General features: G+C 72.2%; 791 protein-coding genes, 14 tRNA genes, 9 rRNA genes, 36 pseudogenes and 5 riboswitches (2 of these 855 running past the window's edge). Of the genes and pseudogenes, 291 read left to right on the top strand and 559 right to left on the bottom strand.

Going from position 1 to position 912,628, the window contains the following annotated elements:
- On the bottom strand, positions 1 to 206 hold the beginning of the coding sequence (locus F3L20_RS11225) for a DedA family protein (protein WP_150157295.1). Its footprint begins 448 nt before the window's first position; 206 of the gene's 654 nt are visible here — the first part of the coding sequence; the start codon lies at positions 204 to 206; the stop codon falls past the left edge of the window.
- Between the two features lie 220 nt (positions 207 to 426).
- Between F3L20_RS11225 and F3L20_RS11220 the strand changes: the two genes are divergently transcribed.
- From F3L20_RS11220 to F3L20_RS11210, 3 genes are all read left to right on the top strand, one after another.
- On the top strand, positions 427 to 891 hold the full coding sequence (locus F3L20_RS11220; protein ID WP_145826100.1) for a cyclic nucleotide-binding domain-containing protein: 465 nt from the start codon (positions 427 to 429) through the stop codon (positions 889 to 891).
- Positions 892 to 993: 102 nt separating this feature from the next.
- Complete coding sequence (locus F3L20_RS11215; RefSeq protein ID WP_150154110.1) at positions 994 to 2,013, top strand: hypothetical protein; 1,020 nt, start codon at positions 994 to 996, stop codon at positions 2,011 to 2,013.
- A gap of 72 nt (positions 2,014 to 2,085) precedes the next feature.
- Positions 2,086 to 3,375: an MFS transporter gene (locus F3L20_RS11210; RefSeq protein WP_145826102.1), complete on the top strand. Its 1,290-nt coding sequence runs from the start codon at positions 2,086 to 2,088 to the stop codon at positions 3,373 to 3,375.
- A gap of 132 nt (positions 3,376 to 3,507) precedes the next feature.
- On the opposite strand, the gene F3L20_RS11205 is transcribed toward F3L20_RS11210, so the two are convergent.
- The 3 genes from F3L20_RS11205 to F3L20_RS11195 form a co-directional block, all read right to left on the bottom strand.
- Positions 3,508 to 4,353: a spermidine synthase gene (locus tag F3L20_RS11205; RefSeq protein ID WP_150154109.1), complete on the bottom strand. Its 846-nt coding sequence runs from the start codon at positions 4,351 to 4,353 to the stop codon at positions 3,508 to 3,510.
- A 78-nt stretch (positions 4,354 to 4,431) separates the two neighbouring features.
- Positions 4,432 to 5,601, bottom strand: a complete 1,170-nt coding sequence (tuf, locus tag F3L20_RS11200; protein ID WP_150154108.1) for an elongation factor Tu — start codon at positions 5,599 to 5,601, stop codon at positions 4,432 to 4,434.
- Positions 5,602 to 5,924: 323 nt separating this feature from the next.
- Positions 5,925 to 6,653, bottom strand: a complete 729-nt coding sequence (locus F3L20_RS11195) for a DNA alkylation repair protein (protein WP_150154107.1) — start codon at positions 6,651 to 6,653, stop codon at positions 5,925 to 5,927.
- A 49-nt stretch (positions 6,654 to 6,702) separates the two neighbouring features.
- On the opposite strand from F3L20_RS11195, the gene F3L20_RS11190 reads away from it, so the two are divergent.
- Positions 6,703 to 7,491: a TVP38/TMEM64 family protein gene (locus F3L20_RS11190; protein WP_150154106.1), complete on the top strand. Its 789-nt coding sequence runs from the start codon at positions 6,703 to 6,705 to the stop codon at positions 7,489 to 7,491.
- A 34-nt stretch (positions 7,492 to 7,525) separates the two neighbouring features.
- On the opposite strand, the gene F3L20_RS11185 is transcribed toward F3L20_RS11190, so the two are convergent.
- Positions 7,526 to 8,695, bottom strand: coding sequence for a thiolase family protein (locus tag F3L20_RS11185; RefSeq protein WP_150154105.1), 1,170 nt, complete (start codon positions 8,693 to 8,695; stop codon positions 7,526 to 7,528).
- 142 nt (positions 8,696 to 8,837) lie between these two features.
- On the opposite strand from F3L20_RS11185, the gene F3L20_RS11180 reads away from it, so the two are divergent.
- From F3L20_RS11180 to F3L20_RS11170, 3 genes are all read left to right on the top strand, one after another.
- Positions 8,838 to 9,308 (top strand): winged helix-turn-helix transcriptional regulator, encoded by a 471-nt coding sequence (locus F3L20_RS11180; protein WP_150154104.1) that lies wholly within the window; start codon positions 8,838 to 8,840, stop codon positions 9,306 to 9,308.
- Between the two features lie 162 nt (positions 9,309 to 9,470).
- Positions 9,471 to 10,346, top strand: coding sequence for an undecaprenyl-diphosphate phosphatase (locus tag F3L20_RS11175; RefSeq protein ID WP_150154103.1), 876 nt, complete (start codon positions 9,471 to 9,473; stop codon positions 10,344 to 10,346).
- A gap of 153 nt (positions 10,347 to 10,499) precedes the next feature.
- A complete protein-coding gene (locus tag F3L20_RS11170) occupies positions 10,500 to 10,679 on the top strand; it encodes a hypothetical protein (RefSeq protein ID WP_033276915.1) in 180 nt (59 codons plus the stop codon).
- Between the two features lie 92 nt (positions 10,680 to 10,771).
- On the opposite strand, the gene F3L20_RS11165 is transcribed toward F3L20_RS11170, so the two are convergent.
- Positions 10,772 to 11,512, bottom strand: a complete 741-nt coding sequence (locus F3L20_RS11165) for an SDR family NAD(P)-dependent oxidoreductase (RefSeq protein WP_150154102.1) — start codon at positions 11,510 to 11,512, stop codon at positions 10,772 to 10,774.
- A gap of 142 nt (positions 11,513 to 11,654) precedes the next feature.
- Between F3L20_RS11165 and F3L20_RS11160 the strand changes: the two genes are divergently transcribed.
- Positions 11,655 to 12,131, top strand: a complete 477-nt coding sequence (locus F3L20_RS11160) for a nuclear transport factor 2 family protein (protein WP_150154101.1) — start codon at positions 11,655 to 11,657, stop codon at positions 12,129 to 12,131.
- 77 nt (positions 12,132 to 12,208) lie between these two features.
- Positions 12,209 to 13,774, top strand: a complete 1,566-nt coding sequence (gene lnt, locus F3L20_RS11155; protein ID WP_150154100.1) for an apolipoprotein N-acyltransferase — start codon at positions 12,209 to 12,211, stop codon at positions 13,772 to 13,774.
- Here lnt and F3L20_RS11150 read toward each other — a convergent pair.
- Positions 13,698 to 14,603 carry a Gfo/Idh/MocA family protein gene (locus F3L20_RS11150; protein WP_150154099.1) on the bottom strand — a complete coding sequence of 302 codons (906 nt, stop codon included), beginning with the start codon at positions 14,601 to 14,603 and terminating at the stop codon, positions 13,698 to 13,700. The two genes, lnt and F3L20_RS11150, sit on opposite strands and share 77 nt — an antisense overlap.
- Entirely contained in the window at positions 14,600 to 15,880 is a 1,281-nt protein-coding gene (locus F3L20_RS11145; RefSeq protein ID WP_150154098.1) for an FAD-dependent monooxygenase, read from the bottom strand. The genes F3L20_RS11150 and F3L20_RS11145 overlap by 4 nt, the downstream gene beginning before the upstream one ends.
- 88 nt (positions 15,881 to 15,968) lie before the next feature.
- Here F3L20_RS11145 and F3L20_RS11140 point away from each other — a divergent pair, with 88 nt between their 5' ends.
- The 4 genes from F3L20_RS11140 (at position 15,969) to F3L20_RS11125 (ending at position 18,224) form a co-directional block, all read left to right on the top strand.
- Positions 15,969 to 16,580, top strand: coding sequence for a TetR/AcrR family transcriptional regulator (locus tag F3L20_RS11140; protein WP_150154097.1), 612 nt, complete (start codon positions 15,969 to 15,971; stop codon positions 16,578 to 16,580).
- A 64-nt stretch (positions 16,581 to 16,644) separates the two neighbouring features.
- Positions 16,645 to 17,013, top strand: a complete 369-nt coding sequence (locus F3L20_RS11135) for a VOC family protein (RefSeq protein WP_240810875.1) — start codon at positions 16,645 to 16,647, stop codon at positions 17,011 to 17,013.
- 88 nt (positions 17,014 to 17,101) lie between these two features.
- Complete coding sequence (locus F3L20_RS11130) at positions 17,102 to 17,614, top strand: DinB family protein (protein ID WP_150154095.1); 513 nt, start codon at positions 17,102 to 17,104, stop codon at positions 17,612 to 17,614.
- A gap of 271 nt (positions 17,615 to 17,885) precedes the next feature.
- The gene (locus F3L20_RS11125; protein ID WP_346768090.1) at positions 17,886 to 18,224 is read left to right on the top strand and encodes a hypothetical protein; all 339 of its coding nucleotides are present in this window, start codon (positions 17,886 to 17,888) and stop codon (positions 18,222 to 18,224) included.
- A gap of 13 nt (positions 18,225 to 18,237) precedes the next feature.
- Here F3L20_RS11125 and F3L20_RS11120 read toward each other — a convergent pair whose 3' ends face one another.
- From F3L20_RS11120 to fabG (F3L20_RS11100), 5 genes are all read right to left on the bottom strand, one after another.
- Positions 18,238 to 18,750 (bottom strand): hypothetical protein, encoded by a 513-nt coding sequence (locus F3L20_RS11120; protein WP_150154094.1) that lies wholly within the window; start codon positions 18,748 to 18,750, stop codon positions 18,238 to 18,240.
- Positions 18,751 to 18,900: 150 nt separating this feature from the next.
- Positions 18,901 to 19,584, bottom strand: coding sequence for a uracil-DNA glycosylase (gene ung, locus F3L20_RS11115; RefSeq protein ID WP_150154093.1), 684 nt, complete (start codon positions 19,582 to 19,584; stop codon positions 18,901 to 18,903).
- Positions 19,585 to 19,676: 92 nt separating this feature from the next.
- The gene (locus F3L20_RS11110) at positions 19,677 to 21,263 is read right to left on the bottom strand and encodes an ABC transporter substrate-binding protein (protein ID WP_167534507.1); all 1,587 of its coding nucleotides are present in this window, start codon (positions 21,261 to 21,263) and stop codon (positions 19,677 to 19,679) included.
- A gap of 231 nt (positions 21,264 to 21,494) precedes the next feature.
- A complete protein-coding gene (locus F3L20_RS11105; protein WP_145826121.1) occupies positions 21,495 to 22,253 on the bottom strand; it encodes an SDR family oxidoreductase in 759 nt (252 codons plus the stop codon).
- Positions 22,254 to 22,264: 11 nt separating this feature from the next.
- The gene (gene fabG / locus F3L20_RS11100; protein ID WP_145826122.1) at positions 22,265 to 23,026 is read right to left on the bottom strand and encodes a 3-oxoacyl-ACP reductase FabG; all 762 of its coding nucleotides are present in this window, start codon (positions 23,024 to 23,026) and stop codon (positions 22,265 to 22,267) included.
- A 300-nt stretch (positions 23,027 to 23,326) separates the two neighbouring features.
- Between fabG (F3L20_RS11100) and F3L20_RS11095 the strand changes: the two genes are divergently transcribed.
- Positions 23,327 to 23,896, top strand: a complete 570-nt coding sequence (locus F3L20_RS11095) for an excalibur calcium-binding domain-containing protein (protein ID WP_150154091.1) — start codon at positions 23,327 to 23,329, stop codon at positions 23,894 to 23,896.
- A 99-nt stretch (positions 23,897 to 23,995) separates the two neighbouring features.
- Here F3L20_RS11095 and F3L20_RS11090 read toward each other — a convergent pair whose 3' ends face one another.
- Both F3L20_RS11090 and F3L20_RS11085 read right to left on the bottom strand, forming a co-directional pair.
- On the bottom strand, positions 23,996 to 24,379 hold the full coding sequence (locus F3L20_RS11090) for a DUF3037 domain-containing protein (RefSeq protein ID WP_145826124.1): 384 nt from the start codon (positions 24,377 to 24,379) through the stop codon (positions 23,996 to 23,998).
- Entirely contained in the window at positions 24,376 to 25,140 is a 765-nt protein-coding gene (locus F3L20_RS11085) for a HipA family kinase (RefSeq protein ID WP_150154090.1), read from the bottom strand. Before F3L20_RS11085 ends, F3L20_RS11090 begins: the two co-directional genes overlap by 4 nt.
- Positions 25,141 to 25,371: 231 nt before the next feature.
- Between F3L20_RS11085 and F3L20_RS11080 the strand changes: the two genes are divergently transcribed.
- Together F3L20_RS11080 and F3L20_RS11075 are read left to right on the top strand one after the other, a co-directional pair.
- Complete coding sequence (locus tag F3L20_RS11080) at positions 25,372 to 25,863, top strand: Rieske (2Fe-2S) protein (RefSeq protein WP_150154089.1); 492 nt, start codon at positions 25,372 to 25,374, stop codon at positions 25,861 to 25,863.
- Positions 25,864 to 25,933: 70 nt separating this feature from the next.
- Positions 25,934 to 26,404 (top strand): pyridoxamine 5'-phosphate oxidase family protein, encoded by a 471-nt coding sequence (locus F3L20_RS11075; RefSeq protein WP_150154088.1) that lies wholly within the window; start codon positions 25,934 to 25,936, stop codon positions 26,402 to 26,404.
- Here the strand turns inward: F3L20_RS11075 and F3L20_RS11070 are convergent.
- Positions 26,379 to 27,329 (bottom strand): LysR family transcriptional regulator, encoded by a 951-nt coding sequence (locus F3L20_RS11070; RefSeq protein WP_150154087.1) that lies wholly within the window; start codon positions 27,327 to 27,329, stop codon positions 26,379 to 26,381. The two genes, F3L20_RS11075 and F3L20_RS11070, sit on opposite strands and share 26 nt — an antisense overlap.
- A gap of 75 nt (positions 27,330 to 27,404) precedes the next feature.
- Here F3L20_RS11070 and F3L20_RS11065 point away from each other — a divergent pair, with 75 nt between their 5' ends.
- Positions 27,405 to 28,394 carry a DMT family transporter gene (locus tag F3L20_RS11065; protein WP_150154086.1) on the top strand — a complete coding sequence of 330 codons (990 nt, stop codon included), beginning with the start codon at positions 27,405 to 27,407 and terminating at the stop codon, positions 28,392 to 28,394.
- 47 nt (positions 28,395 to 28,441) lie between these two features.
- On the opposite strand, the gene F3L20_RS11060 is transcribed toward F3L20_RS11065, so the two are convergent.
- Positions 28,442 to 29,779, bottom strand: a complete 1,338-nt coding sequence (locus tag F3L20_RS11060) for an aminotransferase class I/II-fold pyridoxal phosphate-dependent enzyme (RefSeq protein WP_150154085.1) — start codon at positions 29,777 to 29,779, stop codon at positions 28,442 to 28,444.
- Between the two features lie 36 nt (positions 29,780 to 29,815).
- Here F3L20_RS11060 and F3L20_RS11055 point away from each other — a divergent pair, with 36 nt between their 5' ends.
- Together F3L20_RS11055 and F3L20_RS11050 are read left to right on the top strand one after the other, a co-directional pair.
- Positions 29,816 to 30,499, top strand: coding sequence for a pyridoxamine 5'-phosphate oxidase family protein (locus F3L20_RS11055; RefSeq protein ID WP_150154084.1), 684 nt, complete (start codon positions 29,816 to 29,818; stop codon positions 30,497 to 30,499).
- Positions 30,499 to 31,134 carry an FMN-binding negative transcriptional regulator gene (locus tag F3L20_RS11050; protein WP_150154083.1) on the top strand — a complete coding sequence of 212 codons (636 nt, stop codon included), beginning with the start codon at positions 30,499 to 30,501 and terminating at the stop codon, positions 31,132 to 31,134. The genes F3L20_RS11055 and F3L20_RS11050 overlap by 1 nt, the downstream gene beginning before the upstream one ends.
- Before the next feature lie 649 nt (positions 31,135 to 31,783).
- On the opposite strand, the gene F3L20_RS11045 is transcribed toward F3L20_RS11050, so the two are convergent.
- The 4 genes and pseudogenes from F3L20_RS11045 to F3L20_RS11030 all read right to left on the bottom strand — a co-directional run bounded on the left by F3L20_RS11045 (position 31,784) and on the right by F3L20_RS11030 (position 35,370).
- On the bottom strand, positions 31,784 to 32,743 hold the full coding sequence (locus F3L20_RS11045; RefSeq protein ID WP_150154082.1) for a DMT family transporter: 960 nt from the start codon (positions 32,741 to 32,743) through the stop codon (positions 31,784 to 31,786).
- Between the two features lie 224 nt (positions 32,744 to 32,967).
- Positions 32,968 to 33,969 carry an EamA family transporter gene (locus F3L20_RS11040; RefSeq protein ID WP_150157293.1) on the bottom strand — a complete coding sequence of 334 codons (1,002 nt, stop codon included), beginning with the start codon at positions 33,967 to 33,969 and terminating at the stop codon, positions 32,968 to 32,970.
- A gap of 46 nt (positions 33,970 to 34,015) precedes the next feature.
- Positions 34,016 to 34,549, bottom strand: a complete 534-nt coding sequence (locus F3L20_RS11035) for a Clp protease N-terminal domain-containing protein (RefSeq protein ID WP_150154081.1) — start codon at positions 34,547 to 34,549, stop codon at positions 34,016 to 34,018.
- A gap of 189 nt (positions 34,550 to 34,738) precedes the next feature.
- A pseudogene (locus tag F3L20_RS11030) lies at positions 34,739 to 35,370 on the bottom strand (PadR family transcriptional regulator).
- A 200-nt stretch (positions 35,371 to 35,570) separates the two neighbouring features.
- On the opposite strand from F3L20_RS11030, the gene F3L20_RS11025 reads away from it, so the two are divergent.
- Complete coding sequence (locus F3L20_RS11025; RefSeq protein ID WP_150154080.1) at positions 35,571 to 36,380, top strand: PhzF family phenazine biosynthesis protein; 810 nt, start codon at positions 35,571 to 35,573, stop codon at positions 36,378 to 36,380.
- A gap of 62 nt (positions 36,381 to 36,442) precedes the next feature.
- Here the strand turns inward: F3L20_RS11025 and F3L20_RS11020 are convergent, their stop codons facing one another.
- Positions 36,443 to 37,246: a CPBP family intramembrane glutamic endopeptidase gene (locus F3L20_RS11020; RefSeq protein WP_150154079.1), complete on the bottom strand. Its 804-nt coding sequence runs from the start codon at positions 37,244 to 37,246 to the stop codon at positions 36,443 to 36,445.
- 79 nt (positions 37,247 to 37,325) lie between these two features.
- On the bottom strand, positions 37,326 to 38,843 hold the full coding sequence (locus F3L20_RS11015) for a glutamate-cysteine ligase family protein (protein WP_150154078.1): 1,518 nt from the start codon (positions 38,841 to 38,843) through the stop codon (positions 37,326 to 37,328).
- Positions 38,844 to 39,404: 561 nt separating this feature from the next.
- Here F3L20_RS11015 and F3L20_RS11010 point away from each other — a divergent pair.
- From F3L20_RS11010 to F3L20_RS10985, 6 genes are all read left to right on the top strand, one after another.
- Positions 39,405 to 39,989 carry a hypothetical protein gene (locus tag F3L20_RS11010; protein ID WP_145826139.1) on the top strand — a complete coding sequence of 195 codons (585 nt, stop codon included), beginning with the start codon at positions 39,405 to 39,407 and terminating at the stop codon, positions 39,987 to 39,989.
- Positions 39,990 to 40,300: 311 nt separating this feature from the next.
- Positions 40,301 to 40,501, top strand: a complete 201-nt coding sequence (locus F3L20_RS11005; protein ID WP_150154077.1) for a DUF5999 family protein — start codon at positions 40,301 to 40,303, stop codon at positions 40,499 to 40,501.
- A gap of 156 nt (positions 40,502 to 40,657) precedes the next feature.
- The gene (locus tag F3L20_RS11000) at positions 40,658 to 41,053 is read left to right on the top strand and encodes a TOBE domain-containing protein (RefSeq protein ID WP_145826141.1); all 396 of its coding nucleotides are present in this window, start codon (positions 40,658 to 40,660) and stop codon (positions 41,051 to 41,053) included.
- 160 nt (positions 41,054 to 41,213) lie between these two features.
- The gene (modA, locus tag F3L20_RS10995) at positions 41,214 to 42,008 is read left to right on the top strand and encodes a molybdate ABC transporter substrate-binding protein (protein ID WP_150154076.1); all 795 of its coding nucleotides are present in this window, start codon (positions 41,214 to 41,216) and stop codon (positions 42,006 to 42,008) included.
- Positions 42,005 to 42,841, top strand: a complete 837-nt coding sequence (gene modB / locus F3L20_RS10990; RefSeq protein ID WP_145826143.1) for a molybdate ABC transporter permease subunit — start codon at positions 42,005 to 42,007, stop codon at positions 42,839 to 42,841. Before modA ends, modB begins: the two co-directional genes overlap by 4 nt.
- A 2-nt stretch (positions 42,842 to 42,843) precedes the next feature.
- The gene (locus F3L20_RS10985; protein ID WP_150154075.1) at positions 42,844 to 43,941 is read left to right on the top strand and encodes an ABC transporter ATP-binding protein; all 1,098 of its coding nucleotides are present in this window, start codon (positions 42,844 to 42,846) and stop codon (positions 43,939 to 43,941) included.
- A gap of 65 nt (positions 43,942 to 44,006) precedes the next feature.
- Here the strand turns inward: F3L20_RS10985 and gcvP are convergent, their stop codons facing one another.
- Positions 44,007 to 46,892 (bottom strand): aminomethyl-transferring glycine dehydrogenase, encoded by a 2,886-nt coding sequence (gcvP, locus tag F3L20_RS10980; RefSeq protein WP_150154074.1) that lies wholly within the window; start codon positions 46,890 to 46,892, stop codon positions 44,007 to 44,009.
- Positions 46,893 to 47,065: 173 nt separating this feature from the next.
- Positions 47,066 to 47,161: riboswitch (glycine riboswitch) on the bottom strand.
- Between the two features lie 114 nt (positions 47,162 to 47,275).
- On the opposite strand from gcvP, the gene F3L20_RS10975 reads away from it, so the two are divergent.
- Positions 47,276 to 47,644, top strand: coding sequence for a PRC-barrel domain-containing protein (locus F3L20_RS10975; RefSeq protein WP_150154073.1), 369 nt, complete (start codon positions 47,276 to 47,278; stop codon positions 47,642 to 47,644).
- A 244-nt stretch (positions 47,645 to 47,888) separates the two neighbouring features.
- On the opposite strand, the gene F3L20_RS10970 is transcribed toward F3L20_RS10975, so the two are convergent.
- The 13 genes from F3L20_RS10970 to F3L20_RS10910 form a co-directional block, all read right to left on the bottom strand.
- On the bottom strand, positions 47,889 to 49,289 hold the full coding sequence (locus tag F3L20_RS10970; RefSeq protein WP_150154072.1) for a DNA polymerase IV: 1,401 nt from the start codon (positions 49,287 to 49,289) through the stop codon (positions 47,889 to 47,891).
- Positions 49,290 to 49,404: 115 nt separating this feature from the next.
- Entirely contained in the window at positions 49,405 to 50,088 is a 684-nt protein-coding gene (locus F3L20_RS10965) for a MerR family transcriptional regulator (RefSeq protein ID WP_145826148.1), read from the bottom strand.
- Between the two features lie 189 nt (positions 50,089 to 50,277).
- Positions 50,278 to 50,751 (bottom strand): bifunctional nuclease family protein, encoded by a 474-nt coding sequence (locus F3L20_RS10960; RefSeq protein ID WP_004934251.1) that lies wholly within the window; start codon positions 50,749 to 50,751, stop codon positions 50,278 to 50,280.
- 84 nt (positions 50,752 to 50,835) lie between these two features.
- On the bottom strand, positions 50,836 to 51,576 hold the full coding sequence (ftsR, locus tag F3L20_RS10955) for a transcriptional regulator FtsR (RefSeq protein ID WP_150154071.1): 741 nt from the start codon (positions 51,574 to 51,576) through the stop codon (positions 50,836 to 50,838).
- Between the two features lie 38 nt (positions 51,577 to 51,614).
- Entirely contained in the window at positions 51,615 to 52,547 is a 933-nt protein-coding gene (locus F3L20_RS10950) for an FHA domain-containing protein (RefSeq protein WP_167534505.1), read from the bottom strand.
- Positions 52,548 to 52,608: 61 nt separating this feature from the next.
- A complete protein-coding gene (locus tag F3L20_RS10945; RefSeq protein WP_150154069.1) occupies positions 52,609 to 53,529 on the bottom strand; it encodes a DUF881 domain-containing protein in 921 nt (306 codons plus the stop codon).
- A gap of 5 nt (positions 53,530 to 53,534) precedes the next feature.
- Complete coding sequence (locus tag F3L20_RS10940; RefSeq protein ID WP_006134295.1) at positions 53,535 to 53,867, bottom strand: small basic family protein; 333 nt, start codon at positions 53,865 to 53,867, stop codon at positions 53,535 to 53,537.
- Complete coding sequence (locus F3L20_RS10935) at positions 53,864 to 54,697, bottom strand: DUF881 domain-containing protein (RefSeq protein WP_167534504.1); 834 nt, start codon at positions 54,695 to 54,697, stop codon at positions 53,864 to 53,866. The genes F3L20_RS10940 and F3L20_RS10935 overlap by 4 nt, the downstream gene beginning before the upstream one ends.
- 180 nt (positions 54,698 to 54,877) lie before the next feature.
- Positions 54,878 to 57,373, bottom strand: coding sequence for a mannose-1-phosphate guanyltransferase (locus F3L20_RS10930; protein ID WP_145826153.1), 2,496 nt, complete (start codon positions 57,371 to 57,373; stop codon positions 54,878 to 54,880).
- 114 nt (positions 57,374 to 57,487) lie between these two features.
- Positions 57,488 to 58,096: a CDP-alcohol phosphatidyltransferase family protein gene (locus F3L20_RS10925; protein WP_024888638.1), complete on the bottom strand. Its 609-nt coding sequence runs from the start codon at positions 58,094 to 58,096 to the stop codon at positions 57,488 to 57,490.
- Positions 58,097 to 58,205: 109 nt separating this feature from the next.
- Positions 58,206 to 58,322, bottom strand: a 5S ribosomal RNA gene (gene rrf, locus F3L20_RS10920).
- A gap of 84 nt (positions 58,323 to 58,406) precedes the next feature.
- Positions 58,407 to 61,526 (bottom strand): 23S ribosomal RNA (locus F3L20_RS10915).
- 306 nt (positions 61,527 to 61,832) lie between these two features.
- Positions 61,833 to 63,355 (bottom strand): 16S ribosomal RNA (locus F3L20_RS10910).
- The 16S, 23S and 5S rRNA genes sit together here, the layout of an rRNA operon.
- Positions 63,356 to 63,929: 574 nt before the next feature.
- On the opposite strand from F3L20_RS10910, the gene F3L20_RS10900 reads away from it, so the two are divergent.
- Together F3L20_RS10900 and ptsP are read left to right on the top strand one after the other, a co-directional pair.
- A complete protein-coding gene (locus F3L20_RS10900; protein ID WP_150154067.1) occupies positions 63,930 to 64,379 on the top strand; it encodes a PTS sugar transporter subunit IIA in 450 nt (149 codons plus the stop codon).
- Positions 64,380 to 64,455: 76 nt separating this feature from the next.
- Positions 64,456 to 66,126, top strand: a complete 1,671-nt coding sequence (gene ptsP, locus F3L20_RS10895; protein WP_150154066.1) for a phosphoenolpyruvate--protein phosphotransferase — start codon at positions 64,456 to 64,458, stop codon at positions 66,124 to 66,126.
- 63 nt (positions 66,127 to 66,189) lie between these two features.
- Here ptsP and F3L20_RS10890 read toward each other — a convergent pair whose 3' ends face one another.
- Both F3L20_RS10890 and F3L20_RS10885 read right to left on the bottom strand, forming a co-directional pair.
- Positions 66,190 to 67,080 (bottom strand): hypothetical protein, encoded by an 891-nt coding sequence (locus F3L20_RS10890; protein ID WP_150154065.1) that lies wholly within the window; start codon positions 67,078 to 67,080, stop codon positions 66,190 to 66,192.
- Between the two features lie 99 nt (positions 67,081 to 67,179).
- Entirely contained in the window at positions 67,180 to 69,147 is a 1,968-nt protein-coding gene (locus F3L20_RS10885; protein WP_150154064.1) for an acetoacetate--CoA ligase, read from the bottom strand.
- A gap of 213 nt (positions 69,148 to 69,360) precedes the next feature.
- On the opposite strand from F3L20_RS10885, the gene F3L20_RS10880 reads away from it, so the two are divergent.
- Positions 69,361 to 71,661, top strand: coding sequence for a glycoside hydrolase family 31 protein (locus F3L20_RS10880; protein ID WP_150154063.1), 2,301 nt, complete (start codon positions 69,361 to 69,363; stop codon positions 71,659 to 71,661).
- On the opposite strand, the gene F3L20_RS10875 is transcribed toward F3L20_RS10880, so the two are convergent.
- Both F3L20_RS10875 and F3L20_RS10870 read right to left on the bottom strand, forming a co-directional pair.
- Positions 71,652 to 72,182 (bottom strand): NUDIX domain-containing protein, encoded by a 531-nt coding sequence (locus tag F3L20_RS10875; protein WP_150154062.1) that lies wholly within the window; start codon positions 72,180 to 72,182, stop codon positions 71,652 to 71,654. The two genes, F3L20_RS10880 and F3L20_RS10875, sit on opposite strands and share 10 nt — an antisense overlap.
- A 48-nt stretch (positions 72,183 to 72,230) precedes the next feature.
- Positions 72,231 to 73,040 (bottom strand): M15 family metallopeptidase, encoded by an 810-nt coding sequence (locus F3L20_RS10870; protein WP_145827828.1) that lies wholly within the window; start codon positions 73,038 to 73,040, stop codon positions 72,231 to 72,233.
- A gap of 330 nt (positions 73,041 to 73,370) precedes the next feature.
- Between F3L20_RS10870 and F3L20_RS10865 the strand changes: the two genes are divergently transcribed.
- Complete coding sequence (locus F3L20_RS10865; protein WP_150154061.1) at positions 73,371 to 74,096, top strand: MIP/aquaporin family protein; 726 nt, start codon at positions 73,371 to 73,373, stop codon at positions 74,094 to 74,096.
- 27 nt (positions 74,097 to 74,123) lie between these two features.
- The gene (gene glpK / locus F3L20_RS10860; protein ID WP_150154060.1) at positions 74,124 to 75,635 is read left to right on the top strand and encodes a glycerol kinase GlpK; all 1,512 of its coding nucleotides are present in this window, start codon (positions 74,124 to 74,126) and stop codon (positions 75,633 to 75,635) included.
- 115 nt (positions 75,636 to 75,750) lie between these two features.
- Here the strand turns inward: glpK (F3L20_RS10860) and F3L20_RS10855 are convergent, their stop codons facing one another.
- From F3L20_RS10855 to F3L20_RS10835, 5 genes are read right to left on the bottom strand one after another with little or no spacing between them, the layout of a single operon-like run.
- Positions 75,751 to 76,356 (bottom strand): GTP-binding protein, encoded by a 606-nt coding sequence (locus tag F3L20_RS10855; RefSeq protein ID WP_024887293.1) that lies wholly within the window; start codon positions 76,354 to 76,356, stop codon positions 75,751 to 75,753.
- On the bottom strand, positions 76,337 to 80,005 hold the full coding sequence (locus F3L20_RS10850) for a hydantoinase B/oxoprolinase family protein (RefSeq protein ID WP_150154059.1): 3,669 nt from the start codon (positions 80,003 to 80,005) through the stop codon (positions 76,337 to 76,339). Before F3L20_RS10850 ends, F3L20_RS10855 begins: the two co-directional genes overlap by 20 nt.
- 24 nt (positions 80,006 to 80,029) lie before the next feature.
- On the bottom strand, positions 80,030 to 80,425 hold the full coding sequence (locus F3L20_RS10845; RefSeq protein ID WP_145827832.1) for a DUF742 domain-containing protein: 396 nt from the start codon (positions 80,423 to 80,425) through the stop codon (positions 80,030 to 80,032).
- Between the two features lie 9 nt (positions 80,426 to 80,434).
- Positions 80,435 to 80,869, bottom strand: coding sequence for a roadblock/LC7 domain-containing protein (locus F3L20_RS10840; protein WP_024887296.1), 435 nt, complete (start codon positions 80,867 to 80,869; stop codon positions 80,435 to 80,437).
- Positions 80,866 to 83,865 (bottom strand): nitrate- and nitrite sensing domain-containing protein, encoded by a 3,000-nt coding sequence (locus F3L20_RS10835; protein ID WP_150154058.1) that lies wholly within the window; start codon positions 83,863 to 83,865, stop codon positions 80,866 to 80,868. The genes F3L20_RS10840 and F3L20_RS10835 overlap by 4 nt, the downstream gene beginning before the upstream one ends.
- Positions 83,866 to 84,282: 417 nt before the next feature.
- Between F3L20_RS10835 and F3L20_RS10830 the strand changes: the two genes are divergently transcribed.
- Positions 84,283 to 84,855, top strand: coding sequence for a hypothetical protein (locus F3L20_RS10830; RefSeq protein ID WP_150154057.1), 573 nt, complete (start codon positions 84,283 to 84,285; stop codon positions 84,853 to 84,855).
- A 216-nt stretch (positions 84,856 to 85,071) separates the two neighbouring features.
- Positions 85,072 to 85,866, top strand: a complete 795-nt coding sequence (locus tag F3L20_RS10825) for an IclR family transcriptional regulator (RefSeq protein ID WP_206338886.1) — start codon at positions 85,072 to 85,074, stop codon at positions 85,864 to 85,866.
- A gap of 82 nt (positions 85,867 to 85,948) precedes the next feature.
- Here F3L20_RS10825 and F3L20_RS10820 read toward each other — a convergent pair whose 3' ends face one another.
- From F3L20_RS10820 to F3L20_RS10805, 5 genes are all read right to left on the bottom strand, one after another.
- Complete coding sequence (locus F3L20_RS10820) at positions 85,949 to 90,577, bottom strand: hypothetical protein (RefSeq protein ID WP_150154056.1); 4,629 nt, start codon at positions 90,575 to 90,577, stop codon at positions 85,949 to 85,951.
- 33 nt (positions 90,578 to 90,610) lie between these two features.
- Positions 90,611 to 91,501 carry a hypothetical protein gene (locus F3L20_RS10815; protein WP_150154055.1) on the bottom strand — a complete coding sequence of 297 codons (891 nt, stop codon included), beginning with the start codon at positions 91,499 to 91,501 and terminating at the stop codon, positions 90,611 to 90,613.
- Positions 91,498 to 91,671 carry a hypothetical protein gene (locus F3L20_RS33950; protein ID WP_167534503.1) on the bottom strand — a complete coding sequence of 58 codons (174 nt, stop codon included), beginning with the start codon at positions 91,669 to 91,671 and terminating at the stop codon, positions 91,498 to 91,500. Before F3L20_RS33950 ends, F3L20_RS10815 begins: the two co-directional genes overlap by 4 nt.
- Entirely contained in the window at positions 91,668 to 93,194 is a 1,527-nt protein-coding gene (locus tag F3L20_RS10810; RefSeq protein WP_145827838.1) for a hypothetical protein, read from the bottom strand. The genes F3L20_RS33950 and F3L20_RS10810 overlap by 4 nt, the downstream gene beginning before the upstream one ends.
- Before the next feature lie 218 nt (positions 93,195 to 93,412).
- Complete coding sequence (locus tag F3L20_RS10805) at positions 93,413 to 94,105, bottom strand: GntR family transcriptional regulator (RefSeq protein ID WP_150154054.1); 693 nt, start codon at positions 94,103 to 94,105, stop codon at positions 93,413 to 93,415.
- Between the two features lie 136 nt (positions 94,106 to 94,241).
- Between F3L20_RS10805 and F3L20_RS10800 the strand changes: the two genes are divergently transcribed.
- The 5 genes from F3L20_RS10800 to F3L20_RS10780 are packed head-to-tail and all read left to right on the top strand — an operon-like array spanning position 94,242 to position 98,723.
- Positions 94,242 to 95,561: an MFS transporter gene (locus F3L20_RS10800; RefSeq protein WP_150154053.1), complete on the top strand. Its 1,320-nt coding sequence runs from the start codon at positions 94,242 to 94,244 to the stop codon at positions 95,559 to 95,561.
- Complete coding sequence (locus F3L20_RS10795) at positions 95,558 to 96,421, top strand: putative hydro-lyase (RefSeq protein WP_240810874.1); 864 nt, start codon at positions 95,558 to 95,560, stop codon at positions 96,419 to 96,421. Before F3L20_RS10800 ends, F3L20_RS10795 begins: the two co-directional genes overlap by 4 nt.
- Positions 96,422 to 96,463: 42 nt before the next feature.
- Complete coding sequence (locus F3L20_RS10790; protein WP_145827841.1) at positions 96,464 to 97,222, top strand: LamB/YcsF family protein; 759 nt, start codon at positions 96,464 to 96,466, stop codon at positions 97,220 to 97,222.
- Entirely contained in the window at positions 97,219 to 97,848 is a 630-nt protein-coding gene (locus tag F3L20_RS10785) for a 5-oxoprolinase subunit B family protein (protein WP_150154052.1), read from the top strand. The genes F3L20_RS10790 and F3L20_RS10785 overlap by 4 nt, the downstream gene beginning before the upstream one ends.
- Positions 97,845 to 98,723, top strand: a complete 879-nt coding sequence (locus F3L20_RS10780) for a biotin-dependent carboxyltransferase family protein (RefSeq protein ID WP_150154051.1) — start codon at positions 97,845 to 97,847, stop codon at positions 98,721 to 98,723. Before F3L20_RS10785 ends, F3L20_RS10780 begins: the two co-directional genes overlap by 4 nt.
- 126 nt (positions 98,724 to 98,849) lie before the next feature.
- On the opposite strand, the gene F3L20_RS10775 is transcribed toward F3L20_RS10780, so the two are convergent.
- Positions 98,850 to 100,268: a HEAT repeat domain-containing protein gene (locus F3L20_RS10775; RefSeq protein ID WP_150154050.1), complete on the bottom strand. Its 1,419-nt coding sequence runs from the start codon at positions 100,266 to 100,268 to the stop codon at positions 98,850 to 98,852.
- A 300-nt stretch (positions 100,269 to 100,568) separates the two neighbouring features.
- Complete coding sequence (locus tag F3L20_RS10770; protein ID WP_150154049.1) at positions 100,569 to 100,961, bottom strand: ankyrin repeat domain-containing protein; 393 nt, start codon at positions 100,959 to 100,961, stop codon at positions 100,569 to 100,571.
- Between the two features lie 264 nt (positions 100,962 to 101,225).
- Here F3L20_RS10770 and F3L20_RS10765 point away from each other — a divergent pair, with 264 nt between their 5' ends.
- Positions 101,226 to 101,420, top strand: a complete 195-nt coding sequence (locus tag F3L20_RS10765; protein WP_024887312.1) for a hypothetical protein — start codon at positions 101,226 to 101,228, stop codon at positions 101,418 to 101,420.
- 49 nt (positions 101,421 to 101,469) lie between these two features.
- A complete protein-coding gene (locus tag F3L20_RS10760) occupies positions 101,470 to 103,182 on the top strand; it encodes a hypothetical protein (RefSeq protein WP_150154048.1) in 1,713 nt (570 codons plus the stop codon).
- 355 nt (positions 103,183 to 103,537) lie between these two features.
- Here F3L20_RS10760 and F3L20_RS10755 read toward each other — a convergent pair whose 3' ends face one another.
- A complete protein-coding gene (locus F3L20_RS10755; protein ID WP_150154047.1) occupies positions 103,538 to 105,037 on the bottom strand; it encodes a PLP-dependent aminotransferase family protein in 1,500 nt (499 codons plus the stop codon).
- 99 nt (positions 105,038 to 105,136) lie between these two features.
- Here F3L20_RS10755 and F3L20_RS10750 point away from each other — a divergent pair, with 99 nt between their 5' ends.
- From F3L20_RS10750 to F3L20_RS10735, 4 genes are all read left to right on the top strand, one after another.
- The gene (locus tag F3L20_RS10750; RefSeq protein WP_150154046.1) at positions 105,137 to 105,802 is read left to right on the top strand and encodes a YczE/YyaS/YitT family protein; all 666 of its coding nucleotides are present in this window, start codon (positions 105,137 to 105,139) and stop codon (positions 105,800 to 105,802) included.
- Positions 105,799 to 106,566, top strand: a complete 768-nt coding sequence (locus tag F3L20_RS10745) for a glycerophosphodiester phosphodiesterase (protein ID WP_150154045.1) — start codon at positions 105,799 to 105,801, stop codon at positions 106,564 to 106,566. Before F3L20_RS10750 ends, F3L20_RS10745 begins: the two co-directional genes overlap by 4 nt.
- A gap of 51 nt (positions 106,567 to 106,617) precedes the next feature.
- Positions 106,618 to 107,964: an MFS transporter gene (locus F3L20_RS10740; protein WP_150154044.1), complete on the top strand. Its 1,347-nt coding sequence runs from the start codon at positions 106,618 to 106,620 to the stop codon at positions 107,962 to 107,964.
- Positions 107,965 to 108,243: 279 nt separating this feature from the next.
- The gene (locus tag F3L20_RS10735; protein ID WP_003977404.1) at positions 108,244 to 108,618 is read left to right on the top strand and encodes an RNA polymerase-binding protein RbpA; all 375 of its coding nucleotides are present in this window, start codon (positions 108,244 to 108,246) and stop codon (positions 108,616 to 108,618) included.
- 165 nt (positions 108,619 to 108,783) lie between these two features.
- Here the strand turns inward: F3L20_RS10735 and fxsA are convergent, their stop codons facing one another.
- The 4 genes from fxsA to F3L20_RS10715 form a co-directional block, all read right to left on the bottom strand.
- Positions 108,784 to 109,374 (bottom strand): FxsA family membrane protein, encoded by a 591-nt coding sequence (fxsA, locus tag F3L20_RS10730; RefSeq protein ID WP_150154043.1) that lies wholly within the window; start codon positions 109,372 to 109,374, stop codon positions 108,784 to 108,786.
- Between the two features lie 69 nt (positions 109,375 to 109,443).
- Positions 109,444 to 110,310: a polyprenol monophosphomannose synthase gene (locus F3L20_RS10725; protein ID WP_145827852.1), complete on the bottom strand. Its 867-nt coding sequence runs from the start codon at positions 110,308 to 110,310 to the stop codon at positions 109,444 to 109,446.
- Positions 110,311 to 110,851: 541 nt separating this feature from the next.
- Positions 110,852 to 112,456 (bottom strand): amidohydrolase, encoded by a 1,605-nt coding sequence (locus tag F3L20_RS10720; protein ID WP_150154042.1) that lies wholly within the window; start codon positions 112,454 to 112,456, stop codon positions 110,852 to 110,854.
- Between the two features lie 455 nt (positions 112,457 to 112,911).
- Entirely contained in the window at positions 112,912 to 113,352 is a 441-nt protein-coding gene (locus F3L20_RS10715) for an Lrp/AsnC family transcriptional regulator (RefSeq protein ID WP_030867874.1), read from the bottom strand.
- Positions 113,353 to 113,565: 213 nt separating this feature from the next.
- Between F3L20_RS10715 and F3L20_RS10710 the strand changes: the two genes are divergently transcribed.
- Together F3L20_RS10710 and F3L20_RS10705 are read left to right on the top strand one after the other, a co-directional pair.
- The gene (locus tag F3L20_RS10710; RefSeq protein WP_145827854.1) at positions 113,566 to 114,000 is read left to right on the top strand and encodes a hypothetical protein; all 435 of its coding nucleotides are present in this window, start codon (positions 113,566 to 113,568) and stop codon (positions 113,998 to 114,000) included.
- 134 nt (positions 114,001 to 114,134) lie between these two features.
- Positions 114,135 to 114,386: a hypothetical protein gene (locus tag F3L20_RS10705; RefSeq protein WP_150154041.1), complete on the top strand. Its 252-nt coding sequence runs from the start codon at positions 114,135 to 114,137 to the stop codon at positions 114,384 to 114,386.
- On the opposite strand, the gene F3L20_RS10700 is transcribed toward F3L20_RS10705, so the two are convergent.
- Positions 114,349 to 115,521 (bottom strand): acyl-CoA dehydrogenase family protein, encoded by a 1,173-nt coding sequence (locus tag F3L20_RS10700; protein WP_150154040.1) that lies wholly within the window; start codon positions 115,519 to 115,521, stop codon positions 114,349 to 114,351. The genes F3L20_RS10705 and F3L20_RS10700 overlap by 38 nt on opposite strands.
- Before the next feature lie 353 nt (positions 115,522 to 115,874).
- On the opposite strand from F3L20_RS10700, the gene F3L20_RS10695 reads away from it, so the two are divergent.
- Complete coding sequence (locus F3L20_RS10695; RefSeq protein ID WP_150154039.1) at positions 115,875 to 117,113, top strand: glycoside hydrolase family 18 protein; 1,239 nt, start codon at positions 115,875 to 115,877, stop codon at positions 117,111 to 117,113.
- 85 nt (positions 117,114 to 117,198) lie between these two features.
- On the opposite strand, the gene F3L20_RS10690 is transcribed toward F3L20_RS10695, so the two are convergent.
- The 3 genes from F3L20_RS10690 to F3L20_RS10680 form a co-directional block, all read right to left on the bottom strand.
- On the bottom strand, positions 117,199 to 117,855 hold the full coding sequence (locus F3L20_RS10690; protein WP_150154038.1) for a TetR/AcrR family transcriptional regulator: 657 nt from the start codon (positions 117,853 to 117,855) through the stop codon (positions 117,199 to 117,201).
- 92 nt (positions 117,856 to 117,947) lie between these two features.
- Positions 117,948 to 118,088: an SCO1431 family membrane protein gene (locus F3L20_RS10685; RefSeq protein ID WP_125508272.1), complete on the bottom strand. Its 141-nt coding sequence runs from the start codon at positions 118,086 to 118,088 to the stop codon at positions 117,948 to 117,950.
- A gap of 139 nt (positions 118,089 to 118,227) precedes the next feature.
- Positions 118,228 to 119,601 (bottom strand): peptidase C39 family protein, encoded by a 1,374-nt coding sequence (locus F3L20_RS10680; protein ID WP_150154037.1) that lies wholly within the window; start codon positions 119,599 to 119,601, stop codon positions 118,228 to 118,230.
- Positions 119,602 to 119,925: 324 nt separating this feature from the next.
- Here F3L20_RS10680 and F3L20_RS10675 point away from each other — a divergent pair, with 324 nt between their 5' ends.
- Together F3L20_RS10675 and F3L20_RS10670 are read left to right on the top strand one after the other, a co-directional pair.
- Positions 119,926 to 120,468: a uridine kinase family protein gene (locus tag F3L20_RS10675; RefSeq protein WP_240810873.1), complete on the top strand. Its 543-nt coding sequence runs from the start codon at positions 119,926 to 119,928 to the stop codon at positions 120,466 to 120,468.
- Positions 120,469 to 120,925: 457 nt separating this feature from the next.
- Positions 120,926 to 122,788 (top strand): AAA family ATPase, encoded by a 1,863-nt coding sequence (locus F3L20_RS10670; RefSeq protein WP_150157290.1) that lies wholly within the window; start codon positions 120,926 to 120,928, stop codon positions 122,786 to 122,788.
- Positions 122,789 to 122,833: 45 nt separating this feature from the next.
- Here the strand turns inward: F3L20_RS10670 and F3L20_RS10665 are convergent, their stop codons facing one another.
- The 9 genes and pseudogenes from F3L20_RS10665 to F3L20_RS10625 form a co-directional block, all read right to left on the bottom strand.
- Complete coding sequence (locus tag F3L20_RS10665) at positions 122,834 to 123,910, bottom strand: hemolysin family protein (protein WP_150154035.1); 1,077 nt, start codon at positions 123,908 to 123,910, stop codon at positions 122,834 to 122,836.
- On the bottom strand, positions 123,907 to 125,238 hold the full coding sequence (locus F3L20_RS10660; protein ID WP_150154034.1) for a hemolysin family protein: 1,332 nt from the start codon (positions 125,236 to 125,238) through the stop codon (positions 123,907 to 123,909). Before F3L20_RS10660 ends, F3L20_RS10665 begins: the two co-directional genes overlap by 4 nt.
- A 259-nt stretch (positions 125,239 to 125,497) precedes the next feature.
- The gene (locus tag F3L20_RS10655) at positions 125,498 to 125,959 is read right to left on the bottom strand and encodes a PH domain-containing protein (protein ID WP_150154033.1); all 462 of its coding nucleotides are present in this window, start codon (positions 125,957 to 125,959) and stop codon (positions 125,498 to 125,500) included.
- Positions 125,960 to 125,979: 20 nt separating this feature from the next.
- Positions 125,980 to 126,864 carry an ATP phosphoribosyltransferase gene (gene hisG, locus F3L20_RS10650; RefSeq protein WP_150154032.1) on the bottom strand — a complete coding sequence of 295 codons (885 nt, stop codon included), beginning with the start codon at positions 126,862 to 126,864 and terminating at the stop codon, positions 125,980 to 125,982.
- Positions 126,865 to 126,917: 53 nt separating this feature from the next.
- The gene (locus F3L20_RS10645) at positions 126,918 to 127,190 is read right to left on the bottom strand and encodes a phosphoribosyl-ATP diphosphatase (RefSeq protein ID WP_004990764.1); all 273 of its coding nucleotides are present in this window, start codon (positions 127,188 to 127,190) and stop codon (positions 126,918 to 126,920) included.
- A gap of 34 nt (positions 127,191 to 127,224) precedes the next feature.
- Entirely contained in the window at positions 127,225 to 127,710 is a 486-nt protein-coding gene (gene ribH, locus F3L20_RS10640; RefSeq protein WP_033275135.1) for a 6,7-dimethyl-8-ribityllumazine synthase, read from the bottom strand.
- Between the two features lie 20 nt (positions 127,711 to 127,730).
- A pseudogene (locus F3L20_RS10635) lies at positions 127,731 to 129,100 on the bottom strand (bifunctional 3,4-dihydroxy-2-butanone-4-phosphate synthase/GTP cyclohydrolase II).
- Positions 129,097 to 129,736 (bottom strand): annotated as a pseudogene (locus F3L20_RS10630) (nicotinamide mononucleotide transporter family protein). Before F3L20_RS10630 ends, F3L20_RS10635 begins: the two co-directional pseudogenes overlap by 4 nt.
- Positions 129,733 to 130,347 (bottom strand): riboflavin synthase, encoded by a 615-nt coding sequence (locus F3L20_RS10625; protein ID WP_150154030.1) that lies wholly within the window; start codon positions 130,345 to 130,347, stop codon positions 129,733 to 129,735. The pseudogene F3L20_RS10630 and the gene F3L20_RS10625 overlap by 4 nt, the downstream one beginning before the upstream one ends.
- A 146-nt stretch (positions 130,348 to 130,493) precedes the next feature.
- Positions 130,494 to 130,624, bottom strand: a riboswitch (FMN riboswitch).
- Positions 130,625 to 131,109: 485 nt separating this feature from the next.
- On the opposite strand from F3L20_RS10625, the gene F3L20_RS10620 reads away from it, so the two are divergent.
- Positions 131,110 to 131,868 carry an SDR family oxidoreductase gene (locus F3L20_RS10620; RefSeq protein ID WP_150154029.1) on the top strand — a complete coding sequence of 253 codons (759 nt, stop codon included), beginning with the start codon at positions 131,110 to 131,112 and terminating at the stop codon, positions 131,866 to 131,868.
- 68 nt (positions 131,869 to 131,936) lie between these two features.
- Here F3L20_RS10620 and F3L20_RS10615 read toward each other — a convergent pair whose 3' ends face one another.
- Positions 131,937 to 133,127, bottom strand: coding sequence for an ROK family transcriptional regulator (locus F3L20_RS10615; RefSeq protein WP_150154028.1), 1,191 nt, complete (start codon positions 133,125 to 133,127; stop codon positions 131,937 to 131,939).
- 132 nt (positions 133,128 to 133,259) lie between these two features.
- Here F3L20_RS10615 and F3L20_RS10610 point away from each other — a divergent pair, with 132 nt between their 5' ends.
- On the top strand, positions 133,260 to 134,465 hold the full coding sequence (locus F3L20_RS10610) for an MFS transporter (RefSeq protein WP_150154027.1): 1,206 nt from the start codon (positions 133,260 to 133,262) through the stop codon (positions 134,463 to 134,465).
- Here F3L20_RS10610 and F3L20_RS10605 read toward each other — a convergent pair.
- A complete protein-coding gene (locus F3L20_RS10605; protein WP_150154026.1) occupies positions 134,425 to 134,883 on the bottom strand; it encodes an acyl-CoA thioesterase in 459 nt (152 codons plus the stop codon). The genes F3L20_RS10610 and F3L20_RS10605 overlap by 41 nt on opposite strands.
- A 187-nt stretch (positions 134,884 to 135,070) precedes the next feature.
- Between F3L20_RS10605 and F3L20_RS10600 the strand changes: the two genes are divergently transcribed.
- Positions 135,071 to 136,474, top strand: a complete 1,404-nt coding sequence (locus tag F3L20_RS10600) for a uracil-xanthine permease family protein (protein ID WP_150154025.1) — start codon at positions 135,071 to 135,073, stop codon at positions 136,472 to 136,474.
- On the opposite strand, the gene F3L20_RS10595 is transcribed toward F3L20_RS10600, so the two are convergent.
- Positions 136,456 to 137,574: a glycoside hydrolase family 6 protein gene (locus F3L20_RS10595; protein WP_150157289.1), complete on the bottom strand. Its 1,119-nt coding sequence runs from the start codon at positions 137,572 to 137,574 to the stop codon at positions 136,456 to 136,458. The two genes, F3L20_RS10600 and F3L20_RS10595, sit on opposite strands and share 19 nt — an antisense overlap.
- A 169-nt stretch (positions 137,575 to 137,743) precedes the next feature.
- On the opposite strand from F3L20_RS10595, the gene F3L20_RS10590 reads away from it, so the two are divergent.
- The gene (locus F3L20_RS10590; protein WP_150154024.1) at positions 137,744 to 138,430 is read left to right on the top strand and encodes a DUF5995 family protein; all 687 of its coding nucleotides are present in this window, start codon (positions 137,744 to 137,746) and stop codon (positions 138,428 to 138,430) included.
- Positions 138,431 to 138,432: 2 nt separating this feature from the next.
- On the opposite strand, the gene F3L20_RS10585 is transcribed toward F3L20_RS10590, so the two are convergent.
- The 3 genes from F3L20_RS10585 to F3L20_RS10575 form a co-directional block, all read right to left on the bottom strand.
- Positions 138,433 to 140,130 carry a flavin monoamine oxidase family protein gene (locus F3L20_RS10585; protein ID WP_150154023.1) on the bottom strand — a complete coding sequence of 566 codons (1,698 nt, stop codon included), beginning with the start codon at positions 140,128 to 140,130 and terminating at the stop codon, positions 138,433 to 138,435.
- A 40-nt stretch (positions 140,131 to 140,170) separates the two neighbouring features.
- On the bottom strand, positions 140,171 to 140,959 hold the full coding sequence (locus tag F3L20_RS10580) for a carbon-nitrogen hydrolase family protein (protein ID WP_150154022.1): 789 nt from the start codon (positions 140,957 to 140,959) through the stop codon (positions 140,171 to 140,173).
- A 146-nt stretch (positions 140,960 to 141,105) separates the two neighbouring features.
- Positions 141,106 to 142,017 carry an NAD(P)-dependent oxidoreductase gene (locus tag F3L20_RS10575; protein WP_150154021.1) on the bottom strand — a complete coding sequence of 304 codons (912 nt, stop codon included), beginning with the start codon at positions 142,015 to 142,017 and terminating at the stop codon, positions 141,106 to 141,108.
- Between the two features lie 84 nt (positions 142,018 to 142,101).
- Between F3L20_RS10575 and F3L20_RS10570 the strand changes: the two genes are divergently transcribed.
- Complete coding sequence (locus F3L20_RS10570) at positions 142,102 to 142,467, top strand: winged helix-turn-helix transcriptional regulator (RefSeq protein WP_150154020.1); 366 nt, start codon at positions 142,102 to 142,104, stop codon at positions 142,465 to 142,467.
- Between the two features lie 218 nt (positions 142,468 to 142,685).
- Here the strand turns inward: F3L20_RS10570 and F3L20_RS10565 are convergent, their stop codons facing one another.
- The 11 genes and pseudogenes from F3L20_RS10565 to fmt all read right to left on the bottom strand — a co-directional run bounded on the left by F3L20_RS10565 (position 142,686) and on the right by fmt (position 156,140).
- Entirely contained in the window at positions 142,686 to 143,876 is a 1,191-nt protein-coding gene (locus F3L20_RS10565) for an MFS transporter (RefSeq protein WP_150154019.1), read from the bottom strand.
- Positions 143,877 to 143,976: 100 nt separating this feature from the next.
- Positions 143,977 to 146,082 (bottom strand): bifunctional polysaccharide deacetylase/glycosyltransferase family 2 protein, encoded by a 2,106-nt coding sequence (locus tag F3L20_RS10560; RefSeq protein WP_150157288.1) that lies wholly within the window; start codon positions 146,080 to 146,082, stop codon positions 143,977 to 143,979.
- Positions 146,083 to 146,943: 861 nt separating this feature from the next.
- Entirely contained in the window at positions 146,944 to 147,396 is a 453-nt protein-coding gene (locus F3L20_RS10550) for an Lrp/AsnC family transcriptional regulator (protein ID WP_150154018.1), read from the bottom strand.
- A gap of 10 nt (positions 147,397 to 147,406) precedes the next feature.
- Positions 147,407 to 148,885 (bottom strand): amino acid permease, encoded by a 1,479-nt coding sequence (locus F3L20_RS10545; RefSeq protein WP_150154017.1) that lies wholly within the window; start codon positions 148,883 to 148,885, stop codon positions 147,407 to 147,409.
- A 249-nt stretch (positions 148,886 to 149,134) separates the two neighbouring features.
- Entirely contained in the window at positions 149,135 to 150,577 is a 1,443-nt protein-coding gene (locus tag F3L20_RS10540) for a GuaB1 family IMP dehydrogenase-related protein (RefSeq protein ID WP_167534677.1), read from the bottom strand.
- Between the two features lie 104 nt (positions 150,578 to 150,681).
- Positions 150,682 to 151,049: pseudogene (locus tag F3L20_RS10535) on the bottom strand (barstar family protein).
- The gene (locus F3L20_RS10530) at positions 151,046 to 151,435 is read right to left on the bottom strand and encodes a ribonuclease domain-containing protein (RefSeq protein ID WP_206338885.1); all 390 of its coding nucleotides are present in this window, start codon (positions 151,433 to 151,435) and stop codon (positions 151,046 to 151,048) included. Before F3L20_RS10530 ends, F3L20_RS10535 begins: the two are co-directional and overlap by 4 nt.
- Before the next feature lie 40 nt (positions 151,436 to 151,475).
- Positions 151,476 to 152,519, bottom strand: coding sequence for a sugar-binding transcriptional regulator (locus tag F3L20_RS10525; protein ID WP_145827884.1), 1,044 nt, complete (start codon positions 152,517 to 152,519; stop codon positions 151,476 to 151,478).
- A gap of 78 nt (positions 152,520 to 152,597) precedes the next feature.
- Positions 152,598 to 153,284 carry a ribulose-phosphate 3-epimerase gene (gene rpe / locus F3L20_RS10520; RefSeq protein WP_150154015.1) on the bottom strand — a complete coding sequence of 229 codons (687 nt, stop codon included), beginning with the start codon at positions 153,282 to 153,284 and terminating at the stop codon, positions 152,598 to 152,600.
- A 428-nt stretch (positions 153,285 to 153,712) separates the two neighbouring features.
- Positions 153,713 to 155,140 carry an RsmB/NOP family class I SAM-dependent RNA methyltransferase gene (locus F3L20_RS10515; protein WP_150154014.1) on the bottom strand — a complete coding sequence of 476 codons (1,428 nt, stop codon included), beginning with the start codon at positions 155,138 to 155,140 and terminating at the stop codon, positions 153,713 to 153,715.
- A gap of 67 nt (positions 155,141 to 155,207) precedes the next feature.
- A complete protein-coding gene (fmt, locus tag F3L20_RS10510) occupies positions 155,208 to 156,140 on the bottom strand; it encodes a methionyl-tRNA formyltransferase (protein ID WP_150154013.1) in 933 nt (310 codons plus the stop codon).
- Positions 156,141 to 156,435: 295 nt separating this feature from the next.
- On the opposite strand from fmt, the gene F3L20_RS10505 reads away from it, so the two are divergent.
- On the top strand, positions 156,436 to 156,984 hold the full coding sequence (locus F3L20_RS10505; protein WP_150154012.1) for a hypothetical protein: 549 nt from the start codon (positions 156,436 to 156,438) through the stop codon (positions 156,982 to 156,984).
- Between the two features lie 180 nt (positions 156,985 to 157,164).
- On the opposite strand, the gene F3L20_RS10500 is transcribed toward F3L20_RS10505, so the two are convergent.
- From F3L20_RS10500 to pyrR, 14 genes and pseudogenes are all read right to left on the bottom strand, one after another.
- On the bottom strand, positions 157,165 to 159,312 hold the full coding sequence (locus F3L20_RS10500) for a primosomal protein N' (protein WP_150154011.1): 2,148 nt from the start codon (positions 159,310 to 159,312) through the stop codon (positions 157,165 to 157,167).
- 233 nt (positions 159,313 to 159,545) lie between these two features.
- Positions 159,546 to 160,754 (bottom strand): methionine adenosyltransferase, encoded by a 1,209-nt coding sequence (gene metK / locus F3L20_RS10495; protein WP_145827890.1) that lies wholly within the window; start codon positions 160,752 to 160,754, stop codon positions 159,546 to 159,548.
- Between the two features lie 237 nt (positions 160,755 to 160,991).
- Positions 160,992 to 162,194 carry a bifunctional phosphopantothenoylcysteine decarboxylase/phosphopantothenate--cysteine ligase CoaBC gene (gene coaBC / locus F3L20_RS10490; protein WP_150154010.1) on the bottom strand — a complete coding sequence of 401 codons (1,203 nt, stop codon included), beginning with the start codon at positions 162,192 to 162,194 and terminating at the stop codon, positions 160,992 to 160,994.
- 122 nt (positions 162,195 to 162,316) lie between these two features.
- On the bottom strand, positions 162,317 to 162,589 hold the full coding sequence (gene rpoZ / locus F3L20_RS10485) for a DNA-directed RNA polymerase subunit omega (protein ID WP_003988945.1): 273 nt from the start codon (positions 162,587 to 162,589) through the stop codon (positions 162,317 to 162,319).
- A gap of 62 nt (positions 162,590 to 162,651) precedes the next feature.
- Entirely contained in the window at positions 162,652 to 163,245 is a 594-nt protein-coding gene (gene gmk / locus F3L20_RS10480) for a guanylate kinase (protein WP_145827892.1), read from the bottom strand.
- A gap of 60 nt (positions 163,246 to 163,305) precedes the next feature.
- Positions 163,306 to 163,629, bottom strand: coding sequence for an integration host factor (locus F3L20_RS10475; protein ID WP_003977346.1), 324 nt, complete (start codon positions 163,627 to 163,629; stop codon positions 163,306 to 163,308).
- A 257-nt stretch (positions 163,630 to 163,886) separates the two neighbouring features.
- Positions 163,887 to 164,732: an orotidine-5'-phosphate decarboxylase gene (gene pyrF / locus F3L20_RS10470; RefSeq protein WP_150154009.1), complete on the bottom strand. Its 846-nt coding sequence runs from the start codon at positions 164,730 to 164,732 to the stop codon at positions 163,887 to 163,889.
- A complete protein-coding gene (locus tag F3L20_RS10465) occupies positions 164,729 to 165,835 on the bottom strand; it encodes a quinone-dependent dihydroorotate dehydrogenase (RefSeq protein WP_150154008.1) in 1,107 nt (368 codons plus the stop codon). The genes pyrF and F3L20_RS10465 overlap by 4 nt, the downstream gene beginning before the upstream one ends.
- 48 nt (positions 165,836 to 165,883) lie before the next feature.
- Positions 165,884 to 169,227, bottom strand: a pseudogene (carB, locus tag F3L20_RS10460) (carbamoyl-phosphate synthase large subunit).
- A complete protein-coding gene (carA, locus tag F3L20_RS10455; protein ID WP_150154007.1) occupies positions 169,220 to 170,362 on the bottom strand; it encodes a glutamine-hydrolyzing carbamoyl-phosphate synthase small subunit in 1,143 nt (380 codons plus the stop codon). Before carA ends, carB begins: the two are co-directional and overlap by 8 nt.
- Positions 170,359 to 170,919, bottom strand: coding sequence for a hypothetical protein (locus tag F3L20_RS10450; protein ID WP_145827897.1), 561 nt, complete (start codon positions 170,917 to 170,919; stop codon positions 170,359 to 170,361). The genes carA and F3L20_RS10450 overlap by 4 nt, the downstream gene beginning before the upstream one ends.
- A complete protein-coding gene (locus F3L20_RS10445) occupies positions 170,916 to 172,199 on the bottom strand; it encodes a dihydroorotase (protein ID WP_150154006.1) in 1,284 nt (427 codons plus the stop codon). The genes F3L20_RS10450 and F3L20_RS10445 overlap by 4 nt, the downstream gene beginning before the upstream one ends.
- A gap of 5 nt (positions 172,200 to 172,204) precedes the next feature.
- Positions 172,205 to 173,191 carry an aspartate carbamoyltransferase catalytic subunit gene (locus F3L20_RS10440; RefSeq protein WP_145827899.1) on the bottom strand — a complete coding sequence of 329 codons (987 nt, stop codon included), beginning with the start codon at positions 173,189 to 173,191 and terminating at the stop codon, positions 172,205 to 172,207.
- Between the two features lie 106 nt (positions 173,192 to 173,297).
- Complete coding sequence (pyrR, locus tag F3L20_RS10435; protein ID WP_150154005.1) at positions 173,298 to 173,882, bottom strand: bifunctional pyr operon transcriptional regulator/uracil phosphoribosyltransferase PyrR; 585 nt, start codon at positions 173,880 to 173,882, stop codon at positions 173,298 to 173,300.
- Positions 173,883 to 174,144: 262 nt separating this feature from the next.
- Between pyrR and bldD the strand changes: the two genes are divergently transcribed.
- On the top strand, positions 174,145 to 174,648 hold the full coding sequence (gene bldD / locus F3L20_RS10430; protein ID WP_024887373.1) for a transcriptional regulator BldD: 504 nt from the start codon (positions 174,145 to 174,147) through the stop codon (positions 174,646 to 174,648).
- Between the two features lie 168 nt (positions 174,649 to 174,816).
- On the opposite strand, the gene nusB is transcribed toward bldD, so the two are convergent.
- The 20 genes from nusB to F3L20_RS10330 all read right to left on the bottom strand — a co-directional run bounded on the left by nusB (position 174,817) and on the right by F3L20_RS10330 (position 193,560).
- Complete coding sequence (nusB, locus tag F3L20_RS10425; RefSeq protein WP_150154004.1) at positions 174,817 to 175,248, bottom strand: transcription antitermination factor NusB; 432 nt, start codon at positions 175,246 to 175,248, stop codon at positions 174,817 to 174,819.
- 2 nt (positions 175,249 to 175,250) lie between these two features.
- Positions 175,251 to 175,817: an elongation factor P gene (efp, locus tag F3L20_RS10420; RefSeq protein ID WP_006131211.1), complete on the bottom strand. Its 567-nt coding sequence runs from the start codon at positions 175,815 to 175,817 to the stop codon at positions 175,251 to 175,253.
- Positions 175,818 to 175,887: 70 nt separating this feature from the next.
- Positions 175,888 to 176,991 carry an aminopeptidase P family protein gene (locus F3L20_RS10415; protein WP_150154003.1) on the bottom strand — a complete coding sequence of 368 codons (1,104 nt, stop codon included), beginning with the start codon at positions 176,989 to 176,991 and terminating at the stop codon, positions 175,888 to 175,890.
- 122 nt (positions 176,992 to 177,113) lie between these two features.
- Positions 177,114 to 177,773, bottom strand: coding sequence for an AAA family ATPase (locus tag F3L20_RS10410; RefSeq protein WP_150154002.1), 660 nt, complete (start codon positions 177,771 to 177,773; stop codon positions 177,114 to 177,116).
- On the bottom strand, positions 177,679 to 177,948 hold the full coding sequence (locus tag F3L20_RS35580; protein WP_431193188.1) for a Pro-rich N-terminal domain-containing protein: 270 nt from the start codon (positions 177,946 to 177,948) through the stop codon (positions 177,679 to 177,681). Before F3L20_RS35580 ends, F3L20_RS10410 begins: the two co-directional genes overlap by 95 nt.
- Positions 177,949 to 178,078: 130 nt before the next feature.
- On the bottom strand, positions 178,079 to 179,173 hold the full coding sequence (gene aroB / locus F3L20_RS10405; protein WP_150154001.1) for a 3-dehydroquinate synthase: 1,095 nt from the start codon (positions 179,171 to 179,173) through the stop codon (positions 178,079 to 178,081).
- Complete coding sequence (locus tag F3L20_RS10400) at positions 179,170 to 179,682, bottom strand: shikimate kinase (protein WP_206338884.1); 513 nt, start codon at positions 179,680 to 179,682, stop codon at positions 179,170 to 179,172. Before F3L20_RS10400 ends, aroB begins: the two co-directional genes overlap by 4 nt.
- A complete protein-coding gene (gene aroC, locus F3L20_RS10395; protein WP_150154000.1) occupies positions 179,679 to 180,863 on the bottom strand; it encodes a chorismate synthase in 1,185 nt (394 codons plus the stop codon). The genes F3L20_RS10400 and aroC overlap by 4 nt, the downstream gene beginning before the upstream one ends.
- A gap of 180 nt (positions 180,864 to 181,043) precedes the next feature.
- The gene (locus tag F3L20_RS10390) at positions 181,044 to 181,394 is read right to left on the bottom strand and encodes a hypothetical protein (protein ID WP_346768086.1); all 351 of its coding nucleotides are present in this window, start codon (positions 181,392 to 181,394) and stop codon (positions 181,044 to 181,046) included.
- 63 nt (positions 181,395 to 181,457) lie between these two features.
- A complete protein-coding gene (locus tag F3L20_RS10385; protein ID WP_150153998.1) occupies positions 181,458 to 182,285 on the bottom strand; it encodes a shikimate dehydrogenase in 828 nt (275 codons plus the stop codon).
- A complete protein-coding gene (mltG, locus tag F3L20_RS10380; protein WP_150153997.1) occupies positions 182,285 to 184,006 on the bottom strand; it encodes an endolytic transglycosylase MltG in 1,722 nt (573 codons plus the stop codon). Before mltG ends, F3L20_RS10385 begins: the two co-directional genes overlap by 1 nt.
- 126 nt (positions 184,007 to 184,132) lie before the next feature.
- Positions 184,133 to 184,639: a Holliday junction resolvase RuvX gene (ruvX, locus tag F3L20_RS10370; protein WP_037723525.1), complete on the bottom strand. Its 507-nt coding sequence runs from the start codon at positions 184,637 to 184,639 to the stop codon at positions 184,133 to 184,135.
- Positions 184,636 to 187,308, bottom strand: coding sequence for an alanine--tRNA ligase (alaS, locus tag F3L20_RS10365; RefSeq protein WP_150153996.1), 2,673 nt, complete (start codon positions 187,306 to 187,308; stop codon positions 184,636 to 184,638). The genes ruvX and alaS overlap by 4 nt, the downstream gene beginning before the upstream one ends.
- Positions 187,308 to 187,679, bottom strand: a complete 372-nt coding sequence (locus tag F3L20_RS10360) for a hypothetical protein (protein WP_150153995.1) — start codon at positions 187,677 to 187,679, stop codon at positions 187,308 to 187,310. The genes alaS and F3L20_RS10360 overlap by 1 nt, the downstream gene beginning before the upstream one ends.
- A gap of 7 nt (positions 187,680 to 187,686) precedes the next feature.
- Positions 187,687 to 188,136: a DUF948 domain-containing protein gene (locus F3L20_RS10355; RefSeq protein WP_106967097.1), complete on the bottom strand. Its 450-nt coding sequence runs from the start codon at positions 188,134 to 188,136 to the stop codon at positions 187,687 to 187,689.
- 197 nt (positions 188,137 to 188,333) lie between these two features.
- A complete protein-coding gene (gene rpsD, locus F3L20_RS10350; RefSeq protein WP_019523761.1) occupies positions 188,334 to 188,948 on the bottom strand; it encodes a 30S ribosomal protein S4 in 615 nt (204 codons plus the stop codon).
- A 301-nt stretch (positions 188,949 to 189,249) separates the two neighbouring features.
- Positions 189,250 to 190,605 carry a replication-associated recombination protein A gene (locus tag F3L20_RS10345; RefSeq protein ID WP_150153994.1) on the bottom strand — a complete coding sequence of 452 codons (1,356 nt, stop codon included), beginning with the start codon at positions 190,603 to 190,605 and terminating at the stop codon, positions 189,250 to 189,252.
- A gap of 42 nt (positions 190,606 to 190,647) precedes the next feature.
- Positions 190,648 to 191,316 (bottom strand): vitamin K epoxide reductase family protein, encoded by a 669-nt coding sequence (locus F3L20_RS10340; RefSeq protein ID WP_150153993.1) that lies wholly within the window; start codon positions 191,314 to 191,316, stop codon positions 190,648 to 190,650.
- A 262-nt stretch (positions 191,317 to 191,578) separates the two neighbouring features.
- Entirely contained in the window at positions 191,579 to 192,841 is a 1,263-nt protein-coding gene (gene hisS, locus F3L20_RS10335) for a histidine--tRNA ligase (RefSeq protein WP_150153992.1), read from the bottom strand.
- Between the two features lie 11 nt (positions 192,842 to 192,852).
- Entirely contained in the window at positions 192,853 to 193,560 is a 708-nt protein-coding gene (locus F3L20_RS10330) for an MBL fold metallo-hydrolase (RefSeq protein ID WP_150153991.1), read from the bottom strand.
- Between the two features lie 184 nt (positions 193,561 to 193,744).
- Between F3L20_RS10330 and F3L20_RS10325 the strand changes: the two genes are divergently transcribed.
- Both F3L20_RS10325 and F3L20_RS10320 read left to right on the top strand, forming a co-directional pair.
- Positions 193,745 to 194,566 (top strand): peptidylprolyl isomerase, encoded by an 822-nt coding sequence (locus tag F3L20_RS10325; protein WP_145827916.1) that lies wholly within the window; start codon positions 193,745 to 193,747, stop codon positions 194,564 to 194,566.
- A 138-nt stretch (positions 194,567 to 194,704) separates the two neighbouring features.
- Positions 194,705 to 195,934 carry a DUF349 domain-containing protein gene (locus tag F3L20_RS10320; protein WP_150153990.1) on the top strand — a complete coding sequence of 410 codons (1,230 nt, stop codon included), beginning with the start codon at positions 194,705 to 194,707 and terminating at the stop codon, positions 195,932 to 195,934.
- Positions 195,935 to 196,006: 72 nt separating this feature from the next.
- Here the strand turns inward: F3L20_RS10320 and relA are convergent, their stop codons facing one another.
- From relA to pgsA (F3L20_RS10240), 15 genes are all read right to left on the bottom strand, one after another.
- Positions 196,007 to 198,532 (bottom strand): GTP pyrophosphokinase, encoded by a 2,526-nt coding sequence (gene relA / locus F3L20_RS10315; RefSeq protein ID WP_150153989.1) that lies wholly within the window; start codon positions 198,530 to 198,532, stop codon positions 196,007 to 196,009.
- Between the two features lie 193 nt (positions 198,533 to 198,725).
- On the bottom strand, positions 198,726 to 199,274 hold the full coding sequence (locus F3L20_RS10305) for an adenine phosphoribosyltransferase (RefSeq protein ID WP_145827919.1): 549 nt from the start codon (positions 199,272 to 199,274) through the stop codon (positions 198,726 to 198,728).
- The gene (gene secF / locus F3L20_RS10300) at positions 199,271 to 200,386 is read right to left on the bottom strand and encodes a protein translocase subunit SecF (protein ID WP_145827920.1); all 1,116 of its coding nucleotides are present in this window, start codon (positions 200,384 to 200,386) and stop codon (positions 199,271 to 199,273) included. Before secF ends, F3L20_RS10305 begins: the two co-directional genes overlap by 4 nt.
- Before the next feature lie 3 nt (positions 200,387 to 200,389).
- Positions 200,390 to 202,135 (bottom strand): protein translocase subunit SecD, encoded by a 1,746-nt coding sequence (gene secD / locus F3L20_RS10295; RefSeq protein WP_150153988.1) that lies wholly within the window; start codon positions 202,133 to 202,135, stop codon positions 200,390 to 200,392.
- Between the two features lie 133 nt (positions 202,136 to 202,268).
- Complete coding sequence (gene yajC / locus F3L20_RS10290) at positions 202,269 to 202,763, bottom strand: preprotein translocase subunit YajC (protein ID WP_150153987.1); 495 nt, start codon at positions 202,761 to 202,763, stop codon at positions 202,269 to 202,271.
- Between the two features lie 165 nt (positions 202,764 to 202,928).
- Complete coding sequence (gene ruvB, locus F3L20_RS10285; RefSeq protein WP_150153986.1) at positions 202,929 to 203,999, bottom strand: Holliday junction branch migration DNA helicase RuvB; 1,071 nt, start codon at positions 203,997 to 203,999, stop codon at positions 202,929 to 202,931.
- 61 nt (positions 204,000 to 204,060) lie between these two features.
- On the bottom strand, positions 204,061 to 204,666 hold the full coding sequence (ruvA, locus tag F3L20_RS10280; protein ID WP_150153985.1) for a Holliday junction branch migration protein RuvA: 606 nt from the start codon (positions 204,664 to 204,666) through the stop codon (positions 204,061 to 204,063).
- The gene (ruvC, locus tag F3L20_RS10275) at positions 204,663 to 205,250 is read right to left on the bottom strand and encodes a crossover junction endodeoxyribonuclease RuvC (RefSeq protein ID WP_150153984.1); all 588 of its coding nucleotides are present in this window, start codon (positions 205,248 to 205,250) and stop codon (positions 204,663 to 204,665) included. The genes ruvA and ruvC overlap by 4 nt, the downstream gene beginning before the upstream one ends.
- Positions 205,251 to 205,357: 107 nt before the next feature.
- Positions 205,358 to 206,110 carry a YebC/PmpR family DNA-binding transcriptional regulator gene (locus F3L20_RS10270; RefSeq protein WP_145827925.1) on the bottom strand — a complete coding sequence of 251 codons (753 nt, stop codon included), beginning with the start codon at positions 206,108 to 206,110 and terminating at the stop codon, positions 205,358 to 205,360.
- A 48-nt stretch (positions 206,111 to 206,158) separates the two neighbouring features.
- Positions 206,159 to 206,767 carry a pyridoxal 5'-phosphate synthase glutaminase subunit PdxT gene (gene pdxT / locus F3L20_RS10265; protein WP_150153983.1) on the bottom strand — a complete coding sequence of 203 codons (609 nt, stop codon included), beginning with the start codon at positions 206,765 to 206,767 and terminating at the stop codon, positions 206,159 to 206,161.
- A gap of 7 nt (positions 206,768 to 206,774) precedes the next feature.
- Positions 206,775 to 207,686: a pyridoxal 5'-phosphate synthase lyase subunit PdxS gene (gene pdxS / locus F3L20_RS10260; RefSeq protein ID WP_150153982.1), complete on the bottom strand. Its 912-nt coding sequence runs from the start codon at positions 207,684 to 207,686 to the stop codon at positions 206,775 to 206,777.
- Positions 207,687 to 207,822: 136 nt separating this feature from the next.
- Entirely contained in the window at positions 207,823 to 208,365 is a 543-nt protein-coding gene (locus tag F3L20_RS10255) for a LemA family protein (protein WP_145827928.1), read from the bottom strand.
- Between the two features lie 448 nt (positions 208,366 to 208,813).
- Entirely contained in the window at positions 208,814 to 209,977 is a 1,164-nt protein-coding gene (locus tag F3L20_RS10250) for a glycosyltransferase family 4 protein (RefSeq protein WP_150153981.1), read from the bottom strand.
- Positions 209,974 to 210,903, bottom strand: a complete 930-nt coding sequence (locus F3L20_RS10245; protein ID WP_150153980.1) for a phosphatidylinositol mannoside acyltransferase — start codon at positions 210,901 to 210,903, stop codon at positions 209,974 to 209,976. The genes F3L20_RS10250 and F3L20_RS10245 overlap by 4 nt, the downstream gene beginning before the upstream one ends.
- Positions 210,900 to 211,628 (bottom strand): phosphatidylinositol phosphate synthase, encoded by a 729-nt coding sequence (gene pgsA, locus F3L20_RS10240; RefSeq protein WP_150157285.1) that lies wholly within the window; start codon positions 211,626 to 211,628, stop codon positions 210,900 to 210,902. The genes F3L20_RS10245 and pgsA (F3L20_RS10240) overlap by 4 nt, the downstream gene beginning before the upstream one ends.
- Positions 211,629 to 211,895: 267 nt before the next feature.
- Between pgsA (F3L20_RS10240) and F3L20_RS10235 the strand changes: the two genes are divergently transcribed.
- Both F3L20_RS10235 and F3L20_RS10230 read left to right on the top strand, forming a co-directional pair.
- Entirely contained in the window at positions 211,896 to 214,094 is a 2,199-nt protein-coding gene (locus tag F3L20_RS10235) for an elongation factor G-like protein EF-G2 (RefSeq protein ID WP_150153979.1), read from the top strand.
- Between the two features lie 219 nt (positions 214,095 to 214,313).
- Positions 214,314 to 215,969, top strand: a complete 1,656-nt coding sequence (locus F3L20_RS10230; protein WP_150153978.1) for a cytochrome d ubiquinol oxidase subunit II — start codon at positions 214,314 to 214,316, stop codon at positions 215,967 to 215,969.
- A gap of 64 nt (positions 215,970 to 216,033) precedes the next feature.
- Here F3L20_RS10230 and F3L20_RS10225 read toward each other — a convergent pair whose 3' ends face one another.
- The 4 genes from F3L20_RS10225 to F3L20_RS10210 all read right to left on the bottom strand — a co-directional run bounded on the left by F3L20_RS10225 (position 216,034) and on the right by F3L20_RS10210 (position 220,521).
- The gene (locus F3L20_RS10225) at positions 216,034 to 216,582 is read right to left on the bottom strand and encodes an HIT family protein (protein ID WP_145827933.1); all 549 of its coding nucleotides are present in this window, start codon (positions 216,580 to 216,582) and stop codon (positions 216,034 to 216,036) included.
- A gap of 79 nt (positions 216,583 to 216,661) precedes the next feature.
- Positions 216,662 to 218,638, bottom strand: coding sequence for a threonine--tRNA ligase (gene thrS / locus F3L20_RS10220; RefSeq protein WP_150153977.1), 1,977 nt, complete (start codon positions 218,636 to 218,638; stop codon positions 216,662 to 216,664).
- Between the two features lie 93 nt (positions 218,639 to 218,731).
- Entirely contained in the window at positions 218,732 to 219,958 is a 1,227-nt protein-coding gene (locus F3L20_RS10215) for a hypothetical protein (protein WP_150153976.1), read from the bottom strand.
- Positions 219,955 to 220,521, bottom strand: a complete 567-nt coding sequence (locus F3L20_RS10210; protein WP_024887413.1) for a DUF4365 domain-containing protein — start codon at positions 220,519 to 220,521, stop codon at positions 219,955 to 219,957. The genes F3L20_RS10215 and F3L20_RS10210 overlap by 4 nt, the downstream gene beginning before the upstream one ends.
- Positions 220,522 to 220,689: 168 nt before the next feature.
- On the opposite strand from F3L20_RS10210, the gene F3L20_RS10205 reads away from it, so the two are divergent.
- Positions 220,690 to 221,415: a 3'-5' exonuclease gene (locus tag F3L20_RS10205; protein ID WP_150153975.1), complete on the top strand. Its 726-nt coding sequence runs from the start codon at positions 220,690 to 220,692 to the stop codon at positions 221,413 to 221,415.
- Between the two features lie 67 nt (positions 221,416 to 221,482).
- Here the strand turns inward: F3L20_RS10205 and F3L20_RS10200 are convergent.
- The 5 genes and pseudogenes from F3L20_RS10200 to F3L20_RS10180 form a co-directional block, all read right to left on the bottom strand.
- A tRNA-Val gene (locus tag F3L20_RS10200) sits at positions 221,483 to 221,554 on the bottom strand.
- A gap of 39 nt (positions 221,555 to 221,593) precedes the next feature.
- Entirely contained in the window at positions 221,594 to 222,043 is a 450-nt protein-coding gene (locus F3L20_RS10195) for an SRPBCC family protein (protein ID WP_145827937.1), read from the bottom strand.
- Between the two features lie 49 nt (positions 222,044 to 222,092).
- Positions 222,093 to 222,383, bottom strand: a pseudogene (locus F3L20_RS34480) (extracellular solute-binding protein); the annotation flags it as partial.
- Positions 222,384 to 222,691: 308 nt separating this feature from the next.
- Positions 222,692 to 222,763 (bottom strand) — tRNA-Val (locus tag F3L20_RS10185).
- Between the two features lie 79 nt (positions 222,764 to 222,842).
- Complete coding sequence (locus tag F3L20_RS10180; RefSeq protein ID WP_150153974.1) at positions 222,843 to 223,301, bottom strand: TIGR02611 family protein; 459 nt, start codon at positions 223,299 to 223,301, stop codon at positions 222,843 to 222,845.
- Positions 223,302 to 223,492: 191 nt separating this feature from the next.
- Between F3L20_RS10180 and F3L20_RS10175 the strand changes: the two genes are divergently transcribed.
- A complete protein-coding gene (locus tag F3L20_RS10175) occupies positions 223,493 to 223,906 on the top strand; it encodes an SsgA family sporulation/cell division regulator (RefSeq protein WP_004002642.1) in 414 nt (137 codons plus the stop codon).
- Between the two features lie 327 nt (positions 223,907 to 224,233).
- Positions 224,234 to 224,794 carry a CGNR zinc finger domain-containing protein gene (locus F3L20_RS10170; protein WP_150153973.1) on the top strand — a complete coding sequence of 187 codons (561 nt, stop codon included), beginning with the start codon at positions 224,234 to 224,236 and terminating at the stop codon, positions 224,792 to 224,794.
- A 118-nt stretch (positions 224,795 to 224,912) separates the two neighbouring features.
- On the opposite strand, the gene F3L20_RS33945 is transcribed toward F3L20_RS10170, so the two are convergent.
- Positions 224,913 to 225,065 (bottom strand): hypothetical protein, encoded by a 153-nt coding sequence (locus F3L20_RS33945; protein ID WP_167534502.1) that lies wholly within the window; start codon positions 225,063 to 225,065, stop codon positions 224,913 to 224,915.
- A 150-nt stretch (positions 225,066 to 225,215) separates the two neighbouring features.
- Positions 225,216 to 225,665, bottom strand: a complete 450-nt coding sequence (locus F3L20_RS10165; protein WP_150153972.1) for a hypothetical protein — start codon at positions 225,663 to 225,665, stop codon at positions 225,216 to 225,218.
- A gap of 200 nt (positions 225,666 to 225,865) precedes the next feature.
- Between F3L20_RS10165 and F3L20_RS10160 the strand changes: the two genes are divergently transcribed.
- Positions 225,866 to 226,390 carry a DsbA family protein gene (locus F3L20_RS10160; RefSeq protein WP_150153971.1) on the top strand — a complete coding sequence of 175 codons (525 nt, stop codon included), beginning with the start codon at positions 225,866 to 225,868 and terminating at the stop codon, positions 226,388 to 226,390.
- A 323-nt stretch (positions 226,391 to 226,713) separates the two neighbouring features.
- Here F3L20_RS10160 and F3L20_RS10155 read toward each other — a convergent pair whose 3' ends face one another.
- The 3 genes from F3L20_RS10155 to F3L20_RS10145 are packed head-to-tail and all read right to left on the bottom strand — an operon-like array spanning position 226,714 to position 229,461.
- Positions 226,714 to 227,538 (bottom strand): GNAT family N-acetyltransferase, encoded by an 825-nt coding sequence (locus F3L20_RS10155; RefSeq protein ID WP_150153969.1) that lies wholly within the window; start codon positions 227,536 to 227,538, stop codon positions 226,714 to 226,716.
- A 52-nt stretch (positions 227,539 to 227,590) separates the two neighbouring features.
- Positions 227,591 to 228,412 (bottom strand): aminotransferase class IV, encoded by an 822-nt coding sequence (locus F3L20_RS10150; protein ID WP_150153967.1) that lies wholly within the window; start codon positions 228,410 to 228,412, stop codon positions 227,591 to 227,593.
- Positions 228,409 to 229,461: a chorismate-binding protein gene (locus F3L20_RS10145; RefSeq protein WP_150153965.1), complete on the bottom strand. Its 1,053-nt coding sequence runs from the start codon at positions 229,459 to 229,461 to the stop codon at positions 228,409 to 228,411. The genes F3L20_RS10150 and F3L20_RS10145 overlap by 4 nt, the downstream gene beginning before the upstream one ends.
- A gap of 154 nt (positions 229,462 to 229,615) precedes the next feature.
- Here F3L20_RS10145 and F3L20_RS10140 point away from each other — a divergent pair.
- The 5 genes from F3L20_RS10140 (at position 229,616) to F3L20_RS10120 (ending at position 230,085) form a co-directional block, all read left to right on the top strand.
- Positions 229,616 to 229,688: transfer RNA gene (locus F3L20_RS10140), tRNA-Gly, on the top strand.
- 37 nt (positions 229,689 to 229,725) lie between these two features.
- Positions 229,726 to 229,799: transfer RNA gene (locus F3L20_RS10135), tRNA-Cys, on the top strand.
- A gap of 1 nt (position 229,800) precedes the next feature.
- Positions 229,801 to 229,872: transfer RNA gene (locus F3L20_RS10130), tRNA-Val, on the top strand.
- 26 nt (positions 229,873 to 229,898) lie between these two features.
- Positions 229,899 to 229,970: transfer RNA gene (locus F3L20_RS10125), tRNA-Val, on the top strand.
- 43 nt (positions 229,971 to 230,013) lie between these two features.
- Positions 230,014 to 230,085, top strand: a tRNA-Val gene (locus tag F3L20_RS10120).
- A 49-nt stretch (positions 230,086 to 230,134) separates the two neighbouring features.
- On the opposite strand, the gene F3L20_RS10115 is transcribed toward F3L20_RS10120, so the two are convergent.
- From F3L20_RS10115 to F3L20_RS10100, 4 genes are all read right to left on the bottom strand, one after another.
- On the bottom strand, positions 230,135 to 230,419 hold the full coding sequence (locus tag F3L20_RS10115) for a zf-TFIIB domain-containing protein (protein ID WP_150153963.1): 285 nt from the start codon (positions 230,417 to 230,419) through the stop codon (positions 230,135 to 230,137).
- A 101-nt stretch (positions 230,420 to 230,520) separates the two neighbouring features.
- Entirely contained in the window at positions 230,521 to 231,447 is a 927-nt protein-coding gene (locus tag F3L20_RS10110) for a phosphotransferase enzyme family protein (RefSeq protein WP_150153961.1), read from the bottom strand.
- 211 nt (positions 231,448 to 231,658) lie between these two features.
- The gene (locus F3L20_RS10105) at positions 231,659 to 231,838 is read right to left on the bottom strand and encodes a hypothetical protein (RefSeq protein WP_024885088.1); all 180 of its coding nucleotides are present in this window, start codon (positions 231,836 to 231,838) and stop codon (positions 231,659 to 231,661) included.
- Between the two features lie 232 nt (positions 231,839 to 232,070).
- Positions 232,071 to 232,307: a hypothetical protein gene (locus F3L20_RS10100; RefSeq protein ID WP_145827946.1), complete on the bottom strand. Its 237-nt coding sequence runs from the start codon at positions 232,305 to 232,307 to the stop codon at positions 232,071 to 232,073.
- A 204-nt stretch (positions 232,308 to 232,511) separates the two neighbouring features.
- Here F3L20_RS10100 and F3L20_RS10095 point away from each other — a divergent pair, with 204 nt between their 5' ends.
- On the top strand, positions 232,512 to 233,816 hold the full coding sequence (locus F3L20_RS10095; protein WP_150153959.1) for a serine/threonine-protein kinase: 1,305 nt from the start codon (positions 232,512 to 232,514) through the stop codon (positions 233,814 to 233,816).
- A gap of 43 nt (positions 233,817 to 233,859) precedes the next feature.
- Here the strand turns inward: F3L20_RS10095 and F3L20_RS10090 are convergent, their stop codons facing one another.
- The 10 genes and pseudogenes from F3L20_RS10090 to F3L20_RS10050 form a co-directional block, all read right to left on the bottom strand.
- Positions 233,860 to 234,678, bottom strand: a complete 819-nt coding sequence (locus F3L20_RS10090) for a TrmH family RNA methyltransferase (RefSeq protein ID WP_150153957.1) — start codon at positions 234,676 to 234,678, stop codon at positions 233,860 to 233,862.
- Position 234,679: 1 nt separating this feature from the next.
- The gene (gene cobA / locus F3L20_RS10085) at positions 234,680 to 235,915 is read right to left on the bottom strand and encodes a uroporphyrinogen-III C-methyltransferase (RefSeq protein WP_150153955.1); all 1,236 of its coding nucleotides are present in this window, start codon (positions 235,913 to 235,915) and stop codon (positions 234,680 to 234,682) included.
- 219 nt (positions 235,916 to 236,134) lie between these two features.
- A pseudogene (gene cobT / locus F3L20_RS35575) lies at positions 236,135 to 238,232 on the bottom strand (nicotinate-nucleotide--dimethylbenzimidazole phosphoribosyltransferase).
- Positions 238,233 to 238,309: 77 nt separating this feature from the next.
- Entirely contained in the window at positions 238,310 to 239,914 is a 1,605-nt protein-coding gene (locus tag F3L20_RS35570) for a hypothetical protein (RefSeq protein WP_431193187.1), read from the bottom strand.
- Between the two features lie 369 nt (positions 239,915 to 240,283).
- Positions 240,284 to 241,495 (bottom strand): precorrin-6y C5,15-methyltransferase (decarboxylating) subunit CbiE, encoded by a 1,212-nt coding sequence (gene cbiE / locus F3L20_RS10075; RefSeq protein WP_150153953.1) that lies wholly within the window; start codon positions 241,493 to 241,495, stop codon positions 240,284 to 240,286.
- A 126-nt stretch (positions 241,496 to 241,621) separates the two neighbouring features.
- Entirely contained in the window at positions 241,622 to 242,260 is a 639-nt protein-coding gene (locus F3L20_RS10070; protein WP_150153951.1) for a GNAT family N-acetyltransferase, read from the bottom strand.
- A gap of 149 nt (positions 242,261 to 242,409) precedes the next feature.
- Positions 242,410 to 243,237, bottom strand: a complete 828-nt coding sequence (locus F3L20_RS10065; protein WP_024885096.1) for a MetQ/NlpA family ABC transporter substrate-binding protein — start codon at positions 243,235 to 243,237, stop codon at positions 242,410 to 242,412.
- A 74-nt stretch (positions 243,238 to 243,311) separates the two neighbouring features.
- Positions 243,312 to 244,049, bottom strand: coding sequence for a methionine ABC transporter permease (locus F3L20_RS10060; protein WP_167534501.1), 738 nt, complete (start codon positions 244,047 to 244,049; stop codon positions 243,312 to 243,314).
- A complete protein-coding gene (locus F3L20_RS10055; RefSeq protein WP_167534500.1) occupies positions 244,046 to 245,083 on the bottom strand; it encodes a methionine ABC transporter ATP-binding protein in 1,038 nt (345 codons plus the stop codon). The genes F3L20_RS10060 and F3L20_RS10055 overlap by 4 nt, the downstream gene beginning before the upstream one ends.
- A 390-nt stretch (positions 245,084 to 245,473) precedes the next feature.
- Positions 245,474 to 246,124, bottom strand: a complete 651-nt coding sequence (locus F3L20_RS10050) for an HAD family hydrolase (protein WP_150153949.1) — start codon at positions 246,122 to 246,124, stop codon at positions 245,474 to 245,476.
- A 94-nt stretch (positions 246,125 to 246,218) separates the two neighbouring features.
- Here F3L20_RS10050 and F3L20_RS10045 point away from each other — a divergent pair, with 94 nt between their 5' ends.
- Together F3L20_RS10045 and F3L20_RS10040 are read left to right on the top strand one after the other, a co-directional pair.
- Positions 246,219 to 246,578: a hypothetical protein gene (locus tag F3L20_RS10045; protein WP_145827956.1), complete on the top strand. Its 360-nt coding sequence runs from the start codon at positions 246,219 to 246,221 to the stop codon at positions 246,576 to 246,578.
- Position 246,579: 1 nt separating this feature from the next.
- Entirely contained in the window at positions 246,580 to 247,008 is a 429-nt protein-coding gene (locus tag F3L20_RS10040) for a hypothetical protein (RefSeq protein WP_145827957.1), read from the top strand.
- A gap of 47 nt (positions 247,009 to 247,055) precedes the next feature.
- On the opposite strand, the gene F3L20_RS10035 is transcribed toward F3L20_RS10040, so the two are convergent.
- From F3L20_RS10035 to F3L20_RS10025, 3 genes are all read right to left on the bottom strand, one after another.
- Positions 247,056 to 247,553 carry a GNAT family N-acetyltransferase gene (locus F3L20_RS10035; protein WP_150157282.1) on the bottom strand — a complete coding sequence of 166 codons (498 nt, stop codon included), beginning with the start codon at positions 247,551 to 247,553 and terminating at the stop codon, positions 247,056 to 247,058.
- 57 nt (positions 247,554 to 247,610) lie between these two features.
- Complete coding sequence (locus F3L20_RS10030) at positions 247,611 to 248,138, bottom strand: sigma-70 family RNA polymerase sigma factor (protein WP_150153947.1); 528 nt, start codon at positions 248,136 to 248,138, stop codon at positions 247,611 to 247,613.
- Between the two features lie 75 nt (positions 248,139 to 248,213).
- Entirely contained in the window at positions 248,214 to 249,383 is a 1,170-nt protein-coding gene (locus F3L20_RS10025) for a glycerophosphodiester phosphodiesterase (protein ID WP_150153945.1), read from the bottom strand.
- Positions 249,384 to 249,829: 446 nt separating this feature from the next.
- Here F3L20_RS10025 and F3L20_RS10020 point away from each other — a divergent pair, with 446 nt between their 5' ends.
- The gene (locus F3L20_RS10020; RefSeq protein ID WP_145827960.1) at positions 249,830 to 250,504 is read left to right on the top strand and encodes a lysophospholipid acyltransferase family protein; all 675 of its coding nucleotides are present in this window, start codon (positions 249,830 to 249,832) and stop codon (positions 250,502 to 250,504) included.
- Between the two features lie 197 nt (positions 250,505 to 250,701).
- On the opposite strand, the gene F3L20_RS10015 is transcribed toward F3L20_RS10020, so the two are convergent.
- The 5 genes and pseudogenes from F3L20_RS10015 to F3L20_RS09995 all read right to left on the bottom strand — a co-directional run bounded on the left by F3L20_RS10015 (position 250,702) and on the right by F3L20_RS09995 (position 256,901).
- Complete coding sequence (locus F3L20_RS10015) at positions 250,702 to 252,222, bottom strand: MFS transporter (RefSeq protein ID WP_150153943.1); 1,521 nt, start codon at positions 252,220 to 252,222, stop codon at positions 250,702 to 250,704.
- Positions 252,219 to 252,788, bottom strand: coding sequence for a TetR/AcrR family transcriptional regulator (locus tag F3L20_RS10010; RefSeq protein WP_167534499.1), 570 nt, complete (start codon positions 252,786 to 252,788; stop codon positions 252,219 to 252,221). The genes F3L20_RS10015 and F3L20_RS10010 overlap by 4 nt, the downstream gene beginning before the upstream one ends.
- Before the next feature lie 100 nt (positions 252,789 to 252,888).
- Positions 252,889 to 253,865: pseudogene (locus F3L20_RS10005) on the bottom strand (aldo/keto reductase).
- Positions 253,866 to 254,172: 307 nt separating this feature from the next.
- Entirely contained in the window at positions 254,173 to 255,603 is a 1,431-nt protein-coding gene (gene argH / locus F3L20_RS10000; RefSeq protein ID WP_150153939.1) for an argininosuccinate lyase, read from the bottom strand.
- Positions 255,604 to 255,707: 104 nt separating this feature from the next.
- Positions 255,708 to 256,901 carry an argininosuccinate synthase gene (locus F3L20_RS09995; protein WP_206338883.1) on the bottom strand — a complete coding sequence of 398 codons (1,194 nt, stop codon included), beginning with the start codon at positions 256,899 to 256,901 and terminating at the stop codon, positions 255,708 to 255,710.
- Between the two features lie 215 nt (positions 256,902 to 257,116).
- Between F3L20_RS09995 and F3L20_RS09990 the strand changes: the two genes are divergently transcribed.
- The 6 genes and pseudogenes from F3L20_RS09990 (at position 257,117) to F3L20_RS09965 (ending at position 262,070) form a co-directional block, all read left to right on the top strand.
- Complete coding sequence (locus tag F3L20_RS09990; protein ID WP_150153935.1) at positions 257,117 to 257,563, top strand: hypothetical protein; 447 nt, start codon at positions 257,117 to 257,119, stop codon at positions 257,561 to 257,563.
- A 140-nt stretch (positions 257,564 to 257,703) separates the two neighbouring features.
- Positions 257,704 to 258,291 (top strand): pyridoxamine 5'-phosphate oxidase family protein, encoded by a 588-nt coding sequence (locus tag F3L20_RS09985; RefSeq protein WP_024885111.1) that lies wholly within the window; start codon positions 257,704 to 257,706, stop codon positions 258,289 to 258,291.
- 3 nt (positions 258,292 to 258,294) lie between these two features.
- Positions 258,295 to 258,997: pseudogene (locus F3L20_RS09980) on the top strand (L,D-transpeptidase family protein).
- 88 nt (positions 258,998 to 259,085) lie between these two features.
- Complete coding sequence (locus F3L20_RS09975; RefSeq protein ID WP_167534498.1) at positions 259,086 to 260,468, top strand: ferredoxin reductase family protein; 1,383 nt, start codon at positions 259,086 to 259,088, stop codon at positions 260,466 to 260,468.
- Between the two features lie 53 nt (positions 260,469 to 260,521).
- Positions 260,522 to 261,274, top strand: a complete 753-nt coding sequence (locus F3L20_RS09970; protein ID WP_150153933.1) for an FMN-binding protein — start codon at positions 260,522 to 260,524, stop codon at positions 261,272 to 261,274.
- A gap of 58 nt (positions 261,275 to 261,332) precedes the next feature.
- Positions 261,333 to 262,070, top strand: a complete 738-nt coding sequence (locus tag F3L20_RS09965; RefSeq protein ID WP_150157280.1) for an FAD:protein FMN transferase — start codon at positions 261,333 to 261,335, stop codon at positions 262,068 to 262,070.
- A gap of 190 nt (positions 262,071 to 262,260) precedes the next feature.
- Here the strand turns inward: F3L20_RS09965 and F3L20_RS09960 are convergent, their stop codons facing one another.
- The 6 genes from F3L20_RS09960 to F3L20_RS09935 all read right to left on the bottom strand — a co-directional run bounded on the left by F3L20_RS09960 (position 262,261) and on the right by F3L20_RS09935 (position 267,542).
- On the bottom strand, positions 262,261 to 262,827 hold the full coding sequence (locus tag F3L20_RS09960; RefSeq protein WP_145827969.1) for an arginine repressor: 567 nt from the start codon (positions 262,825 to 262,827) through the stop codon (positions 262,261 to 262,263).
- Positions 262,828 to 262,834: 7 nt separating this feature from the next.
- A complete protein-coding gene (locus tag F3L20_RS09955) occupies positions 262,835 to 264,040 on the bottom strand; it encodes an acetylornithine transaminase (protein ID WP_150153931.1) in 1,206 nt (401 codons plus the stop codon).
- Positions 264,037 to 264,939, bottom strand: coding sequence for an acetylglutamate kinase (argB, locus tag F3L20_RS09950; RefSeq protein ID WP_150153929.1), 903 nt, complete (start codon positions 264,937 to 264,939; stop codon positions 264,037 to 264,039). Before argB ends, F3L20_RS09955 begins: the two co-directional genes overlap by 4 nt.
- A complete protein-coding gene (gene argJ / locus F3L20_RS09945; protein ID WP_150153927.1) occupies positions 264,936 to 266,087 on the bottom strand; it encodes a bifunctional glutamate N-acetyltransferase/amino-acid acetyltransferase ArgJ in 1,152 nt (383 codons plus the stop codon). Before argJ ends, argB begins: the two co-directional genes overlap by 4 nt.
- Entirely contained in the window at positions 266,084 to 267,112 is a 1,029-nt protein-coding gene (argC, locus tag F3L20_RS09940) for an N-acetyl-gamma-glutamyl-phosphate reductase (protein ID WP_150153924.1), read from the bottom strand. Before argC ends, argJ begins: the two co-directional genes overlap by 4 nt.
- 118 nt (positions 267,113 to 267,230) lie before the next feature.
- On the bottom strand, positions 267,231 to 267,542 hold the full coding sequence (locus F3L20_RS09935) for a hypothetical protein (protein ID WP_150153921.1): 312 nt from the start codon (positions 267,540 to 267,542) through the stop codon (positions 267,231 to 267,233).
- Positions 267,543 to 267,696: 154 nt separating this feature from the next.
- On the opposite strand from F3L20_RS09935, the gene F3L20_RS09930 reads away from it, so the two are divergent.
- A complete protein-coding gene (locus tag F3L20_RS09930) occupies positions 267,697 to 268,137 on the top strand; it encodes a DUF6314 family protein (RefSeq protein WP_150153918.1) in 441 nt (146 codons plus the stop codon).
- Positions 268,138 to 268,216: 79 nt separating this feature from the next.
- On the opposite strand, the gene F3L20_RS09925 is transcribed toward F3L20_RS09930, so the two are convergent.
- From F3L20_RS09925 to F3L20_RS09915, 3 genes are all read right to left on the bottom strand, one after another.
- Complete coding sequence (locus tag F3L20_RS09925; protein ID WP_150153915.1) at positions 268,217 to 268,810, bottom strand: histidine phosphatase family protein; 594 nt, start codon at positions 268,808 to 268,810, stop codon at positions 268,217 to 268,219.
- Between the two features lie 73 nt (positions 268,811 to 268,883).
- On the bottom strand, positions 268,884 to 269,327 hold the full coding sequence (locus tag F3L20_RS09920; RefSeq protein WP_150153911.1) for a GNAT family N-acetyltransferase: 444 nt from the start codon (positions 269,325 to 269,327) through the stop codon (positions 268,884 to 268,886).
- A 40-nt stretch (positions 269,328 to 269,367) separates the two neighbouring features.
- Positions 269,368 to 270,804 carry a PLP-dependent aminotransferase family protein gene (locus tag F3L20_RS09915; RefSeq protein ID WP_150153909.1) on the bottom strand — a complete coding sequence of 479 codons (1,437 nt, stop codon included), beginning with the start codon at positions 270,802 to 270,804 and terminating at the stop codon, positions 269,368 to 269,370.
- Here F3L20_RS09915 and F3L20_RS09910 point away from each other — a divergent pair.
- A pseudogene (locus tag F3L20_RS09910) lies at positions 270,803 to 271,716 on the top strand (DMT family transporter). The gene F3L20_RS09915 and the pseudogene F3L20_RS09910 sit on opposite strands and share 2 nt — an antisense overlap.
- 190 nt (positions 271,717 to 271,906) lie before the next feature.
- Complete coding sequence (locus F3L20_RS09905; RefSeq protein WP_150153907.1) at positions 271,907 to 272,107, top strand: DUF1918 domain-containing protein; 201 nt, start codon at positions 271,907 to 271,909, stop codon at positions 272,105 to 272,107.
- Here F3L20_RS09905 and F3L20_RS09900 read toward each other — a convergent pair whose 3' ends face one another.
- The gene (locus F3L20_RS09900) at positions 272,108 to 273,346 is read right to left on the bottom strand and encodes a glycoside hydrolase family 10 protein (protein ID WP_150153905.1); all 1,239 of its coding nucleotides are present in this window, start codon (positions 273,344 to 273,346) and stop codon (positions 272,108 to 272,110) included.
- Between the two features lie 188 nt (positions 273,347 to 273,534).
- On the opposite strand from F3L20_RS09900, the gene F3L20_RS09895 reads away from it, so the two are divergent.
- A complete protein-coding gene (locus F3L20_RS09895; RefSeq protein ID WP_150153903.1) occupies positions 273,535 to 274,395 on the top strand; it encodes a 3-hydroxybutyryl-CoA dehydrogenase in 861 nt (286 codons plus the stop codon).
- Positions 274,396 to 274,503: 108 nt separating this feature from the next.
- On the opposite strand, the gene F3L20_RS09890 is transcribed toward F3L20_RS09895, so the two are convergent.
- From F3L20_RS09890 to infC, 10 genes are all read right to left on the bottom strand, one after another.
- Complete coding sequence (locus F3L20_RS09890; RefSeq protein ID WP_150153901.1) at positions 274,504 to 275,031, bottom strand: NUDIX hydrolase; 528 nt, start codon at positions 275,029 to 275,031, stop codon at positions 274,504 to 274,506.
- Between the two features lie 178 nt (positions 275,032 to 275,209).
- Positions 275,210 to 276,550, bottom strand: coding sequence for a transcriptional regulator (locus tag F3L20_RS09885; protein WP_150153899.1), 1,341 nt, complete (start codon positions 276,548 to 276,550; stop codon positions 275,210 to 275,212).
- Between the two features lie 315 nt (positions 276,551 to 276,865).
- Positions 276,866 to 277,936 carry a PP2C family protein-serine/threonine phosphatase gene (locus F3L20_RS09880; protein ID WP_150153897.1) on the bottom strand — a complete coding sequence of 357 codons (1,071 nt, stop codon included), beginning with the start codon at positions 277,934 to 277,936 and terminating at the stop codon, positions 276,866 to 276,868.
- A 472-nt stretch (positions 277,937 to 278,408) separates the two neighbouring features.
- Positions 278,409 to 280,931, bottom strand: a complete 2,523-nt coding sequence (gene pheT, locus F3L20_RS09875; RefSeq protein ID WP_150153895.1) for a phenylalanine--tRNA ligase subunit beta — start codon at positions 280,929 to 280,931, stop codon at positions 278,409 to 278,411.
- Positions 280,931 to 282,052: a phenylalanine--tRNA ligase subunit alpha gene (pheS, locus tag F3L20_RS09870; protein ID WP_024885133.1), complete on the bottom strand. Its 1,122-nt coding sequence runs from the start codon at positions 282,050 to 282,052 to the stop codon at positions 280,931 to 280,933. The genes pheT and pheS overlap by 1 nt, the downstream gene beginning before the upstream one ends.
- Before the next feature lie 203 nt (positions 282,053 to 282,255).
- Positions 282,256 to 283,401: a sensor histidine kinase gene (locus F3L20_RS09865; protein WP_150153893.1), complete on the bottom strand. Its 1,146-nt coding sequence runs from the start codon at positions 283,399 to 283,401 to the stop codon at positions 282,256 to 282,258.
- Between the two features lie 92 nt (positions 283,402 to 283,493).
- Positions 283,494 to 284,354, bottom strand: a complete 861-nt coding sequence (locus F3L20_RS09860; RefSeq protein WP_150157279.1) for a TrmH family RNA methyltransferase — start codon at positions 284,352 to 284,354, stop codon at positions 283,494 to 283,496.
- A 183-nt stretch (positions 284,355 to 284,537) separates the two neighbouring features.
- Positions 284,538 to 284,921 (bottom strand): 50S ribosomal protein L20, encoded by a 384-nt coding sequence (rplT, locus tag F3L20_RS09855; protein ID WP_004933571.1) that lies wholly within the window; start codon positions 284,919 to 284,921, stop codon positions 284,538 to 284,540.
- Positions 284,922 to 285,019: 98 nt separating this feature from the next.
- Complete coding sequence (gene rpmI, locus F3L20_RS09850; protein ID WP_003977225.1) at positions 285,020 to 285,214, bottom strand: 50S ribosomal protein L35; 195 nt, start codon at positions 285,212 to 285,214, stop codon at positions 285,020 to 285,022.
- A gap of 109 nt (positions 285,215 to 285,323) precedes the next feature.
- On the bottom strand, positions 285,324 to 285,968 hold the full coding sequence (infC, locus tag F3L20_RS09845; RefSeq protein WP_078540917.1) for a translation initiation factor IF-3: 645 nt from the start codon (positions 285,966 to 285,968) through the stop codon (positions 285,324 to 285,326).
- Positions 285,969 to 286,342: 374 nt separating this feature from the next.
- Between infC and F3L20_RS09840 the strand changes: the two genes are divergently transcribed.
- A complete protein-coding gene (locus F3L20_RS09840) occupies positions 286,343 to 286,720 on the top strand; it encodes a DUF1844 domain-containing protein (RefSeq protein ID WP_150153891.1) in 378 nt (125 codons plus the stop codon).
- 42 nt (positions 286,721 to 286,762) lie between these two features.
- Here the strand turns inward: F3L20_RS09840 and F3L20_RS09835 are convergent, their stop codons facing one another.
- Positions 286,763 to 287,542 carry an SseB family protein gene (locus F3L20_RS09835; RefSeq protein WP_150153889.1) on the bottom strand — a complete coding sequence of 260 codons (780 nt, stop codon included), beginning with the start codon at positions 287,540 to 287,542 and terminating at the stop codon, positions 286,763 to 286,765.
- A 60-nt stretch (positions 287,543 to 287,602) separates the two neighbouring features.
- Between F3L20_RS09835 and F3L20_RS35250 the strand changes: the two genes are divergently transcribed.
- On the top strand, positions 287,603 to 288,289 hold the full coding sequence (locus F3L20_RS35250) for a serine hydrolase (RefSeq protein WP_150153887.1): 687 nt from the start codon (positions 287,603 to 287,605) through the stop codon (positions 288,287 to 288,289).
- Here F3L20_RS35250 and mycP read toward each other — a convergent pair.
- Positions 288,286 to 289,449 carry a type VII secretion-associated serine protease mycosin gene (mycP, locus tag F3L20_RS09825; protein ID WP_150153885.1) on the bottom strand — a complete coding sequence of 388 codons (1,164 nt, stop codon included), beginning with the start codon at positions 289,447 to 289,449 and terminating at the stop codon, positions 288,286 to 288,288. The two genes, F3L20_RS35250 and mycP, sit on opposite strands and share 4 nt — an antisense overlap.
- Positions 289,446 to 290,297, bottom strand: coding sequence for a hypothetical protein (locus tag F3L20_RS09820; RefSeq protein ID WP_240810870.1), 852 nt, complete (start codon positions 290,295 to 290,297; stop codon positions 289,446 to 289,448). The genes mycP and F3L20_RS09820 overlap by 4 nt, the downstream gene beginning before the upstream one ends.
- Positions 290,298 to 291,263: 966 nt before the next feature.
- Here F3L20_RS09820 and F3L20_RS09815 point away from each other — a divergent pair.
- Positions 291,264 to 292,463, top strand: coding sequence for an amino acid deaminase/aldolase (locus F3L20_RS09815; protein WP_150153883.1), 1,200 nt, complete (start codon positions 291,264 to 291,266; stop codon positions 292,461 to 292,463).
- Between the two features lie 10 nt (positions 292,464 to 292,473).
- Here F3L20_RS09815 and F3L20_RS09810 read toward each other — a convergent pair whose 3' ends face one another.
- The 5 genes and pseudogenes from F3L20_RS09810 to F3L20_RS09790 all read right to left on the bottom strand — a co-directional run bounded on the left by F3L20_RS09810 (position 292,474) and on the right by F3L20_RS09790 (position 297,319).
- Positions 292,474 to 293,361, bottom strand: coding sequence for a hypothetical protein (locus tag F3L20_RS09810; RefSeq protein WP_431193193.1), 888 nt, complete (start codon positions 293,359 to 293,361; stop codon positions 292,474 to 292,476).
- The gene (locus tag F3L20_RS35245; protein WP_276615868.1) at positions 293,358 to 293,690 is read right to left on the bottom strand and encodes a DUF2510 domain-containing protein; all 333 of its coding nucleotides are present in this window, start codon (positions 293,688 to 293,690) and stop codon (positions 293,358 to 293,360) included. Before F3L20_RS35245 ends, F3L20_RS09810 begins: the two co-directional genes overlap by 4 nt.
- 92 nt (positions 293,691 to 293,782) lie before the next feature.
- A pseudogene (locus F3L20_RS09800) lies at positions 293,783 to 294,562 on the bottom strand (3-oxoacyl-ACP reductase).
- 6 nt (positions 294,563 to 294,568) lie between these two features.
- Positions 294,569 to 295,941: pseudogene (locus tag F3L20_RS09795) on the bottom strand (aldehyde dehydrogenase family protein).
- 8 nt (positions 295,942 to 295,949) lie between these two features.
- Positions 295,950 to 297,319: pseudogene (locus F3L20_RS09790) on the bottom strand (glutamine synthetase family protein).
- A gap of 85 nt (positions 297,320 to 297,404) precedes the next feature.
- On the opposite strand from F3L20_RS09790, the gene F3L20_RS09785 reads away from it, so the two are divergent.
- From F3L20_RS09785 to F3L20_RS09775, 3 genes are all read left to right on the top strand, one after another.
- Positions 297,405 to 298,139, top strand: coding sequence for a FadR/GntR family transcriptional regulator (locus F3L20_RS09785; protein ID WP_150153881.1), 735 nt, complete (start codon positions 297,405 to 297,407; stop codon positions 298,137 to 298,139).
- An 85-nt stretch (positions 298,140 to 298,224) separates the two neighbouring features.
- A complete protein-coding gene (eat, locus tag F3L20_RS09780; RefSeq protein WP_402394707.1) occupies positions 298,225 to 299,742 on the top strand; it encodes an ethanolamine permease in 1,518 nt (505 codons plus the stop codon).
- A 19-nt stretch (positions 299,743 to 299,761) separates the two neighbouring features.
- Positions 299,762 to 300,448 carry a gamma-glutamyl-gamma-aminobutyrate hydrolase family protein gene (locus F3L20_RS09775; protein WP_150153877.1) on the top strand — a complete coding sequence of 229 codons (687 nt, stop codon included), beginning with the start codon at positions 299,762 to 299,764 and terminating at the stop codon, positions 300,446 to 300,448.
- A gap of 39 nt (positions 300,449 to 300,487) precedes the next feature.
- On the opposite strand, the gene F3L20_RS09770 is transcribed toward F3L20_RS09775, so the two are convergent.
- The 5 genes from F3L20_RS09770 to F3L20_RS09750 form a co-directional block, all read right to left on the bottom strand.
- Positions 300,488 to 301,423, bottom strand: coding sequence for a LysR family transcriptional regulator (locus F3L20_RS09770; RefSeq protein WP_150153875.1), 936 nt, complete (start codon positions 301,421 to 301,423; stop codon positions 300,488 to 300,490).
- A gap of 53 nt (positions 301,424 to 301,476) precedes the next feature.
- The gene (locus tag F3L20_RS09765) at positions 301,477 to 302,205 is read right to left on the bottom strand and encodes a helical backbone metal receptor (protein WP_150153873.1); all 729 of its coding nucleotides are present in this window, start codon (positions 302,203 to 302,205) and stop codon (positions 301,477 to 301,479) included.
- On the bottom strand, positions 302,202 to 302,774 hold the full coding sequence (locus F3L20_RS09760) for a helix-turn-helix domain-containing protein (protein WP_150153871.1): 573 nt from the start codon (positions 302,772 to 302,774) through the stop codon (positions 302,202 to 302,204). Before F3L20_RS09760 ends, F3L20_RS09765 begins: the two co-directional genes overlap by 4 nt.
- 397 nt (positions 302,775 to 303,171) lie before the next feature.
- Positions 303,172 to 305,793, bottom strand: a complete 2,622-nt coding sequence (locus F3L20_RS09755) for an ABC transporter permease/substrate binding protein (protein WP_150153869.1) — start codon at positions 305,791 to 305,793, stop codon at positions 303,172 to 303,174.
- A complete protein-coding gene (locus F3L20_RS09750; protein ID WP_145828001.1) occupies positions 305,786 to 306,871 on the bottom strand; it encodes a quaternary amine ABC transporter ATP-binding protein in 1,086 nt (361 codons plus the stop codon). Before F3L20_RS09750 ends, F3L20_RS09755 begins: the two co-directional genes overlap by 8 nt.
- A gap of 234 nt (positions 306,872 to 307,105) precedes the next feature.
- Between F3L20_RS09750 and F3L20_RS09745 the strand changes: the two genes are divergently transcribed.
- The 3 genes from F3L20_RS09745 to F3L20_RS09735 all read left to right on the top strand — a co-directional run bounded on the left by F3L20_RS09745 (position 307,106) and on the right by F3L20_RS09735 (position 310,351).
- Positions 307,106 to 308,035, top strand: coding sequence for a 5'-3' exonuclease (locus F3L20_RS09745; RefSeq protein ID WP_240810933.1), 930 nt, complete (start codon positions 307,106 to 307,108; stop codon positions 308,033 to 308,035).
- A 91-nt stretch (positions 308,036 to 308,126) separates the two neighbouring features.
- Positions 308,127 to 308,978 (top strand): siderophore-interacting protein, encoded by an 852-nt coding sequence (locus F3L20_RS09740; protein WP_150153865.1) that lies wholly within the window; start codon positions 308,127 to 308,129, stop codon positions 308,976 to 308,978.
- Between the two features lie 449 nt (positions 308,979 to 309,427).
- Positions 309,428 to 310,351: an RluA family pseudouridine synthase gene (locus F3L20_RS09735; protein WP_150157277.1), complete on the top strand. Its 924-nt coding sequence runs from the start codon at positions 309,428 to 309,430 to the stop codon at positions 310,349 to 310,351.
- Here the strand turns inward: F3L20_RS09735 and F3L20_RS09730 are convergent.
- The 17 genes from F3L20_RS09730 to F3L20_RS09650 all read right to left on the bottom strand — a co-directional run bounded on the left by F3L20_RS09730 (position 310,345) and on the right by F3L20_RS09650 (position 327,684).
- The gene (locus F3L20_RS09730) at positions 310,345 to 311,988 is read right to left on the bottom strand and encodes a cytochrome P450 (protein ID WP_150153863.1); all 1,644 of its coding nucleotides are present in this window, start codon (positions 311,986 to 311,988) and stop codon (positions 310,345 to 310,347) included. The two genes, F3L20_RS09735 and F3L20_RS09730, sit on opposite strands and share 7 nt — an antisense overlap.
- Before the next feature lie 86 nt (positions 311,989 to 312,074).
- Entirely contained in the window at positions 312,075 to 312,695 is a 621-nt protein-coding gene (locus F3L20_RS09725; RefSeq protein ID WP_150153861.1) for a GTP-binding protein, read from the bottom strand.
- Positions 312,676 to 313,086 carry a DUF742 domain-containing protein gene (locus tag F3L20_RS09720; protein ID WP_150153859.1) on the bottom strand — a complete coding sequence of 137 codons (411 nt, stop codon included), beginning with the start codon at positions 313,084 to 313,086 and terminating at the stop codon, positions 312,676 to 312,678. The genes F3L20_RS09725 and F3L20_RS09720 overlap by 20 nt, the downstream gene beginning before the upstream one ends.
- A complete protein-coding gene (locus tag F3L20_RS09715; protein ID WP_024885160.1) occupies positions 313,083 to 313,490 on the bottom strand; it encodes a roadblock/LC7 domain-containing protein in 408 nt (135 codons plus the stop codon). The genes F3L20_RS09720 and F3L20_RS09715 overlap by 4 nt, the downstream gene beginning before the upstream one ends.
- Positions 313,487 to 315,097: a sensor histidine kinase gene (locus F3L20_RS09710; RefSeq protein WP_206338881.1), complete on the bottom strand. Its 1,611-nt coding sequence runs from the start codon at positions 315,095 to 315,097 to the stop codon at positions 313,487 to 313,489. The genes F3L20_RS09715 and F3L20_RS09710 overlap by 4 nt, the downstream gene beginning before the upstream one ends.
- A 445-nt stretch (positions 315,098 to 315,542) precedes the next feature.
- Positions 315,543 to 318,401, bottom strand: a complete 2,859-nt coding sequence (locus F3L20_RS09705; protein ID WP_150153857.1) for a DEAD/DEAH box helicase — start codon at positions 318,399 to 318,401, stop codon at positions 315,543 to 315,545.
- 45 nt (positions 318,402 to 318,446) lie between these two features.
- Positions 318,447 to 319,337, bottom strand: coding sequence for a diacylglycerol kinase (locus F3L20_RS09700; protein ID WP_150153855.1), 891 nt, complete (start codon positions 319,335 to 319,337; stop codon positions 318,447 to 318,449).
- A gap of 31 nt (positions 319,338 to 319,368) precedes the next feature.
- Positions 319,369 to 320,238 carry a twin-arginine translocase subunit TatC gene (gene tatC / locus F3L20_RS09695; RefSeq protein WP_150153853.1) on the bottom strand — a complete coding sequence of 290 codons (870 nt, stop codon included), beginning with the start codon at positions 320,236 to 320,238 and terminating at the stop codon, positions 319,369 to 319,371.
- A gap of 92 nt (positions 320,239 to 320,330) precedes the next feature.
- Positions 320,331 to 320,612: a Sec-independent protein translocase subunit TatA gene (gene tatA / locus F3L20_RS09690; protein ID WP_024885165.1), complete on the bottom strand. Its 282-nt coding sequence runs from the start codon at positions 320,610 to 320,612 to the stop codon at positions 320,331 to 320,333.
- A gap of 247 nt (positions 320,613 to 320,859) precedes the next feature.
- Positions 320,860 to 321,054, bottom strand: coding sequence for a hypothetical protein (locus F3L20_RS09685; protein ID WP_145828011.1), 195 nt, complete (start codon positions 321,052 to 321,054; stop codon positions 320,860 to 320,862).
- 10 nt (positions 321,055 to 321,064) lie between these two features.
- The gene (locus tag F3L20_RS09680; protein WP_150153851.1) at positions 321,065 to 321,358 is read right to left on the bottom strand and encodes a hypothetical protein; all 294 of its coding nucleotides are present in this window, start codon (positions 321,356 to 321,358) and stop codon (positions 321,065 to 321,067) included.
- Positions 321,359 to 321,389: 31 nt separating this feature from the next.
- The gene (locus tag F3L20_RS09675; protein WP_150153849.1) at positions 321,390 to 322,385 is read right to left on the bottom strand and encodes a helix-turn-helix transcriptional regulator; all 996 of its coding nucleotides are present in this window, start codon (positions 322,383 to 322,385) and stop codon (positions 321,390 to 321,392) included.
- A gap of 18 nt (positions 322,386 to 322,403) precedes the next feature.
- Positions 322,404 to 323,357: a helix-turn-helix transcriptional regulator gene (locus F3L20_RS09670; RefSeq protein WP_150153847.1), complete on the bottom strand. Its 954-nt coding sequence runs from the start codon at positions 323,355 to 323,357 to the stop codon at positions 322,404 to 322,406.
- 123 nt (positions 323,358 to 323,480) lie between these two features.
- The gene (locus tag F3L20_RS09665; RefSeq protein ID WP_024885170.1) at positions 323,481 to 323,852 is read right to left on the bottom strand and encodes an FKBP-type peptidyl-prolyl cis-trans isomerase; all 372 of its coding nucleotides are present in this window, start codon (positions 323,850 to 323,852) and stop codon (positions 323,481 to 323,483) included.
- 62 nt (positions 323,853 to 323,914) lie between these two features.
- A complete protein-coding gene (locus F3L20_RS09660; RefSeq protein WP_150153845.1) occupies positions 323,915 to 324,916 on the bottom strand; it encodes an FKBP-type peptidyl-prolyl cis-trans isomerase in 1,002 nt (333 codons plus the stop codon).
- 137 nt (positions 324,917 to 325,053) lie between these two features.
- Positions 325,054 to 326,415 carry a Pup--protein ligase gene (gene pafA, locus F3L20_RS09655; protein ID WP_024885172.1) on the bottom strand — a complete coding sequence of 454 codons (1,362 nt, stop codon included), beginning with the start codon at positions 326,413 to 326,415 and terminating at the stop codon, positions 325,054 to 325,056.
- A gap of 9 nt (positions 326,416 to 326,424) precedes the next feature.
- A complete protein-coding gene (locus F3L20_RS09650; protein WP_150153843.1) occupies positions 326,425 to 327,684 on the bottom strand; it encodes an MFS transporter in 1,260 nt (419 codons plus the stop codon).
- Positions 327,685 to 327,773: 89 nt separating this feature from the next.
- On the opposite strand from F3L20_RS09650, the gene F3L20_RS09645 reads away from it, so the two are divergent.
- The gene (locus F3L20_RS09645; RefSeq protein ID WP_150153841.1) at positions 327,774 to 328,775 is read left to right on the top strand and encodes a LacI family DNA-binding transcriptional regulator; all 1,002 of its coding nucleotides are present in this window, start codon (positions 327,774 to 327,776) and stop codon (positions 328,773 to 328,775) included.
- 553 nt (positions 328,776 to 329,328) lie between these two features.
- Here F3L20_RS09645 and prcA read toward each other — a convergent pair.
- From prcA to arc, 6 genes and pseudogenes are all read right to left on the bottom strand, one after another.
- A complete protein-coding gene (gene prcA / locus F3L20_RS09640) occupies positions 329,329 to 330,078 on the bottom strand; it encodes a proteasome subunit alpha (RefSeq protein WP_150153839.1) in 750 nt (249 codons plus the stop codon).
- Positions 330,079 to 330,122: 44 nt separating this feature from the next.
- Positions 330,123 to 330,968, bottom strand: a complete 846-nt coding sequence (gene prcB, locus F3L20_RS09635; RefSeq protein WP_150153837.1) for a proteasome subunit beta — start codon at positions 330,966 to 330,968, stop codon at positions 330,123 to 330,125.
- A pseudogene (locus F3L20_RS09630) lies at positions 330,920 to 331,114 on the bottom strand (endonuclease domain-containing protein); the annotation flags it as partial. The pseudogene F3L20_RS09630 and the gene prcB, both read right to left, overlap by 49 nt.
- Before the next feature lie 143 nt (positions 331,115 to 331,257).
- Positions 331,258 to 331,476 carry a ubiquitin-like protein Pup gene (locus F3L20_RS09625; protein ID WP_024885178.1) on the bottom strand — a complete coding sequence of 73 codons (219 nt, stop codon included), beginning with the start codon at positions 331,474 to 331,476 and terminating at the stop codon, positions 331,258 to 331,260.
- Positions 331,477 to 331,674: 198 nt separating this feature from the next.
- Positions 331,675 to 333,186: a depupylase/deamidase Dop gene (gene dop / locus F3L20_RS09620; protein ID WP_167534497.1), complete on the bottom strand. Its 1,512-nt coding sequence runs from the start codon at positions 333,184 to 333,186 to the stop codon at positions 331,675 to 331,677.
- A 231-nt stretch (positions 333,187 to 333,417) separates the two neighbouring features.
- Entirely contained in the window at positions 333,418 to 335,184 is a 1,767-nt protein-coding gene (gene arc / locus F3L20_RS09615; RefSeq protein ID WP_150153835.1) for a proteasome ATPase, read from the bottom strand.
- Between the two features lie 252 nt (positions 335,185 to 335,436).
- Here arc and F3L20_RS09605 point away from each other — a divergent pair, with 252 nt between their 5' ends.
- Positions 335,437 to 335,736: a ferredoxin gene (locus tag F3L20_RS09605; RefSeq protein WP_145828159.1), complete on the top strand. Its 300-nt coding sequence runs from the start codon at positions 335,437 to 335,439 to the stop codon at positions 335,734 to 335,736.
- Between the two features lie 80 nt (positions 335,737 to 335,816).
- Here the strand turns inward: F3L20_RS09605 and F3L20_RS09600 are convergent, their stop codons facing one another.
- From F3L20_RS09600 to F3L20_RS09590, 3 genes are all read right to left on the bottom strand, one after another.
- Positions 335,817 to 336,395, bottom strand: coding sequence for a hypothetical protein (locus F3L20_RS09600; RefSeq protein WP_150153833.1), 579 nt, complete (start codon positions 336,393 to 336,395; stop codon positions 335,817 to 335,819).
- Positions 336,396 to 336,627: 232 nt separating this feature from the next.
- The gene (locus F3L20_RS09595; RefSeq protein ID WP_024885183.1) at positions 336,628 to 337,530 is read right to left on the bottom strand and encodes a tRNA (adenine-N1)-methyltransferase; all 903 of its coding nucleotides are present in this window, start codon (positions 337,528 to 337,530) and stop codon (positions 336,628 to 336,630) included.
- A gap of 62 nt (positions 337,531 to 337,592) precedes the next feature.
- Positions 337,593 to 339,254: a site-2 protease family protein gene (locus tag F3L20_RS09590; protein ID WP_150153831.1), complete on the bottom strand. Its 1,662-nt coding sequence runs from the start codon at positions 339,252 to 339,254 to the stop codon at positions 337,593 to 337,595.
- Between the two features lie 176 nt (positions 339,255 to 339,430).
- Here F3L20_RS09590 and F3L20_RS09585 point away from each other — a divergent pair, with 176 nt between their 5' ends.
- Positions 339,431 to 340,387 carry a RecB family exonuclease gene (locus F3L20_RS09585; RefSeq protein ID WP_145828023.1) on the top strand — a complete coding sequence of 319 codons (957 nt, stop codon included), beginning with the start codon at positions 339,431 to 339,433 and terminating at the stop codon, positions 340,385 to 340,387.
- Positions 340,388 to 340,401: 14 nt separating this feature from the next.
- A complete protein-coding gene (locus F3L20_RS09580) occupies positions 340,402 to 341,073 on the top strand; it encodes a response regulator (protein WP_024885186.1) in 672 nt (223 codons plus the stop codon).
- A gap of 74 nt (positions 341,074 to 341,147) precedes the next feature.
- On the opposite strand, the gene F3L20_RS09575 is transcribed toward F3L20_RS09580, so the two are convergent.
- The 4 genes from F3L20_RS09575 to metH all read right to left on the bottom strand — a co-directional run bounded on the left by F3L20_RS09575 (position 341,148) and on the right by metH (position 349,190).
- On the bottom strand, positions 341,148 to 342,731 hold the full coding sequence (locus F3L20_RS09575) for an ABC transporter substrate-binding protein (protein WP_150153829.1): 1,584 nt from the start codon (positions 342,729 to 342,731) through the stop codon (positions 341,148 to 341,150).
- Between the two features lie 63 nt (positions 342,732 to 342,794).
- Positions 342,795 to 344,402, bottom strand: a complete 1,608-nt coding sequence (locus F3L20_RS09570) for an ABC transporter substrate-binding protein (RefSeq protein ID WP_145828026.1) — start codon at positions 344,400 to 344,402, stop codon at positions 342,795 to 342,797.
- A gap of 443 nt (positions 344,403 to 344,845) precedes the next feature.
- Positions 344,846 to 345,547 (bottom strand): HAD family hydrolase, encoded by a 702-nt coding sequence (locus F3L20_RS09565; RefSeq protein ID WP_150153827.1) that lies wholly within the window; start codon positions 345,545 to 345,547, stop codon positions 344,846 to 344,848.
- A gap of 130 nt (positions 345,548 to 345,677) precedes the next feature.
- The gene (gene metH, locus F3L20_RS09560) at positions 345,678 to 349,190 is read right to left on the bottom strand and encodes a methionine synthase (RefSeq protein ID WP_150153825.1); all 3,513 of its coding nucleotides are present in this window, start codon (positions 349,188 to 349,190) and stop codon (positions 345,678 to 345,680) included.
- Positions 349,191 to 349,490: 300 nt separating this feature from the next.
- Here metH and F3L20_RS09555 point away from each other — a divergent pair.
- From F3L20_RS09555 to F3L20_RS09535, 5 genes and pseudogenes are all read left to right on the top strand, one after another.
- Positions 349,491 to 350,253, top strand: a pseudogene (locus F3L20_RS09555) (IclR family transcriptional regulator).
- A 401-nt stretch (positions 350,254 to 350,654) separates the two neighbouring features.
- Positions 350,655 to 351,449: an MIP/aquaporin family protein gene (locus F3L20_RS09550; protein WP_150153823.1), complete on the top strand. Its 795-nt coding sequence runs from the start codon at positions 350,655 to 350,657 to the stop codon at positions 351,447 to 351,449.
- Positions 351,450 to 351,532: 83 nt separating this feature from the next.
- Positions 351,533 to 353,071 (top strand): glycerol kinase GlpK, encoded by a 1,539-nt coding sequence (gene glpK, locus F3L20_RS09545; RefSeq protein WP_150153821.1) that lies wholly within the window; start codon positions 351,533 to 351,535, stop codon positions 353,069 to 353,071.
- 7 nt (positions 353,072 to 353,078) lie between these two features.
- Entirely contained in the window at positions 353,079 to 354,695 is a 1,617-nt protein-coding gene (locus F3L20_RS09540; RefSeq protein WP_150153819.1) for a glycerol-3-phosphate dehydrogenase/oxidase, read from the top strand.
- A gap of 255 nt (positions 354,696 to 354,950) precedes the next feature.
- On the top strand, positions 354,951 to 355,895 hold the full coding sequence (locus F3L20_RS09535) for a PAC2 family protein (RefSeq protein WP_150153817.1): 945 nt from the start codon (positions 354,951 to 354,953) through the stop codon (positions 355,893 to 355,895).
- Between the two features lie 130 nt (positions 355,896 to 356,025).
- Here F3L20_RS09535 and mshC read toward each other — a convergent pair whose 3' ends face one another.
- From mshC to F3L20_RS09515, 4 genes and pseudogenes are all read right to left on the bottom strand, one after another.
- Positions 356,026 to 357,255: a cysteine--1-D-myo-inosityl 2-amino-2-deoxy-alpha-D-glucopyranoside ligase gene (gene mshC, locus F3L20_RS09530; protein ID WP_150153815.1), complete on the bottom strand. Its 1,230-nt coding sequence runs from the start codon at positions 357,253 to 357,255 to the stop codon at positions 356,026 to 356,028.
- Positions 357,256 to 357,376: 121 nt separating this feature from the next.
- Positions 357,377 to 358,210, bottom strand: a complete 834-nt coding sequence (locus tag F3L20_RS09525; protein WP_206338880.1) for an SCO1664 family protein — start codon at positions 358,208 to 358,210, stop codon at positions 357,377 to 357,379.
- Positions 358,174 to 358,764: a DUF3090 domain-containing protein gene (locus F3L20_RS09520; protein ID WP_150153811.1), complete on the bottom strand. Its 591-nt coding sequence runs from the start codon at positions 358,762 to 358,764 to the stop codon at positions 358,174 to 358,176. Before F3L20_RS09520 ends, F3L20_RS09525 begins: the two co-directional genes overlap by 37 nt.
- A gap of 87 nt (positions 358,765 to 358,851) precedes the next feature.
- Positions 358,852 to 359,540: pseudogene (locus F3L20_RS09515) on the bottom strand (histidine phosphatase family protein).
- Positions 359,541 to 359,662: 122 nt separating this feature from the next.
- Here F3L20_RS09515 and corA point away from each other — a divergent pair.
- Positions 359,663 to 360,658: a magnesium/cobalt transporter CorA gene (gene corA / locus F3L20_RS09510; protein ID WP_150153809.1), complete on the top strand. Its 996-nt coding sequence runs from the start codon at positions 359,663 to 359,665 to the stop codon at positions 360,656 to 360,658.
- A 6-nt stretch (positions 360,659 to 360,664) separates the two neighbouring features.
- Here the strand turns inward: corA and F3L20_RS09505 are convergent, their stop codons facing one another.
- Together F3L20_RS09505 and F3L20_RS09500 are read right to left on the bottom strand one after the other, a co-directional pair.
- Positions 360,665 to 361,453: a ferritin-like domain-containing protein gene (locus F3L20_RS09505; protein ID WP_150153807.1), complete on the bottom strand. Its 789-nt coding sequence runs from the start codon at positions 361,451 to 361,453 to the stop codon at positions 360,665 to 360,667.
- A 389-nt stretch (positions 361,454 to 361,842) separates the two neighbouring features.
- On the bottom strand, positions 361,843 to 362,898 hold the full coding sequence (locus F3L20_RS09500; RefSeq protein WP_024885202.1) for an LLM class F420-dependent oxidoreductase: 1,056 nt from the start codon (positions 362,896 to 362,898) through the stop codon (positions 361,843 to 361,845).
- A gap of 189 nt (positions 362,899 to 363,087) precedes the next feature.
- Here F3L20_RS09500 and F3L20_RS09495 point away from each other — a divergent pair, with 189 nt between their 5' ends.
- Together F3L20_RS09495 and F3L20_RS09490 are read left to right on the top strand one after the other, a co-directional pair.
- Positions 363,088 to 364,074, top strand: coding sequence for an aldo/keto reductase (locus tag F3L20_RS09495; RefSeq protein WP_150153805.1), 987 nt, complete (start codon positions 363,088 to 363,090; stop codon positions 364,072 to 364,074).
- Positions 364,071 to 366,131, top strand: a complete 2,061-nt coding sequence (locus F3L20_RS09490; protein WP_150153803.1) for a helix-hairpin-helix domain-containing protein — start codon at positions 364,071 to 364,073, stop codon at positions 366,129 to 366,131. Before F3L20_RS09495 ends, F3L20_RS09490 begins: the two co-directional genes overlap by 4 nt.
- A 224-nt stretch (positions 366,132 to 366,355) precedes the next feature.
- Here the strand turns inward: F3L20_RS09490 and F3L20_RS09485 are convergent, their stop codons facing one another.
- Positions 366,356 to 367,036, bottom strand: coding sequence for a hypothetical protein (locus F3L20_RS09485; RefSeq protein ID WP_206338879.1), 681 nt, complete (start codon positions 367,034 to 367,036; stop codon positions 366,356 to 366,358).
- Positions 367,037 to 367,083: 47 nt separating this feature from the next.
- On the opposite strand from F3L20_RS09485, the gene F3L20_RS09480 reads away from it, so the two are divergent.
- Positions 367,084 to 367,272: a DUF5703 family protein gene (locus tag F3L20_RS09480; protein WP_004933366.1), complete on the top strand. Its 189-nt coding sequence runs from the start codon at positions 367,084 to 367,086 to the stop codon at positions 367,270 to 367,272.
- Positions 367,273 to 367,350: 78 nt separating this feature from the next.
- Here the strand turns inward: F3L20_RS09480 and F3L20_RS09475 are convergent, their stop codons facing one another.
- The 3 genes from F3L20_RS09475 to F3L20_RS09465 all read right to left on the bottom strand — a co-directional run bounded on the left by F3L20_RS09475 (position 367,351) and on the right by F3L20_RS09465 (position 370,055).
- Positions 367,351 to 368,166 carry a chaplin family protein gene (locus F3L20_RS09475; RefSeq protein ID WP_150153801.1) on the bottom strand — a complete coding sequence of 272 codons (816 nt, stop codon included), beginning with the start codon at positions 368,164 to 368,166 and terminating at the stop codon, positions 367,351 to 367,353.
- Positions 368,167 to 368,333: 167 nt separating this feature from the next.
- A complete protein-coding gene (gene chpH, locus F3L20_RS09470; RefSeq protein WP_006135972.1) occupies positions 368,334 to 368,567 on the bottom strand; it encodes a chaplin ChpH in 234 nt (77 codons plus the stop codon).
- A gap of 162 nt (positions 368,568 to 368,729) precedes the next feature.
- Positions 368,730 to 370,055: a M20/M25/M40 family metallo-hydrolase gene (locus F3L20_RS09465; RefSeq protein ID WP_150153799.1), complete on the bottom strand. Its 1,326-nt coding sequence runs from the start codon at positions 370,053 to 370,055 to the stop codon at positions 368,730 to 368,732.
- Between the two features lie 200 nt (positions 370,056 to 370,255).
- On the opposite strand from F3L20_RS09465, the gene F3L20_RS09460 reads away from it, so the two are divergent.
- Together F3L20_RS09460 and F3L20_RS09455 are read left to right on the top strand one after the other, a co-directional pair.
- A tRNA-Leu gene (locus F3L20_RS09460) sits at positions 370,256 to 370,340 on the top strand.
- A 65-nt stretch (positions 370,341 to 370,405) separates the two neighbouring features.
- Positions 370,406 to 370,783: a YchJ family protein gene (locus tag F3L20_RS09455; protein ID WP_150153797.1), complete on the top strand. Its 378-nt coding sequence runs from the start codon at positions 370,406 to 370,408 to the stop codon at positions 370,781 to 370,783.
- Positions 370,784 to 370,799: 16 nt separating this feature from the next.
- On the opposite strand, the gene F3L20_RS09450 is transcribed toward F3L20_RS09455, so the two are convergent.
- A complete protein-coding gene (locus tag F3L20_RS09450) occupies positions 370,800 to 371,501 on the bottom strand; it encodes a FadR/GntR family transcriptional regulator (protein WP_150153795.1) in 702 nt (233 codons plus the stop codon).
- A gap of 137 nt (positions 371,502 to 371,638) precedes the next feature.
- Here F3L20_RS09450 and F3L20_RS09445 point away from each other — a divergent pair.
- Together F3L20_RS09445 and F3L20_RS09440 are read left to right on the top strand one after the other, a co-directional pair.
- A pseudogene (locus F3L20_RS09445) lies at positions 371,639 to 372,168 on the top strand (gluconokinase).
- On the top strand, positions 372,165 to 373,562 hold the full coding sequence (locus F3L20_RS09440; protein WP_150153793.1) for a GntP family permease: 1,398 nt from the start codon (positions 372,165 to 372,167) through the stop codon (positions 373,560 to 373,562). Before F3L20_RS09445 ends, F3L20_RS09440 begins: the two are co-directional and overlap by 4 nt.
- A 65-nt stretch (positions 373,563 to 373,627) precedes the next feature.
- On the opposite strand, the gene F3L20_RS09435 is transcribed toward F3L20_RS09440, so the two are convergent.
- From F3L20_RS09435 to F3L20_RS09420, 4 genes are all read right to left on the bottom strand, one after another.
- Complete coding sequence (locus F3L20_RS09435; RefSeq protein WP_150153791.1) at positions 373,628 to 374,251, bottom strand: cytochrome b/b6 domain-containing protein; 624 nt, start codon at positions 374,249 to 374,251, stop codon at positions 373,628 to 373,630.
- Positions 374,235 to 374,909, bottom strand: coding sequence for a molybdopterin-dependent oxidoreductase (locus F3L20_RS09430; protein WP_150153789.1), 675 nt, complete (start codon positions 374,907 to 374,909; stop codon positions 374,235 to 374,237). The genes F3L20_RS09435 and F3L20_RS09430 overlap by 17 nt, the downstream gene beginning before the upstream one ends.
- Before the next feature lie 180 nt (positions 374,910 to 375,089).
- Positions 375,090 to 376,631, bottom strand: a complete 1,542-nt coding sequence (locus F3L20_RS09425; protein ID WP_150153787.1) for an APC family permease — start codon at positions 376,629 to 376,631, stop codon at positions 375,090 to 375,092.
- A gap of 53 nt (positions 376,632 to 376,684) precedes the next feature.
- Complete coding sequence (locus tag F3L20_RS09420; protein WP_150153785.1) at positions 376,685 to 377,635, bottom strand: hypothetical protein; 951 nt, start codon at positions 377,633 to 377,635, stop codon at positions 376,685 to 376,687.
- A 309-nt stretch (positions 377,636 to 377,944) separates the two neighbouring features.
- On the opposite strand from F3L20_RS09420, the gene F3L20_RS09415 reads away from it, so the two are divergent.
- From F3L20_RS09415 to F3L20_RS09405, 3 genes and pseudogenes are all read left to right on the top strand, one after another.
- Positions 377,945 to 378,490: an NUDIX domain-containing protein gene (locus tag F3L20_RS09415; RefSeq protein ID WP_150153783.1), complete on the top strand. Its 546-nt coding sequence runs from the start codon at positions 377,945 to 377,947 to the stop codon at positions 378,488 to 378,490.
- 27 nt (positions 378,491 to 378,517) lie between these two features.
- Positions 378,518 to 378,910, top strand: coding sequence for a YidH family protein (locus F3L20_RS09410; RefSeq protein WP_150153781.1), 393 nt, complete (start codon positions 378,518 to 378,520; stop codon positions 378,908 to 378,910).
- Positions 378,898 to 379,125 (top strand): annotated as a pseudogene (locus F3L20_RS09405) (DUF202 domain-containing protein); the annotation flags it as partial. The gene F3L20_RS09410 and the pseudogene F3L20_RS09405, both read left to right, overlap by 13 nt.
- Positions 379,126 to 379,361: 236 nt before the next feature.
- Here the strand turns inward: F3L20_RS09405 and F3L20_RS09400 are convergent.
- Positions 379,362 to 380,291 carry an NADP-dependent oxidoreductase gene (locus F3L20_RS09400; RefSeq protein WP_150153779.1) on the bottom strand — a complete coding sequence of 310 codons (930 nt, stop codon included), beginning with the start codon at positions 380,289 to 380,291 and terminating at the stop codon, positions 379,362 to 379,364.
- Positions 380,292 to 380,499: 208 nt separating this feature from the next.
- Between F3L20_RS09400 and F3L20_RS09395 the strand changes: the two genes are divergently transcribed.
- Together F3L20_RS09395 and F3L20_RS09390 are read left to right on the top strand one after the other, a co-directional pair.
- Positions 380,500 to 381,522: a phosphotransferase family protein gene (locus F3L20_RS09395; protein ID WP_150153777.1), complete on the top strand. Its 1,023-nt coding sequence runs from the start codon at positions 380,500 to 380,502 to the stop codon at positions 381,520 to 381,522.
- 6 nt (positions 381,523 to 381,528) lie between these two features.
- Positions 381,529 to 382,743: an acyl-CoA dehydrogenase family protein gene (locus F3L20_RS09390; RefSeq protein ID WP_150153775.1), complete on the top strand. Its 1,215-nt coding sequence runs from the start codon at positions 381,529 to 381,531 to the stop codon at positions 382,741 to 382,743.
- Positions 382,744 to 382,852: 109 nt separating this feature from the next.
- Here F3L20_RS09390 and F3L20_RS09385 read toward each other — a convergent pair whose 3' ends face one another.
- Both F3L20_RS09385 and F3L20_RS09380 read right to left on the bottom strand, forming a co-directional pair.
- Entirely contained in the window at positions 382,853 to 383,446 is a 594-nt protein-coding gene (locus F3L20_RS09385; protein ID WP_150153773.1) for a TetR/AcrR family transcriptional regulator, read from the bottom strand.
- Between the two features lie 200 nt (positions 383,447 to 383,646).
- Complete coding sequence (locus tag F3L20_RS09380; protein WP_150153771.1) at positions 383,647 to 384,420, bottom strand: SDR family oxidoreductase; 774 nt, start codon at positions 384,418 to 384,420, stop codon at positions 383,647 to 383,649.
- A 169-nt stretch (positions 384,421 to 384,589) separates the two neighbouring features.
- Here F3L20_RS09380 and F3L20_RS09375 point away from each other — a divergent pair, with 169 nt between their 5' ends.
- The 3 genes and pseudogenes from F3L20_RS09375 to F3L20_RS09365 all read left to right on the top strand — a co-directional run.
- Positions 384,590 to 385,846 (top strand): exo-beta-N-acetylmuramidase NamZ family protein, encoded by a 1,257-nt coding sequence (locus F3L20_RS09375; protein ID WP_206338878.1) that lies wholly within the window; start codon positions 384,590 to 384,592, stop codon positions 385,844 to 385,846.
- Positions 385,847 to 386,318: 472 nt separating this feature from the next.
- Positions 386,319 to 386,921, top strand: coding sequence for a hypothetical protein (locus F3L20_RS09370; RefSeq protein ID WP_150153767.1), 603 nt, complete (start codon positions 386,319 to 386,321; stop codon positions 386,919 to 386,921).
- A gap of 136 nt (positions 386,922 to 387,057) precedes the next feature.
- A pseudogene (locus F3L20_RS09365) lies at positions 387,058 to 387,387 on the top strand (RNA ligase (ATP)); the annotation flags it as partial.
- A gap of 36 nt (positions 387,388 to 387,423) precedes the next feature.
- Here F3L20_RS09365 and soxR read toward each other — a convergent pair.
- Positions 387,424 to 387,900, bottom strand: a complete 477-nt coding sequence (soxR, locus tag F3L20_RS09360) for a redox-sensitive transcriptional activator SoxR (RefSeq protein ID WP_150153765.1) — start codon at positions 387,898 to 387,900, stop codon at positions 387,424 to 387,426.
- 131 nt (positions 387,901 to 388,031) lie between these two features.
- On the opposite strand from soxR, the gene F3L20_RS09355 reads away from it, so the two are divergent.
- Positions 388,032 to 388,493 (top strand): MaoC family dehydratase, encoded by a 462-nt coding sequence (locus tag F3L20_RS09355; RefSeq protein WP_150153763.1) that lies wholly within the window; start codon positions 388,032 to 388,034, stop codon positions 388,491 to 388,493.
- Here F3L20_RS09355 and F3L20_RS09350 read toward each other — a convergent pair.
- The 3 genes from F3L20_RS09350 to F3L20_RS09340 form a co-directional block, all read right to left on the bottom strand.
- Positions 388,484 to 389,128 carry a TetR/AcrR family transcriptional regulator gene (locus tag F3L20_RS09350; protein ID WP_150153761.1) on the bottom strand — a complete coding sequence of 215 codons (645 nt, stop codon included), beginning with the start codon at positions 389,126 to 389,128 and terminating at the stop codon, positions 388,484 to 388,486. The genes F3L20_RS09355 and F3L20_RS09350 overlap by 10 nt on opposite strands.
- Before the next feature lie 447 nt (positions 389,129 to 389,575).
- Positions 389,576 to 389,863 carry a YiaA/YiaB family inner membrane protein gene (locus tag F3L20_RS09345; RefSeq protein ID WP_150153759.1) on the bottom strand — a complete coding sequence of 96 codons (288 nt, stop codon included), beginning with the start codon at positions 389,861 to 389,863 and terminating at the stop codon, positions 389,576 to 389,578.
- Positions 389,864 to 389,936: 73 nt separating this feature from the next.
- Complete coding sequence (locus F3L20_RS09340) at positions 389,937 to 391,088, bottom strand: acyl-CoA dehydrogenase family protein (RefSeq protein WP_145828068.1); 1,152 nt, start codon at positions 391,086 to 391,088, stop codon at positions 389,937 to 389,939.
- A gap of 93 nt (positions 391,089 to 391,181) precedes the next feature.
- On the opposite strand from F3L20_RS09340, the gene F3L20_RS09335 reads away from it, so the two are divergent.
- Together F3L20_RS09335 and F3L20_RS09330 are read left to right on the top strand one after the other, a co-directional pair.
- A complete protein-coding gene (locus F3L20_RS09335; RefSeq protein WP_024885233.1) occupies positions 391,182 to 391,823 on the top strand; it encodes a TetR/AcrR family transcriptional regulator in 642 nt (213 codons plus the stop codon).
- Between the two features lie 108 nt (positions 391,824 to 391,931).
- Complete coding sequence (locus F3L20_RS09330; RefSeq protein WP_206338877.1) at positions 391,932 to 392,654, top strand: helix-turn-helix domain-containing protein; 723 nt, start codon at positions 391,932 to 391,934, stop codon at positions 392,652 to 392,654.
- Between the two features lie 290 nt (positions 392,655 to 392,944).
- Here F3L20_RS09330 and F3L20_RS09325 read toward each other — a convergent pair whose 3' ends face one another.
- Positions 392,945 to 393,553: a TetR/AcrR family transcriptional regulator gene (locus tag F3L20_RS09325; RefSeq protein ID WP_150153755.1), complete on the bottom strand. Its 609-nt coding sequence runs from the start codon at positions 393,551 to 393,553 to the stop codon at positions 392,945 to 392,947.
- A 98-nt stretch (positions 393,554 to 393,651) separates the two neighbouring features.
- On the opposite strand from F3L20_RS09325, the gene F3L20_RS09320 reads away from it, so the two are divergent.
- From F3L20_RS09320 to F3L20_RS09310, 3 genes are all read left to right on the top strand, one after another.
- Entirely contained in the window at positions 393,652 to 394,683 is a 1,032-nt protein-coding gene (locus F3L20_RS09320; protein WP_150153753.1) for a zinc-binding dehydrogenase, read from the top strand.
- Positions 394,680 to 395,282, top strand: a complete 603-nt coding sequence (locus F3L20_RS09315) for an NADPH-dependent F420 reductase (protein WP_150153751.1) — start codon at positions 394,680 to 394,682, stop codon at positions 395,280 to 395,282. Before F3L20_RS09320 ends, F3L20_RS09315 begins: the two co-directional genes overlap by 4 nt.
- Positions 395,283 to 395,374: 92 nt before the next feature.
- Complete coding sequence (locus tag F3L20_RS09310) at positions 395,375 to 396,493, top strand: alkene reductase (protein WP_150153749.1); 1,119 nt, start codon at positions 395,375 to 395,377, stop codon at positions 396,491 to 396,493.
- Positions 396,494 to 396,502: 9 nt separating this feature from the next.
- Here the strand turns inward: F3L20_RS09310 and F3L20_RS09305 are convergent, their stop codons facing one another.
- The 8 genes from F3L20_RS09305 to F3L20_RS09270 form a co-directional block, all read right to left on the bottom strand.
- Positions 396,503 to 397,588: a Zn-dependent alcohol dehydrogenase gene (locus F3L20_RS09305; protein WP_150153747.1), complete on the bottom strand. Its 1,086-nt coding sequence runs from the start codon at positions 397,586 to 397,588 to the stop codon at positions 396,503 to 396,505.
- A 16-nt stretch (positions 397,589 to 397,604) separates the two neighbouring features.
- On the bottom strand, positions 397,605 to 398,993 hold the full coding sequence (locus tag F3L20_RS09300; protein WP_150153745.1) for an aldehyde dehydrogenase family protein: 1,389 nt from the start codon (positions 398,991 to 398,993) through the stop codon (positions 397,605 to 397,607).
- Positions 398,994 to 399,083: 90 nt separating this feature from the next.
- A complete protein-coding gene (locus tag F3L20_RS09295) occupies positions 399,084 to 400,439 on the bottom strand; it encodes an ABC transporter ATP-binding protein (RefSeq protein ID WP_150153743.1) in 1,356 nt (451 codons plus the stop codon).
- Positions 400,440 to 400,718: 279 nt separating this feature from the next.
- A complete protein-coding gene (locus F3L20_RS09290) occupies positions 400,719 to 401,957 on the bottom strand; it encodes an MFS transporter (protein ID WP_240810868.1) in 1,239 nt (412 codons plus the stop codon).
- 43 nt (positions 401,958 to 402,000) lie between these two features.
- Positions 402,001 to 403,440: a CitMHS family transporter gene (locus F3L20_RS09285; RefSeq protein WP_150153741.1), complete on the bottom strand. Its 1,440-nt coding sequence runs from the start codon at positions 403,438 to 403,440 to the stop codon at positions 402,001 to 402,003.
- Positions 403,441 to 403,573: 133 nt separating this feature from the next.
- On the bottom strand, positions 403,574 to 405,838 hold the full coding sequence (locus F3L20_RS09280) for a molybdopterin oxidoreductase family protein (protein WP_150153739.1): 2,265 nt from the start codon (positions 405,836 to 405,838) through the stop codon (positions 403,574 to 403,576).
- A gap of 103 nt (positions 405,839 to 405,941) precedes the next feature.
- Positions 405,942 to 406,562 carry a TetR/AcrR family transcriptional regulator gene (locus tag F3L20_RS09275; protein ID WP_150157273.1) on the bottom strand — a complete coding sequence of 207 codons (621 nt, stop codon included), beginning with the start codon at positions 406,560 to 406,562 and terminating at the stop codon, positions 405,942 to 405,944.
- Positions 406,562 to 407,134 (bottom strand): hypothetical protein, encoded by a 573-nt coding sequence (locus F3L20_RS09270; RefSeq protein ID WP_150153737.1) that lies wholly within the window; start codon positions 407,132 to 407,134, stop codon positions 406,562 to 406,564. The genes F3L20_RS09275 and F3L20_RS09270 overlap by 1 nt, the downstream gene beginning before the upstream one ends.
- Positions 407,135 to 407,322: 188 nt before the next feature.
- On the opposite strand from F3L20_RS09270, the gene hmgA reads away from it, so the two are divergent.
- The 4 genes from hmgA to F3L20_RS09250 all read left to right on the top strand — a co-directional run bounded on the left by hmgA (position 407,323) and on the right by F3L20_RS09250 (position 412,382).
- Complete coding sequence (hmgA, locus tag F3L20_RS09265) at positions 407,323 to 408,675, top strand: homogentisate 1,2-dioxygenase (RefSeq protein ID WP_150153735.1); 1,353 nt, start codon at positions 407,323 to 407,325, stop codon at positions 408,673 to 408,675.
- Positions 408,676 to 408,702: 27 nt separating this feature from the next.
- Positions 408,703 to 409,452 carry a GntR family transcriptional regulator gene (locus F3L20_RS09260; RefSeq protein WP_150153733.1) on the top strand — a complete coding sequence of 250 codons (750 nt, stop codon included), beginning with the start codon at positions 408,703 to 408,705 and terminating at the stop codon, positions 409,450 to 409,452.
- Positions 409,453 to 409,477: 25 nt separating this feature from the next.
- The gene (locus tag F3L20_RS09255; protein WP_150153731.1) at positions 409,478 to 410,671 is read left to right on the top strand and encodes a type ISP restriction/modification enzyme; all 1,194 of its coding nucleotides are present in this window, start codon (positions 409,478 to 409,480) and stop codon (positions 410,669 to 410,671) included.
- A gap of 181 nt (positions 410,672 to 410,852) precedes the next feature.
- On the top strand, positions 410,853 to 412,382 hold the full coding sequence (locus F3L20_RS09250; protein WP_150153729.1) for a discoidin domain-containing protein: 1,530 nt from the start codon (positions 410,853 to 410,855) through the stop codon (positions 412,380 to 412,382).
- Between the two features lie 19 nt (positions 412,383 to 412,401).
- On the opposite strand, the gene F3L20_RS09245 is transcribed toward F3L20_RS09250, so the two are convergent.
- The gene (locus F3L20_RS09245) at positions 412,402 to 413,115 is read right to left on the bottom strand and encodes a TetR/AcrR family transcriptional regulator (protein ID WP_150153727.1); all 714 of its coding nucleotides are present in this window, start codon (positions 413,113 to 413,115) and stop codon (positions 412,402 to 412,404) included.
- A 63-nt stretch (positions 413,116 to 413,178) separates the two neighbouring features.
- On the opposite strand from F3L20_RS09245, the pseudogene F3L20_RS09240 reads away from it, so the two are divergent.
- A pseudogene (locus tag F3L20_RS09240) lies at positions 413,179 to 414,148 on the top strand (ATP-binding cassette domain-containing protein).
- The gene (locus F3L20_RS09235; protein WP_150153725.1) at positions 414,145 to 414,927 is read left to right on the top strand and encodes an ABC transporter permease; all 783 of its coding nucleotides are present in this window, start codon (positions 414,145 to 414,147) and stop codon (positions 414,925 to 414,927) included. Before F3L20_RS09240 ends, F3L20_RS09235 begins: the two are co-directional and overlap by 4 nt.
- A gap of 282 nt (positions 414,928 to 415,209) precedes the next feature.
- Here F3L20_RS09235 and F3L20_RS09230 read toward each other — a convergent pair whose 3' ends face one another.
- From F3L20_RS09230 to F3L20_RS09220, 3 genes are all read right to left on the bottom strand, one after another.
- On the bottom strand, positions 415,210 to 415,482 hold the full coding sequence (locus F3L20_RS09230; RefSeq protein ID WP_150153723.1) for a hypothetical protein: 273 nt from the start codon (positions 415,480 to 415,482) through the stop codon (positions 415,210 to 415,212).
- A gap of 126 nt (positions 415,483 to 415,608) precedes the next feature.
- Positions 415,609 to 416,421, bottom strand: coding sequence for an anti-sigma factor (locus F3L20_RS09225; RefSeq protein WP_150153721.1), 813 nt, complete (start codon positions 416,419 to 416,421; stop codon positions 415,609 to 415,611).
- Positions 416,418 to 416,960, bottom strand: a complete 543-nt coding sequence (locus F3L20_RS09220) for a sigma-70 family RNA polymerase sigma factor (protein WP_150153719.1) — start codon at positions 416,958 to 416,960, stop codon at positions 416,418 to 416,420. Before F3L20_RS09220 ends, F3L20_RS09225 begins: the two co-directional genes overlap by 4 nt.
- Before the next feature lie 244 nt (positions 416,961 to 417,204).
- On the opposite strand from F3L20_RS09220, the gene F3L20_RS09215 reads away from it, so the two are divergent.
- The 4 genes from F3L20_RS09215 to F3L20_RS09200 all read left to right on the top strand — a co-directional run bounded on the left by F3L20_RS09215 (position 417,205) and on the right by F3L20_RS09200 (position 423,903).
- On the top strand, positions 417,205 to 418,737 hold the full coding sequence (locus F3L20_RS09215) for a DUF4331 domain-containing protein (protein WP_150153717.1): 1,533 nt from the start codon (positions 417,205 to 417,207) through the stop codon (positions 418,735 to 418,737).
- Positions 418,738 to 418,846: 109 nt separating this feature from the next.
- Positions 418,847 to 420,589, top strand: a complete 1,743-nt coding sequence (locus tag F3L20_RS09210) for a tetratricopeptide repeat protein (RefSeq protein ID WP_240810867.1) — start codon at positions 418,847 to 418,849, stop codon at positions 420,587 to 420,589.
- The gene (locus tag F3L20_RS09205; protein ID WP_150153715.1) at positions 420,586 to 422,166 is read left to right on the top strand and encodes a nickel transporter; all 1,581 of its coding nucleotides are present in this window, start codon (positions 420,586 to 420,588) and stop codon (positions 422,164 to 422,166) included. Before F3L20_RS09210 ends, F3L20_RS09205 begins: the two co-directional genes overlap by 4 nt.
- A gap of 51 nt (positions 422,167 to 422,217) precedes the next feature.
- Positions 422,218 to 423,903, top strand: a complete 1,686-nt coding sequence (locus F3L20_RS09200; RefSeq protein ID WP_150153713.1) for a serine/threonine-protein kinase — start codon at positions 422,218 to 422,220, stop codon at positions 423,901 to 423,903.
- Between the two features lie 10 nt (positions 423,904 to 423,913).
- Here F3L20_RS09200 and F3L20_RS09195 read toward each other — a convergent pair whose 3' ends face one another.
- Positions 423,914 to 424,720: an SGNH/GDSL hydrolase family protein gene (locus F3L20_RS09195; protein WP_150153711.1), complete on the bottom strand. Its 807-nt coding sequence runs from the start codon at positions 424,718 to 424,720 to the stop codon at positions 423,914 to 423,916.
- 169 nt (positions 424,721 to 424,889) lie between these two features.
- Here F3L20_RS09195 and F3L20_RS09190 point away from each other — a divergent pair, with 169 nt between their 5' ends.
- Positions 424,890 to 425,984, top strand: coding sequence for a DUF5925 domain-containing protein (locus F3L20_RS09190; protein ID WP_150153709.1), 1,095 nt, complete (start codon positions 424,890 to 424,892; stop codon positions 425,982 to 425,984).
- Between the two features lie 16 nt (positions 425,985 to 426,000).
- A complete protein-coding gene (locus tag F3L20_RS09185) occupies positions 426,001 to 426,816 on the top strand; it encodes a DUF72 domain-containing protein (RefSeq protein ID WP_150153707.1) in 816 nt (271 codons plus the stop codon).
- Between the two features lie 151 nt (positions 426,817 to 426,967).
- Here F3L20_RS09185 and F3L20_RS09180 read toward each other — a convergent pair whose 3' ends face one another.
- Positions 426,968 to 427,336 (bottom strand): GntR family transcriptional regulator, encoded by a 369-nt coding sequence (locus F3L20_RS09180; protein WP_167534496.1) that lies wholly within the window; start codon positions 427,334 to 427,336, stop codon positions 426,968 to 426,970.
- Between the two features lie 71 nt (positions 427,337 to 427,407).
- On the opposite strand from F3L20_RS09180, the gene F3L20_RS09175 reads away from it, so the two are divergent.
- Positions 427,408 to 428,340 carry a GNAT family N-acetyltransferase gene (locus F3L20_RS09175; protein WP_150153703.1) on the top strand — a complete coding sequence of 311 codons (933 nt, stop codon included), beginning with the start codon at positions 427,408 to 427,410 and terminating at the stop codon, positions 428,338 to 428,340.
- Positions 428,321 to 428,839 carry a DUF402 domain-containing protein gene (locus tag F3L20_RS09170; RefSeq protein WP_150153701.1) on the top strand — a complete coding sequence of 173 codons (519 nt, stop codon included), beginning with the start codon at positions 428,321 to 428,323 and terminating at the stop codon, positions 428,837 to 428,839. Before F3L20_RS09175 ends, F3L20_RS09170 begins: the two co-directional genes overlap by 20 nt.
- Before the next feature lie 17 nt (positions 428,840 to 428,856).
- On the opposite strand, the gene F3L20_RS09165 is transcribed toward F3L20_RS09170, so the two are convergent.
- Positions 428,857 to 429,477, bottom strand: a complete 621-nt coding sequence (locus F3L20_RS09165) for a class I SAM-dependent methyltransferase (RefSeq protein WP_150153699.1) — start codon at positions 429,475 to 429,477, stop codon at positions 428,857 to 428,859.
- A 138-nt stretch (positions 429,478 to 429,615) separates the two neighbouring features.
- On the opposite strand from F3L20_RS09165, the gene F3L20_RS35240 reads away from it, so the two are divergent.
- Positions 429,616 to 429,750, top strand: a complete 135-nt coding sequence (locus F3L20_RS35240; protein ID WP_145828099.1) for a hypothetical protein — start codon at positions 429,616 to 429,618, stop codon at positions 429,748 to 429,750.
- A gap of 15 nt (positions 429,751 to 429,765) precedes the next feature.
- On the opposite strand, the gene F3L20_RS09155 is transcribed toward F3L20_RS35240, so the two are convergent.
- Positions 429,766 to 430,242: a GNAT family N-acetyltransferase gene (locus F3L20_RS09155; protein WP_150153697.1), complete on the bottom strand. Its 477-nt coding sequence runs from the start codon at positions 430,240 to 430,242 to the stop codon at positions 429,766 to 429,768.
- 187 nt (positions 430,243 to 430,429) lie between these two features.
- Between F3L20_RS09155 and F3L20_RS09150 the strand changes: the two genes are divergently transcribed.
- Positions 430,430 to 431,455, top strand: a complete 1,026-nt coding sequence (locus F3L20_RS09150; protein WP_150153695.1) for a lytic polysaccharide monooxygenase auxiliary activity family 9 protein — start codon at positions 430,430 to 430,432, stop codon at positions 431,453 to 431,455.
- Between the two features lie 89 nt (positions 431,456 to 431,544).
- Here the strand turns inward: F3L20_RS09150 and F3L20_RS09145 are convergent, their stop codons facing one another.
- Together F3L20_RS09145 and F3L20_RS35565 are read right to left on the bottom strand one after the other, a co-directional pair.
- Positions 431,545 to 432,408 (bottom strand): esterase/lipase family protein, encoded by an 864-nt coding sequence (locus F3L20_RS09145; RefSeq protein WP_150153693.1) that lies wholly within the window; start codon positions 432,406 to 432,408, stop codon positions 431,545 to 431,547.
- Between the two features lie 173 nt (positions 432,409 to 432,581).
- Positions 432,582 to 432,799 (bottom strand): annotated as a pseudogene (locus F3L20_RS35565) (MarR family transcriptional regulator); the annotation flags it as partial.
- A 17-nt stretch (positions 432,800 to 432,816) separates the two neighbouring features.
- Between F3L20_RS35565 and F3L20_RS34460 the strand changes: the two are divergent.
- A pseudogene (locus tag F3L20_RS34460) lies at positions 432,817 to 433,053 on the top strand (cupin domain-containing protein); the annotation flags it as partial.
- A 24-nt stretch (positions 433,054 to 433,077) separates the two neighbouring features.
- Here the strand turns inward: F3L20_RS34460 and F3L20_RS09130 are convergent.
- Complete coding sequence (locus F3L20_RS09130; protein ID WP_150153691.1) at positions 433,078 to 434,046, bottom strand: DNA polymerase Y family protein; 969 nt, start codon at positions 434,044 to 434,046, stop codon at positions 433,078 to 433,080.
- Positions 434,043 to 437,594 (bottom strand): DNA polymerase III subunit alpha, encoded by a 3,552-nt coding sequence (locus F3L20_RS09125; RefSeq protein WP_150157271.1) that lies wholly within the window; start codon positions 437,592 to 437,594, stop codon positions 434,043 to 434,045. Before F3L20_RS09125 ends, F3L20_RS09130 begins: the two co-directional genes overlap by 4 nt.
- A gap of 153 nt (positions 437,595 to 437,747) precedes the next feature.
- Between F3L20_RS09125 and F3L20_RS09120 the strand changes: the two genes are divergently transcribed.
- Positions 437,748 to 438,785 (top strand): DUF3533 domain-containing protein, encoded by a 1,038-nt coding sequence (locus F3L20_RS09120; RefSeq protein ID WP_150153689.1) that lies wholly within the window; start codon positions 437,748 to 437,750, stop codon positions 438,783 to 438,785.
- An 82-nt stretch (positions 438,786 to 438,867) separates the two neighbouring features.
- Here F3L20_RS09120 and F3L20_RS09115 read toward each other — a convergent pair whose 3' ends face one another.
- The 3 genes from F3L20_RS09115 to F3L20_RS09105 form a co-directional block, all read right to left on the bottom strand.
- Positions 438,868 to 439,914 carry a S1 family peptidase gene (locus F3L20_RS09115; RefSeq protein WP_167534675.1) on the bottom strand — a complete coding sequence of 349 codons (1,047 nt, stop codon included), beginning with the start codon at positions 439,912 to 439,914 and terminating at the stop codon, positions 438,868 to 438,870.
- Positions 439,915 to 440,421: 507 nt separating this feature from the next.
- Positions 440,422 to 441,327, bottom strand: a complete 906-nt coding sequence (locus F3L20_RS09110) for a S1 family peptidase (protein WP_024885273.1) — start codon at positions 441,325 to 441,327, stop codon at positions 440,422 to 440,424.
- A gap of 319 nt (positions 441,328 to 441,646) precedes the next feature.
- The gene (locus F3L20_RS09105) at positions 441,647 to 442,795 is read right to left on the bottom strand and encodes a DUF5685 family protein (protein WP_150153685.1); all 1,149 of its coding nucleotides are present in this window, start codon (positions 442,793 to 442,795) and stop codon (positions 441,647 to 441,649) included.
- A gap of 291 nt (positions 442,796 to 443,086) precedes the next feature.
- On the opposite strand from F3L20_RS09105, the gene F3L20_RS09100 reads away from it, so the two are divergent.
- Positions 443,087 to 443,524 carry a cell division protein SepF gene (locus F3L20_RS09100; RefSeq protein WP_024885275.1) on the top strand — a complete coding sequence of 146 codons (438 nt, stop codon included), beginning with the start codon at positions 443,087 to 443,089 and terminating at the stop codon, positions 443,522 to 443,524.
- A 40-nt stretch (positions 443,525 to 443,564) separates the two neighbouring features.
- Here the strand turns inward: F3L20_RS09100 and F3L20_RS09095 are convergent, their stop codons facing one another.
- Both F3L20_RS09095 and F3L20_RS09090 read right to left on the bottom strand, forming a co-directional pair.
- A complete protein-coding gene (locus F3L20_RS09095) occupies positions 443,565 to 444,755 on the bottom strand; it encodes an acyl-CoA dehydrogenase family protein (protein ID WP_145828109.1) in 1,191 nt (396 codons plus the stop codon).
- 125 nt (positions 444,756 to 444,880) lie between these two features.
- Entirely contained in the window at positions 444,881 to 446,590 is a 1,710-nt protein-coding gene (locus F3L20_RS09090; RefSeq protein WP_150153683.1) for an MFS transporter, read from the bottom strand.
- 263 nt (positions 446,591 to 446,853) lie between these two features.
- Here F3L20_RS09090 and F3L20_RS09085 point away from each other — a divergent pair, with 263 nt between their 5' ends.
- Together F3L20_RS09085 and F3L20_RS09080 are read left to right on the top strand one after the other, a co-directional pair.
- Complete coding sequence (locus F3L20_RS09085; RefSeq protein ID WP_150153681.1) at positions 446,854 to 448,149, top strand: glycosyltransferase family 39 protein; 1,296 nt, start codon at positions 446,854 to 446,856, stop codon at positions 448,147 to 448,149.
- Positions 448,150 to 448,378: 229 nt separating this feature from the next.
- Entirely contained in the window at positions 448,379 to 449,383 is a 1,005-nt protein-coding gene (locus F3L20_RS09080) for a phosphatase PAP2 family protein (protein WP_150153679.1), read from the top strand.
- Between the two features lie 57 nt (positions 449,384 to 449,440).
- On the opposite strand, the gene F3L20_RS09075 is transcribed toward F3L20_RS09080, so the two are convergent.
- Positions 449,441 to 449,656, bottom strand: a complete 216-nt coding sequence (locus F3L20_RS09075; RefSeq protein ID WP_024885280.1) for an I78 family peptidase inhibitor — start codon at positions 449,654 to 449,656, stop codon at positions 449,441 to 449,443.
- Between the two features lie 787 nt (positions 449,657 to 450,443).
- Between F3L20_RS09075 and F3L20_RS09070 the strand changes: the two genes are divergently transcribed.
- Both F3L20_RS09070 and F3L20_RS09065 read left to right on the top strand, forming a co-directional pair.
- Entirely contained in the window at positions 450,444 to 451,307 is an 864-nt protein-coding gene (locus tag F3L20_RS09070) for a hypothetical protein (protein ID WP_150153677.1), read from the top strand.
- 256 nt (positions 451,308 to 451,563) lie between these two features.
- Positions 451,564 to 451,935: a hypothetical protein gene (locus F3L20_RS09065; RefSeq protein ID WP_150153675.1), complete on the top strand. Its 372-nt coding sequence runs from the start codon at positions 451,564 to 451,566 to the stop codon at positions 451,933 to 451,935.
- A gap of 72 nt (positions 451,936 to 452,007) precedes the next feature.
- Here F3L20_RS09065 and der read toward each other — a convergent pair whose 3' ends face one another.
- The 5 genes from der to aroH form a co-directional block, all read right to left on the bottom strand.
- A complete protein-coding gene (gene der, locus F3L20_RS09060; RefSeq protein ID WP_024885283.1) occupies positions 452,008 to 453,498 on the bottom strand; it encodes a ribosome biogenesis GTPase Der in 1,491 nt (496 codons plus the stop codon).
- A gap of 73 nt (positions 453,499 to 453,571) precedes the next feature.
- The gene (locus tag F3L20_RS09055) at positions 453,572 to 454,264 is read right to left on the bottom strand and encodes a lysophospholipid acyltransferase family protein (protein WP_150153673.1); all 693 of its coding nucleotides are present in this window, start codon (positions 454,262 to 454,264) and stop codon (positions 453,572 to 453,574) included.
- The gene (gene cmk / locus F3L20_RS09050) at positions 454,261 to 454,947 is read right to left on the bottom strand and encodes a (d)CMP kinase (protein WP_145828116.1); all 687 of its coding nucleotides are present in this window, start codon (positions 454,945 to 454,947) and stop codon (positions 454,261 to 454,263) included. Before cmk ends, F3L20_RS09055 begins: the two co-directional genes overlap by 4 nt.
- 126 nt (positions 454,948 to 455,073) lie before the next feature.
- Positions 455,074 to 456,159, bottom strand: a complete 1,086-nt coding sequence (locus F3L20_RS09045) for a prephenate dehydrogenase (protein WP_150153671.1) — start codon at positions 456,157 to 456,159, stop codon at positions 455,074 to 455,076.
- Positions 456,156 to 456,518, bottom strand: coding sequence for a chorismate mutase (gene aroH, locus F3L20_RS09040; protein ID WP_150153669.1), 363 nt, complete (start codon positions 456,516 to 456,518; stop codon positions 456,156 to 456,158). The genes F3L20_RS09045 and aroH overlap by 4 nt, the downstream gene beginning before the upstream one ends.
- A 191-nt stretch (positions 456,519 to 456,709) precedes the next feature.
- On the opposite strand from aroH, the gene F3L20_RS09035 reads away from it, so the two are divergent.
- Together F3L20_RS09035 and F3L20_RS09030 are read left to right on the top strand one after the other, a co-directional pair.
- On the top strand, positions 456,710 to 457,126 hold the full coding sequence (locus tag F3L20_RS09035; RefSeq protein WP_150153667.1) for a Rieske (2Fe-2S) protein: 417 nt from the start codon (positions 456,710 to 456,712) through the stop codon (positions 457,124 to 457,126).
- A gap of 22 nt (positions 457,127 to 457,148) precedes the next feature.
- Positions 457,149 to 457,892 (top strand): nucleotidyltransferase domain-containing protein, encoded by a 744-nt coding sequence (locus F3L20_RS09030; protein WP_150153665.1) that lies wholly within the window; start codon positions 457,149 to 457,151, stop codon positions 457,890 to 457,892.
- Here the strand turns inward: F3L20_RS09030 and F3L20_RS09025 are convergent.
- The 12 genes from F3L20_RS09025 to F3L20_RS08970 form a co-directional block, all read right to left on the bottom strand.
- Complete coding sequence (locus tag F3L20_RS09025) at positions 457,818 to 458,570, bottom strand: nucleotidyltransferase domain-containing protein (protein ID WP_150153663.1); 753 nt, start codon at positions 458,568 to 458,570, stop codon at positions 457,818 to 457,820. The genes F3L20_RS09030 and F3L20_RS09025 overlap by 75 nt on opposite strands.
- 3 nt (positions 458,571 to 458,573) lie before the next feature.
- Positions 458,574 to 459,596: an ADP-ribosylglycohydrolase family protein gene (locus tag F3L20_RS09020; protein ID WP_150153661.1), complete on the bottom strand. Its 1,023-nt coding sequence runs from the start codon at positions 459,594 to 459,596 to the stop codon at positions 458,574 to 458,576.
- On the bottom strand, positions 459,593 to 460,324 hold the full coding sequence (locus tag F3L20_RS09015) for an NUDIX hydrolase (RefSeq protein ID WP_167534495.1): 732 nt from the start codon (positions 460,322 to 460,324) through the stop codon (positions 459,593 to 459,595). Before F3L20_RS09015 ends, F3L20_RS09020 begins: the two co-directional genes overlap by 4 nt.
- 57 nt (positions 460,325 to 460,381) lie before the next feature.
- The gene (locus F3L20_RS09010) at positions 460,382 to 461,497 is read right to left on the bottom strand and encodes a pseudouridine synthase (RefSeq protein ID WP_033276794.1); all 1,116 of its coding nucleotides are present in this window, start codon (positions 461,495 to 461,497) and stop codon (positions 460,382 to 460,384) included.
- Complete coding sequence (scpB, locus tag F3L20_RS09005) at positions 461,497 to 462,150, bottom strand: SMC-Scp complex subunit ScpB (RefSeq protein WP_150153659.1); 654 nt, start codon at positions 462,148 to 462,150, stop codon at positions 461,497 to 461,499. The genes F3L20_RS09010 and scpB overlap by 1 nt, the downstream gene beginning before the upstream one ends.
- Complete coding sequence (locus F3L20_RS09000) at positions 462,147 to 463,220, bottom strand: segregation and condensation protein A (RefSeq protein WP_150153657.1); 1,074 nt, start codon at positions 463,218 to 463,220, stop codon at positions 462,147 to 462,149. The genes scpB and F3L20_RS09000 overlap by 4 nt, the downstream gene beginning before the upstream one ends.
- 642 nt (positions 463,221 to 463,862) lie before the next feature.
- On the bottom strand, positions 463,863 to 464,411 hold the full coding sequence (locus tag F3L20_RS08995) for a hypothetical protein (protein ID WP_150157269.1): 549 nt from the start codon (positions 464,409 to 464,411) through the stop codon (positions 463,863 to 463,865).
- A complete protein-coding gene (locus F3L20_RS08990; RefSeq protein WP_145828124.1) occupies positions 464,408 to 465,544 on the bottom strand; it encodes a ParA family protein in 1,137 nt (378 codons plus the stop codon). The genes F3L20_RS08995 and F3L20_RS08990 overlap by 4 nt, the downstream gene beginning before the upstream one ends.
- A gap of 413 nt (positions 465,545 to 465,957) precedes the next feature.
- Positions 465,958 to 467,082 carry an alanine dehydrogenase gene (gene ald, locus F3L20_RS08985; RefSeq protein ID WP_150153655.1) on the bottom strand — a complete coding sequence of 375 codons (1,125 nt, stop codon included), beginning with the start codon at positions 467,080 to 467,082 and terminating at the stop codon, positions 465,958 to 465,960.
- 136 nt (positions 467,083 to 467,218) lie between these two features.
- The gene (locus tag F3L20_RS08980) at positions 467,219 to 469,276 is read right to left on the bottom strand and encodes a tetratricopeptide repeat protein (protein ID WP_150153653.1); all 2,058 of its coding nucleotides are present in this window, start codon (positions 469,274 to 469,276) and stop codon (positions 467,219 to 467,221) included.
- A 406-nt stretch (positions 469,277 to 469,682) separates the two neighbouring features.
- On the bottom strand, positions 469,683 to 470,309 hold the full coding sequence (locus F3L20_RS08975) for an NUDIX domain-containing protein (RefSeq protein WP_024885299.1): 627 nt from the start codon (positions 470,307 to 470,309) through the stop codon (positions 469,683 to 469,685).
- Between the two features lie 104 nt (positions 470,310 to 470,413).
- Entirely contained in the window at positions 470,414 to 472,081 is a 1,668-nt protein-coding gene (locus tag F3L20_RS08970; protein ID WP_145828127.1) for a CTP synthase, read from the bottom strand.
- A 463-nt stretch (positions 472,082 to 472,544) separates the two neighbouring features.
- Here F3L20_RS08970 and F3L20_RS08965 point away from each other — a divergent pair, with 463 nt between their 5' ends.
- Together F3L20_RS08965 and F3L20_RS08960 are read left to right on the top strand one after the other, a co-directional pair.
- Positions 472,545 to 474,347, top strand: a complete 1,803-nt coding sequence (locus tag F3L20_RS08965) for a glycoside hydrolase family 15 protein (RefSeq protein WP_150157268.1) — start codon at positions 472,545 to 472,547, stop codon at positions 474,345 to 474,347.
- Between the two features lie 131 nt (positions 474,348 to 474,478).
- Positions 474,479 to 476,110: a PucR family transcriptional regulator gene (locus tag F3L20_RS08960; RefSeq protein WP_150153651.1), complete on the top strand. Its 1,632-nt coding sequence runs from the start codon at positions 474,479 to 474,481 to the stop codon at positions 476,108 to 476,110.
- Between the two features lie 49 nt (positions 476,111 to 476,159).
- On the opposite strand, the gene F3L20_RS08955 is transcribed toward F3L20_RS08960, so the two are convergent.
- From F3L20_RS08955 to F3L20_RS08935, 5 genes are all read right to left on the bottom strand, one after another.
- Positions 476,160 to 477,299, bottom strand: a complete 1,140-nt coding sequence (locus F3L20_RS08955; RefSeq protein WP_150153649.1) for a glycosyltransferase family 4 protein — start codon at positions 477,297 to 477,299, stop codon at positions 476,160 to 476,162.
- Positions 477,300 to 477,505: 206 nt separating this feature from the next.
- Positions 477,506 to 479,224 carry a DNA repair protein RecN gene (gene recN / locus F3L20_RS08950; protein ID WP_150157267.1) on the bottom strand — a complete coding sequence of 573 codons (1,719 nt, stop codon included), beginning with the start codon at positions 479,222 to 479,224 and terminating at the stop codon, positions 477,506 to 477,508.
- Positions 479,225 to 479,325: 101 nt separating this feature from the next.
- Complete coding sequence (locus F3L20_RS08945) at positions 479,326 to 480,231, bottom strand: NAD kinase (RefSeq protein ID WP_006132518.1); 906 nt, start codon at positions 480,229 to 480,231, stop codon at positions 479,326 to 479,328.
- The gene (locus F3L20_RS08940; RefSeq protein ID WP_145828130.1) at positions 480,228 to 481,043 is read right to left on the bottom strand and encodes a TlyA family RNA methyltransferase; all 816 of its coding nucleotides are present in this window, start codon (positions 481,041 to 481,043) and stop codon (positions 480,228 to 480,230) included. The genes F3L20_RS08945 and F3L20_RS08940 overlap by 4 nt, the downstream gene beginning before the upstream one ends.
- A 7-nt stretch (positions 481,044 to 481,050) precedes the next feature.
- Complete coding sequence (locus tag F3L20_RS08935) at positions 481,051 to 481,380, bottom strand: hypothetical protein (protein WP_150153647.1); 330 nt, start codon at positions 481,378 to 481,380, stop codon at positions 481,051 to 481,053.
- Positions 481,381 to 481,422: 42 nt separating this feature from the next.
- Between F3L20_RS08935 and F3L20_RS08930 the strand changes: the two genes are divergently transcribed.
- Positions 481,423 to 481,770: an SCP2 sterol-binding domain-containing protein gene (locus tag F3L20_RS08930; RefSeq protein ID WP_145828132.1), complete on the top strand. Its 348-nt coding sequence runs from the start codon at positions 481,423 to 481,425 to the stop codon at positions 481,768 to 481,770.
- Between the two features lie 57 nt (positions 481,771 to 481,827).
- On the opposite strand, the gene F3L20_RS08925 is transcribed toward F3L20_RS08930, so the two are convergent.
- From F3L20_RS08925 to F3L20_RS08910, 4 genes are all read right to left on the bottom strand, one after another.
- A complete protein-coding gene (locus F3L20_RS08925; RefSeq protein WP_150153645.1) occupies positions 481,828 to 482,688 on the bottom strand; it encodes an ABC transporter ATP-binding protein in 861 nt (286 codons plus the stop codon).
- Positions 482,685 to 483,722, bottom strand: coding sequence for a FecCD family ABC transporter permease (locus F3L20_RS08920; protein WP_150153643.1), 1,038 nt, complete (start codon positions 483,720 to 483,722; stop codon positions 482,685 to 482,687). The genes F3L20_RS08925 and F3L20_RS08920 overlap by 4 nt, the downstream gene beginning before the upstream one ends.
- Complete coding sequence (locus tag F3L20_RS08915; RefSeq protein WP_150153641.1) at positions 483,719 to 484,762, bottom strand: FecCD family ABC transporter permease; 1,044 nt, start codon at positions 484,760 to 484,762, stop codon at positions 483,719 to 483,721. The genes F3L20_RS08920 and F3L20_RS08915 overlap by 4 nt, the downstream gene beginning before the upstream one ends.
- 65 nt (positions 484,763 to 484,827) lie before the next feature.
- Positions 484,828 to 485,856, bottom strand: coding sequence for an HAD-IIA family hydrolase (locus F3L20_RS08910; RefSeq protein ID WP_150153639.1), 1,029 nt, complete (start codon positions 485,854 to 485,856; stop codon positions 484,828 to 484,830).
- A gap of 72 nt (positions 485,857 to 485,928) precedes the next feature.
- On the opposite strand from F3L20_RS08910, the gene F3L20_RS08905 reads away from it, so the two are divergent.
- A complete protein-coding gene (locus tag F3L20_RS08905) occupies positions 485,929 to 487,218 on the top strand; it encodes a DUF1015 domain-containing protein (RefSeq protein ID WP_150153637.1) in 1,290 nt (429 codons plus the stop codon).
- A 74-nt stretch (positions 487,219 to 487,292) separates the two neighbouring features.
- On the opposite strand, the gene F3L20_RS34275 is transcribed toward F3L20_RS08905, so the two are convergent.
- The 6 genes from F3L20_RS34275 to F3L20_RS08875 all read right to left on the bottom strand — a co-directional run bounded on the left by F3L20_RS34275 (position 487,293) and on the right by F3L20_RS08875 (position 495,749).
- Positions 487,293 to 488,117: a tetratricopeptide repeat protein gene (locus tag F3L20_RS34275; RefSeq protein WP_206338911.1), complete on the bottom strand. Its 825-nt coding sequence runs from the start codon at positions 488,115 to 488,117 to the stop codon at positions 487,293 to 487,295.
- Positions 488,009 to 489,232 carry a hypothetical protein gene (locus F3L20_RS34270; RefSeq protein WP_206338950.1) on the bottom strand — a complete coding sequence of 408 codons (1,224 nt, stop codon included), beginning with the start codon at positions 489,230 to 489,232 and terminating at the stop codon, positions 488,009 to 488,011. Before F3L20_RS34270 ends, F3L20_RS34275 begins: the two co-directional genes overlap by 109 nt.
- Before the next feature lie 174 nt (positions 489,233 to 489,406).
- Positions 489,407 to 489,523 (bottom strand): 5S ribosomal RNA (gene rrf, locus F3L20_RS08895).
- A 104-nt stretch (positions 489,524 to 489,627) separates the two neighbouring features.
- Positions 489,628 to 492,749, bottom strand: a 23S ribosomal RNA gene (locus F3L20_RS08890).
- Between the two features lie 309 nt (positions 492,750 to 493,058).
- Positions 493,059 to 494,582, bottom strand: a 16S ribosomal RNA gene (locus F3L20_RS08885).
- A 525-nt stretch (positions 494,583 to 495,107) separates the two neighbouring features.
- Positions 495,108 to 495,749, bottom strand: coding sequence for a DNA-3-methyladenine glycosylase (locus F3L20_RS08875; RefSeq protein ID WP_150153633.1), 642 nt, complete (start codon positions 495,747 to 495,749; stop codon positions 495,108 to 495,110).
- A gap of 188 nt (positions 495,750 to 495,937) precedes the next feature.
- Here F3L20_RS08875 and F3L20_RS08870 point away from each other — a divergent pair, with 188 nt between their 5' ends.
- The 3 genes from F3L20_RS08870 to F3L20_RS08860 all read left to right on the top strand — a co-directional run bounded on the left by F3L20_RS08870 (position 495,938) and on the right by F3L20_RS08860 (position 498,015).
- The gene (locus tag F3L20_RS08870) at positions 495,938 to 496,720 is read left to right on the top strand and encodes a sporulation protein (protein WP_150153631.1); all 783 of its coding nucleotides are present in this window, start codon (positions 495,938 to 495,940) and stop codon (positions 496,718 to 496,720) included.
- Between the two features lie 41 nt (positions 496,721 to 496,761).
- Entirely contained in the window at positions 496,762 to 497,301 is a 540-nt protein-coding gene (locus F3L20_RS08865) for a YbhB/YbcL family Raf kinase inhibitor-like protein (protein ID WP_150153629.1), read from the top strand.
- 207 nt (positions 497,302 to 497,508) lie between these two features.
- Positions 497,509 to 498,015, top strand: coding sequence for an HNH endonuclease (locus F3L20_RS08860; protein ID WP_150153627.1), 507 nt, complete (start codon positions 497,509 to 497,511; stop codon positions 498,013 to 498,015).
- Between the two features lie 111 nt (positions 498,016 to 498,126).
- On the opposite strand, the gene F3L20_RS08855 is transcribed toward F3L20_RS08860, so the two are convergent.
- The 3 genes from F3L20_RS08855 to F3L20_RS08845 all read right to left on the bottom strand — a co-directional run bounded on the left by F3L20_RS08855 (position 498,127) and on the right by F3L20_RS08845 (position 500,557).
- On the bottom strand, positions 498,127 to 499,071 hold the full coding sequence (locus tag F3L20_RS08855; RefSeq protein WP_145825038.1) for an SPFH domain-containing protein: 945 nt from the start codon (positions 499,069 to 499,071) through the stop codon (positions 498,127 to 498,129).
- 159 nt (positions 499,072 to 499,230) lie between these two features.
- Positions 499,231 to 499,671: an NfeD family protein gene (locus F3L20_RS08850; RefSeq protein ID WP_150153625.1), complete on the bottom strand. Its 441-nt coding sequence runs from the start codon at positions 499,669 to 499,671 to the stop codon at positions 499,231 to 499,233.
- Positions 499,672 to 499,759: 88 nt separating this feature from the next.
- Positions 499,760 to 500,557, bottom strand: coding sequence for an ABC transporter ATP-binding protein (locus F3L20_RS08845; RefSeq protein ID WP_024887131.1), 798 nt, complete (start codon positions 500,555 to 500,557; stop codon positions 499,760 to 499,762).
- Between the two features lie 163 nt (positions 500,558 to 500,720).
- Here F3L20_RS08845 and F3L20_RS08840 point away from each other — a divergent pair, with 163 nt between their 5' ends.
- Positions 500,721 to 501,509: a hypothetical protein gene (locus tag F3L20_RS08840; protein ID WP_150153623.1), complete on the top strand. Its 789-nt coding sequence runs from the start codon at positions 500,721 to 500,723 to the stop codon at positions 501,507 to 501,509.
- A 431-nt stretch (positions 501,510 to 501,940) separates the two neighbouring features.
- Here F3L20_RS08840 and F3L20_RS08835 read toward each other — a convergent pair whose 3' ends face one another.
- The 3 genes from F3L20_RS08835 to F3L20_RS08825 form a co-directional block, all read right to left on the bottom strand.
- A complete protein-coding gene (locus F3L20_RS08835) occupies positions 501,941 to 502,186 on the bottom strand; it encodes a chaplin (protein WP_006135994.1) in 246 nt (81 codons plus the stop codon).
- Positions 502,187 to 502,348: 162 nt separating this feature from the next.
- Complete coding sequence (locus F3L20_RS08830) at positions 502,349 to 502,990, bottom strand: response regulator (protein ID WP_145825043.1); 642 nt, start codon at positions 502,988 to 502,990, stop codon at positions 502,349 to 502,351.
- Complete coding sequence (locus F3L20_RS08825) at positions 502,983 to 504,128, bottom strand: GAF domain-containing sensor histidine kinase (RefSeq protein ID WP_150153621.1); 1,146 nt, start codon at positions 504,126 to 504,128, stop codon at positions 502,983 to 502,985. The genes F3L20_RS08830 and F3L20_RS08825 overlap by 8 nt, the downstream gene beginning before the upstream one ends.
- Before the next feature lie 244 nt (positions 504,129 to 504,372).
- On the opposite strand from F3L20_RS08825, the gene F3L20_RS08820 reads away from it, so the two are divergent.
- The 3 genes from F3L20_RS08820 (at position 504,373) to F3L20_RS08810 (ending at position 507,188) form a co-directional block, all read left to right on the top strand.
- Positions 504,373 to 505,071 carry an SDR family NAD(P)-dependent oxidoreductase gene (locus tag F3L20_RS08820; protein WP_150153619.1) on the top strand — a complete coding sequence of 233 codons (699 nt, stop codon included), beginning with the start codon at positions 504,373 to 504,375 and terminating at the stop codon, positions 505,069 to 505,071.
- Positions 505,068 to 506,111: an S-adenosylmethionine:tRNA ribosyltransferase-isomerase gene (locus tag F3L20_RS08815; RefSeq protein WP_150153617.1), complete on the top strand. Its 1,044-nt coding sequence runs from the start codon at positions 505,068 to 505,070 to the stop codon at positions 506,109 to 506,111. Before F3L20_RS08820 ends, F3L20_RS08815 begins: the two co-directional genes overlap by 4 nt.
- Before the next feature lie 351 nt (positions 506,112 to 506,462).
- Positions 506,463 to 507,188, top strand: coding sequence for a transglycosylase SLT domain-containing protein (locus F3L20_RS08810; RefSeq protein ID WP_150153615.1), 726 nt, complete (start codon positions 506,463 to 506,465; stop codon positions 507,186 to 507,188).
- A gap of 91 nt (positions 507,189 to 507,279) precedes the next feature.
- Here F3L20_RS08810 and F3L20_RS08805 read toward each other — a convergent pair whose 3' ends face one another.
- The gene (locus F3L20_RS08805) at positions 507,280 to 509,790 is read right to left on the bottom strand and encodes an ABC transporter ATP-binding protein/permease (RefSeq protein WP_206338876.1); all 2,511 of its coding nucleotides are present in this window, start codon (positions 509,788 to 509,790) and stop codon (positions 507,280 to 507,282) included.
- A 243-nt stretch (positions 509,791 to 510,033) separates the two neighbouring features.
- Here F3L20_RS08805 and F3L20_RS08800 point away from each other — a divergent pair, with 243 nt between their 5' ends.
- Positions 510,034 to 512,055, top strand: a complete 2,022-nt coding sequence (locus tag F3L20_RS08800) for a streptophobe family protein (RefSeq protein WP_240810866.1) — start codon at positions 510,034 to 510,036, stop codon at positions 512,053 to 512,055.
- Positions 512,056 to 512,519: 464 nt separating this feature from the next.
- On the top strand, positions 512,520 to 513,728 hold the full coding sequence (gene serB / locus F3L20_RS08795; RefSeq protein WP_150153610.1) for a phosphoserine phosphatase SerB: 1,209 nt from the start codon (positions 512,520 to 512,522) through the stop codon (positions 513,726 to 513,728).
- A gap of 116 nt (positions 513,729 to 513,844) precedes the next feature.
- On the opposite strand, the gene F3L20_RS08790 is transcribed toward serB, so the two are convergent.
- The 4 genes from F3L20_RS08790 to F3L20_RS08775 all read right to left on the bottom strand — a co-directional run bounded on the left by F3L20_RS08790 (position 513,845) and on the right by F3L20_RS08775 (position 516,439).
- Positions 513,845 to 514,363: a SixA phosphatase family protein gene (locus F3L20_RS08790; RefSeq protein ID WP_150153607.1), complete on the bottom strand. Its 519-nt coding sequence runs from the start codon at positions 514,361 to 514,363 to the stop codon at positions 513,845 to 513,847.
- A 63-nt stretch (positions 514,364 to 514,426) separates the two neighbouring features.
- Entirely contained in the window at positions 514,427 to 514,633 is a 207-nt protein-coding gene (locus F3L20_RS08785; protein ID WP_150153603.1) for a hypothetical protein, read from the bottom strand.
- A 200-nt stretch (positions 514,634 to 514,833) separates the two neighbouring features.
- The gene (locus F3L20_RS35235; RefSeq protein WP_106967088.1) at positions 514,834 to 514,950 is read right to left on the bottom strand and encodes an SGM_5486 family transporter-associated protein; all 117 of its coding nucleotides are present in this window, start codon (positions 514,948 to 514,950) and stop codon (positions 514,834 to 514,836) included.
- 157 nt (positions 514,951 to 515,107) lie between these two features.
- Entirely contained in the window at positions 515,108 to 516,439 is a 1,332-nt protein-coding gene (locus tag F3L20_RS08775) for a CynX/NimT family MFS transporter (RefSeq protein ID WP_150157265.1), read from the bottom strand.
- Positions 516,440 to 516,529: 90 nt separating this feature from the next.
- On the opposite strand from F3L20_RS08775, the gene F3L20_RS08770 reads away from it, so the two are divergent.
- The gene (locus tag F3L20_RS08770; protein WP_150153600.1) at positions 516,530 to 517,222 is read left to right on the top strand and encodes a FadR/GntR family transcriptional regulator; all 693 of its coding nucleotides are present in this window, start codon (positions 516,530 to 516,532) and stop codon (positions 517,220 to 517,222) included.
- On the opposite strand, the gene F3L20_RS08765 is transcribed toward F3L20_RS08770, so the two are convergent.
- From F3L20_RS08765 to fabG (F3L20_RS08755), 3 genes are all read right to left on the bottom strand, one after another.
- Positions 517,200 to 517,547 carry a hypothetical protein gene (locus F3L20_RS08765; protein WP_145825053.1) on the bottom strand — a complete coding sequence of 116 codons (348 nt, stop codon included), beginning with the start codon at positions 517,545 to 517,547 and terminating at the stop codon, positions 517,200 to 517,202. The two genes, F3L20_RS08770 and F3L20_RS08765, sit on opposite strands and share 23 nt — an antisense overlap.
- 181 nt (positions 517,548 to 517,728) lie before the next feature.
- Complete coding sequence (gene fabI, locus F3L20_RS08760; protein WP_150153598.1) at positions 517,729 to 518,496, bottom strand: enoyl-ACP reductase FabI; 768 nt, start codon at positions 518,494 to 518,496, stop codon at positions 517,729 to 517,731.
- A 5-nt stretch (positions 518,497 to 518,501) separates the two neighbouring features.
- Positions 518,502 to 519,206 (bottom strand): 3-oxoacyl-[acyl-carrier-protein] reductase, encoded by a 705-nt coding sequence (fabG, locus tag F3L20_RS08755; protein WP_024887148.1) that lies wholly within the window; start codon positions 519,204 to 519,206, stop codon positions 518,502 to 518,504.
- Positions 519,207 to 519,540: 334 nt separating this feature from the next.
- Between fabG (F3L20_RS08755) and F3L20_RS08750 the strand changes: the two genes are divergently transcribed.
- From F3L20_RS08750 to tyrS, 3 genes are all read left to right on the top strand, one after another.
- Entirely contained in the window at positions 519,541 to 521,064 is a 1,524-nt protein-coding gene (locus F3L20_RS08750; protein WP_150153596.1) for a TldD/PmbA family protein, read from the top strand.
- Positions 521,061 to 522,455 (top strand): metallopeptidase TldD-related protein, encoded by a 1,395-nt coding sequence (locus F3L20_RS08745; protein WP_150153594.1) that lies wholly within the window; start codon positions 521,061 to 521,063, stop codon positions 522,453 to 522,455. Before F3L20_RS08750 ends, F3L20_RS08745 begins: the two co-directional genes overlap by 4 nt.
- A 66-nt stretch (positions 522,456 to 522,521) precedes the next feature.
- Complete coding sequence (gene tyrS / locus F3L20_RS08740; RefSeq protein ID WP_150153592.1) at positions 522,522 to 523,790, top strand: tyrosine--tRNA ligase; 1,269 nt, start codon at positions 522,522 to 522,524, stop codon at positions 523,788 to 523,790.
- A 68-nt stretch (positions 523,791 to 523,858) separates the two neighbouring features.
- On the opposite strand, the gene F3L20_RS08735 is transcribed toward tyrS, so the two are convergent.
- Complete coding sequence (locus tag F3L20_RS08735) at positions 523,859 to 524,143, bottom strand: GlsB/YeaQ/YmgE family stress response membrane protein (protein ID WP_150153590.1); 285 nt, start codon at positions 524,141 to 524,143, stop codon at positions 523,859 to 523,861.
- A 244-nt stretch (positions 524,144 to 524,387) separates the two neighbouring features.
- Here F3L20_RS08735 and F3L20_RS08730 point away from each other — a divergent pair, with 244 nt between their 5' ends.
- Complete coding sequence (locus F3L20_RS08730; RefSeq protein ID WP_167534494.1) at positions 524,388 to 524,783, top strand: DUF3099 domain-containing protein; 396 nt, start codon at positions 524,388 to 524,390, stop codon at positions 524,781 to 524,783.
- Positions 524,784 to 525,026: 243 nt separating this feature from the next.
- Positions 525,027 to 525,251 carry a hypothetical protein gene (locus F3L20_RS08725; RefSeq protein ID WP_150153588.1) on the top strand — a complete coding sequence of 75 codons (225 nt, stop codon included), beginning with the start codon at positions 525,027 to 525,029 and terminating at the stop codon, positions 525,249 to 525,251.
- A gap of 61 nt (positions 525,252 to 525,312) precedes the next feature.
- Here the strand turns inward: F3L20_RS08725 and moaA are convergent, their stop codons facing one another.
- From moaA to F3L20_RS08710, 3 genes are all read right to left on the bottom strand, one after another.
- Positions 525,313 to 526,302, bottom strand: a complete 990-nt coding sequence (moaA, locus tag F3L20_RS08720) for a GTP 3',8-cyclase MoaA (RefSeq protein WP_145825061.1) — start codon at positions 526,300 to 526,302, stop codon at positions 525,313 to 525,315.
- 158 nt (positions 526,303 to 526,460) lie between these two features.
- Complete coding sequence (locus F3L20_RS08715) at positions 526,461 to 528,089, bottom strand: solute symporter family protein (RefSeq protein WP_150153586.1); 1,629 nt, start codon at positions 528,087 to 528,089, stop codon at positions 526,461 to 526,463.
- On the bottom strand, positions 528,086 to 528,442 hold the full coding sequence (locus tag F3L20_RS08710) for a DUF485 domain-containing protein (RefSeq protein ID WP_024887157.1): 357 nt from the start codon (positions 528,440 to 528,442) through the stop codon (positions 528,086 to 528,088). The genes F3L20_RS08715 and F3L20_RS08710 overlap by 4 nt, the downstream gene beginning before the upstream one ends.
- Positions 528,443 to 528,709: 267 nt before the next feature.
- On the opposite strand from F3L20_RS08710, the gene F3L20_RS08705 reads away from it, so the two are divergent.
- The 12 genes and pseudogenes from F3L20_RS08705 (at position 528,710) to F3L20_RS08650 (ending at position 542,355) form a co-directional block, all read left to right on the top strand.
- Entirely contained in the window at positions 528,710 to 530,239 is a 1,530-nt protein-coding gene (locus tag F3L20_RS08705) for a S8 family peptidase (RefSeq protein WP_150153584.1), read from the top strand.
- A gap of 62 nt (positions 530,240 to 530,301) precedes the next feature.
- Positions 530,302 to 531,837: a S8 family peptidase gene (locus tag F3L20_RS08700; RefSeq protein ID WP_150153582.1), complete on the top strand. Its 1,536-nt coding sequence runs from the start codon at positions 530,302 to 530,304 to the stop codon at positions 531,835 to 531,837.
- Positions 531,838 to 531,938: 101 nt separating this feature from the next.
- A complete protein-coding gene (locus F3L20_RS08695; protein WP_150153580.1) occupies positions 531,939 to 533,327 on the top strand; it encodes a CoA transferase in 1,389 nt (462 codons plus the stop codon).
- A gap of 433 nt (positions 533,328 to 533,760) precedes the next feature.
- Positions 533,761 to 534,768 carry a CopD family protein gene (locus F3L20_RS08690; RefSeq protein WP_150153578.1) on the top strand — a complete coding sequence of 336 codons (1,008 nt, stop codon included), beginning with the start codon at positions 533,761 to 533,763 and terminating at the stop codon, positions 534,766 to 534,768.
- 99 nt (positions 534,769 to 534,867) lie between these two features.
- Positions 534,868 to 535,851: a DEDDh family exonuclease gene (locus tag F3L20_RS08685; protein WP_150153576.1), complete on the top strand. Its 984-nt coding sequence runs from the start codon at positions 534,868 to 534,870 to the stop codon at positions 535,849 to 535,851.
- Between the two features lie 98 nt (positions 535,852 to 535,949).
- Entirely contained in the window at positions 535,950 to 536,183 is a 234-nt protein-coding gene (locus F3L20_RS08680; protein ID WP_145825068.1) for a hypothetical protein, read from the top strand.
- A 51-nt stretch (positions 536,184 to 536,234) separates the two neighbouring features.
- Entirely contained in the window at positions 536,235 to 537,041 is an 807-nt protein-coding gene (locus tag F3L20_RS08675; protein WP_150153574.1) for an SURF1 family cytochrome oxidase biogenesis protein, read from the top strand.
- A gap of 199 nt (positions 537,042 to 537,240) precedes the next feature.
- A complete protein-coding gene (locus F3L20_RS08670) occupies positions 537,241 to 538,797 on the top strand; it encodes a sodium:solute symporter family protein (RefSeq protein ID WP_150153572.1) in 1,557 nt (518 codons plus the stop codon).
- Entirely contained in the window at positions 538,794 to 539,420 is a 627-nt protein-coding gene (locus tag F3L20_RS08665) for a sigma-70 family RNA polymerase sigma factor (protein ID WP_150153570.1), read from the top strand. Before F3L20_RS08670 ends, F3L20_RS08665 begins: the two co-directional genes overlap by 4 nt.
- The gene (locus tag F3L20_RS08660; RefSeq protein WP_206338875.1) at positions 539,417 to 539,782 is read left to right on the top strand and encodes a hypothetical protein; all 366 of its coding nucleotides are present in this window, start codon (positions 539,417 to 539,419) and stop codon (positions 539,780 to 539,782) included. The genes F3L20_RS08665 and F3L20_RS08660 overlap by 4 nt, the downstream gene beginning before the upstream one ends.
- A gap of 33 nt (positions 539,783 to 539,815) precedes the next feature.
- Positions 539,816 to 541,597, top strand: coding sequence for a glycoside hydrolase family 15 protein (locus F3L20_RS08655; protein ID WP_150153568.1), 1,782 nt, complete (start codon positions 539,816 to 539,818; stop codon positions 541,595 to 541,597).
- Positions 541,598 to 541,601: 4 nt separating this feature from the next.
- Positions 541,602 to 542,355, top strand: a pseudogene (locus F3L20_RS08650) (SDR family oxidoreductase).
- A gap of 82 nt (positions 542,356 to 542,437) precedes the next feature.
- On the opposite strand, the gene amaP reads toward F3L20_RS08650, so the two are convergent.
- From amaP to F3L20_RS08625, 5 genes are read right to left on the bottom strand one after another with little or no spacing between them, the layout of a single operon-like run.
- Positions 542,438 to 543,016, bottom strand: coding sequence for an alkaline shock response membrane anchor protein AmaP (gene amaP / locus F3L20_RS08645; RefSeq protein WP_150153566.1), 579 nt, complete (start codon positions 543,014 to 543,016; stop codon positions 542,438 to 542,440).
- Positions 543,013 to 543,645: a DUF6286 domain-containing protein gene (locus F3L20_RS08640; protein WP_150153564.1), complete on the bottom strand. Its 633-nt coding sequence runs from the start codon at positions 543,643 to 543,645 to the stop codon at positions 543,013 to 543,015. The genes amaP and F3L20_RS08640 overlap by 4 nt, the downstream gene beginning before the upstream one ends.
- Positions 543,642 to 544,025, bottom strand: coding sequence for an Asp23/Gls24 family envelope stress response protein (locus F3L20_RS08635; RefSeq protein WP_150153562.1), 384 nt, complete (start codon positions 544,023 to 544,025; stop codon positions 543,642 to 543,644). Before F3L20_RS08635 ends, F3L20_RS08640 begins: the two co-directional genes overlap by 4 nt.
- The gene (locus F3L20_RS08630; RefSeq protein WP_106414848.1) at positions 544,022 to 544,207 is read right to left on the bottom strand and encodes a hypothetical protein; all 186 of its coding nucleotides are present in this window, start codon (positions 544,205 to 544,207) and stop codon (positions 544,022 to 544,024) included. Before F3L20_RS08630 ends, F3L20_RS08635 begins: the two co-directional genes overlap by 4 nt.
- A gap of 25 nt (positions 544,208 to 544,232) precedes the next feature.
- The gene (locus F3L20_RS08625) at positions 544,233 to 544,727 is read right to left on the bottom strand and encodes an Asp23/Gls24 family envelope stress response protein (protein ID WP_150153560.1); all 495 of its coding nucleotides are present in this window, start codon (positions 544,725 to 544,727) and stop codon (positions 544,233 to 544,235) included.
- Positions 544,728 to 544,813: 86 nt separating this feature from the next.
- Between F3L20_RS08625 and F3L20_RS08620 the strand changes: the two genes are divergently transcribed.
- Complete coding sequence (locus F3L20_RS08620) at positions 544,814 to 545,572, top strand: hypothetical protein (RefSeq protein ID WP_150153558.1); 759 nt, start codon at positions 544,814 to 544,816, stop codon at positions 545,570 to 545,572.
- A gap of 93 nt (positions 545,573 to 545,665) precedes the next feature.
- Here F3L20_RS08620 and F3L20_RS08615 read toward each other — a convergent pair whose 3' ends face one another.
- From F3L20_RS08615 to F3L20_RS08605, 3 genes are all read right to left on the bottom strand, one after another.
- Positions 545,666 to 546,469: an enoyl-CoA hydratase/isomerase family protein gene (locus F3L20_RS08615; protein WP_150153556.1), complete on the bottom strand. Its 804-nt coding sequence runs from the start codon at positions 546,467 to 546,469 to the stop codon at positions 545,666 to 545,668.
- 106 nt (positions 546,470 to 546,575) lie between these two features.
- Positions 546,576 to 546,797 (bottom strand): helix-turn-helix domain-containing protein, encoded by a 222-nt coding sequence (locus tag F3L20_RS08610; protein WP_006132657.1) that lies wholly within the window; start codon positions 546,795 to 546,797, stop codon positions 546,576 to 546,578.
- A gap of 384 nt (positions 546,798 to 547,181) precedes the next feature.
- Positions 547,182 to 548,780: an ABC-F family ATP-binding cassette domain-containing protein gene (locus F3L20_RS08605; RefSeq protein ID WP_150153554.1), complete on the bottom strand. Its 1,599-nt coding sequence runs from the start codon at positions 548,778 to 548,780 to the stop codon at positions 547,182 to 547,184.
- Between the two features lie 212 nt (positions 548,781 to 548,992).
- Here F3L20_RS08605 and F3L20_RS08600 point away from each other — a divergent pair, with 212 nt between their 5' ends.
- On the top strand, positions 548,993 to 549,406 hold the full coding sequence (locus tag F3L20_RS08600) for a VOC family protein (RefSeq protein WP_145825687.1): 414 nt from the start codon (positions 548,993 to 548,995) through the stop codon (positions 549,404 to 549,406).
- Between the two features lie 228 nt (positions 549,407 to 549,634).
- Here the strand turns inward: F3L20_RS08600 and F3L20_RS08595 are convergent, their stop codons facing one another.
- The 3 genes from F3L20_RS08595 to F3L20_RS08585 form a co-directional block, all read right to left on the bottom strand.
- Positions 549,635 to 550,912, bottom strand: coding sequence for a hypothetical protein (locus F3L20_RS08595; protein WP_167534674.1), 1,278 nt, complete (start codon positions 550,910 to 550,912; stop codon positions 549,635 to 549,637).
- Between the two features lie 308 nt (positions 550,913 to 551,220).
- Positions 551,221 to 552,348: an alpha/beta hydrolase gene (locus F3L20_RS08590; RefSeq protein ID WP_150153552.1), complete on the bottom strand. Its 1,128-nt coding sequence runs from the start codon at positions 552,346 to 552,348 to the stop codon at positions 551,221 to 551,223.
- Between the two features lie 132 nt (positions 552,349 to 552,480).
- Positions 552,481 to 553,212, bottom strand: a complete 732-nt coding sequence (locus F3L20_RS08585; protein WP_150153550.1) for a class II aldolase/adducin family protein — start codon at positions 553,210 to 553,212, stop codon at positions 552,481 to 552,483.
- Positions 553,213 to 553,367: 155 nt separating this feature from the next.
- On the opposite strand from F3L20_RS08585, the gene F3L20_RS08580 reads away from it, so the two are divergent.
- The 9 genes and pseudogenes from F3L20_RS08580 (at position 553,368) to cobI (ending at position 566,339) form a co-directional block, all read left to right on the top strand.
- Positions 553,368 to 554,621: an inorganic phosphate transporter gene (locus tag F3L20_RS08580; RefSeq protein ID WP_150153548.1), complete on the top strand. Its 1,254-nt coding sequence runs from the start codon at positions 553,368 to 553,370 to the stop codon at positions 554,619 to 554,621.
- Positions 554,622 to 554,649: 28 nt separating this feature from the next.
- On the top strand, positions 554,650 to 554,871 hold the full coding sequence (locus tag F3L20_RS08575; protein ID WP_145825085.1) for a hypothetical protein: 222 nt from the start codon (positions 554,650 to 554,652) through the stop codon (positions 554,869 to 554,871).
- Between the two features lie 198 nt (positions 554,872 to 555,069).
- Positions 555,070 to 555,141: riboswitch (cobalamin riboswitch) on the top strand.
- A 141-nt stretch (positions 555,142 to 555,282) separates the two neighbouring features.
- A complete protein-coding gene (locus F3L20_RS08570) occupies positions 555,283 to 556,224 on the top strand; it encodes a cobalamin biosynthesis protein (protein WP_150153546.1) in 942 nt (313 codons plus the stop codon).
- A complete protein-coding gene (locus F3L20_RS08565) occupies positions 556,221 to 557,756 on the top strand; it encodes a cobyric acid synthase (protein WP_150153544.1) in 1,536 nt (511 codons plus the stop codon). The genes F3L20_RS08570 and F3L20_RS08565 overlap by 4 nt, the downstream gene beginning before the upstream one ends.
- Positions 557,753 to 561,418, top strand: coding sequence for a cobaltochelatase subunit CobN (cobN, locus tag F3L20_RS08560; protein ID WP_150153542.1), 3,666 nt, complete (start codon positions 557,753 to 557,755; stop codon positions 561,416 to 561,418). The genes F3L20_RS08565 and cobN overlap by 4 nt, the downstream gene beginning before the upstream one ends.
- Positions 561,415 to 563,431: pseudogene (locus F3L20_RS08555) on the top strand (putative cobaltochelatase). Before cobN ends, F3L20_RS08555 begins: the two are co-directional and overlap by 4 nt.
- Positions 563,431 to 564,039 (top strand): cob(I)yrinic acid a,c-diamide adenosyltransferase, encoded by a 609-nt coding sequence (gene cobO, locus F3L20_RS08550; protein WP_145825090.1) that lies wholly within the window; start codon positions 563,431 to 563,433, stop codon positions 564,037 to 564,039. Before F3L20_RS08555 ends, cobO begins: the two are co-directional and overlap by 1 nt.
- Positions 564,033 to 565,611: pseudogene (locus F3L20_RS08545) on the top strand (cobyrinate a,c-diamide synthase). Before cobO ends, F3L20_RS08545 begins: the two are co-directional and overlap by 7 nt.
- A complete protein-coding gene (gene cobI / locus F3L20_RS08540) occupies positions 565,608 to 566,339 on the top strand; it encodes a precorrin-2 C(20)-methyltransferase (protein WP_150153540.1) in 732 nt (243 codons plus the stop codon). Before F3L20_RS08545 ends, cobI begins: the two are co-directional and overlap by 4 nt.
- A 17-nt stretch (positions 566,340 to 566,356) precedes the next feature.
- On the opposite strand, the gene F3L20_RS08535 is transcribed toward cobI, so the two are convergent.
- Positions 566,357 to 567,085 (bottom strand): ZIP family metal transporter, encoded by a 729-nt coding sequence (locus F3L20_RS08535; protein ID WP_145825093.1) that lies wholly within the window; start codon positions 567,083 to 567,085, stop codon positions 566,357 to 566,359.
- Positions 567,086 to 567,182: 97 nt separating this feature from the next.
- Here F3L20_RS08535 and cobM point away from each other — a divergent pair, with 97 nt between their 5' ends.
- From cobM to cobC, 6 genes are read left to right on the top strand one after another with little or no spacing between them, the layout of a single operon-like run.
- A complete protein-coding gene (gene cobM, locus F3L20_RS08530) occupies positions 567,183 to 568,001 on the top strand; it encodes a precorrin-4 C(11)-methyltransferase (RefSeq protein ID WP_145825094.1) in 819 nt (272 codons plus the stop codon).
- The gene (cbiE, locus tag F3L20_RS08525; protein WP_150153538.1) at positions 567,998 to 569,233 is read left to right on the top strand and encodes a precorrin-6y C5,15-methyltransferase (decarboxylating) subunit CbiE; all 1,236 of its coding nucleotides are present in this window, start codon (positions 567,998 to 568,000) and stop codon (positions 569,231 to 569,233) included. The genes cobM and cbiE (F3L20_RS08525) overlap by 4 nt, the downstream gene beginning before the upstream one ends.
- The gene (gene cobJ, locus F3L20_RS08520; protein WP_150153536.1) at positions 569,230 to 570,912 is read left to right on the top strand and encodes a precorrin-3B C(17)-methyltransferase; all 1,683 of its coding nucleotides are present in this window, start codon (positions 569,230 to 569,232) and stop codon (positions 570,910 to 570,912) included. The genes cbiE (F3L20_RS08525) and cobJ overlap by 4 nt, the downstream gene beginning before the upstream one ends.
- Positions 570,909 to 571,496 carry a precorrin-8X methylmutase gene (locus F3L20_RS08515; RefSeq protein WP_150153534.1) on the top strand — a complete coding sequence of 196 codons (588 nt, stop codon included), beginning with the start codon at positions 570,909 to 570,911 and terminating at the stop codon, positions 571,494 to 571,496. Before cobJ ends, F3L20_RS08515 begins: the two co-directional genes overlap by 4 nt.
- Complete coding sequence (locus tag F3L20_RS08510; RefSeq protein ID WP_150153532.1) at positions 571,493 to 572,401, top strand: sirohydrochlorin chelatase; 909 nt, start codon at positions 571,493 to 571,495, stop codon at positions 572,399 to 572,401. Before F3L20_RS08515 ends, F3L20_RS08510 begins: the two co-directional genes overlap by 4 nt.
- The gene (gene cobC, locus F3L20_RS08505; RefSeq protein WP_150153530.1) at positions 572,391 to 573,452 is read left to right on the top strand and encodes an Rv2231c family pyridoxal phosphate-dependent protein CobC; all 1,062 of its coding nucleotides are present in this window, start codon (positions 572,391 to 572,393) and stop codon (positions 573,450 to 573,452) included. The genes F3L20_RS08510 and cobC overlap by 11 nt, the downstream gene beginning before the upstream one ends.
- Before the next feature lie 192 nt (positions 573,453 to 573,644).
- Here the strand turns inward: cobC and F3L20_RS08500 are convergent, their stop codons facing one another.
- The 5 genes from F3L20_RS08500 to F3L20_RS08480 form a co-directional block, all read right to left on the bottom strand.
- The gene (locus F3L20_RS08500) at positions 573,645 to 574,622 is read right to left on the bottom strand and encodes an SCO1860 family LAETG-anchored protein (protein WP_150153528.1); all 978 of its coding nucleotides are present in this window, start codon (positions 574,620 to 574,622) and stop codon (positions 573,645 to 573,647) included.
- A 154-nt stretch (positions 574,623 to 574,776) separates the two neighbouring features.
- The gene (locus F3L20_RS08495; protein WP_150153526.1) at positions 574,777 to 575,868 is read right to left on the bottom strand and encodes an amidohydrolase family protein; all 1,092 of its coding nucleotides are present in this window, start codon (positions 575,866 to 575,868) and stop codon (positions 574,777 to 574,779) included.
- A gap of 21 nt (positions 575,869 to 575,889) precedes the next feature.
- Positions 575,890 to 576,681, bottom strand: coding sequence for an amino acid ABC transporter ATP-binding protein (locus F3L20_RS08490; RefSeq protein ID WP_145825102.1), 792 nt, complete (start codon positions 576,679 to 576,681; stop codon positions 575,890 to 575,892).
- Positions 576,678 to 577,514, bottom strand: coding sequence for an amino acid ABC transporter permease (locus F3L20_RS08485; protein WP_150153524.1), 837 nt, complete (start codon positions 577,512 to 577,514; stop codon positions 576,678 to 576,680). Before F3L20_RS08485 ends, F3L20_RS08490 begins: the two co-directional genes overlap by 4 nt.
- 4 nt (positions 577,515 to 577,518) lie before the next feature.
- Positions 577,519 to 578,370: a transporter substrate-binding domain-containing protein gene (locus F3L20_RS08480; RefSeq protein ID WP_145825104.1), complete on the bottom strand. Its 852-nt coding sequence runs from the start codon at positions 578,368 to 578,370 to the stop codon at positions 577,519 to 577,521.
- 192 nt (positions 578,371 to 578,562) lie between these two features.
- On the opposite strand from F3L20_RS08480, the gene F3L20_RS08475 reads away from it, so the two are divergent.
- From F3L20_RS08475 to thpD, 6 genes are all read left to right on the top strand, one after another.
- The gene (locus tag F3L20_RS08475; protein ID WP_150153522.1) at positions 578,563 to 579,663 is read left to right on the top strand and encodes a pyridoxal-phosphate-dependent aminotransferase family protein; all 1,101 of its coding nucleotides are present in this window, start codon (positions 578,563 to 578,565) and stop codon (positions 579,661 to 579,663) included.
- Positions 579,664 to 579,831: 168 nt separating this feature from the next.
- Positions 579,832 to 580,371: a DinB family protein gene (locus tag F3L20_RS08470; RefSeq protein ID WP_150153520.1), complete on the top strand. Its 540-nt coding sequence runs from the start codon at positions 579,832 to 579,834 to the stop codon at positions 580,369 to 580,371.
- A 353-nt stretch (positions 580,372 to 580,724) separates the two neighbouring features.
- On the top strand, positions 580,725 to 581,231 hold the full coding sequence (ectA, locus tag F3L20_RS08465) for a diaminobutyrate acetyltransferase (protein ID WP_145825107.1): 507 nt from the start codon (positions 580,725 to 580,727) through the stop codon (positions 581,229 to 581,231).
- Positions 581,232 to 581,298: 67 nt separating this feature from the next.
- Positions 581,299 to 582,570 carry a diaminobutyrate--2-oxoglutarate transaminase gene (gene ectB, locus F3L20_RS08460; RefSeq protein ID WP_150153518.1) on the top strand — a complete coding sequence of 424 codons (1,272 nt, stop codon included), beginning with the start codon at positions 581,299 to 581,301 and terminating at the stop codon, positions 582,568 to 582,570.
- Between the two features lie 36 nt (positions 582,571 to 582,606).
- A complete protein-coding gene (locus F3L20_RS08455; protein ID WP_004932953.1) occupies positions 582,607 to 583,005 on the top strand; it encodes an ectoine synthase in 399 nt (132 codons plus the stop codon).
- A 6-nt stretch (positions 583,006 to 583,011) separates the two neighbouring features.
- Complete coding sequence (gene thpD, locus F3L20_RS08450) at positions 583,012 to 583,908, top strand: ectoine hydroxylase (RefSeq protein WP_150153516.1); 897 nt, start codon at positions 583,012 to 583,014, stop codon at positions 583,906 to 583,908.
- A gap of 210 nt (positions 583,909 to 584,118) precedes the next feature.
- Here thpD and F3L20_RS08445 read toward each other — a convergent pair whose 3' ends face one another.
- From F3L20_RS08445 to F3L20_RS08430, 4 genes are all read right to left on the bottom strand, one after another.
- Positions 584,119 to 585,171, bottom strand: coding sequence for an aminotransferase class V-fold PLP-dependent enzyme (locus F3L20_RS08445; RefSeq protein WP_150153514.1), 1,053 nt, complete (start codon positions 585,169 to 585,171; stop codon positions 584,119 to 584,121).
- Positions 585,172 to 585,240: 69 nt separating this feature from the next.
- The gene (locus F3L20_RS08440) at positions 585,241 to 585,984 is read right to left on the bottom strand and encodes a DsbA family oxidoreductase (RefSeq protein WP_150153512.1); all 744 of its coding nucleotides are present in this window, start codon (positions 585,982 to 585,984) and stop codon (positions 585,241 to 585,243) included.
- Positions 585,985 to 586,077: 93 nt separating this feature from the next.
- A complete protein-coding gene (locus F3L20_RS08435) occupies positions 586,078 to 586,686 on the bottom strand; it encodes a DUF1349 domain-containing protein (protein WP_150153510.1) in 609 nt (202 codons plus the stop codon).
- Positions 586,687 to 586,733: 47 nt separating this feature from the next.
- Positions 586,734 to 587,330, bottom strand: a complete 597-nt coding sequence (locus F3L20_RS08430) for a hypothetical protein (RefSeq protein ID WP_150153508.1) — start codon at positions 587,328 to 587,330, stop codon at positions 586,734 to 586,736.
- Between the two features lie 232 nt (positions 587,331 to 587,562).
- Here F3L20_RS08430 and F3L20_RS08425 point away from each other — a divergent pair, with 232 nt between their 5' ends.
- Together F3L20_RS08425 and F3L20_RS08420 are read left to right on the top strand one after the other, a co-directional pair.
- Positions 587,563 to 589,293 carry a sensor histidine kinase gene (locus tag F3L20_RS08425; protein ID WP_150153506.1) on the top strand — a complete coding sequence of 577 codons (1,731 nt, stop codon included), beginning with the start codon at positions 587,563 to 587,565 and terminating at the stop codon, positions 589,291 to 589,293.
- A gap of 90 nt (positions 589,294 to 589,383) precedes the next feature.
- Positions 589,384 to 590,046 (top strand): response regulator transcription factor, encoded by a 663-nt coding sequence (locus F3L20_RS08420; protein ID WP_150153504.1) that lies wholly within the window; start codon positions 589,384 to 589,386, stop codon positions 590,044 to 590,046.
- A 6-nt stretch (positions 590,047 to 590,052) separates the two neighbouring features.
- On the opposite strand, the gene F3L20_RS08415 is transcribed toward F3L20_RS08420, so the two are convergent.
- Entirely contained in the window at positions 590,053 to 591,582 is a 1,530-nt protein-coding gene (locus tag F3L20_RS08415) for an aldehyde dehydrogenase (NADP(+)) (RefSeq protein ID WP_150153502.1), read from the bottom strand.
- A 141-nt stretch (positions 591,583 to 591,723) separates the two neighbouring features.
- Between F3L20_RS08415 and F3L20_RS08410 the strand changes: the two genes are divergently transcribed.
- The 3 genes from F3L20_RS08410 (at position 591,724) to F3L20_RS08400 (ending at position 594,686) form a co-directional block, all read left to right on the top strand.
- Positions 591,724 to 592,497: an IclR family transcriptional regulator gene (locus F3L20_RS08410; RefSeq protein ID WP_004989734.1), complete on the top strand. Its 774-nt coding sequence runs from the start codon at positions 591,724 to 591,726 to the stop codon at positions 592,495 to 592,497.
- Positions 592,498 to 592,500: 3 nt separating this feature from the next.
- Positions 592,501 to 592,974 carry a GNAT family N-acetyltransferase gene (locus F3L20_RS08405; RefSeq protein ID WP_150153500.1) on the top strand — a complete coding sequence of 158 codons (474 nt, stop codon included), beginning with the start codon at positions 592,501 to 592,503 and terminating at the stop codon, positions 592,972 to 592,974.
- A gap of 254 nt (positions 592,975 to 593,228) precedes the next feature.
- Positions 593,229 to 594,686 carry a peptidoglycan D,D-transpeptidase FtsI family protein gene (locus tag F3L20_RS08400; protein WP_150153498.1) on the top strand — a complete coding sequence of 486 codons (1,458 nt, stop codon included), beginning with the start codon at positions 593,229 to 593,231 and terminating at the stop codon, positions 594,684 to 594,686.
- A 52-nt stretch (positions 594,687 to 594,738) separates the two neighbouring features.
- On the opposite strand, the gene F3L20_RS08395 is transcribed toward F3L20_RS08400, so the two are convergent.
- Positions 594,739 to 595,335 carry a TetR/AcrR family transcriptional regulator gene (locus F3L20_RS08395; RefSeq protein ID WP_150153496.1) on the bottom strand — a complete coding sequence of 199 codons (597 nt, stop codon included), beginning with the start codon at positions 595,333 to 595,335 and terminating at the stop codon, positions 594,739 to 594,741.
- Between the two features lie 86 nt (positions 595,336 to 595,421).
- Here F3L20_RS08395 and F3L20_RS08390 point away from each other — a divergent pair, with 86 nt between their 5' ends.
- Entirely contained in the window at positions 595,422 to 596,279 is an 858-nt protein-coding gene (locus tag F3L20_RS08390) for an SDR family oxidoreductase (protein WP_150157262.1), read from the top strand.
- On the opposite strand, the gene F3L20_RS08385 is transcribed toward F3L20_RS08390, so the two are convergent.
- The 14 genes from F3L20_RS08385 to F3L20_RS08320 form a co-directional block, all read right to left on the bottom strand.
- Complete coding sequence (locus F3L20_RS08385; protein ID WP_150153494.1) at positions 596,276 to 597,727, bottom strand: NCS2 family permease; 1,452 nt, start codon at positions 597,725 to 597,727, stop codon at positions 596,276 to 596,278. The two genes, F3L20_RS08390 and F3L20_RS08385, sit on opposite strands and share 4 nt — an antisense overlap.
- 144 nt (positions 597,728 to 597,871) lie before the next feature.
- On the bottom strand, positions 597,872 to 598,942 hold the full coding sequence (locus F3L20_RS08380; protein ID WP_150153492.1) for a dienelactone hydrolase family protein: 1,071 nt from the start codon (positions 598,940 to 598,942) through the stop codon (positions 597,872 to 597,874).
- Entirely contained in the window at positions 598,939 to 600,051 is a 1,113-nt protein-coding gene (locus F3L20_RS08375; RefSeq protein WP_150153490.1) for a pectinesterase family protein, read from the bottom strand. Before F3L20_RS08375 ends, F3L20_RS08380 begins: the two co-directional genes overlap by 4 nt.
- Before the next feature lie 90 nt (positions 600,052 to 600,141).
- Entirely contained in the window at positions 600,142 to 601,467 is a 1,326-nt protein-coding gene (locus tag F3L20_RS08370) for a pectate lyase family protein (RefSeq protein ID WP_150153488.1), read from the bottom strand.
- 116 nt (positions 601,468 to 601,583) lie between these two features.
- Positions 601,584 to 602,951, bottom strand: a complete 1,368-nt coding sequence (locus F3L20_RS08365; RefSeq protein ID WP_145825124.1) for an ABC transporter substrate-binding protein — start codon at positions 602,949 to 602,951, stop codon at positions 601,584 to 601,586.
- Positions 602,948 to 604,504 carry a glycoside hydrolase family 43 protein gene (locus F3L20_RS08360; RefSeq protein WP_150153486.1) on the bottom strand — a complete coding sequence of 519 codons (1,557 nt, stop codon included), beginning with the start codon at positions 604,502 to 604,504 and terminating at the stop codon, positions 602,948 to 602,950. The genes F3L20_RS08365 and F3L20_RS08360 overlap by 4 nt, the downstream gene beginning before the upstream one ends.
- The gene (locus F3L20_RS08355; protein ID WP_150153484.1) at positions 604,501 to 605,346 is read right to left on the bottom strand and encodes a PmoA family protein; all 846 of its coding nucleotides are present in this window, start codon (positions 605,344 to 605,346) and stop codon (positions 604,501 to 604,503) included. Before F3L20_RS08355 ends, F3L20_RS08360 begins: the two co-directional genes overlap by 4 nt.
- Positions 605,343 to 606,527 (bottom strand): Gfo/Idh/MocA family protein, encoded by a 1,185-nt coding sequence (locus tag F3L20_RS08350; RefSeq protein ID WP_150153482.1) that lies wholly within the window; start codon positions 606,525 to 606,527, stop codon positions 605,343 to 605,345. The genes F3L20_RS08355 and F3L20_RS08350 overlap by 4 nt, the downstream gene beginning before the upstream one ends.
- Complete coding sequence (locus tag F3L20_RS08345) at positions 606,524 to 607,420, bottom strand: carbohydrate ABC transporter permease (RefSeq protein ID WP_150153480.1); 897 nt, start codon at positions 607,418 to 607,420, stop codon at positions 606,524 to 606,526. The genes F3L20_RS08350 and F3L20_RS08345 overlap by 4 nt, the downstream gene beginning before the upstream one ends.
- A complete protein-coding gene (locus F3L20_RS08340) occupies positions 607,417 to 608,349 on the bottom strand; it encodes a carbohydrate ABC transporter permease (RefSeq protein WP_150153478.1) in 933 nt (310 codons plus the stop codon). Before F3L20_RS08340 ends, F3L20_RS08345 begins: the two co-directional genes overlap by 4 nt.
- A gap of 120 nt (positions 608,350 to 608,469) precedes the next feature.
- Positions 608,470 to 610,200, bottom strand: coding sequence for an L-arabinonate dehydratase (araD, locus tag F3L20_RS08335; RefSeq protein WP_150153476.1), 1,731 nt, complete (start codon positions 610,198 to 610,200; stop codon positions 608,470 to 608,472).
- A complete protein-coding gene (locus F3L20_RS08330) occupies positions 610,188 to 611,156 on the bottom strand; it encodes a dihydrodipicolinate synthase family protein (RefSeq protein WP_240810863.1) in 969 nt (322 codons plus the stop codon). Before F3L20_RS08330 ends, araD begins: the two co-directional genes overlap by 13 nt.
- Positions 611,153 to 611,842 (bottom strand): GntR family transcriptional regulator, encoded by a 690-nt coding sequence (locus tag F3L20_RS08325; RefSeq protein WP_150153474.1) that lies wholly within the window; start codon positions 611,840 to 611,842, stop codon positions 611,153 to 611,155. The genes F3L20_RS08330 and F3L20_RS08325 overlap by 4 nt, the downstream gene beginning before the upstream one ends.
- A 298-nt stretch (positions 611,843 to 612,140) precedes the next feature.
- A complete protein-coding gene (locus F3L20_RS08320) occupies positions 612,141 to 612,734 on the bottom strand; it encodes a TIGR03086 family metal-binding protein (protein ID WP_150153472.1) in 594 nt (197 codons plus the stop codon).
- Between the two features lie 150 nt (positions 612,735 to 612,884).
- Between F3L20_RS08320 and F3L20_RS08315 the strand changes: the two genes are divergently transcribed.
- Positions 612,885 to 614,117, top strand: coding sequence for an MFS transporter (locus F3L20_RS08315; RefSeq protein WP_150153470.1), 1,233 nt, complete (start codon positions 612,885 to 612,887; stop codon positions 614,115 to 614,117).
- On the opposite strand, the gene F3L20_RS08310 is transcribed toward F3L20_RS08315, so the two are convergent.
- Both F3L20_RS08310 and F3L20_RS08305 read right to left on the bottom strand, forming a co-directional pair.
- A complete protein-coding gene (locus F3L20_RS08310; RefSeq protein ID WP_150153468.1) occupies positions 614,054 to 615,223 on the bottom strand; it encodes a hypothetical protein in 1,170 nt (389 codons plus the stop codon). The genes F3L20_RS08315 and F3L20_RS08310 overlap by 64 nt on opposite strands.
- A complete protein-coding gene (locus F3L20_RS08305) occupies positions 615,220 to 616,179 on the bottom strand; it encodes a 5-dehydro-4-deoxyglucarate dehydratase (protein ID WP_150153466.1) in 960 nt (319 codons plus the stop codon). Before F3L20_RS08305 ends, F3L20_RS08310 begins: the two co-directional genes overlap by 4 nt.
- Positions 616,180 to 616,394: 215 nt before the next feature.
- Here F3L20_RS08305 and F3L20_RS08300 point away from each other — a divergent pair, with 215 nt between their 5' ends.
- The 4 genes and pseudogenes from F3L20_RS08300 to F3L20_RS08285 all read left to right on the top strand — a co-directional run.
- Positions 616,395 to 617,204, top strand: a complete 810-nt coding sequence (locus F3L20_RS08300; protein ID WP_150153464.1) for an NAD-dependent epimerase/dehydratase family protein — start codon at positions 616,395 to 616,397, stop codon at positions 617,202 to 617,204.
- 671 nt (positions 617,205 to 617,875) lie between these two features.
- Positions 617,876 to 618,646, top strand: coding sequence for a DeoR/GlpR family DNA-binding transcription regulator (locus tag F3L20_RS08295; protein WP_150153462.1), 771 nt, complete (start codon positions 617,876 to 617,878; stop codon positions 618,644 to 618,646).
- 151 nt (positions 618,647 to 618,797) lie between these two features.
- Positions 618,798 to 620,168, top strand: a complete 1,371-nt coding sequence (locus F3L20_RS08290; protein WP_150153460.1) for an ABC transporter substrate-binding protein — start codon at positions 618,798 to 618,800, stop codon at positions 620,166 to 620,168.
- A pseudogene (locus F3L20_RS08285) lies at positions 620,165 to 620,950 on the top strand (carbohydrate ABC transporter permease); the annotation flags it as partial. The gene F3L20_RS08290 and the pseudogene F3L20_RS08285, both read left to right, overlap by 4 nt.
- On the opposite strand, the pseudogene F3L20_RS08280 reads toward F3L20_RS08285, so the two are convergent.
- Positions 620,948 to 621,697 (bottom strand): annotated as a pseudogene (locus F3L20_RS08280) (inositol monophosphatase family protein); the annotation flags it as partial. The pseudogenes F3L20_RS08285 and F3L20_RS08280 overlap by 3 nt on opposite strands.
- Before the next feature lie 8 nt (positions 621,698 to 621,705).
- On the bottom strand, positions 621,706 to 622,833 hold the full coding sequence (locus tag F3L20_RS08275; RefSeq protein ID WP_150153458.1) for a ferrochelatase: 1,128 nt from the start codon (positions 622,831 to 622,833) through the stop codon (positions 621,706 to 621,708).
- A 147-nt stretch (positions 622,834 to 622,980) separates the two neighbouring features.
- Between F3L20_RS08275 and F3L20_RS08270 the strand changes: the two genes are divergently transcribed.
- The 3 genes from F3L20_RS08270 (at position 622,981) to sepH (ending at position 626,959) form a co-directional block, all read left to right on the top strand.
- Entirely contained in the window at positions 622,981 to 624,219 is a 1,239-nt protein-coding gene (locus F3L20_RS08270; RefSeq protein WP_145828588.1) for an MFS transporter, read from the top strand.
- Positions 624,179 to 625,498 carry a D-arabinono-1,4-lactone oxidase gene (locus tag F3L20_RS08265; RefSeq protein WP_150153456.1) on the top strand — a complete coding sequence of 440 codons (1,320 nt, stop codon included), beginning with the start codon at positions 624,179 to 624,181 and terminating at the stop codon, positions 625,496 to 625,498. Before F3L20_RS08270 ends, F3L20_RS08265 begins: the two co-directional genes overlap by 41 nt.
- Before the next feature lie 411 nt (positions 625,499 to 625,909).
- Positions 625,910 to 626,959, top strand: coding sequence for a septation protein SepH (gene sepH, locus F3L20_RS08260; protein WP_150153454.1), 1,050 nt, complete (start codon positions 625,910 to 625,912; stop codon positions 626,957 to 626,959).
- 182 nt (positions 626,960 to 627,141) lie between these two features.
- Here the strand turns inward: sepH and F3L20_RS08255 are convergent, their stop codons facing one another.
- On the bottom strand, positions 627,142 to 627,993 hold the full coding sequence (locus F3L20_RS08255; protein ID WP_150153452.1) for a sulfurtransferase: 852 nt from the start codon (positions 627,991 to 627,993) through the stop codon (positions 627,142 to 627,144).
- Between the two features lie 206 nt (positions 627,994 to 628,199).
- Here F3L20_RS08255 and F3L20_RS08250 point away from each other — a divergent pair, with 206 nt between their 5' ends.
- A complete protein-coding gene (locus tag F3L20_RS08250) occupies positions 628,200 to 629,003 on the top strand; it encodes a VOC family protein (protein WP_150153450.1) in 804 nt (267 codons plus the stop codon).
- 95 nt (positions 629,004 to 629,098) lie between these two features.
- Here F3L20_RS08250 and F3L20_RS08245 read toward each other — a convergent pair whose 3' ends face one another.
- Positions 629,099 to 630,523 (bottom strand): MFS transporter, encoded by a 1,425-nt coding sequence (locus F3L20_RS08245; RefSeq protein ID WP_206338873.1) that lies wholly within the window; start codon positions 630,521 to 630,523, stop codon positions 629,099 to 629,101.
- Positions 630,524 to 630,578: 55 nt separating this feature from the next.
- Here F3L20_RS08245 and F3L20_RS08240 point away from each other — a divergent pair, with 55 nt between their 5' ends.
- Both F3L20_RS08240 and F3L20_RS08235 read left to right on the top strand, forming a co-directional pair.
- Positions 630,579 to 631,331, top strand: a complete 753-nt coding sequence (locus F3L20_RS08240; protein ID WP_150153448.1) for a TetR/AcrR family transcriptional regulator — start codon at positions 630,579 to 630,581, stop codon at positions 631,329 to 631,331.
- A 55-nt stretch (positions 631,332 to 631,386) separates the two neighbouring features.
- Complete coding sequence (locus tag F3L20_RS08235; RefSeq protein WP_150153446.1) at positions 631,387 to 633,516, top strand: SDR family NAD(P)-dependent oxidoreductase; 2,130 nt, start codon at positions 631,387 to 631,389, stop codon at positions 633,514 to 633,516.
- A gap of 30 nt (positions 633,517 to 633,546) precedes the next feature.
- On the opposite strand, the gene F3L20_RS08230 is transcribed toward F3L20_RS08235, so the two are convergent.
- Entirely contained in the window at positions 633,547 to 633,948 is a 402-nt protein-coding gene (locus F3L20_RS08230) for a winged helix-turn-helix transcriptional regulator (protein ID WP_150153444.1), read from the bottom strand.
- Between the two features lie 149 nt (positions 633,949 to 634,097).
- Between F3L20_RS08230 and F3L20_RS08225 the strand changes: the two genes are divergently transcribed.
- Positions 634,098 to 634,826, top strand: coding sequence for an alpha/beta fold hydrolase (locus F3L20_RS08225; protein WP_150153442.1), 729 nt, complete (start codon positions 634,098 to 634,100; stop codon positions 634,824 to 634,826).
- Between the two features lie 19 nt (positions 634,827 to 634,845).
- On the opposite strand, the gene F3L20_RS08220 is transcribed toward F3L20_RS08225, so the two are convergent.
- From F3L20_RS08220 to F3L20_RS08205, 4 genes are read right to left on the bottom strand one after another with little or no spacing between them, the layout of a single operon-like run.
- Complete coding sequence (locus F3L20_RS08220; RefSeq protein WP_150153440.1) at positions 634,846 to 635,496, bottom strand: thymidine kinase; 651 nt, start codon at positions 635,494 to 635,496, stop codon at positions 634,846 to 634,848.
- 46 nt (positions 635,497 to 635,542) lie between these two features.
- Positions 635,543 to 636,772: an alkaline phosphatase family protein gene (locus F3L20_RS08215; RefSeq protein ID WP_150153438.1), complete on the bottom strand. Its 1,230-nt coding sequence runs from the start codon at positions 636,770 to 636,772 to the stop codon at positions 635,543 to 635,545.
- On the bottom strand, positions 636,772 to 637,356 hold the full coding sequence (locus tag F3L20_RS08210; protein WP_145828578.1) for a DUF5998 family protein: 585 nt from the start codon (positions 637,354 to 637,356) through the stop codon (positions 636,772 to 636,774). Before F3L20_RS08210 ends, F3L20_RS08215 begins: the two co-directional genes overlap by 1 nt.
- Positions 637,357 to 637,407: 51 nt before the next feature.
- Positions 637,408 to 640,275 carry a bifunctional GNAT family N-acetyltransferase/acetate--CoA ligase family protein gene (locus tag F3L20_RS08205; RefSeq protein WP_150153436.1) on the bottom strand — a complete coding sequence of 956 codons (2,868 nt, stop codon included), beginning with the start codon at positions 640,273 to 640,275 and terminating at the stop codon, positions 637,408 to 637,410.
- Positions 640,276 to 640,450: 175 nt separating this feature from the next.
- Here F3L20_RS08205 and F3L20_RS08195 point away from each other — a divergent pair, with 175 nt between their 5' ends.
- Positions 640,451 to 640,732 (top strand): HPr family phosphocarrier protein, encoded by a 282-nt coding sequence (locus tag F3L20_RS08195; RefSeq protein WP_006136411.1) that lies wholly within the window; start codon positions 640,451 to 640,453, stop codon positions 640,730 to 640,732.
- A 161-nt stretch (positions 640,733 to 640,893) separates the two neighbouring features.
- Here the strand turns inward: F3L20_RS08195 and F3L20_RS08190 are convergent, their stop codons facing one another.
- From F3L20_RS08190 to F3L20_RS08175, 4 genes are all read right to left on the bottom strand, one after another.
- The gene (locus F3L20_RS08190) at positions 640,894 to 641,598 is read right to left on the bottom strand and encodes a GntR family transcriptional regulator (RefSeq protein ID WP_145828576.1); all 705 of its coding nucleotides are present in this window, start codon (positions 641,596 to 641,598) and stop codon (positions 640,894 to 640,896) included.
- Between the two features lie 211 nt (positions 641,599 to 641,809).
- Positions 641,810 to 642,583 carry a M23 family metallopeptidase gene (locus F3L20_RS08185; protein ID WP_150153434.1) on the bottom strand — a complete coding sequence of 258 codons (774 nt, stop codon included), beginning with the start codon at positions 642,581 to 642,583 and terminating at the stop codon, positions 641,810 to 641,812.
- 12 nt (positions 642,584 to 642,595) lie between these two features.
- Positions 642,596 to 642,761: riboswitch (cyclic di-AMP (ydaO/yuaA leader) on the bottom strand.
- 202 nt (positions 642,762 to 642,963) lie between these two features.
- Positions 642,964 to 644,352, bottom strand: coding sequence for a M16 family metallopeptidase (locus F3L20_RS08180; protein WP_150153432.1), 1,389 nt, complete (start codon positions 644,350 to 644,352; stop codon positions 642,964 to 642,966).
- Positions 644,349 to 645,734 carry a M16 family metallopeptidase gene (locus F3L20_RS08175; RefSeq protein WP_150157259.1) on the bottom strand — a complete coding sequence of 462 codons (1,386 nt, stop codon included), beginning with the start codon at positions 645,732 to 645,734 and terminating at the stop codon, positions 644,349 to 644,351. The genes F3L20_RS08180 and F3L20_RS08175 overlap by 4 nt, the downstream gene beginning before the upstream one ends.
- Positions 645,735 to 646,335: 601 nt before the next feature.
- On the opposite strand from F3L20_RS08175, the gene F3L20_RS08170 reads away from it, so the two are divergent.
- A complete protein-coding gene (locus F3L20_RS08170; protein WP_150153430.1) occupies positions 646,336 to 648,789 on the top strand; it encodes a DNA gyrase/topoisomerase IV subunit A in 2,454 nt (817 codons plus the stop codon).
- Here F3L20_RS08170 and F3L20_RS08165 read toward each other — a convergent pair.
- The gene (locus F3L20_RS08165) at positions 648,786 to 649,838 is read right to left on the bottom strand and encodes a CobW family GTP-binding protein (protein ID WP_150153428.1); all 1,053 of its coding nucleotides are present in this window, start codon (positions 649,836 to 649,838) and stop codon (positions 648,786 to 648,788) included. The two genes, F3L20_RS08170 and F3L20_RS08165, sit on opposite strands and share 4 nt — an antisense overlap.
- 319 nt (positions 649,839 to 650,157) lie before the next feature.
- Here F3L20_RS08165 and F3L20_RS08160 point away from each other — a divergent pair, with 319 nt between their 5' ends.
- Entirely contained in the window at positions 650,158 to 650,715 is a 558-nt protein-coding gene (locus F3L20_RS08160) for a DUF6082 family protein (protein ID WP_150153426.1), read from the top strand.
- Position 650,716: 1 nt separating this feature from the next.
- Here F3L20_RS08160 and F3L20_RS08155 read toward each other — a convergent pair whose 3' ends face one another.
- Positions 650,717 to 650,956 carry a hypothetical protein gene (locus tag F3L20_RS08155; protein WP_150153424.1) on the bottom strand — a complete coding sequence of 80 codons (240 nt, stop codon included), beginning with the start codon at positions 650,954 to 650,956 and terminating at the stop codon, positions 650,717 to 650,719.
- Between the two features lie 254 nt (positions 650,957 to 651,210).
- On the opposite strand from F3L20_RS08155, the gene F3L20_RS08150 reads away from it, so the two are divergent.
- The 3 genes from F3L20_RS08150 (at position 651,211) to F3L20_RS08140 (ending at position 654,582) form a co-directional block, all read left to right on the top strand.
- Positions 651,211 to 652,152 (top strand): sucrase ferredoxin, encoded by a 942-nt coding sequence (locus tag F3L20_RS08150; RefSeq protein WP_150153422.1) that lies wholly within the window; start codon positions 651,211 to 651,213, stop codon positions 652,150 to 652,152.
- Between the two features lie 79 nt (positions 652,153 to 652,231).
- Positions 652,232 to 653,905, top strand: a complete 1,674-nt coding sequence (locus tag F3L20_RS08145; RefSeq protein WP_150153420.1) for an ATP-binding protein — start codon at positions 652,232 to 652,234, stop codon at positions 653,903 to 653,905.
- Positions 653,902 to 654,582 carry a DUF7342 family protein gene (locus F3L20_RS08140; protein ID WP_150153418.1) on the top strand — a complete coding sequence of 227 codons (681 nt, stop codon included), beginning with the start codon at positions 653,902 to 653,904 and terminating at the stop codon, positions 654,580 to 654,582. Before F3L20_RS08145 ends, F3L20_RS08140 begins: the two co-directional genes overlap by 4 nt.
- Positions 654,583 to 654,673: 91 nt before the next feature.
- Here the strand turns inward: F3L20_RS08140 and F3L20_RS08135 are convergent, their stop codons facing one another.
- The 3 genes from F3L20_RS08135 to F3L20_RS08125 all read right to left on the bottom strand — a co-directional run bounded on the left by F3L20_RS08135 (position 654,674) and on the right by F3L20_RS08125 (position 659,020).
- Positions 654,674 to 656,266 (bottom strand): solute symporter family protein, encoded by a 1,593-nt coding sequence (locus F3L20_RS08135; RefSeq protein ID WP_150153416.1) that lies wholly within the window; start codon positions 656,264 to 656,266, stop codon positions 654,674 to 654,676.
- Positions 656,263 to 656,730 carry a DUF485 domain-containing protein gene (locus F3L20_RS08130; RefSeq protein ID WP_150153414.1) on the bottom strand — a complete coding sequence of 156 codons (468 nt, stop codon included), beginning with the start codon at positions 656,728 to 656,730 and terminating at the stop codon, positions 656,263 to 656,265. The genes F3L20_RS08135 and F3L20_RS08130 overlap by 4 nt, the downstream gene beginning before the upstream one ends.
- A gap of 166 nt (positions 656,731 to 656,896) precedes the next feature.
- The gene (locus F3L20_RS08125; RefSeq protein WP_150153412.1) at positions 656,897 to 659,020 is read right to left on the bottom strand and encodes a DNA gyrase/topoisomerase IV subunit B; all 2,124 of its coding nucleotides are present in this window, start codon (positions 659,018 to 659,020) and stop codon (positions 656,897 to 656,899) included.
- Positions 659,021 to 659,459: 439 nt separating this feature from the next.
- Between F3L20_RS08125 and F3L20_RS08120 the strand changes: the two genes are divergently transcribed.
- Entirely contained in the window at positions 659,460 to 659,687 is a 228-nt protein-coding gene (locus F3L20_RS08120) for a DUF7455 domain-containing protein (RefSeq protein WP_024885632.1), read from the top strand.
- 514 nt (positions 659,688 to 660,201) lie between these two features.
- Here F3L20_RS08120 and F3L20_RS08115 read toward each other — a convergent pair.
- The 6 genes from F3L20_RS08115 to F3L20_RS08090 all read right to left on the bottom strand — a co-directional run bounded on the left by F3L20_RS08115 (position 660,202) and on the right by F3L20_RS08090 (position 668,843).
- Positions 660,202 to 661,044 carry a S1 family peptidase gene (locus F3L20_RS08115; protein WP_150153410.1) on the bottom strand — a complete coding sequence of 281 codons (843 nt, stop codon included), beginning with the start codon at positions 661,042 to 661,044 and terminating at the stop codon, positions 660,202 to 660,204.
- Positions 661,045 to 661,202: 158 nt separating this feature from the next.
- Positions 661,203 to 662,729, bottom strand: a complete 1,527-nt coding sequence (locus tag F3L20_RS08110; protein ID WP_150153407.1) for an RNA polymerase sigma factor — start codon at positions 662,727 to 662,729, stop codon at positions 661,203 to 661,205.
- 429 nt (positions 662,730 to 663,158) lie between these two features.
- Positions 663,159 to 664,046, bottom strand: coding sequence for a FadR/GntR family transcriptional regulator (locus tag F3L20_RS08105; RefSeq protein WP_150153404.1), 888 nt, complete (start codon positions 664,044 to 664,046; stop codon positions 663,159 to 663,161).
- 163 nt (positions 664,047 to 664,209) lie between these two features.
- Entirely contained in the window at positions 664,210 to 666,093 is a 1,884-nt protein-coding gene (locus F3L20_RS08100; RefSeq protein WP_150153402.1) for an ABC transporter ATP-binding protein, read from the bottom strand.
- Between the two features lie 121 nt (positions 666,094 to 666,214).
- Positions 666,215 to 666,973, bottom strand: coding sequence for an NUDIX hydrolase (locus F3L20_RS08095; protein WP_150153399.1), 759 nt, complete (start codon positions 666,971 to 666,973; stop codon positions 666,215 to 666,217).
- 190 nt (positions 666,974 to 667,163) lie between these two features.
- Positions 667,164 to 668,843: a DUF4192 domain-containing protein gene (locus F3L20_RS08090; RefSeq protein WP_150153396.1), complete on the bottom strand. Its 1,680-nt coding sequence runs from the start codon at positions 668,841 to 668,843 to the stop codon at positions 667,164 to 667,166.
- A 142-nt stretch (positions 668,844 to 668,985) separates the two neighbouring features.
- Between F3L20_RS08090 and F3L20_RS08085 the strand changes: the two genes are divergently transcribed.
- Both F3L20_RS08085 and F3L20_RS08080 read left to right on the top strand, forming a co-directional pair.
- On the top strand, positions 668,986 to 671,151 hold the full coding sequence (locus F3L20_RS08085; protein WP_150153394.1) for a RecQ family ATP-dependent DNA helicase: 2,166 nt from the start codon (positions 668,986 to 668,988) through the stop codon (positions 671,149 to 671,151).
- Between the two features lie 213 nt (positions 671,152 to 671,364).
- A complete protein-coding gene (locus F3L20_RS08080) occupies positions 671,365 to 671,982 on the top strand; it encodes a hypothetical protein (RefSeq protein WP_145828556.1) in 618 nt (205 codons plus the stop codon).
- Between the two features lie 522 nt (positions 671,983 to 672,504).
- Here F3L20_RS08080 and F3L20_RS08075 read toward each other — a convergent pair.
- From F3L20_RS08075 to F3L20_RS08065, 3 genes are all read right to left on the bottom strand, one after another.
- Entirely contained in the window at positions 672,505 to 673,110 is a 606-nt protein-coding gene (locus F3L20_RS08075; protein WP_150153392.1) for a hypothetical protein, read from the bottom strand.
- Between the two features lie 67 nt (positions 673,111 to 673,177).
- Entirely contained in the window at positions 673,178 to 673,879 is a 702-nt protein-coding gene (locus tag F3L20_RS08070; protein ID WP_150153390.1) for a ribonuclease HII, read from the bottom strand.
- Positions 673,880 to 673,962: 83 nt separating this feature from the next.
- Positions 673,963 to 674,586, bottom strand: coding sequence for a TetR/AcrR family transcriptional regulator (locus F3L20_RS08065; RefSeq protein WP_150153388.1), 624 nt, complete (start codon positions 674,584 to 674,586; stop codon positions 673,963 to 673,965).
- A 184-nt stretch (positions 674,587 to 674,770) separates the two neighbouring features.
- Here F3L20_RS08065 and F3L20_RS08060 point away from each other — a divergent pair, with 184 nt between their 5' ends.
- Entirely contained in the window at positions 674,771 to 676,318 is a 1,548-nt protein-coding gene (locus F3L20_RS08060; RefSeq protein ID WP_150153386.1) for an MFS transporter, read from the top strand.
- A gap of 357 nt (positions 676,319 to 676,675) precedes the next feature.
- On the opposite strand, the gene F3L20_RS08055 is transcribed toward F3L20_RS08060, so the two are convergent.
- The 3 genes from F3L20_RS08055 to F3L20_RS08045 all read right to left on the bottom strand — a co-directional run bounded on the left by F3L20_RS08055 (position 676,676) and on the right by F3L20_RS08045 (position 679,122).
- The gene (locus F3L20_RS08055; RefSeq protein WP_150153384.1) at positions 676,676 to 677,584 is read right to left on the bottom strand and encodes an ADP-ribosylglycohydrolase family protein; all 909 of its coding nucleotides are present in this window, start codon (positions 677,582 to 677,584) and stop codon (positions 676,676 to 676,678) included.
- Positions 677,585 to 677,719: 135 nt separating this feature from the next.
- Complete coding sequence (locus F3L20_RS08050; protein ID WP_150153382.1) at positions 677,720 to 678,388, bottom strand: histidine phosphatase family protein; 669 nt, start codon at positions 678,386 to 678,388, stop codon at positions 677,720 to 677,722.
- A 128-nt stretch (positions 678,389 to 678,516) separates the two neighbouring features.
- A complete protein-coding gene (locus F3L20_RS08045; RefSeq protein ID WP_150153380.1) occupies positions 678,517 to 679,122 on the bottom strand; it encodes a YdbC family protein in 606 nt (201 codons plus the stop codon).
- A gap of 155 nt (positions 679,123 to 679,277) precedes the next feature.
- Between F3L20_RS08045 and F3L20_RS08040 the strand changes: the two genes are divergently transcribed.
- On the top strand, positions 679,278 to 679,811 hold the full coding sequence (locus tag F3L20_RS08040) for a TerD family protein (protein ID WP_150153378.1): 534 nt from the start codon (positions 679,278 to 679,280) through the stop codon (positions 679,809 to 679,811).
- Positions 679,812 to 679,912: 101 nt separating this feature from the next.
- Here the strand turns inward: F3L20_RS08040 and F3L20_RS08035 are convergent, their stop codons facing one another.
- From F3L20_RS08035 to nrdR, 3 genes are all read right to left on the bottom strand, one after another.
- On the bottom strand, positions 679,913 to 680,383 hold the full coding sequence (locus tag F3L20_RS08035) for a hypothetical protein (RefSeq protein ID WP_150153376.1): 471 nt from the start codon (positions 680,381 to 680,383) through the stop codon (positions 679,913 to 679,915).
- Positions 680,384 to 681,327: 944 nt separating this feature from the next.
- Entirely contained in the window at positions 681,328 to 684,222 is a 2,895-nt protein-coding gene (locus tag F3L20_RS08030; RefSeq protein ID WP_150153374.1) for a vitamin B12-dependent ribonucleotide reductase, read from the bottom strand.
- Between the two features lie 166 nt (positions 684,223 to 684,388).
- On the bottom strand, positions 684,389 to 684,946 hold the full coding sequence (nrdR, locus tag F3L20_RS08025) for a transcriptional regulator NrdR (protein WP_150153372.1): 558 nt from the start codon (positions 684,944 to 684,946) through the stop codon (positions 684,389 to 684,391).
- A gap of 551 nt (positions 684,947 to 685,497) precedes the next feature.
- On the opposite strand from nrdR, the gene lexA reads away from it, so the two are divergent.
- Positions 685,498 to 686,277: a transcriptional repressor LexA gene (lexA, locus tag F3L20_RS08020; RefSeq protein ID WP_024885652.1), complete on the top strand. Its 780-nt coding sequence runs from the start codon at positions 685,498 to 685,500 to the stop codon at positions 686,275 to 686,277.
- Between the two features lie 478 nt (positions 686,278 to 686,755).
- Here lexA and F3L20_RS08015 read toward each other — a convergent pair whose 3' ends face one another.
- Complete coding sequence (locus F3L20_RS08015; protein WP_150153370.1) at positions 686,756 to 688,726, bottom strand: ATP-dependent DNA helicase; 1,971 nt, start codon at positions 688,724 to 688,726, stop codon at positions 686,756 to 686,758.
- Positions 688,727 to 689,170: 444 nt separating this feature from the next.
- Here F3L20_RS08015 and F3L20_RS08010 point away from each other — a divergent pair, with 444 nt between their 5' ends.
- Entirely contained in the window at positions 689,171 to 690,394 is a 1,224-nt protein-coding gene (locus F3L20_RS08010; RefSeq protein ID WP_150153368.1) for a trypsin-like serine peptidase, read from the top strand.
- 243 nt (positions 690,395 to 690,637) lie between these two features.
- Here the strand turns inward: F3L20_RS08010 and hflX are convergent, their stop codons facing one another.
- From hflX to miaA, 6 genes are all read right to left on the bottom strand, one after another.
- A complete protein-coding gene (gene hflX / locus F3L20_RS08005) occupies positions 690,638 to 692,131 on the bottom strand; it encodes a GTPase HflX (protein WP_145828543.1) in 1,494 nt (497 codons plus the stop codon).
- 158 nt (positions 692,132 to 692,289) lie between these two features.
- Positions 692,290 to 693,885, bottom strand: a complete 1,596-nt coding sequence (locus F3L20_RS08000; protein ID WP_150153366.1) for a M1 family metallopeptidase — start codon at positions 693,883 to 693,885, stop codon at positions 692,290 to 692,292.
- A gap of 132 nt (positions 693,886 to 694,017) precedes the next feature.
- Complete coding sequence (locus F3L20_RS07995; protein WP_150153364.1) at positions 694,018 to 696,216, bottom strand: RelA/SpoT family protein; 2,199 nt, start codon at positions 696,214 to 696,216, stop codon at positions 694,018 to 694,020.
- Positions 696,217 to 696,512: 296 nt separating this feature from the next.
- Positions 696,513 to 697,382 carry a diaminopimelate epimerase gene (gene dapF / locus F3L20_RS07990; protein WP_150153362.1) on the bottom strand — a complete coding sequence of 290 codons (870 nt, stop codon included), beginning with the start codon at positions 697,380 to 697,382 and terminating at the stop codon, positions 696,513 to 696,515.
- Between the two features lie 65 nt (positions 697,383 to 697,447).
- On the bottom strand, positions 697,448 to 697,951 hold the full coding sequence (locus F3L20_RS07985; protein ID WP_145828788.1) for a hypothetical protein: 504 nt from the start codon (positions 697,949 to 697,951) through the stop codon (positions 697,448 to 697,450).
- A gap of 108 nt (positions 697,952 to 698,059) precedes the next feature.
- Positions 698,060 to 698,998, bottom strand: a complete 939-nt coding sequence (gene miaA / locus F3L20_RS07980) for a tRNA (adenosine(37)-N6)-dimethylallyltransferase MiaA (protein WP_150153360.1) — start codon at positions 698,996 to 698,998, stop codon at positions 698,060 to 698,062.
- Positions 698,999 to 699,179: 181 nt separating this feature from the next.
- Between miaA and F3L20_RS07975 the strand changes: the two genes are divergently transcribed.
- Together F3L20_RS07975 and F3L20_RS07970 are read left to right on the top strand one after the other, a co-directional pair.
- A complete protein-coding gene (locus tag F3L20_RS07975; protein WP_150153358.1) occupies positions 699,180 to 699,449 on the top strand; it encodes a hypothetical protein in 270 nt (89 codons plus the stop codon).
- A gap of 23 nt (positions 699,450 to 699,472) precedes the next feature.
- On the top strand, positions 699,473 to 699,739 hold the full coding sequence (locus F3L20_RS07970; RefSeq protein WP_150153356.1) for an antitoxin: 267 nt from the start codon (positions 699,473 to 699,475) through the stop codon (positions 699,737 to 699,739).
- Between the two features lie 76 nt (positions 699,740 to 699,815).
- Here F3L20_RS07970 and F3L20_RS07965 read toward each other — a convergent pair whose 3' ends face one another.
- From F3L20_RS07965 to F3L20_RS07950, 4 genes are all read right to left on the bottom strand, one after another.
- Positions 699,816 to 700,529, bottom strand: coding sequence for a class III extradiol dioxygenase subunit B-like domain-containing protein (locus tag F3L20_RS07965; RefSeq protein ID WP_150153354.1), 714 nt, complete (start codon positions 700,527 to 700,529; stop codon positions 699,816 to 699,818).
- An 85-nt stretch (positions 700,530 to 700,614) separates the two neighbouring features.
- A complete protein-coding gene (gene miaB / locus F3L20_RS07960; protein ID WP_150153352.1) occupies positions 700,615 to 702,141 on the bottom strand; it encodes a tRNA (N6-isopentenyl adenosine(37)-C2)-methylthiotransferase MiaB in 1,527 nt (508 codons plus the stop codon).
- A gap of 70 nt (positions 702,142 to 702,211) precedes the next feature.
- Positions 702,212 to 702,805 (bottom strand): DUF7010 family protein, encoded by a 594-nt coding sequence (locus F3L20_RS07955; RefSeq protein ID WP_150153350.1) that lies wholly within the window; start codon positions 702,803 to 702,805, stop codon positions 702,212 to 702,214.
- Between the two features lie 126 nt (positions 702,806 to 702,931).
- A complete protein-coding gene (locus F3L20_RS07950; RefSeq protein ID WP_150153348.1) occupies positions 702,932 to 703,339 on the bottom strand; it encodes a MazG nucleotide pyrophosphohydrolase domain-containing protein in 408 nt (135 codons plus the stop codon).
- Positions 703,340 to 703,531: 192 nt separating this feature from the next.
- Between F3L20_RS07950 and F3L20_RS07945 the strand changes: the two genes are divergently transcribed.
- A complete protein-coding gene (locus tag F3L20_RS07945; RefSeq protein ID WP_145828532.1) occupies positions 703,532 to 704,527 on the top strand; it encodes a TAXI family TRAP transporter solute-binding subunit in 996 nt (331 codons plus the stop codon).
- On the opposite strand, the gene F3L20_RS07940 is transcribed toward F3L20_RS07945, so the two are convergent.
- Both F3L20_RS07940 and F3L20_RS07935 read right to left on the bottom strand, forming a co-directional pair.
- A complete protein-coding gene (locus F3L20_RS07940) occupies positions 704,506 to 705,939 on the bottom strand; it encodes a HAMP domain-containing sensor histidine kinase (protein ID WP_150153346.1) in 1,434 nt (477 codons plus the stop codon). The two genes, F3L20_RS07945 and F3L20_RS07940, sit on opposite strands and share 22 nt — an antisense overlap.
- A 9-nt stretch (positions 705,940 to 705,948) precedes the next feature.
- Positions 705,949 to 706,635 (bottom strand): response regulator transcription factor, encoded by a 687-nt coding sequence (locus F3L20_RS07935; protein ID WP_150153344.1) that lies wholly within the window; start codon positions 706,633 to 706,635, stop codon positions 705,949 to 705,951.
- Between the two features lie 284 nt (positions 706,636 to 706,919).
- On the opposite strand from F3L20_RS07935, the gene F3L20_RS07930 reads away from it, so the two are divergent.
- The 8 genes from F3L20_RS07930 (at position 706,920) to F3L20_RS07900 (ending at position 713,507) form a co-directional block, all read left to right on the top strand.
- Positions 706,920 to 707,696, top strand: a complete 777-nt coding sequence (locus tag F3L20_RS07930) for an amino acid ABC transporter ATP-binding protein (RefSeq protein WP_024885670.1) — start codon at positions 706,920 to 706,922, stop codon at positions 707,694 to 707,696.
- Between the two features lie 77 nt (positions 707,697 to 707,773).
- Positions 707,774 to 708,619: a glutamate ABC transporter substrate-binding protein gene (locus F3L20_RS07925; protein ID WP_150153343.1), complete on the top strand. Its 846-nt coding sequence runs from the start codon at positions 707,774 to 707,776 to the stop codon at positions 708,617 to 708,619.
- Positions 708,620 to 708,703: 84 nt separating this feature from the next.
- Positions 708,704 to 709,372 carry an amino acid ABC transporter permease gene (locus F3L20_RS07920; RefSeq protein WP_150153341.1) on the top strand — a complete coding sequence of 223 codons (669 nt, stop codon included), beginning with the start codon at positions 708,704 to 708,706 and terminating at the stop codon, positions 709,370 to 709,372.
- A complete protein-coding gene (locus F3L20_RS07915; protein ID WP_150153339.1) occupies positions 709,369 to 710,277 on the top strand; it encodes an amino acid ABC transporter permease in 909 nt (302 codons plus the stop codon). Before F3L20_RS07920 ends, F3L20_RS07915 begins: the two co-directional genes overlap by 4 nt.
- A gap of 293 nt (positions 710,278 to 710,570) precedes the next feature.
- Positions 710,571 to 712,229, top strand: coding sequence for an FAD-dependent monooxygenase (locus F3L20_RS07910; protein ID WP_240810862.1), 1,659 nt, complete (start codon positions 710,571 to 710,573; stop codon positions 712,227 to 712,229).
- 143 nt (positions 712,230 to 712,372) lie between these two features.
- Positions 712,373 to 712,459 (top strand): putative leader peptide, encoded by an 87-nt coding sequence (locus F3L20_RS35560; protein ID WP_358875423.1) that lies wholly within the window; start codon positions 712,373 to 712,375, stop codon positions 712,457 to 712,459.
- A gap of 98 nt (positions 712,460 to 712,557) precedes the next feature.
- The gene (locus F3L20_RS07905; protein ID WP_150153334.1) at positions 712,558 to 713,085 is read left to right on the top strand and encodes a cysteine dioxygenase; all 528 of its coding nucleotides are present in this window, start codon (positions 712,558 to 712,560) and stop codon (positions 713,083 to 713,085) included.
- Positions 713,082 to 713,507: a rhodanese-like domain-containing protein gene (locus F3L20_RS07900; protein ID WP_240810861.1), complete on the top strand. Its 426-nt coding sequence runs from the start codon at positions 713,082 to 713,084 to the stop codon at positions 713,505 to 713,507. Before F3L20_RS07905 ends, F3L20_RS07900 begins: the two co-directional genes overlap by 4 nt.
- 79 nt (positions 713,508 to 713,586) lie before the next feature.
- Here the strand turns inward: F3L20_RS07900 and recX are convergent, their stop codons facing one another.
- The 5 genes from recX to F3L20_RS07875 form a co-directional block, all read right to left on the bottom strand.
- Complete coding sequence (recX, locus tag F3L20_RS07895; protein WP_150153333.1) at positions 713,587 to 714,405, bottom strand: recombination regulator RecX; 819 nt, start codon at positions 714,403 to 714,405, stop codon at positions 713,587 to 713,589.
- A 3-nt stretch (positions 714,406 to 714,408) separates the two neighbouring features.
- Positions 714,409 to 715,530 (bottom strand): recombinase RecA, encoded by a 1,122-nt coding sequence (recA, locus tag F3L20_RS07890; protein ID WP_145828523.1) that lies wholly within the window; start codon positions 715,528 to 715,530, stop codon positions 714,409 to 714,411.
- A gap of 212 nt (positions 715,531 to 715,742) precedes the next feature.
- Positions 715,743 to 716,147, bottom strand: a complete 405-nt coding sequence (locus F3L20_RS07885; RefSeq protein WP_240810860.1) for a pyridoxamine 5'-phosphate oxidase family protein — start codon at positions 716,145 to 716,147, stop codon at positions 715,743 to 715,745.
- A gap of 108 nt (positions 716,148 to 716,255) precedes the next feature.
- On the bottom strand, positions 716,256 to 717,605 hold the full coding sequence (locus F3L20_RS07880) for an AI-2E family transporter (protein WP_150153329.1): 1,350 nt from the start codon (positions 717,603 to 717,605) through the stop codon (positions 716,256 to 716,258).
- Positions 717,606 to 717,664: 59 nt separating this feature from the next.
- Positions 717,665 to 717,859 carry a DUF3046 domain-containing protein gene (locus F3L20_RS07875; RefSeq protein ID WP_145828521.1) on the bottom strand — a complete coding sequence of 65 codons (195 nt, stop codon included), beginning with the start codon at positions 717,857 to 717,859 and terminating at the stop codon, positions 717,665 to 717,667.
- Between the two features lie 79 nt (positions 717,860 to 717,938).
- Here F3L20_RS07875 and F3L20_RS07870 point away from each other — a divergent pair, with 79 nt between their 5' ends.
- Positions 717,939 to 718,922 carry a hypothetical protein gene (locus tag F3L20_RS07870; protein ID WP_150153327.1) on the top strand — a complete coding sequence of 328 codons (984 nt, stop codon included), beginning with the start codon at positions 717,939 to 717,941 and terminating at the stop codon, positions 718,920 to 718,922.
- A 52-nt stretch (positions 718,923 to 718,974) separates the two neighbouring features.
- Here F3L20_RS07870 and F3L20_RS07865 read toward each other — a convergent pair whose 3' ends face one another.
- The 3 genes from F3L20_RS07865 to F3L20_RS07855 are packed head-to-tail and all read right to left on the bottom strand — an operon-like array spanning position 718,975 to position 720,988.
- On the bottom strand, positions 718,975 to 719,283 hold the full coding sequence (locus tag F3L20_RS07865; protein ID WP_150153325.1) for an AzlD domain-containing protein: 309 nt from the start codon (positions 719,281 to 719,283) through the stop codon (positions 718,975 to 718,977).
- Positions 719,280 to 720,089 carry an AzlC family ABC transporter permease gene (locus F3L20_RS07860; RefSeq protein WP_150157257.1) on the bottom strand — a complete coding sequence of 270 codons (810 nt, stop codon included), beginning with the start codon at positions 720,087 to 720,089 and terminating at the stop codon, positions 719,280 to 719,282. Before F3L20_RS07860 ends, F3L20_RS07865 begins: the two co-directional genes overlap by 4 nt.
- Positions 719,990 to 720,988: an AraC family transcriptional regulator gene (locus F3L20_RS07855; protein WP_150153323.1), complete on the bottom strand. Its 999-nt coding sequence runs from the start codon at positions 720,986 to 720,988 to the stop codon at positions 719,990 to 719,992. Before F3L20_RS07855 ends, F3L20_RS07860 begins: the two co-directional genes overlap by 100 nt.
- A gap of 73 nt (positions 720,989 to 721,061) precedes the next feature.
- Here F3L20_RS07855 and F3L20_RS07850 point away from each other — a divergent pair, with 73 nt between their 5' ends.
- Both F3L20_RS07850 and F3L20_RS07845 read left to right on the top strand, forming a co-directional pair.
- On the top strand, positions 721,062 to 725,915 hold the full coding sequence (locus F3L20_RS07850; protein WP_150153321.1) for an ATP-dependent helicase: 4,854 nt from the start codon (positions 721,062 to 721,064) through the stop codon (positions 725,913 to 725,915).
- A 43-nt stretch (positions 725,916 to 725,958) separates the two neighbouring features.
- Entirely contained in the window at positions 725,959 to 726,789 is an 831-nt protein-coding gene (locus F3L20_RS07845; RefSeq protein ID WP_150153319.1) for an Fpg/Nei family DNA glycosylase, read from the top strand.
- A 170-nt stretch (positions 726,790 to 726,959) separates the two neighbouring features.
- Here the strand turns inward: F3L20_RS07845 and F3L20_RS07840 are convergent, their stop codons facing one another.
- The 10 genes from F3L20_RS07840 to F3L20_RS07795 all read right to left on the bottom strand — a co-directional run bounded on the left by F3L20_RS07840 (position 726,960) and on the right by F3L20_RS07795 (position 741,885).
- Entirely contained in the window at positions 726,960 to 727,196 is a 237-nt protein-coding gene (locus F3L20_RS07840; RefSeq protein ID WP_150153317.1) for a hypothetical protein, read from the bottom strand.
- A 29-nt stretch (positions 727,197 to 727,225) separates the two neighbouring features.
- Positions 727,226 to 727,696 carry a Dps family protein gene (locus F3L20_RS07835; RefSeq protein ID WP_150153315.1) on the bottom strand — a complete coding sequence of 157 codons (471 nt, stop codon included), beginning with the start codon at positions 727,694 to 727,696 and terminating at the stop codon, positions 727,226 to 727,228.
- A 204-nt stretch (positions 727,697 to 727,900) separates the two neighbouring features.
- Positions 727,901 to 728,281 carry a helix-turn-helix domain-containing protein gene (locus F3L20_RS07830; protein ID WP_003993396.1) on the bottom strand — a complete coding sequence of 127 codons (381 nt, stop codon included), beginning with the start codon at positions 728,279 to 728,281 and terminating at the stop codon, positions 727,901 to 727,903.
- Between the two features lie 109 nt (positions 728,282 to 728,390).
- Positions 728,391 to 728,936, bottom strand: coding sequence for a CinA family protein (locus tag F3L20_RS07825; RefSeq protein ID WP_150153313.1), 546 nt, complete (start codon positions 728,934 to 728,936; stop codon positions 728,391 to 728,393).
- A complete protein-coding gene (gene pgsA, locus F3L20_RS07820; protein WP_150153311.1) occupies positions 728,933 to 729,826 on the bottom strand; it encodes a CDP-diacylglycerol--glycerol-3-phosphate 3-phosphatidyltransferase in 894 nt (297 codons plus the stop codon). Before pgsA (F3L20_RS07820) ends, F3L20_RS07825 begins: the two co-directional genes overlap by 4 nt.
- On the bottom strand, positions 729,823 to 731,298 hold the full coding sequence (gene rimO, locus F3L20_RS07815) for a 30S ribosomal protein S12 methylthiotransferase RimO (protein ID WP_150153309.1): 1,476 nt from the start codon (positions 731,296 to 731,298) through the stop codon (positions 729,823 to 729,825). The genes pgsA (F3L20_RS07820) and rimO overlap by 4 nt, the downstream gene beginning before the upstream one ends.
- 93 nt (positions 731,299 to 731,391) lie before the next feature.
- Positions 731,392 to 732,234, bottom strand: coding sequence for a helix-turn-helix domain-containing protein (locus tag F3L20_RS07810; RefSeq protein WP_150153307.1), 843 nt, complete (start codon positions 732,232 to 732,234; stop codon positions 731,392 to 731,394).
- A gap of 252 nt (positions 732,235 to 732,486) precedes the next feature.
- Positions 732,487 to 735,249, bottom strand: coding sequence for a DNA translocase FtsK (locus F3L20_RS07805; protein ID WP_150153305.1), 2,763 nt, complete (start codon positions 735,247 to 735,249; stop codon positions 732,487 to 732,489).
- 173 nt (positions 735,250 to 735,422) lie between these two features.
- Positions 735,423 to 736,100 (bottom strand): response regulator, encoded by a 678-nt coding sequence (locus tag F3L20_RS07800; protein WP_145828508.1) that lies wholly within the window; start codon positions 736,098 to 736,100, stop codon positions 735,423 to 735,425.
- Positions 736,101 to 736,407: 307 nt separating this feature from the next.
- A complete protein-coding gene (locus tag F3L20_RS07795) occupies positions 736,408 to 741,885 on the bottom strand; it encodes a HAMP domain-containing protein (RefSeq protein WP_150153303.1) in 5,478 nt (1,825 codons plus the stop codon).
- Between the two features lie 415 nt (positions 741,886 to 742,300).
- Here F3L20_RS07795 and F3L20_RS07785 point away from each other — a divergent pair.
- Positions 742,301 to 745,047: pseudogene (locus F3L20_RS07785) on the top strand (SpoIIE family protein phosphatase).
- A 61-nt stretch (positions 745,048 to 745,108) separates the two neighbouring features.
- Here F3L20_RS07785 and F3L20_RS07780 read toward each other — a convergent pair.
- The 8 genes from F3L20_RS07780 to thyX all read right to left on the bottom strand — a co-directional run bounded on the left by F3L20_RS07780 (position 745,109) and on the right by thyX (position 755,391).
- Positions 745,109 to 745,181, bottom strand: a tRNA-Thr gene (locus F3L20_RS07780).
- A gap of 74 nt (positions 745,182 to 745,255) precedes the next feature.
- Positions 745,256 to 745,933, bottom strand: a complete 678-nt coding sequence (locus F3L20_RS07775; RefSeq protein WP_150153301.1) for a DegT/DnrJ/EryC1/StrS family aminotransferase — start codon at positions 745,931 to 745,933, stop codon at positions 745,256 to 745,258.
- A 99-nt stretch (positions 745,934 to 746,032) separates the two neighbouring features.
- Positions 746,033 to 746,149: ribosomal RNA gene (gene rrf / locus F3L20_RS07770) — 5S ribosomal RNA — on the bottom strand.
- 83 nt (positions 746,150 to 746,232) lie between these two features.
- Positions 746,233 to 749,356 (bottom strand): 23S ribosomal RNA (locus F3L20_RS07765).
- A gap of 306 nt (positions 749,357 to 749,662) precedes the next feature.
- A 16S ribosomal RNA gene (locus F3L20_RS07760) occupies positions 749,663 to 751,186 on the bottom strand.
- A gap of 503 nt (positions 751,187 to 751,689) precedes the next feature.
- Positions 751,690 to 753,375, bottom strand: a complete 1,686-nt coding sequence (locus tag F3L20_RS07750; RefSeq protein WP_150153299.1) for a ribonuclease J — start codon at positions 753,373 to 753,375, stop codon at positions 751,690 to 751,692.
- 152 nt (positions 753,376 to 753,527) lie between these two features.
- Positions 753,528 to 754,430, bottom strand: coding sequence for a 4-hydroxy-tetrahydrodipicolinate synthase (dapA, locus tag F3L20_RS07745; protein ID WP_150153297.1), 903 nt, complete (start codon positions 754,428 to 754,430; stop codon positions 753,528 to 753,530).
- Positions 754,431 to 754,650: 220 nt separating this feature from the next.
- Complete coding sequence (gene thyX, locus F3L20_RS07740; protein WP_024888484.1) at positions 754,651 to 755,391, bottom strand: FAD-dependent thymidylate synthase; 741 nt, start codon at positions 755,389 to 755,391, stop codon at positions 754,651 to 754,653.
- A gap of 211 nt (positions 755,392 to 755,602) precedes the next feature.
- Here thyX and F3L20_RS07735 point away from each other — a divergent pair, with 211 nt between their 5' ends.
- Both F3L20_RS07735 and F3L20_RS07730 read left to right on the top strand, forming a co-directional pair.
- Entirely contained in the window at positions 755,603 to 755,842 is a 240-nt protein-coding gene (locus F3L20_RS07735; protein ID WP_150153295.1) for a hypothetical protein, read from the top strand.
- Positions 755,843 to 755,956: 114 nt separating this feature from the next.
- The gene (locus F3L20_RS07730) at positions 755,957 to 756,514 is read left to right on the top strand and encodes a hypothetical protein (RefSeq protein WP_150153293.1); all 558 of its coding nucleotides are present in this window, start codon (positions 755,957 to 755,959) and stop codon (positions 756,512 to 756,514) included.
- A 21-nt stretch (positions 756,515 to 756,535) separates the two neighbouring features.
- On the opposite strand, the gene F3L20_RS07725 is transcribed toward F3L20_RS07730, so the two are convergent.
- The 5 genes from F3L20_RS07725 to rpsO form a co-directional block, all read right to left on the bottom strand.
- A complete protein-coding gene (locus tag F3L20_RS07725) occupies positions 756,536 to 756,979 on the bottom strand; it encodes a tetratricopeptide repeat protein (RefSeq protein ID WP_150153291.1) in 444 nt (147 codons plus the stop codon).
- A 14-nt stretch (positions 756,980 to 756,993) separates the two neighbouring features.
- Positions 756,994 to 757,746: a 4-hydroxy-tetrahydrodipicolinate reductase gene (dapB, locus tag F3L20_RS07720; protein ID WP_150153289.1), complete on the bottom strand. Its 753-nt coding sequence runs from the start codon at positions 757,744 to 757,746 to the stop codon at positions 756,994 to 756,996.
- Positions 757,747 to 757,781: 35 nt separating this feature from the next.
- Positions 757,782 to 759,161, bottom strand: a complete 1,380-nt coding sequence (locus F3L20_RS07715) for a M16 family metallopeptidase (RefSeq protein WP_150153287.1) — start codon at positions 759,159 to 759,161, stop codon at positions 757,782 to 757,784.
- Positions 759,158 to 761,389 carry a polyribonucleotide nucleotidyltransferase gene (locus F3L20_RS07710; protein ID WP_145829841.1) on the bottom strand — a complete coding sequence of 744 codons (2,232 nt, stop codon included), beginning with the start codon at positions 761,387 to 761,389 and terminating at the stop codon, positions 759,158 to 759,160. The genes F3L20_RS07715 and F3L20_RS07710 overlap by 4 nt, the downstream gene beginning before the upstream one ends.
- Positions 761,390 to 761,746: 357 nt before the next feature.
- The gene (gene rpsO / locus F3L20_RS07705; RefSeq protein ID WP_006130415.1) at positions 761,747 to 762,034 is read right to left on the bottom strand and encodes a 30S ribosomal protein S15; all 288 of its coding nucleotides are present in this window, start codon (positions 762,032 to 762,034) and stop codon (positions 761,747 to 761,749) included.
- A gap of 267 nt (positions 762,035 to 762,301) precedes the next feature.
- On the opposite strand from rpsO, the gene F3L20_RS07700 reads away from it, so the two are divergent.
- From F3L20_RS07700 to F3L20_RS07665, 8 genes and pseudogenes are all read left to right on the top strand, one after another.
- Positions 762,302 to 762,601 carry a DUF397 domain-containing protein gene (locus tag F3L20_RS07700; protein WP_150153285.1) on the top strand — a complete coding sequence of 100 codons (300 nt, stop codon included), beginning with the start codon at positions 762,302 to 762,304 and terminating at the stop codon, positions 762,599 to 762,601.
- A 274-nt stretch (positions 762,602 to 762,875) separates the two neighbouring features.
- Positions 762,876 to 762,980 (top strand): annotated as a pseudogene (locus tag F3L20_RS35555) (hypothetical protein); the annotation flags it as partial.
- A gap of 420 nt (positions 762,981 to 763,400) precedes the next feature.
- Positions 763,401 to 766,429, top strand: a pseudogene (locus F3L20_RS34265) (AAA family ATPase).
- A gap of 277 nt (positions 766,430 to 766,706) precedes the next feature.
- Entirely contained in the window at positions 766,707 to 768,569 is a 1,863-nt protein-coding gene (locus F3L20_RS07685; RefSeq protein WP_150153279.1) for an ABC transporter substrate-binding protein, read from the top strand.
- Positions 768,570 to 768,585: 16 nt separating this feature from the next.
- Positions 768,586 to 769,671, top strand: a complete 1,086-nt coding sequence (locus F3L20_RS07680) for an ABC transporter permease (protein ID WP_150153277.1) — start codon at positions 768,586 to 768,588, stop codon at positions 769,669 to 769,671.
- The gene (locus F3L20_RS07675; RefSeq protein ID WP_150153275.1) at positions 769,668 to 770,591 is read left to right on the top strand and encodes an ABC transporter permease; all 924 of its coding nucleotides are present in this window, start codon (positions 769,668 to 769,670) and stop codon (positions 770,589 to 770,591) included. Before F3L20_RS07680 ends, F3L20_RS07675 begins: the two co-directional genes overlap by 4 nt.
- The gene (locus F3L20_RS07670; RefSeq protein WP_150153273.1) at positions 770,588 to 771,598 is read left to right on the top strand and encodes an ABC transporter ATP-binding protein; all 1,011 of its coding nucleotides are present in this window, start codon (positions 770,588 to 770,590) and stop codon (positions 771,596 to 771,598) included. The genes F3L20_RS07675 and F3L20_RS07670 overlap by 4 nt, the downstream gene beginning before the upstream one ends.
- Positions 771,595 to 772,596: an ABC transporter ATP-binding protein gene (locus tag F3L20_RS07665; protein ID WP_150153271.1), complete on the top strand. Its 1,002-nt coding sequence runs from the start codon at positions 771,595 to 771,597 to the stop codon at positions 772,594 to 772,596. The genes F3L20_RS07670 and F3L20_RS07665 overlap by 4 nt, the downstream gene beginning before the upstream one ends.
- A gap of 36 nt (positions 772,597 to 772,632) precedes the next feature.
- Here the strand turns inward: F3L20_RS07665 and F3L20_RS07660 are convergent, their stop codons facing one another.
- The 9 genes and pseudogenes from F3L20_RS07660 to rimP all read right to left on the bottom strand — a co-directional run bounded on the left by F3L20_RS07660 (position 772,633) and on the right by rimP (position 785,279).
- On the bottom strand, positions 772,633 to 773,586 hold the full coding sequence (locus tag F3L20_RS07660) for a bifunctional riboflavin kinase/FAD synthetase (RefSeq protein WP_150153269.1): 954 nt from the start codon (positions 773,584 to 773,586) through the stop codon (positions 772,633 to 772,635).
- A gap of 141 nt (positions 773,587 to 773,727) precedes the next feature.
- Positions 773,728 to 777,753: pseudogene (locus F3L20_RS34450) on the bottom strand (serine protease).
- A gap of 545 nt (positions 777,754 to 778,298) precedes the next feature.
- A complete protein-coding gene (truB, locus tag F3L20_RS07645) occupies positions 778,299 to 779,207 on the bottom strand; it encodes a tRNA pseudouridine(55) synthase TruB (RefSeq protein WP_150153267.1) in 909 nt (302 codons plus the stop codon).
- Positions 779,204 to 779,653, bottom strand: a complete 450-nt coding sequence (rbfA, locus tag F3L20_RS07640) for a 30S ribosome-binding factor RbfA (protein WP_145829851.1) — start codon at positions 779,651 to 779,653, stop codon at positions 779,204 to 779,206. The genes truB and rbfA overlap by 4 nt, the downstream gene beginning before the upstream one ends.
- 32 nt (positions 779,654 to 779,685) lie before the next feature.
- Entirely contained in the window at positions 779,686 to 779,979 is a 294-nt protein-coding gene (locus F3L20_RS07635; RefSeq protein WP_024888503.1) for a DUF503 domain-containing protein, read from the bottom strand.
- A gap of 178 nt (positions 779,980 to 780,157) precedes the next feature.
- The gene (gene infB / locus F3L20_RS07630) at positions 780,158 to 783,202 is read right to left on the bottom strand and encodes a translation initiation factor IF-2 (RefSeq protein ID WP_150153265.1); all 3,045 of its coding nucleotides are present in this window, start codon (positions 783,200 to 783,202) and stop codon (positions 780,158 to 780,160) included.
- Positions 783,203 to 783,388: 186 nt separating this feature from the next.
- Positions 783,389 to 783,670: a YlxR family protein gene (locus F3L20_RS07625; protein ID WP_078541316.1), complete on the bottom strand. Its 282-nt coding sequence runs from the start codon at positions 783,668 to 783,670 to the stop codon at positions 783,389 to 783,391.
- 101 nt (positions 783,671 to 783,771) lie between these two features.
- Positions 783,772 to 784,758, bottom strand: coding sequence for a transcription termination factor NusA (nusA, locus tag F3L20_RS07620; protein ID WP_150153263.1), 987 nt, complete (start codon positions 784,756 to 784,758; stop codon positions 783,772 to 783,774).
- A 2-nt stretch (positions 784,759 to 784,760) separates the two neighbouring features.
- Positions 784,761 to 785,279 (bottom strand): ribosome maturation factor RimP, encoded by a 519-nt coding sequence (gene rimP / locus F3L20_RS07615; RefSeq protein ID WP_150153261.1) that lies wholly within the window; start codon positions 785,277 to 785,279, stop codon positions 784,761 to 784,763.
- Positions 785,280 to 785,486: 207 nt separating this feature from the next.
- Here rimP and F3L20_RS07610 point away from each other — a divergent pair, with 207 nt between their 5' ends.
- Genes F3L20_RS07610 through F3L20_RS07600 form a run of 3 tightly spaced genes read left to right on the top strand, consistent with a single transcriptional unit; the run spans position 785,487 to position 787,458 of the window.
- Positions 785,487 to 786,041: a hypothetical protein gene (locus F3L20_RS07610; protein WP_150153259.1), complete on the top strand. Its 555-nt coding sequence runs from the start codon at positions 785,487 to 785,489 to the stop codon at positions 786,039 to 786,041.
- On the top strand, positions 786,038 to 786,502 hold the full coding sequence (locus tag F3L20_RS07605) for a ferritin-like domain-containing protein (RefSeq protein ID WP_150153257.1): 465 nt from the start codon (positions 786,038 to 786,040) through the stop codon (positions 786,500 to 786,502). The genes F3L20_RS07610 and F3L20_RS07605 overlap by 4 nt, the downstream gene beginning before the upstream one ends.
- A 50-nt stretch (positions 786,503 to 786,552) precedes the next feature.
- Positions 786,553 to 787,458 (top strand): aminoglycoside phosphotransferase family protein, encoded by a 906-nt coding sequence (locus F3L20_RS07600; protein ID WP_150153255.1) that lies wholly within the window; start codon positions 786,553 to 786,555, stop codon positions 787,456 to 787,458.
- Between the two features lie 153 nt (positions 787,459 to 787,611).
- On the opposite strand, the gene F3L20_RS07595 is transcribed toward F3L20_RS07600, so the two are convergent.
- Positions 787,612 to 787,842: a hypothetical protein gene (locus tag F3L20_RS07595; protein ID WP_150153253.1), complete on the bottom strand. Its 231-nt coding sequence runs from the start codon at positions 787,840 to 787,842 to the stop codon at positions 787,612 to 787,614.
- A 341-nt stretch (positions 787,843 to 788,183) separates the two neighbouring features.
- Here F3L20_RS07595 and F3L20_RS07590 point away from each other — a divergent pair, with 341 nt between their 5' ends.
- Positions 788,184 to 788,429 (top strand): hypothetical protein, encoded by a 246-nt coding sequence (locus tag F3L20_RS07590; RefSeq protein ID WP_150153251.1) that lies wholly within the window; start codon positions 788,184 to 788,186, stop codon positions 788,427 to 788,429.
- A gap of 63 nt (positions 788,430 to 788,492) precedes the next feature.
- On the opposite strand, the gene F3L20_RS07585 is transcribed toward F3L20_RS07590, so the two are convergent.
- The 7 genes from F3L20_RS07585 to F3L20_RS07555 all read right to left on the bottom strand — a co-directional run bounded on the left by F3L20_RS07585 (position 788,493) and on the right by F3L20_RS07555 (position 797,798).
- Entirely contained in the window at positions 788,493 to 790,199 is a 1,707-nt protein-coding gene (locus F3L20_RS07585) for a proline--tRNA ligase (RefSeq protein ID WP_150153249.1), read from the bottom strand.
- 73 nt (positions 790,200 to 790,272) lie between these two features.
- On the bottom strand, positions 790,273 to 790,839 hold the full coding sequence (locus F3L20_RS07580) for a GNAT family N-acetyltransferase (RefSeq protein WP_150153247.1): 567 nt from the start codon (positions 790,837 to 790,839) through the stop codon (positions 790,273 to 790,275).
- Positions 790,840 to 790,866: 27 nt separating this feature from the next.
- Entirely contained in the window at positions 790,867 to 791,715 is an 849-nt protein-coding gene (locus F3L20_RS07575; protein WP_145829861.1) for a GNAT family N-acetyltransferase, read from the bottom strand.
- Positions 791,716 to 791,815: 100 nt separating this feature from the next.
- The gene (gene ispG / locus F3L20_RS07570; protein ID WP_150153245.1) at positions 791,816 to 792,973 is read right to left on the bottom strand and encodes a flavodoxin-dependent (E)-4-hydroxy-3-methylbut-2-enyl-diphosphate synthase; all 1,158 of its coding nucleotides are present in this window, start codon (positions 792,971 to 792,973) and stop codon (positions 791,816 to 791,818) included.
- 186 nt (positions 792,974 to 793,159) lie between these two features.
- Positions 793,160 to 794,452 (bottom strand): M50 family metallopeptidase, encoded by a 1,293-nt coding sequence (locus F3L20_RS07565; protein ID WP_150157256.1) that lies wholly within the window; start codon positions 794,450 to 794,452, stop codon positions 793,160 to 793,162.
- 8 nt (positions 794,453 to 794,460) lie between these two features.
- Positions 794,461 to 795,723 (bottom strand): 1-deoxy-D-xylulose-5-phosphate reductoisomerase, encoded by a 1,263-nt coding sequence (dxr, locus tag F3L20_RS07560; RefSeq protein WP_150153243.1) that lies wholly within the window; start codon positions 795,721 to 795,723, stop codon positions 794,461 to 794,463.
- A 125-nt stretch (positions 795,724 to 795,848) separates the two neighbouring features.
- Entirely contained in the window at positions 795,849 to 797,798 is a 1,950-nt protein-coding gene (locus tag F3L20_RS07555; RefSeq protein WP_150153241.1) for an acyl-CoA dehydrogenase family protein, read from the bottom strand.
- 271 nt (positions 797,799 to 798,069) lie between these two features.
- On the opposite strand from F3L20_RS07555, the gene F3L20_RS07550 reads away from it, so the two are divergent.
- Complete coding sequence (locus tag F3L20_RS07550; protein ID WP_150153239.1) at positions 798,070 to 799,080, top strand: LacI family DNA-binding transcriptional regulator; 1,011 nt, start codon at positions 798,070 to 798,072, stop codon at positions 799,078 to 799,080.
- Between the two features lie 141 nt (positions 799,081 to 799,221).
- Here the strand turns inward: F3L20_RS07550 and F3L20_RS07545 are convergent, their stop codons facing one another.
- The 3 genes from F3L20_RS07545 to F3L20_RS07535 form a co-directional block, all read right to left on the bottom strand.
- Positions 799,222 to 800,667: an aldehyde dehydrogenase family protein gene (locus F3L20_RS07545; protein WP_150153237.1), complete on the bottom strand. Its 1,446-nt coding sequence runs from the start codon at positions 800,665 to 800,667 to the stop codon at positions 799,222 to 799,224.
- A gap of 419 nt (positions 800,668 to 801,086) precedes the next feature.
- The gene (locus F3L20_RS07540) at positions 801,087 to 802,646 is read right to left on the bottom strand and encodes a PucR family transcriptional regulator (protein WP_150153235.1); all 1,560 of its coding nucleotides are present in this window, start codon (positions 802,644 to 802,646) and stop codon (positions 801,087 to 801,089) included.
- A gap of 120 nt (positions 802,647 to 802,766) precedes the next feature.
- Positions 802,767 to 804,887, bottom strand: a complete 2,121-nt coding sequence (locus F3L20_RS07535) for an ATP-binding protein (protein ID WP_150153233.1) — start codon at positions 804,885 to 804,887, stop codon at positions 802,767 to 802,769.
- Between the two features lie 275 nt (positions 804,888 to 805,162).
- Here F3L20_RS07535 and gabT point away from each other — a divergent pair, with 275 nt between their 5' ends.
- A complete protein-coding gene (gene gabT / locus F3L20_RS07530) occupies positions 805,163 to 806,497 on the top strand; it encodes a 4-aminobutyrate--2-oxoglutarate transaminase (protein ID WP_150153231.1) in 1,335 nt (444 codons plus the stop codon).
- Positions 806,498 to 806,940: 443 nt separating this feature from the next.
- Positions 806,941 to 807,579, top strand: coding sequence for a phosphatase PAP2 family protein (locus F3L20_RS07525; protein WP_150153229.1), 639 nt, complete (start codon positions 806,941 to 806,943; stop codon positions 807,577 to 807,579).
- Here F3L20_RS07525 and F3L20_RS07520 read toward each other — a convergent pair.
- From F3L20_RS07520 to F3L20_RS07490, 7 genes are all read right to left on the bottom strand, one after another.
- Complete coding sequence (locus tag F3L20_RS07520; RefSeq protein ID WP_150153227.1) at positions 807,518 to 809,329, bottom strand: chitinase; 1,812 nt, start codon at positions 809,327 to 809,329, stop codon at positions 807,518 to 807,520. The two genes, F3L20_RS07525 and F3L20_RS07520, sit on opposite strands and share 62 nt — an antisense overlap.
- Positions 809,330 to 809,459: 130 nt before the next feature.
- Positions 809,460 to 810,878, bottom strand: coding sequence for an NAD(P)/FAD-dependent oxidoreductase (locus F3L20_RS07515; protein ID WP_150153225.1), 1,419 nt, complete (start codon positions 810,876 to 810,878; stop codon positions 809,460 to 809,462).
- Between the two features lie 38 nt (positions 810,879 to 810,916).
- A complete protein-coding gene (locus F3L20_RS07510) occupies positions 810,917 to 811,717 on the bottom strand; it encodes an ABC transporter permease (RefSeq protein WP_150153223.1) in 801 nt (266 codons plus the stop codon).
- Entirely contained in the window at positions 811,718 to 812,647 is a 930-nt protein-coding gene (locus tag F3L20_RS07505; RefSeq protein WP_150153221.1) for an ABC transporter permease, read from the bottom strand.
- Positions 812,647 to 813,813 carry an ABC transporter ATP-binding protein gene (locus F3L20_RS07500; protein ID WP_150153219.1) on the bottom strand — a complete coding sequence of 389 codons (1,167 nt, stop codon included), beginning with the start codon at positions 813,811 to 813,813 and terminating at the stop codon, positions 812,647 to 812,649. The genes F3L20_RS07505 and F3L20_RS07500 overlap by 1 nt, the downstream gene beginning before the upstream one ends.
- Before the next feature lie 4 nt (positions 813,814 to 813,817).
- The gene (locus F3L20_RS07495) at positions 813,818 to 815,065 is read right to left on the bottom strand and encodes a polyamine ABC transporter substrate-binding protein (protein ID WP_150153217.1); all 1,248 of its coding nucleotides are present in this window, start codon (positions 815,063 to 815,065) and stop codon (positions 813,818 to 813,820) included.
- A 50-nt stretch (positions 815,066 to 815,115) separates the two neighbouring features.
- A complete protein-coding gene (locus tag F3L20_RS07490) occupies positions 815,116 to 816,651 on the bottom strand; it encodes a gamma-aminobutyraldehyde dehydrogenase (protein ID WP_150153215.1) in 1,536 nt (511 codons plus the stop codon).
- 220 nt (positions 816,652 to 816,871) lie between these two features.
- On the opposite strand from F3L20_RS07490, the gene F3L20_RS07485 reads away from it, so the two are divergent.
- The gene (locus F3L20_RS07485; protein ID WP_150153213.1) at positions 816,872 to 817,453 is read left to right on the top strand and encodes an NADAR family protein; all 582 of its coding nucleotides are present in this window, start codon (positions 816,872 to 816,874) and stop codon (positions 817,451 to 817,453) included.
- Positions 817,454 to 817,589: 136 nt separating this feature from the next.
- On the opposite strand, the gene F3L20_RS34260 is transcribed toward F3L20_RS07485, so the two are convergent.
- On the bottom strand, positions 817,590 to 818,558 hold the full coding sequence (locus tag F3L20_RS34260) for a DUF4190 domain-containing protein (RefSeq protein ID WP_206338869.1): 969 nt from the start codon (positions 818,556 to 818,558) through the stop codon (positions 817,590 to 817,592).
- 53 nt (positions 818,559 to 818,611) lie between these two features.
- Here F3L20_RS34260 and F3L20_RS07475 point away from each other — a divergent pair, with 53 nt between their 5' ends.
- Positions 818,612 to 819,778 carry an adenosine deaminase gene (locus tag F3L20_RS07475; RefSeq protein WP_150153211.1) on the top strand — a complete coding sequence of 389 codons (1,167 nt, stop codon included), beginning with the start codon at positions 818,612 to 818,614 and terminating at the stop codon, positions 819,776 to 819,778.
- A gap of 19 nt (positions 819,779 to 819,797) precedes the next feature.
- Complete coding sequence (locus tag F3L20_RS07470; protein WP_150153209.1) at positions 819,798 to 820,490, top strand: glycerophosphodiester phosphodiesterase; 693 nt, start codon at positions 819,798 to 819,800, stop codon at positions 820,488 to 820,490.
- Here the strand turns inward: F3L20_RS07470 and F3L20_RS07465 are convergent.
- The 3 genes from F3L20_RS07465 to F3L20_RS07455 all read right to left on the bottom strand — a co-directional run bounded on the left by F3L20_RS07465 (position 820,485) and on the right by F3L20_RS07455 (position 823,135).
- On the bottom strand, positions 820,485 to 821,039 hold the full coding sequence (locus tag F3L20_RS07465; protein WP_150153207.1) for an HXXEE domain-containing protein: 555 nt from the start codon (positions 821,037 to 821,039) through the stop codon (positions 820,485 to 820,487). The genes F3L20_RS07470 and F3L20_RS07465 overlap by 6 nt on opposite strands.
- A 9-nt stretch (positions 821,040 to 821,048) precedes the next feature.
- Positions 821,049 to 821,585 carry a hypothetical protein gene (locus F3L20_RS07460; protein WP_150153205.1) on the bottom strand — a complete coding sequence of 179 codons (537 nt, stop codon included), beginning with the start codon at positions 821,583 to 821,585 and terminating at the stop codon, positions 821,049 to 821,051.
- A gap of 110 nt (positions 821,586 to 821,695) precedes the next feature.
- A complete protein-coding gene (locus tag F3L20_RS07455; protein ID WP_150153203.1) occupies positions 821,696 to 823,135 on the bottom strand; it encodes a gamma-aminobutyraldehyde dehydrogenase in 1,440 nt (479 codons plus the stop codon).
- A gap of 203 nt (positions 823,136 to 823,338) precedes the next feature.
- Here F3L20_RS07455 and F3L20_RS07450 point away from each other — a divergent pair, with 203 nt between their 5' ends.
- From F3L20_RS07450 to F3L20_RS07425, 6 genes are all read left to right on the top strand, one after another.
- A complete protein-coding gene (locus F3L20_RS07450; protein ID WP_145829882.1) occupies positions 823,339 to 823,857 on the top strand; it encodes an Lrp/AsnC family transcriptional regulator in 519 nt (172 codons plus the stop codon).
- 2 nt (positions 823,858 to 823,859) lie between these two features.
- On the top strand, positions 823,860 to 825,233 hold the full coding sequence (locus F3L20_RS07445; protein WP_150153201.1) for an aspartate aminotransferase family protein: 1,374 nt from the start codon (positions 823,860 to 823,862) through the stop codon (positions 825,231 to 825,233).
- 243 nt (positions 825,234 to 825,476) lie between these two features.
- Positions 825,477 to 826,226, top strand: a complete 750-nt coding sequence (locus F3L20_RS07440; RefSeq protein WP_150153199.1) for an ABC transporter ATP-binding protein — start codon at positions 825,477 to 825,479, stop codon at positions 826,224 to 826,226.
- Positions 826,208 to 827,539, top strand: a complete 1,332-nt coding sequence (locus F3L20_RS07435) for a hypothetical protein (protein ID WP_150153197.1) — start codon at positions 826,208 to 826,210, stop codon at positions 827,537 to 827,539. The genes F3L20_RS07440 and F3L20_RS07435 overlap by 19 nt, the downstream gene beginning before the upstream one ends.
- A 96-nt stretch (positions 827,540 to 827,635) precedes the next feature.
- The gene (locus F3L20_RS07430) at positions 827,636 to 828,043 is read left to right on the top strand and encodes a VOC family protein (RefSeq protein WP_150153195.1); all 408 of its coding nucleotides are present in this window, start codon (positions 827,636 to 827,638) and stop codon (positions 828,041 to 828,043) included.
- Between the two features lie 357 nt (positions 828,044 to 828,400).
- Positions 828,401 to 829,099, top strand: coding sequence for an LAETG motif-containing sortase-dependent surface protein (locus F3L20_RS07425; RefSeq protein ID WP_167534489.1), 699 nt, complete (start codon positions 828,401 to 828,403; stop codon positions 829,097 to 829,099).
- 67 nt (positions 829,100 to 829,166) lie between these two features.
- Here the strand turns inward: F3L20_RS07425 and F3L20_RS07420 are convergent, their stop codons facing one another.
- The 11 genes from F3L20_RS07420 to rpsB form a co-directional block, all read right to left on the bottom strand.
- Positions 829,167 to 829,952 carry a maleylpyruvate isomerase family mycothiol-dependent enzyme gene (locus F3L20_RS07420; protein ID WP_150153193.1) on the bottom strand — a complete coding sequence of 262 codons (786 nt, stop codon included), beginning with the start codon at positions 829,950 to 829,952 and terminating at the stop codon, positions 829,167 to 829,169.
- Between the two features lie 24 nt (positions 829,953 to 829,976).
- Complete coding sequence (locus F3L20_RS07415) at positions 829,977 to 830,996, bottom strand: ABC transporter ATP-binding protein (RefSeq protein WP_150153191.1); 1,020 nt, start codon at positions 830,994 to 830,996, stop codon at positions 829,977 to 829,979.
- Positions 830,997 to 832,598, bottom strand: a complete 1,602-nt coding sequence (locus tag F3L20_RS07410; RefSeq protein ID WP_150153189.1) for an ABC transporter permease — start codon at positions 832,596 to 832,598, stop codon at positions 830,997 to 830,999. It lies immediately after the preceding gene.
- A 50-nt stretch (positions 832,599 to 832,648) separates the two neighbouring features.
- Complete coding sequence (locus F3L20_RS07405; protein ID WP_150153187.1) at positions 832,649 to 833,734, bottom strand: thiamine ABC transporter substrate-binding protein; 1,086 nt, start codon at positions 833,732 to 833,734, stop codon at positions 832,649 to 832,651.
- Positions 833,735 to 833,814: 80 nt separating this feature from the next.
- A riboswitch (TPP riboswitch) is annotated at positions 833,815 to 833,920 on the bottom strand.
- 24 nt (positions 833,921 to 833,944) lie between these two features.
- Positions 833,945 to 835,051 (bottom strand): 23S rRNA (adenine(2503)-C(2))-methyltransferase RlmN, encoded by a 1,107-nt coding sequence (gene rlmN / locus F3L20_RS07400; RefSeq protein WP_150153185.1) that lies wholly within the window; start codon positions 835,049 to 835,051, stop codon positions 833,945 to 833,947.
- Between the two features lie 198 nt (positions 835,052 to 835,249).
- On the bottom strand, positions 835,250 to 835,441 hold the full coding sequence (locus F3L20_RS07395; RefSeq protein WP_150153183.1) for a hypothetical protein: 192 nt from the start codon (positions 835,439 to 835,441) through the stop codon (positions 835,250 to 835,252).
- A 136-nt stretch (positions 835,442 to 835,577) separates the two neighbouring features.
- Positions 835,578 to 836,702 carry a phosphatidate cytidylyltransferase gene (locus F3L20_RS07390; protein ID WP_150153181.1) on the bottom strand — a complete coding sequence of 375 codons (1,125 nt, stop codon included), beginning with the start codon at positions 836,700 to 836,702 and terminating at the stop codon, positions 835,578 to 835,580.
- Positions 836,702 to 837,259, bottom strand: a complete 558-nt coding sequence (frr, locus tag F3L20_RS07385; RefSeq protein WP_006136598.1) for a ribosome recycling factor — start codon at positions 837,257 to 837,259, stop codon at positions 836,702 to 836,704. The genes F3L20_RS07390 and frr overlap by 1 nt, the downstream gene beginning before the upstream one ends.
- Positions 837,260 to 837,379: 120 nt before the next feature.
- Positions 837,380 to 838,138 carry a UMP kinase gene (gene pyrH / locus F3L20_RS07380; protein WP_150153179.1) on the bottom strand — a complete coding sequence of 253 codons (759 nt, stop codon included), beginning with the start codon at positions 838,136 to 838,138 and terminating at the stop codon, positions 837,380 to 837,382.
- A gap of 191 nt (positions 838,139 to 838,329) precedes the next feature.
- Positions 838,330 to 839,166, bottom strand: coding sequence for a translation elongation factor Ts (tsf, locus tag F3L20_RS07375; RefSeq protein ID WP_145829895.1), 837 nt, complete (start codon positions 839,164 to 839,166; stop codon positions 838,330 to 838,332).
- 154 nt (positions 839,167 to 839,320) lie between these two features.
- Positions 839,321 to 840,223 (bottom strand): 30S ribosomal protein S2, encoded by a 903-nt coding sequence (rpsB, locus tag F3L20_RS07370; protein ID WP_150153177.1) that lies wholly within the window; start codon positions 840,221 to 840,223, stop codon positions 839,321 to 839,323.
- Between the two features lie 365 nt (positions 840,224 to 840,588).
- Between rpsB and F3L20_RS07365 the strand changes: the two genes are divergently transcribed.
- A complete protein-coding gene (locus F3L20_RS07365) occupies positions 840,589 to 841,272 on the top strand; it encodes a M23 family metallopeptidase (RefSeq protein WP_240810857.1) in 684 nt (227 codons plus the stop codon).
- 39 nt (positions 841,273 to 841,311) lie between these two features.
- On the opposite strand, the gene F3L20_RS07360 is transcribed toward F3L20_RS07365, so the two are convergent.
- From F3L20_RS07360 to F3L20_RS07300, 14 genes and pseudogenes are all read right to left on the bottom strand, one after another.
- Positions 841,312 to 841,869 carry a TetR/AcrR family transcriptional regulator gene (locus F3L20_RS07360; RefSeq protein WP_150157253.1) on the bottom strand — a complete coding sequence of 186 codons (558 nt, stop codon included), beginning with the start codon at positions 841,867 to 841,869 and terminating at the stop codon, positions 841,312 to 841,314.
- Positions 841,870 to 841,959: 90 nt separating this feature from the next.
- Entirely contained in the window at positions 841,960 to 842,802 is an 843-nt protein-coding gene (gene whiG, locus F3L20_RS07355) for an RNA polymerase sigma factor WhiG (protein WP_145829897.1), read from the bottom strand.
- A 274-nt stretch (positions 842,803 to 843,076) separates the two neighbouring features.
- Positions 843,077 to 843,454, bottom strand: a pseudogene (locus F3L20_RS34445) (DNA-processing protein DprA); the annotation flags it as partial.
- A gap of 138 nt (positions 843,455 to 843,592) precedes the next feature.
- A pseudogene (locus F3L20_RS07350) lies at positions 843,593 to 845,356 on the bottom strand (recombinase family protein); the annotation flags it as partial.
- Positions 845,357 to 845,439: 83 nt separating this feature from the next.
- A complete protein-coding gene (locus tag F3L20_RS07345; RefSeq protein WP_150153173.1) occupies positions 845,440 to 845,646 on the bottom strand; it encodes a hypothetical protein in 207 nt (68 codons plus the stop codon).
- A 56-nt stretch (positions 845,647 to 845,702) separates the two neighbouring features.
- Positions 845,703 to 846,221, bottom strand: coding sequence for a hypothetical protein (locus tag F3L20_RS07340; RefSeq protein ID WP_150153171.1), 519 nt, complete (start codon positions 846,219 to 846,221; stop codon positions 845,703 to 845,705).
- A 304-nt stretch (positions 846,222 to 846,525) separates the two neighbouring features.
- Positions 846,526 to 846,999, bottom strand: a complete 474-nt coding sequence (locus F3L20_RS07335; protein WP_150153169.1) for a hypothetical protein — start codon at positions 846,997 to 846,999, stop codon at positions 846,526 to 846,528.
- Between the two features lie 284 nt (positions 847,000 to 847,283).
- Positions 847,284 to 847,655, bottom strand: coding sequence for a hypothetical protein (locus tag F3L20_RS07330; RefSeq protein ID WP_150153167.1), 372 nt, complete (start codon positions 847,653 to 847,655; stop codon positions 847,284 to 847,286).
- Positions 847,642 to 848,211, bottom strand: a complete 570-nt coding sequence (locus F3L20_RS07325) for a hypothetical protein (RefSeq protein WP_167534487.1) — start codon at positions 848,209 to 848,211, stop codon at positions 847,642 to 847,644. Before F3L20_RS07325 ends, F3L20_RS07330 begins: the two co-directional genes overlap by 14 nt.
- On the bottom strand, positions 848,198 to 848,509 hold the full coding sequence (locus F3L20_RS07320) for a hypothetical protein (RefSeq protein ID WP_150153165.1): 312 nt from the start codon (positions 848,507 to 848,509) through the stop codon (positions 848,198 to 848,200). Before F3L20_RS07320 ends, F3L20_RS07325 begins: the two co-directional genes overlap by 14 nt.
- A 5-nt stretch (positions 848,510 to 848,514) precedes the next feature.
- The gene (locus tag F3L20_RS07315; protein ID WP_150153163.1) at positions 848,515 to 848,754 is read right to left on the bottom strand and encodes an NUMOD4 domain-containing protein; all 240 of its coding nucleotides are present in this window, start codon (positions 848,752 to 848,754) and stop codon (positions 848,515 to 848,517) included.
- The gene (locus F3L20_RS07310; RefSeq protein WP_161176287.1) at positions 848,751 to 848,966 is read right to left on the bottom strand and encodes a helix-turn-helix transcriptional regulator; all 216 of its coding nucleotides are present in this window, start codon (positions 848,964 to 848,966) and stop codon (positions 848,751 to 848,753) included. The genes F3L20_RS07315 and F3L20_RS07310 overlap by 4 nt, the downstream gene beginning before the upstream one ends.
- Positions 848,967 to 849,777: 811 nt before the next feature.
- Complete coding sequence (locus F3L20_RS07305) at positions 849,778 to 852,099, bottom strand: phage/plasmid primase, P4 family (RefSeq protein ID WP_150153161.1); 2,322 nt, start codon at positions 852,097 to 852,099, stop codon at positions 849,778 to 849,780.
- 160 nt (positions 852,100 to 852,259) lie between these two features.
- The gene (locus F3L20_RS07300) at positions 852,260 to 852,490 is read right to left on the bottom strand and encodes a helix-turn-helix domain-containing protein (RefSeq protein ID WP_150153159.1); all 231 of its coding nucleotides are present in this window, start codon (positions 852,488 to 852,490) and stop codon (positions 852,260 to 852,262) included.
- 1,004 nt (positions 852,491 to 853,494) lie between these two features.
- Here F3L20_RS07300 and F3L20_RS07295 point away from each other — a divergent pair.
- Entirely contained in the window at positions 853,495 to 853,692 is a 198-nt protein-coding gene (locus F3L20_RS07295) for a hypothetical protein (protein WP_150153157.1), read from the top strand.
- An 83-nt stretch (positions 853,693 to 853,775) separates the two neighbouring features.
- The gene (locus F3L20_RS07290; RefSeq protein ID WP_240810856.1) at positions 853,776 to 854,351 is read left to right on the top strand and encodes a hypothetical protein; all 576 of its coding nucleotides are present in this window, start codon (positions 853,776 to 853,778) and stop codon (positions 854,349 to 854,351) included.
- Positions 854,352 to 854,356: 5 nt separating this feature from the next.
- Here the strand turns inward: F3L20_RS07290 and F3L20_RS07285 are convergent, their stop codons facing one another.
- Complete coding sequence (locus tag F3L20_RS07285; RefSeq protein ID WP_167534486.1) at positions 854,357 to 854,593, bottom strand: GntR family transcriptional regulator; 237 nt, start codon at positions 854,591 to 854,593, stop codon at positions 854,357 to 854,359.
- 138 nt (positions 854,594 to 854,731) lie between these two features.
- On the opposite strand from F3L20_RS07285, the gene F3L20_RS33935 reads away from it, so the two are divergent.
- The gene (locus F3L20_RS33935; RefSeq protein ID WP_167534485.1) at positions 854,732 to 854,887 is read left to right on the top strand and encodes a hypothetical protein; all 156 of its coding nucleotides are present in this window, start codon (positions 854,732 to 854,734) and stop codon (positions 854,885 to 854,887) included.
- Between the two features lie 397 nt (positions 854,888 to 855,284).
- Positions 855,285 to 855,602, top strand: a complete 318-nt coding sequence (locus F3L20_RS34255) for a hypothetical protein (RefSeq protein ID WP_206338868.1) — start codon at positions 855,285 to 855,287, stop codon at positions 855,600 to 855,602.
- Between the two features lie 113 nt (positions 855,603 to 855,715).
- Here the strand turns inward: F3L20_RS34255 and F3L20_RS07270 are convergent, their stop codons facing one another.
- The 16 genes and pseudogenes from F3L20_RS07270 to F3L20_RS07195 form a co-directional block, all read right to left on the bottom strand.
- On the bottom strand, positions 855,716 to 856,390 hold the full coding sequence (locus F3L20_RS07270; RefSeq protein ID WP_150153155.1) for a TRADD-N-associated membrane domain-containing protein: 675 nt from the start codon (positions 856,388 to 856,390) through the stop codon (positions 855,716 to 855,718).
- A gap of 110 nt (positions 856,391 to 856,500) precedes the next feature.
- Positions 856,501 to 857,307 (bottom strand): annotated as a pseudogene (locus F3L20_RS07265) (DNA-processing protein DprA); the annotation flags it as partial.
- On the bottom strand, positions 857,304 to 858,926 hold the full coding sequence (locus F3L20_RS07260) for a YifB family Mg chelatase-like AAA ATPase (RefSeq protein WP_150153151.1): 1,623 nt from the start codon (positions 858,924 to 858,926) through the stop codon (positions 857,304 to 857,306). The pseudogene F3L20_RS07265 and the gene F3L20_RS07260, both read right to left, overlap by 4 nt.
- Position 858,927: 1 nt before the next feature.
- A pseudogene (locus F3L20_RS07255) lies at positions 858,928 to 859,287 on the bottom strand (YraN family protein); the annotation flags it as partial.
- A gap of 315 nt (positions 859,288 to 859,602) precedes the next feature.
- Positions 859,603 to 859,911, bottom strand: a complete 309-nt coding sequence (locus F3L20_RS07250; protein WP_003993268.1) for a DUF2469 domain-containing protein — start codon at positions 859,909 to 859,911, stop codon at positions 859,603 to 859,605.
- Positions 859,912 to 859,964: 53 nt separating this feature from the next.
- Entirely contained in the window at positions 859,965 to 860,492 is a 528-nt protein-coding gene (locus tag F3L20_RS07245) for an NUDIX hydrolase (RefSeq protein ID WP_150153149.1), read from the bottom strand.
- Positions 860,482 to 861,261, bottom strand: a complete 780-nt coding sequence (lepB, locus tag F3L20_RS07240) for a signal peptidase I (RefSeq protein WP_150153147.1) — start codon at positions 861,259 to 861,261, stop codon at positions 860,482 to 860,484. Before lepB (F3L20_RS07240) ends, F3L20_RS07245 begins: the two co-directional genes overlap by 11 nt.
- A 33-nt stretch (positions 861,262 to 861,294) precedes the next feature.
- The gene (gene lepB, locus F3L20_RS07235) at positions 861,295 to 862,281 is read right to left on the bottom strand and encodes a signal peptidase I (RefSeq protein WP_150153145.1); all 987 of its coding nucleotides are present in this window, start codon (positions 862,279 to 862,281) and stop codon (positions 861,295 to 861,297) included.
- The gene (lepB, locus tag F3L20_RS07230; protein WP_150153143.1) at positions 862,169 to 863,269 is read right to left on the bottom strand and encodes a signal peptidase I; all 1,101 of its coding nucleotides are present in this window, start codon (positions 863,267 to 863,269) and stop codon (positions 862,169 to 862,171) included. Before lepB (F3L20_RS07230) ends, lepB (F3L20_RS07235) begins: the two co-directional genes overlap by 113 nt.
- Complete coding sequence (gene lepB / locus F3L20_RS07225; protein ID WP_150153141.1) at positions 863,262 to 863,990, bottom strand: signal peptidase I; 729 nt, start codon at positions 863,988 to 863,990, stop codon at positions 863,262 to 863,264. The genes lepB (F3L20_RS07230) and lepB (F3L20_RS07225) overlap by 8 nt, the downstream gene beginning before the upstream one ends.
- Before the next feature lie 45 nt (positions 863,991 to 864,035).
- Positions 864,036 to 864,386: a 50S ribosomal protein L19 gene (gene rplS, locus F3L20_RS07220; protein ID WP_006130445.1), complete on the bottom strand. Its 351-nt coding sequence runs from the start codon at positions 864,384 to 864,386 to the stop codon at positions 864,036 to 864,038.
- Between the two features lie 130 nt (positions 864,387 to 864,516).
- Positions 864,517 to 865,350 (bottom strand): tRNA (guanosine(37)-N1)-methyltransferase TrmD, encoded by an 834-nt coding sequence (gene trmD / locus F3L20_RS07215; RefSeq protein WP_150153139.1) that lies wholly within the window; start codon positions 865,348 to 865,350, stop codon positions 864,517 to 864,519.
- Positions 865,350 to 865,910, bottom strand: coding sequence for a ribosome maturation factor RimM (rimM, locus tag F3L20_RS07210; protein WP_145829906.1), 561 nt, complete (start codon positions 865,908 to 865,910; stop codon positions 865,350 to 865,352). The genes trmD and rimM overlap by 1 nt, the downstream gene beginning before the upstream one ends.
- A gap of 83 nt (positions 865,911 to 865,993) precedes the next feature.
- A complete protein-coding gene (locus F3L20_RS07205) occupies positions 865,994 to 866,233 on the bottom strand; it encodes an RNA-binding protein (RefSeq protein WP_003973401.1) in 240 nt (79 codons plus the stop codon).
- Positions 866,234 to 866,235: 2 nt separating this feature from the next.
- Positions 866,236 to 866,655 carry a 30S ribosomal protein S16 gene (rpsP, locus tag F3L20_RS07200; protein WP_024887956.1) on the bottom strand — a complete coding sequence of 140 codons (420 nt, stop codon included), beginning with the start codon at positions 866,653 to 866,655 and terminating at the stop codon, positions 866,236 to 866,238.
- Positions 866,656 to 866,935: 280 nt separating this feature from the next.
- The gene (locus tag F3L20_RS07195; RefSeq protein ID WP_150153137.1) at positions 866,936 to 867,532 is read right to left on the bottom strand and encodes a hypothetical protein; all 597 of its coding nucleotides are present in this window, start codon (positions 867,530 to 867,532) and stop codon (positions 866,936 to 866,938) included.
- A 588-nt stretch (positions 867,533 to 868,120) separates the two neighbouring features.
- Here F3L20_RS07195 and F3L20_RS07190 point away from each other — a divergent pair.
- The gene (locus F3L20_RS07190) at positions 868,121 to 868,975 is read left to right on the top strand and encodes a methyltransferase domain-containing protein (RefSeq protein WP_150153135.1); all 855 of its coding nucleotides are present in this window, start codon (positions 868,121 to 868,123) and stop codon (positions 868,973 to 868,975) included.
- Between the two features lie 86 nt (positions 868,976 to 869,061).
- Here the strand turns inward: F3L20_RS07190 and ffh are convergent, their stop codons facing one another.
- From ffh to nsdA, 5 genes are all read right to left on the bottom strand, one after another.
- Positions 869,062 to 870,612: a signal recognition particle protein gene (gene ffh / locus F3L20_RS07185; protein WP_150153133.1), complete on the bottom strand. Its 1,551-nt coding sequence runs from the start codon at positions 870,610 to 870,612 to the stop codon at positions 869,062 to 869,064.
- Positions 870,613 to 870,772: 160 nt separating this feature from the next.
- Complete coding sequence (locus tag F3L20_RS07180; protein WP_150153131.1) at positions 870,773 to 873,214, bottom strand: [protein-PII] uridylyltransferase; 2,442 nt, start codon at positions 873,212 to 873,214, stop codon at positions 870,773 to 870,775.
- 29 nt (positions 873,215 to 873,243) lie between these two features.
- Positions 873,244 to 873,582: a P-II family nitrogen regulator gene (locus F3L20_RS07175; protein ID WP_006130453.1), complete on the bottom strand. Its 339-nt coding sequence runs from the start codon at positions 873,580 to 873,582 to the stop codon at positions 873,244 to 873,246.
- The gene (locus F3L20_RS07170; RefSeq protein ID WP_145829910.1) at positions 873,579 to 874,919 is read right to left on the bottom strand and encodes an ammonium transporter; all 1,341 of its coding nucleotides are present in this window, start codon (positions 874,917 to 874,919) and stop codon (positions 873,579 to 873,581) included. Before F3L20_RS07170 ends, F3L20_RS07175 begins: the two co-directional genes overlap by 4 nt.
- A gap of 347 nt (positions 874,920 to 875,266) precedes the next feature.
- Complete coding sequence (gene nsdA / locus F3L20_RS07165) at positions 875,267 to 876,763, bottom strand: transcriptional repressor NsdA (RefSeq protein ID WP_150153129.1); 1,497 nt, start codon at positions 876,761 to 876,763, stop codon at positions 875,267 to 875,269.
- Positions 876,764 to 877,212: 449 nt separating this feature from the next.
- On the opposite strand from nsdA, the gene F3L20_RS07160 reads away from it, so the two are divergent.
- Positions 877,213 to 877,878 carry a bifunctional DNA primase/polymerase gene (locus tag F3L20_RS07160; RefSeq protein ID WP_150153127.1) on the top strand — a complete coding sequence of 222 codons (666 nt, stop codon included), beginning with the start codon at positions 877,213 to 877,215 and terminating at the stop codon, positions 877,876 to 877,878.
- 92 nt (positions 877,879 to 877,970) lie between these two features.
- Here the strand turns inward: F3L20_RS07160 and ftsY are convergent.
- The 5 genes and pseudogenes from ftsY to F3L20_RS07135 form a co-directional block, all read right to left on the bottom strand.
- Positions 877,971 to 879,168, bottom strand: a pseudogene (gene ftsY / locus F3L20_RS07155) (signal recognition particle-docking protein FtsY).
- Between the two features lie 300 nt (positions 879,169 to 879,468).
- On the bottom strand, positions 879,469 to 880,887 hold the full coding sequence (locus F3L20_RS07150) for a sugar porter family MFS transporter (RefSeq protein ID WP_150153125.1): 1,419 nt from the start codon (positions 880,885 to 880,887) through the stop codon (positions 879,469 to 879,471).
- A 205-nt stretch (positions 880,888 to 881,092) separates the two neighbouring features.
- Positions 881,093 to 884,746: an AAA family ATPase gene (locus F3L20_RS07145; protein ID WP_150153123.1), complete on the bottom strand. Its 3,654-nt coding sequence runs from the start codon at positions 884,744 to 884,746 to the stop codon at positions 881,093 to 881,095.
- 295 nt (positions 884,747 to 885,041) lie between these two features.
- Complete coding sequence (locus F3L20_RS07140; RefSeq protein WP_150153121.1) at positions 885,042 to 885,245, bottom strand: hypothetical protein; 204 nt, start codon at positions 885,243 to 885,245, stop codon at positions 885,042 to 885,044.
- A 378-nt stretch (positions 885,246 to 885,623) separates the two neighbouring features.
- The gene (locus F3L20_RS07135; RefSeq protein WP_150153119.1) at positions 885,624 to 885,905 is read right to left on the bottom strand and encodes an acylphosphatase; all 282 of its coding nucleotides are present in this window, start codon (positions 885,903 to 885,905) and stop codon (positions 885,624 to 885,626) included.
- Between the two features lie 175 nt (positions 885,906 to 886,080).
- On the opposite strand from F3L20_RS07135, the gene F3L20_RS07130 reads away from it, so the two are divergent.
- Positions 886,081 to 887,385 (top strand): CAP domain-containing protein, encoded by a 1,305-nt coding sequence (locus tag F3L20_RS07130; protein WP_150153117.1) that lies wholly within the window; start codon positions 886,081 to 886,083, stop codon positions 887,383 to 887,385.
- An 86-nt stretch (positions 887,386 to 887,471) separates the two neighbouring features.
- Positions 887,472 to 887,873, top strand: coding sequence for a winged helix-turn-helix transcriptional regulator (locus F3L20_RS07125; protein ID WP_150153115.1), 402 nt, complete (start codon positions 887,472 to 887,474; stop codon positions 887,871 to 887,873).
- Here the strand turns inward: F3L20_RS07125 and mutM are convergent.
- From mutM to F3L20_RS07080, 9 genes are all read right to left on the bottom strand, one after another.
- On the bottom strand, positions 887,846 to 888,730 hold the full coding sequence (gene mutM, locus F3L20_RS07120; protein WP_150153113.1) for a bifunctional DNA-formamidopyrimidine glycosylase/DNA-(apurinic or apyrimidinic site) lyase: 885 nt from the start codon (positions 888,728 to 888,730) through the stop codon (positions 887,846 to 887,848). The two genes, F3L20_RS07125 and mutM, sit on opposite strands and share 28 nt — an antisense overlap.
- A gap of 86 nt (positions 888,731 to 888,816) precedes the next feature.
- Entirely contained in the window at positions 888,817 to 889,635 is an 819-nt protein-coding gene (rnc, locus tag F3L20_RS07115; RefSeq protein ID WP_145829926.1) for a ribonuclease III, read from the bottom strand.
- Between the two features lie 19 nt (positions 889,636 to 889,654).
- Positions 889,655 to 889,828 carry a 50S ribosomal protein L32 gene (rpmF, locus tag F3L20_RS07110; protein ID WP_003951102.1) on the bottom strand — a complete coding sequence of 58 codons (174 nt, stop codon included), beginning with the start codon at positions 889,826 to 889,828 and terminating at the stop codon, positions 889,655 to 889,657.
- A gap of 2 nt (positions 889,829 to 889,830) precedes the next feature.
- The gene (locus F3L20_RS07105; RefSeq protein WP_145829927.1) at positions 889,831 to 890,475 is read right to left on the bottom strand and encodes a YceD family protein; all 645 of its coding nucleotides are present in this window, start codon (positions 890,473 to 890,475) and stop codon (positions 889,831 to 889,833) included.
- Positions 890,476 to 890,603: 128 nt separating this feature from the next.
- Complete coding sequence (locus tag F3L20_RS07100) at positions 890,604 to 891,704, bottom strand: ATP synthase F0 subunit B (protein WP_150153111.1); 1,101 nt, start codon at positions 891,702 to 891,704, stop codon at positions 890,604 to 890,606.
- A 109-nt stretch (positions 891,705 to 891,813) separates the two neighbouring features.
- Complete coding sequence (coaD, locus tag F3L20_RS07095) at positions 891,814 to 892,293, bottom strand: pantetheine-phosphate adenylyltransferase (protein WP_145829959.1); 480 nt, start codon at positions 892,291 to 892,293, stop codon at positions 891,814 to 891,816.
- A 26-nt stretch (positions 892,294 to 892,319) separates the two neighbouring features.
- Positions 892,320 to 892,907 (bottom strand): 16S rRNA (guanine(966)-N(2))-methyltransferase RsmD, encoded by a 588-nt coding sequence (rsmD, locus tag F3L20_RS07090; protein ID WP_150153109.1) that lies wholly within the window; start codon positions 892,905 to 892,907, stop codon positions 892,320 to 892,322.
- 64 nt (positions 892,908 to 892,971) lie between these two features.
- The gene (recG, locus tag F3L20_RS07085; protein ID WP_150153107.1) at positions 892,972 to 895,173 is read right to left on the bottom strand and encodes an ATP-dependent DNA helicase RecG; all 2,202 of its coding nucleotides are present in this window, start codon (positions 895,171 to 895,173) and stop codon (positions 892,972 to 892,974) included.
- Between the two features lie 86 nt (positions 895,174 to 895,259).
- The gene (locus F3L20_RS07080; protein WP_150153105.1) at positions 895,260 to 896,975 is read right to left on the bottom strand and encodes a DAK2 domain-containing protein; all 1,716 of its coding nucleotides are present in this window, start codon (positions 896,973 to 896,975) and stop codon (positions 895,260 to 895,262) included.
- Positions 896,976 to 897,244: 269 nt separating this feature from the next.
- Between F3L20_RS07080 and rpmB the strand changes: the two genes are divergently transcribed.
- Positions 897,245 to 897,430 carry a 50S ribosomal protein L28 gene (gene rpmB / locus F3L20_RS07075; protein ID WP_003993230.1) on the top strand — a complete coding sequence of 62 codons (186 nt, stop codon included), beginning with the start codon at positions 897,245 to 897,247 and terminating at the stop codon, positions 897,428 to 897,430.
- 627 nt (positions 897,431 to 898,057) lie between these two features.
- On the opposite strand, the gene thiD is transcribed toward rpmB, so the two are convergent.
- Both thiD and F3L20_RS07065 read right to left on the bottom strand, forming a co-directional pair.
- The gene (thiD, locus tag F3L20_RS07070) at positions 898,058 to 898,861 is read right to left on the bottom strand and encodes a bifunctional hydroxymethylpyrimidine kinase/phosphomethylpyrimidine kinase (protein WP_150153103.1); all 804 of its coding nucleotides are present in this window, start codon (positions 898,859 to 898,861) and stop codon (positions 898,058 to 898,060) included.
- Positions 898,858 to 899,823: a thiamine-phosphate kinase gene (locus F3L20_RS07065; RefSeq protein ID WP_145829933.1), complete on the bottom strand. Its 966-nt coding sequence runs from the start codon at positions 899,821 to 899,823 to the stop codon at positions 898,858 to 898,860. The genes thiD and F3L20_RS07065 overlap by 4 nt, the downstream gene beginning before the upstream one ends.
- Positions 899,824 to 900,029: 206 nt before the next feature.
- On the opposite strand from F3L20_RS07065, the gene F3L20_RS07060 reads away from it, so the two are divergent.
- Positions 900,030 to 900,263 (top strand): Lrp/AsnC family transcriptional regulator, encoded by a 234-nt coding sequence (locus F3L20_RS07060; protein ID WP_004983019.1) that lies wholly within the window; start codon positions 900,030 to 900,032, stop codon positions 900,261 to 900,263.
- Positions 900,264 to 900,283: 20 nt separating this feature from the next.
- Positions 900,284 to 900,784 carry a DUF3515 domain-containing protein gene (locus F3L20_RS07055; protein ID WP_150153101.1) on the top strand — a complete coding sequence of 167 codons (501 nt, stop codon included), beginning with the start codon at positions 900,284 to 900,286 and terminating at the stop codon, positions 900,782 to 900,784.
- Between the two features lie 16 nt (positions 900,785 to 900,800).
- Here F3L20_RS07055 and F3L20_RS07050 read toward each other — a convergent pair whose 3' ends face one another.
- From F3L20_RS07050 to F3L20_RS07040, 3 genes are all read right to left on the bottom strand, one after another.
- The gene (locus F3L20_RS07050; RefSeq protein ID WP_150153099.1) at positions 900,801 to 901,958 is read right to left on the bottom strand and encodes a D-alanine--D-alanine ligase family protein; all 1,158 of its coding nucleotides are present in this window, start codon (positions 901,956 to 901,958) and stop codon (positions 900,801 to 900,803) included.
- An 81-nt stretch (positions 901,959 to 902,039) separates the two neighbouring features.
- On the bottom strand, positions 902,040 to 903,050 hold the full coding sequence (locus tag F3L20_RS07045) for an NAD(P)H-dependent glycerol-3-phosphate dehydrogenase (RefSeq protein WP_150153097.1): 1,011 nt from the start codon (positions 903,048 to 903,050) through the stop codon (positions 902,040 to 902,042).
- Positions 903,047 to 903,862, bottom strand: a complete 816-nt coding sequence (locus tag F3L20_RS07040; protein ID WP_145829937.1) for a lysophospholipid acyltransferase family protein — start codon at positions 903,860 to 903,862, stop codon at positions 903,047 to 903,049. The genes F3L20_RS07045 and F3L20_RS07040 overlap by 4 nt, the downstream gene beginning before the upstream one ends.
- A gap of 174 nt (positions 903,863 to 904,036) precedes the next feature.
- Here F3L20_RS07040 and cofC point away from each other — a divergent pair, with 174 nt between their 5' ends.
- Positions 904,037 to 904,675 carry a 2-phospho-L-lactate guanylyltransferase gene (cofC, locus tag F3L20_RS07035; protein WP_150153095.1) on the top strand — a complete coding sequence of 213 codons (639 nt, stop codon included), beginning with the start codon at positions 904,037 to 904,039 and terminating at the stop codon, positions 904,673 to 904,675.
- Positions 904,676 to 904,684: 9 nt separating this feature from the next.
- Complete coding sequence (locus tag F3L20_RS07030) at positions 904,685 to 904,888, top strand: hypothetical protein (RefSeq protein WP_145829939.1); 204 nt, start codon at positions 904,685 to 904,687, stop codon at positions 904,886 to 904,888.
- 98 nt (positions 904,889 to 904,986) lie between these two features.
- Here the strand turns inward: F3L20_RS07030 and F3L20_RS07025 are convergent, their stop codons facing one another.
- The 4 genes from F3L20_RS07025 to leuC form a co-directional block, all read right to left on the bottom strand.
- Positions 904,987 to 905,628, bottom strand: a complete 642-nt coding sequence (locus tag F3L20_RS07025; protein WP_150153093.1) for an HU family DNA-binding protein — start codon at positions 905,626 to 905,628, stop codon at positions 904,987 to 904,989.
- 136 nt (positions 905,629 to 905,764) lie between these two features.
- Positions 905,765 to 905,995: a hypothetical protein gene (locus F3L20_RS07020; protein WP_024887922.1), complete on the bottom strand. Its 231-nt coding sequence runs from the start codon at positions 905,993 to 905,995 to the stop codon at positions 905,765 to 905,767.
- A 278-nt stretch (positions 905,996 to 906,273) separates the two neighbouring features.
- Positions 906,274 to 906,867, bottom strand: a complete 594-nt coding sequence (gene leuD, locus F3L20_RS07015; RefSeq protein WP_145829942.1) for a 3-isopropylmalate dehydratase small subunit — start codon at positions 906,865 to 906,867, stop codon at positions 906,274 to 906,276.
- 6 nt (positions 906,868 to 906,873) lie between these two features.
- Positions 906,874 to 908,304 (bottom strand): 3-isopropylmalate dehydratase large subunit, encoded by a 1,431-nt coding sequence (gene leuC / locus F3L20_RS07010; protein ID WP_145829943.1) that lies wholly within the window; start codon positions 908,302 to 908,304, stop codon positions 906,874 to 906,876.
- Positions 908,305 to 908,497: 193 nt separating this feature from the next.
- Between leuC and ndgR the strand changes: the two genes are divergently transcribed.
- Positions 908,498 to 909,211 carry an IclR family transcriptional regulator NdgR gene (gene ndgR / locus F3L20_RS07005; RefSeq protein ID WP_004924944.1) on the top strand — a complete coding sequence of 238 codons (714 nt, stop codon included), beginning with the start codon at positions 908,498 to 908,500 and terminating at the stop codon, positions 909,209 to 909,211.
- Between the two features lie 395 nt (positions 909,212 to 909,606).
- Entirely contained in the window at positions 909,607 to 910,251 is a 645-nt protein-coding gene (locus F3L20_RS07000; protein ID WP_145829944.1) for a MerR family transcriptional regulator, read from the top strand.
- Between the two features lie 48 nt (positions 910,252 to 910,299).
- On the opposite strand, the gene F3L20_RS06995 is transcribed toward F3L20_RS07000, so the two are convergent.
- From F3L20_RS06995 to gltX, 7 genes are all read right to left on the bottom strand, one after another.
- Positions 910,300 to 910,372: transfer RNA gene (locus F3L20_RS06995), tRNA-Glu, on the bottom strand.
- A gap of 27 nt (positions 910,373 to 910,399) precedes the next feature.
- Positions 910,400 to 910,471, bottom strand: a tRNA-Gln gene (locus F3L20_RS06990).
- 21 nt (positions 910,472 to 910,492) lie between these two features.
- Positions 910,493 to 910,565: transfer RNA gene (locus F3L20_RS06985), tRNA-Glu, on the bottom strand.
- A gap of 62 nt (positions 910,566 to 910,627) precedes the next feature.
- Positions 910,628 to 910,700 (bottom strand) — tRNA-Glu (locus F3L20_RS06980).
- Between the two features lie 39 nt (positions 910,701 to 910,739).
- Positions 910,740 to 910,811 (bottom strand) — tRNA-Gln (locus tag F3L20_RS06975).
- Positions 910,812 to 910,902: 91 nt separating this feature from the next.
- A complete protein-coding gene (locus F3L20_RS06970) occupies positions 910,903 to 911,634 on the bottom strand; it encodes an HAD family hydrolase (protein WP_150157247.1) in 732 nt (243 codons plus the stop codon).
- A 94-nt stretch (positions 911,635 to 911,728) separates the two neighbouring features.
- Positions 911,729 to 912,628, bottom strand: partial view of a glutamate--tRNA ligase gene (gltX, locus tag F3L20_RS06965; protein ID WP_206338867.1) — the 3' portion only. It continues 588 nt past the right edge of the window; 900 of the gene's 1,488 nt are visible here — the last part of the coding sequence; the start codon falls outside the window, past its right edge — the gene reads right to left on this strand; the stop codon is at positions 911,729 to 911,731.

Below are 912,628 nucleotides of genomic sequence, written 5' to 3'. Positions count from 1 at the left end.
GAGTCGCCGATGATCGCGCCGGCCGTGGCGCAGGCGCCGAGGATCACCGGGTCGATGTCACCGTGCTGGGAGGCGAGCAGCGCGGAGGAGACCAGGATGATCTCGCCGGGCAGCGGGATGCCCAGGCTCTCCAGCCCGATGACCACTCCCACCAGCGCGTACACGGCGACCGCCGGCACGGTCTCGAGCCATTCCTGGACGTGCAACGCCTCTTCCTCCGGTCCGCCGATGCCGTCTGCGTTCGCGTGCGCCCCGTCGAGGGGCACGGTCGGGAAGCCTACCGGGTCGGTGAAGATCGCCTTTCCGGGGCCGGATGCCGCGCCGTTGGGGCCGTACGGCCCAAGCGACGCCGGGCGGGCCGGAGCGACCCTGGAAACAGCCGAGGGAGATACCGACGGCACACAGATCGCGTCCGGGAGGCCCGCCATGTTCGCTCCCCCGTCCCCCAGCCTGCCGCGAGCCCTGCCCGCCGAGCACCGGGCCCGGCTGATGTCCGCCGCGCGTGAGGTGTCCTTCCCGCCAGGCACCCGGCTGTTCGAGGAGGGCGGCCGGGCGGACCGGTTCTGGGTGATCCGGACCGGCACCGTCGAACTGGACATGCGCGTGCCGGGGCGCCGGGCCGTCCTCATCGAGCGCCTCGGGCACAACGAGCTGATCGGCTGGTCGTGGCTGTTCTCGCCGCACGTCTGGCACCTGGGCGCCGAGGCGGCCACCCCGGTGCGGGCGTTCGAGTTCGACGCCGCGGCCGTCCTCGCCCTGTGCGAGGAGGAACCGGAGCTGGGCCGGGAGGTGACCCGCTGGGTCGGCGAGGTGGTGGCCCACCGGCTGCACTCCGCCCGGGTCAGGCTGCTCGACCTGTTCGGCCCGTACGGCGCCGGCGGAGCGCTGTAGGGGCACGGACCACGCGGCGGCGGCCGTCTCCTCGAAGTTGCTACGCCCCTGTCAAAGGGCGGTGACCCAATCGTGTCCGGGGCGCGGCTAGGGTGACTGCCCATGTGGCCAGGACAGCAGCCGCCCGGGGGCGAGCAGAACCCGCAGTCGAACAATCCGTACCAGCAGCCGGGGTACCAGCAGCCGAATCCGTATCAGCAGCCCGGCTACCAGCAGCCGAACCCGTACCAGCAGCAGCCGCGGTGGGGCGAGCCCTCCACGGTCGGCATGCCGCAGCCGTCGGACGGCGGCGGTGGTGGCGGCGGCGGCGGGAACCGTACGAAGCTGGTGGCGATCATCGCGACGACGGCGGTCGTCGTGGCCGCGGGTGTCACGGGCTTCCTGGTGCTCGGCGGTGACAAGGACGACGAGGCCGACGGCAAGAAGACCGAGCCGAGCGCGACCGCGTCCAAGGAGACCTCAGCGGAGCCGAGCGTCTCCGCGTCGCAGGACAACCCGCGCGGCGGTGACGGCGAGCAGGCGACGATCCCCGGCTGGCAGGTCGTCGTGAACACGCGCTTCGGCACCAAGTTCGACGTCCCGGCGGACTGGGAGATCGAGACCCCGGACACCAGCGTGGGCTTCGAATGGGAGGAGAAGGACGGTGAGATGGGCCGTACCACCGTCACCGCTCCCGCCTACCTGAAGTCCAAGTGGTGCTCCGTCGACGAGAACAAGGACGGGCGCATGGAGGACACCGCGCTCGCCACCACCGGCACCCGCGGCGAGAACGGCGCCAAGAACACCAAGGAGGCGGCCGAGACCCGGGTGCCCTGGTGGATCTACGGCGGCTACACGCAGCCGGACAAGAAGAGCGTGAAGTTCGACGCGCCGAAGCCGTACACCACCAAGTCCGGCATCACCGGACACGTGGCCACCGCGCACTCGGAGAACACCCCGCAGAAGGGGAAGTGCGACACCGAGGGCAAGGCGATCACGTTCGGGTTCCAGAACGGCGCCGGTGACTACGTGACGTGGAACCTGTACGGCGCCAAGGGCGTCAAGGACGAGATCCCCGAGGCGACGGTGCAGAAGATCCTCAGCACGGTCCGTCTGACGGAGGAACCGCCGAAGGAGGGGTGACGGCCGGGCCCCCGGCGAGAGGAGCCCGGAACTCATTTGGCAAGTCGGCCCGGTCCCGGCGATAGTCACCGGGTGCCGACCTCCGCCGTCCGCCGCCGTCCCGCCTGGGCCGGCCGCAACTACACGCTGCTGACCGCCTCCGCCGTGGTGACCAACCTGGGCAGCCACGGTGCCCTGATCGCCTCCGCGTTCGCCGTGCTGGGCGCGGGCGGCGACGGCGGGGACGTGGGCCTCGTGGCCGCCGCCCGCACCCTGCCGCTGGTGCTGTTCCTGCTGATCGGCGGTGCCGTCGCGGACCGGCTGCCCCGGCACCACGTGATGGTCGCGGCCAACGTCCTGAACTGTGTGTCGCAGGCCGCGTTCGCCGCGCTGGTCCTCGCCGGTGAGCCGCTGCTGTGGCAGATGATGCTGCTCAGCGGTCTCGGCGGTGCCGGGCAGGCGTTCTTCAACCCGGCCGCCGAGGGCATGCTGCTCTCCTCGGTCGACGACGAGCAGGCCGGGCGGGCGTTCGCGGTGTTCCGCATGGCGATGCACGGGGCGACCCTGGGCGGTGCCGCGCTCGGTGGCGCCATGGTGGCCGCGATCGGACCCGGCTGGGTGCTGGCGGCGGACGCGGCGGCCTTCGCGGTCGCGGCGGTCCTGCGGGCCTTCCTCGACGTGAAGCACATACCGGCCCGGGCGCCGGGCGGCGGGATGCTCGCCGACCTCAGGGACGGCTGGCGGGAGTTCACCGGCCGGCCGTGGCTGTGGGGCATCGTCGTGCAGTTCTCCGTCGCCAACGCGGTGGTCGGCGCGGCCGACGCCGTCTACGGGCCGCTGGTCGCCCGGGACCACCTGGGCGGGGCCGCCCCGTGGGGTGTGGCGCTGGCCTTCTTCGGCGGCGGCACGGTGACGGGCGCCCTGCTGATGACCCGCTGGCAGCCGCGCCGCCTGCTGTTGGTCGGCACCCTGTGCGTGTTCCCGCTGGCGCTGCCGTCCGCCGCGCTCGCCCTGCCCGTCCCGGTCGGGGTGCTGTGCACGGTGATGTTCCTGACCGGTGTGTCCGTGGAGGTGTTCGGCGTCTCCTGGATGACCGCGCTGCACCAGGAGATCCCCGAGGAGAAGCTGTCCCGGGTCTCCGCCTACGACTGGTTCGGCTCGGTCGCGCTGGTCCCGGCGGCGATGGCCCTCGCCGGGCCGGCGGAGACGGCGTTCGGCCGGACCGACGCGTTGTGGGGGTGTGCCGCGCTTGTCGTCGTGGTCACGGCGGCGGTGCTGTGCGTACCGGATGTACGCAATCTGCGACGGCGCACCCGGCAGGTCACGGGCGCCGTGGACGCGCCGGTGCCCGCCGGCGACCAGGCCGAGCCGACCCGAGGCTGACCCTCGGCGGGGGCGGCGGGGGGCTGATCGCGCAGTTCCCCGCGTCCCTGAACTGAAGGACGACGGTCGCACCGCATCCCCAGGGGCGCGGGGAACTGCGCGAACGACCCCCACCGGGGCCGCAGCCGCGTGCTAACCAATCGCGAACGCCCCCGAGGGCGGCAAGGGCGACGGCACCGCCGTCCCCTCGTGCAGCGGCACCGCATCGCCCACGAAGTCGCGCAGAGAGCGCCCGTGTTCCACCCGCGCAGGGAACGGATCGGCGGCGACCGCGCGGGTCAGGGCCGGGATGTCCAGAGGGCGGTCGGAAACCGCCAGAACGGCGTTCCCGAACCGCCGCCCCCGCAGCACCGCCGGCTCGGCGATCAGCGCCGACTCCACGAACCGCGCGCCCACCGTCGCCAGTTGCGAACGCAGGAAGGCGAACGGCGCCGCGTCGGCGAGGTTCGCGAGATACACCCCGCCGGGCCGCAGCACCCGCGCGACCTCCCCGACGTACGCGACGGTGGTGAGGTGCGCGGGCACCCGGGAGCCGCCGAACACGTCGGCGACCACCACGTCCGCGCTGTCGTCCGGGGCCGCCTCCAGCCAGCCGCGGGCGTCCGCCGTGTGCACGGTGACGCCCGCCCCCACCGGGAGCGGCAGGTGCTCGGCGACCAGGGCGGCGAGCCCTCCGTCGGCCTCCACGACGTGTTGGCGGGAGCCGGGCCGGGTGGCGGCCACGTATCGGGGCAGGGTCATCCCCCCGCCCCCGAGGTGCACCGCGTCCAGCGGCGCGCCGGGCGGGGCGACGACGTCGAGGACGTGCCCGAGCCGCCGGGCGTACTCGAACTCCAGGTGCGTCGGCTCGTCCAGGTCGACGTAGGACTGGGGTGCCCCGTCGACGGTCAGCAGCCAGGCCCGCTCCCGGTCGACGTCGGGCATCAGCTTGGCGGTGCCGTGCCCGACGGCGCGGGTCACGGGGATGGGCTCGCTCACCGTCCCATTGTGCCGCCGCGCCCGCGTCCGGCCGCCCGCCCCCTTTCCGGGGAGCGGGCGGCCGGACGCGTCAGAGGCTCACGCGACCTCCGTCACCGTCCCGGCGCCGACCGTGCGGCCGCCCTCACGGACGGCGAAGCCGAGGCCCGGCTCCAGCGGCACCTCGCGCCCCAGCTCCACGGTGACGGTCACCGTGTCCCCGGGCCGCGCGACCGCCGCCTCACCGAGGTCGACGTCGCCGACGACGTCCGCCGTGCGGATGTAGAACTGCGGGCGGTAGCCGGTCGACAGCGGGGTCGTCCGGCCGCCTTCGCGGGCCGACAGCACGTACAGCCGCGCCGTGAACCGCCGGCTGGGCGTCACGCTGTCCGGCGCGGCCACGACGTGCCCGCGCCGCACCGCGTCGCGGGGCACCCCTCGCAGCAGCAGCGCCACGTTGTCCCCGGCCTGCGCCTCCGTCATCGGCTTGCCGAAGGTCTCCAGGCCGGTCACCACCGTCCCGGTGTCCGCGCCGAGCACCTGCACCCGGTCGCCGACGTGGACCGTGCCGCGCTCCACCGCGCCGGTGACGACGGTGCCCCGGCCGGTGATGGTGAGGACGTTCTCCACCGGCATGAGGAACGGCGCGTCCAGGTAGCGCTCGGGCACGGGCACATAGGTGTCGACCGCGTCCAGCAGCGCCTCGACCGACGCCGTCCAGCGTGGGTCGCCTTCCAGCGCCTTGAGTCCGGAGACCCGTACGACGGGCGCCGCGTCGCCGCCGTAGCCGTGCGCGGAGAGCAGCTCGCGGACCTCCAGCTCGACCAGGTCGGTCAGCTCCTCGTCGCCCGCGTCGGCCTTGTTGAGCGCGACGACGATGTGGTCGACGCCCACCTGCCGGGCGAGCAGCACGTGTTCGGCGGTCTGCGGCATGATCCCGTCGAGCGCGGAGACGACGAGGATCGCCCCGTCGAGCTGGGCGGCGCCGGTGACCATGTTCTTCACGTAGTCGGCGTGGCCGGGCATGTCGACGTGCGCGTAGTGGCGGGTGTCGGTCTCGTACTCGACGTGCGCGATGTTGATGGTGATGCCGCGGGCGGCCTCCTCCGGGGCCCGGTCGATGCGGTCGAACGGCACGAAGCCGGCGGAGCCGCGGTCGGCGAGGACCTTGGTGATGGCGGCGGTCAGGGTCGTCTTGCCGTGGTCGACGTGGCCCATCGTGCCGATGTTGAGGTGCGGTTTGGTGCGGATGTACGCCGTCTTGGACATGGCGGTACCTCGAAGCCTCTCGGGTGATGACGCGTAGGGCCCCGGGCGCGGTGGATCGGCGCGCGGCCGGGACGGGGACCCCAGGAACCTGGCCGACCCTCCCCCTGGGGGGTCCGCCGGACGATCCGGGGAGGGTCAGCTTCGGGCGCCGTCGACTGCGGCGAGGAGAACGGGGACGGCAGCCTTCGGGGCATCCGCGACCGCGGATGCTGCGAGGAGGAAGGCGTACCGGAACATGACGTCGATCCTCGCCGACACGGCGCCCCGCGTCGACTTGTTTTTCCGCGAAGCGGAAGTCGCCCCTACGGTTCAGCGGCTCACGGTCACGCGCCGATGTTCTTCAGTGCCTCCCGCACCGACAGCGGCGCGAACCTGTCCCCTTCGCGGGCCAGGAACGCGCGCACGGCGTCCGGGTCCGTCCTGGCGTACTCGCGCAGGCTCCAGCCGATCGCCTTGCGGACGAAGAAGTCGGGGTGGCCGCACTGGCGCAGGCAGTAGCCGAAGAGCCGCTCGGCGTCGGTGTGTTCCTTGTAACGCAGCTGGTGGAGCAGGGCGGTGCGGACGAGCCACAGGTCGTCGTCGACGCTCCACCGGTCCATCTCGGCGGTGAGCGCCGGATCGGCGGCGACCAGCGCCCCGACGACGTGCGCGGCGAGCAGGTCGACGGTGTCCCACCAGGGGACGGTGGTGACGAGGTGCCGGGTGACGGGCAGGAAGCCGGAGGAGCACCGGCGTACGTGGGCGCGCAGGTAGTCCACGGCGAAGTAGTGGTACTCGCGCTCGGGCAGGTCCCAGCAGCGCAGGGCGACGGCCGTGCAGTCGGCCTCCGACGGCCGGGGCAGTCCCGCCTCGACGGTACGGGACAGCGCGCGCCGCGCCGGGGTGGGCAGGCCCAGGAAGGGGGCGACGTCCTTCATGTACGCCCGCATGGCGTCCGCCCGGGCGGGGTCGGCCGCGGGCGCGTACGCGGCCGTGAGCCGCTCCAGCACCGTGTCGGCGAGCGGGCTGTCCGGCACGCGGGGCGTCACCGGACCGTCTTCTGTGACGCGCATGAGACGAACACTACGGCGATCTCGCACATATGTCGGTTAGTGTCACCGGATGCTCGATGCCACCAACCGCTCTGGGGGCACCGCCACGGCCCGTCCCCGGGCCGCCTCGTCCGACCTCGCGGTCGCCGTCCCCACGGCCGCACCCGTTCTCGCGCCCGCCCCGACCCCGCTCGGCCGGTGCGCGAGAGTCCTGCTGTCGCCGTGGTCACGGCTGTCCCTGCTGGTCGTGCTGCTCGCCTCGGCGGCGGCGGTCATGGTGGTCATGGAGCCACAGCGGCTGCTGACCGACGGCGGGATGGTCCGGCTCGGCGGCGCCGCCGCCGTCGTCGCGTACGCGGTGGCGTACGGGGCGTGCACCGTCGCGTTCGTGCCGCGCCCGCTGCTGAACCTGGCCGCGGGGGCGCTGTTCGGCTCCCAGTTCGGCCTGGTCGCGGCGCTGGGCGGCACGGTGCTGGGCGCCGGGCTCGCGTTCTGCCTGGGGCGGGTGCTCGGCCAGGAGGCGCTGCGTCCGCTGCTGCGCGGGCGCTGGCTGAAGGCCGCGGACCACCAGCTCAGCCGGCACGGTTTCCGGTCGATGCTGGCGGCGCGGCTGTTCCCCGGTGTCCCGTTCGCCGCCGCCAACTACTGCGCCTCCGTCTCCCGGATGGGCCTGCTGCCGTTCCTGCTGGCGACGGCGCTCGGGTCGATCCCGAACACCGCCGCCTACGTGGTGGCCGGTTCCCGGGCCTCCACCCCGACGTCCCCGGCCTTCCTGATCGCGCTGGCCTGCATCGCCCTGCCGGGACTCGCGGGGGCGGTCGTGGCGTGGCGCAAGCGGCACCGGCTGCGCGCCCGGTAGGCGGGCCGCGGGGGCCGTCCGGCCCGGCGGTGCGTCAGACGCGTTCCAGGATCATCGCGTTGGCCAGACCGCCGGCCTCGCACATGGTCTGCAGGGCGTACCGCGCGCCGCGCTCGCGCATCGCGTGGACCAGGGTGGTCGTCAGCCGGGTGCCGCTCGCGCCGAGCGGGTGGCCGAGGGCGATGGCGCCGCCGTGCACGTTGACCTTGCCGAGGTCCGCGCCGGTTTCCTGCTGCCAGGCGAGGACCACACTGGAGAACGCCTCGTTGACCTCGAACAGGTCGATGTCGCCGAGTGACAGACCGGCCCGGCGCAGTACCTTCTCGGTGGCCGGGACGACGCCGGTGAGCATCAGCAGCGGGTCGGAGCCGGTGACGGCGAAGCTGTGCAGCCGTGCGAGGGGGCGCAGGCCGAGCCGGGCGGCCGTCTCCCCGGCCATGACGAGGACGGCGGACGCGCCGTCGTTGACGGGGCTGGCGTTGCCGGCGGTGACGTTCCACTCGATCTGCGGGAAGCGCTCGGCGAAGTGCGGGTCGTGGTAGGCGGGGCGGAGTCCGGCGAGGATCTCGGTGGTGGTGCCGGGGCGCACGCACTCGTCGCGCGTGACGCCGTCCAGGGGCGCGACCTCGGCGTCGAACAGCCCGGCGTCCCAGGCCGCGGCGGCCCGGCGGTGCGAGGAGACGGCGAAGGCGTCCATCTGCTCGCGGGTGACCGACCACTTGGCGGCGATGAGTTCGGCGCTGATGCCCTGCGGGACGAGCCCCTCCGGGTGGCGCGCGGCGACTCCGGGTCCGAACGGGTCCTTGCCCTCGGGCACGTTGGACCACATCGGCACCCGGCTCATGGACTCCACACCGCAGGCGACGGCGATGTCGTACGCGCCCGAGATGACGCCCTGGGCGGCGAAGTGCACGGCCTGCTGGGAGGAGCCGCACTGGCGGTCGACGGTGGTGGCGGGCACGGACTCGGGCAGTCCGGCGGAGAGGGCGGCGTAGCGGGTGGTGTTCATGGCCTGCTCGCCGACCTGGTCGACGGTGCCGCCGATGACGTCGTCGATCAGCTCGGGGTCCACGCCGGAGCGTTCGACGAGGGCGCGCAGGGTGTGGGCGAGCAGTTCGACCGGGTGGACGTGGGCGAGGGAGCCGTTGGGCTTGCCCTTGCCGACGGGGGTGCGTACGGCTTCGACGACGACTGCGTCACGCATGGTGCGGGCCTCCTTGGCCGGACCGGTTCACGACAGGACGGTCACCAGGACGTGGCTACCGGTGAGTAGGAAATCCGAACTCACCATAACCCCATCAGTTGGAAAAACAAACCCTGCACCGGAGAGCCCGTAAACTGGCCTCATGGCCGCCTCCAAAGACCCGCGTCCCTGCTCCGTCGCCGACACGCTCGCCCTCGTGGGCGAGAAGTACTCCCTGCTCGTGCTGCGCGAGGTGTGCCTCGGCAACGGCCGCTTCGACCAGCTCGTGCGCAACATCGGCGCCCCGCGCGACATCCTGGCCACGCGGCTGCGCCGGCTGGTCGACGCCGGGATCCTCACCAAGCGGCCGTACAGCGAGCGCCCGCAGCGCTTCGAGTACCGGCCCACCCAGGCGGGACTCGAACTGGAGCCCGTGCTGTGGACCCTGATGGAGTGGGGCGACCGGCACCTGCGGGCCGAGAGCGGCATCCCGATGGTGCTGGAGCACAGCTGCGGCGACGACTTCGTCCCGGTCGTCACCTGCCGGGCCTGCGGCGAGGAGGCGCACCACCAGGACCTGACCGCGCATCCCCAGGCCCCCGGCTGGACCGTGCGTGGCCCGGCGGCCGCCTGAGCGTCACCGGCGGGGACACGAGGGGCCATCCGGCCTTCCCGGAACATTCATCTCGGAGCGCTACAGTTCGCCGTCGGCGCGCCCGGAGATCGACACACCGCACCCGGCGGTGGGGTGTGCCCTTCGACCGTTCCGCGATCGGCACTTGGATCCCGCTGCCTCATGTCTTGGTTCGAATCACTGATCCTCGGACTCGTCCAGGGTCTGACCGAGTTCCTGCCCGTCTCCTCCAGCGCTCACCTGCGGCTGACCGCGGCCTTCTCCGGCTGGGAGGACCCCGGTGCGGCCTTCACCGCGATCACCCAGATCGGCACGGAGGCCGCGGTGCTGATCTACTTCCGCAAGGACATCGGACGCATCCTGTCCGCGTGGACGCGCTCGTTGACGGACAAGGAGATGCGCCGGGACCAGGACGCCCGCACGGGCTGGCTGGTCGTCGTCGGCTCGATCCCGATCGGTGTGCTCGGGGTGACGCTCAAGGACCAGATCGAGGGGCCGTTCCGCGATCTGCGGCTGACGGCCGCGATGCTGATCGGCATGGGCATCGTCCTCGGCGTCGCCGACCGGCTCGCGGCGCGGGCCGAGAGCGGCGGCCGGCACCGGGTGGCGGCTCCCCGCAAGGAGTTGAGCGACCTGAACGTCAGGGACGGCCTGATCTACGGCCTCTGCCAGGCGCTGGCACTCATTCCGGGCGTCTCGCGCTCCGGAGCCACCATCAGCGGCGGTCTGTTCATGGGCTACCGGCGTGAGGCAGCGGCCCGTTACTCGTTCCTGCTCGCCATCCCCGCCGTGCTGGCGTCCGGCCTGTTCGAGCTGAAGGACGCGGCGGACGGCGGCCATGTCTCCTGGGGGCCGACCCTCTTCGCCACGGTGATCGCGTTCGTCACCGGATACGCGGTGATCGCCTGGTTCATGAAGTTCATCTCGACCAAGAGCTTCATGCCGTTCGTCTGGTACCGGATCGTGCTCGGGGTGGTCATCCTCGCCCTGGTCGCCGCCGGCGCCCTCAGCCCGCACGCGGCGGAGTCGGCGGGCTGAGCGCGCCGGGGACGCGGCGCCGGCCGGACGCTCGCGGGCGGCCGGCGCGCGGCTCATCCGCCCGGGACGTGTCCGCGGCACGTGACCGAACCCATACGGGTCCCGTAGCCGTCCGGTAGCGCAGGGTCAGTCCCTGGCCCTAGGCTTGTCCGCATGTCCCCCGATTTAACGCCCCCTGGTTCCGCGCGGTCCGCCGCCGAGGTGAACGAGCAGATCCGCGCCCTGTGGCTGCGGGCGGGCGGGTCCCTGTCCGCCCAGGAGCGTGAGGAGTACGAGATGCTGGTGGTCGAGTGGGCGGCCGCGATCCGCGGCCGGGTCGTCGAGGCGGCCTGACCGCCGTCGGGCTCCTGGCCCGGCGCCGGCCCACCCGGCCGCTGCGGGGTCGCCGGCCCCGGCCCTGACGGAACCGGCGCCGCCGCCCCTCCTCAGCGTCCGCCCGCGACCCGCAGGACCGTCCCCGTGGTGTACGAGGCGTCCGGCGACATCAGCCAGGCGACGGCCGCCGCGATCTCCTCCGCCTGTCCCGCCCGCCGCAGCGGAATACTCCCGGCCATGTCCCGCACCCGGTCCGGAGCCCCCATCGCGGCATGCATCTCCGTGTCGATCAGGCCCGGCGCGACCGCGTTGACCCGGATCCCGTCCGGCCCGAGTTCCTTGGACAGCCCGAGGGTGAGGGCGTCGACGGCGGCCTTGGTCGCCGCGTAGTGCACGTACTCGCCGGGGCTGCCCAGGGTGGCGGCGCCCGACGAGATGTTCACGATCACGCCCTCGCCGCGCGGCGTCATCAACTGAGCGGCCCGCCGCGTGCACAGCAGCGTGCCGATCACGTTGACGTCGACGACCCGCCGCAGCGTGTCCGTGCCGACCTCCGTGAAGCGGCCCAGCGGCCCGGTCACCGCCGCGTTGTTCACCAAACCCGTCAGCGGGCCGAGTTCGCGCTCCGCCACCTCGAACAGCCGCTCCACGTCGGCCTCGTCCGACGTGTCCGCCCTCGCCGTCACCGCCCGTGCCCCCGCGGCCCGCACGTCCTCGGCCACCTTCTCGGCCGCGTCGGCGTCCCGGACGTAGTTCACCACCACGTCGTGTCCCTCCTCCGCCAGCCGCCGGCAGGTCGCCGCACCGATGCCCCGGCTTCCCCCGGTGACCACCGTGACCAGACGCTTCATGAGTACCTCCTGGCGCAGAACGTGAGACGAAGATCCCCAGGCTCGCAGACGCGCGCGCAGGCCGTCGCGCGGGGGCCCACCGGCCGGGGAATGTCCGCGCATGCCCCTTGGCTGCGCCCCCGGCGTGGTCGACACTGAGCCGATGACGCAGCGTGTGGAGCTCGCGACCGTACGGGACCGGCTGGCCGTGGACGAGCTCGTCACCGACTACGCGGTGGCCGTCGACGACGGCGACTGGGAGACGTACCGGCGGCTGTTCACCGCGGACGGACGGGCGGACCACCGCGCCGCCGGCGGCATCGAGGGGGACGCCCGCGCGGTGGCCGGCTGGCTGGCGGAGCGGTTCGCGGAGTTCCCCGTACGGCAGCACCTCTTCGTCAACCGCCGTATACGGCTGGGCCCTTGGGAGGGGGACACCGGTGACACGGCCGAGGTGCGGGCCGACTACGTGCTTCCCGCCGGCCGTGCCGGAAAGGCGGGCGCGGGGGCCGGCCTGGACCTGCTGAGCGGCGGCCGGTGCGACTTCTCGACGCTGCGGACGGACGACGGCTGGCGGCTGACCCGGGTGGTGGTGCGCGAGAAGTGGCGCCGCCTGCCCGGCTCCGGGCGGATGATGTGATCGACTGAACCGTCGTGCGCCCCATCCGGTCGTGTCCCGGACGCACACTGGAGGCACGACGGGGTAGGGAGGCGCCCATGAACCACATCGGCCACCACCTCGCCTCCCCCTGGCGCCGCTCGCTCGCCGCCGCGCTCGCGGGCGCGCTGCCCGTCCTGGCCTTCCCCGCCCCGAACCTGTGGTGGATCGCCTACGTCGCCCTGGTCCCCTGGCTGCTGCTGATCCGTACGGCGCCGACCGGGCGGCGGGCCGCCTTCGACGGCTGGTGGGGCGGATTCGGGTTCATGCTGGCCATGCACCACTGGCTGCTGCCCAGCCTGCACGTGTTCACGTTCGTCATCGCCGCGCTGCTGGGGGCACTGTGGGCGCCCTGGGGGTGGCTGGTGCGCCGGACGCTGGGCGGGGTGCCGTCCGGGGGCCGGGTGGCGGCCGCGCTGCTCGTCGTGCCGTCGGGCTGGCTGGCCGTGGAGCTGGTCCGCTCCTGGCAGGGTCTGGGCGGGCCGTGGGGGGTGCTCGGCGCGAGCCAGTGGCAGGTGGAGGCGGCGCTGCGGCTGGCGTCGGTCGGCGGCGTGTGGCTGACCGGCTTCCTGATCGTGGCCCTGAACGTCGCCGTGGCCGTGCTGGTGGCGGTGCGCCGGGCGCGGGTGCCGGCCGTGGCCGGGCTGGCCGCCGTGGCCGCCGCCACGTCGGCCGCGTGGGTGTGGTCGCCCCGCCCGGACCCCGGCGACCGGACGCGGATCGCGCTGGTCCAGCCGGGCGTCGTCGCCGGACGCGACAGCGCCGACCGCCGCTTCGACCGCGAGGAACAGCTGACCCGCGAACTCGCGGGCCGGGACGTCGACCTGGTCGTCTGGGGCGAGAGCAGCGTCGGCTTCGACCTCGGCGACCGCCTCGACCTCGCCCGGCGGCTGGCCGCGCTGTCCCGGGAGACCGGCGCGGAGATCCTGGTCAACGTGGACGCCAGGCGGTCGGACCAGCCCGGCATCTACAAGAGCTCGGTCCTCGTCGGCCCGGACGGCCCGACCGGCGACCGGTACGACAAAATGCGGCTGGTGCCGTTCGGCGAGTACATTCCGGCCCGTTCCCTGCTGGGCTGGGCGACGTCCGTCGGCAAGGCGGCCGGCGAGGACCGGCGGCAGGGCACCGAACAGGTCGTCATGGACGTGGCGGGCGGCCCGCGCATCGGCCCGATGGTGTGCTTCGAGTCCGCGTTCCCCGACATGAGCCGCCATCTCGCGCAGGACGGCGCCGACGTGCTGCTCGCGCAGTCCTCCACGTCGACGTTCCAGCACAGCTGGGCGCCTGAGCAGCACGCCTCGCTGGCCGCGCTGCGTGCCGCCGAGACCGGCCGCCCGATGGTGCACGCGACCCTGACCGGCGTCTCCGCCGTGTATGGCCCGGACGGCGGGCGGATCGGCCCGTGGCTCGGCACGGACGCGTCCGCCGCGCAGGTCTACGAGGTGCCGCTGGCGCACGGCACCACGCCGTACGTCCGCTTCGGCGACTGGCCGCCACAGGGGGCGCTGCTCGTCCTCGCGGTCTACGGCGCGGTGGGACTGGCGCGGTTCAGGCGAGGCGCTCGTGGACCGCTTGTACCACCCGTTCGCACAGTTCATGGGTCGCCAATGCGTCACGGGCGCTGAGCACCTTGCCCGCGCGCACCGCGTCCAGGAAGGCAAGCGCCGCCTGCTCGATGCCGCGCTGCCGGGAGACCGGCACCCAGTCGCCACGCCGCCGCACGGTCGGCTGGCCCTTGTGGTCGACCACCTCGGCCAGGTTGACCACCTGGCGCTTGGTGTCCTGGCCGGACACCTCAAGGATCTCCTCGGCGGAGCCGCTGAGCCGGTTCATCACCCCGAGGGCGGTGAAGCCGTCGCCGGAGAGCTGGAGCACCACGTGGTGCAGCAGCCCGTCCTCGGTGCGGGCGCGGACGGTGACGTCGTCGACCTGGCCGGGCACCAGGAAGCGCAGGGTGTCCACCACGTGGATGAAGTCGTCGAGGACCATCCGGCGCGGTTCCTCGGGCAGCCCGACCCGGTTCTTCTGCATGAGGATCAGCTCGCGCGGGTGGTCGGCGCACTGCGCGTAGCCGGGGGCGAAACGCCGGTTGAAGCCGACGGCGAGGCTGGTGCCGCGCTCCTCGGCGAGCGCCACGAGCCGCTCGGAGTCGGCGAGTTCGTAGGCGAGCGGCTTGTCGACGTAGGTCGGCACACCGGCCTCCAGGAGCCGGGTCACGATCTCCGGGTGGACGTCGGTCGGGGCGTGCACGAAGGCCGCGTCGAGACCGGTGCCGATCAGCGAGCCGAGGTCTGCGTGACGGTTCGCGGCCGGCAGGTGGAGGGCGTCGGCGACCCGCTCCAGGGTGGCCGGGGTGCGGGTCTGCAGGTGCAGTTCCACCCCGGGCTGGACGGCGAGCACCGGGAGGTAGGCCTTCCGCGCGATGTCACCGAGCCCGATGCAGCCGACCTTCACGGTGTGTTCTCCTCTGGTCCTGGCTTGCCGTGGTCCGCTGCGAGCATACGGGGTGCCCCGTCGCCGTCCCCGCCCGCGCCGGAGGGGCCTCCCGGCGGGCGCCAGTCGGCCACGCCGTCGAAGCCGCGCAGGAGCAGCGCCGGTCCGGCCTTGGACAGCGCGGCGACCGCGTGGTCGCGTACGGCCGCCGCGACGCGGCTGGTCGTGAGGTTGAGGCGGGCCACCCGCACCGCCCGGCGGGTGATCGCGGTGGTACGCGGGAGGCGGGCGGCGGTGTAGCCGGGGAGGTCGTCGGCGACGGGGGACGCCGACGAGGGCCCCGCGTGCGGGCGGGGGAAGGCGAGGGTGACCGCGTCCTCGATCGCCTGGTTGCCGCCCTGGCCGAGGGTGGGCGGCATGGCGTGCGCGGCGTCGCCGAGCAGCGCCACCCGGCCCCGGTGGAAGGCGGGCAGCGGCCGGTCGATGTGGTGGACGTCGTGCCGCAGCACGTCCTCGGGCCGGACGGCGGCCAGCAGTTCGGGAACGGGGGTGTGCCAGTCGCCGAAGAGCCGCAGCAGTGCGGCCCGCTCGTCGTCCGGAGCCCGCTCCCCCGGGGGCCGGACGGCGGCGGCGTAGGCGTAGACCCGGCCGTCCTTGAGCGGGTGGGTGCCCCAGATGCGGCCCCGGCCCCAGGTCTCGTGCGAGGAGAAGGTGACGCCGGGCAGCGGGATCACCGTCCGCCAGGTGGTGAACCCGCTGTACACGACGCCGGGATGGCCGGGGAAGAGGACGCGGCGCACGGCGGAGTGGATGCCGTCGGCGGCCACCACCAGGTCGGCCTCCAGTTCGCCGTCGGGTGTGCTCACGCGGGCGGGCCGGCCGGGGTCGCCCGGGACGCCGGGGTCGAGGAGGCGGGCGGGGGTGCCGGTGCGGACCGTGCCGTCCGGGAGCCGCCCGGCCAGGTGGTCGACGAGGGTGGCACGGTGGAGCAGGACGAGGGGGCCGCCGAAGCGTTCGGCCGCGGTGGCTGCCCCGGTGCGGGACAGCCACCGGCCGCCCGGTGCGCGCAGTCCGCCGTCGCCCTGCCAGGCGGCCAGGGCGCGGATGCCGTCGCCCAGCCCGATGACGTCCAGTCCGCGCAGCGCGTTGGGGGCCAGCGAGATCGCCGCGCCCACCGGGCGGAGCGTCGCGGCCCGCTCCAGCACGGTCACCCGCAGCCCGCGCAGCCGCAGGGCGGCCGCCGCGGTCAGGCCGCCGATTCCCCCGCCGATCACGATCGCCCGTTCGGCCGTTGCCATGGCTCCTCCTGCACGCCGGTGACTACATCTGTAGTGATCCTCGGCTCCAACATACTACAGGCGTAGTGCGACGGGTAGTTTGACGTCCATGTCCGTACGCACCTCCACAGGCGCCCGCGCCGATCTCGTCGCCGACACCGCCCTCGCCCTGCTCGCCGACCGGGGCATGCGGGGGCTGACCCACCGCGCGGTCGACGAGGCGGCCGGGCTCCCCCAGGGGTCCACCTCGAACGTGGCGCGCACCCGGCAGGCGCTGCTGGAGCTGACGGTGCGCAGGCTCGCCGACCGGGAGGCGCGGGTGCTGGCTCTCCACGAGATGCCCGACCCCCGGGAGGGCACCGACGCCCTGCTGGACGCGCTCGCGCTGGCCACCCACCGTGCGCTGACCCGGAACCGCGACCTGACCCTCGCCCGCTACGAACTCGCCCTGGAGGCCACCCGCCGCCCGGAGCTGCGGACGTACTTCGACGCGGCCGGCGCCCGCTTCCGCGACCAGCTCACCGCGCTCGTCACCGGCCTGGGCTCCACGGCACCGGAACGCCACGCGCTCTCCCTGACCGCCTGGGCGGACGGCCTGCTGTTCTCCTGCGTGGCCGGCTCCTACCACGCCCAGGTCCCGTCGGCCGCGGACATCCGCACCGGCCTGCGGGAACTCCTCCACGGGATGCTGGGGGCCGTGACGAGCCGGGCGGAGGAATGACGGCCGGTCTCACGGCGGGGAAAGCGGGCAGCAGCACTCCATGAGGTCCTCACCGCGTTTCACGTTGTCCGCGACCACACTCGACGCGCCGAACGCCCGGGAGCTGGCGCGGTTCTACCAGGACCTGCTCGGGTGGCCGGTACGGAGGGACGAGCCCGACTGGGTCGAGATCGGCCCGTCCGACGGCGGTGCGGGGTTGTCGTTCCAGACGGAGCCGCTGTTCACCCCTCCGCAGTGGCCTTCCACCCGGTCCGGGCAGCAGATGATGACGCACCTGGACATCGAGGTGGACGAGCTGTCGCCGGCGGTCGGGCGTGCCGTCGCCCTCGGGGCGGCCTTGGCGGACTTCCAGCCCCAGGACGACGTGCGGGTCCTGTACGACCCGGCGGGCCACCCGTTCTGCCTCTTCGTCCGCACCGGCGCCGGCACCTGACCCTGGACTCCGCGTTCCGACGCCCCGCGGCCCGACGGCACGGTAAATCCCGTGGTGTGACACGACGTCGGCGGGAAAGGATGCCGGGATGACTACCGAGCGCACCGAACCCGCACAGAACGCCGACGAGCGAAGCATGCTCGAGGGCTGGCTCGACTACCACCGCGACACGCTCGCCTGGAAGTGCGCGGGGCTGACGGACGAGCAGTTGCGGACCGCCTCGGTGCCGCCGTCGGACCTGTCGCTGATGGGGCTGGTGCGCCACATGGCCGAGGTGGAGCGCTCATGGTTCCGCCGGGTGTTCGCCGGCGAGGACGCGGGCCCCCTGTACTACGGCGACGCGGACCCGGACGGCGAGTTCCACCCCGGCGAGGCGGACACCTGGAAGGACGCCTACGAGACCTGGCAGACGGAGATCGCCGCCGCCCGGCGCAACACGGCCGGAGCCGCCCTGGACGACCTCTCCCTGGGACGGCACCACTCGCACCCCCAGCCGTGCTCCCTGCGCTGGATCTACACCCACATGATCGAGGAGTACGCCCGCCACAACGGCCACGCGGATCTGCTCCGGCAGCGGATCGACGGCGTCACCGGCGAATGACGTCACCCCTCACACGGACGACACCCCCGAAGGGGGTCGGAGATCACCCGTGCGGGGTATGCGGCGCCTGTCCGTCCACCATGCGGAGGGCGGAGCCAGCAAAGTGGCGGGGGTGCAGCGAACGACGACCACAGCAACGCTTCTGGTGACCGTGGCGGTCGCCGCCCTCTCGGGCTGTGTGACGGTCCAGCGTCCCCTCGCGCCGGGCCCGGCGTCGGCACCTCCCCCAGGGGCCGGGCACGACGCGGCGGGACGCGAGGAGTCGCCGGTCGTGCAGGCACCCGCGCGGGAGGCGCTGGAGATGGTCGACCCGCCCGCGTCGCCCGGGGCGTCGCCGTCGGCCGCAACCACCTCCGCGGCCCGGCCTCCGCGGCCGGACACCCCGTCCGACGCGCGCAACGGGCAGGAGCGGTCCCAGCAGTCCCGGAGCCCCCAGCTGCCCGAGCCGGGCCGGCGCACGCCCACCCGGCGTCCGCCGGCCCGGCTGCCGGACGTCGGCCGGTCACTGGAGTCCGGGAACTCCGACGTGTGCGCGCTGGGCAGGGAGTACGGCGGCTGGCCGGCGGACAGCCCGCAGGCGCGGATCTGCCAGGACACCTACGGACGCTGAGCCGCGGAGCACCTCAAGGGCGCTGCCGGGGCGGCCCCGGTCCCCCGGGCGGCGTCCCGTCGTCGCCGAGCCGTGCCGCCAGGCGGCGGATGGCGGCCCGTACGCCGTCGCCGTAGCGGTCGTCGGCGAGGGTGCGGGCGGCGCCCCGGGCCCGGTCCAGGTGGGTGCGGGCCGCGTCGGGGCGGCCGAGGCGGGCGTAGTCGTCGGCCAGGCTCAGATGCAGCGACGGGTAGAGGGCGCGCACCGCGGCGGCGCCCTGCCGGGCCGGGGACCGGCCGGCCTCGTCGGCCGCCGTCAGCGCCCGCAGATCCCAGGCCAGTTCGTCCTCGGGGTCGTCCTGGGTGTCGGCGAGGTAGTGGGCGAGCGTGCAGCGGTGCAGGGGGTCGCCGTGCTCACCGATCTCCGCCCAGAGGCCGAGGAAGCGGTGCCTGGCCTCCTCACGGTCGCCCGCGTGGTGCAGTATCACCACCTGGCCGATCCGGGTCAGCACGGCGTCCGGCGCCGCCTGCTCCTGTCGCTCCGCCACCACGTCCTCCGCACCGTCGCCCGCTGTCGCCCGCGTCGCCCCCGACGCTAGCCGCAGAAAGGGGTGATACCGGACAAGCCGCTCCGGGACGTGCCGGGTGTGAGGACGCACGGGCCCGTCCACACCCGGCCGGACGGCACGGTGGGCCGGTCAGCCCAGGTTCGGGACGGTCCAGTCGATCGGCTGGTGCCCCTGCGCGGCCACCGCCTCGTCGATCCGCGAGAACGGCCGGGAGCCGAAGAACTTCTTCGCGGACAGCGGTGACGGGTGCGCGCCCTTGACCACCACGTGCCGGCTCTCGTCGATCAGCGGCAGCTTTTTCTGCGCGTAGTTGCCCCACAGCACGAAGACCGCCGGGTCGGGGCGGTTCGCCACCGCGCGGATCACCGCGTCGGTGAACAGCTCCCAGCCCCTGCCCTTGTGCGAGTTGGCCTCGCCCGCGCGGACCGTGAGCACCGCGTTGAGCAGCAGCACGCCCTGCCGGGCCCACGGCATCAGGTAACCGTTGTCCGGGACGGGTGTCCCGAGGTCGGCGTGGAGTTCCTTGTAGATGTTGCGCAGGGACGGCGGGACCTTCACGCCGGGCCGGACCGAGAAGCACAGGCCGTGGCCCTGGCCCTCGCCGTGGTACGGGTCCTGGCCGAGGACCAGGACCTTCACCTGGTCGTACGGCGTGGCGTCCAGGGCCGCGAAGACCTCCTCGCGGGGCGGGTAGACGGGACCGCGCGCCCGCTCCTCCTCGACGAACTCGGTCAGCTCCTTGAAGTAGGGCTGCTGCAGTTCGTCACCCAGAACCCCGCGCCAGGACTCGGGCAGCATGGCGATGTCGGTCACGTCAACTTCCTCACACGCGTGGTCGCTTCCAGGCCTCAGAACCTACAGGCGACCACTGACAACCGGCCCCGCGGTCGGCCGTTCCGGGCGCTCTACCAGCTGGTCTTCCGGGACAGCTGCCACATCATCATGATCGTGGAGGGGTCCAGGGCACGCTCGGCGCCCGAGATGTCCCGGCTCGCCGCCACGTACTGCCGGCCCTGCCACAGCGGGAGCAGCCGCGCGTCGTTGACGAGGAGCTGCTGGGCCTCCTCGAACTGCTTCACCACGTTGCCGCGGTCGCTCTCCCGTCGCGAGCTGGGCAGCAGATCGTTGACGATCTTCTTGGCCTCGTACGGCGTGCCGAGCGCATTCTGCTCGCCGACGAACGGGGCGATGAAGTTGTCCGCGTCCGGGAAGTCGGGGAACCAGCCACGGCCGAACACCGGGTACTCGCCCTTCTGGTAGCCCTCGACGTAGGTCTTCCAGGGGCGGCTCTTCAGCGTGACGTCGAACAGCTTCGACGACTCCAGCTGCCGCTCCAGCTCCTTGAACTCCAGAGCGGTCTCGGAGCCGTAGCGGTCCGAGGTGTACCAGAGGGTGAGCGGCACCGGCTCGGTGATGCCCGCGTCGGTGAGGATCTCGCGGGCCTTCTTCGCACTGGGCTCGCCGAAGTCGTCGAAGAAGCCGGTGGTGTGGCCGGTCAGCCCCTTGGGGACCATCGAGTACAGCGGGTCGACGGTGTCCTTGTAGACCTTGTGCGCGATCGCCGGGCGGTCGACGAGCTGCGCGATGGCGTGGCGCACCGCCTTCTTGCCGGCCCACGGGTCTTCGGGGTTGAACACCAGGTAGTTGATGTCGGTCCCGGTGCCGTCGATGAGCTGGATCTCCTCCTCCTTGGAGGTCCTGCCCTGCAGTTCGACGATGTCACCGGCGGCCAGGCCGCGGTACGTCAGGTCGATCCGCTCGTCGCGCAGCGCCTCGACCATGGCGCCGGACTCCTGGAAGTAGCGGATGGTGACCGCGCTGTTCTTCCGCTCGGCGTAGCCCTTGTAGCGGTCGTTGCCGACCAGCCGGGCCTCCTTGCCCTCGTCGTACGACTGCAGGGTGTAGGGACCGGACCCGAGGACGCTCTTGTCCTCGCGCAGGGCGTCCGCCGGGTAGGAGTCGGGGTCGACGATCGACATCGCGGGGGTCGCGAGCACGAACGGGAAGGTGGCGTCCGGCTTGTTGAGGTAGAAGACGACCTCGCGCTCGCTCGGCGCCTGGACCCGTTCGAGGCTGCCGAGCAGACCGGCCGGACCGCCGTTGACGTTGATCTCGCGGATCCGGTCGATCGAGTGCTTGACCGCCCGGGCGTCGAGCTTGTCGCCGTCGGAGAAGGTGAGGCCCTCCCGCAGCTCGCAGCGGAACACCTGGTTGGAGGTGTCGGAGAACTCGCAGCTCTCCGCCGCGTCCGGCTGCGGTGTGGTCGCGCCCACCGGGTAACTCAGCAGCGTCTGGTAGATGTTGCGGAACAGCTCCCAGGAGCTGTCCCAGGACGCGGCAGGATCCAGCGTGCTGGGCGAGCTGGTGGTTCCCACGACGATGGGTCCCTCGTCCTCCGGGCTGTCGGACGACAGGACGCCGCATCCGGCCACCAGGGACGATATGGACGCGATGGCCGCCACCCGCCGCAGGCATCGGTTCCGGTTGAACACGCGCACGCTCCTCGATCTGCCATACCAAGGGTCGGCGAACCATACCGCAGTGATACGCCCGCTGACCCTCCTCAGAACGGGCCTTGAGATCAACTCGCGGATGACTACGTTGTCAGGTGTGTTTCGGTCCCAAATCGCCGACACGGGCGCCGTTTTCGTCAACGGCGCCCGTGTCGGGAGTGGCGGTCGGGGCCCGTGCGTACGCGTGGTGCGCGGGCGCGGGCGGCAGGGTCAGCCGACGCCGGCGTTCAGGAAGATGCCGCCGTCGACGACCAGGGTCTGGCCGGTGACCCAGTCCGACTGGTCCGAGGTGAGGAACGCGGCCGCCCCGCCGATGTCGGACGGCACGCCGAGCCGGCCGAGCGGGTAGGACGCGGCGGCCTCCGCCTCCCGGCCCTCGTACAGGGCCTGCGCGAACTTGGTCTTCACCACCGCCGGGGCGATGGCGTTGACCCGCACCCTGGGCGCGAACTCGTGCGCCAGCTGCTGGGTCAGGTTGATCAGCGCCGCCTTGCTGACGCCGTACGCCGCGATGAACGGCGAGGGCGCGATACCCGCGACGGAGGCGATGTTGACGATCGCCCCGCCGTTGTCCTTCTGCCAGGCGTGCCAGGTCTTCTGCGCGAAGCCGAGCGCGGAGATCACATTGGTCTCGAAGACCTTGCGCGCCACGTTCAGGTCGAGGTCGGCGATCGGCCCGAAGACCGGGTTGGTGCCCGCGTTGTTGACCAGGAAGTCGACCCGGCCGAAGGCCTCCATCACGCGCTCGACGGCGAGCGCCTGGTGGGCCTCGTCGTGCGCCTTGCCGGCCACGTGGACGGCCCGGTCGGCGCCGAGCTGCTCGACGGCCTCCTTGAGGGCGTCCTCGTTGCGTCCGGTGATGCAGACCCGGTCGCCGCGGGCGACCAGCGCCTCGGCGACGCCGTAGCCGATGCCGCGGCTGGCGCCGGTGATCAGCGCGACCTTGCCGGTGGGTTCCACTGTCGTCATGTCCGGTCCCCCTAGTCGAGCGGTCCGCCGGCCACGTACAGCACCTGGCCGGAGACGAAGCCGGCCGCGTCCGCGGCGAAGAAGGCGATGGCGTTGGCGACGTCCTCGGGCTCACCCACGCGGGCGACCGGGATCGCGGTGGCGGCGGCGGCCTTGAAGTCGTCGAAGCCCATGCCGACACGGTCGGCCGTGGCCTTGGTCATCTCGGTGGCGATGAAGCCGGGGGCGACGGCGTTGGCGGTGACGCCGAACTTGCCGAGCTCCTTGGCGAGGGTCTTGGTGAAGCCCTGCAGACCGGCCTTGGCGGCGGAGTAGTTGACCTGGCCGCGGTTGCCGAGCGCGGAGGAGGACGACAGGTTGACGATCCGGCCGAAGCCGGCGTCGACCATGTGCTTCTGGCAGGCCTTCGACATCAGGAAGGCGCCGCGCAGGTGCACGTTCATGACGGTGTCCCAGTCGGAGACGCTCATCTTGAACAGCAGGTTGTCGCGCAGCACACCCGCGTTGTTGACCAGCACGGTCGGCGCGCCGAGCTCCTCGGCGACGCGCGCGACGGCCGCCTCGACCTGCGCCTCGTCGGAGACGTCGCAGCCGACCGCGATCGCCTTGCCACCGGCGGCGGTGATCTTCTCGACGGTGTCCTTGCAGGCGGCCTCGTCGAGGTCGAGCACGGCGACCGCGCGGCCCTCGGCGGCCAGTCGTACGGCGGTGGCGGCGCCGATGCCGCGCGCGGCACCGGTGACGATCGCGACCCGCTGCTCAGTGGTGGACATTGCTGCTTCTCCTCGCCCTTGGGATGCGGCTCCGGCGGCCCGCCCAGTTCAGTGAGCGACCGCTTAGTACCTTCAGCAGACGTGACGCTAGAAGCCCTGGCACCCGGTGTCAACGGCACACCGCGCCGGTGTGATCCATTCCCCGCCGCCGGGCTCCCCGTCCACGGTCCTCCGGTCCGGCCCCGCCCGCCGTCCGGCGCCGGTGCCGAGCACCCGATCGGCCCAGCGCTGCGCGCCTTCGGGGCGGGCGGCCCCTAGCGTCGAAGCGCGAGCCATCCGTGGCCGGAAAGGAGGCGTTCGATGCGCCGTCGCACCGGTGTCATAGGCACGTTGATCGCGTTCGCCGCGATCGTGCCGTTGGCCGACATCGCCCACGCCCAGGACCTGGACTGCAGCGACTTCACCTACCAGGAGGACGCGCAGACCTTCTTCGAGATGGACCGCAGCGATCCGCACCGGCTCGACGAGGACCCCGGCCCGGACGACGGCATCGCCTGCGAGGCACTGCCCCGGCGCGGCCTCACCTCGTCCACCTTCCGGCCCGCACCGTCACCGCCCCCGACCTCGCGCCCGGCGACACCGACGACCGCCGCCCCGACCCGGACCGCGACCGTGTCGCCGACCCGCTCCGCGAGCCCCACCTCCGCACCGGTCACGCCCACCCGGACGCCCACCGCGACACCGACGCCCACCAGGACGTCCGCCGCGCCGGCCACATCCGCCTCCCCCGCCCCGACGCGCGGTGTGCAGGGCGGCCTCGGCGGCTCCTCGGGCACCGGTCCGAGCGGCTGGGACGTCGGCGTCGGAGCGACGTGCGTGACGGGCGCCCTGCTGGCGGCCGGCCATGTGATCAGGCGCCGCCGCTCCTGAGGCTCGGCGACAGCTGAGGCGACCTGCCCGTCCCCCGTTCCCGGCCCCCGTTCCCGCCGACGGCTGTCCGCCCCCGGCCGGCGCGTCCGGCACCCGGTGTCAGCGCACCAGGAGGTCGAGCAGGCGGTCCGCCTCCGCCGCCGGGTCGGCCGTGAGGCCGGTGTGCACCGGGCCGGGCTGCACGATGGTCGAGCGTGGCGCGATCAGCCAGCGGAAGCGCCGCCCGGCGTCGTCCCGTGCGGCCTGTCCGGCCGCGTCCCCGCCCGCGCAGACGCCCTCGACGGCACGCAGCGCGGCGTGGACGCCGGGCAGGTCGACGGCGGGATCGAGGGCCAGCAGCCGCGCCTCGTCGAGGTGGGTGCGAGCCCCGACGTACGACAGCGGCCGGCAGTACACCAGCACCCCGGCGTTGACGCGTTCGCCGCGCTCGATCCGCGGGACGACCCGCAGCAGCGCGTACTCGTAGACGTGCAGGTCGCTCACCGGTCCCCCTGGAGGCCCTCGATGCGGGTGTGGATCGCGGCCGCGCGGGCGAGAAGCGGCCGGGCGTAGGCGCGCCGGAGGTCGTCGGGGCTGTCGAAGCCCGGTTCCCCGGCCAGCCAGACGTCGGGGATCTGCGCGGTCACCTCCGCGAGCAGGTCCTCGGTGACCTGCGGGGCGAGGTCCGCCGCCGCCGAGGCGACGTCCGGCGCGGCTCTCCTCAGGGCGTGGTCGGAGGCGTCGTAGGGGCGGGCGGCGGAGGCTTCGGCGCCGGGCCAGCTGTGGTGCCAGATCATGGTCGCGCCATGGTCGATGAGCCACAGCTCCTCGCGCCACCGCAGCATGTTGGGGTTGCGCCAGGAGCGGTCGACGTTGTTCACCAGGGCGTCGAACCAGAGGATCCGGCCGGCCTCCTCGGGGTTCACCTCGAAGGCGAGCGGGTCGAAGCCGAGGGCGCCGGAGAGGAAGTCCGTCCCGAGGTTGGTGCCGCCGCTGGACTTCAGCAACTGCTGCACCTCCTGGTCAGGTTCGCCGAGCCCGAGCACGGGGTCGAGCTCCACGGTGACCAGGCGCGGCACCCGCAGCCCCAGCCGGCGGGCCAGTTCCCCGCAGACGACCTCGGCGACCAGCGTCTTGCGGCCCTGGCCGGCGCCGGTGAACTTCAGCGCGTAGGTGCCGAGATCGTCCGCCTCGATCAGTCCGGGGAGCGAGCCGCCCTCGCGCAGCGGCGCGATGAATCGGGTCGCGATGACTTCCTTGAGCATCGCCCCAGGCTACTGGCGCGTCACCGCACGTCGGAGGCGGCCCGGGCGCGCGGCGCCGGTGAGCGACAGGGAAACGACAGCCGTGGCTTACGCCCGTCCGACCGCGGGCGGGTCAAGCTCTCGGCACCGGCCGACGGGCACCGAGGGCCACGGGAAGGCACTGAACGGCAAGGGCCCGCCGACCGTACCTGTTCGCAGATCACGCCTCTCCCCGGAAGGGACACCACTGGCATGACCGTATCGTTCGAGTCCGCATCGGGACCTGCCCGTCGCACCGTCGTGGCGGCCGCCGGAGCGGCCGGCCTCGCCGTGGCGCTGGCCGCGTGCGGAGGGTCCGACGACGACGCGCCGGGCTCCTCGGCGGACGCCGGCGGCGGCGCGGCGGACGACGGGGCGAGCGGCGGCGGTTCGGGTGGCGGGGGGAACGCCGCCGGGGGCGCGCCGCTCGCCTCGACCTCCGACATCCCCGAGGGCGGCGGCAAGGTGTTCGCCGATCAGCAGGTGGTCGTCACCCAGCCGTCGGCGGGCGAGTTCATGGCGTTCTCCTCCACCTGCACCCACCAGGGGTGCGCGGTGAAGAGCGTCTCCGACGGGCTCATCAACTGCCCCTGCCACAACAGCAACTTCTCCATCACCGACGGCAGTGTGAGCAGTGGTCCCGCGACCAAGCCGCTCCCCTCGGTGCGGATCTCCGTCAGCGGTGACTCGATCACCCTCGCCTGAACGGTCGAACCCGTGCACGATGGGGGACCTGTGCACGGTACGTGAGCAGCACGACAGCGGAAGGGACCGTATGTCCGCCACGCAGCGCCGGGGCCGCAAGATCATGATGACGCCCGGGGAGCTGGACGACTTCCTCACCGAGCAGCGCACCTGCCGGGTCGCCACGGTGAACGCCGACGGCATGCCGCACGTGAGCACCCTGTGGTTCGTGTGGGACGGCGTCTCGATGTGGCTGTACTCCGTGGTGCGCAGCAGGCGGTTCACGGATCTGCGGCGGGACCCGCGGGCAGCGATCGTGGTCGACACGGGCGAGGAGTACGACGAACTGCGCGGCGCGGAGCTGTCCGGGCGGGTGGAGTTCGTGGGCGAGGTCCCGCGCACCGGTGAGCTGCGCGCGGAACTGGACGTGCCGGAGACGCTGTTCGCCCGCAAGAACTTCGGCCTGGACGAGATGCCGCACGACGGGCGCCATGCCTGGCTGCGGCTGACCCCCGAGAAGATCGTGTCCTGGGACTTCAGGAAACTGTCGCAGCTGTCCTGACCGGGGCGCCGTCCTCGAGGGCGCCCCCGAAGCGCTCCCCCGCCGCCCGCAGCGCCCGCACCGCCGCGCGGATGGACGGGCGGCGGTCGGCGTCCGCGCGCCAGACGACGAACACATGCCGTCGGACGCGCTGGCGGAGCGGGACGGTCACCACTCCGGCGGGCAGCGGGTCGCGGCCCAGCACCGGGGCGATGCACACGCCGAGGCCGGCCGCGACCAGGTTGAGCTGGGTGTGGCTCTCGGCGGCGCGGTGGGCGACGATCGGTTCGACGCCCTTGGAACGCAGGGTGAACATGAGCCACTCGTGGCAGAACTCACCCTCGCCCCAGGTGATCCACTCGTCCTCGGCCAGCTCGCCGAGGTCGACCTCCTCCCGGCCGGCGAGCGGATGGGCGGCCGGGAGCGCGACATCGGCGGGGTCGTCGAGGAGCAGTGCCTTGACCAGCCCGTCGGGCAGCGGCATCGGCTTGTTGTACCAGTCGAGCACCACGGCCAGGTCGAGGTCACCGCGGACCACTCCCCGGATGCCGTTCTCGGGCTCCGACTCGCGTGAGCGCACCCGCAGCGCGGGGTGGCGTTCGCGCAGGTCGGCGAGCGCCACCGGGAAGAGCCCGCGCGCGGCGGTCGGGAAGGCGGAGATGCGCAGCTCGCCCGCCACCTGGCCGCGCTGCGCCTCCAGGTCGGCCTGGGCCAGCTCCACCTGGGACAGGATGCGCGCGGCGTGCTCGGCGAGCAGCCGGCCCGCGTCCGTGAGCCGGACGCCGCGGCCGTGCTTGGCGAGGAGCCGCTGTCCCACCTCGCGCTCCAGCTTGGCCATCTGCTGCGAGACGGCCGAGGTGGTGATGTGCAGCCCCTCCGCCGCGCCGCTGACCGAACCGTGCCGGGCGAGGGCGTCGAGGGTGCGCAGACGCTCCAAGTTCAACATGTAAGCGATGCTACGAGATATGGCGTGCGAATTCTCGATTGTGCTACGAGATGAGTCTGCCGCATCGTTACCGGCATGAGCAGCGTCACCGCGACCACCACCACGTCCCCCGGCCGGCCCGACTCGGCCGGTCCCGCGCCCGCGCGCACCCGTCCGCGCCTGGACTGGCGGCTGCGCTTCGCCGCGCTGTCCCTGATCTGGGGCTTCAGCTTCCTCCTCATCAAGGTCGGCACGCAGGGCTACGCCCCCTTCCAGGTCACGCTGGGACGGCTGGCGTTCGGCACCGCCGTCCTGGCGGTCGCCATGGCGGTACGGCGGGAGCGGCTGCCGCGCGGGGTGCGCACCTGGGGGCATCTGGCGGTCGCCGGGTTCCTGCTGAACGCCCTGCCGTTCTCGCTGTTCGCCTTCGCGGAGCTGACCGTCCCGTCCACCCTGGCCGGCATCTGCAACGCCACCTCTCCGCTGTGGGGCATGGCGCTGTCCCTGGTGGCGCTGCGCGAGGACCGGCCGACCCGGGTACGGGTGGCGGGTCTGGGGGTGGGGTTCCTCGGGGTGCTGACCGTGCTCGGCGCCTGGCAGGGCTTCCAGGGCCTGGACGCGCGCGGTACGGCCCTGGCCCTGCTGGCCTCGCTGAGCTACCCCGTCGGCTGGATCTACGTCCGGCGCACCCTGGCGGGCAGCAGCCACTCCCACCTGTCGCTGACCGGCGGCCAGTTGCTGCTGGCGACCGTGCAACTGGCGGTCGTGACGCCGTTGTTCACCTCCGTACCGGCCGGCCTGGCGGTCGGGCCGCTGCTGGCCATCGCCGCGCTCGGCACACTGGGCACAGGGCTCGCGGTCCTCGTGCAGTACGGCATCGTCGCCGAAGTGGGCCCGACGACCGGCCAGATGGTCACCTACTTCGTCCCGGTGATCGCCGCCGCGGCCGGTGTCGCGCTGCTCGGCGAGACCCTCACCTGGTCGACACCGGTCGGCGCGGCGGTCGTGCTGGCCGGCGCGGCCCTCACCCAGGTGAAGCCGCAACGGCCGGCGCTCCCCCGGGTGAAGCCGCAACGGCCGGCGTAGTCCGCCGGTCCGGGGGCGTGCGGCAGCGCCGAGGCGTGCGTCCCGTCTCAGGCGTAGGTGCGCCGGGCTCCGTCACCGGGGCCCAGCGCCGCGGCGATCGCCTCGGCGAGGGGTTCGATCTCCTCCTCGTCGAGGGTCGAGACGGTGACGCGGACGCCGGGAGGCGCGCTCATCCGGAAGCGCGCGCCGGGCGCCACCGCCCACCCGGCGTGCAGCAGCCGGGCGACGACGCCGGTCTCGTCGGGGACCGGCACCCACAGGTTCATGCCGCTGCGCCCGTGCGCCGTGATGCCGCGCCTTCGCAGCGCCTCGGCCAGCGCGTCCCTGCGCCGCCCGTAGCGCGCCGCCACGGCAGCCGGATCGACGGTGCCGTCGGCCCACACCCGCGCCACCGCCCGCTGCATGGTCAGGCTGACCCAGCCGGGCCCGAGCCGCTGCCGGCCGCGCACCCGGTCCAGGGTGACCGCGTCGCCGGTGAGGACGGCGAGGCGCAGGTCGGGCCCGTACGCCTTGGCCACCGAGCGGGAGAAGGCCCACCGGCGCGTCGCCCCGGCAAGAGGGTGCAACGGCACGTCGACGATGTGGTGCCCGTGGTCGTCCTCGATCAGCAGGGTCTCGGGGTGTCCGGCGAGCACCTCCCGCAGGGCGCGCGCCCGTGCGGCGCTCAGCGCGGCGCCGGTCGGGTTCTGCGCGCGGTCCGTGACGATCAGCGCCCGGGCACCGCCCGCGAGCGCCTTCCGTACGCCGTCGGGCAGCGGGCCCTCGTCGTCCACGGCCACCGGCACGGTGCGCAGGCCGAGCGCCGGGACGAGGTCCAGCAGGCTGCCCCAGCCGGGGTCCTCCACCACGACCGCGTCCCCGGGCCGCAGGTGTGCGGCGAGCACCCGCTCGACGGCGTCCAGCGCGCCCGACGTGACGGCCACCGGCCCGTCGGGGACCCCGTCGGCGTCCAGTCCGGCCCGTGCCAGGCGGCCGAGTTCGGGCTCCACGGGGGCGTGCCCGTACAGCACCGGTTCGCGGTCGCCCTGGGCCGCGGCCGCCGCGAAGGCCCCGGCGAGTGGGGGCAGCAGCGCCGGGTCCGGGTTGCCGTCGGAGAGATCCCGCACGCCCGGCGGGACCTCCACCCGGATCAGGTCGCGCGCCGTGGTGGCCGGCTTGGGCCGCACCCTGCTCCCCCGCCGGCCGGACGTCTCGATGACCCCGCGTTCGCGCAGGGTCCGGTACGCGGCGGCGACCGTGTTCGGGTTCACGTCCAGCCGCTCGGCCAACTCCCGCATCGGGGGCAGCAGTTCGCCCGGCTCCAGCGCGCCCTCCCCCACCGCCCGCTCGATGCTCGCGGAAATGTCCGCTGCGCGCCGCCCACTGATCCGATACTCTCCTAGCACAAAGCTCATTATGCACTAGTGCAATGGAGAAGGCCAATGCAGGCGCCCCCGTCACCGCAGCAGCGACCCGCCGCCTACGCCCCCACCGGGCGCACCGTCCCCACCCGCTCCCCCCAGCGCGCGTCGTACGACAAGGAACTGGTGCACGCGATACTCGACGAGGGCTACGTCGGCCATCTCGGCTTCGTCCGGGACGGCGCACCCGTGGTCCTGCCCACGCTCTACGGCCGCGTCGGCGAGGTCCTCTACGTCCACGGCTCCACCGGCTCCCGCCCGCTGCGCGCGGCAGGCGCGTCCGAGGAGGGCCTGCCGGTGTGCCTCACGGTCACCCAGGTCGACGGGCTGGTGCTGGCCCGCTCGGCCTTCCACCACTCGATCAACTACCGCTCCGTGGTGGTGCACGGCACGGCGTACGACGTGACGGACCCGGACGAGAAGCGGCGGGCGCTGGACGCCCTGGTCGACCACGTCGTACCGGGCCGGGCCGCCGACTCCCGCCCCGCCGACAAGAAGGAACTGGCGGCCACCGCGGTGATCCGGCTCGACCTGGACGAGGTCTCCGCCAAGCTCCGCACCGGCGGTGTGAACGACGAGCCCGAGGACCTGTCCCTGCCGCACTGGGCGGGCGTCCTCCCGGTCCGTACCACCTACGGCACCCCGGAGCCCGACCCGGGCCTGGCCCCCGGCACCGGGATCCCCGGCTACCTGACGGCCCTGTGATGCTGGTCCACCCCTGGGACGCGCCCCGCGACGGCACTTGGCAGCGGTGGCTCGCCGCCCACGACTTCGGCCAGCTGGCGGTCAACGGCGCCCCCGGTGAACCGCCGCACGTCCAGCCCCTGCACTTCGCCTACGACGCCGAGCGCGGCGAGGCCGTCACCCACCTGGCCCGGCCCAACCCGCTCTGGCCCGCCGTCGAGGCATCCCCGAACGTCCTGCTGAGCGTGGTCGACGACTACGCGTTCGTCCCCGGCCCCTGGCAGGCCGAGCCGGGCGACCCGCCCGAGCACGGCGTGCCGACCAGCCTGTACGCCGCCGTCCAACTGCGCTGCCGCGCGCACCTCGTGGACGACCCGGCGGAGAAGGCCGAGCTGCTCAACCGCCAGGTCTGCCACTTCCAGCCCGAGGGCGGCTCCGCGCGGGCCGCGGTGGGCGAGGCGCCGTACGGCAGGCTGCTGTCCGGAATCCGCGGGCTGCGGCTGGAGGTGACCGAGGTGCGGACGAAGTTCAAGTACGCGGGCAAACGGTCGCAGGCGGTCCGCGACCGCATATCCGACGGCCTGGCGACCCGAGCCCACCCCCGGGACGCGGGAGCCCGCACCCACATCCGGCGCACGGGCACTCCGGCCCCGTAGGGGGCCGTGCGCCACGCGGGCCCGGATCGGCGAGGCGAGCGCGGTCCGCCGGCCTCCGCCCGGCCCTCGACCGCACGCACGCGAGGCGGCGCCGCGGCCGCCGACGTCCGGCGCGTGGTGCCCGGCCGCCCGACCGGTCCTGACGGCATGCCCGGAAACGCGGGACGGCGTCGGCCCACGTCCGGCAAGGGGCCCCTGCGCTCCCCGACGGGCCCGGCCCGCGCAGGACGCCCGACGAGCAGGACCGACCGGCCGCCGGCCGAGGCGACCCTTGTACGTGTCAACGCGGTCCCACGTCAGGCCGGTCGGCCGCACCGCGACATCGAACGGACCTCCCGGCACGGGCACGTTCGCCAGGTGAGGCCCGCCCCGCACAGGCACACGCTGGGCGGCTGGACCCGGGCGGCCACCGACCGCACGCACGCGGCGACCCGTGACCAGGTCCTGCGAGTGGGCCCCTCCGGGCCACCGGACGGACCCGGCTCGCGCGGCCCGTCCGGCCGGAGGACCCGCCCGTCCCCGACCGCGCGGCACCGCGGCCGGTCGGACGCACGTCCGCGAGCGGATCTTCGGCTGCCGCCGGCCCACCTCCACGGCACGCGGGGGACGCAGTCCCCGTGGACCACGTCCCCCGCTCGCTGAGGGGACGTCAGGCCGGGACCGTGTCCGTCCGTGTCCTGCGGGCCCGTGCGCCGCGGGCCTCGCCGACCGCGAGGCCCGCCACCGAGCCCAGCATCAGCAGGGTGCCGGCGAGTGTGGCCGCCGTCAGCCGTTCACCGAGCAGGGCGACGGCCAGCACCGCCGCGCTGACCGGTTCGAGCAGCATGATCACGGACACGGTCGCCGACCGTACGACGGCGGCGCCGGCGAAGTAGAGGCCGTAGGCGAGCGCGGTCGGCACGGAGGCGACGTACGCCAGCAGGAGCAGCAGGGTGCCGGGGGCGTCGGTGTGGGGCACCAGCCCCTCGGCCGCCGCGAACGGCAGCAGCACCAGGCTGGTGACGGCGAACGCGCCGACGGTGGCGCCGGACGCGTCGGTGCCGCCGTCCCGCCCCCACCAGCGGGTGAGCAGGGTCATCGCCGAATATCCGGCGGCCGACACCAGGGCGAGCAGGACGCCCACCGGGTCCACGGTGGTCTCCCCGCCGCCGAGGACGAGCACCACCAGCCCGATGAGCGCGCCGACGACGGCCGCCAGTCCGCCGCGTCCCAGCCGCTCGCCCAGGGCGAGCCGGGCGCCGAGGGCGATCAGCACGGGTCCGGCGCCCAGGGTGACGACGGTGGCCACGGCCAGTCCCGTGGCGGAGACGGCGGCGAAGTAGGCGGTCTGGAAGACCGCGAGCCCCGTGCCGGTGGCCACGGCGCGCCGCACCCGGCGGCCGAGGGGGGCCCGGGCGGCACCACGCGAGGCGCGCCCGGACACCAGCCGGGCGGCGTACAGCACGACCAGCCCGGCGGCGCAGCGCCAGAAGGACAGGGCGACCGGCCCCATGTCGCTGGTCCGGTAGACCAACGAGGCGGCGGCGCCCGCGGTGCCCCAGGCGGCACCGGCGACGACCAGATAGACGAGGCCCCGCCCGACGGGCAGGCCGGAGACGTTGTTCGACACGTGTTCTCTCTCCGCAGAGGCGCGCGCCACGCGTCGGCGTGGGCGCGGAAGTTCGGAAGGGATCCGGGGTCAGCCCCGGCCGGGGCCGGGGGGACGGGATCCGCGGACTTCGTCTGCGGGCAGCACCGCTACGCCCGGCACGCTGCCGGGCGGATGTACCGGAGGGCCCGCCTCAGGCGGCCGGCGGCGGAAGAACACATGCGTGCGTATGCATGATCAGCACCCTAGGGGGTGGTCCCCGGGGTCGACAACTCCCGTTCGGGCCCGCCGCTCGCCACCGGGTCCTCCACGGACCGGGCCGGGGCCGAGGACTGGGCGATGAGGGCACCGGCCAGGACCACCGCGCCGCCCACGATCTGCGGCGCGGACAGGTGCTCGCCGAGCAGCACCCAGGCGAGGACGGTGGCGATCACCGCCTCCAGGCAGGCCACCACACCCGCGACCTGCGGCGAGAGCCGGCGTACCGACAGCACTCCGCTGACGTACGCGGCGACCGTGGCGACGAGGACGATCCAGGCCAGCAGCAGGAACGCGGCGACGGGGGTGCCGTCCATGTCGGCGCTGCCGTTGAGCACGGACCAGTCCAGGGACCAGGGGCGGGCGACCACGGTCAGCACGGCGGCGCCGATCAGCAGGCCGTAGGCGATGACACCGAGCGGGTCGGGCGCCTCCTCGCTGTCGCTGCCCTGGTCGGACAGGACGAAGTAGCCGACCTGGCAGCAGGCGGCGCCGAGCGCGAGCGCCAGGCCGAGGGCGTCGAAGCCGAGCCCGGCCCACACCTCCACGACGCAGGCCAGGCCGCCCACGGCGAGCACCACGCCGACCGCGGCGGCGCGGGTCACCGGCCGCCGCTGCACGAACCGCACCCAGCCCAGGACGAGCGCGGGCGCCAGGTACTCGACCAGCAGCGCGACCCCGACCGGGATGCGGGAGATGGCGGCGAAGTAGCAGGCCTGCACACCGGCCACGGCGAACAGGCCGAACCCGGCGAGCAGCGCGGGCCGGCGGCGCAGCAGATCCCGGTGGCGCACCGCGAGCGGCAGCATGACGAGGGCGGCGCCCGCCACCCGCAGCCACACCACGTGGAGCGGGTCGAGACCCGCCTCGATCAGCGGCTTGGCCGCCACCCCGGACCCGCCGAAGGCCAGGGCGGACACCAGCGCGAGGGTGAGTCCCACGCCCCGGGCGTGGGGGCTGCGGGGAAGGGCAGTCGTAGGCACCGGCACATGATGACAGGGCACGACAGGAGCGTCACCCCCTGTGGCACCTGTCTCAGCGGGTGGACGGCGCGTCGAGCCCGCCGGACAGGTCCCGGGGGTCCACCCCGGCCCGCCGCAGCACCTCGACGGCGCGTGCCTGCGGGTCCGCGACGAGTTCGGCGAGCAGGTCCGTGCCGCGGACGGGGCCGCCGTCCCGGCGGGCGGCACGGCCCCGGGCCCGCTCCACGCAGACGGCCGCGAGCGGGGAGAAGCCCGTCGCGCCGTCCACGGCCGGGAGTGAGCCGGAGTCCTCGACGGTGCCCTGCCAGCGCAGTCCGTAGCCGATGCTGCGCTGCACCAGGTAGCCGAGCAGCCGGGCGAGGGTGGGCCCCTCACCGAAGGCGGCCCGCACCTCGGCGTCGGACTCCAGCAGGGAGTGCAGCAGGTGGGCGGTGTCGATCTGCCGGTCCCCGTCCCGGACCACCCGGCGCCGGGCGCCGGTCACCACCGCCGCCAGCTCCGCGCCGATCCCGGCGTCGTCGGCCGCGGCGCGGGCGGCCTGCGCCTGGGGCCACGGGGCCTGCTGCCGGGGAACACGGGATCGCACATCCCCACCTCATCAGTCCCGGGGGTCCGGTACATCCCCGCCGGGAGGCATCTACACGTCCCACGAGAAGTGGACAGGGCCTGGCGGAATCTCCTCCTTGGGAAGGAGATCAGGGCGCACATGAGCAAGGGGCGCGCGCCGGATTGCGCACGCCCCTCACCTACCTCAGCCGGCCCTCGGCCTTCGGCCTCAGTCTTCGTCGGCGAGGATCAGGTACAGCTTCTTGCGGGCGTCGTTGATGACACCGAGGGCCTTCTCGCGCTGCTCCTTGCTGCCCGTCTTCCAGACCTGACCGAAGGCCTCCATCAGACCGAAGCCGGCCTGCCGGATCTCGCTCAGCGCCTCCCAGTCGACCCCGCGCGAGGCCTCCTCCCAAGGGGCCTCGGGGCCGTCCTCGGCCGCCGTGCGTCCCGCCTCGGTGAGGGAGAACAGCTTCTTGCCGCCCTCGGACTCGCTGATGATCAGCCCCTCGTCCTCCAGCAGCTGCAGGGTGGGGTAGACCGAGCCGGGGCTGGGCTTCCACGCGCCGCCGCTGCGCTCGGCGATGTCCTGGATCATCTCGTAGCCGTGCATCGGACGGTCCTTCAGCAGGGCCAGGATCGAGGCCCGTACGTCGCCGCGCCGCGCCCTCCCCCTGGGCCCGCCGCGCCCTCGGCCGCCCCAGGGGCCCCCGTGACCGAACCCGGGCCCGAAGGGACCACCGGGTCCCCCCGGCCCCCCGGGCCCGAACGGCCCGAAAGCGGCCCGCAGCCGGTCGAAGTCCCCCCGACCGCCCGCGGCCCACCGTGACCATGTCCATGCTCGTGTCCATAGCTGTGCATCGCACCTCACTCCATTCCATCGTTGATCTATTGCGATGCCTCAACGATATATCGGGAACCGGTCGCATGACAAGACCCGGAGCTGGAGGGTCACATCTCTCCGCGTCACGCGGTCACGGCCAGGGAAATCCGCGGAGACGAGGCCACCGGCGTCGCATTGGTCCGGTACCGGGGCGCGGCGCGGCCCCTACCCTCGCGGCATGCGGATCCGAATCGTCGATGCCTTCACCGACCGTCCCTTCGCCGGCAACCCCGCCGGCGTACTGCTGCTCGACGCCTTCCCGGACGACTCCTGGCTGCAGGACGTCGCCCGGGAGGTGAACCACGCGGAGACGGCCTTCGCCCACCCGCTGCCCGCCGGCGGAGAGGCCGACTGGGCGCTGCGCTGGTTCACGCCCGCCACCGAGGTCGCCCTGTGCGGCCACGCCACGCTGGCCACCGCGCACGTGCTGCACACCACCGGCGCCCACCAGGGTCCGGTGCGGTTCTCGACCCGCAGCGGCGTGCTCGTCGCCGAGCCCGGCGAGGACGGCACCGTCACCCTGGACTTCCCCACCGCCCCGCTCACCGCCGTCGACGTGCCCGAGGGTGTCGCGGAGGCGCTCGGTGCTCCCGTCCTCACGGCGTTCGACACCGGCCCGAACGTCGGGGACCTGCTGGTCGAGCTGGCCGACGAGAAGACGGTGCGCTCCCTGCGGCCCGACCTGAAGGCCCTGGCCGCCTACTCCGAGCGCGGCATCATCGCCACCGCCCGCGCCGGGGACGCGGACCTCGGTCACGACTTCGTCTCCCGCTGCTTCTTCCCCAACGTCGGCATCGACGAGGACCACGTCACCGGCAGCGCGCACACCGCGCTGGCCCCCTACTGGTCGCAGCGGCTCGGCCGCGCGGCGCTCACCGGGCTCCAGGCCTCACCGCGCTCCGGCCTCGTCCGCACCGAGGTGCGCGGCGCCCGCACCCTGCTCGGCGGGCGGGCGGTGACGGTCGTCGAGGGCGACCTGCTGGTCTGATCCGCCCGGCGGCACGACGAAGGGGGCGTACGGATGTGCCGTACGCCCCCCTCGGTCGCGGCTCACGCCGTCGGCAGCCAGTCGACCTTGCCGGCCAGCAGCGCGTAGCCGACGAACGCCCCGATGTCGAGGAAGGTGTGCGCGGCCACCAGCGGCCCGACCCGTCCCCAGCGGCGGTAGAGGTACACGAACACCACGCCCATGACCATGTTGCCGATGAAGCCGCCGATGCCCTGGTAGAGGTGGTACGACCCGCGCAGCCCCGCGCTGGCCGCCATGGAGGCCCTCGGCGACCAGCCGAGCTGGTCCAGCCGCCGCAGCAGGTACCCGACCACGACGACCTCTTCGAGGATCGAGTTCTGCGCCGCCGAAAGGATCAGCACCGGGTACTTCCACCACACCTCGGGCAGCGCCTCCGGCACCACGGTGAGGTTGAAGCCGAGCGCGCGCACGGCCAGGTAGAAGGCGATGCCGCTGCTGCCGATGACCGCGGCGATCGCGGCACCCCGGCCGAGGTCGAACCAGGGCCGGGTGCGGTCGAAGCCGAGGGCGCGCAGTCCGGAGCCCTCGCGCAGCAGCAGATGGGCGACCAGGGCCACCGGCACCAGCGCGGTGGTGATGCCGAACAGCTGCCAGGCGAGGTCCAGCCAGGGCCGGCCCGGCGCGGCCGAGGCGTTGAGGGTGGCCGCCTGGTCCTTCAGACCGCCCGGCCTGGTGACCGAGCCCACGAAACTGATCAGCGCCGACACGCCGCTCGCGCCGAGCGACAGCGCGAGGACGAGCAGTGTCTCGTCGCGGAGTGTCCTCCGCGGGAGCGTCCGCTCCGGATACGCATCGGCCCCCGGGCCCGCCGCCTCCGCCTGCACACCTGCCTCCACATCACCGATCGGTCCGATCAGTATGAAGGCAGATCCTGTGCGGCCGGCCGCGGGTCCGGGGCGCCGCTCAGCCCGTCGGCACCGGCTCGGGCAGCCCGACCGGCCAGGTGTGCACGGGGTCGCCCTGCTTGGTCAGCTCCCGGTAGCGGCGGGTGGTGGCGGCCAGCGCCTCATCCCGCCCGAGGCCCAGGTCCAGCGCCCGGTGGAACGTCGCGGCCTGCCAGGACGCCCCGTTCACCCGGCGCCGGCAGCGCTCCTCGATCACCCCGAGATACCGGTCCCGGTCGGCGGGTTCGATCCCCCACGCGTCCAGCCCGGCCTCGGCCAGCGGCAACAGCTCCTCCCGTACGAGGGTGACCGCGTCCACCTCGCCCAGACCGCCGAGCCGGCCGCGCCGGGGCCAGGTGAAGCGGGCGTCGATGCCGTGCTTGCAGGCGGCGTCGAAGTTGGCGGCGGCGGCCTCGAACGGCAGCCGGGTCCACACCGGGCGGCTGTCCTCGGCGAGGGCGCGGACGAGGCCGTAGTAGAAGGCCGCGTTCGCCACCACGTCGGTCACCGTGGGCCCGGCGGGCAGCACACGGTTCTCCACCCGCAGGTGGGGAACGCCGTCGGCGATGTCGTAGACCGGGCGGTTCCAGCGGTACACGGTGCCGTTGTGCAGGACGAGTTCGGCGAGCGAGGGGACGCCGCCGCGGTCCAGCACCTCGAGCGGGTCCTCGTCGTCGCAGATGGGCAGCAGGGCCGGGAAGTAGCGCAGGTTCTCCTCGAAGAGGTCGAACGCCGACGTCACCCAGCGCTCCCCGAACCAGGTGCGCGGCCGCACCCCCTGCGCCTTGAGCTCCGGCGGGCGGGTGTCGGTGGACTGCTGGAACAGCGGCGGCCGCGACTCGCGCCACAGCTCGCGGCCGAACAGGAACGGCGAGTTGGCACCCACGGCGATCTGCGCGGCCGCCACGACCTGCGCCGCGTTCCACACGTCGGGGAACCGCTCCGGGGTGACCTGGAGGTGCAGCTGCACCGAGGTGCAGGCGGCTTCCGGGGCGATCGACTTCGACGTACAGCTCAGTTGCTCCACGCCGTCGATGTCGAGCGTGAAGTCCTCTCCGCGCGCGGCCACGATCTGGTCGTTGAGCAGTGCGTAGCGGTCGACGTCGGAGAGGTTCGACGAGACGAGGTCGTCGCGGTCGAGGGTCGGCAGGATGCCGATCATCACGATGCCCGCGTCCACCTCCTGGGCTTTACGGTCGGCGTAGGCGAGCGAGGTGCGCAGTTCCTCGTCGAGCTGGTCGAATACCCGCCCGCCCAGCCGGTGCGGGGCGATGTTCACTTCGAGATTGAACATGGCGAGTTCGGTTTGGAAGTCCCTGCTGGCGATCCTTTCGAGGACTTGCGCATTCAACATTTTCGGCATGCCGTCGGCGCCCGCGAGATTGAGCTCGATCTCCAGCCCCATGAGGTTCTTGGGGCGGTCGAACCGCTTCTCCGCCAGGAGTCGCTCCAGGCCCGTCAGGCACCTGCGGAGCTTCTCGCGGTAGCGCTGGCGATCGGACAGGTCGAACTGACCTGCCACGACCTTTTCCCCCATCGAAGCGTCCCTCCTCGGATGGCGTACCGAAGATCGGCCGCCGGGGTCCCGGTCCACAAGCAAGGATGCCCCGCGGATGCGATCGATAACGCCCCGGATCCGTGTGGCGGCCGCTACTCTGGTCGAGGTGTCCAGTGGCACATTCACGGGGCAATACGCGGAACGCGTATCACGGCGCGGTTGCCGGCTCGTGAAAAACGCCGACCGGAATGGGCCGACCGCTCGGCGGTCATTGCCCGAGGTCAGTGGCGTGCACCCCCACGGGAATCGGCATCTTTTTCGCATTTCGCCGACCTGAAATACCCTTGCCGGAGTCGTCGCAGAGAGCTAGACGAAACATAGTCTCAACCCGTGTCGTATAAACTTCGTGCACAAGGCAGAACCAGGTTGGCGCCCATGGTCGAGTGATCCAGCCGTGGGACGGCGTGCGGCTCTCCTCACCCCCGTCTCCCGCTCAGACCCCGGCCCCCGCCTCTCTGACCTTCGCGAGCTGACAGCGCCGTCCGCACCGCCACGCCCCGCCCTCGCGCCACTGTGCCTTCGAATGAGAGGCGACCCACCATGCCGCTGCACGTACCCCCGGCTCCCGCGCCCGCACTGCGTTCCGTCCTGACCGCGCTCTCGTCACCGACCGCGGTGCGCGACGCCCGAACTCCCTCCCTGCTCCGCGCACAAGGGCCCGCCTCGGCCGAGCTTCCGCTGCCCGTGCACGTCCTCGACCGGGTCACCGCCGACGGCGAGACCTCGACGACGCTCGCCGGGTGGCGCTTCCTGATCCGCACCGGCGACCGCGCGGTGGCCGCGGCGGACACCGTCCTCACGGCCGACGGCTGGGCCTTCTCCCGCTTCTTCGAAGGCCCGTACATCACGTCGACGGAGCTCGCGCTGCGCCAGGCGGAGAGCATGACGCAGCCCTACCAGCCCCGGCTGCTGTCCGTGCCCGGACTGTACATGCTGGCGCTCTGGCTGCACGGCGACCCCGAGGCCGACGGCGCCGACGGCGGTCCGGCCCCCACCGACCTGCTGGTGCCGCTGGCTCCGGCCCCGCCCGGCATCGCGGCCCACCGCCCGCACCGGGTCACCGACCTGCTGCCGGTGCTCACCCACCGGGTGTCACCCACCCGCCTGCTCGGCTCACCGGCCTGACCTGCCCCAACGCCTACGCGTACCCCGTCTCCCGCGACCCGGGAGGCGGGGTACGCGCACGCGGACTAGTCCCCTTCGGCCTCCCCGAACCACCCGAAAGGACAGTGCAGTTGGGATGAACCGTCCGCGCGGGTGACGCGTCATGAACCTGTGAGAGGCGGTGCCGCGAAATGCCTGCGGATCCTCGTCCGTGGGGCAACACTGGATCCCGACCGACTTCACAACGGGGGGCGGCCATGAACGACGTTCCATGCCGCGCAACTGACGTAACAGCCCACTCACAGGTCACCACAGAGCGAGAGAACCCACCCATGTGCCAGCACCAGCCACCGTGCCCCTCAGCCGACTCCGCCGACCGGGAATCCGCCCGTCTCGTGGCGCACCACCCGGAGCAGGGCTGGAGCCTGCTGTGCAACGGTGTCGTGCTCTTCGAGGACACCGGTGAACTCCTGCCCGACGGCAGCGTCATCGCCCCGCAGCGTCCTCGGGGCGTCATGCTGACGTCCGCCTGAGCGCGTCCGGTCGGGACGGCCCGCCCGCCGACCACAGGGGCCGGACCGCGGTACTGCCGCGAACCGGCCCCGACGCATGTGCGCGGCCCCTCGCCCACCGACGGCACCGACCGGGTGGCGCGCCTCCGGGAGCCGCGGCGCCCTATCGTGACCGGCATGCAGTCCTACACGATCGGCCAGGCAGCGCGGCTGCTCGGCGTGAGCCCGGACACCGCCCGCCGCTGGGCGGACGCGGGACGCCTCACCACCCGGCGCGACGACGGCGGACGGCGGGTCGTCGACGGGCGTGACCTGGCGGCGTTCTCCGTCGCGCTCGCCAAGGAGGCCACGCCCGAGGAGGGCACTCCGTACACCTCCGCCCGCAACGCCTTCCCCGGCATCGTCACCGCGATCAAACTCGGCGACGTCGCCGCCCAGGTCGAGATCCAGGCCGGCCCGCACCGTCTGGTCTCCCTGCTCACCCGGGAGGCCGTCGAGGAGCTGGGCCTGGAGGTCGGCGTGGAGGCCACCGCCCGGGTGAAGTCGACGAGCGTCCACATCGACCGCACCTGACACCGAGAGCAGTTGTGGAGTCGCACATGCGAGCCAACCTCGCACTCCTCCCTCGCTTGTGCGATGAGACAGGTGCGGTACACCTCGCAGATGCGTCATCATGAGGAACGCGGAGGCAGGCCCCTCCGCAGACGCCCGCGCAGCGAGGGAGTGCACTCGGATGATCCGTTCCGCCCGCCGGACGGCCGCCCTCGCAGCGGTCACGCTCCTGACCGTCCTCCCGCTCACCGCCTGTTCCTCCTCCGGCGACTCCACGGCAGGTGGCAGTGACGGGAGCCCGAAGGGCACGGTCACCGTCTTCGCCGCCTCCTCCCTCAAGGAGACCTTCACGGCTCTGGGCGAGCGCTTCGAGGCACGGCATCCGGGCACCGAGGTGACCTTCAACTTCGGCGGCAGCGACTCCCTGGCCGCCGGGATCGTGGGCGGCGCCCCCGCCGACGTCTTCGCCGCGGCCAGCACCACGACGATGGACCGCGTCGCGGACGAAGGGCTCACCGCGGGCGACCCGGCCACCTTCGCGCGCAACCGTCTGGAGATCGCCACCGTCCCCGGCAACCCGCACGGGATCACCTCCCCGACGGACCTGGCCGATCCCGGCCTGAAGGTCGTGCTCTGCGACAGGTCGGTGCCGTGCGGGGCCGCCGCCCGGAAGGCACTGACGGCGGCCGGCGTCCAGGTCACGCCCGCCTCGTACGAGCAGGACGTGAAGAGCGCGCTGACCAAGGTGCGGCTGAAGGAGGCGGACGCCGCCGTCGTGTACCGCACGGATGTGAGGGCGGCCGGTGACAAGGTGGACGGCGTGGACTTCCCGGAGGCCGCCCAGGCCGTCAACGACTACCCGATCGTCCGCCTCGAGAGTTCCCGCAGCTCCGCGACGGCCGACGCCTTCGTCGCGCTGGTGACATCGCCGGAGGGACGGAACGTGCTCGGCCGGGCGGGATTCCTCACGCCATGACGACCACCCGGGAAGCGTCCCCCGGTACACGGCGGCGGCCGCCCAGGGCCCCCGGCCGCGGTGTCCCCCTCGCCCTCCTCGCGCCCGCCCTGCTCGGCCTGGCGTTCCTCCTGGTGCCCCTGCTCGCCCTCGTCGTACGGGCCCCGTGGAGCGGCCTGCCGGAACAGTTGACCAGCCCCGCCGTGTGGGACGCGCTGCGTCTGTCGCTGGTCTGCGCCACCACGGCGACCGCGCTGAGCCTGCTGGTCGGCGTCCCGCTGGCCTGGCTGCTGGCCCGCACCGACTTCCCCGGGCGGGGTCTGGTCCGCGCCCTCGTGACGCTCCCGCTGGTGCTGCCCCCGGTGGTCGGCGGTGTCGCCCTGCTGCTGGCGCTGGGCCGCAACGGCATCGTGGGCCGCTGGCTGGACGCGTGGTTCGGCGTCACCCTGCCGTTCACCACCGCCGGTGTCGTGCTGGCGGAGACGTTCGTCGCGCTGCCGTTCCTGGTGATCAGCGTCGAGGGCACGCTACGGGCCGCCGACCCGCGGTTCGAGGAGGCGGCGGCCACCCTGGGCGCGTCCCGCTTCACCGCGTTCCGGCGCGTCACCCTGCCGCTGATCGCCCCGGGCGTCGCGGCCGGTGCCGTGCTGGCCTGGGCCCGCGCCCTGGGCGAGTTCGGCGCGACGATCACCTTCGCGGGCAACTTCCCGGGCCGCACCCAGACCATGCCGCTCGCCGTCTACCTCGCCCTGCAGAACGACCCGGCCGCGGCGATCGCCCTCAGCCTGGTGCTGCTCGCCGTGTCGGTGGCCGTGCTGGCCGGGCTGCGGGACCGCTGGATGAGGGCCGTCTGACCATGCAGAAACACCCCGCGCGGGCACCCGGCACCTCTCCCGCCCCCGTCACGGCGACGGCCGAGGGCCTGGACGCCCACCTGGTGGTGGACCGCGGCTCCTTCCGTCTGGACGTCGCGCTGACGGCCGCCCCCGGCGACGTGGTCGCCCTGCTGGGCCCGAACGGGGCCGGCAAGACCACCGCCCTGCGGGCCCTCGCCGGTCTCGCGCCCCTCACCGGCGGCCGCCTGCGGCTGGACGGCACGGACCTCGCCCGCACCCCGCCCGAGTCACGGCCGGTGGGCGTCGTCTTCCAGGACTACCTGCTCTTCCCGCACCTGACCGCCCTCGACAACGTGGCCTTCGGTCCCCGCTGCCGGGGCGTCGGCAAGGCGGAGGCACACGCCCGGGCGGCCGGCTGGCTGGACCGCATGGGTCTGGCCGAGCACGCGGGCGCCAGACCCCGGCGGCTCTCCGGCGGCCAGGCCCAGCGCGTGGCGCTCGCCCGCGCCCTGGCCACCGACCCCCGGCTGCTGCTCCTGGACGAGCCCCTCGCCGCACTGGACGCCCGCACCCGGCTGGAGGTACGGGCACAACTACGTCGTCACCTGGCCGACTTCGAGGCCGTCGCGGTGCTGGTGACGCACGACCCGCTGGACGCCATGGTGCTCGCCGACCGGCTGGTCGTCGTGGAAGGGGGCCGGGTCGTGCAGGAGGGCGCGCCCGCCGAGATCGCCCGGCACCCGCGCACCGAGTACATCGCCCAGCTGGTCGGCCTGAACCTCTACCGCGGCCGGGCGGACGGCCACACGGTACGGCTGGACGCCGGGCCGTCCGTCAGCACCACGGAGAACCTGACCGGGCCCGCCTTCGTCGCCTTTCCGCCCGGCGCCGTCACCCTGTACCGGGACCGGCCCACCGGCTCCAGCGCGCGCAACCTGTGGCGCTGCGCGGTGGCCGGTCTGGAGAGCCACGGCGACCAGATCCGGGTCGAGCTGACCGGCGAACTGCCGCTGGCCGCCGACCTCACCACGGTCGCCGTCGCCGAACTGGGCCTGCACCCGGGCGCACCGGTCTGGGCGGCGGTCAAGGCGACGCAGACGCACGCCTACCCCGCCTGACCGGTCCCGGGTACGCCGAAGGGCCCCGCCCGGGTCGTCCGGGCGGGGCCCCTTCGGGTCGTGCGTCAGTCCTCGTACGCGTCCAGCGGCGGGCAGGAGCAGACCAGGTTGCGGTCGCCGTAGGCCTGGTCGATGCGGCGCACCGGCGGCCAGTACTTGTCGGCGGCGTTCACCCCGGCCGGGAAGACGGCCTCCTCGCGGTCGTACGCGTGCTCCCACTCACCGGCGAGCGCGCCGGCGGTGTGCGGGGCGTTGCGCAGCGGGTTGTCGTCCGCGGGCCACTCGCCGGAGCCGACCTTCTCGATCTCGGCGCGGATGGCGATCATCGCCTCGCAGAACCGGTCGAGCTCGGTGAGGTCCTCGGACTCGGTGGGCTCGATCATCAGCGTGCCTGCCACCGGGAAGGACATCGTCGGCGCGTGGAAGCCGTAGTCGATGAGCCGCTTGGCCACGTCGTCCACGCTGACGCCCGTCGCCTTGGTCAGCGGGCGCAGGTCGATGATGCACTCGTGCGCGACCAGCCCGCCCGGGCCGGTGTAGAGCACCGGGTAGTGCGGCTCGAGGCGCTTGGCGATGTAGTTGGCGCTGAGCACGGCCACCTGCGTGGCCCGCTTCAGGCCCTCGCCGCCCATCAGCCGGACGTACGCCCAGGAGATGGGCAGGATGCCCGCCGAGCCCCAGGGGGCGGCGGAGATGGGCCCGACACCCGTCTCCGGACCGGCCTCCGGCTGCAGCGGGTGGTTCGGCAGGTACGGGGCGAGGTGCGCGCGCACGCCGACCGGGCCGACGCCGGGACCGCCCCCGCCGTGCGGGATGCAGAACGTCTTGTGCAGGTTCAGGTGGGAGACGTCGCCGCCGAAGTGGCCGGGCTTGGCCAGACCGACGAGCGCGTTGAGGTTGGCGCCGTCCACGTACACCTGGCCGCCGGCCTCGTGCACCTCGGCGCAGATGTCGGCGACGTGCTCCTCGAACACACCGTGCGTCGACGGGTACGTGATCATCAGCACGGCCAGCTCGTCACGGTGCTGCTCGATCTTGGCCCGCAGGTCCGCCACGTCGATCTCGCCGTCGTCGGACGTCCTGACCACGACGACCTTCATGCCGGCCATCACGGCGGAGGCGGCGTTGGTGCCGTGCGCGGAGGACGGGATGAGGCAGACGGTGCGCTGCTCGTCGCCGTTGGCGCGGTGGTAGCCGCGGACGGCGAGCAGACCGGCCAGCTCGCCCTGGGAGCCGGCGTTGGGCTGCAGGGAGACCTTGTCGTAGCCGGTGACCTCGGCGAGACGTTCCTCCAGCTCGTGGATGAGCGTGAGGTAGCCCTGCGCCTGCTCGGCCGGTACGAACGGGTGCAGCTGGCCGAACTCGGGCCAGGTGACCGGCTCCATCTCGGTGGTCGCGTTGAGCTTCATGGTGCAGGAGCCCAGCGGGATCATGCCGCGGTCCAGCGCGTAGTCGCGGTCGGCGAGGCGGCGCAGGTAACGCAGCATGGCCGTCTCGGAGCGGTGCTGCCGGAAGACCGGGTGCGTGAGGTAGTCGTCGGTGCGCAGCAGCGCGTCGGGCAGGGCGTCCGACGCGGAGGCGTCCAGGGACGCGACGTCGGCCTCGACGCCGAAGGCGCCCCACACGGCGGCGACCTGGTCGCGGGTGGTGGTCTCGTCGCAGGCGACGGAGACGGTGTCGGCGTCGACGAGGCGCAGGTTGACGCCGTTGTCCCGGGCCGCGGCGACGACCTCGGCGGCCCGTCCGGCGACCCGTACGGTGAGGGTGTCGAAGTGGGAGCCGTGCACGACCTCGGCGCCGCCGGAGCGCAGCCCCTCGGCGAGGATCACGGCGTAGCGGTGGGTGCGCCGGGCGATGGTCCGCAGGCCCTCAGGGCCGTGGTAGACGGCGTACATGCCCGCCATGACGGCGAGCAGCACCTGCGCGGTGCAGATGTTGCTGGTGGCCTTCTCGCGGCGGATGTGCTGCTCACGGGTCTGCAGCGCGAGGCGGTACGCCTTGTTGCCGTCGGCGTCGACGGAGACGCCGACGAGGCGGCCCGGCAGGCTGCGCGCCATCTTCTCCTGCACCGCCATGTAACCGGCGTGCGGTCCGCCGAAGCCCATCGGGACGCCGAAGCGCTGCGTGGTGCCCACCGCGATGTCCGCGCCCAGCTCGCCGGGGGACTTCAGCAGGGTGAGGGCCAGCAGATCGGCGGCGACGGTGACGAGCGCGCCCCGCTCGTGCGCCTGGTCGATGACCGGCTTGATGTCCCGTACGGCACCGGAGGCGCCGGGGTACTGGATCAGGACGCCGTTGATCTCCCGGCCGTCGAGCTCGGCGGGGATGCCGTCCGCCAGGTCGGCGACGACGACCTCGACGCCGGTCGGCTCGGCGCGGGTCTCGATGACGGCGATGGTCTGCGGAAGGGCGTCCGCGTCGACCAGGAACAGGCCCTTCTTGTTCTTGCCCATGCGCCGGGACAGCGCCATCGCCTCGGCGGCCGCGGTGCCCTCGTCCAGCAGCGAGGCGCCGGACGTCGGCAGGCCGGTGAGCTCGGCGACCATCGTCTGGAAGTTCAGCAGCGCCTCGAGCCGCCCCTGCGAGATCTCCGGCTGGTACGGCGTGTAGGCCGTGTACCAGGCGGGGTTCTCCATCACGTTGCGCAGGATGACGGGCGGGGTGAAGGTGCCGTAGTACCCCAGGCCGATCATCGAGCCGAGCACCTGGTTGCGGTCGGCCAGGCCGCGCAGCTCGGCGAGCACCTCGGCCTCGCTCCGGGCGCCGGGCAGGTCGAGCGCGTCGGCGTTCTTGATCACGTCGGGTACGGCGGCGGCGGTCAGCTCGTCGAGGGAGCCGTAGCCGACCTGGGCGAGCATCTTCGCCCGGGCCTCGTGGTCGGGGCCGATGTGACGCTGCTCGAAGGGAATTCCCTGTTCGAGCTCGGAGAGCGGGGTACGGGGGGCGGTCATTGAGGAGGCCTCCTGGTCCGACGACCTTCGAGGGGCACCACGGCGCAGGTGCCCGGACGGCCTCCCCCTCTGTCATCTCAACCTGAGAGCTTCACCGGAACGCGCGGGCGGTCCGGTTTTCACCGTCGGTGAGAGCGGAAGCCGTCGACACCCGCCCTGCTTTCCAGAGTGACCTCGTCCGTGCGGTACGTGTGCCTGAGAGATTCCGGGGAGGATTTGCTCCTTCGGCGCCTCCGATGGTGCCTGGAGGACTCTCCCGCACGGGGTCAGCAGCCGTTGTCAGCGTACCAGCGAGGCCGGGACGCGGACTTTTCGAGTGGCCGTTCCACCGATTGTGCCCTTTTGTGGTGCTTACGGATGAGTTTGCGAGGAGTGGAGGGCCCGTGCAGACCGACATCGATCCGCGTCACCTGATCGGCCGCAAGGCGTTCGACCGCAATGGCACCCGGATCGGCACGATCGACGAGGTCTACCTCGACGACGCCACCGGCGTACCGGAGTGGGCGGCGATACGGACCGGCCTGTTCAGCCGGGACGCCTTCGTGCCCCTGGAGCCGAGCGAGCTGATCGACGGGGCGCTCCACGTGCCGTTCGAACGCGCCCTCATCAAGGACGCCCCCGACTTCGGCGTCGGCCGCCACCTCTCCCCGGAGCAGGAGCTTCAGCTGTACCACCACTACGGCCTGGACCTCGCGTCCCCTCCCCCGCTCCCGGACCACGACTTCGGCAAACTCGCCGGCAAGGAGGACTGAACCTGACGCCTGGGCCGGCGGGGCACGAAACCCGAGTTCCCACGAGCCCCGCCACGCCCACCGGCCGGTCGGCGCGCCGGGGCTCGCTCCTCGGCCTGTACGGCCCACAGGGTGCCCTACCCGTGCCGCATCACGACCCCACGGCCGCCGACGCAGCGCTCACGCCCGGGAAGCGCGGACCCGGACGCCGCGTGTTCTCGCGACCCCGCGGTCACGGGCCCCGCATGCCCTTCCGATCCCGAGGTCACGACGTGCGCGTGTCCGGCGGGCCGCACGTCTCCGCCGCCTGGTCGGCGCCCGGCGGCAGGGACACCAGGGGCAGGGGATCCGCCGGCTCCAGCGCCGCGTCGTCGACGCGGAAGGTCTTCACCCGGCCGGGCCCGGAATCAGGCGTCTCGAAGCGCACCGTCACCCGGCCCAGGCCGCTCCCCTGCACCCACCCGTGCCCGAACTCGGCATGCCGTACGTCGTGGCCCGCAGGCCAGCGTCGCTCGGCCGGCGTCTCCTGGCGGGTGACGGCCCTCTCCTCGGCCGGCTCCTCGGTCTCCGGGGATTCCTCCCCCGCCCCCGCGCCGGCCGCCTGCGCGAACAGGTCCTCCTGGGTGTAGTCGGCCAGCCCGCTGACCCCGACCCCGAGCAGCCGTACGCCGCCTGTGGTGTCCACCGAGTCCAGCAGCCGGGCCGCGGCCTCCTTGACGACCGCCGGGTCGTCGGTGGGACCCCGCAGCGTCTCGGACCGCGTCAGGGTGGAGAAGTCGTACCGCCGTACCTTCAGCACGATGGTCCGGCCGGACAGCCCCGCCCCGCGCAGCCGGCGCACGCAGCGGTCGGCGAGCCGCTGGACCTCCATGCCGACGCGCACCCGGTCGTGGATGTCCACGTCGTAGGTGTCCTCGACGGACACCGACTTCGTCTCCCGCTCGGCGACCACGGGCCGCTCGTCGCGGGCCAGCGCCATCGCGAACAGCGCGTGTCCGTGGGCCTTGCCCAGCAGCCGTACCAGCTCGTCCTCGCCCGCCTCGGCGATCTCGCCGACCGTGTGGATGCCCGCCCGCCGCAGGTGGTCACCGGTGGCGGGTCCGACGCCCGGCAGGGTCCGGACCGGCATCGGTTCCAGCATCGCCCGCTCGGTGCCGGGCTCGATCACCACCAGCCCGTCCGGCTTGGCCTGCTCCGACGCGATCTTGGCCAGCATCTTGGAGGCCGCGAGCCCCACCGAGCCGGTCAGTCCCGTCACCGCCCGGATGTCGGCGCGCAGCTTCGTCCCGACCAGCCGGGCCGACCGTTCGTCCCACGCCGTGCCCCCGGCCTCCAGATCGACGAAGGCCTCGTCCAGGCTGAGCGGCTCCACCAGGGGCGACAGCTCACGCAGCAGCGTCATCACCTGCTCGCTGATGGAGCGGTACAACGCGAACCGGGGCACCAGGTACGCGGCGTTGGGCGCGAGCCGCCGGGCCTGCCCCATGGGCATCGCGGAGTGGACGCCGAACACGCGGGCCTCGTAGGAGGCGGTGGCGACGACGCCACGGGGTCCGAGTCCGCCCACGACCACGGCCTTCCCGCGCAGACTCGGCTTGGACGCCTGCTCCACCGAGGCGTAGAAGGCATCCATGTCGAGATGCAGGATCGTGGGAGCGGATCTCACATCTCCGATGCTGCCCTACGCCACTGACATCGCTCGCGCCGGGCGTGCCCGCACTCCACCGCTCGCACGCCCCCGGACGGACCCGCTCGGCGCCGCCGGGTGTCGGACACCGGTGTCAGACGGCCTTGTTCCGCCGCCGCGCCAGCTCGTCCATCGGGTTGTGGCCGATCAGCGTCTCGCCCGTGTCGACGCGCTCGCCGTGCAACTGGGACAACGCGCTCTCGACGTCCCGCCACACCACGCCCACGGCGATGCCGAAGACGCCCTGACCGCCCTGGAGCAGGGCGTGGACCTCGTCGGGCGAGGTGCACTCGTAGACCGTCGCCCCGTCGCTCATCAGTGTCATGCGCTCCAGGTCGCTGAAGCCCCGCTCGCGCAGGTGCTGGACCGCGGTGCGGATGTTCTGCAGGGACACACCCGTGTCCAGGAACCGCTTGACGATCTTCAGCACGACGACGTCGCGGAAGCTGTACAGCCGCTGCGTGCCGGATCCGTGCGCCGGCCGCACGCTCGGCTCGACCAGACCCGTCCGCGCCCAGTAGTCGAGCTGGCGGTAGGTGATACCCGCCGCCGCGCAGGCCGTGGGCCCCCGGTACCCGATCTCCTCGGTCGCCATGGCCACCGCCCCTCCGCCGCTCGGCACAGCCGTCGGCCGCTGCGGAGCGGAATCGATCGCACCGCCGTGCGCGGGATGGCCCCCGCCCGAGCGGAGCGGAAAGCTCTGGGGAGGATACGGCCCGCCCGCCCCGAAAACGCGTCCGGGGGCACCCCCAGCCGTACCGTCGCCGCTGCTTCTCACGCCGACCTCCGTCCTTGACCTGCCTCCTCGACGGTAGGCAGTCACCAAGGGTGCGTCAACGATCGCCACACTCGGCACGCCGAGTGATAATCACCCTAAGAGTGGTTTCCCGTGCCCCGTCGCGGGGAAAGGCTAGCCGAATGCTCCGGCACGGGCCGTGACCGCCGACGAGGTCGCCACCGGTACCGCTCACTGGTTGCTGGTCCCGAAGTCCTCCGGCGAGATCTGGTCGAGGAACTCGCGGAACTTCTCCACCTCGTCCTCCTGCTCGTCCGGGATGGCGATCCCCGCGTCGTCGAGCACCGTGTCACTGCCGTAGATCGGGGTCCCCGTGCGCAGGGCGAGCGCTATCGCGTCGGACGGGCGGGCGCTCACCTCGACACCGCTGGCGAAGACCAGCTCGGCGTAGAAGACACCTTCCCGCAGGTCGGTGATGCGCACTTCCGTGAGCTCCTGTCCGACGGCTTCCAGCACGTCCTTGAACAGGTCGTGGGTCAGCGGCCGTGCCGGCGCCATGCCCTGCTGGGCGAAGGCGATGGCCGTCGCCTCCCCGGGGCCGATCCAGATGGGGAGGTAGCGGTCGCCGCCCACTTCACGCAACAGCACGATCGGTTGGTTGGAGGGCATTTCGACCCGGACACCTACGACATCGAGCTCGTTCACACAGCAACCCTAGGCCGTGCCCGGGACGTTTGGGTAGTCGGGCCGGGATCGGGTGGCCGATCCGGCCCGGCTGTGCCTCCCCTGTCAGGGCAGCCGCACCCCGAGCGCCGTCTGCACCAGCGCCGCGTGCAGCTTCACCGTGAGTCCGGCCAGCTCCTTGGTGCGGTCCTCCGCGTGCGCCCGGGTCTGCGGATTGCGGTGCCGCCGCAGCGGCGCGACGACCTGCTCCACCAGCCCCGCCTCCCGGTCGGCGGCCGCCTTCATGGCCCGCAGATGACGCGGCTCGATCCCGAACCGCCCCAGCTCGGTGATGAGCCCGGCGACGGTGACCGCCTCCGCGTCGTACACCCCGTCCCCCACCGGGGAGAGCAGGCCGTACGACTCCCACTCGGCGAGCCGGTGCTCGTCGACCCCGGCGGCGGAGAGCAGCTGGCAGCGCCCGATACGGGCCGCCGTCGGCTTCTCCGGGCCGGACTCCGCGGCGTCCTCACCGTCACCCGGACGGGTCAGCGCCGGCAGCTGGACGGCCTCGCCGCGCTCCATGGCCGCCAGGTGCTCGCGGATCACCTTGAGCGGCAGATAGTGGTCGCGCTGCATCCGCAGCACATGACCGAGACGCTCGACGTCCCGCGCGCTGAACTTGCGGTAGCCCGACGGGGTCCGGCGCGGCTCGACGAGCCCTTCCGACTCCAGGAAACGGATCTTGGAGATCGTGACCTCGGGAAACTCCTCGCGCAGCACGCTCAGCACCGCGCCGATGCTCAGCAGTCCGGTGTCCGTGGCGGCGGCGCCGTCGCCGGCACCGCCGCTCGGTGTCTGCAGCATGGACCCTTCCTGGAGTCCCCCGGACCGCGTCCGGGAGGTCAGTAGCTCCGCTGGCTCGCGTAGAAGACCAGCCGGTACTTGCCGATCTGCACCTCGTCACCGTTGGACAGGGCGACCTGGTCGATCCGCTCCCGGTTGACGTACGTGCCGTTCAGGCTGCCGACGTCGGCGACCGTGAACGAGCCGTCCGCGCTGCGGCGGAACTCCACGTGCCGACGGGAGACCGTCACGTCGTCGAGGAAGATGTCGCTCTGCGGGTGACGCCCGGCCGTGGTCAGGTCGCCGTCCAGCAGGAAGCGGCTGCCCGAGTTCGGACCGCGGCGCACCACCAGCAGGGCGGAGCCCATCGGCAGCGCGTCGACGGCCGCCTGCGCCTCCGGGGAGAGCGCGGGCATCGCGGTCTGTCCGGTGGCCTCGGCGTCGTAGGCCTCGAGACCGGAGATGGAGATCGTGGACGTCGTCTCGGAGGGGCGCTCCGGGGTGACGCCCGGCTTCAGCGGCGCACCGCAGTTGGAACAGAAGCGGCTGTTCTCCGCGTTGCGGTTGCCGCACCTCGAACACACCAGGGCCGACATGGACGGATCCTCCTGCCGCGGCTGCCCGCCGGGGGCGTGGGACGCGTACGGGTCGGAGAACCCTCCGCCCGCACCGGGGCTCGACGGTTGTCCGAAACCTATGCCGCCCGACTGCGCGGGGTCAACGGACGCCGCGCCCTGTCCCGTCTGGTCCCGGAACAGCGGACGCTGATCGTCCGCACCAGGCTGTGCGCGGTGACGAGCGGTCGCGTTGTCGCTGCCCTCTCGCCGCGCGCTCTTGCCGAACAACTTCCCAAACAACTTCACGGGCGATTCCCCTTGACCGAAACAGACCCGCCCGTGGGGCAGGACGAACCCTGACTGAACACATTGGCCGACCCGGACATCTTCACAACGTCCGCCTCCGCCAGACAGTTTCCACCACGCACCACCCAATCGGTGCGCCGACCCCCCGCAACCTCATGCCCTGGCCGGACGACCCCCATGCACCCGCGGTTCACTGCGAGGACGACCGAGCGTAGTCAGGCCGCTTCGGCGCTCGCAAGGCGTCCACAACGATCTTGTCCGCCCGCTCCACGGTAACGGTGGCCTGTTCCTTCTCGAGAGTCTGCACCACGCCTCCGGGGATGTTGAGCGCCGGCTCCAGGTCCTGCGGCTTGCCGATGACCTTGAAACGATAGGGGGACTTGATCTTGTTCCCGTCCACGGAGACTCCGCCGTCCCCGTCCGTCAGATACGTGCCGGCCACCACGCGCACACCGTTCACCTGGATCGCCTCGGCACCGGCGGCGCGCAGCTCCTGGACGGCGTCGAGCAGCATGTCCGACTCGACCGTCCCCTTCGTGTCCTCGATGGTCATCTCGATGCCGGGCCCCTGCGCGGCGACGGTGCCCGCGAGGACGCCGAGTTGCCGTTCCTTCTCGATCGTCTGCCTGCGGGCCTCCTCGGCCTGGTCGGAGCTGTTCTCCAGCTCGTCCCGCTGCTTCTCGAGACCCTGCTTCTCGTCTTCTAGACGCTCTGTGCGGTCGTCGAGTTCATCGAGGATGCGTACAAGATCTTCCTGACGTGCCCCGCGCAGCGCGCTGTCGGTGTCGCTGGTCGAGGCCACCTGGACGGCCAGGCCGAAACCGAGGCCGAACAGCAGCAGGGCGACGATCAGTTGCGCCCGGGTCACCCGCGGTGGCCACAGTCCCTTCACCAGCCTCTGCCGGCCGGTCAGCGCGGGCCCGCCCGGCTCGGGCGCGACGGCCTCCTCGCGCGGAGCGGCCACCGCGGGCTCCTGGGCGGCCGGCGGGCCGCCCGCGGGCACCTCCGCGGGCAGTTCCCTGCGCAGTCCGGCCGTGGACGACGCCTCGGCGGCGGACCGCGGCGGGGACACCGCGGGGCGTGTCGTCTCGTGCTGTTCTCGCTCGCTCATCTGCCTCACGCCCGGAACACGTGCCGGCGGATCGCCGCCGCGTTGGAGAAGATGCGGATGCCGAGGACGACCACCACACCCGTGGACAACTGCGCCCCCACGCCGAGCTTGTCGCCGAGGAAGACGATCAGCGCGGCCACGACGACGTTCGACAGGAACGACACCACGAAGACCTTGTCGTCGAAGATCCCGTCGAGCATGGCCCGCAGGCCTCCGAACACGGCGTCCAGCGCCGCGACGACGGCGATCGGCAGGTAAGGCTCCACGACCGCCGGAACCTCGGGCCGGACCAACAGCCCGGCCACCACTCCCACGATGAGGCCCAGTACGGCGATCACGATGTGCCCTTCCCGGTTATCGGCTGTGCGGTTCGTACAATCACACTCGTTGCGGCGGGCAGCCGGACGTCGTCCTCCACGGACAGCGCCGTCCGGATGCCGTAGTTCTCCTGCAGGGCATGCAGATACAGCCCGTCGGCGCCGTTCTGGAAGAGGTCGCTCAGCTCTTCGCCGTCCCCCACCGCCAGCACCGTGTACGGCGGCACCAGCGGCTTGTTGTCGACCAGTATCGCGTCTCCCGCCGCCCTGATCGCCGACAGGGCGGTCAGCCGCTGCCCGTTGATGGAGACGGCCTCGGCGCCGGACTCCCACAGGCCGTTGACCACCCGCTGCAGATCCCGGTCCCGGACCCGGCCGGTGTCGGAGAACCCGGAGGTCGACCGCGGACCTCCGTCACCCCCGCCGGTGGCGTCCTCGGCGTCGTTCACCACGAGACGCACGCCCGGACCGTGCACGGGCGTGGCGCCCGACAGGATGCCCATCAGCGTCGACCGGTCGCCGCCGCTGTCGCGGAGCGCCTCACGCTGGCGTGCGCTCACCTCGGTGCGCAGCTCGTCGACGCTCTCCTCCAGCCGGTCCGCGGCCGCGGTCTCCTCGTCGATGCGGTCGATCAGCTCCTCGCGCTCCTTGGCGACGACCGGAGCGGCGACCCGGGCCTGGGCCGCGCCGACGGTGACGACGCAGGCGGCGAGGACCAGCCCGGCGGCCAGGCCGAGCTTCGCGCGCAGCGTCCTCGGCATGCCGCCGGTTCCCTCGCTCCGCTTCCGGGCGGCCGCCTCGGCGTAGCCGTCGTCGAGACTGTGGTCCATGACGTTGGTGATCAACGACATGGACGCGTCCGGGCGCGCGGGCCGCGCGCGTGTGCTCCGAACGGGGGGTTGCTGCGGCATGCCGCACATCGTCGCACGCCGCGCCCCCTACCTCCGAACGGCCCCGGCGGCGTGCCGGACGGGCCCCTTCCGGGGCACCGGTCCGGCACGCCGCCGGTCACTCGGTACGGTGCGGGACGGTCACCTGCCGGCGCTGTCCACCACGGCCGACCACTCGTCGAGCAGCGCCTGCGCGGAGGCGTCGTCGGGGCCCTCGGCCCACAGATGGGTGACGGCCTCGGCCGGGTCGGGCAGCACCATCACCCAGCGTCCGTCGGCCTCCACCACGCGCACACCGTCGGTGGTGTCCACCGAGCGGTCTCCGGCCGCCTCGACGACCCGCCGCATCACCAGGCCCTTGACGGCCCACGGGGTCGCCAGGTCCCGCTTGAGGACGTGCGCCCGCGGGATGCGGGCGTCGATCTGGCTGAGCGTGAGCTGAGTCCGCGCGACCAGCCCGATGAGCCGGACGAACGCCGCGGTGCCGTCGTACACGCTGCTGAACTCGGGGACGATGAAGCCGCCCTTGCCGTCGCCGCCGAAGATCGTCCCTTCCTCACCGCCGACGCGCGTGAGGTCGTCGGGCGACGTGGTCGTCCACTCCACCTGGGTGCCGTGGTACGCCGCCACCTGCTCTGCGATCCTCGTGGTGGTCACCGGCAGCGCGACACGGCCGCTGCGCCGCTCGGAGGCGACGAGGTCGAGCATGACGAGCAGCGCCCGGTCGTCCTCGATGATCCGCCCCTTCTCGTCGACCAGCGACAGCCGCTCGCCGACGGGGTCGAACCGCACGCCGAAGGCGGCGCCGGAGGACGCCACGATCTCCCCGAGGCGGACCAGGCCGGAGCGGCGCATGTCGGCCGTCTCGGTCGGCCTGGACTCGTCGAGACCGGGGTTGATGGTCAACGAGTCGACGCCCAGCTTGCCGAGCAGGCTGGGCAGCACCAGACCGGCGCTGCCGTTGGACGCGTCGACGACGACCTTCAGTCCGGACTCGGCGATCCCGGTGATGTCGACGTTGCGCAGCAGCGACCCGGTGTAGGAGTCGAAGACGCTCGCTGGGAAGTGCAGGTCACCGATCTCGCCGGGGAAGGCACGCCGGTACTCCTGGCGTGCGAACACCCGGTCCAGCTTGCGCTGGCTGCCCTGCGACAGGTCGGCGCCCTGCCCGTCGAAGAACATGATGTCGACGGAGTCCGGCACGCCCGGCGTGGTGCGGATCATGATGCCGCCGGCGCTGCCTCGGGCGGTCTGCTGCCGCGCCACGGGCAGCGGCACGTTCTCCAGGTCGCGTACGTCGATGGCGCTGGCCTGGAGCGCGGAGATGACCGCCCGCTTGAGGGCACGGGCACCGCGGGAGTGGTCCCGGGCCGTGGTGACGGTCGAGCCCTTCTTCAGGGTCGTCGCGTAGGCGCCGGCGAGGCGGACGGCGAGCTCGGGGGTGATCTCGACGTTCAGGATGCCGGACACACCGCGCGCGCCGAAGAGATGCGCCTGTCCCCTGGACTCCCAGATCACCGAGGTGTTGACGAAGGCACCGGCCTCGATGGTCTTGAACGGGTAGACCCGCACATTCCCCTGGACGATCGATTCTTCACCGATCAGGCACTCGTCACCGATGACGGCGCCGTCCTCGATCCGCGCGGCCCGCATGATGTCGGTGTTCTTGCCGACGACGCAGCCCCGCAGGTTGCTGTGCGGACCGACGTACACGTTGTCGTGCACCACGGCCTTGTGCAGGAAGGCGCCGCTCTTCACGACGACGTTGGAGCCCACGACCGTGTGCTCGCGGATCTCGGCGCCGGCCTCCACCTTGGCGTAGTCGCCGATGTAGAGCGGGCCGCGGAGCTGGGCGTCGGGGTGCACCTCGGCGCCCTCGGCGACCCACACGCCGGGCGAGATCTCGAAGCCGTCGATGTCGACGTCGACCTTGCCCTCGAGGACGTCGGCCTGCGCCTTGACGTAGCTCTCGTGGGTGCCGACGTCCTCCCAGTAGCCCTCGGCGACGTAGCCGTAGACGGGCTTGCCTTCCTTCATCAGCTGCGGGAAGACGTCGCCGGACCAGTCGACGGGGACGTCCGGATCGACGTAGTCGAAGACCTCGGGCTCCATCACGTAGATGCCGGTGTTCACCGTGTCGGAGAAGACCTGGCCCCAGGTGGGCTTCTCGAGGAAGCGCTCGACCTTGCCCTCGTCGTCGACGATGGTGATGCCGAATTCCAGAGGGTTGGGCACACGGGTCAGGCAGACCGTGACCAGGGCGCCCTTTTCCTTGTGAAAATTGATCAGCTCGGTGAGGTCGAAGTCCGTGAGGGCATCGCCGGAGATGACGAGGAAGGCATCGTCCTTCAATGCCTCCTCTGCGTTCTTGACGCTCCCGGCGGTACCGAGTGGCTTCTCCTCATTGGCATAGGTGAGCTCCATCCCGAGCTCCTCGCCGTCACCGAAGTAGTTCTTGACGAGAGAAGCAAGGAACTGGACAGTCACAACGGTTTCGTTGAGCCCGTGCCTTTTGAGCAGCCGCAGAACGTGCTCCATGATCGGCCGGTTGGCCACCGGCAGGAGCGGCTTGGGCATGCTTGAGGTCATGGGGCGAAGACGGGTGCCTTCGCCCCCGGCCATCACGACGGCCTTCATGTCGGAAGCGTCCTCCTCGAAGAGACGACGGTCTGGCCGACTTCACCCGCCAGGATTGCCGCACACTTTTCCAGCGTGGGACATCACGCGCCACGATGCGCGTGAAGAAGCGAGTCAATCGGCCATGGCGTCCGCACGGATCAAGCGGCGGACTTGGACCACATAGAGCACTCCTGCCCACCAATAGAGGGTTGTACCCCATCCGGCGAACGCCCAGCCGAAAATAGCAGCGAGTGACGAGATCCAGCCACTTCCGTCACTGAGCAGGAGCAGCGGGAAGGCATACATCAGGTTGAAGGTGGCGGCCTTCCCCAGGAAGTTCACCTGCGGCGGCGGATAGCCGTGGCGCCGCAGGACGCCCACCATGACCAGGAGGACCAGCTCCCGTGCCAGCAGCACGAGGGTGAGCCAGAGCGGCAGGATCTCCCGCCAGGTGAGTCCGACCAGGGTCGAGAGAATGTAGAGCCGGTCGGCCGCGGGATCGAGCAGCCGGCCGAGGCTGCTGACCTGGTTCCACCGCCGCGCGAGCTTGCCGTCCAGGTAGTCGCTGACGCCGCTGAAGGCGAGCACCAGGAGCGCCCAGCCGTCGCTCTTCGGACCGCCGAACTCCGGCCGCAGAATCAGCCAGAGGAACAGGGGTACGCCGACGAGCCGCGCCATGCTGAGCATGTTCGGGATGGTGAGGACACGGTCTGTCTGGACCCGTGTCTCCTGGACCTCCACCCGTGATCCTCCTGTGGGAAACGTGTCGATGATGCTCACTGACCTTACCTCAACGCAAAAAAGCTCTGGCTCTCGGGCTGCGTGCCCAAGAGCCAGAGCTCTAAAAGGAGTTCGGCGGCGTCCTACTCTCCCACAGGGTCCCCCCTGCAGTACCATCGGCGCTGTAAGGCTTAGCTTCCGGGTTCGGAATGTAACCGGGCGTTTCCCCTACGCTATGACCACCGAAACACTATGAAACTGACAACCGCACCATGTGTGGCACATGGGGTTGTTCGTGGTTTCAGAACCAACACAGTGGACGCGAGCAACTGAGGACAAGCCCTCGGCCTATTAGTACCGGTCAACTCCACACGTTACCGTGCTTCCATATCCGGCCTATCAACCCAGTCGTCTACTGGGAGCCTTACCCTCTCTAGGAGGTGGGAGTCCTCATCTCGAAGCAGGCTTCCCGCTTAGATGCTTTCAGCGGTTATCCCTCCCGAACGTAGCCAACCAGCCATGCCCTTGGCAGAACAACTGGCACACCAGAGGTTCGTCCGTCCCGGTCCTCTCGTACTAGGGACAGCCCTTCTCAAGACTCCTACGCGCACAGCGGATAGGGACCGAACTGTCTCACGACGTTCTAAACCCAGCTCGCGTACCGCTTTAATGGGCGAACAGCCCAACCCTTGGGACCGACTCCAGCCCCAGGATGCGACGAGCCGACATCGAGGTGCCAAACCATCCGTCGATATGGACTCTTGGGGAAGATCAGCCTGTTATCCCGGGGTACCTTTTATCCGTTGAGCGACGGCGCTTCCACAAGCCACCGCCGGATCACTAGTCCCGACTTTCGTCCCTGCTCGACCCGTCGGTCTCACAGTCAAGCTCCCTTGTGCACTTACACTCAACACCTGATTGCCAACCAGGCTGAGGGAACCTTTGGGCGCCTCCGTTACTCTTTAGGAGGCAACCGCCCCAGTTAAACTACCCATCAGACACTGTCCCTGATCCGGATCACGGACCCAGGTTAGACATCCAGCACGACCAGACTGGTATTTCAACGACGACTCCCCCTGAACTGGCGTCCAGAGTTCACAGTCTCCCAGCTATCCTACACAAGCCGAACCGAACACCAATATCAAACTGTAGTAAAGGTCCCGGGGTCTTTCCGTCCTGCTGCGCGAAACGAGCATCTTTACTCGTAGTGCAATTTCACCGGGCCTATGGTTGAGACAGTCGAGAAGTCGTTACGCCATTCGTGCAGGTCGGAACTTACCCGACAAGGAATTTCGCTACCTTAGGATGGTTATAGTTACCACCGCCGTTTACTGGCGCTTAAGTTCTCAGCTTCGCCCCACCGAAATGGAGCTAACCGGTCCCCTTAACGTTCCAGCACCGGGCAGGCGTCAGTCCGTATACATCGCCTTACGGCTTCGCACGGACCTGTGTTTTTAGTAAACAGTCGCTTCTCGCTGGTCTCTGCGGCCACCCCCAGCTCGAGGAGCACGTCCTCTCACCAGTGATGGCCCCCCTTCTCCCGAAGTTACGGGGGCATTTTGCCGAGTTCCTTAACCATAGTTCACCCGAACGCCTCGGTATTCTCTACCTGACCACCTGAGTCGGTTTAGGGTACGGGCCGCCATGAAACTCGCTAGAGGCTTTTCTCGACAGCATAGGATCATCCACTTCACCACAATCGGCTCGGCATCAGGTCTCAGACACATGCCAGGCGGATTTGCCTACCTGACGTCCTACACCCTTACCCCGGGACAACCACCGCCCGGGATGGACTACCTTCCTGCGTCACCCCATCACTCACCTACTACCAGCTCGGGTCACCGGCTCCACCACTCCGACCTCGTCCGAAGACTCAGCCGGCGGCTTCACGGGCTTAGCATCACTGGATTCGATGTTTGACGCTTCACAGCGGGTACCGGAATATCAACCGGTTATCCATCGACTACGCCTGTCGGCCTCGCCTTAGGTCCCGACTTACCCTGGGCAGATCAGCTTGACCCAGGAACCCTTAGTCAATCGGCGCACACGTTTCTCACGTGTGAATCGCTACTCATGCCTGCATTCTCACTCGTCAACCGTCCACAACTACCTTCCGGTGCTGCTTCACCCGGCAGACGACGCTCCCCTACCCATCACAACACCCGTTGGGGCTATATGCTGCAATGACACGACTTCGGCGGTACGCTTGAGCCCCGCTACATTGTCGGCGCGGAATCACTAGACCAGTGAGCTATTACGCACTCTTTCAAGGGTGGCTGCTTCTAAGCCAACCTCCTGGTTGTCTGTGCGACTCCACATCCTTTCCCACTTAGCGTACGCTTAGGGGCCTTAGTCGATGCTCTGGGCTGTTTCCCTCTCGACCATGGAGCTTATCCCCCACAGTCTCACTGCCGCGCTCTCACTTACCGGCATTCGGAGTTTGGCTAAGGTCAGTAACCCGGTAGGGCCCATCGCCTATCCAGTGCTCTACCTCCGGCAAGAAACACACGACGCTGCACCTAAATGCATTTCGGGGAGAACCAGCTATCACGGAGTTTGATTGGCCTTTCACCCCTAACCACAGGTCATCCCCCAGGTTTTCAACCCTGGTGGGTTCGGTCCTCCACGAAGTCTTACCTCCGCTTCAACCTGCCCATGGCTAGATCACTCCGCTTCGGGTCTTGAGCGTGCTACTGAAACGCCCTGTTCGGACTCGCTTTCGCTACGGCTTCCCCACCCGGGTTAACCTCGCAACACACCGCAAACTCGCAGGCTCATTCTTCAAAAGGCACGCAGTCACGAGACACAAGCAAGCTTGATGTCCGACGCTCCCACGGCTTGTAGGCACACGGTTTCAGGTACTATTTCACTCCGCTCCCGCGGTACTTTTCACCATTCCCTCACGGTACTATCCGCTATCGGTCACCAGGGAATATTTAGGCTTAGCGGGTGGTCCCGCCAGATTCACACGGGATTTCTCGGGCCCCGTGCTACTTGGGTGTCTCTCAAACGAGCCGCTGATGTTTCGACTACGGGGGTCTTACCCTCTACGCCGGACCTTTCGCATGTCCTTCGCCTACATCAACGGTTTCTGACTCGTCGATCAGCCGGCAGACTGATCAAGAGAGATCCCACAACCCGAATGCGCAACCCCTGCCGGGTCTCACACGCATACGGTTTGGCCTCATCCGGTTTCGCTCGCCACTACTCCCGGAATCACGGTTGTTTTCTCTTCCTGCGGGTACTGAGATGTTTCACTTCCCCGCGTTCCCTCCACTTGCCCTATGTGTTCAGGCAAGGGTGACAGCCCATGACGACTGCCGGGTTTCCCCATTCGGACACCCCGGATCAAAGCCTGGTTGACGACTCCCCGGGGCCTATCGTGGCCTCCCACGTCCTTCATCGGTTCCTGGTGCCAAGGCATCCACCGTGCGCCCTTAAAAACTTGGCCACAGATGCTCGCGTCCACTGTGCAGTTCTCAAACAACGACCAACCACCCATCACCCCGAGCAGAAGCTCGAGTGCACTGGGGCCGGCACTGAAGGCGACCACACGGCCGTACCCTCAGACACCCAACAGCGTGCCCGACACCCTCGCCACTCGTGGCCTGCGTTCCACGCTCCGAAGAGCAGTCTGGCAGCCCGAGTTGGCTGATGATGCCGAGTAGTCAACGTTCCACCCATGAGCAACCAGCATCAGACGTTCGCTGATGAACTGGCCTCTGGACTGCCGAGGCAGCCTAGAAGTGCTCCTTAGAAAGGAGGTGATCCAGCCGCACCTTCCGGTACGGCTACCTTGTTACGACTTCGTCCCAATCGCCAGTCCCACCTTCGACAGCTCCCTCCCACAAGGGGTTGGGCCACCGGCTTCGGGTGTTACCGACTTTCGTGACGTGACGGGCGGTGTGTACAAGGCCCGGGAACGTATTCACCGCAGCAATGCTGATCTGCGATTACTAGCGACTCCGACTTCATGGGGTCGAGTTGCAGACCCCAATCCGAACTGAGACCGGCTTTTTGAGATTCGCTCCACCTCACGGTATCGCAGCTCATTGTACCGGCCATTGTAGCACGTGTGCAGCCCAAGACATAAGGGGCATGATGACTTGACGTCGTCCCCACCTTCCTCCGAGTTGACCCCGGCGGTCTCCCGTGAGTCCCCAGCACCACAAGGGCCTGCTGGCAACACGGGACAAGGGTTGCGCTCGTTGCGGGACTTAACCCAACATCTCACGACACGAGCTGACGACAGCCATGCACCACCTGTACACCGACCACAAGGGGGCACTATCTCTAATGCTTTCCGGTGTATGTCAAGCCTTGGTAAGGTTCTTCGCGTTGCGTCGAATTAAGCCACATGCTCCGCCGCTTGTGCGGGCCCCCGTCAATTCCTTTGAGTTTTAGCCTTGCGGCCGTACTCCCAGGCGGGGCACTTAATGCGTTAGCTGCGGCACGGACGACGTGGAATGTCGCCCACACCTAGTGCCCACCGTTTACGGCGTGGACTACCAGGGTATCTAATCCTGTTCGCTCCCCACGCTTTCGCTCCTCAGCGTCAGTATCGGCCCAGAGATCCGCCTTCGCCACCGGTGTTCCTCCTGATATCTGCGCATTTCACCGCTACACCAGGAATTCCGATCTCCCTACCGAACTCTAGCCTGCCCGTATCGACTGCAGACCCGGGGTTAAGCCCCGGGCTTTCACAACCGACGTGACAAGCCGCCTACGAGCTCTTTACGCCCAATAATTCCGGACAACGCTCGCGCCCTACGTATTACCGCGGCTGCTGGCACGTAGTTAGCCGGCGCTTCTTCTGCAGGTACCGTCACTTTCGCTTCTTCCCTGCTGAAAGAGGTTTACAACCCGAAGGCCGTCATCCCTCACGCGGCGTCGCTGCATCAGGCTTTCGCCCATTGTGCAATATTCCCCACTGCTGCCTCCCGTAGGAGTCTGGGCCGTGTCTCAGTCCCAGTGTGGCCGGTCGCCCTCTCAGGCCGGCTACCCGTCGTCGCCTTGGTGAGCCATTACCTCACCAACAAGCTGATAGGCCGCGGGCTCATCCTGCACCGCCGGAGCTTTCGAACCTCGCAGATGCCTGCGAGGGTCAGTATCCGGTATTAGACCCCGTTTCCAGGGCTTGTCCCAGAGTGCAGGGCAGATTGCCCACGTGTTACTCACCCGTTCGCCACTAATCCCCACCGAAGTGGTTCATCGTTCGACTTGCATGTGTTAAGCACGCCGCCAGCGTTCGTCCTGAGCCAGGATCAAACTCTCCGTGAATGTTTACCCGTAATCGGGTGCACACATCACGAGAGCGGAACATCGGGAGGAATAGTCCCGACGTTCACAGCGTCCTCGCTGTGTTTTTCTTCAAAGGAACCTCGACCATCCGAAACCGGATGGACGGGGTATCAACATATCTGGCGTTGACTTTTGGCACGCTGTTGAGTTCTCAAGGAACGGACGCTTCCTTTGTACTCACCCTCTCGGGCTTTCCTCCAGGCGCTTCCCTTCGGTGTTTCCAGACTGTATCAGGGTTTTTCCGGCCCTCTGACCACCGTCCTGCAGGCATGCAGAAGGCGATCCAAGGAGAGGATCTGACGAGTTGGATTGCTGCCCGGCGTCCAGGAGGCGTGTGCGCATCCCTCAGCCCCAGGCAGGTTTAAAACTGTACACGGGGTCGCAGGCGCCGTGCAAATCGATTAGGGTGGGTGGTCTAGACCTCTTGTCTGGACCACAGACCTGGACCTGTCCCCCGGAACCGGTACGTCACATGACATACCCTGCTGAACAGCACGCCGGAGGCAGCCAGTGACGGCGCTCGTACAGATCTCCACTTCTTGGGAGGCTTCCCATGACCACCGTGACGTCCCCGCTCGCAGGCCGGGCCATCGGCCTGGCGGCCGTGCCCGACCCGGTCTTCTCCGGCGCCATGGTCGGCCCCGGCACCGCGATCGACCCCGTGCGGGAGCCTTCCGAGGCCGTCTCCCCCGTCGACGGCGTGATCGTCTCTCTTCACCCGCACGCGTTCGTCGTCGTCGACGAGAACGGCCACGGTGTACTCACCCACCTCGGCATCGACACCGTTCAGCTCAACGGCGAGGGTTTTGAACTGCTCGTCAACAAGGGCGACACCGTGACGCGCGGCCAGGGCATCGTGCGCTGGGACCCGGCCGCCGTCGAGGCCGCCGGCAAGTCCCCGGTGTGCCCGGTCGTGGCCCTGGAGGCCACCGCGGACGCCCTCTCCGAACTTCGTGAAGACGGGGACGTGAAGATGGGCGACGCGCTCTTCTCCTGGCAGTGACGTGGCGCCGTCCCGCGACGGCACAAGGACAACGAACGCTGCGGCGGGACCCGCCGCTTTATCGGAGACGGGTGAGATGGAGACAACGCTGCGAGGCGTCGGCGTGAGCCACGGTGTGGCGATCGGCGAGGTTCGGCACATGGGCACGGCGGTGCTGGAACCGCCGGCCAAGCAGATCCCGGCGGAAGAGGCGGAGCGTGAACAGCAGCGCGCCCGGCAGGCGGTGGAAGCGGTCGCGGCCGATCTGACGGCGCGCGGCAATCTCGCCGGGGGCGAGGCGCAGGCGGTGCTCGAGGCGCAGGCCCTGATGGCGCAGGACCCCGAGCTGATCGCCGACGTGGAGCGGCGCATCGCCGTCGGCAGTTCCGCCGAGCGTGGCGTCTACGACGCGTTCGCCTCGTACCGGGAGCTGCTGGCGAACGCGGGTGAGTACCTCGCGGGCCGGGTGGCCGACCTCGACGACGTGCGCAACCGCATCGTGGCGCGGCTGCTCGGCGTCCCCATGCCGGGTGTGCCGGACAGCGACGAGCCGTACGTCCTCGTCGCCCGTGACCTGGCGCCGGCGGACACGGCGCTGCTGGACCCCACGCTGGTGCTGGGCTTCGTCACCGAGGAGGGCGGGCCCACCAGTCACAGCGCGATCCTGGCGCGCGCGCTGGGTGTGCCGGCGGTCGTCGCCCTTCCCGGGGCCGGTGAGATCGCCGAGGGCACGCTCATAGCGGTCGACGGCAGCACGGGTGAGATCTTCGTGGACCCCACCGACGAGCGCAGGGCCTCGCTGGAGGCCGCGGCCGCCGAGCGTAAGGCGGCGCTGGCCGCGTCGACCGGCCCGGGTGCGACGGCCGACGGGCACAAGGTGCCGCTGCTGGCCAACATCGGCGGGCCGGCGGACGTCCCGGCCGCGGTGGAGGCGGGCGCCGAGGGCGTGGGTCTGTTCCGTACCGAGTTCCTGTTCCTGGACGACAGCAAGAACGCTCCTTCCGAGGAGAAGCAGGTCGAGGCGTACCGGCAGGTGCTCGAAGCCTTCCCCGAGGGCCGGGTCGTGGTGCGGGTACTCGACGCGGGAGCGGACAAGCCGCTGGACTTCCTCACCCCGGCCGACGAGCCGAACCCGGCGCTGGGCGTGCGCGGTCTGCGGTCCCTGCTCGACCACCCCGAGGTGCTGCGCACCCAGCTGACGGCGCTGGCCAAGGCCGCGGAGGGGCTTCCCGTCCACCTCGACGTGATGGCCCCGATGGTGGCGGACCGGGCCGACGCCAAGGCGTTCGCGGACGCGTGCCGGGAGGCCGGGCTGCGGGCGAAGTTCGGCGCGATGGTCGAGATTCCCTCGGCGGCGCTGCGGGCCCGCTCGGTGCTGCAGGAGGTGGAGTTCCTGTCGCTGGGCACGAACGACCTGGCGCAGTACACGTTCGCCGCGGACCGTCAGGTGGGTGCCGTGTCCCGGCTGCAGGACCCGTGGCAGCCGGCGCTGCTCGACCTGGTGGCGCTGTCCGCCGAGGCGGCGCGGGCCGAGGGCAAGAGCTGCGGTGTGTGCGGTGAGGCCGCGTCGGATCCGCTGCTGGCCTGTGTGCTGACAGGCTTGGGTGTCACCTCGCTCTCTATGGGTGCGGCGTCCATTCCTTACGTGCGCGCGTCGCTGGCGAAGTTCACGCTGGCGCAGTGCGAGCGGGCCGCCGCGGCAGCCCGGGCCGCGGACAGCGCCGAGGAGGCGCGGAACGCGGCGCAGGCGGTGCTGTCGGGCGAGTAGCGTCCGCCGGTCGCTGTGCCCTGGGGCGCTCCACTGACGTGGAGCGCCCCTCGTGCTGTGCGCTCAGTGCCGGTGGTGCGGGCCGGTGTCGTCATCGGTGAGGTCCGGTGACGCGCAGTAGTCGACGTTGGACTCGGGCGGGATGATCTCGCCCGTCTCGGCGTCGGTGCAGTAGGCGTCGAAGACCTCTCCCGCGGTGAGCGGGACGAGGCCGTGGGAGCGCAGGCGCCAGCCGTGGATGCGGTCGGGAGCGCCCGGTGTGCTGGTGCGCATCACGAGGCCGCCGGGACTGGCGGTGGCGAGGCCGACGGCGAGGACGGTGGTGAACTCCAGGGCCTCGGTCTCGTCGATGCGTACGCCGTCGTCGGTGTCGTCGGCGTGCAGTACGGCGACGAGGGATTCGGGTGGGCCGGAGACGCTGCAGACGAGGTGTCGGTCGCCGGGCGGGCCGGTGTCGAGGATGCGGGACACGAGGTGGGAGGCGCGGGCGAAGGCCGCGTGTCCGAGGTCCTCGCCGCAGGAGGCGCAGGGGCCGAGGCGGGCGAGGAGGGTGGTGGCGTACTCCCAGGTGGCGCTGCGGACGGCTTCGTCGACGAGGGTGGTCATGAGGTCGGTCAGCGGCCGGCCGTCGTAGGGGACGGCGGGTCCGGTGGCGGCGCGCTCGGCGGTGAAGCGGGTGCGGCTGAGGTGGCTGTCGGGGTCGAGGCCGCGCTGGGCGCAGTACTCGGCGTACTCCTCGGGGTCGAAGAGGGCCACGGTGGTGTGGCTGCCCTGGAGGGCGCGGGTCCGCAGGACCGCCTCCACGTGTTTCAGGTAGGTCGCGTGGTCGTCGAAGACGAAGGTGTCGTAGCGCCGCATGGCGCGGAAGTCGTGTTCGTCGGTCAGCAGGCCGATGGTGCCGGCGATTTCGCGGCGCAGGACGCGTCGCAGGGTCCGGTGGTCGGTGTACGCCATGTCTCCCCCTCTGCACGGTCGATCAATGCTCACTGACAGTAATCGGCGGCACTGACAACGGGCGGGGGGAGACGACGGCGGGTCCGGTCCGGCGAGGGCTCAGGGGCGGGTGCGGGACAGCTTCTGATAGTGGGCGAGCAGGTCGAGGTCGTCGATGGAGCCGGGGTTGACGGCCTTCTCGAGCGGGGTGCCCTGGAGGAGGCGCTTGACCGGGACCTCGATGCGCTTGCCGGTGAGGGTGTGCGGGATGCCGGGCACCTCGATGATCTCGTCGGGGACGTGCCGCGGTGAGAGCTGGGTGCGGATGGTCTGCTTGATGCGTGTGAGCAGGTCGTCGTCCAGGGTGGCGCCGGGCGCGAGGTGGACGAAGAGCGGCATCCAGTAGCCGCCGTCGGGCTGTTCGATGCCGACGACGAGGGACTCCTTGATCTCGGGGAGGCGTTCCACCGCCTCGTAGATGTCGGCGGACCCCATGCGGACGCCCTGGCGGTTGAGGGTGGAGTCGGAGCGGCCGTGGATGACGACGGAGCCCCGGGAGGTGAGGGTGATCCAGTCGCCGTGGCGCCAGACGCCGGGGTAGGTGTCGAAGTAGCTGTCGTGGTAGCGGCTGCCGTCGGGGTCGTTCCAGAAGTGGATGGGCATGGACGGCATGGGGTTGGTGACCACGAGTTCGCCGACCTCGTCGGTGAGGGGGTTGCCGCTGGGGTCCCAGGACTGCAGGTCAGTGCCCAGGCAGGGGGCCTGGAGCTCGCCGACGTGGACGGGGAGGGTGGGGACGGCTCCGGCGAAGCAGGAGCAGACGTCGGTGCCGCCGCTGACGGAGGCGATCCACAGGTCGTGGCGGACCTCTTCGTGCAGCCAGCGGAAGCCGTCGGGTGGCAGCGGGGAGCCGGTGGTGGCCACGCACTTCACCGTGGACAGGTCGTAGTCGCGTGAGGGGTGGACGCCGGCCTTGCGGCAGGCCATGACGTACGCGGCGGAGGTGCCGTAGAGGGTGGCGCCGGTGCGTTCGGCGATGCGCCACTGGGCGCCGGTGTCGGGGTACCCGGGGCTGCCGTCGTAGAGGACGATCGTGGTGCCGGTGAGGAGGCCGGAGACGAGGAAGTTCCACATCATCCAGCCGGTCGAGGTGTACCAGAAGAAGCGGTCCTCGGGGCCGAGGTCGCAGTGCAGGCCGAGCTGCTTGAGGTGCTCGACGAGGATGCCGCCCTGGGACTGGACGATGGCCTTGGGCAGGCCGGTGGTGCCGGAGGAGTAGAGCACCCACAGCGGGTGGTCGAACGGCACCTGCTCGAAGACCGGCTCGGTGTCGGCGGCGGTGAGGGCCGACCACTCCAGGGCGCCGTCGGGGGCCTCGGTGCCGAGCAGCGGGATGTGCACGACGGCGCGCACGGTCGGCAGTTCGCGGCGGAGTTCGGCGACGATGTCGCGGCGGTCGTGCTCCTTGCCGCCGTAGCGGTAGCCGTCCACGGTGAACAGGACGACGGGTTCGACCTGCTGGAAGCGGTCGAGGACGCTGCGCGCGCCGAAGTCGGGGGCGCAGGAGGTCCACACGCCGCCGACGGCCGCGGTGGCCAGGAAGGCGACGACAGCCTGTGGGATGTTCGGGAGGTAGCCGCTGACGCGGTCGCCGGGACGCACGCCGAGGGCGCGCAGTTCGGCGGCGAGCGAGCCGGCCTGGCGGCGCAGTTCGGCCCAGGTCACGGGGCGGGGTTCGTGGGTCTCGTCCACGTGGAGCAGCGCCGGCTCGTCGGCGCGGGACTCTGCCGCGCGCAGGGCGTGTTCGGCGTAGTTGAGGGTCGCTCCGGGGAACCACTGGGCACCGGGCATGGAGCGATCGCCGAGGACGCGCTCGTAGGGCGTGGAGAAGCGGACGTCGAACCACTCCGTGACCGCTTTCCAGAAGGTCTCCAGCTCCTCCACGGACCACTGGTGGAGCGCCGCGTACCCGCCGTCGGCGGGGGCGCCGTGGTGCTCGGCGGCCCATGCCTGGAACCGGGTGATGCGTGCCCGGTCGATGCGCTCCGGTGTCGGCTGCCAGAGCGGCTGGGGGTTCACGGTCGTCATGGGGCGGCTCCCGGACTGTGCGCGTCGTGTGCGTCCTCCGCGCACGGGCTGGGGTGTGCGCGTGACGCGGCTGACAGGGACGATGCCACGTGATCGACTTCTGCACCAGGGTGCCCCCCACATAGTCCCTGTCGTGAGGATGTGGTCCGATCACGGGTGAACGGGAGTTGAACGCCACGCTTGCGGGGCTCGGTCGATGGCAGGGTGAGCAACATGAACGGTCGTGACCTGGTGCGTTCGTGGTTTCCGGTCGGTGTGGCGGGGGTGGCAACGGGGTTGCGTGCGGTACGAGCAGCGTGGCGCAGCCGGAGGGCCGACGCCACCGGGCCGGCCTCGCGGGGGCCGGTGCGGGCGCGGGTGCCGGGGACCGTGCGGGAGGTGGAGCCGGGGCCGGGCGGGGGTGTGATCAGGTTCGGCCGGTCGGAGCTGCGGGTCCTCGTCGCGGTGAACGGTGCGGTGTTCTGGGGCTGGGACGGGGCGGGTCCGGAGCCGTCGTACGCGCTGGCCGGTCCCTGTCCCGAGCCGGATCCGCGGGCGGAACTGGAGCCGGACACCGAGGGCGGCTGGCGGGTGGTGGCCGAGCGCGTGACGGTCGCGGTGTCGCGGCACGGCACGGTGGAGGTGCTCACGCCCGGCGGTGTGACCCTGCGGCGTGATCTTCCGCCGCGTTGGTGGGAGCCGGCGGACGGGGGCGCGGTGCGCTGGATGCAGCGTTCGGAGGTGCCGGCGGACGCCCGCTTCTTCGGCCTCGGGGGGCGGGCGACCGGGCCCCGGCTGCGGGACGGGGTCCATCGCCTGTGGAACGCCGTACCCGGGGAAGTGACCGGCGCGTCGCCGGTGACCATGCCGGTGCAGCTGGTGGTGGCCGACGCGGGCACGCATCTGGTGTTCCACGACAACCCGTGGGACGGCACGGTGACGCTGCGGGAGGGTGAGGAGGGCGCCGGTTCCGGGCACGACCGTGCGGGGACCAGCGAGCTGCGGATGGAGGGCGGTCCGGCGCGCGGATGGGTGATGGTCGGTACGCCGGCGCGGGTCCTGCTGGCGTGGGCGTCGCTGACCGGGGCGCCGGCGCTGCCTCCGGCGTGGGCGTTCGGGCATCACCAGGTGCAGGAGGGCTCGGGTGGTGAGGACGAGGTGCGGCGGGCGGTCACGGACCACCGGGAGCACGGGCTGCCGCTGGACGCCGTGCACCTGGGGGCCGGCCATCTCGACGCCCGCCGGGTGTTCACGGTCGACCAGGAGCGGTTGCCGAAGCTGCCGGTCCTCGCGGACGAGCTGCGGCGGGAGGGGATCCGGTTGGTGTCCGTCGTGGCCCCGGCCGTCGCGGCGCTGCCCGGCGGCGGTGTGTACGAGGAGGGGACGCGCCGGGACGCCTTCGTGCGGGACGGGTCCGGGGAGGTCGTGCACGCGGTGGACCGGCGTGGTGAGGCGGTGTTCCCGGACCTCGCGGACGCGCGCGTGCGGACCTGGTGGGGCGGCTGGTACGCGGAGCGGACGGCGCGGGACTTCGCGGGGGTGTGGCACACGCTCGACTCCCCCGCCGCGGTCGGGCGCGAGGCGCACAACGTGTACGGGCTGTGTCTGGCCCGGGCGGCGTACGAGGGGTTGCGGGGCGACGGGGCGTCCGGAGAGCGGCCGTTCGTGCTGTCCCGGTCCGGGTGGGCGGGACAGCAGCGCTACGGCGGGATCTGGTCGGGCGAAGGAGCGGCGGGGTGGCCCGGGCTGCGGGCGTCGCTGGCGACGGTGCTCGGGCTGGGACTGTGCGGGGTGCCCTTCTCGGGGGTGGACGTCGCCCGCTCCGGCAACGAGCGCTTGCCGGAACTGTACGTACGGCGGCTCCAGTTGGGCGCCTATCTGCCGTTGCTGCGCACGCAGGCCGGTGCGCCGGCGGAGGGCGGGCCGTGGGAGTGCGGCGCCGAGGTGCTGGAGCACGCGCGGGTGGCGCTGCTCGAACGGCGGCGTCTGCTGCCGTACTTCATGACGCTGGCGCATCTGGCGGGGCGCACGGGGACGCCCGTCGTACGGCCGGTGTGGTGGGCGGCGCCGGAGGAGCGGGCGTTGCGGGACTGCGAGGACGCCTTCCTGCTGGGTGACGCGCTGCTGGTGGCGCCGGTGCTGGAGCCGGGCGCGGACCGGCGGGCCGTGCGGCTGCCGCGCGGGCGGTGGTACGACACGGCGACGGAGCGGGTGTACGAGGGACCGGCGAGGGTGTCGGCCGACGCCCCGCCGGGGCGGATACCGGTGTTCGCGCGTGCGGGTGCGGTGATCGCGGTGCGCGGTGAGGACGGCGGGACGGAGCTGGAGGTGTGGGCGCCCGCCCCGGGCCGGAGCGGGGGCGGGCTGGTGGTGCCGGACACCGGCGACGGCGGGGCGGAGCCGGAGATCGAGCGGTACTCGGTGACCTGGTCGGGCCCGCGGGTCGTGGTGCGGCGGGAGGCCGAGGACGGCGTTCGTGAGCCGTCCTGGCCGGTGCGGGTCCGCGGGCTCGGCCGGCCCGTGGGTCAGATGTAGCGGCCCTCGAAGAAGGCGCGTACCGCGAGGGTGTGCAGCGGGAAGGCGAGTTCCTCAGGGCGGCGCAGCAGGTGCGTGCCCGTGGTCTCGTCGGTGGGCGTGGAGGCGGGCAGGCCGTCCGCCGGGCGTTCGGGCAGCAGTCCGAACAGCAGCAGGTGGCCGTCGGGGGCACTCATGGCGTCGGCCAGACGTACGTCGCGGCTCGCCGCGTCGATGCCGGTCTCCTCCTTGAGTTCGCGGACGACGGCATGGCGCCAGTCCTCGCCGTGGTCGATGTAGCCGCCGGGCAGGGCCGTTCCGCCGTTCGCGGGCGGGATCGCCCGGGTGACGACGACCAGGGAGGTTCCCTGGGCGTCGTACACCGGCTGGAGGGCGACGGCGACGGGGAGCGGGTTGCGGTAGGCCACGGTGCCGCAGGCGGGGCAGGTGCGCGGCCAGCCGGAGACGTCCTGTCCGTAGGGCGTGCCGCAGGCCGAACAGTGGGAATCCGCCGCCGAGTTGGGAACATGATTATCGGACACGCGCGGGACTGTATCCGATGGCGGAAGGGGCGTCTCCGGGAGGGCGGTTCAGCGGTGGCCGGCGACGGACCGGTGGGACACCGGGAAGTCGAAGTAGGTGTCGGGATACGCCTCGGGCTTGAAGGTGTAGTGCCACCACTCCTCGGCGAGGTTCACGAAGCCGAGGTCCTCCAGGGTGGTCCTGAGCAGCATCCGGTTGGCGCGCTGGACGCCCGTGACGCGCGGGTCGAGGGTGTGGCTGAGGGTGTCGAAGCAGTCGTAACCGGTGCCCATGTCCACGGAGTTGTCGGGGAACCGCTGGTCCCTGGGCGCGAAGCAGGGGGTGAGCGGCTCGCCGGGGTGGTACGGCCGGGTGGGGCGGGCCGGGAGCTTCACGAGGGTGAGGTCGACCGTCGAACCGCGGCTGTGGCCGGACTTCTCCGCGATGTACCCGTCGGCGAACAGGCGGGTCTTGTCGACGTTCGGGTAGAACTCGGCCTTCATGGTCTGGTCGTCGAGGTCCTCGGCCCAGCGCACGAAGTGGTCCACGGCGCGCTGGGGCCGGTAGCAGTCGTACACCTTGAGGGAGTAGCCCTGCGGCAGCAGCCGTCGCTGGGCGGTGCGCAGGGCCTCGGCGGCGGGACGGGTGAGGATGCACAGGGGCTGCCGGTAGCCGTCGACGGGCTCGCCGACGAAGTTGTGCGGGGTGACGTAGCGGATCTCGTGCAGGATCGTCGGGTCGACGCGGTGCAGGGCCACGAAGTCGCGGGGCGCCTCGGGTTCGGGCGTCGCCCGGGCGGGGGCGGCCGCCGCGGTCGCGGTGAGCAGGGCGGCGAGGGCGGTGACCAGGGCGCGTACCGCGCGCGGAGTACGTGTCATGTCCCCTGCATCTATCAGACGGGGGCCGCCGTGCGGAAGCAGGCGCCCCGACCCGTTCTGTCACCGACCTTGACGCCTTCTGAGCGCCGGTGAACACTTCCGGTGTCAGTCGACATCGCCGTACATCTCGGCGCATTTCGGCGCGCCACGGCAGGCGTCCCCACCGACGCCAGGACTCCCCCACGGGCGATGCGGCTGCCACGGCACGCTCGTCACGGACACCGGGCGGGGCGCGGATCCTCCCTGCCTTCGGCCGAAGTCGCCACGGGAAACGCACCCTGCACGTGAGGTCCGGGGCCGACCGTCCCGGGCCCCGGCCCAGGAGCCGCCATGAGCAACGCAGACATATTCGTCGGCGAGGTCATCGGCACCGCCATCCTCATCCTCTTCGGCGCCGGCGTGGTCGCCGCCGTCGTCCTCAACTACTCGAAGGCGAAGGACGCCGGCTGGGTGGTCATCGCGCTGGGCTGGGGCTTCGGCGTGATGGCCGGGGCGTACACCGCGGCCCCGCTGTCGGGGGGCCACCTCAATCCGGCGGTCACCCTCGGGATCGCCGTCGACACCGGCGAGTGGGACAAGGTCCCCGTCTACGTGGCCGGGCAGATGGCCGGCGCCATGCTCGGCGCCGTGCTGTGCTGGCTGGTCTACTACGCGCAGTTCGAGGCGAACGCCGAGGAGGACATCTCCCAGCCGACGCTCGGTGTCTTCTCCACCACCCCGGCGATCCGCCGCCCGGTCGCCAACCTCGTCACCGAGATCATCGCGACCATGGGGCTGGTGCTGCCGATCCTGGCGTTCGGCCTCACCAAGGGGCTCGGCGAGTCGGGCACCTCGATCCTCATCGTCTCGTTCCTGGTCGTGGGCATCGGCCTGTCGCTCGGCGGCCCCACCGGATACGCCATCAACCCGGCCCGTGACCTCGGCCCGCGCATCGTGCACGCGCTGCTCCCGATCCCCCGCAAGGGCACCTCGGACTGGGGGTACGCGTGGGTTCCCGTGGTGGGGCCGCTCATCGGCGGGGCGCTGTCCGGTCTCGTGTTCAACGCAGCCTTCTGACTCCGCAGAACCGACGAAGGGGACGTCATGACGGACAAGTTCGTCGCCGCGATCGACCAGGGCACCACCTCCAGCCGGTGCATCGTCTTCAACCAGCACGGCACGATCGTCGCCGTCGACCAGCGCGAGCACCGCCAGATCTTCCCGAAGCCCGGCTGGGTGGAGCACGACGCCACGGAGATCTGGTCAAAGGTGCAGGCCGTGGTGGCCGGCGCGCTCGCCAAGGCGGGCCTGCGCGCGGACCAGCTCAGCGCCCTCGGCATCACCAACCAGCGTGAGACGACGGTCCTGTGGGACCGCGCCACGGGCAAGCCCGTGCACAACGCCATCGTGTGGCAGGACACCAGGACCGCCGGGCTCTGCGCCCGACTGGGCGGCCCGGACGGGCAGGACCGGTTCCGCGAGCAGACCGGGCTGCCGCTCGCCAGCTACTTCTCCGGGCCCAAGGCGGCCTGGCTGCTGGACAACGTGCCGGGGCTGCGGGCCCGCGCGGACAACGGCGAGATCGCGTTCGGCACCATCGACTCCTGGCTGATCTGGAACCTCACCGGCGGCACCGACGGCGGACGGCACGTCACCGACGTCACCAACGCCGGGCGCACCATGCTGATGAACCTGGAGACCCTCCAGTGGGACTCGTCCATCCTGACCGCGATGAACGTGCCGGAGGCCGTGCTCCCGGAGATCAGGTCGTCGGCGGAGGTCTACGGCACCGCCGTCGGCCAGCTGGCCGGGGTGCCCGTGGCCTCCGCGCTGGGCGACCAGCAGGCCGCGGTCTTCGGGCAGGCCTGCTACGACGTCGGCACCGCCAAGAACACCTACGGCACCGGGAGTTTCCTGCTTCTCAACACCGGCAGCCGGCCCGTGCCGTCGAAGAACGGGCTGCTCACCACGATGGGCTACAAGATCGGCGGGGAGGCCCCCGTCTACTGCCTGGAAGGATCGATCGCCATCACCGGGGCGCTGGTGCAGTGGTTCCGTGACCAGCTCGGGATCATCCGCACCGCGGACGAGATCGAACCGCTGGCGGCGAGCGTGGAGGACAACGGCGGCGCCTACGTCGTGCCCGCCTTCTCCGGTCTGTTCGCGCCGTACTGGCGTTCCGACGCGCGCGGTGTCGTCACGGGTCTGACCCGTTACGTCACCAAGGCCCACCTCGCGCGCGCGGTGCTGGAGGCGACGAGCTGGCAGACGCGTGAGGTCGTCGACGCCATGTACCAGGACTCCGGGGTGCGGATCACCACCCTCAAGGTCGACGGCGGCATGACGAAGAACAACCTGCTGATGCAGCACCAGGCGGACGTGCTCGGGGTGCCGGTGATCAGGCCCCGGGTCCCGGAGACGACCTGCCTGGGCGCCGCCTACGCGGCCGGACTGGCGACGGGGGTGTGGAACGGCCTGGACGAACTGAAGTCGCACTGGCAGAAGGACGCGGAGTGGGCACCGGCCATGGCGGCGTCCGTGCGGGACCGCGAGTACGGCAACTGGCGCAAGGCGGTGGAGAAGAGCCTCGGCTGGGTCGAGGAGGACGAGGACTGAGGTCCACGCGCGCATGGTGCTCCGCCGCTCATCCAGGCGCGCGTGGTGCTCCTCTCCGCGCGGCGGCCCGTGTCCCGGTCGGCGGGGACACGGGCCGCGTTTTCCGCACCTGTCGTCAGGTGGTGACCGCGCTGCGCCGTCGCGCGGCCTCGGTCATCGCGTGCTGGACGACGCCGACGAGGACCTCTTTGACCGACTCCCGGTCGCGCGCGTCGCACATCACCAGGGGCACGTGGTCGTCGAGGTCGAGGGCCCGCCGGACGGCGTCGTCGGGATAACGGGCGGACCCCTCGAAGCAGTTGACGCCGACGACGAACGGTATGGAGCGCCGCTCGAAGTAGTCGACGGCGGCGAAGCAGTCCTCGAGGCGTCGGGTGTCGGCGAGGACGACCGCGCCGAGGGCGCCCTCGGACAGCTCGTCCCACATGAACCAGAAGCGTTCCTGGCCGGGGGTGCCGAAGAGGTACAGCACCAGGTCCTCGCGCAGCGTGATGCGGCCGAAGTCCATGGCCACCGTGGTGGTGCTCTTGGCCTCGACGCCGCTGGTGTCGTCGACGGGCCGCCCGGCCTCGGTGAGGAGTTCCTCGGTGCGCAGCGGCCGGATCTCGCTGACCGCGCCGACGAGCGTGGTCTTGCCCACGCCGAAGCCGCCGGCCACGAGGATCTTGAGCGTGACGGGCTCGACCGGGGGCTTGCCGCGCTCAGAACGCCCGAAGATCATCGATCTCTTCTCCTGCTTGATGGTGGTCGGGCGGCGGGCCGTATCCCCCGCCGCCGGGGGTTTCGATGACGAGTACGTCGTCGGCGCCGACGTCCGCCGTGTCGCTGCCGGCGAGCCGGGTGACGCTGCCGTCGGCCCGCTCGATCCGGTTGGCGCCCGGTGCGCCGGGGGCGCCTCCGGCCATGCCGTAGGGCGGCACCCGGCGGTGCTGGGACAGGGTGGAGACCGTCATGGGTTCCAGGAAGCGGATGCGCCGTACGGCTCCGTCTCCGCCGCGCCACCGCCCGGCGCCGCCGCTGCCCCGGCGTAGTGCGAACTCCTCCAGTCGGACCGGCAGCCGCCACTCCAGGATCTCCGGGTCGGTGAGCCGGGAGTTGGTCATGTGGGTCTGGACGACGGGGGCACCCGGGTAGCCGTCCCCGGCGCCGGAGCCGGACGCCACGGTCTCGTAGTACTGGTGGCGGGCGTTGCCGAAGGTGACGTTGTTCATCGTGCCGGACCCCTCGGCCTGGACGCCGAGCGCCGCGTAGAGGGCGCCGGTGACGGCCTGTGAGGTCTCGACGTTGCCGGCGACGACGGCGGCCGGAGGGGCGGGCGCCAGCAGGCAGCCGGGCGGGACGACGATGTCGAGCGGGCGCAGGCAGCCGTCGTTGAGCGGGATGTCGTCGGCGACGAGCGTGCGGAAGACGTACAGGACGGCCGCGTTGACGACGGAGAAGGGTGCGTTGAAGTTGGTGGGCAGCTGGGCGGAGGTGCCGTTGAAATCGATGGTCGCGGAGCGGGCGGCGCGGTCCACGCGGATCTGTACGCGGATGACGGCGCCCGAGTCGGTCTCGTAGGTGTACTCACCGTCGTCGAGGGCGTCGACGACGCGGCGCACCGCTTCCTCGGCGTTGTCCTGCACGTGCCGCATGTAGGCCTGGACGACGTCGAGGCCGTAGGTGTCGATCATGCGGCCGACTTCCTCGACGCCCTTGTGGTTGGCGGCGATCTGGGCGCGCAGGTCGGCGAGGTTCGTCGAGGGGTTGCGGGAGGGGTGGGGCGCCTCGGTGAGCAGGCGGAGGGTCTCCTCCTCGCGGAACCGGCCGTTCTCGGTGAGCAGCCAGTTGTCGAAGAGGACGCCCTCCTCGTCGATGGTGCGGCTGTGGGCGGGCATGGAGCCCGGGGCGATGCCGCCGATCTCGGCGTGGTGGCCGCGTGAGGCGACGTGGAAGAGGACCTCAGGGGCGTCACGCTCCGTGTCACCCCCGGGCCAGGTGCCGAACACCGGGGTGATCACGGTGACGTCGGGCAGGTGGGTGCCGCCGTGGTACGGGTCGTTCACGGCGTAGGTGTCGCCGGGGCGCATGGCGGCGCCGCGCCGCCGGATGACCTCCTTGACACTGGTGCCCATCGAGCCCAGGTGGACGGGGATGTGCGGGGCGTTGGCCACCAGGTTCCCGTCGGGGTCGAAGAGGGCGCAGGAGAAGTCCAGGCGCTCCTTGATGTTGACGGACTGGGCGGTGGACTCCAGCCGGGCGCCCATCTGTTCGGCGATGGACATGAAGAGGTTGTTGAAGACTTCGAGCAGGACGGGATCGGCTTGCGTGTCGACGTCGGAACTCTCCGTGACCGCCGCGCGTTCCATGACCAGATGCCCGTCGTCGTTCGCCTCGGCCCGCCAGCCGTCGTCGACGACGGTCGTCGCTCCGGACTCGGTGATGATCGCCGGGCCGGTGACTTGCTGTCCGGGGGGAAGGTCCTCCCGGCGGTGCAGGGGGACGTCGCGCCAGGCGCCCTTGGTGTGGAGGCGGACGGTGCGCGGGGCGGCGGCACCGGAGCGGAGGGTGCCGTGGTGGGGGGCGAGGGCGGAGAGATCGGGCGGTTCGGTGACGCCGGTGGCTTCGACGGAGAGCGCCTCGACGACGATCGGACGGTCGAGGGTGAAGGAGTACGTGGCGCGGTGGCGTTCCTCGAAGGCGCGGCGCATGGCCTCCGGTTCGGTGAGCTCGACGGTGAGGGCGGTGTCGGTGCCGTCGTAGCGGAGCTGGGCCCGGCGGGTGACCTCGACGCGTTCCGCGGGGACGTCCTCGGCGAGGAGCTCGGCGCGGGCGGCCGCCTCCAGGTCGTCGGCGGTCCTGAGGACGCCGGGCATCGCGGCGTGGTCCAGGGGGGCCTCGACGGAGCGTTCCCGCATGGCGGTGGTGTCGGCGAGGCCGATGCCGAGCGCGGACAGCACTCCCGCCATGGGCGGGACGAGGACGGTGCGGATGCCGAGGGAGTCGGCGACCATGCAGGCGTGCTGTCCGCCCGCGCCGCCGAAGGTGGTGAGGGCGTACCGGGTGATGTCGTGGCCCTTCTGCACGGAGATCCGCTTCACCGCGCCGGCGATGTTGGCGACCGCGACCTGCAGGTAGCCCTCGGCGACCTGTTCGGGGGTGCGGTTGTCGCCGGTGCGCTCGTGGATCTCCCGCGCGAGGGCGGTGAAGCGCTCGCGTACCACGTCCCGGTCGAGCGGCTGGTCGCCGTCGGGGCCGAACACGGCGGGGAAGTGGTCGGGCTGGATGCGGCCCAGCATGACGTTGGCGTCGGTGACGGCGAGCGGGCCGCCGCGCCGGTAGCAGGCGGGGCCGGGGTCGGCGCCGGCCGAGTCGGGACCGACGCGGTAGCGGGAGCCGTCGAAGTGGAGGACCGAGCCGCCGCCGGCGGCGACGGTGTGGATGTCGAGCATCGGCGCGCGCAGCCGGACACCGGAGATCCGCGTGGTGAAGACGCGCTCGTACGCGCCGGCGAAGTGGGAGACGTCGGTGGAGGTGCCGCCCATGTCGAAGCCGATGACGCGGTCGAAGCCGGCGAGCTGCGACATGCGGGCCATGCCGACGATCCCGCCGGCCGGTCCGGACAGGATCGCGTCCTTGCCTCGGAACTGCCGGGCTTCGGTGAGGCCGCCGTTGGACTGCATGAACATCAGCCGTACGCCTTCCAGGGCGTCGGCGACCTGGCGCACATAGCGGCGCAGCACGGGTGAGAGGTAGGCGTCGACGACGGCGGTGTCCCCGCGCGGCACCAGCTTCATCAACGGGCTGACCTCGCTGGACAGGGAGATCTGCGGGAAGCCGACGCGGGCGGCGAGTTCCCCGACGGCCTGCTCGTGGGCGGGGTGGCGGTCGCTGTGCAGGCAGACCACGGCGACGGCCCGGATCCCGTCGTCGTACGCCTGCCGCAGCGGCTCGGTGAGGGCGTCGAGGTCGGGGGCGCGCAGGACGGTGCCGTCGGCGGCGACGCGTTCGTCCACCTCGACGACGCGTTCGTGGAGCAGTTCGGGCAGGTCGATGCGGCGCGCGAAGATGTGCGGGCGGTTCTGGTAGGCGATGCGCAGGGCGTCGCGGAAGCCGCGGGTGACGACCAGCAGCGTGCGCTCGCCCTTGCGTTCGAGGAGGGCGTTGGTGGCGACGGTGGTCCCCATCCGGACCACGTCGACCGGGCCGTCGGAGCCGGCCAGCAGCGCGCGGACACCGAGGACCGCCGCGTCGGTCCCGGGCGGCGCCGCGCGGTCCGGGGCGGGGTTGTCGGACAGCACCTTGCGGGTGAGCAGCCGGCCGTCGGGGCGCCGCGCGACGATGTCGGTGAAGGTGCCGCCTCGGTCGACCCAGAACTGCCAGCCTGCCACGTCACTACCCCGCTTCCGCGCCGGTCACAGCGCCCGGAGGCCGTTGATCACGTCGCGCAGAATACTCTCGTCCGGCAGCTCCGCCGGGGGTACCGGACGGTTCACATGGACGAGTTCCGCGTCCACGAGATCACCGACGAGTACCCGGACCACGCCGACCGGCACGTCGAGTCCGGCGGCTATCTCGGCGACGGTCTGCGGGGCGTCGCGGCACAGGCCGACGATGTCGACGTGCTCCGGGGAGAGGGTGGGGTCGTCCTCCGGGTCGTCGGCGTGCGGCTCCGCGACGACCACGGCGATCAGGTCGAGGCGGTGCTGGGCCGCACTGGTGGTGCGGCCCCGCGTCATGGCGTACGGACGGACGACCGGTCCGGCCTCGTCGTCGAACCAGTGGCTTCCACCCTGACCGTGAGCGCTCATGTCGTCCCACTACCCGCCCGAGGGCAGATCGGTGCGCGGCGCGGCGCCCAGATGCGCGCCGACCCGCTTCACCAGGAGGGTCATCTCGTAGGCCACCTGGCCGACGTCGGAGTCGGCGTCGGCGAGGACCGCGAGGCAACTGCCGTCGCCGGCCGCGGTGACGAACAGGAACGCCTCGTCGAGTTCCACGACGGTCTGGCGGACCTCGCCGGCCTCGAAGTGGCGGCCCACGCCCTTGGCGAGGCTGTGGAATCCGGAGGCGACGGCGGCGAGGTGCTCGCTGTCCTCCCGGGTGAGGTCCTTGGACGCCCCCGTGGGCAGGCCGTCGCCGGAGAGCACGATCGCCTTGCGGATGCTGGCGACGCGGTCCACCAGGTCGTCGAGGAGCCAGTTCAGCTCCCCCTTGTCGGTCGTGGTGTGGCCGGTGGCGCTCGGTTCGGTCATCGACCGTCCCCCTTGTTCCCTCGTCGTGGTGCTGTGCCGCTGCCGGCGTCGTCGCCCGCGGCGTTCTCCTCCCGGCCGCGCTGCCAGCCGCGCTGGAGCGAGGCCATGCGGCTGCGCACGTCGTCCGCGTCCCGTTCGACGGGCCGGGCCCGGCCGGTCCTGCGGGTCGCGGCGTCGCGCTTGAGCTGCGGGGCCAGGCTGGCCTGCCGCACGCGCCGGGGCAGTGCCGCCCCGTCGGGCGGCGGTGTGCCGGTGTCCGTGTCGTGGGTGACCGGAGAGGAGTCGTCGGGGCCGCCGTCCGCGGTCGGGAGGCGGCCGGTGTGGCCGGGCGGTCCGGCCGGCGGCTCCGCCGGGGTGCCGCGGCCGGGGCCGGTGGGCGCGGGGGTGCCGCCGCGCTCCCCCACCGGTCCGGCGGGCCGGGCGGGGGCGGTGGTCCGCCGGCGGGCGGGCAGCGGCGGCGGTGTCTCCGCGTCGGGCTGCTCCGGGTCCGGGGCCGGTGCACCGGTGCCGCCGCGGCCGGGGAGCGAGGCGACGGGCTCCTTGCCGGTACGGCCGATGCCCCGGCCGCCCGCCGTGGTCTCGCCGCGACGCCGGGCCGGCAGCGGAGGAGGCTCGTCCGCGTCGGGCCGGGTGTGCGGTGGTCCGGTCGTGTCGTCGTCCGTCCGCCCGCCCCGGGCACGCTGGTCGCGGACCGGGCGGCCGTGGGAGCTGACCAGCTTGGGGGTCGCCCTGCGGGTGAGGGGCACGGGAGCGCTCCCCCGCTCACCGGAACCCGTGTCCCGGTCGCCCGGGCCCGTCGCACGTCCGTGGCCGGGGTCCTGCCGGTCGGTGTCGCGGCCGGGCCGCTCGTCGTCCGTGCGGGTGCGGCGGGGCCGGAACAGACCGCCGCGTTCGCCGTCCTCGTCGTCCAGGCCGCCGGGGAAGCCGTCGAGGGCGTCCAGGTCGACGGGCGCCTCCAGTTCGACCGGTCCGTCCAGCACGGAGGCGGACAGGCCGGGCAGCGCCACGGGCACCTGGGAGAGCGCGGCGCGGCGGCTCTCCACCGGTTCCTTCCCCGCCGAGCGGCGCGGGCGGTCGAGGCGGAATCCGACGCCGTTGGTGTCGGGGACGTCGTCGGTGAGCAGCGCGTCGGGGATGAACACGACGGCCGTGGTGCCGCCGTACGGGGACGGTTGCAGGGACACCCGGACGTTCTGGCGCTGGGCGAGCCGGCTGACCACGAACAGGCCCAGCCGGTCGGTGTCGGAGAGCTCGAACTCGGGGGTCTCGGCGAGCCGGAGGTTGGCGTCGAGGAGGGTGTCGGCGGCCATGCCGAGGCCGCGGTCGTGGATCTCCAGGGTGAAGCCGTTGGCGACGTGTTCGCCGACGACCTGCACGGCGGTGTGCGGCGGGGAGAACACCGTGGCGTTCTCCAGCAGTTCGGCCACCAGGTGGGTGAGGTCGGCGACGGCCGGTCCGGTGACGGCGACCCGGGGCAGGCGGCGGACCTCGATGCGCTCGTAGTCCTCGACCTCGGCGACGGCGGCGCGCACCACGTCCATCAGCTGCACGGGCTTGCGCCACTGCCGGGAGGGGGCCGCACCGGAGAGGATCACCAGGCCCTCGGCGTGCCGGCGCATACGGGTGGTCAGGTGGTCCAGCCGGAACAGGTCGGCGAGTTCCTCGGTGTCGTCCGTCCTGCGCTCCATGGCGTCGAGCAGGGTGAGCTGCTTGTGCAGCAGGACCTGGCTGCGGCGGGCGAGGTTGACGAAGACCTCGGAGACGCCGGCCCGCAGTTCGGCCTGCTTGACGGCGGCCTCGACGGCGGCGCGCTGAAGGGTGTTGAGGGCCTGGCCGACCTCACCGATCTCGTTCTTGTCGTGCTCCAGGCGCGGGACCTCGGTCTCGACATCGACCTGTTCACCGGCCGAGAGGCGGCGCATCACGCTGGGCAGCCGCACACCGGAGGCCTCGTGGGCCTCCAGGCGCAACTGCCTGAGGTCGCGGATGAGTTTCCGGCCCACGCGCACGGAGAGGAACAGGGAGACGAGCAGGGCGGCCAGGCCGAGCACACCGGCGGCGACGGCCTTGGTGATGACACCCACGGCCACGGGCCGCACCCGCTCCTGATACCGGTCGCCGGCCTGGTCGTTGAGGGTGCCGAGCTCGGCGAGCACCTTGCCGGCGGCGGTGTCCCAGCTGGTGGCGGTGACCCCGCGGGGCGTCCCGTCCTCGGCGAAGACGGCGGCCTGCTCCCCCACCCGCAGCGGGGCTGTGGTGGCGTTGCTCCAGAACGTCTCGTAGCGGTCGCGCTCGTCCACGGGGAGCTGCGGCAGGGCGACGTCGTACAGCAGGGTGCGCTGGGCCGTCAGGTCGGAGACGTCCCGCACCTCGGTGGGGGACAGCTTGCCGACGATCAGGGCGGAGCCGAGCAGGGCGTCCTCGCGGGAGAGCAGTTCGCGGGCGCGGGCCAGGTTCACCAGGGCGCGGTACTGCGTGTCGAGTTCGACGTCCTCGACCACGTGCAGATCGGCCAGCAGCACGTAGCAGGGGTCGATCAGGCGGTTGTAGAGGTCGAGGGCCTGGCGTCGGTCGAGGGTGCCGTCGTCGATGCTGCGGCGGAGGGACTGGATGCCCTCGAAGGAGTCGAGGGCGGCGTCGAGTTTGCCGGAGTCGCCGTGCATGGCCTCGCGTACGTCACCGCCGGAGGCGTTCCTGCGGACGGCGGCCACGGCCCTGTCGGTGGCGGTGCGGCTGCGCTCGAGGGCGGTGAGGCCGTCGGAGGCGCGGGGGTCGGCGAGGTGGACGAGGGTCTGGCGGCGTTCCTGCTGCAGGACTCGGACGGTGTCCTCGACGGGGTAGCCGACCTCTTCCATCACCGACGAGACGTCGAACAGGTGGCTCGCCTCGCGGCCCGTGATCACCGTGGTGAACGCCCAGAGCGTGGTCAGGGACACCAGCGGCACGAGGAGCAGCGCCACGATCTTCCGGCGGATGGACTTCCCGCGAAAGCGCATGGCCTCCCCCAGCTCGGCCCCCCGGGTGACCGGGGGCACACATGTGCGTCAACAAACGGCGCGAGCCTACTACCGCCCCGGGGTCAACTCGAAGACCCGGCCGGAGGGTTCGATTCCGGCAGGACGCCGGAACAGGTGGAGTTGTCCGGGCATTGCGGGAGATTGCCTCCCGGATTCCGGGACGTCGTTCTGGCCCCTTCCCCCGTTTTTCGGGGGCGGTTGGCCGAAATCTTTCCCAGCCGGGAATCTTCACGGCGGTCCGCGCGTCCTTCTCTGTGGGACATGGGGGCGGAATCGGCCACAGGAGCCGTGTCCCGCACCTGGGCGGCGTAAAGCAGCGCAAGCCGGGCAGCCAAAGGGGAGCCGGGTCTTCGGACATCAGCAGTGGGCTGGCGGCGGTGGGGAGTGACAAGGGTGATGGGCACGGCGGAGCGGCGCGAGGCGCCCGAGGACAGCGGGACGGTGCGCGGGACGACGACGCGGCCGGACGCCGCGGTGGTGGAGCGCGCCGCGCCCGCCTCCGGACGGCGGGAGGCCGGCGGACGCGGCGGTGGAGCGGCCGGACGGGAGACGCAGGGGGCGTCCGCGGGCCGGACCGCGTACCGGCCGCTGTGGGTGGAGGAGCCGGCGCGGCGGCGCCGGCTGCCCGATCCGGTGCGGACGGCCGCCGTGCGCGCGGTGCTCCTCATCGCGGTGACCTTGATTCAGGCCATGGTGGCCCTGCTGTGCACGCTGGCCGAGTCCTGGCTGGCGTTCCCGATGGTCATCAGCAGCGTCGTGAGCACGATCGCGGCCACCTGGGCGGCGCTCGACGTCTGGGTGACCCGCCAGGTGTGGAACCAGCGGCACGGCGTGGTGTCCATGCCCAGCAGCACGGCGCGGGCGCTGCGCCGCGAGCGGCGCCAGGCCCGTCGTCAGGAGCGCTCCGCCCAGCGTGCGCAGGCCCGCATACGCCGGCGGGGCGGGGCCGGGCAGCTGTCGCACCCGTAGCACGACCCACCGACGTCCCGCCTCGCGTTCCGGCGGAGGAGGTGTGATCGTCGCCGCCCCTCCCCCGCGTGGGCGGCCGGTATGGTGGCATGTCGTATGACGCACAGGTGAGTACCGGTGCGCGATCAGGCCCCGGCGGCAGGGCGGTCGTCCTGCCGGGGCCGGGGGCCGCCGGTCGCGGCGCGCATCGGGCGTTCGGATGGATGGGGACCGGCCATGACCCGCGCGCGGCAGCCCGGCGAGCAGGGGAGGACCGCGAGCGGTGCCGTGCGGTCCGTGGACCGCGCCGTGAGCGTGCTGGAGATCCTCGCCCGGCGTGGCGAGGCCGGTGTCACGGAGATCGCCGACGAACTGGGCGTGCACCGGTCCACCGCCTTCCGGCTGCTCGGTGTGCTGGAGAACCGCGGTCTGGTGGCGCAGGCCGGCGACCGCGGCAAGTACCACCTGGGGGCCGGCGTACTGCGTCTCGCGAGAGCCGCGGCCGTACGGCTGGACGTCTCGCAGGAGGGCGTCCCGGTCTGCCGGGACCTCGCCGACGAGCTGGGCGAGACGGTGAACACCGCGGTGCTGGACGACTTCGCCGCCGTCAACATCATGCAGGCGCGCGGCACGGCCTCGGTGACGGCGCAGGACTGGCTGGGTCGGCGCACACCGCTGCACGCGACCTCCAGCGGCAAGGTGTTTCTGGCCCACATGACGCCCGCGCTCCGTGAGGAGTATCTGGGCCGTCCGCTGCACCGGTTCACGGACCACACCCTCACCGAAACGTCGCTGCTGCGCGGCGAGCTGGAGCGGGCGGCCGAACAGGGGTACGCCTCCACCCGGGAGGAGCTGGAGCTCGGCCTCGTCGCTGTCGCGGCGCCGGTCCGCGCGCACGACGGTGCCGTGATCGCCGCGATCAGTGTCTCGGGGCCGGTGTACCGCCTGACTCCGGACCGGCTGCCCCGCCTGGGCGCCCGCACGGCCGCGGCGGCGGCCGAACTGTCGCGGCGGATGGGATACGGCTTCTGAGGGGTGGCGGTGGCCTGACCCCTGGCATCACTTGACCGTGCCCGGCGCCGGCCGGCGTTCAGCCGGGCGCCGGGGCCGGCGTTCAGCCCGTCGTCGGGGCCGGGCGCTTGAACATGCGGGTCGCCGTGATCTCGCTGTGCGCCTCCTCGCCAGGGTCGGGCTGGGGAAGCCCGGGCCGCAGGTGCTCCTCCACGCTGATGTACTTCAGCCCCGCCCTGAGGTCGGCGTCGTTGCGCAGCCGGATGACCAGCGGGAACTCCGCCAGCGCCGTGGTGTCGAACAGCCCGGTGGTGTACAGCAGCTGCACGCCGAGCGCGTCGGCGACGGCTCGCTGAAGCTCCAGCAGATACGTGGCGTTGGCCCGGCCGATGGGGTTGTCCAGGAACAGCGTGCCGGCGTGCCGGTGCTTGTCGCGGCCCCGGTCGTTGGAGCGCAGCGCCGCCATCGTGCAGTACAGGGCGATGGCCGCGGTGAGCAGCTGTCCGCCGGAGAACACGTCGCCCATCTGTCCGACCGGCACCCGCTCGGCGCGCAGCACCGCGTCGGGCTTGAGGATCTCTACGGCGACGCCCTTCGGGCGCAGCGCGGCGGCGACCCCGCGCAGCAGCAGGGACATGCCGTCCCTCCGAAGGTCGGAGTTCTTCTTGACGGCCGCTCTGGTCGCCTCGTCGATGACCTCGCCGAGGCGCTCGGTGAGGGTGGCCTGGTCCGGCTCCTCGAAGCGGATGCGCAGGAACTCCTGCCCCGACCACTCCCCCAGGCCCTCGGGGAGCCGGGACAGCCGCTGGGCGGAGCGCAGCGTGGCGAGGGCGGACTCGACCAGGCCCCGCAGACGGTCCACGATCGAGTCGCGGTTGCGTTCCAGCTGCTCCAGCTCGTCGGTGAGCACGCGGAGCCGGGGGGCGAAGGCGTCGGCCCACTTCTGGGCGTGCTCCGGCAGCGCGGACGCGGGCAGTTCCCGGATCTGCTGGCGCGCCGGGGTGCGGACCTGCTCGAAGCGGGTGGCGTTGGCGTGCCGCACCAGCACGTCGCTCGCCTCGCGCACGGCGGCCTCGGCGGCGGACAGGTCGGCGGCGCAGCCGCGCAGCGAGCGGCGGGCCTCGGCGGCGGAGCGCCGGGCGTCGTCGAGACCGCCCGGATAGGGCTCGGGCTGCTCCTGCTCCTCCTCGACGGTGTGTTCGCGCAGCAGGTCGCGGAGCATGGCGGCGATCTCGTCGAAGCCGCCGGCCGCGTCCTCGGCGGATCGGTGGGCCGCGAGCAGCTCGGCGTGCGCCTCCCGGGCCTGGCTCAACTCCTCCTCGCGGGCGGCGAGTTCGGTGGTGGCGGTGCGCAGGAGGACCTGGGCGTGCTCGGCGTCGCGCGGGACCAGTTCCTCCGGGAGGCCGGTGTGCGCCTCGCCGTCCGCGGGGGCGAGGCGCTCCGCCTCACCGCGGAGCCTGCCGAGCTGCTCGCTCGCGCCGGACATGCGCGTCTCCAGCAGCTGGACCAGTTCCTCCGCGCGGGCGGCCGCGGCCTGCCGGCTGGGGCCGTCCGACCCGTCGGGCGACTGGAGCAGCTGCTCGGCGCGGGTGCGGACCTTGTTGCTCAGCCGGTCGAGTTCGGCGCGCGCGGCGCTCTCGTCGCTCTCGGCGCGGGCCTGTTCGGCACGCAGGTCGGCGCCGACGCCGACCTTCTCGTACAGCTGGGACGCGGCGCGGTAGGCCTCCCGCAGGGCGGGCAGGGACGCCTGCCGGCCGCCGTCGGACTCCTCGGGCAGGCCGTCGGGGGCGCCGGCGATCTCGGAGCGCTCCGCGCGCAGGGTGCGGGCGGTGCGCCGGGCGTCGTCGGCCGCGCGCTGGGCGGCGCGCCGGTCCTCGTCGGCGGCGCGGGCCCGCTCCAGGCAGGACTGGGCGCGGGCCTCGGCCTGGGCGGCGTCGTCGGCCAGTTCGCGCAGCTTGGCCTGCCAGCCGGCGCGCTCACGCAGCCGGAAGGCGAGTCCGGCGAGGGCGTCGGCGGCGCGCCGGGCCTTCTGGGCGGCCTCCTGGCGTTCGTCGCGGACCCGGACCGCCTCGGCCGCCGCCTCCTCGGCCTCGGCCCGTACGCCTCGCGCCTCGGTCAGTTCGGCTTCGGCCTCCTCCGCGAACACCCGTGCCTGCCGGGCCGTCGCGGCCAGCTCGGTGAGCCGGCCGGCGGGGCAGCCGGTGCGCCAGGAGGCGAGCCGCGCGGCCAGCTCGCGGTCCTTGCCGAGCCGGGCGGCGAGCGCCCGGATCTCCTCGTCCCGTTCGGCGGCGCGGGCGCGCAGCGCCTGGCGTTCCTCGTCGGCGGCGTGCTCGTCGTGCATGGCCGGGTTCGGCGGAACGAGGAAGACGTCACCGACGCCGGGCGCGGGCGCCGGGGCGAGCAGGGCGGCGGCCGTGCCGACGGCGACGGCGGACCGGGGCAGCAGGGCGGCGTCGCTCAGCGCCTCACGGGCGCGGATGTGGGAGTCCGGGTCGGTGATGACGACGCCGTCGACCAGTTCGGGGCGGGCGGCCAGGACGCGCGCGTGGTCGGCCGGGTCGACGGCCTGGGCGAGGTAGCGCCAGCCGGGGAGGGCGGGGATGCCGTGCTCGCCGAGGAACTCGACGGTCGCCAGCACGTCCGGGCCGGGCGGCAGCAGACCGCCGTCGCCGAGCGCGCCGAGGATCCGGGAGTCGTCCGCGGCGGCGGTGCGCAGGTCGAACAGCTGCCGCTCGGCGGAGGAGACGGCGTCGTCGAGCAGCTCGCGCAACTGGTCGGCGAACCGGTCGAGTTCCTCCCCGGTCAGGGCGCCTTCACGGGAGCCGTTCGCGGCGGTGCCGGTGTCCGTGCGCTGGCCGGGTACGGCGGTCCGGCGGGCGGCGGCGGCACCCGGCAGGCTCAGCAGCTCCGCGAGCCGTTGCTCGGCGGCGAGGGATTCGGCGGTGCGGCGTTCGCTGTCGTGGGCGCGTTCGGCCGCCGTGGCCGCGTCGGCGGCTCGGGCCGCGGTGAGTTCCGCTCGGCTCTCCGCGGCGGCCGCCTCGCGGGCGTGCTCGGTGGCCCGGCGGGCGGCCTCCCGCGCGGTGTCCCAGGCGGCGACGGCGGTCTTCTCGGCGTCGCTGGCCGCGAGGGCGGCACGGGCCGGGTCGGCGTCGGGCGCGCTGTCGTCGAGCCATCCGGCCCGGACGGCCTCCGCGGTCTCCTGCTCGACCTCGGTGAGCCGCTGACGCAGGTGCCCGATCTCGCTGCGGGCGCGCTGCGCCTCGGTGGCGGCGGCGGTCGAGTCGCGGTGGGCGGCGTCACCGGCCTCCTGGAGCGCGGCCGACCGCTCCTCCTCCTCGTTGGCGTGGTTCTCGGCGTCCCGGGCGGCCACGTGCAGGGCGCGGACCAGGTCGACGGCGGCCTTGGCGCGGGCGGCCAGGGCCGGGGCGGCGTCCCGCTCGGCCTCCTGGATCGCGGCGGACACCCGGGCGACCCGGTCGGCGGCGGCACGGTGGCGCAGCACGGACTCGGCGGCCTGCCAGGCGGAGTACAGCGTGCGGGCGTCGGCCAGTTCGCGCTTCTGCGCGGCGGCGGACTTCTCGGCGGCGGCCAGTGCCAGGGAGGCGTGACGGTAGGCGAGTTCGGCGGAGACGAGCGCGCTGTGCCCGCGGGCGGTGTCGGCGTGGGTGACCGCGTGCGAGGCCGCGGTGACGCGCTGGGCGAGGTCGGCCGCGCGCTGCCGCTCCTGGGCGCCGCGCGCGGAGAGCCGGCGGGCCAGGGTACGGGTGCGGCGTTCGGCGGCGGTGTGGATGTCCCGTGCGCGGGTGCGGGCCTCGGCGGCCTCGACGATGCGGCCCAGCAGGTCGACGGACCCGGCGGTGAAGTCGCGTTCGGCGATGAGTTCGGCGCGCCGGCCCAGCTTGTTGCCGAAGCCACTGACGAGGTCGGCGAGTCCGTCGGTGTCGCGGGTGTCGGTGACGGCGCGCAGCAGCAGGTCGGTGAAGTCGGAGTCCTTCTTCACCGCGAAGAGGCCGGCCGCCTCGCCCTCGTCGGCGTTCATCTCCCGCTGGTAGCGGAAGAGTTCCGGGTCGAGCCCGAGGTCGCCGAGGTGCTCGGTCCAGCGCTCGTGGATCTCCTCCCAGTGCACCTCAAGGTGCGGGTAGGTCTTGCCGGCCTCGGTGAGGGCGTCGCGGAAGCCCTTCATGGTGCGGCGTCGGCCGCGCGCGCCGGACTGTCCCTCGACGGGCGGGCGTACGGACGTGGCCTCGGCGACGGGGAGGTTGTCCAGGCTGAGTCCGGGCCCGGGCCGGAAGGAGTACCAGGCCTCGGCGAACTTACGGGGGTCGTTGGAGACCTGGCGGCCCCGCCATTCGCTGGCCTTGCCGACGACGACGCACTCGCCGGTCTGCACGTGCTGCCATTCGAGCGCGACATGGCCGCAGTCGTCGGCGAGCAGGAACTTGCGCAGCACGCCGGAGCTGGCGCCGCCGAGGGTGTTGCGGTGGCCCGGGAGCATCACGGAGAAGATCAGCTTGAGAAGGACGGACTTGCCGCCGCCGTTCTCCAGGAAGAGCACGCCGGCGGGCGCGGGGCGCCGGGGCGGGCCGACGGGCTCCTCCGCGAAGAACTCCGCCTGTGTCGGCGCCGGGTTCGGCACGGTGGCGCCGACGCCGCGCAGGTCGAGCACGGTGTCGGCGTAGCGTGCGCCCGCCGGTCCGATGGAGTAGAGGCGGACCCGGGACAGCTCGTACATGGCGGACTCTCGTGAGGCTTCGTGGGGTGGGGGTCAGGCGGAGTGGAAGGGCAGGCCGGCGTCGGCGACCAGGTCCAGGGCGTCGCCGTCCTCGGGGGGCAGCAGGGTGGGGGTGCCGTCGGTGACCGGGACGACGCCCAGGTCGAGGAGTTCGGCCATGGCGGCGCCGCCCGCCATGTCGCGGACCTGGAGCTGGTAGCGGTAGGTGGCCGGTGTCGTGCGGTAGGTGCCGCCGTTGTCGTCACCGGTGCGCTGGAGGAAGCCGGAGTCGGTGAGGAAGGAGACGGCCTTGGCGACGATGCCGGTGGTGGAACCGGCCAGGCGGCGGGCGTCCTTGGTGGCGCCGGTGGAGCTGCGCCGGGCCCAGATCCGCCAGGCGGCCTCGAGTCCGGGGGCGTCGCTGACCGGGTCGGTGTTCTCGCCCTGTTCGGCGGCCCGCTCCTCCAGACGGTGGCAGGCCTGGCGGACGAAGGCGTCGACGCCGTTGACCGTGACGCGCCCGATGTAGCCGTCGTCGGCCAGGTCCTCGGGGCGGGGGAAGGCCATCGCGGCGACGGCGAGGTGGGCGAGACCGTGCAGGAAGCGGTCGCCGCCGTCGGCGGAGGTGCGGCGCGCGTAGTCGCCCATGCGGACGGTGAAGACGGAGTCCTCGGCGGCGGTGACGGCCATGCCGGCGCGCGGGGACACCTCCAGCACGATCAGTCCGAGGCCGGTGGCCACGGCGTCGGCGAGCCGCGCGAACGGCGGGTCCTCCCGGTAGCGGCGCAGGAGGTCGGCGTACTCCTGATCGCGGGCGGGCTGCAGCTTGGGCTGCAGCCCGAACGCGACGAGCCGGGCCGCGTCGGCGGCGTCGGCGGGTGTGACGGCGGTGCTCGCCGGCGCCGGCGCGGGCTCCGGCTCCCTCCAGTCGGCGTGCTCGGTCACGGTCGGGGCTCCTCGGTGCGGTAAGGGTCGATGCGCGGGGTGTCGGTGCGCGGGGTGAGCGTGCGGGCTGCAGTGGTGCCGACGCGGGGCACCTCAGTGAGCGTGCGGGGCGCTGTGGTGCCGTCGCGGCGCACCGCGATGGGGGTGCGGGGTGCCGCGGTCGCGGTCATGCCGCCTCCGTCCGGTCCGCGGCCATGCCGGCCGCGTCCAGCAGCGCCGTGCCCACGATGAGGTCGGCGCCGCCGAACTCGGGGTCGTCCAGGTCGGTGCCGTCGTCCACCGCGAACAGAAGCTTCCGCTCGCCCTGGCGGTAGGCGGTGCCGACCGGCGGGCTGGCGGCGTGGACGGCCAGCAGGGCGACCAGGTAGGGCAGCTCGGGGTCCTGGCGGCGGGCGTCGGCGAGGAGTCCGGACAGGCGGCGCGGCGCGTCGGCCGGCAGGTCGAGCAGCTCGGTGGCGGCCGCCAGCTGCTCGTCGCTGAAGCGGCTGTCGTCGGGGGTGGCGATCAGGTCCGGCTCGGGCATCTCGGCGCCGAGGTGCTCACGCTCCACGGGCGGGGTCAGCAGGATCTCGACGAGGTCGGCGACCCGGACGGACACGGGCGTGCGCAGTCCGGTGCCGCGGGCGAAGAAGGCGTCGGTGACCCGGGACGCCTGCTCCACCGGGAGCGGCAGCAGGGGCGCGAGGAGCTGGCCGTAGAGGTCGGTGCCGACGGCGGTGGCGGGGGTCGCGAAGGCCTGCCGGTCCTGTTCGGCGCGGAACAGCGGGCCGGCCTCCAGCAGCCGGGACTGCAGCTGGGTGTGGCGCCGGATGCAGTCCTTGACGATGTCGACCAGCTCGGCGGCGCGGCGCTTGTGCTCGGGGTCCTCGGACTCGTCGCGGGCCTTGCGGATGTTGGTGAGGATCGCGTTCTCGTGGCGGTAGCGGTCGGCCACGTGGTCGAGGGCCTCGGCGATCATGTCGGGCACGGCGCTGAGCCAGTCCACCGCCCGGACGTTGCGCCGGGTGGCCTCCAGGGCTCGGCGCAGGGTCTCGGAGTACTGCACGGTGCGGTAGCGGGCCTGTTCGGCGGCGAGCTGCGCGTCGGCGAGCCGGCCCCGGCTGATCAGCACCTCCAGCTTGACCTCGGCGGCGATCTGGGCGCTGGTGACGTCGGTGTCGAGGGCGCCGACCAGGACGTTGACCGCCTCGTCGGTGGTGCGCAGGTACACCGTGCCGCCTGGGCCCGGGACCTCTTCGATCAGCTTGAAGTCGTAGTCGCGGCGCACATACGTGCCGTCGGCGCCGAAGACGCCGTAGACAGCGCGGAAGCCGCGGTCCACGCTGCCGACGTTGATCAGGTTCTCCAGGACCCAGCGGGCCACCCGCTCGTGCTCGGCGGTGGGGCGGTCCGGGGCCTGGGCGGCGACCCGCGGGACGATCCGGGCGACGATCTGGTCGTGGTCCGCGCCGGTGTCGAAGTCCATGTTGAGTGTGACCAGGTCGATGGCGGCGAGGGCGATCTCCGCCATGCCGTACACCGAGTACTCGCCCGCGAGATTGGCCTTGCGGGTGTCCAGGTCGTGCAGCGGCGCGGTGCACGCGAGCGCGCGCAGCCGCCGCGCCAGGCCTTCGTCGGCGGCCGGGCCCGGCGCGGGCCGCGGCCCCGCGCTGAGCTGGGGCGGAACGCTGTCCGTCGATGCAGGCGAAGTCACGGTGCACAGACTAGGTCCTCGGTCCGACAACGGCCCAAACGAGGCAGATGCGCCCTCGGCACCTCACCGGCCGCCCACCCCGGCGCCACGCCGGCCGGACCGTCCCCGGCACCACGCCGGCCGGACCGTCCGCGGCGCCGTCTCCGACCGGACCGCCCCGGCGCCGCGTCGGCCGGAACCGCCGTTCGCGGGCCGGTCGTGCGCCCGGCCGGTGCCCGCTACTCCTCACCCACGCGGCGCCGGTATACCTCCACCACCCGTTCCAGTGAGACGTCCAGGTAGGACGCCAGCAGACGCTCGGCCGTGTTCCGGTCACCCGCCTGAAGGGCCTGAAGAATCTCGACATTTCGCGCGATGTACGGTTCGTGCAGCCGCTGCGGCTCGTCCACCACGTGGAAGGCGAGCCGCAGTTCGGCGAAGACGCTGCGCATCAGCTCGGCGGTGCGCTCGCCGGAGGCCAGGGCGACCAGCTCCTGATGGAAGTGGATGTTGGCCGTACCCACCGCTTTCCAGTCACCTTCCCGCGCCGCCCGCTGCCCCTCCGCGACCGCCTCGGCGAGCCCGTCGAGAGCGTAGGGCGGTTCACCGAGACCGCGTACGACGGCGCACTCGACGAGCCTGCGGGTGCGGTAGATGTCCTCGACGTCCTCGACGGTCAGCACCCGGACGAACACGCCCCGGTTGAGCTCGTGGACGAGCAGCCGTTCGTGCGTGAGCAGCCGGAACGCCTCGCGCAGCGTGTTGCGGGAGACCCCGAGGGCGCCGCCGATGCTGTCCTCCGACAAGCGCGTTCCGGGCGGGAAGTACCCCTCGGCGATGCGGCTCCTGAGGATGTCCGCGACGCGCTCGGCGGTGCTGGTGCGGCCCAACAGGGCGCGGTCGTCGGCCAGTCCGCTCGTCTGCTCTGCCATGCCGGAATTCAAGCGCACCCGGAAGAACGAAACAACAGGGGTATTGAAGGATCGTTCAACGATCCTCTACCTTGCTTGGGCAGTGGCACGGCTCACTCTTCCCCGCACCCTCCCGTCCCCCCTCTGCGAGGTGCCCATGAGCACGACCCCTCCATCGCGCGCCCTGACCGGCTCACCACGCCCCGTCAAGCCCGAACCCCCGGCCGAGGACGGGGCGTTCGGCTGGCTGCGCGCGCTGGGCCCACGCGGCCGCCGCGCTTTCGGCGGCGCGTTCGGCGGCTATGCCCTGGACTCGTACGACTACTTCACGCTGCCGCTGACGATGGTCGCGCTGTCGGCGTACTTCGGTCTGAACAGCGGCCAGACCGGCCTGCTGACGACCGTGACCCTGCTCGTCTCCGCGGTCGGCGGCGCCGTCGCGGGCGTGCTGGCGGACCGCATCGGCAGGGTCAGGGCACTGCTGCTGACGGTGATCACCTACGCGGTGTTCACCGTGGCCTGCGGCTTCGCGCCCAACTACGAGACCCTGCTGGTCTTCAGGGCGCTCCAGGGCCTCGGCTTCGGCGGCGAGTGGGCCGTCGGCGCGATCCTGGTCGCCGAGTACGCCGGCGCCCGGCACCGGGGCCGTACCCTCGGCGCGGTGCAGAGCGCCTGGGCCGTCGGCTGGGCCCTGGCCGTGATCGTGTACACGGCCGTCTTCTCGCTGGTCGACGGCGATCTGGCCTGGCGCGTGATGTTCTGGACCGGCGCGCTGCCCGCGCTGCTCGTGGTGTGGGTGCGGCGCAGCGTGCGCGACGCCCCTGAGGCGGCCGCCGCGCGGGAGGAGAGCCCCAGGTCGGGATCGTTCACGGCGATCTTCCAGCCGGGCCGTGAGGACTCCCCCGGGCTGCTGCGCACCACGCTGTTCGCCGTCCTGCTCTCCACCGGTGTGCAGGGCGGCTACTACACCCTCGCCACCTGGGTGCCGACCTACCTGAAGTCCGAGCGTGACCTGTCGGTCGTCGGCACCGGCGGTTACCTCACGTTCCTGATCTCCGGTGCCTTCCTCGGCTATCTGACGGGCGGTTACCTCACCGACCGGCTGGGCCGCCGCCGCAACATCTGGCTGTTCGCCCTGCTGTCGGCGGTGTGCATCGTGGCGTACACGAACATCCCGAGCGGGGCCGACTCCCTGGTCCTGGTCCTCGGTTTCCCGCTCGGGTTCTGCATGTCGGCCATCTTCAGCGGCTTCGGCTCGTACCTGAGCGAGCTGTATCCGACGGCGGTGCGGGGCACCGGGCAGGGCTTCACCTACAACACCGGGCGTGCCGTGGGCGCCGTCTTCCCCACCACCGTCGGCTTCCTGGCCGACAGCTGGGGCGTGGGCGGAGCGCTGATCTTCGGCGCCATCGGGTACGGCCTGGCGGCGGTGGCGCTGCTGGGGCTGCCGGAGACGCGCGGGAAGGAGCTGGAGTGAACCCCACCGACGACAGCGTGGCCACCGCCGTCGGCGAACGCACCACCGTGGACGACCGCCCCGTGGTCCTCGCCGACGACACCACGCGTGCGTGGAGCCCGCGGACGGCCCGTGCCCGCTTCCGGGAGGGCCTGGCGATCCCCACGGCCGGCGTGGCCGCCGGGTACACCCAGGCCAACCTGATCTCCGTGCCCGCCGACTGGGCCTACGACGTGCTGCTGTTCTGCCAGCGCAACCCCCGGCCGTGCCCGGTCCTCGACGTCACCGACGCCGGTTCCACCACCACGGTGCTCGCCGCCGACGCCGACCTGCGCACCGATCTGCCGCGCTACCGGGTGTGGGAGCACGGCCGGCTGGTGGACGAGCCGACGGACGTGCGGGCGTACTGGCGCGGCGACCTGGTGTCGTTCCTCATCGGCTGCAGCTTCACGTTCGAGTGGGCGCTGGCGGCGGCCGGCGTTCCGTTGCGGCACCTGGAGCAGGGCCGGAACGTTCCGATGTACGTGACGAGTTGGCAGTGCCGTCCGGCGGGGCGGATGAGCGGTCCGATGGTGGTGTCGATGCGGCCGGTGCCGCCCGCGCACCTGTCGGCGGCGATCCGGGAGAGCAGTCTGATGCCGGCGGTGCACGGCGGCCCGGTGCACTGCGGTGACCCGTTCGGGCTGGGCATCGACGACCTGGCCCGTCCCGACTTCGGCGACCCGGTGGACCTCGAACCGGAGGACATCCCGGTGTTCTGGGCCTGCGGGGTGACCCCGCAGGCGGCGGTCATGGCGTCCCGTCCGCCGTTCGCGATCACCCACGCGCCGGGCCGGATGTTCCTCGGCGACGCCCGGGACGAGCAGTTCCGCGTGGTCTGACCGGCCCGCGCGGCATCAGCAGGAGAGAGAAACGAAGGATCCATGACCTCGATCGATCTGAACGCCGACCTCGGCGAGGGTTTCGGCCACTGGCGGCTCACCGACGACGAACAGCTGCTGTCGGTGGTGACCAGCGCCAACGTGGCCTGCGGTTTCCACGCCGGGGACGCGCCCACCATGCGCCGGGTGTGCGAGCTCGCCGCCGCGCGCGGGGTACGGATCGGCGCCCAGGTCTCCTACCGGGACCTGGCGGGGTTCGGGCGGCGCTCGATGGACGTGCCGCCCGCCGAGCTGACGGCCGAGGTGGCCTATCAGATCGGCGCCCTGCAGGTGTTCGCCCGCGCGGCCGGGAGCCGCGTGGCGTACGTCAAGCCGCACGGCGCGCTCTACAACCGGGCGGTTCGGGACGAGGAGCAGGCGCGTGCGGTGGTCGACGGGGTGGTCCTCGCCGACCCCACGCTCCCGGTGCTCGGGCTGCCCGGCTCACGGCTGCTGGAGCTGGCCGGGAAGGCGGGGCTGCCGGCGGTCGAGGAGGCGTTCGCCGACCGGGCGTACACCGACGAGGGGACGCTGGTGCCGCGCGGCGAGGAGGGTGCTCTGGTCACCGACCCCGGCGCCGTCCTCGCACGGTCGGTGGACCTGGCCCGGCGCGGGGAGGTCGTCGCACGGTCGGGGCGGCGCATCGGGATGCGGGCCCGTTCGCTGTGCCTGCACGGCGACACCCCGGGCGCGGTGGACCTGGCACGGCGCGTGCGGGACGCCCTGGAGACGTCCGGTGTGCGGGTGGAGGCGTTCGCATGAGGACGCTGCCCGTCGGTGAGGACGCGCTGCTCGTCGAGGTCGCCTCGGGCGAGGAGGCGCAGGCCCTCCTCGCCGAGCTGCTGCGCCGCCGCGCGGAGGGGTCGCTGACGGCCCGTGAGATCGTCCCGGCGGCACGCACGGTCCTCCTCGACGGCCTGCCCGACCCCGCCCGGCTGGCCGCCGAACTCACCTCACGGCCGGTGCCGCCCGCTCCGCCGCGCCCGGCGGAGACGGTCGAGATCCCGGTGCGCTACGACGGCCCTGACCTGGCGGACGTCGCGGCGCACTGGGGCGTCTCCGTCCCCGAGGTGGCCCGCATCCACGCGGCCACCGAGTTCCGTGTCGCGTTCTGCGGGTTCGCCCCCGGTTTCGGCTACCTCACCGGCCTTCCCGCCCGCTACGAGGTGCCCCGCCGGGCGGCGCCGCGCACGTCCGTCCCGCCGGGCTCGGTCGCACTGGCGGGCCCGTACACGGGCGTCTACCCGCGCTCCTCCCCCGGCGGCTGGCAGCTGATCGGCACGACCGGCCGCGTCCTGTGGGACCACACGCGGGAGCCCGCGGCGCTGCTCTCGCCCGGCACGCGCGTGCGTTTCGTCCCCGTGGGCGCGACGGAGCCGGTGACATGACGGACCGCGCGCTCTCCGTCGTACGGGCGGGGGCCCTGACCACCGTGCAGGACCGCGGCCGTCCCGGCCACGCCCACCTCGGTGTCCCCCACTCCGGTGCGCTGGACGGTCCCGCGGCCGCGCTCGCCAACCGGCTGGCCGGCAACCGCCCGGACGCGGCCGTCCTGGAGTCCACCCTCGACGGCTGTTCCCTGCGCCCGCGGTCCTCCGCCACGGTCGCGGTCACCGGGGCGCCCTGCCGGGTGACGGTGGACGGGCGTCCCGCCGCGTGGGGCGCGCCGGTGCGGGTGCGCGCGGGGGCCGTCCTGGACGTCGGGCCCGCGGTCCACGGGGTGCGGTCGTACGTGGCCGTGTCCGGGGGGATCGCCGTCGATCCGGTGCTCGGCAGCCGCTCCACGGACCTGCTCTCCGGCCTCGGCCCGGCGCCGCTCACGGACGGTGCGGTGCTGCCGCTCGGTACGCCGACGGGTCTCCACGCGCGCGTGGACGTGGCCCCGCAGCCGGCGCCGCCCGCCGAGCTCGTCCTCCGCGTGACGCCCGGTCCGCGCGACGACTGGTTCACGGCGGGGGCGCTGCGCCGGTTCACGTCCGGCACGTTCCGCGTCTCCCCGGCGAGCAACCGCATCGGGCTGCGGACCACGGGACCGGTGCTGGAGCGGGTCCGGCACGAGGAGCTGCCCAGCGAGGGCATGGTGCTGGGGGCGGTGCAGGTGCCGCCGGCCGGGACTCCGGTGATCTTTCTCGCCGATCACCCTACGACCGGCGGCTATCCGGTGATCGCGGTGGTCCGTCCCGCCGACCTGCCCGCTGCGGCCCAGGCCCGACCGGGGACGCCGGTGCGGTTCGTCGTTGCGCGGGGGCGCGGGGGTTTCTGAGTTCTCCCGCCCGCGCCGCGCCTTCCCTGGGGCCGCGCCCCAGGCCCCCTGTCGGCCTTGCGGGCCTCATCCTCAAGCGCCGGGAGGGCTGCATGCAGCCCTCCCGGCGCTTGAGGAGTCCCGGGGTCAGACAGCGGTCTCCTCGGGGCCGATCCTGCTGCGGACCGCGGTCTGGACCTCGGCTTCCTCCGCCGGGTCGGCGGCCAGGCGGCGGAGGCGGTCGACGACGCGGGTGTCGCCTGTCTCGGCGTGCCGGGCGGCGATCTCGCGAGTGGTCTCCTCGCAGTCCCAGAGGCATTCGACGGCGAAGCCGGTGGCGAAGGACGGGTCGGTGGCGGCGAGGGCACGAGCTGCCCGGCCGCGCAGATGGGAGGAGGCGGTCTCGCGGTAGATGTGGCGCAGCACGGGGGCCGCGCAGACGATGCCGAGGCGTCCGGCGCCGTCGACGAGGGTCCACAGGGTCGTCGCGTCGGGGCCCTCGCCCCGTACGGACTCGCGCAGTGCCGCGAGGACCAGGTCGCGGTCCCTCGTACCGCCCCGGCAGGCGAGCACCCGCCCGGCGGCCTCGCCCAACGGGTCGGGCCGGTGGGCCCAGCCCCGGGCCCGTTCGACGGCGGCCATGCTGCGCATGCGTTCGAAGGCGTCGACGGCGGCCTCCACGACGGCCGTCGTGCCGGTGGTCATGGCGCCCTCGATCAGGTCGAGGGCGTCGGGATCGTTGGTGTCGGCGAGGTAGCGCAGGGCGGTGCAGCGGGCGCCGTCGGTGCCGTCCTGGGCGGCCAGGACGATCTCGGGCCGGTCCTCGGGTCCGGCCACGGCGGACAGGCAGCGGGCGGCCGGCACGTGCAGCGCGGCGCCGCGGTCCATGCCCTGCTGGGCCCACTCGAACACGGCTTGGACGCTCCAGCCGGGGCGTGGCCCGGTCGGACGCATCTGCCGTTGCCAGCGGTCGAAGGAGCCGGTCTCCTGGGCGGCGCGTACGCGCGCGGAGACGGCGGGGCGCGGGTCGTCGGCCCACAGCCGCCAGGGCCGTGGTTCGAAGGCGTCGCGCACGGTCGCCGCCAGTTCGGCCTGGCCCTCGGGGTCGGTGGCGAACCGCGCGAGCACCGGGGCGGCGAGGGTGCGCAGGCCCGCGTCGTCGTCCCGGAGGGCCAGTTCGTCCAGGGCCCAGGCCCAGTTGGTGCCCTGGGCGGCGTACCTGCGCAACAGGTGGAGCGCGTCCTGCCGGCCGTAGGAGGCGAGGTGACCGAGGACGGCGAGGGCGAGTCCGGTGCGTGACTCGTCGGTGTCGAGCATGTCCTCGGGATCGAAGAGGTGGGCCTCGATGGCGTCGAGTCCGCCGTGCAGGTCCAGGTAGAGGCGGGCGTAGTAGAGGGAGCGGTTCTCCACCTGCCAGTCGTGGCGCGGGTCGCGCAGCACACAGTGGTTCAACGCCGCCAGCGCCTCGGGGCGCGGGGCGGTGAGCGCGTGCAGCGTGCCGTCGCCGCGGCCCCGCTGGAGCAGGCCGAGCAGCGTACCGCTGGGCGCTATGACCGGATCGAACATGGGAAACAGCCTCACATCAAGCGTCGACGCAACCGGGAACGTGCATTACCTGGCCGCGTGACAACACGTCGGGGCGCCCGCCGTTTCCTGCTCGCTGTAGACCATCTCTCTCTGCCTCTCGTCGGTGGCCCATGCGGACCGCGTCACGGCCCGCGCGGTGCGGCAACACCTGCCCAGCCATCGCGTCCGTGAATCACGTCGTCATGATGACCCGGCGGTCACATATACCGCGACCGAAATTTCGGCGGCCCTGTACCGCCTCCCCCGTTTTCGTTGTCTTCGCTGGTCGGAGCGGGTGTCTCAGCGCGCTTCGAAGAGCTCGAGAAGCTCCGTGCGGGCGAACATCCGGGCCGTGTCGACGGCCGACGGTGTCCCGGCGGAGGGGTCGGCGCCGGCCTCCAGCAACGCCTTGGCGACGTCGGTCTCCCCCTTGAAGACCGCCCCCGCGAGTGGCGTCTGGCCGCGGTCGTTGACGCGGTCGGCGTCGGCGCCGCGCGCCAGCAGGGCGCGGACCGCTTCGGCGTGGCCGTGGTAGGCGGCGAGCATCACGAGCGAGTCGCCCCGGTCGTTGGTGAGGTCGGCGGGGACACCCGCGTCGACGTAGGCGACCAGCCCCTCGGTGCGGCCGCGCCGGGCCAGATCGAAGATCTTGGTCGCCAGCTCCACGACCTCAGGGTCGGGGGCTTCTGTCATCGCCGGACCGCCTCTCACTGCACGGGTTCACACATCGGGAACAGGGCGTACGTCTGCGCGGGGCGCAGCCGTACGGGTGAATCGCCAGGGTACTGGCTCGGGTGGCACATGACCTGATCTGCCCGAGGTAAAGATCACGGGAGGTTCCCACCAGGACGCGGGGGCCGGATATCCACCCAGTTGCACCTTTTATCGTATAGATACATTCTGTGATCAGGGAAGTACTCATGGTGACTGCTGTCCCCGCGAACCAGGAGAACTCACATGATCATCTCGATCTCATGCGTGGTGCTGCTCGGCATCGTCGTCTTCGTCTTCTTCCGCAAGGACGGACTGAAGCTGTCGCACGCCCTGGTGGCGATGCTCTTCGGCTTCTATCTGGCCAGCACGGCCATCGCCCCGAGCATCAAGGCGGGCGGCGAGAGCCTCGCCGGCCTACTGGGCGGGTTCAAGTTCTGACCCGCCCCACCACGCCCAGCCCGCCCGTACGCACCCTCTGGAGACAGTCGTGGCCCGGCGCCCCCTCCCCCGCATCCTCAGCAACGGCAGCGCCCAGCTCGCCCGGAGCCGGGAGCTGGCCAGGACGGCCGCCGACAGCGCCACGGACGTCCTCCACCCGCTGATCACCATCACGCGCGGGCTGCGCCGGCTGGCCTCGGCCGGACGGCGCAGGTGGGTCGAGACGCCCAAGGAGCGGCGCGGGGCGCTGCTCCTCTCCGTGGCGGCGGTACTGCTGGGAGTGGCGCTCGCGCCGTACGGTCCGCTGCTCGCCGTCGTCACCCTGATGGCGGCGGCGGCCTGGCACGGCCGGGACCGCACACCCGCGGCACCCGCCGGGCCCGCCCCGGGCCAGCTGCAGCGCCTGAAGTCGCTGTACGAGGCCCTGGTGCCCTACTTCTCGGCGGCCGACGACCCCGAGCCGCTCTACTCCCACGGGGGCGACTGGGGGAAGGTCTTCTCCGAGTACGAGTTCGACGGCACCGGCCGTCTCGCGCATCTGGTGATCTCCTATCCCGCGTACTTCACGGACGCCGAACCGGCGTCCCGCGCGCGGATCGAGCATCTGCTGGGCGCCAAGTGCGGACGCGGCCGGGAGTACCACTTCGGGTGGGACGAGGAGGCCAACCAGCTGACCGTCCGCGTCCTCGCTCCGCTGCCCACGGACATCGCCGCGCAGCCCTTCGTCACGGCCCCCGGCGAGACGGTCCTCGGCTTCACCGACCCCACGCGCGTGCAGCGGACGCTGCCGCTCACCCACGGCGCCCACGGCGAGGAGCAGCGCGACGTGCCGCCCGTGGTGTGGCGCACCGGCATCCGCTCCACGGAGCCGCACCTGCTGGCGGTCGGCCAGCCGGGCAGCGGCACCTCGACGCTGCTACGGTCCATCGCCCTGCAGGCCCTGCACCACGGCGACGTGGTGATCGTGGACGGCGGCGGGACCGGCGAGTACGCCTGCCTCACCGGCCGGGACGGCGTGCTCGCCGTCGAGTGCGGTCTCACCGGGGCGCTGACCAGCCTGGAGTGGGCGGCCTCCGAGACCGAGCGCCGGATGGCCGCCGCCGACCGGGCGCACCAGGCGGGCGACCCGCCGCCCGAGGACACCCGGCGCCCCCTGTGGCTGCTGCTGGACCGGCCCGGCGTGTTCACGCACCTCGCCACGGCGGACGACCGCACGGATCCGCAGTCCCTGCTCCAGGCGCCGCTGCGGCACGGCCGCGCCGCGAACGTCACCGTGGTGGTCGCCGAGCAGTTCGACAGCCTGGAGGCCCTGGCGGGCCCGGTACGGCAGCACACCCGCGCGCGCGTCGTCCTCGGGCCCGCGACGACGGAGCAGCTGGAGACCGTGCTCGGGGCGCCCCCGCACACCACCCCGGTCGACCAGATGCCGCCGGGGCGCGGCTACGCGCGTCTGGGCACGGGACCGGTCCATCGCCTGCAGGTCCCGGCGACCCCGGACCCGTACGACGACGCGACCAGCGACGCCCACCGTCAGGCGGTCCTGGACCTGCTGCCGCCCCGGACCACGCCGGCGGACGAGGAGCCGGAGCTGCTGGAGACCGCGCCGGCGGAGCTGGGGCCGGTGCCGGAGGCCGTACGTCTGGACAAGGCGGCGACGGAGAAGGTCGCGGCGGCGGCGCTGGTGGCGGAGACGGACGCGTCGGAGACGGTGCCCGCGCGTCCGGCGCCGGAGGGCACGGCGGTGGCGGAATCCTCCTCGTGACCCGGCGCCCCGTGAGGGCGTTGTCGCCGCCGCCGTCTGCGGGCAGTCGTGCCGTGGGGCGGCACGGGTGGGCGCAGACGGCACCCTTCCGGCGGGCCTCGCCGCCCACGAGGTGCCGGGCACGCTTGGACGCCGGGTGCGGCTCGTCCGTGGCCGGTCGCGCAGTTCCCCGCGCCCCTGAAGGCGTTGCCGGCACCGCCGCTTCCAGCGGGCCTCGCCGCCCACGAGGTGCCGGGCGCGGTTGGACGCCGGGTGCGGCTCGTCCGTGGCCGGTCGCGCAGTTCCCCGCGCCCCGGAGGGCGGTGTCGGTACCGCGCCGTTCCCAGCGGGTCTCGCCGTTCGCTTCTTGCGGCGGCTACGCGACGAATGTGCGGGGCGTTTCCGCGCCCGACGTGCCGCCCGTTTCGACGATGCGGGCCGCCGACGCCAGGCGGGTGGCCGCCTCGTCGGCGACCGCGCCGCCCACCGTGAACGGCAGCCGCACAAACCCCTCGAACGCGCCGTCCACCCCGAAGCGCGGCCCGGACGGCACGCGCACGCCGACCCGCTCCCCCGCCTCCGCCAGCCGCGAGCCGGACAGGCCCCCGGTGCGCACCCAGAGGGTGAGGCCGCCGCCGGGCACCTCGAACTCCCAGTCGGGCAGTTCCCGGCGTACCGCGCTCACCAGCTCGTCGCGGTTCTGGCGGGCCTGGACGCGCCGCAGCTCCACCGCCTGCTCCCAGCCGCCGGTGCCGAACAGCCAGTTCACGGCGAGCTGCTCCAGGACGGGCGTGCCCAGGTCGGCGTAGGCGCGGGCGGCGACAAGGCTGCGGATCACGTCGGGCGCGGCGCGCACCCAGCCGATGCGCATCCCGGCCCAGAACGCCTTGCTCGCCGAACCGACCGTGATCACGGTGGACCCCGCCGGGTCGAACGCGCACACCGGACGCGGCATCTCCACGTCCTCGTCGAGCCACAGCTCGCTCATCGTCTCGTCGGCGACCAGCACCGTGCCGGCCGAGCGGGCCGCGTCCACCAGCCCGCGCCGCTGGTCCTCGCCGGCGAGCGCCCCGGTGGGGTTGTGGAAGTCGGCGACGACGTAGGCGATACGCGGGGCAGCCTCGCGCAGCACCTGGCGCCAGCGGTCCAGGTCCCAGCCGGACAGGCCCTCGGCCATCGCGACGGGGACGAGCCGGGCACCGGCCTCGCGCATCAGCTGAAGGATGTTGGCGTAGGAGGGCGACTCGACGGCGATCCGTTCACCGCGTCCGCCGAAGAGGTGGCAGATGGCGTCGATGGCGCCCATCGCGCCGGTCGTGACCATGATCTGCTCGGGCATCGTGGCGATGCCCCGCGCGGTGTAGCGGTCCGCGATCATCGCGCGCAGCGCGGGCAGTCCGGCCGGATAGTCGCCGTGGGTGTGCGCGTACGGCGGGAGCTCCTCCAGCGCGCCCTGGACGGCCCGGGTGAGCCAGGGCTCGGGGGCGGGCAGCGCGGCGCAGCCGAGGTCGATCATGGAGCCCAGGGCCTCGGGCGGCAGCGGCTCCAGCCCCCGTGCCGGGACCGGGTTGCCCGCCGGGACGGCGGTCCAGCTGCCGGCGCCGCGCCGTGACTCCAGGAAACCCTCACCGCGCAGCGCCTCGTAGGCGGCGGCCACGGTGGTGCGGCTCACGGAGAGGGCGAGGGCCAGTTCCCGTTCGGCGGGCAGCCGTGCGGCGACCGGCACCCGGCCTTCGAGGACCAGCAGCCGGATGCCGTCGGCGAGGGCGCGGTAGGCGGGCGGCCGCCGCGTCCCGGGGCCCGCCGGACGGTCCTGCTGGGAGGTGAGCAGCCGGGCCAGCTGGGCCGCCCCCACCGCGGAAGTCCACTGCGCCATTCGAATCAGTCCACCTTCCCCGGATTGGCCATGGATGGCATGACCAGTCAGGCTCCAGGGTGGCATGCATCGGTCCACTTCCACCACAGGGGGCACCTCTTGGCCAGAAACCCGCTCCGTGAGCGGCATCTCGTGCGACGGCTGTTCCAGCTGTACGGGGGGCTGGCCCTGTACGGGGCCAGCTCGGCGCTGCTGGTGCGGTCGGGGCTCGGTCTCGAGCCGTGGAACGTCCTGCACCAGGGCCTGTCCGAACGCACCGGGCTGTCCATGGGGGTGGTGCTGACCATCGTGGGCGCGGTGGTGCTGCTGCTGTGGATTCCGTTGCGGCAGCGGCCGGGGCTCGGCACGGTCTCCAACGTGCTCGTGATCGGCGCGGCGATGGACGCGACGCTGGCCCTCGTGCCGGACGCGCACGGCATGGCCGTACGCGTGGTGCTGATGACGGCCGGGATCGTGCTGAACGGCGCGGCGACCGGCCTGTACATCGCGGCGCGGTTCGGTCCGGGGCCGCGGGACGGGCTGATGACGGGCCTGAACCGGCGCACGGGGGTGTCGGTGCGCCTGGTCCGTACGCTCATCGAGATCACGGTCGTGGTCACCGGCTTCCTCCTGGGCGGCACGGTCGGCGTCGGCACGCTGCTGTACGCGGTGGCGATCGGTCCGCTCGCCCAGGTGTTCCTGCGTGTCTTCGAGGTCCCGGGGCGGGCCGACGGCACCACGGTCGTTGCGGGCGGGCAGCCCCGGCAGGCGATACTGCGGTCGTGACCGCGCCGATACGCCACCCCTACCTCGACCATCCCGGGCCGCTCGCCTTCGCCCACCGGGGCGGGGCGGCCGACGGGCTGGAGAACACCGTCCGGCAGTTCCGGTGCGCCGTCGAGGCGGGTTACCGGTACATCGAGACCGACGTCCACGCCACGCGCGACGGCCGGCTCGTCGCCTTCCACGACGCCACCTTGAACCGGGTGACGGACGGCGCGGGCCTGATCGCCGACCTGCCCTGGTCGGAGGTGGCGCGGGCACGGGTGGCCGGGGAGGAGCCGGTGCCCCTGTTCGAGGAGCTGCTGGAGACCTTCCCGGAGGTCCGCTGGAACGTGGACGTGAAGGCCGAGCCGGCGCTGCGCCCCCTGCTGGACCTGATCGAGCGCACCGGGTGCTGGGACCGGATCTGCGTCGGCTCGTTCTCCGAGGCGCGCGTGGTACGCGCCCAGCGGCTGGCCGGGCCGCGGCTGGCCACGTCGTTCGGCACCCGGGGGGTGCTGAACCTGCGGCTGCGGTCCTGGGGGCTGCCCGTTCCGCTGCGCCGGTCGGCGGTCGCCGCGCAGGTGCCCGAGGAGCAGTCGGGCGTCCGGGTCGTCGACGAGCGTTTCGTGCGGGCCGCCCACGCGCGCGGCGTGCAGGTCCACGTGTGGACCGTGAACGAACCGCAACGCATGCACCGGCTCCTGGACCTCGGGGTGGATGGCATCATGACCGATCACATCGACATACTGCGCGAGGTCATGGAGGACCGCGGCACCTGGGTCTGAGACCCCCGCGCCCCGTCGCCTCGGCGCGCACACGGGGAAGCGAGGGCACGGGTGGACACCGACACCGTGCGGTCACCTTCGGCGGACGAGGACGCCGCGCGGCGGCGCGAACAGCGCGGCTGGTACTTCTACGACTGGGCCTGCTCCGTGTACTCCACGAGCGTGGTCACCGTGTTCCTCGGCCCGTATCTGACCTCGGTCGCCGAGGCGGCGGCGGACGCCGACGGGTTCGTGCATCCGCTGGGCATTCCCGTGCGGGCGGGGTCCTTCTTCGCGTACGCGGTGTCCCTGTCGGTGGTCGTGGCCGTGCTGGTGATGCCGCTGGTGGGCGCCGCCGCCGACCGCACCGGGCGCAAGAAGCCGCTGCTCGCGGCGGCCGCGTACACCGGTGCCGCCGCGACGGCCGGGATGTTCTTCCTCGACGGCGACCGCTATCTGCTCGGCGGCCTGCTCCTCGTGGTGGCGAACGCCGCGCAGTCGGTCGCGATGATGCTCTACAACTCCTACCTGCCGCAGATCGCTCCGCCGGAGGAGCGCGACGCCGTCTCCTCGCGCGGCTGGGCCTTCGGCTACGCGGCCGGCGCGCTGGTGCTCGTCGCGAATCTCGTCCTCTACACCGGCCATGACAGCTTCGGGGTGTCCGAGAGCATGGCGGTGCGCATCTGCCTGGCCTCGGCGGGACTGTGGTGGGGCGCGTTCGCCCTGATACCCCTGCGCCGGCTGCGGGACCGCCGGGCGCCCGCCCGGGGGGCGTCCCTGCCGGGCTTCCGGCAGCTCGCGGCGACGGTCCGCGACATGCGCCGGCACCCGCTGACGCTCGCCTTCCTGCTGGCCTACCTGATCTACAACGACGGCATCCAGACGGTGATCTCGCAGGCTTCGGTGTACGGCTCGAAGGAGCTGGGGCTCGGGCAGGCGACGCTGATCGTGGCCGTGCTGCTGGTCCAGGTGCTGGCGGTGGCGGGCGCCCTGCTGCTGGGCAGGCTGGCCCGGCGGTACGGGGCGAAGCGCACGATCCTCGGCTCGCTGGTCGCCTGGACGCTGACCCTCGCGGCCGGATACTTCCTGCCGGCCGGCGCGCCCGGGTGGTTCTTCGTGCTGGCCGCCGGCATCGGTCTGGTCCTCGGCGGCAGCCAGGCCCTGTCCCGGTCCCTCTTCTCCCACCTGGTCCCGCCCGGCAAGGAGGCGGAGTACTTCTCCGCGTACGAGATCAGCGACCGGGGGCTGAGCTGGCTCGGACCGCTGCTGTTCGGCCTGACCTACCAGCTCACGGGCAGCTACCGGGACGCGATCGTCTCCCTGGTGGGCTTCTTCGTGCTGGGGTTCGTCCTGCTCGCGCGGGTACCCGTACGGCGGGCGATCGCCGACGCGGGCAATCCGGTGCCCGAGCGGATTTAGCGTTGAGCGCGAAAGGGCGGTAGTGTACGCGTTTGGCCTGCCAGGCGTACCGTTACTGCGCGTCAAAGATGCCGAACCGCTGTGTGACATCTGTGACTGGATGTGACAAACCGGGCGTCGGTGGGTACTGCACTGGTTGACAAAGGCTGCGGCCACGACGGTGACACATGACCCGGAACGGAACTCCGATCGGGAATCTTTACCGCCGACCGGACGTTGACCGGATGACGACGACAGCGACACCTGTCCTGTGGGCGACAAGCCCGGGAGGCACGATTCATGAGTGAGCGAGCTCTTCGCGGCACGCGCCTCGTGGTGACCAGCTACGAGACGGACCGCGGCATCGACCTGGCCCCGCGCCAGGCCGTGGAGTACGCATGCGAGAAGGGGCACCGCTTCGAGATGCCCTTCTCGGTCGAGGCGGAGATCCCGCCGGAGTGGGAGTGCAAGGTCTGCGGTGCCCAGGCACTCCTGGTGGACGGTGACGGTCCGGAGGAGAAGAAGGCCAAGCCGGCTCGTACGCACTGGGACATGCTGATGGAGCGGCGCACCCGCGAGGAACTCGAAGAGGTCCTCGAGGAGCGTCTCGCCGTTCTGCGGTCCGGTGCGATGAACATCGCGGTGCATCCGCGGGACAGCCGCAAGTCGGCCTGATCCCGGGGCTTGCCCCGCCCGGACGCACAGCGACACAGGACCGCGGGCGCCGTACATGTACGGCGCCCGCGGTCCTGTGTGCGTGCCTGGAATCTGTGTGCGCGATGAGGAAGGGACGCCCCGGTCACCCGGGGCGTCCCTTCCTTCGTCAGGCGCAGGGCGTTCTCAGCGCGTCAGCGGCGGGGGCGGGCCCTGCGGGGTGTCCCCCGGGGCGCTGCCCGGCTCGTCCCTGACGACCTCGCCCTGGACGACCTTGCCGTCGGGTCGGTGCATCCGGGCCTGCTGGAAGACGTCCCCCAGCGAGCCCTGCGACGCGGCGGCCTCACGGAGCTTGCGCTCGAAGGTGCGCTCGGCGTAGCGGCTCACGGCCTTCTGGACCGGCGGCACCAGCAGGAGCAGGCCCAGCGCGTCGGAGATCGGACCGGGGATGATGAGCAGCAGGCCGCCCAGCATCGTCAGGCCGTTGCCCTCGCTGTTCGGCCGGGATCCTGGGGCCACGGTGCCGTTCTGCTGCTGCTGCAGCGTCTCGGTGAGGTTCTTGAAGGCCCGGCGGCCCGCCCGCTTGATGACGACCGAGCCCAGGACGACGCCGGCCACCAGGACCAGGAAGACCACCAGGCCGTTCGACGCCCCGGCGACCAGGGTCAGCAGCCAGATCTCCAGCACGAGCCAGGCGGCGACGCCCAGCGGCAGCAGCGTGCGCAGCCGGGAGCGCCGGGGCCGGACGGGGTACGGGGTCTGCGCGCCAGTCGTCATACTCCCAGTGTGCCTGGGCCCGGCTCAGCACGGGATAAGCGGCCCCGGTGGACGGCGGGGCCGCCGCGGCTACGACGTGGGGCGGTCGCCGCCCGCGGTGGTCTCCTCGACCGGGGCGGCCTTGCCCGCCCGGGGCTGACGGGGCTTGTCGTCGGCGCGGCCGAGGACCTTGCCGACCCTCTCCCCCACGCCCCACGCGGTGACCCGCCACAGCGCCTCGACGAGGATGTCGCGGCTCATCTTCGAGTCGCCGAGCTCGCGCTCGACGAAGGTGATGGGCACCTCGACGACGTGGTAACCGGCCTTCACCGCGCGCCGGGCCAGGTCGACCTGGAAGCAGTAGCCCTGGGAGGCCACCTCTTCGAGGCCGAGACCCTCCAGGGTCTCCCGGCGGAACGCGCGGAAGCCGCCGGTGATGTCGCGCAGCGGCAGGTCGAGCGCCAGCCGCGAGTAGAGGCTGCCGCCGCGCGAGATGGCCTCCCGCGACTTCGGCCAGTTGACCACCCGGCCGCCCGGCACCCAGCGAGAGCCGAGCACCAGGTCGGCGCCCTTGAGGGCGGTCAGCAGGCGGGGCAGTTCCTCGGGCTGGTGGGAGCCGTCGGCGTCCATCTCGACGAGGACGCCGTAGCCGTGCTCCAGGCCCCAGCGGAAGCCCGCGAGGTAGGCCGCGCCGAGGCCCTCCTTGCCCTTGCGGTGCAGCACCTGGACGTTCTCGTCCTCGGCCGCCAGCTCGTCGGCGAGCTTGCCGGTGCCGTCGGGGCTGTTGTCGTCGGCCACGAGGACGTGCGCGTCCGGAACCGCCTTGCGCACGCGGCCGACGATCGCCTTGATGTTCTCCGCCTCGTTGTAGGTCGGAATGATCACCAAAGCCGTACCGAGCGGGCCGAAGTTCCGCCCCTGGGATCCTGCCGCGAGGGTCCCGCCGCCGTCGTTCACTGCTGCCCCTTCATGTCCTGTGCGCAGGGTCCCACCTTAGTGGGCACGTCCCGCGTCGGCGTGACAGGACGTTCATATGGTGGTGTCGTTTCCCGAAGATCGGGTAGGCACACCTGTTTTCCCGCCGGCGGACGGGGACAGCGGATGGGGGCCCGGCGCCCTTCGGGCCGGCCTGGGATCCGCCGGCTGCGGATCGACCTGAAGCCGTTGTCTACTGAGCGCCCGGGCCCCACCCGGGGTCGCACCTCCCCGGCCGGCTGGAACGTCCCTCGGTTCCGCGCCGCGCTGAGCCTGGCTCCCAGTGGCGGTGCCCCGGTGCGGCACACCGTCCCTGACCCAGCGGCGCTGACACGAGTGGCCGGACGTTCTCCGGTCGGGCGTCCGGTGGTGGACCCGGCCGAACCTACCGGCCCCCTGCGGCCGCCTGTCAACAGCCGTTCGACCTGCGCGGTGTGGTTCAAACGCCTGGTCAGAGGCGAGGATGCGCAGGTCGCGCGACGGGGGCGCGGCGCATGATCGCCCGCCGCGCCGCCCGTGCAGATCACTCGCCCGGCCGTACGAAGACCGTGCGGCCGCCGACCACCGTGCGGAGACAAAGGGGCAGGTCACGGCCGGGGGTGAGGTCGGGCAGGCCGGGGGTGCCGGACCTGGGGTCGGTGGACCAGCGGGCCACGCGGTCGTCGGGGGCCTGGACGACGAGTGCGCCGGTACGCCAGACGGCGTAGTCGGCGGGGGCACCGGGCACGAGGACGCCCGCGTCGTCCCGTCCGGTCGCCCGCCAGCCGCCACGGGTGTGCGCGGTGAAGGCGGCGCGCACGGAGACGCGGTGCTCGGGGGTGTGGTGGAAGGCCGCGGCCCGGACCGTGCCCCACGGGTCCAGCGCGGTGACGGGGCTGTCGGAGCCGAAGGCGAGCGGGACGCCGGCCCGCAGCAGCGCCGCGAACGGGTTGAGCGTGCGGGCCCGGTCGGCGCCCAGGCGCTGCGCGTACATGCCGCCCTCGCCGCCCCACAGGGCGTCGAAGGCGGGCTGCACGGAGGCGGTGAGGCCGAGTTCGGCGAACGCGGCGATCGTCTCCGGGGTGACCATCTCGGCGTGCTCGACACGGTGCCGTGCGGCGCGTACGCGGGCGAGGCCGAGCTTCTCGGCCGCCGCGCGGACGCCGCCGACCACGGTGGACACGGCGGCGTCGCCGATGGCGTGGAAGCCCGCCTGGAGGCCCGCCTCGGTGCAGGCGATCACGTGGGCGGCCACCGCGCCGGCGTCGAGGTGCGCGCTGCCGGTGTGGGGGGCGTCGGCGTACGGCTCGTGCAGGCAGGCCGTGTGGGAGCCGAGGGCGCCGTCGGCGAAGAGGTCGCCCGCCGCGCCGAGCGCGCCCAGCTCGCGGGCCTTGGCGACGTCCTGCTCCGCCCAGTAGCCGACGACGCGGGGGCCGGCCTCCTCGCGGGCGAGGCGCAGCAGGCCGGTGAAGTCGTCCTCGGAGGAGATCTCCGGTCCGCCGCACTCGTGCACCGTGCCGATGCCGAGGGAGGCGGCGTGGGCGAGGGCGGCGCGCTGGGCGGCGGTGCGCTGGGCCGGGGTGACGGCGGCCAGCGCGGTGGCGCGCACGGCGTGGTGGTCGTCCCCGGTGAGCGGCCGGTCCTCGCGCGTGACGCCGCCGGCGACGAGGTCGAGCAGGGCGGTGGAGACGACGGCCGAGTGCACGTCGATGCGGCTGAGGTAGAGGGGGCGGCCGCCGGTGACCTCGTCCAGCTCCGCGCGCGTCGGGGGGCGGCCGCCGGGCCAGCGGGCGGCGTCCCAGCCGTGGCCGAGCAGCACCCGGTCCTCAGGGCGGGCGGCGGCGAACTCCCGACCCCGGGCGAGGGCGTCCTCGAGGGAGGCGGCGGCGGACAGGTCCAGGCCGGTGAGGGCGAGGCCGGTGGCCGTGGTGTGCACGTGCGCGTCCGTGAACGCCGGGGTGACCAGCGCCCCGTCGAGGTCGACCACCTCGTCGACCCCGTCGACGAAGGCGTCGGCGGCGCCCTCGGAGCCGACCCAGGCGACCTGGCCGCGCTCGACGACCATCGCGGTGGCGAAGGGGTCGGCGGGGCTGTGGACCTCGCCGCGGCGGAGCAGGACGGTGGGCGAGGGGGCGGTGCGTTCACTCATGCCCACAGTCTCGCGCGCCCCGCCTGCCACCCCACACCCAGGTCCCCTCCCACTCGCGGACGCGCGCGGGGGGATGCGGACCCGCGCGTGGCCGGGGGCGACCGGCCCTTCCAGCGGCGCCCGGCATGATCCGGTGGCGCGCCGCCCGTGCCAGGCCCACCCAAGAGGCCGACGCGCCCTGCGCAAGCCGATCCCGTTCCGCGGCACCAAGGCGCAGGGTTCCGCGCGGGACTGCCGACAGAGGCCGGGCGACTCATGGATCAGCGGCGCCCGTCCTCCCCGACCGCCGACGGCGCGCGGTGTCCGCCGTGCGCCGTCGACGCGGGCGGGCCGGGCACACCGGACGAGGCTCCCCACGTGTTGCCGCCGGCCGACGCCCGCGGGGCGCCGCACCTCGACCGGCCCGCCCGTGTCACGGGAAAGCGCTGTCCCCCGGACGTGACCGTCGGGTGGGTTCAGATGCGTGGCGGGCGGGCCTCGTACGGGGTGGAGAGGACGACCGTGGTGCGGGTCGAGACGCCTGCCAGGGAGCGCACCCGGGCGAGGAGTTCCTCGAGTTCGTGCGGGGTGGAGACGCGCACCTTGAGGATGTAGTTCTCGTCGCCCGCCACGCTGTGGCACGCCTCGATCTCGGGGACGCCGGCCAGCCGGTCCGCGATGTCGTCGGGGGCGCTGGGGTCGAACGGTTTGACCGAGATGAAGGCGGTCATCGGCAGGCCGACGGCCTCCGGATCGACCACCGCGGCATAGCCGCGGATGACCCCGCGCTGCTCCAGCCGCCGCACCCGCTGGTGCACGGCCGACGTGGACAGGCCCGTGGCCTTGCCCAGGTCCGTGTAGCTCATCCGCCCGTCCTTGACGAGCAGCTGCACGATCTGTCGATCCAGCTCCTCCATGGCGCCGAACCTACAGGGCGCTTGATCGCCCCGGATACCGGAACGGCGAGGCGGAGCGCCGGGGACGGCACCTGCGAGCGGTATGTGACGAACACCACAACCTTTACGCCGTCTCCGTGATGTTCTCGTGATTACCCCCCAGGGTCGGCGGGAAGTGCTTGCTGTGGTCGAGGCCGCAGTGCCTGAACGGCCCAGCCCGAGGGGGAGTACCCAATGCAGAGTCTTAAGCGCCCTGGCCGTACCACGTCCAAGCGGCAGCAGCCGGTCGTCGTGCCCGAGCCGGAGTACGTCGAACCCGGCACCCCGGACGACGACTCCGACGCGTACGACACGTTCGAGATGTTCCGGGTGGTGTGCCCGGACTGCTCGCAGCCCATCGCCCTCCTGGCGGACGAGGAGGTCCTGCCGGAGCACGCTCTGTGCGCCTCGCCGTGGAATCCGTTCGGGCTCACGGTCTGCGCCGGCACCGGCCGCCGCGCGTCCGAGGCCCGGCCGGCGGACGAGTCCGTCACGCCCCAGGAGCAGGACACGGCCCTGCTGCTGACGCTCCCTCAGGGGCTCGACTGGCGCACCCAGCCCTTCTCGCACGTCGGCGGGCCGGGCTCCCGCCCCGTCCGGTTCCCGGCGATGCGGCGCGACGCCGCCTGAGCGCGGACCGGCCCGAGGGTGGCGTGCTCCGCCACCCTCGTTCCCGACGACCGTCCTCCGCACGGGACACCCGTGAACGCACGCCCTATTCGGGGGGTCGGTGACCCGCCCGCCCGCTTCGGCGTTGGCCGGGCATGACGACCCCCACGTACTCGACGACCGGGCGTCAGCCCCACGTCTTCGTGCCGCCGCCCGTCGAGGCGGCCGTCGCCCCGCCGCCACAGCTCCCGGACCCGCCCATCTACCGCGAACTGATGCGGACCTGGGCGGACCGGGGCCGCATGCTGCCGGGACGGCACGACCCGGAGTGGACCCGGCTCGCCGAGCCCTGGCGGGGCCACGGCCGGTTCAGCGTGTCTCCGGCCCCGCGAGGTGGCGGGCGATGACCATGCGCTGGATCTGGTTGGTGCCCTCGACGATCTGCAGGACCTTCGCCTCGCGCATGTAGCGCTCGGCCGGGAAGTCGGCGGTGTAGCCGTAGCCGCCGAGGATCTGCACGGCGTCGGTGGCGACGCGCATCGCGGTGTCGGTGCAGTGCAGCTTGGCCATGGCGGCCTGCTTGGCGAACGGCCGGCCCGCGTCGCGCAGCCGGGCCGCCGAAAGGTACAGCGCCCGTCCGGCTTCGATCTGCGTGGCCATGTCGGCGAGCATGAAGCGCAGCCCCTGGAAGTCCGCGATGGGCCGGCCGAACTGACGCCGTTCGGTCGCGTAGCCGAGCGCCTCGTCGAGCGCCGCCTGGGCGACGCCGACGGCGCACGCGGCGATGCCGAGCCGGCCGCCGTCCAGGGCGGACAGGGCGATGGCGAAGCCCTGCCCCTCGTCGCCGATGCGGCGGGCGTCCGGGACGCGGACGCCGTCGAAGTGGACCTGGGCGGTGGGCGAGCCCTTCATGCCCATCTTCTTCTCGGGCGCGGCCGCGCCGACGCCCTCGGTGTCGGCGGGCACCAGGAAGGCGCTGATGCCGCGCGGACCCTCGGCGCCGGTGCGGGCCATGACGGTGTAGAAGTCGGCGACCCCGCCATGGGTGATCCACGCCTTGGTGCCGTCGATCACCCAGTCGTCCCCGTCGCGGGCCGCGCGGGTGCGCAGGGACGCCGCGTCGGAGCCGGAGGAGGGCTCGGAGAGGCAGTAGGCGCCGAGCAGACCGCCGCCGAGCATCGCGGGCAGGTGCTCGGCCTGCTGCTCCTTGGTCCCGAACGCGGCGAGCGGGTAGGAGGCCAGGGTGTGCACGCTGACACCGAGTGCCACGGTGAGGCGGGCCCGGGCGAGCTCCTCGAGGACCTGGAGGTAGACCTCGTACGGCTGGTCGCCGCCGCCGTATTCGGAGTCGTAGGGCAGGCCGAGCAGGCCGGACTCGGACAGCAGGGTGAACAGCTCGCGCGGGAAGCGGCCCGCTTCCTCCTCCTCGGCGGCCCTGGGGGCGACCTCGCGCTGGGCGATGTCGCGGACGAGCGAGATCAGATCCCGGGCCTCGTCCGTGGGCAGTTGCCGGTCCACCGGCTGCGGGGCGCGGTCGGGCATGGCGTCGCTCTCCTCCCTGTCGGGCACCTACGGCGTGCGCCTGGGGTGGAGGCCGCATCGCCGGGTCGTGTCAGTGCCTGGCCGATGCTCGCACTCCCGGGTCTCGGAAGCTGCTGACCAGCGGCTGTGCGCTGTGAGTATGCCCGATCGGCGGCACCGCGTCACCAGTTAACGACCGCTTACTTCGGGACGGCTTCCGCGACACCTTCCGCGCGCCGTCCGGAAGCCCTTGCCGATCACATTGGTCCGCACCATTGACCAACTGGTCTAGTCCATCTAGGGTTTCGCCCCAAACCGAGTCACCGCGTTCATGCCAAGCAACGCGGCTCCCCTCCCCCACGAGGAGACACCGGATGCCATCCCCCCACCGCCCCCGCACCCTGCGGGCGCTCGTGTCCGCCGCATGCGCCGCCGTGCTCGGCGCCGGACTGCTCGCCGGCGTGGGCACCTCGACCGCCACCGCGGCGACCTCGGCTCAGGAGGCCGCCGCCGGGTCGAAGATCGTCGGCTACTTCACCGAATGGGGCACGTACGACCGGAAGTACTACGTCAAGAACATCGAGACGTCCGGTTCCGCGGACCGGCTCACCCACATCAACTACGCCTTCGGCAACGTCACCGGCGGCAAGTGCGCCATCGGCGACTCCTACGCGGCCACCGAGCGCGCCTACACCGCCGAGGAGTCCGTCGACGGGGTCGCCGACACCTGGGACCAGCCCCTGCGCGGCACCTTCAACCAGCTCCGCGAGCTGAAGGCCGAGCATCCGGACCTCAAGGTGATCTGGTCGTTCGGCGGCTGGACCTGGTCCGGCGGCTTCGGCGAGGCCGCGAAGGACCCGGCCGCCTTCGCGCGGTCCTGCCTCGACCTCGTGGAGGACCCGCGCTGGGCCGACGTCTTCGACGGCATCGACATCGACTGGGAGTACCCGAACGCCTGCGGCGCCACCTGCGACACCAGCGGCCGGGACGCCTACCGCGAGCTGATGTCGGCGCTGCGCACCACCTTCGGCCCGGACAGCCTGGTCACCGCCGCGATCCCGGCGGACGCCACCGAGGGCGGCAAGATCGACGCGGCCGACTACGCGGGCGCGGCGCAGTACGTCGACTGGTACAACCCGATGACGTACGACTTCTTCGGCGCCTGGGACACCGCGGGACCGACCGCCCCGCACTCGCCGCTGACCTCGTACGACGGCATCCCGAAGGCGGAGTACAACAGCGCCGCCACCCTCACGAAGCTGACCGGACTGGGCGTCCCCGCGGACAAGCTGCTGCTCGGCATCGGCTTCTACGGCCGCGGCTGGACCGGCGTCACCCATGGGGAGCCCGGCGGCACCGCGACCGGGCCCGCGCCCGGCACCTACGAGGCGGGGATCGACGACTACAAGGTCCTCAAGGACAGGTGCCCGGCGACCGGCACCGTCGGCGGCACCGCCTACGCCAAGTGCGGCGAGCAGTGGTGGAGCTACGACACCCCGGCGACCGTCGCCTCCAAGACGGACTGGAAGAACCAGCAGGGTCTGGGCGGCACGTTCTTCTGGGAGCTCAGCGGCGACACCGCGGACGGCGAGCTGATCAAGGCCATCCGGTAGCGGCCGGCTGGACACGCGGGGCGGGGGTTCCACGGGGGGACTCCCGCCCCGCGCTCTCCGCCGGCGGCCGGCCGCCGGCCCTCCGTCAGCCGTCGCGGCGCGCGGCCTCCGGGGCCGGGTAGGCGGGGTCCAGTTCCTCGACGGCGCGCATGGCGCCGCCGAGCGTCTTCACCAGCAGCGCGCACATGGTCTCGCGGGGCAGTTCGGCGCGGTCGATCCAGGCCAGCACCGCGCCCTCCACGCTGCACACCCAGGCCAGCAGCGCCATGCGGGCCACCGGGGCGACGTCGGAGCGTCCGTAGGCGCCCTCGGCGATGGTCGCGACGATCGCCTCGCGCACGCCGTCCCGGACGGCGTGCACCTCGGCGTCGAAACCGACACCGCCGCTCACGATCGCGCGGTACGCGGCCTGGTTGTGCTCGGCGTAGCGCAGATAGCTGTCGATGGTGCGGTGCACCCGTTCCACGGGCGGCAGTTCGTCACCGCTCGAGGCCAGGGTCACCAGCCCGGCCACCGAGTCCTCGATGATCGCCAGGTAGTAGCCCCGCTTGGACTGGAAGTAGTAGTAGATCAGGCCCTTGGCGACCTGTGCCTGGCGCGCGATGTCGTCCATCGAGAGTGCGTCGTAGGACCGGTCGGCGAACAAGCGGCGCCCGATGGCGATGAGTTCGGCACGGCGGGCCGACGCCCGCCGGGTGGCGCGGACCGAGGGCCGCACGACGGACTGCTGGCTGGTGTTCACGGTCGAACCAGGTCTCCTGCGGGGGGCGGGACGGTCCCGCAGGAGTATGGCAGGTCGGCCCGGGCCACAGCACGGGCGGTCTGCGGAGCGGACTACAGCAGTCCCAGCTGGGTGACGAGCATCGCGAGGACCACGACGAGGGTCCAGCCGAGCACATGCTCGAGGATCTTCGGGCCGTCCTCGCGGGGGCCGCCGGTACGGGCACGGGTGACGGTGGCTGCGTTCGCGGTCATGACTTCTACCTGGTCTCGGTGGTGGCCGGTCCCCCCCAGGGACGTCGTCCACCTTGCCACCGGAAACGGCCGGTGCCGCCGAGAGGTTGCTCACACGCGGCGGACCCCGGACGCACCGGGGCCCGCCGCTGGTGCCGGCTCAGCGCACGCCCACCGCCGCGAGCGCCTTGCGCTGGCGCGGGGTCGGCCGCGCCGGGAAGTACAGGTAGCAGACGCCGCCGGTGCCGGAGACGACCTTCCCGGAGGCGTTGTAGCGCTTGGTCCTCAGCCAGATGTTCTCCCATTCGCGCCGCTGGTAGATCCGGCGCACGGCCTCGTTGTCGTCCGAGGCCGGGTCGTTGGCGATCACGTCGCCGTCGGCAGTGAAGCCGATCACGGTCATCAGGTGCCCGGAGGTGCCGTAGCCCGCGCCCGTCAGCTCCTCCTTGAGGAACGACTGGGAGGTGATGGCCGGGATGCCCGCCGCGATCAGCGTCTCCAGGTCGGTGAGGGACCTCAGCCGGGTGACGACGCCCTGCAGGCCGGGGAAGGTCGCCGCATAGGCCGCGTTGAACGGCCAGTTGCCGCAGCCCGCGTACTGGTGGTCGTAGGTGTGGCGGGCCGCGTGGCAGATCTGCGGGTCGGCGTAGGAGGGATCGACCCAGGAGAGCTGCTCCTCGGAGAGCCGGCCGCCCCAGTACTCGATGATCATCTGCGAGGAGGTGGGGCTGCACCAGGCCTCGCCGCCGTTGTCGTACTCCGGGTACTGGCCCTTGTGGATCTCCTGCGAGTAGCGCGGGACGACCAGTTCCCGGGCGAGGCCGGGCTCGGAGGCGGGGACGGTGAACCTGTCGGGGACGTCGGAGCCCATCAGGCCGGCCCGCCACACGGTCGGGGTGAGGCGGGTGCCGGGGCGGCGGTACAGGGTGAGGCGCAGCCGGGCGGAGGTGAGGCGCAGGCCCGAGGCCGCGTCGTCGACGGCGAGGGTGTCCGTCCAGACGCTGCTCCTCCCGTCGCTCTGGTCGTCCACCGAGGTGCGCAGGATGTCCCCGTCGCCGGCCGCCCAGCGGCCCATCACGTACCAGGGGGTGTCCGTGCCGTCGGAGTAGGTGCCCTTCAGCTCGATCTGGAGCCAGGTGCCCTCGGGGGTGTGCGCGTTCCAGGAGGCGATCGCCTCGGTGGCCGGGACCGCGAGGCGGTGGACGGGCGAGGTCCAGGTCGCGTACTCGTAGGCGGCCGTGCGTCCGGTGTGCGGGTCGGTGTAGTCCGTGGTGCCGGCGGGCTTGGCGAGGACCAGGCCGGGGCGGGCGCCGGCGACAGCGCGGGTGCCGGCGGCGGTGCCTGCGCGCCAGTCGGTGTAGGTGGTCCAGGCCCGGTTGTCGACGGTGCGGGCGGCGGCGCGCCCGGATCCGGTGGGCCGGGTGGCGACGGTGGCCGGGGCGGCCGCGGACGCCGGTCCCGCCCCTCCGGCGACGGCTGCGACGACGGCCGCGGCCAGGAGGGTTCTGCGGGACGGCAGTTCGGCTCTGCTCATGGGTGGGGGACCCCCAGGTGTCGGAGTCGGGACAAGGCCAGTGCACGGCCGCCGGACGGTGTGCGTCCGCCGGGTGGAGCGGGTGTGGGCCCCACTATGAACGCAGCCGGGCGGGTCCTGCCAGCACCCTGGCCGTGCGGTGCGGACCAACATGGGACTCGACCAATGTCGGAAGCGCCGCAGGTGGGCGGTGGCCCCCGCCTTGGGCCGGGCCGGGAGCGCGGGCCCTAGAGTGCTCCCGTCCGTACTCCCCCACAGCCCCGGGAACCCGCCATTCACACCCTCGCCTCCCGCATCCTGCGGCTTCCGCCCTCGTGCGGTCCGGTGCGGCTCGTCGCCGTCGACGGACACGCCGGGTCCGGGAAGTCGACCTTCGCCGGGCTGCTCGCCGGTGCGCTCGGCGGTGCCCCGGTGCTGCACCTCGACGACATCGCCCACCATGACGAACTGTTCGACTGGACCGGACGGCTGCTCGGCGAGGTGATCGGCCCGCTCGCCCGGGGCGAGTCGGCGCGCTACGCCCCCTACGACTGGCGCGCCCGCCGCCCCGGCCCGCCGCGTGCTCTGCCGGCCGCCCCCGTGGTCGTGATGGAGGGCGTGGGCGCGGGGCGTCGGGCGCTGCGCCCGCATCTGGCGCTGCTGCTCTGGATGGACCTGCCCCCTGAGGAGTCCTGGGCGCGCGGGCGGGCCCGGGACGGTGAGGAGCAGCGGGAGTTCTGGGACGGATGGACGGGGGCGGAGCGCGAGCACTTCGCCGATGACCCTTCGCGCCCCTTCGCACATCTGCTGGTGCGGCAGCGACAGGAGGGATACGAGCTGGTCGCCGGGCCTGCCGGGACCGGTGAGGCACCCTGCCCGCTCACGTAGAGTGACGAGTCATCCGCAATGTGGTGAACCCGTGAAGAGCGGTCCCGGACAAGTTGCCGCAGTACCCCAACTCCGCTTGACCGAGGGCCCGTACAGGTCTTACGTTCTCAATGTGCGGCCCTTCGGGAGCCGCCCGCAGACACGAAGCCCCCGGTTGTTCCCCCGTGATCGGGGGCTTCGTTCTGCCCTTTTCGCATTTTCCGGGCGCACAGTGGCATATGACGATCACCCTCGGTGAGGGAGCGTGCGCCGCGCCCCTCCCACGCGCCCCGTGTTCCCCCTGCACGGCACCCTGGGGACGTGACGCCACCGCAGGTACGATGCCCTCGGTGCGACCGGCGGACGATGCGTCGCGCACCTTGCAACTCCGGTCCGCGGCACGGCGGTTCGACCACAGGGGGCCGGCGGCCGAGGGCCGGCCGGCACACCGACGGGGGCACGGTTCGTGGGGGACGTGATGGACTTCGGCACGCAGGGCCCGCAGGCCCCGGCCGACCTCGCCTGGCTGCGAGGCGTGGACGCCTACACCATGGGCGCCTATCCGCAGGCGGAGGAGGAGTTCCGGACCGCGGTGCGGATCGACCCCGGGATGGCCGACGGCTGGCTCGGACTGCACGCGCTGCGCGTGGACACGACGACCGCGCTGCTGAGGATGTACCGCCACCGCGACCGCTTCGGCGAACAGCGCACCCGGCACCGGCGCACCCTCAACTCCTGGTACTGGCTGGGCTGGTGGGTTCAGCCCGTGCTGGAGAGCCCCCGGGACCTGCTGCTCGCCCACGCCTCCCACTGGCTGGACGGCCGCCACGTCCCCGAGCTGGACCAGGCGCTCGCCGGACTGCCCCCGGTGGACACCGACCCGCAGGTCCGCTTCCTGCACGCCTGCCGTGCCTACCTGGTCAAGGACTGGGAGCAGCTGGTCCGGCACACCGACCCGCTCGTCGACGACCCGGTGCTGGGCATCGAGGCCGGCCTGTTCGGCGGCATGGCCCGGGTGCGCCTGGAGATGTACGGACAGGCCGAACCGCTGCTGTCGGCGGCCCTGATGCGCTGTCGCAGCGAGCAGCCGCAGCGCAAGGAGCTGCGCTACTGGCTGGCCCGCGCCCACGAGGGCACCGGCCGCAGCGCCGCCGCCCTCCCCCTGTACCGGGCCGTGCACCGCGTCGACCCCGCCTTCATGGACACCTCGGCCCGGCTCGCCGCGATCGCCGAGGGCGACGGCTACGACGACTCCGCCGACCTCGCCGCGATCACCCTCACCGGCGTCGGTCAGGACATGATCGACGGCCCGGACACGCTGGACCCGCTGTTCGGCGCCGAGGGGCGTGATCTGCGGCTGTCCGATCCCGAGCCGCCGCCCTCCTCCCTGTCCTCGCTCGGCGGTCCGGGGGCGCGCGAGCGGGCCGGCAGCCCGGCGTCGCCGCTGCCGTCCGGTCCCACCGACCCGGCGTTACTGGAGGAGGCGCTCGCGGAGCTGGAGCGCATGGTCGGTCTGGAGCCGGTGAAGCGCCAGGTCAAGGCGTTGTCGGCGCAGTTGAACATGGCGCGGCTGCGGACCGGGCAGGGACTGCCGGTGCAGCCCCCGAAGCGGCACTTCGTCTTCTCCGGACCGTCCGGCACCGGCAAGACGACGGTCGCCCGGATCCTCGGCCGGGTCTTCTACGCCCTCGGGCTGCTCGGCGGCGACCACCTGGTGGAGGCCCAGCGGGCGGACCTGGTCGGCGAGTACCTGGGGCAGACCGCGGTGAAGGCCAACGAGCTGATCGACTCCGCGCTCGGCGGGGTGCTCTTCGTCGACGAGGCGTACTCGCTCTCCAACTCCGGATACGGCAAGGGCGACGCGTACGGCGACGAGGCGCTGCAGGTGCTGCTGAAGCGGGCGGAGGACAACCGGGACCACCTGGTGGTGATCCTCGCCGGCTACCCGGAGGGCATGGACCGGCTGCTGGCCGCCAACCCCGGGCTGTCGTCCCGGTTCACCACCCGGGTGGACTTCCCCTCGTACCGGCCGCTGGAGCTGACCGCGATCGGCGAGGTGCTGGCGGCGGAGAACGGCGACGTGTGGGACGAGGAGGCCGTGGACGAGCTGCGGTCGATCGCCGGGCATGTGGTGGACCAGGGCTGGATCGACGAACTGGGCAACGGGCGTTTCCTGCGCACCCTGTACGAGAAGAGCTGCGCCTACCGGGACCTCAGGCTGTCGGGATACCCGGGCCCGCTGTCCCGGGAGGACCTGGCGACGCTGCGCCTGCCGGACCTGATGCAGGCGTACGGGGAGGTGTTGTCCGGGCGGGGCCCGTCGGACCCGTCGGGGCCGTGAGACCCCGACGGGCGTGTCGACGAGGGCGGCCGGGGCCGCCCGCGGTCAGGTGGCCATCGCCTCCTCGGGGGTCCCGCTCGCCCGCTGCGGGGTGAGCGTCACCTCGCGGTGGGCGGGGTCGCGGACCTCGCCCACCAGCAGCTCCAGGACGTCCTCCAGGGCCACCAGGCCCAGCACCTTCCCGGAGGCGTCCGACACCTGGGCCAGGTGGGTGGCCGCGCGGCGCATCACCGTCAGGGCGTCGTCCAGCGGGAGTTCCGGACGCAGGGTCGTCATGGGCCGCCACAGGTGCTGCGGGACGGCGCGGTCGGTGTCCTCCAGGTCCAGCACGTCCTTGACATGCAGGTAGCCCATGAAGGCACCGCTCTCCGCGGCCACCGGGAAGCGCGAGTACCCGGTACGGGCGGTCAGCTCCACGATCTGCCCCGGGGTGACCGCGGGGGTGACCGTCACGAGGGACTCGCGGCGCAGCAGGACGTCCGTCACCGGGCGCGAGCCCAGCTCCAGCGCGTCCTCCAGGCGCTCGGCCTCCTCGGGGTCGAGCAGGCCCGCCTGCCCGGCGTCCTCGACCAGCCGGTTGAGCTGCTCGCTGGTGAAGACGGCCTCGACCTCGTCCTTGGGCTCCACCCGGAAGAGCCGCAGGATGCCCTGGGCCAAGGCGCCGAGGGTGACGGTGACCGGCTTGCACAGGCGGGCGAACCAGACCAGGCCGGGGCTCAGCCACAGGGCCGCCTTCTCGGGGGCCGCCATCGCCAGGTTCTTGGGCACCATCTCGCCGATGACCAGGTGGAAGAAGATCACGGCGGCGAGCGCGATGACGTAGCCGAGCGGGTGGATCACGCCGTGCGGGAGGTGCATCCACGTGAACACCGGCTCCAGCAGCCGGGCGACGGTCGGTTCGGCGACCGCGCCCAGGGTGAGCGAGCAGACGGTGATGCCGAACTGGGCGGCCGCCATCATCTGCGGCAGATGCTCCAGGCCGTACAGCACCTGGCGGGCGCGGCTGGTGCCGAGCGGCTCGATCTGGCTGCGGCGGACCGACACCAGGGCGAACTCGGCGCCGACGAAGAAGCCGTTGGCCAGCACCAGGAGGGCGGCGAACAGCAGGTGCAGGACGCTCATCGGGCCGCCTCCGCCAGAGGGAGCCGCGCGGTGCGGACCAGGCGGACCCGTTCCGCACGGTAGTGGCCCACGCGGCGCACGGAAAGCCGCCAGCCGGCCAGGTCGGCGCGGTCCCCGACGGCCGGGATCCGGCCGAGCAGATCGGCGACCAGCCCGGCGACCGTCTCGTACGGGCCCTCGGGGACCTCCAGCCCTATGCGGCGCAGGATGTCGACCCGGGCGCCCCCGTCGACGTCCCAGGCGGGGTTGCCGTCCTCGGGCGGGGCCGGGGCGAGTTCGGGCACGTCCTGCCCGTCGTGCTCGTCGCGCACCTCGCCGACGATCTCCTCGACGATGTCCTCGAGGGTGACCACGCCGGCGGTGCCGCCGTACTCGTCGACGACGACCGCGATGGGCTGCTCGCTGCGCAGCCGGGCGAGCAGCGGGCGCACCGGCAGGGTCTCGGGGACCAGCAGCGCCGGGCGGGCGATGCGGCCCACCGGGGTGCGCAGCCGTTCGTGCGCGGGGACAGCGAGGGCGTCCTTGAGGTGGACCATGCCGGCGATCTCGTCGATCCGCTCCCGGTACACGGGGAAGCGGGACAGGCCGGTGGCGCGGGTCAGGTTGACCACGTCCTCGGCCGTCGCGGACGCCTGCAGGGCGCTGACCCGCACGCGCGGGGTCATGACGTGCTGGGCGGTCAGCTCGCCCAGGGACAGGGTGCGGACGAAGAGGTCCGCCGTGTCCTGCTCCAGGGCGCCCGCACGGGCCGAATGCCGGGCCAGGGAAACCAGTTCGCCCGGGGTGCGGGCGGAGGCGAGTTCCTCGGCGGGCTCGATGCCCAGGGCCCGCACCAGACGGTTGGCCACGGCGTTCAGCCCGGCGATGACCGGGTGGAACAGGCGGGCGAAGGCGTGCTGCGGGCCGGCGACGAAGCGCGCGACCTGCATCGGCCGGGACACCGCCCAGTTCTTCGGCACGAGTTCGCCGATCACCATCTGCACGGCGGACGCGAGCAGCATGCCGATCACCACGGACACGCCGGGGACCGCGCCCTGGGGCGTGCCGAGGCCGGTGAGCGGGCCGTGCAGCAGTTCCGCCAGGGCCGGTTCGGCGAGCATGCCGACGACGAGGGAGGTGATGGTGATGCCGAGCTGGGTGCCGGACAGCTGGAACGACAGCTCGCGCAGGGACGCGACGACGCGCCGGGCGCGCCGGTCGCCGCCTGCGGCGGCCTGTTCGGCGTCCGCCCGCTCGACGGTGACCAGGCCGAACTCGGCGGCCACGAAGAAGCCGTTGGCCAGGATCAGCAGGAAGGCGGCTGCGAGAAGCAGCGCAGGGGTGCTCATGATGCCGCCGCCTCCGCATGCGCGCGCACCCGGGAACCCGGATGAGCGCTATGTCGGCAGGGGGCGGCGCAGGTACTGCAGGACGATCCGTCCATCGCCGGAGAGGGTCACTCCTCGGATAGCTGGGGCCCCTGGGCACCGGGCGGGGCGACAGGGGCGGAGGCGTTGTCGGCGCGCCTCCGCCCAACAGATTAATCAAGACGGGGGCGACTGCGGCAGGTGCGCGGTGCCCGGACGGGCGACGGCCGGTGGCGCCGGGTCAGTCCCGGGCGGCGCCGGCCTCGGGCGCGGAGTGCGCCTCGGCGAGGGCCCGCAGGGCCCGTGCGTCGGCGACGGCCCGTTGCCGGGCCATGCCGGGCTGGATGCCGAGCACGGGCATGCTGGTGCCGTCGCTGAGGTCGAGGAAGACCCAGGGATCACCCGAGCGGAGGTTCACCTGAAGGATCTCCGGCCAGGCCAGGCGGCGCCGGTTCACGATGTTGACGACCGTGACGCCCGTCTCGTCGGCGACGACCTTCGGCCGGGCCAGCAGGAACAGCACACCGGCCAGCAGGGCGGCGGTGAACACGAAGCTGATCCGCTCCCCCGGGCCGAGCCCGGACAGCAGCAGCCCGATCAGACTGACGACGACGAACAGCGCGGCGCCCGCGGTGAGGAGCACCGCGCGGGTGACGCCCGGCCGGAAGGTGACGGGCAGTTCGGGCATCCGTGTGTCGGACATGGCGGTCCTCCCCGGCCCCGTCAGAGGCGGCAGGCGTGGATGGCCGTGGTGAGGATGGCGCGGGCCCCGATGTCGTACAGGTCGTCCATGATCCGCTGCGCCTCCTTGGAGGGGACCATCGCCCGGACGGCGACCCAGCCCTCGTTGTGCAGGGGCGACACGGTCGGGGACTCCAGGCCGGGGGTCAGCGCGACGGCCTTCTCCAGCTGCTCTACCCGGCAGTCGTAGTCCATCATCACGTACGTGCGGGCGACCAGGACGCCCTGCAGGCGGCGCAGGAACTGCTGCACCTTGGGCTCCTCGCCGTCGGCGCCGGTGGTGGGGGTCCCCCCGGGCGAGTGTGTTCGAGCCCGGGGGAGGATCACCACGGCCTCGGACGTCATGATCGGCTCGCCGACGACCTCGAGGCCGGCGTTGCGCAGGGAGGTGCCGGTCTCGACGACGTCCGCGATGACCTCGGCGACACCGAGCTGGATGGCGGTCTCGACCGCGCCGTCGAGGTGGACGACGGACGCGTCGATGCCGTGCTCCGCGAGGTGCGCGGCGACGATGCCCTCGTAGGAGGTGGCGACGGTCGTGCCGGCCAGGTCCGCGGCGGTGGTGACGGTGCCGGGCTTGGCGGCGTAGCGGAAGGTGGAGCGGGCGAAGCCCAGCGGGAGGATCTCCTCGGCGTCGGCGCCGGAGTCGATCAGCAGGTCACGGCCGGTGATGCCGATGTCCAGCCGGCCGGAGGCGACGTAGATCGCGATGTCGCGGGGGCGGAGGTAGAAGAACTCCACCTCGTTGACCGGGTCGACGATCCGCAGTTCCTTGGACTCCCGCCGCTGCTGGTAGCCGGCCTCATGCAGCATCTCCGCCGCAGGGCCGGACAGGGAACCCTTGTTGGGGACGGCGATGCGCAGCATGAGGTCGGCTTCCTTTGCGTGAAAAAAGGGGGCGGGGCTCGAACGGGGATGTCTTACAGGTGGGCGTAGACGTCGTCGAGGGAGATGCCGCGGGCGACCATCATCACCTGGACGTGGTACAGCAGCTGCGAGATCTCCTCGGCGGCCGCCTCCTTGCCCTCGTACTCGGCGGCCATCCAGACCTCGGCGGCCTCTTCGACGACCTTCTTGCCGATGGCATGGACGCCCTTGTCCACCAGCTCGGCGGTGCGGGAGGTGGCGGGGTCCCCGTGGGCGGCCTTGTGCTGGAGCTCGGTGAAGAGCTCCTCGAACGTCTTCTTGGACATGGTGGTCCTTACCCTACGCGGTGACGGGGACTGCTCACCGCCAGGGTTCGGACACCGAGCGCAGGCAGGCGGCGGTGGCGACGGCCGCGGTGACCGCCTCGTGCCCCTTGTCCTCGCGGGAGCCGGGCAGTCCGGCCCGGTCCAGGGCCTGCTGCTCGTCGTCGCAGGTGAGCAGGCCGAAGCCGACGGGGACGCCGGTGTCGACGGACACCTGGGTGAGCCCCTGGGTGACGCCCTGGCACACGTACTCGAAGTGCGGTGTGCCGCCCCGGATGACGACGCCGAGGGCGACGATCGCGTCGTACCCCCGGCCGGCCAGCACCTTGGCGACGACGGGCAGTTCCCAGCTGCCGGGGACCCGGAGCAGGGTCGGCTCGTCGATGCCCAGGTCGTGCAGGGCGCGCAGGGCGCCGTCGACCAGTCCGTCCATCACCTTCTCGTGCCACTGTGCCGCGACGACGGCGACCCGCAGGTCACCCACATTGCGTACGGTCAGTTCCGGTGCACCCTTGCCGCTCACGTCTCTCCTCGTGGTTCTCGTTACTGGTTGCCGCAGGCGGGCACGGTCGGCGTGTCCAGCCAGGGCAGGTCGTGGCCCATCCGGTCCCGCTTGGTGCGCAGGTAACGGAGGTTGTGCTCGCTCGCGGTGATCGGCATCGGCTCGCGCCGGACGACGTCGATGCCGTGGCGGGCGAGCGCGTCGGACTTGTCGGGGTTGTTGGTCAGCAGGCGGACGCTGCGGACGCCGAGGTCGGCGAGGATCTGCGCGCCGGCGCCGTAGTCGCGGGCGTCGGCGGGCAGACCGAGTTCCAGGTTGGCGTCGAGGGTGTCCCGGCCGCGCTCCTGGAGTTCGTAGGCGCGCAGTTTGGACATCAGGCCGATGCCGCGTCCCTCGTGGCCGCGCAGGTAGACGACCACGCCCCGGCCCTCCTCCTGGATGCGGTCCAGGGAGGCGTCCAACTGAGGGCCGCAGTCGCAGCGCTGGGAGCCGAAGACGTCACCGGTGAGGCACTCGGAGTGCATCCGGACGAGGACGTCCTCGCCGTCGCCGATGTCGCCGTGCACCAGGGCGACGTGCTCGACGCCGTCGACGGTGGAGCGGAAGCCGAACGCGGTGAAGGTGCCGTGGGCGGTGGGCAGCCGGACCTCGGCCTCGCGGCGCACGGTCGGCTCGGCGGAGCGGCGGTAGGCGATCAAATCCTCGATGGAGATGATCGACAGGCCGTGCTTGCGGGCGAAGGGGACCAGCTCGGGCAGGCGCAGCATGCGGCCGTCCTCGCCGGCGATCTCCACGATGGCGCCGGCCGGGCGCAGTCCCGCGAGGCGGGCCAGGTCGACGGCGGCCTCGGTGTGGCCGTCGCGCTCGAGCACGCCGCCGGGGCGGGCGCGCAGCGGGAAGATGTGGCCGGGGCGGACGAAGTCGTCCGGTGCGGCGGTGCCGCCGGCCAGCAGCCGGAGCGTGGTGGCGCGGTCCGAGGCGGAGATGCCGGTGGTGACGCCGTGGGCGGCGGAGGCGTCCACGGTGACGGTGAACGCGGTCCGCATCGACTCGGTGTTCTGCGCCACCATCTGGGGGATCCGCAGCCGGTCCAGTTCCTCGCCGTCCATGGGTGCGCAGATCATGCCGCGGCACTCGGTCATCATGAAGGCGACGATCTCCTCCGTCACCATCTCCGCGGCGACGATCAGGTCGCCCTCGTTCTCGCGGTTCTCGTCGTCGACGACCACCACGGGCCGGCCGGCGGCGATGTCGGAGATCGCCTGCTCGACGGGGTCGAGCCCAGGTCGAGGTTTTCGGTGCTGTACAGGATCGGCGGGATCGAGGAGGTGGCGCGACGGGGGTCCCCCCAAGCCTTCCGCTCCGGGGGAGCCTCGTTCGGGGTGGTGGCGGGTGACGGGTGGGCGCTCATGCCGGCGCTCCTTCCAGTGCGGGCCGCGCGTCGCGGGAGCGCAGCCACCAGTCGCGCATGCCCCACATGACCAGCGCGCCGTAGATGACGTAGACGAAGCCGGAGAAGGCGAAGCCGTTGGCGAAGTTCAGCGGGACGCCGACGAGGTCGACCAGCAGCCAGGCGAACCAGAACTCGACCATGCCGCGGGCCTGGGCGTACATGGCGACGACCGTGCCGACGAAGATGTACGCGTCCGGCCAGGGTCCAGGACAGGGACGGGTAGGCGGTGAAGAGTCCGCCGACGGCGAGGGTGCCGACGGCCGCCCCGGCGAGCAGCACGCCCCGCTCCCGCCAGGTCGCGAACCGTACGGCGACGCTGCCGTCCTGCGCCTGCCGCCGGCCGCGATTCCACTGCCGGAAGCCCCAGGCGGCGACGAGCATGACGACGATCTGCTTGCCGGCGCTGCCGGAGAGGTGGGCGGTGGCGAACGCCGTGAACAGGATGAGCCCGGAGAGGAACTGGGCGGGCCAGGTCCACAGGGAGCGGCGCCAGCCGAGGGCGAGGGCGATCAGGCCGATCACGTTGCCGATCATGTCCGACCACTTGATGTGCTGGTCGAACAGGGTGAAGGCCTCGGAGTTGAGCCAGTTCACCGGGAGCCCCCCTCATCGGTGACGCGGTCGCCGAGCATCCGCTCGACGTACTTGGCGATGACGTCCACCTCGAGGTTGACCGGGTCGCCGGGCTTCTTGATGCCGAGGGTGGTCAGGGCGAGGGTGGTGGGGATGAGGCTCACCGTGAAGTGGTCCCGGCCGGCGTCGACGACGGTGAGGCTGATGCCGTCGACGGTGATGGAACCCTTCTCCACGACGTAGCGGCTCAGGTCCGCGGGGAGGGAGATCTTCACGATCTCCCAGTGCTCGGACGGGGTCCGGTCGAGGATCTCGCCGGTGCCGTCGACGTGGCCCTGCACGATGTGGCCGCCGAGGCGGTCGCCGACGGCCGTGGGCCGCTCCAGGTTGACGCGGGAGCCGACGGCGAGGGCGCCGAGGCTGGAGCGCCGGAGGGTCTCCGCCATGACGTCGGCGGTGAACTCGTCGCCCTCGTGCTCCACGACGGTGAGGCAGACGCCGTTGACGGCGATGGAGTCTCCGTGCCGGGCGCCGTCGGTGACGACGGGGCCTCGCAGCCGGAAGCGACAGGCGTCGTCGAGGGTCTCGACGGCCGTGACCTGGCCCAGCTCTTCGACGATTCCGGTGAACACTTCCCGGGTCCTCCTGCCTCTTCGGGCACGGACTCCGGGGCTGTCGATGACGACAGAATCACGGGCGAGGACACCGGGAGCGACGCCGGACGGAGTCCGCCCGACAAAGGCGAACCGGTACGGCGGCGCGCATGGATGCCCGCCCGCCGCGCACTGCCTCCCATCCGGACTTTAACCGTCGGTCCAGGAATTTCACCTGGTCAACCGGCCGCTGGAGGCGACCGGGTCGCGGACTGTAACCGCCGGTTCGGACTTTCACCGACCCCGGAGTGCGCTGCTACTGGTACAGGCCCAGTGTGCCACGGCCGGGAGTCGGCCACGCGGGTGAGTGGTGTGGAGTGGGTCACACGGGGCGACAAGAGGTCAACCGAGGGTCGCATGGCGCTCAACTGCCGCTAGAGTGCGCCCCCTTGGCCCTCCGTTCACCCGCGCGAGTGGTCCATACCTATTGACCGTGGTGGTCTAGTCCTCTTAGGGTCCGAGCCACCTTCCGTGGAGAACAGGGGGACCGGGGACCCCGCCGGCGCTCCTTCCCAGAACCGGTCCGGCGGCGGTGACGACGGCCCTTGCCCGCCGCCGGGCCTCACCACCGTGCGGATGCGCCCGGTGGCGGACCCGGCGAAGCTGGATCCGGTACGGCGCCGCCGCACGGAAGGCGTCGGCACCGGCCCGGGCGATGTCACATCCGGCGACGGCCGGCGCGTCCAGGTCGGCGAGGGGCGCCCTTCGGAGGGCGCCGGACGTCCGAAGGGGCTGAACAGCATGAGCACGATCCTGGTGACCGGCGGAAGCGGAACCCTCGGCCGGCATGTCACCGACCGGCTGCGGACGGACGGCCATGAGGTGCGGGTGCTCAGCCGGCACACGCGGCCCTACGCGGTCGACCTGCGTGAGGGCGGTAGCGGTCTGGACCGGGCCGTGGACGGGGCGGACACGGTCGTGCACTGCGCGACCTCGGCGCGCGGCGGCGACGAGAAGGCCGCGCGGAACCTGATCGCCGCCGCGCGGCGGGCCGGGGTGGGGCACCTCGTCTACATCTCGATCGTCGGTGTCGACCGGGTGCCGTACCCCTATTACCGGACCAAGCTGGCGGTGGAGCGGCTGGTCGAGGACTCCGGGACCGGCTTCACGGTGCTGCGTGCCACCCAGTTCCACGACCTGGTGTTCCGGGTGCTGCGGGGCCTGGCGAAGTCACCGGTCGTGCCGCTGCCCGCGCGGGTGAAGGACCAGCCGGTGGAGGTCACGGAGGTCGCGGAGCGCCTGGCCCAGCTGGCCCAGGGCACGCCGGTGGGCCGCGCGGAGGACATGGGCGGGCCCGAGGTACGCACCTTCGACTCCCTGGCACGCGCCTATCTCCGGGCCGCGGGGCGTCGGCGCGCGGTGGTGAAGGTCCCGCTGCGCGGCGCGGCGTACGACGCGTTCCGTGCCGGCGGCCACCTCGCCCCGCAACACGCGGTGGGCATCCGCACCTTCGACGAGTACCTCACCACCCGCTTCGACGGGGGCGGTGCGCGCCGGTAGACGCAGTGGGCGGCCGGACCGGGGACGGCAGAGGGCACCGCTTCCCCGCCGGCGCCGCCCGGCCCCCGTCAGTGCCCGGGTGTCCCGAAGAGTTCGTCCTGGGCTCGGTCGCGGGCGGTGAGCAGGGCGCCCCGGAGCACCGCTCCCCCGCCCAGGGTGCTGGGCCGTACGTCGACCGGGAGCGGGGACATCGCGGTCAGGCGCTCGTGCACCCGCGCGGCCAGCGCCTCGCCGCCGGCCTGTCCGACCTCGCCGCCCAGGACCACGCACCCGGGGTCCAGGAGCGCCACCACCGAGGCGACGCCCACCGCGGTCCGGTCTGCCAGGACGTCGAGGAAGCCCTCCTCCGCCGCGCCGGGGCGCGCCGCCGCGACGGCAGCCCGCACCGCGCCGGCCGCCTCCGACTCGGCCCCGGGCCCGGCGGCGACACCGTGCTCGCTCGCGAGGCGCGCGACCGCCTCGGCGCCGACCAGGGAGTGGAAGCCGCCCGCGCAGTCGGTCGCGGAGGGCAGCCCCCGCGTGCCCGGGACCGGGAGGAAACCGATCTCGCCGGTGCCGCCGGAAGCACCCCGGCGCAGGGTGCCGTCGAGGATCACAGCCGCGCCTGTCCCGTGGCCCAGCCACAGCAGGACGAAGGTGTCCCGGTCGCGGGCGGCGCCGTCGCGCTGCTCGGCGAGGGCGGCCAGGTTGGTCTCGTTCTCCACGCTGACCCGGGCCTCGGGCAGCCGTTCCTGAAGGGCGGCGACCAGGCGCCGGTGCCACTCGGGCAGGCTCGTGGAGTCGCGCAGTTCGCCGCTGGCCGGGTCGATGAGGCCGGGCGCGCCGATCCCCACGGTGTGCAGCCGGTCGGCGCCGGCCTCCTTGGCCGTCCGCTCGACCAAGGCGACCGCCTGCTCGACGGCCGGGCCGGTGCCGACGTCGTCGGTGATGGGCAGCGAGGCCTCGGCCAGGACCCCGCCGACGAGGTCGGAGACGACCACGGCGACGCCCTCCGTGCGGACGTCGAGGGCGGCCAGGTGGGCGCGGCCGGCGACGATGCCGTACAGCTTGGCGTTGGGGCCGCGGCGCTGGGCGCGGGCCTCCCCCGCGACCTCGATCAGACCGGCCGCGGTGAGGCGTTCGACCAGGTCGGCGACGGTGGGCCGGGACAGTCCGGTGAGCTGTTTCAGCTGCCCTGCGGTGAGCGGGCCCTCTCGCTGGAGCAGGCGCAGGGCGAGCCGGTCGTTGATGGCTCGGGCGGTGCTCGGGGATGCGGCCATGCCGGGATCCTTCCAGATCGGCGGGCCCGGCCGGCGGGTGCCGTGCCCCGGGATACCCCGTTTCTTTCAGGCAGGGTTCCTGATAGTTTACGGCGGCGCACACGACAGCGGAGAACCGGGAGGGGCGGGTCGATGAGTGCAGTGATCCACACACGGCATGAGGTGGGACGGGCGCGGTACGCCGTCGCGGCCGTGTTCGCGGTGCACGGCGCCGTCACCGGTTCCTTCGCCACCCGCGTGCCGTGGATCCAGGACCACGCCGGAGTCAGCGCCGGGCAGTTGGGCCTGGCGCTGGCCTTCCCCGCGCTCGGCGCGTCCCTGGCGATGCCGCTCGCGGGAGGCATCACCCACCGCTTCGGCGCCCGTAACGCGCTGCGCGGCCTGCTCGCGCTGTGGACGCTCGCGCTCGTGCTGCCGTCGGCCGCCCCGAACATGCTCACGCTGTGCCTGGCCCTGTTCGTCTTCGGCGCCACGGCGGGCATGTCGGACGTGGCGATGAACGCCCTCGGCGTCGAGGTGGAGAACCGCCTCGACAAATCGATCATGTCGGGCCTGCACGGCATGTGGAGCGTCGGCGCCGTCGTCGGCTCGGCGGCCGGCACGCTCGCCGCGCACATCGGCGCGGACGCCCGGCTGCACCACGCGCTGGCGGCCGCCGTGCTGACGGTCGCGGGCTTCGCGGCCTGCGGCTGGGTGCTCGACCTTCAGCCGACCGAGGACGAGGACCCGCCGCCCCGCTTCGCCCTGCCGCCCCGCTCGGCGCTGCTCATCGGCGCGATCGGCTTCTGCGCGGTGTTCGCCGAGGGGGCGAGCCTGGACTGGTCGGCGGTCTACCTGCGCGACCAGTTGGAGACCTCGGCGGGTCTCGCGGCGGCCTGCACCACCGGGTTCACCCTCACCATGGCGGTCGCCCGCATCGCGGGCGACCGGGTGGTGGACCGCTACGGCGCGGTGCGCACCGTCCGCGCCGGCGGCGTGGTCGCCCTCCTCGGCGGCCTGCTGATCGTGTTCGCCGGGCACCCGGCCGTGGCGATGGGCGGGTTCGCGCTGATGGGGCTCGGCATCGCGGTGGTCGTGCCGCTGTGCTTCGCCGCCGCCGGGCGCAGCGGCTCCAATCCGAGCCTGGCCATCGCGGGCGTGGCGACCATCACCTACACCTCGGGGCTGATCGCCCCGAGCGCGATCGGCATGCTGGCCCAGGCGACCAGCCTGGTGGTGTCGTTCGCGCTGGTGACGGTGCTGACGTGCGGCATCGCGGGCTTCGCCGGGGTGCTGCGCGCGGGTGACCGGGTGAAGGTCACGCGTCCGGACGCAGCAGTTCCCGAGCCGCGTTCCTGAAGCCCTCGGTCCAGGGCGCCGGGCGCAGGGTCGTGGCGTCGAGCCGCACCAGTACCCGGCTGCCCCGGGCGTAGGTCACCGAGCCGTCCGCCGAGCAGAACCGGAAGGCGTAGGTGAGCCCGGTGGTGCCGAGCCGGTCCAGCCACAGGTGGACGGTGTAGGGGCCGGGCCGGGTCACCGGGGCCTCGTAGGTGAGGCGCAGTTCCTTGACCGCGTTGCAGGCGTCGCCGGCGGCGGCCCAGTCGCCGTCGAAGGCGACACCGACCGCCTGCATCCACTCGGCCCAGGCGCGCTCGACGAGCAGCGGGTAGCGGGCGTTGTGCAGCAGCCCCAGCGCGTCGAGGTCGTCGAAGTGGACGGTCACGGGCATCAGCCGGCCGTGGGACAGGGCGGGCGCGGACGGGGCTTCGGCGGTCACGTGGGGTGCTCCTGGAACGTACGGGATGGGTGCCGTCTACATCGAACAACGGCGTGTCCTCATCCTAAGCGGCACCCTAAGCGGACGCTCAGAGGCGCCTGTGTGCCCGTCCACCTGTGCGAACCACCCCCGTCCTGGCCTCACAATGGTCCGGACACGCTGGCCTCACGAACGAAAGCGACACCCCATGGATCTCGGCGTCCGCTGGAAACTGCACGGTGACGGACGCACACCGGCGCCCGGAGCGGTGGTCCGCCCCGACGAGCGGCTCTCCTGGCCCCGCACCGCGGGCCTGGGCGCCCAGCACGTGGTCGCGATGTTCGGCGCGTCGTTCGTGGCGCCCGTGCTCATGGGCCTGGATCCCAACCTGGCGATCATGATGTCGGGCGTCGCGACCGTCATCTTCCTGCTCGCCACCCGTGGCCGGGTCCCCAGCTACCTGGGCTGCTCGCTCTCCTTCGTCGGCGTCGCCGCTGTCATCCGGGCCGACGGCGGCTCCAGCGCCACGGTCACGGGCGCGGTCCTCGTGGTGGGGGCCGCGCTGTTCCTGGTGGGCCTCGCGGTACGGCATTTCGGCGCGCGGATCATCCACGCGACGATGCCGCCCGTGGTGACCGGCGCGGTGGTCATGCTGATCGGCTTCAACCTGGCACCGGTGACCGCCTCGACGTACTGGCCGCAGGACCAGTGGACCGCGCTGTTCGTGATGCTGTTCACCGGCCTGGCCGTGGTCTGCCTGCGGGGCTTCTGGTCCCGCATCGCGATCTTCCTCGGGCTGGTCTTCGGCTACGTCCTGTCCTGGGCCCTGGACCGGGTGTTCGGGCGGATCCACTCGGCGGACGCGAGCGGCAAGGTCACCGACCACTGGCGGCTGGACCTTTCGGGCGTGGGCCGTGCGGACTGGATCGGCCTGCCCGACTTCCACGGGCCGTCCTTCGAGTGGTCGGCGATCCTGGTCGCCCTGCCCGTGGTGATCGCGCTGATCGCGGAGAACGCGGGGCACGTCAAGGCGGTCGGCGAGATGACCGGCGACAACCTGGACGACAAGCTCGGCACGGCCATCTCCGCCGACGGCGTCGGCTCCATGCTGTCCACCGCGGTCGGCGGCCCGCCCAACACGACCTACTCGGAGAACATCGGTGTGATGGCCGCGACCCGCGTCTACTCCACCGCCGCCTACTGGGCCGCCGCCGGCTTCGCCCTGCTGTTCGGCCTGTGCCCCAAGTTCGGCGCGGTCGTGGCGGCCGTCCCCGGCGGAGTGCTGGGCGGCATCACCGTCATCCTGTACGGCATGATCGGTCTGCTCGGCGCCCAGATCTGGCTCAACGCCAAGGTGGACCTGCGCAATCCGCTGAACCTCGTACCGGCCGCGGCGGGCATCATCATCGGCGTCGGCAACGTGTCGATGGAGTTCACCGACACCTTCTCGCTGAGCGGCATCGCGCTGGGCACGCTGGTCGTCATCACCGGCTACCACGCGCTGCGCGCCTTCGCGCCCGCCCACCTCAAGACCCAGCAGCCGCTGCTCGACGAGGGCGTGTCCTCCTACGACAGGGGCGGCACGGAGGACGGTCAGCGGGCCAAGTCGTAGGCGTACGACGGACTGAAGCTTCCCGGCTCGCCCTGGCAGCCGTCCGACTCGCCGGGGAGCTTCACCCACAGGTAGGCGTCGATCCGGGCCTCGCCGGTGCTGAGCGTCGGGGCCCGGCCCAGTTTGCGGCCCGCGGGATCGCACCACTCGCCGTCGGCCGGGGCGCCGTTGCCGTTGCGGCTGGTGTCGATCACCGCGCCGAGTCCCGACGGCCCGCCCAGGGCGTCCAGCACGGCGCGGTCGTAGGCGATCTCGCCGGCGGTGCCGTGGAAGTTGGAGACGTTGCTGAAGATTCCGTCCGAGGACGCGGACGAGGCGGCTCCCGCCTGCCGCAGCAGGTCCGCCTGCTTGGCGGGCGTGTGCCAGCCGGAGTGCCCCGCGTCGAAGTAGACCCGGGCCCGGGGGCCGGCCTCCTTGATCACCCGCCCGGCGCGGGCCAGCGAGGCGAAGCGGTCCGCCCGCTGCCGTGCGGACAGGCAGTCGGCCTGGGCGACGGAGTCCGGCTCCAGGATCACCACGACCTCTCCGCCGCCGAGCCCGGCGGCGAACCGGTCGATCCAGTCGTCGTAGGCGACCAGGCTCGGGGCGCCGCCCTCGGAGTGGCCGCCGCAGTCCCGGTCGGGGATCGCGTACGCCACCACGACGGGCACCCGGCCCTGCGCGGCGCCCCCGGACGTCACCGCCTTCACCCGGGCCGTGACCGTGTCCGGCGACCAGTCCGCGAACCAGACGGCCGCGGGCCGGTCGGCTATCCGGGACTCGATCACCGGACGGCGCGGGTCGCCGGGGTGCGCACGCACCCAGTCCAGGACCCGTGACGCGGGGTGCCGGTAGAGCGCCGTGGAGACGGGAGCCGTCCGCTGCTTCTTCTTCGCACGCGCGGTCGGCGAAGGGGACGCACTCGTGCGCCGGGGACGGGCCGACGGCGAGGCGGACACCGTGGGCGAGGGGGACGCCGAGGGCTCGGCGGGCAGCGGCACCGGGCGCGGCGACGCCGACGTGTCGGGGCGGGCCTCGTCGGTGCCCCGTCCGTCCCCGGCCGCCGAGATCACCCCGGAGACGGTGCCGACCACGACGACGACGGAGGCCGCCGCGAGCATCGTGGTGCGCCGTGCGGCGCGCCTGCGCTCCGCACGGCGCTCGGACCGTCTCCGGGCACGCGAGCCTGCCACCTCTTGCTTCCCTCCCCACGGCGGTCGCGTTCCCCGTTCCGGGGAAGCGCCGGGCCCGCCGCCACTGACGCCACCCTAAAGGTGCGACTCTGCGCTCATGGCGCAATGCGAACAAGTCCTCACCCCGGTCGACGGGGTCGTCGCCCGTATGCGCGCCCTCGACGCGGCCCTGTCCGCGCGGGACGGGGTCGCGGTCTTCAACCGCGTCTACCTCGCCGTGACGCGGGCCGTGGACCGGCGCGTCGACGCCGGGCTGTTCCCCGACACCCGGGCGGTGATCGCGCTGGACGTGCGGTTCGCCGAACGCTACCTGGCCGCCGTGGACGCGGCGGCGGAGGGACGCCGTACGCCCGCCTGCTGGCGTCCGCTGTTCCAGTTCCGCCGCCACCCGGAGGTACGTCCGGTGCAGTTCGCGCTGGCGGGCATCAACGCGCACATCGGCCACGACCTCGCGCTGGCGGTCGTGGACACCTGCCGTACGCTCGGCTGCGAACCGGCCGATCTGGAGGACGAGTTCGAGGCAGTGGGCGAACTGCTCCTGTCGCTGGAGGAGCGCATCCGCGAGGAGTTGGTCCCGGGCCCCGAGCTGCTGCGGATCGCCGATCCGCTGACCCATCTCCTCGGCGCCTGGAGCCTGGAGCGCGCCCGGGACGCGGCCTGGACGGCGGCGCGCGCCCTGTGGGCGCTGCGCCGGCTGCCCGACGTGGCGGCGGAGTTCACCGAGCGGCTCGACACCGCGGTGGGTTTCGCGGGCCGCATGCTGCTCACCCCGCTGCCGGACTGACCTCAGTCCTCCGGGAGTTCGACCGGCGCGATCTCGTCGTACAGGTCGCCCGGGCCCGGGTTGGTCGCGTCCGTCGCACCCCCGAGGTGGTGCATCACTCCCCAGACCGCGTTGAGCGCGGTCTGCACGGCGCCCTCGGCCCAGCCCGCCGTCCAGGAGATGTCGTCACCGGCGAGGAACAGGCCCCGCTTGTCCTCCGGCAGCCGGTCCTGCATGAAGTGGGTGAACAGCCGCCGCTGGTAGCGGTAGTGGCCCGGCAGGTTCGCCTTGAACGCGCCCATGAAGTAGGGCTCGTTCTCCCAGGAGACGGTCACCGGGTTGCCGATGACGTGCTTGCGGATGTCGACCTTGGGATAGATCTCGCCGAGCGACTTCAGCATGACCTCCATCCGCTCGTTGGCGGACAGCGGAAGCCACTTCAGGCTGTCGTCGCACCAGGTGTACGACAGGCACATGACCGCCGGCTTGTCCGGGCCGTTGTCCAGCAGATAGGTGCCGCGGGTCATCCGGTCGGTGAGCGTCATCGACATGACGTCCCGCCCGGTGTCCTCGTCCTTGTCCAGCCAGAACGGGCGGTCCACGGGCACGAACAGCTTGGAGCTCTCCATGTAGTGGGTGCGCTCGATGGCGGTCCAGTGGTCGATCGGGAAGAGCGAGTCGTCACAGTCGATCTTCGAGAGCAGCATCCACGACTGCGCGGTGAAGACGGCGGCCCGGTACGTACGGATGTCACCGCGCGCGTCGGTCACGGTGATCCGGTTGCCGGCGGTCCGTCCGAGCCGCGTGACGGCGGGCCGCGGCTCCCCGTCCACGTGCAGGGACTTCAGCGAGGTGCCGTAGGGCCAGTGGACGATCTTCTGCGCCTCCCGCTCCCACAGCCTGAGCGGCAGCTGCTGCGACCCCCCGACGATCCCACGGTGATGGTCGTCGGCCTCGGTGTAGACGACCCGGAGAATCTCCAGGATGGAGTTCGGGAAGTCGGTGTCCCACCCCCCGGTGCCGAACCCGACCTGCCCGAAGATCTCCCGGTGCCGGAAGGACCTGAACGCCTCGGACTCACACAGGAACCCGTAGAACGTCTGGTTGTCGAGCTTCTCCACCAGCCGCGACCAGATCTCCCGGATGCGCGGCACGTCCCGCTCGCGCAGGGCCCGGTTCATGTCGGAGAAGTCGGCACCCTCCTCCAGGCACCGCGCCCAGGCGTCGGCCACGTCCCGGTAGACCTGCGGCAGGTCCGCCATGGTCTCCGCGTAGTGCGACTCCCCCTTGAGGTCCACGACCGTCGAAGGGGTGGCCTCCGACAGCGGGTTGGGGAAGGGCCGGGTCTCCAGTCCCACCAGGTCGATGTAGTGCTGCAACGCCGTGGAGGACGGCGGGAAGCGCATCGCGCCCATCTCGGCGGTCAGCGACTCGTCGCACCCCTCGAAGCCGACGGTGCGCAGCCGCCCGCCGATCCGGTCGGCCTCGTACACGACCGGCTTCAGGCCCATCTTCATCAGCTCGTACGCGGCGACGATGCCGGACAGACCGCCGCCGATCACCGCGACCTCGGTGCCGTGCTCGGTCGCCGGGACCTGGCCGATGCCCGCGGGGTGGGCCAGGAAGTCGTCGTACGCGTACGGGAAGTCCGGGCCGAACATGGTGATCGGCGGCTGCTGCTCGTCGGCGTGCTCGACGGCGTTGGGCACCGTGGACGTCATGGGGTACGGACTCCTTGCGGGGGTGGAACTCGGGACGATGTCAGGCGAGGGACCCGTAGAGACCGGGACGGCGGTCCAGCAGGTACGGGTTGTCCTCCCGGGACGCGGCGAGGAACAGCGGATCGACGTCGGCGAGGAGCAGTTCCTCACCCCGGCCCGCGCGGCCGCGGGCCACGCCGTCGGGACCGGCCAGGGTGGACAGGCCGACGAACTCGAAGTCGCCTTCCGGGCCGACCCGGTTGACGTACGCGATGTACATCTGGTTCTCGAAGGCCCGCACGGGCACCACGGCCTCGGCGACGAACTGGAACGGGTGCAGCTGGGCCGTGGGCACCAGGAGCAGGTCGGTACCGGCGAGCGCGTGGGCGCGGACGTTCTCCGGGAACTCGACGTCGTAGCAGATCATCAGGCCGACGGTGAGGCCGTCGAGCTCCGCCTGCACGACGGGCCGGTCGCCCGGGGTGAAGTGGTCGCGCTCGAAGCAGCCGTAGAGGTGGGTCTTGCGGTAGTTCGCGAGGCGGGTGCCGTCGGGGGCGACGAGCTGGACGGAGTTGTACACCGTGTCGCCGGCGCGCTCGGGGTAGCCGTAGGCGACGGCGAGACCGTGGCGGGCGGCGGTCGCGGCGACCGCGTCCGCCGCGTCGCCGTCGGCGGGCTCGGCGAGGCGGCCGAGGTCGTCGCCGACGGCGTAGCCGGTGAGGAAAAGCTCGGAGGTCACCAGCAGATCCGCGCCCGCCGCGGCCGCGCGGACGGCGGCGTCGTCGAGAGCCTTGAGGTTCTCGGCGACGTGGCCGGGGTGGCCGGAGCTCTGGAGCAGGGCGGTGCGCATGCGTGATCCTCACCGGGCAGGCGGGGGTTGGGGGTCACCCATGAAGGTACGGTCGCGTGCCCGCGCCGGACAAGAAGAAGCCGTTGCGCACCGGTGCGCCGATCGTTGCGCGTGGAGGGCCGGTCACGGCGATTCGTTGCACCGGATCAGCGCGCGCCCCGGATGCTGTCGATGATGCGGGTCCAGTTGTCGCCTCCGTGCCCGTTCTCGATCGCGCGCCGGTAGTGCCCCTGCACGGCCAGGGGGAGCGCGAGGTCGAGACCGAGTGACCGGCTGGTCTCGACGATGTGGTCGGACGTGGCGCCCATCATGGTGACCGTGCTGAGATCGCCGGGATGTTCGCCGGCGTCGAGCGCGGTGCCGGGGGCGTTCTCCTCACCGGCCCGCAGGATGTCGCCGATCGAGTCGGCGGAGGAGAGCAGCTCCGGCAGCGCCTCCCGGGCCTTCATCCCCGCGGAGCCCAGCATCGCGGTGGCGTGCATCAGCCCGGACAGGGTGGTGAGGAACACCGCGAGCTGGGCCTGGTACATCATCTGGGCGAGACCCGGGTCCCCGCCCAGGTACTTCGGCGCCCCCAGCAGCGCCAACGCGGCCCGGTGGCTCTCCATCACGCGTTCACGTCCGCTGTAGTAGACGAAGGCCGCCTCCGTGCCGACCATCGGCGCGGGGACCATGACACCTCCGGTCAGGAAGGCGGCGCCGTGCCCCTCCGCCCAGGCGGCCGCCTCACGCGAGCGGTCGGGAGTGTCGGAGCTCAGATTGACCAGGGTCCGTCCGGCGAGCGAGGCGGTGGCGCCGCCGAGGATGTCGTACATCGCCCGGTAGTCGGTGAGGCTGAGGATCACCAGGTCACTCGCCTCGACCGCCTCCTTCGGTGTGGCCGCGGGCGTCGCTCCGTCGGCGACGACGCCGTCGGCCCGGGCGGCGGTGCGGTTCCAGACGGTGACCGGGTGGCCGGCGGCGAGAAGCGTTCGGGTCATGGCCTGCCCCATCGGGCCGAGCCCGATCACGGTGACGGAGCGGTCGTCCTTGCGGGTGCTGTTCTCTCGTTCGTTCACACCTCCATGGTTCGACAACGTCACTACCCTCGGAAGTACCGACTTTTTTCTGCGGTACTTACCTTTTCGTAAGGGGGTTCGGTGATGGCGAAGGCGCCGAGGACGGGGCCGTACATCTGCGGCATCGACGCCGCGCTCGACGTGGTGAGCGGCAAATGGAAGGGGCTGATCCTCTGGGAGCTCGACGCCCATGGGGTACGCCGCTTCGCCGAGCTGCGCCGCGGTCTGCCGGGGGTGAGCGAGAAGATGCTGACGCAGCACCTGCGGGAGATGGAGGAGGACGGTCTGGTGCACCGGGAGGTGTACGCCGAGGTGCCGCCGCGCGTGGAGTACTCCCTGACCGCGTCCGGGCGCGCACTGAACCAGGCCCTCGCTCCGCTCGGCGCCTGGGGCACCGAGCGGATACGCCGCGAAGGCTTCGAAACGGTCACCATGTCCTCACACGGGTGACCACAGCCGCCCGCGGCCGCCCACGGCGAGGAGCGGGCGGGGCGGGGGTGGGCGCCCGCAGCGGCCGGCGCGTCCGCGCCCTGTGCGTCTCCTGGCGACCCGATCGCGCCGGACGAGGACGACCACCCCCGCCGCGACCCCGCACCACCACCCCACCGTGGGCGCTACAGCAACCCCACCGGACAGTGCCCTGCGCCGCAGGCGTCACACCTCAGCCCCTACCCGCCCCTCCGCGACACCACGGCCAGACCCACCGCCACCAGCACGTACGGCACCGCCGACACCGCGAACGCCGCACCATGCCCGTGGCCCGACGCGATCAGCGCGTACCCCGCGAACACCGTCAGCGTCACGACCTCCGTGCCCAGTCCCGCCACCGACGTCAGCGTCGCCCGCCCCGTCGACTCGATCCGGTGCTGCAGGCGCGCCTCCGCCAGCACGGTCGCCGCCTGGAACGCACCGAACGCCACCGCGACCAGCAGCAGTCCCGCCACCGTCCCCGCGACGGCGCCCACCGCCAGGGCGACGCCTCCCCCGCCCAGCAGCAGAGCGAGGCCGCCCGTGCCGAACCGCTCGCCCTCCCCCGCCAGCAGGCTTCCGGCCGTGGCGCCGCCCCAGATCACCAGCAGCACCCACGGCACGGCCACATCGGCGACCCCCGCCTCGCGCACCAGCAACGGCGTGTACTCGTCCAGCGCTCCCCACACCGCCGCCACCGCCGGCACCAGCAGCAACGCGCCCCGCACGGACCGGTCACGCCGAGCCTCCCCCAGGCCGGCCCGCAGAGCGACGCCCCAGCTCCGACGCTCCTCGGCCTGCGCCACCCGGTGCTCGGGAAACCTCAGCGCGGTCACCGAGGTCAACAGGCACACCAGCACACTCGCCGCCCCCACGGCCGCATGGCCGCCCCACGCCAGCACAGGCCCGGCCAGCCCCATCGCCGCCATCACGGCGACCAGCCCGGCCGCCCGCGCCCGCCCCAGCACACGCGCGTACCGGTCGGAGGCTCCGCCCCGCTCCAGCTCGTCGTAGACGAGAGCCTCCAAGGCACCGGAGCACAGCGCCCCACCGATCCCCCACAGCACGAACCCCGCCGCGAAGGCGGCGTACGACGGCACGAGGATCCACAGCGCGAACCCGGCGCCCGTCAGCAGCGGGCCGACGACCAGCAACAGCCGCCGTGACACCGCGTCGGCCCACGCCCCGGACGGAACCTCCAGCACCACGGCGGTGACGGACCACAGGGCGAACAGGGACGAGATCTGCCACACGGACAGCCCGGCGTCGCTGAACAGCAGCGCGTACACCGGGTACAGCAGAACGCATTCTTCGAGGAACGAATAGCCGTACAGCGTGGTCGTCAGCCGACGCACGCGCACGTCGACGGCACGCGTGGGCGTGAGAGTCATGAGGCCTTCCCGTAAGGGCGGTTCGGACACCGGACGCTGAGGTCGAACGGCGCCCGCGGCGGCCCTCGGGAGGCACTACGGATGGATCAATGTCGCCAGGTCATACTCCCGAGGGTAGTCCTCCGCCCTTCGGCGGCACCACCACATTCCCCTTCCTCTTGAGCCGCTGCCAGGGCAGCCGGTACCCGCTGAGCGCGGTCAGGCAGGCCTGCACCAGCACCAGGTACATCACCTGCCGGTACACGACCTGCTGCACCGGCAGCGCCCACAGCGGCCGCAGCGGCTCCCCGTCGAGACGGAAGGCGTACGCGGCGCACACCCCCTGCACCGCCAGCACCCCGCACCACGCCAGCAACGTGAGCGCCGCGTTCCCGAACACCAGCCCGTACACGGTCAGCAGGTCGATCAGTGGAGCGAGCAGCGGCGTGAGGATCTGGAACACCGCCAGCAACGGCAGCCCCACCCGCCCGAACCGCCCCGCGTGCCCGCGCTCTACGAGGGCGTGCCGGTGCTTCCACGCGGCCTGCATGGTGCCGTAGCTCCACCGGTACCGCTGGCGCCACAGCTGCCGCAGCGAACCCGGTGCCTCGGTCCAGGCGAGCGCGTGCTCGGCGTAGTGGACGTCCCAGCCCGCCCGGTGCAGGGCCATGGTGATGTCGGTGTCCTCCGCGAGGGTGTCCCCGCTCATCATCCCGGCCTGCCGCAGGGCGGAGACCCGGAAGGCCCCGACGGCACCGGGGACGGTGGGCATGCAGCGCAGCAGGTCGTACATGCGCCGGTCGAGGTTGAAGCCCATGACGTACTCGATGTGCTGCCAGCGGCCGAGCATGCCGTGCCGGTTGCCGACCTTGGCGTTGCCGGCGGTGGCGCCGACGGACGGGTCGGCGAACGGCTCGACGAGGCGGCGGACGGTCGAGGGCTCGAAGACGGTGTCGGCGTCGAGCATCACGACGATCCCGTGCGAGGCGCGCAGGACACCGGTGTTCAGCGCGGCGGCCTTGCCCCGGTTGGGCGTGCGCACCACGGTCACCCCGGGCAGCCCCAGCGCCTCGGCGGCGTCGGCGGTGCCGTCGTCGGAGCCGTCGTCCACGACGACGATCTCCACGGGGTGGTCGCTCGCGGCCAGCGACCGGAGCGTCTTGCCGATGCACACGACCTCGTTGTACGCGGGCACGACCACGCTGACCGGCCCGGTGACAAGCGGCCCCGGCCCGCCGCGGGGACGCCGGCGGGCGAGCCGGGCGTGACGGCGGGCCAGCCCGAGCATCACCACGCACCGGGCCAGCACCAGCCCCCCGACGACCAGCAGCAGCGCGCCCAGCACGGACACCGTCGTGCCCGACACGGTCACGGCGGTCACGAACACCCACCCCCGCCACCGCTCCGCCGTGTCGACACCGCCCGTGAGGCGTTCGGCGCCCACCAGCTCGGCGACCGTGGAGAAGCGGTAGCCGTCGGCCTTGAGCCGCGGCACCAATGTCTCCAGCGCCCGCACTGTCTGCGAGCGGTCGCCCCCGGAGTCGTGGAGCAGGACGACCGTCCCCCGGCCGGGCACCTCGGGAACGGCGGCGTCGGCGATGGCCCGGGCTCCGGGCCGGCTCCAGTCGCGGGTGTCCTGGTCGACGAAGGCCAGAAGGTACCCCTTCTCGCCGAGGTACCGGGCGACGGTCCAGGACGGGCCGTCCAGCGCGCCGGTGGTCGAGGAGTACGGCATCCGCACCAGCGAGCTGTGGATCCCGGCGGCCCCGGCGAGGGCGAGCTGGGTGAACGCCAGCTCCCGGTCGACCGCGTCCGGCGACTGCGTGGCCAGGTCGGGGTGGGAGAAGGTGTGCACCCCGATCTCGTGTCCCGAGCGGATGAGGTCCCGTACGAGGTCGGGGTGGCGGGCGGTCTGCCGTCCGGTGACGAAGAAGGTGCCGGGCACGTCGTTGCGGTCGAGGACCTGGCGGATCCGGGGCGTCCACGCGGGGTCGGGTCCGTCGTCGAAGGTCAGAACGACCGTCCTGGGCGGGGCCCGGTAGGTGCGCGGCGGATCGTGGCCCGCGTCGACGACCGGTCCCCCGCCCGCGACGTCCCGGGGCACGCCCGCCCCGCTCCGTCCGGCCCGCTCCCCGCGGCCCTCCTGGTCCCCGGCGAAGCCGCGGGAGGTGTATCCCTCGACGGCGAGGACGGAGACGACGAAGGCCAGCAGGACCAGCGGCACCACGACGCGGAACCAGCGCCGCCGCGGCCCCCGCGCCGCGGCGGTGGACCGGCCGGGCGGTGCGGTCGCCCCCGCATCAGGGGTCCCGGCGCCCGGCGGGTCGTCGGGCGGGGAGGTGCCGGGGTTCTCGGACGGCGCCTCGGGCGTGGGCTGCGGCGTCCCGGGCGGCTCGGACGGGTTGTCCGTACCGGGTCCGGACGGCTCGTCGGTGCCGGGCGGCGGAGCCTCCGAGTCACCGCCGTCGCCGGGCGCGGACGGCTCACCGGCGCCCGGATCCTGCGGATCCTCGGGCACACCCGGCTGCTCGGCGTCGCCGGGCTCCTCGGGGGGGGTCGGCCCGTCCGTGACCTCGACCCCGCCCGCGTCCGGCGGTTCCACCGGCACCCCGGCGACGCTGCCGGGACCGGCGCCCGGCGGCAGCAGCAGCGAGCCCGCCGGTCCTCCCCGGCGATGAGCGGGATGAGCGGTATGCCCGGCTCCACCCCGGCCCCGGCCTCCTCGGTCGGCCGGGCGTCCCCCTCGGCGTCCTGGCGCAGCGGGGCGGTCGGTGAGGACTCGCCGGGCAGCGGCGGCAGCAAGGCCTCCGGGGCGAAGGGGGTCGCTCCCATCAGGCTCAGCGTGAGGACGCTCAGATAGCCGGCCGCCAGCCCGGCGGCCCCGTATCCGGCCCGTCGCAGCAGCCTGGCCCGTCGGCCGGAGGCGTCGACGAAGACCGGATCCGGGCCTTCGGGCTCACCGGTCACCGCACCGGAATCGGAGGGCTGCCGCATATGCCCCAGATTACGCCGGTTCAGTGACCCTCACGCGGGGACGGCCCGCCGGGAAAAGCGGGCCGGCCCACCTGGACGACCTCCGTGTCACGGCCTAGGCCGGCGAGCCGGACGAGAACCGCCGCAGCAGCGGGGACAGCACCAGCACGGACTTGGTGCGCTCGACGAACGGCTCGCCCGCGATCCGCTCCAGCACCCGTTCGAAGTGGCGCATGTCGGAGGCGAAGACCTGGGCGACCGCGTCCGCGTCACCGGTGACGGTGGACGCGGCGACGACCTCCTGGTAGCGCTCCAGGCCCCGCTGGATGGTCTCCGGGGAGGTGTTGCTGCGGCAGTAGATCTCGACGAACCCCTCGGTGTGCCAGCCGAGGGCCCCGGGGTCCACGCGCACGGTGAAGCCGGTGATGGCCCCGGTGGCGCGCAGCCGGTCCACGCGCCGTTTCACGGCGGGCGCGGACAGGCCGACGAGCTGGCCGATGTCCGCGTAGGAGCGGCGGGCGTCCTCGGCGAGGGCGTGCACGATGCGTTCGTCGAGATCGTTCAGCACTGCGGGTGGTTCACTTCGCTTCTGGTGCGGAGGGGGCGGCGAGCCGGGAGCGGCGGTAGCCGTAGAGGAAGTAGAACACGAGGCCGACAGCCATCCAGACACCGAAGACCACCCAGGTGACGGTGGACAGGCTGCCCATCATCCACAGGCAGAGGCCGAAGCCGACGGCGGGCAGCAGCGGGGACAGCGGCACCCGGAAGGTGCGCGGCATGTCGGGGCGGCTGCGGCGCAGCACCACCACGGCCACGTTGACCAGCGCGAAGGCGAACAGGGTGCCGATGCTGGTGGCGTCGGCGAGCTGGCCGAGCGGGACGGCGGCGGCCAGCACACCGCAGAACACGGACACGATCAGGGTGTTGGCGCGGGGCGTGCCGCTGCGCGGGCTGACCCGGGCGAACACCTTGGGCACCAGTCCGTCCCGGGACATGGCGAACAGGATGCGGGTCTGCCCGTAGAGCACGGTCAGGACGACGCTGGCGATGGCGATGACGGCACAGAACGCCAGCAGGGTGCCCCAGAAGCTCTGGCCGGTGACCTCGCGCATGATCTGGGCGAGGGCGGCCTCGGAGTCGGTGAACTGCCGCCACGGCTTGGCGCCCACGGCGACGGCGGCGACCAGGACGTACAGCGCGGTGATGACGGCGAGCGACAGCAGGATGGCGCGGGGCAGGTCGCGCTGGGCGTTCTTCGCCTCCTCACCGGCGGTGGAGGCGGCGTCGAAGCCGATGTAGGAGAAGAACAGGGTGGCCCCCGCGGCGCTGACGCCGGCCATGCCGAGCGGCATGAAGTCCTCGTAGTTGCCGGAGCGGAAGCCCTGGACGCCGATGGCGCAGAACAGCACCAGGGCGCCGATCTTCACGAGGACCATGACGGTGTTGGCGCGGGCGGACTCGCGGGCGCCGCCCAGCAGGAACGCCATGGCGAGCAGGACGACGATCAGCGCGGGCGCGTTGAACACGCCGCCGTCGCCGGGCGGGGCGGAGAGCGCGGCGGGCAGGGTGACGCCGATGGTGCCGTCGAGGAGTTCGTTGAGGTACTCGCCCCAGCCGACGGCGACGGCGGCGACCGAGACGCCGTACTCCAGCATCAGGCACCAGCCGCAGACCCAGGCGATCAGTTCACCCATCGTTGCGTACGCATACGAGTAGGAGGAGCCGGAGACGGGGATGGTGCCGGCCAGTTCGGCGTAGGAGAGGGCCGAGAAGAGGGCCGTCAGGCCGGCGATGACGAAGGACAGCGTGACCGCGGGTCCGGCCTTGGGGACGGCCTCGCCGAGGACCACGAAGATGCCGGTGCCGAGCGTGGCACCGATGCTGATCATGGTCAGCTGCCACAGTCCGAGGGACCGCCGCAGCGTGCCGCCCTCACCCTGGCCACCCTCGGCGACCAGGCGTTCCACGGGCTTGCGGCGCATCAGGCGCATGCCGATGCCCGATGACTGCGGGGCGGAGGGACCGCCGTCGTGCGAGGGTGCGCCCTGGTCGAGCACGCGCTGACTCCTTGATCGCTGCCGGGCTTCCGCGGCCGGGGACCGACGGCACCCCGCGACAGCCGGGACCCGTCGAGCGGGGTCCCCGCCACACACGTACAGCGCGTAACACTACGAGGTTCTTCGTTGCTGCTGAAATGCAGCAACCTTGCGCACCACCGCAAGATCATTGCGTTCCTCGAGGTGAGGCGGGTGTTCGTTGCGCCGGCCGTGTGGGCCGTTCCACACCCGCCTCTCCCGGCGCGGGGCTCAGCTCCAGCTGGCGTGCAGCGGCTTGCCCTCGGCGTACCCGGCCGCGCTCTGGATGCCGACGACGGCCTTCTCGGCGAACTCCTCCAGCGAGCCGGCACCGGCGTAGGTGCAGGAGGAGCGGACGCCCGCGATGATCGAGTCGATCAGGTCCTCGACGCCGGGGCGCTCCGGGTCGAGGAACATGCGGGAGGTGGAGATCCCCTCCTCGAACAGCGCCTTGCGGGCACGGTCGTAGGCGGACTCCTCGGAGGTGCGGTTGCGCACGGCACGGGCGGACGCCATGCCGAACGACTCCTTGTAGGGGCGGCCGTTCGCGTCGTGCTGGAGGTCGCCCGGGGACTCGTAGGTGCCGGCGAACCACGAGCCGATCATCACGTTCGACGCGCCGGCCGCGAGGGCCATGGCCACGTCGCGCGGGTGGCGGACACCGCCGTCGGCCCACACGTGCTTGCCGTACTTCTTCGCCTCGGCGGCGCACTCCAGCACCGCGGAGAACTGCGGCCGGCCGACGCCGGTCATCATGCGGGTGGTGCACATGGCACCGGGGCCCACGCCGACCTTGACGATGTCCGCGCCGGCCTCGATCAGGTCGCGGACGCCCCCGGCGGAGACGATGTTGCCGGCGACGACCGGGACCTGCGGGTCGAGCCCGCGCACCAGCCGGACGGCATTGATCATCGACTCCTGGTGGCCGTGCGCGGTGTCGATGACGAGGGTGTCGACGCCCGCCTCGAGGAGCTGCTTGGCCTTGCCGGCGACGTCGCCGTTGATACCGACGGCGGCGGCGACGCGCAGCTTGCCCTGGGCGTCCGTGGCGGGCGTGTACAGCGTGGCGCGCAGGGCGCCCTTGCGGGTGAGGATGCCGGCCAGGCGGCCCTCGCGGTCCACGGCGGGCGCGTAGCGGCGGTTGGCGCCGTCCAGGGTGTTGAAGGCCTCGCGCGGGTCCATCCCGGCGTCCAGCAGGATCAGGTCCTTGGACATGACCTCGTCGAGCTGGGTGAAGCGGTCCACGCCGGACAGGTCGGCGTCGGTGACCACGCCGACCGGCCGGTTCTCCGCGTCGACGACGACGCCCGCGTTGTGCGCCCGCTTGGGCAGCAGGGACAGCGCGTCGGCGACCGTCTGGTGCGGTGCCAGCACGATCGGGGTGTCCAGCACCAGGTGGCGGCCCTTCACCCAGGAGACGACCTCGGCGACGACCTCGATGGGGATGTCCTGCGGTATGACGACGAGTCCACCGCGCCGGGCCACCGTCTCCGCCATGCGGCGTCCGGCGATGGCGGTCATGTTGGCGACGACGAGCGGGACGGTGGTGCCCGTCCCGTCCGGGGAGCGGAGGTCCACGCCCTGCCGCGAGCCGACCGCGGAGCGGCTCGGCACCATGAAGACGTCGTCGTACGTCAGGTCGTACGCGGGCTGGATGTCGTTGAGGAAACGCACGTGCTGCACATCCCAGTCGATCAGATCCCAGTCGTCAGAGGTGGCCCCGGACAGGTCAGCCAGGGGAAGAGCACGTACTTCATTCTCCCATGGCGACCGGAATGTCAGCCCCGGTCGGATCGTCCAGCCTGGTCCGGGAGGTGCTCGGCGGATCCTCCAACGGCGAGCGCCACGGTGAGGGAGGGGGTGCGGTCCGCGGCCTCCGCGAACACCTCCTGGGCGGTCGCCCACTCCTCGGGGCGCGCCGTCGCGTACGCCCGCCAGCCGCGGACGACGAGCAGCAGCCCGCGTTCCACCGCGCCCTCGGGCCAGACGGTGTGGTCGGCGAGGGAGTCCACCAGGGCGTCCCAGTTGCGGCCGAACCACTCGGGAGCGCCAGCGCGCGGGCGCACCGGTCCATCAGGCCCGCCTTGTCGGTCACCCCGTCTAGGTCGACGGGGACCACGAGCCGGCCGGTGAGGTCCTGTGTCATCTCAGTACCGCCGTGAACGATGCGAAGTGGTCGTCGGTGTAGTACGTCTCGCCGTTCCCGCCGGTGACGATGCGCCGGGCGCCCCGGTCGTCCGATCCCGGCGTCGGCACCGTGTACTCGTGGTAGTAGCCCCGGTCGTGCTGGGGCAGCAGCCCCTCGAAGTTGCCGAACACGACGCCGTCCCGCTCGTACGGGAAGGGGCCGCCCTCGTCGATCAGCTCAAGGGTGCGGCGGGCCTCGGCGGGCAGGTCGGAGGCCTGCACGGTGGGCAGTCCCTCGGCCCACGCCGGTACCCCGCCGTCGTCGCCCTCGGTGGAGCAGCCCGCCAGCAGGGCGAGCAGCAGGCAGGCCACGAGACGCGGGAGGAGGGCGCGTCGCAGCATCATGCGGCCGATGCTGCCAGCCCCCTCCCGGTCCCACCCGCCGTCAGGGGCCGTCCGGGTCCGCACGGTTCAGGGAGGACCGCGGGGCGGGTCCGGCGGTCATCAGGTAGTCGGCGGCGGAGGTGTCGGTCACCAGGCTGGTGACGAGGCCGGAGCGCAGCACCGCGTCGATCGCCGGTCCCTTGCGCTGTCCGCCGGCGATCGCGACGACCTCGGGCACCTTGCGCAGCTGGTCGGTCTTGACCGTGATGCACCGCTCGCCCAGGTCGCGGCCGACCCGGCGGCCCTCGGCGTCGAAGAGGTGGGCGGACATCTCGGCGGCGACGCCGAGGGAGGCGTAGTGCGCCCGCTCCTCGTCGCTGAGCATGTCGTGCACGGTGGAGATGCCAGGCTCCCAGGAGCCGATGGAGACGCAGGCGACGGTGACCTTGTCGAAGTACTCGAAGGCCCGCGCGATGCCCGTCTGGTGGCGCAGCGCCTCCGCGGTGGCGGCGTCGGGCAGCAGCATCGGCGCGTAGATGGGGTGGGCGTCGCCGCCCGACACCTGGGCGGCGCGGCGCACGGCCTCCACCGAGCCCCGTTCCGCGGTGCCCGCGTCGTACACGCCGGTCAGCTGGACGACCGTGCAGGGCGGCAGCCGGTCGAGGGCCGCCGCCATGTGGATGGTGGAACGGCCCCAGGCCAGGCCCAGCACATCCCCTTCGTTGACCAGCTCGCCGAGCAGGTCGGCGGCCACCTCTCCCAGGTTCTCCGGGTCGGGGGTCTCCTCGGCCTCGGCCGGGGACTCGACCACGACCGCGTGCCGCAGACCGTAGCGGGCACGGAGCGCGTCCGAGCGCTCGGCGTCCAGCTCGGCGGGCACGCGGATCTCGATGCGTACCAGATCACGCTCGAGGGCGGTCTCCAGGACCCGGGCCACCTTGAAGCGGCTGACGCCGAACTCCTCGGCGATCTGGATCTTGGACTTGCCCTCGAGGTAGAAGCGGCGGGCCATGGCCGCCGCCTGCACCAGCTCAGCGGGTCCCATCCGCATGGCTGACCGGCCCGCCGACATACCCGACACGGCGCTCTCCTCACTGCTGTTCACACTCTGGACTCGCCGTTCATCCTTGCAGATCCGGCGCTGTCGATCAGCCCTGCCGACCGCCGTTCACATATCTGACGCTCAGTGGTCGCACGACCACGACGCCGCAGCCGTCGCCGTCTCGGCCTGCTTGCGCAGGGCACGGACCGCCTCGGCCGGGTCCGAGGCCCCGTACACCGCGGAGCCCGCGACGAAGACGTCGGCACCGGCGTCGGCGCACTGCTCGATGGTGGAGGCCGAGACACCGCCGTCGACCTGCAGCCACAGCTGCAGACCGTGCTTGCTGATCAGCTCACGGGTGCGGCGGATCTTCGGCAGCATGATGTCGAGGAACGCCTGCCCGCCGAAGCCCGGCTCCACCGTCATGATCAGCAGCATGTCCAGCTCGGGCAGCAGGTCCTCGTACGGCTCGATCGGCGTCGCGGGCCGCAGGGCCATGGACGCGCGGGCCCCCTTGGCGCGGATCTCCCGGGCGAGCCGGACCGGCGCGGTGGCGGCCTCGACGTGGAAGGTGACGGAACCGGCCCCCGCCTCCACGAACTGCGGCGCCCAGCGGTCGGGCGCCTCGATCATCAGATGGCAGTCCAGCGGCGTGTCCGTCGCGCGGGCCAGCGACTCCACGACCGGCACGCCGAGAGTCAGGTTGGGGACGAAGTGATTGTCCATCACGTCGACGTGGAGCCAGTCGGCTCCCTCCACGGCTTTCGCCTCGTCCGCGAGCCGGGCGAAGTCGGCGGACAGGATGCTGGGACTGATCTGCGGGGCCATGCCCCAAGCGTATGCGCTGCGCCGCGCGGCGGTACCAACGGTCCGGGGACTGGTCAACGGGGGCGGCGACACGGAGATCCGCACCCCCGCGGCGGGTCGCCCGGCCCCGCCCGGACGCGCCACCCATGGGTGGCGCGCCCAACGGGCAGTTGATCAGCCCCCGCCCGCACCCGCTGCCCACGGCGTCCCGTCGCCCGTCCGCTGTCTGCGCGGACAGCCGCCCCGGTCGTCGGCCGGGGGATGCGCGTTGTCGCACCCCGCCGTCCGGGACCGCCACCGGCTCCGCCGCGGGCCGGACACGTGCCCGGCGGGACGACCGCTGCTCACGACATGCTGCCGCGGCGAGGACCCGTGGCCGGGCTCGGTGCGCCACGGTGAGGGCGGCTCCCGTCGGGAGAGGGAGGAGCGCGGCGCCCGCGTCCTCCGGGTCAGGCCGTACGGCGCAACAGCGCCAGATACATCGCGTCGGTGCCGTGGAGGTGGGGCCAGAGCTGGATGTCCGGGCCCTCACCGAGGTCCGGGACGTCCGGGAGGAGCAGGCGGGCGTCGATCAGTTCGGCGTCCGGGAACTGCTTGAGCAGGTCCGCCACCACGGCCCGCGTCTCCGCGAGGTGCGGGGAGCAGGTCGCGTAGCCGACGACGCCGCCGACCCGTACGGACTCCAGCGCGGTCCGCAGCAGTCCGCGCTGCAGGGGCGCGAAGCCGTCGAGGTCCTCGGGGCGGCGCCGCCACCGCGCCTCGGGCCGGCGCCGCAGCGCGCCCAGACCCGTGCACGGCACGTCGACCAGCACCCGGTCGAAGCTCCCGGGCCGCCACGGCGGCCGGGTCCCGTCGGCGGCGACCACCTGGTACGGCCCGGGGTTGCCGGCCAGCGCCTTGGCGACCAGGCCCGCCCGGTGCGGCTGCTTCTCGGAGGCGAGCAGCACGGCACCGCGCTCGGCGGCGATCGCGCCGAGCAGCGCCGCCTTGCCGCCGGGCCCCGCGCACGCGTCCAGCCACCGGCGGTCCGGCCCTTCGACGGGCGCCGCCGCGAGCGCGAGCGCCACCAGCTGGCTGCCCTCGTCCTGCACCCCGGCCCGCCCCTCGGCGACCGCCGGGACCGCGCCGGGCTCCCCGCCCTCGGTGAGCCGCACCGCGTACGGGGACCAGCGGCCGGGGACGGCGGCCTCCTGGGCGAGCAGCTCGTCGGCCGTGGCCCGCCCGGGACGGGCGACCAGCGTCACCTCGGGCCGTTCGTTGTCGGCGCGCAGCAGCTCCTCGACGCCGGCGCGTCCGCCGCCGAGGGAGTCCCACAGCGCGGAGACCACCCAGCGGGGGTGCGAGTGCACGACGGCGAGGTGGTCCTCGGGGTCCTCGTCGTAGGGCGGCGCGACCCGCTCCAGCCAGCTGTCCAGGTCGTCCTGGGCGATCTTGCGCAGCACGGCGTTGACGAACTTGGCGCGCCCGTCGCCGAGTACCACCCGGGCCAGTTCCACGGTGGCGGACACGGCGGCGTGCGTGGGGATGCGCGTGCCGAGGAGCTGGTGGGCGCCGAGGCTCAGCACGTCGAGCACCGGCGGGTCCACCTCGCGCAGCGGCCGGTCGACGCAGGCCGCGATGACAGCGTCGTAGGTGCCCTGGCGGCGCAGCGTGCCGTACACCAGCTCGGTGGCGAGCGCCGCGTCCCGCGCGTCGAACTTCTCGGGTCCCTCGCTCTCGCGCGCCTTGCGCAGCAGCGGGGGCAGGACGAGGTTGGCGTACGCGTCACGCTCGTCCACGGCCCGCAGCGCCTCGAAGGCGAGGATACGGACGGGGTCCTTCTTGGGACGGCGGTAGGGCTTGGCGGGCCTGCGGGGCCGACGGGGCTGGTCGCTCACGTAAAAGGTGCTCCGGATGTGGGGTGAAGTGCGCGCTCCAGCCTACGTCGTGGAGCAGCCGGGGGCGTCAGTCGCCGAGGGTCTCCCCGGCCGCGATCCGCACCCCGCGCGCCCAGTCGGCGGCGCGCATCGGCTTCTTGCCCTGGGCCTGCACCCACAGCAGCTCCACCGCGTACGAGCCGGTCCCGACGTACACGTTGTTCTTCCCGGCGTGCAGCTGCCCGGGGACGAGGTCGGTGCGGTCCGGTACCGGCACGGCCTGGACGATCTTCAGCCGCTCGCCGCGGAAGGTGGTCCAGGCGCCGGGCGCGGGTGTGCAGCCGCGGACGACCCGGTCGACGCGCAGCGCCGGGGTCCCCCAGTCCACGCGGGCGTCCTCGACGTTGACCTTGGGGGCCAGACTGACGCCGTCGGCGGGCTGCGGTACGGCCTTCAGGGTGCCGTCCTCGATGCCGTCCATGGTCGCGGCGAGCAGCCCGGAGCCGGCGAAGGCGAGCCGGGTGAGCAGGTCGCCGCTGGTGTCGGTGGGGCGGATCTCCTCGGTGACGGTGCCGTAGACGGGCCCGGAGTCCAGGCCCTCCTCGATGAGGAAGGTGCTGGCGCCGGTGATCTCGTCGCCCGCCATGATCGCGTGCTGCACGGGGGCGGCTCCGCGCCAGGCGGGCAGCAGCGAGAAGTGCAGATTGACCCAGCCGTGGGCGGGGATGTCGAGGGCGACCCGGGGCAGGAGGGCGCCGTAGGCGACGACGGGGCAGCAGTCCGGTGCGATCTCGGTGAGGCGCTCCAGGAACTCGGGGTCGCGCGGCTTCGCGGGTTTCAGCACCTCGATCCCGGCCTCCTCCGCGCGCTCGGCGACGGGCGAGGCGACGAGCCTGCGGCCACGGCCGGCGGGCGCGTCGGGCCGCGTCACGACGGCGGCGACCTCGTGCCGTCCGGAGGCGAGAAGAGCGTCCAGTGCGGGAACGGCGACCTCGGGGGTACCGGCGAAGACGAGCTTCATGGGGTGCTGAGGGCCTCTCGGGCGGGAACGTTCGGGCGACGCACCAGTCTATGGGGCGGCCCTCCCCCGTGGACGCGGGGACGAGGGTGCCGCGCCCCGGACGCGCGCCGTGCGGTGCAGGAACGTTCCGAGCTGGGGGCCTCGTCGTACCAGGTGGTCCTCGCAGGGGCGTACGCATATGCCGCCGCGCCCCCAGCCCGTGACCCGCGGACCGAATCGGCGTTGGTCAAGAAAGAGTTGACCACGGGCCCCGACAGGGTCCATCCCTTTCAACGCCGGTTCGAGAGGCTTGTTCATGGCCGACCACGCAACCCACGACGCCCAGGCTCGGGCCAGCCTGCACTTGCTGGTGCGGGACATCGAGCGGGTCCGCCGGCAGGTGGACGCGCTGCGCACGCTCACCGCCCAGCTCGGCAACGTCTACCGCCCGCGCCGCTCCGGCCCCTCCACGGGCTTCGTCGTCTACGGACGCGCGCCCGCCCCGACCGTACGTCTCGCCCAGGAGCTGCGGGACAGCGTCGAGACCCTGGTCACGGCCGCCGTGGACTTCGACCGTTCGCTGGGTTTCTCGTGGGACGCGGTGGGCTCCGCGCTCGGGGTCACCAAGCAGGCCGTGCACCGCCGGTACGGCGCCCGCCGGGCGGCCGCGCAGGCAGCGGCCCCCGCCGAGGGCGAGCGGGCCCCGGAGTCGTCCACGACCCGCACGGTCAACGTGGGCACCGGTGTCACCACCGTCCCCACCGTGCCCGCGGCCCGCTCCATGCCGACCCAGCCGACGGCAGGCAGCCCGTCCCTCCGCGACGACCCGCGCCCCACGGCCTTCCCTACCCCCCGCAACGGCTGACGCCTCAGCCCTCCGTACCGCCCTCCCGGTTCGCCGTCCCGGGAGGGCCCCTCCGCCCGGCCCCGAGGGTTCACCCCGGGCCGCACCACGCGGCACACCGCGCACGACCGTCGACCGGCACCCGCCGGCCGACGGTCCACAGCCGATGTCCGGCGGGTCTCAGCCGATGTCCGGCAGCTCTCAGCCGATGTCCGGCGGGTCGATGCGGACCCACACCGGCGTACTGCCGCCCCGCGCCATCCGCGCCGCCTGCGCCGACTTCAGCGCGGCGGCCAGGGCCGCCCCGTTCCCCGGAGGCACCCGGATCAGTGCCCGGTCCCACTGCTCGCCGGGCGGGGGCGCGCCCGGACGCCGCGGGCGGCCCGCCGGGGTGACCGGCAGGGGCACCGGCCCCAGTACCTCCGCCCGCGCCGGCAGCTCCACGGCCCCCAGGAACTCGGCCACCGCCTCCCCCGGCCCCGACACCGCCGCCATCCGCGACACCGGCGGGAAGCCCAGCTCGCCCCGCTCGGCCAGTTCCCGCAGCGCGTGGCCCGCCGGGTCCCAGCGCACCAGCGCCTGCACCGGCCGCAGGGTCGGTTCGGCCACCACGACCACCGTGCCGCCCGCCGACTGCGGGCGGACCAGCGCCGCCGCGCCCATCCAGCGCCGCAGGGCGTCCTCGCCGGCCCGCAGGTCGGGGCGGCTCAGCATGGCCCACCCGTCCAGCAGCAGCGCCGCCGCGTAGCCGCCCTCGGCCACCGGTTCGGCGCCCGGCGTGCTCACCACCACGGCGGGTGTCCCCGGCACCGTGTCCAGCACATGCTCACGACCCGAGGTACGGACCGGGACCGCGGGGAAGGCACGCCCCAGCTCCTCGGCGGTCCGCCGCGCCCCCACCACCTGCGCCCGCAGCCGGAAACCGCCGCACTCGGGACAGTGCCAGCCGCTCTCCGTACGCCCGCACCATCCGCACCGCAGGTCGTCCGAGCCGTGCGCCTCCAGCGGGCCGGAGCAGTGGCGGCACCGCGCCGGCGCCCGGCAGTCCGCGCACGCCATCCGTGGCACGTAGCCCCGCCGGGGCACCTGGACCAGCACCGGTCCGTGCCGCAGGCCCTCACGGACCGCCTGCCAGGCGAGGGTGGGCAGGCGCGCGGCGCGGGCGGCCTCGTCCCGCGCGAGGTCCTGGTCGCCCACGGTCCGCACCAGTGGGGCGGCGGCCCGCACCTGCTCCCGCGCGGCGTGCAACGGCCTGGCCCAGCCGGTCTCCACGAGCTGCGCGGCCTCCACGGTGCAGTTCCAGCCGCCCAGCAGGAAGCCGCACCTGTCCTGCGCCGCCCGCAGCAGCAGCACCTCCCGCGCGTGCGGCTGCGGGGCGTGCTGCTCGCTGAGGTTGTCGTCCCCGTCGTCCCAGACGGCGACCAGCCCGAGGTCGCGCACCGGGGCGAACATCGCCGCCCGGGTCCCGATCACCGCGCGCACCGCTCCCCGCCGTACGGCGAGCCACTGCGCGTACCGCTTCTCCGGCCCGGCGTCGGCGGTGAGCACCGCATGCCTACCCTCCCCCAGCAGGTCGGTGAGCGCGGCGTCGAGCCGTGCGACGGCCCGTCCGTCGGGCAGGACGACCAGTGCGCCGCGCCCCGAGGACAGGGTCGCCGCGACCGCCCGGGCGATCTCCTCGCTCCACCGCGGTCCCGGCAGCGTGTTCCACACGGCGCGGGGGCTGCCGCCCGACGACAGGGACTCCAGGAAGGCCGGTCCCTGGTCGTACCGCTCCCACGACCCGGCCGCCGGGGCCGGGGGCGGGGGCAGCGGATCGGGCGAGGGACGCTGCTCGGCGCGGGCGTTGCGCGGCGGCACGGCGAGCTGCAGCACGTCGGCGAGGCTGCCCGCGTACCGGTCGGCGACCGCGCGGGCCAGGCCGAGCAGCTCCTCGTCCAGCACCTGCTCGGGCGAGACGACCTGGGCCAGCGCGGCCAGCGGGCCCGCGTAGTCGGACTCGGGCAGGCGCTCGACGAGGAACCCGTCGATCAGTCCCCCGCCCTCACGCCGGCCGTCCCGCACCCGGTGCCGTCCGGCCCCGAAACGCACCCGCACCCGCACGCCCGGCTGGGCGTCGGCGTCCAGCTCCTCGGGGACGGCGTAGTCGAAGTAGCGGTCGAGGTGCAGCACGCCCTTGTCGACGAGCACCCGGGCGACCGGCAGCTCCTTGGCGAGCGCGGCACCCCGCCAGGTGCGCGGCTTGGCCCGGGGGGCCTTGGCCTGACGCACGCTCTCCCGGATGAGCGCGAGCTGCTCGGGCGGCGCGCCCTGCGCACCACCGTCCGGCTGTCCGTCCTCGCTGCTCACGCCTGCATTCTTCCAAACCCGACTGACAACGCCGGCCGCCACCGTTGCGGGCAGTCGTGCCTTCCCAGTGCCTCAAGAGCCTGGGGGGGATCCCAGCGGCACGGGTGGGCGCGACGGCACCCCCCAGGGCGGGCCGACCACCAGCCCGGCACAGCTCTCGAACACACCGAGGCCCGGTGCCCCTCCCGCTGGGGGAGGCGCACCGGGCCGAGGCGACGAAACAGCGTGCGGGGCTACAGCCCCGCGGCCTTCCGCAGCGCGTCCACGCGGTCGGTCCGCTCCCAGGTGAAGTCCGGCAGCTCACGGCCGAAGTGACCGTACGCGGCGGTCTGGGCGTAGATCGGCCGCAGCAGGTCCAGGTCGCGGATGATCGCGGCGGGACGGAGGTCGAAGACGTCGTCGATGGCCCGCTCGATCCGCTCGACGTCGACCTTGGCGGTGCCGAAGGTCTCAACGAACAGGCCCACCGGCTCGGCCTTGCCGATCGCGTAGGCCACCTGGACCTCGCAGCGCGCGGCGAGGCCGGCCGCCACCACGTTCTTCGCGACCCAGCGCATCGCGTACGCGGCGGAGCGGTCCACCTTGGACGGGTCCTTGCCGGAGAACGCGCCGCCGCCGTGGCGGGCCATGCCGCCGTAGGTGTCGATGATGATCTTGCGGCCGGTGAGGCCGGCGTCGCCCATCGGGCCGCCGATCTCGAAGCGGCCGGTGGGGTTCACCAGCAGGCGGTACTTCTCGGTGTCCAGCTTGATGCCGTCGTCGAGGAGCGCCTTCAGCTCCGGCTCCACCACGAACTCGCGGATGTCGGGCGCGAGCAGCGACTCCAGGTCGATGTCGGAGGCATGCTGCGAGGAGACGACCACGGTGTCCAGGCGGACCGCCTTGTCGCCGTCGTACTCGATGGTGACCTGGGTCTTGCCGTCCGGGCGCAGGTAGGGGATGGTCCCGTTCTTGCGGACGTCGGACAGGCGCTTGGACAGGCGGTGGGCGAGGAAGATCGGCAGCGGCATCAGCGTCGGCGTCTCGTCCGTCGCGTAGCCGAACATCAGGCCCTGGTCGCCGGCGCCCTGCCGGTCCAGCTCGTCGTCGTCGCCCTCGACACGGGTCTCGTACGCCGTGTCGACACCCTGGGCGATGTCCGGGGACTGCGCGCCGATCGACACCGAGACGCCGCAGGAGGCGCCGTCGAAGCCCTTCTTCGAGGAGTCGTAACCGATCTCCAGGATCTTGCTGCGCACCAGCGTCGCGATGTCCGCGTACGTCTTGGTGGTGACCTCACCGGCGACGTGCACCAGGCCGGTGGTGATCAGGGTCTCGACGGCGACCCGGGACGACGGGTCCTCGCGGAGCAACGCGTCGAGGATGGTGTCGCTGATCTGGTCAGCGATCTTGTCGGGGTGACCCTCGGTCACGGACTCCGAGGTGAACAGACGACGGGACACAATGCTCCCTGGGGTTGCAGCGGCTGCTGGCTGATCATGGGCGAACGGCGGGGGCTGCACCCGACGCCGTCCGTGGAACAGTTTATCGGTCGTGCCGCGCCACGGGTCCCCGCGTCTCGCCTCGCGAGAGGGCTGTGACCTGCGGCACGGGCATTCTCTCCGGGCGAGGCGCGGTTCGCCAGAGGCGCCACACCCCGGAGGAGGACGTTCCGAGGATGCGGGCCGTGGATGAGCCACTCATGCGAGGCGCTCGGCCACGAGGTCCCAGACGGTGTCGGCGAGGGCCTCCTTCGGGCCGTGCGGGACGGGCGTCTCGCTGCCGTCGGCGCCCAGCACCACGGCCTCGTTGGTCTCGGAACCGAAGGTCTTGGTCTCGCCCACCTCGTTCACCACGAGCAGGTCGCAGCCCTTGCGCTTGAGCTTGGCGCGGCCGTTGGCGAGGACGTCGTCGGTCTCCGCGGCGAAGCCCACGATCACCTGTCCGGACCTCACCCGGTCGCCGGAAACCTCCGCGAGAATGTCCGGATTCCGCACCAGGGTGATGGGCTCCGGCTCCTCGCCGTCCTTCTTCTTTATCTTCCCGGCCGCGTAGACCGCGGGGCGGAAGTCGGCGACGGCGGCGGCCATGACCACGGCGTCCGCGTCGGCGGCGGCGCTCACGACGGCCTCGCGCAGCTCCACGGCGGTCCCGACGCGGACGATGTCCACCCCGGCCGGGTCGGGCAGCGCGGTGTTGGCCGCGATCAGCGTGACGCGGGCGCCGCGGGCGGCGGCGGTGCGGGCGAGGGCGTAGCCCTGCTTGCCGGAGGAGCGGTTGCCGAGGAAGCGGACCGGGTCGAGGGGCTCGCGGGTGCCGCCGGCGCTCACGACGACGTGCCGGCCCGCGAGGTCGGGGTCGGCGGCGCCGCGTGCCAGGACGCGGCGGCAGACCTCGAAGATCTCGGCCGGGTCGGGCAGCCGGCCCTTGCCGGTGTCGACGCCGGTGAGGCGGCCGACAGCCGGCTCGATGACGACGGCGCCCCGGGAGCGCAGGGTGGCCACGTTCTCCTGGGTGGCCGGGTGCTCCCACATCTCGGTGTGCATGGCGGGGGCGAAGACCACCGGGCAGCGCGCGGTGAGCAGGGTGTTGGTCAGCAGGTCGTCGGCGAGGCCGTGGGCCGCCTTGGCGAGCATGTCCGCCGTGGCCGGGGCGACGACCACCAGGTCGGCGTGCTGGCCGATGCGGACGTGCGGCACCTCGTGGACGTCGTCCCAGACCTCGGTGGAGACGGGGTTGCCGGACAGGGCGGACCAGGTGGCGGCGCCGACGAAGTGCAGGGCGGAGGCGGTGGGGACGACGCGTACGTCGTGTCCCGACTCCGTGAGCCGCCGGAGCAGCTCACAGGCCTTGTAGGCGGCGATGCCGCCACTGACCCCCAGAACGACCTTCGGCTTGTCCACCGTCTCTCCCCGCGCCTCGGAAACCTGCTGCCATCCCCCATGAGACACCACAGGCCCGGCAGACGTGCTGCCGGGCCTGTGGAAAAGTCAGCTGCAAGCTGATGGTACGACGTACTGACCGATTACTGGGCGGGGCCTTCGACGGCCTCGGAGGTCAGCAGTCCCGCGTTGATCTCGCGCAGGGCGATCGAGAGCGGCTTCTCGTGGACGTGGGTGTCGACGAGAGGACCGACGTACTCGAGGAGACCCTCGCCGAGCTGCGAGTAGTACGCGTTGATCTGGCGGGCCCGCTTGGCCGCGTAGATCACGAGGCTGTACTTCGAGTCCGTGGCCTCGAGAAGCTCGTCGATCGGCGGGTTGATGATGCCCTCGGGCGCGGAGATGGAAGAGGACACGCTCTACCTTCCGATGGATGGGAAAGATTCTGTCGATCTGGTCTGCGGACGGTTGTCCACGATCACACGACGTTCATCAAGGCTAGCAGCTCGCGGGCGACCGCCTCGACGGAGGTGTTGACCAGGGTGGTGTCGAACTCCGGCTCGGCCGCGAGTTCGGTCCTCGCGGCCGCCAGGCGGCGCTCGATGACCTCGGGCGACTCGGTACCCCGGCCGGTGAGCCTGCGCACCAGCTCCTCCCAGGAGGGAGGGGCCAGGAAGACCAGCTGGGCCTCGGCCATGGACTCACGGACCTGCCGCGCGCCCTGGAGGTCGATCTCCAGGAGCACGGGCACACCCGCCTCCAGGTGCTCCAGCACCGCCGCGCGGGGCGTGCCGTAGCGGTTGCCGGCGAACTCGGCCCACTCCAGCAGCTCGCCGTTGGCGATCAGCTTGTCCATCTCCTCGTCGGTGACGAAGAAGTAGTGGACACCGTGCTGCTCACCGGGACGGGGCATGCGGGTCGTCGCCGACACCGAGAGCCAGACCTCGGGGTGTTCCTTGCGCATATGAGCGACGACCGTGCTCTTGCCGACCCCTGAGGGGCCGGAGAGCACGGTCAGCCGCGGACGATCGTCCGGGGGTACGGGGGACGTCCCCCGGGGTGTTGCAGCCATGCGGCGATTATTCCAGCAATCGCGGGCTGTCCGGGACGGAGGTCCCGGACGGTCCGGGACTCAGGAGCCGGTGCTGCCGAACTCGCGCTCCAGGGAGGCGATCTGGTTCGAACCGAGACCCCGCACGCGGCGGCTCTCGGAGATCCCCAGACGCTCCATGATCTGCTTGGCGCGGACCTTGCCCACGCCCGGCAGGGACTCGAGCAGGGCGGAGACCTTCATCTTGCCGATGACGTCGTTCTCCTGGCCCTGCTTGATGACCTCGTGCAGGGAGGCGCCGGAGTGCTTGAGTCGATTCTTGACCTCGGCCCGCTCCCGGCGAGCCGCGGCGGCCTTTTCGAGCGCGGCTGCGCGCTGTTCAGGGGTAAGGGGCGGAAGAGCCACGCCTACGTCACCTCGGATGTCGAACTGTCGGATACGGACCGGTGAGGAACCTAGTCGCCCCACACCTGGGGAGTCACGGGCAACACGTGTTGCCCGTTCACTCTCCGTCGGAGACTAGCGGCCATCGCCGCCTGAGTCAGCGAGAACAGCGGAAAAGTCCTGGTCAGCCTCCGCCAGGACGGACATTACAGACATATCACTGCGGATTTGAGGGTGTATCCAGAGTGCGACGACCACGGAGTTGCTCGTCGGACGTCTCAGGCGGCCGTCACGGCGGCCCGTATCCCGTCCGCGAACCGCTCCGCGGCGTCACGCAGAGCGACGACGTCGGGACCGTGGCGCAACACTCCCCGGCTGACGTTCGGCACGACGTTGCGCACCGCGCGCCCGAACACGGCCGGAAGGTCGGCCGCCGTGGCGCCCTGCGCGCCGATGCCCGGCGCCAGGATCGGCCCGCCCATGTCCAGGTCGTACGACGACAGGTCGCCGAGGGTCGCGCCGACCACGGCGCCGAAGGAGCCGAGCGGTTCCTCGCCGGCGTTCTCCAGCGCGAGGTGCGCGAGCATCGTCGCCCCGACGGTGCGCCCGTCGGGGCGCACCGCGTGCTGCACCTCGCCGCCCTCCGGGTTGGACGTCAGCGCCAGCACGAACAGTCCGGCGCCGGACTCCCGGGCCAACGCGACGGCGGGGCTCAGCGAGCCGTAGCCGAGGTACGGCGAGACGGTGAGGGCGTCGGAGAACAGCGGCGCGCCCTTGTGCAGGAACGACTCGGCGTAGGCGGCCATGGTGGAGCCGATGTCGCCGCGCTTGGCGTCCATGACGACGAGCGCCCCGGCCTCCCGGGCCTCGCGCACGGTCGTCTCCAGCACGGCGACGCCGCGCGAGCCGAACCGCTCGAAGAAGGCGCTCTGCGGCTTGAGCACGGCGACCCGGCCGGCGACGGCCTCGACGACCGTGCGGCTGAACCGCTCGAGACCGTTCACGTCGTCGTTCAGGCCCCACTCGGCGAGCAGCGAGGCGTGCGGGTCGATGCCCACGCACAGCGGTCCCCGCTCGTCCATCGCACGGCGCAGCCGCAGTCCGAAGGGATCCGGTCCGGTCATGTCGTGGTCCTCACGTCGGCGCCCACCGCGTCGGCGAGCGTGGCGTAGGGGCTGGTGCGCAGCCGCGCGGCGAGCCCCTTGTGGATGGCGCGGGCCCAGAAGGGGCCTTGGTAGATGAACGCGCTGTACCCCTGGACCAGCGTGGCGCCTGCCAGGATGCGCTGCCAGGCGTCCTCGGCGTTCTCGACGCCGCCCACGCCGATCAGCGTGATCCGGTCGCCCACGCGCGCGTAGAGGCGGCGCAGCACCTCGAGGGAGCGTGCCTTGAGGGGCGCGCCGGACAGTCCGCCGGTCTCCTGGACCACGGACGGGTCCGAGGTCAGGCCGAGGCCCTCGCGGGCGATGGTGGTGTTGGTGGCGATGATGCCGTCGAGGCCGAGTTCCACGGCGAGGTCCGCGACGGCGTCGACGTCCTCGTCGGCCAGGTCGGGGGCGATCTTCACCAGCAGCGGCACCCGGCGGGCCGGTACCGCGCGGTCGGCGGCCTCGCGGACGGCGGTGAGCAGCGGGCGGAGCTGGTCCACGGCCTGGAGGCTGCGCAGTCCGGGGGTGTTCGGGGACGAGACGTTGACGACCAGGTAGTCGGCGTGCGGGGCGAGCCGCTCGGCGGACTTCACGTAGTCGGCGGCGGCCTCGGACTCCGGGACGACCTTGGTCTTGCCGATGTTGACGCCCACGACCGTGCGGAAGACCGGTGTGCGGGAGGCCAGGCGGGCGGCGACGGCGAGCGAGCCGTCGTTGTTGAAGCCCATGCGGTTGATCAGCGCCCGGTCGGCGACCAGCCGGAACAGCCGCTTCCTGGGGTTGCCGGGCTGCGGTTCGCCGGTGACCGTGCCGATCTCGACGTGGTCGAAGCCGAGCATCGCCAGGCCGTCGATCCCGACGGCGTTCTTGTCGAAGCCGGCGGCCAGGCCGAAGGGGCTGTGCAGCCGCAGTCCGAGGGCCTCGGTGCGCAGCTCCTGGTGGCGGGGGGCGAGCACGGCGGCGACGAAGGTGCGCAGGACCGGGACGCGCGCGACGCGGCGGATCCAGCGGAAGGCCAGGTGGTGGGCCTGCTCCGGGTCCATGCGGGAGAAGAGCAGGGTGAACAGAATCCTGTACATGGTGTCCTCATGAAGCGGGGGACACCGTTTCCGGTGTCCCCCTGGGGGCTACTGGTCCTCGCGGGCCGCTGTCAGGTGTTCCGCGTGTTCCTGGAGCGAGCGGACTCCCACGTCGCCCCGGTTGAGCGCGTCGATGCCCTGGACCGCGGCGGCGAGCGCCTGGACCGTGGTCAGGCAGGGCACCGAGCGGGCCACGGCCGCGGTGCGACCGTGGTCAGGCGTACGGCCGCGGTGCGGATCTCGTAGCCGTCGAGCCGGCCCCCCGTGCCGTACGGGGTGTTGACGATGAGGTCGACCTCCCCGTCGTGGATGAGCTGGACGATGGTCTTCTCACCGTTGGGTCCGGTGCCCTCGAACTGTTTACGCACGACGGTGGCCTTGATGCCGTTGCGCTTGAGGACCTCGGCGGTGCCGGAGGTGGCCAGCAGCTCGAAGCCGTGCGCCACCAGCTCGCGCGCCGGGAAGATCATCGAGCGCTTGTCGCGGTTGGCGACCGAGATGAACGCGCGGCCCTTGGTGGGCAGCGGCCCGTAGGCGCCGGCCTGCGACTTGGCGTAAGCCGTGCCGAAGACGCTGTCGATGCCCATGACCTCGCCGGTGGAGCGCATCTCCGGGCCGAGGACCGTGTCGACGCCGCGGCCGTGGATGTCCCGGAAGCGGGACCACGGCATCACGGCCTCCTTGACGGAGATCGGCGCGTCCAGCGGCAGCTCGCCGCCGTCGCCGGTGGCCGGGAGGATGCCCTCGGCTCGCAGCTCGGCGACGGTGGCGCCCAGCGAGATGCGGGCGGCGGCCTTGGCCAGCGGCACCGCGGTCGCCTTCGAGGTGAAGGGGACGGTGCGCGAGGCGCGCGGGTTGGCCTCCAGGACGTAGAGGATGTCCCCGGCGAGGGCGAACTGGATGTTGATCAGTCCGCGCACGCCCACCCCGCGCGCGATGGCCTCGGTGGAGGCGCGCAGCCGCTTGATGTCGAAGCCGCCGAGGGTGATCGGAGGCAGGGCGCACGCCGAGTCGCCGGAGTGGATGCCGGCCTCTTCGATGTGCTCCATGACGCCGCCGAGATAAAGCTCCTCGCCGTCGTACAGGGCGTCGACGTCGATCTCGATGGCGTCGTCGAGGAAGCGGTCGACGAGGACCGGCCGGGAGGGGCTGATCTCCGTCGACTCGGCGATGTAGCTCTCCAGCCGGGTCTCGTCGTAGACGATCTCCATGCCGCGGCCGCCGAGCACGTACGACGGGCGCACCAGGACCGGGTAGCCGATCTCGTCGGCGATGGCCTTGGCCTCGGCGAAGGTGGTGGCGGTGCCGTGCTTGGGGGCGGGCAGGCCGGCCTCCTTGAGGACCCGGCCGAAGGCGCCGCGGTCCTCGGCGGCGTGGATCGCCTCCGGGGGCGTGCCGACGACCGGCACGCCGTTGTCCTTGAGGGCCTGGGACAGGCCGAGCGGGGTCTGGCCGCCGAGCTGCACGACGACGCCCGCGACCGGTCCGGCCTGCTGCTCGGCGTGCACGATCTCCAGGACGTCCTCCAGGGTGAGCGGCTCGAAGTAGAGCCGGTCGGAGGTGTCGTAGTCGGTGGAGACGGTCTCGGGGTTGCAGTTGACCATCACGGTCTCGTAGCCGGCGTCGCTCAGGGCGAAGGAGGCGTGGACGCAGGAGTAGTCGAACTCGATGCCCTGGCCGATGCGGTTGGGACCGGAGCCGAGGATGATGACGGCCGGCTTCTCGCGCGGCGCGACCTCGGTCTCCTCGTCGTAGGAGGAGTAGAAGTACGGCGTCCGCGCGGCGAACTCGGCGGCGCAGGTGTCGACCGTCTTGTAGACCGGGCGGATGCCGAGGGCGTGCCGGACCTCGCGGACGACGTCCTCGCGCAGGCCCCGGATCTCACCGATCTGCTGGTCGGAGAAGCCGTGCCGCTTGGCCTCGGCGAGCAGGCCGGGGGTGAGCTCGGGGGCGGCGGCCAGCTCGTCGGCGATCTCCTTGATGAGGAAGAGCTGGTCGACGAACCACGGGTCGATCTTCGTGGCGTCGAAGACCTCCTCGGGGGTGGCGCCCGCGCGGATGGCCTGCATGACGGCGTTGATGCGGCCGTCGGTGGGCCGGACGGCCTCGCGCAGCAGTTCGGCCTTGTCGCCGGGCTCGCCGGTGAAGGTGAACTGGCTGCCCTTCTTCTCCAGGGAGCGCAGCGCCTTCTGGAAGGCCTCGGTGAAGTTGCGGCCGATGGCCATGGCCTCGCCGACCGACTTCATGGTGGTGGTGAGGGTGGAGTCGGCGCTCGGGAACTTCTCGAAGGCGAACCGCGGGGCCTTCACGACCACGTAGTCGAGGGTCGGCTCGAAGGAGGCCGGGGTCTCCTGCGTGATGTCGTTCGGGATCTCGTCGAGGGTGTAGCCGACGGCGAGCTTGGCGGCGATCTTGGCGATGGGGAAGCCGGTCGCCTTGGAGGCGAGCGCGGAGGAGCGCGAGACGCGGGGGTTCATCTCGATGACGATGACCCGGCCGTCCTCGGGGTTCACCGCGAACTGGATGTTGCAGCCGCCGGTGTCGACACCGACCTCGCGGATGATCGCGATGCCGACGTCGCGCAGCACCTGGTACTCGCGGTCGGTCAGCGTCATCGCCGGGGCGACGGTGATCGAGTCGCCGGTGTGCACACCCATGGGGTCGAAGTTCTCGATGGAGCAGACGACCACGACGTTGTCGTTCTTGTCGCGCATCAGCTCCAGCTCGTACTCCTTCCAGCCGAGGATGGACTCCTCGAGGAGCACCTCGGTGGTCGGCGAGAGGGTGAGGCCCTGGCCGGCGATGCGGCGCAGTTCCTCCTCGTCGTGCGCGAAGCCGGAGCCGGCGCCGCCCATGGTGAAGGACGGGCGGACGACGACGGGGTAGCCGCCGAGCTCCTCGACGCCCTTGAGGACGTCGTCCATGGAGTGGCAGATGTAGGAGCGGGCGGACTCGCCGTGGCCGATCTTGCGGCGGACCTCCTCGACGACCTCCTTGAACAGGTCGCGGTCCTCGCCCTTGTTGATGGCCTCGACGTTGGCGCCGATCAGCTCGACGCCGTACTTCTCCAGGACGCCGTTGCCGTGCAGGGAGATCGCGGTGTTCAGGGCCGTCTGGCCGCCCAGGGTGGGCAGCAGGGCGTCCGGCTGCTCCTTGGCGATGATCTTCTCGACGAACTCGGGCGTGATCGGCTCGACGTAGGTGGCGTCGGCGATCTCCGGGTCGGTCATGATCGTCGCCGGGTTGGAGTTGACCAGGATCACACGCAGGCCCTCGGCCTTGAGCACGCGGCAGGCCTGGGTGCCGGAGTAGTCGAACTCCGCGGCCTGGCCGATGACGATCGGGCCGGAGCCGATGACCAGGACGGACTGGATATCGGTGCGCTTAGGCACGCTGGCCCTCCATCAGGGAGACGAAGCGGTCGAACAGGTACGCGGCGTCGTGCGGGCCCGCTGCCGCTTCGGGGTGGTACTGGACGCTGAAGGCCGGCTTGTCGAGCAGTTGGAGGCCCTCCACCACGTTGTCGTTGAGGCAGACGTGGGACACCTCGGCGCGGCCGAACGGGGTGTCGGAGACCTTGTCGAGCGGGGCGTCCACGGCGAAGCCGTGGTTGTGCGCGGTGACCTCGACCTTGCCGGTCGTACGGTCCTGCACCGGCTGGTTGATGCCACGGTGGCCGTACTTCAGCTTGAAGGTGCCGAAGCCGAGGGCGCGGCCGAGGATCTGGTTGCCGAAGCAGATGCCGAACAGGGGGGTGCCGCGCTCCAGCACGCCCCGCATCACGGAGACGGGGTGGTCGGCGGTGGCGGGGTCGCCGGGGCCGTTGGAGAAGAACACGCCGTCCGGGTTGACCGCGTAGACGTCGTCGACGGTCGCGGTGGCCGGCAGCACGTGCACCTCGATGCCGCGCTCGGCCATGCGCTGCGGGGTCATGCCCTTGATGCCGAGGTCGACGGCGGCGACGGTGAACTTCTTCTCACCGACCGCGGGGACGACGTACGGCTCGGTGGTGGCGACCTCGGCGGAGAGGTCGGCGCCCTTCATCTCGGGCGCCTCCTGGACGCGGGCGAGCAGCGCCGCGTCGTCGCGCACCGCGTCGCCGCTGAAGATGCCGACGCGCATGGCGCCGCGCTCACGCAGGTGGCGGGTGAGGGCGCGGGTGTCGATGCCGCTGATGCCGACGACGCCCTGGGCGGCCAGCTCCTCGTCGAGCGTGCGGCGTGAGCGCCAGTTGGAGGGCACGCGCGCGGGGTCGCGCACCACATAGCCGGAGACCCAGATCCGCTTGGACTCGGCGTCCTCGTCGTTGACGCCGGTGTTGCCGACGTGCGGGGCGGTCATCACCACGACCTGCCGGTGGTACGACGGGTCGGTGAGGGTCTCCTGGTAGCCGGTCATGCCGGTGGAGAACACCGCTTCGCCGAAGGTCTCCCCCACCGCCCCGTAGGAGCGGCCGCGGAAGATCCGGCCGTCCTCCAGGACGAGAACGGCGGGAACCTTGTCGGCTCCCCTGGTGGAGGTTGTCATCGTGCGCCTTCCGTCTTGTTGATCATGTTGGTGAGGGCTTCCACCCAGTCGTTGTGCTCGGCGGCGTGGTCGGACCGGAAGCCCGAGTCGATCAGCCGCTCGCCGTGCGCCCAGGTGACGACCAGCAGGCCGCCCTCGGTGAGGACCTTGCCGGCGATGCCCTTGTCGAGCCGGGCCTCGCGCAGCGCGTCCGCCGGGATGAAGAAGTCGTCCGCCCCGGGGCGTACGACGTCCAGTCCGGCGTCGGTCAGGGTGAGCTCGGCCCGGCTGCGGGTGCCCAGACCGTGCGCCACGATGCGGTCGAGCCACTGGCCGGCGGTGGTGGACCCGTGGTAGCGGCCGCTCATGGTCAGTGTCGCCGGGCCGGGGTCGTCCGGCGCGCTGTGCAGCTCCGGCAGGTCGCTCTGGAGCGTCCCTCGCCACTTCCAGCCCTCGCGCATCAGCCAGTAGACGAGCGCGACGAAGAGGGCGAGTCCGACGACCCAGCCGATCCGGGCGGCCCAGTCGGTCACTTCCGCCGATTCCTTCTCGGCGGCCAGCAGGAGTACAGGTGTCACGTGAGCTTCCCGTCGACGAGCGTGGCCTTGCCCCGCAGCCAGGTGTGCGTGACACGGCCCGGCAGTTCGCGACCCTCGTAGGGGGTGTTGCGGCTGCGCGAGGCGAAGCCCGCGGGGTCCACCGATCCACGGTATGCCGTGTCGACGAGGGTGAGGTTGGCGGGCTCACCTGCCGAGACGGGGCGGCCGTGCCCCTCGGCCCGTCCGATACGGGCGGGCGCGTGGGACATGCGCTCGGCGACACCGGCCCAGTCCAGCAGGCCCGTGTCCACCATCGTCTCCTGGACCACCGACAGCGCGGTCTCCAGGCCGACCATCCCCATGGCGGCGGCGGCCCACTCGCAGTCCTTGTCCTCGTGCGGTGCGGGCGTGGTCGTGGCGACGATGTCGATCGTGCCGTCGGCGAGCGCCTCGCGCAGGGCCAGGACGTCGCGCTCGGTGCGCAGCGGCGGGTTGACCTTGTAGACCGGGTTGTACGAGCGCACCAGCTCGTCGGTGAGCAGCAGGTGGTGCGGGGTGACCTCGGCGGTGACGCGGATGCCGCGGGACTTGGCCCAGCGGACGATCTCCACGGACCCGGCGGTCGACAGGTGGCAGATGTGGACGCGGGAGCCGACGTGCTCGGCGAGCAGCACGTCCCGGGCGATGATCGACTCCTCGGCGACGGCCGGCCAGCCGCCGAGACCCAGCTCGGCGGAGACGACGCCCTCGTTCATCTGGGCGCCCTCGGTGAGCCGGGGTTCCTGGGCGTGCTGGGCGACGACCCCGTCGAAGGCCTTCACGTACTCCAGGGCGCGGCGCATGATCACCGCGTCGTGGACGCACTTGCCGTCGTCGGAGAAGACGGTGACGCCGGCCGCGGACTCGTGCATGGCGCCGAGTTCGGCGAGCTTCTGGCCGTCCAGGCCGACGGTGACGGCGCCGACGGGCCGCACGTCGCAGTAGCCGTGCTCCTTGCCGAGCCGCCAGACCTGCTCGACGACACCGGCGGTGTCGGCGACCGGGAAGGTGTTGGCCATGGCGAACACGGCGGTGTAGCCGCCGCTCGCGGCCGCCCGGGTGCCGGTCAGGACGGTCTCGGAGTCCTCGCGGCCGGGCTCGCGCAGGTGGGTGTGCAGGTCGACCAGGCCCGGCAGCAGCACCTTGCCGCCGGCCTCGACGACCTCCGCGCCGTCGGCGGAGAGCCCGGTGCCGACCTGGATGATCGTTTCGCCGTCGATCAGGACGTCCTGCGGCTCGCCGCCGAGCACCTGCGCACCACGGATCACGGTCTTGCTCATCGTTCTCACTTCTCCTCGGCGGTACGGGCGGGGGTGCTCGGGGCCTGGAACTCGGCTCCGCCGAGCAGCAGGTACAGGACGGCCATCCGGATGGAGACGCCGTTGGTGACCTGTTCGATCACGGTGCAGCGGTCGGAGTCCGCGACCTCGGCGGTGATCTCCATGCCGCGGACCATCGGGCCGGGGTGCATCACGATCGCGTGCTCGGGCATCCGCGCCATGCGCTCGCCGTCGAGGCCGTAGCGGCGCGAGTACTCCCGCTCGGTGGGGAAGAACGCGGCGTTCATCCGCTCGCGCTGGACGCGCAGCATCATCACCGCGTCCGACTTGGGCAGCGTGGAGTCCAGGTCGTACGACACCTCGCAGGGCCAGGTCTCGACGCCGACCGGGAGCAGGGTGGGCGGGGCGACGAGGGTGACCTCGGCACCGAGCGTGTGCAGCAGGTCGACGTTGGAGCGGGCGACCCGGCTGTGCAGGACGTCGCCGACGAGCGTGATGCGGCGGCCGTTCAGGTCGTGCCCGAGCCCGGCGTCACGGCCGACGAGCCGGCGCCGCATGGTGAAGGCGTCGAGCAGCGCCTGGGTGGGGTGCTGGTGGGTGCCGTCGCCCGCGTTGATGACGTGCGCGTCGATCCAGCCGGAGGTGGCGAGCCGGTAGGGGGCGCCGGAGGCGCCGTGCCGGATGACGACCGCGTCGACGCCCATGGCCTCCAGCGTCTGGGCGGTGTCCTTCAGGGACTCGCCCTTGGAGACGCTGGAGCCCTTGGCGGTGAAGTTGATGACGTCCGCGGACAGCCGCTTCTCGGCGGCCTCGAAGGAGATCCGGGTCCGGGTGGAGTCCTCGAAGAAGAGGTTGACGACGGTGCGGCCGCGCAGGGTGGGGAGTTTCTTGATCGGCCGGTCTGCGACCCGGGCCATCTCCTCGGCGGTGTCGAGGATGAGGACGGCGTCGTCGCGGGTGAGGTCGGCGGCCGAGATGAGATGACGCTGCATCTGTCAGGCTCCGTAAAAGCAGTTCAATGAGGCGAAATCGGGCAGACGGGTACGCGCGGGGGCGTGCCGCGCCGGCGCACACCGGTCCGGCGCGCGCTTCGCGGTGCTACTGGGGGATCTGCTTGGCGCCGAGCAGCACGGTGTCGCGGCCGTCCTCCTCGGCGAGCAGGACCTTGACCGTCTCCCGCAGCGACGTGGGGAGGTTCTTGCCGACGTAGTCGGCGCGGATGGGCAGTTCGCGGTGGCCGCGGTCGACGAGCACCGCCAGCTGCACCGCGCGGGGGCGCCCGATGTCGTTCAGGGCGTCGAGGGCGGCGCGGATGGTGCGGCCGGAGAAGAGCACGTCGTCGACGAGGACGACCAGCTTGCCGTCGAGGCCGTCACCGGGGATCTCGGTGCGGGCCAGCGCACGCGGCGGCTGCAGACGCAGGTCGTCGCGGTACATGGTGATGTCGAGGGAGCCGACCGGGACCTTGCGCTCGGTGATCTGCTCGAGCTTCTCGGCGAGCCGCCGGGCGAGGAAGACGCCTCGGGTCGGGATGCCGAGGAGCACCACGTCGTCGGCGCCCTTGGCGCGTTCGACGATCTCGTGGGCGATACGCGTCATGACCCGCGCGATGTCGGGGGCCTCGAGAACGGGCCGTGCGTCCGGCCGCGAGGAATGCGGCGGTTGCGGTTCGAGCTTGTCCATACGAAACGGACCTCCTTCTCCGCCTCACGGGACGGACCTTAAAGGACGTCGGATGTGCGTTCCTCAGGCTAACAGGTCGGCCCCCGGCCGCAGCGACACCCCCGTCACCCGGATGGAGCAGCCGATCTTCGCTACCACGGAAGAGTCGGTGTGGACCATTCGGCTTGACGCACGAGAGTAACGCTGCGTAACCTCACAGTGAGTTACCAGCCGCGCGGCATGGAATCCAGCCATCCGCGTCGACACAGTGCCGGGGAGCTATATGTCCAGCGAATACGCCAAACAGCTCGGGGCCAAGCTCCGGGCGATCCGCACCCAGCAGGGCCTTTCCCTCCACGGTGTCGAGGAGAAGTCCCAGGGCCGCTGGAAGGCGGTCGTGGTCGGTTCGTACGAGCGCGGCGACCGCGCCGTGACCGTGCAGCGCCTCGCGGAGCTGGCGGACTTCTACGGCGTTCCGGTGCAGGAGCTGCTGCCGGGCACCACCCCGGGCGGGGCCGCCGAGCCGCCGCCGAAGCTGGTCCTGGACCTGGAGCGGCTGGCCACGGTGCCGGCCGAGAAGGCGGGCCCGCTGCAGCGCTACGCGGCGACGATCCAGTCGCAGCGCGGCGACTACAACGGCAAGGTGCTGTCGATCCGCCAGGACGACCTGCGCACGCTCGCCGTCATCTACGACCAGTCGCCGTCGGTCCTCACGGAGCAGCTGATCAGCTGGGGCGTGCTGGACGCGGACGCGCGCCGTGCGGTGGCCTCGCACGAGGACGTGTAGGCGCTCCGCGGGGGCGCAGAAACGTGCCGCCGGGGTGGCCGGACCTTTCGGGACCGGCCACCCCGGCGGTTTTCTGTCTGCCGGCTGCGGTTGACTTCGGGTGCGGGCCGTCTGTGGCTGAGCGCGCTGTCCCCCTCGCCCCTGAGGGGCACTTGCCGACGGGGCGGCTTACTGGTCGCGGCGCAGTGAGGGCTTGAGTTCCTTCAGGCGGCCGAGGAGGCCGTTCACGAACGAGGGCGACTCGTCCGTGGAGAACTCCTTCGCCAGCTGCACCATCTCGTCCAGGACGACCGCGTCCGGCGTCTCGTCGACCCAGATCAGCTCGTACGCGCCGAGCCGCAGGATGGAGCGGTCCACGACCGGCATCCGGTCGAGCGTCCAGCCGACCGAGTACTGGGCGATCAGCTCGTCGATACGCTTCGCGTGTTCCGCGTAGCCCTCGACGAGCTGCATCGTGTACTCGCTCACCGGCGGCTGCCGGGTGTCGGACCGGGAGTGCCGGATCCAGTCGGCGAGGACCGTGAGGACCTCGGTGCCGCGCTGGTCGCCCTCGAAGATGATCTGGAAGGCGCGCTTGCGGGCCGTGTTGCGGGCAGCCACGGTTAGCTGTTCACCCGGCCGAGGTAGTCGCTCGTGCGGGTGTCGACCTTGATCTTCTCACCGGTGGTGATGAAGAGGGGGACCTGGATCTGGTGGCCGGTCTCCAGCGTGGCGGGCTTGGTGCCGCCGGTGGAGCGGTCGCCCTGGACGCCCGGCTCGGTCTCCTGGATCGTCAGCTCGACGGCGGCCGGCAGCTCCACGAAGAGCACCTCGCCCTCGTGCTGGGCGACGGTGGCGGTGAAGCCCTCGACGAGGAAGTTGGCGGCGTCGCCGACGGCCTTGCGGTCGACCATGAGCTGGTCGTAGGTCTCCATGTCCATGAAGACGAAGTAGTCGCCGTCCATGTAGGAGAACTGCATGTCGCGCTTGTCGACGGTGGCCGTTTCGACCTTGACGCCGGCGTTGAAGGTCTTGTCGACGACCTTGCCGGAGAGCACGTTCTTGAGCTTGGTGCGCACGAAGGCCGGGCCCTTGCCGGGCTTGACGTGCTGGAACTCGACGACGGACCAGAGCTGGCCGCCTTCGAGCTTGAGCACCATGCCGTTCTTGAGGTCGTTCGTGGAAGCCACGGTTGCGGAATCTCCTGGACTGGACTGACGTGGACGACGGCCGGGGCGAAGGCAGGCGCACTGCGCGAGGCTAGAGCGCGAGCAGCTCCTTGGTCGTGATGGTGAGTAGCTCGGGTCCGCCGTCCGCCTCGGGGCGCACGACGAGCGTGTCATCGATCCGGACTCCGCCCCGGCCGGGGAGGTGGACCCCCGGCTCGACGGTGACCGGCACGCAAGCGTCCAGTTTACCCATGGCCGCCGGGGTCAATTGAGGGTCCTCGTCGATTTCGAGTCCGACGCCGTGACCGGTGAGGACGGGGAGCGCCTCGGCGTACCCGGCGGAGTCCAGGACCTGGCGCGCCGCACGGTCCACGTCACGGCATGCGGCGCCGGGGGCGAGGGACTCGCGTCCCGCGCGCTGGGCGGAGAAGACCAGGTCGTACAGCTCGATCTGCCAGTCCGCGGGGGCCGTGCCGATGACGAAGGTACGGCCGATCTCGCAGCGGTAGCCGCGGTAGGTGGCCCCGAGACAGACGGAGAGGAAGTCGCCCTCCTCGACGCGGCGGTCGGTGGGGCGGTGGCCGGGCGGCCGGCGTGGGGCCGGTGGCCACGGAGGTGGGAAGGCCGGTCCGTCGGCGCCGTGGTCGACCAGGCGGCGCTCCAGCTCCAGGGCGAGGTGGCGTTCGGTGCGGCCGACCAGGATGGACTCCAGGAGTTCGCCCAGCGCCTGGTCGGCGATCTCCGCGCCGATGCGGAGGCAGGAGATCTCCTCCTCGTCCTTGACGACGCGCAGCTGTTCCACGGCGCCCGCGACCCCGGTGAGGCGCAGACGGGGGGCCGCCTCGCCGATCGCCCGGTGCCGGGTGACGGTGAGGTGGTGTTCCTCCACGGCGAGGGCGTCGACGTCCTGGGCCGTGGCGAGGGCGGCGGCCTCGACGGCCGGGTCGCCGCCGATGCCGGACATGAGGTGGAGGCGGAGCGCCTCGTCGGGGCGGCTGTGCGGGGTGCGGTCGTCCGGGGGTTCCGGGCAGACCAGTACGTCCTCGGTCCTGCCGAGCAGGAGCACGGCGTTCTCGGGGGCGGCACCGGCGAGGTAGCGCACGTTGGCGGGCCGGGACACCAGCGCTGCCGTGCTGCCGCTCGCGTTGCAGCGTTCCCGTAGCCGCGTCCGGCGGACCGCGTAGACCTCAGACATGGTTCGAGCGTAGGAGGGGTGGCGCGATGTCGCCGGTCGGGCGGGGCCGAGTGGGGGTGAGCCCCGCACCGGGCACGGCGCTGAGTCCGCTCAGGACGGCCGGGGCCGGGCCTGGGGGGCGGTCACCACTTGGGCGGGCTGGCTATCGCGCGGGTGAGGACGTCGTCGAGGATGCGGGCCGTTTCGGGTATGTCCAGCTGGGAGTTGTCGATGATGGGCAGGCCCGAGCCGTACCAGCCGGCCATGCGGCCGTGGATGCGGGCCACCTCCTCGTCGCCGAGGCGGCGGTTGCCGGTGCGTTCCGCGTTGCGCTCCAGGACGACGTCCAGGCCGGGGAGGAGGACGACGGGCAGCAGGCCGGGTCCGACGTGCCGCTTCCAGCCGCCGAGGCCGACGACCGGGCGGTCGGGGAAGACCGCGTCGTCGAGGATGCACGAGATGCCGTTGGCCAGGAAGTTGCGGGCGGCGAAGCCGCAGGTGCGGCGGGCCAGGCGGTACTGGGCCTCGGAGTGGTCGTTCCACCCGGTCTGGGGGTCGGCGAAACCGGAGCGGACCCACTCGCGCACGTCGTCGAGGCTGATGTGGGCGGTGGGCACCCGGCGGTGGTCCGCCCAGTACTTGGCCACGCTGGTCTTGCCGGCGCCCGCGGGACCGATCAGCAGGACGGCGAGGGTCGTCGCGCCCGGGTCAGGGGTCGCCGGGGCCTGCGGCAGGCTCGGCATGCCGACCGGGCCGCCGGGCGGCAGCGTGACATGGCCGGTGGAGTCCGGCGGCGGAGGCATGGAGGCGTGCACCGGTCCCGCAGGGGGGGGGCGCGGGAATCCGCGGGCGGCGGGCGTCGGGGGGCGGGCCCTGCGGGTGCTGACCTGGGTGGTGCGCGGCCGGTGACCAGCCGGCGGCGGGTCCGTGCCCCGGCTGGTGGGGCGGCGGCAGCGGAGAACCCACTGCGTGCTGCATCCGGTGCCACTCCGTCTCGTACAGGCAATGGGTCGCTGACAGCGGGGGTGTCGTCCCGCGAACCGAACGGTACCGCCCCCTGCCGTCGTTGTGTGAACGGCCGGGGGCGGTGACGAGTGCCCGTCGGGCGCTACTCCCCCACCTCGCCGTAGGCGGCGAGCAGGACGGCCGGGTCGGGGCCCTCCAGCACGGTGGGCTTGGCGAGGCCGTCGAGGACGACGAAGCGCAGCAGGTTGCCGCGGGACTTCTTGTCGACCTTCATGTTCTCCAGCAGCTTGGGCCACTGGTCGTAGCGGTAGGCGAGGGGCAGGCCCACGGACTCCAGGACCGTGCGGTGACGGTCGGCGGTGGCGTCGTCCAGGCGGCCCGCCAGCCGGCCCAGTTCGGCGGCGAAGTGCATGCCGACGGCAACGGCCGCGCCGTGGCGCCACTTGTAGCGCTCGTTCTTCTCGATGGCGTGGCCGAGGGTGTGGCCGTAGTTGAGGATCTCGCGGAGACCGGACTCCTTGAGGTCGGAGGAGACCACGTCGGCCTTCACCCGGATCGAGCGCTCGATGAGCTCGGCGGTGTGGGGCCCCGCGGGTGTACGGGCGGCCTCGGGGTCGGACTCGATGAGGTCCAGGATCACCGGGTCGGCGATGAAGCCGGCCTTGATGACCTCGGCGAGCCCGGAGACGTAGTCGTGGACCGGGAGGGAGTCGAGGGCGGCGAGGTCGCACAGGACACCGGCGGGCGGGTGGAAGGCGCCCACGAGGTTCTTGCCCTCGGCGGTGTTGATGCCGGTCTTCCCGCCGACGGCCGCGTCGACCATGCCGAGGACGGTGGTCGGCACGGCGACCCAGCGGACGCCGCGCAGCCAGGTCGCGGCGACGAAGCCGGCCAGGTCGGTGGTGGCGCCGCCGCCGACCCCGACGACGGCGTCGGTGCGGGTGAAGCCGGACTGGCCGAGGGCCTTCCAGCAGTAGGCGGCGACCTCGGCGGTCTTGGCCTCCTCCGCGTTCGGCACCTGGATGGCGACGGCCTCGTAGCCCTGTCCGGCGAGGTCCGCGCGCAGCGCTTCGCCGGTCTCGGCGAGGGCCTCCGGGTGCACGATCGCCACCCGCTGGGCCTTCTCCCCGATCAGCCCGGCGAGTTCACCGAGCAGCTGCCGGCCCACCAGGACGTCGTAGGGCTCGGTGCCCGCCGTGCCCGCGACATGAATGCGGGTCACTGCCTCGTTGCTCATGCTTCCTTCAGCTCCAGTGCGTCCAGGACCGCGTCGGTGACCTCTTCGGGCGTGCGTCCGTCGGTCGGTACGACGGCGGTGGCCGCCTCCTCGTACAGGTGCCGGCGGGCCTCCATCAGCTCGCGCCACTGCTTGCGCGGGTTGACGGCGAGCAGCGGGCGGGCGGCTCCGAGGCCGGTGCGGCGGACCGCCTCCTCGACGTCCATCGACAGGTAGACCACTCGCTGTCCGGCGAGCAGCGCGCGGGTGCCGGCGTCGAGGATCGCCCCGCCGCCCAGGGCGAGGACGCCGTCGTGCGTGGTGAGCGCCTCCTGGACGGCCCGCTTCTCCAGGGCGCGGAAGGCGGGCTCGCCGTCCTCGACGAAGATGTCGGCGACGGTGCGCCCCTCGGCGGCGACGATGTCCTCGTCGGTGTCCCGGTAGGCGACGCCGAGGCGCTGGGCGAGCAGCCCGCCCACGGTGGACTTGCCCACGCCCATCGGGCCGATCAGGACGAGGCGCGGGCTCACCGGACGGCCAGGTTCTCGAGGTACGAGGTGACGTTGCGGCGGGTCTCGGTGACGCTGTCGCCGCCGAACTTCTCCGCCACCGCGTCCGCCAGCACCAGGGCGACCATGGCCTCGGCGACGATGCCGGCGGCCGGGACGGCGGAGACGTCGGAGCGCTGGTGATGGGCCTGTGCGGCCTCGCCGGTGGTGACGTCGACCGTCTTCAGGGCGCGGGGGACGGTGGCGATCGGCTTCATCGCGGCGCGGCAGCGCAGCAGTTCACCGGTGGACAGGCCACCCTCGGTGCCGCCGGCGCGGCCGGAGACCCGCCGGATGCCCTCGGGCGTGTTCACGATCTCGTCGTGCGCCTTGGAGCCGGGGACGCGGGCGAGTTCGAAGCCGTCACCGATCTCGACGCCCTTGATGGCCTGGATGCCCATGAGGGCGCCGGCCAGCCGCGCGTCGAGCTTGCGGTCCCAGTGGACGTGCGAGCCGAGGCCCACCGGCACGCCGTAGGCGAGGATCTCGACCACGCCGCCGAGGGTGTCGCCGTCCTTGTGCGCCTGGTCGACCTCGGCGACCATCGCCTTCGAGGTGTCGGCGTCCAGGCAGCGCAGCGGGTCGGCGTCGAGCTTCTCGACGTCGGCCGGGGTGGGGTACACGCCCTGCGGGGCCCTGACGGAGCACAGTTCGACCACGTGGGAGACGATCTCGATGCCGGCCGTCGCCTTCAGGTACGACCGGGCGACCGCGCCGAGCGCCACCCGGGCGGCGGTCTCCCGGGCGGAGGCGCGCTCCAGGATCGGGCGGGCCTCGTCGAAGCCGTACTTCTGCATGCCGGCCAGGTCCGCGTGGCCGGGACGGGGCCGGGTCAGCGGGGCGTTGCGGGCCAGGCCCGCCAGCACCTCGGGGTCGACCGGGTCGGCCGCCATGACCTGCTCCCACTTCGGCCACTCGGTGTTGCCCACCATGACCGCGACCGGGGAGCCCAGGGTCAGGCCGTGCCGGACACCGCCCAGGAAGGTCACCTCGTCCCGCTCGAACTTCATCCGGGCACCGCGGCCGTAGCCCAGCCGCCGCCTCGCCAGGTGGTCCGCCACCATGTCCGTGGTGATCGGCACGCCGGCGGGAAGGCCCTCCAGCGTCGCGACGAGTGCGGGACCGTGGGACTCCCCCGCGGTCAGCCAGCGCAACCTGCTCAACGGTGCTCCTCCGTGTTCGCGCCCCGGTACTGCCCTGCGCACGCGCCTCTTCGCGTACGCATGCGGCGGGACGGGGTGCGCGGGTCCCGGTCCGCCGTGCTTCGATCCTCCCACGTCGGGCACGGTGCCCGGCCGCCGGTCCATCAGGCGGACGGCCGGGATCACGGGCCGGGCACCCGGTCAGGCCCGCTCGTCGCCCCCGCGCGCGGGCGCGCAGGCGCCGAGGAAGTCGGCCCCGCTCGGCCGGCGGGCGTCCCCGACGGTGGGCGCCGGTGCGTGGGCGCCGAGCGGGCCGTCGTCGCTGCCCCGCTGCGGGGCGTACGGGCCGAGGGAGTCGGCTCCGCCCGCCGGGCGCTGCGCGGCCGCCATGGCGCGAAGGGCGCGGCGGTGAACGATTCCGCGCCGGAGCTTGAGCACCCAGCCCGCCACGAAGGCCAGAACGACCAGGGCCCGTACGGTGATCTGCACCCAGTCGGGCAGGAAGCCCGGCACGGACTCGAAGATCTGGGTCTTCCAGGACGCCGGCGGCACGCCTTCGGACAGGGAAGAGGGTCCCCTCCCTGGTTCCGCCCCCTGCGGAACCGAGGCGGGATCCTATCGCGCGGCGAGGGCCAGTTCGCCCGCCCGCCGCATGGCCTCCAGGGGGGCCGGCGACCGTCCCGTCATCTGCTCCACCTGGAGCACCGCCTGGTGCACCAGCAGGTCGAGGCCGCCGACCACGGCCCCGCCGTACGCCGACCAGCGGGCCGCGAGGACGGTCGGCCAGGGGTCGTACAGCACGTCGAAGAGGGCCGCCGGGCGCTCCGGGACGGCGCGGGCCAGGAAGTCGGTGACGCCCGCCGGGGTGGTGTTCACGACGAGGGGCGCGTGCAGGGCCTGCTCGGCGTCGTCCCAGGCGGCGATCCGCACGGTGACGTCGAGCCGCTCCGCCCACTGCCGCATCTCGGCGGCCCGTGCCTCGCTGCGCACGTGGACGACGATCTCGCCCGGGCAGATGCGGGCCAGCGCGGCGAGCGCGGAGGAGGCGGTGGCGCCCGCGCCGAGGACGGCGGCGGTCTCCACCTTGTCGATGCCGTGCTCGCGCAGGGCCGCGACCATGCCGGGGATGTCGGTGTTGTCGCCGGTGCGGCGGCCGTCCTCGCCGAGGACGACGGTGTTGACCGCGTCGACCGAGGCGGCGGTGTCGCTGACCGAGTCCAGCAACGGGATCACGGCCCGCTTCAGCGGCATGGTCAGCGACAGTCCCGCCCACTCGGAACCGAGCGTCTCGAAGAAGCCGGGCAGCGCCTGCTCGTCGACCTCGAACCGGTCGTACGTCCAGCCCTCCAGGCCGAGTTCGGCGTAGGCGGCGCGGTGCAGCACCGGGGAGAGGGAGTGGGCGATCGGGGAACCGAGCACCGCGGCACGGCGGGTGGCCGGCATCAGTTGTTCCTCGAATCGTTGAACTTGTCGACGAGCCGGTCGTGCTCCGCGATCGTCTTCGCGAACTCCGTCTTGTGCATGCCGTCCGTGGCGACGAAGTACATCCAGCCTTCCGTGGTCGGCTTCAGCGCGGCCTGCAGAGCCTCCTCGCCCGGATTGCCGATCGGGCCCGGCGGCAGACCCCGGTTGGTGTACGTGTTGTAGGGGTCGGGGTTGCTGTTGATCTCCGACGCGGAGATGTCGATCTCGCTCTGGCCCAGGAGGTAGTTGAAGGAAGAGTCGAACTGGAGTTTCTGGTTCGTCTCGGTGTTGGTCGGCTTCAGCCGGTTGTAGATGACCTCGGACATCTTGCGGAAGTCGTCGTGGGTCTTGCCCTCGGCCTGCACCAGGCTCGCGACCGTCACCAGCTCCCACGGCCCGTCGAGGCCCAGGCTCTTGGACTTGGCCTCGAAGTCCAGCGACTCGTACTTCTCGGTGGCACGAGCCACCATCTGCTTGAGGACGTCCTCCGGCGTCTGCCCCTTGGCGACGGCGTAGCTGGACGGGAACAGGAAGCCCTCCAGCGGGTCCTTCACGTCCGGGTGGTTCATGGCCCACTCGGGCAGGCCGAGCGTCTTCCACTTGGTCTCGGCGACCTTGGCCGTGGTGCCCTTCTTGACCTCCAGGCGCGCGTCGATGAGCTCGTAGACGGCCCTGTTGCGCTTGCCCTCGGCGATGATCAGGTTGTTGCGGCTCTTCGGGCTGAGCATCAGTTCGACCGCGCTCGCGGCCGACATCTCCTTCTGCATCGTGTAGACGCCGTCCTGGATGCTCTTGCCGTCCGGGTTGGCCGCCTGTGCCGCGACGAAGGCGTCGACGCTCTTGACCACGCCCATCTTCTTGAGCTCCTGGCCGATGGCGTAGCCGCCCGAGCCCTTGGGGATGGTGACGGTGACCTGCTCGCCGTTGCCCGAGCCCGCGAAGTCCGGGGCGCTGCCGAAACGATCCTGGTAGAACTGGTAGCCGAAGTAGCTGACACCGGCCAGGCCGCCGCCGAAGACCACGACGACCACGAGACACGCCAGGCCGCTGCGTCGCTTCTTCTCCTTGCCGCCCCGGCGCTCCTTGCCGCCCCTGCGGTCACCGCGTCCGCGCCGGTCCTCCGGCTCGTCGTCGCGGCCGTCATCGTCGTCGCCGCCCGCGAAGAACGCATGTTCGCCCTGGTCGGGACCGGGGTCCCAGTCGGTCTGCGGCTCGGGTTCGGCGCGTCGGCGGCCGGGGGGCTCGGGCGGCGGGTATGCCTCGGGTGTGCCGTAGTAGTCGGACTGTTCCCCGCCGTAGGGCGCGGACGGCTGCTGGGCGTACGGGTCCGCCGGACCGCCGGCGTAGGGGTCCTGGGGGTAGGAGCCCGTGGGCCAGCCGTTCTGGTCGTACTGCTGCTGGGGCTGATGCTGCTGCGGGTACTGCTGCTGGTGCTGGGGCTGCTGGTGCTGGGGCTGCTGAGGCGCGTACTGCTGACCGTACTGGTCGTACTGCGGGTACGACTGGTCGCCGTATCCGTGCTGGTCACCGGTGCCCCAGTCGCCGTACTGCTGCTGCGTCTGCGGCTGCTGCGGGTACTGCTGCGCCTGGCCGTCGTAGGAGGGCTGCGCGGCCTGCTGCTCTCCCCATCCGCCGTCCCCGTACAACGGATCGTCCGGATGCCACGGTTCGGAGCCTTGGCCCCGGCCATACTCAGTCATCGATCCCCTAGAGCCGCGAGGCGGCGGCAGCCCGGCCACCTGAAGACCGCGGCTCCCGTTCCGCCTCTCTTAGTGCGGGGCTGTTCGAACACCGCCCGCATCGCGCGGAACGTTACCGTATCGCGATCAGATGACCACTTCGACGCCCTCGCCGGGTGGTCTGCCTGACACCCGTTCGGATTCCAGTGCCTGCTGGAGGATGATCACAGCGGCGGCCTGGTCGATGACGGCGCGGCCCTTCTTGGACTTCACGCCGGAGGCGCGCAGCCCCTGACTGGCCGTCACCGTGGTCATCCGCTCGTCCACGAGCCGCACCGGAACCGGGGCGATCATACGTGCCAGCTCCTGGGTGAAGCCGCGGACCTTGGCAGCGGCGGGGCCCTCGCCCCCCTTGAGGGAGCGGGGGAGACCGACGACGACTTCGATCGGCTCGTACTCCTCGACGAGCTGCCTCAGTCTGCGGTGCGCGGCCGGGACGTCCCGGCCGGGGACGGTCTCGACCGGGGTGGCGAGGATCCCGTCGGGGTCGCAGGAGGCGACCCCGATCCGGGCGTCCCCGACGTCGACCGCGAGGCGGCGGCCGCGGCGCAGGGCCGGGCCGTCCGCCTGCTGGTGCGTGGGACCGTCGTTCACTTGGCGGTGTCCGCCACGAGACGCTCCACGGCGTCCACGGCCTCGCCGACGGCGGCCGGGTTCTGTCCGCCGCCCTGGGCGACGTCCGGCTTGCCGCCACCGCCGCCGCCGAGGGTCTTGGCGGCGGTGCGCACCAGGTCACCGGCCTTGAGGCCGCGTTCGCGGGCGGCCTCGTTGGTGGCGATGACGGTGAGCGGCTTGCCGTTGACCGTGCTGAACAAGGCCACGACGGCCGCGCGGCCGCCCTGGATGCGGCCGCGCACGTCGAGCACCAGCTTGCGCAGGTCGTCGGCGGTGGTGCCGTCCGGGACCTGGCCGGTGACGACGGCGACGCCCTTGATGTCCTTGGCGGACTCGGCGAGACCGGCGGCGGCCTGGAGCACCTTCTCGGCGCGGAACTTCTCGATCTCCTTCTCGGCGTCCTTCAGCCGGCCGAGCATGGCGGAGACCTTCTCGGGCAGCTCCTCGGAGCGGCCCTTGAGCAGTTCGGTGAGCTGGTTGACGACCGTGTGCTCGCGGGCGAGGAAGTTGTAGGCGTCCACGCCGACCAGGGCCTCGATGCGGCGCACGCCGGAGCCGATGGACGACTCGCCGAGCAGCTTCACCAGACCCAGCTGGGCGGTGTTGTGCACGTGGGTGCCGCCGCACAGCTCCTTGGAGAAGTCGCCGATGGTCACCACGCGGACCCGGTCGCCGTACTTCTCGCCGAACTCGGCGATGGCGCCCTGCTTCCTGGCCTCGTCGATGCCCATGACGTCGGCGCGCACGTCGAGGTCGCGGGCGAGCACCTCGTTGATCTTCTGCTCGACGTCCAGCATGACCGTCTGCGGGACGGCGGCCGGGGAGCCGAAGTCGAAGCGGAACCGGCCGGGCTGGTTCTCGGAGCCCGCCTGGGCGGCCGTCGGGCCGAGGGCGTCGCGCAGGGCCTGGTGGGTGAGGTGGGTGGCCGAGTGGGCGCGGGCGATGGCCTTGCGCCGGCGGTCGTCGATGGCGGCGTGGGCGCGGGCACCGACGGTGACCTCGCCGACCTGGACGACGCCCTTGTGCACGTAGACGCCCGGGACCGGCTTCTGGCAGTCGCGTACCTCGATGACGGCGCCGGAGTCGGTGCGGATCCGGCCGGTGTCGCCGATCTGGCCGCCGCCCTCGGCGTAGAAGGGGGTGCGGTCCAGGACGATCTCGACCTCGTCGCCCTCGGTGGCGGCGGGCGAGGAGACGCCGTCGACGAGGATACCGACGACGCTGGACTCGCCCTCGGTGTCCGTGTAGCCGATGAAGTCGGTGGCGCCGGCCCGGTCGGCGATCTCGCGGTAGGCGCCGAGGTCGGCGTGGCCGGTCTTCTTGGACCGGGCGTCGGCCTTGGCGCGCTCCCGCTGCTCCTTCATCAGGCGGCGGAAGCCGTCCTCGTCCACGGAGAGGCCCTGCTCGGCGGCCATCTCCAGGGTGAGGTCGATGGGGAAGCCCCAGGTGTCGTGCAGCAGGAAGGCCTTGTCGCCGGGGAGCACGGCGGAGCCCGCGGCCTTGGTCTCGGACACGGCGGTGTCGAGGATGTTGGTGCCGGCCTTCAGCGTCTTGAGGAAGGCGTTCTCCTCGGCGAGGGCGACCTTCTCGATCCGCTCGCGGTCGGTGATCAGCTCCGGGTACTGCCGCCCCATCATGCCGATGACGACGTCGATGAGGTCCTTGACGACCGGGCCGGTGGCGCCGAGCAGACGCATGTTGCGGATGGCGCGGCGCATGATGCGGCGCAGCACGTAGCCGCGGCCCTCGTTGCCGGGGGTGACACCGTCGCCGATGAGCATCACGGAGGTGCGCATGTGGTCGGTGACCACGCGCAATGAGACGTCGGAGCTCTGGGCGTCGCCGTAGCGGACGCCGGTCAGCTCGGTGGCCTTCTCGATGACGGCCATGGAGGTGTCGATCTCGTACATGTTCTGCACGCCCTGCAGAATCATGGCGAGCCGCTCGAGGCCGAGGCCGGTGTCGATGTTCTTGCTGGGCAGGTCTCCGAGGATCTCGAAGTCGTCCTTGCCGGTGCCCTCGCCCCGCTCGTACTGCATGAAGACGAGGTTCCAGATCTCCACGTACCGCTCGTCGTTGACGGCGGGGCCGCCCTCGGCGCCGAACTCGGGGCCGCGGTCGTAGTTGATCTCGGAGCAGGGGCCGCAGGGGCCGGGGACGCCCATGGACCAGAAGTTGTCCTTCTTACCCAAGCGCTGGATGCGCTCGGCGGGCACACCGACCACGTCGCGCCAGATCTGCTCGGCCTCGTCGTCGTCCTGGTAGACGGTGATCCAGAGCTTCTCGGGCTCCAGGCCGTAACCGCCCTTGTCCTGGGGGCTGGTGAGCAGCTCCCAGGCGAGCTTGATGGCGCCTTCCTTGAAGTAGTCGCCGAAGGAGAAGTTGCCGCACATCTGGAAGAACGTGCCGTGGCGGGTGGTCTTGCCGACCTCTTCGATGTCGGGGGTGCGCACGCACTTCTGCACGCTGGTGGCGCGGTCGAAGGGCGGCTTGACCTCGCCGAGGAAGTAGGGCTTGAAGGGCACCATGCCGGCCGGGACGAGCAGCAGAGTCGGGTCGTCCGCGATGAGCGACGCCGACGGGACGACGGTGTGCCCGCGCTCCTCGAAGAAGCTCAGCCAGCGGCGGCGGATCTCGGCCGACTCCATCAGTGGTCCTCATTCCGGTTGTACGGGTACGTCGGGTACGTCGACTTCCGGGCCGGGCCCTCGACGTACGTGGGGCTGTTGCGGTTCTCGATCACGGCGTAGCCGCGGGGCGCGGGCAGTTCACGGTCGACCGGGGCGTTCAGCCCGAGCGCGTCGCCCAGTTCGGCCTCCCGCTGGGCCATGTTGTCGCGGACCTCGAGCGCGAAGTCCACCGCGCGGTCCTTGAGCCGGCCGCCCGCCTCGATCGCCTTGTGCGCCGCGGTGACGGCGAGGTGGTCGGGCTTGAGCTGCTTGAGCTTGCGGTTGACCTTGGTGGTGGCCCACACGCCGGCGGCGACGCCGGTGCTGAACCAGAACGTTCGGCGGAACATCGTCGGGTCAGTCCTTCTTTCCCCGGGTCCGCTTGTCGCGCCGCGCGCCCGGGACGGTGCGGCCCACGATCACGTCGCGCCGCGTCTTGGCGGGCGCGTCCTCCTTGCGGCCGCTGACGGCCCGGCGCACGCCGTAGCCGAAGGCGGCGACCTTGACCAGGGGGCCGCCGAAGGTGGAGGCCACGGTGGTGGACAGCGCGGAGGCGTTGGAGGTGACCTCCTGGACGTCGGAGGCGATCGCGTCGACCCGTTCGATCTGGGTCTGCGCGGAGCGCACCGCCGTGGAGGCGTCCGCCAGCAGGGGGACGGCCTGGTCGGTCACGTCCGCCACCAGTTTGGTGGTCGCCCGGAGCGTCTGGGCCAGCCTCGCCAGCGCGACGGCGAGGAAGGAGACCAGGATCGCCCAGAAGACGGCCACCAGGATTCCGGCCACCTCGCCACCGGACACTGTGTGCACCCGCTCCCTTGAAACGCGCCTGAACATCGAGAAAGTCGTGTCACCGAGCCTATCGCGCCGGTGGCGCGTCTCCGTACCGGATTAGTGTCCGGCGAGGGCGGAGTTCCGCGCGGGGCGGGGCGAAGACGAGCCCGCCGCCTCGCCCGCCCCGAAGGGCGGGAAGACGACGGGCTCGGGATATCGCGTGCCTGCTGGGGTCAGCGGGCGTAGTACTCGACGACGAGCTGCTCGTCGCAGATCACCGGGATCTCCTTGCGGTTCGGCTCACGGTCCAGGCGGAACGCCAGGGCCTTGAGGTTCACCTGCAGGTAGCGCGGGATCTCACCGTCGGGGGCGAAGCCACCCTCACGAGCGATCGTGAAGAGGGTCTTCTCCTTGCTGCGCTCGCGGACCTCGACGACGTCGTCCGGGCGGACACGGAAGGAAGGCTTGTCGACCTTCTTGCCGTTCACCTGGATGTGGCCGTGCGTGACCATCTGGCGGGCCTGGTAGATCGTGCGGGCGATGCCCGAACGCAGGACCAGCGCGTCGAGACGGCGCTCGAGCTCGATGACCAGGGCCTCGCCGGTCTTCATCGAGGTCTTGGAGGCGCGCTCGTAGGCACGGACGAGCTGCCGCTCGGAGAGGTCGTACTGCGCGCGCAGACGCTGCTTCTCCAGCAGACGGACCTTGTAGTCCGAGTTCTGCTTGCGGCCACGGCCGTGCTCACCCGGCGGGTAGGGGCGGGCCTCGAAGTACTTGACGGCCTTCGGGGTCAGCGCGATGCCGAGGGCACGCGACTTCTTGACCTTGGGGCGGGACTGGTTCGCCACTTCTTTTCCTTTTCCTTTACGGCTGCCTCAGGGTTACGGGAGGTCGCATCCGCAGCCGGGGAATCCCAGCAGGTCCACGTGGGACGAGCCGGGCAGCCGCTCCCCTGGTCTGGGCACATACGTGCAGCACACGAACGGCCCACCGACCGCTCCCGGGACTTACGGGTGGTGGTGGGCTGCCCGCGACACCTACGACGGTGCGCGACGCTCCTGGATCGAAAGATCCGGCTGGTCGTCCCGCCTGAGGCGCCGACCGGAGCCGGACACGGGACACAGCACTTCGCGTGAGTTTACACGGCGCTCAGGACCGCTTGCGACCGAGGTGCTGCCTGGTCCACTCCACCGCGTCCGCGTACCGCGCCTCCGCGCCGTGCCGGGTGGGCTCGTAGTACTCGCGGTCCTTCAGGGCGTCCGGCGCGTACTGCTGGGCGGCGATGCCCTCGGGCAGGTCGTGCGGGTAGGTGTAGCCCTTGCCGTGGCCGAGCTTGCCGGCGCCCTTGTAGTGGCTGTCACGCAGGTGGGACGGCACGGGTCCGGCCAGTCCCTTGCGCACGTCCTCCAGGGCGGCGCCGATCGCGGTGGTGGCCGCGTTGGACTTGGGCGCGAGGGCCAGGGCGATGGTGGCGTGGCTGAGGGTGAGGGCGGCCTCGGGGAAACCGATCATGGCGACGGCCTGGGCGGCGGCGACCGCGATGGGCAGCGCGTTGGGATCGGCGAGGCCGATGTCCTCGCTGGCGGAGATCATCAGGCGGCGGGCGATGAAGCGGGGGTCCTCGCCGGCCTCGATCATGCGGGCCAGGTAGTGCAGGGCGGCGTCGACGTCGGAGCCGCGGATGGACTTGATCAGGGCGCTGGCGACGTCGTAGTGCTGGTCGCCGTCGCGGTCGTACTTCACGGCGGCCCGGTCGACGGTCTCCTCCAGGGTCGCCAGGGTGACCTCCGCCTCGCCCTTGTCGAGCGCGGCGCCGGCTGCGGCCTCCAGGGCGGTGAGCGCGCGGCGGGCGTCCCCGCCGGCGATGCGCAGGAAGTGGTCCTCGGTGTCCTCGGGGAGGGTGACGGCGCCCCTGAGGCCCCGGTCGTCGGTGAGGGCGCGCCGCAGCAGACCGCGGACGTCGTCGTCGGTGAGCGGTTCCAGCGTGAGCAGCAGGGAGCGGGAGAGCAGCGGGGAGATGACCGAGAAGTACGGGTTCTCGGTGGTCGCGGCGATCAGGGTGACCCAGCGGTTCTCCACGGCCGGGAGCAGGGAGTCCTGCTGGGCCTTGCTGAAGCGGTGGATCTCGTCGAGGAAGAGGACGGTCTCCTGGCCGTACCCCCCGGAGGCGCGGCGGGCGCCGTCGATGACCGCGCGGACCTCCTTGACGCCCGCGGTGATCGCGGACAGCTCCACGAAGCGCTTGTTGGTGGCCTTGGAGACGACGTAGGCGAGGGTGGTCTTGCCGGTTCCGGGCGGGCCCCAGAGGATCACCGAGGACGGGCCGGCGGGGCCCGAGGAGCCCTCGCCGACGAGTCTGCGCAGGGGGGAGCCCGGCTTCAGCAGGTGCTGCTGGCCCACCACCTCGTCGAGGGTGCGCGGGCGCATCCGGACCGCCAGGGGGCTGCCGGCCGGGTCCTTCTCCTGGCGTTCTTCTGCTGCGGCGGTGAACAGGTCGGGCTCCACCCTGAAACCCTAAAGCACCGCGCCGACAGCCCGGGCGGGCGGTCAGCTGGTCCAGAAGTCCCACCAGCGGGTCAGGATCAGCATGCCGATGATGCCGATGTGCAGCACCGGCATGACCCAGGTGAACTCGGCGAAGAAGCTCTTCAGCCAGTTCGGGGCGGGCAGGAAGCCCTTGCGGACGTTGAAGGAGGTCACGTACCAGAACATGATGATCGTGGCGACCCAGGCCAGGCAGCACCACAGGCACAGGGCGTTGATCCGGTACAGGGACTGGAACATCAGCCAGGCGCAGAAGCCGACGCCGAAGAGCGTGCCGGCGTTGAGGGTGAGCCAGTACCAGCGCGGGAAGCGGGCCCGGGCGAGCAGGCTCATGCCGACGCAGACCACGATGCCGTAGGTGACGAGGCCCAGCATCGGGTTGGGGAAGCCGAACACGGAGGCCTGGTCGCTCTCCATGACGCTGCCGCAGGAGACGACCGGGTTGAGGCTGCAGCCGGGGACGAACGTCTCACCCTTGACCTTGGCCTCGAGCAGCTTGAACTTGTCGAGCGTGATCACCCACGCGGCGAGGACTCCGGCCGCGCCGGTGATGATCAGGAGCAGCGCGAACGCCCGGCTCGCGCCCTCGGTGCGCGGCGAGGAGGCGGCACGCTGCTGCGGGGAGGGGGATTCGGGCTCCATGTCGACGTCCCTGACTGTCGTCTTGCTCATCACGCCGATTCCGTCACTGGTGGTGGGGACCTGCTTCGGGCAGGGGCCATTGTGCCGTACGGCTCGGTGGGTGCGCCGTTGACCGCGGATAAGGACGTACGCCTGTTCGCCCCGGGCGCGGGGTTTCGGCCGACCTCGGTGGGGCGCCCGCACGGGCGTCCGGTCCCGGCTGCCCTTGCGGGTGGCGGCGGGGTGCGCGCGGTTGACGAGGCGGGCGCCGGGCCCCCTGGGGAGGGGACCCGGCGCCCGTGGAGCGGGGGTCTCAGCCGAGGCGGGACTCGAGCTCCGCCACGACCTCGTTCACGCCGACCGCGCTCTGCTCGCCGGACTCCAGGTCCTTGAGCTGGACGACGCCCTCGGCGAGGTCCCGCTCGCCGAGGATGAGCGCGTACCGGGCGCCCGAGCGGTTGGCCGCCTTCATCGCGGCCTTGAGGCCCTTGCCGCCGTAGGCGAAGTCAGCGGCCACGCCGTTCTTGCGCAGCTCGGTGACCTTGGCGAACAGCACGCGGCGGGCCTCCTCGCCGAGCGGCACGGCGAACACGCTGGTGGTGGCGGGCAGTTCCAGCTCGACGCCCTCCGCCTCCAGCGCCAGCACGGTGCGGTCGACGCCCAGCGCCCAGCCGACGGACGGCAGCGCGGGACCGCCGATCATCTCGGACAGGCCGTCGTAGCGGCCGCCGCCGCCCACCGCGGACTGGGAGCCCAGGCCGTCGTGGACGAACTCGAAGGTGGTGCGGGTGTAGTAGTCCAGGCCGCGCACGAGCTTGGGGTCGTCCTCGAAGGCCACGCCCGCCGCCGTGATCAGCTCGCGGACCTCCTCGTGGTACGCCTTGCAGGCGTCGCAGAGGTAGTCGCGCAGCAGGGGCGCGCCGGTGAGCTGCTTCTGCACCGACTCCCGCTTGTCGTCCAGGACGCGCAGCGGGTTGATGTCCGCCCGGCGCAGGGTGTCCTCGTCCAGGTCGAGGCCGCGCAGGAAGTCCTGCAACGCGGCCCGGTAGACCGGGCGGCACTCCTTGTCGCCGAGGCTGTTGAGCAGGATGCGGAAGTTCTGCAGGCCGAGCGAGCGGTACGCCTGGTCGGCGAGGATGATCAGCTCGGCGTCCAGCGCCGGGTCCTCCGCGCCGATCGCCTCGGCGCCGACCTGGGAGAAGTGGCGGTAACGGCCCTTCTGGGGGCGCTCGTAGCGGTAGTACGAGCCCGAGTACCAGAGCTTGACCGGGAGGTTGCCCGCCTTGTGCAGGCTGGCCTCCAGGGCGGCGCGCAGCACGGAGGCGGTGCCCTCGGGGCGCAGGGCGAGCCGGTCGCCGCCCTTGGTCTCGAAGGCGTACATCTCCTTGGTGACGATGTCGGTGGACTCACCGACACCGCGCGCGAACAGTTCGACGTTCTCGAAGCCGGGCGTCTCGATGTAGCCGTAGCCGGAGCCGCGCAGCGGGGCCGCGATCGCCTCGCGCACGGCGAGGAACTTGGCGGAATCGGGCGGCAGCAGGTCGTACGTGCCCTTCGGGGCCTTGAAAGTGCTCACGGAAGTAGTTGTCACATTCCTCGTCGGGGAGCCTGGGGCGCTCCCTGGCCGGCCGCCACCTGCCGCAGATACGGGTTGGTGGCGCGCTCCTGGCCGATGGTCGTCTGGGGGCCGTGGCCGGACAGCACCACGGTCGAGTCGTCGAGCGGCAGGCACACGCGGGCCAGCGAGTCGAGCATCTCGGCCATGTCACCGCCGGGCAGGTCGGTGCGTCCGACGGAGCCGGCGAACAACAGGTCGCCCGAGAACATGACCGGCGGGACGTCCGCCGACCCGGGCAGGCCGAAGGTCACCGACCCCTTGGTATGGCCCGGCGCGTGCGAGACGCCGAACTCCAGGCCCGCCAGCCGCAGTTTCGCGCCATCGGTGAGCTCCTTGACGTCGTCCGGCTCCCCCACCGTCAGCTCTCCCATGAGCGGCATGCCGATGGCCCGGCCTATGCCCTTCTCGGGGTCGCTCATCATGTACCGGTCCTGGGGGTGGATCCAGGCGGGAACGTCGTGCGCCCCGCACACCGGGACCACCGAGGCGACATGGTCGATGTGGCCGTGGGTGAGGACGACGGCGACGGGCTTGAGCCGGTGCTTGCGGACCGCCTCCGCCACGCCGTCGGCGGCCTGGTGGCCGGGGTCGATGATCACGCACTCCTCACCGGCGGCGGGGGCGACGAGATAACAGTTCGTCCCCCAGGCCCCGGCGGGGAACCCGGCAATGAGCACGATCGTCCTTCGTTTGTGTCGGTACGGGAGGCTTGCGACGGGGCTGCGCCCGTGGTCAGAGCCTACCGGCGCTGCCGATTCCTCAGCGAACCCATATACGGTACGGGGCACACGCAGGCGGTCGGCTCACCGCACGTACGCACGCGTACCGGCCGGCACACGAGACGCATGAGGAGAGAACCCGGTGGTCAGCCAGGAGCAGCGGCGGCGTCAGCTCGCCCGGGAGAAGTTCTTGAGGCAGCAGCAGCGGCGTACCGAGGCGCGTCAGAAGGCGCGGGTCCGCAACGCGGTGATCGCGTCGGTGCTCGGTGTGGTCCTGATCGGCAGCCTCGCGCTGTACACGACCGGGGTGCTGAAGCAGGACGACGACAAGACCACCACGAGCGCGGAGGCCACCCCGAGCGCGGAGGCGCCCAGCAAGGCTCCGGACCCGTGCGAGGAGCCCGCGAAGGGCGAGGTCGCGAAGAAGACCTGGAAGAAGGAGCCGGCGATGTCGATCGACAAGTCGGCGAAGTACACGCTGAAGCTGGACACCACCTGCGGCGCGATAGACGTGGCGCTGAAGGCGTCGGCCGCCCCGCACACGGTCAACTCGTTCGACTTCCTGGCGAACAAGGGCTACTTCGACCACACGAAGTGCCACCGGCTCACCACGAACGGCATCTACGTGCTGCAGTGCGGCGACCCGACGGGCACCGGCACCGGCGGGCCGGGCTACACCATCCCGGACGAGAACCTGAAGGACGCCAGCCTGAAGGACAACGTCTACCCGGCGGGCACGGTCGCCATGGCCAACACCGGCCAGAAGGACAGCGGCGGCAGCCAGTTCTTCCTGGTCTACCAGGACAGCCAGCTCCCGCCGAGCTACACGCCGTTCGGCACCATCTCGGACGCCGGTCTGAAGGTGCTGAAGAAGATCGCCGACGCCGGCGAGAGCACCGGGGCCGGCGACGGGGCGCCCAACGCGACGGTCGTGATCAACAAGGCGACCGTCGCCGCATCGTGAGCCCCAACTGCGTAATTTCGGTCGCGCGGGATGCGGACAGGCATCCCGTCGGTCGCCTATGTTGGCCGTGACGAAACTGTGGACGATGCCCGGGGGAGCACACAGGCCCCCTCGACGGCATCATGTGGAGGAGGCGCTGTGAGCAGCGACCCGTGGGGCCGCGTCGACGAGACGGGGACCGTGTACGTGCGTACGGCCGACGGCGAGAAGGTCGTCGGTTCCTGGCAGGCCGGCTCCCCCGACGAGGCGCTGGCCTACTTCCAGCGCAAGTACGAGGGCCTGGTTGTCGAGATCGGCCTCCTCGAGAAGCGAGTCAGGACCACCGACCTGTCGTCCAAGGACGCCATGGCAGCGATCGGCCACCTGCGCGAGCAGGTGGACGCCCATCACGCGGTCGGCGACCTTGCGGCCCTCGGGGCCCGGCTGGACAAGCTCGTGGAGCTGGTGGAGGCGCGCCGCGAGGAGCGCAAGGCGCAGCGGGCCCGCCAGTCCGACGAGGCGCGCCAGGCCAAGGAGGCGCTTGTCACCGAGGCCGAGGAGCTCGCGCAGTCCGACCAGTGGCGGGCGGCCGGCGAGCGGCTGCGGGCCCTGGTGGACACCTGGAAGGGCCTGCCGCGGCTGGACCGCAAGTCCGACGACGAGCTGTGGCACCGCTTCTCGCACGCTCGGTCGGCGTTCTCCAAGCGGCGCAAGCAGCACTTCGCGCAGCTGGACGCGCAGCGCGAGGAGGCCCGCCGGACCAAGGAGCGGCTGGTCGGTGAGGCCGAGGCGCTGTCGAACTCGACGGACTGGGGCCCGACGGCGGCCCGGTACCGCGAGCTGATGACGGAGTGGAAGGCCGCGGGCCGCGCCCAGCGCGAGCACGAGGAGGACCTGTGGAACCGCTTCCGCGGCGCCCAGGACGTCTTCTTCGCCGCCCGCAGTTCGGTGTTCGCCGAGCGTGACGCGGAGCAGGCCGAGAACCTCAAGCTCAAGGAGGAGCTGGCCGGCGAGGCGGAGAAGCTGCTGCCGATCACGGACCTGAAGGCCGCCCGTGCCGCGTTCCGCGCGCTCAACGAGCGCTGGGAGGCCATCGGCCATGTGCCGCGGGACGCCCGGCCGCGGGTCGAGGGCCGGATGCACACCGTGGAGCGCGCCCTGCAGGAGGCCGAGGAGGCCGAGTGGCGCCGGACGAACCCGGAGGCCCGTGCGCGGGCCGAGGGTCTGACCGGTCAGCTGCAGGCCGCCGTGGACAAGCTCAAGGGCCAGATCGAGCAGGCCAGGGCGCAGGGCAACACCGCCAAGGCGGACAAGCTGGAGCGGGAGCTGCAGGGCCGCCAGGCCCTGCTGGACCAGGCGCTGAAGGGTTTGCAGGAGTTCGGCGGCTGAGACCGCCCACAGGGAAGGGGGCCGCCGCACCTTCGGGTGCGGCGGCCCCCTTGCCTGTGTCCCGCGCGGGTCCTACGTGCGGTTGCGGGCCGAGGTGACGCGGTAGACGTCGTAGACGCCCTCCACGCCGCGTACGGCCTTCAGGACGTGTCCCAGGTGCTTGGGGTCGCCCATCTCGAAGGTGAACCGGGAGGTGGCGACCCGGTCGCGGGAGGTCTGCACGGCCGCGGAGAGGATGTTGACGTGCTGGTCCGACAGCACGCGCGTGACGTCCGAGAGCAGCCGGGAGCGGTCGAGGGCCTCGACCTGGATGGCCACCAGGAACACCGAGGACTGGGTGGGCGCCCACTCGACGTCGAGGATCCGCTCGGGCTCCCGGGACAGCGAGTCGACGTTGACGCAGTCGCTGCGGTGCACGGAGACGCCGCTGCCGCGCGTGACGAAGCCGATGATCGGGTCGCCGGGTACGGGGGTGCAGCAGCGGGCCAGCTTGACCCACACGTCCTCGACGCCCTTGACGACGACGCCGGGGTCGGCGCTGGAGCGGCGCTTGCGGCGGCTGCGGGTGGGCGGGACCGACTCGTCGATCTCCTCGGTGGCCGCCTCCTCGCCGCCGAGGGCCTGCACGAGCTTCTGCACGATGTTCTGCGCGGAGACATGGCCCTCGCCGATCGCCGCGTACAGCGCGGAGATGTCCGAGTAGCGCATCTCGTGCGCCAGCGTGACGAGCGAGTCGCCGGTGAGGATGCGCTGGATCGGGAGGTTCTGCTTGCGCATGGCGCGGACGATGGAGTCCTTGCCCTGCTCGATCGCCTCGTCGCGGCGCTCCTTGGAGAACCAGGCGCGGATCTTGTTGCGGGCGCGGGGCGACTTCACGAAGCCCAGCCAGTCCCGGGAGGGGCCCGCGCCGGCCGCCTTGGAGGTGAAGACCTCCACCAGGTCGCCGTTGTCCAGGGTCGACTCCAGCGGCACCAGGCGGCCGTTGACCCGGGCGCCTATGGTGCGGTGGCCGACCTCGGTGTGCACCGCGTACGCGAAGTCCACGGGGGTGGCACCGGCGGGCAGCGCTATGACGTCGCCCTTCGGGGTGAAGACGAAGACCTCGTTGCGCGAGAGGTCGAAGCGCAGCGACTCCAGGAACTCGCCCGGGTCCTCGGTCTCCTTCTGCCAGTCGAGGAGCTGGCGCAGCCACGCCATGTCGTTGAGGTGGTCGTCCTTGCTCTTGCCGGACGACTTGGGCGCGTCGGTGCGGATCTTGGAGGCACCGGCGACGGCCTCCTGCTTGTACTTCCAGTGCGCGGCGATGCCGTACTCGGCGCGGCGGTGCATGTCGAACGTGCGGATCTGCAGTTCGACGGGCTTGCCGCCGGGGCCGATGACCGTCGTGTGCAGCGACTGGTACATGTTGAACTTGGGCATCGCGATGTAGTCCTTGAACCGGCCGGGGACCGGGTTCCATCGCGCGTGCACCGTGCCGAGGGCCGCGTAGCAGTCGCGGACGGTGTCCACGAGGACGCGGATGCCCACCAGGTCGTAGATCTCCGCGAAGTCACGGCCGCGGACGATCATCTTCTGGTAGACGCTGTAGTAGTGCTTGGGGCGGCCGGTGACGGTGGCCTTGATGCGGGCGGACCTGAGGTCCTGCTGCACCTCGTCGGTGACGATGGCGAGGTACTCGTCGCGCTTGGGCGCGCGCTCGGCGACCAGGCGGACGATCTCGTCGTACATCTTGGGGTAGAGGATCGCGAAGGCGAGGTCCTCCAGCTCCCACTTGATGGTGTTCATGCCCAGGCGGTGGGCGAGCGGCGCGTAGATCTCCAGGGTCTCGCGCGCCTTCTTCTCCTGCTTCTCGCGCTTGAGGTAGCGCATGGTGCGCATGTTGTGCAGGCGGTCGGCGAGCTTGATGACCAGGACGCGGGGGTCCTTGGCCATGGCGACGACCATCTTGCGCACGGTCTCGGCCTGCGCGGCCTCGCCGAACTTGACCTTGTCCAGCTTGGTGACGCCGTCGACGAGCAGGGCGACGACGTCGCCGAAGTCACGGCGCAGGTCCTCCAGGCCGTACTCGGTGTCCTCGACGGTGTCGTGCAGCAGCCCGGCCATCAGTGTCGCCGGGTCCATGCCGAGCTCGGCGAGGATCGTGGTGACGGCGAGGGGGTGGGTGATGTACGGGTCGCCGCTCTTGCGCTTCTGGCCGCGGTGCCAGCGCTCGGCGACCTGGTAGGCGCGCTCGATCTGGCGCAGCGTGGCATTCTCGATCTTGGGGTCGTTGCCGCGGACGATCCGCAGCAGCGGCTCCAGCACCGGGTTGTACGGGTTGGCCCGCTGCACGCCGAGCCGGGCCAGGCGGGCGCGGACACGGTTGGAGGAGCCGGAGCGCGGCTGGCCGGTGTTGGTGCGGGCCGAGGGGGCGGAGCGGTCGGGGGGCGACGGCTTGGGCCGCGGCTGCTCGGGCTTGTCGACGGGAGCCGCCTGGGCGCGCTGCACCGGCCCGCGGGTGTCGTTCTTCGCCTGCGGCGCGCTCGGCGCGGGCTTCGCCGCGGCTGCCGAGGCGGACTCGGGCTTGGCGGCGGTCAGGTGCTGGGCCTCGTCTGGCAAGAGGGCTCCTCGTGCGCGATCCGGGTCCCCGGTCAGGCTCCGGAGACCCCATGGTAGCGAGCCCGGGCCCCACGATCGCCTTCGGAGCGGTGTGAGGACCGTCAACCGGAGAAACGCACGAGGCGGACGCCGGATTCCTCCGGGTCCGCCTGCGTGGTGTCGTCGGGTCCGCCTTCCGGTGCCCCCAGGGTGCTCAGACCGTGAGCAGCGCCTCCAGCGGGGCGCCCGCCAGGGCGGGCTCCAGCCGGGCACGGCCGCCCAGGAAGCCGAGCTCCATCAGTACGGCGAGGCCCGCGACTTCGGCGCCCGCCCTGCGGATCAGCTGGAGCGAGGCCTCGGCGGTGCCGCCGGTGGCCAGGACGTCGTCGACGACCAGGACGCGGTCGTCGCCGCCGAGGTCCTCCGCGTGCACCTCGATCTCGGCGGAGCCGTACTCCAGGTCGTAGGCCTGGCTGAGCGTGGCTCCGGGGAGCTTGCCCGCCTTGCGGACCGGGATGAAGCCCAGGCCCGCGCGGAGGGCGACCGGGGCGCCGAGGATGAAGCCGCGTGCCTCCAGGCCGACCACCTTGGTGGCGCCGGCCCGGCGGGCGACGTCCGCGAGGGCCTCGGTGAGCGCGTCGAACGCCTTGGGGTCCGCCAGGAGCGGGGTGATGTCCTTGAACATCACGCCCGGCTCCGGGTAGTCCGCCACGTCCCGGATCCGGCTCAGCAGCAGGCCGGAGAGGTCGGTGTGCTCGGTCATCGGCGCTTCCCCGAGGGCCGGCCACGACCACGCGTGCGGGAGGCGGGCTGGTTACGGGGTCCGACGACCGCGGCCGCGACGTCCTCGGGCTCGTCGTAGTCGCTGTCGGTCGCGGGGGCCGCCTGGTCGGCGTCCGTGTCCCCGCCGTGGGCCCGCTTGGCCAGCACGCGCTTCTTCAGGGACTTCATCGCCGGCTCGCGCTCCTTGAGGTCGGCGACCAGCGGGGTGGCGATGAAGATCGAGGAGTACGCACCGGCGGCGAGGCCGACGAACAGCGACAGCGAGATGTCGTTCAGCATGCCGGCGCCGAGGACACCGCCACCGATGAACAGCAGGCCCGCCACCGGCAGCAGCGCCACGACCGTCGTGTTGATCGACCGCACCAAGGTGCTGTTGATCGACCGGTTGGCGATCTCGCTGTAGGTCCAGCGGGTCTGTTTGGTGATGTCCTTCGTCTGTTCCTTGAGGCTGTCGAAGACGACCACCGTGTCGTACAGCGAGTAACCGAGGATGGTGAGCAGACCGATCACCGTGCCGGGGGTGACCTCGAAGCCGACGAGGGCGTAGATCCCGACCGTGATGGTGATGTCGTGGATCAGCGCGACGAACGCCGCGACCGCCATGCGCCACTCGAAGGCGATCGCCAGGTAGATCACCACCAGGATCAGGAAGATCCCCAGGCCCTGCCACGCCTTGTTGGCGATCTGCTCGCCCCAGCTGGGACCCACCAGTTCGGCGTTGATCTGCTCGCCGTCGACCTTGAGGTCGTCGGCGAGCCGGTCCTTGATGGTGTCCGAGGTCTTGGTGTCGATGCCGGCGACCTGGATGCGCAGGCTGCCGTCACCGAGCTTCTGGACGATGGCGTCGTGGCCGGAGGCGTCCTCCGCGAAGCCCTCGGCCGTGGCCACCGAGACGCTCATGTTCTTCGGGGTGGTGAAGACCGCCCCGCCCTGGAACTCGATGCCCATGTGCAGGCCGCGCACCGCCAGGCCGACGATGGCCGTGATGGTGATCAGGATCGAGATGCCGTACCAGATCTTGCGGTTCTTGACGAAGTCGTAGCCGATCTCGCCGTGGTGCAGTCGGGCGCCGAGGGTGCCGAGCTTCGACATCTCTCACGCCTCCTTCGTCTGGGCAGGGGCGGAGGGACGACGGGTGCGGCGCAGCGGTGGCTTGGCACCCAGCGCCTTCGGGTCGAGGCCGGACCACTTGTGGCCGCTCGCGAAGAACTTGCGGCGGGCCATCAGCGTGAGCAGCGGCTTGGTGAAGAGGAACACCACCACGACGTCGAGGACCGTGGTCAGACCCAGGGTGAACGCGAAGCCCTGCACCTTGCCGACGGTGACCACGAAGAGCACGGCGGCGGCGAGGAAGGACACGAAGTCGGAGACCAGGATGGTGCGCCGGGCACGCGGCCAGGCCCGCTCCACGGCGGGACGCAGGGTGCGGCCCTCGCGGATCTCGTCCCGGACCCGTTCGAAGTAGACGATGAACGAGTCCGCCGTGATGCCGATCGCCACGATGGCACCGCAGACGGCCGGCAGGTTCAGCGCGAAGCCGATCGTCGGGCCGAGCAGCGCCATGATCACGTAGGTGAGCGCGGCGGAGACCAGCAGCGAGGCGACAGCGATGAACGACAGACCGCGGTAGTAGAACAGCAGGTACAGGATCACCAGCGCGAGGCCGATGGCACCGGCGATCAGACCGGCCTGCAGCTGCTCGCCGCCGAGGGCGGCGGTGACGGTGGTGACGCTGTCCTCGCGGAAGGTCAGCGGCAGCGCGCCGTAGGACAGCATGTTCGCCAGTTCCTGCGACGACTGCTGCGTGAAGTTGCCGGAGATCTCGGCGTTGCCGCCGGTCAGGGCCTGCCGGACGTAGGGGTCGGAGACGACCTCGCCGTCCAGGACGATCGCGAACTGGTTCTGCGGGGACGGCTTCTGGGCGAGCTGGCCGGTGATGTCGGCGAACTTCTTCGAGCCCTCGCCCGTGAACTTCATGGTCACGGTCCAGCCGGCGCCTGACTGCGTGTTCAGGACGGCGTCGGCCTCGTCGACGTCGGTGCCGTCGACGGCGGCGGGGCCGAGGATGTACTTCTGCCACTGGCCCTGGGAGTTCTGGCCGCAGGCGACGGTGGAGTCGGTGGCCTTGGCGCCGTCACCGGCGGTCGCGCGGACGCTCTCCTTGGTGCAGTCGAGCGCGGCGTACTGGGCCTGGAGCTTGCTGTCGTCGTCGGCCGCACCGCCCGTGGCGGACGGGGAGGGGCTCGCCTTGTCGGTGGCGGCGGGGCTCTCGTCGGCCTTCAGGGCGTCGGTGACCGCGCGGCCCTGGGTGGTGGCGCTCGCCGAGGGGCTGGTGGACGCCGAGGGCGAGGAGCCGTCGGTGGCCTCCTTGTCCGTGGCCTTGTCGCCGGAGGAGTCGCCGGTGGCGCTCGGCTCCGGGGCGGCCCCGCCGCCGGCCAGCTCGGTGGCGATGACGGGACGGAAGTAGAGCTTGGCGGTGGTGCCGACCTGTTCCCGGGCCTGCTTGGAATTCGTGCCCTTGGGAATGTTGACGATGATGTTGCGTTCGCCCTGCGTCTGGACCTCGGCCTCGGAGACGCCCAGACCGTTGACGCGCCGCTCCATGATGGAGACCGCGGTGTCCATGTTGGTCTTGTTGATCGCGGACTCCTGGCCGGCCTCGGGGACCGCTGCCAGCGTGATGCTCGTGCCACCGGCCAGGTCGATGCCGAGACGCGGAGTGGTGTGCCCGGAGGCGAACATCCCTCCGGTGAGCGCCACGATGGCGATCAGGATCAGAGCCAGCGAGCGCCACGGCTTGCTTGTGGCGCTCGCGTTCCGTCCCTTTTTGAGTGCTGCCACCTTCTCGTACTCCCTCTCGGGCCGCCTCGTCCCCGGTCAGGGGGCGGGTGGCCATGACATGGTGTCGGGATCCCGTGCGAGTTGGGCATGTCCCGGGGCGCGCGGGCATCACCCGCGCGCCCCGTGAACACGGCTACTTCGCGTCGGTCTCGCCGTCGGACTTCTTCGACCGCGCGTCCGCCGTGGCGTCGGCGGGCTCGTCCGCAGGCTCGTCGGCCGCGTCCTTCTTGCCGAGGTCGACAGGCGTGTCGTCGGAGACGGCGGCAGCGTCGGAGGAGTCGTCGGTCTCGGTGAGGGAGGAGGCGTCGTCCGGGACGACGTCGGCGTCGGACTGCAGGTCGTGCTCGATGCCGTGGACGATGCGGTTGTACTCCTCGTCGGTGAGGACGGCGCCGATCGAGTTCTTGGCGAACAGCAGTTCCACACCCGGGCCGGCGTCGAGGAGGACGGTGTCCTCGCTGACCTCCTTGACCGTGGCGTACATGCCCCCGATCGTGCGGACGCCGGAACCGGGCTGCATCTGGTTCCGCATCTCGATGGCCTGCTGCTGCTTCTTCTTGGCCGACCGGGTCATCAGGAACATGGCCCCGATGAGCACAATGAACGGGAGGAGGGTCAGGAGACTCACGGGTCGGAACTTCCTTCACACGACCGCGATGGTGAACGGCCTGATGGTTGGGGGTATGTATCGCCACCGACAAGGGCGGCATCGGCGGAGTCTAAGCGAGTCCGCACCACCGGAACAACGCTCAGCATGGCACCCGGGTTCCTGCCCGGGCCAACGTGCTCGCCGTCACGCCCCGAACAGGTCCCCTTGTCCCTTTCCGGCGCCCTGGGACCGGGGCGGCGTGAGGCCGAGATGCGACCATGCCGCCGGGGTGGCCACCCGTCCGCGCGGGGTGCGGGCGAGCAGTCCCTCCCGCACCAGGAAGGGTTCGGCCACCTCCTCCACGGTCTCACGCTCCTCCCCCACCGCGACGGCGAGCGTGGACAGGCCGACCGGGCCGCCGCCGAACAGCTTGAGCAGGGCCTCCAGCACCGCCCGGTCCAGCCGGTCCAGGCCCCGGGCGTCGACCTCGTACACCGCGAGGGCCGCGGCGGCGACGTCCTTCGTGATCCGGCCGTCGCCCTTGACCTGCGCGTAGTCACGGACGCGGCGCAGCAGACGGTTGGCGATGCGGGGGGTGCCGCGGGAGCGGCCGGCGATCTCCGCGGCGCCCTCGGTGTCGATCTCCACGTCGAGCAGGCTCGCCGAGCGGTGGACGACCCGCTCCAGCTCGGCCGGTTCGTAGAACTCCATGTGCGCGGTGAAGCCGAAGCGGTCGCGCAGCGGGGGTGGCAGCAGGCCGGCCCGGGTGGTGGCGCCGACCAGGGTGAAGGGCGGCAGCTCCAGCGGGATGGCGGTGGCGCCGGGGCCCTTGCCGACGATCACGTCGACCCGGAAGTCCTCCATCGCCATGTAGAGCATCTCCTCGGCGGGCCGCGACATGCGGTGGATCTCGTCGAGGAAGAGGACCTCGCCCTCCTGGAGGGACGACAGGATCGCCGCGAGGTCGCCCGCGTGCTGGATGGCGGGGCCGGAGGTGATGCGGATGGGGGCTTCCATCTCGGCCGCGATGATCATGGAAAGGGTGGTCTTGCCGAGGCCGGGGGCGCCGGAGAGCAGCACGTGGTCGGCGGTGGCGCCGCGGGCGCGGGCGGCGCGCAGGACGAGGTCGAGCTGCTCGCGGACCTTCTCCTGGCCGATGAACTCGCCCAGGTCCTTGGGGCGCAGCGCGGCCTCGACGGCCTGGTCCTCGCGGTCGGCGACCGATTCCACCAGCCGCTCGGGGGCGGCGGTGTCGTCCGTGTCGTCCCAGTTCATGTGCGTGTGCCTCAGCTCTCCGTACGGGCTCGGGTGCGGGCCGTCGGGCGGCCGGCGCGGGCTATCGGGCGCGGTTCAGCGTCTGCAGGGCCGCCTTCAGCAGCTGCCCCACCGGTACGGCGCCCTCGGCGGCCTCCGCCTGCGGGGTGACCGCGGCCACGGCCTCGTCGGCCTCACGGGTCGCGTACCCGAGGCCGATCAGGGCGGCGTGCAGCTGGTCGCGCCAGCCGGCGGTGACGGGCGCGCCGACGGCGGGGGTGCCGGTGGGCTCGCCGAGCCGGTCCTTCAGTTCGAGCAGGAGCTTCTGGGCGCCCTTCCTGCCGATGCCGGGGACGGCGGTCAGCGCCTTCTCGTCCCCGGTGGCCACCGCTCTGCGCAGGGCGTCGGGGCTGTGCACGGCGAGCATCGCCTGGGCCAGCCGGGGGCCGACGCCGCTGGCGGTCTGGAGCAGTTCGAAGACCTGGCGCCCGTCGTCGTCGGCGAAGCCGTACAGCGTCAGGGAGTCCTCGCGGACGACGAGGGAGGTGGCGAGCTTGGCGGGCTGCCCGACGCGGAGGGTGGACAGCGTGTCCGGCGTGCACCGGACGGCCATGCCGACACCGCCGACCTCGACCACCGCGGTGTCGGGGGCGAGGGCGGCGACCGTGCCGCTGACGAAGGCGATCATGCCGTACGGCCTTTCGATGCGTGGGGGGCCACGGTGGCCCGCGGGGTCTTCGGCGGTGTGCGGGGGGTACGCGCAGCGTGCGCGGCGGCGGCCTGCTGGAGCCGGTTCTGGGCGGGGGCGCGCCAGATGTGGCAGATGGCGAGGGCCAGGGCGTCGGCGGCGTCGGCGGGCTTCGGCGGTGCGTCGAGCCGCAGCAGGCGGGTCACCATGGCGCCGACCTGGGCCTTGTCGGCCCGGCCCGAGCCGGTGACGGCGGCCTTGACCTCGCTGGGGGTGTGCAGCGCGACGGGGATGCCGCGCCGGGAGGCGCAGAGGATCGCCACGGCGCTGGCCTGGGCGGTGCCCATCACCGTGCGCACGTTGTGCTGGCTGAAGACGCGCTCCACGGCGACGAACTCGGGCCGGTGCTCGTCCAGCCACTGCTCCAGGCCCTGCTCGACGGCGACCAGGCGGTGCCCGAGGTCGGCGTCGGCCGGGGTGCGGACCACTCCCACGCCGAGCATGGTCAGCGGGCGTCCCGCGACCCCTTCGACGACACCGACACCGCACCGGGTCAGTCCCGGGTCCACCCCCAGCACGCGCACGCGTCGCCCCCTTGCTCGATCACCTGTTTGTGCAGGCTATCGGGTGCCACCGACAACGCGGCGGGCCGACGGGGTGTGTTCCCGTCGGCCCGCCGGCTGTGGACGCGTCACGCGTCGACCTTCTCCATGATCTCGTCGCTGACGTCGAAGTTGGCGAAGACGTTCTGCACGTCGTCGCTGTCCTCCAGCGCGTCGATGAGCTTGAAGATCTTCCTGGCGCCCTCCTCGTCCAGCTCGACCTGCATGGTCGGGACGAAGTTGGCGTCGGCCGACTCGTAGTCGATGCCGGCGTCCTGCAGCGCGGTGCGCACGGCGACCAGGTCGGTGGCCTCGCTGAGCACCTCGAAGGACTCACCGAGGTCGTTGACCTCCTCGGCGCCCGCGTCGAGGACGGCGGTGAGGACGTCGTCCTCGGACAGCTCACCCTTGGGGACGATCACCACGCCCTTGCGGTTGAACAGGTACGACACGGAACCCGGGTCGGCCATGGAGCCGCCGTTGCGGGTCATCGCGACGCGCACGTCCGAGGCGGCGCGGTTGCGGTTGTCGGTGAGGCACTCGATGAGCACCGCGACGCCGTTGGGGCCGTAACCCTCGTACATGATCGTCTCGTAGTCGGCGCCACCGGCCTCCAGGCCGGCGCCGCGCTTGACCGCGGAGTCGATGTTCTTGTTCGGGACCGACTGCTTCTTCGCCTTCTGGATGGCGTCGTACAGCGTCGGGTTGCCTTCGGGATCGGCTCCGCCCATCCGGGCCGCGACCTCGATGTTCTTGATGAGCTTCGCGAAGAGCTTGCCGCGCTTGGCGTCGATCACGGCCTTCTTGTGCTTCGTCGTGGCCCATTTAGAGTGGCCGGACATCTGCCTGTCTCCTTCGCGTAACCCATCTCTGCAACGAACGCAGGAATCCTACAAGGAGTCCCCGCGCCGGTACGCCCGCACCATGTCGGTGAACAGCCGGTGCACCCGGTGGTCGCCGGTCAGCTCCGGGTGGAACGAGGTGGCCAGCGCGTTGCCCTGGCGGACCGCGACGACGTGGCCGTCGTGCTCGGCGAGGACCTCGGCCGCGGCGCCGACGGACTCCACCCAGGGGGCCCGGATGAAGACGCCCTCCACGGGTTCCCCGGGGACGCCCTTGACGTCGACGGCGGCCTCGAAGGACTCGTTCTGCCGGCCGAAGGCGTTGCGGCGGACGATCATGTCGATGCCGCCGACGGTCTCCTGCCCGGAGCGCGGGTCGAGGATCTTGTCGGCGAGCATGATCATGCCGGCGCAGGTGCCGTAGACCGGCATGCCGTCACGTACCCGTGCGCGCAGGGGCTCCATCAGACCGAACAGCGCGGCCAGTTTGGAGATGGTGGTCGACTCCCCGCCGGGGATGACGAGGCCGTCCACCTCGGCGAGTTCCTCGGGGCGCCTGACCGGCCCGGCCGCGGCGTCGGCCGCGGCCAGGGCCACCAGGTGCTCCCGTACGTCGCCCTGCAGGGCCAGGACGCCGATGACAGGCGCGTCGGTCATCCGCTCGTCACCAGCCGCGGTTGGCGTAGCGCTCGGTCTCGGGGAGGGTGTCGCAGTTGATGCCGACCATGGCCTCGCCGAGGTTGCGGGACGCGTCCGCGATGATCTTCGGGTCGTCGTAGAAGGTGGTCGCCTTGACGATGGCCGCGGCACGCTTGGCGGGGTCGCCGGACTTGAAGATGCCGGAGCCGACGAAGACGCCCTCGGCGCCGAGCTGGCGCATCAGCGCGGCGTCGGCCGGGGTGGCCACTCCGCCGGCGGAGAACAGCACGACGGGCAGCTTGCCCAGCTCGGCGACCTCCTTGACCAGCTCGTAGGGGGCGCGCAGCTCCTTGGCGGCGGCGTACAGCTCGTGGTTGTCGTAGCCGCGCAGGCGGGCGATCTCGTTCTTGATCTGGCGCAGGTGACGGACCGCCTCGACGACGTTGCCGGTGCCGGCCTCGCCCTTGGAGCGGATCATCGCGGCGCCCTCGGCGATGCGGCGCAGGGCCTCGCCCAGGTTGGTGGCACCGCACACGAAGGGGGTGGTGAAGGCCCACTTGTCGGAGTGGTTGACCTCGTCGGCCGGGGTGAGGACCTCGGACTCGTCGATGTAGTCGACGCCGAGCGACTGCAGCACCTGGGCCTCGACGAAGTGGCCGATGCGGGACTTGGCCATCACCGGGATGGAGACGGCGTCGACGATGCCCTCGATCATGTCCGGGTCGGACATGCGGGCCACACCGCCGTCCTTGCGGATGTCGGCCGGGACGCGCTCCAGAGCCATGACGGCGACCGCGCCGGCGTCCTCGGCGATCTTCGCCTGCTCCGGCGTGACGACGTCCATGATCACGCCGCCCTTGAGCTGCTCGGCCATGCCGCGCTTGACGCGCGCGGTGCCGGTCTCGGGACCCTGGTTTTCGGTGAGCGTGCTGGACACGGATGACCTCGCTGAGGTGAGGGGGATTCTGCAGCACTGAGGGAACGTGAACGGAGCAGGCCACAGCAAGGGCCAATGGAGAGCCGGTGGCTCGTTTTCGGTCGCCGCCCGTCGCTGAAGTGGCTGGATCTTGCCGTCAGGCGGCCCGCTCCACCAGGGCCGTCGGCGGCTCGTCGTCCATCTCGAAGGCCATCGGGAACGGCGCGTGGCCGGCCAGCCGGAACCAGCGCACCTTGCGGTGCAGGCGCAGCGCGCGGGCGGCCCGTACGGCGTCGTTGTGGAAGCGGCGGGCCATCGGCACCCTGCGGACGGCCTCGGCGAGTTCCAGCGCGGCCTCCTCTCCCCCGGGCACCTCCCGGACCGCGTCCACCTGGTGGGCGTCGGCGAAGACCGCCCGCAGGGCCTGGCTCAACTCGCTCTCGGCGACCTCCCGTTGCTCCTCCACCGCCTGCCGCGCCGCGTGCGCCGCCTCGTAGAGCACGATCGACGCGGCCGGGTCGAGCACACCGGAGGTGGCCAGTTCCTGCGCCACGGACGCGCGGCGCAGCAGTTGCGCGTCGAGCGCGGCGCGGGCGGCGTCGATCCGGGCGTGCAGCCGGTCCAGCCGCCCGGCGGTCCAGCTCAGGTACAGCCCGACGGCGACGAGGACGACGAGGATCCAGATCAGGGTTGGGGTCACGGGCGGCAAGGCTAGTACCGCCTGCGCCGGCCGCGGTCCCTGGGGCGGTGCCGGTCGCGCAGTTCCCCGCGCCCCTGAGGGCGTTCACCTCCCGCCGTCTGCGCACAGTCGTGCCGCAGGGGCGGCACGGGTGGGCGCAGGCGGCACCCTCTCGGTGGGCCTCGCCTTCCGCGCCGTACCCGCGGCTCACGGGGTGCCTCGCGTCCTCGTACGCCGGGTGCAGCCCGCCGGGGGCTGGTCGCGCAGTTCCCCGCACCCCTGAGGGCGTTCACCTCCCGCCGACTGCGGACAGTCGGGTGGGCGCAGGCGGCACCCTCTCGGTGAGCCTCGCCGGCAACGCCGTACGCCCGGTGCAGGTCACACGTGGCCGGTCGCGCGGTTCCCCGCGCCCCCAGGGGCATTCACCCCACCGCCGTCGGCGAGTTCCCGCCGTCTGCGGGCAGCGGGACTAGTCCCGGGCCAGGCCCAGGCGGGCCCTCAGGCCCGTCGCCCTGTCGTCCGTGGCGACCGCCGCCGCGCCTGCCGTGACCGTCTCGTAGACGGAGAGAATGTCCGCGCCGACCGTCGACCAGTCGAAGCGGCGCACATGGGCGCTGCCCCGCGCGCGCAGCTCCTCACGGCGCACGGGGTCCTCCAGGAGGCGCACCGCCGCGTCGGCGAGCGCGTCCGCGTCCTCGTTGGCGAACAGCTCGCCCGCCGCGCCCTGGTCGAGGACCTGGGCGAACGCGTCGAGGTCGGAGGCGAGCACCGGGGCGCCCGCCGACATCGCCTCGACCAGGATGATGCCGAAGCTCTCACCGCCGGTGTTGGGCGCCACGTACAGGTCGACGCTGCGCAGCAGGCGGGCCTTGTCCTCGTCGCTGATCATGCCGAGGAACTCGACGCGCGGGCGCAGTTCGGCCGGCAGCGACTCGACCGCCTCCTTCTCGTCGCCTCGTCCGGCCACCAGCAGCCGCGTCCGCGGGCGGGCGGCGAGGATCTTCGGCAGCGCCCGCATCAGCACCGGCAGGCCCTTGCGGGGCTCGTCGATGCGGCCGATGAAGCCGATGGTGTCGCCCTGCCACTCGGGCTCGGGCTCCGCCTTGGCGAAGAAGTCGACGTCGACGCCGTTGGGGATCACCACCGCGTCGCCGCCCAGGTGTTCGACGAGGGTGCGGCGGGCGTACTCGCTGACCGCGATGCGCGCGCTGATCTTCTCCAGGGCGGCCTGGAGGATGGCGTACGCGGCGATCATGGCCTTGGAGCGCGGGTTGGAGGTGTGGAAGGTCGCCACCAGCGGGCCCTGAGCCGCCCAGCAGCTCAGCAGGCCCAGGGACGGCGAGGACGGCTCGTGGATGTGCACCACGTCGAAGGAGCCGTCGTGCAGCCAGCGCCGCACCCGCGCGGCCGACAGGAATCCGAAGTTGAGCCGGGCCACCGAGCCGTTGTACGGCACCGGCACGGCGCGGCCGGCGGAGACGACGTAGGGCGGGAGCGGGGTGTCGTCGTCGGCCGGCGCGAGGACGGACACCTCGTGCCCGAGACGGATGAAGTACTCGGCCAGGTCTCGGATGTGGAACTGGACGCCACCCGGCACGTCCCAGGAGTACGGGCAGACGATGCCGATCCTCACGCGGTCCCCTTCTGGTCCTTCTCGCGGGCGGTCGCGGGGTCGAGGTCCTCGGTCCACAAGCGCTGCAGCATGTGCCAGTCCTCCGGATGGTCGGCGATTCCCGTGGCGAAGGCGTCGGCCAGCGCCTGTGTCATGACGGACGTCTTCTCGGCGCGCGTACCTGACGCGGGAACCTCGACCGGGGCGTGGACGCGGCCCCGCATCGCCGGTGAGTTCTCGTACCAGAGGGTCACGGGCAGCAGCCGGGCGCCGGTCTGCTGGGCCAGCAGGGCGGGGCCGGCGGGCATCCGGGCGGGGCTGCCGAAGAAGTCCACCTCGACGCCCGAGGAGGACAGGTCGCGGTCGGCGACCAGGCAGACCAGGCCGCCGTCGCGCAGCCGCCGGGCCAGCGTGCCGAAGGCGGAGCCGCCGCTGTGCGGCAGGACCTCCATGCCGAGGCCCTCGCGGTAGGCGACGAAGCGGTCGTAGAGGGTCTCCGGCTTGAGGCGCTCGGCGACGGTGGTGAACGGTATGCCGAGCTGGGTGGTGACCCAGGCGCCGGCGAGGTCCCAGTTGGCGAGGTGCGGCAGCGCCAGGATCACGCCCTTGCCGGCTTCCATGGCGTCGCTGAGGTGGTGCAGGTCCGTGGGGTGGAAGGAGTCCGCGATGTGTGCGGGGCTCCAGGCGGGCAGCCGGAAGGACTCCATCCAGTAGCGCAGGTACGAGCGCATGCCCGCGCGGGACAGCTCCGCGAGCCGCTGGGGTCCCGCGTCCGGCACGACGCGCGCGTAGTTGCTCTCCAGCCGCAGCACCCCCTTGCCGCGCTGCTTCCAGGCGACGTCGGCGATGGTGCGGCCGAGGCGGACGGCGACGGGCTCGGGCAGCTTCTTGACGGTGCCCCACCCGGCGCCGTACAGGGCGTCGGCGAGCCGCTCCTGGGCGCTCACTGCGCGGCCTCGCTCCCCTGCGTCTGCTGCTGCTCGGCGGCCTCCGCCTCGGCGGACTCGCGGCGGACGGTGACCACCCGCTGGACCAGCGTGACGAGGCTGCCGACGGCGACGGCCCACAGGGCGACGGGCAGCAGGTACTGGATGCCGGGCACGCCGAACGCGTGCAGCCCCGCGAGCCCCGCCGCGACCAGCGAGATCACCAGCCGCTCGGCCCGCTCGACCAGCCCGTTGACGGCGACCGGCAGTCCGATCGACTCGCCGCGCGCCTTGGTGTACGACACCACCTGGCCGCTGGCCAGGCAGAAGATCGACACCGCGCACAGCGCGTTGTTGTCGCCGGAGCCCGCGTACCAGAGGGCGAACCCGCCGAAGACCGCGCCGTCGGCGACCCGGTCCAGGGTGGAGTCCAGGAAGGCGCCCCAACGGCTGGAGCGTCCGAGCTGGCGGGCCATGTTGCCGTCGACCAGGTCCGAGAAGACGAACAGCGTGATGACGACCGTGCCCCAGAAGAACTCGCCCCGGGGGTAGAAGACCAGCGCGCCGGCCACCACGCCCGCGGTGCCGATGAGCGTGACCGTGTCGGGGCTGACCCCCCGCCGGATGAGAAACGCGGCGAACGGTGTGAGGACACGCGTGAAAAATGCACGCGCGTACTTGTTCAGCATGGCCTTCCCGACGGTCGGTGTGGCCGCGTGACCCCTGCTGGCCACCGGCGGGCCCATCGTAGTCACGCACGCGGGTGCGCGGCTGCGGGGCACCCGCACCGCGGCCCCGCGGCCGCCGCGACGGAGCGGGCCGCACCCCCGTGGGCGGGGGCCGCGCGCGGGATCCGGTCCTTCGTATGGACGCACCGTGACGGGAGTGGAAAGCTCGAAGGACCGCGGGCGCCGCCGTAGCCGCACCGCAGGCGATGCCCCCGGACCGGGTCCGGGGAAGGGTTCGACGGGTCCGCGCCCACAGTGACCTCACCGTGCACGGGAGGCAGGATCATGGGCGACAAGGCGCACACACACCCCGGGGCCGCCGGCAGGGCACAGGCGGCCGACCGCCCCACGTCCGTACGGAACGTGGTGCTGGTCGGCCACTCCGGATCGGGCAAGACGACGCTGGTGGAGGCCCTCGCGCTGACCGCGGGGGCGGCGAACCGGGCGGGCCGCGTGGAGGACGGCGGCACCGTCTCCGACTACGACGACATCGAGCACCGGCAGCAGCGTTCGGTGCAGCTCTCCCTGGTGCCGGTGGAATGGGGCGGCATCAAGGTCAACTTGCTCGACACCCCCGGCTACGCCGACTTCGTCGGGGAGCTCAGGGCCGGTCTGCGAGCGGCGGACGCGGCCCTTTTCGTCGTCTCCGCCGCGGACGGCGTGGACGGCTCGACCCGCATGGTGTGGGACGAGTGCGCGGCGGTCGGCATGCCCCGCGCCATCGTCGTCACGCATCTGGAGGCGGCCCGCGCCGACTTCGAGGAGATGACCCGGATCTGCGCGGAGACCTTCGGCGGGGACGACCCAGACGCCGTGCTGCCGGTGTACCTGCCGCTGCGCGGCCCCGAGGGACCCGACGGGCACACGCCCGTGACCGGTCTGATCGGCCTGCTGACGCAGAAGCTGTTCGACTACTCGAGCGGCGAGCGCGTGGAGTCCGAGCCGGTCGGCGACCATGTGCCGCTGATCGCGGAGGCACGCGGCCGGCTGATCGAGGGGATCATCGCCGAGAGCGAGGACGAGACCCTCATGGACCGCTACCTCGGCGGTGAGGACGTCGACGTCAAGACGCTGATCGAGGACCTGCAGCGGGCGGTGGCGCGGGGCGTGTTCTTCCCCGTGCTGGCCGCCGCGCCCGCCGCCCCCGGCGCCCGTCAGGGGCTCGGCACGGTGGAACTGCTCGACCTGATCACCGGCGGTTTCCCGACCCCGCTGGAGCACGGCACCCCGCGTGTGACCACTCCGGACGGCAGGCCGCGCGAGCTGAAACCGTGCGACCCCGACGCCCCGCTGGCCGCGGAGGTCGTGAAGACCTCCTCCGACCCCTACGTGGGACGGCTCTCGCTGGTGCGCGTGTTCTCCGGGACGCTGCGCGCCGACCAGACCGTCCATGTGTCCGGCCACGGGCTGAGCGACCGGGGCCACGAGGACCACGACGTCGACGAGCGGGTCGGCGCCCTGTCCACGCCGTTCGGCAAGCAGCAGCGGCCGGTGTCGCACGTCATCGCGGGCGATCTGGCGTGCGTGGCGAAGCTGGGCCGCGCGGAGACCGGGGACACCCTGTCCGGCAAGGACGACCCGCTGGTCATGGAGCCCTGGGAGATGCCGGACCCGCTGCTGCCGCTGGCCATCGAGGCGCACAGCAAGGCCGACGAGGACAAGCTGTCCCAGGGGCTGAGCCGACTGGTGGCCGAGGACCCGACGATGCGTCTGGAGCAGAATCCGGACACCCATCAGGTGGTGCTCTGGTGCCTCGGTGAGGCGCACGCGGACGTGGCGCTGGAGCGGCTGCGCAGCCGGTACGGCGTCCAGGTCGACGTCGTGCCGCACCGGGTGTCGCTGCGGGAGACGTTCGGCGGGAAGGCGTCCGGGCGCGGCCGGCACGTCAAACAGTCCGGCGGGCACGGTCAGTTCGCGATCTGCGAGATCGAGGTGGAGCCGCTGCCGAACGGTTCGGGCATCGAGTTCGTGGACAAGGTCGTCGGCGGCGCCGTGCCCCGGCAGTTCGTCCCCTCGGTGGAGAAGGGCATAAGGGCCCAGGCCGTCAAGGGAGTTGCCGCCGGACATCCGCTCATCGACGTGCGGGTGACGCTGCTGGACGGCAAGGCGCACTCGGTGGACTCCTCCGACGCCGCGTTCCAGACGGCGGGCGCGCTGGCCCTGCGGGAGGCCGCCGCGGACGCGCGGATCCATCTGCTGGAGCCGGTGGCCGAGGTGAGCGTGCTGGTCGGCGACGACTACGTCGGGCCCGTGATGAGCGACCTGTCCGGCCGCCGCGGCCGGGTGCTGGGCACCGAGCAGTCGCCCGGCGGGCGCACCCTGATCCGGGCGGAGGTGCCCGAGATCGAGATCGGCCGGTACGCGGTCGACCTGCGGTCGCTGTCGCACGGCACGGCCCGCTTCAGCCGCCGCTACGCCCGGCACGAGCCCATGCCGCCGCAGGTCGCGGAGCGGGTCAAGGAGGAGGCGCGCGCGGCCTCGTGACCGGCGCCGGGCGCCCGCCGGTGCGACCGGCGGGCGCCCGCGCAGGTACCGCGCCGTACCGGCACTCCGATGCGCCCCGCTCCGTACCGGAGAACGGCTTGGAGCGACCCCCGGCGGACGACGGTGGCTGCCTATACGCTGAACACCTGATCAACAGGTGTGCGCAGCACGGAAGTCGGGAAGGCCGCAAGACGACAGTCGCGGCGATCGGGGGCGGGAATGACCGTTGAGAGCGGTTACGCGGATTTTTTCGGTCCGCAGGTGCCGCGCACGGGCGACGAGGGCCAGACACCCACGTTCGCGCTGGCCTCGGCTGCCTACCGGGACAACGAGGCCGACGAGATACTCAAGGCCAACAGCGAGTGGCACAAGTCGGAGGTCGCCAAGCCACGGATCAAGCTGTTCCGGCCCAATCTGGGCGAGGCGTTCTCCCGGGCGGTCATCGACCGCATGCTGGGCTCCGGCCGCGCCCCGCTCATCCAGTCCTTCGGCACCCAGCCCCAGGTGGTGGTCGAGCACGCGCTGGCGGCGCACCGCATCCGCCGCGAGCGCGACAACTGGCTGACCGCCGTCATGGTCCTGTGCGGGCTGCTCTTCCTGCCCGGCCTGCTGGTGTGGCTGCTGGTCTTCCAGATCCGTACGACGATGACCAAGCGCGACGACAAGCGGGCGGGCGCGTTCGCCACCGCCCTGCTGGTCGGCGTCGGCGCCCTGGCCGCGCTGTTCCTGCTGCGCATGCCGTTCGACGGTTTCTGGGGCTGGTACGCCCGCGCGGCGGTGGTGGCACCGGTGCTCGGCTGGTTCTGGGCCAAGCGGATCTGCGAGCGCACCGCGAGGGACCTGCGGGAGCGCTGGGACAGCCTGCTCTCCGGCAGCAGCATCGGCGCCAAGGTGCCCGAGGCGGTGCCGAGCAGCCCCGGTGAGACCGCGGCGGAGCAACTGAGGCAGTCCCTGGCCCGGCTCAGTGCCGAGCAGCAGTCCAACTCCGTGTTCTACGCCGGTCCCAAGGGGATCCTCGGCATGGGCACCCGCTGGGGCAGCTGGCAGCTCGCCGAGGACCTGGTGCAGGCCGACCCCGACCGGGAGATCCACCCGTTCCGCAGCTGGGACGTCATCAGGGCGATCCACGACCGGCTGCGCATGCTGGAGCGCGGGCCGCTGAACACCGGTGGCTTCCCCAAGCCGTCGATCCGCCACTGGATCGTCACGCCCATCGGGGAGAACGCCACGTCGGTGTCCCGGCCCGAGGGCACGGACGTGGAGGCGTACCAGGTCAAGCAGCACGCGATACAGGAGATCTGCAACAAGCAGCAGTTCGGCGCGGGCGACCGGCACTACCTGGGGGTGCAGTGGACCCTGTGGGACGGCCAGCTGGTGATCACCATGCTGATCACGGTGACCGTACTGCACGAGACGCTGCGTATCGAGGTGACCGGGCACGCCCTCGGACCGGTGCACTCCCTGTTCACGACCAAGCCGGCGGCCAAGGAGAAGGAGGTCCAGAAGTCGATCAGGTTCTGGGAGACCCGGAAGGTGAAGCTCCCGCTGGTCGACTCGGACGAGGTGGTGCGGCTGGCCGCGCGGGCGCCCCTGACGAAGTACCCGCCGCTGCTGTACTGGCTGGGAGGCAAGCTGAGCCTGCCCGAGCCGTTCGGGCTGCGGCACGCCTGGGCGGACAAGCCCTGGCGGCACCGGTTCATGGCGGACGACGCGCTGCGGGCCGCCACCCCGGTCCTGCGGGTGGTGCACTCGGCGGCGATCAAGGTGCTGGCGGAGAACGGCGTGGACACGGAGAAGTTCGGTTCCCGCTCCTCGTCCCTCTCCACGGCGGTGCAGGACGTCGCGCCGAAGAACGCCGACCTGTACGACGCGTAGGCGCACCGGTCGGGCGGGGTCCGTGTGACGGACCCCGCCCGGGGGCCGGACCGGCCGGCCGGTGTCAGTCCGTGGGCCAGGCCTCCGCCAGCATCTTGCGGGTGTCCGCGAGCAGCTGCGGCAGCACCTTGGTGTGCCCGATGACCGGCATGAAGTTGGTGTCGCCGCCCCAGCGTGGCACGACGTGCTGGTGCAGGTGGGCGGCGATGCCCGCACCCGCGACGGTGCCCTGGTTCATGCCGATGTTGAAGCCGTGGGCGCCGGACGCCGTGCGCAGCGCGGTCATCGCCTGCTGGGTGAGCGCGGCGAGCTCCGCCGTCTCCTCGGCCGTGAGTTCCGTGTAGTCGGCCACGTGCCGGTAGGGCACGGTCATCAGGTGGCCGCCCGTGTACGGGTACAGGTTGAGCACCGCGTAGACCAGCTCGCCGCGGCGCAGGATCAGCCCGTCCTCGTCGGAGCCGGCCGGGAGGGAGCAGAAGGGGCAGCCGTCGCCGGCGCCGGGGCCGCTCGGCTTGTTCTCGCCCTGGATGTAGGCCATCCGGTGGGGCGTCCACAGACGCTGGAACGCGTCCTGCGTGCCCACTCCCAACTGCTGCTCCGGCTCACTCGTCATGCGTGCAGCATATGGCGTGTCCCGCGGCACGCGGAAAAGGCCCCCGGGAGATCCCGGGGGCCTCGACGCCGTGCGCGGGTCAGATCTGCGCCCGCTCCTCGACGACCTTGGCGATCTTGGCGATGGCCTCGTCGACGGGGATGCCGTTCTCCTGCGAGCCGTCGCGGTAGCGGAAGGAGACCGCGCCGTTCGCCATGTCCTCGTCGCCCGCGATGACCATGAAGGGCACCTTCTGCTTCTGGGCGTTGCGGATCTTCTTCTGCATCCGGTCCGAGGAGGAGTCGACCTCGACGCGCAGGCCCTGCTTGCGGGCCGCGTCCGCGAACTTCTCCAGGTACTCGACGTGCGCGTCGCCGATCGGGATGCCGAGCGCCTGGACCGGGGCGAGCCAGGCCGGGAAGGCGCCCGCGTAGTGCTCCAGGAGCACCGCGAAGAACCGCTCGATGGAGCCGAACAGCGCGCGGTGGATCATGACCGGGCGGGTCTTGGTGCCGTCCGCGGCCGTGTACTCCAGGTCGAAGCGCTCCGGCAGGTTGAAGTCGAGCTGGATGGTCGACATCTGCCAGGTACGGCCGATCGCGTCCTTCGCCTGGACGGAGATCTTCGGGCCGTAGAAGGCGGCGCCGCCCGGGTCCGGGACCAGCGGCAGGCCCTGCTTCTCGGCGACCTGGCGCAGCGTCTCGGTCGCCTCCTCCCAGGCCTCGTCGGTGCCGACGAACTTCTCCGGGTCCTTGGTGGACAGCTCCAGGTAGAAGTCGGTCAGGCCGTAGTCGCGCAGCAGGTTGAGGACGAAGGTGAGGGTCTTGTCGAGCTCCTCGGACATCTGCTCGCGGGTGCAGTAGATGTGCGCGTCGTCCTGCGTGAAGCCCCGGGCCCGGGTCAGGCCGTGCACCACGCCCGACTTCTCGTACCGGTACACGGTCCCGAACTCGAAGAGGCGCAGCGGCAGTTCGCGGTAGGAGCGGCCGCGCGCGTCGAAGATCAGGTTGTGCATCGGGCAGTTCATGGGCTTGAGGTAGTAGTCCACGCCCTCGTCGAGCTGCATGGGCGGGTACATGCCGTCGGCGTACCAGTCCAGGTGGCCCGAGGTCTCGAAGAGCTTCCCCTTCGTCGCGTGCGGGGTGTAGACGAACTCGTAGCCCTCCTCCTCGTGGCGGCGCCGCGAGTAGTCCTCCATGACCCGGCGGATGATGCCGCCCTTGGGGTGGAAGACGGCGAGGCCGGAGCCGATCTGCTCCGGGATGGAGAACAGGTCGAGCTCGCTGCCGAGCTTGCGGTGGTCGCGCTTCTCGGCCTCGGCGAGGAACTCCAGGTGGGCCTTCAGCTCCTCCTTGGAGGGCCAGGCGGTGCCGTAGATGCGCTGGAGCTGCTTGTTCTTCTCGCTGCCGCGCCAGTAGGCGGAGGCGTTGCGCATCAGCTTGAACGCCGGGATGTTCCGGGTGGTGGGCAGGTGGGGACCGCGGCAGAGGTCCTTCCAGCACAGCTCCCCGGTCTTGGCGTCCAGGTTGTCGTAGATCGTCAGCTCGCCGGCGCCGACCTCGACGTCCGCCCCGTCGTCGTGGGACGCGGCGCCCTTGAGGCCGATCAGCTCCAGCTTGTACGGCTCGTCGGCGAGCTCCTCGCGGGCCTCGTCGTCGGTGACGACCCGGCGGGAGAAGCGCTGGCCGCGCTTCTGGATCTCCTGCATCTTCTTCTCGATGGCCTTGAGGTCATCGGGGTGGAAGGGCTTGTCCACGTCGAAGTCGTAGTAGAAGCCGTCCCGGACCGGCGGGCCGATGCCCAGCTTGGCCTCGGGGAACAGCTCCTGCACGGCCTGGGCCATCACGTGCGCGGTGGAGTGGCGCAGGATGTTCAGGCCGTCCTCGGAGGAGATCTCGACCCCTTCGACGGTCTCGCCGTCCTGGATCGCGTACGAGAGGTCCTTGAGCTCACCGGCCACCCGCGCGGCGATGACCGAGCGCTCGCCCGCGAAGAGCTCGGCGGCCGTAGTGCCCGTCGTCACCACGCGTTCTTCCCGCTCGGAATCGCGTTGGATGATCACACGGACGTCTGACACCGGTCTCTCCTGACTGAAGGCAGTGGTCGCGGCGCCATACCCGAGCGCACGCATGGGTGCGATCGTACCGACCCGGCACGGCGGGACGCGAAATCAGTCGTCGCAACCCGGACCGCGGGCCTCGCCGAAACAGTCCGCGCTCTCCTGCAGCGCCTTCATCAGCCGGTCCCGCTCGGCCTCGTCCACCTGGACCGGCGCGACCTCCTGGACCCCGGTGAGACGGCGGAACCCGCCCCGGCTGTGCAGCCGCCCGCGCAGGCGCACCGGCAGGCCCAACAGATGGGCGTGCCCGGCGATCCTGTAATGCTCCTCACCCAGGGTGACGCGGACGTGTCCGACCTCGGCTCCGGCGAGCACCCGCAGCCGCACCGTCCCCTCACCGCGGGGCTCCGGCCGGTACATGCGCACCACCGCGCCGGTGACCGTGACCGTGACGGACGGCTCCGCGCACTGGTAGCGGCGGCCGGCCTCCATGAGCACGGGCAGGTCGCCGGGTGAGAACTCCACCGGCTCGGCGGCGGCCACGCAGCCCGCGGGCACGCCGGCCGCGGGGGCCCAGGACACGGCGACCCGGGCGCCCTCCGTGCCCCGGACCAGGGCGACGAGTGCCTCGGTGAGTTCGTGGTTGACGCCCGCCCCGACGGCCGTCGCGAAGGCGTCCATGCCCCCGGTGGCGCGCCGGTGGTCGACGGCCTCGCGAGCGGCGTGCAGGGCGTGGAACAGGCACACCGCGAGGGGGCGGCCGGTGGTGACGGGGACGAAGGCGGTGAGGGTGCGGCCGCCCTGCGCCGGGCCCACCAGGACGCCGTCCAGCGCGGTGGCGGCCGGGCGGCGGTGCCGGGCGCCGTGGAAGCCGGTGCGGGCGCGGGTGGCGAGCGCCGCGGAGAGCAGGGTGCGGCGGGCGGCGGACCGCAGCCGCTCCTCCGCGGTCCAGGCGACGGCGTCGCCCGGACCCGCCGGGATGTCGCGCCACCAGCGGATCTCGTCGCTGGGCACGGAGAGGGCGAGCAGGATCTCGCGGGCGGAGGGGGTGCCACTGCGGGACAGCGCCTGCAGCGCCTCGGCGAGCAGGTCCTCGCTGTCGGGGAAGGCCCGGCCGACCGGGACCAGCAGGCTGGTGCCGGTGTCCGGGCCGGGCGGGGCCCAGCGGCCGTAGCGTCCGGGGGCGCCGCCGCGCCGCTGCCAGCCGTGCCGGCGCAGCAGGGCGGTGAGCACCACGGGGTCGGTGTCCGCGGCCTCGGGGGGCGGCCCGTCGAGGGCGGCGTCGGCGGGGTGCGGGCGTACGGGCCGGGCGGGCTCCCCGGTCGGGCGATGGGTCACGGTTTTCCTCCCGTCCCGACCCGCGTCATGATCTCGCACAGCGCCCGGTCGTCGAAGACGCGTGAGGTGGGGATCCGCACGGTGGTACGCCGGCGGCCGGTGACGGGGTGCCCGGCGAGGTTGGTCCAGTAGCAGCAGTGGCGCAGGTCGAGCCGGTCGTGGTGGGCGCGCAGCCAGTCGTCCTGGGAGCGCGGCAGGATCATCACGACGAGGATCTTGTGCACGGAGACCGGGGTGCGGGCGAGCTTCTCCAGGTGGGCGTTGTCCAGCGTGAAGGAGAAGGAGCGGCCCCGAGGGTGCGGGGCGATCTGCGATGTCGCCTTGAGCTGCACCTTGATGGTGACCTCGTCGTCGACCAGGTGTCCGGGGGCGCTGTGGCTGACGTGCCAGTCGATGCCGTTGTCCGGGAAGGGCTGGGACAGCGAGCAGCCGGCCGCCGCGGCGACGGCGTGCAGATAGCCGACCTGCAGGGTCTCCATGCAGGCGGTGGTGGCGAGGGTGCCGCGAGCGGCCGGTGTGCGCTCCGGCAGCAGCCCGCCCCGTTCGGGCTGCGCGATGGCCATGACCAACAGCCTTCCAGAACAGTCGAATCCCATGTGCGGGTCGCTGAACTGCAAAGACCCGTACTCCTGTTGTCTCCTTCCGGCGTACGGCGCAAACAGCCCGGGTATCACCGGACCGAGCAGTGGACGGCGCGTCAACTGCTGATGGTGAGCGAGGGGTTGGTGGGTATGACGTGCTGGTACGAGGGGCCGCTGGCCGCCTTTGACACGGAGACGACGGGTGTGGACGTCGAGGCCGACCGGATCGTGTCGGCCGCCCTCGTCGTGCAGGACGCCGCGGGCTCCCGGCCGCGGGTGACCCGCTGGCTGGTGAACCCGGGGGTGCCGGTGCCCGCCGCGGCGACGCAGGTGCACGGGCTGACGGACGAGCATCTGCAGCGCAACGGCCGCTGGCCCGCGCCGGTGATGTACGAGGTCGCCCAGGCGCTGGCGGAGCAGGCGGCGGTGGGCCGGCCGGTGGTGGTGATGAACGCGCCGTTCGATCTGACGCTGCTGGACCGGGAGTTGCGCAGGCACCGGGCGTCGTCGCTGGCCCGCTGGTTCGAGCGGACGCCGCTGCTGGTGCTGGATCCGCGGGTGCTCGACAAGCATCTGGACCGCTACCGCAAGGGCCGCCGCACGCTGACGGATCTGTGCGCGCACTACGAGGTGGAACTGGAGGGCGCGCACGACGCGGCGGCGGACGCGGTGGCGGCCCTGGAGGTCACCCGGGCGGTGGGACGCCGGTTCGCGGCCCGGCTGGAGCGGCTGTCCCCCGGTGAGCTGCACACCCTGCAGGCGGTGTGGCACGCGGCGCAGGCGCGGGGCCTGCAGGCGTGGTTCGCGCGCACGGGCACGGAGGAGGTCGTCGATCCGGCCTGGCCCCTGCGCCCGGACCTGCCGGCAGCGGCGTGACACGGCGGAACCGCGCGGAAAAAGAAAGGAGCGACGTGGTCGGCGGACCACGTCGCTCTCCCGAGCGTGGGCGATACTGGGTTCGAACCAGTGACCTCTTCGGTGTGAACGAAGCGCTCTCCCACTGAGCTAATCGCCCGGGAACGCACCGAACAATACAGGGCTCAGGACGCTTCCTTCAAACCGCTTCGAGGTGTGCCGCCAGTCCGCGCCGCCCGGCCCGCAGCATCAGCGCGTGGTTGGCGCGGAAGAGGGGCCGGCCGGGCACGGCCAGCAGACGCAGCAGCCGCGCGCGGACGTCGACCTCCTGCTCGTAGTGGGTGAGGCAGCCGTGCGCGCCCAGATCGGTGACGGTCCAGCGGGCCCAGCCGTCGATGTCGCCGGACAGCCCCGCCTCCAGCACGCCGTTCTCCCGGTCCCGCCTCCCCTCCCGCAGGGTGAAGGTCAGGTCGTACGGCAGGACGGAGCGGATCGTGACGATGCCGGTGGTGTCGTCGAGGCGGGCGACCTCCCGTACCTGCGGCCACCACCGGGGGTAGTCCTCGATCCGCTCCAGTACGCCGTACACGGTCGCGGCGGGCGCGGACAGGGTCCACACACTGCGGAAGCGGTAATGGTTCCGGTCCATGTACGGAGTGTGCCCGCCTACGCCCGCCTCGTGCGTCATGGCGTGCGGTCCCCCGGAGTGGGAGGTTGCCAGCCTTCACCCGCTCATCGAGGTCGAGCGGCACATTCTTCGGGTCGTATTCGCAGGAATCCAGGGGCATTCTGGAACACGTCCGGCGGATTCCCGCCCGAGGCAGGGGTGTTGAACTGCCTCCACGAATCCGTGTACGGCTGGAAGTCGGTCTTGACCTGTTCTTCGGATTGTTCTCCCCGAAGAGGCCGATGGTCTTGTTGATGCTCTGGGCCCGGCCCCCGGCGCCCCACCACGCATAACGGACCGTCACCGTCCGTTCCAGAGCCCCGTGACACAAGGCGCGGAGGCCCTCAGGGCATGTCGATGATTCGGACAGGAATGGCCGACCGCTCTCGGCACGGTCCTGACGACGGCCTCGCGCGACGGGGATCCGGGGCGGGGCGGAAACCGGCGGGTCGGCACCGCGTGGCCGACCGGCCGAACAACGCGGCACCGGCGCCGGCCGCCGCCGCGGAAGGTCACGGTTGGATGAACGCGAGGAAAGCGGAACCCCGCGACGGGGGCGGGAGCGGCACGCCGGCCCGCACGACGAAGCGGCCCGGCTCACGATTCGTGAGCCGGGCCGCCTTGATCCGGTGGGCGATACTGGGTTCGAACCAGTGACCTCTTCGGTGTGAACGAAGCGCTCTCCCACTGAGCTAATCGCCCGGACGCAGGAAGAACATTACCCCATGTCAGGGGGTGCCCGTGACCACCCGGGGCCGGGCGGTCCGACCCCCGGCGCGCGTCACTGGTCCTTGATCTTCCACGGCATCTGCAGACCGAACTTCCACAGGTAGAAGCCGGCCAGCGCGGCCACGATCACCAGGCCGACCGAGGTCAGGATGATGTTGCGGCGGCGCACCCTGGGGTCAAGCGCCCGCTGGGCCGCCTCGGTGACCTTGCGCTTGGTCCAGCGCAGCACCAGCTGGGCCCACACGAACTCGGTCGCCCAGATCGCCATGCCGCCGAAGATCACGACCCAGCCCGGGCCGGGCAGCGGCAGCATGATCACGCCGGCCACCACCACGGCCAGGCCGACGACGAAGACCCCCACCTGCCAGCTCAGATGCAGCGCCCGCCGCGCTCTGACGAACTCGGGTGCCCGCGACCCGAGCCCCCGCTCGTCCCGGCCCTCGCCCTCGTTCACCGTCACCCCGTGGGTCGCCGCCGCGACCTCGACGGACTCGTCACTCCCCGTGTTCATGCAGCCCAACACTACCGGAGCCAAAGACATCACCGGAATGGGCGCAGGCCGCGAACGATCTCTCGGCCGGAAGAGTTACGTAATCCCACGCAAAACACTCAGAGGGGTTTACAACGGCACCGTAGGTGGCATGTCGATTTCGCCGACGTGCGAATCCCCGAGCGCACACTGAGCGAAAGGCCCTGGCGCTTATGAACACCACGGTCAGCTGCGAGCTGCACCTGCGCCTCGTTGTGTCGAGCGAGTCCTCCCTGCCTGTCCCCGCAGGCCTGCGGTACGACACGGCCGACCCCTACGCCGTGCACGCCACCTTCCACACCGGAGCCGAGGAAACCGTCGAGTGGGTGTTCGCCCGCGACCTCCTCGCCGAGGGACTTCACCGCCCCACGGGCACCGGCGACGTCCGCGTCTGGCCGTCGCGCAGTCATGGTCAGGGCGTCGTGTGCATCGCCCTGAGCTCTCCGGAGGGGGAAGCCCTGCTCGAGGCCCCGGCGCGGGCCCTGGAGTCCTTCCTGAAGCGCACAGACGCCGCCGTGCCGCCCGGCACGGAACACCGGCACTTCGATCTCGATCAGGAGCTCTCGCACATCCTGGCGGAAAGCTAGGCGAGGGCCACAAAACCGCCCGACGCCGTCGACTCGGGGTGACGGCTCGGGCCCGGACAGCCGCATACGGGCAGCCGCATACGGCTCACACACAACGGCGCCGACGCCGCGGTCCACCGCGGCCCGGCGCCGTTGTGCTGCCGGCGGGGGCGCGGTCCCGCTGTCCACGGCGGCACACGCACGCTCGGCCGGGAACGACCGGGCGCCGTTCCGCGTTGGATTCGAAGTCATGTGCGGAACCGGGGGAGGTGCCGGGTACGCCGGAACCACTACCATCGGCCAGCATCGGCGGGCGCCCGCCCGACCCCCCAGGCCAGGGAGCGAATCGTGCTGATCACCCATGACACCCGGTGCGCGCTGGACACCGTGGTGGATCTGGTGAACACCGCACCGGAGGACGACGCGACACCGGACGGACTGCCGGACGTCGCGGCCCTCGAGGCGTTCGTGCGGGACCACAAGGTCAGCGAGGTCGGCACGCTCACCGAGTTCGACCTGGCCGGGGTGCGCAAGATCCGCGCCCGGTTCGCCGCGGTCTTCGCCGCGCCCGACGCCCGCAGCGCGGCGACGATGATCAACGAGCTGATCGCTGCGGCCGGCACCACTCCCCGGCTCACCGACCACGACGGCTACGACTGGCACGTGCACTACTTCGCGCCCGGCGCCTCCGTGGCCGACCATCTGGCCGCCGACTGCGGGATGGCGCTGGCGTTCTTCGTGGTCGCCGGTGAGCAGGAGCGGCTGCGCCGCTGCGAGGCACCGGACTGCCGCCACGCCTTCGTCGACCTCTCCCGCAACCGCTCGCGCCGCTACTGCGACAGCCGCACCTGCGGCAACAGGCTGCATGTCGCCGCCTACCGGGCGCGCCGCAAGGAAGCGGCGGGCTGACCCCTTCGAACGCTGCCGACCGTCACCGGTGGGGGGATGCCCCCGGCTGTGTGGACGGTCGTACGGATGGTGGGCCGACGCGGTCCCGACGGGTGACGCCGGGAACCGCGGGTACGGCTCACAGCCACAGCAGGTCGTGCAGGGCAGCCGTGAGCAGCAGACACCCGATCACCGCAAGGAAGATCATCAGCGGTGGCTGGGATAAGGCGAAAAGGCATCCGCGCGGCTCGTCCTGCAGCGGCGTGGCATCGCTCTGTGTCGTGTCCAGCATCTCGCCGCGATGATGACGCATCGGACGGGCCCCAAGCGATCAACACTCACGGAAAGTACGCGGGTACGCCGAAACCGCGACCTACGGTTCGGTTGGTGATCACTTCCGGGCGGTCCGGGACCCCCTGTGACGCATGTGGTCCGAGGGGCGTCAGATGCCGTGCTTCTTGAGGATGGCCTCGATGTCGCTGAAGTCGTCGTCGCCCTGGGAGGCCGGCGCGCGGCGGGGCGCGGGGCTCTCTCCTCGGGGGGTCGCCTCACCCAGCGCCGGCGCGGAGGCGCCCGGTGCCGCGGCTGCGGGGGCGGCCGCCTGCCGTGCCGCCCTGCGTTCCTTACGGGTGCCGCCGCGTCGGCGCTCCACGGTGCGGGTGGTGGCGAACAGCACCCAGGACAGCCCCAGCACGCCGAAGCCGGCCCAGGCGGTCGGGCTGAAGGCGGTGTCCGCGAGCCAGTCGACGACCCCGGCCATGACCAGGCCCAGCGGCACCAGCGCGTACGCGGCGATGCGGGTCGCGGCGAGGTAGCGCTTGCGGTAGGCCGTGACCACCGCGATGCCCAGGCCCGCCGCGGCGACGGCGGAGCAGACGGTCTCGGCAATCATCCGGTCCTCCAGGGCAGGTGCGTACGGGCACGAGGAGATCTCGTCCCTTCCATCCTGCACCCGCCGCGGGTCGCCGGGCCACGCTCGGGGCGGACATCAGGGACATCTCCGGGTCGCGGATCATCCGCAGGTGCCGGCCGGTGCCCGTCCGGTACGTGCCCGGATTGGGTGGGGCGGGGCCCGGCTGGAAGACTGTCACCATGAGTGACTCCTCCCCCGCCCGCCCCGCCGCCCCCGTTCTCGAGGTGTGGTGCGAGCTGCAGTGCTCCGACTGCCGGACAGCCCTGGACGACCTGCGCGCCCTGCGTGCCCGGTACGGCGACCGCCTGGAGATCCGGCTGCGGCACTTCCCGCTGGAGAAGCACAAGCACGCCTTCGCCGCCGCGCAGGCCGCCGAGGAGGCGTGGGAGCAGGGACAGGGGTGGCCCTACGTGGAGGCCGTGCTGGGCCGGCTCGACGAGCTGGACCGCCGGGGCGAGTCCTTCCTGGTCGAGGTCGCCGCCGAGCTGGGTCTGGACGCCGAGGAGGTCGACACCGCCCTGATCGACGGACGGCACATCCTGGTGGTGGACGCGGACCAGGCCGAGGGCAAGGCGATCGGAGTGACCGGGACGCCGACGTACGTCATCGGCGGCGAGCGGCTCGACGGCGGCAAGAGCCAGGAGGGGCTGCGGGCGCGCATCGAGGAGATCGCGGACCGTCTGCTGGCGGACCAGGAGGCCTGACCGGCCCCGCGGCGCCTGGTGCCTGGCGGCACACCGAGTCGGCCGCGCGTGCCCCCGCACCGGTGGGCGGGCCGGCTGCACCGGTACCGCGACTGGTCGCCGGTACGGCCGAACCGGCGTCCTGACCCGGCGCCCGGGTCCGCCACGACGGCCCACGTGCCTGGAGAACGGCTCCCCCGCCGGCCCGGCCCGCCGGGATCGGCCGCACCGATGGCGCGGCCGACGCGCCTCGCCCGAGTACGGCCGTGCTCGGTGCCGGGCCGTCCACCCTGTCCGGTGGCGGTCGTGACCGGTACGGACGGGCAGGCGAGAACCGGCCGCGGTCACATCAGTGGTTTGTACAGCGAGTAGCTCGTCGTCGTGTAGCCGAGTGAGGCGTAGAGCCGTTCCGCCGGGGTGTTGCCGGCAAAGACGTTGAGGCCGAGGGCCCTGTTGCCCGCGGCGGTAGCCTGGGCCTCGGCCAGGAGCATCAGACTGCGGCCGTGGCCCCGGCCGCGGTGCGCCGGCACGGTCTCCACGTCGTACACGTAGGCCCGCTCCCCGCGCAGCGCGAGCCACAGCGTGCCGACCACGGTGCCCTCGTGCTCGAGGACGCTGAGGACCATGTCCTCCGTGGCGAGACCGTAGGGCAGCAGCGCCGCCTGGTCGGAGGCGGCCTTGGCGCGTGCCTCGGCCTCGGGCACCCCGCGCCGGACCCACTCCTGCGCGTAGTCCTCCGAGCTACTGGCCTGCCAGGGGACGAACTCCTCCTCGGTCATGGGCCGTGCGCGCGTGCCGTCCGGCAGGGCGGGCGGGGTGTCGCCGAGGGCCTTCTCCATGGACCGGTTGCGCGCGACGTAGCCGAGTGCCGTGGCGAGGGAGAGGGGAGTGCCCGGTTCGGCGGGGACGGTGGCCTCGATGCGCCGGCAGCCCCAGGTGCGGGCCACCTCCTCCGCCGCCAGGGCGGCCACCGTGCCCCGGCCGCGCCGCCGGTCCGGTTCGTCGATGCGCAGGCTGACGACCCGGGCCACGGCGTCGCCGAAGACCGGGTCCGTGCCGAGGTGCACCTCCCCGACGGGACGGCTGTTCACGCAGACGTGGAAACGGCGCGAGCGCGTTCCGTCGGGGTTCCGCTGAAGCGGCTCGGTCGGCCGCAGGGTGGTGGTCATCAGGGGTGTTCTACCCGCTCCGCTCCCCCGCTTCAGCCGGTTTTCCGGCCCCTCACGGATCGATGTCCGCCGCGGACCGCTCGTCGAAGACCCGCATGGCCTTGGCCGTCACCGGGCCGGGGGCGGCGGACAGTTCACGGTCGTCGACGCGGTGGACGGCCTGCACGTCACGCAGGGTGGAGGTGAGGAAGATCTCGTCGGCGTCCCGCAGGACGTCCAGCGGCAGGTCGGTCTCCTTGGCGCCGGTCCACTCGGCGACCAGGGCGCGGGTGATGCCCGCGAGGCAGCCGGAGGCGAGCGGCGGGGTGTGGATCTCGCCGTCGAGGACGACGAAGACGTTCGACCCGGTGCCTTCGCAGAGCTGTCCGACCGTGTTGGCGAACAGCGCCTCGGTGGCGCCGTGTTCACGGGCGCGGGCGAGGGCGACGACGTTCTCGGCGTACGAGGTGGTCTTCAGGCCGGTGAGGGCGCCGCGCTCGTTGCGGGTCCAGGGCACGGTGACGACGGCCGTGGAGTCGGGGCGGCGGGTGGTCCCGCCGAGGGCGACCACGAGGGTGGTGCCGTGCTCGCCGCGGTCGGAGCCCAGCGGGCCCCGCCCTCCGGTGTAGGTGAGGCGCAGCCGGCCGAGCGGCACGGGGTTGGCCTCGAGGACGGCGGCGCAGGCGCGGCGTACCTCGTCGAGGTCGGGGTCGGGCAGCCCGAGCCCGCGGGCCGAGCGGGTCAGCCGGTCGAGATGCCGGGTGAGGGCGAACGGCCGCCCGTCCACGGCCTTCACCGTCTCGAAGATGCCGTCGCCCACGGTCAGTCCGTGGTCGAGGACGGAGACGCGGGCGGACTCGATGTCCCGCAGCGCGCCGTCGAGCCAGATCTTCACGTCCGGATCCTTTCGCTCACCTGGTACGTCCCCGACGCTACCGCGAGCAGCCGGGAGGCCTTCAGCTCGGTCTCCCGCCACTCCCCCTCGGGATCGGAGCCCCAGGTGATGCCGGCGCCGGTGCCGAACCGCAGCACGGCCGCGCCCCGCGTGTCCCGGTCGATCCAGAAGGTGCGGATGCCGACGGCGAGCACACCGGTGCCGCGGTCGGCGTCGACCCAGCCGATCCCGCCGCAGTAGGGGCCGCGCGGTGCCGGTTCCAGGGCCTCGATGATCCGCAGGGCGCTGGACTTGGGCGCCCCGGTGACGGACCCGGGCGGGAAGGCCGCGCCGAGCAGTTCGGGCCATCCCTGGCCGTCCCGCAGCTCGCCGCGGACCGTCGACACCAGGTGGAACAGACCGGGGTGCTTCTCGACGGCGCACAGGTCGGGCACCGTGACCGTGCCGGTGGCGCAGACCTGCCCGATGTCGTTGCGGACCAGGTCGACGATCATGACGTTCTCGGCGTAGTCCTTCTCCAGCAGGTCCTGCTCGGTCCGGCCGGTGCCCTTGATGGGGCCGGACTCGACGACCCGACCGTCCCGGCGCAGGAACAGCTCGGGGGACGCGGTGGCGATCTCCACGCCGTGCCGGGGCAGCCGAATCGTTCCTGCGTACGGCGCCGGGTTGCCGCGGGCCAGCAGCGCGGTGAGGGCGTCCACGTCGGCGTCCGGGGACACCGGCGCGGACAGGACGCGGCAGAGGTTCGCCTGGTACACCTCGCCCGCGGCTATGTGGTCGCGGATGCGACGCACCGCCGTCGTGTACGCGGCGCGGTCGAGGGAGGACGTCCAGTCACCGGCCGCCGGTCCCCGCCACGCCCCCGGCACCGGCCGGGGCACCGGCTCGTCCCGGACGTCCCGGAAACGGGCGCAGGTCAGACGGCCCTCGAAGTCGGCGGCGACGGCCCAGAAGCCCGTGGAGTCGAGGGCGGCGGGGTCGTCGGTGACGTCGGCGAGGCCGGTGGCGACGCGGTCACCGAAGCGCGCGAGAGGTGGCAGGTCGAGCACGCCACGAGTCTATGGCGGCCCGCGTGGCGGTGACGTGGCCACGCCCGTGAGCAGGCGCAGCGCAGCACGCTGCACAAACGGGTTTTTGTGCTGGCCCCGGAATCCGCTAGAGTTCAGTTCGTCGCCGGGACGCGGAAGCGGACCGAAACGACAGGCGGACGTAGCTCAGTTGGTAGAGCGCAACCTTGCCAAGGTTGAGGTCGCGAGTTCGAGCCTCGTCGTCCGCTCGAAGGAAGAGGGGGCTTCCCGGTCCCCTACACTCCTGGTGGAGTGGCCGAGAGGCGAGGCAACGGCCTGCAAAGCCGTCTACACGGGTTCAAATCCCGTCTCCACCTCCAAGGACGATTAGCTCAGCGGGAGAGCGCTTCCCTGACACGGAAGAGGTCACTGGTTCAATCCCAGTATCGTCCACTGGATCTTCTCGAAGATCCGTACCCGCGCGATTAGCTCAGCGGGAGAGCGCTTCCCTGACACGGAAGAGGTCACTGGTTCAATCCCAGTATCGCGCACGCAGTGCCCATGATCCGCTCCGCGGAGTGGTCGTGGTCCCGAGGACGATTAGCTCAGCGGGAGAGCGCTTCCCTGACACGGAAGAGGTCACTGGTTCAATCCCAGTATCGTCCACACCGCACGAAGCCCCCGGTCCCGCGACCGGGGGCTTCGTCGTGTGCCGTCAGCTGGAGAAGAGCATGTGGCCGAAGCTCTTCTGGCGGCGGTGGCCGTAGTGGCCGCCGTGCGGCGCTCCCCACGCCGGGGCCTGCGGTGCCGCGGGCGGGTACGCCTGGGGTGCGGCGGGCGGGGGCGGGGCGGCGGGCTGCGACCACTGGGACTCCAGCCGGGTCAGCGACTCGAGCTCGCCGTAGTCGAGGAAGATGCCCCGGCACCCGCTGCACTGCTCGATCTGGACACCGTTGCGGTTGTACGTGTGCATGGGGGCACGGCACTTCGGACACTGCATATCCGGTTCAACTCCTCGCCGGTCGTTCCTGCTTCGCGTATCGCCAGGACAGACTCTCTCCTGCCGCGGGCCGGTTGCACCCTATGTCGCGGAAATTGGTCTCAGTCCGCCGGGGACGGCGCGGGCGCGGACCGCATGCGGGCACAGGCGTCGACCAGCGACTCCTCCACCTCGTCCAGCGCCCGGCCCGCGGCGACCGCCTTGGTGACGGCGCGGGCGGCGGTCTGGACGGTCAGCGCGCGGGCCGGGACGTCCAGCACGGTCCACGGGTCGCCGTCGGCCGGTACGGCCGGACCGCCTGCCGCGCGGTAGGCGGTCAGGAAGCGGTGCCAGGCGTCGGGGTCGAGCATGCCGCAGGCGTACCAGGCGGCGGGGCGGGCCAGGTCCCACACGGGTGTGCCGGGGCCCAGGTCGTCCACGTCGATCAGCAGCCAGGGGTGGCCGGGCCCGGCCCGGCGTATCAGCTGGCCGAGGTGGAAGTCGCCGTGGCAGAGGCGTGCGGGGCCCGGCGCCGGTTCCTCTCCCCGGGCCCACGCGGGCAGTTCCGCCCAGGCGTCCAGCAAAGGGGCGGCGGCGGGATGGCGGGACGCGGTGTCCCGGAGGAGGGCGACGGCCCGGGCCGCCTTCTCGGGCCCGCGCATCGGGGGCAGGCCGGCGGGCAGCGGGGCGAGGTGCAGGCGGGCGAGGAGGGTGGCCGCCTCCTCCCAGGGAGCGGCGTCCGGGTCGCCGGGGTCCACGGGGGTGCCGTAGGGCCAGTACGTGACCGGGCGGCCGTGCAGTTCGACCGGGCTCGGGGCGAGCGGGGGCAGCAGGACGCCGGGGAGGCCGGCGGCGACGGCGACGCGCCGGGCCAGTTCGGCGGGGTCGGTGCCGGGGGCGTGCGCCTTGGCCACGGTGGCGGCGTGCCGGACGACGGTGGTGTCCTCGCGGTGGGCCAGGGTGGCCGCGACGCAGGCGCAGGCGACGGCTCTCGCGTGGGCCGCCTGCGCGGCGCGGGCGGTCAGGGCGGAGGGCAGGTCCGGGGTCACGGGGTGAGGCTACGCGGGCGGGGCGCCGCGTCGTGGTCGCGTGCCCTGCGGGGCCGGGGCGTACGGACGTCCGGCGCGTCCGGGCATGGCAATGCCGGCGCAGCTCCCCAGCTGCGCCGGCATTTTGCCGTCCGCCGCACCCCCGTCCCCACGGGGTTTCATGGGTGGATGTCCCCGCCCGGACCGCTCTTCCGGGCCTGGGGGTCGCTGATCAGCGCCCCAGCATCTCTCCCACGGACGACGCCTGTGTGGTCACCGTCTCCCACCCGTCGAAGACGAGGAGGAGCAGGACCGCCAGGGGCAGGGCCATCAGCGTCGCCACCAGCGGGTGCCGGCGGCCCTCGCCGCGTTCCCGCGTGCGGAGCAGTGTCCGCGGTGCCGTGTACGCCATGGCCCCACTCCTGACCGTTTCTGTTGTCTTTGACAGCGGCGGGCGTCGACCTCGGGGGACGAGTGCTGCACCCGCCGCTCGATCTCAAATCTAGGGGTCACCGGCGTCCGTCACGTCATGCCCTCGTACCGATTGGCGGGCCTCCCCGAGGATGAGCGGGCACCGGCGTCGTACTCCCTGGGTGGAGACGGAGTCCCCTCCTCAGGGACATCCCCGAGGGGACGGCCGCCGCTCAGGCCCCCTCCGAGGTGTCCTGGCGCGGCACGGGCTGCTCGACCAGGGCGAGCACCCGGTTCGCCATGAAACGCGCGGTCCGCACCACAGCCCCGGTTCGGGTGACTTCGCTCACTTCGACCACTCCTCGTCGCACCGCCGTCTCCACCCTGCGCCCGGCCCTGGAGGCCACCACCTCGTAGGTACGCGTCGTGTCCCCGGCGTCCACGACGATCTCCACCCGGTCACCCTTCACGTGATCAATCCCCCTCGCCCGTCGGGTGGTTGGGATCGGCGCCTCGCACCGTCGCGTGAACCCGGCCTGTTCACGCGCCCCCTGACCACTCTTCAAGTCTCCCACTTGCCACTGACAATCCGTCGATACGAGAGGGCGCGGCCTCTGCGCACGGACGGGTGTGGAAACGTAAGCTGTGGCACGTCACAGGACCGGGCAGCGGGGATGAACATGGCGATGATGCGCCTGAGGCGCGAGGACCCGCGCGTCGTCGGCTCTTTCAGGCTTCACCGACGGCTCGGCGCGGGCGGGATGGGCGTGGTCTACCTGGGCTCCGACAAGAAGGGGCAGCGGGTCGCGCTGAAGGTGATCCGTCCCGATCTGGCGGAGGACCAGGAGTTCCGCTCGCGGTTCGCCCGCGAGGTCTCGGCGGCCCGGCGCATCAGGGGCGGCTGCACCGCCCGGCTGGTCGCCGCCGACCTGGAGGCGGACCGCCCCTGGTTCGCCACCCAGTACGTGCCGGGCCCGTCGCTGCACGACAAGGTCGCCGACGAGGGCCCGCTGGGCGCCGCCGAAGTGGCCGCCGTCGGCGCCGCCCTGTCCGAGGGGCTCGTCGCCGTGCACGAGGCCGGTGTGGTGCACCGGGATCTCAAGCCGTCCAACATCCTGCTGTCCCCGAAGGGGCCGCGGATCATCGACTTCGGCATCGCCTGGGCCACGGGCGCCTCGACGCTCACGCACGTCGGCACGGCCGTCGGCTCGCCCGGCTTCCTCGCCCCCGAGCAGGTGCGCGGCGCGGCCGTCACCCCCGCCACCGACGTGTTCTCGCTGGGCGCCACGCTCGCCTACGCGTCGATGGGCGACTCCCCCTTCGGACACGGCAGTTCCGAGGTGATGCTGTACCGCGTGGTGCACGAGGAGGCCCAGCTGCAGGGGGTCCCGGACGCGCTGGCCCCGCTGGTCCGCGCCTGTCTGGCGAAGGACCCCGAGGAGCGGCCCAGCACGCTGCAACTGTCGCTGCGGCTCAAGGAGATCGCCGCGCGTGAGGCGCAGGGCCTCGCCGACGTCCGGCCGCCCGCGCCGCGCACCCCGGAGTCCGAACGGCCCACCGGGCGCCTCGCGGACACCTATCCGGAGCGGGACGCCCGCAGGCAGGGCGGCCGGGCCACTCCCCCGCGCGGTGCGTCGGCCGGGCGCGGTCCGGGTCCCGTGTCCCGGGGCGGTGGCCCGACACCCTCACGGGGCGGCCGCGGTGTCCCGGCGTCCCGGGGAGGCGGTGCGCCCCGCGACGGTGCGCCCCGCCAGGGCTCGCCCTCGCGGCCCAGGCCGCGCCCGGGCCCCGCGTCGCGCGGCACCACGCGGCCCGGCACCGGCACGGGCGGCCGCCGGCCCGCGCCCCGGACGACCGGGTCCGGTCTGCGTCCGGCCAATCCGCGCCTGCTCAGGCAGCGGTTGTTCGTGTTCGTGGTGGTGACGCTGGTGGTGGCGCTCGGTATCGCGCTGGTGCAGGGCTGCCAGGGCCCGTCCTGAGCCCGCGGGGGCGGCCCGCCGGACGACGCCGGACGGGGATCCGCTACTCCCGCGGCCGGCCCGCCGTCACGGCGTAGAAGGCGACCGCGGCCGCCGCGCCCACGTTGAGCGAGTCGACGCCGTGGGACATCGGGATGCGGACCCAGGCGTCGGCGGCGGCCAGGGCGCGGGCCGACAGGCCGCTGCCCTCCGCGCCGAGCATCAGCGCCACCCGCTCCATCCGGTGCGGGGCCGCCTCGTCGAGGGACCGGGCCCGCTCGTCCGGGGTGAGGGCGAGCACGGTGAATCCCGCCTCACGGACCGGCGTGAGGTCCTTCGGCCAGGTCTCCAGGCGGGCGTACGGCACGGAGAAGACGGCCCCCATGGAGACCTTGACGCTGCGGCGGTACAGCGGGTCGGCGCAGTCCGGGGAGAGCAGCACCGCGTCCATGCCGAGGGCGGCGGCGGAGCGGAAGATCGCGCCAATGTTGGTGTGGTCGTTGACCGACTCCATGACGACCACGCGGCGGGCCGTGCGCAGCACGTCGGCGGCGGCGGGCAGGGGCCGACGCCGCATGGAGGCGAGCGCGCCGCGGTGCACATGGTAGCCGGTGACCTCTTCGGCGAGCGCGGGCTCCACGACGTACACCGGGGTGTCGGAGCGGTCGATGACGTCCCGCATGACGTCGACCCACTTCTGCGACAGGAGCATGGACCGCATGGCGTAACCGGCCTCCCCGGCGCGCCTGATGACCTTCTCGCCCTCGGCGATGAACAGGCCCTCGGCGGGTTCGCGGCGGCGGCGCAGTTCGACGTCGGTGAGGTCGGTGTAGTCGTGCAGGCGCGGGTCGGCGGGGTCGTCGACGGTGATGATCTCGCCCATGTCAGGCGGCCGTCCCGTCCGGGCCCACGGCCACGACGTCGCCGATGACGATGACCGCGGGCGGCCTCACGTCCTGGGCGACGACGGTATCCGCCACCGTGGCGAGGGTGGCGTCGACGCGGCGCTGGGCGGCGGTGGTGCCCTCCTGGACGAGGGCGACCGGGGTGTGCGGGGACTTGCCGTGCGCCATCAGGGTCTCGGCGATCCGGCCGATCTTGTCGACGCCCATGAGGACGACGAGGGTGCCGGTCAGCTTCGCCAGGGACGGCCAGTCGACGAGGGAACGCTCGTCGTCGGGGGCGACATGGCCGCTGACCACGGTGAACTCGTGCGCCACACCGCGGTGGGTGACGGGGATGCCGGCCGCGCCCGGGACGGAGACGGAGCTGGAGATGCCGGGGACGACGGTGCAGGGGATGCCGGCCTCGGTGAGCGCCTGGAGCTCCTCCATGCCACGGCCGAAGACGTACGGGTCGCCGCCCTTGAGGCGCACCACGGACTTCCCTTGCCGGGCGTGCTCGACGAGCGCGTTGTTGATGGCCTCCTGGGCCATGTACCGGCCGTAGGGGATCTTCGCCGCGTCGATCACCTCGACGTGCGGCGGGAGTTCGGCGAGCAGGTCGCGCGGGCCGAGCCGGTCGGCGATGACCACGTCGGCCTCGGCGAGCAGGCGCCGGCCGCGCACGGTGATGAGGTCCGGGTCGCCCGGGCCGCCGCCGACGAGGGCGACGCCCGCGGTGCGGGTGCGGTGGTGCGGGGCGACGAGGGTGCCGTCGCGCAGGCCCTCGACCACGGCGTCGCGGACGGCGGCGGTGTGCCGGGGGTCGCGTCCGCGCGCGTCGGTGGTGAGCACGGCGACGGTGACGCCCTCGCTGTGGCCGGTCGCCGGGGTCCAGGCGGTGGCCTGGTCGGCGTCGTCGGAACGCACGCACCAGACGCGGTGGGTCTCCGCCTCGGCGGACGCAGCCGTGTTCGCCTCGGGGTCGCTGGTGGCGATCAGCGCGTACCAGGCGTCCGCGAGGTCGCCCTCGGCGTAGGGGCGCCGGTGCCAGGTGATCTCGCCGGCGTCCGCCATCGCCTCCACGGACGGGGTGGCCTCGGGGGACACGAGGTGGATGTCGGCGCCCGCTCCGATCAGGGCGGGAAGGCGTCGCTGGGCGACCTGGCCGCCGCCGAGGACGACGACCCGGCGGCCGGTCAGGCGGAGGCCTACGGGGTAGGGCGGGTGTTCGGCCATCAGCGGGGGCTCCTCGGACGAGCGATGGGTCAGCGCGGGCACGCTGCGGCGTCGGAGCGGGCCTGACGTGGCATTTTATGCCCGCGGGCGGCGAGAGCGGGGTGGGTCCGGTGAGTGGGACGGGTCTCACTCGCACCGGCCTCCTGGGCGCCACGGAACCCTGGGAGAACGGTGTCCCCGCCCGCCCCGTGTCGACGGGACGGGCGGGGACACCGGCCGCTACTTCTCGGTCACGCCCGCCGAGTCGAACGTCGCGACCTCGTGCATGGCACGGGCCGTGCTCTGGACCAGCGGCAGCGCGAGGAGGGCGCCCGTGCCCTCGCCGAGCCGCAGGTCGAGGTCGACCAGGGGACGCAGGCCCAGCTTGTTGAGCGCGGCGACGTGGCCGGGCTCGGCGCTGCGGTGGCCCGCGATGCAGGCCGCGAGGACCTCGGGGGCGATGGCCCGGGCCACCAGCGCGGCGGCGCCTGCGCTGACGCCGTCCAGGATCACCGGCGTACGCAGCGACGCGCCGCCGAGCAGCAGGCCGACCATGGCCGCGTGCTCGAAACCGCCGACGGCGGCCAGGACGCCCAGCGGGTCGGCCGGGTCGGGCCGGTGCAGCTCCAGGGCGCGGCGCACGACGTCGGTCTTGCGGACCAGCGTCTCGTCGTTGATGCCGGTGCCGCGGCCGGTGACCTCGGCCGGGTCCGCGCCGGTGAAGACGGAGATCAGGGCGGCCGACGCGGTCGTGTTGGCGATGCCCATCTCACCGGTGAGCAGGGCCTTGTTGCCGGCCGCGACCAGGTCCCTGGCCGTCTCGATGCCCACCTCGATGGCCTGCTTGGCCTCCTCGCGGGTCATCGCGGGGCCGGTGGTCATGTCTGACGTACCGGCGCGGATCTTGCGCGGCAGCAGCCCGGGGGTGGCCGGCAGGTCGGAGGAGACGCCCACGTCGACGACGCAGACCTCGGCACCGACCTGGGCGGCGAAGGCGTTGCAGACCGCTCCCCCGCCGAGGAAGTTGGCCACCATCTGTGCGGTGACCTCCTGCGGCCAGGGGGTGACGCCCTGGGCGTGCACCCCGTGGTCGCCGGCGAAGACCGCGACGGCCGCGGGCTCCGGGATCGGCGGCGGGCACTGGCGGGACAGGCCGGACAGCTGCGCGGAGATGATCTCCAGCATGCCGAGTGCTCCGGCCGGCTTGGTCATGCGCTTCTGGCGCTCCCACGCCTCGCCGAGCGCCTTGGCGTCCAGCGGGCGGATCTGCGCGACGGTCTCGGCAAGCAGGTCGTGGGGGTCCTCTCCGGGCAGGGCGCGGCGGCCGTACGTCTCCTCGTGCACCACCCAGGACAGGGGGCGCCGCTTGGACCAGCCGGCCTGCATCAGCTCGGGCTCGTCCGGGAATTCGTCGACGTAGCCGACGCACAGGTAGGCGACGACCTCCAGGTGGTCGGGCAGCTCCAGGGCGCGGACCATCTCGCGCTCGTCGAAGAAGCTGACCCAGCCGACGCCGAGCCCCTCGGCGCGGGCGGCGAGCCAGAGGTTCTCCACGGCGAGCGCGGAGGAGTACGGCGCCATCTGCGGCTGGGTGTGCCGGCCGAGGGTGTGGCGGCCGCCGCGGGTGGGGTCTGCGGTGACGACGATGTTCACCGGGGTGTCGAGGATGGCCTCGATCTTCAGTTCCTTGAACTGCTTGGCCCTGCCCTTGGGGAGCGACTTGGCGTAGGCCTCGCGCTGGCGCATGGCGAGTTCGTGCATCCGGCGCCGGGTCTCGGCGGAGCGGATGACGACGAAGTCCCAGGGCTGCGAGTGGCCGACGGAGGGCGCGGTGTGGGCGGCCTCCAGGACCCGGAGCAGCACCTCGTGGGGATGGGGTCGCCGCGGAAGCCGTTGCGGATGTCGCGGCGCTCGCGCATGACCTTCAGCACGGCCTCACGCTCGGCGTCCGCGTACCCGGGGCGGGGGGCCCTGCCGGGCCGGCCGGTTCCGGTTCCACTCCGGCGCCCTGGGTGTCCAGGTCGTCGGCGTTCTGCGGGACGTCCGTGTCGGCGTCGACGGCGGGGGCTGCCGGTACGGCGTCGGCGGGGCCGGTCCCGTCCTCGGGGACGGGGACGCCCTGCGGCGGGGTGGGGGCGAGGTGCGGAGCGGTGGGCACGGTGCCGTCCACGGGGACGAACTGCCCAGCGGCTGGCCGGCCTCGGGCGTGAGCGGCAGGGTGCCGGGCAGCGGGGTCGGGTGCGCGGGGGTCTGCTGGGGTCCCTGCACGGCGTCGGCCGGGGCGAGGGCCTCGGGCTCGGCGGGGCCGGTGCGAGGGCTTCCGGCTCCGGGAGGCCACGGTCGTCCCGTTCTCGGCGGCGGGTGCGGCGGCCGGGACGGGTGTCTCGGGGGCGTCCGGTGCCGGGGCTTCGGGCGCTACGGCTTCGGGCGCGGGAGCCGCTTCGGGAGCGGGGGCCGCTTCAGGCGTCGGGGCTTCGGGCGCCGGCGCGCCGTGAGAGGCGACGGCGTCGGGCAGCTGCGTGGTCCCGGGGGCCTCGGGTGCCTGGACGGGCTCGGATGCCTGGACGGGCTCGGGTGCGGGGGTTTCCGCGACGGGGCCGCCTGCGGCACGTCGGTGCCGGGAGCCGCGCCCTGGGGGTCGCCCTGGGGCTCGCCGCCCGGCGCACCGGCGGGCCGGTCACCGGCCGGCTGCGGCACGGCACCGTCGGCGACCGGCGCCTGGACGGCGTCCTGCCCGGCCTCCGCGACGGCCCCCCGGGCTTCCTGCGCGACGGCGACCGCAATCGCGGCCTCGGGCTCGGCCTGGTGCTCGGACCGGGGCTGAGGTACCACGCCTTCGGCGTCCGGCAGCTGAGGCGCCCGCGCCTCGGCCACGTCCTCGGCAGGCGCCTCCTGCGGCACCTGCGTGCCCTCGGGCGCGGCGACGGCGGCGTCGCCGTCGGGCGCCTCGGCGACAGGCTCCGCGGTCTCGGCACCCGGCACGGGCCCGTCCTGCGCAGCCCCGACTTCGGCCACGGCGACGTCCACGGGGTCCGCCTGGCCCGGCACCGGTACGGCCTCGACCGCCCCCTGCTCGGGCGGGCCGGCCTCCGGCGCCGCGGGAACCTCCGCAGCGGGTTCCGCCTGCTGTACGACTTCGTCCTGCTGCGGCGCCTCCGCCACCGGCTCCGCCGCCTCGGCGTGTTCCGGCGCGACGGCGACGCCCTCGGAGGGCACACCCTCGGACGCCCCGGCACCGGCCGGTACGGACGCGACCGCGTCCCCCTGCGGATACCCCTGCCCGGCGGCCGTGTCTCCGGGCGTGCCCGGCGCCGGCACGACCGGCGTGCTGTGGTCGGTGTACGGCACCGCGGCGGGAGCCTGTCCGCCGCCGGCGGTCTCCGCGCTCACGTCCGCCTGCGCGACCGCGTCGGTGGCGACCCGGGCGACGACCGCCTGGGCCGCGTCCATGGGTCCCGCCCCGGGGACCGCCGCTTCCTCGGTCCCCACGCCCGCCCCGGCCGTCCCCCGGGCGGCCCAAGGGCCGCCGGTCTGCGCCGTCGCGACCTGCGGTGCGGCGGTCTCCCGGGATCGCTGGACGTCGAGGTACTCGGGGCCGAGGGTCGGCGGGCCGGGCTGGCGGGCCGGCAGATCGGCGGGGCCGCGGTCGGCGAGGGAGCGGACCGGGCTCGTGGAGAGGTCGGGCATCGGCGGGCCGAGGTGCAGCGGGCGGCGCGGCGCGGCCGAGGCCTGCTGGGACGGCTCGGGGAGCCGGACGCCGTTGAGGTCGACCGATCCGCTGTCGCGGCCGGCCGTCTCGTGCGGGCCGGGCTGGTGGACGGTCTCGACCACCGGCTCGGGCGCGGGCGGTGCGATCTCGTTGCCCCAGGCGCCCTGGGCACCGGGCAGCAGCAGGTCTTCGTCCTCGGCGGGACTGTCGGAGAGGTAGGTGTACGCCTCAGGCGCGGTGACGCCCGGCTGCTCCACCCTGCCTGCGTTCTCCGGCAGTCCCTCGCCCGGGACCTGGCCGGTGTCGGTCATGCGTACCCCTCGCCCATCGGTTAGTGCTCCTACGACCAGCTCACCCGGAACGGCGCACCGACCGCCCCACACTGGAGAACGAGCGTGCGTCCCCAGCGGCACGAACGGCCCGCCCGAAAAAGGCGACAAAGCCATTCACTGGCATTGTCGCGGCCGTACCGCCGTCGCGTCAGCTTGATCGGCGACGGTTCCGCTGTGGACTGCGCCACGTTGCGCGTCCTCCGGTTCCTGCCGTACCACGACCCACCCCAAAACGGGCGCGCTTTTTGGACATTGGCCGACGAAGCGTCGGGTGTCCGGTGCGGTACAACGATCGGCCAGCCTACCGCGCGCGGTACGACAACCCGATCACGGGGACGGCAATGCGGCTCAGCGGCCGCGCGCGGGCAGTACCCCGCTGAGCAGGAACGCAACGCTCCGTTCCGTCTCCGTCCAGGCACGCGTGTCGAGTTCGACGGACTGCAGCAGCGCGCACTCGACCCGGTAGCCGTGTTCCGTCAGGTTCCGGCCGATCAGCTCGGCCGCGTCGCGGGTGGCGGCGTGCGTGACGATCCGCTGCGGGCGGCGGTCAGCGACGGCGGAGACCACGGCCGCTCCCCCGCCGCCGACGCGGACGACGTCCGGTTCGGGGAGGTTCTCCATGACCTGCGGGGCGGTGCCGTGGACGATCTGCATCTGGACCCCGTGCCGGCGGGCGGCGGCGTCGGTGCGGGCGCAGGCCCGCGGGTCGCTGTCGACGGCGATGACGGCGGCTCCGGCGCGTGCGGCGTCGGTGGCGAAGGCGCCGGATCCGCAGCCGATGTCCCAGACGAGGTCGCCGAGGCCCGGTCCCAGGCGGGCGAGTTGGCCGGTGCGCAGGACGTCCTGCTCGCCCTCGCCGAGCGCGCCGCCGTACTCCTCGGCGGGCAGCGTCCAGCCGCGCGGTCCGGGCGCGGGGCCGCGCCCGGCGAGCCAGCCCCCGGAGTCGCCGGCGGCCACCGGACCGCCGATGACGATCACCACGTTGGGGTCGCGCCAGGTGTGGTCGGCGGCCTTGTCGGAGGTGACGACCGTGACCTGTTCGCGCTCGGTGCCCAGTTCCTCGCAGATGACGAAGGAGCGGTGGACCCCCTCCATGAGCAGGCCCAGTTCGGCGGGGCCGGCGCCCGGGGAGGTGAGGACGGCCACCTTGGTGTGGGCCCGGCAGACGTTCACCGCGCGGCGCAGGGTGCGGGGGTGGGCGACCACGACCTCCGCGTCGTCCCAGGGCATGCCGGCCCGGGCGAAGGCGGTGGCGACCGAGGAGACGGCGGGCACGACCTCGACCTCCAGGCCGAACTCCGGTGCGCGCAGCGTCCGTACGACGCCGAAGAAGCCGGGGTCACCGTCGGCGAGCACGACCGCGGTGCCGCGGTGGGCGGCGATGCGCCGGGCGGCGAGGGCGACGGAGCCGAGCCGGATGCGCTCGGCGGTGGCGGGCACCTCGGGGAGTGCCAGGTGGTGAGCGGCGCCGGCCACCAGGGTGGCGGCTCCCAGTGCGGCTTGTGCCGCGTCGGTCAGCGGCGAGCCGTCCCAGCCGATCACCGTGACCCGGTCGGCCATCGTCGTCAGTCTCCTGGGTTTGCGCAGGTCGTCGTCGGCTGTTCCGCCCGGAGGCGGTCTGTCGAGATTACCTGGTGCGGGCACGGACCGCCGCGCCGGTGCTGTCCGCCGGGCGCCCGTCCGACGTCAGTTCCAGTCGGTGTAGCCGGAGAAGCCGTTGCTGTCGGCCAGTTGGCCGTCCGCGCCCTCGATGTCCTCCGGCAGCAGGCTCCACACGATGAAGTCGGTGCGCACCTCGCTCCAGCCTCCGTCCTCGGTGCGGACCCTGGCTATGCAGGCGTTGCGCAGCACGCCCTCGCTGATGCAGCCGATCTTCTGGGCGACCTGCTGGGACGCGGTGTTGTCGGCCGCGGTGCGCAGCTCGATGCGTTCGAACTTCTGGTCCTTGAAGAGCCACTGGGCGGTGGCGAGGGCCGCCTCGGACGCGTAGCCCTCGCCGCGCGCCCAGGGAGCGACGATGTACGACAGCTCGGTGGAGCGCACGTGCCAGTTGGTCCTGGTGAGCTGGACGACGCCGACCAGGCGCTGGGTGAGGAACTCGGTGACGGCGAGGTCGAGCCCGCGGCCGGCCGCGCGCTCGGCGGGGGCGTACCCGCTGATCCAGGCGCGGGCGCTCTCCTCCGTGAACGGCTGCGGGACGTCCGTCCAGGCGCCCACCTGCTCGTCGCTCATCATCGCGGCGAGGGCGGGGACGTCGTCCGTGTCGAGGGGACGCAGCACCAACCGCTCCGTGCTGATGGAGATGTCGGGGAAGGTGCTCGTCATGCGCCGCTCCGTAACTGAGAGACCGTCGGGTGCTGCTGAACTGCCCAGCATGCAGCATGAAAGCACCGGAACGCACCACGGGGTCCTCCCCCGTCGCCGGGCGGCGCGGAGTCGGACCCCGTGGAGGGTGTCGCGGTGGATCGGGGGGATCAGAAGGAGGGGAGGACCGATCCGGCGTACGTGTCCTCGATGTACTTCTTCACCTCGGGCGAGGTGAGGAGGTCGGCGAGCTTCTTCACGCGCGGGTCGTCCTCCTGGCCCTCCTTGACGGCGAGGAGGTTGCTGTTCGGGTTGTCCTTCGCCTCTTCGAGGACCAGGGCGTCCTTGGCGGGCTTCAGGTCGGCCTCGATGGCGTAGTTGCCGTTGACCACCGCGGCGTCGACGTCGTCCAGGGAGCGCGGGGTCTGGGCGGCCTCGAGTTCCTTGAAGGTGAGCTTCTTGGGGTTGTCCGTGATGTCCGCGGGGGTCGCCGAGGTGCCGACGCCGTCCTTGAGGGTGAGCAGGCCGTTGGCGGCCAGCAGCTGCAGGGCCCGGCCCTCGTTGACGGTGTCGTTGGGGATCGCGATCGTCGCGCCGCTCTTCAGCTCGTCGGCCTTCTTCACCTTGTGCGAGTAGAGGCCGAGCGGCTCCAAGTGCACGTCGACGACCGACACGATGTGCGTGCCGTTCTTCTTGTTGAAGTCGTCGAGGTACGGCTGGGTCTGGAAGAAGTTGGCGCCGACCGAGCCGTCCTCCGTCGCGGTGTTCGGGGTGACGTAGTCGGTGAACTCCTTGACCTCGAGGTCGAGGCCGGCCTTCTCGGCGAGGTTGTCCTTGACGAAGTTCAGGATCTCGGCGTGGGGCACGGGGCTCGCGGCGACGACCAGCGGGCCGGAGGTGTCGGAGGCGGCGTCCTTGTCCGAGCCGCAGGCGGAGAGCCCGAGGGTGAGGGCTCCGGCGGCGAGCACGGCGGTGGTGATCTTGGCGGTGTTACGCACGAAAAGTGCCTTTCCTTGGGTGGTGCGACCCCGTTGCGGTGCACGGGGAGTCCGGGGGTGGGCCGGGGCCCGGGTCAGGCGACCTTGCCGACCTCGGCCGCGGCGGGCTCGTCGCCCTTCAGCAGCCGCAGTTTCGGACCGGGTCCGGAGCGGGCGCCGCGGCGGTGCAGGGCGCGGGCGGCGGAGTCGCCGGCGAACTGGATGAGGGAGATGACCACGGCGAGGATCGCGACGGTGATCCACATCAGGCCGGTCTCGAAGCGCTGGTAGCCGTAGCGGACGGCGAGGTCGCCGAGTCCGCCGCCGCCGACCGTGCCGGCCATGGCGGAGTAGCCGATGAGCGCGATGACCGTGGTCGTGGTCGAGGCGATCAGCGAGGGCAGGGCCTCGGGGACGAGGATTTTGCGGACGATGGTCCAGGTGTTGCCGCCCATCGCCTGCACGGCCTCGACGAGCCCGTGGTCCACCTCGCGCACGGCGGTCTCGACGAGCCGGGCGAAGAAGGGGATGCCGCCGATGGCGAGCGGCACGATCGCGGCCTCGCTGCCGATGGTGGTGCCGGTGACCCAGCGGGTGAAGTTCATCAGGGCGACCATGAGGATGATGAACGGCAGCGAGCGGCCGATGTTCACGATCTGCCCGACGACCTTGTTCACCACGGTGTTCTGCAGCAGTCCGCCCTTGTCGGTGAGGACCAGCAGGATGCCGAGCGGGAGGCCGCCGACGACGGCGATCAGGGTGGACCAGCCGACCATGACCAGCGTTTCGGTACAGGCCTGTTCGAGCAGCGGCTGCATCTCGGACCAGGTCACTTGGCGCCCTCCTTCACCAGCGTGGGCTCGTCGTGGTCGACGACGTCGATCTGCAGGCCCTGTTCGCGCAGGAAGCCGATGGGCACGACGTTGTCCTCGTAGCGGCCGGGCAGTTCGATGCGCATGCGGCCGACCTGGAGGCCGGCGACGGTGTCGATGGCCGCGCCGAGGATCGATATGTCGATGTTGTAGGTGCGCGACAGCTGGGAGATGACCGGCTGGGTGGCGCTCTCGCCATGGAAGGTGACGTCGACGACGGTGCGGTCCTCGCCGGTGGCCTCGCCGCCGACGGGGAAGAGCGCGGCGGCGAGTTCCGAGCCCGGGGTGGCCAGCAGGTCGGTCACGGTGCCGGACTCGACGATGCGGCCCCGCTCCATGAGGGCGGCCGAGTCGCAGATCGACTTCACGACGTCCATCTCGTGGGTGATGAGCAGGACGGTGAGGCCGAGCTGTCGGTTCAGGTCGCGCAGCAGCTGCAGGATCGAGCGGGTGGTCTCCGGGTCGAGGGCGCTGGTGGCCTCGTCGGAGAGCAGCACCTTGGGGTCGCCGGCGAGGGCGCGGGCGATGCCGACGCGCTGCTTCTGCCCGCCGGAGAGCTGTGCCGGGTAGGCCTTGGCCTTGTCGGCGAGACCGACCAGGTCGAGCAGCTCCAGCGCCTTGCGGGAACGTTCCTTCCCGGACGTGCCGAGGATCTCCAGCGGGAGTTCGACGTTGTCCTGGACGGTGCGCGAGGACAGCAGGTTGAAGTGCTGGAAGACCATGCCGATACGGCTGCGCGCCTGGCGCAGTTCCCGGCCGGCCCGGGGGCCGCGGCCGGCGAGCGCGGTGAGGTCCTGGCCGGCCACGGTCACGGTGCCCGCGGTGGGTCGCTCCAGCAGGTTGACGCAGCGGATGAGGGAGGACTTGCCGGCGCCGGACTGGCCGATGACGCCGTAGACCTCTCCTTCGCGGACGTGGAGGTCGACGCCGTCCAGGGCGGTGACCTCGCGGCCGCGCGAGCGGTAGACCTTGGTGAGGCCCGAGGTGGTGATCACGTGGGTTTCCGTCACTGTCGAGTGCGCGGCGCGTCGTGGGCGCCGGGCACGAGGCATACGGGGGGAAGGCATGGGGCGGCACGGAACTCGCGGTGCGGCGCGGGAGGCCGTCGAGAAACGTGCGCGGGGCGTGGCTCGGTCGCGCATGCGGGGCATGCGGGCGGACGCGAGCGGTCTCGCTTCGGGGCGCGAGGCTCAGGCGGTGCGGGGGCCCTCTAGAAGGCGCGCATTCGGAGCGGACACATACAACGAGCACCGGGCGTCGTGGTCGCCTCGGTCGCAGGGATGCGGTCGCTCGTCGTGGTCATGCGGTCAGTAAAGCAGACGTTCGCCCCGGAGCGGACACGGCTGTCCGCATACTGGACAGCCGTGGACAGTCGTGCGCGCACGTCAGGGGCGTACGGAGATCTCGACTCCGGCGTCCGTGACCAGTGCGGACAGGGTGGAGAGGTTGTCGACGACCAGGTCGGCGGTCAGCTCCTCGGCCCGGTGGGTTGTGGCCAAGGCCACGGTCGTCATGCCGGCGGCGCGGCCGGCCTGCAGCCCGGCGGGGGCGTCCTCGAAGACCACGCAGTGGGCGGGGTCGACGCCGAGGGTGCGGGCGGCGAGCAGGTAGGGCTCGGGGTCGGGCTTGCCGCGGGTGATGTCGTCGGCGGCGATCAGGGTCTTGGGCAGGATGCCGACGGCGCCGAGCCGGGCCTCGGCGAGGCGCCGGGTGGCGGAGGTGACCACGGCCCAGCGCTCGGCGGGCAGGGCGGCCAGGAACTCCTTCGTACCGGGCAGCAGACGGACCCCGCCGTTCGGCACGTCCGCCACCTCCAGGTCCTCGATCCGCGCGACGGCCTCCGGCACGACATGGGCGGGCAGCAGGTCGGCGGCTATCTCGGCGGCCGGCCGGCCGTGCAGCTCGACCCGCGCGAAGTCCTCGGCCGTGAGCCCGTACTCCACGGCCCACCGCGTCCAGCAGCGGTTCACGGAGTCCAGGGAGGAGACGAGGGTCCCGTCGTTGTCGAAGAGCAGGGCGCGCGCGTGAATGGTCATGCCATCGACCCTACGGGCCTCGGGGCGCGGACCGGGAACGGTGCCCGCGGGGCCGACGTGAGCGCGGCTTTTCCGGCGTAATAGGCTCACTGCCATGCTGGATGTCCTGACCGTGGTGACCGCCGTCGCCGCGCTGCTGCTGGCCGCCTGGTGCGGCTGGGCCGCCTACCGTGACCAGCCGACGAAGGACTGGCACTTCATCGGCATGGCCGTGGTCACGCTGCTCGCGCTGGTGCAGCTGGTGGTCGGGATCGTGCAGCTGGCCCGGGGCGAGAAGCCGGAACAGGGGACGACCGTCTTCGTGGCGTATCTGCTGGGCTCGTTCGCCTGTGTCCCGGCGGCGGGCTTCCTGTCCCTGGGCGAGCGCACCCGCTGGGGATCACTGACCGTCGCCGCGAGCGGCGTCGTGCTGGCCGTGCTCGAGGTGCGGCTCTTCGACATCTGGGGAGGCTGAGGTGACCGCGACGCAGGAGCGGCCGAACCGGACGCGGCTGACCGGCGGGCCCGGAGTCCTGCTGGTCTGGCTGTACGGGGTGATGGTGGTCGGCGCGGTGTCGCGCTCGGTCTACCAGATCGCCACCGAGTTCGACCGGGCCCCGCTCGCCTACTCGCTGTCGGCGCTGGCCGGCGTGGTCTACGGCTTCATCACCTACACGCTGGTGCGCGGCGGGGAGAAGGCCCGCAAGGCGGCGCTGGTGTGCTGCGCCGCCGAACTCGTGGGCGTACTGACCGTGGGCACGTGGACATGGGTGGAGCCGTCCGCCTTCCCCGACGCGACCGTGTGGTCCGACTACGGGATGGGCTACCTCTTCATCCCGGTGCTGCTGCCGCTGACCGCCGTGTACTGGCTGCGCCGGGCACGGCCGCAGGAGCCGGCGGCCTGACGGGCGGACCCCCTCGGGCGGCCGCCCCTCATGTCGCGCCGTCACGGTCAGGCGGTCGTCGCGTACGCCTCCGCCTTCTTCTCCAGCACGATCATCGGTACGCCGTCCGCGCCCCGGGACGTGCCCACCCGCTGGTAGCCGACCTTGCTGTACAGCCGGAGGTTGCTCTCGCTGCGGTGACCGGCCTGCAGCCGGAAGGTCCGGGCGCCGCGCTCCCCGGCGAGGGCGGACTCGGCGGCCTTGAGCAGCCGGGCGCCGATGCCGTGCCCCTGGAGGCGGGGGTGGACGCAGAGCTTGCCGATCGCGGCGGCGCCGTCCTCGGTGATCCTGCCGTGCACCGAGCCGACGATCTCGTCGCCGAGGCGGGCGACGAACACGCAGTCGCCGGCGACCTCCTCGCGCACCGAGTCCAGGCTCTGGATCAGGGGATCGATGCGGTAGTTGCCGTAGAGGGCGGCTTCGCTCTGGAAGCACAGGTACTGCAACCTGAAAATCTGCTCCGCGTCCTGCTCGGCCGCCGCAGAGATGGTCACGCTCATGCCCATGTGCGCACGCCTCCCGCTCACCTGATCACCTGTTGTCCCTCACTCCTATCCCCGTCCTCAGCGCGCCGCAACCTCCGCTGCGAGTAAACGCCGCAGACATCCCAGGCATCTGGAGCGTTCCGGGCCGAGACTGCCCTGTGAGATACCCAACTCCCCTGCGATTTCCCGGTAGGTCGGATCGAGCGGGGACAGCAGCGCCGCGAGCAGGCGGGGGCAGCGGCCGGGCAGCCGGCGCACGGCGTCACGCAGGACGCGGCGGCGGGCGGCGGCAAGCGCGAGCCGTTCCGGGTCCGGGCGGTCCGCGTCGGCCGGTTCGCAGGTCAGCGACGTCTCGCGACGGGCGGTACGGCGGGCGCGGCGGGCCTCGGCACGGACAGCCCGGCGCAGCCAGAGCGGGGGGTCGGGCGGTGGGCCGTCACGGCGCAGCCGCTCCAGCAGCCGCAGCCAGACCGCCTGTTCCAGGTCGCCCGGTTCGGCACCGGAGCCGAACGCCTCGGCGGCGGCCTCCGCGGCGAGGAGGGGGCGGAGCAGGGCGATCAGGTCGTGGGCGGGCGCGTCGTACGTGGAGAGCGGGTCGGTTGTCACACGCGCAACGACCCGCGCGCCCCGGGCGGGGTTGCCCGGGGCGCGCGTTCCTCACCCCTTCCGGGGCGGGGCGGGTCAGCGGTTGACGAAGTCCTCGCGGGCCAGCAGCCCGGTGTCGGGGTTGTCGGTGAAGACGCCGTCGATGCCGGTGGCGAAGTACGCCCGGTAGGCGCCGAAGACGTCACCGTAGGCGTCGGGGTCGCTGCCCTTGCGGAACTCCGCCGGCAGGAACGGGTTCTCGTTGCGCATGGTGTAGGGGTGCAGGACGAGGCCCGCCCGGTGCGCGTCACGGACCAGGGTGGTGGGCTCGGTCAGCCGGCCGGAGGCGTCGCGCGGGATGATCAGGTTGAGCGTGGGGCCGATGCCCTGCGCGTAGGAGGCGATCTCCTTCAGACCCTTGGGCGTGATCAGGTCGTCGACGGTGCGCGGGTCGCCGGTCTCGGTGAAGTCCCACGGGCGGGTGCCCGCCGCGTCCAGCAGGACGACGAGCGGGTTGCCGACCAGTTCGTTCATCCGCTCGACGGCGGTCGACTCGAACGACTGCAGGATCACGGGTGAGTTCTTGCGGTCCTTGCCGTGCCGGCGGAGCACCTTCGCCACCCTCTCCTCCAGGCCGAGGCCGAGCTTGCGGAAGTAGGTGGGGTGCTTGAGCTCGGGGTAGATCCACACCTGCTTGCCGCGCCTGCGGGTCTGCTCGTCCTGCCAGCGCAGCACCTCCTCGAAGGTCGGGATCTCCCAGCGGCCGTCGTAGAGGGTGTTGTGCGGGCGGTTGGCCGGGACGCGCTCCACGGCCCGCAGCCGCTTGAGCTCGGCGAGCGTGAAGTCCTCGGTGAACCAGCCGGTGACCTGGACGCCGTCCAGCGTCTTGGTGGTGCGCCGGCCGGCGAACTCGGGGTGGTCGGCGACGTCGGTGGTCCCGCCGATTTCCGGTTCGTGCCGACAGACGAGGTGGCCGTCCTTGGTGGGGACGAGGTCGCCGGCCTCGACGATGTCCGCGCCCATGTCGAGGGCGAGCTGGTACGAGCCCAGGGTGTGCTCGGGACGGTAGCCGCTGGCGCCCCGGTGGCCGATGACGGTCGGCACGGGCAGGCTGTCCAGGCCCCGGCCGCCCCCGTGTCCGGCGCCCGCGGCCCGCGCCGTGCCGCCGAGTCCGAGGACGGTGCCGCCCGCGCCGAGGACCGCCGCGCCGAGCAGGGCCCGCCGTCCGGTCCCGCCCACCTGTTCGTTCGACTCCGGTGCTGCCATGAACGCCTCCTGTGTCGGCTCGTCCGGTGCGGGCCGATCGTAGGGGGGCGTGAATGACGCACGGGAGACCTGGAACCGAACACGCGGGTGGTGTCGCGTGGCGTCCGCGTGGGCGTCCGCCCCTCATACGGATGACGTACACATGTCGTATTGCGGTGGCGATGTGACGGCACGTCCGGTTCGTACCGGCGCACCCGGGTACCCGCACGGAGCGCGGGCCGGGGCGAGCGCCGTCATCGTGTGAGCGAGCTCCGTCACAGAGTGACAGCCGTGTTGCCCACCGCCCACGGGTACGGGCGCGCAGGTGAACCCGGGTCAAGCATCCGTAAGACCTCGGTTAACGGCCGCGAGCCCGATGTGCGTGACTCCCCGGACCGCGAGTAATGTCCTCACCTGCACAGACTCATACGGCATTCGTCGACGTCCGCTTCCCACCGGAGGGCCCGTTGTCCCGCTTCGCGCTCATCAAGGCAGTGCTCGGTCCGATCATGCGCCTGATGTTCCGCCCACGGGTGGAGGGCGCGGAGCACATCCCCGGCGACGGTCCGGTGATCCTGGCCGGCAACCACCTCACCTTCATCGACTCGATGATCCTGCCGCTCGTCTGCGACCGGCAGGTCTTCTTCATCGGCAAGGACGAGTACGTCACCGGCAAGGGCTTCAAGGGGCGGCTGATGGCGTGGTTCTTCACGGGCGTCGGCATGATCCCGGTCGACCGCGACGGCGGCCGGGGCGGTGTGGCCGCCCTGATGACCGGGCGCCGGGTGCTGGAGGAGGGGAACGTCTTCGGGATCTACCCGGAGGGCACCCGCTCCCCCGACGGACGGCTGTACCGGGGACGCACCGGCATCGCCCGGCTCACGCTGATGACCGGGGCGCCGGTGGTGCCGTTCGCCATGATCGGCACGGACAAGCTTCAGCCGGGCGGTGCGGGGCTGCCCCGGCCGGGGCGGGTCACCGTGCGGTTCGGTGAGGCGATGGAGTTCTCGCGCTACGAGGGCATGGACCGCGACCGGTATGTGCTGCGGGCGGTCACCGACTCGGTGATGACGGAGGTCATGCGGCTGTCGGGGCAGGAGTACGTGGACATGTACGCCAGTAAGGCGAAAGAGGCGGCCTAGCCTGGCCGACGTTTCTTTTCCGGTGGGCGCCGGTGGAGTTCTCTCCACCGGCGCCCACCGCGTTCGGCGTCCGCGTGCGGGTGGGCGGGGCTTGTCGCGCAGTTCCCCGCGCCCCTAGGGGGCGGCTCCGTCGCCTTGGCGGCTGGTGCGGGTGGGCGGGGCTTGTCGCACGGTGTCCCCGTGTCTCTGAGAGGGACTCAGGTGTTGTCCAGGTGTTGGTCGCGGAGCATGTACCAGGCTGCTGCCGCGGCTGTCAGGAGGACGATGGCGCCTGTGCCCGCTGCCAGGGTGAGGCCGTTGACGAAGGCTTCGCGGGCGGCGTCGAGCATGGGGGCCGCGGTGGCGGCGGGCAGGTGGGTCGCCGCCTCCACCGCGCCGCCCAGGGACTCGTGGGCGGCCGCCGGGGTGCCCGGCGGGCCGGGGAAGCCCCGGTAGACGCCCGTGACGATGGAGCCCAGGACGGCGATGCCGAGGGCCGCGCCGAGTTCGTACGCGGTCTCGGAGACGGCGGAGGCCGCGCCCGCCTGTTCCTTCGGCACGCTGGAGAGGATCACGTCCGCCGTCACGGTGAACGAGAAGCCCGCGCCCGCGCCGACCACCAGCAGGGCCGCCCCGAGTAGGGGATAGCCGGTGGACTGGCCGATGACGGTGAGGGAGGCCAGGGCGAGACCGATGGCGGCCAGTCCCCCGGCGACGACCGAGCGCACCGAGAAGCGGCGCGCGGCACGGCCGGCGATCAGGCCGGCCACCACCGCGCCGATCGCCGCGGGCAGTTCCGCGAGGCCGGCCTCGAACGGGCGGCGCCCCTGGACCAGTTGCAGGTACTGGGAGAGGAAGAAGACGAGCCCGGACAGGCCGAGGACGGCCAGCAGGTCGGCCAGCACCGCGCCGCTGAACCCCGGGTGCCGGAACAGCCGCACGTCCAGCAGCGGCACCGGGAGGGTGAGCTGGCGGCGCACGAACAGGTACAGGGCCGCCGCGCCCAGCAGGCCCGCCGCCAGTGCGGACGGGGCGGGGCCGTGGCTCGCCGTCTCCTTCACCGCGTAGACGACGCCGATCATCCCGGCCAGGGACAGGACCACGCTGGTCAGGTCCCACGGGCCCGGCTGCGGCGTGCGTGACTCGGGCAGGAACTTGATGCCGACGACCACCAGGACGGCCATCACCGGCAGGTTGATCAGGAAGACCGAACCCCACCAGAAGTGTTCGAGCAGCAGCCCGCCGAGGATCGGGCCGACCGCGGTGCCCGCGGAGGCGGTCGCGCCCCAGATGCCGATGGCGAGGCTGCGCTCGCGCGGGTCGTGGAAGAGGTTGCGGATCAGGGCGAGGGTGGCGGGCATCAGCGTGGCCCCGGCGACGCCTAGCAGGGCGCGCGCCAGGATCATCACCTCGGGCGTGTGCGCGTACGCGTTGAGCACGGAGACCGCGCCGAACGCCGCGGCGCCGTACAGCAGGATCCGCTTGCGGCCGATGCGGTCGCCGAGGCTGCCCATGGAGACGAGCAGACCGGCGATCACGAAGGAGTAGACGTCGCCGATCCACAGCAGCTGGGTGCCGGTGGGTGCGAGGTCCTCGCTGATGTACGGGGTGGCGAGGCCGAGGACGGTGGCGTCGACGGCCACCAGCAGGACGGCGAGCACCAGGACGGAGAGCGCGAGCCAGCGCCCGGGCCGCGGCGTCTCCTCGGTCGTGGTGTGCGGCCGTATGGCGCTGGTCATGACTGCTTCCTTCGTGCCGGTTCTGCCGGGCGTCGTACGCCGCCGAGCAGCAGCTCGACGATCATGTGGGTGAAGTCGTTGGGGGCGACCCGGCCCTCGGCGACCGCCCAGGCGGCGGAGGCGAGCAGGCCGTAGAGGGCCTCGGTGAGCCAGGCCGGGGTGAGGTCGATGCGGAACTCGCCGCTCGACTGGCCGCGCCGGAACAGGTCCGCGACGCCCTCGTCGATCCTGGCCCAGCCCTCGTTCTGCTCCTCGCCCTCGAACAGCTGGTTCTCGGAGTAGAGGAAGGCGAGCAGCCCCGCGTGGGGTTCGATCTCGGCGACCAGGCGCCGTACGGCGTCGGTGGCGGGGCCCTCGTCGGTACGGGCGGCGGTGAGGGCGGCCTCGCACTCGGCGATCCCGAGCGCTTCGAGGGCACGCACCAGTGCGTCCCGCCCGGCGAACTGGCGGTGCAGGGTGGCGCGGCTGATGCCCGCGGCCCGGGCGACCTCGTCCATCGTCGCGGTGGACTTACGGGTCAGCAGGCCGGCGGCGCTGCGCAGCACGTGGTCTCGGTCGACAGCCATGAGACGACGGTACCCCACGTGAGACGTTGATGTCTCATGCGGGGTACTCATGTCTCATCGTGTGGCGTCGACCCGGGGCTGTCGGCGGCGGACGGTGAGGTCAGTGCCAGGGCAGGCCGCTACGGTGCTGCCAGTACGCGTCGGGGTTCTCGGCCAGCGGCGCCAGGCGGGCGAGCTGGTCGTCGGTGAGGTCGACGGCGGCCGCGTGCAGGTTGGAGACGAGCTGGACGGTGGTGGCCGCGCCCGACAGGACCATGCCCGCCCACGGCTCACGCAGCACGACGGCGAGGGCCACGGCGTCGCAGCCCAGACCGGTCTCCTCGGCGACCGCGCGCAACGGCTCGGGGGCCTGCGGGCCGGCGAGACGGCCGTTGGCCATGCCCTCCTTGACGATCACCGTGAGCCCGGCGTCATGGGCCTCGGCCAGCGCGGGGCCGGCGGAGGTCTCCAGGACGTTGTAGGTCGACTGCACCGTGCGGAAGAGGGGCTCTCCGTCGACCGTGACGGCGAGGGCGGCGCGGATCGCGTCCGCCTGGCGGGGGCCGCTGGTGGAGAAGCCGACGGTGAGACCCTGGGCCGCGGCCCCGGCGAGCCGGGCGTGCAGCTCCTTGTCGGTGAGGGCGGGGCTGTCCGGCGTCACCGAGTGGATCTGGTAGAGGTCCAGCCGGTCGCCGAGGATCGCGTCGGTCTCGGCGCGCTGGCGTTCGTACGCGGCGAGGGAGTGGTCCTTGACCTCGTGCCGTTCGGCGTCGGTGGTCCAGCCGGCGGTGTAGGTGTAGCCCCACTTGCTGCCGACGACCACGTCGGTGGCGTCCGGGTGGTTCTTCAGCCAGTCGGCGAGGAATTCCTCGCTGCGGCCGTAGGAGCGGGCGGCGTCGAAGTAGCGCACGCCCTGGGCGTAGGCGGCGTCGAGGAGTTCGTGGGTGCGGGTGCGGAGGTTCTCGACGGTGCGGTGCTCCTGGTCGCCGAGGTCGGTGTCCCGGCCGAGGGTGATGTAGCCGGGGCGGGCGACAGCGGCGAGGCCCAGGCCGAGGTGGGCGGTGGGGTGGTGGCGGTGGCCAGGCGGGCGAAGGGCATCTGGACTCCGTCGGGTCGGCTCCGGTGCGGCGTTGGGGCCAACGTAACCCGAAGTGCGGCTCCGCCTAGGGATTCGGGCGGGAGCCCGTGAGGTCGGGGGTTTCGGGGGGATGGCGGGTGCGGGGGCGTTGTGGGTTCTCGCGCAGTTCCCCGCGCCCCTGGGAGGGGTGGTCTCCGTGGCACGGTTCGTGCGGGGGCGTTGTGATTGTTCGCGCAGTTCCCCGCGCCCCTGGAGGGGGTGCGGGGTGCGGTTGTCCGTGTCGGTGCGTGGGGTTGGCGCGCCGTTCCCCGCCCCTGAAGGGCGCTGCTACTGCTTCTTCGCCGTGGCCCACTGGTGCTGGGCCGCCACGTCCTGCTTGATCTCGGCCAGCTGGATCGCCACCGCGCTCGGGGCTGTGCCGCCTCGGCCGTTGCGGGAGGCCAGGGCGCCGGGGACGTCGAGGACCGAGCGGACCTCCGGGGTGAGGTGCGCGGAGATCTTCGCGAACTGCTCGTCGGTCAGCTCGTCCAGCTCCTTGCCCTCCGCCTCGGCGACCTTCACGCACTCGCCCGCCACCTCGTGGGCGACACGGAACGGCACGCCCTGCCGGACCAGCCACTCGGCGATGTCGGTGGCGAGGGAGAAGCCCGCCGGGGCCAGTTCCTCCATGCGTTCGCGGTGCACGGTGAGCGTGGCCATCATCCCGGTGAACGCGGGGAGCAGGATCTCCAGCTGGTCGATGGAGTCGAAGACCGGCTCCTTGTCCTCCTGGAGGTCGCGGTTGTACGCGAGCGGGAGGGCCTTGAGGGTCGCCATCAGGCCGGTGAGGTTGCCGATCAGGCGGCCGGACTTGCCGCGCGCCAGCTCGGCGATGTCCGGGTTCTTCTTCTGCGGCATGATCGACGAACCGGTGGAGAAGGCGTCGTGCAGGGTCACGAAGGAGAACTCCTTCGTGTTCCAGATGATGACCTCCTCGGCGATCCGGGAGAGGTTCACGCCGATCATCGCGGTGATGAAGGCGAACTCGGCGACGAAGTCCCGGGAGGCCGTGCCGTCGATGGAGTTGGCGGCGCTGCCGTGCTCGAAGCCGAGGTCCTCGGCGACCGCTTCGGGGTCCAGGCCCAGGGAGGAGCCCGCGAGGGCGCCGGAGCCGTACGGGGAGACGGCGGTGCGCTCGTCCCACTGGCGCAGCCGCTCCGCGTCCCGGGAGAGGGACTGGACGTGGGCGAGGACGTGATGGGCGAAGAGCACCGGCTGGGCGTGCTGGAGGTGGGTGCGGCCGGGCATCGCCACGTCCGGGTGGGCCTCGGCGAGCCCGACCAGCGCGTCCTGGAGCTCGGCGATCAGGCCGCCGATGACGCGGGCGTGGTCGCGCAGGTACATCCGGAAGAGGGTGGCGACCTGGTCGTTGCGGGACCGTCCGGCGCGCAGCTTGCCGCCGAGGTCCGGGCCGAGGCGCTCCAGCAGGCCGCGCTCCAGAGCGGTGTGGACGTCCTCGTCGGCGATGGTGCCGGTGAAGGCGCCGGAGGCGACGTCGGCCTCCAGCTGGTCGAGGCCCTCGATCATGCGGGTCAGCTCGTCCTCGGTGAGCAGGCCCGCCGTGTGCAGTACGCGCGCGTGGGCGCGGGAGCCGGCGACGTCGTAGGGGGCGAGCCGCCAGTCGAAGTGGACGGACGCGGACAGCTTCGCCAGGGCCTCGGCGGGACCGTCGGCGAAACGGCCGCCCCAGAGCCGGACGTCACCGCTGTTGCTGCTCACTTGCGTGCTCCTCGAGGGTTCCGGATGTGCCGCCGCCTCCCCACGGGCGCGTGGAGAGGCGGCTGTCAGGCTAGTGCGTGTGAGGGGTCGTCAGGCGGTGCGGCTCAGGCGAGGTCGCGCTTGGCCGCGATCTTCGACGACAGGCTGTAGATGTCGATGAAGCCCTTGGCCGCGGCCTGGTCGAAGGTGTCGCCGGTGTCGTAGGTGGCCAGGTTGAAGTCGTAGAGGGACGACTCCGAGCGCCGGCCGGTGACGACGGCGCGGCCGCCGTGCAGGGTCATCCGGATGTCGCCGTTGACGTGCTGGTTGGCCTCGGCGATGAAGCCGTCGAGGGCGCGCTTCAGCGGGGAGAACCACTGGCCGTCGTAGACCAGCTCGCCCCAGCGCTGCTCGACCTGCCGCTTGTAGCGGGCCAGCTCACGCTCGACCGTGACGTTCTCCAGCTCCTGGTGGGCGGTGATCAGGGCGATCGCGCCGGGGGCCTCGTAGACCTCGCGGGACTTGATGCCGACGAGGCGGTCCTCCACCATGTCGATCCGGCCGATGCCCTGGGCGCCGGCGCGCTCGTTGAGCTGCTGGATGGCCTGGAGGACGGTGACCGGCTTGCCGTCGATGGCGACCGGGACGCCCTCCTTGAAGGTGATGACGACCTCGTCGGGCTCCCGGACCACGGCCGGGTTCTGGGTGTACTCGTAGACGTCCTCGATGGGCGCGTTCCAGATGTCCTCGAGGAAGCCGGTCTCGACGGCACGCCCGAAGACGTTCTGGTCGATGGAGTACGGGGACTTCTTGGTGGTGGCGATCGGCAGACCCTTGGCCTCGCAGAAGGCGATGGCCTTGTCCCGGGTCATCGCGTAGTCGCGGACCGGGGCGATGCACTTCAGGTCGGGGGCGAGGGCGACGATGCCGGCCTCGAAGCGGACCTGGTCGTTGCCCTTGCCGGTGCAGCCGTGGGCGACGGTGGTGGCGCCGTGCTTCTGCGCGGCGGCGACGAGGTGCTTGACGATCGTCGGCCGGGACAGCGCGGAGACCAGCGGGTAGCGGTCCATGTAGAGGGCGTTGGCCTTGATCGCCGGGAGGCAGTACTCCTCGGCGAACTCGTCCTTCGCGTCCGCGACCTCGGCCTCGACGGCACCGCAGGCGAGCGCGCGCTTGCGGATGACGTCCAGGTCCTCGCCGCCCTGGCCGACGTCGACCGCAACGGCGATGACCTCGGCGCCCGTCTCCTCGGCGATCCAGCCGATGGCGACGGAGGTGTCCAGACCGCCTGAGTAGGCGAGTACGACGCGCTCGGTCACGGGTTTCTCCTCACAGTGCATTCGCTGATATGCATGAGTATGCAGGAGTCCGCATGATTCGTCAATCCGCGCCCCGGGCGGCTCCCCGTCCGGCCCTTACGGGGTCGACTCCGTACGGCTGTTGAACGCGAGAAACCGCTTGCGCGTATTGCTCACCGGACGCAGGCGCCGCGTCGATCCACCAGAGACACCCCCGACCCGAATGAGGCATTCGCATGTCCAGGGCTCTTCCGAAGTACAACAAGCGGCGCGTCGGCCTGGCAGGCGGCGCGGCCGCGGTGGCACTGACCGGCGCGGTGATCGCCGGAACCGCTCTCGCCGGTGAGCCGTCCGACGGCGGCGGCGCGGACGCCCGGACCCTGGCAGGACCGGGCACGGTCTCCTGCCCGGACGTCGCCTCGCGGCTTCCCGCGATCCCCGCCTCCGCGCAGGCCGAGGTCACCCGGAATCTGGGACAGCTCGACCAGCAGACCGTGGAAGCCAACCAGCGCCTGGTGGACACCGTCGGCCAGGGCGGACCGAACTTCGCACGCAACGCCATCCTCGGCCCCCTCAAGGACAAGCGCGCCGCCGCCATCGACCGCATCGCCCTCTCCATCGGCCGCACCACCGACCGCCCGGCCGAACTCGACTCCCTGGCCGCCTGCACACTCACCAAGTGAGGTGACAGGCGCTGTGGCCGCCCCGTGTACGCGCCGGCCGGGGCGGCCACGGTCCTTTCCGCCACCCGGGCCGGGGCCGAGGCGGCTGGGGCGGGTAAATCCTTAGACAGGCGAAGGATCCGACCCGATAATCGGTTGACATGGGGAAAACGTACGAACGCATCGACGGACGTCTACGCACCTTCATCGAGGACCAGCCCGTCTTCTTCACCGCCACCGCTCCGCTGTCCGCCGACGGCACGGTCAACCTCTCACCCAAGGGGCTCAAGGGATCCTTCGCGGTCCTCGACGAGCTCACCGTCGCCTACCTAGACTTCGCCGGCTCCAACGCCGAGACCGTCGCCCATCTGCGGGAGAACGGCCGGATCACCCTGATGTGGTGCGCCTTCCAAGGGCCGCCGAACATCGTGCGCGTGCACGGACGCGGGGAGCCCGTCTTCCGGGACGACCCGCGCTTCGCGGAGCTGCTCGCGCACTTCCCGGACATCGACCCCTGGACCCACGGGCTGCGCGCGATCGTGGTCGTGAGGGCCGAGCTGATCCGCGACACCTGCGGCTACGCCGTGCCCTTCATGGCGTACGAGAGCGAACGGGATCTGCACGAGAAGCGGTTCGCCCGGGAGGACGACGCCTCCCTGGACGCCTACTTCACCAAGAAGGAGCACATCGCGACGAGCATGGACGGACTCCCCGGGCTGCCGTTGCCGCTGCCCCCGTCCAGCGTCTGAGCCATGCGCCCAGGTGCCGTCTCCGCCGCCGTCCTCGTGTCCCTGTCCCTGCTCCCGCTCGGCTCCGTCCCGCGTCCCGGGTCGCCGCTGCCGGAGCGGATGGCGGACACCGGGGGCGGCACCCAGCTCATCACCGCGGTGGCGGCAAGGACCGGCTCCACCACCGGCACTCACCTGGTGGAACCGCAAGGGCGGACGCTGGACGGCGGCCGGTTCCGCCCCGGCCCGCTTCGGCTCCGGCGGGCTCGTCGAGGGGACGCGGCGCGAGCAGGGCACCCACACCACCCCCACGGGGCTGTACGGCATGCCGTACGCCTTCGGGACCGAGGCGGCCCCGTCCGGGACCCGGTACACCTATCGCCCCGTCCGGCAGAACTCCTGGTGGTGCCAGGACAACGACTCGCGCTCCTACAACCGCTGGGCCGAGCCCCGGGCGGCCGACTGCCGGGCCGGCCAGGCGGAACACCTGATCACCTACCGCGCCCAGTACGCCCACGCCCTGGTCGTCGACTTCAACCACCGCAAGCCCGTCCGCGGCCGGGGCGCCGGCATCTTCCTGCACGTCAACGGGCGTGGCGCCACGGCCGGTTGCGTCTCCGTGTCCAAGAGCGCGATGCGGCAGATCCCGCGCTGGGCCGACCCCGCGCGGGCCCCGCACCTGGCGATCGGCACGACCGGCGGCCGCACGGCCGTCACCCGCTACTGAGGCGCGCGAGAGAAGCACGGATTCCTCTGAACACTCCAGCGTGACGGCACGTATGAGTGGGCCAAGGGCCGAGTCCCACGGAGGAACCGTGACCACCACGCTCGCCGGCGGCCGTGCCGCCCGCCGCCAGACGATGCGCCGCATCCGTCCGCGCCGCTCCCCCGCCGTGCCCCTGCTGTTCGCCGTGGGTGCGGGCGCGGTGGCCGTGCTGTGGCTGTGGTGGACGAGCACACCGTCCATCGCGGACACCACCGGCAAGATCATCGCCGCCGGCCGGATCACCGGTCTGCTCGCCGGCTATCTGATGGCGCTGGTCGTGCTGCAGATGGCGCGGGTGCCCGCGCTGGAACGGCGGGTGGGCTCGGACCGGGTCGCCCGCTGGCACGCGATGAGCGGCCGCTACACCGTCAGCCTGGTCCTCGCGCACGTCTTCCTGATCATGTGGGGCTACGCCCGGCAGGCCGGCAGGACCCTCGCCGACATCGTGTCGCAGACGGTCACCTCCGTCACCACGCTGCCGGACATGGGCAAGGCCGCCATCGGCACCGGACTGCTGTTCGTGATCGCCTTCCTGTCGGTCGGCCCGGTCCGGCGCAGGCTGCCGTACGACGGCTGGTACCACGTGCACCTGCTGACGTACGCCGCGGTGTTCCTGACGTTCTGGCACCAGATCAGCACCGGCAACGAGTTCGCGGTCACCCCGTCCGCGAAGACCTTCTGGTACGGCCTCTACGGCACCGTCACCGCGCTGGTCCTCTGGTACCGGATCATCACGCCGGTCCGCCTGAACCTGCGGCACCAGATGCGCGTACAGGCGGTCATCGAGGAGACGCCGGGCGTCGTGTCGGTGCTGATCAGCGGGCGCCGGCTGCACCGGATGGGCGCCGAGGCCGGACAGTTCTTCCGCTGGCGGTTCCTGGCGCCCGGCATGCGGTTCAGCTCGCACCCGTACTCGCTGTCCGCGGCGCCCCGCCCGGACATGCTGCGGATCACCGTGAAGGCGATCGGCGACCACAGCTCCCGGCTGCGTGAGCTGGAGCCCGGCACCCGGGTGTGGGCCGAGGGTCCGTACGGCGCGCTGACCGCGCAGCGGCGCAGCCGCGGCAAGGTGCTGCTGGTCGCGGGCGGGGTGGGCATCACCCCGATGCGGGCCCTGTTCGAGACGCTGCCCGGCGCGTCCGGGGACATCACCCTGCTGTACCGGGCCAACAGCACGCAGGACCTGGCGCTGTGGGGCGAGCTGGCGAAGATCGCCGACGAACGCGGCGCCCGGCTGATGTACGCCGTGAACAGCCCCGACGGGGAGCGCCCGGACATCTCCGCGGAGAGCCTGCGGCGCAAGATGCCGGACATCGACCGCCACGACGTCTTCATGTGCGGGCCGCCCGGGTTCGCCCAGCAGGTGTACGCGGCGCTGCGTGACGCCGGGGTTCCCGCGCGCCGGATCCACCACGAGTCGTTCGAGATGTGAGCGGCGGGCCGTCGGCCCCGGTCGCCCGTTACCCTCCAGGAGCTTGAGAAGCGATGAGGAAGAGTCACCCCCTCCGGCGTGCCGTGCTGGCGACCGCCGCCACCGTCTCCGGGATCGTGCTGCTGCTGTCGCTGAAACCGGGGTCCGACCCGGGGTCGGCCGCGGCGGCGGGCGGTGCCCCTCCCGCGGCGGAGTCCGTGCAGGGCGGCGCCCGGCCCATCGGGGACGGCACGGTCACCGGCGACGCGGCGCAGACCCAGTACGGGGCGGTGCAGGTCCGGCTGACGGTCAGCGGCGGGAAGATCACCAAGGCGGAGGCCGTCCAGGCACCCAAGGGCGGCCAGAGCGACCAGGTCACCTCCACCTCCGTACCCAGGCTCAACCAGGCGGCCGTTGCCGCGCAGAGCGCCGAGATCGACGCCGTCTCCGGTGCCACCTACACCAGCAACGGCTACAAGCAGTCCCTCCAGTCGGCCCTGGACAAGGCGCGCGCCGCCGCGCCCGCCGGCACCGGGGGCGGTGCCGCGGCCGAGGCGCGGACGGTCACCGGCGAGGTGGCGCAGACCCAGTACGGGCCCGTGCAGGTACGCATCACCGTCGACGGCGGGAAGATCACCAAGGCGGAGGCCGTCCAGGCACCCAAGGGCGGCCAGAGCGACCAGGTCACCTCCACCTCCGTACCGAAGCTCAACGAGGCGGCGGTGCAGGCCGGCAGCGCGGACATCGACGCCGTCTCCGGCGCCACCTACACCAGCAACGGCTACAAGGAGTCCCTCCAGTCGGCGCTGGACGAGGCCGGTGGCTGACACGGTGGCCGCCGAACCCGTCGAGGCGCCCGCCGCGGTGCGTCGCGTGGCGGAGACGATGGGGACCGTCTTCTCGCTCGACGTCCGCGGCGGGGAACCGGGCGCGGTGCGCGCGGCGCTGGAGGAGGCCGTCGCCGGACTGCGCCGGGTGGACGAGGTGTTCAGCACCTACCGCGAGGACAGCCAGATCTCCCGGCTGGCGCGCGGGGAGCTGGACGTCGGGGCGTGCGATCGCGAGGTCGCCGAGGTGCTGGAGCTGGCCGCGGAGGCGGAACGGGTCAGCGAGGGCTGGTTCAGCACGCGGTACCGGGGGGAGCTCGATCCGACCGGGATCGTCAAGGGCTGGGCCACCGAGCGCGCGGCCCGGCGGCTGCTGGCGGCCGGGGCGTCGGGGGTGAGCGTCAACGGGGGCGGGGACGTCCAGCTGCTCGGGTCACCGGGGACGGGGCGGCCCTGGCGGGTCGGCGTGTCGGACCCGTTGCGCCCCGGGGGTCTGGCGGCGGTGGTCTCCGCGGCCGGCGCGCGGGATCTGGCGGTGGCCACATCGGGGACCGCGGAGCGCGGCGACCACATAGTCGACCCGCGTACGGGCCTCTCCGCGGTGACCGACCTGGTGGCGGTGACGGTGGTCGCCCCCCGGCTGACGTGGGCGGACTGCTGGGCGACGGCGGCCTTCGCGATGGGCTCACGGGAGGCCCTGCGCTGGCTGGAGTCCCTCCCCGACACGGAGGCACTCCTGATCACGGCAGGCGACGAGGTCCGCTGCACCGGCAACCTCGCCGCATGGCTCGGCTGACGCCCCCTGAGGGGCGCGGCGAATTACGCGACAAGCCCGAAGGCACGCGGGACCCGGGCCCACAGAGAGTGCGGGAAACTGCCCGACAAGCCCCGAAGGAACGCGGGACCTGAGCCCTCAAGGATCGCGGGGAACTGCGCGACAAGCCGTCACCCACCCGCACCCGGCGACGAACGCCCGGTCGGCTCCCTCAGTGCCCGTTGTGCCCGTTCTGAGCCAACCGCAGCAAGTGATCAGCCAGCGCCTGCCCACCCGTAGGCTCCCGGCTGATCAGCAACAACGTGTCGTCCCCGGCGATGGTCCCGAGAATGTCCTGCAACTCCGCCTGATCGATCGCGGACGCCAGGAACTGCGCGGCCCCGGGCGGCGTCCGGAGGACGACCAGATTCGCGGAGGCCTCCGCGGAGATCAGCAGCTCCGCCGACAGCCGCCGCATCCGCTCCTCCTTGGCGGACTCCCCCAACGGCGCCCGTGGGGTGCGGAAACCCCCCTCGCTGGGCACCGCGTAGATCAGATCCCCGTCGTTGTTGCGGATCTTCACCGCGTTCAGCTCGTCGAGGTCACGGGAGAGCGTCGCCTGGGTGACGCTCAGCCCGTCGTCGGCGAGCAGCTTCGCGAGCTGGCTCTGCGACCGCACCGGCTGCCGGTTGAGGATGTCCACGATCCGGCGGTGCCGCGCGGTACGGGTCTGCGGCACGGCGGGCCCGGCCTGCCCGGCCCCACCCGCCGTACGCCCCTGATCCTGCTCCTGGCTCATCGTCGTCTCATTCTCCGGATCGTCCTTCCCCGCCCGCCTGGCCGGCGGCGTCCAGGATGCCGGGCAACGCCCCGAGGAACGCGTCCACCGCGTCGTCGCCGAGGTTCAGCGGAGGCATCAGCCGTACGACATCGGGGGCGGGCGCGTTCACGAGGAACCCGGCGTCCTGAGCCGCCTGTTGCGCCTGGGGCGCGAGCGGCTCGGTGAGCACGATACCCAGGAGGAGGCCCGCTCCCCGGACGTGGTCGATCAGCGCGTGGCCGGAGCCCTCGATCCCGTCGCGGAGTTTCGCGCCCTGCCGCTTGACGTTCTCCAGCAGCCCCTCGTCGGCGATGGTGTCGAGCACGGCGAGTCCGGCGGAGCAGGCCACCGGGTTGCCGCCGAAGGTGGTGCCGTGGTGGCCGGGTCCGAGCAGGTGGGCCGCGCGGCCGAAGGCGACGGTGGCACCGAGCGGCAGACCGCCGCCGAGCTGCTTGGCGAGGGTCACGACGTCCGGGAGCACGCCCTCGTGGGCCTGGTACTCGAACCAGTTCCCGGTGCGGCCGATGCCGGTCTGCACCTCGTCCAGGACCAGCAGTGCGCCCTTGGCGGCCGTGATGGCGCGGGCCGCCTTGAGGTAGCCGGGAGGCGGGACGACGACTCCCAGCTCGCCCTGGATGGGTTCGAGGACGACCGCGGCCGTGTCCTCGGTGACCGCCGCGTCCAGGACCTGGGCGTCGCCGAACGGCACGTGGGTGACGTCACCGGGCAGCGGCAGGAACGGTTCCCGCTTGCCGGCCTGCCCGGTGAGGGCGAGGGCGCCCATGGTGCGGCCGTGGAAGGCGCCCTCCGTCGCGACGACGTGGGTCCGCCCGGTCAGCCGGCCGATCTTGAAGGCGGCCTCGTTGGCCTCGGCGCCGGAGTTGCAGAAGAAGACCCTTCCGTCCCGGCCGAAGTGCTGGAGCAGCCGCTCGGCCAGCGCCACGGTCGGCTCGGCGAGGAAGAGGTTGGAGATGTGGCCGAGGGAGGAGATCTGCAGGGTCACGGCCTCGACGACCGCCGGGTGGGCGTGGCCGAGGGCGTTGGTCGCGATACCCCCGACGAAGTCGAGGTACTCCTTGCCGTCGGCGTCCCAGAGCCGCTGGCCCTCCCCGCGCACCAGGGGGAGGCGCGGCGTGCCGTAGTTGTTCATCAGCGCGCCCTGCCACCGGGCGGTGAGTTCCGCGTTGCTCACGACTCCCCCTGTTCGTCGGGCACGACCATGGTGCCGATGCCCTCGTCCGTGAAGATCTCCAGCAGGATCGAGTGCTGGACCCGGCCGTCGATGACGCGGGCGGTGTTCACCCCGTTGCGGACGGCGTGGAGACAGCCCTCCATCTTGGGCACCATGCCGGAGGACAGATCCGGCAGGAGCTTCTCCAGCTGCGACGCGGTGAGACGGCTGATCACCTCGTCGCTGTTCGGCCAGTCCTCGTAGAGGCCCTCGACGTCCGTGAGAACCATGAGGGTCTCGGCGCCCAGAGCAGCAGCGAGTGCCGCAGCCGCCGTATCAGCATTGACGTTGTAGACATGGTGGTCGTCCTGGGAGCGGGCGATCGACGAGACGACCGGGATGCGGCCGTCGGCGAGCAGGGCCTCGATCGCGCCCGTGTCGATCTCGGTGATCTCGCCCACCCGCCCGATGTCGACCAACTCTCCGTCGATCTCGGGCTGGTGCTTGACGGCGGTGAGGGTGTGCGCGTCCTCGCCGGTGAGGCCGACGGCGAGCGGGCCGTGCCGGTTGAGCAGCCCGACCAGCTCCCGCTGGACCTGTCCGGCGAGCACCATGCGCACGACGTCCATGGCGTCCTCGGTGGTGACGCGCAGGCCGGCCTTGAACTCGCTGACGATGCCGTGCGTCTCGAGCGCGCGGCTGATCTGCGGGCCGCCGCCGTGCACGACGACCGGTTTCAGGCCGGCGTGCCGCAGGAAGACGACGTCCTGGGCGAAGGCGGCCTTCAGGTCCTCGTCGACCATGGCGTTGCCGCCGAACTTGATGACGACGGTCCTGCCGTGGTGCCGGGTCAGCCAGGGCAGCGCCTCGATGAGGATCTGCGCCTTGGGCAGCGCGGTGTGCTTACGGGTGACGGTCATGAGGAATAGGCGCTGTTCTCGTGGACGTAGTCGGCGGTGAGGTCGTTGGTCCAGATGGTGGCGGTGGCGTCGCCTGCGGCCAGGTCGGCGACGACGTGCACCTCGCGGTAGCGCATGTCGACCTTGTCGCGGTCCTCGCCCACGCCGCCGTTCTTGCAGACCCACACGCCGTTGATGGCGACGTTGAGGCGGTCGGGCTCGAAGGCGGCCTTGGTGGTGCCGATGGCGGACAGGACGCGGCCCCAGTTGGGGTCCTCGCCGTGGATGGCGCACTTGAGGAGGTTGTTGCGGGCGATGGAGCGGCCCACCTCGACGGCGTCGTCCTCGGTCGCGGCGCCCACCACCTCGACCTTGATGTCCTTGCTGGCGCCCTCGGCGTCGCGGATCAACTGCTGGCCGAGGTCGTCGCAGACGGTCCGTACGGCCTCGGCGAAGTCCTCGTAGGCCGGGGTGACGCCGGAGGCGCCGGAGGCGAGGAGCAGCACGGTGTCGTTGGTGGACATGCAGCCGTCGGAGTCGACGCGGTCGAAGGTGACCTTGGTGGCCGCGCGCAGCGCCTTGTCCAGGGTCTCGCTGTCGACGTCGGCGTCGGTGGTGAGGACGACGAGCATGGTGGCGAGGCCGGGGGCGAGCATGCCCGCGCCCTTGGCCATGCCGCCGACGGTCCAGCCGTCCCCGCCGGCGACGGCCGTCTTGTGGACGGTGTCCGTGGTCTTGATGGCGATGGCAGCCTTCTCGCCGCCGTGCTCGGAGAGCTGGGCGGCGGCGGTCTCGACGCCCGGGAGCAGCTTGTCCATGGGGAGCAGGACGCCGATGAGGCCGGTCGAGCAGACGGCGACCTCGCCCGCGCCCACGCCCAGCGCCTCGGCGGCCTTCTCGGCGGTGGCGTGGGTGTCCTGGAAGCCCTTGGGGCCGGTGCAGGCGTTGGCGCCGCCGGAGTTGAGGACGACGGCGGACAGCTGCCCGCTCCTGAGCACCTGCTCGGACCAGAGCACGGGCGCGGCCTTCACGCGGTTGGAGGTGAAGACGCCGGCGGCGGCGCGGCGGGGGCCGTTGTTGACCACGAGGGCCAGGTCGGGGTTGCCGTTCTCCTTGATCCCGGCGGCGATGCCCGCCGCCGTGAATCCCTTTGCTGCCGTCACACTCACGGCGCAACTCCGATCGTCGAAAGCCCGGTCGTCTCGTCGAGACCCAGGGCGATGTTCATGCTCTGGACGGCACCGCCCGCGGTGCCCTTGGTCAGGTTGTCGATGGCGCTGATCGCGACGATCCGGCCCGCGGCGGCGTCGTACGCGACCTGCACCTGGACGGCGTTGGAGCCGTACACGGAGGCGGTGGCGGGCCACTGCCCCTCGGGGAGGAGGTGCGTGAAGGGTTCGTCGGCGAACGCCTTCTCGTAGGCGGCGCGCACGGACTCGGCGGTGACGCCGGGCCTCGCCTTTACGGAGCAGGTGGCGAGGATGCCGCGGGGCATCGGCGCCAGGGTGGGCGTGAAGGACACGGTGACGCGCTCGCCGGCCGCCGCGCTGAGGTTCTGGATCATCTCGGGGGTGTGCCGGTGCCCGCCGCCCACGCCGTACGGCGACATGGAGCCCATGACCTCGCTGCCCAGCAGGTGCGGCTTGGGGGACTTGCCCGCGCCGGAGGTGCCGGACGCGGCGACGACCACGGCCTCGGCCTCGGCGAGCCCGGCGGCGTAGGCCGGGAACAAGGCGAGGGAGACGGCGGTGGGGTAGCAACCGGGCACCGCGACACGCTTGGACCCCTCCAGCGCGGTGCGGCCACCCGGCAGTTCGGGCAGGCCGTAGGGCCAGGTGCCGGCGTGCGGGGAGCCGTAGAAGGCCTCCCAGTCGCCGGCGTCCTTCAGGCGGAAGTCGGCGCCCATGTCGATCACGAGCACCTCGCCGCCGAGCTGCTCGGCGACGGCGGCGGACTGGCCGTGCGGCAGCGCGAGGAAGACGACGTCGTGCCCGGCGAGCGCCTCGGGGGTGGTCGGCTCCAGCACCCGGTCCGCGAGCGGCAGCAGATGCGGCTGGAGCGCTCCCAGTCGCTGTCCGGCGTTGGAGTTCCCGGTCAGGGCGCCGATCTCGACCTCGGGGTGGGTCAGGAGCAGACGCAGCAGCTCACCGCCCGCATACCCGCTCGCTCCGGCCACCGCCGCACGTACCGCCATGGAAAACCCTCCTCCTGGATGGCATGACTATACGTTTCGCTGCACGTTTATGCAATGTGGTCATGCGAGGACCCTCCGGACACCCCCGCAACGGGGCCGGAGACAGGCGGACGGACGGTCAGGCTGTCAGGACCAGGAGGGCGACGATCAGCGCGAGCGGTGTGATCAGGAGGGCTGCCAGGTGGCCGAGCAGGGCGCGGAACATGCCGAGCACCGCGTACAGCGCCGCTCCGCCCAGCAGCCAGCAGCCGAAGACCTGCAGCGCCAGCTCCTGCGCGGCGTTCTCCTCCTCACGCGTGGCGGGGTCGCCGATGACGCCGATCGCCAGGCACAGCAGCACCACGCCCACCAGGGCGCTCACCGCGCCGGCGAACGGTGCGACGGCCCTGTCGGACCGCCGCACCCGCTTCCAGACCGCCAGGTCGCTCATGGGGACCAGAGCCTAGCCCGGAACCGCGGGGGCCACTCCTCCCGACGGTCGAAATGCCGGACGTCGGTCAGTACGTAGAACGGCAAGATAGAGAGGAGGCAGGGGCACGTCAATCGGGCGTGAGGCACCGGAGAGCACGGGAGAACGGGGCGGCATGGGCGAGTTCTGGCCGGTACCCGACGCACTGAGCTACCTCAGCGGCAGCTGGCGGGCGGAGCGCGTCGTACGGGACCTGGCGGGCGGTGACGAGGGCCGGTTCCGGGGGACGGTCGTTTTCGGCCCGTGGGAGGACGGCGGACTGCTGCAGCGGGAGTCCGGCGACTTCACCTGGCGGGGCGTCACCCGGCCCGCCGAGCGGACGCTGCGTTTCCTGCCCGGGCCCGACGGCACGGCGGACGTGCGGTTCGCGGACGGCCGTCCGTTCCACGACCTGGACCTCAGGGCCGGCCGGTACGTCGCCGACCACCCCTGCTCGGCGGACCTCTACCGGGGCGAGTTCACCGTCCGGGACGCCGGCCACTGGCGCGTGGTCTGGCGGGTGCGCGGCCCGGCCAAGGACCTGGAACTCGTCACCGATCACGTGCGCGTGGAGTGAGGCGACGGACGCTCCGTGGGCGCGCTCCCGCGTGAGCCGAAGCCGGGCGCCCACGGGAGTGGAGCCGGGCACGCCCGGCCTACGCGCGCGTCGGCTGCGCCGAGACGCCTTCCAGGCGCAGGCTCCAGCGGCCCGCCCGGCCGGCGACGCTGATCGTGGACAAGGAGCGGACGTCGATGTTCCAGAAGGTCGCGGGCGGCGCCTTGAGCACGTAGACTAGCGCCGCGCGGATCACCGACGGCTCGGCCACGGCGACGATCCGGCAGCCGTCCTCGACCGGCCGGGTGTCGAGCCAGCCGCCGACGCGGCCGATGAAGTCCCAGAGGGACTCCCCGCCGTGCGACGTCGAGCGCGGGTCGGTCAGCCAGGCGTCCACCGCCTCCGGCTCCCGGGCCATCGCCTCCCCCAGCGTCAGCCCGCGCCAGCGCCCCATGTCGCAGTCCCGCAGGGCGAGTTGCACCAGCGGCGCATAACCGAGCCCCTCCCCGGTGGCGCGGCTGCGCGGGGCCGGGGAGCAGTAGCGCAGATCGGCCGCCGCCAAGGGCAGCAGTTCGTGCGCGGCGCGTTGCACCTCGTGCCATCCGGCCTGGTCCAGCGGCCGGGCGTCCTCGAAGCGCTCGGACAGCACCGTGGAGCTCCCCGCGGCGGCGACGAACGTGACCCGAAGTGCCATGCGGCGATGGTCAGCCGCCCGGGTCGGCTGGTCAAGAGCCACCACCGCGTGGTCACTCAAGGTGACACAGTGCTCACGACTGCTCGAAGATGAGCGCCATCCACTGGTCGGGCCGCTCCAGCGGGCGGAACCCCAGCGGCGCGTACACCTCGTGCGCGTCGTGCGTGGCCAGCAGGACCCGCCGTACGCCGTGGTCCCGCACCTCTTCCCGCACCGCGGTGACCATCGCGGTGCCGAGGCCCTTGCCGCGCACGGCCGGGTCGACGTACACGTCGCACAGCCAGGCGAAGGTGGCCCGGTCGGTGATGACCCTGGCATACGCCACCTGGTCGCCCGTGACCGTGTCGTACACGCCGAAGTTGAGCGATCCCGCGATGGCCCGGTCCTGTGTCCCCCGGGAGCGGCCCAGCGCCCAGTACGCGTCGGTGGACAGCCACCGGTGCACCTTCCCGGCGTCGATCCGGGCGGGGTCGGCGGAGATCTCGTAGCCCTCGGGCATGCGGGGGTCGGCAGTCATGCGCCGATGCTCGCAGTTGCCGGCGACGGGCGTCGAGCCCTTATCCCACCACCTGGGACCAGGCCGTACGCAGCCGCTGCACGCCCTCCGTGATCTCCCCGGTGCCCGCCACGGCGGCGAAGCTGAGCCGCAGATGCCCGGCGGGCGGTTCGGCGCTGAAGTAGGGGCGCCCGGGGGTGACGGCGACGCCCGCGCGCAGGGCGGCCCCGGTCAGCGCGGACTCGGACGTGCCGTCGGGCAGCCGTAGCCACAGGTGGTAGCCGCCGGACGGGACGTGCGGGAGGGCGAGGTCCGGCAGGTTCAGGCGCAGCGCTGCGGTCATGGCGTCGCGGCGGCCGCGCAGCGCCGTGGCGACGGCACGCAGATGGCGCGGCCAGGCGGCCGAGCCGACCAGTTCCAGGGTGGCCTCCTGCAGCGGGCGGGGCACGAAGAACGTGTCGACGACCTGGATGGCCCGCAGCCGCTCCAGCACCGGGCCGTGCGCGGCGAGGGCGCTCACCCGGAAGCTGGGCGAGGTGGCCTTGGTGAGCGAGCTGACGTGCACCACCACCCCGTCGGGGTCGTCGGCGGCGAGCGGGCGCGGCAGCGGGCCCGCGTCCTCGTGCACCAGCCGCCGTACGAAGTCGTCCTCGACGACGAAGGCGCCCGCCTGCCGGGCGATGCGCAGCACCTCCGCGCGCCGTTCGGGGGCGAGCACGGCGCCGGTGGGGTTCTGGAACAGCGGCTGGCAGACGAGGACCCGGGCGCCGGAGGCCCGGAACGCGTCGGCGAGCAGTGACGGCCGTACGCCGTCGGCGTCCACCGGGACGGGCACCGGGCGCAGTCCGGCGGCTCGGGCGATGGCCAGCATGCCCGGGTAGGTGGGCGACTCGACGAGGACGGGCGCGCCGGGCGGGGCGAGCGCCCGCAGGGCCGTGGTCAGGGCGGACTGCCCGCCCGAGGTGACCAGCACGCCCGCCGCCGTCACCGGCCCGCCGATGGCGCGGGCGAACCACTCGCGCAGTTCCGGCAGTCCCTCCATGGGCGGCCGCCCCCAGGCTCCCGGTCTGCGCCCGGCGCGGGCCAGCGCCGCCGCCATGGCCCGCTCCGGCTGGAGCGAGGGGTGCAGGTAGCCGCCGTTGAACTCGACCACCCCGGGCGCCGGTGCGGCCAGCGACACCAGCACCCCGGACGCGTCCACCGAGCGCGGTACGAGGTCGGCGGCCCCGTCGGCGCTGAGGGCGACCTCCTGCCACGAGGTGTCCCCGGTGGGCGCCGCCGGGGTGCGGGGTGCGGCACGGAAGGCGCCGGCGCCGGGGCGGGTGACCACCAATCCCTCGGCGGCGAGCCGCGCCAGGGCCCGTGAGACGGTCACCGGGCTGACCCGGAACCGCTCCACCAACGCCCGGCTGGACGGGAGCTTCTCACCGGGAGAGTAGCGGTCCAGCTCCTGTCGCAACTGTTCCGCCAGCTCACCCACGCTGCTACTGTCGTGCATGAGAGCACAGAGTAGCGCTATCACCGCGCCTCCGATAGCAGTCACCGCTCCCCCGCGCAGCCGAGGCTTCGGCACCCTGCAGGCCGCCCTCGGCGTGGTCGCCTTCTCCCTGACCTTCCCGGCCACCGCCTGGGGCCTGGAGGGTTTCGGTCCCTGGTCGCTGGTGGCCGTGCGCAGCGTGCTCGCGGCGGTGATCGCCGGCGGCTGCCTGCTCGCGCTGCGCGTCCGCCGCCGGCCCGCCGCCACTGGCCGGGACTCGCGGTGGTCGCCGCCGGGTGGTGCTGGGCTTCCCCATGCTGACCACGCTGGCCCTGCGGACCTCGACCACCGCGCACGCCGCCGTGGTGGTCGGCCTCCTTCCCCTCACCACGGCGCTGCTGTCGGCCCTGCGGACGGGCGCCCGCCCCTCGCGCACCTTCTGGGCGGCGGCGCTCGTCGGCGCGGCCGCGGTGCTGGCGTTCACGGTGCAGCAGAGCGGGGGCGCGCTGTCCACGGCCGACATGTACCTCTTCGGGGCGCTGCTGATCTGCGCGGCCGGCTACACCGAGGGCGGAAGGCTGGCCGGGCCATGCCGGGTGGCAGGTGATCGGCTGGGCGCTGGTGCTGTGCCTGCCGCTCACCGTGCCCGTCGCCGCGGTCGCCCTGACCGTCGAGCCGGTGTGGCTGACCGCGCACAGCGTCACGGGGCTGCTGTGGGTGGCGGCGGGCTCGCAGTTCCTGGGGCTGATCGCCTGGTACCGGGGCATGGCGGCGATCGGCATCCCCAAGGCGAGCCAGCTGCAGCTGGCTCAGCCGCTGCTCACCCTGGTGTGGTCGGTGCTGCTGCTCGGCGAGCACCTGCCGCTGGCGGCCCCGTTGACGGCGGCCGCGGTCCTGGTGTGCATCGCGGTCACCCAGCGGGCGCGGGGGTAGCCCGGGGCCCGGCGGGGGGCGCGTGACGGCCCGCGGCCGACTGCGCCCTCGCCGCGGAACCGGGGCCCCCGCCGTGGAACCGGGGGCCCCGTCGTGGAACCGGCTCGTCCGCCGTAGAGCCGGGGCGCGGCCCCCGCCGTAGACTCGAAGGGCATGGACCGCTGCTCCCGCGCGTGGTGAGGAGGCGAAGATGCGCGCAACCGAGGGTGACCGTCTTGTCCAGCACGGCAGGGTGGTCGGCCAGCACGACAAGGCCGGCGAGATCGTCGAAGTGCTCGGCCGGGAGGGCAACCCGCCCTACCGGGTCCGCTTCGAGGACGGGCACGAGGGTGTCTGCTCGCCCGGTCCCGACACCGAGATCCGGCACCGGGAGAGCATGACCCGGCACTGATCAGGCCGGGGGGCCGGCCGGCCGGCCGTAGTGGTCGGCGACCACCCGCGCCATCGCCCCGACCGGATCGGCCGTCACCTCACGCGCCGCGAAGAAGACGTGTCCCCGCGCCTGCGGGTGGCGCTTCGCCAGCGTGAGGTGACGGGACAGCTCGGCCGGATCGCCCCAGGCCGCCGACTGCGCCGGGTCCCCGCCTTGTACAGCGCCTCCCCGCGTACAGCTGGTCTTCGTGCCCCGGACGACCTCGGCCCACCACGGAAGCAGCTTGGCGTAGTCCGCGACGGCGAAGCCGATGTTCCAGTACAGCTGCGGGCAGATGTAGTCGATCCAGTTCTCCGCGGCCCAGGTGCGGGTGTCCGCGTGCAGGTCGTCGTACGACTGCACGCCCGCGCGGGTGTCGGAGCCGCGCGGGTCCACGTCGGCGTTGCGCCACACCCCGAACGGGCTGATGCCGAAGCGGGTGCCGGGCCGGATCGCCCTGATCCCCTCGGCCGTCTCCCGCACCAGCCGGTCGACGTTGTCCCGCCGCCAGGCCGCCCGGTCCGGGAAGGCGCCGCCGTGGCGGTCGTACGTCTCGTCGTCGTCGAAGGTCTGGCCGGCCACCGGGTACGGGTAGAAGTAGTCGTCGAAGTGGACGCCGTCGACCGGGTAGCGGCGCACCGCGTCCAGCATCGCCTCCCGCACGAAGGCCCGGACCTCGGGCAGCCCCGGGTCGTAGTACAGCTTGCCGCCGTACGGGATCACCCAGCCGGGGTTGCGGCGGGCGGGGTGGGAGGCGGCGAGCCGGGCGGGGTCGGTGTGCAGGGCCACCCGGTAGGGGTTGAACCAGGCGTGCAGGTGGAGGCCGCGGGCGTGCGCCTCCTCGACGGCGGTGCCGAGCGGGTCCCAGCCGGGGTGCGTGCCCTGGGTACCGGTGAGGTACTGCGACCACGGCTCGTACGGGGAGGGCCACAGCGCGTCGGCGGTGGGCCGCACCTGGAGGATCACGGTGTTGAGGCGGGCGCGGACGGCCGTGTCGAGGTGGGCGGTCAGCTCGGCGCGCTGCCGGTCGGCACCCAGGCCGGGGCGTGAGGGCCAGTCGCGGTTGGTGACGGTGGCCACCCACATCCCCCGCATCTCGCCGCTCGCCGCACCGCCCCGGCCCGGGGCGCCCGCCGCGCCCGGCTCCGGCCGCGGGGCGGCGGACGCCCCCGGCACCGCCAGGGCGGCGAGCGCCGCCGCGAAGCTCCTGCGTGACACCCGCACCCCTCGTCCCCCTTGGACATCTGTCGTGAACCGCTCGGAACTGCCTGGTCGGGGCGGTGTCCCGGCCAGGATGCCGCACCCCCGCGATCGATCATCGATACTTCGGAGTAACGTGCTCGAACGGAGCAGGCGCCGGGACCCGGCACCCTGCCACAGCCGTAAGCAGGAGCGAAAGGGACGATGTGACCGACATCGAACGCGTCGGAGTGGTGGGCTGCGGTCAGATGGGCGCGGGAATCGCCGAGGTGTGCGCCCGGGCCGGGCTGGACGTCAAGGTCGCCGAGACCACCGGCGAAGCCCTGGAGATCGGCCGTACCCGGCTGTTCAACTCCCTGTCGAAGGCGGCGGAGCGCGGCAAGATCAGCGAGGAGGAGCTGGCCTCCACCCAGGCCCGGCTGACCTTCACCACGGACCTCGGCGAGTTCGCCGACCGTGATCTGGTGATCGAGGCCGTGGTCGAGAACGAGCAGGTGAAGACGGAGATCTTCCAGGTGCTCGACCAGGTGGTGACCCGCCCCGACGCGATCCTGGCGTCGAACACCTCCTCCATCCCGCTGGTGAAGCTGGCCGTCGCCACCTCCCGGCCGGACCACGTCATCGGCATCCACTTCTTCAACCCGGCCCCGGTGCAGAAGCTGGTCGAGCTGATCCCGGCGCTCACCACCTCCGAGGGCACACTGAGCCGCGCGCAGGTTTTCACCGAGAAGGTGCTGGGCAAGCACGCGATCCGCGCCCAGGACCGCTCCGGCTTCGTGGTGAACGCGCTGCTGATCCCGTACCTGCTGTCCGCGATCCGGATGTTCGAGTCCGGCATCGCCAGCCGTGAGGACATCGACAACGGCATGGAGATGGGCTGCGCCCACCCGATGGGCCCGCTCAAGCTCGCCGACCTGATCGGCCTGGACACGGTCGCCTCGGTCGCGTATTCGATGTACGAGGAGTACAAGGAGCCCCTGTACGCCGCTCCCCCGCTGCTCCAGCGCATGGTGGACGCGGGCCGGCTGGGCCGGAAGACCGGGTCGGGCTTCTACGCCTACGAGTGACCTCCCAGACAGCGGGCCCCTTGCCGGACACCCGGCTCGGGGCCCGCTGTCGCGTCCCGGAAGCCGGCCGCGCCTCCTGGGCCTGCCGGAGTCCGTCCGGCCCGCTTCCTAGAGGCGCAGATGGTGGAGGAGGAGCAGGGCCGCCGCCATGTTGGCCGCCGGGACCTCGCCGCGGGCGATCAGGTCGGGGACCAGTTTCAGGGGCACCCACTCGCGGCGGTCCGACTCGAAGTCGTCCACCGGGTGGCCGAGGTACTCGCCCTCGTCGGACCAGTAGATGTGGTGCCGGGCGTCGGTGAGGCCGTTGGACGGCTCCACGGTCATGAGGTGGTGCAGGGGGCCGGGCCGCCAGCCGGTCTCCTCCTCCAGCTCCCGCGCCGCCGCCACGGCGACGTCCTCGCCGTCCTCCACGACGCCCGCCGCGAGCTCCCACCCCCAGCTGTCGGTGATGAAGCGGTGCCGCCACAGCAGCAGGACCTCGTTGGCGTCGTTCACCACCGTGGCCACGGCGACCGGCCTGAGCCGTATGAGGAAGTGGTCGAGGTGACGGCCGTCCGGCAGTTCGACATCGGCGAGATTGACGCTGAACCAGCGATTTGCGTACACAGGTTGCTCGTTTTGTTTCGTCCACTGCATGCTTCTGCCGCCTTCCGATGAGTAAGGGGCAATATCGCAGCCGTGAGGGCCGTGCAGCAGGCGCACGGGAGGCCGCCCGTGACGCAGGGGAAGGCGCGGCGGAGGCACGCGCCGGGCGCGGTGTGCCGCGGATACGGTCCCGGCCGCCCGCCGTACGCCGGAGCCGGGGCGCGGGTGCCTACAGCGGTACCCGCAGCGCCCCGTCGATGAGTTCGGCCGCCTCCGCGGTGCCCGGACAGCCGCTGCGCACCAGGTGCTCGCGCACCGCCCGCAGCCGGTCGCGCAGTCGCTGCGACTCCATGCCGCGGGCCTGCTCGGCCATCTGCACCGCGACGGCCACCGCCCGGTCGGCATTGCCCTGACGCAGTTCGATGGTGCTCAGCATGGCCAGCCGGTGCACCCGGCCCCGGTCGTGCGCCGGGTTGTCCACGGCCGCCGCCGCGTGCTCCCACGCCGCCGCCAGCTCGCCGAGGCTCAACAGCGCCTCCGCCACTTGCACGTTGACCAGGCCGGGCTGGACATAGCCGGTCTCGTCGGGCTCGTGGCCGCGCCGGATGCGCTCGGCGGACCGCTCGGCCCGCCGGATGCGGGACAGCGCGCTCGTGCCGTCGCCGAGGTGCGCGTACGCCTTGGCCTGCATCGCGTACAGGTCCGAGGCCAGTGCCGGGGTGATGTCGGCCCCGGCGGTGCGCAGCGCGGCCTCCGCGAAGGCGACGGCCTGCCGGAACTCCCGCATGAACAGCGACTGGTTGACGAGCAGGGCGATCACGTAGGCGCCGAGGCCCCGGTCGCCGCTGGCCTTGGCCAGCCGCAGCGCCTGGTGGAAGTAGCGCTGGGCGAGGCCGTGCGCGTCGGAGTCGTAGGCACAGATGCCGGCGATGGCGACCAATCCGCCGGTGGCCCGGTGCAGTTGACGGCCCATGGCGTCGGTGTAGCTGCCGCGCAGCAGCGGGGCCGCCTCCGCGTTGAGGAAGCCGACGATCCGGGCGCGGGTCGCCATGCCTCCGGCCTTGCGGTACAGCTGCTCGTAGTGGGCGCGGGCGGCGCGCAGCATGTCCAGGTCGCCGAGGGTGACCCGGTGCGGGCCGCCGCGGGAGACGTCGACGTCCTCGGGCGGGTTCTCCCACTCCCACACGGGCATCACGGCCGGGGTGCCGGTGACCGCGGGGGCGCCGAGCAGATGCGGGCGGCCCTGCTGGTCGGAGCGCCACAGCGCGGTCGCCCGCTCGACGAAGCCGGAGAGGGTGCCGGTGTGCGGGGCGGACGGTCCGCCGGGGACTCCGAGACCGATGTCGTCAAGGGTGACCGGGCGGCGCAGGCGGGCGGCGAGCACCTCGCAGATCAGGTCGGGCACCTGGCCCCGCGGACGCTGCCCCTTCAGCCAGCGGGCCACGGCGGTGTGTTCGTACCGCAGCGTCAGGCCACGTGCCCGGCCGGCCTGGTTGACGCGCGCGGCCAGTCCCGCGTGGGAGACCCCCGCCTCGTCCAGGATCGCGTCGAGGAGAGTGTTGGGCTGCATCTCGGCCCCCCGTTGGCTCGGTGCGGACAGACTAGTGGCTGCGCGTTCACACGGGGTGTGAACGGAGTGCCCGCATCCGTAGTGTGCGCGCGCTGTCGCGGAGCGTGCCCGGCCGGTTGACTGAAATGCCTCGAAAGAGGCCGGCCGGGCCGCCGGCTCCCCCTCGTACAGTGCGGCGGCCCGTTTTCCCGCCGTCCGCCCGGCTGCCTGCCCGACACTCCGTGGCCGGGCGGACGGCCCGCCGGCCTCGCATGCCGGCCCCAGGCTCTGTCGTTCGCATCAGGCCCGCGAGCCCGGCCCGATCCGAACGATCGGCTAGCGGTCGGCGGTGGCCGAGCGGGGGACGGAGTGGGTCTGACGCACGGGCGAGGAGCAGCGCTCGTTCCTGAGGATCAGCAGCGCCACGTCGTCCTTCGGCGGGCCGGCGGTGTGCCGCAGCAGCGCCGCGAGCACCGTGCGCAGTACCACCTGGGGAGTCTGCGGACGCTCGCGCGCGGCCTCGGCGAGGACGCCCCGCAGCGGGAAGAAGCGGCCCTCGGCGTCCCGCGCCTCCTCCGCGCCGTCGGTGTGCAGGACGAGGGTGTCGCCGGGGCGCAGCCTGCCGGGGGCCGTGGTGGGCAGCTCGCCGGGAAGCGGGAACGGGCCGAGGGGCGGGAGGGGCTCGGCCCCGGTGAGCGGTTCCGCGCCCGCGCCGGTCAGCAGGTACGGCCAGGGGTGCCCGCAGTTGAGGACGCGCACCTCCCCGTCCGGGAGGATCTCCAGCAGCAGGACGGTGACGAACTCCTCGGCGACCGGGGTGCCGGCGCCGTCCGCCGGTTCGTGCTCGCCGTGCGCCCGCTCGCGCAGGTGCCGGTCCAGGGCCCGCTCCAGTCGGCGCAGCACCCCGGCCAGGTCCGGCTCGTCGTGGGCGGCCTCGCGGAAACTGCCGAGGACGGCGGCGCCGGTGCGGACGGCGCCGAGGCCGTGGCCGCGGACGTCGCCGATGACCGCGCGTACGCCGTGCTCGGTGGCCGTCACCTCGTACAGGTCGCCGCCGATGCGGGCTCCCCGGTCGGCGGAGAGGTGCACGGCGGCGACGGCCAGCCCGTCGACCCGGGGCGGCGGGGGCCTCAGCAGCACGCTTTGCGCGGCCTCGGCGATCCGCCGGGCCTGCCGTACCTCACGCAGCATGCGGCGCCGGATGTGCAGCAGAATGCCGGTGCCGACCGCGCACAGGACGGCGCTGCTGACCAGGCGCGCGCCGATGGCGTCGTCCCGGGCGAGCGGGCAGGTCAGCCGGTAGGCGACGGCGACGGCGCCCCAGGCCGTGGGCACCGCGAGGGAGCGCACCCGTGACAGGAGCCGGGGTCGCACCCCTCGGGGAGCCCCGGGCTTGAAGCGGATCATGCCGATGGCCCCCCAAATAGGCCCGGACAGCGCAGACCGGCCTCGAGAGGCCGGTCCGATTCTGTCGAGCGTTACCCCCGATCCAGCCGCATCACCCGGCTCAGTCACCCGAACGAGTGAGTAACCGGTGGGAGGCTGACGTTCCGCCTGCTGACCAGCCCTGACATGCCCGCGCCGACCCCCGCATATGCCCGAAGCGGAACCGTCCCTCCGGCCCCTGAGGACGCCCAGAACCCCAACGCCCCCTCCGCAGGCCGTCACCCGCACCGGGTACGGCCCCTCCGCGCCGCGCCCACAAAGCTCCGGCAGCCGGGTACCACGGCCCGCCGTCCGACGGCACCCCGGCGGGCCCGTCGCCCCACCGCCACACCGGGCCGTCCCCACCGCCCCGCCCCGAACGCACATCGGGGCCGGCCGCAAGGCGTGCTGCCTTGTGACCGGCCCCTGCGCGAACGCGGGAGAGCGCGCGGCGTCAGCCGCGGAGTACCGCCCCCGTGCGGTCCGTCGCCAGGGCGACGGCCGCCTCGCGGGCCGCGGACGCCTCGTCGACGGTCAGCGTCCGGTCGTCCGCGCGGAAGCGCAGCGCGTACGCCAGCGACTTGCGGCCCTCGCCCAGCTGCTCGGCGTTCTCGTACACGTCGAACAGGCGGATGGACTCCAGCAGTTCGCCGGCGCCCTCACGCAGCGCGGCCTCCACGTCCGCGGCGGGCACGAACGCGTCGACGACCAGCGCGACGTCCTGCGTGGCGACCGGGAAGGTGGAGATGGACGGCGCCTGCGGGACGGTGTCGCCGATCCGCTCCAGGACGTCCAGGTCCAGCTCCATCGCGCAGGCACGCCCGGGCAGACCCAGCGCCTTCAGCACACGCGGGTGCAGCTCACCGGCGTGGCCGACGACGCGCTCGGCGCCGTCGACGGTGGCGGTCAGCTCGGCGCAGCGGCCCGGGTGCCACGGCCCGTACTGCCCCTTGCAGATGCCGAGTTCGGCGCCGGCCTCGCGGGCGACGGTCCGGGCGGCCTCGACCGCGTCGGCCCAGTCGGCCGGGCGGCCCTTGCCCCACCAGCCGGCCTGCTCGCGGGCGCCGGCCATGACCACGGCGACGTGCCGGGGCTGGTCGGGCAGCGCGGCGTTCAGCGCGGCGATGTCGTCGGTGCTGGGCCGACGGTCGACGGACAGGTCCGCGGCGACCTTGGCCGTGTCCCGCGGCTGGAAGACCAGGCCGGTCTCGAACAGCGCCAGGTCGTGCGAGCCGCGGCCGTCGTTGCGGCGCAGCGCGGCGAGCAACCCCGGCAGCAGCGAGGTGCGCAGCGCGGGCTCCTCGTCGCTGAGCGGGTTGACCAGCTTGACCACGCGGCGGGCCGGGTCGTCGGCGTCCAGGCCGAGCTGGTCGAAGACGTGCTCGCTGACGAACGGGTAGTTCGGCGCCTCCACGTAACCGGCCCCGGCCAGCGCCCGCCCGATGCGGCGGTGCAGCCGCTGGCGGCCGGTCAGGCCGCGGCCGGCGGGCGGCCTGGGCAGGGTGGAGGGCAGGTTCTCGTAGCCCTCCAGCCGGATGACCTCTTCGGCGAGGTCGTTCGGGTCGGTGAGGTCGGGCCGCCAGGACGGCACGGTGACGATGAGTTCGTCCTGGCCGTAGACGTCGCAGCCGACCTCCTGGAGACGGCGGACGACGGTCTCGCGGCCGTAGGCCACACCGGCGACCTTGTCCGGGTGGTCGGCGGCCATATTGATGGTGTGCGGCGCGCTCGGGGCGACGACCTCGGTGACGCCCGCCTCGGCGGTGCCGCCCGCGAGCAGCACCAGCAGGTCGACGGTGCGCTGCGCGGCGGCCGCCGCGGCCTGCGGGTCCACGCCGCGCTCGAAGCGGCGGGACGCCTCGGAGGACAGCTTGTGGCGGCGGGCGGTGCGCGCGATGGACACCTGGTCGAAGTGTGCGGCCTCGATGACCACGTCGGTCGTCGCGGCACCGCCCTCCGCGGAGACCTCGTGGTCGGCGATCTCGGTGTCGGCGCCGCCCATGACTCCGGCGAGGCCGATCGGACCGCGGTCGTCGGTGATGACGAGGTCCTCGGCGTGCAGCTTCCGCTCGACGCCGTCGAGGGTGACGATCTTCTCGCCCTCCTGGGCGCGGCGGACGCCGATGGTGCCCTGGACCTGGTGGCGGTCGTAGGCGTGCAGCGGCTGGCCGAGCTCCATCATCACGTAGTTGGTGACGTCGACGGCGAGCGAGATCGGGCGCATGCCGACCTTCTGCAGGCGCCGCTGGAGCCAGATCGGGGAACGCGCCTCGGGGCTGAGGCCGGTCACCGTGCGGGCGGTGAAGCGGTCGCAGCCGACCGGGTCGGAGACCTTCACCGGGTAGCCGAAGGCGTTGGGGCCGGGTACGTCGAGCAAGGCCGGGTCGCGCAGCGGCAGGCCGTAGGCGATGGCGGTCTCGCGGGCGACGCCGCGGATGGACAGGCAGTCGCCGCGGTTGGCGGTGACGGCGATGTCCAGGACCTCGTCGACCAGTTCGAGCAGCTCGACGGCGTCCGTACCGACCTCGGTCTCCGGCGGCAGCACGATGATGCCGTGGGTGCCGTCGTCGCCCATGCCCAGCTCGTCGCTGGAGCAGATCATGCCGTGCGAGACCTTGCCGTAGGTCTTGCGGGCGCTGATCGAGAAGCCCCCGGGCAGGGTGGCGCCGGGCAGGACCACGACGACCTTGTCGCCGACGGCGAAGTTGCGGGCGCCGCAGACGATCTCCTGGGGCTCACCGGTGCCGTTGGCCTGGCCGACGTCGACGGTGCAGAAGCGGATCGGCTTCTTGAAGCCCTCGAGCTCCTCGACGGTCAGCACCTGGCCGACGACCAGGGGGCCCTTGAGGTCGGCGCCGAGGTGCTCGACGGTCTCGACCTCGAGGCCGGCCGAAATCAGCTTGGCCTGCACGTCACGGCCGGTCTCGGTGGCCGGCAGGTCGACGTACTCCCGCAGCCAGGAAAGCGGGACCCGCATCAGATCTCCATCCCGAACGGCCGGGTGAACCGGACGTCACCCTCGACCATGTCTCGCATGTCTTCGACGTTGTGGCGGAACATCAGCATCCGCTCGATGCCGAACCCGAAGGCGAAGCCGCTGTACTTCTCCGGGTCGACGCCGCAGGCGGTGAGCACCCGCGGGTTGACCATGCCGCAGCCGCCGAGCTCGATCCAGCCCTCGCTGGAGCAGGTGCGGCAGGGCCGGTCGGGGTTGCCGACGGACGCGCCCTTGCAGACGTAGCAGAGCATGTCCATCTCGGCGGACGGCTCGGTGAAGGGGAAGAAGTTCGGCCGCAGCCGGGTCTTCATCTCCGCGCCGAACAGCGACTGCACCATGTGGTCCAGGGTGCCCTTGAGGTCCGCCATGGTCAGGCCCTCGTCCACGGCGAGCAGCTCGACCTGGTGGAACACCGGCGTGTGCGTGGCGTCCAGCTCGTCGGTGCGGTAGACCCGGCCGGGGCAGATCACGTAGACCGGCAGCTCGCGGTCGAGCAGGGAGCGGACCTGCACGGGCGAGGTGTGGGTACGCAGCACGACACCGGACTCGGTGCCGCCTTCCGGGCCCTGCACGAAGAACGTGTCGGCCTCGCCTCGGGCCGGGTGGTCCGGGCCGATGTTCAGGGCGTCGAAGTTGAACCACTCGGCCTCGACCTCGGGGCCCTCGGCGACCTCGTAGCCCATGGCCACGAAGATGTCCTCGATGCGCTCGGAGAGGGTGGTGAGCGGGTGCCGGGCGCCGGCCGGGACGCGGTCGTGGGGCAGCGTGACGTCCACGGCCTCCTCGACCAGGACGCGCGCGTCGCGCTCGGCCTCCAGCTCGGCCTGGCGGGCGGCGAACGCCTTGTTCACGGCACCGCGCGCCTGGCCGACGCGCTTGCCGGCCTCGGCCTTGGCGTGCGGGGGCAGGGCGCCGATCTCGCGGTTGGCCAGGGCCAGCGGGGAGGTGCCGCCGGTGTGGGCGACCTTGGCCTCCTGGAGCGCGTCGAGGGAGTCCGCGGCGGCGAAGGCGGCGAGCGCCTCGTCCCGCATGCGCTCGATCTCTTCCGGTTTCAACGCCTCGACCTCGACAGGGTCGTACGACTTATTCGGTGCCGACATCTCTTCCCGTGCTTCCGGTTGTCCCCCAGCTGTCGCTGGGAGGGGCCCCAAGGGCGATGGTCCCCGTCATCGACTCGTGGACGAATGGTCCGTCGCGCGTCTGCTCGGCGTCGCGGCTTTCCGTCCTCGGGACGCAAAGGTGCCAAGGGCCGAGTCTAACGGGGTGGGGGAACGCGAAGGCGCCCGTGGGGGCCGCCTGCGTCTCAGGTGAGATACGCGGGGGCCGCCACGGGCAACGTAAATCGGAACTCGGCGCCGCCGCCGGGGGCGCGTCCGACCGTGATGGTGCCGCCGTGGGCCTCGACGATGCCCTTGACGATGTACAGCCCGAGTCCCGTGCCACCGCGCTTGCTGCCTCGCCAGAAGCGGGTGAAGACGCGGTTCATGGACTCCTCCGGGATGCCGGGCCCCTCGTCGCTGACGGTGACCGACGTGGCTGCGGGTTCGGCGTGCTCGCGGTCACGCGGGGACGCCGAGGGTGTGATGTCGATGGTGACGGTTCCCTCGCCGTGACGCACGGCATTTTCCAGCAGGTTGCTCAGCACCTGGTCGATCTTGTCGGGATCGGCCCACAGCGCGGGCAGCGGATGCTGCACCCGCAGCAGGAACCGGTCCGCCGCCTGCCCGGCGGCGACGTGGGCCTGGATGTGCCGGCCCACGGCGGCCCCGATGTCGACCGGCTGGCGGCGCACCTCCAGACGCCCGGAGTCGATGCGGGATATGTCGAGCAGCTCGGCGATCAGCCGGGTGACGCGGTCGGCGTCGGCGTCGACGGTCTCCAGCATGAGCCGCTTCTGGTCGTCGGTGAAGCGTTCCCACTTGGCGAGGAGGGTGGCGGTGAAGCCCTTGACCGAGGTGAGCGGGGAGCGCAGTTCGTGCGCGACGGTCGCGATCAGCTCGGCGTGACTGCGCTCGGTGCGGCGGCGTGCCTCGGTGTCGCGCAGGGTGACGACGACTCGGCGGACGGGCCCGGTGGGGCGGGTGCGCACGTAGCGGGCGGAGACCAGGACCTCACGGCCGCCGGGCAGCAGGAGGTTGCGCTCGGGCTGGCCGACCCGGATGGCGAGGCCGCCGTAGGGGTCGGTGAGCTGCCACCAGCGGCGTCCCTCCAGGTCCTCTAACGGCAGCGCGGTCTCCAGGGACCGTCCGAGGGCCTGCTCGGCGGGGACGGCGGTGATGCGGACGGCGGCGGCGTTGAAGCAGATCACCCGTCCCCGCTCGTCGGCGACGACGAGTCCGTCGGGCAGCTGGTCGGGGTCGATGCCGAGGCCGGCGAGGTCACCGGGCCGGGGCGCGGGCGGGCGCTCCGTGCGCTGTGCTCCCGGTGCGCTGCTCGTGCCGACGCTCATCCCCGTACCCCACCTCTCGGAACGTCCTCGGGGCGCCCCGTCCTCGGGCCCCGGCCGAGAGCTTGGGGAGGGTCCCCGAGCTGGTCAGCCTACTAGCTCCCGGTGACGGAACGGGACCCTCCGGCGGCGCGCTGTGCACGTGCCGACGCGTAGAGACATACGGCGGCGGCGGTGGCGAGGTTCAGACTCTCCGCCTTTCCGTGGATGGGCACCCGGACGACGGCGTCGGTGAGGGCGCGGGTCTCCTCGGGCAGCCCCCACGCCTCGTTGCCGAACACCCAGGCGGTGGGGCCGCCCATGGTGCCCTTGTCGAGCTCCTCGTCGAGGTCCCGGTCGCCCGCCCCGTCGGCGGCGAGCAGCCGTACGCCGGCGTCGCGCAGTCCGGCGACGGCCCGCTCGACGGGCACGTTCACGGCGACGGGCAGGTGGAAGTGGGAGCCGACGGAGGCGCGGACGGCCTTGGGGTTGTACAGGTCGACGGAGGCGTCGGTGAGGACGACGGCGTCGGCCCCGGCGGCGTCGGCGCAGCGCAGTACGGTGCCGGCGTTGCCGGGGTCGCGCACGTTGGCGAGGACGGCGACCAGGCGGGGCCGGGCGGCGAGGATCTCCTCGAACGGGGTGTCCAGGAAACGGCACACGCCCACCAGGCCCTGCGGGGTGACGGTGGTGGAGATGTCGGCGACGACCTGCTCGGAGGCGAGGTGGACGCGGGCGCCTGCGTCCCGGGCGGCGCCGATGATGTCGGCGTAGCGCTCGGCGGCCTCGGGGGTGGCGAACAGCTCGACGAGCGTGGCGGTGTCCTGGGTGCGGTGCGCGGCGGCCTCGCGGACGGCCTGCGGCCCCTCGGCGAGGAACAGCCGTTCCTTCCCCCGGAAGTTCCGCTTGGCGAGCCGCCGCGCGGCACTCACCCGGGCGGAACGGGGAGAGATCAGCTCAGGACCGACGGACACCATTTCAGTCACCTTCAACTTCTCGACCGAGGGCCGGCACCACACCCTCAGGGGCGCGGGGAACTGCGCGACCGGCCACCACCAACCCGCAGCCGACGAGCCGGCCGGGGCAACGACACAGCACGGGACCCGCAGGCCGAAGCCTGCGGGTCCCGGAGATCAGAACGTCGGCCGAGGCCGACGACCTCACGCAGCCTTGGGCGCGTTCACGTCCGCGGGCAGCGCCTTCTGCGCGACCTCGACGAGCGCGGCGAAGGCGGTGGCGTCGTTGACGGCCAGCTCGGCCAGGATCTTGCGGTCGACCTCGACGTTGGCGGCCTTCAGACCCTGGATGAAGCGGTTGTAGGTGATGCCGTTGGCGCGGGCAGCGGCGTTGATGCGCTGGATCCACAGCTGACGGAAGTCGCCCTTGCGCTTCTTGCGGTCGTTGTAGTTGTAGACCAGCGAGTGGGTGACCTGCTCCTTGGCCTTGCGGTACAGGCGCGAACGCTGACCGCGGTAGCCGGAGGCCTGCTCGAGGATCGCCCGGCGCTTCTTGTGGGCGTTGACTGCCCGCTTGACGCGTGCCACTTGTTAACTCCTTGTAGCGGGGCCGTGGTGGTGCTCACACGGCCCGAAATCGATTGGGTCCCGGTCTGACGTACGTACGGCGCTCGCGCGCCGGGGCGTCACTTGCCGAGAAGCTTCTTGATCTTCGCGGCGTCGCCCGGGGCCATCTCGGCGTTGCCGGTGAGGCGACGCGTCACGCGGGACGACTTGTGCTCGAGCAGGTGGCGCTTGCCGGCACGCTCGCGGAGCACCTTGCCGGAGCCGGTGATCTTGAAGCGCTTGCTGGCACCGCTGTGCGACTTGTTCTTCGGCATAGCGCCGTTCTCTCCTCGTCGGTGGCGCTCCTGTGCCCGGTCGTGAAACCGGGCACGGTGGAGCGTCGTACTTGTTCGGGTTGCTTCCTGGGGCTGGCGCCCCGGGGAGTCACGCCTCGGCCGGCTCCTCGGCCGCCTGCACGGAGTCCGCGTCCGCGGCGTTCTGCGACTTGCCGGGGTTGGCCTTCGCTTCTGCCTTGCGGGCTTCCTGTGCCTGGCGGGCCTCGGCCATCGCCTCGGTCTTCTTCTTGTGCGGACCGAGAACCATGATCATGTTGCGGCCGTCCTGCTTCGGGTTCGACTCCACGAACCCGAGGTCGGCCACGTCCTCCGCGAGACGCTGCAGCAGTCGGTAGCCGAGTTCTGGCCGGGACTGCTCGCGACCACGGAACATGATCGTGATCTTGACCTTGTCGCCCTGCTTGAGGAACCGGACGACGTGACCCTTCTTGGTGTCGTAGTCGTGCGGGTCGATCTTCGGCCGGAGCTTCATCTCCTTGATGACCGTGTGCGCCTGGTTCTTGCGCGCCTCACGGGCCTTCATGGCCGACTCGTACTTGAACTTCCCGTAGTCCATGAGCTTGCACACGGGCGGACGGGCGTTCGCCGCGACCTCCACGAGGTCGAGGTCGTACTCCTGCGCAAGCTCCAGGGCCTTGGCAAGCGGGACAATCCCGACCTGCTCGCCGCTGGGACCGACAAGTCGCACCTCGGGAACGCGAATCCGGTCGTTGATGCGGGGCTCGGCGCTGATGGATCCTCCTCGGTAGCACCACGCGACGGTCTGGCGGACAGCCGCGTAACGTCTCTGTTCTTATGAGACCTAACCGCGCCGAAACACAAAAAATGCCCCGGACGATCACAGGCGGGGCTCCTCGAACTACCGGAGCACCGCCGCGGGGACCGCGGGGCGCGCTTTCGGGCTGATCGCCGACTCGGGGACGGGACCGCCTGACCGGTGACCCGCCGCCCTGAGGGCGGCCAGGTGGGAGTTCAAGGCCTCCACTTGTGGGCCGGGCCAGTGCGCCGTGAGGCATACGGGTCCGACCGGTCGCCCACCAGATTACCAGGATCGCTTGACAAGGGCTAACCGGAGGGCGCCGGACGCCACCGCCTATCGTGTGGGGCATGAGTGAGACCTCCCCCTCGGACACCCCCGAGACCCCCGGCAACCCCGACTTCGACGCCATGGCCCGCGACATCGCGGAGGTCCCGGCGGTCGAGGTGATCGTGACGGTCGCCGTCAACCTGATGAGCGCCGCCGCCGTGAAGCTCGGCCTGACCGAGGAGGGCGACAAGTACAAGGACCTCGACGAGGCCCGCAAGCTGGTGCACGCGCTGGCCGGTCTGCTGGACGCCTCGGCGACCGAGATCAGCTCCTTCCACGCGGCACCGCTGCGGGACGGCCTGAAGTCGCTGCAGCTCGCCTTCCGCGAGGCCTCCGTGGTCCCGGACGAGCCGGGGCAGGGGCCGGGCGAGAAGTACACGGGCGCGATCTACGGCTGACCGTCGGGCGTCCCTCCGCCGGGGCGCGCCCGCTCCGTCTTCTCAGTCACGTACGTACAGGGGCTCGCCGGGCGGCGTCACCTCGGCCGGCAGGACTGCCAGGTCGAGGCCGCGCACCAGGCGGGCCCTCAGTGTCTCGTCGGCGGCGAGCCGCTGTGCCACGGCGCGGGCGGCCTCGGCGACCTGCGCGGCCGGGTCGAGGACCAGGGCGAGGGTGCCGTCGGCCTGCCCCGGCCCGAGGTGGGCGCGCAGCACGGCGGGCTCGGCGGCGACGGCGGCCCGTACGGCCTCGACGACGGCGGGGTCCCGGAGCGGGTCGGTACTGGTACGGCCCTCGGCGAGGGCGAGCAGCGTGGGCCCGGTCAGTTCGAAGGGCACGGGGCCGGCGAGGTCGAGGACCACCGTGTCCGCCTTCTCGTGGGCGGCGGCCTGGAGCGCCTGGTGCAGCGGTACGGCCACGGGGCGGGCGTCCGCGTCCCAGCGGGCGAGCGCGTCGGTGGAGGTGAACGCGGGCAGCGCGGTGCGGCCGCCGGCCTTCAGGGTGGGCACGGCCATGTCGCTGGTCTTCTCGCGGCGCAGCCCGGCCCCCCGACGCCCGCCGCCCCCCTTCCCAGGAGCTTCGCGCCCCTCTTCGTCGTCCTCCTCGACCTCTCCGAGCAGGGCCACGACGGGGACGAGCAGCCGGGCGTCCTTGAGCGCCTCCAGGACCGGTCCGACGGCGTTGCCGTCCTCGGCCCAGGCGGCGAGCGCGGCGCTCAGCCGGGGGTCGGCGGTTCCGTCGTCGTCGCGGAAGGGGGAGTCGGGAATGTTCTTGTTCGCCACGGTCACCGACCTTAGCGGCCGTGCGGGGGTCGCTCGGACGCGGGCGGGAGGGAGCGCGAGATGACGGACGGGCCGAGGGTGTCGGCGGCGGCGCTGGATCTGGCGAGCGGGGAGACGTACACCTCGGGCGAGGGGGTCTTCGTGACCGCGAGCGTCGTGAAGGTGGACATCCTGACCGCGCTGCTGCTCCGCTCGCGGGACGCGGGCCGGGATCTCACCGCCGCCGAGCGGGCACACGCGGAGGCGATGATCGTGCGCAGCGACAACGACGCGGCGACGGCACTGTGGCAGGTCGTCGGGCGGGCTGCCGGCCTGGACGCGGCGTGCGACCGCCTCGGCCTGACCCGCACCGTGGCCGACGCGCGCTGGGGGCTGACCCGGACCACGGCCGGGGACCGCGTGGCGTTGCTGCGGCTGCTCTTCGCGCCGGACGGGGATGCGGACGCGGTACTGGACGCGCCGGCGCGGGCGTACCTACGAGGGCTGATGGAGCGGGTCGTGCCGGAACAGGCCTGGGGCGTTCCGGTCCTGGCCGACCCGGGGAACGGAGGGGCCGTGAAGAACGGCTGGCTGCCCCGGGACGCGACCGGCCTGTGGGTCGTGAACAGCACGGGGTGCGTGACGGCCGGCGGCCGGGTGTGTGCGGTGGCGGTGCTGTCGGACGGGCACGCGTCGATGGCGGAAGGGGTGGCGCGGGTGGAGGAGGCGGCGTGGGAGGCCGTGGACGTCCTGGCGGGGCGCTCCTAGGAGTTCTCGTTCTCGGGGCGGCGGGCGCGCCACAGGACCACCGCGGCGACCAGGAGGACGCCGCCGGCGCCGCCCGCCAGGGGCGCGGCCCAGTCGGCGGTGTCGTCGCCGGGGGTGTCGGCGTCCGGGCCGGGGCCGAAGTACTCGTCCCCGTAGGCAGCGGCCTTCAGTCCCTCGGGCTTCAGCCGGCCGGCGGCCTCGATCGCGGCGGCCGGGTCGACGAAGCCGAAGCCGCGGGAGTCGTCGCGCCCGGCGGCGGGGGCGTTGCGGGCGGTGTCCTCCAGGAGCCGTTTGATCTGGGCCGGGGTCAGGTCCGGGTGCGCCGACCTCACCAGGGCGACGGCTCCGGAGACGAACGCGGCGGCGGCGCTGGTGCCCAGCCTCGTAGTACTTGTGGTCGGGTCGGCGATGATCACGTCGACGCCGGGGGCGCTGACGGTGGCGTACCAGCGGCGGGTGGAGAAGGGGGCGCGGGTGCCGTAGCGGTCGACGGCGGTGGCGGCGATGACACCCGGGTAGGCCGCCGGGTAGGAGATCCGGTCGCCCTTCTCGCCGCCGTTGCCCGCGGAGGCGACGACGACCACGCCCTTGCGCAGGGCGTACTGGATGGCCTCGTCCTCGCCGGGTTCGGGGTGCGCGGAGGCGGAGTCGTCGCCGAGCGAGAGGTTGATGACGTCGGCGCCGTGGTCGGCGGCCCAGCGGATGCCTTCGGCGAGGGCGTTGCCGCGGGTGCTGCGGGCCTTGGCGCGGGCCGGGTCCTTGTCCTCGAGGATGACGCGAACGGGGAGGATCTTCGCCTCCGGTGCCACGCCCAGGACGCCGTCGCCGTTGCCCGGGCCATGGCCGTGACCGGCGATGATGCCGGCCATGGCGGTGCCGTGGCGGGCCCAGGCCTCGTCGCCTTCGCGGGCGCCGAAGCCGACCAGGTCCTTGCCGGCCAGGACGTTGCCGTCGAGGTCGGGGTGGTCGGCCTCGACGCCGGTGTCCAGGACGGCGACGGTGACGCCGGCGCCGCGCGTGGTGTTCCACGCCCGGTCGGTGTGCAGGGCGTCGAGGCCCCACTGCCGGTCGCGGATGGCGTCGGCGTGCGCGGCGGTCACGGGGACCAGCACCAGGGCGGCGGCGAGCAGGCCGCCGAGGGCGGCGGGGCGCTTCCTCATGACGGACGCTCCGTGGCGCTTCCGGCCCGCTTGCGCAGGGCGCGTTCGAACCGGTCGGCGAGGCCCCGGGCCTCGTGGCCGAGGCCCGCCTGGGCGGGGGCGGTGGTGGCTCCGGCCCGCATGGCGTCCTCGGCGGGCTGGGGCTCGTCGACGGTACGGCCGTCGGACCAGCCGGAGACGGCGTAGACGACGACCGGGGCGTCGGTGAGCACGGAGATCGCCCAGGAGGCGCGCTGCTCGCGGCCGAAACCCTCGGCCGCGGTGCCCTTGGCGGCGTACGGCAGCGGGACGAGGTCGCCGCGGCGGTCCAGGCGTTCGCGGTCGAAGCGGCCGGCCAGGGCCTTCATGCCTGCCGCGTCGGCCTCGGTGAACAGCAGGCCGACGGTGGTGACGTGACTCCGGGTGGCGTCGGTGTAGGTGGCGCGCAGCAGGCGTTCGCAGCCGACGGGGGTGAGGACGCGGGTGAGCAGGGCGTCGAAGGCGCCCTTGCAGCCGCTGTCGGGGGCGACGGCGATCCGGGTCCAGACCCGGTCGGCCTCGCCGGGGCCCGCTCCGCCGCCCTGGACCGTGGGCGGGAACAACTGGTCGACGGGGACGTCGTGCCACAGGTCCCCGGCGACGGTGAAGGCGTGCCGGGTGCCGGGTCCCTCGGGGCCGTCGGCGAGCCAGGCACCGGTGACGGCGCCGCCGATCAGGCCGGCACCGAGGACCAGGCAGACCGCGGCGGCCACGACCTGCGCACGGGTGCGCCGGGCGAACGGGCGCGACGGTCCGCCCCCGTCGTACCTCCCGGGCTCCCCGAAGGAGATCACGGTGGGGCGCCCGCCGGGGACGCCGCCGGGCGCCATGGGGGCGCTCCAGGACAGCGCGGGGTCCGGTTCGGCGGCGCGGTGCGGGGCGGGGGTGCCGGTGCGGTCGGCGGGCGCGGTCCCGCGGGCCGGGGGTGCCGTCGGGCCTCGGGGGCGGCGGGGGGTACGGGCGCAGCCGGGCCGTCGTCTCCGACGGGGTCTCGGCGCCGGGGTGTACGGCGGGACGCGGAGGTACCGAGGGGGCGGGAGGCGCGGAGTCCGGCGAGGGCATGCCCCGGCCGACGGTGGGCGGGGCGTCGGGGAACCGGGCGGAGGCCTGCGGCGGCGGGGGCGCGGCAGGGCGGGGGTGCCGGGGTGCCGATACGAGGGAAACGCGGGCCCGGGACGTCAGCGCCGTGACCGCTCGTTCCCTTAGGGGACTTGGCGCTTCCGGCGTTCGAGGTGCGGGGTCCGGGGCGGAGCCCCGCGCTCGGCCGGCCGCACCCGTGCCCCCGGGAACACCGGCCGCCGAAGGAACGTCGGCCGGCACGCCCGGCGCGTCACCGTCGCGTCCGTCCGCCGTCCGCTCGGCGGATTCGACGGGTGCGGAGGCGCGCGGCGTCCTGGGGTCGAAGAGGCCGGGGCCGCCCGAGGTACGCGCGCGGACGTCGGGAGGGGAGGCGGGGGCCGGGGGCTGGGCCGGGAGCGGCGGGACCGAGGGACGCGGGGGAAGGGAGGCGCGGCGCGCTTCCGTGCTCATGCACCCCCGTTTCCTCGTGCCCGGCCGAACCTCGCCCGCGGCCGGCGTATCGCTGTCCAGTGGCCGGGCGCGGACACGTCCCGGGCACAGATACCCGCGCGGCGGGCGCGTCATCCGCCCGGACGACCGGGCCGGCCCCGTACCGCCGTGCGTGCGCGTCACTCTACGGCGTGCGGCGCGCCGAACGGGAACCAGTCCGCAGGCCCGCGGCATCTGCCCGGAACGTCCCTCTACCCTGCGGTAATCCGGTCTGGCAGGCTTCGGTCATGACTGCGCGCGCCGCCGACCGGGCCCGTTACGACCGGGCCACCGCCCAGCTCGACGCCCCCGTCGCGATCGTGGATCTCGATGCCTTCGACGCCAACGCGGACGATCTGGTCCGCCGTGCCGGGGGCAAACCGATCCGGGTCGCCAGCAAGTCCGTGCGCTGCCGGGCGCTGCTCGAACGGGTCCTGGCCCGCGAGGGGTTCGCGGGGATCATGTCGTTCACCCTCGCCGAGTCGCTGTGGCTGGCCCGCTCCGGTTTCGACGACGTCCTGCTCGCCTACCCCTCGGCCGACCGTGCCGGGTACGCCGAACTCGCCGCCGACCCCAAGCTCGCCGCGGCCGTCACCGTCATGGTCGACGACCCGGCGCAGCTGGACCTGATCGACGCCGCGCGGGAGGGCGGCGGCGAAGTGGTGCGCGTGTGCCTGGAGTTGGACACGTCGCTCAGGCTGCTGGGCGGGCGGGTGCGGGTCGGCGCCCGGCGCTCCCGCTGCACTCCCCGCCCAGGTCGCCGAAGTGGCCGCGCGGTGGCCCGGCGACCGGGTTTCGAGGTCGTCGGCATCATGGCGTACGAGGGTCATGTGGCCGGTGTCGGTGACGCGGTGGCCGGGCGGCCGCTGCGGTCCCGTGCGGTGCGGCTGATGCAGGCCGCCGCGCGGCGTGAACTCGCCGAGCGGCGCGCGGCGGTGGTGCGGGCGGTACGGGAGGTCGTGCCGGACCTGGAGTTCGTCAACGGCGGCGGTACGGGCAGCGTGCAGCACACGGCGGCGGAGGACGCGGTGACCGAGATCGCGGCAGGGTCGGGGCTGTACGTGCCGCGGCTGTTCGACAACTACACGTCGTTCACGGGCCGTCCGGCCGCGCTGTTCGCCCTGCCGGTCGTACGGCGGCCCGGGGTCGGCGTGGTGACGGTGCTGGGCGGGGGCTATCCGGCCTCCGGCGCGCCCGGCGCGGACCGGCTGCCCGTGCCGTACCTGCCCGAGGGCCTGCGCTACGACCCGCAGGAGGGAGCCGGCGAGGTGCAGACGCCGCTGCTGGGGCCGGTCGCGGACGATCTGCTGATCGGCGACAAGGTGTGGTTCCGGCACGCCAAGGCGGGTGAGCTGTGCGAACGCTTCGACGCGCTGCACCTGGTGGAGGGGGACGCCGTCACGGCGACCGTGCCGACGTACCGGGGTGAGGGGCGGACGTTCCTGTAAGGGCTCGGTCTCAGTCGTCCGGGCCGATGCTGCTGCCGACCCCGCCGCCGGAGGCCTGGTCGGCGACCGAACGGATGCCCTTGGTGATGCGGTCCATGTCGGCGAGGGGCGGGCCGTCGGGGCCGGCCTCGAAGACGAACCGGACGAGGACCGGGGACTCGGTGCCGACGCTGGACGGGAACACCAGCGACTGCACGTAGCCGCCGGGGCCCTCGCCGGTGGTCACCTGCCAGCGCACGAGGTATCCGGCGCGGCCCGCCACCGCGACCGGGCCCGCCTTGACGACCTGGTGGGACTTCATGCCGCCGTAGGGGCGGTTGCCGAGGGTGTCCTCGTCGAAGGCCGCCTCGGCCGCGTCGGAGATGTCCGCCTCGGCGAGTGCCCGGGGCGAGGACTCGTCGGTCGCGGTCACCGTGCGGGAGAGGACGAGGCCGCCGCGGCAGAGGGAGCCCTCGCCGGGGCAGTCGTGGGTGCCGTCGGTGGTCATGACGGCGTCCTTCTCGACCACGTGCTGCGGCCGGACCCAGCCGTCGAGGAGCGGGAAGGTGACGCCGTTGAGCTCGTCCTCGACGACCCCTTCGTCCTCGGGTCCGGGCTCGGTCGTGGCGGGTGAGGGGGTCGGGGGCGTCGGCCGGGTCTCCGGGGCGGAGACCGTGGACGTCGCGACGGTCCCGGCGCGCGGGTCGTCCTCGCCGCCGGTGAGCAGCAGCGCCCCGGCGACGACGGCGGCGACCAGTACGGCCCCGGCGGCGGTCAGGGCGACGGCCCTGGCACCGTTCGAGCCGCCGGTACCACCGGTACCGCCGGGCGCGCCCGGAGCGCCGGCCCCTCCTGGGGCCCCGGACCCGGCCGGGCTCCCGTAGGCACCCGGCCCGCCGGGTCCGCCGAAGCCGCTCAGGGCGGCAGGCCCGCCGGGACCGCCGGGCCCACCCAGGGCACCCGGGGCACCGAAACCGCCCGAACCGCCGGCCCGCCAGGAGCACCCGGGCTGCCCGGCGCGCCGTAACCACCCGCGGGGACAGGCCCCCGGGCCGCCCGGAGTACTCGCCCGCCGAACGCGCGCGAACCGCTCGGTGCGCCCGGCCCGTCGGACGCACCCGTGCCGCCGGTTCCCGCAGGTCCGCCCCCGCCCGCCGCGGGCGTCTGCGCCTGGGGAACCTGCGGCGCGGCCGCAGCCGGCGTGCGGCGGTGGTCCGTCCAGGCCGTGCCGTCCCACCAGCGCTCCAGGTGCGGGGCGTGCGGGTCGCGGTACCAGCCGGGCGGGGCGTCATGCTCATCCGGGCACTGTAACGACGGGCGCCGTCACCGGGTGCCGCCCGCTACAGCGGTGTGACGTACGCCCCGAGATGCCCCGTCCACGAGGAAGTCGGTGGCGTTGACGAAGGAGGAGTCGTCGCTGGCGAGGAAGGCGACGGCGGCGGCGATCTCCTCGGCCTCGGCGAACCGGCCGAGCGGGATGTGCACCAGCCGGCGCGCGGCCCGCTCCGGGTCCTTGGCGAACAGCTCCCGCAGCAGCGGGGTGTTGACCGGCCCGGGGCACAGCGCGTTGACCCGGATGCCCTCACGGGCGAACTGCACGCCGAGCTCCCGGGACATGGCGAGGACGCCGCCCTTGGAGGCGGTGTACGAGATCTGCGAGGTGGCCGCGCCATCCGGGCGACGAAGGACGCGGTGTTGATGATGGAGCCGCTGCCCTGCTCCCGCATGTAGGGGATGGCGGCCTTGCAGCACAGGTAGACGGACGTGAGGTTGACCTCCTGGACGCGCTTCCAGGCCTCCAGGCCCGTCTCCAGGATGGAGTCGTCGTCGGGCGGCGAGATCCCCGCGTTGTTGAAGGCGACGTCGACGCTGCCGTACGTCTCGTACGCGGTGCGGAACAGCGCCTCGACCTGCTCGGGGTCGGTGACGTCCGTGTTCACGAAGATCCCGCCGGTCTCCTCGGCGGCGGCCTTGCCGCGCACCTCGTCGACCTCCGCGCAGACGACGTTCGCCCCCTCGGAGGCGAGCCGGCGCGCGGACGCGAGCCCGATGCCGCTGCCGGCTCCGGTGACGACGGCGGTGCGGCCGGTCAGGCGGCGGCAGATGATGTCCTCGCTCATGTGCGGTCAGGCCTCCGTGCTGATGAAGACGTTCTTGGTTTCGGTGAAGGCGGTCAGGGCGTCCGGGCCCAGTTCGCGGCCCACGCCGGACTGCTTGAACCCGCCGAAGGGGGTCCAGTAGCGCACGCTGGAGTGCGAGTTGACCGACAGGTTGCCCGCGCGCACGGCGCGGGAGACGCGCAGGGCGCGGCCGACGTCCCGGGTCCACAGGGAGCCGGCGAGGCCGTAGTCGGTGGCGTTGGCCAGGCGGACGGCGTCGGCCTCGTCGTCGAAGGGCAGGACGACGGCGACGGGCCCGAAGACCTCCTCCACGGCGACCGGGTCCTCCGGGGCCACGCCGGTCAGGACGGTGGGCGGGAACCAGTGGCCGGGGCCTTCGGGAGCCTTGCCGCGGATGCCGTCGAGGGTGTCGGGGACGTAGGAGCGGACGCGGTCGAGCTGGCTGCGGGAGATCAGCGGACCCATGTCGACGTCCTCGTCGCCGCCCGGGTCGCCGACGCGGACGGCTTCGATCGCGGGCGCGAGCAGCTCCAGGAAACGGTCGTACGCGGTCCGTTCGACGAGGATGCGGGTGCGGGCGCAGCAGTCCTGTCCGGCGTTGTCGAGGAAGGACATGGGGGCGGCTGCCGCGGCGGCCTCCAGGTCGGCGTCGGCGAAGACGATGTTGGGGCTCTTGCCGCCGAGTTCGAGGGTGACCCGCTTGAGGCGGTCGGCCCCCTTGGCCCACACCTGCTTGCCGACGGCCGTCGACCCGGTGAACACGATCTTGGCGACGCCGGGGTGCTCGACGAGGGCGTTGCCGGTGACCGGGCCGTGTCCGGGGAGCACCTGGAACAGGCCTCGGGAAGGCCGGCGTCCAGGGCGAGTTCGGCGAGGCGCAGGGCGGTGAGGGGGTGGTCTCGGCGGGTTTGAGGAGGACCGCGTTGCCGGCGGCGAGGGCGGGTGCGGTGCCCCAGGCCGCGATGGGCATGGGGAAGTTCCAGGGGGCGATGACCCCGACGACGCCGAGCGGTTCGAGGAAGGTGACGTCGACGCCGCCCGGGACGGGGATCTGCCGGCCGGTGAGGCGTTCCACTCCCCCGGCCGCGTAGTCGAGCAGGTCGCGGACGTTGCCGGCCTCCCAGCGGGCGTTGCCGAGGGTGTGGCCGGCCTCGCGGACCTCCAGCCGGGCGAGTTCCTCGACGTGGTCGTCCACGGCGGCGGCGAACCGGCGCAGCAGGCGGCGCGTTCGCCGGGCGCGAGGGCCGCCCAGGCGGTCTGCGCGCGGGCCGCGCGTACGACCGCGGCGTCGACGTCGGCGGGGCCGGCGGCCGGGACGGTGGCGATGACCTCCTCGGTGGCGGGTTGCGCACCTGGAGCTCGGCGGGCTGGTCGGACACTCGGGGCCTCACATGCGTTCGAAGGAGCGGCGCAGCTCCCAGTCGGTGACCGCGGCGTCGAAGGCGTCGATCTCGACGCGCGCCATGTTGCGGTAGTGGGCGACGACCTCCTCGCCGAAGGCCGCCTGGGCGATCTCGCTGTGCTCCACAGCTCGGCGGCCTCGCGGAGCGTGGTGGGGACGTGGTCGAAGCCGGCGGTGTAGGCGTTGCCCGCGCAGGGCTCGGGCAGTTCCAGCCGCTGCTCGATGCCGTGCAGGCCGGCGGCGACCATGCCGGCGACGGCGAGGTAGGGGTTGACGTCCCCGCCGGGCAGCCGGTTCTCGAAGCGCAGGGAGCGGCCGTGGCCGACCACGCGCAGCGCGCAGGTGCGGTTGTCGTGGCCCCAGGCGACGGCGGTCGGGGCGAAGGAGCCCGGCTGGAACCGCTTGTAGCTGTTGATGTGCGGGGCGTACAGCAGGGAGAACTCGCGGAGTGCGGCGAGCTGCCCGGCGAGGAAGTGGCGCATCACCTCGGACATGCTGTCCGGGTCCTCCGGGGAGTCCGGCATGGCGCTGGTGCCGCCGAGGTCGGCGAGCGAGAGGTGGATGTGGCAGGAGTTGCCCTCGCGTTCGTTGTACTTGGCCATGAAGGTGAGGGAGACGCCCTCCTGTGCGGCGATCTCCTTGGCGCCGGTCTTGTAGATCGCGTGCTGGTCGCAGGTGACCAGGGCCTCGTCGTAGCGGAAGGCGATCTCGTGCTGGCCGGGGTTGCACTCGCCCTTGGCCGACTCGACGGTGAGGCCGGCGCCGGCCATCTCGTTGCGGATGCGGCGCAGCAGGGGCTCGATGCGGCCGGTGCCGAGCACCGAGTAGTCGACGTTGTACTGGTTGGCCGGGGTGAGGCCGCGGTAGCCGGAGTCCCAGGCCTGTTCGTAGGTGTCCTTGAAGACGATGAACTCCAGCTCGGTGCCGGCCCGGGCGGTGTAGCCGAGGGCGGCGAGCCGGTCGAGCTGCCGGCGCAGTATCTGCCGGGGCGCGGCGGTCACCGGGGAGCCGTCGGCCCAGGCGAGGTCGGCGACGACCATCGCGGTGCCCTCGTTCCAGGGGACCCGGCGCAGGGTGTCGAGGTCGGGGTACATGGCGAAGTCGCCGTAGCCGGTGTCCCACGAGGACATGGCGTAGCCGTCGACGGTGTTCATGTCGGCGTCGACGGCGAGCAGGTAGTTGCAGCCCTCGGTGCCGTGGCGGAGGACCTCGTCGAGGAAGAAGCGGGCGGCGAACCGCTTGCCCTGGAGCCGCCCTTGCATGTCGGGGAAGGCCAGGACGACAGTGTCGATCTCGCCGCCGGCGACGAGGGCGTGCAGCTCCTCGACGGCGAGCGGGGGTGTGCGGTCTGCCACGGGAGGGCCTCCTGGGGCTTCTTCGGTCAGCCGGGAGCCATAAGGTATTGCCGGGAACCATTGCTTGGGAAGGGGGCACGACCAGATGCCCAAGGATGCGGTCGGCGCGGTCGGGGACCGGCTGGCGCCGGTGCTGCGGCAGGTCCGGGCGGGCAACGGCTTCGAGGAGGCGCTGGAGCAGATCCTCCAGGTGGTGCGGCTCGGGCTGGTGGCGGGCGGGGAGCGGCTGCCGGCCGAGCGGGAGCTGGCGGAGCGGCTGGGAATCAGCCGGGTGACGCTGCGCGAGGTGCTGAAGGTGCTCCAGGACCAGGGCCTGGTGGAGCCGCGGCGCGGCCGGTACGGCGGGACGTTCGTGCTGCCCCGTCCGACGGACACCGGCGAGGAGGAGCTGCGGCGGCGGATCGCCGAGGTGGACGTCGAGGACGTGCTGCGCTTCCGGGAGGTGCTGGAGGTGGGCGCGGCGGGCCTGTGCGCGGCGCACGGGCCGGCAAAGGGGCAGGCGGAGCGGCTGCGTGAGGCGCTGGCGGGCACGCAGGAGGCGCCGCTGGGCGACTACCGGCGGGCGGACACTCTGTTCCATCTCGCCCTGGCGGAGCTGTCCGGCTCGCCCTCGCTGACCGCGCAGTACGCGGCCGTCCGGGCGACGGTGAACGACCTGCTGGACTGCATCCCCCTGCTGGTGCGCAATCTGGAGCACTCGCAGCGGCAGCACGCGGCGCTGGTCGAGGCGGTGCTCGAGGGGGACGCGGACCGGGCGCGTGAGGTGATGCGGGAGCACTGCGCGGGGACGGCGGCGCTGTTGCGGGGGTTCCTCGCCTGACGGTGTGGCGCGCGGCGGACCGGGGCAGGGTTTACCGCGGCTTAACGCACGGGGGTTGCGCGCGCGTCGGGTGCGCCACGAAGGTATGGGCCCACAAAGGTCTGGTTCCGTTCCATTACCATCGTCCGCGCCACACCGCCTCCTGGGGAGCCGTGCCGTGAGCCTTCCATCCGCATCCCGTGAACCCGCCGGTGAGCCCGACGACTACCTGGAGCGCCGGACACTGCGCCGTGGCAGCGCGGGCTGGCTGCTGCTGACCGGCCTCGGCGTCGCGTACGTCGTCTCCGGCGACTACTCCGGCTGGAACTTCGGCCTGGCCGAGGGCGGCTTCGGCGGTCTGGCGATCGCCATGGTCCTGATGGGCGCCATGTACACCTGCATGGTGTTCGCGCTCGCCGAGCTGTCGTCGATCCTGCCCACGGCGGGCGGCGGCTACGGCTTCGCCCGCCGGGCGCTCGGCCCGTGGGGCGGCTTCCTCACCGGCACGGCGATCCTCATCGAGTACGTGCTGGCGCCCGCCGCGATCTCCATCTTCATCGGCGACTACGTCGAGTCCCTCGGCCTGTTCGGCCTGGAGTCGGGCTGGCCGGTCTACCTGGCCTGCTTCGTCATCTTCATCGGCATCCACCTGTGGGGCGTGGGCGAGGCGCTGCGGTTCAGCTTCGTCGTCACCGGCATCGCGGTGGCGGCGCTGGTGGTGTTCGCGCTGGCGGCGCTGCCCGAGTTCGACGCCTCCTCGCTGGACGACATCCCGGTGGACACCTCGGCGTTCGGCGCGAGTTCCTGGCTGCCGATGGGGCTGCTCGGGATCTGGGCGGCGTTCCCGTTCGGCATGTGGTTCTTCCTGGGCGTGGAGGGCGTGCCGCTGGCCGCCGAGGAGACGCGTGAGCCGGCCCGTACGCTGCCGCGCGCGATCCGCTGGTCGATGGGCATCCTGGTGGTGCTGGCCCTGATGACCTTCTTCACGGCGGCCGGGGCGCGCGGTTCGGCCGCGGTCCAGGACGCGGGCAACCCGCTGGTGGAGGCGCTCCAGCCGGACGGCGAGGCGACGGCGCTGAGCAGGATCGTGAACTACGCGGGCCTGGCGGGTCTGGTCGCCTCGTTCTTCTCGCTGATCTACGCCGGTTCGCGGCAGCTGTTCGCGCTGTCCCGGGCGGGTTATCTGCCCCGGTTCCTGTCCCTGACCAGCAGCCGGCGGGCGCCGTATCTCGGTCTGGTGGTCCCGGGCGCGATCGGGTTCGCACTCGCCGCGAGCACGGGCAACGGGGCGCGCATGCTGAACATCGCGGTCTTCGGTGCGACGATCTCCTACGCGCTGATGTCGCTGTCGCACATCGTGCTGCGGCGCCGTGAGCCGGAGCTGCCCCGGCCGTACCGGACGCCGGGCGGGGTGCTGACCTCGTCGGTGGCGCTGGTGCTGGCCTGCGCGGCGCTGGTGGCGACGTTCCTGGTGGACGTGACGGCGGCGTTCATCGCCCTGGCGGTGTACATCGTGGCGCTGGCGTACTTCGGTCTGTACAGCCGCAGGCACCTGGTGGCGAAGGCTCCGGAGGAGGAGTTCGCGGCGCTGGCCGCGGCCGAGGCGGAGCTGGCGCGGGACTGAGGATGAGGGAGGTGCCCGGGTGTCGGGCAGGCCACTGATCGGCATCAGTACGTACGCGGAGCCGGGCGTGCGGTGGGGTGTGTGGCAGCTGGACGCCGCGCTGCTGCCGGCCGGCTATCCGCGGCTGGTGCAGCGGGCGGGCGGACTGGCCGTCATGCTCCCGCCGGACGCGCCGGAGCACGCGGAGGCCGCCGTGGCCCGTCTCGACGGCCTGGTCGTCGCGGGCGGCCCCGACGTGGAGCCCGTCCGCTACGGCGCCGAGCCCGACCCGCGCACCGGGCCGCCCGCCCGGGCGCGGGACGCCTGGGAGCTGGCGCTGATCCGGGCCGCCCTGGACCGGCGCGTCCCGCTGCTCGGCATCTGCCGGGGCATGCAGCTGCTGAACGTCGCCCTGGGCGGCACCCTGGTCCAGCACATCGACGGCCACGCGGAGGTGCCGGGCACCTTCGGCCGGCACCCGGTGAAGCCGGTCCCGGGCACGCGGTACGCCGACGCCGTCCCCGAGGAGACGTCGGTCCCCACCCACCACCACCAGGCGGTCGACCGCCTGGGTACCGGCCTGATCCCGTCCGCGTACGCGGAGGACGGCACGGTGGAGGCCGTCGAACGCCCCGACGGCCACTGGGTGGTGGGGGTGCAGTGGCATCCGGAGATGGGCGAGGACCTGCGCGTCGTCCGCGCGTTGATCACGGCGGCGGGGGGCTGACGGCGGGGGCCGTCGGCCCCCGCTCCCCCGGCGTCGCCGTCAGCCGCGGGTCAGCGAGAGCAGGTCGCGGGCCGGGCCCGTGGGGCGGTGGCCCGTGGGCCAGACCGCCCGCAGGTCGCGGGCCAGGGCGACCGCCTGGACGGGGATCCGCACCAGGCGCCGGGTCCCCAGTTCCTCCCCGACGGCCAGCTCGCTCAGCACCGCGGGGCCCGCCCCGCCGACCGCCGCCGCCTTCACCGCCGTCGTCGAGGACAGCTCGATCAGCGGCCGGGCCAGCCCGCCCAGCGCCGCGTCCAGCACCTGCCGGGTGCCGGAGCCCTCCTCACGCAGCACCAGCGGGGTGGCCGCCAGTTCCTCCGCCGCGAGCGGGCGCCTGCGGCGGGCCCAGGGGTGCGAGGGGGCCGCGACCACGATCAGCCGGTCGTGGGCGATCACCGCGGAGTCCAGCCCGGCCGGCACCGTCAGCCCTTCCACGAACCCCAGGTCGGCCTCCCCCGCCAGCAGCCGCTCCGCGACCGCCGTGGAGTTGCCGGCGAGCAGGGACACCGCCGTGTCCGGGCGCTGCGCGCGCAGTGCGACCAGCCACCCCGGCAGCAGGTACTCGGCGATCGTCATGCTGGCCGCCACCCGCAGCCGGGAGTCCCTGCGGTCCCGCAGCGCCTGGGCGCCCGCGTCGAAGGCCTCGGCCGCGTCGACGATCCGCCGGGCCCAGTCCGTGACCAGGGCGCCCGCGTCGGTGAGCCGCGACCCGCGCGGCGACCGGTCGACGAGGGCCACGCCGAGCTGCCGCTCCATCGAGCGGATCCGGCTGCTCGCGGCGGGCTGGGTGATGCCCAGCTCCCTCGCCGCCCGCCCCAGACTGCCCACCCGCGCCACGGCGAGCAGCAGTTCGAGCGCCCCCAGGTCGGGCACCCGGTGGGCCAGCGAACCGGCACCGGGGGGCCGTTCGTCGGGGCGGTATTCCGTCCTGCTCATAAGCCCAGCTTATGCAACGCACGTGCGCCGCCCGTCCGCGCGCGCACCGCCCGTCAGACGTGAGCCGCCCGCAGCGCGCGTCCCAGCACCTCCGGGGCCTCGGTGAGCGAGGGGCCGTACCAGGTGAGGTGGCGGCCGCCGAGGAGGGCGCAGGGGATGCCGGGGAAGGCCTCCGGGCCGTCGTCCGCGGTGAAGCGGTACGGCTCGTCGGGGAGCACCACCAGGTCCGGCCGTGCCGCGCGCAGCTCGTCGAGCGGGATGCGCGGGTAGCGCTCGGCGTGGTCCGCGTACAGCGTGCGTACGCCGAGGCGGGCCAGCAGATCGCCCGCGAAGGTGTCGCGGCCGAGGACCATCCAGGGGCGGCGCCAGACCGGGACCACCGCCGTGCGGACCTCGTCGAACGCGGGCGGTGCCTCCCACGCGGCCTCCGCCTCGTCCAGCCAGCGGGGCCGGGTCCGCACCCCGCACGCGGACAGCACCCGGTCCAGCTCGCCGAAGGCCCGCGGCAGTGTCCGTACGTGGGTCACCAGCACGTCGAGGCCCGCCGCGCGCAGGGCGTCCAGGTCGGGCTGCCGGTTCTCCTCCTCGTTGGCGATCACGAGGTCGGGGGCGAGTGCGGCGACGCGGTCCACCGCCGGGTTCTTGGTGCCGCCGACGCGGGCGACGTCCAGCCCGGCGGGGTGCGTGCACCAGTCGGTGGCCGCGACCAGCGCGCCGGGCGCGGAGACGGCCACGGCCTCCGTCAACGAGGGGACGAGGGAGACGACCCGGACGGGACTCATCGGCGCGGCTTGTTGTCCCGCAGCGCCTCGATGTGTTCGGCGACGGCGACGACCAGCAGCCGGGTCTCCGGCACCGTGGCCCGCCAGCGGTGCCGGACCCCGCCGGTGAGGTACAGGGTGTCGCCGCGTCCGAGGCGGTAGGCGCGCCCCTCGGCCTCGATCTCCACGGCGCCCTCGGCGACGTACATCAACTGGTCGTTGCGGAACTGGAGTTCACGTCCGGCGTCATGGTCACCGGTGAACTCCGAGGCGTGCATCTGGTGGTGTCCGCGGACCAGGGAGCGCACCCGGGGTTCGGCCCAGGACTCGGCGCCCTCCGCGCGGACGACGTCCACGCTGCACGCCGGGTCGGCGGCGGCGAGCAGTTCCACGGCGGTGGTGCGCAGCGCGTCGGCGAGCTTCTCCAGGGAGCTCTGGCTGGGACGCGCCCGCTCGTTCTCGATCTGGCTGAGGAACGGGACCGACAGACCGCTGCGCTCGGCCACGACGGCGAGGGTGAGGTCCAGCGCACGGCGTCGCCGCCGCACGGCCGCGCCCACCCGCAGGGGTTGTTCCTTGTGGTCGCCCATCGCTCCGGCTCCCTCCTTCGCCGCTCGTCCCGCACCCCGGGCGCCGAGGCCCCGGCGCTCTTCCTTCGCTGAGTTGTCTGCACCCTACGCATGTTCGGCAAACCGTTTCAGGCGCCTGCCACGTCGCCGTCGTGTGCGGCCGCTTCCCACCTCACAGTTCGCGCCAGCCGCCCACGGGGCCCCTCGGCACCCCCCGGATGCGAAAGGAGGTGTTCCCGCCATTGTTCACCGTGTTCGCCGGAAGGTCACGGGGAGGTCCGGGGAGGGGTTCGCGCTCTGTGGTTGTCCGGATTCTTTCCGTGGCACGCGGCGGCTCCGGACGGCGCGAGGGGCGGGCCCGGACGCCCCTGAGGGACGCTCCGGGACCCGCCCCTCGGGGACGCGGCCGGTACGGCGGTTACTGCGGCGTCATCCGCTCCACCATGTCCGGGTGCTCCTCCAGCCAGGCGGCGACGGCCTCCTCCTCGTGGCCCTGGCCGCGGTTCTTGATCTCCGCCTCCAGGGAGCCGAGCTCGTCCTCGCTCATGTGGAAGTTCTTGATCCACTCGGTGAGCTGGGGGTACTGCTCGGGGAACTTCTTGCTCGCGATGGTGTGGATGGTGTTGCTCTCGCCCCAGGCGCGCTTCGGGTCCGCGAGCTTGGTCAGCTCGTAGTCGTTGTACGCCCAGTGCGGCGACCAGAGCGTGACCGCGACCGGCTCCTTCTTGGCGTAGGAGCGCTTGAGCTCGGCCAGCATCGCCGGCGAGGAGCCGTCGACGACCTTGTACTCCTCGTCCAGGCCGTAGGCGGGCAGCACCTTGTTCTTCAGGATGTCCATCTGGCCGGTGCCGGCCTCGATGCCGATGATGCGCCCGCCGAACAGGTCGGCCTTGCCCTTGAGGTCCGCCAGGGACTTGACGTCCTTGACGTAGGACGGGACGGAGATCTCCAACGACACCGGTTCGTACCAGGTGCCGAGGTCGGTGAGTCTGTCCTTGTTCGGCTCGTAGAAGTTCTTCTGCGAGTGCGGCAGCCACGCGTCGAAGTTGAGGTCGATGTCCCCGGACGCGAGGCCGGTGTAGACCGGGCCGACCTCCATCTGCTTGAGGTTCAGCTTGTAGCCGCGCCGCTCCAGGACGTTCTTCCACAGGTAGGTGACGGCGACGTCCTCCTCCCACGGGAACCACGCCACGTCCAGCGCGCGCTTCGCCTCGGCGGGGGTCTCGCCGCCCGAACCGGCCTTCACGGGGGCCAGCTTGTCGACGACGTCCGGGTTGTCCTTCAGCCAGGCGCGCACGGCGTCCTGCTGACGGCCCTTCCCGGCCTTGTTGATCTCGGCCTCCAGGCCGGTGAGTTCCTTCTCGCTCATCGAGAAGTCCTTCAGCCACTGCCCGACGACCGGGTTCTCACCGGCGAAGCCCTTGCGGGACACCAGGTGCACCGCGTCGCCCTCGCCCCAGGAGCCCTTGGGGTCCTTCAGCTTCTTCAGGTCGTAGTCGCTGTACGCCCAGTGCGGCGACCAGAGCGTGACGACGACCGGTTCCTTCTTGCTGTAGGCGCGCTTGAGTTCGGCCAGCATCGCCGGGGTGGAGCTGTCGACGACCTTGTACTCCTTGTCCAGGCCGTAGGCGGGCAGCACCTTGCTCTTCAGCAGGCCCATCATGCCGGCGCTGGACTCGATGCCGGTGATCTTCCCGCCGAAGGTCGCGGCCTTGCCCTTCAGGTCCTCGAGGGAGTTGACGTCCTTCATGTACGAGGGGACGGTCAGCTCCAGAGTCGTCTCCTCGTACCAGGTGCCGAGGTCGTCGAGCCGGTCGCCGTACTTCTTCCAGTACTCCGCGTGCGTGGTGGGCAGCCAGGCGTCGGTCTGGAAGTCGACGTCGCCCTGTGCCAGCGCGGTGTAGAGCGGCCCGGCGTCCAGCTGCTTGGCCTCGACCTCGAAGCCGCGCTGCTCGAGGATCTCCTTCCACAGGTACGTGGAGGCCACCCCCTCGTCCCAGGGGATGTAGCCGATGCTGATCTTCTTGCCGTCGCCGACGTTCTTGTCGTCCGCGGCGGTGTCGGCGGACCCGCCGGAGCCGCCGAACAGGCCCATGCCGCCGGCCACCAGGGCCAGGACGACGATGCCGACCACGGCGACCTGCGGCCGGGGGCGGTAGGACCAGATCTTCAGCCCCTGCGCGGCGCGCGCCTTGGCGGCCGCGCGGCGGCCCAGCGGCGACACCTGGGTGCCCAGGGCGCTGGTCATGCGGTCCAGGTAGATCGCCAGGATGACGATGGCCAGGCCGGACTCGGCGCCGAGGCCGATGTTCAGCTGGCCGATGGCCTCGATGACGGCGCCGCCGAGCCCGCCGGTGCCGACCATGCCGGCGATCGCCGCCATGGACAGGCCGAGCATGATGACCTGGTTGACGCCCGCCATCACCGTGGGCAGCGCCAGCGGGAGCTGGACGCGCAGCAGGGTGTTGCGGGGCGTGGTGCCGAACGCCTCGGCCGCCTCGACGAGTTCCTTGTCGACCTGTCGGATGCCCAGCTCGGTCATGCGCACGCCGGGGGCGAGCGCGAAGATCAGGGTGGCGACGATGCCGGGGGCGGAGCCGGTCCCGAAGAACAGGATCGCCGGGATGAGGTAGATCATCGCCGGCAGCGTCTGCATGAAGTCGAGAATCGGCCGGACGAAGGCGCTGACCCGGTCGGACCGGGCCGCCCAGATACCCACCGGTACCGAGATCACCAGGGCGATCACGGTGGCGACGAGCACCAGGGACAGCGTCACCATCGAGTCCTCCCACAACTCCATGGAGTCGAGGAAGGCGAATCCGACGAAGGTGAGGACACCGGCGAGGGTGCCGCGCAGCCAGAAGGCGATGACCGCGAAGATGCCGCAGAGGAGCAGCGGCTCCGGAGCCTGCAGGACGGCGTTGACACCGTCGTAGGCGCCGGTGAAGACGGCCTTGAAGAAGTCGAACAGCCAGGTCAGGTTGGAGAGCAGCCAGTCGACCGAGCTGTTGACCCAGTCGCCGAGCGGGATCCTAGGCATGGGCCATCACCTTGCCGCCCTGGTCCTTGGGGCTGTCGCAGACGCCGGGGTCCGCCTCCTCGTCGCCGAGGAAGCCGACCAGGCGCTGCCGCGGCACGACGCCGACGAGTTCGCCGTCGTCGACCACGGCCACCGGGTGCGGCACGCGCGCGCTGATGGCGCACAGCTCGGCGAAGGACGTCCCGGACGCCGCGGTCTCGCAGCCGCAGTCGGCCTCGTCGCCGCGCACCTCGGGGTCCATCACGGCCTGGGCGGTGAGCACGCGGGAGCGGTCGACGTCCTGGGTGAAGGAGGCCACGTAGTCGTTGGCCGGCCGGATCAGGATGTCCTGCGCGGTGCCGATCTGCACGATGCGGCCGTCGCGCATGACGGCGATGCGGTCACCGAGGCGCATGGCCTCGTTGAGGTCGTGGGTGATGAAGACGATGGTCTTCTTCAGCTTCTTCTGCAGTTCGATCAGCTGGTCCTGCATGTCGCGGCGGATCAGCGGGTCGAGGGCGCTGAAGGACTCGTCCATCAGCAGCAGGTCGGCGTCGGTGGCGAGCGCGCGGGCGAGGCCGACGCGCTGCTGCATGCCGCCGGACAGCTCGTCGGGCCACGAGTCCTCCCAGCCGGCCAGGCCACACAGGGCGAGCGCCTCGTCGGCGCGGCGTTCGCGCTCGGCGCGGGGCACGCCCTGCACTTCAAGACCGTAGGCAGCGTTGTCACGGACGCTGCGGTGCGGGAAGAGCGCGAAGTGCTGGAACACCATGCTGATCTTCCGGGACCTGACGTCGCGCAGTTCGCGGTCGGACAGGGCGGTGAGGTCCTGTCCGTCGAAGCGGACGTGTCCGGCGGTCGGCTCCAGCAGACCGTTCAGCATCCGCAGCAGGGTGGACTTGCCGGAGCCCGACAGGCCCATGACGACGAAGATCTCGCCCGGCTCCACGGTGAAGGAGGCGTCGATGACGGCGGCGGTGACGCCGTCGGCGCGCAGCTCCTCACGGTCTGCTGTGTTCTGGCGCAGTCGTTCGACCGCCTGGTCCGGTCGTCTGCCGAACACCTTGTACAGGTGCTCGGCCTCAAGCCTTGATGACACACGAACCTCTCGACTCGACAACACAGGGCAGGAGCGATGCCCGACGGACGGCTCGTGGCGGTCCGCAACAGGTTGAACCTGAAACCGGCATCGCTCCGGGCCCGCGCCTCCCCCCTTTGACCTGACGCAAACTCTTCGTGGGCGGCCTCACAGATGTGGCGCAGGGCGCAACACGTCGCGGGGGGGGCCGACGGGCGCGCCGTCCGGGCGGTGCTGTCGGTGGGGTGCGGCATGATGCGGGACGTGACCGGACGACTGATGCTCCTCGACACCGCTTCGCTGTACTTCCGCGCCTACTTCGGCGTCCCGGAGTCCGTCAGGGCGCCGGACGGCACGCCGGTGAACGCCGTGCGCGGGCTGCTGGACTTCATCGACCGCCTGGTCAAGGACCACCGGCCGGACCGCCTGGTGGCCTGCATGGACGCCGACTGGCGTCCGCAGTGGCGGGTGGACCTCATCCCTTCCTACAAGGCGCACCGCGTCGCCGAGGAGCGCGCGTCGGGGCCCGGCGAGGAGGAGGTGCCCGACACCCTGTCGCCGCAGGTGCCGGTGATCGAGGAGGTGCTCGACGCGGTCGGCATCGCACGCGTCGGCGTCGCCGGGTACGAGGCGGACGACGTGATCGGCACCTTCACCGCCCGGGCGGAGGGACCGGTCGACATCGTCACCGGCGACCGCGACCTGTACCAGCTGGTGGACGACGCGCGCGGGGTGCGCGTGCTGTACCCGGTGAAGGGCGTCGGCACGCTGCAGATCACGGACGAGGCCGCGCTGCGCGGGAAGTATGGGGTGGACGGCAAGGGGTACGCGGACCTGGCGCTGCTGCGCGGCGACCCGAGCGACGGCCTGCCGGGCGTGCCCGGCGTCGGCGAGAAGACGGCGGCCAAGCTGCTGGCCGAGTTCACGGACCTGGCCGGGATCCTGGCGGCCGTGGACGACCCGAAGGCCAAGCTCACGCCGGCACAGCGCAGGCGTCTGGACGAGGCGCGGCCGTACCTGGCGGTGGCGCCCAAGGTCGTCCGGGTGGCGGACGACGTCCCGCTCCCGGACGTCGACACGGCCCTGCCGCACGCCCCGCGCGACCCGGCCGCGGTGGAGACCCTGACGGCGCGTTGGGGCCTCGGCGGGTCGCTCGGCCGTTTGCTGACCACCCTCGCGGAGTGAGCCACCGGGGCTTTCCGCAGCGGCAGTTGCGCCACCGACGCAGGTCGAGGTGTTAGCTTAGGTAAACCTAACTGCGACAGGGAGGCCCCTCATGGCAGAGCGACCGGCACGCGCGTCGCGCACCCCGCACATCGCGGAGGTCGTCCGCACCGAGCGGCTGACCCCGCACATGCAGCGCGTGGTGATCGGCGGCGAGGGGCTCGCCGGCCTGCCGGCGGACACCTGTACCGACCACTACGTCAAGCTGCTGTTCCCGGCGCCCGGCGTGGACTACCCCGAGCCGTTCGACATGGAGCGGATCCGTGCGGAGTTCCCGCGCGACCGGTGGCCGGTGACCCGGACGTACACCATCCGCCAGTGGGACGCCGAGCACCGGGAGCTGACCCTCGACTTCGTGATCCACGGCGACGAGGGGCTGGCCGGCCCGTGGGCCGTCAACGCCCGGTCCGGTGACGTCGTCCGCTTCCTGGGCCCCGGTGGCGCGTACGCCCCGGACCCGGCCGCCGACTGGCACCTGCTCGCCGGCGACGAGAGCGCCCTCCCGGCCATCGCCCGCTCCCTGGAGTCGCTGCCGCACGGTGCGCGCGCGTTCGCCTTCGTGGAGATCGCGGGCCCGGCGGAGGAGCAGAAGATCGACTCCGACGTGGAGATCCGCTGGCTGCACCGCGGTGACCGCAAGGTCGGCGAGGCGTTGGTGGAGGCCGTGCGGGGGCTCGACTGGCCCGAGGGCCGGGTGCAGGCCTTCGTCCACGGCGAGGCCCACTTCGTGAAGGAACTGCGCCGCCTGCTGCGCGTGGAACGCGCCGTCCCGCGCGAGGACCTGTCCATCTCCGGCTACTGGCGCCTGGGCCACAACGAGGACGGCTGGCAGGCCTCGAAGCGGGAGTGGAACGCCCGGATCGAAGCAGAACAAGAGCCCACCCAGACCTCCACAGCCCCGTAAGGGCCGCGGGCCAGGCACGCCCAGCTCACCCCCTCGGGGCGCGGGGAACGGCGCGACCAGCCCCCACCAAGCCGCACACACCCACGCGACGCCCACCCACCCCACCAGGAGCGCGGGGAACGGCGCAACCAGCCCCACCAAGCCGCACACACCCACGCGACGCCCACCCACCCCACCAGGGACGCGGGGAACGGCGCAACCAGCCCCCACCAAGCCGCACACACCCACGCGACGCCACCCACCCCACCAGGGACGCGGGAACGGCGCAACCAGCCCCCACCAAGCCGCACACACCCACGCGACGCCCACCCACCCCACCAGGAGCGCGGGGAAACGGCGCAACCAACCCCAACCCACCCGCACCCGACAAGCGACCCCACCCCGCCAAGCCGGACCCCGCTCCCACCCCCCGTACCCTTGCCCGACGTGAGACGCAGACGCCCCCACCCCTGCCGCAACGCCACGGCGTCGACCCCGTCCGCGTACGCCTGCCGGCCGGCGGCCCGGGCACCACCGTCCGTGACCACCTGGTCCTGCGCCTGGCGGCGGACCCCGCTCGGATCGACGCCATGTTCGACGCAGGCGAGATCGTCGGCGCGGACGCCCGCCCGGTCCCGGCGGACACCCCCTACGCCCCGGGCCTGTGCGTCTGGTTCCACCGCGACATGCCCGACGAAGCCCCGGTGCCGTTCCCGCTGACCGTGGTCCACCACGACGAGCACATCGTCGTCGTCGACAAACCGCACTTCCTGGCCACGACCCCCCGCGGCAGCCACGTCCGGCAGACCGCGCTCGCCCGGCTCCGCCACGACCTGGGCCTGCCGGAGCTGACCGCGGCGCACCGCCTCGACCGGCTCACCGCCGGCCTGGTGCTGTTCATCGTGCGGCCGGAGGAGCGCGGCGCCTATCAGACGCTGTTCCGCGACCGGCTGGTGCACAAGGAGTACGAGGCCGTCGCCGCCCACGACCCCTCCCTCGCCGTCACCCTCCCCCGGACCGTCCGCAGCCGGATCGTGAAGGAGCGCGGGGTGCTGACCGCACGGGAGGTCGACGGCGAGCCGAACGCACTGACCCACGTACAGCTCCTCGCGCACCGGGCGGACGGCCTGGGCCGGTACCGGCTGGTGCCCGGCACCGGACAGACCCATCAGCTGCGGGTGCACATGAGCGCCCTCGGGGTGCCGATCCTCGGCGATCCCCTCTACCCCGAGGTCGCCGGCCCGGTCCCGGCCGGCGACTTCCGGCGTCCGCTGCAGCTGCTGGCCCGTGAGCTGCGGTTCACCGACCCGGTGACCGGGGCGGAGCACCGGTTCACCAGCGGCCGGGTGCTCGGGGCGTGGGCCTCGTACGAGGACTGGGCGTCAGGTCAGTAGCCGCGCCACCACCGCAGGAACCGCTGCCAGGCACCCCTCGGCGGGGCGGCCTCCGCGACCGGCGGTGGCGGCACGGGCCGCTGCGGCACCGGCTCCCCGGCCGGGAGCGGCCCGCCGCCGGAGCCCGGACCGACGGCAGAGGCCGGACCGGTGTCCGGAGCCGACGCCTGCGCAGGCACCGCCGCGGCAGCCGCTACCGTCGCCGGACCCCCGCCCCCGACCCCGGCCTCTGCCCCGGCCTCTGCCCCGGCCCCGACCGACGCACCCCGCGGCCGGTTCACACCGATCTGCCAGTCACGCCGCGCCGGCGCCTCGTTCTCATGGCTCGGCGCCTGCGTGATCTCCTGTTGCGGCCGGGGCGTGAAGTGCACCGGCAGCGACACCAGATGCCGTGAGGCGATGGACTCGGTGAACGTCAGCTCCTCCTCGGTGACGCTCAGCTCCACGTCCGGCAGCCGCATGAGCAGGGCGTCGACGCCGACCTCGGCGATGACACGGCCGATGTCCTGTCCGGGGCACTCGTGCGTGCCGCCGCCGAAGGCGAGGTGGGAGCGGTTGCCCTGCATGTCGGCGGTCGGGTCGGGGCGTACCCGGGGGTCGACGTTGGCCGGCGCGGGTGCGAACAGCAGTCCGTCACCCTTGCGGATGCGCCGGCCGCCGAGCTCGGTGTCCTGCTTGGCGTAGTAGGCGAAGATCGTGCTGAACGGCGGTTCGTCCCAGAGGAGTTGCTCCACCGCCTGGGGCACGGTCATCTGGCCGCCGTTGAGCTGGGAGCGGAAGCGGGGGTCGATCAGCACCTGGCGCAGCACGTTGGCGAGGAGGTTGGCGGTGGCCTCGTAGGCCGCGATGAGCACCACCCGGAGGTGCTGGCTGACCTCCTCGTCGGTCAGCCCGGCCGGATGGCTGACGAGGTGACCGGCGAAGTCCCCGAGCGGTTCCGCGCGGCGGCGGGCGGTGAGCCGCTCCAGCGCCGCCATCACGAAGGCGTTGCTCGCGATGGCGGTCTCGGTGCCGCGGATCATGTCGCGGGCGGCCTGCACCATGCGGTCGTCGTACTCGTCGGGCATGCCGAGGACGTGGCACATCACGGCCATCGGCAGGTGCTCGGCGTACTGGCTCACCAGGTCGGCCTCGCCCGCCTCGCAGAACCGGTTGACGACACGCTGGACGCTGCGGTTGACGTGCCGGCGCAGACTGCGGAAGTCGGTGGCCGCGACGGCGGTGTCGATGGCGCCGCGCCAGCGCCGGTGCTCCTCGCCCTCGGCGTGGGCGCACATGGGCTGCCAGGCGATGTGCGGCATCAGCGGGTGGTCGGGCTTGACCAGGCCGTCGCGGAGCGCGGACCAGATGCGGCTGTCCTTGCAGAACTGCGCGGGACTGCGCACGAGTTGCTGGCTCTCGGCGTGGCCGAGCACCACCCACAGGGGCAGGTCGTCGTGGATCAGTACGGGGGCCACCGGACCGTGCTCGGCCCGCAGGTTCTCGTAGAGCTTCTTGAGGTCGTCCGACTCGTGGAGGCGGGCGAGTCCACCGGGGCCCCGGCCGTGCGCGGGGCATCCGGGGGGCGGTTCCGGGCGGGCGTCGTCGTCCGGGCCGGCCGGGAGGTCCGGCGTCGGGGGGTGGGATTCAGGCGTCACTGTGGTCGCTCCGAAGGGGAAAGGCAGAAGTCCGGGGAGGGAGAGAGAAGTCCGGGGAGGAGGAAGGGTCCGGGACGGGGGACGCGTCAGGCGAGCGAGCCCGTCATGGCGAGCGAGTGCAGGAAGCGCATCAGGGTCATCAGCACGTCGCGGCTGGAGGCGCGGCGCCGCACGTCGCACTCCACGATGGGGATCTGCTCGGACAGGTCGAGTGCGGCCCGCAGGTCGGAGACTGGGTAACGGGGCGCGTCCGGGAAGGAGTTGACCGCGACGACGAACGGCACCCCGCGCTCCTCGAGGCGACCCATCACGTCGAAACTGACCTCCAGCCGGCGGGTGTCGACCAGCACGACCGCGCCGAGCGCGCCCTCGAACAGGCCGTTCCACAGGAACCAGAAGCGCTCCTGGCCCGGCGTGCCGAACAGGTACAGCACCAGCTCGTCCGTGATCCTGATGCGGCCGAAGTCCATGGCGACGGTGGTGGCCGTCTTGGACGGGGAACCGTAGTTGTCGTCGACCCCGATGCCGGCCTGGGTCATGGTCTCCTCGGTGGTCAGCGGTTTGATCTCGCTGACCGAGCCGACCATGGTGGTCTTGCCGACCCCGAACCCGCCGACGATCACGATCTTCACCGCGGACTGTGCCGTGTGGGGCAGCTGGTCCTCGGCGCGTGGGCCCGGGATGGTGTCAGAGCCGTTGAAGTCCATGCATCACCGCTTCGAGAAGGGAACGGTCCGGGAGTGCCTTGCGCACGATCGGGGAGCGCGCCTGGACCAGTTCCGCCGTCAGCAGCTCGGTGAGCAGCACGGTCACCACGCTGAACGGCAGACTGAGATAGGCCGACAGCTCGGCCACGGACAGGGGGGCGACACAGAGCCGGAGCAGCGCCGCCTGCTCGGGGGTCGCAGAGGGCGGGGGGTCCGGGGACCGCGCGACGATCAGCGTCACCAGGTCGATGTCGGCGCGTTCGCCGTCCGGGCCGGCCACGACGTACAGCCGCTCGGGGTTGCCGCCCTCGCCCTCCTTCCGGGCCGGGGCGGCCGGCTGCGCGGGGGTGGCCTGCCGGGGGGTGCGCCTCTGGCGTCGCGGAGGAGTCATACGGTCTGCCCGTTCCGTCGCGGCGGACTGGTGAGATGGGCGCCGATGCGGACGACGAGGTCGCGCATCATGCCGCCCATCCGCCCGGGTTCGCAGGTCATGTCGGAGAGCACGGCGAGGTAGGCGTTGGCACCGGCCGCCATCAGGTAGAAGTAGCCCTCGTCGATCTCGATCAGCACCATCTTCATCTCGCCGTCGCCGTGCGGGAGTTCCTGGGCGACGGCGCCGGCGAGGCTCTGCACGCCGGCGCAGGCGGCGGCGACCCGGTCGGCCGCGTCCGGCTCACCGCCGTAGCGGGCGATGCGCAGGCCGTCGGCGGAGAGCACCACGATCATCTCGACGCCGGGTACGCCGTCGGCGAGCTCCTTGAGCATCCAGTCGAAGTTGGCCCGTTGCTGGATCACTTGAGGTCCCCCTCGTCATCGGCCTCGGTGCGGGCCGGTTCGTTGATGAGATGCAGGTAGGCGGTCGGGTTCCGGGTGAAGTCGGTGGGGTGGACGCCGGGGTCGAGGTCCTTCTTCAGGCCCTCCCAGAAGGCGTCGACCCAGAGCCCGGGCTCGCGGTCGTGCCGCTTCTTCTTCTCGGGCTCCGCGGCGGCCCAGATGTCGTGGTACTCCTCACCACGCTCCTGGGCCTCCCGCTCGGCGCGTTCGGCCTCGGCCTGCTCGGCGTAGCGCTGGGCCAGCGGGGTCTTCACGCGGCTGCGGCGCTGCGGCAGTCCGCCGGCGGTCCACTCGGTGACCTCCGGGACGTCGTCCTCGACGGTGGCCGTCTCGGGGATACGCGGGCTGGTGGGGCGGCGCTTCTTGGGGGCGCGCTGCGGGCCCGGGAGGGCGTCGACGGGGCGGGGTACGGCGGTGGCGCCGATACCGTGGGCGAGGCCCACGCCGGGCTGGTCGGTGATCATCTCGCTGGGGACGACGAGGACGGCGCGGACGCCGCCGTAGGCGGAGGCGCGCAGCGACACCTGCATGCTGAACTGGGTGCACAGCCGGCCGACCACCGCGAGGCCGAGGCGCGGGTTGGCGCCGATCTCCTGGAGGTCGACGCCGCGCTGGGCGCGGTCCAGGATGCCCTCGATACGGGCGCGGGCCTGCTCGTCGAGGCTGACGCCGGCGTCCTCGATCTCGATGGCGACGCCGGTCTGCACCTCGGTGGCGGTGACGCTGACCTTGCTGGTCGGCGGCGAGTAGCGAGTGGCGTTGTCGAGGAGTTCGGCGGCGGCGTGGATGACCGGCTCGACGTAGATGCCCTTGATGTTGATCTTCGCGATCGACTTCAGGTCGATGCGGCGGTACTCGAGGATGCGGGACATGGCGCCGCGCAGCACGCTGTAGAGCGCGACGGGCTTGGGCCACTGGCGCCCGGGGCGGCCGCCGCCGAGGACCGAGATGGAGTCGGCGAGGCGGCCGATCAGCGCGGTGCCGTGGTCGATGCGCAGCAGGTCGTCGAAGACCTCGGGGTTGCGGCCGTGGTCCTCCTCCATCTCCCGCAGTTCCTTGGCCTGCTGATGGACGATCGCCTGGACGCGGCGCGCGATGCTGACGAAGGAGCGCTGCGAGGAGTCCCGCAGGTTCTCCTCGTCATCGATGATCTTGAGGACTTTCCGGAGCAGTTCGAGCTGGTACTTCGGCAGTTCGCGCCAGGACGGATTGAGCCGCGGCAGGTCGCGCATCACCTCGTCCGGGTCGTTCCCGTTGTGCAGGTGGTCCAGGCACGTGGGGAAGACCATGCGGATGAAGTAGTCGGTCTCCGTGTCGTGGGCGGCGATCCGCGCCTCCAGATACGCACGGTGACGGTCGTGCTCGGCCCGCGCCTCACGCAGCACGCGGCCGCGGCGCACCGCCTCGGCGCCGACGGCGGCCACCAGCAGGGTCGCGACGGCACCGCACACGCCGACAGCGGTCCGGGCGGGCTCCGTCACCAGGGCGACGGCGGCTCCGGTCGCCGCGGCCATCACTATGGCCGGCAGCAACAGCACGCGTGCGTAAGGAAGGTGGACACTCGCCATGTGAGCCCTCTGAAGCGTATCGACTGACGGTCGGGAAGGTGCGCATAAGGGAACAAGCGCACGAATTCGTCTCAACTCGGTGCGCTGCGGGCGAGCTTAGTCCGACGGGATCATCGCCATGTCATATTCAGCAAGTGCCGGAAACGGCCCCTGAGGCAGGAGTACGCTCGAAGACGTTCCACGGTCCGGCGCCGTTCGAACACAATCCGTTACCGCGCACAGACGTACGACAGCCACTCACCGTCACTGGTGAGGCGCTCCCCGGGCGCCGGTCGGGACGACGGGGCGAGGCGCCGGGGCGACCGGCGGGACACCCGGGCGACCTCATCCTGCCCGCCCGGTTCTCCGGTCAAGCCCCCTCACGGGAGCGCGCTCAGCGCGGAAGCCCGGCGCGCGCGGGGCGCACCGGGCTTCCGGGCGGAACGTCGGGCGGGGATGGAGGGGGTCAGCCCACGGAGGAGTAGGCCACCACCCCGCGCAGCAGACCGTCGACCGCCTTGCGGGCGTTCTTCGCGACCGTCGAGTTCTCCGCGACCGGGGCGGCGGCGGAGATCTGCCCCAGCACGTCGATGACCTGCTTGCACCAGCGCACGAAGTCACCGGCCGGCATCTCCGCCTCGCGCAGCACCTCGTCCAGGCCCTTGCCGGAGGCCCACATGTAGGCGGCCCAGGCGAAGCCCAGGTCGGGCTCGCGCTGACCCACACCCTCGGTCTGGCTGATCCGGAAGTCCTCCTCCAGCGCGTCCAGCCTGCCCCAGATGCGGACCATCTCGCCGAGCGCCGCCTTCGCCTTGCCCGAGGGCAGCTTGGGCGCCATCGCGTCGTCGGCGACCCGTGACTCGTACACCAACGCCGACACGCACGCGGCGAGTTCGGCGGGGCCGAGGCCCTCCCAGACGCGCTCGCGCAGGCATTCGCTGGCCAGCAGGTCGAGTTCGCCGTACAGCCGCGCCAGCCGCTTGCCGTGCTCGGTGACCTCGTCGCCGCGCAGGTAGTCCATCTCGGTCAGCAGCGCCACGATCCGGTCGAAGGTACGGGCGATGGTGTTCGTCCGGCCCTCGATGCGCCGCTCCAGCTGCGAGGTGTCCCGCATCAGCCGGTGGTAGCGCTCGGCCCAGCGGGCGTGGTCCTCACGGTCCTGGCAGCCGTGGCACGGGTGCGCCCGCAGCGCCTTGCGCAGCCGCGCGATCTCCCGGTCGTCGGCCGCCGGGGAACGGTTCTTGTGGTGCCGGTCCGGCACGATGTGCCCGGCCTTGGTGCGCAGCGCGGAGGCCAGGTCACGGCGGGACTGCGGGGAACGCGCGTTGAAGGACTTGGGGATCCGCATCCGCTCCAGCGGCTCCACCGGCACCGGGAAGTCGATCGACACCAGCCGCTTCACCTGCCGTTCGGCGGTCAGCACCAGCGGGCGCGGACCGTCGTGGTACTCCACGCCCCGGTGGCCGTTGGTGCGGCCCGCGGGCAGCCCCGGGTCGAGCACCAGCGCCAGCCCGGCGTACTTGCCGGTGGGCACGTGGATGACGTCACCGGGCTTGAGCTTCTCCAGCGCGACGGCCGCCTCCGCGCGCCGCTGCGCGGTGCCCTGCCGGGCCAGCTCGTTCTCCCGGTCCTTCAGCTCGCGGCGCAGCCGGGCGTACTCCTCGAAGTCGCCGAGGTGGCAGGTCATCGAGGCCTTGTAGCCCTCCAGACCCTCCTCGTTGCGCTGCACCTGGCGCGAGATGCCGACGACCGACTTGTCCGCCTGGAACTGCGCGAACGACGTCTCCAGCAGCTCCCGCGACCGGTGCCGCCCGAACTGCTCGACCAGGTTGACCGCCATGTTGTACGACGGCTTGAAGCTGGAGCGCAGCGGATAGGTGCGCGTGCCGGCCAGTCCCGCCAGGTGCTCGGGGTTCATCCCGCGCTGCCACAGCACCACGGCGTGGCCCTCGACGTCGATGCCGCGCCGGCCCGCCCGGCCGGTCAGCTGGGTGTACTCGCCGGGCGTGATGTCGGCGTGCTGCTCGCCGTTCCACTTGACCAGTTTCTCCAGCACCACCGAGCGGGCGGGCATGTTGATGCCGAGGGCGAGGGTCTCGGTCGCGAACACGGCCTTGACCAGCCCGCGCACGAACAGCTCCTCGACGACCTCCTTGAAGGTCGGGAGCATGCCCGCGTGGTGCGCCGCTATGCCGCGCTCCAGGCCCTCCAGCCACTCGTAGTAGCCGAGGACGTGCAGGTCCTCGGCCGGGATGGAGGCGGTGCGCTCCTCGACCAGGTCGCGGACCTTGGCCCGCGCCTCCTCGTCGTTGAGCCGCAGGCCCGCGAACAGGCACTGCTGCACCGCGGCCTCGCAGGCGGCGCGGCTGAAGATGAAGGTGATGGCGGGCAGCAGGCCCTCGGAGTCCAGCCGCTCGATGACCTCCGGCCGGCTCGGCGTCCACACCCGCGAGCGCTGTCTGCGCTCCCGCTCACGGTCGGCCTCCCGCATGTTGTTGCGCCCCCGCCGGCGGTCACCCCAGGACGGGCGGCTCGCCTCCAGCCGGGCCATGCGGGTGAGGTCGGGGTTGACGGCCTTCTTGCGGCCCTCCCCCTCCTCGAACAGGTCGTAGATCCGGCGGCCGGCCAGTACGTGCTGGAACAGCGGGACGGGCCGGTGCTCGGAGACGATCACCTCGGTGTCGCCGCGGACGGTGTCCAGCCAGTCGCCGAACTCCTCCGCGTTCGACACGGTCGCGGAGAGGGAGACCAGCGTCACCGACTCCGGGAGGTGGATGATCACTTCCTCCCACACCGCGCCGCGGAAGCGGTCGGAGAGGTAGTGCACCTCGTCCATCACCACGTAGCCGAGGCCGAGCAGCGTCTGCGAGCCCGCGTACAGCATGTTCCGCAGGACCTCCGTGGTCATCACGACCACGGGGGCGTCGGAGTTGACGCTGTTGTCACCGGTGAGCAGGCCCACCTTGCCGGAGCCGTAGCGGCGGCTCAGATCGGCGTACTTCTGGTTCGACAGCGCCTTGATGGGGGTCGTGTAGAAGCACTTCTTGCCCTGCTGGAGGGCGAGGTGGACGGCGAACTCGCCGACGATCGTCTTGCCGGATCCGGTGGGGGCGGCGACCAGGACGCCCTTCCCCGCCTCCAGGGCCTGGCAGGCCTCGATCTGGAACGGGTCGAGGCCGAAGTCGTACATCTCGCGGAAGGAGGCGAGCGAGGTGGCCTGCTCGGCAGCGCGCCTGCGTGCTGCCGCGTACCGCTCGGCCGGTGAGAGATCCTCTGTCATCGTGCTTTCGAGCGTACCGGGCCGCACCGACAACAGGACGATCATTATCCGGATCGGCCGCGTGAGGTGGGAGAACGCCGGGGAACGCCCCTACGGACCGACCACGCGGACCGCCCCCGGCACGCAGTGCGCGGTCAGTGGCAGTGCTCCCACCAGTTCCCCGTCCGCGTAGCCGGTGACGTCCTCGGCGACCAGTTCCACACGCGCGGCCCGCAGCACCGTCACCACCGGATGGTCGACGTGCGTCCCCCGGTAGACCCGCGGGAACACCCGCAGCAGCGTGGCCCGGCTGCACTCGCCCACCACCGTGATGTCGAACAGCCCGTCGGTGAGGTCCGCCCCGGGGCAGATCCGCATGCCGCCGCCGTACGAGGGCCCGTTCCCGACCGCCACCAGCGTCGCCTCCACCTCACGGACCTCGCCCCCGTCCAGGGTGATCCGGTACGGCAGCGGCCGGAAGGCGGCCAGCTCGGCGACCATCGCCACGTCGTACTTGAAGCGTCCGAGCGGCGCGCGCATCCGGTTGCCGCGGTCGTTGACCCGGGAGTCGAAACCGGAGGCGAGCACGGCACCGAACCACCGGTCACCGATCCGGCCCAGGTCGATGTCGCGGACCCGGCCGCTCTTGAGGGCGTCGGCGATCATCCGGCCGGCCGCGGCCGGTTCCCGCAGCGGCATGCCGAGCGCGCGGGCGAAGTCGTTGCCGGTCCCCGCGGCCACCAGGCCGAACGGGGTACCGGTGCCGACGACGGCCTGCAGGGCGAGGTTGGCCATGCCGTCGCCGCCGACGGCGATCAGGGCTCCGGTCCCCTCCTCCACGGCGGCACGCGCCCGGGACAGCGCGTCCGTGGGGTCGTCGCCGGTCACGGTGCGGACCTGGAAGCCGGCGTCCCGCAACGCGGCGGCGGCCGGACGCGCCGCGCGGGCGCCCCGGCCGCCGCCCGCGGTGGGGTTCACGAAGAGGGTGATCTCGCTGGTCACGGGAGCGACCCTACGAGTTCCCGGGCCGTCCTCAGGTCACGTCGTCATAACCGTTGACCCGGTCCCTGGTCGTCTGCTCGGGCAGCGCCTTGACCGGTTCCGCCGGTTCGACGTCCTCCGGGGTCAGGTCCAGCTCGGAGGCCTCGTCGTCGGCGAGTCCCTCGGACTCCCGGCGGGCCCGCCGTCTGTCGTTCAGCAGGGAGAAGCCCACGGCGAAGAAGAACAGGACGATGATCGGCACGGACAGCGCGAGCATGCCCACCGGGTCGGTGGTGGGCGTCGCGACCGCGCCGAAGACGAAGACACCCATGACGACACCACGCCACCAGCCGAGCATCCGGCGGCCGGAGACGATGCCGACCATGTTCAGCATGACCAGCAGCAGCGGGAGCTCGAAGGCCAGCCCGAAGACCAGCACCATGCGGATGGTGAAGTCGAGCACCTCGTCGAGCGACAGGATGTTCGCCGATCCCCCGGGCGTGAGGCTCAGCAGCACCTTGATGCTGACGGGAAGGATCACGTACGACAGCAGGGCGCCGCCGGCGAACAGCGGCACGGCGGCCGAGACGAAGACGTAGGTGTACTTCTTCTCGTGCTTGTGGAGTCCGGGCGCGACGAAGGCCCACAGCTGGTAGAGCCACACCGGACTGGAGACGACCAGGCCGGCCATCAGGCTCACCTTGATCGTCGTGGTGAACGGCGACGTCAGCGTGTTGAACGACACGATGGCGCAGTTGCCGCCGTCACTGTTCGTCAGGCTGTCGCACTTCGGCACCGGCTCCGCGAGGAACTGCATGAGCTGCTCGCTGTAGAACGCGGCGACGATCGACACCACGACGATCGCGAGCACGGCCTTGGCCAGGCGGTTGCGCAGCTCGCGCAGGTGATCCACGAGCGGCATCCGCCCCTCGGGGTCCCTCTCCTGTTGGCGGGCAGACTTGAGCAACCCACGTTCCCATCTCGTGCAGCGGGCCGGAGGTCACCGGCCCTGCGTCAGCGCTTGGTCGTGTCCGTCGGCTCCGTGACCGGGCGGGAGCTGGTCACGTCGCCGGGGGCGGCCTGGATGGTGCGCTGCGCCGGGGGCTGCTCGCCGGTGGCCGGCGGGTCGGCCGGAGCGGAGGACTTGTTGTCCTCCTTCATCGCCTTCGCCTCGCTCTTCAGGATGCGGGCGGACTTGCCGAGCGACCGCGCCATGTCGGGAAGCTTCTTCGCACCGAACAGCAGGATGATGACGACGAGGATCAGAATGATCTCGGTAGGTCCGAGCCGTCCCATAAGTCTTTACCTTCTCACCGAGGCGGGTGGGTGGGTGGCTGTCCGACCGGTCGGACATGCGTCCGAAGGACGGTGCAGACAGCGATCGTAACGCCCAGAGGTAAACGTCCGGCAATCCCTGTGCGTACTCCCGTCCGCGGCCCGGGCCTCGTTATCCGGGCCGCGATCAGCAGCGTACCTGCCGGGGCCCGGACGGTGACAGGGCGGCGACGGCGTCCCGGCCGGACGGCGGGTGTGCCGGTCGACGTCACAGGGCCTCGGCGGACCGGGCCGTACTCGCGGCGGCGCGCTCCAGGTCCTCAGCCGCGCGGCCGATACGCCGGGCCGAGTCCGCGACCTGCCTGCCGAGGCGCTCCGCCTCGACGAAGACCCGGACGGCGAGCACTGCGAGCACCGACAGTCCCAGGAATCCCAGGGCGACGGCGAACATCGGCCAGAACATGACGACGAGCCTAGACGGTCGAGTGCAGCCGCAGGGTACGCACCCCGCCGCCGGTCAGCAGCTCCACGATCCGCTCCCCCGCCGGCTTGCGGACGGCCGCGCCGCACTCGGGGCAGGTGAAGGAGTAGAACGTGGTGCGGCTGCTGGCGCCGATCGCCAGCCGCAGCGCGCTCGCGGCGAGTTCGAAGCGTCCCCGGCAGTCCGGGCAGCCCGCCCGGAACATCACCGGGGCCACGCTCCTCATCCCGGCGAACGCGGACGCCGCCGTCATGCCCCGTGCCCCTGTGGTCGCCGACTCGCTCAAAGCACTCGCTCCTGCCTGTCGTCCTGCCCGGTCATCCGGCCGCCTCGACCCCGTCGTACGCCGCCAGCGCCTCACGGGCCGCCCGGCGGGCGCTCTCGGCCAGCTCCTGCGGTGCCACGATGCGGCCGTCCCGGCCGAGCCGCAGGGCCAGCCGTCTGAGCGACGCGGGGTCGGGGGTGCGCAGGGTGATACGGAGCCCGCCGTCGGGAAGCTCATCGGCGCTGTCGTGCGGGTAGTACTCGGCGACCCAACGGCCGCCCGGCCCGACCTCGACCACCACCTCCGGGTCCTCGGCCGCGGGCTGCACCAGTCCCTCGGACAGGTCGCGCAGCTCCACCTCGGGCGGCGCGGACGGCTCGTCGAGGATCTTGATCTCGGCGACCCGGTCGAGCCGGAAGGTGCGGCGCGCCTCGGAGCGGCGGCACCACGCCTCGACGTAGGTGTGGCCGACGCTGACCAGGCGGATGGGGTCGATCTCCCGCTCGGTGACCTCGTCGCGGGCCGGCGAGTAGTAGCGGATCCACAGTCGGCGGCGCTCGGCGATCGCCCGGTCGACGTCCGCGAAGACACCGCCCTCCGACTCGAAGGTCACCGACAGCCGGGAGCTGGCGCCCGCCGCCTCGCCGGCCGCGGTCTCCACCTTGGCGGTGGCCCGCAGCAGCGCCTGCCGGTCGCTCTCACGCAGCCCCGGCAGGGTGGCCACGGCGCGGGCGGCGACGAGCAGCGCGGTCGCCTCGTCGGCGGCCAGGCGCAGCGGCTCGGCCGCGTCGGCGCCCAGGGCGGCCGGGTTGTGCCACCAGATGCGCTCGCCGTCGGTGTCGATGTCCAGCAGGTCGCCGCCGCGGAAGCTGGTGCCGCACATGGGCAGCACGTCGAGGTCGGAGACCAGCTCGTCCTCGGTGATGCCGAAGGCACGCGCCACGTCCTCGATGCGGGCGCCGGGGCGCTCGCGCAGATACGTCACCAGGGAGAGCATCCGCCGGGTCTGGTCGATGGCGTTCACGGGCCTGACCGGTTTGCCTGCCACGTTCTTGTCCGCTCCCCCTCAGCCCTTGGCCACGGCACGCAGCCGGTCCACCACGTCGGCCCGCAGCTCGGCGGGCTCCACAACCACCACGTCGGGCCCGAACTCCACCAGCCAGGCGTCCAGGCCGTGCCCGTACGGAATCTCCAACTCGTCCCAGCCGTTCCCGAGTTCCCGGACCGAGGTGGCCTTGGCCCGGAGCGGGAAGCCGGCGTCGGAACGCAGCCGGATGCGCGCCGAGCGGTCGGCGGTCTCCCCCGCCCAGCTCGCCACGGTCTCCCGCACGGTGACGACGTCCGGCACCGGGACGGTGAACCGGCCGGCGCGCGAGCGCACCTTGCCGGTGATCCGGGAGAGCCGGAAGACCCGCTCGGCCCCGCGGTCGCGGTCCCAGCCGGCCAGGTACCAGTGGCCGCGCCAGCACTCCAGCGCCCACGGCTCGACGTGCCGCTGCTCGGGCTGGGCGGCGTTGGCCTTGCGGTAGTCGAAGATCACCGGCCGGCGGTCCCGGCAGGCGAGCATCAGCGGCTCGAACGCGGCCTCGTGCACCGGGATGCGCGGCTCCAGCGCGCCGTGCGCGCCGTACGGGTCGACGTCCTCGGGGAGTCCGGCCGCGCGCAGCTTCTGCAGGGCGCCGCTGGCCGCCCCGGCGAGCCGGGCCTGCTGCCACACCTTCGCGGCGAGCCCGAGGGCGGCGGCCTCCTCGGCGTCCAGGGTGATGGCCGGCAGCCGGTTGCTGTCCCGGCGGGCGAGGTAGCCCGTCTCGCCCTCGAGGTTCTCGACGGTCTCGATGACCAGTCCGAGTTCGCGCAGGTCGTCCTTGTCGCGCTCGAACATCCGGTTGAAGGAGTCGTCGGAGCCCGCTTCGAGGTATGCCTCGATGGACTCGCGCAGCTCGCGCTTGCTGAGCGGCCGGCGGGTCCCGAGCAGACACAGCGCCAGATTCATCAGCCGCTCGGCCTTGGCAATGGCCATCGACGCGCTTCGCCTCCCTATGGTGCTTACGACCGATGACCGTACCGCCCCGGAGTGGCGCGGTAAAAGCCGAGGGCCCATGCCCGGACAGGCATGGGCCCTCGGCGATCGACTCCGGTCGGATCAGACGCCGAGCAGGTCGACCACGAAGATCAGGGTCTCACCGGGCTGGATCGCCGGGGTGGGGCTCTGGTTGCCGTAGGCGAGGTGGGCGGGGATGGTCAGCTGGCGGCGGCCGCCGACCTTCATGCCCTGCACGCCCTGGTCCCAGCCCTTGATGACCCGGCCGCCGCCCAGCGGGAAGCGGAAGGGGGTGCCACGGTTCCAGCTGGCGTCGAACTCCTCGCCGGTGCTGAAAGCGACGCCCACGTAGTGGACGGTGACGGTCTGGCCGGCCTTCGCCACCTCGCCGTCGCCCTCCCAGATGTCCTTGATCTCGAGGTCCGCCGGGGGCTCGCCGCCCGGGAAGTCGATCTCGGGCTTGTCGATGCTCACGTCTTACGCTCCTGCTTGTCTGCGGAAAGGCGAACACGCACAGTCTTGCATCCCGGCGGGGCTCACAGCTTCGCGAGGATGTCCACGGAGAAGACCAGCGTGGAGTCCTTCTTGATCTCGCTGCCCTGCGGCGGGTTGTCGCCGTAGCCCAGCTCCGGCGGGATGACGATCAGGACGCGGCTGCCGACCTTCTTGCCGGTCAGGCCCTGCGCCCAGCCCTTGACGACCTGCTGCAGCGAGAACGACGTCAGCTGGCCCCGGCCGTACGTGGAGTCGAACTCCTTGCCGCCGTCCCACAGCACGCCCTTGTACTGCACCAGGACGCTGTCCTCCGCGCCGACCTTCTCGCCGTCGCCCTCGATGACGTAGTTCGCCACGAGCTTCTTCGGCGGGTCGCTGTCGGGCACCTCGATGGAGGGTGCCTTGCCGTCGGTGTTGGTGCCGACCTTGGGCAGGTCGATGTTGTCCTGGGCGACGTCGGTGCCCTTGGCGGAGCTCTTGGCGTTGAACGTGTCCCGCACGTCGATCACGAACACCAGCGTGTCGGTGCCCTTGATGCCCGCCTGCGCGTTGCCCTGCTCGCCGTAGCCCCAGGTCGGCGGGATGGCCGTCTGGACGCGGCTGCCGGTCTTCTTGCCGACGAGCGCGTAACGCCAGCCGTCGATGATCGTGCCCTGGGCGAGCTGGATGGCCAGCGGGGTCCCGCGGTCGTAGGAGTTGTCGAACACCTTCGCGGTGCTCCACACCTGGCCCAGGTAGTCGGCGACGATGAAGTCGTTCTCCGCGATCGTCCTGCCGCCGCCCGCGATGACCGTCTTGACCGCGAGGTCCTTGGAGGGCTCGCCGCTGCCCTTCGCGACGGTCGGCTTCTCACCGAACTTCGTCCCGGCCGTGATCGCCGGCAGCGGACCGTCGACGATCTTCGGCGAGGGGGCCGCCGACGTCTCGGGCTCCGAGGGCGAGGCGGTCTCGCTAGCCTTGCCGGAGTCGGACTTGTCGTCGCCGCACGCGGCGAGGGTGGCGAGCCCGGCGGGAACGGCGATGAGGAGTGAGCGTCGGCGCACGGTGGGGGCCTCGTAATCATCGATCTTGTGGATGGCGTGCGCGCAACTCTACGGCGTGAGAAGGGCGCCGCACGTGTAACGTACGGCGCCCGTGTGACGTTCCGGGAGTTTCGGTGACTCCTGCGGAGACGTGCTTCTCACATGCCGGCGATCAGCTTCTCCACCCGCTCGTCGACCGAACGGAACGGGTCCTTGCACAACACGGTGCGCTGCGCCTGGTCGTTGAGCTTGAGGTGCACCCAGTCGACGGTGAAGTCACGGCGCTGCTCCTGGGCGCGCCGGATGAAGTCGCCCCGCAGCCGGGCCCGAGTGGTCTGCGGCGGGACGGACTTGCCCTCGAAGATCTTCAGGTCGTTGCAGATCCGGGCGGCTTGTCCCTTCTTCTCGAGCAGGTAGTACAGGCCACGACGGCGGTGGATGTCGTGGTAGGCGAGGTCTATCTGCGCGACCCGCGGGTGCGACATGGTCATGTTGTGCTTGGCGCGGTAGCGCTCGAGCAGCTTGTACTTCATGACCCAGTCGATCTCGGTGCCGATGCGGTCGAGGTCCTCGGCCTCGATCGCGTCCAGCGTGCGGCCCCACAGCTCCAGCACCTGGTCGACGGTGCCGGTGCGGATGCCGCGGCGCTCGCAGAAGTCCACCGCCTTCTCGTAGTACTCCCGCTGCACCTCCAGGGCGGAGGCCTCGCGGCCGCTGGCCAGGCGCACCTTGCGGCGGCCGGTGATGTCGTGGCTGACCTCGCGGATCGCCCGGATCGGGTTCTCCAGGGTCAGGTCACGCATGACGGTGCCGGCCTCGATCATGCGCAGCACCAGGTCGGTGGCGCCGACCTTGAGCAGCATGGTCGTCTCGGACATGTTCGAGTCGCCGACGATGACGTGGAGCCGGCGGTAACGCTCGGCGTCCGCGTGCGGTTCGTCGCGGGTGTTGATGATCGGACGGGAGCGGGTCGTCGCCGAGGAGACGCCCTCCCAGATGTGCTCGGCGCGCTGGCTGACGCAGTACACGGCGCCGCGCGGCGTCTGCAGCACCTTGCCTGCCCCGCACAGCAGCTGCCTCGTCACCAGGAACGGGATGAGGATGTCCGCGAGCCGGGAGAACTCCCCGTGCCGGGCGACGAGATAGTTCTCGTGACACCCGTAGGAGTTGCCGGCCGAGTCGGTGTTGTTCTTGAAGAGGTAGACGTCGCCCGCGATTCCCTCCTCGTGCAGGCGTCGTTCGGCGTCCACCAGGAGTCCTTCGAGAATGCGCTCGCCGGCCTTGTCGTGGGTGACCAGTTCGGTCACGTTGTCACATTCCGGCGTTGCGTATTCCGGATGTGACCCCACGTCGAGATAGAGGCGGGCGCCGTTCCGCAGAAAGACATTGCTGCTTCGGCCCCATGACACGACACGGCGGAAGAGGTACCGCGCCACCTCGTCAGGCGACAGGCGGCGCTGTCCCCTGAACGTGCACGTGACGCCGTACTCGTTCTCCAGCCCGAAAATGCGGCGGTCCATGAGGGAACATTACGCCCGATCCCCCGAACTGAAACGAGGTTCGGGGGCACGGTTCGGATCATTTTCCGAACCGGCCGCGATCACCGCCGTCTTGGCCGGAACTGCCAATACCCGTCCTGTGGCGATCAAAACCAGCAGCGACACGCCGCCCGCCGCACCCGGTACGGCGAAGCCCCACAGAGGGCCGCCCGCCTCGACCACCGGGCCGGTCACACCGGTCCCGAGCGACGCGCCGACGGTGAACGTGGTCACCAGCCAGGAGAACGCCTCGGTGACCGTGCCGCGCGGGGCGTGCCGGTCCACCAGCACGAAGGCGCAGGCGATCGCCGGGGCCAGGAACAGACCGGCGACCACCGTCAGCAACGTCATGGCCACCGGGCCGGGCGTCAGCATCAGCGGCAGGTAGCACAGGGCCAGCAACGCCACGATCACCTGGAGCCGCCGGGCGGGCTCCCCGGCCCACTGCCGCGCCCCGTAGGCCATGCCGCCGATCAGGGCACCCAGACCGATCGCCGCCATCAGCCAGCCGTACACGGCGTCCCCGCCGTTCTCGTCCGCGTAGGTCACGGCGGCCACGGTGATGGACCCCAGGGCCATGCCCACGGCCAGGAAGGCACCCAGCAGCGCCAGCAGCCCCGGCGAGCGCAGTGCGCCCAGCCAGTGCGCCTCACGCGGCGCCGACCGCCAGGCCCGCGAGGGCGGCGAGACGACGACGGAGAGAGCCCCCAGCACACCGATGGCGTTGAGGACCAGCAGCGCGGCCTGGGCCGACCACAGGGAGGTGCACACCGTCACGAGCAGCGGCCCGACGGTGAACATCACCTCCTGGGCCACGGCGTCCATCGCGTACGCCCGGTGCACGTGCTCCTCCTTGGGGAGCACGGTGGACCACAGGGCCCGCAGCCCGCCCTCCAGCGGCGGAGTGAACAGCCCCGCCAGGGCGACGGCGCCGTAGGCCACGACCAGCGACCCGGTCCCCGCGAAGGCGAACACGGCCATGGCCGCCGCGGACAGCAGCGCGGCCGGCAACTGCACCCGGGGCTGCCCCTTCAGGTCGACCAGCCGCCCGAGCACCGGCTGCCCCACGGCGTTGGCCACGCCGTACACGGCGGCGAGCGCGCCGGCCAGGCTGTACGTCCCGCCCTCCGCGCGCACGAACAGCACGACGGCGATGGCGGCGGTCGCGTTCGGCAGTCGCCCCACGAGCGTGCCCACGAGCAGCCGGGTGGCGTGCCGTGCCCGGAGGATCTCCAGGTATCCCGTCGCCATGCCGGCTCCTCCCAGGGAAGTTTTACGTATAACTAAGCCCTCCATACGTACCATGACCGCTGTTCACCAGTCCAGACGAAGGAGCGACGGTGCCCAGAGTCAGCGTCCGCCCCACGAGCCGGGACGTCGCCCGGGCCGCAGGCGTCTCCCAGGCCGCGGTCTCGCTGGTCCTGGGCGACAAGTGGCGCGGCCGGGTCTCCGAGACCACGGCTGAACGCGTCCGCGAGGCCGCCCGCACGCTCGGCTACCGCCCCAACCTCGCGGCCCGCAATCTGCGGCTGGGCCGTACGCGCACGGTGCTTCTGGTCGTCCCCGCCCTGACCACGGAGTTCTTCGCGGGCGTCTACACCGGCGCGGCGCGCGTCGCCTCCCGCCACGGCTTCGGCGTGGTGCTCTACCCCTCCCCCGAGGGCATCGGTCCGGCCCGTGACCCGTTCGCGTCCGCCCAGGCGGCGCTGGACGGCGTCATCGCCTCCTCCATGGCCGCGGAGGCCCTGACCGCGATCCGGGGCGACCAGCTGCCCCTGGTCATGCTGGACAGCGATCCGGCGGCGGGCGGGGCGACGGTGAACCTGGACATCGCCGACGGGGTCCGTCAGGTCACGGACCATCTCCTCGGCCTGGGCCACCGCCGCTTCCTGCACCTGGCGGCGGAGGTCCCGTCCTGGACCTTCGAGGTCCGCGCACGGGAGCTTCAGGCGCGGCTCGGCCGCGTGCCGGGCACGTCTCTGCGCACGGCACGCTCGCCGATCACCATCAAGGGGGCGGAGCCGGCCGCGGAGGCCGCGCTGACCTCCGGGGACCGGGTGACGGCGGTCGTCTGCGACGACGACCAGCTGGCGGCGGGCGTCTACAAGGCCGCCCGGCGTCTGGGACTGCGCGTCCCGGCGGATCTTTCCGTCACCGGAATGGACGACCTGGCGCTCGCCACGGCGATCGACCCGGAACTGACGACTGTCCGCCTGGACGCCGAACTCTTCGGCGAACGGGGCATGCAGGCGCTGCTGGCCGTCCTGAACGGCGAGAACCCTCCCTCGGGGGACATCCCGGTCCACCTGGAGGTCCGGGGCTCCACCACCCGGGTCCCTTAGCCCACCCGCGGTACGGCTTTCACACCCCGGCGCCCTGAAACGTACGGGCGCGGGTGCGCGGGGCGTGCTCCCGCACCCCGACGCCCGAAACGCACCGGCGCGGATGCGGGCCGGGGGGTGTTCGCGCAGCCCGGCGCTCACGAGGTGCCGCCGCGCCCACCCGTGCCGCCCCAGGCGGCACGACTGAGCGCAGTGGGCCGGCACGACTACCCGCACTGGGCGGCAGTCGCGCTGCGAGCGGCGGAGGGCGATGGTCGCCAGGCTGTCGGTGTGGTCGCCACGGTGTCGGTGTGGTCGCCACGGCGGGGAGGGGGCGGGGTGGGGGCGGTCGCCCGCAGCGGCTGGCGCGTCCGCGCCGTTCACCACCCAGCGGGCTCCGTCGCGCCAGACCGAGGACGACCGCCCCCACCCCGCCCCGCACCACCACACCCATCGTGGGCGCTACACCAGCCCCCACGGCCCGCAACCCTGCGCCGCAGGCATCAGACCTCAACCCCCACCGCGCCGCACCTCACCCCACCGCGCCGCCCCGCGCTTCAACATGTGCGGAGGACTACTCCACGTCCCCGCCGGACTCCGCCGACGGAGGCGTCTCCGCGCCGCCGCCCGCCTCCAGCAGCCGCACCAACTGCCGCCCCTCGATCCGCTTGAACTTCCGCTTCTGCGGCCGCGTCCGGTCCAGCACCGCCACCTCCAGCCGCTCCGCGGGAATCTCCCGCTCACTGCCGTTGGTGTCCCGGGACAGCGACTGCACCGCCAGCCTCAGCGCCTCCGCCAGCGTCATCCCGTCCCGGTGCCGCTGGTCGAGGTACCCGCTGATCTGCTCCGCGTTGCCCCCCACCGCCACCGAGCCGTGCTCGTCGACGATCGACCCGTCGTGCGGCAGCCGGTAGATCTGGTCGCCCTCCGCGGTCTCCCCGACCTCGGCCACCACCAGCTCCACCTCGTACGGCTTCTCCCCCACGCTGGAGAAGATCGTGCCCAGCGTCTGGGCGTACACGTTCGCCAGACCCCGGGCGGTCACATCGTCACGGTCGTAGGTGTAACCGCGCAGATCCGCGTACCGCACACCACCGATCCGCAGATTCTCGTACTCGTTGTACTTGCCCGCCGCGGCGAACCCGATCCGGTCGTAGATCTCGCTGAACTTGTGCAGCGCACGGGACGGGTTCTCACCGACGAACACGATCCCGTCGGCGTACTGCAGCACGACCAGGCTGCGGCCACGGGCAATGCCCTTACGGGCGTACTCCGCCCGGTCGGCCATCGCCTGCTGAGGTGAGACATAGAACGGCGTCGACACCGGTTACCCGTCCCTTTCTGTAGAAGTCACTGGATCACCCTGAACTACAGCAGCGAGGCCCGCGGCCCGTCCGGCTGCTCCAGCCGCCGCTCCAGCACGGACCGGGCGACGTCGGACGCCTCGTCCTCGGTGAGCCGGCGGTAACCGCCCTCGGTGATCACGGTGACGATCGGATAGATCCGGCGGGCGACATCGGGACCGCCGGTCGCCGAGTCGTCGTCTGCCGCGTCGTACAGCGCCTGGACCACCAGCGTGGTGGCCTCGGCCTCGCTCAGGTCGTCCCGGAACAGCTTCTTCATCGCACCGCGCGCGAAGATGGATCCGCTGCCGGTCGCGGCGTACCCGTGCTCCTCGGACCGCCCGCCCGTGACGTCGTAGGAGAAGATCCGTCCCTTCTCCCGGTCCACGTCGTACCCGGCGAACAGCGGGACCACGGCCAGCCCCTGCATGGCCATGCCCAGGTTCGAGCGGATCATCGTCGACAGCCGGTTCGCCTTGCCCTCCAGCGACAGCTGCGCGCCCTCGACCTTCTCGAAGTGCTCGAGCTCCAGCTGGAACAGCTTGACCATCTCGACGGCCAGACCGGCGGTACCGGCGATGCCGACCGCCGAGTACTCGTCGGCCGGGAACACCTTCTCGATGTCCCGCTGCGCGATCACGTTCCCCATGGTGGCCCGGCGGTCACCGGCGAGGACCACACCGCCCGGGAAGGTGACGGCGACGATGGTCGTGCCGTGCGGCGCCTCGATCACGCCCTGCACGGGCGGCAACGTCCTCCTGCCGGGCAGCAGCTCCGGCTGGTGATCGGAGAGGAAGTCCATGAAGGACGAGGAGCCCGGCGTCAGAAAGGCAGCCGGCAGACGCCCGGTGCCAGAAGTGTTGGCTTCCACGAAGTTCCTTCCAGGTAGGCAGCTGCCCGACGAACAGCGTCGGGATCATCTCCCAACTTGCCGATGGCCGAATTGCAGTTGAAGCACATTACGCCACGGACCCTACCCGCCCCACGGCAATGATCCACATTTCCGGCAACAGCTTCTGGAGCGACCGGGCCGCACGCCTCAGAGCCGAGCGAACGCCGCCCGCGGCCGGCCACCGGGCCGACCGCGAACAGCGCTCTTCCGTCCGCCGTGTCTCTCCTGCCGCGCGGCTGCCGAACCGGCACCGGCGAAGCCGGTGAGGCTACTCGCCGCCCTTCTGCACGAACGACCGCACGAAGTCCTCGGCATTGGCCTCGAGCACGTCGTCGATCTCGTCCAGGACGTCGTCCACGTCGTCGCTCAGCTTCTCGTGACGCTCCTTGAGGTCCTCGGAAGCCTCGGTCTCCGCCGCCTGCTCCTCGACCTCCTCGGTGGACCGCGTGGCCTTCTGCTGTCCGCCGCCGGTGTCCTTGGTCGCCATCACCCTCACCCCGCTCGGTTCGCCCGACACAGTTGCTGGTCAAGATCAGACCCTACAAGCCGGGTCCGACAATGCCCCCGCAGTTGCTCCAACGTACGGGGACCACCTCGATGATTCCCGGACGGGCGGTTTTCCACCCTGTCCGGCCGGTCCGTCCCGGATACCCGCAGGTACCCGCGCGACGGCGGCCCACCCCGGTCAGCCGCCGGACAGCACCCTGACCAGGTCTTCCGCCGTCCGGCAGCGGTCCAGGAGCGCCTTGACGTGATTACGCGTTCCGCGTAGCGGTTCCAGGGTTGGCACCCGCTGGAGCGAGTCCCGGCCCGGCAGATCGAAGATCACCGAGTCCCAGGAGGCCGCCGCCACGTCGTCCGCGTACTGCTCCAGGCACCGCCCGCGGAAGTACGCCCGGGTGTCCTCAGGCGGCGCCGTGCGAGCCCGCTCCACCTCGGCCTCGTCCAGCAGCCGCTTCATCCGTCCCCGGGCCACCAGACGGTTGTAGAGGCCCTTGTCGGGACGCACGTCGGCGTACTGGAGGTCGACCAGGTGCAGCCGGGCCGCGTCCCAGTCGAGGCCGTCCCGGCGCCGGTAGCCCTCCATGAGCTCCCGCTTGGCGACCCAGTCCAGCTCGCCGGCCAGGCTCATCGGGTCGTTCTCCAACCGGGTGAGCGTGTCCTCCCAACGGGTGAGGACGTCCCTGGTCTGCTCGTCCGCGTCGGCCCCGAAGCGTTCCTCCACGTACTTGCGGGCCAGCTCGTAGTACTCCATCTGGAGCTGCACAGCGGTCAGGGTCCGGCCACTACGGAGCGTGACCTGGTGCTTCAGTGAGGGATCGTGCGACACCTGGTGCAGCGTCCGCACCGGCTGGTCGACCGCGAGGTCCACCGCGATGAACCCGTCCTCGATCATCGACAGCACCAGCGCGGTCGTGCCGAGCTTGAGGTAGGTCGAGATCTCGGAGAGGTTGGCGTCGCCGATGATCACGTGCAGCCGCCGGTACTTCTCGGCGTCCGCGTGCGGCTCGTCGCGCGTGTTGATGATCGGGCGCTTCAGCGTGGTCTCGAGGCCCACCTCGACCTCGAAGTAGTCCGCGCGCTGGCTGATCTGGAAGCCGTGCTCGTGACCGTCCTGGCCGATGCCGACGCGGCCGGCGCCGGTGAAGACCTGCCGGGAGACGAAGAACGGCGTCAGATGGCGCACGATGTCCGAGAAGGGGGTCTCCCGCTTCATCAGGTAGTTCTCGTGCGTGCCGTAGGACGCGCCCTTGTTGTCGGTGTTGTTCTTGTACAGGTGGATGGGCTGGGCGCCGGGAAGCTGCGCTGCCCGCTCCGCGGCCTCCGCCATGATCCGCTCGCCCGCCTTGTCCCAGAGCACCGCGTCCCGCGGGTTGGTGACCTCGGGGGCGCTGTACTCCGGATGGGCGTGGTCGACGTAGAGCCGCGCGCCGTTGGTCAGGATGACGTTGGCCAGACCGATGTCCTCGTCGGTGAGCTGGCTGGCGTCGGCCGTCTCCCGGGCGAGGTCGAAGCCTCGCGCGTCGCGCAGCGGATTCTCCTCCTCGAAGTCCCAGCGGGCCCGGCGGGCCCGGTGCATCGCCGCCGCGTAGGCGTTCACGATCTGGGACGAGGTGAGCATGGCATTGGCGTTGGGGTGGCCGGGGACGGAGATCCCGTACTCCGTCTCGATGCCCATTACTCGCCGTACGGTCATGCGGCCCTCCTTGCCCGGCGGCGCCCCCGGTCGGGGTCGCTGCTGTACCGCTGGCGCTCCGGTGCGTGTGCGGTGCCCGTCCCCGCACTGCGCGACTCGGCGGTACGGACGAGCCTAGAACGCCTTCGCCCTGGTGGGGAGATCATTTGCGTCATTGCTGTGCTCCAGCCGTGGCCCGAAAAGCAGTCGGCTGCGGGTACCCGACGTGGGCACCCGCAGCCGCCCTTGCTTTTACAGGTACTGACCGGTGTTCGCCACCGTGTCGATGGAGCGTCCGGTGTCCGCGCCCTGCTTTCCGGTGATGAGGGTGCGGATGTAAACAATCCGCTCGCCCTTCTTTCCGGAAATCCGGGCCCAGTCGTCCGGGTTGGTGGTGTTGGGCAGGTCCTCGTTCTCCTTGAACTCGTCCACGCAGGCCTGGAGGAGGTGGGAGACGCGCAGGCCCTTCTGGTTCTTCTCCAGGAAGTCCTTGATCGCCATCTTCTTGGCGCGGCCCACGATGTTCTCGATCATGGCACCGGAATTGAAGTCCTTGAAGTACAGGACTTCCTTGTCGCCATTGGCGTAGGTGACTTCCAGGAAGCGGTTCTCCTCGGATTCCGCGTACATCTGTTCCACGGCGGTCTGGATCATGCTCTGGACCGTCATGGCCTTGTCGCCGCCGTGCTCGGTGAGGTCGTCGCCGTGCAGCGGGAGGCGCTCGGTGAGGTACTTGCCGAAGATGTCCTTGGCCGCCTCGGCGTCCGGACGCTCGATCTTGATCTTCACGTCCAGCCGGCCGGGACGCAGGATGGCGGGGTCGATCATGTCCTCACGGTTGGAGGCGCCGATCACGACCACGTTCTGCAGGCCCTCCACGCCGTCGATCTCGGCGAGCAGCTGCGGGACGATGGTGTTCTCCACGTCCGAGCTGACACCGGAGCCACGGGTGCGGAAGAGGGACTCCATCTCGTCGAAGAAGACGATGACGGGGGTGCCCTCGCTGGCCTTCTCCCGCGCACGCTGGAAGACCAGGCGGATCTGCCGCTCGGTCTCACCGACGTACTTGTTCAGCAGCTCGGGGCCCTTGATGTTGAGGAAGAAGCTCTTGCCGGCGGCGACACCGGTGACTTCGGCGACCTTCTTGGCCAGCGAGTTCGCCACGGCCTTGGCGATCAGCGTCTTGCCGCATCCGGGGGGCCCGTACAACAGGACGCCCTTCGGCGGCCGCAGCTCGTGCTCCTTGAACAGGTCCGGGTAGAGGTAGGGGAGCTCGACCGCGTCCCGGATGGCCTCGATCTGGCCGCCGAGACCGCCGATCTGCTCGTAGCCGATGTCGGGGACTTCCTCGAGGACGAGTTCCTCGACCTCGCTCTTCGGGACCACCTCGTAGACGTAACCGGAGCGGGGCTCCAGCAGCAGGGCGTCGCCGGGGCGGATGGTGACGTCCAGCAGCGGCTCGGCGAGCCGCACCACCCGCTCCTCGTCGGTGTGCCCCAGCACAAGGGCGCGCTCGCCGTCCTCGAGGATCTCCTTGAGGGTGACGATCTCGCCCACGCGCTCGAATTGCATGGCCTCGACCACGTTGAGCGCTTCGTTGAGCATCACTTCCTGGCCGCGCCGGAGCTCTTCGAGCTCGACGCTCGGGCTGACGTTCACCCGCAGCTTGCGGCCGCCGGTGAAGATGTCGGCCGTGCCGTCCTCGTTCGCCGTGAGGAAGACACCGAAGCCGGCCGGGGGCTGGGCGAGCCGGTCGACCTCCTCCTTGAGGGCCACGATCTGGTCGCGGGCCTCGCGGAGTGTGCCTGCGAGTCGTTCGTTCTGGGCGGACACGCCGGCCAGATTGGTCTGCAGCTCGACGATCCGCTCTTCGAGAATTCTCGTGTGCCGCGGAGAGTCGGCGAGCTTGCGTCGCAGGACGGCGATCTCCTGCTCAAGGTAGGCGATCTGCCCGGCCGGGTCCTCGGACCCGCGTCCCGGGCGGATGCCGCGGTTCATGTCGTCGTCGTGGGCTGCCACGGTCCTCACCTCCTCCAAGGGGAGCTGGACGCTTCCAGACCCTACCTGGGCGGGTGTCGATTGAAACCCCTAGATCACAAAGACGGTCGGGGTGTGTCCGATCTTCACCCTTGCGCTCTCCCTCACGCCAGGGGAATACCCACCGAAGATGATCGGAACCCTGGCGGCGGTAGGGTCGAAGTGTTCAACACCCGTCAGAGCTGGCCGGATTCCCGTACGGCTCGGCGCAGTAAAACGGCAGGAGACACGATCGTGCAGCAGGAGGCCGCAGTCGCGGGCGAGGACCTGGAAGTCTGGATCGACCAGGATCTGTGTACCGGCGACGGCATCTGCGCCCAGTACGCGCCCGAGGTGTTCGAGCTGGACATCGACGGTCTCGCCTACGTGAAGAGCGGCGAGGACGAGCTGCTGCAGGACAAGGGCGCGACAACGCCCGTCCCGCTGCCGCTCCTCACGGACGTCATCGACTCCGCGAAGGAGTGCCCGGGCGAGTGCATCCACGTCCGCCGGGTTTCGGACAGCGTCGAGGTGTACGGCCCGGACGCCGGGTGACCGCCGTCGTACGTCGCGTCACAGGTGACTGACTCCTCACACGTCCGGGCGCACGCTCACCGCGCGCGCCCGCGTGCGGGTCACACGCTCCGGGCGTCGGCCGGCGCGGAGCGCACGAAAGCGCCGTTGTCCCAGCGCCACTTCACGGTCTCGCGGACGTCCGGGCAGCAACGGGGCACGTCGGTGGACGAGTAGCCCAGCAGCGTGGCGACGACGTCGCGGGCGCGCACGGCGAAGTCCTCGACGTTGGTGCGATCCTTGGGGTCGACGAGGGTGGCCACCACGCGCGGCCGCGTGCCGTCGGCCGCCTGGGTGAGGACGTACACGCCGTCGGGCGGGGTGCCCATCGGGGCGTCGCAGTGGACCGCCGCGACGGTCTCGGGGCGCCCGTCACCGTCGAGGTCGCCGGACGCCTGCTTCTTCACCACCACCTTGACGGGGCCGCAGTCGAGCGGGAACTCGACGTCGGCCGGGTCGGGCGGCAGCGCCTGCGCCGGGGCGTTCTTCGTGTGCGGGGCGCCCGGCGCGGCGGCGGTCGCGGGATCGGGCTGCAGGACGGAGGAGAGCGCCACGACACCGGCGACGGCCGTGGCGGTGGCCATCCAGTGGATGGGCCGGGCGTGCGTGTGGGCGAGCTCCGGTACGGCGGAAGACTGCACGAGGAGTGTCTCCTGTGAGGGCTGTGCCGGTGGGGGTGGCCAGCATCGTGCCACACGTCACAGGACGGAGGGAACGGCGGGGTCCGCACCGGCCGTGCGAAGCACCCGCGAGGCGCTGCCTTCCGGGGCCGGCCGCGACCGTACGTCAACGTGGCAGCGCCGTGGCGCAGTTCCCGGTGACGTCCGGGAACTGCGCCACGGCGCCGGAGCGTTGGTGAGGGTACGGACCGCGTCAGCGGCCGGCGCCTCCGTCGGCGTTGGGGCCGGCGTAGTCCTCGCCGTAGGCGCCCTTGGCCGGGCGGCGCCGGCGCATGGGCGGCTCGACGCCGTCGGCGAGCCGGCGGGCGGTGAGCAGGAAGCCGGTGTGGCCGATCATCCGGTGGTCCGGGCGGACGGCCAGGCCCTCGATGTGCCAGTTGCGGATCATCGTCTCCCAGGCGGTCGGCTCGTTGAAGCAGCCGATCTCCCGGATGGACTCGACGGTCCGGGCGAGCTGGGTGGTGGTGGCGACGTAGCAGCACAGGATGCCGCCGGGCACCAGCGCCTTGGAGACGGCGTCCAGGCACTCCCAGGGGGCGAGCATGTCGAGGATGACGCGGTCGACGTCGGCGTCGGACAGGTTGTCCTGGAGGTCACCGACGGTGAGCTGCCAGGCGGGGTGCGGGCCGCCGAAGTAGCGCTCCACGTTCTGCCGGGCGATGTCGGCGAAGTCCTCGCGGCGCTCGTAGGAGTGCAGCATGCCCTGGTCGCCGATGGCGCGCAGCAGGAAGCTGCTGAGCGAGCCGGAGCCCACGCCGGCCTCCACGACGCGCGCGCCGGGGAAGATGTCGGCGAAGGCGAGGATCTGCCCCGCGTCCTTCGGGTAGACGACGGCTGCCCCGCGGGGCATGGACAGGACGTAGTCGGGGAGCAGGGGGCGCAGCGCGAGGTAGGCGACGTTCCCGGTGGTGCGGACAACGCTGCCCTCGGGAGCACCGATCAGTTCGTCGTGGGGGAAGGAACCCTTGTGGGTGTGGAAATTCTTCCCGGCCTCGAGCGTGAACGTGTAGTGGCGGCCCTTGGGGTCGGTCAGCTGAACCTGGTCCCCGACCTTGAAGGGCCCGCGCCTGCGGGCGGCACCGGTCGGTTCGGACATGTGACCAGCCTACCGGTCCACGGAGGGCCCGCCGACCACGGCCGGTGCCCCGGGGCGCCCGGCTAGGAGGGGCGGGCCATGGCCTTGACGAAGGCCCGCTCCACGTCGGCTGCGGACAGCACGCCGTAGATCTCGCCGGTGTCCTCGACGACGAGGTACTCGGTGGCGGGCGTCGCGCGCAGGGCGTCCAGCAGGTCCTCGCCGGCCAGTTCCGCGGAGACGCGCATGCCGTCGGTGAGGTCCTGGGCGAGTCCGCCGACCGGCACCCAGGGCCTGCGGTGTTCCGGTACGCCGACGATCGCGGCCTCGCGGACCAGCGAGAGCGGCACGCCGTCGGTGTCGACGACGACCAGGGCGCGGGCGCCCGCGGCGTTGGCCCGGCGCAGCGCCTCGGAGAGGGGCGTGTCCGTCTCCACGGGGACCGCGCGGCGGGTGAGGGTGCGGGCGCGCAGCTCGGGCAGGTGTTCGCGCAGGCGGGCCATGCGCAGGCTGTTCCCGGCGCCGGTCCAGATGATCGCGGCGAGGATGGCCGCGAGCAGGGCGTCGAGGACGGTGTCCATGCCGACGTTGTCCACGGCGTCGGAGCCGAGCGCCCCGGACTGCGTGAGCAGCGGCAGGCCGATCAGCACGGAGACGGCGAGGGCGCGGCCCACCCAGGCGGCGGCGACGGTGCCGGTCATGGGCTTGCCGGTGATCGCCCAGACGACCGCGCGGAGCATCCGTCCGCCGTCCAGCGGGAGGCCGGGCAGCAGGTTGAAGACGGCCACGATGAGGTTGGACACCATCAGGCCGGCCAGCAGGACGCCGGGGACGCTGCTCGGGTCGACGGCCTGCAGGGCGAGGTAGAAGAGGCCGGAGAGCACCAGGGAGAGCAGCGGGCCGACGAAGGCCAGCACGAACTCTCTGCCGGGGGTCTCCGCCTCCTTCTCGATCTCGGAGACGCCGCCGAAGAACTGCAGCTGGATGCGGCGCACCGGGAGCTTGAAGCGGAGGGCCGCGACGGTGTGGGCGAGCTCGTGCACCAGCACGGAGGCGTAGAAGGCCACCGCGAAGAACAGGGAGACCAGGTAGCTGGCCGCGCCCAGCTCGGGCAGGACACGGTCGATCTGGCCGCCGAACACCCAGGTGATGAGGATCGCCACCAGGAACCAGCTCGGCGCCACGTACACGGGGACGCCGAAGGGCCGGCCCATCAGCAGGCCACCCCGCCGCCGCTCCTCGGGCCGCTGCGGCGCGGGTCCCTTGCCGCCGGAGTGGGCGAACGGCCGGTCGGCGTGCTCCGGCAGCTGTCCGCCTCCGTCGCCGGCGCCCCGCCCGGGGGATCCCGGGGCCCGCCCGTCGGGGGCGGTGGACGGACGGTCCGCCGGGGACTCCTGGTGCGGCTCGGCGCGCTCGTCCGGTCCGGCGGGGCCGGTGCCGGTGGTGTCATGCGCCGGTCCGCCCGCGGTGCCGCGGGGGTCCTCGGCCGCGGGGCCGGACGCCGGGGTGTCGCCGTCCTCAGTCGTAGGGCCGGACGCCGGGGTGTCGTCGTCCTCGGCCGCGGGCCCGGGAGCCGGGGTGCCGGGCCCGGCGGTGTGCGTCGGGTCGGGCGCCGGGGCGGCCGGGGTCGCGGGGGGTTCGCCGGCGGCGTGGGTGTCACCGGTGGCCGGGGCGTCGGGCCCGGTCTGCTCGGCCGACTCGTCGTTGCCGGGCCGCGGCCGTCCGCGCCCGCCGCTTACGTCCACCGGTGTCCCCTCGTTCGCTGCGTCTCCCGCGCCTGCCGGACGGGAGGTTCCTGGGTCGATGGTATGCGGCGTCCGCCGCCCGTTTCGCCCCGGCACCCCTCTCTCTACCCCCTCCTTCCGCTTCTCTCCCTCCGGTCACGCCGCGTTGTCGGTGCCGGGCCGTAAGGTCTGTGGTCATGGAGACGAGCACCGAGGGCACGACGCGGCCCGACAGCAGCCCGGCCGCGCCGGAGTCGCCGGCGGAGTCGCCGGCGGACACGGTCGTGGTGACCGGGACGCCCGCGGCACCGCCCGCCTCGCTGTCGCCCTCCCGTGCGAGTGACTTCATGCAGTGCCCGCTGCTGTACCGGTTCCGGGTGATCGACCGGCTGCCGGAGAAGCCGAGCGAGGCGGCGACCAGGGGCACGCTGGTGCACGCGGTGCTGGAGCGGCTGTTCGACGCGCCGGCCGCCGACCGTACGGTGCCGCGGGCGAAGTCGCTGATCCCCGGCCAGTGGGACCGGCTGCGCGAGAGCAGACCCGATGTCGCGGAGCTCTTCGCGGACGATCCCGAGGGCGAGCGCCTGGCGCGCTGGCTGACCCAGGCGGAGTCGCTGGTCGAGCGGTGGTTCACGCTGGAGGACCCGAGCCGGCTGGAGCCCGCCGAGCGCGAGCTGTTCGTGGAGGCGGAGCTGGAGTCCGGGCTGCGGCTGCGCGGCATCATCGACCGGGTGGACGTGGCACCCACCGGCGAGGTGCGGATCGTCGACTACAAGACCGGCAAGGCGCCTCGCCCGGAGTACGCCGAGGGCGCGCTGTTCCAGATGAAGTTCTACGCCCTCGTCGTGTGGCGGCTGAAGAAGGTGATCCCGCGCCGGCTGCAGCTGGTGTACCTGGGCAGCGGTGACGTGCTCACCTACGACCCGGTGCTCGCCGACCTGGAGCGGGTCGAGCGCAAGCTGCTGGCGTTGTGGGAGGCGATCCGGCTGGCGACCGAGACGGGGGACTGGCGGCCGCGGCCGACGAAGCTGTGCGGCTGGTGCGACCACCAGGAGCACTGCCCCGAGTTCGGCGGTACTCCCCCGCCCTATCCGCTGCCCCTGAGGGCGCCGGAATCCGGCGGGGCCGAGCAGGGCAGAATGGGGCCGGACTAGCGAAGGAGACTTACGTGGCCATCCGCGTCCTACTGGTCGACGACCAGCCGCTGCTGCGCACCGGGTTCCGGATGATTCTGGAGGCCGAGCAGGACCTCGCGGTCGTCGGCGAGGCCGGAGACGGCCTTCAGGCCCTGGACCAGGTACGGGCGCTGCAGCCCGACGTGGTCCTGATGGACATCCGTATGCCGCGGATGGACGGGGTGGAGGCCACCCGCCAGATCACCGGCCCGGAGCGGAACGGGCCGGCGAAGGTCCTGGTGCTGACGACGTTCGACCTCGACGAGTACGTGGTGGAGGCGCTGAAGGCCGGGGCGAGCGGCTTCCTGCTCAAGGACGCCCCGGCCAACGAGCTGGTGCAGGCGATCCGTGTGGTGGCCGCCGGTGAGGCGATGCTCGCCCCGAGCATCACGCGCCGACTGCTGGACAAATACGCCACGCATCTGCCGTCCGGCGAGGAGCCGGTGCCGGACACCCTGCACACGCTGACCGACCGCGAGGTCGAAGTGCTGAAGCTGGTGGCGCGCGGGCTGTCCAACGCGGAGATCGCCGCCGACCTGTTCGTCAGCGAGACCACCGTGAAGACGCACGTCGGTCATGTGCTGACCAAGCTGGGACTGCGCGACCGGGTGCAGGCCGCGGTGTACGCGTACGAGAGCGGGCTGGTGCGTCCCGGCGCCCAGTAGCGCGCGGGTCGCCGTGCATGACGTGGGGGAGCCCTCCCGGCCGGGAGGGCTCCCCCACGTCATGCACGGACGGGTCAGCCCTTGCTGAGCTCCCAGAACCGGAAGACGGTCGAGGCGTCGAGGCAGTACTCCAGGCCGTAGACGCGCTCCTGGACGACCGCGTACTGCTTGCCCTGCCAGACCGGCAGGAGGGGGATGTCCTCGGCGACCTGGTTCTGGATCCGCTCGAACTCCTTGTCGGTGGAGCCGCGGTCGCTCTCGGCGGCGGTGTGCGGCAGGAGCGTCTTGGTGATGGCGCCGGGGTCGTAGTCGTTGTCCAGGACGTTGCCCTCGCCGAAGAAGGGGCCGGTGAAGTTGTCGGCGTCCGGGTAGTCGGGCACCCAGCCCTTGACGTAGACCCCGTACTTGCCGGCCGCGATGTCCTTCTCGTACTGGGCGAACTCGACGGACTTGACGTCGGCGTCGAACAGCCCGCTGGCGTTGAGCTGCTTGGCGATCGCCTCGAGCTCCTGATCGGTGGCCGGGCCGTAGCGGGCCGGGGTGGACCAGAGGGTCAGCTTCACCTTGTCGGTGATGCCCTCGTTCCGCAGCGCCGCCTCGGCCTTGGCCTTGGACGGGCGGGCGCCGTAGATGTCGAAGAAGGCCGTGTTGTGACCGGCGACGCCGGCCGGGATGATCGAGTACAGCGGGGTGGCCGTGTTGCGGTAGACGTCGTGCATCAGGGCGTCGCGGTCCAGCAGGTGGGCGATGGCCTTGCGGACACCGAGCCGGCCGGCTACGGGGTCGTCCATGTTGAAGACCAGGTGCTGCACCTCGGCGCTGCTGCCCTCGACGACCTCGATGCCGCCGTCGCCGCGGTCGGCCTCTTCGATGTCGTTGATGGCCTGGGCGGTGAGGCCGCGGTAGGCGATGTCGACCTCGCCCTTCTCCAGCGCCTTCTTCAGCCCGTTCTGGTCGCCGTGGAAGAACGACAGGGTGACGCCGGAGTTCTTGGTCTCGGCGGAGCCGCTGTAGTGCTCGTTGACGGAGAACACGGCCTTGTTGTCGTCGAACGAGTCCAGCTTGTACGGGCCGGAGCCGACCGCCTTGCCGTCCTCGCGCAGACCGTTCGCGTCGTACTCGCGGTGGTTGACGATGGCGCCGGCACCGGAGGCGATCTTGCTGGGGAAGGTCGCGTCGGCCGTGTTGAGCGTGAAGACGACCGTCTTCTCGTCGGGGGTGTCGACCTTCTCCAGGGTGGAGAACATGACCGCGGGACCGTCGGGGTCGTCGATCTTCAGCGTGCGGTCGAAGGAGAACTTCACGTCTTCCGAGGTGAGCGCGTCGCCGTTGCTGAACTTCAGCCCGTCGCGCAGCGTGCAGCGGAAGACCTTGGTGGAGGTGTCGGTGAACTCGCAGCTCTCGGCGGCGTCCGGCTGCGGTTCGGTGCCGCCCTTGGGGAAGCCCAGGAGCGACTGGAAGACGTTGTTGAAGAGCAGCCAGGACCCGGGGTCGTAGCCGGAGGCGGGGTCGGTGGCGAGGACGTCGTCGGACATGCCGACCGCGATCTTGTTGCCGTTCGAGCTCGCGCCCCCGTCGTCGGAGCCGCAGCCGGTGAGCAGGCCGGAGGCCAGCCCTGCCACGAGGGGCAGGACCGGCCACTGGTGGCGCAGGTTCACGAGTGATGCCTTGTCGTTCCGTGGGTCCGGAACAGGGCACCCGGATCCCTGCCTACAGGTAGGTCAGCCGCTGACTCCGCGTCCGAGCTCCCAGAGCTGGAGCGTCGAGGAGGAGTTGAGCGCGTACGCCGTACCGGTGATGTCGTCACGGGCGGCGAGGTACTGCTTGCCCTGCCACAGCGGCAGGAGGGGGACGTCCTCGGCGACGATGTCCTGGATGTCCGTGAACGCGTTCGAGGCCGCGAGCCGGTCGGCCTGGCGGCGCGACTCGGGGATCAGGTCCTTGCGGACCTCGGTGTTCACGTAGGGCGAGTTGAGGAAGTTGTCCTCGTCGAGGAAGGGCGCGACGAAGGCGTCGGCGTCCGGGTAGTCCGGGAACCAGCCCATGCCGTAGACGTCGTACTTGCCCTTCTGGCCGGCCGGACGGAACTTGTCCCAGGTGGCGCCCGCGGTGTCCGTCTGGAACAGGCCGCTGTCGTTGAGCTGCTTGCTGAGCTGCTCGAACTCGGCCTTGGTGGCAGGACCGTAGTGGTCGGTCGTGTAGTGCAGCGTGAGCTTCACCGGGGTGTCGATGTCGGCGTCCTGGAGCAGCTCGCGGGCCTTGGCCACGTCCGGGTCGCCGTACCTGTTGAAGAACGCGTTGGAGTGGCCGGTGACGCCGGCGGGCACCAGGGAGAACAGCGGTTCGGCCTGGCTGCCGTAGACCTTGGCGACGAGCTCGTCGCGGTTGATCACCTGGGCCATCGCCTGGCGGACGGCCTTGTCCTTCACCGTCTCGGCCTTGGTGTTGAAGGCCAGGTAGCGGATCTCGAGACCCGGGGACTCCACCAGTTCGACGTCGCCGTCGGAGGCGGTGGACAGGTCCTGGATCTGCTGCGGCGACATGCTGCGGCTGGCGACGTCGATGTCGCCCTTCTCCAGCGCGTCACCCATGGACTCGGCGCTGTCGAAGGCCGCGAGTTCGACCTTGTCGTTCTTCACCTCGAGAACGCCCTTGTACGAGGGGTTCTTGGTGAAGGTGGCCTTGACCAGGACGCCGTCCTTGACCTCGCTCTTCATCGTGTACGGGCCGGAGCCGTCCACGTCGAAGCCCTCGCGCAGCTTGTCCTTGGCGTAGTCGTCCTGGTTGACGATGCCCGCGACCGGGGTGGACAGCTTGTACGGGAAGGTGGCGTCGGCCGCCTTGAGGTGGAAGATCACCTCGCGGTCGCCCTGCGTCTCGACGGTGTCGACGGTGGACAGCAGCGCGAAGACACCGCTGTCGCCTTCGAGGGAGATGGCGCGGTCGATCGAGTACTTCACGTCCTGCGCGGTGATCGGGTCGCCGTTCGAGAACTTCAGCCCGTCACGCAGGGTGCAGCTGTACCGCTCGTTGCCGGCGTCCGTGAAGCCGCAGGACTGGGCGGCCTCGGGCACCGGCTCGCCGTCACCGCGGGGCTGCACCATGAGGGTCTGCACGGTCTGCCGCAGGATGTTCCAGGTGCCGACGTCGTAGGCCCAGGCGGGGTCGAGGGGCGCGAGGCCCTCTTCCTCGGAGGCGGTGAACCGGTCCGTGGTGCCCACGACGATCGCGTCGCCGTCGCCGCTGCCGCTCTCCGTGTCACCACAGGCGGCGAGCACCGGCGCGAGCAGGCCCATCGCGGCCGCCAGCACCAAAGTCTTGCGGTTCATGCTCGAGTTTCTCCAGGACGTGTCGACTCCGAGCGATCCGGCATGCAGGGGTGACGCAGCGGATCGCAGGGAGGGGTGAGCTTCTCGCGACGACACTAGTCCGCGCCCGCAGGAGGGTTCGCGGCGCCCGGAGTTGGGTCCTCATCACGCAGTGGAACCAGGTGTGAACGGACCGACAGGGATGACCGGGGAAGGATTGGTGCAGCTTCCCACCAATCGGGACACAGCGGCGCGCCGGTGATCTCCGAAATCGGGTGGGATGCACGCCCGGACATCGTTGCCAACGCGTGCGCATGTGGTGAAGATCACATGTGAAAAGGGGTGCGGCGGCCCTCGAAGACGACCGCCGGCGACCGGAACGCATGCGTGCGGCGCGGGCGTCCGGCCCCGGGGAGGGGCGCCGCGCATGCCGGCTCCGGCGCCTTCGCACGCTGGGTGAACGACTAGCGCAGGTCCGTCATCAGTCCGTGCAGGAAGGCCAGGTCAACGGCGTCGAGCGAGGAGACCACCGCGCGCCGGGCGGCCGGGGTGATGGGACCCACCGACGGCACCGCGACGACCTGGCACCCGGCGGCCTCGGCGGAGGTGACACCGGTGACCGTGTCCTCGATCACGGCGCACCGCACCGGGTCGGCGCCCAGTCCGGCGGCGGCCGCGAGGTAGGGGTCGGGGTGCGGCTTGGTGCGCGGCACCTCGTCGCCGGCGACGGACAGGGCGAAGTACTCACGGCCCAGGATGGGCAGCACCCGGTCGATGATGCGCCGGTGCGAGGCGGAGACGAGCGCCGTCGGGATCTCGTGCTCGGCCAGCTCGGCGAGCAGCCGTGCGGCGCCCGGCATCAGCGGCAGGGCGTGGTCGATGCGGCTCTCGAAGCCGTCGTTGAGCAGCACCGTGAGTTCGTCGAGCCCGATGTCGGCACCGGTCGCCTCGATGAGAAAGCCCGCGCTGCGGGTCATGGGACCGCCGACCACGACGTGCCGCCAGGCCTCGTCGAGGGTGTGGCCGAGGGAGGCGAAGACCTCCACCTCGACGTCCCACCAGAAGCCCTCGGTGTCCACCAGGGTGCCGTCCATGTCCAGGAGCACCGCCTGGAGTGCCGAGCCTTGGGCCGTAAGTGTTCCGAGCGCGGGGACCGTACTGGTCATCCACATACCTCCTTGAGGGACGATCAGGCCGGTTCCCACGAAGGGAACCGGCCTGCGGTGGACCGACCAGTGTACGTCGTGCGCGTCGGACATGCCTGGTGTGACCGCTGGGGGCACCGGCGGGGGCCGGTCAGCGGGCGTTGAAGTACTTCGCCTCGGGGTGGTGGATCACGATGGCGTCGGTGGACTGCTCGGGGTGCAGCTGGAACTCCTCGGAGAGCTGCACGCCGATGCGCTCCGGCTGGAGCAGGTCGGCGATCTTGGCGCGGTCCTCCAGGTCCGGGCAGGCGCCGTAGCCGAGGGAGAAGCGCGCGCCGCGGTACTTCAGGGCGAACATGTCCTCCATCACGGCCGGGTCCTCGCCCGCGAAACCGAGCTCGGAGCGCACCCGGGCGTGCCAGTACTCGGCGAGCGCCTCGGCCAGCTGCACGGACAGGCCGTGCAGCTCCAGGTAGTCCCGGTAGGCGTTGGCCTCGAACATCCGGGCGGTCTCCGCGCCGATGCGGGAGCCGACGGTGACCACCTGGAGGCCGACGACGTCGGTCTCGCCGGACTCCTCCGGGCGGAAGAAGTCCGCCAGGCAGAGCCTGCGGCCACGGCGCTGGCGCGGGAAGGTGAACCGGGTGCGTTCGTTGCCCTGCTCGTCGAGGATGATCAGGTCGTCGTCCTTGGAGACGCACGGGAAGTAGCCGTAGACCACGGCCGCCTCCAGCAGGTTCTCCGTCTGGAGCCGGTCCAGCAGGCCGCGCAGCCGCGGCCGGCCCTCGGTCTCCACGAGCTCCTCGTACGTCGGTCCCTCGCCGGTCCGGGCCTGCTTAAGGCCCCACTGGCCCTTGAACAGCGCGCCCTCGTCCAGCCAGCCGGCGTACTCCTTCAGCTGGATGCCCTTGATCACGCGGGTGCCCCAGAACGGCGGCTGCGGCACCGGGTTGTCGGTGGACACGTCGGAGCGGACGCTGCCCTCCTCGGGCCGCTCCTCGATCTCCACGGTGGCCGCGCGGACCCGGCGCTGCCTCAGCTCGGGGAGCGTGGCGCCGGGGACGCCGCGCTTGATGCCGATGAGGGCGTCCATCAGGCGCAGGCCCTCGAAGGCGTCGCGGGCGTAGCGGACCTCGCCCTGGTAGATCTCGTGCAGGTCCTGCTCGACATAGGCGCGGGTGAGGGCGGCGCCGCCGAGGATGACCGGGTAGTCGGCGGCCAGGCCGCGCTGGTTGAGCTCCTCCAGGTTCTCCTTCATGATCACCGTGGACTTCACCAGCAGACCCGACATGCCGATCACGTCGGCCTTGTGCTCGTCGGCGGCTTCCAGGATCGCGGAGACCGGCTGCTTGATGCCCAGGTTGACCACGTTGTAGCCGTTGTTCGACAGGATGATGTCGACGAGGTTCTTGCCGATGTCGTGGACGTCGCCGCGCACCGTGGCCAGCACGATCGTGCCCTTGCCCGCCTCGTCGGTCTTCTCCATGTGCGGCTCCAGGTGGGCCACCGCGGTCTTCATCACTTCGGCCGACTGCAGCACGAACGGCAACTGCATCTGCCCCGAGCCGAACAGCTCGCCGACCACCTTCATGCCGTCCAGCAGGGTGTCGTTGACGATGTCCAGCGCCGGACGTGTCCGCAACGCCTCGTCCAGGTCGGCCTCCAGGCCGTTGCGCTCGCCGTCGATGATGCGGCGCTTGAGCCGCTCGTCCAGCGGCAGCGCGGCGAGTTCCTCGGCCTTGCCCGCCTTCAGCGACTTGGCGGTGGCGCCCTCGAACAGCTGCATGAGCTTCTGCAGCGGGTCGTAGCCCTCGGAGCGGCGGTCGTAGATCAGGTCGAGGGCGGTGGTCACCTCTTCCTCGCTGAACCGGGCGATCGGGAGGATCTTGCTCGCGTGCACGATCGCCGAGTCCAGGCCGGCCTTCACGCACTCGTCCAGGAAGACCGAGTTCAGCAGGATGCGGGCGGCCGGGTTCAGCCCGAAGGAGATGTTCGACAGGCCCAGGGTGGTCTGGACGTCCGGGTGGCGGCGCTTCAGCTCCCGGATGCCCTCGATGGTCGCCACGCCGTCCTTGCGGGACTCCTCCTGACCCGTGCAGATCGTGAAGGTCAGACAGTCGACGAGGATGTCCTCCTCGCGGATCCCCCAGTTCCCGGTCAGATCGTCGATCAGCCGCTCGGCGATCTCGACCTTCTTCTCCGCCGTGCGGGCCTGGCCCTCCTCGTCGATGGTGAGCGCGATCAGCGCCGCACCGTGCTCCCGCGCCAGCTCCGTCACCCGTGCGAAGCGGGACTCGGGGCCGTCGCCGTCCTCGTAGTTCACCGAGTTGATCACCGCGCGGCCGCCGAGCTTCTCCAGGCCCGCCCGGATCACGTCCACCTCGGTGGAGTCCAGCACGATCGGCAGCGTGGAGGCGGTCGCGAAACGGCCCGCCAGCTCCCGCATGTCGGCCACGCCGTCCCGGCCGACGTAGTCCACGCACAGGTCCAGCATGTGCGCGCCCTCACGGATCTGCTCCCGGGCCAGCTCCACGCAGTCGTCCCAGCGGGCCTCCAGCATCGCCTCGCGGAACTTCTTCGAGCCGTTGGCGTTGGTCCGCTCACCGATCGCCAGGTACGAGGTGTCCTGCCGGAACGGCACGCTCTGGTACAGCGACGCCGCCCCCGGCTCGGGCTGCGGCCGCCGCTCCGTCGGTGCCATGTCCCGCACCCGCTCCACCAGCCTGCGCAGGTGCTCCGGCGTCGTGCCGCAGCAGCCGCCCACCAGCGACAGCCCGTACTCCCGCACGAACGTCTCCTGGGCGTCCGCCAGCTCGGGCGCGGTCAGCGGGTAGTGGGCGCCGTCCTTCGTCAGCTCCGGAAGGCCCGCGTTCGGCATGCACGACAGCGGGACGCGGGAGTGGCGCGCCAGGTAGCGCAGGTGCTCGCTCATCTCGGCGGGACCGGTCGCGCAGTTCAGGCCGACCATGTCGATGCCCAGCGGCTCCAGCGCGGTCAGCGCCGCGCCGATCTCCGACCCCAGCAGCATGGTGCCGGTGGTCTCCACCGTCACCGACACGATCAGCGGCACCTGGAGGCCGACGGCCTCCATGGCGCGGCGGGCGGCGACGACGGACGCCTTGGTCTGCAGCAGGTCCTGGGTCGTCTCCACCAGCAGGGCGTCCGCGCCGCCCGCGAGCAGGCCCTCCGCGTTCTGCTGGTAGGCGTCGCGGATGGCGCCGAAGGTGGTGTGGCCGAGGGTGGGCAGCTTGGTGCCCGGGCCCATGGAGCCGAGGACCCAGCGGGGCCGGCCGTCGCGGCCGGTGAACTCGTCCGCCGTCTCGCGGGCGATGCGGGCGCCCGCCTCGGACAGCTCCAGAACACGCTCGGGAATGTCGTACTCGCCCAAAGCGGTGAGGTTGGCGCCGAACGTGTTGGTCTCGACGCAGTCGACGCCCGCGCCGAAGTACTCGGAGTGGACCGAACGGACGATGTCCGGACGGGTCACGTTCAGGATCTCGTTGCAGCCCTCGAGGTTCTGGAAGTCCTCGAGAGTCGGGTCCTGGGCCTGCAGCATGGTGCCCATGGCCCCGTCGGCGACCACCACACGGGTGGCGAGCGCCTCTCGGAGCGCGGACACGCGGGTCCGGCTGTCGGTGGAAGGGGTCAGCGGCAACGAGGCCATGAAAAGGGCTCCCTCAGGTGCGACGGCTGTCGGCTTTGCGGCTGCCCGGGAAAGTCACCTGTTCGAGCTTCCCCGGCAGGGCGCACGCCGTCAGGGTATCCGGGACCGACCCCTCGCGTCGGGGGCGTCCACGGGGCGGACGAAGATGGCCGGGGGGCGACGGTCGGCGCGGGGGTGACCCGACCGATCATGACCGACCATTAGCGAGAGGTCGGCATGGACCGGTAGTGTTCGGCATTGCCGAACACCGGCAGCGGACGTCGCGCGTCGACGCTCGAAGGGGACGGAGGCAGTACGGCGATGGCACGGAACATCCAGTCGCTCGAACGGGCGGCGGCGATGCTGCGCCTGCTCGCGGGCGGCGAGCGACGACTCGGCCTGTCGGACATCGCCTCCTCGCTGGGCCTCGCCAAGGGGACCGCCCACGGCATCCTGCGCACACTCCAGCAGGAGGGGTTCGTCGAGCAGGACGAGGCCTCCGGCCGCTACCAGCTGGGCGCCGAGCTGCTGCGCCTGGGCACCACCTACCTGGACGTGCACGAGCTGCGGGCCCGCGCCCTGGTGTGGACGGACGACCTGGCCCGCTCCAGCGGCGAGAGCGTCTACCTCGGGTGCTGCACCAGCAGGCGTGCTGATCGTCCACCACGTCTTCCGGCCCGACGACAGCCGGCAGGTGCTGGAGATCGGGGCGATGCAGCCGCTGCACTCCACGGCCCTCGGCAAGGTCCTGTCGGCGTACGACCCGGTCGCGCACAGCGAGGCCCTGGAGGCCGACCGCAAGGCGTTCACCGACCGCACCGTCTGCGACCCGGACGCCTTCGAGCACCTCCTCGACCTCACCCGCGCCCGGGGCTACGCGGCGGACGTGGAGGAGACCTGGGAGGGTGTGGCCTCCCTCGCCGCGCCGATCCACGACCGGCGGCGGATGCCGGTGGGGGCGGTCGGCATCACGGGGGCGGTGGAGCGGCTGCGCCGGGACGGCGAGCTGCGGTCCGAGCTGATCGCCGCGGTACGGGACTGCGCCCGCGCGGTGTCGCGGGACCTGGGCGCCGGACGCTTCTGAGCGGGCGGGCCCCCGCACCCCTCACGGATCACACAGGACCCGGACGCCTCAGGGGCGGACCCGGGTCGCAGTCGTGCGCGGGCGGCACCGGGCAGCGGCGGACACCGCCCGCACGCGCGCGGCGCCGCGCGACGGAGCCCGACCGGCCTTGGCGATCACGACCGCTTACAGCGGCTCTCGACGATCAATAACGATCGCACTTTCGACAACCAAGACCCTTGACGCATCCCTGGCACCGGGCAAGACTCCCGTCCATCGGTCGGCATTGTCGAACACCTACCGGCAATACGCGCTAGAGTGGGACAACGCCAAGGGCCGGCAACGCTCTCACCCCTGAGGGCGCCAATCCCCGGAGGGACCCGGGGGTCGGCTTCCCTGGACGAAGGACAAAGGAGTCGCGGGTGTCCAGCTCCGACATCTTCATCGGCGAGACCATCGGTACCGCCATACTCATCCTGCTCGGCGGCGGTGTGTGTGCCGCCGTGACGCTCAAGGCCTCCAAGGCCCGCAACGCCGGCTGGCTCGCCATCGCCTTCGGCTGGGGCTTCGCCGTCATGACGGCGGTCTACATATCGGGGCCGCTCTCCGGCGCCCACCTCAACCCGGCCGTGACCCTCGCGCTCGCCATCAAGGACGGCGGGTGGGCCAACGTTCCGACGTACTTCGCCGCGCAGATCCTCGGCGCGATGATCGGCGCCACGCTGGTGTGGCTCGCCTACTACGGCCAGTTCCACGCCCACCTCACCGACAAGGAGATCGTGGGCGGACCGGGTGCCCAGACGACCGCCGCCAAGGCCGTCGAGGCGCAGGAGAAGGGCGCGGGCCCGGTGCTCGGCGTCTTCTCCACCGGCCCGGAGATCCGGCACACGGTGCAGAACCTCGCCACGGAGATCATCGGCACCTTCGTGCTGCTGCTCGCCGTCCTCACGCAGGGCCTGAACGACGCGGGCAACGGCCTCGGCGTGCTGGGCGGTCTGATCACGGCGCTCGTGGTCGTCTCGATCGGTCTGTCCCTGGGCGGCCCGACCGGTTACGCCATCAACCCCGCCCGTGACCTCGGCCCCCGCATCATCCACGCCCTGCTGCCGCTGCCCAACAAGGGCGGCTCCGACTGGTCGTACGCCTGGGTCCCGGTGGTCGGTCCGCTGATCGGCGGCGCCATCGCGGCCGGCGTCTACAACGTCGCCTTCGCATAGATGACCGCATCGCCCTTCACCGCGATCGTTGTAGAAGCGCCGTACCCACTGCCCCGTAACCAAGGAACTTCCAGGAGCACACCGTGACCGACGCCCACACCGCCGGCCCGTTCATCGCCGCCATCGACCAGGGCACCACGTCCTCCCGCTGCATCGTCTTCGACCGCGACGGGCGCATCGTCTCCGTCGACCAGAAGGAGCACGAGCAGATCTTCCCCAAGCCCGGCTGGGTCGAGCACGACGCCACCGAGATCTGGACCAACGTCCAGGAGGTCGTCGCCGGCGCCGTCGCCAAGGCCGGCATCACCCGCGACGACATCAAGGCCATCGGCATCACCAACCAGCGCGAGACCACCGTGCTGTGGGACCGCCACACGGGTGAGCCCGTCCACAACGCGATCGTCTGGCAGGACACCCGCACCGACGCCCTGTGCAAGGAGCTCGGCCGCAACGTCGGCCAGGACCGCTTCCGCCGCGAGACCGGCCTCCCCCTCGCCTCCTACTTCGCCGGCCCCAAGGCCCGGTGGCTGCTCGACAACGTCGACGGCCTCAAGGAGCGTGCGGAGGCGGGCGACATTCTTTTCGGCACCATGGACACATGGGTCATTTGGAACCTCACGGGCGGAGTGGACGGCGGCCGGCACGTCACCGACGTGACCAACGCCTCCCGCACCCTGCTCATGAACCTGCACACCATGCAGTGGGACGAGCGGATCGCCGAGTCGATCGGCGTCCCGATGCCGATGCTGCCCGAGATCCGCTCCTCCGCCGAGGTGTACGGCGAGATCACGGGCGGCAAGCTGGGCGACCTGCTCGGCGGCATCCCGGTGGCCTCCGCCCTGGGCGACCAGCAGGCGGCCCTGTTCGGCCAGACCTGCTTCGCCGAGGGCGAGACCAAGTCGACCTACGGCACCGGCACCTTCATGGTGATGAACACCGGCGACAAGCTCATCAACTCCTACAGCGGCCTGCTGACCACGGTCGGCTACCAGATCGGCGACCAGAAGCCGGTCTACGCCCTGGAGGGCTCGATCGCCGTCACCGGTTCGCTGGTGCAGTGGATGCGCGACCAGATGGGCCTGATCTCCACCGCCGCGGAGATCGAGACCCTGGCGCTGTCCGTCGAGGACAACGGCGGCGCCTACTTCGTACCGGCCTTCTCCGGCCTGTTCGCCCCGTACTGGCGCTCCGACGCCCGCGGTGTGATCGCCGGCCTCACCCGGTACGTCACCAAGGCGCACCTCGCGCGCGCCGTCCTGGAGGCCACCGCCTGGCAGACGCGGGAGATCGCCGACGCCATGACGAAGGACTCCGGCGTGGAGCTCGCCGCCCTCAAGGTCGACGGCGGCATGACCTCCAACAACCTGCTGATGCAGACCCTCGCCGACTTCGTGGACGCCCCCGTGGTGCGCCCGATGGTCGCCGAGACCACCTGCCTCGGCGCCGCCTACGCCGCCGGCCTCGCCGTCGGCTTCTGGAACAGCACCGACGACCTGCGCGCCAACTGGCGGCGGGCCGCCGAGTGGACCCCCCGCATGGACGCGGACACCCGCGACCGTGAGTACAAGAGCTGGCTCAAGGCCGTCGAGCGGACCATGGGCTGGCTCGAGGACGAGGAGTAGAACCGCCATGACCACCGAAGCCACCCTGCAGTCCGTACCTGCCCTGGGGACGCACCCGGCGTCCGGCTCGAACCCGAGCCGCGCCGAGACCCGGGAGCAGCTCTCCAAGGCGTCGTACGACCTTCTCGTCATCGGCGGCGGCATCCTGGGCATCTCCACCGCCTGGCACGCCGCGCAGTCCGGTCTCAGGGTGGCTCTGGTGGACGCCGGCGACTTCGCCGGAGCCACCTCCTCCGCCTCGTCCAAGCTGCTGCACGGCGGTCTGCGCTACCTGCAGACCGGTGCGGTGAAGCTGGTGGCGGAGAACCACTTCGAGCGCCGTGCGGTCTCCCGTCAGGTGGCCCCCCACCTGGCGAACCCGCTCACGTTCTACCTCCCCGTGTACAAGGGCGGGCCGCACGGCGCGGCGAAGCTCGGGGCCGGCGTCTTCGCCTACTCGGCGCTGTCGGCCTTCGGTGACGGTGTCGGCCACCTGCTGTCGCCGGCGAAGGCCGCGCTGGACGTGCCGGAACTGCGCACCGACAACCTCAAGGCCGTGGCCGTGTACGGCGACGACCAGATGAACGACGCGCGGATGGCGCTGATGACGGTCCGCGCGGCGGTCGAGTCGGGCGCGGTCGTCCTCAACCACGCCGAGGTGACGGGCCTGCGCTTCACCAAGGGCCGGGTCACCGGCGCCGACCTGCGCGACGGTCTCTCCGGGGACGAGTTCGGCGTCAACGCCCGGCTGGTACTGAACGCCACCGGCCCGTGGGTGGACCACCTGCGCCGCATGGAGGACCCGGACGCCGCTCCGTCCATCCGGCTGTCGAAGGGCGCGCACCTGGTCCTGAAGCGGACCGCCCCGTGGAAGGCCGCGCTGGCCACGCCGATCGACAAGTACCGGATCACCTTCGCCCTCCCCTGGGAGGACATGCTGCTGCTCGGCACCACCGACGAGGAGTACGAGGGCGACCCGGCGGACGTCGCGGTCAACGAGAAGGACATCGCGCAGATACTCGACGAGGCCGCGTTCTCCATCCGCGACCAGCAGCTCGACCGTGACCTGATCACGTACTCCTTCGCCGGTCTGCGGGTGCTGCCGGGCGGTCCCGGCGACACGGCCAAGGCCAAGCGGGAGACGGTCGTCACCGAGGGCCGCGGCGGGATGCTGTCCGTCGCGGGCGGCAAGTGGACCACGTTCCGTCACATCGGCCGCACGGTGATGCGCAAGCTCCAGGAGCTGCCCGGCCACCCGCTGGGCGAGGACTTCGAGCCGATCGGCGCGCTGCCGAAGAAGCTGCCGCTGCCGGGTGTGGCCAACCCGCGTGCCGTCGCCCACCGGCTGCTGGTGGACGGCCCGGCGCCCGGCCCGCGCATGGCCGCGGACACCGCCCGGCACCTGGCCACCCACTACGGTTCGCTGGCGTTCGACATCGCCCGGCTGGCGAACGAGGACCCGGCGCTGGCCCGCCGTGTCCACCCGGACGCGCCGGAGATCTGGGCGCAGGTCGTGTGGGCCCGGGACCACGAGTGGGCCGAGACGGCCGACGACGTGCTGCGCCGCCGTACCACCCTGACGATCCGCGGCCTCGCCACGGACGAGGTCCGGGCGGACGTGCAGGAACTGCTCGACAGGAAGTGACCGGTCCGCCCCCGGCTCCCCTCCCGGGAGCCGGGGGCGGCGGCCGTCCACGTCCCGGCCGGAGCGGCAGGCGGACGCGTGGGGTGACGCTCCGTTTTCCCGGTGCTGTGCGGGGCAGTGATGGGGCACTCCCCTTGCACGGGGCTGCGGGCGCCCCCGCGGACACGCCGTAAGGTTGGTGCGTACACGAGGGCACGTCGGAAGGAGGCGCTGGGTGATCGAGCTCGAGGGGTTCCCGAGCTGATCGACCCGGTCATGGTGGCCGCGTTCGAAGGCTGGAACGATGCCGGTGACGCCGCCTCCACCGCGGTCGCGCATCTGGACAGGGAATGGAAGGGCGAGGTGTTCGCGGCGCTGGACGCCGAGGACTACTACGACTTCCAGGTGAACCGCCCCACGGTGTTCATGGAGAACGGCGTGCGGAAGATCACCTGGCCCACGACGCGGCTGTCGGTGGTCCGGGTGGGCGGCGAGAAACCGCGCGACCTGGTACTGGTGCGCGGCATCGAACCGTCCATGCGGTGGCGTTCGTTCTGCAACGAGATCCTCGGCTTCGCGCACGAGCTGGGTGTGGAGCTGGTGGTGGTGCTGGGCGCGCTGCTCGGTGACACCCCGCACACCCGTCCGGTCCCGATCAGCGGGACCACGTCCGACGCGGACCTGGCGCGCCGGATGGATCTCGAGGAGACCAAGTACGAGGGGCCGACGGGCATCGTCGGCATCCTGCAGGAGGCGTGCACGCACGCGGGCGTGCCCGCGGTGTCGCTGTGGGCGGCGGTCCCGCACTACGTCTCGCAGCCGCCCAACCCGAAGGCCACGCTGGCTCTGCTGAACCGGCTCGAGGACCTGATCGACGTGCGGATCCCGCTGGGCGAGCTGCCCGAGGACGCGCGTGCCTGGCAGGTGGGCGTGGACCAACTGGCCGCGGAGGACAGCGAGGTCGCCGAGTACGTCCAGACGCTGGAGGAGGCCCGGGACACCGCCGAGCTGCCGGAGGCGTCCGGTGAAGCCATCGCGCGCGAGTTCGAGCGGTATCTGCGCCGCCGTGACGGGGCGTCGGGTCCGCCCGGCGGGCACGCCACCGCCGAGGGCTCGGAGGGGCCGTCGTACCGGCGGGACGGGCCGGGCGGCCGGTCGCGTCCGCCGAAGTCGCCCCGGCAGGAGACGGACCAGGACGGCGACGAGTCGCCGGAGGACTGACGAGACAAGCGTGGAGGGGCGCCCCGTTCCAGGAACGGGGCGCCCCTCCACGCTTGTCTCGCCGTCGTGCGCCAGGTGCGGACCCGCCCTGGTCGCTCGCGCAGTTCCTCGCGCCCTTGAGAAGGTTGTCCTACAGGGCGACGCCCAGGAGGGCGTCCACGGCCCGGGAGACCACGCCGGGCGCGCCGGTGTCGCTGCCGCCGCTCTGCTCCTGGAGCACGGTCCAGCGGTCGACGGCGGCCAGGGCGGCCGGTGCGTTCAGGTCGTCCGCGAGGGCGTCGCGGATCTCCTCGACGAGCGTCTCGGCGGGCGGTCCGTCGGGACGGGAGACGGCGGCGCGCCAGTGGTCGAGCCGGGTCACGGCGTCCCGCAGGACCTGGTCGGTCCACTCCCAGTCGGAGCGGTAGTGGTGGGCGAGCAGCGCCAGCCGGATCGCCGCCGGGTCCACGCCCTCGCGCCGCAGCCGGGAGACGAAGACCAGGTTGCCCTTGGACTTGGACATCTTCTCGCCGTGCAGGGCGACCATGCCGGCGTGCACGTACGCCTTGGCCATGGGGTACTCGCCGGTGAGCACCTGGGCGTGCGAGGCGCCCATCTCGTGGTGCGGGAAGACCAGGTCGGAGCCGCCGCCCTGGATGTCGAAGGTCATGCCCAGGTGGTCGAGGGCGATGGCCACGCACTCGATGTGCCAGCCGGGGCGGCCCCGGCCGAGCGAGCCGCCGTCCCAGCTCGGCTCGCCCTCGCGGGCGGCCATCCAGAGCATCGGGTCGACGGGGTTCTTCTTGCCCGGGCGGTCCGGGTCGCCGCCGCGTTCGGCGGACAGCAGCCGCATGGCGGCGGCGTCCAGGTGCGAGACCTGGCCGAAGTGCCGGTCGGACTCGACGGAGAAGTAGATGTCGCCGTCGATCTCGTAGGTCGCGCCGAGCTCACGCAGCCGCTCGACGATCGGGACGATGCCGGGTATGGCCTCGACCGCGCCTATGTACTGCCGGGGCGGCAGCATCCGCAGGGCCGTCATGTCCTCGCGGAACAGGGCGGTCTCGCGTTCGGCGAGCGCGGTCCAGTCGACGCCGTCGCGTTCGGCCCGCTCCAGCAGCGGGTCGTCGACGTCGGTGACGTTCTGGACGTAGTGGACCTGCCGCTTGTTGTCGAGCCACACGCGCTGCACGAGGTCGAACGCGTTGTACGTAGCCGCGTGTCCGATGTGCGTGGCGTCGTAGGGCGTGATGCCGCAGACGTAGAGACGGGCTACGGGACCGGGGTCGAGGGCGACCGGACCGCCGGTGGCGGTGTCGTGGATCCTCAGGTCGCGGCCCTGACCGGGCAGGGCGGGGACTTCGGAAGCGGGCCAGGCATGCATGTCATGAGCCTAACCGGACCCGAGTTCCGGATACGAACCGGAACGGGCCGTATGGCCGGGAAGGCGGTCTTGCGCGGCACCCCGCGGTGTGCCAGACCCGGCCGGGATCGGCGACGGGGCGTCAGACCGGGGGCCAGGGGATGGCCGGCCACCCGGTGCCCGGCTCCGGATGGGTCCCGGTGGTGAGCAGGGTCTCCACGCGGGCGCGGGTCGCCTCGATCTCCGCTGGGGTGATCAGCGAGGTCAGGACCGTGGTGAGGGGGCCGGAGGCGGCGAGGGCCTCCCTGAGGGTCTTGAGGACGTCCAGGGCCTCCCCGGTCAGCGGCTCCCCCGCCCAGCCCCACAGCAGCGTGCGCAGCTTGTTCTCGGTGTTGAAGGTGACCCCGTGGTCGATGCCGTACAGCGGGCCCTCCGCCGTGGGCAGCAGGTGCCCGCCCTTGCGGTCGGCGTTGTTGATCACCGCGTCGAGCACCGAGAGACGGCGCAGCCGGTCGTCGTCGGCGTGCACGAGCAGCGCGGTGCGGCCCTCGCCGACCTCGGCGAAGCCGATCGCCTTCCAGCCCGGTTCCGGTTCCTCGCCGTCGACCAGGGCGAGCAGCTCGTCGCCCGGCGCGGTCTCGATCCACAGCTGGCACATGCCCTCGCCGTACGGGCCGTCGCGCAGCACGGTGGGCGGCACCAGGTCCCAGCCGGTCGCCCGGGAGACCTCGTACGCGGCGACCTCGCGCCCGGCGAGGGTGCCGTCGGGGAAGTCCCACAGCGGCCGCTCCCCCGCGACCGGTTTGTAGACGCAGGCGGCCTCGCGGTCCCCGAGGGTGACGGTGCAGTACAGCGCGGCGTTCGACGCCTCACGGATGCGTCCGCGCACGGTCAGCTCGCCGCGGGCGAGCAGCTCGGCCGCGGCCGGGTCGGTGGCGGTCACGCTCCGCGGCGGTATCCGTTCTGGCGCGGACATACGTGTCCTTCCGGGTCGAGCGGGAGACTGCACAGCGGGCACGGCGGGCGGCCCGCGTTGACGACGTCCAGGGCGCGCTTGGCGAAGGCCCGCGCCTGCGCCCCGGTGAGGCGGACGCGGAGCATCGGGGGGCCGTTCTCCTCGTCCTGGAGCAGCCGCTCCTCCGCCTCGGCGAGGTCCTCCTCGGATTCGGCGTCCAGTTCGACCAGCGCCTGCGCCTCCACGATCATCCGCTGCTCCTCACCGTCCCAGGCGAGCGCCATGGTGCCGACGCGGAACTCCTCCTCGACGGGGGTGTCCAGCGGGGCGGTGTCGGTGATCTCGGTCGGTGCCATGGCGGGCACCGCCGCGCTGCCGCCGCTGCGCCGTACGACCTCGTCGAGCAGTTCGTCCATCCGCTCGGCGAGCGCCGCGACCTGCGTCTTCTCCAGGGCCACGCTGGTCACCCGGGAGCCGGCGGTGGCCTGGAGGAAGAACGTACGGCGCCCTGGCAGTCCGACCGTGCCGGCCACGAAACGTTCCGGTTGGTCGTAGAGGAACACCTGACGGGACACGTCCTGTCTCCATTGGAAGTCGGGGAACGGGCGAGGGATGGATGGGAACGCAAGTCTGCGGTCGCTTCACCCTACTGCGGGGAACGATCACGGTGCGCCCGCGTCGCCCCCCACGGTGGCGTCGCCGGCCGGCGGCTCCTCGCGCGGCGCCAGGGACGCGAAGTCGCCGGTGTCGCCGAGGCGCAGGAGAAACGGCCGCAGCCGGGTGTAACGGATCGCGGTGATGGAACACGGTTCGACGGAGATCCGCTGGAAGAGGTCGAGATGAAGTCCGAGGGCGTCCGCCACCAGAGACTTGATGATGTCGCCGTGCGAGCACATCAGATACACGGCGTCACCGCCGTGGTCGCGCTCCACGCGCGCGTTCCACTCGCGCACCGCCTCGGCGGCGCGCGTCTGCATCGCGCGCATGGACTCCCCGCGCCGGGAAAGGCCGCGGCCGACGGGTGCGACTGCACCACGTCCATCAGCGGCTCGTCCTTGAGTTCGGCGAGCTTGCGGCCCGTCCAGTCGCCGTAGTGGCATTCGCCGATGCGGTCGTCGGTGTGGTGGGTGAGGCCGGGACGGGCCTCCAGCAGCGGTCCGACGGTCTCCCGGCAGCGGTCGAGCGGGCTGGTGACGACCTCGGCCAGGGGCACCGGGGCGAGCCGTCCGGGCAGTGCGGCGGCCTGTGCGGTGCCGCGGTCGTCGAGGTGGACGCCGGGCGTCCAGCCGGCGAGCAGTCCCTCGGTGTTGGCGGTGGATCGTCCGTGCCGGACCAGGAGCAACGTGGGCATGCGGCCCAGGGTAGGCGCACCGGCGCGCGCGGTGTCCGGCGCGGGAGGGGAACCGGGCGGCCGCCGGGCATGGGAGCAGGACAGGACGGCAGGGGACCTGCCGGGAAGGGAGGACACGTTTCGTGATCGTCGATTGTGGCGTCTACCGGGAGGGGCACCGGTCGGAGGGCCCCAAGGACTTCTCCGACGCACTGGACGAGGCACGGTCGGCGGGAGGTTTCGTCTGGATCGGGCTGCACGAGCCGACGGCGGAGGAGTTCGACCTGGTCGCCCGCGAGTTCGGGCTGCATCCGCTGGCGGTTGAGGACGCCCTCAAGGCGCATCAGCGGCCCAAGCTGGAGGTCTACGACGACTCGGTGTTCGTGGTCCTGAAGCCGGTGGTGTACGAGCCGGACAGCGACACCGTCTCCTCCGGAGAGATCATGATCTTCCTGGGCGACTCGTTCGCGGTGACCGTACGGCACGGGGAGGGTGCCCCTCTGGACGCGGTGCGGGACCGGCTGGAACGGGAGCCGGAGCTGCTGGACGAGGGTGCGACGGCGGTGCTGTACGCGGTCGCCGACGCCGTGGTCGACCACTACCTGGAGGTGGCGACCGAGCTGCAGACCGACCTGGAGGAGCTGGAGACGGAGGTCTTCACCCCCGACGCGGGCGGTTCCCGCAAGACCGCGTCCCGGATCTACGGCTTCAAGCGGCAGATCCTGGAGTTCCGCCGGGCCACCGTGCCGCTCGCGACGCCCATGGCCCGGCTGGCGGGGGCCGGCACGTCCGGGGCGCGGGTGCCGTTCGTCGAGGACGGGGCGCGGCCCTACTTCCGTGACGTCCATGACCACCTCACCCGGGTGAACGAGTCGGTGGAGGGCCTGGACCGCCTGGTCTCGGACGTCCTGTCGGCGCACCTGGCGCAGGTGGGTGTGCAGCAGAACGACGACATGCGGAAGATCTCCGCCTGGGCGGCCATGGCCGTCGTCCCCACGATGATCGCGGGGATCTACGGGATGAACTTCGAGCACATGCCCGAGCTGCACTGGAGGTGGTCGTATCCCGTGGTGATCGCGGCGATGGCCGCCCTGGAGGTGCTGCTGTTCCGCACCTTCAAACGCCGGGGGTGGCTGTAGGGCGGGTCACGCCGCTTCCGGTTCCGGGGTCGCCGGGCCGCCCAGCGCGTCGCGCCGCTCGGGCATCCGCAGCGAGACCATGCGGCGCCAGCCGCCCAGGCGTTCGTACAGGTACATGGCGTGGATGCCCGCCGCGAGGAGCGCCGCCTTGGGCTTCGGCCAGCCGAGGACGCGGCCCATGTGCGCCATCACGGCGAGGCTGACGTCGCGGTAGACGCGGATCTCGGCGAGCGCGCACTCACGCAGGGTGCGCCGGATGGCACGGCCGTGGCCCGCGTAGGCGAAGCGCAGCAGTTCCTCGTGGCAGTAGGCCAGGTGGTTGTCCTCGTCGTTGGAGATCATCCGCACCGCGCGGCCGAGGTCGGGGTGGTCGGCGAAGTGCTTGCGGAGCTGTTCCATCTGCTCGGAGGCGCGCTGCTCGGTGACCCGGCTGTGGGCGAGGTAGGTGACGATGTCCTGCACGGTGAGCGGCTCGTCGCGCTTGAGCTGGTCGTGCGCCAGGCCGATGCCGTTGCGCTCCAGCAGCATCGTGTAGTCGGTCTCCGGCGGGACCGGGACGGGCTCCAGGCCGCGCTTCTTCAGCAGGGCGTTGAAGATCCGGCCGTGCTTGTCCTCGTCGGCGCCGTGCCGGGTGATCTTGGGGGCCAGGTCCCGCTGGGTCTCGGGCACGAGCGCCGCGATACGGGCGTTCTCCCAGCCGCCCTGGGACTCTCCGCTCGCGGCGATCGAACAGAACAGCGCGAACGACTCGTCGTTGTCGAGGATCTCCTGGAACAGGCTCTTTGCCGACAGCATGGGGCCACCTCTCCGCGGCGTCCGCAGGTCCGCGGTCCGCACGTCCACAGTTCCGCAAAGTTGGAGTCAAGTGCGCCGGTGGAGGTGCGGCAACAGGTGCGGCGGACGACTCCGCCAATTGGAGTACGTGCGGGGCGAAGAGGGGGCGAACCGGTGCGCGGGAGGGGGGTGCGGACACGTGCGCGCGGGCGGACGGGACGCGGTGCGGAGCGCGGAGGTGGTACGCGGTGGTGCGGGGCGCGTAACCCCGGGGCCTGCGGGCGTTGAGGGGATGACGGCCGTGGCGGGGTCGACCCCCGAGCCCCCACCACGGCCGCGGAACTCCCGGCCGCCGCCGCGCGGGACGCGGCGGCGGCCGTGCGGGACGCGGCGGCGGCCGTGCGGTCGGGTCAGGCGAGGCCCGCGCGCTCCAGCGCCTCGACGCCGGCACGCAGCGAGGAGAGCCGTTCGTCGAGGGTGAAGCCCGCCGGGGCGAGGGTGAGGGTGGTGACACCGGCGGCGGCGTAGGCCTTCATGCGGTCGGCGATGCGGTCGACCGAGCCGAGCAGCGTGGTGCCGTCGATCAGGTCGTGCGGGACGGCGGCGGCAGCGCCCTGCTTGTCGCCGGACAGGTACTTGTCCTGGATCTCGGCGGCCTCCTGCTCGTAACCCATGCGGCGTGCGAGCTGGTTGTAGAAGTTCTGCTTGCGGCTGCCCATGCCGCCGACGTACAGCGCCGTGTAGGGGCGGAAGGTGTCGGCGAGCGTGGCGAGGTCCTTGTCGTCGCCCACGGCGAGCGGGAGCGTGGGGCAGATGTCGAAGCCGTCGAGGGTCTTGCCGGCCTTCTCGCGGCCCGCGCGCAGGTGGCGGACGGCGGTGTCCTCCAGGTGCTCGGCGGACGGGAAGATCAGCAGGGCGCCGTCGGCGATCTCGCCGGTCTGCTCCAGGTTCTTCGGGCCGATCGCGGCGATGTACAGCGGGATGTGCTCGCGCTGCGGATGCACGGTGAGCTTCAGGGGCTTGCCCGGGCCGCCGGGGAGGGGCAGGGTCCAGTGCTCGCCGTCGAAGGAGAGGCGCTCGCGGGTCATCGCCCTGCGGATGATCTCGACGTACTCGCGGGTGCGGGCGAGCGGTTTGTCGAACGTGACGCCGTACCAGCCCTCGGAGACCTGCGGGCCGGAGACGCCGAGGCCGAGGCGGAAGCGGCCGCCGGAGAGGGAGTCCAGGGTGGCCGCGGTCATCGCGGTCATGGCCGGCTGGCGGGCCGGAATCTGGAAGATGGCGGAGCCGACGTCGATGCGCTCGGTGCGGGCGGCGACAAAGGCGAGGACGGTGGCGGCGTCGGAGCCGTAGGCCTCTGCCGCCCAGCAGACCGCGTAGCCGAGCCGGTCGGCCTCCTGGGCCACGGCGAGGTTGTCCGCGTCCATTCCGGCGCCCCAGTAGCCGAGGTTGATCCCTAGCTGCATGGCCGTCTCCCCTTACCGATCAGTAACGTGATGTGTGCGCCGACCCTATACCTCCGGTGGTCGCCGGTGGGGTGCCCGCGGGGCCGGTCGCACGGTCCCGGCCGGGGGCCGCTGCCCTCGCGCGGCGCCCGGAAAACGGTTGTCCACAGGCCCCCACACGCAACACTCCGGCCAGTAATCTCGGCGTTCATGGAGCAGAGGCATCTCGGCCGTACCGGCCTGCGTGTGTCCCGGATCGGGCTCGGGACCCTCACCTGGGGCCGCGACACCGACGAGCACGACGCGGCAGAGCTCTTGAAGACGTTCTGGGACGCCGGCGGGACGCTCGTCGACACGGCCGACGTCTACGGCGACGGGGACGCCGAGTACCTGCTCGGACGGCTGATGGACGGGCTGGTGCCGCGCCGGGACCTGGTGATCTCCACGAAGGCCGGCAGCGTGCCCGACCCCGACCGCCGGTTCGACGGCTCACGCGGGCATCTGCTGTCCGCCCTGGACGCCTCCCTGGCCCGCCTCGGCACCGACTACGTCGACGTGTGGCACGTCCACGCCTACGACCCCGCCACCCCGCTGGAGGAGACGCTCCAGGCGCTGGACATCGCCGTCTCCAGCGGCCGGGCGCGCTACGCGGGCGTCTCCAACTACTGCGGCTGGCAGCTCGCCAAGGCGGCGACCTGGCAGTTGGCCGCGCCCGGCGCGCGCACCCGCCTGGCGAGCACCCAGATGGAGTACTCCCTGCTGCAGCGCGGGGTGGAGCGGGAGGTGCTGCCCGCCGCGATCGACCTGGGCATCGGCATGCTGCCGTCCTCCCCGCTCGGACGGGGCGTGCTCACCGGCAAGTACCGCAACGACGCGACCCCGGTGGACTCGCGCGGCGCCTCGGAGCACCTCGCGCCGTTCGTCGCCCCCTATCTGGACGACACGGCGAGCCGGATCGTGGACGCCGTGACGACCGCGGCCGACGGGCTCGCCGTGACCGCGTTGCAGGTGGCGCTCGCCTGGGTCCGCGACCGGCCCGGGGTGACCGCGCCCGTCGTGGGCGCCCGCACGGCGCAGCAGCTGTCGGCGGCGTTGTCAGTGGAGGCGCTTAGTCTTCCTGACGAGATCTGCCGGGCGCTCGACGACGTGTCGGCTCCCGTGCACCGCTATCCCGATCACGACTGGAGCACGCTGTGAGCACGCCCGAGACCCCGGAGGAGCCGAAGAGCGCGGCGGACGACGCGCCCGCCGAGGGCGCGCAGGTGTCCGAGGCCGAGGCCGAGCTGGCCGCGCAGCGCCTGGAGCGGGAGCGGATCGAGCGGCGGAAGGCGGAGCGTCAGGGCCCGATCACGGCCGGGACCGCGCTGAGCGGCACGGCCGCGGACCTGCTCGCCGCCGTACGGGCCGTGGAGAGCGGCGAGAAGCCGCCCGCCACCGTGTTCGAGGAGGCCAGGCCGGCGCCCCGGCGTCCCGCGCCCGAGCCGGCGCGGCGGGCCCCGGTGGTGAGCCAGGGGCCCGCGGCTCCCGCCGAGGGCACCGTCGGGGAGGTCCGGGAGGTGCTGGCGCAGGGCGGTGCGCCCGCTGCTCTCGCCCCGCCGGCCGCCTCCGTGCTCGGGGAAGGCGCCGCTCGCGTGCTGCGGGACGATCCGTGGCAGCTGCTGCGGGTGCCGGGGGTGCGGCCCGAGCAGGCGGACGGGTTCGCGCGGGCGCTGCTCGGCGGGGAGACCGGGCCCGCCGACGAGCGGCGGGGCCGGGCCGTCACCGTCTGGCTGCTGGAGCAGGCCGCGCCGGCCGGGCACACGGTGCTGGAGATGGCCGCGCTCACCGAGGCGCTGGGCCGGCAGGGGGTGCCCGCTCCCGAGGACGCGGTGCGCGACGCCATCGCCGAGGGCGACGTCCTGGTCTTCCAGGACGGCCTGGGCGACGACGCCGGGGAGGACGGGGGCGAGGCCGCGGAGAGCGAGGAGCAGCCGGTCCAGGTCCTGGTGGGTCTGGAACGCTGCGCACTGGCCGAGGAGAGCCTCACCGACGGCCTGGCCCGCCTGATCAACTCGGTGCCCAAGCAGGACGGGGCGGGCGAGGACTGGGAGCGCGCGGCCGCCGCGGCGGAGGGCTCCGCGGGCGAGCTGATCCGCGCGGTCGCGGGGCACGGGCTGGTGCTCCACACCGGCGGGGAGGCCGCGCTGGCCGAGCCGGCCGCCCTCCTCGACGCGGCGCACGCCATGGGGCTGCGCGCCTGGGCCGCCACGCACGGCCCGGTCGGGCGGGCGCGGTTCGCGGACCGGGTGGACGGCCCCGGCGTCGCCACGGTCGCCGGGCTGCTGTCCGGTGCCGAGGGACCCGGGCGCGACCCGGAGGGCGCGCTGGCCCTGGACCTGCTGGTGGTGCTGGACGCGCCGCAGCTGGACGTGGAGACGGGCGCGCTGCTCACGGAGTCGCTGCCGGACGGGGCGCGCCTTGTGCTGTCCGGTGATCCCGGGGTGCTGTGGTCAGTTGGACCCGGGCGGGTGTTCGCGGACCTGCTGGCGGTGCGGGCCTGTCCGCAGATCGCCTCCCGGCGGCCGGACCCGGGGCCGCTCGGTGAGCTGGTCTCGGGGATCGGTGTCGGCGAGCTGCTCCAGGTGGAGGCGCCCGGCAAGGAGGTCGTCATCGTGCCCGTGCGGGACGCGGGCGAGGCGGTGCACCGGACCGTGCAGCTGGTGGTGGACTCGGTGCCGCGGGCCATCGGGGTGCCGGCGGAGGAGACGCAGGTCATCACGCCGGGGCACGGCGGCGCGGTCGGGACCCGCGTGCTGAACGCGGCGCTGAAGGAGCGGCTGAACCCGGGACCGGGCCGCTTCGGCGGCTTCGATCCCGGCGACCGGGTGGCGTACTCCCCCGCCCACGGGCGCACCCTGCCGGGCCGCGTGGTCGGGGCGGACGACGAGGGCCTGCGCCTGGACTGCGCGGGCGAGCGGATCGTGGTGCCGAGGGAGCGTGTGGAGCAGTCGGTACGGCACGGCTGGGCGCTGACCGCGCACCAGGCGGTGGGCTCCCGCTGGCCGGCGGCCGTCGTGGTGCTGCCCGGTGACGCGGTGCCCGCGCTGAGCCGCCCCTGGATCTACACGGCGTTCAGCCGCGCCGACCGGCACCTGTCGGTGGTCCACGGCGTCGACCAGGCCCTGCCCCGCGCCGTGGCCGAGGTCACGGCGAAGCCGCGGACGACCCGGCTGCCGGAGCTGCTGGCCCCGCAGCTGCCGACGACGCCCGCCTGAGCAGGCTGTCGCCGGCCGCTGGCCGGCAACGCACCGAGGCGGCGCGGGCGGCTGGTGGGGGCCCGCGCAGGGGACCGGGGCCGGCTGCCGGGGACCGGGGCCGTGGGTCGGCCGGGCAAGCTGTCGGCGTCGGGGCTGCCCCGGGCGGTGGCTGCCGCCGGCCGGAGAAGCAGGACGGCGGCGGCACCGAAGTGCCGCCGCCGTCGGCGCTGTACCGAAGGGGGTCAGCGGTCGGCGTCGAGTGGTTCCAGCTCCTCGTCCGGGGCCAGGACCGCCTCGATGTCGTCGTCGCTCTCGTCGTCGCCGTCATCGTCGTCGAACACGGCACTGACGTCGAAGCGGCAGACCACCGTCTCCGGGTCCACCTGCTCGAAGGGCGCCTCGAGCCACTCCCCCGGGTCCGGGATCTCGTCCGATGCCGTGACCCAGAGCGTGGAGTCGCCCTCCTCCAGGCCGAACTCCTTGTGCCGGGAGGCGATCTCGTCCGGTTCGTACTCGCCGAACAGCAGGCCGAGCGCCCCGTGGACGGTGCCGGAGGCCTCCGGACTCTCGTCGTCCGCCTCCTCGATCCGCTGGGCGTGCGCCAGCAGCCGCTGCGGTTCGGCGACGGCGTAGTCGCGACGGATCAGCACGCTCACGGCGTTCGGTTCCTCGGGCCCGGCGTACGGCGGGAGGGCTTCCTCCGCACTCGGGATCTCGAAGGGGGTGACCTCGTCGTAGCGGTCGTAGAGCAGTTCGTCGTACGTCTCCGCGGCCGCGGCCAGCTGGTTGAAGGCCTCGTAGACGGCCGGGTCGTCGTCCCCCGACCGGCTCTCGACCGCGCCCAGGTGGCGGTCGATCGCGGTCTTCACCGCCTCGGCGGCGGCACGTACCTCGGCAGCGGTGGGCTGCGCAGCATCAGACATAGTGCAGACGCTATCCGTACCGGGGGCCGGCCCGCACAATAGATGCGATGCCGGAATACGAATTTGTCGACGTGTACGTGCCGCGCGGGGTGTCCCGCAAGGAGACTGCGCGTCTGCTGACGGACCATGCCGAGTACGGTCACTGGGAGTTGTACCGCCTGACGCTGATGCGTGACGGCAGCCGCAGGGTGCGGCTGCGGCGGCGGATCATCCGCCAGGTGCGCGCCACCTGGTGAGCTGAGCACGCCCGACCGGAGTCAACAGGTGGAGCGGACCCCGCGTTCGGTCGCGGGGTCCGCTCCGTGTGTCCGAGATCACGCCGCGGCGCGCGCCTTGCGGTAGAGGACCGCGCCGGCGAGCAGCGCACCCGCGCCGACGGGCAGCACGAGTCCCATCGGCAGCTCGCTGCCGGTCTGGGCGAGTTCCGCGTCGCCGTGCGGGCCGGACTGGGCGCCCGGCTGGTTGCCGGACGAGGGGCCGTCCGGGGTGCCGGGAGTCCCGGGCTCACCAGGGTTACCCGGCTCTCCAGGGTTACCGGGTTCACCCGGGTTGCCAGGGTTACCAGGCTCTCCCGGCTCACCGGGATTACCAGGCTCACCGGGATTACCGGGCTCACCAGGGTTACCGGGCTCCCCCGGGTTGCCAGGCTCCCCCGGCTCCCCCGGCTCACCGGGGTTGCCCGGCTCCCCCGGCTCACCGCCGTCGTGCCCCGTGTTGGCGCAGCGGTTGTCGCCCGTGCCGTTGCCCACGCCGATGATGTCGACGCTGTTGCCACAGACGTTCACCGGCACGTGCACCGGAACCTGCACGACGTTGCCGGAGGCCACGCCGGGCGAACCGCTCGCCTTGCCGTGGGCGTGCGAGCCGCCGTGGCCGCCGGAGCCGCCCGTGTTGGCGCAGGCGTTGCCGACCGCCGGGTTGAGGATCCCGACGACGTTGACCGTGTTGCCGCAGACGTTCACCGGCACGTGCACCGGGGCCTGCACCACGTTGCCGGAGAGCACGCCCGGCGAGCCGTTGGCACCGCCCGTGGCCCCGGAGTCGGCGTGGGCGGCGGCCCCGCCCGCGGCGGCGAGCACACCGGTGGCGGCGGCCATGGTCATCAAGCCCTTGCGGGTGACCTGTCGCATTTGCTGAATTCCCTGTCCTCGGACCTGCTGCCGAGAGGCGGCGTCCGCCGCGTCCCGGATTCTCGACGTATGGGGGGAACCGGTCGGCCCCGGAGCGCATGGCGCGCGCTCCGGGGCCGACGGGCTCGAACCCTCAGCGGGTGTTCCCTAGAGGGCGAGACACGACATCACGCGTTGACGCAGGTGTTGCCGAAGGCAGGGTTCAGCAGCCCGATCACGGAGATCGTGTTGCCGCAGACGTTCACGGGGACGTGAACCGGCACCTGCACGACGTTGCCGGACAGGACGCCCGGGGAGTGCACGGCGGCACCCTGGGCACCCGAGTCGGCAGCGGCCATGCCCGCGCCCGCGAGAACCAGACCACCGGTGGCGGCCGCGACGGCGACGACCTTCTTCAGCATGTATTCCTCCTAGTTGGCAATGTGATCCAAAGTCGCGGATCACATCACAGGTAACGAGGAGGAAGTAATGAGGCTACGAGCTTATGGTCGCATTCACTCTTCCCGGTCAACTCCGTACGTCTGCCCGATTCTTGGGATCACCGGCCCGCGCCGGAACACACCTCAGGACGCGTCGAGGAATCGGTCGAGCACACGGACGCCGAACGTGAGACCGTCGACCGGCACCCGCTCGTCGACACCGTGGAACATGCCCGCGAAGTCCAGCTCCGGGGGCAGCTTCAGCGGCGCGAACCCGAAGCAGCGGATGCCCAGGTCGTCGAAGGACTTGGCGTCGGTGCCGCCGGAGAGCATGTAGGGCACGGCGCGCGCGATCGGGTCCTCGGCGCTGAGCGCGGTCTGCATGGCGTCGACCAGCCGGCCGTCGAAGTCGGTCTCCAGCGCCTTGTCGGAGTGCACGTCCTCGCGCCGAACGCGCGGGCCGAGGATCCGGTCGAGGTCGGCGAGGAACTCCTCCTCGTACCCGGGCAGGAAGCGGCCGTCGACGTGCGCGGTGGCCTGGCCGGGGATGACGTTGACCTTGTAGCCGGCGCCGAGCTGGGTGGGCGCCGCGGAGTTGCGCAGCGTGGTGCCGATCATGCGGGCGATGCCGCCGAGCTTGGCGAGGGTCTCGTCCATGTCCTCCGGGTCGAGCTCGGTGCCGAGCGCGTCGGAGAGCTCGTCCAGGAAGGCGCGGACGGTCTTGGTGACCCTCACCGGCCACTTGTGGCGGCCGAGCCGGGCGACGGCCTCGCACAGCTCGGTGATGGCGTTGTCGTCGTTGGTCATCGAGCCGTGGCCGGCCGTGCCGTCGACGGTGAGCCGCATCCAGTGCATGCCCTTCTCGGCGGTCTCCACGAGGTAGAGGCGCAGCTTCTCGTTGACGGTGAAGGAGAACCCGCCGACCTCGCCGATCGCCTCGGTGACGCCCTCGAACAGCTCGGGGTGCCGGTGCACCAGGTGCTTGGCGCCGTAGGTGCCGCCGGCCTCCTCGTCGGCGAGGAAGGCGAGGACGATGTCGCGCGGGGGCTTACGGCCGCTGCGCATGCGCTCGCGGACGACCGCGAGGGTCATCGCGTCCATGTCCTTCATGTCGACGGCCCCGCGCCCCCACACGCACCCGTCGGCGATCTCGCCGGAGAAGGGGTGGTGGGTCCAGTCGTCGGCGTTGGCGGGGACGACGTCGGTGTGGCCGTGGATCAGCAGGGCGGGCCGCGACGGGTCCTCGCCCTCGATCCGGGCGACGGTGGAGGCGCGTCCCGGGTGGGACTCGAAGATCTGCGGCTCCAGGCCCACTTCGGCGAGCTTCTCGGCGACGTACTCGGCCGCCTTGCGCTCGCCGGGGCCGGAGTGGTCGCCGTAGTTGCTGGTGTCGATCCGGATCAGCTCGCGGCAGAGGTCCACGACCTCGTCCTCACCGGTGACGCCCTTGGCCGGGTCCGTCTGGCTCACGTGCTTCCTCCCGCTGCTGGTGTTCCCGCTGGTGGGTCCCCCTCATCCTCCCTCGCCCGCGGGCCCGCCCCAAGACCCGGCCCGGCCCGTCACACGCCGTTCACGCGACGACGCGGCGGGCGGGGGTGATCGGCCACCCCTGAACACCTGGTAATGTTTACGTCGTCGCCGCGGGGGGAAACCCGCGCGACAGACACCTTGTCCGGGTGGCGGAATGGCAGACGCGCTAGCTTGAGGTGCTAGTGCCCTTTATCGGGCGTGGGGGTTCAAGTCCCCCCTCGGACACTTGGAACACGAGGGCCGCGACCGCGAGGTCGCGGCCCTCGGTCGTTGTACGGAAGGTGCGCCTCATGACGTCTCGCACGCCCTGTCCCTGCGGCCTCCCCGAGACCTACGAGGAGTGCTGCGGCCGCTTCCACGGCGGAGCCGCCGCCGCGCCCACCGCCGAGCGGCTGATGCGGTCGCGGTACTCCGCGTTCGTCAGGCAGGACGGGGCGTATCTGCTGCGGACCTGGCACCCGCGGACGCGGCCCGCCCGGCTCGACCTCGACCCGGGGACGCGGTGGACCGGGCTGGAGATCCTGGGGACCGAGGCCGGCTCCGCCTTCCACACCACCGGCACGGTGACCTTCCGCGCCTCCTACAAGGGCGGCTCCCTGCACGAACGCAGCCGCTTCGAACGCGTCGACGGCGCCTGGGTGTACGTCGACGGCGACTTCCTGGAGTAGTCGGGCGCCGGCGGCGCTACGGCGCCAGGATGTCCAGTTCCTGGAGGGCGCCCTCGGTGATTTCCCGGGTGAGTTCCTCCGCGCGGGCCGCGTCGCGGGCACGGACCGCTGCGGCGAGCTGGACGTGCAGGGTGACGGCGGCCGGGTCCGGGTCCTCGAACATGACGTCGTGGTGGGTGCGTCCGGCCAGTACCTCCGCGACGACGTCGCCGAGGCGGGCGAACATCTCGTTGCCGGAGGCGGTCAGGATCACGCGGTGGAACGCCACGTCGTGGAAGAGGTAACCCTCCAGCTTGTGTCCGCGTGAGTGGGCGACCATCCCGAGGGCGCACTCGGTGAGTTCGGCGCACTGCTCGGCTGTCGCGTTGCGCGCGGCCAGACCCGCCGCGACGGGTTCGATCGCGGAGCGCAGCACGGTGAGGGAGCGCAGCTGGCGGGGGCGGTCGGCGCCGGCCAGGCGCCAGCGGATGACCTGCGGGTCGTACACGTTCCATTCGCAGGCCGGCAGGACGGTCACGCCGACGCGGCGCCGCGACTCCACCAGGTGCATGGACTCCAGGACGCGGACCACCTCGCGCATCACGGAGCGGGACACGTCGAAACGCTGGGCGAGCTCGTCGGTACGCAGGACACTGCCGGGCGGGTATTCGCCGGCGGTGATCTCGGGGCCGAGGGTGTCCAGTACGCGGCCGTGCAGCCCCCGGCCCGTGGTGCTCATGCACTCAGAGTACGGGGCGGATCACACGCATAAAAAGTCAGACTTATTCGTCACAGACTCTTGAAGTCGTCGTACTTATGAGTTTCAGTTGCCGTCGACATCACGTGTCGACGAAGACAGCAGACAGTGAGGCAGCGATGAACACCCCCCACGTCGTCGTGGTCATGGGCGTCGCCGGGACGGGCAAGACCACCATCGGTCCCCTGCTCGCGGCCCGTTTCGGCGTCCCGTACGCCGAGGGCGACGACTTCCACCCGCAGAGCAACATCGCCAAGATGTCGGCAGGCACCCGCTCACCGACGACGACCGGTGGCCCTGGCTGGACGCCATCGGTGACTGGGCGCAGCAGCGTGCGGGTCTGGGCGGCGTGGTGAGCTGCTCGGCGCTGAAGCGGTCGTACCGTGACCGGCTGCGGGCCGCCGCACCGGGTGTGGTCTTCGTGCACCTCACCGGTGACCGCGCGCTCGTCGAGGACCGGATGTCGCACCGCAAGGGGCACTTCATGCCCACGGCGCTGCTCGACTCCCAGTTCGCCACGCTCCAGCCGCTGGGGCAGGACGAGGCCGGGGTCGCCGTGGACGTGACGGGCAGCCCCGGAGAGAAGATCCCCTTCCCCCTGGGGCCGGCCACTCCCCCGACCCCCGTACACCCTGAGGATCCACCGTGACCAGACTCAGCGTCGAGATGCTGGCAGCGGACGCACCCGAGCCGATCACCTCGGCCGGCCACGCTCAGCTGGGCATCGCCGTCCTGGCGGGCATAGCCGTCATCGTCCTGCTCATCACCAAGTTCAAGCTGCACGCCTTCCTGTCGCTGACCATCGGGTCGCTGGCGCTCGGTGCCTTCGCCGGGGCGCCGCTGGACAAGGTGATCACCAGCTTCACCGCCGGACTGGGCTCCACCGTCGCCGGTGTGGGCGTGCTGATCGCCCTGGGCGCGATCCTCGGCAAGATGCTCGCCGACTCCGGCGGCGCGGACCAGATCGTCGACACCATCCTCGCCAAGGCGAGCGGCCGTGCCATGCCGTGGGCGATGGTGCTGATCGCCTCGGTGATCGGCCTGCCGCTGTTCTTCGAGGTCGGCGTGGTGCTGCTGATCCCGGTGGTGCTGATGGTCGCCAAGCGCGGCAACTACTCGCTCATGCGCATCGGCATCCCCGCGCTGGCCGGTCTGTCCGTGATGCACGGCCTGGTCCCGCCGCACCCCGGCCCGCTCGTCGCCATCGACGCGGTCGACGCCAACCTGGGCGTGACGCTGGCGCTCGGTGTGCTGGTCGCGATCCCGACGGTGGTCATCGCCGGTCCGCTGTTCTCCAAGTACGCCGCCCGCTGGGTGGACGTCCCGGCCCCGGAGCGGATGGTCCCGCAGCGGCCGTCGGAGGAGCTGGAGCGGCGCCCCGGGTTCGGCGCGACGCTGGCCACGATCCTGCTGCCGGTCGTGCTGATGCTCGCCAAGGCGCTGGTCGACATCGTGATCGACGACCCCGAGCACCAGGTGCAGCGCGTCTTCGACGTGATCGGCTCCCCGCTGATCGCGCTGCTCGCGGCCGTGCTGGTCGGCATCTTCACGCTCGGCAGGCCCGCCGGCTTCAGCCGGGAGCGGATCTCCTCCCTGGTGGACAAGGGTCTGGCGCCGATCGCGGGCATCCTGCTGATCGTCGGCGCGGGCGGCGGCTTCAAGCAGACGCTGATCGACACCGGTGTGGGCCGGATGATCCTGGACATCTCCGAGGACTGGTCGATCCCCGCGCTGCTGCTGGCCTGGCTGATCGCGGTGGCGATCCGGCTGGCGACGGGCTCGGCGACCGTGGCGACCGTCTCTGCGGCCGGTCTGGTCGCACCGCTCGCCGCCGACATGTCGACCGCGCACACCGCGCTTCTGGTGCTGGCCATCGGCGCCGGTTCGCTCTTCTTCAGCCATGTGAACGACGCCGGCTTCTGGCTGGTGAAGGAGTACTTCGGGCTGAACGTCGGCCAGACGATCAAGACCTGGTCGGTCATGGAGACGATCATCTCGGTGGTCGCGGGGGCGCTGGTGCTCCTGTTGTCCCTGATCATCTAGCCGGGTCCGGGTTCACGAAGGCCCGTCCCGTCCCTCGTCGAGGGGCGGGACGGGCCTCCGTCGTGTCAGGGGTGCCACAGGGGGTGCTCGCGCTCTGCCCATTCCCGGCCGACCGAGCCGGTGCGCAGGCCGCGGCGGGCCTCGGGGTCGGCGAGGGCCATGCCGATGTGCCCGGCGAGGACGATGCCGACGGTCAGCGCCAGCCAGTCGTGGACGAAGGTCGCGGCGGTCCGCCAGACCAGCGGGGTGAGGTGGGTGAACCACATCAGCAGCCCGGTGCCGAGCATCACCAGGGTGGCCCCCGCGATCCAGGCCGCGTAGAACTTCTGTCCGGCGTTGAACTTCCCGGCCGGGCGGGAGGCGGGGCGGCGGTCGCGGCGCAGGGCGGCCCGCAGCCAGACCCGGTCGTGCGGGGCGAAACGGTTGAGCCGGCCCAGGTCGGCGCGGAACGCGCGGGAGACGAGGGCGGCGAGCACGGGGACGGGCAGCAGCAGGCCCGACCACTGGTGGAGCGTGACGACCAGGGCGCGGCGGCCAGCCAGCTGGGCGAGCTGGGGGACGTAGAGGCAGGCCGCGGTGGCCACGCAGACACCCATCAGTACGGCCGTGGCGCGGTGCGCCCACCGCTGGGCGGGGCCGAAGCGCCGTACGGTCGTGGCGGCGGGCGGGGCGTCAGCTCGTGGGTGCATCGTCGCGTCCGTTCGAGCGGCCGACCCAGGCGTCGACGTCGTAGCCGCGCACCTCCCAGTAGCCCGGTTCCACGTCCTCGGTGACGGTGATGCCGGAGAGCCACTTGGCGGACTTGTAGAAGTACATGGGTGCCACGTAGAGGCGCACCGGGCCGCCGTGGCCGTGGCCGATGTCCTCGTCCCGCATGCGCAGGGCCACCAGGACGTCGGAGCGGCGGGCCTGGTCGAGGGTGAGGCTCTCGGAGTAGGCGCCGTCGAAGCAGGTGAAGCGCACCGCGCGGGCGGTGGGGCGCACGCCGGCCGCGTCCAGCAGCCGGGACAGCGGCACGCCTTCGAACGGGGCGTGCGGCACCCGCCAGCCGGTGACGCACTGCACGTCGCGGACCGTACGGGTCTGCGGCAGGGCCTTCAGGTCGGCGAGGGTGTAGGTGGCGGGGCGGTCGACGAGGCCGTCGACGGTGAGGCGGTAGGTCCGTGCGTCCTTGCGGGGGACGGACGCGGTGACCGAGTAGTAGCGGAAGCCGCCGCCGTTCGGCAGCAGTCCGGTCAGGCCGGTGGGGTCCCGTTCGGAGGCGCCGGCGAGGAAGGACTCCAGGCCGCGCTGGAGGGTGGGCGCGGCGGCCAGGCCGAGCGCGCCGAGGCCGAGGGTGCCGAGCAGGACGCGGCGGCCGACGGGCTTGCCGCGCGCGTCCGCGTCGTCCGCCTCGGCTCCCGTGCGGGGGCGTCCGGGTCGCGCGGGGCTGTTCGGGATTCACCCGACATTCGAGCACCCGCGCCCCGGGCCGGGCCAGGGAACGCGGGTGCTCGTCAGACTTCCGTAAGACGGGTGGCGGGTGTCCTACGGGGTGCGCTCGGCCTCCTTCTCCAGTTGGAAGGCCTCGTTGCCCAGGCCGATGCGGGCGTGGGTCTCGGGGGCTCGGGCGCGCAGGATCGCGCCCTGGACCAGCCCGATCACGAGGGCGAGGCCGATGACGCCGGGCAGGATCCAGCGCAGCGCGGAGTCCGGGCCGGTGCCGACCAGCACGTCGAAGTCCTTGACCGTGTAGACGGCGATCACCACCAGGGCGAGGCCGGCGACGGTCGAGGTGACCAGCCGCCATGCCTGCGCGCTCGCGGCGCCGCGCCGTACGAAGAAGACGACGACGGACAGCGAGGCGATGGCCATCAGGACGATCACGCCGAGCGCGCCGATGTTGCCGCCCCAGGTGAACAGGTGCAGGACGGGCGCGGTCGGGTCGCCGGTCGGCTTGTCGTCGGTGAGCGCGAAGGTCAGCACCAGCACCGCAGCGATGCCGGTCTGCAGCAGGGAGCCGGTGCCGGGGGCGCCGCTGGTGCCGGTGGTGCGGCCGAAGGTGGCGGGCAGCAGGCCCTCACGGCCCATGGCGAAGGCGTAGCGGGCGACGACGTTGTGGAAGCTGAGCATGGCGGCGAACATGCCGGTCACGAAGAGGATGTGCAGCACGTCGGTGAAGGTGGCGCCGAGCCGGTCCTCGGTGAGGAGGAACAGCAGGCCCGCGCTCTGCTCCTGGGAGGTGCCGACGATCGCGGAGGGGCCGGTGGCCACGGTGAGCGCCCAGCTGCTGATGGCGAAGAAGACGGCGACGCCGGTGACGGCGAGGAACATCACGCGCGGCACCAGGACGTGCGGCCTGCTGGTCTCCTCCGCGTACACCGGGGCCTGCTCGAAGCCGAGGAAGGCCGCGATGCAGAAGCACAGGGCGGTGCCGACGCCGGCGCCGGTGAGGGTGTCCGGGTTGAAGGCGTGCAGTGACAGGCCCTCCTTGCCGGGGTCGGCGACGGCGGCGATGTCGAAGACGACGACCAGGACCACCTCGATGACCAGCAGGACGCCGAGCACCTTCGCGTTGACGTCGATCTTCAGCCAGCCCAGCGCGCCGACGGCCAGCACGGCGACGAGGGAGGGTATCCACCAGGCGACCTCGAGGTCGGCGTAGGTGGCGAAGAGGCCGGAGACCTCGAAGCCGAAGATGCCGTAGATGCCGACCTGGAGGGCGTTGTAGGCGACCAGCGCGACCAGGGCGGCGCCCGCGCCGGCGGTGCCGCCGAGCCCGCGGGAGATGTAGGCGTAGAAGGCACCGGCGTTGTGGACGTGCCGGCTCATCTCCGCGTATCCGAGGCTGAACAGCACCAGTACGGCGCCCAGGACCACGAAGAGCAGCGGCTGCCCGACGATCCCCATCACCGCGAATGTGGTGGGCATGACACCAGCGACCACCATGAGGGGGGCGGTCGCGGCCAGGACGGAGAGCAGCAGGCCCCCTGTGCCGAGGCGGTCGGCCCGCAGGGCGCGCTCCTGCCCCTTGAAGGTGCTGATCCCTTCGGCTGGGGCTCTGTTGGTGCTCGAACTGTCCGTCGTCATCTCGAGACCGTCCTTGGATCGGTGGTGGGTGCGGGGGGGCGTCGGGGTGGGGGTCAGGCCGTGCCCACAGCGGCGGCGCGGGCGGTACGGAAGGCGGTGACGCCGTCCCGGTCGGGATAGGACCAGGGGGCGGGGGTGGCGTGCTCGCCGATGCGGTGGAACAGCGCGGCGGCCTCGGCGCCCCGGCCCTCGCAGACCTTGGCGTGGGCGAGGAAGTTCAGGTCGACCAGCCGGCGGGGGTGGTCCTCGTGCTCCCACTCCAGCCACCAGTCGAAGGCCGCCTTCATCACCTGCCGTGCACGGCGTCCGACCCAGTGCCCGGAGGCGACCGGGTCGGGGGGCTCGTGTCCGGCGGCGGCCAGGGTGCGGTAGCGCTCGGCGTGCGCGATGACCGGCAGGATGGCGAGCGGCGAGTCGGCGGGGGCCTGTTCGGCGGCCCAGTTGGCGAAGTCGTACACCTCGTGCAGCGGGTCCGGGCCCGCCTCCACGCGGCGCTCCGCGAGCCAGCCGACCACCAGGTGGTGGGCGTGGTGGTGGTCCGCGTAGCGGGTGCGGACCTGCTCGAAGACACGGACCACGTCGCCCTCCGCGCCCAGCGAGCACTCCAGCATCAGTAACCCCAGCCAGGGCGTCGGGTCGTCCGGCAGCAGCGCGGCGGCCTTCTGGCAGGCGTCGCGGACCCCGGCGGGCTTCTCCTTGCCGCGCAGCCCGCGCCGCACCTGGGCCAGGGCGAGCAGCACGGCCGCGTCACCGGAATCGGGCTCGGCGAGCAGCCACTCGCGGGCCCACGGGGCGCAGTACGGCTCGCGGGCGAGCACCGTGATCCGGTGCCCGCGGCGGTCCCACTCGTCCCCCGTCCGGACCAGCAGCGAGCGGGTGCTCTGCCACCGCCCCTGGGCCAGTGCGGCCCGCGCGGCGACGAGTTCGGCGTCGTCAAGGGCCTCGTCATGGGCCTGTGCCGCTCGTTTGCGGGCACGGCCGAGGGGAGGCGGGGGTGGGGACACCGCGGAACTTCCTCACGCGCTTCTCTTGTCATACGGCTCACGGCGGGTGGTCGGTGGCAGTGGTCGGCTGCCGCCCGCCATGAGCTGATCACGGACAGCAAACCGCCCGCCAACGGATCACGTCAAGGGCGCAGGGGGTGTTACACGCGTCAACTGCGGTCACGAACGGGCAACTTGTGGTGTCGGGGGGCGCGCCGACACCGCGGGTGCCGTTCGGGGCGGGAGGCGGGCGCGCTGCTTTGATGGCGGTAGGAGTCGGAGCGCACGAGTGGGAGCGGGATGAGCGAGAGCGGGAGGACCGAGAGCGGAATGAGCGAGAGCGGTCGGAGTGCGGACGAGGTCATCGACGTCGTCGATGAGCAGGACCGGGTGGTGGGGCAGGTCCGGCGCGGGGAGGCGTACGCGCGGGGGCTGCGCCACCGGTGCGTCTTCGTCCTGGCCAGGGACGGCACGGGCCGGATCTTCGTCCACCGCCGCACGCCGGCCAAGCTGGTCTTCCCCTCCCTGTACGACATGTTCGTCGGCGGGGTCGTCGGCGCCGGCGAGGAGTACGACGAGGCGGCCCTGCGGGAGGCCGAGGAGGAACTCGGCGTGAGCGGCCTGCCGCGCCCCTCGCACCTCTTCACCTTCCTGTACGACGACGGCGCGGCCCGGACCTGGTGGTCGGCGGTGTACGAGGTGCGCTGCGACCTGCCGGTGCGGCCTCAGGCCGAGGAGGTGGCCTGGTACGACTTCCTGCCGGAGGCGGAGGTCGAGCGGCGGCTCGGCGAGTGGGAGTGGGTACCGGACGGGCTGGCGGCGTACGAACGGCTGCGGGCGTTCCGGGCGGGCGCACGCGGGCACGGGACCGGCTGATCGGAGGCGACCGGTAAGGTCGCCGACGTGATCGACTTTGTACGGAACGTCCGGTTGTGGTTCTCCCCCGCCGAGGTGCGGGAGGACGGGGAGACGCCCGACTACCGCTTCTCGCTGGCGAACGAGCGGACGTTCCTCGCCTGGCTGCGGACCGCGCTCGCGCTGATCGGCGGCGGGTTCGCGGTGGACCAGTTCCTGCCCGACCTGCGGTGGGGCTGGCGGGTCGGGCTGGCCCTCGCGCTGCTGGCGGCCGGTGCGCTGTGCGCGTTCCGGGCGGTCAACCACTGGGTGCGGTGCGAGCGGGCGATGCGGCGCGGGGAGGACCTGCCGGTGTCGCGATTCCCGGCGCTGCTGGGCGTGGTGGTGGCGGGAGTCGCCGTGGTGATGGTCGTGGTGGTGCTGGTGGGGTGGGAGAAGTGACGTCCGGCTCGGCTGCGGGGGCGGGGCGGGTGGACCGGGATCCGGGGTTGCAGCCGGAGCGGACGCGGCTGGCGTGGCGGCGGACGACGCTGGCGAGCACGGTGGTGGCGGTGCTGGCGGGGAAGGCGGGGCTGGCGGGTGGGGCGTCGGGGGGTGTGCTGGCTTCGGGGGTCGTGTGCTGTGCGGGGTGGGCGGGGGTGTTGGTGGTTGCCCATCGGCGGATTCGGGGGTTGGCGGGGGGTGGGGAGCCTGAGCGGCTCTCGCTTCGGTATGCGGTGGGGATTGTGGTGTGCGTGCTGGTGACGGGGGGGGGGGGGGGGGGTGGTGCTGTGGTAGCGGTTTCTCGCCCCCTCCGCCCCTTCCCTTCCCGACCCCGGGGCTGCGCCCCAGACCCCCTTTCGGCCCTTCGGGCCTCGTCCTCAAACGCCGGACGGGCTGAGGATCAGCCGCGTCACTCGGGCACCCTGACCACGATCTTGCCGCGTACGTGGCCCTCCTCGCTGCGGCGGTGGGCGTCCGCCGCGCGCTCCAGGGGGAAGGTCTCCTCGACGTGGATGGCCAGGACCCCCTGGTCCGCCAGTTCCGACAGCTTGCGCAGGTCCTGCGGGTCCGGCCGGACGAACCAGTAGTGGCCCCCGTACTCGACCACGCCGGGGTCGATGATCGACGCCAGTCGGCCTTCCGGCACGAGGAGGTTCGCGGAGGTCTTCAGGGTGTCCCCGCCGACCGTGTCGAACACCGCGTCCACACCCTCGGGGGCGAGCCCTCGCACCCGTTCGGCCAGGCCCTCGCCGTAGCTCAGCGGCTCGGCGCCGAGGCCGCGCACGAAGTCGTGGTTGCGTCCGCTCGCCGTGCCGATGACCCGGGCGCCGAGGTGGGCGGCGAGCTGGACGGCGACGGATCCGACCCCGCCGGCCGCCGCGTGCACCAGGACGGTCTCGCCCCGGCGCACCCCGAGGACGCGGTGCAGCACCTGGTACGCGGTGAGCCCGGCCAGGGGGATGCCGGCCGCCTGCTCGAAGGTGAGGCCGCGCGGCTTGGGCGCGAGGGTACGCACGGGTGCCGCCACGTACTCGGCGAAGGTGCCCCCGGAGAGGACGTCCTGGCGCACGTAGCCGATCACCTCGTCGCCCGCGGCGAACTCCGGGACGGCGGGTCCGGACCGGACGACCACACCTGCGACGTCCCAGCCGGGGACGACCGGGAAGACGGTCGGGAGGATCGCGTCGAGATGGCCCTGCCGGGCCTTCCAGTCGACCGGGTTGACGGACGCCGCCCGCACCCGGACGAGCACCGTGTCGGGGCCGACCTTGGGGTCGTCCACGTCGCCGTACTCGAGGACCTCGGGGCCGCCGTACCGTGCGTAGCTGATCGCCTTCATGCGTCGACCCTCCGGGGTCCGCCCACGCCGTGCAAGCCGAATGGCCCGATGTACACCATTCGCGTCACCGCCGGCACACGGCGGGACCGACGGCGGGGACGTGATCCGCCTATCGTGGGCCCGATCACGTTGGGCCCCCGGTCTGGACGGCATACCGACCGGTCGGCATCATGGGTGGGTACGTGTCCGCCTGCATACAGGAGCGACGATGAGCCCCGATCACCCGCCCGGACTGGATCTCGACCGGCTGCGCGAGCTGCTCGAACGGGAGCGGCCCGGGCTGCTGGCCGGCCCGCTCACCGGCCGGCTGATCGAGGGCGGCAGGTCGAACCTGACCTACACGGTCACCGACGGCGCGGCGACCTGGGTGGTACGGCGGCCGCCGCTCGGCCATGTCCTGGCCACCGCGCACGACATGAAGCGCGAGCACCGGGTGATCAGCGCGCTGCATCCGACGAAGGTGCCGGTGCCGCGCCCGGTGCTGCTGTGCGAGGACGAGGAGGTGCTGGGCGCGCCGTTCTACGTCATGGAGTACGTCGAGGGCACCCCCTACCGCACCGCCGACCAGCTGGCACCGCTGGGCCCCGAGCGCACCCGCACGGCCGTGCTGAACCTGGTGGACACGCTGGTCGACCTGCACGCCGTCGACCCCGCCGAGGTCGGGCTCGCCGACTTCGGCCGCCCCGAGGGGTTCCTGGACCGGCAGCTGCGGCGCTGGGGCAAGCAGCTGGACGCCTCCCGCAACCGGGAGCTGGCCGGCATCGACGAGCTGCACGCCGCGCTCGGCCGTGCACTGCCCTCGTCCCCCGCGCCCACCGTGGTGCACGGCGACTACCGCCTCGACAACGCGCTGATCAGCGACGACGAGTCGGTCCGCGCCGTTCTGGACTGGGAGATGTCCACCCTGGGCGACCCGCTGACCGACCTGGGGCTGCTGGTGATGTACAGCATGCCGCTGGGCATGCCGGACTCCCCCGTCTCCACGACCGCCGAGGCCCCCGGCCACCCCGCCCCGGCCGAGCTGATCGAGCGCTACGCCGCGCGGTCCGGCCGGGACGTGTCGGCGGTGTCCTGGTACACCGCGTTCGCCTGGTTCAAGCTCGCGGTGATCCTGGAGGGCATCCACTACCGGTACACGCTGGGTCGGACCGTCGGGGCCGGTTTCGACCGGATCGGCGATCTGGTCCCGGTCTTCATCGAGCACGGTCTGACCACCTTTCAGGAAGGCTGACCCGACATGGACTTCGCGTTCGACGCGCGCACCGAGGAGCTGCGCGCCCGGCTCCTCGCCTTCATGGACGAGTACGTGTACCCCGCCGAGCAGGTCGCGCACGAGCAGCGCGAGCGGCTGGCCTCGCCGTGGGAGAACCCGCCGGTGGTGGAGGAGCTGAAGGCGGAGGCCCGCCGGCAGGGCCTGTGGAACCTGTTCCTGCCCGACGCCGAGTACGGCGCGGGACTCACCAACCTGCAGTACGCCCCGCTCGCCGAGATCACCGGCCGGTCCCCGCAGCTCGCCCCCACCGCCACCAACTGCGCGGCGCCCGACACCGGGAACATGGAGGTGCTGGCGCAGTTCGGCGACGAGCAGCAGAGGAAGCAGTGGCTGGAGCCGCTGCTCTCGGGTGAGATCCGCTCGGCTTTCGCGATGACCGAGCCGGACGTGGCCTCCTCCGACGCCACCAACATCACCACCCACATCCGGCGGGAGGGCGACGCCTACGTCATCTCCGGCCGCAAGTGGTACATCTCCGGGGCCATGCACCCGGACTGCAAGATCTTCATCGTGATGGGCAAGACCGACCCGGACGGGGCGGACATCCGCCGCCAGCAGTCCATGGTCCTGGTCCCGCGCGACACCCCGGGTGTCACCGTGAAGCGGGCGATGCGGGTCTTCGGCTACGAGGACCACTACCACGGCGGTCACGCCGAGGTGGTCTTCGACGAGGCGCGGGTGCCGGTGTCGAACCTGATCGGTGAGGAGGGCGGCGGCTTCGCCATCGCCCAGGCGCGGCTCGGTCCGGGCCGGATCCACCACTGCATGCGGCTGATCGGCATGGCCGAGCGGGCCATCGAGCTGATGTGCCGGCGCGCGGTGTCCCGGGACGCCTTCGGCAAGGCGCTCGCCCAGCAGGGTGTGGTGCAGAACTGGATCGCGGACGCGCGTGTCGCGGTCGAGCAGCTGCGGCTGCTGGTGCTGAAGACGGCCTGGATGATGGACACCGTCGGCAACCGGGGCGCCCACACCGAGATCCAGGCCATCAAGATCGCCACGCCGCGCACGGTCGTCGGCATCCTCGACCGGGCGATCCAGCTCTACGGCGCCGGCGGGGTGAGCCAGGACTTCCCTCTGGCCGAGCTGTACGCGGGCGCGCGCACGCTGATGATCGCGGACGGCCCGGACGAGGTGCACCAGCGGTCGCTGGCCCGCCGGGAGATCAAGAAGTACCTGTAGGCGCGGTTCGCCCCGCCGGTGCGGCCGACATCGGCGGGGCGGCCGGCTCCGGGGACCACGAGACCCCGGGGACGGCGGGGCCCCGGGGACGACGGGGCGCCGGGACGGCTCAGGCGCGCAGCGCGCGCAGCAGCAGGTCGGCGAGGTGGTCGGCGACCTCCTGGGGGCTGAGCGGACCGTCGGGGCGGTACCAGGTGGACAGGTGGTGCACCGAGCCGAAGTGGTAGTCGACCACGAGGTCGGCCGGGGTCGCCGTGGAGAACACGCCCTCGCGCTGGCCCTCCTCGATCAGCGCACGGAAACGCTCGTGGTAGCGGCGGCGCTCGGCGCGGACCTGCTTGTTCTTCTCCGGGCCGAGGTGGTGCATGGAGCGGAAGAAGATCGACGCGTCGTCGAGGTTCTCGATGGTGGTCACGACCACGTCGGCCGCGGCGCCGCGCAGCCGCTTCTCGATGGGTTCGTCGGCGTCGGCGAACTGGTCCAGGCGCTCCTGCTGGAGGCGCAGCACGCGCGCGTACACCTCGTGCAGCAGGTCGTCCTTGGACCCGAAGTAGTGGTAGAGCGCCCCCTTGGTGACGCCGGCCGCCTCGACGATCTCCTGCACCGAGGTGCGGTCGTAGCCCTGCTCGGCGAAGAGCCGGGTGGCGGCGGCCAGCAGCCGCTGCGGCACGGGGGTCCCGTCACCGTCCGTCGTTCTGGGCACTGCCGCCACCCGCCTTTCCGTGTTGCTGTCGGTCGTCGTGCGTCAGGAAACGCCGTCCCCGACGGAGGATCTTCCCACTTCACGGATCCGCCTCCGGAGGCACACCTCCCCGCCCAGTTTCTCCCCCGGCGCGGCGGCGGGTACGGGCGGGTCCGTTCGGGAGCCCGTCCGGCGGGGGCGGGCGGGGGTCGCGGAGCGGGTCAGCGGGTGGCTTCCCACTGCTGCTGGACGCGGTTCATGCCGGAGAGCCAGCGGTCGGGGTCGGTGGCGCGGGCGCGGTAGTAGTCGGCGACCTCGGAGTGCGGCAGGATCAGGAAGCGGTCCTGCTCGATGCCCTCGAACAGGGCGTCGGCCACGTCCTCCGGCTCGATCGCGGTCGGCTTCAGGACCAGCTCGCCGGCGCTGCCGCTCGCGTCGAGCATGTCGGTGCGCACGCCCTGCGGACAGATCGCGTGCACCTTCACCCCGCGGTGCCGGTACGTCAGTGACAGCCACTCGGCGAAGGCGTAGGCGCCGTGCTTGGTGACGCTGTACGGGGCGGTGCCGATCATGGTGAGCAGCCCGGCGGCGGAGACGGTGGAGACGAAGCGTCCGCCGCCCCGCTCCAGCCACTCGGGGAGCAGCGCGTGGGCCGCGCGGACGTGGGCCATCACGTTGACGTCCCAGGACAGGGCCCAGTCCTCCTCGCGCAGCGGCTCCCCCGGCTCCCCGCCGTCCCGGCCGACCCCGGCGTTGGCGCACCAGACGTCGATCGTGCCGCCGAGCGCGTCCCGGGCCTCCTCGACGATCGAGGAGGCGTCGCCCGCCACCGCCGGACCGCCGATCTCCTCGGCCACGGCCTTGGCGCGGCCGGCGTCCAGGTCGTTGACCACGACCCGCGCCCCCTGCGCGGCGAAACGGCGGGCCAGCGCCGCCCCGATGCCGCCCCCGGCTCCCGTGACGACCACCTTCGCACCCTGCACGGCTTGCACCATCGGTCTCCTTCGACGCGGCTCCCCAACGGCTGTCCGCGCCAGACTAACCGGTCGGTATGCCGGGTGGAAGGGGTCTTCCGCGTGGCGCGGGTCCGACGCGTTCCCCGGGACGGTCCGGCACGCTAGCGTGCGTGGGCATGACATATCCCGCGATCACGGAGGTCACCGTATGAGGCTGTCCCGACGGAGCCTGCTCGCCACCACCACGGCCGCGGTCGCGGCCTCCGCCGCTCCGGCCGTCGCCGCTCCCGGGCCGGGGTCAGGACACGGCGGCGGCCGGACACTGCGTACCGGGTTCGAACGGCTCGCGGCGGACGGCTACGCGCTGCTCGACGGCCGTCGCGTCGGCATGGTCACCAACCCCACCGGCATCACCCGCGACGTGCGGCACATCGTGGACGTCATGCACGCGGACGGCCGGGTGGACCTGGCCGCGGTCTTCGGCCCCGAGCACGGCTTCCGGGGCACCGCGCAGGCGGGCGGCTCGGAGGGCCGGTACGACGACCCGGCGACCGGCCTGCCCGTGTACGACACCTACCTGAAGAGCGGTCAGGCGCTCGCCGACATCTTCACGGCGTCCGGCGTGGACACGGTCGTCTTCGACATCCAGGACGCCGGCGCCCGTTTCTACACGTACATCTGGACCCTGTTCGACTGCATGGAGGCGGCGCAGCTCGCGGGCCTGTCCTTCGTGGTCCTGGACCGGCCGAACCCGGTGACCGGGCGGGCGGCGCTGGGTCCGGTGCTGCACAAGGAGTTCGCGACCTTCGTCGGACGGCAGCCGATCTCGCAGGCGCACGGGATGACGGTGGCGGAGCTTGCGCTGCTGTTCAACGAGGAGTTCCTGACGGCGCCTGTCGCCCTGGAGACCGTGAAGATGTCGGGGTGGAAGCGGTCGGACTTCTACGACGCGTCCGGGATGCCGTGGGTGCCGCCGAGCCCGAACATGCCGACGCCGGAGACGGCGCTGGTGTACGCGGGCACCTGCCTGTTCGAGGGCACGAACCTCTCCGAGGGGCGCGGCACCACCCGGCCGTTCGAGCTGCTGGGCGCGGAGGGCGTCGACGGGCGCTGGGCGGCCGCGGCGAACGAGCTGGGGCTGGCGGGCGTGCGCTTCCGTGAGGCGTACTTCGCGCCGACCTTCTCCAAGTTCCAGGGAAAGACCATCGGGGGCGTGCAGCTGCATGTGCACGACCGGGAGGCGTTCGACCCGGTGCGTACCGGCATCGGCCTGCTGATCACGGCGAAGCGGTCGTGGAGCGGCTTCGCCTGGCGCGAGGACAACTGGATCGACAAGCTCACCGGCTCCACCCAGGTGCGCACGATGATCGACGCGGGCGCGGACACGGACGAGGTGGTGGGCGGCTGGCAGCAGGAGCTGGCGGCGTTCCGCCGGAAGCGGCGGAACCACCTGCTGTACCGCTGAGCGCGGACGGGCACGGGACGGCGGCGGGTCGCGGGCGGCGACCCGCCGCCGTCCCGTTCACGCCCGCCGCCGCCCCGGCGCACCACGAAACCACCTCACCACCATGACCTGCGGTGACACAGCCGCACCCGGCGTTACGCGGGACCCCTCGTCCGGCCGGCCGGTGATCGGTATGCATATCGGCGGAGTGTTCAGGAACCCGTGGAAGCCGCGGGGAGTTCTCAGAGCGTCGGGGAGAGTTTCTCCCCCGCCGGGAGGACACGGAGTCCGTTACCGCCGGTATCCCCGCGGAAGACGACAACTGAAGCACGGGCCAAGGGAGTTGGCGGGACGCCCCCGCGGCCGGCTGAGGGGGGGCCATCGAAAAAGAGATGGAGCCGAATCGCGTGCCGGCGCGTCTATTCGGCGTCGTCCGTTCGACGACGCCGAAGTGACCGGATTACAGGTGCAGGTGTGACGGAGGTGCAGGACGATGGCCGGTTTCCGGAGTCTGGCGAGACAGGTCCGAGATCCCCGGTGCGATCTGGCGCTGCGGCGCTACTCGCTGCGCAAGTGCCTGGAGCGGTTCGCCCCGTACGGGCACCGGGCGACCTGGGACCATCTGTGTGCGCGGGCCGGGTTCGACCCCGAGGACCGCTCCGTCGACCCGGCGCGGCTCGTGGCCGCACTGGACGAACTGGAGGAGGCCCGGGCGGTCTGGCTGGCCTACGAGGTGGAGTTCGCCGAGCGCCGCAGGAAGGAGAAGCACGACGGTCTGCGCAGGCCGGGAACTGTGGACGACTGGCACCGGATGACCTGGGGCGGTTTCGGGGTGGCCTGGTGCGACGACCCGCGGGTGCACCCGCGCGAGCCCCTGGCCGAGGTACTGCGGCGGCTGATCGACGCGCTGGAGCGTGAGCCGGGCTCGTCCTGCCCCGTGTGCCAGGGGGAACGGCTCATGTGGCGGCACGACCTGGATCACGAGCCCTCGACGGGCCCGGTGTGCGCGGACTGCGGGATCCTGGTGCCGCGCCCCGTGCTGACCACGGCGGCACTGGCGGAGGCCCGCCGGGCGAGGCTGCTGGTCTCGGCCTGAGCGCCGGGGCGGCGGAAGCGACGTGAGCGACGGGGGACAGCGGGAACGACGGAGGCGTCGGGGTCACGGGGGTGCGCCGGGGATGCCGCACCCCCTGGGCTCCGGGGCACGTACCAGCTGGTGATCCGCTCGTTGCGCCAAGCGGGTCGGCATCACCGGTGAGGTGTACGGCGCCGACGGGCGGCGCGACGCGCTCGGGTACGCCGTGTTCGACGCCTCGGCGGAGATCGACGACGAGGTGCGCCGGCTGGACGCGGCGAACCTGCTCGACGGCCGCCTGCCGCTGGTGCCCCGGCTGTACACCGGTCCGTACGACGGCGAGCGGGTGCTGGAGTTCGCCCGTGGCCGGGAGACGGTGTCCGGCCGGGCGGTCGAGCGCCACAGCCCGGTGACGGGCGGCCGCGCCATGGCCAAGGCCGTGAGCCCGGCGTACCTGACCCGTAAGGGCGGCACGGACTACGAGTGAGTGAGTGACGGCGGCTGAGAGCGGCGGGATCGTCCCTCAGTCGCCGGACCCCTTCCTGCGGCTCTCCGCCATCAGACGGGAACCGGTGAGACGCTCGCCGAAGATGTCGTCGGGGTTGGACAGCACGCAGCCCTCGAGCGACAGGCAGCCGCAGCCGATGCAGTCGGTGAGGTGGTCGCGCAGCCGGTTCAGCTGCCGGATGCGTTCGTCCAGCTCGGAGCGCCAGGCCTCGGAGAGCCGGGCCCAGTCGTCACGGGTGGGGGTGCGCTCCTCGGGCAGTTCGGCGAGCGCCTCGCGGATCGTGAGGAGCGGGATGCCGACGCGCTGGGCGGCGCGGATGAAGGCGACCCGGCGCAGGGTGTCTCGGGTGTAGCGGCGCTGGTTGCCGGAGGTGCGCCGACTGCTGATCAGCCCTTTGGACTCGTAGAAGTGCAAGGCCGAGACGGCGGCGCCGCTGCGGGCGGAGAGCTGCCCGACCGTGAGCTCGTGGATCTTCTCTGGAATCCGGTGCACTCCCCGAAGCCTACCGACCCCGTACGGCGGCCGGTCCGTTGACAGGGGCCCCTCAGCCCACCATGCTAAGCAGTTGCTTAGGCATGCGCACGGGGATGCGCCTGCGACTACGTGACGCGAGAGGCCGGGACATGGCAGAGCCGAGGATCTTCACGTCCGTCGACGACCTGAGGGCGGCGGTGGGCGAGCAGCTGGGATACACCGACTGGCTGGAGGTCGACCAGAAGCGGATCGACCTGTTCGCCGAGGCCACCGGGGACCACCAGTGGATCCACGTCGACCCGGAGAAGGCCGCCGCGGGGCCGTTCGGCACGACCATCGCGCACGGCTACCTGACGCTGTCGCTGCTGCCGCTGTTCGGGCCGCAGCTGCTGTCCGTCGAGGGCGTGAAGATGGGCGTCAACTACGGCACCAACAAGGTGCGCTTCCCCGCCCCCGTCCCGGTCGGCTCGCGGCTGCGTGCCACGGCGAAGATCAGTGCGGTCGACGAGGTGCCGGGCGGCGTCCAGGTGGCCACCGCCTTCACCGTCGAACGCGAGGGCGGCGACAAGCCGGTGTGCGTCGCCGAGTCGGTGGCCCGCTACTACCTCTGAGCGGACCCGGCGCCCTTGGCCCCCACCATCCGGAGCACGAGGTCGGCGTAGAGCGCGCCGACCTCCTCGGGGGTGCGGGGCCCGTTGACGTTGAACCAGCGGGCCACGTCGATGCACAGCGAGAGCACGGCGAGCGTGGTGCCCGGTACGTCGGGGACGTCGAACTCGCCGGAGCGCACCCCGTCCTCGATGATGCCGCGCACCTCGGCGTCGACCTGCCGGCGCAGGCCGACGATCTCGGCGCGGGCGTCGGGGCCGAGCGAGTCGAGTTCGTACTGCACCACGCGGGCGGTGGTACGCCCGCGCGCGTGCCAGCGGACGAAGGAGCTGACCGCCTCGGCGAGCCGCGCGGTCGCGGTGCCCTCCTCACGGGCGGCGGTGCGCAGGATGTCCAGCGCCTTCTCGTGCCCGATCCGGCTGATGCGGTGGAGCAGCTCTTCCTTGGTCTTGTAGTGGATGTAGAGCGCGGCAGGGCTCATGCCGGCGCGGCCCGCGATGTCACGGGTCGTCGTGGCGTGGTAGCCGCGCTCCGCGAAGGCCTCCACGGCGGCGAGCAGCAGCCGTCGGGCCGCGTCGGGCGTGACCTCACCCCACGGCTGCGCCTCACCGCCGGCCGTCTCCTCCGCCGTACTCATCGCTCACCCCATTCACTGGCAGGGACGACATCCTACCGGCAAGGGTGAGCGAGCGCTTAGGGCACGTCCGGCGGACGTGTCCTTCCGGGTCGGGGATGACTGGCAGCGCGCCCCGGAACAACACCCCAGTGCCCTCACCCGGCGCCCCCGAAAACCCCCCGGTGCGGATACGAGCCGGGGGCTGTTCGCGTACCCCGGCGCTTGCGGGTTGCCGCCGCGCCCACCCGTGCCGCCCCAGCGGCACGACTGCCCGCGGTTGGCGGCACGGAGGGCGATGGCCCGCCACGGCGTCGAAGTGGCCGCGAACGGCGGGGAGGGGGTGGGCGCCCGCAGCGGCTGGCGCGTCAGCACCCTCACCCCACAAGCACGCTTCATCGCGCCAGACCGAGGACGTCCACCCCTACCCCGCCCCCGCACCACCCACCCACCGCAGGCGCGACGCGCACCTCAGAGCTTCTGCAGCGGATCGTGCTCGGCCAACAGCTTCTCCAGCCGGGCCTGATCCACCCGGTTCACGATCTGCCCCGCCTCCTGCCGGTCACGGATGACCTTGGCCAGCGTGAATGCGGAGGTGACGAGGTACAGGACCGCGATACCGAGGAACGCGCGGACCCAGGCGTCGGTCTCCAAGTTGAAGATGCCGACCGCGGTGGCCCCGAGGGCCACTCCGAAGGACGCCACGGCCTGACCGTAGAAGGCGGCCGTACTCTGCTGCTTGACCGGTGTGTCGCTCATGGGGAACAGAATCGGCCGACGCGACGCCGGCCACATCCGCGCGGATACTCAGCCGGTACTCATCCTCCGCTCCTCAGAAGGCCGAAACCCCCGTCAGCGCACGGCCGATGACCAGCTTCTGGATCTGACTGGTGCCCTCGTACAGCGTCATCACCCGCGCGTCCCGCAGCAGTTTGCCCGCCGGATACTCGTCGATGTAGCCGTAACCACCGAACACCTGCAGCGCGTTGTTCGCGGCACGCACAGCCGCCTCCGACGCGAACAGTTTCGCCTTGGAGGACTCCACGGCGAACGGCTTCCCCCGGTCGATCAGATCGGCGACCCGCCAGGTCAGCAGTCGCGCCGCGTCCACGTCGACGGCGATGTCACTGATCAGCTCCTGCACCAGCTGGTGCCCCGCGATCGGCTTGCCGAACTGCTCCCGCTCCCCCGCGTAGGCCACGGCCGCGTCCAGCGCGGCCTGCGCGATGCCGACGCACCCGGCCGCGACCGACATCCGCCCCTTGGCCAGGGCGGACATGGCGACCGAGAAGCCGCGCCCCTCCTCACCGAGCATCGCGGTCGCGGGCACCCGCACCCCGTCGAACACCAATTCGGCCGTGGCCTGCCCGCGCAGGCCCAGCTTCCCGTGCACCTCACGACGGCTCAGACCGGGGCTGTCCGTGGGCACCAGGAACGCGGACACGCCCTTGTGCCCCGGCGCGTCGGTGGACCGTGCGAAGAGCAGCACCACATCCGCCCACGTCCCGTTCGTGATGAACATCTTGGCGCCGTCGACGACGTACTCGTCACCGTCCCGCACCGCACGCGTGGCGAGGCTGCCGGCGTCGGAACCGGTGCCCGGCTCGGTCAGGCCGAAGCAGCCGACGTAGTCACCGGAGGTCAGCCCCGGCAGCCAGGTCCGCTTCTGCTCCTCGTCGCCGTACGCCGCGATCGTCTTGGCGACCAGGCCGAGGGAGACGGAGACGATGCCGCGCACGGAGGAGTCGCCGCGCCCCAGTTCCTCGGTGACCAGGCAGTACGCGAGGTGGTCGCCGCCCGAGCCGCCGTACTCCTCGTCGATCGTCAGCCCGAGGAAGCCGACCTCGCCGAGCTTCTTGACGATGCCCCGGTCGACCTCCTCCGCGCGGTCCCAGGCGGTGGCGTGCGGCACGACCTCGCGCCGCACGAAGTCCCGGGCGAGCCGGCGTACGGCCTCCTGCTCGTCACTCAGCTCCAGGTTCATCCCGAGTCACCCCATGTGAGACGCGCGTGGTCGTGGCCGTGCACAAATAAATTAGCACTGCTAGTTTAGTGCCGCAGCCCTACTATGTGCGCCATGGCCCGACCGCGCAAGCCCTTGCTCAGCACCGACCGGATCGTCGAGACGGCGCGTGCGCTGGTCGACACGGAAGGGCTGGCCGCGGTGTCGACCCGACGGCTGGCCGCCGAACTCGGGGTCAGCGGGCCGTCGTTGTACAACCACTTCCGCACCAAGGACGAGATCCTGGAGGCAGTGGCCGACTCGGTGAGCGCGCAGGTCGACCTGTCGATGTTCGAGGACGGCCGGGACTGGCGGACGGCGCTGCACGACTGGGCGGTCTCCTACCGCGGCGCACTGCGCGACCACCCGAACATCGTCCCCGTGCTGGCCCGGGGCCCCGGACGGCGTCCCGCGGCCCTGCGGCTTGCCGACGCGGCCTACGGCGCGATGGTCGAGGCGGGTTGGCCGCCCGCCCAGGCGACCTCCATCGGCGCGCTGATGCGGTACTTCATCATGGGGTCGGCGCTCGGCTCGTTCGCCGGCGGCTTCGTGGACGACGCGAGCGCCTACGACCCCGCCGACTACCCGCACCTCGGTCAGGCGCACCTGCTGGCCGAGCAGCAGGAGAAGATCGACGAACGGGCCTTCGAGACCGGCCTCACCGCCCTGCTGGACGGGCTGGCCCTGCAGTACGAGCAGGTACGGCAGCACACCTGACGGTGCACATCCCGCCGGTGCGCACCACCCGGTGCCACCACTCGGTGCCACCGGCCGTTGTCACGCGCCGCCCGGACACTTCGGTGCGCACCGAACCGTCCCTGCCGCATGCTGGAGGGCATGACCTCGAAGGATTCCCGGGCAGGCGCACTGGCCCGCCTCGCCGCACTGATCGCCGACGAGACCCGCGCGGCGTGCCTGCTGGCGCTGCTGGACGGGCGGGCCTGGACGGCGGGCGAACTGGCCCGGCACTGCGGGGTCGCCGCGTCCACGCTCAGCGAGCACCTGGGCAAACTCATCGGCGGCGGGCTGCTGACCGAGGAACGGCAGGGGCGGCACCGGTACGTGCGGCTCGCGGACGCCCGGGTCGCTCAGCTCCTGGAGGACCTGACCGCGCAGATCGCGCCGGGTGCCGCCGCACCCCCGCGCGGACTGCGGCAGTCGGGCGCGGGCTCCGCGATGGCGCGCGGCCGTACCTGCTACGACCATCTCGCCGGGCGGCTCGGCATCGCCGTCACCGACGCCCTCACCGGGCGGGGCCTGCTGCGCCAGGACACGGGGTTCGCGCTCACCGACGCGGGGCTGCGCTGGTTCGGCGCGCTGGGCATCGACCTCGACCGCCGGGGCCGGCGCCCCCTGGCCCGCGCCTGCCTGGACTGGACGGAACGGCGCCCCCACCTCGCCGGGACGGCGGGCGCGGCCCTGTGCCGGCACGCCCTGGACGAGGGCTGGTGCGTACGCATCGGCTCCGAGCGCGCGGTGAAGCTGACCGCCACCGGCGAACACGCCCTCGCCACCCACCTGGGTCTCGACGTCACCACGCTCCGCTGAGCGACCCGCCCTGCACCACGGCGCCGAGCGACCAGGCACGCCGAGCAGCACCACACCCCGGGGCGACACCGCGGCCCCGAGCGGCCCCACACCCCGGAGCAGCACCACGCCCCCCAGCCGACACCGCGATCCCGAGCACCCCCACTCCCCGAGGCAGCACCACAACCCGGAACAGCGCCACAACCCCGAGCGCCCCCACATCCCAAAGCAGCCCACAACCCGGAGCACCACCACAACCCCAGCCGACACCGCGGCCCGAGCGACACCGCGGCCCGAGCGGCGCACGCCGGTCAGTCCAGGGCGTGGGCCCGGGAGGTCCGCAGGATCTCGTCGGACAGGCCGGGTTCGACGTGGCGCACGGCGCGGGCCAGCACCATCGCGCCGACCATCCGGCTGAGCAGCAGCACCGCGCGCTCCCGCGCCTCCTCCGGGGAGACGCCCCCACCGCCCTCGCCCCCCTCGCGGGCGAACTCCCCCGCGAAGCCGGCGAGATACCCCTCCACTCCGGCCGCGTACGACCGCTGGACCTCCTCGGTGTGCCGCCCGGCGTCGATGACGAGGGACGCGGAGGGGCAGCCGCCGTCCGGGGCGTCGCGGTGGCCGGCGGAGAGGTAGTCGTCCACCACGCGCCGCAGCGGGGAGCCGACAGGGGCGTCCCCCTCGTCGACGGCCTGCCGCAGGACACCCAGTGACGCCGCGAACGACGCGTTGCACACCTCGGCGGCCAGGTCGTCCTTGGAGGCGAAGTGGTTGTAGAAGCCGCCGTGGGTCAGGCCCGCCTCCTTCATCAGGTCGGCGATGCCGACGGCGTCGATGCCCTGCGCGCGGAACATGCGTCCGGCCGCCTCGACGATGTTCTGCCGGTTCCTGGCCTTCTCTTCCTTGGTGATCCGCGGCATGCCCGCCCGCCCTCCGCCTCGACGACTGTTTGACGTTTTCAAGGTTACCCCTCATCATTATTTTAATGTCGATCATCATTAAAAGGTGGTGAGGAGCCATGCGTTCCGTCGTGCACACCCGGCAGGGGGACCCTGCCGAGGTCCTGTCGCTGAGGGAGGAGCCCGGCCGGCCGCGGCCCGGCGCCGGGGAGGTGCTGGTCCGTCTGCTGGCCCGGCCCGTCCATCCGGGCGACCTGGTCGCCGTGGAGGGCGTGCCAGGACTCGCCGGACAGCAGGAGGGGGCCCGGATCCCCGGGGTCGAGGGGATGGGCGTCGTCGAGAGCGTCGGCCCGGACGTGCGGGACCCGGCACCCGGCCGGCGCGTCGCGGTCTTCCCGGCGCCGGGGACGTGGGCCGACTTCGTCGTGGTCGGCGCCGACCGGGCCGTACCCGTGCCGGACGAGGTCGGCGACGACACCGCGGCCCTGATGCTGGTCAACCCGCTGACGGTGCTGATGCTGCACCGGGCGCTGGAGCAGGCCCTGGACGGGCACCGAGGGCCGGTGCTGCAGACCGCCGCCGGGTCCTCCGTCGGCCGGCTCGTCGCCGCGGCCGCCGTGCGCCACGGCCTGCACCTGGTCAACCTCGTCCGCAGTACGTCCGGGGCGCGGACACTGCGCGCGCTGTTCCCCACGCTGCCCGTAGTCGCGACGTCCGACGCCGACTGGCGGGAGCAGGTCCGCCGCGCGGCCGGCGGCCAGGGCGCGCGGGCCGTCCTCGACAGTGTCGGCGGCACCCTGATACGCGACCTCACGGACCTGCTCGCCGACGGCGGCACCCTGATCACCTACGGCCGGCTGGGCTCCGGCACGACCGCGCTGGAGGAGCTGCCGCTCGTCCAGCGGGGGCTGACGGTACGGGGCGTGACGGTGTGGCACTGGGCGCACCGCACCCCCGAGGAGCGGGCCCGGGACATCGCCTTCGCCGTGGACCTGGCACAGACCTCACCGGAGTCCCTGGAGGTCGCCGCTTGCTACGACCTGGCCGACTTCAAGGCGGCCGTCGAGCACGCCCGCCGCCCTGCCAAGAGCGGCACCGTCCTGCTGACCGGCACACGGGAGACCGGCGCCGAGGAGGGGAGCGTCCGATGAGGATCGGCATGATCGGTGCCGGAACCGTCGCCCAGGCCGTCGCCCGGCACGCCGTCCGCCACGGTCACGAGGTGGTGCTCAGCAACAGCCGGGGACCCGCCTCGCTGGCCCCGCTGGTGCGGGACCTCGGCCCGCTCGCGTCCGCCGCGACCCCCGCCGAGGCCGCCGGCGCGGACCTGGTCGTGCTCGCGGTCGGCTGGACGCGCGTCCCGGACGTCGCCGCCGTCCTCCCACGCCTGGACGGGACCGTCGTCGTCGACGCCACCAACCAGTTCGCGTCCCTGCCTCCCCGTCCGAGGATCGCCGACCTGGGCGACCTCACCGGGAGCGAGTACGTCGCCTCCCTGCTGCCCGGCGCGCGTGTGGTCAAGGCCTTCAACACCCTCTTCGCGCAGTACATCGCGGCGGATCCGCGTCACGAGGCCGGGCGGCAGGTGCTGTTCCTGGCGGGCGACGACCCGGACGCCAAGGGCACCGTGGCGGACCTGGCCTCCGCGTTCGGCTTCGCGCCCGTCGACCTCGGGCCGCTGCGTGAGGGGGGACGCCTGATGCAGCTGGGCGGCCCGCTGTCCGGTCTGCACGTCCTCAAGCAGGACTGATTCCCCCGTCCGTCCACGCTCCCGCGTCGACGCGTCAACTCCGTATCCAGGTCGACGCGTCCCCTCCGTATCGAGAGAGAGAAGACTTCCTGATGTCCGACCCGACCACCCCCGTACCGGCCACCGCCCAGCCCCTTCTGCGGCCCGTACGGCTCGGCGCGCTCGACCTGCCCAACCGTGTCGTCATGGCGCCCATGACGCGCGCCCGTGCCACCAACCCGGAGCTGGTCCCCACCGCCCTGCACGCCGCCTACTACGCCCAGCGTGCCGGCGCCGGGCTGATCGTCAGCGAGGGGACCTGGGTGAGCCCCGAGGCGATCGGCTTCATCCATGTCCCCGGCATCTACACGGACGCCCAGACCGCGGGCTGGGCCGAGGTCACCGACGCGGTGCACGCCGCGGGCGGCAGGATCGTCTCGCAGATCGGCCACCTCGGTGCCGTCTCCCACCCGGACCACCACGGCGGCCGGCTCCCCGTCGGCCCCTCGGCGGTCGATCCCGGGGAGATGTCCTTCACGCCCGACGGCCCCAAGGAGACGGTCACACCCCGTGCCCTGACCGCCGCCGGGATCGCCGGCACGATCGCCGACTACCGGCGGGCGGCCGAGAACGCCCTGCGCGCCGGGTTCGACGGCCTGGAGATCCACGCCCAGGGGAACCACCTCATCGCCCAGTTCCTCAACCCGCGTCTCAACCTGCGCACCGACGCCTACGGCGGCAGCACCGAGAAGCGGGCGCGGTTCCTCCTCGACGTGGTGGAGGCCGTGACCGACGTGTGGGGCGGCGACCGCGTCGGCGTCAAGCTGTCCCCGTACTGGAGGAGCGGGCCGGCCTTCACCGCGGACGCCGAGACGCTGGCCGACTACGACCAGCTCCTCAAGCGCCTCGGCGACAGCGACCTGGCCTACCTCCACCTGGTCGGCCCGGCGCCCGGCGAGGGCACCGACGACACCCTGACGGCGTTCGCCCGCTTCCGCGCCCACTACCGTGGGGCCGTCGTCGCCAACCTCGGCTTCACCCGGGAGAGCGGCAACGACCTGCTCGAACGGGGGCTGGCCGACGCGGTGTCCTTCGGGGCCCCCTTCGTCGCCAACCCGGACCTCGTCGACCGGTTCACCCACGGCCTCCCGCTCGCCGAGGGCGACCGGGACACCTACTACACGGGCGGGGTGACGGGGTACACCGACTACCCCGCCGCGCCCCGCCCGTAGCGGCCGGCCCTAGAACACGACGAGGGCGCGGCCCCCCTTGCCGGCGAGCATGGTGTCGAAGGCGGCCGGGATGCCGTCCAGGGTGATCCGTTCGGTGACCAGGGCGCCCAGGTCGAAGGCGCCGGAGCGGATGTGCCCGGCGAGGACCGGGAGGTCGCGGGCGGGGTCGGAGTTGCCGTAGACGCAGCCGGAGAGGGTGCGCCCCCAGTGGAAGATCTCCAGGGCGTTGAAGGTGACCTGCTCGTCCTTGCCTCCGATGCCGACGACCGTGGTGCGCCCGCCGCGCCGGGTGGACTCCCACGCGGTGCGGATGGTGCGGGCCCGGCCGACGCACTCCACGGCCACGTCCACGCCCTGCCTGCCGGTGAGGGCGCGGATCTCCCGGGCGGTGGTGTCGGAGGCGACCACGTACTCGGTGGCGCCCGCGGCGCGGGCCAGTTCCTCCTTCTCCGGGGAGACGTCCACGGCGACGACGGTGGCGGCGCCCGCGATCCTCGCCGACTGGAGCGCGGCGAGGCCCACTCCCCCGACGCCGAACACGGCGACGGTCTCACCGGCGCGGACGCGGGCGGAGTGGTGGACCGCGCCGTAGCCGGTGAGCACGGCGCAGCCCAGCAGGGCCGCGTCGGCGAGGGGGACGCCGTCCGGGGCGGGCAGCACACAGGCGCCGGGCACCACGGTCTCCTCGGCGAACGCGGCCACGTTGAGGCCGGGGTGCAGCTCGGTGCCGTCGTCGGCGCGGCGGGCGTGCACCCGGGCGGCGCCGTCCAGGGCGTGGGCGCACAGCCAGACCTCGCCGCGGGCGCAGGCGGGGCAGGTGCCGCAGGACGGCGCCCAGTTGAGGACGACCGCGTCACCGGGGGCGACATGGGTGACGTCCTCGCCGACGGCGACGACGGTCCCGGCGCCCTCGTGGCCGAGGACGGCCGGGACGGGCACACGCATGGTGCCGTCGGACAGCGACAGGTCGGAGTGGCAGACCCCGGCGGCGGCGAGCCGCACCCGCACCTCGCCGGGTCCGGGCTCGGGCAGGTCGATGCCGGTGACCTCCAGCGGGGCACCGACGGCGGGCAGAACGGCGGCTCGTACGGCCATGGCGGTCATGACTCCCTTAGAACTGGAGAGACTTGGTCTGCAGGTACTCGGTCAGGCCGTGGGAGCCGAGTTCGCGTCCCACGCCGGACTGCTTGTAACCCCCGAACGGCGCGAGCGGGTTGAAGCGGCCGCCGTTGATGTCCACCTGTCCGGTGTCCATGCGGCGGGCGAAGGCCACCGCCTCGGCCTCGTCGCCGGCCCAGACGGCGCCGGCCAGGCCGTACACGGTGCCGTTGGCGATGCGCAGTGCGTCCTCCTCGTCCTCGTACCGCAGTACCGAGAGCACGGGGCCGAAGATCTCCTCCTGGGCGATGGTCATCTCCGGGGTGACGTCGGCGAAGACCGTGGGGCTGACGTGGAAGCCCTGCGGGTGCGGGGACTCGGGGCCGCCCGCGACCAGGCGGGCGCCCTCGGCGACGCCCTTCTCGATGTAGCCGCGCACCCGGTCCCGCTGCCGGGCGCTGACCAGGGGGCCGATGCGGTCGGCGTACTTGCCGGCGGCGGCCGCGGCGAGCTCCACGGCCTCGTCGTACCGGTCGTGGTGGACCAGCATCCGGGTCCAGGCGCTGCACGTCTGCCCGGAGTTGGACATCACGTTGGCGACGCCAACGTTGACGGCACGGGCCAGGTCGGCGCCGGGGAGGATGACGTTGGCGGACTTGCCGCCGAGTTCCAGGGCGACCTTCTTCACCATGCCGGTGGCGATCGCGCCGATCCGGCGGCCGACGGCGGTCGAGCCGGTGAAGGAGAGCAGGTCGACGTCCGGGTGCTCGGCGAGCGCCTGGCCTGCCACCGGGCCGAGGCCGGTGACCAGGTTGAACACGCCCGCCGGGACGCCGGCCTCGTGCACGCACTCGGCGAAGATGCGGGCGACCAGCGGGGTGTCCTCCGCGGGCTTGACGACCAGGGTGCAGCCGGCGGCGAGGGCGGGCGCGGCCTTGGCGACGATCTGGTGCAGCGGGTAGTTCCACGGGGTGATCGCGCCGACCACGCCGACGGGTTCGTGCAGCACCGTCGAGTTGCCGACGCGCTCCTCGAAGGAGTGGCTCGCGGCGAGTTCGGCGTAGGAGCCGGCGACCGCGACGGGCACACCGGCGTGGACGGTCTGCGACAGCTTCTCGGGCGCGCCGAGTTCCGCGGTGACCGTCGCGGCGATCTCGTCGCGGCGGGCTTGGAGCTGGTCCCGCAGGGCGGTGAGGCGGGCCGCTCGCTCGGCGGGCGGGGTGGCGGCCCAGCCGGGGAGGGCGGCGCGGGCGGCGCGTACGGCGGCGTCGACGTCCTCCACGGTGCCCGCCGGGACGGTGGCGATCACCTGCTCGTCGGCCGGGTTCACCACCTCGATCACGTCCGGGCCGGCGGCGGGGCGCCAGGCGCCGTCGATGTACATGCCGTCGTATGCCTTCATCGCGCTTCCTCCGGGGCGGGGGCGTCCTGTGCGGACACCTAAACTAGCGATGTTAGTTTTATCGCGCCAGAGGGACGGCCGGGCGCCGCGCTACTCCTCCAGGTCGGGCAGCCGGTCCGGGCTCGGGCAGATGCGCTGACCGTGCTGGTCGAAGACGAAGAGGTGCGCGAGGTCGACCAGCAGCGGGACCTGCATACCGTGCCGCAGCCTGATGTCGGGGGTGGTGCGGACGATGAGGTCGCCGGGTACGCGCGGCTCGGCGGGGGCGGTGGCGGGGTCACCGGCGGACTGCGAGCGCTCGTTCTCCTCCAGGGTGGCCACGGCCCCGGCGCGCAGGGCGCCCGCCCGCTCCCGCAGGCGCTCCAGCACCGTGCCGCCCTCGCGCCGGCGGCGCCGGGCCGGACGGTCGGGGCTCGGCCGCGGGGCCTCCAGTTCGGGGACGACGGCGGGGCGGGAGCCGGTGTTGAAGTGCACCAGCACCTCGTGGCCCTGGAACTCCAGGTGCTCCACCAGGCCGGTGAGGGCCACCTCGCCGGGGCGCGCGACGGACGGCTTGGCGATCCGCACGGCCTCGGACCTGAGACCCACGATCACCTCGCGGCCCTGCTGCACCCGTAGCAACTGGTGATCCAGGGACAGCGGTTCGGGCAGCCGCAGGAACTGCTTGCCGAGACTGATCGTCATCGCCCCGTCGAGGGGGGCGCGGATCAGCCCGCGCAGCAGATTGATGCGCGGGGTGCCGATGAACGCGGCGACGAAGACGTTGTCGGGCAGGGAGTACACCGCGCGCGGCGTGCCGACCTGCTGGAGGACTCCGCCGCGCAGGACGGCGACCCGGTCACCGAGTGACATCGCCTCGGACTGGTCGTGGGTGACGTAGACGGTGGTGACCCCCAACTTCCGGGTGAGCTGGGCGATCTCGGCCCGCAGATGGTTGCGGAGCTTGGCGTCGAGGTTGGACAGCGGCTCGTCCATCAGGAACGCGGAGGGGCGGCGGGCGATGGCCCGGCCCATCGCGACCCGCTGGCGTTCGCCGCCGGAGAGCTGGGCGGGGAAGCGGTCGAGGAGGTCCTGGATGCCGAGCATGCGGGCGGTGGCGTCCACCTTGGGTGCCGGGTCGTCGCCGGGCGCCTCGATGCGCAGGGGAAAGCCGATGTTGTCCCGGCCGGTCATGCTCGGGTACAGGGCGAAGTTCTGGAACACCATCGCCATGTCCCGGTCGGACGGGGGCAGTTCGTTGGCGTACTCGCCGTCGAGGAAGAGGGTGCCCTCGTCGATCTCCTCCAGGCCCGCGATCATCCGGAGCACGGTGGACTTGCCGCAGCCGGACGGGCCGAGCAGCACGAGGAACTCGCCGGGGGTGATGGCCAGGGACAGCCGGTCGACCACGCGCACACCTCGCGCGTAGGACTTGCTCACGTCGTGCAGGGTGATGGCGCGTGTCATGAAGGTGCCCCCGGGGGCTCATCAGGGCGCTGCTGCTCCGCGGTCGGACGCCTCGTGCGGGTCGTACGGGGCGTGTGAGTCACGGAAGCTAACGGAAAGTAGGCGGCCGGGGAAGACGGCGGACACGATCGGGGGGCTCTGTCCGCCGACTGAGAAAGCGGACGCATGTATGCGGGGCGGGGCCCGGCGGGCTCCGTGCCGGCGGGGCGGGTCCGGGTGCCGGCCGTCCCGGTCCGCCGGGTCGGATCGTGGCCGTCGGGCGAGGTCACGGCATCGCGCTCACGGGGACCGGCGGGCCGTGCACCGTCCCCTTTCGGTGGTGTCGCGTCGGCCCGTCGGGGGTGCGTCCGGTGCGGGGGCGGGTGGGGTGCGGGCGGCGACCGCCGCGGACGCCAGCAGCAGTGCGCCCAGCATCACGAACGGCGCGGCCACGCCCGCGACCCCGGCGACCAGGCCCGCCGCCGCGGGGGCGGCGACCTGGCCCAGCCGGTTGCCGGTCAGGCGCAGGGCGAGCGCGGTGGACCGGGCGGCGGCGGGCGCGGCCTGGACGACCGTCGTCATGGACAGCGGCTGGCCGACTCCCAGGCAGAAGCCGAGGGCGGCGAGGACCGGCGCCAGCACGCCCACCGGCACCGGCAGTGCGACGGCCGCGCACAGCAGCGCCGCGAGCAGGCAGGTGACCGTGAGCAGCGTCGTACGGCCGAGCAGCCGGAGCAGCGGGGTGAGAACCAGGCGGCAGGCGATGGTGGCCGCCGCGCGCAGGCTGAGCAGCAGGCCGACGACGGCCGGGTCGATCCCCCGGTGCTCGCCGACCACCGGGAGGTAGGCGGTGAGGATGTCGGTCGCCGAGAGCACCGCCAGGCTGATCAGCATGCCCGCGGGGACGCCTCGGGCCCGCAGGATGCCGCGCACCGGCACTCGCTCGCCCGGTGCCGTACGGGGCCGCATCGCGCCCGGTTCCTCGATGCGCCACAGCGAGGTGAGCGCGACGGCGCCGCCCGCTCCCGCCGCGAGCAGGGCGAGGGCGCTGGTGCGGGCCATGTCCGTGCCGATCAGCGCCCCCGCGGCGACCGGTCCGGCCAGCTGGCCCAGCGACGCGCCGATGGTGAAGTGCCCGAAGTTGCGGTCCTGTTCGTGCGGTGCGGACCGGCGGGCGACGAGCGACTGCGCGCCGATCACGAAGCACAGGTGCCCGAGGCCCATCATTCCGCTCCACAGGGCCATCGCCCACAGCGACCCGGCGACGCCGCTCAGCGCGCACCCGGCGGAGATCAGGACCACGCCGATCGGCAGCAGCGGGGCGCAGCGCCCGTGGTCGGTGCGCCGGCCGAGCGGCACGGCGGCGAACAGCGGCAGGAGCGCGTAGACGCCGGCGATCACGCCGACCGCCCGCTCGTCCGCGCCGAGGGCCAGTGCCCGGTAGGAGACGGCGGGCCGGGCCATGGACACCGCCCCTTGGGCGAAGCCGAAGGCGACGACGAGCCGGAGCAGCCAGCCGCGGTTCCCACCGGGCGTCATGACGGAGTCCTTCCTGGACAGGGGGAAGCCCGAGGTCACGCGGTCAGATCGTGCCGAAGAGGATGCCGGCCGCGAGGATCAACAGGCAGGTGAGAGCTGCCCACTTGACGACGAACCGGGTGTGGTCGCCGAACTCCACCTTGGCCATGCCGACGAGGACGTAGACCGCCGGGACGAGCGGGCTGGACATGTGCAGCGGCTGTCCGACGAGGGAGGCGCGGGCCATCTCCAGCGGGGTGACGCCGTGTGCCGCCCCGGCCTCGGCGAGCACGGGCAGGACGCCGAAGTAGAAGCCGTCGTTGGACATGAAGTAGGTGAGCGGCAGGCTCAGCACCCCGGTGACCAGGGCCATGTGCGGGCCCAGCCCGTCGGGGACGGTGTCCACCAGCCACCCGGCCATGTGGTCGACCATCCCGGTGCCCTGGAGGACGCCGGTGAACACGGCAGCGGCGAAGACCATGCCGGAGACGTTGAGGACGTTGTCGGCGTGGGCGGCGATGCGGGCCTTCTGGTCGGGCAGGCGGGGGTAGTTGACGGAGAGCGCGAGCGCGGCGCCGAGCAGGAACAGCACGGGGATGGGCAGCCACTCCATGATCATGGCGGTGACGAGGACGCCCGTGAGCAGCGCGTTGAACCAGTACAGGCGCGGCCGCAGGGTGGGGCGGTGCGGGTCGAGCCCCTTGAGGTCGTCGTCGGCCCCCTTGAGGCCGTCGTCCTCGGCGCCGTCCCCGGCGTGGTCCGCGGCACCCGCGTCCGTGCCGCCGCCCGCGAGGCCGCCCGGCCGCGCCGGACGGCCGGCCTCGTCGCCGCCGCCCGCGCCCACCAGGACGGTCTCCTTGGCGTCGACGAGCACCTCGTCGGGCAGCAGCCTGCCCAGACGCCGCCGCTCCCGCAGTCCCAGCACGTACGCGAGGCCGAGGACGCCGAGCAGTCCGGTCAGCAGGGCGGGGATCATGGGGACGAAGATGTCGGCGGCGTCGAGCTTCAGCGCGGTGGCCGCGCGGGCCGTCGGACCGCCCCAGGGGACGGTGTTCATCACGCCGTTGGCCATGGCGGCGACGCCGGTCATCACGACCAGGCTCATTCCCAGCCGCTTGTACAGGGGATACATCGCCGAAACGGTGATCATGAAGGTGGTGGAGCCGTCGCCGTCCAGCGACACGATCGCGGCGAGCACGGCCGTGCCCACCACGATCCGCATCGGGTCCGCCTTGCAGAAGCGGAGGATCGCGCGGACCACCGGGTCGAAGAGCCCGACGTCGATCATCACGCCGAAGTAGACGATCGCGAACATCAGCATCGCCGCGGTCGGGGCGAGGGTCGAGACCCCGTCGATGACGTAGTCACCGAGGTGGGCGCCCTTGCCGACGGCCACACAGAACAGTGCGGGGATCAGCACGAGCGCCGCGATCGGCGACATCTTCTTCGTCATGATCAGGACCAGGAAGGTCGCGATCATGGCGAAGCCGAGGATGGTCAGCATGAATGGACACCTAACGTTCGCCCTTGAACTCCCACCAGGGCCGGCGGTGTGACGACGTTAGGTACCGCGAAGCGGCGTCAACAAGATGTGGGGCCGCGAGCAATAAGCGCAAAACCCCAGGTCACGCCTTTGCTCAGGTCAGCGCGGTGAGCGCTGCGGGCGCGTCCGCGGTCTCCGGGGCCACCTCGACGGGCACGCCGTTGAGGACGGCGTTGCCCGACAGCGGGTCCAGGAGGCTGCCGTCGAGCAGCTGGTTGACGTTGACGCCGGGGCTCACGGAGGCGTGGCGGGTACGGGTGCCCGGCCGGTCGTGGCCCCAGCCGTGCGGCAGGCTCACCACGCCCCGGCGCACTGCGTCGGTGACCTCGGCGGGGGCGGTCACCTCTCCCCCGGCGCCCTTGATCCGCACCGGCTGTCCGTCCCGTACGCCGAGGCGCTCGGCGTCGTCGGGATGGAGGTGCAGGGTGCAGCGGTTGGAACCCCCGGTGAGGGCGGGCACGTTGTGCAGCCAGCTGTTGTTGGATCGCAGATGACGGCGGCCGACGAGGACGAGGCCGGCGGGGCGTTCGCGCAGGGCGGCCCGCAGCCGGGGAAGGTCGGCGGCGATCGGGGCGGGCAGCAGTTCCACCTTGCCGCTGCGGGTCTTCAGCGGCTGGGGCAGCCGGGGACGCAGCGGTCCGAGGTCGATGCCGTGCGGGTGCGCGAGCAGCTTCTCCAGGGTGAGCCCGTCCGGGTCGGCGCCGAAGCCGTCGCCGTAGGGGCCGAGGCGGAGCATCATGTCGAGGCGCCGTTCGGGGCCGTTGACGCCGGTGAGCAGGCCGGCGAGTTCCTTCGGGTCGCGGCCGTGCACCGGGGAGTGCGGCTCGCCGACGGCCTTGCCGAGGGTCTGCCGGATCACCAGGTCGTCCACGGCCACGGGGTCGGCGCCGTGCATGCCGGTCGCGGCGAGGACGAGCCGCGCGAGGATCTCGGTCTCGGCCATGCGGCCGGGTTCGAGGGGGACGGCGGGGCGGGTGTAGCGGACCTGGTTGCGCACGGCGAGGGTGTTGAACGCGAAGTCGTGGTGCGGGCTCTGGGCCGGCGGGGGCGGCGGCAGCACGACGTGCGCGTGGCGGGAGGTCTCGTTGAGGTACGGGTCGACGCTCACCATGAAGTCGAGGGAGGCGAGCGCCTTGTCGAGCCGGTCGCCGTCGGGGGCGGAGAGCACCGGGTTGGCGCCGACGGCGACGACGGCGCGGACCGGCGCGCCCTCGTCGGTCGGGGTGTCGATCTCCTCGGCGAGGGCGGACAGCGGCAGTTCGCCCTTGGCCTCGGGGTGGCGGCTCACTCGGGAGTGCCAGCGGCCGAGGGCGAACCCGCGGCCGGGTCCGGCCGGGCGCGGAGTCCTGTCGGTGGCGGCCTGCGGGAAGAGCGCCCCGCCCGGCCGGTCCAGGTTGCCGGTGAGGACGTTGAGGACGTCGACGAGCCAGCTGGCGAGGGTGCCGTGCGGGACGGTGCAGCTGCCGATGCGGGCGTAGACGGCGGCGGTGGGGGCGGCGGCGAGCTCCCGGGCGAGGACGCGGATGGTGGCGGCGTCGACGTCACAGGCGCCGGCGACCGCTTCGGGAGTGAAGTCCGCGAGTGCGGAGGGCAGTATGTCGACGCCGTCGAGGTGCGGCGCCGCGGCGCCGAGGTCGACGAGGTCCTCGTCGAACAGGGTGTGGGCGATCGCGGCGAGGAGCAGCGCGTCGGTGCCGGGGCGGACCGAGAGGTGCCGGTCGGCGAGGCTGGCGGTGCGGGTGCGGCGCGGGTCGACGACGGTGAGGGTGCCGCCGCGTGCCCGGAGGGCCTTGAGCCGTCCGGGGAAGTCGGGGGCGGTGCACAGACTGCCGTTGGACTCCAGCGGGTTGGCGCCGATCAGCAGCAGGTGGTCGGTGCGGTCCAGGTCGGGGACGGGGATGAGGTTCGCGTCGCCGAAGAGCAGTCCGCCGGAGACGTGCTTGGGCATCTGGTCGACAGTGGAGGCGGTGAACAGGCTGTGGGTGCCGAGGCCGCCGATCAGCAGGGGCGGATAGAGGGCGCCGGCCATGGTGTGGACGTTGGGGTTGCCGAGGACGACGCCGACGGCATGCGGTCCGTACCGCTCGACCACCGGCCGCAGTCCGGCGGCGACGGCGTCGAACGCCTCCTCCCAGGTGGCCTCGCGCAGTTCGCCGTCGACGCGGACGAGCGGGGTGCGCAGCCGGTCGGGGTCGGAGTCCACCTCGCCGAAGGCGGCGCCCTTGGGGCAGATGAACCCCTTGCTGAAGACGTCGTCGCGGTCCCCGCGGGCGCCGGTGACCTTGCCGTCGTCGACGGTGAGGACCAGGCCGCAGGTGGCCTCGCACAGGGGGCAGATACGCAGAGCGGTGCGGGACACGGGTCCTCCCGGTACGGCGGCGTCGGTGACGCACGGACGAGCCGAGCATACCGACCGGTACGCATGGAGGGGAGGGCGTGCGGGGAACGAGGCGGGAACCGCGTCAGTCGAGCACCCGGGCCAGATACGCCCGGAGCATCGCGCGCAGCTCGCCGATGACCTTCTCGTCCCCTTCGGGCGCCACCCGGAAGGCCAGGTCGACCAGGGCGTCGGCGGTCTCGACGGCGACCAGGAAGGTGCGGCGCAGATCCTCGTCGTCGGCGGCGCGGCCCAGGTAGCCGGAGAGCAGCCCGGCGAGCCGGCCGGCGACCCGGTGGTTGGGTTCGGCCCGGCGCGCGCCGACCGGGATCTGGTTGCCGAAGTCGACGAGGGAGAAGCCGGGGGCGGTGCGCTTCATGTCCAGGTACGTGTCGAGCACGACGTCCGTGGCGTGCCCCCAGCCGCGGTCACCGGTGGCGGAGAGCCGCTCGGTGACGCTCTCGGTGAAGCGCTCCAGGTTGCGCTGGGCGAGCGCGTCGGCCATCTGGCGCTTGTTGCCGAAGAAGCGGTAGACGGAGCCGATGGGCACCCCGGCGCGCTCGGCGACCGCGCGGGTGCTCAGGTCGTCGTATCCGACCTCGTCGAGGAGACCGGCGCAGGCGTCGAGGATCCTGGCCAGCCGTTCGGCGCTGCGCCGCTGCACGGGCGCCCGGCGGAGCGATGTCGGGTGGGACACGGATGTCATCATGCCTGCCCGGGGCCGCCGGGTGAACCGGGCCCCGCCGCGATCGGTTCCACGCTCGGCTCCGCGGTCGGTTCCTGCCCCGACACCGTGATGTCGGCGGTGCTCTCCACCGGCTCGCCGTCGACGGCCCACACCGAGCCGTCGTCGGCGTACAGCCGGGCGGTGACGTGGTGGGTGCCGCGCGACACGGTGCCGGGGGCGAGGTGGTACTCGGGGGTACGCAGCAGGGCGACGCGGCGCCCGTTCACCTCCAGGTGCGCCAGGCCCCGGCCGGCCTCCGCGCGCCGGCCGGTCCCCTCGGGCGAGAAGCGGAAGTTGCGCACCCGCAGCCGGACGTCCCAGCCGCCCTCGGCGTCGGGCGCGACCTCCACGGTGACCCGGGGCGCACCCTCCTCGTCCACCTCACGGTAGGGGCGGCCGTCCTTGTCGCGCTCGTCGAGGAGCCGGCCCAGGGGTGAGGGCGACACCTCGTCCGGCCCCTCGCCGGCCCCGAGGTCGCAGCCCGCGGTCCCGGCCAGCAGCGCGACACAGACCGCGAGCGCGGGGATGATCGGCTTCCGCGTCCACGTCATGCCCGGGAGCGTAGAACAGCGGTCCGAACGCGCGAATCCCCCTGAAGTCGGGTTCCGTGTACTCCGTGGAGGGGACGGGCCGGAGGGAGGGCGGGCCCGGGGGCCGAGATCGCGTGGCCCCCTTGCGCCGGTGAAACCGCAATCCTACGGTGTTCCATAGGAATCGGCTCGGCAAGGGAGCAGCGGACATGAGCGACGGGGCCACCGCCCGCGTGAGCACAGCGGATCGCGAGGAGGCGCGCAAGATCGCCGAAGGGCTGGAGCATCTCTCCGGCTTCGGCAACGAGCACAGCTCGGAGGCGGTCCCGGGCGCCCTGCCCGTGGGGCGCAACTCTCCGCAGCGCGCGCCGCTCGGGCTGTACGCGGAGCAGTTGAGCGGTTCGGCCTTCACCGAGCCGCGGGCGGAGAACCGCCGCTCCTGGCTGTACCGGATCCGTCCGTCGGCCGCCCATCCGGCGTTCACCCGCACCGGCAACGGCGGCCTGCGTACGGCGCCCTTCACCCAGACGGTGCCCGACCCCAACCGCCTGCGCTGGAACCCGCTGCCGGAGCCGGCCGAGGGTACCGACTTCCTGGCCGGCCTGTGGACGCTGGGCGGCAACGGCGACGTCACCCAGCGCAGCGGCATGGCGGTGCACCTGTACCACGCCAACGCCTCGATGGAGCGGGTGTTCAGCGACGCCGACGGTGAGCTGCTGATCGTCCCGGAGCGCGGCGGGCTGCTGCTGCGCACGGAGTTCGGGCTGCTGCATGTGGAGCCCGGACACATCGCGTTGATTCCTCGTGGGGTGCGGTTCCGTGTGGAGCTGCTGGACGAGGCCGCACGCGGTTATGTGTGCGAGAACTATGGGGCACCGTTCCGGCTGCCCGACCTCGGCCCCATCGGCGCCAACGGGCTTGCCAACGCCCGGGACTTCCGGGCACCGGTGGCCGCGTACGAGGACGTCGAGCGCCCGGTGGAGGTGGTGAACAAGTACTGCGGCAACCTCTGGACGGCCACGTACGACCACTCCCCGCTGGATGTCGTCGCCTGGCACGGCAACCATGTGCCGTACGCCTACGACCTGCGCCGTTTCAATGTGATGGGCACCATCTCCTACGACCACCCGGACCCGTCGATCTTCACCGTCCTGACGTCCCCGAGCGACACCCCCGGACTCGCCGGGGTGGACTTCGTGGTGTTCGCCCCGCGCTGGCTGGTCGGCGAGGACACCTTCCGTCCGCCGTACTTCCACCGGAACGTGATGAGCGAGTACATGGGCCTGATCGAGGGCGCGTACGACGCGAAGGCGGAAGGATTCGTGCCGGGCGGCGGCTCACTGCACAACATGATGTCGGCGCACGGCCCGGACCGGGAGACGTTCGACCGGGCGAGCGCGGCGGAGCTGCGCCCGCAGAAGATCGACGACGGTCTCGCCTTCATGTTCGAGACGCGCTGGCCGGTGTCCCTCACCCCCCAGGCGGCGCGGGCGGAGCACCTGCAACAGGGCTACGACGCCGTATGGCAGGGCCTCGAGCGTCACTTCCGGCCATTGCACTGACCGATCTCCGACCGGTACGGATAGCGCGTGACCTCCTTCGCCCCGGACTCGATCGTCCTGAACCGCAAGTTGCCGCTCTGGTATCAGGTGTCGCAGTCGCTGCGCGCCTCGATCCTCGGCCGCTCGCCCCACGACCCGCTGCGCCTGCCCACCGAGGAGCAGCTGGCCGGGCACTACGGGGTGAGCGTGCTGACCATGCGGCAGGCGCTGAAGGAGCTGGAGGACGAGGGGCTGATCACGCGCCACCGCCGGCGCGGCACGTTCATCGAGCCGGACGCCCTGCGGGGCGCGCCGGTGCGGCTGCTGGGCTCGGTCGACGCGATCGTGGCCCAGCAGTCCGGCATGACGACCGAGTTGCTGGAGCACGGCCCGGCGCCGGTGCCGGCGGAGTTCGCCGAGCACTTCCCGGACCTGTCGGAGACGGCCGCCTACCACCGGCTGCGCTGCGACGAGAAGACCGGCGAGCCGACCAACCACGCCCGCAACTACGTGCGCCCCGAACTGGCCGCGCGCATCGATCCGGAGGATCTGGTGCGGTGGCCGATGACGAAGGTGCTGCGGGACGCCGTCGGCGCGGACATCAGCCGCATCACGGACACGGTGGAGGCGCGGCTCGCGGACCCGGAGACGGCCCGGCTGCTGCGGGTCCCGCTGCTCAGCCCGATCCTGCACTACACCGGCGTCACCTACGACTCCGGCGGACGGCCCCTGGATGTCGCCGTCATCCACTACCGGGGCGACCGCTTCTCCTTCACGGTGACCCTGGACGCCACCTGATCCGCCCCCGCCGTCAGGTCGTACGATGCCCAGCGTGACGCACGACGACGCTCCGCTGCTGGCGGACCTCATGCCGTGGTCCGTCGCACCGCCGCGGCTCGGCCGGGGGTGGCCGGCGGCCCCCGACGCGGCGTCCCTGAAGGCCCGCTGGGACGCCCTGGTGAAGGCCGAGGGACCGGACCGGGAGGCCCTGTTCCAGCCGACCCGCTCCCGCACCCCGCACACGGCGGTCGGCCGGCTGCCCGGGCAGGACGGCGGCACGGAGCGGCTCGCCCGCGCCACGGGACCGTGCCCGGAGCCGGTGCGGGTGCTGCACGGCCCGTTCGACGAGCAGTGGCTCATCCCGGACCAGCGGCTGATCGACGCGCCCCGCCCTGAGTTGTGGCGGGTGGCGGACGCGCACCAGGTGTTCGCCGTCGAGACGGCCGCCCCCCGGGCCTCGGACCCGCCCGGCGGTCCGCCGTTGCTCGCCACGTCCCTCCTCCCGGTCCTGCGCACCGGCCGGATCCGCCCGCTGTACCGCCGGCCGGGCGCCGCCGAGCCCAATCTGGCGCCGGGGCTCACGGAGCACCTCGCCGGGCGGCTGGGGCGGGAGGTCTCCCCCGTCGACGTCCTCGCCTGGGCCACGGCCGTGGCCCGCCCGGCCCCGGACGGCCTCGCCGTGCCGCTCACCGCCGACCCGGACACCTGGCGGCGTGGGGTGTCGCTGGGCCGCCGACTGCTGTGGCTGATGCGCCGCGACGGGGAGCGCCCCAGGCTGCCGGGCGGCCGCCGCCCGTACGTGCGCGCTCCGCTGCCGGCCCGGCCGCCCGCCCTCGCCTACGACGGGGACGAGGAGGCGCTGCTCCTGGGCGAGGGCAGGATCTCCCCCGTGCCGCGGGAGGCCTGGGACTTCGAGGCCGGGGGTGTGCGGGTGCTGGAGGAGTGGTTCGCGGCCCGCACCCTGCCGGCCGAGCCGGGCACCCTGGCGGCGATCCGGCCGGCCGACTGGCCGCAGGGCTGGACGTCGGAGCTGCTGGAGCTGGTCACGGTCCTCGCCCTGCTCGCCGAACTCCGGCCGTTGCGGGAGGAGTTGACGGGTCAGTCGGTCCCCGCCCCGGTCACCCCCGCCGACCTGCGCACGGCGGGCGTCCTTCCCGTACCGGCCGCCGCCCGCCGCCCCGCCTCGGTCCTGGACGCCCGCGAGGAGGGCCCGGAGGGCCAGCTCACGCTGATCTGAGCGAGCGCCTGTGCACGGCGGCGACGCGCGGCACCGGGGCGAGGGCCCGGGTGACCGCCGGTACCCCGTACGGTCGCGGGCGCTCCCCGACGGCGTTGTCAGTTCGGCGCACTAGGGTCCCGATCACGGTCGTCGCACGGACGGCCGTCCCGCCGACCGGACATCAGGAGCTGCTGCACCCATGGGATTCGAGGCGACCTACGCGGACTTCTCCGCCGACCCGGCCCGACTGGCCAACGCCGACGTCAGGCTGCGCGGGGCCCGGTTCGCCGGGTCGCACCTGGCGCTGAGCGCGGGCGGGACGGTGTCCCTGGAGTTCGAGGTGGCGGACCCGGAGGACGTTCCGCAGGTGACCCTGACCGTCACCGCGCTGGTGTCCAAGGCCGGCGGATCGCTGGGGTACGCCCCGATGGACGTGTTCCTCCAGGGTGAGCCGGTGGCCGTGCATCTGACCGTGCCCGGGGGCGGGGACCTTCCGCAGGACAACATGTTCGCCGTTCCCGGACATCTGCTGAAGCCGGGCACCAACACCCTGGAGATACGCTCCTCGGCCGAGGCGCGCACCATGCTCTGGCTCTACCGGGTCACGCTCGACCCCGTATGGGAGCGCGGCCGTTCGGAGCGAGCCCGGACGGCGGCGGCCGCCCGGGACTCGGTGTTCGCCTACCGTACGGAACTCCGGCCCGCCCACTCCTCGTCCGCCCACTGGCAGCCGGCGCCGCGGCTGCTGTTCCACGTCGACCGGGGCGAGCACGCACTGCCCGCACAGCTCGGCTGGCGCGGCACCGACGGCGCCGAGACCGCCATCAGCTTCCAGTCGAACATGTCCGACTTCCACGGCTGCCGCCGTGACGCGGACGGCTCGGTTCACGAGTACCGGGGACGCGTCGTCGGCCGCTGGGCCTACCCGGAGGGCGTCGACCAGGTGCCGGCCGAGTCCCTGCACCGCTTCCACACCGAGGAGGGGTGGGGCGGCGGCTGGCACCGCTCCCACGAACTGCGACTGCTGGTGGACGACGGCGGGGCCGCGCCGGAGCGGATGACCTGGCGGGACCGGCGGGGCAACTCCGGTGTGGTCGTCCTGCACACGTTGGAGGACGAGGCCGAGGTGACCGAGGTCGAGGCGAGCGACGAGCACGTCGCCGCGGGCGAGACCGCCCGCAACCTCCTCGACGACTCCCGCGGCAAGTGGTTGGCGGGCGACGACACCGCGCTGCTCGACTTCACACTGACCCGCCCCGCCACCGTCACCTCGTACGTCCTCGTGTCGGCGAACGACTTCCCCGACCGCGACCCCCAGGACTGGACCCTCCACGGTTCCGACGACGGCCACACCTGGACACCGCTGGACTCCCGCACGGGTGAGACGTTCGACCGGCGGTACCAGGCCCGGGAGTTCTCCCTGCGCGGTGCCCCCAAGGCCCACCGTCACCTCCGCCTGGAGATCACCCGCAACGGCGGCGCGCACGAGATCCAGCTCGCCCAGGTCCGCTTCATCGAGGGCCCCGCGGGTCAGGGATTCACCGGCTACTACCAGCGCCACGACGAGGGCCCCATCGGCTACCGCGGTACCCCCGTCGCCGCCCCGTCCCCCGCCGGCCTCCCCGCCGCCGCTTCCCGCGTCGCCTCGGACCTGGAGACCGCCGTGGCGAGCCTCACCGAGACGGCACAGACCCTCGCCGCCCTGGCGGCACGGCTGCGCAAGCACTGACACCGGGCCCGCGCGGGGTTCAGTGGCGGGGGTCGAAGCCGTTCAGGACCCGGGTGAGGGCGCGTTCGAAGACCGCCTCCAGGTCGATCGGGCCCGGGTCCTCGGCGAAGGCCGCCGCCATCCTCGGGTACGCGCCGCTCGCGACGCGGGACATCAGATAGGCGCTGCGGACCGCGTCCTCCCGCTCCTGCGACCAGGGCAGCGAGCGGGTGCGTTCGGCGGTGGCCAGCTCGTTGGTGACGTACGTCGTCACGACGCCGTTCAGCATCGCGATCAGCTCCAGCTTGGTGCCCTGCGGGCCGGGCATCGGGTCCAGGCAGGCCAGGCAGTGCTCCAGGTAGCGCAGGGAGTTGGGGCTGAAGCCGTAGACCGGTGACATCAGCCGCGGCAGCCACGGGTGGCGGTGCATCAGCGCGCGGCTCTGGTGGGCGACCCGCAGCATGTCGGCACGCCAGTCACCGCTCGGCTCCCACAGTTCGTGCTCGCCGGCGACCGCGTCGACCATCAGCTCGTGCAGGTCCTCCTTGCGGGGGACGTAGTTGTAGAGCGACATGGTGCCGCAGCCCAGCTCGGCGGCGACGCGGCGCATGGAGACCGCGTCCAGGCCCTCGGCGTCGGCGACCCGCACAGCGGCAGCCGCGATGTCGGCGCGGCTGTAGGCCGGCCTGGGCCCACGGCCGCTGCGCTCGGGGCGCGCCCAGATCACTTCGGGTTCGGCCGCTCGGCCCGCCATCGGTCATCACCTCGCTCACCATCGTAGTTACGTACACCGTACGTAGTGCGATACGGTCGCCCCATGACTACTACGTACGCTGTACTTAGTGAGGGGTTGGAGAAGCGCTTCGGTGCCGTACGTGCCCTGCGCGGGCTGGATCTGGCGGTGGCCGAGGGCTCGGTGTGCGGCCTGCTCGGCCCCAACGGCGCGGGCAAGACGACGGCGGTCCGGCTGCTGACCACGCTGCTGCGCCCCGACGCGGGGTCCGCGAGGGTCGCGGGCCACGACCTGGTGCGCGAGGCCGCCGCCGTACGACGCCGGATCGGCGTCACCGGGCAGGACACCTCGATCGACGGGGACCTCACCGGCCGGGAGAACCTGCGGCTGTTCGCACGGCTGCACCGGGCGCGGGGAGCGGCCGCCCGCGCCGACGAGCTGCTGGCCCGGTTCGGGGCGGAGGCGGCGGACCGCCCGCCTCCACCTGGTCGGGGGCATGCGGCGGCGGCTGGACCTCGCGGTGAGCCTGGTCCGGCGGCCCGAGGTGCTGTTCCTGGACGAGCCGACGACCGGGCTCGACCCGTCCGGCCGCACCCTGGTCCGGGAGGTGGTCCGGGAGCTGACCGGCGAGGGCACGACGGTGCTGCTCACCACCCAGTACCTGGAGGAGGCCGACCAGCTGGCCGACGACATCGCGCTGGTCGACCGGGGCCGGGTCGCGCACACCGGCTCACCGGCCGAGCTGAAGGCGCTGGTGGGGACGCACGCCGAGGTGGTGGTGGCGGACGGCCACGCACTGGAGGCGGCGGCCGGGGTGCTGGACCGGCTCACCGGGTCGCGGCCCTCGCTGGACCGCGAACGGCACGCGGTCGGCGCGGTCACCCGGGACCCCACACTCACCCTGCCGCACCTGGTGCGCACGCTGGACGCGGCCGGTGTTCCGCTGGTCGACGCGAGCCTCCGGCCGCCGACGCTCGACGAGGTGTTCCTGCGGCTGACCGAGCCGGACGGCCCGGCGGACCTCCCCCATGACGACAAGGAGCGTGCCGCATGAGCACGTTGGCGTACGACGGCACCGCGATGCTCGGCCGGCAGCTGCGGCGGATGCGGAACAACCCGGGGCTGCTGATCCTCACCCAGACGATGCCGGTGAGCATGCTGCTGTTCTTCGGCTACGTCTTCGGCAGCGCGCTCACCGTGCCGGGCGCCGAGTACCGGTCCTTCCTGGTGCCGGGACTGCTGGTGGCGACGGCGGCGGGCGGTGTGATGACCGGCATGTTCCAGTCGGCGCAGGACGTCCACCGCGGGGTGACGGACCGGTTCCGGACGCTGCCGATGAGCCGGGCGGCCGTGCCGGCGGGCCAGGCGGTCGCCGACGTCCTGGTCACGGCGGCCGGGACGGTGCCGTTCCTGCTGGTGGGACTCGCGGTGGGCTGGCGGGTGGAGGGCGGCGCGCCGGCGGCGGCGGGCGCCCTGGGGCTGCTGCTGCTGTTCCGGTTCGCGTGCGTGTGGGCCGGCATCTACCTGGGCCTGCTGACGCGGAACGAGGAGGCGGCCGGTCAGCTGGGCGGGGCGACCTTCCTGCTGCCGCTGCTGTCGAGCGCCTACATCCCGACGGCGGGGCTGCCGGAAGGGCTGCGCACGGCCGCGGAGTGGAATCCGATCAGCGCGGTGGCGACGGCGCTGCGGGATCTGTTCGGGAACGCGCCCGTGCCTCAGGGCTCGGCCTGGCCGATGACGCACCCGGTCGCGGGGTCACTGGCCTGGTGTGCGGTGCTGCTCGCGGTGTTCGTTCCGCTCGCGGTACGGCAGTACGCGCACGGGAAGCGGTGACGGGAGGGGCGCCGGGTGCGCGGCACAAGGCGGCGACGGGTGATCCCTGGTCACGCCGGGTGCGCGCGTGGGGACCGTGACGGCAGCCCCGGGTCCGCGGTGGGTGTGCGGGCGGAAGGGCCGCCGAAAGCGGGCCCTGCGGTCGCGGCCGGGTGGGATCGGTGGCGTCGGCAGGGTGAGGTGCCGGGAGTGTGTGGACCGGCGGATGGGGGCCGTGTGCCGTGGGGACGGCGAGCGGGCGGGCGCGCCGCGCCGGGACGGGTGGACCGTCCGGCGCGGACGCTACCGGCTGCCGAACAGGGAGCGGCGCAGTCGGCGCAGCGGGGCGAAGAGCGAGACGCGGCTCGTGCGGGCCCGCGCGCCCTTGGTGCCGTGGTGCGCGCTGTCACGCGCGGTCAGCTCACGCATGAGCGACGTCGCCTCGGCCGTTTCCCGCTGCGGGACCGCCGGCCCCGCGAGGACCGAGAGATGGCGGTCGAGGCGCGAACTGCTCGCGCTGCTGCCGCAGGTGATCGCAGGGACCCTGGCCCTGCTGCGCACTGTTATCTGTTCCATGTCACTCCCCACCCGTACGACTCCACCCGGCCCGGGCAGGGTAACCCTATCGCCCCATACGGGCACCCGTGTATCGAGGTCACAGGATTCACCTTCCCCGTAAGGGTGTTGACGAACACTCGACGATTACTCTCCGAATCCGACCGTTTTCAGGGCGAGTTGAATGATGGGCTGGCCGGTGGGTTGCGGAGAGCCGCCGTCCGGTTCGACAGTTACCGCGAGTGACGTCGCCGAGGTGTCGAGACCGGCCGCGACCAAGGGCGTGTCGCCCTCGAAGAGGCCCAGGGAGCGGGGGCGGCCGTCCTGGTCCATGAGCCAGAGCTGTCGCACACGCCCGTTCGGAGGGTCGCCGTATCCGCCCAGAGTGACGACGGCTCCGCGAGCCGATGCGGAAGCGATCACTCCGATCGTGCGGCCGCGTGCGTCCCGGCCGCTGCTCGCGCGGGCGTCGGGGGCCGCGAGAACGTGGGCGATCTCACGTGCCTGGCCGCGTGCGGTGTTCAGTTCGTCCTGGGTCCGGTTCGCCTGCACTGCGAACAGCGCGGCGACGACGAGTGCCGCGGCGGCGGTGGCCGTGGCGAACGGCACGAACAGCGGGCGGCGTTCCCGGACGCGCGGCGGGGGTGCCGCGCCCCAGACGTGGGGCGGCAGCTGTGGTTCGCGCGTCCGGGACTCCCCCTGCGGCGCGGGTTCCTGGGCGGTGGTGCGCACGGCGGCGAGAACCCGGTCCCGCAGGGCGGGCGGCGCGGGCGCGGCCGTGGACCACGCCAGCCGGACGGCGTCCTCGGCGAGGTCGCGCACCTCGGCGGCGCACCGGGCGCAGGACCTCAGGTGCTTCTCGAAGCGGACCCGCTCGGCGGGTTCCAGGGCGTCGAGGGCGTAGGGGGCGGCGAGCGAGTGCAGGTTCTCGCGGGGGAACAGCCGGCCGAACGGACTCATGCCGCGCCTCCCAGGCAGTTCCGCAGGCGGGTGAGCCCGTCCCGCATACGGGTCTTGACGGTGCCCAGCGGGAGCCTGAGCCGCTCGGCCACCTCCCGGTAGGTGTAGCCGTCGTAGTAGGCGAGGGTCACCGACTGGCGCTGCAGTGCGGTGAGCCGGTCCAGGCAGCGGCGTACCCACTCGCGTTCGAGCCCGGCCTCGACCTCCTCGGCGACCTGGTCGAAGGCGGGGCCGTGGGCGCGCCGGGCCTCGCGCTGTTCGCGCTCACCGGCCGCGCGGACGCTGCGCACCCGGTCGACGGCGCGGCGGTGGGCCAGGGTGAGCACCCAGGACAGCGCGCTTCCCCGGCCGGGGTCGAACCGCCCGGCGGAGCGCCAGAGTTCGAGCAGCACCTCCTGGGCCACCTCCTCGGACTGGGCTGGGTCGCGCACCACGCGCCGCACCAGCCCGTACACCGGTCCGGAGACCAGCCCGTAGAGATCCTCGAACGCCTTCTGGTCACCGCCGGCCACCTGGACCAGCAGCTGATCCGCCTCCAACGCCCCTCCCCCTCTCCCGGCCCGTCGGACCGTCCGGTCGCACAAGGCATGCGCAGCGAGCGCGCCTCCGGAGGGGAAGTACGGATCACGGGGCCGAAAACGCGGGTCGGCGGGAAGAAATGCTACGGGCGCGACGGCCGTCGGGGAGGGGGTGCGGAAACAAGTTCACGGTCCGGCCAATCCGGCCCGCCCGAGGCTCCGAATCCCCGTGCGTCAAGGCAAGTCGGCACTGAGGACGGACGGCATGACACCTAATTCCAGGACCGCTGCGGGGCGCAGGGGCCTCGCGACCCTGATCTGTGGTGCGCTGGCCGCCGGGGGGCTCGCAGCCGCCGGCGTGTCCGCGCTGGAACCCGAGGCGGCCTCCGCCTCCTCCCACCGGGAGGCCCCGCTGATCTCGGGCACCCCGCAGTACGACAACACGGACCTGTACGCGTTCGTCAGTCCCGACAAGCCGGACACGACGACGATCATCGCGAACTGGATCCCGTTCGAGGAGCCGGCCGGGGGGCCGAACTTCTTCACGTTCGCGGAGGACGCGCAGTACGACATCCACATCGACAACAACGGTGACGCGCAGGGCGAGCTGCTGTTCCGCTACACCTTCGAGACCCATGTGAAGAACGAGAAGACGTTCCTGTACAACACCGGGCCGGTCACCGCCCTGGACGACCCGGACCTCAACATCACCCAGACCTACGACGTCGAGCTGCTGAAGCTGAAGAACCAGCACGCCGTGTCCCGTACGAAGATCGCGCACGACGTGCCGGTGGCGCCGTCGAACGTCGGCAAGGCGTCCATGCCGGACTACGACACCCTGCGCGAGCAGGCGGTGCGTGAACTGGCGGGCGGCACGACCACGTTCGCCGGGCAGGCCGACGACCCGTTCTTCCTGGACCTGCGGGTCTTCGACCTGCTGTACGGCGGGAACCTCTCGGAGGTCGGCAACGACACCCTCAAGGGCTACAACGTCAACTCCGTCGCGCTGCAGGTGCCGACGCACCTGATCACCGAGTCGGCGGACCAGCCCGTGGTCGGCATCTGGTCCACCACCCAGCGGGAGAACGCCGAGGGTCACTTCGTGCAGGTGTCCCGGCTGGGCAACCCGCTGGTGAACGAGGTCGTCAACCCGATCGGGGACAAGGACACGTTCAACGCGTCCGCGCCGTGGGACGACGCGCAGTTCCTGAAGAACGTCACCGAGCCGGAGCTGCCGAAGCTGATCGAGGCGATCTACAAGATCCCGGCACCCAAGGAACCGCGTGAGGATCTGGTCGACGTCTTCCTCAAGGGCGTCGAGGGTCTCAACCAGCCGCCGCACGTGCGTCCTTCGGAGATGCTGCGCCTCAACACGTCGATCGAGCCGGCCGCGGAGCCGAAGCGGCTGGGGGTCCTGGACGGCGACACCGCCGGTTTCCCCAACGGGCGCCGGCTGACGGACGACGTCGTCGACGCCGCGCTCCAGGTCGTCGAGGGGGAGCTGGTCGGGGCGAAGAACGACCTGGGGGACGCGGTCGACGCCAACGACAAGGGGTTCGGCGCGTCCTTCCCGTACCTGGCGAACCCCACGGAGGGGTCGCGCGGCCCGCTCGCCAAGGGTGTGGACAGCGGCAACGACGTGCGCAACCAGCTGGGTGACGCGCTGCGGCCCGCCGGGGCGGACGGCACGAGCGACACCACCCTCGTCGCCGCGTCCGCGGGCGCGGGAGCGGGCGGTCTGCTGCTGATCGGCGTGGCGCTGATGTGGTGGCGCCGGATGCGCCGCCGGTCGTACTGACCGCCGTCCCTGCCCCCGGGCGGCCGGCACGTCCGGCCGCCCCCACCGACAGGCGCGGCCCTCCCGTCCCCCCACGTCAGGGCCGCGCCGCCGACCACCGAGGAGAGCCATGTCCCCGCGCACGAACGACCCGGCCCGCGACAGCGGCCGGCCCGCCGCCGCCCCGGCCCCCCGGGGCGAACCGGCGCAGGACACCCCACGCGCGGGCGTGGGGGGCGAGGGCGCGCCGGACGCCCCACGCCCGGGCGCCGGGGGCGGGGACGCGCCGGACGGTCCGCGCCCGGCCCCCCGCGAGGGGGATGCGCCGGACAGCCCGCACCCGGCAGGGGAGCACAGGCCCGCGCCGGACCGGACCACCGAGGGCGTACCGGCGGATACCCACGGACACCCGGCCGTCCCGCAACCGGCCGCCGACGCGCCGCGACCCGGTGACGGGGCGGAGGTGTCGGTCGTGGGCGGCGGTGGAGGCGAGCGGGTGGTCAGCTTGCGGCGGTACGCCGCTACGGCGCGGCGGGGACGAGGGCTGCATCTGGTCTCGTGTGCCGTGCTGCTCGCGGTGGCGATGACCGCCGGCGCCGTCGCCGTGGGGGGCGACGGGCGGGACACGGCCCGGGCGGCGGCACCGGCGACCGGGGCGGTGACCGCCGGGATGCTCGCCGGGGATGACCTCGACGCGGCGATCCGCTCGTTGAGGGCCCATCTGCGCGTCCAGCCCAAGGACTTCGGCGCCTGGGCCACCCTGGGCCTCGCCCACGTCGAGCGGGCGCGCACCGACGGGGACCCCACCCGCTACGCCCGCGCCGAAGAGGCACTCGACCGCTCCCTCGCCCTGCGCCCCGGCAACGACCAGGCGCTCGCCGGCCTGGCCGCCCTCGCCGCCGCGCGCCACGACTTCCCCGGCGCCCTGGAGCACGCCGACCGCGCCCTGGCACAGAACCCGTACAGCGAGCGCGCCCTGTGCTCCCGGATCGACGCCCTGGTGGAACTCGGCCGGTACGAGGAGGCAGAGCGGGCCGCGCGGACCGCCGACCGCAGGCGTCCGGGCGTACCCGTGTTCACGCGGTACGCCTACGTGCGGGAGCTGCGCGGTGACGTGACCACCGCCCGGCGGGTGCTGCACCGCGCGCTCGACGGCGCCGCCTCCCCCGCGGACGTGGCGTACGTCGCGACCGCGCTGGGCAACCTCGAACGCGGCCAGGGCCGGTACCCGGCGGCCCTTCACCACTACGCGCGGGCGCTCGCGGCGGACGACGCCCACCTCCCCGCCCTGGAGGGCCGGGCGCGCGCCCAGGCGGCGGGCGGCGACCGCGCGGGCGCCGTCCGCACGCTGGAGCAGGTCGTCGCCCGCTCCCCGCTGCCCGGCCCGCTGGTCGCCCTCGGCGAGCTGTACGAGGCCCGCGGGGGCCCCGGTGACCGCGTGAGGGCGCGCGAGCAGTACGCCCTGGTCGACGCCTGGACCGCGCTGGCCCGGACCGGGGGCGTCGACGCCGGCCTGGACACCGCGCTCGCCGCCGCCGACCACGGGGACACCGCCCAGGCGCTGCGCGCGGCCCGCGCCGAGTGGGACCGCCGGCACACCGTGCACACGGCGGACGCCCTCGCCTGGGCCCTGCACCGCTCCGGCCGCTACCGGGAGGCTCTTCCCTACGCCCGTCGCGCCACGGCCACCGGCTACCGCGACGCCGCCTTTCTCTACCACCGGGGCATGATCGAGCGGGCCGCCGGCCACCACCGTGCCGCGCACGCCTCCCTCACCACCGCCCTGGAGCTGAACCCCGGCTTCTCCCCGCTCGGTGCCCGTGCGGCACGCACCGCGCTCAAGGAACTGACGGAACGGAAGGCGGCACGGTGACCCCGCTCCGCTCCGCCGCCGTCGGCGCCGCGGTCCTCACCGCCGCCGGGGCACTCACCCTGGTCCCGGCCGCCGAGGCGAGCGCGCACCCGCTCGGCAACTTCACGGTCAACCGCTACGACGGACTGGTGGCGGCACCTGGCGAACTGCGCGTGCACCACGTCGAGGACCTCGCCGAGATCCCCGCCACCCAGGCCGGCCCGGACCTCACCCGGCTGGGCCGGGACGTCTGGGCCCGGCAGCGGTGCGCGACGGCGGCGCGGGACAGCGCGGTACGGGCCGACGGGCGTCCGGCACCGCTCACGGTGCGCTCCGCCCGCGTGCGGGTGAACCCCGGTCAGGCGGGCCTCGACACCCTGCGCGTGGAGTGCCGACTGACCGCGCCTCTCCCCCGGGACCGGACGGTCGCCGTCGGTTTCCGCGCGGCGGGCGCAGAATCCGGCCCCGGCTGGCGGGAGATCACGGCGCGGGGCGACCGTACGACGCTCACCGCCTCGGACGTACCCGAGGAGTCCGTCTCCACCCGGCTGACCCGTTACCCGGAGCGGCGGCTCACGTCCCCGCCCGACACCCGGACCGCGACCCTGCGCGTCCGGCCGGGCGGCCCGGCACTGGCGGCGGACGGGACGGGCGGGACGGACGAGGCGGACACTCCGGCCGCCGCGGTGCTGCCCCGGGGCGCCGACCGCTGGACCCGTGCGCTGGACGACCTCGTCGCCCGGCGCGACCTGACCGCCGGTCTCGCGGCGCTGGCCCTGCTGCTCGCGGTGGTCCTCGGCGCGATGCACGCGCTCGCCCCGGGCCACGGCAAGACGCTGATGGCCGCGACCGCGGCGGCCCGCGGGAGCAGGGCCCGGCTCCGTGACGTCCTGCCGATGGCCGCCTCCGTCACGGTCACCCACACCCTCGGTGTCGTCGCCCTGGGCCTGCTGGTCACGGCCGGCTCCGCCACCGCGCCCTCGGTGGTCGCCTGGCTGGGGATCGCCAGCGGTGCCCTGGTCACCCTGGCCGGCGCCCAGCTGGTACGCCGCGCCCTGCGCCACCACCGCAACCAGGCCCATAAACGCGGGCCCGCGCACCCCCACGGGCACACGCACACCCACGAGCACGGGCACGGGCACGACAGCGCCCACGCGCACGACAGCGCCCACCCCCACGGCGACGCGCACCCCCACCCCCACACCCCCCTCACGCACACCCACGGCGGCCGTGCCCACACGCACCCCACCGCGCCCACCCTCCGCGGCACGATCCTGCTCGGCTTCGCCGGCGGGCTGGTGCCGAGCCCGTCCGCCGTCGTCGTGCTGGTCGGCGCCGCCGCCCTCGGCCACGCCTGGTTCGGGCTGCTGCTCGTCGTCGCGTACGGCGTCGGCCTGGCCCTCACCCTCACCGCCGCCGCCTACGCGGTGGTGCGGGCAGGCGGGGGCGTGTCCCGGCTGCTGGCCCGGCGCCCGCGCTGGACGAGCGCGCCGTGGGCGGCGCTGGTGCGCCGGAGCGCGCCCCTCGGGTCGGCGTGCGTCGTCCTGGTCCTGGGGGCCGGATTGGTGTTCAGGGGGGCGGCATCCGCACTCGGCTGAGCTACTTTCATGAGGAAAGGGTGAATTCGCCCGGACGCGAATGGGGGCGCCGTGTCCGAAGAACCGGGCAGTGAGCGGACGATCGCCGGCCGCTACCGGCTGCTGTCGCCGCTGGGCGAGGGCGGCATGGGCACCGTGTGGCGGGCCCGCGACGAGGTGCTGCACCGCGAGGTCGCGGTGAAGGAGGTGCGCGCCCCGGCCGGACTGCCGGTGTCCGACGTGGAGCGGATGTACGCGCGTCTCGAACGGGAGGCGTGGGCGGCGGCCCGGATCACCGACCGCACCGTGGTCACCGTGTACGACGTGGCCACGGAGGACGGACGGCCGTGGATCGTGATGGAGCTGGTGCGCGGTCTGTCGCTGGCGGAGGTGCTGGACGCCGAGGGTCCGCTGTCGCCGCGGCGGGCGGCGCACATCGGCGCGGAGGTGCTGGCCGCGCTGCGTGCCGCGCACGCGGCGGGTGTGCTGCACCGGGACGTGAAGCCCGCCAACGTGCTGATCGCGAACGACGGACGGGTGGTGCTCACGGACTTCGGGATCGCCATGGTCGAGGGCAGCTCCGCGCTGACCATGACGGGCGAGGTCGTCGGGTCGCCGGAATTCCTGGCGCCGGAGCGGGCGTTGGGCCGCACCCCCGGCCCGGAGTCGGACCTGTGGTCGCTCGGTGTGCTGCTGTACGCGGCGGTCGAGGGCCAGTCCCCGTTCCGGCAGGACACCCCGTTGAGCACGCTGCGGGCGATCGTGGACGAGGAGTTGCCGCCGCCCCGCCGGGCGGGTGCGCTCGGACCGGTGATCGAGGGACTGCTGCGCAAGGATCCCGCCGAACGGCTGCCGGCCGACCAGGCGTCGCGGGATCTGCGGGTCGTCGGCGCCGGTGGCTCGCCGGGCGCGGACACGGCGCGTACCGCCTCGTACGCCCCGACGGTGGCCGCGCTTCCGCTGCCGCCGCACCCCGGGACACCGGAGGCGGCCTCGGCGGCGCCGATCGCGGGGACGCCCGTGACGGGGACGCCGACGGCCGTCACGGCGCCCGTCGCCCCGCCCGGGCGCGGTCGTCGCCGGAGTGCCGTGCTGCTGGTCGCGGGAGTGGTGCTGCTGGCGCTCGCGCTGGCCGGGCTGACGTACGCGCTGCTGAACCGGCACGACGGCGGACCGGAGGCCGGTGGCGGCGGGGCCGGTTCGCCCGCCCGGAGCGCCGGCACCGACGGCGAGGGTGCCGGCGGGACGGGACGCACGGAGGACCCGGCCACCTCCTCGTCCTCGGCGGACGACGGGGACGACGCGGACGACGGGAACGGCGGCGGCGACGACGGACACGAAGGGGAGACCACTCCCCCGGCGCTCACCGTGTCCGTCACGGTGACCGGCGCGCACACGGAGTACTCCGGGGCCTGTCCGCCGCCGGAGGACGGGGCGCCCGCGTTCACGGCGACGTTCACCGTGAACCGGCTGCCCGCCGAGGTCTCCTACCGCTGGGCGGCCGAGGACGGTTCGGCGGTGGACCACGGCTGGCGGACCCTGTCGTTCCCCGCGGACGGCGGGCGGACGCGGCAGGACACGGTGGTGGTGACGACGTACGCGGAGAGCGGCACGTTCCACAGCCGGATCGGGGTCGAGGTGCGCGAGCCGGCGCGGGCGACGTCGAAGACCGTGCCGTTCTCGGTGGTGTGCGAGACGGAGACCCCGCCGGACGGGGCCTCCGCCTCGGCATCCGGTGCGGACGGCGGCGGGTACTGAACCCGCGGGGTCAGGCCGCCGAGTTGAGCACGGGGAGGTAGCCGCCGGACTGTCCGGGGGCCTTCGGGTGGTACGAGTTGCCGATGTTCAGCCAGTCCACGCTGTGCAGCCAGGAGTCCCCGGAGCAGATCTCGTGGCCGGTGAACGTGGTGCGGACGTCACCGAAGGTGAAGCCGTACGCCCGGGAGCGCTGGGCGATGGCAGTGTTGAGGTGGTCGGAGGCGTCGTTGATCGCCTTCCGCTTGGTCTCGGAGAGGCCGATGCAGGTGGCGCCGAGCCGGTAGAAGCGGGGGTAACCGAGCACCACGACGCGGGCGTTGGGGGCGCGGTCGCGGATGGCCGTGTAGACGCCGTCGAGCCTGCCGGGCAGCGTCGAGTCGACGAAGGCGCGGGCGGTGGCGATGCGGGAGAGGCAGGAGCTGTCGGACTGGAGCACACAGGTCGTCATGACGTCGGCGAACCCGGCGTCGTTGCCGCCGATGCTGATCGAGACGAGGGCGGTGCTCGCGGAGAGCGGGCCGAGCTGCCCGGAGAGAACATCACCCGTTCGGGCGCCCGAGCAGGCGGTGAAGGAGAAGGACGAGGGTGAGTTGGCGGCCGCCCAGAGGTAGGGGTGGGCCTTCGTGCTGCGCTTGCAGTCGCCGCTGGAGGAGATGTAGCTGCCGGCGCCGACACCGGAGGAGTAGGAGTCACCGAGGGCCACGTACGGCCCGGGGGCCGCCTGTGAGGACGCGTGCGCCGCGGCCGCCCCGGTGAGGGCGGTGGTGACGGCGAGGAGGAGCGTGCCGAGGAAGAGGACAAGTCGGGAACGTCTCATGGAACCTCCCTTTAGCAGGATCTCTGCCTCAACCGTCGTACCGCCTACGCGTGTTGAGTGGAAGTGTTCATGCCAAAACTGTTACCGTTGAGTACCGGACAAACACCCGCGCACCGGCGCACCCGGCAAATCGGGTGCACCGGGCCCGCGCGTGACCGATCATGGCGACATGTCCTCCCACCCGCACGACGCACTGCCGATCCGGCTCAACGTCGACGACAACGACTCCCCGTCCGACGTCGTCGACGCGCTGTTCCTCGGCCGTTTCGCGACGGGCGAGCAGCCCTTCTCGCACGCCGTCTCCATCGACCGGGTGCGCTCCGGCGCGACCCTGCTGCCCCCGCACGCCCGGGTGCTGCGGCTCGCCAAGGACGACGACCGCAGCGCCACCCTGGCCGAGGGGGACGGCTGGACGCTGCTCATCTCCCGCTGGAGCCGGGGCGCCGACGTCACGGTGACCGCGACCAGTGCCGAACTGGCGGCGAAAATCCTGGACGAGGCCACCGAGGGCGCGGCGGACGAACCCGAACCGCAGCCGGAGAACGTCACCATGGGGTTCTGGTACGTCTCCCCGCGCCGCGGCCCGCACCGCACCACCCGGCAGATCGCGGCCGGCACCTGGGAGGAGATCCGGCCCAACTACACGGCCCCGGTCGCGGACGCGATGGACCGTCTGATGAAGACCACCCCCGAGGACATCTCGGGCCGGCTGCTCCTGCTGCACGGCCCGCCGGGCACCGGCAAGACCTCCGCGCTGCGCACCCTGGCCCGGTCCTGGCGGGACTGGTGCCAGGTGGACTGCGTGCTGGACCCCGAGCGGCTCTTCTCCGACGTCGGCTACCTCATGGACATCGCGATCGGTGAGGAGGACGCGTCCGGCAAGAACCGCTGGCGGCTGCTGCTCCTGGAGGACTGCGACGAGCTGATCCGCGGCGAGGCCAAGCACACGGCGGGTCAGGCCCTGTCCCGGCTGCTGAACCTGACCGACGGTCTGCTCGGCCAGGGCCGCAACGTGCTGGTGGGGGTCACCACCAACGAGGACCTGGAGCGCCTGCACCCGGCCGTGGTGCGTCCGGGCCGCTGCCTGGCCCGGATCGAGGTGGGCCCGCTGACCCGCACGGAGGCGGTGAACTGGCTGGGCCGCGAGGAGGGCGTGGGACGCGAGGGGGCGAGCCTCGCCGAGCTGTACGCCCTGCGCCGGGGCACCTCCCCGACCGCCCTGCCGGAACCGCGCGGTGACGCGGACGCGGGCCTGTACCTGTAACAGCCGGGAGGGCCGCATGCCGCTGCTGGTCGGGACCTCGGGATGGCAGTACAAGGACTGGCGCGGGGTGCTTTATCCGCCCGGCCTGCCGGTACGGCTGTGGCTGGAGGAGTACGCGGCCGCCTTCGCCACCGTCGAGGTCAACAACGCCTTCTACCGGCTGCCGTCCCGGGAGACCTTCGAGTCCTGGCGGGAGCGCACCCCGCCGGGCTTCGTCGTCGCGCTCAAGGCCAGCCGCTACCTGACGCACATCAAGCGGCTGCGGGACCCCGAGGAGCCGGTGGAGCGCCTGATGGGCCGGGCCGCCGGCCTCGGCGACCGGCTGGGCCCCGTCCTCCTCCAGCTCCCGCCGACGCTCCAGGCCGACCCCGCGCTGCTGGACGCCTGCCTGCGCCGCTTCCCCGCGTCCACGCGGGTGGCGGTCGAGCCGCGCCATCCGTCGTGGTGGACGCCGGAGGTCCGGGCGGTGCTGGAGGCCCGGGGCGCCGCGCTGTGCTGGGCCGACGTGCTGTCCCGCCCCGTCACGCCGCTCTGGCGCACCACGGACTGGGGTTACGTGCGCTTCCACCAGGGCCGCGCCCACCCCTGGCCCCACTACGGCCGCCAGGCCCTGCGCACCTGGCTGGACCGCATCACCACCACCTGGCCCGCGACCGCGGACGTCCACACCTACTTCAACAACGACCCCAACGCGGCAGCGGTCCACAACGCCAGAACCCTGATCGGCATGGCACCCCCGAACCGGCGCGAGGAACCACGCGCCCAACCCCCACCGCCGAAGGGGCGCGAGGAACCACGCGCTCAACCCCCACCCACCCGCGGCGATCCCTGACCCCCACCACCGAAGGGCGCGAGGAACCGCGCGCCCAACCCCCACCCACCCGCAGCCAACCCCCGAACCGCACCACCCCAGGGGCGCGGGGAACCGCGCGCCCAACCCCCACCCACCCGCGGCGGACGCTGAACCGAAGCCCGCGCGGCGTCTACGCCCGAAAAGCCGCCCGCAGGGCATCCCGCACAGCGGCAAGCCCCACCTCCTCCCCCACCCCCAGCCGCCGGACCCGCTCGGCAAAGACCTCCGCCGCGGCGGCAACCTCCCGCTCCGCCGTCGACCCCACCGCGGCGATCACCGTCCCGTTGCGCCCCCGCGTCTCGATCACCCCGTCCGCCTCGAGCGCCCGGTACGCCTTCGCCACCGTGTTCGCCGCGAGGCCGAGTGTCTCGGCCAGCCCCCGCACCGTCGGCAGCCGGTACCCCACGGGCAGCGCCCCCGACCGTGCCTGCTCGGAGATCTGCGCCCGCACCTGCTCGTACGGCGGCGCCCCGTCCTCGATATGGATCTGCACACTCACCCCGCGATTCTCGCGCACCCCCGGAAAAATGGGAGGCACCCCCGCCCCACTTCCTCGTAGCGTCCCCCCACATGACTGTGACCGTCCGCGATCTCCGCCCCGACGCCCGGGCAGACCTGGAGGGCTTCGCCCGCGTACGGCGGGCCGCCCTGCCGTTCATTCTCGTCACCCCGGAGTCCCTCGCCCACGACCTCACCCATCTGCACCCCGACGCCCATTACCGCCCCCTCGTGGCCGTGGACGACGAGGGCGAGGTGATCGGCACGGCCCAGGTGCACCTGACCCACGAGAGCACCGTGGCGGGCCAGGGCAACCTCAACGTCTACGTGCACCCCCGGCACACCCGCCGGGGCGCGGGGACGGTGCTGGTGCGCGCCGCCGAGGAACACCTGGCCGCGCACGGGGCGGCCAGACTGTTCGCCTGGGTGCTGGACGAGCCCGGCAACCGCGCGTTCGCCGAGCTGCACGGCTACCGGGAGAGCCGCTCCGCGCACTTCCTGCGCCTGGACCTCGCGCACGGCACGCTCCCCCCGCCGCAGGACCCGCCGCCCGGCGTGGAGCTGCGTCCGGGCTCGGACTACGCCGACGACCCCCGCCCGCTGTTCCTGCTGGACGCGGAGACCACGGCGGACGAACCGAGCGACGTGGACACGGAGTTCACCGACTACGAGGCGTGGCTCAGGGAGACCTGGCAGCACCCGCTGTTCAGCCCCGAGCTGACCACGGTGGCCCTGGTCGACGGCCGTCCCGCCGCGTTCTCCGCGGCCCGCACGGACGGCGGCACCCGGTACGGCACGGTCATGACGGGGACGGCCCGCGCCCACCGCGGCCGGGGCCTGGCCAAGCTCGCCAAGAACGACTCGCTGCACCGCGCCCGCGCCGCCGGGCTCACCGAGGCCTTCACCGGCAACGACACCGGGAACGGCCCGATGATCGCGATCAACACATGGTTCGGCTACGAGATCTGCGGGACGGAGGTGCGGTATGTCCGCGAACTCGGCTGACCCGGCCCTCCCGGCCGGCGGTCCGGCCACGGTGGAGGTGGTCCTCGTCAAGGCGGGCCGCACGAAGATCCGGTACCCGGCGGCCCTGCTCGCCGACGACGGCACCCGGGTCAGTGTGCGCGCCCCCTGGGCGGGCGAGGGCGTGCGCGACTTCGGCTTCGTCCGGTTCGAGCCCGGGGACGTCTTCACGGAGCACTACTGGCGTGACCGCTGGTACTCCGTGAAGGAGGTGCGCACCTCCGCGCGGACCCTCAAGGGCCACTACTGCGACGTCACCCGTCCGGCCGAGGTGTCCGCCGGGCGCCTGGTCGTCGAGGACCTCGACCTGGACCTGTGGGTGTCCGCGGACGGCACGGACGTACGGCGGCTGGACGAGGACGAGTTCGCGGCGAGCGGTCTGTCCGCGACGGACCCGGCCGCCGCGGCGGCGGCGGTGGCCGCCCTCGACGAGCTGGACGCCCTGGCCCGGGGGGCCGGCCTCGTGACCCTGCTCGGCTGAGACACCGCCGGGCCGGTTCAGTCGCGCAGGGCGACCACCGCGTACCGCTCGTCGTCGACCTCGCGCCCCCACAGCGCCAGGTCCCCGGACAGCCGCTCCACGCGCACCCGCGGGGTGAGCGGGGCGAGGAGGGCGATGAGCCGGTCCGCGGGTATGCCGACCGGGCTCACGGTCCCCCACACCCCCTCGACCAGCACGAGCCGTCCGCCCGGCCGCAGCAGGTCGTGCCAGCGCCGAAGGGCCCGGTCCGGCTCGGGCATCGTCCACAGCACGTGCCGGACGAGGACGGCGTCGTAGCGCTCGCCGTCGACGGGCGGGGCCGCCGCGTCGCCGGTGAGGAACACCGCGTGGCGCCCGGCGAGCTTCTGCCGGGCCAGCGCCACCATGGCCGGGGACCGGTCGACGCCGGTGACCCGGTGTCCCTGTCCGGCCGCGAGCAGGGAGAGGCTGCCGGTGCCGCATCCGAGGTCCAGCACGTCCCCGGGGCGCGCGGGCAGCCAGTCCCGCAGGCGGTCGGCCCAGGCGGCGCGGACCCGCGGGTCGCGCAGCCCGTGGTCCGGTTCCTCGTCGAAGGAGGCCGCCCGCGCGTCCCAGTCGACACCGTCCGTGCCCGTACCGTCACCGTGATGCGAGGTCATGGCATCAGAGTGACACCTGCCACTGACACTCGATTCGTGACCGGTGCCACAGACACGGCGGGACGGATGAGGAACCCTCCCCCGAAAGGTTCGCCGCCGTGTGAACGCGGAACCCGGTGGACCCGCGAGGAGGCAGCCATGCGCCGTGTCACCGTGCAGAAGCCCCCGAGGAAGACGGACACCCGCCGGGTCCGCGAGGAGACCGAGGAGCGTCCCGCGGGACGGCCCGAGGTCCGTGAGGACGTCGCGCGCACCTGGTGGCCGGACGGCTGAGCGCCCCGCGCGGGTTCAGCGCAGCCGCTTGCGGTAGTGGATCCGGTCGTACGGCCCGGTCGTCCGGCGCTCGACGGCCTCGTAGCCGAATCTCGGGTAGATCCTCTGGTTCTCCCACATCATGGCGTTCGTGAAGAGCCTGATCTCGGGCAGACCGAGCGCCCGTGCCCGGTCCTCCGCGAAGGCGAGCAGCAGCCGCCCCAGCCCGGTGCCCCGGGCGTCGGGGCGGACGGCGACGACGTCCAGGTACAGGTGGTCCGGGCGCGGCTCGAGGACGACCAGCCCGGCCACCCGTACGGGCCCGCCCCCACCCTCGTCCGGGATCTCCGCGACGAACACCCGGCCCGCGGCCACGTTCGCCGCGTGGTCCGCCTCCATGGGTACCGGCACCACCCCGATCCGGGCGATGTAGGGCCGGAAGGCCGCGTCGACCACCGCCCGTACGGCCGGTACGTCGGCGGCGACGGCCGGCCGGATCCGCGCGTTCGTCATGCCCGCACCGTACCTACCTGATCCCAGTCCGAACCCTCCCTTAAAGCGACCATAAGGATCTCCGCGCACCGGCCTCACCGGGCGATTTCCGGGTTCCGCGGGGCTACGTTCTGAGCCACCCCCACGGGATCCCCCGGGGTCCACCCCCAGAGATCCGCCGTTCGTCGTGTCGAGGAGTTGCTGCCCCATGTCCGCACGCCGCAAGGCCGCTGTCGCCGCCGCCGGTCTCGCCCCGCTCGCCCTGACCGGGCTGTCCGCCACGCCGGCGGCCGCCCACGGTTCGATGGGCGACCCGGTCAGCCGGGTCTCCCAGTGCTACGCCGAGGGTCCGGAGAGCCCGTCGTCGGAGGCGTGCAAGGCGGCGGTCGCGGCCGGCGGCACCCAGGCGCTGTACGACTGGAACGGCGTCCGCATCGGTGACGCGGGCGGACGCCACCAGGAGCTGATCCCGGACGGCAAGCTGTGCAGCGCCGGGAACGAAGCGTTCAAGGGGCTCGACCTGGCCCGCGCCGACTGGCCGGCGACGAGCGTGTCCAGCGGCCCGTACACCTTCAAGTACCGGGTGACGGCCCCGCACAAGGGGACCTTCACGGTGTACGTCACCAAGCCCGGCTACGACCCGTCGCAGCCGCTGGCCTGGGACGACCTGGACCTGGCGAACCCGGTGGCGACGTCCACCGACCCGGCCTCGTCGGGCGGCTTCTACACCTTCTCCGGCACCCTGCCCGAGCGCTCCGGCAAGCAGCTGCTGTACGCGGTGTGGCAGCGCTCGGACAGCCCCGAGGCGTTCTACTCCTGCTCCGACGTCACCTTCGGCGGCGCGCCGGCCGGTGGGGGCGGGACCGGCGGCGGCGCGGCGGACGGCGGTGAGGCTCCCGCGGAGGCGGACGCCCCGAAGGAGGCTCCCGCCCCGGCACCGGCGGCCTCCGCCCCGTCCGAGGAGCAGATCGAGGCCGGTGCGGAGAAGTCGACGGTCGAGAACCACGGGCACGGTGACGACGACCCCGCCACCACGGCCGACCCGGTCGCGGCGGACGCCGGCACGGGCAACGAGCTGAAGGCGGCCGGCGGCGGGCAGAACCTGGCGGAGACCGGCGGTGACGCGGGGACGCCGTATCTGATGATCGGCGGGGCCGCGGCGCTGGCGGTCGGCTCGGCCGCGCTGTTCGCGTCCGCGCGGCGGCGCACGGCGACCGCGCGGCACGGCCGCTGAACCGGCGGCGGGTCCCTGTCCGGCGGCTCAGGCCGGACAGGGACCCGCCGCTTTTCCCGGACGGCCGCCCGGGAGTCCGCTGACACGTGTCAGCTGAAGACGGACGCGCAGGTGGTGGGTCTGGCGCGGGCCGGGTCGAGGGCGTTCGCCACCTCGTGGAAGGCGATCCGGTCGAGCAGCCCGATCGCCAGGTGCTCGGACAGGTCGACCGGACAGAGGTCCTGCAGGACCACGTTCCGTACGTTCGGTCCGGTCAGGAAGGCACTGCGGTACGGGGTGACGACCTGGTCGTACCTGGTGGCGATGACGGTGTAGCGGACGCCGGGCACGGTGTCGCCGCCGGCGTTGAGCTTGGTGAGGAAGGCGGAGCCGGCGACCTGGTCGGCGAGGGCGGGGGTCGCCTCGCTCAGCAGGTCCTCGGCGCCGGGGAAGTACGGCAGGAGTGCGGTGAGGCCGCCGAGGGTGGTGCCGTGGTTGCTGGGCGCGAGACCGACGAGGGCGTTCACCTCGGCGGCGCCGCCGAGGAACTTGAGGTAGTAGCGGGGCATCATGCCGCCCTGGGAGTGGCCCACGATGTCGGCCTTCGCGGCGCCGGTCGCGGCGAGCACCCGGTCGACGTAGGCGTCGAGCTGCCCGGCGGACTTCTCGACGGGGCCAAGGCCGTGGAAGAAGGGGACGCCGGGGAGCTGGCCGTAGTCGAGGGAGAAGACGCAGTAGCCGCGGTTCTTCAGATAGGGCGCGAGGCCCAGCCAGTTGTCGACGGAGTTGCCGAAGGTGCCGTGGACCAGGACGACCGGGCGGGGGTGGGCGGCGGAGGGCTTGCATGTGAAGTCGTTCCAGCCGGAGCTGGGCGCGGCGGCGGCCTGTGCGCTCGCCGCGGTGGGGACGGTGACGGCGGCCGCGGCCAGCAGGAACGCGGCCAGCGGTCTGATCACCCGCTTCCAGTGCAGCATCGTGTGATCTCCTTGCGGCTCAAGGGGAAGGGTGGGGGCCTACGCCCTGTGATCCGGATCACGGGATGCTGTTCACTCATCAAGTTACGGGCGAGTAGGGAAAGCTGGAAGTTACGGGCCGGTAAAAACTCTCCCCGTCACCGCACGATCACGCGCCACCGCCTGATAGTGCGTCACCAAGCGGGACGAATCGCCCCGCCGGATGCGACACACGTCAACTGCATGCGCAGAGTGCGCAGTTCCGCCTCCCCCAGCACCTCGCTTCAGGCCCGCGCATCACCTCCGCGGCCGCCTCCTCGGCCGCCCGGGTGCAGGTCCACCCCGCCTCGGTCACCACCACCAGCCGCGCCCGCGCGTCCACGGGACGAGGGCGGCGCTCCGCAGACCCTCGAACCCGCGCGCGACCACGCCGCCACGGATGCGCCGGGAGAACTCTCCGGCGACGGGATCTTCCATCTGCTCGCGGGCGAACTGCTCACCCTCGACGGCACCCCGCACCGGATCGCCGCCGGCGACACCGTGATCGTCGACGCCGGTGCGACGCTCGCCGTGGAGAACCCGGCTGCCGAGGCCGCCGTCTCCTGGGTGACCACCTCCCAAGGGCTGGAGGCGACGCAGGCCGACGGCACGCGCGTCGCGCCGCCTGGGCCAACTGAGCTGCCTCCCAGGTCAGGCGGCCAGCGTGCCCGGGATCACCGCGTGGGGGCCGAACTTCGCCCGGACCCGGTCCGCGACCTCCTCGATCCTGCGCACCTTCTCGTCCACCGGGTCGAAGGTGAGCTGGTGGGAGGCCTGTTCGGCGGGGTCGAGGCCCTCCGCGCGCAACACCACCGCGCGCACCCGGGCACGTTGCAGACCGAGCGCCTCGTACAGGCCGTACGCCGCCCTGGTGAGCGCGGGCGAGTGCGCGGTCGGCTCGGGGAGCGTGCGGGTGCGGGTGGTCGCCGACCGGTCGGCGTAGCGGACGGTGAGGGTGAGGCCGCGGCAGACCTGGTCCAGCGCGCGCAGCCGGGCGCCCAGTTCCTCGGCGGCCGAGAGCAGGGCGCGGCGGTGCCGTCCGGGGTCCAGTTCGTCGCGGGTGAAGGGGCGTTCGGTGGCCAGTGACCGGGAGACGGCGTCGGGCACGACCCGGCCGCGGTCGACGCCGTTCGCCTTCTCGTGCAGCTCGCGTCCGGCGCGGGCGCCCACCAGCCGCTGGAGCGTGGACAGCGGGGCGGCGGCGACCCGGCCCAGGCTGTCCAGGCCGTACTCGCACAGGGTACGGGCGGTCCTGGTGCCGACGCCGGGCAGCGCCACGACGGGCTGCCCGGCGAGGAACTCCCGCACCTCGTCCTCGGCCACCGCGCGGGTCAGCCCCGGCCGGGCCTCCCGCAGCGCCATGCGGGCCAGCATGGGGCCGGGACCGGCGCCGATCACGCAGTCGACGCCGTGCAGGGCGAGGGCGCGCACCCTGATCACCGAGGCCAGTTCCACCGCGGTACGCCCGAAGTACCGTTCGGCGCCGCGCAGATCGGCCAGCGCGCCGTCCGGAGGCAGGGCCTGCACGACGGGGGTGAACTCCTCCAGCAGGCCGAGCAGCCCCGGCAGGGCCGCCTCGTACATCGGCGGCAGCTGGAAACGTACGCAGAGAATGGTCATCCCGCACTCCCCGGACTCTGGTGCCACAACTTCCTTCCCACCGCGGGCCCTTCGCCCGCGGGGCGCAGATCGGCCCAGGGGTGCATCTCGTACCCCGTGGGCATGCGGATCGTCCGCTCCTCCATCGGGTCCCGGGCCGCCGAACCGGCCGGCGCGGGCAGCCCGTCCGAACCGGCCAGCCGCCTGCGGGCCGGGGCGCCCTCGTCGTCGGCGGCCCCGGAGCCGTCGCCGCCCGGGGCGGCGAGCCGCGCGGCGACCCCTTCCAGTCCCTCCTCCCGCCGGATCTCCAGCAGGTCGGCGAGGTTCCAGGCGGCGGAGCCGACCACGCTGAAGCTGCGTGGGCCGCGCCGCTGCACCACCCCGCGCACCAGCAGCAGCCAGGAGTGGAAGACGGTGTGGGCGCAGGTGTCGTGCGAGTCGTCGAAGAAGGCGAGGTCGACCAGGCCCGTGCCGTCGTCCAGGGTGGAGAAGATGACCCGCCGCCCGGAGCGGACGGGCGGGGTCTGGGTGGCCGCCTTGGCGCCCGCGACCAGCACCGTCTCTCCGTGCCGCATCTCGCGCAGCCGCCGTGCGGAGACCACGCCGAGCTCCTTGAGGAAGGTGCCGTGGTCGTCCATCAGATGGCGGGAGGCGTCCATGGACAGCACGCCGAGTTCGGCACTGAGCTTCTCCGGCTCGGTGAGGTCGGGCAGCCCGGCGGAGGCTGTCCGCCGGCCGCCGGACAGCGGGAGCTGGTCGCCGCGTCCGCCACGGGCGCCGCGGTGCAGTTCGGTCAGGTGCAGTTGCAGGTCGCGGCGGTTGGCGCCGAACGCGTCCAGCGCGCCGACCTGGGCGAGCCGCCCGGCGAGCGGGCGGCTGGGCCGGGCCCGCTCCCAGAAGTCGAGCAGCGAGGCGTACGGCTGTCCCTCGGCGATCCGGGCGGCCTCGGCCTCGCTGATGCCGTGTACGTCGGAGAGCGCCAGACGCAGGCCCCACACCGGCTTCCCGTCCTTCGCCACCCCCTTCACCTCCCCTGAATCAGACACCAGTTCGATCCTGTGTGCGACCCCCGACTTGTTCACGTCCAGCGGCAGCACCGGCACTCCCCGCCGCCGCGCGTCCGCCAGCAGCAGCCGCTTGGGGTACATCCCGGGGTCATGGGTCAGCAGCCCGGCGTAGAAGGCCGCCGGATGGTGCGCCTTCAGCCACGCCGACTGGTACGTCGGCACGGCGAAGGCGACCGCGTGCGCCTTGCAGAAGCCGTAGGAGCCGAAGGCCTCGACGATCTCCCAGGTGCGCTGAATCGTTTCCGTGTCATAGCCGCGGGCCGCCGCGTGCTGCGCGAACCACACCTTGATGCGCCCCTGCGACTCCGGGTCGGACAGCCCGCGCCGCACCCGGTCCGCCTCGCCGCGCCCGCAGCCGGTCATCACCGAGACGATGTCGATGACCTGCTCGTGGAAGACCACGACCCCGTACGTCCCCTTCAGCGCCTCCTCCAGGTCCGGGTGCGGGTAGCGCACCGGGGCCCGCCCGTGCCGCGCCTCGATGAACGGCCGCACCATGTCGGCGGCGACCGGCCCGGGCCGGAACAGGGAGATGTCCACGACCAGGTCGTGGAAGGTGGACGGCTGGAGCCGCCCGACCAGGTCCCGCTGGCCGGGGGACTCGATCTGGAAGCAGCCGAGCGTCTCGGTGGACCGGATCAGCCCGTACGTCGCCGGATCGCCCTGCGGCACCGCGTCCAGGTCGATCCGCTCCCCCGTCGCCCGCTCCACCTCGGTGACCGCGTGCGCCATCGCCGACTGCATCCGCACGCCCAGCACGTCCAGCTTGAGCAGCCCGAGGTCCTCCACGTCGTCCTTGTCGAACTGCGCCATCGGGAAGCCCTCGCCGCTGGTCGGCATGACCGGCGTGCGGGACAGCAGGGAGGCGTCCGACAGCAGCACCCCGCACGGGTGCATGGCGATGCCGCGCGGGAGCGCGTCGAGGGCCTCGACCAGCTCCCACAGCCTGCCGTACTTCTCCTTCTCCCCCGCCAGCTGCCTCAGTTCGGGCAGTTCCTCGAGCGCCGCGCGGGCGTCCCGGGCCCGGATGTGCGGGAAGGACTTGGCCACCCGGTCGATCTCGGCCGGGTCCATGGACAGCGCGGCGCCGACGTCCCGGATGGCGTGGCGCACCCGGTAGGTCTCCGGCATGGCGACCGTGGCGACCCGCTCGGTGCCGAACCGGCCGATGATCGCGCGGTAGACCTCCAGCCGCCGCGCCGACTCCACGTCGATGTCGATGTCCGGCAGCACCACCCGTTCCTTGGACAGGAAGCGCTCCATCAGCAGCCCGTGCTCGACCGGGTCGGCGTGCGCGATGCCGAGCAGGTGGTTGACCAGGGAGCCGGCGCCGGAGCCCCGCGCGGCGACCCGGATCCCCATGTCCCGTACGTCGTCGACGACCTGGGAGACGGTGAGGAAGTAGGAGGCGAAGCCGTGGTGGGCGATGATGTCCAGCTCCCGGTGCATCCGCTCCCAGTACTCCCGGCGGCCGTCGTAACCGCGCAGCACCATGCCCGCCGTCGCACGGGAGGCCAGCGCCCGTTGGGCGGTGCGGCGGCCGGCGCCGACCAGGTGCGGCTCGGGGAAGTGGACGCTGCCCATGCCGAGGTCGTCCTCGGGGTCGACCAGGCACGCGGCGGCCGTCGCCTGCGTCTGGTCGAGCAACCGCAGGGCGGTCTCGCGCCGGAAGCCGGCGGCCTCGACGATCCGCTCGGCGGCCCGCAGCATGGCGCCCTCGTCCTTGAGCCAGGCCTCGCCCGGGTCCAGCCCTTTGGCCGGGTCGACGGGGACCAGCCGGCGGGCGGCGTCCAGCACGTCGGCGACCGGGCCGAGGCCGGGGTCGGCATAGCGGACGGCGTTGCTGAGCACGGGCCGTACGTGCTGCTCGGCGGCGAAGCCCAGGGTGCGGGCGGCCAGCCGCAGCGAGCCGGGCCCGGTGCCGGTACGGCCGTGCCAGACGGCCTCCAGGCGCAGGGCGTCGCCGTACACCTCCCGCCAGGGGGCGAGCAGCCGGGCGGCGCGGTCGGGGCGGCCGGCGGCGAGGGCACGGCCGACGTCGGAGTCGGGGCCGAGCAGGACGGTCAGGCCGTCGGCGTGGTTGTCCTCCCACGACAGCCGCGGGAGGCCGTCCGCCGTGTGGGCGGCGGAGACCAGGCGGCACAGGTCGGCCCAGCCGCGGGCGCCGTCCCGGGCGAGGAAGGTGACGCGCGGTGTCGACTCGTCGATGAAGGCACCGCCGCGCACCGGGGTGCGGCGCCGGTCTCGCCGGACGGAGACGTCCCCGGAGGCGGGGGCGGCCGCCGGGGCGGTCACCGCCAGCTCCGCGCCGAACAGCGGACGGACGCCCGCCTTCGCGCAGGCCTTGGCGAAGCGGACGGACCCGGCGAGGGTGTCGCGGTCGGTGAGGGCGAGGGCGTCCATGCCCCGCTCCGAGGCCCGCTCGGCCAGCCGCTCCGGGTGCGAGGCGCCGTAGCGCAGGGAGAACCCGGAGACGGTGTGCAGATGCGTGAAACCCGGCACACGCACCTCCCGCACTCTGAGTCCCGACCGCCTATCGAACAACTGTTCCCAGTCACCTCACCCCCACCATAGACCAATTTTCGAATGAGTGTGCGACATCCGTTCGGCCCCTTCCCACCTGCGCAAACACCTGCTCCCCCGGACCGTGGGGACATGACACAGAGCACCGGCCTCGGGACCCGCCCGCGCTCGTTCCTCGGCGAGGTGCACGACGCCGTCACCCCCCGGGCCGCCCTGCTCGTGCTCGGCGTGATCGCGCTCATGCTGCTGTTCATCGCCTCCTACGTCGGAGCGCTGCACCATCCGAAACTGCGCGACGCGGCCTTCGGGGTCGTCGCACCGCCCCCCGCCGCCGAGCGGACGGTGACCACGCTGAAGCAGCTGCCCGGCTCCCCGCTGGACCCGCGGACGGTGAAGGACGAGGCGACCGCGCGGCAGCAGATCCTGAACCGCGAGGCCGACGGCGCGCTGATCGTGGACCCCCGCGGCACCGAGGACACGCTGCTCGTCGCCTCCGGTGCCGGCAGCGCCCTCTCCAACTCCCTGAACAGCCTCCTGCGCGAAGTGGAACACGCCGAGCGGCGCACGGTGCGCACCGTCGACGTGGCTCCTGCCTCCCCGGACGACTTCGACGGCCTGACGTCCTTCTACCTGGTGGTGGGCTGGTGCGTGGGCGGCTATCTGTGCGCTTCGATCCTGGCGATCAGTGCGGGGGCCAAGCCGGCCAATCCGCGCCGCGCGGTGATCCGGATCGGCGCCATGGCCCTGACCGGCGTCCTCGGGGGCCTGGGGGGCGCGGTGATCGTGGGGCCGATCCTCGGCGCGCTCCCCGGGAGCGTGGCCGCCCTGTGGGGTCTGGGTGCCCTGACCACCTTCGGCGTCGGCGTGGCGACCCTCGCGCTGGAGGGACTCTTCGACATCGTGGGCATCGGACTGGCGATCCTGCTCGTGGTGATCGCCGGCAACCCGAGCGCGGGCGGCGCCTTCCCCGCCCCGATGCTGCCGCCTTTCTGGGCGGCGATCGGCCCGGCGCTCCCCCCGGGTGCCGGCACCTGGACGGCCCGTTCGATCGCGTACTTCAACGGCAACGCCGTGACCGGTCCCCTGCTGGTGCTGTCGGCCTGGGCCCTCGCCGGCAGCGTGGTCACGCTGCTGACGGCGCTGCCCCGCCGGGAACGGCGCCCCGCCTGATCCGGAGCGGAGAGCCCGGCACCGGCACGCGGAAGTCCCGCCCCTGACGCACGGAGCGGGACTTCGCGGGAGAACCCGGTGCTCAGCCGATCTGCGTACCGGTGGCCGACAGGGCCTCCGTCACGGGCTGGAAGAAGGTCTCGCCGCCCGAGGAGCAGTCGCCGCTGCCGCCGGAGGTGAGGCCGACCGCGCTGCTGCCCGAGAAGAGCGAGCCGCCGCTGTCGCCGGGCTCGGCGCAGACGTCGGTCTGGATCAGACCGTTGACGATGTCGCCGTTGCCGTAGTTCACCGTGGCGTCCAGGCCGGTGACCGTGCCGGAGTGCACCTGGGTGGTGGAGCCGCTGCGGGTCACCTGCATGCCGACGGTGGCCTCGGCGGCGCCGCTGATGGACTGCGAGGAGCCGTCGTAGAGGTTCACCTCGCTCGGGTGGGCCACGTCGGCCGTGTACTTGACCAGGCCGTAGTCGTCGCCCGGGAAGCTGGACGCGGCGTTCTCACCGATCACGTTGCCCGAGGAGTCCGACCACGTCGAGATGCCCTCGGTGCAGTGGCCCGCGGTGAGGAAGTGCGGCTCGCCGCCCTTGGTCACGTTGAAGCCGAGCGAGCAGCGCCCGCCGTTGCCGGTGATGGCGTCGCCGCCCGCGACGAAGGGCTTGTACTCGCCCTTGGTGCGCTTGAGTTCGGCCTTGGCGCCGAGCCCCTCGACGACCTGGGTGAGCTTGGCCCACTCGGCCTCGGAGACCGTGCGGTCCGCCGTGACGACGACCCTGTTGGAGACCGGGTCGGTCACCCAGGAGGTGCCCGGGATCGTGGCGTCCTGCTGGAGGGTGGTGCGCGCGCTCCTGAGATCGGCGAGGGAGTTCGCCACGACTCTCGCCTGCGCCCCGGCCGACGTGACGGCCTCGGCCGCGGTCTCGTCGAGCACGTTCACCACGAGGCTCTTGGTCTTCGCGTCGTAGTACGTTCCCGCCGCGTCGGTGCCCAGGTCCTGGAGCAGCGTCGAGGCGAGATTTCCGGCCGCCTGGACCGAGAGGGTGCGGGGCGCGGCGCCGGCCGGGACCTCGCTGGCGTTCGCAGTCTGGAAGGTGACCGCGCCCGCGGCCAGTGCGGCGATGCCCGCACCCGCCATGACGGCACGGCGCCTGGGTATGCGTCGGTGCTTCAACTCACGTCCTCCTGTGGGGGGACGGCCCGGGGTGGTTGTGGGGACCCCACCGGACCGGAAGGCGTACGGCCACGGGGGTGACGCACAACAAAAGCCACGCCCGTGCCGGTTGAACGGCGCCCACTCTTCCGAACCTCACAGGGAGCACACAAGGTCGACTTCAGGACGCGCGTACGACAAGAGGCGTGCGTCCTCTATGTCCTGACAGTTCATGGACACGGGCGGCGGTTCGCACTGCAAACGGCACACCGGCGTAACTCCCGGTACAGCCCACCCGTTCGCGGTGTGGCCGAAAATCGCCCCCTCGCGGCCGGGATCCGGCCGGGGTGCGACGGGCGGGCGTTGCGTCCGCACCGGTTGCGACGCCGGCCCCGGACAGGGACGAGCCCCCGCACGCGGATCGCGTGCGGGGGCTCGTCGGGCTGCCGGCTCCTGACGGAGCCACGGGGACCGGCGTCGCCGGAGGACGTCCTAGTAGACGCTGACCCCGTAGGCGCTCAGGGCCTCGGTCACCGGCTGGAAGAAGGTCGTACCGCCGGAGGAGCAGTTGCCGCTGCCGCCGGAGGTCAGACCGTACGCGGTGCCGTTGCTGCCGTAGAGCGCGCCGCCGGAGTCGCCGGGCTCGGCGCAGACCGTGGTCTGGATGAGACCGGAGACGATGTCGCCGCCGCCGTAGTTGACGGTCGCGTTGAGCGCGGTGACCCGGCCGCTGTGCGTACCCGTGGTGGAGCCGTCACGGATGACCGTGGTGCCCACGCTCGGGGTGGCCGCGCGGGTGATGTCCACGCCGTTCGCGGTGCCGGGCCGGCTGACGGAGCCGGTGTACCGGACGATGCCGTAGTCGTTGCCCGGGAAGCTGGATCCGGCCGTCGTGCCGATGGCCGTGGTGCGCGCGGAGTTGGAGTACCAGGTGCCCGCGCCGTCGGTGCAGTGACCGGCGGTCAGGAAGTACTCGACCCCGCTGCTGCTGCGGACGTTGAAGCCGAGGGAGCAGCGCCAGCTGCTCGCGTAGATGGCGTCGCCGCCCTGGATGAGCTTGGTGAACTGACCCGGGGTGCGCTTGACGGTGATCGCCTCGGCGTTGTCCCCGGCCTGCTGCTTGATCTTGTTGATCTCGGCCTGGGAGACGGTGCTGTCGACGGTCACGACGACCCGGTTGGTCTTGCTGTCGACGGCCCAGGCGGTGCCCGGGATGTCGGCCTTCAGCACCGAGCTGCTCGCGCTCTTGAGCGCGGAAGAGCTGAAGGTGGTGGGGGTGTCGGCCGCGTTCGCGCTGGGGATCGCGATTGCGGCGGCGGCCACGAGGCCGGTGGAGACGGCGATCAGCCGAGTCCGTCTCGTGATGCCGCTGCGAGGGGTGGTGCGCTTGATCCTCACTTTTCGTTCCTCCACAAAGGAAGTAGGGGGCCCTCGTGGGGTTTGTGGGCCCGTGAGGCGCAGTCAGGAGACCCGACGCGTTCGGATTCCGAATCCGACGTGCCCCTGACAAGCGCTGCGGCGAGTATTCGGCCGACCGACCGTTCGGCGCAAGGGTGCCTTTTGGCCTGTGCTTTAGGGACGAGTAGTCGAGTTGCTCCCCGCCCGACATCGCGTTACCGGTCGTCACGCCCCGGTGTCGACCGGTCGAACAAGGAAAAGGATGGCTGGATTCCGCTCAGTGCCGCACGGCACCCGCCCGGCGACACCCGCCTCCCGCTCAGCAGTCGCACCCGCAGTCGCACCCGCCGCACCCGCCGTCCTCCCCACAGCAGTTGCAGCAGTCACAGCACTCGCAGCAGTCACAGTCGCAGTTGTTGGCACAGCCTTCCTTGCGCTCCCGCGTCCACGGATCCTCGTAGGTCCCGCAGCACATCTGGCACGTACAGGCGAGTCCCAGCCACACGGCGCACCCCGCCAGCAGCCCGCGCCGGTCGCGGCGCGGCGGCTCGGGGGGCGTCGGGGCGCCCGGAGCACCAGGAGGGGCGTAAGGGTGCGAACCGTGGGCACAGGAGGGCGTACCGAAGGCACGTCGGACGGAGTCGGGTAGTTCATGCACGAGAAGCCGGTGGGCGAGACCGCCGTCCGTGAACTCGGCCTCGCTCAGGGCGAGGCGGATACCGTGCACCGCGTCGTCGGCGAGCCGCCGGGCCTCCTCGAGCGGGGTGCCGGTGGCGGTGAGCGGGTTCCACGCGCCGGAGGCGGCGTCGGCCTCCCGGTCCTCCACGGCGTCCAGCAGGTGCGCGAGGCGCCCGAAGAGCCGCCCCGCCTCCGCGAGCGGCGCCGCGTTGCCGGGCCGTCCGGCCAGCACCGCGGTGTGCGCGAAGGCCGCCGCGGTCGCGGTCTCGGTCGGCTCGGTGACGGTGAGGATCGGGGTGCCGTATCCGGCCAGGGTCTCGATGCCGGTCTGCCGGTCCACCGCGTCGACGAGGACCGCGGTGTCGAAGCCGAGGTCGGAGCCGGTCCGGGCGCCCGCCCGGTCCCAGCTCGCCGCGACCCGGCGGGCGGCGACCGCCACCGGACGGCGGGCCAGCAGCCCGTCCCCGTCGGCGACGTGGTCGCGCACCTTGGCGGAGGCCAGGATGAGGGAGACGGCCGCGGCCAGCCGCGCGCCCTCACCGTGGGCGACGGAGGCGGTGCGCATGCCGCGCAGCGGACAGGGCCCCGCGGTGCGCCGTTTCGCGCCGCCGACGTCCGACTGAGCCTCCGTCAGGACGGAGACAAGCAGTCCGTCGTAGTTGGTGACGATCCGCGCGAGCTGTCCGTGGTCCCCGCGCAGCGCCAGGCACAGACCGCAGAGGTGGGCCGTCCACTGGGCGGTGAACTTCTCGCCCAGCCGGTGACGGCAGGGCCTGACGATTCCGAACACGACGTTCCCCCGTGCATGCGTGCGACGTTCAGCGGCGGCATCGTATCGGTCACGGCGTTCACCCGTATGCGCCCTTCATCACCCGTACGCCGCGTAGAATCATATTTCACTCACAGTCAGCAGCCGTTTACGTCAGGGCCCTTGGGAAACCAGGACTCTCGACGGATTCGCTGTGCACCAGTACCGTCACAAACCCCCCGCGCGGCGTCTATCCACTTGGCGCACCCTCCGCATCATGGACGACCATAGGGATGCGGAAAGCACGAAAGACCGCTGTGAGAGGAGGCGTCCATGGGATCGGTACGCAAGGCGAGTGCCTGGCTTGGCCTCGTCGACGACAACGAAGACGAGCGTTACTACGACGACGACTACTCCGACGGGACCGAGCCCGGGGAGGCCTGGGTCACCGATCCGCGGGTCAAGGTGGCCGCTGACGCCGCCGAGGAGCGGGGCCGCCGGATCGGCACGATCACCCCGGACAGCTTCCGGGACGCCCGCGCCATCGGTGAGCTGTTCCGCGAGGGCGTGCCGGTCATCATGAATCTCACGGCCATGGACGCCACCGACGCCAAGCGCGTCGTCGACTTCGCGGCGGGCCTGATCTTCGGTCTGCGCGGCTCGATCGAGCGGGTGTCCAACCGGGTCTTCCTGCTCAGCCCGGCCGACACCGAGGTGGTCAGCGGCGAACCGGCCGCCCACCGCACCGACGGTTTCTTCAACCAGAGCTGAGGCGGGGCCGCTCGCCGGCCCCGCCCCCGCAGGCGTGGTCCTACCGGAACGCGTCGATTCCGGTGAGCGCCTTGCCCAGCACGAGCTGGTGCATCTCGACGGTGCCCTCGTAGGTGAGGACCGACTCCAGGTTCGTCGCGTGCCGCATCACCGGGTACTCGAGCGAGATCCCGTTGGCCCCAAGGATCGTCCGGGCCGTGCGGCAGATGTCGATGGCCTCGCGCACGTTGTTGAGCTTGCCGAAGCTGACCTGCTCGGGACGCAGGCGGCCGGCGTCCATCCGCCGCCCCAGATGGTGGGCGAGCAGGATCCCCTTGTGCAGTTCCACCGCCATGTCGGCGAGCTTGGCCTGGGTGAGCTGGAAGCCGCCGATGGGCCGCCCGAACTGCTCCCGGGTCCTCGCGTAGTCGACCGCCGCCTCGAAGCTGCTCCGCGCGGCGCCCATCGCCCCCCACACGATCCCGTACCGGGCGTGCGACAGACAGCTCAGCGGGCCCTTCAGCCCGGTCACCTCCGGCAGCACCGCGTCGGCGGGCAGCCGTACGTCGTCCATCACGAGTTCGCTGGTGACGGACGCGCGCAGGGACCACTTGTGCTTGATCTCCGGGGCCGAGAAGCCCGGGGTGTCGGTCGGCACGGCGAAACCGCGGATGCCGTCGTCGGTCTGCGCCCACACCACGGCGACCCCGGCCACGGAGCCGTTGGTGATCCACATCTTGCGGCCGTTGAGCACCCAGTCGGCGCCGTCCTTCTTGGCGTAGGTGCGCATCGAGCCCGGGTCGGAGCCGTGGTCGGGTTCGGTGAGCCCGAAGCAGCCGATGACCTCGCCCGAGGCCATCCGGGGCAGCCAGTGCCGCTTCTGCTCCTCGCTGCCGAAGCGGTGGACGGCGTACATGGCGAGCGAGCCCTGCACGGAGACCAGGGAGCGGATCCCGGAGTCGGCAGCCTCCAGCTCCAGGCAGGCCAGCCCGTACTGCACGGCGCTCGCGCCCGCGCACCCGTAGCCGTCGAGGGACATGCCGAGCGCGCCGAGCGCGCCGAGCTCCCGGGCCAGGTCCCGGATGCCGGGCAGCTCGCCCTTTTCGTACCAGTCGGCGACGTACGGCAGCACGCGGTCCGCCGCCCAGCCGCGCACCGTGTCCCGGATCGCCAGGTCCTCCGGCTCCAGCAGGTCGTCGAGGCCGAGAGGGTCGGCGGGATCGAACGCGGGCGGCTTCGCGGACGCGGACATGGGGGCACCCTCCGGGGGCTGGTCAGCCGGAACGTCGACGTGCACGACTAGCACTGCTAGTCAGGCTCGGGGCGACGTTACGACGCCGGCCTTCCGGCGTCCACCCCGGGCGGTGCGGGCGTGGCTCACACCCTCAGGCCGGGACCGCGGGATTCGGCGGCCTTCCGGGGTGCGGGCATCTGCGCGGGGCTGCCGCCCGGGCCGGCCTTCGCGGTGGTCTCCGGGGCTGCCCCGGAACCGGTCGTGGGAGTGGTCCCGGAGGGGGTGCCGGGGGCGGTCCCGGAAGGAACCCCGGGGGCGGTCTCGCACTGCATCACCCGCGGCAGCCGCAGCGCCATCGCCGCTCCGGCCAGCAGCAGGCCCGCGCTGACCAGCAGCGTCACGTGCAGCCCGTGCACGAAGGACTGGCGCGCCGCGAGCCGCAGCGCCTCCCCCGCCGGGCCGCCGAGCCGCGCCGCCACCTCGTACGCCTCACCCAGCGAGTGCGCCGCCGCGTCGGACGCCGGGGCGGGCACCCCGGGGACCTGGGCGAGGCCGGGCGCGTAGGCCCCGTTCATCACGCTGCCGAGCAGCGCGATGCCGATGCCGGCACCGAGCTGGTAGGAGGTCTCGCCGATCGCCGCCGCCCCGCCGGCCTGCTCCTGCGGCGCCTCGCTGAGCATCGACTCGTAGGCGCCGAACAGGGTGGTCTCCAGGCCGAAGCCGAGCAGGACGAAACCGCCGAGCAGCAGCGGGGCGTTGTCCTGGCCGCCCATCGCGGTCAGCATCACCACCGCCCCGGCCGTGAGACAGAAGCCGAAGGAGACCATGCGCCGCGGGCCGAACCGGCGCAGCGCCCGCGCCCCGGCCAGTCCCGCCGCCATCGCGGCGACGGTGAGCGGCAGCAGCCGCAGCCCGGTCTCCAGCGGGGACAGTCCCAGCACGAGCTGGAGGTACTGCGCCGCGATCAGCTCCAGGCCGACCAGGGCGAGCATCGCCAGCACGATGCAGCCCACCGAGGTGCTGAACGCGGGCCGGGCGAACATCCGCAGGTCGATCAGGGGGTGCGCGCGTCGGCGCTGCCGGCGTACGAACACCGCCAGCAGGGCCACTCCGGCGACCAGCGGCAGGAAGGTGCCCGGGCCGGTCTCCCCACCGCCGAGCTGCTTCACGCCGAGGACCACCGCGAAGAGACCGGCGGCGGCCGTGAGCGCGCCGACCACGTCCCAGGGGCCGCTGCCGTCGCCCTTCGACTCGGGCAGCAGGAGCCGCCCGACGGGGAGGCTGACCAGCATCAGCGGGATGTTGACCAGGAAAACCGAGCCCCACCAGAAGTGCTCCAGCAGGAAGCCGCCGAGCAGCGGACCGACCGCGGCGCCCACGGCGGCGACGGCGCTCCAGATGCCGATGGCGAGCGCCCGCTCGCGTCGGTCGGGGAAGACCTGGCGCAGGATCGACAGCGTGGCAGGCATGATCATCGCGCCGCCGACGCCGAGCAGCGCCCGTGCCGCGATCAGCAGCTCGGCGCTGTCCGCGAAGGCCGCCAGGGCCGAGGCCACGCCGAACAGGGTGTAGCCGAGGAGGAGGACGCGTCTGCGGCCGACCCGGTCGCCCAGGGTGCCGAAAAGGATCAGCAGCGAGGCGCAGACCAGCGGGTAGGCGTCGACGATCCAGAGCAGTTCCACGGCGCCGGGCTTGAGGTCCTCCGTGACGGCGGGGACCGCCACGTGCAGCACGGTGGCGTCGACGGCGACCAGCAGCAGGCTGACGCAGAGGACGACGAGCACCACCCAGCGGTTGGCACCGGCCCCGGCCGCCCTACGGCGCAGCGCGGCGGCCGTGGTCGTCCCGGACATGTACGTACCTCCCAGATGTTCCCTCGCGGTACGGCGGGCTCACGGGGTGGGGGACTCCCCCGTGACTCGGCCGGAGAGAAGCGGTCGTCCCCGGCCCGGGCAGCGAACGGCGAGTGACACGTCAGAGTACGCGAGGGAACGCTGAGGTCGAGTGGCGGGCCTCTCACCGTCACGGCGAATCGGTGTGGCGTACACCACTCCCCTCGTCCGGTTCACACGTCACCGCGGGCGGTCCGGTTCCGGGCCGGGTCGATAATCGGCGCGTGAACGATCTCGAGACGCGCGCCGCCGTGGCCCGCCCCGGAGCACTGCGCCGGGCCGCCCCGGCTCTCCTCGGGTACGCCGCCGTGCGTGCCCTGGGTCTGGTCGTCCTGGCCCTGTGGAGCGAGGCGCGCGGCAAGAGCGCGTACACCTTGCTGACCGCCCGCTGGGACTCCCTCTGGTACACCCGGGTCGCCGAGCTGGGGTACGGCTACGAGGTGCGGCTGCCCAATGGCGACGTGCACTCCAACCTGGCGTTCTTCCCGCTGCTTCCGTGGCTGGAGCGGCTGGCGGCGGCGGTGTCCCCGCTGTCGTACGCCGACGGCGGCTTCGTGGTGAGCCTGCTCGCCTCACTGGCCGCGGCCTGGGGGATCTTCGCGGTGGCCGACCACGTGTACGGGCGGCGGGCCGGGGTGTGCGCGGTGCTGCTGTGGGCGGTGCTGCCGGTCGGGATCGTGCAGTCGATGGCGTACAGCGAGTCCTTGTTCACGGCGCTCGCGGCCTGGGCGCTGTACGCGGTGCTGACCGGGCGCTGGGTGACGGCGGGTGTGCTGGCGGGGCTGGCGGGGCTGACCCGGCCGGTGGGGCTCGCGGTGGTCGCGGCGGTGTGGGCGGCGGGCGTCGTCGCCTTCCTGCGGGAGCGCGGCGGACCGGCGCCGGACGGCACCTCCTTCGTGGGGGGCGGCAGTGCGCTGCCGGGGGACGGCGCACGCGAGGACGCTCGCGCCGGTACGCCGGCGGCCAGCCCGCGCACGGGCGCCCCCGGCGGCGCGCCGGACGGGCCGGGCGCCCCCGGTGTCCGCCTGCGCCGGGTGGCCGGGATGCTGCTCGCGCCCCTCGGAGCCGCCGGTTACGTCCTGTGGGTCGGCCACCGGACCGGGAACGGCCTCCTGGGATATCTCGATGTCCAGGCGGGCTGGCGCAACGGCTTCGACGGCGGCTACGCCTTCGCCCGCTTCGCCGCCGCCAGGTTCACCTCCTTTCCGTCGGCGCTCGCCGGCGTGGCGCTGCTGGCCGGTGTGGGCCTGGTGGTGTGGCTCTACGTGCTCTGCGTGCGGCAGCGGCAGCCGCTCCCGCTGCTGGTGTACGCCGGTGTGGTCACCGCGCTGGCCCTGTGCGCGTCCAGCTACTTCGGCTCCAAGCCGCGGCTGCTGATGCCCGCCTTCCCCCTGCTGCTGCCGCTCGCCCTGCTCCTGGCACGGGCCCGGACGCACCGCCTGGTGCGGGTCGTGGGGGCGGTCGCGGCGGCCTCGGCGGTGTACGGCGCCTTCTGGCTGAACGGGTCCGGGCCGCCCTGACCCGCCGTGCGGCCGGGCGGTGAGCACCACGGAAATTCCGCACGAGCCCCCGGTGAACCAATTCATAAGCCCGATAATCCGGGCGCACTGCATGAGCAAAACAATTACGTGCGGGGGTTCGGATTCGCCGGAAATAAAGGCGCGGCTGAGAGGAATGCCACATCACATCGTCATCACAAAGACGCTGAATCGTCAGGGTTGCGCACTCACTCGCTGTAACGTCGATTGGGTGCGTACCGAACGGAGTCACACCCGTCTGGACCGGGTGTTCGCGAGGCTGGACCGTGAGCCGGAGCGACCGGCTCACGTCGGCATGCCGCGGATGAGCCGGCACCGGATGGTGCTCCTCGGCGCCACCCTGGCCTTCTACGGGGCGATCGTGTGGGCCGTGGTGGTCACCTCCTGGCTGGTCCGTCTGGACTGGCAGGTGATGTTCTTCCGCCCCTACCAGCAGTGGCCGGAGCTGCACGCCTTCGTCGACTACTACGTGGTGCTCGGCCAGCGCGGCCCCACCGCCGTGATGGTCGCCGCCTGGCTGGGCTGGCGCTCCTGGCGGCAGCACACCCTGCGTCCGCTGCTCGCCCTCGGTGCCTCCCTGCTGCTGCTCAACATCACCGTGGGCGCCGCCAAGTACGGCATGGGAAGACTCGGGCCGCACTACGCGACCGAGATCGGCTCGAACGAGATGTGGCTCGGCGGCGATATATTTCCCAGCGGTCACACCGCGAACGCCGTGGTGACCTGGGGCATTCTGGCCTATCTGGCCTCGACTCCGCGGGCCCGCCGCTGGCTGTCCGCACTCTCCGCGGTGACCTCCCTCGGCGTCGGCATGTCCACCGTCTACATCGGGACGCACTGGCTGAGCGACGTGCTGCTGGGCTGGGTGGCGGGCCTGCTGATCCTGTTGGCGCTGCCATGGTTCGAGCCGGTGATCACCTGGGCCGAGGCCCGCATCCTGGCCGTGCGCGACCGTCTGCGTGACCGCCGCCGCACCCCGGCCCGGGTACCCGCCCCCGCGGGCCGGCCCGTCGTGCTCAGGCCGCTCGCCGAGCGCGCCGAGACGACGGCGCACGAGACGGTCCCGGCCGGCCGCGCGGCACGGTCGCCCGTCTACCTGGCGCCCGGCCCGCACACCAGCCGCGCCGAGCGCTCCCCGGTGACGCCCGCGGGCAGCCGGCGCCCGCAGCACACGGAGCGCCACCCGCGCGGTACGACACCGGCTCCGCGCCCCTGACGGTCCGAGCACGGCGAAGGCCCCGGTCCCCTCACGGACCGGGGCCTTCGCCGTCCCTCAGCCCTTCCAGGCCCGCGCCACCCGGCCGTCCTTCACCTCGAAGTTCAGCCGACCCACGCGGTACTCCATGGTGATCACGGTCCCCGGCGCCAGTGCCCGCACCGCGGACCAGCCGCGCTCGCGCGCGAGGTGTTCGGCCCGGTCGGCGGTGAGGCCGACGTAGGCGTCCGGACTGTCCTGAGGTTCCGCGGGGGGTGTCGGAATGGGTGCCATGCGGCCACGCTATGCCCTGCTCCGCGAGCACGGAAGTCCGCACCGGAAGCCGAGGGGCCGGAACGCGCGCGGTCACACTTGTGTCACAGGATCACGACAGCGGCGTACGGACGGCCGTCACTCGAATGAGCGATTCCCTGTCACTCCCGGAACCATTCGGGTGCAATTTCCGCGCGGCGTGTCATCACCCAGGCAAACTCCGACAGGAAAGCGACGTGCCTGTATTCCGGCGTACGCCGGGGTGAATTCGCCGCCGCACCCGGTCGGCCCGCACAAGCGATGTGCACAAGACATACGCAATTCCGTCACATGGTCCGGACGCGTCGGTCGCCGCCGCTCTCGCACGGGCGATGCGATCCCCCACCCCTTCGCCCACCGCCGCGACACCGCCCGTGGCGGCGAGCGTGGCCGCGCCCGCCCCGTCCGCCGTCGGGTCGTGCGAGAGGTACCCATGTCGCACCTGGCCAGGTGATCCTCACCCGGAGCATCGGCGAATTTCGGCCACCCACTTCATTCCCTGATTTCCGGATTTGTCGACCAGGAGACCGCTTCCGCTGTGTGTCACTTCACCCCTTCAATCCCCTTGCGGGTAAGGCGAGTTGACGTTGGGGGTCGCATTCCGCACCGGCCGTGACCCCGCGCGCTGGATGGTTCGATTCCGTTCGCCGTAAGGCGTGACTCCCGCCACAGATCGCCCGTTGTCTTCTTCATGAGCCGGGGACCCACCCGGACCACGAGCCGGGAGCCACCTGGCCTCGCCACGCACCGCATCCCGAGGGAGCCACCCGTGCCGCGCATGCTCGACGTCAGCGACGAGGTACGCGCCGAGATCGGCGACGAAGAAGCAGCACGCCTGCTCGCCGGAGAGTCCGCCCCGGGCAGTTACGACTGCACCTCCTGTCGCACCCCGGGCGACTCGGCGCAGGAGCGCACCAGCACCGTCCTGTTCATCGGGGACGAGACCGCCGTGCTCGCCTTCGCCCACGCCACCTGCCTGCCCTCGCAGATCGTTCAGGTCACCGAGGAGCAGCTCCAGGGCGCCGTGCGGGCGATCGGCGGCACGGGGGCGGAGTCGCCGCAGCAGCAGTACCAGTCGCCGCAACACCCGCAGCAGCAGTACGAGGCTGTGCAGCAGACGCCGCAGGAGCCGCAGCCGCAGGCCGCGAACCTCGTGCCCGAACAGGCCGTTCTCGGGGTGACCAGCGGACTGGTGCTGCTCCAGGGCGAGTTGCACCCGGCCCTGGTGGTCGAGCCGACCGCTCCGGTCGCCCGGCCCGGGTCGCTCGGCTCCGGCGACGACTTCCTGCCGCTGCTGATCGAGCAGGGTTTCATGCCGCTGACCGAGCTGGCGGGCGTACCGCCGGTGCTGCACGGCTGGTCGGTGCTGCTCGCCGCGGGCCAGCTGCACGCCGTGCTCCAGCCGAGCCCCAACGGCGGCCGTCCGGTGGCCTGGTGGCAGGCCCACCAGCCGCTCCAGGTCACCGACGGGTGGCGGGCGGCGGCGAACAAGCACCAGCAGGTGCTGATGTTCGCCGCTCCGGTCGGTTCCATCGGGCGGCAGCCGCGGGAGGATCTGCTGCGGGACGCGTTGGACAAGGCGGCGGCCAACGGGAAGTTGGTGGCGTCGGCGCTGCCGCTCGCCGGGATCTGATCCCGGCGAGCGTGGGGCGGTGCGGGGGTGCTTCTTCGGCCGGCGGCCGGTGGGGGCTTGGCGCGCCGTTCCCCGCGCCCCTGAGGGGTGGCTCGGGCGTGCTCCTCGGCTGACCCTTCGGTGGGGGCTTGGCGCGCCGTTCCCCGCGCCCCTGAGGGGTGGCTGGTGTGCGGTCCTAGGGGGCTCCTGAGGGGCGTAACCTGCGAAAACTTGTGGGGGGCCGCATCCCTTGTGGCACGGGGTCGTTTGGACATACGTGCACGCATATGACGCTCCCCGCCGCCAGTCCCTCGCCTCGGTTCCCGCCCCCGTGCGCCCGGCGCAGGACTCCCGGAGCGGCCACTCGGCCACGCCGATCTACGACGCTCTCTACACCGAGTACGTCAAGTCCTTCCGTTCGCTGCCGGGCGACCGCAGCGGCGAGGAGGACTGGGGGTTCACCGCCTTCGGGAACATCCCCAGTACGGGCGGGTACCGGGATCACAGTCCCGGGTCCTTCACCGCGTCCCTCGCCCGGCACGCCGCCGAGCCCCCGCAGTGGCAGCGCGTGGGCGCGGTCGGCCGGGGCGGCGCCGAGATGCACCACGTGCCGGCCGGACTGCCCCCGGCCCCCCGCAGCGGCGTCTGAGGAGCACGGCAGACGGACGAAGGGGCGGTCCCGGGAACACGGGACCGCCCCTTCGCCGTGCCCGGCCGAGGGCTACTTCTTCTTGCCGCGCTTCTCGCGCACCCGCACCGAGATGTGGATCGGGGTGCCCTCGAAGCCGAACTCCTCGCGCAGCCGGCGCTCGATGAAGCGCCGGTACCCCGCCTCGATGAAGCCGGAGGCGAACAGCACGAACCGCGGCGGCTTGGTGCCCGCCTGGGTGCCGAACAGGATGCGCGGCTGCTTGCCGCCCCGCACCGGGTGCGGGTGGGCGGCGACCAGCTCGCCCAGGAAGGCGTTCAGGCGGCCCGTCGGGACCCGGGTCTCCCAGCCCGCCAGGGCCGTCTCGATCGCCGGGACGAGCTTCTCCATGTGGCGGCCGGTGAGGGCCGAGACGTTCACCCGGGGCGCCCAGGCGACCTGGCCGAGCTCGGTCTCGATCTCCCGCTCCAGGTAGTAGCGGCGTTCCTCGTCGAGGGTGTCCCACTTGTTGTACGCCAGGACGAGCGCGCGGCCCGCCTCGACCGCCATGGTGACGATGCGCTGGTCCTGGACCGAGATGGACTCGGAGCCGTCGATCAGGACGACCGCCACCTCGGCCTTCTCGACGGCGGCGGCGGTGCGCAGCGAGGCGTAGTAGTCGGCGCCCTGCTGGAGGTGGACCCGCTTGCGGATGCCCGCCGTGTCGACGAACTTCCAGGTCTTGCCGCCGAGTTCGATGATCTCGTCGACCGGGTCACGGGTGGTGCCGGCGAGTTCGTTGACGACGACCCGCTCCTCGCCCGCGACCTTGTTCAGCAGCGAGGACTTGCCGACGTTGGGCCGGCCGATCAGGGCGATCCGGCGCGGACCGCCGAGGGCGGCGCCGAACCTCTGCGCCGGGGCCTCCGGCAGCGCCTCCAGGACCTTGTCCAGCATGTCGCCGGTGCCGCGGCCGTGCAGGGCGGAGACGGGGTGCGGCTCGCCGAGGCCCAGCGACCACAGGTAGGACGCGTCCGCCTCGCCGCTCGGGCCGTCCACCTTGTTGGCGCACAGCACGACCGGCTTGCCCGCCTTGCGCAGCAGGCGGACCACGGCCTCGTCGGTGTCGGTGGCGCCGACCTTGGCGTCCACCACGAAGACGACCGCGTCGGCCGCCTCGATGGCGTACTCGGCCTGGGCGGCGACGGAGGCGTCGATGCCGAGGACGTCCTGCTCCCAGCCGCCGGTGTCGACGACCTTGAAGCGGCGGCCCGCCCACTCGGCCTCGTAGGTGACGCGGTCGCGGGTGACGCCGGGCTTGTCCTCGACGACCGCCTCGCGGCGGCCGATGATCCTGTTCACCAGGGTCGACTTGCCGACATTGGGGCGGCCGACGACGGCGAGCACCGGCAGCGGGCCGTGGCCCGCCTCCTCGATGGCGCCCTCCACGTCCTCGAGGTCGAAGCCCTCCTCCGCGGCGAGCTCCATGAACTCCGCGAACTCGGCATCGCCCAGCGCCCCGTGATCGTGCTCGTGCGCAGCGTCGTGCGCGTCCGAGCCGCCGGGCTCGATGTGGTCGTTCATGAAGTCGGTACCTCGTTCATCGTGGTGATCGGTGGACCCCCGTGGTGACGGAGATCCACTACTCAAGTGTCGCTCAGCGGCCGGTGAGACGCCTGGCGTTTTCCAGGTGGGCCGTGAGCTGCTTCTGGATGCGTGCGGTGGCCTCGTCCAGTGCCTTGCGCGTACGTCTCCCGCTGCCGCCCGCCCGTCGCCCACCACCGCCCGTATCGGAGCTTCGCGCCCCTTCGATGGCGTCGAACGGGTCGCCGAAGACGACGTCGACGCGGGAGCGCAGCGGGGGCAGCGCCTTTACCAACCGGCCGGGCCGGTCGGAACTTCCCAGGACGGCGACCGGCACGATCGGCGCCCCGCTGCGCACCGCGAAGTACGCGAGCCCGGCGCGTATCGAGGCGAAGTCGCCCTCGCCGCGGGTGCCCTCGGGGAAGATGCCGAGGACGCCGCCCTGCTCCAGGACGCCCAGCGCCCGGGCGATGGCCGTGCGGTCGGTGGAGTGCCGGTCGACCTTCAGCTGGCCGATGCCGGTCAGGAAGGGGTCGAGCGGGCCGACGAACGCCTCCTTCTTGATCAGGAAGTGCGTCGGACGGGGCGCCACGCCCATGACCATGGGGCCGTCGATGTTGTGCGAGTGGTTCACGGCGAAGATCACCGGGCCGGACGCGGGGACCCGCCAGGAGCCCAGCACGCGCGGCTTCCACAGCCCGTACATCAGGCCGACGCCGATGCGCCGCCCGACCTCGGCGCCCTGCGTCGAGGGAACGTCGGTCACTTTCCGGCCCGCTTCTCCTCGACGAGGGTGACGACACACTCGATGACCTGCTGCAGGGTCAGGTCGGTGGTGTCCACCTCGACGGCGTCGTCGGCCTTGGCGAGCGGGGAGGTCTTGCGGCTGGAGTCGGCCGCGTCCCGCTTGATCAGGGCCTCACGGGTGGTGTGCAGGTCGGCGCCCTTCAGCTCGCCGCTGCGGCGGGCGGCGCGGGCCTCCGCCGAGGCGGTGAGGAAGATCTTCAGGTCGGCGTCGGGCAGCACCGTGGTGCCGATGTCACGGCCCTCGACGACGATGCCGGTGACGGCGGAGGCGGCGATGGCGCGCTGCAGCTCGGTGATCCGGGCGCGCACCTCGGGCACCGCGCTGACGGCGCTGACCTTGGAGGTGACGTCCTGCTCGCGGATCGGGCCGGCCACGTCCACCCCGTCGACCGTGATCGTCGGGCCCGTGGGGTCGGTGCCGGAGAGAATCTCGGGCTTGCCCGCCGCGGCGGCGATCGAGGACGGGTCCGCTATGTCGATGCCGTTGGTCACCATCCACCAGGTGATCGCCCGGTACTGGGCGCCGGTGTCCAGGTAGCTCAGCCCGAGCTGCGCCGCCACGGCCTTCGACGTGCTCGACTTGCCCGTGCCGGAGGGACCGTCGATGGCGACGATCACGGGCTTGGCGGCGCCGTTTTCCACGGAGGAACACCTTCCTGGTGCGGTGGGGTGGGGTGTGCGGGGCGTGGACACGCCCCGCACCAGATTACTGGCTCCCGGGAACCCCTCCGACATGCGGACGTCCTCCCCTGCCCGGGGAGGCGGGGGTCACTGCCGGATCGCCCAGCCCCGCTCCCGCAGGGCGGCGGTGAGGACCGGGGCCGCCTTGGGTTCCACCATGAGCTGGATGAGACCGGCCTGCTGTCCGGTGGCGTGCTCGATGCGGACGTCCTCGATGTTGACGCCGGCGCGCTCGGCGTCGGCGAAGATGCGGGCGAGCTGGCCCGGCTGGTCGTCGATGAGCACGGCGACGATCTCGTAGACGCGCGGCGCGGAGCCGTGCTTGCCCGGGACGCGGACCTGGCCGGCGTTGCCGCGGCGCAGCATCTGCTCGATGCCCGTGGTGCCCTCGTGGCGCTTGTCCTCGTCGGAGGACTCCAGGGCGCGCAGGGCGCGGACGGTCTCCTCCAGATCGGCGGCGACGTCGGTGAGCAGGTCGGCGACCGGTCCGGGGTTGGCGGAGAGGATGTCGATCCACATCCGCGGGTCGGAGGCGGCGATCCGGGTCACGTCCCGGATGCCCTGCCCGCACAGGCGTACGGCGGCCTCGTCGGCGTGCTCCAGGCGGGCGGCGACCATGCTGGACACCAGGTGCGGCATGTGGGAGACAAGGGCCACGGCGCGGTCGTGGGCGTCGGCGTCCATGACGACCGGCACGGCCCGGCAGTGGGAGACCAGCTCCAGGGCGAGGTTGAGCACCTCGGTGTCGGTGTCCCGGGTGGGGGTGAGCACCCAGGGGCGGCCCTCGAAGAGGTCGCCGGTGGCGGCCAGCGGGCCGGACTTCTCCCGGCCGGACATGGGGTGGGTGCCGAGGTACGGGGTCAGGTCGAGTCCGCGTGCCTGGAGCTCGCGGCGCGGGCCGCCCTTGACGCTGGCGACGTCGATGTACCCGCGCGCCAGACCGCGCCGCATGGCGTCGGCGAGCACGTCGGCGACGTGTGCGGGCGGGGCCGCGACGATCGCGAGGTCCACGGGTCCTCCGGGCGCCTCGTCGGTGCCGGCGCCGAGGGCGGCGGCGGTGCGGGCCTGCTCCGGGTCGTGGTCGGCGAGGTGGACGGCGACGCCCCGCTGGGACAGGGCGAGGGCGGCGGACGTGCCGATCAGTCCGGTGCCGATGACGAGGGCGGTTCTCACTGGGCGATGTCCTTGCGCAGGGCGGCCGCGGCACCGAGGTACACATGGGCGACGTCGGCGCGGGGCCGGTCGGACTCGATGTGCGCGAGGAGGCGGACGACGCGGGGCATGGCGCCCTCGATGTCGAGTTCCTGGGCGCAGATCAGGGGGACGTCGACGATGCCCAGCTTGCGGGCGGCGGCGGCCGGGAAGTCGCAGTGCAGGTCGGGCGTGGCCGTGAACCAGATGCTGATCAGGTCGTCCGTGTGCAGCTCGTTGCGCTCCAGCACGGCGGTGAGCAGGGCGCCGACCTGCTCCTCCATGTGTCCGGCCTCGTCCCGCTCCAACTGGACGGCCCCCCGGACCGCGCGTACCGCCACGACGATGCTCCTTGCTGACGTGCGTAAAGACTGTTCGGTCGTCCAGCGTAGTCAGGAGCGGGCCGGACCGGTGCCGGGCGCCCGCCCGCTGAGACGGGCGATATGCCTGGTGGGTGATGTTGTGCCGGTATTGCTTCTCCTGCGCCGTATTCGGTGTCAGGATGCGGCGAGGCGATCTGGGGAGTGACGACATGACGACACGGGCGACGCGGCGCACCGTTCTGCTCGCACCGGGCGCGGCGGCGCTGACCGTGGGCTGTGGTGCGGAGGACGGCGGGGCCGGTACGCCGTCGGACACCGCGGAAGGTGAGGGGACGCCCGGGCAGGAGCTGCTGCCGGTGGCGGACGTGCCGGTGGGCGGGGGCAGGATCCTCGGAGCTGAGGAGATCGTGGTCACCCAGCCCGAGGAGGGTGAGTTCAAGGCGTTCTCGGCGGTCTGCACCCATCAGCGGTGCCTGGTCTCCGACGTCTCGGACGGCGCGATCAACTGCCCGTGTCACGGCAGCCGCTTCCGCGTCACCGACGGCTCGGTGGAGCGGGGCCCGGCGACCCGGCCACTGCCCGAGGAGCGGATCACGGTGGACGGAAATACGATCCGCCGGGCGTGATCCTCCGCGTACGCTCCCCCGCATGCGCCCCGAGAGCCTGGTGACCGACCACACGATCTACGCCTGCGTCATGGGCTCCCGTGCCTTCGGTCTGGCCATGGAGGCCAGCGACACCGACCTCCGGGGCGTGTTCCTCGCGCCCACTCCCCTGTTCTGGGGCTTCGACAAGCCGCCCACGCATGTCGAGGGACCGGCCGACGAGCAGTTCAGCTGGGAGCTGGAGCGCTTCTGCGAGCTGGCGCTGCGCGGCAACCCCAACGTCCTGGAGTGTCTGCACTCCCCGCTGGTGGAGTACGCCGACGCCACCGGGCGTGAGCTGCTGTCGCTGCGTGGCGCGTTCCTCTCCCGCAGGGTCCACGAGACGTTCGTCCGGTACGCCCACGGCCAGCGCCGCAAGCTGGACGCCGACGTCCGCGCCCACGGCGCCCCGCGCTGGAAGCACGCGATGCACCTGCTCCGCCTGCTGATGACCGCCGGCGACCTGCTCCGCACGGGCGTCCTCACGGTCGACGTGGGCGATCGCCGTGAGGAACTGCTCGAGGTGAAGCGCGGCGAGGTGCCGTGGCCTGAGGTGGAGGCCCGGATGAACCGGCTGACCGCCGAGGCCGGGCCGGCAGCGGCCCACAGCCCCCTCCCGGAGGACCCGGACCGGCGGCGGGCGGAGGCCTTCCTCGTCCGCGCCCGCCGCGCGTCAGCCCTCCAGTCGTACCCGGACGAGCAGGTCGTGCAGGGCGTCGTGTCCCCCCGGCGCGTCGGGCAGACCTGACGCGGCCTGTGCCGCGTCCAGCACCCCGTGCAGCCGCCCCACGTCCTCCCGCACCCGGTCGTGGTCGACGTCGGCGCCCCCGTGCTCCCGCTCCGCCTTGGCGTCGATCAGCTCCGGCAGGTAGGCCGGGGCCTCCGGCACCTCCCCGGCCAGCGTGGGCAGATGTGCCCGCACCTGCCCGGCCCGCATCAGGTGGATGCCGGTGAGCAGCACCCGGAAGGTGTACAGCAGCGGTTTCAGCTCGCCGGTCCTCTCGAACAGCCGCCACTGCGTGCCCGCGAACCCCCGGTAGTGGTGGGCGTGGTGGCTGGTGAGCACCCCGGGTGCCAGCGCGACCAGTTCCCGGTGGGCGTCGGTGGTGTGGACGACCAGCGGGGAGAGCAGCTGTTCCAGGACGTAGCCGTTGCGCCGCAGCATCAGGCGGACGAACTTGCGCAGGTCGTGGGTGACCAGGTCCATCTCGACGCCGTTCCGCACCCACGTCCTGGAGCGGGTCTCGTCCGGTTCGCGCAGTCCGACGAGGGAGGCGGCCGGCAGCAGGTGGGCGCCCCGCAGGTCCACGTCCGAGTCACGGGACGGGAAGCCGTACAGGTGCGCGCCGGAGACCGCGGCGAACACCACCGGATCGGGCTGCTGTGCGATCACCGGGCGCAGGTCGAGGTCGAGGGTGTCGGTCATCGCTCAAGCGTCCCAGAGCGTGCCGAGGGACAGCAGGCCGTCCCGGTACTCGATGCGGTCCGCCCAGCCGGCGGGCCAGGCGTCCGCGCCCAGGTACGCGCCGGCGAAGGCGCCCGCGAGACAGGCGATGGAGTCGGAGTCGCCGGCCGTGCAGGCGGCGCGGCGCAGGGCGGTGACGGGCTCGTCGACGAAGAGGAGGAAGCAGAGCAGGCCGGTCGCCAGGGCCTCCTCCGCGATCCAGCCCTCGCCGGTGGCCAGGCACGGGTCGGTCTCCGGCGAAACGGTCCGTACGGCCTCCTGGAGACGGCCGAGGATCTCCAGGCACTCGTCCCAGCCGCGCGCGATGAAGTGTTCCGGGGACGGGTCCTGGGCGCGGGTCCACAGGTCGCCGAGCCAGAACTCGTGGTAGCGGGTGCGGTTGTCGTAGGCGTAGGAGCGCAGCAGGCCGATCAGGCCGGTCGGTTCGGCCCCCTGGGCGAGCAGCCGTACGGCGTGCGCGGTGAGGTCGGAGGCGGCGAGCGCGGTGGGGTGCCCGTGGGTGAGGGCGGACTGCAACTGGGCGGCGCCCGCGCGCTGTTCGTCGGTGAGTCCGGGCGCCAGGCCGATCGGGGCGACGCGCATGTTGGCGCCGCAGCCCTTGGAGTGGATCTGGCTGGCGTCCTGCCAGGGCCGGTCCTCGCGGGACAGCAACTGGCACGCCTTCAGACAGGTGTTGCCCGGGGCGCGGTTGTTCTCCGGCGAGCGCCACCACTCCACGAACTCCTCGCGCACCGGCCGTTCCAGCCGCTTCGGCGTGAGCGTGCCCCGGTCCATGGCGGTGCGCAGGCCCCGCCCGAGCGCGAGGGTCATCTGCGTGTCGTCGGTGACGATCGCCGGCCGGGGCAGGTCCATCCCGCGCCAGGGACCGAACGTGGCGAGGATCGACGGGACGTCGCTGAACTCGGTGGGGAAGCCCAGTGCGTCCCCGAGGGCGAGTCCGGTGAGCGCTCCGGTCGCGGCGCGCTTGGTGACGGCGGTCGTGGTCATGCGGGACGTCCTTCCGGGGTCGGCCGGAGCAGGGGCGGGTGGAGCGCGGCGGCGGTGCCCGCGCGGTACAGCGCGGCGGGCTTGCCCCGGCCTCCGGTGAGGCGCGCGGCGCCGGGCACGGCCTCGACGAAGCCGGGGGTGGCGAGCACCTTGCGCCGGAAGTTGGGGCGGTCCAGGACCGTGCCCCAGACGGTCTCGTAGACCTGTTGGAGCTCGCCCAGGGTGAACTCGGGCGGGCAGAACGCGGTGGCGAGGCCGGTGTACTCCAGCTTGGCGCCGACCCGGTCCCGCGCGTCGGCGAGGATCCGGTCGTGGTCGAAGGCCAGGTCCCGCGCCGCGTCGTACGGCGTCCAGCGGGCCTGGGCCGCGTCACCGCCACCGTGCGCCTCCGGCGCGTCGGGCAGCAGGGCGGCGAAGGCCACGGACACCACCCGCATCCGGGGGTCCCGCTCGGGCTCGCTGTAGGTCCGCAGCTGCTCCAGATGCGGCACGGAGACGTCCGTCAGGCCGGTCTCCTCGCCCAGTTCGCGCCGGGCGGCGCGCTCCGCGGACTCGTCGGGCCGCAGGAAGCCGCCGGGCAGCGCCCAGCGCCCGGCGTACGGCTCCTGGCCGCGCTCGACGAGCAGGACGTGCAGCGTGCCCTCGCGGATCGTGAACACGGCGAGGTCGACGGTCACGGCGAAGGGCTCGAAGGCGTGCTTGTCGTAGCCGTCCGGCACGACGTCCACCCCCTTTTAATGGTCAGTACGACTATTAAAGGGGGTGGACGTGTGGGGCACAAGCCCCTAGAGGTCGACCTCCTGCATCAGCATCCCGACCTCGGTGTTCGACAGCCGCCGCAGCCAGCCCGACTTCTGGTCGCCCAGGGTGATCGGCCCGAAGGCGGTCCGCACCAGCTTGTCGACCGGGAAGCCGGCCTCCGCGAGCATGCGGCGCACGATGTGCTTGCGGCCCTCGTGCAGGGTCACCTCGACGAGGTAGTTCTTGCCGGTCTGCTCCACCACCCGGAAGTGGTCGGCGCGCGCGTAGCCGTCCTCCAGCTGGATGCCGTCCTTGAGCCGCTTGCCCAGGTCACGCGGGATGGGCCCGACGATGTGCGCGAGGTAGGTCTTCTTCACGCCGTACCGCGGGTGGGTCAGGCGGTGCGCCAGCTCACCGTGGTTGGTGAGCAGGATGACGCCCTCGGTCTCGGTGTCGAGCCGGCCGACGTGGAAGAGCCGGGTCTCCCGGTTGGTGACGTAGTCGCCGAGGCACTGGCGGCCGTCCGGGTCCTCCATCGTGGACACGACCCCGGCGGGCTTGTTCAGCGAGAAGAACTGGTACGACTGCGTGGCCACGGTCAGACCGTCGACCTTGACCTCGTCCTTCTCCGGGTCGACCCGCTTGCCCTGCTCCAGCACGATCTCGCCGTTGACCTCGACGCGCGCCTGCTCGATCAGCTCCTCGCAGGCCCGCCGGGAGCCGTAGCCGGCCCGCGCGAGCACCTTCTGCAGGCGCTCGCCCTCCTGCTCGGCGCCCGGGAAGGTCTTGGGCAGCTTGACGTCCTTCCTGCCCGCGTACCGCTCCCGGTTGCGCTCCTCGGCCCGCGCCTCGTACTCGCGGGACGTCGCCGGGACCGAGCGGCCCCGCTGCAGGGGCTTCTTAGGCCCGCCCTTGGCGCCTCCGCGCGCTCCGGGCCCACGGCCCGACTTGGGTCCCTCCTGGGAGGCACCGGGGCCCACGTCGTAGCGCCGCTCCTCCGGGCGCGGCTTCTTCGGACGACCGCCCTGCCGGTCATCACGGTTGTTGCCGGCACCGCGGTGGTTACCGCGGCCACCGCCGCTCCCGCCGCGGCCGCCGCTGTTGCCACCACGGCTCCCGCCGTTGTTTCCGCTGCTGTTCCTGCCGCTGCTGCTTCGCATCAAAGTTCCGTCTTGTCGTCTGCGTCCTCGGAATCCGGGGCGTCCGGATCGAACGACGGGACCCCTTCCAGTGTCTCGGCCTCGATCGCCTCCGCCTCCGGGAGGAAGGGCGCGAGCTCCGGGAGCTCGTCCAGGCCGCGCAGGCCCATCCGCTCCAGGAAGTAGTTCGTCGTCGTGTACAGGATCGCACCTGTTTCGGGTTCCGTGCCCGCCTCCTCGATCAGACCCCGTTGCAGGAGGGTCCGCATCACGCCGTCGCAGTTGACTCCGCGCACCGCGGAGACCCTGCTGCGGCTGACCGGCTGCCGGTAGGCGACGACCGCGAGGGTCTCCAGGGCGGCCTGGGTGAGCCGGGCCTGCTGCCCGTCCAGGACGAAGCCCTCGACGGCCGCGGCGTACTCGGGGCGGGTGTAGAAACGCCAGCCGCCCGCGACCCGGCGCAGCTCGAAGCCGCGTCCCTGGACGGTGTACTCGTCGGCCAGCTCGGCCAGGGCGTCGGCGACCTGCCGCCGGGGGCGCTCCAGGATCTTCGCCAGGTGCTCCTCGGTCGCGGGCTCGTCCACGACCATCAGCACGGCCTCCAGGGCGGGCTTCAGGTCGAGTTCCGCGACGCCGCCCGTCCCGGCGGGGGCGCCGCTCGTGTCCTCGCTCACGGTGTCCTCTCCTCCTGCGGCGGCTCGGGGGGCCGGTCGAACTCGTCGGTCACCGCGGGTACGGCGTCCCCGTCGCCGCCGGTCCAGCGCACGGTCAGCTCGCCCAGCGCGGTCTCCTGGTCGAGGGCGACGGCCTTCTCCCGGTACAGCTCCAGCAGGGCGAGGAAGCGGGCCACGACGGTCAGGGTGTCGTCCGTGTCCTCGACGAGGTCCCGGAAGCTCGCCTCGCCGAGCTCCTTGAGCCGCTCGACGACGATCCCGGCCTGCTCCTGCACGCTGACCAGCGGGGCGTGGATGTGGTCCACGTACACCTGCGGCCTGGGCTTGGGCTGCATGGCCTTGACGGCCAGCCTGGCGAAGCCCTCGGGGCCGATGCTGATGACCACGTCGGGCAGCAGCTCGGCGTGGTGCGGTTCGAGTCCGACGGTACGGGGGAAGCGGCGGGCCTCGTCGTCGAGCCGCCCGCTGAAGATGTCGGCGATCCGCTTGTACGCGCGGTACTGCAGCAGCCGGGCGAACAGCAGGTCCCGGGCCTCCAGGAGCGCGAGGTCGGCCTCGTCCTCCACCTCGGCGGCGGGGAGCAGCCGCGCCGCCTTCAGGTCGAGCAGCGTGGCGGCCACGACGAGGAACTCGGTCGTCTCGTCGAGGTCCCAGTCCGGCCCGAGGGCCCGGATGTACGCCATGAACTCGTCGGTCACCTTGGACAGCGCGACCTCGGTGACGTCCAGCTTGTGCTTGGCGATCAGCTGCAACAGCAGATCGAACGGCCCCTCGAAGTTGGCCAGCCGGACCTTGAACCGCCCGTCGCCGGCCTCCGCCTCGGCACCGTCCTCAGGTGCCCCGTGGGCCTCCCCGGCGCCGCCCGGCGCAGAAGCAGCCTCCTCGGCCGCGGCAGCACCCCTGAACGGCGTCCGTCGTCCTTCGCCGGACACCTCCGTCACACCGCCGCCCCCACCCGACGCGGGCACACCCGTCCGGTCGGCGGCAGCGCCCTCGGGCCGCGCGGCGGACACGGCGGGACCCACGGCCGTCGGGCCCTGCGCGCCCGCACGCTCGGAGCCCGCAACCACGCCCCAGGGCGCACCCGGCGCGGCAGCCGGAACCGACGGCGGTCGGGGTGTCGCGGCCCCGCCGTCGGCCGCCTGCCGCGCCTCGGAAGGCGCTCCCGGCGGGGCGGTAGGAGGCGTGCCGGCGCGGCCGGAACGCGCAGCCTCGTCATCGCGCACCTGCCGCGCGTCGGCAGGGACGGCCTGCGCGGGCGCCACCCCGTGCTGGGCGACCCCCAAGTCAAGGTGCTCAGCGGCCGGAACCGACGGCGGTCGGGGTGTCGCCGCCCCGCCGTCAGGCGCCCACTGCCGGCCGGCCTCCGCACCCGGCGCGTCCGCGCTCTCGTGACCCACAGCCGGGTCAGCGGGCACCCGCAGCCCGTCGGTGAAGGCGCCGTAAGCGGCAGCCCGCCCGGACCGGGCGGCTGCCGGGTCGCGGGGCTCGATGGCCGGGGCCGACGGCGGCCGGGGCGATCCGGCCGCGTCGGCGGCGGAGGTGTCCTGTGCGGCAGTCGGGGCGGTCGGGGCGGTCGAGCCCGCCCTGTCCTCGGAAGCAGCGTCCCGCGCAGCGGCCGAGGCCGCGGCGTCCGGGCCGCGGCCGAGGGCACGGCGGCGGGGCGCGGAGGCGGCTGCGTCGTTCGAGGTCATGGCCCCCGCAGGCTACCGCTACCGTCCCCGCAGGCGTCGTACGAGGATGCTGGCGTCCCCCCGGCTCTCCAGGTCCGCGAGGACCACGGCGACCGCCTCGCGGACGATCCGGCCGCGGTCGACGGCGAGACCGTGCTCACCGCGCAGCACGAGGCGGGCGTGCTCCAGATCCATCAGCTCTTCCGCGGACACGTACACGGTGATCTTCTCGTCATGCCGCTCACGTCCGCTGGGCCGCCGTGCCGCGGCCCGTCCCCGCTTGCGCGGGGCCGCGGCGGCCGCACCGTCCGGCGCCGCCGCCGAGCGGCGCCCTGCGCCCGAGGCGCCCCGGCTGTGGGACTCCCCGGCCTCGGCCGGTTCCGCGTCCGCCGCGGCGTGCTCGGTGCCCTCGCCGTCGCCGCCCTGTACGGGCACCGACTGCGGCGCGTCCTCGTGGGCGGCCGCGGCCGCGTCGCCCTCCCCCGCGGGAGCGGGGACCCGGGCGTCGCCGCCGCGCCTGGGGGTGGACGCCTGAAGCGCCATCCCCCCTGTCGTACGGAAGAGTTCGTCGGCCCCCGGCAGACTCACTCGGCGTGACACCGGGCGAGCACCTCCCTGGCGAGCTGGCGATATGCGGCGGCACCGACGGAGTTGGACGCGTACGTGGTGATCGGCTCACCGGCGACCGTGGTCTCCGGGAAGCGGACCGTGCGCCCGATGACCGTGTGGTAGACGTGGTCGTCGAACGCCTCGACCACCCGCGCGAGCACCTCACGGCTGTGCACCGTGCGCGAGTCGTACATGGTGGCGAGGATGCCGTCGAGCTCCAGCTCCGGGTTGAGCCGCTCCTGGACCTTCTCGATCGTCTCGGTCAGCAGGGCCACACCGCGCAGCGCGAAGAACTCGCACTCCAGCGGCACGATCACCTTGTGCGCCGCGGTGAGCGCGTTGACCGTGAGCAGGCCGAGCGAGGGCTGGCAGTCGATGACGATGTAGTCGTAGTCGTCCATCAGCGGCTTCAGCGCCCGCTGCAGCGTCGACTCGCGCGCGACCTCGCTCACCAGTTGGACCTCGGCCGCCGACAGGTCGATGTTGCTGGGCAGCAGGTCCATGTTGGGGACCGCCGTCTTCAGCAGCACCTCGTCGGCCGCCATGCCCCGCTCCATGAGCAGGTTGTAGACGGTGAGGTCGAGTTCCATCGGGTTGACGCCGAGTCCGACCGACAGCGCGCCCTGCGGGTCGAAGTCGACGAGCAGCACCCGGCGTCCGTACTCCGCGAGCGCGGCACCCAGGTTGATGGTCGACGTGGTCTTGCCGACGCCGCCCTTCTGGTTGCACATCGCGATGATCTTCGCGGGGCCGTGGTCGGTCAGCGGGCCCGGGATCGGGAAGTACGGCAGCGGGCGCCCGGTCGGGCCGATGCGCTCACGGCGCTGCCGTGCCGCGTCGGGCGCGAGCGTGGCCGCGTACTCCGGATCGGGCTCGTACTCGGCGTCGGGGTCGTAGAAGTGCCCCTCGGGCAGTTCGTCGTAGTCGGCGAAATGGTTGTGGGGCGCGCCACTTCCGTCGCCGGCCATGGCGTTCACGTGATGGCCATCCATGCTCTGGTGTGCTGGGTGAGTCACCCCTGGAGTCCGGTGACTCTGGTGGGCTGCGAAGGTGCGCACAGCGACGGAGCCGACAGCAGCGAATCCCGCGGACCCCTGGCCCGGCGCAGGCATTCCTGGTTGACCACCCCCGGGAGTAAATGTCGACTCATTCACAAGTCGTCTTACCTCCTTGGTGACCAGGAAACTTCTAGACAGGTCAGCGTGGCACCATGCCGACGGTTGGCGACTCTATGGCGTGTCGGCCGTCCGCAGCAACACAATCCGCCGGACCCGGCCCGATGTGTCGGCAATGAAACATCCCTCTGTCAAGGGCGTACGGCCGTCGCACGGCAGGTTTCACGGGTGTGCGAATCGGTAGAACGGTTACGTTCGAGGCGAGTTGCCCCTGAACCAGGACGTGACCATACACACATCCGGCCGGACCTTGGCGGGCAAGGTCCGGCCTGGTGCGAGGCGTTGACGTCCGAAGTTGACGTATCGCCTTTGCGACTCCGTGACTTGGTCGACTTACCGTCCCGGACGGGTCAGCCGAGCAGCGAGGCGAGCTCCACGTGCTCCAGTCCGTGCGCCTCGGCGACCTCGCGGTAAACGACCTTGCCGTCATGCGTGTTGAGACCCTTGGCGAGCGCCGGATCCCGGCGCAGCGCCTCCACCCAGCCGCGGTTGGCGAGTTCGACGATGTACGGCAGCGTGGCGTTGGTGAGCGCGTAGGTCGAGGTGTTGGGCACCGCGCCGGGCATGTTGGCGACGCAGTAGAAGACCGACTCGTGGACCTTGAAGGTCGGCTCGGCGTGCGTGGTCGGGCGGGAGTCCTCGAAGCAGCCGCCCTGGTCGATCGCGATGTCGACAAGGACACTTCCGGCCTTCATCCGGGAGACCAGCTCGTTGGTGACCAGCTTCGGCGCCTTGGCGCCCGGGACCAGCACCGCGCCGATCACGAGGTCGGCCTCCAGGCAGGCCTTCTCCAGCTCGAAGGAGTTGGAGACGACGGTCTGGATGCGCGTGCCGAAGACCTTGTCGGCCTCCTTGAGCTTGTTGATGTCCTTGTCGAGCAGGGTGACGTGGAAGCCCATGCCGATGGCGATCTGCGCGGCGTTCCAGCCGGAGACGCCGGCGCCGATGACGACCGCGCGGCCGGCCAGCACACCGGGGACGCCGCCGGGCAGCACCCCGCGGCCGCCGTGGGCGCGCATCAGGTGGTAGGCGCCGACCTGGGTGGAGAGCCGGCCCGCGACCTCGGACATCGGGGCGAGCAGCGGCAGCGCCCGGCTGGGCAGCTCGACGGTCTCGTAGGCGATGGCGGTGGTGCCGGACTCCAGGAGGGCGTCCGTGCACTCCTTGGACGCGGCCAGGTGCAGGTAGGTGAAGAGGGTCTGGTCCTTGCGCAGGCGGTGGTACTCCTCCGCGACCGGCTCCTTGACCTTCAGCAGCAGGTCGGCGGCGGCCCAGACCTCGTCGGCGGTGTCCAGGATCTGCCCGCCCGCGGCGATGTACTCGCCGTCCGGGATCGAGGAGCCGACACCGGCGCCGCGCTCGATGACGACCTGGTGGCCGTGGCGCACGAGCTCGTGCACGCCGGCGGGGGTGATGGCCACCCGGAACTCGTTGTTCTTGACCTCGCGGGGGATGCCGACCTTCACGTGGATCACGGTCCTTGGCTCAGAGGGTATGGGGATATCACTACACATACCCGGGCACGCACGGGCACACCGGGAGAGACCGCAGGAGATGGTGCGGCAGAGCCAGTTTAATGAAGGTGTTCCTGCTGTCTAGCCTTCCATTGCATCAATCTTCTGCGGAAGTGCTACGGATTTCGCAGGCGTTAGCGCCGTGTTCCGGTTCGGAGTCGCTCTCCGGGGCCTCTTCGGCCAGCATGTGCTCCGCCGTCGTGCGGTGCAGCGCGGCGGAGGCGGAGTCGCCGAGCCGCTCGAAGGAGTCGGCCAGACGCAGGTGCAGCGCGGCCTGCAGCCGGGTGTCCTCGGCCCGGCGCGCCCACTCCACGGCCTCCCGGCAGGTGCGCAGCGACTCCTCCAGCCGGCCCGCGTACTCCTGCACCCGGGCCAGTTCGCTCAACGCCCGCGCCTGTGCGGCCACGTCGCCGTCCCGGCGGTGTCCGGCGACGGCCGCGCGCCAGTCGCGCAGCGCCTCGCCGTAGCGGCCCGCGTACGTGTGGGCGGCGCCGATGCGTCCGTAGAGCCGGGCGGCCTCGGGGCCCTCGCCCCGGGCGAGCCGCTCGGCGAGGGCGCGGCCGAACCAGTCCGCCGCCCGGTCGTAGTCCCCGAGGTCCAGGTGCGCGCCGCCTACGGATTCCATCGCGCGGCCGGTGGCGTAGGGGTCGTTCGCCTCGCGTCCGGCGTCCAGAGCGGCCCGGTACCGCACCAGCGCCTCCGCCGTACGGCCGGTGCGCGCGTCGAGGTCGCCGAGGTTCAGCAGCGCGGCGGCGCGCTCCCGGGGGAGGTTCCGGCGCTCGGCCACGTCGAGGACCAGGTTGTGGACGTCGTAGAGGTCGCCGGCGGCGGCCCGGGTACCGCAGTGGGCGACCATGGCCCGCACCAGCTGGGACATCAGCCGCCGGGCCAGGGTGTCCAGCTCCCCGTCGGCGACCGCGAGCCGGGCGCAGGCCAGCAGGGCGGGCCGGCGCAGCCGCAGCCAGTCGGCGGCGGCTCGAGGGCTGGGGAAGCGCAGCGGGGGCGGCAGGGCGAGGAGCTTCTCGCGGGCCTCGGGGCTGTCGGTCTCGGTGATGGCGCGGCAGGACTGCAGCAGCCGCACGGTGCGCTCCAGCATGCGGGCGCGGGCCAGCTGCAGCTCTGCGGGCCGCTCGTGGTCGGCGGCGAGCCGGCCCAGCTCGCCGTGCAGGCAGCCGGGCACCCGGTACTGCGGCACCGAGGAGCCCACCGAGTGCAGCAGGCCGTGGGCGGCGAAGTCGTCCAGGGTCGTGTGCGCGGCCTCCACCGAGCAGCCGGCGAGCGCGGCGGCGGTGTGCGGGTCGGCCAGTCCGGCCGGGGCGAGGGCGAGCAGGCGCAGGGTGCGGGCGGCGGCCTGCGGCAACGAGTCGTGCACCAGGCGCAGCAGCCGGGCGACGACGGGCTCGGCGCCGGGATCGGTGTGCAGCTGCTTGGCGAGGTCGGCGACGGCGGCCTTGGGGCGGGCGGCGAGCCAGCCGCCGGCCAGCACGAGCGCGGCCGGCTGGCCCTGGCACTGCTCGGCGAGGCGCTCGGCGGCGCGCGGGTCGACGGTGATGCGCACGGACCCGGTGAACCGGGACAGCAGTTCCACGCCGGACTTGGTGTCGAGGCCGCCCAGGGTGCAGGGGCGGACGTCGGCGATGCCGGTGAGCGGGCCGGAGGAGACGGTGACGGCGAGGCAGTCGGGGTTGTCCGGGAGCAGGGCGTCGACCTGCCCGGCGTCGGCGGCGTCGTCGAGCAGCAGCACCGCGCGGCGGTCGGCCAGGGCGGTGCGCAGCGCCTCGGCGAGCTCGTCCTCGGGGGCGCCGGCGGGGGCGGGCTCGTCCAGCGCCTCCAGCAGTTCGCGCGCGGCGCGCCCGACCGGTACGGGCGTTCCGTCGGGTTCGCTGAGCCGGACGCGCAGTACCCCGTCGGGGTAACGGCCGGTGACCCGGCGGACCAGTTCCTCGGCGAGGGCCGACCGGCCGGAGCCGGGCCGGCCCGCGATGAGGAGCACCCGCGCGCGGGGGGCCTTACGGCCGGAGAGGGTGTCGAGTCCCGCTCGCTCGATGTCGGCGAGCAGTTCCTTCAACTCCCTGGTACGGCCCAGGAATCGACCTTCCGGGGCAGCGTCCCGAGGGAGCCGCACACCGTCCGGGTCCACCGCCTGATCCGTCACGGGCCACACTCCCGTCCCACCGCACGCGCAAGCCCGCCGGGTCTCCGGTTCGGGCGTTTTCCAGAGCCTAGTTCACGCTCTGCGACGTTCCGTGAGGAGCGCGGCACGGAGGACGAGACTCCCTCGATCGGATCAACAGATCGTAGGAGTTACGCCCCGACGGGTGTGACTGGTGGGACGGCTTCACGTCGTGTGCGGCTCGACGAGCCGTCGGACAGTTCCACGTCACGTGGGCCCGACGAGCCCCCGAACGTCTTCACGCCCCGACGGGCTTCAGCCCCGGACGGCCAATGCCCCCGGACGGCCACTGTCCCGCCGGACGGCCGACCTCGGACGGCCGCGTGCCGCGACGGACCGCAGCCGCCGGACGGCGACGTACCCGACCGGCTTCAGCCGCCGGTCGGCGTCACGCCTCGAACGGCCGGGCCGGCCACGGCGCCTCCGCCGGGCGCAGCGCGTCCAGGCCGTCACCGGCGCGGGCGGCGACCAGGGACAGCGCGCCCACCACCAGGCAGTTGTTGTGCAGGTCACCGGCCAGCACCCCGCGCACCAGCTCGTCGACGGGGACCCGGGACAGCTCCATGTCGGCCTCCTCGTCCTCCACCGCGAAGCGGTCGCCCTCGGCCTCCGACAGCCCGCGGGCCAGGAAGATCCGTACGGCCTCGTCGCAGCCGCCGGGCGTGGTGTAGACGTCGGCCAGCACCCGCCAGTCCTCCGCCTTGACGTGCGCCTCCTCGTACAGCTCGCGCTGGGCCGCGTGCAGCGGGTTCTCGCCGGGGACGTCGAGCAGCCCGGCCGGGATCTCCCACAGCTTCTGGCGCACCGGGTGCCGGTACTGGCGCAGCACCACGACCCGGTCGGCGTCGTCGAGGGCGAGGACGGCCACGGAACCCGGGTGGACCTGGTAGTCGCGGCTGACCACGGCGCCCCCGGGCATGACGACCTCGTCCGTGCGGACCGACGTCTTCTTGCCCGTGAAGGGGGTCTTCGTCCCGCGGATCTCCCACTCCTCCGGAGTGTCCTTGATCGTCATGCCTGTCCTTCCGAAGTGAAGCGGTCCTGCCGTGGCCCGCGGAAAAGCGGCCGGGGCGCGAACCGTTGAAGATTCGCACCCCGGCAACCGTACAACTGGGCGTGTTACTTCGAGATCTTCCGCTCGACCGCGGCCTTCACCAGTCCGGCGAAGAGGGGGTGCGGGCGGGTCGGACGCGACCGCAGCTCCGGGTGCGCCTGGGTGGCGACCAGGTAGGGGTGGACGTCACGCGGGTACTCGACGTACTCGACGAGCTTGCCGTCGGGCGAGGTGCCGGAGAAGACCAGACCCGCCTTCTTCTCCAGCTCCGCGCGGTAGGCGTTGTTCACCTCGTAGCGGTGCCGGTGGCGCTCCTCGACGTACTCCTTGCCGTCGTACACCTCGCGCACGATGGAGCCCTCGGCCAGCTTGGCCGGGTACATGCCGAGCCGCATGGTGCCGCCCATGTCGCCCTCACCGGCGACGATGTCGAGCTGCTCGGCCATGGTGGAGATCACCGGGTGGGAGGTGGCCGGGTCGAACTCGGTGGAGTTGGCGTCGGAGATGTCCGCCAGGCTCCGCGCGGCCTCGATCACGATGCACTGCAGGCCGAGGCACAGGCCCAGCAGCGGGATGCCGTTCTCGCGGGCGAACTTGATCGCGCCGACCTTGCCCAGCACACCGCGGTCGCCGAAGCCGCCGGGGATGCAGATGCCGTCGACGTCACCGAGCTGCGCCTGGGCGCCCGCCGGGGTCTTGCAGTCGTCGGAGGTGACCCACTTGATCTTCACGCGGGCCTTGTTGGCGAAGCCGCCGGCGCGCAGCGCCTCGGTGACCGAGAGGTAGGCGTCCGGCAGGTCGATGTACTTGCCGACCAGGGCCAGGGTGATCTCGTGGTCGGGGTTGTGGACGCGGTCCAGCAGGTCGTCCCAGGTCGTCCAGTCGACGTCACGGAAGGGCAGGTCCAGCTTGCGGACCACGTAGGCGTCCAGGCCCTCGCCGTGCACGGTCTTCGGGATGTCGTAGATGGAGCGGGCGTCGGGGCAGGCGACCACGGCGGCCTCGTCGACGTCGCACATCAGCGAGATCTTGCGCTTGATCGCGGTGGGCACCTCGCGGTCGCAGCGCAGCACGATGGCGTCCGGCTGGATACCGATGTTGCGCAGCGCCGCCACCGAGTGCTGGGTCGGCTTGGTCTTCAGCTCGCCGGAGGGACCGATGTAGGGCAGGAGAGAGATGTGGACCACGAACACGTTGTCGCGGCCGACCTCGTGCCGCACCTGGCGGACCGTCTCCAGGAAGGGCAGCGACTCGATGTCGCCGACCGTGCCGCCGACCTCGGTGATCACGACGTCGACCTCGTCGGTCGCCATGCGCCGGATGCGGTGCTTGATCTCGTTGGTGATGTGCGGGATGACCTGCACGGTGTCGCCCAGGTACTCGCCACGCCGCTCCTTGGCGATGACCGTGGAGTAGACCTGGCCCGTGGTGACGTTGGCGGAGCCGTCCAGGTCGCGGTCGAGGAAGCGCTCGTAGTGGCCGATGTCCAGGTCGGTCTCGGCGCCGTCGTTGGTGACGAACACCTCACCGTGCTGGAAGGGGTTCATCGTGCCGGGGTCGACGTTGAGGTACGGGTCGAGCTTCTGCATCACCACGCGCAGACCGCGGGCCTTGAGCAGCATGCCGAGGCTGGAGGCGGTCAGGCCCTTGCCGAGAGAGGAGGCGACACCCCCGGTGACGAAGATGTGCTTGGTCGTCGAAGCTGTGCTGTTTCGAAAAGCAGCGGGCGGCATGGCCAAAGGGGGGCTCCCGTGGTCGCGGTCTGTGGGTGCGGTTCCGGGGTTTCTCGCCCACCGGTCCACGGGCTACCAGCGTATCAGCGCCGCAAGGGAACGGCTTACGGCCACGCTCCGCGCACAAGGCGGCACGCAGCATGTATCACACACAGGACCCTCACCCGTGGGCCACTCGTTCGGCGGAGGCGCGTTGCCGCGAGCGGCACACAGATCATCTACGTGCGTCGTATCCTGCTCGGACACTCGCTGCCGAGCCCGGCCGGCCGAACGGCACCACCCCCGCCCGTAAGTTCCGGAACAACGTGAGCTCGGCAGTTCGTTGAGCAAAGATTGGCGCTTTGCATTCACGGCGGAGCGACTGCTTTGCTTCACAGCTCAACGACGCATTGCAAGACCCCCCTTGACCGCACTAGCGACAGCCCCCTTGCGGGGTGACGTGGCCGTTCGACTGGAGATGCACGTGGCCGGGCGCATCGAAGACTACGCACTCATCGGAGACATGCAGACCGCGGCGCTGGTCTGCCGGGACGGCACGGTCGACTGGCTGTGCCTGCCGCGCTTCGACTCGCACGCCATCTTCGCCGGGCTGCTGGGAACCGAGGAACACGGCTTCTGGCGGCTGGGGCCGGCCTACGCCGAGGACTCCCAGCCGCCCGCGGCGACGCGGCGGAGCTACCGCGGCGACTCGCTGATCCTGGAATCCGAGTGGGACACCCCGCGCGGCACGGTCCGCGTGACGGATTTCATGCCCCCGCGCGACGGCGCCCCGCAGCTGATCCGCATCGTGGAGGGTGTCTCGGGCCGGGTCCCCATGCGCTCGGCGCTGCGGATGCGCTTCTCCTACGGCCGTGTGGTGCCCTGGGTGCACCGCCACGAGGGCCGTACGGTCGCCGTGGCCGGCCCGGACTCCGTGTGGTTCGACACGTCCGCCGAGACCTACGGCGAGGACCTGACCACGTACTCGGACTTCACCGTCGCGCCGGGCGACCGGGTCGCCTTCGCCATCTCCTGGGAACCGTCCCACAAGCAGCCCCCGGCACTGCCGGAGCCGGAGCAGTCCCTGGAGGCCACCGAGGACTTCTGGCGCGAGTGGGTCGAGCACTGTACGTACCACGGCCCCTACCGTGAGGCCGTGATCCGCTCCCTGATCACGCTCAAGGCGCTGACGTACGCCCCGACCGGCGGCATCGTCGCCGCGCCCACCACCTCGCTGCCCGAGGACATCGGCGGCGTCCGCAACTGGGACTACCGCTACACCTGGCTGCGGGACGCGGCGATCACCCTGTCCTCGCTGCTGCGCACCGGCTACCGCGAGGAGGCCCGCGCCTGGCGCGAGTGGCTGCTGCGCGCGGTGGCGGGCGACCCGGAGAACCTGCAGATCATGTACGGCATCGCCGGCGAGCGCGAGCTCGGCGAGGCGGAGCTCGACTGGCTGCCGGGCTACGAGACGTCGGCGCCCGTCCGGGTGGGCAACGGCGCGGCGCACCAGCTCCAGCTCGACGTGTACGGCGAGGTCACCGAGGCCCTGCACCTGGCCCACATGACCGGTCTCGCGCGCAACGACTACGCCTCGCTGCTCCAGCTCAAGCTGATCCAGTACCTGGAGAAGCACTGGCAGGAGCCGGACGAGGGCATCTGGGAGGTGCGCGGCCCGCGCCGCCACTTCGTGCACTCCAAGGTGATGGCCTGGGTCGCCGTCGACCGCACCATCAAGCTCATCGAGTCCGGTGACGCCGACGGCCCGTTGGAGGAGTGGAAGCAGCTGCGCGACGACATCCACCGGGACGTGTGCGAGAAGGGCTACGACAAGGAACGCAACACGTTCACGCAGTCCTACGGCTCCCGGGAACTGGACGCGGCCCTGCTGCTGATCCCCCAGGTGGGCTTCCTGCCGCCGGACGACAAGCGGGTGATCGGCACCGTTGAGGCGATCCAGCGCGAGCTGTCCACCTCCGACGGCTTCATCCTGCGCTACCCGACCGAGGGCATGGACGAGGGCGTGGACGGCCTGCCGGGTGACGAGGGCGCGTTCCTCGCCTGCTCGTTCTGGATGGCCGACGACCTGGCGATGATCGGCCGCGTGGACGAGGCGCGGAAGCTGTTCGAGAAGCTGCTGGCGCTGCGCAACGACCTCGGTCTGCTGGCGGAGGAGTGGGACCCGCGCCTGCAGCGCCAGGTGGGCAACTTCCCGCAGGCCTTCAGCCACGTCCCGCTCATCGACACGGCCCTGCGCCTGACGGCGTCGGGGGCGTACGGGGGCTGACGCGGGCTCCCGCCCTGGGCCGGACCGGGGCGGGAGCGCCTGCCGGCGCGGGTCGGCGCCGGCACCGTTCGTGAAGGATATGTGCAGGCCGGACGTGTGCCCGGGACACACCCCCGGGTACCGTCCGCTGCATGAGCACCCCCCGCACACCCCCGCCCTCGGGCATCACCGTGCAGCGCGCCCTGGAACTCCCCGGCCTGCGCAGCGGCCTCCCGGAGGTCCTCGCCGGCGCCGAGCGGCTGGGGCGGACGGTGCGCTGGGTGCACGCGGGTGAGGTGCCCAACATCGCCTCCCTGCTCAAGGGCGGCGAGCTGCTGCTGACCACCGGGTACGGGCTCGGTACCCGTCCGGCCGACCAGCGGGCCTTCGTGCGCACGCTGGCGGACCGGGGCATCGCCGCCCTGGTCGTCGAGCTCGGCCCACGCTTCACCCGGCTCCCCGCCGCCCTGGTCGACGCGGCCCGGGCCGCCGGACTGCCGCTGGTCCAGCTGCACCGCGAGGTGCCGTTCGTCACGGTCACCGAGGAGATCCACACCGAGATCGTCAACGGGCACTACGCGCTGCTGCAGCGCGCGGAGGAGGTGCACCGCCGCTGCACCGAGGCACTTCTCGGCGGCGGGGGCGTGCCCCAGGTCCTGGAGATCCTCGCCGGGTTCACCGGCAACCCCGTGTTCCTGGAGACCACCGACGGGCAGCTGCTGTACGCGGCCGGCGAGGGTCCCGAGGGCGCGGATCCGCTCCAGGTGTGGGAAGGGCTGCGCGACCGGCAGCGGGACGCCCCGCCGGCCGGTTCGGTCCTCGTGGACGTGCCCGGCGGCGGCCCCGGCAGCGGCGGTGTCCGGGCGCGCCTGGCGCTGCTGCCGGTGCGCAGCGCGCCGGAGCCGGTGCACCGCATGGCGGCCGAGCGGGCCGCGGGCATCCTCGCCGTGGTGCTGATGCAGGCCCGTCAGGAGGAGGAGCTGGCGGCGCGGGGCCGCGGTGACTTCCTCACCGACCTCGCCGAGGGCCGGATCACCGCCGAGGACGCGCCCGCGCAGGCCCGCGTCCTGGGCTTCAAGCCGGGCCGGGGGCCGCTGCTCCCGGTGGTCATGCGGCTCGGCGACACCCTGTCGCCGCAGAGCGGCGGCTGGGCGGTCCTGGCCCGCGCGGTGGGCGAGGAACTGTCGTCGGTCGGCGTGCCCGTGCTGCTCGGTGTGCGGCCGGTCGAGGGACGTGTGCCGCTGCTGCTCGGGCTGCGCGCCGAGGCGGACCGGCCGGCCGCCGCGGAGCGGGTGGCGACCGCGCTGCGCGCCGGGGTCGAGCGCGCGGGAATGCTCAGGCCGGGCGGACGTCCGCCCGTGGTGGTGGTCGGCCCGGCCGGCGACTGGGCGGCGGTGCCGACCGGCCTGCGGCACGCGGTGGAGACGGCGACGGCGGCACAGGGTTTGCCCGAACGTCCCTGGTACGACGCACGGCGGCTGGACATCGACCTGCTGCTGTGGCGGCTGCGTGACCACCCGGACCTGGCGGACTTCGTGGACCGGGCGATCGGTCCGGTCCTGGAGCACGACCGGCGCTCACGGCCCGCGCTGCTGCCCACGCTGGAGACGTACCTGGCGCACGCCGGGCGCAAGGCGGAGACGGCGCGGGAGCTGCACCTGAACCGGCAGACGCTCTACAACCGGCTCGCCCGCATCGGGGAGTTGCTGGGCACGGACCTCGACGACCCGCAGACGGTGCTGACGTTGAGCCTGGCCCTGCGGGCGCGGCGGCACGTGCCCTGACCCACGGGGTGCCGCCGCACAGCGCGGTGGCCGCGGACGTCCGCCGGGGTCAGGTCAGCGGCCGGGGCCGGGTCAGCTCGTCGTAGACGCTGAGCACCTGGGCGACCGTCTGGTCCTCGGTCGGCCAGGTGGCGGCCTGCCTCGGGCCCCGCTCCGCCAGCAGCTCACGCCGTCCGGGGTCCTCCAGCAGGCGGGTCACGGCGTCGGCGAGCGCCCGCGCGTTGCCCCGGGGCACGAGTTCGGCGGCGTCGCCGACGAGTTCGGGAACGCCGCCCACCCGGGTGGCGACCAGCGGCACGCGTGCGTGCAGGGCCTCCTGGGCGAACGGCGAGCGCGCCTCCTCCCGGCGGCTCGGCAGCACGGCCACGTCGGCCGCGGCGAGCAGGTCGGGGACGTCCTCGCGCGGGCCGGCCAGCCGGACCGGCAGTTCCTCGTCCTCGATCCGGCGCCGCAGTTCGCCGTGCAGCGGCCCTTCCCCCGCGATCACCACCAGCGGCACCGGGTCGAGGAGCCGCCAGGCGTGCGCGGCGTCCAGCAGGTCGTCGTAGCCGCGGCGCCGTTCCAGGGAGCCGACCGCGATGATCAACGGGCGCTCCACGGCGCCGAGTTCGGCCCGCACCTTCGGCCGCAGCCGGTCGGCCTCGTCCGGCGGCGGCGCGCTGCGGGGGCCGGGCAGGGACACCGCGGCCAGCCGCGCGTCACGCGCTCCCGAACGGCGGGCCCGGTCCACCAGCGCCGAGGTCGTCCCCAGGACCACGGTGGCCGCGCGGACGACCCGCCGCTCCAGCACCCGCAGGAAATGGGCGCGCGGGCCGTCGGCGTGCGCCCGGTCGTGCCAGGTGACGACGAACGGGGTCTGCCGCCCGCTGAGCGCCAGGGCGGTACGGAACGAGGCGTGCAGACCGTGCGCGTGGACCAGGTCGGCGCCCGAGCAGGCGGCACGCAGCGCCGCCACCGACCCCGGGTCGCTGCTGCGCGGCACGTGCACGTGCTCGGCCCCCACCCCGGTGAAGTCGTAGGCGTGGTCGGCCTCCACGGGGGCGCACACCGTGACCCGCACGCCCCGCGCGACGAGCCCCGCGGCCAGCGAGCGCACGTGCGCGCCGCTGGCGGCGTTGCCGCCGCCCAGCACCTGCACGGTGCGCAGCGACGACTGGCCGTGCGATGCGTGGCTGCTCACGGGGGTCACGTGGCCGGGCTCCTGGTTCGGTCGGACGGTCACGACGAACGTACCGAAGGATCCCGCGGAGGGGTGTACCGCGCGGCGTCCTCCGCGTACTCCGTCAAGCATGCCAGGACACACGGCCGTTCCGGGAAACGCGCGGGCGTACGCCCGTGTCCACACGGAACGCCACATCACCCGTACGGATGACGGAACTTTGCCTTCCGGTGGGGCTAGCCGTCCGCGCGGGCCGCCGCCAGCAGTTCCTCCGCGTGCGCCCGGGCCGTCTCGGAGTCCTCCTGGCCGGCCAGCATCCGGGACAACTCCCGCACCCGGTCCTCGCCTTCGAGCACCTTCACGCCGGACCGGGTGACCGAGCCGTCGTTTGTCTTCTCCACCAGCAGCTGCCGGTCGGCGAACGCGGCCACCTGCGGCAGATGCGTGACGACCACGACCTGGGCCTTCTTCGCCAGCCGAGCGAGGCGCCGGCCGATCTCCACCGCCGCCTTGCCGCCGACGCCGGCGTCCACCTCGTCGAAGAGGTACGTCGGCACCGGGTCGGTCCCCGCGAACACGACCTCCACGGCCAGCATCACGCGCGACAGCTCGCCGCCCGACGCGCCCTTGGCGATCGGCCGGGGCGGCGCCCCGGGGTGCGGGGCCAGCAGCAGCTCCACCTCGTCCACGCCCGACGGCCCGTACGCCACCGTGCGCCCGTTCACCTCGACGCCCTCGGGGTCCTCGGTCTGCCGGATGTCGAACGACACGCGCGCGTGCGGCATCGCGAGCGACGCCAGCTCGTCCGTCACGGCCGCCGCGAACCGCTCCGCCGCCTCCGCCCGGGCCTGCGACAGCTCCTGCGCCAGCGCGCCCAGTTCGTTGCGCAGCCCGTCACGCTCGGCGGTCAGCTCCCCGATCCGCTCGTCGTCGCCCTCCAGGTCGGTGAGCCGCGCGGCGCTCCGCTCCGCCCAGGCCAGCACCTCGGCGACGTCCTCGCCGTACTTGCGGGTCAGCGCGGTGAGCGCCGCCCGTCGCTCCTCGACCGCCGCCAGCCGCAGCGGATCGGCGTCCAGGTCGTCGGCGTAACCGGCCAGCTCGCCCGCCACGTCCCGCAGCAGGATGCCGATCTCGCCGATGCGGTCCGTCAGCGCGGCCAGCGCCGGGTCGTGCGCCCGCACGGCCTCCAGGGCCCGCTGGGCACCCGCGACGAGCGTCCCGGCGTCCACGCCCTCGGGGTCCTCCGGATTGCCCGCGAGGGCGGCGTGCGCGACCGCGGCGGCCGACGCGAGTGCCTCGGCGTGCCCGAGCCGCCCGGCCTCCTCGGCGAGCTCCGCGTCCTCACCCGCGCGGGGCTCCACGGCGGCGATCTCCTCCAGCCCGAAGCGCAGCATGTCGGCCTCCTGGGCCCGCTCCCGCGCACGGGTGGTGATCTCCTCCAGCTCGGCGGTGACCGCCCGCAGCCGCTTGTACGCCTCCGTGTACTTGCCGAGCGGCACGGCGACCGCGTAGCCCGCGTACCGGTCGAGCGCCTGCCGCTGCCGGGACAGCTTCAGCAGCCCCTGCTGGTCGCTCTGCCCGTGCACCGCCACCAGGTCGTCGGCCAGCTCGGCCAGCAGCCCCACGGGCACGCTCCGCCCGCCCAGGTGCGCCCGTGACCGCCCCTCGGCCGAGACGGTACGGCTGACCAGCAGCGTCCCCTCGTCGAGCTCGGCCCCGGCCTCCTCGGCGCGCACGACGGCCGCAGAGCCCTCGGGCACGGCGATCCGTCCCTCGACCACGGCGTTGCGCGCGCCGATCCGCACCAGCGCCGCATCCGCGCGTCCGCCCAGCAGCAGGCCCAGGCTGGTGACCACCATGGTCTTGCCCGCACCCGTCTCACCGGTGACGGCGGTGAAGCCTGGCGACAGCTCGACGACGGCATCGTCGATGACACCGAGCGACCGTATCCGCATCTCCTCAAGCACGAACACGACCTTACGAGGTCGACGCCGCACAGTGCGACCGCCCCGCCCTTGTCACCCACGGGAGTGGTGTGCCCCCGTGACACCGGCCCCTACTGCGGCGCCCCCCGCCACCCGGACACGGGCAGGGCGAACTTGGCCACCAGCCGGTCGGTGAAAGAGGCGTGGTGCAACCGCGCCAGCCGCACCGGCACCGCCCCCCTCCGCACCTCCACCCGCGCGCCCGCCGGCAGCTCGACGGTGCGCCGCCCGTCGCACCACAGCACCCCGGGCGGGACGTGCGGCAGCACCTCCACCGCCAGCACCGAGTTCGGCGAGGTCACCAGCGGCTTGGCGAACAGCGCGTGCGCGCTGATCGGCACCATCAGCAGCGCCTCGACCTCCGGCCACACCACGGGCCCGCCCGCGGAGAACGCGTACGCGGTGGAGCCGGTCGGCGTGGCGCACACGATGCCGTCGCAGCCGAAGCCGGTCACCGGCCGCCCGTCGATCTCCAGGACGACCTCCAGCATCCGCTCGGCGGACACCTTCTGCACGGCCGCCTCGTTCAGCGCCCAGTCGGTGTGCACGATGTCACCGTTGCGGTGGACCACGACATCGACGGTCATCCGCTCCTCGACCTCGTACGCCCGGCTCACCACCCGGTCGACGACCTTCTCCAGGTCGTCCCGCTCGGCCTCGGCGAGGAAGCCCACGCTGCCGAGGTTGACGCCGAGCATCGGCACCCCGGAGGCGCGGGCGAACTCGGCGCCGCGCAGCAGCGTGCCGTCACCGCCGAGGACGATCAGCAGCTCGCAGTCGTCCAGGCACTGCGGGGTGGCCTCCTTGACCGTCTCCACGTCGTCCGGGAGCGGCAGGTCGCGGGCCTCCTCCTCCAGGACCCGCACCCCCAGTCCCGACCGCAGCAGACCCTTGACCACCAGTTCGGCGCTGCGGATGGCCGCGGCGCGCCCGGTGTGGGCCAGCAGGAAAACAGTACGAGCTCGGTTCTGCGTCAACGCGGCCCCTCCGCCACAGCACGGTCAACATCAGCCGGGTCCAGTTCCGGTGCTCCGGCCCGCAGCCACAGAAAGTATTCGACATTCCCCGAGGGTCCGGGCAGCGGACTTGCCGTCACGCCCTTCGCCCCGAGCCCCAGCTCCCAGGCCCTGGCGGCCACCCCCCGGACGGCCTCGGCGCGCAGCTGCGGGCTGCGCACGACACCGCCGCTGCCCAGCCGCTCCTTGCCCACCTCGAACTGCGGTTTCACCATCATCACCAGATCGGCGTCCGGCGTCACGCACCGCTTCAGAGCGGGCAGCACCAGGCCGAGCGGGATGAACGACAGGTCCCCCACGACAAGATCCACCGGCTCCCCATCGATCACCTCGAGCGTCAACTCCCGTACGTTCGTACGGTCCTTGACGGTCACGCGTTCATCTTTCTGCAGAGGCCACGCGAGTTGGCCGTATCCGACGTCGACCGCGACCACGTGCGCGGCCCCGGCCCGCAGCAGCACGTCGGTGAAGCCGCCGGTGGAGGCGCCGGCGTCGAGCGCCCGCCGGCCCTCGACGACCAGCCCCAGCGGCACGAAGGCGTCCAGGGCACCGGCCAGTTTGTGACCACCGCGCGAGACGTAGTCCGGGTCGCCCGCGTCCTCGGCGACCACGATGGCGGCCGCGGTCTCCACCTGGGTGGCGGGCTTGGTCGCCACCGTCCTGCCCACGCTGACCCGCCCGGCGGCGATCAGCTGGCTGGCGTGCTCGCGCGAGCGCGCCAGCTTACGGCGGACCAGCTCCGCGTCGAGACGGCGGCGTGCGACTCCTGCCACGTTCGGTTCAGCTCCTGTGTCCTTGTGCCGGCGGGGGCCCCGGGCGGGTGTCGAGCGCGGTGAGCGCGTCGCGCAGCCCTCGGTGTACATCCTCGTACACCTCGAGGTGGCCGTCGGTGGTGAGGTGGTCGGCGTCGGCCAGCCGCTCCACGTGGGCGTCGATCTCCGCGCGTCCGGTGGAGGTGCGCGGCACGCCCAGCGGGGCGGGACCGGCGGGGCCGTCGTCCTGCGGTGGCCGCGGCGCGGTCCGCTCCGGCTCCCCGGGGTCGTGCTGCCCGTCCCCCGGGGCCCCGGCGTCCGGCTCCGCGTCCGCCACCTGCGGTACTGCGTCGTTCATGCCTCGACGCTACCGCGAACGGCTGCGGTACCGTCGTGCGCGATGGCCACGATCGAGGAGTGCCGTGCCGCACTCGACAAGCTTTCGGACAGCATGGGGAGCGCCGAGGGGGACGTCCGCGCGGCGGCGTCGATGGACCGGTCGGTCAGCTGCCACATCACGGACCTGGACGTGACCTTCACGGGCCGGCTCACCGGCGGCCGGATCGTGGTGCGCGACACCGTCCCCGGGCCGCCGCCCGAGAAGGCGCAGATACGGCTGGCGATGACGGGCGACGACCTGGTGGCCCTGGTCGACGGCGAGCTGCACTTCGCCCGCGCGTGGGGGTCGGGCCGGGTACGCCTGGAGGCGGGGCTGCGCGACCTGTTCACGCTCAGGAAACTGCTCTAGCGCCCGCCGCGGTGGCATCCGCTCGGACCTTCGTGCTCGGACCTCAACGGCCTCCGCTCAGACCTTCGTGGCCTCCGCCTTGACCCGGGACGCGCGGGCCGCCGGCACCACCAGCGGGGTGCCCGTCTCGGGGTCGTCGATGACCTGGCAGCGCAGCCCGAAGACCTCCTCCACCAGTTCGGCGGTGACGATGTCCTTCGGAGCGCCCTGGGCGACGACCCGGCCGGCGCGCAGGGCGATGAGGTGTGTGGCGTACCGGGCGGCGTGGTTGAGGTCGTGCAGGACCGCGACCAGGGTGCGCCCCTGCTCGTGCAGGTCCGCGCACAGGTCGAGCACGTCGATCTGGTGCTGGATGTCCAGGTAGGTGGTCGGCTCGTCGAGCAGCAGCAGCGGCGTCTGCTGGGCGAGGGCCATCGCGATCCAGACGCGCTGCCGCTGCCCTCCGGAGAGCTCGTCGACGTAGCGTTCCGCGAGGTCGGCGACGCCGGTGTGGGCCATCGACTCCTGGACGACCCGCTCGTCCTCGGCGGACCACTGGCGCAGCAGGCTCTGGTGCGGGTAGCGGCCCCGGCCCACCAGATCGCCCACGGTGATGCCCTCGGGGGCGATGGACGACTGGGGCAGCAGACCCAGGGTGCGGGCGACCTTCCTGGCCGGCATCGAGTGGATGGTCTGCCCGTCCAGGAGGACCCGTCCCTGGGACGGCTTGAGCATCCGGGACAGGGCGCGCAGCAGGGTGGACTTGCCGCAGGCGTTGGGGCCGACGACGACGGTGAAGGAGTTGTCCGGTATCTCCACGGACAGCTGTTCGGCGATGACCCGCTGGTCGTAGGCCAGGGTGACGTTTTCGGCGGACAGGCGGTTCACGGTGCTCCTTCGGGGGTTCGGCTCGCTGCGGTCGGGGCCTGCGGGGCTCATATCCGGCCCGCCCTGCGCTCGGTGACCAGCAGCCACAGCAGGTAGACACCGCCGAGCACGCCGGTGACGACGCCCACGGGCAGCTGTTCGGCGCCGAACGCCCGCTGGGAGACGAAGTCGGCGAGGACCAGCAGGGCGGCGCCCATGCACATGGCGGCCACAAGGTTGGGGCCGGGCGAGCGGGTCAGGCGCCGGGCGAGCTGCGGCGCGGTGAGCGCCACGAAGCTGACCGGTCCGGCGGCGGCGGTCGCGGACGCGGTGAGCAGCACGGCGGACAGCATCAGCACCAGCCGGAGCCGTTCGACGCGCACCCCGAGGGCGTTGGAGACGTCGTCGCCCATCTCCGTCATGCGCAGCGCCCGGGAGTTGGCGAGGACCACGGGGACGAGGACGGCGCACAGCGCGAGCAGCGGCCACACCTGGGCCCAGTCCCGTCCGTCGAGCGACCCGGTCATCCAGACGACGGCGCGCGCCGCGTCGACGATGTCGGACTTGGTGAGCAGATAGCCGTTGACCGCCGTGACGATCGCGGAGACGCCGATGCCGACCAGCACCAGCCGATACCCGTGCACGCCGCGCTTCCAGGCGAGGACGTAGATGGCGGTACCGGTGATCAGCCCGCCGGCCAGCGCGCCCAGGGCCACCTGGTTGGCGCTGCCGGAGAACAGCACGATGACGGTGAGCGCGCCGGCCGTGGCGCCCTGCCCGAGGCCCAGCACGTCCGGACTGCCCAGCGGGTTGCGGGAGATGGACTGGAACAGCGCGCCGCCGAGCCCGAGCGAGGCGCCGACCAGCAGTCCCACCAGGACCCGGGGCAGCCGCAACTCGGTGACGATGAACTCCTGTCCGGCGTTGCCCTGGCCGACGAGGGTGGTGAGCACGTCGGAGGCGGACATCGGGAAGTCGCCGGTACCGATGAGCAGCACGCTCGCGCCGAGCGCCAGCAGCAGCAGGAGCACGACGACGGTGAAGGCGCGGACGTCCAGCCGGACCGAGAGGCCGCCGGGGACGCGCACCGCGCGGTTGGTCTTCACAGCTGGGCCGTCCTCCGCCGTCGTACGAGAAAGATGAAGACCGGGCCGCCGATGATCGCGGTGACGATGCCGACCTGAAGCTCGGCGGGCCGGGCCACGATCCGGCCCAGCACGTCGGCGCCGAGCAGCAGCACCGGCGACAGGATCGCCGCGTACGGCAGGATCCAGCGCTGGTCGGGTCCGGTGAAGGAACGCACGACGTGCGGCACCATCAGGCCGACGAAGACGATCGGCCCGCACGCGGCGGTCGCGGCTCCGCTGAGCATGGTTGCGACCAGCATGGACAGCGCCCGGGTGCGGTTGAGGTCGGCGCCGAGGGCCTTGGCGGTGTCGTCGCCCATCGCCATGGCGTTCAGCGGCCGGGCGAGCGCCAGCGCCAGCAGGCTGCCGACGACCAGGAACGGCACCACCTGCTTGACGGCCTCGGGGCTGCCGGAGGCGAGCGAGCCGACCGTCCAGAAACGCATCCGGCCGAGCGCGGCGTCGTCGAGGATCATGATGGCCTGGAGATAGCCGTAGAGCGCGGCGCTGATGGCCGTGCCGGCGAGCACCAGCCGCACCGGGGTCGCGCCCCGGCGGCCGCCGAGGAACCACACCACCGCGCCGACGGCGGCCGCCCCGCAGAAGGCGAACCACACGTAGCCGGACAGCGAGGTGACGCCGAAGAAGGTGATGGCGGTGACCACCGCGGCGGAGGCGCCCGCGTTGAGGCCGAGGAGTCCCGGGTCGGCCAGCGGGTTGCGGGTCAGCGCCTGCAGCACCGCCCCGGCGAGACCGAGCGCGGCGCCGGCGAGCAGGCCCAGCAAGGTGCGGGACAGCCGGTCGGACACGACGGTGTCGGCGTAGCTGCCCGACGCGTGGAACAGCCCGTGCCAGACCTGCTCCAGCGACAGTTCCTTCGCCCCGACCGCGATGCTCGCCAGCGCGACGAGCACCAGCAGCGCGAGCGACACGAGCAGACCGGCGGCGCGTATCGCCCGGCGGTTCGGGGGCGCGGGGGCGGTCTCCGCGCGCTGTTCGGGGGGACTCTCGACCAACACCCGGTTAGGTTAGCCTACCCTCCAGTTCGATCACGATCCCCGGGACCGCCGCTTCCGGCGGGGCGTCACACACCCAGCCGGGCCAGCGCCTTCCCCGCGTCCAGCCCGCACGCCTCCTCGCCCGCCGACGTCCAGGCCGCCGCGCACAGCGCCCGCAGCCCGTCGACGGCCTCGCCGTCACCGTCCAGCTCCAGCCGTCCGGTGCCGGCCGTCGCCGTCCAGCCGCCGCACCGGAAACCGCCGTCCACCGCGACGACCTCGGGCTGACCGGTGAGCAGCCCCCGCAGATCGGCGTCCACGTACGTCGGCCGATGCTGCGGCGGCGCCGCCAGGAGCTGCGCCCCGTCGGTCACGCCGGTGAGCACCAGCAGCGAGTCCACCCCGCCGTTGAACGCGCCCTCGATGTCCGTGTCCAGCCGGTCCCCCACCACCAGCGGCCGCTCGGCACCGGTGCGCAGGATCGTCTCGTGGTGCATCGGCGGCAACGGCTTGCCCGCCACCTGCGGCTCGGCACCGGTGGCGATGCGTACGACCTCCACCGCCGCGCCGTTGCCCGGCGCGATGCCCCGGCCGCTGGGGATCGTCAGGTCGGTGTTGGACGCGAACCACGGCAGCCCGCGCGCGACGGCGTAGCTCGCCTCGGCGAACCGCCCCCACGCCAGCTCCGGGCCGCCGTACCCCTGCACGACCGCCACCGGCTCGTCGTCCGCCGACTCCACCGGCTCGAGACCGCGCTCACGCAGCGCCACCCGCAGGCCCTCACCGCCGACCACCAGCACCCGGGAGCCCTGCGGAACCTGCTCGGCGACGAGCCTCGCCACCGCCTGCGCCGAGGTGATGACGTCACCGGCCTCGGCCGGTATGCCCAGCTCGGTCAGGTGCGCGGCCACCGCGTCGGGCGTGCGCAGCGCATTGTTGGTCACGTAGGCGAGCCGCATGCCGCCGTCGCGCGCCGTGGCGAGCGAGGGGACCGCGTGAGCGATGGCCTCACCGCCCGCGTACACCACTCCGTCCAGGTCGAGGAGCGCCGTGTCGTACGCCTCGCTCAGGGCCTGCCCACTGGCCTCGGGCCTCGTCCTGACGCTCCGGCTCATTCCGCATCGCTCCTCGTTCGACGGCTTTCCCCCGATCATCCCCCATCGCACCGACACCCGTACGATGCCGGGATGAACACTGCAGGTCACTCGAAGGCAACGGCGCCCCGAGGCCTGGAACTCACCCCGTTCCGAGGCCTTCGTTACGACCCGGACCGGGTCGGCAGCCTGGCCGCCGTGACATCCCCGCCCTACGACGTCGTGGTCCGCCCCGACGGCCTGCACCACCTCCAGTCCGCCGACCCGTACAACATCGTCCGGCTGATCCTGCCCGAGGCCGCCACGCCCGAGGAGCGCAACGCCCAGGCCGCCGAGACGCTCCGCCGCTGGCGCGCCGAAGGTGTGCTGACCGCCGACCCCCAACCCGGCCTGTACGTCTACGAGCAGCGCGACGTCGACGGCCTGGTGCAGCGCGGCGTCATCGGCGCCCTGCGCGTCTCCGACCCGGACGAGCACCTGGTGCTGCCGCACGAGGACGTCATGCCGCACATCGTGGCCGACCGCGCGGACCTGATGCGGGCCACCTCGGCGAACCTCGAACCACTGCTGCTGACCTACCGGGGCGACGGCACGGCGACCGCCACGGCCGGCCTCATCGAACGCACGGCCGGGCAGCCGCCGCTGCTGGCGACCACCACCGAGGACGGCGTCCGCCACCGTCTGTGGTCGGTCACCGCCCCCGCCGACCTGGCCGCGGTGAGCGGTGAACTCGCCCAGCACCAGGCCCTCATCGCCGACGGCCACCACCGCTGGGCGACCTACCGGCGGCTGCGCGCGGAACACCCGTCCCCCGCCCCCTGGGACCACGGACTGGTTCTCCTGGTCGACACGGCCCGCTATCCGCTGCGGGTCCGCGCCATCCACCGCCTGCTGCACGACCTGACGGTCACCGAGGCCCTGGCCGCGCTCGACGGCCGGTTCCGCGTCCGCCGCCTGGACCTGCCGCTGCCGAAGGCCATGGACGCGCTGGCCGAGGCCGCCGCGACGGGCAACGCGTACGTTCTCGCCGGGGACGGCGCCTTCCACCTCGTCGACCGCCCGGACCCGGCTCTGCTGGCCCGTACGGTCCCGGCGGACCGCCCGGAGGCATGGCGCACCCTGGACGCGACGGTCCTGCACACCACGCTCCTCGACCACGTCTGGCGGGTCCCCGACTACCCCGCGCACATCGCGTACATCCACGACACGGCCGCCACGGTGGAGAAGGCGGAACGCGACGGCGGTACGGCGGTCCTCATGCACCCGGTGCACGAGGACGTGGTCCGGGACCTGGCCCGCCAGGGGGTGACGATGCCCCGCAAGTCGACGTCGTTCGGCCCGAAACCGGCGTCGGGTCTGGTGCTGCGCGCACTCGACCTCTGAGCGTCCGGGTACGCGAAAGGGGGCGGGTCCCGGTCGGGACCCGCCCCCTTCACCTACGTTCCGCCCGGCGGACGTCAGTCCTTGTCGTCGCCGTGCTCGTCCTGCTCGGCCTGCTTGTCCTGCTTGTCCTGCTCGGCCTGCTCGGCCTGCTCGGCCTGCTCGCCACTGTCGGTGTCGTCCGCGGCCACGGCGACGTCCTCGTCGTCCTCGCCCTCGTCCTCGACGAAGGCGTCCGTGAACTCCACACCGTCCAGCTCGGCCAGCCGGTCGGAGGCGTCCGTGCTGCCGTCGCGGTCGGCCTCGACGGCCTTGGCGAACCACTCGCGTGCCTCGCCCTCACGGCCGGCCGCGAGCAGCGCGTCGGCGTAGGCGTACCGCAGACGCGCGGTCCACGGCTGCGCGGAGTTCGACGCCAGCTCGGAGCTCTGCAGGGTGACGATCGCCGCGTCCAGCTGCCCCATGTCGCGCCGGGCGCCGGCCGCGACGAGCCGCATCTCGACCTGCCCGGCCTTGTCCAGCTTCTGCACCTCGGGGGCGCCGGCCATGTCGAGCGCCTTCTCCGGCCGTCCGAGCCCGCGCTCGCAGTCCGCCATCAGCGGCCACAGCTCCACGGTCCCGGTCATCCGCCGCGCCGCCCGGAACTCGGCGAGGGCCTCGCCGTACTTCTGAGTCGCGTACGCGGCGAACCCGGCGGCCTCCCGCACGGCGGCCACGCGCGAGGCCAGACGCAGGGCCACCCGCGAGTAGGCGTAGGCGCGCTCGGGCTCCTCGTCGATCAGCCGGGCGACCATCACCAGGTTCTTGGCGACGTCCTCCGCGAGCGTCTTGGGCAGGCTCTGAAGCTCCTGCCGTACGTCCTTGTCGATCTCCTCGCCGGTGACGTCCTCGGGGATCGGCAGCCGCTTGATGGGCTCGCGGTCACGGTCCCGGTCGTCACGGAACCGGCCGCCGCCCTGGCGGTCGTCACGGCCACGGAACCCGCCGGGACGGCCGCCCCGGTCGTCCCGCCTCGGCCCACGGCCCCGGTCGTCACGGCCTCGGTCGTCACGACCCCGGAAACCGCCCCGGTCCCCGCCACGGCTGTCCTCGCGCCGGAAGCCGCCACGGTCACCACGGCTGTCGGGGCGGTCGCCCGGACGGCTGTCGGTGCGGCTGTCGTTGCGACGGAAACCGCCACGGTCGCGGTCGCCGCCCCGGTCGTCACGGCGGCCGTACCCACGGTCGTCGTCACGGCGCAAGCCACCACGGTCGCCGCGGTCGTCCTCACGACGGAAGCCACCACGGTCACCGCGATTGTCATCACGGCGGAAACCACCACGGTCACCACGGTTGTCGCGCTCCGGACGGTCGTCACGACGGAAACCGCCCCGATCGCCACGGTTGTCATCGCGACGGAAACCGCCCCGATCGCCACGGTTGTCATCGCGACGGAAACCGCCACGGTCACCGCGGTCGTCGCTACGACCCCGGTACCCACCGCGGTCGCGGTCGCCGCCCCGGTCGTCACGCCGGCCGTACCCACGGTCGTCGTCACGGCGGAAGCCACCACGGTCAGCGCGGTCGTCCTCACGACGGAAGCCACCACGGTCACCGCGATTGTCATCACGGCGGAAACCACCACGGTCACCACGGTTGTCGCGCTCCGGACGGTCGTCACGACGGAAACCGCCCCGATCGCCACGGTTGTCATCGCGACGGAAGCCACCACGGTCACCGCGGTCGTCGCTACGACCCCGGTACCCACCACGGTCGCCGTCACGCCGGTCGTCGCGGCGGTCGTCCCTGCGGTCATCGCGACGGTCGTCCCTGCGGTCGTCGGTGCGACCCCGGTAACCGCCGCGCTCACCACCGCGGTTGTCGTCCCGGCCGCGGAAGCCGCCACGCTCGGGCCGGCCGCCGCTGCGGTCACGATCCCGATCACGGTCGTCGCGTCGGAACGCGGGGCGGTCACCGTCCCTGCGGAAGCCGCGGTCACGGTCGTCGCCTCGTCGAGGGCCTCCGCGCTGGCCGCCACGGTCGGGGCGGTCCGAGCGGTCACCACTGTCCCGTCGCCGCTGGTCGCGCTCCGGTCGGTCCTCGGGAGAGTTGGTGGCCATCGGTAACTCCTGTCTTAGGTACTGCAAGCATAAATAGAAAAGGACCCCTGGTCCCAGCTGAACGCTGGTGACCAGGGGTCCTTCCAAAGATTGTTCGGCGGCGTCCTACTCTCCCACAGGGTCCCCCCTGCAGTACCATCGGCGCTGTAAGGCTTAGCTTCCGGGTTCGGAATGTAACCGGGCGTTTCCCCTACGCTATGACCACCGAAACCCTAATGGTTTCGAGCGAACAAGCACACTTTTCTTTTGTTTGTTCTGCTCAAAGCCGACAACGGTCGTTGTCTCAGAACTAACACAGTGGACGCGAGCAACTGAGGACAAGCCCTCGGCCTATTAGTACCGGTCAACTCCACACGTTACCGTGCTTCCATATCCGGCCTATCAACCCAGTCGTCTACTGGGAGCCTTACCCTCTCTAGGAGGTGGGAGTCCTCATCTCGAAGCAGGCTTCCCGCTTAGATGCTTTCAGCGGTTATCCCTCCCGAACGTAGCCAACCAGCCATGCCCTTGGCAGAACAACTGGCACACCAGAGGTTCGTCCGTCCCGGTCCTCTCGTACTAGGGACAGCCCTTCTCAAGACTCCTACGCGCACAGCGGATAGGGACCGAACTGTCTCACGACGTTCTAAACCCAGCTCGCGTACCGCTTTAATGGGCGAACAGCCCAACCCTTGGGACCGACTCCAGCCCCAGGATGCGACGAGCCGACATCGAGGTGCCAAACCATCCCGTCGATATGGACTCTTGGGGAAGATCAGCCTGTTATCCCCGGGGTACCTTTTATCCGTTGAGCGACGGCGCTTCCACAAGCCACCGCCGGATCACTAGTCCCGACTTTCGTCCCTGCTCGACCCGTCGGTCTCACAGTCAAGCTCCCTTGTGCACTTACACTCAACACCTGATTACCAACCAGGCTGAGGGAACCTTTGGGCGCCTCCGTTACTCTTTAGGAGGCAACCGCCCCAGTTAAACTACCCATCAGACACTGTCCCTGATCCGGATCACGGACCCAGGTTAGACATCCAGCACGACCAGACTGGTATTTCAACGACGACTCCCCTGAACTGGCGTCCAGAGTTCACAGTCTCCCAGCTATCCTACACAAGCCGAACCGAACACCAATATCAAACTGTAGTAAAGGTCCCGGGGTCTTTCCGTCCTGCTGCGCGAAACGAGCATCTTTACTCGTAGTGCAATTTCACCGGGCCTATGGTTGAGACAGTCGAGAAGTCGTTACGCCATTCGTGCAGGTCGGAACTTACCCGACAAGGAATTTCGCTACCTTAGGATGGTTATAGTTACCACCGCCGTTTACTGGCGCTTAAGTTCTCAGCTTCGCCCCACCGAAATGGAGCTAACCGGTCCCCTTAACGTTCCAGCACCGGGCAGGCGTCAGTCCGTATACATCGCCTTACGGCTTCGCACGGACCTGTGTTTTTAGTAAACAGTCGCTTCTCGCTGGTCTCTGCGGCCACCCCCAGCTCGAGGAGCACGTCCTCTCACCAGTGATGGCCCCCCTTCTCCCGAAGTTACGGGGGCATTTTGCCGAGTTCCTTAACCATAGTTCACCCGAACGCCTCGGTATTCTCTACCTGACCACCTGAGTCGGTTTAGGGTACGGGCCGCCATGAAACTCGCTAGAGGCTTTTCTCGACAGCATAGGATCATCCACTTCACCACAATCGGCTCGGCATCAGGTCTCAGACACATGCCAGGCGGATTTACCTACCTGACGTCCTACACCCTTACCCCGGGACAACCACCGCCCGGGATGGACTACCTTCCTGCGTCACCCCATCACTCACCTACTACCAGCTCGGGTCACCGGCTCCACCACTCCGACCTCGTCCGAAGACTCAGCCGGCGGCTTCACGGGCTTAGCATCACTGGATTCGATGTTTGACGCTTCACAGCGGGTACCGGAATATCAACCGGTTATCCATCGACTACGCCTGTCGGCCTCGCCTTAGGTCCCGACTTACCCTGGGCAGATCAGCTTGACCCAGGAACCCTTAGTCAATCGGCGCACACGTTTCTCACGTGTGAATCGCTACTCATGCCTGCATTCTCACTCGTCAACCGTCCACAACTACCTTCCGGTGCTGCTTCACCCGGCAGACGACGCTCCCCTACCCATCACAACACCCGTTGGGGCTATATGCTGCAATGACACGACTTCGGCGGTACGCTTGAGCCCCGCTACATTGTCGGCGCGGAATCACTAGACCAGTGAGCTATTACGCACTCTTTCAAGGGTGGCTGCTTCTAAGCCAACCTCCTGGTTGTCTGTGCGACTCCACATCCTTTCCCACTTAGCGTACGCTTAGGGGCCTTAGTCGATGCTCTGGGCTGTTTCCCTCTCGACCATGGAGCTTATCCCCACAGTCTCACTGCCGCGCTCTCACTTACCGGCATTCGGAGTTTGGCTAAGGTCAGTAACCCGGTAGGGCCCATCGCCTATCCAGTGCTCTACCTCCGGCAAGAAACACACGACGCTGCACCTAAATGCATTTCGGGGAGAACCAGCTATCACGGAGTTTGATTGGCCTTTCACCCCTAACCACAGGTCATCCCCCAGGTTTTCAACCCTGGTGGGTTCGGTCCTCCACGAAGTCTTACCTCCGCTTCAACCTGCCCATGGCTAGATCACTCCGCTTCGGGTCTTGAGCGTGCTACTGAAACGCCCTGTTCGGACTCGCTTTCGCTACGGCTTCCCCACCCGGGTTAACCTCGCAACACACCGCAAACTCGCAGGCTCATTCTTCAAAAGGCACGCAGTCACGACGTTGAGTGCAAGCACTCAACGCGACGCTCCCACGGCTTGTAGGCACACGGTTTCAGGTACTATTTCACTCCGCTCCCGCGGTACTTTTCACCATTCCCTCACGGTACTATCCGCTATCGGTCACCAGGGAATATTTAGGCTTAGCGGGTGGTCCCGCCAGATTCACACGGGATTTCTCGGGCCCCGTGCTACTTGGGTGTCTCTCAAACGAGCCGCTGATGTTTCGACTACGGGGGTCTTACCCTCTACGCCGGACCTTTCGCATGTCCTTCGCCTACATCAACGGTTTCTGACTCGTCTCATGGCCGGCAGACCATGAAAGAGAGATCCCACAACCCCGAATGCGCAACCCCTGCCGGTCTCACACGCATACGGTTTGGCCTCATCCGGTTTCGCTCGCCACTACTCCCGGAATCACGGTTGTTTTCTCTTCCTGCGGGTACTGAGATGTTTCACTTCCCCGCGTTCCCTCCACTTGCCCTATGTGTTCAGGCAAGGGTGACAGCCCATGACGACTGCCGGGTTTCCCCATTCGGACACCCCCGGATCAAAGCCTGGTTGACGACTCCCCGGGGCCTATCGTGGCCTCCCACGTCCTTCATCGGTTCCTGGTGCCAAGGCATCCACCGTGCGCCCTTAAAAACTTGGCCACAGATGCTCGCGTCCACTGTGCAGTTCTCAAACAACGACCAACCACCCATCACCCCGAGCAGAAGCTCGAGTGCACTGGGGCCGGCACTGAAGGCGACCACACGGCCGTACCCTCAGACACCCAACAGCGTGCCCGGTCCGGTCTCACCCGGTGATCATGCGTTCCACGCTCCGAAGAGCAGTACTGGCAGCCACCGACCCGAGATCCGGACCGAATAGTCAACGTTCCACCCATGAGCAACCAGCATCAGACGTTCGCTGATGAACTGGCCTCTGACCAACCGAAGTTGGTAAGAAGTGCTCCTTAGAAAGGAGGTGATCCAGCCGCACCTTCCGGTACGGCTACCTTGTTACGACTTCGTCCCAATCGCCAGTCCCACCTTCGACAGCTCCCTCCCACAAGGGGTTGGGCCACCGGCTTCGGGTGTTACCGACTTTCGTGACGTGACGGGCGGTGTGTACAAGGCCCGGGAACGTATTCACCGCAGCAATGCTGATCTGCGATTACTAGCGACTCCGACTTCATGGGGTCGAGTTGCAGACCCCAATCCGAACTGAGACCGGCTTTTTGAGATTCGCTCCACCTCACGGTATCGCAGCTCATTGTACCGGCCATTGTAGCACGTGTGCAGCCCAAGACATAAGGGGCATGATGACTTGACGTCGTCCCCACCTTCCTCCGAGTTGACCCCGGCGGTCTCCCGTGAGTCCCCAGCACCACAAGGGCCTGCTGGCAACACGGGACAAGGGTTGCGCTCGTTGCGGGACTTAACCCAACATCTCACGACACGAGCTGACGACAGCCATGCACCACCTGTACACCGACCACAAGGGGGCACTATCTCTAATGCTTTCCGGTGTATGTCAAGCCTTGGTAAGGTTCTTCGCGTTGCGTCGAATTAAGCCACATGCTCCGCCGCTTGTGCGGGCCCCCGTCAATTCCTTTGAGTTTTAGCCTTGCGGCCGTACTCCCCAGGCGGGGCACTTAATGCGTTAGCTGCGGCACGGACGACGTGGAATGTCGCCCACACCTAGTGCCCACCGTTTACGGCGTGGACTACCAGGGTATCTAATCCTGTTCGCTCCCCACGCTTTCGCTCCTCAGCGTCAGTATCGGCCCAGAGATCCGCCTTCGCCACCGGTGTTCCTCCTGATATCTGCGCATTTCACCGCTACACCAGGAATTCCGATCTCCCCTACCGAACTCTAGCCTGCCCGTATCGACTGCAGACCCGGGTTAAGCCCCGGGCTTTCACAACCGACGTGACAAGCCGCCTACGAGCTCTTTACGCCCAATAATTCCGGACAACGCTCGCGCCCTACGTATTACCGCGGCTGCTGGCACGTAGTTAGCCGGCGCTTCTTCTGCAGGTACCGTCACTTTCGCTTCTTCCCTGCTGAAAGAGGTTTACAACCCGAAGGCCGTCATCCCTCACGCGGCGTCGCTGCATCAGGCTTTCGCCCATTGTGCAATATTCCCCACTGCTGCCTCCCGTAGGAGTCTGGGCCGTGTCTCAGTCCCAGTGTGGCCGGTCGCCCTCTCAGGCCGGCTACCCGTCGTCGCCTTGGTGAGCCATTACCTCACCAACAAGCTGATAGGCCGCGGGCTCATCCTGCACCGCCGGAGCTTTCGAACCTCGCAGATGCCTGCGAGGGTCAGTATCCGGTATTAGACCCCGTTTCCAGGGCTTGTCCCAGAGTGCAGGGCAGATTGCCCACGTGTTACTCACCCGTTCGCCACTAATCCCCACCGAAGTGGTTCATCGTTCGACTTGCATGTGTTAAGCACGCCGCCAGCGTTCGTCCTGAGCCAGGATCAAACTCTCCGTGAATGTTTACCCGTAATCGGGTGCACACATCACGAGAGCGGAACATCGGGAGGAATAGTCCCGACGTTCACAGCGTCCTCGCTGTGTTTTTCTTCAAAGGAACCTCGACCATCCGAAACCGGATGGACGGAGTATCAACATATCTGGCGTTGACTTTTGGCACGCTGTTGAGTTCTCAAGGAACGGACGCTTCCTTTGTACTCACCCTCTCGGGCTTTCCTCCAGGCGCTTCCCTTCGGTCTTGCGTTTCCGACTCTATCAGATCCTTTTGGTTCCGATTCCCGGTCGGCGGGAGGTCGTTGAGCCTTTGACTTTCGCCTGTCGGCCTTTCGACATTCACTACGTTAACCGATTCCCCGGCCCAATTCATAATCGGGTCTGCGGCTTCGAATTCGGACATGCGAACATGCCGATGTCGACCCCGCTGAAGGGTGATCGTAGGTAGTGGGTTCGCTGCTTCCGGATGCGGGCTACTGCCCTGCCCGGCTCAAGCGGCTCGGGCTACGTTACGCAGGTTTCGGGAGCGAGTCAACTTCGACGCCGGCGGGGCACGTGGGCCCGGTACGGACTGACCGTCGGGTCGTCGGCGACCCAGTACCGCCAGGGATGTACGGCACCGTCGCCGGAGACTCCGGTACGCGGCCCGTTGCGCACCTGCTCCGGGTCGACGGGCGTGCCGTGCGCGATCCGCACCGGGGTGTCGCCGGCGGCGCAGGCGTCCGTCCCGTTGAGGGCGCGGTCGACGCCCAGGGCCGTGGCCAGCCGGGCCGGGCCTTTGGCGAGTTCCTTGTCGTTGCGCGCCGAGAGCCGGCGGGTTCGGGCGAGCTCCGCGCCCTCCACGATCTCGCCCGCGCGCAGCAGCACCGCGCTCGCCCGCCCCTCGGGGCCGCACACCAGGTTCATGCAGAACCACATGCCGTAGGTGAAGTAGACGTACACGTGGCCGGGCGCACCGAACATCACGTCGTTGCGTGGCGTGCGGCCGCGGTAGGCGTGCGAGCCGGGGTCGTTCTCTCCGTCGTAGGCCTCGACCTCGGTGAGGCGGAGGACGATCGGGCCGTCCGGGGTGTCGCGGACCAGGTGGCGGCCCAGGAGATCCGGGGCGACCTCGAGGACGGGGCGGGCGAAGAACTTCCTTGGCAGGGGCGTACGGTCGGGGCTCGCGATCATGCCGTCCGAGGGTACTGGAGGCGGGCCGGGCCACGGGCTGGTCAAGGGGACGTCGCGGTTGCCAGGGTGGGGCACACGGAACCGGCCGAGGCCGGATTGCGTTGTTAGGGATCGGAGTCCGGCGCACGACGTGCCTCGGGCCGGTGGATCAGGTGTGACCCGCTGAGGTCGCCTGGAGAGGGAGAGACATGGCGTTCAAGAAGCTGCTGGCGAGTCTGGGGGCCGGCGGGGCCTCGGTCGAGACGGTGCTGCACGAGGTCAACGTCGTTCCTGGGGGTGTCGTCCAGGGCGAGGTGCGGATCCAGGGCGGGTCCGTGAACCAGCAGGTCGAGGGACTGTCGGTCGGTCTTCAGGCCAAGGTCGAGGTGGAGAACGGCGACCAGGAGTACAAGCAGAACATCGAGTTCACGAAGCAGCAGCTGGGGGGTGCCTTCGAACTGCAGGCGGGTGCGGTGCACGCCGTGCAGTTCGGTCTCGAGATTCCCTGGGAGACGCCGGTCACGATGATCGACGGGCAGCAGCTGCGCGGGATGGACATCGGTGTGTCCACCGAGCTGGCGATCGCGCGGGCCGTCGACTCCGGTGACCTGGACCCGGTCAACGTGCACCCGCTGCCGGCGCAGAAGGCGATCCTGGACGCGTTCATCCAGCTGGGCTTCCGTTTCAAGACCGCGGACATGGAGCGCGGCCACATCCGGGGCACCCGGCAGAAGCTGCCCTTCTACCAGGAGATCGAGTTCTACCCGCCGTCGCAGTACCGCGGGCTGAACCAGGTGGAGCTGAGCTTCGTCGCCGACGAGCGGGCGATGGACGTCGTGCTGGAGATGGACAAGAAGCCGGGTCTGTTCAGCGAGGGCAGCGACACCTTCCGTTCCTTCCAGGTGGGGCTGAACGACTACCAGGGGACCGACTGGGCGGCATACCTCAACCAGTGGCTGTCGGAGGTCGGTTCCAAGCGCAACTGGTTCTAGGCTCGTCGTCGACCGAACGTCATCGATCAGGAGGTACCGAGGTGTCCGAGCTCAAGCGGCGGCCGCTCCCCCACGACTTCCATCCGCCCGTGCCGTCGTTCACGGTGGCGAGCGACGATGTGACGGAGGGGGCGGCGCTCAAGGACGCTCAGGTCCAGGCGGCGGGCAACACCTCGCCGCACCTGCGGTGGGAGGGTTTCCCTCCGGAGACCAAGAGCTTCGCCGTGACCTGCTACGACCCCGACGCCCCGACGGGCAGCGGGTTCTGGCACTGGGTGGTGTTCGACATCCCGGCCTCGGTGACCGAGCTGCCGGCCGGTGCGGGCAGCGGCGCGTTCGAGGGGCTGCCGGAGGGCGCCGTGCAGGCGCGCAACGACTACGGCAGCAAGGACTTCGGTGGTGCCGCGCCGCCGCCCGGGGACGGGCCGCACCGTTACGTGTTCACGGTGTACGCCGTGGACCAGGAGAAGCTGGGTCCGGACTCGGACGCCTCTCCGGCCGTGGTCGGCTTCAACCTTCGGTTCCACGCGATCGCGCGGGCCCAGCTGATCGGTGAGTACGAGGTGCCCGCGGGGTCCTGAGCCGTCCGCGCGGCCCCGGACGTTCACGGAACGTTTGCCCGCCCCTGGTCTTGGAATTGATCAGGGGCGGGCATTTTTTCTGCCGGGGTGCACGGGAGCCGCCTCCCGTGGCAGCAGCGGATATTGCGTTGTCCATCCCGGCGCGCCCGGCCAGAGTTGTTCCAGCCCGCCGAGGGGTGGGCCGGTGCACACGGGAGGTGGGCTGGTATGCGGGACACGCTGGTGCTGAACGCGAGCTTCGAGCCGCTGTCGACGGTGACGCTGAACCGAGCCGTCGTTCTGGTGCTGCAGGACAAGGCCGTCGTCGAGCAGGCCCACCCCGAACTGCGGATGCGGGGAGCCGCGGTCGACATACCGGCGCCTCGGGTGATCAGGCTCTGCCACTACGTGCGGGTGCCGTTCCGAAGACGAGCGCCATGGTCGAGGCGGGGGGTGCTCGTCCGGGACAGGCACCGCTGCGCGTACTGCGGCCGCAGGGCGACGACCGTGGACCACGTGGTGCCGCGGTCGCTGGGCGGGCAGGACACGTGGCTGAACACGGTGGCGTCGTGCGCGGAGGACAACCACCGCAAGGCGAACCGGACGCCGGAGCAGGCCGGGATGCCGTTGCTGCGGGAGCCGTACGAGCCGACGCCGGCCGACGCGATGCTGCTGGCGCTGGGCGCGGAGGAGTTCGACGCGTTGCCCGGGTGGCTGGTGTCGGCCGCGGCGTGACGGCTTCGCCGTAGGGCGTGAGTGAATAACCCGGCTGCGGGTCGTCTGTGGTTGCTCGCGCGGTTCCCCGCGCCCCTGAGGGGCGCGGGGAACCCGTTGTTTCTGCGTGCCTCAGTCGATGGAGGGCTTCTCGCGGCGTTCCTGGGCGGGGACGTTGGCGGTGGCGCCGTTGCCTCCGCCCATCGCGCCCAGGTTGCCCATGGCACCGGAGAGGCCCTTGAGGGCGTCGCCGATCTCGCTGGGGACGATCCAGAGCTTGTTGGCGTCGCCCTCGGCGATCTTCGGGAGCATCTGGAGGTACTGGTAGGAGAGCAGCTTCTGGTCCGGGTCACCGGCGTGGATGGCCTCGAAGACCGTGCGGACGGCCTGGGCCTCGCCCTCGGCGCGCAGGGCGGCGGCCTTGGCCTCACCTTCGGCGCGGAGGATCTGGGACTGCTTCTCGCCCTCGGCGCGCAGGATCTCGGACTGCCGGACGCCCTCGGCCTGGAGGATGGCGGCGCGCTTGTCACGGTCGGCGCGCATCTGCTTCTCCATCGAGTCCTGGATGGAGGTGGGCGGTTCGATGGCCTTGAGCTCGACGCGGTTGACGCGGATGCCCCACTTGCCGGTGGCCTCGTCGAGGACGCCGCGCAGGGCCGCGTTGATCTCCTCGCGGGAGGTGAGGGTGCGCTCCAGGTCCATGCCGCCGATGATGTTGCGCAGGGTGGTGACGGTGAGCTGCTCGATCGCCTGGATGTAGCTGGCGACCTCGTAGGTGGCGGCCCGGGCGTCGGTCACCTGGTAGTAGATGACGGTGTCGATGTTGACGACCAGGTTGTCCTGGGTGATCACCGGCTGCGGCGGGAAGGGGACGACCTGTTCGCGCAGGTCGATGCGGTTGCGGATGGTGTCGATGAACGGGACGACGATGTTGAGGCCCGCGTTGAGTGTCCGCGTGTAGCGGCCGAAGCGCTCGACGATGGCGGCGCTGGCCTGTGGGATGACTTGGATCGTCTTGATCAGGGCGATGAAGACCAACACCACCAGGATGATCAGGACGATGATGACCGGTTCCATCGTCGGTTCCCCGAACCCTTCTTAGCCTCGGCGCCTACGGCAGGTCGTGTGTGCCTGTGCACGGTCGTGCGGTTGTAGATCTTGCTGGTCGAGTCTGTCAGACCGCGGGGCCAACCGGGGCCGTCTTCGCACCGGTTGTGTCATGCGGGAGGTGCGGGATCACATGACGACCGCGGTGGCCCCCTCGATGTCCACGACGTCGACCTCCTGGCCGACGTCGTAGGAGCGGCCGGTGTCGAGGGCGCGGGCCGACCAGACCTCGCCCGCCAGTTTGATCCGGCCGCCGCTGCCGTCGACGCGTTCGAGGACGACGGCCTGTTTGCCCTTCAGGGCCTCGACGCCGGTGGCGTGTTCGGGCCGTTGGGACCGGTGTCTGCGGGCGATGGGGCGGACGAGGGCGATCAGCGCGGTCGAGACGACGGCGAAGACCACGACCTGGGCGACGGCTCCGCCGCCGAAGATGCCGGAGACCACCGCGGCGGCGACGGCGCCCACCGCGAGCATGCCGAGTTCGGGCATCGCGGTGATCACCAGCCCGATGCCGAGTGCCGCCGCGCCGATCAGCCACCACAGCCATGCGTCGATGTCCACACCGGTCATGGTAGAACCGCGCACCCACTCACGGACAGGGCGCCGATCCGGTCGAACGGGCCCGGGGGTCCTGGGTGTTGTGCCGCCGGGGCGGTGTTCAGCTCATCGGGAGGCCCTGGGCGGTCCAGCGGTCGCCGACCTGCTCCACGACGAGCGGGAGGCCGAAGCAGAGGGAGAGGTTGCGGCTGGTGAGTTCGAGTTCGAGGGGGCCGGCGGCGAGGACCTTGCCCTGACGGATCATCAGGACGTGGGTGAAGCCGGGGGCGATCTCCTCGACGTGGTGGGTGACCATGATCATGGAGGGGGCGATCGGGTCACGGGCGAGGCGGCCGAGGCGGCGCACCAGGTCCTCGCGGCCGCCGAGGTCGAGTCCGGCGGCGGGCTCGTCGAGGAGCAGCAGCTCGGGGTCGGTCATCAGGGCGCGGGCGATGAGGGTGCGCTTGCGCTCGCCCTCGGAGAGGGTGCCGAACTTTCGGTCGAGATACTCGGACATGCCGAGGCGGTCGAGGAAGGCGCGGGCGCGCTGCTCGTCGATGTCCTCGTACTCCTCCTGCCAGCCGGCGGTCATGCCGTAGGCGGCGGTGAGCACGGTCTGCAGGACCGTCTGCTTCTTGGGGAGTTTGTCGGCGAGGGCGATGCCGGCCACGCCGATGCGGGGGCGCAGCTCGAAGACGTCGGTGCCGGGGCGGCCGAGCGTCTCGCCGAGGATGGTGGCGGTGCCCTTGCTGGGGTAGAGGTAGCTGGACGCGATGTTGAGGAGGGTGGTCTTGCCGGCGCCGTTGGGGCCGAGGATGACCCAGCGTTCACCCTCCTTGACCGACCAGGAGACCTGCTCCACCAGAGCCCGGCCCTCACGGACCACGGATACGTCCTGAAGTTCCAGAACATCGCTCATGAGCGCCTTGTCTCCCCTTGCAGTGTGGCCGGTCTCGGCTGTCGCGTACGCCTTGTGGGTCGGTCCGCCGCACCCGTGGGCGCAGCCCATCATGAAATCTACGCCACTGGTCGACCCGGACATTCCATCGGTCCGGTTCTCGGGTGCTGTCTAGGGTGTACGCATGCTTTCGGAACCACGCTCCGGCCGTCTGGCCGCTTGGGGAAACGCCCTTCTCGCCGGGCTTGTCTCTCCGGACGACGCGGTGCTCGCCGTCGTCGGGGAGGACGCGGTGCACCGTGTCGAGGGGGTGCCCGGGGAGTCCGCGCCGGTGGGGCTGTCCCTGGCCCTGGGGCGGCTGCGGGCGCTCGGGGTGTCCGGGCTGCGGTTGGCGCTGCCGGCGCCGGGGCATCCGCTCGGACTGAGCGGGCCGCCGGAGTTCAACGCGCGGGCGCTGGAGGCCGAGGAGGCGGTGGTGTGCCAGGGGGCGGCCCTGGGGCTGGTGCCGGAGGTCACGGAGGCGGGGCCCGCGGGGGATGTGCACGTGGAGGTCGTCTGGCACTGTCTGCCGGTGCGGGAGGCGCCGCCGGCCGACGTGCCGTCGCTGGGTGAGGCGGAGCGGGAGCTCGCGGAGGCGCTGCGGGAGGCGACGGAGGCGCTGACGCGGCTGGACGTCGCCGGGTCGGGTCCGGTGGCGGAGGCCGCGATCGACGCGTACCGGGCGCGGGCCTCGGCGTCGCGGGGGCGGGACGTGCTGGCGCCGGGGTATCCGCCGCGCGCGGTGCGGGTGCTGGAGCTGGCGCAGCGGGTGGGTGCGCTGGTCTCGCTGGCGACGGTGAACGGGCACGGCGGCGCGATGAGCGCGTCGGAGATGTCGGCGCGGGCGCTGGCCCTGCGGCCGGTGGAGCGGACGGCCCGACGGGCGCAGGTGGCCGCGTACAACGCGTTCGTGGAGGAGCGGGGCGTGCGCTGACCGGCGCGGGGCGCGCTCTGTCGTGCCCGGCAGGACGCGGGGGTGCGGGCGTGCTCACCGGGGCCTGGGCGGCGCGGGGCGCACGTGGATCTGGGCGGTCCTGGTCGGCACGGGGCGCGCCGAACCGGCGCGGGACAGCGAGCGCGCGCCCGCCGAGCTGTGAGTCCGGGGCTGGGCGGCGCCGGGCGTCCTGAACCGGCGCGTGACAGCGCGGCCCCGTGCATCGGGGCCTAGGACGGCGCGGGGCGCACGGACTGGTGTGGGGCGGCGCGGGGCGCACCGAAGTGGTGTGGGGCGGCGTGGGCGCGCCGGGTCGGCGCGGGCTTGTCGGAGCCGGTTCCCCCTGCATGCGGGCGCGCGATGGCGCGCCTGGGCAGGCGAAAGCCCCGGCGCCCCGTGGGGCGGGCGGCCGGGGCTGTCGGCGGGCGGCGTCAGTGGTTGACGGCGACGTTGCCGAAGGCCGGGTTCAGGACGCCGATGACGTTGATGCTGTTGCCGGACACGTTGACCGGGACGTCGACCGGGACCTGGACGAGGTTGCCCGAGACGACGCCCGGGCTGCCCACGGCCTTGCCGTCGGCGTGGCTGCCCTCGGTGGCGGAGGCCATGCCCGCACCGGCGGCGAGCAGACCGCCGGCCACCATCGTCACGGCCGCTGCCTTCTTCAGGTTCTTCACTTTCCGAGCCCTCCTTGGGACGACCGCGGCACGCGCCGCGGTCCGCCCTGGGAAACGCGCGGCACCGGCAAGGGATACGGGGCCCGCGGGGCATTCCCCCTACGGTATGAATCTCTCACCGGAGGGGAACCCTCCGGCATGGCGGCGGTCGTTCGTCGGAGATCACCCGCTGAGACCGTGCCGTACCGCCCACAGCGCGGCCTGGGTGCGGTCCGCCAGGTCGAGCTTCATCAGGATGTTCGACACGTGCGTCTTCACCGTCTTCTCGGAGAGCACGAGGGCGCGGGCGATCTCCCGGTTGGCACGCCCGTCCGCGATCAGCCCGAGCACTTCGCGCTCCCGCTCGGTGAGGGACCCGGCGCGCCCGGCGCCGGGGGCGTTCTCCTCCTGGGAGAGCAGCGCGCCCGCCACCTCCGCCTGCAGCAGGACGTGCCCGGCGTGCACGGAGCGGATGGCGCCGGCGAGCGCGTCGGGGTCGATGTCCTTGTAGACGTAGCCGGCGGCGCCCGCGCGCAGGGCGGGGATCACCGTGCGCTGCTCGGTGAAGCTGGTGACGATCAGCACCCGGGCCCGGTGGTCGAGCTCGCGCAGCCGGCGCAGCGCCTCCACGCCGTCCATGCCCGGCATCCTGACGTCCATGAGGATGACGTCGGGCTGGAGCTCGGCGGCCAGGGCGACCCCTTCCGCGCCGTCGGCTGCCTCGCCGACGACCTCGATGTCGTCCTGCACCTCGAGGAAGGTGCGCAGCCCTCTGCGTACCACCTGGTGGTCGTCGACCAGCAGCACCTTGATCGTGTCAGCCACCGGGGACCTCCAGCTCGATGGTGGTGCCCTTGCCGGGCGCCGATTCCACGGTCAGCCTGCCGCCGACCCCGCTCGCCCGGTCCCGCATGGAGACCAGGCCCAGATGGCGGCCCGCGCGGCGCACGGCGTGCGGGTCGAAGCCGCCGCCGTCGTCGCCGACCCGCAGGACCGCCCCGCTGCCGCGCCGCTCCAGGGTCACGTCGACGTGCTCGCCGCCGGAGTGGCGCAGGGCGTTGTGCAGCGCTTCCTGGGCGACCCGCAGCACCGCCTCCTCCTGGGCGGCGGGCAGGGCGCGCACCAAGTGGCCCGTGAAGGTGACGCGGGCGCTGTGCGCGCGGTCGAGGACCTGGATCTGGGTGCGCAGGGTGGCGACCAGTCCGTCCTCGTCGAGGGCGGCGGGGCGCAGTTCGACGACCGCGGCGCGCAGTTCGTCGGCGGCCTCGGCGGCCAGCACCGCCACCTGCTGGAGTTCGCCCTTGGCGCGGGCCGGGTCGCGGTCCACGAGGCGGGCGGCGGCCTGGGCGGTGAGCCGCAGGGAGAACAGCTTCTGGCTGACCGCGTCGTGGAGCTCGTGGGCCAGCCGGGAGCGTTCCTCGGCGATGGTCAGCTCGCGGCTGCGTTCGTAGAGGCGGGCGTTGGTGAGGGCGATCGCGGCGTGCTGGGCGAGGATGCCGAGGAGTTCCTCGTCGTCCTCGGTGAAGCCGCAGGTGCCTTCCGGCTTGGGACACCTCTTGTTGGCGAGGAACAGGGCGCCGAGCACCTCGTCGCCGTCGCGCACGGGCAGCCCGAGGAAGTCGACCAGGTCGGGATGGGCGCCGGGCCAGCCCCCGAAGCGGGGGTCGCGGCGGACGTCGGCGAGGCGCTGCGGGGCGGCGTCGTCCAGCATCGCGGCGAGGACGCCGTGCCGGCGCGGCAGGGGGCCGATGGCCTTCCACTGCTCGTCGCTGACGCCGTCCACCACGAACTGGGCGAAGCCCCCGTGGTCGTCGGGCACGCCGAGCGCGGCGTACTGGGCGTCGAGGAGTTCGCGGGCGGAGGCGACGATCGTCTTGAGGACGTCGCGCACCTCCAGGTGCCTGCTCATGGCCAGCATCGCGGAACTCACCGCGGCGAGGCCGGACCGGGGGCCGTGGCTCATGTCCTCACGGTACCGGCGGCCCCCGGCCGGGCGGATCGGTCCGGTGTCCGCCCGGGGCCGGACGGTGGTCCTAGGTCCTCGGTCGCGGGTCCCGCGCGGGTGACCTAGGGCCCGGGGTCCCGGCGTGCCGTCGTAGGGCGAAGGGACCCGGTCCACTGCGTCCCGCGCCCGAGGCGGTGGCCCGGGGCGGGTTCCTACGTTGATCGCACACCGATCGGGCGACGACGACGAGGGGACGGCTGCCATGCCGGTTGCGATCATCACAGGGGCTTCGAAGGGGCTCGGACGGGCGCTGGCCCAAGGGCTGGCGGCGCGGGGCTGGAATCTGGTGCTCGACGCACGAGGGCCGGACCGCCTGGCCGAGGCGGCCGTGCTGGTGTCGGCGCACGCCACACGCGTGACGGCGCTGCCCGGGGACGTGACGGACCCCGCGCACCGCGCGGAGCTGGTGGCGGCGGCCTGGCGGCTGGGCGGGGTGGACCTGGTGGTGCACAACGCGAGCGCGCTGGGCGCCGAGCCGCTGGTGCGGCTGGAGGAGCTGCCGCTGGAAGGGCTGCGGCGGGCGCTGGAGGTGAACCTGGTGGCGGCGCTGGGCCTGGTGCAGGAGGCGCTGCCGATGCTGCGGACCGCCGAGGCGGGCGCGGTGCTCGTGGTGAGCTCGGACGCCGCGGCGGAGGCGTACCCGGCCTGGGGCGGGTACGGGGCGTCCAAGGCGGCGCTGGACCAGCTGGCTGCGGTGCTGGCGGTGGAGGAGCCGGGGCTGCGGGTCTGGGCGGTCGACCCCGGGGACATGGAGACCGACCTGTACGCGGCGGCCGTGCCGGACGACGACGGTCCGCGGCCGGACCCGGCCGGGGTGGTGCCCGCCTTCGTGCGGCTGCTGGACGAGCGGCCGGCCAGTGGCCGCTACGGTCCTCCGGCGCTGCTGGAGGGGGAGCGGTGACGCTGACGTTCCGGGTGCCGGAGGAGCTGTCCGCGCGGGTGCCGGCGGAGCGGCGCGGGCCGGGGCGGGACCGGGACTCGGTGCGGCTGCTGGTGTCGCGGGGCACCGAGGTGGCGCACCACGCGTTCACGGAGCTGCCGCGGCTGCTGCGGGAGGGGGACCTGCTGGTGGTGAACACCTCGCCGACGCTGGCGGCGGCGGTCGACGGCCGGTTCGGGGACGCGCGCGTGGTGGTGCACTTCTCCACGCGGGGGGACGACGGACGCTGGGCGGTCGAACTGAGGGAGCCGGACGGCCGGGGCACCACGCGCGTGCGCGCGGGCACGCGTGCGGGTACGGAGGTGAGGCTCGCCGGGGGCGCGCGGCTGGTGCCGGAGGAGCCGCTGGACGCGGGGGCGCCGCGGCTGTGGTGGGCGCGGGTGTCGCGGGACGTGCCGGGGCTGCTGCGGGAGCACGGGCGGCCGATCCGGTACGCGTACACGGAGCGGGACCAGCCGCTGTCGGCGTACCAGACGGTGTTCGCGCTGCCGTCGGGGGACGGTTCGGGGAGCGCGGAGATGCCGAGCGCGGGGCGTCCGTTCACGGGGCGGACGGTGACGGAGCTGGTGAGCCGGGGGGTGCGGTTCGCGCCGGTCAGGCTGGACACGGGGGTGGCGTCGGGCGAGGTGCACGAGCCGCCGTACCCGGAGCGGTTCGCGGTGCCGGAGGCGTCTGCGTCACTGATCGGCGCGGTGCGGGCGGACGGAGGGCGGGTGATCGCGGTGGGGACGACGGCGGTGCGTGCGGTGGAGTCGGCGGCCGGACCGGACGGCGTGGTGCGGGCCCGCGCGGGCTGGACGGACCTGGTGGTCACCCCCGAGCGCGGGGTGCGGGTGGTGGACGGGCTGCTGACCGGCCTGCACGAGCCGGAGGCCTCGCACCTGCTGATGCTGGAGGCGGTGGCGGGGAGGGAGGCGGTCGGGCAGGGCTACGAGGAGGCGCTGCGCGGGCGCTACCTGTGGCACGAGTTCGGTGACGTGCATCTGCTGCTGCCGTTCTGACCGCCGCCGAGACCCCCTCACCCACCGCATTGCTCCAGCAACAAACCGTGAGAGCTGAGCGGGACCTGTGTGAGGCCGGGCATAGGGTGCACATCACGTACGAAGAGGAGTAGGAGAGACATACCGCCCACATGAACGGGGCGAACAGTCCTCTCTGCCCCGTTTCCTACCCCCCTGATCCACTACCCGGCTTCGTAGGTCACATCTTTGCCCCGCCATTTTGCGGCCGCTAAGAATGGCCTCGTCGCTCAGCGCCGTGGGTTCTCCCCCGCGGCGTTCGTGTGCCGAAGGAGCACCCGTCCGCACCGGACATCGAGCGACCTCCGCGCTATTCGAAGAGGTCCGTTCCGCATGCCCAAGCACATCCTCACCCGTGGTCATAGTCGTGCCCTGACCCGTCACCACAAGATCGCCGCCGCGGGCGTCGCCGCCCTCGGTGCCGCCGCCATCGGCTTCTCCGCGATCCCGAGCAACGCCTCGACGACGACCACGAGCGAGGCCGCCGCCGCTCCCACGGCGAAGGTCGCGTACAGCACCCAGCAGATCCAGGGCGTCAAGGCCGACGTCACCGACCAGCTCGCCGGCGCCAGCGTGAAGGCCGAGCAGATCGCGGCGAAGAAGCAGGCCGCGGCCGAGGCCGTCGCCAAGAAGAAGGCCGCCGCCGAGGCCAAGGCCGCGAAGGCGCGCGAGGCGAAGAAGGCCGCGAGCCGCTCCGCCCAGCGCGCCGAGGTGAAGAAGGCCGCCCCCAAGTCGTACGGCAACAACCTGGACGGTTGGATCCGCGAAGCCATGTCCATCATGAAGAAGCACGGCATCCCCGGCTCCTACGAGGGCATCCACCGCAACATCATGCGGGAGTCCTCCGGCAACCCGAAGGCGATCAACCTCTGGGACATCAACGCCCAGAACGGCATCCCCTCCAAGGGGCTGCTGCAGGTGATCCCGCCCACCTTCGACGCGTACCACGTCAAGGGCACGCCGAAGAACATCTACGACCCGGTCGCCAACATCGTCGCCGCCTGCAACTACGCGGCGGACAAGTACGGCACCATGGACAACGTCGACAGCGCGTACTGAGAGGTCGGCGCGGACCTCTCCTGCCGCACACGGACGCCGAAGGGCGGCACCCTCCTGACGGGGTGCCGCCCTTCGGGGTGGTACGGCGGGACTACTTGCGCATGACCTCGGGCTCATGGCGGCGCAGGAAGCGCGCCACGAAGAAGCCGCAGATCACACCGAGGACGAGCAGCGCGCCCATGTCCATCGCCCAGGCGCCGGCCGTGTGCTCCCACAGCGGGTCGGTGTCGCCCGCGGTCTCCGGCGGGCTGATCTTGTTGAAGTCCAGCGTGGCGCCCGACGCGGCCACCGCCCAGCGCGACGGCATCAGGAACGAGAACTGGTTCACGCCGATCGAGCCGTGCAGGGTGAACAGGCAGCCGGTGAACACGACCTGGATGATCGCGAACATCACCAGCAGCGGCATGGTCTTCTCGGCGGTCTTCACCAGCGAGGAGATGATCAGGCCGAACATCATCGAGGTGAAGCCGAGCGCCATGATCGGCACCGAGAGCTCCAGCAGCGTGAACTTCCCGAAGACCAGACCCTCCTCCGGGATCTCCCGGCTGGAGAAGCCGATCACGCCGACCAGGAGGCCCTGGAGCACCGTGATCATGCCGAGCACGAACACCTTGGACATCAGGTACGCCGAGCGGGACAGGCCGGTGGCGCGCTCCCGCTCGTAGATGACCCGTTCCTTGATCAGCTCACGCACGGAGTTGGCGGCTCCGGCGAAACAGGCGCCGACCGCGAGGATCAGCAGCACCGTGGTCGCCGTGCCGTTCGGGATGATCCGGCCGCTCTGGTTGGGCGGGTTGGGCAGCAGGCCCTTGTCCGCGTCGATGAGCAGGCTCACCGCGCCGAGCACGGCGGGCAGGATCACCATCAGGGCGAGGAAGCCCTTGTCGGAGACGATCACCGAGACGTAGCGGCGCACCAGGGTGGAGAACTGCGACAGCCAGCCCTGCGGCTTGGGCGGCTTCATCGCCTGCATCGCCGGGACCGCTACGGACTGCGGGGCGACCGCGTCGATGTCCGCCGCGTACATCTGGTAGTGCTGCGAGCCCTTCCAGCGGCCCGCCCAGTCGTAGTCGCGGTAGTTCTCGAAGGCGGAGAAGACGTCGGCCCAGGTGTCGTAGCCGAAGAAGTTCAGCGCCTCCTCGGGCGGGCCGAAGTAAGCGACCGAACCGCCCGGCGCCATCACCAGCAGCTTGTCGCAGATGGCGAGCTCGGCCACCGAGTGGGTCACCACGAGGACGGTGCGGCCGTCGTCGGCCAGTCCGCGCAGCAGCTGCATGACGTCGCGGTCCATGCCCGGGTCGAGGCCGGAGGTCGGCTCGTCCAGGAAGATCAACGACGGCTTGGTGAGCAGCTCCAGTGCCACGGACACGCGCTTGCGCTGACCACCGGACAGGGACGTGACCTTCTTGTCCTTGTGGATGTCCAACTTCAGCTCGCGCAGCACTTCGTCGATGCGGGCCTCGCGCTCGGCCGCCGTGGTGTCGGCGGGAAACCGCAGCTTGGCCGCGTACTTCAGGGCCCGCTTGACGGTCAGCTCCTTGTGCAGGATGTCGTCCTGCGGGACCAGACCGATGCGCTGGCGCAGCTCGGCGAACTGCTTGTAGAGGTCGCGGTTGTCGTACAGCACCTCGCCCTGGTTGGCGGGGCGGTAGCCGGTGAGCGCCTTGAGCAGCGTCGACTTGCCGGAACCGGAGGGGCCGATGACCGCGATCAGCGACTTCTCGGGCACGCCGAAGGAGACGTCCTTGAGGATCTGCTTGCCGCCGTCGACCTCGACTGTCAGGTGGCGCGCGGAGAAGGACACCTCACCGGTGTCGACGAACTCCTCGAGCCGGTCGCCGACGATCCGGAACGTGGAGTGGCCGACGCCGACGATGTCGGTCGGGCCGAGCAGCTGCGAGCCGCCCTTGGCGATCGGCTGGCCGTTGACGTAAGTGCCGTTGTGCGAGCCGAGGTCGCGGATCTCCATGCGCCCGTCGGGCGTCGAGTGGAACTCCGCGTGGTTGCGGGAGACCTGGAGGTCCGAGACGACCAGGTCGTTCTCCAGGGCACGGCCGATGCGCATCACGCGGCCGAGCGAGAACTGATGGAACGTGGTGGGGCTGCGGTCGCCGTAGACCGGCGGCGCCCCCGCGCCACCACCGGGTCCCTGCTGCTGCGGGATCTGCGGCGCCGCCTGCTGCGGCTGCTGCCAGCCGGGGTGCCCTGCGCCCGGCTGCTGCACGGGCGGCTGCTGGGCCTGCTGTGCCCAGCCGGCGTTCGCGCCCTGGGCCGCGTACGGCTGTTGCGGCTGGGCCTGCGGTGCGGCGCCGACGCCGGACAGCGTCACGCGCGGCCCGTCGTTCGCGTTGCCCAGGTTCAGCACCGTGTCGGCGCCGAACTCCAGGTGGTGGATCCGCTGCCCCTGCACGAACGTGCCGTTGGTGCTGCCGTGGTCCTCGATCACCCAACTGCGGCCGTTGTGACGGATCGTGGCGTGACGCCACGACACTCTGGCGTCGTCCAGCACGACGTCGCCCTGTGGATCGCGTCCCAGGGTGTAGGCCTTGGACGGATCGAGCGTCCAGGTCCGTCCGTTTGATTCCAGTACGAGTTCCGGCACTCCATGCCCCACTGAGTTGTCCCCCGAATTTCCCCCGTCGCAGGGAGTCTAGGGATGTCGAACATCGGGGGGAACTATTTCAGGCTCGGCCCTCCGACCGGAAGTCGGCCCTTGTCACGACCGCGCGACAAGGTGTCCACGGCCTTGTCCGGCGGGGGGTTGAAACCGGACCGGAGAGTGGTAAACCACGCGAGGGGGACAGGGGCGGCCCGACGGGCCGTGCCGCGGATCGGGGGGGCTGCCATGAGTGCTGTCAGGGGTGCCGCGGCGGCGGGGCGTGACACCGGCCTGCCGTGGGCGGACGTGGTGATGTCCGCGGTCGCCGCGGTGAGCTGGGCGCTGATCGGGATGGCGGGGACGGCGGCACTGGGTCTGCGTCTGCTGGACGCGGACGCGGCCGGGTCCCTGGCGCCGACGACCGCGGCGGTGGTGGCGCTGGCGGCGGGCGGTTCGGTGACACCCTCGGGTGACGTGTCGGCGTTCGGGCTGTCCGGTGTGGAGGCCGGGACGGCCATCGACCTCGCGCCGCTGGGTGTGGGGCTGGTGGGGGCGCTGCTGCTGTCCTTCTTCTTCCTGCGGTCCTTGCGGGCACAGGGAGTTGTGGTCCCGGGCCGTGAACTCCTCGCGCGCGCGGGCGCGGTGGTGGCGCTGTTCGCCGCTGCGGCGGGCGGACTGGCGTGGGCGGGCCACGACGTGATCACCATCGACGGGAGCGCGCTCGGCCTGGACGACCTGCCGGGCCGGGGCGGCGGCGGCCTGGACGTCCCGGGACTGGGTGACATCGAGGGGCTGCTGCCCGACCGGGTGGGCGACCTGGTCGACGCGCAGGCCGCCGTGGGGTTCACCGTCGACACCGTGCCGACGCTGCTGGGCGGGCTCGGCTGGTCCGCCGGTGTGCTGCTGATCGCGCTGCTGGCGTCCCGCCGCACCCCGCTGCCGCGTGGCTGGGACGTCGTGCACCGGGTGGTGCGGCCGGCCGTCTCGGCGGTCGTCGCGGTGCTGCTGGTGGCGGTCGCGGCGGGGGCCGCCGCCGCGGGGTACGCGGCGATCGGTGACGACCACCCCCGGCGGATCGCCGGGGCCGCTCTGCTGGGGGCGCCGAACGGGGTGTGGCTCGGGGTGCCGGTCGGGCTGTTCGTGCCGTGGGACGCCCGGGCGGACGGGGCGCTGCTGGGTGCGCTGCCCCACCCCGTGGACGATCTGCTGCGGACGGGGTCCGAGCAGCCCCTCACGCTGGGGCGGCTGGCCGAGCTGGACGGGCGGGTGTGGCTGCTGGGGGTGGCCGCCACGCTGATGATGCTGCTCGCGGGGGTGCTGACGGCGGTACGGACGCCGGTGCCCACGTCGGCGTCCGCCCTGGTTCCGTCGGAGCGGCGGGCGGGGGCGGCCGGGTTCGCGGGACGCTGCGCGGCGGCGCTGGGCGTCGCCACGGCGGTGGCCCTGCCGCTGCTGGTGTGGCTCACGGAGGTGTCCGCGAACGCCTCGCTGTCGGTCCTCGGCTTCGACGCGTTGGACGCCGGCCTGGAGCTGCGCGGTCACCTGGGGGCGGCGGCGCCGCTCGGGGCGCTGTGGGGCGCGGGGGCGGGCGCGGCGGGCGCGCTGCTGGCGTGGGCGAGCGGGACGGCGGGGGTGCGTGCGGCGGCTGCGGCACGGGGTGCCGGGAACGGGGGTGGGGGCGGATTCGTACCGTCGGCCGCGGGGCCGTACGAGCCGGGGGCGCCGTACCGTGCGCCCAACCCGGACACCAATCCCTACCTGCGGCTGCCGGGCGGGCGGTCGGGGGGGGGAACCGTCGGGGCCGGGCGGGCGGTCGGGTGGGGCGAGCCGACAGGACCGGGCCGGGGTCGGGGGCGGGCGAGCCCGAGGACGTGGTGCCCGGGAGCGGGCGGGACGGTGCCGGTGGCGAGTTGCCGGGACGGGACACCCCACGGTCGCCGGGGGCGGGTGAGGGCGGCGGGGCTGATGACCTGTCCGCGGCGTCGACCGTCATCGGCCCCGCCCCGCCGCCGCGCCGGGGAGGCCGGCGCCTGTGGCCGGACGAGGTTCCGCCCCTCCCCCGCCTCCGACCCCACCGCCACGGCCACGGCGCCCGGGCGCACAGGGAGCGGGCCACCGCGACCCGGACGGCCACGAACGGCGCGGAGGGGCGGGGACGGCAGGGGCCGGGCAGGCAGTAGGGCCGCCAGGCAGGCAGTAGGGCCGGTCGGGCGGCGGGACCCGGCAGACGGCAGGGCCGGTCGGGCGGCGGGGCCGGGAAGACGGTAGGGCCGGCAGGCGGTGGGACCGGCGGGCGCTGGGCCAGCAGGCGGGAGGGCCAAGCCCGCCTGACCTGGGCGGGTCGGGACCGGAGCCGTGCGGAGGCGTACCGGCCGGGGGCCGTCCCTGGGGCAGAACAGGCTGGGGCTGGGGGCCGTCCCTCCGGCACGCCAGGCCGGGACCAGCGCCGCGCGGCGGCGTACCGCCCCGGGGGCGTGCCGTGGGCGGTTCGGGATCGGGGTCCTGCGTGGGCACACCGCCTGGGGCCGTTCCTCTGGCGGGCCCGAACCGGAGTCGTGCGGGGGCACACCGCCCGGAGGCCGTCCCCCGGCGGGCCGGGACCGGCGCCGAGCGGAGGCGCACCGCCCGGAGGCCGTCCCCCGGTCGGGACGGGACGGGAGCGGTCGAAGGCGTGTCCGGGTGGCGGACCTCGAAGGCGCGGGGCACCGCCTGCCGGATACGGTAAGAGCACCATGAGCGCATCGCAGACCACCGACGTTCCCACCCTCCTGGTCAAGATCTTCGGCAAGGACCGGCCGGGCCTCACCGCCGGGCTCTTCGACACTCTCGCCGCCTACTCCGTCGACGTGGTCGACATCGAGCAGGTCGTCACCCGCGGTCGCATCGTGCTCTGCGCGCTCGTGACCCAGCCCCCCGCCGGGGTGGAGGGGGACCTGCGGGCGACCGTCCACAGCTGGGCGGAGTCGATGAAGATGCAGGCCGAGATCATCTCCGGCATGGGCGACAACCTCCCGCGCGGCCTCGGCCGCTCCCTCGTCACCGTGCTGGGGCACCCCCTCACCTCGGAGGCGGCGGCGTCGATCGCCGCCCGGATCACCAAGGCCGGCGGCAACATCGACCGCATCTTCCGGCTCGCCAAGTACCCGGTGACCGCCGTGGAGTTCGCGGTGTCCGGCGTGGAGACGGAGGCGCTGCGCACGGCGCTGGTGACGGACGCGGCCCGGTTCGGGGTCGACATAGCCGTGGTCGCGGCGGGGCTGTACCGCAGGGCGCAGCGCCTGGTGGTCATGGACGTGGACTCCACCCTGATCCAGGACGAGGTGATCGAGCTCTTCGCCGCGCACGCCGGCTGCGAGGACCAGGTCGCCGAGGTGACGGCCGCCGCGATGCGCGGGGAGCTGGACTTCGAGCAGTCGCTGCACGCGCGCGTGGCGCTGCTGGAGGGGCTGGACGCCTCCGTGGTGGACAAGGTGCGCAGCGAGGTGCGGCTGACGCCGGGTGCCCGCACCCTGATCCGCACGCTCAAGCGGCTCGGCTACCAGGTGGGGGTGGTCTCGGGCGGCTTCACCCAGGTCACCGACGACCTCAAGGAGCGGCTGGGCCTGGACTTCGCCCAGGCGAACACACTGGAGATCGTCGACGGGAAGCTCACCGGCCGGGTGACCGGCGAGATCGTGGACCGGGCCGGCAAGGCCCGGCTGCTGCGCCGGTTCGCGGCCGAGGCGGGGGTGCCGCTGTCGCAGACGGTCGCGATCGGTGACGGGGCGAACGACCTCGACATGCTGAACGCCGCGGGTCTCGGTGTCGCCTTCAACGCCAAGCCGGTGGTGCGCCAGGCCGCCCACACCGCGGTGAACGTCCCGTTCCTCGACACCGTCCTCTACCTGCTCGGCATCACGCGGGAAGAGGTCGAGGCCGCCGACACGCTCGCGGGCGACTGACCCGCGCGGAACGGCCGCGACGACGAGCGGGCCCGGCGCCGACGGATGTCGGTGCCGGGCCCCTGTCGTGCCGCGCGGGTCACCCGGCGGATCGCGCCGGGTGCGTCAGGCGGAGGTCACTCGGTCGGTGCCCAGTAGTCGACCAGCGTGGCGGTACCGGGTTCCAGGGACTTCCAGGGGCCGGTGAAAGTGAGCGTGGAGAAGGCGGCGGCCGGGTAGCCGCGGCGCGTCATGCGCTCACGGGCGTCACCCTCGGAGGCGCCGGCCAGGATGTCGGCCAGGCCCTGGACGCCCGGGTTGTGGCCGATCAGCAGGATGTTCTGCGCGTCGTCGGGGGTCTCGTTGAGCAGGGCGATCAGCTCGCCGGGCGAGGCTTCGTAGATCCGCTCCTCGTAGACGGTTTTCGGCCGCTTCGGGAACTCGTGGACCGCGAGCTTCCAGGTCTCGCGGGTGCGGACCGCCGTGGAGCACAGGGCCAGATCGAAGGCGACGCCGGTGTCGGCGAGCTTGCGGCCGGCCGCTGCGGCGTCCAGGCGCCCTCGCTCGGCGAGGGGGCGCTCATGGTCGGCCACCGGAGGCCAGTCGGCTTTCGCATGCCGGAAAAGGACAATCCTGCGGGGTTCTGCGACGCTCATGGGACCCAGCTTCGCACGAAACAGGCCACGAGGCGCAGGGAGTTGACCGGCGCCCGGGCGCGTTCAGCGGGCTATGAGCTGCTGCGCCCGCTCGACGAGGTGGGTGAGCGCGGGATCACCGGCGGTGGCGTGGGCCTCGGAGGGGTTGAGGACCAGGGTGAGCAGGGCGACGAAGGCGAGAGCGGGGAGGGCCAGGGCCCACCACGGCAGCCGGGTGGCGGCACCTGCCCGGGGGGCCGGGACGGGCCGGGAGTGCGTGCGCGCCGACATGGGGGGCCTCCGCTCTTCGAGTGGTCCGTGGCGCGCCGGTCGCGGCCACATCTCGAAGGTACGGATCGCCGGGGCGTCAACCCATCCGGTGATCCACCCACTTGACCCTGAGCCTGGCCCCCTAGGGGACGGGGGTGCCAGCACCACCACGGCCCGGAGGAAAGCCCTCGGGGCCGGTCGTCAGGGGGGCGGAGCGGTCGTCAGGGGGCCAGCACGGTCGCGATCACTCCGATGACGACGAAGATGGCGAAGAACGCGCCGAAGACGAGCAGCATCTTCTTCTGGCCGTTCTGCGGGTTCGGGTCGAGGACTGGCATGGGGCAAGTCTCGCACCCCTCCCGTCCCGCAGCGGCCACGGGGTGCCACGACGGGCGTGGCGGACGGGCGCGGCGGACGTGGCGGACGGTCGCGGCGCGGCGGTCACGGCGGACCGTGGCGGGCCGGCCTTGACGGCACGAAGCGAGGAAGCCCCCCTCAGGCCGCCGCCTCGTCCTCCACCGTACGGTCGCGGCCCGCGAACACGCCGACGATCACCTGCGGCACCATCAGTCCCGCCATCAGCGCGATCGGCAGCCCCCAGCCGCCGCTGTGCTGGTAGAGCACGCCCACCAGGAGGGGTCCGGGGATGGAGATCAGGTAGCCGGTGCTCTGCGCGAAGGCCGACAGCTGGGCCACGCCCGCGCCCGTCCTGGCCCGCATCCCGACCATGGTCAGCGCCAGCGGGAACGCGCAGTTGGCTATGCCGATCAGCACGGCCCAGGCCAGGGCGCCGCCGGCCGGGGCGAGGTAGAGGCCCGCGTAGCCGGCCAGGCCGCTCACGCCCAGCGCGACCACGATGGGGCCCTGGTGGGGCAGCCGGGTGGCCAGGCGCGGTATGACGAAGGCCAGCGGCACGCCCATCACCATGGTGATCGCCAGCAGCAGCCCCGCCCGGCCCGCGGGGACGCCGGCGTCGCGGAAGATCTGCGCCATCCACCCCATGCTGATGTAGGCGGCGGTGGCCTGGAGCCCGAAGAAGACTGCCAGCGCCCAGGCGGTGCGGCTGCGGGTGATCCGCAGGACGGGTGCCGCGGCGGGCGCCTGCCCGGCGGACTCGCCCCGCGGCGGCCCGTCCCGCTTGTCCCGCTCCGGCGCCTCCTCCCCCGGCGTCCCGCCCCGTGGGCGTACGAACGCGAGCCACGGCAGGACGGCGGCCGCCGCCAGGGCCGCCCACACGGCGAGACCGGCCCGCCAGCTCCCGCCCATGGCGCTGGTGAGCGGCACGGTCACGGCCGCGGCCGTGGCGGTGCCCAGGGCGAGGGCCATGGAGTACAGGCCGGTCATGGTGCCGACCCGGTCGGGGAACCAGCGCTTGACGATGACCGGCATCAGCACGTTGCTCACCGCGATGCCGGCGAGTGCGAGGCCGCTGGCCACGAGGAAGGCGGCGGTGTTGCCGACGAGCGGCCGGACCAGCAGGCCGGTGCCGATGGCGGCCATGCCGGCGCACACCACCGCGCCCGGGCCGAAGCGGCGGGACAGGCGGGGCGCGACGGAGCCGAAGATGGCGAAGCACAGGGCGGGCAGGGAGGTGAGCAGGCCGGCCACGCTGCCGCTCATGCCGAGTCCGTCGCGCACCTCCTCGAGCAGCGCGCCGAAGCTGGTGATGGCGGGGCGCAGGTTCAGGGCGGCGAGCACGATGCCGACGACGAGCAGCCGGGTCCGCCACGCGCGCGGGGTGGCACCGGGGCGTGCCGGGGGGACGGACGCGGCGGACGTACCGGAGGCAGCGGTGGACGGGAGGGTCCGGGCCTCCTCGCCAGTCATACGAGTCATGCGCCCATCATAGAATCATGGGATGATTGGTTGTCCATGTGGCGGTCGCCGTACGAGGCCCCAGCCGTGCGAAGGTGTGTCATGCCTCTGAGCCATCCGCGCCGTTCGGCGCTGTCCGAACAGGTCATCGCCGCCCTGCGGGCCCAGATCACCTCGGGCGAGTGGCCGGTCGGCTCGCGCATCCCCACCGAGCCGGAGCTCGTGGAGCGGCTGGGGGTCGCCCGGAACACGGTCCGCGAGGCGGTGCGCGCGCTGGCGCACAACGGCCTGCTGGACATCCGCCAGGGCTCGGGCACCTACGTGGCGGCCACCAGTGAACTGGCCGGCGTGATGCACCGCCGGTTCGCCGACGCCGACCCCCGGCACATCGCCGAACTTCGCTCCACCCTGGAGTCCTCGGCGGCGCGGCTGGCCGCCCGGCGGCGCACGGAGAAGGACCTCAAGCAGCTCGACGCCCTGCTGCTGCGCCGCGAGGAGGCCTGGGGGTCGGGCGACGCGGAGGCGTTCGTGACGGCGGACGCGACGTTTCACCTGGCCGTCGTGGCCGCCTCGCACAACGACGTGATGACCGCGCTGTACGCGGACCTGGTCGAGGTGCTGCGGGACTGGCTGCGTGACGACGTGGGCGGCGACATGACGCCGGAGACGCACATGGACCACAGCCGTCTGGTGGACGCGATCCGCGCGGGCGACGAGGCGACGGCGTCCGAGGAGGCCGCCGGCTACCCGATGGTGTGCAAGCCCGGACGGCTCACGGCTCCCGCGCGTGACTGACCCACGCCGAGTCCACGTCGCTCCAGCAGCGGCCGGTCAGCAGCACCCTCCGCGCGGGCCCGACGGCCACCGGTGAGCTGTCGCCGTCCAGGTCCCACCAGCGGGCGCACTCGACGTGCAGGGCGACCCGGTCGATGCCGGGATAGGGGTTGTGGCAGTGGGCGGTCACCCGGGAGCCGTCGATCCGGACCCGGCAGGCGGCCCCGAACGGCTCCTCAGGGGCGGCCTCCCGAGGCTGCACGCGCGCGTGCGGCATCGCCTCGTACGGCAGGAACAGGACGAGCGCGACGGCAGCGGTCGCGGAGGCCAGGCGGAACGAGCGCACAAGGGACCTCCTCGGCCGGACTGGGGAGGGGGAACGCACGGTGACGTGGACTCCAGGGTCGCCCGATCAGGTCGGGCGCGCCCCCGCCACTGCTCCGTTCGAGCGACGCACCCGGCCCCTCCGGCAACGCGTGAGGGCCCGCGTCCCCGGGGGGACGCGGGCCCTCACGCGGGGCTTCGGGTCAGGCGCCGACGGCGTGCAGTCCGCCGTCCACGTGGACGATCTCGCCCGTGGTCTTCGGGAACCAGTCGCTCAGCAGGGCGACGACGCCGCGGCCGGCCGGCTCCGGGTCCTTCAGGTCCCACTCCAGCGGGGCGCGGTTGTCCCAGACGGAGGCCAGCTCGGCGAAGCCGGGGATGGACTTGGCGGCCATGGAGCCGATGGGGCCGGCGGAGATGAGGTTGCAGCGGATGTTCTGCTTGCCCAGGTCGCGCGCCATGTAGCGGCTGGTGGCCTCCAGGGCGGCCTTGGCCGGACCCATCCAGTCGTACTGCGGCCAGGCGTACTGCGCGTCGAAGGTGAGGCCGACGACGGAGCCGCCGTTCTGCATCAGCGGCAGGCAGGCCATGGTGAGCGACTTCAGGGAGAACGCCGAGACGTGCATGGCCGTGGAGACCGACTCGAACGGCGTGTTGAGGAAGTTGCCGCCGAGCGCGTCCTGCGGCGCGAAGCCGATGGAGTGCACCACGCCGTCCAGGCCCCCGAGCTCCTCGCCGACGATGTCGGCCAGGCGGCCCAGGTGCTCGTCGTTGGTGACGTCGAGCTCGATGACCTTGGTGGGCTTGGGCAGCTTCTTCGCGATGCGCTCGGTCAGGGTGGGCCGCGGGAACGCGGTCAGGATGATCTCGGCACCCTGCTCCTGGGCCAGCTTGGCGGTGTGGAAGGCGATGGAGGACTCCATCAGCACACCGGTGATCAGGACGCGCTTGCCCTCGAGGATTCCGCTCATGTGTGTCAGTGACCCATTCCCAGTCCGCCGTCAACGGGAATGACGGCTCCAGTGATGTACGAGGCGTCGTCCGAGGCGAGGAAGCGCACCGCGGCGGCGATCTCCTCGGTCTTCGCGTACCGCGCGAGCGGCACCTGGGCGAGGATCTTCGCCTGCTGCTCCTCGGTGAGCTCCCGGGTCATGTCGGTGTCGACGAAACCGGGCGCGACGACGTTGAAGGTGATGTTGCGCGAGCCCAGCTCACGGGCGAGGGACCGGGCGAAGCCCACCAGGCCGGCCTTGGAGGCGGCGTAGTTGGCCTGGCCCGCGGAGCCGAGCAGCCCGACGACCGACGAGATCAGCACGACGCGGCCCTTGCGGGCGCGCAGCATGCCGCGGTTGGCGCGCTTGACGACCCGGAAGGTGCCGGTGAGGTTGGTCTCCAGGACGGAGGTGAAGTCCTCCTCGGACATGCGCATCAGGAGCTGATCCCGGGTGATCCCGGCGTTGGCGACGAGCACCTCGACGGGGCCGTGCGCCTCCTCGATCTCCTTGTAGGCCTGCTCCACCTGCTCGGCGTCGGTGATGTCGCACCGGACGGCGAGGAAGCCGGCCGGGGGCTCCCCCGAGCGGTACGTGATGGCGACCTTGTCGCCGGCGTCGGCGAACGCGCGGGCGATGGCGAGGCCGATGCCCCGGTTGCCTCCGGTGACGAGAACCGAGCGGCTCAACGGATCACCCCTTCGATAGCGGTATGTTCCATCCGCCCGGACACCGTGACGACAGGCGGCTGCACCGAAAACCTATCGGTCCCGGTCCGCCGCGGGACATCGGGGCACCGACAGTGGCCAGGGGGCCGCTCTGTCGGGTCCCTACAGAAAGTGCCCGGTCGGCGGCGTGAGGAGCGGGCCGGGTGACCGGAAGGTGCGCGACGGGTGACACGCATGCGGCCGGGCGTGCCGCAAAGATGTGGTCCGGCCCGCTTCCGACGCGACATGATGCGCCGCAGTGACAACCGAACGAAGCGTCGACCCAACGATTCGAACCCGACAGGAAGAGACGTAGGTGTCTCATAGCATTGACGAAACCTTCACGACCCTGCCGCTCCGCGCCCTCGCCGACGCCGCGCTGGCCCGCGCCCGGGCGCTCGGGGCGGAGCACGCGGACTTCCGTCTGGAGCGGGTGCGCAGCGCCTCCTGGCGGCTGAGGGACGCCAAGCCCGCCGGTTCGTCGGACACCACCGACCTCGGGTACGCGGTGCGGGTGGTGCACGGCGGCACCTGGGGTTTCGCGTCCGGAGTGGATCTCACCCTCGACGCCGCCGCCAAGGTCGCCTCCCAGGCGGTGGCGATGGCGAAGCTGTCCGCGCAGGTGATCAAGGCGGCCGGGTCAAAGGAGAGGGTGGAGCTGGCCGACGAGCCGGTGCACGCCGAGCAGACCTGGGTGTCGTCGTACGAGATCGATCCGTTCACCGTGCCCGACGAGGAGAAGGCCGGGCTGCTCGCCGAGTGGAGCGCGCGGCTGCTGGCGGCGAACGCGGTGGACCACGTGGACGCCTCGCTGCTCACCGTGCACGAGAACAAGTTCTACGCGGACACGGCCGGCACGGTGACCACCCAGCAGCGGGTGCGGCTGCACCCGGTGGTCACGGCGGTGTCGGTCGACGAGTCCAGCGGCGAGTTCGACTCGATGCGCACCCTCGCGCCGCCCGTCGGGCGCGGCTGGGAGTACCTGACCGGTACCGGCTGGGACTGGGACGACGAGCTGGCCCGGATCCCCGAGCTGCTCGCCGAGAAGATGCGCGCACCGAGTGTCGACCCGGGCCTGTACGACCTGGTGGTGGACCCGTCCAACCTGTGGCTGACCATCCACGAGTCCATCGGGCACGCCACCGAGCTGGACCGCGCGCTCGGCTACGAGGCGGCCTACGCGGGGACCTCCTTCGCCACCTTCGACCAGCTGGGCAAGCTGAGGTACGGCTCCGAGCTGATGAACGTCACCGGTGACCGCACCGCCGAGCACGGACTCGCGACCGTCGGCTACGACGACGAGGGCGTCGAGGCGCAGTCCTGGGACCTGGTGAAGGACGGCACGCTCATCGGCTACCAGCTGGACCGGCGGATCGCGAAGCTCACGGGGTTCGAGCGCTCCAACGGCTGCGCCTTCGCCGACTCCCCCGGTCATGTGCCGGTGCAGCGCATGGCGAACGTGTCGCTGCGTCCGGACCCGGCCGGGATGTCGACGGAGGACCTGATCGGGGGCGTCGACCGGGGCATCTACGTGGTCGGCGACCGGTCCTGGTCGATCGACATGCAGCGCTACAACTTCCAGTTCACCGGGCAGCGCTTCTACCGGATCGAGAACGGGCGGCTCGCCGGGCAGCTCCGGGACGTCGCCTACCAGGCCACGACCACCGACTTCTGGGGTTCCATGGCCGCCGTCGGCGGTCCGCAGACGTACGTCCTGGGCGGCGCCTTCAACTGCGGCAAGGCCCAGCCGGGTCAGGTCGCGGCGGTCTCGCACGGCTGCCCGTCCGCCCTGTTCAAGGGAGTCAACATTCTGAACACCACGCAGGAGGCCGGGCGATGAGCGCGCGCACCACCAAGCCGCACGAGATCGTCGAGCGGGCGCTGGAGCTGTCCCGGTCCGACGGCTGTGTCGTGATCGCCGACGAGCGGTCCACCGCCAACCTCCGCTGGGCGGGCAACGCGCTCACCACCAACGGGGTCACCCGCGGGCGTACCCTCACCGTGATCGCCACGGTGGACGGGGCGCAGGGCACGGCCTCCGGGGTGGTGTCCCGGTCGGCGGTGACCGTGGACGAGCTGGAGCCGCTGGTGCGGGCCGCCGAGGCCGCCGCGCGCGGCGCGGCGCCGGCCGAGGACGCGCAGCCGCTGGTCACCGGGGTGGAGCCGTCGCCCGAGTTCACCGAGGCGCCCGCCGAGACGTCCTCCGCGGTGTTCACCGACTTCGCCCCGGCGCTGGGCGAGGCGTTCGCCCGGGCGCGGGCCGGCGGCCGGGAGCTGTACGGCTTCGCCAACCACGAGCTGGTCTCCAGCTACCTGGGCACGTCGACGGGGCTGCGGCTGCGGCACGACCAGCCGAACGGCACGCTGGAGGTGAACGCCAAGTCCCCGGACCGGACCCGGTCGGCGTGGGCGGGCCGCTCCACCCGTGACTTCAAGGACGTCGACCCGGCGGTGCTGGACGCCGAGCTGGCCGTACGGCTGGGCTGGGCGGAGCGTCGCCTCGACCTGCCGGCGGGCCGGTACGAGACGCTGCTGCCGCCGACCGCGGTGGCGGACCTGCTGATCTACCAGCTCTGGTCGGCGTCGGGGCGGGACGCGGCGGAGGGCCGCACGGTGTTCTCCAGGCCGGGCGGCGGCACCCGGGTCGGCGAGCGGCTGAGCGAGCTGCCGCTGACGTTGCGCAGCGACCCGAACGAGCCGGGCCTGGAGTCGGCGCCGTTCGTGCTCGCGCACTCCTCCGGCGGGGACCAGTCCGTGTTCGACAACGGGCTGCCGCTGACGGCGACGGACTGGGTGCGCGAGGGAAAGCTGCACCGGCTGACCACCAGCAGGCACAGCGCGGGCCTGACCGGCCTGCCGACCGCACCCGCGATCGACAACCTGATCCTGGACGGCGGCGAGGACCGCTCGCTGGAGGAGATGGTCGCGGCCACCGAGCGGGGGCTGCTGCTGACCTGCCTGTGGTACATCCGCGAGGTGGACCCGGCGACGCTGCTGCTCACCGGCCTGACCAGGGACGGCGTCTACCTGGTGGAGAACGGCGAGGTCACCGGCGAGGTGAACAACTTCCGCTTCAACGAGTCACCGGTGGACCTGCTGGGCCGGGCGGCCGAGGCGGGCCGTACGGAGAAGACGCTGCCCAGGGAGTGGAGCGACTGGTTCACCCGGGCCGCGATGCCCGCGCTGCGCATCCCCGATTTCCATATGAGCTCGGTCAGCCGGGGCGTATAACCTCGTAGGCGTTCACAGCAGGCCGGTACCGATGCGGCCGCAGACCACCGAGGAGACACGAGAACCGTGACGGACATCGTCGACGAGCTGAAGTGGCGCGGGCTGTTCGCCCAGTCCACCGACGAGGACGCTTTGCGCAAGGCGCTCGCGGACGGTCCCGTCACGTTCTATTGCGGCTTCGACCCGACCGCGCCGTCGCTGCACGTGGGGCACCTGGTGCAGGTGCTCACCGTGCGCCGGCTCCAGCAGGCCGGGCACCGGCCGCTGGCGCTGGTCGGCGGCGCCACCGGGCAGATCGGTGACCCGCGCCCGACCGCCGAGCGCACGCTGAACTCGCCGGAGACGGTCGCGGGCTGGGTGGAGCGGCTGCGCGGCCAGATCGAGCCGTTCCTGTCCTTCGAGGGCGAGAACGCGGCCGTCATGGTCAACAACCTCGACTGGACCGCGAACCTGTCCGCGATCGAGTTCCTGCGGGACATCGGCAAGCACTTCCGGGTCAACAAGATGCTGACGAAGGACTCCGTGGCCCGGCGCCTGGAGTCCTCCGAGGGCATCAGCTACACGGAGTTCAGCTACCAGCTGCTCCAGGCGATGGACTTCCTCCAGCTGTACCGGCGCTACGGCTGCACGATGCAGCAGGGCGGCAGCGACCAGTGGGGCAACCTCACGGCCGGACTCGATCTGCTGCACCGTCTGGAGCCGGACGCCTCCGTCCACGCCTACGCGACGCCGCTGATGACGAAGGCGGACGGCACCAAGTTCGGCAAGACCGAGGGCGGCGCCGTCTGGCTGGATCCGGAGATGACCACGCCGTACGCGTTCTACCAGTTCTGGCTGAACGTGGACGACCGGGACATCTCGGGTTACATGCGGATCCTGTCCTTCAAGTCCCGCGAGGAGCTGGAGGAGCTGGAGCGGCAGACGCAGGAGCGTCCGCAGGCCCGGGCGGCGCAGCGCGCGCTGGCGGAGGAGCTGACGACGCTGGTGCACGGCGCCGACCAGACGGCCGCCGTGATCGCCGCGTCCAAGGCCCTGTTCGGCCAGGGCGAGCTGGGTGAGCTGGACGAGCGGACGCTCGCCGCGGCGCTCTCCGAGGTGCCGCACGCGCGGGTGTCCGAGCTGGGCCCGGTGGTGGACCTGTTCGCCGAGGTCGGCCTGGTGCCCAGCAAGTCGGCCGCGCGGCGCACGGTGAAGGAGGGCGGCGCCTACGTGAACAACGTCAAGGTCGCCGCCGAGGACGCCGTCCCCGCGAAGGAGGACCTGCTGCACGGCCGGTGGTTGGTGCTGCGCCGGGGCAAGAAGAACCTGGCGGCGGTCGAGGTCACGACAGGCTGAGCGCAGGCGCGTCGAGGGGCGGTTCCCGCCGGCCGGGAACCGCCCCTTTCGCCGTCCTCGGGGCCGGGTCAGACCCGCTGGCCCTCGTGCTTCCTGCGCTGCATGGCGTTGTAGATCATCTCCGCGAACAGGACGATGACGATGGCCGCGCCCAGCTGGAAGATGTGCCGCCCCCAGTCGATCCCCCGGGTCTCCTCGATGCCGAAGCCCCGCGCGATGGCGTTGCCGACGACGGCGCCGATGATGCCGCAGATGGTGGCCAGCCACAGCGGGAGGTGCTGCTTGCCGGGGATCACCGCCTTGGCGAGCAGGCCGAGCACGAATCCCACGATGATCGCCCACAACCAGCCCATGGCTGCCTCCTCGTACGACGTGACGCGAGCATTACGGTCAGTTTCGGGCCGGACGCGGTACGGCGCATGTCGGACATGCCGTACGCGGTACGGCGCAGCCGCGCCGGCGCGGCCGGGGGCGACCCGCTCTCGTGACCGGGCCGGTTGCGGCGTACCGTGGTCCTGTCCGGACCAGATGTCGCATACCGGGACACGGGACGGGCGGACACGGAACGGGTCCGATACGGGCGGATGGTGGAATGTGATGCGGAAGCAGCGTGACGGCGGCGTCCAGGTGTTCCGGATCACGGGCGCCCGGGCCGGCCTCCAGGACGATGTGCGGGCGCGGCAGCGCCGGTACGTGATCTCGATGGCCGTTCGCACGATCTCGGTCATCCTCGCGGCCACCCTGTGGAACGTGGAGCGGCACGTGGCGATCGTCGCCCTGGTCCTCGGGGCCGTGCTGCCCTACATCGCGGTGGTGATCGCCAACGCCGGGCGGGAGAACGCGCCGTCCCTGCCGTCGACCTTCGTGACGACGCCGATGAAGCCGATGATCGCACCGCCCCGGACGAATGACGGTGCCACGGAAGCCGATGCGGAAGATGTGCCGTCGCAGGCGGCGCCCGGCGCACGAACGCAGGGGCCGGGGCACGCGTGAAGATCGGAGGGTGAGCCGGGACCGCGCGGAGCGGAAGTGACTTCCCGGCCAAGCTCAAAGAAACCTCAGATCAATCATGTTCTTCCAGTGCCGGGGGCGGGGTGACCCGTGACATACTTCGTACGCGCTCCGCATCCCCCGTCGGAGCGACGGACCGACGCCGGGCAGCTCCCCCCGTGGCTGCTCGGCGTCGCCTTTTTCTCCGGTCGTCGGCGGTCCGACCGGCCGCGTTAGGGTCACGGTGTGACGACCGATCCCGAGACCCCCGTCTGTTCCGCCAAGGGCTGCCGAGCCGCCGCCGTGTGGGTGCTCGCCTGGAACAACCCGAAGATCCACACGCCGGAGCGCCGCAAGACGTGGCTGGCCTGTGAGGAGCACCGGGAGCACCTGTCGCAGTTCCTCGGGGTCCGCGGCTTCCTGAAAGACGTCGTCCCGTTCGAGGCGTGGGAGGCCCCCGAAGGGGCCTGACCGTACGGCGGACCCGACCGTACGGCGGACCTGCCGTACGCGGAGCCCGGTCGTGGGCCGCTCAGCCGCCGATGGCGGACATCGGGCGGTCCGGCTGGACGAAGGACGGGTCGTCCAGGCCCGCGCCCGCCTTCTTGCCCCACATGGCGAGCTTCCAGATGCGGGCGATCTCCTCGTCGGCGGCGCCGGAGCGCAGGGCCGCGCGCAGGTCCGTCTCCTCGGTGGCGAAGAGACAGGTACGGACCTGGCCGTCGGCGGTGAGCCGGGTGCGGTCGCAGGCGGCGCAGAACGGCCGGGTGACGGAGGCGATGACGCCCACCCGGTGCGGGCCGCCGTCCACCAGCCAGCGCTCGGCCGGTGCGGAGCCGCGCGCCTCGTCGCCCTCGGGGGTGAGCTCGAACCGGGTGCGCAGGGAGGTGAGGATGTCCCCGGCGGTGATCATGCCGTCGCGCTTCCAGCCGTGCTGGGCGTCCAGCGGCATCTGCTCGATGAAGCGCAGCTCGTAGTCGTGCTCCACGGCCCAGGCGAGCAGTTCGGGGGCCTCGTCGTCGTTGAGCCCCGGCATCAGGACCGAGTTCACCTTCACGGGCGTCAGACCGGCCTCACGGGCCGCGTACAGGCCGTCCAGGACGTCCTGGTGGCGGTCGCGGCGGGTGAGTGTCTTGAAGACGTCGGGGCGGAGCGTGTCGAGGGAGACGTTGACCCGGTCCAGGCCGGCCGCCTTCAGGGCGCCCGCGGTGCGGCGCAGTCCGATGCCGTTGGTGGTGAGGGACATCTGGGGGCGGGGTTCGAGGGCGGCGACCCGCTCGACGATGCCGACGAGGCCGGGGCGGAGCAGGGGCTCGCCGCCGGTGAAGCGCACCTCCTCGATGCCCAGGGACGTGACCGCGATGTCGATGAGGCGGACGATCTCGTCGTCGGTGAGCAGGTCGGGTTTGGCAAGCCACTGCAGCCCCTCCTCGGGCATGCAGTACGTGCAGCGCAGATTGCACCGGTCGGTCAGCGAGACCCGCAGGTCGGTGGCCACCCGGCCGTAGGTGTCGATGAGCACGTGGGCCCCTCCCTCGACGCCGATCACTCATGTCCCGATACCTGCGAGCGTACGTGACGCGGCCGACATCACCCAGCGACGCGATGTGACGAGATGCGGACGGCCGCGTCGTAGGGACCTACAGAGGTCCCTACGACGCGGCCGTCGCGGGGTGCGGATCAGTGGGCGCCGGTGCCGGTGAGCGAACGGACCTCCAGCTCCGCGAACTTCTTGACGTCCGGCTCCTCCTTCGACAGGACGGTGCCGAGCCAGCCCATCAGGAAGCCGAACGGGATGGAGATGATGCCCGGGTTCTTCAGCGGGAACCAGGCGAAGTCCACGTCCGGGAACATCGCCTTCGGGTCGCCGGAGACCACGGGCGAGAACAGCACCAGGCCGACGGCGACGATCAGACCGCCGTAGATCGACCACAGGGCGCCCTGGGTGGTGAACCGCTTCCAGAACAGGCTGTAGAGGATGGTCGGCAGGTTGGCGGACGCGGCGACCGCGAAGGCCAGGGCGACCAGGCCCGCCACGTTCAGGTCGCGGGCGAGGGCGCCGAGCGCGATGGAGACGATGCCGATGAGGACCGTCGCCCAGCGGGCCGCCCTCATCTCCTCCTTCTCCGTGGCCTTCCCCCTGCGGATCACGTTGGCGTAGATGTCGTGCGCGAAGGAGGACGACGAGGCCAGAGTGAGTCCGGCGACCACCGCGAGGATGGTCGCGAAGGCGACCGCCGAGATGGTGGCGAGCAGGATCGCGCCCCAGGCCGAGTCGACGCCGCCGATGTGCAGGGCGAGCAGCGGGGCGGCGGTGTTGCCGGACGGGTTGGACTCGATGATCTCGTCCGGTGAGATCAGTGCCGCCGCTCCGAAGCCGAGCGCCAGGGTCATCAGGTAGAAGCAGCCGATGATGCCGATGGCCCAGTTGACGGACTTACGGGCGGCCTTGGCGTTGGGCACCGTGTAGAAGCGGATCAGGATGTGCGGCAGGCCGGCGGTGCCGAGCACCAGGGCGATGCCCAGGGACAGGAAGTCCAGCTTGGTGAGGTTGTCGGCGCCGTACTGGAGGCCGGGCTCCAGGAAGGCGTCGCCCTTGCCGCTGTTCTCGGCGGCCTTGCCCAGCAGGTCGGAGATGTTGAAGTTGAACTTCAGCAGCACCAGGAAGGTGATGAGGATCGTGCCGCCGATGAGCAGCACGGCCTTGACCATCTGGACCCAGGTGGTGCCCTTCATGCCGCCGATGGAGACGTAGACGATCATCAGGACGCCGACCAGGGCGACGATGAGGACCTTGCCGGCGTCGGAGGTGATGCCGAGCAGCAGCGACACCAGGACGCCCGCGCCGGCCATCTGGGCCAGCAGGTAGAAGATCGACACGACGATCGTGGAGGTGCCGGCGGCGGTGCGCACCGGGCGCTGGCGCATGCGGTAGGCGAGGACGTCGCCCATCGTGTAGCGGCCGGAGTTGCGCAGCGGCTCCGCGACGAGCAGCAGGGCGACGAGCCAGGCGACCAGGAAGCCGATGGAGTAGAGGAACCCGTCGTAGCCGAAGAGGGCGATGGCGCCCGCGATGCCGAGGAACGACGCGGCGGACATGTAGTCGCCGGAGACGGCGAGGCCGTTCTGGAAGGCGCTGAACTGCCGCCCGCCCGCGTAGAAGTCGGCGGCGTCCTTGGTCTGCCGGCCGGCCCACACGGTGATGCCGAGGGTGGCGACGACGAACAGCGCGAACAGGGTGATGATCAGGACGCGGTGTTCGCTGGCCTCGTTCGCGGCCAGGGTGACGTGGGTGATCGAGGGGCTCATGCGCCGCCCTCCATACGCTTCTTGATGGCCTCGGCCTTGGGGTCGAGCTTGGCGGCGGCGTGCTTGGAGTACCACCAGGCGATGAGGAAGGTGGTGACGAACTGCAGGACGCCGAAGACGAAGGCGACGTTGATGTGGCCGACCAGCTTGGCGCCCATGAAGCCGCCCGCGTAGTTGGACAGCAGCACGTACAGCAGGTACCAGACGATGAAGGCGATGGTCAGCGGGAAGGCGAACGAGCGGTAGGAGCGGCGCAGTTCACCGAACTCAGCGCTCTCCTGCACCTCGGTGAACTCCTCCGGCGTGGGGAGTTTGTGTTGATCTGTCGAGGGGGGCGGTGCTTCGGCGGCCACGGAGTCTCCTCGCGTTGCGGGTCGGTTCGTACGTAGGCGGAAGGCGAGTGTCCTCGTGCTTCCTGCTCAAGGGCACGGCGCCACGCGAGGAGCGGTTCAACTCCCGCCGGTTCTTTTCCGTGGACGTTTTCCGAAGACGTTGCACGCAAATCATTGCTGGCCAGCGCACGGGCGGGATAGCTTCACCCTGCACCACCCGTCATGTACCTGCCCGGGCAGCCACCTCTGTCTCGGGCCGGTTTCGTTTCAGGATGATGTGGAGACCCCATGGCTCATCTGCGTTCCAGACGCCGGCTCGCCCTCGCCGTGCCCGTCGTGCTGTCGCTGACCGCCTCGCTCGGCTTCCTGCCGGCGGCGGCCTCGGCCGCCCCGGCGACGGTGTCCGCGGAGCAGGCGGCGGACGCGCCCGCCCTGGCGTACGTCGTCAACACCAAGGCGGACCACCGCACGATCGCCTCGGTGAAGCGGGCGGTCGCCGCGGCGGACGGCGAGGTCGTCGTCGCGTACGAGAAGATCGGCGTGATCGTCGTGCGCTCCTCGAACGCCGACTTCGCGAAGACCCTCCGCGAGGTGCCCGGCGTGCAGTCCGCCGGCGCCACCCGTACCGCTCCGCTGGCCCCGGCCGGGACGACGGACGCGGGTTCCGCCGAGTACCTGACCGCCGCCGACACCGCGAAGCTGAAGGCCGCGTCCGCGAAGACCCCGGGCAGCGAGCCCCTCGAGGCCGACCAGTGGGACCTGCGGGCCATCGGCGCCGACAAGGCCGCCAAGATCAACCCGGGCAGCAGGAACGTCACTGTCGCCGTCATCGACACCGGCGTCGACGACACCCACCCCGACATCGCGCCGAACTTCTCCCGGTCCCAGTCCGCCAACTGCTTCGGCGGCGCCCCGGACACCAGCCAGGGCGCCTGGCGGCCGTACACCGCGGGCGACTACCACGGCACGCACGTGGCCGGTGAGATCGCCGCCGCCCGCAACGGCGTCGGCGTCGCCGGTGTCGCCCCCGGCGTGAAGGTCTCGGCGATCAACGTCACCGACCCCGACAACGGGCTGTTCTACGCGGAGGCCGTCGTCTGCGCGTTCGTGTTCGCCGCCGACCACGGCGTGGAGATCACGAACAACAGCTATTACGTCGACCCGTGGATGTACAACTGCATGGACGACCCCGACCAGCGGGCGATCGTCGACGCGGTCAACCGGGCCCAGCTGTACGCCCAGCGCAAGGGCACCCTGCACTTCGCGTCGGCCGGCAACTCCAACCACGACCTGGCCTCCGACGCCATCGTCGACGCCTCCAGCCCGAACGACACCACGCCGGTCACCCGCACGATCGACCCGAGCGAGTGCCTGGACGTCCCCACGCAGCTCCCGGGCGTCGTCACGGTGAGCGCGACGGGCTCGGAGAACCTCAAGTCGTACTACTCCTCGTACGGCAAGGGTGTCGTCGACGTGGCCGCGCCGGGCGGTGACGGCCGCTACCAGCTGCCGGACACCCCGTCGAAGAACGGCCGCATCCTGTCCACCATGCCGAACGGCGAGTACGCCTGGCTGCAGGGCACCTCGATGGCCTCGCCGCACGCTGCCGGCGTCGCGGCCCTGCTGAAGTCCGAGCACCCGTGGCTGCCCCCGGCGGCGCTTCAGGCGCTGCTCAAGGCGCAGGCCAAGAACCCCGGCTGCCCCGCGTCGTACGACCAGGACGGTGACGGCACGCAGGACGCGACATGCGAGGGCGGCCGCGCGGTCAACGGTTTCTACGGCTACGGCATCGTCGACGCGCTGCGCGCCGTCAAGTGAGCCGCGGCACCCGCACACCCGCCGCACCGTACGTCCGTCAAAGTGAAAGAACTGGAGACACCATGACAGCGTCTCAGCCGCGCCGTCGCCGCGCGCTCGTCGTTCCGGCCGGAATGGCCATGGCGACCGCGTTCGCGTTCCTGCCGAACACGGCGGCCACGGCCGCTCCCGCGGCTCAGGGGGCTTCCGCCTCCGCCTCCGCGGACGCGGCCTCGCTCAGCTACGTGGTGAACGTGCGGGGCGGACACGGAGCGCCGGCGAGCGTGAAGAAGGCGATCGCCAAGGCCGGCGGCACCATCGTGACGTCGTACGAGAAGATCGGCGTCATCGTCGTCCACTCCTCGAACGCCGACTTCGCGAAGACCGTCCGCAAGGCGCCGGGTGTGGAGTCCGCCGGTGCCACCCGCAACGCGCCGCTGCCGTCGGCGGCCACCACGGACATGGGCTCCCCGAAGGTGCTCAGCGCCGCCGAGGTCGCCGAGGCCACGGCTCAGGCCGCCGCGGGCCAGGACCCGCTGCAGAACCTCCAGTGGGACCTGCCCGCCATCAAGGCGGACAAGGCGCACGAGAAGTCCCTCGGCAGCCCGAAGGTCACCGTCGCCGTCATCGACACGGGCGTCGACGACACCCACCCCGACATCGCCCCCAACTTCGACCGGGCCGCGTCGGTCAACTGTGTGGCGGGCAAGCCCGACACCAGCGAGGGCGCGTGGCGTCCGGGCGCGGCCGAGAGCCCGCACGGCACCCACGTCGCAGGTGAGATCGCCGCCGCCAAGAACGGCATCGGCATGACCGGTGTCGCGCCCGGGGTGAAGGTCTCGGGCATCAAGGTGTCCAACCCGGACGGCTACTTCTACACCGAGGCCGTGGTGTGCGGCTTCATGTGGGCGGCCGAGCACGGGGTCGACGTCACCAACAACAGCTATTACACCGACCCGTGGTACTTCAACTGCAAGAACGACCCGGACCAGAAGGCGCTCGTCGAGGCCGTGAGCCGGGCCACGAAGTACGCGGAGCGCAAGGGCGCGGTCAACGTCGCGGCGGCCGGCAACGAGAACTACGACCTCGCGGCCGACGAGATCACCGACCCGTCCTCGCCGAACGACGGCACCACCTCGGACCGGGTGATCGACCCGTCCGAGTGCCTGGACATCCCGACCCAGCTGCCGGGTGTCGTGACGGTCGCCTCGACCGGCGCCAAGGGCCTGAAGTCGTCGTTCTCCAACTACGGCCGGGGCATCATCGACATCGCCGCGCCCGGCGGTGACTCGACGGCCCTGCAGACGCCGGCCCCGCCCGCCACCAGCGGCCTGATCCTGGGCACGCTGCCCGGCGGCGGCTACGGCTACATGGCCGGTACGTCGATGGCGTCCCCGCACGTCGCGGGCGTCGCCGCGCTGATCAAGTCGACGCACCCGTACGCGCCGCCGGCGCTGGTGAAGGCCCTGCTGTACGCGCAGGCCGACGCCACCGCCTGCACCAAGCCGTACGACATCGACAACGACGGCAAGGTCGACGCGGTGTGCGAGGGGCCGAAGAACTACAACGGCTTCTACGGCTGGGGCATGGCCGACGCGCTGGACGCGGTGACGCGCTAGTCGTCGGGTAGGTGCGCGGAGGGGCCGGGCGGATGTCGCCCGGCCCCTTCCGTCGTCCCGGACGGTGCGATCGCGGGCGGGCGGTGCTGCACAGTGAGGTCATGAATCCTCTCGCGTCCTTCTGGTCCGGTCTGGGCGGCGCCCCCGCCCTCCTCGCCCGGGTGTCCGCCGTCGAGCGGCCCGCCGTACTGCCCTCGCGCCTGCCCGTGCGGGAGACGGCGCGGGCGTGCGTCGGCGTGTGCGCGCTGGCCGCCGCAGAACTCACGGCCCTGCGCACGGGCGGCGAGGTCCCGGCGGTACGGGTGGACGACGGGGCGGTCGCCACGGCGTTCGTGAGCGAGCGTCACCTGCGGATCGACGGGCGGGCCCCGGAGAACTTCGCGCCGCTCTCCCGGTTCTGGCGCACCGCGGACGGCTGGGTGCGCACCCACGCCAACTATCCGCACCACCGGGCCCGGCTGCTCGCCGCGCTCGGCACGGGCGACGATCCGGACGCGGTGGCCGCGGCGCTCGCGGGAAGGTCCGCGTACGAGGTGGAGGACACGGTCACCGCGGCCGGGGGCCTGGCCGTCGCCCTGCGCACGCCCGAGGAGTGGGCGGCGCACGAGCAGGCGGTTGCGGTCGCCCGGCACCCCCTGGTGGAGCGGGAGCAGCTGGACACGGCCCCCGCGCGGGAGTTCACGCCGTCCGGCGGGAAAGGGGGCCCGCTGCTGCCCGCCGCGGGACTGCGGGTGCTCGACCTCACCCGGGTCCTCGCCGGTCCGGTCGCCACCCGCACGCTCGCCCTGCTCGGCGCCGACGTGCTGCGGCTGGACGCCCCGGGGCTGCCCGAACTGCCCGACCAGCACGCCGACACCGGCTTCGGCAAGCGGTCGGCGCTGCTGGACCTGGCCGCCGGCCGGGACACGTTCGAGGAACTGCTGGCGCGGGCGGACGTGGTGGTCACGGGGTACCGTCCGGGCGCCCTGGACCGCTTCGGGCTGAGCCCTCGCGCGCTGGCCGAGCGACGGCCCGGGGTGGTCGTGGCGCAGGTGTCGGCGTGGGGGACCTCCGGGCCGTGGGCGGGGCGGCGGGGCTTCGACAGCCTGGTGCAGGTGGCCACGGGGATCGCCCGGATCGAGGGCGAGGCGGACCGGCCGGGCTCGCTGCCCGCACAGGCCCTCGACCACGGCTCTGGCTACCTGCTCGCGGCCGGCGTCCTGCGTTCCCTCACCGAGCAGGCGGAGGCGGGCGGCAGCAGACTGGTACGGGTGGCCCTGGCACGCACGGCGGGCGAACTGCTGGCGCCGGCAGCCGAGCCCGGGAACGGCCGTGAAGGCGAGTCGCTGTCCGACGACGACGGCGAGGCGTCCGCCGCCCGCTGGCTGGCGGAACGGGACAGCCCCCTGGGCCGGCTCCGCCACGTCCTCCCCCCGCTGCACTTCGAGGGCGCCCCAGCCAACTGGCCACACCCACCGGCCGCTTGGGGAACGGACCCGGCACGCTGGTGAGTGCCCGGCGCTCCCGCGCCTCGGCGGCGCACGCCCGGCGACGGGTGCGGGCCGGCCGCGTCGGTGCCTCGCGCGAACTGACGGCCCGCTGCCGGCAGCCCGTCGGCCGCGAGCGGCCTCACCGCCGGACGGCCCGCCCGAACGAGGGGGCGGGCCAGGGGCGCCGGAGACACGCGCCGCGCGAGCCCGGGCGCGGCGCCCGGGCCGAGCGGCGGCGGACCCGCCCGGCGCGCGCCGCTGACGGTCGTCGGCCCCGGTGACGTCGCGGCCGGCGCCCCGCCCCGGCCGGGTGTGCGCCTCGAGTGAGTGCCCGGCGCTCGGGGCGTGGGGGGCGGCGTGCGAGGGTGGCGTGGTCGGCGCTCGAGCGAGGGGACATCGTTCGTATTCCGGGCGGCACTTGCCCCGCTCTGTGTGATCTTGTGAAGATCCTGGGGTGACTCTGACGAAACCCAGGTCCCGGACGGCCGGTGCGCGCGGCGGCACGCGGCGCCCCGGTGCCGGTCGGGCCGTGGCCGTCCTCGTCCTGGTGGCGCTGGGCGCGCTGATACCCCTGCTCGGCCCCTCGCCGGCGCTGCACGGCACCGGCGAGGCGGACGCACCCGGCACCGGTGGCATCGCCCTCCTGCGCACGGTGCTGTTCGCGGCGCTGGCCGTGTCCGTCGGTGAGCTGTTCGCCACACGGATGGCCCGCGCCCTCCCCGGCGCGCCCGCCGCCCTCCCCCGCGGCTGGTCCACCGCGGCCGACGCCGTCGGCTTCGTGGCCGCCCTCGGACTCGCCTCCGTGGTGGCCACCGGCAACCTCGTGCCCGCCGGTCTCGCCGACATCGACGTCGGCGGCCTCTACGAGACCCGGGACGGCAAGCTCGCCCTGCTGGAGGTCAACGGCTTCCTCGCCGCGGCCCTGTGCGCCGCCTCCGGCCGTCCCGCCACGCAGGCGCTGCCGCTCGCCGCCGTCGTCGTCGCCGAGGCGCTGCGCGCCCATCCGACGACCGAGTACAGCCCGCTCGTCGGCTCCGGTCTGACGCTGCTCCACCTGACCTGCGCCTCACTGTGGGCGGGCGGCCTGCTGCACGTCCTGCGCACCCTGCGGCTGTGGGAGCGCGCGGAGGCGGGAGCGGCCCTTCTGGGCCGCTACGCGCGCGTGGCGGTCGTCCTGCTCGTCGTCATCACCGCGACGGGGGTGTGCAGTTCGCTGCGCCGGATGCCGCCCGGGACGGTCCTGGAACAGCTGACGGACACCGCGTACGGGCGGGTGCTGCTCGCCAAGGTGATCCTGATGGCCGGTGTCGCCGCCCTGGCCCTGTGGGCCCGGGTGCGGCTGGCCCGCGCGGCCGATCCGCTGACCGCGAGTTCACCCGCGCGGGCGGAGGTGTACGTACTCGCCCTGGTGGTCGCGGTGTCGGGACTGCTGACGGCGCTGCCGGTGCCGATCCGCTGGTGAGGGGCCCGGCGCGGCACCCTGGGCGCGGCCCGAACGGACGGGCCGCGCGGGGGACCTGACGGACAGGTCTGTCAGTAGTGGCCCGTATCCTCGTGAACCATGCTCGAAGACCTCACCGCCGCAGCCTTCTCCCCCACCGCGTGGCCGGCCGCGTATCCGCGGGGATACGCGGTCGTTGACGTGGAGACCACGGGGCTGGCCCGGGACGACCGCATCATCTCCGCGGCCGTCTACCGGCTGGACGCGCGCGGCGAGGTCGAGGACCACTGGTACACGGTGGTCAATCCGGAGCGGGACCCGGGCCCGGTGTGGATACACGGACTGACGAGCGACGTGCTGGAGGGCGCGCCGCTCTTCGCGGAGATCGCGGCGGAGTTCGCGGCCCGGCTGGAGGGCCGGGTGCTGGTGGCGCACAACGCCGTCTTCGACTGGCAGATGATCGCCCGGGAGTACGCCCGCGCGCGTGGCGAGGCCCCGGTGAAGCAACGGCTGTGCACCATCGCCCTGTCCAAGGAGCTGAGGCTGCCCCTGCCCAACCACAAGCTGGAGTCGCTCGCCGCGCACTTCGGTGTGGTGCAGCAGCGGGCGCACCACGCGCTGGACGACGCGCGCGTGCTGGCGGAGGCCTTCCGGCCCAGTCTGCGGGCCGCGGCGGCGGGCGGCGTACGGCTGCCTCTGCACGAGTGCCGGCCGCTCACCGAGTGGAGCGACCGCCCGCGCATCGGGCAGCAGGCGGGCTACGGCGGGCGGCAGCCCGCCAGTTGGCGCCCGTCCCGCAAAAGGCCCGCATGCGCCTATCCCAACCCAGGCCGGTACGAACCGGGCAAGCGACTCAAGCAGGGCATGCGGGTGGCGTTCTCCGGGGACACCTCCGTCGAGCGGGACCTCCTGGAGGACCGGGCGACCGAGGCCGGGCTGCACGTGGCGACCAGCCTGTCCCGGCTCACCAGCCTCCTGGTCACCAACGACCCGGACTCGGGCACGTCGAAGGTGGTCAAGGCCCGGCAGTACGGCACCCCGGTGGTCGACGAGGCCGCCTTCGGCCAGCTCCTCGGGGACGTCCAACCGGCGTCGGAGGGCTGACCCCGGCCCGCGCGTGCGCCCGCGCGGACGGGTGATTGGCCGGCGACTCGCCCGACACCCGCTCGCCCGCGCCCGGCCGACGGCCCACGCTGAGGCACATGGCGACCTGCGAAGTATGCGGCAACAGTTACGGAATGACCTTCGAGGTGCACGCGCAGGGCGCGGTGCACGTCTTCGACTGCTTCTCCTGCGCGATCCACCGCATGGCCCCGATCTGCGAGCACTGCCGGGTGCAGATCATCGGCCAGGGCGTCGAGGCCGACGGTCACTGGTACTGCGGCGCCCACTGCGCCCGCGCGGAGGGGAGGGCGGGCATCGTCGACCGGGTGTGAGGCTGCGTACCCCCCGCACAGCACCTCACGGCCGGGTTGTACGGTCGTGGGGTGTACCGCTTCCTGCTGTCCCGGCAATGGGTGACCCTGACCCTGGTCGCCCTGCTCCTCGTCCCCACGATGATCGCGCTGGGCATATGGCAGATGACCCGCTACGAGGAGCGGTCCGCCAGGAACCAGCTGGTCACCGACGCGCTGGCCGCCGATCCGGTGCCGGTGGAGGAGCTGGCGGCCCCGGGGCACGCCGTGACCCGCCCCGAGCGGTACCGCACGGTGACCGCCACGGGCCGCTTCGACACGGACGCCGAGGTGGTCGTCCGCCGGCGCACCAACGCCGACGAGGAGATCGGGTTCCACGTCCTGACCCCGTTCGTCCTGGACGACGGCAAGGTGCTGCTGGTCAACCGCGGCTGGATCCCCTCCGACGGGCCCAGCCAGACCGCGTTCCCGAAGGTGCCCGCGCCGCCCGCCGGTGAGACCACGATCACGGGCCGGCTGATGCCGGACGAGACCACCGAGGCCAGCGGCATCAAGGAGCTCGAAGGGCTGCCGGACCGGCAGATCATGCTGATCAACAGCGAGCGCGAGGCGGAGCGGCTGAATGCCGACGTGCTCGGCGGTTACGTGGCGCAGACCGCGCCCGAGCCGCGGAACGGCCTCCCGCAGCAGCTCGGCGACCCCGGCAAGGAGAACGCGGCGCTGAACTACGCATACGCGATCCAGTGGTGGCTGTTCGCGGCCGCCGTGCCGGTCGGCTGGTTCGTGCTGGCCCGCCGCGAGGCCCGCGAACGCGCGCAGAAGGCGGAGCAGGGTCCGGACACCGAGTCCTCCGACACCCCCCGCCCGGCGGCCGTCTGACCACCGGACCCGGCGTACCGGGAGAGTCCGCCCGCACCCCGGGCGACTCTCCCGGTACGCCGGGTTCTGTGCGAGAGTGGCGCACCGGTCGGGCGTGTTGCCGGTGTGTTCCGGACAGGGACGGACCGGTTTCCGTCATCCGGACGGGCCGTCCGCGCAACTCTCCCCCGAGGGCACAGCACACCAAGGACGGTGATTCATGGCCGGCGGCGCCATGACCGCGACGTTCCTCGCCGTGATCGGCGGGGCGTCGCTGCTCGCCGTCACCGCGCGCCGGCTGCGGCCGAGCGACCGGCTGCCGTCGCTGGAGGGCTGGGCGCTGGCCGACCGCGGCCTCGGGCCGGGCTGGACCTGGCTGCTGCTCGGCGGGACGGTCTACACCGCGTACACCTTCACCGCCGTACCGGGCCTGGCGTACGGCAACGGCGCGCCCGCCTTCTTCGCGGTGCCGTACACGGTGATCGTCTGTCCTCTGGCGTTCGTGCTGCTCAGCCGGCTGTGGAGCGTGGCCCGGCGGCACGGCTACATCACCGCCGCCGACTTCGTGCGCGGCCGCTACGGCTCGCCGCCGCTGGCCCTGGTCGTCGCGCTGACCGGGATCCTGGCGACGATGCCGTACCTGGCGCTGCAGCTCCTCGGCATCCGCGCGGTGCTCACCGCCGGCGGGCTGTATCCGCACGGCGCCACCGGCGACCTGGTGATGGTGGCGGTGTTCGCGGGGCTGGCGGTGGCCACCTACCGGCACGGGCTGCGCGCCCCCACGGTGATCTCCGCGCTGAAGGCGGCGGCGGTGTTCGTCTCGCTGACCGCGGTCTGCTGGCTGGTCCTGGAGCGGTTCGGCGGTCCCGGCGCGGTGTTCGACGGGGCCGCGCGGGCCCTCGGCGGCACCGACGCGGCCCACTCGCCCCTGGTGCTCACGCCGGACCAGCGGCCCGCCTATGCCACGCTGGCGCTCGGCTCCGCGCTGGCCCTGCTGATGTACCCGCACGTGCTGACTGCCGGGTTCGCCGCCGACGGCACGCGCACGCTGCGCAAGGTGTCGGCGGGACTGCCCGCCTGGACGGCGCTGCTCGCGCTGTTCGGCTTCCTCGGCATCGCGGCCCTCGCCGCCGGTGTGCGGGCCCCGGAGGGCGGTGCGGAGGCGGCGGTGCCGATGCTGGTCGACCGGCTGATGCCGGGCCCGCTGGCCGGGCTGGTGTTCGGTTCGATCGTGGTCGGCGCGCTGGTGCCGGCGGCGGTGATGTCCATCGCGGCGGCGACCAGCTTCGTGCGCAACGTGTACGTCGAGTACGTCCACCCGACGGCCACCCCGAAACGGCAGGTGCGGGTCGCCAAGGCCGTGTCACTGACCGCGAAGGTCGGCGCGGTGGCGTTCGTGTTCGGGCTGCGCGACCAGGACGCGATCAACCTCCAGCTGCTCGGCGGGGTGTGGATCCTGCAGATCTTCCCGGCGGTGGCCGTCGGGCTGTACACCCGGTGGCTGCACCCGCGGGCGCTGCTCGCCGGCTGGGCCGCGGGCATGGCCGCCGGGACGTACCTGGTGGTGCGCGAGGGCTTCTCGTCCATCGTGCCGCTCGGCGCCGGCTCGCCGTCGGTCTACGCCGGGGTCGCCGCGCTGGTGCTGAACCTGACCGTCGCGGTGGCCTGCACCGTCGTCCTTGCCCGCCTGGGCGTCCCGCGCGGCGCGGACGCCACCGACCTGTCGTCCCGCCCGCGTGCGGGGCGACGTCCACCGACGGGAGCGAACAACCCGTGAGACGCAGACACCGCCCGCCGGCCACGCTGGCCCCTGCCCCGGCCGCCCCTCCCCCGGCCGCCGTCACACCGCCCGCCCCCGCGGTGCCCGGCCCGCTCGGGTCCGCGGTCACCGACCCGGAGGACCTGGAGCGGGAGGCCGGGGTGGCCCGCCTCTTCGAGCTGCACTACTCCTCGATGCTGCGGCTCGCCGTGCTGCTCGGCGCGGACGACCCGGAGAACGTGGTGGCGGAGGCGTACTACCAGGTCTACCGCAGGTGGCGGCGGCTGAAGGACGTGGCGGCGGCGGAGGCGTACCTGCGCTCCACCGTCTGTGACCTGACCCGGATGCGGATACGTCACCTCCAGGTGGCCCGCCGGCACGAGGAGCAGCCGGCCTCCCCGCCCGAGCAGACGGTGGCCTCCGCCGAGAACACCGCGCTGCTGCGGGACGACCAGCGGGTGCTGATCGGCGCGCTGCAGCAGCTGCCGGCCCGGCAGCGGGAGGCGCTGGTGCTGCGCCACTGGCTCGGCCTGAAAGAGGCCGAGATCGCCGCCGCGATGGGCATCTCCCGCGGCTCCGTCAAGACGCACACCTCACGCGGCATCGCCGCGCTGACCCAGGCCATGGAGGCCCGGCGATGACGCATCGAGATGCGACTCCGTCGCGTGGCACCAGCCGGGACCGCAGCGGCCGCGAGCGGTCCGAGCCGCCCCGGCCGCCGGGCGCGGACCGCACCGAACGGGAGCTGGCCGAGGCCCTGCACGCCCTGGCCGGCGGGGTGCTGCCCGACCCCGACGCCTACCGCACCGCGCGCGGCGAGTGGCTGCGCCGTGAGCGCCGGCGGCGGCTGGTGCTGACCGTGCTGGTCGCCGTCGTCTTCGCGCTGGCCACGCTGATCGGCCTGTGGGTGCTCAACCAGGCGCCCGCGGAACCCGGCGTGATCTTCTCCGGCAACGGGGCCGCGTCGGCCGACGGTCCGTCACTCCCCCGGCCGCCGCGCTGATTGCCGCACCCGGTGGCCGGGAACCCGCACCCCGTGCACCGTATCGAGGACTACGCGCTCATCGGCGACGAGCAGACCGCTGCCCTGGTGGGCACCGACGGGTCGATCGACTGGCTCTGTCTGCCCCGCTTCGACTCGGCGGCCTGCTTCGCGCGGCTGCTCGGTGACGAGAACAACGGGCACTGGCGCATCGCCCCGCCGGGACAGGTGCGGTGCGCGCGCCGCGCCTACCGCGAGGACAGCCTGATCCTGGACACCGTGTGGGAGACGCCCGACGGCGCCGTGCAGGTGACGGACCTGATGCCGCAGCGGCACCGGGCGCCGGACCTGGTGCGGATCGTGCAAGGGCTCAGCGGTGAGGTGACCGTGCGCAGCACGCTGCGGCTGCGGTTCGACTACGGGTCGGTGGTCCCGTGGGTGCGCCGGGCCGACGGGCACCGGGTGGCGGTGGCCGGGCCGGACTCGGCGTGGCTGCGCAGCGTGCCGGAGGTGCACACCTGGGGCGAGGACCTGGGCACCCACTCGGAGTTCACGGTGAGGGAGGGCGAGCGGGTCGCCTTCGTGCTCACCTGGCACCCCTCGCACGAGCCGCGGCCCGCGCTGGTCGACCCGTACGCCTCGCTGCGGCACAGCCTGAAGGACTGGCAGGCCTGGGCGGCCCGGTGCCGCTACCGGGGGCCGCACCGGGACATGGTGGTGCGGTCCCTGATCACGCTGAAGGCGCTCACCTACCGCCCCACCGGCGGGATCGTCGCCGCGCCCACCACCTCCCTCCCGGAGGAGCCGGGCGGGGTACGGAACTGGGACTACCGCTTCTGCTGGCTGCGGGATTCCACGATGACCCTGAGCGCGCTGCTGGCCGCCGGCTACCAGGAGGAGGCGGAGGCCTGGCGCGACTGGCTGCTGCGCGCGGTGGCGGGCGACCCGGCGGACCTGCAGATCATGTACGGGCTGGCGGGTGAGCGGCGGCTGCCGGAGTTCGAACTGCCGTGGCTGTCGGGCTTCAACGGCGCCGCGCCCGTACGGGTCGGCAACGACGCCGTGAAGCAGCTCCAGCTGGACGTGTACGGGGAGGTCGTGGACTCGCTTGCGCTGGCCCGGCGTTCGGGGTTGCCGGGGAAGCCGGACGTGTGGGCCCTGCAGTCGGTGCTGCTGAACTTCCTGCGCACGGCCTGGCGTCAGCCGGACGAGGGGCTGTGGGAGGTGCGCGGCGGCAGGCGCCACTTCGTGCACTCCAAGGTGATGGTGTGGGTGGCCGCCGACCGCATGGTGCGGGGGCTGGAGGCGTTCCCGGACCTCGACGGCGATCTGGACGGCTGGCGCACGCTGCGTGACGAGGTGCACCGCGAGGTGTGCGAGAAGGGCTACGACCCGGTGCGCAACACGTTCACGCAGTCCTACGGCTCGCGTGAACTCGACGCGGCGCTGCTGCTGATCCCCCGGGCCGGCTTCCTGCCGCCCGACGACCCCCGGGTGCTCGGCACCATCGAGGCGATCCAGGCGGAGCTGGGCCAGGACGGTCTCGTACGCCGCTACACCCCGGACGCCACCGGCCTGGACGGGCTGCCCGGGCAGGAGGGCACCTTCCTGGCGTGCGCCTTCTGGCTGGTGGACGCCCTGCACATGACGGGCAGGACCGAGGAGGCCCGCGAACTGTTCGAACGGCTGCTGGGGCTGGCCAACGACGTGGGGCTGCTGGCGGAGGAGTACGACACGGCGAGCGGGCAACTCCTCGGCAACTTCCCCCAGGCGTTCAGCCACATCGGACTGGTGAACAGCGCCCTCGCCCTGTTCGGGGACGAGGGGGCAGGATAGGGCCATGGATCTTGGACTGAAGGACCGGGTGTACGTCGTCACCGGGGCCACCCGCGGACTGGGCCACGCCTCCGCGCGGGCGCTCCTCGCCGAGGGCGCGAAGGTGGTCGTCACCGGGCGGAAGGAGGACGCGGTCGCCGAGGCCGCGTCCGCGCTGGGACCGGACGCGGCCGGGGTGGCCGTCGACAACGCCGACCCCGGGGCCGCCGAGCGGCTGATCGCCACCGCGCGGGAGCGGTTCGGCCGCTTCGACGGCGTCCTCGTCAGCGTGGGCGGGCCGCCGCCGGGGTTCGTCGCCGACACCACGGACGAGCAGTGGCAGTCGGCTTTCGAGTCGGTGTTCCTCGGGCGGTGCGGCTGGCCCGCGCGGCGGCCGGGGAGCTGGGCGAGGGCGGTGTCATCGGCTTCGTGCTGTCCGGTTCGGTGCACGAGCCGATCCCGGGCTCACCATCTCCAACGGGCTGCGGCCGGGGCTCGCCGGCCTCGCCAAGTCCCTCGCGGACGAACTGGGCCCGCGTGGCATCCGCGTCGTGGGCCTGCTGCCCGGCCGCGTCGACACCGACCGGGTCCGTGAGCTGGACTCCCTGTCCGCCGACCCGGAGGCCACCCGCCGGGCGGCAGAGTCCCGCATCCCGCTGCGCCGCTACGGCACGCCGGAGGAGTTCGGCCGCACGGCGGCGTTCCTCCTCTCCCCCGCGGCGTCGTACATCACGGGCGTGATGCTCCCCGTCGACGGCGGCTCCCGCCACGGCTTCTGACCCCGCACCCGCCCGGGCGACTCCCCTGGCGGGGAGTCCCCGGGCGGGCCGCCGCTCCTGTGCGGGCGCCGGCGGGCCCGTGTCAGGTGACTCGTTCCGGGCGGTGTTTCTCCGCTCGGAGGTGGACCTCCGTGGGGAGGGCCGTCAGGCCCGTGGAGTCGCGGGCGTGGGTGAGGGCGCCGGTGGTCAGGGTGTCCAGGGCCGCACCGGGGTCGACGTGGGGTTCCAGGCGCAGGACCATCCGGGCCCGCGGCCCGCCGTGCCGACCGGTGAGCAGGACGCGGGCCTCGGCGACACCGTCCTGCCGGTTCGCCTCCTCGGCGAGGGCCTGTTCCAGGGCCCGGCCGCGCAGCGCCGCGCCCTCGCCGTCGCGGCTGTCGACGAGGATCTCGCCCGTCCGCCGCTTGCGCACCACCGCGACCAGCCACCACAGGCAGAGCAGCACCAGCACGGCGAGCACGGCGATCACCACCGGCCACCACCAGCCCTGGTCCCGCCAGCGGGTCCGCTCTGAGTCGTCGAGCAGCACGTCGTGCCGGCCGTCGTGCAGCCACCAGGACGGTGCGGGCGCGCCCAGCCCGATCGCCAGCACCGACCCGCCGAGGGCGATCAGCACCAGCCCCGCCAGCGCGAGCAGCACACGGTTGACACCCTTGATCACGGCTTCCGTCCCTTCCGGCCGGGCCGCCGCACCCGCAGCGACAGGGTGGACGGCCGGGCCAGGCCCAGCCCCCGCAGCGCCTCGTCCAGCACCGCGGTCAGGTCGGCCCGTACGTCGTCGAGGTCGCGGAAGTGCGACACCGCGTGGACGTCCGTCTTCCGCCGCTTCACGGTGACCCGGGCCGACTGCACGCCGGCCACCTCCAGGCACCGGTCCCGCAGCACGGTGGCGGCGGCCTCCCGGTCCAGTCCGGCGCGGACGTCGGGGTGCGTGCGGCGCATCGGCAGCAGCGAGCGCAGGCCGGGCGTGACGGCGAGCACCAGCAGCCACAGGCCGAGCGCGGCGGCGACCGCGGCGCCGGTCAGCACCCAGATGTCGTCCAGCGGACGCTCGGCCAGTTGCCGGGCGAGCTCACGGCGCCAGCTCATCCCGGCCCGGTCGGCGCGCACCGCGACGACGTCGTACAGGAAGGCACCCGCGATCACCAGGATCACCAGCGCCAGCAGGCCCGCGGGGATCCGGCGGGCCGACCAGAAGCGCCGGTGGCCGCCGGGGACGGGGCTCGTGGTCGCCCCGCTCGCCGCGGGCGGGGGCGCCGTGTCCGCCGTGGCGTTCGGGGGCCCGGTCATGGTGTCCTCCCGCCGACTGCTTCGGGCCGCACGGCCAAGTGCAGCCGTTCCACCTGGACGACGACCTCCGGCACGACCATGTCCGCCAGGGCGCGCACCCGCTCGACCACCTGCCGCCGCACGGTCGCGCACCGGTCGCCGATGTCGCCGGGGTAGTCGAGTTCGACGTGCACCCGGACCCGGGCGCTGCCGTGGCGGACGACCACGCTCGCGTGCGGCGGCGCGGCGTCCGGCGGCAGCACGCCGACGGCTTCACGGGCCGCCTGGGAGGCGATCTTCGCGACCACCCGGTCGGCGATCGTGGTCACCCCGCGTTCGCCCGGAGCGACGGTCCGCGGGTCTCCGGCCGGCTCGGCCACCTCTGTGCCCACCGCGGTCACCGCCGCCGTTCGTCACGGGGACGGAAGAAGTCGCCGAGTTCCAGGTCCCCTTCGAGCAACCTGCCGACGACGAAGCCCACGGCGCCCAAGGCCGCCACGAGCAGGAAGGCCCCGAATCCGCCGAAGTATCCGGCGAAGCCCAACGCCATGCCGGCGATCATGCCGACGACGGCCATCCTCATGCTGTGCTCCTCCGCTCAGCGTGTCTCACTGCAGTCGGGACTCCGGCTCGTCCTCTTCCTCGTCGGGCAGTTTCACGTCGCTCACCGCGATGTTGACCTCGACCACCTCGAGGCCGGTCATCCGCTCGACGGCCGCGATCACGTACTCCCGTACGTCCCTGGCGACGTCGGCGATGGACACGCCGTAGTCGACGACGATCTCCAGGTCGAGCGCGGTCTGCACCTCGCCGACCTCAACCTTCACGCCGCGCGTCGCCGACTTCGACCCGCCGGGCACCCGGTCGCGCATGGCGCCGAAGGTCCGCGAGATCCCGCTGCCCATGGCGTGCACGCCCACGACGTCCCGCGCGGCCAGCCCGGCGATCTTCTCCACCACACCGTCGGCGATGGTGGTGCGGCCCCGGTCGGCGGGGGCGCCGCCGCCACGTCGCGTGCCCTGCCCCCGGTGCGAGCCGGATTCGCCCCGGTCCTTCTCGGTGTCAGGACCCCGTACCGAGCCGCCTTCGGTCATGTCGGTCATCGCCCTACATCCCTTCGGTCGTCCTCCTTCGACCACCGTAAGTGCGCTTGCCCCGATTCGCGCCCGCGATACGGCAGGCTGGAGGAATGACGGCGGACCGATGGACACGGATGGTGCGGCAGCAGGCGGGGCTGGGCAGGATCCTGCCGCTGGGCGGGCGGCATGACGGTGTATGGATCGCGGAGCGGGCGGCCGGTACGGCGCTGCGGCGCGCGGCGGAGCGGGAGGTACCGGAGGTGCGCGTGGACGGGCTGCGGCTCGGGCTCGCCGACGACCTGGAGGAGGCACCGGAGCCCGCCGTGCCGGCCCCGCCGAGCGCGCTGCCCGCGGGACCGCTGCGGCTGACGGCGGAGTTCGCCGCCACGGCGGCGTGGCCGCTCCCGGAGATGGCGTCCCGTCTGCGCACGGCCCTGGCGGTGGCCGCCGCGGAACGCGTGGGGCTCGCGGTCGAGGAGGTGGATCTGCGGGTGACGGAACTGCTGGACACAGAGCCGGACCTGCCGCCGCCGTCCGCTTCCGACGCTTCCGACGCACCCGCGGACCGGCCGGAAACGGACGGGACGGACGGTGTGGGCCGTGCGGGTGACGCGGAGACGGAGCGGGTCGCGGCGGCGGTGCTCGCCGTGCCGGGGGTGAGCCGGCTGACGGGCACATGGGGCCGGCCGGTGCGGCTGAGCGAGCGGCCGGCCGGGGACGACGCCCTGCCCCGGCGGCACGCGCGCGTGGACCTCGCGGTCGGGGCGGAGTTTCTCCCCTTGGAAGTGGCGCGGGCGGTACGCGCGGCCGTGGCGGCGTCGCTGCCGGACCGGCCGACGGTGGCCGTGCTCGTCACCGACCTCGACTGACCGGCCGAGGCAGCACGCGCGCACGCGGTGGCGGGGCGGAGCCCGCGGAGGAAGCCGCCCCGCCGCCTCGGCCGACTCGCCGCCCGCTGCTCGCTACTCGCCGAGGCCGGCCAGGTCGCGCAGACGGCGGGCCTGGGCGGCGCGCTCGGCGGCGCGCTGGTCGTCGTAGGTGCGGGTCCGGGCGCCGCGCAGCAGGGCCTTCGTCTCGATCACGGCGTCGCGGGGCGCGGCCAGCAGCGCCGCGGCCAGGTCCTGGACGGCGGCGTGGAGGTCGGCGGCGGGCACGGCGAGGTTGGCCAGGCCGATGTTCACCGACTCCTCGGCCGTGACGAAACGCCCGGTCGCGCAGATCTCCAGCGCGCGGGCGTATCCCACGAGGCCGACGAGGGGGTGGGTGCCGGTCAGGTCGGGCACCAGGCCGAGGCTGGTCTCCCGCATGGCGAACTGCACGTCGTCCGCGACGACGCGCAGGTCACAGGCGAGGGCCAGCTGGAACCCGGCCCCGATGGCATGTCCCTGGACGGCGGCGACGGTCACCAGGTCGTTGCGCCGCCACCAGGTGAACGCCTCCTGGTAGCCGGCGATGGCGGCGTCCAGCGCGGCGTCGTCACTGCGCGCGAGGTCGATGAACGACGGCTCGCCCGGGATTCCCTCGGGCGAGAGCATCTGCCGGTCGAGCCCGGCGGAGAACGACTTGCCCTCCCCGCGCAGCACCACGACCCGGACGGAACCGGGCAGCAGCCGGCCCGCCTCGGCCAGCGCGCGCCACAGAGCGGGGCTCTGCGCGTTGCGCTTGGCCGGGTTGGTCAGCGTCACCGTGGCGATCGCGTCGTCGACGGTGAGCCGAACGCCGTCCTTGTCGAGTACCGGACCGAGGTCCTGGGGGGACGAAGCCATGGGGCGCCTCCGATGGGTGCGGTCGTCTAAGTGACTGCACAGTAACCACCCGGCCGGTCAGCCGGCCGACCGGGTGGTCACCATCGGGTCTGCGGGGCGCCCGGGGTCAGGCCGACGGAGACTTCTTGCCCCGTGTCGCCCCGCCACGCCCTCGGAGCGTGACGCCCGACTCACTCAGCATGCGGTGCACGAAGCCATACGAGCGGCCGGTCTCCTCGGCCAACGCCCGGATGCTCGCACCGGCGTCGTACTTCTTCTTCAGGTCTGCCGCGAGCTTGTCGCGCGCGGCGCCGGTCACCCGGCTGCCCTTCTTCAGAGTCTCGGCCACCCGTGCCTCCTCATGGGAAGTGCGCTCTGGTCTCCTCATGATCACCCCTCCCGAGCCCGATGGCCACCCATTCGGCAAGGTCGATGAGACCAGCTTGTGACGACGGGAGCGCGTCCCCACATCCGGAATGAGGAATTCCACGGGGCTTTTCCGCGACCGCCGATCGGGTTTCTCCGAGAAGTGCCAGGTCAGAAAGGGGCGGCGGCCGGACCCCGGTTCTGCGGGGGTCCGGCCGCGAAATCCGTGTAGGACACACCTCGGGATGAGGAGATCTCACACGATTGATGGATCACCGATGGGCCGAATGATCCATACGCAGTGGATCACGCATTCGATCACACACGGATGACGGTCCTGCCGGCCCGGCCGGTCACGCCGACCGGGTCAGGCGAGGGCGACGAGGTCCGCGTAGTCGGAGCCCCACAGGTCCTCGACACCGTCCGGCAGCAGGATGATCCGCTCCGGCTGGAGCGCCTCGACGGCGCCCTCGTCGTGGGTGACGAGGACGACGGCGCCCTTGTACGTGCGCAGGGCGCCGAGGATCTCCTCGCGGCTGGCCGGGTCGAGGTTGTTGGTGGGCTCGTCGAGCAGCAGCACGTTCGCCGAGGAGACCACGAGGGTCGCCAGGGCGAGCCGGGTCTTCTCGCCGCCGGAGAGGACTCCGGCCGGCTTGTCGACGTCGTCACCGGAGAACAGGAACGAGCCGAGCACCTTGCGGACCTCGACGAGGTCCATGTCGGGCGCCGCGGAGCGCATGTTCTCCAGCACCGTGCGGTCCGGGTCGAGGGTCTCGTGCTCCTGCGCGTAGTAGCCGAGCTTGAGGCCGTGACCCTCGATGACCCGGCCGGTGTCGGGCTTCTCGACGCCGCCGAGGAGGCGGAGCAGGGTGGTCTTGCCCGCGCCGTTGAGACCGAGGATGACGACGCGGGAGCCCTTGTCGATGGCCAGGTCGACGTCGGTGAAGATCTCCAGCGAGCCGTAGGACTTCGACAGTCCCTCCGCCATGAGCGGGGTCTTGCCGCACGGGGACGGGTCGGGGAAGCGCAGCCTGGCGACCTTGTCGGACTTCCGCTCGGCCTCCAGGCCGGAGAGCAGCTTGTCCGCCCTGCGGGCCATGTTCTGCGCGGCGACGGTCTTGGTGGCCTTGGCACGCATCTTGTCGGCCTGGGAGTGCAGCGCGGCCGCCTTCTTCTCGGCGTTCTGCCGCTCGCGCCTGCGGCGCTTCTCGTCCGCCTCGCGCTGCTGCTGGTAGAGCTTCCAGCCCATGTTGTAGACGTCGATCTGAGCGCGGTTGGCGTCCAGGTAGAACACCTTGTTGACGACCGTCTCGACCAGGTCGACGTCGTGGGAGATCACGATGAAGCCGCCGCGGTAGGTCTTGAGGTAGTCCCGCAGCCAGACGATCGAGTCCGCGTCGAGGTGGTTGGTCGGCTCGTCGAGGAGCAGGGTGTCCGCGTCGGAGAACAGGATGCGGGCCAGCTCCACGCGGCGGCGCTGACCGCCGGAGAGGGTGTGCAGCGGCTGGCCGAGCACCCGGTCGGGGAGGTTCAGCGCGGCGGCGATGGTGGCGGCCTCGGCCTCGGCGGCGTACCCGCCCTTGGTCAGGAACTCGGTCTCCTGGCGCTCGTACTGCTTCAGCGCCTTCTCGCGGGTGGCGCCCTGGCCGTTGGCGATGCGCTGCTCGTTGTCCCGCATCTTGCGGATCAGTACGTCGAGGCCGCGGGCGGAGAGGATGCGGTCACGGGCGAGCACGTCGAGGTCGCCGGTGCGGGGGTCCTGCGGGAGGTAGCCGACCTCGCCGGAGCGGGTGACGGTGCCGCCGGCGGGGATGCCCTGGCCGGCGAGGACCTTGGTGAGGGTGGTCTTGCCCGCGCCGTTACGGCCGACCAGGCCGATGCGGTCGCCCTTGGCGACGCGGAAGGTGGCGCTTTCGATGAGGACGCGGGCACCGGCGCGCAGCTCGATGCCGGAGGCGGAGATCACGGACAGACTCCAGGGCAGTTGGGGGTGGCGGTGGGCGGCTGAGGACGTTCCCGCCGTCTAATGCGCGAGGAGAATGGCCATGCGAGCCATTCTAACGGGGCGGTGCAACCTCTTTTCCGCACGCGGTTCTTCCCCGGCGGCCGTCGGTGACCGGTGCCACACTGGGCGACGACGGCATCCCTGTACACCCCGGACACGAGGAAGTGATCGCCATGGCAGGCACGGGCAGCACACGTCCGAGCGTCGTTCCGACGCTGTTGTACAAGGACGCGAAGGCGGCGGTCCGGCAGCTGACGGAGGCCTTCGGATTCACCGAGCTGTCGGTGTACGAGGGTGAGGACGGCACGGTGATGCACGCCGAACTGGCCCAGGGCAACGGTGTGGTGATGCTCGGCTCCGCGGGGCGCGGCGGGGCGTTCGACACGGCGATGAAGGGCGCGGGGCCGGCGGGGGTGTACGTCGTGGTGGACGACGTCGACGCCCATCACCGGCGGGCGGTGGAGCAGGGGGCGGAGGTGCTGATGCCGCCCACGGACCAGGACTACGGGTCGCGGGACTACATGGCTCGTGATCTGGAGGGCAACGTGTGGAGCTTCGGCACGTACGCGCCGGAGGCGGGCGCGTAGGCGGACGGGGCGGGGTCGTCGCCCTTCGCGCCGGCGGGGCGGGTGCCTCGGCGGCACGGGTGCGTGGGCGGGGCGCCTCGTAGGAACCGGTGCGCCGGTGCTGGGGCACGCCCAGGCCGTGAGGGTGCTGGGCCGCGTGGGGCGGCGGACCCGCCGTGGGGGTGCCGCTGCGCCCACCCTCCCCCATCGCCCCGGCGGCACGACTGCCCGCAGCGGCGGGGCGGGCGGTCAGCCGCCTGTGTGGACCTGGAAGGCCGCTCTGCGGACCGCCTTCGCGAAGGCCGGGTCCGGGTGGGCGGCGGCCAGGGCGACCAGGACCTGGACCGTGCGGGGGTGGCCCACCGCACGGACCTCGTCGAGGAGGGACGGGACCGTGGGCTGGACCGCGGTCTCCAGATGCCGCACCAGCAGCGGAGCCTCACCGTGGTCGGCGACCGCGGCCGCCGTGTCGACCCACAGCCACGTCGCCTCCTCGCGGGTGAGCACCTCGTGCGCGTCCTCGGGGTCGACGCCGTCGTGCTCGGCCAGCCACAGCAGGGCGTACGGCCGCAGCGCGGGCTCGTCGAGCACGGCGCGCACCTCGGGCTCGGCGGGCGCGCCCACCACCCGCAACGCCTCGAAGGCGAGGCCGCGCAGGAGGGCGTCCTCGCCCCGGGCGGCGGCGATCAGCTCGGTGACGGCGCTGCCGACCGGGCGGGCGGCCAGCCAGGCGCGGTACTCGGCCCGGGCGGCGGCCGGACGCAGCCGCGCGCAGCCGCGCAGCATGTCCTCGGCGCCCTGTTCGATGTTCCCGGCGGGGCTCTGCGCGGCGACACAGATCTGCTCCAGCTTGACCCACACCGCCCAGCTGCCGAGCGGTGTGAGGGTGGCCTGTCCGTCGCCGTAGGTGAGGGCGCCGACGGAGGCGAGGGCGCGCAGCGCCCAGTCCAGCAGCGGTTCGAGCGGAGCGTCGGCGGTGGGCGGCTCGGCGGGCGCGGGGCGGGGCTCCGGGGCGGCGGCGGGCGTTCCGGGCCGGGGCCCGTAGTCGACCTCGCAGCGCTCGGTGCGCAGTTCGGTGACGCGCTGCTCCAGCAGGTCGAGCAGCTGGGGCACGGGCACGGGCCCGGCGGACAGCTGCAGGAAGGAGAGCACCTGCGGCATGGCCGTCACGACCTCGGCGACGGCGGCCGGCTCGTGCTCCCCGGGTTCGGGGCAGGCGAGCGACCAGGCGTCGCAGAGGGCGACCCAGCCGCGCAGCACGGCGCTGTCGTCGCGGTCCCAGGCGCGCAGCCGCCAGCCGGGACGGGCGCTGTCGCCGTGCACCTCGATGAGACCGGCCAGCCGGGCGGTGTCCCAGTCGGCACGGACCTGATCGGCGGTCAGTCCGAGGGCCTCGGCCGCCCGCCGGGCGGTCGCGTCGGACAGGGTGGCCTTGCCGTCGGCGGTGGCGCTGTCGCCGCCGGGGCCGAGGGCGCGGTCGGCCCAGCGGGCCACCCGGGCGGCCGCGGCCAGCACGGAGCGAGCCATTCCGGCCAGCTCGGCCGGTGCGGGCGTGCCCTCCGGGGGGCGGGGCGCGGGGCGGCGGGCGCGCCGCCGCTCGATCGCTGCGGGGGCGCCGGCCAGGGGTCGCGGACGGACGAGTCGAAGCCTGGAGTCGCGCGGGATACGGGACGTCACGGGTGCAGTCTTCCTGGTGACGGACCGAAAGCCCAAACGGAATGCCGACGGGGGTCGCGGGGCCGGTCACCGTCCGGGCCCGGACGGGGCCGGAGGGGCCCGATCAAGCCACTGGTACGACGGTAAACGGAATCCTCCGCACCGCCCTTGTGCGGGCGTCACATCAGGGGGGTGAGGAACCTCCGCAACGACTCCTCGTACGCGTCCGGGTCGGCGTTCCACATGGCGGCGTGGGAGGCGCCCCTGACGGTCTGCAGGGTGACGGTGTTCGGATGGGCGGCGGCGAGCCGGCGGGAGAACCGCCAGGGCGCCACCGTGTCGTCGGGGCCGTGGAAGATGTGCGTCGGGACCGTGATGCCGTCCAGGTGGAGGGCGCCGGGCCGGTGGTCGCCGTACAGGCCGGTGCGGCCCTGGGCGGCGCGGACCGCGAGCGGCAGCAGCGCGCCCGGGGTGCGGTGGGCGTGGGCGAGGGCGCGCAGGGTGGACTCCCAGTCGAGCACCGGGGAGTCCAGGATCAGGCCGGCGACCCGGTCGCGGGCCTCGGAGCGGGCGGCGGCGCGCAGCGCCATGGTCGCGCCCGTGGACCAGCCGTAGAGGACCACCCGGCGGGCGCCGGAGTCCACCGCGTGCCGCATCACGGCGTCGAGATCGCGCCATTCGGTCTCGCCGAGGTGGTTGAGCCCGTCGGGGGAACGGGGCGCGTCCGGGTCGCCCCGGTAGGCGGGGGCGAGCACCGGGAACTGGTTGCGGCGCAGGGCCTGGAGGACGTTCAGGGTGTGTTCCCGGGTGGTGCCGAGACCGTGCACGGCGATCACCCAGGTGTCCCGGGCGCCCTCCACGAACCATGCGGGCAGGGGACCGAGTTCGCCCGGCACGTCGACGACGGTGTGGTCGACGCCGAGCGCGGTCCCCGGGTCGCCGACGTACACGTTCGGCGTGAACCTGGCCCGGTCGCCGGGTTCCGGTGTGCCGTAGGTCACGCGTTCCAGGCGCCGTACGACGGTGTCGGCGGGGTTGGAGGCGACGGACAGCACGGGTCCCACCACCGCGTGGAAGCCGCGGCCGACGAGGCCGTGGCGACCGGGCCGCAGCGCGGCGAGGTCACGGGTGAGGGTGACCTGTCCCGCGGCGGTGGCGTGGACGGTGAGTCCGGGCTCGGTGGGCAGGGGTTTGCCCGAGGGGATCCTCAGGGCAGCGTCGCTGGCGAACCGGCCGGCGGCCACGGCGGCGGCGCCGGCCCCTATCACGGCGGTGACGGCAGCGGCCGTCGCTCTGACAGTGCGCACGCCTCCCAGTGTCGGGTCCGGACGGGGACGCGGCCAGTGGGCGCGTCCCGGACACCGGCAACCGGCCCGGCCGCTCACGGCCTCGGCCCGCCGCCCCGTCGGCACCGCCGCCGTGGCGCCGTAACCGCCTGGTCACCCCGGCTGCCCGTACCCCCGCAGCCGCCCTTCCACCTCCGTCAGCTGTTCGGCGCTCAACAGGCTGGGGGACAGTCCCGGCACCGAGGAGGCGGTCAGCCACACCCGGCACATCCACTCCAGCTGGGCGGTGCGGTCGTAGGCCTGGTCGAGGGTCGCGCCGTAGGTGAGGGTGCCGTGGTTGCGCAGCAGGCAGCCGGTGCGGTCCTCCAGGGCGCGCAGGGTGTGCGCGGCCAGCTCGGGGGTGCCGTAGGCGGCGTAGCGGGCCACGCGGACGGGGCCGCCGAGGGCGGCGGTCATGTAGTGGATCGGCGGCAGTTCGTCGACGAGGGTGGAGACGGCGGTCGCGTGCACGGCGTGGGTGTGCACCACGGCGCGCGCGCCGGTCTCCCGGTACACGGCCAGGTGCAGGGGCAGCTCGCTGGTCGGGACCAGGGTGCCGAGCACCTGCCGGCCGGTGAGGTCCACGCCGGTCACGTCGGCCGGCCGGAGCCGGTCGTACGGCACCCCCGAGGGCGTCACCAGGACGGTGTCGCCGACCCGTACCGAGACGTTGCCGGAGGTTCCCACGACGAACCCGTCGGCGACGGTGCGGCGGGCGGTTTCCACCACCTCCGCCCAGGCCCGCGCCGTCTCCTCCCCCACCCGTCCGGCGGGCGCACCCCCCGTGTCCCGGGCGCCGCTCACGGCGCCTTCCGCTTCCCGCTCGCGCGGGCCCTGTTCAGCCATGCGGCGATCCTGCCAGGAGCCCATGCGGCCTGGGCTGTCCGGCGGAGTACCGACCCCCTTTTACGGTCACCACGATGCCCATTCCAGTTCATCTTCCGTTCACCCTGGTTACCTACGTTCGACCAGCCAATGACCTCGAACGATTGCCTGGGTAAATGGAAAGCTTCTCGCTGATCCTCGCGATTGTGGTGGTAACCGCACTCGCGTTCGATTTCACGAACGGTTTCCACGACACCGCGAACGCGATGGCAACGACCATTTCGACCGGTGCGCTCAAGCCCAAGGTCGCGGTGGCCATGTCCGCCGTGCTGAACCTTGTCGGCGCATTCCTCTCGGTGGAGGTCGCGAACACGATCTCCAAGGGCCTCGTCGACGAGGCCGGCATCCGTCCCGAGGTCATCTTCGCCGCGTTGGTCGGCGCGATCCTCTGGAACCTCCTGACCTGGCTGGTGGGCCTGCCGTCCAGCTCCTCGCACGCCCTCATGGGCGGTCTGATCGGCGCCACCGTCGCCTCCGCCGGCTTCGGCGCGGTGCACGGCGACGTGCTGGTCACCAAGGTCCTCATCCCCGCGATCGCCGCCCCGGTGGTGGCCGGCGTCGCCGCGCTGCTGGCCACCCGGCTCACCTACCGGACGGGCCGGAACATCGACGGCAAGTCCTCCGAGAAGGGCTACCGCGCCGGGCAGATCGCCTCCGCCGGCCTGGTCTCCCTGGCCCACGGCACCAACGACGCCCAGAAGACGATGGGCATCATCACCCTCGCCCTGGTCGCCGGCGGCGCCGTCGCCCCCGACTCCGACCCGCCCGTGTGGGTCATCCTCTCCGCGGGCGTCGCCATCGCCCTCGGCACCTACCTGGGCGGCTGGCGCATCATCCGCACCATGGGCAAGGGCCTGACCGACCTCCAGCCGCAGCAGGGCTTCGCCGCCCAGACCAGCGCCGCGACGGTCATCCTGGCCTCCTCGCACCTCGGCTTCTCGCTGTCGACGACGCACTCCGTCTCCGGTGCCGTGATGGGCGCGGGCCTGGGCCGCAAGGGCGGCGTGGTCCGCTGGTCCACGGCCACCCGGATGTTCGTCGCCTGGGGCCTGACGCTGCCGGCGGCCGCCTTCGTCGCGGCGCTCGCCGAGTGGGTGTGCGGCTTCGGCGACTGGGGCACCGCCGTCGTGGCCGTCTTCCTGATCGCCTCCAGCGCGGCCATCTGGAAGATCTCCCGGCGCGAGGTCGTCGACCACACCAACGTCAACGACCACGACGCCCCCTCCGAGGAGCCCCCCGGTGTGGTGACGCAGGCCATCGCGGCGGTGACCCCGCCGCCGGCGAACCCGGCCGCCGAGGAGCTCTCGGCCACCATCCCCGCCCCCGCGGCCACCGACCCGCAGGCCCCGTCGGCCGCCACCACCGTCTGACCGCGCCCGGCACGAAGGAAGAAGCACCATGACAATCGACTGGGCGGCCCTCGGCTCCGTCTTCGGCGTCAGCCTCGTGGTCACCGTGGCCCTGGTGGCCGTGTTCACCCTCGGCATCTCCGGTCTGTCCCGCCGCGAGCGGGCCACCGCCGAGGGCCGGTCCGCGGCCCTCGCGGTCACCGGCGCCTACGCCTGCTTCGCCGCGTGCGCGGCGGCGGTCGGCTACGGCATCTACCTGATCGTGGCCTGATCACAGGCCGCGTGCGGCGGCGGGCGGGACGGGAGCACCGGCTTCCGTCCCGCCCGCTTCCGCGTGCGCGGCCCCGCCGCCGTTCACCCACGTGAGCACCTCTGTGGGCCTCAGCACACTTGAGCCCCGCAGGTCAACGGCAAGTTGACGGCCCTTCCGGGACCGTGGTGGACTGCCTCAGCCATCACGGCGACAGGAGAGGAAGCCGGTGCGAATCCGGCGCGGTCCCGCCACTGTCACCGGGGTTGACCCCCCGGGAGCCAGGAACTCTCGTCGCCGGTCTCGTCGAACCAGGGCGCGGACACCCTGAGTGAGGACATATCGCCATGCGCGGCTGCCTGTCGAGGTCGAACAACGACTCCCCGCCCCCTTCCGGGGCCGTTCCCTCCGGATCCGTCACCGGCTGAACCCATGGGTGCCGATCGCGTGTTCGCGTACGGCGCCGCCGCCGGCCTCCTGGGCGACCTGCTCCTCGGCGATCCCCGCCGCGGGCATCCGGTCGCCGCGTTCGGGCGGGCCGCGGCTGCCGTGGAGCGGGTGCTGTGGCGGGACGACCGGGGCCGCGGGGCCGTGCACACCGCCGTGTGCGTCGGCGGCGCGGTCGCGCTCTCGGGCCTGGCCGCCCGCGCCGTACGCCGTAGTCCCGCCGCCTCCGTCGTCCTGACCGGCGTCGCCACCTGGGCCGTCGTCGGCGGGACCTCGCTGGCCCGGGAGGCGCGTGCCGTCGGGCGCGCGCTGGAGGCCGGTGACGTCGAGGCGGCCCGGGAGCGGCTGCCGCACCTGTGCGGCCGGGACCCGCAGGCCCTGGACGCCGACGGGATCGCCCGCGCCGTGGTGGAGTCCGTCGCCGAGAACACCTCCGACGCCGTGGTGGGCGCCCTCGTGTGGGGCGCGGTCGCCGGGGTGCCGGGTCTGGTGGGCTTCCGGGCCGTCAACACCCTGGACGCGATGGTGGGTCACAAGTCACCCCGCCACCTCCGCTACGGCTGGGCCTCGGCCCGCCTCGACGACGTCGCCGGCTGGCCGGGCGCACGCCTGACGGCCGCGCTCGCCGCCCTGTCCGGGCCGGACCCGCGCGGGGCGGTACGGGCCTGGCGCGCGGACGCGGCGAAGCACCCGAGCCCCAACGCGGGCCCCGTGGAGGCGTCCTTCGCGGGCGCGCTCGGCGTGCGGCTCGGCGGGACGCTGTCCTACGGCGGCCGGGTCGAGCACCGGCCCGTCCTCAACGGCGGCGGGCGCCCCGTCGCCGTCACCGACATCGACCGGGCGGTGCGCCTGTCGCGGCGGGTCGGCTGGCTGGCGCTCGCGGCCGGGGTGGCCGCGCGGCGCGTACGGAAGGGACGTGCGAAGTGAGCGGGGGCGGACTGCTGGTCGCCGGGACCACCTCGGACGCCGGCAAGAGCGTGGTCACCGCCGGGATCTGCCGGTGGCTGGTGCGCCAAGGGGTGAAGGTCGCTCCGTTCAAGGCGCAGAACATGTCGCTGAACTCGTTCGTCACGCGGGAGGGCGCCGAGATCGGGCGGGCCCAGGCCATGCAGGCGCAGGCGTGCCGGGTGGAGCCGACGGCGCTGATGAACCCGGTGCTGCTGAAGCCGGGCGGCGAGCGGTCCAGCCAGGTGGTGCTGATGGGCCGCCCGGTCGGCGAGATGAGCGCCCGCGGGTACCACGGCGGTCGCCAGGAGAGCCTCCTCGGCACGGTCCTCGACTGCCTGGAGCGGCTGCGGAGCGAGTACGACGCGGTGATCTGCGAGGGCGCCGGGAGCCCGGCCGAGATCAACCTGCGGCGCACCGACATCGTGAACATGGGCGTCGCCCGCAACGCCGGACTGCCGGTCCTCGTGGTCGGGGACATCGACCGGGGCGGCGTGTTCGCCTCCTTCTTCGGCACGGTCGCCCTGCTCTCCCAGGAGGACCAGGAGCTGGTCGCCGGGTTCCTGGTGAACAAGTTCCGCGGGGACGTCTCGCTGCTGGAGCCGGGCCTGGAGATGCTGCACGGCCTGACCGGGCGGCACGCCTACGGCGTGCTGCCGTTCCGGCACGGGCTGGGGATCGACGAGGAGGACGGGCTCAGGGTGTCCCTCAGGGGCGCCGTGCGGGAGTCCGCGGTGGCCGCGCCGGCCGGCGAGGAGGTGCTGCGGGTCGCGGTGTGCGCGGTGCCGTTGATGTCGAACTTCACGGACGTGGACGCGCTCGCCGCCGAACCGGGCGTCGTGGTGCGGTTCGTGGACCGTCCGGACGAACTCGCCGACGCGGACCTCGTGGTCGTGCCGGGCACCCGCGGGACCGTGCGGGCGCTGCGCTGGCTGCGGGAGCGCGGGCTGGCGGACGCGCTGGTGCGCCGGGCCGCCGAGGGCCGGCCGCTGCTGGGCATCTGCGGCGGCTTCCAGCTGCTCGGCGAGCACATCGAGGACGACGTGGAGAGCCGCGCGGGCCAGGTGGACGGGCTAGGCGTCCTGCCGGTGCGGGTGCGGTTCGCCCGTGGGAAGACCCTGGCGCGCCCGGTCGGCGAGGCCCTCGGCGAGCGCGTCGAGGGGTACGAGATCCATCATGGGGTCGCCGAAGTCCTCGGCGGGGACCCGTTCGTCTCCGACGGCCAAGGACAGAGCCTGGACGGCTGCCGGGTCGGCGCGGCCTGGGGCACGCACTGGCACGGAGCGCTGGAGTCGGACGGGTTCCGGCGGGCCTTCCTGCGCGTGGTGGCCGAGCACGCGGGACGCCGTTTCGTGCCGGCCCCCGACACCTCTTTCGCCGCGCTGCGCGAGGAGCAGCTCGACCGGCTCGGCGACCTGATCGAACAGCACGCGGACACCGACGCGCTGTGGCGGCTCATCGAGTCCGGCGCGCCACCAGGACTGCCCTTCATCCCCCCGGGAGCTCCCGCATGAGCACTGTGTTGTTGTTGTCGACCGCCGACACGGACCTGCTGGCGGCCCGTGCCTCCGGCGCCGGCTACCGGATCGGCAACCCCACCCGCGTGGACGTCGCGGAGGAACTGCCCGCGCTGCTCGACGGATCCGATCTCGCGGTGGTGCGGCTGCTGGGCGGCAGGCGGGCCTGGGAGGACGGGCTGGCCGCGCTCAAGGCGTCCGGCATCCCCACGGTGCTGCTCGGCGGGGAGACCGTGCCGGACGCGGAGCTGATGGCCGAGTCCAGCGTCCCGGCGGGCGTGGTGGCCGAGGCGCTGCGGTACCTCGTCGAGGGCGGCCCGGAGAACCTCGCGGAGCTGGCCCGGTTCCTGTCGGACACGGTGCTGCTGACCGGCGAGGGCTTCGAACAGCCGCGCAGGATGCCGGAGTTCGGGGTGCACGGAGCGCGTACGGCCAGGCCGGGGCGGCCGACGGTCGGTGTGCTCTTCTACCGTGCGCACGAACTCAGCGGCAACACCGCCTTCGTGGACACCCTGTGCGACGCGATCGAGGCACGCGGCGCCAACGCGCTACCGGTGTACTGCGGTTCGCTGCGCGGCGCCGACCCGGGGTTGTACGAGCTGCTCGGGCGAGCGGACGCCCTGGTCGCCACCGTGCTCGCGGCCGGCGGCACCCACGCCTCGCAGGCGTCGGCGGGCGGCGAGGAGGAGGCCTGGGACGTGGGCGCGCTCGCCGAACTGGACGTGCCGGTGCTGCAGGGGCTGTGCCTGACGTCCTCGCGCGCGGCCTGGGAGGAGTCCGACGCGGCCCTCTCGCCCATGGACGCGGCCATGCAGGTCGCCATCCCCGAGTTCGACGGCCGGCTGATCACGGTCCCCTTCTCCTTCAAGGAGCAAGGCCCGGGCGACGTGCCGGTGTACGTCGCCGATCCCGGGCGGGCGGCGCGGGTCGCCGGGATCGCCGTACGGCACGCGGCCCTGCGCCACAAGCCGAACGCGGAGAAGAAACTGGCGCTGGTCTTCACCGCGTACCCGACGAAGCACTCGCGTGTCGGCAACGCGGTGGGCCTGGACACGCCCGCGTCGGCGGTACGCGTGCTGGACGCGCTGCGGGACGCCGGATACGAGGTCGAGGGGCACCCCGCCGAGGGTGACGAGCTGATCCACCGGCTGATCGCGGCCGGCGGGCACGACGTGGAGTGGCTGACGGAGGAGCAGCTGGCCGCCGCGCCCGCGCGGGTGCCGCTGGCCGACTACCGGGCCTGGTTCGCCACGCTGGACCGGGAGTTGAGGGAGGCGATGACCGAGGCGTGGGGTGAGCCGCCGGGCTCGCTGTACGTCGACGGGGACGACATCGTGCTGGCGTCCCTCCAGTTCGGGAACGTGGTGGTGATGATCCAGCCGCCGCGCGGCTTCGGGGAGAACCCCATCGCGATCTACCACGACCCGGACATGCCGCCGTCCCACCACTACCTGGCCGCCTACCGCTGGCTGGAGAACAGCTTCGGCGCCGACGCCGTCGTCCACATGGGCAAGCACGGCACGATGGAGTGGCTGCCCGGCAAGGGCCTCGGGCTGAGCGCCGGGTGCGCGCCGGACGCGGTGCTGGGCGATCTGCCGCTGGTGTACCCGTTCATCGTGAACGACCCCGGCGAGGGCACGCAGGCCAAGCGGCGCGGGCACGCCACGGTCGTCGACCACCTGGTGCCGCCGATGGCCCGCGCCGACACGTACGGGGACCTGGCCAAGCTGGAGCAGTTGCTCGACGAGTACGCGCTGGTCTCCGACCTGGACCCGGTGAAGGCCCCGGCCGTGCGGGCGCAGATCTGGACACTGGTGAAGGCCGCCGAGCTGCATCACGACCTGCACGTCGACGACCAGCCGGACGACGACGCGTTCGACGAGTTCGTCATGCACATCGACGGCTACCTGTGCGAGATCAAGGACGTGCAGATCCGCGACGGCCTGCACATCCTCGGCGGCGGACCGGTCGGTGAGCCGCGGGTGAACCTGGTGCTGGCGGTGCTGCGCGCCTCGCAGGTGTGGGGCGGGCGGGCCAACGCCCTGCCTGGTCTGCGGGCCTGCCTCGCCGCACACTTCGGGCTGGTGGAGAAGGACCTGCTGGCCGAGCCGGGCGCGCCGGTGAAGGCGCCGGCGGAGCTGACGGACCTGGTGGACGGCCCGTCGCGTACGGCCGCCGACGCGATCGACCTCCTCGAGCAGCTGTGCCGACGGCTCGCGGAGGGCATGGAGGAGCGGGACTGGGCGGCCGACACCGTGCCGGGGCTGGTGCGGAACGTGCTGGGCACGGAACTCGCGGACGCGGTGGCCGTGTTGCGGTTCGCGTGCGAGGAGGTCGTGCCCCGGCTGGCCCGGACGACGGACGAGATTGGGCACATCCTGCACGCGCTGGACGGCGGGTACGTCCCGGCAGGTCCCTCCGGCTCGCCCACGCGCGGGCTGGTCAACGTGCTGCCGACCGGCCGGAACTTCTACTCGGTCGACCCCAAGGCCATCCCGTCGCGGCTGAGTTGGGAGGTCGGGCAGTCGCTGGCGGACTCGCTGGTCCGGCGGTACCTGGAGGACACGGGCGCGTACCCGCGGTCCGTCGGCCTGACGGTGTGGGGCACGTCCGCGATGCGCACACAGGGTGACGACATCGCCGAGATCCTGGCGCTGCTGGGCTGCCGTCCGGTGTGGGACGACGCGTCCCGCCGCGTGACCGGCTTCGAGATCGTGCCCCTGGAGGAGCTGGGCCGCCCCCGCGTCGACGTCACGGTCCGCATCTCCGGATTCTTCCGGGACGCGTTCCCCCACGTCGTGGGGCTGATCGACGACGCCGTGCGGGCGGTGGCCGAGCTGGACGAGCCGGCCGGGTCCAACTACGTACGGGCGCACGTGGAGGAGGACGCCGCCGCGCACGGTGACCGGCGGCGGGCCACCGCGCGCATCTTCGGCTCCAAGCCGGGGGCGTACGGGGCGGGGCTGCTGCCGCTGATCGACGCCCGGAACTGGCGCTCCGACGCCGACCTCGCGGAGGTGTACGCGGTGTGGGGCGGCTACGCCTACGGGCGCGGGCTCGACGGGCGGGCGGCGCGCGGCGACATGGAGACGGCGTTCAGGCGGATCGCGGTGGCGGCGAAGAACGTCGACACCCGTGAACACGATCTCGTCGACGCGGACGACTACTTCCAGTACCACGGCGGCATGGTCGCCATGGTCCGGCACCTCACGGGCGAGAGCCCCGAGGCGTACGTGGGTGACTCGGCGACCCCGGACCAGGTGAGGACGCGCACGCTGGGCGAGGAGACGCACCGGGTGTTCCGGGCGCGGGTGGTCAACCCGCGCTGGATGGCGGCGATGCGCAGGCACGGCTACAAGGGCGCCTTCGAGATGGCGGCGACCGTGGACTACCTGTTCGGCTACGACGCCACGGCCGGCGTCGTGGACGACTGGATGTACGAGAAGCTCAGCGCGGAGTACGTGTTCTCGCCGGAGAACCGGGAGTTCATGAAGCAGTCCAACCCGTGGGCGCTGCGGGGCATCACGGAGCGTTTGCTGGAGGCGGCGGAGCGCGGGCTGTGGGCGGAGCCCGACGCCGGCACGCTGGAGCGGCTGCGCGCCACCTACCTGGAACTCGAGGGCGACCTCGAAGGCGACTCGGAGGGCGACGACCAGTGACCACCCCCTTTCCTTTCACGGCCGTGGTGGGCCAGGACGACCTGCGGCTCGCGCTGCTGCTGAACGCGGTGTCGCCGTCCGTCGGCGGTGTGCTGGTGCGCGGCGAGAAGGGCACCGCGAAGTCGACCGCCGTGCGGGCCCTCTCCGCGCTGCTGCCGGAGGTCGCCGTGGTGCCGGGCTGCCGGTTCTCCTGCGACCCGGCCGCACCCGACCCGGGGTGCCCGGACGGGCCGCACGAAGGCACGGCCGGCGGTGCGCGTCCCGCGCGCATGGTCGAGCTGCCCGTCGGTGCCTCCGAGGACCGGCTGGTGGGCGCGCTCGACATCGAGCGGGCGCTGGCGGAGGGCGTGAAGGCGTTCGAACCCGGTCTGCTGGCCGCCGCACACCGGGGCATTTTGTACGTGGACGAGGTGAATCTCCTCCATGACCACCTGGTCGACCTGCTGCTGGACGCGGCGGCGATGGGCGCCTCGTACGTGGAGCGGGAGGGCGTGTCCGTGCGGCACGCGGCGCGGTTCCTGCTGGTCGGGACCATGAACCCCGAGGAGGGCGAGCTGCGGCCGCAGCTGCTGGACCGGTTCGGCCTGACCGTCGAGGTCGCGGCCTCCCGGGAACCGGACCAGCGGGTCGAGGTCGTCCGACGGCGGCTGGCGTACGACGACGATCCGGCCGGCTTCGCGGCGCGCTGGGCCGACGAGGAGGCCGCTGTGCGGCGGCGGATCGTCGCCGCGCGGGAGTTGCTGCCGTCGGTGCGGCTGGGCGACGGGGCGCTGCGGCAGATCGCGGCGACCTGTGCGGCGTTCGAGGTGGACGGCATGCGGGCCGACATCGTGATGGCGCGCACGGCGACCGCGCTGGCCGCGTGGGCCGGGCGGACGGAGGTGCTGGCGGAGGATGTGCGGCAGGCCGCGCTGCTGGCCCTCCCGCACCGGCGGCGGCGCAATCCGTTCGACGCGCCGGGGCTGGACGAGGACAAGCTGGACGAGACGTTGGAGGAGTTCTCCGGGGACGACGACCCCGACCCGGACGGGGACGGCGACGGTCCCGGTGGGGGCGGCGACGGTCCCGGTCGGTCCCGGTGGGGGCGGTGGACAGCCGGAGCCGGACGAGGGGCCGGCGGGCGACGACAGCGGCGCCCGGCCCGAGACCGGTGAGGGTGAGCCCGCGCCCGGTGGGGGCGGCCGGCAGGCCCCCGTGCGGGCCGCGGAGCCCTTCCGCACCAAGGTGCTGAGCGTTCCCGGGATCGGCGAGGGGGCCGCCGGGCGGCGGTCGCGGGCCCGCAGCGAGCACGGGCGGACGACGGGTGCGCGTCGGCCCGAGGGCACGCTGACCAAGCTGCACCTCGCGGCGACCGTGCGGGCCGCCGCTCCGCACCAGCGGGCCCGGGGGCGGTCGGGGCGTGGTCTCGTCGTGCGCCGGGACGACCTGCGGCAGGCGACCCGCGAGGGGCGCGAGGGGAACCTCGTGCTGTTCGTCGTGGACGCCTCCGGGTCGATGGCCGCACGGCAGCGGATGAGCGCCGTGAAGGGCGCCGTGCTGTCGCTGCTGCTGGACGCCTACCAGCGGCGCGACAAGGTGGGGCTGGTGACCTTCCGCGGGTCGGCGGCCGACCTCGCCCTGCCGCCCACCTCGTCGGTGGACGCGGCGGCGGCCCGTCTGGAGTCGCTGCCGACCGGCGGGCGTACCCCGCTGGCGGCGGGACTGCTCAAGGCGCACGACGTGCTGCGGGTGGAGCGGTTGCGCGATCCGGCGCGCAGGCCGCTGGTCGTGGTGGTGACGGACGGGCGGGCGACCGGTGGGCCGGAGCCCGTCGCGCTGGCGTCGCGGTCGGCTCGGCTGTTCGCGGCGCAGGGCGTCGCCTCGGTGGTCGTGGACTGCGAGTCGGGGCCGGTGCGGCTGGGGCTGGCCGGGCAGCTCGCCGGTGAGCTGGGCGGGACCGCCGTGACCTTGGACGAGCTGCGGGCCGACTCGATCGCCGGGCTGGTCAAGGACGTGCAGAGGAGGGCCGCCTGATGCCGAAGGGGCAGCCGAGTGTCGTGCCGGACGACGGTCTGACGACGCGGCAGCGGCGGAACCGGCCGCTGGTCGTCGTCCACACCGGGGTGGGGAAGGGCAAGTCGACGGCCGCGTTCGGGCTGGCGCTGCGGGCCTGGAACCAGGGGTGGCCGATCGGGGTGTTCCAGTTCGTCAAGTCGGCGAAGTGGAAGGTCGGCGAGGAGCGGGCGCTGCGCGTGCTCGGTGACTCCGGTGAGGGCGGGTCCGTCGCCTGGCACAAGATGGGCGAGGGCTGGTCCTGGGTGCAGCGCGAGCTGCAGGGGGACAACGTCAGCAACGAGGAGAAGGCCCGCGAGGGCTGGGAGCAGGTCAAGCGGGACCTGGCCGCCGAGACGTACCGGCTGTACGTGCTGGACGAGTTCGCCTACCCGATGCACTGGGGGTGGGTGGACACGGCCGAGGTGGTGTCCGTGCTGCGGGAGCGGCCGGGGACGCAGCATGTCGTGATCACGGGGCGCAACGCGCCGGCCGAGCTCGTCGGCTTCGCCGATCTGGTGACCGACATGTCCAAGGTGAAGCATCCGATGGACGTCGGGCAGAAGGGGCAGAGGGGGATCGAGTGGTGACGGGGGCTGCCGGCTCCGTCCCGCGGCTGGTCGTCGCCGCGCCTTCTTCCGGGAGTGGGAAGACCACCGTCGCCACGGGGCTGATGGCCGCGTTGTCGGCGCGTGGGATGGCCGTGTCGCCTCACAAGGTGGGTCCGGACTACATCGATCCCGGGTATCACGCGCTCGCCACGGGGCGGGTGGGGCGGAACCTCGACGCGTATCTGTGCGGGGTCGAGCTGGTGGCTCCGTTGTTCGCGCACGGGGCGCGGGGGTGTGACATCGCCGTCGTCGAGGGCGTGATGGGGCTGTTCGACGGGGCGTCGGGCGAGGGGGAGCTGGCGTCCACCGCGCAGGTGGCGAAGGTGCTGCGGGCGCCGGTGGTGCTCGTCGTCGACGCGTCGGCGCAGGCGCGGTCGGTGGCGGCGTTGGTACAGGGGTTCGTGAGCTTCGATCCGGAGGTCCGGGTCGGGGGAGTGATCCTCAACAAGGTCGCCTCGGATCGGCATGAGGCCGTGCTGCGGGAGGCGTTGGAGGCGGTTGGGGTGCCGGTGATGGGGGTGTTGCGGCGGGGTGCGGGGGTTGAGACTCCGTCTCGGCATCTTGGGCTTGTGCCTGTGGCTGAGCGGGGCGACCTGGCCGTCGAGGCTGTCGCTGCGATGGGGGCGCTGGTCGCCGGCGGGTGTGATCTTGAGGGGCTCGTCGCGTTGGCTCGCGGTGCGGGGCCCTTGGCGGGTGCGGCTTGGGATGCGGGTACTGCTCTGGTTCCTTCGCCCCCGCCGCCCCCCCTCCCCGTCCCTGGGGCTGCGCCCCGGACCCCCTGTCGGCCCTGGCGGGCCTCGTCCTCGAACGCCGGACGGGCTGGAGGGGGCGGCCCTTGGCGCTCGTCCTCGGACGCCGGACGGGGTGGAGGGGGCGGCCCTTGGCGGGCCTCGTCCTCGGACGCCGGACGGGCTGGGGGGTGCGGCCTGGTCGGCTGAGAAGGGGAAGGACCCGGTCATCGCCCTTGCCGGTGGGGCCGCGTTCAGCTTTTCCTATGCCGAGCATGCCGAGCTGTTGACCGCCGCCGGTGCGGAGGTCGTGACCTTCGACCCGCTGCGGGACGAGGAGCTGCCCGAGGGGACCTCCGGCGTCGTCATCGGGGGTGGGTTCCCCGAGGTGTACGCCTCCGAGTTGTCCGCCAACGACGCCCTGCGCAAGCAGATCGGCGAACTTGCCGCGAGCGGGGGTCCCGTCGCCGCCGAGTGTGCCGGGTTGCTGTACCTGTGCCGGGAGTTGGACGGGATGCCGATGTGCGGGGTGCTGGATGCCTCCGCCCGGATGTCGGAGCGGCTGACGCTCGGGTACCGGGACGCCGTGGCCGTCACCGACAGCGTGCTGGCCGCGGCCGGGACGCGGATGCGGGGGCACGAGTTCCATCGCACGGTCGTCGAGCCGGGAGCCGGGGCCTCCCCCGCGTGGGGAGTGCGCGTGCCCGGGCGGCGGGTCGAAGGGTTCGTCGAAGGCACCGTGCACGCCAGTTATCTGCACACCCACTGGGCGTCCGAGCCCGGTGTCGCCCGTCGGTTCGTGGAGAGGTGCCGGACGTCATGAGCAGCAGGCTGATCGGGGTGGGCGTCGGGCCCGGGGACCCGGAGCTGGTGACCGTCAAGGGCGTCAACGCGCTGCGGGCCGCCGACGTCGTCGTCGTCCCCGTGATGGACACGGGTGAGCGGGGGCGGGCCGAGGCGACCGTGCTGCACTACGTGCCCGCCGAGAAGGTCGTCCGGGTGGTGTTCGCGCTGAACGAGCGGACCGACAGGAAGCGCCGTGAGACGGCCTGGGACGCGGCCGGTGAGCGGGTCGCCGGGCTGCTGCGGGAGCGCGGCACCGTGGCGTTCGCGACGATCGGGGATCCCCACGTCTACTCGACGTTCACCTATCTCGCGCAGACCGCCGGCGCACTCGTGCCGGGGCTGGTCGTCGAGACCGTGCCGGGGATCACCGCCATGCAGGATCTCGCGGCGCGGTCGGGGGCGGTGCTGACCGAGGGGACGGAGCCGCTCACCCTGGTGCCGGTGACCGCCGGGGCCACCGTGCTGAAGGAGGCGCTGGCCGGGCCCGGCACGGTCGTGGCGTACAAGTTCGGGCGGCAGGCCGGTGAGGTCGCCGAGGCGCTGCGGGAGACCGGGCGGCTCGACGACGCGGTGTGGGGGTCGGCGCTCGGGCTGCCGGAGGAGTCGGTGCGCCCGGCGGCGGAGCTGGACGGGCGGCCGTTGCCGTATCTGTCGACGCTCATCGCACCGCCGCGGCGCGCGGGCGGACGGGGCGGCAAGCTGTGAGACGGCCCGGCCGGCGGTCAGTGGGCGGTGCCCACGACCAGCCAGATGAACAGCACCCCCGCGACCGTGCACACCAGGGTGGAGCGGGCCGGGTGGTCGTGGTGCGCCTCGGGCAGGATCTCGGCCGCCGCGAGGTACAGCAGCGCGCCGCCGAACAGGCCCAGGTAACCGCCGAGCAGCGGCTCGGGAATCGTGAAGAAGAGGGTGGAGGCGGCGCCGGCGACCGGTGCCACCGCGTCCGCGACCAGCATGGCGAGGGCGCGGCGGCGGGCGTTGCCGTAGGCGTGGGCGAGTGTGTACGTGTTGAAGCCGTCGGCGAAGTCGTGGGCGATCACCGCGACCGCGACGGCGGCGCCCATGCCTCCGCCGACCTGGAAGGCGGCGCCGATCGCCACGCCGTCCATCGCGCTGTGCCCGACCATCGCCGCCGCGGCCGTGAGCCCCACCTCAGGGGTGCGGCCGTGGTTCTCGCCCGCGCCGTGCGCGGCCTGCCGGTGGGCGAGCAGGCGTTCCACCAGGTGGGCCAGCAGGAATCCGCCGACGAAGAGCAGCAGGGCCGCCGGCACGCCGTACACCTCGGTGCCGGCGGTCTCCAGGGACTCCGGGAGGAGTTCCAGACCGACGACGCCCAGCATCAGCCCGCCGGCCAGGCCCAGCACCAGATGGCGGCGGTCGGTCACACGGTGTGCCGACCAGCCGCCGGCCAGCGTCATCAGGAACGCGCCCAGCGCGACGAGGACCGCCATGTGCTCTTCGTATCCGATCAGCGGCCGCTCGCGCACGCGTGACAGCCGCTCCCCGCACCTCTACTTCCGACCGCACGCAGGGAAGGACCCGTTTTCCATGACCGACGCCCCCACCGGCAAGGTGACCTTCGTCGGGGCCGGTCCCGGCGCCGCCGATCTGCTGACGTTCCGCGGCGCGCGGGCCATCGCCGAGGCGGACGTGGTGATCTGGGCCGCCAGCCTGGTGCAGGCGGAGGTCCTGGAGCACGCGCGGGAGGGCGCCGAGATCCTCGACTCTGCGGCCATGTCCCTCGAGGACGTGGTGGGTGTCTACGCGCGGGCCCGGGCGGAAGGGCTCAGGGTGGCGCGGATCCACTCGGGTGACCCGGCGCTGTGGGGCGGCACCCAGGAGCAGGTCGACCGGTGCGCGGAGCTGGGCATCCCGACGGAGATCGTGCCGGGGGTGTCGTCGTTCTCGGCGGTGGCGGCGCTCGCGGGGCGGGAGCTGACCATTCCGGAGGTGGCGCAGTCGGTGATCCTCACCCGGCTCGGCGGCGGCAAGACGCCGATGCCGCCCGGTGAGGAGGTCCGCGAGTTCGCGCGGCACGGCACCACCATGGCGGTGTTCCTGTCGGCGGCGAGGAGCGGGCAGCTGGTGCGGGAGCTGCTGGAGGGCGGCTATCCGACGTCGACGCCGGTCGTGGTGGCGTACCAGGCGACCTGGCCGGAGGAGCTGGTCGTGCGGTGCACGGTCGGCACGCTGGAGGAGACGGTCAAGGAGCACAAGTTGTGGAAGCACACCCTGTTCCTGGTCGGTCCGGCCCTCGACGCGCACGGCACCCGCTCGCACCTGTACCACCCGGGGCACTTCCACGGCTTCCGCAAGGCCGACCCGCGGGCCCGCAGGGAGCTGCGGGAGCGGGGGGCGAGCACATGATCACCGTGATCGGGGCGGGTACGGACGGGCCGGTCGACGTCCGGGGGGCCGAAGGGGCCGCGCTGGTGGTCGGCGGTCGGCGGCACCTGGACGCCGTGAAGGTGCCGGAGGCGGCCGAGCGGGTCGTGCTGGGGCCGCTGGCGCCCGCGCTCGACACCGTCGCCGCGTACGTGGCCGAGGAGCGGCCGGTGGTGGTGCTGGCCTCCGGGGACCCCGGGTTCTTCGGGATCGTGCGGGCGCTGGCCGAGCGGTTCGGGCCGGAGCGGCTCGACGTACGGCCCGGGGTGTCCTCCGTCGCCGCCGCCTTCGCCCGGGCCGGACTCCCCTGGGACGACGCCGTGGTGGTCAGCGCGCACGGCCGGGACCCGCGTACGGCGGTGAACGTGTGCCGGGCGCATCCGAAGGTCGCCGTGCTGACCGGGCCGGGCGCCGGGCCTGCCGAGCTGGGGGCGGCGCTGCGCGGTGAGCGGCGGACGCTGGTCGTCGCCTCGGCGCTGGGGTCGGCCGGGGAGTCGGTGGAGCGGGTGACGCCCGGGGAGGCGGCCGGCCGGGACTGGGGGCCGGCGGTGAACGTGGTGCTGTGCCTGGCCGAGACCCGTGCGCTCGGGCCGGTGCGTACCGTCGCCGGCCTCGCGGAACGCCCGGCCGGATGGGCGCTGGCGGAGACGGAGTTCGCCCACCGCGACTCGATGATCACCAAGTTCGAGGTGCGGGCGCTGGCGCTGGCCCGGCTCGGTCCGCGCCCCGGCGACCTGGTGTGGGACGTCGGCGCGGGGTCCGGGTCGGTGGCCGTGGAGTGTGCGCGGCTCGGCGCGGCCACCGTGGCCGTGGAACGTGACGCGGACGGGGTGGAGCGGGTGCGCGCCAACGCCGCCGCGCACGGTGTCGACGTACGGGTGGTGCACGGGGAGGCGCCCGGGGTGCTGGACGGGCTGGACGACGACCCGGACGCCGTGTTCGTCGGCGGCGGGGGCCGGGAGCTCCCGGCGGTCGTCGCGGCGTGCGCCCGGCGGGCGCGGCGGACGGTCGTCGTGGCGCTGGCGGCGCTCGACCGGGTGCCGGCCGCCCGTGCGGCGCTGACCGGCGCCGGTCTGACCTGCGACGGTGTGCTGCTGCAGTCGTCGCGGCTCGCGCCGCTGCCCGGGGACGTGACCCGGCTCGCGGCGGCCAATCCGGTGTTCCTGCTGTGGGGCGTCCGGCCCCCGGCGCACAGTGAAGGAGTGGGCGAGTGATCGGCCTCATTGCCGCCACGGCGGCGGGAGCGGCGGCGCGGGACCGGCTGGCCGCTGCCTGGCCGGAGCGCACGCGGGTGTACGGCGGTCCGGTGGCGGACGCGGTACGGGCCGCGTTCGCGGAGTGCGACCGGCTGGTGTGTTTCCTCGCCACCGGGGCCGTGGTGCGGCTGGTGGCGCCGCTGCTGGCGGACAAGGCGAGCGACCCGGGCGTGGTGTGCGTGGACGAGGCGGGCCGGTTCGCGGTGTCGCTGCTCGGCGGGCACGCCGGCGGCGCGAACGACCTGGCCCGTGAGGTCGGCGAGGTGCTGGGCGCGGAGCCGGTGGTGACGACCGCGACCGACGCGGTGGGGCTGCCCGGTCTCGACACGCTGGGCCTGCCGGTGGAGGGCGATGTCGCCGCCGTGTCGCGGGCGCTGCTGGACGGGGAGCCGGTGGCGCTGCGCGCCGAGGTGGCGTGGCCGCTGCCGCCGCTCCCGGTCGCCGCCGAGGGCGCGTACACGGTCCGGGTGACAGACCGGCTGACCGAACCGGCCGACGGTGAGGCGGTGTTGCGTCCGCCGACCCTCGTCGTCGGGGTGGGCGCGTCGAAGGGCGCCCCCGTGGAGGAGGTGCTCGGGCTCGTCGAGGACGCGTTGCGGGAGGCCGGGCTGTCGCGGGCGTCGGTGGCCGAACTGGCCACCGTGGACGCCAAGGCCGGGGAGCAGGGGCTCGTGGAGGCGGCCGGACGGCTCGGGGTGCCGCTGGTGACGTACCCCGCCGGGGAGTTGGCGCGGGTGGCGGTGCCGAACCCGTCCGACGCGGCGCTCGCCGCCGTCGGCACCGCGTCCGTCGCGGAGGCCGCCGCGCTCGTCGGCGGAGGTGAACTCCTCGTCCCCAAGCGGAAGTCGGCGGGGTCGCCGGCCATGGCGACCTGTGCCGTCGTACGGCGTCCGGGGCGGGGGCGGCTCGCGGTGGTCGGGCTCGGGCCCGGCGCGCGGGACCTGCTCACCCCGCGGGCCCGCGACGAACTGCGGCGCGCCTCGGTGCTGGTGGGCCTGGACCAGTACGTCGACCAGATCCGCGACCTGCTGCGTCCCGGCACGCGGGTGCTGGAGTCCGGGCTCGGCGCGGAGGAGGAGCGGGCCCGCACGGCGGTCGCGGAGGCCCGGCGCGGGCAGGCGGTCGCACTGATCGGCAGCGGCGACGCGGGCGTGTACGCGATGGCGTCCCCGGCGCTCGCGGAGGCGTCCGACGACATCGACGTGGTCGGCGTGCCCGGGGTGACCGCGGCGCTCGCGGCGGGCGCGCTGCTCGGTGCGCCGCTGGGCCACGACCATGTGTCCATCAGCCTGTCCGACCTGCACACGCCGTGGGAGGTCATCGAGCGGCGGGTGCGGGCGGCGGCCGAGGCGGACCTGGTGGTGACGTTCTACAACCCGCGCAGCCGGGGCCGCGACTGGCAGCTCCCGAAGGCGCTCGCGCTGCTCGCCGGGCACCGGGCGCCCGCCACCCCGGTCGGAGTCGTACGGAACGCGTCCCGTGCGGACGAGTCCGTGCGGCTGACCACGCTGGCCGCCCTGGACCCGGCGACGGTCGACATGATGACGGTCGTGACCGTGGGCAACACGGCGACCCGGCAGATCGCGGGGCGCATGGTCACCCCGCGCGGCTACCGCTGGCAGGAGGAGGCCCGGTGAACCGCGTGATCCACCCCATCGAGCAGGAGTCGTTCCGGCGGCTGCGCGCCCGTCTGGACACCTCGCACCTCCCGCCGCTGACCCGGGCGGTCGTGGAGCGGGTGGTGCACTCCTCCGCCGACCTGGAGTACGCCACCGACCTCGTCATGGACGAGGGCGAGCTGGTGCGCGCGCACGCCGCACTGCACGCGGGTGCGCCCGTCGTCGCGGACGTGGAGATGGTCGCGGCCGGGATCACCCGGCGGCAGACCGTGTGCCGGCTGCGGGACGCGCGCTCCGGGCCGGGGCTCACCCGGTCCGCGCACGCCGTGCGGCTGGCCTACGAGGAGGTCGGTCCTGGCGCCCTGTGGGTGATCGGCTGCGCCCCGACCGCGCTGGAGGAACTGCTGACGCTGAACGCCTCCCCGGCGCTCGTCGTCGGCCTGCCCGTCGGGTTCGTCGGCGCCGCCGAGTCCAAGGCGGCGCTGCGGGAGAGCGGACTGCCCGCCGTGAGCAACGTGTCCGAGAAGGGCGGGTCGGCGGTCGCCGCCGCCGCGCTCAACGCCCTGCTGTACCACCCCCTTTCGACCGAGGAGACCCTGTGACCAGCCCGCCCGCCCTGCTCATCGCCGGCCACGGCACCCGGGACGACGCCGGAGCGGAGGCGTTCCGCGCCTTCGTGCGGGAGCTGGGCCGCCGCCGGCCCGAGCTGCCCGTCGCGGGCGGCTTCATCGAACTGTCCCCGCCGCCGCTCGGCGAGGCCGTCGCCGGCCTGGTGGAGCGGGGGGTGCGGCGGTTCGCGGCCGTGCCGCTGATGCTGGTGTCCGCCGGGCACGCCAAGGGCGACATCCCGGCCGCGCTGGCCCGCGAGAAGGAACGCCACCCGGGGATCACGTACACGTACGGCCGTCCGCTGGGCCCGCACCCCTCCCTGCTGCGGGTGCTGGAGCGGCGGCTCGCGGAGGCGGTGGACGCCTCCTGGGACCCGGCCGAGGTGACCGTGCTGCTGGTGGGGCGCGGCTCCACGGACCCGGACGCCAACGCGGAGGTGTTCAAGGCGGCCCGGCTGCTGTGGGAGGGGCGCGGATACGCGGGCGTCGAGACGGCGTTCGTGTCGCTGGCGAAGCCGGACGTGCCGAGCGGGCTGGAGCGGTGCGCGAGGCTGGGGGCGCGGCGGGTCGTCGTCCTGCCGTACTTCCTGTTCACCGGGATCCTGCCGGACCGGGTGCGGACGCAGACCGAGGAGTGGGCGGCGGCGCACCCGGACACCGAGGTGCGGTCGGCGGACGTCATCGGCCCCGAGCCGGAGCTGCTGGACCTGGTCCTGGAGCGGTACGAGGAGGCCGTGAAGGGCGATCTGCGGATGAACTGCGACTCCTGCGTGTACCGGATCGCGCTGCCCGGCTTCGAGGACAAGGTGGGGATGGCGCAGCAGCCGCATTTCCATCCCGGTGACGACGGGCATCATCATGGTCATGGTCACGCGCACTCCCCCTCCCATGTCCACTGATCCGGCGGCCGGCCACGACCTGCGCCACCACGGCGACGCCGAGGTCCGCGACGACGGCCGCGCGCTGGTCGACCTCGCGGTCAACGTCCGCACGGACACGCCCCCGGCGTGGCTGCGGGAGCGTGTCGCCGCGTCGCTGTCGGGCCTCGCCGCCTACCCGGACGGGCGGGCGGCGCGGGCCGCAGTGGCGGCGCGGCACGGGCATCCGGTGGAGCGGGTGCTGCTGACGGCGGGCGCGGCGGAGGCGTTCGTGCTGCTGGCGCGGGCGCTGAAGGTGTCCCGGCCGGTGGTGGTGCACCCGCAGTTCACCGAGCCGGAGGCGGCGCTGCGGGACGCGGGGCACATGGTGGACCGGGTGCTGCTGCGGGAGGCCGACGGATTCCGCCTCGACCCGGCGGCGGTCCCGGAGGACGCGGACCTGGTGGTGGTCGGCAACCCGACCAACCCGACGTCGGTGCTGCACCCGGCGGACTCGCTCGCCCGGCTGGCCCGTCCGGGGCGGACGCTGGTGGTCGACGAGGCGTTCATGGACGCGGTCCCGGGCGAACGGCAGGCCCTGGCCGGCCGGACGGACGTCCCGGGCCTGGTCGTGCTCCGCAGCCTGACCAAGACGTGGGGCCTGGCGGGCCTGCGCATCGGGTACGTGCTCGCCGCGCCGGAGACCGTCGCGGCGCTGGAGCGGGCGCAGCCGCTGTGGCCGGTGTCCACGCCGGCGCTGACGGCGGCGGAGGCGTGCGTGTCGCCCGCGGCGCTCGCCGAGGCGGAGGAGGCGGCGCGGGCGGTCGTGGTGAACCGCGCCCATGTGATCGCGGGCCTGCGGGACTTCACGTCCCACGGCCTCCGGGTGGTGGAGCCGGCCGAGGGCCCCTTCGTCCTGCTCCACGTCCCGGACGCGGCGGGCGTACGGGAGCGGCTGCGCGCCCTCGGCTACGCGGTCCGCCGCGGGGACACGTTCCCGGGCCTGGGCGGGGAGTGGCTGCGCCTGGCGGTACGGGACCGGGAGACGACGGACGGCTTCCTGCGCGCGTTGAAGCAGGCGCTGAACGTGTGACACGCCGGACGACACACCCCGCCGCTGCGGGCAGTCGTGCCGCTTGGGCGGCACGGGTGGGCGCAGCGGCACCCCCGCGGCGCGGCACCGTACTCGTCACGGCGTCCCCGGGCGCCGACGGTCCGGGTACGGGCCGGCACGCCGGCCGCCGGCGGGCACGGGGGGCGTCCCCCGCCCCCCATCCGCTCAGGGTCAGTTGCGGCGGCCCCGCCGCGACAGCAGCACCGCTCCCCCGCCCGCCGCCAGCAGGGCGACCGCGCCGCCCGCCACGTACGGGGTGGCCGAGTCGCCGCCGGTCTCCGCCAGGTTGGTCTCCGTGGAAGCGGCCTGCTCGGCGCGGGCCCCCTGCGCCTCGACGGCGGCCTCCTCCTGCGCCGGGGCGTCGCCGGCCTCCTCGGGCGCCGCGGTCTGCGGCTCCTCGCCCGCCGCCGGGGCCTCGCACCTGGACTCGGCCAGCGTCAGGCTGCCCTCAACCTCGGCCACGTTCAGCTTGGCCGGGTTGACCGACACCTCCAGCTTCAGGGCGGTGGCGACGGCGGTGGACGAGGTCGTCTCCGTCTTCGACAGGTCCAGCCGCACCGAGCCCACGCCCGGCACCTCGACGTGGGTCGGGCCGCCGGCGCTCAGCGAGACGCGCTTGCCGAGGACGGTGACCGCGGCGGGCAGGGTGACGGAGGCGTGCGGGTTCTTACCCGCCTCGCAGACCGCCTTGGAGCTCACCGCCTCGATCTCGACGACCGACAGCAGGGGCAGCCCGGGGACGTGCAGGCGGGCGTCGGCGAGGGTGGTGGACGCCTCGGCCCGCTCACCCTCCACGGTCGCCTCGGCGTCGGCCACCTCGGCGCGCAGCACGCTGAACGGCTTGCCGTGGTTCACGCCGTCGAGGGTGGCGGTGAGGGCCGTCTTCTGCGCGCTCCGCGGTGCCTGGACCGCGTTGAGGGACACGGTGAGCGGGACCTGCACCGTCTTGTTGAGCAGGGACACGTCGAGCCCGGTGCGCAGCACTGCGGCGCTCGCGCTGCCGTGGCCCTCGGTGGCGTACGCCGCGCCCGCGCCGGTGAGGACGACGGGCCCCGCGACGAGCGCGCAGGCCGCGGCGGATGCGGTCCAACGGCGGGCGGGCGCGGGGAAGTTGATGGTGTACAAGGTGGTGGGACCCCCATGAGACATTGCTGGGACCCGGACAGAATGTCCACGCCCGCGCCGCCCCGTCAGCGATCCGGTGACTCTTCACTCCTTCGGGGAAGGTCGGAGAACGTTTTCGATTTCCGGGATACGGCTGTTCGTCGCCGTCACCCTCCCGTGCCCCGCCGGCGGGCGCGCCCTACGCGACGACGCGCCCGTTCAGTACCACCCGGCGCGGATCGGTCAGTACCCGGAGGTCCGCGCGCGGGTCGGCGTCGTAGACCACCAGGTCGGCCGGGGCACCCTCCTCCAGGCCGGGGCGGCCGAGCCACTCCCTGGCCTTCCAGGTGCCGGCGGCGAGGGCCTCGACGGCCGGTAGGCCGGCCTTGGCCAGTTCCGCGACCTCCTCGGCGGCGAGCCCGTGCGGCAGGGTGCCGCCCGCGTCGGTGCCGACGAAGACGGGGATGCCGGCGTCGTACGCGGACCGCACGGTGTCGTAGCGGCGCTCGTGCAGCCGGCGCATGTGCGCGGACCAGCGCGGGAACTTGCCCTCGCCACCGTCGGCGAGCGCCGGGAAGGTGGCGATGTTGACCAGGGTGGGGACGATCGCCACGCCCCGCTCGGCGAACAGCGGGATGGTGTCGTCGGTCAGCCCTGTGGCGTGCTCGACGCAGTCGATGCCGGCCTCGACCAGATCGCGCAAGGAGTCCTCGGCGAAGCAGTGGGCGGTGACGCGGGCGCCGAGCCGGTGCGCCTCGGCGATCGCCGCCTCGACGGCGCCGCGCGGCCAGCAGGCCGACAGGTCGCCGAGGTCCCGGTCGATCCAGTCGCCGACCAGCTTCACCCAGCCGTCGCCGCGCCGGGCCTCCTGGGCGACGTACGCGACGAGGTCGCCGGGCTCGACCTCCCAGGCGTAGCCGCGGATGTAGCGGCGGGTGCGGGCGATGTGCCGGCCCGCGCGGATGATCTTCGGCAGGTCCTCGCGCGCGTCGGTCCAGCGGGTGTCGGAGGGCGAGCCGGCGTCACGCAGCAGCAGGGCGCCGGCGTCCCGGTCGGTGAGGGCCTGCTTCTCGGCGACGTCCTCGGGGACCGCGCCGTGCCGGTCGAGACCCACGTGGCAGTGGGCGTCGACCAGCCCGGGCAGCACCCAGCCGTCGAGGGTGCAGACGTCGCGGGCACCGGCCGGACGGTCGTAGGAGATGCGGCCGTCGACCACCCACAGCTCGTCGCGGACCTCGTGCGGGCCGACGAGGATCCGTCCCTTCAGGTGCAGCACCGCGCGTTCACTCATGCTCCGCACGATAGTTGTGCCTCAGCCGGACTTCCCCACCTGGTCCGAGGTCTCCTCCTCGACCTCCGCCATGGCGGGGTCGAGCAGGCGGGAGAGGAAGTGGCGGGTGCGCTCGTGCCGGGGCGCGCCGATGACCTGCGCGGGGCTGCCGTCCTCGACGATCACGCCGCCGTCCATGAACACCACCCGGTCGGCGACCTCGCGGGCGAAGGTCATCTCGTGGGTGACGACCATCATCGTCATGCCCTCGTCGGCGAGCATCCGCATCACCGCGAGCACGTCGCCGACCAGCTCCGGGTCGAGCGCCGAGGTCGGCTCGTCGAACAGCATCACCTCGGGGCCCATGGCGAGCGCGCGGGCGATGGCGACGCGCTGCTGCTGACCGCCGGAGAGGGAGGAGGGGTAGGCGTCGGCCTTCTCCGCGAGGCCGACCCGCTCCAGGTTCTCGGCGGCGACCTTCGCGGCCTCCGCCTTGCCGCGCCGGAGCACCCGGCGCTGCGGCAGCGTGAGGTTCTCCGTCACGGTCAGGTGCGGGAACAGGTTGAACTGCTGGAACACCATGCCGATGCGGCGGCGTACGGCGTCGATGTCGACGTCCGGGTCGGTGAGTTCGGTGCCGCCGACGAAGACCTGGCCCTCGGTGGGTTCCTCCAGGAGGTTCACGCAGCGCAGCAAAGTCGACTTGCCGGACCCGGACGGGCCGATGACGCAGACGACCTCGCCCTGGCCGATCTCCAGGTCGATGCCGCGCAGCACGTGGTTGTCGCCGAACGACTTGTGCAGAGCGCTGACGCGGATCTCCGGTCGGCTCATTTGACGGCCTCCTGGGCCTTGGCCTCCATGCGGCGCACGACGAAGCCGAGCGGGATGGTGATCAGCAGGTAGCACAGGCCGGCCACCAGGATGGGCGTGGAGTTGGCGGTCTGGCTGGCGAGATCGCGGCCGTACTTGGACAGCTCGCGCTCCTCCAGGGTGACGCCGAGGAACAGCACCAGCGAGGAGTCCTTGAACAGCAGGACCAGTTCGTTGGTGAGCGGCGGCAGGATGATCCGGAAGGCCTGCGGGATGATGACCGAGACCATGGCCCGGGCGGGCGAGAACCCCAGCGAGCGGGCCGCCTCCATCTGCCCCTTGGGCACGGCCTGGATGCCGGCCCGGATCGTCTCCGCCATGTACGCGGCGGCCACCAGACCGAGGGCCAGGGCGACCTTGCCGTAGGTGCCGCCGATGATCTCCGTGCCGGGGAAGGCGAGCGGCACGGCGACGCCGATGAAGATGAAGATCAGCAGGGCGGGCAGGCCGCGGAAGATCTCGATGTAGACGCCGGCCAGCCAGCGGTAGGGCCCGACGGACGACAGCCGCATCAGCGCGATGAGCATGCCGAGCGCGAGCCCGACGGCGAAGCCGGTCACCGTGTAGAGGACGGTGTTCTTCAGCGCCAGCGTGATGACGTCCGGGAACATCCGCTCGGCGATGTCGACCTGCGCGAACTGGTTCTGCAGGCGGCCCCAGTCGGCCGTGACCGCGAAGGCGATCACGGCCGCGACGAACACGGCGTACTGGATGCCGCGCGACACGCTGCGCTTCTGGCGCCGGGTCAGGCCCTTCCGCTTCGGCTGGAGCGGCGTCTTCTCCGTGTCGGCCATGGGGTCAGGACGCGGCCGGCGAGGCGGCCGACTCGTCGTACGGGCCGATCCACTGCTCGTACAGCTTCTTGTACGTGCCGTCGGCCTTGGCGTCGGCGAGCGCCTTGTTCACGGCCTTCTGGAGGGCGGTGTTGCCCTTCTTCACCGTGAAGCCGTACTCCTCGCCGGTGTCGATCTGCTCGGCGACCGTGAAGGCGTCGGCGTTGGCCTTGTCCTTCAGCCAGCCCTGGACCACGGGGTAGTCGATGACGACGGCCTTGACCTGCCCGGTGCGCAGGCCGTTCAGGACGGCGTCGGAGGACTCGAAGGAGACCGGGTCGAAGCCCTGGCCCTTGACGTAGTCCTCGCCGGTGGTCTGCGCCTGGGCGCCCAGCTTGACGTTCTCGCTCTTGACGTCGGCGAGGGAGGTGACGCCGCTGTCCTTGTCGACGAGGACGGCCTGGGTGGCGTTGAAGTACGGGTCGGAGAAGTCGACGTTCTTCTTCCGCTCGTCGGTGATGGTCATGCCGGCCGCGGCCAGGTCGCACTCGCCCGAGTTGAGGAAGGCGCCGGTCTTGAAGTTCTCGAAGGGGGTGTCGAGGATCTGCTGCTTCACCCCGAGGTCGTCGGCGACCAGGTCGATCAGGGCGACGTCGAAGCCCTGCACCTTGCCGTCGATCTCCGACTGGAAGGGCGGGTAGGGCAGGTGGGTGCAGGTGGTGAGCTGGCCCGCCTTGACGAGCTCGACCCCGCCGGCCGCGGTGGTGGACCCGCTGCCTCCGTCGTCGGTGGAGGTGCAGGCGGCGAGGAGGACCATCCCGGCCGTCGCGGTGGTGGCGGCCAGGACTCGCGTCCGGCGGCCGAGAAGCGTCTTCACGGGAGAGCCTCCTGTCGGGGAACTGAATGTTCAGATTATAAGTAAAGGTTTGAGTGCCTCAAACCTGCCCTTGGTGCGTCGGTGCCCGGTCCAGAACCTGGCCGTCCGGTCCGCCCGTCGGGCGAAGGTTTACCCTCGACGTGGTCGTACGTACCCGCGCCGCCGTGAAGCATGAGCAAAGAGAGCACAGCCGTGACGAACCTCCTTCTCGACCTGCCCCCGCTGAGCGCCGCGCGCTTCGCCTCCGTCGAGGACCGGGTGGCACGCCTGCTGGGCACCGGGCAGGACGTCGTGATCACGCAGGGCGAGGCGCTGCTGCCGCTGGAGGGCGCGATCCGCGCGGCGGCCGGGCCCGGGACGACCGCCCTGAACGTCATCACCGGCCCCTACGGGCAGACCTTCGGCGACTGGCTGCGGGACTGCGGCGCCACCGTGATCGACCTGACGGTGCCCTTCCACACCGCGGTGACGGCCGGGCAGATCCAGGACGCCTTCGCGGAGCACCCGGAGATCGACTTCGTGTCCCTGGTGCACGCCGAGGCGGCCACCGGCAACACCAACCCGGTCGCCGGGATCGGCGAGGTGGTGCGGTCGCACGGCGCGCTGTTCTACCTGGACGCGGTGGCGTCGGTCGGAGCGGAGCCGGTGCTGCCGGACGCGTGGGGGGTGGACCTGTGCGTCATCGGGGCGCAGAAGGCGATGGGCGGTCCCGCCGGGGTGTCGGCGGTCTCGGTGAGCGAGCGGGCCTGGGCCCGGATGGCGGCCAACCCGCACGCCCCGCGCCGCTCCTACCTCTCCCTCCTGGACTGGAAGGAGCGGTGGATCGACGGCGGCCGCAAGGCCCTGCTGCACGCACCGGCGCAGCTGGAGATGCTGGCGCTGGAGGCGTGCGTGGAGCGGATCGAGGCGGAGGGCCTGGAGACGGTGATGGCGAGGCACGCCTCCGCGGCGGCCGCGACCCGGGCGGGCGCGCTCGCGCTGGGCGGCGGGATCGCGCCGTACGTCCACGACGCGGCCGACGCGGCGCCCGTCGCGACGACCCTGCGGGCGCCGTCCGGCACCACGGCGTCCGAGCTGGTCGCCCGCGCCCTGGCCGCCGACCCGGACCTCCCGCTGGCGGCGGGCGGCGGCGCCCTGGCCCGCGAGATGATCCGCGTCAACCACTACGGCCCCGACGCGACCCGCGGCACGGTCCGCGCCTGCCTGACGGCCCTCGCCACGGCCCTGACCGACGCGGGCCTGCCGACCGACCTCCCCGCGGCCCTGGCGGCGGCGGAAGAAGCCTGGCAGTAACCGGCACCTCTCGTCGGGGGTGCCGTACGGCCGCGGACCCGGCGCCGACTGACGTCCCGTCCGCCCGCTGGGGCGCCCGCCGCGGATGCCCCGGCGGGCGCTGCCGGAAAGGTGCGGTGGGCCGGCGGCGGCATGGGCCTGTGACGAGCGCCGTGCCATGCTGCCCGCATGGGTGACGACGTGTCCTCCTCCGGGCCGATCACGCTGCCCGACGGACGCCCCGTGCCCCGGTTCCGCGGGGACGAGCGGGCGATGCTGGAGTCCTGGCTGGAGTACCACCGCGCGACCCTCGCGCTGAAGTGCGCGGGGCTGGACGACGCCCAGGTGCGCCTCGCGTCCGCGGAGCCGTCGGCGCTGACCCTGCTGGGCCTGGTGCAGCACCTCGCCGAGGTGGAGCGGAACTGGTTCCAGCGGATCGTCGCGGGGCGGGACGTGCCGCCGGTGTTCGACGACGTGACCGGGTTCGCGCTCGACCCGGCGCGTGGGATCGACGAGGCGCTCGCCGCCTGGCACCGGGAGATCGCCCGCGGGCAGGAGCTGACCGAGGGGCTGCCCCTGGACGGCACCGGGCTGATCACCGACGGGCCGATGGCCGGCGTCGAGGTCAGCCTGCGCTGGGTGCTGATCCATCTGATCGAGGAGTACGCACGGCACAACGGTCACGCAGATCTCCTGCGGGAGCGCATCGACGGAGTGACCGGCAGCTGAATTCCCAGGGATTATCGGAATCCCTCGCACACATACCCTCGCGACATTCTCCGGCTTATTCCCCTATTACCTTTCGGAGTAGCTTCCCGTCCTCTTCTGCCCGCTTTCCCGGACCCTAAACGCCCCAATCCGAGTGGCGGCCACCGGGCGATTCCGGGGGCCGTCACGAGAGTTACACAGATGTGACCGGTTCCACATCGCGCCCGTTTTACCACCATTTACACCGTGCATATTGGGGCATTCTGCCGACGGTTCGCGCGAACCCGCCCGTACGCGCGATAACACATGCCGCGCTCGTACGTAACCCCGACGGACGATGCAATTTTGAATTTACCTCGGTAAGTTCAATTCGCATGACTGCCGCACAAGCAGACCTGCAAATCGACCGCCCTACCGTGGCGGACGGAGCCGTGCTGTGGCGGATAGCCAGGGACTCGAAGGTTCTCGACCTGAACTCGTCGTACAGCTATCTGCTGTGGTGCCGTGACTTCGCCGCCACCTCGGCCGTCGCTCGCGACGAGCGCGGAGCACCGGTGGGCTTCATCACCGGGTACCTCCGGCCGGACAGCCCGCGCACCCTGCTGGTCTGGCAGGTCGCCGTCGACGAGACGCACCGCGGTCGCGGCCTGGCCGCCGCCATGCTCGACGGACTGGCCGCCCGGACCGCCGCGGAGCACGGCGTGGACACCGTGGAGACCACCGTGGCTCCCGGCAACACGGCCTCCGAGCGCCTGTTCACCGCGTTCGCGGAGCGTCACGACGCCCTGCTGGAGCGCGAGGTGCTCTTCGACGCCGGCCAGTTCCCCGACGGACCGCACGACCCCGAGGTTCTGTACCGCATCGGGCCGTTCGCCCTCTGACGGGCCGGCCCGCACCCTGATCTTCCGACTCCCTCTGACCTCCCACGCCACCGAGGAGCGATTCGTCGTGACCATCACCCAGCCCGACCTCAGCGTCTTCGAGACCCTCGAGTCCGAGGTACGCAGCTACTGCCGCGGCTGGCCCGCCGTCTTCGACCGTGCGCACGGCAGCCGCATGTACGACGAGGACGGCCACGAGTACCTCGACTTCTTCGCCGGAGCCGGCTCACTCAACTACGGGCACAACAACCCCGTCCTGAAACGCGCCCTGATCGACTACCTGGAGCGCGACGGCGTCACCCACGGCCTCGACATGTCGACGACGGCCAAGCGCGCCTTCCTGGAGTCCTTCCAGAACTACGTCCTGCGCCCCCGCGACCTGCCGTACAAGGTCATGTTCCCGGGGCCGACGGGCACCAACGCCGTGGAGTCCGCGCTGAAACTGGCGCGGAAGGTGAAGGGGCGCGAGGCCATCGTGTCGTTCACCAACGCCTTCCACGGCATGTCGCTCGGCTCGCTCGCCGTGACCGGAAACGCCTTCAAGCGGGCCGGCGCCGGCATCCCCCTGGTGCACGGCACGCCGATGCCGTTCGACAACTACTTCGACGGCCAGGTCCCGGACTTCCTGTGGTTCGAGCGGCTCCTGGAGGACCAGGGCTCGGGCCTCAACAAGCCGGCGGCCGTGATCGTCGAGACCGTGCAGGGCGAGGGCGGCATCAACGTGGCGCGGCCCGAGTGGCTGCGCGCCCTGGCCGAGCTGTGCGAGCGCCAGGACATGCTGCTCATCGTCGACGACATCCAGATGGGCTGCGGCCGCACCGGTGCCTTCTTCTCCTTCGAGGAGGCCGGCATCACCCCCGACATCGTCACCGTCTCCAAGTCGATCAGCGGATACGGGCTGCCGATGGCGCTCACCCTGTTCAAGCCGGAGCTGGACATCTGGGAGCCGGGCGAGCACAACGGCACGTTCCGCGGCAACAACCCCGCGTTCGTGACGGCCACCGCCGCCCTGGAGGCCTACTGGGCCGACGGCTCCGCCATGGAGAAGCAGACCCGGGGGCGCGGCGAGCAGGTGGAGCAGGCGATGATCGCCATCACCGAGGAGAACCTCGCCGACGTCAAGGAGTACCGCGGCCGCGGCCTCGTGTGGGGCCTGGAGTTCCACGACAAGGAGCGCGCCGGCCGCGTCGCCAGGCGCGCCTTCGAACTCGGTCTGCTGATCGAGACGTCCGGCCCGGAGAGCGAGGTCGTCAAACTGCTCCCCGCCCTGACCGTCACGCCGGACGAGCTGGACGAGGGCCTCACCGTCCTCGCCCGTGCGGTCCGCGAGACCGCCTGAAACACACACCCCCAGCCGAGGAGGCATCGCAACACCGTGATCGTCCGTTCGTTCAAGGAGATCGAAGGCACCGACCGGCACGTCAAGTCGGCGTCGGGAACGTGGGAGAGCAAGCGCATCGTCCTCGCCAAGGAGAAGGTCGGCTTCTCCGTGCACGAGACGATCCTGTACGCGGGTACGGAGACCGACATGTGGTACGCGAACCACATCGAGGCCGTCGTCTGCACCAAGGGCGACGCCGAGCTCACCGACCGCGAGACCGGGAAGACCTACCACATCACCCCCGGCACCATGTACCTCCTCGACGGCCATGAGCGGCACACGCTCAAGGTCAAGGAGGACTTCCACTGCATCTGTGTCTTCAACCCGCCCGTGACCGGACGGGAGGACCACGACGAGAACGGCGTCTACCCGCTGCTCACCGAGGAGGTGTGAGTCACCGTGACCACGACCACGCACGTCACCGATCTCTACCCGACCCGCGGTGCCACCGAGGTGGCCACCCCGCGCCAGGACCCGGTCGTCTGGGGCAGCCCGGACACGCCCGGCCCCGTCCCGGCGTCCGACCTCCAGGCGCTCGACCGCGACGGCTTCCTGGCCGTCGACCAGCTGATCGGCCCGGACGAGGTCGAGGTGTACAAGCGTGAGCTCGACCGGATGGTCGGCGATCCGGCGATCCGCGCGGACGAGCGCTCGATCGTCGAGCCGAAGTCCCAGGAGATCCGGTCCGTCTTCGAGGTGCACAAGATCAGCGAGGTGTTCGCGAATCTGGTGCGCGACGAGCGGGTCGTCGGCCGGGCCCGGCAGATCCTCGGCTCGGACGTGTACGTCCACCAGTCGCGGATCAACGTCAAGCCGGGCTTCGGCGCCAGCGGTTTCTACTGGCACTCGGACTTCGAGACCTGGCACGCCGAGGACGGTCTGCCGAACATGCGCACCATCTCGGTCTCGATCGCGCTCACCGAGAACTACGACACCAACGGCGGTCTCATGATCATGCCGGGATCGCACAAGACGTTCCTCGGCTGCGCCGGTGCCACGCCGAAGGACAACTACAAGAAGTCCCTGCAGATGCAGGACGCGGGGACGCCGTCCGACGAGGCGCTGACCAAGATGGCTTCGGAGTACGGCATCAAGCTGTTCACCGGCAAGGCCGGCTCGGCGACCTGGTTCGACTGCAACTGCATGCACGGCTCCGGCGACAACATCACGCCGTTCCCGCGCAGCAACGTGTTCATCGTGTTCAACAGCGTCGAGAACACGGCGGTCGAGCCCTTCGCGGCCCCGATCCGCCGCCCCGAGTTCATCGGGGCGCGGGACTTCACTCCCGTCCGGTGAGTCCGTCCCCTTGCCGGGGGTTCGGGGGTTGTCCCCCGAAAGACACAGCATCGGAGCGCGGGACTTCACTCCCGTCCGGTGACGTAGGCGCACGCGCGGTGCCCTGAGCGCGCCGTGACAACACGGCGGTGCCCTGAGCGCGCCGTGACACAGACTGCGGGCCGGGCCTCCTCGTGTGGGACAAGGAGGCACCGGCCCGCTGCCGTGCGCTCAGCCGGACAGCGCGTCCAGCAGCCGGTCCACGTCGTCGGCCGTGTTGTAGAGGTGGAAGGACGCCCGCAGGTTGCCGGCGCGGTTCGACACCTGGATGCCCGCCTCGGCCAGTTCCGGCTGCAGCCCGCCGAGCCCCGGCACCGACACGATCGGCGAGCCCGGCGCGGGCAGCGGCTCCCGGCCCAGCGAGACCAGCCCCGCGCGGAACCGGTCGGCGAGGGCGAGGTCGTGGGTGCGGACGGTGTCCACCCCGATCTCCTCGACGAGTTCGAGGGAGGCCCGCAGGCCCGCGTAGCTGAACAGCGCGGGAGTGGTGTCGAACCGCCGCGCGGAGCTGGCGAGTTCGGCGACCGGACCGTAGCAGCTGCTCCACGGGTCCTCCCCCGCGACCCAGCCGGCCTGCACCGGGATCAGGTCGCCGAAGTCCTCGGGGACGACGAGGAACGCCGCGCCGTGCGGACCCAGCAGCCACTTGAAGGTGATGCTGACGCTGTAGTCGTACGCGCCGGCCCCCACCGGCAGCCAGCCCGCGGCCTGGGAGAAGTCGACGTAGGTGCGCGCCCCGTGGGACCGGGCCGCCTCGCGCAGCGCGGGCAGGTCCGCGATCCGGCCGTCGGCGGACTGCGCGGCGCTGACCGCGACCAGCGCGGTGCCCGGCCGCACCGCGTCGGCCAGCCGCTCCAGCGGCGCGGCCCGCACCTTGAGGTCGCCGCGCGCGTGGAAGGGGTTCAGCACGGAGGTGAAGTCGTCCTCCGCGGTGAGGACTTCGGCACCCGGCGGCAGGGACGCGGCGACCAGCGAGGAGTACAGGGCGACCGTCGCCCCGGCCGCCACCCGCTCCACGGGCACGCCCGCCAGACGGGCGTAGGCGGCGCGGCAGACCTCGACGTCGGCGAACAGCGGGTCGAGCGGACGTCCCTCCGCCCGCAGCCGCGCGGCCGCGTCCAGCGCGGACACGGTACGGGCGGGCAGAAGGGCACTGCTCGCGGTGTTCAGGTAGGTGTTCTTCGGGGTGAACTCGGCACGGACGAGGCTCTCGAAGGTCTCCATGCCACCACTCTGCGGCCCCGCCGTCCCCCCGTCCATCGCGATGTTCTGCGCGGTACCCCTAAGGGACGCTTATACGTCCGCGCCGGCCTGCGGGTTCCGCCGCGGGGGCACCTCGCACCCGTCCGGACCGCAGGCCTCGGCGTCCGTGCCGCCCGTGACGAGGGTCAGCGGCGAGCGCTCGCCCCAGGCCTGGGTGAGCGCCTGGGTGAAGACCTCGACGGGCTGGGCACCGGAGACGCCGTACTTCCGGTCGAGCACGAAGAACGGCACCCCGCGCGCGCCGAGCTGCGCGGCCTCGCTCTCGTCGGCGCGGACCTCGGCGGCGTACGCCTCCGGGTCGGCGAGGACCGTGCGGGCGGCGTCGGTGTCGAGGCCGGCGGCGCCGGCGAGTTCCACGAGCCGTTCGTCGTCGCCGAACACGGACCGCTCCTCGGCGAAGTTCGCCCGGTACAGCAGGTCGAGCAGCTGCTCCTGACGGCCGTGCTCGCGGGCGAAGTGCAGCAGGCGGTGCATGTCGAAGGTGCCGCCGTGGTCGCGGCCCCGGGCGCGGTAGGGCAAGCCCTCGGCGGCGGCCTGCGCGCCCAGGTTGTCCTCGCCGGCCTCGGCCTGGGCCTCGCTCATGCCGTACTTCCTGGTGAGCATGGTGAGGACCGGCTCGATGTCGTCCTTGGCGCGGTGCGGGTCCAGCTCGAAGGAGCGGTGCACCACCTCGACGCCGTCACGGTGCGGGAAGGAGGCCAGCGCCTTCTCGAAGCGGGCTTTTCCGACATAGCACCAGGGGCAGGCGATGTCGCTCCAGATCTCGACGCGCATGGGCCGGCTCTCTCCAGGGTCGTACGGCTGCGGAGACTCCCTCCGCGAACGGATGAACGTTCAAGCAGTCGCGGACATTCCCCCGCGGCGTGCTCAGCTGCCGTCGCGCAGGTCCGGCGGCCAGTGCAGCCGGTACTCGATGTGGTCGAAGGTCACCACGCAGCCCTCCCCCGTCGGCGACTGGGTGGCGAACCCGACCAGGGCGGCCCCGGTCTCCTTCTCGTCGCCGAGGGTGAACAGGCGGACGAAGGTCCACTGCTTGCCGTCGCGCGAGGCGTGGAAGGCGAAGGCGCGTCCGGTGCGGCTCACCCGGAGCCAGAAGGAACTACCTTCCACGGTGAAGGAGTTGGCGTCGTCCGAGTGCCCCCGGGTGACCACCGTGCAGATGGTCGGCACCTTCGGGGAGTACTCCAGGCAGAGCTTGGCCCAGGCTTGTTCGCCGACGTGGACGTAGAGCACGCCCGCGTCGAAGGCGGCGCCGAAGCCGACCGTGACCCGGGCGATCAGCTGGAAGTCGCCCTCGGGCGCGCCGAGCAGCCGGGGCGCGTCGGCGGCGGACTCCAGCGATTCGCCGGTGGGCGGCACGAAGCGGTCCTGCCGCGGTCCGGCCCATCCGGTGAGGACGCCGTCCTCGTAGGCCCAGGAGCCCTCAGGGCCGTACGTCCGCAGGGGGAAGGGGAGTTCGGGTATGTCCAGGTCCATGACCGGATTCTTCCAGGCGGCGTCCCGGCCCGCGCGTGCGGTCCCGGTCAGCGTCCCTGGAAGGTGTCCAGGGCGACCGCCTGGGCGACGGCGAGCCGTAGGTCGAGGTCGGGCGCGACCACGTCGACCAGGTAGCGGTCGCGCAGCCCGGTCTTCCTGTCGACCGTCATCACCGGCTTGCCGTCCGTGGTGAAGTCGAAGTGGTACGGCCACGCGAACGGCACCAGGTCGAGCGGCAGCCAGCCCCAGGCCCGGCGCAGCACGGCCACGAACCGGTTGCGTTCACGGCCGACGGCGTCGGGCGCGCCGGGCTGCTCCAGCACCCAGGTCGAGCGCACCAGGGAGGTGAAGAACCGCTCGTGGAAGGCGCCGAGCGGCTTCCCCTCCGCGTCCAGCACGTCGAAGCCCTCGCCGGGGTCCAGCAGCGTGCGCTCCTTCACGGTGAACAGGACCTGCTGCCGGGAGGCGTCGCCGTAGAAGGTCAGCTCCTCCTTGAGCGAGAAGCGCTTCTGCTCGGCGTGGGCGAGGACCCGGCCCGCGGAGCCGTCCCGCAGCGTCTCGGTGACGACGTACCGGTCGGCCTTCAGGGTGGCCCGCTGGGTGACGGTGAAGCGTCGGCTCTTCCACGGTCCCGTTGCGTCCACTGCTGCGCTCCCCGGTGCTCGGTGGTGGGTGACGCCGGCCCGCCCCGTCCGCGTCCGGCACCGTCATCGTCGCCGTGCGGGCGGTCCGGGCACAGTCTCCGTAAGTCGCGGCCGGCAGCGACCAAAGAGGACGGGGGCGTCCGGTCGCGGGTGTTCACTTTCGTCGTACGGGGCCGCGACCGAGGGAGGATGCGGACCCCGGGGGGCCGCCCCCTAAGGTCTGCGCGTGGACATGGCACAGACTTCTCGCACCGCCCGGCCGCTGCTGTCCCGGCTGGCGGCCGCCTCCCCCTGGTCCCGCGGACGGATCGCCGGGGAGACCGCCCTCGTGCTGGTGCTCGCGGGGACCGCCGGGACGGCGTACTCCTTGGAGAGCGGGTCCGCCGCGCGGTCCTGGGCCCTCGCCGTGGCCGTCGGCGTGCTGACGCTGGTCAGGCGCTCGCTGCCCGCCACCGTGCTCGTGCTCTCGTCGGCCCTGGCCGGCTCGGTGCTCGGCACCGGCCCGCTGCTGATCTACGCGAGCTGGTCGGCGGGCAGCCGCATCGGACGCCCCTGGCACGCGGTGGGCGCCTACGCCACCGGACTGGTGCTGTACGCCGCCGGCGCCCTGCTCGGCGACGGGGGCGAGGAGGCGCTGGAGTTCTCGCTGCTGCTGACGGCGGCGCTCAGCGCGGGCCCTTATCTGGTGATGGCGGTCGTGCCGGGGCTCGCCTCGCGGTACCGCGCCCAGCGCCGGGACCTGCTCGACGCGCTGCGCCGGCACAACGTGCAACTGGTGCGTGAGCAGGCGATGGTGGCCCGGCAGGCGCGGCTGCTGGAACGGCAGCGCATCGCCCAGGACATGCACGACAGCCTCGGTCACCAGCTCGCCCTGATCGCCGTGCACGCCGGGGCGCTGGAGGTGGACCCCGAGCTCGGCGACCGCCACCGGGAGGGCGTCGGCATCCTCCGGGAGGCCGCCCGGGCGGGGATGCGGGAACTGCGCGAGGCCGTCGGCATCCTGCGCGACGACGCGGACGAGCCGCCCGCGTCCGGACCCGGCCCCGGCCCGGAGGCCGCGGGTGCGCCGCCCGCCCGGGGCGCGGCGGGGCTCGACGCGCTGGTCGCGTCCTCGCGGGGCGCGGGTGTCCCGGTGGAGCTGCGCCGCTCGGGGACCGCGCGGCCGCTCGCGCCGGCCGCCGACCACGCGGTGTACCGCATCGTCCAGGAGGGCCTGACCAACGCGCACAAGCACGCGCCGGGCGCCCCGATCACCGTGGAGCTGCGCCACGAACCGGACAGCCTGGTGGTCGAGGTGGCCAACGGGCCGGTCCCGGCCGGGGTGCCCGCGGCGCCGCCCGCGATCAGCGGGGGCCAGGGCCTGGCGGGACTGCGGGAGCGGGCCCGGCTGGTCGGCGGCATGGTGCACAGCGGTCCCGCGCCCGACGGCGGGTTCCGCGTCGCGGGTGTCCTGCCCTACGGCGACGGGTCGGCGCCCGCCGGGCGGAAGGACGCGACGTCCGTCGCTCCGGCCGGCGACTTTCGGGGGCAGAGCGGGCGGGGTGCCGCGGGCGACGGTGGGGCGGACATCGACCGCTTCGATCCGCAGAAGGAGTACGCCGCCATCATGAGCACCAAGAAGAACGTCGCCCTGGGGTGCGCCCTCGTCGCCGTCGTTCTCGTCGCCGGCACCGCCGCCCTGCTGGTGTGGGGGGTGGGCAAGCTGATCGACGAGGTGGAGAAGGGCGTCATACCGGCGAGCGTGTACGACTCCGCCCGCATCGGCGACGCCGAGGCGGACCTGCGCGAGGAGTTCCCGGACGGGGACTCCCTGCTGACCGACGGGGTGGAGAAGCAGGGCCCGCCGCTGCCCGAGGACGCGGTCTGCGAGCACTTCGTGGACGAGGACGAGGACATCGTCTACCGGTTCTGCTTCCGCGACGGGAAGCTGGTGGCCAAGGAGTCCTACCCGCACGAGATCTGACGGACGGCCGGCCCCGGCACGGCGGCGGGATCGGGCATGATGGCAGGGCTTCGCCCTCAGCCGTCCCACCGACACCGCGCAGGAGGCCGCGTGATCCGGGTCCTCGTCGCCGACGACGAGCCGCTCATCCGGGCCGGCATACGGATGATCCTCACCTCGGCCGACGACATCGACGTCGTCGCCGAGGCGCGCGACGGCCGGGAGGCCGTGGAGACGGCGCGCGCCACCGCGGTCGACGTGGCGCTGCTGGACATCCAGATGCCGGTGATGGACGGACTGACCGCGCTGGCCGAGATGGGCCGGGCCGCGCCGGGGGTGCGGGTGCTGATCCTGACCACGTTCGGGGAGCGGGAGAACGTGCTGCGGGCGCTGGGCCACGGCGGTGCGGGCTTCCTGCTGAAGGACTCCGCGCCGCAGGAGCTGATCCACGCGGTCCGCGCGGCGGCGGCCGGCAACGCCTACCTCTCCCCGGCCGCCACCCGGCACGTGGTGGACACCCTCGCCTCCCCCGCCGCGACCGCGCGCGGCGAGGAGGCACGCCGCCGGCTGACCGGCCTCACCGAGCGGGAGCGCCAGGTGCTGGCCCTGCTCGGGGAGGGCCTGTCCAACGCGGACGCCGGGGCCCGGCTGCACATGAGCGAGGCCACGGTGAAGACGTACGTCAGCCGCATCCTGACCAAGCTGGACTGCGACAACCGGGTGCAGGCCGCGCTCCTGGCCCGCGACGCGGGCCTGGAGCCGACCGGCGGGTGAGCGGGGTCAGCGCTCCAGGCGGCCGTTGAACCGGCGGGGCAGCCCGAGCGGGTTGTCGTCCCTGAGCTCCGGGGGCAGCAGCGCCTCCGGGGTGCCCTGGTAGACGACGGGCCGCAGCCAGCGCTCGATGGCCGTGCCGCCCACCGACGTGGACGTGGAGGTCGTCGCCGGGTAGGGGCCGCCGTGGTGCTGGGCCGGGGCGACGGCGACACCCGTCGGCCAGCCGTTCACGAGCACGCGTCCCGCGAGGGGCGTCAGCTCCCGCACCAGTTCGGCTCCGCTGCCGTGTCCCGCCGCCTCCTCGGAGGACAGCTGCACGGTCGCCGTGAGGTTACCGGGGAGCCGGGTCAGCACCGCCCGCACCTCGGCCTCGTCCGTGTAGCGGGCCACGACGGTGACCGGCCCGAAGCACTCCTCGATCAGCAGGTCGTGGTCGCCCTCGCGGGTCAGCCGCTCGGCCGGGACGGTGAGGAAGCCGGCGCTGACGGTGTGGTCGCCGCCCGCGCCCGCCGTCACGGGGGACTCCACGTCCGGCAGTTGGGCGCGCTCGGTGACCCCGGCGAGGAAGTTGTCGCGCATGCGGTGGTCGAGCAGTACGCCCGGGTCGGTGTCGCTGACGGCGTCCGTGAGGGACTTCAGCAGCGCGTCGCCGGCCGCGGAGGCGGGGGCGAGGACCAGGCCGGGCTTCACGCAGAACTGGCCGACGCCCAGCGTCATCGAGCCGGCCAGCCCGGCGCCGATGGCCTCGCCGCGCTCGGCGGCGGCGGCCTCGGTGACGACGACCGGGTTCAGCGAGCCCAGTTCGCCGTGGAAGGGGATGGGGACGGGCCGGGCGGCGGCCGCGTCGAAGAGGGCCCGGCCGCCGCGGACGGAGCCGGTGAAGCCGGCCGCCGCGACCCGCGGGTGCCGGATGAGCTCCAGGCCGGCCTCGAAGCCGTGCACCAGGCCGAGCACTCCGTCGGGGACCGCGTGCCGGGCTGCGGCCCGCCGGATCACCCGGGCGACCAGTTCCGACAGGGCGGGGTGGTCGGGGTGGGCCTTGACGACGACGGGGCAGCCGGCCGCGAGCGCGCTCGCGGTGTCGCCGCCGGCCACGGAGAAGGCGAAGGGGAAGTTGGACGCCGAGTAGACGGCGACCACGCCCAGGGGGATCTTGTAGCGGCGCAGGTCCGGGATCGGCGGGGTGGCGGTGTCGTCGGGGTGGTCGATGACGACGTCGAGGAAGGCGCCCTCCTCGACGATGCCGGCGAAGGCGCGCAGCTGGTAGCAGGTGCGGGCGAGTTCGCCGGTGAGCCGGACCGGGCCGAGCGCCGTCTCGGCGTCGGCAGCTTCGACGAGCCGGTCGCGGGCGGCCTCCAGTTCGTCGGCGGCGGACCGCAGGAAGGCGGCGCGGACGGTGCGGTCGGTCAGCGCCTCGCGCGCCTCCTCGGCGGCCCGGACGGCGGCGTCCACCTCCTGGGCTGTGGCCTCCACCGCAACCTGCTCACGCTGCTTCCCGGTTCGGGGGTCGACACTCCAGACTGGTGCTGCTGCCACCGCGGGTCCCTCCACTTGAATGCCGCATGCAATGCCGCAGTATGTACGTCGTCCACGGGAGTGTTCGATATACTGAACACCGTCTCTGTGGATGAATGCGCTTCGGAGACTATTTCCCGGCGAACGAAGGGGTCAAGGGCGATGTCGGCTGGCGAGACAGGCGGCGGGGCGCAGGTCAAGTCCGCGGTGCGGACCGTTGAACTGCTCGAATACTTCGCCGGGCGCCCCGGGATGCACTCCCTGGCGGCGGTCCAGGAGGCCGTCGGCTACCCCAAGTCCAGCCTGTACATGCTGCTGCGCACGCTGGTCGACCTCGGCTGGGTGGAGACGGACGCGACGGGCACCCGGTACGGCATCGGCGTGCGGGCGCTGCTGGTCGGCACGTCGTACATCGACGGGGACGAGGTCGTCGCGGCGGCCCGGCCCACGCTGGACCGGCTCTCCGACGACACCACCGAGACCATCCATCTGGCGCGCCTCGACGGCACCAACGTCGTCTACCTCGCCACCCGCCAGTCCCAGCACTACCTGCGCCCCTTCACCCGGGTCGGCCGCCGGCTGCCCGCCCACTCGACGTCGCTGGGCAAGGCGCTGCTGAGCACGTACACGGACGAGCAGGTGCGCAAGATGCTCCCCGAGACCCTGCCCGCGCTCACCGAGAACACCATCACCGACCGGGAGAAGCTCATCGAGGAGCTGCACCAGGTGCGGGAGCAGGGCTTCGCCGTGGACCGCGAGGAGAACACGCTGGGGCTGCGCTGCTTCGGTGTGGCGATCCCCTACCGCACGCCCGCGCGGGACGCCATCAGCTGCTCGGTGCCCGTCGCCCGGCTCACCCCGGCGCACGAACAGATGGTGAAGGACGCCCTGTTCGACGCCCGCGACCGGCTGACCCTGGCCACCCGGAGGCTCTGACCCGTGGACGTCGCCCTGCGCCCGGTGCACGACAGCGACCTGCCCGTCTTCTACCGGCAGATGAACGACCCGGAGGCGCTGCGCATGGCCGCCTTCACCCCGGAGGACCCCGCCGACCGGGACCGCTTCGACGCCCACTGGGCGCACATCCGCAGCTCGCCCGGGATCGTGGCGCGCACCGTCCTCGCGGACGGCGACGTGGTGGGGACGGCGTCCGTCTACGGCGAGGCGGGCGAGCGTGAGGTGACGTACTGGATCGACCGCGCCTGTTGGGGCAAGGGCATCGCCACGGCCGCGCTGCGCGCCCTGCTGGCGGAGGTGACCGACCGTCCGCTGTACGCGCGCGTGGCCGAGGACAACGCGGGCTCGCTGCGGGTGCTGCGCAAGTGCGGCTTCGAGGTCACCGGGAAGGCCAGGGCGTACGCGCCGGGGCGGGGTGCGGAGACCGACGAGCTGGTGCTCGGACTGGAGCGCTGACCCACCCCGCGGGGGTGCTCGCGGGACCGGTGATCCCAGGACGCCGGGTCGGACGGCTCACCCAGGGGCGCGGGGAACCGCGCGCCGAGCCCTCACCGACCCGCACCCGCGGCGGGCCCGAACGCGACGGGTGTGCCTGGTCCCGCGCGGCGGGGTGAGCGGGCTCACGCCCGGCGGAGGGCCGTATGAACAGCCGATGAGAATTCGGGCGGACGGGAACGCTCCGCCCCCTCCCGCTCGTCTGTCCGGACGCGATGAACAGGACCATCAGGCGTGCCTCCGTCTTCACCCTGCTCCTGGTGCTCGCCCTGCTGGTGCGGGCGACCTGGGTGCAGTTCTACGAGGGCCGGGCACTGGCGGACGACAAGGACAACCGGCGCAACGCGATCGAGACGTACGCGGAGCCGCTCGGGAACATCGTCGTGGGCGGTGAGGCGATCACCGGCTCGGCGCGGACGAAGGGCGGCGACCTCGCGTACAAGCGCACCTACACGAACGGACCGCTGTACGCGGCGGTGACGGGCTACGCCTCGCAGGCCTACGCCCCGACCCAGCTGGAGGGCATCTACGCGGACCTGCTCAACGGCACCGACACCCGGCTGAAGACGGTGATGGACACCGTCACCGACCGGCGGGCCGGCCCGGGGAACGTGGTGACGACGATCGACCCGGCGGTGCAGAAGGCGGCGTACGAGGCGCTCGGCGACAAGAAGGGCGCCGCGGTGGCCATCGACCCGGAGACGGGCCGGATCCTCGCCGCGGTGTCCACCCCGTCGTACGACCCGACGGCGCTGACCGACGCGAACACCGCGGGTGAGGCCTGGACGCGGCTCAACGCGGACAAGGACAAGCCGCTGACCAACCGCGCGCTGCGCCAGCCCCTGCCGCCGGGCTCGACGTTCAAGCTGGTCGTGGCGGCGGCCGCGCTGGAGGACGGCCTGTACGCGTCGGTGGACGCCCCGACCGACAGCCCCGATCCCTACCCGCTGCCGGGCACGAGCAGGGACCTCGGCAACGAGAACCCGTCCGCGCCCTGCGAGAACGCCTCGATCCGGGTCGGGCTGCAGTACTCCTGCAACAACGTCTTCGGGAAGATGGCCGTCGACCTGGGGCAGGACAAGGTGCGGGCGATGGCGGAGAAGTTCGGCTTCAACGACGAGAAGCAGGACGTGCCGGTGCGGGCCTACCCGAGCGTCTACCCCTCGGACATGGACAAGGCGCAGACCGCGCTCAGCGGCATCGGCCAGTTCGACGTGACGGCGACGCCGCTGCAGATCGCGATGGTCTCCGCGGCCCTCGCCAACGGCGGTGAGCTGATGTCGCCGCACATGGTGTCCCGGGTGACCGACAGCGGCGGCGACGTGCTGGAGGACCACGACGAGGACGCGTCGGCCCGGCGGATCGTCAGCGGGTCGACCGCCGAGCAGCTCCGGTCGGCGATGGAGACGGTGGTCTCGGAGGGCACGGGCACCAACGCGCAGATCTCCGGCGCCACGGTGGGCGGCAAGACCGGCACGGCGCAGCACGGCGAGAACAACAGCAAGACGCCGTACGCCTGGTTCACCTCGTACGGCGAGTCGGACTCGAACGGCAGGAAGGTCGCCGTGGCGGTCCTGGTCGAGCAGTCCGACGCGGCCCGCTCGGAGGTCAGCGGCAACGGCCTGGCGGCCCCGATCGCCAGGGCAACGATGAAGGCAGCCCTCCACGACTGACCGCCGCACAGCGCCGGGCCGCCCTCCGACTTCCGGGGACGGCCCGTCCGCGTCAGCGGAGCCGGCCGAACGCGAGATCGGCGTCGGCCACCGCCTCGGGGTGGACGTCCCCCGCGGTCCGGCCGCCGGCGATCCGCTGCCAGTTGGCGCGGGCGAGGACCTGGAGAACGGCGAGCGCCTGGGCGGCCCGCAGGCGCGCCTCGATCCCTTCGCCGAGGGCGTCCGCCAGTGCCTCCTCGTCCTCCAGCCGGTACCGCGCGAGGCGTCCGGCGAGGCTCGGGGTGCCGAACACCAGCCGGTGGAAGGCGACCACCTCGGGGTGGTCGTTGAGGCCGGTGACGGGGTCGCGCCGGTCGAGTCCGGCCCGGAAGTGCCGGTGCAGTGCCGTCATCGGCTCCTCGCCGGGAGCGCGGTCGCGGACGACCCGTGCGGCCTCGCCCTGGTGGTCCTTGAACCGGTGCAGCACCAGGTCTTCCTTGGTGGGGAAGTACCGGAAAAGGGTCGGCTTGGAGATCTCGGCCGCCGCGGCGACATCGTTCACCGAGACGCGGTCGAAGCCGTGTTCCAGGAACAGCGAGACGGCCGCGTCGGCGATCGCGTCGCGCGTCCGCTGCTTCTTGCGGGCGCGCAGTCCCGTCGGCTCGTGCATGCACCCACCGTAACATTTCTTACTCAGTTGCTTTTTTAACCGAGTAACGTTTTCATGGCGGCATGCATCCCACGAACACTCCTCCCGTGCTGGTGACCGGGGCGACGGGCCGGATCGGCCGCCTGGTCGTCGGCCGGCTGCTCGACGCGGGCGTACCGGTCCGCGCCCTCGTCCGCCGCCCGGACGCGGCGGCGACGCTTCCCGCGCAGGCCGAGGTCTTCACCGGCGACCTCACCGAGCCCGAGTCCCTGGATCCGGCGCTGACGGGCGCGGGTGCCGTCTTCCTCGTCTGGACGGCTCCGCCCGACACCGCGGCGGCGGTCGTCGAACGCCTGGCGGCCCGGGTACGGCGGGTCGTCTTCCTCTCCTCCCCGCACCGGACTCCGCACCCCTTCTTCCAGCAGCCCAACCCCATGGCGGATCTGCACGCGCACGTCGAACGGCTGATCGCGGCGGCCGGGCCGGAGGCGACAGTTCTCCGGCCCGGCATGCTCGCGTCGAACGCGCTGGCCTGGTGGGCACCCGCGATCCGCGCCGGCCAGACCGTCCGGTGGCCCTACGGGGCCGCCGAGACGGCGCCGGTCGACGACCGGGACGTCGCGGCCGTCGCGGCGCGCACGCTGTACGACCCTGACCTCGCCGGAGGTGACCATGTGCTCACCGGCCCCGAGTCGATGACCCAGGCCGCGCAGGTACGGGCCGTCGGGGAGGCCCTGGGACTCCCGGTCCCCTTCGAGGAGATGACTCCGGAGGAGTTCCGCCGCCTGTCGGACGGCAGCGCGCCCGGCGCGGTGGTGGACATGCTGCTCGGCGCGTGGAACGCGGCGGTCGGACGGCCCGCCCACGTGACCACCGCCGTTGCCGACCTCCTCGGTGAGGCGCGGACGTTCCGCCGCTGGGCCGCCGACCACGCCGCCGCGTTCCGGCCGGCGGCCTCCTACTAGCCCACGCCCAGGAGCTGTTCGATCGGGTCGATGGCGAAGTAGACGAGGAACAGTGCCGCGGTGCCCCACAGCAGCCAGTGGACCTCCTTGGCGCGGCCCAGCACCGTCTTGATCAGGACGTAGGCGAGGAAGCCGGCGCCGATGCCGTTGGTGATGGAGTAGGTGAACGGCATCACGGCGATGGTGAGGAACGCCGGGACGGCGATCTCGTAGCGGTCCCAGTCGATGTGCTTGACCTGGGTCATCATCAGGAAGCCGACCGCGACCAGCGCGGGGGCCGCCGCCTGCAGGGGGACGATGGTGAGCAGCGGGGTCAGGAACAGGGCGAGGCCGAACAGGGAGCCGGTGACCAGGTTGGCGAAGCCGGTACGGGCGCCCTCGCCGACGCCGGCCGCCGACTCGATGTAGGAGGTCGCCGACGAGGCGGAGGCGGCGCCGCCCGCGACGGCCGCGGCGCCGTCGATGAGCAGCACCTTGCCGAGGCCGGGCACCTTGCCGTCCTCGTCCAGCAGGCCGGCCTCGGCGCTGACGCCGACGACGGTGCCCATGGTGTCGAAGAAGTCGGACAGGATCAGGGTGAACACCAGCAGCACGACGGTGACCACGCCGATCTGGCCGAACGCGCCGAACAGGCTGAACTGGCCGAGGAGACCGAAGTCCGGGGCGTCGACGACCTTGTCGGGCCACTCGGGAGTGGTCAGGCCCCAGGTGTCGACGTCGGCGAACGCGTTGACGACGAGCGCCACCACGGTCATGGTGACGATGCTGATGAGGATGGCGCCGCGCACCTTGCGGGCGACCAGTCCGACGGTGAGCAGCACGCCGACGCAGAACACCAGCATCGGCCAGCCGGTGAGGGTGCCGGTGCCGCCCAGCTGGACCGGCACGGTGGTGTTCGCGGCGTCGGGTATGCGGGTGACGAACCCGGCGTCGACGAAGCCGATCAGGGCGATGAACAGTCCGATGCCGACACTGATCGCCTGCTTCAGCGGCTGCGGGATGGCGTGCATGACGGCCTCGCGCAGCCCGGTCACCACGAGGACGCAGATGAGCAGACCCTCCAGCACGATCAGACCCATCGCGTCGTCCCAGCTCATCAGCGGGGCGATCTGATAGGCGACGACCGCGTTGAGTCCCAGCCCGGCGGCCAGGGCGAGGGGCAGGTTGCCGCCGACGCCCATGATGATCGTCATCACGGCGGCCACCAGGGCGGTGGCGGTGGTGAGCTGCACCGGGTCGAGCTGCTCACCGAACTTGTCCTTCGCGCCGCCCATGATCAGGGGGTTGAGCACGAGGATGTACGCCATCGTGAAGAAGGTGGCGAAGCCGCCGCGTATCTCCCGGCCGAACGTCGAGCCCCGTTCGGTGATCCGGAAGAACCGGTCGACACCCGTCACCGTGGACGGCCCGGCGTCCTGCCGTGCGGCCGTCTTCTGTGCCTCGGACATGCAACTGCTCCTCGATGAGCGGGAGATGATGATCTGCTGAACGCTGGCTGGATTGTGCCCGTGCCGTACGTCGTTCCGGTGTGCTTCGTGTGACGGATTGGCATACCGGCGGGCCGGACACCGTCCGGCCCGTCGCACGGGGCGTCACGCGTGCGGCGCGGAGTCCAGCCAGGCGTACAGCTCGTCCTGCATCGGGGAGCCGAAGGTGTGGCCGTGCTCGGGCCAGACCCGCAGCCGCAGCCGCTCCTCGGCGCCCCAGGCCCGCCAGACCGTGCGCAGCCTGGCGTACGCGTGACGCACCCCGTCGGCGGGGAAGTGGGGGTCGCGGGCGCCGTGGAAGAACAGCATCGGCTTGGGGGCGGCGAGGCTCGCCACATCGGGAATGTCCAGGTGGCGGGCGAGTCCGGGGTGCAGCATGTGGAAGGCCGACTGGCCGCGCAGGGTGTTGTTGCCGGGCACCGTCATCTGCTTCAGCCCGGTCATCCAGCACACGCTCGCCGCGGCCGTCACGTGGTCGCTGAGCGCGGCGGCCTGCCAGGCGCGGTAGCCGCCCATGGACCAGCCGGCGGTGGCGACCCGGCGGGCGTCCACCCGGTCGAGCCCCGCGAGGAAGGCCGCGGCGCGCTGGTCCTCGCGGGCGTGCAGTCCGGCGAGGGAGGAGCCCAGATTGTAGAGGGTGCTCGCGAGCGCCTGCTGCTCTTCGTATACGAGCGGACCGCGTTCGCCCCAGCCGAGCGCGTCGAGACAGAGCACGACGTGGCCGCGGCGGGCGAGTTCGTCGCCGGGGAACCGCCCGTCGAAGTGGCGCCCGGCCCACTCCTCGGCGGAGGCCAGCCGGATGTCGTCGTACCAGGGCCGTACGCACTTCTCCTTGCCGATGTCGAACCGGGATCCGTGGTCGTGCAGCAGCAGGACCGCCGGGAAGGGGCCGGGGCCGTGCGGGGTGAGCAGGGCGCCGCGGACCCGGGTGCGGCGGGTGAGGGAGACCTCCACCAACTCCCGCGCGTAGCCGTCGCCTTCCGGGCCCGCGATGTGCACGGGGTCGTACGGCGTGGTGGGTTCGGACGGTACGACGAGCAGGCCCTCGACCGTGGCCCGGGCCGCCCGGCGCCAGCGCGCGAGGTCGCGGACGGGCGAGGTGCCCCAGGCGAGCGGGAACGTCAGGTCGTCCTTGAGCGCGTCGAGCAGGCCGGGCGGTCCGGGCACGGAGGTCATGCCCGGGACCGCCGGTCGCCGAGGTAGGCCCGAGGGGTGTGCGCCGCAGCCTGGGCCGGGGTGAGCTGTGGCCGGTTGGCGGGGACCGTGACCACCGCGCCGGCGCCGGTGTTGCGGTACTCGGCGAACCGCTGGTCCTGCCAGGGGTGGCCGCTCGCCATGTCCGTGTAGGGCGCCACGGCGTCGATGCCCGCGCCGAGTCGTGTCTCACGGACGGTGAGCATGGGCCGGGCCGTCGGATCGGAGCTGGGCACCCAGGGGCGGGCCAGCTTGTAGTGGCCGTCGGGAGCCTGGCTGGTGATCCGGCTGTGCGTCACCAGGAAGCCGCGCGGGTTGGCCCCGGCGGTGGAGGGGGCGAAGACGAAGCCGTGAGGGGCGGAGGTGAGGTCGGGGCGGGTCAGCGTGTGGAACCGGCACCGCTCGAAGACGGCGGTGGCCCGGCCGAAGACGAAGTCGACGTCCCCCTCGGCGTAGCAGTGGGCGAAGTACTGGCGGGCGACGGTGTCCGGGGAGGCCGAGTCGGCGTAGAGGGTGTCCTGGTGGCCGAGGAACCGGCAGTGCAGGAAGGCGCTGCGGTCACCGGTCACCTTGACGGCGACGGCCTGGGTGCCGCTGATGCCGGGGTGGTCGGCGCGCAGCCAGTCGTTGGCGAAGGTGATCCGGCGTGCGGTGAAGCCGTCGGGGCGCAGGGTGGTGGTGGCGGAGCCCGAGGTCCCGTAGGTGCCGGAACCGTCGGGTTTCGGGGTGCCGGCCGCGTTGTCGTACACGACGACCACGTCACCAGGGTCCTCGGAGGCGCCGATCCAGGTCATGTCCGTGCGGTCTGCGGGGACGGAGACCGTCTCCCGGTAGACGCCGGGGGCGAGGACGAGCGTGCGTCCGGGGCCGGTGGCAGCGTCGACGGCCGCCTGGACGCCGGTGAAGTCACCGGCGCCCTCGGGGTGGACGTACAGGGTGGAGCGGGTGAGCCGGGCGGAGGGCGAGCCGTGGCGGCCGAACGCGGCGCGGGGGCGGCGGGCCGCCTGTGCGGGAGCGGCGGCCGACGCGAGTGCGGAGCCGGCCGCGGCGCCGGCCAGCAGGATGTTCCTCCGGGACAGGTGCGCAGGCATGCGGGTGCTCCTTCGGGGGACTTGTGGTGGGGGTCGGTGCGGTCCGCTGTGGGGGCGGACCGCACCAGCGTCCCGGCGGGACGGGCGACGTCAGCCGAGGCGGCCGGCGCCCGCGCCGAGGTGGACCAGGGCCGGGACGGCCCAGGCGGGGTGCACGGCGGCGCGCAGGGTGGGCGTCCAGCCCGCGCCGGAGCGCAGGGTCTCCTCGGGGATCCGCGCGTTGTGGACGGCGATCAGGTCGACGGGCCTGCCGTTGACCAGGTTGTGCCGGGCGGTGAGCGGCGAGTCGTTCCAGCGCTTGAGGACCTTCGCCGGGCTGATGCCCCGGGGCAGGGTGAACGCGTTGTGCTCGGCGACGAGTTGGGACTCCTTGCCGATACCGAAGCTGTAGCCGTAGCCGGAGCCGGCCTTGAAGTGGTTGTTGTAGACGTCGACCTGGCCGAAGCGCACGCGCGGTGTCCGCTCGGTGAGGTCCGAGAACAGGTTGTGGTGGAAGGTCACTTTCAGCTTGCCGCGGTCGTCCACGGCGGTGGACTCGCTGTCGCTGTTGCCGATGAGGATCGTCTTGTCGTGCTCGGTGAAGACGTTCCAGGAGGCGGTGACGTGGTTCGCGCCCCGCACGATGTCCAGTTCGCCGTCGTGCTGCTGGTAGAGCATGCCGAAGTGGACCGGGGCCGCGCTGTCGGGGTGCGAGCCGTCGGTGAAGGTGTTGTGGTCCAGCCACACGTGGGTGGAGCCGTACACGACGACGGTGTCGTACTCGGAGTTCCAGTTGCCCCGGTCGCCGTCGGTGGGGTCCCACTGCGGGAAGCAGTCGACGGGGCTCTCCAGGGTGAGGTTGCGGACGATGACGTTGTCCACGCCCTTGATCTGCAGGCTGGCGCCCTTGATCGCGGCGTTCCGGCCGACGCCGATGATCGTGGTGTTGGAGGGGACGTTCACCTTGATCACCACGTCCTGCCGGGCGGCGGAGGAGCGGCGCAGGCCTTCGGGGCTGTCGTCGGGCTCGTCGCTCAGGTCCCGGTCCAGGCCCCAGGTCTCGGGGGCGTACGCCTCCAGGTAGGCGTCGAAGTCGTAGCCGGGTGCGGCGAGCGCGTCGCAGCCGGCGGCGACGGCGTCGACCGTGCCCTTCACCTTGATGATCCTCGGGGCGTCCCCGCCCTCCGCGAGGGCCGCGGTGAACTGGGCCCAGTCGGTCACGGTGCGGACCTGCGCGGTACCGGCGGCGGCGCCTCCGGTGGTGCCGGTGCCGTACGAGGCCCAGCCGTCGCCCGCGGGCAGGGTCTGGCGGGCGGGGTCGCGGTGCGCGGGCGTGCGGGCCTGCGCGGCGGTACCGGTCAGGGTCAGCACGAGGGCGGTGCAGCCGGCCAGCACACCGGCTCTTCTGGCATGCCCATGCCATACACGTCCGTTCATGGTGCGGCTCTCCTTGAGTGACATGAGCGCCCCTTCAGGGGCGCGGGGAACTGCGCGCCCGGCCAGGGACGGCCGGCGGCCGGAAACCCACCGGCCGCCCCCAACCGGATGCAGCATCAACTCATCTGCTCGTCCCACTCGGCCTGAGCCTCGTTCAGCTGCGTGGCCAGCCCGTCCAGGAACTCCTTCGCACTCATGTCCCCGAGCAGCACCTTCTGGAAGTTCGGCTCGTTGTCCGCCTTGGAGACGGTGTTCCAGTCCGGCAGGTAGTACGGCAGCTGCACGATGGTGGTCGAACCGTCACTCAGCGCCTCGGCCGCCAGCTTGGTCGGCTCCGCCTTGCCGATCCACGCGTCCTTCGCGGCGTCCGCGTGCGCCGGCACCTGCCCCGCCGACTCGTTGAACTTCGAGTTGGACTGCGCGGAGGTGGCGAACTCGATGAACTTCCAGGCCGCGTCCTTGTTCTTCGAGCTCTTGAACAGGCCGATACCGTCGACCGGGTTGGACACCTGCACGCGCTTGCCGTCGGGACCGGCCGGCTGCGGGATGCCCCGGAACTTGCCCGCGCCCAGCGCCTTCACGTGGTCCTGGTAGGAGCCCAGATTGTGGTTCAGCATGCCGATCTCGCCGGAGTCCCACTGGGCGACCATCTTGGTGAAGTCGTTGTTGAGGTCGGCGGCGGGGGTGACCTTCTTGAACAGGCCCGCGTACTTCTCCAGCGCCTTGACGTTCCTCGGGTCGTTGACCGTGGTCTTCTTGCCGGTGGAGTCCCAGAACGAGGTGATCCCGGACTGCCCGTACATCGCGTCGAGGGCCTGGGCGATGGAGCCGGCGCCGCCGCGGATGGTGTAGCCGAAGCGGTTGCTGCCCTTGTCGGTCAGCTTCTCCGCGGCCGTGAAGAACCGGTCCCAGGTGGTCGGCTCCTCCAGGCCCGCCTGCTCGAACATGTCGGTGCGGTAGTAGAGGACGCCGTTGTTGGCGGAGGTCGGCACGGAGTACAGCCGGTCGTCCCCGCCGCCGGCCGCGCGCAGCGACTCGACCATGTCCTTGTTGAGCTTGCCGTTGAGGGAGGAGCCCTCGATCCGCTCGTCCAGCGGGTCGAGGGCGCCCTGGGCGGCGAAGCCCGCGAGCATCGACGCGCTGATGCCGCCCACGTCCGGCAGGCCGCCGCCCTGGATGGCCGTGTCGACCTTCGACTGGTACTCGGTGGAGGCGATGCCGACGTACTGGACGTCGATGTCCGGGTTCTCCTTCTCGAAGTCGGCGATGATCTCCTTCCAGATGTCGGTGCGGACACCGCCGTTGTTGTCCCAGAAGACGATCTTCCCCGTGCCGCTGCCCTCGGCGCCCTTGTCGCCGCCGGCGCCGCTGCCGTCGTCGCCGCAGGCGGTGGCGGTCAGGGCGAGGACGGCACCGAGGGCGACGGCCGCCGACGTGCGGCGGCGCCTGCGGCCCGTGCTGGTTCTGAGAATGCTGATCTTCATCGGTCGGCTCTCTTCTCCTGGATGCGGATCCTGAATTGCGTGAACGTGGCGGTACCGGCGTGTCCCTGACCGGTGGGCGCCAGGGCGACCAGGCCGAGCAGAGCGCCGACCCAGCGCCAGGGAGTCGCGGCGAAGACCTGCCCGGAGGGACGGAACCCGCCTCCCCCGGTGCCGTCCCCGGTGTCGTACGAGAAGCGGCAGCGCGCGCCGGCGTCGATGTCGACGCGCAGCCGGGCCCGGCCGTCGGGGGCGGGGCGCGGGGGCGCGGCGTCCCGTTCCTGTTCCGCGGCCGTCTCGGCGAACCGGTGCACCAGGTGCACCGTGCCGTCGGTTCCGCGCCGGAGGCCGATCCAGCTGTAGGCGTCCCCGAGGACCGCGAGCCCGGCGCGTGCCCCGGGTTCCGTGCCGTCGAGCCGCAGGTCCACCTCGACGGAGCAGGGGGTGCCGGGGAGCCGCTGGGTGAGGACGTTGGGCAGCAGGCGCAGGTCGTGGGCGTCGGCGGTGCGTACGCAGGTGAGCCGCAGGCCGTCGGCGGAGTGGTGGGTGGCCCAGCCGTCCCGGGGGTTGGCGGTCCACTGCCACTGGCGGCCGGGGCGCCCGCCGGGGAAGTCGTCGTCGGTGGCGGGCGCGGCGGGCGGCTGCGGCGGCAGGTCCGGGCGGCGGTGCTCGGCGACGGGGGCGCCGTCGTCCCCGATCACCGGCCAGCCGCCGTCCTCGTCCCACCGCATCGGCTGGAGGTGGACGACCCGGCCGTAGGGGCCGCGCTGCTGGAAGTGCAGGAACCAGTCCTCGCCGGACGGGGTGCGCACCCAGCCGCCCTGGTGGGGGCCGTTGACGTCGGTGTCCTTCTGCTCCAGGACCACCTTCTCCTCGTACGGGCCGAAGAAGGCGCGGGAGCGGAAGGCGCCCTGCCAGCCGGTCTCCACTCCCCCGGCGGGGGCGAGGATCCAGAACCAGCCGTCGTGCTTGTAGAGCTTGGGCCCTTCGAGGGTGAACCAGCCGGGGATGCGGTCGCCGTCGACGATCACCTTGCCCTCGTCGAGGAGTTCGGTGCCGTGCGGGTGCATCCGGTGGCCGGTGAGGCGGTTCTTGACCCCGGAGCGGGACTTGGCCCAGGCGTGCACGAGGTACGCCTCCCCGGTCTCGTCGTCCCACAGGGGGCAGGGGTCGATCAGGCCCTTGCCGGCCTTCACCAGGTGCGGGCGGGTCCACGGGCCGCGGATCTCGGGGGCGTTGACCTGGAAGATTCCCTGGTCGGGGTCGCCCCAGAAGATCCAGAAGCGGCCGTCGTGGTGGCGCAGGGACGGTGCCCAGACGCCGCGGTCGTGCCGGGGCACCGCGAACTGGGCCTCGGGTTCCAGGCGTTGCAGGGCGTGGCCGACGAGGGTCCAGTTGACCAGGTCGCGGGAGTGCAGCAGGGGCAGTCCGGGGGCGCGGCCGAAGCTGGAGGCGGTGAGGTGGAAGTCGTCGCCGACGCGGATCACGTCGGGGTCGGACCAGTCGGCGTCCAGGACCGGGTTGCGGTAGACGGGCTCGGCCGGGTCGGCGCTCACGGGCTCACCGCCTTCGCGACCAGGGCGGCCGCCTCCTCACGGCCGAGCCGCCCGTCGGCGACGACGGTGACGACCCGGCGCTCCACCGTCTCCCCCGGCGGGAGCGGCAGCCGTACCTCGTACGCGAGGGAGGAACCGACCCCCGGGTACTCGTCGGTGCGTACGAACCAGGGGTCGCGGCGGGTCGCCTCGGTGGCCCCGGCGAAGACCAGGGTCCAGGTGGAGCCGGTCAGGGCGACCCAGTCGGCGGTCCGCCCGTGCACCGCGTCCGTCCCCTCGGAGCCGGGGGTGAAGACGTCCGGCGCGGTGTCCTCCTTGCGGGCCCGCCAGAAGAAGCCCCCGTAGGCGGCGCCGGGGCGGCCGTTGGTGGCGGGGCTGCCGACGGACAGCGGGCGTCCGGTGACGTTGGTCAGGGCGAAGGCGAGGTCCAGGGCCCACGCCCCGGCGGTGAGCGCGGTGGCGGTGACGGTGCGGTGTTCGCGCAGCAGTTCACCGGGGGCGGCCACCCAGCGCAGCTCCTCGGTGAAGCCGTCGGCCTCGCGCCGCTGGTAGGCGCTGTGCCGCTGGGTGCCGTGGTTGTCCAGCTCGTTGGACCCGCGGTCGCGGACGTAGGTGCGTCCGCCCCAGAAGTTGGACCCCTCGACGTCGGGAACGGCGACACCGACGCCGAGGTGGTGTGCGTGGTCGGCGGGGCTCAGCTCGGTGACCGCCGTGCCGGCCAGGGTGGTGACGGGGTGCAGATAGGGCCGCGGGGAGAGCCGGGCCGGCAGTTCCGGCCGGGTGACGTACCGGCCGACGGGCCGGCCGGCGACGCGCAGCACCACGGAGTCGTTGCCGGTCATCGGGCGCTCACCTCTTTCGGCAGGTGGTGGTAAGCGGGCCGGGCCCAGGGGGCGCCCAGCTCGGAGTAGAGGGACAGCCGGTCCGCCGCGGCGGCGACCAGGGCGTCGACGCCGGGGACGACCCGGCGGTCCTCGCCGGGGACGCGGTGCCAGACCCCGGCGGGCAGCGGGGCCGGGTCGGGGGCGCTGCGGATCGCCTCCACGACCTGCATGAAGGCGCCCGTGTCGTCGGGGGTGACCAGCAGCGGGATGCCGTCCCGGAGGTGGGCGGCGAGGTTCTCCAGCAGGTCGGTGCGGCCGAACCGCAGTTCCTCGGGGCCGTGGTCCGCGCGCTGGAGCAGCACGCGGTCCTGCTTGTACCAGAAGGTGATCCGGCCGCTGGTGCCGTGCACCACCACGTACGGCTCGTCGGCCCGCTCCGCGCACAGGGTGGCGGCGACGGTGACCGAGCCGCCCTGGACGGTGGTGACGCGGACGCAGGAGGTGTCGTCGGACTCGATGTCGTTGGCGCGCAGCAGCTCGGTCTCGATGCCGGCGACGTCCTCGGCGCGGGTGCTCCCGGCGAGCGCGAGGGCGGTGGCGACGGCGTGGGCGAGGGGGTTGGTGAGCGCCCCGTCGACCACGTCGACACCGTCGAGGCGCCGCCGGCCCGCCCAGGGCGCCCGCCGGAAGTACGCCTCGGGGCGCACCCAGGCGCCGGCCCCGCCGACCCCGGTCACCCGGCCGACGGCGCCCTCGGCGACCAGGTCGCGGATCGCGGGCAGGGCGTGCGAGCCGAGCGACTGGAAGCCGATCTGGCAGGCGACGCCGGCCGCGGCGACCCCGTCGGCCATCCTGCGGAACTCGGCGTACGACGGTGCCGGGGGCTTCTCCAGCAGCAGGTGCACGCCCCGGGAGGCGGCGGTGAGGGCGAGGCCGGTGTGGGTGGGGATGGGGGTGCAGATCACCGCGGCGTGGGCGCCGGTGGAGTCGAGGAGCGCCCCGAAGTCGGCCGACTGCTCGGGGAGTTCGCCGCCGAACTCGTCCTCGGTGAGCGGGGTGGGTTCACAGATGCCCACGAGACGTACCAGGCCCTTCGCCTGGAGTCGGCGGATGTTCTCGACGTGCCAGCGGCCGTGGCCACGGGCGCCGGCGAGCACGACGGGCAGCGGGGTACCGGGCGCCGTCCGGGGGGCGCTCATCCCTTCACCGCCCCCGCGCTGAACCCGGTGATCAGCCACTTCTGGATGAAGGCGAACACGACCACGACGGGGACGGCCGCGATGATGCCGCCCGCGGCGAGCGCGCCGAGGTCGACGCTGTCCGCGCTCATCAGGGTGTTGAGGCCGACCGGGATGGTCTGCTTCTCCTGGTTGTTGAGGAACATCAGGGCGAACAGGAAGTGGTTCCAGGAGTGCACGAAGGCGAAGGAGCCGACGGCGATCAGGCCGGGCCGCAGCAGCGGCAGCACCACCACCCGGAAGGCCCGGAACCGGCCGCAGCCGTCGACCCAGGCGGCCTCCTCCAGGGAGTACGGCACGTTCTTGATGAAGTTGCTGATGAGGATCATCGACAGCGGCAGCTGGAACACCGTCTCGGCGATGATGACGCTGCCGAGCGAGTTGATCATCTGCAGCTCGGCGAAGATCTCGAACAGCGGGACCAGGAGCAGGGCGCCGGGCACGAACTGGGAGCAGAGCAGCGCCAGCATGAACGCCCGCTTGACCTTGAAGTCGAACCGGGCGAGGGCGTACCCGCCGGCCAGGGCGACCAGGGTGGTCATGAGCAGGGTGGCGACGCCGACCAGCACGCTGTTCTGGAAGAAGGTGCCGAAGCCGCGGTCCGTCCAGACCTTCTCGAAGTGGGCGGTGGTCATCGGCCAGGGCACCAGCGAGGTCGAGCCGGCCGGGCGGAGCGCGAACAGCAGGATCCAGTAGAAGGGGATCAGGGTGAAGACGAGGTAGATGCCGAGCGGCAGGTAGATCTGCCAGCGGGGTGCCTCGTCCCAGGCCCGGCGCCTCTTCGCGGGCCGGGGCGGTTCGGGGACGGCCGGGGCGGGGGCGGGGGCGGCCGTGGTGGCCTCCTTGGTGATCACTTCTCGCCTCCGAACTTGCTCAGCCGCAGGTAGACCGTCGAGCAGAAGAGCAGGATCACGAACGCCACCGTGGTCAGCGCCGACGCGTAGCCGAAGTCATGGGCGTCGACGGAGGTGTTGGCGATGTACAGCGGCAGCGTCGTGGTCACGCCCGCGGGTCCGCCGCCGGTCAGCGTGTAGAGCAGGTCGACGTTGTTGAACTCCCACACCGCGCGCAGCAGCGTGGAGAGGATGATGGCGTCCTTCAGGTGCGGCAGCGTGATGTGCCAGAACTGTTTGATGCGGCCGGCGCCGTCCACCTCGGCGGCCTCGTACAGGTCCTTGGAGACGGACTGGAGGTCGGCGAGGATGAGGATCGCGAAGAAGGGGACCCCGCGCCACAGGTCGGCGACGACCGCCGCCGGGAACACGGTGGAGGTGTCCGACAGCCAGCTGACGCCGTACTCGCCGACGCCCATGTCCGCGAGGTAACGGGTGATGCCGGTCTGGGAGTTGTAGAGCAGCACCCAGATCGCGGAGGTCAGCACGCCGGAGACGGCCCACGGGGAGAAGACCAGCGCGCGGCCCAGGGCCCGGCCGACGAAGGTCTGGTTGACGATGAGGGCGAGGGCGAGTCCGAACAGCAGCTGCAGGCCGACCTCGACGAAGACCCACTTGGCGCTGAACACCAGGGTGTCCCGGAAGAGGGGGTCCTCGGTGAAGATGTGGGTGAAGTTGTCGAGGCCCGCGAAGCCGTTCCGCCAGGGCTTGGTGGGGTTGTACTCCTGCAGGCTGTACCAGAAGACGCTGAGCACCGGGTACGCGATGAACCCGAGCATCAGCAGGGCGGCCGGCGCGATCAGCAGGTAGGGGAGTCTGCGGGGTGTGGCGGAGGCACGGCGCCGCCTCGGTGGCGCGGGCGGTTTCGCCACGGCTGCGGCTTGGGCCATGACTGTTCTCCGTTTCTCGGTACGTCGTGCTGTGCGGTGCCTGGCTGGGTGGCTGTCGTGCGCGGCAGGAAGCGCTTTCTGCGTGGGTGTGCGGGGGCCCTGTCCGCCCGTTGGGGCGGGTCAGCCCGCGTACGGGTCCTGGACGGTGCCCGGGCGGGCGAGGAACTCGAAGTCGCAGCCGGTGTCGGCCTGGGTGATCTGGTCGTTGTAGAGCGCGCCGTAGCCCCGCTCGTAGCGCGCGGGCTGCGGTGTCCACTCCGCGCGGCGCCGGCGCAGTTCCTCGTCGTCCACGTCGAGGGTGAGGGTGCGGTTCTCGACGTCGAGGGTGATCGGGTCGCCGGTGCGCACCAGCGCGAGCGGTCCGCCGACGTACGACTCGGGGGCGACGTGCAGCACGCAGGCGCCGTAACTCGTGCCGCTCATGCGGGCGTCGGAGATGCGGACCATGTCCCGCACGCCCTGCTTCAGCAGGTGGTCGGGGAGCGGCAGCATCCCGTACTCGGGCATCCCCGGGCCGCCCTTGGGTCCGGCGTTGCGCAGCACCAGCACGCTGTCCGCGGTGATGTCCAGCGCCGGGTCGTTGATGGTCCGCTGCATCTCCTTGTAGTCGTCGAAGACGACGGCGGGACCGGTGTGCCTGAGCAGGTGCGGCTCGGCGGCGATGTGCTTGATGACGGCGCCGTCCGGGCAGAGGTTGCCGCGCAGCACGGCGACCCCGCCCTCGGTGGCGACCGGGTTGTCACGGGTGCGGATCACGTCGTCGTCGTGCACCTGTGCGCCGGCGAGCTGCTCGCGCAGGGTGTCGTGGCAGACGGTGGGCCGGTCCAGGTGCAGCAGGTCCGGGATCCGGGAGAGGAACCCGGGCAGCCCGCCCGCGAAGTGGAAGTCCTCCATCAGGTACGTCCGGCCGCCGGGGCGCACGTTGGCCAGCACCGGGACGGTGCGGGCGACGCGGTCGAAGTCGTCGAGGGTGAGCTTGACGCCCGCGCGGCCGGCCATGGCGATCAGATGGATGACGGCGTTGGTGGAGCCGCCGAGCCCGAGGACGGTCGTCACGGCGTCCTCGAAGGCGTCCGCGGTGAGGATGTCGCCGATCCCGCGGTCCTTGTGGATCAGGTCGACGATCGTCATGCCCGCCTTCGCGGCCATGCGGTCGTGCCCGGAGTCGACGGCCGGGATGCTGGAGGCGCCCGGGACGGTGACGCCGAGGGCCTCGGCGGCGGCGGTCAGCGTGGACGCGGTGCCCATGGTCATGCAGTGGCCGGGTGAGCGGGCCAGGCCGCTCTCCAGTTCCTGCATCTCGCAGTCGCCGATGACACCGGCCCGCTTGTCGTCCCAGTACTTCCACATGTCGGTGCCGGAGCCGAGGGTCTCGCCGCGCCAGTGCCCGGGCAGCATGGGCCCGGCGGGGACGAACACGGCGGGCAGTCCGGCGCTGGCGGCACCCATCAGCAGGGCGGGCGTCGACTTGTCGCAGCCGCCCATCAGCACGGCCCCGTCGACCGGGTACGAGCGCAGCAGCTCCTCCGTCTCCATGGCCAGGAGGTTGCGGTAGAGCATGGGGGTCGGCTTCTGGAAGGTCTCGCTGAGCGTGGAGACCGGGAACTCCAGCGGGAAGCCGCCCGCCTGCCACACGCCCCTTTTCACGGCCTGCGCGCGGTCGCGCAGGTGGACGTGGCAGGGGTTGATGTCGGACCAGGTGTTGAGGATCGCCACGACCGGCTTGCCCAGGTGTTCCTCGGGCAGGTAGCCGAGCTGGCGGGTACGGGCGCGGTGGCTGAAGGACCGCAGGCCGTCGGTGCCGTACCACTGGTGGCTGCGGAGCTGCTCGGGGGACCTCATATCGACCATCCGGCGGCGATGGCGGCGACCTCGGCGCGCTCACTCTCGGGCAGCGGCCTGCTGGGCGGGCGGACCTCGCGGCGGCACAGGCCGAGGGAGGCGAGGGCCTCCTTGACGACGGTGACGTTGTTGGCGGAGCCGTTGGCGGCGCGCAGTTCCTCGAAGCGGCGGATCTGCTCCCACACCTTCATGGCGGTCGGGTAGTCGCCGGAGCGCAGCGCCTCCAGCATGGTCAGCGACACGGACGGGGCGACGTTGACCAGGCCCGAGGTGAAACCGGTCGCGCCGGCCGAGAAGTAGGAGGGGGCGTACGGCTCGGCGAGCCCCGCCACCCACACGAAGCGTTCCAGTCCCGCGTCCCGGGCGAACGCGGCGAACCGGGCCGCGTCCGGCACCGCGTACTTCACGCCGATCACGTTCGGGCAGGCGTCGGCGAGTTCGGCGAGCCGGGCGCCGGTGAGCTGCGCGTTGCGGAGGTAGGGAACGACGCCCAGCTCGGGCACGGCCTCGGCGATGGCCCGGTGGTAGTCGACCCAGCCGCTCTGCGAGACGTAGGGGTGGACGGGCTGGTGCACCATCACCATCTGCGCGCCGAGGTCTCGGGCGTGCCGCGCGGAGGCGACGGCGGTGGGCACGTCGTGGCCCACGCCGACCAGGATCGCGGCCCGGTCGCCGGCCACCTCGACGGTCAGCTCGGTGACCAGCCGCCGCTCGCCCGGGGTGAGGGCGTAGAACTCCCCGGTGTTGCCGTTGGGGGTGAGGGTGGTGATGCCTCCGTCGAGGAGGCGGCGCAGCAGGATCCGGTAGGTGTCCGGGGCGACGGAGCCGTCCTCGGCGAAGGGGGTGACCGGGATCGCCACCACGCCGGCCAGGGCAGCCCGCTGGGCGTCGAACGTCCGGGGCCCGGCCGTCCGGGGCCCGGCCGCCCGGGGTTCGCTCGACTGGGTGGGAGACGTCGTCGTCATGCCTGACCGTCCTTCCGGGAATCCTCGCCCGACGTGAACTCCGCGTCGAACCCCGCCTCGGGGAAGGCCCGTCGGACGAAGGACGCGATGTGCGCGTGCAGGGCCCGCGCGGCGCCGTCGGCGTCCCCGGCGAGGGCCAGGTCGAGGATCACGCGGTGCTCGTCGGCCTCCCGCTCCCAGGAGGGGTCGGCGGCCCAGGCGACCGCGGAGACCAGGGCGGCCTGGTCGCGGACCTCGTCGAGCATCCGGCCGAGCAACGGGTTGCCGCAGGGTACGTACAGGGCGCGGTGGAACTCCCGGTTGGCGAGAGAGCGTTCGGCGGTGTCGGTGGCCTGGGCGGCCCGGGTGAGCGCCTCGCGGGCGTCGTCCAGGGAAGCGCCGCGGCGCACGGCGCGCTTGAGCGCCTCGGGTTCGAGCAGCAGCCGCACGTCGTAGACCTCGCGCGCCATGTCCGCGTCGACCATGCGCACCGTGACGCCCTTGTACTGGCTCATCACCACCAGGCCGGTGCCGGCCAGGGTCTTGAGCGCCTCGCGCACCGGGGTCTTGGACACCCCGAACTGTGCGGCGAGGTCGGTCTCGACCAGGGCCTGGCCGGGGGTGAACCGGCCGGTGAGGATGCGGCGTTTGATCTCCTCCAGCACGTACTGCGTGCGGGAGGGGATCGGCGTGGGCACAGAGGTCATGCGCGCCTCTCGGATCTCGCGTCGGATCGCGTATCGGATCTCGCGTATCGCGTCTCATATATGACGTACGAAGTACGACGCGGATGACCGTAGGAGTGGCCCGGGGTTTCGTCAATGCTTCTGACAGAGGAAGGTGAGGTTGCTTCTCACCACGAAGCCCGTCACGGCGCCGGTGTCGCGTGGCGAAACGCGCGAAGCCCCGCGTCGCCGCCCTCACCGGGCGCGCGGGGCTCTCACGACGGGCCGGATCACGACGGGCCCGGACCACGCTCCCCTCCGCGCGGCCCAGGCCGCCTTCTCACGCCGGCCCGCTCCAGCCCGGGTCGCGGCCGCTGAGGCCGAGCGTCCGGTCCAGCAGCGGGGCGTCGGCCGGGACGGCGACGACGGGTCCGAAGATGCCCCCGCCCCGGTCGCCCTCCTCGGCGGCGGCCAGCAGGAAGGCGTACGCGCTCTCCAGCGCGGCGGGGTCGGGCGTGTACGGCTGCCCGGTCGCGCGGGCCAGGTCCCAGCCGTGGACGACCAGTTCGTCGAGGGCGACGGCGGCGGTGACCTCGCCCGGCATCTCGACGCCCCCGGCGCGCGTCATGCCGGTCCAGGCCGCCGGATCCCGCCAGGCCTCGGCGAGTTCGTCGAGCGCCTTGGGCAGTTCGGCGCGCCAGGCGGGTCCGACGTCCGGCAGGGCGCCCTGCGGATCGGTGTCCGTGGTGGCCCCCAGATCTTTGCGGCCCGCGTCCCGGAAGGCGACGGCCAGTCCGTGGAGGTGGCCCAGAACATGGCGTACGGCATATCGCGGGCACGGCGTCCCGTTCGCCAGTTGCGCGTCGGTCACGCCTTCGGCGAGGCGGGCGACGATCCTGGTCTGCGGTCCGAAGTCGAGCGGAGTGTCGGTCATGGCTGCTCCCGGGAGGCGGTGGCGTACGAAGGGGTGACCGGCCGTGGCCGCGAAACTCATCGGCGGGCGGGTCCGGCGCCCGCCCCCGTTCGCTCCCTAGGGCATTCGCCCGATGCCGTCACCGCCGCCTTAGGACCACGATGACCAGGCATGACGACGAGATGGACGGCGGTCCGCGTGCTGCGTGACCGCACGGCGGGCCGCTGTCTGACGGCGGTGGTGGTCTCCGGGTTCGGCACCTCCGCGCTGTGGCTGGCGTCGGGGGTGTGGGTCAAGGACCTCACCGGCTCGGACGGACTGGCGGCGCTGTGCCCGCTGGCGATGTGGGCGCCCACACTGGCGGGCCCGCTCCTTGGCACGCTCGCCGACCGCCACCGCCGCCGGCCGCTGCTGATCGCGCTGAGCCTGTTCATGGCGCCGCTGCTGCTCACGCTGTGCGCGGTGGACGCGCCGGGAGAGCTGTGGCTGCTCTACGCGGTGCTGTTCGTGTACGGCGCGGCCGGCACGGTGCACGACGCGGCGGAGTCGGCGCTGGTCGCGGGCGCCGTGGACCGTTCCCTGCTGGGGGACTTCAACGGGCTGCGGATGACGGCAAACGAGGGCATGAAGCTGCTCGCCCCGCTGGCGGGCGCGGGTCTCTACACGGCGTACGGCGGGTCCGGCGTCGCCGTCCTGGACGCGGCGGGCTTCCTGACTGCGGCGCTGGTCTACATGTCGCTGCGGGTGCGGGAGGAGCGGCCGGCCCGGGCGCGGGAGGGCGGCCGGAGCGCGACCGCCGAGGGCGTCCGGCACCTGTGGGGGGACCCGGTGCTGCGTCCGCTGGTCCTGGCGGGCGGGGTCACCATGCTGTGCGCGGGCGTGAGCGGGGCGCTGACGTACGCGGTGGTCGAGGACCTCGGCCACTCCCCCGCGTACGCCGGTGTGCTGTACGCCGTGCAGGGCGCGGGCTCGGTGACGGTGGGGCTGCTCCCCGGCACGGGCCTGCGGCGGCTGGGCGCACGGCGGTTCGCCGCGTACGGCATCGGCCTTCTGGCCGTCGCGGTGGCGCTGCGCGCGGTGCCGTACGACCCGGTGGCGTGGGCGTGCGCCGCGGCGATCGGCGCGGGGCTGCCCGCCGCGCTGATCGCCGTGCTCACGGGTGTGCAGCAGCGCACGCCCGGCCCGCTGCTGGGCCGGGTCACCGCCACCGCCAACGCCCTGGTGTTCACCCCGAACGTGGTCGGTCTCGCGGCGGGTGCGGCACTGGTCGGACTCATCGGCCACCGGCCGCTGCTGGTCGCCCTCGGAGTGGCCCTGGCTGTCACGGCGGCGGTACTCGGTCAGAGGCCGGCCAGCGCCGACCGTACGGCGGCGAGGTCCGCGTCCGACGCCAGCCCCGCGTGATAGAGCCGCAGTTCGCCGGCGCCCAGGCGGCGGGCCTCCGCCGCGTCGGCGGCGAGGGTGCCCGGGCTGCCGCCCATGCCGGAGACGACGGTGAAGTTGGCGGCGAGGACGGCGCCAGGGCGGCCCGCGCGGGCGAACGGGGTGACAAGTCCCGGGTCCCCGGTGCAGGGGACGACCACGCCGTCGGCGACGGACAGGATGTGCGCGGGGTCGACACCGGCGTTGGCGCCGCAGTGGTAGGACTCCGGGTCCGCGTGCAGCAGCACCTGGAAACCGTCGGGCGCGGCCCGGCGCACGGCCCTGACGGCCGCCTCCTGGAGGGTGCGGGCCGTGCGGTCGCGCCACGCGCGCGTGGCGTTCGCCCGGGTGTCGCCGAGCAGCTTCTCCACACCCCTCCAGCCGCCTCCGGAGGGTGCCTCCCCGCGCCACACCGGGTCGAGGGCGTCCCGTACGGCGGCGGCGAGCTTGTCCGCGTCCAGGCCCTCCTGCCCGTAGCCGTCCCGGCAGGAGGGACAGAAGCACAGGGACATCAGGTACTGCCCGGCGTCCCCGAGCGGCACCCCGCCGGTCTTGTCGTGGGCGTGCAGATGGGCCAGCCCGTACCAGCCGAGCGACTCCAGTTCGGTGCCGCGCGCCCCGGGCCGCACGGCCGCCTCGGCGGCGAGGTCGGTGAGGTACGCGCGGGTGTCCGGCCGCGCGACGCAGGGCGCCCAGGGGTAGCGGTCGCCGTAGGCGTTGACCACGGAGGTGTCCGGATGCTCGGCGCCGAGGCGGGAGTTGTGGGCGAGCACCACCCAGGTGTGCACCTCAAGGCCCGCGTCCGTCAGCGCGGCGGCAGCCTCGCCGAAGGCGTCGCCGGGTGCCCAGTCGCCCGCCGGGTGGGGACGCAGGGCGCGGCCGGACCAGCGGGACTCCTCGGGCGGGTACAGCACGGCCGCGTACTCGGCGGTGACCACGCGGTGGCGCGGGTGGCGGGGGGTCAGCGCGCGGGTGGAGTGGTAGGCCGAGGCCAGGGTCACCTGGGCGGTGCCGAGCCCGGCGATCCGGCCGGGGGCCGCGGGGTCCCCGTTGACGTCCCAGGGATAGACGAACGCCGATGCCTTCACATGCCCTCCTCGAGCAGTGCCTGTCCCCGCTCGATCAGCTGAGCGAGCTGCTTGAGATGATCCCCGGCCGGCTCGTGCAGCGGAGGGCGCACCTCGCCCACGTCCAGTCCGCGCAGCCGCACCCCGGCCTTGACCAGCGAGACGGCGTATCCCTGCCCCTGGTCGCGCAGTTCGACGAACGGCCGGTAGAAGCCGTCGATCAGGCGTCGCACGGTGGTCTCGTCGCCGGTGCGCAGGGCGGTGTGGCAGGCGAGCGCGAGCTCCGGCACGAAGCAGAACACCGCGGACGAGTAGAGGGTGATGCCGAGACCGCGGTAGGCGGGCTGGGTCAGTTCGGCGGTGGGCAGCCCGTTGAAGTACAGGAAGTCCTCGACGCCGGCCGCGCGGACGGCGCTGACGGTGCGCTGCATCAGGTCGAGGTCGCCGTAGCCGTCCTTGAGGCCCACGATGCCGTCGGTGCGGGCCAGTTCGACGACGGTGGCGGGGGTGAAGACGGCGTTGTCCCGCTGGTAGACGATCACGGGCAGGGCGGTAGCGGCGGCCAGTTCCCGGTAGTGCCGCAGCAGGCCCTCCTGCCCGGCCTTGACCAGGTACGGCGGCATGGCGAGCAGCCCGTCGGCGCCCGCGCGCCCGGCCAGCCGGGCGTAGTGCGCGGCGAGGGCGGTGCCGTAGCCGGCGCCAGCGACGACCGGGACGCGCCCCTCGGTGGCCTCCACGGCGACCCGGACGCAGGTCTCGAACTCCTCGGGCGTCAGCGCGTGGAACTCGCCGGTGCCGCAGGCGGCGAACACGGCGGCGGCCCCGGCCTCCACTCCGCGCCGCACATGGAGCCGGTAGGTGGCGAGGTCGACGGCGCCGTCGGGTCCGTAGGCGGTGACCGGGAAGAACAGCGGCCCGCTGGGGATACTGAGTCGCGCGGCGAGAGGGGCTGACGTCACAAGCTCTCCCTGGTCCATATTCGTGATTGGTGTCTATATTTCTGAACGACACCACGCTAAGACGCGTCAGGGACGCCGGTCAAGCGGCTCGCTGCGGGCGGCTGAGGTGTGAGGGGCGTTGAGGACCTACTTGACGCGTCGCGTCCGGCCTCCTTAGCGTGTCCACGCACGTGAACGACGCGTGTTCACCTGTATGTTCGCCCGTTCGGCCGGCGCCGCAAGGAGACCCGCAGATGCCCGCTCCCCGCACCGTCCTGCTCACCGGCGCCGCCGGCGGCCTCGGCACGCTGATGCGGGGGCTGCTCCCCGGCTACGGCTACGAGCTGCGGCTGTTCGACCTGCTCCCGGTCGAGGGCGAGCCCGACGCGGTCGTCGCGGACCTCGCCGACCGGGATGCCGTGCGCGAGGCGGTCCGCGGTGTCGACGCGATCGTGCACCTCGCGGGGATCTCGCTGGAGGCGTCCTTCGACAAGATCCTCAAGGCCAACATCGAGGGCACCTACAACCTGTACGAGGCCGCCCGGGAGGAGGGCGTCCGCCGGATCGTCTTCGCCTCCTCCAACCACGCCGTCGGCTACACCCCCCGGCCGCAGGGCGACGACCCCCTGATCCCGGTCGACACGCCGCGCCGGCCGGACACCTTCTACGGACTCTCCAAGTGCTTCGGCGAGGACCTGGCCCAGCTGTACTGGGACAAGCACGGGGTGGAGACGGTCTCCGTGCGGATCGGGTCCTGCTTCCCGGAGCCGACGAGCGTGCGGATGCTGTCGGTGTGGATGAGTCCGGCGGACGGGGCCCGGCTGTTCCACGCGGCGCTGACGGCGGAGGGTGTGGGGCACACCGTGGTGCACGGGTCGTCCGCGAACACGCGGTTGTGGTGGGACCTCGGGTCGGCGCGGGCGCTGGGGTACGAGCCGCGGGACGACTCCGAGCCGTACGCGGAGAAGCTGATCGCCGAGCAGGGGGAGCTCGATCCGGCGAACCCGGCGCACGCGCGCCTGGGCGGCCACTTCGTGACGGACCCTCCCATCTGGCCCCACTGACGGCCAAGGGGCTGCCGGGCACGGTCCTACGCCGGGTGCGGGCCGTCCGTGGCCGGTCGCGCAGTTCCCCGCGCCCCTGAAGGCGCGCTACCACCCAGCGCGCCTCCGGGCGCACGAGGCCGGGGCGCCAACCCCGCCCCTGCGGGCAGTCGTGCCGCAGGGCGGCACGGGTGGGCGCAGACGGCACCTGTCGGCTCCCCTGACAACAGCACCGCGCGGGGGCGCAGTCCCACGCCGGGTGCGGGCCGTCCGTGGCCGGTCGCGCAGTTCCCCCCGCCCCTGAAGGCGCGCTACCGCCCAGCGCGCCTCCGGGCGCACGAGGCCGGGGCGCCAACACCCCGCCCCCTGCGGGCACGGGTGGGCGCAGACGACACCTTGTCGGCGGGCCCGAGAACAGCACCGTGCGGCGGCGGAAAACGTGCCCCCCGTGAGGGCGTGCGGGCGGGAAACGGGCGTGCGCGGACCGGCAACCGGGCACCCGCCCCGCCCGCTCTCACCCCCACCCAGGTCCGAGCCGGACACCCACCCACCCGACCGGGCACAACCGGGCAGCAACGGACACGCAACAGACCTGGTCAGCACCCCGCGCCCGCTGTACAACTTCCTGCAAGGACCCACACCGGGCCCGAACGGGCAGCGGACCGGCGAGATCAGGAAGCAGGGGTACGGCCATGGGCACCAGGACGGCCGAGGAGCGCCAACGGGAGATCGTGCGGGTGGCACGCGCCACCGGCTCGGTCGACGTGACCGCGCTCGCCGCCGACCTGGGCGTGGCCAAGGAGACCGTGCGCCGGGACCTGCGCGCCCTGGAGGACCACGGACTGGTGCGCCGTACCCACGGCGGCGCCTACCCCGTGGAGAGCGCCGGCTTCGAGACGACGCTCGCCTTCCGCGCCACCAGTCACGTCCCCGAGAAGCGCAGGGTCGCGGCCGCCGCGGCCGAACTGCTCGGGGACGCCGAGACGGTCTTCGTCGACGAGGGTTTCACCCCGCAGCTCATCGCCGAGGCCCTGCCCGCCGACCGGCCGCTCACCGTGGTCACCGCCTCCCTGCCGGTCGCGGGCGCACTCGCGGAGAACGGCAACGCCTCCGTCCTGCTGCTCGGCGGACGCGTCCGCTCCGGCACGCTCGCCACCGTCGACCACTGGACGACGAAGATGCTCTCCGGCTTCGTCATCGACCTGGCGTTCATCGGCGCCAACGGGATCTCCCGCGAACACGGCCTGACCACGCCCGACCCGGCGGTGGGCGAGGTCAAGGCGCAGGCGGTGCGGGCCGCCCGCCGGGTGGTGTTCGCGGGCGTCCACACCAAGTTCGGGGCGGTCAGCTTCTGCCGGTTCGCCGAGGTCGGCGCGCTGGAGGCGATCGTGACGAGCACCCTGCTCCCGGCGTCCGAGGCCCACCGCTACTCCCTGCTGGGACCCCAGGTCGTCCGGGTGTAGGCAACACAGCTCAGCTCGGTTCGACCCTCCTCAGCCCCGCTCAGCACCGCACAGCCCCCTCCGCACCGAACCGCACACCGTTACCTCCCCCCCCGGGGCCGATCCACGCCAGGTGACGCCCGTTGTCTCCCTATACGTCCAGGAGCGATCCATGCGAACCCAGAGCCGACGGAGGCCGCGAGCCACACTCGCCGCGGCCGCCGCAGGGACGCTGATCGCCCCGCTGCTCTCCGGCTGCTGGGTCGGAGCGGGCGGGGCCGGATCCGGCGGTGACGCCATCAACGTCCTGATGGTGAACAACACGCAGATGGTCGAGCTGCAGAAGCTGACCGCCGCCCACTTCACCAAGGAGACCGGCATCAAGGTGAACTTCACCGTGCTGCCGGAGAACGACGTCCGCGACAAGATCAGCCAGGACTTCGCCAACCAGGCCGGCCAGTACGACGTCGCCACCCTCTCCAACTACGAGATCCCCATCTACGCCCGCAACGGCTGGCTGCACGAGATGGACTCGTACGTGAAGAAGGATCCCGGCTACGACGAGCAGGACGTCCTCAAGCCGATGCGGCAGTCCCTCACCGGCGACGACGGCAAGCTCTACGGCCAGCCCTTCTACGGCGAGTCGTCGTTCCTGATGTACCGCAAGGACGTCTTCGCGGCGAAGGGCCTGACGATGCCCGCCAAACCCACCTGGCAGCAGGTCGCCGACCTCGCCGCCCGGCTGGACGGCGCCGAGCCCGGCATGAAGGGCATCTGCCTGCGCGGCCTGCCCGGCTGGGGCGAGGTGATGGCGCCGCTGACCACCGTGGTGAACACCTTCGGCGGCACCTGGTTCGACAAGGACTGGAAGGCGCGGCTCGACTCCCCCGAGTGGAAGCAGGCGGTCAACTTCTACGTCGGCCTGGTCCGCGAGCACGGCGAGTCCGGCGCGCCCCAGGCCGGTTTCGCCGAGTGCCTGAACAACATGACCCAGGGCAAGGTCGCCATGTGGTACGACGCCACGTCCGCGGCCGGCTCCCTCGAGGCCTCGGGCTCCCCCGTCAAGGGCAAGATCGGCTACGCGCCGGCGCCCGTGGAGAAGACCGAGTCCTCCGGCTGGCTCTACACCTGGGCCTGGGGCATCCAGGACGCCTCCCGCAACCCGGACAACGCCTGGAAGTTCGTCTCCTGGGCGTCCAGCAAGGAGTACGAGGAGCTGGTCGGCGAGGAGATCGGCTGGTCCAACGTCCCCGCCGGCAAGCGCGCCTCCACCTACGCCCACCCCGACTACCGCGCGGAGGCCGCCGCCTTCCAGGAGACGACCAGGCAGGCCATCGAAGGGGCCAGGCCCGACGACCCCGGTGTGCAGCCCCGGCCCGCACCCGGCATCCAGTTCGTCGGCATCCCCGAGTTCACGGATCTCGGCACCAAGGTCTCCCAGGAGATCAGCGCGGCCATCGCCGGACGCCAGTCCGTCGACGCGGCCCTGAGGAAGTCCCAGCAGCTCGCAGAAGAGATCGCCGAGGAGTACGAGGGACGATGACCGCCACGACCACGGCCCCTCCGGCCGCACCGCAGACATCCGCAGCACCCCGCCGGTCCTCCGCCCGGCTGCGCGCCTGGGCCACCCGCGCCCCGCTGCTGCCCGCCCTGATCTTCATGATCGTGGTCACCCAGCTGCCGTTCGTGGCGACCCTGGTGATCTCCTTCCTCGACTGGAACTCCCTCTACCCGGACGCCCGTCACTTCGCCGGCTTCGCCAACTACCAGGAGGTGCTGACCGATCCGGCGCTGCGCAAGTCGGTCTGGACGACCGTCCTGCTCACCGTGGGGGTGGTGCTGGCCAGCCTGGTGCTCGGACTGCTCCTCGCGCTGCTCCTGGACCGGAGGTTCCGCGGCCGGGGCATCGTGCGCACCCTGCTCATCGCGCCGTTCCTGGTGGTGCCGGTCGCCGCCGCCCTGCTGTGGAAGCACGTCCTCTACAACCCCGAGTACGGCCTGCTCAACGGCCTGCTGCACTACGTCGGCGGCCCCCAGCCCGACTGGATCTCCGGCACCCCGCTGCTCGCCGTGCAGGCGGCACTGGTGTGGCAGTGGACGCCGTTCATGATGCTCATCCTGCTCGCCGGACTGCAGAGCAGGGACCAGCAGCAGATCGAGGCGGCCCGCGTCGACGGCGCGAGCGACTGGCAGATCTTCGTGCACATCACCCTGCCGCACCTGCGCCGCTACCTCGAACTGGGCGCGCTGCTCGGCTCGATCTACATCGTGCAGAACTTCGACGCGGTCTTCACCCTCACGTCCGGCGGTCTGGGCACCGCCAACCGCGAGGTCGCCGGACGGCGGGCTGCCGGGGTGGCGGCCGCCGGTGCGGGCGCCCGCCTCCCGCGCTATCAGGTCGCCCGCGGCGAGGTCCCACGGGTGCAGCCCGCGCTCGAAGTAGCCGTCCAGCCGGCCCGCGGCCACGTCGCACAGGTCGATCGCCGCCGAGCCGCCGCGCCGGATGTCCCGCACGAGCGGGATCAGCCGGCGCGCCACCTCGGCCTGGTGGTCGCGGACCTCCGCGACGTAGTTGAAGCCGGTGGAGACCAGCGCCTGGTCCAGCGGCGGCGACGGCCGGCAGGCCAGGCGCCGCTCGCCCTCCCAGGCCCCCGTGCCCCAGGCCCCGCCCCCCAGCACCGCGTGGTACGCCTCGCCGCGCATGGGGGCGAACACCGCGCCGGCCACGGTGACCCCGTCCTGCTCGGCCGCGATCGAGACGGCCCAGGTCGGCAGCCCGTACAGGTAGTTCACCGTGCCGTCGAGGGGGTCGACGACCCAGCGGACGCCGCTGCTGCCGGCCGTGGAGGCACCCTCCTCGCCGAGGATGCCGTCCTCCGGGCGGCGCTCGGCGATCAGCCCGGTGATCAGCTTCTCCGCGGCGATGTCCATCTCGGTGACGACGTCGACCGCGCTGGACTTGGTGGCGGCGACCGCGAGGTCGGCCGGACGGCCGTCGCGCAGCAGCTCACCCGCGCGCCGGGCGGCCTCCCGGGCCAGCTCCAGCAGTTCCGCGTGCAGGGGGTCGGTCACGGGGCTCCTCAGGCGTAGGGGCTGTCGGCACCCGCGGCGGCGGGGCGCGGGGCGCGGGCCGGGCAGCAGCCCACCGGGCACAGGTCGTGGCTGGCGCCCAGCGCGCCCAGGGCGCACGGGGTGATCTGCCGCCCGCTCTCGGTGGCGGCGCGCTCCAGGATCAGCTCACGGACGGCCGCGGCGAACCGGGGGTCGTCGCCGACGGTCGCGGAGCGCCGCACCGGCAGGCCCAGTTCCGCCGCCTTGGCCGTGGCCTCGGTGTCGAGGTCGTAGAGGACCTCCATGTGGTCGGAGACGAAACCGATGGGCGCCATCACCACGGCCGGGACCCCGGCGGCGTGCCGCTCTTCGAGGTGGTCGCAGATGTCGGGCTCCAGCCACGGGATGTGCGGGGCGCCGGAGCGGGACTGGTAGACGAGCTGCCAGGGGTGGTCCACGCCGGTGCGCTCACGGACGGCGTCGGCGATCAGCCGGGCCACGTCCAGGTGCTGGGCGACGTACGCCCCGCCGTCGCCGTGTGCCTCGACCGGGCCCGAGGTGTCCGCGGCCGCGTTGGGGATGGAGTGGGTGCAGAAGGCGATGTGCGCGCCGTCCCGGACGTTCTCGGGGAGATCGGCGAGCGACCGGATCACCCCGTCGACCATGGGCTCGACGAAGCCGGGGTGGTTGAAGTAGTGGCGCAGCTTGTCGATCTTCGGCAGTTCCAGTCCCTCCTTCTCCAGCGTGGCCAGCGCGTCGGCGAGGTTCTCGCGGTACTGGCGGCAGCCGGAGTAGGAGGCGTAGGCGCTGGTGGCGAGGACCAGGATGCGGCGCCGGCCGTCGCGCACCATGTCGCGCAGGGTGTCGGTGAGGTACGGGGCCCAGTTGCGGTTGCCCCAGTGGACCGGCAGGTCCAGGCCGTGCTCGGCGAAGTCCTTGCGCAGTGCGTCGAGCAGGGCGCGGTTCTGGTCGTTGATGGGGCTGACCCCGCCGAACAGGAAGTAGTGCTGTCCGACTTCCTTGAGGCGTTCCTTGGGGATGCCCCGCCCGCGTGTCACGTTCTCCAGGAACGGGACCACGTCGTCCGGGCCTTCCGGGCCGCCGAAGGAGAGCAGGAGCAGGGCGTCGTAGGGACTGGCATCGAGCACGTCAGACATGTCTCGATCCTCCCACCCGGCACCGGCGGCCGGGACGGGGCCCGGGGGGTGTCGCCGGAGGTGCCGCAGATCACCGGAGCAAGCGGGTGACGCCGCCAGTAAGCTGTATCGACTGCGGTAGCACCTTACTGATCTTCCGGAGACCCCGTGCCCAGCCCCTATCGCGCCCTGTTCGCCGCCCCCGGCAGCCGGGCCTTCTCCGCCGCGGGGTTCCTCGGCCGGATGCCTTTGTCGATGATGGGCATCGGCGTGGTCACGATGATCTCCCAGGTGACCGGCCGGTACGGCCTGGCCGGTGCCCTCTCGGCCACCATCGCGCTCTCCGCCGCGCTGGCGGGCCCGCAGGTGTCGCGCCTGGTGGACCGGTACGGCCAGCGCCGAGTGCTGCGCCCGGCCACGCTCCTCTCGCTGTCCGCGGCGGCGGTGCTGCTGTTCGCCGCGCACTACGGCTGGCCGGAGTGGGTGCTTTTCGTCGCGTGCGTCGGGATCGGCTGCGTACCCAGTCTGGGCGCCATGGTCCGGGCGCGCTGGGCCGCCCTCTACCGGGGCACGCCCCAGCTGCACACCGCGTACTCGTTCGAGTCGGTGGTGGACGAGGTCTGCTTCATCGTCGGCCCGATCGTCTCCATCGGCCTGTCCACGGCCTGGTTCCCGGAGGCCGGCCCGCTGCTGGCGGCCTGCTTCCTCGCGGTGGGCGTCTTCTGGCTGACCGCCCAGCGCGCCACCGAGCCCGAGCCGCACCCCCGCGAGCAGCAGGGCGGCGGCTCGGCGCTGCGGTCGCGGGGTCTTCAGGTGCTGGTCGCGACCTTCGCGGCGACGGGCACGATCTTCGGCGCGGTCGACGTGGTCACGGTGGCCTTCGCCGAGGAGGAGGGGCAGAAGGCCGCGGCCAGCGTGGTGCTCGCCGCGTACGCCCTCGGTTCCTGCGTGGCCGGGCTGGTGTTCGGGCTGCTGCACTTCGCGGGAGCACCGGAACGTCGGTGGTTGCTGGGTGTTTGCGCCATGGCCGTGAGTATGATCCCACTCCTACTGGTCGGGAACTTGCCGTTTCTGGCCGTGGCGCTGTTCGTTGCGGGTCTGTCCATCGCTCCCACGATGATCACGACCATGTCCCTCATCGAAGAGCACGTACCACGCGCGCAGCTCACCGAGGGCATGACCTGGGTGAGCACCGGGCTCGCGGTCGGGGTCGCCCTCGGTTCCTCCGTGGGCGGCTGGGTGATCGACGCGGCCGGGGCGCGCGCCGGGTACGGGGTTCCGGCGGTGGCCGGGGCCGTCGCGGTCGCGGTCGGTTTCCTCGGGTACCGCCGGCTCGAGCGGCCGGCACCGGGTCGGGGAGGCTTCGTTGGGCAGCACGACGAGCACGAGGAACCGCACGTGGCGTAACTGGGGAGGCACCGTCTCCGTCCGGCCCGCCCGGGAGGTCACGCCTGCCTCCGTCGACGAGCTGGCCGCCGCCGTGCGCCGGGCCGCCGAGGACGGGATGCCGGTGAAGGCGGTCGGCACCGGCCACTCCTTCACCTCCATAGCCGCCACCGACGGCCTGATGATCCGCCCTGAGCTGCTGACGGGGATCCGGAGCATCGACCGCGAGGCGGGCACCGTCACGGTCGAGGCGGGCACCCCGCTGAAGCGGCTCAACGTGGCCCTCGCGCGGGAGGGCCTGTCGCTGACCAACATGGGCGACATCATGGAGCAGACGGTCTCCGGCGCCACCAGTACCGGCACCCACGGCACCGGTCGCGACTCCGCCTCCCTCGCCGCCCAGATCAAGGGTCTGGAACTGGTCACCGCCGACGGCTCGGTGCTCACCTGCTCCGGGCAGGAGAACCCGGACGTCTTCGCCGCCGCCCGGATCGGCCTCGGCGCCCTCGGCGTCGTCACCGCGGTCACCTTCGCCGTGGAGCCGCTCTTCCTGCTCACCGCGCGCGAGGAGCCCATGACGTTCGACCGTGTGTGCGCCGAGTTCGACGCGCTGCACGCCGAGAACGAGCACTTCGAGTTCTACTGGTTCCCGCACACCGGCAACACCAACACCAAGCGCAACAACCGCAGTGCGGGCCCCGAGCGCCCCGTGCCGCCGCTGCGGGGCTGGTTCGAGGACGAGTTCCTCTCCAACGGCGTCTTCCAGGTGGCCAACTGGGTCGGCCGCGCCGCGCCGTTGAGCATTCCGGCCGTCGCGCAGATCTCCAGCCGGGCGCTGTCCGCGCGGACGTACACCGACATCCCCTACAAGGTGTTCACCTCCCCGCGCCGGGTGCGCTTCGTGGAGATGGAGTACGCCGTCCCGCGCGAGGCGCTCGTGGAGACGCTGCGGGAACTGAGGACGATGGTCGACCGGTCCCGGCTGCGGATCAGCTTCCCCGTCGAGGTACGCACCGCGCCGGCCGACGACATCGTCCTGTCCACGGCGTCCGGCCGGGAGAGCGCCTACATCGCGGTCCACATGTACAAGGGCACGCCGTACCAGCGGTACTTCACCGCCGCCGAGCGGATCTTCACCGCCCACGAGGGGCGACCCCATTGGGGGAAGATCCACACACGGGACGCGGAGTACCTCTCACGGGTGTATCCGCGTTTCGAGGAGTTCGTCGCGCTTCGGCAACGGCTGGATCCGGAACGGCGGTTCGGCAACGACTACCTGCGGAGGGTCCTGGGGGCGTAGACATCCCTCCGTTTCCGGTGATTGCGTGAAGTTCCCCACAAGTCCGCCATGTTCAGGGCCGGATGAGTGGGGCAACCACGGCCAAGTCCCACCCCTTGCGCAAAGTCGGACGGCGTGCCAATCCACGCACGTGGCCCAAATGGAGTACTGTGGCGAACCCTGGGTCCGGACTCCCGTCAGGGTGCCCGGGTCCTCGGAGGACCGCCGGGAGGGGGCTAGTTGCACAGGGTGACGTATTTGGTCACTTAGCGTTGCGAATAGGTAACCGTGCCATAACGGCGATCCAGGGCCCGCGCCCGACACGCCGGGCAACTCGGCAAGGTAGTGGCAGGCTGCACCCGGGCAGGCCACACTCGACTAGCGGAAGCAGCGACGCACGTGACGTCGGCAGGCACCACCCGGGAGGTCCCCATGCCCGAACTGCGTGTCGTGGCCGTCTCGAATGACGGCACACGGCTGGTGCTGAAGGCTGCGGACAGCACGGAGTACACGCTTCCGATCGACGAACGGCTCCGCGCCGCCGTGCGCGGCGACCGTCCCCGCCTCGGCCAGATCGAGATCGAGGTGGAGAGCCATCTCCGCCCCCGCGACATCCAGGCCCGCATAAGGGCCGGTGCGACCGCGGAAGAGGTCGCCCAGATGGCCGGCATCCCCGTCGACCGCGTCCGCCGCTTCGAAGGCCCTGTCCTCGCCGAGCGCGCCTTCATGGCCGAGCGCGCCCGCAAGACGCCGGTCCGCCGCCCCGGGGAGAACTCCGGTCCCCCGCTGGGCGAGGCCGTGCAGGAGCGGCTGCTGCTGCGCGGCGCGGAGAAGGACACCGTCCAGTGGGATTCCTGGCGCCGCGACGACGGCACTTGGGAAGTGCTGCTGGTCTACCGGGTCGCGGGCGAGCCGCACTCGGCGAGCTGGACGTACGACCCGCCGCGCAGGCTGGTCCAGGCCGTCGACGAGGAGGCGCGCTCGCTGATCGGCGAGTCCGACGACCTCGCCGCGCCCGAGCCCAGCTTCCCTTTCGTGCCGCGCATCGCCCGGCTGCCGCGCGACCGCCCGCTGGACCGCCCCGGCGACCGCGAGCGGCCGAGCCTGCCCGCGCAGGCGTCCGAACCGGCCGAGGAGTCCACCGCGGCCACGGCCTCGGGCGAACGCGACTCCCTGACCAGCCTCCTGGAGGCGGTGCCGAGCTTCCGCGGCGACCTGGTGGTGCCGGAGCGCACCCCCGAACCGGCCGTCGAGGAACCGGAGTCCGAGCCCGAGGCGGAGGAGCCGCCGGCGCCCGCCGCCTCCGCGGGTTCCGCGTACGCGGACGTGCTGATGCCCCGTTCGGTGGGCAGCCACCGGGACCGTCTCATCGGCTCGACCGACCGTCAGGCCGAGGCGGACGGCGTCCGTCCGGGCCGTCGCGCGGCGGTGCCGAGCTGGGACGAGATCGTGTTCGGGACGCGGCGCAAGAAGCAGGAGTAGGCCGGCCCGCCGGCCCATAGCCCTGAAGGGCGCCCCCTGGCGTACGTCTCCGGGGACAGCCCGCCGCCTTGTCGGCCCTGACGGGCCTCGTCCTCAAACGCCGGACGGGCTGGAATCAGCCCCTCCGGCGTTTCAGGAGCGGGGTCCGGGGCGGAGCCCCGGCGTGGGAAGGGAGGGTGCGGCTACCGCGGGTCCGGCCCCACCGCGACCGGCCGGTCCGAATCCGAGGACCACTCCGACCAGGAGCCGACGTACAGCGCGGCCGGGATGCCCGCGACGGCCAGCGCCAGCACCTCGTGCGCGGCCGACACGCCCGAGCCGCAGTACACGCCGACCGGTGCGCCCGGTGTCACGCCCAGCTCACCGAAGCGGGCGCGCAGCTCGTCGGCGGGCCGGAACCGGCCGTCGGCGCCCACGTTGTCGGAGGTCGGCGCGGACAGGGCGCCCGGGATGTGGCCGCCGACCGGGTCGATGGGCTCCACCTCGCCCCGGTACCGCTCCCCCGCACGGGCGTCCAGCAGCACCCCCGTACGCGCGAGGTCCGCCGCACCGTCCGCGTCGAGCACCCCGGTGTCCCCCGGCTCCGGCACGAAGTCGCCCTCGGCCGGCTCCGGCACCGCCGTCTCCAACGGCCCCTGCCAGGCGGACAGTCCACCGTCCAGGACCCGCACGTCCGGGTGACCCGTCCAGCGCAGCAGCCACCAGGCGCGGGCGGCCGCCCAGCCGATGCCGCCGTCGTACACCACCACGGGCGTCCCCGCGGACACCCCGGCGCGGCGCATCGCGGCACCGAACACCGCGAGGTCCGGCAGCGGATGGCGCCCCCGCGAGCCCGGAGCGGACGCCAACTCCCGGTCCAGGTCGACGAAGACGGCGCCGGGCAGATGCCCCGCCGCGTAGGCGGCCCGCCCGTCGAACGGTGGTTCGCCGTTCGCGGCCGCCGTGCTGAGCTGCCAGCGGACGTCGAGCAGGACCGGCGGGCGGTCCGTCTGCAGCGCGGCCGCGAGTTCGGATGCGGAGATGATGGCGTTCATGGTCCCCATCCTCGCGCACGGGGTGGCCGACTCGTCCCGCTCCGACTACTCTGCTCGGCCGGGCACATCCGGTCACCGGGCGTACGGGATCGGGCACATACGGTGTCGGCTGCGGTGCGGGAACGATCCGCCGGGCGGACACGAGACGGCCCCGCAGGGGCTAGCGGACACGGCCGACATACGGGCGGCCGAGAAGAGAGTGACCAATGACCGACGCACGGGGGAACGCCCGCCCGAACGGCGACGGGTCCGGTCGGCACACGCCCGGCACGCCCTGCTGGGTGAGCCTGATGGCGCGCGGACTGGCCACGACCGAAAAGTTCTACGGAGCGCTGTTCGGATGGGAGTTCCGGCCCGGCCCGCAGCCGCTCGGTCCCTACGTGCGTGCCGTGCTCGACGGGCACGCGGTGGCCGGAATCGGGGTGCTGCCGCCCGACCGCCGGCTGCCCGTCGCCTGGACGCCCTACTTCGCTTCGGACGACGTGGACCGGACGGCCGAGGTGGTGCGTTCGTGCGGCGGCACGGTCGGCGTGGGGCCGCTGGACGCCGCCGACGCCGGGCGGATGGCGCTGGCCTCGGACCCGTGCGGCGCGGTCTTCGGCATCTGGCAGGCGGGCCCGGGAGCCGGCCGGGGCGTGACGGGCCGGCCCGGCACACCGGCGTGGAACGAGCTGACGACCTACGAGACGCCCCATGTGGCCAAGTTCTACGAGACCGTGTTCGGCTACGACGAGGATCCGGTCGTCTCGGCCGACCTCGACTACGTGACGCTGCGCCTGGACGGCCGCCCGGTGACCGGCGTCCACGGCGTGGGCAACGCGCTGCCCCGCGACCGGGGGCCGCACTGGACGACGTACTTCACGGTGGAGGACACCGACGACGCGGTCGACCAGGTCCTCCACCTGGGCGGCCACGTGCTCACCGGGCCCCGGGACACCGAGCACGGCCGCGTCGCCACGGTGGCCGACCCGGAGGGAGCCCGGTTCGCGCTGGTACGGGTTCCGCGCTGACGCGTCGGCCGCACCTGGCACGGGGTCCGCGCTGACGCGTCGGCCGCACCGGCACGGGGCCCGCGCTGACGCGTCGGCCCGTGCGGCGGGCAGGGTCACCGGGATCGAGGCCCGGTGAGTTCCGCGTCGAGGCGGTAGCGGAACTGGACCGCGAGGGCGGCCGCCATGAGGAGGGCGGGCAGGAGCGTGAAGCCGAGCAGGATGGCCGTGTGCGCGCCGTCCGACTGGGTGACCTCCTCACCGGCCCGCGCGGCCGCGTACCCGCCGAGGGCCAGGGCCGCAGAGTACAGGTAGGGGCCGGCCGCGGCGCCCGTCGCCTCCGTCGCCGTCCACACCCCCGTGTAGGCGCCGGTGCGTTCGGTCTCTGCGCCGCCGCCCGCGCGGACGGTGTCCGGGACCATCGAGAACGGGAAGAGCTGCAGGCCCGCGAAGCACACGCCCAGCACGAGGGTGCACAGGACCGGCACCACGAGCCCGGCCGCCTTCCCCGCCGCGAGGCCGAGCGCCCCGACGGCGAAGAACCCCTGGCACAACAGCAGACAGCGCTGCTTGCCCCAGCTCCGCGAGAGGCGGAACCACACGGGCGTGGTGAGCAGCGCGGGGGCGACGAACGCGGCCATGAGGACGGTGGTGAAGCCGGGGCGGTCCAGTACGTGCCGGGCGTAGTACGGCAGACCGGCGAGGACCAGGTGGGTCGTGGTGGAGACCAGGAGGTAGCAGGAGACCAGCACGCGGAAGGGACGGTTGCGGCGCAGTACGTCCCGTACCTGGGCCAGGGCCGGGCCGTGCGCGGCCCGTTCCGGGGCCGGCCGGCCGGGGTCCGGGGCGGGCAGGAGGTCGCGGACGCCGCCGACGCCGACGAACTGGAAGACCACCGTGAACGCGCCGAGGACCACGGCCATGGCCACGTAGCGGCCGACCGTGTCGCCCTCCCCCGCCAGCAGCGGGGCCAGCGCGCCGCCGACGAGGATGCCGACGGTGAGGACCACCATCCGGAAGGACAGCACCCGGGTCCGGCCGTGGTAGCCGACCGTCATGTCGGTGGGGGTGGCGAGATAGGGCACCTGGTACGCGGCGAACAGGGCGTTGGCGACGACGAACCAGCCTGCGACCCACAGGGCGGCGGCCCAGGGCCGGTCGGCCACCGGCCCGGGGACGGCGAACAGCGCGACGAAGGCGGGCGCGAGGGCACAGCCCGCCTTCAGGAGACGCAGCCTGGTCCCCCGGCGGGCGCGCTCCCGGTCGGACAGGGAGCCGACGTAGGGGTGCAGGACGATGTCCACGGCCTTGGGGACCAGCAGCGCCAGACCGGCCAGCCAGGGAGCGACCCCGAGGGTGTCGGTCAGGAAGTACAGGAGCAGCAGCCCCGGGACGGTGACGTAGACGCCCATGCCGGCCGAGCCGAGCGCGTAGCGCACGAGCGCGGGGCGGGGCACGTCGGCGCCGTCCCCGGTGTCCGCCACGGCGACGGGGGCGCGCTCGTCGGGGAGAGGGGCTTCGGATCCTGTGGCGGCGTTCATGAATCCCTCAGATGTTGGATTGCGAGGTCTGCGGATCCTAGCCAGACTGTGCCGGATGAGGAAGAGCAGCGAGACACCCCCCGACGAGCGGCCCGCCCGGCGCGGTCCGGGACGGCCCCGGCGCGCGGAGCGGGACGGGCCCTCCACGCGCGAGCGGATCCTGCGGGAGGCGACGGAACTGTTCGCCGCGCGGGGGCCGGAGGGGACCTCGCTGCGTGACATCGCGGCGCGGGTGGGCATCGACGTGTCGAGCCTGCACCACCACTTCCCCGCCAAGGAGGAGCTGTACGACGCCTGTTTCGAGAGGGTGCACGCGGCGGAGCGGGCGGCGCTCGCCCCGCTGGTGGCCGACCTGGACCGGGCCGCGGCGGCCGGCGGCGAGCCCCTCGGCGCGGCGCTGCGCGCGCTCGCGGAGGGCTTCGTGGACTTCCTGGAGGAGCATCCGCACACCACGTTCCTGTGGCTGCGCCGCTGGCTCGACCCGACGCGCGGCGCGGGCCTGGACCGGGCCTACGCGCTGCCGCTGTACGGCGACGTGGAGCGGGCGCTGCTGGAGGCCGCCCAGGCGGGGACCGTGCGCGAGACCACGCCGCACGTCACGGTGCGCAGCCTGGTGTGGGCGGCGCACGGCCACGTCACCGCGCTGGCCGCCGCCTCCCCCGCCGAACGGGAGCGGGAGCGCTACGAGTTCCGGCTCTGGGTGCGCCGCTTCCTCGACGCCCTGTACGGGACGGACGAGGGCGCGGGCGGGCCGGGGTCTGGTGCCGGCGACGGAAGTGACGTAATAATCCATCGCACGTTGGAATAACTCCACGGGCAGCCGTATGCGACGGCTGCACGAATCGGGGAAGGGCGCGGACACGATGGGCGCAGGGCGGGGCACGGCGGGACCGGGACGGGTGGCCGTCGTCGGCGGCGGCATTGCGGGCATCGCGGCCGTGAAGGCGCTGCTCCAGGCGGGCGTCGAGGTGTTCGGAGTGGAGCGCGCCGACGAGTTGGGCGGACTGTGGCGCCTGGCCCCGGACACCGCCGCGTACGAGGGACTGCGGCTCAACACGTCCAGGCCCCGCACCGAGTTCGCCGACCACCCGATGCCCGTGGAGTGGCCGGACTACCCCTCACGCGGCCAACTGCTGTCGTACGTCCGCGACTACGCCGGACGCTTCGGGGTGACGGAGCACTTCCGCACGGGCACGGAGCTCGTCGCCGCCCGGCGCTCCGAGGACGGCTGGCTCCTCGAACTGACCGGCCCCGACGGCGCGTACGACGAGTCGGTCGCCCATCTCGTGGTCGCCAACGGGCACAACCACACCCCGCGTCTGCCCGAACCGCCGTACCCCGGCGCCTTCGAGGGGACCACCTCGCACGCGCACGCCTACCGCGAGCCGTCCGAGTTCGCGGGCCGCCGGGTGCTGGTCGTCGGCACCGGAAACTCCGCGATGGACATCGCGACGGAGTTGACGGAACAGGCGGACGAGGTGCTGATCTCGGCCCGGCGCGGCGTATGGGTGCTGCCGAAGCGGCTGTTCGGCCGCCCGACCGACCAGTGGAACGGCGCGCTGGCGGCCGTCCTGCCGTGGCGGCTGCGCCAGCGGCTCTCGCAGACGATGCTGCGGCTGGCGCCCCGCGGCACCGGGGGCCCGGCGCTGCCCCCGTCCCCGGACGGTGTGCTCCAGGACCACCCGACGCTGAGCGACACGGTCCCCGCGCTGGTGCGGGCCGGGAAGATCGGCGTACGGGCGGGCATCGAACGCTTCGAGGGGCGCCGGGTGCGCTTCACGGACGGACGGGAGGACGAGGTGGACCACGTGCTGTGGTGCACCGGATACCGGGCGACCGTGCCGTTCCTGGACCCGGCGCTGGTCCCCGACCCGGCCCGGCTGCCGCTGTACCGGCACGTGTTCCCGCTGGACGACGACGCCCTGTCCTTCGTGGGCCTGATGCAGTCGACGGGGTCGGCGCTGCCGGTCGTGGAGGCGCAGAGCCGGCTGCTCGCCGCGCATCTGACCGGACGGCTGCGCAGGCCGCCGCGCGACCGGATGCTGGCGTCGGTCACCGCTGAGCTGCACGCGGCGCGGGAACGCTGGGGCGACAAGCGGCCGCACATGCGGATCGACGTCGACCAGTACCTGCGCCAGGTGGCGCGGGACCTGGGCGGCGGGCGGGAGGTGACCCCGCTCGCGGGACGGCGGGTGCTCGTCACGGGCGCGGCGGGGACCTTCGGCCGGGCGCTGGGGGCGCGCTTCACCGAACTCGGCGCCCGCGTGGTCGGCCTGGACCTGCATGCCGACGCCTCCGCGCCGGTGCCGGTGGTGGGCTGCGACCTGACCGATCCGGAGTCGGTGACCAAGGGCGTCGAGGAGGCCGTGCGGCTGCTCGGCGGGGGCGTGGACGTCCTGGTCAACAACGCGGGCCGGGGCGGTCCCGCCCCCGCGGAGCTGCGGCCGTCGGCGGAGGTGCGTGCCCAGCTGGACCTCAACCTGCTCGCCGCCTGGGACGTGACGGCGGCGGCCCTCCCGCATCTCGAACGGGCGCGCGGCCGGGTGGTGTTCATCGCCTCGCGGATGGCGGTGATGCCACTGCCGCTGGCCGCCGCGTACGGGGTCTCCAAGCGGGCCCTCGCCGCGTACGCGGACACGCTGCGGCTGGAGGTCGGCACGCACGTCGGGGTGACGACCGTCTACCCGAGCATGGTGCGCAGCCCGATCCACGACAGCACGCGGGAGGCGGGGCTCTCCCTGGACGGGGTGTCGCGGCCTGAGCCGCTGGAGGGCGTGGTGGCCGCCGTGGTCTCGGCGGTGACCGCCCGCCGTGCCCCGCGCGACGTGGCGACGACCCGCCGCGGCCGGGCCGAGATGGCGCTGGCCCGGCACGCCCCGGGGCTGACCGACCGGATCGTGCGCCGCACGGTCGCGGCCCGGCTGGCGGCGGGCGCCTTCGCCAAGGCCCCCCTGGCGGAGGGTCTGCGGCGGCGGCACGGGCGTGACGGCTAGGTCCTGGCGGGCACCCCCGCCGGGCCGGCCTTACGAGGGAGTCGGCTGCGCGGACTCGGCGCGGGTGTCGTAGGCCGCCCGGGCGGACTCGATGCCGTCCAGGTTGCGGGTGGACCACTCCAGCAGGGGCGCGGTGGCCTCGCGGAGGGTCGCGCCCATCGGGGTGAGCTCGTAACTGACGTGCGGCGGCATGACGTTGTGGACCGTACGCGTGAGGATGCCGTCGCGCTCCAGGCTGCGCAGGGTGACGGTCAGCATGCGCTGGCTGATGCCGGTGGTGGCGCGCTTGAGCTCGGTGAAGCGGCGCGGCCCCTGGCTGAGGTTGCGGACGACCAGCAGGGACCACTTGTCGCCGACGATGTTCAGCACGTCGGCCGTCCGGCACGGGTCCTGCCGGCGTACCGGCTCTGACGAGCCGTCGGGTGGGGTCATGGTTACCTCCGGGGAACCGGGTCACCGAAATGTGCCTTATTGCCCGTGACCGGGCGGGTGCACCACGATGAACGAGCGGTTCCCGAAGCGTACCGAGGCACGGAAGGGAACCGCCTCCCTCCCCTGCCCCCTGCGCGAAAGGCACCCCTGTGTCGACGTACCTCCTTGTCCACGGCGCCTGGCACGACGGACGGTGCTGGGAGCGGGTGGCCCCGCTGCTGGAAGCGGCCGGCCACCGCGTGTTCCACCCCTCCCTGACCGGCTACGGCGACAGGGCGCACCTGCTCGGTCCCGAGGTGGGCCTGGACACGCACGTCGAGGACGTCGTCCGGCTGATCAAGGACGAGGACCTGACCGACGTGATCCTGGTCGGCCACAGCTACGCGGGACTGGTGATCTCGTCGGCGGCGAACGAGGTCCCGGAGCGGGTCGCGCACCTGGTGTATCTGGACGCGATGGTGCCGGAACACGGTGAGACGGCGCTCGAGGTGCAGCCCGTCACCCGGAACCTGATCGACCTCGCCGCGGCCACGGACACCCCCTGGCGCATCGCGCCGCTTCCGGAACTGCCCCCGCCTTTCGGCCTGTTCGGCGTGACCGACCCGGCGGACGCGTCGTGGCTGCGCGGGATGCTCTCGGACCACCCGGTCCGCTGCCTGCAACAGCCGGCCCGCCTGGACGACCCAGCCCTGCGGCAGGTCGCCCGCACCCACATCCACTGCGTGGGCGCGGCTCCGGAGGGCATCATCCGGCGCCCCGTCCCCGCGACCCAGCCCAACGGGTCCCCGTCCCGGGTACGGGAACTGCCCACCGGGCACGACTGCATGGTCACGATGCCGAAAGAGCTCACCGAGCTGCTGCTGGAGGCGGCGGACTGATCCGGCCCCGTGGGCGTCGTCAGCTCGACGACACCGGCAGCACGTCCGGTGCCAGGGCCGCCGCCCTCGCCGTCGCCGCCGTCATCCGGCGCCGGTGGTGGCGGCGGCAGAGGACCTCGTAGCCGATCTCGTCCGTGGAGCCGGTGACGTCGCCGACGACGACCTGGGCGCCCTCGACGACCATGACGCCACCGACCGTGCGGGCGTTGTGCGTGGCGCGGGCGCCGCACCAGCACAGGGCCTCGACCTGGAGCACCTCGACGCGGTCGGCGAGTTCGACCAGGCGCTGGGAGCCGGGGAACAGCTTGGAGCGGAAGTCGGTGGTGATGCCGAAGGCGTAGACGTCGAGCTCCAGGTCGTCCACCACGCGCGCGAGCTGGTCTATCTGCTCGGGCGCGAGGAACTGCGCCTCGTCGGCGATCACGTAGTCCGCGCGCCGCCCCCGCGAGAGGTGGTCGACGAGGTGGGCGTACAGGTCGGCGCCGTCACCGACCTCCACCGCGTCGGTGACCAGGCCCAGGCGGGAGGACAGCTTGCCCTCGCCGGCCCGGTCGTTCCGCGTGAAGATCATGCCGACCAGGCCGCGTGCCGACCGGTTGTGCTCGATCTGCAGAGCCAGCGTCGACTTCCCGCAGTCCATCGTTCCGCAGAAGAACACCAGCTCGGACATGGGGGGTCGGGCACCTTTCGGCAGGGATCAGTAACAGGGGCGCGCGTCAGGAGCGTACTTCGAGCAGGGGGACCAGCTGCTCGGCAGGGGTCATGGAACCGTGGTTGCCGACCATCGCCGACTCCCTCGGCTCCCGCTCGGAGGCGATGAGCAGGACGTCGTCCCGGGCGGCCGCGACCACGTCGCCGATCCGCTGGTGGACGCGCTCGTCGACCGACGGGCCGAACCAGCCCGCGTCGATCGCCTCCTCGCGCGAGGCCACCCAGAACTGCTCGCCGAGCACCTCACGCCAGCAGGCCAGCACGTCCCCCGCGGCGCCGGGCACCGCGTAGACGTGGCGCGCGCGGCCCTCGCCGCCGAGCAGGGCGACGCCCGCCTTCAGCTCCCAGTCCTCGTCGAAGTCGATCCGGTGCTGCTCGTCGAAGGGCACGTCGATCATGCCGTGGTCGGCGGTGACGTAGAGGGCGCTGCGCGGCGGCAGCTGCTCGGCCAGGCGCTGCACCAGGCGGTCGACGTACATCAGCTGGCCGCGCCAGGTGTCGGAGTCGACGCCGAAGCGGTGGCCTGCCCCGTCGACCTCGGCGTAGTACGTGTAGACCAGCGAGCGGTCGGCGGCGGCCAGCTGCTCCGCCGCGGTGTCCATGCGGTCCTCCCCGGACAGCCGTCCCTGGAAGGTGCCGCCGCTGAGCGCGACCTTGGTCAGCGGGGTGTTGGCGAAGTGCGGGGAGGACACCTGCGCGGCGTGCACGCCCGCGCGGTGCGCCAGTTCGAAGACCGTCGGGTACGGCTGCCAGGCGCCGGGCGGGGTCCAGGGCTGCCAGCGCAGCTGGTTCATCAGCTCGCCGGTGTCCGGGTCGCGCACGGTGTAGCCGGGCAAACCGTGGGCGCCCGGCGGCAGGCCGGTGCCGACGGAGGCCAGGGAGGTCGCGGTGGTCGCCGGGTACCCGGCGGTGATCGGACGTCCGGTGCCGCCGCGGGAGGCGGCCAGCAGAGACGTCATGAACGGCGCTTCCTCCGGGTGGGCCTTGAGCTGCTCCCAGCCGAGGCCGTCGATCAGGAAGACGCAGTTGCGGTCGGCGGGGGTGAGCTCGTCGATCCCGGCGGTCATGCCGGGGACGCCGAGGCCGGCGGCGAGGGTGGGCAGCAGGTCGGCCAGGGAGCCGGTGCCGTACGCCGGTACCGGGGCGGAGTCGACGGGGAGCGGCTCCGGGTGGGTGTCCCAGAGGTGCGCTGCCGGGTGCCCCCGGTCGTGGGCGGCGGGCGGAGGGTGAGCCATCAGTGCAGGTCCGCGGTCGCCTCGGACAGGGCCTGGGCGAAGACCAGGGCCTGGCGCACCGTCTCCGGGCCGTCACCGGCCTCGCTGACGCGCAGGCTCAGGTCGTCGGCCGTGGAGTTGCCCGTGTAGCCGTGGTCGGCCTCGCAGTCGGGGTCGCCGCAGGCGGCCGGCTCCAGGTCGATGCGGGAGACGGCACCCCAGCCGATGGTGAGCACGATCTCGCGCGGCAGCGTGCCCGGCGTGTACGACTCCGGGTTGGCGACGACGCGGCTGACCACGATCGACGAGATCCGGCCGAGCTTCACCGATTCGGTGGAGGTGGTGGCGTAGGGGGTGGAGGAGGTGCTGTCCGCGGCCTGCTCGTCGGTGTGGCTGACGATGAAGCGGTTTCCGGTGAGGACGAGCACGGTCACGTGCCGCCGCACCTCGTTCTGGTCGAACGTCGTCTCCTGGTGGACCAGGTACGACCGGACGGGCTCGCCGCCCACGGCGGCCTCCACCGCCTCGGCCACGAGAGCCGGGTAGTAGCCGCTGCGTTCGATCGCCGCCCGCAGCCCCTGGGTCGTCGTACTGGTCTTGGCCATGTCGCCCATCCTACGGGTGGCCACTGACTGCGAGGCACCGCTCGCCCCCGGTCAGTACGTGGGCAGGGTCCGGGGCCCGTGGTCGTCGCGGGCGGGCGGCGGGGCCAGGCGCACGGAGGCGCCCAGGACGCTCACGCCGTGCGGGGCGACGACGACCGGCTCCAGGGTGACGGCGACGACCTCCGGATGGTCGTGGACCAGCCGCGACACCCGCAGCATCAGCTCCTCCAGCGCGGGGGTGTCGACGGGCGCCGAGCCGCGCCAGCCGAACAGCAGCGGCGCGGTGCGGATCGACCGCACCAGCGAGGTCGCGTCCCGGTCGGTGACCGGGATCAGGCGGTGCGCCATGTCGCCCAGCAGCTGGGAGGCGGCCCCGGCGAGCCCGAACGACAGCACGGCGCCGGCCGCCGGGTCGATGACCGCGCGGACGACGGTGTCGACCCCGCGCGGGGCCATGCGCTGCACCACCGGGCGCAGTTCCTCCGGGCCCCCGAACAGCTCGGTCAGCTCGCCGTACGCCCGGCGCAGCTGTTCCTCGTCGGCCAGGTCCAGGCGGACGCCGCCCAGGTCGGCGCGGTGCCTCAGGTGGGGGGCGGTCGCCTTGAGGGCGACCGGGTAGCCGAGGGTGCGGGCGGCCTCGGCGGCTGCGTCCGGGGTGGACGCGGGCAGGGCGCGGTGCACGTGGATGCCGTAGGCGGCGAGCAGTTGGCAGGTGGCGTCGGTGGTGAGGGTGAGGCCCTGGCCGCGGGAGAGCAGCCCCTCGATGAGGGCGGCGGCGCGGCGTTCGTCGATGTCCTCGTACTCGGGCACCTTGCCGGGGTCGGCGGCCTCGCGCCGCCACTGCCCGTACGCCACGGCCTGCGCGAGCGCCCGTACGGCACGCTCGGCGGCGGGGTAGGCGGGGATGAGATGGGCGCCCTCGGGCGGGGGGACCGGCGCGGACGCTGCGGCCGGGGCGAGGGGTTCGGCGTCCTGCGCCCCAGTGCCGCCGTCCGCCGTCGCGTCCCCGTCGGCCGGGACCGGGCCGGAGACCGTGCCCGGCTGGGGTGCCGTGCTGGTCGCGGCCGACAGGGCCTCCGCGAGGCCGCCCAGCTCCACGTGGACCACGAGGACGGGCTTGGTCGGTGCCGCGGCGGCCGCCGAGCGCAGCGCCTCGGCGAGGGCCGCGTCGCCGACCGGGCCCTCCCCCACGGCCGGGAGGGCGGTGACGACCACGGCGTCGGAGGTGTCGTCGGCCAGCGCGCGGGAGAGCGCGGCGTGGAAGTCCGCCGCGGATGCGGCCGTGGAGAGGTCCTGCGGAGGGTGCGGGCGCAGCCCCTCGGCGAGGCAGGCGTCGTAGGTGAGCAGGCCCAGGGACTCGGAGTTGCCGAGGATCGCCACCCGGGGCCCGGCCGGCAGCGGCTGGCGGGCGAGCAGCAGGCCCGCGTCGACCAGTTCGGTGATGGTGTCGACGCGGATCACCCCGGCCTGCCGCAGCAGCGCCGACACGGTCGCGTGGGGCAGCTGGGTCGCGCGGACGGCGTGCCCGCGCGGTCCCGCCCCGTGGCGTGCGCCCTGGACGACGACCAGCGGCTTCGCCGCGGCGGTGCGGCGGGCGAGGCGGGTGAACTTGCGGGGGTTGCCGATGGACTCCAGGTACATGAGGGTGACGTCGGTGTCGGCGTCCTCGTACCAGTACTGCAGGACGTCGTTGCCGGAGACGTCCGCGCGGTTGCCGGAGGAGACGAACGTGGAGACGCCCGTCACGCCCGTGACGCCGCCGCCGCGCCGGTGCAGGCGCGACAGCAGGGCGACCCCGATGGCGCCGGACTGGGCGAAGAGTCCGATCCGGCCGGGGCGGGGCATGTCGGGGGCGAGCGAGGCGTTCAGCCGGACCTCGGGCGAGGTGTTGATGACGCCGAACGAGTTCGGTCCGATGATCCGCATGCCGTAGCTGCGGGCCTGCCGGACCAGGGCGCGCTGGCGTTCCTTACCCTCGGGGCCGGACTCGGCATAGCCGGCGGACACCACCACGAGCCCCTGGACGTCGTGCTCGCCGCACTCGGCGACCACGTCGGGGACCCGTTCGGCGGGCACCGCGACAACCGCCAGGTCCACGGGCCCGTCGATGTCGCGCACCGAGCGGAAGGCGGGCACGCCGTCGAGTTCCTTCTGTCCGTCCGGCAGCGCCCCGTTCACGGCGTAGAGGCGGCCGGTGAACCCGGCGTCCCGGATGTTGTCGAGGATGCTCCGTCCCACGCCCCCGGGGGTGCGGCCGGTGCCGATGACGGCCACCGCGCCGGGCGCGAGCAGCCGCTGCACCGAGCGCGCCTCCGCGCGCTGTTCGCGCGCGTACTGCACGGCGAGGGAGCGGTCGGTGGGTTCGAGGTCGAACTCCAGGCGCACGACTCCGTCCTCGAAGCTGCGCTTCTGGGTGTACCCGGCGTCGGTGAACACCTTGATCATCTTGGTGTTGGCGGGCAGCACCTCCGCGGCGAACCTGCGGATGCCGCGCTCGCGGGCGACGGCGGCGATGTGCTCCAGCAGGGCGGATGCGACGCCCCGGCCCTGGTGGGCGTCCTGCACCAGGAAGGCGACCTCGGCCTCGTCGGCCTCCGCTCCGCTCGCGGGCCGTCCGCCGGCGCCGATGCGGTCGTAGCGCACCGTGGCGATGAACTCGCCGCCGACGGTCGCCGCGAGCCCCACCCGGTCCACGAAGTCGTGGTGGGTGAAGCGGTGGACGTCCTTGGCGGACAGCCGCGGGTAGGGGGCGAAGAAGCGGTAGTACTTCGACTCGTCCGACACCTGCTCGTAGAAGCTGACCAGCCGCTCGGCGTCGTCGGCCGTGATGGGGCGGATGCGCGCGGTGCCGCCGTCGCGCAGCACCACGTCGGCCTCCCAGTGGGCGGGGTACTCGTGGCGGTCCGACGCGGTCTGCATGGGCCCCAGACTACGGCTCGCATCCGACGGCGGCGCGAGGCAGTCTGTGGTGGACGACCGCCGGGCCGAGGCCGCGGCCCGGGGGTCGCGGGGCCGTTCCGGACGCCGCTCCGGGCACGCGCCACGATATGGAAGACTGGTCTAGACAACCCTGAACTGCGAAGGGCAGCAACACATGGCTGAGCGCCGCGTCAACGTCGGCTGGGCCGAGGGTCTCCACGCCCGCCCCGCCTCCATCTTCGTCCGAGCCGCCACGGCCGCAGGCGTCCCGGTGACGATCGCCAAGGCCGGGGGTACCCCCGTGAACGCGGCCTCGATGCTGGCCGTCCTGGGCCTGGGCGCCCAGGGCGGTGAGGAGATCGTCCTCGCCTCCGACGCCGAGGGCGCGGACGCCGCCCTGGACCGTCTGGCGAAGCTGGTCGCCGAGGGGCTCGAGGAGCTTCCCGAGACCGTCTGAGCACGAATAGCCGCACAGACGGCCGCGGGGGAATTCTCCCCAGTCGTCCACACGGCACCGAAAGGCCCGTCCCGACCACCGGGCGGGCCTTTTGCATTTCTCTTTCCGGGCAGCAGAAAAAGCCCCCGCGAATTACCCGCTCTTTGTATACGGGGCTCGTGTTAATGGCGCAGGCTCGGCATGTTTACGGGATGTTGCGAGTTCCTCACACGCTCCGCGCGTACGGCGCGGTCGGCACCGGAGGCGAACCGCAGCCGGTGCCCGGCGCTCGCCTGCTCGGTGTGCAGCGCCGTGAGGGTCCGTGCCCGGTCGCCGTCGCCGCGGGCCACGGCGTCCACGATCGCGCCGTGCTCCGCCCAGTACGCGACCGGATCCGCCGGCCCTTCGACCGCGTACATCCACTCGATCTTGTGCCGCAGCTGGGTCAGCATCGAGGTCAGCGCGGGGCTCCCCGAGGCCTGGATGAGCGTCTCGTGGAACCAGCCGCCCAGCGAGCGCAGGTCGTCACTGTTGCCCTGACGTGCGCGTTCCTGCCCCAGCCTGACCAGGCCGCGCAGCACCTTGAGATGGGCGTCGGTGCGCCGCCGGGCCGCCCGGGAGGCACCGAGGGGCTCCAGGAGCTGGCGCATCTCCAGCAGGTCGGCGGCCTCCTGCTCGGTGGGTTCCGCGACGCACGCCCCCGCGTGCCGCCGGGTCACCACGAAGCCCTCGGCCTCCAGCGTGCGCAGCGCCTCGCGCACAGGGACGCGGGAGACCCCGTAGCGGCGGGCGAGCAGTTCCTCGGTCAGCCGGCCACCGCGCTCGTAGACACCGGCGACGATGTCGTCCCGGATCGCCGTGCACACCGAGTGCGCGGGAATACGCATGACCGACCTCCGCATTAATCCCCGTGAAACGTCGACGATTGACGTCCGTTCGTGACTCTATTGCAATCGGCGACAATTTCCGACGGCGGGCGGGAATCCATACATAATTTTTGGACAGAGGGCGCTCGGGCGGACGGGCCCCGAAACGGCGAAAGCCCCGGCTCACGAGGAGCCGGGGCCGGGAGGGCGGCCTGCGCGCCCAGGGCGTTCCCTAGATGTTCACGCCGTGCGACCGGAGGTAGGCGACCGGGTCCAGGTCGGAGCCGTACTCCTCGGACATGCGCGCCTCGAAGTGCAGGTGGGCGCCCGTGACGTTGCCGGTGGCGCCGGAGAGGCCGATCTGCTGGCCCGCGGTGACCTCCTGGCCCACCGACACGGCGAGGGAGGACAGGTGGGCGTACTGGGTGTAGGTGCCGTCGTGCATCTTGATCACGACCTGGTTCCCGTACGCGCCGCCCCAGCCGGCCTCGACGACGGTGCCGACGCCGACCGACTGGACGGGCGTACCGCTCGCGGCGTGGAAGTCGATCCCGGTGTGGCTGCCGGACGACCAGATGGCGCCGCCGCTCTGGTAGGCCGTCGAGACGTACGAGCCGGGGATCGGGGAGACGAAGGTGTTGAGACGCTTGCGCTCGGCCTCGCGCGCGGCGCGCTCCTTCTCCGCACGGGCCTTCTCGGCCTCCTCGGCCGCCCGCTCCCGGGCCGCCTCCTCCGCGGCCTTGCGCGCGGCGGCCTCGGCCGCCTCACGGGCCGCCTCGTGCTGGGCGGCCGCCTGCGCGTCGACGCGGTCGGCGACCACGCCGCCCAGGGTGACGACGGGAGTGAGGCCGGTCTGCGCCGCGGCGGGCTCGGCGGCGAGTGCGGGGGCCGCGAGCGAGCCGACGACGCCGGTGCCCGCGAGGGCCGCGACGCCCGCGGCGCGGGCGGTGCCGCGCTGGACGCGGCTGGGACGACGGTGCTTCCCGGTGGCGCGCGTGAACGCCATGTACAGGCTGTTCCTTTCCTTCCCTCTCGCCTACCGGGTTAGCTGACGGGTTCGGAGCAGGAAGGTCTCCTACGGACCCCCTCGCGACACGCGCGGGCGTCCGATTCACCCCAGGGACTACAGGTGGGTCCCCGGCTCCCCTGGCTCGCGCCGTACGGGGACTCGGCGATGACTGTCCGGTGCCGCGGATGCGGCGCACTGCCTGACGAACAGCCCGCATGAAACTAAGCGGGGCGTCTCGCAATCCTCAAACGAATCCCGGTTTTTGTAGCGCATCCCACACGGCAGACAGGCAACCTCCGCCCCAATTCGGGCATAAGGGAGCCCTGGTGACGTTCCCGCCACCAGGGCTCCTCGCGCCCGCGTGTCCCGGCCGGGCCCTACTCAGCCGTCACGACGGTGACTTCACCGATGCCCAGGGCCTCCACGGGCGCCTTGATCTGCGCGGCGTCACCGACGAGGACGGTCACCAGACGGTCCACCGGGAAGGCGTTCACCACCGCGGCCGTGGCCTCCACGGTGCCGGTCGCGGCCAACTGCCGGTACAGGTCGGCCTGGTAGTGGTCGGGCAGGTGCTGCTCGACCTGGTCGGCCAGGGTGCCGGCGACGGCCGCGGCCGTCTCGTACTTCAGCGGGGCGACCCCCACGAGGTTCTGCACGGCCACGTCGCGCTCCTCGTCGGTGAGGCCCTCGGCGGCCAGCGTGCGCAGGACGGTCCACAGATCGTCCAGCGCCGGGCCGGTGTTGGGGGTGTCGACGGAACCGCTGATGGCCAGCATCGACGCGCCCGTGCCGTCCGGGGCCGACCGGAGCACCTGGCCGAACGCCCGCACGCCGTAGGTGTATCCCTTCTCCTCGCGCAGGACGCGGTCCAGGCGGGAGGTCAGGGTGCCGCCGAGGCAGTACGTGCCGAGCACCTGCGCGGGCCACACACGGTCGTGCCGGTCCGGACCGATGCGGCCGATGAGCAGCTGCGTCTGGACGGCGCCGGGCCGGTCCACGATGACGACCCGGCCGGAGTCGTCGGCCACCACCGGCGGCACGGGCCGCGGCTCGGCCTGCGAGCCGGTCCAGGCACCCAGGGTGTCGGCGAGCAGCGCGTCCAGGTCGATGCCGGTGAGGTCGCCGACCACGACGACGGTGGCCGTGGCCGGGCGGACGTGCTTCTCGTAGAAGCCGCGCACGGCCGCGGAGTCGATGCGCTCGACGGTCTCCTCGGAGCCCTGGCGCGGGCGCGACATGCGCGCGCTCGCCGGGAACAGCTCCTTGGAGAGCTCCTTCGCGGCACGGCGGGACGGGTTCGCCAGCTCGTGCGGGATCTCGTCGAGGCGGTTGCGGACCAGCCGTTCGACCTCGCTGTCGGCGAACGCGGGCGCGCGCAACGCGTCGGCGACCAGCCCGAGGCCCTTGGCGAGCCGTGAGGCGGGTACCTCGAGGCTGAGACGGACGCCGGGGTGGTCGGCGTGCGCGTCCAGGGTGGCGCCGCAGCGCTCCAGCTCGGCGGCGAACTCCTCCGCGGTGTGCTTGTCGGTTCCCTCGGAGAAGGCCCGCGCCATGATCGTGGCGACGCCGTCGAGACCGTCCGGCTCGGCGTCCAGGGGCGCGTCGAGGATCACCTCGACGGCGACCACCTGCTGGCCGGGGCGGTGGCAGCGCAGCACGGTCAGGCCGTTGTCGAGCGTGCCGCGCTCGGGGGCCGGGAAGGCCCAGGGCTTGGCCTCGCCCGCCTGCGGCCGGGGGTGGAAGTCCATCGTGGCGAGCTCGGTCACTTCGCCGCCTCCTCGTTCTCGTCGGCGCCGGCGGCTGCGGCGGCTTCGTCGGTCTCGTCGGTGCCGTCCACGGCCTCCGGGGCGACGGGCTCGTAGACGAGCACCGCGCGGTTGTCGGGCCGCAGGCGGGCCTTGGCGACCTCCTGGACCTCCTCGGCCGTCACCTCCAGCACCCGGCTCACGGCCGTCAGGGCGAGCTGCGGGTCTCCGAACAGCACGGCGTAACGGCACAGTTCGTCGGCCCGGCCGGCGACCGTGCCGAGCCGGTCCAGCCACTCGCGCTCCAGCTGGGCCTGGGCGCGCTCCATCTCCTCCTCGGTGGGGCCCTCCTCGGCGAACCGGGCGAGCTCCTCGTCGATGGCGGACTCGATGACCGGCACCTCCACGTCACCGGACGTCTTGACGTCCAGCCAGCCGAGCGAGGGCGCACCGGCCAGCCGCAGCAGGCCGAAACCGGCCGCCACGGCCGTGCGGTCGCGCCGCACCAGCCGGTTGTAGATCCGGGAGGACTCGCCGCCGCCGAGGATGGTGAGTGCCACGTCGGCCGCGTCGCTCGCGCGCGTGCCGTCCTCCGGGAGCCGGTAGGCGGCCATCAGCGCCCGCGCGGGAACCTCCTCCTCGACGACCTCGCGCAGCTCCCCGCCCATGACGTCCGGCAGCGCGCCGTCACGCGGGGCGGGCTTGCCGTCGTGGGACGGGATGGAGCCGAAGTACTTCTCGATCCAGGCGAGCGTCTGCTCCGGGTCGATGTCACCGACCACCGACAGCACCGCGTTGTTCGGCGCGTAGTAGGTGCGGAAGAACTGGCGGGCGTCCTCCAGGGTCGCCGCGTCCAGGTCCGCCATCGACCCGATGGGCGTGTGGTGGTACGGGTGGCCCTCCGGGTAGGCGAGGGCGGTGAGCTTCTCGAAGGCCGTGCCGTAGGGGACGTTGTCGTACCGCTGACGGCGCTCGTTCTTCACGACGTCCCGCTGGTTCTCCATGGACTCCTCGTCCAGGGCGGTCAGCAGGGAGCCCATGCGGTCGGCCTCCAGCCAGAGGGCGAGCTCCAGCTGGTGGGCGGGCATGGTCTCGAAGTAGTTGGTGCGCTCGAAGCTGGTGGTGCCGTTCAGCGAGCCGCCGGCGCCCTGGACCAGTTCGAAGTGTCCGTTGCCCTTCACCTGGGCGGACCCCTGGAACATCAGGTGCTCGAAGAGGTGAGCCAGACCGGTGCGTCCCTTGACTTCGTGCCGTGAGCCGACGTCGTACCAGAGGCACACCGCGGCGACCGGGGTCAGGTGGTCCTCGGAGAGCACCACGCGCAGGCCGTTGGCCAGGCGGTGTTCGGTCGCTGTCAGGCCTCCGGAGCCTGCCTGGGCTGTGGCCGTGTGACCCATGGGCATGTACGTCCCTTCGATCGCGGAGGCGGTCGTCGTCGACACCGCCCGTTTCTGCCGGTCCTGCCACTGTATGCAAGCGCGCGGACGGTCGGCGGAGTTCCCGCCTCCGGCGGCTACGCCGAGAGCGAGAACCTGGTGGGACGGGGGGTACGGGGGTGCGCGGTGGGGCGCGACGGGGCACGGGCGGGTCCGCACTCTCCGTACACGGGCGTGCGCCGTGGGGCGTTGGGGCACCGGTGCTGACGGCAGGGCGAGGGGCGGCGCACGAAGATGCGGGACAGCAGCCCTCGGCGGGGGGGTGGGGGCGCGGCAGGGGGGCGCGCGAGGCGCGGGCACCGGCTCTCGGTGGGCTCGCGGGCGTCCCGCGCCGCTGCCCAAGGCGCGCGCCCGGTACGGGTGGTCGTGGTCCTGGGCGGCGGGCCGGCCGCCGCACGCGGCAACGCCCCCGCGGGACGTGCGCGGGCCGCGCGGCGTACCCTGCTCGCGCCGCCGCACCGCGTCGAACAGGGCTGCCGGACCCGGGTCCTGGTCCCGCCCTGTCAGTGCGAAGGTCCACAATGGTCCGCGTCAGATCCCGTCCACGCTCAGCAAGGAGCCGGCAGCGATGGCCCGCCGCAGCACGAAGACCCCGCCGCCCGACGACCCGTTCGAGGAGAAGATCCTCGACATCGACGTCGTCGACGAGATGCAGGGCTCCTTCCTCGAGTACGCGTACTCGGTCATCTACTCCCGCGCCCTGCCTGACGCGCGTGACGGTCTCAAGCCGGTGCACCGCCGCATCGTCTACCAGATGAACGAGATGGGTCTGCGCCCCGAGCGCGGCTACGTGAAGTGCGCCCGCGTCGTCGGCGAGGTCATGGGCAAGCTGCACCCGCACGGCGACGCCTCGATCTACGACGCCCTGGTCCGCATGGCCCAGTCGTTCTCGATGCGTGTGCCCCTGGTCGACGGCCACGGCAACTTCGGTTCCCTGGGCAACGACGACCCGCCGGCCGCCATGCGGTACACCGAGTGCCGGATGACCGAGGCCACGAGCCTCATGACCGAGTCGATCGACGAGGACACGGTCGACTTCGCGCCGAACTACGACGGCCAGGAGCAGGAGCCGGTGGCGCTGCCCGCCGCGTTCCCGAACCTCCTGGTCAACGGCGCCTCGGGCATCGCCGTCGGTATGGCCACCAACATGCCGCCGCACAACCTGCGCGAGGTCGTCGCCGCCGCGCGGCACCTGATCCGGTACCCGAACGCCGACCTCGACGCGCTGATGAAGCACGTCCCCGGCCCCGATCTGCCCACCGGCGGCCGCATCGTCGGCCTCTCCGGCATCCGGGACGCCTACGAGAGCGGCCGCGGCACGTTCAAGATCCGCGCCACGGTGACCGTGGAGGACGTGACGGCCCGCCGCAAGGGCCTGGTCGTCACCGAGCTGCCCTTCACGGTCGGCCCGGAGAAGGTGATCGCCAAGATCAAGGACCTGGTCGGGTCGAAGAAGCTTCAGGGCATCGCCGACGTCAAGGACCTGACCGACCGCGCGCACGGGCTGCGCCTGGTCATCGAGATCAAGAACGGTTTCGTGCCGGAGGCCGTGCTGGAGCAGCTGTACAAGCTGACGCCGATGGAGGAGTCCTTCGGCATCAACAACGTGGCGCTGGTCGACGGCCAGCCCCTCACCCTCGGCCTCAAGGAGCTGCTGGAGGTCTACCTCGACCACCGATTCGACGTGGTGCGCCGGCGTTCGGAGTTCCGCCGCGGCAAGAAGCGCGACCGGCTGCACCTGGTCGAGGGTCTGCTCACGGCCCTGGTCGACATCGACGAGGTCATCCGCCTCATCCGCTCCAGCGAGAACTCCGCGCAGGCGAAACAGCGGCTGATCGAGCGCTTCTCGCTGAGCGACGTCCAGACCCAGTACATCCTGGACACGCCGCTGCGCCGCCTCACCAAGTACGACCGGATCGAGCTGGAGGGCGAGAAGGACCGGCTGACCGCGGAGATCGAGGAGCTGACCCGGATCCTCGACTCGGACGCGGAGCTGCGCAAGCTGGTCTCGGCGGAACTGGCCTCCGTGGCCAAGAAGTTCGGCAACGACCGGCGCACTCTGCTGCTGGAGTCGGCCGGCGCCCCGGCCGCGGTGCCGCTGCAGGTGGCGGACGACCCGTGCCGCGTGCTGCTGTCGTCCACGGGGCTGCTGGCACGCACCGTCGACGACCGGCCGTTCGACGGCGCCTCCGCCGCCAAGCGGGTCAAGCACGACGTGATCGTCTCGGCGGTCCCGGCCACGGCACGCGGCGAGATCGGCGTGGTCACCTCGTCCGGCCGGCTGCTCCGGGTGAACGTGGTCGACCTGCCGACGCTCCCGGAGTCGATGCCGACACCCAGCCTGTCGGGCGGCGCGCCGCTGGCGGAATTCGTGTCCCTGGAGGACGACGAGCAGGTGGTGTGCCTGACCACGCTCGACGAGTCCTCGCCCGGACTGGCGATCGGCACCCAGCAGGGCGTGGTCAAGCGGGTGGTGCCCGACTATCCCTCCAACAAGGAGGAGCTCGAGGTCATCACCCTCAAGGACGGCGACCGGATCGTCGGCGCGGTCGAGCTGCGCACCGGCGAGGAGGACCTGGTCTTCATCACCGACGACGCCCAGCTGCTGCGCTACCAGGCGGCCCAGGTGCGCCCGCAGGGGCGGCCCGCGGGCGGTATGACGGGCATCAAGCTCGCCGACGGCGCGAAGGTCATCAGCTTCACGGCGGTCGATCCGGCGGTGGACGCGGTGGTGTTCACGGTGGCGGGATCGCGGGGCACGCTGGACGACTCGGTCCAGACGACGGCCAAGCTGACCCCGTTCGACCAGTACCCGCGCAAGGGCCGGGCCACCGGCGGTGTGCGCTGCCAGCGGTTCCTGAAGGGCGAGGACTGCCTGTCCCTGGCCTGGGCGGGCCCTGCACCGGCGCGCGCCGCGCAGAAGAACGGCACCGCGGTGGACCTCCCGGAGCCCGACCCGCGCCGGGACGGCTCGGGCGTGTCCCTGCCGAAGACGGTGTCCGTGGTGGCCGGTCCGGTCTAGGCCGCCGGGTCCTCCGCCTCCTGGACGTAGCGCAGGACGCCCCACATGCCGGCCTCGTCGGCGTGTGGGGCGCCCTCGCTCACACACCCTTCCAACTCCCCGCGCAGGGCACCGGTGTCGAGGCCGGTCCCGATCAGCACGAGCTGCGTCGCACGCCCGGCGCCGGCCGGCCACGGCTCCGGGTAGAAGCGCAGGAAACGGCCGACGGCGTGCACGGCGTACCGGTTGCGCGCGTCGTACGCCCCGAAGTCGACGTACCCCTTGATGCGGTACAGGCCTTGCGGTCTGCTGTCGAGGAACGCGATGAGCCGCCGCGGGTCGAGCGGGCGCTCCGACACGAAGGAGAGGCTGTCGTACCCGGCGTGCAGATGGGTGTGGTGGCCGTGCTCGCGGTCGTCGCGGTGGAGGTCGTCGAAGGACAGCTGCCCGACGCGCTCCTCGCTCGGCCGGCAGTCGAAGAGGAACTCGGGGTCGACCCGGGCGTGCGTGGCGGGCACCACGGCCGCGCGGTCGACCAGATCCCCGACCGCCTTCAGCACCGGTCCCGGGTCGTCCACCCGGTCGGTCTTGTTCACGACCACGAGGTCGGCGAGCGCCAGGTGCCGGTCGATGCCGGGGTGCGCGGACCGGGTCTCGTCGAACTCGGCGGCGTCCACCACCTCGACGAGACCGCCGTAGACGATGTCCGGCAGTTCGCTGGCGAGCACCATGCGGACGAGTTCCTGCGGCTCGGCGAGACCGCTGGCCTCGATGACGATGACGTCGATCCCGGCGGAGGGCCGGGCGAGCCGCTCGAGGTACTCGTCCAGTTCGCTCGCGTCGACGGCACAGCACAGGCAGCCGTTGCCGAGGGACACGGTGGAGTCGCCGAGTGCCCCGGCGACGGCCATCGCGTCGATCTCGACGGCCCCGAAGTCGTTCACGATCGCGCCGATACGGCTGCCGCCGCTGCGGTGGAGGAGGTGGTTGAGCAAGGTGGTCTTCCCCGAGCCGAGGAATCCGGCCAGGACGACCACCGGAATCTGCCGCCCGCTGCTCCGCTCCGACACACGACCCCTCTCACACCTGTGCGCACACCGGCTCGCTGACGGCGTGCGCACGGACGAACGACTGACGCTCCAGGATACGAGTACCCGCCGCGACCCCGAAGTGAACGATTGTTAGCAGCATTCGCGGGGCAGACGTTGGACAAGGCGCCGGATTGTGCGACCCTCGCTTCCCTCCGTGCGCCTCCTCTCCGCCTTCCCGCCGATCAGAGCCGCTCGGCACCCTGGAAGGCGGCTAGCGCCGCCCACCGCTCGCCGGTTCCCTACAGTCGACCCACCACCCGACGACCGGCGGACGGCGGCCTGATCGGGGGTTTTTGACATGGGCACAAAGAGCGTGGGGCTGCGGAGGTTCCACTCGGCCACCGCGGCCGGCCTGGGAATGGTCGCGGGCGCGATCGCCGCCGTAGCAGCACAGCGGAACGCGTTGGACGTGATCAACCGGCGTCTGGAGCAGTTGGAAGAGCGGGCGGGCAACCAGCAGCGGGCCAACCTGGCGATGCAGCAGCGCCAGCACTGGGAATTGCTGAGCAAGGCGATCGACGATCCGCAGCTCGCAGAGGTGCTGGACATCTACAAGGTCCCGGTCAACGCGCAGCAACGCCGTCAGTACCTGTTCGCCAATGCCCTGTACACCAATCTGCTGTGCTATCACCGCATGGGCAACATCACCCTCGACGAGTTCTACAAGAACGCCCGGGCCATATTCCAGAACCCGATCGTGAGGGACTACTGGGAGGCCACGCGAGACGACCGCGCAAGCCTGAAGGGCACAGAGGAGGCGGAACTCGGCGAACTGATCGACGACTTGCTGCTGCAGTTGGACGAGGCGGACACCGACGAGTGGTGGGTGGTGGGAGAACCACCCACCGAGAGGTGACCTACGCGTCCGGAATATCCGCCTTAGCCTTGATCAGGGTTTCCCTGGTGACCACGACGATGCGCTCGTAGTCGGCGCGAGCGGCGTCCGCGGGCAGTTGAGAGTCCAGCGAATCAGTGACATCCGTTCCGATGACGGCAAAGTTCCCATCTGCCAACTCGAAGAGGTCGGGGCACGTCCCCCCACTGACACTGCCTCGGAGATGCGGAGCGACACCGAGACGGCGAACGATCTGACTCACTGATTTCCTCTGTTCTCTGGGCACGAGCACCAGCGCCCGATGCCGCGCGACGCGCGAGCGTATTTTGGCAGGTTCGCCCTGCACTGAAAAACCGACGCACGTGCATAACCCGTAAGGGTGATAAGTGTGCGAAGAATCGATACTCGGCCACATTCTCGGCATACGTCGCTGTTACCAGCGTCCGGGACGAGCGGCGCTGGAGGCGCGGTGGGCCGACAAGGCGCCGGAGGCGAAGTCAGGTTAGGCTCACCTGTGTGAGTAGCACGTGCTCAACCGTCTCCCGCGAGCTCGACGAGCCCGTCGCGGGAACCGCGGCCACCGCGACGACCTGGCTGCTGCTGGAGCAGCCCGGCCCATGGGGTGCCAAGGCGCTCACGTCGAGCCACCTGGACCCCGCGCTGGGCCGCGCCCTGGAGGCCGCCGCGAAGGGCACGGGCGTACGCATCGCCCTCATCAGGCGCCCCGGGCGCCACGCGGACAGCCGTATGCCCGCCTCACGCCACGTGTACGTGGCCCACACCGTGCCGGGCAACGTCTGGTTCCACGAGGCCACCACCGCCGACCCCGCCCGCCTGCGCGACCTCGACTTCCCGGCCCTCGGCCGCGGCGACGCCGCCAGCTTCGGCTCGGTGCTCGGCGGAGTCCCCCACCAGGGCGACCCTCTCGCCCTCGTCTGCACCAACGGCAAGCGCGACCGCTGCTGCGCCCTGCTCGGCAGGCCCCTGGCCGCCGAGCTGGCCTCATCCGGTGTCGAGGGCGTCTGGGAGGTCACCCACCTGGGCGGTCACCGCTTCTCCCCCACCGTGCTCGTGCTGCCCTACGGCTACGCGTACGGCAGGGCGGAGGCGCACGCCGTCAAGGAGGTGCTGCACGGCGCCCGCGAGGGCCGGATCGTCACCGGGGGATGCCGGGGCGCTTCCGCGTGGGAGCGGCCCGGTCAGGCGGCCGAGCTGGCCGTGCGGCGTGCCGTGCGTGAGGACGCCGCGCAGGTGCTGAGCGTCGTGCGCACCGAGGGCGCCGCGCCGCGCTGGGAGGTGACCGTCGCCCACGCGGACGGGCGGCGCTGGCGGGTGGAGGTCGCCCAGGGGGCGTCCCTTCCGCCCCGGCCGGAGAGCTGCGGCTCGGTGCTCGGCTCACCCGCGCGGATGGACGTCGTGGCCGTCCGCGAGCTGACCACGGCGGCCCTGGTGAGCTGACCGCCCCGGCCGGGCAAGCCCCGGGAGAAGCTGGTCACACCCCTACGGCACCCCCGGCTCCCCCACGTACCGTCGGGGCATGACCCCCACAGCCTCCGCTCGCCGTCTGCGCCTCGGCCTGCCGCGGCGGGTGTTCTCCCAGGTCCTGCTGATGCAGGTGGCGATCGCCGCGGGAGTCGCGGTGCTGGCGACCGGCCTGTTCCTCGCACCGCTCGGCGAGCAGCTGGACGACCAGGCGATGCGCCGCGCCCTCGCGATCGCGCAGACCACCGCCCAGCAGCCCGGTATCGCCGAGGACCTGCGCGCCACGGAGCCGACGCCCGACGGTCCGGTGCAACGGGAGGCGGAGCGGATCCGGCGGGCCACGGGCGCGGAGTACGTCGTGGTCCTCGACCGACGGGGCGTGCGCTGGTCGCACACCGACCCGGAGCGGATCGGCGGTCCGGTGTCGACCGACCCCAGCGAGGCGCTGGCCGGCCGCGAGGTCATGGAGATCGACGAGGGCACCCTCGGACGCTCCGCACGCGGCAAGGTCCCGCTGAGGGACGCGGACGGCGAGGTCGTCGGCGCGGTCTCGGTCGGCATCGCCTATGACAGCGTCCGGGCGCGGCTGGTCCACGCGATCCCGGGCCTGCTCGCGTACGCGGGCGGAGCTCTGGCGGTGGGTGCGTTCGCGGCCTGGCTGATCTCCCGGCGGGTCCAGCGGCAGACGCGTGACCTGGCCTTCTCCGACATCGCCGCGCTGCTCGCGGAGCGCGAGGCGATGCTGCACGGCATCCGGGAGGGGGTCGTGGCACTGGACCGCGCCGGGCGCGTCCGTCTGCTCAACGACGAGGCGCAGCGGCTGCTCGGCATCGGCGAGGAGGCCGTCGGCAGCTCGCCCGACGAGGCGCTGGGCCGGGGCCGTACCGCCGACGTGTTGGCCGGGCGGGTGGGCGGCACCGATCTGCTCACCGTCCGCGGGCACCGCGTGCTGGTCGCGAACCGTATGCCGACCGACGACGGCGGCGCCGTGGCGACCCTGCGCGACCGGACCGAGCTGGACCAGCTGAGCCGCGAGCTCGACTCCACGCGCGGGCTGATCGACGCGCTGCGCGCCCAGGACCACGAGCACGCGAACCGCATGCACACCCTGTTGGGGCTGCTGGAGCTGGAGATGTACGACGACGCGGTGGAGTTCGTCGGCGAGGTGGTGGGTGAGCACCGGGCCACGTCGGAGCAGGTCACCGAGAAGATCCGGGACCCGCTGCTGGCGGCGCTGCTGGTGGGCAAGGCGACGGTGGCGGCCGAGCGTGGCGCGGCGCTGCGGTTGTCGGACCGGACCAGCCTGCCGGACCGCCTGGTCGACCCGCGTGGTCTGGTGACCGTCGTCGGGAATCTGGTGGACAACGCGCTGGACGCCGTCGCGGGCACCCCGGACGCGCGCGTGGAGGTCGAGTTGCGTGCCGAGGACCGTACGGCGGTGCTCGTGGTGCGGGACACCGGCCCCGGGATCCCGCCCGAGCGGCGTGAGCTGATCTTCACCGAGGGCTGGTCCACCAAGGAGCCGCCCGGCCACCGCGAGCGGGGCATCGGTCTGCCGCTGGTGCGCCGGCTCGCCCACCGGCACGGAGGCAGCGCGCGCGTGGACGAGGCCCCGGGCGGGGGCGCGGAATTCACCGTCGTACTGCCCGAGGCGCTGGCGGAGCCGGACGCGCGGGCGGCCCTCACCGCCGCCCCGGCCCGGCCCGTCGGCCCGGAGGAGGCGCGATGATCGAGGTGCTCGTCGTGGACGACGACGTGCGGGTGGCGCGGGTCAACGCGGCGTACGTCGACAAGGTGCCCGGCTTCCGTGCCGTGACCCCGGCGCACAGCGCGGCCGAGGCGCTCGACCGGGTGGAGACGCTTCCGCGGGTGGACCTCGTCCTGATGGACCACTACCTGCCCGACGAGACGGGTCTGGAGGTGGTCCGGGAGATGCGGCGGCGCGGCCACCAGGCGGACGTGATCATGGTGACGGCGGCCCGGGACGTGTCGACGGTGCAGGCGGCGATGCGGCACGGCGCGCTGCAGTACCTGGTCAAGCCGTTCGCCTTCGCCGGGCTGCGCGGCAAGCTGGAGGCGTACGCGCGGCTGCGCCGCACCCTGGACGGCGGCGGCGAGGCGGAACAGGCCGAGGTGGACCGCATCTTCGGCGCCCTGTCGCAGTCGACCGAGCCGCAGCTCCCCAAGGGCCACTCCCCCACCACGGCGGAACTCGTACGGCAGGCGCTGATGGCCGCCGAGGGCCCGCTGTCCGCCCAGGAGATCGCCGAACGCACGGGAGTGAGCCGGCAGACCGCCCAGCGCTATCTGAAGCTCCTGGAGCGCACGGGACGGGCCACACTGACCTTGCGCTACGGCGACGCGGGCCGCCCGGAACACCGTTACGTGTGGGCGACCCGCGCCTGAGGGCACGGCTCGTGGGGGCGGGAGAAGGGAACCGTGCCCTCAACCCATACGGACGTGGGCGCCGTATGTCTCCGAGCCTCCGGAGTTCCTCCTACGCCGCGCCCGCGCCCGTCAGCGAGCGCACCTCGGTCTCCGCGTGCCGGGCCTCGTCGGGCACCTCGGGGGAGGTGACCGTGCCGAGCCAGCCCGCGAGGAAGCCCAGCGGGATGGAGACCAGCCCAGGGTTCTGCAGCGGGAAGAGCTGGAAGTCGGCCTCGGGGAACAGGGAGTCGGGGCTGCCGGACACCACCGGAGACAGCAGCACCAGTACCACCGCCGGGATCAGGCCGCCGTAGACGGACCACACGGCGCCACGGGTGGTGAAGCCGCGCCAGAACAGCGAGTAGAGCAGCACGGGCAGGTTCGCGGAGGCCGCCACGGCGAAGGCGAGGCCCACCAGGAACGCGACGTTGAGGTCGCGGGCGAGCAGGCCGAGGGCGATCGCGACCACGCCGATGCCGACGGCGGCGACGCGCGCGACGGCGACTTCGCTGCGCGGCTTGCCGCCCGGGCGGCGCAGCGAGGCGTACAGGTCGTGGGCCACGGAGGCCGAGGAGGCGAGGGTGATTCCGGCGACCACGGCGAGGATCGTGGCGAAGGCGACCGCGGCTACGACCGCGAAGAGCACCGTGCCGCCCGTGGTGCCGGCGCCGCCGCCGAGGTCGAGCGCGAGCAGCGGGACCGCCGTGTTCCCCGACGCGTGCGAGGCGCGCACGGCGTCCGGGCCGATGAGCGCGGCGGCACCGAAACCGAGCACGATCGTCATCAGGTAGAAGCCGCCGATGAGCCCGATCGCCCAGACCACCGAGCGCCGGGCGGCCCGCGCGGTGGGGACGGTGTAGAAACGGGACAGGATGTGCGGCAGGCCCGCCGTACCCAGGACCAGCGCGAGTCCCAGGCTGATGAAGTCGAAACGGGCGGTCCAGTCGCCGCCGTAGGCGAGACCGGGGGCGAGGAACGCGTCGCCGTGGCCGCTGCGTTCGGCGGCGGTGTGCAGCAGGCGGTTGACGTCGCCGTGGAAGCGCAGCAGGACGAGGACGGTCAGGGTGATGGTGCCGCCGAGCAGCAGGACCGCCTTGACGATCTGGATCCAGGTGGTGGCGCGCATGCCGCCGAGCGACACGTAGATCACCATGAGCGCGCCGACGCCGACGACGGTCCAGGCCTGTACGGCCTCGCCGGTGCCGCCGAGCAGCAGCGCGACGAGGCTGCCCGCGCCGACCATCTGCGCCACCAGGTAGAGCACCGAGACGGTGACGGAGGAGGTGCCGGCGGCGATGCGCACCGGCCGCTCCCGCATGCGGGCGGCGACCACGTCGGCGAGGGTGAACCGTCCGCAGTTGCGGACCAGTTCGGCGACCAGGAAGAGGACGACGAGCCAGGCCACGAGGAAGCCGACGGAGTAGAGCATCCCGTCGTAGCCGACGAGGGCGATGAGTCCGGAGATGCCGAGGAAGGAGGCGGCGGACATGTAGTCCCCTGCGATGGCAAAACCATTTTCCAGGGGCGAGAAGAGGCGGCCGCCCGCGTAGAACTCCTCGGCGGAGCCCTGCCGGTGGCGGCTCACCCAGGTGGTGATGCCGAGGGTGACGGCGACGAACGCGCTGAACAGCAGCAATGCGGTGGTCTGGTGGTCGGTGGTCACGCCGCACCGCCTCTGCCGCGCGCCAACTCCTGGGTGTCCCAGCGCAGTTCGAGCGCGGCGCGGTCACGCCGCAGCCGGGCGTGGCGCACGTAGGCCCAGGTGAGCAGGAAGGTGGTGAGGAACTGGCCGAGTCCCGCGAGCATGCCCACGTTCACCGCGCCGGCGACGGGGCGCGCCATCAGCCCGGGCGCGGTGGTGGCGGTGACGACGTACGCGACGTACCAGACGAGGAAGGCGAGGGCCCCGGGGACCACGAAGCGCCGGTAGCGGCTGCGTACTTCCTGGAAGGCCGCGCTGCGCTGTACCTCGAGGTAGACGTCGGCCGCCGGCACGGCGTCCCGCCCGGGCCGCCGCGGTGGTGCTTCCGCCGCTCCCGTCGCCTCGGCCGACTCGCCCCAGCCCGAGGCCAGGGCGTCGTACCAGGGATCGTCGTAGGTCACGTCCCCCGCATTGCTTCGCTGCATGCCCAAGGATGGACAGAACGGGAAGTTCCCTGACTCTTCTTCCCGTTCCTGTTCACTCCATCAGGTGACTGGAGGGTGCAGGCACCTGCGGAAGCGGCCAGGACGACGGCGCCGTCCCCGAGGGGGACGGCGCCGTCGTCCTGGATCTTTTCGCCAGGCGTCCGGCCTAGGCGTCGATGCGGGAGCGGTCGAGCGTGGCCGCGGAGCTGGAGATGAACTCCTTGCGCGGGGCGACGTCGTTGCCCATGAGGAGGTCGAAGACCTGCTCGGCGGCCTCCAGATCGGTGAGGTTGATCCGGCGCAGGGTGCGGTGGCGCGGGTCCATGGTGGTCTCGGCCAGCTGGTCGGCGTCCATCTCGCCCAGGCCCTTGTAGCGCTGGATCGAGTCCTTGTAGCGGACGCCCTTGCTCTGGAACTCCATGAGCTTGTCGCGCAGCTCCCGGTCCGAGTACGTGTAGACGTACTTGTCCTGGCCCTTCTTCGGCTGGACGATCTCGATCCGGTGCAGCGGCGGCACGGCGGCGAAGACCCGGCCGGCCTCGACCATGGGCCGCATGTAGCGGTGGAAGAGGGTCAGGAGCAGGGTGCGGATGTGGGAGCCGTCCACATCGGCGTCGGTCATCATGATGATCTTGCCGTAGCGCGCCGCGTCGATGTCGAAGGTCCGGCCGGACCCGGCTCCTATGACCTGGATGATCGCCCCGCACTCGGCGTTCTTCAGCATGTCCGTGACGGACGACTTCTGTACATTGAGGATCTTGCCGCGGATCGGCAGCAGCGCCTGGAACTCGGAGTTCCGGGCGAGCTTGGCGGTGCCGAGCGCGGAGTCACCCTCGACGATGAACAGCTCGCTGCGGTCGACGTCGTCGCTGCGGCAGTCGGCGAGCTTGGCGGGCAGCGTGGAGGACTCCAGGGCCGTCTTGCGGCGCTGTGCGTCCTTGTGCTGGCGGGCCGCGATGCGGGTGCGGGCCGCGGCGACGACCTTCTCCATGACCGTACGGGCCTGCTGTGCGCCGTCCCGCTTGGTCGAGGTCAGGAACGCCTTGAGCTCCTTGGAGATCACGTTGTTCACGATGCGGCGGGCCGCCGAGGTGCCGAGCACCTCCTTGGTCTGCCCCTCGAACTGAGGTTCGGCCAGACGGACGGTGACCACCGCGGTGAGGCCCTCGAGGGCGTCGTCCTTGACGATGTCGTCCTCGGCCACGCGCAGCATCTTCTTGGCCCGCAGCACCTCGTTCATCGTCTTGGCGACGGCCTGCTCGAAGCCCGCGACGTGGGTGCCGCCCTTGGGGGTGGCGATGATGTTGACGAACGAGCGCAGGGTCGTCTCGTAGCCGGTCCCCCAGCGCATCGCGACGTCGACGCCGAGTTCGCGGGTGACCTCGGTGGGCGTCATCTGGCCGTGCTCGTCCAGGACCGGGACCGTCTCCTTGAAGGAGCCCTGTCCGGTGAAGCGGAGGGTGTCGCAGACCGGCCGGTCCGAGGCCAGGAACTCACAGAACTCACTGATCCCGCCGTCGAAGCGGAAGGATTCCTCACCCTTGCTGCCGCCCTCGCCGAGCCCGTACTCGTCCCGGACCACGATGGTCAGGCCGGGCACCAGGAAGGCGGTCTGCCGGGCACGCTGGTGCAGGGTGTCCAGGGCGAGCTTGGCGTCCTTGAGGAAGATCTGGCGGTCGGCCCAGTAACGCACCCGGGTGCCGCTGCGGGTCTTGGGGATCTTCTTGGCCTTGCGCAGCCCGCTCTTGGCCTCGAACTTGGCGTCCGGGCCCTGGCCGGTGAAGGCGCCGGGGACACCGCGCCGGAAGCTGATCGCATGGGTGTGCCCCCCGCGGTCCACCTCCACGTCGAGCCGCGCGGAGAGCGCGTTGACCACGGACGCGCCGACGCCGTGCAGACCGCCGGAGGCCGCGTAGGAGCCGCCGCCGAACTTGCCGCCGGCATGCAGCTTGGTCATGACGACCTCGACGCCCGAGAGGCCGGTCTTCGGTTCGACGTCGACCGGGATGCCCCGGCCGTTGTCCCGGACCTCGACCGAGCCGTCGTCGTGGAGCACGACGTCGATGTGGTCGCAGTAGCCGCCGAGAGCCTCGTCGACGGAGTTGTCGATGATCTCCCAGAGGCAGTGCATCAGGCCACGGCTGTCGGTGGACCCGATGTACATACCGGGGCGCTTCCGCACGGCCTCGAGCCCCTCGAGGACGAGCAGGTGCCGCGCGGTGTAGTTGGAACCGTCCCGGTCTGCTCCTGCCAGCAGCGCTGTGGACGGCACGGACGTCTCGGCGGTCACGCGGTTCGCTCCTCGCTGAATTTCAGATGGGGCCCTGGTGGGTAAGGGCGCGGCTTGGTTCACCGGTGAGAGGGTACCGAGCCCTGGTAGAGCCGTTGTAACGCCACCCTCGTCCCCGACCCACCCTAGTCGAGAGTCGTATGGGTGTTCGATCCCTCGGAGGAGTGAAGCACACATCACGTTCCCTTCGAGGCATGAACCATTTAGGCTCCGGGCACGTCCTCATGACAACCGGCAAGCCAGCCGGGAGGGCCGACCACCGATACGAACGCGAATCCGTACGACACAGAGACACGCACTACGGCACATTCGCCGCCAACCGGCAGCAGCCGGCCGCCCCGGAAACTTTTTTCGAGGAAAAGCCTCGAGCGGGAACGTTTTGGGGCTGGTTGGATGTTGACCCTGGTACGACAGCTCGTCGAGCTAGAGAAGAGGCGACGTGACTACTGTTCTGACCCCCGCGAGCCCCCTGACGGCCGCCGATCGCTGCGACCGCTGCGGCGCCCAGGCTTACCTGCGCGTCGTCCTGCTGAGCGGCGGAGAACTGCTCTTCTGCGCCCACCACGGTCGCAAGTTCGAGCCGGAACTCAAGAAGATCGCCGCTGAGATACAGGACGAGTCGGAGCGGCTGACCGCTCCGAAGGCAGCTCCCGAAGAGGAGCGCTGAGACTTCGCGTCCACACACGACGAGCAGCCAGACCGGCACAGGCCGGCGAGCGGGCGGCGTCCTCCCCAGTGGAGGACGCCGCCCGTCTTGCGTTCCCGGCCCTGTGCGGGGCGGTGCGGGTGGCGGTCGGCGTCTTGGACGCGGCTTGGCGTCGTAGGGCGTCCTGAAGACCCGGGGCGCGACCAGAGCGCCCACGCCTCCGTCCCGACGTGCGGGAAGGGGCCGCAGCGCGCTGTGCGCCTGAGCAGCGCCCTGGGGGCGCGGGCGTGGTTCGCGTTCGATGTATCCGCGGCATGTGACGCCCTACGGAGACGCGCGGGGCCCGGGCTCCCGCTTCGGGGCACACCGGCGTGGCTCATCGTGGCCATGCCTCACGGAACGCGACCAGCGCACGTGAGCAAGTACCGGGTACCTACAGGGCTCCCCACACCGGAAACGCCTTCACCCCCCTCGGACTGGCCGACGGACGCTGTGAGGTCCGGCCAGAGCCCTCACGGCGCCCGCTGCCGCCCTCTCAGGACGGGGAGGCCGCAGACCAGCCCAGGGTGCGCAGGACGTCGGAGATGCGCGTGTAGACCCCCGGACTGCCCGCCCAGCCGCATCCCGCCCCCCAGGACACCAGCCCTATCAGCCGCCCCTCCGCGACCAGCGGCCCGCCGCTGTCACCCTGGCAGGCGTCCCGTCCTCCGGCCACCTCACCCGCGCACAGCATCGTCTCGGCGCGGTAGGTGCCGTGGGAACCCCCCGGGTACGCCTGCTCGCACAGCGCGTCGGGCTGCACCCGTACCCGGGCGCCGTGCAGGCTGCCGGCGTAGCTGCCGCTGCCCGTGGTGTCCCCCCAGCCGTAGACCGTGGCGGCCGTATCCGAGCGGTACGCCGGATCACCCGCCCCGGCCATGCCTATGACCGAGGTGGCCGGAAGCGGGTCGGCCAGACTCAGCACGGCGAAGTCCCCGGAGTTGGTGACGCCGTCGTACGTCGGGTTCACCCAGATCGCGCGTACGGCGACCTCCTGGCCCCGGTCCGAGAGGAGCTCGGTGCGTCCCGCGATCACCCTGAGGTCCCGCAGCCGCTCCGGGGCGGTGCCGAGCACCTCCTTGTCCATGCAGTGGGCGGCGGTGAGCACGGTGGTCCGCCCGACCGCCACACCCCCGCAGAACTGTCCCGCCCTCGTACCTCCGAACCGGTCACGGCTGGAGAGGGCCACGGTGTACGGGCTCTGTGACACATCGACGGGGAAGCCGCCGACGACGATGCTGTCGGCGGCCACCGGAGCGGCCGTGGCCTGTGGTATGGCGGCCCCCGCGGCCACGAGGGTCAGCGGCAGGGCCAGGGCCCTGGCAAGTCGACGTCGCATGCGCGCTCCTCACACTGGGGTGATCCTTAGCCACCCACAGTGAGGGAATCGGCCGGCGCACGCACCCGCGCGACAGCGTGAAGGCCCGGCCCCCGGGACGGGGGCCGGGCCTTCACGGACGGCGGTGCACGACGGGCCGTCGTGCGAGATCGACCGGTCTAGTCGAGGTAGTCGCGCAGCACCTGCGAACGCGACGGGTGCCGCAGCTTCGACATGGTCTTGGACTCGATCTGGCGGATGCGCTCACGCGTGACGCCGTACACCTTGCCGATCTCGTCGAGGGTCTTCGGCTGACCGTCGGTGAGACCGAACCGCATCGAGACGACGCCCGCCTCGCGCTCCGACAGGGTGTCGAGCACGGAGTGCAGCTGCTCCTGCAGCAGCGTGAAGCTGACGGCGTCGGCCGGGACGACGGCCTCGGAGTCCTCGATGAGGTCACCGAACTCGCTGTCGCCGTCCTCACCCAGCGGGGTGTGCAGGGAGATGGGCTCGCGGCCGTACTTCTGGACCTCGATGACCTTCTCAGGGGTCATGTCGAGCTCCTTGGCCAGCTCCTCCGGGGTGGGCTCGCGACCCAGGTCCTGGAGCATCTGGCGCTGCACGCGCGCGAGCTTGTTGATGACCTCGACCATGTGCACCGGGATACGGATGGTGCGGGCCTGGTCGGCCATGGCGCGGGTGATCGCCTGACGGATCCACCAGGTGGCGTACGTGGAGAACTTGTAGCCCTTGGTGTAGTCGAACTTCTCCACCGCGCGGATCAGACCGAGGTTGCCCTCCTGGATGAGGTCCAGGAAGAGCATGCCGCGGCCGGTGTAGCGCTTGGCCAGGGAGACGACCAGTCGGAGGTTGGCCTCCAGCAGGTGGTTCTTGGCCCGGCGGCCGTCCTCCGCGATGATCTCCAGCTCGCGCTTGAGCTTCGGCGCCAGCTTGTCGGAGTTCGCCAGCTTGTCCTCGGCGAAGAGGCCCGCCTCGATGCGCTTGGCCAGCTCCACCTCCTGCTCGGCGTTGAGCAGGGGGACCTTGCCGATCTGCTTGAGGTAGTCCTTGACCGGGTCGGCGGTGGCACCGGCGGCGGCGACCTGCTGCGCCGGAGCGTCGTCCTCGTCCTCGTCGGAGAGCACGAAACCGGCGTTCTCGGTGCCCTCGGGCTCGTCCGCGGCCTTGGTCTCCTCGATGACCTCCTCGTCGACCAGCTCGGCGTCGTCCTTCTTGCCCGTGGTCTTCTTGGCGGCGGTCTTCTTCGCCGTGGTCTTCTTGGCCGTCGCCTTCTTGGCGGTGCTCTTCTTGGCGGCCGCCTTCTTGGCGGGCGTCTCTTCCTCGGCGGCGGGGTCGGCGGCGGGAGCCGCCGGTGCGGCGGCGGTGGTCTTCCGCGGGGTCGCCGTCTTGGCCGCGACGGTCTTGGTGGCGGTGCGCTTGGCGGGACTCTTCGCTGCGACGCTCTTGCGGGTGCGCTTGGGCTCTGCGGCACTGACCATCAGCGTCACACCCTCTTCCTCGAGGATCTGGTTGAGGCTGCGCAGTACGTTCTTCCACTGAGTGGCCGGAATCTGGTCAGCTTCGAAGGCCCGACGCACGTCATCGCCGGCGATCTGCCCCTCAGCCTTTCCCCGCTCGATGAGCGCCATGACAGAGACGGACTCGGCGATCTCCGGCGGGAGCGTACGGGATGTGCTGGCCGACACGAACAACCTCTCGGAACGTTGGAAAACGGCTTCCGGCCCCGTCCACAGTGGACAGGGGCCGACCGCCGGCTTGGGGATGGGCCGACGGCGCGGGCGGGGGCCGGGGAAGACGCACAGCGCCGTGAACGGCGTCCGTATTCCCTCCGCGGCTGTCACCTCTTAGGTCATCGCGTTCTCCCCGGGAGCGTTACGCCCAATCCGCGTGGCCCGAGTCACACCCCGTAATCAGTCAGAACCTGACAGATGAGGACATAAGCGTGCACCCGGGGGCGAGGAGGTCGCCTCCCCGGCGCCGGTCCGCCTTTCGAACCGTCGGACCCTGCGGGATCACCGATGATCCCGCAGGGTCCGACGTGGGACGGCTCACCGATGCGGCGCTGCCACAGGAGGGGGGTGGCAGGCCGGACCGCGCCGTCCGGGGAAACGCGGTCAGTGCTCGCGCGGCGCGGGCACCACGCGTTCCACCTCGGGGTGGACCGTGAGGAGCTGCCGCATGGCCGTCTCGGCCGCCGCGCCGTCGCCGCCGGCGAGGGCGTCGACGATCCGGCCGTGATGGGCCAGCGACGTCTCGTTCGGCCGCTCACAGCCGGCGACGGGGCCGCCCGAGACCTGCAACGCGGCGGACACGATGCCGGACAGGTGCTCCAGCATGCGGTTGCCCGCGACCTGGATGAGCAGCGAGTGGAACTCGGAGTCGGCCCGGGCGAAGGTCAGCGCGTCGCCCTGGCCGAGGGCGTGCCCCATGATCTCCACCATGTCGGCGAGGCGCTGCTGGACGTCCTCCCGACCGTGACCGGCGGCCAGCCGGGCGGCGAGCGGCTCGATCGTCCAGCGCAGCTCACTGAGCTCCCGGCGCTGGTCGTCCCGCTGCGGCCCGTAGGCCCGCCACTCGATGATGTCCGGGTCGAGAAGGTTCCAGTCACTGACCGGGCGCACTCGCGTGCCCACGTTCGGCCGGGCGCTGACCAGGCCCTTGGCCTCCAGCACGCGGAGCGACTCGCGGACGACGGTGCGGGACACCTCGAAACGCTGACCGATCTCCTCCGGAACCAGCGGACGGTCGGCGCCCAGATCACCCGAGACGATCATCTGTCCCAGCTGCTGGACGAGTTGTCCGTGCAGTCCGCGTCCGCGGCTGCCCGCGGTCCGCCGGCCGACGCGGCCCAGGTCCGGCTCCGCTCCGTCCCACACAGGGCTCCCGACACGGTCGACGCCGGGCGCCTCCGCGTAGGGGTAGCGGTCGAGTTCGCCCGGGGTCGCGAGGCCGGAGTCGGCGGAGCGGGCGGCGGTCATCATGGTGTGCGCAAGGGTACTCACGCATCCTTTTTCGGCGTCGGTTCCAACTCCCTTGAGGTCTTTGGTGAAAAGCACACGAAAGGGTGATCGCTCACCCCGTCGCAATTGACGCCTTATCGGAAAGAAATGAGCTTTCCTCAGGGAGTTACGAGCAGAGAAAGGCCGAGAGACACAAATGCGGTCATCATCGGACTCTGCTTCGCAGGCCGGTGAACACATACGCACCCAGGAGTGCCACCACCGACAACGTCATTGCGCCGCCCACGGGTTGGGCGACCAGACGCAGCACCGCCTCCAGGTGCTGCTCACCCCCGAAGGGCCACCGCAGCGGCAGACCGTCGCGCAACCGCTGCGAAAGCGGCTCCGGAGGCGCCGACGGTCCCTCCATGAGCTTGTGCACGAGGGGCACGACGAGCAGGGGCACGGCGACGACCGCGGCCAGCCCGGCGGTGGTGGACCGGAATACGCCCGCGGCCAGCACACCGGCCCAGGCGCAGCCCGTCACCAGGGCGAGCCAGCCGGCGGTCAGCGGAAGCCAGTCGGCGGGCACCGTGACCATTTCGCTCCCGTAGACGAGGTACAGCAGTTCGGCGTCACATCCGATGGTCAGCACGGCCAGCACGAGCGCGGCGGCGGACGCGACGAGGAGCTTGGCCGTGAGCAGTCCCAGCCTGCGGGGCACCGTGCCACGGTCCGCCGCCAGCGCGGGATGACGGAACTCGTCCCCGAAGGCCAGTGCGCCGAGCAGACCCGCCCCGAGCGCGGCGGGCGGCAGCGGCAACTCGGCGGGCCACGCGGCCAGCAGCCGCGGTTGCGGGGTGTGGCCGATGCGGGCCAGCACCACGGCGGTGAGGGCGGACACGAGGAGCACGCATGCCCCGACGACGTACCCCGTGGCCACACCGGTGGCCCGGCGGATCTCGTACCGCACGGGCCGCAGCGGGCGGGGCGCGGGACGGACGAGGACGGGGGGCGGGAGAGTGACCCGGGGGCGGGTGGCGCGCGCGGCGGGGTGGGAGGTGGTGCGCTGGGGGGCAGCCGTCGTGTGTGTTTCGGCTTCGTCCGCGGTGGCTTCGGGCGGGGCGGCGTCGGGGGCCGCGGGTTCGGCAGCGGGAGTGAGTGGTGGCCGCCTGCCCTTCTGCGGGTCTCCGAGCGGCCGTGTGAGCCGTCCCTCCGTGGCGGCACCCGCGGCCGGGCCCATGTCACCGATCTCGTCGGCCAGTTGGTGGACGACGATGCCGTGCCGGAAGGCCGTCTCGCCCACCTCGGCGCAGGTACTGCCGTAGACGCAGAGGCGGTTGCCGCCCTCCCGTACGACCTCCACGGACCGCCGGGCGGCACGGGCCTCCTGCGTGAGCAGCGCGGACAGGCGGACGGCGTGCGGACTTCGGACGGCGACACGAGGGCGCAGCCGGGTGCGGGCGAAGTCGGCGGCCTCCTGGTCGGCGACGACCCTCCCGCCCTCCAACGTGACCACCTGGTCCGCGATCCGCGCAGCCTCCTTGGGATCGGCCGTGCTGCACAGGACCGTGCCGCCCTGCCCCGCGTGCTCCCGCATCATGTCGTGCAGCCAGCGGCTCTCCCCCACGGACAGCCCGCGCGCGGGGTCGTCGAGCACGAGCGTGTGCGGGTCGGTGAGGAGGGCGCAGGCCAGACCGAGCCGACGGTCCATCCCGCGCGACAGCGTTCCGAGCCGTTCGTCGCGCAGGCTCACGAGGCCCACCGCTTCGAGGACTTCGTCGGCCCGCCGGGCCGGGACACCCGAGGCCGCGCAGAGCATGCGGAGATGACCGCGCACCGAACGGGCGGGGTGGCCCGGCACATCGCCCAGCAGTACGCCGACCTCGTGAGCCGGGTGAGGGATGCGGTGCAGGGGGCGACCTCTGAAGTAGGCGACACCACGGCCGCGTTGCAGTTCGAGCATGAGCTTGAGCGCCGTCGTCTTGCCGGCGCCCGGTGCTCCGAGCAATGCGGTGACGCGACCCGCATACGCCTCGAAGGAGACGTCGTCGACGGCGGGCGGGAGCTCTTTGCGGGGGCTGCTGGTCAGTCCGATGGCCTGGATCACCCGATGCAAGATAGCGCGCCAAATCGGGTTTTTCGGGCACCGCAGGGCCCGTTGCCCGCTGCCGGTCGCCCGGAGGGATACTCCTCCGGAGGCCCGCGCCCAGGCGCCCGCGCTTCCCGCCTCAGACCTCGGGGCGCAGCATGGGCGGGTTGAGCAGGGTGGCGCCGCCGGCCCGGAAGAGCTGGGCGGGACGGCCGCCCTGGCGGGTGGTGGTGCCGCCGGTGGGGACGAGGAAGCCCGGCGTACCCGTCACCTTGCGGTGGAAGTTGCGCGGGTCGAGCGCCACACCCCACACCGCCTCGTAGACCCGGCGGAGCTCACCGACCGTGAACTCGGAGGGGCAGAAGGCCGTCGCCAGCGACGAGTACTCGATCTTGGAGCGGGCGCGCTCCACCCCGTCCCACAGAATCTGGGCGTGGTCGAAGGCGAGTGGCGCCACCGGCTCACCGTCCCTGCCGTAACCACCCTGCTGCAGCAGCTCCTCGACCGGGGCCCAGCGGGCGTTGCTGGCGTCACCGCCCGCCCGGGGCGCCGGCAGGTCGGGGGCGAGGGCGAGATGGGCGACGCTGACGACCCGCATCCGCGGGTCACGCTTGGGATCGCCGTAGGTGGCGAGCTGCTCGAGGTGGGCACCGTGGTCCTGCGTGGGAACAGCCGGGTCGTGCACCCGCAGCCCCGTCTCCTCCGCCAGCTCCCGGGCCGCTGCCTGCGCCAGGTCCTCGTCGGCCCGTACGAAGCCGCCGGGGAGTGCCCACCGTCCCTGGAACGGGGGCTCCCCCCTCCGCACCGCCAGCGCGCACAGAGCGTGACGACGCACGGTGAGCACGACCAGGTCCACGGTGACAGCGAACGGCGGAAAGGCTGACGGGTCGTAGGACATGCGGCGATCATAGTCGTCTGCCTGACGATAAACACTCCCTTCGTCGGCCGTATCGGCGGCTGGTCTCCCTCCTTACGGCGCGTTCGCGGCGGCCCGGCCTTCCGCCCCCGCCTGGGCTCGGGCGCGCCCGCTGCGGGTCACTGCCCAGTGGTCACCGTGTGCATCGTTGATGACTGACGTGTCCTCCCTTTCACTCCTCCGCGTCCCCAGGGTGCGACGCGGCTTCGGCGGTGTCGTGGCGGTGTCCGCGTCGACTCGTGGTTCCGGGCCCGGGCGCACCGGGGCGGGTTCCGCCGGCCTGGGCTCCGCGCCGGTCCGTACCGCCGGGGCGCACAGTGCCCGTCGCGGCGCCCTTGGACCGCGCACCGCCCGCCGCCAATCGAGGGCGCGGCAGCCGCCCGGCGGCGGTGGGCTCGCGGCGGGCCGACCGTGCCCCGCGGCCGGCCGCCCGCATACGGCGGCTTCGAGGAAGCGGCTCCGCCTCTCGGCCGGGCACCACGGTCCCCTCAGCCGGGCGGGTGTCCCCGGCCGCGGATCCCGCGCCTCGGCCCGCCCCGTCCGATGTCCGCTCACCGGCCGGCTCCGCCCCGCCGTTCCTCCGCCCCTCGCGGCGTCCCTCGCGGAGGCAGCGGCGGATGGACTCGGGGTCGAGTCCCTCGTTGCACGCCTGGTGCAGCAGGCGGGCGAAGAGATAGTCGGGGTCGGCGCCGAGCGCCATGGCGAGTGCCTCCCGGGCCTCCAGTTCGTCGCAGGAGGACCAGGCGACCCAGCCGGCCAGGGTGAGGGGTGCCGCGGCGTGCTCGCCGTACGGCCCGACGCAGCGGCGCGCCAGGGAGCGCCACAGGCGGAGGGCAGGGGCCGCCTCGTCGCCCTCCATCCATGCGGCCGCGCGGTCGCGGGTGGTGCGGTCCTGAAGGCCCAGGATGAGCGTCGCCGCCTCGTCGTAGGTGATCAGTTCGTCGTCGCGGAGGTCCGACGGGAGCGCGCCCGGCACGGGAGGGGCGTCGGCGAGGCGGCGCAGGAGGCACTCTGCCAGTTCCAGCGTCTCCTCGGCGACCGCGCGCCGGTCCTGCTCGTCGACGATCCTGGGGATCAGCTTCGCTCCGGCGGCGTCCAGCGCGCGCTGCTGGTCGAGGGCGGCGGAGGTCTCCCAGGGCAGAAGCCGGGCGTGCAGTTCGCGCAGGGTGCCACGGACCTGCAGGCCGGCATAGGTGGCCGCGGCGGCCAGTACCGAGGTGCCGGGCAGGCCCATCGGTGTCCCGTCGGGCGGGCAGCAGGCCTGGTCGTCGCAGCAGTAGGACCAGAAGCGGCCGCCGGAGACACAGAGGGCCTCCACCACCGGGACGTCCAGGGCACCGCACTCCAGCCGCAGGGCTTGAGCCAGCGGGCCGAGTCGCTCCTTGACCTGCCGACCGGACTCGCCCTGTCCCGGGTCCCGGCAGAGGAACACGACCATCTGCTCGGGCCGGGCGCCCCTGCGCTCGCAGCCGGTCACCAGGCCCTGGGCGAGCTGCCGGGCAGCGGAGGGCCAGTCGCCGGCGTCGGCGGGGATGCCGAGCCGGGCGCGGCCCCCGAACCTGCCCCGCCCCCCGGTGTCGTGCAGGGAGACGAGCACGATGCTGTCCTCGGGGCGGTAGCCGAGCAGGTAGGGCACCGCGTCGGCGAGTTCGGCCGGAGTGCGCAGGGTCACCTGCTGCTGGTCACCGTGGCTCTCGTACGCGGTGCAGGACAGGTCCGCCGGGTCGGGGGTCGCCGATGGTTCGGTGCGGGCCACGGCCGCCTCCCGTCGTGGGTCCGCTTCCTCGCGTCCGCCCTGGCGCGGGATGTCACTGTTCTCGGAGGGACCGGTCGTCCCGCTGTGGTTCGTCATGCCGAGACGATCTCGCGGATTGCGACATTCCGGTTGAACCTGTGGATAAGTCACATCAGGTTCATGTCACCCGCCGATGCGCCGGTCGGCCTTCGTCCACAGCCCACGACCGATGTCGGCGCCGTCCTGTTGGATGGGACCCATGGAGCACACGAGCAACACGGATCTCCGGACGGCCGCCGACGCGGTGCTCGCCCGTCTCGTCGGGGACGACACGGGCACCGCCCGGCTGCGCGACGACCAGTGGCGTGCGATCGAGGCCCTGGTCGCCGACAAGCGACGGGCCCTGGTCGTCCAGCGCACGGGCTGGGGCAAGTCAGCGGTGTACTTCGTGGCAACGGCGCTCCTGCGGGCCCAGGGCAGCGGACCCACCGTGATCGTCTCCCCGCTGCTGGCGCTGATGCGCAACCAGGTCGACGCGGCGGCCAGGGCGGGGGTCCGCGCCCGCACCATCAACTCCTCCAACAGCGAGGAGTGGGACTCCATCCGGGCGGAGATCGAGGCAGGGGACGTCGATGTGCTGCTGGTGAGCCCCGAGCGGCTGAACAACCCGGACTTCCGCGACCAGGTGCTGCCCCGGCTGGCCGCGGCGACCGGCCTCCTCGTGGTCGACGAGGCGCACTGCATCTCCGACTGGGGCCACGACTTCCGCCCCGACTACCGGCGGCTGCGGACGATGCTGAGCGATCTCCCGGAAGGGGTGCCCGTCCTCGCCACGACCGCCACGGCCAACGCTCGGGTGACCGCCGACGTCGCCGACCAGCTGGGCACGGGCGGCACCTCGGACGCGCTGGTGCTGCGGGGTCCGCTGGACCGGGAGAGCCTCAGCCTGAGCGTGCTGCGCCTGCCGGACGCCGCGCACCGCATGGCCTGGCTCGCCGACCACCTGGACCAGCTCCCCGGGTCGGGCATCATCTACACGCTGACCGTCGCCGTGGCCGAGGAGGTCACCGCCTTCCTGCGCCGCCGCGGGCACACCGTCGCCTCCTACACCGGCCGGACGGAGAACGCCGACCGGCAGCAGGCCGAGGAGGACCTGCTCGCCAACAAGGTGAAGGCTCTTGTCGCGACCTCCGCCCTCGGCATGGGGTTCGACAAGCCGGACCTGGGCTTCGTGGTGCACCTGGGGTCGCCGTCCTCCCCGATCTCCTACTACCAGCAGGTCGGTCGCGCGGGGCGCGGAGTGCGCCATGCCGAGGTGCTGCTCCTGCCGGGCAAGGAGGACGAGGCGATCTGGGAGTACTTCGCCTCGCTCGCCTTCCCCTCCGAGGACACCGTGCGGCGCACGCTCGACGTCCTCGCGCATGCCGAGCGGCCGCTGTCGCTGCCCGCGCTGGAACCGCTGGTGGAGCTGCGCCGCTCCCGCCTGGAGACCATGCTGAAGGTGCTCGACGTGGACGGGGCGGTGCAGCGGGTCAAGGGCGGCTGGATCGCGACCGGCCGGCCCTGGACGTACGACGCCGAGCGGTACGCGTGGGTGGCCCGTCAGCGCGCGGCGGAGCAGCAGGCGATGCGCGACTACGTGACGACGACGGACTGCCGGATGGAGTTCCTGCAGCGGCAGTTGGACGACGAGGGCGCCAAACCCTGCGGCCGCTGCGACAACTGCGCCGGCGCCCGCTACACGGCCGAGGCGTCCACCGTGGCGCTGGACGCGGCCCGCGCGGATCTCGGCCGGGCGGGCGTCGAGGTGGAGCCCCGGCGCATGTGGCCCACCGGACTCCCGGCGATCGGCGTGGATCTGAAGGGTCGTATCCCCGCAGGGGAACAGGCGGCACAGGGGCGTGCGCTGGGGCGTCTGTCGGACATCGGCTGGGGCAACCGGCTGCGTCCGCTGCTCGCACCCCAGGCTCCGGACGGGCCCGTACCTGACGATGTCGCCCGGGCCTCGGTGGGCGTGCTGGCCGACTGGGCGAAGGGGCCCGGCGGTTGGGCTGCGGGTGTGGCAGACGCCCAGCCCAGGCCGGTCGGCGTGGTGACCGTCGCCTCGCGGAGCCGGCCGCGCCTGGTCCAATCCCTGGGGGCGCACATCGCGGAGACCGGACGACTGCCGCTGCTCGGGTCGGTGGAGAACACAGGTGAGCGGCATTCCCTCTCCCGGAGCAACAGCGCTCAGCGGCTGAAGGCGCTGGACGGCTCGCTGACCGTGCCGCCCGAGCTCGCGGAGGCACTCGCACGGGCCCAGGGACCGGTTCTTCTGGTGGACGACTACACCGAGACGGGGTGGACGCTCGCGGTCGCGGCACGCCTGCTCCGGCGGGCCGGTGCGCAGGGAGTACTGCCGCTGGTACTGGCCGTGCAGGGCTGACCCGTCGCGCCCACTCCAGGGGTGGGGATATTAGCCGCGGATCCGCCGATACCGGTCCCCTGCCCCAATTGCTCGTTGCCGCATCCAAGTTCGACAGGAAGAATTGAACTACGCACCCGCACGGCTCGCCCGCCGACCAGGTAGGGCTCTGTTGCGTGCGCGCTCCCCCGAATCCGACCCGCCCGCAGTGTGGGCGTAGCCGAAGGGAGGACCGTGACCTTCGGATTCGCTCCGTCCTCGGCGGCATCGCTGTCGATGTCCGCCGCATCCGCCAACCGTCTGCTCGAGCCTGCGGAATGGGCGGCCGCGGGAATCCCGCTGCTGCGCAGTCCACGCGAGGTCGTCAGCGGACTGCACGCCCGGCATCGTCCCGGCCCGGCGACCGCGGTCGTCGCCGTGCTCGACCCGGACGAACGGCTGTGCGCGAGCGCGTCGTTCACCCGGCGCACCACGACCACCGCCGACGGCTGGATGTTCCGCAACGCGCTGCTGGCCCAGCTGCGCCGGGTCATCCCCCACGACCTGCGGCGCCGCACCCCGGTGCGCACCGCCGTGCTGCTCTACTGCCGTGACGGCGACGCCCGGTGGACCGAGGAGGACGGGGCGTGGATGTGGGGGCTGCGGGACGCCTGCACCCTCCACGGCCTGCGCTGCGGTGCGTACATCACGCTGACCCGTGACGGCTGGCAGGTCCTCGGCGAAGGGCGGGGCGGCCGCCATCCCAGCGCCGGCTCGGCGCCGGAACCGGTCGCCATGTCCGAGGCGCCCCCGCGGATACCCCGCACGGGCGGTGTGGCGTCGGAAGTGCTGCGGCGCGCGGCGGCCCGCTGAGATCACGCGGTCCGCCGAGGCCACGCGGTCCGCCTGACACACCCGGTGGCAGCACGTCCGGCCACCAACGGCCCGTTCGACGAACCCACATGTTCGGCCGACCGCACGTCCAGCCAACCGCTCGTCCAGCCGACCGCACGCTCGACGAACCGCATGTGCGGTTCCGGACCGCGGAACGACATGCGCCGCCTCCGAGTGCCGTGAGCCTGGCCCGCAACACGCTCCCCGTGTTCGCAGGCCGCGCGCGCCCGGTCCCCCGCCCCGGATCGAAGCCGGCCCGCCAGTGACACGAGCCGAGCCGACCTCCCGGCACCGCCGCTCCGCGCGAGGACACCACGATGCACGAGCACACCGGCACCCGGCACTCCGTCCATCGGTCCACCGGACACGGGCACACTCACGGACACAGCACAGGCACAGGCCCGTATCCACGCACACCGAAGCTCCAGATGTACGCGTCCACGCGACCGCCGGTGCTCGGGCGTACCCGGCGCACCGGCGCGCCGACACCGTGGCATCGGCTCAGACTCCGGTACCCAGCACCGAGTTGATGCGCTGCGGGTCCCCGCAGACGATCAGCAGGGCACCGGCCCGGGCGTGGGCCGCCTTGAGGGCGGAGGCGGTCGCCGGCTCGGGGCCGCCGTTGGCGGCGACGACCACGACCGGACGGGTCTTCGCGCGGTCCGCCACCTTGGCGTCCGTGTAGAAGACGTCGTCGCCGGCGTCGTGCTGGGCCCAGTAGGAGGCTTCGCCGAAGGACAGTTCGTGGGTCGCCCACGGATGCGGCTCACCGGTGGTGATCACCAGCACGTCGCCGGGGGCGCGGCCCGAGTCCAGGAGCAGGTCGACGGCCTCCTCGGCGGCGTCGAGCGCCCCCTCGGCGGAGGCCGGGATCAGCTGGATCTGCGGACCGTTCTCGGCAGCGGACGGGCCCGAAGGTCCGGGCTTGGCCGCGGGAGCCGCCTCTCGCGACGTGCGCTGCGCCGGAGGCGCCGGCCGCGGCGGGCCGGGACGACCGGGACGCGACGCAGCCGCGGGGCGGGGACCGGGTACGGGACGGGGGGTCGGCGCGGTGCGGGGACCCTGGGCACTCTCGTGAATCTGAGGCTCCTCGGGAATGAGAGGCATGAGCTGATTTTTATCAAACGTTGGCACGGTTGGCGCCGTCGGGTGGCACATCAGTGCGAGCGGTCCGTCAGAAGTCGAAGCCGAGCTGACCTTCGATCGCCGGAACGCGCCCTTCCGTCCAGGTGCGGACCTTCTTGAGGTGCCGCCACTGGGGCAGCGCATCAAGATACGCCCACGACAGCCGGTGGTACGGAGTGGGTCCCCGGACCTCCAGCGCGGCCCTGTGCACGGGGGACGGATACCCGGCGTTGTCCGCGAAACCGAAGTCTGCATGGGCGAGGCCCAGTTCGGCCATCATTTTGTCGCGCTGGACCTTGGCGATGACCGACGCGGCCGCCACGGCGACGCACGACTGGTCGCCCTTGATGACCGTCCGGACCTGCCAGGGCGAGCCGAGGTAGTCGTGCTTGCCGTCGAGGATGACCGCGTCGGGCCGGACCGGCAGCCCTTCCAGCGCGCGGCAGGCCGCGAGCCGGAGCGCGGCGGTCATCCCCATGTCGTCGATCTCCTCGGGCGACGCGTGCCCCAGGGCGTACGACGTCACCCAGCTCCGCAGTATCTCGGCGAGCTCCGTGCGGCGCTTGACGGTGAGGAGCTTGGAGTCGGTGAGTCCCTCGGGGGGACGGCGCAGTCCGGTGATCGCCGCACAGACGGTGACCGGGCCGGCCCACGCGCCACGCCCCACCTCGTCGACACCTGCAACGATCTTCGCTCCGGTCGTGGCGCGGAGTGAGCGCTCGACGGTGTGAGTAGGTGGTTCGTACGGCATGGCGCCCTTAGCGTACGCCGCCCGGTTCGGCGTGCGACACCCCGGTTGCCTCAGTGCGGCCGCCACCGGGACCGGCAGGCGGATCAGGCGCCGTGCGGCCGCAGCAGCGGGACCATCAACTGGTCGATCATCTGCTCCAGATCGCCATCGGCCCATTCGCTGCCGCACATCTTCGACCGGTACATCATCATCGCCGGCACGGCGTCGATCACGTAGCCGTTGGCGGCGTCGGCGCGCACCTCTCCCCGCTCGATTCCGCGCTCGAGCACCTCGCGGAGCATGGCCAGAGTCGGCTCGACGACTCCAGTGAAGATCACCGCGTGGAAGCGTTCGGCCTCCGTGGTGTCGCACTCGTGAATGACCGCACGCAAAGCACAGCCCGGCCGGGAGAACATCGCGTCCCGGGCCCGGCGGCACAGCTCCAGCAGGTCCGCACGCACGCTTCCCAGATCGGGCGCCTTCTCGAACTCGGGCAGCGCTGCCCGCAGAGCGTCCGCGACGAGGTCCTCCTTGGAGGGCCAGCGCCGGTAGACGGCGGCCTTCCCGGTCTGGGCGCCGGCGGCGACACCCTCCATCGTCAGGCCGTTCCAGCCGACCGTACTGAGCTGGTCCAGCGCGGACTCGAGGATCGCGCGTTCCAGTACGGCGCCGCGGCGACGGGAGGCTGCCGACTGAGCGTGGGCGTCCGCCCAGCTCGAAGTAACCATCTGACTCTCTCCACCAAGAAGAGGAAGCGGACATTCGGGGATGAAGCACACGCCGCACGACGCCGAAGGGGGACACGCCGGGCGACGACCTCTCAGTGAACGGTTGCGTTCACTGTCGGGGACTTCTACGGTTGGCGCAACAGTGAACGCGCTCGTTCACTAACTCACTCGTGGGGGACCCATAGTGACCACCTCTCCTTTGCTCCAGGACCCGAAGCCGGGTGCGGCTCGCCGGCCAGGGCGCCCCGGCATCGCGCTCGCCGTCATCGCGGCCTGTCAACTCATGGTCGTACTCGACGCGACGATTGTGAATATCGCGCTCCCGCACATCCAGAATGCACTGCAGTTCAGCACCACCGACCTCACCTGGGTGGTCAGCGCCTACACCCTGACCTTCGGCGGTCTGCTGCTGCTCGGCGGCCGGGCCGGTGACATCCTCGGCCGCCGCCGCGTCTTCATGAGCGGCATCCTGCTCTTCACCGTCGCCTCGCTGCTCGGCGGGCTGGCCCAGGAGCCCTGGCAGCTGCTCGCGGCGCGCGTGCTGCAGGGCGTGGGCGGTGCGATCGCCTCGCCGACCTCGTTGGCGCTCATCACCACCACGTTCCCGGAGGGGCCCGAACGCAACCGCGCCTTCGGCGTCTTCGCCGCGGTCTCGGCGGGCGGCGGCGCCATCGGCCTGCTCGCGGGCGGCATGCTCACCGAGTGGCTCGACTGGCGGTGGGTGCTCTTCGTCAACGTCCCGATCGGTCTGCTGATCGCCGTCCTCACGCCGATGTACATCAACGAGTCCGAACGACACACCGGCCGTTTCGACATCGCGGGGGCGGTCACCTCGACGGCCGGTATGGCCACGCTCGTCTACGGCTTCATCCGCGCCGCGGAGGAGGGCTGGCGGGACAGCGTCACCATCGGCTCGTTCGTCGCCTCGGCGGTCCTGCTGGTGGGCTTCGCGCTGATCGAGTCCCGCGCCAAGGAGCCGATCACCCCGCTGCGGATGTTCGCCGACCGCAACCGCTCGGGCACATATGTGATCATGCTCAGCCTCGCCGCGGCGATGTTCGGCATGTTCTTCTACATCGTCCTCTTCGTACAGAACGTGCTCGGCTACACCCCGATCGAGGCCGGTCTCGCCTTCCTGCCGGTGACGGTTGTGATCGCCATCGGGGCGGGGGTGTCGCAGCGGTTCCTCCCGGTGTTCGGGCCGAAGCCCTTCATGATCATCGGTTCGACCCTCGCCGCGACCGGTCTGGCCTGGCAGACGCTGATCAGCTCGGACAGCTCCTACGTCAGCGGGATCCTCGGACCGATGCTGATCTTCGGACTGGGCATGGGCCTGAACTTCGTGACGCTGACGCTCACCGCGGTCTCCGGGGTGGCTCAGCACGAGGCCGGCGCGGCCTCCGGCCTGCTCAACGCCACCCAGCAGGTGGGCGGATCGGTGGGCCTCGCCCTGCTGACCACGGTGTTCGGCACCGCCAGCCGGGACGAGGCGGAGAAGCAGGTGCCGAACTTCCTCGCCGAGGGGACGGCGCAGCAGAAGGCGGAGTTCGCCCAGACCCAACAGCTTCCCTCGCCCTGGGGGCACGAGGTGCTCGCGGAGGGCATCTCCTCGGCCTTCGTCCCGGCCGCCGCGATGGCGGTGCTGGCCCTGGCCGTCGCCTGGCTCGTCATCCGCGTCCGCAAGAGCGACCTGGAGGCGCTGTCCGGTTCGGCCGGACCCGGGATCGGCTGACGCGGCCGACATCGCCGGCGGGAGGACCGCCGTACGTATCCGGCCCGGCAGCGCTCCGGCCGACCTCACGGGGGCCGGCCGGGCAACGCCGGGCCGGCCCGCGTCCCGGAGCAACAGGGCACGCAGGACGCCCGAGGCACCCAGGACGAACACGACGCCCGTCCACCGCACCATGCGGCCCACCTCCCCTCCCCACGAACGCTCCCGCTCCCGCTGCATGCCTACACGTGTCAGCTCCCACAGGACCTCACATCATCCGCAGCAGACACACCGACAACGACCGGCCGGTCACGGAGAGTTCCTGACGCACACGGAGAGTTCCGAAAGAGTCACCGCCGTAGACAGCTGACCAAGGTCTCAGACCCCGACCCGCACCCACTCCGGCAACGGCTCCACCCGCTCGACCCATTCCGGGGGCGGCGCCCCCGCCGCCCCGGCGGCCAGCACCCCGCCCACGATGGCGCAGGTGGTGTCGACGTCCCCGCCCACCTGTGCGGTCGTCCAGAAGGCCCGCTCGTAGTCGCCCAGGGAGCGGGCGGCGGACCAGATCGCGAAGGGCACGGTGTCGTGGGCGGTCGTACGCCGTCCGCAGCCGAGGACGGCCGCGACGGTGGTCGCGTCGCTGTAGTCGAGCATGTCGCGGGCCCGGCGCAGTCCCGCGCCGACCGCGCTCCGCGCGGGCACCAGCGCGATGACCCCGTCGAGGAGGGCCTCGGCGTCGGGAGGACCGTCCGGCGCGGCGGCGAGGGCGGCTGCCGCCGCTACGGCCATGGCGCCGACCACGGCCTCGCGGTGCTGGTGCGTGGGGTAGGCGGAGATCTCCGCCTGGTGCGTGGCCTGCTCGGGGTCGTCGGCGTACCAGGCGCCCAGCGGGGCGATTCGCATCGCGGCGCCGTTGCCCCACGAGCCCTGCCCGTCGAAGAGGTCGGCGGCCAGTTCGCGCCAGTCGCCGCCTTCGCGGACCAGGCGCAGCAGCCGGTTGACCGCGGGGCCGTACCCACGGTCGAAGTCGTGGCGGTGGGCGAAGGAGTGTGCCAGGGCGTCCTGGTCGATCCGGTGGTGCGCGGCGAGGACGGTGACGACGGAGCACGCCATCTCCGTGTCGTCGGTCCACTGGCAGGGACCCTCGGGCAGCTCACGGCGCTTGAGCAGCGGGTAGTTCACCGGGACGAAGAACTGCGAGCCGAGCGCGTCCCCCACCGACAGGCCGCGCAGGCTCGCCAGGGCGCGCTCCAGGCGCCCCTCGGCTGACAGATCAGTGGTCATCGCCTCGCAACTCTCCCATCCGGCGCCCGCCGGCCAACCCACATGTCGTCGTCCATCCGGTGCTCCCGAACGATTCGGTCAACCGGTGATCCGACGGTCCGGTGATCCAGTCATCCGGTGATTCGGGTGATCGCGTCATCCGGTGATTCCGGTGATCCCGTACGTCTCCGGATCACGCCACCGCTCGAACGGCCGGTCAAGGGCGTACTTCCCGTTCTCCCCCAGAACGAGCATCCTGACCTCGGCGTTCCCCGGGTTGGACAGGGACTCGAACTCCGCGACGGTCCAGTGGAACCACCGCATGCAGAACAGCCGCATGGCCAGACCGTGGGTGACGATGAGGACGTTGGGCGGGTGGTCCGGGTCCTCGAAACTGCGGAACAGGCTCTCCAGGAAGCCCCCGACCCGGTCGTAGACGTCGGCGCCGGACTCACCCTGGGCGAAGCGGTAGAAGAAGTGGCCGTAGGCGTCACGGTAGGCCTTCTGCAGCCGGACGTCCTCGCGGTCCTGCCAGTTGCCCCAGTCCTGCTCGCGCAGTCGCGGTTCCTCACGCACGCGTATCCGGTCCGGATCGAGACCGAAGGCGCCCAACGTCTCGAGCGTCCGTCGGTAAGGGGACACGTAGACGCTGACGAGCTCCTGGCCGAACAGGTCACGGAGCCGCTCGCCCGTCGCCTCGGCCTGCTTCCTGCCCCGCTCGGTGAGGCCCAGGGCGTGATCGGGTTCGCGCTCATAGACGGTGTCGTCAACATTGCCCGTTGATTCACCGTGCCGGACAAGGACGATGCGCCGTGGTCGTGCCATGGCAAAACCCTAGATCGGGTGACAGCACTTCGGGCACTCGTGCGGGTTTCGTACGGCATATGTCACACATGTGCGCCCCGCGCAGCCGCACCGGTCCGCACAGCGATCCGCCTTCGACGCCGCCGGTCTCACACCGTCCAGGCGGACTCCATGTCCACGATGTCCCCCGCGAGGGCCGCGACGTCCGCCTCCGTCTGCGCCCGCAGCGCCAGTCGCTCCACGCGCTCGGTGCGGTACTTCCCGTGCTCGGCGGCCGATCGCCACATCGAGAGGATCATGTACTCGCTGCCCGGTGCCTCCCCGAACAGGCCCCGCACCATGCCGGGCGATCCGGCCATCGCCGGGTTCCACACCTTCTCCTGCATCAGGACGAAGTGTTCGGCGCGTTCCTCGTGCACGCGGCACAGCGCGACCCTGATCAGATCGGCGTCGGTGAAACGGGGCTCGAACCCGGTCTTCACGTCGAAACGGTGGTCGAAGAGCCTGACCTGGGCGTCCTTGAAGGTGCCGGCCTGGGAGGAGGCGAGCCGGTCGTGGGACCGGGCCATGAAGGAGTCGTAGAAGGCGCGGCTCTCCCAGAACGAGAAGATGTGCGCCACGTCCGGCCGCCCCCGGCTCCAGCCTCCGCCCTGCGCGCGAAACCCCGGCTCCCCCAGAAGCCCCGCCCACTTCCGCTGCGCCCGCTCGAACCCCCGACGGTCCACCACGGTGCAGCGAATCCACTTGACCAGCACCGCGCCATCGTAAGGCCAGGGAGCTCGACACCGTTGGCCCTCGCATCGACTGCACCCCGGCGCCCGGCGGCGCCAGCGTGGCAGGATGGACAATCTGCCGGAAGAACACGGCAGTTGGGGTGCCGGCAGGACGGTCACGAGGAAGGGGACAGCTGGTGAACGCCCTCAGCAAGGGGATCAGCAAGGTCGAGATCGCGCTGCGGTGGGATCCGAGTCCGACGGGAGAGCCCTCCACCGACCTCGATCTCGTCGCCGCGCCCTACCTGGCGGACGCCCCGTACGGCGAACCCGCCTACGTGGTGCACTTCGACAGCCGCTCCCCCGACGGCACCATCACGCTCAACCGGGACAGCCAGGACGGCAAGGGCTTCGGGTACGACGAGGTCATGACGCTGGAACTGGACCGCCTGGACGAGCGGTACGGGCGCGTGCTGGTCGGTGTCGTCATCCAGCAGTTGCAGGCCCCGCGGACGTTCTCCGGGGTGGGCAACCCGGGGCTGCGCATCCGCGAGGGCTACGACGTCCTGGCCGAGGACGACTTCGGCGGGGTGCCGGGGGCGACGGCCGCGATCGTAGGCGAGTTCGCACGGGAGGGGTCCGGGCCCTGGGAGTTCCGCCCGGGCGTCCAGGGCTTCGACGGCGACCCGGCGGCCTTCGCCCGCGACATGGGCGCGAGCCGCCGGGCCTGAACGACGGCACGGCGAGGAGCGGTACGCGGCGGGCGGTGGCACCGCTGACCCCGGCGCCACCGCCCGCGTGGGCTCGCCCACGTGTCACACCGGCACGACGATCACGGCTCGCCGTCGCGGCCGTTGCGCAAGGTTCGGAGGTCGCGGAAGGCTCGGAGGTCGAGTTCAGGTGCCATGGAGCCCGCCAGCCAGGTCATCCGCCAGTCCCCGGCCGCGAGTCCCTTCCGCGCGACGTCGCACCGGTCCGCGCGGTCGGTGAGGTCGAGGTACGACATCCGAACACCTTCCCAATGCGCGCCCAGCGCGGGGTCGTCGGACCAGGCGGGGGTCTGCGTGCCCAGGTACTGGGCGAGACTCGCCGCCGTGAAATACCGTTCGGCCGTCGGCCCCAGGACCCTGATGTGGCGGGCGTGGGCCTCCATCACCGTGACCGCGTGCTCGTACTGGCGCAGTGAGGTCCCCATGCCCTCGCAGTGCTTCATGACATGGAGCAGCCGCCCCGCGTGATCCACGACCTCGGCGTCGTCCCCGGACCGCCAGACGACCTCGTGAAGCGCGGTCGCCCGGGCCACCTCGGCCGCGAAGTAGGCGTTGAGGTGATCCCCCGTCGACGGCTCTGCGCAGCAGCCAGGGCCGGACGGCCGGGTGGTCGTCCCTGCGCCGGAGGAGCTTGTCCACCGCGTGGACCCGGCCCCAGACGGTCACCCGTTCCGCCAGCCAGATCAGTGCCTCGACGCCGCCCGGCAGGCGATCCAGGGCCATGACCGCCGCAGGTGCGAAGGGCTTCGACAAGAGCCCGATGGTCTGGATCAGGGGGATGTCCCGCGCCGTGGCGACCTCGGTGAGCAGGGCGAGTCCGACGGCGACGGGGGTGGGGTCGGTCCCGTACCGGACCAGCAGGCGGCCGGTCTTCCGGACCCGGGCCGCCGGTGCCCGCAGCGCGACTGCCTTGAGGCGTTCGTCGCTCCCATAAGGGAACGGGAGATCGCGCAGTTCCCGGACCAGCCGAAACGACGGAGCGCGGTCGTCCGCGAAGTGGGCGGAAAGGATCTCGGCGGCCCGGGCGGCCCCGGCCTCGGAGTCGTACGGAAGCCCCGCCCAGCGGCGAGGACGCCCCTCGCCTTCGGGAAACGGTTCCCCCGCCACGGAAGAGAGGCGTGTCCGGCGTCAGGCGGTGAAGCCGCAGCGCGTGCTGGAACAGCGTGATGGGAGGGCCGGCGTTCCCGGCCCCTGACGTGGCGCTCACCGGTGCGCGGGAGACTCGATTCTGTTGATCATGAGCCGGAGCATCCCATGTCGGGCGTTTCGGCGACAAGACACGCCCTCGACGCGGCGGCAGAGCACGTCACCCCGAGAGCCGGGGGCCGGACGCCGAGGACCGGGGGCCGGGGGCCGGACGCCGAGAGCCGGGGGGGGCACGCCGAGAGCCGGGGCGGCACGCCGAGGGCGGTGGAGCCGGGGAAACGGCTCCACCGCCCTGGGCAGCAGATCTACGCCTCAGCGGCGCATCATCGCGTCAGCTGCAGCCGCTGGTCGAGCCGCAGCCCTCGCAGATGTAGCAGGAGCCGGCCCGCTGCATCTTCGTACCGCAGGAGAAGCAGAGCGGGGCGTCCGCCTGGATGCCCAGCTGCATCTCCACCAGCTCGGCGCTGGTGTGGGCCTGCTTCGGGGCGGGCTTGGCCGCCTCGGTCTCGGCCTTCGGCGCGGCGACCGCCTTCAGCTCCTGGGCACGCGGGGCCGACTGGGCGAGGCCCTCGACGTCGACCTCGTCGTCGGTCGGCTCGTAGGAGCCGGTCTCCAGGTGACGCTGGCGCTCCTCGGCGGAGTGGATGCCGAGCGCGGAGCGCGTCTCGAAGGGCAGGAAGTCCAACGCCAGGCGGCGGAAGATGTAGTCGACGATCGACTGCGCCATCCGCACGTCCGGGTCGTCCGTCATGCCGGCCGGCTCGAAGCGCATGTTGGTGAACTTCGAGACGTACGTCTCCAGCGGCACGCCGTACTGGAGGCCCACCGAGACGGCGATGGAGAACGCGTCCATCATGCCCGCGAGCGTCGAGCCCTGCTTGGACATCTTCAGGAAGACCTCGCCGAGACCGTCGTCCGGGTAGGAGTTGGCGGTCATGTAGCCCTCGGCGCCGCCCACCGTGAAGGAGGTGGTGATGCCGGGACGGCCCTTGGGCAGGCGCTTGCGGACGGGGCGGTACTCGACCACCTTCTCGACCGCGGCGCGGATCGTCTCCTCGGCCTTCTCCGTGACCTCGGTCTTCTCCTTCTCCTTGGTCTTCGCGGAGAGCGGCTGGCCGACCTTGCAGTTGTCGCGGTAGATGGCGAGCGCCTTGACGCCCAGCTTCCAGGCCTCGAAGTAGATCTCCTCGACCTCCTCGACGGTCGCCGTCTCCGGCATGTTGACCGTCTTGGAGATGGCGCCGGAGATCCAGGGCTGGATCGCGGCCATCATGCGGACGTGGCCCATCGGGGAGATGGCGCGCTCGCCCATGGCGCAGTCGAACACCTCGTAGTGCTCCTGCTTGAGACCGGGGGCGTCGATCACGTTGCCGTTCTCGGCGATGTGGGCGACGATCGCCTCGATCTGCTCCTCCTGGTAGCCCAGGCGGCGCAGGGCCTGCGGGACGGTGCCGTTGACGATCTGCATCGAGCCGCCGCCGACCAGCTTCTTGAACTTGACCAGCGCCAGGTCGGGCTCGACACCCGTGGTGTCGCAGGACATCGCCAGGCCGATGGTGCCGGTCGGGGCGAGCACGGACGCCTGGGCGTTGCGGAAGCCGTTCTTCTCGCCGAGGCGCAGCACGTCCTGCCAGGCCTCGGTGGCGGCGGCCCACACCGGGGTGTCGAGGTCGTCCATGCGGACGGCCGTGCCGTTGGCGTCGGCGTGCTGCTTCATGACGCGCTTGTGGGCGTCGGCGTTGCGGGCGTAGCCGTCGTACGGGCCGACGATCGCGGCGAGTTCCGCGGAACGGCGGTAGGCGGTGCCGGTCATCAGGGAGGTGATGGACCCGGCGAGGGAGCGGCCGCCGTCGGAGTCGTAGGCGTGACCGGTGGCCATCAGCAGGGCGCCGAGGTTGGCGTAGCCGATGCCGAGCTGGCGGAAGGCGCGGGTGTTCTCACCGATCTTCTCGGTGGGGAAGTCCGCGAAGCAGATCGAGATGTCCATCGCGGTGATGACCAGCTCGACGACCTTCTGGAAGCGCTCGGTCTGGAAGGACTGGCTGCCCTTGCCGTCGTCCTTGAGGAACTTCATCAGGTTCAGCGAGGCCAGGTTGCAGGACGTGTTGTCCAGGTGCATGTACTCGCTGCACGGGTTCGACGCGGTGATCCGGCCGGACTCGGGGCAGGTGTGCCAGTTGTTGATGACGCCGTCGTACTGGATGCCCGGGTCGGCGCAGGCCCACGCGGCCTCGGCGAGCTTGCGGAAGAGCTCCTTCGCGTCGACCTCCTCGATAACCTCGCCGGTCATGCGGGCGCGCAGGCCGAACTTGCCGCCCTTCTCGACCGCTTCCATGAACTCGTCGTTCACGCGGACCGAGTTGTTGGCGTTCTGGTACTGGACGGAGGCGATGTCGTCGCCGCCCAGGTCCATGTCGAAGCCCGCGTCGCGCAGGACGCGGATCTTCTCCTCCTCCTTCACCTTGGTCTCGATGAAGTCCTCGATGTCCGGGTGGTCCACGTCGAGGACGACCATCTTGGCGGCGCGGCGGGTGGCACCACCGGACTTGATGGTGCCGGCGGAGGCGTCGGCGCCGCGCATGAAGGAGACCGGGCCGGAGGCGTTGCCGCCGGAGGAGAGCAGCTCCTTGGAGGAGCGGATCCGGGAGAGGTTCAGGCCTGCGCCGGAGCCGCCCTTGAAGATCATGCCCTCTTCCTTGTACCAGTCGAGGATCGACTCCATGGAGTCGTCGACGGACAGGATGAAGCAGGCGGAGACCTGCTGCGGCTGGGGCGTGCCCACGTTGAACCACACGGGGCTGTTGAAGCTGAAGATCTGGTGCAGGAGGGCGTAGGCCAGCTCGTGCTCGAAGATCTCGGCGTCGGCGGGCGAGGCGAAGTACTTGTAGTCCTCGCCGGCCTTCCGGTACGTCTTCACGATGCGGTCGATCAGCTGCCTGAGGCTGGTCTCGCGCTGCGGGGTGCCGACGGCACCACGGAAGTACTTGCTGGTGACGATGTTGACCGCGTTCACCGACCAGAAGTCGGGGAACTCCACGCCGCGCTGCTCGAAGTTGACCGAGCCGTCGCGCCAGTTGGTCATGACGACGTCACGGCGCTCCCAGGCCACCTCGTCGTACGGGTGGACTCCAGGGGTGGTGTGGATGCGCTCGACCCGCAGTCCCTTGCCGGGCTTGGTCGCCTTGGCTCGGGAACTCCGTGCCGGACCGCTCGCCGTCTCTGTCATGCCGCCTCCCTGTACGGGCGAAAACGCCCTGAAGTGCCCCGATTGTTCCCGTGGCACGGTGTTCTGTCTGATGCTGCGGGCACCCACTCACCTGCCCGCAACAGGTCTTCTCGTCGCCGCCGGCCGAACCGGTCCCCGGGCCTCATGCCCAGGGCCGGACCGCCGCTCAGCCGCCGGCGGAAGCGGGCGCGGGCACCTGCGTTGTCCCCGTGCGTCCGCTGTCGTCTTCCGGGCTCCCCGGAACGGCCCCGTCGCCGCCCCCGTCGTCCGCGGCGGGCCGCTCCGCCCGCCTGAGTTCCGCGATCGCGGCCTCGAAGTCCTCCAGCGAGTCGAACGCCCGGTAGACGGACGCGAACCGCAGGTAGGCCACGAGGTCCAGCTCCTGCAACGGGCCGAGTATGGCCAGTCCCACGTCATGGGTGGTCAGCTCGGCGCTCCCGGTGGCCCGCACCGCTTCCTCGACCCGCTGCCCGAGCTGGGCGAGGGCGTCCTCGGTGACGGGCCGCCCCTGGCACGCCTTGCGCACACCGTTGATGACCTTGGTGCGGCTGAACGGCTCGGTGACTCCCGACCGCTTGACCACCATGAGCGAACACGTCTCCACGGTCGTGAAACGACGGGAGCAGTCCGGACACTGGCGGCGCCTGCGGATCGACGTGCCGTCGTCGGTCGTACGGCTGTCGACGACACGGCTGTCGGGGTGCCTGCAGAAGGGGCAGTGCATGGATCCCAACCCTCCTCACAGCAGACTCAATGTCCTCGTCGGGCCTCAGGGGCCTCACGAAGCAGCACCAGCATAGGCGATCGTGGAGGCCTCGGAGACCGGGGGGACCACAACTTCTGGGCTGCTGCCGCAATCCAACCACTAGATGTGGGGATTGGCTCATACATTGAGGCATGCACGCGTGTCGCGCGCCGAAGCGGGAAGACGGGCTCGGGAGTGCTGCCCGTGGGGGCTGCCCGTTGCGGAGAAGGCGTGCCTGATGCGCGAAGGGGGCGTGCCACTCCGGAAGAGGGCGGGGCCGCTTCACACGCCGCGAGGTCCACGATGGCAGACTGAGCCCGCACGCCGCGAGGCCGTCGCTCCGGCGGGGACCTCGGCGGTGAAGAGTACAACAAATGGCCCGTTTGTCCGACAGGAAGCGTGGCGACCAATACACGCCGACGAAAGACCGCGTACCGCAATTCGCGATTTTTCACTCGAACGTGTGTTTGGCGCAACCTTTCGAAAGCATCTACCGTTGTGCTGCAGGGAGACCATCGAGAGGGGCCGACGTGACCACCACCGCAGACAGTGCCGCCATCACTGCCCAGGACCGCTCCCAGGGCCGCATCGAGCCGGTGCATGCGATGAACGAAGCCACGAATCCCGAGGCGCACAAGCGCTCCCTGCCGGGCCGACCTCCCGGCATCCGGGCGGACAGCTCCGGACTCACCGACCGCCAACGCCGGGTCATCGAGGTCATCAGGGACTCGGTGCAGCGCCGGGGCTACCCGCCGTCGATGCGGGAGATCGGCCAGGCCGTCGGGCTGTCCAGCACCTCCTCCGTCGCGCACCAGCTCATGGCGCTGGAGCGCAAGGGTTTCCTGCGCCGTGACCCGCACCGCCCGCGCGCCTACGAGGTTCGGGGCTCCGACCAGGCCGCCTCCGTGCAGCCGACGGACACCGCGGGCAAGCCCGCCGCGTCGTACGTCCCCCTGGTCGGCCGGATCGCCGCCGGTGGCCCGATCCTCGCGGAGGAGTCCGTCGAGGACGTCTTCCCGCTGCCCCGGCAGCTCGTCGGTGACGGTGAGCTGTTCGTACTGAAGGTCGTGGGTGACTCCATGATCGAGGCCGCGATCTGCGACGGCGACTGGGTCACGGTCCGCCGCCAGCCGGTCGCCGAGAACGGCGACATCGTGGCGGCGATGCTCGACGGCGAGGCGACCGTCAAGCGCTTCAAGCGGGAGGACGGCCATGTCTGGCTGCTCCCGCACAACGCGGCCTACGAGCCGATCCCCGGTGACGACGCGACCATCCTCGGCAAGGTGGTGGCCGTACTGCGCCGCGTCTGACGCCCGGCGGGACGCCGGGCCGCCCCCGGCCCGTCCCGCCCACCGACCGGGCCCCGGAACCCCTGCGCCGGTTCCGGGGTCCTGTGCTGTTCGGGACGCCGCATGCGGCGCCCCGAACCTAAGAGCTCGCGGTGCCGGCGACGCCTCCCGGGTGCCGCACGCGTCGGTCGGCACCGGCGGCGCCCCCGGACGTCGCGAGCCGCCTCCGGCACCCAGATCCGCCGGCGGTGCCCGCCGGCGGCCTCCGGCCGCCCAGGCCACAGCTTGTGAGCACGCCCGCGCCTAGGGCCCAGCGATGCCGGCACGAACGGCCAGGGGCGGCTTCGAGGCGTGAGTGCCGCCGGTGGCAGGGGGCGGCGCACCGGTTCCGCCCGCCCGTCCGCATGAAGCGGCTCAGGGCGGCTTCCGGAGGCCCGCCTCCGCTCACCCGGGCGTAAGCCGCACCCCCTGCTGGGGAGGGCGGAGCGACAAGGCCCGCCTACTCCGTCTGCTGTGCCGCCGCGTCGATCGCCGACAGGGACTTCCGCACCTGGTTGCGGTCCGTCGTGTACCAGAAGTCCGGCATCGAGGCCTTCAGGTAGCTGCCGTAGCGCGCCGTCGCCAGGCGGGGGTCGAGGACCGCGACCACACCGCGGTCGCCCGAGGCGCGGACCAGGCGGCCCGCGCCCTGGGCCATGAGCAGCGCCGCGTGGGTGGCGGCGACCGCCATGAAACCGTTGCCTCCCGCCTCCTCCACCGCCTTCTGGCGGGCGCTCATCAGCGGGTCGTCCGGACGCGGGAAGGGGATCTTGTCCATGACCACCAGCTGGCAGCTGGGCCCCGGGACGTCCACGCCCTGCCAGAGCGACAGCGTGCCGAAGAGGCACGTCCGGGGATCGGCCGCGAAGTTCTTGATCAGCTCGCCGAGCGTCTCCTCCCCCTGGAGAAGGATCGGGAACTCGGGGATGCGCGACCGCAGCTCCTCGGCGGCGAGCTGGGCGCCCCGCATCGACGAGAACAGACCCAGGGTGCGCCCGCCGGCCGCCTGGATCAGCTCCGTGAGCTCGTCCAGCATGTCCGCGCGGTCACCGTCCCGCGCGGGGCGGGCCAGATGCTTGGCGACGTAGAGGATTCCCTGCTTGGGGTAGTCGAACGGCGAGCCGACGTCCACGCCCTTCCACTGCGGGAGGTCCTCGCCCTCGGCGCCCTCGGGGCCGAGCCCCAGGGACGCCCCCACGCCGTTGAAGTCGCCGCCCAGCTTCAGCGTCGCCGAGGTGAGCACGACAGAACGGTCCGTGAACAGCTTCTCGCGCAGCAGCCCCGAGACCGACATGGGCGCCACCCGCAGGGAGGCCCCGAAACGGTCGTGGCGCTCGTACCAGACGACGTCCCACTCGGAGCCGTTGGTGATCCGCTCCGCCACGTCGTGCACGCTCTCCACCGAGGCCAGCGCCTGCTTGCGGACCGCGTCCTCGTCCTGCACCGACTTGTCCCGGGTGCCGCCGATCGCGGAGATCACCGTGCGGCAGGCGTCGCGCAGGGCCATGAGCGCGTAGCCGAGGTCCTCCGGGATCTCCTCGAGACGGCCGGGCAGGGCCAGCTCCATGAGCCGTTCGAAGCCCTCGGCGGCCGTCTGCAGTTGGTCGGCGGCCTTCTCGTTCGCCAGTTTCGCCGCCCGCCGTACCGCGCGGTTCACCTGCCCCGGGGTGAGCTCGCCGGTGGCCACCCCGGTGACCCGGGAGACCAGCTCGTGCGCCTCGTCCACGATCAGCACCTCGTGCTGCGGCAGCACCGGCGCGCCCTCGATGGCGTCGATGGCGAGCAGCGCGTGGTTGGTGACGATCACCTCGGCGAGCTTGGCGCGCTCGCGGGCCGCCTCCGCGAAGCACTCCGCGCCGTACGCGCACTTCGTGGCGCCCAGGCACTCCCGCGAGGACACCGACACCTGCGACCAGGCCCGGTCGGAGACGCCCGGGGTGAGGTCGTCCCGGTCGCCGGTCTCCGTCTCGTCCGACCAGTCGCGCAGCCGCAGCAGGTCCTGGCCCAGTTTGCTGGTGGGCGCGGCCGCCTCGAACTGGTCGAAGAGGCCCTCCTCCTCGTCCTGCGGCACGCCCTCGTGCAGCCGGTGCAGGCACAGGTAGTTCGAGCGGCCCTTGAGCATCGCGAACTCCGGGCGGCGGCGCAGCAGCGGGTGGAGCGCGTCCACCGTGCGCGGAAGGTCCCGCTCCACCAGCTGGCGCTGGAGCGCCAGAGTGGCTGTGGCCACGACGACCCGCTCCCCGTGCGCGAGCGCGGGCACCAGGTAGCCCAGGGACTTACCGGTGCCGGTGCCGGCCTGGACGAGCAGATGGGCGCCGTCGTCGATCGCCTCGGCGACGGCTTCGGCCATGGCCACCTGACCGGGGCGCTCCGCGCCGCCGACGGCGGTGACGGCAGCATGCAGGAGTTCGGGGAGTGAGGGCTTTGTCATAGCGCGACCACCCTACGGCCCCCCACCGACAAACGTGCGCGCACGCCGAGGGCAGTGGAGGTGACCGGCGCCCCGGCGCCCGTCGGACACCGCTTCCGCGCCCCCGGAGCGCCGCCCCGCGTGCGCCCGGCGCGCGACAGCCCAGCAGCCCCGACACCGCTCCAGCAGCGGCCCCCACGGGTGCCCCGAGCAGCGCCCCGGGTGACGGTGGCCGCCCCCACGCCCCGCCCCCGTAAGCCTCCGCTTCACGAGATCCACACGCGACCGGCCTGGTCAGGCGCCTTGTAGCCGAACCGTTGCCGTTCCGTCGGACGGCTCCCACAGCGAACCCCTAGTGTGTGATGCCGTTCCCGAAAGCCGTCGGAGCGGCCACGCGACCCGTCCCGGTCGCCCGTGAAGACGGCCGCAGCACCACATTCGTTCATTCCAGGGGGAGTTCAGATCATGCGATCCATACGGCCGTCGTCCACCGCTCGTCGCGAGGGGAGGCGGTCGCGGAGAACCTCCCCCGCCCTGGCGGCGGTTGCGCTCGCCTCCACGCTCGCCCTGACCGCGACCGCCTGCGAGTCGGGCGACACCGACGCGAGCGCCGAGACGTCCGCGACGGCCGCCGCCGACGACGGCAAGCTCAAGATCCCGGACGACATCGCGGACCGGCTCAAGGAGCACGGGATCGACCTCGACAAGTGGCGGAACGGCGCCTGGAAGGACTGGGACAAGGACAAGTGGCTGCGCGAGGCGCAGGACTTCGTCAACCCGATCATCGAGGGCCTGTGGGACCCGGACCGCATGCGGGACGCCGATGAGCCCGACCAGCCGGAGGTCGACGCGAACGACATCTCCGGCGACCAGGGCGTGACCGACCCGACGCCGGACCCGGTACAGGCGAAGGCCGTGGCGCCGTCGTACCACGACAACGCGCCCACCGCGGGCAAGCTGCTCTTCGACTCGCCCGAGGGGACGATGGTCTGCTCGGCGACCGTGGTGCAGGACCCGGCCAACCCCGGCAAGTCCAACATGGTGTGGACGGCGGGCCACTGCGTGCACGCGGGCAAGAAGGGCGGCTGGTACCGCAACATCGCCTTCGTGCCGTCGTACAACGACTCGGGCATGTCGGCCCAGGAGATCGAGGGTGCCACCAAGGAGCAGATCGCTCCCTACGGTGTCTGGTGGGGCGACTGGGCCCAGACCTCGGACCAGTGGATCGAGCAGGGCGGCGCCACGGGCGGGGACGGCGCGTCCTACGACTTCGCGGTCATCCATGTGACGCCGGAGAAGGGTGGCGACGGCAAGTCGCTGGAGGAGACGGTCGGTTCGGCCATGCCGGTGGACTTCGACGCCCCCGCGGTGCCGAAGATGAAGGAGATGACGGCGATCGGCTACCCGGCCGCGCCGCCGTACGACGGTCAGACGATGTTCAATTGCGAGGACAAGCCGGGCCGGCTGTCGCTCACCGCGTCCGACCCGACCATGTACCGCATCGGCTGCAGCATGACCGCGGGTTCCTCCGGCGGCGGCTGGATCGCGACGGGCTCCGACGGGAAGCCGGCCCTGGTGTCCAACACCTCGATCGGCCCGGTGACGTCCGGCTGGCTGGCCGGACCGCGGCTCGGCGCCGAGGCCAAGGGCGTGTACCAGGCGGTCAGCGAGAAGTTCGCCGGTCAGTGACCGGACCACCCGCCCCGGGTGCCGCCGCGCACCCGGGGCCGGGCAGGCCGGCGCGGCGCCCGTGTCGCCCGGCGCGGCCCGTGCCGTCGTCCGCCATGACGAGTGGCGGCCGGGCCGCGGGACATGGACAGGCCCTCCACGCCCGCCGCTCGGCCACGGCGGCTCGTGGGCCACGCCACGCACGGCGAAGGCCCGCCCCCGCTGGTCTGCGGAGGCGGGCCTTCGTCGTGTCCGTGGTCCGGATCAGCCGGCCGGAGCGGGGACGTACGGCGTGAGTTCCGCCGCCAGTTCCTCGTGCACCCGCACCTTGAGCAGGGTGCCCTCCGGGGTGTGCTCCTCGGAGATCACCTCGCCCTCGTCATGGGCGCGGGCGACCAGCTTGCCGTGGGTGTACGGCACGAGCGCCTCGATCTCCACCGACGGACGGGGCAGCTCGTCGTCGATCAGGGCGAGCAGCTCCGGGATGCCCCGGCCGGTGCGGGCCGAGACGGCGATGGAGCGCTTCTCCACCCGCAGCAGCCGCTGGAGCGTCAGCGGGTCCGCCGCGTCGGCCTTGTTGATCACGACGATCTCGGCCACGCCGGTGGCGCCGACGTCCCGGATCACCTCGCGCACGGCGGCGAGCTGCTCCTCCGGATTCGGGTGGGAACCGTCCACCACGTGCAGGATCAGGTCGGAGTCGCCGACCTCCTCCATGGTGGAGCGGAACGCCTCGACCAGGTGGTGGGGCAGGTGCCGGACGAAGCCGACGGTGTCGGCCAGCGTGTAGAGCCGGCCGCTCGGGGTCTCGGCCCGGCGCACGGTCGGGTCGAGGGTGGCGAACAGGGCGTTCTCGACCAGCACGCCCGCGCCGGTGAGGCGGTTGAGCAGCGAGGACTTGCCCGCGTTGGTGTAGCCCGCGATGGCCACGGACGGCACCTTGTTGCGCTTGCGCTCCTGGCGCTTGATCTCGCGGCCCGTCTTCATCTCCGCGATCTCCCGGCGCATCTTCGCCATCTTCTCGCGGATCCGGCGCCGGTCCGTCTCGATCTTGGTCTCACCGGGACCACGGGTGGCGAGGCCGCCGCCCTTGCCGCCACCCATCTGCCGGGACAGCGACTGACCCCAGCCGCGCAGCCGCGGCAGCATGTACTGCATCTGCGCGAGGGCGACCTGCGCCTTGCCCTCTCGGGACTTGGCGTGCTGGGCGAAGATGTCGAGGATCAGGGCCGTGCGGTCGATGACCTTGACCTTGACGACGTCCTCGAGGTGGATGAGCTGACCGGGGCTGAGCTCACCGTCGCAGATGACGGTGTCCGCGCCCGACTCGAGCACGACGTCGCGCAGTTCCTCGGCCTTGCCGGAGCCGATGTAGGTGGCCGCGTCCGGCTTGTCACGACGCTGGATCACGCCGTCGAGGACGAGGGCGCCCGCCGTCTCGGCGAGGGCGGCGAGCTCCGCCAGGGAGTTCTCGGCGTCCTGCACGGTGCCCGAGGTCCACACCCCGACGAGCACGACGCGCTCCAGGCGGAGCTGCCGGTACTCGACCTCGGTGACGTCCTCGAGCTCGGTGGAGAGGCCCGCGACGCGGCGCAGGGCCGCACGCTCGGAGCGGTCGAACTGGTCGCCGTCCCGCTCTCCGTCGATCTCGAAGCTCCAGGCGACGTCCTCTTCCATCAGGGCATCGGCCCGAAGACCCTCGGGGTGGCTGTGCGCGAAGCGCTTGGTGTCCTGGGAAGGGGAAGAAGAGGAGGTCATTGGGTCCTTACGTCGTTGGGTTGCCGTCTGCGGCGACGGAGCCGGCCGAGCGGCCCTCCGTCATTGTCCACAACGTCCGGGTACCCCGGGAGATTCCCGTTTCCCCTGTCGCGCGGACCCGACGATGGTCGCACGGTACGGCACGTCTCGTCACCGTGTTATTCCCCTCCCGGGTCGGGCCGATGCCCGTGCGGGCCGGGCAGATGCCCGTGCCGGAGTTCCCGCGTGTCCGGGCCGGGAGGGGTGTCCGCGGACCGGTCCGCGGACCGCCAGTCCGGGTGACCGGGCATGGGCGGGGTCTCGGCGGCGTAGAGCCAGGGGTGCAGGAAACCGGAGAGGTCGCGGCCGGCCACCTCGGAGGCCAGCTTCACGAAGTCGGCGGTGGAGGCGTTGCCGTCGCGGTGCCGGGAGACCCACTCGCGCTCCAGCCGGTCGAACGCGGCCTGTCCGATCTCCTGGCGCAGCGCGTAGAGCACCAGTGCGGCCCCGCCGTAGACACCCGGACGGAAGATGCTGATCTTGCGGCCCGGGTCGGGCGGCTCGGGTGCGGCGGGCGGCCCGCCCGCCGCGCGCCAGCCGTCGGAGGACTCGTACGCGGCCCGCATCCGGGCCTCCAGGGATCTGCCCCCGCGTTCCTCGGCGTAGAGCGCCTCGTACCAGGTGGCGTGCCCCTCGTTGAGCCACAGGTCGGACCAGGTGCGGGGGGTGACACTGTCGCCGAACCACTGGTGGGCCAGCTCGTGCACCATGATCGACTCGACGTACCAGGCGGGAAGGGCGGGGTCGGTGAACAGGTCCCGTTCGAACAAGGAAAGCGTCTGGGTCTCCAGCGCGAAGCCGGTGGAGGCCTCGGCGAGCAGCAGGCCGTAGGTGGCGAACGGGTAGCGGCCCACCCGCTCCTCCATCCAGGCGATCTGTGCCGGGGTCTTCGCCAGCCACGGTTCGAGTGCCGTGCGCTGCTCGGTGGGCACGACGTCCCGCAGCGGCAGGTCGTGGGGTCCGGTGCGGTGCAGCACGGTGGAGCGCCCGATGGACACCTGGGCAAGCTCGGTCGCCATGGGGTTGCGCGTCCGGTAGGTCCAGGTGGTGGTCGCGCGGGTGCGGTCGACGGCGGCGGGCAGGCCGTTGGCGACGGCCGTGTAACCGTCCGGGACGGTGATCCGGAACGTGAACATCGCCTTGTCGGAGGGATGGTCGTTGCCCGGGAACACCAGGTGGGCGGCGTCGGCCTGGTTGGCCATGGCGAGGCCGTCCGCGGTGCGCACCCAGCCGCCCTCGCGGTTTCCGGGGCGGGGGTCGCTGGTGTGCCGGACCGTGACGCGCACCGACTCGCCCCGGTCGAGGTCGTCGTCGGGGGTGATCACCAGGTCCTCGCCCGCGCCGGTGAAGGCGGCCGGTTCGCCGTCGACCTCGACCGAGCGGACCGTGCCGTGGGCGAAGTCGAGGTTGATCCTGTCCAGGTCGGCGGTGATCCGGGCGTCGATGGTGGTGACGGCGTCGAGCGGCCGGTCGTTGGCGCCGGGGTAGGTGAGGGCGATGTCGTACGCCTGGACGTCGTAGCCGGGGTTGCCGAGGTGGGGGAAGAGCGGGTCGCCGATGCCGAGCGGTTCGGCGGGGGCGCTCGCGGCGACCAGGCAGACGCCGACGGCGGAGGCGAGCAGGGCCGAGGCGGTCCGCCGGCGGCGGGCGCGCGCCGGGCCGGTCGCCGGGGGGCGGTGGGCGTGCGCGGGCCGATGGGGGGAGGTGAGCGGCATGCCTCACGGCTATCAGCGCCCGGGGGTGCCGCTGCGGCGGCGCGCTCCCGACCCACCCGATCGGGTAATCACACCGCAGCCGTCTGAGCGCCGGGTGCCGTCATCCGTCGACGGCGGCCGGACCGCGCGGGCTCAGACACCCGGTGCCTGCGGCTGGGCCCGGCTCACGTCGTACACACCGGCGACGTTGCGCATGGCGCGCATCAGGGCGGGCAGCTGGGCGGCGTCCGGGATCTGCACGGTGTAGGTGTGGCGCACCTGCTGCCGGTCCGGCGGTTCGACGGTCGCGGAGACGATCTCGGCGCCCTCCGTGGCCATCGCCTCGGTGAGGTCCGCGAGCAGATGCGGCCGCACGAACGACTCCGCCACCAGGGTCACCCGGCACTCGGCGCCCTCCCCCCAGCGCACGGCGACCTCGGCGCGGCCCGCGCCCTTCATCCGCGCCACCGCCGGGCACCCCGTGCGGTGCACGGTGACCGCTCCCCCACGCACGGCGAAGCCGGTGACGTCGTCGGGCGGTACGGGTGTGCAGCAGCCGGCCAGCCGTACGGTCGCGTCCGCCCGGTCGACCAGGACCTGGGCGGCGGAACCGTCGGCGTCCGCCTCCCCTGCCTCGGGCGCCCGCGGGGCCGCGGAACGGTCCGGGTCGGACGGCCGCGGGGCGGCCGGCTCGTCCGCGCGCAGCCGGACCGCCGACTCCGTGTCCGAGGCGGCAGGGTCCTCCGGCGCGGGGTGAGCGGCGAGCCAGCGCTGGATGGCGATCCGGGCCGCCGGGGTGTGCGCGTGCTCCAGCCACTCCCGGGACGGCGCCGAGGCCGCGTCCTGGTCCATGAGCAGCTGCACGGTGTCCCCGTCCTTGAGGACGGTGCTCAGGGTCGCCAGCCGACCGTTGACCCGGGCGCCGATGCAGGCGTGGGCGTCCTCGCCGTACTGCGCGTAGGCGGCGTCCACGCAGGTCGCCCCCTCGGGCAGGCCCAGGGTGCCGCCGTCGGGACGGAAGACGGTGATCTCGCGGTCCTGGGCGAGGTCCTCGCGCAGCGTGGACCAGAAGGTGTCGGGGTCGGGCGCGCCCCGCTGCCAGTCGAGCAGCCGGGACAGCCAGCCGGGCCGGGTGGGGTCGACGCGTTCACCGTCGCCCGCGGACTGCTCCTCCGGCGGGGCGGCGTAGGGGTTGCCGAGGGCGACGACGCCGGCCTCGGCGACCTTGTGCATCTGGTGGGTGCGGATGAGCACCTCGACGACCTGGCCGTCCTTCCCCGCGACGGCGGTGTGCAGCGACTGGTACAGGTTGAACTTGGGGACGGCGATGAAGTCCTTGAACTCCGAGACCACCGGCGTCATACAGGTGTGCAGCTCGCCCAGTACGCCGTAACAGTCGGCGTCCTCGTTCACCAGGACCAGCAGACGGCCGAAGTCGGCGCCGCGCAGCGGGCCGCGCTTGCGGGAGACCCGGTGCACGGACACGAAGTGGCGCGGCCGGATGAGGACTTCGGCCGGGATGTCGGCCTCCCGGAGCACCTTGCGCACGTCGTCGGCGACGTCGGCGAGCGGGTCGTCCTCGCGGGCCGCGTTGCGGAGGATCAACTCCCGTGTCCGCTCGTACTCCTCGGGGTGGAGGATGGCGAAGACCAGGTCCTCCAGCTCCGTCTTGAGCGCCTGGACACCGAGCCGTTCGGCGAGCGGGATGAGCACGTCACGTGTCACCTTGGCGATGCGCTCCTGCTTGGCGGGGCGCATCACGCCGAGGGTGCGCATGTTGTGCAGCCGGTCGGCGAGCTTGATCGACATCACGCGGACGTCGTTGCCGGTGGCGACCAGCATCTTGCGGAAGGTCTCGGGCTCGGCGGCGGCGCCGTAGTCGACCTTCTCCAACTTGGTGACGCCGTCGACGAGGTAGCGGACCTCCTCGCCGAACTCCTTGCCCACCTGCTCGAGCGTGACGTCGGTGTCCTCGACGGTGTCGTGCAGCAGCGAGGCGGTCAACGTCGTGGTCTCGGCGCCCAGTTCGGCCAGGATGAGGGTGACCGCGAGCGGGTGGGTGATGTACGGCTCGCCGCTCTTGCGCATCTGTCCGCGGTGCGAGGACTCGGCCAGCACATAGGCGCGGCGCAGCGGTTCGAGGTCGGCGTCGGGGTGGTGGGCCCGGTGCGCCTCGACGACGTGGCCGATGGCGTCGGGCAGCCGGTCGCGGGCGGCCGGTCCCAGCAGCGCGGCGCGGCCCAGCCGGCGCAGGTCGAGCCGGGCACGGGACTTCCGGCGCGCCCCGGCGGGTGTGACGTGGTTCGACGTCATCGGGCCCGGGGTCGCGGGTTTCGCGGCCTCCGCGTTCATGAGCACCTCCGGCTGCGTGGATCCGGCGGACGGCGCCCCAGGGCGGACTCGGGCCTGGGGGACGGCGTCGCTCCCCCGTCCGGGCCGGTGCTTGATGCTACCGAGCCGCACCCGGTCCGACCGGCCGCCTCCGGCTCAGCGTGAAACGGATCACTCCAAAGAGCGACGGGCCGTTCAAGGTCGTTTTCACGCCATCGGGTGGGCCGTCCGCCATGATCTCGAAGCCGCGCAGCCGGCCTTCCCTGCGGTTCGACGGTCGGACGGGCCGCGGGCCGGGTGATCATGTACGGCTCCGGTCAGCCAAGGGCGCTCTCCAGCCACTCGGCCTCCACGGCACCCTCGGCGACGATCACCGCGGGGCCGGTCATCTCGATCTCCCCGTCGGGCCGTTCGGTGATCACCAGGGTGCCTCCGGGGAGGTCCACGGTGTACGTCACCGGGAGGCCGGTGACGCGTGGGTCAACGCCGTCCCGGCGCGCGGCGGCCACGGCGACGGCGCAGGCGCCGGTGCCGCAGGAGCGGGTCTCGCCGGCGCCGCGCTCGTGCACCCGCATGGCCACGTGCCGCGGGCCGCGGTCGACGACGAACTCCACGTTCACGCCGTCCGGGTAGGCGGAGGGCGGGCTGAACGGCGGCGGGGTGAACAGGGTGCCCGCGTCGGCCAGGTCGTCGACGAAGGCCACGGCGTGCGGGTTGCCCATGCTGACGTTGCGCGCGGGCCAGTCGCGCTCGCCGACGCTCACGGTGACGTCGCCCTCGGGGAGCAGCGCCCGGCCCATGCCGACGGTGATGTCGCCGTCCTTGGCGATGTGCACGGTCTTCACTCCCGCGCGTGTGGCGACGGCGAGGTCGCCCTCGGCGGCGTGCCCGGCGCGCTGGAGGTAACGGGCGAAGACGCGCACACCGTTGCCGCACATCTCCGCGATCGAGCCGTCGCCGTTGCGGTAGTCCATGAACCACTCGGCCCGGTCCGCCATGGACCGCGCCTCGGGGTGGGCCGCGGACCGCACCACGTGCAGCAGCCCGTCGCCGCCGATGCCCGCGCGCCGGTCGCACAGGGCGGCGACGGCCGCCGGGGGCAGGTCGACGGCGTTCTCCGGGTCCGGGACGATCACGAAGTCGTTCTCCGTACCGTGTCCCTTGAGGAAGGCGATCCGCGTGCTCATTCCTCGATCCTACGGCGTGACCGTGACGGGACGCCGCTGCCTGTGGACGGCGGGGATCGGGGAGGTCAGCGCAGGCGGGCGACCCGCCACACGGCGAGGGCCACGACGGCCGCGACCATCACGGCGTAGGCGGCCACGACCCGCCAGTCCGAGGTGCGTCCGGAGCCGCGGGGCGGCAGGCCGGGCCAGGTGTAGCCGACCTTGCGGGCGGCCATCATGCCCCAGCCGGCCGCGCAGGAGCAGATCAGCAGGCCCAGCATGGCGATGACCGCGCCGCTGTCGCCGAAGTCGAAGGCGAGCGGGAAGGCGAACATCAGGGATCCCAGCGCGCCCAGTCCGACGATCGGGGCGAGCTGCCAGACGCGCAGCCGGCGCTGCGGGCGCAGCTCCACCTCGACCTCGTCCCCGCCGGCGAACATCTCCTCCGGCTCGGGACCGTCGTCGGTCACACCGCCCTGCGTCTCGTCGGGCCCGTCGGGGCTGAGACGGTCGGTCTCCTGCTCCGGGGCGTCCCGCTCGGTGGCGAGGTGCTCCGTGCTGTGTGCGGTGTCGCGAGGGCCGGCCTCCATCGCCACGCGCCCTCCCAACTTAGGACTCCACTGGTCGATCGAAGCTTGATGATGGCACGGCGTCACAGGCCCGGATGACGGCCTGGGCGTCCCGATGCCAGGACGTGATCAGGCTGTAACCGGTCGTTCGACCAACGCCATCGCGAGCTGCGGAAGTTCCCCCCGGTCCGCCGCGGCCCCACTCAACCAGTGCACCCGGGGATCGCGCCTGAACCATGAATCCTGACGGCGCGCGAAGCGCTTGGTGGCACGGACGGTCTCGGTCCGTGCCTCTTCCAGGGTGCACTCCCCGGCCAGGGCGGCGAGCACCTGCTGGTAGCCGAGGGCGCGCGACGCCGTACGCCCCTCGCGCAACCCCTGCGCCTCGAGTGCGCGCACTTCTTCGACGAGACCCGCCTCCCACATCCGGTCGACCCGGCGGGCGATGCGCTCGTCCAGTTCGGGGCGGGCCACGTCGACGCCGATCTGCAGGGTGTCGTAGACCGAGTCGTGGCCGGGGAGGTTGGCGGTGAAGGGGCGACCGGTGATCTCGATGACCTCGAGCGCGCGGACGATGCGGCGGCCGTTGCTCGGCAGGATCGCCCGGCCGGCGTCGGGGTCGGCCGCGGCGAGCCGGGCGTGCAGCGCTCCCGGGCCGCGCAGCGCGAGTTCCTCTTCCAGCCGGGCCCGGACCTCCGGGTCGGTGCCGGGGAACTCCAGGTTGTCGACGGCTCCGCGGACGTACAGGCCGGAGCCGCCGACCAGGACCGGCCAGCGTCCGGCGGCGAGGAGCGCGTCGATCCGCTCCCGGGCCATCCGCTGGTACTCGGCGACGGAGGCGGCCTCGGTGACGTCCCAGACGTCCAGCAGGTGGTGCGGGACGCCGTCGCGCTCCTCGGGCGTCAGCTTGGCGGTGCCGATGTCCATCCCCCGGTAGAGCTGCATGGAGTCGGCATTGACGACCTCCCCGCCGAGCCGTTGGGCCAGGAAAACGCCCAGATCGGACTTTCCGGCCGCGGTGGGTCCGACGACGGCGATGACGCGGGGGGCGGGGGGTGCGCTGCTCACCGATCCAGTCTCCCAAACCTCCGGGGCTGCTCTCGAACGGGTTACGTGACGCGGGGTCCACCGGGTCGTTGCCCGTTCGAGGTTCCTGCCGCCGGATCACGGTGGCGTTCGCCCGGCTCACACGAATGGACACACCGGGCTACGCGGAATTTCGCCCGCACGAGTAACGTATGGAGTGGATATGGGCGTTTTTGCACGACTTTTTCGGAGGTCGAAGACCACGGAAGAGACATCGGCGGCCGAGGCGAGGACCGAGGGGGCGACAGCCGGGACCGGCACGGACGACACGGCCGCGACGGCGCAGCAGGAGGCCGCGGCCGACGCACCGGAGACCTCCGGGTCCGCGGCGAAGGAGTCCGACGAGGTCACCGAGACCGACAGCGTCGACATCCCGAAGCAGCAGTCCGGCAAGGCCGCCGACAGCGAAGCCGGCGACGGCGCCCGCACGTAGCGTGCCGCGAGGAAAGGTGCAACATGGGTCTCCTGGACAATCTGAAGGCCAAGATCGGCCCGGCCAAGGACAAGGTCTCCGGCCTCGCTCAGAAGCACGAGGGCAAGATCCAGCACGGCCTGGACAAGGCGGCGCAGACCGTCGACAAGCGGACCAAGGGCAGGTACAGCGACCGGATCCAGTCGGGTACGGGCAAGGCCAAGGAGGCCGTGGACCGCTTCACGCACAAGGACGACCGCGGTCCCGGGACGGTAGGCACGCCGCCCGCCGGGCCGCCGCCGGCGTCCTGAGCGCTACGAACGGCGGACGGCTGTGGGCACCTCGCCCACGGCCGTCCGCCGTTTCACGACCAGGGTCCGGCGCCGTCTAGGACCAGGTGGCCACGACGTAGCCCACCCCGTAGGGGGCGTCCTCGTGGAGCAGCGCGCCGGACAGGCCGGTGTTCCCGTCCGCCGCTCCGGCCAGCACCTGCCAGGGCGCCCGGCCGGACACCTTCAGCTCGCGCGCCAGTCCGGTGTCCAGGGCGCGCAGCGCCCCGGCGTCGGCCGAACCCAGCGCGCGGGCGATCTCCGCGTCGAAGGGCGCCGCGCGCTCGTCCAGGTAGCCGGGCGCCTTCAGGGTGCGGCAGGCGCTGGCGTCGCCCAGCACGAGCAGCGCCACCCGGTCCGCCCGGTCTGCGATGCGGCGCCCCTCCGCGAGGCACGCCTCGGCCCCGAGGGACTCGCCCACGCCCCGCCCCTCGATCGGGGCGTCGGCCCACCCGGTCCGGCCGAGCAGCCAGGCGCCCACGGCGAGCCCGTACGGGAGTTCACGACCGGCCTCGCCCTCCCCGTCCCCGAGGCGTACGTCCAGGTCGACGCCGAAGCCGCGGAAGGTGCCCGGGGTGCCCGCCGGGTAGCCGGACAGCCCGGTGCCGTCCTCGGGGCCCACGACCACGAGGAGGTCGGGGCGGGCGGCGGCGAGCACGCCGAGCGCGTCCGTGCAGGCGGCGCGCGCGGCGTCCAGCTCCGGGGCGGCGCCGGCGGCGACCTCGGGCACGAGCAGCGGCGGGCAAGGGCAGGCTGCGGCGGCGACAAGCATGATCAGCAGCCTACTGCGGACGTCCCGACCCGCCCCGCGGGGCGGTACCGCGGCGGGCGGGTCGGCGGACGGCGCGAGGGCGGGGTCAGTCGACGGCGCAGCCGCCGCTGACCACCGGCAGCGGCTCGGGCACGCCCACCTTGGGCAGGCCCAGCAGCACGCCCGCGGGCTTCGCCGCCTTCTCCGCGGTGCGCTTCTCCCAGGCGTCTCCGGCGCGGGTGCGGCGCACGTCCAGCACGGGGCCCTCGGCGAGCAGGTGGTGCGGGGCCGCGTAGGTGATGGCGACGGTGACCACGTCGCCGGGGCGGACCTCCTGGTCCGGCTTGGTGAAGTGCACCAGGCGACTGTCGGGGGCGCGGCCGGAGAGACGGTGGGTGGTGCCGTCCTTGCGGCCCTCGCCCTCGGCGACCATCAGCTCCAGGGTGCGGCCGACCTGCTTCTTGTTCTCCTCCCAGGAGATCTCTTCCTGGAGGGCGACAAGGCGCTCGTAACGCTCCTGGACGACCTGCTTGGGGATCTGCCCGTCCATCTCGGCGGCCGGGGTGCCGGGCCGCTTGGAGTACTGGAACGTGAACGCCTGCGCGAAACGCGCCTCGCGGACCACGTGCAGGGTCTGCTGGAAGTCCTCCTCGGTCTCGCCGGGGAAGCCCACGATGATGTCGGTGCTGATCGCGGCGTGCGGGATGGCGGCGCGGACCTTCTCGATGATCCCGAGGAAGCGCTCCTGCCGGTAGGAGCGGCGCATCGCCTTCAGCACCGGGTCGGAGCCGGACTGCAGCGGCATGTGGAGCTGCGGCATCACGTTGGGCGTCTCGGCCATGGCGGCGATGACGTCGTCGGTGAAGTCACGGGGGTGCGGCGAGGTGAAGCGGACGCGCTCCAGGCCGTCGATCGTCCCGCAGGCCCGCAGCAGCTTGCTGAACGCCTCACGGTCGCCGATGTCCGACCCGTACGCGTTGACGTTCTGGCCGAGCAGGGTGACCTCGGAGACGCCCTCGGCGACCAGGGCCTCGATCTCGGCGAGGATGTCGCCGGGACGGCGGTCCTTCTCCTTGCCCCGCAGCGCGGGGACGATGCAGAAGGTGCAGGTGTTGTTGCAGCCGACGGAGATCGACACCCAGGCCGCGTAGGCGCTCTCGCGGCGGGTGGGCAGCGTGGAGGGGAACGCCTCCAGCGACTCGGCGATCTCGACCTGCGCCTCCTCCTGGACGCGGGCGCGCTCCAGCAGCACCGGCAGCTTGCCGATGTTGTGCGTGCCGAAGACGACGTCCACCCAGGGGGCGCGCTTGACGATGGTGTCGCGGTCCTTCTGCGCGAGGCAGCCGCCGACCGCGATCTGCATGCCGGGGCGGCTCGCCTTCTTCGGGGCGAGGTGGCCCAGGTTGCCGTACAGCTTGTTGTCGGCGTTCTCGCGGACCGCGCAGGTGTTGAAGACGACGACGTCGGCGTCGCCGTCCGCGCTCTCGGAGGCGCGGACGTAGCCCGCGTCCTCCAGCAGGCCGGCCAGCCGCTCGGAGTCGTGGACGTTCATCTGACACCCGTAGGTGCGAATCTCGTAGGTCCTGGTCGGGAGAACGTCCACCGTGGGGCTCCGGTCACTGCTGCTGGTCATGGCAACAAGGGTAGGCGTTTCCCGGAGCGGCTCGCCCCGGTGTTCCCCTCTCTCCCGTCACGGCCGACGGTCAGCCCCGTACGGCCAGGTGGCAGGCGCAGGTCCAGAGGACCGCCGCGCAGGCCAGGCCCACCGCGACCCGCACGGACTCGGCCGACAGCCCGGCCAGGACCAGCACGCCGCCGACGGCCGCCACCGCGGTCAGGAGCACGGCCGTCCACCGGTACTGCCACTGGTCGTAGAGGCGGGCGAGCGGGAAGAAGTGCAGCCCCACGACGAGCGCGATGCCCACGGGGACGAGTTCGGGGTGCCCGGAGGCGTTGGACGCGGCGATGACGGCCACGACGGCCAGCAGTTCGAGGCCGTTCACGAGGCCCACCCCGCGGGCCCAGTTCCGCGGCAGGTCCACCGTCCGGGGCGAGGGCCGGGCGTCCTCGCGGAAGCCGAGGCGGAGGGCGGCCGCGGTGACCACGAGGGCCACCACCTCTATGGACAGCGGCACGGGGTCCGTCGCCGAGCCGGTGCCTGAGGCGCCCGCGAGCGCCCAGGCCAGGCCGAACAGGGAGAGCACCACGGTGCCTCGGCGCCGCAGCTGCCGGGTGAGCGCGAGGCACTCGCCGTCGGGGGCGGACGGTGTCGGCGCGGAATCGGTGGGCGACGTCATCGGTGGAGGCTACAGCGATCACGTCGGCCCGTCCCGGTGTTATCGGCTTCGCGGGTCACAGGCCGGGGACGGGATCCGCGCCCTCGCTCAGCGCTGCTCCTCCGGCAGGGGGATCCGCGCCAGCGCTCAGCGCTCCTCCTCCGGCACCCATCCCTGCCGGCGCAGGACCGCCGCCACGTCCGGGGCCTCGTAGTGGCCGCCCTTGAGTACCTTGCCGTCGGCGCGGCGGCTGACCCGGCCGTCCGGGCCCAGCTTGGTCATGTTGGAGCGGTGGATCTCGGCGATCACCGCGTCGAGGTCGACGCCGTGGACCAGTGCGGTGCCGTAGGCGACGTAGACGACGTCGGCGAGCTCGTGGGCGAGCCGGTCGAGCGGACCCGTCACGGACACCTCGGCGACCTCCCCGGCCTCCTCCGCGAGCAGCTCGCCGCGGTGGGCGGCGAGGTCCGGCGGGACCTCGGACGGGGTGTCGCGGGCGTCCAGCCCGAAGGCGCGGTGGAACTCACGGACCAGATCGGCGGGCGAGGAGCTCATGCCGGCGACTGTAGCGGCCGCCCCGGACACCCCGGCCGTGCCGTGAGGTCCGCGCAACGGCTGTGCCATGCCGTCCGGGCACCGGCCGCCCCGTGAGGCCCGACCCCCGACCGCCCCGTGAGGTCGGACCGCCGGCCGCCCTGTGAGTTCCGCCCTGGTCAGCCGGGCACTCAGGCTGGCAGGATCGCGCCCATGTCCCACGAGCTGTCCCGCATCGGCAGGCGACGGGCCCTGCGGGGTGCGGCCGCCGCACTGGTGGTGCTCGGGCTGCTGCTGTGGTGGCAGGCGCCCTGGCGGGAGGAGCCGCCCGGCGGGACCGTCACGGTGAGCACCGGCACCCGCGCGGGCGTCTACCAGAAGTACGGCGAGCTGCTGCGCACCGCCCTCGACAGGGACATGCCGGACCTCGACGTGCGGCTGGAGACCAGTGACGGCTCGCAGGAGAACGTCCGGCGGGTGGCCACCGGGCAGGCCGACTTCGCCATCGCCGCGGCCGACGCGGTGGCGACGTACCGGCAGGAGCACCGCTCGGGTGCCGACGGGCTGCGCGGCGTGGCCCGTCTGTACGACGACTACGTGCAGCTGGCGGTCGCGCCCGGCTCGGGTATCCGCTCCGTCGCCGACCTGCGGGGCAAGCGGGTCGCCATAGGGCCGCCCAAGTCCGGCGTGCGGCTCATAGCCAACCGGGTGCTCCGGGCGGCCGGCATCGACCCGGAGCGGGACATCCGGCCGTCCGCGGACGGCATCGACACCGGGCCGGCACGCCTGGGACACGGCCTGGACGCCTTCTTCTGGTCGGGCGGACTGCCCACGGACGGTCTGAAGACGTACGCCGAGGAGTCCGCGCTGCGGTTCGTGCCGATCGACGCGGCGCTGGTCGCGAAGCTGCACGAGCAGGGCGGCGCCACCCGCTACTACCGCGCCACCAACATGCCGGAGTCGGCCTATCCGGGCAGCCAGCTGGGGTCGACCGTGCCGACGATGGCGGTGTCCAACCTGCTGATCACCCGCGCGGACGCGGATCCGCGGCTCACCGAGTGGCTGACCCGCATCGTCCTCAAGAGCCGCGACGGCATCGGCGCCCATGTCCACTCCGCCCAGCTGGTCGACGTGCGCACCGCCATCTACACCGATCCGCTGCGGCTGCACGAGGGCGCCCGCCGGTACTACCGGTCCGTCAAGCCCTGACCGGCCGCCTCACCGGTGGGGGCGTTCCGCGGCACGGTCACGGTCACCCGCAGCCCGTGCGGGTCGTGCCGTTCGTAGTCGATGGAACCGCCGCCCGCCGCGAGCAGCGCCCGGGAGATGGACAGGCCCAGGCCCGAGCCCTTGATGTTCTGGTGCCGCCCGCTGCGCCAGAAGCGGTCGCCCACGCGGGTCAGTTCCTCGTCGGTCAGTCCCGGGCCGTTGTCGGTGACCACGACGGTCGCGGTGGCGCCGTTGGAGGCGACGGTGACCTCGACGGTCTCTCCGGCCGGGGTGAACTTCACGGCGTTGTCGATGACCGCGTCCAGCGCGCTGGACAGCGCCACCGGGTCCGCCCAGGCGGTGGTCGGCGGGCAGTCGCCGGTCAGCGACACGTCCTTCGCGTCGGCGGAGGGTGACCAGGCCGCGACGCGCTCGGCGGCCACCGCGCCGATGTCGACGATCTGCAGGTCGGGCTGGCTGTGCTCGGCGAGCGCCAGGTCGAGCAGGTCGTCCAGGACCTGCGCCAGCCGCTTGCCCTCCGCCTGTACGGAGGCGATCTCCTCGTTGCCCTCGGGCAGCTCCAGGGCGAGCAGCTCGATGCGCAGCAGCAGCGCGGACAGGGGGTTGCGCAGCTGGTGGGAGGCGTCGGCGACGAAGGCGCGCTGCTGCTCCAGCACGTTCTCGACGTTGTCCGCCATCTCGTTGAAGGAGCGCGCGAGCCGGCGCAGCTCGGGGGGTCCGCCCGCCACCGCCACCCGGGACTTCAGCCGGCCGGTGGCGATGTCGTGGGTGGTGGCGTCCAGGACGCGCACCGGCCGCAGCACCCAGCCCGTCAGACGCAGTGCCGCTCCCACGGCCAGCAGCATGGCGGCCACCTCCCCCGCGGCGATCAGCAGCCAGCCCTGGAGGATGCGGGACCGCATCTGCCCGGTGGGCGAGTCGGTGACCACCACCGCGACGACGTCGCCGTCCCGGATGACCGGCGAGGCCACCACGAGACTGCTGCGCTGCCAGGGCCACACCTGCTCGGGGTCGTGGCTGCGGCGGCTGAGCAGCGCCTCCTCGAAGGCGTCCCGCACCTCGCCGGTGCGGGGCAGGAACCAGTCCTTCGGGGCGTGCGCCATGGGGGCGTCGCTGCGGTAGAAGACACCGGCGCGGATGCCGTAGACCTCGTAGTAGCTGCGGAGCTCGCTGCTGAGGGTCTCCCGGCGCTCGTTGACGTCACCGCCGGACGGGTCCGTGGGTTCGGTGACGAACTGGGCGAGGGCCGCGAACCGCGCGGTGTCGTCGATCCGGTCGACGACCACCTTCTGCTGCTGCGCGCCGGCCAGGCTGACGGCCAGCGGGACGCCGAGGGCGAGCAGGACGGCCGCCATCAGGACGATGAGCAGCGGCAGCAGTCGTGTGTGCACCCGGCCCCGCTACGCGGCGGGCGCGACGAGCCGGTAGCCGACGCCGCGCACGGTCTCGATCAGGGCGGGCATGCGCAGCTTGGAGCGCAGGGAGGCGACGTGCACCTCCAGGGTGCGTCCGGTCCCTTCCCAGCTGGTGCGCCACACCTCGCTGATGATCTGCTCGCGCCGGAAGACCACGCCCGGCCGCTGGGCGAGCAGCGCCAGCAGGTCGAACTCCTTGCGGGTGAGCTGGACGGGGGTGCCGTTGACGGTGACCTGCCGGGTGGGCAGCTCGATGAGCACCGCGCCCAGCCGCACCTGGGTCTCCGTGGAGCCGGTGGCCTCCTCGTGCAGCGTGCGCCGGCTGACGGCGTGGATCCGTGCGAGCAGCTCCCCGGTGTCGTACGGCTTCACCACGTAGTCGTCGGCGCCGAGGTTGAGGCCGTGGATGCGGGAACGCACGTCGGAGCGCGCGGTCACCATGATCACGGGGGTGCTGGTGCGCTTGCGGATCTTGCCGCATACCTCGTACCCGTCCTGGTCGGGGAGGCCGAGGTCGAGCAGGACGACGCCGAATCCCTCGCCCTCGGGGACGAGCGCCTGGAGCGCCTCCTCGCCGCTGCGGGCGTGCGTGACGTCGAAGCCGTGGCGGGCCAGGACGGCGGAGAGGGCCGCGGCGACGTGGTTGTCGTCCTCGACGAGCAGCAGTCTCACCAGGTCCCCCTTCGATTCGTCGGCCGTACACGTGCGGATGTCTCCATGATGGGCACGCGCGGGTGCACCTTGCAGTCACGCCGATGAGCGAGGACGACGTCAAGGGGGTTCCGGTTGCGCTTCGGTACCGGTTACCGCGCCGCAATACCCCCAGCTCGCAAGTGCTACGACAGGTGTCCGATTGCTATCGGATCGTGATGCTCAGATTCCCCTCAGATGTAATGACGCAGGTCTGAAGGGTTACTACTGTCCTCCCAAACCGAGGAGGACGGAGCCTGCTAGCGATGACCGAAGTATCGGTGGCCAAGGAAGACGCGGCCGCGACCGGCGATCTGGTCGTCCTGAAGAGCGTCAACAAGCACTTCGGCGCGTTGCACGTACTCCAGGACATCGACCTGACGATCGCCCGCGGCGAAGTCGTCGTGGTCATCGGACCCTCCGGGTCCGGAAAGTCCACCCTGTGCCGCACCATCAACCGTCTGGAGACGATCGACTCCGGCTCGATCACCATCGACGGCAAGCCCCTGCCCGACGAGGGCAAGGCGCTCGCAAGGCTCCGTGCCGACGTGGGCATGGTCTTCCAGTCCTTCAACCTCTTCGCGCACAAGACCGTGCTGGAGAACGTGACGCTGGGGCAGGTCAAGGTCCGCAAGAAGGACAAGAAGGCGGCCGAGGAGCGGGCGCGTGCCCTCCTCGACCGGGTCGGCGTGGGCGCGCAGGCCGAGAAGTACCCCGCACAGCTCTCCGGTGGTCAGCAGCAGCGCGTCGCCATCGCGCGGGCCCTGGCGATGGAACCCAAGGTCATGCTCTTCGACGAGCCGACGTCGGCTCTCGACCCCGAGATGATCAATGAGGTCCTCGAGGTCATGCAGCAGCTCGCCCGTGACGGCATGACCATGATCGTCGTCACCCACGAAATGGGGTTCGCGCGTTCCGCCGCGAACCGCGTGGTCTTCATGGCGGACGGCCGCATCGTCGAAGAGGCGACGCCGGACCAGTTCTTCAGCAATCCGCGCAGCGACCGTGCCAAGGACTTCCTCTCGAAGATCCTTCACCACTGAGGCGCAGCGCCCCTGCCGACCTGCGTCACCGGACATTGACCGGGCCGCATCACTTCACCAGTCAAAGGATGTGCACCATGAAGCTCCGCAAGGTCACCGCCGCCTCGGCCGCCGTACTCGCCCTCGCCCTGTCCGCCACCGCGTGCGGCGGCGACAACGGCGACGACAACGGATCGTCCTCCGGCGGCGACGGCAAGGGCAAGATCACGATCGGCATCAAGTTCGACCAGCCGGGCCTTGGCCAGAAGACCCCGCAGGGTTACGCGGGCTTCGACGTGGACGTCGCCACCTATGTCGCCAAGAAGCTCGGTTACAACGAGGACCAGATCGAGTGGAAGGAGTCGAAGAGCGCCGACCGCGAGACCATGCTGCAGCGCGGTGACGTCGACTTCATCGCCGCGACCTACTCGATCACCCCGGAGCGCCAGGAGAAGGTCGACTTCGCCGGCCCCTACCTGCTCGCCCACCAGGACGTGCTGCTCCGCGCCGACGACGACAAGATCAAGTCGCCGGAGGACCTCAACGACGCGAAGCTCTGCTCCGTCACCGGTTCCACCTCGGCGCAGAACGTCAAGGAGAAGCTGGCCCCCAAGGCCCAGCTGCAGAACTACCCGACCTACTCCGCCTGTCTGACCGGTCTCCAGAACGGCGCCATCGACGCGCTGACCACGGACGACTCGATCCTCGCCGGTTATGCCTCGCAGTCCCAGTTCAAGGGCAAGTTCAAGCTGGGCGGCTTCAAGATGACCAACGAGAACTACGGCATCGGTGTCAAGAAGGGCAGCGACCTCAAGGACAAGATCAACGAGGCGCTCGAAGCCATGGTCGCCGACGGTGCCTGGGACACGGCGGTCAAGGACAACTTCGGTCCGGCCAACTACAAGAACGAGCAGGCGCCGAAGATCGGCGACATCAAGAGCTGAGGCTGGGCCTGACGGGGCGCGCCGCCCTCCCGAAGGGGCGGCGCGCCGGGGCGGGCATCCCTACACGCGGAAGCGCGGGAGATTGTGTTCGACTTTCTTCAGGATTACGACCTGGCGGGAGCCGTCTGGACGACAGTGCAGCTCGCTGTGCTCTCGGCCATCGGCTCCCTGATTTGGGGCACGGCACTGGCGGCCATGCGGGTGGGCCCCGTCCCGCTGATGCGCGGCTTCGGGTCCGCCTACGTGAACATCGTGCGGAACATCCCGCTGACCGTGATCATTCTGTTCGCGTCGCTGGGCCTGAACCAGACGCTGGGCGTCGAACTCGGCGGCAACGGTGACTTCGAGACGATCAACTTCCGCCTCGCCGTCCTTGGTCTGATCCTCTACACCTCCGCCTTCGTGTGCGAGGCGCTGCGGTCCGGGATCAACACGGTGCCCGTCGGCCAGGCGGAGGCGGCCCGGGCCATCGGGCTCAGCTTCGGTCAGGTGCTGCGGCACGTGGTACTCCCTCAGGCGTTCCGGTCCTCAGTCGTTCCGCTGGCGAACGTGTTGATCGCGCTCATCAAGAACACCACCGTGGCCGCCGCGATCGGCGTCGCCGAGACGGCGCTGCTGATGAAGGAGATGATCGAGAACGAGGCGCAGCTCCTGCTGATCTCCGCGATCGTCGCCCTGGTGTTCGTGGTTCTGACCCTGCCGACCGGACTGATCCTCGGCTGGGTGGGCAAGAAGGTGGCGGTGAAGCGATGAGCTCCGTTCTCTACGACGCGCAGGGCCCTCGCGCCAAGCGGCGCAACGTCCTTTTCACGATCGTCTTCCTGATCGCCCTCGCGGCCGTCCTGTGGTGGGTGATCAACGAGCTCGTCGAGAAGGACCAGCTCGAGTGGGCCAAGTGGGAGATGTTCTTCACCGGCACCGAAGCCTGGTCGACGTACATCTGGCCGGGCCTGGAGAACACCCTCAAGGCCGCGGTCCTCGCCGTGATCATCGCGCTGCCGCTCGGCGCCGTTCTCGGTATCGCACGACTCTCGGACCACGCGTGGGTCCGTGTGCCGGCCGCGGTCGTGGTCGAGTTCTTCCGGTCCATCCCTGTGCTGGTCCTGATGATCTTCGGTCTGGCGCTGTTCTCCGAGTACACCAACGTGAGCTCTGACGACCGTCCGCTGTACGCGGTCGTCACCGGTCTGGTGCTGTACAACGCGTCGGTTCTCGCCGAGATCGTCCGGGCGGGCATCCTGTCCCTGCCCAAGGGGCAGCGCGAGAGCGCGATGGCGATCGGTATGCGCAAGAACCAGATCATGCGGCTGATCCTGCTGCCGCAGGCCGTCACCGCGATGCTGCCTGCCATCGTCAGCCAGCTCGTCGTGATCGTGAAGGACACCGCCCTGGGTGGTGCGGTCCTGACCTTCAGCGAGCTGCTCGCCTCCGCGAACACGATGAGCGCCTACTACGGCGCCAACACCATCGCCAGCTTCACCGTGGTGGCGGTGATCTTCATCGCTCTGAACTTCGCCCTGACGTCGTTCGCCAGCTGGCTGGAAGCGCGGCTGCGGCGCAGCAAGAAGAGCACGGGCGCGGTCGTCGGCGCCGGGGACGTCGACGACATCAACGCCGCGGAGGTCGGGGGCACCTTCAAGACGGGCGCCGGCCAGTGACACTCCTCTGACGTCCGGCACGACTGCGGCCCGCCGAGTCCCGGCGGGCCACAGTCGTGTCCGGTGCCAGGCCGCGCCCGCGGGACACGCGAGCCTCACACGTCGGACCCGTGTGATGAACAGTCACCCACCGGGACGACCCGCGTACCCATTTCATGATCGCCACTGTCCGTCGGTCACTTGACGCAAGCACCGGCAATGGGTTGCATACGTTCTGTGATCGTGCACCCTGCTCCATCTTCCTGTTCCGCCACGTCCTCCGGGACGTCACTCCGGGCAGGGGGCGCCGCGCCGTGGATCCGGTGATCATCGTCGGAGCGGGGCCCGTCGGGCTCACGCTGGCGCTGGCGCTGGCGCGTCAGGAAGTACCGAGCGTGGTCCTCGACGAGGGGCCGGGCAAGGACGAACCCCGCCCCGCGCGCACCGTCGTCCTGCGCGAGGACACCGCCGCGCTCATGGAGCGGCTGACCGGCATCCCCCTCGCGCACGCGGGCTTCCGTTGGGCCGGATGGCGGTCGATGCGGCGCAAGCAGGTGACGTCCGAGGTCGCCTTCGAGGACGCCGGCGCCGCTCCCCTGCACATCGCCCAGCACGTCCTGACCGGGGCACTGCGCGCCGCCCTGGACAGCGAACGGCTCGTCAGGATCGCCGCGGACAGCCGGCTGGACACCATGGAGCAGGAACGCTCCGGCATCACCGCCCACACCCGGGGCGCCACCGGCACCTGGTGGCGCGGCAGTTACCTGGTCGGCTGCGACGGCCCGCGCTCCACCGTGCGCAAGCTCCAGGACATCCGCTTCCCGGGCCGCACCGCGGTGGAACGTCACGCCGTCGCCGCCCTGCGCACCGAACTGCCCTGGCAGGACGAGGCGCTGCTGCACCGTGCGCCGCCGTGGCGCACGTCCGGTCCCTCCGCCGGGGAGATCACCGCCCGCCCGCTGCCGGACGGGGTGTGGCGGCTGGACTGGCTGCTGCCTCCGGGCAAGGACCTGGTCACCCCCGAGATGTTGCTGGCCCGCATCCGGGAGACCCTGGCCGGCTGGAACGGCGGCTCGACCCCGCCGTACGAGCTGCTGGACACCGGGGTTCACACGGTCCACCACCGGCTCGCCCGGCGCTGGCGGGCCCACCGCGTCTTCCTCGCCGGGGACGCGGCGCACCTGCTCGGCGCGCTGGGCACGCACGGGCTGGACGAGGGGCTGCGCGACGCCGACAACCTCGCCTGGAAACTGGCGCTGGCCTGGCATCACGGCCCGCACGAGGCCCTGCTCGACAGCTACCAGACCGAGCGCCGCGCGATCGTCGCCTCCCGGCTGCGCGCCGCCGACCAGGCGCTGCCGTTGTTGCGCGGCGGTGGGGGACTGCGCACCTACGTCCCCGGCTCCTCGCGCAGCCACGACACGCTCCTGATGGACGGTCACCTCGGCCGAGGCGCCCTGGGCGCGCCGGGTTCGTACGCGGACTCGCCCCTCGCGCCCGGCCGTCTGGAGGGCGCGGCGCCGGTCGCCACGGCGCCGGGAGCGACGGTGGACGACGTCCGGGTCACCGCCGAGGACGGGACCTTCGTCCAACTGCGGGACCGGCTCGGGCGGGGGGCCCTGCTGGTGGTGCTGATCGCGCCGGGCACCGGGGTGTGGGAACGCCGGCACTGGGTGTCCGCCGGCATCATGCCCCGGCTGGCGGCGGCCGTCTCCGCGCTGCCGCGCCGCGCGGAACTGCTGGTCGCCGAGAGCTATCCGGGGGCAGCCGCCCACACCGTGCTGCTCGTCCGCCCTGACGGCCACCTCGTCACCGCGCTGAACGGGGTGCGCCCGGCGGACATGTACGCGGCTGCCGAAGCGGCGCTCGGCGGCCAGGCCGCCGCGGAGCCGGGAGCCAAGGGCGCCAAGGAGGCCAAAGGCGCCCGGGGGGCCAAGGGCGCCAAGGAGGACGCGGGTGCGGGGACGCGCTGAGCCGGGGGCCGGCTGAGCACCGGGGTGCGCCGAGCGCGCCCTCAGCCGTCCCCGAGCGCCCACCCGCGTGGTCCCGCCACGCCGTCGTCCACATCGTGGCGAGGAGTTGAACCAGGTCTCGGGCGCGTGGTGTACTCCCGCTCGTGACCGACACCTGCGTGCACCTGTGGCGGAGGGTCCATATGGACCTCCTCCGCTATGCGGGCTGCGTGTGTCGCCCGTCCTGCTGATACGCGATCTCCCCTTCTTTGCGCGCGCCGCTCCGACCGTCCGCCCCGGACGCCGTCGCCGCGCGCCTTCCGCGACTTCACCTCCAGGGACGGTGCACATGTCTGTCTCCTCCCCTGCCCCGGCTCCCGTCTCCGCGCCGACGCAGGCCGACCTCCTCGACTTCGTACGGCGTACCGTCGCCGACGCCGAACTGATCGTCTCCCTTCCGCTGGATCCCGAGGGGCGCACCTGGGTGCGGCTCGGCGGGCCGGGCGGCAGCGAGGCCTGGCTGATCGGCTGGCCGCCCGGCACCGGCACGGGCTGGCACGACCACGCCGACTCGGTCGGCGCGTTCATGACGGCGTCGGGCGAGCTGAAGGAGAACTCCCTCGCCGTCCGGCTGCCCACCGACGGCTGGACGACCCTCGAACTCACGGACGGCGTGGACCGGGAGCGGCGGCTGGCGGCCGGACAGGGCCGCGCCTTCGGCCGGCATCACGTGCACGAGGTGCTGAACGAGTCGGCGGACCACCACGCGATCTCCGTGCACGCCTACTACCCGCCGCTGCCGCGGATCCGCCGCTACAGCCGCAGCGGGCCGGTGCTGCGTCTGGAGCAGGTCGAGCGCCCCGAGGACTGGCAGTGAGCGCCACGGACCCCGGGCGGGACCCCGCCGGGACGGCCGGGATCGACGAACTGCTGAAGCGGGTGCGCTCGGGCTACGTCCGGATCGAGGCCGAGCAGGCGTACGAGGCCGCCCGGTCCGGCGACGCGGTGCTCGTGGACATCCGGTACGCGGCCCTGCGGGAGCGGGACGGGCTGATCCCCGGCGCGCTGGTCGTCGAGCGCAACGAGCTGGAGTGGCGTCTGGACCCGCGCGGCAGCCACCGTCTCCCCGAGGCCACGAGTCACGACGCGCGCGTCGTTGTGGTCTGCGACGAGGGCTACGCCTCCAGTCTGGCGGCGGAGTCCCTCCACCGGCTGGGGCTGTACAGGGCCACCGATCTGGTGGGTGGCTTCCAGGCATGGCGGGTGGCGGGTCTGCCGGTGGTGCCGGCACCGGAGTAGGCGTCGGCGGACCACCTGGCCTGCGGACGCGCGCCTGCGATCCCGGTGTCCGCCTCGCGTGCGAGCCGTGTCCGCCGGTTCAGTACCCCTCGTCGCCGAGGAACTCGGTGTCCTCGCCCTCTTCCTCCAGTGCCTGGCGGACCACGCGCAGGGCGAGGCCCTGCGGGTAGCCCTTGCGGGCGAGCATCCCGGCGAGGCGGCGTATCCGCTTGTCGCGGTCGAGGCCGCGGGTGGTGCGCAGCTTGCGGGCGACCAGTTCGCGGGCGGTCTCCTCCTCCTGATCGGAGTCGAGCCGGGAGACGGCCTCGTCGATCAGCGTGGGGTCCACGCCCTTGGTGCGCAGCTCCTGCGCGAGCGCACGGCGGGCCAGCCCGCGGCCGTGGTGCCGGGAGTCCACCCAGGCGTCCGCGAAGGCGCTGTCGTTGATCAGTCCGACCTCCTCGAACCGGGACAGCACCTCCTCGGCGGCCTCGTCCGGGATCTCCCGCTTACGGAGGGCGTCGGCGAGCTGTTTCCGGGTGCGCGGGGTCCCGGTGAGCAGCCGCAGGCAGATCGCCCGCGCCCGCTCCACCGGGTCCCCCGGAGACTCCTCCCGCTCCGCCCTCGACGAGCTGGAGTCGCCCCCGTCCGCCGCGGCCGCCTCGCCGAAGGAGCGGCGTCTGCGCCCGCGTCCGCCGTGCGGCCCGCCGTCACGCGAGCCACCCGTCCGTGCCGTACGACCGCCGCGCCGCCGGCCGCCGTCGCCGGCCGGGTACGGGAGGCCGCCGGGGTCCGTGCCGTCGTCGTACGCCGTGCCACCGTTCCCGGCCGGGTCGTCGCCGTCGCCCGCGGCGCCCCTCCCTCGTGGGGCACCGGGGGCGTCGTACTCGTACTCGGCCCAGTCGGTTCGTCGGGTCACGGGTCAGCTCTTGGCCGCCGCGGCCTTGGCCTTGGAGCCCTTGGCCGCCGGGGCCGGTACCGCGGTGGCCGGCTCGGCGGGAGCGGTGCCCGCGGCGTCCGCGGCCGCTTCGGTGGCGGGCTCCTCGGGCCGCACGCCGACGCCCAGCTTCGTCAGGATCTTCTTCTCGATCTCGTTGGCGAGGTCGGGGTTGTCCTTCAGGAAGTTGCGGGCGTTCTCCTTGCCCTGGCCGAGCTGGTCGCCCTCGTACGTGTACCAGGCGCCGGCCTTGCGGACGAAGCCGTGCTCCACGCCCATGTCGATCAGACCGCCCTCGCGGCTGATGCCCTGGCCGTAGAGGATGTCGAACTCGGCCTGCTTGAAGGGCGGCGCGACCTTGTTCTTGACGACCTTGCAGCGGGTGCGGTTGCCGACCGCCTCGGTGCCGTCCTTCAGGGTCTCGATGCGGCGGATGTCGATGCGCACGGAGGCGTAGAACTTCAGCGCGCGACCACCGGTCGTGGTCTCCGGCGAGCCGAACATCACGCCGATCTTCTCGCGGAGCTGGTTGATGAAGATGGCGGTGGTCTTGGACTGGTTGAGCGCGCTGGTGATCTTCCGCAGGGCCTGGCTCATCAGACGGGCCTGGAGACCGACGTGGCTGTCACCCATCTCGCCCTCGATCTCCGCACGCGGGACGAGCGCGGCGACGGAGTCGATGACGATGAGGTCGAGGGCGCCGGAGCGGACCAGCATGTCCACGATCTCCAGGGCCTGCTCGCCGTTGTCCGGCTGGGACAGGATCAGGTTGTCGATGTCGACGCCGAGCTTCTTCGCGTACTCGGGGTCGAGGGCGTGCTCCGCGTCCACGAAGGCGACCTGGCCGCCGGCCCTCTGCGCGTTCGCCACCGCGTGCAGGGTCAGGGTCGTCTTACCGGAGGACTCCGGTCCGTAGATCTCCACCACGCGGCCGCGCGGCAGGCCGCCGACGCCGAGGGCGACGTCGAGCGCGGTCGACCCGGTCGGGATGACCTCGATGGGCTCGTTCGTCCGGTCACCCATGCGCATGACCGCGCCCTTGCCGAATTGCCGTTCAATTTGTGCGAGCGCGGCGTCGAGCGCCTTCTCGCGGTCGGTTCCTGCCATGGGTTCCACCCGATTTGCTTGAGTCGATCGCTTCACGTCAAAGACGCTAACGCCTGCCACTGACAACGCGCCCCGACGCACGTCCGGCCTGTGGATAACCCGGGCACCTACCCGTATGAACTAGGGCAGAACGCCCGGTGTCGAGCCTCACCGGCGCTTCCATAAGAATGGATGTTCGATTTTCGTGTCAAGCCGCACCGCCGGGCCCCGCGTCACTGAGCCGTGCCCGCCAGCAGCCATCGCCGCACCCGCACCTCCAGCAGCACGCGAGCGCTGCCGGGGCTCGTGGGCGCGGCCACGTCCCACCGGTACTTCTCCCTGAAGGCGGCCACGACCTCGCGGGGGAACGCGTCGAGGAGCACCGTCGCGTCCCCTTCCGCGACGACCGGGGACCGTCCGTCCTCCAAGGCCAGGGACACACGCGGCTCCGCACGGACGTTCCTGACCTTGACGGCCCTCTCGTCGGCGCCGATCCACCACCGGGAACGGCCGTAGACGAACCAGACGGGTGTGACGTGGGCCGAGCCGTCGGGACGCACGGTGCACAGCCAGACGTTCCGCTCCTCGGCCAGGCGGGTGCGGACGGCGGGACCGGGATCGTTCACAAGATCGCTCACCACGGCATCGGACCATGCGGGACGACCCGGCCGCATCGGGCAGCGCGTCGAACCATCGGCTTAGGACCCTGGCCCCCTTGTCCTCCAGATCCTGGAGAACTCAGCCCGTCACGTCCTGGCCGTCCCGCCGTCCCCGGCACCGGTCGCGCCGGTCGCACCGGAGCCGGTCGGCTCGGTACCGGTCGGTCGGGCGCCGGTCGGTCCGGTACCCGTCGGTTCGGTGCCTGCCTGATCCGGGCGCCGTTGCGCCCACAGGCCACGGACACGGTGGCCGAAGGTGCCCGCCCCGCCAGGTCCCCGGTGGCCGAGCACCCGTGGGTCGTCGGTGACGTCGTACCGCTTCACGTACGCGCCGAGGAACGCCTGCAGCGTGGCGACGGCGGGGATGGCGATCAGCGCGCCGACGGCGCCGAGCAGCGCGGTGCCCGCGACGACGGACCCGAAGGCGACCGCCGGGTGGATGTCGACGGTCCGGGCGGTCAGCTTCGGCTGCAGGACGTAGTTCTCGAACTGCTGGTAGACCACCACGAAGACCAGCACCCACACCGCGTACCAGGGCGCGACCGTGAAGGCGATCAGCATGGGCAGCGCGCCCGCCAGGTACGTGCCGATGGTCGGGATGAACTGCGAGACCAGCCCCACCCACACGGCCAGCACCGGCGCGTAGGGCACGTCGAGGAACTCGAGCAGGACGTAGTGCGCGAGACCCGAGACGAGGGCCATCAGGCCGCGCGAGTAGAGGTAGCCGCCCGTCTTGTTCACGGCGATCTCCCACGCCCGCAGCACCTCGGCCTGCCGGGCGGGCGGCAGGACGGAGCAGATGGTGCGCCGCAGCCGCGGGCCGTCGGCGGCGAAGTAGAACGAGAACAGGCCGATGGTCAGCAGCCGGAAGAGCCCGCCGAGCACCTGGGTGGACACGTCCAGCACCCCGGTGGCGCTGTTCTGCACGTAGTTGCGCAGCCAGTCGGACCGCAGCAGGCCCTCCTGGATGTCGACCCGCCGCAGCTCGGTGTGGAAGTGCGCGTTGATCCAGTTGATCACCGAGTCGAGGTACTCGGGGAAGTCCTCGACGATCTTGATGATCTGCTCCGCGAGCATGGACCCGAGGAGCGTGACGAAACCCGCCCCGACGACCAGGACGCCCATGAAGACGACGAAGGTGCCCATGCCCCGCCGCATCCCGCGCGCGGCCATCCAGCTCACCGCCGGTTCCACGGCCAGCGCCAGGAAGAACGCGATGAGGATGTTGATCAGCAGGCTGGTGAGCTGGTGGAAGGCCCAGCTGCCCAGCTGGAACACGGCGACCAGGGCGAGCGCGAGCACCATGGCGCGCGGCAGCCACCGCGGCATCCGGGCGCCCGGCGCGGGCGGGGGGTCCACCGGTGGTCCGGCGGGCGGGTGCGCGCCGGGCATGCTCGTGTGCCGGCCCGCGGGCCCGGTCTCGTCGGTGGTTGCCACGGCCCAAGTCTCGCCCACGGCCTCGGCCGCTGTCCGCTCCCAGGTGGTCTCTGTGACGATCAGCGCAGTTCTCGGGGGACGCCCATCACCGTGCAGACCACCTGCCAGACGTCCTTGGCGTCCCAGCCGGCCGCCAGCGCCTCGTGGACGGTGCGTCCGCCGAGTTCGGACATGACATGGTCACGCGCGAAGGTGTCGGCGTAGCCCGCACCGAAGTACTCCGCCATGCGCTCCCAGAAAACCGTCAACCGCATGCCCCCCAGTATCCCGCCTGCGAGGGTGGCGCAGGGCCACGGGGCCTGCGGGCCCTGCCGTGCCCCTACGGTCGGTGCCATGGCCGACATCGCAGCCGCCCCGCTCATCCTGACGTCCCCGCCGGACGGCGCGCTCGCGCGGGCGGAGCGCTTCGTCTGGCGCACCGCGCGCGTACTGGAGCAGCGCCTGTTCGCCCATCACTTCCGCGAGGGGGCCGCCGCCCCGGTGGAGACGGCTCTGGAGGCGTACCGGAACGACGACGGCGGCTACGGTCACGCGCTGGAGCCGGGGCTGCGCGGGCCGGCCAGCCTCCCCGAGCACACCGCACGCGCGCTGCGCGTCCTGGACGCCGTGGGGCGGTGCGACGCCCGTCGAGCGGAGGACGTGTGCCGCTATCTGACGTCCGTCTCGACGGCGGAGGGCGCGCTCGCGGCCGTACGTCCCGTCGGGAACGGCCGTGGGGCGGCCGGGATGCCGGACGCGCCAGGTGCGCTGTCGGCCACCGGGCCGGTGGTGGGGCTGCTGCATCGCAACGAGGTGTGGCACGCGTGGCTGTTCCGCGCGACCCACTTCTGCTGGCAGGCCGTGGAGTCGCTGGAGGCGGCACGCCCCGGGGAGGTCGAAGCCGCCGTGCTGTTCCTGGACCACGCTCCGGACCGCGCCCGCGCGGAGGCCGCCGCCGAACGGCTGGGCCGTCTCGTACGCAGGGAAGGTCTGGCGGTGCTCGACCCGGACGACCTCGACCCGGACCCGTCGGCCTCCGCCCTCGGCACGGCCCCGCCGACCGCCGACGCCGGCACGCGACGTCCATCGGCCCTCGACCCCGGCGCGCCCCGCCTCCCGCACGACTACGCGCGGACGCCGGACTCGCTCGCGCGCGCGTGGTTCACCGACGCGGAGATGGCTCGCTCCCTCGACGTCCTCGAGGCCGGCCGGCGTGAGGACGGCGGCTGGCCCGTCCGCCACCCCGCGCACTCCCCGCTCGCCCTCCTGGAGGCACGCCCCATGGCGACGATCGAGGCACTGCGCACCCTGGCCGCGTACGGCCGCCCGGTCACCTGAGGCGCACGGCCCCCGCCCCGCAAGGACCACCCGGCACCGCAGTACCCCCGTCTCACCCGCCCAGCGCCCGGACCCCGGCCGTCACCAGCACGGCCGCCGCCACCACGAGCAGGAACGGTGCCCGCAGCAGGAGCGCCACGGCGGCGGCGGCGAGGCCGGCCGCCCGCGCGTCCAGGACCAGCGTCCGGCCGTCCGCGAAGGCCTGCTGGGCCGTGAGGGCGGCGAGGAGGGCGACCGGCAGCAGCGCGGCGAGCCGCCGCACGAGGGGGCGTTCGAGGACCCCAGCGGGCACCAGCAGCCCTGCGAGCTTGACGGCGTAGCAACCGACGACGGTCAGGCCGATCGCGATCCAGATGTTCAACGGTCCTCCTCCGTCACGTCCCGCGCGTCATCGCGCGCGGCGTCCCGCGCGTCACCCCGCGCCTCTTCGCGTGTCGTGTCCCGTGCCTCATCGCGTGCGACGTCCCGTGCGTCAACGCGCGCGTCGTTCTTCCGGCCGTGCGCCCACAGGACGGCCGGTGCCGCGAGCGCGGCCACCAGGACCGGGACGCCTGCGGGCAGGACGGGCAGCAGTCCGAGCCCCAGCAGCACGGCGAGCGCGGCGACGGCCCGCTCGGTGCCGGTCCGCAGCATGGGGGCGAGCAGCGCCAGGAAGACGGCTGGGCCGGCCGCGTCCAGCCCCCACGCGTCGGTGTCCCCGATGGCCTCGGCGCCGAGTGCGCCGAGCAGCGTGGTGAGGTTCCACAGGAGGTAGAGGCTGAGCCCGGTGACCAGGAAGCCGATGCGGGCGCTGCGCCGGGTGGGCTGGGCGAGCGAGACGGCGGTGGTCTCGTCGATCACCCACTGCGCGGCGAACGGCCGCACCGCGCGGGGCAGCGCCAGCAGTTGGGAGAGCCGCAGTCCGTAGAAGGCGTTGCGCACGCCGAGGAAGAACGCGCCCGCGGCGGCCGTGACGGCTCCACCGCCCGCCGCCAGCGCTCCCACCAGCGCGAACTGGGAGGCGCCGGTGAACACCAGCAGGCTGAGCGCGCAGGTCTGCAGCAGGCTGAGCCCGCTGCCCGCCGAGGTCACTCCGAAGGCGAACCCGGAGAGTCCGACGGCGATGCCGACACCGAGGGCGTCCCGGACCACGGCGCCGTCGGGTTTCTCGCCGGGCCGGTTCCGTATGTCCGTGCGTTCTGCTGTCCGTTCCGTTGCCACGTCCCTGACGGTACGTGGGCCCCCGCGCGCGCGTCTTGTACGTTCTTGCGCTCGCGCTGGTAGGCGCCCGGGGGTACGCCGACGATGCGGCCGAAGTGCCGGTTCAAGTGCGGCTGGTCGGTGAACCCGACGGCGACGGCCGCCTGAGAGGGCGCCGTCCCCGCGTCCAGCAGGCGCCGGGCCCGCCGTACGCGCGCGTCGGTGAGCCAGGTGTGCGGGGGCATCCCGTAGGTGTCGCGGAAGGCGCGCAGCAGGGCGAAAGGGCTCGTGCCGAGGCCGGCGGCCAGCTGTTCCAGGGTGGGCGGCGCCGCCATCCGCTCCTCGAGCACCGCACGCGCGCGTGCGGCGGTCCGCGCCCCGGCCGTGCGTACCTCGCGCCGGGGCAGCGTGCCGCCGTTGAGCCGCAGCAGCCGGGTCACCACGACCCGCAGCAGGGTGTCGGCGGCGAGCGCGTTCCCCTCGTCGGTGGCCCGCAGCACCTGGTGCACCATCCGCACGGTGTACGGGTCGTCGAGAACCGGCGTGACGAAGCCCGGGGTGCCGCGCAGCGTGGTGGTCTCGGCGGCGATCGCGGCCACGACCTCCGGGGAGGGGTAGACCGCTCCGTACTGCCATCCCTCGGGCACGCCGGCCCGGCCGGTGTGCGGCGTGTCCGGGTTCACCAGGGCGAGGGCCCCGGCGCCCGCGTACTGGTCACCGCCGCCGTGGTGGAAGACCTCGACACCGTCGGCGATCGCGGCGATCACGAAGTTCTCGTGGGTGTGCCGGACGAACGACTTGCGGATGTACCGGGCACGCAGCAGGTCGACACCGGGCAGTTCCTCGTACTGCCAGTGCCGTGCCCGCTCCCGGCGCGCTTCCGTCATACCGTCATTGTCACGCGCCCCGGCCCGTCCCCGGATCACCCCGATTGTCAGTGCCGGGGTGCACGATGGACCCATGGTCAGCGATCCGCGCCGAGCCCTGGACGGCTTCTCCCCCGCGACCCGTGGCTGGTTCACGGGGGCCTTCTCCGCGCCCACCGCCGCTCAGGCCGGTGCCTGGCAGGCCATCGGTGCGGGCTCGGACGTGCTGGTCGTGGCCCCCACCGGCTCCGGGAAGACCCTGGCCGCCTTCCTCGCCGCCCTGGACCAACTGGCCTCGACCCCGCCGCCCGCCGACCCGAAGAAGCGCTGCCGTGTCCTGTACGTCTCCCCGCTGAAGGCCCTGGCCGTCGACGTCGAGCGGAACCTGCGCAGTCCGCTGACCGGCATCCGCCAGGAGTCCGTGCGCCTGGGGCTGCCCGAGCCCGAGGTGAAGGTCGGCATCCGCTCAGGTGACACGCCGCCCGCCGAGCGCCGCGCCCTCGCCACCCGCCCGCCGGACATCCTGATCACCACGCCCGAGTCGCTGTTCCTGATGCTGACGTCCGCCACCCGCGACGCGCTGGCCGGTGTGGAGACGGTGATCCTCGACGAGGTGCACGCGGTGGCGGGCACCAAGCGCGGCGCGCATCTCGCGCTGTCCCTGGAGCGGCTGGACGAGCTGCTGCCGCGGCCGGCCCGCCGCATCGGACTGTCGGCGACGGTGCGTCCCGTGGACGAGGTCGCCCGGTTCCTGTCGCCGCGCCGCAAGACGGAGATCGTGCAGCCGGAGTCGGGCAAGGAGTTCGACCTGTCCGTGGTGGTGCCGGTGGAGGACCTGGGCGAGCTGGGCGGCTCCCCGGTCGCCGACGGCTCCGAGGGAGCGGAGCGCCCGTCGATCTGGCCGCATGTCGAGGAGCGGATCACCGACCTGGTGCAGGGCCACCGCTCGACCATCGTGTTCGCGAACTCCCGCCGCCTGGCGGAGCGCCTGTGCAACCGGCTCAACGAGATCGCCTACGAGCGGGCCACCGGCGAGCCGCTGGACGAGCACCACTCCCCCGCCGAGCTGATGGGCGGTTCCGGGGCGGCGCAGGGCGCGCCCGCGGTCATCGCGCGTGCGCACCACGGCTCGGTGTCCAAGGAGCAGCGCGCCCAGGTGGAGGAGGACCTCAAGGCGGGCCGGCTGCCCGCGGTGGTCGCCACCTCCAGCCTGGAGCTGGGCATCGACATGGGCGCCGTCGACCTGGTGGTCCAGGTCGAGTCACCGCCGTCGGTCGCCTCCGGACTCCAGCGGGTGGGCCGCGCGGGGCACCAGGTGGGCGCGGTCTCGACGGGCGTGGTGTTCCCCAAGTACCGGGGCGACCTGGTGCAGGCCGCCGTCGTCACGGAGCGCATGCGCACGGGCGCGATCGAGTCCCTGCGCGTGCCGTCGAACCCGCTGGACGTCCTGGCCCAGCAGCTCGTGGCGATGACGGCGATGGACGCCTGGCAGTTCGACGACCTGCTGGCGATGGTGCGCCGTGCGGCCCCGTTCGCCGCACTGCCCGAGTCGGCGTTCACGTCGGTGCTGGACATGCTCGCCGGCCGGTATCCGTCGGACGCGTTCGCGGAGCTGCGCCCGCGCGTGGTGTGGGACCGGGTCACCGGTGAGATCACCGGACGCCCCGGCGCCCAGCGCCTGGCCGTGACCTCGGGCGGCACCATCCCCGACCGGGGTCTCTTCGGGGTGTTCCTGGCGGGTGCCGACCCCAAGAAGGGCGGGGGCCGGGTCGGTGAGCTGGACGAGGAGATGGTTTACGAGTCCCGCGTGGGCGACGTCTTCACGCTCGGCACCAGCTCGTGGCGCATCGAGGACATCACGCGCGACCGCGTCCTGGTGTCGCCCGCGCCGGGTGTGCCGGGGCGGCTGCCGTTCTGGAAGGGCGACCAGCTGGGCCGGCCGCTGGAGCTGGGCCGGGCCGTGGGCGCCTTCCTGCGCGAGGTGGGGTCGCTGTCCGACGAGGACGCCCGGCTGAGGCTGCTGGCCGCGGGGCTGGACGCCTGGGCCGCGGACAACGTGCTGTCGTACCTCGCCGAGCAGCGTGAGGCCTGCGGTCACGTCCCGGACGACCGCACCATCGTGGTCGAGCGCTTCCGGGACGAGCTGGGCGACTGGCGGGTCGTCGTGCACTCCCCGTTCGGCGCCCAGGTGCACGCGCCCTGGGCGCTCGCGCTCGGTGCCCGCCTCTCCGAGCGGTACGGCATGGACGCGCAGGTGATGCACGCCGACGACGGCATCGTGCTGCGGCTCCCGGACGCCGACCTGATGGGCCTGGACCTGCTCGACCAGGAGCCGATGAAGGCAGGCTCCGCCTACGACGCGGACCAGGCCCCGGTGGGCGCCTCCGACGTCGTCTTCGACAAGGGCGAGGTCGATCAGGTCGTCACCGACCAGGTCGGCGGCTCGGCCTTGTTCGCCTCCCGGTTCCGCGAGTGTGCCGCCCGCGCGCTGCTGCTGCCCCGCCGCAACCCGGGCCGGCGCACCCCGCTGTGGCAGCAGCGCCAGCGCGCCTCCCAACTGCTCCAGGTGGCAGGCGAGTTCGGTTCGTTCCCGATCGTGCTGGAGGCGGTCCGCGAGTGCCTCCAGGACGTCTTCGACGTCCCAGGCCTGGTCGAGCTGATGGGCGACGTGGAAGCGCGGAAGGTGCGCCTGGTCGAGGTCACCACCCCGGAGCCGTCCCCCTTCGCCCGCTCCCTGCTGTTCGGCTACGTCGCCCAGTTCCTGTACGAGGGTGACTCCCCGCTCGCCGAGCGGCGGGCCGCCGCCCTGTCGCTCGACTCCCGCCTGCTCGCCGAACTGCTCGGCCAGGCGGAGCTGCGTGAGCTGCTCGACGCCGAGGTGCTCACCGAGCTGGAGCGTGAACTGCAGTGGCTCACCGAGGACCGGCGCGCCAAGGACGCGGAGAGCGTCGCCGACCTGCTGCGGATGCTCGGCCCGCTCACGGACGCCGAACTCGCCGAGCGGGGCGCCGAACCCCAGTGGGCCCAGGACCTGGCCTCCGCGCGGCGCGCCATCCGGGTGCGCGTCGCCGGCGAGAACCACTGGGCGGCCGTCGAGGACGCGGGCCGGCTGCGGGACGCGCTGGGCACGGCGCTGCCGGTCGGTGTGCCCGAGGCGTTCACCGAACCCGTCAAGGACCCCCTGGGTGACCTTCTCGCGCGGTTCGCGCGCACCCACGGCCCGTTCACGTCGGCGACGGCGGCGGCCCGCTTCGGCCTGGGTGTGGCGGTCACCGAGGGTGCGCTGCAGCGGCTGTCGGCGGCGGGCCGGGTGGTGCAGGGCGAGTTCCACCCGGCCGGCATCGGCCAGGAGTGGTGCGACGCGGCGGTGCTGCGCCGGCTGCGCCGCCGCTCCCTGGCCGCACTGCGGCACGAGCTGGAGCCGGTGTCCCCGCCCGCGCTGGCCCAGTTCCTCCCCCAGTGGCAGCACATCGGCAAGGGCCACTCCCTGCGGGGCATCGACGGACTCCTGCGCGCCGTCGAGCAGTTGCAGGGTGCTTCCGTGCCCGCCTCCGCCCTGGAGAAGCTGGTCCTGCCGTCGCGGGTGGCGGGCTACGGCCCGGCCATGCTCGACGAACTCACGGCGGCCGGAGAGGTGGTCTGGGCGGGCGCCGGTTCGCTGCCGGGCAAGGACGGCTGGGTCTCCCTGTACCTGGCGGACGCGGCTCCTCTGCTGCTCCCTCCCCCGCATCCGCTGGAGACGACCGCGCTGCACGACTCGGTGCTGGCCGCCCTGTCCGGCGGTTACGGCCTGTTCTTCCGCCAGATCGCCGACCAGGTCCGTGCCACCACCCATCCCGAGGCCGGCGACCCGCAGCTGGCCGACGCCCTGTGGGACCTTGCCTGGTCCGGTCGGCTGACCAACGACACGCTCAACCCCATGCGCGCCCTGCTCGGCTCCGGCCGGACCGCCGGCTCCACGGCCCACCGGTCCAAGCGCGCGGTGCCTCGCGGGCGCTACGGCTCGCTCACGGCGGCGGCCCGCGGTGCCTCCCGCACCGGACCGCCCACCGTCGCCGGCCGCTGGTCCCTGCTGCCCGACCGGGACGGCGACACCACGGTCCGCGCCCACGCCCTGGCCCGCACCCTGCTCGACCGGCACGGCGTGGTGACCCGGGGTGCCGTCTCCGCGGAGGGCGTCGAGGGCGGCTTCTCGGCGGTCTACCGGGTGCTGTCCGCCTTCGAGGAGACGGGCCAGGCCCGGCGCGGCTATGTGGTGGAGGGCCTGGGCGCCGCCCAGTTCGCGATGGACGGTGCCGTGGACCGCCTCCGCGCGGCGGCCAACGCCCGGGAGCGCGGCGAGGGACGTACGGCACCGGACGCGCCCGCTCCGTTCGGCACGGAGTCCGACCCCTACGGGATCGGGCCGGGTCAGGGCGACGCGCCCTACCTCCCCTCGCGTCCCGGTGAGTACGTATCGCCGCGCGACATCGCCGCCCAGGGCTCGCAGCCCTGGCAGAACGGGCGCGGCCCGTCGTACGACCCGTTCGCCGGCCGCCGTACGGGACCCGACCACACCTCCCGGGCGGTCGTCCTCGCCGCCGCCGACCCGGCCAACGCCTACGGGGCCGCCCTGGGCTGGCCTGAGCCGCCCACCGGTGCCGGGCACAAGCCCGGCCGCAAGGCGGGATCCCTGGTGGTGCTGGTGGACGGTGAGCTGACGCTGTACATGGAGCGGGGTGGCAAGACCCTGCTGGCCTGGCCGGCCGACACGGACGCCGAGCCGGCCGACGACCCGCGTCTCCCGCTCGCCGCCGAGGCGCTGGCCGGCGCCGCCCGAGCGGGCTCCCTCGGCACGGTCACGGTGGAGCGCGTCAACGGCACCTCGGCCCTGACGTCGCCGCTGGGCGTCCTGTTGGAGACCGCGGGCTTCGTCGCCACGCCCAGAGGGCTGCGCCTGCGCGCCTGACCTCGCCCGACCGGAGGCGGCCCCGCCGTGTCACCCTTGACGCATGCCCGAAGGAGACACGGTCTGGCAGGCCGCGCGACGGCTGCACGAGGCCCTCGCGGACAGAGTGCTGGTCCGCAGCGACCTGCGGGTGCCCCGGTTCGCCACGTCGGACCTCACCGGCCGCTCGGTGCGGGACGTCACCGCGCGCGGCAAGCATCTGCTGACCCGCATCGAGGGCGGCCTGACCCTGCACTCGCATCTGCGGATGGACGGCTCCTGGCGGATCTTCGCGCCCGGGCAGCGCTGGAACGGCGGTCCGCCGCACCAGATCCGCGCCGTCCTCGCCAACACCGAACGCACCGCCGTCGGCTACCGGCTCCCGGTGCTGGAGCTGATTCGCACCGAGGACGAGGAGCGCGCCGTCGGCCACCTCGGCCCCGACCTGCTGGGCCCCGACTGGGATCCCGCCCTCGCGCTCGCCAACCTCAAGCAGGCCCCCGACCGCGAACTCGGCGAGGCCCTGCTGGACCAGCGCAACCTCGCGGGCATCGGCAACGTGTTCAAGAGCGAGCTGTGCTTCCTGCTCAACGTCACCCCCTGGCTCCCCGTCGGTGACCTGCCCGCCGACCGGATGACGAGCCTGCCCGAACTCGCCAGGAAGCTGCTGGAGTTCAACCGCGAGCGCCCCGTCCGCAACACCACGGGACGGCGCGGCCAGGACCTCTACGTGTACGGCCGCGCCCGCCGCCCCTGCCTGCGCTGCGGCACACCGATCCGGCTGGCCGAGCAGGGCGACGGCTCCCGCGAGCGCCCCACGTACTGGTGCCCCACGTGCCAGCCCGGCCCGGCTCCCGCCCGCACACCGCGCGCCCGCCAGAACCCGGCCCACTGACCGGAACCCGGAAGATCGACGGCACCGTGCCCGGGGATCAGCAACCCTCATAGCGGGTCGTCGCCCCGCCCTGAACGGCATCAACACCTCACGCCGGGCCACCACCGCACCTCACACGGCATCAACACCTCACGCCGGGCCACCACCCCACCCCGCACGACAACAACCCCTCACGCCGGATCGCCGCCCCGCCCCGCACGCCAGGCCCGCCGCCACCGCCCCGCCGCGAGCGCGCCCTCGGCCCGCGCCTTGGGCAGGCAGTGCACCGGAAGCACGCTGAGGCCCCACGCGCCGGCCGCGACCGCGCCCTCCAGCGCTCCGGCGTCGGGGTCCAGCAGCAGACGTGCCGCCGCCCACCACCACAGGACGGTGAAGCCGACGGCGGCACACCGCCACGCGCCCCGCACGGGGGTCGTCCGGAGGCCCTGCGGCCTCGTCACCCGTTCGCGGCCTGGAACATCCAGTGGTGCTTCTCGAGGTCCGCGGTGATGGTGATGAAGATGTCCTGGGTGACCGGGTCGGGCTCATCGGTGGCCGCGATCCGCTCCCGCATCCGGGTGATCACCGCGCCGAGCGCGTCCACCAGCGCGCCCACCGCGGCCGCGTCGTCGACCCAGCCCTCGGGCGTGACACCGATCCCGCTGCCGACGGCCACCGTGGCGGCCCGCCCGTCCGGCGAGACGCCCAGCGCCGCGGCGCGCTCGGCCACGGTGTCGGAGTGCCCTCGGGCGACGGCCACCACTTCGTCGAGCTGGAGATGGACGGAGCGGAAGCGCGGCCCGACCACGTTCCAGTGGATCTGCTTGGCGACCAGGGAAAGGTCCACGAGATCGACCAGGGCGCCCTGCAGTGCCTCCGAAACGGTCTTCAGGTTCTCGTCGGACAACGGGCTCTTCACGACGTACATCCGCACCTCCGTGGCTGACCCCCCGCCTCGTCTCCACGATGACGGCCCGGCGCCGCCCCGGCAAACGCAGCCTCGGCTCCGGCCCCACGGACCAATGGCCCAGGCAATGCGAAAACCCCGGCGGCACCCCTCCGGGATCTTCCGGAGGAGCCCTCACCGGGGCATCTCACACCTTCACACCGCGCAGGGCGCCGGACACCGGGCTCAGGCGGCGACGACGTCCACCGCCTCGGCGGGCGCCTTGATGGTGACCCGTTCCGGTGGCACGCCGGTCACCGACACGGACCCCAGCATCGGTCGAACCGGCGTGGGTACGGGCTCGCTGGGGGTCGCTGCAGCAGACTGGGCCAGCTCGGCGAGGGCGAGCTCGTCGCTCACTTCCCGCATGAGCTCGGACATCCGTACGTCCAACGCGTCGCAGATCGCGGAGAGCAGCTCGGAGGAAGCCTCCTTCTGCCCCCGCTCCACCTCGGAGAGATAGCCGAGTGAGACTCGGGCGGACGAGGAGACTTCGCGCAGAGTACGGCCCTGGCGCTGGCGCTGCCGACGCAGCACGTCACCCAGCAGGCGACGGAGCAGAATCATCGGTGGCTCCCTCCTCGGACCGCGTAGCCGCATCCTTCTCGCCCCACCGTACCGCCTCGCGCCGCGGCCGTGCGGGGAGCGATGTCGTGTTCACTCTGGGCTGCAAACATCAAAACCCCCCGTTCCGTTCCGTATCCTGTGCCCGCTCATTCCCGGTCTGTTCGCCCGCCAGCTCCGCCAGGAGCAGTGCGAGTACGCTCCGTACACTCTCCATACGAATTTCCGCGCGGTCGCCGTTCAACCGCAGCTGGCGCACTTTTCCGCCAGAGGCGGAACCGGCGCCCTCCGCGAAGGGTCCGTCGACGGCCACGTACACCGTGCCGACGTCCTGTCCGTCCTGGGGGTCCGGGCCGGCCACCCCGGTGGTGGCCAGACCCCAGTCGGCACCGAGCGCCTTGCGCACGCCGGCCGCCATTTGGGCCGCCACCTGCGGATCCACCGCCCCGCGCTGGTCCAGCAGAGTGGCGTCGACCCCCAGCAGCCGGTGCTTCAGGTCGGTGGCGTAGGCCGTGACCGAGCCGCGGAAGACCTTGGACGCCCCGGGGACAGAGGTGATCTCCGCCGCCACCAGACCACCGGTCAGCGACTCGGCGACCGCGAGCGTCCCGCCGTTCACGGTGAGTAGTCGCACCACCTCGGTGGCCCTTAAACTCACGCTTCCGTCTCCTCCAACGCCGCCTTGCGCTCGGCGATTCCCTGCCTGCGGAGCACAATGGCCTGTTTCACGTAGTCGAGCCCGGTCGCCACGGTCAGCACCACCGCCGCGGCCATCACCCACCAGCGCAGCGTCGCCAGCCACCCGGTCAGCGCGAGCACGTACATGCCGACGGCCACGCCCTGGGTGAGGGTCTTCAGCTTGCCGCCGCGGCTGGCCGGGATCACCCCGTAGCGAATGACCAGAAAACGCAGCAGGGTGATGCCGAGTTCCCGGCCGAGGATCACGCCTGTGACCCACCACGGCAGGTCGCCGAGGGCCGACAGGCAGATCAGCGCGGCGCCCATGATGGCCTTGTCGGCGATGGGGTCGGCGATCTTGCCGAAGTCGGTGACCAGGTTGTAGGTGCGTGCCAGATGGCCGTCGAACAGGTCGGTGATCATGGCGACGGCGAAGGCCGCCCAGGCGAACGAGCGCCACGCGGGGTCGTAACCGCCGTCGGCGAGCATCAACATGACGAACGCCGGCACGAGCAGCAGCCGCAGCATGGTCAGCAGGTTGGCGATGTTCCAGACGCTGGCCTGGTCGACGGCCGCCGCCGCGATCTTGCCGCCGCGGTGTGCCCTGGTGGAGCCGCCCTGCGCGTCGCCGGTGTCGGGCGACGACGAGGCGGCCGGAGCCTTCACGCCGTCCTGCGGCCGGGCGTCCGCCGGAGCGGCGCCGACGGCGTCACGCCGTGCCGGTCCGTCACCGGACGCGCCCGGAGCCGTGTCCCTGGCCTCCCGCGCGAGCGCGCGGCCGGACGCCGGTGTGATGCCGCCGGACGCGGGGCCCTTCGCCCTCCTCGCGCCCGAGGGGCCACCTGCCGCCGATGCCGGGACACCCGTCATCTGCCCGCCTCCTCACTGCGCGCGGGCGAGCCCTGGAAGAGCGGCTCGGCCACCAGGTCGACACCTTCCGTGCCGACCACCTTCGCCTCGACCATACGGCCGACGCTCAGTCCCTCGCCGCTCGTGAGGAGCACCTGGCCGTCCGTCTCGGGAGCCTGGTGCTCGGCCCTGCCGTACACGCCCTCCTCCTCGTCGACGGACTCGACCAGGACGTGCACGGTCTCGCCGACCCGCTCCTCGGCACGCTGCGAGACGAGTTCCTCGGCCAGCCGGGAGACCCGGGCCAGCCGTTCGGCCACCTCGTCCTCCTCCAGCTTGCCCTCGTAGCCGGCCGCCTCGGTGCCCTCCTCGTCGGAGTAACCGAACACACCGATGGCGTCCAGCCGGGCGTGGTTGAGGAACCGCTCCAGCTCGGCGAGGTCGGACGCGGACTCGCCGGGGAAGCCGACGATGAAGTTGGAGCGCACGCCGGCCTGGGGCGCCTTGCTCCGGATGGTGTCGAGCAGTTCCAGGAAGCGGTCGGTGTCGCCGAAGCGGCGCATGGCGCGCAGCACGTCGGGCGCCGAGTGCTGGAAGGACAGGTCGAAGTACGGGGCGATCTTCGGCGTGGAGGTCAGCACGTCGATCAGGCCGGGCCGCATCTCGGCCGGCTGGAGGTAGCTGACGCGTACCCGCTCCAGGCCGTCGACCTCGGCGAGTTCGGGCAGCAGGGACTCCAGCAGGCGGATGTCGCCGAGGTCCTTGCCGTAGGAGGTGTTGTTCTCGGAGACCAGCATGATCTCCTTCACGCCCTGCTCGGCCAGCCAGCGCGTCTCGTTGAGCACGTCGCTGGGGCGGCGGGAGATGAAGGAGCCGCGGAAGGACGGGATGGCGCAGAAGGAGCAGCGCCGGTCGCAGCCGGAGGCCAGCTTCACGGAGGCGACGGGGGAGCCGTCGAGCCGCCGGCGCAGGGGGGCGCGGGGGCCGGAGGCCGGGGCGAGGCCGTCGGGCAGGTCGGCCGGGCCGTGGCCGGGGAGCGCGACGTCCGCGGCGGACTCCTGCCGCTCGGCGGGGCTGATCGGGAGCAGCTTGCGCCGGTCGCGCGGGGTGTGCGGGGCGTGGATGCCGCCGTTCAGGATGGTCTGCAGGCGGTCGGAGATGTCCGCGTAGTCGTCGAAGCCGAGCACGCCGTCGGCCTCGGGGAGGGCGTCGGCGAGCTCCTTGCCGTACCGCTCGGCCATGCAGCCGACCGCGACGACGGCCTGGGTTCTCCCGTGTCCCTTGAGGTCGTTGGCCTCCAGGAGGGCGTCCACGGAGTCCTTCTTGGCGGCTTCGACGAAGCCGCAGGTGTTGACGACGGCGACGTCGGCGTCCTCGGCGTCGTCCACGAGCTGCCAGCCGTCCGCCTCCAAACGGCCTGCGAGCTCCTCCGAGTCCACCTCGTTACGGGCGCAGCCAAGGGTGACCAGTGCGACGGTACGGCGTTCAGGCATGGGCTCAAGACTACTTCGTCCCGGCGAGGGCCCATGTCGACGGGGTTGGCCGGACTCGGCCGACCCCGTCGTGGGCGCGTCCGCGGGCGCGGGTCATCCGGCCTGCGGGTCGCCCTTGGTGTAGGTGAGGCGCTCCACGGCGCCCGGCTGCCAGTCGTCCTCGATCTTCTCGCCGTTGACGAACAGGTCGAGGGCCCCGGCGTCGCCGAGCACCAGGTCGATCTTCGTGCTGTCCTGGAAGGTCTTGTCCTCGCCCTGCTTGAGCAGTTCGGCGAAGAGCACCTTGCCGTTGTGGTCCTTGGCGGAGATCCAGCTCGGCCCGTCGGCGGCGACGACCTTGACGGTCACCTTGTCCTGCGGGGCGGCGGCGATGGCGCTGTCCGACGGGTCCGGCGCGGGCACGACGGGCTTCGCGGTCTTGGTGGTGGGGCTGGGCGTGGGCGACGCGGTGGGATCGGTGTCACCGGCGACGTCGGTCTTGCCGCCGTCGTCGCCGTTGACCATGGTGAAGCCGACGAATCCGATGACGACCACGATCGCGGCGACCATGGCGGCGGTCCAGTTGGGTCCGCGCCGCTCGGGGCGGATGCGCTCCGCCTCGAAGAGGGGCGCGGCCGGGGTCGGTGCCGGGCGGCCGCCGCCGTGCTCGGCCTCGTACTGGGCGAGCAGCGGGGCGGGGTCGAGCCGCACGGCCTTGGCCAGCGTGCGGATGTGCCCGCGCGCGTACACGTCGCCGCCGCAGGGCTCGAAGTCGTCCCGCTCGATGGCGTGCACGATGGCGATCCGGACGCGGGTGGCGGTACTGACGTCGTCGACGGTGAGACCGGCGGCGACGCGCGCCTGCTGCAGCGCGCGGCCGACGGAGACGGAAGGGCGGGCTTCCTCGGAAACGTCTTCGAACGGACGCTCGTCTTCAGGGGAGTTGCCGTTGGACACGGGGGCGCCTTTCGAGCGTGTAGCCGCCTGTGCTGGAGGTTCAGTCTAGGTGGGGTACGAAGGGGTGGGGCAACCGGGCGTTCGTACTTTGTACGCCATCGGAATGGCCCGACATTCCGATGGTCGGCCTGCTGTCTGACACTTCGCTCAACTTGACGTGCGCCGACGGGAAACGGTTGCCCGTTGATCCCTTACGGAAGGGTCACGATCCTCCGTCCGGACGCCCCGACGCGACAACCGTGTCCCTTCCGCCTACCCTTCAGACTCCCCGCGGATCAGCGCGAGCACGCCGTCCAGCTCGTCGGGTTTCACGAGAACGTCACGAGCCTTGGATCCCTCGCTCGGTCCGACGATGTTGCGGGACTCCATGAGGTCCATCAGCCGGCCCGCCTTCGCGAAGCCGACGCGCAGCTTGCGCTGGAGCATCGACGTGGACCCGAACTGGGTGGAGACGACCAGCTCGGCGGCCTGGCACAGCAGGTCGAGGTCGTCGCCGATGTCCTCGTCGATCTCCTTCTTCTGCTTGGTCCCGACGACGACGTCCTCCCGGAAGACGGGCGCCATCTGGTCCTTGCAGTGCTGGACGACGGCCGCGACCTCCTCCTCGGTCACGAACGCGCCCTGCAGACGCGTGGGCTTGTTCGCGCCCATCGGCAGGAACAGCCCGTCGCCCTTGCCGATCAGCTTCTCGGCGCCGGCCTGGTCGAGGATGACCCGCGAGTCGGCGAGCGAGGAGGTGGCGAACGCCAGCCGGGACGGCACGTTGGCCTTGATCAGGCCCGTGACGACGTCGACGGAGGGCCGCTGGGTGGCCAGCACCAGGTGGATGCCGGCGGCCCGCGCGAGCTGCGTGATGCGCACGATGGCGTCCTCGACGTCGCGCGGGGCGACCATCATCAGGTCCGCCAGCTCGTCCACGATCACCAGCAGGTACGGGTACGGCTGGAGCTCGCGCTCGCTCCCCTCGGGCGGCTTGACCTTGCCCTCGCGCACCGCTCGGTTGAAGTCGTCGATGTGCCGGAAGCCGTAGGCGGCCAGGTCGTCGTAGCGCAGGTCCATCTCGCGCACGACCCACTGCAGCGCCTCGGCGGCCCGCTTGGGGTTGGTGATGATCGGCGTGATCAGGTGCGGGATGCCCTCGTACGCCGTCAGCTCCACGCGCTTGGGGTCGACCAGGATCATCCGGACGTCCTCGGGGGTCGCCCGCATCATGATCGAGGTGATCAGGCAGTTGATGCAGGACGACTTTCCGGAGCCGGTGGCGCCGGCCACCAGCATGTGCGGCATCTTCGCCAGCGAGTCCATGACGTAGCCGCCCTCGACGTCCTTGCCGAAGGCGACCAGCATCGGGTCGTCGTCCTCCGCGGACTCCGCGAGCCGCAGCACGTCACCGAGGTTGACCATCTCCCGGTCGGTGTTGGGGATCTCGATGCCGACCGCGGACTTGCCGGGGATCGGGCTGATGATCCGCACGTCCGGGCTGGCGACGGCGTACGCGATGTTCTTGGTGAGGGCGGTGACCCGCTCCACCTTCACGGCCGGGCCGAGCTCGACCACGTACCGGGTGACCGTCGGGCCGCGGGTGAAGCCGGTGACGGCGGCGTCCACCTTGAACTCCGTGAAGACCTTCCGCAGCGCGTCCACTATGGCGTCGTTGGCCGCGCTGCGCGCCTTGCCGGGACCGCCCCGCCGCAGCAGGTCGAGGGAGGGCAGGGAGTAGGTGATGTCGCCGGAGAGCTGCAGCTGCTCCGCGCGCGGCGGCAGGTCGCGCGGCTCGCGGGGCGGCGCCTTGGTCATGTCGAGCACGCCCGCGGGCGGCCGCTCCTGCTGCGCCGTGTCCTGCGCGGGGGCGTGCTTGCGGGTCCTGCCCGACGTGAGCTCTTCCTGCTGCGGGCGGGCGGCCGGGACCGGCGTCGGCGTGGTCGGCTCGTGGTCGCCGGTGCTCACGCCCTGGGTGAGGTCGGCGACGACCGGCGAGGGCGGCATGCCGTGCAGTACGGCGCCGTCGAGCGCGGCGGCAGCGGCGGCGGCCACGTCCACGGCGTCCATGGCGCGGTGGGCGTCGGGCTGCGGCACCGCCGACCTGCGGGGGCGGCCCCGGCGCCGGGACGGCGCCTCCTGCTCCGCCTGGTCGGCGTCGTCGTCCTGCGGCGCCGGGCGGCGCCTGGGGCGGCCCTCGGGCAGCGCCTCGCGCCACTGCTGCTCGTAGCGCTCGTCGTCCGCGCCGAACTCCTCGGGCCCGGCTTCGTGGACGAGGCCCAGCCGCTCACCGAGCAGGCGCAGCCGCTGAGGGATCGCGTTGACCGGGGTGGCCGTGACCACCAGCAGGCCGAAAACCGTCAGCAGCACCAGCAGCGGCACGGCCAGGACGTCGGTCATGGTGGACGACAGCGGCGCGGCCGCACTCCAGCCGATCAGGCCGCCAGCGTCTCTTATGGCCTGCATGCCCTCGCTGCGCGGGGGCGATCCGCAGGCGATGTGGATCTGGCCCAGGATGCCGATGACGAGCGCCGACAGGCCGATGACGATCCGCCCGTTGGCCTCCGGCTTCTCCGGGTGCCGGATGAACCGTACGGCGACGACGGCGACGAGGATCGGCACCAGCAGGTCGAGCCGCCCGAAGGCACCGGTGACCAGGATCTCCACCAGGTCGCCGACGGGACCCTCGAGGTCGGCCCAGGTGCCGGCGGCGACGATCAGCGCGATGCCGAGCAGCAGCAGCGCGACGCCGTCCTTGCGGTGGGCCGGGTCCAGGTTCTTGGCGCCCTGCCCTATTCCGCGGAACACGGCACCGACGGCGTGGGCCAGCCCCAGCCACAGGGCGCGGACCAGCCGGTAGACGGCACTGGTCGGGTTCGGGGCCGGCGCGGGGGCCGGCTTCTTCGCCGGGGCCTTCCTGGCGGGTGCCTTCTTCGCCGGGGCCTTCCTGGCGACGGCCTTCTTCGCCGGAGCCTTCGCGGAAGCGGCCGCCTTCTTCGCGGGCGGCTTCTTGGCTGCGGAGGGACGTGAGGCCATGGTGTGAGGTTACCGGGGGAGACGGCGAGTGACACGCGTGACGGATGCTTCACCCGTTCGTGTCGCACCTGTCGAGGCGCGAAAGTGACGCACGGCGTCGTGCGCGGAGCGAGTTGATGCCCCCTCAGCGCCGGCCGGCGCCTCAAGGGAGCGCAAGGCCCGCGTCTGCGAGGTCAGTTCTGCGACGACACCGACGACGTGCTGCCGGTTCCGGGCTCCAGGGCGTCCAGCGCCCGCCGCAACCCGGTGAGCTTGCGCTCCAGATGGGCCGCCGTGGCGACCGCGGCCGCGTCGGTCGACTCGTCGTTCAGCTGCTTGGTGAGCGCCTCGGCCTGCTCCTCGACGGCCGCCAGCCGCGCCGAGAGCTCGGCGAGCAGGCCCGCCGAGTCCTTCGACTCACCGGCGTCCTTCTCGCTGCCCTCGAGCTGGAGCCGCAGCAGCGACGCCTGCTCCCGCAGCTGGCAGTTCTTCATGTACAGCTCGACGAAGACCGAGACCTTCGCGCGCAGCACCCACGGGTCGAACGGCTTGGAGATGTAGTCCACCGCACCGGCCGCGTACCCCCGGAAGGTGTGATGCGGGCCGTGGTTGATCGCGGTGAGGAAGATGATCGGGATGTCCCGGGTCCGCTCCCGCCGCTTGATGTGGGCGGCGGTCTCGAAGCCGTCCATGCCCGGCATCTGGACGTCCAGCAGAATGACCGCGAAATCATCCGTGAGCAGTGCTTTGAGCGCTTCCTCCCCGGACGATGCCCGCACCAGCGTCTGATCGAGCGCCGAGAGGATCGCCTCCAGCGCCAGCAGATTCTCCGGCCGGTCATCGACCAGGAGGATCTTGGCCTTCTGCACCATGGCCCGCCCTCCTCGCCCCGGCTTGGGGCCCTCCCTGTCCGCAGGACCTGGGGAAGCACCTCGGGATGCCTCTCCTGGGGACGACTCCCTTGCGCCGCCCGTCCTTGTGCCGGTCATCGTAGCCGCACCCCGCCCGTCGCCACACCCTGTCACCGCGATGTCACTGTGCACGTAGCAGAAACGCGGCAGGAGACCAGAAGGTTCCCCGGATCCCGCCCTTCTACACGACTTCGCGCACACCACGTGGACAACTCCGCGCGCACGAGGAAGCTTCCCCCCACCTTCGCACGCCCTCCGGTCGCCGGTCTCACTCCCCCCTCATCCACTGCTCCATCACGGACAGCAGATGATCGGGATCGACCGGCTTGGTCACGTAGTCGGAGGCGCCCGACTCGATGGCCTTCTCCCGGTCGCCCTTCATCGCCTTCGCGGTGAGCGCGATGATCGGGAGCCCCGCGAACTGCGGCATCCTGCGGATCGCCGTGGTCGTCGCGTACCCGTCCATCTCGGGCATCATGATGTCCATCAGCACGACCGCCACGTCGTCGTGCTGCTCCAGGACCTCGATGCCCTCGCGGCCGTTCTCGGCGTACAGCACGGACAGGCCGTGCTGCTCCAGGACGCTGGTCAGCGCGAAGACGTTACGGATGTCGTCGTCGACGATCAGCACCTTCTGCCCGCCGAAGCGGATGCCCCGGCGCGGCGTCCGGGCCACCGGCTCCTGCTCCAGGGCCGGCCACCCCTCCTCCAGCTCCGCGGAGGGCCGCTGGTCCTGCGGCAGCGTGACCCGGCGGCGGCGCCTGAACAGCGCCGCCGGGCCGGTCTGCACCTCCCGGTACGAGGCCACCTCCGCCGGCGCCTCGGACTCCGGCGCGGCCAGCTCGGCCGACGCGACCAGGTCACCGGCCTCCAGCGCCGGCATGGGCGGCTGCTGGTAGCCGTTGGGCGGCAGCTCGCTGGGGTGCAGCGGCAGATACAGGGTGAACGTCGAGCCGCGGCCCGGCTCGCTCTGCGCGTGGATCTCACCGCCGAGCAGCTGCGCGATCTCCCGCGAGATGGACAGCCCGAGTCCCGTGCCGCCGTACTTGCGGCTGGTGGTGCCGTCGGCCTGCTTGAACGCCTCGAAGATCACCCGCATCTTGCTCGCCGCGATGCCGATGCCCGTGTCGCTGACCGAGAACGCGATCAGGTCCGCGTCCGGGTCGGTCAGCGAACCGGCCTCCAGCAGCTGCTCCCGGATGGCCTGCGGCACGTCGTCCCGGGCGGGCCGGATGACCAGCTCCACCGAACCGGAGTCGGTGAACTTCACCGCGTTGGACAGCAGGTTCCGCAGCACCTGCAGCAACCGCTGCTCGTCGGTGTGCAGGGTGGCCGGCAGCTCCGGCGAGACCCGCACCGACAGGTCCAGACCCTTCTCCGCGGTCAGCGGCCGGAACGTGGCCTCCACGTAGTCCACGAGCTGCACCAGCGCGATGCGCGTCGGGGAGACGTCCATCTTGCCCGCCTCGACCTTCGACAGGTCGAGGATGTCGTTGATGAGCTGCAGCAGGTCCGAGCCCGCGCCGTGGATCGTCTCGGCGAACTCCACCTGCTTCGGTGAGAGGTTGCCCTCCGCGTTGTCGGCGAGCAACTTGGCCAGGATCAGCAGCGAGTTGAGCGGCGTACGCAGCTCGTGCGACATGTTCGCCAGGAACTCGCTCTTGTAGCGCATGGACACCGCGAGCTGCTCGGCGCGCTCCTCCAGGACCTGCCGCGCCTCCTCGATCTCGGTGTTCTTCACCTCGATGTCGCGGTTCTGCCGCGCCAGCAGCTCGGCCTTCTCCTCCAGTTCGGCGTTGGACGCCTGGAGCGCCTTCTGCCGCTGCTCCAACTCGGCCGACCGCTCCCGCAGTTGCTCGGTCAGCTCCTGCGACTGCGCCAGCAGCCGCTCGGTCTTGGTGTTCACCGAGATGGTGTTGACGCTGGTCGCGATCATCTCGGCGATCTGGTTGAGGAAGTCCTTCTGGATCGCCGTGAACGGCGTGAACGACGCCAGCTCGATGACGCCGAGCACCTTCCCCTCGAACAGCACCGGCAGCACGATCACCTGGGCCGGCGGCGCCTCCCCGAGCCCCGAGGAGATCTTCAGGTAACCGCTGGGCGCGTTCTCCACCAGGATCGTGCGCTTCTCCATCGCGGCCGTCCCGATCAGCCCTTCACCGGGCTGGAACGACGTCGGCATGGACCCCATGGAGTAGCCGTACGAACCGAGCATCCGCAGCTCGAACTGCTCCTCGTCGGCCGCGTTCAGGTCCTCCCCGTCCACCAGGGGCATGGCGAGGAAGAACGCGCCGTGCTGCGCGGACACCACCGGCGTCAGCTCACTCATGATCAGCGAGGCCACGTCCTCCAGGTCGCGCCGGCCCTGCATCAGCGCGGAGATGCGGGCCAGATTGCCCTTCAGCCAGTCCTGCTCCTTGTTGGCGATCGTGGTGTCGCGCAGGTTGGCGATCATCTTGTTGATGTAGTCCTGGAGCTCCTGGATCTCCCCGGACGCGTCCACGTCGATCTTCAGGTTCAGGTCACCGCGGGTCACCGCGGTCGCCACGCGCGCGATGGCCCGCACCTGCCGGGTGAGGTTCCCGGCCATCTCGTTCACCGACTCCGTCAGGTCCCGCCAGGTGCCGTCCACGTCCCGCACCCGCGCCTGACCGCCCAGCTGGCCCTCGGTGCCCACCTCACGGGCCACACGCGTGACCTCCTCGGCGAACGACGACAGCTGGTCGACCATCGTGTTGATGGTCGTCTTCAGCTCGAGGATCTCCCCGCGCGCGTCGATGTCGATCTTCTTCGTCAGGTCGCCCTTGGCGATCGCCGTGGTCACCATGGCGATGTTGCGCACCTGGCCGGTCAGGTTGGACGCCATGCCGTTCACCGACTCGGTGAGGTCCTTCCACGTGCCCGCCACACCCGGCACGTGCGCCTGACCGCCGAGGATGCCGTCCGTGCCCACCTCACGGGCCACCTTGGTGACCTGCTCGGCGAACGCGCTCAGCGTCTTCACCATCGTGTTGATGGTGTCCGCGAGCTGCGCCACCTCACCACGCGCCTCGATGCTGACCTGCCGCGTGAGGTCGCCGTTGGCGACGGCGGCGGACACCTGGGAGATGTTCCGCACCTGCGTGGTGAGGTTCTTCGCCATCAGGTTGACGTTGTCGCTCAGGTCCTTCCAGATGCCCGTGACACCCGGGACGTGCGCCTGGCCGCCCAGGATGCCCTCTGTGCCCACTTCACGGGCCACCCGGGTCACCTGCTCCGCGAACGACGACAGCTGGTCCACCATCGTGTTGACGGTGGTCACCAGCTCCAGGATCTCGCCCTTGGCGTCGACCGTGATCTTCTTCGACAGGTCGCCCTTGGCGACCGCCGTGGTGACCTCGGCGATGTTGCGCACCTGGAGGGTCAGGTTGTTCGCCATGCCGTTCACGGACTGCGTGAGGTCCTTCCAGGTGCCGGAGACACCCTGCACCTCCGCCTGGCCGCCCAGGATGCCCTCGGTGCCCACCTCGCGGGCCACCCGGGTGACCTCCTCCGCGAACGACGACAGCTGGTCCACCATCGTGTTCAGCGTGTTCTTGAGCTCCAGGATCTCCCCGCGCGCGTCCACGGTGATCTTCTGCGACAGGTCACCGCGCGCCACCGCCGTCGCCACCTGCGCGATGTTGCGCACCTGGCCGGTCAGGTTGGACGCCATGCCGTTCACCGAGTCCGTCAGGTCCCGCCACACACCGGCCACGCCGGGCACCTGCGCCTGGCCGCCCAGCCGGCCCTCGGTGCCCACCTCGCGGGCCACCCGGGTCACCTGGTCCGCGAACGACGACAGCTGGTCCACCATCGTGTTGATGGTGTTCTTCAGCTCGAGGATCTCCCCGCGCGCGTCCACGTCGATCTTCTGCGACAGGTCACCGCGCGCCACCGCCGTGGTGACCTGGGCGATGTTGCGCACCTGCCCGGTGAGGTTCGACGCCATCGAGTTGACGGAGTCGGTCAGCTCCTTCCAGGTGCCCGACACGCCGTCCACGCGCGCCTGACCGCCCAGCCGGCCCTCGGTGCCCACGTCCCGCGCCATCCGCGTGACCTGGTCGGCGAAGCTCGACAGCTGGTCCACCATCGTGTTCACGGTGTTCTTCAGCTGGAGCATCTCGCCGGAGACGTCCACGGTGACCTTCTGCGACAGGTCACCGTTGGCCACGGCCGTCGTCACCTGGGCGATGTTCCTCACCTGACCGGTGAGGTTGCGGAAGGCCGTGTTGACCGAGTCCGTCAGGTCCTTCCACGTGCCCGCCGCGCCCGGCACCTGCGCCTGTCCGCCCAGCTCACCCTCGACGCCGATCTCCCGCGCCACCCGCGTGACCTCGGCACCGAACGCCGACAGCTGGTCCACCATCGTGTTGACGGTGTTCTTCAGCTCCAGCATCTCGCCGGCCACGTCGACGGTGACCTTCTGCGACAGGTCACCGTTGGCGACCGCCGTCGTCACCGCCGCGATGTCCCGCACCTGGGTGGTCAGGTTCCGGAACACCGTGTTGACCGAGTCCGTGAGGTCCTTCCACGTGCCCGCGGCGCCCGGCACGTTCGCCTGGCCGCCCAGCCGCCCCTCGGCGCCGACCTCGTTGGCGACCCGGGTGACCTCGTCCGCGAAGATCCGCAACGTCTCGGTCATCTGGTTGATCGTCTCGGCGAGCTGCGCCACCTCGCCACGCGCGGGCACCGTCACCTTGCGCGACAGGTCACCGTTGGCGACCGCCGTCGTCACCTCGGCGATCCCCCGCACCTGCGCGGTGAGATTCCCGGCCATGGTGTTGACGGAGTCGGTGAGCTCCTTCCACACGCCGTCCACCCCGGGCACCTGCGCCTGGCCGCCCAGAGCGCCCTCGGTGCCCACCTCCCGGGCGACGCGGGTCACCTCGGAGGAGAACGCGGAGAGCTGGTCCACCATCGTGTTGACGGTGTTCTTCAGCTCCAGCATCTCGCCTTCGACGTGCACCGTGACCTTGCGCGACAGATCACCTCGCGCGACGGCGGTCGTCACCAGCGCGATGTCGCGCACCTGTGCCGTCAGCCGCTCCGCCATCGTGTTGACGGAGTCCGTCAGGTCCTTCCAGGACCCGGACATGCCCCGCACCTGTGCCTGACCGCCCAGCTTGCCCTCGGTGCCCACCTCGCTGGCCACACGCGTGACCTCGTCGGTGAACGTCGACAACTGGTCGACCAGGTTGTTGACGGTCCGCGCGACCTTCAGGAACTCGCCCCGCAGCGGATGCCCGGTCCCGTCCGGCGCCTGCGTCCGCAGCTCCATGCGCGGCGACAGATCACCCTCCGCCACCGCCGACAGCACCCGGCTCACCTCGGAGACCGGCCGTACGAGGTCGTCCACCAGGGCGTTGGAGTGGTCGATCGCGGCCGCCCAGGAGCCCTCGCAGGCCCCCGTCTCCAGCCGCTCCGTGAGCTTGCCCTCACGTCCCACCATGCGGCGCACCCGCGCCAGCTCACCCGTCAGGTGCAGGTTGCGGTCGGCGACCTCGTTGAAGACCGCGGCGATCTCCGACATCACGCCGTCGCCGGTCACCGTGAGCCGCTTGCGGAAGTTCCCGTCCCGCATCGACACCAGGGCGCCCAGCAGACGGTTCATCGCCGCCGCCTCCACCGTGACGGTGCCGCCGCGCGGCTTCCCCTGCTTGCTCAGGGACTGTCCGCCTTTCGCGCGCGTCGTCTTCGTGCTCCGCGTCGCTGCGCCAGACTCCACTGTGTCCCTCCCGCAGGGGTCGACCATTACCGCTGTGCCCGGTGGCACCCTCCAGGGTGCTCCCGTCGCTGCCGTGCTTTACCTGTTTGACTGAGATGCCCTGCCCGACGTTCCGAGGCGCCGCCAGGGGGCTGCTGCCCACCCGGCGCCGTCACCACACTGCCTGCCCGGACCTTCCCTACAAGCCTGCCCAGTGTTTCACCCCCGCGGAACCAGGCCATAACAGTTCGGCAGCTTCGCACATCGTCCGCACACCCGCCGGACGGCGAACACCTCGGACGGAAACACTGCAGACCGGCATCCGCTCGGACCGCGAAGGTAAGTAACCTTGCTTGCGGCTGTCCAGCCACGCCGGCGCGTCCGGCCTGGGCGGTGGCACGAAGACGAGCGGGCATCGGAGGGGCGGCCGCACAACATGACCACCGGACTGATCCCGGGGGAACAGCCCCCGGACCCACGGCCGGCGGACGGCCTGCCGCACCAGCGGCACGAGCCGGCCGGCCAGGGAGCCATGCCCGTCGAGAACCGGTCGAGGAGTTCTGTGATCACCGCGCGCGCGGCCGCCAGCTTCGATCCCGTCGGACGATCCGTCGCGAGTGCCCGAAGCTTCGTCCGTGACACCCTCCAGGGCTGGGGCTTCGCCGACATCGTCGACGACGCCGTGGTGCTCACCAGCGAACTGGTCACCAACGCCGTGATCCACGCCGGCACCTCCGCCGACCTGCTCTGCCTGCGCAGCGACGACGGCGTACGGATCGAGGTGGCCGACCGGTATCCCGAGCGGGAGATCCCCCCAGGGCTCCCCATCGACATGGGCAGCCCGACCGCGAGGGCGGGCGCGGACTCCAGCTGTGCGCGGCCCTGGCCGGCCACTGGGGCGTGGACTACACCCCCACCCACAAGACCGTCTGGTTCCAGCTCGACCTTCCCGAGCGCCCGGTCGGCACCCGCACCGCCGGCCCCGCCCTGCCGGCCCACCTGCTGCCGCTCGCCGACACCCGCGTCCGCGTCGCCGTGATCCAGATCGACCGCACCGGCTCCATCACCGCGTGGAACGAGGACGCCGAGGAGCTGTTCGGCTACACCGCCGAGCAAGTCACCGGCAAGCCCCTCACCGACCTCGCGGCCTGGCCGCACACCCCCGGCACCGGCACCGGCATCGCCGACGCCCTCCAGCTCTCCCGCTGGGAGGGCAGCTACGGCATCCGGGGCGCCCACGGCCGGGTGATCCCGGTGTACGCCTCCCACCTCCGCGTACGGGACACCGACGGCGATCCGTCAACCGTCTGTCTCCTGGTACGTGACCACGAACGGGCGGTTCTGCAGACCCCGCTGCGCGGCCCCGCGCCGGACTCCTCGGGCGGCGAGGGCCAGAGCGCCGACCCGTTCGAGGTCTTCATCGGCTCCCCCGCTCCCGACGACCTCGACGGCCTGCTGCAGCGCACCGTGGAACGCTCCCGCGACATGCTCGACGGCGACTCCGCCTTCCTCCTGCTGGCCACCGACGACGAGACGGAGCTGGAGGTCCGCGCCTCCACCGGCCTGCCCTCGGCCCGCCAGCGCTTCGCACGCGTCCCCGTCGAGGGCGGCCCCGGCCGTTACGGCTCCGCGCGCATGCCCGCCGTCCACGAGGACCTCTCCGCCGTCCCGGGCGCGGTTCCGCTCCTCAACGGCACCGGCATGCGCTCGGTCGTCACCGTCCCGCTGAAGGTGGAGGGCCGCCTCACCGGCTCCCTCGGCGTCGCCGCCGAGGCACCCGGCCGGTACTCCAACGAGGAGGCGCTGCGCCTGCAGTTCGCCGCGGACCGCATCGCGCTGGCCGTCGAGTCCGCGCGCCTGGGCGAACTGGAGCGGCTGCGCCGCGGCTCACTCAGCTTCCTCGTCGAGGCGTCCGACCTGCTGGCCGGCACCCTCGACCGGGACCAGACCCTGGCCCTCATGGCCCAGATGACGGTGCCGACCCTCGCCACCTGGTGCGCGGTCTACACGATCGCCGACCAGGCCTCCGAGCCGTACCTGTCCTACGTGCTGCACGAGGACGAGGAGCTCATCGACGGCATCAAGTCGCTGCTGTCGAAGATGCCCCCGCCGGACCCGGTACCGACCCCGGGCGCCCGCGTCTGGTCGGCGCCCGCGGAGGTCGCCCACCAGGCGGCCCTGCGCACCTCCATGCGCAGCCTCGGCCTGGGCGGCGGCCCGAACCGCCATGTGACCACCGGCATCGGCCCGACCCTCGCCACGGCCTCCGCGGTCGGCGGCGAGACCGTGGTCCTGCCCCTGGTTGCCCGCAACCGCGTCATCGGCATGCTGACGCTCGGCAAGCCGACCGACGAGCACTTCCGCCAGGAGATCCTGGAGCTCGCCGAGGACCTGTCCCGCCGTGCCGCCCTGGCCCTGGACAACGCCCGCCTCTACTCGGAGCGCACGGCCATCAGCCAGTCGCTCCAGCGCAGCCTCCTGCCGCCGGAGCTGCCGCAGATCGACGGCGTCGAGGTCGAGGTCATCTACCGCGCGGCCGGCGAGGGCAACGAGGTCGGCGGCGACTTCTACGACCTCTTCCCGATCAGCGACGGCGCCTACGGCTTCGCCATCGGCGACGTCTGCGGCACGGGTCCGAACGCGGCGGCCGTCACCGGCCTCGCCCGGCACGCCCTGCGCCTGCTGGCCCGGGAGGGCCTGAGCGGCCCGGCGGTCCTGGAGCGGCTCAACTCCGCGATCCTCGACGAAGGCGAGCGCAGCCGTTTCCTCACCCTCCTGTACGGCGAGATGCGCCCGCAGGAGGACGGCAGCGCCGAGCTGAAGGTGGTCTGCGCGGGCCATCCGCTCCCGCTCCGTCTCCGCCAGGACGGCACGGTCGAGCCGGCCGCCGAGCCGCAGCCGCTGCTGGGCGTCCTGGAGGACCTGGAGCTCCACGAGGAGACCGTCACCCTCGATCCCGGCGACGTCCTGCTGTGCGTCACCGACGGCGTCACCGAGCGCCGCGAGGGCGCCCGCATGCTGGGCGACGACGGTCTCGCCGAGGTCCTGACGACGTGTACGGGTCTGACGGCCGGCGCGGTCGCGGCGCGCATCATGCGCGCGGTGGAACGCTTCGCCACGGACGCCCCGTCCGACGACATGGCGATCCTCGCCATGCGCGTGCCGGGCCTCCAGCAGGACTGAACCCCACCGCGAAGAGGGCATGAGAAAGGCCCCGCCCAATAGGGCGGGGCCTTTCTGTCGGAGCCCCCAAACGGAATCGAACCGTTGACCTTCTCCTTACCATGGAGACGCTCTACCGACTGAGCTATAGGGGCCTGTTGTCGCTTCGGTTTCCCTCGCGGCAACGGAATAGATCATACCCTGAACGGAGCCGTGGTCCCAACCACGCTCAGAGGGCGGGTGCGAGCAGTCCGCCCAGCGCATTGCACGCGGACGCGATGCGGTGCATGTCCCGCTTGGTGAGCGACGCGTCGACGGGAAGGGCGAGCGTCTCGTCCGCGGCCCGTTCGGTCTCGGGCAAGGACACGTACCGACGGAACTCGGGCAGCCGGTGCAAGGGGGTCCGCACCGGTATCTGGCAGTCAACTCCCTTGGCCCGCACGGCACGTGCGAAGGCGTCCCGGTCGGGCCGGCCGTTTCCGGGCACCCGGACGACGTACTGCTGGTAGCTGTGTCCGGGCCCGCCCTCGGGCGTCCGCACCCCACGCAGCCTCGCGTCGAGGAACGCGGCTCGCTCCCGCCGCCGGGCCGTCTCGTCGCGGGACGTCTCCAACTCGGTGTGCTCCAGCACCAGCAGTCCGTGCCGTTGGCCGAGGTCACGCATCCGCGCTACGTCGGCGAGGCGTCCGAAGCGGTGGACGACGACGACCGCCGCGGTCCGCGAAGTCAGAACCGTCTCGACCGCGGAGAGTGCCAAGCAGTAGGTCTCCGGATCTATGTCGGCGAACACCGGCTGCGCTCCCGCCAGTGTCACGGCCTCGGCGACGTCCACGTTACCGAAAGCCGGTACGACCACTTCGTCACCGGCTCCGACGCCGGCCGCCCTGAGCAGTGCAGCAGTACCCATGACTGGGATGCTGGACGGGCAACGTGAACGTCAAGTGACGGGCAACAAAAAAAGGTTGGGCCCCGAACCGAAGTTCAGGGCCCAACCCGTATAAGAATTGTTCGGCGGCGTCCTACTCTCCCACAGGGTCCCCCCTGCAGTACCATCGGCGCTGTAAGGCTTAGCTTCCGGGTTCGGAATGTAACCGGGCGTTTCCCCTACGCTATGACCACCGAAACACTATGAAACTGACAACCGCACCATGTGTGGCACATGGGGCTGTTCGTGGTTTCAGAACCAACACAGTGGACGCGAGCAACTGAGGACAAGCCCTCGGCCTATTAGTACCGGTCAACTCCACACGTTACCGTGCTTCCATATCCGGCCTATCAACCCAGTCGTCTACTGGGAGCCTTACCCTCTCTAGGAGGTGGGAGTCCTCATCTCGAAGCAGGCTTCCCGCTTAGATGCTTTCAGCGGTTATCCCTCCCGAACGTAGCCAACCAGCCATGCCCTTGGCAGAACAACTGGCACACCAGAGGTTCGTCCGTCCCGGTCCTCTCGTACTAGGGACAGCCCTTCTCAAGACTCCTACGCGCACAGCGGATAGGGACCGAACTGTCTCACGACGTTCTAAACCCAGCTCGCGTACCGCTTTAATGGGCGAACAGCCCAACCCTTGGGACCGACTCCAGCCCCAGGATGCGACGAGCCGACATCGAGGTGCCAAACCATCCCGTCGATATGGACTCTTGGGGAAGATCAGCCTGTTATCCCCGGGGTACCTTTTATCCGTTGAGCGACGGCGCTTCCACAAGCCACCGCCGGATCACTAGTCCCGACTTTCGTCCCTGCTCGACCGTCGGTCTCACAGTCAAGCTCCCTTGTGCACTTACACTCAACACCTGATTACCAACCAGGCTGAGGGAACCTTTGGGCGCCTCCGTTACTCTTTAGGAGGCAACCGCCCCAGTTAAACTACCCATCAGACACTGTCCCTGATCCGGATCACGGACCCAGGTTAGACATCCAGCACGACCAGACTGGTATTTCAACGACGACTCCCCTGAACTGGCGTCCAGAGTTCACAGTCTCCCAGCTATCCTACACAAGCCGAACCGAACACCAATATCAAACTGTAGTAAAGGTCCCGGGGTCTTTCCGTCCTGCTGCGCGAAACGAGCATCTTTACTCGTAGTGCAATTTCACCGGGCCTATGGTTGAGACAGTCGAGAAGTCGTTACGCCATTCGTGCAGGTCGGAACTTACCCGACAAGGAATTTCGCTACCTTAGGATGGTTATAGTTACCACCGCCGTTTACTGGCGCTTAAGTTCTCAGCTTCGCCCCACCGAAATGGAGCTAACCGGTCCCCTTAACGTTCCAGCACCGGGCAGGCGTCAGTCCGTATACATCGCCTTACGGCTTCGCACGGACCTGTGTTTTTAGTAAACAGTCGCTTCTCGCTGGTCTCTGCGGCCACCCCCAGCTCGAGGAGCACGTCCTCTCACCAGTGATGGCCCCCCTTCTCCCGAAGTTACGGGGGCATTTTGCCGAGTTCCTTAACCATAGTTCACCCGAACGCCTCGGTATTCTCTACCTGACCACCTGAGTCGGTTTAGGGTACGGGCCGCCATGAAACTCGCTAGAGGCTTTTCTCGACAGCATAGGATCATCCACTTCACCACAATCGGCTCGGCATCAGGTCTCAGACACATGCCAGGCGGATTTACCTACCTGACGTCCTACACCCTTACCCCGGGACAACCACCGCCCGGGATGGACTACCTTCCTGCGTCACCCCATCACTCACCTACTACCAGCTCGGGTCACCGGCTCCACCACTCCGACCTCGTCCGAAGACTCAGCCGGCGGCTTCACGGGCTTAGCATCACTGGATTCGATGTTTGACGCTTCACAGCGGGTACCGGAATATCAACCGGTTATCCATCGACTACGCCTGTCGGCCTCGCCTTAGGTCCCGACTTACCCTGGGCAGATCAGCTTGACCCAGGAACCCTTAGTCAATCGGCGCACACGTTTCTCACGTGTGAATCGCTACTCATGCCTGCATTCTCACTCGTCAACCGTCCACAACTACCTTCCGGTGCTGCTTCACCCGGCAGACGACGCTCCCCTACCCATCACAACACCCGTTGGGGCTATATGCTGCAATGACACGACTTCGGCGGTACGCTTGAGCCCCGCTACATTGTCGGCGCGGAATCACTAGACCAGTGAGCTATTACGCACTCTTTCAAGGGTGGCTGCTTCTAAGCCAACCTCCTGGTTGTCTGTGCGACTCCACATCCTTTCCCACTTAGCGTACGCTTAGGGGCCTTAGTCGATGCTCTGGGCTGTTTCCCTCTCGACCATGGAGCTTATCCCCCACAGTCTCACTGCCGCGCTCTCACTTACCGGCATTCGGAGTTTGGCTAAGGTCAGTAACCCGGTAGGGCCCATCGCCTATCCAGTGCTCTACCTCCGGCAAGAAACACACGACGCTGCACCTAAATGCATTTCGGGGAGAACCAGCTATCACGGAGTTTGATTGGCCTTTCACCCCTAACCACAGGTCATCCCCCAGGTTTTCAACCCTGGTGGGTTCGGTCCTCCACGAAGTCTTACCTCCGCTTCAACCTGCCCATGGCTAGATCACTCCGCTTCGGGTCTTGAGCGTGCTACTGAAACGCCCTGTTCGGACTCGCTTTCGCTACGGCTTCCCCACCCGGGTTAACCTCGCAACACACCGCAAACTCGCAGGCTCATTCTTCAAAAGGCACGCAGTCACGACGTTGAGTGCAAGCACTCAACGCGACGCTCCCACGGCTTGTAGGCACACGGTTTCAGGTACTATTTCACTCCGCTCCCGCGGTACTTTTCACCATTCCCTCACGGTACTATCCGCTATCGGTCACCAGGGAATATTTAGGCTTAGCGGGTGGTCCCGCCAGATTCACACGGGATTTCTCGGGCCCCGTGCTACTTGGGTGTCTCTCAAACGAGCCGCTGATGTTTCGACTACGGGGGTCTTACCCTCTACGCCGGACCTTTCGCATGTCCTTCGCCTACATCAACGGTTTCTGACTCGTCGATCAGCCGGCAGACTGATCAAGAGAGATCCCACAACCCCGAATGCGCAACCCCTGCCGGGTCTCACACGCATACGGTTTGGCCTCATCCGGTTTCGCTCGCCACTACTCCCGGAATCACGGTTGTTTTCTCTTCCTGCGGGTACTGAGATGTTTCACTTCCCCGCGTTCCCTCCACTTGCCCTATGTGTTCAGGCAAGGGTGACAGCCCATGACGACTGCCGGGTTTCCCCATTCGGACACCCCCGGATCAAAGCCTGGTTGACGACTCCCCGGGGCCTATCGTGGCCTCCCACGTCCTTCATCGGTTCCTGGTGCCAAGGCATCCACCGTGCGCCCTTAAAACTTGGCCACAGATGCTCGCGTCCACTGTGCAGTTCTCAAACAACGACCAACCACCCATCACCCCGAGCAGAAGCTCGAGTGCACTGGGGCCGGCACTGAAGGCGACCATGCGGCCGTACCCTCAGACACCCAACAGCGTGCCCGACACCCTCGCCACTCGTGGCCTGCGTTCCACGCTCCGAAGAGCAGTACTGGCAGCCCGAGTTGGCTGATGATGCCGAGTAGTCAACGTTCCACCCATGAGCAACCAGCATCAGACGTTCGCTGATGAACTGGCCTCTGGACTGCCGAGGCAGCCTAGAAGTGCTCCTTAGAAAGGAGGTGATCCAGCCGCACCTTCCGGTACGGCTACCTTGTTACGACTTCGTCCCAATCGCCAGTCCCACCTTCGACAGCTCCCTCCCACAAGGGTTGGGCCACCGGCTTCGGGTGTTACCGACTTTCGTGACGTGACGGGCGGTGTGTACAAGGCCCGGGAACGTATTCACCGCAGCAATGCTGATCTGCGATTACTAGCGACTCCGACTTCATGGGGTCGAGTTGCAGACCCCAATCCGAACTGAGACCGGCTTTTTGAGATTCGCTCCACCTCACGGTATCGCAGCTCATTGTACCGGCCATTGTAGCACGTGTGCAGCCCAAGACATAAGGGGCATGATGACTTGACGTCGTCCCCACCTTCCTCCGAGTTGACCCCGGCGGTCTCCCGTGAGTCCCCAGCACCACAAGGGCCTGCTGGCAACACGGGACAAGGGTTGCGCTCGTTGCGGGACTTAACCCAACATCTCACGACACGAGCTGACGACAGCCATGCACCACCTGTACACCGACCACAAGGGGGCACTATCTCTAATGCTTTCCGGTGTATGTCAAGCCTTGGTAAGGTTCTTCGCGTTGCGTCGAATTAAGCCACATGCTCCGCCGCTTGTGCGGGCCCCCGTCAATTCCTTTGAGTTTTAGCCTTGCGGCCGTACTCCCCAGGCGGGGCACTTAATGCGTTAGCTGCGGCACGGACGACGTGGAATGTCGCCCACACCTAGTGCCCACCGTTTACGGCGTGGACTACCAGGGTATCTAATCCTGTTCGCTCCCCACGCTTTCGCTCCTCAGCGTCAGTATCGGCCCAGAGATCCGCCTTCGCCACCGGTGTTCCTCCTGATATCTGCGCATTTCACCGCTACACCAGGAATTCCGATCTCCCCTACCGAACTCTAGCCTGCCCGTATCGACTGCAGACCCGGGGTTAAGCCCCGGGCTTTCACAACCGACGTGACAAGCCGCCTACGAGCTCTTTACGCCCAATAATTCCGGACAACGCTCGCGCCCTACGTATTACCGCGGCTGCTGGCACGTAGTTAGCCGGCGCTTCTTCTGCAGGTACCGTCACTTTCGCTTCTTCCCTGCTGAAAGAGGTTTACAACCCGAAGGCCGTCATCCCTCACGCGGCGTCGCTGCATCAGGCTTTCGCCCATTGTGCAATATTCCCCACTGCTGCCTCCCGTAGGAGTCTGGGCCGTGTCTCAGTCCCAGTGTGGCCGGTCGCCCTCTCAGGCCGGCTACCCGTCGTCGCCTTGGTGAGCCATTACCTCACCAACAAGCTGATAGGCCGCGGGCTCATCCTGCACCGCCGGAGCTTTCGAACCTCGCAGATGCCTGCGAGGGTCAGTATCCGGTATTAGACCCCGTTTCCAGGGCTTGTCCCAGAGTGCAGGGCAGATTGCCCACGTGTTACTCACCCGTTCGCCACTAATCCCCACCGAAGTGGTTCATCGTTCGACTTGCATGTGTTAAGCACGCCGCCAGCGTTCGTCCTGAGCCAGGATCAAACTCTCCGTGAATGTTTACCCGTAATCGGGTGCGCACATCACGAGAGCGGAACATCGGGAGGAATAGTCCCGACGTTCACAGCGTCCTCGCTGTGTTTTTTTTCAAAGGAACCTCGACCATCCGAAACCGGATGGACGGGGTATCAACATATCTGGCGTTGACTTTTGGCACGCTGTTGAGTTCTCAAGGAACGGACGCTTCCTTTGTACTCACCCTCTCGGGCTTTCCTCCGGGCGCTTCCCTTCGGTCTTGCGTTTCCGACTCTATCAGATCTTTCCGACCCGATTTCCTCGGCGCTTTCTAGGTCCGCGCTTTCACGCTTTCCCTTTCGGCGGTTCCGACTTTATCAGAGATTCTGAGTCGGATTTTCCACCCCCACCGGGGACTGGATCCGCCGCATGAAGCGGTCGGGTGCCCGATCGGGGGGAGCTGTAAACGTACTGGAGCGGGGTGCCCCGATGCAAATCCGGGCGCCCCGCTCCTGGTTCGCTCGCGCGTGGTGTCCGACGGAGCGTCAGACCTCGACCACCACGGGCAGGATCATCGGCCGGCGCCGGTAGGTGTCGGAGACCCACTTGCCCAGCGTGCGGCGAACCAGTTGCTGCAGCTGGTGAGGTTCGACGACCCCGTCCTGAGCCGAGCGCTCCAGCGACTCGGTGATCCTCGGGATCACGTCGCTGAAGGCCGAGTCCTCGATGCCGGAGCCGCGAGCCTGGATGTGCGGCCCGCCCGTGATCTTGCCGGTGGACGAGTCCATGACGACGAAGACCGAGATGATGCCCTCGTCACCGAGGATCCTGCGGTCCTTGAGCGCCGGTTCGCCCACGTCGCCGACGGAGAGGCCGTCGACATAGACGTAGCCCGCCTGAACCTTGCCGGAGATCTTCGCCTTGCCCTCGACCAGGTCGACGACCACGCCGTCCTCGGCGATGACGATGCGGTCGTGCGGGACGCCGGTGAGGGCGCCCAGTTCGGCGTTGGCGCGCAGGTGGCGCCATTCGCCGTGGACCGGCATGAGGTTCTTCGGACGGCAGATGTTGTAGAAGTACAGCAGCTCGCCGGCCGAGGCGTGTCCGGAGACGTGCACCTTGGCGTTGCCCTTGTGGACGACGTTGGCGCCCCACCGGGTCAGTCCGTTGATCACGCGGTAGACCGCGTTCTCGTTGCCGGGGATGAGCGACGACGCCAGGATCACGGTGTCGCCGTCGACGATCCGGATCTGGTGGTCGCGGTTGGCCATGCGGGACAGCGCGGCCATCGGCTCTCCCTGGGAGCCCGTGCACACCAGGACCACTTCGCTGTCGGGGAGGTCGTCGAGCGTCTTGACGTCCACGACCAGGCCCGGCGGGACCTTGAGGTAGCCGAGGTCACGGGCGATGCCCATGTTGCGCACCATGGAGCGGCCGACGAAGGCGACCCTGCGGCCGTACTCGTGGGCGGCGTCCAGGATCTGCTGGATGCGGTGGACGTGGCTGGCGAAGCTGGCCACGATGATCCGCTTGCCGGCGCCCGCGAAGACCTGGCGCAGCACGCCCGAGATGTCGCGCTCGGGCGGGACGAAGCCGGGGACCTCGGCGTTCGTGGAGTCGGCGAGCAGGAGGTCGATGCCCTCCTCGCTGAGCCTGGCGAAGGCGTGCAGGTCCGTGAGGCGGTTGTCCAGCGGGAGCTGGTCCATCTTGAAGTCGCCGGTGTGCACGGCCATGCCGGCGGGCGTGCGGATCGCCACGGCGAGCGCGTCGGGGATGGAGTGGTTGACCGCCACGAACTCGCAGTCGAAGGGACCGATGCGCTCGCGCTGTCCCTCCGCCACCTGGAGCGTGTACGGGCGGATGCGGTGCTCCTGGAGCTTCGCCTCGATCAGGGCGAGGGTGAGCTTGGAGCCGATCAGCGGGATGTCCGGCTTCTCCCGCAGGAGGAAGGGGACGCCGCCGATGTGGTCCTCGTGGCCGTGGGTGAGGACGATGCCCTCGATGTCGTCGAGACGGTCCCTGATCGACGAGAAGTCGGGCAGGATCAGGTCGATTCCGGGCTGCTCCTCCTCGGGGAAGAGCACTCCGCAGTCGACGATCAGCAGGCGGCCTCCGTACTCGAAGACCGTCATGTTGCGGCCGATCTCGCCGAGGCCGCCGAGCGGGGTGACCCGCAGGCCGCCTTCGGGCAGCGGCGGGGGCGGGCCGAGTTCAGGATGCGGATGACTCAAAAGACTCTCCTCACCACACACGCCACGTACCGGTGGCACGTGGCGCGCATGACGTTCGTGCAGAAGCAGTTGTCGTTCGGTGGTGCGGGCACCGGTGGCCCGCGTATTCAGTTGTGAGGTCCGTCTGCGCGCCCGGGGCGCGCGAAGTCTGATTACTGGAGTTGTACCCCGCCGGCGGCAAGATCGATCTTGAGCTGCTCGATCTCTTCGGGCGTGCACTCCACCATGGGGGCGCGCAGGGGGCCCGCGGGGAGGCCCTTGAGCGCGAGCGCCGCCTTGGTGGTCATCACGCCCTGGGTGCGGAACATGCCCGTGTAGACGGGGAGCAGCTTCTGGTGGATCTCGGTGGCCTTCTGCACGTCGCCGGAGGTGTACGCCTCGACCAGGGCGCGCAGCTCGGGGGTGACCACATGGCCGACGACGGAGACGAAGCCGACCGCTCCGATGGACAGCAGGGGCAGGTTGAGCATGTCGTCGCCGGAGTACCAGGCGAGGCCGGTGCGGGCGATGGCCCAGCCGGCCCGGCCGAGGTCGCCCTTGGCGTCCTTGTTGGCGACGATGCGCGGGTGCTCGGCGAGGCGGACGAGCGTCTCGGTGCCGATCGGGACGCCGCTGCGGCCGGGGATGTCGTAGAGCATGACGGGCAGCTCGGCGGCGTCGGCCACGGCCGTGAAGTGCCGGTACAGGCCCTCCTGCGGGGGCTTGTTGTAGTAGGGCGTGACAACCAGCAGGCCGTGGGCGCCGGCGCGCTCCGCGGCGCGGGCGAGTTCCATGCTGTGGTGGGTGTCGTTGGTGCCGACACCGGCCACGACGTGGGCGCGGTCGCCGACCGCCTCCACGATCGCCCGTACGAGATCCGCTTTCTCCGCGTCGCTGGTGGTGGGGGACTCGCCGGTGGTGCCGTTGATGATCAGGCCGTCGTTGCCTGCGTCCACCAGGTGGGTGGCGAGCCGCTGAGCGCCGTCGAGGTCGAGTGCGCCGTCCGCCGTGAAGGGCGTGACCATGGCGGTGAGGACCCGCCCGAAGGGGGTCTGCGGAGTGGAGGTCGGAGCCATGGGTTACACGCTACTCGTTGCTCAGGTCGAGGTCTTCCCTCGGGGGAGGCGACGGAGGAGGACGAGCGGGGAGCCCGGCACTGCCTGCTCGGGGGTTCAGGCAGTGCCGGGCCCGTTTGATCAGGCTAGATGAACTTCTCGAAATGCCGCAATACGGACACTTCGTGCGGCTGATCCGTACATCTGTCCTCGACGGCCGTGCCGGGCCGCGGAGGAGCGCCTACGGGGCGACCCGCCCGTTGGTGTTGAAGGCGGCGTAGGTCAGCGGCATCAGGCGGGCCCACTCGGCCTCCATCTTCTCGCCGACCATCTCGATCTCCCGCTGCGGGAAGGACGGGACCTTGGCCAGCTCGTGCTGCGTGCGCAGGCCGAGGAAGTGCATCAGCGAGCGGGCGTTGCAGGTGGCGTACATGGACGAGTACAGGCCGACGGGGAGCACCGATCGGGCGACCTCGCGGGCGACGCCGGCGGCCAGCATCTCCTGGTAGGCCTCGTAGGCCTGCCGGTAGGAGTCCTCCATCGCGCGCCCGGTCAGCTCCTGCTGGGCCGCGGTGCCCTCGACGAAGCGGTACTTGCCGGGGCGGCCCTCCTGGACCAGCTTGCGGGAGGCGTCCGGGACGTAGAAGACGGGCTGGAGCTCCCGGTAGCGGCCCGACTCCTCGTTGTACGACCAGCCCACCCGGTGCCGCATGAACTCGCGGAAGACGAAGATCGGGGCGCTGATGAAAAAGGTCATCGAGTTGTGCTCGAAGGGGCTGCCGTGACGGTCCCGCATCAGGTAGTTGATCAGGCCCTTGGACCGCTCCGGGTCCTTGTTCAGCTCGTCCAGGGACTGCTCGCCGACCGTCGAGACGCGGGCGGCGAACAGCACGTCGGCGTCGGACGCGGTGTGCTTGACCAGCTCGACGGTCACGTCGCTGCGGAAGCTGGGCTTGAGGTCGTCGGCAGGGGTGTCGGTCACGGCGCGGGGGGTCCTTCCATCACTTCTCTCGGACGGCGCCCACTCTACGGCGCGGCACCGACATGGGGACCTTCGCTCCCTGGACGCGACATACGGAGGTGAACGGCGGCGAACTTCTGCGAATTCGGTGAAAGTGGGCACCTTTCCGGGCCGTCGCTCGTCTGTCCCGGTGACACTGATCCGTTCGATGCCCGGAGGGAGGGCCTCCCCGATGTCCGGTCCGCGTGAGCCCGTACCGTTCGCCTTCGTCGCGGATGCCGAGAGGTTCCGCAGCAATGTCGCCCCGCCGCCCCGGGAGCGTGTCTCCGTCGGGCAGCTGGCCGGGCGCTGGCTGCTCGGACTCACCGTGGTCGCCGGTCTGGTGGGCGCCCTGATCATCGGGATGCCCTCGCTGTCCACCGGGCCCTCGGGAGCCGGGCAGCAGCAGTCGCAGGCCAGCGACGGGCGCTGATCCACCCGGGCAGGGGGCACCGGCGCCGTCCGGACCCCCGAGGGTGGTGACCGGTGACACAGATCGATAGCCTCACCGAGCACTGCCCACGCATGGATCGAGTGAGGACCAGCCGTGCCCCTGCCCTTCCTGACGGCCGATCGCGCTTTCGACACGGCGGACGAAGTCGCGTTGCCGTACGACGACCGGGACCTCTGGCGGCGTCCCTACCGTCCCGGTCCCTGGCGCGTGGGAGCCGCCGCGCTCCTGCTGCTGCTCGCCTCGTTCGTGCTGTTCGCCGCCGTGATCATCGCGGCGACGGCGACCCCCGCGTCGGCCGCCTCCGTGTTCGCCGTGGCGCTGGCCGTCGTGGTGGCGGCGCTGCGGCTGCTGCGGATGGGCGTGTGGGTGAGCGCCCGCGGGCTGCGTCACGTGGCCTTCGTCAGCACCCGGACGACCGCCTGGGATCAGGTCGTCGGGGTGCGTACGGTGCAGCAGCCGGTGCGCTGGCTGGGGCTGCCCCGGACCGTGCAGGGACAGGCGCTGGTGCTCGCCCGGCGCGGGCGTTCCGCGGAGGCCCTGCCGCCGCTGCTGACCTCGCACAACGCCGACTTCCTGGGGCGTGACCAGCTGGCTTTCGACCGGGCGGCCGACACCGTCGAGGCGTGGGCCGACGAGTACGGGCGCGCCTGACCCCCGCCGTCCCCCGCGCGCTCAGGAGGCGGTCTTGCGCAGGGCGATCGCCCGCTGCATCGCCTGGCGGGCGCGCGGGGTGTCCCGGGCGTCGTGGTAGGCCACGGCGAGCCGGAACCAGCTCCGCCAGTCGTCGGGGGCGTCCTCCGTCTCGGCCTTGCGGAGCGCGAAGACCTCGTCGGCCGACTCCCGGTCGATCCGGCCGCTGGGCAGCCGCCTCAGGGTGTCCACCGGCAGGCCGCCCTCGGCGTCCAGCTCGGCGGCGAGCCGGTTGGCCTCCCGGACGAACTGGGTGTTCTTCCAGAGGAACCACACCCCGATGACCGGCAGGATCAGCACGGCCACCCCGAAGGTGACCGTGAGGAGCGTGCCGGCCTTGATGAGCAACACTCCACGGCTGCCGACCAGGACGAAGTAGACGACCAGGACGGCGGCCGTGAGGGCGTAGGAGATCTTCGCGCGCATGGGGTGGGACCGGCTCAGTTCAGGTCGAGGAAGTGTTCCAGGCCGAAGGTCAGGCCCGGAGTGGTCACCACGCGGCGGACGCCGAGCAGGATGCCCGGCATGAAGCTGCTGTGGTGCAGGGAGTCGTGGCGGACGGTGAGGGTCTCGCCCTCGGCGCCGAGCAGGACCTCCTGGTGGGCGAGGAGACCACGCAGCCGGACGGCGTGCACCGGGATGCCGTCGACGTCCGCGCCGCGGGCGCCGTCGAGGGCGTTGGCCGTGGCGTCGGGCGCGGGGGCGCTGCCGGCCTGGCGGCGGGCCTCGGCGATCAGCTGGGCGGTGCGCGTGGCGGTGCCGCTGGGGGCGTCCACCTTGTTGGGGTGGTGCAGCTCCACGACCTCGACGGACTCGAAGTACGGGGCGGCGATCTGGGCGAACTTCATGGTCAGCACGGCGCCGATGGAGAAGTTCGGGGCGATGAGCACGCCCGTCTCCGGGGACTGGTCGAGCCAGCTCCCCAGCTGCGCGAGGCGGTCGTCGGTCCAGCCGGTGGTGCCGACCACCGCGTGGATGCCGTGGCGCACGCAGAAGTCGAGGTTGCCCATGACCGAGGCGGGAGTGGTCAGCTCCACGGCGACCTGGGCGCCGGTCTCGGCGAGGGTCTCCAGCTTGTCGCCCCGGCCGAGGGCGGCGACCAGTTCCATGTCCTCGGCGGCCTCGACCGCCCGCACCGCCTCGGAGCCGATGCGGCCCTTGGCACCGAGGACCGCCACGCGCAGCTTGCTCATGTTCGTTGTTCCTTACCGGGTGTGTTCCGGGTGGGTCAGGCGACGGCGTCGTGCAGCCGGGACGCCTGCTTGTCCTTCAGCGGGCCGATGACCGACAACGAGGGCCGCCGTCCCAGGATGTCCCGGGCGACCGAGCGGACGTCGTCCGGGGTGACCGAGGCTATCCGGGCCAGCATGTCGTCGACCGACATCTGCTCGCCCCAGCACAGCTCACTCTTGCCGATACGGTTCATCAGCGCGCCGGTGTCCTCGAGGCCGAGGACGGTGGAACCCCTGAGCTGGCCGATGGCGCGATCGATCTCGTCGTCGGGCAGTCCGTGCTCGGCGACCTGGTCGAGCTCGTCGCGGCAGATCTTCAGCACGTCGTGCACCTGCGAGGGCCGGCAGCCCGCGTAGACGCCGAACAGGCCGCAGTCGGCGAAGCCGGAGGTGTACGAGTACACGCTGTAGGCCAGGCCGCGCTTCTCGCGGACCTCCTGGAACAGCCGGGAGGACATGCCGCCGCCGAGGGCGGTGTTGAGCACGCCGAGCGCCCAGCGCCGCTCGTCGGTGCGGGCCAGGCCCGGCATGCCGAGCACGACGTGGGCCTGCTCCGTCCTGCGGCCGATCAGCTCGACGCGGCCGGCGGTGCGCAGCGCGCGCCGGCCGCCGCGCGGGGCGATCGGCTCGGCCGCGGGGTCCTTGAAGGCCCCGGCCTTCTCGAAGGCGGCGCGCACCTGGCGGACGACCTTGTCGTGGTCGACGTTGCCGGCGCAGGCGACCACGAGGTGCGTGGGGTCGTAGTGCTTCTTGTAGAAGCGGCGGATGCGGTCGGCGGTGAGGGCGTTGACGGTGTCGACCGTGCCGAGGACCGGGCGACCGAGCGGGTTGTCGCCGAACATGGTGTGCGCGAACAGGTCGTGCACGCAGTCGCCCGGGTCGTCCTCGGTCATCGCGATCTCTTCGAGGATGGCCCCGCGTTCGACGTCGACATCCTCCTCGCGGATCACCGAGCCGGTCAGCATGTCGCACACCACGTCGATGGCGAGCGGCAGGTCGGTGTCGAGCACACGCGCGTAGTAGCACGTGTACTCCTTGGCCGTGAACGCGTTCATCTCGCCACCGACGGCGTCGAGGGCGGAGGAGATGTCCAGCGCGGAACGGGTGGCCGTGCCCTTGAAGAGCAGGTGCTCCAGGTAGTGGGTGGCGCCGTTGAGGGCGGGGGTCTCGTCGCGGGAGCCGACGTGCGCCCAGATGCCGAAGGTCGCCGAGCGGACCGAGGGCAGGGTCTCGGTGACGATGCGCAGGCCTCCGGGGAGGGTGGTCCTGCGGACCGTGCCGATGCCGTTCTCGCCCTTGATGAGGGTTTGGGTACGGGCGACGGCCCGCGCCTCCGAAGAGGTGCGGGCCGTCGCCTTGGAGCTCAGGGACGTCACTTGTCGGCGTCGTCCTTCTTGTCGTGGGAGTCGCTGTCGGACTCGGTCTCGCCCTCGATCACGGGGATCAGGGACAGCTTGCCGCGGGAGTCGATCTCGGCGATCTCGACCTGGACCTTCTGGCCCACACCGAGGACGTCCTCGACGTTCTCCACGCGCTTGCCGCCGGCCAGCTTGCGGATCTGCGAGATGTGCAGCAGACCGTCCTTGCCGGGCAGCAGGGAGACGAACGCACCGAAGGTGGTCGTCTTGACGACCGTACCCAGGTAGCGCTCGCCGACCTCGGGCATCGTCGGGTTGGCGATGCCGTTGATCGTGGCGCGGGCGGCCTCGGCGGCCGGGCCGTCGGCGGCACCGATGTAGATGGTGCCGTCGTCCTCGATCGTGATCTCGGCGCCGGTGTCCTCCTGGATCTGGTTGATCATCTTGCCCTTCGGGCCGATGACCTCACCGATCTTGTCGACCGGGATCTTCACGGTGATGATCCGCGGCGCGTTGGGGGACATCTCGTCCGGCGTGTCGATCGCTTCCATCATCACGTCGAGGATGTGGAGGCGGGCGTCGCGGGCCTGCTTGAGGGCCGCGGCCAGGACGGAGGCCGGGATGCCGTCCAGCTTGGTGTCGAGCTGGAGGGCGGTCACGAAGTCCTTGGTGCCGGCGACCTTGAAGTCCATGTCGCCGAAGGCGTCCTCCGCACCGAGGATGTCGGTGAGGGCGACGTAGTGCGTCTCGCCGTTGATCTCCTGGGAGATCAGGCCCATGGCGATACCGGCGACGGGGGCCTTCAGCGGCACACCGGCGTTCAGCAGCGACATGGTGGAGGCGCAGACCGAGCCCATGGACGTCGAGCCGTTGGAGCCGAGGGCCTCGGACACCTGACGGATCGCGTACGGGAACTCCTCGCGCGTCGGCAGCACCGGCACGATGGCGCGCTCGGCGAGGGCGCCGTGGCCGATCTCGCGGCGCTTGGGGGAGCCGACGCGGCCGGTCTCGCCGACGGAGTAGGGCGGGAAGTTGTAGTTGTGCATGTAGCGCTTGCGGGTCACCGGGGAGAGGGTGTCCAGCTGCTGCTCCATGCGGAGCATGTTGAGGGTGGTGACGCCCAGGATCTGGGTCTCGCCACGCTCGAACAGCGCGGAGCCGTGCACCCGCGGGATGGCCTCGACCTCGGCGGCCAGGGTGCGGATGTCGGTGACACCGCGGCCGTCGATGCGCTTCTTCTCCTTGATGACGCGCTCGCGGACCAGGGACTTGGTCAGCGCGCGGTACGCGGCGGAGATCTCCTTCTCGCGGCCCTCGAACTCCGGCAGGAGCTTCTCGGCGGCGAGACCCTTGACGCGGTCCAGCTCGGCCTCGCGGTCCTGCTTGCCGGCGATGGTGAGCGCCTGGGCCAGCTCGGGCTTGACCGCGGCGGTCAGCGCCTCGAGGACGTCGTCCTGGTAGTCCAGGAAGATCGGGAACTCACCGGTCGGCTTGGCGGCCTTGGCGGCGAGGTCGGCCTGGGCCTTGCAGAGCACCTTGATGAAGGGCTTCGCGGCGTCCAGACCGGCGGCGACGACCTCCTCGGTGGGCGCCTCGGCGCCGCCCTCGACCAGCTTGACGGTCTTGTCGGTGGCCTCGGCCTCGACCATCATGATCGCGACGTCGCCGTCCTCCAGGACGCGGCCCGCGACGACCATGTCGAAGACGGCGTCCTCGAGCTCGGTGTGCGTCGGGAACGCGACCCACTGGCCGCGGATCAGCGCGACGCGGACGCCGCCGATCGGGCCGGAGAAGGGCAGGCCGGCCAGCTGCGTGGACGCGGAGGCGGCGTTGATCGCCACGACGTCGTACAGGTGGTCGGGGTTGAGCGCCATGATCGTGGCGACGACCTGGATCTCGTTGCGCAGGCCCTTCTTGAAGGACGGGCGCAGCGGGCGGTCGATCAGGCGGCAGGTGAGGATGGCGTCCTCGGAGGGGCGGCCCTCACGGCGGAAGAACGAGCCGGGGATCTTGCCGGCCGCGTACATCCGCTCCTCGACGTCCACCGTGAGGGGGAAGAAGTCGAGCTGGTCCTTGGGGTTCTTGGAAGCGGTGGTGGCCGACAGCACCATGGTGTCGTCGTCCAGGTACGCCACGGCGGAGCCGGCGGCCTGCTTGGCCAGGCGGCCCGTCTCGAAGCGGATGGTGCGGGTGCCGAAGGAGCCGTTGTCGATGACGGCCTCGGCGTAGTGGGTCTCGTTCTCCACCAGCGTTTTCTCCGTTACTTGTCGTCTTTTGTCCCGTTCGCCCGTGTGGCGAGGGGACGGGCGGAGAAGCGCTCCACTGGCGCGGGCCGGTCTTCGATCGAAGCACCCGGGGTTCACTCTCCCGGGGGCCACTACCGAGGACCGGCGGCGGCGAGGTGCGCTTCCCCTCGTTCGGGGGACGTCGGGTGACGTCCCTGTGTGATGTCCGCTGATCGCCTACCCGATGCGACGCGGCTCATCACGCTGAGTCGTAGTTACTGCGTTGTGCTACCACACTACAAAGCCGTGGTGACAGTCCGCACGTACAGCAAAGGGAGCGGCCCCCTTGTCCCAGGGAACCGCTCCCTCCACGGCGTCTTACTTGGCGCCCGCCGCACCGCGGCGGATGCCGAGGCGCTCGACCAGCGCACGGAAGCGCTGGATGTCCTTCTTGGCGAGGTACTGCAGCAGCCGGCGGCGCTGACCGACGAGGATCAGCAGACCACGGCGGGAGTGGTGGTCGTGCTTGTGGGTCTTCAGGTGCTCCGTCAGGTCGGAGATCCGACGGGACAGCAGAGCGACCTGGACCTCGGGGGAGCCGGTGTCACCCTCCTTGGTGCCGAACTCGGAGATGATCTGCTTCTTCACTGCGGCGTCGAGCGACACGCGTACTCCTCGTGATTCTGTGGTGGCCACCGAGTGCCCCCGGTCTGCGTCTCGGGGGGTCTTCCATGACTCGGAAGGCGGGGATCCGCTGGGCGCGGCCTCCAGAGCGAAAGGCTCCGGGGGTGCGTACACAAACGGCCATCGCCCAGAGTACCAGGTGGTGACGGGCGCTTTTCCCCCGGTCCGGAGAACCCGCCAGGAGGGAAGAGGCAGGCCACTAGGGTGAGCGCTCGGATCGATCGTACGTCGGGAAGGGGTCGCTGGGGCATGGCGGAGACGGCTGAGGAGATCAAGGCACGCAAGGAGCGGGAGAAGAACGAGCTCTACGCCCTCGACATCTCCGGCGTCGAGTGGCACGGCGCTCCGGGCACGGAGGAGCACGAGGAGCGGGTGGAGATCGCGTACCTGCCCGGCGGCGCCGTGGCCATGCGGTCCTCCCTCGACCCCGGGACGGTGCTGCGGTACACCGCGGCCGAGTGGGAGGCGTTCGTGCTGGGCGCGCGGGACGGCGAGTTCGACCTGGAGCCGGCGGAGGGCGGCGAGGGGACCGCTGCCGCCGCCGGGTAGTCGTGTGGAGATATGGAAACGGGCGGTGCGCGTGCGTGCCGCCCGTTTGCCGTGTCTGCCGACGAGCTGAGCGTGTTTGCCCTGTACGTAGCGATTCCGTACGGCTGTTGACCGTGTCGCCGCGCGTGGGGCGCCCGCCGGGGTGGGGGGAACGGGGCTGACGGGGCGGGGTACCTGGTGATTAGGCTGGTGCCCGGTACGCCGTCAGAACCCGTTCAACGGGCGTGGGCGTCCTACGGGGAGGGCAGATGGTCGCCCCCAGCACGGCACGAGGGTGCTCGACCAATCAGGAGGAACTGTGAGCAGCGATCGGGACGGTACGCACGGGAGCTGGGCGACCCCCGGCGATGGCCAGCCCGACGCGGAGTCCGCCGTCGAGACGACGGGCGAGTTCACCATCGACTACGCGCCGCCGGCCTGGTACACGCAGAACGCCTCGGAGGGCAGCGCTTCGGGGACGTCGCCGTCCGGTTCGTCGTCGGACGCGTCGCAGGCCGGGGGGACGCCTTCCGCTGGTTCCTCCGGTTCCCCTGGTGCCCTTGGTACGCCTGGTACGTCGTCGGCGCCGTCGGCTCCCTCCGGCAGGCCCGTTCCTCCGCTGCCGGGACTGACTCCGCCGCCGCACGCCGTGGGAGCCTCAGGGCCGTCCGCCCTGCCGACGCCTCCGGCACCGGCTCCGGGAGCACCGTTCACGCCGCCCGCGCCTGCGCCCGCCCCGGGCGCCCCCTTCACACCCCCCGCTCCTGCGCCCGGTGCGCCGTTCACGCCTCCCCCGCCGCCGTCCGCGGGGCCGGTGGCCGTGCCCCGGCTTCCGGTGGGCAGCGGGTTCGAGCCGCAGCGGCCGGAACCTGAGGCGGACAAGGACGAGGAGCGGGATTCCGCTCCGTCCGGTGCGTCCGCTTCCCCGACGGCCGTGCCGAGCATGCCGGTCGGTCAGGTCCCGTCGCAGTCGCCCGAGCCGCAGACCGCCCCGGCGCCCGCGGAGCCGTCGGACGGCCTCGGCCTCGACAACGGCGACTTGGAGAGCGGGGCCACGATTCGTTTCTCCGCTGCCGCGTTGAAGCGGGAGATCGCCGAGCGCGAGGCCGCCGAGACGACAGCGGCGGACTCCGAGACGGAGGACGTGGAGGCCGAGGGGTCGTCAGAGAGCTTTGTCGCAAAGGGCGTCGGCCAGATGGAAGAGGCCGGGAACACCCCTGCCGAGGCCGGCCTCGATGCGGACTCCTTCGGTCCGGCGGATACCGAAGCCGTCAAGGACGACGCGGCGACCGAGGAGGACGACGAGTCCCCTGTGGCCGGCGTCCGGGACGACACCGCGGAGGAGCAGCCGGAGACCGCGCCCGAGGACACCGTGCCGTCCGACGACGTGCCGGTGGACGAGAACGTGCCGACGGCGGACGAGGCAACGACGGCGGAAGACGAGCCCGCCGACGCCGCACCGGTGAGCGCCGAGGCGGAACAGGACGACGAGGCGAAGGTCGACGCCGAGCCGGAGGACGAGGTTCCCGCCGGGGCGGACGACCGGGCCGACGAGCCCGAGGACGCCGTCCCGGGGCCGGTCGACGCGGTTCCGCCTGCCGCGCCCGTCGCCGTGCCGCAGGTGCCCTCTGCCCCGCCCGCGTACCCCACCGCCCCACCGTCGGCCGGTGACTGGTCCGCGCAGCCAACGACGCCGCAGGGTGGTGTGCCCGCACAGCAGCCTCCGTTCCAGCCGCAGGCGCCGCAGCCCGCGCCCGCCGCCTGGAACCCCCCGCCGGTTCCCCCGGCCCAGCCGGCCCCGGCGGCACAGCAACCGCAGGCGCCGAATCCGCCCGCTCCGCCGGCCGGTTACGGCTTCCCCCAGCCGGTGCGCCCGCCCAGCCGCCGGCGCAGCCGGGTGCGCCCGAGCCGCAGGCCGGGTACGGGTTCCCGCCCGCCTCACCGGTACCGCAGCAGGCCCAGCCCCCGGCTCCCCCCGCGCCCGCACCGGAACAGCCGCAGGCACCGAACCCGCCCGCATCGCCTGCCGGTTACGGCTTCCCGCACGCCCAGCAGCCCGCGCCCCAAGCCGGTTACGGGTTCCCCCAGCAGGGCGCCCCGGCCCAGCCTCCCGCACAGCCGCAGCCTCAGCCGGGTGCGCCCGCACCCCAGGCCGGGTACGGATTCCCGCCCGCCGCACCCGAACCGCAGCAGGCCCGGCCCCCGGCTCCGCCCGCACCGGAACAGCCGCAGGCACCGAACCCGCCCGCGCCGCCCGCCGGTTACGGCTTCCCGCACGGTGCCCGGCGCCCGCTCCGGTGTCCCCACTCCCCGGCGCAGCCGAGCGGTTACGGCTTCCCCCAGCAGCCGCAGCACCAGCAGCCCGCCACGCCCGGACAGCCGCAGCCGCCTCAGCAGCCGCACCCCGGTGTCCCGCAGCAGGCGCAGCCCCCGCAGCAGCCCGTCGATCCGCGGACCGGGACGGCCTGGCCGCAGCCCGTACAGCACGACCAGCGGCAGCCCACCAACCCTGGTGCCGCGCCGCTCGGTTACACGGCCGCCGTCGAGCTGTCGTCGGACCGGCTGCTCAACAGCAAGAAGCAGAAGGCGAAGAGCAGCCGTCCCGCGTCCGGCGGGTCGCGGTTCAAGCTGGGCGGGAAGAAGGAGGAGGCCGAGCGGCAGCGGAAGCTGGAGCTGATCCGCACGCCGGTGCTGTCCTGCTACCGCATCGCGGTCATCAGCCTCAAGGGCGGCGTCGGCAAGACGACCACCACCACGGCTCTCGGCTCCACGCTCGCCACCGAGCGGCAGGACAAGATCCTCGCGATCGACGCCAACCCGGACGCCGGCACGCTCGGCCGCCGCGTGCGGCGCGAGACCGGGGCCACCATCCGTGACCTGGTACAGGCGATCCCGTACCTCAACTCGTACATGGACATCCGGCGGTTCACGTCGCAGGCGCCCTCCGGTCTGGAGATCATCGCCAACGACGTCGATCCGGCCGTGTCCACGACGTTCAACGACGAGGACTACCGGCGCGCGATCGACGTGCTCGGCAAGCAGTACCCGATCATCCTCACCGACTCCGGCACCGGTCTGCTGTACTCCGCCATGCGCGGGGTGCTGGACCTGGCCGACCAGTTGATCATCATCTCCACGCCGTCCGTGGACGGCGCGAGCAGCGCCAGCACGACGCTGGACTGGCTGTCGGCGCACGGGTACGCGGACCTCGTGTCCCGGTCCCTCACCGTCATCTCCGGCGTGCGCGAGACCGGGAAGATGATCAAGGTCGAAGACATCGTGGCGCACTTCGAGACGCGCTGCCGGGGCGTGCTCGTCGTCCCGTTCGACGAGCACCTGGCCGCCGGTGCCGAGGTGGACCTCGACATGATGCGGCCGAAGGTGCGGGAGGCGTACTTCAACCTCGCGGCGCTGGTGGCCGAGGACTTCGTGCGGCACCAGCAGTCGCACGGACTGTGGACGTCCGACGGCAACCCGCCGCCGGTCGCCGCGCCGCCCCTGCCGGGGCAGGCGGTCCCCGGGCAGCCGATTCCCGGACAGCCCGCGCCTGGTCAGGGCGCCCCGGGTCCGTACGTGCCGGGCCAGGCCGTCCCCGGCCGGCCCGCCCCGGGTCCGTACCCGCAGCAGCCCCACCAGCCGTACCAGGGCCAGCCGTACGCCCACCCCGGACAGCAGGGCCACCCGGGGCACCCGGGGCAGCCCCCCGCCCAGCCCGGGCAGCCGCCCGCGCAGCCCCCCGCCCCGCAGGGACACCCCCAGGCTCAGCCGGCGCAGCCCTATCCGCAGGCGCCGGATCAGCCGTATCCCCCGCAGCCGGGGCACCCCGGGCATTCCGGCCCGCAGCAGTAGGGCCGGCGCCCCGGACGACCGCGCCCTCACGTGACAGCGGCCCCCTTCGAGGGGCCGCTTTCGCGTGCGTGGCCGAAAAGCGCCGTCAGCCGCTGGCCAGCAACGCGTCAGTGGTCTCGACCAATGGGTGCAAACTTTGCGTCAACTCGCCGTTTCCGCAGGCCACATGGGGTGTCCGCGCCGTTGACGCCCGCAGGAGCCGCTGATAGACACACTCATCACTCATCTGATCAACCCCGTCCTTCCCGTGCGAGTGATGACGCGAGGTCTGCGACCCATGGACACGAACGATCAGTACGGCGGTCACCACCGCACAGCCGGCCGGGCCCGGCTCGTCGTGGCGGCCGGTGCCGCGGCGCTCGCGCTCAGCGCCGGGTTCGCCACTCCGCTCAATCCCGCCCCGCAGCAGGCCCGCGCGGCCGACGACGGCGGCAGCACACTGACCGTGGCGGTGGCACAGAGCGTCGACTCGCTCAGCCCCTTCCTCGCGGTGCGGCTGCTCAGCACGAGCATCCACCGGCTCACCTACGAGTACCTCACCAACTACGACCCGGAGGACAACCACGTCATCCCGGGTCTGGCCACCAAGTGGGAGTCGTCGCCCGACAAGCTGACCTGGACGTACACCATCCGTTCGAACTCCACGTGGTCGGACGGGAAGAAGGCCACCGCCGAGGACGCGGCCTGGACGTTCAACACGATGATGACGGACTCCGGCGCGGCCACCGCGAACGGCAGCTTCGTCGCCAACTTCGAGAAGGTGACCGCTCCCAGCCCCACCCAGCTGGTCATCAAGCTGAAGAAGCCGCAGGCCACCATGACGGCGCTGGACGTGCCGATCGTGCCCAAGCACGTGTGGGAGAAGGTCGACGACTTCTCGAAGTTCAACAACGACAAGGACTTTCCGCTGGTCGGCAACGGGCCGTTCGTGCTCACCGACTACAAGCCGGACAGCTACGTGCGTCTGAAGGCGAACAAGGACTTCTGGCGTGGGGCGCCCAAGTTCGACGAGCTGGTCTTCCGCTACTACAAGGACCAGGACGCGGCGGTGTCGGCGCTGCGCAAGGGCGAGGTGTCGTTCGTCGCGGGCTCGCCGTCCCTCACGCCCGCCCAGGCGGACTCGCTGAAGGGCGAGAAGAACATCAAGGTCAACGACGCGCCGGGGCGCCGCTTCTACGCGCTGGCCACCAACCCGGGCGCGCGGACGAGGAGCGGCGAGAAGATGGGTGACGGTCACCCCTCGCTGCTCGACCAGCGGGTGCGCAACGCGCTGTTCCGGGCGGTGGACCGCAAGACCGTCATCGACAAGGTGTTCCAGGGTCACGCCGTGGAGGGCGCCGGTTACATCCCGCCGCGCTACGCGCAGTACTTCTGGGAGCCGGAGGCCGGGCAGGAGCTGGCGTACGACCCGAAGGAGGCGGCGCGGCTCCTCGACGAGGCCGGTCTGAAGCTCAACAGCGCGGGCAAGCGCGTCGGCAAGGACGGCAAACCGGTCGTCTACCGGGTGCTGTGCCACGCGACCGACCCGAACGACAAGGCGATCGGGCAGTACCTCCAGGAGTGGTGGGGCGACCTCGGTATCGGGGTCACGCTCAACTGCCTGGACAACGTGACCGATCCCTGGCTCGCCGGTGAGTACGACCTGGCGTTCGACGGCTGGTCGGTCAACCCGGACCCCGACTTCGTGCTCTCCATCCACACCTGCGCGGCGCTGCCCGCGACGCCGGAGGAGACCGGTGCGACCGACAACTTCATCTGCGACGGGACCTACGACGAGCTGTACGACCGGCAGCTCGCCGAGTACGACCCGGCCAAGCGGGCCGCCCTCGTCAAGCAGATGGAGTCGCGGCTGTACGACCTCGGGTACATGAACGTCATGGCGTACCCGAACGCCGTCGAGGCGTACCGCACGGACCAGATCGAGTCGATCACCACGATGCCGGCGGCGGCGGGCAACATCTACGGCCAGGACGGTTACTGGAGCTGGTGGTCGGCGGTGCCGGCGGACTCGGCCGACGGCGGGGGCGACTCGTCGTCGACCGGCGTGGTGATCGGGATCGTCGCGGGGGTCGTCGTCCTCGCCGGACTGGGCGTGTTCGTCGCGCTGCGGCGGCGGGCCACGGCCGAGGACCGCGAGTAGGCGGCGAACGGCACCCATGACCTCCGACGCACCCTCCGCATCCGTCGGCGGGACCACGGGGGCGGCGGCCGGTCCGGTGAAGGACGGGCCGGCCGCCTCCCGTGGGCCTCGCCAAGGCGGTCTCACCGGCGCCTATCCGCGGTACCTCGCGGGCAAGCTGGCCGGCGCGGCCGTGTCCCTGTTCGCCGTCCTCGTCACCAGCTTCTTCCTGTTCCGGCTGATCCCCGGCGACCCGGTGAAGTTCATGACCGGTGGCCGTCAGGTCTCGGCCGAGCAACTGGCCGTCTACCGCGAGCAGTTCGGCCTGGACCTGCCGTTGTGGCAGCAGTTCACCGACTACTGCGGCAAGGCGCTCACCGGTGACCTGGGCACCTCGTACCAGTTCAACGCGCCCGTGCTGGACAAGATCACGGAGGCGCTGCCGAACACCCTGCTGCTCACCGGCACCGCCTTCGTGATCTACACGGTGCTCGGCATCGTCCTCGGTACCCGCTCGGCGTGGCGGCACGGGCGGCTCGGCGACCGGGTGAACACCGGCCTGGCGCTGACCCTGTACTCGCTGCCGTCGTTCTGGCTGGGGCTGTTGCTGATCATCACGCTGTCGGTGGGGATCGGGCCGGTGCCCGGTCTGTTCCCGACCGGGGGCATGGAGTCGGGCGGCGAGGAGGGCTTCGCGTACGTGCTGGACGTGGCGCACCACCTGGTGCTGCCGGTGCTGACGCTGGTGGCCGTGGAGTACGGGCAGACGCTGCTGGTGACGCGGTCGGCGCTGCTGGACGAGATGGGCAGCGACTACCTGACCACGGCACGGGCCAAGGGTCTGCGCGACGACCTCGTACGGCGGCGTCACGCGGTGCCCAACGCGCTGCTGCCGACCGTCACCCTGATCTTCATCAACCTCGGCCGGACGGTGGCCGGCGTCATCCTGGTGGAGACGGTGTTCTCCTGGCCGGGGCTGGGCGGGCTGTTCTACCAGGCCCTCAGCGTGCCCGATCTGCCGCTGGTGCAGGGACTGTTCTTCGTGTTCGCCGCCGCGGTGATCGTGATGAACACGCTGGCCGACCTGATCTATCCGCTGTTCGATCCCCGGGTGGGCCGATGACGACGGAGAAGACCCCGCGGGTGCGGGACGCGGGCCCGCGGGCCATGGCGTGGCAGCGGCGCCGGGCCTCGGCCGCGCGGTTCTGGCGGCAGTACCGCACGCACCGGGCCGGGCTGTTCGGCCTGGGCGTCCTCACGCTGTTCGTGCTGCTGGCGCTGACCGCGCCGCTGCTGGTCGGTTCGGACGTCGCCGACGTGACCGACGCGCCGGGCGCCCCGCTGGAGGACCCGAGCGCCGAACTGCCCTTCGGGGCGGACCGGTTCGGGCGCGATCTGTTCGGCCTGGTGATCTGGGGCGCGCGGGTGTCGCTGCTGGTGGGGCTGCTCGCGGCGGTGCTGTCGGTCCTGATCGGCACGGTGATCGGGGTGACGTCGGGGCACTTCGGGGGGTGGTTCGCCACGGTGATCATGCGGATCACCGACTGGTTCCTGGTCATGCCGACCCTGGTGCTGGCGATCGCCCTGGCCACCGTGATGTCCCGCTCGCTGCTGACGATCGTCGTGGCGATCGGGGTGACGACCTGGCCGACGACGGCCCGCCTGGTGCGGGCGCAGACGCTGGCCGTGGAGACACGGCCGTACATCGAGCGGGCACGGGCGCTCGGCGGCGGGCACTGGCACGTCATGAGCCGGCACGTGCTGCCCAACGTGATGCCGCTGGTGCTCGCCCAGACGACGCTGATCATCTCCTCGGCCATCCTGGCGGAGGCCACCCTGGCGTTCCTGGGGCTCGGCGATCCGACGGTCGTCTCGTGGGGCGGACTGCTGCAGGACGCCCGGGAGGCGGGGGCGATCAGTGCCGGGCACTGGTGGTATCTGGTGCCGCCGGGCATCGCCATCGCCATGGTGGCGCTGGCGTTCACGCTCTGCGGGCGGGCCGTGGAGTCCGTCCTCAACCCCAGGCTGGGGGTGTCCCGTTGAGTCTGCTGGACGTCAGAGGGCTGACGGTCACGTACCCGGGCGGCGCGGCCGCGGTGCGCGGGGTGGACCTGCGCCTGGAGGCGGGCCGCAAGCTGGGCATCGCCGGGGAGTCGGGCTGCGGCAAGTCCACCCTCGCGCTGGCGCTGCTGCGCCTGCTGCCCGCGGGGACGCAGGTCGGCGGCGAGATCCTGCTGGACGGCGAGGACGTACTGGCCATGAAGTGGGGCCGGGTACGGGCGGTCCGCTGGGCCGGCGCGTCCATCGTGTTCCAGGGCGCGATGCACAGCCTGAACCCGGTGCGCCGCATCGGCGACCAGATCGCCGAGCCGATCCTCCTGCACCGCAGGGCCACCGCGGCCGGGGCCCGGAAGCGGACCGGGGAGCTCCTCGAACACGTCGGTCTGCCGGCCGCCCGCGCGTCGGCCTACCCGCACGAGCTGTCCGGCGGGCAGCGGCAGCGCGTGATGATCGCGATGGCGCTGGCCTGCGACCCGCGGCTGATCATCGCCGACGAGCCGACGACCGCGCTGGACGTGATGATCCAGGCGCAGATCCTGCGCCTGATCGAGCAACTGGTCGCGGACCAGGACGTCGGCCTGATCATGATCAGCCACGATCTGGCGGTCCTCGCCGGCACCTGCGACCGGCTCACGGTGATGTACGCGGGCCGGGTGATCGAGGAGGGCCCGGCGGGACAGGTCTACGAGGCCGCCCGCCACCCCTACGCCCAGGCGCTGTCGGCGGCGTTCCCGCGCATCGGTGACCCGGCGTCGCGCTTCGCGCCGCGCGGTCTGCCGGGCGACCCGCCGGACCCCACGGCGCTGCCGTCCGGCTGCGCCTTCCACCCGCGGTGCCCGGTGGCGCTGGACTCCTGCGCGACCGAGGACCAGCCGCTGCGGGACGCGGGTGCGGGCCGGCGTGCCGCGTGCGTGCGGGTGACCGACCGGGACGACGGCACGGCCGGCGGCCCGGACCCCCTGGAGGAAGCGAGGCCCAGCACCCCATGACCGGCTCCCCCCTGCTCAGCACCAGGGACGTGCACATCACCTTCCCGGGCCGGCACGGCGCCCCGGACGCCCGCGCCGTGGACGGTGTCGACCTGGACATCCGTCCCGGTGAGATCGTCGCCCTGGTCGGCGAGTCCGGCTGCGGCAAGACCACCCTGGCCCGCGCCCTGCTGGGGCTGGTCGAACCCACGACCGGCCGGGTGACCTTCGACGGGCAACCGCTGCGGTACTCCGGCCGCTCCCTGAAGGCGTACCGGCGACGCGTCCAGCTGGTGCTGCAGGACCCGAGCGGCTCGCTCAACCCGCGCCACACCGTGTACGACGCGGTGGCCGAGGGCCTGCGCATCCACGGCCACCGGGGGGACGAGCGGGCCGTGGTCGCGGACGCGTTGTCCCGGGCCGGACTGCGGCCCCCGGAGCGGTTCTTCCTGCGCTATCCGCACGAACTGTCCGGCGGTCAGCGGCAGCGCGTGGTGATCGCGGGCGCGCTGGTGCTGGAGCCGGAACTCCTCGTCGCCGACGAGCCGGTGGCCTCGCTCGACGCGTCGGTGCGCGGGGAGATCCTGGCACTGTTGCTGCGGCTGCGCGACGAACTGGGCCTGTCCGCCCTGGTGGTCACGCACGACCTGGGGCTGGCCTGGAACATCGCCGACCGGGTGGCGGTGATGTACCTGGGGCGGATCGTGGAGACCGGCGCGGTGGAGCAGGTGCTCACGGCGCCACGGCACCCGTACACGCGGGCGCTGCTGTCCGTGCTCCCCGAAGCCTCCGGGGAGCCGGTGGTGCTCACCGGCGAGCCGCCGGACCCGGCCCGGATCCCCTCCGGCTGCCGCTTCCACGCGCGCTGCCAGGTGCTGGCGAGCGGCGAGGCCGAACGGGCGGGCGTGGCCCAGGCCTGCCGCACCACGGACCCGGGCGTCCCCGACGGCACCGGCACACCCCAGGTGGCCTGCCACTGGGCCCACGCGACGGAGGGCGAAGGGACGCCGAAGGGCTGACCGAACCAGGCCGCTCCCCCGACGGGACGGTGCCGGTTACGCCTTCTCCGCCTCGGCCACGAGGGCCTTGCAGCGGTCGACGTCCTGGGCCATCTGCTCGAGGAGCGCGTCGAGGGTGTCGAACTTCGCCTGGCCGCGTACGAAGGCGAGGAAGTCGACCGCGACGTGCAGGCCGTAGAGGTCGAGGCCGACGCGGTCGATGGCGTACGCCTCGACGGTCCGCTCGGTGCCGTCGAACTGGGGGTTGGTGCCCACGGAGATCGCGGCCGGCATGGCCTCGCCCTGCGCGTGCAGCCAGCCGGCGTACACCCCGTCGGCGGGGATCGCGGTGTGAGGCAGCGTCTCGACGTTGGCCGTGGGGAAGCCGAGGTCACGGCCGCGCTGGGCACCCCGGACGACGACGCCCTCGACCCGGTGCGGGCGGCCCAGGATCTCGGCGGCGCCCTCGACCTGGCCCTCGGTGACCAGCCGACGGGTGAGGGTGGAGGAGAACGGCTCGCCGCCGCCCGCCTCGCCGCTCACGTACAGGTCGACGACCTCGACCTCGAAGTCGTACACCTTGCCCTGCTCGGCGAGGAACTGCACGGTGCCCGCGGCCTTGTGGCCGAAGCGGAAGTTGGGGCCCTCGACGACCGCCTTGGCGTGCAGCTTGTCCACCAGGACCTTGACCACGAAGTCGGCCGGGGACAGCTTCGAGAACTCGGTGGTGAAGGGCAGGACGAGGACCGCGTCCACGCCGAGGTCGGCCATCAGTTCGGCGCGCCGGTGGTGCGGGGCGAGCAGCGGGGGGTGGCTGCCGGGGCGGACGACCTCGCTGGGGTGCGGGTCGAAGGTGACGACGACCGCGGGGACGCCCAGGGCGCGGGCCCGTTCCACGGCGTGCCGGATGATCAGCTGGTGACCGCGGTGCACTCCGTCGTAGGAGCCGATGGTGACGACGCTGCGCCCCCAGTCCTGGGGGATGTCCTCCAAGCCACGCCAGCGCTGCACTGTGACTGCTCCTTGTCGAAACCTTGTCGGACGAACCCGAGTCCGTGGACTTCTCTGCGCAGCTCTAAGGGTGCCATGCCGGGTGCCGTCGGCTCGCATCGGCATGGGTGCTGTGTGACGACGCGCACGCGCCGGGTCGCGTCAGACGGGCACGACCACGCCGGTGAGCTCGTCGATCACCTCCCGGGTGCCGGACCCGACCAGCGGTCCCCACACGTGGGGGGCGTCCGTGAGCCAGCCGGCCACGGCCGTCGCGAGTCCCGGCACGTGCCGGGCCAGGTCGGCGAGGGCCAGGTCGAAGCGGGCGGCACCCTCGGGCGTGCGGACCAGGAGCAGTGCCGCACGGTGGACGAGCACCCGCAGCTCGGGGCCGGTGTTCCGGACGGCGGCGCGCAGGACCGCGTCCAGGACACCGGGGTCGGTCTCCTGGGCGAGCAGGGTGTCGAGCAGGGCGCGGCGCAGCGGGCGGGAGGCGGAGGTGCCGGGCGCGGCGAGGACGTCGGCGAGGGCCAGCCGCAGCGGCTGCGGGCCGTCGTCGAGCAGCTCGGTGAGCAGCGGCCGGAGCACCGCGCGGGCGGCGGGCCCGAGGTCGAGGTGCCGGTCGGCGTACCCGGCCACGCAGCCGGTCAGATCGGGTCGCCGTACGACCGCCTCCCGGACGACGGCCGCGACCGGCCGGGCCAGGGCGGGGGTGGCGGCGTCGGCGAGGGCGCGGACGGTCTCGTCCGCGTCCGCCCCCTGCGCCAGCCTGGTGCGGAACGCGTCGAGCACGGGCTCCGGGTGCGTCGTCAGGGCGTCGGTGAGGGCGCTCGGCGGGAAGTGCGGGTCGCCGGCCGCGAAGCGGTCCAGGGCGCGCGCGAGGTGCCGGTCCCTGCTGTTGGGGTCGCGGACCAGGAGGGCCAGGGCACCGCCGTGCAGCGCGCGGTCGGCGGTGCGGACCAGGACCGCGAGGGCGGCGTACCGCAGCAGGGTGCGGTCGCCCAGGTCGCGGGCGTACGGCGCGACCCGCAGGCCGTGGGCGACGGCGGCGGCCCGGCGGGCGGGGCGCGGGTCCTCCGCCCAGCGGTCCACGGCCCGGCACATCGCACCGGGTTCCTCCTCGGCCAGCACGGTGAGCAGTTCGTCGGCCCGCCGGTGCGCGCTGTCGACGAGCGCCTCGGTCAGCGCGTCCGGGGCGGCGCGGCGGTGGGTGTGCAGCAGCGCCTGCGCGGCGGTCGCCACGGTGGCGTGCGGGGTGGCGGGCAGCAGCCGTTCGTCGTCGAACCAGCGGACCAGGTACGGCAGTACGGTCGCGGGGTCGGCGGTGAGCAGCGCGGCGGCGGCGTCCAGGAAGCGGGGGCCGCTCTCGCACGGGGGGCGGTCGGCCGGCACCAGGCGGCGCAGCAGGGCGCACCGCGTCTCCACGGGCAGCCGCAGCCCGGTCCAGAAGGCAGGCCCCAGTTCGTCAGGGACCGTCCGCCGCTGCTCCCGCCAGGCCACGACGCGGTCGGCGAGCAGTCGCAGCACGTCCGTGTACGGGCCGGCGTCGGGCACGCGGGCGAGGGTGCCGGTGAGCAGGCGGGCGGCCCACCAGGAGCCGGGGTCGGCGTCCAGGGCGTGTGTCAGGTCCGCCAGCCGGGAGGCGAGCCTGGCGGTGCCCTGCCGACGGGCAAGGGACAGCAGGGCCTGGACGACCGGACCGATGCGGTGGCGGGGCACGGGGCCGGTCTCGGCGTCGGGGCGTGGACGAGGGTGTGCAGGGCGCCGTCCAGGTCCAGGTGGCCGCCCTGGAGCCAGTCGGCGAGCTCCTGGTGGGCGAAGCGGTAGCCGTCCCCGGCGGGGACGAGGAGCCCCTCGGCGAGGACGGCGTGGGCCCATCCGGCCGTCTCACCGTGCCGGCCCGGGCCTGTACCGGACCCTGGGCGAGGACGGCGTCGGCCCGTCCTGCCGTCTCACCGTGCCGACCCGGGCCTGTACCGGACCCTGGGCGAGGACGGCGTCGGCCCGTCCTGCCGTCTCACCGTGCCGGCCCGGGCCTGTACCGGACCCTGGGCGAGGACGGCGTCGGCCCGTCCTGCCGTCTCACCGTGCCGGCCCGGGCCGGAGCCGGACCCGCGCGGAGACGGCGTCGGCCCAGTCGGCCCACCCGCCCCGCTCACCACACCTGTCCAGGCCGGTACCGGACACCGCGGCGTACCCGGCCGCGGCCCACCCCGCCCGCTCGCCGTACCCACCCGGGCCGGTACCAGAACCAGGGGCGAGGACGGCCTCGGTCCCTCCGACCGGCTCGCCGTTCCGGTCCGGGCCGGTGCCGGGACCAGCGGCGTAGCGGGCGTCGGCCCGTCCGGCCCGCTCACCGCGCAGGACCAAGCCAGTTCCGGAACCAGCGGCGGAGACGGCGTCGGCCCACCCCACCCGCTCGCCGTACCCATCCGAGCCGGTACCGGAACCAGCGGCGGAGACGGCGTCGGCCCACCCCGTCGACTCGCCCTTCCGTCGCGGGCCGGTGCCCGAACCATCGGCGGGGACGGCCGCCGGGAACAGTCTCTCGAACGTCTCCCGGTCCAGCGCGCCGTCCTCGGTGCCGAGGCAGTGGCGGGCCGCCTCGTGCGCCTTCCCGGCGACCCGGGCGGCCAGGCGGCGCACCGCGGTGCCCCGGGCACCGGTGCCACCGCCGAGGCGCCGGGCGATGCGCAGGCAGGTCAGGTCCAGGTGCGCGGTGAGGACGCCATCGCGGTCGACGGGCCCCTCGGGCGCCGCTCCGGCGAGGTCGGACCGCACCTCGGCGAGCATGCGCAGGGCCAGCGGGTGGGCCGCGTCGGCGTCGGTGAGGGCGCCCTCCGGGATGCCGAGCCGGGCGCGTGCCTCGCGCGCCTCGTCGGCCGTGAGGTCGCCGAGGTCCACGCACGGCGGGAGCCCGTCGGGGCCCGCTCCGCCCTGGTGCGGCGGGACGGCCGGCAGGCCCGCCTCCTCCGCGAACTCGGCGCCGCAGGACACCAGCAGACGGGCGCCCGTCTCCGCCAGCCAGCGCACGGTGCCCTCGGTCCACGCGGCACGGCGCCGGAACAGGCCGGACGGCATGTGCTCGGGGTCGTCGAGGAGCAGCAGCAGAGGGCGCCCGGCGCTGTGCGCGAGCCGGGCGAGGCGCTCCGGTGCGAGGTCGCCGACGTCCTGCGGGGGGAACGGCATCCGGGCGACGACCTCGGCGGCGGCCCGCTCCAGGACGCGCCGGGCGGCGTCGGCGACCGAGGTGTCGTCCGCGCGCAGGTCGGCTCCGCGCAGCCAGAGCGTCGGCAGCCCTTCGCGGTGGCGCCGGCCGGCGAGGGCGGCGAGTTCGGTGCTGCGGCCGCTGCCGGGCGGCCCGACGAGGCCCAGGACGGCGGCCGTGCCCCGTTCGAAGGCGTGCAACCGCGCGCGTACGGCGTGCCGCTCGACCGGCTCCACGGGTGTGGACGGCGCGTGGAGTGCCACCGAGGCCGCGGTCAGCCCGACCAGTCCGGCGAGGTTGAGGTCGACCCCGTAGGCGGGGACGGTGGCCGCGTTCTCCACGAGCAGCGCGGCGAGGGCGGGGGCCGTCGGACGCAGGGGGACGGCGAAGCCGACGTCGGAGACGTCGGTGCGCAGAGCGGTGCCGAGGACTCCGACGACGGTGCCGGTGGCGGGGTCGAGCACCGGGCCGCCCGCGGCTCCCCCGCCGAGCCGCAGCGCGTCCCGCCCGGCGGTGCCGACGGCCAGTTCCAGGGCACCGTGCACCCGGTGGGTGCGGTCGGTGGCGGTGTACGTCACGGAGGCCGTGCCGAGCACCCGCGCCTCGCGCCAGCCCCCGGCGGGGATCCGGACATAGGCGCCGGTGCGGACGGTTCCCCGGGAGGTGACCGGCAGGGGGGCGACACCGAGGTCCCCGCCGCGCACCAGGGCCAGACCGAGGGCGGGCAGCGGCGTCACGGCGTCGGCGGCCACGATGCCGTACCGGCCGTCCGCGCCGTGCAATACGAGCCGGGGCAGCCCGTCGACGGTCTCGTGGCTGGTGATCACCGTGCCGCGGCGGTCGGCCACGAAGCCGGTGCCGCGCGGGCGGCCGGCCAGGTCGTGGAACGCGACAAAACCGGGGTCCGCGTCCCGGACCCGCTCGAGGGCGTGCCCGCCCTGGAGTGCCGGCTCCCCTGGGAAGCGGTCGAGCGACGGCATCCTGGAGCCTCCTGCCGTGCCGTACCTGGTGCCTTGCCCGCGACATTAGGCGCCAAATGATCAGCGGCACAGATCGGTCGGCGAACGCGCCCCCTTCCACTCCCCGCTTCACTCCGAGCGCCCGTACAGGCGGGTGAACAGAGGGGGGCCGATGGATAACCCTAGGGGTGGGGGAACCGAGGGGGACCGTGGAGCGGCGGCATGTCCATCCCCGTGACGCCGCTCCACGGGCGGCATCCGGCGCTTCGAGGAGACGCGGTCCCTGTGGGTCCCGTCGCCCCGCGGACGAAGGCGCACCGGAAGCCGCGCGCCGTCGCAGCGCAGAGGCGATGCACACGGACCTGCCGACGCGTGCCCTCGCGGCTGCAGCGGCCCCGCGGCGCGCCTCGGCGACCAGGAGTCGCCCCCGCCGCCCCTTCCAATCCCGACCCCGGGGGCCGCAGCCCCAGACCCCCGCATCGGCCCTGGCGGGCCTCGTCCTCAAACGCTGGACGGGCCGGCTCAGCAGCTCTCCGGAACAAGGCGGAGCCCCGGAAGGGCCGCCCTCACACGGCGAAGACCGCCAGGCTCTTCGCCTTCCCCCGGTGCTCCTCCACCAGCGCCAGGAACCGCTCCCCCGGCCCGAAGACCGCCACCGCGCCCCGCCCCGCGTACTCCTCCGGGATCTCCAGGCGGACTCCGTTGGTCAGCAGCTTCGCCCGGCGCTCGTCCACGTCCCAGCGCGGGAACGCGGCCGCGGCGGCCTCGGCGATCGGCATGACCGTCAGCTTCTCCTGGAGCTCGTCCAGCGTCTTCGCGGCGTCCAGCCGGTACGGCCCGACACGGGTCCGGCGCAGCGCGGTCAGGTGACCGCCCACGCCCAGGCCGGCGCCCAGGTCACGGGCGAGGGCGCGGATGTAGGTGCCGGAGGAGCACACGACGGAGACCACGAGGTCCAGCACCGGGGTGCCGTCCGCGGCGACGGCCTCGCGCACGTCGTACACGGAGAACGACGACACGGTGACCGGCCGGGCGGGGATGTCGAACTCCTCGCCCTCCCGGGCGCGCTTGTAGGAGCGCACCCCGTCGATCTTGATGGCGCTGACCTTGGACGGCACCTGCATGATGTCGCCGGTCAGCTCGGCGATCCCGGCGTCGACGCCCTCGCGGGTGACCCCGGAGGCGTCGGTGGAGGCGGTGATCTCGCCCTCGGCGTCGTCGGTGACCGTGGTCTGGCCGAGCCGGATCGTCCCGAGGTACTCCTTCTCGGTCAGCGCCAGGTGGCCGAGGAGCTTGGTCGCCCGCTCGACTCCGAGAACGAGGACGCCCGTCGCCATCGGGTCGAGGGTGCCGGCGTGGCCGACCCGCCGGGTGCGGGCGATGCCGCGCATCTTGGCGACCACGTCGTGCGAAGTGAAGCCCGACGGCTTGTCCACGATGACAAGGCCGTCGGGCGTGGTGGGCTTCTGGGTCATTCGGCGGTGTCGTCCGTCTCGTCGTCTTCCGGCTTGCGGTACGGGTCGGCCCCGCCGGCGTACGTGGCGCCCGCGGACGCCTCGCGCACCGCGGCGTCGGACTGGCGCGCCTTGTCGAGGAGGTCCTCGATGGTGCGGGCCGTGTCCGGCAGGGCGTCCATGACGAAGGTGAGGGTCGGCGTGAACTTCACGCCCGCCGCCCGGCCCACTTCGGAGCGCAGGACACCCTTGGCGCTCTCCAGGCCGGCCGCGGCCGCCTGCCGCTCCTCGTCGTCCCCGTACACCGTGTAGAAGACGGTCGCCTCCCTGAGGTCACCGGTGACCCGGGTGTCCGTGATGGTGACGTGCGAGCCGAGCCGCGGGTCCTTGATCCCGCGCTGCAGCTTCTGGGCCACCACCTCTCGGATGAGGTCCGCCAGCCTCTTGGCGCGCGCGTTGTCGGCCACTGGTCCGTCTCCTTAAGTGCTTGCGTCTTGCTTCAGTCTTCGTCGCTGTGGAGCCTGCGTCGAACCGAGAGCAGTTCCACCTCGGGCCGCCCCGCGACCAGCCGCTCGCAGCGGTCGAGGACGTCGGTGAGGTGGTCCCATTCCCCGGAGACCACCGCGAGGCCGATCTCGGCCCTGCGGTGCAGGTTCTGGTTCCCGGTCTCCGCCACGCTGACCGCGTACTTCCGCTGCAGTTCGGCGACGATCGGACGGACGACGGAGCGCTTCTCCTTGAGCGAGTGGACGTCGCCGAGGAGCAGGTCGAAGGACAGAGTCCCCACATACATGTGTGCATCCGGATGTCCCGCCGGCTCGGGATAGGCATCTCCCCGGTCCGGGCGGAGCCGCCCCGTGGGGAAGGGCGCCGCCGCTGCGGCACCGATACGGGAACCGTACACGCAACGGCCGGGGCCGATCGACGGAAATTCGCTTCCGCCGACCGGCCCCGATCGCGTGCTGCTGCGGTCAGACGCGCGGCTTCTCGCGCATCTCGTACGTCGCGATGACGTCGTCGACCTTGATGTCGTTGAAGTTTCCGAGGTTGATACCGCCCTCGAAGCCTTCGCGGATCTCGGTGACGTCGTCCTTGAAGCGACGCAGACCCTCGATGTTGAGGTTCTCCGCGATCACCTTGCCGTCTCGGACGAGACGCGCCTTGGTGTTCCGCTTGACCTCGCCGGAGCGGATGAGAACACCCGCGATGTTGCCCAGCTTGGACGACTTGAAGACCTCGCGGATCTCCGCCGTACCGAGCTCGACCTCCTCGTACTCCGGCTTGAGCATGCCCTTGAGGGCCGCCTCGATCTCCTCGATCGCCTGGTAGATGACCGAGTAGTACCGGACGTCCACACCCTCGCGCTCGGCCATCTGCTGCGCACGCCCGGCGGCGCGCACGTTGAAGCCGATCACGATGGCGTCGGAGCCCATCGCCAGGTCGATGTCGGACTCCGTGACCGCACCGACGCCGCGGTGCAGGACGCGGATGTCGACCTCTTCGCCGACGTCCAGCTGGAGCAGCGAGGACTCGAGGGCCTCGACCGAACCGGAGGCGTCACCCTTGATGATCAGGTTCAGCTGCTGGACCTCGCCGGCCTTGAGCACCTTGTCCAGGTCCTCCAGCGACACGCGGCGCGTGCGCTTGGCGAACGCGGCGTTGCGCTCACGGGCGGCGCGCTTCTCGGCGATCTGACGGGCCGTACGGTCCTCGTCCACGACGATGAAGTTGTCGCCCGCACCCGGGACGTTGGTCAGGCCCAGGACCTGGACCGGCGTCGAGGGTCCGGCCTCGGCGACGTTGTTGCCGTTGTCGTCGAGCATGGCGCGCACGCGGCCGTAGGCGTCGCCCACCACCATCGTGTCGCCGACCCGCAGGGTGCCTCGCTGGACGAGGACGGTCGCCACGGCACCACGGCCGCGGTCGAGCCGGGACTCGATCGAGATGCCCTGCGCGTCCTGCGTGGGGTTGGCACGCAGGTCGAGCGAGGCGTCCGCGGTGAGGATGACGGCCTCGAGGAGGCTGTCGATGTGCAGACCCTGCTTGGCGGAGATGTCGACGAACATGGTGTCGCCGCCGTACTCCTCGGCCACCAGGCCGTACTCGGTCAGCTGACCGCGCACCTTGGTCGGGTCCGCGCCCTCGACGTCGATCTTGTTGACCGCGACGACGATCGGGACCTCGGCCGCCTTGGCGTGGTTGAGCGCCTCGACCGTCTGCGGCATGACGCCGTCGTTGGCCGCGACGACCAGGATCGCGATGTCGGTCGACTTGGCACCACGGGCACGCATGGCGGTGAACGCCTCGTGACCCGGGGTGTCGATGAAGGTGATCTTGCGATCCTCTTCGTTGACCTCGGTCGTGACCTGGTAGGCACCGATGTGCTGGGTGATGCCGCCTGCCTCGCCCGCGATGACGTTCGTCTTGCGGATGGCGTCGAGGAGGCGGGTCTTGCCGTGGTCGACGTGACCCATGACGGTGACGACCGGCGGACGGACCACCAGGTCCCCCTCGTCGCCCTCGTCCTCGCCGAACTCCAGGTCGAAGGACTCGAGCAGCTCGCGGTCCTCCTCCTCCGGGCTGACGACCTGAACCGTGTAGTTCATCTCGTCCGCGAGGAGCTGGAGCGTCTCGTCGGAGACGGACTGGGTCGCGGTGACCATCTCGCCGAGGTTCATCATGACCGCGACGAGCGACGCCGGGTTGGCGTTGATCTTCTCCGCGAAGTCGGTGAGCGACGCACCGCGCGACAGGCGAATGGTCTCGCCGTTGCCGCGAGGCAGCATCACGCCGCCGACCGACGGGGCCTGCATGGCCTCGTACTCCTGGCGCCTCTGCCGCTTCGACTTGCGACCGCGACGCGCGGGACCGCCGGGACGGCCGAAGGCACCCTGCGTGCCACCGCGGCCACCGGGACCGCCGGGACGGCCACCGAAGCCGGGACGGCCGGCGAAGCCGCCACCGCCACCGGGACGACCGGCACCGCCGCCGCCGCCACCGGGACGGCCGGCGAAGCCGCCGCCGCCACCGCCACCGGGACGACCGGCGAAGCCGCCGCCGCCACCGGGACGACCGCCGCCACCGCCGGGACGACCCGCACCGCCCGGACCGCGGCCACCGGGGCCACCGCCGGGACGCGGGCCGGCAGCGGGACGCTGCGGCATCATGCCGGGGTTGGGACGCGGACCGCCGGGGCCGCCGCCGGGACGGGGACCGCCCTGCGGACGCGGCATCGCGCCCGGAGTGGGACGCGCGCCGCCCGGAGCCTGCGGACGGGGACCGCCGCCCTGGCCGGGGGCCTGGGGACGGGGACCGGCGCCGGGGGCACCGGGACCGCCGGGACGCTGGCCCTGCGGACGCGGCGCCTGCGGACGGGCCATGCCGGTGGAGCCACCGGACGTGAACGGGTTGTTGCCGGGACGCGGACCGGCCGGGCGGGCACCCGGACGCGGAGCGCCGCCACCGGGACGCTGACCCTGGCCTGCCGGACGGCCCTGGCCGCCCTGGCCCTGGCCCTGACCCGGACCGGCGGGACGACCGCCGGGCTTGGGTGCACCGGGACGCGCGCCGCCGGGCTTCGGGCCGGACGGAGCCTGGGCCGCGGCGGGCGGGGCCTGGAACTCCGGAGCGGCCGGGGCCGGACGCGGCGCGGGGCGCGGGCCCGGCGTCGGACGCTGATTGCCGGAGGCCGGCGCGGGCGCCGACGGAGCCGCCGGCGGCTGGGCCGCGGCGGGCGTGGGTGCGGCCGGCGGCTTGGGAGCAGCCGGACGGGCCGCCTGCGCCGGAGAGGGCGCCGCGGGCCTGGGGGCAGCCTTCTTGGGCGCGCCGGGCTTCGCGGCGGACTTGCCGTTGCCCCCGCCCTGCTGGAAGGCGTCAGTCAGCTTGCGTACTACGGGCGCTTCGATCGTCGAAGACGCCGAACGGACGAACTCACCGAGTTCCTGGAGCTTGGCCATGACGACCTTGCTCTCTACACCGAACTCCTTGGCGAGTTCGTAGACCCGGACCTTAGCCACTTCGCTCCTTTGAGGTCCGGGTTGCGTCCGGACCGTCGCTAGTTCATGGGCGTACTCATCGCGTACTCATCGAGTGCTCATCGCAATCTCGACCTGCTTTCGACTCGCGAGGTACCAGGCCGTACGGGGGTTTCCGTACGGCAAGTTCTTACCGTGTTGCCTGTTCAGTCGGCACGGAGCCACTGCTCAGCAACCTTGTGCCTGCTCGACGTAGTGGCGCAACGCCTTTACGTCGAGCGGTCCCGGGACGCGGAACGCCCGCGGGAACGCCCTGCGGCGCACCGCCTGGTCGAGACAGACCGGTACGGGGTGTACGTACGCACCCCGGCCGGGCAGCGTACCGCGTGGATCCGGGACGCACGCGTCCTCGATCACCACGATCCGCAGCAGCTCGCCCTTGACCGCTCGCTCGCGGCACCCCACGCAAGTGCGCTCGGGGCACACGCCAGCCTGTGTCCGGCCAGACACTCCTCAGTCTACCTCCCCGGACCGACCTCACCCCTCCGGGGCAAGAATCGAACACCGCAACGAGCAAAGCTGTCGTGATCTCAGCCAACCGCGGCTTGGATCTATTCCCCGGTCTGTTCCGTGTCCGGCCGGATGTCGATCCTCCAGCCGGTCAGCCGGGCGGCCAGGCGGGCGTTCTGCCCCTCCTTGCCGATGGCCAGGGACAGCTGGTAGTCCGGCACGGTGACCCGGGCGGACCGGGCTGCGAGGTCGACGACCTCCACCTTGGAGACCCGGGCCGGCGACAGGGCGTTCGCCACCATCTCGGCCGGGTCGTCGGACCAGTCGACGATGTCGATCTTCTCACCGTTCAGCTCGCCCATGACGTTGCGCACCCGGCCGCCCATGGGGCCGATGCAGGCACCCTTGGCGTTCAGGCCCGAGCGGGCGGAGCGGACGGCGATCTTGGTGCGGTGTCCGGCCTCACGGGCGATCGCGGCGATCTCCACCGAGCCGTCGGCGATCTCCGGCACCTCCAGGGCGAACAGCTTCTTCACCAGGTTGGGGTGCGTGCGCGAGAGGGTGACGGACGGACCGCGGACGCCCTTGGCCACCCGGACGACGTACGACCGCAGGCGCAGGCCGTGCGGGTAGGTCTCGCCGGGGACCTGCTCCTGCACGGGCAGGATGGCCTCCAGCTTGCCGATGTCGACCAGCACGTTCTTCGGGTCCCGGCCCTGCTGCACCACTCCGGTGACGATGTCGCCCTCACGCCCGGCGTACTCGCCGAGCGTCGCGTCGTCCTCGGCGTCGCGCAGGCGCTGCAGGATGACCTGCTTGGCCGTGGTCGCGGCGATACGGCCGAAACCGGACGGGGTGTCGTCGAACTCGCGGGGCTCCTGGCCCTCCTCGAGGTCGTCGGGGTCCTCCTTCGCCCACACGGTCACATGTCCGGTCTCCCGGTCGAGCTCCACGCGCGCGTGCCGGCGGCTTCCCTCGGTGCGGTGGTAGGCGATGAGGAGGGCCGACTCGATCGCCTCGACCAGCAGGTCGAAGGAGATCTCCTTCTCCCGCACCAAGCCCCGCAGGGCGCTCATGTCGATGTCCACGGCTACGCCTCCTCTTCCTTCTTGTCGTTCTTGTCGGACGCGTCGTCCTTGCGGCCGAACTCGACCTGGACGCGCGCCCGGGTGATGTCGTCGAAGGCGAGCCGGCGCGCGGTGGGCTTGCGGCCCTTGACCCCGGGGACCTCGAGGTCGAGGCCCTCCTCGTCGGCCGCGATGATCCTGGCGACCAGTTCGCCGCCCTCGGCGAGCTGGAACCGCACCAGGCGGCCGGTGGCGCGCACGTAGTGGCGGTGCTCGGTCAGCAGGCGCTCCGCGCCGGGGGTGCCGACCTCGAGGGTGTACTCCGCGCTGCCCATCACGTCGGTCTCGTCGAGCTTCGCCGAGAGCGCGCGGCTCACATCGGCGATCCGGTCGAGGTCGGCACCGGTGTCGGAGTCGACGACGACGCGCAGCACCCGCTTGCGGCCGACCGCGTCCACGGCGATCTCTTCGAGATCCAGGCCCTGGGAGCTGACGAGCGGTTCCAGAAGTTCTCGAAGCCTCTCGCTCTGGGTGGTGCTCATCCGGGTGACTCCTCGGCCGCGTGTGCTGTTGTGGGTCGGTGCGCGTGTCTGCACAAAGGGTATCCGGTCGCAGGGGGTGTTGCCGTCCACCCGGTCGGCGAGGTGCCGCTGGGCGCCGCCGGGCGGGCTCCCGGGTACGGTGATCGCGGGCCCCGCCCGATCTTCCGTCCAGCCCCGTTCGTCACGAGCCCCCCGAGGACGCCTGCCGTGTCGTTCCCCCTGTCTCCGCGCGCCCGTTCGGGGCCGCGCAGAAGGAGTCTGCTCGCCGCCGCCCCGGCGGCCCTGCTGGTGGCGGGCTGTTCCGCCGGATCCGGCGGCCCGGGCACCGCCGCCGCGCGTCCCTCCGCCGAGGAGCGGGCACGCGCGCGTGCCGCCCGGGACAGCCGGGCGCTGGCCGAGCGGTACGACGCGGTCCTCGCCGCGCATCCGAAGCTCGCGGCACAACTGCGTCCGCTGCGGGCGGACGTGGTGCGGCACACGGAGGCGTTCGAGGCGGGCGCGGCCCGCTCGCCCAAGCCGTCGGTCTCCCCCGGCCCGTCGGCCTCGGCGTCCGCCGTGACGGCGCCGTCGTCCTCACCGTCGGCCACGGTGCCCGTGACGGAGAAGGACGCCCTCGCCCAACTGGTCGCCGAGGAGCGGCGGATCGCCGACCGGCGGGCCGAGGAGCTGCTGACCGCACCGGCCGAGCTGGCCCGGCTGCTGGCCTCGGTGTCCGCGGCCGGCGCGGCCCATGTGTACCTGCTGACGGAGGCCGGACGGTGAGCGAGGCACAGGACGAGGAACTGCGGGCGCTGCAGGCGGCGCTGGCCGCCGAGCACGCGGCGGTCTACGGCTACGGGGTGGTCGGCGGGCGGGTCGGCGAGAAGCGGCGCACCGAGGCACGCACCGCGTACGACGCGCACCGGGCGCGCCGGGACACGCTGGTGCGTGCGGTGAAGGACGCCGGCGGCTCTCCCGTCGCCGCCGCGGCGGGTTACGCGCTGCCGTTCCCGGTGCCGGACGCGGCCGCCGCGGTGCGGCTGGCGGCCGAGCTGGAGAACCGGGTGGCCGGCGTCTACGCGGACCTGGTGCGCGCGACCGACGGCGAACGACGCAGGTCGGCCGCCGGGGCGATGCGCGAGGCGGCGGTGCGGTCGGTCCGCTGGAGCGGCGAGAGCGTAGCCTTCCCTGGGCTCGCCGAGCGGGGCGGTACGGCGTCGGGGGACCCGGCGCCGACACCCTGACATGACGGGGGCGGCCGGCACCGCGTACAGCAGGAAGGAACGACTCGCGCATGGTTTTCGCACCCCCGAAGCGTCTGGTGAGAGCGCTCGGTGAGTCGGCGCCCGAGGGTGACGACTGGCTGGAGAAGCTGCCCGGCCTGGCACGCGAGGCCGTGGAGCGGCGCGAGTTGACGGTGGAGCGGGTGCAGTTGCCGGGCGGGCGCAGCAGCCTGGTGGTGCTCGTGCGTACGTCCGACGGCACGCCGTCCGTGCTGAAGCTGGCGCCCCGCCGTGCGCGGCCGGAGAGCGAGCGGGCCGCGCTGGCCCACTGGGCCGGCCTGGGCGCGGTCCAGCTGCTGGAGCCCCTGGGCGCCGGCACGGAGGGCGAGCTGCTGCTGGAGCGGCTGCATCCCGAGGTCTCGGTGCGCACGCTCCCGGAGGCCAAGGCGCTGCTGGAGGCGGCGGGGACCCTGCGCAGGCTGTGGGTCGACCCGCCGGAGGACCACGCCTTCGAGACGGTGGCCGAGCGCACCGGGCGCCAGGCACGGGCGATGCGGGCGACCGCGGACTGCGCTCCGGAGGTGGCCCCGCTGGTGGACGCGGCGCTCACGGCGCGCGAGGAGCTGCTGGCCGCACCGCCGGAACACCGGCTGCTGCACGGCACGTTCCGGCAGAGCAAGGTGCTCTCGGGGGACCGGATGCCGTGGCTCGCGGTGGGTCCCGACCCGGTGGTCGGGGAGCACGCCTTCGATCTGGCACGGCTGGTGCGCGACCGCGTGGAGGACCTGATCGCGCAGCCGTCTGGCGCGACGACGACGCGCCGGCGGGTGCGGCGGCTCGCGGAGTCGCTGGAGGTCGACCGGGAGCGGCTGCGCGGCTGGACGCTGTTCCGCGCGGTGGAGTCGGGCGTACGGGCCCGGCGCGTGGGGCGTGAACGGGACGCGGAGCTGCTGCTGGAGTTCGCGAGCTGGCTGTAGGGCACGCCTGCACCTCTGTGGGCCTCGACGGCCCCGAGGTCCCGGCAGGGGCGCGCCCCCCTGCACGGGCAGGGGGGCGCTCGGGGTCCGGTCGGCGTAGCCTCCCCGAGCTTGCTGACCGGAGTCTCTCTCGGGGCCGTCACCGGGCCGGGCTCAGGGGCCGCCCGGAGGCGCCGGCGGTGACCCCCCTGCCGTCCCGGCGCGGCCGGCCTGCACGACCCCCTCCATGGCCAGCAGCCGGACGTGACGGCGGATCAGCGCACCCTGGTCGTGGAGGTCGGGCGCGGGGTGCGCGGCGGCGGACTCCGCGCGGAAGGGCACGTGGGCGAAGAGGGCGAGGTCGCCGGGCGGTATGCGCCAGGACAGGTGCCAGCCGCCGGCCACCAGGCAGAGGCGGTGGGCTCCTTCCTGGTCCGGTCAGCGGGGTGAGGACCGCGCTGAACGGGTGCAGGGCGGCGAGCCAGGCCAGCAGGTGGGCCCGCTCCCGCTCGGTGTCGCCGAGCCGGCGTTCGTAGGCGTCGGCGTACTGCTGCCAGCGCGCCAGCCGCAGCCGGCTCACCGCCAGTTCGTGCTCAAGACGCAGCCGGTCCACGGGCTCAGGCGGCCGGCCCGCCGGTCCGGAGCGGCAGGGCCGGACCAGCCTGCGCAGCAGGCCCTCCCGGTCGCGCCCGGACGTGGCGGTGCCGGTCCGCGGTTCCATCGTGGTCATCCCTGGGGAGGCAGTCATGTGCATTCGCGTTCACACGGCGGACGATCTGCCGGACATCGTGGTCTGGGATCCGGACGAGGTGAGCGTGCTGGTGGCACGCGGCGCCCACCTGTTCGACGTGGTCCGGGAACTGCGGGCGCTCCTGACCGTCGACCTGGGCGCGCCGGAGGGGCCCGGCACCGTCCTCCGGTGCTTCTGCGGCGAACGGCTGGACCTGCCCGCCGGTCTGCTCGGCCGCGCGCTCTCGGCGGAGGCCTGCTGACGGCACGGGGCCGCCCGGCCGCGGACGGAATCCGTTCGCGGCCGGGCGGCCCCCTGACGGTCGTTACCGGCGGTCGGTGAGCCTGGCGACCGCCTCGTCGACGGTCAGCTCCTCGCGCTCGCCGGTCCGGCGGTCCTTCAGCTCCACGACGCCGTCGGCGGCGCGGCGGCCGGCCACCAGGATCTGCGGCACACCGATCAGCTCGGAGTCGGTGAACTTCACGCCCGGGGAGACACCGGCCCGGTCGTCGACCAGGACGCGGACGCCCGCTGCGGACAGCTTCTCGGAGACGTCGAGGGCCAGCTCGGTCTGGAGCGCCTTGCCGGCGGCGACCACGTGCACGTCGGCCGGGGCCACCTCGGCGGGCCAGCACAGGCCCTTGTCGTCGGCGGTCTGCTCGGCGAGGGCCGCCACCGCGCGGGACACGCCGACGCCGTAGGAACCCATGGTGACGCGGACCGGCTTGCCGTTCTGGCCGAGGACGTCGAGCTTGAGGGCGTCGGCGTACTTGCGGCCCAGCTGGAAGATGTGGCCGATCTCGATGGCACGGTCCAGCTTGAGGCCGGTGCCGCAGCGGGGGCAGGGGTCGCCCTCCTCCACGACCACGACGTCCACGTACGCGTCGACCTCGAAGTCGCGGCCGGCGACGACGTTCTTCGCGTGGGTGTCGGCCTTGTTGGCGCCGGTGATCCAGGCGGTGCCGGGCGCGACGCGCGGGTCGGCGACGTACGTCACCTTGTCCAGGCCCTGCGGGCCGACGTACCCGCGCACCAGGTCCGGGCGAGCGATGAAGTCCGCCTCGGTGACCATCTCGACCGCGGCCGGGGCGAAGTGCGCCTCGACCTTGTCCATGTCGACCTCGCGGTCACCGGGCACGCCCACGGCCACGATCTCGCCGTCCACCTTGACCAGCAGGTTCTTCAGCGTGGCCGAGGCCGGGACGCCGAGCTGGGCGGCGAGCGTCTCGATGGTGGGGGTGTCGGGGGTGGGGATCTCCTCGGCGGCCGGGACACCGGAGCCGTCCACGGGCTTCAACTCGTACGAGACGGCCTCGGTGTTGGCGGCGAAGTCGCAGTTGGGGCAGTCGGCGAAGGTGTCCTCGCCGGCCTCGGCGGGCGCGAGGAACTCCTCGGACTTCGAGCCGCCCATGGCGCCGGCGGTGGCCGCGCAGATGCGGTAGTCGAGGCCCAGGCGCTCGAAGATCTTCTGGTAGGCGGCGCGGTGCAGGGCGTAGGACCGGGCCAGGCCCTCGTCCTCCAGGTCGAAGGAGTAGGAGTCCTTCATCAGGAACTCCCGGCCGCGCAGGATGCCGGCGCGGGGGCGAGCCTCGTCCCGGAACTTGCTCTGGATCTGGTAGAGGATCACCGGCAGGTCCTTGTAGGAGGACGCCTGGTCCTTCACCATCAGCGTGAAGATCTCCTCGTGGGTGGGTCCGAGGAGGTAGTCGCCGCCCTTGCGGTCCTGGAGGCGGAAGAGCTCGGCACCGTACTCGTCCCAGCGGCCGGTGGCCTCGTAGGGCTCGCGCGGCAGCAGGGCGGGGAGCAGCACCTCCTGGGCGCCGATGGCGTCCATCTCCTCGCGGACGATCCGCTCGACGTTGGCGAGCACCTTCTTGCCGAGGGGCAGCCACGTCCAGATGCCGGCGGCGGTGCGGCGCACGTAGCCCGCGCGGACCAGCAGCTTGTGGCTGAGGACCTCGGCGTCCGCCGGGTCGTCGCGCAGCGTCTTCGCCATCAACTGGGACATGCGCTGGACCGGTGCGTTCGCCATGGTTCTCGTACTCCTGCTGCGTCTAGGTGATGAAGGCGAGGTTAGCCGGGCGGCACGGGGCGGCGGAAATCGGTTATGCGCGCAGGAGTGGCAGAGGGGCGCCCATCACGGCGTACGGGGTGGACGCGCTCGGGAAGTGGACCTGGCGGGCGAGGTCCTGGTAGCCCAGCGAGCGGTACAGGCGGCGGGCGGGGCTCTCGATGTCGAGGGCGGAGAGGATCGACCGGGGCTGGGTCGCGCCGTCGGTGATGGTGGTGATCAGGGCGCGGCCGATGCCGTGCTTCTGGTGGCGCGGGTGGACGTGCAGCTCGGTGATGACGAAGGAGTCGTCGAGCCAGTCCTCGTGCCCCTGGGCGCGCAGATACGGCTCGACGACGGTGGACCACCAGTGCGTGCGGTCGTTCGGCATGCCGTAGACGAAGCCGGCCAGCCGGCCCCTTACGGTCGCGCCGAAGGCCCGGGCCCCGGGGAACGTCATGTGGCGCAGCACGATCTGCCGGCGGACGGCGACCTCGTCGGGGCCGAGTCCGAAGGCCACCGCCTGCACCGCCAGCGCCTCGTCGACGTTGCCGGGCAGGTCGAGGGGGCCGATCACGATGTCGTCGGGCTCGGGTCGGCCGTGACCGGGAAAGCGCAGCATGCCGGCGAGACTACAGGGACGGGCCGGTCAGAACAGCACGCTCATGAAGGCACCGACCTCACGGAAGCCCACCCTGTCGTACGTGCGGCGGGCGGCGGTGTTGAAGTCGTTGACGTAGAGGCTCACCAGGGGGGCGACGTCGGCGAGGGCGTAGCGCAGGACGGCGGCCATGCCGGGGGCGGCGACGCCCCGGCCGCGGTGCTCGGGGGCCACCCAGACGCCCTGGATCTGGCAGGCGCGGTCGGTCGCGGCGCCGATCTCGGCCTTGAAGACGACGTTGCCGTCGGCGTCGAAGCGGGCGAAGGAACGGCCCGAGCCGACCAGTTCGGCGACCCGGGCCTGGTAGAGCAGTCCGCCGTCGCCGGCCAGCGGGGAGACGCCGACCTCCTCGGTGAACATCGCCACGCACGCCGGCATGATCGTCTCCAGTTCGTCCTTGCGGACGCGGCGGACGTACGGGTCGGGGGCTATCGCCTCGGGCATGCGGTCGGTGACCAGCAGCGGCTGGTGGGCGCGGACCTCGCGGGCCGGGCCCCACTGGGGTTCGAGCAGCCGCCAGAGTTCCGCGGTGGCCTCGGCCGGGCCGACGACGGAGGAGCAGCGGCGGCCGGCGCGACGGGCGCGGTCGGCGAAGGCGCGGACGGCGCGGGGGGTGGCGCAGATGGGGACGAGGTTGGCACCGGCGTAGCACAGGGAGGTCAGGATGCCGTCCTCGTACCAGCCCCACATCTCGCCGCCGAGCCGCCACGGGTCGAGGCCCGCGATCTGCACGCGGGCGGTCACGAAGGCGTTCGCCACCGGGTCACGGTCGAGTACGGCGAGTGCGGCGTCCAGGTCGCTCGGCTCGAGGACCCGGGAAGTGGTCTGCGTCAACACGTGCGGGGCCTCACACAAAGGGGTCTGCCTGATTTCCGCACTGTACCCGCGGACGCCGGGGGCCGCCGCCCCCGGATCCCGCGGTCCTGGACGGGCGGCGTCAGCCGGCCACCGCGATCTGCGGTTCGCCGGAGGCCACACCGTCCTTCTCCATCTGCTCGGCGATCTTCATCGCCTCCTCGATCAGCGTCTCCACGATCTTCGACTCCGGCACGGTCTTGATGACTTCGCCCTTCACGAAGATCTGCCCCTTGCCGTTCCCCGAGGCCACACCCAGGTCCGCCTCACGCGCCTCACCGGGGCCGTTCACCACACAGCCCATCACCGCGACCCGCAACGGCACCTCCATACCCGTCAGGCCCGCCGTGACCTCCTCGGCCAGCTTGTACACGTCCACCTGCGCCCGCCCGCACGACGGGCAGGAGACGATCTCCAGGCCGCGCTGACGCAGGTTGAGCGACTCCAGGATCTGGATGCCGACCTTGACCTCCTCCACCGGCGGCGCGGACAGGGAGACACGGATCGTGTCCCCGATGCCCTGGGAGAGCAGCGCGCCGAAGGCGACGGCGGACTTGATCGTGCCCTGGAACGCCGGACCGGCCTCGGTGACGCCGAGGTGGAGGGGGTAGTCGCACTGCGCGGCGAGCTGCCGGTAGGCCTCGACCATGACGACCGGGTCGTTGTGCTTCACCGAGATCTTGATGTCACGGAAGTCGTGCTCCTCGAACAGCGACGCCTCCCACAGCGCCGACTCCGCCAGCGCCTCGGGAGTGGCCTTGCCGTACTTCTGCAGCAGCCGCCGGTCCAGCGAGCCCGCGTTCACCCCGATACGGATCGGGGTGCCGTGGTCCTTCGCCGCCTTCGCGATCTCCTTGACCTGGTCGTCGAACTTCTTGATGTTGCCCGGGTTCACCCGCACCGCCGCGCAGCCCGCCTCGATCGCGGCGAACACGTACTTGGGCTGGAAGTGGATGTCCGCGATCACCGGGATCTGCGACTTCCTCGCGATCACCGCCAGCGCGTCCGCGTCGTCCTGCGTCGGGCACGCCACGCGCACGATCTGGCAGCCCGACGCGGTCAGCTCCGCGATCTGCTGCAGCGTCGCACCGATGTCCGACGTCCGCGTCGTCGTCATCGACTGCACCGACACCGGCGCATCCCCGCCCACCGCCACGGATCCGACCTGGATCCGCCGGCTCTTCCGGCGCACGGCGAGCGTGGTCGGGACGGACGGCATGCCGAGAGAAATCGCAGTCATCTGCTGTGCAACCCCAAGTCGTGGATCAAGGTCCGGCTCCCCGTGAGCAGCGGGCTCCGGGCTCCGAGATTACGGCAATGGCCAATGCTCAAGCACATCGCGCCCGTAAACCCACCCAAAGGGCGACGGCCCGGAACCTCATGGTTCCGGGCCGTCGTGAACGGCGGGTGTCGTGGGGCGGACCGGTCAGGAGATGCGTACCGGGTTCACCACGTCCGCGATCAGGACGAGGATCGTGAAGCAGACGAAGATCCCGGCCACCACGTAGGCGACGGGCATCAGCTTCGCCACGTCGAAGGGGCCCGGGTCGGGGCGGCGCAGCACGCGGGCGAGGTTGCGGCGCAGCGACTCCCACAGCGCGCCCGCGATGTGTCCGCCGTCGAGCGGCAGCAGCGGCAGCATGTTGAACAGGAACAGGGAGAGGTTGAAGCCCGCGAGGAGCATCACGAACATGGCCAGCTGTTGCGTGGCCGGGATGTCCAGGGTGGCGATCTCCCCTCCGACGCGGGCCGCGCCGACGACGCCCATCGGGGAGTCCGGCTCTCTGGGGCCGTCGCCGAAGGCGGCGTCCCACAGGGCGGGGATCTTGGACGGCAGGGCGGCGAGGGAATCGATGGCGTCCCCGACCCGGTCGGTCATCCAGGTCACGGAGTCGCCGAGGTCCTGCTTGACGACTCCGGTGGCGGCGCTGAAGCCGAGGAAGCCTGCCTTGACGTACTCGCCCTCGACGTAGGTGCCGTTGCCGTCCTTCTTGGCGACCATGTTGGTGGCGATGGTGGCGTGCAGCGTCACCTCCTTGCCGCCGCGGTCGACGACGATCGCCACGTCCTTGCCGGCGCTGTCGCGGATGAGGTCGGACAGGGTGCCCCAGTCGTCGGTCCTGACCCCGTCGAAGGCGACGATCCTGTCCTCGGCCCGCATGCCGGCCGCGGCGGCCGGGGACCGGGGGTCGGACGTCTTGCAGTCGTCGCGGTTCTCGCTCTGCGAGATCACGCACTGGGAGACCGAGCTGACGGTGGTGGTCTGCTGCTGGATGCCGAAGCCCATCAGCACAATGAGGAACAGCACGACCGCGAGGATCAGGTTCATGAACGGGCCGGCGAACATCACGACGACCCGTTTCCACGGCTTGCGCGTGTAGAACAGGCGCTTGTCGTCGCCGGGCCGCAGTTCCTCGAAGGCCGCGGAGCGGGCGTCCTCGATCATCCCGCGCCACGGGGACGTGGAGCGGGCCTCCAGCCGGCCGTCGGGGCCGGGCGGGAACATGCCGATCATCCGGATGTAGCCGCCGAACGGGATCGCCTTGACGCCGTACTCGGTCTCGCCCTTGCGCCGTGACCAGATCGTCGGGCCGAAGCCGACCATGTACTGCGGCACCCGGATGCCGAACATCTTGGCCGTGGACAGATGCCCCAGTTCGTGCCAGGCGATGGAGAACAGCAGGCCGGCCGCGAAGACGACTATGCCGAGGATGAACATCAGGGTCGTCATGCACGCGCCTCCGCGCTCGCCGTCCGGTCGGTCAGTTCGCGGGCCCGCGCGCGGGCCCAGGTCTCCGCTTCGAGGACGTCCGGCACGGTCAGGGAAGTTCCCGCCGCCGGCGTTCCGTGTTCCTCGACCACCCGGGTGACCGTGTCGATGATGCCGAGGTACGGCAGCGCACCGGTGCGGAAGGCCTCGACGCACTCCTCGTTCGCGGCATTGAACACCGCCGGGGCGGTTCCCGCGAGTTCGCCGACGTGCCGGGCGAGGTTCACCGAGGGGAACGCCTCGTTGTCGAGAGGGAAGAACTCCCAGGTGGACGCCTTGCTCCAGTCGAAGACCGGGGCGGCGTCGGGGACCCGTTCGGGCCAGCCGAGGCCGATGGCGATGGGGCCCCTCATGTCGGGGGGCGTCGCCTGGGCCAGTGTCGATCCGTCCGTGAACTCAACCATCGAGTGGACATACGACTGGGGATGCACGACGACCTCAATGCGGTCGAAGGGAATGTCGTAGAGCAGGTGCGCCTCGATGACCTCCAGGCCCTTGTTGACGAGGGTCGCGGAGTTGATCGTGATGACCGGGCCCATGGCCCAGGTGGGGTGGGCGAGGGCGTCCTCGACGGTGACCGCGGCCAGCTCCTGCCGGGTGCGGCCGCGGAACGGGCCGCCGGAGGCGGTGACGACGAGCTTGCGGACGTCGGCGCGGGTGCCGGCGGCCAGCGCCTGGAACAGCGCGGCGTGCTCGGAGTCCACCGGGATGATCTGGCCGGGCTTGGCCAGCGCCTTCACCAGCGGGCCGCCGACGATGAGTGACTCCTTGTTGGCGAGCGCGAGGGTGCGGCCCGCCTCCAGCGCGGCGAGGGTCGGGGCGAGTCCGATGGAGCCGGTGATGCCGTTCAGGACGGTGTGGCAGGCGGAGGCGGCGACCTCGGTGGCCGCCCGCGGCCCGGCGAGGATCTCGGGCAGCGGCTCCCCCGCGCCGTACCGCGCCGCCAGCGCCTCGCGCAGCTCCGGTACGACGTCCTCGCGGGCTACGGCGACCGTGCGGACCCGCAGACGGTGCGCCTGCTCGGCGAGGAGGGCGATCCTGCCGCCGTTCGCGGACAGGGCGGTGACCCGGAAGCGGTCGGGGTTGCGCAGCACGAGGTCGATGGCCTGGGTGCCGATCGACCCGGTGGAGCCGAGGATCACCACGTCCTTCGGGCCGTCTCCCGCGACGGGGTCGTACACCAGGTGCGGGTCGGCGAGGGGGGCTGGAGCGTCGGTCATGGCCCCCATTGTGTCCGGTCCCGGCCGCCGCGGGGGCGCCGCCCCGGTACCCCGGGGGCGTGTCCCTCCGTGCGCGGCGCGCGGGCGGGGACCGCGCCCTCCTGCGGCCCCCGTCCCGCGCCGGTTCAGCGGATCGGCCGGTGCACGTTGTCCCGGGTGGGCGGGCCGGGGGTGGCGTCCGCGATCCACGGTCCGTCGCCGGAGGGGTCGACGACGCCGTCCTCCAGCCACGCGTAACTGCCCGCGAGGACGTTCTTGACGACCTTGCGGTCGAGGTCGTCGGTGTTGCTCCAGAGCCGGCCGAACAGTTCCTCGACGCGCAGCCGTGCCTGGCGGCAGAAGGCGTCGGCGAGCTGGTAGGCCTCGCGGCCGTGGTCGCCCCGGCTGCGCAGCAGTTCCGCGCGGACGCACGCGGCGCTCATCGCGAACAGTTCGGCGCCGATGTCGACGATCCGGCCGAGGAAGCCCTGCTTGGTCTCCATCCGGCCCTGCCAGCGGGACATGGCGTAGAAGGTGGAGCGGGCGAGCTTGCGGGAGCTGCGCTCGACGTAGCGCAGGTGCGGGGAGAGGTCGATGCCGTGCTTGAAGTCGCCGTACGCGCCCGGGAGCCGGCCGGGTCCCGCGACCAGTTTCGGCAGCCATTTGGCGTAGAAGACGCCCGCGTTCGCGCCCGCCCTCGCCTTGTCGCCGAGGCTCTTGTCGGGGTCGATGAGGTCCCCGGCGACCGACAGGTGGGCGTCGACGGCCTCGCGCGCGATCAGCAGGTGCATGATCTCGGTCGAGCCCTCGAAGATTCGGTTGATGCGCAGGTCGCGCAGCATCTGCTCGGCCGGGACCGCCCGCTCCCCGCGGGCCCGCAGCGAGTCGGCGGTCTCGAAGCCGCGTCCGCCGCGGATCTGTACCAGTTCGTCGGCCATCAGCCAGGCCATCTCCGAGCCGTACAGCTTGGCGAGGGCGGCCTCGATGCGGATGTCGTTGCGGTCCTCGTCGGCCATCTGCGAGGACAGGTCGACCACGGCCTCCAGCGCGAAGGTGGTCGCCGCGATGAACGCGATCTTGGAGCCGACGGCCTCGTGCAGCGCGACCGGCTTGCCCCACTGCGCGCGGACGGCGGACCACTCGCGGGCGATCTTCAGGCACCACTTGCCGGCGCCGACGCACATCGCGGGCAGGGACAGCCGTCCGGTGTTGAGGGTGGTCAGGGCGATCTTCAGGCCCTGCCCCTCCTCGCCGATGCGGTGGGACGCGGGGACGCGCACCTGATGGAAGCGGGTGACGCCGTTCTCCAGGCCGCGCAGGCCCATGAAGGCGTTGCGGTTCTCCACGGTGACGCCCTCGGAGGACGCCTCCACGACGAAGGCGGTGATGCCGCCCCGGTGGCCCTCCGACGTGGGGACGCGGGCCATGACGACCAGCAGGTCGGCGACCACGCCGTTGGTGGTCCACAGCTTCACGCCGTCCAGCACGTAGTCGTCGCCGTCGGGGACCGCCGTCGTGGCGAGCCGGGCCGGGTCGGAGCCCACGTCGGGCTCGGTGAGGAGGAAGGCGGAGATGTCGGTGCGCGCGCAGCGCGGCAGGAACGTCTCCTTCTGCTCCGGCGTGCCGAAGATCTTCAGCGGCTGTGGGACGCCGATGGACTGGTGGGCGGAGAGCAGCGCGCCGATCGCGGGGCTGGCGGAGCCGACCAGGGCCAGGGCCTTGTTGTAGTACACCTGGGTGAGGCCGAGGCCGCCGTACTTGGTGTCGATCTTCATGCCGAGGGCGCCGAGCTCCTTGAGTCCGGTGATCACCTCGTCGGGGATGACCGCCTCGCGCTCGATCGCGGCGCCGTCGATCTGTGTCTCGCAGAAGTCGCGGAGCTTGGCGAGGAACTCCTCGCCGCGCTGGACGTCCTGGTCGGCGGGGAGCGGGTGGGGGTGGATGAGGTCCGGCCGGAAGCGGCCGAGGAACAGTTCCTTGGCGAAGCTGGGCTTGCGCCAGTCCTGCTCCCGTGCGGCCTCGGCGACCTCACGGGCCTCACGCTCGGTGACGGTCGGCCGGGACGGTGCCGCTGGCGTCTCGGGTACTGCGGACATGAGGCTCACCTCGCCGCGAATAGGATGGAGTCATTGCGGTACGGACCGGTGCTACTCGATCGTATGTACCCGATTCGTAGCGACCCCACCACCCTTCGTGCCGCCGTCCGGCCTATCCGCGCCCGGCGGTGACCATGGGGAACTCTCCAGTCGAAGCGCTTCGATTCTCTGGACAGCAAGAGCTTGCTGACGCTAGAGTCGATTGGCCTTCACAAGGACTTTTACCATTCCCGCGCACTGTCGAAGCGCTTCACATCACTGGGAGAGCCGGATGGTCACCCTCGCCGAGGTCGCCCAGCACGCCGGAGTCTCGGCGAGCACGGTGAGCTACGTACTCAGCGGCAAGCGGTCCATCTCCGCTACCACCCGGCAGCGGGTCGAGCGGAGCATCCGCGAGCTCGGCTACCACCCCAACGCCGGCGCCCGCGCCCTGGCCAGCAGCAGGTCCAACGTCATCGCCCTGATGGTCCCGCTGCGGACCGACATGTACGTGCCGGTGATGATGGAGATCGCCATAGCGGTGGCCACCACGGCCCGCGCCCACGGGTACGACGTGCTGCTGCTCACCGGCGAGGAGGGCCCCGACGCGGTGCGCCGGGTCGCCGGCAGCGGTCTCGCCGACGGCATGATCCTCATGGACGTCGAGCTCGACGACGAGCGGCTGCCCGTGCTGCGCGCTTCCGCCCAGCCGGCCGTGCTGATCGGACTGCCCGCCGACGCCACCGGCCTGACCTGCGTGGACCTCGACTTCAAGGCGACCGGCGCACTGTGCGTGGACCATCTCGCCGAGCGAGGGCACCGGGACGTCGCCGTCATCGGTGAGGCCCCGGCGGTCTACGAGCGGCACACCGGCTTCGCCGAGCGCACCCTGGACGGGCTGCGCACCCGCGCGCGGGAGACCGGGCTGCGGCTGCTGCACCGCCCTTGCGAGGGCGGGTACGACGCGACCGCCGTGACGGTCGCCCGGATCCTCGACGAGCGTCCGGACACCACGGGCTTCGTGGTGCAGAACGAGGCGGCGGTCGAGCCGCTCCTCGCACTGCTGCGGCAGCAGGGCCGGGCCGTGCCCGAGGACGTCTCGGTGGTCGCGGTCTGCCCGGAGCAGGTCGCCGTGCAGGCCTCGGTCCGGCTGACGTCGGTGGCCCTCCCCGCACAGGAGATGGGCCGACGCGCGGTGGAGCAGCTGGTCGCGAAGCTCGACGGGCGGGGCCGCGACGAGGTCGTGCTGCTCGCGCCCGAGCTGACGGTACGGGCGAGCTCGGGGCCGGCGCCGGTGCGGTGACCGTACCTGTGCCGTCCGTGCGGGCGGCACAGGTACGAGGTACGCGCGGACGGCACAGGTACGCGCGGCACGGTCCCGCCACGGGAAGGGCCCGGCGCCGACCGCTGTCGGTGCCGGGCCCTCGCACGAGGGTTCCCGTCGTCAGAGCGCGAGGCCGGTGAGGACCATGACCCGCTCGTAGGTGTAGTCCTCCATCGCGAACCGCACGCCCTCGCGACCCACACCGGACTGCTTGACGCCGCCGTACGGCATCTGGTCGGCGCGGTAGGACGGCACGTCACCGACGACCACACCGCCGACCTCGAGGGCGCGGTGGGCGCGGAAGGCGGTCTGCAGGTCGTGGGTGAACACCCCCGCCTGGAGGCCGTACTTGGAGTCGTTGACGGCGGCGAACGCCTCCTCCTCGCCGTGCACCTTGCGCACCGTCAGCACCGGCCCGAAGACCTCCTCGCAGGAGATCGTGACGTCGGCCGGCACGTCGGTCAGCACGGTCGGCGCGTACGAGGCGCCGTCGCGCTTGCCACCGGTGACCAGGGTGGCGCCGGCCTCGACGGCCTCCTGCACCCACTCCTCGACGCGCCGGGCGGCGTCCTCGCTGACCAGCGGGCCGACGTCCGTCGCGTCGTCGGACGGGTCACCGGTGACCTGCGCCTCCACGGCGGCGACGATGCGCGGCAGCAGCCGGTCGTACACCGAGGCGTCCGCGATCACGCGCTGCACGGAGATGCAGGACTGGCCGCCCTGGTAGTTGGAGAAGGTGGCGATGCGCGACGCGGCCCAATCGAGGTCCTCGTCGCTCGCGAAGTCGGCGAGGACGACGGCCGCGCCGTTGCCGCCGAGCTCCAGGGTGCAGTGCTTGCGCGGCACCGAGTCCATGATCGCGTAGCCGACCTTCTCGGAGCCGGTGAAGGAGATCACCGGCAGCCGCTCGTCCTGGACCAGTGCGGGCATGCGGTCGTTGGGGACCGGAAGGATGCTCCAGGAACCGGCGGGCAGCTCGGTCTCGGCCAGCAGCTCGCCGAGGACCAGCGCCGACAGCGGGGTGGCCGGCGCCGGCTTCAGGACGATGGGCGCGCCGGCGGCGATCGCCGGGGCCACCTTGTGGGCGCACAGGTTCAGCGGGAAGTTGAACGGCGCGATACCGAGCACGACGCCCTTGGGGAAGCGGCGGGTGAAGGCGAGCCGGCCCTGGCCGCCCGCGTCGGTGTCGAGGCGCTGCGCCTCGCCGCCGTTGAAGCGGCGGGCCTCCTCGGAGGCGAAGCGGAACACGGAGACGGCGCGGCCGACCTCGCCGCGCGCCCACTTCATCGGCTTGCCGTTCTCGGCGGAGATGACCCGGGCGATCTCTTCCGTGCGCTCGGCCAGCCGCCGGCTGACGTGGTCCAGGGCGGCGGCGCGGACATGGGCGGGGGTGGCGGCGAACTCGTCCCGCACGGCGTACGCGGCGGCGACGGCCTCCTCGACCTGGGCGTCGGTCGGCACGCTCACGGCGCCGACGACCCGGCCGTCCCAGGGGGAGGTGACGTCGAAGGCGGTCTCGCCGGTGGCCTGGCGGCCGGCGAGCCAGAAGGCGTGGGTGGAAGTCATCGTGAGTCCCGGCCCTTCCGCGTAGGAGGTGTACGTGAGTTGCTGGCCACCACGGTAGGTCCGGGACGCCGGTGCGACGTTTGTCCGGGGCGGAGTAGTGCGCGGGGAGTCCGTGCCACTTTGGCGACAGGGCCGCTGCGCCGGGGGCGCGGATGAGCGGGGTGCGGTGCGCTCGGCCGCGGCATCGCCGTGGCGGCTCGGGTCGCGGCCTGACACCGGACGAGCGGAAGCGGCCGTGCGCGGCACCACCCCGGGAGTACCGGCCCCGAGGGGCGCGGTGAACCGCGCGCTCAGCCCCCACCGCCCCGTACCCGCCCAGGCGCCGCAGACCCGCCCGCACCGTGGCCGACGGCGCCCGGGACCGGTGTGTGAGGCACGGGCACCGCGTTCCCGGCGGGATCCGCCGGACGGCCCCCGGCTCAGGCGGGGTCGGTGGCCGTCGCCTTCAAGGCCAGCCACAGCTCCATGCGGACGTCCGGGTCGTCCAGGGAGCGGCCGAGGATCTCCTCGACGCGGCGCATCCGGTAGCGCAGGGTGTGGCGGTGGACGCCCAGGTCGGCCGCCGCCGCGTCCCACTGGCCGTGGCGGGAGAGCCAGGCGCGCAGGGAGGCGACGAGGTCGCCGCGGCCGGTCGCGTCGTGGTCGCGCAGCGCCCGCAGCAGCCCGTCCGCGAACGCCTTGACCGCGTCGTCGGCGAGCAGCGGCAGTACGGAACCGGCGGCCATCTGCTCGTGCTCCACCAGCACCCTGCCCCGCCGCCGGGCCACGGACAGCGCCTGTTCGGCCTGCTTGTAGGCGGCGGACGCGGCGATCGGCCCGGCCGGCGCGGACAGGCCGACGACCAGTTCGTCGTCGTCGGTCTTGCGGGCGGCCTCCCGCGCGGCGGCGTGGTCGCAGCAGGCCCCGACAACGGTGCCGCCGTCGGCGGCCAGCACGACCAGCCGCTCTCCGTCCGGCACCACGAGGACCGCCTCGCCGGAGCGCGCCGCGGCGGACTCGGCGGACTCGGCGAGGGCTCCAAGGGCGTCGCCGTTCGCCTCGCCCCGGGCCACGATGATCCGGAACGGCGCGTCGAGCAGACCGCCGTACAGGTCACCGGCGACCGTCCGGGCGTGATCCGGCTCCCCGGCGAGCAGCATGCGCAGCACGGCCGCGCCGATGCGCTGTTCGGCCGCGTGCAGCGAGCGGGAACGTTCGGTGGTGAGGGTGAGCAGCGCGACGGCGGAGTGGACGGCGTAGCGGTCGGCGGTGCCCGGCGCGGCCGCGGTCCCGACGGCGAGCGCGGCGCGGGGGCGGCGTCCGGTGCCGAGGGAGTGCAGTTCGACCCGGTCCTCGTCCTCGGGTCCCGCCACCACCGAGGAGGCGGGCGTGGGCCGTTCGCGCAGCCGGGTGACCTCCGCGGTCAGCCGGGCGGCACGCCGGGCCGCCCAGTCCGGGGCGGCGGCGACGACGGCACCGGAGGCGTCGTACAGCGCGGCCCAGCCGTCGACCTGGGCGGCGAGCGCGGCCAGCAGCCCTTCGGGCCCGTCGGTGAGGGTCTGCCGGGTCAGTTCCCGCTGGGCGGCGAAACCGGCGGTGACCGCGCGGTACTGGTCGGCGGCGATCGCGGCGGAGACGGCCTTGCTGATGGCGAGGAACGGGGTACGGCGCGGCACCTCGAGCAGCGGCAGCCCTTCCTCGCGGGCGGCCTCGACCAGCGCCTCGGGAATGTCGTCGTAGTGGACGCCGACGGCGAACCCGAGTCCGACCACGCCCGCCCCGGCCAGCCGCTTCACGTAGCGGCGCATCGCCTCGCGGTCCTCCGCGTCGAGCTTCAGCGCGGTGATCAGCAGCAGCTCGCCGCCCTCCATGTACGGCACGGGGTCGGCGAGCTCACTGGCGTGCGCCCACCGGACGGGCGCGTCGAGGCGGTCCTCCCCCGCGCGCACGGTCAGCTTGAGCGCGGAGTGGTGGACGAGCGAGGCGAGCGTCGGGGGCATCGGGGCGGTGAGCCTTCGGATCGGCGTCGGGTGTGCGAGAACAGTGATCTTTTGGCCGTCTCGTATGAACGACCTGTGTCGATTCTGCCTCACCGTACGGTCCCCGGCGGCCGGGTCAGGTCACTCCCGCAGGTCCACCAGCAGCGGCGGCGCGTGCTCCCCCTTCACGTTCGTCAGCGACAGGACCGCGTGTCCCGCGGGCACCGCGTGCGCCAGCTCGGAGGCCGACCACCGTTCCCGTTCGACCTGACGCACGGTGACCGCCCGCGCGGTCGGCGCCTTGCCGGTGATCGCGCGGCGCAACGCATGCACCGCCTTGCCCGCCGGGCTCTCGGCGATGATCTGCCGGTCGGTGACGTCCCGTGCCTCGGTCCACTCCTTGCCCCAGACCTCGGCGAAGTCCTGGCCGTCCCAGGGGGTGAGCCCGGCCAGCGCCATGCGGCAGCCGGTGGCGCCGAGCAGCGGCCCGCGCAGTGGCCGGGGCACGTCGTCCAGGGTGCGCAGGGTCAGCACCACACCGGCGTTGGCCGACCGCAGCCGCTGGATGCCGCGCACGGCCTCGGGGGTGATCACGCCGGTGGCGTCGTCCAGCACCAGGCAGGCGAACAGGGAGCGGTCCTCGCGTACGGTCACGCTCGCGGTGAACTGCGCGAGCACCAGGCGCGCCAGCATCCGCGAGGCGTCGGCGTGACCCCGCTGGGGCAGGTCCACGCGCACCCGGACCGGGTGGTCGAGCGCCTTGAGGGAGAACGGCCGGGACTGTCCCGAGGTGTCGAAGAACCCGGCGAAGGCGGGCCGGTCCAGCAGCGCCACCCGGTCGGCGAGGATCCCGCCCACGTCGCCGGGGTGGGCCAGCTGCCGTTCGCGGGCGTCGAGTTCACGCAGCAGCGACTCCTGGCCCGCGTCCTGCAGCCCCTTGCGCAGGGCGGCCAGCGGGCCGGGGGCGCCGTCGAGGAGCTGCCGCAGTTCGGGCACCGACGGGAAACGGCCGTGCACCGCGCGGAACGGGCCGAGGAGCTGGGCGAGGACGGTGGTGGAGCGGCGGCTGTCGCTGCCCGGGTGCGGGTCCGCCAGGTCGCCGACCAGCGCCTCGGCGAGCACGGCCGCCGCCTCGTCGGGGTCGGTGGTGCCGCCGTACAGGTCGAGGTCGTAGACGGAGTCGGGGCTGCCGATGCGGACGACGACGTCGTAGGCGTCGGCCGGGCCGAGGCCCGCGCCGGCCGCGCCGACCACCACCACGGCGCTCTTCCCGGCGAGCGCCTGGAGACACAGCGACTCGGCGACCGGCAGGACCACCCCGCCGGTCTTGCCCGACCCGGCCGGCCCGACCGCGAGCAGGGAGGTGCCGAGCAGGTCCGGGCCGAGGGCGAGGCCGGTGCCGCGGTAGACGTAGGGGTTGCGGGGGTCGTCGGCGGTGGTGCCGAGCCGGACCTGTCCGGTGAGCAGGTCGTGCCGGGCCTGCCGGGCGGGCAGGTCGCGGGCCCCGGAGGGGTGCGGGCAGGCGGCGGCACCGTCCTTGAGCACGGCCCCGGTGAAGGTGGCGAGGCTGTGCCGGCCGTTGCGCACGCCCTGCCAGGCGCGGGCGATGCGGGCGTGGTCGACGTCCCGCATCATCCCGGCTCGGGCGTCGGAGGCGAGCCGCTCGGCGGCGTCGACGGCGCCGGCGGCGCGCAGCGCGGGCCAGCCGGCCGGGTCCTCCTCGGGGGCGGGCGGGGGCTCGTCCCGGGGGGCGCGGCGCCAGGCGGGCGGACCGTAGCGGCGCCAGATCTCGCCCCAGCGGCCGAGCCGGCCCACGCCGACCATGATGATCCCGGCGACGAGCACGTAGTAGGCGTAGACGACCACCACGGAGGCGAAGCTGTGCGGCTCGGCCCAGGAGTCGGGGATCATCGCGTACAGCGGCAGCAGCCACCAGCCGCCCAGGTAGCCGTTCCACAGCAGGGACCAGATCAGCCAGCCGACGAGGAACGCGATCAGCGCGCCGCTGAACAACTGGCGTCCCGGGATGCGCTCCGGCTCCTCCTCGGGCCGGGGCCGGTGCCCGAACCGCCAGATGCCGGGGAGCGCCTCCGGGCGGGCGGTGCGCAGCCAGGACAGGAACGCGGACCCGTCCGGGGGCGGCGGCATGCCCGGTGCGCGGGTAGGGCGCGGTGGCGCCGCCGGTACCTGAGGTGGTCCCGCCGGGCGCGGCACGGGACCGGCCTGTGTGCCCCGCGCGTCCTGGGTACCCTCGCTGTCCATCGCCCCTGCCCCCTGAGCAGCCGCCGCATCCGCCATCAGCACGTCAATCTAACGCCCCGACAGGCGCAGTCCACCGATTGCACGGCCGGGGTCCGCGCCCGGCCGGAACGTGTCGCCGTACCGTGTCGGCACGGCCGCCCGCCGGCGGGTATGTCCATCGCGGACAACCCGGACCCCCGGACAACGCCCACATGGAGCATGCCCAGCCTTCTCGCCCCGCCCTAGCCTGCGAGAAAAGAAGCAAAGAGCGTCCGTTTCACCCCCAGGAGCCCCGCATGACCGCACTTCCGCAGGAGCGCCGCGTCGTCACCGCCATCCCCGGCCCGAAGTCGCGGGAGCTGCAGGCCCGCCGTACCGCCGCGGTCGCGCAGGGCGTGGGCTCCGTGCTGCCCGTGTTCACCGCGCGCGCCGGCGGCGGGATCATCGAGGACGTCGACGGCAACCGTCTGATCGACTTCGGTTCCGGCATCGCCGTGACCTCCGTCGGCGCCTCCGCCGAGGCCGTCGTCCGCCGCGCCTCCGCCCAGCTCGCCGACTTCACGCACACGTGTTTCATGGTGACGCCGTACGAGGGCTACGTGGCCGTCGCCGAGGCGCTCGCCGAGCTGACCCCGGGCGACCACGCCAAGAAGTCCGCGCTGTTCAACAGCGGCGCCGAGGCCGTCGAGAACGCCGTCAAGATCGCGCGTGCGTACACCAGGCGGCAGGCGGTCGTCGTGTTCGACCACGGCTACCACGGCCGCACCAACCTCACCATGGCGCTGACCGCGAAGAACATGCCGTACAAGCACGGCTTCGGTCCGTTCGCGCCCGAGGTGTACCGCGTTCCGGTCGCCTACGGCTACCGCTGGCCCACCGGCCCGGAGAACGCGGGCCCGGAGGCCGCCGCGCAGGCCATCGACGAGATGTCCAAGCAGGTGGGCGCGGAGAACATCGCCGCGATCATCATCGAGCCGGTGCTCGGCGAGGGCGGCTTCATCGAGCCCGCCAAGGGCTTCCTGCCGGCGATCAGCGAGTTCGCCCGGGACAACGGCATCGTCTTCGTCGCCGACGAGATCCAGTCGGGCTTCTGCCGCACCGGCCAGTGGTTCGCCTGCGAGGACGAGGGCATCGTGCCGGACCTCATCACCACGGCGAAGGGCATCGCGGGCGGTCTGCCGCTGGCCGCGGTCACCGGCCGCGCGGAGATCATGGACGCCGCGCACTCCGGCGGTCTGGGCGGCACCTACGGCGGCAACCCGGTGGCCTGCGCGGGCGCGCTGGGCGCCATCGAGACGATGAAGGAGCTGGACCTCAACGCCAGGGCCAAGGCCATCGAGGGCGTCATGAAGGCGCGCCTCACGGCGATGGCGGAGAAGTTCGACATCATCGGCGACGTCCGCGGCCGCGGCGCGATGATCGCGATCGAGCTGGTCAAGGACCGCGCCACCAAGGAGCCGAACCCGGAGGCGACGGCCGCACTGGCCAAGGCCTGCCACCAGGAGGGTCTGCTGGTCCTGACCTGTGGCACCTACGGCAACGTGCTGCGCTTCCTGCCCCCGCTGGTCATCGGCGAGGACCTGCTCAACGAGGGGCTGGACATCATCGAGCAGGCCTTCGCGGGCGTCTGAACCGTCATCGGGGGCAGGTGGACCAGTTCGGACCGCCTGTTCCCGGCCGATCGGATCCGGACAGCGGCAGAGCGTGTGAAGAACGTGTGCGGGGTGGATGACAGGTGCCCGTGTGCCCTGTCGCCGGGCCACCCCCTGCCGTAGGTTTCTACCCGGATGAGAGATACACCCCGCCCACAGGGGACTGTGGGCGGCTCAGGGCGAGGCCTCCCCAGCTTCGACCTGGTCGTGCCCTCGCGCACACAACCGGGGCCCGAGGGCCCCGGGTCTCCTCACGATCGGACGGTCGCCCGCCCCATACCCCCCGGGGCGCGCGACGTTCCGGTCGGACGGCCGTCGGGCATCGGTCACGGCAAGCCGTCCACCGGAGGGCCGGCACACACCCCCCCTTTGTGCCGGCCCTCCGGTGTGCCCGGACCGTCCCGCCTGGGAAGCTGTGCACCATGCTGCTGCTCGGACCGCCGGTTCTGCTCTTCCTGCTGATCACCTGGCAGGTCGTCGTCGACGGTCCCCTCCTCGGCCTCGACGAGCGGCTGAGTGACGCCCTGGTACGTCCCGACCGCGCCTCCGAACTGCTCTCCGACCTCGGCAACGTCGACGTGGCGGTGCCGGTCCTGGTGGTCGTGCTGGCCGCTGCGGCGTGGCGGCTGCGTGCCACAGGTGTGGACCGCTGGTGGCTGCCGCCCGTCGCCGGGGCGGCGGCGATGGTGCTGGTGCCGGTGCTGGTCGCGCCGCTGAAGGCGTGGACGGACCGCCCGGGCACCCCCGCCGTGCCGCCGGCGACCGGCTACTACCCCTCCGGCCACACCGCCACCGCGGTCGTGGCGTACGGCGCGGCGACCCTGCTGCTCCTTCCGCTGCTGCGGTCGCCGGCCGTACGCCGTGCACTGCTCGCCCTGTGCGCCGCGTTGATCCTGGGCGCCTCCTACGGCCTGGTGCGCCGGGGCTACCACTGGCCGCTGGACGTGGTGGCCAGTTGGTGCCTCGGAGCGGTGCTGCTGGCCGGTGTGTGGCTGCTGGTCAGCCGAAGTAGCCGTCGAACGTCCGCTGGAACTCCCAGCCGCCGAACCGGTCCCAGTTGATCGACCAGGTCATCAGGCCGCGCAGGGACGGCCAGGTGCCGTGGGTGGCGTACGAGCCGCAGTCGGTGCGTCTGGTCAGGCAGTTGAGGGTCTTGGTGACCTCCGCCGGGGACACGTGGCCGTTGCCGGCGTTGACGGTGGCGGGCATGCCGATGGCGACCTGGTCGGGGCGCAGCGGCGGGAAGACGTTGTTCGCGTCGCCGGCCACCGGGAAGCCGGTGAGCAGCATGTCGGTCATGGCGATGTGGAAGTCGGCCCCGCCCATGGAGTGGTACTGGCCGTCCAGGCCCATGATCGGGCCGGAGTTGTAGTCCTGGACGTGCAGCAGGGTGAGGTCGTCGCGCAGCGCGTGGATGACCGGGAGGTAGGCGCCCGCCCTCGGGTCCTGGCCGCCCCACGGGCCGCTGCCGTAGAACTGGTGGCCGAGCTGGACGAAGAAGGTCTCCGGGGCCATGGTCAGGACGAAGTCGTCGCCGTAGCGGGCCTTGAGCGTCTTCAGGGCCGAGATCAGGTTGACGATCACCGGGGTCCTCGGGTTCCTGAAGTCGGTGTCGCCGGTGTCCAGGGAGAGGGAGTGGCCCTCGAAGTCGATGTCCAGGCCGTCCAGTCCGTACTCGTCGATGATCTTGGAGACGGACGAGACGAACGTGTCGCGGGCGGCGGGGGTGGTGAGCCGCACCTGGCCGTTCTGGCCGCCGATGGAGATCAGCACCTTCTTCCCGGCCGCCTGCTTGGCCGCGATCGCCGCCTTGAACTCGGCGTCGCTCTCCACACCCGGGCACTCCGCGGCGGGGCAGCGTTCGAAGCGGATGTCGCCGGAGGTGACGGAGGTGGGCTCGCCGAAGGCCAGGTCGATGACGTCCCAGCTGTCGGGGACGTCGGCGAGGCGGGTGTAGCCGGAGCCGTTGGCGAAGCTCGCGTGGAGGTAGCCGACCAGGGCGTGGGCCGGGAGGCCGGAGTCCCCGCCGCCCGGGTCCGGCGTGGTGGTGGTCGCGGTGACGGTGTCCGAACGGGCCGACTCCCCCGCGTCGTTGAGGGCGCTGACCTGGAAGGCGTACGCCGTCGAGGGCGACAGGCCGGTGACGGTGGTGGAGGTTCCGGTGACCGTGCGGACCCGGGCGCCGTCGCGGTACACGGCGTAGCCGGTGGCGCCCGCGGCCGGGGACCAGGACAGGGTCACGGCGGTCGAGGTGGCCCCGGACGCCGTGAGGCCGGTGGGCGGGACGGGCGGCTGTCCGGTCTCGCCGCCCGGGCCGACGAGGGTGATGTCGTCGGCGTGGTAGGCGCCGGTGCCGTACCAGCCGTGGGTGTAGATCGTGACGCGGGTGGTGGAGGGGCCGGTGCGGAAGGTGGTGGTGAGTTTCTGCCAGTCGGGGGCGGACTGGGTCCAGGTCGAGACGTCGGTGGTGCCGGTGCCGCTCGCGCCGAGGTACACGTAGGCGCCGCGGACGTGGCCGGAGAGAGTGTAGGAGGAGTCCGGCCGCACGGTGACCGTCTGGGCGCAGCGGGCGTTGTCCGACCCGGCCGGGGTGGCCTTCAGGGCGGAGGCGCCGCTGCGGACGGGTGAGGTGACGGTGGTGCCCGCCGGACAGCTCCAGCCGTCGAGGCCGGCCTCGAAACCGCCGTTGCGGGCGAGGTCGGCGTCGTCCGCAACGGCGGCCGGCGTCAGTGCGGTGACGCCGGCCGCGGCGAGTGCGGTGGCGGTGAGCAGGGCGGCGAGGGCCGGCGGCGAGGGTCTGGCGCGGTCCACAAGGGCCTCCGGGCATGGGGGAGTTGGAGGGGTGGAGCGCGCTCAATTTGGTCCAGACCAATTCGGTTGTCAAGCCCCCGCGCGGCTTTCCCGCCCGGCCCCGCGCGGCCCCCGTGGCCTTCGGCGCCGCTCAGCTGTCGAAGCCCAGCCCCAGCCGGTCCATCGTCCGCAGCCACAGGTTGCGGCGCCCCTCGTGGGCGTCCGCCCTGGCCAGCGACCACTTGGTGAGGGCGACGCCGGTCCAGGCGAACGGCTCCGGCGGGAACGGCAGCGGCTTGGTGCGCACCATCTCCAGTTCCGTGCGCTCGGTCCGCTCCCCCGCCAGCAGGTCCAGCATCACCTCCGCGCCGAAGCGCGTGGCCCCTACGCCGAGCCCGGTGTAGCCCGCCGCGTACGCGACCCGGCCCGCGTGGGCGGTGCCGAAGAACGCCGAGAAGCGGGAGCACGTGTCGATCGCGCCGCCCCAGGCGTGGGTGAAGCGCACCCCCTCCAGCTGCGGGAAGCAGGTGAAGAAGTGCCCCGCGAGCCTCGCGTACGTCTCCGGCCGGTCGTCGTACTCGGCGCGCACCCGGCCCCCGTACGGGTAGACGGCGTCGTAGCCGCCCCACAGGACGCGGTTGTCGGCGGAGAGCCGGAAGTAGTGGAACTGGTTGGCGCTGTCGCCGAGTCCCTGGCGGTTCTTCCAGCCGATGGACGCGAGCTGCTCGGGAGTGAGCGGCTCGGTCATCAGGGCGTAGTCGTAGACCGGGACGGTGTACGGGCGCACCCGGCGCACCAGGCTGGGGAAGACGTTGGTGCCGAGTGCGACCCGGCGGGCGCGGATCGCCCCGTACGGGGTGCGGACGGACATGCCGGCGCCGTACTGCCGAAGGGTGAGGGCGGGGGTGTGCTCGTACACGCGCACCCCGAGGTCGAGACAGGCCCGCTTCAGCCCCCAGGCGAGCCGGGCGGGGTTGAGCATGGCGACGCCCCGGCGGTCGTACAGGCCCGCCCGGAAGGTGGGCGAGTCGACCTGCTCGCGCACGGCGTCGGCGTCCAGGTACTCGATGCCGTCGGCGAGGCCCCGGCCGCCGATCTCCTCGTACCAGGTGCGCAGTTCCTCGGCCTGGTACGGCTCGGTGGCGACGTCGATCTCGCCGGTGCGCTCGAAGTCGCAGTCGATGGAGTGGCGGGCGACTGTCTCCTCGATGGCGTCGAGGTTGCGGGCGCCCAGCCGCTCCAGGGTGTGGATCTCCTCGGGCCAGCGGGTGAGTCCGTTGGACAGTCCGTGGGTGAGGGAGGCGGCGCAGAACCCGCCGTTGCGGCCGGATGCCGCCCAGCCCACCTCGCGGCCCTCGACGAGCACGACGTCCCGTGAGGGGTCGCGCTCCTTGGCGATCAGCGCGGTCCACAGTCCGCTGTAGCCGCCGCCCACGACCAGCAGGTCACAGGTGGTCCGCCCGGCCAGGGCCGGCTCGGGGCCGGGGCGGCCGGGGTCGTCCAGCCAGTAGGAGACCGGCCGGGCCTCGGAGAGGGACTGCGTCCAACGGCTCATGGCGCTCGGGGCCATGATCTCAACTCCCTACTGCGGACTGTGGAACTCGGTTGCTAGGCCTTCTGCCGCTTGCGGCGGTTGCCGACGGCCATGGAGACCAGGACCAGAGCCACGGCGACGACGAACATGGCCGTGCCGATGACGTTGATCTGGACGGGCGTGCCGCGCTGGGCGGAGCCCCAGACGAACATCGGGAAGGTGACGGTCGAACCGGCGTTGAAGTTGGTGATGATGAAGTCGTCGAAGGACAGGGCGAAGGCGAGCAGCGCGCCCGCCGCGATGCCGGGGGCGGCGATCGGCAGCGTGACCCGCAGGAACGTCTGCACCGGGCCGGCGTACAGGTCCTGCGCGGCCTGCTCGAGCCGGGGGTCCATCGACATCACGCGCGCCTTCACGGCGACCACGACGAAGCTGAGGCAGAACATGATGTGGGCGATCAGGATCGTCCAGAAGCCCAGCTCGGCACCCATGTTGAGGAACAGGGTGAGCAGCGAGGCCGCCATCACCACCTCGGGCATAGCCATCGGCAGGAAGATCAGCGAGTTCACCGCGCCACGGGCGCGGAAGCGGTAGCGGACCAGTGCGAAGGCGATCAGCGTGCCGAGGAGGGTGGCCCCGAGCGTGGCCCACAAGGCGATCTGCAGGCTGAGGCCGAGCGAGCCGCACAGCCCGGACACCCCGCACGGGTCCCGCCACGCGTCGGTGGAGAACTCCTGCCACTGGTAGTTGAAGCGCCCCTTCGGCTTGTTGAAGGAGAACACCGTGACGACGACGTTCGGCAGCAGGAGGTAGGCCAGCGTCAGCAGACCCGCGATGACGACGACGTTGCGCTTGAACCAATTGACGAAGGCCATTTAAACCAGATCCTCCGTGCCGGACTTGCGGATGTAGACCGTGACGACGGCGAGGATCGCGGCCATCAGGATGAACGAGAGCGCCGCGGCTGTCGGATAGTCCAGGATCCGCAGGAACTGCGACTGGATGACGTTGCCGACCATCCGGGTGTCCGTGGAGCCGAGCAGGTCCGAGTTGATGTAGTCGCCGGTGGCCGGGATGAAGGTCAGCAGCGTGCCGGAGACCACGCCCGGCATCGACAGCGGGAAGGTGACCTTGCGGAAGGTGGTCGACGGCTTGGCGTAGAGGTCGCCCGCCGCCTCGTGCAGCCGGGGGTCGATCCGCTCCAGGGAGGTGTAGAGCGGAAGGATCATGAAGGGCAGGAAGTTGTACGTCAGACCGCACACCACCGCGAGCGGGGTGGCGAGCACCCGGTCGCCGGCCGTCCAGCCGAGGAACGCCGTGACGTCCAGGACGTGCAGCGAGTCCAGGGCGCCGACCACCGGGCCGCCGTCGGCGAGGATCGTCTTCCAGGCGAGGGTGCGGATCAGGAAGCTGGTGAAGAACGGCGCGATCACCAGGATCATGATCAGGTTGCGCCAGCGGCCCGCCCGGAAGGCGATCAGATACGCCAGCGGGTAGCCGAGCAGCAGGCACAGCACGGTCGCGGAGGCCGCGTAGAGCACCGAGCGGACGAACTGCGGCCAGTACTCGGACAGCGCGTCCCAGTAAGTGGCGAAGTGCCAGGTGACCTTGTAGCCCTCCTCCAGGGAGCCCGTCTGCACGGACGTGGAGGCCTGGTAGATCACCGGCAGCGCGAAGAACACCACGAGCCAGAGCAGGCCCGGCAGCAGGAGCAGGTACGGCGTCCAGCGGCCGCGTCTGCGCGGCGGCTTCTTCTCGGGGACGACGGGCGCCGGCGTCGGCGGCGCCTCGGTGACCGTGGCCATCAGGCGACCTCTTCCTCGACCGTCTCGACGCCCGCGTCGATGTCCTGTGCCGCGTCGAGGCCGAAGGTGTGGTCCGGGTTCCAGTGCAGGACGACCTCGGCACCGGGCACCAGCCGGGCGTCCCGGTCGATGTTCTGCACGTAGACCTCGAAGTCGGAGCAGACCGGGCTGTCGACGACGAACTGCGTGGAGACGCCGATGAAGCTGGACTCGGTGATCCGGCCGGTGATGCGGTTGCGCCCCTCGGGTATCGCGCCGGCGTCGTCGGCGTGGGTGAGGGAGATCTTCTCCGGGCGGACCCCGGCCAGCACCTTGCCGCCCGCCGTGGTGGGCGCTCCGGTGCGGGCCCGGCGCAGCACCAGCGTGCCGCCGCCCGCCTTGAGCACGATGTCGTCGCCGGACGTGGTGTCGACCTCGGCCTCGATGAAGTTCGACGTGCCGAGGAAGTTCGCGACGAAGGTGGTGCGCGGGTTCTCGTACAGGTCGGCGGGCGTGCCGAGCTGCTCCACCCTGCCGGCGTTCATCACGGCGACGCAGTCGGCCATGGTCATGGCCTCCTCCTGGTCGTGCGTGACGTGCACGAAGGTGATGCCGACCTCGGTCTGGATGCGCTTGAGCTCCAGCTGCATCTGCCGGCGCAGCTTCAGGTCGAGGGCGCCGAGCGGCTCGTCGAGCAGCAGCACCTTGGGGTGGTTGATCAGCGCGCGCGCGACCGCGACGCGCTGCTGCTGGCCGCCGGAGAGCTGGTGCGGCTTCTTGCGCGCCTGCTCGCCGAGCTGGACCAGCTCCAGCATCTCCTCGACCTGCTTCTTCACGCTCTTGATGCCGCGCCGGCGCAGACCGAAGGCGACGTTCTCGTAGATGTCGAGGTGCGGAAAGAGGGCGTAGGACTGGAAGACGGTGTTCACCGGCCGCTTGTACGGCGGCAGCGCGGTGACGTCCTGGTCGCCGAGGTGGACGGTGCCCGCGGTGGGCTCCTCCAGGCCGGCGATCATGCGCAGGGTGGTGGTCTTGCCGCAGCCGGACGCGCCGAGCAGGGCGAAGAAGGAGCCCTCCGGGACGGTCAGGTCGAGCGGGTGCACGGCGGTGAAGGAGCCGTACGTCTTGCTGATCCCGGTGAGCCGGACGTCGCCGCCGGCCTGGGTGGTCTCTTCGGTGGTCTTCATCTCGTCACGCCCCAGTGAGCTTCGCGAACTTGCCTTCGAATGCCGTCTCTTCCTCGGAGCTGAGCGAGCGGAAGGCACGGGACTTGGCCTGCATGGCCTTGTCGGGGAGGATCAGCGGGTTGTTCGCCGCGTCCTCGTCGAGCTTCGCGAGCTCCTCCTTCACCCCGTCGACCGGACAGACGAAGTTGATGTAGGCGGCGAGCTGGGCGGCGGGCTGCGGCTCGAAGTAGAAGTCGATCAGGCGCTCGGCGTTCGTCTTGTGCCGGGCCTTGTTGGGAATCAGCATGTTGTCGCTGGAGAGCATGTAGCCGCTGTCCGGGATGACGAAGCCGATGTCCGGGTTGTCGGCCTTCAGCTGGACGACGTCACCGGCCCAGGCGACACACGCGGCGAGGTCGCCCTTGGTGAGGTCCGACGTGTAGTCGTTGCCGGTGAAGCGGCGGATCTGGCCCTTGTCGACGGTCTTCTGCAGCCGGGCGATCGCCGCGTCGTAGTCGTCGGCGGTGAAGGACCGCGGGTCCTTGTCCATGTCGAGCAGCGTCATGCCCATGGTGTCGCGCATCTCGGTGAGCAGCCCGACCCGGCCCTTGAGCTTGGGGTTGTCCAGCAGGTCGGACAGGGTCTTCACCTCGATGCCGTCGAGCGCCTTCTTGTTGTAGGCGATGACGGTGGCGATGCCCTGCCAGGGGTACGAGTAGGCACGGCCGGGGTCCCAGTCGGGGGTCCGGTACGACGAGGCGACGTTGGCGAAGGCGTGCGGCAGGTTGGACGCGTCGAGCTTCTGCACCCAGCCGAGGCGGATGAGGCGGGCGGCGAGCCAGTCGGTGAGGACGATGATGTCGCGGCCGGTGTCCTGGCCCGCGGCGAGCTGCGGCTTGATCTTGCCGAAGAACTCGGAGTTGTCGTTGATGTCCTCGGTGTACTTCACCTTGATGCCGGTGCGTTTCGTGAACGCCTCCAGCGTGGGGTGTGTCCGCCCGCTGTCGTCGATGTCCATGTACTCGGTCCAGTTGGAGAAGCTGACGGTCTTCTCCTTCGCCGAGCGGTCCTCCGCCGGGACGCCGCCCTGGGTGTTCCCGGCCGCGGGGATGCCGCAGGCGCTCAGCGCGCCCAAGCCCCCGACCGCGAGCGCGCCGCCCGCTGAGGCGCGCAGCAGGGAACGGCGGGTCATGGCCGCCCTGCCGTTGCGGAAACTGCGCCGTATCGCGGCCTCCTGGGCCGGCGAGAGGCGGTCGGGCTCGTACTGCTCCATGCGCGTGTGTGCCCTTTCGGGAAGTGGCCGCGGGTCGGGCGGCCTGGCTGCTATCGGTCCCCGAAGACGGTGCGGTGCCAGTCCTTGCGGACCACCGCGGTGTTGTCGAACATGACGTGCTTGATCTGGGTGTACTCCTCGAAGGAGTACGCGGACATGTCCTTGCCGTAGCCGGACGCCTTGTAGCCGCCATGCGGCATCTCGCTGATGATCGGGATGTGGTCGTTGATCCACACGCACCCCGCCTTGATCTCGCGGGTGGCCCGTCCCGTGCGGTACACGTCCCGGCTCCAGGCGGAGGCGGCGAGCCCGTACGGGGTGTCGTTGGCGAGTGCGATGCCCTCGTCGTCGGTGTCGAAGGGCAGGACGACCAGCACCGGTCCGAAGATCTCCGACTGCACGACCTCGCTGTCCTGCGCGGCGTCGGCGATCAGCGTGGGGCGATAGTACGCGCCGCCCGACAGGTCGCCCAGAGGTGTCTCACCGCCGGTCACCACGCGCGCGTAGGCACGCGCACGGTCGACGAAACCGGCCACCCGGTCGCGCTGGGCGTGGGAGACCAGCGGGCCGAGATCGGTACCGGGGGCGAAGGGGTCGCCCAGCCGGACGGTCTCCATCAGCGCGGCGGTGCGCTCGACGAAGGCGTCGTAGAGAGGGCGCTGCACGTACGCGCGCGTGGCGGCGGTGCAGTCCTGCCCGGTGTTGATGAGCGCGCCGGCGACGGCGCCGTTGACCGCCGCGTCGAGGTCGGCGTCGTCGAAGACCACGAAGGGCGCCTTGCCGCCGAGCTCCAGGTGGAGGCGCTTGACGGTGGCGGTGGCGATCTCGGCGACCCGCTTGCCGACGGCGGTGGAGCCGGTGAACGAGGTCATCGCCACGTCGGGGTGGCCGACCAGGTGCTCGCCGGCCTCCTTGCCGGTGCCGGTGACGATGTTGATCACACCGTCCGGGATGCCGGCGTCGGTGGCGGCCTGGGCGAAGAGCAGCGAGGTCAGCGGGGTGAACTCGGCGGGCTTCAGCACGACGGTGTTGCCCGCGGCGATCGCCGGGAGGATCTTCCACGCGGCCATCTGCAATGGGTAGTTCCAGGGGGCGATGGAGCCGACGACGCCGATGGGCTCCCTGCGGACGTAGGAGGTGTGGTCGCCCGAGTACTCGCCGGCCGACTGGCCCGGCAGGTGGCGGGCGGCGCCGGCGAAGAAGGTGATGTTGTCGATCGTGCCGGGCACGTCGAACTCGCGGCTCAGCTTCAGGGGCTTGCCGCACTGCAGCGACTCGGCGCGGGCGAAGTCCTCCGCGCGTTCGGCGACCACGGCGGCGAACCGGTGCAGGGCGTCGGAACGCTCGCCGGGTGTGGCGCCCGCCCAGGCCGGGAACGCCTCCCGCGCGGCGGCGACGGCCGCGTCGGCATCGTCGGTGCCGGCGAGGTCGTAGGTGTACACCTCCGCGCCGGTGGCCGGGTCGACCACGGAGTGGGTGCGCCCCGAGGTGCCTTTGGTGAGTCGGCCCGCGATGAACTGCGCGCCGTCCGCGAACCGTTCGGTGGCCGGGAATCGTTCCTGCGTGGTGCTGCCGGGGTTGTGCATGTCGCTCTCCTCCGTGTCCCCGAGGGGGGCGGCGTGGCTCCAGCTCGATTTGAGTGCCGATCCTGACAGAGCCAGGGCACTCCAACAAGTGATTCCGTTGTTGCCATTTGGTTACGCGACGGAATCTGTCGACCAGGTGTCGAGTGGCGACGGAAAAGGCAGGACGGAGTGTCCGTGGTGCCTGCGAGACTGCTCTGCGCACAGGACGACATCGGGGGTGATGACCTTGGACGGAACCGTACGAACGGTGGCTTCCCGGGAGGCGCTGATCGAGGCGGTGCGGGCCGGGGAGCGGGTGAAGTACCTGCACTTCTGGGGGCACCGGCCGCTGCCCGACGGCCGGATCGGGGCGAGCTGTCTGAGCCAGTGGTGGCCGTCGCCGTTCACGGTGGACGGCGTGACGTACGCGACCGCCGAGCACTGGATGATGGCGGCCAAGGCGCGGCTCTTCGGGGACACGCAGGGGGAGCGCCGGGTGCTGGCCGCGGAGCATCCCTCGCAGGCGAAGAAGGCGGGCCGTCTCGTGCGGGGCTTCGACGAGGAGGTCTGGCGGCGGGAGCGGTTCGGGATCGTGGTGGAGGGCAGCGTGCACAAGTTCGCAGCCGATGAAGGGCTGCGGTCTTTCCTGCTGGGCACGGGCGAGCGGGTGCTGGTCGAGGCGAGCCCCGTCGACCGGCTCTGGGGCATCGGCCTCGCCGCCGACCAGGAGGCAGCCCACGACCCGACCCGCTGGCACGGCCCCAACCTCCTGGGCTTCGCCTTGATGGAGGCGCGACGAAGACTGCGGGGGGTTTCGGAGTAGGGGGCGGGGCCGGGTCCCGTCGGGGGCGCGGGCGCGTGTCGGCGGCCTCGGGGCCGGCGGGCCCTGACCAGCCTGCTGGGCGGGGTGCCCCTGGCGTCAGGTGGTCAGGTGGTCAGGTGGTCAGGTGGTCAGGTGGTCAGGTGGTCAGGACGAGGATGCCGAAGGCGATACCCAGCGCGCTGCCGACTGCTCCGCAGATCACGCCCGCCAGGGCCTGGCCGGCGTTCGTCGCCTCGCCCCGGTTGGCCTTGCCCCGGCCGATCGCCCCGAAGATCACCGCCAGGACGCCCAGCACGATGGCCAACGGCCACAGGCAGAAGCCGGCCGCCGAGATGATCCCGAGCACCATCGCGGCGACGCCCAGGCCGTTGCTCGGCAGCGGCGCCCAGCCGGCGTACGTGTGGGCGGCCGGCGCGCCGGCGTACCCCGTGCCCGGGTAGCCGTAGGGGACCTGCCCCGGCCCCTCGGGGCCTAGGGGCGGCGGCGGGACGGGCGACCCGGTGACCGGCGGCGCGAACGGGTTGGTGGCCGGCGGGTGCGCGGAGTGCGGCACGGCGGCGGGCGCCGCCGAGGGACCGGCCCACGGAGTGCCGTACTGCGGGGACGGGGCCGGGTTCCCCGCCGCCGGGAAGGACGTCACCGTCTGCTGGTCGTGGACGGGTGGTGCGGCGGGCGCGCCGCCGGGTCGGGCGGGCGCCGGACGGTCGTGTGCCGTGGCTCCCGAGGGGGCCGCGGGCGCCGACCACGGCGAGGTCTCCCCCGCCACCACGGTCTCCCCCGGACCCCCTGCCGCCGGGCCCCCGGCCGCCGGACGGCCGGACGCCGGACGGCCGGACGCCGTACCGGGCGTCGGCGGACGGTCCTCCGGCACCGCCCACGGATCGGGCGCGGGCGAGGGGGCGGACGTGTCGGCGGCCCGCGGCCCCGGCGCCGCACCCCGCGTCTCGGTGGTCCGCGCGTCCACCAGCGAGCCGTCCTGCGGAGCCACATGCTCGGCCCCGCCGTCGGCCGGTGCCGGCCACAGGTCAGGGGTGGACGAACCCGCCGGAGGCGTTCCGTCCCCCGTGTGCTCCCCGGCCCCCGGTGCCGGTGCGTCGTCGGACATGCGCGCCCCCTTCCTCGGACGAACCGTCATGCTACGGCCCGCGTCACGACCGCGTGTGCCCGGCCTACGATGATCCCCGCACCACCGATCAGCCGATCACCCGCGTCCCGCCGCGACCCGGCCGAGGACGCCGTTCCCGGGGAGGAACCTTGACCGACCACCTGGACACCGCGGCCACCGCCGGACAGGTCCGCGACCTGCACGCCTTCATCGCGGGGCTGCCGAAGGCCGAACTGCACGTGCACCACGTCGGCTCCGCCTCCCCCCGCATCGTCTCGGAGCTGGCCGCCCGCCATCCCGACTCGAAGGTCCCCACCGACCCCGAGGCCCTGGCCGACTACTTCACCTTCACGGACTTCGCGCACTTCATCGAGGTGTACCTGTCCGTCGTCGACCTGGTCCGCACCCCCGAGGACGTCCGCCTGCTGACGTACGAGGTGGCCCGTGAGCTCGCCCGGCAGCAGGTGCGGTACGCCGAGCTGACCATCACCCCGTTCTCCTCCACCCGCCGCGGGATCGACGAGCGCGCCTTCATGGACGCCATCGAGGACGCGCGCAAGGCGGCCGAGAGCGAACTCGGCACCGTCCTGCGCTGGTGCTTCGACATCCCCGGCGAGGCCGGTCTCGAGGCCGCCGAAGAGACGACGCGGCTCGCCACCGACGACCGGCTGCGCCCCGAGGGCCTGGTCTCCTTCGGGCTGGGCGGCCCCGAGATCGGCGTGCCCCGCCCTCAGTTCAAGCCGTACTTCGACCGTGCCGTCGCCGCCGGCCTGCGCTCCGTGCCGCACGCGGGCGAGACCACCGGACCGGAGACGATCTGGGACGCGCTGAACGAACTGGGCGCCGAGCGCATCGGACACGGCACCAGCGCCGCACAGGACCCCAAGCTGCTGGAGCACCTCGCCGAGCGGCGCATCGCGCTGGAGGTGTGCCCCACGTCCAACATCGCCACCCGCGCGGTCGCCACCCTGGACGAGCACCCGATCAAGGAGTTCACCCGGGCCGGCGTCCTGGTGACGATCAACTCCGACGACCCGCCGATGTTCGGCACCGACCTCGCCAGCGAGTACGCGGTCGCCGCCCGGCTGCTGGACCTCGACGAGCGGGGTCTCGCCGGCCTCGCGAAGAACGCGGTCGAGGCGTCCTTCCTCGACCCGGCCGGCAAGGCCCGGCTGGCGGCCGAGATCGACACCTACACCGCCGACTGGCTCGTCTCCTGATCCTCCGCGAAGGGCCGCCATGCAGAACGTGACCGCCGTGGCCCACCGCGGCGACCCCTACCGTGTCCGCGAGAACACCCTCGCGTCGCTGCGCTCCGCCCTGCGGCGGGGCGCGGACGCGGTCGAGATCGACGTGCGCCTCACCCGCGACGGCGTGCCGGTGCTGCTCCACGACGCGACGCTGGAGCGCCTGTGGAACCACGGCCGTCCCCTGTCGCTGCTGTCCTACGACGAGGTGCGCGGGGTCACGGACGGCGGTGTCCCCACCCTCGCGGACGCGCTGGCGGCGACCGCCGGCAGCCGGGTGATGATCGACCTGCCCGGCGCACCGGGCCCCCGCGCGGTGCGCCGGGTCGTGGACGCCGTGCGCGAGCAGGACGCCGAGGACCGCGTGTACTACTGCGCGGGCGCCCCCGCCATGCTCGCCGTACGGGAGGTGGACAAGGACGCGGAGATCGCGCTCACCCACACCTCGGGGGCACCGGTGCGCGCCGGGCTGCTGGAGGCGATCCGCCCGCGCTGGCTGAACTACCGCTTCAGCCTGGTGGACCGGGCCCTCGCCGACCGCGTCCACCGCGACGGGTACCTGCTGTCCGTGTGGACGCCGGACACCCGCCGTTCCATGCGCCGCCTGCTGTCCGCGGGCGTCGACTCCGTCACGACCAACCGCGTCGACGTCCTGTGCGCGCTGCGCGGGCGCGGCGGGTCATGACGCCCGGCGCGCCGCGCCGACCAGCCTGCGCGCCATCCCGTGCGCGGCGACCGTGGCCGCCCCGGCCGCCGCGAGGCCGACCGCGAGGTCGCGGGGGCGCGTGGGGCGCAGCACGCCGGCCCCGCGCAGCCGGCCGCGCGCCCAGAGGGTGAACGGCACGACGAGCAGCGGCGAGGTCACGGAACCGGGGGTGCAGCCGCGTACCGCCGCGGCCTGGGCCATGTGCACCAGCCTGTGCAGCCCGAAGCCGGTGAGGGCGGACTGGTAGAAGCCGGAGCGGCCCCCGCTGAGCCGTCCGGCGACGGCAGCGGCCGCGACGACCGTCCCCATCACCCCGACGGCCGCGGTGAATTCGACCGGGTCGGTGCGCCCGGCCCGCCGCCACACCGGCTCCGGCACCAGGGGGAACCGCCGCCGCAGCTCGGGCACGTTGCGCCGCAACCACCCCGGCACGGTGGCCAGTTCCTCCAGGTCGTGCACCGCCCAGGCCGCCAGCAGCCCCAACGTGACGGCCGCGCCCACTCCTTCAGCGGTCGAAGAATCCCCCATGCCCGCAACTTACCGGGCCCAGGCGGCTGCACTCCCGGTGACGACGGGTTCCGCCGTGAGCGCCTCCAGCCGCTTGATCTTGTTTCTGACGACGTACAGCGGAATCACCCCGAAGACCCCGAACGCCATGTCGATGACGCTCCACCAGAAGGGGATGCCGCGCAGGGGACCGCAGACGAGGGCGAGCGGGATGACACCGGCGCAGGCGATCATGCCGAACTCCACGACCCAGATGTTGCGTACGGGATCGCGGTAGGGGCCGAGGAAGGCGACCGCGATGACGAGGTGGGCGAAGGCCAGCCAGTCGGTGCCGTAGAGGAGGAAGGGGTGGTCGGCGTCGGCGGCGTCGAGTCCGTCCCGTACGCGCTCGATCCACTCCGTCAGACCGGGGAGGTGCTCCGGCGCGCCGAGGGACCGCAGGGCCTCCTCGGTCCAGCGCAGTTCGTGCACCAGGGGGAAGGCCGTGGCGCCGCTGAGCACCAGGCAGACGACGAAGAACACCAGCCAGACGCGAATGCCCTTGAGCAGGGCGGCTCTGTCGCTCATGGCAGGAGCGTACGCCGAGAGTTGAACATGTTCAAAAAGTGTGTCCGCCGCCGGACGGACGTCGGCCCCGGACGGTGCGGGTGCACCGTCCGGGGCCGACGTGTCGTGCGCTAGCCCTCGAGCGAGGTCATCACGTGCTTGACGCGCGTGTAGTCCTCGAAGCCGTACGCCGACAGGTCCTTGCCGTAGCCGGACTGCTTGAAGCCGCCGTGCGGCATCTCCGCCACCAGCGGGATGTGGGTGTTGATCCACACGCAGCCGAAGTCGAGCGCCTTGGACATCCGCATCGCCCGGGCGTGGTCCTTGGTCCACACCGAGGAGGCCAGCGCGTACTCCACACCGTTGGCGTACTGGACGGCCTGGTCCTCGTCGGTGAAGGACTGCACGGTGATGACCGGCCCGAAGACTTCCTTCTGGATGATCTCGTCGTCCTGCTTCAGGCCGGAGACGACGGTCGGCGCGTAGAAGTAACCCTTGTCGCCGACCCGCTTGCCGCCCGCCTCGACGCGCGCGTGCGCGGGCAGCCGCTCGATGAAGCCCTCCACCTGCTGAAGCTGGTTGGGGTTGTTGAGCGGCCCGTAGAGGACCTCCTCGTCGTCGGGCATGCCGGTCTTGATGCCGGCGGCCGCCTTGGCGAGCGCGGAGACGAACTCGTCGTGCACCGACTCGTGCACCAGCACGCGCGTGGCGGCCGTGCAGTCCTGGCCGGCGTTGAAGTAGCCGGCCTCGGAGATGCCCGCCACCGCCTTGGCGATGTCGACATCCTCGAAGACCACGACCGGGGCCTTGCCGCCCAGCTCCAGGTGGACCCGCTTGAGGTCCTTGGACGCGGACTCCGCGACCGACATGCCCGCGCGCACCGAGCCGGTGATGGAGGCCATCGCCGGGGTGGGGTGCTCGACCATCAGGCGGCCGGTGTCACGGTCGCCGCAGACGACGTTGAAGACGCCCTTGGGCAGGATCGAGCCGAGGATCTCGGCGAGCAGGACCGTGGAGGCGGGGGTGGTGTCCGAGGGCTTGAGGACGACCGTGTTGCCCGCGGCGATGGCCGGGGCGAACTTCCACACGGCCATCATCATCGGGTAGTTCCAGGGCGCCACCTGGGCACAGACGCCGACCGGCTCACGGCGCACGAAGGAGGTCAGGCCCTCCATGTACTCGCCCGCGCCCTTGCCCTCCAGCATCCGCGCCGCACCCGCGAAGAAGCGGATCTGGTCCACCATCGGCGGGATCTCCTCGGTGCGGGTCAGCCCGACCGGCTTGCCCGTGTTCTCCACCTCGGCGGCGACGAGTTCCTCGGCGCGCTCCTCGAAGGCGTCCGCGATCTTCAGCAGCGCCTTCTGCCGCTCGGCCGGGGTGGTGTCGCGCCAGCCGGGGAAGGCCTCGGCGGCGGCCGCCATCGCGGCGTCGACGTCCGCGGCACCGGACAGCGGAGCCGTCGCGTACGCCTCGCCGGTCGCGGGGTTGACCACCTCGGTGGTCCGTCCGTCGGCGGCGTCCCGGAACTCACCGCCGATGTAGTTGCGCAGACGACGCAGCTCGGTGCTCACTGCAGGCCCTCCTGGTGTTCCTTGTGGGTGCCCGAGGTGTCGGGTCGAACGAAGAGAGGTGTCCAACCTCTGAGACACCCACCCTAGACGGACGGCTGACGTTTTCAACACCCCCACCTCCCCCGCATCTGCGAAATCCGCAAGCATCACCTCCGTTAACAACGGATTTCATCGATCCAGCCTTGCGAAACTGTCGATACGTCGTGCACAGTGACCCCGTGGCCAGTCGAAGCGCAGACCCGAGGGACTCCCGCGAGTCCAGATACGGCGGCGGACCGCAGTTGGACGCCGTCTCCCTCGCCATCATCGAGCAGCTCCAGGAGGACGGCCGCCGGCCGTACGCCGCCATCGGCAAGGCCGTGGGCCTGTCGGAGGCGGCCGTGCGCCAGCGGGTGCAGAAGCTGCTCGACCAGGGCGTGATGCAGATCGTCGCCGTCACGGACCCGCTCACCGTGGGCTTCCGCCGGCAGGCGATGGTCGGCGTCACCGTCGAGGGGGACGTGGAGGCCGTCGCCGACGCGCTGGCCGAGATGGCCGAATGCGAGTACGTGGTGATGACCGCCGGCTCCTTCGACCTGATGGTCGAGATCGTCTGCGAGGACGACGACCACCTCCTGGAGGTCATCAACAAACGCATCCGGGCCGTGCCCGGCGTGCGCTCCACCGAGAGTTTCGTCTACCTCAAGCTCAAGAAGCAGACCTACATGTGGGGAACCCGATAATCGTGAGCACCGACAGCCCCAAGGACCTCAGCAAGTCCGCGTACGACCACCTGTGGATGCACTTCACCCGCATGTCCTCGTACGAGAGCGCGCCCGTCCCCACCATCGTCCGCGGTGAGGGCACCCACATCTGGGACGACAAGGGCAAGCGCTACCTCGACGGCCTCGCGGGCCTGTTCGTGGTGCAGGCCGGACACGGCCGCCAGGAGCTCGCCGAGACCGCCGCCAAGCAGGCGCGGGAGCTGGCGTTCTTCCCGGTGTGGTCCTACGCCCACCCCAAGGCCGTGGAACTCGCGGAGCGGCTCGCGCACGAGGCGCCCGGCGACCTGAACAAGGTCTTCTTCACCACCGGCGGCGGCGAGGCGGTGGAGACCGCCTGGAAGCTCGCCAAGCAGTACTTCAAGCTCACCGGCAAGCCGACCAAGTACAAGGTCATCTCCCGCGCGGTCGCCTACCACGGCACCCCGCAGGGCGCCCTGTCCATCACCGGCCTGCCGGCCCTCAAGGCCCCCTTCGAGCCGCTCGTCCCGGGCGCGCACAAGGTGCCGAACACCAACATCTACCGGGCGCCGATCCACGGCGACGACCCCGAGGCGTTCGGTCGCTGGGCAGCCGACCAGATCGAGCAGCAGATCCTCTTCGAGGGCCCGGACACGGTCGCCGCGGTCTTCCTGGAGCCCGTGCAGAACGCGGGCGGCTGCTTCCCGCCGCCGCCCGGCTACTTCCGGCGGGTGCGCGAGATCTGCGACCAGTACGACGTGCTGCTCGTTTCCGACGAGGTCATCTGCGCCTTCGGCCGGCTCGGCACCACCTTCGCCTGCGACAAGTTCGGCTACGTGCCGGACATGATCACCTGCGCCAAGGGCATGACCTCGGGCTACTCCCCCATCGGCGCGTGCATCGTCTCGGACCGGCTCGCCGAGCCGTTCTACAAGGGCGACAACACCTTCCTGCACGGCTACACCTTCGGCGGCCACCCGGTGTCGGCGGCGGTCGGCGTCGCCAACCTCGACCTGTTCGAGCGCGAGGGCCTCAACCAGCACGTGCTGGACAACGAGGGCGCGTTCCGCTCGACCCTGGAGAAGCTGCACGACCTGCCGATCGTCGGCGACGTCCGCGGCAACGGCTTCTTCTACGGCATCGAGCTGGTCAAGGACAAGGCCACCAAGGAGTCCTTCGACGCCGATGAGACCGAGCGCGTGCTGTACGGCTTCCTCTCCAAGAAGCTGTTCGAGAACGGCCTGTACTGCCGTGCCGACGACCGCGGCGACCCGGTCATCCAGCTCGCGCCGCCGCTGATCTCCGACCAGGAGACGTTCGACGAGATCGAGCAGATCCTGCGCGCGACGCTCACGGAGGCGTGGACCAAGCTGTAGGCCGACGAGCTGATCGCGGACGTAGGCCGTCCGAGGTACCGATCTTCCCTTTGAATGATCAACACCGGCCCCGGTGCCGCCCGTTCGAGTGAGAAACGGCGTCCCGGGGCCGCGTGCTGTCCGACCGCCCGCCACCGCCTGCCTAGCGTGCCCAGTGACCGATCGGCCCGCCCTTCGTTCCCCCGGACGGGGGATTAACCCGAAGAGCGCACGGCATTTCCGATCCGAACCGAGGTGTACGCCATGGTGGCCCCACCGGACAACGACGTGCTCTGGGCGCGTGCCCTGCACTTCCGGCACGACGACGGCTCACCCGGCCTGAGCGGGGTCTCGCTCGGCGTCCGGGAGGGCGAGATCCTCGCGGTCTCAGGCCCGCGCGGCAGCGGCAAGTCGACGTTGCTGCGCTGTCTGTCCGGCCTGGTGCCCGCGAACGACGGCGAGGTCTGGTTCAACAGCGTGCCGGTGCACACCATGGGCCCGGCGGCCCGGGAACGCCTGCGCCGCGACCGCTTCGGCTGGATCGACCCGGCGCCGGTCCTGGTGCCGGAGCTGAACGTCTGGGAGAACGCCGCACTCCCGCTGATGCTGCGCGGCACCGGACGGCGGCGTGCCAAGGTCGCCGCCCTGGAGTGGCTGGAGCGCCTCGACATCGGCGACCGGGCGCGCAAGCACCCGGCCGAGCTGACGCACGCGGAGCGCCAGCGCGCCTGCATCGCCCGCGCGCTCGCCCCCGCCCCCTCGGTGCTGTTCGCCGACGAGCCGACCGCCCCGCTGCACCGCGTCGACCGCGCCCACGTACTGCGCACGCTCACCACCGCGGCCCGCTCGCACGGCATCACCGTGGTCCTCGCGACCCACGACAGCCAGACGGCCGCGCTGGCCGACCGCACGGTCTCGCTGCTCGACGGGCGGTGCGTACGCACCGTGCACCTTCCCCCGGTCTCCGGACCGGCCGAGTCGGAAGGCCGGGCGGCGTGCTCGCTCTCCGTCTGAGCCTCGGGGCCCAGCCCGCCGTCCAGGTGCGCCGGCTCCTGGTCGCCGGTGCCTCGGCCGGTACGGGCTTCCTGCTGCTGAGCGCCCTGGGCCACGCGCTGACCCACCCGGACCCGTCCGCCTCCGCGCTGCGGCTGGCCTGGTGCGCGGCCCCGCTGGCGGCCACCGTGTACCTCGCGGTCGCGGTGGCCCGCACCGACCCGGCCACCCGGCCCCGGCCCGGTCTGTCCGCGGTCGGTCTGGGTCCGGCCAAGCTGATGGCGATCTCCGCCGCCACCACGGCCCTGTCCTGTCTGCTGGGTTCCGCGCTGGCGCTGCTCGTCTTCCTCCAGCTCCGGGGCGACCTGACGGGCATGCCGCTCGGAGGGGGCGCGAGGGAGTTCCTGGCCGCGGACCGCCCCCTGCCCATGCCGGCCGCGCTGACGCTGCTGGCCGTGGTACCGCTGAGCGCGGCGGCGGCGGTGGCGGTGACCCTGCGGCCGCGCGAGCCGGTCACGGGCGCGGGCCGGGCGGGCCGGGTGTACGGCAGGTTCGGCGCCTACCGGCGCACGCCGATGCTCGAATCCTTCGGCGCCTACGGGCGGTTCGGCCGCCAGCTGGGAGCCGCCGCACGCGGCCGGCGCACGGCCGGGGCGCCGGCCGGGGACCAGCAGGACGGCACCGGGGCCGAGTCCGCGGAGGGGGCCGGACCGGAGCCCGCCGACGGATCCGGTGCCGTCGTCCCGCCCGTCGTCCCGACCGCCGCTCCGTCCGGACTGCCGTGGGGCGTCACGGTGCTCGCGGTGGGTCTGGCGGTGGAGGCGCTGACGAGCCGTACCGGCTCCGGGGACGGCCCGGCGGCGCTCCTCGGGCTGGCCCTGACGTGCCTCGGTCTGGCCCTCGTCGGCCCCGGGCTCACCCATCTGTGCGGCAGGCTGCTGCAGGCGTTCCGCCCCGGTGCGCTGCGGCTCCTGGCCGGGCGGGTGCTGATGACGGAGGCCACGCGCATCGGCCGCCCGCTGGGCGTGGTGTGCGCGGTGGTGGCGGCCGCGTACGCCATGGCGTCGCTGCACGACCACGAGGACCCGTCCGCCGGTCCGCTCGTGGTCCTCGGCGTGCTGCTGGTGGCGGGCTGCACGGTGGCGACGCTGCTCACGGCGGCCGTCGAGGCCAAGCAGGCGCACTCCGGCACCACCGAGTCGCTGCGTCGCCTCGGGGCACCCGCGGCGTCCCTGCGCCGGGCCGCCGCCCTGCGCGCGGGCGCGCTGCTCGTCCTGTTCGGCCCGCTGACGGTAGCCGTGGCCGAGCTGTCGGCCTGGCCGCTGGGCGGCTGAGAGAAGTCGAAAGAACTTTCCCGGCTCGCGATGAGTTCCGTGCGACGGCCGGTCTACCCCCTCGAACGACACCGGATGAACGGGAGAGGCCCCGCCATGTACCAGCAGATGATCTTCGTGAACCTGCCCGTCGAGGACATCGACGCCTCGAAGAAGTTCTTCACGGCGCTCGGCTACGAGATCAACCCGCAGTTCAGCGACGAGTCCACGGCGTCCGTCGTGATCAGCGACACGATCATCGCGATGCTGCTGACCAAGGACAAGTACGCGCAGTTCACGAAGAAGGAGATCGTGGACGCCCGCACCGGCAGCGAGGTGCTGGTGGCGCTGAGCGCGGAGAGCCGCGAGAAGGTCGACGAACTGGTGGACAACGCCCTCGCGGCGGGCGGCACGACCGCCGGCGAGCCCCAGGACCACGGCTTCATGTACGGCCGCTCCTTCGACGACCTCGACGGCCACACCTGGGAGATCGTGTGGATGGACCCGGCCGCGGTGCAGGGCTGACACACCGCCACCGCGGCACGCCCGGCCCGGGCGGGCGCTCGGAAGAGCCCCGGCCCGGGCCGTCGTCATGACGGATCGGCGCGGCGTGCAACCAAGACCCCTCGGTCACCGTCTTCACAACTGCCGCTCCCCGCACGGCCGGTGACCGTTCCCGGCCGCGTCGGCCGGATCGGGCCGGTCCTGCGGGCGTTGAAACGTCCGGGTGGTTAACAAATAGGCAAAGCCCGGTCCCCCGGTAGGCATATGCGTTGACACTACTTATGCGGCGCTTATAGACCTGGGAGCCTCATGGGAGTGCTGAGCCTTCATCAACCCTCCCTCAACCCCCCGCATTTGCGCATCATGTAAAGGACAAACGTGGCAGTTCTGTCCGTATCACGCCGTTCCGTCACCCGCTCCGTGCGCGCCCTCGGTGTCGTCTCCGCGTCCGCGGCGCTCGCCCTCGGTGTCGCCGGTAACGCCGCGGCGTGCAACATCAACGAGTTCTCGGCCGCGGCGAAGTGCGACGGTGACAAGGGTGTCATCACCGTCACCGACGTCGACCCGGCCGGCGTCCCGGCCACCGTCACCGTGTTCCTCCAGAACAACGGCGCCGACATCAAGAAGGTCGGCGAGCAGGTGGTCAAGGGGTCCAAGGAGGGCACGACCATCACCTTCGAGGAGGACTGGAAGCCGAACGCCGTCTACCGCATCCACGTCTCGGCGAAACCCTACGTCGACGAGGACATCAAGCCCAACCTGACCACGCCGTCGACGCCGTGCAAGGAGGACGAGGAGGAGCCCCCGGCCCCCGAGCCCACGCCGTCGGTGACGTCCTCGGCCCCGGCCGAGGAGAGCGAGGAGCCGAGCCCGGCGCCGTCGGAGAGCGAGAGCTCCGTCCCGCCGGCCGACACCTCGGACAACGCGCCCTCCCCCGCCGGTGAGTCCAACCTCGCCGAGACCGGCGCCAACTCCAACACCGGCGTGATCGCCGGTGCGGCGGCCGCCCTGGTCGCCATCGGTGGCGGCGCGGTCTTCTTCGGCATGCGCCGCCGCGGGGCGAACAGCCAGCGCTGACGCCTCACGGAACCGCCCGCGGCCCGTCCCCTCCCCGGGGGCGGGCCGCTCGCCGTTCACCGGACGCTCAGCCGAACGAGGCCAGCTCCAGCCAGTGTTCGAGCACCTTGCGTTCGCCGAGCACCTCGACCCGGGGGTCGTCCAGCGTGATGCGGCGGTAGAAGGCGAGGAGCACCCAGGTGAGCGGCCCGCGCAGGGCGACCGTGGCCTTCTCGTGGCCGCGGCTCCAGGACACGCCGTCCTCGTCCAGCCGTATCAGCCACTCCGCCTCGGTGTCGGTGGCGTGCAGGTGGAGGGTGCGCAGCGGCCCGCGCAGCGCGTGCACCTCGTCGTCGGGCATCGTCCGCTGCGCCCACTCCACGATCTCCAGCCATTCGTCGACCGCGTCGGCGGCCACCTCGGGCGCGACCTCGTACGGCAGCCCGGCGGCGAGGGTGGCGTCCGCGCGGTGCACGGTCACCTCGTGCGTCATACGGCGGGCCCAGAATCCGGCGGTGTCGATCCCCGCCCAGCTCCACACCCGGGCGTCCGGTCCGGCCTTCCGCAGCGCGCCGACGACCAGCTCGCCGCTCTCCGCCAGCCAGGCGTCCAGAGCGGCGGCGTCCCCCCGGACCCCGGGCCCCTCGAACTCCGGCACGTCCTCCTCGGGGGTCTCCTCCACGGCCCCGGTGCGCACCATCAGGGCCACCCAGCGCAGGGCGCCTCCGAGGTGCCGTACCAGCTCCTCCAGGGACCAGTCGGGGGTCGTCGGGACCGCGCGGGACAGGTCGGCGCCGGACGTCACCACCGCCCTCAACTCACCGATCTGGTGGGCGATCTCCTGGCAGTGGCGCTCATGGGCGAGTCGTGTCATGCGGCTCACCCTAGGCAACGCCGATCAGCCGAGCACGGCGATTTCCGCGGCGTCGAACTCCACCCCGGTCACGTCCCCCGTTCCGGGTGCGTCCCTGAGCGCGCAGGCCGCCTCCAGCGGGGGCGCGCCCTCGGGCTGGAGGCGTACGGCGACGTGGGTGCCGCGGAAGGTGCGCGCGGTCACCGTGCAGCGCAACCCCTCGTCGGCCGGGACCAGACGGACACCGGCGGGCCGGACCAGCAGCGTGCGCGTGCCTTCGGGAGCGTCCTGCGGCACCGGGACCTTGCCCCAGGGGGTGACGGCGACACCGTCCGCGACGGCCGCCTCGACGACGTTCTCGAAGCCGAGGAAACGGGCCACGAAGGCGTCGGCCGGCCGCTGCCAGACCTCCAGCGGCGTGCCGGACTGGGCGATCCGCCCGTCCCGCATCACCAGCACCCGGTCGGCCAGCGCGAACGCCTCGCCCTGGTCGTGCGTCACGGCGAGCACGGTGGTGCCGAGCCGGCCGAACAGCTCACGCAGTTCGACGACGAGCCGCTCCCGGAGCGAACGGTCGAGCTGGCCGAGCGGCTCGTCGAGCATCAGCAGCCGCGGGCTGGGGGCGAGGGCGCGGGCCAGTGCCACGCGCTGCTGCTCCCCTCCGGAGAGGGCGGCGACGGCCCGCCGGGACGCCCCGGGGAGCCCGACCAGCTCCAGCAACTCGCCGACCTGCCGGGTCTGCTCGTCGCGCGGAAGCCCGTGCATGCGCAGCCCGAAAGCCACGTTGCCGCCCACGTCCCGCTGCGGGAACAGCTGATGGTCCTGGAACATCAGCCCGACCCCCCGCTTGTGCGCGGGCACGCCCGACCGGTCCTTCCCGTCGAGCAGCACCCGCCCGGCGTCCAGGGGCTGCAGTCCGGCCACCACGCGCAGCAGCGTGGACTTGCCGCTGCCGCTGGGTCCGAGCACGCAGACGATCTCGTGCTCGGCGACATCGAGGCCGACGGCGTCCAGCGCCGCCCGCCCGCCGAAGCGGACGGTCGCGTCCTGAAGGCTCAGCAGCATCTAGAACTCCCCGCTCCGGTCGGTCCGCAGCCGCTCCAGCACCAGCAGCGCCACCGCGCACACGATCATCAGGATGGTCGACAGGGCCATGGCCTGGCCGTAGTTGAGGTCCCCCGGCCGTCCCAGCAGCCGGGCCACGGCCACCGGAAGGGTGGGGTTGTCCGGCCGCGCGATGAACACCGTCGCCCCGAACTCCCCGAGGGACACCGCGAAGGCGAACCCGGCCGCGATCAGCAGCGCCCGCCGCACCAGCGGCAGGTCCACCTCACGCCACGCCCGCCACGGCGACGCCCCGAGCACCGCCGCTGCCTCCCGCAGCCGTACGTCCACCGCCCGCAGCACCGGCAGCATGGTCCGTACGACGAAGGGGACGCCGACCAGTGCCTGCGCCAGCGGGACCAGGATCCAGGAGGCGCGCAGGTCCAGCGGCGGCTCGTCGAGTGCGATGAGGAAGCCGAAACCCACGGTCACCGCGGACACCCCGAGCGGCAGCATCAGCAGCGCGTCGAAGCCGCGCACCAGCCGTCCCGCGTCCCGCCGGGTGAGCGCGACGGCGGCGAGACCGCCGATCACCACGGCGATCAGGGTGGCGGCGACGGCGTAGCGCAGCGAGTTGCCGACCGCCTCGATCGGCGCGACGAGGAACACTCCCCCGTCGCCGGCGGTCAGTGCCCGGTAGTACCCGAGGCCGGCGCTGCCGAAGGAGCGCTGCACCAGCACGGCGAGCGGCATCAGGAGCAGCACGGCCACCGTGGCGACGACCCCGCCGAGCAGCGCCCACTGTGCTGCGCCGCGCGGCCGGCGCGCGGTCACCGAGGGGTCGACGAGGCGCAGCGCGGTCTCACGGCGCCGTACGGTCCAGGCGTGCAGGACGAGGATCAGGCCGACGGCGGCGAACTGGATCATCGTGAGGACGGCGGCGGTGGACAGGTCGAAGAGGTCGGCGGTCTGCCGGTAGATCTCCACCTCGAGGGTGGAGAAGGTGGGCCCGCCGAGGATCTGCACCACGCCGAAGGAGGTGAAGGTGAACAGGAAGACCATCAGCGCGGCGGCCGCCACGGCGGGGGCGAGCGCCGGCAGCGTGACCGTACGCCAGGCGGTGAGACGGGAGGCACCGAGCATCCGCGCGGCCTCCTCCTGCCTCGGGTCGAGCTGGGACCACAGCCCGCCCACGGTGCGGACGACCACGGCGTAGTTGAAGAAGACGTGCGCGAGCAGGATCGCCCACACCGTGGTGTCGAGCCGGACCCCCCACAGCTCGTCCAGCAGTCCGCCGCGTCCGACGAGGGCGAGGAACGCCGTGCCGACGACGACCGTCGGCAGGACGAACGGCACGGTGATCACCGCCCGCAGCACCTGTTTGCCGGGGAAGTCGAAACGGGCCAGGACGTAGGCGCCGGGCAGCGCGATCACCAGGGTGAGGACCGTGGAGACGAGCGCCTGCCAGGTGGTGAACCACAGCACCTGGCGGATGCCGGACTGGGCCAGCACGTCCGCGATCCGCCCGGGCTGCCAGCCGCCGTCGGCCTTCAGCCCGCGGGCGACGATGGCGGTGACCGGGTAGGCGAAGAAGACCGCGAAGAACGCGGCCGGCACGGCCATCAGACCGAGCCGTGCCGCGTTCCGGCGCCACCATCCGCGCCGGCGCGGGCTCACTTCAGTACGAGCGAGGTCCACGACTTGACCCACTGGTCACGGTTCTCGGCGATCTTCGCCGGGTCCATGGTCTGCGGTTCCTTCGCCTGCGGCCCGAACTTCACAAACTCCTCGGGCACCTGCGCGGCCTCGCGCACCGGGTAGACGAACATGTTGAGCGGCATGTCGTCCTGGAAGGTCTTGCCGATCAGGAAGTCGAGCAGCGCCTTGCCGCCCTCGGGATTCCTGGCGTTGCTCAGCAGCCCCGCGTACTCGACCTGCCGGAAGCAGGTGCCCTCCGCGACCCCGGTGGGGGCGGTGTCGGGCTTCGGGTCGGCGTAGATCACCTCGGCGGGCGGCGAGGAGGCGTACGAGACGACGAGCGGCCGGTCCGCCTTGGCCTGCTTGCCGCCGGCCGAGCCGGAGAACTCCTCGTTGTAGGCCTGCTCCCAGCCGTCGACCACCTTGACGCCGTTGGCCTTGAGCTTCTTCCAGTAGTCCTGCCAGCCCTCGTCCCCGTACCGCGCGGCGGTACCGAGCAGGAAGCCGAGGCCGGGCGAGGAGGTGGCGGCGTTCTCCACGACCAGGAGGTCCTTGTAGGCGGGCTTGACCAGGTCGTCGAGGGTCTTCGGCGGGGTCAGACCCTTCTTCCGGAACCACGCCTTGTCGTAGTTGACGCAGACGTCACCGGTGTCGACCGGGGTGACCCGGTGCTTGTCCTCGTCCACCCGGTACTCGGGCAGGAGCTGGTCGGAGCCCTTGGCCTCGTAGGACTGGAACAGCCCGTTGTCGAGGGCGCGGGACAGCAGGGTGTTGTCGACGCCGAAGAAGACGTCGCCCTGGGGGTTGTCCTTGGTCAGGATGGCCTTGTTCACGGCCTGCCCCGCGTCGCCGTCCTCGAGGACCTTGAGCTTGTAGCCGGACTGCTTCTCGAAGGCGGCGACGACGTCCTTCGAGACGGCCCACGAGTTGTGACTGACGAGGGTCACGGTCCTGGAGCTCGTACCGCTGCCGCCGCCGTCGTCGCCGGACGCCCCGCAGGCGGACAGGGTGACGAGCCCCAGCCCGACGGCCAGGACGATGACCTTCTTGGTGATGTCCACTTGATTCCTCCTGGAGTGACCAGGAAGAGACGCGGCCCTGCCCAAAACCCCTGGTCGGGGTCCCGGGCAGGGCGCAACAGCTCGAGTGATGACCGATCTCCCTACCCAGAATGACCTGGGCCAGGTTCGGAGGGTCTGCGGCCGGTGCCGCACTCTCAGCGCTGTGGCGCTCCCCTGTCGGAATATGAAGATGTACGTACTCGGGTCACCCTACCGTTCGCTCGCGGCGAGCTGACCACACGCCCCGTCGATCTCCTGACCACGGGTGTCCCGGATCGTCACCGGCACACCGTGGGCGGCGATCGCCTCGACGAACGCCTTCTCGTCCTCGGGCCGGGACGCGGTCCACTTGGACCCCGGCGTCGGGTTGAGCGGGATGAGATTGACGTGCACGGGCCGCCCCTTGAGGAGCCGCCCGAGGCGGTCGCCTCGCCACGCCTGGTCGTTGATGTCCCGGATGAGGGCGTACTCGATGGACAGCCGACGCCCCGACCTGGCCGCGTACTCGAAGCCGGCGTCGAGCACCTCGCGCACCTTCCACCGCGTGTTCACGGGGACGAGGGTGTCGCGCAGCTCGTCGTCGGGGGCGTGCAGCGAGATGGCGAGGCGGCACTTGAAGCCCTCGTCGGAGAACCGGTGGATGGCCGGCACCAGGCCGACCGTCGACACGGTGATGCCGCGCTGCGACAGCCCGAGACCGTCCGGCTCGGGGTCGGTGAGCCGGCGGATGGCGCCGACGACCCGCTTGTAGTTGGCGAGGGGCTCGCCCATGCCCATGAACACGATATTGCTCAGCCGCGCGGGCCCGCCGGGCACCTCGCCGTCGCGCAGCGCCCGCATCCCGTCCACGATCTGGTGCACGATCTCGGCGGTCGACAGGTTCCGGTCGAGCCCCGCCTGACCGGTCGCGCAGAACGGGCAGTTCATGCCGCAGCCGGCCTGGGAGCTGATACACATGGTGACCCGGTCCGGGTACCGCATCAGCACGGACTCGACGAGCGTCCCGTCGAACAGCTTCCACAGCGTCTTGCGGGTCGTCCCCGCGTCGGTCGACAGATGCCGTACGACGGTCATCAGCTCAGGAAGCAGCGCCTCCTGCAGCTTCCCGCGCGAGCCGGCGGGGATGTCGGTCCACTGCTCCGGGTCGTGCGCGTACCGCGCGAAGTAGTGCTGCGAGAGCTGCTTGGCACGGAACGGCTTCTCACCGACCGCGACAACCGCCTCCTTGCGCTCGGCAGGCGTGAGATCGGCAAGATGCCGCGGCGGCTTGTTGACTCCGCGCGGCGCGACGAATGTAAGTTCTCCGGGCTTAGGCATGGCTGTACCAGTGTCGCAGATCCAGATGGGTGACCTGCGGGTGCCGACGGCCACACCGGCCGGCGGCGCTCGCCAGGGCGCTGCCGGAGGACCTCGGTGCGGCCCGGTCACGGCCTGGCGAAGATCACCCGCCGACTGCCCGCACCTCGCCGGCCTGGGCGGCGAGCACCGTACCGGTGAGGACAGCGACATCCGGACTCAGGACTGCGCCGACTCCGTGCGAGCCACGCGGCGCCGGCGGACGTGACGCAGGACGACGTAGATGATCGCGGCGAGCTGGGCGAGGAACAGCACGGTGCCCTCCAGCGGCCCCATCCTGCCGCCCAGTGCGAGCAGCGCCGCCGCGAAGACCGCGACGACCAGCAAGAGATTGACGATCAGACCACGCATGGTGTTACCCCCCAGGGTGTGAACGGTTGCCCCCGGGGGTCATGATCGCAGGCCATGATCGTCATGTACACAGTCAAGCCGACGGGCCCCCGTCCGCGGGGGACGAGGGCCCGTTCAGACCGGCGGGGGGTGGGGCTCAGCTCGAGCCCACGAAGATCACCAGCAGGAGCCAGACCACCGGTGCCGTCGGGAGCAGGGAGTCCAGCCGGTCCATGATGCCGCCGTGGCCCGGGAGCAGGGTGCCCATGTCCTTGATGCCCAGGTCACGCTTGATCATGGACTCACCGAGGTCACCCAGCGTGGCGCTGGCGGCGACCGCGAGACCGAGCAGGAGGCCCTGCCACCAGACGCCGTCGTCGATCAGGAACTGCATGCACAGCGCGCCCGCGACCATGGAGAAGCCGACCGCTCCCAGCAGGCCCTCGCGGGTCTTGCCGGGGCTGATGCGCGGGGCCAGCTTGTGCTTGCCGAAGCGCCAGCCGACCGCGTAGGCGCCGGTGTCGCTGACGACCGTGAGCAGCAGGAAGGTCAGCACCCGCCACGGGCCGTCGTCGGCCCTCAGCAGCATCGCGACGAACGTCGCCAGGAACGGCACGTAGAACGCCGCGAAGACACCCGCCGTGACGTCCTTGAGGTAGCCCTCGGGCGGTGCCGTCATACGCCAGACGAGGACCGCCAGCGTGGTGAGCGCCATGGCGACCCACGCGCCCTCCGCGCCCCGGGCGTACCCGGCGACGACCATCGCCGCGCCGCCGATCGCCAGGGGAACGAGGGGCGCCTTGATGCCCTTGCGTTCGTCGAGCCGCTTGGTCAGCTCCCACAGGCCGACCACGACGGCGACGGAGATCACCCCGACGAAGACGGCCTTGACGACGAACAGCGACGCGACGATCACCGCGCCGAGTCCGACGCCTACGCCTATCGCGGCACCGAGGTCGCGCCCCGCGCTCTTCTTGTGCGGTGCGGGTGCCGGCTGCGGGGCGGGGGGCATGGGCTCCGGATTCTGCGGCACCTCCCCCGGCAAGGGGCGGGCCCGCGTCGGCTCGTCACGGAACAGGGGGCCGCTCAGCCGAGCAACCCCCCGGTCCGCATCCTGGTCTCCGCCGTGTTCGGGTACGTCGGGCACGATGGGCATGGGCCGCGTCTGCTGTGCTTGGTGCGCATCGTACGCGGGACCCGCCGGGACAGCTCCCCGGCCGGGTCCGTGCTCGGACGGCCCCCAGTACCCGGTCTGCGGCGTCCCCCAGGAAGAGTCGTTCATCAGACCTCGAGCAGCTCCGCTTCCTTGTGCTTCAGGAGCTCGTCCACCTGGGCGACGTACTTCGCCGTGGTGTCGTCGAGTTCCTTCTCCGCACGGCGGCCCTCGTCCTCGCCGACCTCGCCGTCCTTGATCAGCTTGTCGATGGCTTCCTTGGCCTTGCGGCGGACGGAGCGGATCGAGATCTTCGCGTCCTCGCCCTTGCCCTTGGCGACCTTGATGTACTCGCGCCGGCGCTCCTCGGTCAGCTCGGGGAACACCACCCGGATGATGTTGCCGTCGTTGCTCGGGTTGACGCCCAGGTCGGAGTCACGGATCGCCTGCTCGATGTTGCGCAGCGCGCTCTTGTCGAACGGGGTCACCACGGCCATGCGCGGCTCGGGCACGGAGAACGAGGCCAGTTGGTTGATCGGCGTCGGCGCGCCGTAGTAGTCGGCCACGATCTTGTTGAACATCGCCGGGTGCGCACGGCCGGTACGGATCGCGGCGAAGTCCTCCTTGGCGACCACGACGGCCTTCTCCATCTTCTCCTCGGCCTCGAGGAGGGTCTCTTCGATCACCACTTGCTCCTGCGTGTCTTGAGTAGGCCCGGCTGCGGTTCCTGGTCGGGGCGGCGGCCGGCTGCGTCGCGTCTTCTTCCTGCACGGTTCACGACCGGCAGGACATTGTCCATCCCCCGGTCAGTTGTGCCCGGCGTCGTCGCCCACCAGCGTGCCGATCTTCTCACCCTTGACGGCGCGGGCGATGTTGCCCTCCTTCAGGAGTTCGAAGACGACGATCGGCAGGCTGTTGTCCCGGCAGAGCGTGACGGCCGTGGCGTCGGCGACCTTCAGGTTCCGGGTGATGACCTCGCCGTAGCCGAGGGCGTCGAACTTGACGGCGTCGGGGTTGGTCTTCGGGTCGGAGTCGTAGACCCCGTCGACACCGTTCTTGCCCATGAGGAGCGCCTCGGCGTCGATCTCCAGGGCCCGCTGCGCGGCGGTGGTGTCGGTGGAGAAGTACGGCATGCCCATACCGGCGCCGAAGATGACGACGCGGCCCTTCTCCAGGTGGCGCACGGCGCGCAGCGGGATGTAGGGCTCGGCGACCTGACCCATGGTGATGGCGGTCTGCACGCGGCAGTCGACGCCTTCCTTCTCCAGGAAGTCCTGCAGGGCGAGGCAGTTCATCACGGTGCCGAGCATGCCCATGTAGTCGGAGCGGGCTCGGTCCATGCCACGCACCTGGAGTTCGGCTCCGCGGAAGAAGTTGCCGCCGCCGATCACGATGGCGATCTGCGCGCCGTCCCGTACGACGGCCGCGATCTCACGTGCGATGGCGTGCACCACGTCGGGATCGACGCCCAGGCCCCCGCCGCCGGAGAAGGCCTCTCCGGACAGCTTCAGCAGAAACCGGCCGCGCACTTTGCCGTCGTCGCTTTTGTCAGCCTTGGTGGTCATGGTCGAATCCCGCCTCTTTCACCTGTTGCACATACGAAGAAGGCCATTGCCGGTGGGGCGTGGTTCGCATCCCATGCGGCAATGGCCTCCTCGTCAGATCTGCTGTCGTCCGGCACGCGCGCGTGCGTGGACGCGTGTCCGAACGACTGCTGTCGACCCTATCGGGGTCGCGCGCCCGTCGCGGTGCGGACTCAGATGCCGACCTTGATGCGCGTGAAGCGCTTCAGGGTGACACCGGCCTCGTCCAGGATCTTCTGGACGGACTTCTTGTTGTCCAGCGCGTAGGGCTGGCCGAGCAGCGTGGCGTCCTTGAAGAAGCCGTTGAGACGACCCTCGACGATCTTCGGCAGGGCGGCCTCGGGCTTGCCCTCGGCGCGGGTGGTCTCCTCGGCGACGCGGCGCTCGGACTCGACGACCTCGGCCGGCACGTCCTCCTTGGAGAGGTACTTCGGCGCGAAGGCGGCGATGTGCTGGGCGACGCCCTTGGCGATCTCGGCGTTCGGCTTGTCGAGCTCGACGAGCACACCGATCTGCGGGGGCAGGTCGGGCATCGTGCGGTGCATGTACGCGGTGACGTAGCCGCCGGCGAACTGCGCGAAGCGGTCCAGGACGATCTTCTCGCCCAGGTTGGCGTTGGCCTCGTCCACGAACGCCTGGACCGTCTTGCCGGCCTCGATCTCGGACGCGAGCAGCGCCTCGAGGTCGGCCGGGGCGGTCTTGGCGACGTGCTCGGCGATGGCGGTGGCGACGCCCTGGAACTTCTCGCCCTTGGCGACGAAGTCCGTCTCGCACTTCAGCTCGACGAGGACACCGGAGGAGTTGTCGTCGGCGATGATCGAGACCACGGCGCCGTTCTCGGCGGAGCGGCCCTCGCGCTTGGCGACGCCCTTCTGGCCCTTGATGCGCAGCGCCTCGACGGCCTTGTCGACGTTGCCGTCGGCCTCGTCCAGCGCCTTCTTGCAGTCCATCATGCCGGCGCCGGTGAGCTCCCGGAGCTTCTTGACGTCGGCGGCGGTGTAGTTCGCCATGAGTCTGTGAATCTTTCTCGAAGTCTGGAGGATCGAAGATCAGCGGGGCCGGGCCGCCGCGCGGGCGGCTACCGGCTCTCCGCCGACCTACGGGTGAACGGCGGGAGCGGACGTGATGTCACCGCTCCCGCCGTCATCGGCTCGGACGGAGCGGTCAGGCCTGCTCGGCCGGGGTCTCCGCGGCGGGGGCCTCGGCAGCGGGAGCCTCGGCAGCGGGGGCCTCGGCGGCGGGAGCCTCGGCCGGCTTCTCGCCCTCGGCGGCCGGAGCGGCCTCCTCGCCCTTCTTCTCACCCTCGAGCAGGTCGCGCTCCCACTCGGCCAGCGGCTCGCCGGCGGCCTTCTCGCCCTTGCCCTCGGTGGCGACACCGGAGCGGGAGATGAGGCCCTCGGCCACGGCGTCGGCGATCACGCGGGTGAGCAGGGTGACGGAGCGGATCGCGTCGTCGTTGCCCGGGATCTTGTAGTCGACCTCGTCGGGGTCGCAGTTGGTGTCGAGGATGGCGACGACCGGGATGTTGAGCTTCCGGGCCTCGCCGACCGCGATGTGCTCCTTCTTGGTGTCCACGATCCAGACGGCGCTGGGCACCTTGGACATCTCGCGGATACCGCCGAGGGTCTTCTCCAGCTTCGCCTTCTCGCGGGAGAGGACCAGCAGCTCCTTCTTGGTGAGGCCGGAGGCGGCCACGTCCTCGAAGTCGATCTGCTCGAGCTCCTTGAGGCGCTGCAGACGCTTGTAGACGGTCGAGAAGTTGGTGAGCATGCCGCCCAGCCAGCGCTGGTTGACGAAGGGCATGCCGACGCGGGTGGCCTGCTCGGCGATGGCCTCCTGCGCCTGCTTCTTCGTGCCGACGAACATGACCGTGCCGCCGTGGGCGACGGTCTCCTTGACGAACTCGTAGGCGCGGTCGATGTACGACAGCGACTGGAGCAGGTCGATGATGTAGATGCCGTTGCGCTCCGTGAAGATGAAGCGCTTCATCTTCGGGTTCCAACGACGGGTCTGGTGACCGAAGTGGACGCCGCTCTCCAGCAGCTCCCGCATCGTGACGACGGCCATGGCCGTATCTCCTTGAATTTCTCGGTTGTGCCGCGGAAACCGGACGGCTTCCGCGCCTGACGCCCGCGACGCGCCGTGCCACGAAGGACCGAGGGGCGCTGACACCGGGCCACGGCCGTGACCGGTCCCGATGTCGGGGCGTGCGAAGTCGACCCGGTGGCCCGGGTCGCCACCAGAAGTGTACGGGACCTGAGGGGTGCCGGGTGACGCCGATGTCCACAACCCGGGTGGCCGTCCACAGGTCCCGGCGTTGATCGCGTCCTCGGGGGACGCTTTGCGCCATGCGACGACGTGGTGGGCGACGAGGACGAAGTGAGCGGTGCGGCTGGACCCGGCGGTGCCTGCGGTCGGCCCTGGTGGTGGCCATGACCCTGACGGCACTGCTGGCCCCACCCCCGTCCCGGCTGTTCGCGATGGCGGCGGGGGGCGGGGGCGAGAAAGTGCGGGTGGCGTCGGGCGGGGCCCCGGCACAGGCCGGGGGCGAGCCGACGCCGACGGCCCGGAGCGGGACGGAGGCCAGGGCCGGAGGCAGACCCTCACCTGTCGCCCCGGACGGCCCCGGGCCGCCCCCGCGCCGTGCCGGCGGCGACTCCGTAGTCGGCCGCGCGTGGCCGGTCGGGGTGCGCCCGCGGGTGCTGCGCGGCTGGGAACCCCCGGCGACCGTCTACGGCGCCGGACACCGCGGCGTGGACCTGGCCGCGGCGCCGGGGACGCCGGTGCGGGCCGTGGCGGACGGCCGGGTGTCGTTCGCGGGCCGGGTGGCCGGAAAGGGCGTCGTCTCGGTGGAACTCGCCGGCACCGGTGAGCCGCCGCTGCGCACCACCTACGAACCGGTCCGCGCCTCGGTGACCGAGGGGACGGAGGTGGCGGCGGGCGAGGTGATCGGCACGGTGGAGGCCACCGGCTCCCACTGCACGGCCCCGTGCGCGCACTGGGGTCTCCTGCGCGGCGACACGTACCTGGACCCGCTCAGTCTGCTGCCCCCGTGGCTGCTCGACCGGGGTCCGTCGCGGCTGCTCCCGGTGCTCGGGGTGCCACTGCCGGAATGAGCGCCCGCACGGGATCTCCGCACCCGGCGTCGGGCGGCCTCAGCCCCGGACGCCGTCCAGCGCCATCGAGACCGCCGCCCGCGTGATCACGTCCGGGTGCTCCGCCGCCCCCAGTTCGATGCGGCGCACGGCGGCGTCCACCACGCCCTGGAGCAGCATGGCGGTGAGCCGGGGCTCGGCGTGACCGAGGTCGGCGAGCGCCTCGACGATCATGGCGATGAGACCGCCGTGGGCCGCGCGGATCTTCTCCCGCGCCCCGGCGTCGAGTTCGCTCGCGGAGATCGCGACGACCGCGCGGTGCCTTCGGTCCCCCACCAGCTCCAGCTGCTTGCGGACGTACGCCTCGATCTTGCCCTCGGGACCGTCGGCCTGCGCCATCGCCGCCTCGACCTCGGCCGCCCACACCGGGAAGTCGGCCTCGCACAGTTCCTCGACGACGGCCGCCCGCGAGCGGAAGTACTCGTAGACGGACGACCGCGCGAGGCCGGTGCGCTCGGCGAGGGCCGGGAAGGTCAGCGCCTCCGTACCGCCCTCGGACAGCAGGGAGCGTGCCGCGTCCAGCAGGGCGGCTCGCTGCATCGACCGGTGCTCGGCCACGGAGGCCGCTCGAATCCTTGGCACGTCGTCCACTTTACGGACGCCCCGGCCATGGCGGCCAGGGATTCGGCGGGCCGGTCCCCGCCGGGCTCAGCGGCCGAAACTCGCCAGCTTGGCGCGCAGCTGCAGCACGGACTTGGTGTGGATCTGGCTGACCCGGCTCTCGGTCACGCCCAGGACGTTGCCGATCTCGGCGAGCGTGAGGCCCTCGTAGTAGTACAGGGTGACCACGGTCTTCTCGCGTTCCGGCAGCGTGTTGATGGCCCGCGCCAGGAACCGGCGCAGCTCACGGTCCTCGGCCACCTCCACGGGGTTGTCGGCGGCGGTGTCCTCGAGGGTGTCCATGAAACTGAGCTGGTCACCGCCGTCGCCGCCGACGTGCAGCAGCTCCTCCAGGGCGACGACGTTCGCGAGCGAAAGCTGGCTGAACACCGCGTGCAGCTCGGCCACCGTGATGCCCATCTCGCCGGCGACCTCGTGCTCCGACGGGGTGCGCCGCAGCCGTGCTTCGAGGGTGGCGTAGGCACGCTCCACGTTGCGTGCCTTCTGCCGCACCGAGCGCGGGATCCAGTCCAGCGCGCGCAGTTCGTCGATCATCGCGCCCCGGATGCGCGTGATCGCGTACGTCTCGAACTTGATCTCGCGGTCGACGTCGAACTTCTCGATCGCGTCGATCAGCCCGAAGACCCCCGACGAGACGAAGTCCGCCTGCTCGACGTTGGGCGGGAGTCCCACGCTGACCCGTCCGGCGACGTACTTCACCAACGGCGAGTAGTGCAGGATCAGCTGCTCCCGCAACCGTTCGTCCCCCGTCGCCTTGTACGACCGCCACAGCTCGTCGAGCGTCGAGGGAGCGGGCGGCCGCACGCTGCCACCGTCGCGGGCGGCTGGGGGGATCGCCGCCCGGTCGGACCCGGAGGTGTGCTGGGGCATTCGTTGCCTAGTGCCGTTCTGCCGTGGGCTGGTGCTGCCTGTGAGCGTCGTCTGTCCGATGTCTGTTCTGGCCTGTCCGTGTCTGGGTCCTCGTGAGCGTAGCGTGACTGTGGCGTCGCGGTGCGCGAAGAGCGAGGGCCCGGCCGTGCGCAGATTCGTTCCGGGGGCCGCTCCCGCGGGGCACATCCGTCGCTCAGCGTGATCACCCGGATACCCCAACTGACGTATTTTCCAAGGCGTGTCGGGGTTCCCCCGGACGGCCGAACACGCTGCGTCAGCGAGACTCGGCGTCACCCCGGACCGAGATCACCGCGTGGCGCGTCAACTTCCAGCCGTCGCCGTGTCGTTCGACGTAGCCAAGTGCTCGTAGTTCGTACAGTCTCGCGATCGCGTCGTCCGGGGCGGTCTGGGCGGTGCGCGCGATCTCGTCCGGGCGGGCCGCCCGGCGGGCCGGCAGTGCGGCGAGGACCTGGCGGACCTCCGGGTCCAGCAGGTCGCGGGGCAGCACCGGTCCTCTGCGCTCCGGCGCGAGCTCCCCCATGTCGCCGACCAGTTCGACGATCTCGGCGGCGTCGGTGACCAGCACGGCGTCCTGCCGCAGCAGTTCGTGCACCCCGGCCGAGAGGCCGCTGGTGGCCGGGCCCGGGACACCTGTTTCTGCGGACACCGCTTCTTCCCCGGCCCCGGTGAAGACGCGCGGGTCCACACGGCCCTCCACCCGCAACGGCGGGACCAGCGGCGGCGTCCACACCGGCTGGCCCTCGTCGGGCAGGGCGGCCATGACCTCGTCCCAGACCCCGCAGTTGCGCCACGTCTTGTACCGGGAGTGGATGCCCTTCCACAGCCCGAACCGCTCGGGCAGCTCTTCCCACAGGCACCCGGTCCGCGCCTTGTAGAACATCGCATCGAGCATCACGCGGCCCGGTCGGCATCTGTGGCTCGGCGGCTCCCACGCCTTGACGATCGGCTCGACCCGGGCCCACGCCTCGTCGGTCAGCTCGTCCGGCACCAGCCGACCGCGCCCGGTGAACCAATCCCGCATCGAGCACGCCAGCCCCAGGCGCGGCTTCGGGATCTCGCCCGTAATGGTGACCCTCACGTCCAGGAGCGCCAGCACCTCCGACTGCTCCGCCGGGTCCATGTCGGCCAGCCGCTCACGGGCGACAGCAGCCAGGGCAGCAAGGTCCCGGGCGCGCTGCTCGGTGGCCTCGGTCTCCTCCATCCACGCGGCGGCCTCGTCGCGCATCGCCTGAAGCTGCTCGACCTCTTCGGTGAGGGCGCGCGTGGCCGCTTGCAGGGCGACCGCCGGAAGCCCTGCCTTGGCGTAGTCGGTGACCAGCTTGGTCAGTGCCCCGGTGCGTTCGGTGATCCGGCGGTCCAGGTCGGCGATCCGGTCGGCGTGGTTGGTCTGCTCGCCAGCCGCCATCCCGACCCACTCCGCCGCCATCGCCCTGAGGCGGTCCGGGTCGCCCAGCAGCTTGACCACGTCAGCCCACACGGCAGCCTCGACAGCGTCGGCGTCCACCATGTCGCACGAGCACACCGGGTCCCCCGGGTACTTCGCGGCCCTGCCGGTGCAGCGGTACCACCGCCCCGGACGGCCCGAGCGCTTCATGCCGACGTAGTGCGCGCCGCAGTGGCCCACGAGCCGCTTCGACAGCGGGTAGCCGTGGGGCCTCGGCTTGGGCTTGCCGTTGCCGAGTCGGCCCATCGCCGCACTCAGGTCGGCGGCCTCCTCCGGCGTGAAGATCGGGTCAAGCTGGATGGTGACCGTCGCGCCGTGCTTCGCGGTGCCGTCCTTGTTGAGGGCCGCGCCGTGGCCAGCGTGCGCCCGCTTCGGGTTCCGGAACGTCACCACCCCGCGCAAGGTCGACTCGCTGATGAGCTTCCCCCGAAGGTTGGAATGCGACCACGGCTTGCCCGACCGGGTGAACATCTCCAGCGCGTTGAGCCGCTGCGCCATCTCGCGCGTGTTCATCCCCTCCTCTACGGCCATCTTCCGGGCTGCCTGCAAGATGGCGGCCTCATGCTCGTCGATCACCAGGAAGGAACCGCGCTTGCCCTTGCCCTCGATCCGGTAGCCGTACGGGGGCGCACCGCCGGGCCACCCGCCTGCCTCAGCTTTCTTCTGCAGGCCGCCTTGGGTGCGCTCGCGGATTAGGTTGTACTCCATCTCGGCGATGGCGGCGTACTGCTGCAACATGAACTTGCCGTGGGTGGTGGTGGTGTCGATGTCCTGGGTGACCGACACGATCGCGGTGTCGAGGTCTTCGAGCTGCCAGATCCACCGCCAGAACGCGCGCCCCGTGCGGCCGACCCGGTCGAACTTGTGCACCACGACCACGTCAACCAAGCCGGCCTTCACGTCGGCCATCAACCGGTCAAAGCCGGGGCGCTTGGTCAGGGAGCCACTGACGCCCTCGTCCCTGTAGACGTCGTGCAGCCGCCAGCCCTTGTTCTCGACGTACGCCCGGCAGGCGTCGTCCTGAACGTCCAGGCCATAGCCGCGCGTCTGCTCCTCGGTGCTGACCCGCTCCAGAATGGCGGCCCTCATGCTTTGCTGGTTCACGCTGGGTTCCTCTATCTCTCAGCACTTCGGCCCGGCCGGGGCGGCATCCCCGGCCGGGCCCGTTCGTCTTAACGAGTGAAGTCGGCGGTGCACTCGGCCCAGACGAAGTCGCCGGTGATCTCGTCGGCGGCCACCTCACGCACCCGGAGCTGGCAGACGCTGGGGTCGGGCACGTCCTGCCGCGCCTTGTCGGCGAGCTTCTGGATCTTGGCGCGGTCGAAGGACTGGGCGGTGACCATGCGCCCGGCCGCGTTGCGGTACTGGATCTTGAACACTGGGGCTCCTCTCGGAGCCGGGCGGCCTGAGCCGACCGCCCGGCGGTGCGGGTCGGTCAGCCGATCAGGGCGAACTTGGTGGTGGTCTTGGTCGCGCCCTTGGCGTCGGTGTAGGTGAAGGTGTCGCCCTCGACGGTCCCGGTGCGCTCCCAGCGGCCGACCTTGGCGGTGACCTGCTTGGGCTTGCGCGGGGCGGCCTTGCGGGCGGCGCGCTCCTCGGCCTTGCGAGCCTTCTCGGCGGCCTTGGCCTCGGCGCGCTGCACGCCAGCGGTGACCATGTGGGCGAAGGCGTACCGGCTGGCGTGCTTGGCCGCGCTGGCGCTGGTGGCCACCCCGCCCTCGCTGCGGCGGATGTCCAGGCCGAGGGCACCCCACTTGATGAGGGCCGACTTGAGCTTGGCGTCGTGACCCGGGGCGAACTGACGCTTGGTGGTCGCGGTGCAGCCGGTGGTCAGGACCTCGAAGTCGCCGCTCTCCAGGTCCGCGTCCGTCAGGTCGGCGGGCAGGGCGTCGTACGCGGCGCACTCGCAGGGCTTCAGCTCGTCGGCCTGGGCGGTGGTCTTGTTGGCGGCCATTTTGCGCTCCCGAATTCTCACTCCCGAATTCCCGGCGGAATTGCCAGGAATTCAAGGAAATCACGGGATTTGCGCACAACACAATTTCTGAAATTTGGCCGAATCTAAAAAGGCATCCGGCATGGGTGTGGCAGCACCTCTTTCCGCACCGCCATTCACGGCAAGTGATAGCCGCCTTTTGTCACCGCTCGTGACGGCCGACTGTGACTGTGGCAGTCACAGCCACCCCCGGCCCGGCCCCCGTGCCCGGGCACGCCCCCGGTGGTGGGGGGTGTCCGGGCGGCTGCCACAGTCACAGTCACAGTCACGAGTCGTGACCGCCGGCCTCAGGTCGGCTGACCGTGTCGCGCGGGACTCGCACGCCGGGCGGCAGGCCGAGGGCGCTGGCGTCGGCCAGCTCAGCCGGGCGCGAACCACCCCTGATCTGTCGGGTCTTGGTGGCGAAGTAGGCCACCTCCCCCGCCGTCCAGCGCACGACCTTGTAACCCGCCCAGACCCCTGCGCCGACGACCAGCCCGCCGGGCAACGGGCCCAGCTCGTGGACCGCGTACGCCCCGCCAGCGGCCACCGAGTTCACACCCAGGACAGCCCAGGGCAGCCACCGCCGAGGACGCCGGACGACCGTGCCCGCGCCGACAGTCTCGACCTTCGGCCGACCGGCCTTGGTGAGTCCCGCCCGGCGCTTCGCCTTGGTGTCGTGTGTGTAGTTCGCGCCGAAGCTGACGCGCTTTCCGTCGCGTGTTTTGAATTCCGGCCGGAACGCCTTGGTGGCGGGCATCGGTGGTCCCTTCCGGCCACCCGCCCCGCGTGCTTTTCTGGAGTGGGACCGGTGGCCTCGGAGGTCATTGGGTTGGAAGGTGGACCCCGGAATTCGCTTGGCGGTGAGATCCGGGGTCCATCTGTGTGGATCGGGTGGACCCGGGTTGCTGGGTCGTCAAGATCGGGCGGACCCGGTCGGTGCGTGGTCGGCAAGATCCGCCCGGATCTCCGGCGGACCGAGAGGCGTCATCCGGATCAGGAGGGCTGACGCCTCTGTCAGGTGCCGATCTGGCTGCGGATCTCCTACCGACCGCCGCGCACCCGGGCGGCCGGGCTGGACTCGTCCACGATCTCGGTCCGGCCGTCGGCCCAGGTCCGGATCACGCCGCCCGTGATCGGGTCTCGCCGGTCGCTGTAGGACTCGGCGGCCTTGAGGGCGTGGTGGTTCTCGCGCCCGATCCCGGCGGCCTTGCGGATCTGGTCCGCCTGGTCCTCGGTCATCGAGCCGTCCCCGGCCACCGATCCGCCCCGGATCACTGCCGAGTCCAGCGGGGTCCGGTCGCTGCGGTAGTGGAAGCTGCCAGGTCCCGGGCGCATGGCGCGGATCTCGTCCACGCTCGGGCCCTCCGGGGTCATCGGGCCCTGCACGACCTCGCCGAAGTCACGGTTGCTCATCGCTGTTTTCCTCCTGTGTCTGCTGCTTGATAATTTGGCGTGCCTCTTCGCTGTCGAATGCCACGCCGTGCTGCGCTTCGAATCCGTCAACCACCTGAGTGATGGTGTCGCGCAGGTCCGTCAGGAAGTTCTTGGCGTCTTCGACGGTGTCGTCTTCGGTGATCTGCGGCTTCATTCGCATATACGACTGCGTCAGGTCACTGATCGCTTTGGAAGCGAACGCGTAATCGCGGTAACTGGTCGACGCGTCGAGATAGGCAATGGCGATGGCCACCCGGTCTGCCAGCGACTCGGCCAGGCCCGCCTGTCTCAGGTTGAGGTCGGTGATTCGAGCCTTGAGGGCCTTTTCCGTCTGGGTGCGATCGAAACTCAAGCCGTTGCGCTGGGCAATTCGAGACACTGTGGCCGGGGCAACGCCGGTCATTCGCGCGATCTCATTGCGGCCAAATCCCTGACCGATCAGGCGGACCACTTCCCACGCGCGACCCTGAACCGGACCGGCTCCGGCTGACGCCTCTACCTCGTTGCCGACGTCGCCCGGTTCACGCTTCGGCATCGGCCAGCCTCAGCCCCGGGTCACCCGGCTCCCAGTTGGCCACCCAGTCCGCGATCTTGGCCAGGTCCGCCAGCGCTTCCGGCGTCTTGCACCGGTCGACCATCTCGACCAGCTCGCGCATGGTGGCCACCTTGGCGGCGTCCAGCTCCCGCCCCTTGACCAGAATCGCGTCTTCACCCGGCTGGCTGAGGGTCAGCGTGTTCGTCCCGTGGCTGTCCACTTCCCACCCCTCAACTGGCGCGACCTTCTGTCGTCCGAGGTGCTTGCCGACGAGCCACGTCCCGGGTTCCGCTTCCATTCGCGTCACAATTCCTCCTCCGGAAACGCCTTGGCCACCAGCAGATGAACTCGTCGGACCCGCATTCTTCCGTCCCAACACATCAACCGGACCGTCGGAAATCCGTCTCGGTCCTTTCGGGTCTTGAGTGTCCGCCCTCGGGCGTTCGATCCCCAGCTCCGCACTTCTCCGAAGTTCGACACCTCATAGATCAGGTCGAAACCCGGAATCTTGTGCCACTCCTCGGTGATGACCGGCTGGCTCATTCGGTCACCTCCTCCAATTCACATCCGAGCGCCCTCAGCAGAAGCACCATGTTCACGCCGTTCGGTGCGTGCCGGTCGTTTTCCCAGTAGCTGATGTACAAGCCGCTGAGCCCCATTCGGGCGGCCACCTGCGCCTGCGTCAGCCCACGCTTTGAACGGGCTTCTTTGAGCTTCTGGCCTGAGAACACCGGGCTCGTCTTGGCCCTGTCCATACCCCAATTAAAAGCCCCACATATGGGCCTCTGAAATACCATGCCGGGGTTGCTTTAACCGCAAATAGACGGCCCGCTTCTCGGGGTGTTTCCTGGGATCTGTGCAGGATGGTGCGGGCCACCTCCCGCCGCCCGATGGGGGTTCGCGCCCGGTCAAGTTGGCTCCGCCTTGACCGGGCCTCCTCCTCAGGTCGAGGCCACGCGCCCCCCTCATGACTGCGACCCCAACCAAGCCTCCGGCGGTGGTTGGGGTCGCTTCATGTCGGTGGCAAGGTGACCGCCGGCCTTCACCGGACCCGGGCGCTCTCCCGGGGGCCACCGCCTGCGGCAGGCCGCCGCGCCCTGGTGTCGTCCCGGCCTCCGGCGGTATCCGGGAGGGCCTGGGGGCCCGTCCCGGGGCCCTCGTGCCGCCCGGCCGCTCTCGTGCCCTCCGGGATACCGTCCGCGGCCTCAGCCCTCTTGACCCGCCAAAGCCTGCGCCGACGAGGCCACTCCTCTGCCGCCGGTCCGCAGCGGCAACCCGCCGTGCCAGGTGTGCCATATGTGCCATATGGCGTGCGCACCGTGGTTCCGTCGCCTGGGAGAGCACGCCCCCTCATAAGAACCGAGTACGTTGCACGAGATATGGCACATATGGCACGTGGGGGTTCTCACCCCCTCTGGCCTGCGAGGCTTTCCCACCGCGCAAGCTCTCGTCATATGGCACGGCATATGGCACGAGATATGGCACGCCCGGGTTCCACATATGGCACGCGGCTGCGAGGTCGGCGCAGGGGTGGCCGTGTGCCATATGTGGCGTGCCAGATGACGGCTACTCGATCAGCGAGATTCCGGTGAAGTAGTGAACCGTCGGCTTGTTCCGGGGACGCTCCCGGCGGCTGCTGATGGAGTTCTCAGCGGCGATCAGTTGCTTCCCGAAGGTGGAAAGGCTCCCCGGCATGAACCCGCGTGCCTCGCACCACGACTTCCAGACCTCGAAGAGGTGGCTCTTCGGCACCTCCAGGTCGCTGCCGAGACGGCACCAGTCCTCCACGAACGCCTTGATCGGTGAGGTGGACTCCTGGAGCAGGGCGCGAGCGTCGCCCGACGCCTCGGGCTCAAGGAAGTACCCGCGCTTCGTCAGCCGGTCGAGCCCGTCGAGAGCCCAGCGCAGGATGGCCGGGATCTCCTGAAGGAGCCGACCCTTCAGGCCGGTGTCCTCCTGACCGAGGAACGACTTGTTCATGGTGAGGATGACGAACCGGCCAGCGATGGCCCCGGAGCTGTCGGCGAAGGCCGGAAGCTCGTTGGACTGGAGGACCAACCGGGCCGGGATGCGCCCGATCCACTGGTCACGGTTCTTCCGGTCCACGGTCAGGATGCCCTCACCGATCACGGACAGCAGCCGCTCAAGGATGACCTCGCGGTCACGCTTGGGAGAGCGGGCGTCGTCGATGATGGCCAAGGTCTTGTTGAGCATCGGCTGGAGGCCGAAGTTCGTGGCCAGGCTCGAAAGGGTCGGACCGGCAACGTTCTGCTTGCCGACGAGAGCTTCGAGGACGGTCGCGATGGTCCCCTTGCCGGACCGGGTGGGGCCGACCATCATCAACGCCTTCTGAAGGTCGGTCTGACCCGAGAGCACGTAACCGAACCACTCTTGCAGCGTCTCGACGGACTGCGCGTCGTCCGGCCAGATCGAGTGCAGGAACTTGAACCACTCGCCGGGCGCGGCGTCGCCGTCGCTGTAGTCGTACGGGAGCGACGTGGTGTTGAAGAAGGCCGGAGTGGGGGCCACCAGCTCACGGGTGCGGATGTCCAACAGCCCGTTCTGGAAGGCGACCATCCGGCCGGAGGGCCGGGCGTCGAGCCATGTTCCGGAGTCGGTCTCTTCGTCCAGAAGCGTGATGTTCTTGATGGCGCTGACGACGTTGTTGACGCTGGCACTGTTGGGGTCCCAGTCCTTCAGCAACGGCTTGTCGTCGTTCTCGCCCTTGTCGAGGAACTTGGCGTCCTCAAGGCGGTCCTGGATCTTGCTGCTGACCCACTGGCTTTCGACGTCGCGCCAGTGCGCACCGGTCCAGGACATCCAGGAGCCGCGCCAGCGGTGGAGTGTGCAGGCACCTTGGACGGTCCAGATCTGATCGAGGCAGAGCCGGGCAACCTTCACCGGCTTGAACGGAGAGGGCACGAGGTCGAGTCCTCCTGTGGTCTCGTTGGTCATCTTGCGGCCCTTCCGGCTCTCCTGGTGCCTGCGCCAGACGCTGTTGGCGGTCTTACGAAATGCGGTCGGGTGGTGGGGTCGGTCCGACACCTGGTCGGCTTCTTCGAGCCGCGCCCAGTAGGTGTCCCGATCGCCCTCGTGAAGCCGGGCGAGGTGACCCGCGACCTTGGTCAACCAGTCGTTGTTGCGCCCGGGGTCATCGGCGGGAAGCGCGAGGAGTTCCACGAGGCTCGTCGTGGACTTGCGGCCGGTCGCCGCCGACACTTGCGACGGACGGTGTTCGACCTCGCGGAGCGCTTCCACCCAGTCAGCCGGAAGCCAAGGCATCTCGTCGGGTGCCGGAACGTCGATCGCCTCCGCGTCCTCCGGGTCGTACCAGGCGTACTGGGTCCACTCGCCGGGTTCGTCGCCCGGTACGACCGAGGGCCAGACCATCGCGTACCGGTGGCCGTGCTGGACGATCTCAACGTCTTCCACCGGCTGACCGTCGAACTTGATGCCCTTGGGCACTCGGAACCACCTGATGCGCGCCGGTCCGTCCGGGTCGCGGCGGGTGCTCGACCAGGTGGCCGGAAGGGGGCTCAGGCCCTCACGCTCCGCCATGGCCCGAAGGTTCTCGGCTCCGCGCTTCTGCTTGCCGTCCTTGACGTACTGGTCGATATCGATGCCGATCAGACCCTCAGGGACGCGCAGCGCGATGTTCGCCGCCTTGTACTCACCGAGCCAAGCCGCGCACTGCGCGTCGGTCGGAAACTTGCCCGTCTCGCCCGTGAAGCCGGACGGCGGAAAGGTCTTCTTCTTGTACGGGATCGGCAACGTGCCGAGCCATCCGGCCGAGCGGTACAGCCCGTACGCCTGATAGGGGTTGAGGGCCAGGTCGGACGGCACTTGCGCCGGTACCAAATCCCGTGATGCACTCGTGGTGTTGGTCATTGCAGATCCTCTCTGGAGCCCCCGGGTTGGTTGGTCGCCGCTACCGGGGGCTTCGGTGTGTTCGGGGTGGGTTACTTCTGCGGCTGCTTGCCGAACAGGAGACGGAGGAGCCGCTTACGCTCTGACTCCGTCATAGGGCGCGCGTCCTTCGTGATGTCCATCAGGCCGACATCAGCTCTCGGGCCGGGCCGGTGACGAAGGCGTCCATCGGCGCGTTGAGGGCGTCGGCGATGGCGGCCAGCACTTCGACCGGAGGGGTCGAGCGGCCGTTCTCGTACATCGACACAGCGGTGAAGCTGCGGCCGAGTACGGCGGCCAGCTCGACCTGAGTCACACCACGCTCGCGCCGGATCTGGCGCAGCGCGTCAGGGTTGAAAGTGCGTGCAGGCATTGGGGTTCCCGTCGTCGGCATTGCGTGGGGTGCCGAACACGGCGGGGAACCTCGGCTCGCGCCGCATGAAGCGGGGGCCTGACCGGGGGCTGCGCCGCCCGGCTGGTACCAGGAGAGCATGGGATTTCAGCCCTGCGCAATTTGCGTGTGGAGCAAGGTGAAGGACGTCGGTGACTCGCTCCGCGGCTGTGACGGGAAGTATTAATTTCAATGACGAGAGGTAAGGCCGGCTAGCCCGTCGGGGGCCGACCTGACGCCTAGCCAAGTCAGGGTATTTAGGCTATACTTGAACTTGAGAGCGTTCATTGAGCTGTCGCTGCGGCCGGTTCAATCCCGGCTACCACGCTTGCGGTTGGTTTGGCTTTTTGGCACACCTACGAGTTTTCCAGGGTCATTCTTAGTTACCGCAAGAGCAGCGTCATCATTCACACAATTTCAAATCGCATGGCGGAGGTTGGCATGAAGGTTATCGAGTTTCTTATGTCAGCCGTGAGCGTCGTGGTTGGGTGGTCCCACGTGGCCGCAGCTGAGTGAACGGTCTCTGGCCAGAGGGGCATCCCGTGATGGGGTGCCCCTCTGGCGTGTGTGCGGCCGGGCCAGCGGTGCCGGGCATATATCGTCCCGGCCTCCCGTGGGGTCTCCGGCGGCCTCTCGTACCCGCCCGGGGCGTCCGGTCGTCCCCGCCAGCACGAGGCCCCCGGAGATACCGTCCCGGCTTTTATCCGCATCTGACGTTCCGTCACGTTATGATCTCCGTGGAGATCAATCCACCGCGCACCTCGGGGTCCGACGTTCCCCCGAGCAGCGGGCGGGCCCACGGGCTTCCGCCAAGCGTGCGGTTGTGTATGTCACCGACTGATGAGAAGAGGACGGCCAAGCCAGCCCTGGCCAGGCACCGAGAGCCCTGAACGTCGGCACGGCCTCAGCAAGACCACACGTAGACACGTGGTGGTCGGGCTGAGGGCTGCGTGCCGAGGTCCGATCACCGGGAAGGTTTTCGGACCGTGGAACTCTCTCTCGGTGTCAAGGTGCTGTTGCTCATCACCTGCACCCTCTTCTCCATGCTCGTCGCCATCGGAGCGGGCTGGCTCAGTCACAGGCCTGGGGCGCGCAAGCGCGACGGCATCCTCGTCGGGGGCTGCACCTTCGGCAGCAGCTTGACGCTGTGCCTCTTGGTGCTCACGTCGCTCGGCGTGCTGTGAACACGCGAGAGCCCGGAGGTCGACTCTCCGGGGCTTCGCCCGATTCACCCTCACAGCGTCACGCCCGTGCCTACGCTCACCCTGTGACGATCACACCGGTAACCCTCGCCCTGATCGTTGCCGGTATCGGACTGCTCGGGGCCGTCATCGGCACGGCAGGCACCCTGCTGTCGACCAGCCTCACCCAGCGCGCGACCCGTGACCGCGAGACCGAGTTCAAGATCTGGGAGCGTCGGGCCGACGCGATCGAAGAGGCGCATCGGAAGATGCTCGCGCTCGGCAACACGCGTGACACCGCCCGGTCCCGACGGCAGGTGCCCCGCGGCTTCAACCCGGAAAGTCTTGACCCAGGCCACCAGGATGACCAGTTCCGGTTGGTCGTCACCAAGCTGACGCTCTACACGACACCCGAGCTTGTACAGGCGTACAGCATGTCGAATAAAGCGTTTTGGAACTCACTGCGCCATGTCATGCAGCTAGAACTCGCGCTTGCAGAGACCGGCCCTGAGAGCGACAGGCCGAGAAGGCAGCGCAACATCAACACGGCGGTGGCCGCCGTCACCCAAGCCGTTGAGAAGTCAAAGGCGGCCGACGAGCGTCTTGAAGCGGCACTGCGTGATGCAGCCACGCTCGCCGCTCCACGGTCCCGGCGACGTTAGCCGGCCTACTTCGAGTCGGCGACGAACGTGCCCAAGCCCAGCTCGGTGCGCACCTTGCCGGTGTCGCGCAGGTGCGCGAGGGCCTTCTGGGCGGTGCTGGCCGCGATGCCGAACTCTGCGCTCAGCTCGACGATGCCCGGCACGCGGCTGCCCGGCGGGTAGGTCCCGTCGGCGATGCGCTGGCTGATGACTTCGGCCACCTGACGCCAGACCGGACGAGAACGGTCAAGATCGACACTCACCCCTCGACCGTACGATCACGCGGTGACCCCCGCTACCGCAGTCTTATGCGACATCGTGATATCGCGGTACAGTGCGATACCGCGATACCTGCTGGTCAGGACGACGAGGGGAACCCAATGGCCGGGTTAAGCATTCGGGTGTACAAGTACGACGCCGCCACCAAGGAGATGCGCGAGGTCAGCGCCCGGGAGTGGTCGGTCGACAAGATGCCGAACGTGCCGCTGATCGATACCCGGTGGCCCCTCTGCGAGTGCTACCGCTGCCAAGGCAACGGCTCCCCCGCGCGCCGCTGACCTAACTGCCCATCAACTACGCATAGGGCGACATGTCTTGGGCTTGTCACGCCCCACCTCGACATGAGGTACCATCGGTGACCGGAGGGCGGAAAGTTTCCCCTTCGCGCACCTGGGCGACCTGTGAATCACGCGGGACACCAGGACTACTCGTCAGCTACCAACGGCTGACCACGGTGTCTTCGCAGCCGCCGTGGTTCTGACGTGAGCTGGACGGAGTCGATGAGTAGCGACAGTTGACATGTGACTTGGCTGTACCGGGCCGACAAGTAGGCCCACTGCAAGACCGAGAACATTTGCGTACACGTCAGCGCAGGTGTCTCGACCCGAACCGAAGGGTTCGGATCGAGGCTGCCTGCGCACCCGATCCGACCCATGACAGGGAAGGTAAGGATCGGTGGACGGCACCGGTATCACCATCGATATTCTCACCGTCGCTGGCGTGGTCACTGCGCTGCTCATCACGGTGAAGAGCATTTTTGATCTGCTCCCCGACGTGTTCGGCTCGTTTGGCCGCGCACTCGAAGCCTGGCGGAAAATGCGGAAGGCCGACGACGAGTCGACCACACCCGAGGACGAGCCGGAGCCGCCGACGCCCCCGGCGGGTGCTGACGAGCCGCCTCAGGTTCTCCCGCCGCATACCGGGGACCGGCGTTCCCGCAGGGCTGAGGAACCGGACGGCCGGGGTAACGAGGAGCCGCCCATGGCCGCGTAGTGCCGTCCCGGGCTTACGTGGGGTCTCGGAGCGCACGAGACCCCGCCCCGGGGCACCCGGCCCGGCGGGCACACGAGAGGCCACGGGGGGTACCCCCCGTGGCCTCGTGCTTGTCACCGGTTGGAGCTGCCAGGCTCGGTCTCACCCAGCTGCCGGGTCTCTTGCCCAGGCAAGAGACGGTCGACCATCACCTCTGGGCTGGACTGCATGTCGAGCGCCTTCATCGCAGCAGCCGAGTTGAGCCGATCGCGCACCGCCGCGTCGTCGACGCGGTCGATGAAGGCCGTGGCGGTCTCCATTTTGTGGTCAAGATCGATCTTGATGTCCATCCGGTCGGCTTGCTCCGTGACGTGAGCCCTGGCACGTCGTGCATGCACCGCCAGCGCGCCACCCCCGCCCGTGATCAGTGCCCCCGTCAGGAACGTGACGATAGGCAGATAGCTGAGGTCCGGGTTCCCGGCGTGCACCAGACCCAGAACAGCCGCAGTCAAGATGATGGCCGAACCACCAGCCATGAACCAGACGCTCAGGCGCAACGTCCACTCGGCTTGCTTAAGCGAGTACTTCAGGAAGTCGAAGAAGAACTTCTGGCGTTGCTCAGCAAGGCTCTCGGCCTTCGGCTTCTGATCGGCATCTGGGCGAACGTGCTGGTCCCCGCCAACTTGAATGACGGCAGACCCGCTGACATTGCCGATGTGGACCGCACTGTGGCTCGTGATTCCTTCGTACTCTTCACGGGCCTCTACGGGCACCGCGTAACTCGGATCGTCCATGTCGTCTCTCGACATGCCATCCCCCCTCGACCTGGCCGCCGCTACTCCAACTTCCGTCAGAGTAGCGGCGGCCAGGGGGGTCAGGCGGCGATGGCCAGCCGGAACCGGATCGGAGCCAGAGCGGCACCCCCGGGCAGAGGCGTCGGTACCCCTATGGTGTGGCGCCCGAGCCGGCGGGCCGCGCGGGCGGTCACCAGGGAACCGCTGCGGTGGGCGGCCTCGACGACGACCGTGCCCCGGGTGAGCGCGGCGATCACGCGGTTACGGAGGACGAACCTGCTGGGGGTGGGATGCTCCCCCGGTGGCAACTCGCCGACCACCAGACCCTGTTCGGCGATCCGTCCGATCAGCCCCGCGTGTCCGCGAGGGTAGGGCCGGTCGACCCCGCAGGCGAGCACGGCGACGGTGGCGCCGCCCGCGCCCAGTGCCCCGCGGTGGGCGGCACCGTCGATGCCGTAGGCGCCGCCGGAGACGACGATCCAGCCCTTCTCCGCGAGTCCGGCGGCGAGGCCCGCCGCCATGAAGGCGCCGTACTCGGTGCACGCCCGCGCGCCGACCAGGGCGACCGAGCGCAGCGCCCACATCCGCAGGTCCGCGACGCCACGCACCCACAGGCCGAGCGGCCGGGCGTCGCCCAGGTCGTCGAGCTGCCCGGGCCACTCGGCGGCCCCGGGACACACGAACCGCACTCCCGCGTCCTGTGCGACGGCGAGGTCACGGCGCGGGTCGGCCCGCTCCGCCCGGGCGAGCATCCCGGCCCATCGCTTGGCGCTCGCGCCGGGCAGCGGCTCCCCGCGGTTCCTCAGCCGTCGGACCACGGCGTGCACCCCCAGCTCGCGCACCCAACGCCCGCCGGTCTCGTCACCGGGTTCGAGGACGCGGGTGAGGAAGACCCGGCCGAGCAGGTCCGCAGGGCCGGTCGCGGCGCTCATACGGCCGCTCCGATCGCCATGGGCACCCCGCGCGGGACACCGGTGCGCAGTTGCAGGGCGAGGGCGACGTCCGTGGCGTCGGGCCGGTCGTGGCCGGCCAGGTCGGCGACGGTCCAGGCGACCCGCAGCACCCGGTCGATCCCCCGCGCGGTGAGCACACCCCGCTCAAGGCTCCGCTCGGCCTCGTCCATGGCCCCCGGGGCGGCCTGCCAGCGGCTGCGCAGCTCCCTCCCGGGGATCTCGCTGTTGAGGCGCCACGGAGTGCCGTCGAACCGCGCCCCCGCGCGTTCCCTGGCCGCGCGCACCCGGTCGGCCACCGTCGCGGTGGTCTCACCCCGGGCGCCGGCCGCCGTCAGCTCGGTGCGGGTGACGGCGTCGACCTCGACCCTCAGGTCGACCCGGTCGAGCAGCGGCCCGGAGAGTCTTGCCTGGTAGCGGCGGATCGCCGAGGGCGGGCACTCGCAGCGGTCGTCCATCCGCGAGAAGCGTCCGCAGGGGCACGGGTTGGCCGCGAGCACCATCAGGAAGCGGGCCGGGAAGCGCACGACGCCCGCGCTGCGCGCGATGACCACGTGCCCGGCCTCCAGCGGCTGGCGCAGGGCGTCCAGCGCCTTGCTGCTGAACTCCGGCGTCTCGTCGAGGAACAGCACGCCCCGATGGGACAGGGACACCGCTCCCGGCCGGGCCGTCCCGGGGCCGCCGCCGACCAGTGCCTGCATGGTGGCCGAGTGGTGCGGGGCGCAGTACGGGGCCGTGTCGATCAGCGGCCTGTCCGGCGGCAGCAGACCCGCCACCGAGTGCACGGCCGTCACCTCGAGGGATGCCTGGCGGTCCAGAGGCGGGAGGACGGACGGCATCCGTTCGGCGAGCATGGTCTTCCCGGCACCTGGCGGGCCCTCCAGGAAGAGGTGATGTCCGCCCGCCGCGGCCACCTCGACCGCCGTGCGCGCCGAGTGCTGGCCGACGACGTCCGCGAGGTCGTGCCCCTGGTCGTACCGGCCCGGGCCGCCGCTCATGCCGGTGGCGGCTCCGCAGCCGAGGTCGCGCAGCCCCGCCAGCAGCGGGTCGGGCCGCTCCGGTTCCTGCGGCGCCTCCTCGGGCACCGGCTCGTCGGTGAGGACCGCGATGAGCTGGCGCAGGCTGCGGACGCCCAGCACGGACACCCCGGGCACCAGGGCGGCCTCGGCGGCGGCGCTCTCCGGCACCACCACCTGTTCGAAGCCCGCGTCGGCCGCGGCGAGCACCGCCGGCAGGATGCCCCGGACCGGCCGCACCCGGCCGTCCAGGCCCAGCTCGCCGATCATCACGATGTCGGTGAGGACGCGCGGGTCGATCCGCTCGGCGGCACCGAGGACGGCACAGGCGACGGCCAGATCGAAGCCGCTGCCGGCTTTCGGCACCGAGGCCGGGCTCAGTCCCACCGTGAGTTTCTTCTGCGGCCACTCGCCGCCGGAGTTGACGACGGCGGCCCTGACCCGGTCCCGGCTCTCCGTCAGGCTCTTGTCGGGCAGCCCCACCAGCGTGAACGCGGCGACCCCCGGCTCCAGGTCGGCCTGGACCTCGACGACCACGCCCTCGACACCGACCAGGGTCACCGAACACGTTCGGGCGAATCCCATGTCAGGCCACCCCCCGGACGTGCTCGACGACCGTTGCGCCGCGGGCCGGGAGCAGCACGCCGACCAGGTCGATGCGGACACCGCCGGGCGGCGCTCCGCCGTGTTCCTGGAGCCAGCGCTCCGCCAGGCCCCGCAGCCGGACCGCCTTGGCCGGGGTGACGGCCGCCATGGGGTGCTGGAAGGAGCCGGCCCTGCGGGTCTTCACCTCGCAGACGACCAGGGCGTCACCGTCCCTGGCCACGATGTCGATCTCGCCGGTCCTGCCGCAGCGCCAGTTGCGTGCCAGGACCGTCATCCCGGCCTGGGTGAGCCGCCGCGCGGCCAGCGTCTCCCCGTACCTGCCGAGCGCCCCACGAGCCCGCCCGCCGCCCGCCCGCCCGGCTCCGTGGCTCTGAAGCCCGCCGTACGCCCGAGCGACGCCGCGCGCCTCGGGTTCTCCGTACGCCTGCGGCCCGCCGCCCGCCCGGCTTCCGCCGCCCGGCTGCCCTCCGCCGCGTACCGGTTCGACACCGCCTGCCGGCTGCCCCTGGCGCGCCCGCTGTCCGTCGTGTGCCTGCTGTGCGTCCATGTCGGCACCACCTCCGGCGCCAACCGTCACGCATCCCGCCGATCATCGTCGGCCCAGGTGCACAACCCCGCGACTGTGGACAACTCCGTCACCCGCGAGGGTGAGGGATCACCCGCTGGGCAGTTCCAGGTCGCTCTTGTTCAGCTCCTCGATGTTCACGTCCTTGAACGTGAGCACGCGTACCTGCTTCACGAAGCGGGCCGGCCGGTACATGTCCCAGACCCAGGCGTCCGCCATGGAGACTTCGAAGAAGACTTCACCCTGGACCGAGTGGACCTGCATCTCGTAGTCGTTGGTGAGGTAGAAGCGCCGCTCGGTCTCGATCACGTATTTGAACAGACCGACGACATCGCGGTACTCCCGGTAGAGCTTCAGCTCCATCTCGGTCTCGTACTTCTCGAGGTCCTCGGCGCTCATGGCATGTTCCCCTTCAGCCGTGCGATCCCACCATTGTGCGCCAGTCCCGTCGGTCACCGGACGATTTCGGTGTCCAGGGTCACGGGCGCGGCCGGGGGGCCTTCGTCGAGCAGTCGCCGCAGCAGCCCGGCGAGCTTGGTCGGGTACACCGTCTCACGGGCCCGGACGAGTTCCGGACACGTCCACCAGCGTGCGCCGACCACGCTGCGCCGCTCCAGCTCGGTCAGGGCCGTCGCCGCGGTCGCCGTCTGGGTCGTGCGGGCCAGGAAGTACCACTCGTCCTGGTCCCACTGGCGGCCCGCGAACGGGAAGGAGCAGTGCCGCCGCCACAGCACGGGGCCGAGTTCGACGTCGGTGATGCCGGTCTCCTCGGCGAGTTCCCTGAGCGCGGCCTGTGCACGGGTCTCGTCGCCCTCCACGCCGCCGCCGGGCGTGAACCACCAGTCGGTGCCGGGGTCGTCCGGTTCGTGGCCGTGGAGCAGCAGGATGCGGTCCTGCGGGTCGAGCAGGACGACCCGGGCGACCCTGCGCAGGCCGCCCCTGTAGGTGTCGGGCGCGGCCGGCGGCGGGTCAGCGCCCACCGGTGCTCCCCGCGGCGCTCCGGGCGCGGGACGTGGCCGCGCGCTTGGCCAGGGGTCCGTAGGCGGCGCCCGCCAGCACCAGCACCGCGCCGCCGATCACCGCGGCGAGCACGGTCGGCAGCGGTCCGGGCGTGGAGAGCGGGCCGAGCCGTTCGAAGCCGGAGGGTGTGGCGAGCATGCCGTCCATCGGCCAGACCACGGCGTCGACCCGCGCCCGGACGGCGTCGCGCGCGACGGTGCCGCCGGCGGCGTCGGTCAGGTGGGCCGTGGAGTCGAGCGACCCGGAGCGCTCGTCACCCAGCAGGAACAACCGGCCCTTCGGCACGGTCACCTCGGGGAAGACGGCGGACCGGGCCATCGGGTCGTCGGGGAGATACGGTTCGTCGATCTCCTTGCCGTTGACCGTCAGCTTGCCGTCCTGGCAGCAGGCGACGGTGTCGCCGCCGACGGCGACGACCCGCTTGACCATCGGGGCGTTCGACCAGGTCGCGTCCTTGAAGACGACGACGTCGCCGCGGCGGATCTCGTCTCCGTCGACGCGCTCGGCGAGCACCCGCTCGCCGGCGTCGATCGTCGGAGCCATCGAGGTGGTCGGCACGGTGTAGGGGCGGTAGACCACCGCTCCCCAGGCGAACCCGCCGAGGAACAGCACCAGCCCGAGCGCGACGGCCACGTTGGACAGGACCTGCCCGGTCCGGCCGCTCCGTGCCCGGGCACCGTTGGAACCACCGTTGCCCGGGACCGTACGCGTCGTGCTCTGACCACTCATAGGCGGCACCCTACCCGGCGGTACCCAGGCGGGTCAGCCCTCCCCGCGCCCCTCTCCCCCACCGGCCCGGCGGCGCCGCCACAGCACGAACGGCACCGCACCGGCCACCGCGAGCGCGGGCGGCGCGACCGAGAGGGCCGCCGCGTCCTGGGACTGCGTGTTCAGACCGGGCTGGTCGAAGGTGTCCGGGACGGGGAGGTTGTCCCAGCGGTTGACCGGCCAGGCGATGACCACGGCGCGGCCGACGACCTTGTCGACGGGGACGAAGCCGTGGTTCTTGTCCGCCTGGTTGTAGCGGGAGTCGCGGGAGTTCTGGCGGTGGTCGCCCATGACCCAGATGTGGCCCTCGGGCACCTTGACCTTGAACTGGCCGCCCTGGTCGTCCTGGCTGCACGGGGTGTTGCCGGGGTAGACGTACGGCTCGTTGAGCGCCTTGCCGTTGACCTTCAGCGGGCCGGTGCCCTTGCACTCGATCGTGTCGCCGCCGACGCCGACGACCCGCTTGATCAGGTCCTTCTCCTCCGCGGACGGCATCAGGCCGATCCAGCTGAGGACCTTCTGCAGCGGGTTGGGGTCGGGGGTGGGCTCGCCCGCGAGCCAGTTGTCGGGGTCGTGGAAGACGACGACCTCGCCCCGCTCCGGCTCGGAGCCGAACCAGGGGGTCAGCTTGTCGACCAGGACCCGGTCGCCCTGCTGCAGGGTGTTCTGCATGGAGTCGGAGGGGATCGAGAACGCCTGCACGAGGAACGTCTTGATCAGCAGCGCCAGGACGAGCGCGATGCCGATCAGGATCGGCAGTTCCTTCCAGAAGGAGCGCTGCTGCTTCTTCGGCCGGGGGTCGTCCGGTCCCTGGTCACCGGTCCTCGTCCCGTCGTCGTTCACTCCGCCGCCCTCGACCGCCGGATCGTCATTCCCGGAGAACGCGGCGTTGGCCGCGGCCGGGTCGCCCGGTTCCGCGGGGCGTCCGCGGTGCTCCTCGCCTCCCTGACCGGACCGTGCGCCTACCGCCACATCCCCCACACCGACTCCTCACTCTCTGCCGCCGCCCGCGCCATGCCCGGCGCAGGCCCACCACTCCCATAACGAGCGGGAGTTCCGCAGGGCTCGGGAGCTGGACAATTCCTTCACGTTGGCTGGGATCGTCCGGGGCAACCCTATGCGACAGCGCGGCGCCGGCGTTCGACCCGGGCACCGAGTCGGACACGGCGGCGTAGGCGGCGGGCTCGTCGAGGGTGGTCCAGTGGCCGAGCGGCCAGGCGATGACCATGGCGCGGCCCACCACCTCGTCCTCGGAGACGGTGCCGCCGTAACCGGAGTTCTGGTGGACGCGGGAATCCGCGGAGTTCGCCCGGTGGTCGCCCATCACCCACAGCCGGCCCTCCGGCACGGTGACGTCGAAGGGGGTCAGCGAGGGGGCGTTGCCGGGGTAGAGGTAGTCCTCGTTCAGCGGGACGCCGTTGACGGTGACCCGGCCCTGGGTGTCGCAGCACCGGACGCGGTCGCCGCCGACCCCGACGACCCGCTTGATCAGGTCCTTCTCGTCCTCCGACGGCAGCAGACCGATGAAGGTGAGGCCTTCCTTGATCTGCTTGATGCCGACCGGGTCGTCCTTCTGGGGCGTGGTCTGCTCCCCTTGGAGCCAGCCACCGGGGTCCTTGAACACGACGACGTCCCCGCGCTGCGGCCTGGAGCCGAACCAGGGGGTGAGCTTGTCGACCAGGACCCGGTCGCCGATCTGGATCGTCTGCTCCATGGAGCCGGACGGGATGACGAACGCCTGCACGAGAAACGTCTTCAGCACCAGCGCGATCAGGACGGCGACACCGATGAGGAGCGGGATCTCCTTGACGGCGCTACGCCTGCGGCGGCGCTTGACCTTGCGCTGGAGCTTGCGCCGTTCGGCCCGGGTGCGGCCGGAGGAGGGGACGACGGCACGGCGCGAGCCGGTGGGAAGCAGGTTCTCGGCGGCGCTCTCGGGGACGCCGCGGGGCCGTCCGCGGTTACCCATGGCGGCCCCCCGTCGCGGAGGGGTCCGCAGCCGGTACGCGCGCGTAGGCGTCGGGCCGCTCCAGACGGCCGGCGTGGCCGAACGGCCAGACGACGGCGTCGGCACGGCCGACGACCTCCGCCACGGGGATCATGCCCCCGCCGGGCGAGCCGAGGTGGTCGCGGGAGTCGCTGGAGTTGCCGCGGTGGTCACCGAGGACGAACAGCCGTCCTTCGGGGACGACCACGTCGAAGCGCACCGTGGAGGGACTGTCGCCGGGGAACAGGAAGCTTGACTCGTCGACCGACCGGCCGTTCACCCGGATCCTCCCCTCCCCGTCGCAGCAGACGATGTGGTCCCCGCCCACCCCGACAACCCGTTTGATGTAGTCGGCGTCACCGAAATACCCGGTGCCGTCGAACACAATCACGTCGCCGCGGTGCGGCCCGTCGCCGAAGCGGTACGCCAACTTGTTTACGAGAACGCGGTCCCCGACCCTCAATCCCTTCTCCATCGATCCGCTCGGGATCTCGAAGGGCCGCGCCACGAACGTGTTGACCGCCAGCAGGAACAGCAGGCAGAGCAACAGGGTCAGGGTGATCCGTCCGCCGGGCAGCTGGTCCGTGACGCGCGACAGCAACGCGGAACGCGACCGCCCCTCCGGCCCCGGTCTCGCCGAGGAGTCCTCGGGGTCCGGGGGGAGAGAGCGGTCGCGCTCCGTCGGCTGTGCTTCGGTGTCCATCGGGGCCAGATGCTATCCGGCCGCGATGTGACGCCGGTAAAGCGCTCAGTTCTCGCGCTTCTCCTTGATCTTCGCGGCCTTGCCGCGGAGCTCACGGAGGTAGTACAGCTTGGCGCGGCGGACGTCACCCTTGGTGACGAGCTCGATCTTCTCCACGATCGGGGTGTGCACCGGGAAGGTGCGCTCGACGCCGACGGAGAAGGAGACCTTGCGGACCGTGAAGGTCTCGCGCACGCCGGAACCCTGGCGGCGGATCACCACGCCCTTGAACTGCTGCACACGGGAGCGGTTGCCCTCGATGACGCGCACGTGGACGTTGACGGTGTCGCCGGGACGGAAGTCCGGGACGTCGCTGCGGAGCGACGCGGTGTCGACGGAGTCGAGCAGGTGAGACATGTCGTCTGCTTTCTTCGCTGATGCCGCAGGTCATCAACGGCACTTGGGTTTCGGATCTGGGCTGTGCGGTCGGAGCGGCGTCGTGTCCCCCTGCGGCAGGGGCGCTCGCCGGACGGCGCACAACAGCGGCCTATTGTTCCACGCCGTCGGTCCTGCGCCAAAATCGACCGTACGGCTCCCCCTCGGGGTCCGGTTCCCAGCCGAGGATGGACAGCATCTCCCGGTCCTTCTTGTCGAAGGCCTTGGGGTCGCAGTGCTCGATGAGGTCGGGGCGGTGGGTGGTGGTCCGGCGCAGCGCCTCGTCGCGCCGCCAGCGCGCGATCTTCCCGTGGTGGCCGCTGAGCAGCACGTCCGGGATCTCGCGGCCGCGCCAGGCGGGCGGCTTGGTGTAGACCGGGCCTTCCAGCAGGTTGGCCATGGCTCCGGGGGCGAAGGAGTCGTCGCGGTGCGACTCGGCGTTCCCGAGGACGCCCGGGAGGAGCCGCGCCACCGCCTCGGTGACGACGAGGACCGCGGCCTCGCCGCCGGCCAGGACGTAGTCGCCGATGGACACCTCGTACACCGGCATGCGGGTCGCGTACTCGTCGACGACGCGGCGGTCGATGCCTTCGTAGCGGGCCGGGGTGAAGATCAGCCAGGGCCGTTCAGAGAGGTGGACGGCCAGTTCCTGGGTGAAGGGGCGGCCGCTCGGGGTGGGAACGATCAGGGCGGGCTCGCCCGAGCCGCTCTCGTAGCCGTCCGCCAGGACCGCGTCCAGCGCGTCGCCCCAGGGCTCGGTCTTCATGACCATGCCGGGGCCGCCGCCGTACGGGGTGTCGTCGACCGTGTTGTGCCGGTCGTAGGTCCAGGAGCGCAGGTCGTGGACGTGCACGTCGAGCTGTCCGCGCGCGCGTGCCTTGCCGACGAGGGAGACGTTCAGCGGGTCGAGGTACTCAGGGAAGATCGTGACGACGTCGAGCCGCATCAGGCGTCGTCCCCGGACTCCGAGGCATCCCGGGACGAGGCGACCTCGGCGCGGTCGTCGATCAGGCCGGGCGGCGGGGTGATCACCGCACGCTGCTCCTCGAGGTCGATCTCGGCGACGATCTCCTCGACGAAGGGCACGAACACCTCACTGCCGTCCGGGCGCTCGACGACGAAGAGGTCCTGGGTGGGCAGATGGGAGATCTCGGTGATCCGGCCGACCGTCTCGCCGTCCTCGGTGACGACGTCGAGGTCGATCAGCTGGTGGTCGTAGTACTCGTCCTCACCCTCGGGCATCTCCTCCGGGTCGACGTCGGCGATCAGGAGAGTGTTGCGCAGCGCCTCGGCGCCGGTGCGGTCGTGGACGCCCTCGAAGCGCAGCAGGAGGCGGCCGCTGTGCACCCGGCCGGTCGCGATGGTCAGCGGCCCTGCGGATGCGGGGTCGGTGGCCAGGACGGCGCCGGGCCCGAGCCTCAGCTCCGGCTCATCGGTACGGACCTCGACGGTGACCTCGCCCTTGATGCCATGGGCGCGGCCGATACGAGCGACTACCAGCTGCACTGTGTTCGATCTCCTGTCATACGACTGCGGGCCGGGGACGGCCCAGTGGCCCTCCCCGGCCCGAGCCGGTGCTGCTTGCGGCGTCAGCGGACGTGGTCCACGTCGACGAGGTCGACGCGGACACCGCGGCCGCCGATGGCGCCCACGACGGTACGCAGAGCGCGTGCGGTGCGGCCGTTGCGGCCGATCACCTTGCCGAGGTCGTCCGGGTGGACCCGGACCTCGAGCACGCGACCGCGACGCAGGTTGCGCGAGGCGACCTGCACATCGTCAGGGTTGTCGACGATGCCCTTCACGAGGTGCTCGAGAGCCTCCTCGAGCATGCTCAGGCCTCGGTCGACGCGGACTCGGCGGAAGCCTCGTCCTTCTTCTCAGCCTTCTTCTTCTGGGTGATGGCCTCACCCTTGCCCTCGTCGTCGCCGCCGATCGCCTCGAAGGACGGACGGGCGGCCTTCTCGGGCTGCTGCAGCAGGGGCGCGGGGGCGGGCTCGCCCTTGAACTTCTGCCAGTCGCCGGTCTTCTTCAGGATGGCGAGCACGGGCTCGGTCGGCTGGGCGCCGACGGAGAGCCAGTACGCCACGCGGTCGCCGTCGACCTCGATCACCGACGGGTTGTACGTCGGGTGGTACTTGCCGATCTCCTCGATGGCCCGGCCGTCACGGCGGGTACGGGAGTCGGCGACGACGATGCGGTAGTGAGGCGAACGGATCTTGCCCAGACGCTTCAACTTGATCTTGACTGCCACGGGAGTGGGTTCTCCTGGATTTGACGTGGTTGGGCACGGCGAGAGAGCCGCGTGGGGTTGCGGTACCCGAGTGCCCGATGGACGCGTCAGCCGGAGGAGAGAGGGGTCCTGTGCGGCTGTCGAGTACAGCTAGCCATTGTGCCACACCCCGAGGGGCCGGCCTGCCGTGGGGTGCGGGCACATGGGCACGACGAAGCGGCACCCGGCGCCGATGATCGCGCGTCGGGTGCGCCCGGTGTCGACGGGGCTGAGGCCCCGGCACCCACGAGGTGCCGGAGCCTCAGCTCGCCGCTACGACTTCCGGGATACGGAACGGCTTTCCGCAGCCGCCGCAGACGATGGGCGCCTGCGCCAGCACCGACGGCACGACGCGTACGTTGCGGCCGCAGTCGCAGACCGCCTTGACGCGTACGCCGCCGCCGGACGAGCCGTGCCGCGCGGCCGGACCACGGAAGCTGCGGGCGGTGTCGCCCGCGGTCGCCGCCATGTGGGCCTTCAGGGCCCGCTGGAGACGCTCCGTGGTCGGACGGTAGCGGCGCTTCGCCTCGGGGGTGAGCGTGACCAGCGAGAAGCCACTGCTCGGATGCGGCTCCTCGGGGTGGTCCAGGCCCAGCTCCTCGGCGATCGCCAGGAACCTGCGGTTGTGGTACCGGCCGGCTCGGGATGTGTCGCGCACGCCGCGCGCGGCGGCGATGCCGTGGACTGCCTCGTGCAGCAGTCGCTCGAAGGAGAGCTCGTGACCGCAGGCGGACGACGACTCCCCGATCAGGGACTCGGGCGCGGCAAGATCGGGCAATTCGGGGTGGTACCGCTGAATGTCGGCCCACGCCTCTGCCAGCTCTGCGGCGAGAACAGGTGGTGTCTGTGTCGTGCTCACGTAATGACAACGAGCCGGGGTGCCCCTGTGTTCCGATTCCGGGGCATCCCAAATAATTTGCACGTACCAGTCAGTTGGCACTGATGCGTCCTGACGAGCACGGGTGCGCTGATCTGCGGAGAAGCCTCGCAGGTCATCTCAAGGTGGTGCGTAGACTGACGTACGCCCCCGCGCGTATCCGGTCTCCACGCGCCGGTGCGCGTGAGCCTCCTCGATGCGCAAGAGGCCTTTCGGACGCCGTCGCGGCGCCGGGCGGCGTCCGGTTCACCCGGAACGCCGTGACCGACGAACCTACCGCCTCCCCCTGTGCGGCCGCGCACCGCCCCTCCCCCGGGACGTTCACGCCCCGTCACCGGTGGCCGGAACCCTCCCACCGACGTCCTCGCCGTGGCCGGGCGGGCGGTCCCCGATTACCGGAATGTGAATTCTTGCCTCTGGCACGAGCAACTACCAAACAGCCGCCCCCTTCCACTGGACGACACGACGAGTGCGGAGTTACCTGGCATACGGGGGCTGTGCGGGCGCACTGCACGGGGGCCAGGGAAATGGGCACTGCGGCAACTTCTCGGCTGATTGGGGCGCTTACCTATGACACCTACGCTCGTGCGGCAGCACCCGTCTCGCACGGGGCCCGCCCCGCGCGTCGACCTGCGGGCACGCGCGCGTGACTGGTCCGAGATACAGGAGCGGATGCTCGTACCGCTGTACGAAGCGGTGTACGAGCGTCTGGACGTGGGCCCCTCGACCCGGCTGCTCGGCCTCGGCTGCGGCTCCGGACTGGCCCTGCTGATGGCGGCCTCGCGCGGCGCCACGATCACCGGTGTCGACACCTCGACCGACCGGCTGGACCTCGCCCGCGAACGGCTGCTGCCGGACGAGCGGGACCCGCACGCGCGCACGGACACCCGGATCGTGCGGGGCTCGCCCGCCGAGGCCGCCCCCGCCGGTGTACGGCGGTACACCGTGGTGACCGCCTTCGAGCCGATCGGCTGCCTGGCGGGCGACGCGGAAGGGCTGGGCGACCTGCTCGCCGAGGCCGTGCCGCTCGCCGGGCGCGGGGCGGCCGTGGTGCTGGCCGGCTGGGGCCCGCCCGAGCGGTGTGCCACGGCGGCCGTGCTGCGGGTGGCCGCCAAGCTGGCGGACCCGCTGCGCGGCGCGGAGGCCTGGCGCCCCACCGAACGGGACGACCTGGAGCGGGTCGCCGAGCGGGCCGGACTGCGGCCCGATGGTTCGGGGCGGGTGGCCTGCCCCTTCGGCTACGCCGACCCGGACAGCGCCCTACGGGGCCTGAAGTCGACGGGCCTGTTCGACCCGGCGATCAGCGCCACCGACCAGGTGCAGGTGGACAAGGAGCTGACCGAGGCGCTGCACCCGTACCAGCGCCCGGACGGCACGGTGTGGATGCCGAACGTGTTCCGGTACCTCGTCGCGCGCGTCCCCTGACGGGCGCGGTCCGCCGCGCACGCACAACGCCGCTGGGGCGCCCCCTGCGAGGAGGGGGCGCCCCAGTGGTGTCACCGGTACGGGCCTCAGCCCATGAACTTCTTGAACTCGTCGGGCAGCTCGAAGTCCTTGCCGCCCTGCTGCGGCAGTCCGAAGGCGTTGCCGCCCTCGGCGGCCGCGGCCCGGCGCGCGGCCTCCTCCTGCTCCTGCTGCTTGCGCTTCATCGGGTTGCCCGAGCGCTGCTTGCCCTTGGCCTGCTTCTGCTTCTTCTTCGTACGGCCGGGGCCGCCGCCCATGCCCGGCATCCCGGGCATCCCCGGCATGCCGCCGCCCTGGGCCATGCGGGACATCATCTTCCGCGCCTCGAAGAACCGCTCGACGAGGTTCTTCACCGCGCTGACCTCGACACCGGAGCCCTTGGCGATACGGGCGCGGCGCGAACCGTTGATGACCGTCGGGTCCTGGCGCTCGCCGGGCGTCATCGACTTGATGATCGCGGCGGTGCGGTCGACGTCCCGCTCGTCCAGGTTGTTGATCTGGTCCTTGATCTGGCCCATGCCCGGGAGCATGCCGAGCAGCTTGGAGATGGAGCCCATCTTGCGGACCTGCTCCATCTGGGCCAGGAAGTCGTCCAGGGTGAAGTCCTGGCCCTTCTTGGACGCCAGCTTGGAGGCCATCTTCTCGGCCTCTTCCTGGCTGAACGTCTTCTCAGCCTGCTCGATCAGGGTGAGCAGGTCACCCATGTCGAGGATGCGGGAGGCCATGCGGTCCGGGTGGAAGGCGTCGAAGTCGTCGAGCTTCTCACCGTTGGACGCGAACATGATCGGCTTGCCCGTGACCTGCCGGATCGACAGGGCGGCACCACCGCGGGCGTCACCGTCGAGCTTGGAGAGCACCACGCCGTCGAAGCCGACGCCGTCACGGAAGGCCTCGGCCGTGTTGACCGCGTCCTGGCCGATCATCGCGTCGACGACGAAGAGGATCTCGTCGGGCGAGACCGCGTCCCGGATGTCCGCGGCCTGCCGCATCAGCTCCTGGTCGATGCCCAGGCGGCCGGCGGTGTCCACGATCACGATGTCGTGGACCTTGGACCGCGCGAAGTCGATGGAGTCCTTGGCGACCTTGACCGGGTCGCCGACGCCGTTGCCCGGCTCGGGCGCGTAGACGGCGACGCCCGCGCGCTCGGCGACCACGCTCAGCTGGTTGACGGCGTTGGGGCGCTGGAGGTCGGCGGCGACCAGCAGCGGGGAGTGGCCCTGCTCCTTCAGCCAGTGGCCGAGCTTGCCCGCGAGGGTGGTCTTACCGGCACCCTGCAGACCCGCGAGCATGATCACGGTCGGCGGCTGCTTGGCGAACCGCAGACGGCGGGTCTCGCCGCCGAGGATCTGGATCAGCTCGTCGTTGACGATCTTGATGATCTGCTGGGCCGGGTTGAGCGCCTTGGAGACCTCGGCGCCCAGGGCCCTTTCCTTGACGTTCTTGATGAACGACCGGACGACCGGCAGGGCCACGTCGGCCTCGAGGAGGGCGATGCGGATCTCACGCGCCGTGGCGTCGATGTCCGCCTCGGACAACCTGCCTTTGCCGCGGAGGTTTTTGAAAGTCGCGCTGAGGCGGTCGGAGAGGGTATCGAACACGGTGGCGTCGGTCCTCGGGGTCGGGGGCGGACTGGGCTGCCCTCCAGGGTATCCGGCCCCGCAAGCAAAACGCCCCCGCCCGCCGCGGCCGGTGGACGGGAGCGGGACGTGCGTGCCGGTGGACGGCCCCGCGCGTGAGCGCGGGGGCACGCCCGCGCGGTCACGCCCGCAGCATCTCCTCCAGTTTGCGGGCCACCGCCACGGCCTCCTCGCCCGGCAGCGGCAGGCCCTCCGGTCCGGTGACGTAGAAGGCGTCGACCGCGTTGGCGCCCAGGGTGCTCGCGTGGGCGCTGCGCACCCTCACACCCGCGTCCTCCAGGGCCCGCCCGATGCGGAACAGCAGCCCCGGTGCGTCCTGCGCGCGGACCTCGATCACCGTGGCGTGCCGGGAGGCGGCCGGGGCGACGGTCACGCGCGGGGGCGGGGCGACCACCCCGCGGCGCCTCGGGTACGCGGCGTCCCGCTCGGCCAGACGGCCGGAGATGTCGAGGCTGCCGTCGAGGGCGCGGACCAGGTCGGCGCGGAGCCGGACGGCCTGGGGCAGCGAGCCGAACTCGGCGGCGACCCGCCAGTCCAGCAGCAGCACGGAGCCGTCGACACCGTCCGGAAGGTCCAGTGCCCGCAGTTCGGCGGTGCGCACGGTCAGCCGGTGCATGGCGAGCACGCCGGCCACCGCGGGCAGCACGCCCGGCTGGTCGGGTACGGCCACGATCAGCTCGACGCCCAGCGGTTCGGGGTCGTCCGAGGGCTCGGCGGGCGGTTCGGTCTGCGCCCGCAACGACAGGACGGAAGCGCCCGTGGCGACGGCTTCGAGGGCGAGCCGCTCGTGCTGCGCGGTGGGCGCGGCCGCCTCGGGGTCGGGCGGTGCCTGGCCCGCGAGCACGGCGGAGACCCGTTTGACCAGGTCGGCGACGAGGGAGGCGCGCCAGGAGGACCAGGCGGCCGGCCCGGTGGCGAGGGCGTCCGCCTCCGTGAGGGCGTGCAGCAGTTCGAGGGTGCTCTGGGAGCCGACGGCCTCGGCGACGGCCCGCACGGTGGCGGGATCGTCGAGGTCGCGCCGGGTGGCGGTCTCCACGAGCAGCAGGTGGTGGCGTACGAGCGTGGCGATCACGGTGACGTCGCCCGCGTCGAAGCCGATACGGGCGGCCACGTCCCGGGCGATGACCTCGCCGGCCACCGAGTGGTCGCCGGGCCAGCCCTTGCCGATGTCGTGCAGCAGGGCGGCGATGAGCAGCAGGTCGGGGCGGCTGACCCGGCGGGTGAAGGCGGAGGCGCGTACGGCGGTCTCGATGAGGTGCCGGTCCACGGTCCACAGGTGCACGGCGTTGCGCTGCGGGCGGCACCGCACCCGGTCCCAGTCGGGGAGCAGCAGGCTGATCAGGCCCTCGGCCTCCAGCGCCTCCCAGACGTCGACGGTGGGGCGGCCGGAGCCCAGCAGGGTGAGGAGCTGCTGCCGGGCCTCGGCGGGCCAGGGCGAGGGCAGGGCGCGGGCGCCGGCGGCCATGCGGCGGACGGCGTGCAGGGAGAGCGGGAGTCCGGCCTGGGCGGCGGCGGCCGCGGCGCGGAGCGGGAGCACGGAGTCGTGGTCGGGGCGCGCGGCGCGGGCGAGCACCACCTCGCCGTCCTGCTCGACGACCCCTTCGGCGAGCGGGGAGCGTTCGGGTGCCGGTTTCCCGCCGCCCAGCATGGCGCGCAGCCGGGGCCGTACGGAACGGGAGCGCAGGACACGGCCGACCTCGCGCCAGGTGACGTCGCCCGCGTAGGCGATGACCCGGGCGGCCTCGTAGACCTGGCGCAGCAGGGCGTCGGCGTCGAGGAGGCCGAGTTCGGCGGCGACCTGGTCCTGTTCCTGGAGGGCGAGCCGGTCGGTGGCGCGTCCGGTGCTCAGGTGGAGGGCGTCGCGTACGTCGAGGAGGCGGCCGCGGGCCTCGGCGAGTCCCTCGCGCGGGGCGTCGGCGAGCCAGGAGGCGGCCACCGCGCGCAGGGCGGTGACGTCGCGCAGTCCGCCGCGCGCCTCCTTGAGGTCGGGTTCCAGGAGGTACTGCAGCTCGCCCTGGCGTTCGGCGCGTTCCTCGCACAGTTCCCGCAGGGCGGGCAGCCGCTTGGGGGCCTGGTTGCGCCAGTCGGCGAGCACGGTGGTGCGCAGGGCGGTGGTGAGGCCGAGGTCGCCGGCGACGTGCCGGGCGTCCAGCAGGCCGAGCTGGACCTTGAGGTCCTCACCGGCGGTCCTGCGGGCCTCCGCCGGGGTGCGGACGGAGTGGTCGAGGGCGAGGCCGAGGTCCCAGACCGGGTACCAGAGGCGGTCGGCGAGGGCGGACACGGCCTGGGGGGCGCTGCCGTCGTGCAGCAGGAGCAGGTCGAGGTCGCTGCGCGGGGAGAGCTCCGCGCGTCCGTAACCGCCGACGGCGACCAGGGAGATCCCGCGTGCTCCGGGGGCGCCGGCCGCGAAGAGGCCGGCGAGCCATTCGTCGGTGAGGCCGGCGAGGGCGGAACGGCGCGGCGGCCCGGACCGCGCCTTCTCGGTGAGAAGGCGCAGCCGGGCCGCCGCGTAGCCGTCGGGCCCCGAGTCCTCTGCCTGGTCGTGCGTGTCCGTACTCGTCACCCGGCGACTCCTGTTCCGTGGGGCTGCTGTCAGAGGGCGTCCGGGCCGCGTTCGCCGGTCCGCACCCGTACGGCGGTCTCGACGGGGATCGTCCAGACCTTGCCGTCGCCGATCTTGCCGGTGCGGGCCGCCTTGACCACGACGTCGACGAGCTGCTCGGCGTCGTCGTCCTCGACCAGGACCTCGATACGGACCTTGGGCACCAGGTCGACGGTGTACTCGGCACCGCGGTAGACCTCGGTGTGGCCGCGCTGGCGTCCGTAGCCGCTGGCCTCGGTGACGGTCAGACCGTGCACGCCGAAGGCCTGCAGGGCTTCCTTGATCTCGTCGAGCCGGTGCGGCTTCACGACGGCGGTGATGAGCTTCATGCGTCCACCTTCTTGGTCTCGGCCGGGGCGACGGGGGTGCCGGCTGCCGTGCGGGCCGCGCCGCCGCCGGCGCCGCTGAAGTCGTATGCGGTCTCGGCGTGCTCGGCCTGGTCGATGCCGGCGACCTCGTCGTCCTCGGAGACTCGCATACCGATGGTCTTGTGGAGGAGGAGGGCCAGGACCGCGGAGGCGATCAGGGAGTAGGCGAGGACACCGAAGACACCGGCGCACTGCTTCCAGAACTGGTCGAGGCCGCCGCCGTAGAAGAGGCCCTGGACCGTGGACTGGCCCTTGCCGGTGGCGAAGAATCCGATGAGCAGGGAGCCGATGACGCCGCCGACGAGGTGGACGCCGACCACGTCGAGGGAGTCGTCGTAGCCGAACTTGTACTTGAGGCCGACCGCCATGGCGCACAGGACACCGGCGATGATGCCGATCGCGATGGCGCCGAGCGGGGAGACCGCGCCGCCGGCCGGGGTGATGGCGACCAGGCCGGAGACGGCGCCGGAGGCCGCACCCAGCGTGGTGAACGCGCCGTGGCGGATCTTCTCGTAGGCGAGCCAGCCGACGACCGCGGCGCCGGTGGCGACCTGGGTGTTGACGAACATCAGCGCGCCGACGCCGTCGTCGTTGCCCAGCCACGAGCCGGCGTTGAATCCGAACCAGCCGAACCACAGCAGACCGGCGCCGAGCATGACCAGCGGGAGGCTGTGCGGACGCATCGGGTCCTTCTTGAATCCGATGCGCTTGCCGATGACGAGGATGACACCGAGGGCGGCCGCACCGGCGTTGATGTGGACCGCGGTACCACCGGCGAAGTCGATGACGCCGAGGTCGAACGCCCAGCCGCCCTCGCCCCACACCCAGTGCGCGACCGGGAAGTACACGACGGTGACCCACAGGGTGATGAACAGGGCCCAGGCGCTGAACTTCACACGGTCCGCGAGCGCGCCGCTGATCAGGGCGGGCGTGAGGATCGCGAACATCAGCTGGAAGGCGGCGAAGACGAACAGCGGGATGGTGGTGCTGCCCCACAGTTCCGTCAGGCCGATGTTGCTCAGGCCCACCCAGTCGGAGTTCCAGCCGACGAGGCTGCCCTTGTCGTCGCCGAACGCGACGGAGAATCCGTAGAGCACCCAGAGGATGGTGACGATGCCCAGGCTGATGAAGCTCATCATCAGCATGTTCAGCGTGCTCTTGACCCGGACCATGCCTCCGTAGAAGAAGGCCAGGCCGGGCGTCATGAGCATCACCAGAGCGGAACAGATGAGCATGAACCCTGTATTGGCGGCGGACAGCGTGGGCGCGTCTGCTGCCAGGGTGATGGCTTGTGCCATCGGCGTCTCCTCGTCGTTGGTACGGCCCCGTGCGGGCGAAGCCTTGAGCGGATTGAGGGGTGGGCCGGTTATGCGCCATGAAGATTGGCGCAGCGCCGTTTCGGTGGAAGCCCCTCGTTGTTTCGCCGCCGTGACGAAGGCACCCGACGTGTTACGGGTCGATGAACTGCCGGATCCGGGGCGCGCCGATCGTTATCGTGACGCAACCTTCGGTGTACGGCGGTGAGCCGGGGCCGGGGAGACACACGACCGGCCGCGGCCGGCCTTCCGAATGACTGGCATGGGGGAGCCGAGTCGGGCAGTTCGGGAGGGCCGGCCGCGGCCGGGGTCCAGGGGTGTTCCTGTGGTCAGACCGCTTCGGCGGTCTCCGGCAGCTCGATCGCGAGCCGCTCGGTGAGTTCGACGACGTCGGCGAGGTCTCCGAAGTCGCGTACGGCGGTGTCGACGGTCTTTCGGATACGAGTGTTGACGCGCTCGGAACGGACCTTCTTGGCGGCCTTGATGGCGTCGGTGGCCAGAACCGTGCTCTGCTCGGGCTCGCGCTGGAGCAGGTGGACGGTGGCCATGCCGATGAGGTTGAGGGCGTAGGAGCGCTGGTGCTCGCCGCCCTCCTGGCCGAAGAGTTCCACGGCCCGCTTCATCAGCGGCTCGGCGAGGGAGGCGTAGGTGGGGCTGCGGCCCGCTACGTAGGCGAGGTCGCGGAAGGAGTGGCTGTTCTCCGCGTACAGCTCGGCCTCGGAGAAGAAGCGGATCCAGTCCGGGTCGGGCTCGTCCCACTCGTCGGCCTCGGCGAAGGTGTCCTCGGCCATGCGGACGGCGCGCTTGCAGCGGCCGGGCTGCCCCATGTTGGCGTAGGCGCGGGCCTCCATCGCATACAGCATCGACTGGATGCGGGGGCTGGCGCAGTCCCGGCTGCCGTACTGCGCGAGGTGGATGAGCTCCAGCGCGTCCTCGGGGCGGCCGAGGTGGATCATCTGCCGGCCCATGTTGGACAGCACGTAGGAGCCGAGCGGCCGGTCCCCGGCCTCCTTGGCGGCGTGCAGGGCGAGCACGAAGTACTTCTGCGCGGTCGGCTGCAGCCCCACGTCGTACGACATCCAGCCCGCGAGCTCGGCCAGCTCGGCGGCGACCTTGAACAGCCGCTTGGTGGCGGCCTCCGGCTGGGGCTCCTGGAGGAGGTCGGTGACCTCGTGGAGCTGACCGACGACGGCTTTGCGGCGCAGTCCGCCGCCGCACTGGGCGTCCCACTGCCGGAACATCACGGTGGTCGTCTCCAGCAGGTCCAGTTCCGGCTTGGACAGCCGGCCGCGGGCCCGCGCCGAGGAGGGCGCGACGTCCGGCTCGGGCCTGGGGAGCGGGCTGGACGGAGAGGGGACGAGCCAGCGCTGCATGGGCTCGATGAGGGACGGACCCGCGGAAAGGGCCAGCGAGCTCCCGAGGAAGCCGCGCCGCGCCAGCATCAGGTCGCTGCGCGAGAACTCGCTGAGCAGGGCCACGGTCTGCGGGCCCGTCCAGGGAAGGTCGACACCGGTCGCGGCGGGTGCCGGGCGGGTGGTGCGCAGGCCCAGGTCCTCCACGGAGACGACGACACCGAAACGCTCGGAGAACAGCTCCGACAGGATTCTGGGGATCGGCTCGCGCGGGTTCTCCCCGTCCAGCCAGCGGCGCACGCGGGAGGTGTCGGTGGAGATGTGGTTGGCACCCAACTGCCTTGCTCTGCGGTTCACTTGGCGGGCGAGCTCCCCCTTGGACCAGCCGCTGCGGACGAACCACGAGGCGAGCATCTCGTTCGGACGCTTCTCCGCACCCGCAGTACTCGTCCCGCCACCGCCGTTGCCGCTCACTGGAACGCCCCCATCCCTGAAGACCACTTGTCGCTGAGTGCGCCAAGCCCTATCAGAATGCCGGTCCTTGGGGCCGCCCGTCCGGCGGTTGCCACCCTTAGAACGGAAAGCCGAGTTGCCTCCGGCATACCCACGAGTGCATGTGCCCCATCCAAGCCGTGCACACACAGTAACCCTATGATCACCGGCCTCACCATGGCGGAACCGTAATCGCCACCATTCGCCACCCCTTCGAATGAACGCACCGTCGCCGACCCGCGATTGACTTGACACAGGACAGACAAGAGTGGATGCAGCGATGCACTCAGGGGCGCGCAGCGGCCCCTCTCACCACCCCCGGGCACACCAAAGCGCTGGTTGGCGCGAGGCGCACCGGGAAGCCGAAAGCAGAGAGTCACACTCTGCGTTCGCTACGTAACCACCGGTAGGTCGGACCCGTTGGAGGGGGCATGGGCTTCACGATCGGTATCAGTCGGGGCATCCGTGACATCCGGTCCGGCTCGCGGCGCCGCGGCCGCTCCTCGGACGGCACGGTCGTGGCGGAGTACACCGGACTCTGGGGCTGGGACGTGGTGCCGGGCGTCCGCGCCGTCGCCGGGTCCTGCTCCTGCGGCCGCGGCAACTGCCGGGCGCCGGGCGCCCACCCCCTGGACCTGGCGCCGGTGATCCGCGCGGGCGCGCCGCTGGACGAGGTGACCGCGCGCTGGTCCGAGTTCCCGGGCGCCTCGCTGATGCTGCCGGTCGGGCGGGCGTTCGACGTGATCGAGGTGGCCGAACCCGCCGGGCGCCACGCCCTGGCCCGGCTGGAGCGCATGGGCCTGCCGGTCGGACCGGTCGCCGCCACCCCGGACGGGCGTGCCCAGTTCTTCGTCGCCCCGGGCGCCGCCGCGGCCTTGCCCGATCTGCTCTACCGCATGGGCTGGGACGATCCTGCCTCGCTCGACCTGCGCGGCCTCGGACGCGGTACGCACATCACGGCACCGCCCTCGGACCGCGGCGGCCTCGGACCGGTGCGCTGGCTGCGCTCCCCCGTCCTGGACCACGCCTCCCGGCCGCCCGAGGCCCGGCTGCTGCTCGGCACCCTGGCGTACGTGGCGCACCGGTCGGGCATGTAGCCCCTCCCCACACGGCTCCGACACGGCGAAGCGCCCGTCCCCCGACGGTCCGGGGGCGGGCGCTTTCGCGTTCCGTGGTCGGGAGCGGGGTGTCACTCCCCGAGGAGCGCGTCCACGAAGGCTCCCGGCTCGAACGGCGCGAGGTCGTCCGCGCCCTCGCCGAGCCCGATCAGCTTGACCGGGACGCCCAGCTCGCGCTGGACGGCGATGACGATGCCGCCCTTGGCCGTGCCGTCGAGCTTCGTGAGCACGATGCCGGTGATGTCGACGACCTCGGCGAAGACGCGGGCCTGCACCAGACCGTTCTGGCCGGTGGTGGCGTCGAGCACCAGCAGCACCTCGTCCAGCGGGGCCTGCTTCTCCACGACCCGCTTGACCTTGCCGAGCTCGTCCATGAGGCCCGTCTTGGTGTGCAGCCGGCCGGCGGTGTCGATGAGCACAGCGTCGGCGTCCATCTCCTTGCCCTCCTTGACCGCGTCGAACGCGACGGAGGCCGGGTCGCCGCCCTCGGGGCCGCGCACGATATGGGCGCCCACCCGCTCGCCCCAGGTCTGCAGCTGGTCGGCGGCGGCGGCACGGAAGGTGTCGGCGGCGCCCAGGACGACGGTGTTGCCGTCGGCGACCAGGACCCGGGCGAGCTTGCCGGTGGTGGTGGTCTTGCCGGTGCCGTTGACGCCGACCACCATCACGACGCCGGGGCCGCCGGCCTCGTTCTCGGTGTGCACGGTGCGGTCCATCTGCGGACCGACCAGGGTGACCAGCTCCTCGCGGAGCAGCCCGCGCAGCTCCTCGGGGGTGCGGGTGCCCAGCACCTTGACCCGCTCGCGCAGCCGGTCGACCAGCTCCTGGGTGGGCTGGACGCCCACGTCGGCGGTGAGCAGGGTGTCCTCGATCTCCTCCCAGGTGTCCTCGTCCAGGTGCTCGCGGGACAGCAGGGTGAGCAGACCCTTGCCCAAGGCGTTCTGGGAGCGGGAGAGACGGGCCCGCAGCCGGACCAGCCGGCCGGCGGTGGGCTCCGGGATCTCGATCTCGGGAGCCCCGGCGGCGGGCGGTTCCTCGATGACGACGGGACCGGCGCCCGCCGGAAGATCAACCTCCTCGATGGTGCGCCGCGGTTCCTCCGCGGCGTCTCGGCCTCTTCGCCGACGTGCGGGTCGGCGGGGCGGTGATGTCGGGCGCTGCGGGCGGCGGCGGGGGCAGCGGCTTCTTGCGCCGGCTCCCGACGATGAGCCCGCCGAGCGTGCCGAGCACGACCACGGCGATGACTACAGCAAGGATGACGATGTCCATAACCCGTCCAGTATCAGCCATGCGCCCCCCGCCACCCCCGCACCCGACGCGCGCCCCCGCAGGGCCACGGGCAACCGCGCGCCCACCCACAGCCGACAGCACCCTGTCCACTCCGGAGCAACCACCCCCCAGGGGCGCGGGGAACTGCGCGATCAACCCCCACCCACCCGCACGGCCCCACGAACGCACCACCGCCCCAGCTCGGACAAAACCGAGCCAGGGCGGCGGACAAGCTCACACGAGGAGCCGGACAGCAGGGAGGAAGCCCGACCCCCCGGGTCACAGGGGAGGAGAGGGGCGTCAGCCCATCTCCTCCAACCGCTTCCCCTTCGTCTCCTTCACGAACTTCAGCACGAACGGAATCGAGAGCGCCGCGAACACCGTGTAGATCACGTACGTGACGGACAGGTTCCAGTCCGCCAGCGACGGGAAGCTCGCGGTGATGGCCCAGTTCGCGATCCACTGCGCGGCCGCGGCGACACCGAGGGCGGCGGCACGGATCCGGTTCGGGAACATCTCGCCGAGCATGACCCACACGACCACACCCCACGACAGGGCGAAGAAGAGGACGAAGACGTGGGCGGCGATCAGGGCCACCCAGCCCTGCGTGGCGGGCAGCTGGCCATCGACGAGGTCCGAGGAGAACGCCCAGGCTTCCAGCGCCAGACCGATCACCATGCCGACCGAGCCGATGATGGCGAGCGGCCGGCGGCCGATGCGGTCGACGAAGATCATCGCGATCACCGTGCCGACGATGTTGATGATCGAGGTGGTGAACGAGTAGAAGAACGAGTCCGAGGGGTCGACGCCGACCGACTGCCACAGCGTGGCCGAGTAGTAGAAGGCGACGTTGATGCCGACGAACTGCTGGAACACCGACAGGCCGATGCCGACCCAGACGATCGGCTTGAAGAAGAAGCTGCCGCCGAGCAGGTCCTTGAAGCTGGACTTCTCCTCGCGGTGCATGCCGGTCTCGATCTCGGTGACGCGGGCGTCGAGATCGATCTCGCCGCCCTCGACCTCGGAGAGGATCTGCTTGGCACGCTCGTGCTTGCCGACGGAGATCAGGTAGCGCGGGGACTCGGGGATGGCGAAGGACAGCAGGCCGTAGAGGACGGCGGGGATCACCATGACGCCGAGCATGACCTGCCAGGCCTCCAGACCCATCAGCTCACCGCGCTGGTCCCCGTCGGCCGCGTTCAGGATGCCCCAGTTGACGAGCTGGGAGACGGCGATGCCGACGACGATCGCGGCCTGCTGGAAGGAGCCGAGACGGCCGCGGTAGGCGGGCGGGGCGACCTCGGCGATGTAGGCCGGGCCGATGACGGAGGCCATGCCGATGGCGAAGCCGCCGACGACCCGCCAGAAGGCGAGGTCCCACAGCGCGAAGGGCAGCGCGGAGCCGACGGCGCTGACGGTGAACAGGACCGCTGCGATCTGCATGCACCGGATGCGTCCGATGCGGTCGGCTATCCGGCCGGCGGTGGCGGCTCCGATCGCACAGCCGATCAGCGCGATGGCGATGACCTGGGCGAGTGCGGCGGAGCCGATGTCGTAGCGGTCGCGGACGGCCTCGACGGCGCCGTTGATCACGGAGCTGTCGTAGCCGAAGAGGAAGCCGCCCATGGCGGCGGCCGCGGCGATGAAGATGACGTGCCCGAGATGTTCGGGGTGAGCCGTCCGGGCTCCTGTCGTGTGTGCCTGCGCGGTGCTGGTCACGTGTACTCCTCGGGCCACCGGCAACGTCGCCGGGTGGGGGTCAGCCCTTCAAGGTTCCAGCCATAGGCACCTGAAGGTAAAAACAACATTGCAGAGACTATGTCTTCAACTATTGAAGTCAAGAGGTGCGCAACTGTGAGCTTCGAGACGCGGGAGCCCGTGATAACCCCAGAAGGTGTTCACATATTGAAGAAGTTGCGCCGCTTCAGCGGAGACGCTGGCTGATGACCTTCGACACGCCGTCGCCCTGCATGGAGACGCCGTAGAGCGCGTCGGCGACCTCCATGGTGCGCTTCTGGTGCGTGATCACGATCAGCTGGGAGGCTTCCTGGAGCTCCTGCATGATCCGGATCAGCCGCTGGAGGTTGGTGTCGTCGAGCGCGGCCTCGACCTCGTCCATCACGTAGAACGGGCTGGGGCGGGCCTTGAAGATCGACACGAGCAGCGCCACGGCGGTCAGGGAGCGTTCGCCGCCCGACAGCAGCGACAGCCGCTTGACCTTCTTGCCGGGCGGACGCGCCTCGACGTCCACGCCCGTGGTGAGCATGTTGTCGGAGTCGGTCAGCACCAGGCGTCCCTCCCCGCCCGGGAAGAGCCGGGAGAAGACGCCTTCGAACTCCCGGGCGGTGTCCCGGTAGGCCTCGGTGAAGACCTGCTCGACGCGTTCGTCGACCTCCTTGACGACCTGGAGCAGGTCCGCGCGGGTCTTCTTCAGGTCCTCCAGCTGCTCGCTGAGGAACTGATGGCGTTCCTCCAGCGCCGCGAACTCCTCCAGGGCGAGCGGGTTGACCTTGCCGAGCTGCTGGTAGGCACGCTCGGCCGCCTTCAGGCGCTTCTCCTGCTCGGCCCGTACGAAGGGACGGGGCCTGTTGCGCGGGTGCTCCGGGTCCTCCGGCAGCTGCTCGCCCTCGGCGGGGGGCGAGGGCGGCACCGGCTGGTGCGGCCCGTACTCCGCCACCAGCCCGGCCGGTTCGACACCCAGTTCCTCCAGCGCCTTCGCCTCCAGCTGCTCCATCCGCAGCCGCTTCTCCGCTCCTAGTACCTCGCCTCGGTGAACCGAATCCGTCAACTTGTCAAGTTCCGCCTTGAGATCGCGTCCCTCGGTACGGGCGCGGGCGAGTTCCTCCTCACGGCGGGCCTTGGCGGCCTCGGCCGCGGTGCGCTCCTCGGCGGCGCGGGCCAGGGACACCTCGACGTGCGCCAGCAACTGGCGGGCGCCCGCGGCGACGGCGCCGGCCACCTCCGCCTCGTGGCGCAGCCGGGCCCTGCGCTGTTCCGCACGCGCGCGCGCCTCGCGTTCCGCGCGGGCGGCCCGGTCCAGGGAGTCGGCCCGTCCGGCCAGCCCCTTCACCCGCTCCTCGTGCGTACGGACCTGGAGCCGGGCCTCCATCTCGGTCTGGCGGGCGTTGGCCCCGTCCGCGGCGAGCCGGTCGCGTACGGAGGTGTCGGGCTCCTCCTCGTACGGCATCTCCTCGGCGGTCTCGAGCCGCTCGGCGAGTTCCTCCACGTCGGCGAGCGCCTTGTCCAGGGCCTCCTGCGCCCGGGCGGCCGCGGCACCGGCCCGCTCGGCCTCGCCTGCGGCGCCCCGGGCCTGGCCGGCGAGCCGCCCCAGTTGCTGGGCGACGGTGGACTTCTCCCGGTCGGCGGCCCGCCGCCGCTCCCCCAGCTCCTCGACGAGGGCCGCGCTCTCGCGGCGCCGGTGGGCCGCCGCCTCCTGTGCCCCGGCCAGCTCCTCGCAGCGCACCGCGAGCTCCTCCAGCTCGGCGGCGGCCTCGTCGACAGACGCCTGCACCTCCAGCAGGCTGGGGGCGCCGGCCGAACCGCCCTGCGCGAAGTGGGCGCCGAGCAGGTCTCCCTCGGCGGTGACGGCGGTGAGGTCGGGGCGGGCGTAGACGAGCTCCTCGGCGTCCTCGAGGGTGGCGACGACGACGATGCCGCGCAGGAGCCGTCGCACGGCCGGCATGAGGTCGTCGGGACCGCTGACGAGGCACGACGCGGGGAGGAGGGTGGGCGCTTCGGCGTGGGGGGTTGCGGAGGGAGCGGCGGGTGCGGGTGCGTCGCGGCTGGGCACGTCGCTCCCCGCGCCCCAGGAGGCGCTCGCCCCGGCCGTGTCGGCTGCGGCGGGCTCTTCCGGAAGGGACGGACCGGTCAGGAGGAGGGCGGCCCGTCCCGCGTCCTGCTTGCGCAGGAGACGGATGGCGTCGGCCGCCGCGGCCGGGGTGGTGACCGCCAGGGCGTCCGCGGCCGCGCCGAACGCGGCGGCGAGGGCGACCTCGTGGCCGGGAGACACGGTCAGCAGCTCCGCGGCCGGTCCGAGCAGTCCGTGCAGCCGGTCCTTCGCCTCCAGCAGCGCCCCGCTGCCGTCCTTGCGGCGCAGGCCGAGCGCCAGCGCCTCGTGACGTGCCTGGGTCGCGGCACGTTTCCTCTCCGCGGCGGTGGCCGCCTCGCGGGCGGCGGTGAGGGCGGCCTCCGCCTCGGCGAGCCGGCGCCTGGCCTCCTCGTGCCGCCCGGCGAGTTCGGCGTCCCCCGCGTCGAGGCCGTCGACCTCCGCCTGGAGGGTCTCGTACTCCTCCTGGGCGGCGACGGCCCGCTGCTTGGCCTCGTCCCGCGCGGCGGCCAGCCGCTCGATCTCGGCCTGGGCGGCGGCGGCCCGCGAACGGGCGGCGCCCACCTGTCCCTTGAGCCGGGCGAGCCCTTCGCGCCGGTCGGCGATGGCGCGGGCTGCGTCCTTCAGGCGCCGTTCCTCCTGCGCCAGTTCGCGCTCCAGTTCGGCGCGGTGGGCGACCGTGTCCTCCAGGGCGCGTTCGGCGGCCTCCAGGGCGGCCTCCAGTTCGGCCTCCTGCTCGCGGATGCGGGCGGCCTCGCGCTCCATGTCCTCGGGGTCCCGGCCGCGCCGTTCCTCGGGTGGCGCGGACGTGGCGCTCTTCACGCGCGCGTCGGCGAGGGAGATGGTGCCGCGCACCCGTTCGGCGAGCTGGGAGAGCTCGTACCAGGTCTGCTGGGCGTTCCGCAGCCGCGGGGTGAGCCGGCGTACCTCGTCCTCCAGGAGGGCCTCACGCTGGAGGGCCTTCCTCAGGTCGGCCTCGGCAGCCTCCTTGCGCTCCTTGAGGGCGGCCTCGTCGGCGATCTCGGCCTGGAGAGCCTCACGCAGCTTCACGAGGTCGTCGGCGAGGAGGCGCAGGCGCGCGTCGCGCAGGTCGGCCTGGATGACGGCGGCCCGGCGGGCGACGGCGGCCTGCCGGCCGAGGGGCTTGAGCTGCCGGCGGAGCTCGTCGGTGAGGTCCTGCACGCGCGCGAGGTTGGCCTGCATCGCGTCCAGCTTGCGCAGCGCCTTCTCCTTGCGCTTGCGGTGCTTGAGGACGCCGGCCGCCTCCTCGATGAAGGCGCGGCGGCCCATGGGGTCGGCGTGCAGGACGGAGTCGAGCTGGCCCTGGCCGACGATGACGTGCATCTCACGGCCGATACCGGAGTCGGAGAGCAGTTCCTGGATGTCCAGCAGACGGCAGGTGTCGCCGTTGATCTGGTACTCGCTGCCGCCGTTGCGGAACATGATCCGCGTGATCGTGACCTCGGCGTACTCGATGGGGAGGGCGCCGTCGGAGTTGTCGATGGTCAGCGACACCTCGGCGCGGCCCAGCGGCGGGCGGCCGGTGGTGCCGGCGAAGATGACGTCCTCCATCTTGCCGCCGCGCAGCGACTTGGCGCCCTGCTCGCCCATGACCCAGCTGAGCGCGTCCACCACGTTGGACTTGCCCGAGCCGTTCGGACCGACGACGCAGGTGATCCCCGGCTCGAAGCGGAGCGTGGTCGCGGAGGCGAACGACTTGAAGCCGCGGAGGGTCAGGGCCTTGAGGTGCACGCCGTCGGACTCTACCCGCCGGGCATGTCTCACTCCATGAGCGCACGGTTTCGCGGGTGAACGCGCAGGGCATGCCAGACGTTAAGACGGTGAAAGGGTGCGCGGGACAGAGACTTCGCCGCGCGGGGGTCGCGGAGTTTCTCGCGGTGGTGCACGGCGCGTGCGGTGCAGGTGTCCGGGACGCGAAGGAGAAAGAAAGAAGGGACGCCGGAGCGTCCCTTGCAGTTCTGACTGCGTGGCGGTGGTGACGGGCAAGCCCGACCACTGCGCTGCTGTTCGTGGAGCGATGCAGTGATCAGGTGAGCGCAGGCTCCGCCTGGTGTGCGTCAACGCTCTCCGTGATCCTGTCGTGAGAAGCGGCAGCCTTCAGGGCGTCCTTCTCGGCCTGGATCCGTACGAGCTCGGATTCCAGGTCCTGGACGCGCTGCTGGAGCCGTCGCATCTCGGCGAGGAGTCGCGGGTCGGAGCCGCCGACGTAACCGAGAAGCGCCTTTGCCATGATGGATGGTCCTCCACAATGAGTGACCGACCGATGCGGTGTGGGTCGTGAGGGATGAGCACCCGCGATGCTTGGCAGGCCTGGAGTTGTACTGCCGTTCAGCCATGCCAAACAGCTAAGGTGCGCGGGGCTTTCAGCGTCTCACCAAAAAGTTTGAGGGTCAACACGATCACGCCCCGTATTGGCGGACAACCGGGTGCGCACGGCCGGGAAGCGGCGGCGTCGCGATCCTCACGGGTCCTCGGGACGTGGCGATCATCTTGGCGGGCGACGCACGCGGTGGCAAGCCGTTCTCCTCAATCACCAGGAGTTTTTCCCCGCTGACGGCGCGCGACGGCGGCCGTGGGGTACGCGTGCCGACCGGCCGGGCGGGGCCCGTCAGCGGATCGCGAAGCCGTCGTAGCCGCCGCGAGGTGTGTCCCAGATCTCGGTCACTCCGTCCACCCGCCCGGGCGTGTCGCCGGCCTGGAGCCACTCCAGCAGACCTTCGCAGTGTGCGCGGGGACCCTCCGCCACCACCTGCACCCTGCCGTCACCCAGATTGAGGGCGAAGCCCCGCAGGCCGCCGATCTCCAGCGCCTTGGCCCGGGTGAACCAGCGGAAGCCCACGCCCTGGACATGTCCCCTGACCCAGGCGACCAGTCGCACATCCTCGCTCATGCCTGCAACCTAACCGGACAAAGTCACACCGGGCACTCCACCCCCTGGTGTCATGCGGTAGCGTCCCCACCCATGAATCTCATATGAAACTCACTCCTTCGTGTGAGTTTCGTGATCATTGAGTTTCGGGCTGGTCGCGAGACGAGTCGACCGCAAGGACGAGGAAGGCCACGACATGGGACGCCACCGACGCTCCGACGCCGGCCGCGCCGCCACGAGCCGCGACGCCGGGGTCACTCACCACGACGGCTTCTTCGGTGAAGGCCAGGACCCGCTGGGCGCCGGAACCGACGGCCCGCCCACCATGGGCACCGCGCCGTACCTGAACCCCGAGGCCTACGCGGAGACGTACGCCCGCAGCGAGGCGTACCTGTACGCGACGGGTGCCGCTGCCCCGGCGCCCGCGCCCGCACCGGAACACCGACCCGGTCCCGCCGCGTACGCCTACGCCGGTGAGACCGCCGGTCACCCCCCGGTGGGCGGCGCCTTCCCCGGCCCCCGCACCGCCGAGTACGACTTCGCGGCCCACTCGTTCGCCGCCGACCCGCTCCCGGACCATGACGTGACCCCGCGCCACCGGCCGGTCCGTACCGCCCGGACGTCCTCCGTCGGCGCCGACGACCGGCCCGGCAGCGGGCACCGGCGCAAGAAGAAGAAGGCCGCGACGCCGGTCCGCACCGGTCTGCTGGGCGTGTCCGCCGCGGTGGCGCTCGGTACGGTCGCGGTGGCCACCGGCGCGGTGCCCGGACTGGAGAACTACAAGCTCGGCGGCGACCGCGCCTCCAGCGACGAGGTCCAGGCCGGCGGCGGCGTGGCGACCAACCTGCCGACCGGGCAGGGCGGCACGTCCGGATCCGCCGAGACACCCAGCCGGGACGCCGGTACCCCGGCGAGCCGCGACGGCGGGCGTTCCGTGTCCCCGAAGCCCTCCACGTCGGCGCCGTCCGCCTCGAACGCGCCGACCAAGGCTCCGGAGAAGGCCCCGGAGAAGACGGAGTCCGCGGAGGCGCCGGAGAAGACCGAGGCGGAGGCGCCGGCCCGCAAGGCGACGCCGGAGCCCGAACGGAAGGCCGGCAACCAGGGCAAGGGCCCGGTCTCGGCCGAGGTCGCCGCCGGCGCGGAGGTGCTGCGGCTGGTCAACGCGGAGCGGGCCAAAGTGGGCTGCAGTCCGGTCACCGCGGACAGCGCGCTGGCCGCACTGGCCACCGCCTTCAGCGACGACATGGCCGGCCGCGGCTTCTTCGACCACACGGACCCCGACGGCGACACCCCGTGGGACCGGGCCCAGGCGGCCGGCATAGCCAACCTCGGCGGCGAGAACATAGCCCGGGGCCAGGCGGACGCCGAGGCGGTCATGGAAGCCTGGATGAACAGCCCCGGCCACAAGGCGAACATCCTGAACTGCGACTTCAAGACCCTGGGCGTAGGCGTCCACATGGGCCCGGGCGGCCCTTGGTGGACCCAGAACTTCGGGTATTGAGCAGCAGGGCAGACCGGAGGGGCTGGGCGCTCACCCATGGTTAGCGCAACCCTTCGGTAAGCGCTGGTCTGAAGTACGCTGGCTTCATGACGACCGTGCAGTCGGCCCCTGAGGACCGGGACCTTCCCTTCAACGTGTTCGCCAAGTCCTGCCCCTCCCGCGTCACGCTGGAGCATGTGACCGGGCGCTGGGGGGCGCTGACCCTGGGCGCGCTGTACGAGGGCTCGCTGCGGTTCAACGAGCTGCGGCGGCGGGTCGACGGCGTCAGCGAGAAGATGCTGTCGCAGACCCTGCACGCGCTGGAGCGCGACGGCCTGGTGCACCGCGAGGCCCAGCTGACCAACCCGCCCCGGGTGGACTACGAGCTGACCCCGCTCGGCCGTGAGGTGGCCGAGCACCTGCTGGCCCTCATCCACCTCCTGGAGGACCGCATGGACACCGTCCTCGAGGCCCGTGAGCGCTACGACACGGCGCGCGGCGCCCGCTGACACCTCGGGCAGAAGTAGCTGGAGCGGTTCATCCACGCCCGCCGGCGCACCGGAGTCCCGCAGCGGCGGCAGGGCAGACCCTCACGGCCGTACGCGTCCAGGGACCGGTCGAAGTAGCCGGACTCCCCGTTGACGTTGACGTAGAGGCTGTCGAAGCTGGTGCCGCCGGCGACGAGGGCCGCGTTCATCACGTCCCGCACATGGCCCAGCAGCAGCAGGGTCCGCGGGCGGGTGAAGCCCGCCGTCGGGCGCTCGTAGTGGATGCGGGCCCGCCACAGCGCCTCGTCGGCGTAGATGTTGCCGACGCCGCTGATCAGCGACTGGTCGAGCAGCGCCCGCTTGATGGTGGTCCGCTTTCGGCGCAGGGCCTGGTGGAAGGCCTCCTCGTCGAACAGCGGGTCGAGCGGGTCGCGGGCGATGTGCGCGATGACGTCGGGCAGTCCGTCGGGGGTGTTGTCGTGCAGCGACAGACCGCCGAAGGTGCGCTGGTCGACGAAGCGCAGCTCGGTGTCCCCGGCCGGGCCGGCGTCCGGTGACTGCGGCTCGGTGAAGCGGACGCGGATCCGCAGGTGCTTCTCGTCCGGCGCCGCGTGCGGCTGCATCAGCAGCTGGCCGCTCATGCCGAGGTGGGCCAGCACCGACTGGTCGGTGTCCTCCAGCGGCAGCCACAGGTACTTGCCGCGGCGGCGCGGGACACCGATGCGGTGGCCCTTCAGCCGGTGGACGAAGTCGTCGGCACCGGCGAGGTGACGGCGCACCGCGCGCGGGTGCAGGACCTCGGCGTCGGCGACGGACCGGTGGGCGACCCACCGCTCGAGACCGCGTCGTACGACCTCGACCTCGGGCAGCTCGGGCATGGCGTCCCCTCCCAGGACCGGTGGAACGTGCGCCGAGCGCCCGCCCCGGGTGCGGGGACGGGCGCTCGGGTCGCGCGCGTACTACGTCAGGCGGAGGCCGACGGGGCGTCGGCGCTCCTGCCGGAGGCTTCGGCCTCGGCGGCCTGGACGACCTGTTCGGCCTCCTGAGCCGCCTTGGCCCGCTCGTCCGCCGCGGCCCGGATGGACCGCCAGGCGGACTCGGCGGCCTGCTGCTCCGCCTCCTTCTTGCTGCGGCCGGTGCCGGTGCCGTACGAGACGCCTCCGACGCGGGCGGCAGCAGTGAAGGTCTTCTCATGGTCGGGGCCGGTCTCCGTGACCAGGTACTCGGGAACACCGAGCCCCTCGGTCGCGGTGAGCTCCTGGAGACTGGTCTTCCAGTCCAGGCCGGCTCCCAGGTTCGAAGACTTCTCGATCAGCGGGTCGAACAGGCGGTGCACCAGCTCCGCCGCCGATTCCAGGCCCTGGTCGAGATAGACAGCACCGATCACCGCTTCCAGGGTGTCGGCGAGGATGGACGCCTTGTCCCGGCCGCCCGTTCCCTCTTCACCACGGCCCAGCCGGATGAAGGAGCCGAGGTCGAGCCCGCGGCCCACCTCCGCCAGCGCACGCGAGTTGACCACCGCGGCCCGCAGCTTGGCCAGCTGGCCTTCGGGCAGGTCGGGGTGGGTGCGGTACAGCGTGTCGGTGACGACGAGGCCGAGCACGGAGTCCCCGAGGAACTCCAGCCGCTCGTTCGTCGGCAGACCGCCGTTCTCGTACGCGTAGGAACGATGGGTCAGCGCACGCACCAGAAGGGCGGACTCGACCTTGTAGCCGAGCCGCCCTTCCAGAAGCGTGTGGGACGAGGCCTGGTTGTCCGCAGAGTTTTTCTTCGGCGTGGACACAGTGCCTCTCACCAGCCGCTCAGACCTCGAGGACCTGGCGCTTGTTGTAAGTGCCGCAAGACGGGCACGCGATGTGCTGCTGCTTGGGCTCGTGGCAGCGCTCGCACGCAACCAGGGTGGGGACCGCAGCCTTCCACTGCGACCGGCGGTGGCGCGTGTTGCTGCGCGACATCTTCCGCTTCGGAACAGCCACGGCTACTTCTCCTGCTTCTCGTCGACGCCTGCGTCGGCGCCGCTCATCTCGTCCTTCTCGCCGTCCTTCATGGTGCCGGCGAGTCCCTGCAATGCCGCCCAACGGATGTCGACGGCGTCGTGGTGGTGGTCCGGGTCGTCCGCCAGCCGTGCTCCGCACTCGGAGCACAGACCCGGGCAGTCTTCCTGGCACACCGGCTGCATCGGCAGTGCGAGCACCACCGCATCACGCAGCACCGGCTCGAGGTCGAACAAGCCGTCCTCGAGGAAGAGCCTGTCCTCGTCGTCCTCGGCGTCGTCGCCCGGTTCCGCGGTCACGCGGCCCCGGTCGTCGGCGTCAGGGTACGAGAACATCTCCTGGTAGTCCGCTTCGAGCTCCAGCTCGACCGGCTCCAGACACCTTACGCACTCCCCCGTGGCCCTGGCACGGGCGGTGCCTGTGACGAGCACACCTTCCATGACCGACTCGAGCCGCAGTTCGAGCTCCACCGGGGCGCCTTCCGGCACTCCGACGACTCCCTGGATCCCGAGATCCTTCGGAGCGTCGACCGTACGGGTCAGGCGCTGCAGCGCACCGGGCCGCCTCCCCAGCTCGTGCGTGTCGAACACGAGGGGGTTGCGGTGGTCGAGGCGGGCGTTCAGAGCCATTCCTGCTTTCGATCTTCGAGCTCGGGGGGTCGCTGCCGTTCGGTGCTTCCCGGGCAGCGTGGATCGCGGTCATACGCGCGACCGAAGAGCCAGGATACTGGACCTTCCGCTCTCGTCCCAATCCGGGCCTACAGGCCCCGCTCGCGCTGGTACGCCTCGAGCTGTTCGGGCGTGATCATGCCGGTGTCGAAGAGGCTCGTCTCGTCCAGCGTGTAGCCCTGCTGCGCGTGCTGCCCGTGCTGGGCCTGCGCCTGCTGGGCGGCCTGGGCGTGGTCGTAGGGCTGCTGGGAGCCGTCGTAGCCCTGGTAGGCGGCGTACGGGTCGGCCTGGGCGTAGCCGGCGGCGGTCTGCGCGTACGGGTCCTGGGCGCCGCCGTACTGCTGCTGGTAGCCCGCGTAGGGGTCCGGCTGCTGCTGGTAGCCGTAGGCGGGCTCGGGCTGGGCGTACGGCTGGGTCTGCGGCTGCGGCGGCTGCTGCTGCGGCTCGGGCTGCCTGGCCGGGGCGTCCTGCTCGGCCAGCGCGGCCAGGTCGGCGAGGTAGTCGGCGTCGCTGGAGTGGTGGACGGTCGTGGTGTCGTCGGCGAGCGCGCCCAGGTCGTCGGTGGCGATCCGGCCGTGCAGCTTCTGCCGGCCCCGGCCGACGGCCTCCAGGGTCTTGGCGAGCACCGCCTCGAACGCGCCGAGCTTGACGTCGACGTACTCGTCGGCGGTGCGGCGCAGGGTCTCGGGGTCGTGGCTGCGCTCGGGGGCGTCCTCGTCCTCGTAGCCCTGCTCGTCGAGGCCGGGGCCGGTGCCGAGCAGCTTCTCGCGGCCGCGGCCGACGGAGCCGAGCGTCTTGGTGAGGACGACCTCGAAGTTGGCGAGCTTGGAGTCGACGTAGTCGTCGGCCTCCGCGCGGATCTCCTCGGCCTCCTTGTGGGCCTCGGCGAGGATCCGGTCGGCCTCGGCCTGGGAGCGGCGGGCGACCTCGGTGTCGGCGACCAGCGTGCCACGCTGGGCGTGCGCCTCGGAGATGATCCGCTCGGCCTCCTGGCGGGCCTGCTCGACCATCTGCGCCTGGCCGCCGATCAACTCCTCCGCCTGCGCCAGGGAGTCGGGCAGCGCCGCGCGTACCTCGTCGAGCATGGCGAGCAGTTCGGCGCGGTTGACCACGCACGACGCCGACATGGGCATCGACCGGGCACTGGAGACCGAGGCGACGATCTCGTCGAGCTTCTTCTGCACGTCCACCGTGTGCTCGCCACTCTCTACAGCTGTGTTGGAGACGGACGGGACGACTGTACGGCCACGGGGCGTCCGGTGGACACCGGACGGCCCCACCCGCGGCGCACCGGCCGGGTCAGTCCTGCCGCAGGCGTTCGGTGAGCCGCGCCAGGACCTCGGCCGGCACCAGGTGGGAGACGTCCCCGCCCCAGGCGGCGACCTCCTTGACGAGCGAGGAGGACAGGAAGCTGTAGGTGGGGTTGGTCGGGACGAAGAGGGTCTCCACGCCCGAAAGGCCGTTGTTCATCTGGGCCATCTGCAGTTCGTAGTCGAAGTCGCTCACCGCGCGCAGGCCCTTGACGATGGCGGGGATGTCGCGCTGCTTGCAGAAGTCGACGAGCAGGCCGTGGAACGCCTCGACCCTGACGTTGCCGTACTCGGCGGTGACGGTGCGGATCAGGTCGATCCGCTCCTCGATCTCGAACAGGCCCTTCTTGGACTTGTTGATCATCACCGCGACGTAGACCTCGTCGTACAGCCGGGAGGCCCGGGCGATGATGTCGAGGTGTCCGTTGGTGATCGGGTCGAACGACCCGGGACATACGGCGCGGCGCACTGGTGATCCCTCGCTCTCCGGTCCGGTCATCGTGCGTCTTCGCACGTAGAGGCGGCGCGACCGTACCAAAACGTTCCCTCGCCGTAACGACGGGCCCTGATCCCCTCGAAGCCCGGCGGCCACGCGAATTCTCCGCCTCTGGTGCTGCGCTCCACGGTGACGAGGGCGTCGTCGACGAGCCACCCCTCGGTGCGGAGTGTGAGCAGGATCTCGCGGAGATCGTCGTCGGAGACGGCGTAGGGCGGGTCGAGGAAGACGATGTCGTACGGCTGCTCCGGGGGCGCGGTACGGACGATCTGTTCCGCTTTGCCGGTCCTCACCTCGGCGCCGGGGAGCCCGAGCGACTTCACGTTCTCCCGGACGGTGCGCGCCGCGCGGGCGTCGGCCTCGACGAGCAGGACGTGTCCGGCGCCGCGTGACAGGGCCTCCAGGCCGACGGCGCCGGAGCCGGCGTACAGGTCGAGGACGCGTTCCCCGTCGAGCGGGCCGCCGAGCAGCGACTGCCAGGTGGAGAAGAGGCCTTCGCGCGCCCGGTCGGAGGTGGGGCGGGTGCCCTGCCCCGGCGGGACGGCCAGGCGGCGTCCGCCGGCCGCGCCGGCGATCACGCGAGTCATGTCCTCGGTCCTTGTCCGTGAGTACGGGTCGGTGTGTACGGGCCGGTGGCCGCGTCCCAGTCTGTCAGCCCTTCTCCAGGTACTGCTCCCGCTCCTCGTCCAGCAGCGCGTCCAGAGCCGTGCGCAGCGCGGGCAGGCGCTCCAGGTCCGGGTCGGCGGCGACGATCCGGGTGGCCTCCTCGCGGGCCTCGGCGATGACCTCCTCGTCGTCGATGACGGCGAGCATGCGCAGGCTGGACCGGGTGCCGGACTGGGCCTGGCCCAGCACGTCGCCCTCGCGGCGCTGTTCGAGGTCGATGCGGGAGAGCTCGAAGCCGTCGAGGGTGGAGGCGACGGCGTTCAGCCGCTGGCGGGCGGCGCTCGCCTCGGGCATCTCGCTGACCAGCAGGCACAGGCCGGGGGCCGAGCCGCGGCCGACACGACCGCGCAGCTGGTGCAGCTGGGAGACGCCGAAACGGTCGGCGTCCATGATCACCATCACGGTGGCGTTCGGCACGTTGACGCCGACCTCGATGACGGTGGTGGCCACCAGCACGTCGGCCTCGCCCGCGGCGAACCGGCGCATCACGGCGTCCTTGTCGTCGGGCTGCATCCTGCCGTGCAGGACCTCGACGCGCAGTCCGGCCAGCGGGCCCCGCGCGAGCTGCTCCGCGATGTCCAGGACGGCGAGCGGGGGCCGCTTCTCGGCCTCGTCCTCCGGTGCCTTCTTCTTCGCCTTGGCGCCGTCCTCCTCGTCGCCGATGCGGGGGCAGACCACGTAGGCCTGGTGGCCCTTCTCCACCTCCTCGCGTACCCGCTCCCACGCGCGGGCGAGGAAGTGCGGTTTGTCGGCCGCCGGGACGACATGGCTGGCGATGGGGGAACGCCCGGCCGGGAGCTGGTCCAGGACGGAGGTCTCCAGATCGCCGAAGACGGTCATGGCGACCGTGCGCGGGATGGGGGTGGCGGTCATGACGAGCAGGTGCGGCGGCTGCTTGCCCTTGCCGCGCAGGGCGTCGCGCTGCTCGACGCCGAAGCGGTGCTGCTCGTCGACGACCACCAGTCCGAGGTCGTGGAACTGCACCTTGTCCTCGATCAGCGCGTGCGTGCCGATGACGACGCCGGCCTCGCCGGTGGCCAGGTCGAGCAGGGCGTGGCGGCGGGCGGCGGCCCCCATGGAGCCGGTGAGCAGGACCACCTTGGTGGCGTTCTCCGCGCCGCCGAGCGTGCCGCCCTCGGCCAGCTCCCCCATCATCTCGGTGACCGAACGGTGGTGCTGCTGGGCGAGCACCTCGGTGGGCGCGAGCATCGCCGCCTGGCCGCCGGCGTCGACGACGGCGAGCATGGCGCGCAGGGCGACCAGGGTCTTGCCGGAGCCGACCTCGCCCTGGAGCAGGCGGTGCATGGGGTGTTCGGTGGCGAGGCCGGCGAAGATCTCCTCGGAGACCTTGCGCTGGCCCTCGGTGAGGGTGAAGGGGAGCCGGTCGTCGAAGGCGGCGAGGATCCCGTCCGGCCGTGGGCGGCGGGGCACGGCGGGGAGCTGGGCGTCGGCGTACCGGCGGCGGGCGAGGGCGACCTGGAGGACGAACGCCTCGTCCCACTTGAGACGGGCGCGGGCGTCCTCGATGTCGGCCTTGGTGTGCGGCCGGTGGATCTTCAGCAGCGCCTCGGGCAGCGGGACCAGGCCGCGGCCCTCGCGCAGCGGCTCGGGCAGGGGGTCGGCCGCCTCCTGGGCGCTGGGCAGCACCGTCTGCAGCGCCTTGCCGATCTTCCAGGACTCCAGCTTGGCGGTGGCGGGGTAGATCGGGATCAGGGCGCCGGCCCAGGTCTCGACCGTCTCCTCGGCGTCCCCGCGCAGCAACTCGTAGGCGGGGTGAGCGAGTTGGAGACGGCGGTTGAAGACGGAGACCTTGCCGGCGAACATCGCGCGGGTGCCCGGCAGGAGTTCCTTGTGCGGCTTGTGGACACCGGCGCCGAAGAAGACCAGTTGCAGCCGGCCGCTGCCGTCGGTGATCGTCACCTCCAGGCGCTGGCCCTTGCCGCGCGGGGCGCGGCTGGAGGCGAAGGTGTGCAGCCGGGCGTCGGCGACCTGCGCGACCACGGTGACGTGCTCGTCCATGGGGAGGTCGGCGAGGTGCGTGAGCTGGCCCCGCTCCTCGTACCGGCGCGGGTAGTGGTGCAGGAGGTCGCCGACGGTGTGCAGGCCGAGGTGCTCGGCCATCACCTTCGCGGTGGCGGGGCCGAGCACCTTCTTCAGTGGTTCGTCCAGTGCGGGCACGGCATCCATTGGACACCACCGCACTGACAGAGCGTGGACCGCGGGTCACCGGCGCCGGGGCGCGTCGGGCGGCGGCCCCCGGGGTCACGCGGTCGTCACTCGACCCCGATGAGGAGGACGGCGCCCTGCCGGCCGCCGTGATAGACGACCGTGTCGACGGCCAGGTAGCCCTCGCGGACGCGGGCCTCCAGACGTTCGGCGACCAACTCCGGGGCGCCGTCGCCGAGCACCAGCGTGACCAGTTCCCCGCCCGCCGCCAGCATGCGGTCCAGGACCGCTTCTGCCGTGGCCGTGAGGTCCTGGCCGATGACGGCCACATCGCCGTCGACCAGGCCGAGGACGTCGCCGGCCTGACAGATGCCCGCCATGGTCCAGGACTGCCGTTCGGCGACGGTGACCTCGGCGTAGCGGGTGGCTCCGGCCGCCGAGGTCATCGCGACCACGTCCTCGTCGAAGCGGCGCTCCGGCTCGTGCACCGCCAGCGCCGCTATGCCCTGGACCGCGGAACGGGTGGGGATGAGCGCCACCCGGACCCCCTCGCCCCGCACCTGTTCGGCCGCCGCGGCGGCGGTGTGGCGCAGGTCGGCGTCGTTGGGCAGCAGCACCACCTCGCGCGCGTGGGCGCGCCGTACGGCCTGGACGAGCTCGCCGCTCGCGGGTGGCTCACCCGGGCGTGCGAGTACGGCGGTGGCGCCGGCCTCCGCGTACAGCCCGGCCAGGCCCTCGCCCGGCACCACGGCGACGACGGCGCGCTGGACCCGCTCCCCCGCGTCCGCCCGGCCCCGGGGCGTGCGCGTCCCGGCGCCGAAGTGGGTGATCCGGATGCGGTACGGCCGTCCCGCCTCGACGCCCGCCTCCACGGCGGCGCCGGCGTCGTCGACGTGCACATGGACGTTCCACAGGCCGTCGCCGCCGACCACGACGAGGGAGTCACCGAGGGCGTCGAGCCGCTTCCGCAGGCGGGCGACGGCCGCGTCCTCGGCCTCCAGCAGGTAGATCACCTCGAAGGCGGGATTGCCGGCCTGTGCACCGCTGTCACCGTCCTCGCAGGGGGCGGGCGTGCCGTGTGCCGCCTCGCCGGGCTCCACGCGCCCGTAGGGTCCGGGGACGGCGGCGCGTCCGGCGGTCGTACGGGGCGTCTCCCCGGTGAGCGTCTCCACCAGTGCCGCGAGCACCGTCACCAGTCCGCGTCCGCCCGCGTCGACCACGCCCGCGCGCCGCAGGACGTCCAGCCGGTCCGGGGTCTCGGCCAGCGCCGCGCAGGCGCCCTCGTAGGCGGCGCGGGCCACCTCCCCGCAGTCGCGGTCCGCCGCGCCGGCCACGGTCGCGGCGGCGTCGGCGGCGGCCGAGGCGACGGTGAGGACCGTGCCCTCGACCGGGTGCGCCACCGCCTGCCGGGCGGAGTCGGCCGCCTGCCGCAGGGCGCGGCCCAGGCCGGGACCGTCGGCGTGGGCCGGGGCGTCGTCGGAGGCCAGCACCTGGGCCATCCCGCGCAGCAGCTGGGCGAGGATCGTGCCGGAGTTGCCGCGGGCGCCGATCAGCGCGCCGTGCGCCATCGCCCGTACCGCGTCGGCCATGGCCGGGCCGGGCTCCGCTCCCCCACCGGCCTCGTGACCGGCGAACACCGCCTCCACTGCCGTGGCGGCCGACTCCAGCGTCAGATAGAGATTGGTCCCGGTGTCGCCGTCCGCCACGGGATAGACGTTGATCGCGTCGATCTCCTCCCGGGCCCGTCCCAGCGAGTCGAGCGCGAGACCGCACCAGGCACGCACCGCGAGAGCATCGAAGAATGTCTGCGGCACCTGCGGCACCTGCGCCTCCTTGAGCTGCTGGACGTGGCACGCAGCGTAGACCGTGGGCCCCTGCCCACCGGAAGAGGGCCGCAGGCAGGCCCGTGAGCTGGCATGCTAGTTTCGTTCTACGGGTGCAGCCGTTGTATGCTGCTCCGGTTGCCCGATCTGATCGGGCGTCTCCCACCCTGGCAACGCCACTCAGATCCGCCGGACTCTTCGAGTCCTGGATCTGGATCCCGGCCTGCCGGGATCAACCGTAAGTGCATCTGAAGTCTTTGGAGTGACCCGTGGCTGCCAACTGCGACGTCTGCGGCAAGGGGCCGGGCTTCGGCAACAACATCTCGCACTCGCACCGCCGTACGTCCCGCCGCTGGAACCCGAACATCCAGCGTGTGCGTACCGTGGTCGGCGGGACGCCGAAGCGCGTGAACGCCTGCACCTCGTGCATCAAGGCCGGCAAGGTCTCGCGCTGACGCATTCGCTGAGCGCGCGGCCACAGCCGGTATCGCCGCAACCAGCCGGTCCACCTCGGGGTGGACCGGCTTTTTGCTGTACCCGACGAGGCGGCGGCCTGACGCCCGGACGCTTGACGCGGGATCGAGCGCACGTTCGCGGTGAGCCCACGGAAGGCCGCCGGCGAGGCACCCCGGCTCCGCACGCCGCCCGGCTCCGGCGCACACCTCGGGGATCTCCCCGAGTCTCCGCCTGACGCCCTCCCCCGGCCGGCCGGGCCTGAGGAACGAGCCGGCGTTCACGCCCCGCGCCCCGGATCGGGACCGGCCGCCCGCACCACGGGCGACGGGCCCCTTCGGGATCCCCACGTCCCCGGACTCCGGCGCACGTCTCCCGGACGGCTGTCGGCCCCGATCGGAATTCGGCGGCCGGAGTGCGTGGTCCACAGCTGAACGGCTCCCGATCGGCCGGCGGCCACGTGGGCCCGTGGCCGGCAGGGCCCCTCGGGCGACTACCCCACGCCCCCGCCCCCGCCCACGTCGCCCGACGGCTGTCGGGACCGCTCATGGCCGGCGGCCGCCGTGCCGTAGGCCACAACAGAACGGCCCGCGGGCACCCGGGCCCGTGGCCGGCAGGCCCCCGTGCGGCTACCCCTCGCCGTCCCGGCGCAGGGCCCACCCGTGGTCGACCGGGCCGATGCCTCCGCCGAGGGCGAAGCCCGAGGCCAGTGCTCCGGTGACGTAGGTCTTCGCCGCCGTGACCGCCTCGGGGACCGGGTGTCCTTTCGCCAGGTACGAGGCGATCGCCGACGCCAGGGTGCAGCCCGTGCCGTGGGTGTGGCGGTTGTCCTGCCTGGGGGCGCGCAGCCAGTGCTCCTCGGACCCGTCGGTGAGCAGGTCCACCGCGTCGCCGGACAGATGGCCGCCCTTGATCACCACCCAGCGCGGCCCGAACTCCAGCATCGCGGCGGCGGCCCGCCGCATGTCCGGCTCCGAGCCGACCCGGACGCCGGTGAGCTGCCCCACCTCGTCCAGGTTCGGGGTGGCCACGGTCGCCACCGGCAGCAGCTTCGTGCGGACGGAGTCCAGCGCGGACGCCGCCAGCAGCGCGTCGCCGTGCTTGGAGACCCCCACCGGGTCGACCACCGCCGGCGCATCGGTGCCGGCGAGCAAGTCGGCGACGGCCTCCACGAGTTCGGCCGAGGACAGCATGCCGGTCTTGACCGCCTGCACCCCGATGTCGTCGACCACGCTGCGGTACTGGGCCCGTACCGCCTCCACCGGAAGCTCCCAGGCGCCCTGTACGCCCAGGGAGTTCTGCGCGGTCACCGCGGTGAGCACGCTCATCCCGTGCACGCCGAGCGCGAGCATCGTCTTCAGGTCGGCCTGGATGCCCGCTCCCCCGCCGGAGTCGGAGCCGGCCACCGTCAGCACCCGGGGCGGGGCGGTCATGACTCGATGTCCCCGAAGTGGTCCCAGCCGCCCTGGCTGGTCCACGGCGCCCCGTCCACCGTGACCTGCGGCAGCGCGGACGGGTTGAGGACCTCGCCGATGATCTTCCAGCGGGCGGGAAGCTTCACGTCCGGCGGGAAGGTGGCCACGATCGCGTGGTCCTCGCCGCCGGTCAGCACCCACTGCATGGGGTCGACGCCGACGGCCTGCCCGATGTCGTTCATCTGCGAGGGGATGTCGATGGCGCCGGAGCGGATGTCGATGCGGACCTTGCTGGCCTCGGCGATGTGCCCGAGGTCGGCGATCAGGCCGTCGCTGACGTCGCACATGGCGGTCGCGCCGAGACCTGCGGCGGCCGGGCCCGCGTGGTAGGGCGGCTCGGGACGCCGGTGGGCCTCGACGAAGGCGCGCGGGGAGCGGAACCCGCGGGAGAGCACCGCGTGCCCGGCCGCGGACCAGCCGAGCCAGCCGGTGACGGCGACGATGTCGCCGGGCTGCGCCCCGCCCCGCGTGACCGGTTCCTGGTTGCGCAGGTCGCCGAGCGCGGTGATGGACACCGTGATGGTGTCGCCGCGCACGACATCCCCGCCGACGACCGCGGCCCCGGCCACCTGGCACTCGTCGCGCAGCCCGTCCATCAGTTCGCTGGGCCACGTCACCGGCAGTTCGGCGGGCACGACCAGGCCGAGCAGCAGGGCGGTCGGCACGGCACCCATGGCGGCGATGTCGGCGAGGTTCTGGGCGGCGGCCTTGCGGCCGACGTCGTAGGCGGTGGACCAGTCGCGGCGGAAGTGACGGCCCTCCACCAGGACGTCGGTGCTGGCCACGACCCTGCGGTCGGGTGCGGAGACCACCGCGGCGTCGTCGCCGGGGCCGACCCGGACCGCCGGGGTGGTGGTGAGACGGGAGGTGAGCTCCCTGATGAGCCCGAACTCCCCTAGCTCACCAACAGTGCCCTTCATTTCCCTTTCGCCCCTTCTGTCACTGTCCGTGCCCGGTCGCGGGTCGTCCTAGTCCTCGCTACGGTCGAACTGACCGTCAACTTCTCCCGTGCCTGTACCCCGGCGCGCAAGCCCCGGTTCCCGCAGGTCTCCCCGCGACGAGCGGCGACGCGATACCGTGGCGTTCCTTTTCCCCACATGATCCTCGTGGCCGCCCTGGAGGTTCCGTGGTACAGGCGTACATCCTGATCCAGACGGAGGTCGGCAAAGCGTCGACCGTCGCCGATCTGATCGGCAAGATCCCTGGAGTCGTCCAGGCCGAGGACGTGACGGGTCCCTATGACGTCATCGTGCGCGCCCAGGCCGACACCGTCGACGACCTGGGCCGCATGGTGGTGGCCAAGGTCCAGCAGGTGGACGGCATCACCCGCACCCTGACCTGCCCGGTCGTCCATCTGTAGCCCCCGTCTACCCTGTGTCGGTGAACTCCTTCCGTCACCGGCACGCCGTTTGCTCCGCGCTCGCGGTGCTGATCACCACCGCGGGCTGCTCCTCAGCAGACGACAGCGCGTCCACGGCGGTTCCCAGCCCGGACGCGAAGGTCACCGAGCTGTGTCAGAACCTGGACGAGGTCCTGCCGGCGACGGTGGACGGTGAGAGTCGCGACGATCCCGAACCCGCGTCCGAACTGACCGCGGGCTGGGGCGGCGTGGCGATCATACTGCGGTGCGGTGTGGAGCGGCCCCCGAAGATGGCCGATCCCAAGGTGGCCAACGGACAGGACGCCGACGCGGTACCGGGCGGCGTGAACGGCGTCGACTGGCTGATGGAGAAGCAGGACGACGGCGTCTACCGCTTCACCACCGCCAACCGCGAGGCGTATGTCGAGGTCAGGGTGTCCGACGGGCGTGACAGCACGGGCGTGCTGATCGATCTGGCCCCGGCAGTGAAGAAGGCGATCCCCGAGGGGATCGCCTCCTGACGCGTGCGGGTCGCGCTCAGCGCAGTCCGGTGGACCGCCGCAGCGCCGCCTCGATGAGGAGGTCGACGAGCTCCTGGTAGCTCACGCCGGTGGCCTGCCACATCTGCGGGTACATCGAGATGGGCGTGAAGCCGGGCATGGTGTTGATCTCGTTGATCACGAACTCGCCGTCCTCCGTGAGGAAGAAGTCCGCCCGGACCAGCCCCTCGCAGGACGCCGCGTCGAAGGCCTCGACGGCGAGCCGGCGCACCTCGGCCGTCTCCTCGTCGGTCAGCGGCGCGGGCACGACGCCGGGCGTGGAGTCGATGTACTTGGCCTCGAAGTCGTAGTACGCGTGCGCGTCCGGCGGCGGGATCTCGGCGGGCAGCGAGGCGCGCGGCCCGTCCTCGAACTCCAGCACGCCGCACTCGATCTCGCGCCCGCGCAGCGTCGCCTCGATCAGGATCTTCGGGTCGTGGCGCTGGGCCTCGGCGATGGCGTCGTCCAGGGCGCCGAGGTCCTCGACCTTGGTGATGCCGATGGACGAACCGGCGCGGGCCGGCTTCACGAACAGCGGCCAACCGTGCTCGCCGGCGAACTCGACGATCCGCCTGCGGGCCGCCGGCTCGTCCTGCGCCCACTCGCGCGGCCGGATCACCAGGTACGGGCCGACCTTCAGCCCGAAGGAGGTGAACACCCGCTTCATGTACTCCTTGTCCTGGCCGACGGCCGAGGAGAGCACACCGGCGCCCACGTAGGGGATGCCGGAGAGTTCGAGCAGACCCTGCAGCGTGCCGTCCTCCCCGTAGGGGCCGTGCAGCACGGGGAAGACCACGTCGACCTCACCGAGTGCCTTGGGCACCGATCCCGGTTCGCTGTACACGACTTCCCGGTCGGCGGGGTCGACGGGGAGCACCACCGCGCCCTCCGCGGACTCGGCCAGCTGGTCGACGCTGGGCGTGCGACGCTCGGTGATCGCCATGCGGTCCGGTTCGTCGGCGGTGAGCGCCCACCGGCCGTCCTGGGTGATGCCGATCGGCAGGACGTCGTACTTGGTCCGGTCGATGGCCTTGAGGACGGCGCCGGCGGTGACCACGGAGATCCCGTGCTCGGAGCTGCGCCCGCCGAACACGACGGCCACACGCGGCTTGCGCGACGGCGAGTCGGGGCTCTGGGGGAGGTTCTCGGTGCTCATATCGCGACGAGCGTACCCGTTGGCAGGGCCGGGACACAGCGCCCGCAACGCCGTACGTGGGCCGAACGGAGGGGCCGTCGCTCAGCGTCGCTCGGGCTTCGCGCTGCGCGACATCAGCTCCTTCAGAGCCACCTGCGGGGGCTTGCCCTCGTGCACGATCCCGACGACCGTCTCGGTGAGCGGCATGTCGACGTCGTGCCGGCGGGCCAGGTCCAGCACCGACTCGCAGGACTTGACGCCCTCGGCGGTCTGCTTGGTGACCGCGATGGTCTCCTGCAGGGTCAGTCCCTTGCCGAGGTTGGTGCCGAAGGTGTGGTTGCGGGACAGCGGCGAGGAGCAGGTGGCCACCAGGTCGCCCAGGCCCGCGAGTCCGGAGAAGGTCAGCGGGTCCGCGCCGAGCGCGACGCCGAGCCGGGTGGTCTCGGCGAGGCCGCGGGTGATGAGCGAGCCCTTGGTGTTGTCGCCGAGTCCCATGCCGTCCGCGATGCCGACGGCGAGGCCGATCACGTTCTTCACCGCGCCGCCCAGCTCGCAGCCGATGACGTCGGTGTTGGTGTACGGCCGGAAGTACGGGGTGTGGCAGGCGGTCTGGAGCTGCCGGGCCACCTCTTCGTCGGTGCACGCGACCACGGCGGCGGCCGGCATCCGGGCGGCGATCTCCCGGGCCAGGTTGGGTCCGGTGACCACGGCGATCCGCTCACGGCCGACCTTGGCGACGTCGTCGATCACCTCGCTCATCCGCATCGCGGAGCCGAGCTCGATGCCCTTCATCAGGGACACCAGCACCGTGCGGGGCGCGAGCAGATCGGTCCACTGGGCCAGGTTGCCGCGCAGCGTCTGCGACGGCACCGCGAGGACGGTGAAGTCGGCGCCGCGTGCGGCCTCGGCGGCGTCCGAGGTGGCCCGCAGGTTCTCGGGGAGTTCGACCCCGGGCAGGTAGTCGGGGTTGGTGCGGGTGGAGTTGACCGCCTCGGCGAGTTCGGGGCGCCGTCCCCACAGCACGACGTCGCAGCCCGCGTCGGCGAGGACCATGCCGAAGGCCGTCCCCCACGATCCGGTGCCGAAGACGGCCGCCTTGACCGACTTGCTCACGTGCCCAGCCCTTCTTCCCGTACGACGGCCCGGTCGTCCCGGGTGCGGTCCTGCCGGGGCGTCCGGTCCTGCCGCTGCTGCCGGTACGTCCTGCGCCGCTGCTCCAGGCGCTCCTCGCGCGGGTCGTAGGGCTTCTCCGGGGCCTTCTCGCCGCGGATCTGCTCCAGCTGGCGGGTGACGGCGGCCATGATCGCCCCGGTCGCCTCCTTGAGGAGTTCCGGGGTCATCTCCCGGTCGTAGAAGCGATCGAGGTCCACCGGCGGGCCGGCCAGCACCCTGCTGGTCTTGCGCGGGAACAGACGCGGCTTCTTGGCGTACGGCGGCAGCAGTTCGTTGGCGCCCCACTGGGCGACGGGGATCACCGGGCACTTGGTCTCCAACGCCACCCGCGCGGCACCGGTCTTGCCGGTCATCGGCCAGCCGTCCGGGTCCCGGGTGAGGGTGCCCTCCGGGTAGAAGGCGACGCACTCGCCGCGCTCCACGGCGTCGATCGCGGCCCGGAAGGCGCTCAGCGCGTCGGTGCTCTCGCGGTACACGGGGATCTGCCCGGTGCCGCGCATCGCGGCGCCCACGAATCCCTTGCTGAAAAGGCCGCTCTTCGCGAGGAATCGCGGAACACGGCCGGTGTTGTACTGGAAGTGCGCGTAGGCCAGAGGATCGATGTGTGAATTGTGGTTCACCGCGGTGATAAATCCACCCTCGGCCGGAATGTTCTCCATTCCACGCCAGTCCCGCTTGAGCAGTACCACCAGCGGCGGTTTGCAGATCACCGCGGCGAAGCGGTACCAGAAGCCGATTCTGCGGCGCGGCACGAGTACACCTTCCTCTTACGGACGACAGGCCCAGGTCCCGGCCCCCTCACGCCCGGCGGGCCGCACAAGTGTCGCCCCGGGCCGCCGGTCTGTCGAGAACACCGTACGCCCGGTCCCCCGGCCGCCGACCGCCCCGGGTGACAATGACCGTGACAAGAGAGGGACGCAACACTCGTGCAGTGGACCTTGGTGGTACCCCTGAAGCCCCTGCCGCAGGCCAAGAGCAGGCTGGCGGACACCGCGGACGACGGTCTGCGTCCGGGACTGGCGCTCGCCTTCGCGCAGGACACGGTGGCGGCCGCGCTGGAGTGCGCCGCCGTACGGGATGTGGTGGTCGTCACCAACGACGCGTTGGCCGCCCGCGAGCTGGCCGCGCTGGGCGCCGGGACGGTTCCCGACCAGCCGCGCGCCGGGCTCAACGAGGCGCTGGCCCATGCCGCGGCGGTGGTGGGCGCCGCCCGCCGGGCCGGATCGGTGGCGGCCCTGAACGCGGACCTGCCGGCGCTGCGCCCGGCCGAACTGGCCCGGGTCCTGGACGCGGCGGCGGAATTCCCCCGTTCCTTTCTCCCGGATTCCGCGGGGCTCGGCACCACGTTGCTCGCCGCGAGCCGGGGCCGTGAATTGCGTCCGTTCTTCGGTACGGATTCCCGTGCCCGTCACCGGGCGTCCGGTGCGGTGGAACTGTCCCTCGACGCCGTCGATTCCGTGCGGCAGGACGTGGACACCGGCGCCGACCTGCGGGCCGCGCTGGCGCTGGGCGTGGGTCCCCACACGGCCGCGGTCGCCGCGCGGTTGCCCGCGGGGCAGCAGTAGGCTTCCGGCATGCAGGCCACCGCGTACACCTACGACCCCGACAGCCGCAGCGGTCAGGTGCTCCTGGACGACGGCACCCCGGTGCCGTTCGACGCCGCCGCGTTCGACGCGGGCGGGCTGAGGCTGCTGCGTCCCGGGCAGCGGGTGCGGCTGGAGACGGAGGGCGAGGGCGGGTCCCGCCGGATCACGCTGGTGACACTGCAGACGTTCTGAGACTCAGGGGCGGCCCCGGACACACCGCGGGCCGGGCTCCCGGAGGAGTCCGGCCCGGCGCGTGAGTACCGCTCGGCTCGAAGGGGACGAGACGCCCGCTACTTCTTGCGGGCGGTGGTCTTCTTGGCGGTGGTCTTGCGCGCGGTCGACTTCTTGGCGGGGGCCTTCTTGGCCGTCGCCTTCTTCGCCGGGGCGCTCTTCGCGGTGGTCTTCTTCGCCGTGGCGGTCTTGGCCGTCGCCGTCGTCTTGGCGGGGGCCTTCTTCGCCGTGGTCTTGCCGGCGGCCGTCTTGGTGGTGGCCTTCTTCGCGGCGGTCGTCTTCTTGGCCGCGGTCTTCTTCGCGGTGGCGGCCTTCTTCGCCGTGGTCTTCTTCGCGGCGGCCTTCTTCACCGTCGCCGAAGCGCCGCCGGTCAGGCTGCCCTTGGGCGCCTTCTTGACGGAGACCTCACCGCCACGCGGCAGCTTCTTCGAGCCGCTGACCAGGTCCTTGAAGCCCTGGCCCGCGCGGAAGCGGGGGACGGAGGTCTTCTTGACCCGAACCCGCTCGCCCGTCTGGGGGTTGCGGGCGTAACGGGCCGGACGGTCGACCTTCTCGAACGAACCGAAGCCGGTGACCGAGACCCGCTCCCCCGAGACGACCGCGCGGACGATGGCGTCCAGTACGTGGTCGACGGCGTCGGCGGCCTGCTGGCGGCCGCCCACCTTGTCGGCAATCGCTTCTACGAGCTGCGCCTTGTTCACGTCTTCCCCTTCGGAGACATCGCCAGAACGTATGTGTTCAAGCTTTTTCGCACGTTAGGCAGATATATACCGCAAATCAAACACGAAACGGGCTAATCACCCTTGTGCCGCAACGGACTCGGTTGTCCCGGCTGGTTCAGCGTTCCTCTTCGGGGATTCGACCCTCGTCGAGGTCCGTGGTGAACCGCTCCAGGCGCCTTGCCGCACCGGCGAGATCGTGTTTGGCCACGGCCGTAATGACCAGCAGCTTCCGGGTCAGCGCCATCCGTACGCCCTCCGGGACTTGCAGTGCGCGCACCCTCGAGTGCGCTTCCTTGAGCTGGACCGCGACCGCCGTATAGAGCTGGAGTTGGCCGTCGTGTTCCATGCACAGATTGTGCCATCTGGGGCGAGTTGTCGCCTGCGCAGGGGGCAACTGCCACGCCGGACGGCTTTCCGTACACACCCGGGATTCACGGGTGTGTGACACGTGTACCCAGGCAACAACCGTTCTAACGTGGCAAGTTGACGGCACTCAAGAGGACGCGCGGAGCCGAACGGGTGCAGAGACGGCCGTACCCCCGATCGGTCCGATCGGGGGTACGGGAGGGGTGATCCGGTGGCCGAAAGTCGACGTGAAGGCGAGGACTTCGGCCGCGCGCGGGGTCAGGCGGTGAGCGTCCGCGGCTTGAACGACGGGCGCTTCGCCTCGTACGTGGCGATGTCCGCCTCGTTCCGCAGCGTGATGGAGATGTCGTCGAGCCCGTTCAGCAGCCGCCAGCGGGAGTTCTCGTCCAGCTCGAAGGGAGCGGTGACGCCCTCGGCGCGCACCTCACGCGCCTCGAGGTCGACGGTGATCTCCGTGGTCGGGTCGGACTCGGTGAGCTCCCACAGCGCATCCACGGTCTTCTGGTCGAGGACCACCGTCAGCAGTCCGTTCTTCAGCGAGTTGCCGCGGAAGATGTCGGCGAAGCGGGAGGAGATCACGGCCTTGAAGCCGTAGTTCTGCAGCGCCCAGACGGCGTGCTCGCGGGACGAGCCGGTGCCGAAGTCGGGGCCGGCGACCAGCACCGTGGCGCCCGCGCGCTCGGGGCGGTTGAGGACGAACTCCGGGTCCTTGCGCCAGGCCTCGAAGAGCCCGTCCTCGAAGCCGTCCCGGGTCACCTTCTTGAGCCAGTGGGCCGGGATGATCTGGTCGGTGTCGACGTTGCTGCGGCGCAGCGGGACGGCCCGGCCGGTGTGGGTGGTGAATGCTTCCATGACTGATCAGACTCCAGCGGGCGTGCGGTCGTCGGCGGCGGCGAGGTCGGCCGGGGAGGCCAGGTGCCCGAGCACCGCGGTGGCGGCGGCGACCTGCGGGGACACCAGGTGGGTACGGCCGCCCTTGCCCTGCCGTCCCTCGAAGTTGCGGTTGGAGGTGGAGGCGGAGCGCTCACCGGGGGCGAGCTGGTCGGGGTTCATGCCCAGGCACATCGAGCAGCCCGCGTGCCGCCACTCGGCGCCTGCCTCCTTGAAGACCACGTCCAGGCCCTCGGAGACGGCCTGGAGACCGACCCGCGCGGAGCCGGGGACGACCAGCATCCGTACGCCGTCGGCGACTTTGCGGCCCTTGATGACGTCGGCGGCGGCGCGCAGGTCCTCGATGCGGCCGTTGGTGCAGGAACCTACGAAGACGGTGTCCACGTTGATGGAGCGCAGCGTCTGGCCGGCCTCCAACCCCATGTACTCCAGCGCCTTTTCGGCGGCGAACCGCTCCGAGGCGTCCTCGTACGAGGCCGGGTCGGGGACCGACGCGGAGAGCGGGGCGCCCTGCCCGGGATTGGTGCCCCAGGTGACGAACGGCGACAGTTCGGAGGCCTCGATGACGACCTCGGCGTCGAACTCGGCGTCGTCGTCGGACCTCAGCGTCTTCCAGTAGGCGACGGCGGCGTCCCAGTCCTCGCCCTTCGGGGCGTGCGGACGGCCCTCGAGGTAGGCGAACGTCGTCTCGTCGGGGGCGATCATGCCCGCGCGGGCGCCGGCCTCGATCGACATGTTGCAGATGGTCATGCGGGCCTCCATCGAGAGCTTCTCGATGGCCTCGCCGCGGTACTCCAGGACGTAGCCCTGGCCGCCGCCCGTACCGATCCTGGCGATGATCGCGAGGATCAGGTCCTTGGCCGTGACGCCCTCGGGCAGCTCACCGTTGACCGTGATCGCCATGGTCTTGGGGCGGGCCATCGGCAGCGTCTGGGTGGCCAGGACGTGCTCGACCTGGGAGGTGCCGATGCCGAAGGCCAGTCCGCCGAAGGCGCCGTGCGTGGAGGTGTGCGAGTCGCCGCAGACCACGGTCATGCCGGGCTGGGTCAGACCCAGCTGCGGACCGACGACGTGTACGACGCCCTGCTCGACGTCGCCCAGCGGGTGCAGCCGGACGCCGAACTCCGCGCAGTTCTTGCGCAGCGTCTCCAGCTGGACCCGGGAGACCGGGTCGGCGATGGGCTTGTCGATGTCGAGGGTGGGGGTGTTGTGGTCCTCGGTCGCGATGGTGAGGTCGAGACGGCGCACCCGGCGGCCGTTCTTACGGAGGCCGTCGAAGGCCTGGGGGCTGGTCACCTCGTGCAGCAGGTGCAGATCGATGAAGAGGAGGTCGGGCTCGCCCTCGGCGCGCCGGACGACGTGGTCGTCCCAGACCTTCTCCGCGAGTGTCCTACCCATCGCTTTCCCTCCGGCCGGCATGCAGCTCTCCGGCCCAACTAGAGATCTGTGAGACGGCGCCCGCGCCCCTGTCACCGGGCGTCCGCCGTCAGGCCCGGTGGTCCACGGGCCGCGTTGATTCGTGCTTCAAGAGTGGCGGGTTCCACGGAAAATTGAACTTGCGTTTCACAGAGTGAGACGCAAGTATCGTTGCATGGACAACAGTAGCGGCGTCGGCGTTCTGGACAAGGCAGCACTCGTCCTGAGCGCTCTGGAGTCCGGCCCGGCCACCCTCGCGGGGTTGGTCGGTGCCACCGGACTGGCACGACCCACGGCCCATCGCCTGGCCGTGGCGCTGGAGCATCACCGCATGGTGGCGCGTGACATGCAGGGGCGCTTCATTCTCGGCCCACGGCTCGCCGAACTGGCCGCGGCCGCGGGCGAGGACCGGCTGCTGGCGACGGCCGGCCCGGTGCTGACCCACCTGCGCGACGTGACGGGCGAGAGCGCCCAGCTCTACCGCCGCCAGGGCGACATGCGCATCTGCGTCGCCGCGGCGGAGCGCCTGTCCGGTCTGCGGGACACGGTCCCGGTGGGCTCCACGCTCACGATGAAGGCCGGTTCGTCCGCGCAGATCCTCATGGCCTGGGAGGAGCCGGAGCGGCTGCACCGCGGCCTGCAGGGCGCCCGGTTCACGGCCACGGCCCTCTCGGGCGTACGGCGCCGCGGCTGGGCCCAGTCGATCGGCGAGCGCGAGCCGGGCGTGGCGTCCGTCTCGGCGCCGGTGCGCGGTCCGTCGAACCGCGTGGTGGCCGCCGTGTCGGTCTCCGGGCCCATCGAGCGGCTGACCCGGCACCCGGGCCGGATGCACGCCCAGGCCGTCATCGACGCCGCCGGCCGCCTGTCCGAGGCGCTGCGCCGTTCCTGACGCTTCCCCCGTCCATCGCACACCTCCCTCGGGAACGGGTCCGCCTCAACGCCGCGGCGGCCCCTTCCTCGTCTCACGCGCCGCCGGCCGTCACCGGCGGTGCCGCCTTTTCCGGCTGCTCCGCCGTCGCCGGTTTCTTGGTGACTCGTCGTTGCTCCTGCGGCACCACGTACGCACGGAACCGAGGAGGACCGGGAGCCAGTGGCGCGCCGCCCGGAACGCGGTTGGTCCGCATGCCGGTCAGCAGGACGACGACGCCCGCTCGTCCGCCGCGGTCGCGCGCTTCGTGCCGGCGGACCTGCGCCGCGTGACGTGCTCCCGCATCCGTAGGGTGGGCTGGATGTGCTCCCACGGAGCTATTGGATGGCCCCGCTATCCGAAGAAAGGCGCAAGACGTGCGGCTGGCCGAGTTGAGCGAACGCAGCGGTGTGTCCACCGCGACGATCAAGTACTACCTGCGGGAAGGACTGTTGCCGCCCGGCCGCCGGGTCAACGCCACGACGGCGGAGTACGACGAGGAGCACCTGCGCCGGCTGCGTCTGGTGCGCGCCCTGATCCAGGTGGGAGGCGTCCCGGTGGCGAAGGCCCGCGAGGTGCTGGGCCACATCGACGACGACTCCCTGGGCCGCACCATCCGGCTGGGCGCGGCGCTGTGGGCGCTGCCGCAGGACCCGGAGCCGGACGAGGAGGACCCGGACGTCGTGGCCGCCCGCGTGGAGGTGGAACGGCTCCTGGAGGCGCTGGGCTGGGAGACCGCGCGGGAGCTGGCCGCGCTCTCCCCCGTGTACCGCTCGCTGGTGGTGGCGGTGGCGACGCTGCGCCGGCTCGGCTACCCCTGGGACGCCGAACTGATGGCCCCGTACGGCCGGCTGATGCACCAGGTGGCGTCCCGGCAGCTGGACCACATGGAGACGTACGCCTCGCCGACGGAGCAGGTGGAGCTGGCGGTGGCGTCGGCGGTGCTGTTCGAGCCGGTGCTGCGGGCCCTGCACCGGCTGGCGCAGGAGGAGGAGTCGGCGCGCCGGTACGGCATCGAGTGAGCGGCAACGCGAAAGCCCCCCACCGAAGTGGAGGGCTTTCGTCCTGTGTACCCCCGACCGGATTCGAACCGGCGCTACCGCCTTGAGAGGGCGGCGTGCTAGGCCGCTACACAACGGGGGCGTGGATCATGCGTTTCCGCAGATCCTGCTGGTCTACCTGGACTCGAACCAAGACTAACTGAACCAGAATCAGTCGTGCTGCCAATTACACCATAGACCAATGATGGTTTAGACCAGTCAGTACCCCCGACCGGATTCGAACCGGCGCTACCGCCTTGAGAGGGCGGCGTGCTAGGCCGCTACACAACGGGGGCCCTAGCGATCCTGCATCGAAGACAGAGGGAGCTACCCTGACTGTCCTCGCGGGAAGGATCTGTACCCCCGACCGGATTCGAACCGGCGCTACTGCCTTGAGAGGGCAGCGTGCTAGGCCGCTACACAACGGGGGCTTGCGGATGTGATCCGCGGGTGCAGATGAGCTCTGCGAGCTGGCCTACCTGGACTCGAACCAAGACTAACTGAACCAGAATCAGTCGTGCTGCCAATTACACCATAGGCCACTGGAACGCAAGCCCCTGAGGGGATCTTGTTCTAGTTCTGCGCTTCGGGGCTCCGGCCTTCCGGCCCGCTCCCCGCGGCGCAGGAAGAACATTACCTGAAGGTGGACGGGGCTCCAAAACGAGTATCGGCGCGCAGCAGCGACGTGAGTTCGGAGAGGGAGGCGATCCGCCGCGGGCCCACGGGCGGTTCCACCGTCGCGTGGGCGTCGGCGCGGTCGATCCACACCGACAGCAGCCCGGCCTCGGCGGCCCCCCGGCCGTCGATCTCCGGGTGGTCCCCGACGTACGCGACGTGCTGCGGGGGCAGCGCGAGCGCCTCGCAGGCGGCCAGGAAGGCGGCGGGCTCCGGCTTGGAGACGCCCAGCTCGGCGGCGCACAGGACGGCCTCGAAGCGGTCGTGCACCCCGAGCACGCGCAGCTTGCGGTCCTGCACATGCAGGCTGGAGTTGGAGAGCACGGCGTGCCGGTGGCTCTCCGCGAGGGCGTCCAGCACGGGCAGCACGTCCGGGAAGAGGCTCCAGGCGGACTCGTAGTGGACCAGGTAACGGTCGAACCAGGCGTCCGCCTCGGCGTCGGTCAGCTCGCGCCCCAGGAACACCCGGGTACGGTCGCGCCGCTGGGTCTCGAAGTCCACCTCGCCGGCGGCGAACCGCGCCCACTGCTGATCGGTGATCTCGCGCCAGCGTGCCAGCGCCTCCTCCACGGACCCGTGTCCCGCGAGCAGCCCCTCGGCCACGAGATGGGCGCGCATGCCCTCCCGGTCCGCGGAGGTGTAGTCGAACAGCGTGTCGTCGACGTCCCAGACGACGGCGCGGATGTCCATGGCCCCGACGATGTCCATGCCACCGACGGTACCCGGGAACGAACGGGGGCGGCGCCCGGATGCGTCCGGGCGCCGCCCCCGACGGCGGACGGCCTCAGCCGGCGAGCTTCACCAGGGCCGCGTCGATGCGGGCCAGCGTCGTGTCCTTGCCCAGGACCTCGAGGGACTCGAAGAGCGGCAGGCCGACGGTGCGGCCGGTGACCGCGACGCGGACCGGGGCCTGGGCCTTGCCGAGCTTGAGGCCGTGGGCCTCGCCTGCGGCCAGGACGGCCTCCTTCAGCGACTCGGCGGAGGTCCAGTCGGCGGCCTCCAGCTTCTCCCGCGCGGTGCGCAGCAGGGCGTCGGAGCCCTCCTTCATCGCCTTGTTCCAGGACGCCTCGTCGGAGACCGGCTCGGGCAGGAACAGGAAGTCGACGTTGTCCGTGATCTCGGAGAGGACCTTGAGGCGGGTCTGCGCGTGCGGGGCGATCGCCTGCCACTTGGCCTCGTCGAAGGCCTCGGGCGCCCAGGGCGCGAACGGGGCCTTCAGCCACGGGGCGCAGCGCTCGGTGAAGTCCTTCACATCGAGCATGCGGATGTGGTCGGCGTTGATCGCCTCGCACTTCTTCAGGTCGAAGCGGGCCGGGTTGGGGTTGACGTCGCCGATGTCGAAGGCGGCGACCATCTCCTCGACCGAGAAGACGTCCTGGTCGGCGGAGAGCGACCAGCCGAGCAGCGAGAGGTAGTTGAGCAGGCCCTCGGGCAGGAAGCCGCGCTCGCGGTAGAGGTTGAGCGAGGACTGCGGGTCACGCTTGGAGAGCTTCTTGTTGCCTTCGCCCATCACGTACGGCAGGTGGCCGAAGGCGGGGATCTCCTTGGCGACGCCCAGCTCGATCAGCGCCCGGTACAGGGCGATCTGGCGCGGGGTGGAAGAGAGCAGGTCCTCGCCGCGCAGGACGTGGGTGATCTCCATGAGGGCGTCGTCGACCGGGTTGACCAGGGTGTACAGCGGGGC

The organism is Streptomyces tendae (assembly GCF_008632955.1).
GTDB lineage: Bacteria > Actinomycetota > Actinomycetes > Streptomycetales > Streptomycetaceae > Streptomyces.
This window is presented reverse-complemented; position numbering and strand designations above follow the sequence as displayed.

Bases quoted from the DNA above. Each gene is read 5' to 3' on its own strand.
- F3L20_RS08365 (WP_145825124.1), bottom strand. From the start codon at position 602,951: ATGAAGATCAGCATTCTCAGAACCAGCACGGGCCGCAGGCGCCGCCGC.
- rimO (WP_150153309.1), bottom strand. From the start codon at position 731,298: ATGCCTGAACGCCGTACCGTCGCACTGGTCACCCTTGGCTGCGCCCGT.
- F3L20_RS09890 (WP_150153901.1), bottom strand. From the start codon at position 275,031: ATGCAGTGGACGAAACAAAACGAGCAACCTGTGTACGCAAATCGCTGG.
- F3L20_RS07555 (WP_150153241.1), bottom strand. From the start codon at position 797,798: ATGTCCGCAGTACCCGAGACGCCAGCGGCACCGTCCCGGCCGACCGTC.
- rpmI (WP_003977225.1), bottom strand. From the start codon at position 285,214: ATGCCGAAGAACAAGTCGCACAGCGGTGCCAGCAAGCGCTTCAAGATC.
- F3L20_RS08850 (WP_150153625.1), bottom strand. From the start codon at position 499,671: ATGACCGGTGTGGACATCGACGCATGGCTGTGGTGGCTGATCGGCGCG.
- F3L20_RS07590 (WP_150153251.1), top strand. From the start codon at position 788,184: ATGTGCATTCGCGTTCACACGGCGGACGATCTGCCGGACATCGTGGTC.
- F3L20_RS08400 (WP_150153498.1), top strand. From the start codon at position 593,229: ATGAACAGGACCATCAGGCGTGCCTCCGTCTTCACCCTGCTCCTGGTG.
- F3L20_RS10935 (WP_167534504.1), bottom strand. From the start codon at position 54,697: ATGTCGTTGATCACCAACGTCATGGACCACAGTCTCGACGACGGCTAC.
- ptsP (WP_150154066.1), top strand. From the start codon at position 64,456: ATGGAGACAACGCTGCGAGGCGTCGGCGTGAGCCACGGTGTGGCGATC.
- F3L20_RS09275 (WP_150157273.1), bottom strand. From the start codon at position 406,562: ATGACATCCGTGTCCCACCCGACATCGCTCCGCCGGGCGCCCGTGCAG.
- F3L20_RS10465 (WP_150154008.1), bottom strand. From the start codon at position 165,835: ATGTACAGGATTCTGTTCACCCTGCTCTTCTCCCGCATGGACCCGGAG.
- F3L20_RS10665 (WP_150154035.1), bottom strand. From the start codon at position 123,910: ATGAGCGTCCTGCACCTGCTGTTCGCCGCCCTCCTGGTGCTGGCCAAC.
- F3L20_RS09285 (WP_150153741.1), bottom strand. From the start codon at position 403,440: ATGCTGACCATCCTCGGCTTCGCCATGATCGCGACCTTCCTGGTCCTG.
- F3L20_RS33950 (WP_167534503.1), bottom strand. From the start codon at position 91,671: ATGACCGCGACCGCGGCACCCCGCACCCCCATCGCGGTGCGCCGCGAC.
- F3L20_RS11015 (WP_150154078.1), bottom strand. From the start codon at position 38,843: ATGGGGGAAAAGGTCGTGGCAGGTCAGTTCGACCTGTCCGATCGCCAG.
- F3L20_RS07800 (WP_145828508.1), bottom strand. From the start codon at position 736,100: ATGGTGCAGAAGGCCAAGATCCTCCTGGTCGATGACCGGCCGGAGAAT.
- F3L20_RS07315 (WP_150153163.1), bottom strand. From the start codon at position 848,754: ATGAGCCAGCCGGTCATCACCGAGGAGTGGCACAAGATTCCGGGTTTC.
- F3L20_RS08250 (WP_150153450.1), top strand. From the start codon at position 628,200: ATGACCGACGCACGGGGGAACGCCCGCCCGAACGGCGACGGGTCCGGT.
- F3L20_RS11160 (WP_150154101.1), top strand. From the start codon at position 11,655: ATGACGCAGCGTGTGGAGCTCGCGACCGTACGGGACCGGCTGGCCGTG.
- cobM (WP_145825094.1), top strand. From the start codon at position 567,183: ATGACCGACGCCCCCACCGGCAAGGTGACCTTCGTCGGGGCCGGTCCC.
- ispG (WP_150153245.1), bottom strand. From the start codon at position 792,973: ATGACTGCGATTTCTCTCGGCATGCCGTCCGTCCCGACCACGCTCGCC.
- F3L20_RS10595 (WP_150157289.1), bottom strand. From the start codon at position 137,574: ATGCTCGCGGCGGCCTCCGTCGTCGTCGTGGTCGGCACCGTCTCCGGG.
- F3L20_RS10865 (WP_150154061.1), top strand. From the start codon at position 73,371: ATGAGCAACGCAGACATATTCGTCGGCGAGGTCATCGGCACCGCCATC.
- F3L20_RS08770 (WP_150153600.1), top strand. From the start codon at position 516,530: ATGCCTCTGAGCCATCCGCGCCGTTCGGCGCTGTCCGAACAGGTCATC.
- F3L20_RS08790 (WP_150153607.1), bottom strand. From the start codon at position 514,363: ATGAGCGTCGCAGAACCCCGCAGGATTGTCCTTTTCCGGCATGCGAAA.
- F3L20_RS10695 (WP_150154039.1), top strand. From the start codon at position 115,875: ATGCCATCCCCCCACCGCCCCCGCACCCTGCGGGCGCTCGTGTCCGCC.
- F3L20_RS09990 (WP_150153935.1), top strand. From the start codon at position 257,117: ATGTCCAGGGCTCTTCCGAAGTACAACAAGCGGCGCGTCGGCCTGGCA.
- F3L20_RS10015 (WP_150153943.1), bottom strand. From the start codon at position 252,222: ATGACCAGCGCCATACGGCCGCACACCACGACCGAGGAGACGCCGCGG.
- F3L20_RS08095 (WP_150153399.1), bottom strand. From the start codon at position 666,973: ATGTCCTACGACCCGTCAGCCTTTCCGCCGTTCGCTGTCACCGTGGAC.
- F3L20_RS09030 (WP_150153665.1), top strand. From the start codon at position 457,149: ATGCGCCCCGAGAGCCTGGTGACCGACCACACGATCTACGCCTGCGTC.
- F3L20_RS08050 (WP_150153382.1), bottom strand. From the start codon at position 678,388: ATGGCACGACCACGGCGCATCGTCCTTGTCCGGCACGGTGAATCAACG.
- F3L20_RS09095 (WP_145828109.1), bottom strand. From the start codon at position 444,755: ATGTCCGCGTCCGCGAAGCCGCCCGCGTTCGATCCCGCCGACCCTCTC.
- F3L20_RS09905 (WP_150153907.1), top strand. From the start codon at position 271,907: ATGCGCGCAACCGAGGGTGACCGTCTTGTCCAGCACGGCAGGGTGGTC.
- F3L20_RS07930 (WP_024885670.1), top strand. From the start codon at position 706,920: ATGACCGAAGTATCGGTGGCCAAGGAAGACGCGGCCGCGACCGGCGAT.
- F3L20_RS07300 (WP_150153159.1), bottom strand. From the start codon at position 852,490: ATGCCTGCACGCACTTTCAACCCTGACGCGCTGCGCCAGATCCGGCGC.
- fmt (WP_150154013.1), bottom strand. From the start codon at position 156,140: ATGAAGCTCGTCTTCGCCGGTACCCCCGAGGTCGCCGTTCCCGCACTG.
- thiD (WP_150153103.1), bottom strand. From the start codon at position 898,861: ATGACCGCCCCGCCCCGGGTGCTGACGGTGGCCGGCTCCGACTCCGGC.
- rsmD (WP_150153109.1), bottom strand. From the start codon at position 892,907: ATGACTCGCGTGATCGCCGGCGCGGCCGGCGGACGCCGCCTGGCCGTC.
- F3L20_RS11095 (WP_150154091.1), top strand. From the start codon at position 23,327: ATGCGCCGTCGCACCGGTGTCATAGGCACGTTGATCGCGTTCGCCGCG.
- F3L20_RS10070 (WP_150153951.1), bottom strand. From the start codon at position 242,260: ATGACGAGCACCTTCCCCGACATCTCCATCAGCACGGAGCGGTTGGTG.
- F3L20_RS07540 (WP_150153235.1), bottom strand. From the start codon at position 802,646: ATGCCCCCGACGCTCGCCTCGCTCGTCCACCACTCCGCGCTCAAGCTG.
- F3L20_RS07905 (WP_150153334.1), top strand. From the start codon at position 712,558: ATGTCTGTCTCCTCCCCTGCCCCGGCTCCCGTCTCCGCGCCGACGCAG.
- F3L20_RS10985 (WP_150154075.1), top strand. From the start codon at position 42,844: ATGCAGAAACACCCCGCGCGGGCACCCGGCACCTCTCCCGCCCCCGTC.
- F3L20_RS10415 (WP_150154003.1), bottom strand. From the start codon at position 176,991: ATGTCTGAGGTCTACGCGGTCCGCCGGACGCGGCTACGGGAACGCTGC.
- F3L20_RS10715 (WP_030867874.1), bottom strand. From the start codon at position 113,352: ATGGAGGAGCTGGATCGACAGATCGTGCAGCTGCTCGTCAAGGACGGG.
- F3L20_RS08680 (WP_145825068.1), top strand. From the start codon at position 535,950: ATGGCGACCTGCGAAGTATGCGGCAACAGTTACGGAATGACCTTCGAG.
- cobC (WP_150153530.1), top strand. From the start codon at position 572,391: ATGTCCACTGATCCGGCGGCCGGCCACGACCTGCGCCACCACGGCGAC.
- F3L20_RS11165 (WP_150154102.1), bottom strand. From the start codon at position 11,512: ATGAAGCGTCTGGTCACGGTGGTCACCGGGGGAAGCCGGGGCATCGGT.
- fabG (WP_145826122.1), bottom strand. From the start codon at position 23,026: ATGTCCACCACTGAGCAGCGGGTCGCGATCGTCACCGGTGCCGCGCGC.
- F3L20_RS09885 (WP_150153899.1), bottom strand. From the start codon at position 276,550: ATGCAGCCCAACACTCTCCTCGACGCGATCCTGGACGAGGCGGGGGTC.
- F3L20_RS09435 (WP_150153791.1), bottom strand. From the start codon at position 374,251: ATGCACCCACGAGCTGACGCCCCGCCCGCCGCCACGACCGTACGGCGC.
- F3L20_RS09865 (WP_150153893.1), bottom strand. From the start codon at position 283,401: ATGAGCGTCGGCACGAGCAGCGCACCGGGAGCACAGCGCACGGAGCGC.
- F3L20_RS10840 (WP_024887296.1), bottom strand. From the start codon at position 80,869: ATGACCGAACCGAGCGCCACCGGCCACACCACGACCGACAAGGGGGAG.
- F3L20_RS09985 (WP_024885111.1), top strand. From the start codon at position 257,704: ATGGGGAAAACGTACGAACGCATCGACGGACGTCTACGCACCTTCATC.
- tatA (WP_024885165.1), bottom strand. From the start codon at position 320,612: ATGGGACGGCTCGGACCTACCGAGATCATTCTGATCCTCGTCGTCATC.
- F3L20_RS08485 (WP_150153524.1), bottom strand. From the start codon at position 577,514: ATGGCCGACACGGAGAAGACGCCGCTCCAGCCGAAGCGGAAGGGCCTG.
- F3L20_RS08935 (WP_150153647.1), bottom strand. From the start codon at position 481,380: ATGAACGACGCAGTACCGCAGGTGGCGGACGCGGAGCCGGACGCCGGG.
- F3L20_RS08800 (WP_240810866.1), top strand. From the start codon at position 510,034: ATGAGTGCTGTCAGGGGTGCCGCGGCGGCGGGGCGTGACACCGGCCTG.
- pheT (WP_150153895.1), bottom strand. From the start codon at position 280,931: ATGCGGGTCCCGCTTTCCTGGCTGCGGGAGTACGTCGACCTGCCGGCC.
- F3L20_RS09765 (WP_150153873.1), bottom strand. From the start codon at position 302,205: ATGAGTCCCGTCCGGGTCGTCTCCCTCGTCCCCTCGTTGACGGAGGCC.
- recG (WP_150153107.1), bottom strand. From the start codon at position 895,173: ATGGATGCCGTGCCCGCACTGGACGAACCACTGAAGAAGGTGCTCGGC.
- F3L20_RS10105 (WP_024885088.1), bottom strand. From the start codon at position 231,838: ATGGCGTACACGGCACCGCGGACACTGCTCCGCACGCGGGAACGCGGC.
- F3L20_RS08435 (WP_150153510.1), bottom strand. From the start codon at position 586,686: ATGGACCTGGACATACCCGAACTCCCCTTCCCCCTGCGGACGTACGGC.
- F3L20_RS08960 (WP_150153651.1), top strand. From the start codon at position 474,479: ATGAGCACCCCCCGCACACCCCCGCCCTCGGGCATCACCGTGCAGCGC.
- F3L20_RS09350 (WP_150153761.1), bottom strand. From the start codon at position 389,128: ATGAGTACGGCGGAGGAGACGGCCGGCGGTGAGGCGCAGCCGTGGGGT.
- F3L20_RS07430 (WP_150153195.1), top strand. From the start codon at position 827,636: ATGTACCAGCAGATGATCTTCGTGAACCTGCCCGTCGAGGACATCGAC.
- F3L20_RS10235 (WP_150153979.1), top strand. From the start codon at position 211,896: ATGGGCGACAAGGCGCACACACACCCCGGGGCCGCCGGCAGGGCACAG.
- F3L20_RS07470 (WP_150153209.1), top strand. From the start codon at position 819,798: ATGCAGAACGTGACCGCCGTGGCCCACCGCGGCGACCCCTACCGTGTC.
- F3L20_RS10585 (WP_150154023.1), bottom strand. From the start codon at position 140,130: ATGACGTCCACGGTGCCCAACGCCGTCGAGCACGCCGACGAGCAGCAG.
- metH (WP_150153825.1), bottom strand. From the start codon at position 349,190: ATGGCCTCGTTGCCGCTGACCCCTTCCACCGACAGCCGGACCCGCGTG.
- F3L20_RS10705 (WP_150154041.1), top strand. From the start codon at position 114,135: ATGACGACCCCCACGTACTCGACGACCGGGCGTCAGCCCCACGTCTTC.
- F3L20_RS07420 (WP_150153193.1), bottom strand. From the start codon at position 829,952: ATGACACGACTCGCCCATGAGCGCCACTGCCAGGAGATCGCCCACCAG.
- serB (WP_150153610.1), top strand. From the start codon at position 512,520: ATGAGCGCATCGCAGACCACCGACGTTCCCACCCTCCTGGTCAAGATC.
- F3L20_RS07985 (WP_145828788.1), bottom strand. From the start codon at position 697,951: ATGGAGGCCGGCCCTCGCGACACCGCACACAGCACGGAGCACCTCGCC.
- F3L20_RS08075 (WP_150153392.1), bottom strand. From the start codon at position 673,110: ATGCCTCTCATTCCCGAGGAGCCTCAGATTCACGAGAGTGCCCAGGGT.
- F3L20_RS11025 (WP_150154080.1), top strand. From the start codon at position 35,571: ATGCGGATCCGAATCGTCGATGCCTTCACCGACCGTCCCTTCGCCGGC.
- F3L20_RS08490 (WP_145825102.1), bottom strand. From the start codon at position 576,681: ATGAGCCGACCGGAGATCCGCGTCAGCGCTCTGCACAAGTCGTTCGGC.
- pyrH (WP_150153179.1), bottom strand. From the start codon at position 838,138: ATGACCACCAAGGCTGACAAAAGCGACGACGGCAAAGTGCGCGGCCGG.
- F3L20_RS10505 (WP_150154012.1), top strand. From the start codon at position 156,436: ATGGCCGACCACGCAACCCACGACGCCCAGGCTCGGGCCAGCCTGCAC.
- F3L20_RS09025 (WP_150153663.1), bottom strand. From the start codon at position 458,570: ATGACCGACACCCTCGACCTCGACCTGCGCCCGGTGATCGCACAGCAG.
- F3L20_RS08220 (WP_150153440.1), bottom strand. From the start codon at position 635,496: ATGTCCGAGCTGGTGTTCTTCTGCGGAACGATGGACTGCGGGAAGTCG.
- F3L20_RS10340 (WP_150153993.1), bottom strand. From the start codon at position 191,316: ATGAGCAAGACGACAGTCAGGGACGTCGACATGGAGCCCGAATCCCCC.
- F3L20_RS07485 (WP_150153213.1), top strand. From the start codon at position 816,872: ATGACCTTGGACGGAACCGTACGAACGGTGGCTTCCCGGGAGGCGCTG.
- F3L20_RS10195 (WP_145827937.1), bottom strand. From the start codon at position 222,043: ATGGACCGGAACCATTACCGCTTCCGCAGTGTGTGGACCCTGTCCGCG.
- F3L20_RS09920 (WP_150153911.1), bottom strand. From the start codon at position 269,327: ATGACTGCCGACCCCCGCATGCCCGAGGGCTACGAGATCTCCGCCGAC.
- F3L20_RS09370 (WP_150153767.1), top strand. From the start codon at position 386,319: ATGGCCGGTTTCCGGAGTCTGGCGAGACAGGTCCGAGATCCCCGGTGC.
- F3L20_RS07305 (WP_150153161.1), bottom strand. From the start codon at position 852,099: ATGACCAACACCACGAGTGCATCACGGGATTTGGTACCGGCGCAAGTG.
- F3L20_RS10710 (WP_145827854.1), top strand. From the start codon at position 113,566: ATGCAGAGTCTTAAGCGCCCTGGCCGTACCACGTCCAAGCGGCAGCAG.
- F3L20_RS08300 (WP_150153464.1), top strand. From the start codon at position 616,395: ATGCCCGCTCCCCGCACCGTCCTGCTCACCGGCGCCGCCGGCGGCCTC.
- dapA (WP_150153297.1), bottom strand. From the start codon at position 754,430: ATGGCTCCGACCTCCACTCCGCAGACCCCCTTCGGGCGGGTCCTCACC.
- cbiE (WP_150153953.1), bottom strand. From the start codon at position 241,495: ATGGCCGACCGGGTCACGGTGATCGGCTGGGACGGCTCGCCGCTGACC.
- F3L20_RS07205 (WP_003973401.1), bottom strand. From the start codon at position 866,233: ATGCTCGAGGAGGCTCTCGAGCACCTCGTGAAGGGCATCGTCGACAAC.
- F3L20_RS07020 (WP_024887922.1), bottom strand. From the start codon at position 905,995: ATGGAACACGACGGCCAACTCCAGCTCTATACGGCGGTCGCGGTCCAG.
- F3L20_RS10790 (WP_145827841.1), top strand. From the start codon at position 96,464: ATGACCTCGATCGATCTGAACGCCGACCTCGGCGAGGGTTTCGGCCAC.
- chpH (WP_006135972.1), bottom strand. From the start codon at position 368,567: ATGCTGAAGAAGGTCGTCGCCGTCGCGGCCGCCACCGGTGGTCTGGTT.
- F3L20_RS10570 (WP_150154020.1), top strand. From the start codon at position 142,102: ATGGCGAAGGCGCCGAGGACGGGGCCGTACATCTGCGGCATCGACGCC.
- F3L20_RS07845 (WP_150153319.1), top strand. From the start codon at position 725,959: ATGCCCGAAGGAGACACGGTCTGGCAGGCCGCGCGACGGCTGCACGAG.
- lepB (WP_150153141.1), bottom strand. From the start codon at position 863,990: ATGGACACCGAAGCACAGCCGACGGAGCGCGACCGCTCTCTCCCCCCG.
- der (WP_024885283.1), bottom strand. From the start codon at position 453,498: ATGAACGACCACATCGAGCCCGGCGGCTCGGACGCGCACGACGCTGCG.
- tuf (WP_150154108.1), bottom strand. From the start codon at position 5,601: ATGTCCAAGACGGCGTACATCCGCACCAAACCGCACCTCAACATCGGC.
- F3L20_RS09185 (WP_150153707.1), top strand. From the start codon at position 426,001: ATGCCGCTGCTGGTCGGGACCTCGGGATGGCAGTACAAGGACTGGCGC.
- araD (WP_150153476.1), bottom strand. From the start codon at position 610,200: ATGGTCGATATGAGGTCCCCCGAGCAGCTCCGCAGCCACCAGTGGTAC.
- F3L20_RS35250 (WP_150153887.1), top strand. From the start codon at position 287,603: ATGACGGACGGGCCGAGGGTGTCGGCGGCGGCGCTGGATCTGGCGAGC.
- F3L20_RS08730 (WP_167534494.1), top strand. From the start codon at position 524,388: ATGCGGAAGCAGCGTGACGGCGGCGTCCAGGTGTTCCGGATCACGGGC.
- ectA (WP_145825107.1), top strand. From the start codon at position 580,725: ATGACTGCCGCACAAGCAGACCTGCAAATCGACCGCCCTACCGTGGCG.
- cobI (WP_150153540.1), top strand. From the start codon at position 565,608: ATGAGCAGCAGGCTGATCGGGGTGGGCGTCGGGCCCGGGGACCCGGAG.
- F3L20_RS11105 (WP_145826121.1), bottom strand. From the start codon at position 22,253: ATGACGACAGTGGAACCCACCGGCAAGGTCGCGCTGATCACCGGCGCC.
- cobN (WP_150153542.1), top strand. From the start codon at position 557,753: ATGAGCACTGTGTTGTTGTTGTCGACCGCCGACACGGACCTGCTGGCG.
- F3L20_RS09010 (WP_033276794.1), bottom strand. From the start codon at position 461,497: ATGCGAAGCAGCAGCGGCAGGAACAGCAGCGGAAACAACGGCGGGAGC.
- F3L20_RS35580 (WP_431193188.1), bottom strand. From the start codon at position 177,948: ATGCAGCACGCAGTGGGTTCTCCGCTGCCGCCGCCCCACCAGCCGGGG.
- ruvA (WP_150153985.1), bottom strand. From the start codon at position 204,666: ATGATCGCCTTCGTCAGCGGCACGGTCGCCGCCCTCGCCCCCGACACC.
- F3L20_RS09415 (WP_150153783.1), top strand. From the start codon at position 377,945: ATGAGCGAGAGCGGTCGGAGTGCGGACGAGGTCATCGACGTCGTCGAT.
- F3L20_RS07965 (WP_150153354.1), bottom strand. From the start codon at position 700,529: ATGCTTGTCGCCGCCGCAGCCTGCCCTTGCCCGCCGCTGCTCGTGCCC.
- F3L20_RS09355 (WP_150153763.1), top strand. From the start codon at position 388,032: ATGGCAGAGCCGAGGATCTTCACGTCCGTCGACGACCTGAGGGCGGCG.
- F3L20_RS10765 (WP_024887312.1), top strand. From the start codon at position 101,226: ATGATCATCTCGATCTCATGCGTGGTGCTGCTCGGCATCGTCGTCTTC.
- F3L20_RS09195 (WP_150153711.1), bottom strand. From the start codon at position 424,720: ATGAGACGTTCCCGACTTGTCCTCTTCCTCGGCACGCTCCTCCTCGCC.
- F3L20_RS11010 (WP_145826139.1), top strand. From the start codon at position 39,405: ATGCCGCTGCACGTACCCCCGGCTCCCGCGCCCGCACTGCGTTCCGTC.
- ruvB (WP_150153986.1), bottom strand. From the start codon at position 203,999: ATGAACTGGGACGACACGGACGACACCGCCGCCCCCGAGCGGCTGGTG.
- pheS (WP_024885133.1), bottom strand. From the start codon at position 282,052: ATGTCGGCACCGAATAAGTCGTACGACCCTGTCGAGGTCGAGGCGTTG.
- F3L20_RS08215 (WP_150153438.1), bottom strand. From the start codon at position 636,772: ATGGCTCACCCTCCGCCCGCCGCCCACGACCGGGGGCACCCGGCAGCG.
- ftsR (WP_150154071.1), bottom strand. From the start codon at position 51,576: ATGCTGCAGACACCGAGCGGCGGTGCCGGCGACGGCGCCGCCGCCACG.
- F3L20_RS11075 (WP_150154088.1), top strand. From the start codon at position 25,934: ATGTCCGCCACGCAGCGCCGGGGCCGCAAGATCATGATGACGCCCGGG.
- F3L20_RS09340 (WP_145828068.1), bottom strand. From the start codon at position 391,088: ATGAACCTGGAGCTGAGTGACGAGCAGGAGGCCGTACGCCGGCTCGCC.
- F3L20_RS08205 (WP_150153436.1), bottom strand. From the start codon at position 640,275: ATGCAGACCGCGTCGGACCGCCACGAGTACCCCGCCCACTGGGAGGCC.
- cobA (WP_150153955.1), bottom strand. From the start codon at position 235,915: ATGGCCGAACACCCGCCCTACCCCGTAGGCCTCCGCCTGACCGGCCGC.
- F3L20_RS11175 (WP_150154103.1), top strand. From the start codon at position 9,471: ATGTCTTGGTTCGAATCACTGATCCTCGGACTCGTCCAGGGTCTGACC.
- F3L20_RS08410 (WP_004989734.1), top strand. From the start codon at position 591,724: ATGTCGGCTGGCGAGACAGGCGGCGGGGCGCAGGTCAAGTCCGCGGTG.
- F3L20_RS07680 (WP_150153277.1), top strand. From the start codon at position 768,586: ATGACCTCCGACGCACCCTCCGCATCCGTCGGCGGGACCACGGGGGCG.
- F3L20_RS11195 (WP_150154107.1), bottom strand. From the start codon at position 6,653: ATGCGCGTCACAGAAGACGGTCCGGTGACGCCCCGCGTGCCGGACAGC.
- F3L20_RS10095 (WP_150153959.1), top strand. From the start codon at position 232,512: ATGAACATGGCGATGATGCGCCTGAGGCGCGAGGACCCGCGCGTCGTC.
- F3L20_RS07335 (WP_150153169.1), bottom strand. From the start codon at position 846,999: ATGCCCGCCACCAAGGCGTTCCGGCCGGAATTCAAAACACGCGACGGA.
- F3L20_RS10900 (WP_150154067.1), top strand. From the start codon at position 63,930: ATGACCACCGTGACGTCCCCGCTCGCAGGCCGGGCCATCGGCCTGGCG.
- F3L20_RS09150 (WP_150153695.1), top strand. From the start codon at position 430,430: ATGTCCGCACGCCGCAAGGCCGCTGTCGCCGCCGCCGGTCTCGCCCCG.
- F3L20_RS08330 (WP_240810863.1), bottom strand. From the start codon at position 611,156: ATGACGACGACGTCTCCCACCCAGTCGAGCGAACCCCGGGCGGCCGGG.
- F3L20_RS07700 (WP_150153285.1), top strand. From the start codon at position 762,302: ATGGCGGAGACGGCTGAGGAGATCAAGGCACGCAAGGAGCGGGAGAAG.
- F3L20_RS11085 (WP_150154090.1), bottom strand. From the start codon at position 25,140: ATGCTCAAGGAAGTCATCGCGACCCGATTCATCGCGCCGCTGCGCGAG.
- F3L20_RS08235 (WP_150153446.1), top strand. From the start codon at position 631,387: ATGGGCGCAGGGCGGGGCACGGCGGGACCGGGACGGGTGGCCGTCGTC.
- F3L20_RS08055 (WP_150153384.1), bottom strand. From the start codon at position 677,584: ATGACCACTGATCTGTCAGCCGAGGGGCGCCTGGAGCGCGCCCTGGCG.
- fxsA (WP_150154043.1), bottom strand. From the start codon at position 109,374: ATGACGACTGGCGCGCAGACCCCGTACCCCGTCCGGCCCCGGCGCTCC.
- F3L20_RS08810 (WP_150153615.1), top strand. From the start codon at position 506,463: ATGCCCAAGCACATCCTCACCCGTGGTCATAGTCGTGCCCTGACCCGT.
- F3L20_RS11000 (WP_145826141.1), top strand. From the start codon at position 40,658: ATGCAGTCCTACACGATCGGCCAGGCAGCGCGGCTGCTCGGCGTGAGC.
- F3L20_RS10800 (WP_150154053.1), top strand. From the start codon at position 94,242: ATGAGCACGACCCCTCCATCGCGCGCCCTGACCGGCTCACCACGCCCC.
- dapB (WP_150153289.1), bottom strand. From the start codon at position 757,746: ATGAGCAAGCTGCGCGTGGCGGTCCTCGGTGCCAAGGGCCGCATCGGC.
- F3L20_RS08630 (WP_106414848.1), bottom strand. From the start codon at position 544,207: ATGAGGATGGCCGTCGTCGGCATGATCGCCGGCATGGCGTTGGGCTTC.
- F3L20_RS07330 (WP_150153167.1), bottom strand. From the start codon at position 847,655: ATGAGCAACCGTGACTTCGGCGAGGTCGTGCAGGGCCCGATGACCCCG.
- F3L20_RS08735 (WP_150153590.1), bottom strand. From the start codon at position 524,143: ATGGGCTGGTTGTGGGCGATCATCGTGGGATTCGTGCTCGGCCTGCTC.
- F3L20_RS10660 (WP_150154034.1), bottom strand. From the start codon at position 125,238: ATGAGCACCCCTGCGCTGCTTCTCGCAGCCGCCTTCCTGCTGATCCTG.
- F3L20_RS09245 (WP_150153727.1), bottom strand. From the start codon at position 413,115: ATGGCGGGCCGAGCGGCCGAACCCGAAGTGATCTGGGCGCGCCCCGAG.
- F3L20_RS08990 (WP_145828124.1), bottom strand. From the start codon at position 465,544: ATGCCTGCGCCGGGCCAGGGGTCCGCGGGATTCGCTGCTGTCGGCTCC.
- F3L20_RS10230 (WP_150153978.1), top strand. From the start codon at position 214,314: ATGACCGTTGAGAGCGGTTACGCGGATTTTTTCGGTCCGCAGGTGCCG.
- F3L20_RS08010 (WP_150153368.1), top strand. From the start codon at position 689,171: ATGCGATCCATACGGCCGTCGTCCACCGCTCGTCGCGAGGGGAGGCGG.
- F3L20_RS08500 (WP_150153528.1), bottom strand. From the start codon at position 574,622: ATGTCTCATGGGGGTCCCACCACCTTGTACACCATCAACTTCCCCGCG.
- F3L20_RS08840 (WP_150153623.1), top strand. From the start codon at position 500,721: ATGCTTTCGGAACCACGCTCCGGCCGTCTGGCCGCTTGGGGAAACGCC.
- F3L20_RS07160 (WP_150153127.1), top strand. From the start codon at position 877,213: ATGGGCTTCACGATCGGTATCAGTCGGGGCATCCGTGACATCCGGTCC.
- F3L20_RS09880 (WP_150153897.1), bottom strand. From the start codon at position 277,936: ATGATCCGCTTCAAGCCCGGGGCTCCCCGAGGGGTGCGACCCCGGCTC.
- whiG (WP_145829897.1), bottom strand. From the start codon at position 842,802: ATGCCCCAGCACACCTCCGGGTCCGACCGGGCGGCGATCCCCCCAGCC.
- F3L20_RS10945 (WP_150154069.1), bottom strand. From the start codon at position 53,529: ATGAGCGAGCGAGAACAGCACGAGACGACACGCCCCGCGGTGTCCCCG.
- F3L20_RS10530 (WP_206338885.1), bottom strand. From the start codon at position 151,435: ATGATGCTGCGACGCGCCCTCCTCCCGCGTCTCGTGGCCTGCCTGCTG.
- pafA (WP_024885172.1), bottom strand. From the start codon at position 326,415: ATGGACCGCCGCATTTTCGGGCTGGAGAACGAGTACGGCGTCACGTGC.
- cobO (WP_145825090.1), top strand. From the start codon at position 563,431: ATGCCGAAGGGGCAGCCGAGTGTCGTGCCGGACGACGGTCTGACGACG.
- F3L20_RS07675 (WP_150153275.1), top strand. From the start codon at position 769,668: ATGACGACGGAGAAGACCCCGCGGGTGCGGGACGCGGGCCCGCGGGCC.
- F3L20_RS09925 (WP_150153915.1), bottom strand. From the start codon at position 268,810: ATGGCACTTCGGGTCACGTTCGTCGCCGCCGCGGGGAGCTCCACGGTG.
- F3L20_RS09650 (WP_150153843.1), bottom strand. From the start codon at position 327,684: ATGGCGACGGGATACCTGGAGATCCTCCGGGCACGGCACGCCACCCGG.
- gcvP (WP_150154074.1), bottom strand. From the start codon at position 46,892: ATGACCGCCCCCCGTACCCCGCTCTCCGAGCTCGAACAGGGAATTCCC.
- F3L20_RS09270 (WP_150153737.1), bottom strand. From the start codon at position 407,134: ATGACGTGGACGCGGAAGCCGATCATCCCCGCGCTCGCGGTCTGTGTC.
- F3L20_RS09525 (WP_206338880.1), bottom strand. From the start codon at position 358,210: ATGTCCGCGCCAGAACGGATACCGCCGCGGAGCGTGACCGCCACCGAC.
- F3L20_RS10880 (WP_150154063.1), top strand. From the start codon at position 69,361: ATGAACGGTCGTGACCTGGTGCGTTCGTGGTTTCCGGTCGGTGTGGCG.
- F3L20_RS07835 (WP_150153315.1), bottom strand. From the start codon at position 727,696: ATGTACGTCGTGAAGAGCCCGTTGTCCGACGAGAACCTGAAGACCGTT.
- F3L20_RS09215 (WP_150153717.1), top strand. From the start codon at position 417,205: ATGACACCTAATTCCAGGACCGCTGCGGGGCGCAGGGGCCTCGCGACC.
- F3L20_RS08970 (WP_145828127.1), bottom strand. From the start codon at position 472,081: ATGCCGCCCGCTGCTTTTCGAAACAGCACAGCTTCGACGACCAAGCAC.
- F3L20_RS10270 (WP_145827925.1), bottom strand. From the start codon at position 206,110: ATGTCCGGCCACTCTAAATGGGCCACGACGAAGCACAAGAAGGCCGTG.
- F3L20_RS08305 (WP_150153466.1), bottom strand. From the start codon at position 616,179: ATGGACCAGGGAGAGCTTGTGACGTCAGCCCCTCTCGCCGCGCGACTC.
- F3L20_RS08030 (WP_150153374.1), bottom strand. From the start codon at position 684,222: ATGACAGAGACGGCGAGCGGTCCGGCACGGAGTTCCCGAGCCAAGGCG.
- dapF (WP_150153362.1), bottom strand. From the start codon at position 697,382: ATGAGCACGCGGATCGCCTTCCTCAAGGGACACGGTACGGAGAACGAC.
- leuC (WP_145829943.1), bottom strand. From the start codon at position 908,304: ATGGGTAGGACACTCGCGGAGAAGGTCTGGGACGACCACGTCGTCCGG.
- F3L20_RS07950 (WP_150153348.1), bottom strand. From the start codon at position 703,339: ATGAGCTCCTCGCCCGCCGATCTGGTCCGTGAGTTCCACCGCGCCTTC.
- F3L20_RS10090 (WP_150153957.1), bottom strand. From the start codon at position 234,678: ATGGGCGAGATCATCACCGTCGACGACCCCGCCGACCCGCGCCTGCAC.
- F3L20_RS08975 (WP_024885299.1), bottom strand. From the start codon at position 470,309: ATGACGATCAAGGACACTCCGGAGGAGTGGGAGATCCGCGGGACGAAG.
- F3L20_RS09175 (WP_150153703.1), top strand. From the start codon at position 427,408: ATGACTGTGACCGTCCGCGATCTCCGCCCCGACGCCCGGGCAGACCTG.
- F3L20_RS09740 (WP_150153865.1), top strand. From the start codon at position 308,127: ATGGCAGAGCGACCGGCACGCGCGTCGCGCACCCCGCACATCGCGGAG.
- F3L20_RS10700 (WP_150154040.1), bottom strand. From the start codon at position 115,521: ATGCCCGACCGCGCCCCGCAGCCGGTGGACCGGCAACTGCCCACGGAC.
- F3L20_RS10930 (WP_145826153.1), bottom strand. From the start codon at position 57,373: ATGAAGGCCGTCGTGATGGCCGGGGGCGAAGGCACCCGTCTTCGCCCC.
- leuD (WP_145829942.1), bottom strand. From the start codon at position 906,867: ATGGAAGCATTCACCACCCACACCGGCCGGGCCGTCCCGCTGCGCCGC.
- F3L20_RS07515 (WP_150153225.1), bottom strand. From the start codon at position 810,878: ATGGCCCCGAGCGCCATGAGCCGTTGGACGCAGTCCCTCTCCGAGGCC.
- F3L20_RS08660 (WP_206338875.1), top strand. From the start codon at position 539,417: ATGACGCATCGAGATGCGACTCCGTCGCGTGGCACCAGCCGGGACCGC.
- F3L20_RS10890 (WP_150154065.1), bottom strand. From the start codon at position 67,080: ATGGCGTACACCGACCACCGGACCCTGCGACGCGTCCTGCGCCGCGAA.
- F3L20_RS08140 (WP_150153418.1), top strand. From the start codon at position 653,902: ATGATCGAGGTGCTCGTCGTGGACGACGACGTGCGGGTGGCGCGGGTC.
- F3L20_RS07580 (WP_150153247.1), bottom strand. From the start codon at position 790,839: ATGCTGCGCTTTCCCGGTCACGGCCGACCCGAGCCCGACGACATCGTG.
- F3L20_RS10035 (WP_150157282.1), bottom strand. From the start codon at position 247,553: ATGGGCATGAGCGTGACCATCTCTGCGGCGGCCGAGCAGGACGCGGAG.
- F3L20_RS08380 (WP_150153492.1), bottom strand. From the start codon at position 598,942: ATGACCTCCGTGCCCGGACCGCCCGGCCTGCTCGACGCGCTCAAGGAC.
- F3L20_RS08185 (WP_150153434.1), bottom strand. From the start codon at position 642,583: ATGGCGTTCACGCGCGCCACCGGGAAGCACCGTCGTCCCAGCCGCGTC.
- pdxT (WP_150153983.1), bottom strand. From the start codon at position 206,767: ATGACCGACGCGCCTGTCATCGGCGTCCTGGCCCTGCAGGGCGACGTA.
- F3L20_RS08065 (WP_150153388.1), bottom strand. From the start codon at position 674,586: ATGGTTACTTCGAGCTGGGCGGACGCCCACGCTCAGTCGGCAGCCTCC.
- F3L20_RS11005 (WP_150154077.1), top strand. From the start codon at position 40,301: ATGTGCCAGCACCAGCCACCGTGCCCCTCAGCCGACTCCGCCGACCGG.
- F3L20_RS08820 (WP_150153619.1), top strand. From the start codon at position 504,373: ATGCCGGTTGCGATCATCACAGGGGCTTCGAAGGGGCTCGGACGGGCG.
- F3L20_RS09840 (WP_150153891.1), top strand. From the start codon at position 286,343: ATGAGTGAGACCTCCCCCTCGGACACCCCCGAGACCCCCGGCAACCCC.
- F3L20_RS09035 (WP_150153667.1), top strand. From the start codon at position 456,710: ATGACGACACGGGCGACGCGGCGCACCGTTCTGCTCGCACCGGGCGCG.
- F3L20_RS09155 (WP_150153697.1), bottom strand. From the start codon at position 430,242: ATGACGAACGCGCGGATCCGGCCGGCCGTCGCCGCCGACGTACCGGCC.
- F3L20_RS08620 (WP_150153558.1), top strand. From the start codon at position 544,814: ATGACGGCGGACCGATGGACACGGATGGTGCGGCAGCAGGCGGGGCTG.
- F3L20_RS08860 (WP_150153627.1), top strand. From the start codon at position 497,509: ATGCGGGACACGCTGGTGCTGAACGCGAGCTTCGAGCCGCTGTCGACG.
- F3L20_RS09760 (WP_150153871.1), bottom strand. From the start codon at position 302,774: ATGGGCGACCACAAGGAACAACCCCTGCGGGTGGGCGCGGCCGTGCGG.
- F3L20_RS10175 (WP_004002642.1), top strand. From the start codon at position 223,493: ATGAACACCACGGTCAGCTGCGAGCTGCACCTGCGCCTCGTTGTGTCG.
- alaS (WP_150153996.1), bottom strand. From the start codon at position 187,308: ATGGAGTCGGCCGAGATCCGCCGCCGCTGGCTGAGCTTCTTCGAGGAG.
- F3L20_RS09930 (WP_150153918.1), top strand. From the start codon at position 267,697: ATGGGCGAGTTCTGGCCGGTACCCGACGCACTGAGCTACCTCAGCGGC.
- F3L20_RS08775 (WP_150157265.1), bottom strand. From the start codon at position 516,439: ATGACTGGCGAGGAGGCCCGGACCCTCCCGTCCACCGCTGCCTCCGGT.
- F3L20_RS08575 (WP_145825085.1), top strand. From the start codon at position 554,650: ATGACAATCGACTGGGCGGCCCTCGGCTCCGTCTTCGGCGTCAGCCTC.
- F3L20_RS09500 (WP_024885202.1), bottom strand. From the start codon at position 362,898: ATGCAGCTAGGGATCAACCTCGGCTACTGGGGCGCCGGAATGGACGCG.
- F3L20_RS08745 (WP_150153594.1), top strand. From the start codon at position 521,061: ATGAGCGCGCGCACCACCAAGCCGCACGAGATCGTCGAGCGGGCGCTG.
- F3L20_RS09250 (WP_150153729.1), top strand. From the start codon at position 410,853: ATGGGATTCGAGGCGACCTACGCGGACTTCTCCGCCGACCCGGCCCGA.
- F3L20_RS10615 (WP_150154028.1), bottom strand. From the start codon at position 133,127: ATGGCCGCATCCCCGAGCACCGCCCGAGCCATCAACGACCGGCTCGCC.
- F3L20_RS07875 (WP_145828521.1), bottom strand. From the start codon at position 717,859: ATGCGGTTGACGGTTTTCTGGGAGCGCATGGCGGAGTACTTCGGTGCG.
- F3L20_RS10870 (WP_145827828.1), bottom strand. From the start codon at position 73,040: ATGACACGTACTCCGCGCGCGGTACGCGCCCTGGTCACCGCCCTCGCC.
- F3L20_RS07565 (WP_150157256.1), bottom strand. From the start codon at position 794,452: ATGTTCATCCTCGGCATAGTCGTCTTCGCGGCCGGCCTGCTGTTCTCC.
- glpK (WP_150154060.1), top strand. From the start codon at position 74,124: ATGACGGACAAGTTCGTCGCCGCGATCGACCAGGGCACCACCTCCAGC.
- pyrF (WP_150154009.1), bottom strand. From the start codon at position 164,732: ATGACCGGACCGGATCCCTTCGGACTGCGGCTGCGCCGTGCGATGGAC.
- trmD (WP_150153139.1), bottom strand. From the start codon at position 865,350: ATGCGGCTCGACGTCGTCACGATCTTCCCTGAGTACCTCGACCCGCTG.
- F3L20_RS07340 (WP_150153171.1), bottom strand. From the start codon at position 846,221: ATGGCCGCCAACAAGACCACCGCCCAGGCCGACGAGCTGAAGCCCTGC.
- F3L20_RS07525 (WP_150153229.1), top strand. From the start codon at position 806,941: ATGCTGCTGCTCGGACCGCCGGTTCTGCTCTTCCTGCTGATCACCTGG.
- F3L20_RS10590 (WP_150154024.1), top strand. From the start codon at position 137,744: ATGGCGCAATGCGAACAAGTCCTCACCCCGGTCGACGGGGTCGTCGCC.
- F3L20_RS08670 (WP_150153572.1), top strand. From the start codon at position 537,241: ATGGCCGGCGGCGCCATGACCGCGACGTTCCTCGCCGTGATCGGCGGG.
- F3L20_RS10160 (WP_150153971.1), top strand. From the start codon at position 225,866: ATGAGTGACTCCTCCCCCGCCCGCCCCGCCGCCCCCGTTCTCGAGGTG.
- F3L20_RS11190 (WP_150154106.1), top strand. From the start codon at position 6,703: ATGCTCGATGCCACCAACCGCTCTGGGGGCACCGCCACGGCCCGTCCC.
- F3L20_RS09020 (WP_150153661.1), bottom strand. From the start codon at position 459,596: ATGACCACGACCGCCGTCACCAAGCGCGCCGCGACCGGAGCGCTCACC.
- F3L20_RS09685 (WP_145828011.1), bottom strand. From the start codon at position 321,054: ATGTTCTGGCCGATGTTCGCCGTCGCCCTGGGATTCCTGGGACTGTCG.
- F3L20_RS10785 (WP_150154052.1), top strand. From the start codon at position 97,219: ATGAGGACGCTGCCCGTCGGTGAGGACGCGCTGCTCGTCGAGGTCGCC.
- F3L20_RS08470 (WP_150153520.1), top strand. From the start codon at position 579,832: ATGGGTGACGACGTGTCCTCCTCCGGGCCGATCACGCTGCCCGACGGA.
- F3L20_RS08910 (WP_150153639.1), bottom strand. From the start codon at position 485,856: ATGAGCCGGAGCGTCAGGACGAGGCCCGAGGCCAGTGGGCAGGCCCTG.
- F3L20_RS11215 (WP_150154110.1), top strand. From the start codon at position 994: ATGTGGCCAGGACAGCAGCCGCCCGGGGGCGAGCAGAACCCGCAGTCG.
- F3L20_RS11065 (WP_150154086.1), top strand. From the start codon at position 27,405: ATGAGCAGCGTCACCGCGACCACCACCACGTCCCCCGGCCGGCCCGAC.
- F3L20_RS08370 (WP_150153488.1), bottom strand. From the start codon at position 601,467: ATGAACGGACGTGTATGGCATGGGCATGCCAGAAGAGCCGGTGTGCTG.
- F3L20_RS09820 (WP_240810870.1), bottom strand. From the start codon at position 290,297: ATGGCGCCCGGCGGCGTCCCCGGCGGGCGCCCCACCGTGATCTCCTTC.
- F3L20_RS07995 (WP_150153364.1), bottom strand. From the start codon at position 696,216: ATGAACGCGGAGGCCGCGAAACCCGCGACCCCGGGCCCGATGACGTCG.
- F3L20_RS08585 (WP_150153550.1), bottom strand. From the start codon at position 553,212: ATGGCTGAACAGGGCCCGCGCGAGCGGGAAGCGGAAGGCGCCGTGAGC.
- F3L20_RS08375 (WP_150153490.1), bottom strand. From the start codon at position 600,051: ATGCCTGCGCACCTGTCCCGGAGGAACATCCTGCTGGCCGGCGCCGCG.
- F3L20_RS10305 (WP_145827919.1), bottom strand. From the start codon at position 199,274: ATGACCGAGCACACCGACCTCTCCGGCCTGCTGCTGAGCCGGATCCGG.
- F3L20_RS09755 (WP_150153869.1), bottom strand. From the start codon at position 305,793: ATGCCTAGGATCCCGCTCGGCGACTGGGTCAACAGCTCGGTCGACTGG.
- F3L20_RS35240 (WP_145828099.1), top strand. From the start codon at position 429,616: ATGCGCCGTGTCACCGTGCAGAAGCCCCCGAGGAAGACGGACACCCGC.
- F3L20_RS09425 (WP_150153787.1), bottom strand. From the start codon at position 376,631: ATGACGACGGACAGTTCGAGCACCAACAGAGCCCCAGCCGAAGGGATC.
- F3L20_RS10440 (WP_145827899.1), bottom strand. From the start codon at position 173,191: ATGCAGCGTCATCTCATCTCGGCCGCCGACCTCACCCGCGACGACGCC.
- F3L20_RS10680 (WP_150154037.1), bottom strand. From the start codon at position 119,601: ATGAGCAGAGCCGAACTGCCGTCCCGCAGAACCCTCCTGGCCGCGGCC.
- F3L20_RS07065 (WP_145829933.1), bottom strand. From the start codon at position 899,823: ATGAAGGGCACTGTTGGTGAGCTAGGGGAGTTCGGGCTCATCAGGGAG.
- F3L20_RS09495 (WP_150153805.1), top strand. From the start codon at position 363,088: ATGGAGCAGAGGCATCTCGGCCGTACCGGCCTGCGTGTGTCCCGGATC.
- F3L20_RS08715 (WP_150153586.1), bottom strand. From the start codon at position 528,089: ATGAGCCCCTCGATCACCCACGTCACCCTGGCCGCGAACGAGGCCAGC.
- F3L20_RS07260 (WP_150153151.1), bottom strand. From the start codon at position 858,926: ATGGGATTCGCCCGAACGTGTTCGGTGACCCTGGTCGGTGTCGAGGGC.
- F3L20_RS09625 (WP_024885178.1), bottom strand. From the start codon at position 331,476: ATGGCGACCAAGGACACCGGCGGCGGACAGCAGAAGGCCACGCGGTCC.
- F3L20_RS09230 (WP_150153723.1), bottom strand. From the start codon at position 415,482: ATGGAACAGATAACAGTGCGCAGCAGGGCCAGGGTCCCTGCGATCACC.
- F3L20_RS09455 (WP_150153797.1), top strand. From the start codon at position 370,406: ATGACGTCTCGCACGCCCTGTCCCTGCGGCCTCCCCGAGACCTACGAG.
- pyrR (WP_150154005.1), bottom strand. From the start codon at position 173,882: ATGGACAAGCTCGAACCGCAACCGCCGCATTCCTCGCGGCCGGACGCA.
- F3L20_RS10830 (WP_150154057.1), top strand. From the start codon at position 84,283: ATGGGCACGGCGGAGCGGCGCGAGGCGCCCGAGGACAGCGGGACGGTG.
- F3L20_RS08385 (WP_150153494.1), bottom strand. From the start codon at position 597,727: ATGTCCGAGGCACAGAAGACGGCCGCACGGCAGGACGCCGGGCCGTCC.
- F3L20_RS09570 (WP_145828026.1), bottom strand. From the start codon at position 344,402: ATGAACCGCAAGACTTTGGTGCTGGCGGCCGCGATGGGCCTGCTCGCG.
- F3L20_RS07125 (WP_150153115.1), top strand. From the start codon at position 887,472: ATGACGACCGTGCAGTCGGCCCCTGAGGACCGGGACCTTCCCTTCAAC.
- F3L20_RS07130 (WP_150153117.1), top strand. From the start codon at position 886,081: ATGGGACGCCACCGACGCTCCGACGCCGGCCGCGCCGCCACGAGCCGC.
- F3L20_RS08070 (WP_150153390.1), bottom strand. From the start codon at position 673,879: ATGCCGTACGAACCACCTACTCACACCGTCGAGCGCTCACTCCGCGCC.
- F3L20_RS08825 (WP_150153621.1), bottom strand. From the start codon at position 504,128: ATGAGCCACGGCCCCCGGTCCGGCCTCGCCGCGGTGAGTTCCGCGATG.
- dxr (WP_150153243.1), bottom strand. From the start codon at position 795,723: ATGACCGACGCTCCAGCCCCCCTCGCCGACCCGCACCTGGTGTACGAC.
- F3L20_RS11180 (WP_150154104.1), top strand. From the start codon at position 8,838: ATGGCCGCCTCCAAAGACCCGCGTCCCTGCTCCGTCGCCGACACGCTC.
- F3L20_RS09380 (WP_150153771.1), bottom strand. From the start codon at position 384,420: ATGGTGCAAGCCGTGCAGGGTGCGAAGGTGGTCGTCACGGGAGCCGGG.
- F3L20_RS09785 (WP_150153881.1), top strand. From the start codon at position 297,405: ATGCCCAAGGATGCGGTCGGCGCGGTCGGGGACCGGCTGGCGCCGGTG.
- F3L20_RS11220 (WP_145826100.1), top strand. From the start codon at position 427: ATGTTCGCTCCCCCGTCCCCCAGCCTGCCGCGAGCCCTGCCCGCCGAG.
- F3L20_RS08595 (WP_167534674.1), bottom strand. From the start codon at position 550,912: ATGGCTCGCTCCGTGCTGGCCGCGGCCGCCCGGGTGGCCCGCTGGGCC.
- F3L20_RS09145 (WP_150153693.1), bottom strand. From the start codon at position 432,408: ATGCTGCACTGGAAGCGGGTGATCAGACCGCTGGCCGCGTTCCTGCTG.
- F3L20_RS07850 (WP_150153321.1), top strand. From the start codon at position 721,062: ATGGTCAGCGATCCGCGCCGAGCCCTGGACGGCTTCTCCCCCGCGACC.
- F3L20_RS08210 (WP_145828578.1), bottom strand. From the start codon at position 637,356: ATGGCCAAGACCAGTACGACGACCCAGGGGCTGCGGGCGGCGATCGAA.
- F3L20_RS08245 (WP_206338873.1), bottom strand. From the start codon at position 630,523: ATGAACGCCGCCACAGGATCCGAAGCCCCTCTCCCCGACGAGCGCGCC.
- F3L20_RS09335 (WP_024885233.1), top strand. From the start codon at position 391,182: ATGGCCCGACCGCGCAAGCCCTTGCTCAGCACCGACCGGATCGTCGAG.
- F3L20_RS09300 (WP_150153745.1), bottom strand. From the start codon at position 398,993: ATGAAGGCATACGACGGCATGTACATCGACGGCGCCTGGCGCCCCGCC.
- F3L20_RS09965 (WP_150157280.1), top strand. From the start codon at position 261,333: ATGGGGACCGTCTTCTCGCTCGACGTCCGCGGCGGGGAACCGGGCGCG.
- F3L20_RS07365 (WP_240810857.1), top strand. From the start codon at position 840,589: ATGACCCTGACGGCACTGCTGGCCCCACCCCCGTCCCGGCTGTTCGCG.
- pgsA (WP_150157285.1), bottom strand. From the start codon at position 211,628: ATGGGCCCGCCGGTGGCCAGCAGGGGTCACGCGGCCACACCGACCGTC.
- F3L20_RS10580 (WP_150154022.1), bottom strand. From the start codon at position 140,959: ATGCGCACCGCCCTGCTCCAGAGCTCCGGCCACCCCGGCCACGTCGCC.
- lepB (WP_150153143.1), bottom strand. From the start codon at position 863,269: ATGGGTAACCGCGGACGGCCCCGCGGCGTCCCCGAGAGCGCCGCCGAG.
- F3L20_RS09165 (WP_150153699.1), bottom strand. From the start codon at position 429,477: ATGACCTCGCATCACGGTGACGGTACGGGCACGGACGGTGTCGACTGG.
- F3L20_RS10225 (WP_145827933.1), bottom strand. From the start codon at position 216,582: ATGACGAGTGAGCCGGAGCAGCAGTTGGGAGTGGGCACGCAGGACGCG.
- F3L20_RS09210 (WP_240810867.1), top strand. From the start codon at position 418,847: ATGTCCCCGCGCACGAACGACCCGGCCCGCGACAGCGGCCGGCCCGCC.
- F3L20_RS07855 (WP_150153323.1), bottom strand. From the start codon at position 720,988: ATGACGGAAGCGCGCCGGGAGCGGGCACGGCACTGGCAGTACGAGGAA.
- F3L20_RS07050 (WP_150153099.1), bottom strand. From the start codon at position 901,958: ATGAGCACCGAGAACCTCCCCCAGAGCCCCGACTCGCCGTCGCGCAAG.
- modB (WP_145826143.1), top strand. From the start codon at position 42,005: ATGACGACCACCCGGGAAGCGTCCCCCGGTACACGGCGGCGGCCGCCC.
- F3L20_RS09705 (WP_150153857.1), bottom strand. From the start codon at position 318,401: ATGATCGTCCTGTTGTCGGTGCGGCCCGGTACGCTCGAAAGCACGATG.
- F3L20_RS07030 (WP_145829939.1), top strand. From the start codon at position 904,685: ATGCAGGCCACCGCGTACACCTACGACCCCGACAGCCGCAGCGGTCAG.
- fabI (WP_150153598.1), bottom strand. From the start codon at position 518,496: ATGAGCGGAATCCTCGAGGGCAAGCGCGTCCTGATCACCGGTGTGCTG.
- F3L20_RS09745 (WP_240810933.1), top strand. From the start codon at position 307,106: ATGCGGGACGTGACCGGACGACTGATGCTCCTCGACACCGCTTCGCTG.
- F3L20_RS07490 (WP_150153215.1), bottom strand. From the start codon at position 816,651: ATGCACAACCCCGGCAGCACCACGCAGGAACGATTCCCGGCCACCGAA.
- F3L20_RS08240 (WP_150153448.1), top strand. From the start codon at position 630,579: ATGAGGAAGAGCAGCGAGACACCCCCCGACGAGCGGCCCGCCCGGCGC.
- F3L20_RS07140 (WP_150153121.1), bottom strand. From the start codon at position 885,245: ATGGCAAAGGCGCTTCTCGGTTACGTCGGCGGCTCCGACCCGCGACTC.
- hisG (WP_150154032.1), bottom strand. From the start codon at position 126,864: ATGCTGCGCATCGCCGTCCCCAACAAGGGTTCCCTGTCCGGCCCTGCG.
- F3L20_RS07545 (WP_150153237.1), bottom strand. From the start codon at position 800,667: ATGACTTCCACCCACGCCTTCTGGCTCGCCGGCCGCCAGGCCACCGGC.
- F3L20_RS07915 (WP_150153339.1), top strand. From the start codon at position 709,369: ATGAGCTCCGTTCTCTACGACGCGCAGGGCCCTCGCGCCAAGCGGCGC.
- F3L20_RS11145 (WP_150154098.1), bottom strand. From the start codon at position 15,880: ATGGCAACGGCCGAACGGGCGATCGTGATCGGCGGGGGAATCGGCGGC.
- F3L20_RS10210 (WP_024887413.1), bottom strand. From the start codon at position 220,521: ATGGCCATCGCGCAGCCCGAACGGGGCGGGCTGCTGCCGGAGCGCACA.
- tatC (WP_150153853.1), bottom strand. From the start codon at position 320,238: ATGCCGCTCGTGGATCACCTGCGCGAGCTGCGCAACCGCCTGGCCAAG.
- gmk (WP_145827892.1), bottom strand. From the start codon at position 163,245: ATGGCTGCAACACCCCGGGGGACGTCCCCCGTACCCCCGGACGATCGT.
- F3L20_RS06970 (WP_150157247.1), bottom strand. From the start codon at position 911,634: ATGGACATCCGCGCCGTCGTCTGGGACGTCGACGACACGCTGTTCGAC.
- F3L20_RS10685 (WP_125508272.1), bottom strand. From the start codon at position 118,088: ATGACCGCGAACGCAGCCACCGTCACCCGTGCCCGTACCGGCGGCCCC.
- F3L20_RS10050 (WP_150153949.1), bottom strand. From the start codon at position 246,124: ATGACCATTCACGCGCGCGCCCTGCTCTTCGACAACGACGGGACCCTC.
- F3L20_RS08580 (WP_150153548.1), top strand. From the start codon at position 553,368: ATGGAAAGCTTCTCGCTGATCCTCGCGATTGTGGTGGTAACCGCACTC.
- F3L20_RS08870 (WP_150153631.1), top strand. From the start codon at position 495,938: ATGGCGTTCAAGAAGCTGCTGGCGAGTCTGGGGGCCGGCGGGGCCTCG.
- F3L20_RS11050 (WP_150154083.1), top strand. From the start codon at position 30,499: ATGCTGGTCCACCCCTGGGACGCGCCCCGCGACGGCACTTGGCAGCGG.
- F3L20_RS08395 (WP_150153496.1), bottom strand. From the start codon at position 595,335: ATGCACGAGCCGACGGGACTGCGCGCCCGCAAGAAGCAGCGGACGCGC.
- F3L20_RS09120 (WP_150153689.1), top strand. From the start codon at position 437,748: ATGACACAGAGCACCGGCCTCGGGACCCGCCCGCGCTCGTTCCTCGGC.
- F3L20_RS07945 (WP_145828532.1), top strand. From the start codon at position 703,532: ATGTCCCACGAGCTGTCCCGCATCGGCAGGCGACGGGCCCTGCGGGGT.
- F3L20_RS10610 (WP_150154027.1), top strand. From the start codon at position 133,260: ATGAGTGCAGTGATCCACACACGGCATGAGGTGGGACGGGCGCGGTAC.
- F3L20_RS09540 (WP_150153819.1), top strand. From the start codon at position 353,079: ATGACCACCGAAGCCACCCTGCAGTCCGTACCTGCCCTGGGGACGCAC.
- F3L20_RS08625 (WP_150153560.1), bottom strand. From the start codon at position 544,727: ATGACCGACATGACCGAAGGCGGCTCGGTACGGGGTCCTGACACCGAG.
- F3L20_RS07135 (WP_150153119.1), bottom strand. From the start codon at position 885,905: ATGAGCGAGGATGTGCGACTGGTCGCCTGGGTCAGGGGACATGTCCAG.
- F3L20_RS09170 (WP_150153701.1), top strand. From the start codon at position 428,321: ATGTCCGCGAACTCGGCTGACCCGGCCCTCCCGGCCGGCGGTCCGGCC.
- argB (WP_150153929.1), bottom strand. From the start codon at position 264,939: ATGACCGTCACCCGTAAGCACACCGCGCTGCCCAAGGCGCAGATCCTC.
- F3L20_RS08700 (WP_150153582.1), top strand. From the start codon at position 530,302: ATGACAGCGTCTCAGCCGCGCCGTCGCCGCGCGCTCGTCGTTCCGGCC.
- F3L20_RS10045 (WP_145827956.1), top strand. From the start codon at position 246,219: ATGCTGGATGTCCTGACCGTGGTGACCGCCGTCGCCGCGCTGCTGCTG.
- F3L20_RS07535 (WP_150153233.1), bottom strand. From the start codon at position 804,887: ATGGACAGCGAGGGTACCCAGGACGCGCGGGGCACACAGGCCGGTCCC.
- F3L20_RS08440 (WP_150153512.1), bottom strand. From the start codon at position 585,984: ATGCGCGTCGAGATCTGGAGCGACATCGCCTGCCCCTGGTGCTATGTC.
- ndgR (WP_004924944.1), top strand. From the start codon at position 908,498: ATGGACAACAGTAGCGGCGTCGGCGTTCTGGACAAGGCAGCACTCGTC.
- rimP (WP_150153261.1), bottom strand. From the start codon at position 785,279: ATGAGCACCACCCAGAGCGAGAGGCTTCGAGAACTTCTGGAACCGCTC.
- recN (WP_150157267.1), bottom strand. From the start codon at position 479,224: ATGCGGATACGGTCGCTCGGTGTCATCGACGATGCCGTCGTCGAGCTG.
- F3L20_RS09400 (WP_150153779.1), bottom strand. From the start codon at position 380,291: ATGAAGGCGATCAGCTACGCACGGTACGGCGGCCCCGAGGTCCTCGAG.
- F3L20_RS10115 (WP_150153963.1), bottom strand. From the start codon at position 230,419: ATGCAGTGTCCGAAGTGCCGTGCCCCCATGCACACGTACAACCGCAAC.
- F3L20_RS07600 (WP_150153255.1), top strand. From the start codon at position 786,553: ATGGTTTTCGCACCCCCGAAGCGTCTGGTGAGAGCGCTCGGTGAGTCG.
- rplS (WP_006130445.1), bottom strand. From the start codon at position 864,386: ATGTCTCACCTGCTCGACTCCGTCGACACCGCGTCGCTCCGCAGCGAC.
- F3L20_RS34260 (WP_206338869.1), bottom strand. From the start codon at position 818,558: ATGTCCGACGACGCACCGGCACCGGGGGCCGGGGAGCACACGGGGGAC.
- F3L20_RS09395 (WP_150153777.1), top strand. From the start codon at position 380,500: ATGAGCCCCGATCACCCGCCCGGACTGGATCTCGACCGGCTGCGCGAG.
- mutM (WP_150153113.1), bottom strand. From the start codon at position 888,730: ATGCCCGAGCTGCCCGAGGTCGAGGTCGTACGACGCGGTCTCGAGCGG.
- F3L20_RS07830 (WP_003993396.1), bottom strand. From the start codon at position 728,281: ATGATTCTGCTCCGTCGCCTGCTGGGTGACGTGCTGCGTCGGCAGCGC.
- lepB (WP_150153147.1), bottom strand. From the start codon at position 861,261: ATGAGTGGTCAGAGCACGACGCGTACGGTCCCGGGCAACGGTGGTTCC.
- F3L20_RS10620 (WP_150154029.1), top strand. From the start codon at position 131,110: ATGAGCACGATCCTGGTGACCGGCGGAAGCGGAACCCTCGGCCGGCAT.
- F3L20_RS10205 (WP_150153975.1), top strand. From the start codon at position 220,690: ATGACGTGCTGGTACGAGGGGCCGCTGGCCGCCTTTGACACGGAGACG.
- F3L20_RS08925 (WP_150153645.1), bottom strand. From the start codon at position 482,688: ATGAGCCCCGCAGGCCCCGACCGCAGCGAGCCGAACCCCCGAAGGAGC.
- F3L20_RS09310 (WP_150153749.1), top strand. From the start codon at position 395,375: ATGTCCGACCCGACCACCCCCGTACCGGCCACCGCCCAGCCCCTTCTG.
- F3L20_RS10855 (WP_024887293.1), bottom strand. From the start codon at position 76,356: ATGATCTTCGGGCGTTCTGAGCGCGGCAAGCCCCCGGTCGAGCCCGTC.
- F3L20_RS08290 (WP_150153460.1), top strand. From the start codon at position 618,798: ATGCGAACCCAGAGCCGACGGAGGCCGCGAGCCACACTCGCCGCGGCC.
- F3L20_RS08340 (WP_150153478.1), bottom strand. From the start codon at position 608,349: ATGGCCCAAGCCGCAGCCGTGGCGAAACCGCCCGCGCCACCGAGGCGG.
- F3L20_RS09345 (WP_150153759.1), bottom strand. From the start codon at position 389,863: ATGAGCGACACACCGGTCAAGCAGCAGAGTACGGCCGCCTTCTACGGT.
- F3L20_RS09225 (WP_150153721.1), bottom strand. From the start codon at position 416,421: ATGAGTCCGTTCGGCCGGCTGTTCCCCCGCGAGAACCTGCACTCGCTC.
- F3L20_RS11080 (WP_150154089.1), top strand. From the start codon at position 25,372: ATGACCGTATCGTTCGAGTCCGCATCGGGACCTGCCCGTCGCACCGTC.
- F3L20_RS10670 (WP_150157290.1), top strand. From the start codon at position 120,926: ATGGACTTCGGCACGCAGGGCCCGCAGGCCCCGGCCGACCTCGCCTGG.
- modA (WP_150154076.1), top strand. From the start codon at position 41,214: ATGATCCGTTCCGCCCGCCGGACGGCCGCCCTCGCAGCGGTCACGCTC.
- F3L20_RS07585 (WP_150153249.1), bottom strand. From the start codon at position 790,199: ATGGCGAACGCACCGGTCCAGCGCATGTCCCAGTTGATGGCGAAGACG.
- F3L20_RS08600 (WP_145825687.1), top strand. From the start codon at position 548,993: ATGGCAGGCACGGGCAGCACACGTCCGAGCGTCGTTCCGACGCTGTTG.
- F3L20_RS08015 (WP_150153370.1), bottom strand. From the start codon at position 688,726: ATGACAAAGCCCTCACTCCCCGAACTCCTGCATGCTGCCGTCACCGCC.
- miaB (WP_150153352.1), bottom strand. From the start codon at position 702,141: ATGACCAGCAGCAGTGACCGGAGCCCCACGGTGGACGTTCTCCCGACC.
- rpsB (WP_150153177.1), bottom strand. From the start codon at position 840,223: ATGGCCGTCGTCACGATGCGGGAGCTGCTGGAGAGCGGCGTCCACTTC.
- F3L20_RS09860 (WP_150157279.1), bottom strand. From the start codon at position 284,354: ATGGTGTCCGTCGGTCCTGAGCTGATCTCTCCCCGTTCCGCCCGGGTG.
- F3L20_RS07460 (WP_150153205.1), bottom strand. From the start codon at position 821,585: ATGAGCGACAGAGCCGCCCTGCTCAAGGGCATTCGCGTCTGGCTGGTG.
- F3L20_RS09320 (WP_150153753.1), top strand. From the start codon at position 393,652: ATGCGTTCCGTCGTGCACACCCGGCAGGGGGACCCTGCCGAGGTCCTG.
- mshC (WP_150153815.1), bottom strand. From the start codon at position 357,255: ATGCATGCCTGGCCCGCTTCCGAAGTCCCCGCCCTGCCCGGTCAGGGC.
- F3L20_RS11070 (WP_150154087.1), bottom strand. From the start codon at position 27,329: ATGTTGAACTTGGAGCGTCTGCGCACCCTCGACGCCCTCGCCCGGCAC.
- mltG (WP_150153997.1), bottom strand. From the start codon at position 184,006: ATGACTGAGTATGGCCGGGGCCAAGGCTCCGAACCGTGGCATCCGGAC.
- recA (WP_145828523.1), bottom strand. From the start codon at position 715,530: ATGGCAGGAACCGACCGCGAGAAGGCGCTCGACGCCGCGCTCGCACAA.
- eat (WP_402394707.1), top strand. From the start codon at position 298,225: ATGGGCCCACAAAGGTCTGGTTCCGTTCCATTACCATCGTCCGCGCCA.
- F3L20_RS08145 (WP_150153420.1), top strand. From the start codon at position 652,232: ATGACCCCCACAGCCTCCGCTCGCCGTCTGCGCCTCGGCCTGCCGCGG.
- F3L20_RS10770 (WP_150154049.1), bottom strand. From the start codon at position 100,961: ATGACAGAAGCCCCCGACCCTGAGGTCGTGGAGCTGGCGACCAAGATC.
- F3L20_RS09670 (WP_150153847.1), bottom strand. From the start codon at position 323,357: ATGGCCATTGCCAAGGCCGAGCGGCTGATGAATCTGGCGCTGTGTCTG.
- F3L20_RS09390 (WP_150153775.1), top strand. From the start codon at position 381,529: ATGGACTTCGCGTTCGACGCGCGCACCGAGGAGCTGCGCGCCCGGCTC.
- F3L20_RS07270 (WP_150153155.1), bottom strand. From the start codon at position 856,390: ATGTCGAGAGACGACATGGACGATCCGAGTTACGCGGTGCCCGTAGAG.
- F3L20_RS10825 (WP_206338886.1), top strand. From the start codon at position 85,072: ATGACCCGCGCGCGGCAGCCCGGCGAGCAGGGGAGGACCGCGAGCGGT.
- truB (WP_150153267.1), bottom strand. From the start codon at position 779,207: ATGACCCAGAAGCCCACCACGCCCGACGGCCTTGTCATCGTGGACAAG.
- F3L20_RS09305 (WP_150153747.1), bottom strand. From the start codon at position 397,588: ATGGCCGTACGAGCCGCCGTTCTGCCCGCCGTCGGTGCCCCGCTGGAG.
- F3L20_RS10360 (WP_150153995.1), bottom strand. From the start codon at position 187,679: ATGTTCCGCCGAACGTTCTGGTTCAGCACCGGCGTCGCCGCCGGCGTG.
- F3L20_RS08315 (WP_150153470.1), top strand. From the start codon at position 612,885: ATGACGACGAGATGGACGGCGGTCCGCGTGCTGCGTGACCGCACGGCG.
- F3L20_RS08495 (WP_150153526.1), bottom strand. From the start codon at position 575,868: ATGAGTGAACGCGCGGTGCTGCACCTGAAGGGACGGATCCTCGTCGGC.
- F3L20_RS07310 (WP_161176287.1), bottom strand. From the start codon at position 848,966: ATGGACAGGGCCAAGACGAGCCCGGTGTTCTCAGGCCAGAAGCTCAAA.
- F3L20_RS10025 (WP_150153945.1), bottom strand. From the start codon at position 249,383: ATGGCAGCACCGGAGTCGAACGAACAGGTGGGCGGGACCGGACGGCGG.
- F3L20_RS10645 (WP_004990764.1), bottom strand. From the start codon at position 127,190: ATGTCCAAGAAGACGTTCGAGGAGCTCTTCACCGAGCTCCAGCACAAG.
- F3L20_RS09710 (WP_206338881.1), bottom strand. From the start codon at position 315,097: ATGGCGAGTGTCCACCTTCCTTACGCACGCGTGCTGTTGCTGCCGGCC.
- F3L20_RS11185 (WP_150154105.1), bottom strand. From the start codon at position 8,695: ATGCGTGACGCAGTCGTCGTCGAAGCCGTACGCACCCCCGTCGGCAAG.
- F3L20_RS07390 (WP_150153181.1), bottom strand. From the start codon at position 836,702: ATGAACGACTCTTCCTGGGGGACGCCGCAGACCGGGTACTGGGGGCCG.
- F3L20_RS09535 (WP_150153817.1), top strand. From the start codon at position 354,951: ATGGTGGCCGCGTTCGAAGGCTGGAACGATGCCGGTGACGCCGCCTCC.
- rpe (WP_150154015.1), bottom strand. From the start codon at position 153,284: ATGGCCCCGCAGATCAGTCCCAGCATCCTGTCCGCCGACTTCGCCCGG.
- F3L20_RS09290 (WP_240810868.1), bottom strand. From the start codon at position 401,957: ATGACGCCCGGTGGGAACCGCGGCTGGCTGCTCCGGCTCGTCGTCGCC.
- F3L20_RS08160 (WP_150153426.1), top strand. From the start codon at position 650,158: ATGGGCACAAAGAGCGTGGGGCTGCGGAGGTTCCACTCGGCCACCGCG.
- F3L20_RS09190 (WP_150153709.1), top strand. From the start codon at position 424,890: ATGTCCTCCCACCCGCACGACGCACTGCCGATCCGGCTCAACGTCGAC.
- F3L20_RS10655 (WP_150154033.1), bottom strand. From the start codon at position 125,959: ATGTCCGACACACGGATGCCCGAACTGCCCGTCACCTTCCGGCCGGGC.
- F3L20_RS07510 (WP_150153223.1), bottom strand. From the start codon at position 811,717: ATGGCCTTCGTCAATTGGTTCAAGCGCAACGTCGTCGTCATCGCGGGT.
- F3L20_RS07395 (WP_150153183.1), bottom strand. From the start codon at position 835,441: ATGCGTGGTCTGATCGTCAATCTCTTGCTGGTCGTCGCGGTCTTCGCG.
- nrdR (WP_150153372.1), bottom strand. From the start codon at position 684,946: ATGCACTGCCCCTTCTGCAGGCACCCCGACAGCCGTGTCGTCGACAGC.
- F3L20_RS09565 (WP_150153827.1), bottom strand. From the start codon at position 345,547: ATGACCAGTACGGTCCCCGCGCTCGGAACACTTACGGCCCAAGGCTCG.
- dop (WP_167534497.1), bottom strand. From the start codon at position 333,186: ATGACCGTACGGCGAGTAATGGGCATCGAGACGGAGTACGGGATCTCC.
- F3L20_RS08905 (WP_150153637.1), top strand. From the start codon at position 485,929: ATGAACACTGCAGGTCACTCGAAGGCAACGGCGCCCCGAGGCCTGGAA.
- sepH (WP_150153454.1), top strand. From the start codon at position 625,910: ATGCCCGAACTGCGTGTCGTGGCCGTCTCGAATGACGGCACACGGCTG.
- F3L20_RS08350 (WP_150153482.1), bottom strand. From the start codon at position 606,527: ATGAGCGCCCCCCGGACGGCGCCCGGTACCCCGCTGCCCGTCGTGCTC.
- aroB (WP_150154001.1), bottom strand. From the start codon at position 179,173: ATGAGCAACGAGGCAGTGACCCGCATTCATGTCGCGGGCACGGCGGGC.
- F3L20_RS08875 (WP_150153633.1), bottom strand. From the start codon at position 495,749: ATGATCGCGAGCCCCGACCGTACGCCCCTGCCAAGGAAGTTCTTCGCC.
- F3L20_RS08230 (WP_150153444.1), bottom strand. From the start codon at position 633,948: ATGACCCCACCCGACGGCTCGTCAGAGCCGGTACGCCGGCAGGACCCG.
- F3L20_RS10165 (WP_150153972.1), bottom strand. From the start codon at position 225,665: ATGATTGCCGAGACCGTCTGCTCCGCCGTCGCCGCGGCGGGCCTGGGC.
- F3L20_RS08535 (WP_145825093.1), bottom strand. From the start codon at position 567,085: ATGGCGGTCCTCGTCGCGCTGGGCGCGTTCCTGATGACGCTGGCCGGC.
- F3L20_RS07725 (WP_150153291.1), bottom strand. From the start codon at position 756,979: ATGCGCGCGAAGATCTCCTACGCCCTCACGGCCGCCGTCCTGGTCGTC.
- F3L20_RS08325 (WP_150153474.1), bottom strand. From the start codon at position 611,842: ATGACCTCTGTGCCCACGCCGATCCCCTCCCGCACGCAGTACGTGCTG.
- F3L20_RS07410 (WP_150153189.1), bottom strand. From the start codon at position 832,598: ATGGCCGTGCCGGCCGCGTTCTTCGCGGTCTTCTTCGCCTACCCGGTC.
- F3L20_RS09450 (WP_150153795.1), bottom strand. From the start codon at position 371,501: ATGAGCACCACGGGCCGGGGGCTGCACGGCCGCGTACTGGACACCCTC.
- carA (WP_150154007.1), bottom strand. From the start codon at position 170,362: ATGACAACCTCCACCAGGGGAGCCGACAAGGTTCCCGCCGTTCTCGTC.
- F3L20_RS09475 (WP_150153801.1), bottom strand. From the start codon at position 368,166: ATGCGACAGGTCACCCGCAAGGGCTTGATGACCATGGCCGCCGCCACC.
- F3L20_RS07505 (WP_150153221.1), bottom strand. From the start codon at position 812,647: ATGGCCACGGTCACCGAGGCGCCGCCGACGCCGGCGCCCGTCGTCCCC.
- F3L20_RS10775 (WP_150154050.1), bottom strand. From the start codon at position 100,268: ATGTTCGATCCGGTCATAGCGCCCAGCGGTACGCTGCTCGGCCTGCTC.
- argC (WP_150153924.1), bottom strand. From the start codon at position 267,112: ATGGCGGTACGTGCGGCGGTGGCCGGAGCGAGCGGGTATGCGGGCGGT.
- F3L20_RS10155 (WP_150153969.1), bottom strand. From the start codon at position 227,538: ATGACCACCACCCTGCGGCCGACCGAGCCGCTTCAGCGGAACCCCGAC.
- F3L20_RS08320 (WP_150153472.1), bottom strand. From the start codon at position 612,734: ATGACCGACACTCCGCTCGACTTCGGACCGCAGACCAGGATCGTCGCC.
- F3L20_RS07635 (WP_024888503.1), bottom strand. From the start codon at position 779,979: ATGTATGTGGGGACTCTGTCCTTCGACCTGCTCCTCGGCGACGTCCAC.
- F3L20_RS08255 (WP_150153452.1), bottom strand. From the start codon at position 627,993: ATGAACGCCATCATCTCCGCATCCGAACTCGCGGCCGCGCTGCAGACG.
- F3L20_RS08855 (WP_145825038.1), bottom strand. From the start codon at position 499,071: ATGGAACCGGTCATCATCGTCCTGATCATCCTGGTGGTGTTGGTCTTC.
- F3L20_RS08130 (WP_150153414.1), bottom strand. From the start codon at position 656,730: ATGCAGCGAAGCAATGCGGGGGACGTGACCTACGACGATCCCTGGTAC.
- F3L20_RS09100 (WP_024885275.1), top strand. From the start codon at position 443,087: ATGGGATCGGTACGCAAGGCGAGTGCCTGGCTTGGCCTCGTCGACGAC.
- F3L20_RS09330 (WP_206338877.1), top strand. From the start codon at position 391,932: ATGCTGGAGGGCATGACCTCGAAGGATTCCCGGGCAGGCGCACTGGCC.
- F3L20_RS07320 (WP_150153165.1), bottom strand. From the start codon at position 848,509: ATGGAAGCGGAACCCGGGACGTGGCTCGTCGGCAAGCACCTCGGACGA.
- F3L20_RS07465 (WP_150153207.1), bottom strand. From the start codon at position 821,039: ATGGGGGATTCTTCGACCGCTGAAGGAGTGGGCGCGGCCGTCACGTTG.
- F3L20_RS09815 (WP_150153883.1), top strand. From the start codon at position 291,264: ATGACTGCGCGCGCCGCCGACCGGGCCCGTTACGACCGGGCCACCGCC.
- F3L20_RS10445 (WP_150154006.1), bottom strand. From the start codon at position 172,199: ATGAGCAAGACCGTGATCCGTGGTGCGCAGGTGCTCGGCGGCGAGCCG.
- F3L20_RS07955 (WP_150153350.1), bottom strand. From the start codon at position 702,805: ATGACGTCGCCCACCGATTCCGCGCCGACACCGTCCGCCCCCGACGGC.
- F3L20_RS09915 (WP_150153909.1), bottom strand. From the start codon at position 270,804: ATGCACGACAGTAGCAGCGTGGGTGAGCTGGCGGAACAGTTGCGACAG.
- F3L20_RS09505 (WP_150153807.1), bottom strand. From the start codon at position 361,453: ATGCTGTCGGCAAAGAGCCTGTTCCAGGAGATCCTCGACAACGACGAG.
- F3L20_RS08195 (WP_006136411.1), top strand. From the start codon at position 640,451: ATGGCTGAGCGCCGCGTCAACGTCGGCTGGGCCGAGGGTCTCCACGCC.
- rlmN (WP_150153185.1), bottom strand. From the start codon at position 835,051: ATGCCTAAGCCCGGAGAACTTACATTCGTCGCGCCGCGCGGAGTCAAC.
- hflX (WP_145828543.1), bottom strand. From the start codon at position 692,131: ATGACCTCCTCTTCTTCCCCTTCCCAGGACACCAAGCGCTTCGCGCAC.
- secF (WP_145827920.1), bottom strand. From the start codon at position 200,386: ATGTCGAAGCTCGGCACCCTCGGCGCCCGACTGCACCACGGCGAGATC.
- F3L20_RS07415 (WP_150153191.1), bottom strand. From the start codon at position 830,996: ATGCTGCTGAGCCTTCAGGACGCGACCGTCCGCTTCGGCGGGCGGGCG.
- F3L20_RS35235 (WP_106967088.1), bottom strand. From the start codon at position 514,950: ATGCCAGTCCTCGACCCGAACCCGCAGAACGGCCAGAAGAAGATGCTG.
- F3L20_RS08175 (WP_150157259.1), bottom strand. From the start codon at position 645,734: ATGCCCATGGGTCACACGGCCACAGCCCAGGCAGGCTCCGGAGGCCTG.
- F3L20_RS09235 (WP_150153725.1), top strand. From the start codon at position 414,145: ATGAGCACGTTGGCGTACGACGGCACCGCGATGCTCGGCCGGCAGCTG.
- F3L20_RS10600 (WP_150154025.1), top strand. From the start codon at position 135,071: ATGGATCTCGGCGTCCGCTGGAAACTGCACGGTGACGGACGCACACCG.
- F3L20_RS09130 (WP_150153691.1), bottom strand. From the start codon at position 434,046: ATGACCATTCTCTGCGTACGTTTCCAGCTGCCGCCGATGTACGAGGCG.
- F3L20_RS07325 (WP_167534487.1), bottom strand. From the start codon at position 848,211: ATGCCGAAGCGTGAACCGGGCGACGTCGGCAACGAGGTAGAGGCGTCA.
- F3L20_RS09325 (WP_150153755.1), bottom strand. From the start codon at position 393,553: ATGCCGCGGATCACCAAGGAAGAGAAGGCCAGGAACCGGCAGAACATC.
- F3L20_RS08085 (WP_150153394.1), top strand. From the start codon at position 668,986: ATGGAGCACACGAGCAACACGGATCTCCGGACGGCCGCCGACGCGGTG.
- F3L20_RS10010 (WP_167534499.1), bottom strand. From the start codon at position 252,788: ATGGCTGTCGACCGAGACCACGTGCTGCGCAGCGCCGCCGGCCTGCTG.
- F3L20_RS09090 (WP_150153683.1), bottom strand. From the start codon at position 446,590: ATGTCCGGGACGACCACGGCCGCCGCGCTGCGCCGTAGGGCGGCCGGG.
- F3L20_RS08930 (WP_145828132.1), top strand. From the start codon at position 481,423: ATGGCCACGATCGAGGAGTGCCGTGCCGCACTCGACAAGCTTTCGGAC.
- F3L20_RS07495 (WP_150153217.1), bottom strand. From the start codon at position 815,065: ATGGAGCAGTACGAGCCCGACCGCCTCTCGCCGGCCCAGGAGGCCGCG.
- F3L20_RS09595 (WP_024885183.1), bottom strand. From the start codon at position 337,530: ATGTCCGAACCGACCGGTGCCGCCCGCAGGCGCGGGCCCTTCAAGGTC.
- F3L20_RS09375 (WP_206338878.1), top strand. From the start codon at position 384,590: ATGAGGCTGTCCCGACGGAGCCTGCTCGCCACCACCACGGCCGCGGTC.
- lnt (WP_150154100.1), top strand. From the start codon at position 12,209: ATGAACCACATCGGCCACCACCTCGCCTCCCCCTGGCGCCGCTCGCTC.
- F3L20_RS08570 (WP_150153546.1), top strand. From the start codon at position 555,283: ATGGGTGCCGATCGCGTGTTCGCGTACGGCGCCGCCGCCGGCCTCCTG.
- F3L20_RS08295 (WP_150153462.1), top strand. From the start codon at position 617,876: ATGGGCACCAGGACGGCCGAGGAGCGCCAACGGGAGATCGTGCGGGTG.
- F3L20_RS09725 (WP_150153861.1), bottom strand. From the start codon at position 312,695: ATGGACTTCAACGGCTCTGACACCATCCCGGGCCCACGCGCCGAGGAC.
- F3L20_RS09485 (WP_206338879.1), bottom strand. From the start codon at position 367,036: ATGTCTGATGCTGCGCAGCCCACCGCTGCCGAGGTACGTGCCGCCGCC.
- F3L20_RS35570 (WP_431193187.1), bottom strand. From the start codon at position 239,914: ATGACCGACACCGGCCAGGTCCCGGGCGAGGGACTGCCGGAGAACGCA.
- F3L20_RS10735 (WP_003977404.1), top strand. From the start codon at position 108,244: ATGAGTGAGCGAGCTCTTCGCGGCACGCGCCTCGTGGTGACCAGCTAC.
- F3L20_RS08615 (WP_150153556.1), bottom strand. From the start codon at position 546,469: ATGGCTTCGTCCCCCCAGGACCTCGGTCCGGTACTCGACAAGGACGGC.
- F3L20_RS10410 (WP_150154002.1), bottom strand. From the start codon at position 177,773: ATGCCTCCGCCGCCGGACTCCACCGGCCATGTCACGCTGCCGCCCGGC.
- F3L20_RS08355 (WP_150153484.1), bottom strand. From the start codon at position 605,346: ATGACCGGCAACGACTCCGTGGTGCTGCGCGTCGCCGGCCGGCCCGTC.
- F3L20_RS07105 (WP_145829927.1), bottom strand. From the start codon at position 890,475: ATGGCTCTGAACGCCCGCCTCGACCACCGCAACCCCCTCGTGTTCGAC.
- F3L20_RS07970 (WP_150153356.1), top strand. From the start codon at position 699,473: ATGGGTCTCCTGGACAATCTGAAGGCCAAGATCGGCCCGGCCAAGGAC.
- F3L20_RS08425 (WP_150153506.1), top strand. From the start codon at position 587,563: ATGGCACAGACTTCTCGCACCGCCCGGCCGCTGCTGTCCCGGCTGGCG.
- F3L20_RS07175 (WP_006130453.1), bottom strand. From the start codon at position 873,582: ATGAAGCTCATCACCGCCGTCGTGAAGCCGCACCGGCTCGACGAGATC.
- F3L20_RS08000 (WP_150153366.1), bottom strand. From the start codon at position 693,885: ATGCCGCTCACCTCCCCCCATCGGCCCGCGCACGCCCACCGCCCCCCG.
- F3L20_RS07665 (WP_150153271.1), top strand. From the start codon at position 771,595: ATGACCGGCTCCCCCCTGCTCAGCACCAGGGACGTGCACATCACCTTC.
- F3L20_RS08170 (WP_150153430.1), top strand. From the start codon at position 646,336: ATGGCCCGCCGCAGCACGAAGACCCCGCCGCCCGACGACCCGTTCGAG.
- F3L20_RS10835 (WP_150154058.1), bottom strand. From the start codon at position 83,865: ATGCGCTTTCGCGGGAAGTCCATCCGCCGGAAGATCGTGGCGCTGCTC.
- F3L20_RS08685 (WP_150153576.1), top strand. From the start codon at position 534,868: ATGCTCGAAGACCTCACCGCCGCAGCCTTCTCCCCCACCGCGTGGCCG.
- F3L20_RS10780 (WP_150154051.1), top strand. From the start codon at position 97,845: ATGACGGACCGCGCGCTCTCCGTCGTACGGGCGGGGGCCCTGACCACC.
- pgsA (WP_150153311.1), bottom strand. From the start codon at position 729,826: ATGACGGGTGTCCCGGCATCGGCGGCAGGTGGCCCCTCGGGCGCGAGG.
- F3L20_RS07975 (WP_150153358.1), top strand. From the start codon at position 699,180: ATGGGCGTTTTTGCACGACTTTTTCGGAGGTCGAAGACCACGGAAGAG.
- F3L20_RS10755 (WP_150154047.1), bottom strand. From the start codon at position 105,037: ATGGCGCAGTGGACTTCCGCGGTGGGGGCGGCCCAGCTGGCCCGGCTG.
- F3L20_RS07190 (WP_150153135.1), top strand. From the start codon at position 868,121: ATGACACCTACGCTCGTGCGGCAGCACCCGTCTCGCACGGGGCCCGCC.
- F3L20_RS10805 (WP_150154054.1), bottom strand. From the start codon at position 94,105: ATGGCAGAGCAGACGAGCGGACTGGCCGACGACCGCGCCCTGTTGGGC.
- F3L20_RS07735 (WP_150153295.1), top strand. From the start codon at position 755,603: ATGTCCGGTCCGCGTGAGCCCGTACCGTTCGCCTTCGTCGCGGATGCC.
- F3L20_RS07685 (WP_150153279.1), top strand. From the start codon at position 766,707: ATGGACACGAACGATCAGTACGGCGGTCACCACCGCACAGCCGGCCGG.
- F3L20_RS09115 (WP_167534675.1), bottom strand. From the start codon at position 439,914: ATGGCGGGTGCGGGCATCGCCGCACTGGCCGCGGGCGCGGTCACCTTC.
- mycP (WP_150153885.1), bottom strand. From the start codon at position 289,449: ATGAGGAAGCGCCCCGCCGCCCTCGGCGGCCTGCTCGCCGCCGCCCTG.
- F3L20_RS09255 (WP_150153731.1), top strand. From the start codon at position 409,478: ATGCCCAGCGTGACGCACGACGACGCTCCGCTGCTGGCGGACCTCATG.
- F3L20_RS07440 (WP_150153199.1), top strand. From the start codon at position 825,477: ATGGTGGCCCCACCGGACAACGACGTGCTCTGGGCGCGTGCCCTGCAC.
- F3L20_RS07550 (WP_150153239.1), top strand. From the start codon at position 798,070: ATGGTCACCCTCGCCGAGGTCGCCCAGCACGCCGGAGTCTCGGCGAGC.
- F3L20_RS08115 (WP_150153410.1), bottom strand. From the start codon at position 661,044: ATGCGACGTCGACTTGCCAGGGCCCTGGCCCTGCCGCTGACCCTCGTG.
- F3L20_RS08845 (WP_024887131.1), bottom strand. From the start codon at position 500,557: ATGAGCGATGTTCTGGAACTTCAGGACGTATCCGTGGTCCGTGAGGGC.
- F3L20_RS07250 (WP_003993268.1), bottom strand. From the start codon at position 859,911: ATGAGCGCCGAGGACCTCGAGAAGTACGAGACCGAGATGGAGCTGAAG.
- F3L20_RS10565 (WP_150154019.1), bottom strand. From the start codon at position 143,876: ATGACTCTCACGCCCACGCGTGCCGTCGACGTGCGCGTGCGTCGGCTG.
- F3L20_RS09075 (WP_024885280.1), bottom strand. From the start codon at position 449,656: ATGGCACCCATTCCGACACCCCCCGCGGAACCTCAGGACAGTCCGGAC.
- tsf (WP_145829895.1), bottom strand. From the start codon at position 839,166: ATGGCGAACTACACCGCCGCCGACGTCAAGAAGCTCCGGGAGCTCACC.
- F3L20_RS10385 (WP_150153998.1), bottom strand. From the start codon at position 182,285: ATGCCGGCCACCCGCCGTGCCGCGGTGCTCGGTTCCCCGATCGCCCAC.
- F3L20_RS09315 (WP_150153751.1), top strand. From the start codon at position 394,680: ATGAGGATCGGCATGATCGGTGCCGGAACCGTCGCCCAGGCCGTCGCC.
- F3L20_RS07500 (WP_150153219.1), bottom strand. From the start codon at position 813,813: ATGAAGACCACCGAAGAGACCACCCAGGCCGGCGGCGACGTCCGGCTC.
- F3L20_RS11130 (WP_150154095.1), top strand. From the start codon at position 17,102: ATGACTACCGAGCGCACCGAACCCGCACAGAACGCCGACGAGCGAAGC.
- F3L20_RS08190 (WP_145828576.1), bottom strand. From the start codon at position 641,598: ATGCGTATTCCCGCGCACTCGGTGTGCACGGCGATCCGGGACGACATC.
- F3L20_RS08090 (WP_150153396.1), bottom strand. From the start codon at position 668,843: ATGACGAACCACAGCGGGACGACCGGTCCCTCCGAGAACAGTGACATC.
- F3L20_RS10180 (WP_150153974.1), bottom strand. From the start codon at position 223,301: ATGAACACGGGGAGTGACGAGTCCGTCGAGGTCGCGGCGGCGACCCAC.
- F3L20_RS09960 (WP_145827969.1), bottom strand. From the start codon at position 262,827: ATGAGCCAGGAGCAGGATCAGGGGCGTACGGCGGGTGGGGCCGGGCAG.
- F3L20_RS10845 (WP_145827832.1), bottom strand. From the start codon at position 80,425: ATGAGCGCTCACGGTCAGGGTGGAAGCCACTGGTTCGACGACGAGGCC.
- F3L20_RS08705 (WP_150153584.1), top strand. From the start codon at position 528,710: ATGGCTCATCTGCGTTCCAGACGCCGGCTCGCCCTCGCCGTGCCCGTC.
- F3L20_RS11170 (WP_033276915.1), top strand. From the start codon at position 10,500: ATGTCCCCCGATTTAACGCCCCCTGGTTCCGCGCGGTCCGCCGCCGAG.
- F3L20_RS11055 (WP_150154084.1), top strand. From the start codon at position 29,816: ATGCAGGCGCCCCCGTCACCGCAGCAGCGACCCGCCGCCTACGCCCCC.
- F3L20_RS10720 (WP_150154042.1), bottom strand. From the start codon at position 112,456: ATGAGTGAACGCACCGCCCCCTCGCCCACCGTCCTGCTCCGCCGCGGC.
- F3L20_RS07925 (WP_150153343.1), top strand. From the start codon at position 707,774: ATGAAGCTCCGCAAGGTCACCGCCGCCTCGGCCGCCGTACTCGCCCTC.
- hmgA (WP_150153735.1), top strand. From the start codon at position 407,323: ATGAGCGACGGGGCCACCGCCCGCGTGAGCACAGCGGATCGCGAGGAG.
- F3L20_RS09935 (WP_150153921.1), bottom strand. From the start codon at position 267,542: ATGAGCGACCTGGCGGTCTGGAAGCGGGTGCGGCGGTCCGACAGGGCC.
- F3L20_RS09770 (WP_150153875.1), bottom strand. From the start codon at position 301,423: ATGAGCAGGACGGAATACCGCCCCGACGAACGGCCCCCCGGTGCCGGT.
- cbiE (WP_150153538.1), top strand. From the start codon at position 567,998: ATGATCACCGTGATCGGGGCGGGTACGGACGGGCCGGTCGACGTCCGG.
- F3L20_RS07170 (WP_145829910.1), bottom strand. From the start codon at position 874,919: ATGGCACAAGCCATCACCCTGGCAGCAGACGCGCCCACGCTGTCCGCC.
- F3L20_RS07870 (WP_150153327.1), top strand. From the start codon at position 717,939: ATGGCCGACATCGCAGCCGCCCCGCTCATCCTGACGTCCCCGCCGGAC.
- gabT (WP_150153231.1), top strand. From the start codon at position 805,163: ATGACCGCACTTCCGCAGGAGCGCCGCGTCGTCACCGCCATCCCCGGC.
- F3L20_RS08445 (WP_150153514.1), bottom strand. From the start codon at position 585,171: ATGGAGACCTTCGAGAGCCTCGTCCGTGCCGAGTTCACCCCGAAGAAC.
- bldD (WP_024887373.1), top strand. From the start codon at position 174,145: ATGTCCAGCGAATACGCCAAACAGCTCGGGGCCAAGCTCCGGGCGATC.
- F3L20_RS07775 (WP_150153301.1), bottom strand. From the start codon at position 745,933: ATGGGTACTGCTGCACTGCTCAGGGCGGCCGGCGTCGGAGCCGGTGAC.
- F3L20_RS09970 (WP_150153933.1), top strand. From the start codon at position 260,522: ATGAGGAAGAGTCACCCCCTCCGGCGTGCCGTGCTGGCGACCGCCGCC.
- F3L20_RS07805 (WP_150153305.1), bottom strand. From the start codon at position 735,249: ATGGCCTCACGTCCCTCCGCAGCCAAGAAGCCGCCCGCGAAGAAGGCG.
- F3L20_RS09585 (WP_145828023.1), top strand. From the start codon at position 339,431: ATGGAGACGAGCACCGAGGGCACGACGCGGCCCGACAGCAGCCCGGCC.
- F3L20_RS10885 (WP_150154064.1), bottom strand. From the start codon at position 69,147: ATGACGACCGTGAACCCCCAGCCGCTCTGGCAGCCGACACCGGAGCGC.
- F3L20_RS33945 (WP_167534502.1), bottom strand. From the start codon at position 225,065: ATGCTGGACACGACACAGAGCGATGCCACGCCGCTGCAGGACGAGCCG.
- F3L20_RS08695 (WP_150153580.1), top strand. From the start codon at position 531,939: ATGAATCCTCTCGCGTCCTTCTGGTCCGGTCTGGGCGGCGCCCCCGCC.
- F3L20_RS09295 (WP_150153743.1), bottom strand. From the start codon at position 400,439: ATGACACGCGCCATCACCCTGCACGACGTGAGCAAGTCCTACGCGCGA.
- F3L20_RS10820 (WP_150154056.1), bottom strand. From the start codon at position 90,577: ATGTACGAGCTGTCCCGGGTCCGCCTCTACTCCATCGGACCGGCGGGC.
- F3L20_RS11140 (WP_150154097.1), top strand. From the start codon at position 15,969: ATGTCCGTACGCACCTCCACAGGCGCCCGCGCCGATCTCGTCGCCGAC.
- F3L20_RS09720 (WP_150153859.1), bottom strand. From the start codon at position 313,086: ATGACTCCTCCGCGACGCCAGAGGCGCACCCCCCGGCAGGCCACCCCC.
- F3L20_RS09480 (WP_004933366.1), top strand. From the start codon at position 367,084: ATGCCGGAATACGAATTTGTCGACGTGTACGTGCCGCGCGGGGTGTCC.
- F3L20_RS08640 (WP_150153564.1), bottom strand. From the start codon at position 543,645: ATGACCGGGCCCCCGAACGCCACGGCGGACACGGCGCCCCCGCCCGCG.
- F3L20_RS08275 (WP_150153458.1), bottom strand. From the start codon at position 622,833: ATGTCTGACGTGCTCGATGCCAGTCCCTACGACGCCCTGCTCCTGCTC.
- F3L20_RS08785 (WP_150153603.1), bottom strand. From the start codon at position 514,633: ATGTCGGCGCGCACGCACTCCCGGCCCGTCCCGGCCCCCCGGGCAGGT.